733 protein-coding genes, 14 pseudogenes and 1 riboswitch (2 of these 748 cut by a window edge) are annotated in these 922,746 nt (G+C 74.3%); of the genes and pseudogenes, 397 read left to right on the top strand and 350 right to left on the bottom strand.

What is annotated here, in order from left to right:
* Positions 1–967 carry the 5' end (the start) of an excinuclease ABC subunit UvrA gene (locus tag OG715_RS06845; RefSeq protein ID WP_266276443.1) on the bottom strand. 1,424 nt of this gene lie to the left of the window's left edge, so the window shows 967 of its 2,391 coding nt (coding positions 1–967); the start codon lies at positions 965–967; the stop codon falls past the left edge of the window.
* A gap of 167 nt (positions 968–1,134) precedes the next feature.
* On the opposite strand from OG715_RS06845, the gene OG715_RS06840 reads away from it, so the two are divergent.
* From OG715_RS06840 to OG715_RS06830, 3 genes are all read left to right on the top strand, one after another.
* Complete coding sequence (locus tag OG715_RS06840) at positions 1,135–2,136, top strand: DUF6528 family protein (protein WP_266276445.1); 1,002 nt, start codon at positions 1,135–1,137, stop codon at positions 2,134–2,136.
* Positions 2,137–2,384: 248 nt separating this feature from the next.
* Complete coding sequence (locus tag OG715_RS06835) at positions 2,385–2,690, top strand: hypothetical protein (RefSeq protein ID WP_266276447.1); 306 nt, start codon at positions 2,385–2,387, stop codon at positions 2,688–2,690.
* A complete protein-coding gene (locus OG715_RS06830; RefSeq protein ID WP_266276449.1) occupies positions 2,687–3,283 on the top strand; it encodes an acyl-CoA thioesterase in 597 nt (198 codons plus the stop codon). Before OG715_RS06835 ends, OG715_RS06830 begins: the two co-directional genes overlap by 4 nt.
* Positions 3,284–3,425: 142 nt before the next feature.
* Here the strand turns inward: OG715_RS06830 and manA are convergent, their stop codons facing one another.
* From manA to OG715_RS06795, 7 genes are all read right to left on the bottom strand, one after another.
* Positions 3,426–4,661, bottom strand: coding sequence for a mannose-6-phosphate isomerase, class I (manA, locus tag OG715_RS06825; RefSeq protein ID WP_266276451.1), 1,236 nt, complete (start codon positions 4,659–4,661; stop codon positions 3,426–3,428).
* Positions 4,662–4,725: 64 nt separating this feature from the next.
* Positions 4,726–5,682: an ROK family protein gene (locus tag OG715_RS06820; RefSeq protein WP_266276453.1), complete on the bottom strand. Its 957-nt coding sequence runs from the start codon at positions 5,680–5,682 to the stop codon at positions 4,726–4,728.
* Positions 5,683–5,821: 139 nt separating this feature from the next.
* Positions 5,822–8,866, bottom strand: coding sequence for an alpha-mannosidase (locus OG715_RS06815; protein ID WP_266276455.1), 3,045 nt, complete (start codon positions 8,864–8,866; stop codon positions 5,822–5,824).
* Position 8,867: 1 nt separating this feature from the next.
* Positions 8,868–10,181, bottom strand: a complete 1,314-nt coding sequence (locus OG715_RS06810) for a glycoside hydrolase 5 family protein (RefSeq protein ID WP_266276457.1) — start codon at positions 10,179–10,181, stop codon at positions 8,868–8,870.
* A gap of 117 nt (positions 10,182–10,298) precedes the next feature.
* Positions 10,299–11,195 carry a carbohydrate ABC transporter permease gene (locus OG715_RS06805; protein ID WP_407660951.1) on the bottom strand — a complete coding sequence of 299 codons (897 nt, stop codon included), beginning with the start codon at positions 11,193–11,195 and terminating at the stop codon, positions 10,299–10,301.
* Positions 11,196–11,198: 3 nt separating this feature from the next.
* The gene (locus OG715_RS06800; RefSeq protein WP_266276459.1) at positions 11,199–12,071 is read right to left on the bottom strand and encodes a carbohydrate ABC transporter permease; all 873 of its coding nucleotides are present in this window, start codon (positions 12,069–12,071) and stop codon (positions 11,199–11,201) included.
* 103 nt (positions 12,072–12,174) lie between these two features.
* Positions 12,175–13,467: an ABC transporter substrate-binding protein gene (locus OG715_RS06795; protein ID WP_266276460.1), complete on the bottom strand. Its 1,293-nt coding sequence runs from the start codon at positions 13,465–13,467 to the stop codon at positions 12,175–12,177.
* Between the two features lie 142 nt (positions 13,468–13,609).
* Between OG715_RS06795 and OG715_RS06790 the strand changes: the two genes are divergently transcribed.
* From OG715_RS06790 to OG715_RS06770, 5 genes are all read left to right on the top strand, one after another.
* Positions 13,610–14,686 (top strand): LacI family DNA-binding transcriptional regulator, encoded by a 1,077-nt coding sequence (locus tag OG715_RS06790; RefSeq protein ID WP_266276461.1) that lies wholly within the window; start codon positions 13,610–13,612, stop codon positions 14,684–14,686.
* A gap of 315 nt (positions 14,687–15,001) precedes the next feature.
* Positions 15,002–17,458, top strand: a complete 2,457-nt coding sequence (locus OG715_RS06785; protein ID WP_266276462.1) for an endo-beta-N-acetylglucosaminidase — start codon at positions 15,002–15,004, stop codon at positions 17,456–17,458.
* Positions 17,459–17,541: 83 nt separating this feature from the next.
* Complete coding sequence (locus OG715_RS06780; RefSeq protein ID WP_266276463.1) at positions 17,542–21,762, top strand: glycoside hydrolase family 38 N-terminal domain-containing protein; 4,221 nt, start codon at positions 17,542–17,544, stop codon at positions 21,760–21,762.
* Complete coding sequence (locus OG715_RS06775; RefSeq protein WP_266276464.1) at positions 21,759–22,493, top strand: DUF7158 domain-containing protein; 735 nt, start codon at positions 21,759–21,761, stop codon at positions 22,491–22,493. Before OG715_RS06780 ends, OG715_RS06775 begins: the two co-directional genes overlap by 4 nt.
* Before the next feature lie 286 nt (positions 22,494–22,779).
* A complete protein-coding gene (locus OG715_RS06770) occupies positions 22,780–25,071 on the top strand; it encodes a transglycosylase domain-containing protein (protein ID WP_266276465.1) in 2,292 nt (763 codons plus the stop codon).
* A gap of 46 nt (positions 25,072–25,117) precedes the next feature.
* Here the strand turns inward: OG715_RS06770 and fecE are convergent.
* Positions 25,118–25,342: pseudogene (gene fecE, locus OG715_RS06765) on the bottom strand (Fe(3+) dicitrate ABC transporter ATP-binding protein FecE); the annotation flags it as partial.
* Positions 25,343–25,455: 113 nt separating this feature from the next.
* On the opposite strand from fecE, the gene OG715_RS06760 reads away from it, so the two are divergent.
* A complete protein-coding gene (locus tag OG715_RS06760) occupies positions 25,456–26,289 on the top strand; it encodes an ABC transporter substrate-binding protein (protein ID WP_407661097.1) in 834 nt (277 codons plus the stop codon).
* A 140-nt stretch (positions 26,290–26,429) separates the two neighbouring features.
* On the opposite strand, the gene OG715_RS06755 is transcribed toward OG715_RS06760, so the two are convergent.
* The 5 genes from OG715_RS06755 to OG715_RS06735 form a co-directional block, all read right to left on the bottom strand.
* Complete coding sequence (locus OG715_RS06755) at positions 26,430–26,996, bottom strand: hypothetical protein (RefSeq protein WP_266276467.1); 567 nt, start codon at positions 26,994–26,996, stop codon at positions 26,430–26,432.
* Between the two features lie 190 nt (positions 26,997–27,186).
* Positions 27,187–28,539, bottom strand: a complete 1,353-nt coding sequence (locus tag OG715_RS06750; RefSeq protein ID WP_266277419.1) for a GH1 family beta-glucosidase — start codon at positions 28,537–28,539, stop codon at positions 27,187–27,189.
* A 59-nt stretch (positions 28,540–28,598) separates the two neighbouring features.
* Entirely contained in the window at positions 28,599–29,441 is an 843-nt protein-coding gene (locus OG715_RS06745; protein WP_030396936.1) for a carbohydrate ABC transporter permease, read from the bottom strand.
* On the bottom strand, positions 29,438–30,376 hold the full coding sequence (locus OG715_RS06740) for a carbohydrate ABC transporter permease (RefSeq protein WP_266276468.1): 939 nt from the start codon (positions 30,374–30,376) through the stop codon (positions 29,438–29,440). Before OG715_RS06740 ends, OG715_RS06745 begins: the two co-directional genes overlap by 4 nt.
* A 1-nt stretch (position 30,377) precedes the next feature.
* Complete coding sequence (locus OG715_RS06735) at positions 30,378–31,691, bottom strand: ABC transporter substrate-binding protein (protein ID WP_266276469.1); 1,314 nt, start codon at positions 31,689–31,691, stop codon at positions 30,378–30,380.
* 126 nt (positions 31,692–31,817) lie between these two features.
* Here OG715_RS06735 and OG715_RS06730 point away from each other — a divergent pair, with 126 nt between their 5' ends.
* Together OG715_RS06730 and OG715_RS06725 are read left to right on the top strand one after the other, a co-directional pair.
* Positions 31,818–33,149 (top strand): ROK family transcriptional regulator, encoded by a 1,332-nt coding sequence (locus tag OG715_RS06730; protein ID WP_266276470.1) that lies wholly within the window; start codon positions 31,818–31,820, stop codon positions 33,147–33,149.
* Between the two features lie 360 nt (positions 33,150–33,509).
* Entirely contained in the window at positions 33,510–35,723 is a 2,214-nt protein-coding gene (locus OG715_RS06725; protein ID WP_266276471.1) for a discoidin domain-containing protein, read from the top strand.
* Between the two features lie 62 nt (positions 35,724–35,785).
* On the opposite strand, the gene OG715_RS06720 is transcribed toward OG715_RS06725, so the two are convergent.
* The 4 genes from OG715_RS06720 to OG715_RS06705 form a co-directional block, all read right to left on the bottom strand.
* Positions 35,786–36,406 carry a DJ-1/PfpI family protein gene (locus OG715_RS06720; RefSeq protein ID WP_266276472.1) on the bottom strand — a complete coding sequence of 207 codons (621 nt, stop codon included), beginning with the start codon at positions 36,404–36,406 and terminating at the stop codon, positions 35,786–35,788.
* Positions 36,407–36,443: 37 nt separating this feature from the next.
* Positions 36,444–37,073 carry a LysE family transporter gene (locus tag OG715_RS06715; RefSeq protein ID WP_266276473.1) on the bottom strand — a complete coding sequence of 210 codons (630 nt, stop codon included), beginning with the start codon at positions 37,071–37,073 and terminating at the stop codon, positions 36,444–36,446.
* 166 nt (positions 37,074–37,239) lie between these two features.
* On the bottom strand, positions 37,240–38,556 hold the full coding sequence (locus tag OG715_RS06710) for a cytochrome P450 (protein WP_266276474.1): 1,317 nt from the start codon (positions 38,554–38,556) through the stop codon (positions 37,240–37,242).
* A 290-nt stretch (positions 38,557–38,846) separates the two neighbouring features.
* A complete protein-coding gene (locus OG715_RS06705) occupies positions 38,847–40,109 on the bottom strand; it encodes an ISL3 family transposase (protein WP_266276475.1) in 1,263 nt (420 codons plus the stop codon).
* A 209-nt stretch (positions 40,110–40,318) separates the two neighbouring features.
* Between OG715_RS06705 and OG715_RS06700 the strand changes: the two genes are divergently transcribed.
* Both OG715_RS06700 and OG715_RS06695 read left to right on the top strand, forming a co-directional pair.
* Entirely contained in the window at positions 40,319–46,705 is a 6,387-nt protein-coding gene (locus OG715_RS06700) for a DNRLRE domain-containing protein (RefSeq protein ID WP_266276476.1), read from the top strand.
* Positions 46,706–46,819: 114 nt separating this feature from the next.
* Positions 46,820–47,299: a hypothetical protein gene (locus OG715_RS06695; protein ID WP_266276477.1), complete on the top strand. Its 480-nt coding sequence runs from the start codon at positions 46,820–46,822 to the stop codon at positions 47,297–47,299.
* 119 nt (positions 47,300–47,418) lie between these two features.
* Here OG715_RS06695 and OG715_RS06690 read toward each other — a convergent pair whose 3' ends face one another.
* The gene (locus OG715_RS06690) at positions 47,419–50,613 is read right to left on the bottom strand and encodes a M28 family peptidase (protein WP_266276478.1); all 3,195 of its coding nucleotides are present in this window, start codon (positions 50,611–50,613) and stop codon (positions 47,419–47,421) included.
* 463 nt (positions 50,614–51,076) lie between these two features.
* Between OG715_RS06690 and OG715_RS06685 the strand changes: the two genes are divergently transcribed.
* The 9 genes and pseudogenes from OG715_RS06685 to OG715_RS06645 all read left to right on the top strand — a co-directional run bounded on the left by OG715_RS06685 (position 51,077) and on the right by OG715_RS06645 (position 87,457).
* The gene (locus OG715_RS06685) at positions 51,077–52,495 is read left to right on the top strand and encodes a helix-turn-helix domain-containing protein (protein WP_266276479.1); all 1,419 of its coding nucleotides are present in this window, start codon (positions 51,077–51,079) and stop codon (positions 52,493–52,495) included.
* A gap of 205 nt (positions 52,496–52,700) precedes the next feature.
* A riboswitch (SAM riboswitch) is annotated at positions 52,701–52,824 on the top strand.
* Positions 52,825–52,859: 35 nt separating this feature from the next.
* On the top strand, positions 52,860–53,018 hold the full coding sequence (locus OG715_RS06680; RefSeq protein WP_266276481.1) for a hypothetical protein: 159 nt from the start codon (positions 52,860–52,862) through the stop codon (positions 53,016–53,018).
* 126 nt (positions 53,019–53,144) lie between these two features.
* On the top strand, positions 53,145–56,132 hold the full coding sequence (locus OG715_RS06675; protein ID WP_266276483.1) for a helix-turn-helix transcriptional regulator: 2,988 nt from the start codon (positions 53,145–53,147) through the stop codon (positions 56,130–56,132).
* A 464-nt stretch (positions 56,133–56,596) separates the two neighbouring features.
* On the top strand, positions 56,597–66,178 hold the full coding sequence (locus OG715_RS06670) for a type I polyketide synthase (protein ID WP_266276485.1): 9,582 nt from the start codon (positions 56,597–56,599) through the stop codon (positions 66,176–66,178).
* Between the two features lie 43 nt (positions 66,179–66,221).
* Positions 66,222–79,116 (top strand): annotated as a pseudogene (locus OG715_RS06665) (type I polyketide synthase); the annotation flags it as partial.
* 398 nt (positions 79,117–79,514) lie between these two features.
* Positions 79,515–85,550, top strand: coding sequence for a type I polyketide synthase (locus tag OG715_RS06660; RefSeq protein ID WP_266276489.1), 6,036 nt, complete (start codon positions 79,515–79,517; stop codon positions 85,548–85,550).
* A gap of 94 nt (positions 85,551–85,644) precedes the next feature.
* Positions 85,645–86,415: an SDR family NAD(P)-dependent oxidoreductase gene (locus tag OG715_RS06655; RefSeq protein ID WP_266276491.1), complete on the top strand. Its 771-nt coding sequence runs from the start codon at positions 85,645–85,647 to the stop codon at positions 86,413–86,415.
* A gap of 92 nt (positions 86,416–86,507) precedes the next feature.
* On the top strand, positions 86,508–86,927 hold the full coding sequence (locus OG715_RS06650) for an ester cyclase (RefSeq protein WP_030398551.1): 420 nt from the start codon (positions 86,508–86,510) through the stop codon (positions 86,925–86,927).
* 119 nt (positions 86,928–87,046) lie between these two features.
* Positions 87,047–87,457: a nuclear transport factor 2 family protein gene (locus OG715_RS06645; protein ID WP_266276493.1), complete on the top strand. Its 411-nt coding sequence runs from the start codon at positions 87,047–87,049 to the stop codon at positions 87,455–87,457.
* Positions 87,458–87,522: 65 nt separating this feature from the next.
* Here OG715_RS06645 and OG715_RS06640 read toward each other — a convergent pair whose 3' ends face one another.
* Together OG715_RS06640 and OG715_RS06635 are read right to left on the bottom strand one after the other, a co-directional pair.
* Positions 87,523–87,951 carry a TipAS antibiotic-recognition domain-containing protein gene (locus tag OG715_RS06640; RefSeq protein ID WP_266276495.1) on the bottom strand — a complete coding sequence of 143 codons (429 nt, stop codon included), beginning with the start codon at positions 87,949–87,951 and terminating at the stop codon, positions 87,523–87,525.
* Positions 87,952–88,127: 176 nt separating this feature from the next.
* On the bottom strand, positions 88,128–88,439 hold the full coding sequence (locus OG715_RS06635) for a hypothetical protein (RefSeq protein WP_266276497.1): 312 nt from the start codon (positions 88,437–88,439) through the stop codon (positions 88,128–88,130).
* A gap of 80 nt (positions 88,440–88,519) precedes the next feature.
* On the opposite strand from OG715_RS06635, the gene OG715_RS06630 reads away from it, so the two are divergent.
* The 7 genes from OG715_RS06630 (at position 88,520) to OG715_RS06600 (ending at position 96,480) form a co-directional block, all read left to right on the top strand.
* On the top strand, positions 88,520–89,404 hold the full coding sequence (locus tag OG715_RS06630) for a LysR family transcriptional regulator (RefSeq protein WP_266276499.1): 885 nt from the start codon (positions 88,520–88,522) through the stop codon (positions 89,402–89,404).
* 134 nt (positions 89,405–89,538) lie between these two features.
* Positions 89,539–89,994 carry a VOC family protein gene (locus tag OG715_RS06625; protein WP_266276501.1) on the top strand — a complete coding sequence of 152 codons (456 nt, stop codon included), beginning with the start codon at positions 89,539–89,541 and terminating at the stop codon, positions 89,992–89,994.
* A 198-nt stretch (positions 89,995–90,192) separates the two neighbouring features.
* Entirely contained in the window at positions 90,193–91,872 is a 1,680-nt protein-coding gene (locus tag OG715_RS06620) for an ABC transporter substrate-binding protein (RefSeq protein ID WP_266276502.1), read from the top strand.
* Positions 91,869–92,864 carry an ABC transporter permease gene (locus OG715_RS06615; RefSeq protein ID WP_266276503.1) on the top strand — a complete coding sequence of 332 codons (996 nt, stop codon included), beginning with the start codon at positions 91,869–91,871 and terminating at the stop codon, positions 92,862–92,864. Before OG715_RS06620 ends, OG715_RS06615 begins: the two co-directional genes overlap by 4 nt.
* A gap of 6 nt (positions 92,865–92,870) precedes the next feature.
* Positions 92,871–93,782 (top strand): ABC transporter permease, encoded by a 912-nt coding sequence (locus OG715_RS06610; protein WP_266276505.1) that lies wholly within the window; start codon positions 92,871–92,873, stop codon positions 93,780–93,782.
* Positions 93,779–95,587, top strand: coding sequence for a dipeptide ABC transporter ATP-binding protein (locus OG715_RS06605; protein ID WP_266276507.1), 1,809 nt, complete (start codon positions 93,779–93,781; stop codon positions 95,585–95,587). The genes OG715_RS06610 and OG715_RS06605 overlap by 4 nt, the downstream gene beginning before the upstream one ends.
* Complete coding sequence (locus OG715_RS06600; RefSeq protein ID WP_266276509.1) at positions 95,584–96,480, top strand: metallophosphoesterase family protein; 897 nt, start codon at positions 95,584–95,586, stop codon at positions 96,478–96,480. Before OG715_RS06605 ends, OG715_RS06600 begins: the two co-directional genes overlap by 4 nt.
* A 22-nt stretch (positions 96,481–96,502) precedes the next feature.
* Here OG715_RS06600 and OG715_RS06595 read toward each other — a convergent pair whose 3' ends face one another.
* From OG715_RS06595 to OG715_RS06575, 5 genes are all read right to left on the bottom strand, one after another.
* The gene (locus tag OG715_RS06595; protein ID WP_266276510.1) at positions 96,503–96,802 is read right to left on the bottom strand and encodes a hypothetical protein; all 300 of its coding nucleotides are present in this window, start codon (positions 96,800–96,802) and stop codon (positions 96,503–96,505) included.
* Between the two features lie 120 nt (positions 96,803–96,922).
* Positions 96,923–97,339, bottom strand: a complete 417-nt coding sequence (locus tag OG715_RS06590) for a GNAT family N-acetyltransferase (RefSeq protein WP_266276511.1) — start codon at positions 97,337–97,339, stop codon at positions 96,923–96,925.
* A 182-nt stretch (positions 97,340–97,521) separates the two neighbouring features.
* Positions 97,522–97,716, bottom strand: a complete 195-nt coding sequence (locus OG715_RS06585) for a DUF397 domain-containing protein (protein ID WP_266276512.1) — start codon at positions 97,714–97,716, stop codon at positions 97,522–97,524.
* Positions 97,717–97,799: 83 nt separating this feature from the next.
* Positions 97,800–98,012, bottom strand: coding sequence for a DUF397 domain-containing protein (locus tag OG715_RS06580; protein WP_266276514.1), 213 nt, complete (start codon positions 98,010–98,012; stop codon positions 97,800–97,802).
* Positions 98,013–98,022: 10 nt separating this feature from the next.
* A complete protein-coding gene (locus tag OG715_RS06575) occupies positions 98,023–98,835 on the bottom strand; it encodes a helix-turn-helix domain-containing protein (RefSeq protein WP_266276516.1) in 813 nt (270 codons plus the stop codon).
* Positions 98,836–98,971: 136 nt separating this feature from the next.
* On the opposite strand from OG715_RS06575, the gene OG715_RS06570 reads away from it, so the two are divergent.
* The 6 genes from OG715_RS06570 (at position 98,972) to OG715_RS06545 (ending at position 103,895) form a co-directional block, all read left to right on the top strand.
* Positions 98,972–99,208 carry a hypothetical protein gene (locus OG715_RS06570; RefSeq protein WP_266276518.1) on the top strand — a complete coding sequence of 79 codons (237 nt, stop codon included), beginning with the start codon at positions 98,972–98,974 and terminating at the stop codon, positions 99,206–99,208.
* Positions 99,205–99,408, top strand: coding sequence for a hypothetical protein (locus OG715_RS06565; protein WP_266276521.1), 204 nt, complete (start codon positions 99,205–99,207; stop codon positions 99,406–99,408). The genes OG715_RS06570 and OG715_RS06565 overlap by 4 nt, the downstream gene beginning before the upstream one ends.
* Before the next feature lie 19 nt (positions 99,409–99,427).
* The gene (locus OG715_RS06560) at positions 99,428–99,916 is read left to right on the top strand and encodes an NUDIX domain-containing protein (RefSeq protein WP_266276522.1); all 489 of its coding nucleotides are present in this window, start codon (positions 99,428–99,430) and stop codon (positions 99,914–99,916) included.
* A 384-nt stretch (positions 99,917–100,300) separates the two neighbouring features.
* Entirely contained in the window at positions 100,301–101,035 is a 735-nt protein-coding gene (locus tag OG715_RS06555; RefSeq protein WP_327064125.1) for a DUF6215 domain-containing protein, read from the top strand.
* A 539-nt stretch (positions 101,036–101,574) separates the two neighbouring features.
* Complete coding sequence (locus OG715_RS06550) at positions 101,575–102,183, top strand: hypothetical protein (protein WP_266276524.1); 609 nt, start codon at positions 101,575–101,577, stop codon at positions 102,181–102,183.
* Between the two features lie 383 nt (positions 102,184–102,566).
* Positions 102,567–103,895: a hypothetical protein gene (locus tag OG715_RS06545; RefSeq protein WP_266276526.1), complete on the top strand. Its 1,329-nt coding sequence runs from the start codon at positions 102,567–102,569 to the stop codon at positions 103,893–103,895.
* 286 nt (positions 103,896–104,181) lie between these two features.
* Here OG715_RS06545 and OG715_RS06540 read toward each other — a convergent pair whose 3' ends face one another.
* A complete protein-coding gene (locus OG715_RS06540) occupies positions 104,182–104,532 on the bottom strand; it encodes a nuclear transport factor 2 family protein (protein ID WP_266276528.1) in 351 nt (116 codons plus the stop codon).
* Positions 104,525–105,136 carry a TetR/AcrR family transcriptional regulator gene (locus OG715_RS06535; protein WP_266276530.1) on the bottom strand — a complete coding sequence of 204 codons (612 nt, stop codon included), beginning with the start codon at positions 105,134–105,136 and terminating at the stop codon, positions 104,525–104,527. Before OG715_RS06535 ends, OG715_RS06540 begins: the two co-directional genes overlap by 8 nt.
* A gap of 243 nt (positions 105,137–105,379) precedes the next feature.
* Between OG715_RS06535 and OG715_RS06530 the strand changes: the two genes are divergently transcribed.
* The 6 genes from OG715_RS06530 (at position 105,380) to OG715_RS06505 (ending at position 110,204) form a co-directional block, all read left to right on the top strand.
* Entirely contained in the window at positions 105,380–105,892 is a 513-nt protein-coding gene (locus OG715_RS06530; protein WP_266277421.1) for an RNA polymerase sigma factor, read from the top strand.
* On the top strand, positions 105,889–106,752 hold the full coding sequence (locus OG715_RS06525; RefSeq protein WP_266276532.1) for a zf-HC2 domain-containing protein: 864 nt from the start codon (positions 105,889–105,891) through the stop codon (positions 106,750–106,752). Before OG715_RS06530 ends, OG715_RS06525 begins: the two co-directional genes overlap by 4 nt.
* 34 nt (positions 106,753–106,786) lie before the next feature.
* On the top strand, positions 106,787–107,596 hold the full coding sequence (locus OG715_RS06520) for an ATP-binding cassette domain-containing protein (protein WP_266276534.1): 810 nt from the start codon (positions 106,787–106,789) through the stop codon (positions 107,594–107,596).
* Positions 107,597–107,631: 35 nt separating this feature from the next.
* Entirely contained in the window at positions 107,632–109,020 is a 1,389-nt protein-coding gene (locus OG715_RS06515; RefSeq protein WP_266276536.1) for a hypothetical protein, read from the top strand.
* Complete coding sequence (locus tag OG715_RS06510; RefSeq protein ID WP_266276538.1) at positions 109,017–109,589, top strand: hypothetical protein; 573 nt, start codon at positions 109,017–109,019, stop codon at positions 109,587–109,589. The genes OG715_RS06515 and OG715_RS06510 overlap by 4 nt, the downstream gene beginning before the upstream one ends.
* A gap of 75 nt (positions 109,590–109,664) precedes the next feature.
* Positions 109,665–110,204 carry a GNAT family N-acetyltransferase gene (locus OG715_RS06505; protein ID WP_266276540.1) on the top strand — a complete coding sequence of 180 codons (540 nt, stop codon included), beginning with the start codon at positions 109,665–109,667 and terminating at the stop codon, positions 110,202–110,204.
* Positions 110,205–110,328: 124 nt separating this feature from the next.
* On the opposite strand, the gene OG715_RS06500 is transcribed toward OG715_RS06505, so the two are convergent.
* A complete protein-coding gene (locus tag OG715_RS06500) occupies positions 110,329–111,207 on the bottom strand; it encodes an NAD-dependent epimerase/dehydratase family protein (protein ID WP_266276542.1) in 879 nt (292 codons plus the stop codon).
* Positions 111,208–111,342: 135 nt separating this feature from the next.
* On the opposite strand from OG715_RS06500, the gene OG715_RS06495 reads away from it, so the two are divergent.
* Positions 111,343–111,867: a MarR family winged helix-turn-helix transcriptional regulator gene (locus OG715_RS06495; protein ID WP_266276544.1), complete on the top strand. Its 525-nt coding sequence runs from the start codon at positions 111,343–111,345 to the stop codon at positions 111,865–111,867.
* Positions 111,868–111,941: 74 nt separating this feature from the next.
* Positions 111,942–112,793 (top strand): MerR family transcriptional regulator, encoded by an 852-nt coding sequence (locus OG715_RS06490; RefSeq protein WP_266276546.1) that lies wholly within the window; start codon positions 111,942–111,944, stop codon positions 112,791–112,793.
* A gap of 13 nt (positions 112,794–112,806) precedes the next feature.
* Here the strand turns inward: OG715_RS06490 and OG715_RS06485 are convergent, their stop codons facing one another.
* Complete coding sequence (locus OG715_RS06485; RefSeq protein ID WP_266276548.1) at positions 112,807–113,424, bottom strand: hypothetical protein; 618 nt, start codon at positions 113,422–113,424, stop codon at positions 112,807–112,809.
* 79 nt (positions 113,425–113,503) lie between these two features.
* Between OG715_RS06485 and OG715_RS06480 the strand changes: the two genes are divergently transcribed.
* The gene (locus OG715_RS06480; protein WP_266276551.1) at positions 113,504–114,046 is read left to right on the top strand and encodes an MOSC domain-containing protein; all 543 of its coding nucleotides are present in this window, start codon (positions 113,504–113,506) and stop codon (positions 114,044–114,046) included.
* A gap of 33 nt (positions 114,047–114,079) precedes the next feature.
* Here OG715_RS06480 and OG715_RS06475 read toward each other — a convergent pair whose 3' ends face one another.
* A complete protein-coding gene (locus OG715_RS06475) occupies positions 114,080–114,547 on the bottom strand; it encodes a hypothetical protein (RefSeq protein WP_266276554.1) in 468 nt (155 codons plus the stop codon).
* 60 nt (positions 114,548–114,607) lie between these two features.
* The gene (locus OG715_RS06470) at positions 114,608–115,339 is read right to left on the bottom strand and encodes a TioE family transcriptional regulator (protein ID WP_266276556.1); all 732 of its coding nucleotides are present in this window, start codon (positions 115,337–115,339) and stop codon (positions 114,608–114,610) included.
* 113 nt (positions 115,340–115,452) lie between these two features.
* Between OG715_RS06470 and OG715_RS06465 the strand changes: the two genes are divergently transcribed.
* The 3 genes from OG715_RS06465 (at position 115,453) to OG715_RS06455 (ending at position 117,852) form a co-directional block, all read left to right on the top strand.
* On the top strand, positions 115,453–115,653 hold the full coding sequence (locus OG715_RS06465) for a hypothetical protein (RefSeq protein WP_327064124.1): 201 nt from the start codon (positions 115,453–115,455) through the stop codon (positions 115,651–115,653).
* Positions 115,654–115,738: 85 nt separating this feature from the next.
* Complete coding sequence (locus OG715_RS06460) at positions 115,739–116,539, top strand: siderophore-interacting protein (RefSeq protein ID WP_323182289.1); 801 nt, start codon at positions 115,739–115,741, stop codon at positions 116,537–116,539.
* A 98-nt stretch (positions 116,540–116,637) separates the two neighbouring features.
* Complete coding sequence (locus tag OG715_RS06455) at positions 116,638–117,852, top strand: outer membrane protein assembly factor BamB family protein (RefSeq protein ID WP_266276558.1); 1,215 nt, start codon at positions 116,638–116,640, stop codon at positions 117,850–117,852.
* A 457-nt stretch (positions 117,853–118,309) separates the two neighbouring features.
* Here OG715_RS06455 and OG715_RS06450 read toward each other — a convergent pair whose 3' ends face one another.
* The 3 genes from OG715_RS06450 to OG715_RS06440 form a co-directional block, all read right to left on the bottom strand.
* Positions 118,310–119,122 (bottom strand): alpha/beta fold hydrolase, encoded by an 813-nt coding sequence (locus OG715_RS06450; protein ID WP_327064123.1) that lies wholly within the window; start codon positions 119,120–119,122, stop codon positions 118,310–118,312.
* A gap of 209 nt (positions 119,123–119,331) precedes the next feature.
* Complete coding sequence (locus OG715_RS06445; RefSeq protein ID WP_266276562.1) at positions 119,332–120,006, bottom strand: RES family NAD+ phosphorylase; 675 nt, start codon at positions 120,004–120,006, stop codon at positions 119,332–119,334.
* A 4-nt stretch (positions 120,007–120,010) separates the two neighbouring features.
* Entirely contained in the window at positions 120,011–120,727 is a 717-nt protein-coding gene (locus OG715_RS06440) for a hypothetical protein (RefSeq protein WP_266276564.1), read from the bottom strand.
* A 295-nt stretch (positions 120,728–121,022) separates the two neighbouring features.
* On the opposite strand from OG715_RS06440, the gene OG715_RS06435 reads away from it, so the two are divergent.
* From OG715_RS06435 to OG715_RS06415, 5 genes are all read left to right on the top strand, one after another.
* Positions 121,023–122,453 carry a hypothetical protein gene (locus tag OG715_RS06435; RefSeq protein WP_266276566.1) on the top strand — a complete coding sequence of 477 codons (1,431 nt, stop codon included), beginning with the start codon at positions 121,023–121,025 and terminating at the stop codon, positions 122,451–122,453.
* On the top strand, positions 122,443–124,584 hold the full coding sequence (locus OG715_RS06430) for an AAA family ATPase (RefSeq protein ID WP_266276568.1): 2,142 nt from the start codon (positions 122,443–122,445) through the stop codon (positions 124,582–124,584). Before OG715_RS06435 ends, OG715_RS06430 begins: the two co-directional genes overlap by 11 nt.
* Positions 124,572–125,306: a 4Fe-4S cluster-binding domain-containing protein gene (locus OG715_RS06425; RefSeq protein WP_323182290.1), complete on the top strand. Its 735-nt coding sequence runs from the start codon at positions 124,572–124,574 to the stop codon at positions 125,304–125,306. Before OG715_RS06430 ends, OG715_RS06425 begins: the two co-directional genes overlap by 13 nt.
* Entirely contained in the window at positions 125,294–125,998 is a 705-nt protein-coding gene (locus OG715_RS06420; protein WP_266276570.1) for an FHA domain-containing protein, read from the top strand. Before OG715_RS06425 ends, OG715_RS06420 begins: the two co-directional genes overlap by 13 nt.
* A 230-nt stretch (positions 125,999–126,228) precedes the next feature.
* On the top strand, positions 126,229–129,471 hold the full coding sequence (locus tag OG715_RS06415; RefSeq protein ID WP_266276572.1) for a protein kinase domain-containing protein: 3,243 nt from the start codon (positions 126,229–126,231) through the stop codon (positions 129,469–129,471).
* 82 nt (positions 129,472–129,553) lie between these two features.
* On the opposite strand, the gene OG715_RS06410 is transcribed toward OG715_RS06415, so the two are convergent.
* Positions 129,554–129,721 carry a hypothetical protein gene (locus OG715_RS06410; protein ID WP_266276574.1) on the bottom strand — a complete coding sequence of 56 codons (168 nt, stop codon included), beginning with the start codon at positions 129,719–129,721 and terminating at the stop codon, positions 129,554–129,556.
* A gap of 165 nt (positions 129,722–129,886) precedes the next feature.
* Complete coding sequence (locus tag OG715_RS06405; RefSeq protein ID WP_266276576.1) at positions 129,887–130,459, bottom strand: TetR/AcrR family transcriptional regulator; 573 nt, start codon at positions 130,457–130,459, stop codon at positions 129,887–129,889.
* A 159-nt stretch (positions 130,460–130,618) separates the two neighbouring features.
* Here OG715_RS06405 and OG715_RS06400 point away from each other — a divergent pair, with 159 nt between their 5' ends.
* Entirely contained in the window at positions 130,619–131,059 is a 441-nt protein-coding gene (locus OG715_RS06400) for a nuclear transport factor 2 family protein (protein ID WP_266276578.1), read from the top strand.
* A gap of 121 nt (positions 131,060–131,180) precedes the next feature.
* On the opposite strand, the gene OG715_RS06395 is transcribed toward OG715_RS06400, so the two are convergent.
* Both OG715_RS06395 and OG715_RS06390 read right to left on the bottom strand, forming a co-directional pair.
* Positions 131,181–132,383 carry a serine hydrolase domain-containing protein gene (locus OG715_RS06395; protein WP_266276580.1) on the bottom strand — a complete coding sequence of 401 codons (1,203 nt, stop codon included), beginning with the start codon at positions 132,381–132,383 and terminating at the stop codon, positions 131,181–131,183.
* 206 nt (positions 132,384–132,589) lie between these two features.
* On the bottom strand, positions 132,590–133,135 hold the full coding sequence (locus OG715_RS06390) for an HAD domain-containing protein (protein ID WP_266277428.1): 546 nt from the start codon (positions 133,133–133,135) through the stop codon (positions 132,590–132,592).
* 96 nt (positions 133,136–133,231) lie between these two features.
* On the opposite strand from OG715_RS06390, the gene OG715_RS06385 reads away from it, so the two are divergent.
* The gene (locus OG715_RS06385; protein WP_266276582.1) at positions 133,232–137,434 is read left to right on the top strand and encodes a CHAT domain-containing protein; all 4,203 of its coding nucleotides are present in this window, start codon (positions 133,232–133,234) and stop codon (positions 137,432–137,434) included.
* Between the two features lie 300 nt (positions 137,435–137,734).
* Here the strand turns inward: OG715_RS06385 and OG715_RS06380 are convergent, their stop codons facing one another.
* The gene (locus OG715_RS06380; protein WP_266276584.1) at positions 137,735–138,385 is read right to left on the bottom strand and encodes a tetratricopeptide repeat protein; all 651 of its coding nucleotides are present in this window, start codon (positions 138,383–138,385) and stop codon (positions 137,735–137,737) included.
* Positions 138,386–138,704: 319 nt separating this feature from the next.
* Here OG715_RS06380 and OG715_RS06375 point away from each other — a divergent pair, with 319 nt between their 5' ends.
* Both OG715_RS06375 and OG715_RS06370 read left to right on the top strand, forming a co-directional pair.
* Positions 138,705–140,663: an IPT/TIG domain-containing protein gene (locus tag OG715_RS06375; RefSeq protein ID WP_266276586.1), complete on the top strand. Its 1,959-nt coding sequence runs from the start codon at positions 138,705–138,707 to the stop codon at positions 140,661–140,663.
* Between the two features lie 264 nt (positions 140,664–140,927).
* A complete protein-coding gene (locus OG715_RS06370; protein WP_266276588.1) occupies positions 140,928–141,323 on the top strand; it encodes a hypothetical protein in 396 nt (131 codons plus the stop codon).
* A gap of 69 nt (positions 141,324–141,392) precedes the next feature.
* On the opposite strand, the gene OG715_RS06365 is transcribed toward OG715_RS06370, so the two are convergent.
* Together OG715_RS06365 and OG715_RS06360 are read right to left on the bottom strand one after the other, a co-directional pair.
* On the bottom strand, positions 141,393–142,766 hold the full coding sequence (locus OG715_RS06365) for a TolB family protein (RefSeq protein ID WP_266276590.1): 1,374 nt from the start codon (positions 142,764–142,766) through the stop codon (positions 141,393–141,395).
* A 500-nt stretch (positions 142,767–143,266) separates the two neighbouring features.
* Entirely contained in the window at positions 143,267–143,911 is a 645-nt protein-coding gene (locus OG715_RS06360; protein WP_266276592.1) for a GntR family transcriptional regulator, read from the bottom strand.
* A 119-nt stretch (positions 143,912–144,030) separates the two neighbouring features.
* On the opposite strand from OG715_RS06360, the gene OG715_RS06355 reads away from it, so the two are divergent.
* The 15 genes from OG715_RS06355 to OG715_RS06285 all read left to right on the top strand — a co-directional run bounded on the left by OG715_RS06355 (position 144,031) and on the right by OG715_RS06285 (position 162,654).
* Positions 144,031–146,055, top strand: a complete 2,025-nt coding sequence (locus OG715_RS06355) for a beta-galactosidase (protein WP_266276594.1) — start codon at positions 144,031–144,033, stop codon at positions 146,053–146,055.
* 99 nt (positions 146,056–146,154) lie between these two features.
* Positions 146,155–147,504, top strand: a complete 1,350-nt coding sequence (gcvPA, locus tag OG715_RS06350) for an aminomethyl-transferring glycine dehydrogenase subunit GcvPA (protein WP_266276596.1) — start codon at positions 146,155–146,157, stop codon at positions 147,502–147,504.
* Positions 147,501–149,096, top strand: a complete 1,596-nt coding sequence (gcvPB, locus tag OG715_RS06345; protein WP_266276597.1) for an aminomethyl-transferring glycine dehydrogenase subunit GcvPB — start codon at positions 147,501–147,503, stop codon at positions 149,094–149,096. Before gcvPA ends, gcvPB begins: the two co-directional genes overlap by 4 nt.
* Positions 149,093–150,241 carry an ATP-NAD kinase family protein gene (locus OG715_RS06340; RefSeq protein ID WP_266276599.1) on the top strand — a complete coding sequence of 383 codons (1,149 nt, stop codon included), beginning with the start codon at positions 149,093–149,095 and terminating at the stop codon, positions 150,239–150,241. The genes gcvPB and OG715_RS06340 overlap by 4 nt, the downstream gene beginning before the upstream one ends.
* Entirely contained in the window at positions 150,238–150,987 is a 750-nt protein-coding gene (locus OG715_RS06335; RefSeq protein ID WP_266276601.1) for an SDR family NAD(P)-dependent oxidoreductase, read from the top strand. Before OG715_RS06340 ends, OG715_RS06335 begins: the two co-directional genes overlap by 4 nt.
* A gap of 116 nt (positions 150,988–151,103) precedes the next feature.
* Complete coding sequence (locus tag OG715_RS06330; RefSeq protein WP_266276603.1) at positions 151,104–152,420, top strand: ABC transporter substrate-binding protein; 1,317 nt, start codon at positions 151,104–151,106, stop codon at positions 152,418–152,420.
* Entirely contained in the window at positions 152,417–153,388 is a 972-nt protein-coding gene (locus OG715_RS06325; protein ID WP_266276604.1) for a carbohydrate ABC transporter permease, read from the top strand. Before OG715_RS06330 ends, OG715_RS06325 begins: the two co-directional genes overlap by 4 nt.
* A gap of 9 nt (positions 153,389–153,397) precedes the next feature.
* The gene (locus OG715_RS06320; RefSeq protein ID WP_266276605.1) at positions 153,398–154,240 is read left to right on the top strand and encodes a carbohydrate ABC transporter permease; all 843 of its coding nucleotides are present in this window, start codon (positions 153,398–153,400) and stop codon (positions 154,238–154,240) included.
* Complete coding sequence (locus OG715_RS06315) at positions 154,240–155,853, top strand: amylo-alpha-1,6-glucosidase (protein WP_266276607.1); 1,614 nt, start codon at positions 154,240–154,242, stop codon at positions 155,851–155,853. Before OG715_RS06320 ends, OG715_RS06315 begins: the two co-directional genes overlap by 1 nt.
* 81 nt (positions 155,854–155,934) lie before the next feature.
* The gene (locus OG715_RS06310) at positions 155,935–156,717 is read left to right on the top strand and encodes a serine protease (RefSeq protein WP_266276609.1); all 783 of its coding nucleotides are present in this window, start codon (positions 155,935–155,937) and stop codon (positions 156,715–156,717) included.
* A 139-nt stretch (positions 156,718–156,856) separates the two neighbouring features.
* Entirely contained in the window at positions 156,857–158,200 is a 1,344-nt protein-coding gene (locus OG715_RS06305) for a type III PLP-dependent enzyme domain-containing protein (protein ID WP_266276611.1), read from the top strand.
* 226 nt (positions 158,201–158,426) lie between these two features.
* Positions 158,427–159,101 carry a hypothetical protein gene (locus OG715_RS06300; RefSeq protein ID WP_266276614.1) on the top strand — a complete coding sequence of 225 codons (675 nt, stop codon included), beginning with the start codon at positions 158,427–158,429 and terminating at the stop codon, positions 159,099–159,101.
* 151 nt (positions 159,102–159,252) lie between these two features.
* Entirely contained in the window at positions 159,253–160,212 is a 960-nt protein-coding gene (locus OG715_RS06295) for a GlxA family transcriptional regulator (protein WP_266276616.1), read from the top strand.
* A gap of 202 nt (positions 160,213–160,414) precedes the next feature.
* The gene (gap, locus tag OG715_RS06290) at positions 160,415–161,413 is read left to right on the top strand and encodes a type I glyceraldehyde-3-phosphate dehydrogenase (protein ID WP_266276618.1); all 999 of its coding nucleotides are present in this window, start codon (positions 160,415–160,417) and stop codon (positions 161,411–161,413) included.
* Positions 161,414–161,634: 221 nt separating this feature from the next.
* Positions 161,635–162,654: an LLM class flavin-dependent oxidoreductase gene (locus OG715_RS06285; protein ID WP_266276620.1), complete on the top strand. Its 1,020-nt coding sequence runs from the start codon at positions 161,635–161,637 to the stop codon at positions 162,652–162,654.
* Positions 162,655–162,748: 94 nt separating this feature from the next.
* Here the strand turns inward: OG715_RS06285 and OG715_RS06280 are convergent, their stop codons facing one another.
* Positions 162,749–164,155, bottom strand: a complete 1,407-nt coding sequence (locus OG715_RS06280; protein WP_407660950.1) for an MFS transporter — start codon at positions 164,153–164,155, stop codon at positions 162,749–162,751.
* Positions 164,152–164,958, bottom strand: a complete 807-nt coding sequence (locus tag OG715_RS06275; RefSeq protein WP_266276621.1) for a glycerophosphodiester phosphodiesterase — start codon at positions 164,956–164,958, stop codon at positions 164,152–164,154. The genes OG715_RS06280 and OG715_RS06275 overlap by 4 nt, the downstream gene beginning before the upstream one ends.
* A 440-nt stretch (positions 164,959–165,398) precedes the next feature.
* Here OG715_RS06275 and OG715_RS06270 point away from each other — a divergent pair, with 440 nt between their 5' ends.
* Positions 165,399–166,604 carry a serine hydrolase domain-containing protein gene (locus OG715_RS06270; RefSeq protein WP_327064122.1) on the top strand — a complete coding sequence of 402 codons (1,206 nt, stop codon included), beginning with the start codon at positions 165,399–165,401 and terminating at the stop codon, positions 166,602–166,604.
* A 175-nt stretch (positions 166,605–166,779) separates the two neighbouring features.
* Here the strand turns inward: OG715_RS06270 and OG715_RS06265 are convergent, their stop codons facing one another.
* From OG715_RS06265 to OG715_RS06240, 6 genes are all read right to left on the bottom strand, one after another.
* The gene (locus OG715_RS06265) at positions 166,780–168,045 is read right to left on the bottom strand and encodes a chitinase (RefSeq protein ID WP_266276624.1); all 1,266 of its coding nucleotides are present in this window, start codon (positions 168,043–168,045) and stop codon (positions 166,780–166,782) included.
* A gap of 566 nt (positions 168,046–168,611) precedes the next feature.
* The gene (locus OG715_RS06260; RefSeq protein ID WP_266276626.1) at positions 168,612–169,646 is read right to left on the bottom strand and encodes a UDP-N-acetylmuramate dehydrogenase; all 1,035 of its coding nucleotides are present in this window, start codon (positions 169,644–169,646) and stop codon (positions 168,612–168,614) included.
* 8 nt (positions 169,647–169,654) lie between these two features.
* Complete coding sequence (locus OG715_RS06255) at positions 169,655–171,016, bottom strand: serine hydrolase domain-containing protein (RefSeq protein ID WP_266276628.1); 1,362 nt, start codon at positions 171,014–171,016, stop codon at positions 169,655–169,657.
* 2 nt (positions 171,017–171,018) lie between these two features.
* On the bottom strand, positions 171,019–171,759 hold the full coding sequence (locus OG715_RS06250) for an LbetaH domain-containing protein (protein ID WP_266276630.1): 741 nt from the start codon (positions 171,757–171,759) through the stop codon (positions 171,019–171,021).
* A gap of 68 nt (positions 171,760–171,827) precedes the next feature.
* Positions 171,828–172,028 (bottom strand): hypothetical protein, encoded by a 201-nt coding sequence (locus tag OG715_RS06245; RefSeq protein ID WP_266276632.1) that lies wholly within the window; start codon positions 172,026–172,028, stop codon positions 171,828–171,830.
* Between the two features lie 104 nt (positions 172,029–172,132).
* Positions 172,133–173,449 carry a helix-turn-helix domain-containing protein gene (locus OG715_RS06240; RefSeq protein WP_266276634.1) on the bottom strand — a complete coding sequence of 439 codons (1,317 nt, stop codon included), beginning with the start codon at positions 173,447–173,449 and terminating at the stop codon, positions 172,133–172,135.
* 492 nt (positions 173,450–173,941) lie between these two features.
* On the opposite strand from OG715_RS06240, the gene OG715_RS06235 reads away from it, so the two are divergent.
* Entirely contained in the window at positions 173,942–174,757 is an 816-nt protein-coding gene (locus tag OG715_RS06235) for a class I SAM-dependent methyltransferase (protein ID WP_266276636.1), read from the top strand.
* A gap of 32 nt (positions 174,758–174,789) precedes the next feature.
* Here OG715_RS06235 and OG715_RS06230 read toward each other — a convergent pair whose 3' ends face one another.
* The 7 genes from OG715_RS06230 to OG715_RS06200 all read right to left on the bottom strand — a co-directional run bounded on the left by OG715_RS06230 (position 174,790) and on the right by OG715_RS06200 (position 190,359).
* Positions 174,790–176,586, bottom strand: a complete 1,797-nt coding sequence (locus OG715_RS06230) for an ABC transporter ATP-binding protein (RefSeq protein ID WP_266276638.1) — start codon at positions 176,584–176,586, stop codon at positions 174,790–174,792.
* The gene (locus OG715_RS06225) at positions 176,583–178,313 is read right to left on the bottom strand and encodes an ABC transporter ATP-binding protein (RefSeq protein WP_266276640.1); all 1,731 of its coding nucleotides are present in this window, start codon (positions 178,311–178,313) and stop codon (positions 176,583–176,585) included. Before OG715_RS06225 ends, OG715_RS06230 begins: the two co-directional genes overlap by 4 nt.
* A 224-nt stretch (positions 178,314–178,537) precedes the next feature.
* Positions 178,538–179,257, bottom strand: coding sequence for a formyltransferase family protein (locus tag OG715_RS06220; protein WP_266276642.1), 720 nt, complete (start codon positions 179,255–179,257; stop codon positions 178,538–178,540).
* 20 nt (positions 179,258–179,277) lie between these two features.
* Positions 179,278–180,531, bottom strand: a complete 1,254-nt coding sequence (locus OG715_RS06215; protein ID WP_266276644.1) for a cytochrome P450 — start codon at positions 180,529–180,531, stop codon at positions 179,278–179,280.
* Between the two features lie 2 nt (positions 180,532–180,533).
* A complete protein-coding gene (locus tag OG715_RS06210; RefSeq protein ID WP_266276646.1) occupies positions 180,534–182,318 on the bottom strand; it encodes a type I polyketide synthase in 1,785 nt (594 codons plus the stop codon).
* Positions 182,319–182,413: 95 nt separating this feature from the next.
* Positions 182,414–184,273 carry a non-ribosomal peptide synthetase gene (locus tag OG715_RS06205; protein WP_266276648.1) on the bottom strand — a complete coding sequence of 620 codons (1,860 nt, stop codon included), beginning with the start codon at positions 184,271–184,273 and terminating at the stop codon, positions 182,414–182,416.
* Entirely contained in the window at positions 184,270–190,359 is a 6,090-nt protein-coding gene (locus OG715_RS06200; protein ID WP_266276650.1) for a type I polyketide synthase, read from the bottom strand. The genes OG715_RS06205 and OG715_RS06200 overlap by 4 nt, the downstream gene beginning before the upstream one ends.
* Positions 190,360–191,014: 655 nt before the next feature.
* Here OG715_RS06200 and OG715_RS06195 point away from each other — a divergent pair.
* From OG715_RS06195 to OG715_RS06185, 3 genes are all read left to right on the top strand, one after another.
* Positions 191,015–192,361: an MFS transporter gene (locus OG715_RS06195; RefSeq protein WP_266276652.1), complete on the top strand. Its 1,347-nt coding sequence runs from the start codon at positions 191,015–191,017 to the stop codon at positions 192,359–192,361.
* A 178-nt stretch (positions 192,362–192,539) separates the two neighbouring features.
* Positions 192,540–194,144: a serine/threonine-protein kinase gene (locus tag OG715_RS06190; RefSeq protein ID WP_266276654.1), complete on the top strand. Its 1,605-nt coding sequence runs from the start codon at positions 192,540–192,542 to the stop codon at positions 194,142–194,144.
* An 89-nt stretch (positions 194,145–194,233) separates the two neighbouring features.
* Entirely contained in the window at positions 194,234–195,001 is a 768-nt protein-coding gene (locus OG715_RS06185) for a hypothetical protein (protein ID WP_266276656.1), read from the top strand.
* A gap of 124 nt (positions 195,002–195,125) precedes the next feature.
* Here the strand turns inward: OG715_RS06185 and OG715_RS06180 are convergent, their stop codons facing one another.
* From OG715_RS06180 to OG715_RS06155, 6 genes and pseudogenes are all read right to left on the bottom strand, one after another.
* Complete coding sequence (locus OG715_RS06180; protein ID WP_407661096.1) at positions 195,126–195,434, bottom strand: hypothetical protein; 309 nt, start codon at positions 195,432–195,434, stop codon at positions 195,126–195,128.
* Positions 195,376–196,188: a tetratricopeptide repeat protein gene (locus OG715_RS06175; RefSeq protein WP_266276660.1), complete on the bottom strand. Its 813-nt coding sequence runs from the start codon at positions 196,186–196,188 to the stop codon at positions 195,376–195,378. The genes OG715_RS06180 and OG715_RS06175 overlap by 59 nt, the downstream gene beginning before the upstream one ends.
* Before the next feature lie 838 nt (positions 196,189–197,026).
* Positions 197,027–197,164, bottom strand: a pseudogene (locus OG715_RS42365) (helix-turn-helix transcriptional regulator); the annotation flags it as partial.
* Between the two features lie 320 nt (positions 197,165–197,484).
* Complete coding sequence (locus OG715_RS06165) at positions 197,485–197,982, bottom strand: GNAT family N-acetyltransferase (RefSeq protein WP_266276664.1); 498 nt, start codon at positions 197,980–197,982, stop codon at positions 197,485–197,487.
* Positions 197,979–199,304 carry a DUF6271 family protein gene (locus OG715_RS06160; RefSeq protein WP_266276666.1) on the bottom strand — a complete coding sequence of 442 codons (1,326 nt, stop codon included), beginning with the start codon at positions 199,302–199,304 and terminating at the stop codon, positions 197,979–197,981. The genes OG715_RS06165 and OG715_RS06160 overlap by 4 nt, the downstream gene beginning before the upstream one ends.
* A 411-nt stretch (positions 199,305–199,715) precedes the next feature.
* Positions 199,716–202,646 (bottom strand): N-acetylmuramoyl-L-alanine amidase, encoded by a 2,931-nt coding sequence (locus tag OG715_RS06155; protein ID WP_266276668.1) that lies wholly within the window; start codon positions 202,644–202,646, stop codon positions 199,716–199,718.
* A gap of 471 nt (positions 202,647–203,117) precedes the next feature.
* Between OG715_RS06155 and OG715_RS06150 the strand changes: the two genes are divergently transcribed.
* The 4 genes from OG715_RS06150 to OG715_RS06135 all read left to right on the top strand — a co-directional run bounded on the left by OG715_RS06150 (position 203,118) and on the right by OG715_RS06135 (position 205,266).
* Positions 203,118–203,243 (top strand): hypothetical protein, encoded by a 126-nt coding sequence (locus OG715_RS06150; protein WP_266276670.1) that lies wholly within the window; start codon positions 203,118–203,120, stop codon positions 203,241–203,243.
* On the top strand, positions 203,225–203,776 hold the full coding sequence (gene cas7g, locus OG715_RS06145; protein WP_327064121.1) for a type I-G CRISPR-associated RAMP protein Csb1/Cas7g: 552 nt from the start codon (positions 203,225–203,227) through the stop codon (positions 203,774–203,776). Before OG715_RS06150 ends, cas7g begins: the two co-directional genes overlap by 19 nt.
* A 171-nt stretch (positions 203,777–203,947) precedes the next feature.
* The gene (gene csb2, locus OG715_RS06140; RefSeq protein WP_266276672.1) at positions 203,948–204,262 is read left to right on the top strand and encodes a type I-G CRISPR-associated protein Csb2; all 315 of its coding nucleotides are present in this window, start codon (positions 203,948–203,950) and stop codon (positions 204,260–204,262) included.
* Between the two features lie 227 nt (positions 204,263–204,489).
* Positions 204,490–205,266 carry a transposase gene (locus OG715_RS06135; RefSeq protein WP_266276674.1) on the top strand — a complete coding sequence of 259 codons (777 nt, stop codon included), beginning with the start codon at positions 204,490–204,492 and terminating at the stop codon, positions 205,264–205,266.
* Between the two features lie 59 nt (positions 205,267–205,325).
* Here OG715_RS06135 and OG715_RS06130 read toward each other — a convergent pair whose 3' ends face one another.
* Positions 205,326–205,736 (bottom strand): hypothetical protein, encoded by a 411-nt coding sequence (locus tag OG715_RS06130; protein ID WP_266276676.1) that lies wholly within the window; start codon positions 205,734–205,736, stop codon positions 205,326–205,328.
* A gap of 25 nt (positions 205,737–205,761) precedes the next feature.
* Here OG715_RS06130 and OG715_RS06125 point away from each other — a divergent pair, with 25 nt between their 5' ends.
* The 3 genes and pseudogenes from OG715_RS06125 to OG715_RS06120 all read left to right on the top strand — a co-directional run bounded on the left by OG715_RS06125 (position 205,762) and on the right by OG715_RS06120 (position 207,681).
* Complete coding sequence (locus OG715_RS06125) at positions 205,762–206,718, top strand: non-ribosomal peptide synthetase (RefSeq protein WP_266276678.1); 957 nt, start codon at positions 205,762–205,764, stop codon at positions 206,716–206,718.
* Positions 206,715–207,095: pseudogene (locus OG715_RS42360) on the top strand (thioesterase II family protein); the annotation flags it as partial. The gene OG715_RS06125 and the pseudogene OG715_RS42360, both read left to right, overlap by 4 nt.
* A gap of 34 nt (positions 207,096–207,129) precedes the next feature.
* Positions 207,130–207,681 carry a CBS domain-containing protein gene (locus OG715_RS06120; protein ID WP_266276680.1) on the top strand — a complete coding sequence of 184 codons (552 nt, stop codon included), beginning with the start codon at positions 207,130–207,132 and terminating at the stop codon, positions 207,679–207,681.
* 43 nt (positions 207,682–207,724) lie between these two features.
* Here OG715_RS06120 and OG715_RS06115 read toward each other — a convergent pair whose 3' ends face one another.
* Positions 207,725–209,071 (bottom strand): nicotinate phosphoribosyltransferase, encoded by a 1,347-nt coding sequence (locus OG715_RS06115; RefSeq protein WP_266276682.1) that lies wholly within the window; start codon positions 209,069–209,071, stop codon positions 207,725–207,727.
* Positions 209,072–209,336: 265 nt separating this feature from the next.
* Between OG715_RS06115 and OG715_RS06110 the strand changes: the two genes are divergently transcribed.
* Entirely contained in the window at positions 209,337–209,477 is a 141-nt protein-coding gene (locus OG715_RS06110) for a hypothetical protein (RefSeq protein WP_266276684.1), read from the top strand.
* Positions 209,478–209,516: 39 nt separating this feature from the next.
* Here the strand turns inward: OG715_RS06110 and OG715_RS06105 are convergent, their stop codons facing one another.
* Positions 209,517–209,969: a universal stress protein gene (locus OG715_RS06105; protein ID WP_266276686.1), complete on the bottom strand. Its 453-nt coding sequence runs from the start codon at positions 209,967–209,969 to the stop codon at positions 209,517–209,519.
* 272 nt (positions 209,970–210,241) lie between these two features.
* Here OG715_RS06105 and ftsH point away from each other — a divergent pair, with 272 nt between their 5' ends.
* The 6 genes from ftsH (at position 210,242) to ppsA (ending at position 217,637) form a co-directional block, all read left to right on the top strand.
* Positions 210,242–212,149, top strand: coding sequence for an ATP-dependent zinc metalloprotease FtsH (ftsH, locus tag OG715_RS06100; RefSeq protein ID WP_266276687.1), 1,908 nt, complete (start codon positions 210,242–210,244; stop codon positions 212,147–212,149).
* A 549-nt stretch (positions 212,150–212,698) separates the two neighbouring features.
* Positions 212,699–213,466: a PspA/IM30 family protein gene (locus tag OG715_RS06095; RefSeq protein ID WP_266276688.1), complete on the top strand. Its 768-nt coding sequence runs from the start codon at positions 212,699–212,701 to the stop codon at positions 213,464–213,466.
* 24 nt (positions 213,467–213,490) lie between these two features.
* Positions 213,491–213,655, top strand: coding sequence for a hypothetical protein (locus OG715_RS06090; RefSeq protein WP_266276690.1), 165 nt, complete (start codon positions 213,491–213,493; stop codon positions 213,653–213,655).
* 109 nt (positions 213,656–213,764) lie between these two features.
* Complete coding sequence (locus tag OG715_RS06085) at positions 213,765–213,962, top strand: hypothetical protein (protein WP_327064120.1); 198 nt, start codon at positions 213,765–213,767, stop codon at positions 213,960–213,962.
* Between the two features lie 389 nt (positions 213,963–214,351).
* The gene (locus tag OG715_RS06080; RefSeq protein WP_266276691.1) at positions 214,352–214,774 is read left to right on the top strand and encodes an Hsp20/alpha crystallin family protein; all 423 of its coding nucleotides are present in this window, start codon (positions 214,352–214,354) and stop codon (positions 214,772–214,774) included.
* A gap of 493 nt (positions 214,775–215,267) precedes the next feature.
* The gene (gene ppsA, locus OG715_RS06075) at positions 215,268–217,637 is read left to right on the top strand and encodes a phosphoenolpyruvate synthase (protein WP_266276692.1); all 2,370 of its coding nucleotides are present in this window, start codon (positions 215,268–215,270) and stop codon (positions 217,635–217,637) included.
* Positions 217,638–217,724: 87 nt separating this feature from the next.
* Here ppsA and OG715_RS06070 read toward each other — a convergent pair whose 3' ends face one another.
* Together OG715_RS06070 and OG715_RS06065 are read right to left on the bottom strand one after the other, a co-directional pair.
* Complete coding sequence (locus OG715_RS06070) at positions 217,725–219,470, bottom strand: proline--tRNA ligase (protein WP_266276693.1); 1,746 nt, start codon at positions 219,468–219,470, stop codon at positions 217,725–217,727.
* Between the two features lie 109 nt (positions 219,471–219,579).
* Entirely contained in the window at positions 219,580–219,828 is a 249-nt protein-coding gene (locus OG715_RS06065; protein WP_266276695.1) for a cation-transporting P-type ATPase, read from the bottom strand.
* A 393-nt stretch (positions 219,829–220,221) separates the two neighbouring features.
* Here OG715_RS06065 and OG715_RS06060 point away from each other — a divergent pair, with 393 nt between their 5' ends.
* Positions 220,222–221,187, top strand: a complete 966-nt coding sequence (locus OG715_RS06060) for a 1-phosphofructokinase family hexose kinase (protein ID WP_327064119.1) — start codon at positions 220,222–220,224, stop codon at positions 221,185–221,187.
* A gap of 271 nt (positions 221,188–221,458) precedes the next feature.
* On the opposite strand, the gene OG715_RS06055 is transcribed toward OG715_RS06060, so the two are convergent.
* The 4 genes from OG715_RS06055 to OG715_RS06040 all read right to left on the bottom strand — a co-directional run bounded on the left by OG715_RS06055 (position 221,459) and on the right by OG715_RS06040 (position 225,662).
* Positions 221,459–222,784 (bottom strand): PP2C family protein-serine/threonine phosphatase, encoded by a 1,326-nt coding sequence (locus OG715_RS06055; protein WP_266277436.1) that lies wholly within the window; start codon positions 222,782–222,784, stop codon positions 221,459–221,461.
* A gap of 383 nt (positions 222,785–223,167) precedes the next feature.
* Complete coding sequence (locus tag OG715_RS06050) at positions 223,168–223,533, bottom strand: hypothetical protein (RefSeq protein WP_266276697.1); 366 nt, start codon at positions 223,531–223,533, stop codon at positions 223,168–223,170.
* Between the two features lie 89 nt (positions 223,534–223,622).
* Complete coding sequence (locus tag OG715_RS06045; RefSeq protein ID WP_266276699.1) at positions 223,623–224,531, bottom strand: slipin family protein; 909 nt, start codon at positions 224,529–224,531, stop codon at positions 223,623–223,625.
* Positions 224,532–224,909: 378 nt separating this feature from the next.
* Complete coding sequence (locus OG715_RS06040; protein WP_266276701.1) at positions 224,910–225,662, bottom strand: nitroreductase family protein; 753 nt, start codon at positions 225,660–225,662, stop codon at positions 224,910–224,912.
* Positions 225,663–226,064: 402 nt separating this feature from the next.
* Between OG715_RS06040 and acsA the strand changes: the two genes are divergently transcribed.
* The 6 genes from acsA (at position 226,065) to OG715_RS06010 (ending at position 232,655) form a co-directional block, all read left to right on the top strand.
* Positions 226,065–227,858 carry an acetate--CoA ligase gene (acsA, locus tag OG715_RS06035; RefSeq protein WP_266276703.1) on the top strand — a complete coding sequence of 598 codons (1,794 nt, stop codon included), beginning with the start codon at positions 226,065–226,067 and terminating at the stop codon, positions 227,856–227,858.
* Between the two features lie 110 nt (positions 227,859–227,968).
* Positions 227,969–228,904, top strand: coding sequence for a pyruvate dehydrogenase (acetyl-transferring) E1 component subunit alpha (gene pdhA / locus OG715_RS06030; protein ID WP_266276705.1), 936 nt, complete (start codon positions 227,969–227,971; stop codon positions 228,902–228,904).
* Positions 228,901–229,902, top strand: a complete 1,002-nt coding sequence (locus OG715_RS06025; protein WP_266276706.1) for an alpha-ketoacid dehydrogenase subunit beta — start codon at positions 228,901–228,903, stop codon at positions 229,900–229,902. The genes pdhA and OG715_RS06025 overlap by 4 nt, the downstream gene beginning before the upstream one ends.
* Before the next feature lies 1 nt (position 229,903).
* Entirely contained in the window at positions 229,904–231,286 is a 1,383-nt protein-coding gene (locus OG715_RS06020; protein WP_266276707.1) for a 2-oxo acid dehydrogenase subunit E2, read from the top strand.
* Entirely contained in the window at positions 231,283–231,525 is a 243-nt protein-coding gene (locus OG715_RS06015; protein ID WP_266276709.1) for an acyl carrier protein, read from the top strand. The genes OG715_RS06020 and OG715_RS06015 overlap by 4 nt, the downstream gene beginning before the upstream one ends.
* Positions 231,526–231,893: 368 nt before the next feature.
* The gene (locus OG715_RS06010) at positions 231,894–232,655 is read left to right on the top strand and encodes an MIP/aquaporin family protein (protein ID WP_266276711.1); all 762 of its coding nucleotides are present in this window, start codon (positions 231,894–231,896) and stop codon (positions 232,653–232,655) included.
* 487 nt (positions 232,656–233,142) lie between these two features.
* On the opposite strand, the gene OG715_RS06005 is transcribed toward OG715_RS06010, so the two are convergent.
* From OG715_RS06005 to OG715_RS05995, 3 genes are all read right to left on the bottom strand, one after another.
* Entirely contained in the window at positions 233,143–234,105 is a 963-nt protein-coding gene (locus tag OG715_RS06005; RefSeq protein WP_266276713.1) for a pyridoxamine 5'-phosphate oxidase family protein, read from the bottom strand.
* 86 nt (positions 234,106–234,191) lie between these two features.
* Positions 234,192–234,941 carry an SDR family oxidoreductase gene (locus OG715_RS06000; protein ID WP_266276715.1) on the bottom strand — a complete coding sequence of 250 codons (750 nt, stop codon included), beginning with the start codon at positions 234,939–234,941 and terminating at the stop codon, positions 234,192–234,194.
* A 339-nt stretch (positions 234,942–235,280) separates the two neighbouring features.
* Positions 235,281–235,817: an ester cyclase gene (locus OG715_RS05995; protein ID WP_266276717.1), complete on the bottom strand. Its 537-nt coding sequence runs from the start codon at positions 235,815–235,817 to the stop codon at positions 235,281–235,283.
* Here OG715_RS05995 and OG715_RS05990 point away from each other — a divergent pair.
* Positions 235,816–236,187, top strand: coding sequence for a cation transporting ATPase C-terminal domain-containing protein (locus OG715_RS05990; protein ID WP_266276720.1), 372 nt, complete (start codon positions 235,816–235,818; stop codon positions 236,185–236,187). The two genes, OG715_RS05995 and OG715_RS05990, sit on opposite strands and share 2 nt — an antisense overlap.
* Before the next feature lie 36 nt (positions 236,188–236,223).
* On the opposite strand, the gene OG715_RS05985 is transcribed toward OG715_RS05990, so the two are convergent.
* From OG715_RS05985 to OG715_RS05975, 3 genes are all read right to left on the bottom strand, one after another.
* Entirely contained in the window at positions 236,224–239,187 is a 2,964-nt protein-coding gene (locus tag OG715_RS05985) for a cation-translocating P-type ATPase (protein WP_266276722.1), read from the bottom strand.
* A 2-nt stretch (positions 239,188–239,189) separates the two neighbouring features.
* The gene (locus OG715_RS05980) at positions 239,190–239,630 is read right to left on the bottom strand and encodes a universal stress protein (protein WP_266276724.1); all 441 of its coding nucleotides are present in this window, start codon (positions 239,628–239,630) and stop codon (positions 239,190–239,192) included.
* Between the two features lie 287 nt (positions 239,631–239,917).
* Positions 239,918–240,721, bottom strand: coding sequence for an exodeoxyribonuclease III (locus OG715_RS05975; protein ID WP_266276726.1), 804 nt, complete (start codon positions 240,719–240,721; stop codon positions 239,918–239,920).
* 275 nt (positions 240,722–240,996) lie between these two features.
* Between OG715_RS05975 and OG715_RS05970 the strand changes: the two genes are divergently transcribed.
* The 5 genes from OG715_RS05970 to OG715_RS05950 all read left to right on the top strand — a co-directional run bounded on the left by OG715_RS05970 (position 240,997) and on the right by OG715_RS05950 (position 243,782).
* Positions 240,997–241,776 (top strand): GntR family transcriptional regulator, encoded by a 780-nt coding sequence (locus tag OG715_RS05970; protein WP_266277438.1) that lies wholly within the window; start codon positions 240,997–240,999, stop codon positions 241,774–241,776.
* Positions 241,777–242,049: 273 nt separating this feature from the next.
* Positions 242,050–242,688, top strand: a complete 639-nt coding sequence (locus OG715_RS05965; protein WP_266276728.1) for a hypothetical protein — start codon at positions 242,050–242,052, stop codon at positions 242,686–242,688.
* The gene (locus OG715_RS05960; RefSeq protein ID WP_266276730.1) at positions 242,685–242,936 is read left to right on the top strand and encodes a hypothetical protein; all 252 of its coding nucleotides are present in this window, start codon (positions 242,685–242,687) and stop codon (positions 242,934–242,936) included. The genes OG715_RS05965 and OG715_RS05960 overlap by 4 nt, the downstream gene beginning before the upstream one ends.
* 16 nt (positions 242,937–242,952) lie before the next feature.
* Positions 242,953–243,387 (top strand): hypothetical protein, encoded by a 435-nt coding sequence (locus OG715_RS05955; RefSeq protein ID WP_266276732.1) that lies wholly within the window; start codon positions 242,953–242,955, stop codon positions 243,385–243,387.
* On the top strand, positions 243,384–243,782 hold the full coding sequence (locus OG715_RS05950) for a hypothetical protein (RefSeq protein ID WP_266276734.1): 399 nt from the start codon (positions 243,384–243,386) through the stop codon (positions 243,780–243,782). The genes OG715_RS05955 and OG715_RS05950 overlap by 4 nt, the downstream gene beginning before the upstream one ends.
* Here the strand turns inward: OG715_RS05950 and OG715_RS05945 are convergent.
* Positions 243,742–244,929, bottom strand: a complete 1,188-nt coding sequence (locus tag OG715_RS05945; RefSeq protein WP_266276736.1) for an ROK family protein — start codon at positions 244,927–244,929, stop codon at positions 243,742–243,744. The genes OG715_RS05950 and OG715_RS05945 overlap by 41 nt on opposite strands.
* 424 nt (positions 244,930–245,353) lie before the next feature.
* On the bottom strand, positions 245,354–246,127 hold the full coding sequence (locus OG715_RS05940; protein ID WP_266276738.1) for an SDR family oxidoreductase: 774 nt from the start codon (positions 246,125–246,127) through the stop codon (positions 245,354–245,356).
* Between the two features lie 205 nt (positions 246,128–246,332).
* Between OG715_RS05940 and OG715_RS05935 the strand changes: the two genes are divergently transcribed.
* The 4 genes from OG715_RS05935 (at position 246,333) to OG715_RS05920 (ending at position 250,741) form a co-directional block, all read left to right on the top strand.
* Positions 246,333–247,022, top strand: coding sequence for a class I SAM-dependent methyltransferase (locus OG715_RS05935; RefSeq protein ID WP_266276740.1), 690 nt, complete (start codon positions 246,333–246,335; stop codon positions 247,020–247,022).
* A 96-nt stretch (positions 247,023–247,118) separates the two neighbouring features.
* Positions 247,119–247,556: a GNAT family N-acetyltransferase gene (locus OG715_RS05930; protein WP_266276742.1), complete on the top strand. Its 438-nt coding sequence runs from the start codon at positions 247,119–247,121 to the stop codon at positions 247,554–247,556.
* 292 nt (positions 247,557–247,848) lie between these two features.
* Complete coding sequence (locus tag OG715_RS05925; RefSeq protein WP_266276744.1) at positions 247,849–248,430, top strand: hypothetical protein; 582 nt, start codon at positions 247,849–247,851, stop codon at positions 248,428–248,430.
* Positions 248,431–249,307: 877 nt separating this feature from the next.
* Positions 249,308–250,741: a pyridoxal phosphate-dependent aminotransferase gene (locus tag OG715_RS05920; RefSeq protein ID WP_266276746.1), complete on the top strand. Its 1,434-nt coding sequence runs from the start codon at positions 249,308–249,310 to the stop codon at positions 250,739–250,741.
* Between the two features lie 23 nt (positions 250,742–250,764).
* On the opposite strand, the gene OG715_RS05915 is transcribed toward OG715_RS05920, so the two are convergent.
* Positions 250,765–251,127, bottom strand: a complete 363-nt coding sequence (locus OG715_RS05915) for a winged helix-turn-helix transcriptional regulator (protein ID WP_266276748.1) — start codon at positions 251,125–251,127, stop codon at positions 250,765–250,767.
* Positions 251,128–251,220: 93 nt separating this feature from the next.
* On the opposite strand from OG715_RS05915, the gene OG715_RS05910 reads away from it, so the two are divergent.
* From OG715_RS05910 to OG715_RS05900, 3 genes are all read left to right on the top strand, one after another.
* On the top strand, positions 251,221–252,072 hold the full coding sequence (locus OG715_RS05910; RefSeq protein ID WP_266276750.1) for an SDR family oxidoreductase: 852 nt from the start codon (positions 251,221–251,223) through the stop codon (positions 252,070–252,072).
* 61 nt (positions 252,073–252,133) lie between these two features.
* Complete coding sequence (locus OG715_RS05905; protein ID WP_266276752.1) at positions 252,134–252,673, top strand: YrhB domain-containing protein; 540 nt, start codon at positions 252,134–252,136, stop codon at positions 252,671–252,673.
* Positions 252,674–252,728: 55 nt separating this feature from the next.
* Complete coding sequence (locus OG715_RS05900; RefSeq protein WP_266276754.1) at positions 252,729–253,514, top strand: alpha/beta fold hydrolase; 786 nt, start codon at positions 252,729–252,731, stop codon at positions 253,512–253,514.
* 135 nt (positions 253,515–253,649) lie between these two features.
* On the opposite strand, the gene OG715_RS05895 is transcribed toward OG715_RS05900, so the two are convergent.
* Complete coding sequence (locus tag OG715_RS05895; protein ID WP_266276756.1) at positions 253,650–254,147, bottom strand: hypothetical protein; 498 nt, start codon at positions 254,145–254,147, stop codon at positions 253,650–253,652.
* Positions 254,148–254,237: 90 nt separating this feature from the next.
* Here OG715_RS05895 and OG715_RS05890 point away from each other — a divergent pair, with 90 nt between their 5' ends.
* Positions 254,238–254,879: a hypothetical protein gene (locus OG715_RS05890; RefSeq protein ID WP_266276758.1), complete on the top strand. Its 642-nt coding sequence runs from the start codon at positions 254,238–254,240 to the stop codon at positions 254,877–254,879.
* Between the two features lie 161 nt (positions 254,880–255,040).
* Here OG715_RS05890 and OG715_RS05885 read toward each other — a convergent pair whose 3' ends face one another.
* Positions 255,041–255,424, bottom strand: coding sequence for a winged helix-turn-helix transcriptional regulator (locus OG715_RS05885; protein WP_266276760.1), 384 nt, complete (start codon positions 255,422–255,424; stop codon positions 255,041–255,043).
* 87 nt (positions 255,425–255,511) lie between these two features.
* Between OG715_RS05885 and OG715_RS05880 the strand changes: the two genes are divergently transcribed.
* Entirely contained in the window at positions 255,512–256,204 is a 693-nt protein-coding gene (locus OG715_RS05880; protein WP_266276762.1) for an NADPH-dependent F420 reductase, read from the top strand.
* On the opposite strand, the gene OG715_RS05875 is transcribed toward OG715_RS05880, so the two are convergent.
* Positions 256,179–256,988 (bottom strand): thioesterase family protein, encoded by an 810-nt coding sequence (locus OG715_RS05875; RefSeq protein WP_266277440.1) that lies wholly within the window; start codon positions 256,986–256,988, stop codon positions 256,179–256,181. The two genes, OG715_RS05880 and OG715_RS05875, sit on opposite strands and share 26 nt — an antisense overlap.
* Positions 256,989–257,171: 183 nt before the next feature.
* On the opposite strand from OG715_RS05875, the gene OG715_RS05870 reads away from it, so the two are divergent.
* Both OG715_RS05870 and OG715_RS05865 read left to right on the top strand, forming a co-directional pair.
* Positions 257,172–257,840, top strand: coding sequence for a hypothetical protein (locus OG715_RS05870; protein ID WP_266276764.1), 669 nt, complete (start codon positions 257,172–257,174; stop codon positions 257,838–257,840).
* Between the two features lie 38 nt (positions 257,841–257,878).
* Positions 257,879–258,229, top strand: a complete 351-nt coding sequence (locus OG715_RS05865; protein WP_266276766.1) for a deoxyxylulose-5-phosphate synthase — start codon at positions 257,879–257,881, stop codon at positions 258,227–258,229.
* Between the two features lie 93 nt (positions 258,230–258,322).
* Here the strand turns inward: OG715_RS05865 and OG715_RS05860 are convergent, their stop codons facing one another.
* On the bottom strand, positions 258,323–258,991 hold the full coding sequence (locus OG715_RS05860; protein WP_327064118.1) for a DUF4386 domain-containing protein: 669 nt from the start codon (positions 258,989–258,991) through the stop codon (positions 258,323–258,325).
* 135 nt (positions 258,992–259,126) lie between these two features.
* Here OG715_RS05860 and OG715_RS05855 point away from each other — a divergent pair, with 135 nt between their 5' ends.
* A complete protein-coding gene (locus tag OG715_RS05855; RefSeq protein WP_266276770.1) occupies positions 259,127–259,846 on the top strand; it encodes a TetR/AcrR family transcriptional regulator in 720 nt (239 codons plus the stop codon).
* 49 nt (positions 259,847–259,895) lie between these two features.
* Entirely contained in the window at positions 259,896–260,834 is a 939-nt protein-coding gene (locus OG715_RS05850) for an aldo/keto reductase (protein WP_266276772.1), read from the top strand.
* Between the two features lie 47 nt (positions 260,835–260,881).
* Here OG715_RS05850 and OG715_RS05845 read toward each other — a convergent pair whose 3' ends face one another.
* Positions 260,882–261,535, bottom strand: a complete 654-nt coding sequence (locus OG715_RS05845; protein ID WP_266276775.1) for a hypothetical protein — start codon at positions 261,533–261,535, stop codon at positions 260,882–260,884.
* Complete coding sequence (locus OG715_RS05840; protein WP_266276777.1) at positions 261,510–262,664, bottom strand: endonuclease/exonuclease/phosphatase family protein; 1,155 nt, start codon at positions 262,662–262,664, stop codon at positions 261,510–261,512. Before OG715_RS05840 ends, OG715_RS05845 begins: the two co-directional genes overlap by 26 nt.
* 113 nt (positions 262,665–262,777) lie before the next feature.
* On the opposite strand from OG715_RS05840, the gene OG715_RS05835 reads away from it, so the two are divergent.
* Positions 262,778–263,464 (top strand): glycosyltransferase family A protein, encoded by a 687-nt coding sequence (locus OG715_RS05835; RefSeq protein WP_266276779.1) that lies wholly within the window; start codon positions 262,778–262,780, stop codon positions 263,462–263,464.
* A gap of 7 nt (positions 263,465–263,471) precedes the next feature.
* Here OG715_RS05835 and OG715_RS05830 read toward each other — a convergent pair whose 3' ends face one another.
* The 4 genes from OG715_RS05830 to bioB form a co-directional block, all read right to left on the bottom strand.
* The gene (locus OG715_RS05830; RefSeq protein WP_266276781.1) at positions 263,472–263,918 is read right to left on the bottom strand and encodes a hypothetical protein; all 447 of its coding nucleotides are present in this window, start codon (positions 263,916–263,918) and stop codon (positions 263,472–263,474) included.
* Positions 263,919–264,088: 170 nt separating this feature from the next.
* Positions 264,089–264,889 (bottom strand): dethiobiotin synthase, encoded by an 801-nt coding sequence (bioD, locus tag OG715_RS05825; RefSeq protein ID WP_266277442.1) that lies wholly within the window; start codon positions 264,887–264,889, stop codon positions 264,089–264,091.
* Positions 264,890–264,960: 71 nt separating this feature from the next.
* Positions 264,961–266,265: an adenosylmethionine--8-amino-7-oxononanoate transaminase gene (locus tag OG715_RS05820; protein ID WP_266276782.1), complete on the bottom strand. Its 1,305-nt coding sequence runs from the start codon at positions 266,263–266,265 to the stop codon at positions 264,961–264,963.
* A 67-nt stretch (positions 266,266–266,332) separates the two neighbouring features.
* Positions 266,333–267,622 (bottom strand): biotin synthase BioB, encoded by a 1,290-nt coding sequence (gene bioB, locus OG715_RS05815; protein WP_266276784.1) that lies wholly within the window; start codon positions 267,620–267,622, stop codon positions 266,333–266,335.
* Positions 267,623–267,952: 330 nt separating this feature from the next.
* Here bioB and OG715_RS05810 point away from each other — a divergent pair, with 330 nt between their 5' ends.
* A complete protein-coding gene (locus OG715_RS05810) occupies positions 267,953–268,852 on the top strand; it encodes a hypothetical protein (protein WP_266276786.1) in 900 nt (299 codons plus the stop codon).
* A 76-nt stretch (positions 268,853–268,928) separates the two neighbouring features.
* On the opposite strand, the gene OG715_RS05805 is transcribed toward OG715_RS05810, so the two are convergent.
* A complete protein-coding gene (locus OG715_RS05805; protein ID WP_407661095.1) occupies positions 268,929–271,421 on the bottom strand; it encodes a DEAD/DEAH box helicase in 2,493 nt (830 codons plus the stop codon).
* 171 nt (positions 271,422–271,592) lie between these two features.
* Here OG715_RS05805 and OG715_RS05800 point away from each other — a divergent pair, with 171 nt between their 5' ends.
* Positions 271,593–272,789 carry an 8-amino-7-oxononanoate synthase gene (locus OG715_RS05800; protein WP_266276790.1) on the top strand — a complete coding sequence of 399 codons (1,197 nt, stop codon included), beginning with the start codon at positions 271,593–271,595 and terminating at the stop codon, positions 272,787–272,789.
* A gap of 130 nt (positions 272,790–272,919) precedes the next feature.
* A complete protein-coding gene (locus OG715_RS05795; RefSeq protein WP_266276792.1) occupies positions 272,920–273,576 on the top strand; it encodes a hypothetical protein in 657 nt (218 codons plus the stop codon).
* Between the two features lie 24 nt (positions 273,577–273,600).
* Here OG715_RS05795 and OG715_RS05790 read toward each other — a convergent pair whose 3' ends face one another.
* The 3 genes from OG715_RS05790 to ligD form a co-directional block, all read right to left on the bottom strand.
* Positions 273,601–274,488 (bottom strand): aminoglycoside phosphotransferase family protein, encoded by an 888-nt coding sequence (locus OG715_RS05790; RefSeq protein ID WP_266276793.1) that lies wholly within the window; start codon positions 274,486–274,488, stop codon positions 273,601–273,603.
* The gene (locus OG715_RS05785; RefSeq protein WP_266276794.1) at positions 274,485–275,189 is read right to left on the bottom strand and encodes a GNAT family N-acetyltransferase; all 705 of its coding nucleotides are present in this window, start codon (positions 275,187–275,189) and stop codon (positions 274,485–274,487) included. The genes OG715_RS05790 and OG715_RS05785 overlap by 4 nt, the downstream gene beginning before the upstream one ends.
* A gap of 64 nt (positions 275,190–275,253) precedes the next feature.
* Entirely contained in the window at positions 275,254–276,252 is a 999-nt protein-coding gene (gene ligD / locus OG715_RS05780; protein WP_266277444.1) for a non-homologous end-joining DNA ligase, read from the bottom strand.
* 140 nt (positions 276,253–276,392) lie between these two features.
* On the opposite strand from ligD, the gene OG715_RS05775 reads away from it, so the two are divergent.
* The gene (locus OG715_RS05775) at positions 276,393–277,454 is read left to right on the top strand and encodes an ATP-dependent DNA ligase (RefSeq protein WP_266276795.1); all 1,062 of its coding nucleotides are present in this window, start codon (positions 276,393–276,395) and stop codon (positions 277,452–277,454) included.
* Positions 277,455–277,520: 66 nt separating this feature from the next.
* Here the strand turns inward: OG715_RS05775 and OG715_RS05770 are convergent, their stop codons facing one another.
* Complete coding sequence (locus tag OG715_RS05770; protein ID WP_266276796.1) at positions 277,521–278,984, bottom strand: serine hydrolase domain-containing protein; 1,464 nt, start codon at positions 278,982–278,984, stop codon at positions 277,521–277,523.
* A gap of 291 nt (positions 278,985–279,275) precedes the next feature.
* On the opposite strand from OG715_RS05770, the gene OG715_RS05765 reads away from it, so the two are divergent.
* From OG715_RS05765 to OG715_RS05675, 19 genes are all read left to right on the top strand, one after another.
* On the top strand, positions 279,276–280,253 hold the full coding sequence (locus OG715_RS05765) for an ATP-binding cassette domain-containing protein (protein ID WP_266277446.1): 978 nt from the start codon (positions 279,276–279,278) through the stop codon (positions 280,251–280,253).
* Positions 280,250–280,906, top strand: coding sequence for a hypothetical protein (locus OG715_RS05760; RefSeq protein ID WP_266276797.1), 657 nt, complete (start codon positions 280,250–280,252; stop codon positions 280,904–280,906). Before OG715_RS05765 ends, OG715_RS05760 begins: the two co-directional genes overlap by 4 nt.
* A 414-nt stretch (positions 280,907–281,320) precedes the next feature.
* Positions 281,321–282,349 carry an L-threonine 3-dehydrogenase gene (gene tdh, locus OG715_RS05755; protein ID WP_030395696.1) on the top strand — a complete coding sequence of 343 codons (1,029 nt, stop codon included), beginning with the start codon at positions 281,321–281,323 and terminating at the stop codon, positions 282,347–282,349.
* 38 nt (positions 282,350–282,387) lie between these two features.
* A complete protein-coding gene (locus tag OG715_RS05750) occupies positions 282,388–283,581 on the top strand; it encodes a glycine C-acetyltransferase (RefSeq protein WP_266276798.1) in 1,194 nt (397 codons plus the stop codon).
* A 581-nt stretch (positions 283,582–284,162) separates the two neighbouring features.
* A complete protein-coding gene (locus tag OG715_RS05745) occupies positions 284,163–285,074 on the top strand; it encodes a LysR family transcriptional regulator (RefSeq protein ID WP_266276799.1) in 912 nt (303 codons plus the stop codon).
* A 296-nt stretch (positions 285,075–285,370) separates the two neighbouring features.
* Positions 285,371–285,697, top strand: coding sequence for a hypothetical protein (locus OG715_RS05740; RefSeq protein ID WP_266276800.1), 327 nt, complete (start codon positions 285,371–285,373; stop codon positions 285,695–285,697).
* Between the two features lie 76 nt (positions 285,698–285,773).
* Positions 285,774–286,376: a helix-turn-helix domain-containing protein gene (locus tag OG715_RS05735; RefSeq protein WP_407660949.1), complete on the top strand. Its 603-nt coding sequence runs from the start codon at positions 285,774–285,776 to the stop codon at positions 286,374–286,376.
* A gap of 1 nt (position 286,377) precedes the next feature.
* The gene (locus OG715_RS05730; protein WP_266276802.1) at positions 286,378–288,228 is read left to right on the top strand and encodes an AfsR/SARP family transcriptional regulator; all 1,851 of its coding nucleotides are present in this window, start codon (positions 286,378–286,380) and stop codon (positions 288,226–288,228) included.
* 190 nt (positions 288,229–288,418) lie between these two features.
* Positions 288,419–288,550, top strand: a complete 132-nt coding sequence (locus tag OG715_RS05725; RefSeq protein WP_266276803.1) for a hypothetical protein — start codon at positions 288,419–288,421, stop codon at positions 288,548–288,550.
* A gap of 270 nt (positions 288,551–288,820) precedes the next feature.
* Positions 288,821–290,209, top strand: coding sequence for a glycosyltransferase (locus tag OG715_RS05720; protein ID WP_266276804.1), 1,389 nt, complete (start codon positions 288,821–288,823; stop codon positions 290,207–290,209).
* A complete protein-coding gene (locus tag OG715_RS05715) occupies positions 290,115–291,143 on the top strand; it encodes a DUF6895 family protein (RefSeq protein ID WP_266276805.1) in 1,029 nt (342 codons plus the stop codon). Before OG715_RS05720 ends, OG715_RS05715 begins: the two co-directional genes overlap by 95 nt.
* A 23-nt stretch (positions 291,144–291,166) precedes the next feature.
* On the top strand, positions 291,167–292,354 hold the full coding sequence (locus tag OG715_RS05710) for a radical SAM protein (protein ID WP_323182297.1): 1,188 nt from the start codon (positions 291,167–291,169) through the stop codon (positions 292,352–292,354).
* Positions 292,351–293,568: a DUF6895 family protein gene (locus OG715_RS05705; protein WP_266276807.1), complete on the top strand. Its 1,218-nt coding sequence runs from the start codon at positions 292,351–292,353 to the stop codon at positions 293,566–293,568. The genes OG715_RS05710 and OG715_RS05705 overlap by 4 nt, the downstream gene beginning before the upstream one ends.
* A complete protein-coding gene (locus OG715_RS05700) occupies positions 293,565–295,160 on the top strand; it encodes an MFS transporter (RefSeq protein WP_266276808.1) in 1,596 nt (531 codons plus the stop codon). Before OG715_RS05705 ends, OG715_RS05700 begins: the two co-directional genes overlap by 4 nt.
* Positions 295,157–298,579, top strand: a complete 3,423-nt coding sequence (locus OG715_RS05695; protein ID WP_266276809.1) for an adenylate/guanylate cyclase domain-containing protein — start codon at positions 295,157–295,159, stop codon at positions 298,577–298,579. Before OG715_RS05700 ends, OG715_RS05695 begins: the two co-directional genes overlap by 4 nt.
* On the top strand, positions 298,576–299,460 hold the full coding sequence (locus OG715_RS05690) for a S8 family serine peptidase (protein ID WP_266276810.1): 885 nt from the start codon (positions 298,576–298,578) through the stop codon (positions 299,458–299,460). The genes OG715_RS05695 and OG715_RS05690 overlap by 4 nt, the downstream gene beginning before the upstream one ends.
* Positions 299,450–300,109 carry a GAF domain-containing protein gene (locus OG715_RS05685; RefSeq protein ID WP_266276811.1) on the top strand — a complete coding sequence of 220 codons (660 nt, stop codon included), beginning with the start codon at positions 299,450–299,452 and terminating at the stop codon, positions 300,107–300,109. Before OG715_RS05690 ends, OG715_RS05685 begins: the two co-directional genes overlap by 11 nt.
* Complete coding sequence (locus OG715_RS05680; protein ID WP_266276813.1) at positions 300,102–301,205, top strand: ATP-grasp domain-containing protein; 1,104 nt, start codon at positions 300,102–300,104, stop codon at positions 301,203–301,205. The genes OG715_RS05685 and OG715_RS05680 overlap by 8 nt, the downstream gene beginning before the upstream one ends.
* A 174-nt stretch (positions 301,206–301,379) precedes the next feature.
* Positions 301,380–302,585, top strand: a complete 1,206-nt coding sequence (locus OG715_RS05675) for an MFS transporter (RefSeq protein ID WP_266276815.1) — start codon at positions 301,380–301,382, stop codon at positions 302,583–302,585.
* 88 nt (positions 302,586–302,673) lie between these two features.
* Here the strand turns inward: OG715_RS05675 and OG715_RS05670 are convergent, their stop codons facing one another.
* Positions 302,674–302,874 (bottom strand): hypothetical protein, encoded by a 201-nt coding sequence (locus OG715_RS05670; RefSeq protein ID WP_266276817.1) that lies wholly within the window; start codon positions 302,872–302,874, stop codon positions 302,674–302,676.
* Positions 302,875–302,996: 122 nt separating this feature from the next.
* The gene (locus tag OG715_RS05665) at positions 302,997–309,341 is read right to left on the bottom strand and encodes a DNRLRE domain-containing protein (RefSeq protein WP_266276819.1); all 6,345 of its coding nucleotides are present in this window, start codon (positions 309,339–309,341) and stop codon (positions 302,997–302,999) included.
* A 305-nt stretch (positions 309,342–309,646) separates the two neighbouring features.
* Between OG715_RS05665 and OG715_RS05660 the strand changes: the two genes are divergently transcribed.
* Positions 309,647–310,546, top strand: coding sequence for a Gfo/Idh/MocA family protein (locus tag OG715_RS05660; protein WP_323182298.1), 900 nt, complete (start codon positions 309,647–309,649; stop codon positions 310,544–310,546).
* 79 nt (positions 310,547–310,625) lie between these two features.
* Here OG715_RS05660 and OG715_RS05655 read toward each other — a convergent pair whose 3' ends face one another.
* From OG715_RS05655 to OG715_RS05610, 10 genes are all read right to left on the bottom strand, one after another.
* Positions 310,626–311,561, bottom strand: coding sequence for an NAD-dependent epimerase/dehydratase family protein (locus OG715_RS05655; RefSeq protein ID WP_266276824.1), 936 nt, complete (start codon positions 311,559–311,561; stop codon positions 310,626–310,628).
* Between the two features lie 118 nt (positions 311,562–311,679).
* Positions 311,680–312,138 (bottom strand): hypothetical protein, encoded by a 459-nt coding sequence (locus OG715_RS05650; RefSeq protein ID WP_266276826.1) that lies wholly within the window; start codon positions 312,136–312,138, stop codon positions 311,680–311,682.
* A 276-nt stretch (positions 312,139–312,414) separates the two neighbouring features.
* Positions 312,415–313,800 (bottom strand): M14 family metallopeptidase, encoded by a 1,386-nt coding sequence (locus OG715_RS05645; RefSeq protein ID WP_266276828.1) that lies wholly within the window; start codon positions 313,798–313,800, stop codon positions 312,415–312,417.
* A 170-nt stretch (positions 313,801–313,970) separates the two neighbouring features.
* Positions 313,971–315,185: a vWA domain-containing protein gene (locus tag OG715_RS05640; RefSeq protein WP_266277448.1), complete on the bottom strand. Its 1,215-nt coding sequence runs from the start codon at positions 315,183–315,185 to the stop codon at positions 313,971–313,973.
* Between the two features lie 113 nt (positions 315,186–315,298).
* Positions 315,299–316,525 carry an AAA family ATPase gene (locus tag OG715_RS05635; protein ID WP_266276830.1) on the bottom strand — a complete coding sequence of 409 codons (1,227 nt, stop codon included), beginning with the start codon at positions 316,523–316,525 and terminating at the stop codon, positions 315,299–315,301.
* 68 nt (positions 316,526–316,593) lie between these two features.
* Positions 316,594–317,922, bottom strand: coding sequence for a hypothetical protein (locus OG715_RS05630; RefSeq protein WP_266276832.1), 1,329 nt, complete (start codon positions 317,920–317,922; stop codon positions 316,594–316,596).
* 194 nt (positions 317,923–318,116) lie between these two features.
* Positions 318,117–318,881 (bottom strand): hypothetical protein, encoded by a 765-nt coding sequence (locus tag OG715_RS05625; RefSeq protein WP_266276834.1) that lies wholly within the window; start codon positions 318,879–318,881, stop codon positions 318,117–318,119.
* Positions 318,878–320,296, bottom strand: coding sequence for a hypothetical protein (locus OG715_RS05620; protein ID WP_266276836.1), 1,419 nt, complete (start codon positions 320,294–320,296; stop codon positions 318,878–318,880). The genes OG715_RS05625 and OG715_RS05620 overlap by 4 nt, the downstream gene beginning before the upstream one ends.
* Positions 320,297–320,555: 259 nt before the next feature.
* Positions 320,556–321,734, bottom strand: a complete 1,179-nt coding sequence (locus tag OG715_RS05615; RefSeq protein WP_266276838.1) for an ARPP-2 domain-containing protein — start codon at positions 321,732–321,734, stop codon at positions 320,556–320,558.
* Positions 321,731–323,257: a hypothetical protein gene (locus tag OG715_RS05610; RefSeq protein ID WP_266277450.1), complete on the bottom strand. Its 1,527-nt coding sequence runs from the start codon at positions 323,255–323,257 to the stop codon at positions 321,731–321,733. Before OG715_RS05610 ends, OG715_RS05615 begins: the two co-directional genes overlap by 4 nt.
* Positions 323,258–323,760: 503 nt before the next feature.
* Here OG715_RS05610 and OG715_RS05605 point away from each other — a divergent pair.
* Positions 323,761–325,962: a M4 family metallopeptidase gene (locus tag OG715_RS05605; RefSeq protein WP_266277453.1), complete on the top strand. Its 2,202-nt coding sequence runs from the start codon at positions 323,761–323,763 to the stop codon at positions 325,960–325,962.
* A gap of 333 nt (positions 325,963–326,295) precedes the next feature.
* Here the strand turns inward: OG715_RS05605 and ddaH are convergent, their stop codons facing one another.
* Entirely contained in the window at positions 326,296–327,114 is an 819-nt protein-coding gene (ddaH, locus tag OG715_RS05600; protein ID WP_353962761.1) for a dimethylargininase, read from the bottom strand.
* A 312-nt stretch (positions 327,115–327,426) separates the two neighbouring features.
* Between ddaH and OG715_RS05595 the strand changes: the two genes are divergently transcribed.
* The gene (locus OG715_RS05595) at positions 327,427–328,242 is read left to right on the top strand and encodes a class I SAM-dependent methyltransferase (protein WP_266276840.1); all 816 of its coding nucleotides are present in this window, start codon (positions 327,427–327,429) and stop codon (positions 328,240–328,242) included.
* A 53-nt stretch (positions 328,243–328,295) separates the two neighbouring features.
* On the opposite strand, the gene OG715_RS05590 is transcribed toward OG715_RS05595, so the two are convergent.
* Positions 328,296–329,291 (bottom strand): aldo/keto reductase, encoded by a 996-nt coding sequence (locus OG715_RS05590; RefSeq protein ID WP_266276842.1) that lies wholly within the window; start codon positions 329,289–329,291, stop codon positions 328,296–328,298.
* 236 nt (positions 329,292–329,527) lie between these two features.
* On the opposite strand from OG715_RS05590, the gene OG715_RS05585 reads away from it, so the two are divergent.
* Positions 329,528–330,061: a GNAT family N-acetyltransferase gene (locus OG715_RS05585; protein ID WP_266276844.1), complete on the top strand. Its 534-nt coding sequence runs from the start codon at positions 329,528–329,530 to the stop codon at positions 330,059–330,061.
* 27 nt (positions 330,062–330,088) lie between these two features.
* Here OG715_RS05585 and OG715_RS05580 read toward each other — a convergent pair whose 3' ends face one another.
* From OG715_RS05580 to OG715_RS05570, 3 genes are all read right to left on the bottom strand, one after another.
* Positions 330,089–330,565 carry a DUF3291 domain-containing protein gene (locus OG715_RS05580; protein ID WP_266276846.1) on the bottom strand — a complete coding sequence of 159 codons (477 nt, stop codon included), beginning with the start codon at positions 330,563–330,565 and terminating at the stop codon, positions 330,089–330,091.
* A gap of 31 nt (positions 330,566–330,596) precedes the next feature.
* The gene (locus OG715_RS05575; RefSeq protein WP_266276848.1) at positions 330,597–331,292 is read right to left on the bottom strand and encodes a helix-turn-helix transcriptional regulator; all 696 of its coding nucleotides are present in this window, start codon (positions 331,290–331,292) and stop codon (positions 330,597–330,599) included.
* An 81-nt stretch (positions 331,293–331,373) separates the two neighbouring features.
* Positions 331,374–332,132, bottom strand: coding sequence for an SOS response-associated peptidase (locus tag OG715_RS05570; RefSeq protein ID WP_266276850.1), 759 nt, complete (start codon positions 332,130–332,132; stop codon positions 331,374–331,376).
* Between the two features lie 159 nt (positions 332,133–332,291).
* On the opposite strand from OG715_RS05570, the gene OG715_RS05565 reads away from it, so the two are divergent.
* Both OG715_RS05565 and OG715_RS05560 read left to right on the top strand, forming a co-directional pair.
* Positions 332,292–333,665, top strand: a complete 1,374-nt coding sequence (locus OG715_RS05565) for an FAD-dependent oxidoreductase (protein WP_266276851.1) — start codon at positions 332,292–332,294, stop codon at positions 333,663–333,665.
* A 78-nt stretch (positions 333,666–333,743) separates the two neighbouring features.
* Positions 333,744–335,042, top strand: coding sequence for an MFS transporter (locus tag OG715_RS05560; RefSeq protein WP_266276852.1), 1,299 nt, complete (start codon positions 333,744–333,746; stop codon positions 335,040–335,042).
* Here the strand turns inward: OG715_RS05560 and OG715_RS05555 are convergent.
* From OG715_RS05555 to OG715_RS05545, 3 genes are all read right to left on the bottom strand, one after another.
* The gene (locus OG715_RS05555) at positions 335,032–335,556 is read right to left on the bottom strand and encodes an AAA family ATPase (RefSeq protein ID WP_266276855.1); all 525 of its coding nucleotides are present in this window, start codon (positions 335,554–335,556) and stop codon (positions 335,032–335,034) included. The two genes, OG715_RS05560 and OG715_RS05555, sit on opposite strands and share 11 nt — an antisense overlap.
* A 61-nt stretch (positions 335,557–335,617) precedes the next feature.
* Positions 335,618–335,968: a thioredoxin family protein gene (locus OG715_RS05550; RefSeq protein ID WP_266276857.1), complete on the bottom strand. Its 351-nt coding sequence runs from the start codon at positions 335,966–335,968 to the stop codon at positions 335,618–335,620.
* Positions 335,969–336,138: 170 nt separating this feature from the next.
* The gene (locus OG715_RS05545; RefSeq protein WP_266276859.1) at positions 336,139–336,708 is read right to left on the bottom strand and encodes a TetR/AcrR family transcriptional regulator; all 570 of its coding nucleotides are present in this window, start codon (positions 336,706–336,708) and stop codon (positions 336,139–336,141) included.
* Positions 336,709–336,810: 102 nt separating this feature from the next.
* Between OG715_RS05545 and OG715_RS05540 the strand changes: the two genes are divergently transcribed.
* Positions 336,811–337,716, top strand: coding sequence for an alpha/beta hydrolase family protein (locus OG715_RS05540; RefSeq protein ID WP_266276860.1), 906 nt, complete (start codon positions 336,811–336,813; stop codon positions 337,714–337,716).
* A 64-nt stretch (positions 337,717–337,780) separates the two neighbouring features.
* Here the strand turns inward: OG715_RS05540 and OG715_RS05535 are convergent, their stop codons facing one another.
* The gene (locus OG715_RS05535; protein ID WP_266276861.1) at positions 337,781–338,296 is read right to left on the bottom strand and encodes an ArsR/SmtB family transcription factor; all 516 of its coding nucleotides are present in this window, start codon (positions 338,294–338,296) and stop codon (positions 337,781–337,783) included.
* 57 nt (positions 338,297–338,353) lie between these two features.
* Between OG715_RS05535 and OG715_RS05530 the strand changes: the two genes are divergently transcribed.
* The 3 genes from OG715_RS05530 (at position 338,354) to OG715_RS05520 (ending at position 340,698) form a co-directional block, all read left to right on the top strand.
* Positions 338,354–339,280, top strand: a complete 927-nt coding sequence (locus OG715_RS05530; RefSeq protein ID WP_266276863.1) for a S41 family peptidase — start codon at positions 338,354–338,356, stop codon at positions 339,278–339,280.
* A 230-nt stretch (positions 339,281–339,510) separates the two neighbouring features.
* Complete coding sequence (locus OG715_RS05525) at positions 339,511–340,152, top strand: prenyltransferase/squalene oxidase repeat-containing protein (protein WP_266276865.1); 642 nt, start codon at positions 339,511–339,513, stop codon at positions 340,150–340,152.
* A gap of 312 nt (positions 340,153–340,464) precedes the next feature.
* On the top strand, positions 340,465–340,698 hold the full coding sequence (locus OG715_RS05520) for a hypothetical protein (protein WP_266276867.1): 234 nt from the start codon (positions 340,465–340,467) through the stop codon (positions 340,696–340,698).
* Positions 340,699–340,764: 66 nt separating this feature from the next.
* On the opposite strand, the gene OG715_RS05515 is transcribed toward OG715_RS05520, so the two are convergent.
* The 3 genes from OG715_RS05515 to OG715_RS05505 all read right to left on the bottom strand — a co-directional run bounded on the left by OG715_RS05515 (position 340,765) and on the right by OG715_RS05505 (position 343,023).
* Positions 340,765–341,658: a carbon-nitrogen hydrolase family protein gene (locus OG715_RS05515; RefSeq protein WP_266276869.1), complete on the bottom strand. Its 894-nt coding sequence runs from the start codon at positions 341,656–341,658 to the stop codon at positions 340,765–340,767.
* Between the two features lie 162 nt (positions 341,659–341,820).
* Positions 341,821–342,483, bottom strand: a complete 663-nt coding sequence (locus tag OG715_RS05510; RefSeq protein WP_266276871.1) for a hemopexin repeat-containing protein — start codon at positions 342,481–342,483, stop codon at positions 341,821–341,823.
* A 132-nt stretch (positions 342,484–342,615) separates the two neighbouring features.
* The gene (locus tag OG715_RS05505; RefSeq protein ID WP_266276872.1) at positions 342,616–343,023 is read right to left on the bottom strand and encodes a peptidoglycan-binding domain-containing protein; all 408 of its coding nucleotides are present in this window, start codon (positions 343,021–343,023) and stop codon (positions 342,616–342,618) included.
* An 850-nt stretch (positions 343,024–343,873) separates the two neighbouring features.
* On the opposite strand from OG715_RS05505, the gene OG715_RS05500 reads away from it, so the two are divergent.
* The 7 genes from OG715_RS05500 to OG715_RS05470 all read left to right on the top strand — a co-directional run bounded on the left by OG715_RS05500 (position 343,874) and on the right by OG715_RS05470 (position 355,854).
* On the top strand, positions 343,874–345,520 hold the full coding sequence (locus tag OG715_RS05500) for an acyclic terpene utilization AtuA family protein (RefSeq protein WP_407661094.1): 1,647 nt from the start codon (positions 343,874–343,876) through the stop codon (positions 345,518–345,520).
* Positions 345,517–347,115: an acyl-CoA carboxylase subunit beta gene (locus OG715_RS05495; RefSeq protein ID WP_266276875.1), complete on the top strand. Its 1,599-nt coding sequence runs from the start codon at positions 345,517–345,519 to the stop codon at positions 347,113–347,115. The genes OG715_RS05500 and OG715_RS05495 overlap by 4 nt, the downstream gene beginning before the upstream one ends.
* A 14-nt stretch (positions 347,116–347,129) precedes the next feature.
* Positions 347,130–349,154 (top strand): acetyl/propionyl/methylcrotonyl-CoA carboxylase subunit alpha, encoded by a 2,025-nt coding sequence (locus OG715_RS05490; RefSeq protein WP_266276878.1) that lies wholly within the window; start codon positions 347,130–347,132, stop codon positions 349,152–349,154.
* A 136-nt stretch (positions 349,155–349,290) separates the two neighbouring features.
* Positions 349,291–350,478, top strand: a complete 1,188-nt coding sequence (locus OG715_RS05485; protein ID WP_266276880.1) for an acyl-CoA dehydrogenase family protein — start codon at positions 349,291–349,293, stop codon at positions 350,476–350,478.
* A gap of 348 nt (positions 350,479–350,826) precedes the next feature.
* Positions 350,827–352,419, top strand: a complete 1,593-nt coding sequence (locus tag OG715_RS05480) for a 4-coumarate--CoA ligase family protein (protein ID WP_266276882.1) — start codon at positions 350,827–350,829, stop codon at positions 352,417–352,419.
* A gap of 188 nt (positions 352,420–352,607) precedes the next feature.
* Positions 352,608–353,231, top strand: coding sequence for a TetR/AcrR family transcriptional regulator (locus OG715_RS05475; RefSeq protein ID WP_266276884.1), 624 nt, complete (start codon positions 352,608–352,610; stop codon positions 353,229–353,231).
* 142 nt (positions 353,232–353,373) lie between these two features.
* Positions 353,374–355,854 (top strand): SpoIIE family protein phosphatase, encoded by a 2,481-nt coding sequence (locus OG715_RS05470; RefSeq protein WP_266276886.1) that lies wholly within the window; start codon positions 353,374–353,376, stop codon positions 355,852–355,854.
* Between the two features lie 41 nt (positions 355,855–355,895).
* Here the strand turns inward: OG715_RS05470 and OG715_RS05465 are convergent, their stop codons facing one another.
* The 6 genes from OG715_RS05465 to OG715_RS05440 form a co-directional block, all read right to left on the bottom strand.
* The gene (locus OG715_RS05465; protein WP_266276888.1) at positions 355,896–357,476 is read right to left on the bottom strand and encodes an MFS transporter; all 1,581 of its coding nucleotides are present in this window, start codon (positions 357,474–357,476) and stop codon (positions 355,896–355,898) included.
* Between the two features lie 51 nt (positions 357,477–357,527).
* The gene (locus OG715_RS05460; RefSeq protein WP_266276890.1) at positions 357,528–358,082 is read right to left on the bottom strand and encodes a TetR/AcrR family transcriptional regulator; all 555 of its coding nucleotides are present in this window, start codon (positions 358,080–358,082) and stop codon (positions 357,528–357,530) included.
* Positions 358,083–358,253: 171 nt separating this feature from the next.
* A complete protein-coding gene (locus tag OG715_RS05455) occupies positions 358,254–358,646 on the bottom strand; it encodes a cell division protein SepF (RefSeq protein WP_051740983.1) in 393 nt (130 codons plus the stop codon).
* 353 nt (positions 358,647–358,999) lie between these two features.
* Positions 359,000–359,791, bottom strand: coding sequence for a TVP38/TMEM64 family protein (locus OG715_RS05450; protein WP_266276892.1), 792 nt, complete (start codon positions 359,789–359,791; stop codon positions 359,000–359,002).
* Between the two features lie 143 nt (positions 359,792–359,934).
* Positions 359,935–360,555 carry an RICIN domain-containing protein gene (locus OG715_RS05445; protein ID WP_266276894.1) on the bottom strand — a complete coding sequence of 207 codons (621 nt, stop codon included), beginning with the start codon at positions 360,553–360,555 and terminating at the stop codon, positions 359,935–359,937.
* A gap of 194 nt (positions 360,556–360,749) precedes the next feature.
* Positions 360,750–362,060 (bottom strand): MFS transporter, encoded by a 1,311-nt coding sequence (locus tag OG715_RS05440; RefSeq protein ID WP_407660948.1) that lies wholly within the window; start codon positions 362,058–362,060, stop codon positions 360,750–360,752.
* Positions 362,061–362,291: 231 nt separating this feature from the next.
* Between OG715_RS05440 and OG715_RS05435 the strand changes: the two genes are divergently transcribed.
* The 6 genes from OG715_RS05435 (at position 362,292) to OG715_RS05410 (ending at position 368,137) form a co-directional block, all read left to right on the top strand.
* Positions 362,292–363,503, top strand: coding sequence for an ROK family transcriptional regulator (locus OG715_RS05435; protein ID WP_266276898.1), 1,212 nt, complete (start codon positions 362,292–362,294; stop codon positions 363,501–363,503).
* A 299-nt stretch (positions 363,504–363,802) separates the two neighbouring features.
* Positions 363,803–364,219 carry a TOBE domain-containing protein gene (locus OG715_RS05430; RefSeq protein ID WP_266276900.1) on the top strand — a complete coding sequence of 139 codons (417 nt, stop codon included), beginning with the start codon at positions 363,803–363,805 and terminating at the stop codon, positions 364,217–364,219.
* A gap of 81 nt (positions 364,220–364,300) precedes the next feature.
* Positions 364,301–364,756, top strand: coding sequence for a hypothetical protein (locus tag OG715_RS05425; protein WP_266276902.1), 456 nt, complete (start codon positions 364,301–364,303; stop codon positions 364,754–364,756).
* Positions 364,757–364,820: 64 nt separating this feature from the next.
* The gene (locus OG715_RS05420) at positions 364,821–365,534 is read left to right on the top strand and encodes a glycerophosphodiester phosphodiesterase (RefSeq protein ID WP_266276904.1); all 714 of its coding nucleotides are present in this window, start codon (positions 364,821–364,823) and stop codon (positions 365,532–365,534) included.
* Positions 365,531–366,682 carry a winged helix DNA-binding domain-containing protein gene (locus OG715_RS05415; RefSeq protein ID WP_266276906.1) on the top strand — a complete coding sequence of 384 codons (1,152 nt, stop codon included), beginning with the start codon at positions 365,531–365,533 and terminating at the stop codon, positions 366,680–366,682. The genes OG715_RS05420 and OG715_RS05415 overlap by 4 nt, the downstream gene beginning before the upstream one ends.
* A 285-nt stretch (positions 366,683–366,967) precedes the next feature.
* Positions 366,968–368,137 (top strand): AI-2E family transporter, encoded by a 1,170-nt coding sequence (locus OG715_RS05410; RefSeq protein ID WP_266276908.1) that lies wholly within the window; start codon positions 366,968–366,970, stop codon positions 368,135–368,137.
* Here OG715_RS05410 and OG715_RS05405 read toward each other — a convergent pair.
* Complete coding sequence (locus OG715_RS05405) at positions 368,128–368,700, bottom strand: hypothetical protein (protein ID WP_266276910.1); 573 nt, start codon at positions 368,698–368,700, stop codon at positions 368,128–368,130. The two genes, OG715_RS05410 and OG715_RS05405, sit on opposite strands and share 10 nt — an antisense overlap.
* A 135-nt stretch (positions 368,701–368,835) precedes the next feature.
* Here OG715_RS05405 and OG715_RS05400 point away from each other — a divergent pair, with 135 nt between their 5' ends.
* Complete coding sequence (locus OG715_RS05400; protein ID WP_266276912.1) at positions 368,836–369,726, top strand: Vgb family protein; 891 nt, start codon at positions 368,836–368,838, stop codon at positions 369,724–369,726.
* A 44-nt stretch (positions 369,727–369,770) separates the two neighbouring features.
* Here the strand turns inward: OG715_RS05400 and OG715_RS05395 are convergent, their stop codons facing one another.
* Entirely contained in the window at positions 369,771–370,526 is a 756-nt protein-coding gene (locus OG715_RS05395) for a dienelactone hydrolase family protein (RefSeq protein WP_266276914.1), read from the bottom strand.
* 156 nt (positions 370,527–370,682) lie between these two features.
* Between OG715_RS05395 and OG715_RS05390 the strand changes: the two genes are divergently transcribed.
* Entirely contained in the window at positions 370,683–371,075 is a 393-nt protein-coding gene (locus OG715_RS05390) for a hypothetical protein (protein ID WP_266276916.1), read from the top strand.
* Positions 371,076–371,140: 65 nt separating this feature from the next.
* Here the strand turns inward: OG715_RS05390 and OG715_RS05385 are convergent, their stop codons facing one another.
* The 4 genes from OG715_RS05385 to OG715_RS05370 all read right to left on the bottom strand — a co-directional run bounded on the left by OG715_RS05385 (position 371,141) and on the right by OG715_RS05370 (position 379,206).
* Positions 371,141–374,239, bottom strand: a complete 3,099-nt coding sequence (locus OG715_RS05385; RefSeq protein ID WP_266277457.1) for a helix-turn-helix transcriptional regulator — start codon at positions 374,237–374,239, stop codon at positions 371,141–371,143.
* Positions 374,240–374,600: 361 nt separating this feature from the next.
* Positions 374,601–374,792, bottom strand: a complete 192-nt coding sequence (locus OG715_RS05380) for a hypothetical protein (RefSeq protein WP_053643780.1) — start codon at positions 374,790–374,792, stop codon at positions 374,601–374,603.
* A 112-nt stretch (positions 374,793–374,904) separates the two neighbouring features.
* The gene (locus OG715_RS05375) at positions 374,905–378,255 is read right to left on the bottom strand and encodes a type 2 lanthipeptide synthetase LanM family protein (protein WP_266276918.1); all 3,351 of its coding nucleotides are present in this window, start codon (positions 378,253–378,255) and stop codon (positions 374,905–374,907) included.
* A 306-nt stretch (positions 378,256–378,561) separates the two neighbouring features.
* Positions 378,562–379,206 (bottom strand): class I SAM-dependent methyltransferase, encoded by a 645-nt coding sequence (locus OG715_RS05370; protein WP_266276920.1) that lies wholly within the window; start codon positions 379,204–379,206, stop codon positions 378,562–378,564.
* Between the two features lie 306 nt (positions 379,207–379,512).
* Between OG715_RS05370 and OG715_RS05365 the strand changes: the two genes are divergently transcribed.
* From OG715_RS05365 to OG715_RS05335, 7 genes are all read left to right on the top strand, one after another.
* On the top strand, positions 379,513–380,346 hold the full coding sequence (locus OG715_RS05365) for a sigma 54 modulation/S30EA ribosomal C-terminal domain-containing protein (protein WP_266276922.1): 834 nt from the start codon (positions 379,513–379,515) through the stop codon (positions 380,344–380,346).
* Between the two features lie 122 nt (positions 380,347–380,468).
* A complete protein-coding gene (locus tag OG715_RS05360) occupies positions 380,469–380,885 on the top strand; it encodes a pyridoxamine 5'-phosphate oxidase family protein (RefSeq protein ID WP_266277459.1) in 417 nt (138 codons plus the stop codon).
* Between the two features lie 284 nt (positions 380,886–381,169).
* Entirely contained in the window at positions 381,170–382,948 is a 1,779-nt protein-coding gene (gene ctaD / locus OG715_RS05355) for an aa3-type cytochrome oxidase subunit I (protein WP_438268157.1), read from the top strand.
* A gap of 103 nt (positions 382,949–383,051) precedes the next feature.
* Positions 383,052–383,585: a hypothetical protein gene (locus OG715_RS05350; RefSeq protein WP_266276924.1), complete on the top strand. Its 534-nt coding sequence runs from the start codon at positions 383,052–383,054 to the stop codon at positions 383,583–383,585.
* 146 nt (positions 383,586–383,731) lie between these two features.
* On the top strand, positions 383,732–384,175 hold the full coding sequence (locus OG715_RS05345; protein WP_266276926.1) for a nuclear transport factor 2 family protein: 444 nt from the start codon (positions 383,732–383,734) through the stop codon (positions 384,173–384,175).
* Positions 384,176–384,338: 163 nt separating this feature from the next.
* Positions 384,339–385,085 carry a response regulator gene (locus OG715_RS05340; RefSeq protein WP_266276928.1) on the top strand — a complete coding sequence of 249 codons (747 nt, stop codon included), beginning with the start codon at positions 384,339–384,341 and terminating at the stop codon, positions 385,083–385,085.
* 153 nt (positions 385,086–385,238) lie between these two features.
* On the top strand, positions 385,239–385,670 hold the full coding sequence (locus OG715_RS05335; RefSeq protein WP_266276929.1) for a pyridoxamine 5'-phosphate oxidase family protein: 432 nt from the start codon (positions 385,239–385,241) through the stop codon (positions 385,668–385,670).
* Positions 385,671–385,887: 217 nt separating this feature from the next.
* On the opposite strand, the gene OG715_RS05330 is transcribed toward OG715_RS05335, so the two are convergent.
* The gene (locus OG715_RS05330) at positions 385,888–386,556 is read right to left on the bottom strand and encodes a hypothetical protein (protein ID WP_266276930.1); all 669 of its coding nucleotides are present in this window, start codon (positions 386,554–386,556) and stop codon (positions 385,888–385,890) included.
* A 307-nt stretch (positions 386,557–386,863) separates the two neighbouring features.
* Positions 386,864–387,100 (bottom strand): hypothetical protein, encoded by a 237-nt coding sequence (locus tag OG715_RS05325; RefSeq protein WP_266276932.1) that lies wholly within the window; start codon positions 387,098–387,100, stop codon positions 386,864–386,866.
* A 693-nt stretch (positions 387,101–387,793) separates the two neighbouring features.
* On the opposite strand from OG715_RS05325, the gene OG715_RS05320 reads away from it, so the two are divergent.
* Positions 387,794–388,153, top strand: a complete 360-nt coding sequence (locus OG715_RS05320) for a hypothetical protein (RefSeq protein ID WP_266276934.1) — start codon at positions 387,794–387,796, stop codon at positions 388,151–388,153.
* Here the strand turns inward: OG715_RS05320 and OG715_RS05315 are convergent.
* On the bottom strand, positions 388,122–389,882 hold the full coding sequence (locus OG715_RS05315; protein WP_266277463.1) for a sensor histidine kinase: 1,761 nt from the start codon (positions 389,880–389,882) through the stop codon (positions 388,122–388,124). The genes OG715_RS05320 and OG715_RS05315 overlap by 32 nt on opposite strands.
* Before the next feature lie 597 nt (positions 389,883–390,479).
* On the opposite strand from OG715_RS05315, the gene OG715_RS05310 reads away from it, so the two are divergent.
* Both OG715_RS05310 and OG715_RS05305 read left to right on the top strand, forming a co-directional pair.
* Positions 390,480–391,391 (top strand): universal stress protein, encoded by a 912-nt coding sequence (locus OG715_RS05310; RefSeq protein ID WP_266276936.1) that lies wholly within the window; start codon positions 390,480–390,482, stop codon positions 391,389–391,391.
* A 268-nt stretch (positions 391,392–391,659) separates the two neighbouring features.
* The gene (locus tag OG715_RS05305) at positions 391,660–392,709 is read left to right on the top strand and encodes an Acg family FMN-binding oxidoreductase (protein WP_266276938.1); all 1,050 of its coding nucleotides are present in this window, start codon (positions 391,660–391,662) and stop codon (positions 392,707–392,709) included.
* A gap of 68 nt (positions 392,710–392,777) precedes the next feature.
* Here OG715_RS05305 and OG715_RS05300 read toward each other — a convergent pair whose 3' ends face one another.
* Positions 392,778–394,013 (bottom strand): hypothetical protein, encoded by a 1,236-nt coding sequence (locus OG715_RS05300; protein ID WP_266276939.1) that lies wholly within the window; start codon positions 394,011–394,013, stop codon positions 392,778–392,780.
* Positions 394,014–394,470: 457 nt separating this feature from the next.
* On the opposite strand from OG715_RS05300, the gene OG715_RS05295 reads away from it, so the two are divergent.
* Both OG715_RS05295 and OG715_RS05290 read left to right on the top strand, forming a co-directional pair.
* On the top strand, positions 394,471–395,658 hold the full coding sequence (locus OG715_RS05295) for a hypothetical protein (RefSeq protein WP_266276940.1): 1,188 nt from the start codon (positions 394,471–394,473) through the stop codon (positions 395,656–395,658).
* A gap of 303 nt (positions 395,659–395,961) precedes the next feature.
* Entirely contained in the window at positions 395,962–397,320 is a 1,359-nt protein-coding gene (locus OG715_RS05290) for a M64 family metallopeptidase (RefSeq protein WP_266276942.1), read from the top strand.
* 102 nt (positions 397,321–397,422) lie between these two features.
* Here OG715_RS05290 and OG715_RS05285 read toward each other — a convergent pair whose 3' ends face one another.
* From OG715_RS05285 to OG715_RS05260, 6 genes are all read right to left on the bottom strand, one after another.
* On the bottom strand, positions 397,423–397,968 hold the full coding sequence (locus OG715_RS05285) for a copper chaperone PCu(A)C (protein WP_266276944.1): 546 nt from the start codon (positions 397,966–397,968) through the stop codon (positions 397,423–397,425).
* Entirely contained in the window at positions 397,965–400,226 is a 2,262-nt protein-coding gene (locus tag OG715_RS05280) for a heavy metal translocating P-type ATPase (RefSeq protein ID WP_266277465.1), read from the bottom strand. The genes OG715_RS05285 and OG715_RS05280 overlap by 4 nt, the downstream gene beginning before the upstream one ends.
* A gap of 53 nt (positions 400,227–400,279) precedes the next feature.
* A complete protein-coding gene (locus OG715_RS05275; RefSeq protein WP_159425115.1) occupies positions 400,280–400,438 on the bottom strand; it encodes a hypothetical protein in 159 nt (52 codons plus the stop codon).
* A 220-nt stretch (positions 400,439–400,658) separates the two neighbouring features.
* Positions 400,659–403,022, bottom strand: a complete 2,364-nt coding sequence (locus OG715_RS05270; RefSeq protein WP_266276946.1) for a lamin tail domain-containing protein — start codon at positions 403,020–403,022, stop codon at positions 400,659–400,661.
* Between the two features lie 188 nt (positions 403,023–403,210).
* The gene (locus OG715_RS05265) at positions 403,211–403,636 is read right to left on the bottom strand and encodes a PPOX class F420-dependent oxidoreductase (protein ID WP_266276947.1); all 426 of its coding nucleotides are present in this window, start codon (positions 403,634–403,636) and stop codon (positions 403,211–403,213) included.
* A gap of 22 nt (positions 403,637–403,658) precedes the next feature.
* On the bottom strand, positions 403,659–405,155 hold the full coding sequence (locus tag OG715_RS05260; RefSeq protein WP_323182294.1) for a D-alanyl-D-alanine carboxypeptidase family protein: 1,497 nt from the start codon (positions 405,153–405,155) through the stop codon (positions 403,659–403,661).
* 244 nt (positions 405,156–405,399) lie between these two features.
* Between OG715_RS05260 and OG715_RS05255 the strand changes: the two genes are divergently transcribed.
* From OG715_RS05255 to OG715_RS05245, 3 genes are all read left to right on the top strand, one after another.
* A complete protein-coding gene (locus tag OG715_RS05255) occupies positions 405,400–406,713 on the top strand; it encodes an MFS transporter (RefSeq protein WP_266276949.1) in 1,314 nt (437 codons plus the stop codon).
* A 10-nt stretch (positions 406,714–406,723) separates the two neighbouring features.
* Positions 406,724–406,963: a hypothetical protein gene (locus OG715_RS05250; protein ID WP_093863467.1), complete on the top strand. Its 240-nt coding sequence runs from the start codon at positions 406,724–406,726 to the stop codon at positions 406,961–406,963.
* Positions 406,964–407,097: 134 nt separating this feature from the next.
* On the top strand, positions 407,098–408,093 hold the full coding sequence (locus tag OG715_RS05245; protein ID WP_266276950.1) for an alpha/beta fold hydrolase: 996 nt from the start codon (positions 407,098–407,100) through the stop codon (positions 408,091–408,093).
* A 52-nt stretch (positions 408,094–408,145) separates the two neighbouring features.
* Here OG715_RS05245 and OG715_RS05240 read toward each other — a convergent pair whose 3' ends face one another.
* The 3 genes from OG715_RS05240 to OG715_RS05230 all read right to left on the bottom strand — a co-directional run bounded on the left by OG715_RS05240 (position 408,146) and on the right by OG715_RS05230 (position 411,366).
* Entirely contained in the window at positions 408,146–409,648 is a 1,503-nt protein-coding gene (locus tag OG715_RS05240; RefSeq protein ID WP_266276951.1) for a VWA domain-containing protein, read from the bottom strand.
* Positions 409,645–410,517, bottom strand: a complete 873-nt coding sequence (locus OG715_RS05235) for an AAA family ATPase (protein ID WP_053647769.1) — start codon at positions 410,515–410,517, stop codon at positions 409,645–409,647. The genes OG715_RS05240 and OG715_RS05235 overlap by 4 nt, the downstream gene beginning before the upstream one ends.
* A gap of 174 nt (positions 410,518–410,691) precedes the next feature.
* On the bottom strand, positions 410,692–411,366 hold the full coding sequence (locus OG715_RS05230) for a Tat pathway signal sequence domain protein (RefSeq protein WP_266276952.1): 675 nt from the start codon (positions 411,364–411,366) through the stop codon (positions 410,692–410,694).
* 503 nt (positions 411,367–411,869) lie between these two features.
* Here OG715_RS05230 and OG715_RS05225 point away from each other — a divergent pair.
* From OG715_RS05225 to OG715_RS05215, 3 genes are all read left to right on the top strand, one after another.
* Entirely contained in the window at positions 411,870–412,619 is a 750-nt protein-coding gene (locus tag OG715_RS05225; RefSeq protein WP_266276953.1) for a TetR/AcrR family transcriptional regulator, read from the top strand.
* A gap of 138 nt (positions 412,620–412,757) precedes the next feature.
* Positions 412,758–413,414, top strand: a complete 657-nt coding sequence (locus tag OG715_RS05220) for a DUF6230 family protein (protein ID WP_266276954.1) — start codon at positions 412,758–412,760, stop codon at positions 413,412–413,414.
* Between the two features lie 95 nt (positions 413,415–413,509).
* Complete coding sequence (locus OG715_RS05215) at positions 413,510–413,959, top strand: DUF6114 domain-containing protein (protein ID WP_266277467.1); 450 nt, start codon at positions 413,510–413,512, stop codon at positions 413,957–413,959.
* A gap of 173 nt (positions 413,960–414,132) precedes the next feature.
* On the opposite strand, the gene OG715_RS05210 is transcribed toward OG715_RS05215, so the two are convergent.
* Positions 414,133–415,251 carry an NAD(P)-dependent alcohol dehydrogenase gene (locus OG715_RS05210; protein ID WP_266276955.1) on the bottom strand — a complete coding sequence of 373 codons (1,119 nt, stop codon included), beginning with the start codon at positions 415,249–415,251 and terminating at the stop codon, positions 414,133–414,135.
* Between the two features lie 127 nt (positions 415,252–415,378).
* Between OG715_RS05210 and OG715_RS05205 the strand changes: the two genes are divergently transcribed.
* Positions 415,379–416,362 carry a helix-turn-helix domain-containing protein gene (locus OG715_RS05205; RefSeq protein WP_266276956.1) on the top strand — a complete coding sequence of 328 codons (984 nt, stop codon included), beginning with the start codon at positions 415,379–415,381 and terminating at the stop codon, positions 416,360–416,362.
* Positions 416,363–416,572: 210 nt separating this feature from the next.
* Complete coding sequence (locus OG715_RS05200; RefSeq protein WP_266276957.1) at positions 416,573–417,856, top strand: globin domain-containing protein; 1,284 nt, start codon at positions 416,573–416,575, stop codon at positions 417,854–417,856.
* Positions 417,857–417,940: 84 nt separating this feature from the next.
* Here OG715_RS05200 and OG715_RS05195 read toward each other — a convergent pair whose 3' ends face one another.
* Positions 417,941–419,374 carry a selenium-binding protein SBP56-related protein gene (locus tag OG715_RS05195; protein ID WP_266276958.1) on the bottom strand — a complete coding sequence of 478 codons (1,434 nt, stop codon included), beginning with the start codon at positions 419,372–419,374 and terminating at the stop codon, positions 417,941–417,943.
* A gap of 230 nt (positions 419,375–419,604) precedes the next feature.
* A complete protein-coding gene (locus tag OG715_RS05190) occupies positions 419,605–420,564 on the bottom strand; it encodes an alpha/beta hydrolase (RefSeq protein WP_266276959.1) in 960 nt (319 codons plus the stop codon).
* Positions 420,565–420,712: 148 nt separating this feature from the next.
* On the opposite strand from OG715_RS05190, the gene OG715_RS05185 reads away from it, so the two are divergent.
* From OG715_RS05185 to OG715_RS05170, 4 genes are all read left to right on the top strand, one after another.
* Positions 420,713–421,672, top strand: a complete 960-nt coding sequence (locus tag OG715_RS05185) for a spermidine synthase (protein ID WP_266277469.1) — start codon at positions 420,713–420,715, stop codon at positions 421,670–421,672.
* A gap of 148 nt (positions 421,673–421,820) precedes the next feature.
* Positions 421,821–422,648 carry a class I SAM-dependent methyltransferase gene (locus OG715_RS05180; RefSeq protein WP_266276960.1) on the top strand — a complete coding sequence of 276 codons (828 nt, stop codon included), beginning with the start codon at positions 421,821–421,823 and terminating at the stop codon, positions 422,646–422,648.
* A 352-nt stretch (positions 422,649–423,000) separates the two neighbouring features.
* Positions 423,001–423,675: a DedA family protein gene (locus tag OG715_RS05175; RefSeq protein WP_266277471.1), complete on the top strand. Its 675-nt coding sequence runs from the start codon at positions 423,001–423,003 to the stop codon at positions 423,673–423,675.
* Between the two features lie 196 nt (positions 423,676–423,871).
* Complete coding sequence (locus OG715_RS05170) at positions 423,872–424,771, top strand: Gfo/Idh/MocA family protein (RefSeq protein ID WP_266276961.1); 900 nt, start codon at positions 423,872–423,874, stop codon at positions 424,769–424,771.
* Between the two features lie 35 nt (positions 424,772–424,806).
* Here OG715_RS05170 and OG715_RS05165 read toward each other — a convergent pair whose 3' ends face one another.
* Positions 424,807–425,106 carry a DUF2199 domain-containing protein gene (locus OG715_RS05165; protein ID WP_266276962.1) on the bottom strand — a complete coding sequence of 100 codons (300 nt, stop codon included), beginning with the start codon at positions 425,104–425,106 and terminating at the stop codon, positions 424,807–424,809.
* Between the two features lie 61 nt (positions 425,107–425,167).
* Between OG715_RS05165 and OG715_RS05160 the strand changes: the two genes are divergently transcribed.
* Both OG715_RS05160 and OG715_RS05155 read left to right on the top strand, forming a co-directional pair.
* A complete protein-coding gene (locus OG715_RS05160; RefSeq protein WP_266277473.1) occupies positions 425,168–425,587 on the top strand; it encodes a helix-turn-helix transcriptional regulator in 420 nt (139 codons plus the stop codon).
* A 10-nt stretch (positions 425,588–425,597) separates the two neighbouring features.
* A complete protein-coding gene (locus tag OG715_RS05155; protein ID WP_266276963.1) occupies positions 425,598–426,014 on the top strand; it encodes a VOC family protein in 417 nt (138 codons plus the stop codon).
* A 93-nt stretch (positions 426,015–426,107) separates the two neighbouring features.
* On the opposite strand, the gene OG715_RS05150 is transcribed toward OG715_RS05155, so the two are convergent.
* Positions 426,108–427,205: a hypothetical protein gene (locus OG715_RS05150; protein ID WP_266276964.1), complete on the bottom strand. Its 1,098-nt coding sequence runs from the start codon at positions 427,203–427,205 to the stop codon at positions 426,108–426,110.
* 185 nt (positions 427,206–427,390) lie between these two features.
* On the opposite strand from OG715_RS05150, the gene OG715_RS05145 reads away from it, so the two are divergent.
* From OG715_RS05145 to OG715_RS05135, 3 genes are all read left to right on the top strand, one after another.
* Positions 427,391–428,464 (top strand): phosphotransferase family protein, encoded by a 1,074-nt coding sequence (locus OG715_RS05145; protein WP_266276966.1) that lies wholly within the window; start codon positions 427,391–427,393, stop codon positions 428,462–428,464.
* A 3-nt stretch (positions 428,465–428,467) separates the two neighbouring features.
* Positions 428,468–429,679, top strand: a complete 1,212-nt coding sequence (locus tag OG715_RS05140) for an acyl-CoA dehydrogenase family protein (RefSeq protein WP_266276968.1) — start codon at positions 428,468–428,470, stop codon at positions 429,677–429,679.
* Between the two features lie 213 nt (positions 429,680–429,892).
* The gene (locus OG715_RS05135) at positions 429,893–431,206 is read left to right on the top strand and encodes an alpha/beta hydrolase family protein (protein WP_266276970.1); all 1,314 of its coding nucleotides are present in this window, start codon (positions 429,893–429,895) and stop codon (positions 431,204–431,206) included.
* Positions 431,207–431,243: 37 nt separating this feature from the next.
* Here OG715_RS05135 and OG715_RS05130 read toward each other — a convergent pair whose 3' ends face one another.
* The gene (locus OG715_RS05130; RefSeq protein ID WP_266276972.1) at positions 431,244–431,669 is read right to left on the bottom strand and encodes a winged helix-turn-helix transcriptional regulator; all 426 of its coding nucleotides are present in this window, start codon (positions 431,667–431,669) and stop codon (positions 431,244–431,246) included.
* Between the two features lie 86 nt (positions 431,670–431,755).
* On the opposite strand from OG715_RS05130, the gene OG715_RS05125 reads away from it, so the two are divergent.
* On the top strand, positions 431,756–432,622 hold the full coding sequence (locus tag OG715_RS05125; RefSeq protein WP_266276974.1) for an NAD(P)H-binding protein: 867 nt from the start codon (positions 431,756–431,758) through the stop codon (positions 432,620–432,622).
* Between the two features lie 40 nt (positions 432,623–432,662).
* Here the strand turns inward: OG715_RS05125 and OG715_RS05120 are convergent, their stop codons facing one another.
* From OG715_RS05120 to OG715_RS05110, 3 genes are read right to left on the bottom strand one after another with little or no spacing between them, the layout of a single operon-like run.
* Entirely contained in the window at positions 432,663–433,673 is a 1,011-nt protein-coding gene (locus tag OG715_RS05120) for an NADPH:quinone oxidoreductase family protein (RefSeq protein ID WP_266276976.1), read from the bottom strand.
* Positions 433,670–434,527: an SDR family oxidoreductase gene (locus OG715_RS05115; RefSeq protein WP_266276978.1), complete on the bottom strand. Its 858-nt coding sequence runs from the start codon at positions 434,525–434,527 to the stop codon at positions 433,670–433,672. Before OG715_RS05115 ends, OG715_RS05120 begins: the two co-directional genes overlap by 4 nt.
* Positions 434,524–435,282 carry an SDR family oxidoreductase gene (locus tag OG715_RS05110; RefSeq protein ID WP_266276980.1) on the bottom strand — a complete coding sequence of 253 codons (759 nt, stop codon included), beginning with the start codon at positions 435,280–435,282 and terminating at the stop codon, positions 434,524–434,526. Before OG715_RS05110 ends, OG715_RS05115 begins: the two co-directional genes overlap by 4 nt.
* A 233-nt stretch (positions 435,283–435,515) precedes the next feature.
* Between OG715_RS05110 and OG715_RS05105 the strand changes: the two genes are divergently transcribed.
* Positions 435,516–436,145, top strand: coding sequence for a TetR/AcrR family transcriptional regulator (locus OG715_RS05105; protein ID WP_266276982.1), 630 nt, complete (start codon positions 435,516–435,518; stop codon positions 436,143–436,145).
* A 30-nt stretch (positions 436,146–436,175) separates the two neighbouring features.
* Here OG715_RS05105 and OG715_RS05100 read toward each other — a convergent pair whose 3' ends face one another.
* On the bottom strand, positions 436,176–437,045 hold the full coding sequence (locus tag OG715_RS05100) for a class I SAM-dependent methyltransferase (RefSeq protein WP_266276984.1): 870 nt from the start codon (positions 437,043–437,045) through the stop codon (positions 436,176–436,178).
* A gap of 178 nt (positions 437,046–437,223) precedes the next feature.
* Positions 437,224–437,568 carry an ArsR/SmtB family transcription factor gene (locus OG715_RS05095; RefSeq protein WP_266276986.1) on the bottom strand — a complete coding sequence of 115 codons (345 nt, stop codon included), beginning with the start codon at positions 437,566–437,568 and terminating at the stop codon, positions 437,224–437,226.
* A 155-nt stretch (positions 437,569–437,723) separates the two neighbouring features.
* On the opposite strand from OG715_RS05095, the gene OG715_RS05090 reads away from it, so the two are divergent.
* Positions 437,724–438,953 carry an MFS transporter gene (locus tag OG715_RS05090; RefSeq protein WP_266276988.1) on the top strand — a complete coding sequence of 410 codons (1,230 nt, stop codon included), beginning with the start codon at positions 437,724–437,726 and terminating at the stop codon, positions 438,951–438,953.
* Here OG715_RS05090 and OG715_RS05085 read toward each other — a convergent pair.
* The gene (locus tag OG715_RS05085) at positions 438,924–439,616 is read right to left on the bottom strand and encodes a ScbR family autoregulator-binding transcription factor (RefSeq protein ID WP_266276990.1); all 693 of its coding nucleotides are present in this window, start codon (positions 439,614–439,616) and stop codon (positions 438,924–438,926) included. The two genes, OG715_RS05090 and OG715_RS05085, sit on opposite strands and share 30 nt — an antisense overlap.
* Positions 439,617–439,887: 271 nt before the next feature.
* On the opposite strand from OG715_RS05085, the gene OG715_RS05080 reads away from it, so the two are divergent.
* Positions 439,888–440,478: a TetR/AcrR family transcriptional regulator gene (locus OG715_RS05080; RefSeq protein WP_266276992.1), complete on the top strand. Its 591-nt coding sequence runs from the start codon at positions 439,888–439,890 to the stop codon at positions 440,476–440,478.
* A gap of 66 nt (positions 440,479–440,544) precedes the next feature.
* On the opposite strand, the gene OG715_RS05075 is transcribed toward OG715_RS05080, so the two are convergent.
* The 6 genes from OG715_RS05075 to OG715_RS05050 form a co-directional block, all read right to left on the bottom strand.
* The gene (locus OG715_RS05075; RefSeq protein WP_266276994.1) at positions 440,545–441,450 is read right to left on the bottom strand and encodes a lysozyme; all 906 of its coding nucleotides are present in this window, start codon (positions 441,448–441,450) and stop codon (positions 440,545–440,547) included.
* A 456-nt stretch (positions 441,451–441,906) separates the two neighbouring features.
* Positions 441,907–442,257 (bottom strand): rodlet layer protein, encoded by a 351-nt coding sequence (locus OG715_RS05070; RefSeq protein ID WP_266276996.1) that lies wholly within the window; start codon positions 442,255–442,257, stop codon positions 441,907–441,909.
* A 629-nt stretch (positions 442,258–442,886) separates the two neighbouring features.
* Positions 442,887–443,975, bottom strand: a complete 1,089-nt coding sequence (locus OG715_RS05065; protein ID WP_266276998.1) for a glycerate kinase — start codon at positions 443,973–443,975, stop codon at positions 442,887–442,889.
* The gene (locus OG715_RS05060) at positions 443,972–444,808 is read right to left on the bottom strand and encodes a sugar phosphate isomerase/epimerase family protein (protein ID WP_266277000.1); all 837 of its coding nucleotides are present in this window, start codon (positions 444,806–444,808) and stop codon (positions 443,972–443,974) included. Before OG715_RS05060 ends, OG715_RS05065 begins: the two co-directional genes overlap by 4 nt.
* Before the next feature lie 192 nt (positions 444,809–445,000).
* Positions 445,001–446,149: a dihydrodipicolinate synthase family protein gene (locus tag OG715_RS05055; protein ID WP_266277002.1), complete on the bottom strand. Its 1,149-nt coding sequence runs from the start codon at positions 446,147–446,149 to the stop codon at positions 445,001–445,003.
* A 104-nt stretch (positions 446,150–446,253) separates the two neighbouring features.
* Positions 446,254–447,405, bottom strand: a complete 1,152-nt coding sequence (locus tag OG715_RS05050; protein WP_266277004.1) for a Gfo/Idh/MocA family protein — start codon at positions 447,403–447,405, stop codon at positions 446,254–446,256.
* 130 nt (positions 447,406–447,535) lie between these two features.
* Between OG715_RS05050 and OG715_RS05045 the strand changes: the two genes are divergently transcribed.
* Positions 447,536–448,546, top strand: coding sequence for a LacI family DNA-binding transcriptional regulator (locus OG715_RS05045; RefSeq protein WP_266277006.1), 1,011 nt, complete (start codon positions 447,536–447,538; stop codon positions 448,544–448,546).
* 138 nt (positions 448,547–448,684) lie between these two features.
* Here the strand turns inward: OG715_RS05045 and aroA are convergent, their stop codons facing one another.
* Complete coding sequence (aroA, locus tag OG715_RS05040) at positions 448,685–449,929, bottom strand: 3-phosphoshikimate 1-carboxyvinyltransferase (protein ID WP_266277008.1); 1,245 nt, start codon at positions 449,927–449,929, stop codon at positions 448,685–448,687.
* A 312-nt stretch (positions 449,930–450,241) separates the two neighbouring features.
* Here aroA and OG715_RS05035 point away from each other — a divergent pair, with 312 nt between their 5' ends.
* The 3 genes from OG715_RS05035 to OG715_RS05025 all read left to right on the top strand — a co-directional run bounded on the left by OG715_RS05035 (position 450,242) and on the right by OG715_RS05025 (position 455,130).
* Complete coding sequence (locus OG715_RS05035) at positions 450,242–450,817, top strand: GNAT family N-acetyltransferase (RefSeq protein WP_266277010.1); 576 nt, start codon at positions 450,242–450,244, stop codon at positions 450,815–450,817.
* Positions 450,818–450,980: 163 nt separating this feature from the next.
* The gene (locus tag OG715_RS05030) at positions 450,981–452,816 is read left to right on the top strand and encodes a glycosyltransferase family 2 protein (protein ID WP_266277011.1); all 1,836 of its coding nucleotides are present in this window, start codon (positions 450,981–450,983) and stop codon (positions 452,814–452,816) included.
* A 145-nt stretch (positions 452,817–452,961) separates the two neighbouring features.
* A complete protein-coding gene (locus OG715_RS05025; RefSeq protein WP_266277012.1) occupies positions 452,962–455,130 on the top strand; it encodes an acyltransferase family protein in 2,169 nt (722 codons plus the stop codon).
* A gap of 130 nt (positions 455,131–455,260) precedes the next feature.
* Here the strand turns inward: OG715_RS05025 and OG715_RS05020 are convergent, their stop codons facing one another.
* The gene (locus tag OG715_RS05020; RefSeq protein ID WP_327064117.1) at positions 455,261–456,142 is read right to left on the bottom strand and encodes a hypothetical protein; all 882 of its coding nucleotides are present in this window, start codon (positions 456,140–456,142) and stop codon (positions 455,261–455,263) included.
* Positions 456,143–456,406: 264 nt separating this feature from the next.
* Between OG715_RS05020 and OG715_RS05015 the strand changes: the two genes are divergently transcribed.
* Together OG715_RS05015 and OG715_RS05010 are read left to right on the top strand one after the other, a co-directional pair.
* Positions 456,407–456,658: a hypothetical protein gene (locus OG715_RS05015; RefSeq protein WP_266277014.1), complete on the top strand. Its 252-nt coding sequence runs from the start codon at positions 456,407–456,409 to the stop codon at positions 456,656–456,658.
* A gap of 218 nt (positions 456,659–456,876) precedes the next feature.
* A complete protein-coding gene (locus tag OG715_RS05010; protein WP_266277015.1) occupies positions 456,877–457,167 on the top strand; it encodes a S26 family signal peptidase in 291 nt (96 codons plus the stop codon).
* Between the two features lie 34 nt (positions 457,168–457,201).
* Here the strand turns inward: OG715_RS05010 and OG715_RS05005 are convergent, their stop codons facing one another.
* Positions 457,202–458,092, bottom strand: coding sequence for an alpha/beta fold hydrolase (locus OG715_RS05005; RefSeq protein ID WP_266277017.1), 891 nt, complete (start codon positions 458,090–458,092; stop codon positions 457,202–457,204).
* A gap of 144 nt (positions 458,093–458,236) precedes the next feature.
* Between OG715_RS05005 and OG715_RS05000 the strand changes: the two genes are divergently transcribed.
* The 3 genes from OG715_RS05000 (at position 458,237) to OG715_RS04990 (ending at position 461,073) form a co-directional block, all read left to right on the top strand.
* A complete protein-coding gene (locus OG715_RS05000) occupies positions 458,237–458,701 on the top strand; it encodes a MarR family transcriptional regulator (RefSeq protein WP_266277019.1) in 465 nt (154 codons plus the stop codon).
* An 87-nt stretch (positions 458,702–458,788) separates the two neighbouring features.
* Entirely contained in the window at positions 458,789–460,309 is a 1,521-nt protein-coding gene (locus tag OG715_RS04995) for a glycerophosphodiester phosphodiesterase (RefSeq protein WP_266277021.1), read from the top strand.
* A gap of 335 nt (positions 460,310–460,644) precedes the next feature.
* Positions 460,645–461,073, top strand: a complete 429-nt coding sequence (locus OG715_RS04990; RefSeq protein ID WP_266277023.1) for a spore-associated protein A — start codon at positions 460,645–460,647, stop codon at positions 461,071–461,073.
* Between the two features lie 360 nt (positions 461,074–461,433).
* On the opposite strand, the gene OG715_RS04985 is transcribed toward OG715_RS04990, so the two are convergent.
* The 4 genes from OG715_RS04985 to OG715_RS04970 form a co-directional block, all read right to left on the bottom strand.
* On the bottom strand, positions 461,434–462,606 hold the full coding sequence (locus tag OG715_RS04985) for a methyltransferase domain-containing protein (protein WP_266277025.1): 1,173 nt from the start codon (positions 462,604–462,606) through the stop codon (positions 461,434–461,436).
* Positions 462,603–463,340, bottom strand: a complete 738-nt coding sequence (locus OG715_RS04980) for a hypothetical protein (RefSeq protein ID WP_266277027.1) — start codon at positions 463,338–463,340, stop codon at positions 462,603–462,605. The genes OG715_RS04985 and OG715_RS04980 overlap by 4 nt, the downstream gene beginning before the upstream one ends.
* A 25-nt stretch (positions 463,341–463,365) precedes the next feature.
* On the bottom strand, positions 463,366–463,629 hold the full coding sequence (gene tgmA / locus OG715_RS04975) for a putative ATP-grasp-modified RiPP (RefSeq protein ID WP_266277029.1): 264 nt from the start codon (positions 463,627–463,629) through the stop codon (positions 463,366–463,368).
* A 114-nt stretch (positions 463,630–463,743) separates the two neighbouring features.
* Positions 463,744–464,630 (bottom strand): IS5 family transposase gene (locus OG715_RS04970; protein WP_407660941.1). Its coding sequence is split into 2 segments (ribosomal slippage): positions 463,744–464,276 and positions 464,276–464,630, totalling 888 coding nucleotides; the frame shifts between segments, so codons are not numbered across the junction.
* A 123-nt stretch (positions 464,631–464,753) separates the two neighbouring features.
* On the opposite strand from OG715_RS04970, the gene OG715_RS04965 reads away from it, so the two are divergent.
* From OG715_RS04965 to OG715_RS04955, 3 genes are all read left to right on the top strand, one after another.
* The gene (locus OG715_RS04965; RefSeq protein WP_266277031.1) at positions 464,754–465,476 is read left to right on the top strand and encodes a GntR family transcriptional regulator; all 723 of its coding nucleotides are present in this window, start codon (positions 464,754–464,756) and stop codon (positions 465,474–465,476) included.
* A 220-nt stretch (positions 465,477–465,696) separates the two neighbouring features.
* Positions 465,697–466,020: a Pepco domain-containing protein gene (locus tag OG715_RS04960; protein WP_030396540.1), complete on the top strand. Its 324-nt coding sequence runs from the start codon at positions 465,697–465,699 to the stop codon at positions 466,018–466,020.
* A 9-nt stretch (positions 466,021–466,029) separates the two neighbouring features.
* Positions 466,030–470,589, top strand: a complete 4,560-nt coding sequence (locus tag OG715_RS04955) for a caspase family protein (protein ID WP_266277032.1) — start codon at positions 466,030–466,032, stop codon at positions 470,587–470,589.
* Positions 470,590–470,686: 97 nt separating this feature from the next.
* Here OG715_RS04955 and OG715_RS04950 read toward each other — a convergent pair whose 3' ends face one another.
* The 4 genes from OG715_RS04950 to OG715_RS04935 form a co-directional block, all read right to left on the bottom strand.
* Positions 470,687–470,896, bottom strand: a complete 210-nt coding sequence (locus OG715_RS04950) for a hypothetical protein (protein WP_266277034.1) — start codon at positions 470,894–470,896, stop codon at positions 470,687–470,689.
* Positions 470,893–471,345 carry a hypothetical protein gene (locus tag OG715_RS04945; RefSeq protein ID WP_266277036.1) on the bottom strand — a complete coding sequence of 151 codons (453 nt, stop codon included), beginning with the start codon at positions 471,343–471,345 and terminating at the stop codon, positions 470,893–470,895. Before OG715_RS04945 ends, OG715_RS04950 begins: the two co-directional genes overlap by 4 nt.
* Positions 471,346–471,499: 154 nt before the next feature.
* The gene (locus OG715_RS04940; RefSeq protein WP_266277038.1) at positions 471,500–473,029 is read right to left on the bottom strand and encodes a sensor histidine kinase; all 1,530 of its coding nucleotides are present in this window, start codon (positions 473,027–473,029) and stop codon (positions 471,500–471,502) included.
* Positions 473,026–473,826 carry a response regulator transcription factor gene (locus OG715_RS04935; RefSeq protein WP_266277040.1) on the bottom strand — a complete coding sequence of 267 codons (801 nt, stop codon included), beginning with the start codon at positions 473,824–473,826 and terminating at the stop codon, positions 473,026–473,028. Before OG715_RS04935 ends, OG715_RS04940 begins: the two co-directional genes overlap by 4 nt.
* Before the next feature lie 138 nt (positions 473,827–473,964).
* On the opposite strand from OG715_RS04935, the gene OG715_RS04930 reads away from it, so the two are divergent.
* Entirely contained in the window at positions 473,965–474,927 is a 963-nt protein-coding gene (locus OG715_RS04930) for a D-2-hydroxyacid dehydrogenase family protein (protein ID WP_266277042.1), read from the top strand.
* 102 nt (positions 474,928–475,029) lie between these two features.
* Here the strand turns inward: OG715_RS04930 and OG715_RS04925 are convergent, their stop codons facing one another.
* Positions 475,030–476,619, bottom strand: a complete 1,590-nt coding sequence (locus tag OG715_RS04925) for a M4 family metallopeptidase (RefSeq protein ID WP_266277044.1) — start codon at positions 476,617–476,619, stop codon at positions 475,030–475,032.
* 214 nt (positions 476,620–476,833) lie between these two features.
* Here OG715_RS04925 and OG715_RS04920 point away from each other — a divergent pair, with 214 nt between their 5' ends.
* Positions 476,834–478,228 carry a hypothetical protein gene (locus OG715_RS04920; protein WP_266277046.1) on the top strand — a complete coding sequence of 465 codons (1,395 nt, stop codon included), beginning with the start codon at positions 476,834–476,836 and terminating at the stop codon, positions 478,226–478,228.
* A 51-nt stretch (positions 478,229–478,279) separates the two neighbouring features.
* On the opposite strand, the gene OG715_RS04915 is transcribed toward OG715_RS04920, so the two are convergent.
* Entirely contained in the window at positions 478,280–480,442 is a 2,163-nt protein-coding gene (locus OG715_RS04915; protein ID WP_266277048.1) for an AMP-binding protein, read from the bottom strand.
* Positions 480,443–480,727: 285 nt separating this feature from the next.
* On the opposite strand from OG715_RS04915, the gene OG715_RS04910 reads away from it, so the two are divergent.
* From OG715_RS04910 to OG715_RS04890, 5 genes are all read left to right on the top strand, one after another.
* Entirely contained in the window at positions 480,728–481,684 is a 957-nt protein-coding gene (locus tag OG715_RS04910; protein ID WP_266277051.1) for an ABC transporter ATP-binding protein, read from the top strand.
* 312 nt (positions 481,685–481,996) lie between these two features.
* Positions 481,997–483,136 (top strand): iron uptake system protein EfeO, encoded by a 1,140-nt coding sequence (gene efeO / locus OG715_RS04905; protein ID WP_266277053.1) that lies wholly within the window; start codon positions 481,997–481,999, stop codon positions 483,134–483,136.
* 142 nt (positions 483,137–483,278) lie between these two features.
* Entirely contained in the window at positions 483,279–484,610 is a 1,332-nt protein-coding gene (gene efeB, locus OG715_RS04900; protein ID WP_266277055.1) for an iron uptake transporter deferrochelatase/peroxidase subunit, read from the top strand.
* 50 nt (positions 484,611–484,660) lie between these two features.
* Complete coding sequence (gene efeU / locus OG715_RS04895) at positions 484,661–485,527, top strand: iron uptake transporter permease EfeU (RefSeq protein ID WP_266277057.1); 867 nt, start codon at positions 484,661–484,663, stop codon at positions 485,525–485,527.
* 276 nt (positions 485,528–485,803) lie between these two features.
* The gene (locus OG715_RS04890; protein WP_266277059.1) at positions 485,804–486,451 is read left to right on the top strand and encodes an HNH endonuclease family protein; all 648 of its coding nucleotides are present in this window, start codon (positions 485,804–485,806) and stop codon (positions 486,449–486,451) included.
* 103 nt (positions 486,452–486,554) lie between these two features.
* On the opposite strand, the gene OG715_RS04885 is transcribed toward OG715_RS04890, so the two are convergent.
* From OG715_RS04885 to OG715_RS04870, 4 genes are all read right to left on the bottom strand, one after another.
* On the bottom strand, positions 486,555–489,116 hold the full coding sequence (locus tag OG715_RS04885; protein WP_266277061.1) for an ABC transporter permease: 2,562 nt from the start codon (positions 489,114–489,116) through the stop codon (positions 486,555–486,557).
* Positions 489,117–489,190: 74 nt separating this feature from the next.
* Positions 489,191–489,961: an ABC transporter ATP-binding protein gene (locus OG715_RS04880; RefSeq protein WP_266277063.1), complete on the bottom strand. Its 771-nt coding sequence runs from the start codon at positions 489,959–489,961 to the stop codon at positions 489,191–489,193.
* Positions 489,962–490,163: 202 nt separating this feature from the next.
* Entirely contained in the window at positions 490,164–492,401 is a 2,238-nt protein-coding gene (locus OG715_RS04875; protein WP_266277065.1) for a restriction endonuclease, read from the bottom strand.
* Between the two features lie 143 nt (positions 492,402–492,544).
* The gene (locus tag OG715_RS04870; protein WP_266277067.1) at positions 492,545–493,219 is read right to left on the bottom strand and encodes a hypothetical protein; all 675 of its coding nucleotides are present in this window, start codon (positions 493,217–493,219) and stop codon (positions 492,545–492,547) included.
* A 132-nt stretch (positions 493,220–493,351) separates the two neighbouring features.
* Between OG715_RS04870 and OG715_RS04865 the strand changes: the two genes are divergently transcribed.
* The 3 genes from OG715_RS04865 to OG715_RS04855 all read left to right on the top strand — a co-directional run bounded on the left by OG715_RS04865 (position 493,352) and on the right by OG715_RS04855 (position 497,842).
* Positions 493,352–494,266 carry a DUF2797 domain-containing protein gene (locus OG715_RS04865; protein ID WP_266277069.1) on the top strand — a complete coding sequence of 305 codons (915 nt, stop codon included), beginning with the start codon at positions 493,352–493,354 and terminating at the stop codon, positions 494,264–494,266.
* Between the two features lie 676 nt (positions 494,267–494,942).
* Positions 494,943–496,388: a hypothetical protein gene (locus tag OG715_RS04860; RefSeq protein WP_266277071.1), complete on the top strand. Its 1,446-nt coding sequence runs from the start codon at positions 494,943–494,945 to the stop codon at positions 496,386–496,388.
* A 161-nt stretch (positions 496,389–496,549) separates the two neighbouring features.
* Positions 496,550–497,842, top strand: coding sequence for a transglycosylase family protein (locus tag OG715_RS04855; RefSeq protein ID WP_266277073.1), 1,293 nt, complete (start codon positions 496,550–496,552; stop codon positions 497,840–497,842).
* A gap of 113 nt (positions 497,843–497,955) precedes the next feature.
* Here OG715_RS04855 and OG715_RS04850 read toward each other — a convergent pair whose 3' ends face one another.
* The 4 genes from OG715_RS04850 to OG715_RS04835 all read right to left on the bottom strand — a co-directional run bounded on the left by OG715_RS04850 (position 497,956) and on the right by OG715_RS04835 (position 502,030).
* Positions 497,956–498,261 carry a hypothetical protein gene (locus tag OG715_RS04850; RefSeq protein WP_266277075.1) on the bottom strand — a complete coding sequence of 102 codons (306 nt, stop codon included), beginning with the start codon at positions 498,259–498,261 and terminating at the stop codon, positions 497,956–497,958.
* Between the two features lie 306 nt (positions 498,262–498,567).
* Positions 498,568–499,314 (bottom strand): succinate dehydrogenase/fumarate reductase iron-sulfur subunit, encoded by a 747-nt coding sequence (locus OG715_RS04845; RefSeq protein ID WP_266277077.1) that lies wholly within the window; start codon positions 499,312–499,314, stop codon positions 498,568–498,570.
* Positions 499,311–501,269, bottom strand: coding sequence for a fumarate reductase/succinate dehydrogenase flavoprotein subunit (locus OG715_RS04840; protein WP_266277475.1), 1,959 nt, complete (start codon positions 501,267–501,269; stop codon positions 499,311–499,313). Before OG715_RS04840 ends, OG715_RS04845 begins: the two co-directional genes overlap by 4 nt.
* A gap of 56 nt (positions 501,270–501,325) precedes the next feature.
* Positions 501,326–502,030, bottom strand: coding sequence for a succinate dehydrogenase cytochrome b subunit (locus tag OG715_RS04835; protein WP_266277079.1), 705 nt, complete (start codon positions 502,028–502,030; stop codon positions 501,326–501,328).
* 83 nt (positions 502,031–502,113) lie between these two features.
* On the opposite strand from OG715_RS04835, the gene OG715_RS04830 reads away from it, so the two are divergent.
* The 3 genes from OG715_RS04830 (at position 502,114) to OG715_RS04820 (ending at position 506,500) form a co-directional block, all read left to right on the top strand.
* Positions 502,114–503,034: a LysR family transcriptional regulator gene (locus OG715_RS04830; RefSeq protein WP_266277477.1), complete on the top strand. Its 921-nt coding sequence runs from the start codon at positions 502,114–502,116 to the stop codon at positions 503,032–503,034.
* Positions 503,035–503,268: 234 nt separating this feature from the next.
* Positions 503,269–505,356, top strand: coding sequence for a serine/threonine protein kinase (locus OG715_RS04825; RefSeq protein WP_266277081.1), 2,088 nt, complete (start codon positions 503,269–503,271; stop codon positions 505,354–505,356).
* 55 nt (positions 505,357–505,411) lie between these two features.
* Entirely contained in the window at positions 505,412–506,500 is a 1,089-nt protein-coding gene (locus OG715_RS04820) for a hypothetical protein (RefSeq protein ID WP_266277083.1), read from the top strand.
* Positions 506,501–506,561: 61 nt separating this feature from the next.
* Here the strand turns inward: OG715_RS04820 and OG715_RS04815 are convergent, their stop codons facing one another.
* The 3 genes from OG715_RS04815 to gcl form a co-directional block, all read right to left on the bottom strand.
* Complete coding sequence (locus OG715_RS04815) at positions 506,562–507,053, bottom strand: glutathione peroxidase (RefSeq protein WP_266277479.1); 492 nt, start codon at positions 507,051–507,053, stop codon at positions 506,562–506,564.
* Between the two features lie 99 nt (positions 507,054–507,152).
* Complete coding sequence (locus tag OG715_RS04810; RefSeq protein ID WP_266277085.1) at positions 507,153–507,665, bottom strand: pyridoxamine 5'-phosphate oxidase family protein; 513 nt, start codon at positions 507,663–507,665, stop codon at positions 507,153–507,155.
* Positions 507,666–507,797: 132 nt separating this feature from the next.
* Positions 507,798–509,579 carry a glyoxylate carboligase gene (gene gcl / locus OG715_RS04805; RefSeq protein ID WP_266277087.1) on the bottom strand — a complete coding sequence of 594 codons (1,782 nt, stop codon included), beginning with the start codon at positions 509,577–509,579 and terminating at the stop codon, positions 507,798–507,800.
* Between the two features lie 783 nt (positions 509,580–510,362).
* Here gcl and OG715_RS04800 point away from each other — a divergent pair.
* The 4 genes from OG715_RS04800 (at position 510,363) to OG715_RS04785 (ending at position 513,812) form a co-directional block, all read left to right on the top strand.
* Positions 510,363–511,859, top strand: a complete 1,497-nt coding sequence (locus OG715_RS04800) for a SulP family inorganic anion transporter (protein ID WP_266277480.1) — start codon at positions 510,363–510,365, stop codon at positions 511,857–511,859.
* 103 nt (positions 511,860–511,962) lie between these two features.
* A complete protein-coding gene (locus OG715_RS04795; RefSeq protein WP_030394736.1) occupies positions 511,963–512,259 on the top strand; it encodes an MTH1187 family thiamine-binding protein in 297 nt (98 codons plus the stop codon).
* 91 nt (positions 512,260–512,350) lie between these two features.
* Complete coding sequence (locus tag OG715_RS04790) at positions 512,351–512,941, top strand: TetR/AcrR family transcriptional regulator (RefSeq protein ID WP_266277089.1); 591 nt, start codon at positions 512,351–512,353, stop codon at positions 512,939–512,941.
* Positions 512,942–513,041: 100 nt separating this feature from the next.
* Entirely contained in the window at positions 513,042–513,812 is a 771-nt protein-coding gene (locus OG715_RS04785; RefSeq protein WP_266277091.1) for an SDR family NAD(P)-dependent oxidoreductase, read from the top strand.
* A 69-nt stretch (positions 513,813–513,881) separates the two neighbouring features.
* On the opposite strand, the gene OG715_RS04780 is transcribed toward OG715_RS04785, so the two are convergent.
* Positions 513,882–514,163, bottom strand: a complete 282-nt coding sequence (locus OG715_RS04780) for a helix-turn-helix domain-containing protein (protein WP_266277093.1) — start codon at positions 514,161–514,163, stop codon at positions 513,882–513,884.
* Between the two features lie 95 nt (positions 514,164–514,258).
* Between OG715_RS04780 and map the strand changes: the two genes are divergently transcribed.
* From map to OG715_RS04760, 4 genes are all read left to right on the top strand, one after another.
* Positions 514,259–515,026, top strand: a complete 768-nt coding sequence (gene map / locus OG715_RS04775; RefSeq protein ID WP_266277095.1) for a type I methionyl aminopeptidase — start codon at positions 514,259–514,261, stop codon at positions 515,024–515,026.
* 208 nt (positions 515,027–515,234) lie between these two features.
* On the top strand, positions 515,235–515,747 hold the full coding sequence (locus OG715_RS04770; protein ID WP_266277097.1) for an SMI1/KNR4 family protein: 513 nt from the start codon (positions 515,235–515,237) through the stop codon (positions 515,745–515,747).
* A 144-nt stretch (positions 515,748–515,891) separates the two neighbouring features.
* Positions 515,892–516,818: a universal stress protein gene (locus OG715_RS04765; protein ID WP_266277099.1), complete on the top strand. Its 927-nt coding sequence runs from the start codon at positions 515,892–515,894 to the stop codon at positions 516,816–516,818.
* Positions 516,811–517,659 carry a universal stress protein gene (locus OG715_RS04760; RefSeq protein ID WP_266277101.1) on the top strand — a complete coding sequence of 283 codons (849 nt, stop codon included), beginning with the start codon at positions 516,811–516,813 and terminating at the stop codon, positions 517,657–517,659. Before OG715_RS04765 ends, OG715_RS04760 begins: the two co-directional genes overlap by 8 nt.
* A 22-nt stretch (positions 517,660–517,681) precedes the next feature.
* Here the strand turns inward: OG715_RS04760 and OG715_RS04755 are convergent, their stop codons facing one another.
* Both OG715_RS04755 and OG715_RS04750 read right to left on the bottom strand, forming a co-directional pair.
* Positions 517,682–518,596: a hypothetical protein gene (locus OG715_RS04755; protein WP_266277103.1), complete on the bottom strand. Its 915-nt coding sequence runs from the start codon at positions 518,594–518,596 to the stop codon at positions 517,682–517,684.
* Positions 518,593–519,615 (bottom strand): SPFH domain-containing protein, encoded by a 1,023-nt coding sequence (locus OG715_RS04750; protein WP_266277105.1) that lies wholly within the window; start codon positions 519,613–519,615, stop codon positions 518,593–518,595. The genes OG715_RS04755 and OG715_RS04750 overlap by 4 nt, the downstream gene beginning before the upstream one ends.
* 170 nt (positions 519,616–519,785) lie before the next feature.
* Here OG715_RS04750 and OG715_RS04745 point away from each other — a divergent pair, with 170 nt between their 5' ends.
* Positions 519,786–520,868 carry a hypothetical protein gene (locus OG715_RS04745; protein ID WP_266277481.1) on the top strand — a complete coding sequence of 361 codons (1,083 nt, stop codon included), beginning with the start codon at positions 519,786–519,788 and terminating at the stop codon, positions 520,866–520,868.
* Positions 520,869–521,094: 226 nt separating this feature from the next.
* Positions 521,095–523,458, top strand: a complete 2,364-nt coding sequence (locus OG715_RS04740; protein ID WP_266277107.1) for a transglycosylase domain-containing protein — start codon at positions 521,095–521,097, stop codon at positions 523,456–523,458.
* A gap of 87 nt (positions 523,459–523,545) precedes the next feature.
* On the opposite strand, the gene OG715_RS04735 is transcribed toward OG715_RS04740, so the two are convergent.
* Both OG715_RS04735 and OG715_RS04730 read right to left on the bottom strand, forming a co-directional pair.
* Entirely contained in the window at positions 523,546–524,847 is a 1,302-nt protein-coding gene (locus OG715_RS04735; protein WP_266277108.1) for a glycerophosphodiester phosphodiesterase, read from the bottom strand.
* 237 nt (positions 524,848–525,084) lie between these two features.
* Positions 525,085–525,300, bottom strand: coding sequence for a hypothetical protein (locus tag OG715_RS04730; protein ID WP_045941873.1), 216 nt, complete (start codon positions 525,298–525,300; stop codon positions 525,085–525,087).
* A 295-nt stretch (positions 525,301–525,595) separates the two neighbouring features.
* On the opposite strand from OG715_RS04730, the gene OG715_RS04725 reads away from it, so the two are divergent.
* The 3 genes from OG715_RS04725 (at position 525,596) to OG715_RS04715 (ending at position 528,408) form a co-directional block, all read left to right on the top strand.
* Positions 525,596–526,162 (top strand): DJ-1/PfpI family protein, encoded by a 567-nt coding sequence (locus OG715_RS04725; protein ID WP_266277109.1) that lies wholly within the window; start codon positions 525,596–525,598, stop codon positions 526,160–526,162.
* Between the two features lie 336 nt (positions 526,163–526,498).
* Positions 526,499–527,785: a serine hydrolase domain-containing protein gene (locus OG715_RS04720; protein ID WP_266277110.1), complete on the top strand. Its 1,287-nt coding sequence runs from the start codon at positions 526,499–526,501 to the stop codon at positions 527,783–527,785.
* Positions 527,786–527,850: 65 nt separating this feature from the next.
* A complete protein-coding gene (locus tag OG715_RS04715) occupies positions 527,851–528,408 on the top strand; it encodes a gamma carbonic anhydrase family protein (protein ID WP_266277112.1) in 558 nt (185 codons plus the stop codon).
* Positions 528,409–528,447: 39 nt separating this feature from the next.
* Here OG715_RS04715 and OG715_RS04710 read toward each other — a convergent pair whose 3' ends face one another.
* The gene (locus OG715_RS04710; RefSeq protein WP_266277114.1) at positions 528,448–529,692 is read right to left on the bottom strand and encodes an MFS transporter; all 1,245 of its coding nucleotides are present in this window, start codon (positions 529,690–529,692) and stop codon (positions 528,448–528,450) included.
* 219 nt (positions 529,693–529,911) lie between these two features.
* On the opposite strand from OG715_RS04710, the gene OG715_RS04705 reads away from it, so the two are divergent.
* The 4 genes from OG715_RS04705 (at position 529,912) to OG715_RS04690 (ending at position 531,995) form a co-directional block, all read left to right on the top strand.
* Positions 529,912–530,148, top strand: coding sequence for a DUF2277 domain-containing protein (locus OG715_RS04705; RefSeq protein ID WP_266277115.1), 237 nt, complete (start codon positions 529,912–529,914; stop codon positions 530,146–530,148).
* 55 nt (positions 530,149–530,203) lie between these two features.
* A complete protein-coding gene (locus tag OG715_RS04700; RefSeq protein ID WP_266277116.1) occupies positions 530,204–530,440 on the top strand; it encodes a DUF6296 family protein in 237 nt (78 codons plus the stop codon).
* 109 nt (positions 530,441–530,549) lie between these two features.
* Positions 530,550–530,834: a DUF427 domain-containing protein gene (locus OG715_RS04695; RefSeq protein ID WP_266277117.1), complete on the top strand. Its 285-nt coding sequence runs from the start codon at positions 530,550–530,552 to the stop codon at positions 530,832–530,834.
* A gap of 150 nt (positions 530,835–530,984) precedes the next feature.
* Positions 530,985–531,995 carry a hypothetical protein gene (locus tag OG715_RS04690; RefSeq protein ID WP_266277119.1) on the top strand — a complete coding sequence of 337 codons (1,011 nt, stop codon included), beginning with the start codon at positions 530,985–530,987 and terminating at the stop codon, positions 531,993–531,995.
* A gap of 135 nt (positions 531,996–532,130) precedes the next feature.
* On the opposite strand, the gene OG715_RS04685 is transcribed toward OG715_RS04690, so the two are convergent.
* From OG715_RS04685 to OG715_RS04665, 5 genes are all read right to left on the bottom strand, one after another.
* Positions 532,131–532,487 carry a hypothetical protein gene (locus OG715_RS04685; RefSeq protein ID WP_234370980.1) on the bottom strand — a complete coding sequence of 119 codons (357 nt, stop codon included), beginning with the start codon at positions 532,485–532,487 and terminating at the stop codon, positions 532,131–532,133.
* Between the two features lie 142 nt (positions 532,488–532,629).
* Positions 532,630–532,791 (bottom strand): hypothetical protein, encoded by a 162-nt coding sequence (locus OG715_RS04680; RefSeq protein ID WP_266277121.1) that lies wholly within the window; start codon positions 532,789–532,791, stop codon positions 532,630–532,632.
* Positions 532,792–533,000: 209 nt separating this feature from the next.
* Positions 533,001–534,221 (bottom strand): cytochrome P450, encoded by a 1,221-nt coding sequence (locus OG715_RS04675; RefSeq protein ID WP_266277123.1) that lies wholly within the window; start codon positions 534,219–534,221, stop codon positions 533,001–533,003.
* 159 nt (positions 534,222–534,380) lie between these two features.
* Positions 534,381–534,599 carry a ferredoxin gene (locus tag OG715_RS04670; protein ID WP_266277125.1) on the bottom strand — a complete coding sequence of 73 codons (219 nt, stop codon included), beginning with the start codon at positions 534,597–534,599 and terminating at the stop codon, positions 534,381–534,383.
* Between the two features lie 177 nt (positions 534,600–534,776).
* Positions 534,777–536,372, bottom strand: coding sequence for an ATP-dependent DNA ligase (locus tag OG715_RS04665; protein ID WP_266277127.1), 1,596 nt, complete (start codon positions 536,370–536,372; stop codon positions 534,777–534,779).
* Positions 536,373–536,525: 153 nt separating this feature from the next.
* On the opposite strand from OG715_RS04665, the gene OG715_RS04660 reads away from it, so the two are divergent.
* From OG715_RS04660 to OG715_RS04650, 3 genes are all read left to right on the top strand, one after another.
* The gene (locus OG715_RS04660) at positions 536,526–537,323 is read left to right on the top strand and encodes a maleylpyruvate isomerase N-terminal domain-containing protein (RefSeq protein ID WP_407660947.1); all 798 of its coding nucleotides are present in this window, start codon (positions 536,526–536,528) and stop codon (positions 537,321–537,323) included.
* A gap of 324 nt (positions 537,324–537,647) precedes the next feature.
* Complete coding sequence (locus OG715_RS04655; RefSeq protein ID WP_266277131.1) at positions 537,648–538,679, top strand: CAP domain-containing protein; 1,032 nt, start codon at positions 537,648–537,650, stop codon at positions 538,677–538,679.
* Positions 538,680–538,916: 237 nt separating this feature from the next.
* On the top strand, positions 538,917–540,545 hold the full coding sequence (locus tag OG715_RS04650) for a sigma-70 family RNA polymerase sigma factor (protein ID WP_266277133.1): 1,629 nt from the start codon (positions 538,917–538,919) through the stop codon (positions 540,543–540,545).
* A 141-nt stretch (positions 540,546–540,686) separates the two neighbouring features.
* On the opposite strand, the gene OG715_RS04645 is transcribed toward OG715_RS04650, so the two are convergent.
* From OG715_RS04645 to OG715_RS04630, 4 genes are all read right to left on the bottom strand, one after another.
* Positions 540,687–540,935, bottom strand: a complete 249-nt coding sequence (locus OG715_RS04645; RefSeq protein WP_266277135.1) for a hypothetical protein — start codon at positions 540,933–540,935, stop codon at positions 540,687–540,689.
* Between the two features lie 61 nt (positions 540,936–540,996).
* Positions 540,997–542,004 carry a hypothetical protein gene (locus OG715_RS04640; protein ID WP_266277137.1) on the bottom strand — a complete coding sequence of 336 codons (1,008 nt, stop codon included), beginning with the start codon at positions 542,002–542,004 and terminating at the stop codon, positions 540,997–540,999.
* Positions 541,991–542,512, bottom strand: coding sequence for a SigE family RNA polymerase sigma factor (locus OG715_RS04635; protein ID WP_266277139.1), 522 nt, complete (start codon positions 542,510–542,512; stop codon positions 541,991–541,993). The genes OG715_RS04640 and OG715_RS04635 overlap by 14 nt, the downstream gene beginning before the upstream one ends.
* A gap of 520 nt (positions 542,513–543,032) precedes the next feature.
* Positions 543,033–544,553, bottom strand: a complete 1,521-nt coding sequence (locus OG715_RS04630) for a M1 family metallopeptidase (RefSeq protein WP_407660946.1) — start codon at positions 544,551–544,553, stop codon at positions 543,033–543,035.
* Between the two features lie 459 nt (positions 544,554–545,012).
* On the opposite strand from OG715_RS04630, the gene OG715_RS04625 reads away from it, so the two are divergent.
* On the top strand, positions 545,013–545,918 hold the full coding sequence (locus OG715_RS04625; protein WP_266277141.1) for a carbohydrate kinase family protein: 906 nt from the start codon (positions 545,013–545,015) through the stop codon (positions 545,916–545,918).
* 87 nt (positions 545,919–546,005) lie between these two features.
* Here the strand turns inward: OG715_RS04625 and OG715_RS04620 are convergent, their stop codons facing one another.
* Complete coding sequence (locus OG715_RS04620) at positions 546,006–546,548, bottom strand: 2'-5' RNA ligase family protein (protein ID WP_266277143.1); 543 nt, start codon at positions 546,546–546,548, stop codon at positions 546,006–546,008.
* The gene (locus OG715_RS04615) at positions 546,535–547,101 is read right to left on the bottom strand and encodes a GNAT family N-acetyltransferase (RefSeq protein WP_266277145.1); all 567 of its coding nucleotides are present in this window, start codon (positions 547,099–547,101) and stop codon (positions 546,535–546,537) included. Before OG715_RS04615 ends, OG715_RS04620 begins: the two co-directional genes overlap by 14 nt.
* 240 nt (positions 547,102–547,341) lie before the next feature.
* On the opposite strand from OG715_RS04615, the gene OG715_RS04610 reads away from it, so the two are divergent.
* A complete protein-coding gene (locus OG715_RS04610; RefSeq protein ID WP_407661093.1) occupies positions 547,342–548,289 on the top strand; it encodes a polysaccharide deacetylase family protein in 948 nt (315 codons plus the stop codon).
* A gap of 108 nt (positions 548,290–548,397) precedes the next feature.
* On the opposite strand, the gene OG715_RS04605 is transcribed toward OG715_RS04610, so the two are convergent.
* Complete coding sequence (locus OG715_RS04605; protein ID WP_266277149.1) at positions 548,398–548,835, bottom strand: YchJ family protein; 438 nt, start codon at positions 548,833–548,835, stop codon at positions 548,398–548,400.
* Positions 548,836–549,525: 690 nt separating this feature from the next.
* Here OG715_RS04605 and OG715_RS04600 point away from each other — a divergent pair.
* Together OG715_RS04600 and OG715_RS04595 are read left to right on the top strand one after the other, a co-directional pair.
* On the top strand, positions 549,526–554,532 hold the full coding sequence (locus OG715_RS04600) for a non-ribosomal peptide synthetase (protein WP_266277151.1): 5,007 nt from the start codon (positions 549,526–549,528) through the stop codon (positions 554,530–554,532).
* Positions 554,533–554,635: 103 nt separating this feature from the next.
* Entirely contained in the window at positions 554,636–560,221 is a 5,586-nt protein-coding gene (locus tag OG715_RS04595) for a non-ribosomal peptide synthetase/MFS transporter (RefSeq protein ID WP_266277153.1), read from the top strand.
* Between the two features lie 84 nt (positions 560,222–560,305).
* Here OG715_RS04595 and OG715_RS04590 read toward each other — a convergent pair whose 3' ends face one another.
* Positions 560,306–560,962 (bottom strand): NADPH-dependent F420 reductase, encoded by a 657-nt coding sequence (locus OG715_RS04590; RefSeq protein WP_266277155.1) that lies wholly within the window; start codon positions 560,960–560,962, stop codon positions 560,306–560,308.
* 161 nt (positions 560,963–561,123) lie between these two features.
* On the opposite strand from OG715_RS04590, the gene OG715_RS04585 reads away from it, so the two are divergent.
* Positions 561,124–562,737 carry an outer membrane protein assembly factor BamB family protein gene (locus tag OG715_RS04585; RefSeq protein ID WP_266277157.1) on the top strand — a complete coding sequence of 538 codons (1,614 nt, stop codon included), beginning with the start codon at positions 561,124–561,126 and terminating at the stop codon, positions 562,735–562,737.
* Positions 562,738–562,794: 57 nt separating this feature from the next.
* On the opposite strand, the gene OG715_RS04580 is transcribed toward OG715_RS04585, so the two are convergent.
* The 9 genes from OG715_RS04580 to OG715_RS04540 all read right to left on the bottom strand — a co-directional run bounded on the left by OG715_RS04580 (position 562,795) and on the right by OG715_RS04540 (position 572,356).
* A complete protein-coding gene (locus OG715_RS04580) occupies positions 562,795–564,159 on the bottom strand; it encodes an aldehyde dehydrogenase family protein (protein ID WP_266277159.1) in 1,365 nt (454 codons plus the stop codon).
* Positions 564,160–564,223: 64 nt separating this feature from the next.
* Complete coding sequence (locus OG715_RS04575; RefSeq protein ID WP_266277161.1) at positions 564,224–565,960, bottom strand: asparagine synthetase B family protein; 1,737 nt, start codon at positions 565,958–565,960, stop codon at positions 564,224–564,226.
* Between the two features lie 125 nt (positions 565,961–566,085).
* Positions 566,086–566,667, bottom strand: a complete 582-nt coding sequence (locus tag OG715_RS04570; protein WP_266277163.1) for a hypothetical protein — start codon at positions 566,665–566,667, stop codon at positions 566,086–566,088.
* 69 nt (positions 566,668–566,736) lie between these two features.
* The gene (locus OG715_RS04565) at positions 566,737–567,582 is read right to left on the bottom strand and encodes a hypothetical protein (protein ID WP_266277165.1); all 846 of its coding nucleotides are present in this window, start codon (positions 567,580–567,582) and stop codon (positions 566,737–566,739) included.
* A 29-nt stretch (positions 567,583–567,611) separates the two neighbouring features.
* Positions 567,612–568,790 carry a hypothetical protein gene (locus OG715_RS04560; protein WP_266277167.1) on the bottom strand — a complete coding sequence of 393 codons (1,179 nt, stop codon included), beginning with the start codon at positions 568,788–568,790 and terminating at the stop codon, positions 567,612–567,614.
* Positions 568,787–569,935 carry a hypothetical protein gene (locus tag OG715_RS04555; protein WP_266277169.1) on the bottom strand — a complete coding sequence of 383 codons (1,149 nt, stop codon included), beginning with the start codon at positions 569,933–569,935 and terminating at the stop codon, positions 568,787–568,789. The genes OG715_RS04560 and OG715_RS04555 overlap by 4 nt, the downstream gene beginning before the upstream one ends.
* Positions 569,932–570,603, bottom strand: a complete 672-nt coding sequence (locus OG715_RS04550; protein ID WP_266277171.1) for a cupin domain-containing protein — start codon at positions 570,601–570,603, stop codon at positions 569,932–569,934. Before OG715_RS04550 ends, OG715_RS04555 begins: the two co-directional genes overlap by 4 nt.
* Before the next feature lie 188 nt (positions 570,604–570,791).
* Positions 570,792–571,907 (bottom strand): polyprenyl synthetase family protein, encoded by a 1,116-nt coding sequence (locus tag OG715_RS04545; RefSeq protein WP_266277173.1) that lies wholly within the window; start codon positions 571,905–571,907, stop codon positions 570,792–570,794.
* Positions 571,904–572,356, bottom strand: a complete 453-nt coding sequence (locus tag OG715_RS04540; RefSeq protein ID WP_266277175.1) for a hypothetical protein — start codon at positions 572,354–572,356, stop codon at positions 571,904–571,906. Before OG715_RS04540 ends, OG715_RS04545 begins: the two co-directional genes overlap by 4 nt.
* Positions 572,357–572,695: 339 nt before the next feature.
* On the opposite strand from OG715_RS04540, the gene OG715_RS04535 reads away from it, so the two are divergent.
* The gene (locus OG715_RS04535) at positions 572,696–573,124 is read left to right on the top strand and encodes a hypothetical protein (RefSeq protein ID WP_266277177.1); all 429 of its coding nucleotides are present in this window, start codon (positions 572,696–572,698) and stop codon (positions 573,122–573,124) included.
* A gap of 101 nt (positions 573,125–573,225) precedes the next feature.
* On the opposite strand, the gene qcrB is transcribed toward OG715_RS04535, so the two are convergent.
* Positions 573,226–574,878, bottom strand: a complete 1,653-nt coding sequence (qcrB, locus tag OG715_RS04530) for a cytochrome bc1 complex cytochrome b subunit (protein ID WP_266277179.1) — start codon at positions 574,876–574,878, stop codon at positions 573,226–573,228.
* Between the two features lie 432 nt (positions 574,879–575,310).
* Between qcrB and OG715_RS04525 the strand changes: the two genes are divergently transcribed.
* On the top strand, positions 575,311–575,667 hold the full coding sequence (locus OG715_RS04525) for a hypothetical protein (protein ID WP_266277181.1): 357 nt from the start codon (positions 575,311–575,313) through the stop codon (positions 575,665–575,667).
* Positions 575,668–575,776: 109 nt separating this feature from the next.
* On the opposite strand, the gene OG715_RS04520 is transcribed toward OG715_RS04525, so the two are convergent.
* From OG715_RS04520 to fxsT (OG715_RS04510), 3 genes and pseudogenes are all read right to left on the bottom strand, one after another.
* A complete protein-coding gene (locus OG715_RS04520) occupies positions 575,777–579,745 on the bottom strand; it encodes a non-ribosomal peptide synthetase family protein (RefSeq protein ID WP_266277183.1) in 3,969 nt (1,322 codons plus the stop codon).
* A gap of 213 nt (positions 579,746–579,958) precedes the next feature.
* A complete protein-coding gene (gene fxsT / locus OG715_RS04515) occupies positions 579,959–581,407 on the bottom strand; it encodes an FxSxx-COOH system tetratricopeptide repeat protein (protein ID WP_266277185.1) in 1,449 nt (482 codons plus the stop codon).
* Between the two features lie 72 nt (positions 581,408–581,479).
* Positions 581,480–582,140: pseudogene (fxsT, locus tag OG715_RS04510) on the bottom strand (FxSxx-COOH system tetratricopeptide repeat protein); the annotation flags it as partial.
* 9 nt (positions 582,141–582,149) lie between these two features.
* Between fxsT (OG715_RS04510) and OG715_RS04505 the strand changes: the two are divergent.
* Complete coding sequence (locus OG715_RS04505; RefSeq protein WP_266277187.1) at positions 582,150–582,332, top strand: hypothetical protein; 183 nt, start codon at positions 582,150–582,152, stop codon at positions 582,330–582,332.
* Between the two features lie 560 nt (positions 582,333–582,892).
* Complete coding sequence (locus OG715_RS04500; protein ID WP_266277189.1) at positions 582,893–583,153, top strand: dTMP kinase; 261 nt, start codon at positions 582,893–582,895, stop codon at positions 583,151–583,153.
* A 34-nt stretch (positions 583,154–583,187) separates the two neighbouring features.
* Here the strand turns inward: OG715_RS04500 and OG715_RS04495 are convergent, their stop codons facing one another.
* Positions 583,188–584,084, bottom strand: a complete 897-nt coding sequence (locus OG715_RS04495) for a LysR family transcriptional regulator (RefSeq protein WP_266277191.1) — start codon at positions 584,082–584,084, stop codon at positions 583,188–583,190.
* Between the two features lie 70 nt (positions 584,085–584,154).
* Between OG715_RS04495 and OG715_RS04490 the strand changes: the two genes are divergently transcribed.
* On the top strand, positions 584,155–584,967 hold the full coding sequence (locus tag OG715_RS04490; protein WP_266277193.1) for an NAD(P)-dependent oxidoreductase: 813 nt from the start codon (positions 584,155–584,157) through the stop codon (positions 584,965–584,967).
* 123 nt (positions 584,968–585,090) lie between these two features.
* Here the strand turns inward: OG715_RS04490 and OG715_RS04485 are convergent, their stop codons facing one another.
* The gene (locus OG715_RS04485; protein WP_266277195.1) at positions 585,091–585,987 is read right to left on the bottom strand and encodes an MBL fold metallo-hydrolase; all 897 of its coding nucleotides are present in this window, start codon (positions 585,985–585,987) and stop codon (positions 585,091–585,093) included.
* Positions 585,988–586,128: 141 nt separating this feature from the next.
* Between OG715_RS04485 and OG715_RS04480 the strand changes: the two genes are divergently transcribed.
* The 5 genes from OG715_RS04480 (at position 586,129) to OG715_RS04460 (ending at position 591,417) form a co-directional block, all read left to right on the top strand.
* Positions 586,129–587,313: a cupin domain-containing protein gene (locus OG715_RS04480; RefSeq protein ID WP_266277196.1), complete on the top strand. Its 1,185-nt coding sequence runs from the start codon at positions 586,129–586,131 to the stop codon at positions 587,311–587,313.
* A gap of 343 nt (positions 587,314–587,656) precedes the next feature.
* Positions 587,657–588,751 (top strand): sugar ABC transporter substrate-binding protein, encoded by a 1,095-nt coding sequence (locus OG715_RS04475; RefSeq protein ID WP_266277197.1) that lies wholly within the window; start codon positions 587,657–587,659, stop codon positions 588,749–588,751.
* 143 nt (positions 588,752–588,894) lie between these two features.
* Positions 588,895–589,683, top strand: coding sequence for an ATP-binding cassette domain-containing protein (locus OG715_RS04470; RefSeq protein WP_078896788.1), 789 nt, complete (start codon positions 588,895–588,897; stop codon positions 589,681–589,683).
* Complete coding sequence (locus OG715_RS04465) at positions 589,680–590,945, top strand: sugar ABC transporter permease (protein ID WP_266277199.1); 1,266 nt, start codon at positions 589,680–589,682, stop codon at positions 590,943–590,945. The genes OG715_RS04470 and OG715_RS04465 overlap by 4 nt, the downstream gene beginning before the upstream one ends.
* A gap of 211 nt (positions 590,946–591,156) precedes the next feature.
* Positions 591,157–591,417 (top strand): hypothetical protein, encoded by a 261-nt coding sequence (locus OG715_RS04460; RefSeq protein ID WP_266277201.1) that lies wholly within the window; start codon positions 591,157–591,159, stop codon positions 591,415–591,417.
* 64 nt (positions 591,418–591,481) lie between these two features.
* On the opposite strand, the gene OG715_RS04455 is transcribed toward OG715_RS04460, so the two are convergent.
* Complete coding sequence (locus OG715_RS04455) at positions 591,482–592,807, bottom strand: MFS transporter (protein ID WP_266277202.1); 1,326 nt, start codon at positions 592,805–592,807, stop codon at positions 591,482–591,484.
* A 138-nt stretch (positions 592,808–592,945) separates the two neighbouring features.
* Here OG715_RS04455 and OG715_RS04450 point away from each other — a divergent pair, with 138 nt between their 5' ends.
* From OG715_RS04450 to OG715_RS04440, 3 genes are all read left to right on the top strand, one after another.
* Positions 592,946–593,623, top strand: a complete 678-nt coding sequence (locus tag OG715_RS04450) for a TetR/AcrR family transcriptional regulator C-terminal domain-containing protein (protein WP_266277203.1) — start codon at positions 592,946–592,948, stop codon at positions 593,621–593,623.
* A gap of 397 nt (positions 593,624–594,020) precedes the next feature.
* A complete protein-coding gene (locus OG715_RS04445) occupies positions 594,021–595,328 on the top strand; it encodes an IS4 family transposase (protein WP_266277204.1) in 1,308 nt (435 codons plus the stop codon).
* A gap of 85 nt (positions 595,329–595,413) precedes the next feature.
* Positions 595,414–595,593, top strand: coding sequence for a hypothetical protein (locus OG715_RS04440; protein WP_266277206.1), 180 nt, complete (start codon positions 595,414–595,416; stop codon positions 595,591–595,593).
* Positions 595,594–595,683: 90 nt separating this feature from the next.
* On the opposite strand, the gene murQ is transcribed toward OG715_RS04440, so the two are convergent.
* A complete protein-coding gene (gene murQ / locus OG715_RS04435) occupies positions 595,684–596,601 on the bottom strand; it encodes an N-acetylmuramic acid 6-phosphate etherase (protein ID WP_266277208.1) in 918 nt (305 codons plus the stop codon).
* Positions 596,602–596,983: 382 nt separating this feature from the next.
* Here murQ and OG715_RS04430 point away from each other — a divergent pair, with 382 nt between their 5' ends.
* On the top strand, positions 596,984–597,601 hold the full coding sequence (locus OG715_RS04430; protein ID WP_266277209.1) for a hypothetical protein: 618 nt from the start codon (positions 596,984–596,986) through the stop codon (positions 597,599–597,601).
* A 119-nt stretch (positions 597,602–597,720) separates the two neighbouring features.
* Here OG715_RS04430 and OG715_RS04425 read toward each other — a convergent pair whose 3' ends face one another.
* The 4 genes from OG715_RS04425 to OG715_RS04410 form a co-directional block, all read right to left on the bottom strand.
* A complete protein-coding gene (locus tag OG715_RS04425) occupies positions 597,721–598,410 on the bottom strand; it encodes a DUF6445 family protein (RefSeq protein WP_266277210.1) in 690 nt (229 codons plus the stop codon).
* Between the two features lie 82 nt (positions 598,411–598,492).
* Positions 598,493–600,034 carry an extracellular catalytic domain type 1 short-chain-length polyhydroxyalkanoate depolymerase gene (locus OG715_RS04420; protein WP_266277212.1) on the bottom strand — a complete coding sequence of 514 codons (1,542 nt, stop codon included), beginning with the start codon at positions 600,032–600,034 and terminating at the stop codon, positions 598,493–598,495.
* Positions 600,035–600,180: 146 nt separating this feature from the next.
* Positions 600,181–601,194: a YdcF family protein gene (locus OG715_RS04415; RefSeq protein ID WP_266277214.1), complete on the bottom strand. Its 1,014-nt coding sequence runs from the start codon at positions 601,192–601,194 to the stop codon at positions 600,181–600,183.
* On the bottom strand, positions 601,191–602,585 hold the full coding sequence (locus tag OG715_RS04410; RefSeq protein WP_266277216.1) for an MFS transporter: 1,395 nt from the start codon (positions 602,583–602,585) through the stop codon (positions 601,191–601,193). Before OG715_RS04410 ends, OG715_RS04415 begins: the two co-directional genes overlap by 4 nt.
* 88 nt (positions 602,586–602,673) lie before the next feature.
* Between OG715_RS04410 and OG715_RS04405 the strand changes: the two are divergent.
* Positions 602,674–603,186: pseudogene (locus tag OG715_RS04405) on the top strand (MarR family winged helix-turn-helix transcriptional regulator); the annotation flags it as partial.
* A gap of 235 nt (positions 603,187–603,421) precedes the next feature.
* Here the strand turns inward: OG715_RS04405 and OG715_RS04400 are convergent.
* A complete protein-coding gene (locus tag OG715_RS04400) occupies positions 603,422–605,050 on the bottom strand; it encodes an alpha/beta fold hydrolase (RefSeq protein ID WP_266277218.1) in 1,629 nt (542 codons plus the stop codon).
* 244 nt (positions 605,051–605,294) lie between these two features.
* Positions 605,295–606,023, bottom strand: coding sequence for a TetR/AcrR family transcriptional regulator (locus OG715_RS04395; RefSeq protein WP_266277220.1), 729 nt, complete (start codon positions 606,021–606,023; stop codon positions 605,295–605,297).
* A 152-nt stretch (positions 606,024–606,175) separates the two neighbouring features.
* On the opposite strand from OG715_RS04395, the gene OG715_RS04390 reads away from it, so the two are divergent.
* Entirely contained in the window at positions 606,176–607,729 is a 1,554-nt protein-coding gene (locus OG715_RS04390) for an MFS transporter (protein WP_266277222.1), read from the top strand.
* 166 nt (positions 607,730–607,895) lie between these two features.
* On the opposite strand, the gene OG715_RS04385 is transcribed toward OG715_RS04390, so the two are convergent.
* Positions 607,896–608,714 carry a lysophospholipid acyltransferase family protein gene (locus tag OG715_RS04385; protein ID WP_266277224.1) on the bottom strand — a complete coding sequence of 273 codons (819 nt, stop codon included), beginning with the start codon at positions 608,712–608,714 and terminating at the stop codon, positions 607,896–607,898.
* Complete coding sequence (locus OG715_RS04380; protein WP_266277226.1) at positions 608,711–609,634, bottom strand: GNAT family N-acetyltransferase; 924 nt, start codon at positions 609,632–609,634, stop codon at positions 608,711–608,713. Before OG715_RS04380 ends, OG715_RS04385 begins: the two co-directional genes overlap by 4 nt.
* A 278-nt stretch (positions 609,635–609,912) precedes the next feature.
* Here OG715_RS04380 and OG715_RS04375 point away from each other — a divergent pair, with 278 nt between their 5' ends.
* Positions 609,913–610,329 (top strand): hypothetical protein, encoded by a 417-nt coding sequence (locus OG715_RS04375; RefSeq protein WP_266277228.1) that lies wholly within the window; start codon positions 609,913–609,915, stop codon positions 610,327–610,329.
* A gap of 68 nt (positions 610,330–610,397) precedes the next feature.
* On the opposite strand, the gene OG715_RS04370 is transcribed toward OG715_RS04375, so the two are convergent.
* Entirely contained in the window at positions 610,398–611,774 is a 1,377-nt protein-coding gene (locus OG715_RS04370; protein WP_266277230.1) for a serine hydrolase domain-containing protein, read from the bottom strand.
* Positions 611,775–611,992: 218 nt separating this feature from the next.
* On the opposite strand from OG715_RS04370, the gene OG715_RS04365 reads away from it, so the two are divergent.
* The gene (locus OG715_RS04365) at positions 611,993–613,306 is read left to right on the top strand and encodes a YhgE/Pip domain-containing protein (RefSeq protein ID WP_407660945.1); all 1,314 of its coding nucleotides are present in this window, start codon (positions 611,993–611,995) and stop codon (positions 613,304–613,306) included.
* Between the two features lie 44 nt (positions 613,307–613,350).
* On the opposite strand, the gene OG715_RS04360 is transcribed toward OG715_RS04365, so the two are convergent.
* The 5 genes from OG715_RS04360 to OG715_RS04340 all read right to left on the bottom strand — a co-directional run bounded on the left by OG715_RS04360 (position 613,351) and on the right by OG715_RS04340 (position 621,368).
* A complete protein-coding gene (locus OG715_RS04360; RefSeq protein ID WP_266277232.1) occupies positions 613,351–614,703 on the bottom strand; it encodes a M1 family metallopeptidase in 1,353 nt (450 codons plus the stop codon).
* Between the two features lie 145 nt (positions 614,704–614,848).
* Positions 614,849–618,856: a Pls/PosA family non-ribosomal peptide synthetase gene (locus OG715_RS04355; RefSeq protein WP_266277234.1), complete on the bottom strand. Its 4,008-nt coding sequence runs from the start codon at positions 618,854–618,856 to the stop codon at positions 614,849–614,851.
* A gap of 438 nt (positions 618,857–619,294) precedes the next feature.
* Positions 619,295–620,161 carry an NmrA family NAD(P)-binding protein gene (locus OG715_RS04350; protein ID WP_266277236.1) on the bottom strand — a complete coding sequence of 289 codons (867 nt, stop codon included), beginning with the start codon at positions 620,159–620,161 and terminating at the stop codon, positions 619,295–619,297.
* Between the two features lie 52 nt (positions 620,162–620,213).
* Positions 620,214–620,711 carry a hypothetical protein gene (locus OG715_RS04345; RefSeq protein ID WP_266277238.1) on the bottom strand — a complete coding sequence of 166 codons (498 nt, stop codon included), beginning with the start codon at positions 620,709–620,711 and terminating at the stop codon, positions 620,214–620,216.
* Positions 620,712–620,846: 135 nt separating this feature from the next.
* The gene (locus OG715_RS04340; protein WP_266277240.1) at positions 620,847–621,368 is read right to left on the bottom strand and encodes a MarR family winged helix-turn-helix transcriptional regulator; all 522 of its coding nucleotides are present in this window, start codon (positions 621,366–621,368) and stop codon (positions 620,847–620,849) included.
* A gap of 324 nt (positions 621,369–621,692) precedes the next feature.
* On the opposite strand from OG715_RS04340, the gene OG715_RS04335 reads away from it, so the two are divergent.
* From OG715_RS04335 to OG715_RS04295, 9 genes are all read left to right on the top strand, one after another.
* Positions 621,693–623,327, top strand: coding sequence for an FAD-binding oxidoreductase (locus OG715_RS04335; RefSeq protein WP_266277242.1), 1,635 nt, complete (start codon positions 621,693–621,695; stop codon positions 623,325–623,327).
* A gap of 154 nt (positions 623,328–623,481) precedes the next feature.
* A complete protein-coding gene (locus OG715_RS04330) occupies positions 623,482–624,852 on the top strand; it encodes a carotenoid oxygenase family protein (protein ID WP_266277244.1) in 1,371 nt (456 codons plus the stop codon).
* Positions 624,853–624,946: 94 nt separating this feature from the next.
* Positions 624,947–625,384, top strand: a complete 438-nt coding sequence (locus OG715_RS04325; protein WP_266277246.1) for an ester cyclase — start codon at positions 624,947–624,949, stop codon at positions 625,382–625,384.
* A 196-nt stretch (positions 625,385–625,580) separates the two neighbouring features.
* Positions 625,581–627,011 carry a restriction endonuclease fold toxin-2 domain-containing protein gene (locus OG715_RS04320; RefSeq protein ID WP_266277248.1) on the top strand — a complete coding sequence of 477 codons (1,431 nt, stop codon included), beginning with the start codon at positions 625,581–625,583 and terminating at the stop codon, positions 627,009–627,011.
* A gap of 49 nt (positions 627,012–627,060) precedes the next feature.
* Positions 627,061–627,435 (top strand): hypothetical protein, encoded by a 375-nt coding sequence (locus OG715_RS04315; RefSeq protein ID WP_266277250.1) that lies wholly within the window; start codon positions 627,061–627,063, stop codon positions 627,433–627,435.
* Between the two features lie 88 nt (positions 627,436–627,523).
* Positions 627,524–628,771 (top strand): sensor histidine kinase, encoded by a 1,248-nt coding sequence (locus OG715_RS04310; protein ID WP_266277252.1) that lies wholly within the window; start codon positions 627,524–627,526, stop codon positions 628,769–628,771.
* Positions 628,759–629,409, top strand: coding sequence for a response regulator transcription factor (locus OG715_RS04305; protein ID WP_266277254.1), 651 nt, complete (start codon positions 628,759–628,761; stop codon positions 629,407–629,409). Before OG715_RS04310 ends, OG715_RS04305 begins: the two co-directional genes overlap by 13 nt.
* Positions 629,410–629,575: 166 nt before the next feature.
* Positions 629,576–630,187 carry a peptidase inhibitor family I36 protein gene (locus OG715_RS04300; protein ID WP_266277256.1) on the top strand — a complete coding sequence of 204 codons (612 nt, stop codon included), beginning with the start codon at positions 629,576–629,578 and terminating at the stop codon, positions 630,185–630,187.
* A gap of 254 nt (positions 630,188–630,441) precedes the next feature.
* Positions 630,442–630,699 carry a hypothetical protein gene (locus tag OG715_RS04295; protein ID WP_266277258.1) on the top strand — a complete coding sequence of 86 codons (258 nt, stop codon included), beginning with the start codon at positions 630,442–630,444 and terminating at the stop codon, positions 630,697–630,699.
* Positions 630,700–630,764: 65 nt separating this feature from the next.
* Here OG715_RS04295 and OG715_RS04290 read toward each other — a convergent pair whose 3' ends face one another.
* Complete coding sequence (locus OG715_RS04290; RefSeq protein WP_266277260.1) at positions 630,765–631,484, bottom strand: ABC transporter ATP-binding protein; 720 nt, start codon at positions 631,482–631,484, stop codon at positions 630,765–630,767.
* A gap of 372 nt (positions 631,485–631,856) precedes the next feature.
* Between OG715_RS04290 and OG715_RS04285 the strand changes: the two genes are divergently transcribed.
* The 3 genes from OG715_RS04285 to OG715_RS04275 all read left to right on the top strand — a co-directional run bounded on the left by OG715_RS04285 (position 631,857) and on the right by OG715_RS04275 (position 639,174).
* A complete protein-coding gene (locus tag OG715_RS04285) occupies positions 631,857–635,282 on the top strand; it encodes an ABC transporter permease (protein WP_266277262.1) in 3,426 nt (1,141 codons plus the stop codon).
* Positions 635,279–638,095, top strand: coding sequence for an FtsX-like permease family protein (locus OG715_RS04280; protein WP_266277264.1), 2,817 nt, complete (start codon positions 635,279–635,281; stop codon positions 638,093–638,095). The genes OG715_RS04285 and OG715_RS04280 overlap by 4 nt, the downstream gene beginning before the upstream one ends.
* Before the next feature lie 86 nt (positions 638,096–638,181).
* A complete protein-coding gene (locus OG715_RS04275; RefSeq protein ID WP_266277266.1) occupies positions 638,182–639,174 on the top strand; it encodes an ATP-binding cassette domain-containing protein in 993 nt (330 codons plus the stop codon).
* Positions 639,175–639,238: 64 nt separating this feature from the next.
* On the opposite strand, the gene OG715_RS04270 is transcribed toward OG715_RS04275, so the two are convergent.
* On the bottom strand, positions 639,239–640,162 hold the full coding sequence (locus OG715_RS04270) for a phytoene/squalene synthase family protein (RefSeq protein WP_266277268.1): 924 nt from the start codon (positions 640,160–640,162) through the stop codon (positions 639,239–639,241).
* A 145-nt stretch (positions 640,163–640,307) separates the two neighbouring features.
* Here OG715_RS04270 and OG715_RS04265 point away from each other — a divergent pair, with 145 nt between their 5' ends.
* Positions 640,308–640,883, top strand: a complete 576-nt coding sequence (locus OG715_RS04265) for a helix-turn-helix domain-containing protein (RefSeq protein ID WP_266277270.1) — start codon at positions 640,308–640,310, stop codon at positions 640,881–640,883.
* A 60-nt stretch (positions 640,884–640,943) separates the two neighbouring features.
* Here the strand turns inward: OG715_RS04265 and OG715_RS04260 are convergent, their stop codons facing one another.
* The 3 genes from OG715_RS04260 to OG715_RS04250 all read right to left on the bottom strand — a co-directional run bounded on the left by OG715_RS04260 (position 640,944) and on the right by OG715_RS04250 (position 643,112).
* Positions 640,944–641,858: a dihydrodipicolinate synthase family protein gene (locus OG715_RS04260; RefSeq protein ID WP_266277272.1), complete on the bottom strand. Its 915-nt coding sequence runs from the start codon at positions 641,856–641,858 to the stop codon at positions 640,944–640,946.
* A 1-nt stretch (position 641,859) separates the two neighbouring features.
* Positions 641,860–642,732, bottom strand: coding sequence for an aldolase (locus tag OG715_RS04255; RefSeq protein WP_266277274.1), 873 nt, complete (start codon positions 642,730–642,732; stop codon positions 641,860–641,862).
* Between the two features lie 194 nt (positions 642,733–642,926).
* Positions 642,927–643,112, bottom strand: coding sequence for a hypothetical protein (locus OG715_RS04250; RefSeq protein ID WP_266277276.1), 186 nt, complete (start codon positions 643,110–643,112; stop codon positions 642,927–642,929).
* Between the two features lie 441 nt (positions 643,113–643,553).
* On the opposite strand from OG715_RS04250, the gene OG715_RS04245 reads away from it, so the two are divergent.
* The 3 genes from OG715_RS04245 (at position 643,554) to OG715_RS04235 (ending at position 645,930) form a co-directional block, all read left to right on the top strand.
* A complete protein-coding gene (locus tag OG715_RS04245) occupies positions 643,554–644,072 on the top strand; it encodes an Imm21 family immunity protein (protein ID WP_266277278.1) in 519 nt (172 codons plus the stop codon).
* A 309-nt stretch (positions 644,073–644,381) separates the two neighbouring features.
* Entirely contained in the window at positions 644,382–644,996 is a 615-nt protein-coding gene (locus tag OG715_RS04240; RefSeq protein WP_266277280.1) for an AAA family ATPase, read from the top strand.
* 175 nt (positions 644,997–645,171) lie between these two features.
* On the top strand, positions 645,172–645,930 hold the full coding sequence (locus tag OG715_RS04235) for a thioesterase II family protein (protein ID WP_323182295.1): 759 nt from the start codon (positions 645,172–645,174) through the stop codon (positions 645,928–645,930).
* Position 645,931: 1 nt separating this feature from the next.
* On the opposite strand, the pseudogene OG715_RS04230 reads toward OG715_RS04235, so the two are convergent.
* A pseudogene (locus OG715_RS04230) lies at positions 645,932–646,432 on the bottom strand (MBL fold metallo-hydrolase); the annotation flags it as partial.
* Positions 646,433–646,739: 307 nt separating this feature from the next.
* On the opposite strand from OG715_RS04230, the gene OG715_RS04225 reads away from it, so the two are divergent.
* Positions 646,740–648,560 carry a S8 family peptidase gene (locus OG715_RS04225; RefSeq protein ID WP_407661092.1) on the top strand — a complete coding sequence of 607 codons (1,821 nt, stop codon included), beginning with the start codon at positions 646,740–646,742 and terminating at the stop codon, positions 648,558–648,560.
* Between the two features lie 131 nt (positions 648,561–648,691).
* Here OG715_RS04225 and OG715_RS04220 read toward each other — a convergent pair whose 3' ends face one another.
* Positions 648,692–649,510 carry a DUF4389 domain-containing protein gene (locus OG715_RS04220; protein ID WP_266277281.1) on the bottom strand — a complete coding sequence of 273 codons (819 nt, stop codon included), beginning with the start codon at positions 649,508–649,510 and terminating at the stop codon, positions 648,692–648,694.
* 393 nt (positions 649,511–649,903) lie between these two features.
* Between OG715_RS04220 and OG715_RS04215 the strand changes: the two genes are divergently transcribed.
* From OG715_RS04215 to OG715_RS04205, 3 genes are read left to right on the top strand one after another with little or no spacing between them, the layout of a single operon-like run.
* Complete coding sequence (locus OG715_RS04215) at positions 649,904–650,338, top strand: hypothetical protein (protein WP_266277282.1); 435 nt, start codon at positions 649,904–649,906, stop codon at positions 650,336–650,338.
* Positions 650,335–652,260 (top strand): GMC family oxidoreductase, encoded by a 1,926-nt coding sequence (locus OG715_RS04210; RefSeq protein WP_266277284.1) that lies wholly within the window; start codon positions 650,335–650,337, stop codon positions 652,258–652,260. Before OG715_RS04215 ends, OG715_RS04210 begins: the two co-directional genes overlap by 4 nt.
* The gene (locus OG715_RS04205) at positions 652,257–653,174 is read left to right on the top strand and encodes a hypothetical protein (RefSeq protein ID WP_266277286.1); all 918 of its coding nucleotides are present in this window, start codon (positions 652,257–652,259) and stop codon (positions 653,172–653,174) included. The genes OG715_RS04210 and OG715_RS04205 overlap by 4 nt, the downstream gene beginning before the upstream one ends.
* 75 nt (positions 653,175–653,249) lie before the next feature.
* Here the strand turns inward: OG715_RS04205 and OG715_RS04200 are convergent, their stop codons facing one another.
* The 8 genes from OG715_RS04200 to OG715_RS04165 form a co-directional block, all read right to left on the bottom strand.
* Positions 653,250–653,681 (bottom strand): hypothetical protein, encoded by a 432-nt coding sequence (locus tag OG715_RS04200; RefSeq protein ID WP_266277287.1) that lies wholly within the window; start codon positions 653,679–653,681, stop codon positions 653,250–653,252.
* Between the two features lie 178 nt (positions 653,682–653,859).
* Entirely contained in the window at positions 653,860–654,381 is a 522-nt protein-coding gene (locus tag OG715_RS04195; RefSeq protein ID WP_266277288.1) for a hypothetical protein, read from the bottom strand.
* 154 nt (positions 654,382–654,535) lie between these two features.
* Positions 654,536–655,639: a bile acid:sodium symporter family protein gene (locus OG715_RS04190; protein WP_266277289.1), complete on the bottom strand. Its 1,104-nt coding sequence runs from the start codon at positions 655,637–655,639 to the stop codon at positions 654,536–654,538.
* A complete protein-coding gene (locus tag OG715_RS04185) occupies positions 655,636–655,974 on the bottom strand; it encodes a hypothetical protein (RefSeq protein ID WP_266277290.1) in 339 nt (112 codons plus the stop codon). The genes OG715_RS04190 and OG715_RS04185 overlap by 4 nt, the downstream gene beginning before the upstream one ends.
* On the bottom strand, positions 655,971–656,855 hold the full coding sequence (locus OG715_RS04180) for an isocitrate lyase/PEP mutase family protein (RefSeq protein ID WP_266277292.1): 885 nt from the start codon (positions 656,853–656,855) through the stop codon (positions 655,971–655,973). The genes OG715_RS04185 and OG715_RS04180 overlap by 4 nt, the downstream gene beginning before the upstream one ends.
* 176 nt (positions 656,856–657,031) lie before the next feature.
* Positions 657,032–657,994 carry an acyltransferase domain-containing protein gene (locus OG715_RS04175; protein WP_266277294.1) on the bottom strand — a complete coding sequence of 321 codons (963 nt, stop codon included), beginning with the start codon at positions 657,992–657,994 and terminating at the stop codon, positions 657,032–657,034.
* A gap of 163 nt (positions 657,995–658,157) precedes the next feature.
* Complete coding sequence (locus OG715_RS04170) at positions 658,158–658,961, bottom strand: class I SAM-dependent methyltransferase (RefSeq protein ID WP_407661091.1); 804 nt, start codon at positions 658,959–658,961, stop codon at positions 658,158–658,160.
* 290 nt (positions 658,962–659,251) lie between these two features.
* Entirely contained in the window at positions 659,252–659,794 is a 543-nt protein-coding gene (locus OG715_RS04165; protein WP_266277298.1) for a PadR family transcriptional regulator, read from the bottom strand.
* Between the two features lie 222 nt (positions 659,795–660,016).
* On the opposite strand from OG715_RS04165, the gene OG715_RS04160 reads away from it, so the two are divergent.
* On the top strand, positions 660,017–661,366 hold the full coding sequence (locus OG715_RS04160) for an MATE family efflux transporter (protein WP_266277299.1): 1,350 nt from the start codon (positions 660,017–660,019) through the stop codon (positions 661,364–661,366).
* A gap of 342 nt (positions 661,367–661,708) precedes the next feature.
* The gene (locus OG715_RS04155) at positions 661,709–663,139 is read left to right on the top strand and encodes a transposase (RefSeq protein ID WP_327063443.1); all 1,431 of its coding nucleotides are present in this window, start codon (positions 661,709–661,711) and stop codon (positions 663,137–663,139) included.
* Positions 663,140–663,179: 40 nt separating this feature from the next.
* Here the strand turns inward: OG715_RS04155 and OG715_RS04150 are convergent.
* Positions 663,180–664,469: pseudogene (locus OG715_RS04150) on the bottom strand (NF041680 family putative transposase); the annotation flags it as partial.
* Positions 664,470–664,859: 390 nt separating this feature from the next.
* Between OG715_RS04150 and OG715_RS04145 the strand changes: the two are divergent.
* On the top strand, positions 664,860–666,188 hold the full coding sequence (locus OG715_RS04145) for an alpha/beta fold hydrolase (RefSeq protein WP_327064233.1): 1,329 nt from the start codon (positions 664,860–664,862) through the stop codon (positions 666,186–666,188).
* A gap of 182 nt (positions 666,189–666,370) precedes the next feature.
* Here the strand turns inward: OG715_RS04145 and OG715_RS04140 are convergent, their stop codons facing one another.
* From OG715_RS04140 to OG715_RS04120, 5 genes are all read right to left on the bottom strand, one after another.
* Positions 666,371–667,777, bottom strand: a complete 1,407-nt coding sequence (locus tag OG715_RS04140; RefSeq protein ID WP_327064116.1) for an MFS transporter — start codon at positions 667,775–667,777, stop codon at positions 666,371–666,373.
* Positions 667,774–668,472, bottom strand: coding sequence for a TetR/AcrR family transcriptional regulator (locus OG715_RS04135; RefSeq protein WP_327064115.1), 699 nt, complete (start codon positions 668,470–668,472; stop codon positions 667,774–667,776). Before OG715_RS04135 ends, OG715_RS04140 begins: the two co-directional genes overlap by 4 nt.
* A 312-nt stretch (positions 668,473–668,784) precedes the next feature.
* Positions 668,785–670,125: a cation:proton antiporter gene (locus OG715_RS04130; protein WP_327064114.1), complete on the bottom strand. Its 1,341-nt coding sequence runs from the start codon at positions 670,123–670,125 to the stop codon at positions 668,785–668,787.
* 7 nt (positions 670,126–670,132) lie between these two features.
* Positions 670,133–670,618, bottom strand: a complete 486-nt coding sequence (locus tag OG715_RS04125; RefSeq protein ID WP_327064113.1) for a cation:proton antiporter regulatory subunit — start codon at positions 670,616–670,618, stop codon at positions 670,133–670,135.
* A gap of 277 nt (positions 670,619–670,895) precedes the next feature.
* Positions 670,896–671,075: an antitoxin gene (locus tag OG715_RS04120; protein ID WP_030397679.1), complete on the bottom strand. Its 180-nt coding sequence runs from the start codon at positions 671,073–671,075 to the stop codon at positions 670,896–670,898.
* Positions 671,076–671,304: 229 nt separating this feature from the next.
* Between OG715_RS04120 and OG715_RS04115 the strand changes: the two genes are divergently transcribed.
* The gene (locus OG715_RS04115; RefSeq protein WP_407661090.1) at positions 671,305–672,810 is read left to right on the top strand and encodes a M28 family metallopeptidase; all 1,506 of its coding nucleotides are present in this window, start codon (positions 671,305–671,307) and stop codon (positions 672,808–672,810) included.
* Positions 672,811–673,016: 206 nt separating this feature from the next.
* On the top strand, positions 673,017–674,432 hold the full coding sequence (gene lpdA, locus OG715_RS04110) for a dihydrolipoyl dehydrogenase (RefSeq protein ID WP_327064112.1): 1,416 nt from the start codon (positions 673,017–673,019) through the stop codon (positions 674,430–674,432).
* 122 nt (positions 674,433–674,554) lie between these two features.
* On the opposite strand, the gene OG715_RS04105 is transcribed toward lpdA, so the two are convergent.
* The gene (locus tag OG715_RS04105) at positions 674,555–674,995 is read right to left on the bottom strand and encodes an Lrp/AsnC family transcriptional regulator (protein WP_030397682.1); all 441 of its coding nucleotides are present in this window, start codon (positions 674,993–674,995) and stop codon (positions 674,555–674,557) included.
* A gap of 91 nt (positions 674,996–675,086) precedes the next feature.
* On the opposite strand from OG715_RS04105, the gene OG715_RS04100 reads away from it, so the two are divergent.
* The 5 genes from OG715_RS04100 to OG715_RS04080 all read left to right on the top strand — a co-directional run bounded on the left by OG715_RS04100 (position 675,087) and on the right by OG715_RS04080 (position 681,024).
* Positions 675,087–676,007, top strand: a complete 921-nt coding sequence (locus tag OG715_RS04100; protein ID WP_327064111.1) for an SMP-30/gluconolactonase/LRE family protein — start codon at positions 675,087–675,089, stop codon at positions 676,005–676,007.
* A 242-nt stretch (positions 676,008–676,249) separates the two neighbouring features.
* A complete protein-coding gene (locus tag OG715_RS04095) occupies positions 676,250–676,456 on the top strand; it encodes a hypothetical protein (protein WP_327064110.1) in 207 nt (68 codons plus the stop codon).
* 78 nt (positions 676,457–676,534) lie between these two features.
* On the top strand, positions 676,535–677,920 hold the full coding sequence (lysA, locus tag OG715_RS04090) for a diaminopimelate decarboxylase (protein ID WP_407660944.1): 1,386 nt from the start codon (positions 676,535–676,537) through the stop codon (positions 677,918–677,920).
* 163 nt (positions 677,921–678,083) lie between these two features.
* Positions 678,084–679,148: an ATP-binding protein gene (locus tag OG715_RS04085; protein ID WP_327064109.1), complete on the top strand. Its 1,065-nt coding sequence runs from the start codon at positions 678,084–678,086 to the stop codon at positions 679,146–679,148.
* 76 nt (positions 679,149–679,224) lie between these two features.
* Complete coding sequence (locus OG715_RS04080) at positions 679,225–681,024, top strand: vWA domain-containing protein (RefSeq protein WP_327064108.1); 1,800 nt, start codon at positions 679,225–679,227, stop codon at positions 681,022–681,024.
* A gap of 51 nt (positions 681,025–681,075) precedes the next feature.
* Here OG715_RS04080 and OG715_RS04075 read toward each other — a convergent pair whose 3' ends face one another.
* Complete coding sequence (locus tag OG715_RS04075) at positions 681,076–682,740, bottom strand: peptide-N4-asparagine amidase (protein ID WP_327064107.1); 1,665 nt, start codon at positions 682,738–682,740, stop codon at positions 681,076–681,078.
* 178 nt (positions 682,741–682,918) lie between these two features.
* On the opposite strand from OG715_RS04075, the gene OG715_RS04070 reads away from it, so the two are divergent.
* From OG715_RS04070 to OG715_RS04060, 3 genes are all read left to right on the top strand, one after another.
* The gene (locus tag OG715_RS04070; protein ID WP_327064106.1) at positions 682,919–683,665 is read left to right on the top strand and encodes a leucine-rich repeat domain-containing protein; all 747 of its coding nucleotides are present in this window, start codon (positions 682,919–682,921) and stop codon (positions 683,663–683,665) included.
* 233 nt (positions 683,666–683,898) lie between these two features.
* The gene (thrS, locus tag OG715_RS04065; protein WP_327064105.1) at positions 683,899–685,224 is read left to right on the top strand and encodes a threonine--tRNA ligase; all 1,326 of its coding nucleotides are present in this window, start codon (positions 683,899–683,901) and stop codon (positions 685,222–685,224) included.
* 184 nt (positions 685,225–685,408) lie between these two features.
* Complete coding sequence (locus tag OG715_RS04060; RefSeq protein ID WP_327064104.1) at positions 685,409–685,636, top strand: hypothetical protein; 228 nt, start codon at positions 685,409–685,411, stop codon at positions 685,634–685,636.
* A gap of 46 nt (positions 685,637–685,682) precedes the next feature.
* Here OG715_RS04060 and OG715_RS04055 read toward each other — a convergent pair whose 3' ends face one another.
* Positions 685,683–686,093, bottom strand: coding sequence for a VOC family protein (locus OG715_RS04055; RefSeq protein ID WP_327064103.1), 411 nt, complete (start codon positions 686,091–686,093; stop codon positions 685,683–685,685).
* Positions 686,094–686,184: 91 nt separating this feature from the next.
* Here OG715_RS04055 and OG715_RS04050 point away from each other — a divergent pair, with 91 nt between their 5' ends.
* Positions 686,185–686,688, top strand: a complete 504-nt coding sequence (locus tag OG715_RS04050) for a MarR family winged helix-turn-helix transcriptional regulator (RefSeq protein WP_327064102.1) — start codon at positions 686,185–686,187, stop codon at positions 686,686–686,688.
* A 137-nt stretch (positions 686,689–686,825) separates the two neighbouring features.
* Complete coding sequence (locus OG715_RS04045) at positions 686,826–687,404, top strand: DUF4240 domain-containing protein (protein WP_327064101.1); 579 nt, start codon at positions 686,826–686,828, stop codon at positions 687,402–687,404.
* A gap of 38 nt (positions 687,405–687,442) precedes the next feature.
* On the opposite strand, the gene OG715_RS04040 is transcribed toward OG715_RS04045, so the two are convergent.
* Together OG715_RS04040 and OG715_RS04035 are read right to left on the bottom strand one after the other, a co-directional pair.
* On the bottom strand, positions 687,443–688,396 hold the full coding sequence (locus OG715_RS04040; protein ID WP_327064100.1) for a hypothetical protein: 954 nt from the start codon (positions 688,394–688,396) through the stop codon (positions 687,443–687,445).
* A gap of 60 nt (positions 688,397–688,456) precedes the next feature.
* Positions 688,457–689,089, bottom strand: a complete 633-nt coding sequence (locus OG715_RS04035; RefSeq protein WP_327064099.1) for a C40 family peptidase — start codon at positions 689,087–689,089, stop codon at positions 688,457–688,459.
* A 193-nt stretch (positions 689,090–689,282) separates the two neighbouring features.
* Between OG715_RS04035 and OG715_RS04030 the strand changes: the two genes are divergently transcribed.
* Both OG715_RS04030 and OG715_RS04025 read left to right on the top strand, forming a co-directional pair.
* The gene (locus OG715_RS04030; protein ID WP_327064098.1) at positions 689,283–689,702 is read left to right on the top strand and encodes a RidA family protein; all 420 of its coding nucleotides are present in this window, start codon (positions 689,283–689,285) and stop codon (positions 689,700–689,702) included.
* Between the two features lie 251 nt (positions 689,703–689,953).
* Positions 689,954–690,673: a ScbR family autoregulator-binding transcription factor gene (locus tag OG715_RS04025; RefSeq protein ID WP_327064097.1), complete on the top strand. Its 720-nt coding sequence runs from the start codon at positions 689,954–689,956 to the stop codon at positions 690,671–690,673.
* 120 nt (positions 690,674–690,793) lie between these two features.
* Here the strand turns inward: OG715_RS04025 and OG715_RS04020 are convergent, their stop codons facing one another.
* Both OG715_RS04020 and OG715_RS04015 read right to left on the bottom strand, forming a co-directional pair.
* Positions 690,794–691,864, bottom strand: a complete 1,071-nt coding sequence (locus OG715_RS04020) for a TIGR03617 family F420-dependent LLM class oxidoreductase (RefSeq protein ID WP_327064096.1) — start codon at positions 691,862–691,864, stop codon at positions 690,794–690,796.
* A 63-nt stretch (positions 691,865–691,927) separates the two neighbouring features.
* Positions 691,928–692,383, bottom strand: coding sequence for a MarR family winged helix-turn-helix transcriptional regulator (locus tag OG715_RS04015; RefSeq protein WP_030397701.1), 456 nt, complete (start codon positions 692,381–692,383; stop codon positions 691,928–691,930).
* Positions 692,384–692,542: 159 nt separating this feature from the next.
* Between OG715_RS04015 and OG715_RS04010 the strand changes: the two genes are divergently transcribed.
* Both OG715_RS04010 and OG715_RS04005 read left to right on the top strand, forming a co-directional pair.
* Positions 692,543–694,024 carry an MFS transporter gene (locus OG715_RS04010; RefSeq protein WP_327064095.1) on the top strand — a complete coding sequence of 494 codons (1,482 nt, stop codon included), beginning with the start codon at positions 692,543–692,545 and terminating at the stop codon, positions 694,022–694,024.
* 128 nt (positions 694,025–694,152) lie between these two features.
* Positions 694,153–695,835: an AMP-binding protein gene (locus OG715_RS04005; protein WP_327064094.1), complete on the top strand. Its 1,683-nt coding sequence runs from the start codon at positions 694,153–694,155 to the stop codon at positions 695,833–695,835.
* Positions 695,836–695,931: 96 nt separating this feature from the next.
* On the opposite strand, the gene OG715_RS04000 is transcribed toward OG715_RS04005, so the two are convergent.
* The 7 genes from OG715_RS04000 to OG715_RS03970 form a co-directional block, all read right to left on the bottom strand.
* Positions 695,932–697,092 carry a peptidoglycan recognition protein family protein gene (locus OG715_RS04000; protein ID WP_327064093.1) on the bottom strand — a complete coding sequence of 387 codons (1,161 nt, stop codon included), beginning with the start codon at positions 697,090–697,092 and terminating at the stop codon, positions 695,932–695,934.
* Positions 697,093–697,313: 221 nt separating this feature from the next.
* Complete coding sequence (locus tag OG715_RS03995; RefSeq protein WP_327064092.1) at positions 697,314–700,808, bottom strand: tetratricopeptide repeat protein; 3,495 nt, start codon at positions 700,806–700,808, stop codon at positions 697,314–697,316.
* Positions 700,809–701,017: 209 nt separating this feature from the next.
* Positions 701,018–701,491 carry a hypothetical protein gene (locus OG715_RS03990; protein ID WP_327064091.1) on the bottom strand — a complete coding sequence of 158 codons (474 nt, stop codon included), beginning with the start codon at positions 701,489–701,491 and terminating at the stop codon, positions 701,018–701,020.
* A gap of 178 nt (positions 701,492–701,669) precedes the next feature.
* A complete protein-coding gene (locus tag OG715_RS03985) occupies positions 701,670–702,743 on the bottom strand; it encodes a CU044_5270 family protein (RefSeq protein WP_327064090.1) in 1,074 nt (357 codons plus the stop codon).
* Entirely contained in the window at positions 702,740–703,402 is a 663-nt protein-coding gene (locus tag OG715_RS03980; RefSeq protein WP_327064089.1) for an RNA polymerase sigma factor, read from the bottom strand. The genes OG715_RS03985 and OG715_RS03980 overlap by 4 nt, the downstream gene beginning before the upstream one ends.
* A 133-nt stretch (positions 703,403–703,535) precedes the next feature.
* Positions 703,536–704,102: a hypothetical protein gene (locus tag OG715_RS03975; protein ID WP_327064088.1), complete on the bottom strand. Its 567-nt coding sequence runs from the start codon at positions 704,100–704,102 to the stop codon at positions 703,536–703,538.
* A 134-nt stretch (positions 704,103–704,236) separates the two neighbouring features.
* On the bottom strand, positions 704,237–705,727 hold the full coding sequence (locus tag OG715_RS03970; RefSeq protein WP_327064087.1) for an MFS transporter: 1,491 nt from the start codon (positions 705,725–705,727) through the stop codon (positions 704,237–704,239).
* 128 nt (positions 705,728–705,855) lie between these two features.
* Here OG715_RS03970 and OG715_RS03965 point away from each other — a divergent pair, with 128 nt between their 5' ends.
* The 3 genes from OG715_RS03965 (at position 705,856) to OG715_RS03955 (ending at position 708,235) form a co-directional block, all read left to right on the top strand.
* Positions 705,856–706,356: a MarR family winged helix-turn-helix transcriptional regulator gene (locus tag OG715_RS03965; protein ID WP_407661089.1), complete on the top strand. Its 501-nt coding sequence runs from the start codon at positions 705,856–705,858 to the stop codon at positions 706,354–706,356.
* 287 nt (positions 706,357–706,643) lie between these two features.
* Positions 706,644–706,850, top strand: a complete 207-nt coding sequence (locus OG715_RS03960; RefSeq protein WP_030395545.1) for a hypothetical protein — start codon at positions 706,644–706,646, stop codon at positions 706,848–706,850.
* 152 nt (positions 706,851–707,002) lie between these two features.
* Entirely contained in the window at positions 707,003–708,235 is a 1,233-nt protein-coding gene (locus OG715_RS03955) for a serine hydrolase domain-containing protein (protein ID WP_327064086.1), read from the top strand.
* 79 nt (positions 708,236–708,314) lie between these two features.
* Here OG715_RS03955 and OG715_RS03950 read toward each other — a convergent pair whose 3' ends face one another.
* On the bottom strand, positions 708,315–708,962 hold the full coding sequence (locus OG715_RS03950) for a GNAT family N-acetyltransferase (protein ID WP_327064085.1): 648 nt from the start codon (positions 708,960–708,962) through the stop codon (positions 708,315–708,317).
* 72 nt (positions 708,963–709,034) lie between these two features.
* A complete protein-coding gene (locus tag OG715_RS03945) occupies positions 709,035–709,946 on the bottom strand; it encodes an ornithine cyclodeaminase family protein (RefSeq protein WP_327064084.1) in 912 nt (303 codons plus the stop codon).
* A 311-nt stretch (positions 709,947–710,257) separates the two neighbouring features.
* On the opposite strand from OG715_RS03945, the gene OG715_RS03940 reads away from it, so the two are divergent.
* From OG715_RS03940 to OG715_RS03925, 4 genes are all read left to right on the top strand, one after another.
* Entirely contained in the window at positions 710,258–710,659 is a 402-nt protein-coding gene (locus OG715_RS03940; protein ID WP_327064083.1) for a Cif family virulence factor, read from the top strand.
* A 152-nt stretch (positions 710,660–710,811) separates the two neighbouring features.
* Entirely contained in the window at positions 710,812–711,285 is a 474-nt protein-coding gene (locus tag OG715_RS03935) for a DUF3093 family protein (RefSeq protein WP_327064082.1), read from the top strand.
* A gap of 180 nt (positions 711,286–711,465) precedes the next feature.
* Complete coding sequence (locus tag OG715_RS03930) at positions 711,466–712,617, top strand: MFS transporter (RefSeq protein ID WP_327064081.1); 1,152 nt, start codon at positions 711,466–711,468, stop codon at positions 712,615–712,617.
* A gap of 96 nt (positions 712,618–712,713) precedes the next feature.
* Positions 712,714–713,556 carry an inositol monophosphatase family protein gene (locus OG715_RS03925; RefSeq protein ID WP_327064080.1) on the top strand — a complete coding sequence of 281 codons (843 nt, stop codon included), beginning with the start codon at positions 712,714–712,716 and terminating at the stop codon, positions 713,554–713,556.
* A 96-nt stretch (positions 713,557–713,652) separates the two neighbouring features.
* Here OG715_RS03925 and OG715_RS03920 read toward each other — a convergent pair whose 3' ends face one another.
* Together OG715_RS03920 and OG715_RS03915 are read right to left on the bottom strand one after the other, a co-directional pair.
* On the bottom strand, positions 713,653–717,462 hold the full coding sequence (locus OG715_RS03920; protein WP_327064079.1) for a tetratricopeptide repeat protein: 3,810 nt from the start codon (positions 717,460–717,462) through the stop codon (positions 713,653–713,655).
* Between the two features lie 145 nt (positions 717,463–717,607).
* A complete protein-coding gene (locus OG715_RS03915) occupies positions 717,608–718,714 on the bottom strand; it encodes a hypothetical protein (protein ID WP_327064078.1) in 1,107 nt (368 codons plus the stop codon).
* A 529-nt stretch (positions 718,715–719,243) separates the two neighbouring features.
* Between OG715_RS03915 and OG715_RS42355 the strand changes: the two genes are divergently transcribed.
* From OG715_RS42355 to OG715_RS03905, 3 genes are all read left to right on the top strand, one after another.
* Positions 719,244–719,321, top strand: coding sequence for a tryptorubin family RiPP precursor (locus OG715_RS42355; RefSeq protein WP_350540985.1), 78 nt, complete (start codon positions 719,244–719,246; stop codon positions 719,319–719,321).
* Positions 719,322–719,456: 135 nt separating this feature from the next.
* A complete protein-coding gene (locus OG715_RS03910) occupies positions 719,457–720,503 on the top strand; it encodes a cytochrome P450 (RefSeq protein ID WP_327064077.1) in 1,047 nt (348 codons plus the stop codon).
* Positions 720,504–720,725: 222 nt separating this feature from the next.
* Entirely contained in the window at positions 720,726–721,304 is a 579-nt protein-coding gene (locus OG715_RS03905; RefSeq protein WP_327064076.1) for a hypothetical protein, read from the top strand.
* Positions 721,305–721,336: 32 nt separating this feature from the next.
* On the opposite strand, the gene OG715_RS03900 is transcribed toward OG715_RS03905, so the two are convergent.
* Positions 721,337–722,005, bottom strand: a complete 669-nt coding sequence (locus OG715_RS03900; RefSeq protein WP_327064075.1) for a hypothetical protein — start codon at positions 722,003–722,005, stop codon at positions 721,337–721,339.
* A 261-nt stretch (positions 722,006–722,266) separates the two neighbouring features.
* Between OG715_RS03900 and OG715_RS03895 the strand changes: the two genes are divergently transcribed.
* From OG715_RS03895 to OG715_RS03885, 3 genes are all read left to right on the top strand, one after another.
* Positions 722,267–723,163 (top strand): glutaminase, encoded by an 897-nt coding sequence (locus tag OG715_RS03895; protein WP_327064229.1) that lies wholly within the window; start codon positions 722,267–722,269, stop codon positions 723,161–723,163.
* Positions 723,164–723,438: 275 nt separating this feature from the next.
* Positions 723,439–724,506, top strand: a complete 1,068-nt coding sequence (locus OG715_RS03890) for a phosphatidylinositol-specific phospholipase C domain-containing protein (RefSeq protein ID WP_327064074.1) — start codon at positions 723,439–723,441, stop codon at positions 724,504–724,506.
* A 183-nt stretch (positions 724,507–724,689) separates the two neighbouring features.
* Entirely contained in the window at positions 724,690–725,619 is a 930-nt protein-coding gene (locus OG715_RS03885; protein ID WP_327064073.1) for a phosphotransferase family protein, read from the top strand.
* 67 nt (positions 725,620–725,686) lie between these two features.
* Here the strand turns inward: OG715_RS03885 and OG715_RS03880 are convergent, their stop codons facing one another.
* Positions 725,687–726,223 (bottom strand): GNAT family N-acetyltransferase, encoded by a 537-nt coding sequence (locus OG715_RS03880; RefSeq protein ID WP_327064072.1) that lies wholly within the window; start codon positions 726,221–726,223, stop codon positions 725,687–725,689.
* Positions 726,224–726,291: 68 nt separating this feature from the next.
* Here OG715_RS03880 and OG715_RS03875 point away from each other — a divergent pair, with 68 nt between their 5' ends.
* On the top strand, positions 726,292–727,341 hold the full coding sequence (locus tag OG715_RS03875) for an MsnO8 family LLM class oxidoreductase (protein ID WP_407660943.1): 1,050 nt from the start codon (positions 726,292–726,294) through the stop codon (positions 727,339–727,341).
* A gap of 12 nt (positions 727,342–727,353) precedes the next feature.
* On the opposite strand, the gene OG715_RS03870 is transcribed toward OG715_RS03875, so the two are convergent.
* The 3 genes from OG715_RS03870 to OG715_RS03860 form a co-directional block, all read right to left on the bottom strand.
* A complete protein-coding gene (locus OG715_RS03870) occupies positions 727,354–728,256 on the bottom strand; it encodes an aldo/keto reductase (RefSeq protein WP_327064070.1) in 903 nt (300 codons plus the stop codon).
* 2 nt (positions 728,257–728,258) lie between these two features.
* On the bottom strand, positions 728,259–729,320 hold the full coding sequence (locus OG715_RS03865; RefSeq protein ID WP_327064069.1) for an NAD-dependent epimerase/dehydratase family protein: 1,062 nt from the start codon (positions 729,318–729,320) through the stop codon (positions 728,259–728,261).
* A 161-nt stretch (positions 729,321–729,481) separates the two neighbouring features.
* Positions 729,482–730,450 (bottom strand): LuxR C-terminal-related transcriptional regulator, encoded by a 969-nt coding sequence (locus OG715_RS03860; protein WP_327064068.1) that lies wholly within the window; start codon positions 730,448–730,450, stop codon positions 729,482–729,484.
* Positions 730,451–730,717: 267 nt separating this feature from the next.
* On the opposite strand from OG715_RS03860, the gene OG715_RS03855 reads away from it, so the two are divergent.
* Complete coding sequence (locus tag OG715_RS03855; RefSeq protein WP_327064067.1) at positions 730,718–731,863, top strand: alpha/beta hydrolase; 1,146 nt, start codon at positions 730,718–730,720, stop codon at positions 731,861–731,863.
* Positions 731,864–731,943: 80 nt separating this feature from the next.
* Positions 731,944–733,110, top strand: a complete 1,167-nt coding sequence (locus OG715_RS03850) for an RICIN domain-containing protein (protein ID WP_327064066.1) — start codon at positions 731,944–731,946, stop codon at positions 733,108–733,110.
* Between the two features lie 127 nt (positions 733,111–733,237).
* On the opposite strand, the gene OG715_RS03845 is transcribed toward OG715_RS03850, so the two are convergent.
* Genes OG715_RS03845 through OG715_RS03830 form a run of 4 tightly spaced genes read right to left on the bottom strand, consistent with a single transcriptional unit; the run spans position 733,238 to position 737,090 of the window.
* Positions 733,238–734,323, bottom strand: a complete 1,086-nt coding sequence (locus OG715_RS03845) for a hypothetical protein (protein ID WP_327064065.1) — start codon at positions 734,321–734,323, stop codon at positions 733,238–733,240.
* Positions 734,320–735,189, bottom strand: a complete 870-nt coding sequence (locus OG715_RS03840; RefSeq protein WP_327064064.1) for a hypothetical protein — start codon at positions 735,187–735,189, stop codon at positions 734,320–734,322. Before OG715_RS03840 ends, OG715_RS03845 begins: the two co-directional genes overlap by 4 nt.
* Positions 735,186–736,079: a hypothetical protein gene (locus OG715_RS03835; RefSeq protein ID WP_327064063.1), complete on the bottom strand. Its 894-nt coding sequence runs from the start codon at positions 736,077–736,079 to the stop codon at positions 735,186–735,188. Before OG715_RS03835 ends, OG715_RS03840 begins: the two co-directional genes overlap by 4 nt.
* A 39-nt stretch (positions 736,080–736,118) precedes the next feature.
* Positions 736,119–737,090 carry a hypothetical protein gene (locus OG715_RS03830; protein WP_327064062.1) on the bottom strand — a complete coding sequence of 324 codons (972 nt, stop codon included), beginning with the start codon at positions 737,088–737,090 and terminating at the stop codon, positions 736,119–736,121.
* A gap of 307 nt (positions 737,091–737,397) precedes the next feature.
* On the opposite strand from OG715_RS03830, the gene OG715_RS03825 reads away from it, so the two are divergent.
* Positions 737,398–737,796: an ASCH domain-containing protein gene (locus OG715_RS03825; RefSeq protein WP_327064061.1), complete on the top strand. Its 399-nt coding sequence runs from the start codon at positions 737,398–737,400 to the stop codon at positions 737,794–737,796.
* Positions 737,797–737,881: 85 nt separating this feature from the next.
* Positions 737,882–738,058: a hypothetical protein gene (locus OG715_RS03820; protein WP_266309436.1), complete on the top strand. Its 177-nt coding sequence runs from the start codon at positions 737,882–737,884 to the stop codon at positions 738,056–738,058.
* Between the two features lie 117 nt (positions 738,059–738,175).
* On the opposite strand, the gene OG715_RS03815 is transcribed toward OG715_RS03820, so the two are convergent.
* Positions 738,176–739,792 (bottom strand): MMPL family transporter, encoded by a 1,617-nt coding sequence (locus tag OG715_RS03815; protein ID WP_327064060.1) that lies wholly within the window; start codon positions 739,790–739,792, stop codon positions 738,176–738,178.
* A 4-nt stretch (positions 739,793–739,796) separates the two neighbouring features.
* Positions 739,797–739,946: pseudogene (locus tag OG715_RS42605) on the bottom strand (IS30 family transposase); the annotation flags it as partial.
* 351 nt (positions 739,947–740,297) lie between these two features.
* Between OG715_RS42605 and OG715_RS03810 the strand changes: the two are divergent.
* From OG715_RS03810 to OG715_RS03800, 3 genes are all read left to right on the top strand, one after another.
* Entirely contained in the window at positions 740,298–740,975 is a 678-nt protein-coding gene (locus OG715_RS03810; RefSeq protein WP_327064059.1) for a hypothetical protein, read from the top strand.
* A gap of 95 nt (positions 740,976–741,070) precedes the next feature.
* Positions 741,071–741,619 (top strand): SigE family RNA polymerase sigma factor, encoded by a 549-nt coding sequence (locus OG715_RS03805; protein WP_327064058.1) that lies wholly within the window; start codon positions 741,071–741,073, stop codon positions 741,617–741,619.
* Positions 741,616–742,194, top strand: a complete 579-nt coding sequence (locus OG715_RS03800) for a PASTA domain-containing protein (RefSeq protein WP_327064057.1) — start codon at positions 741,616–741,618, stop codon at positions 742,192–742,194. Before OG715_RS03805 ends, OG715_RS03800 begins: the two co-directional genes overlap by 4 nt.
* 301 nt (positions 742,195–742,495) lie before the next feature.
* Here the strand turns inward: OG715_RS03800 and OG715_RS03795 are convergent, their stop codons facing one another.
* Positions 742,496–744,409, bottom strand: coding sequence for a tetratricopeptide repeat protein (locus OG715_RS03795; protein WP_327064056.1), 1,914 nt, complete (start codon positions 744,407–744,409; stop codon positions 742,496–742,498).
* A 170-nt stretch (positions 744,410–744,579) separates the two neighbouring features.
* On the opposite strand from OG715_RS03795, the gene OG715_RS03790 reads away from it, so the two are divergent.
* The gene (locus tag OG715_RS03790) at positions 744,580–745,344 is read left to right on the top strand and encodes a hypothetical protein (protein WP_327064055.1); all 765 of its coding nucleotides are present in this window, start codon (positions 744,580–744,582) and stop codon (positions 745,342–745,344) included.
* Positions 745,345–745,534: 190 nt separating this feature from the next.
* Positions 745,535–745,852 carry a hypothetical protein gene (locus OG715_RS03785; protein WP_327064054.1) on the top strand — a complete coding sequence of 106 codons (318 nt, stop codon included), beginning with the start codon at positions 745,535–745,537 and terminating at the stop codon, positions 745,850–745,852.
* Between the two features lie 224 nt (positions 745,853–746,076).
* Here the strand turns inward: OG715_RS03785 and OG715_RS03780 are convergent, their stop codons facing one another.
* The 3 genes from OG715_RS03780 to OG715_RS03770 form a co-directional block, all read right to left on the bottom strand.
* Entirely contained in the window at positions 746,077–746,358 is a 282-nt protein-coding gene (locus OG715_RS03780; RefSeq protein WP_327064228.1) for a hypothetical protein, read from the bottom strand.
* A 404-nt stretch (positions 746,359–746,762) separates the two neighbouring features.
* Positions 746,763–747,128, bottom strand: coding sequence for a hypothetical protein (locus tag OG715_RS03775; RefSeq protein ID WP_327064053.1), 366 nt, complete (start codon positions 747,126–747,128; stop codon positions 746,763–746,765).
* Between the two features lie 129 nt (positions 747,129–747,257).
* On the bottom strand, positions 747,258–747,842 hold the full coding sequence (locus tag OG715_RS03770; protein WP_327064052.1) for a ferredoxin: 585 nt from the start codon (positions 747,840–747,842) through the stop codon (positions 747,258–747,260).
* Between the two features lie 205 nt (positions 747,843–748,047).
* Between OG715_RS03770 and OG715_RS03765 the strand changes: the two genes are divergently transcribed.
* Positions 748,048–748,524 carry a DUF4265 domain-containing protein gene (locus tag OG715_RS03765; protein ID WP_327064051.1) on the top strand — a complete coding sequence of 159 codons (477 nt, stop codon included), beginning with the start codon at positions 748,048–748,050 and terminating at the stop codon, positions 748,522–748,524.
* Positions 748,525–749,404: 880 nt separating this feature from the next.
* Positions 749,405–749,866 carry a hypothetical protein gene (locus tag OG715_RS03760; RefSeq protein ID WP_327064050.1) on the top strand — a complete coding sequence of 154 codons (462 nt, stop codon included), beginning with the start codon at positions 749,405–749,407 and terminating at the stop codon, positions 749,864–749,866.
* A gap of 108 nt (positions 749,867–749,974) precedes the next feature.
* On the opposite strand, the gene OG715_RS03755 is transcribed toward OG715_RS03760, so the two are convergent.
* On the bottom strand, positions 749,975–751,174 hold the full coding sequence (locus OG715_RS03755; RefSeq protein ID WP_327064049.1) for a hypothetical protein: 1,200 nt from the start codon (positions 751,172–751,174) through the stop codon (positions 749,975–749,977).
* A 1,046-nt stretch (positions 751,175–752,220) separates the two neighbouring features.
* Here OG715_RS03755 and OG715_RS03750 point away from each other — a divergent pair.
* The gene (locus tag OG715_RS03750) at positions 752,221–753,357 is read left to right on the top strand and encodes a class I SAM-dependent methyltransferase (RefSeq protein ID WP_327064048.1); all 1,137 of its coding nucleotides are present in this window, start codon (positions 752,221–752,223) and stop codon (positions 753,355–753,357) included.
* A 185-nt stretch (positions 753,358–753,542) separates the two neighbouring features.
* Here OG715_RS03750 and OG715_RS03745 read toward each other — a convergent pair whose 3' ends face one another.
* Positions 753,543–753,755 carry a hypothetical protein gene (locus OG715_RS03745; protein ID WP_327064047.1) on the bottom strand — a complete coding sequence of 71 codons (213 nt, stop codon included), beginning with the start codon at positions 753,753–753,755 and terminating at the stop codon, positions 753,543–753,545.
* Positions 753,756–754,383: 628 nt separating this feature from the next.
* Between OG715_RS03745 and OG715_RS03740 the strand changes: the two genes are divergently transcribed.
* From OG715_RS03740 to OG715_RS03720, 5 genes are all read left to right on the top strand, one after another.
* The gene (locus OG715_RS03740) at positions 754,384–755,703 is read left to right on the top strand and encodes a discoidin domain-containing protein (protein ID WP_327064046.1); all 1,320 of its coding nucleotides are present in this window, start codon (positions 754,384–754,386) and stop codon (positions 755,701–755,703) included.
* 2 nt (positions 755,704–755,705) lie between these two features.
* A complete protein-coding gene (locus OG715_RS03735; RefSeq protein WP_327064227.1) occupies positions 755,706–757,013 on the top strand; it encodes an MFS transporter in 1,308 nt (435 codons plus the stop codon).
* Positions 757,010–757,984 carry a TolB-like translocation protein gene (locus tag OG715_RS03730; RefSeq protein ID WP_327064045.1) on the top strand — a complete coding sequence of 325 codons (975 nt, stop codon included), beginning with the start codon at positions 757,010–757,012 and terminating at the stop codon, positions 757,982–757,984. The genes OG715_RS03735 and OG715_RS03730 overlap by 4 nt, the downstream gene beginning before the upstream one ends.
* 387 nt (positions 757,985–758,371) lie before the next feature.
* The gene (locus tag OG715_RS03725) at positions 758,372–762,703 is read left to right on the top strand and encodes a molybdopterin-dependent oxidoreductase (protein ID WP_327064044.1); all 4,332 of its coding nucleotides are present in this window, start codon (positions 758,372–758,374) and stop codon (positions 762,701–762,703) included.
* A gap of 119 nt (positions 762,704–762,822) precedes the next feature.
* On the top strand, positions 762,823–763,836 hold the full coding sequence (locus OG715_RS03720; RefSeq protein WP_327064043.1) for a LacI family DNA-binding transcriptional regulator: 1,014 nt from the start codon (positions 762,823–762,825) through the stop codon (positions 763,834–763,836).
* 158 nt (positions 763,837–763,994) lie between these two features.
* On the opposite strand, the gene OG715_RS03715 is transcribed toward OG715_RS03720, so the two are convergent.
* Complete coding sequence (locus OG715_RS03715; protein WP_327064042.1) at positions 763,995–764,144, bottom strand: hypothetical protein; 150 nt, start codon at positions 764,142–764,144, stop codon at positions 763,995–763,997.
* A 108-nt stretch (positions 764,145–764,252) separates the two neighbouring features.
* On the opposite strand from OG715_RS03715, the gene OG715_RS03710 reads away from it, so the two are divergent.
* From OG715_RS03710 to OG715_RS03700, 3 genes are all read left to right on the top strand, one after another.
* Entirely contained in the window at positions 764,253–764,774 is a 522-nt protein-coding gene (locus OG715_RS03710; protein ID WP_327064226.1) for a discoidin domain-containing protein, read from the top strand.
* Positions 764,775–765,036: 262 nt separating this feature from the next.
* Positions 765,037–766,746, top strand: a complete 1,710-nt coding sequence (locus OG715_RS03705) for an isopeptide-forming domain-containing fimbrial protein (protein ID WP_327064041.1) — start codon at positions 765,037–765,039, stop codon at positions 766,744–766,746.
* Between the two features lie 166 nt (positions 766,747–766,912).
* A complete protein-coding gene (locus OG715_RS03700) occupies positions 766,913–768,238 on the top strand; it encodes a serine hydrolase domain-containing protein (RefSeq protein WP_327064040.1) in 1,326 nt (441 codons plus the stop codon).
* Here OG715_RS03700 and OG715_RS03695 read toward each other — a convergent pair.
* From OG715_RS03695 to OG715_RS03685, 3 genes are all read right to left on the bottom strand, one after another.
* A complete protein-coding gene (locus tag OG715_RS03695; RefSeq protein ID WP_327064039.1) occupies positions 768,225–770,222 on the bottom strand; it encodes a LamG-like jellyroll fold domain-containing protein in 1,998 nt (665 codons plus the stop codon). The two genes, OG715_RS03700 and OG715_RS03695, sit on opposite strands and share 14 nt — an antisense overlap.
* A 144-nt stretch (positions 770,223–770,366) precedes the next feature.
* On the bottom strand, positions 770,367–771,206 hold the full coding sequence (locus OG715_RS03690) for an SDR family oxidoreductase (RefSeq protein ID WP_327064038.1): 840 nt from the start codon (positions 771,204–771,206) through the stop codon (positions 770,367–770,369).
* A gap of 497 nt (positions 771,207–771,703) precedes the next feature.
* On the bottom strand, positions 771,704–772,387 hold the full coding sequence (locus OG715_RS03685) for a TetR/AcrR family transcriptional regulator (RefSeq protein ID WP_327064037.1): 684 nt from the start codon (positions 772,385–772,387) through the stop codon (positions 771,704–771,706).
* Positions 772,388–772,490: 103 nt separating this feature from the next.
* On the opposite strand from OG715_RS03685, the gene OG715_RS03680 reads away from it, so the two are divergent.
* From OG715_RS03680 to OG715_RS03670, 3 genes are all read left to right on the top strand, one after another.
* The gene (locus OG715_RS03680; protein ID WP_327064036.1) at positions 772,491–774,020 is read left to right on the top strand and encodes a purine-cytosine permease family protein; all 1,530 of its coding nucleotides are present in this window, start codon (positions 772,491–772,493) and stop codon (positions 774,018–774,020) included.
* A 96-nt stretch (positions 774,021–774,116) separates the two neighbouring features.
* Positions 774,117–775,841, top strand: coding sequence for an amidohydrolase (locus tag OG715_RS03675; protein ID WP_327064035.1), 1,725 nt, complete (start codon positions 774,117–774,119; stop codon positions 775,839–775,841).
* 5 nt (positions 775,842–775,846) lie between these two features.
* A complete protein-coding gene (locus tag OG715_RS03670; RefSeq protein ID WP_327064225.1) occupies positions 775,847–776,977 on the top strand; it encodes a C45 family peptidase in 1,131 nt (376 codons plus the stop codon).
* Positions 776,978–777,068: 91 nt separating this feature from the next.
* On the opposite strand, the gene OG715_RS03665 is transcribed toward OG715_RS03670, so the two are convergent.
* Positions 777,069–777,866, bottom strand: a complete 798-nt coding sequence (locus OG715_RS03665) for an MHYT domain-containing protein (RefSeq protein WP_327064034.1) — start codon at positions 777,864–777,866, stop codon at positions 777,069–777,071.
* A gap of 462 nt (positions 777,867–778,328) precedes the next feature.
* Here OG715_RS03665 and OG715_RS03660 point away from each other — a divergent pair, with 462 nt between their 5' ends.
* The 9 genes from OG715_RS03660 to OG715_RS03620 all read left to right on the top strand — a co-directional run bounded on the left by OG715_RS03660 (position 778,329) and on the right by OG715_RS03620 (position 789,091).
* Positions 778,329–778,958: a TetR/AcrR family transcriptional regulator gene (locus tag OG715_RS03660; protein WP_327064033.1), complete on the top strand. Its 630-nt coding sequence runs from the start codon at positions 778,329–778,331 to the stop codon at positions 778,956–778,958.
* Positions 778,959–779,094: 136 nt separating this feature from the next.
* Positions 779,095–780,012 (top strand): LysR family transcriptional regulator, encoded by a 918-nt coding sequence (locus OG715_RS03655; protein WP_327064032.1) that lies wholly within the window; start codon positions 779,095–779,097, stop codon positions 780,010–780,012.
* A 228-nt stretch (positions 780,013–780,240) separates the two neighbouring features.
* On the top strand, positions 780,241–781,338 hold the full coding sequence (locus OG715_RS03650; RefSeq protein ID WP_327064031.1) for a vWA domain-containing protein: 1,098 nt from the start codon (positions 780,241–780,243) through the stop codon (positions 781,336–781,338).
* A gap of 378 nt (positions 781,339–781,716) precedes the next feature.
* Positions 781,717–782,505 (top strand): AfsA-related hotdog domain-containing protein, encoded by a 789-nt coding sequence (locus OG715_RS03645; RefSeq protein ID WP_327064030.1) that lies wholly within the window; start codon positions 781,717–781,719, stop codon positions 782,503–782,505.
* Positions 782,502–783,170 carry a methyltransferase family protein gene (locus OG715_RS03640; RefSeq protein WP_327064029.1) on the top strand — a complete coding sequence of 223 codons (669 nt, stop codon included), beginning with the start codon at positions 782,502–782,504 and terminating at the stop codon, positions 783,168–783,170. The genes OG715_RS03645 and OG715_RS03640 overlap by 4 nt, the downstream gene beginning before the upstream one ends.
* A complete protein-coding gene (locus OG715_RS03635; protein ID WP_327064028.1) occupies positions 783,167–783,901 on the top strand; it encodes a nitroreductase family protein in 735 nt (244 codons plus the stop codon). The genes OG715_RS03640 and OG715_RS03635 overlap by 4 nt, the downstream gene beginning before the upstream one ends.
* Positions 783,898–786,828 carry a PEP/pyruvate-binding domain-containing protein gene (locus OG715_RS03630; protein ID WP_327064027.1) on the top strand — a complete coding sequence of 977 codons (2,931 nt, stop codon included), beginning with the start codon at positions 783,898–783,900 and terminating at the stop codon, positions 786,826–786,828. The genes OG715_RS03635 and OG715_RS03630 overlap by 4 nt, the downstream gene beginning before the upstream one ends.
* Positions 786,825–788,093 carry a cytochrome P450 gene (locus OG715_RS03625; RefSeq protein WP_327064026.1) on the top strand — a complete coding sequence of 423 codons (1,269 nt, stop codon included), beginning with the start codon at positions 786,825–786,827 and terminating at the stop codon, positions 788,091–788,093. The genes OG715_RS03630 and OG715_RS03625 overlap by 4 nt, the downstream gene beginning before the upstream one ends.
* A complete protein-coding gene (locus tag OG715_RS03620; protein ID WP_327064025.1) occupies positions 788,090–789,091 on the top strand; it encodes a UbiA prenyltransferase family protein in 1,002 nt (333 codons plus the stop codon). Before OG715_RS03625 ends, OG715_RS03620 begins: the two co-directional genes overlap by 4 nt.
* Before the next feature lie 153 nt (positions 789,092–789,244).
* Here OG715_RS03620 and OG715_RS03615 read toward each other — a convergent pair whose 3' ends face one another.
* Complete coding sequence (locus OG715_RS03615; protein WP_327064024.1) at positions 789,245–789,931, bottom strand: aspartate/glutamate racemase family protein; 687 nt, start codon at positions 789,929–789,931, stop codon at positions 789,245–789,247.
* 272 nt (positions 789,932–790,203) lie between these two features.
* On the opposite strand from OG715_RS03615, the gene OG715_RS03610 reads away from it, so the two are divergent.
* The 5 genes from OG715_RS03610 (at position 790,204) to OG715_RS03590 (ending at position 795,678) form a co-directional block, all read left to right on the top strand.
* On the top strand, positions 790,204–791,370 hold the full coding sequence (locus tag OG715_RS03610) for a 4-hydroxybenzoate 3-monooxygenase (protein ID WP_327064224.1): 1,167 nt from the start codon (positions 790,204–790,206) through the stop codon (positions 791,368–791,370).
* 124 nt (positions 791,371–791,494) lie between these two features.
* Positions 791,495–793,315 carry a methyltransferase gene (locus OG715_RS03605; RefSeq protein ID WP_327064023.1) on the top strand — a complete coding sequence of 607 codons (1,821 nt, stop codon included), beginning with the start codon at positions 791,495–791,497 and terminating at the stop codon, positions 793,313–793,315.
* Positions 793,316–793,491: 176 nt separating this feature from the next.
* Complete coding sequence (locus OG715_RS03600; RefSeq protein ID WP_327064022.1) at positions 793,492–794,094, top strand: hypothetical protein; 603 nt, start codon at positions 793,492–793,494, stop codon at positions 794,092–794,094.
* Between the two features lie 35 nt (positions 794,095–794,129).
* Positions 794,130–794,918, top strand: a complete 789-nt coding sequence (locus tag OG715_RS03595) for a hypothetical protein (RefSeq protein ID WP_327064021.1) — start codon at positions 794,130–794,132, stop codon at positions 794,916–794,918.
* 88 nt (positions 794,919–795,006) lie between these two features.
* The gene (locus tag OG715_RS03590; RefSeq protein WP_327064020.1) at positions 795,007–795,678 is read left to right on the top strand and encodes a class I SAM-dependent methyltransferase; all 672 of its coding nucleotides are present in this window, start codon (positions 795,007–795,009) and stop codon (positions 795,676–795,678) included.
* Here OG715_RS03590 and OG715_RS03585 read toward each other — a convergent pair.
* From OG715_RS03585 to OG715_RS03570, 4 genes and pseudogenes are all read right to left on the bottom strand, one after another.
* Positions 795,657–796,391 carry a helix-turn-helix domain-containing protein gene (locus OG715_RS03585; protein ID WP_327064019.1) on the bottom strand — a complete coding sequence of 245 codons (735 nt, stop codon included), beginning with the start codon at positions 796,389–796,391 and terminating at the stop codon, positions 795,657–795,659. The two genes, OG715_RS03590 and OG715_RS03585, sit on opposite strands and share 22 nt — an antisense overlap.
* A gap of 67 nt (positions 796,392–796,458) precedes the next feature.
* On the bottom strand, positions 796,459–797,073 hold the full coding sequence (locus OG715_RS03580; RefSeq protein ID WP_327064018.1) for a restriction endonuclease: 615 nt from the start codon (positions 797,071–797,073) through the stop codon (positions 796,459–796,461).
* A 79-nt stretch (positions 797,074–797,152) separates the two neighbouring features.
* Positions 797,153–797,353 carry a hypothetical protein gene (locus OG715_RS03575; protein ID WP_327064017.1) on the bottom strand — a complete coding sequence of 67 codons (201 nt, stop codon included), beginning with the start codon at positions 797,351–797,353 and terminating at the stop codon, positions 797,153–797,155.
* A gap of 346 nt (positions 797,354–797,699) precedes the next feature.
* Positions 797,700–798,680 (bottom strand): annotated as a pseudogene (locus OG715_RS03570) (EamA family transporter); the annotation flags it as partial.
* Positions 798,681–798,749: 69 nt separating this feature from the next.
* On the opposite strand from OG715_RS03570, the gene OG715_RS03565 reads away from it, so the two are divergent.
* The gene (locus OG715_RS03565) at positions 798,750–799,610 is read left to right on the top strand and encodes a LysR family transcriptional regulator (protein ID WP_327064016.1); all 861 of its coding nucleotides are present in this window, start codon (positions 798,750–798,752) and stop codon (positions 799,608–799,610) included.
* A 180-nt stretch (positions 799,611–799,790) separates the two neighbouring features.
* Positions 799,791–801,494, top strand: coding sequence for a serine hydrolase (locus tag OG715_RS03560; protein WP_327064015.1), 1,704 nt, complete (start codon positions 799,791–799,793; stop codon positions 801,492–801,494).
* Positions 801,495–801,553: 59 nt separating this feature from the next.
* On the opposite strand, the gene OG715_RS03555 is transcribed toward OG715_RS03560, so the two are convergent.
* Positions 801,554–802,678 carry a hypothetical protein gene (locus OG715_RS03555; RefSeq protein ID WP_327064014.1) on the bottom strand — a complete coding sequence of 375 codons (1,125 nt, stop codon included), beginning with the start codon at positions 802,676–802,678 and terminating at the stop codon, positions 801,554–801,556.
* A gap of 494 nt (positions 802,679–803,172) precedes the next feature.
* The gene (locus OG715_RS03550; RefSeq protein WP_327064013.1) at positions 803,173–803,646 is read right to left on the bottom strand and encodes a GNAT family N-acetyltransferase; all 474 of its coding nucleotides are present in this window, start codon (positions 803,644–803,646) and stop codon (positions 803,173–803,175) included.
* A gap of 267 nt (positions 803,647–803,913) precedes the next feature.
* Between OG715_RS03550 and OG715_RS03545 the strand changes: the two genes are divergently transcribed.
* The 4 genes from OG715_RS03545 (at position 803,914) to OG715_RS03530 (ending at position 808,251) form a co-directional block, all read left to right on the top strand.
* Complete coding sequence (locus OG715_RS03545; protein WP_327064012.1) at positions 803,914–804,987, top strand: polysaccharide deacetylase family protein; 1,074 nt, start codon at positions 803,914–803,916, stop codon at positions 804,985–804,987.
* Between the two features lie 154 nt (positions 804,988–805,141).
* Positions 805,142–805,816, top strand: a complete 675-nt coding sequence (locus OG715_RS03540) for a GOLPH3/VPS74 family protein (protein ID WP_327064011.1) — start codon at positions 805,142–805,144, stop codon at positions 805,814–805,816.
* A 106-nt stretch (positions 805,817–805,922) separates the two neighbouring features.
* A complete protein-coding gene (locus tag OG715_RS03535) occupies positions 805,923–807,302 on the top strand; it encodes a cytochrome P450 (protein WP_327064010.1) in 1,380 nt (459 codons plus the stop codon).
* Positions 807,303–807,432: 130 nt separating this feature from the next.
* Entirely contained in the window at positions 807,433–808,251 is an 819-nt protein-coding gene (locus tag OG715_RS03530; protein ID WP_327064009.1) for a maleylpyruvate isomerase family mycothiol-dependent enzyme, read from the top strand.
* A 187-nt stretch (positions 808,252–808,438) separates the two neighbouring features.
* On the opposite strand, the gene OG715_RS03525 is transcribed toward OG715_RS03530, so the two are convergent.
* Both OG715_RS03525 and OG715_RS03520 read right to left on the bottom strand, forming a co-directional pair.
* Complete coding sequence (locus tag OG715_RS03525) at positions 808,439–809,035, bottom strand: choice-of-anchor C family protein (protein ID WP_327064008.1); 597 nt, start codon at positions 809,033–809,035, stop codon at positions 808,439–808,441.
* Between the two features lie 311 nt (positions 809,036–809,346).
* Positions 809,347–810,582 (bottom strand): benzoate/H(+) symporter BenE family transporter, encoded by a 1,236-nt coding sequence (locus OG715_RS03520; RefSeq protein ID WP_327064007.1) that lies wholly within the window; start codon positions 810,580–810,582, stop codon positions 809,347–809,349.
* Positions 810,583–810,671: 89 nt separating this feature from the next.
* Here OG715_RS03520 and OG715_RS03515 point away from each other — a divergent pair, with 89 nt between their 5' ends.
* Complete coding sequence (locus OG715_RS03515) at positions 810,672–811,337, top strand: response regulator transcription factor (protein ID WP_327064006.1); 666 nt, start codon at positions 810,672–810,674, stop codon at positions 811,335–811,337.
* Positions 811,338–811,344: 7 nt separating this feature from the next.
* On the opposite strand, the gene OG715_RS03510 is transcribed toward OG715_RS03515, so the two are convergent.
* The 4 genes from OG715_RS03510 to OG715_RS03495 all read right to left on the bottom strand — a co-directional run bounded on the left by OG715_RS03510 (position 811,345) and on the right by OG715_RS03495 (position 815,515).
* Positions 811,345–812,682: a sensor histidine kinase gene (locus tag OG715_RS03510; RefSeq protein WP_327064005.1), complete on the bottom strand. Its 1,338-nt coding sequence runs from the start codon at positions 812,680–812,682 to the stop codon at positions 811,345–811,347.
* Complete coding sequence (locus OG715_RS03505) at positions 812,675–814,066, bottom strand: ABC transporter permease (protein ID WP_327064004.1); 1,392 nt, start codon at positions 814,064–814,066, stop codon at positions 812,675–812,677. The genes OG715_RS03510 and OG715_RS03505 overlap by 8 nt, the downstream gene beginning before the upstream one ends.
* A 5-nt stretch (positions 814,067–814,071) precedes the next feature.
* The gene (locus tag OG715_RS03500; RefSeq protein ID WP_327064003.1) at positions 814,072–814,836 is read right to left on the bottom strand and encodes an ABC transporter ATP-binding protein; all 765 of its coding nucleotides are present in this window, start codon (positions 814,834–814,836) and stop codon (positions 814,072–814,074) included.
* Positions 814,837–814,942: 106 nt separating this feature from the next.
* Positions 814,943–815,515 (bottom strand): universal stress protein, encoded by a 573-nt coding sequence (locus OG715_RS03495; protein WP_327064002.1) that lies wholly within the window; start codon positions 815,513–815,515, stop codon positions 814,943–814,945.
* 345 nt (positions 815,516–815,860) lie between these two features.
* Between OG715_RS03495 and OG715_RS03490 the strand changes: the two genes are divergently transcribed.
* The 4 genes from OG715_RS03490 (at position 815,861) to OG715_RS03475 (ending at position 819,889) form a co-directional block, all read left to right on the top strand.
* Entirely contained in the window at positions 815,861–816,904 is a 1,044-nt protein-coding gene (locus tag OG715_RS03490; protein WP_327064001.1) for a DUF4073 domain-containing protein, read from the top strand.
* Positions 816,905–817,006: 102 nt separating this feature from the next.
* Positions 817,007–817,612, top strand: coding sequence for a hypothetical protein (locus OG715_RS03485; RefSeq protein WP_327064000.1), 606 nt, complete (start codon positions 817,007–817,009; stop codon positions 817,610–817,612).
* Positions 817,613–817,666: 54 nt separating this feature from the next.
* Positions 817,667–818,497 (top strand): HEAT repeat domain-containing protein, encoded by an 831-nt coding sequence (locus OG715_RS03480; RefSeq protein ID WP_327063999.1) that lies wholly within the window; start codon positions 817,667–817,669, stop codon positions 818,495–818,497.
* 129 nt (positions 818,498–818,626) lie between these two features.
* Positions 818,627–819,889, top strand: a complete 1,263-nt coding sequence (locus OG715_RS03475) for a serine/threonine-protein kinase (protein ID WP_327063998.1) — start codon at positions 818,627–818,629, stop codon at positions 819,887–819,889.
* A gap of 182 nt (positions 819,890–820,071) precedes the next feature.
* Here the strand turns inward: OG715_RS03475 and OG715_RS03470 are convergent, their stop codons facing one another.
* The 3 genes from OG715_RS03470 to OG715_RS03460 form a co-directional block, all read right to left on the bottom strand.
* A complete protein-coding gene (locus OG715_RS03470; protein ID WP_327063997.1) occupies positions 820,072–821,433 on the bottom strand; it encodes a bifunctional folylpolyglutamate synthase/dihydrofolate synthase in 1,362 nt (453 codons plus the stop codon).
* A 191-nt stretch (positions 821,434–821,624) separates the two neighbouring features.
* Positions 821,625–821,840, bottom strand: coding sequence for a glycoside hydrolase family 30 beta sandwich domain-containing protein (locus tag OG715_RS03465; RefSeq protein ID WP_327063996.1), 216 nt, complete (start codon positions 821,838–821,840; stop codon positions 821,625–821,627).
* 120 nt (positions 821,841–821,960) lie between these two features.
* On the bottom strand, positions 821,961–822,365 hold the full coding sequence (locus OG715_RS03460; protein WP_327063995.1) for a hypothetical protein: 405 nt from the start codon (positions 822,363–822,365) through the stop codon (positions 821,961–821,963).
* A gap of 517 nt (positions 822,366–822,882) precedes the next feature.
* On the opposite strand from OG715_RS03460, the gene OG715_RS03455 reads away from it, so the two are divergent.
* A complete protein-coding gene (locus tag OG715_RS03455; RefSeq protein ID WP_327063994.1) occupies positions 822,883–824,043 on the top strand; it encodes an inorganic phosphate transporter in 1,161 nt (386 codons plus the stop codon).
* On the top strand, positions 824,040–824,309 hold the full coding sequence (locus OG715_RS03450; protein ID WP_327063993.1) for a hypothetical protein: 270 nt from the start codon (positions 824,040–824,042) through the stop codon (positions 824,307–824,309). Before OG715_RS03455 ends, OG715_RS03450 begins: the two co-directional genes overlap by 4 nt.
* Before the next feature lie 151 nt (positions 824,310–824,460).
* Here OG715_RS03450 and OG715_RS03445 read toward each other — a convergent pair whose 3' ends face one another.
* The gene (locus tag OG715_RS03445) at positions 824,461–824,961 is read right to left on the bottom strand and encodes a hypothetical protein (protein WP_327063992.1); all 501 of its coding nucleotides are present in this window, start codon (positions 824,959–824,961) and stop codon (positions 824,461–824,463) included.
* Positions 824,962–825,591: 630 nt separating this feature from the next.
* Here OG715_RS03445 and OG715_RS03440 point away from each other — a divergent pair.
* A complete protein-coding gene (locus OG715_RS03440) occupies positions 825,592–826,107 on the top strand; it encodes a DUF6215 domain-containing protein (protein WP_327063991.1) in 516 nt (171 codons plus the stop codon).
* Positions 826,108–826,561: 454 nt separating this feature from the next.
* On the opposite strand, the gene OG715_RS03435 is transcribed toward OG715_RS03440, so the two are convergent.
* Complete coding sequence (locus tag OG715_RS03435) at positions 826,562–826,930, bottom strand: PRC-barrel domain-containing protein (protein ID WP_266309325.1); 369 nt, start codon at positions 826,928–826,930, stop codon at positions 826,562–826,564.
* Between the two features lie 170 nt (positions 826,931–827,100).
* Between OG715_RS03435 and OG715_RS03430 the strand changes: the two genes are divergently transcribed.
* Positions 827,101–828,156 (top strand): mechanosensitive ion channel family protein, encoded by a 1,056-nt coding sequence (locus tag OG715_RS03430; RefSeq protein WP_327063990.1) that lies wholly within the window; start codon positions 827,101–827,103, stop codon positions 828,154–828,156.
* Between the two features lie 38 nt (positions 828,157–828,194).
* On the opposite strand, the gene OG715_RS03425 is transcribed toward OG715_RS03430, so the two are convergent.
* From OG715_RS03425 to OG715_RS03415, 3 genes are all read right to left on the bottom strand, one after another.
* Positions 828,195–829,769 (bottom strand): DUF7507 domain-containing protein, encoded by a 1,575-nt coding sequence (locus OG715_RS03425; RefSeq protein WP_327063989.1) that lies wholly within the window; start codon positions 829,767–829,769, stop codon positions 828,195–828,197.
* Positions 829,770–829,832: 63 nt separating this feature from the next.
* Complete coding sequence (locus OG715_RS03420) at positions 829,833–832,112, bottom strand: MMPL family transporter (RefSeq protein ID WP_327063988.1); 2,280 nt, start codon at positions 832,110–832,112, stop codon at positions 829,833–829,835.
* A 172-nt stretch (positions 832,113–832,284) separates the two neighbouring features.
* The gene (locus tag OG715_RS03415; RefSeq protein ID WP_327063987.1) at positions 832,285–833,922 is read right to left on the bottom strand and encodes an ABC-F family ATP-binding cassette domain-containing protein; all 1,638 of its coding nucleotides are present in this window, start codon (positions 833,920–833,922) and stop codon (positions 832,285–832,287) included.
* 414 nt (positions 833,923–834,336) lie between these two features.
* On the opposite strand from OG715_RS03415, the gene OG715_RS03410 reads away from it, so the two are divergent.
* A complete protein-coding gene (locus OG715_RS03410; RefSeq protein WP_327063986.1) occupies positions 834,337–835,599 on the top strand; it encodes a cytochrome P450 family protein in 1,263 nt (420 codons plus the stop codon).
* A gap of 99 nt (positions 835,600–835,698) precedes the next feature.
* On the opposite strand, the gene OG715_RS03405 is transcribed toward OG715_RS03410, so the two are convergent.
* The 4 genes from OG715_RS03405 to OG715_RS03390 all read right to left on the bottom strand — a co-directional run bounded on the left by OG715_RS03405 (position 835,699) and on the right by OG715_RS03390 (position 840,173).
* Entirely contained in the window at positions 835,699–836,463 is a 765-nt protein-coding gene (locus tag OG715_RS03405; RefSeq protein ID WP_266309319.1) for a glucose 1-dehydrogenase, read from the bottom strand.
* The gene (locus OG715_RS03400) at positions 836,460–837,095 is read right to left on the bottom strand and encodes a TetR/AcrR family transcriptional regulator (RefSeq protein WP_327063985.1); all 636 of its coding nucleotides are present in this window, start codon (positions 837,093–837,095) and stop codon (positions 836,460–836,462) included. Before OG715_RS03400 ends, OG715_RS03405 begins: the two co-directional genes overlap by 4 nt.
* Positions 837,096–837,240: 145 nt before the next feature.
* Positions 837,241–838,791 carry a TolB-like translocation protein gene (locus OG715_RS03395; protein WP_327063984.1) on the bottom strand — a complete coding sequence of 517 codons (1,551 nt, stop codon included), beginning with the start codon at positions 838,789–838,791 and terminating at the stop codon, positions 837,241–837,243.
* Positions 838,792–839,000: 209 nt separating this feature from the next.
* Positions 839,001–840,173, bottom strand: a complete 1,173-nt coding sequence (locus tag OG715_RS03390; protein WP_327063983.1) for a YncE family protein — start codon at positions 840,171–840,173, stop codon at positions 839,001–839,003.
* Between the two features lie 195 nt (positions 840,174–840,368).
* Between OG715_RS03390 and OG715_RS03385 the strand changes: the two genes are divergently transcribed.
* Entirely contained in the window at positions 840,369–841,574 is a 1,206-nt protein-coding gene (locus OG715_RS03385) for an amidohydrolase (RefSeq protein ID WP_327063982.1), read from the top strand.
* Positions 841,575–841,658: 84 nt separating this feature from the next.
* Here OG715_RS03385 and OG715_RS03380 read toward each other — a convergent pair whose 3' ends face one another.
* The 10 genes from OG715_RS03380 to OG715_RS03335 form a co-directional block, all read right to left on the bottom strand.
* The gene (locus OG715_RS03380) at positions 841,659–842,699 is read right to left on the bottom strand and encodes a chitinase (RefSeq protein WP_327063981.1); all 1,041 of its coding nucleotides are present in this window, start codon (positions 842,697–842,699) and stop codon (positions 841,659–841,661) included.
* A 199-nt stretch (positions 842,700–842,898) separates the two neighbouring features.
* Complete coding sequence (locus OG715_RS03375) at positions 842,899–843,069, bottom strand: MbtH family NRPS accessory protein (protein WP_327063980.1); 171 nt, start codon at positions 843,067–843,069, stop codon at positions 842,899–842,901.
* A 45-nt stretch (positions 843,070–843,114) separates the two neighbouring features.
* Positions 843,115–843,858 carry a 3-oxoacyl-ACP reductase FabG gene (gene fabG / locus OG715_RS03370; RefSeq protein ID WP_327063979.1) on the bottom strand — a complete coding sequence of 248 codons (744 nt, stop codon included), beginning with the start codon at positions 843,856–843,858 and terminating at the stop codon, positions 843,115–843,117.
* A 53-nt stretch (positions 843,859–843,911) separates the two neighbouring features.
* The gene (locus OG715_RS03365; protein ID WP_327063978.1) at positions 843,912–854,588 is read right to left on the bottom strand and encodes a non-ribosomal peptide synthetase; all 10,677 of its coding nucleotides are present in this window, start codon (positions 854,586–854,588) and stop codon (positions 843,912–843,914) included.
* Complete coding sequence (locus OG715_RS03360) at positions 854,585–857,254, bottom strand: SDR family NAD(P)-dependent oxidoreductase (protein ID WP_327063977.1); 2,670 nt, start codon at positions 857,252–857,254, stop codon at positions 854,585–854,587. The genes OG715_RS03365 and OG715_RS03360 overlap by 4 nt, the downstream gene beginning before the upstream one ends.
* Complete coding sequence (locus tag OG715_RS03355) at positions 857,251–860,457, bottom strand: type I polyketide synthase (RefSeq protein WP_327063976.1); 3,207 nt, start codon at positions 860,455–860,457, stop codon at positions 857,251–857,253. Before OG715_RS03355 ends, OG715_RS03360 begins: the two co-directional genes overlap by 4 nt.
* Before the next feature lie 33 nt (positions 860,458–860,490).
* Entirely contained in the window at positions 860,491–863,856 is a 3,366-nt protein-coding gene (locus OG715_RS03350) for an amino acid adenylation domain-containing protein (protein WP_327063975.1), read from the bottom strand.
* Positions 863,849–867,292 (bottom strand): type I polyketide synthase, encoded by a 3,444-nt coding sequence (locus tag OG715_RS03345; RefSeq protein ID WP_327063974.1) that lies wholly within the window; start codon positions 867,290–867,292, stop codon positions 863,849–863,851. Before OG715_RS03345 ends, OG715_RS03350 begins: the two co-directional genes overlap by 8 nt.
* Positions 867,289–872,049, bottom strand: a complete 4,761-nt coding sequence (locus tag OG715_RS03340) for a beta-ketoacyl synthase N-terminal-like domain-containing protein (protein WP_327063973.1) — start codon at positions 872,047–872,049, stop codon at positions 867,289–867,291. Before OG715_RS03340 ends, OG715_RS03345 begins: the two co-directional genes overlap by 4 nt.
* A 4-nt stretch (positions 872,050–872,053) precedes the next feature.
* The gene (locus OG715_RS03335; RefSeq protein ID WP_327063972.1) at positions 872,054–878,476 is read right to left on the bottom strand and encodes a type I polyketide synthase; all 6,423 of its coding nucleotides are present in this window, start codon (positions 878,474–878,476) and stop codon (positions 872,054–872,056) included.
* 581 nt (positions 878,477–879,057) lie between these two features.
* Here OG715_RS03335 and OG715_RS03330 point away from each other — a divergent pair.
* A complete protein-coding gene (locus OG715_RS03330) occupies positions 879,058–879,681 on the top strand; it encodes a LuxR C-terminal-related transcriptional regulator (protein WP_030395401.1) in 624 nt (207 codons plus the stop codon).
* Positions 879,682–879,711: 30 nt separating this feature from the next.
* On the opposite strand, the gene OG715_RS03325 is transcribed toward OG715_RS03330, so the two are convergent.
* On the bottom strand, positions 879,712–880,776 hold the full coding sequence (locus OG715_RS03325) for a LuxR C-terminal-related transcriptional regulator (protein ID WP_327063971.1): 1,065 nt from the start codon (positions 880,774–880,776) through the stop codon (positions 879,712–879,714).
* Between the two features lie 406 nt (positions 880,777–881,182).
* Here OG715_RS03325 and OG715_RS03320 point away from each other — a divergent pair, with 406 nt between their 5' ends.
* The 4 genes from OG715_RS03320 to OG715_RS03305 all read left to right on the top strand — a co-directional run bounded on the left by OG715_RS03320 (position 881,183) and on the right by OG715_RS03305 (position 885,174).
* Positions 881,183–881,560, top strand: coding sequence for a VOC family protein (locus OG715_RS03320; protein ID WP_327063970.1), 378 nt, complete (start codon positions 881,183–881,185; stop codon positions 881,558–881,560).
* A gap of 35 nt (positions 881,561–881,595) precedes the next feature.
* A complete protein-coding gene (locus tag OG715_RS03315; RefSeq protein WP_327063969.1) occupies positions 881,596–881,805 on the top strand; it encodes a hypothetical protein in 210 nt (69 codons plus the stop codon).
* A gap of 311 nt (positions 881,806–882,116) precedes the next feature.
* The gene (locus OG715_RS03310; RefSeq protein ID WP_327063968.1) at positions 882,117–882,785 is read left to right on the top strand and encodes a DUF4097 family beta strand repeat-containing protein; all 669 of its coding nucleotides are present in this window, start codon (positions 882,117–882,119) and stop codon (positions 882,783–882,785) included.
* A 112-nt stretch (positions 882,786–882,897) separates the two neighbouring features.
* Entirely contained in the window at positions 882,898–885,174 is a 2,277-nt protein-coding gene (locus OG715_RS03305; RefSeq protein ID WP_327063967.1) for a S9 family peptidase, read from the top strand.
* 75 nt (positions 885,175–885,249) lie between these two features.
* On the opposite strand, the gene OG715_RS03300 is transcribed toward OG715_RS03305, so the two are convergent.
* Positions 885,250–886,152 (bottom strand): LysR family transcriptional regulator, encoded by a 903-nt coding sequence (locus OG715_RS03300; RefSeq protein ID WP_327063966.1) that lies wholly within the window; start codon positions 886,150–886,152, stop codon positions 885,250–885,252.
* 301 nt (positions 886,153–886,453) lie between these two features.
* On the opposite strand from OG715_RS03300, the gene OG715_RS03295 reads away from it, so the two are divergent.
* A complete protein-coding gene (locus tag OG715_RS03295; RefSeq protein WP_327063965.1) occupies positions 886,454–887,146 on the top strand; it encodes a DUF998 domain-containing protein in 693 nt (230 codons plus the stop codon).
* 26 nt (positions 887,147–887,172) lie between these two features.
* On the opposite strand, the gene OG715_RS03290 is transcribed toward OG715_RS03295, so the two are convergent.
* Together OG715_RS03290 and kdpB are read right to left on the bottom strand one after the other, a co-directional pair.
* The gene (locus OG715_RS03290) at positions 887,173–887,412 is read right to left on the bottom strand and encodes a hypothetical protein (protein WP_327063964.1); all 240 of its coding nucleotides are present in this window, start codon (positions 887,410–887,412) and stop codon (positions 887,173–887,175) included.
* A 97-nt stretch (positions 887,413–887,509) separates the two neighbouring features.
* Positions 887,510–889,744, bottom strand: coding sequence for a potassium-transporting ATPase subunit KdpB (kdpB, locus tag OG715_RS03285; RefSeq protein ID WP_407660942.1), 2,235 nt, complete (start codon positions 889,742–889,744; stop codon positions 887,510–887,512).
* Between the two features lie 329 nt (positions 889,745–890,073).
* Here kdpB and OG715_RS42600 point away from each other — a divergent pair.
* From OG715_RS42600 to OG715_RS03250, 7 genes and pseudogenes are all read left to right on the top strand, one after another.
* A pseudogene (locus OG715_RS42600) lies at positions 890,074–890,184 on the top strand (DNA-binding response regulator); the annotation flags it as partial.
* 415 nt (positions 890,185–890,599) lie between these two features.
* The gene (locus tag OG715_RS03275; RefSeq protein WP_327063963.1) at positions 890,600–891,286 is read left to right on the top strand and encodes a hypothetical protein; all 687 of its coding nucleotides are present in this window, start codon (positions 890,600–890,602) and stop codon (positions 891,284–891,286) included.
* Positions 891,287–891,682: 396 nt separating this feature from the next.
* Positions 891,683–892,501 (top strand): cytochrome P450, encoded by an 819-nt coding sequence (locus OG715_RS03270; protein ID WP_327063962.1) that lies wholly within the window; start codon positions 891,683–891,685, stop codon positions 892,499–892,501.
* Positions 892,498–893,004 (top strand): hypothetical protein, encoded by a 507-nt coding sequence (locus OG715_RS03265; protein WP_327063961.1) that lies wholly within the window; start codon positions 892,498–892,500, stop codon positions 893,002–893,004. The genes OG715_RS03270 and OG715_RS03265 overlap by 4 nt, the downstream gene beginning before the upstream one ends.
* Positions 893,005–893,185: 181 nt before the next feature.
* Positions 893,186–893,983 carry an APH(3') family aminoglycoside O-phosphotransferase gene (locus tag OG715_RS03260; RefSeq protein ID WP_327063960.1) on the top strand — a complete coding sequence of 266 codons (798 nt, stop codon included), beginning with the start codon at positions 893,186–893,188 and terminating at the stop codon, positions 893,981–893,983.
* Between the two features lie 34 nt (positions 893,984–894,017).
* A protein-coding gene (locus OG715_RS03255) for an IS5 family transposase (protein WP_407660941.1) occupies positions 894,018–894,904 on the top strand; the annotation gives its coding sequence in 2 pieces (ribosomal slippage) (positions 894,018–894,372 and positions 894,372–894,904; 888 coding nt in all).
* A gap of 381 nt (positions 894,905–895,285) precedes the next feature.
* The gene (locus OG715_RS03250; RefSeq protein ID WP_327063959.1) at positions 895,286–895,777 is read left to right on the top strand and encodes a hypothetical protein; all 492 of its coding nucleotides are present in this window, start codon (positions 895,286–895,288) and stop codon (positions 895,775–895,777) included.
* Between the two features lie 188 nt (positions 895,778–895,965).
* Here OG715_RS03250 and OG715_RS03245 read toward each other — a convergent pair whose 3' ends face one another.
* Positions 895,966–897,000, bottom strand: coding sequence for a hypothetical protein (locus OG715_RS03245; RefSeq protein WP_327063958.1), 1,035 nt, complete (start codon positions 896,998–897,000; stop codon positions 895,966–895,968).
* A gap of 637 nt (positions 897,001–897,637) precedes the next feature.
* Here OG715_RS03245 and OG715_RS03240 point away from each other — a divergent pair.
* The 3 genes from OG715_RS03240 (at position 897,638) to OG715_RS03230 (ending at position 900,383) form a co-directional block, all read left to right on the top strand.
* A complete protein-coding gene (locus OG715_RS03240; RefSeq protein ID WP_327063957.1) occupies positions 897,638–897,856 on the top strand; it encodes a ferredoxin in 219 nt (72 codons plus the stop codon).
* A gap of 90 nt (positions 897,857–897,946) precedes the next feature.
* On the top strand, positions 897,947–899,161 hold the full coding sequence (locus OG715_RS03235) for a cytochrome P450 (protein ID WP_327063956.1): 1,215 nt from the start codon (positions 897,947–897,949) through the stop codon (positions 899,159–899,161).
* A 364-nt stretch (positions 899,162–899,525) separates the two neighbouring features.
* Positions 899,526–900,383 carry an S-methyl-5'-thioadenosine phosphorylase gene (locus OG715_RS03230; RefSeq protein WP_327063955.1) on the top strand — a complete coding sequence of 286 codons (858 nt, stop codon included), beginning with the start codon at positions 899,526–899,528 and terminating at the stop codon, positions 900,381–900,383.
* On the opposite strand, the gene OG715_RS03225 is transcribed toward OG715_RS03230, so the two are convergent.
* Together OG715_RS03225 and OG715_RS03220 are read right to left on the bottom strand one after the other, a co-directional pair.
* Complete coding sequence (locus tag OG715_RS03225; RefSeq protein ID WP_327063954.1) at positions 900,349–900,804, bottom strand: hypothetical protein; 456 nt, start codon at positions 900,802–900,804, stop codon at positions 900,349–900,351. The genes OG715_RS03230 and OG715_RS03225 overlap by 35 nt on opposite strands.
* The gene (locus tag OG715_RS03220) at positions 900,801–901,937 is read right to left on the bottom strand and encodes a molybdopterin-dependent oxidoreductase (protein WP_407661088.1); all 1,137 of its coding nucleotides are present in this window, start codon (positions 901,935–901,937) and stop codon (positions 900,801–900,803) included. Before OG715_RS03220 ends, OG715_RS03225 begins: the two co-directional genes overlap by 4 nt.
* 174 nt (positions 901,938–902,111) lie before the next feature.
* On the opposite strand from OG715_RS03220, the gene OG715_RS03215 reads away from it, so the two are divergent.
* Entirely contained in the window at positions 902,112–903,476 is a 1,365-nt protein-coding gene (locus tag OG715_RS03215) for a glycosyltransferase family 87 protein (RefSeq protein ID WP_327063953.1), read from the top strand.
* Positions 903,477–903,526: 50 nt separating this feature from the next.
* On the opposite strand, the gene OG715_RS03210 is transcribed toward OG715_RS03215, so the two are convergent.
* From OG715_RS03210 to OG715_RS03200, 3 genes and pseudogenes are all read right to left on the bottom strand, one after another.
* A complete protein-coding gene (locus OG715_RS03210) occupies positions 903,527–904,201 on the bottom strand; it encodes a methyltransferase domain-containing protein (protein WP_327063952.1) in 675 nt (224 codons plus the stop codon).
* The gene (locus tag OG715_RS03205) at positions 904,198–904,656 is read right to left on the bottom strand and encodes a TIGR04282 family arsenosugar biosynthesis glycosyltransferase (protein WP_407661087.1); all 459 of its coding nucleotides are present in this window, start codon (positions 904,654–904,656) and stop codon (positions 904,198–904,200) included. Before OG715_RS03205 ends, OG715_RS03210 begins: the two co-directional genes overlap by 4 nt.
* 168 nt (positions 904,657–904,824) lie before the next feature.
* Positions 904,825–905,550 (bottom strand): annotated as a pseudogene (locus tag OG715_RS03200) (glycosyltransferase family 2 protein); the annotation flags it as partial.
* 157 nt (positions 905,551–905,707) lie between these two features.
* Here OG715_RS03200 and OG715_RS03195 point away from each other — a divergent pair.
* Positions 905,708–906,478, top strand: a complete 771-nt coding sequence (locus tag OG715_RS03195) for a response regulator transcription factor (protein WP_407661086.1) — start codon at positions 905,708–905,710, stop codon at positions 906,476–906,478.
* Positions 906,475–907,605, top strand: coding sequence for a sensor histidine kinase (locus tag OG715_RS03190; protein ID WP_327063950.1), 1,131 nt, complete (start codon positions 906,475–906,477; stop codon positions 907,603–907,605). Before OG715_RS03195 ends, OG715_RS03190 begins: the two co-directional genes overlap by 4 nt.
* Before the next feature lie 3 nt (positions 907,606–907,608).
* On the opposite strand, the gene OG715_RS03185 is transcribed toward OG715_RS03190, so the two are convergent.
* From OG715_RS03185 to OG715_RS03175, 3 genes and pseudogenes are all read right to left on the bottom strand, one after another.
* A complete protein-coding gene (locus OG715_RS03185) occupies positions 907,609–908,664 on the bottom strand; it encodes an NAD-dependent epimerase/dehydratase family protein (RefSeq protein ID WP_327063949.1) in 1,056 nt (351 codons plus the stop codon).
* Between the two features lie 116 nt (positions 908,665–908,780).
* A pseudogene (locus tag OG715_RS03180) lies at positions 908,781–909,686 on the bottom strand (SARP family transcriptional regulator); the annotation flags it as partial.
* Positions 909,687–910,226: 540 nt separating this feature from the next.
* Positions 910,227–912,245: a S53 family peptidase gene (locus OG715_RS03175; protein WP_327063948.1), complete on the bottom strand. Its 2,019-nt coding sequence runs from the start codon at positions 912,243–912,245 to the stop codon at positions 910,227–910,229.
* Between the two features lie 272 nt (positions 912,246–912,517).
* On the opposite strand from OG715_RS03175, the gene OG715_RS03170 reads away from it, so the two are divergent.
* Positions 912,518–913,129, top strand: a complete 612-nt coding sequence (locus OG715_RS03170) for a chloramphenicol phosphotransferase CPT family protein (protein WP_327063947.1) — start codon at positions 912,518–912,520, stop codon at positions 913,127–913,129.
* A 13-nt stretch (positions 913,130–913,142) separates the two neighbouring features.
* Positions 913,143–913,967, top strand: a complete 825-nt coding sequence (nadE, locus tag OG715_RS03165) for an ammonia-dependent NAD(+) synthetase (RefSeq protein WP_327063946.1) — start codon at positions 913,143–913,145, stop codon at positions 913,965–913,967.
* Positions 913,968–914,036: 69 nt separating this feature from the next.
* Here nadE and OG715_RS03160 read toward each other — a convergent pair whose 3' ends face one another.
* On the bottom strand, positions 914,037–914,774 hold the full coding sequence (locus OG715_RS03160) for a phage tail sheath family protein (RefSeq protein WP_327063945.1): 738 nt from the start codon (positions 914,772–914,774) through the stop codon (positions 914,037–914,039).
* Here OG715_RS03160 and OG715_RS03155 point away from each other — a divergent pair.
* Positions 914,699–915,157 (top strand): annotated as a pseudogene (locus OG715_RS03155) (DUF1345 domain-containing protein); the annotation flags it as partial. The gene OG715_RS03160 and the pseudogene OG715_RS03155 overlap by 76 nt on opposite strands.
* Before the next feature lie 190 nt (positions 915,158–915,347).
* Here OG715_RS03155 and OG715_RS03150 read toward each other — a convergent pair.
* Both OG715_RS03150 and OG715_RS03145 read right to left on the bottom strand, forming a co-directional pair.
* Positions 915,348–916,058, bottom strand: a complete 711-nt coding sequence (locus tag OG715_RS03150) for a hypothetical protein (RefSeq protein WP_327063944.1) — start codon at positions 916,056–916,058, stop codon at positions 915,348–915,350.
* Positions 916,055–917,311, bottom strand: a complete 1,257-nt coding sequence (locus tag OG715_RS03145) for a 2-isopropylmalate synthase (RefSeq protein WP_327063943.1) — start codon at positions 917,309–917,311, stop codon at positions 916,055–916,057. Before OG715_RS03145 ends, OG715_RS03150 begins: the two co-directional genes overlap by 4 nt.
* Positions 917,312–917,587: 276 nt before the next feature.
* On the opposite strand from OG715_RS03145, the gene OG715_RS03140 reads away from it, so the two are divergent.
* Both OG715_RS03140 and OG715_RS03135 read left to right on the top strand, forming a co-directional pair.
* Positions 917,588–920,440 (top strand): SdrD B-like domain-containing protein, encoded by a 2,853-nt coding sequence (locus OG715_RS03140; protein WP_327063942.1) that lies wholly within the window; start codon positions 917,588–917,590, stop codon positions 920,438–920,440.
* A 192-nt stretch (positions 920,441–920,632) separates the two neighbouring features.
* Complete coding sequence (locus OG715_RS03135; RefSeq protein WP_327063941.1) at positions 920,633–921,550, top strand: hypothetical protein; 918 nt, start codon at positions 920,633–920,635, stop codon at positions 921,548–921,550.
* A gap of 105 nt (positions 921,551–921,655) precedes the next feature.
* Here OG715_RS03135 and OG715_RS03130 read toward each other — a convergent pair whose 3' ends face one another.
* Positions 921,656–922,746: the 3' portion of a right-handed parallel beta-helix repeat-containing protein gene (locus OG715_RS03130; RefSeq protein ID WP_327063940.1), read on the bottom strand. 217 nt of this gene lie beyond the right edge of the window; the window shows 1,091 of its 1,308 coding nt (coding positions 218–1,308); its start codon lies off the right edge, out of view; its stop codon occupies positions 921,656–921,658.

Raw genomic sequence — 922,746 nt, 5'->3', positions numbered from 1 at the left:
CGATGCTGATGCCGCCGATCTTCGAGGAGCGGGCGGCCGCCGTGAGCCGGGTGCCCCCGCAGTCGGGACAGGAGGTGAAGGTGACCGCGCGGTCCACGAACGCCCGGACGTGCGGCTGCATCGCCTCCCGGTCCTTGGCCAGCATGGACTTCTGGACCTTGGGGATCAGCCCCTCGTAGGTGAGGTTGATGCCGTTGACCTTCACCTTGGTCGGCTCGCGGTGCAGGAAGTCCCGCAGCTCCTGCTCGCTGTAGTCGCGGATCGGCTTGTCCGGGTCGAGGAAGCCGGAACCGGCGTAGATCCGCGTCATCCAGCCGTCACCGGTGAAGCCGGGCACGGTGATCGCGCCCTCCGAGAGCGACTTGGAGTCGTCGTAGAGCTGGGTGAGGTCGATGTCCGAGACCGCGCCCCGGCCCTCGCAGCGCGGGCACATGCCGCCGGTGATGCTGAAGCTGCGCTTCTCCTTGACGGTCTTCCCGGCGCGCTCGACGGTGACCGCGCCGGCCCCGCTGATCGAGGCGACGTTGAAGGAGAAGGCCTTGGCCGAGCCGATGTGCGGCTGCCCCAGCCGGCTGAACAGGATCCGCAGCATCGCGTTGGTGTCGGTGGCGGTGCCGACGGTGGAGCGCGGATCGGCGCCCATCCGCTGCTGGTCGACGATGATCGCGGTGGTCAGGCCGTCCAGCACGTCCACGTCGGGCCGGGCCACGGACGGCATGAAGCCCTGGACGAAGGCGCTGTAGGTCTCGTTGATCAGCCGCTGCGACTCGGCGGCGACGGTGTCGAACACCAGCGAGCTCTTGCCCGAACCGGAGACGCCGGTGAACACCGTGAGCCGGCGCTTCGGGATCTCGATACTGACGTCCTTGAGGTTGTTCTCCCGCGCTCCGTGCACGCGGATCAGGTCGTGGCTGTCGGCGGCGTGCGGCTCGGTGGCCTGCGCGCCGGTGCTCCTGGCCGTGCTCATCGTGTCTCCGGTTCCTCTGGCGGTGCCCTCGGTTCCGATCCAACCACCCGGGTACGACAAACGGTGTTTAGGCCGGTCGGCGCCCGTGCGCTGGCGGGGGGCGGGGGCGCGCCGCACGGTGGTGGCGGGGGCAGCGCAGCGGGAGCAGGACAGCGGGAGGCGGCCAGGTGCGGGCGAGGCGGGTACGGCGGGTGTGGCGGGCGGCGGCGGGTGCGGCCGCCCTCGTGCTGGGGATCGGCGCGGCGCCGGCCGCGGCCGCCGGGCTGCGGCCCACCTGGACGGTGGCCGTGGTCGACCAGGCCTCCCGGCGGGTGCTGGTGCTCGGCGCGGATCGGCCGGCCGCGCTGTCCCTGCCCGGTGGGCCGGACCGGCGGCCGGTGCTCTGGTCGTGGTCCGCGGACGCCGCCCCCGACCTGGCCGACCTCGACCCGCGCCGGACGTGGGCGATGCCGGACGAGGCCAAGAGCCGGGTCCGGCACGGCCGTCGCTACCTGGTCACCACCGCCTCCGGAGGTCTGGCGGCCGTCGTCGACACCACGACCGGCGCCACCGACTGGGCCGTCGACACCGGGTCGGCCAACCCGCACAGCGCCGAACTGCTCCCGGACGGCAATGTCGCCGTCGCCGCCTCGGGCGGCGGCTGGGTCCGGCTGTACGCGGCCTCGCTGGGTCCGCGCAGCACCGTGCACGCCGAGTACCGGCTGCCGGGCGCGCACGGCGTCCAGTGGGACGCGCGCACCCGGCTGCTCTGGGCGCTCGGCGACGACGCCCTGACGGCGCTGCGGGTGGGCGGCACCTCGGCCGCGCCGACGCTCACCGTCGAACGGTCGGTGCCGCTGCCCGAGCGCGGCGGCCACGACCTGGCCCCGGTGCTCGCCTCGCCGGGCCGGTTCTGGGTGAGCACGACGGCGCACCTGTGGCGGTTCGACCCGGCGGCGGACCGCTTCACCCGGATCCGGTTGGCGGACGAAGGGGCCGAGCGGGACATCAAGAGCGTGGGCGACGAGCCCGGCACCGGGCGGCTGCTCACGGCCGCCCCGGACCATGCGGGCCCGTGCGTCTGGTGCACCTCGGTGCTCACCCTGCACCGCCCGGACGGTGTCCGGTACCTGCCCGGCGCCCAGCTCTACAAGGCGCGCTGGTGGACCAGTTGGGGGAGCGGGGCATGACCGGTCGGCCGGGGGCCGGTCCGGGCGGAGGGGCCGAACGGGGTGGCATTCGGAGGATGCGGCTGATTTTATGCAACGTCAAACTACTCCAATGGTGGTCAGTTTCCGCTCCTGTTCCGAATACCTCCCGGTAGCGCCCCGGGCTGGGATAGCGTCCATGGCGCCGGGGGGAACGCGAACCCGATCGCGGGGTCCGCACATCCAGAAACGCGCATCCAGAAATGCCGTAAACGTTTAGGGAGAGAACTGTGCGCAATTTCGTTTCCGAATCCAGGTCCGAGAACGTCGACGAACTGCGGCTCGCGGTCGACTCGCTCGCGGCCTTCCCGGCCGGCGGCACGGTCGGCGGGTCGGACGTCCCCGAGCGCCTGGCGGCGGTGGCCGAGCTGTGCCGGGCGGTCGACGGCGTGCTCGACAGCCTGGTCGTCCGGGCCGCCGCCGAAGCCGCCGAAGAGGGCTGGACCGCCGCTCGGATGGCCTCCGAGCACGCCGTCTACTACGCCCGGTTGCAGCGGGCACTGCTGCCCACCGGTGCCGCGGCCGAACACCGGTGAGCGCGGCACGGAACCACGAGGCGGACGCCAACGCGCACGTCCTGGCCTGCCCCACCCGGTGGAGCGACGTCGATGAGAACGGGCACATCAACAACGCCCGGCTGGTCTCCTACGTGCAGGAGGGAATTTACGACCTCTTCTGCCACCACTCGACCGCAGTAAGGGAATCCCTGTTTCCGTCGGGATTCCTGATCGCCCGGCACGAGATCGATTATCTGGAACAGCTGTACCACCGGCCGGAACCATTGCTGGTACGGCTGACGGTGGAACGGCTCGGACGCAGTTCCGCGCATGTCGTGGTGAATGTGTGCCGTGATCCGCACACGTTTATGCGGGCACGGACCGTGGTGGTCGCCCGGGACCAGGCCTCCGGCCGTTCCCGCACGCTCAGCCCGTCGGAGCGGCGGTTCCTCTCCGGCTTCCTGGCCGACGAGACGGCCGTCGCGGTGCCGCCCCGGCCGGGAGTGAAGTCCCCGCGCGGGGCCCTGGTCGCCGCCTCCGCCGGACACCACCAGCCCCGCCGGCGCCTGCCCGGCCTGAGCGCGCTGACCAGGGGCGTCCCCGTGGGGTCGTACCGGCACCGAGCGCGCTGACCCCTCGGGAGGCCGGGCCGGCCGACGCCCGGCACAGGAAGTCGACTGGGGCTTCTTCCTGTGCGGGGGCGGACGGGCGGACGGACGCAACGAGGGCCGGCAGGACAGGTCGGAAGGACGGCGGGAAGGACCGGGCGGCGCGTCAGCCGACGGTCGCGCGGTGGAGTTCCGCGCCCGGGCCGTCGAGCCGGACCGGGACGGTGGTGGGCGGCAGGTAGGCGGAACCGCCCCGGGCGAGGCGCAGGGACGGGCCGTCGGGGGCCGACAGCCGGGCCTCGCCGGAGGTGCACAGCAGGATCTGCGGTGAGTCCGCGCGGTCGATCCGCACGCCGGTGTCGGCGGGGCGGAGCCGCGAGAGGCGGAACTCGGCCGCGAGGGAGGGGAAGCAGGCTTCCGAGGGATCGCCGCCGGGCATCGGCGCGGCGGTCAGCACGGTCGGTTCGAGGGCCTCGAAGACGGTCACCGCGAGCAGGCCCGGGACATCGATGTGCTTGGCGGTCAGACCGCAGCGCAGCACGTTGTCCGAGTTGGCCATCAGCTCGACGCCCAGGCCGCGGAGGTAGGCGTGCGGCACGCCGGCGTCCAGGTGCAGTGCCTGGCCGGCCCGCAGCCGGACGTGGTTCAGCAGCAGCGCCGCGAGCAGGCCCGGGTCGCCGGGGTAGTCGCGGGCGGCGCGGGCGTAGGCCGCGCAGGCGGCGGCGTGAGGGCCGCCGGAGGCCGCGACGCGGTCCAGCGCGGCGGTGACCTCCGTGAGCACGGCAGCACCGCCGGGGCCACTCGGACCGCCCGGACCGCCGCCGTCGAGGGCCTGCCGGAGCAGGGTGGGCAGCACCTCCGGGGCGGGCCGCGCGCGCAGGGCCGAGGCCCAGCCGGACAGTGCCGGGACCGCCAGCCGGTCCAGCAGCGCCGCTGTCGCGGCAGCCGGGCGGAAGCCGCACAGGGCCTCGAAGTCGCCCAGCGCGCACAGCAGTTCCGGTTTGTGGTCGCGGTCCTTGTAGATCCGCTCAGGGGCGTCCGGCGGAATCCCGAGCGCCTCCTCGGCGGCGAACCCGGCCTCCGCCTGCGCCCGGGTCGGGTGGACCTGGAGGGACAGCGCCCGTTCGGCGGCCAGCACCTTGAACAGGAACGGCAGCCGGGGGCCGAACCGCTCGACGGTGGCCGCGCCGAGCAGCTCCTCCGGGGCCTCGGCGATCAGCCGGTCCAGCGGGCGCGGGCCGTGCCCGTCGTCGAGCAGGGACGGCGCGGACGGGTGGGCGCCCAGCCACAGTTCGGCCTGCGGCCCGCCGGTGGGTGCGGTACCGGTCAGCGCGGGGATCGCGGTGACGGAGCCCCAGGGGTACGGGCGCACCGGGTTGGTGAGCGGGGCGAACAGCGGCATGGCGGCGGTCTCCCGGAGCTGGCGGCGCGGGCGAGGGCGGGGCGGGGGGACTGGAGTTCGGTGCTCAGCGGCAGAGCGCGGCGGCGCCGATCAGCCCGGCGTCGTTCCCCAGCTCGGCCGGACGCACGTCCAGCCCGTGCACGTACGGCAGCGCCGCGTAGCGGTCCAGGTGCCGGGCGAGCGGTTCGAACAGCACCGGTCCGGCCGCCGCGACCCCACCGCCGACCACCACCCGCCGCAGGTCGACCAGGGTGGCGGTGGCGGCGATCCCGGCCGCCAGCGCCTGCGCCGCCCGGTCGAAGGCGGCCAGCGCCACCGGGTGCCCGGCCAGCGCGTCCTCGGCCACCGCGCGCGCCGAGCGGTCCCCGCCCCGGGGCTCCCAGCCCCCGGCGAGCGCCCGCCGGGCGATGGCGGTGCCGCTGGCGATGTTCTCCAGGCAGCCGTAGGAGCCGCACGGGCACCGCTCGCCGTCCAGGTCCACGCTGATGTGGCCGAGGTGGCCGGCGTTGCCGCTGGGCCCGGGGTGCACGGCGCCGTTCAGCACCAGGCCCGCGCCGACGCCGGTGGAGACCACCAGGCAGAGCGCGTTCCCGGCGCCCCGGGCGGCGCCGCGCCAGTGCTCCGCGGCGGCCATCGCGACCCCGTCCCCGGCCAGCGCGACCGGGCGGCCGGCCACCGCGGGGTGGGCGGCGACCTCGGCGGTGAGCGGGAACTCCCGCCAGCCGGGGATGTTGACCGGGCTGACCGTGCCGCCGACGAGGTCCACCGGTCCGGCGCTGCCGATGCCGACGGCGGTGACCGCCGCCCAGTCGGGGGCGGCGGCGAGGTGGTCCAGCACCCGGTGCACCACGGCCAGCACCTCGGTGCCGGACTCCTTCGCCGGGGTCGGCAGCTGGACCCGGTGGGCGAGCGTCCCGGCGGAGTCGACGAGCGCCCCGGCGATCTTGGTGCCGCCGATGTCGACAGCCGCGTAGAGCGGGCCGGCGAGGAGCGGGGTGGCGGACGGCGAGGGCGCGGTCATGACGGAGGGCTCCGGTGGGGTGGACGGACGGACCGGCGTCCGTCCCGCCGCTCCCGAGCGACCGGGGCGGCGGGACGGACAGGACGAGCAGGCGAGCAGGACGAGCGGACGAGCAGGACGACAGGGACAGCAAACAGGATCAGCGCGCCGGCGTCAGCCGCAGGGTCACCAGTTCGAACGGCCGCAGCGCCAGCCGCACCCCGTCGCCGTCCGCCACCACCTCGCCGCGGGTGCCGTCCCACGGCCGCTCCAGCAGGTCGCAGGGCACCGCGGCGGCCAGCGCGAAAGAGGTCGCCAGCCGCCCCCGGGCCCGGCCGCCGCCCGACTCGTAGACCCGCACCACGAGGTCCCCGCTGCCGTCGTCGGCCAGCTTGACGGCGCTCACCACCAGCGCGTCCTGGTCCAGCTCGACCAGCGGCCGCACCGACTCCGCCGAACCGGTCACCCGGCGCTCGGGCAGGCCCACCGCGTAGCCCTCGCGGACCGCGTCGCCGATCTCCGCGCCCGGCACCAGCGCGTGCCGGAACCGGTGCCGCCCCTGGTCGGTGCGCGGGTCGGGGAAGCGCGGTGCGCGCAGCAGCGAGAACCGCACCGTGGTGGTGGTGCCGCCGTCGTCCGCGCGCACCGCCCTGGTCACGTCGTGCCCGTAGGTCGAGGGGGTGACCAGCGCGACGCCCCAGCCCGGCTCGGCCAGGTGCACGAAGCGGTGGTTGCAGGCCTCGAACTTGGCCGCGTCCCAGCTGGTGTTGGTGTGGGTGGGCCGGAACTGGTGGCCGAACTGGGTTTCGGCCGCGTACCGCTCGGTGTGCACGTCCAGCGGGAACGCGAGCTTCAGGAACTTCTCCGCCTCGTGCCAGTCCACCTCGGTGTCGATGTCCAGCCGGCCCGAGCCCGCGCGCAGGGTCAGCGTCTGGGTCACCGTGGAGGAGCCGAACGAGCGGACTACCCGCACCGCGACCTCCGCCGGGCCCTCGGCGTGCACCGCGACCTCCTCGGCCCCGACCAGGTCGGTGACCGTGTTCCGGTAGAACTCGTCGACGTCCCAGGCGTCCCACATGTTCGGGAAGTCGGGGTGCAGCTGGAGCAGGTTCGCCCGGCCGCCCGGGGCGACGGCCTCCCGGCCGCTCGCCGCGTCCACCGCCGAGACCACCAGGCCGTCGCCGTCCACCACGACCCGCAGCAGCCCGTTGTCGAGCACGAAGCCGCCGCCCTCGCGCGCGGCCACCGAGCAGTCGCCCGGACCGGCCACCGCCACCGCCGCGCCGCCCGCCGGGACCGCGGAGCGTCCGTGCGGGGCGCCGTTGAACACCAGCTCGCGCCCGCCCGCCGGATCGCCCGCCAGGGCCCGCTGGGCGGCGCCGATCAGCTCCTCCAGCTCGGCCGCCAGGCCCGCGTACGTCGCCTCCGCCTCCCGGTGCACCCAGGCGATCGAGGAGCCCGGCAGGATGTCGTGGAACTGGTGCAGCAGCACGGTCTTCCAGATCCGGTCCAGCTGCTCGTACGGGTAGGCCAGGTCGGTGCGCAACGCGGCCGTGGCGCACCAGAGTTCGGCCTCCCGCAGCAGGTTCTCGCTGCGCCGGTTGCCCTGCTTGGTGCGGGCCTGGCTGGTCAGGGTGGCCCGGTGCAGCTCCAGGTACAGCTCGCCCACCCAGACCGGCGGCTTCGGGTACTCGGCCTCGGCCTCGGCGAAGAACTCGGCCGGCCGCTGCCAGCGCACCGTCGCCGAGCCCTCCAGGTCGCGCAGCCGGGCGGCCTTGCCGACCATCTCGCGGGTGGTGCCGCCGCCGCCGTCGCCCCAGCCGGTCGGCGCCAGCGAGTGCCGGGCCACCCCCTTGTCCTTGAAGTTCCGTGCCGCGTGGGCGATCTCGGAGCCCTTCATGGAGCAGTTGTAGGTGTCGACGGGCGGGAAGTGGGTGAAGATCCGGGTGCCGTCGATGCCCTCCCACAGGAAGGTGTGGTGCGGGAACCTGTTGATCTGGCTCCACGAGATCTTCTGGGTCAGCAGCCACTTGGAGGCCGCGTTGCGGATGATCTGCGGCAGGCCCCCGGTGAAGCCGAAGGTGTCCGGCAGCCAGGCCTCCTCGTTCTCGATCCCGAACTCGGCCATGAAGAAGCGCTTGCCGTGCACGAACTGACGGGCCATCGCCTCCGAGGAGGGCATATTGGTGTCCGACTCCACCCACATGCCGCCGGCCGGGACGAAGCGGCCGTCCGCCACCGCCTTCTTCACCCGGGCGTACACCTCCGGGCGGTGCTCCTTGATCCAGGCGAACTGCTGCGCCTGGGACATGGTGTAGAGGAAGTCCGGCTCGTCCTCCAGCAGCGCGGTCATGTTGGCGGCGGTCCGGGCGACCTTGCGGACCGTCTCCCGCAGCGGCCACAGCCAGGCCGAGTCGATGTGGGCGTGGCCGATCGCGCCGATCCGGTGCGCGGACGGCGCGGCGGGCGCGGCCAGCACCTCGACCAGGCGGGAACGGGCCGCCGCCGCCGTGCCGTTGACGTCCTGGAGGTCGATCGCGTCGAGGGCCCGCTCGACCGCGCGCAGCAGCTCCCAGCGGCGGGCGCCGTCGGCGGGCAGCTCGGCCATCAGCTCGCCGAGCACCTCCAGGTCCAGCACCAGCTGCCAGACCGTCTCGTCGAAGACCGCGAGGTCCATCCGCGCCAGCCGGTACTGGGGCTTGTCCCCGGCGGTCTCCTTGTCGCCCAACTCGGTGGGCAGGAAGGGGTGGTAGTCCAGGATGACCGGGTTGGCGGCGGCCTCGACGTGCAGCAGCACCGGCTCGCCGCCGGCCGCCGGGGCGGCGATCCGCACCCACTGGTTCTGCGGGTTGAGGCCCTTCACCGGGGTGCCGTCGGGCCGGTACACCAGGCCCTCGCACTGGAAGCCGGGCATATTGGCGTCGAAGCCGAGGTCGATCAGCGCCTCGACGGTCCGCCCGGCCCAGGCCTCGGGCACCGTCCCGGCCACGGTGATCCAACTGGTGCTCCACGGCGCGCCCCAGGCGTCCCCGACCGCGATCGGCGAGCGCGGCGCGGCCAGGCCCTCGGCGACCGGGACGGGCTCGCCGGGCGCGGTCCAGGCGGAGACGGTCAGCGGGACGGACTCGGGGTACACCGCCGGGCGGATGCGCTCCTCCAGGACGCGCTTGAGGCGGGCTTCGACGAGGGTGCGGTCATCGTGCATGTCAGCGGACTCCGTTGGGCGACTGGGCGAGGGGGAGGGAGGATCGGCGGAGCTCGGGGGTGTCAGGGTGGACGAGCTCGGTGATGCCCCGGGCGGCGAGGTGGGCGGCGTCCCCGGCGCGCTCGGCCAGCACCGCGGTGGGCCGGGCGCCGTCCGCGGCCAGCCGCATGAAGGTCTCGAACACGGCGCCGCCGGGGCCGCAGACCGAGCGGCCCGGCGCGGTCACCTCGTCCCCGGCGGCGACCACCACGGCGGTGCGGCGCGGCGCGGGCGCCCGCCAGTCGGCGCGCGCGGCGGCGACCGCCCCGGCCAGCCGCTCCCCGGCCGGCTTGACCCGCCGGTCGTTGGTCAGCAGGCCGAGGCTGTACTCCAGCTCCGGGAAGTCCGCCAGCGAGCGGTCCACGTCGTGCGAGCACCACCAGGTGACGCCCCACAGGTCGGGGCAGTCCAGCACCGCGGCGACGGTCGCGCCGGTGAACCGGGCGGCGTCGGCGGCGGTGATGTGCGGGGCCGGGGCGCCGACCTCCTGGAGCCAGACCGGGCGGTGCGGGTCCCCGGCCCAGGCCTTGGACAGCTCCACCAGGTAGGCGGCGTGCTGGTCGCTCGCGGTGGAACGGGCGCCGTAGCGCTGCGCGGTGCCGTTGAACACCCAGGAGTGCACGGCGGTGGCCGCGCCGATCCGGGCCGAGTGCCAGGGGGTGAACGGGTGCCCGTCGAGGTACCAGGCGGCGTCGTAGGAGGCGTGCAGGTGCAGCCGGCCGGGGGCGCCCCGCTCGCAGGCGTCGACCATCCGGCGCAGCCAGGCCCCGGCCTGCTCGGGGGTGGCCCGGTGGGGGTCGGGGTGCGGTTCGCCGGAGAACTGGTTGACCTCGTTGCCGACCGTCATGCCGAGGAAGTTGGGCCGTTCGGCGAGGGCGGCGGCGAGGGTGCGCAGATAGGCGGCCTGGCCGTCGACCACGTCCGGGTCGGTGAACATGTTCCGGCGGTGCCAGGTGCGGATCCAGGCCGGTTCGAAGTCGAAGCTGGACAGGTGGCCCTGGAGGCCGTCCACGGCGACGTCGAGCCCGCGCTCCCCGGCCGCGTCCACCAGCGCCACGAGCTGCTCGACGGCGCGCGGGCGGATCAGCGTGCGGTTGGGCTGGAACAGCGGCCAGAGCGGGAACACCCGGACGTGGTCGAGGCCGAGCGCGGCGATCGAGTCGAGGTCGGCGCGGACGGCGTCGAGGTCGAAGTCGAGCCAGTGGTGGAACCAGCCGGCGGTGGGCGTGTAGTTGACGCCGAAGCGCGGGGCGGTGGTCCGCGGAGCGGTGGTCATGGTCGGTGGCTCCCTGGGAGGAGGAACGGCGGTGCGTCCGGTGCGGTCGTCCGGTGCGGTCGTCCGGAGCGGTGCGCTCCGGCGCGGTCGTCCGGTGCGGGTCGTCCGGTGCGGGGTTCAGCCCTTCACGGCACCCTCCTCCACTCCCTTGAAGAAGAAGCGCTGGCACACCGCGAACACCACCACGATCGGCAGGAAGGCGATCATGGTGCCGGCCGCGATCAGCCGGGGGTTGGCGCTGAAGGTGCCGTTGAGGTACTGGAGGCCCACCGTGAGGGTGTACTTCTGCGGGTCGTTGAGCACGATCAGCGGCCAGAGGAAGTCGTCCCAGGCGCCGATGAAGGTGAAGATCACGATCACGCTGAGCATGCCGCGCACGTTCGGCAGCCCGATGTGCCACAGCCGCTGCCGGACGTTGGCGCCGTCCACCAGCGCCGCCTGCTCCAGCTCGGGCGGGACGGCGGCGAAGGCGGTGCGCATCAGCAGCACGTTGAGCATGGAGAGCGCCCCGGGCAGGGCCACCCCGGTCAGGGTGTCGGCCAGGCCGAGGCTGCGCACGGTGACGTACTGGGACACGATGGTCGCCTCACCGGGCAGCACCAGGGTGGCCAGCAGCAGGCCGAAGACCAGCCGGACGCCCCGGAAGCGCAGTTTGGCGAGCGCGTAGCCGGCCAGCGTGCAGCCGACCACGTTGCCGAAGATCGCGATGGCGGCGACGAGCAGCGAGTTGGCGGCGTACGTCCAGACCGGGATGGTGTCGGCGACCTTGAGGTAGTTGTCGAAGGTGGGGTGGTCCGGGAGGAAGTGCGGGGTGGCGGACCAGACGTCCTCGGTCGGACCCTTGAGGGAGGTGGAGAGCTGCCACAGGAACGGCCCGACGACCAGCAGGAGGACGAACAGGAGCAGCAGGTAGCGCAGCGCGGTCTCGGCGGGGGAGGGGGTGTTGAAGCTGCGGGAGCGAGGGGAGTCGGAGCCGCGGGAACGCGGGGAGTCGGAGCTGCGGGAGCGCCTCACGGGTCAGGCCGCCTTCCGGTTGAGGCGCGTCAGCAGCAGCATCGGGCCGAGGGTGATGAGGAACAGCAACAGGCTGAGCGCCGAGGCGTAGCCGAGGTGGCCGTTGAAGCCGCGGCTGTACATCTGGATCAGCATCACCACCGACATGTCCCGGCCGCCCGGGCCGCCGGTGCCGTTGGAGAGCACGTACAGCTCGGAGAACACCCGCAGCGAGGAGACCGAGATCAGTACCGAGACCAGCACCATGGTGGGCCGTACCCCCGGCAGGGTGACGTGCAGGAAGCGGCGCAGCGTGCCCGCGCCGTCGACGGCGGCGGCCTCGTGCAGCTCCCGGCCGACGTTGGCCAGCGCCGACAGGTAGATGACCATGTAGTAGCCGAGGCCCTTCCAGGTGGTCAGGGCGATCGCGCTGAGCAGCAGCAGCCAGCGGTCGGTGAGGAAGGGGACCGGCGAGTCGGCGAGGCCGGTCTGCCGCAGCACGCCGTTGATCAGCCCCCGGTCGTTCAGGGCCCAGCCCCAGATCAGGGCGACCACGACGGCGGAGGCGACGACGGGGGTGTAGAAGGCGGTGCGGAAGAAGGTGATGCCGGGCAGTCGGCGCTGGACCAGCAGGGCCAGCAGCAGCGGCAGCACGGTGAGCAGTGGCAGGCAGATCAGGAGGTAGATCACGGAGTTGAGCAGGGCGTCGGTCAACTGTTCGTCGCTGAAGGCGCGTTGGTAGTTGTCGAGGCCGGTGAACCGCCCGCCGCCCAGTGGCTTGGCGTTGGTGAACGACAGGATCACCGTGTTGGCGGCGGGCCAGAGGTTGAAGACGGCCAGCCAGATCAGTGCGGGCCCGGCGAGCAGCCAGGGGGTGAACCAGCGCCGGTGGGTCATGCCGTGCCTTCCTGGGGCGGGGGTCGCGGGTCGTTCCCGGTGGGCGGCGGCTCCCCGGGGGCGGGGCCGCCGCCCACCGGCGCGCGGGCGGTCAGCCCTGGGTCTAGCCCTTGAGGAGCTGGTTGCACCGCTCGACGGCGGTGTCCAGGGCCTGCTTGGAGCTGGTGTCGCCGCTGATCGCGAGGGTGAACTGCTGCTTGACGATGGTGCTCATCGCGTCGTCCACCTGGACCGGCTGGAGCATCTTCGCCTTCGCCAGCGAGGTGAAGGCGACGACCTTGGCGTCGCCGGCGTTGCTGCCGTCGGACTTGCTGAACAGCGGGTCGTTCGCGGAGGCCTTGGTGGAGGGGAAGATGCTGGTCAGCCGGGAGAACGCGGCCTGGTTCTCCGGGCTGGTGACCCAGCGGGCCAGGGCCACCGCGGCGGCCGGGTTCTTGGTGCCCTTCGGCACGGACACGCCCTGGACGTAGAGCGGCGGGGTGCCCATCGACGGGGAGGAGACGATCTTCGGGGCGAGGGTGGGGTTGTCGGTGGCGACGGTGGTGACGAAGTTGGCCCCGGCGGTGGTCCAGGCCGCGGTGCCGGCGGTGAAGAGCTTGGAGTTGCCGGCGTAGGTGTCGGTGAGGACATCGTTCGGCAGCAGCCCCTCCTTGAACGCGGCGCGGTACTTGTCCAGGACGGCCGCGGCCTCGGGGGTGTTGAAGGTGAACGACCTGCCGTCCTCCGCCATCACCTTGACGCCCGCGTCGACCAGGTCGCCGAGGCCGGGCTTGCGGCTCATCAGGTAGACCGATCCGCCGGCCTTCTCCTTGAAGGTCCTGGCCTGGGCGATGAGTTCGTCCAGGGTGGTGGGGAGCTTCTTCGGGTCCAGGCCGTACTTGGTCAGCAGTTCGGCGTTCCAGTAGTTGACGTCGGTGTTGAGGTACCAGGGGTAGCCGAAGGTGCCGCCGAGGCCCGCGAACCGGTAGGCGTCGAGGCCGCCGGCCACGTACTCCTCGGCGAGCTTCGGGTCGGCCTTGGCGACGTCCAGCAGCAGACCCTGCTTCGCCAGCGGGAGGGCGAAGTCCGGTGGCAGGTTGACGACGTCGGGCAGGGTGCCGGCGGCGGCCTGGCTGAGGACCTTGTCGGAGTAGCCGTCGCCGGGCTGGTCCAGCCAGTCGACCTCGACGCCCGGGTACTTCTGCTTGAAGCCGTCGATCACGCCCTGCACATAGGCGGTGAACTTCGGCTTGAGTGCCCAGGTCTGGAGCGAGACCTTGCCCTTGACCTCGCCGGTGGCGGCGGCGCTCGCCGCACTGTCGCCGCTGCCGGAGCTGCCGTCGGAGCCGAGTCCGCAGCCTGTGGCCAGGGTCGCGGTGAGGACCGCCGTCGTGACCGCCGCCCGGATTCTACGCATGAGGGTTCTCCCGTGGTGGGTGGGGGAGGGGATGCATCGGGGATTGCGCGTGGTTTCGGAACCTGTCTTACTAAACCGGTCTAGCTGTTGCAGGGACTATGCTCCGGCCTAAACTTGGCTGTCAAGAGAGGAGTCGGAACCCGTGGGCAGACCGACCATCGCCGACATCGCCCGTCGGGCGGGAGTCTCCAAGGGCGCGGTGTCCTTCGCGCTCAACGGCCGCCCGGGGGTGAGCGAGGCGACCAGGGCCCGGATCCTCCAGGTCGCGGAGGAGATGAACTGGCGGCCGCACAGCGCCGCCCGTGCCCTCGGCGGGGCCAGGGCGGACGCGGTCGGACTGGTGATCGCCCGCCCGGCCAGGACCATCGGCGTCGAGCCGTTCTTCAGCCAACTGCTGTCCGGCCTCCAGGCGGTGCTGTCCGCGCACTCCGTCGCCCTGCAGCTGATGGTGGTCGAGGACACCTCGGCCGAGATCGAGGTCTACCGCCGCTGGGCCTCCGAGCACCGGGTCGACGGCTTCGTCGTGGTCGACCTCCAGCTGCGCGACCCCAGGCTCGCCGTCCTGGACGCGCTCGGCCTGCCCGCCGTCGTGCTCGGCGGACCGGGCAAGGGCGCCGGGCCGCTGCGGATCTGGGCCGACGACCGCGAGGCGATGCTCTCCATCGTCGACTACCTGGCCGCCATCGGGCACCGGCGGATCGCCCACCTGGCCGGGCTGCCGCACTTCCAGCACACCCAGCGGCGGATCCGCGCGCTGCGGGACGCCTCGCGCCGGCTCGGGCTGGAGGAGGCGCTCTCGGTGCCGACGGACTTCAGCGACGCCGAGGGCGCCGCCGCCACCCGCACCCTGCTCTCGCGGCCCCGGCGGCCCACCGCGATCGTCTACGACAGCGACGTGATGGCGGTGGCCGGCCTCGGCGTGGCGGGGGAGATGGGCGTCGCGGTGCCGGGGGAGCTGTCCATCGTCTCCTTCGACGACTCGGTGCTCGCCCGGATCGTGCACCCGCCGCTCACCGCGCTGAGCCGGGACACCTTCGCGCTCGGCGAGCAGGTGGCGCGCAGCCTGCTGGCGGTGATCGACGACGCCGGGCCCGACCGTGACCTGCAGATGCCGACCCCGCGGCTGACCGTGCGCGAGTCCACCTCGCCGCCGGCCGGCGGTTCACCGGTGGGTGTGAACTCCACCGGCACCGTTGACAGCGCCTCTGAACCGGTTTAGCCTCGCTGGCGCCGAGCGGGTCCCGCTCGGCGCACCACCGTGGGGCCGGAGTCCGGCGAGGGCGTCGCCCGGGCCCGCGGCCGTTCGGTCGGCCCGTTCGCACCCGGGCCCGCACCGGTTCCACCGCGCCCGCGCGCCGCACCCCGTCCGGAGCACGGAGTCCGCAGCACCGGCACCGCGCACACGTGCCGTACACGTACACGTCGCACCCGTACCCGCACCTGCCGTACCCGCACATGCACCGCCGGGCCGTGCCCGCCCCGGGCGAGGCCCACTCCCACCCTCCTCCGCCTTCCGCGCGAACGGAGCCAGCGCATGTCACGACGACGGATCCCCCGCCTGCTCGGCGCCGCCCTCGGTGCGGCCGTCCTGGGCCTCACCCCCGCGGTCGCCGCCGCCGCCCCGTCCCCGGCCGTGGCGGCCCCCGCCGCGGCGAACGCGGCCACCGGCACCCAGCCCTACGCCTCCTACTGGTACCCGAACACCATCCTCGGCTGGGACCCGGCCACCGACCCGGACGCCCGGTTCAACCGTGCCCGCGTCCCGCTCCAGCCCCGCACCGCCGACCCGGCGCTCAAGGCCAACCCCAACGCCCGTGCGGGCGAAGGGAAGATCGCCTCCCTGGTCTCCTTCGGCCCCACCTCCAACAACCCCTCCCAGGGCTCCACCGACCCCAACTACTACGCCTTCGGCTACTGGCAGTACGTCGACAAGCTGGTGTTCTGGGGCGGCTCCGCCGGCGAGGGCCTCATCCTCGCCCCCAATCCGACCGTGATCGACGCCGCCCACCGCAACGGCGTCAAGGTCTACGGCACGGTGTTCTTCCCGCCCGCCGCGTACGGCGGCCAACTCCAGTGGGTGCGCGACTTCGTGCAGAAGTCCGGCAGTCGCTACCCGGTCGCCGACAAGCTCGTCCAGGCCGCCCAGTACTACGGCTTCGACGGCTGGTTCATCAACCAGGAGACCGGCGGCGGCGATTCCGCCCTCGCCGGCCAGGTCCGCGACCTGATGCAGTACACCAAGGCGCAGAGCGCGACCGAGTTCATGTGGTACGACGCCATGACCGAGTCCGGATCGGTCAGTTGGCAGAACGCCCTGACCGGCGCCAACGACACCTTCCTCCAGGACGGCGCCAAGCGCACCTCCGACTCGATGTTCCTCAACTTCAACTGGTCGTCCGGCGGCCTGGACTCCTCCCGCACCCTGGCCCGGGGCCTCGGCCGGGGCGAGTACGAGCTCTACTCCGGCATCGACACCGAGTCCAACGGCTACAACACCGGCGTCGACTGGAACACGCTCTTCCCCGCCGGCAAGCCGCACACCACCTCGCTCGGCCTCTACCGCCCCGAGTGGACCTGGAAGTCCGCGACCGACCGGGCCGACTACCTGGCCAAGGACGCCCGGTACTGGGCCGGCGCCAACAACGACCCCTCCAACACCTCCACCTCCTCCTCCTGGAAGGGCCTGGCGAGCTACGTCGCCGAGTCCACCCCGGTCACCGCCAAGCCCTTCGTCACCAACTTCTCCTCCGGCGAGGGCGACTTCTACAACGCGGCCGGCACCCGGGTCGCCACCGGCGGCTGGAACAACCTCTCGCTCCAGGACGTCCCGCCCACCTACCACTGGCTGGTGGAGTCGACCGGCAGCAAGGTGACCCCGTCCGTCGACTTCGCCGACGCCTACGAGGGCGGCTCCTCGCTGCGCCTCACCGGGACGCCGAGCGCCGTCAACACCGTGCGGCTGTACCAGAGCAGGCTGCCGGTCGCGGCCGACACCAAGCTGTCGGTGGTACTGAAGACGCCCGCCGCCGGTGCGACCCGTCTCGCCGCCGCGGTCTCCTTCACCGACGCGCCGACCGCCTTCACCACCCTCGACCTCGGCGCCACCACCGGCACCGGCTGGGAGCGCAGGACCCTCGACCTGTCCGCCTACGCCGGTCGCACCATCGCCCAGATCGGTCTGCGGACCACCGGCACCGGCTCCGCCTACGACCTGCGGATCGGCCAACTCGCCGTGTACGACGGCGCGGTGGACGCCCCGGCGGCCCCGTCCGGGCTGACCGTGCTCGGCGCGGCCGACGTGGTGGCCGGGAGCAGCCAGTCGCTGCGGCTCGCCTGGACGCCGTCCACCGGCGGGAACGTGCACCACTACGAGCTGTACCGGCGCAACTCCGACGGCACCCGGAGCCACCTGGGCGCCACCCCGTCCGACGCGTACTTCGTCAACCGGCTGGACCGCGCGGGGACGGAGGCGAGCACCACCGTCGAGGTCGAGGCCGTCTCCACCGAGTACGGCCGCTCCACCGTCGCCACCACCACTGTCCCCTGGACCGGCACCCCGCCCACCGGCACCAACCTGGCACTGGGCCGCCCGGCCACCGCCTCCGGCCAGTGCAACACCGACGAGGGCCCGGCGAAGGCCGTCAACGGCACCGTCAACGGCGGCAACGGGGACAAGTGGTGCGCCCTCACCAGTAGCAAGTGGTTGGAGGTGGACCTCGGTTCGGCGAAGCCGCTGACGAAGTTCGTGGTCAAGCACGCCCAGGCGGGCGGGGAGAGCGCCTCGTTCAACACCCGGGACTTCTCGGTCCAGGTCCGCTCCGCCGCCACCGACCCGTGGACCACCGTCGCCACCGTCACCGGCAACACCGCCGGCACCACCACCCACCCCGTGACCACCACGGCCCGGTACGTCCGGCTGGTGGTGACGAAGCCGACCCAGGGCACCGATCCGGCCGCCCGGATCTACGAGTTCGAGACCTGGGGCTCCTGACACACCCTGGCGCGCCAGACACCCTCTGAGGTGCCTGACACCCGTCGCTCCCCGGACCGCTCCTTCCCGAAAGGACCCTCCCCGTGCCGGTCACCCTCACCGCCGTCGAGAGCACGGACCTGTTCACCGGCCCCGAGCGCACCCCGCGGCAGCTGCTGCGGGTCACCCTCGACGGCCCGCCCGCCACCCGGATCACCGTCACCGGCCCGGGCGTGCGCGGCGGGGCGGCCGGCACGGGGCAGGTCGAAGTCCCCCTGGAGATCACCGGCGCCGCCCCCGGCGACCGGCTGCCGGTCACCGTCGAGGCGGGCGGGGCCCGCGCCGGGGGTGTCGTCGAGGTCGCCGAACCCGGCTGGACGATGTTCCTCGTCTCGCACTTCCACTACGACCCGGTGTGGTGGAACACCCAGGCCGCCTACACGTCCCCCTGGGAGCTGCTCTCCGCCGACGCCACCACCCGGCCGCTGTGGGAGCGCAACGGATTCGCGCTCGTCGACGCCCATCTCGACCTGGCGCTGCGCGACCCGGTGTACAAGTTCGTGCTCGCCGAAGTCGACTACCTGAAGCCCTACTTCGACCAGCACCCGGAGCGCCGGGAGACGCTGAGGCTGCTGCTCGACCGGGGCCAGGTGGAGCTCGTCGGCGGCACCTACAACGAGCCCAACACCAACCTCACCGGCGCCGAGACCACCATCCGCAACATCGCCTACGGCATCGGCTACCAGCGGGACATCCTCGGCGGCGACCCGCAGACCGCCTGGCAGCTCGACGTGTTCGGGCACGACCCGCAGTTCCCCGGCCACCTCGCCGCCGCCGGACTCACCGGCAGCGCCTGGGCGCGCGGCCCGTTCCACCAGTGGGGCCCGATCCAGAAGAACTTCCGGGAGGCCAAGGACGACGCCCGGGTGATGCAGTTCCCCAGCGAGTTCGAGTGGATCGCCCCGAGCGGCGAGGGCGTGCTCACCCACTACATGCCGCACCACTACTCGGCCGGCTGGTGGATGGACTCCTCGGCCGACCTCGCCACCGCCGAACAGGCCGTGTACGAGCTCTACCGCAAGCTCAAGCCGGTCGGCGCGACCAGGAACCTGCTGCTGCCGGTCGGCACCGACTACACCCCGCCCAACAAGTGGGTCACCGCGATCCACCGCTCCTGGGCCGACAAGTACCTGTGGCCGAGGTTCGTCTGCGCCACCCCCCGCGACTTCCTGGACGCGGTGCGCGCCGAACTCGCCGCGACCGGCCGCCGGCCGAGCCCGCAGACCCGGGACATGAACCCCGTCTACACCGGCAAGGACGTCTCCTGCATCGACACCAAGCAGGCCCAGCGGGCGGCGGAGACCGCGGCCGTCGACGCCGAGAAGCTCGCGGTGCTCGCCGAGGCACAGGGCCTGGGCCGCTACCCGGCGGCCGCGCTCGACAAGGCGTGGCGCCACCTCGCCTACGGCGCCCACCACGACGCGATCACCGGCTCGGAGTCCGACCAGGTGTACCTGGACCTGCTCGGCGGCTGGCGGGAGGCGTACGACCTGGCGGCCGACGTCCGGGACCGGGCGCTGGACGCGTTGACCGCCCGGATCGGCACTCCGGCGGGCGAGGGGGGCTGCGTGGTCGTCACCAACACGCTCTCCTTCGACCGCACCGAGCTGGTGTCCGTCCCGCTGCCCCCGTTGCCTCCCGGGGCGACGGCCGGCGGGGTGCGGGTGCTGGACGACACCGGTGCGCCGGTGCCCTGCGCCCTCGACCGGGGCACCCTGCGCTTCCTGGCCGAGGACGTGCCGGCGCTCGGCTGGCGGACCTGGCGGCTGCTGCCCGGCGCTCCGGCCAGCGCGTCCTGGCGCCCGGCCGAGGGCCTCGCCATTGCCAACGCCCGCTACCGGGTCACCGCCGACCCGGCCCGCGGCGGCTGCCTGAGCTCCGTCCACGACCTGCTCCACGCGCGGGAGTTGATCCGGCCCGGTCTGGTCGGCAACGAGCTGCGGGTGTACGAGGAGTACCCCCAGCACCCCGACTTCGGCGAGGGCCCCTGGCACCTGCTTCCCAAGGCCCCGGTGACCGGTTCCGCCGAACACCCGGCCGAGGTCCGCCGCGAGACCGGCCCGCTCGGCGAGCGCCTGGTGGTCACCGGGACGGTGGACGGCCTGCGGTTCGAGCAGACGGTCACCCTGTGGCGCGGCCTCGACCGGGTCGACTGCCGGACCAGGGTGGTCGATTACGCGGGCGCCGACCGGCTGCTGCGGCTGCGGTTCCCCGTCGACCTGCCCGGTGCGCTGCCGGTCAGCGAGGTGGCGGGCGCCGTCGTCGGCCGGGGCTTCGCGATGCCGGACGTCGACTCGGCCGAAGCGCCGTGGACCCTCGACAACCCCGCCAACACCTGGTTCGGCCTCGGCTCCACCGCGCGGGTCGTGCTCGCCGACCCGGTCACCGGTGCACCGCTCGGCGAACGGGCCTTCGGCGTCGCCGAGGTGGTCGTCCCCGAGCTGGACGCCGCCGCCGACGCCCGGGAGCTCGTCGTCGCGCTCGCCCGGGTCGGCGTCACCGCCACCACCTCCGGTGCCGACTGGGCCCGCTACGGCTGGCTGGACGTCGACTCCAACCTGCCGGACCTGCGGATCCTCCTCGGTGGCCCCGAGACCAACGACGCCACCCGGGAGTTGCTGGAACGCGCGGGCGAGGAGTACGCGGCCGTGCTCAAGGCCCGCGGCGCCGTCTGGGTGCCCGCCGCCGCCCCGCTGACCGAGGTCTGGCGGCCCGGCGCCGACCTGCGCGACCTGCGGGCCCTGCCCGCGCTGGTCGTCACCGACCCGGCCGCCCTCGCCGCCGACCTCGCGGACGCCCGGATCACCGCCCACTGCCCGGCGGCCCCGCCCGCCGCCGAACAACTCACCGACCACACCGTGGCGCTGCTGACGTACGGTCTGCCCGGCTTCGCCGTCGACACCACGGGCGCGCTCCACCTCTCGCTGCTGCGCTCCTGCACCGGCTGGCCCTCCGGCGTCTGGATCGACCCGCCCCGGCGCACCCTGCCCGACGGTGCGTCCTTCCAGCTCCAGCACTGGACGCACGACTTCCACTACGCCCTGGTCGGCGGTCCCGGCGACTGGCGGGACCAGGAACTCCCATCCCGGGGACAGGAGTTCAATCACCCGCTGTACGCGAGGGCGGTGCCCGCCGGGCAGTCGGGACCGCTGCCCGCCACGCTCTCCTGGCTGCGGGTCGAACCCGCCCGCCGGGTGCTGCTCGGCGCCCTCAAGCCGGCCGGGAACCCGATCGCCCACGGGTCCGCCGCCGAGGCCCGCGCCCAACTGCTCACCGTCCGGCTGGTCGAGTCGACCGGGCTCGGCAGTACCGTCGCCCTCGGCGGGGCGCTGGGCCTGGTCGACCTGCGCCACGCCGACCTGCTGGAGCGGCCCACCGGCCCGGTCGACGGCGAACTCGCGCTCCCCGGCTCGGCGTTCGCCACCCTGCTGGCCCGTCCCGGGGTGGCCGCCGACCCGGCCGGACCCGTGCTGGGCGCGGCCGCCGAACCCGCCCAGCCCGTGCACGCCCGCTACTGGCTGCACAACCGGGGCCCGGCGCCGCTCGGCTACCTGCCGGTGTCCGTCGGCGCCTCGCCCGGCCTGCTGCGGACCGCCGGGGAGCCCGTCACCCTCTCGGTCGCGCTCTCCTCCCAGCTCCAGGACGCCGCCGTGGAGGGCACCGCCACCGTCCACCCGCCGGAGGGCTGGACGGCCGGGCCCACCGCCCGCCCCTACCGGCTGGCCCCCGGCGGCCACCTCCGCTTCCCGGTCACCCTCACCCCGCCCGCCGACGCCGGGCCCGGCCTGTACTTCGCCGCCGTCCGGGTGGCCCACGACGGGCAGGAGGTCGAGGACGTGGTCACGGTGGCGGTCGGCGAGCTGCCGGACGTCCTGCCCGTCCCCGGCGAGGCGCCCGAGGACTGGACCGCCGCCCAGGGCACCACGGCGGCCGAGGGCCGCGACACCGGCCTCGGCGTCGCCGTGCTCGCCGACACCGTCCGGCTCGTCCCGGGGGAGCGGGGCGTCCTGGCACTGCGGCTGACCAACCGCACCCGGGGCGAGATCCGCGGCGAACTGCAACTCGTCTCGCCCTGGGGCAGCTGGGAGGCCGTCGCCGCCCCCGTCCGGGGCTTCACCCTCGCCGCGGGCGCCGAATCGGTCGAGGAGTTCGCACTCGCCGCCCCGGCCGCGACGGACCCGGGCGCGTACTGGGCCCTGGCCAAGGTGATGTGGTTCGGCCGCTGCCAGTACGCCCCCACCGTCGCGGTGGTGGTCGCGCCGTGACCGCCCCCGCCGAAGCCCCGGTCCTCGGGCTGCTCGACGGCCGGCCGCTGCCCCGCACCGGTCTCGACCGCCGCCTCGCCGCCCTGCGCTCCGGCCCCAGGGCCGCCGCGCTGCCCGCGCCGGGCAGCGGCGAGGACCGGCAACTCGCCCGCTGGGTCGCCCAGGTGCTGCTGACCGAGGCGCTCTGCGAAGCGGTCGCCGCCGAACGCGGCCTCGCCGTCCGCCCGGAGGCCGCGCCCGCCCGGCTCGACCAGCAGGCCGCCGTCGAACTCGGCTCGATCACCGCCGCCGCGTACGAGGGCAGCGCGGCGGTGCGGGCCGTCTGCGCCGAGGTCACCGCCGGCGTCGAGCCCTCCGCCGCCGAGGTCGCCCACTACCGCGCGCTCACCGAAGGCACCGAACGCCCGCCGGTCGCTGAATGGCGACTCGCCCTCCCCGACGGCTCCGTCCTCGACGCCGCCCCGGACACCCTCCCGCTCGCCCTCTGCGCGGCCCTCCGCGCCGCGGCCCCCGGTGAGCGGGTCACCGCCGGGGGCTGGACCGCGACCCGCCTCGCCACCGTGCCCGCCGGCGTTCCGGAAACCGACCCGTCGGCCGTCGTGCGCGCCGCCGCCCGCCGGGCCGCCTTCGTCCGCTGGCTCGACCACGCCCGGGCCGGCCGACTCACTCTCGTCCCCGGCCTCGAACACCCCGGGGACCCGGCCCAACCCGACAACCACCACCGCCACTGAGCGGACCGGACTCACGCCCGCCGCCTGCCCGGTCGGCCTGCCCGGGCAGGCGGACTGCCCGTTCGGGCGGGGACGTGTGCAACCTTTCCGCCCGTCCGGGGCGTCAATACAGTGACGGGCGCCGCCCGCGGCCCCGGGCAGTACCGGTGCGAAAGTTCCCGCGCGGCAATAGAGTTCGTGCACCGATTGTCCTGCCGGGGCCCTTCCCGGCGATTTGTTGCCCGGCTGTGACAATCCCGGGGGGAAACCGGTTCGACCGCTCACGGACGAGGATTAGCATTCCGGCATGGAATCGAACACTCCCCCGATCTGGAGCTCGCCCGAGGACGAGACGCCGCAGCCGACCCGGAACTCGCCGCTGCGGCTGGTCCGCCACAGCGTGACCTTCCTGGGCGTCAGTGCGGTGTCCGGCGCGCTGCTGGCGGGCATGGCCCTGCCCGCCGTCGGCGCGCTCGGGCTGTCCGCCAAGAACACGGCGGAGGGGTTCGACGACATCCCGGACGACTTCAAGACGCCGCCGCTCACCCAGGCGACCCAGATCTTCGACGCCAAGGGCGGGCTGATCGCCAAGGTCTACGAGCGCGACCGCACCGTCCTCACCGCCGAGCAGATGTCCCCGCTGATGCGGCAGGCGCAGGTCGACATCGAGGACGCCCGCTTCTACGAGCACGGCGCCGTCGACCCGAAGGGCGTGCTCCGGGCGATCAGCAAGAACGCGGAGAGCGGCACCACCGCGCAGGGCGCGTCCACGCTGACCCAGCAGTACGTGAAGAACGTCAACGTCGAGAAGGCCGGCGACGACCCGGTGGCGGTCCGGGAGGCGCAGCGCAAGACCCTGGGCCGCAAGATCCAGGAGCTGAAGATCGCCATCAAGTTGGAGGAGGACCTGACCAAGGACCAGATCCTCACCAACTACCTCAACATCACCTATTACGGGAACGGCGCCTACGGAGTCGAGGCCGCCTCCCAGCGGTACTTCGGCAAGAGCAACAAGGACCTCACCGTCGCCGAGGCCGCCACCCTGGCCGGCCTGGTGCAGAACCCGTCCCAGTACGACCCGAAGGCGCACCCGCAGGCTTCGCTCAACCGGCGCAACACGGTGCTCGACAAGATGCTGGAGAACGGCCACATCACGGCCGACCAGGCCAGGGAGGCCAAGGCCGCCCCGCTGGGCCTGAACTACAAGGAACCGCAGAACGGCTGCATCACCGCCAAGGCGGGCATGGGCTTCTTCTGCGACTACGTCCGGCACGTGGTCAAGCAGGACCCGGCCTTCGGCGCCACCGCCGCCGAGCGCAAGAAGCTCTGGGACCAGGGCGGTCTGAACATCCGCACCACCCTCGACCCGGACAAGCAGGCCGCCGCCCAGAACGCGGTCAGCTCCAACGTGCGGGTCACCGACCCGGTGTCGGCCGCCGCCACCATGGTCGAGCCGGGCACCGGCAAGATCCTGGCGATGGCCCAGACCCGCCCGTACGGCCTCTCCTCGGCCAAGAACCAGACCGTCGTCAACTTCAACGTCGACGCGGCGATGGGCGGCGGCAACGGCTTCCAGCCCGGTTCCACCTTCAAGCCGGTCGTGGTGGCCGCCGCCCTGGAGGCGGGCCTGACGTCCACCCAGGAGTACCCCTCGCCGAACAAGCTGGAGTACCCGACGGTGAAGACCTGCGAGGGCACCTGGAAGAACAACACCAAGCCCAAGGCGGTGGTGCCCAACGAGTCGGCGAACGAGCAGGGGCCGTACCAGCTGAAGGAGGCGATGGCCCTCTCGGTCAACACCTACTTCGTGCAGATGGAGCAGGAGATCGGCCTCTGCGCGATCAAGCAGATGGCCAACAAGCTCGGCATCGCCACCAAGGCCAGCGGCAAGCCGCTGGAGGAGGTCCCCGCGATGGCCCTGGGCGTCGAGGAGGTGAGCCCGCTGAGCATGGCCGGTGTCTACGCGACCTTCGCCGCCAACGGCACCTACTGCGCCCCGCTCGCCGTCACCTCGATCACCACCGTCGACGGCAAGGACGTGCCGGTGCCGCCCGCCCACTGCGAGAAGGCCTTCTCCCCGGAGACCGCCAAGGTGCTGAACGCCGTTCTCAACGGCGTCACCGAGACCGGTACCGGCCGCGACCTCGGCCTGGAGGGGGACCGGCAGATCGCCGGCAAGACCGGCACCTCCGACAAGAAGCGGGCCGCCTGGTTCAGCGGCTACACCCCGCAGCTCGCCACCTCGGTCTGGATCGGCGGCCCCAACGGCGGTGTGGAGATGCGCAACATCAGCATCAACGGCAAGTACCGCAAGGAGGTCTTCGGCGCCGACGGTCCCGGGCCGATCTGGCGGGACGCCATGAACGAGGCCCTGCGCGGGACGCCCAAGCAGACCATGCCGATGGCCGACATCCCCGACCCGGCCCCCCGGAAGGACCCGAAGGACGGCGGCAGCGCCTCGGGTTCGCCGACCGGTTCGCCGACCAACGCCCGCACCGGCGTCGGCCGGACCTCGGCCCCGGCCCACCCGCCGGCCAACGCCCCGGCCACGGCTCCGGCGGGTGCTCCTGCGAACACCCCTTCCGGACAGGACGACTGACGGTTGATCGGTCGCCCTGCGCGCCGGGTGGGCCCGTGGGGTCGGCTCACCCCCGCTTCGGGGCGGCCGGGACAACCAGCGGCGTGCCCGTCTCCGGGTCGGGGATGATGCGGCACGGGAGGCGGTAGACCTCCTCCACCAGCTCCGCGGTGAGGATCTCGCCCGGGTCGCCGGCGGCGACCACCCGGCCCTCGCGCATGACGACGAGGTGGGTGGCGTAGCGGGCCGCCTGGTTGAGGTCGTGGAGGACGGCGACCAGGGTGCGGCCCTGGGCGGGCCGGATCCGCTCGATCGGTACGCCCAGGCCGAGGGCGGTGTCGTCGCCCAGCTCCAGCATCCGCAGGCCGGGGCCGGGCCGTCACCGCGAAGAACACCCCGCGCCGGATCGTCGCCTTCACCGGCACCGCCGCCGCCCTGCACGACTTCGGGCTCGCCGACCGGGTCGTCGGCGTCTTCGGCGAGACCAGGCGCGCCGACGGCAAGGCCGACCCGGCCGCCGGGGACCTCGACATCGACAAGGTCACCATCGTCGGCAGCGCGTGGGGCGAGTTCGGCATCGAGAAGTACGCGGCGCTGCGCCCCGACCTCCTGGTCACCCACATGTACGACCCGGACGCCCTCTGGTACGTGCCGGACGAGAGCAGGGACAAGATCCTCGCCCTCGCCCCCGGCGTCGCCGTCACCACCGCCCGGGTCCCGCTGCCCGAGCCGATCAAGCGCTACGCCGCGCTGGCCGAGTCGCTCGGCGCGGACCTGGGCGCCAAGCGGGTCACCGAGGCCAAGGCGCGTTTCGAGGCGGCCGCGGAGACCCTGCGGCAGGCCGCGAAGGCAGCCGGCGGGCTCAAGGTGATGGCCGCCTCCGGCAGCGCCGACCTCTTCTACGTCACCAACCCGGCGGTCAGCACCGACCTGATGTACTTCCGCGAGCTCGGCGTCGACTTCGTCGTCCCGGACGCGCTCGACCCGCAGGGCTACTTCGAGAGCCTGAGCTGGGAGAACGCCGGCAAGTACCGGGCCGGCCTGATCCTGCTCGACAACCGCAGCACCGCCCTCCAGCCCGCCGACCTCGCGGCCAAGCCCGCCCGGTCCGCGCTGCCCGCGGTCAAGGCCGGCCAGGTCACCCCGTGGGACGCGGTGCCGAGGTTCTCCTGGCTGGGCGCGGCCCCGCTGCTGGAGGGCCTGGCCAAGGCGGTCCAGGGCGCGAAGAAGCTCGGCTGACGAGCGGGTCGACGAGCGGGTCGACACGTGGGCCGACACGTGGAGCGCGGTGCCGGAGCGGCGGGGGCGGCTGCCCGTACGTCCCGCCGCTCCGGCGGATGTCCCACTGGACGACCCGACCGGAGCCCGGTCCGGCCCTGCTAGGAGGGGAAGGGCCAGACCGGGCACCACGGCGGGATGATCTGGCCGGGGTAGGGCGGGCCCCACGGCGGGCACGGCGGCAGCTGGGGCGGCGCGGAGGTCCACAGGACCTTGCCGTTCAGCTCGACCGCGATCGCGCCCTCGTTGTAGATGGTCAGCTCGGCGCCCCACTTGCCGCCGGTCTGGCTGTTCCACAGCGGGGTGTTGTCGGCGGCGTACACGACGAGGTTGCCGTCGCCCTGGATCACCAGGAACTCGCCGCGGGGCATGGCGCCCTGGGCGACCCAGATCGCCTTGCCGTCGCGGTACAGCACGACGTTGCCGTCGCCCTGCATGGCGAGCATCACCTTGCCGTTCGGCGAGTACCAGGCCTGGTTGCGGCCGATCGAGGTGTTGCCGGGGATGCGGGTGGGCGGGGTGAGCGCGGCCGTCGCGAGGGCGGGGGCCCCGGCCGTCGAGGGGGCGGCCGGGGCCGGGGCGGCGGTGGCCGTGCCGGAGGCGAAGGTGGCGAAGCCGATCGCGGCGACGGCCGCGAGGGCCGCTGCTCTGGTGCGGAGACTGGTCATGGCGGGGTTCGGGATCCTTCCGGAGGTGCGGGGCGGCCCGGTGGGGCCGCTGTTCTGACGGCGCGTCAGTTCGTTCCTGTGCGCCGGGCACCCAGGTTATGGCCGCCGGAACGGCGGCTGGCGGCAGATCGACCGGCAGCTTCCCGGCACCCCCGTGCGCCCCGCGTGCCCCTGGAACCCCCCGGGGCCCCTACCGCCCCCGGTGCGCCGCGATCAGCCGCGCGTAGTGGTGGCCGCTGGACTTGATGGTGCGGCGCTGGGTCGGGTAGTCGACGTGGACGAGCCCGAAGCGCTTCGCGTACCCGTACGCCCACTCGAAGTTGTCGAGCAGCGACCAGGCGAAGTACCCCGCCAGCGGCGCGCCCCGGCCGACGGCACGGGCGCAGGCGGCGAGGTGGTCGGCCAGGAAGGCGGTCCGCTCCGGGTCGTGGACGCTGCCGTCGGCGGCCACCGAGTCGGCGTACGCCGAGCCGTTCTCGGTGACGTAGATCCGTTCGGCCTCGTACTCCTCGGTGAGCCGGAGCAGCAGCTGCTCCAGACCGGGCGCGTGCACCTCCCAGGGCATCGCGGTGTGTTCCCGGTTGGGGCCGGGCAGTTGGCGGATGTACGGGGCCGGTCCGGCGGGGTCGTCGGCGACGATCTGGCGGAAGTAGTAGTTGAGGCCCAGCCAGTCCAGCGGCGCGGCGATCAGGTCGAGGTCCCCGGCCCGCTCCGGCAGGTCGACGCCGTAGACCCGCCGCATGTCCTCGGGGTAGCCCCGGCCGTGGATCGGGTCGAGCCACCAGCGGTTGACGTGGCCGTCGGCCCGGACGGCGGCGGCGAGGTCGGCCGGTGAGTCGGTGGCCGGCTCGATCGGGCTGAGGTTGTTGACGATGCCGATCCGGGCGCCCCGGACGTTCTCGCGCAGCACCTGGACGGCCAGTCCGTGGGCGAGGTGCAGGTGGTAGGAGGCGCGGACGGCGGCGGTGAGGTCGGTCAGGCCAGGGGCCATCGCGCCGTCGAGGTGGCCGATCCAGGCCGAGCAGAGCGGCTCGTTGAGCGTCGCCCAGTCGGTGACCCGGTCGCCGAGCCGGGCGGCGACCGCGGCGGCGTACTCGGCGAAGCGCTCGGCGGTGTCCCGCACGGGCCAGCCGCCGCGGTCCTGCTGGGCCTGCGGGAGGTCCCAGTGGTAGAGGGTCGGGAACGGGCGGATCCCGGCCGCCAGCAGGCCGTCCACCAGCCGGTCGTAGAAGTCCAGGCCGGCCTGGTTGACCCGGTCGTCGGCGAGCGGCACCACGCGCGGCCAGGCGATCGAGAACCGGTAGGCGCCGAGGCCGAGCCGGCCCATCAGCGCGACGTCCTCGGGCCAGCGGTGGTAGTGGTCGCAGGCGGTGTCGCCGGTGTCGCCGCCGGCCACCCGGCCGGGGGTGTGCGCGAAGGTGTCCCAGATCGAGGGGGCGCGCCCGTCGGCGCCGGCCGCGCCCTCGATCTGGTAGGCGGCGGTGGCGGCGCCCCAGAGGAAGTCGTCGGGCAGGGCGTCCAGGGGGGTGCCGGGGTCGGTCATGGCGGGCCTCTCGGAGTGGTGGAGGAGGTGGCGGCGGGCGTCGGGGTGCGGGGCGCGGGTCATTTGACGGCCCCGGCGGTGAGTCCGGCGACCAGGTAGCGCTGGAGCAGCAGGAAGCCGGCCACCACCGGGACGCTGACCACCAGCGAGGCGGCCATCACCTGGTTCCAGTAGACGTCGTTGAGCGTGGCGTAGCCCTGCAGGCCGACGGCCAGGGTGCGGGTCTCCTCGTTGGTGAGCACCGAGGCGAACAGCACCTCGCCCCAGGCCGTCATGAAGGCGTACACCGCGACCGCGACGATGCCGGGCACCGCCGCCGGGACGATGATCCGCACCAGGGCCCGGACCGGCCCGCAGCCGTCGACCAGCGCGGCCTCGTCCAGGTCGCGCGGGATGGAGTCGAAGTAGCCGACCAGCATCCAGATCGAGAACGGCAGCGAGAAGGTCAGGTAGGTGAGGATCAGACCGCCGCGGCTGCCGTACAGGGCGACCCCGGTGGCGTTTCCGACGTTGACGAGGAGCAGGAAGAGCGGGAGCAGGAACAGGATTCCGGGGAACATCTGGGTGGACAGCACCGTCACCGTGAAGAAGCGCCGGCCACGGAAACGGTAGCGGCTCACCGCGTACGCCGCGACGATCGCGACCAGGACCGAGCAGATCGTCGAACCCCCGGCCACGATCAGGGAGTTGACCAGGTAGCGGCCGAGCGGCACGGTGCGCCAGATGTCCGCGTAGGGGCGCAGGGTGACGGTGCTGGGGATCCAGCGGAACGGTCCCTGGACGTCCTGGAGCGGCTTCAGCGAGCTGCCGAGCATCACCAGGACCGGGACGAGCGTGAAGACGGTGAGCGCGGCGAGCAGTACGCGGCGCAGCCACCGGAACGAGGCGGGCGGGTCGATCACGCGGTGGCGTCCTTCCGGCGCGAGGTGAGCAGCAGGTAGCCGCCCGTCACCACCAGCAGGAACAGCAGGAGCAGCACGGACATCGCCGAGCCGGCGCCGAAGTTCCAGGTGACGAAGGAGGACTGGTAGATGTGCACGGAGATCAGGTCGGCGGCGGCGGGCGCCGAGCGGCCGAACAGCAGGTAGGGGGTGTTGAAGTCGTTGAAGGTCCACAGGAAGAGCACCAGCACCAGCACCTGGTTGACCGGCCGCAGCGAGGGCAGGGTGATCCGGAGGATCTGCTGCCGGACGCCGGCGCCGTCCAGCGCGGCCGCCTCGTAGAGTTCGCGCGGGATGTTCTGCAGTCCGGCGGTGAGGGTCAGGAAGGCGAACGGCCAGCTGCGCCAGACCGAGACGGTGACCAGGGCGACGAAGCTGTTGTCGCCGAGCAGCCAGAACGGCTTGTCGTCGACCAGGTGGAGCTGGTCGTGCAGCACGTGGTTGATCAGGCCGGTGTCCCGCTGGAACATGAACGACCAGGTGATGACCGCCGCGTAGACCGGCAGCGCGTAGGGCAGCAGGAACACGGCGCGCAGCAGGCCCCGGCCTCGGAAGGCGTCCTGCATCAGCACGGCGGCGGTGGTGCCGATCAGCCAGGAGAGGCCGACGGCCAGCACGGTGAAGGCGCAGGTGACCCAGAAGGAGTGCAGCAGGGCGCGGCCGACGGGGGCGTCGAAGTCCACCGCGGTACGGAAGTTGGCGAGCCCGGCCCAGGGGGCGGCGGTCCAGTCGCGGATGAAGAACTGGGTGAGCCGCTTGAAGCTCATCACGGTGCCGAGCACCATCGGCACCAGGTGGACGGCGAGTTCGAGCAGCAGGGCGGGGAGCAGCAGCAGATAGGGGAGGGCGGTGGTTCCGGCGCGTCGGCGCAGTCGTTCGATTCGGCCTCGGATCACGTCAGTTGGCCGGCATCTGCTGCTGGGCCCGGGTGAGCTCGGAGCGGACGCCGTCCTCGGTGACGGCCTTGCCGGCGGCGGCGGAGGCGAGCAGGTTCTTCACGGCGGTGCCGACCAGGGTCTCGAACTGGCTCTCGGCGGGCACCTGCGGCAGCGGGCGGGCGCTCTGGCCCAGGACGGCGGCCAGGGTGCCGAGTTCGGGGGTGGCGAAGGCGGTGTCGCGCTGGGCCTCGACGACCGGGGGGATGGTGCCGTACGCCTTGTTGAGCACCGTCTGCTCCTCGGTGCCGGTCATGAAGGACACGAACTTCAGCGCCCCTTCGGTGTTCCTGGTGGCGCGGAAGACGGCGAGGTTGATCCCGGCGACCATCGAGGTGGTGGCGCGTTCGCCGGTGGCGCCGGCGGGGATCGGGACGGGGGCGACGCCGTAGTCCTCGGCGGCCATGCCGTGGGACTTGAGGTTGGCCCCGGCGGCCTGCCACAGCAGCATCGCGGCCTTGCCGGTGGCGAAGTCGGTGACGGACTGGTTGTTGGCGTACTCGGCGTTGCCCGCGGCGGCGATCCGGTCGGTGCCGAGCAGGTCGACGTACTGCTTGACCGCGGCGACGGTGCCCGGGCTGTCGAAGGCGGGGCGGCCGGACGGGTCGAAGAAGTCGGCGCCGTGCTGCTTGGCCAGGGTGAAGGCGTGGTGGACGTTCTCGCTGATGTTGCCGCCCTCGACGGCGAGGCCGTAGCGGCCGCCGGTGGTGAGCTTCTTGCCCTCGGCGACGAGCTCCTCCCAGGTGGCCGGCGCGCGGTCGATCCCGGCCTCGGCGAAGAGCTTCTTGTTCCAGTACAGGCCGTAGGCCATCGAGTAGAGCGGGACGGCGGCCGGGTCCTGGCCGGCGGCGCCGGCCGAGGCGAGGGCGGCGGGCAGGAAGCGCTCCTTGCCGCCGGTCTTCGCGAGGGTGGCGGCGTCGAAGGGCCGCAGGGCACCGGTGGCCTGGAGCGAGGCGGACCAGGTGTTGCCGATGTTGAGCACGTCGGGGCCCTGGCCGGATCCGGCGGCGGCGAGGATCCGGTTCAGCAGGTCCGACCAGGGGACGACCTCCAGTTTCACCTTGATGCCGGTCTGCTGCTCGAACTTCCGCAGCTCGGGTTCCAGCACCTGGCGGTCGTTCTCCAGGCTGGTGCCCTGGTTGGAGGCCCAGTAGGTGAGGGTGCCGGGGCTGCTGTCGCCCCCGCCTCCGGATGCGGAGCCCCCGCCGCAGGCGGTGGCGGTGAGAACGAGCGCGGTGGCCAGCACGCCGGCGGCGGCGGTGCGGACGATGGGCATGGAGGGATCCCCTCTTCGGGTGAAGTCCGATGCTGCGATACTTAATTCGAGGCGTGATTTAACGTGTGAGAAAAGCTTCCGTCAAGGGTTCGGACAGCGATAGATTCGGGGCAGGAGGGAGATCCCATGACCGCGCGAGGCAAGAAGACGGTGCGTGACCTGCGCAGAGGCAGTCGGTCCACGCTGCTGCGGCGGCTGTACTTCGACGGGCCGCTCAGCCGCCAGGAGCTCGGCTCGATCACCGGGTTGAGCGGCGGATCGATCAGCAATGTGACCGGCGAGCTGCTCGCCGACGGCCTGATCGAGGAGTGCGGCTCGGTGGAGTCGGACGGCGGGCGGCCCCGGATCCTGCTCCGGGTCGCGGCCGGCCGGGCCCACCTGGTCGGGGTGGACGTCGGCGAGACCCAGGTCAGGGTGGCGCTGTTCGACCTGGCCAGGACCGAGCTGGCCGCCAGCGACCGGCCGCTGGACGACCGGGGCCACGACGCGGGCCATGTGGCGGAGCTGATCCTGGCCGGGCTGGCCGAGGTGCTGGAGCGCACCGGGACGGACCCGGGCACGGTGCTCGGCGTGGGCGTCGGCGTGCCCGGCATCGTCGAGCAGGGGGCCGTCGGGGGAGGGGCCGTCGGGCGCGGTGCCGTCGAGCGGGGCATCGGGTCGGACCTCGGCGGCGGGGCGGGCGCCGTGGTGCACGGCCAGACCGTCGGCTGGGACGCGGTCCCGCTCGGCCGGATGCTGCGGGCCGGTACCGACCTGCCGCTGTTCGTCGACAACGGCGCCAAGACCCTCGGCCAGGCGGAGATGTGGTTCGGCGCCGGGCGCGGCGCCCGGCACGCGGTGGTCGCCCTGTTCGGCTCCGGCGTCGGCGCCTGCGTGATCGCCGACGGCGCCCGCTTCCGGGGCGCCACCAGCAGCGCGGGCGAGTGGGGCCACACCAAGGTGCACGTCGGCGGACGCCGCTGCCGGTGCGGCGCGCGCGGCTGCCTGGAGGCGTACGTCGGGGCCGAGGCGCTGGTCGCGCGGTGGGGCGCGGCCCCGCCCGGCGGCGGGGAGAAGGCCGGGCTGGCGGCCCTGCTGGTGGCCGCCGGGGCGGGCGATCCGGCCGCCGTCGCCCTGCTCGACGAGGCCGCCGAGTACTTCGGCGCGGCCATCGCCGACCTGGTGAACCTGTTCAACCCGGAGCGGATCGTGATCGGCGGCTGGGCCGGACTGCTGCTCGGCCCCCGGCTGCTGCCGGGGATCCGCGCGGCCGCCACCGAGTACGCGCTGCGCTTCCCGCGCGAGCAGACCGAGATCGTGCTCGGCACGCTCGGACCGGCGGCGGTCACGGTGGGGGCGGCGACCCTGCCGCTCTCCGACTTCCTGGACTCCGGCGGGGAGTTCCCGCGCCGGGCGGACGCGGCGGTGTCGCACGCCGGGGCGGCGGACGCCGCCGCCCCGGCCGGACTGCGGGCCTGAGCGGCGGCCCCGGGCGGTGCTCCTGAGCTGGGAATATCCGCTACTTCCGTGCGGCGCAGGCAAGTTCACGCCGTGAGGAAAGTCGCCGAGAGGGGTTGACACCCCCGATCGACTGCCCCGAGACTCCCGGTCGGGGGCGCTCCCCGGGCCCGGACCCCGGGCCGGCGGCGCTCCGTCACGCACCAGGTGACCGCCCGCCGCGGCGGGTCCGTGCGCGCACCGGCCGAACCCCGAGCCGGCCGGTGCGCGGACCCGTCGAGCCGTCCTGTCGTTCCCCACCGCCCGGCGCCCAACGGCGTACCGGGCACGGGCCGCGGTGTGCGCCTCCACCTTCACCCACCCCCACCGCAGGAGCAGCCCATGAGGCTCACTTCAGCACGCCCGCGTCACGGGGGGCCGGCCGCCAGGCTCGGTCTCGCCCTGCTCGCGGCCACCACCCTCGCCCTGCCGGGACCGGCCGCCCTCGCGGCCCCCGCCACCGCCGCCACTGTGACGGCGCCCGCCCCCGCGGCCGCCGAGTGCGGCGCCGCCGACGCGGCGCGGGGCCGCCCGGCCACCGCCTCCTCCACCGAGAACGCGGGCCTGTCGGCCGCCAACGCCGTCGACGGCGACCCCGGCACCCGCTGGTCCTCCGCCTTCGCCGACTCGCAGTGGCTGCAGGTCGACCTCGGCTCGGTGCGGCAACTGTGCCGGGTCGAACTCGCCTGGGAGGCGGCGTACGGGCGCGCCTACCAGATCCAGTCCTCCGACGACGGCGTCAGCTGGCGGACCCTCTACTCCACCGCGAACGGCACCGGCGGCACCGAGACCCTCGCCGTCTCCGGCAGCGGCCGCTACGTCCGGCTCAACGGCCAGGCCCGGGGCACCGCCTGGGGCTACTCGCTGTGGGAGCTGCGGGTCGCCGCCTCCGACGGCCCGACCGTGCCGCCGGTGCAGGGCGGCGGCGACCTCGGCCCCAACGTGCTGGTCTTCGACCCCGGTACGGCCGGCATCCAGGCCAAGCTGGACGAGGTGTTCCGCAAGCAGGAGTCCAACCAGTTCGGCCCCGAGCGGTACGCGCTGCTCTTCAAGCCGGGCACCTACCAGAACCTCAACGCCCAACTGGGCTTCTACACCTCGATCGCGGGCCTCGGCCTCAAGCCCGACGACACCACCTTCAACGGCGATGTCACCGTGGACGCCGGGTGGTTCAACGGCAACGCCACCCAGAACTTCTGGCGCTCCGCCGAGAACCTCGCCCTCAACCCGGTCAACGGCACCGACCGCTGGGCCGTCGCCCAGGCCGCGCCGTTCCGCCGGATGCACGTCCGGGGCGGGCTCAACCTGGCGCCGAACGGCTACGGTTGGGCCAGCGGCGGCTACATCGCCGACAGCCGGGTGGACGGCCAGATCGGCAACTACTCGCAGCAGCAGTGGTACACCCGGGACAGCGCGATCGGCGGCTTCTCCAACGGCGTCTGGAACCAGGTGTTCTCCGGCGTCCAGGGCGCGCCCGCGCAGAGCTTCCCGAACCCGCCGTACACCACCCTCGACACCACCCCGGTGTCGCGCGAGAAGCCGTTCCTCTACCTGGACGGCAACGAGTACCGGGTGTTCGTCCCGGCGAAGCGGACCAACGCCCGGGGCGTCTCCTGGGACGGCACCCCGCAGGGCACCTCGCGGCCGCTGAACCAGTTCTACCTGGTCAAGCCGGGCGCGACGGCGGCCACCATCAACCAGGCGCTGGCGCAGGGCCTGGACCTGCTGTTCACCCCCGGCGTCTACCACGTGGACCGGCCGATCGAGGTGACCCGCCCCGACACCGTGGTGCTCGGCCTCGGCCTGGCCACCGTGGTGCCCGACAACGGGGTGACCGCGATCCGGGTCGCCGACGTGGACGGTGTCCGGCTGGCCGGGCTGCTGGTCGACGCCGGGCCGGTCAACTCGTCGGTGCTGGTGCAGATCGGGCCGGACAACGCGGCCGCCGACCACGCGAACGACCCGACCACCCTCCAGGACGTGTTCGTCCGGGTCGGCGGCGCGGGTGCGGGCTCGGCCACCGCCGGGATCGTGGTCAACAGTGACGACGTGATCGTCGACCACACCTGGATCTGGCGCGCCGACCACGGCACCGGCGTCGGCTGGACAGTCAACCCGGCCGACTACGGCCTGCTGGTGCGCGGCGACGACGTGCTCGGCACCGGGCTGTTCGTCGAGCACTTCAAGAAGTACGACGTCGAGTGGTCGGGCGAACGCGGCCGGACGATCTTCTTCCAGAACGAGATCGCCTACGACGCCCCGAACCAGGCCGCCGTGCAGAACGGCGCCACCAGGGGCTGGGCCGCCTACAAGGTGGACGACAACGTCACCACCCACGAGGGCTGGGGGCTCGGCAGCTACTGCTACTTCAACGTGGACCCGAGCATCCGGATGGACCACGGCTTCGAAGCCCCGGTCCGGCCCGGGGTGCGGTTCCACGACCTGCTGGTGGTCTCGCTGGGCGGCAACGGCCAGTACGAGCACGTGATCAACGGCACCGGCGGCGCGACCTCCGGCACCTCCACCACCCCGTCCACGGTCACGTCCTTCCCGTGACGGCACCCGCCGCCGGCCCCGCACCCGGGGGCCGGCGGCGGCTCGGGCCCGCGTCCTCCGGCTCAGCCCAGGGTGCGGGCCCGCTCGATCACCTCGGCCGAGGCCTTGGCCACCGAACCGCTGTCGAACGGGGGTTGCGGGTCGTACTCGGTCGTCAGCTGGATCGCCCGGGCGGTCAGCTCGTCGGTGACCAGCGCGGCCAGCGAGACGGCCATGTCGATCCCCGAGGAGACCCCGGCGGCGGTGATCAGCCGGCCGTGCCGGACCACCCGCTCCGGCGTGTGGACCGCGCCGTGCGACTCCAGTTCGGCGGCTGCCTGCCAGTGTGTGGTGGCGGTCAGGCCGGTCAGCAGCCCGGCCGCGCCGAGCACGATCGACCCGGTGCAGACCGAGGTGGTGAAGCGGGTGCCGGTGTGGATCCGGCGGACCCAGTCGAGGAAGCCGGGGTCCGCGAGCATCGGCCGGATGCCGCCCCCGCCCGGGACCAGCAGGACGTCGCACCGCTCCACCTCGGTGTACGCGGTCGGCACGTGCACCGGCAGGGCGCCCAGGTCGTCCCGCACCAGGCCGGGTTCGGCGGTGACGAACCGCACGGTGGCCCCGGGCACGTAGGCGAGGATCTCGTAGGGCCCGATCGCGTCGAGCGGCTCGAATCGGTCGAAGAGCGGTATCACGATGTCCATGCGCGGCAGCCTAGCCAGCCGTCCCGCCACCGGGCGGTCAGTGCCGGAGGGCGAGGCGGACGGCCAGGGCCAGGACGACCAGGTTGCCGGTGAGGCCGGTGAGGAGTCGGCCGCGGGGGCCGGTGAGGACGCGGCGGAGCAGGGCGCCGCCGGTGGCGAGCAGGGCCTGCCAGCTGGCCGAGGCGGCGAAGGCGGCCAGGACGAAGACCAAGCCGGGCCCGAGGCTGCCGGGGCCGGTGCGACCGCCGAGCACCAGGGCGCTGAAGTAGACCACGGTGAGCGGGTTGAGCAGGGTCAGGCCGAGCAGCGAGGCGTAGGTGCGCCAGGGGGAGGCGGGCGCCGGGGGCGGGGGGCCGGCCGGGTCCCGGTCCGCCCGGTGGGTGCGGAGGGTGGCGCGCAGCCCGTGCGCGGCGAGGAGGACGAGCACGGCCGCGGCGGCGAGTTCGAGGGCGCCGGCGGCGGGTGCGAGCAGCGGGGCGAGCGTCGCGCCGCCGATCAGCGCGAGCAGGGCGTACAGGCCGTCGGCGGTGGCCACGCCCAGGGCGGCGGCCAGGCCCCGGGCCAGCGAGACGCGGGAGGCGAGGGTGACGATCAGGACGGAGATCGCGCCGACCGGCACGGCGATGCCGTAGCCGGCGAGCAGCCCGGAGAGCAGGGCGTCGGTCATGGGGGTTCCGGTTCGGCCGGGGGCAGGCAGGGGTGGTGGCGGGGAGCGTAGTGCGCGGCCGCCGGTCCGGGCCACCGGTTTATCGGACAGGGCCCCGGTGGCCGATCGGCGGGATCCGGCCCGGCGGCGGTGAGCGCCGCCGGTCCGGTCCGTGAGTGCGCCGCCGTCAGCCCGCCGCCGTGAGCACCACCGGCGTCGGGCCGTCCGGGCGGACGGTGATGCTGTAGACGGCTCCGGCGGGCCGGTCGAGGAAGCGCACCGTGAAGGCGGGCAGCAGGAGTTCGAGCACCGCGACGGACTCGCGGAGCGCGAACTGGGTGCCGAGGCAGGCGCGGGCGCCGAGGCCGAACGGGAGGTAGCCGCCGAGCTGCGCGGGGCGGCTGCCGCCCGGGCCGAACCGGGTCGGGTCGAAGCGCTCCGGGTCGGGCCAGAGGGCCGGGTCGCGGTGGGTGAGGTAGGGGCAGACCAGCAGGTCGGTGCCGGCCTCCACCCGGTGGCCGGCGAGGGTGTCGTCGGCGAGCGCGTGTCGGGGGAGGATCCAGGCGGACGGGTAGAGCCGCAGCGTCTCGGAGACCAGGGCCTGCACCGCCTCGCGCCGCTCGGGCGAGCCCTCGGGGCCGGCGTCGAGGACCCACCGCCGGGCGCCGGGCTCGCGGTCGAGGAGCAGGTACAGCCAGGTGAGGGTGGTGGCGGTGGTCTCGTGGCCGGCGACGAGCAGGGTGACGAGCTCGTCGCGGATCAGCCGCTCGGTGTACTCGGGGTGCAACTCGGCCGCGTCGAGCAGCACCCGCAGGACGCCGGGGCCGTCGGGGCCGTCCTCGTGGCGGCGCGCGGCGGCGATCGCGGTGTGCGCCACCGCGTCGATCCGGGCGAGGTCCTCGGCGACGGCGTCTCCGGCCCGGTCGCCGTCGGGGAGTTGGGGGAGGGCGGCGACGACGGCGGCGATGCGGTCGAGTTCGCGCTCGGTGGCCGGGTCCAGGGGGTGGCCGGTGAGCGCGCGCCAGATGGTGTCGAGGGCGAAGTGCCGCATCTCCGCGCCGAGGTCGATCTGCTCGCCGGTGCGCGCGTACCCGGCCCAGCGGTCGGCGGCGCGGCGGGCGGCGGCGGTGATCCGCTGCTCGTAGCGGCGCATCCCGGTACCGGTGAACTGGGCCTGGAGCATCCGCCGTTGGCGCTTCCAGGCCTCGCCGGTGGCGGTCAGTACACCCTCGCCGGCGATCGTCCGGGCCCGGTGCGAGCGCTTGACGTACCGCTCGGGGTGGCGGCCGAGGACGTGCTGCACGGCCTCGGGGTCGGTGACCAGGACGGTGGGGCGCGGGCCGATCCGGAACGCGGCGACACCGCCGAGGCGTTGGCGGGTGCGGGCCAGCAGGTCGATCAGCTCGGCTTCCTCGGTGCGCCACTCCTCGACGGCCTCGGGCGGCAGTTCGGGCACGGGCGGGGCGGCGGCGGGGGAGGGGCCGGGGTTCGCGGCGGTGGTCACGGGGGTGCCTCCTCGGTCGGCGGCGGGCTGAGGGGAAGCGGACGGGCCGACGGACGCGGGCCGCCCGGGCCGGGCGTCCGGCCGCGCTGTCCGGGCGCGCTGTGTCCGTGCTGTGTCCGCGTTGACCTTACGTCAGCGGAGGCCCTCCGCGTGACCGCCCGGACACCGGGCGTGAGTTCGGTGAAGCCAGGTGAATCCCTTGTGGAGCTGGATCACGATTGCGCCCTTACCAGCTGGTAATGATCATGAGTGCCCCTTTTACGGCTCTTGTGTTGGACCTGTGGGTCTGGTCATGCGAGTTGGCGTCGGGGCAGGGTGGGGCGGTTGCCGCCGAGGCAGAGCATGACGAGGGCGATGACGGCCTCGGCGGATCGGAAGCCGAAGCCTCTGCGGATGATCAGGCGGGTCTTGGTGTTGGTGGACTCGATCAGGCCGTTGGACAGCTTCTCGACGATCGCGTGGAGGATGGCCTCGTAGTGGCGCTTGATCTTGCGGGCGAGGTCGGTGAAGGCCGGAAGGCGGGACCGGACAGCCCAGGACAGCCATCGGTCCAGGGCCTTCACAGCGGCCTCGACGCCCTCGTCGGCGGCGATCCGGTAGATCGTGCGCAGGCCCTCCTTCAGCAGATAGGCACGGTGCAAGCGGGGGTCGTTGGTCGCGATCCAGGCGAGTTTGACCTGCTGGCGGGGCGTGAGGTCCTCGGGGTTCTTCCACAACGCGTGGCGTGAGTGCTTGAGGCGTCGGGCGAGTTCGGGGTCCGCGGCCTCGCGTCGGGCCCGGTTCCACGCGGAGCGGCGTTCCTCGTCCAGGGCCTCGGTGGCCCAGGCCACGACGTGGAACGGGTCCATGGCCCGGACCGCGTTCGGAGCGCGCTCGGCGACCACGTCGGCAATCCACTCGGCGCCGTCGGCACTGATGTGGGTGAGCCGGTGCGCGCGGTCGGCGCCGAGTGCGTCGAAGAAGGAGCGGAGCACGTCCTTGCCGTGGCCGTCGGCCATCCACACCACGCGGCGCGAGTCGTGGTCGACCACCACGGTCATGTACTTCTGCCCGCGCCGGTAGGAGATCTCGTCGATGCCCACATGCCGCAGGCCGGCGAGCCGGTCGATCCCGGCATCGGCGTCGGCCTGGTGGCGGGTGATGATCGCGCCGACCGTGCGCCAGGAGGTCCGCATCAGCTGGGCGGTGGCCGCCTTGGAGCATTCGGTGGCCATCCAGGCGACCTGCTGGTCGAAGTCTCGGGTGTGTCCCGCATCGTGGCGGGCCCAGGGGACGGCGGCGACCACCACCCCGTGCCGCCCGCAGGTCACACGAGGTGCGTCGGCCTCCAGGTAGAGCTTGAGGCCGGCGGCGTCCAGGTGGCGCCAGCGCCGCCGCCCCGCACCGGCGTCGAACCCCGGACAGCGGCTTCCACAGATCCCGCACCGGCGACGCGCCCGAGACCTGGGCCGGACAGTGACCACGATGACCTGCGACTTCTCCTCAAACCGCACCTCCTCCGGCACTGCCTGCTCGCATCCGACCAACGCCTTCAATACCGTGGTCAACCGCACGCCGTTCTCCCTGCACCCCAGATTCTGAGTCTCGACACCTCAAGATCTGCACAGGGGACGGCGTGCCCCGCGTTAGACGCGCCTCAGCGACCCACAGATGGAGCAGAAGAGCCCCTTTTACCAGGATTTGGTGCTCTGTTGGTACGCGATTGGGATTCCCTATGCTCCGTCTCCGCCGTCCCCCATTGACGGCGAGTCAAGGAGATCCCATGAAGCACGCCATACCCGGTGGAGCGCCCCGCAGATCACCTGCGGTCCTCCGGGCACTGGGCGGAACGGTCGCGACGGCGGTGGCGGTCGCACTGCTGGCCGGCACCCAGCCCGCCCTCGCCACTCCCGCCACCGCCCCGGCCCGGCCCCAGCAGCCGACCGCCGACGCCGCCACCACCGCCGCCGACCTTCCCTCCGCCCGGATCGCCGCCCGGCTCTCCGGCAAGCGGGTCGAGGCACTGTCCGAGCGCACCGAGACCTCGACCACCTGGGTCGACAAGGACGGCACCCTCACCACCGACCTGTTCGCCGGCCCGGTCCGCTTCCAGCGCGACGGCCGGTGGACCGACGTCGACCTCACCCTCCAGGCCGCCGCCGACGGCTCCGTCCAGCCCAAGGCCCACCCCCGCGGACTGCGCCTGGCCGGGGCCGGCGGCGAGCGGGTGAAGAACCTCAAGGACGCCCAGGCGGCCGGTGCCGCCGCCGAGGGCCAGGACGCCGGCCGGCAGGCCCGCAGCCTGGTCACCCTCGGCTCCGGCGACCAGCAGGTCGAGCTCCAGTGGCTCGGCGGCCTGCCGAAGCCCGAGCTCGACGGCACCCGCGCCACCTACCGGGACGCCGTCGCCGACGGCGCCGCCGACCTCGTCGTCGAGGCCACCCGCACCGGCTTCGAGCAGTTCGTGACGCTCAAGCAGCGCCCCACCGCGGCCGGTTTCTCGTACACCATGCCGCTGCTCGCCAAGGGCCTCAGGGCCGAGGCGCAGCCGGACGGCAGCGTGCTGTTCACCGACCGGAAGAACGGGGAGCAGCGCGCCGTGCTGCCCGCGCCGGTGATGTGGGACGCCACCGCCGCGCCCGGCTCCAGCGAGCACCCCCACCAGGCCGGGGTCGGCCTCAAGGTGGTCCAGCGCGGCGACCGGATCGACCTGGTGTTCACCCCGGACGCGGCGTTCCTCGCAGATCCGGCCACCGTCTACCCGGTGACCGTCGACCCGTCGACCACGGCGCTCGGCAACGCCTTCGACACCCGGGTGCAGAAGGGCGAGACGGTCGACTGGTCGGCCGACACCGAGATCTACTGGGGCAACTCCGGCACCAAGAACGCCGACGGCAGCTCCCGCGAGGCCCGGGCGTTCATCAACTGGAACACCGGCCCGATCGCCGACGCGCTGATCACCAAGGCGACCCTGTCGCTGTACAACTTCCACTCCGGCAACAGCGACTGCCTGCCCTACACGTGGGAGGTCTGGGACACCGGCCTCGCCTCCACGGCCTCGCGCTGGACCGCCCAGCCGGCCTGGAAGGCCAAGAAGGGCAGCTCCACCGAGACCAAGGGCCGCGACGCCTGCGGCGGCGACGGCTGGATCAACGCCGACGTCACCAACCTCGTCCAGACCTGGACCTCGGCCAAGAACACCACCTCCGGCATGGGCCTGCGCGCCCCGGACGAGGTCTCCACCAAGTACTGGAAGGAGGTCAACTCCGCCAACGCCGCGAGCAACGTCCCCAAGCTGTCGGTGACGTACAACTACCGTCCGCGCACCGGTACCGACCAGCAGGCCGGCTCGCCGTTCTACAAGGACACGGCCGGCACCTGGTGGGTCAACTCCACCACCCCGACCCTGCGCGACACCTTCGTCGACCCCAACAACGACAAGGTCGACGGCACCTTCCAGATCTTCGACAACGCCACCGACGCGCAGGTCGGCAACGTCCTGGTCTCCCCGTACGTGCCGAGCGGGCAGCCCGCCTCCGTCAAGGTCCCGGCCGGGCTGCTGGCCAACGGCAAGACGTACCGGTTCCGCACCTCGCCCTACGACGGCCTGCACTACAACAACAACTGGTCGGCCTGGGCCTACTTCACCGTCGACACCTCGGCCCCGTCCGCGCCGACCGCGATCACCTCGACCGACTACCCGTCCGGGCAGTGGGTCAAGGGCGCCGGGCAGAGCGGCGTCTTCACCGTCACCCCGCCCGCCGGCGACCAGAACGCGCTGGAGTGGTCGCTCGACGGCACCACCTGGACCAAGGCCGCGACCAACGGCGGCACCGCCCCGGTCGCGCTGACCGTCACCCCGGCCAAGGCGGGCACCAACACCCTCCAGGTCCGCACCACCGACCGGGCCGAGAACAAGTCCGAGGCGCTCTCCTACACCTTCCAGGTCGGCGCCGGCGGCGTCACCGCACCCAACGACGGCACCCGCACCGCCGCCCGCGTCCCGCTCGCGGCCGAGGCCGACGCCGCCAAGTACACCGCGGTGGCCTTCTCCTGGCGCCGCTCCGACGCCGACGCCTGGACCACCGTCCCCGCCGGAGACATCCTCAACGGCGGTACCGCGCTCGGCTCCTGGCCGGTCGCACTGACCGCCGGCAAGAGCCCCGCGCTCACCTGGAACGCCACCGGCACCGTCACCCCCGACGGCACCGTGCAGGTGCGCGCCGACTTCACCGGCCCGAACGGCGCCGCCGTCTCGGCCGAGCCGGTGCACGTGGTCGTCGACCGCAAGGCCGACGGTGCCACCACCACCCAGGCCGGACCCGGCACCGTCAACATGCTCACCGGCGACCTCACCGTCAGCACCACCGACGCGTCGTTCTTCGGCATGACGGTCAGCCGCACCCACTCCTCCCGCGACCCGTACGCGGCCGCCAACCAGACCGGCCGGGCCGCGATCTTCGGCCCGGGCTGGCTGTCCGGCGTCGGCGCCGACTCGCTCGGCACCGGGTTCACCGAGATCCGCCGGACCTCGGCGACCTCGCTCGACCTGGTCGCCGGCGACGGCACCTCGGTCGGCTACACCGCCAACGCGGCCGGCAACGGCTGGGTGCCGGAGCCCGGCAGCGAACACCTCACCCTGCGCGGCTCCTTCGCCTCCGGGGACTTCACCCTCTCCGACACCGACGGCGCCGTCCTCACCTTCGCCAAGGCCGACCCGGCCGCCGTCACCTGGACGGTCGCCACCAGCCTGATGGACGGCCTGTCCGACACCACCAGCAGCATCGTCAACGAGACGGTGACGGTGGGCGGAAAGACGCTGACCCGCCCGCGGATGCTGATCGCCCCGACCACCGCCGTCCCGGCCGCCACCTGCTCGGCCGACCCGACGGTCAAGGGCTGCCGCGTCCTGCAGCTGGTCTACGGCGCCGCCACCACCGCCACCGGCACCACCGACCCGGCGACCTTCGGCGACTTCGCCGGCCAGGTCGGCGGCATCAAGCTCTGGGCCACCGCGCCCGGCGCCGCCAACGCCACCGCCACCGACGTCGCGGCCTACCGCTACGACAGCACCGGTGCGCTGCGCCTGGCCTGGGACCCGCGCCTGGGCACCGCCTCCACCACCCGGTACGACTACGTGACCGGCGGCGGCGCGGCCGGCGCCCTGGACGCGGTGCTGCCCCCGGGCGTCACCGGCGGCTACCACATGGCGTACGGCAACGTCCCCGGCACCGCCGCGGCGGGCGAGGGCATGCTGACCAAGGTGTGGACCAGCACGCTGGCCCAGGGCACCACCGGCACCGTCAACGGCACCGCGACGACCGGCTACGTCTACGGCGTCCCGCTGACCGGCACCAGGGCACCCGAGAACCTCTCGGCCGCCGCGGTCGCCGGCTGGGGCCAGACCGACCTGCCCACCGACGCCACCGCCGTGTTCCCGCCCGACCAGGTCCCCGCCTCCGCCAACGGGGCCGACCTCGGCACGGGCGACTACACCCGCGCCGTCATCGGCTACCTGAACGCCTCCGGGCAGCAGGTCAACTCCGCGGCCCCCGGGCACCGGATCACCACCACCGAGTTCGACCGCTGGGGCAACCAGGTCCGCAGCCTGAGCGCCGCCAACCGTGAACTCGCCCTCGGCTCCGGCACCGGCGCCCAGGCGAGGCTCACCGACCTCGGCATCGACACCCTGCCCTCCGCCGAGCGCGCCGGCCTGCTGTCCACCACCACGGTGTACAGCGCCGACGGCCTGCGCGAGAGCGAGGTGTACGGCCCGCTGCACCGCGTCACCCTGGCCGCCGACGCCCTCTCGGGGGCGACCGTCGTCGCCAACGCCGGCAGCCAGGTCGTCGCCCGCACCCGGACCGTGAAGACGTACGACGAGGGCCGCCCGACCGACGGCACCGCCAAGGTCAAGGACCAGGTCACCAGTACGGTGACCGGCGGCTCGCTGCGCGCCTGGCCGGGAGTCTTCACCGAGCAGCGCAGGGACACCACCGGCTTCGACTGGGCGCTCGGCCTGCCGACCCGCACGGTCCAGGACGCCGGGGGCCTCGCGCTCACCACCGTCACCGGCTACGACGCCAAGGGCCGCACGGTCTCCACCTCGCTGCCCGCCTCGAACGGCTCGGACGCCGGCACCACCCGCACCACCTACTGGACCGCCACCGGCACCGGCCCCTGCGCCGGCCGCCCGGAGTGGGCCGACCTGCTCTGCCGCACCGCCCCGGCGGGCGACATCACCGGCGGCGGCGCCAACCCGGCCCAGACCGTCACCAAGACCGTCCAGTACGGCCTGTTCGGCGAGATCGCGCAGACCGACGAGACGGCCAACGGCTCCACCCGCAGCACCGTGATCACCTCGGACGCGGCCGGCCGCGCCGTCACCAGCACCGTCACCGGCGGCGTCGGTGCCACCGTGCCGGCGGTGACGGTCAGCTACGACCCGGCCAACGGCAAGGTCACCCGGCAGACCTCCGCCACCGGCGGCACGATCACCCAGGCCTACGACGCGCTCGGCCGCCTGGTCTCGTACACCGACGCCGACGGCGGGGTCACCACCACCGAGTACGACGCGCTGAACCGGCCGGTGAAGACCACCGACAGCGTGCCGTCCACCACCACCTACGGCTACGACACCGCCGTCGACCCGCGCGGGAAGGCCACCTCGGTCACCGACTCGGTGGCCGGCGCCTTCACCGCCCGCTACGACGCGGACGGCGCCCTCCTCACCCAGGGCCTGCCCGGCGGCTACACCCTGACCGTCGGCCGGGACCCGTCCGGCGCCGCCGTCAACCGCACCTACACCAAGGACGCGGACGGCACCGTCGTGCTGGTCGACGGCGTCACCGAGACCGTGCACGCCCAGTGGGCCACCCACAGCGGCACGCCCGGCGTGACCGCGGCCCAGACCTACGCCTACGACGGCGCAGGCCGGCTCGTCAACGTGCAGGACACCTCGGTCGACGCGGTCTGCGTCAACCGGGCCTACACCTTCGACCGGAACACCAACCGGACCGCCCTCGCCCTCGCCACCGCCGCGCGCGGCCTGGCCTGCACCACGGCGGGCGCCACCACCCGGACGTCGGCCTACGACAGCGGCGACCGCCTGGTCGACGCCGGCTACGCCTACGACGCGTTCGGCCGCACCACCGCACTGCCCGGCACCACCCTCGCCTTCTTCACGAGCGACCTGGTGCAGCAGCAGACCACCGGCACCAACCGGCAGACCTGGACCCTCGACTCTGCCCAGCGCCACCGCGCCTGGACCGCCGAGACCAACAACGCCGGCAGCTGGACGGCCACCGCCGCCCGGGTCAACCACTTCGCCAACGACGGCGACGGCCCGCGCTGGATCACAGAGGACGCGGCCGGCAACGTCACCCGCAACGTCGCGGGTCCGGGCGGCGAGCTCGCCGCGACCACCGCGAGGACCGGTGCCGCCAGCACCGTCCTGCAGCTCACCAACCTGCACGGCGACGTCGCGCTGCGGCTCCCGCTGGACACCGCGGTCGCGCCGACCGTGCTCGACCACGACGAGTACGGCAACCCGCGGGCCGGCCAGCCCGCCGTGCGCTACGGCTGGCTCGGCGGACACGTCCGCTCGGACGAGACCCCGAGCGGGCTGACCCTGATGGGCGTGCGCCTGTACAACCCGGCCACCGGCCGCTTCCTGTCCACCGACCCGGTGGCGGGCGGCAACGCCAACGCCTACGAGTACACCCACGGCGACCCGCTCAACCGCTACGACCTGGCCGGCCGCTTCGACTGGCGCCGCCACTACGAGGAGGCCAGGGCCTGCGGCCGGCTCGGCATCTGGGGCTGCGCCTTCGCGACCTCCATCTCCGTCATGGCGCTGAAGATGACGGGCGGCGGCGCCCGCAACAACGCCACCCGGCACTTCATGTGGCAGTCCGCGCTGACCTTCTTCTTCGGCTACTACGCGGCGAAGCGGATCGGCGACGCGCACGAGTACGGCGAGACCTGCCCTCGCACCGGGCGGTGCGACACCAACATCGACAAGCACAACAACTCGGTCGCCCGGAGCTTCGCGAGCAGTTGGGGCTGGTGGTACATGTTCCGCTCGTACATCTGGTACGGGCTCTGGGGCCTGATGTACAACCTCCGGGACATGGGCCGGCGCCTGTACGACGGTGGGGTGCTCTGGTAGGCACGCACTGACGCACTGATGATCCGACTCCACCAGGGACGGCGTACGCTCCGGCGTGCGCCGTCCCGCCCTTCCTCCCGTCCGATCCGTCTTGCCCGACCTCCCGGAGTGCCCGTGCCCACCTCCCGCCGGACCCTGACCGCCGCCCTGGTCCTCGCCGCGGTCGTCCCCCTCGTGACCGCCGGGTGCGGCGTCCTCCCCGGCGCCGACCGCTGCGGCGGGCAGCAGCCGCGGCTCACCGCGCTCCGGCAGCTGGAGGAACTCGCCCTCGCCCCCGAGGGCTCGCGGCCGGTCGAAGGCCCCGAGCCGGACGCCGAGTGCGTCGACGGCGACGGCGAGAACATGCTGACCGCCGGCCTCGCCTACGGCTACCCGGACACCATGGCCCCGGTGCACGCGTACTACGCGGCCGAGCTGCCGGCCCGGGGTTGGACGCCCCGCCGGACCGGGGTGGTCGGTGACAGCTGCTACGGCCGGGAGACCGCCGCCGGTGCCACCCTGCTGCGGATCAGCGGCCCCCGGGTCGGCCAGCCCGGCGGGCGCTACCTGCTGACGGCCGAGGCCGCGATCGAGGGCGAGCCCTCCTGCGCCTGAGCGCGCACGCCCGGCTGCCGTCCGGGCGTGCGCGCACAAGCGGCGGTGCCGCGGTCCGTCCCCCTCGACGAACCGCGGCACCGCCTTTTTCATCCCGTCCCGGAGACGATCCGGTCCGCTCAGATCGGCTGCCAGAGGGCCGGGACGATCGGGGGCTCCCAGCCCACCTGGGCCGTGTGGCCCTGGAGGCACCGGTAGCTGATTCCGTTGAAGGTGACGGTGTCACCGGTCTTGTAGGTGGTGCCCGCGGCCCAGGTGCCGTTGCCCGGGCCGGGGTCGGAGGTGACCACCAGCGAGTAGCTGCTGGAGTGGGAGACCGAACCGGTTCCGGTCACGACCAGGTTGTAGGTGTTGGCGGGGACCGACGCGGCGACCGAGATGTTCAGCGTCGCGGAGCCGCCCGACTGCACCGAGGCGGGGCTGACGGTGGCGGTCACCCCGGCCGGCGCGCCGGTGACCGTGAGGTTCACGGTCTGGGCGGTGCCGGAGGTGGTCGCGGTGTTCACCGCGGCGCTGGTCGACTCGCCCGGCTTGACGCTGCCGGTGGCCGGGTTGACGTTGACCGAGAAGTCGTTGCTCGGCACCGGGCCGCTGCCGACCGAGGTCTTCCACAGCGTGTAGGCGACGCCGTCGGCGCTGCGGTCCAGCACGGTGGCGTTGATGTTGCTGGTGGTGTCGCAGGCGGAGTGGTAGCAGGAGTCGTACGCCCGGTTCGCGGTGCCGCCCCACTTCGCCGCCTGGTTGGCGGTCTTGGTGGCGCTGGCGCCCGCCGCGTAGCCCGAGGTCGGGATGCCGGCGGACTGGAACGAGGCGTCGTCCGAGCGGCCCTGGCCCTCGACGTTCTCCTCCGGCTGGAGGTTCAGCGAGTCCCAGTAGGCCTTCATCGGCGCCGAGGTGGTGGAGTTGACGTTGTTGATGAAGTAGCCGGCGTTGGGCGAGCCGACCATGTCGAAGTTGTAGTAGCCCTTGATGGCGCTGCGCTGGGTGGAGCCCAGCTGGCTCACGTAGTACTGCGAGCCCTGCAGGCCCTGCTCCTCACCGGTCCACCAGGCGAAGCGCACGTGGCGGGTCATGGTGGGGTTCTGCTGGGCCAGCGCGAGCGCGGTCTCCAGCAGGACGGACGAGCCGGAGCCGTTGTCGTTGATGCCCGGGCCGGCGCTGACGCCGTCCAGGTGCGCGCCGAACATGGTGACCTGGTCGGCGGGGCCGCCCGGCCAGTCGGCGATCAGGTTGTTGGCGCTGTAGGTGCAGGAGCCGCAGGTCTGCTCGCTGACCTGGTAGCCGGCGGCGACCAGCTTGGCCTTCACATAGGCCAGCGACTGGCTGTAACCGGCGGTGCCGGTACGGCGGTTGCCGCCGTTCTGCGAGGCGATGGTGTTGAGCTGGGCCAGGTGCGCCTGCACGTTGGCGACGCTGATGTCGGGCGCCTGCCCGGTGGGGCCGCCGCCGCCGACCGTCAGCGTGTACTGCGCGGTGTGGGTGGTCTGGCCGGTGCCGGTGACCGTGATGACGTAGCTGCCGGGCGCGGTGGTGGCGCTGGTGGCGACGGTCATGGTCGAGTTCGTCCCGGACTGGATCGAGGCCGGGTTGAAGCTGACGCTCGCGCCGCTCGGGGCGCCGGAGGCGGTCAGGTTGACGGTCTGGGCGCCGCCCTGGGTCACCTGGGTGACGACCGTCGTGGTGGCGGAGGAACCGGCCTGGACGCTGCCGGCGGTCGGGTTGGTGCCGATCGAGAACTCCGGCCCGGTCGGGCCGTCGCACTTCGGGTCACCGGTCTGGGCGGGCACGCTGACCGCGTCCCAGGCCGCCTTGGTGCGGTTGAACAGGTTGCAGGAGGGGTCGAGGCTCTTGGCCGCGGTCAGGGTGGTGGTCCGGTACTTCTTGTAGGTCATGCCGCTGGTCTTGAGCAGCATGCCGCCGTAGAAGACCCGGCCCGCGTCCTTGATGCCGACGCCGGTGACCGCGGAGCTGTTGCAGGTCGGGCTGGTGGGCTTGCCGCCGCCCGGGTTGGAGCCCTCGGCGAGCAGGTAGAACCAGTGGTTCAGCGGGCCGGCGGCCGCGTGCACCTCGGTGCTCGGGATCGAGGAGGAGTAACAGTTCGGGTCGCCGTTGACGAGCGAGGGGTTGGCCATGTTGCGGATCGGGCCGCGGCCGACCAGGTTGATCATCTCGCCGACGGTGTAGTCCGGGTTGTCGTACGGGGAGGGCTGGTTGGCGTAGGCCTCGGTGAGTGCGCCGAAGATGTCGCCGGTGCCCTCGCCCAGGCCGTTCTCGTTGTTGGCGCCGCCCGGGGTGTACTGGTCGATGCCGTGGCCGAACTCGTGGCCGACGACGTCGATCGAGGAGATCCACTCGTTGGCGTTGTTGTGGCCGATGGAGACCGAGGAGCCGTCCCAGTAGGCGTTGACGTCGTTGAGACCGACCTTGACCGGCCAGCTGCCCCCGGTACCGTTGTGGCCGTTGCGGCCCAACCAGTCCTTGAGCATGTCCCATTCCTTCTGCGCCGCGAACATGACGTCGCCGCAGCCGGTCTCCTTGCTGGTGGGGTTGCCGGTACCCCAGGAGTCCGAGGACTTGGTGAACACCTGGCCGGTCGCGTTGTCGGCGCAGCTCAGGCCGGGCCGGCCCGGGTCGCGCAGCGAGTAGCTGCTGCCCGAGCCCGTGGTGCTGATGGTGACCGGCGCCGGGCCGTTCCACTTGCTGTTGATGGTCCCGGCCCGGACGTCGTCGTAGCTGTCGACGACCTCGCCGTTCCGGGCGTCGACGAAGACGTGCAGGGTGCTCGGGGCGCTCGCGGTGCGGCCGGTGAGCACGGTCTCCCAGGCGAGCCGCCCGGAGCCGTCCTTGACCCGGACGACCAGCCGGCGGGACTGCACGCCGTCCACGGTGGCCAGCTTGGTGCGTGCGGTGCGCTCCGCGTTGGCGGCGCTGATCAGGGCGGTGGTGGGCACGCCTATCGCGCCGGTGTTGGCGGACTGGGAGCCGTGCACCTTGCCCTGACCGTCGGCGATCACGACGGCGTCGCCGCCGACCACCGGCAGGCCCTTGTAGGTGCGCTCGTAGGCGACCGAGTAGAGACCGCCCAGCCAGGGGGTCACGGACTGGCGCTCGTAGGTCTCGCCGGGGCCCTTGGCCAGGGCGTCCAGGCCGGCCGCGGCCGCCTGGTCGGCGGCGTTCACGGCGGCGGCGAGCGCGCTGGGGGGTGTCGGCGCGGCCGCACCGGCGGCGGCGCCGGCCTGTCCGACCGCGGTGGCGGTCAGCATGCCGGCCAGGACGGTCAGGGTGGTCCCCGCCGTCAGCAATCTGCGTTTCATTCCGAGGCTCCTCGAACGTGGGGGTGCCCGACCGCGGACGGTGCGCCGGAGAGGCGCTCACCGCAGGACGCTGGGGGGACTGGATCTGTGGGCGTCCGCGCTCGGGTGCCGGAACCCTCACACGCCGTCATGGCACGGTCAACGGGCTGGACGCGCGGAACGGGGGGTTGGCAAGTTCCGTCAAGTGCTGTCCGAGTGCTCCAAGGAGCCTTCGGTGCGCGGGAGCTGACGGTGGAAAAGGCTTCCGGGCAGGTCGGAGCGCTCGGAGAGGTCGAGACCGGTGGTCGCTGAGGTAGAGACCAATAGAGAGGAGAGGTTGAGACCATCGTGTGGAGAGGTTGAGACCAGAGCGCGGAAGTGGTTGAGACCACCTCATGTACGGCGGGGGTCCTCGTCCAGTACCGTCCTCCTCAGCGGACCTCTCCCACCGGAGGGCCCGGAACGCACTCGGGAGGGCAGCCCCGTGCACCGCAACCGGGCGGCGACCACGCCCGTCGAGGACCACCTCTGGCAGGCCTTCGGTCTGCGGCTGCGCCAGTGGCGCCGCCGCGCCGGACTGACCCAGGCCCAGCTCGGCGCCGAGATCGGCTACGACCACACCGCCGTCAGCAAACTGGAGCACGGCACCCGCCGCACCAGCCCCCGGATCGCCGACCGCCTCGACGACCTGCTGCACGCCGGCGGCGAACTGCGCGCCGCCTGCCGCCTCGCCGAGGAGGGCCCGGCCCCGGCCCCCGCTCCCGCCGTCGCCGAGGATCCCCCCGCCCCCGCCCCCGTCGCGGGGGACTGGACCCGCCCCCCGCTGCCCGGCCCGCCCGTCGCCGCCCTCGCCCCCGTCCTGCCCGCCGGCCTCGCCGCCCACCTGCCCGAGCGCCTCCCCGACTACGGACTGCTCTGCCCCCTCCACGACGCCGTCGGCTGCGCCGTCCCCGCCCCGGCCGACCTGGCCGCCCTGCACACCGCGTTCCGCGCCGCCGACCCCGACACCGCGGCCCCGGTCGACCCCGACACCGCCCACGCCCTGGCCGGACTGCTCGCCGCCCACCTGCGGGCCGGCGACAGCCCCACCGCCCCCGGCACCGCGGCCGTCGAGGACACCCTGCGGGTCGTGCTGCGCCGCCTCGCCGCCCGCCCGGCCGGCCCCGACCGCCGCCCGCTGGCCCGGCTCGCCGGCGAGTACGCCCACGCCGCCGGGGCCCTGCGGATGCAGGACGGCCGCAACGCCACCGCCATGGCCTGCTTCACCCGCGCCCTCGGCTGGGCCGAACTCGCCGGGGACCACGCCACCCAGGTGGCCGCGCTCAGCGACATGAGCTTCCTCGCCCGACTCGACGGCGACCCGGACGCCGCCCTCGGCTACGCCCGCGAGATCTCCCGGGTGGCCCCCGCCCGGCACTGGGCCGGGGCCATGGGCCAGATCGCCCAGGCCCGCGCCCACGCCATGACCGGTGACGTCCGCGCCACCGTCCGCCACCTCGGCCGCTCCCGGCTCCACCTCGACCACATCGGCATCCACGACGAGTCCGACGCCGCCTGGCTCTCCATCGCCTCGATGCGGCTGCGGGTCGAGGCCGGGGCCGCCGCCGCCCTGCGCGACGCGGCCGCCGCCGTCGACGACCCCCTGCTGGCCCGCCGGGCCGTCGCCGCCGCCGAGACCGCGCTGGCCCTGCTCGCCCCCGACCAACTTCCCTCCGCCCGTCTGCTGTTCACCGTCCGGGTGGCCGACTGCCACCTGCTCGCCCAGGACCCCCGGGCCGCCGCCGACCTGCTCGGGCCGGTGCTCGCGGCGGCCGGCGGCGGGGCGGACGGGCTGCCGCCGCTGGTCCGGCGCGAACTCGCCGGGCTGCGCCGCCGACTGGCGGGGCACGGCCTGGCGGGGTGAGAGGGGGCAGCGACGGGAACGGGGTGGGTGGGGCGAGAGGGGTGAGCGCCGGGAGCGGCCCCGGTCGGGGCGGGGAGCGGCTCCGGGGCGCACTGTGGCGGGCGTGTTGCGCGACCGTTGCGCCCCGTGCTGAACCGGCCGGTGGGCCGGATTCCGGGGCCCGGCCGATTGACGCGCTCGCCGGGCGCTTCCTAGACTCGGGGGCGGCGAAGAGTGTCAGCCCCAAGGCCCCGGCCGGCTGACCGGCAACCCCCACACTGCGGTGGGGTGCCCCGGGGATAAGCCAGGTGAGGGTGCGTCCGACCGACGGACCGTCACAAGCGCGGTTATTGGGCCCGGGAGGGCGCGGGGGACGGAGATCGTCGTGGAACAGCGGGCAGGCGGACAGCGCGCCGGTTCGCGGCCGTCGTCGCTCATCGCTTCGCGTACGACGTCCGCCGCCCCGCTGCTCCGTGCCGACCTCCGCCTGGTCGCCCGCCTCGACGTCGACCTGCTGCGGCGCGCCAGCTCCCTCTGTCGCTGAGCCGGTCGGCCGGCCGGGCGTCCACGCCCGCCCCGGTCGGTCCGTCCGATTCCCTCGCCCACGAACCCGCGCGAGGAGGAGCGCCCAGCGGCCCGTCCTCCCGTGCGCCCTGCACCAGGAGAACGGATGTCCCCCCTTCCCGTGTCCCCGCCGCACGATCCGTACGATCCGTCGAGATCCGCGCCCGCCGGCCGCGAGTCCGAGTACCGGCGGCTTCACCACGCCCTCGACCGCTGCGCGGCCGGCGCCGGGAGCGTGATCGTGCTGCACGGTTCCGTCGGCAGCGGCCGCAGCGACCTGCTCTACGCCTTCACCGACACCGCCGCCGAGCGCGGCGTCCAGGTCCTGGTCGGCACCGGCTCGCCGCTGGAACGCGAATTCCCGCTCGGCCTGGCCCGGCAGCTCCTCCAGGGCGCCGACCTCGCCCCCGAGGAGGCCGCCACCGCCGAGGCCCTGCTCGCCGAGGGCGCGGCCTCCGGCACCGTCCCCGCCCCCTCCGACCGCCCCGCCGGACAGCTCACCCAACGCGTCCTGGAGGGCCTGTTCCGACTGGTCCGGGGCCTGGCCGAACGCGCCCCCGTCCTGATCGCCGTCGACGACCGGCAGGACGCCGACCCGCAGTCCCTGGAGTTCCTGCTCTACCTGGTCCGCCGCACCCGGGGCACCGGCGTGCTCACCGTCCTCAGCTCGCGCGAGACCATGACCCCGGCGCACCCGCTGTTCGAGGTCGAACTCGCCCGCCAGCCGCACCACCAGCACATCCGGCTCGACCTGCTCGGCACCGAACTCGTCGCCGAGGTCCTTCGCACCCGCCTCGGCGCTGCGGCCGCCGAGCGGCACGCCGCCGAGGCGCACGCCCTCACCGGCGGCAACCCGCTGCTCGTGCACAGCCTCGTCGGCGACCAGGAACGGGCCGGCAGCCCCGGCACCCTGGTCGTCGGCGAGGGCTACCGGCGCGGCCTCATGCACTGCCTGCACCGGATCGACCCGCTCGCCCTGCACTACGCGCGCGGCGTCGCCGTGCTCGGCACCGCAGCCACCCCGGAACTCCTCGCCGAACTGCTGCTGCTCGCCCCCGACGCGCTGCCCCGGGCGCTCTACCTGCTGCACGCGGCAGGGCTGTTCCGCGACGGGGGCTTCCGCCACCCCACCGCCGCCGGGGACCTGCTCGCCGCGATGCGGCCGCTCGAACTCGCCGCCCTGCACCAGCGGGCCGGCCGCCTCCTGCGCGCCGCCGGCGCCACGGCGGCCACCGTCGACGGGCACGCCCGGGTGGCCGAGGGGCACCTGCGCAGCTCGCTCGGACCGGCACCCGCCGCCGGGGCCGGGGACCCCGGCGCGGTGCTGCCGGAGTTCGAGCGGGGAGGCGGGGCTTGGGAGGTGCCCGCGCCCGGGGTGGCGGAGGACGTCGTGGAGGACGAGGCGGCGGAGGAGACGGCGGACGAGGAGTCCGGTGCCACCGGCGGCTTCGGACCGGTACCCGCCCACGCGCTGCAGCTGTGGTCCGGCCGGGCGCCCGCCGGCCCCGCCGTCGAATGCGTCCCCACCCTCCCCGGCACCGTCACCGACGCCGACACCGCGCTGCGCCACGAACTCAAGCGCCTGCGCCACCACTTCTGGCACGGCCGGATCGACGAGGGCACCGCCGCGCTCGCCCGCTTCGAGGCCGTCCCCGGCCAGGCCGTGCACACCGAGCCCCTGCGCCACTGGCTCGCCTACTGGTACCCCGCGCTGCTCCCCAACCCCGCCCGCCGGACCGGCCCGCAGGACGGCGCCCCCGCCGACCGGGGCGACGGCATGCGGCTGCTCGCCGCCCTGCTCGCCGGCACCGTGTCCCCCGAGGACGCCGTGGTCCACGCCGAGCTCGTGCTGCGCGCCGGGCGCCTCGGCGGCGTGCGCACCGAATCCCTCACCGCCGCGCTCACCGTCCTGCTCTACGCCGACCGCGCCGACCGGGCCACCCACTGGTGCGCCCCGCTCGCCGAACGCGCCGGGGCCCGCTGCGGCGCCCACTGGAACGCCCTGCTGGCCGCGCTGCGCGCCGAGGCGGCACTGCGCCAGGGCGACCTGCGGAGCGCCGACGAGGCAGGGCGCGCCGCGTTCGCGCACGTCCGGCCGGAGGCCTGGGGCGTGGCCGTCGGGCTGCCGCTGGCGACCATGGCGGCCGCCCGCACCGCGCTCGGCCTGCACCAGGACGCCGCGCACTTCCTGGAGCTGGCCACCCCCGCGGGCCTGGAGCACACGCCCGCGGGGCTGCACCACCGGTACGCGTTGGCCGGTCACCGGCTCGCCCTCGGCCGGGCCGAGCAGGCCCTCGCCGACTACCGCGCCTGCGGCGACACCATGGCCCGCTGGGGCGTGGACCACCTGCCGGCCATCGCGCCCTGGCGGCTCGGCGCGGCCCGCGCCCAGCTCGCCCTGGGCCGGCCGGGCAGCGCCGCCGCCCTCGCGGACCAGCAGCTCGCCCGGCTCGGGCCGGCCGGCCACCCGAGGATCCGCGGCCTGGCGCTGCGGATCCGGGCGGCGGCGGGCGGACCGGCCGAGCGCACGGAGCTGCTGGAACGCGCCGTCGGACTGCTGGAGGAGGCCGGTGCGGAGTCCGAACTGTCGGCGGCGCTGGGGGAGCTGAGCGAGGCCCACCAGCACGACGGCGACCCGGGCCGGGCCCGTCGGGCGGACCGCCGGGTGCGCCGGTCCCCGGCGCTGGCCGTGGTGCCGGTCCGGCCGCAGGCGCAGGCGCCTGCGCCGGTGTCGCTGCTGCCGGTGTCCCCGTTGCCGGCGTCCCCGCTGCAGGTGTCCCCGCCGCCGGTGGCCGGACGGCCGCTCCCGGTCGCCGCCGCCCCGGTCCCGGAGGGCAGCGCCGGTGGGCTCTCCGAGGCCGAGGGCCGGGTCGCCGAGCTCGCCGCGCGCGGCCTGTCCAACCGCGACATCGCCCGCAAGCTCTACATCACCGTGTCCACCGTCGAGCAGCACCTCACCCGGGTCTACCGCAAGCTCGGCGTCCGCCGCCGGGTCGACCTCGCCCGCCTGCTCGGCCCGGTCCCGCCGGGCACCGCCGACGGGGCCCCGCCGCGCCCGGCCTTCCCCCGCCGGGCCGACCTGGTCGCCGGCTGAGGCCGGCGTGACCTGCGCCCGGGTTTCCCTCGGGTGTCGGGAAGCGCTGTGCCCGCCCCGGACCGCCGCCCCGGACGCCCCGGACACCCCGCCGGGGGTGTCCGGGGCGCCGTCATGAGCGCCGGCGCTCTACGCCCAGGCGACGGGCCTCCTCCTGAGGTACAGGACGCCCCCACCCCCTGTGGTCACCGGGCACCCCACCCGAACACGGTCCCGCGGCCGTGGCCGGCCTGCTGTGGCTGGTGTCGCCCACGCCCCGTGGTGACGGTGCGTCGGTCGGTCATGACGGAATGCTGACGGCCCGTCGGCAAGGTGGGTGCCGAGGGCCGTCCGGAGGTGATTGCCGAGGTCGTCGGGGGTGCCATAGGGGTTCGACAGGGGTTGGCTAGGGGGCCGGTGGGTGGGGGTGCCACGGAACGCTGAGGTCCGTCACCGAGCTACCGGCCCTCAGGAGTGGAACCACCATGGCGCCCCTGGAACCCCTCGCCCCGTCCGCACCGCAGTCCGGCCCGCCGGAGGCGGTGGCCGTCGTCGGCGCCGCCTGCCGTCTGCCGGGTGCGGCGGACCCCGAGGCGTTCTGGCGGCTGCTCGACAGCGGCACCAGCAGCGTCGGCACCGTCCCGCCGGGCCGGTTCGCCGGCGAGGCGCGGCCGCGTCTCGCCGCCGGCTGGCTCGACCAGGTCGACCGCTTCGACGCCGAGTTCTTCGGCCTCGCGGCCGGGGAGGCCGCCGCCGCCGACCCGCAGCAGCGGCTCGTCCTCGAACTCGCCTGGGAGGCCCTGGAGGACGCGGGCATCCTCCCCGCCGCGCTGGCCGGCCGCCGCGCCGGAGTCTTCGTCGGCGCGATCGCCGGTGACTGGAGCACCCTCACCACCGGGGCCGACGCGATCACCCGGCACAGCCTCACCGGCGTCAACCGGGGCCTGATCGCCAACCGCGTCTCCCATGCCCTCGACCTGCGCGGCCCCAGCCTCACCGTCGACTCCGCGCAGTCCTCCTCGCTGGTCGCCGTCCACCTCGCACTGGAGAGCCTGCGCACCGGGGAGTCGGACGTCGCCCTGGTCGGCGGCGTCAACCTCAACCTCGCCCCGGAGTCCACCCTCACCGTCGAGCGGTTCGGCGCCCTGTCGCCCGAGGGCCGCTGCGCCACCTTCGACGCGGGTGCCGACGGCTACGCGCGCGGCGAGGGTGCGGTGCTGCTGGTGCTGAAGCCGCTCGCCCGTGCCGTCGCCGACGGCGACCCCGTGCACGCCGTGCTGCTCGGCAGCGCCGTCAACAGCGACGGCGGGACGGACGGACTCACCGTGCCGAGCGCCGACGCCCAGGCGGCCGTGATCCGCGCCGCCGCCCGGCGCGCGGACGTCGCCCCCGGTCTGGTGCAGTACGTCGAACTGCACGGCACCGGCACCCGGGTCGGCGACCCGGTCGAGGCCGCCGGCCTCGGTGCCGCCCTGGGCGCGGGGCGCCCGGCGGACCGGCCGTTGCTGGTCGGTTCCGCGAAGACCAACGTGGGCCACCTGGAGGGCGCGGCGGGCCTGGTCGGCCTGCTGAAGACGGTCCTGGCGGTGCGCCACCGCCGGCTGCCCGCCAGCCTCAACTTCCGTACGCCGAACCCGGACATCGACTTCGACCGCCTCGGCCTGGCGGTCCGCACCGGGTCCGGTCCGTGGCCGGACCCGGAGGGCCGGCTGATCGCCGGGGTCAGCTCCTTCGGCGTGGGCGGCACCAACGCCCATGTCCTGGTCGCCGACGCCCCGGAGACGGATCCGGCCGCGATCGGTGAGGGCGACGGCGGGGAGGCGGAGCCCGCGCCCTGGCCGGCGCTGTGGCCGCTGTCCGCCCGGACCCCGGCCGGACTGAGCGAACAGGCCGCCCGGATGAGCGAGTTCGCGTCCCGACGGCAGGATCTCGCGCCGGCCGACCTCGGGCGGGCGCTGGCCACCACCCGGACCGCCTTCGAGTTCCGGGCCGCCGTCACCGGCACCGACCGGTCCGAGCTGCTCGCCGGTCTGGACGCCCTCGCCGGGGGCGGGCAGCTGCCGGGCCTGGTGCAGGGCCGGGCGGTTCCCGCGGGCGGCGCGGGCACCGTGCTGGTCTTCCCCGGCCAGGGTGCCCAGTGGGACGCCATGGCGCGTGAACTGCTCGACACCGCACCGGTGTTCGCGGCGAAGATCGAGGAGACCGGGAAGGCTCTGGCCCCGCACGTCGACTGGTCGCTGGACGCGGTGCTGCGCGGCCGGCCGGGAGCGCCCGGCCTGGACCGGGTCGACGTCGTCCAGCCCGCCCTGTTCGCCGTCATGGTGTCCCTGGCCGCGCTCTGGGAGGCGGCGGGTGTCCGGCCCGACGCGGTGATCGGCCACTCCCAGGGCGAGATCGCCGCCGCCCATGTCGCGGGCGCGCTCTCGCTGGAGGACGCGGCGGCCGTGGTCGCCCTGCGCTCGCGGGCGATCGCCGGGCTCGGTCTGACCGGCCGGGGTGCGATGGCCGCCGTCCCGCTGCCCGTCGCCGAGGTCGAGGCCGCGATCGCCGCCACGCCGGACCCGTCCCTGCTCGGCGTCGCGGCCGTCAACGGCCCCACCTCCACCGTGGTTTCGGGCGAGCGGGAGGCCGTTGAGGCACTGGTCGGGTCGTACCGCGCGGCCGAGGTGCGGGCCAAGCTCGTCCCCGTCGACTACGCCTCCCACTCCGCCCAGATGGAGCCGCTGCGCGACTCCCTGCCCGAGCTGCTGGCGGGGATCCGCCCGCGCACCGGCACCGTCGCCTTCTACTCGACCCTCACCGGCGGCCGTCTCGACACCGCCGGCCTCGACGGCGGGTACTGGTTCCGCAACCTGCGCGGCACCGTCCGGCTGGACCGGGCGGTGCGGGCCGCCCTGGCCGACGGGCACCGGAGCTTCGTCGAGAGCAGCCCGCACCCCGTACTCACCCTCGGCCTGGGCGAGTTGACGGACGGCGCGGCGGCGGTCACCGGCACGCTGCGGCGCGACCACGGCGGCCTCGACCAGTTCGGCGGCGCCGTCGCCGAGTTGTTCGTGCGCGGCGGCGCGGTCGACTGGCGCGCCTGGTCCGGGCCGGGGCAGCGGCTCACCGGTCTGCCGACGTACGCGTTCCAGCGCCGCCGGCTCTGGCTGCCGGACGGCGGACCGGTCGCGGTGGCGACCGGCTCGGGCCACGCGGCGGTCCGGGGGACGGCGGTCGAGGAGACGGCGGACGTTCTCGCGGCGGACTCCCCGGTCGCCCCGGTCCTGGACGAGGCGGCCGCCCTGGCCGCCGTCCGCGCGGGTGCGGCGATCGTGCTCGGCGAGTCCGGCGGCGCGGAGGCCGTCGACCCGGACCGGACCTTCAAGGACCTCGGCTTCGACTCGGTCGCCTCGGTCGAGTTCCGCGACCGCCTCGCGGGCTCCGTCGGCCGCGCCCTGCCGACCAGCCTGGTCTACGACCGGCCGACGCCGCGCGCCGTCGCGGCCTTCCTCGCCGAGCGGCCGGACGCCGCCGGTGCCGCCACCGGTGCCGCCGCCGTGGCCGCGCACCCCGCCGACGGTCCGGGAGCGGCGGACGACCCGATCGCCGTGGTCGCCCTCAGCGGCCGCTGGCCTGGCGGCGCCGACAGCCCCGAGCAGCTGTGGGAGCTGCTGCGCGACGGCCGGGACGCCATCGGCCCGTTCCCGGAGAACCGGGGCTGGGACCTCGACGCCCTGTTCGACCCGGACGGCGAGCGCCCCGGCACCTCCTACACCCGCCAGGGCGGATTCCTGTACGACGCCGACGAGTTCGACGGCGCCTTCTTCGGCCTCCCGCCGCGCGAGGCTGCCGCGACCGACCCCCAGCAGCGGCTGCTGCTGGAGTCCGCCTGGGAGCTGACCGAGCGGGCCGGCATCGTCCCGGCCGCCCTGCGCGGCACCCGTACCGGCGTGTTCGTCGGCGTCATGCCGCAGGACTACGGGCCGCGCCTGCACGAGACGCCCGCCGGGTACGAGGGGCACGCCCTCACCGGCACCCTGACCTCCGTCGCCTCCGGCCGGCTCGCCTACGCGCTCGGGCTGGAGGGGCCCGCCATCACGATCGACACGGCCTGCTCCTCCTCGCTGGTCGCGATCCACCTGGCCGCGCAGGCGCTGCGCGCGGGGGAGTGCGACCTCGCCCTCGCGGGCGGTGCCACCGTGATGTCCTCGCCCGGTATGTTCACCGAGTTCAGCCGCCAGCGCGGCCTGGCGCCGGACGGCCGCTGCAAGCCCTTCGCGGCCGCCGCGGACGGCACCGCCTGGGCCGAGGGCGTCGGGCTGGTGCTGCTGGAGCGGCTCTCCTCGGCCCGCCGCAACGGGCACCGGGTGCTGGCGCTGGTGCGCGGCAGCGCCGTGAACCAGGACGGCGCCTCCAACGGGCTGACCGCCCCCAACGGCCCGGCCCAGGAGCGGGTCATCCGCCAGGCGCTCGCCTCGGCCGGGCTCACCCCGGCCGACGTGGACGCGGTGGAGGCGCACGGCACCGGCACCGCGCTCGGCGACCCGATCGAGGCCCGCGCGCTGCTCGCCACCTACGGGCAGCGGGGCCCGGGCGAACTGCCGGTCCTGCTGGGCTCGTCGAAGTCCAACCTCGGGCACACCCAGGCCGCCGCCGGTGTCACCGGGGTGATCAAGCTGGTGCAGGCGCTGCGGCACGGCGAACTGCCGGGCACGCTGCACCTGGACGCGCCCTCGCCGCACGTCGACTGGTCGGCGGGCAGCGTGGAGCTGCTCGACGGCACGCGGGCCTGGCCCGCCACGGGCCGGCCGCGCCGGGCGGCGGTGTCCTCGTTCGGGATCAGCGGCACCAACGCGCACCTGATCCTGGAGGCCGCGCCGGAGGAGCTCGCGGAGCCCGCCGCGCCGGAGGAACCCGAAGAGCCCGCCGCGCCGGAGGAACCCGAAGAGCCCGCCGCGCCGCTGCTGCTGTCGGCCCGGACGCCCGCCGCCCTGCGGGCCCAGGCCGCCCGGCTGCTGGACGCGGTCGCGCCCGACGCCCCCGGCGTGGCCCGGGCCCTGGCCACCGGCCGCACCCACTTCGCGCACCGCGCCGCCGTCCTGGGCGGCGGGGCCGAGGCCCGCGCCGAGGCCCTGCGGGCGCTGGCCGAGGGCGCCGAGGCCGCACCCGGCCTGCTCCGGGCCGAGGCCGCCCGCCCCTCCGGACCGGCCTTCCTCTACTCCGGCCAGGGCAGCCAGCGGCCGGGCGCCGGCCGTGAACTGTACGGCGCGGAGCCGGTGTTCCGGGCCGCGGTGGACGAGATCGCGGAGCTGTTCGCCCCGCACCTGGCCGCCCCGCTGACCGAGGTGCTGTTCGCCGGGCCCGGCACCGCCTCGGCCGCCCTGCTCGACACCACCGTCTACACCCAGCCCGCCCTGTTCACCCTGCACGTCGCCCTGCACCGGCTCGCGGTCGAGGCGTACGGCCTGCGCCCGGAGCGGCTGATCGGCCACTCGATCGGCGAGTTGAGCGCCGCGCACCTGGCGGGTGTGCTCACCCTGCCCGACGCGGTGGCGCTGGTCGCCGCGCGCGGCCGGCTGATGGAGGCACTGCCCGCGCACGGCGCGATGGCCGCGATCGGGGCCACCGAGGCCGAGGTCGCGCCCGAACTCTCCCCGCTCGCCGACCGGGTGGCGATCGCCGCCGTCAACGGCCCCTCCTCCGTGGTCCTTTCCGGCGACGAGGACGAGGTCCGCCGGCTGGCCGAGGAGTGGCGGGCGCGCGGACGGCGGGTCAAGCTGCTGACGGTCGGCCGGGCGTTCCACTCGCCGCACATGGACGCGGTGCTGGACGAGTTCCGGGCGGTCGCGGAGCGGCTCGACTACCGGGAGCCGCACACCCCCGTGGTCTCCAACCTGCACGGCGGCCTCGCCCTGGCCGGGGAGCTGACCGACCCCGGGTACTGGGTGCGGCACATCCGGGAGGCGGTCCGCTTCCACGACGGCGTGCGCACCCTGAACGGCCTCGGCACCACCGCCTACCTCGAACTCGGCCCCGGCCCCGTGCTTACCGCCCTCACCGAGGAGGCGCTCGCCGACGCCGACACGGCCCTCCCCGCCCCGCCCGCGCGGGCGATCGCCGCGCTGCTGCGCGCCGACCGGCCGGAGCGGTCGACGGTCACCGAGGCGCTGGCCCGGCTGCACGTGCACGGGGTGCCGGTCGACTGGGCCGCCGCCCTGCCGGCCGCCCCCGGGGCCGACCGCCCCGAGCTTCCCACCTACCCCTTCGAGCGCCGCCGCCACTGGCTGGACACTCCGGCCGGGCACACCGCCGACGGCCCCGGCGGCCTCGCCCCGACCGGCCACCCGCTGCTCTCCGGCGTCACCGAACTCCCCGACGGCGAGGGCTGGTTGTTCACCGGCCGGCTCTCCCTGCGGACCCACCCGTGGCTGGCCGACCACACCGTGGCCGGGACCGTCCTGCTGCCGGGCACGGCCTTCCTGGAGCTGGCCGTGCAGGCCGCGCTGCGGGCCGGTGCAGCCCGGGTGGAGACGCTGGACCTGGCCGCGCCGCTCGCCCTGCCGACGGCCGCCAGGGCCGGGGTGCGGCTCCAGGTGCTGCTGGGCGCCGCCGACGAGGAGGGGGGCCGCCCGCTGCGGATCCGTTCGCAGCCCGAGGCCGGGGACACCGGGGACTCCGACTGGACCACCCACGCCACCGGAGCCGTCGCCGTCGCGCCGGTGGAGCCCGCCGAGCCCGCCGACGTCGCCGCGCCGCCGGCCGCCGTGCCGCTGGACCTCGCCGACGCCTACGACCGCCTCGCCGAGCGCGGCTACCACTACGGCCCCGCCTTCCGCGGCCTCACCTCGACCGCCGTCGACGGCGAGCGGCGCTACGCCGAGGTCACCGCGCCGCCGGTGCTGCCGTCCGCCGAGGCCGAGGCGTACGCCCTCCACCCGGCGCTGCTGGACGCCGTGCTGCACGCCGTCGTCCTGGACGCCGAGCGGACGGTGCTGCCGTTCTCCTGGCGGGACGTCACCGTGCACCGCACCGGCACGGGCACCGGCGCCCTGCGGGCCCGGATCACCCCGGCCGGGCCCGACACCGTCGCCCTGGAGCTGACCGACCCGGCCGGGCTGCCGGTCGCCACCGTCGGCGCGCTGACCCTGCGCGCCCCGGCGGCCGCCGGCCCGGACTCGCTCTACCGGCTGGACTGGCTCCCGCTCACCGCCGCCGACGCACCGCCCGTCGACTGGGCCCTGCTGGCCGACCCGGCCGGAGCCGACGAGCAGGCCGAGGGACAGCCCGTGCTCGCCTCCCTGGCCGAGGCCGCCCCCGGACAGAGCGTGCTCGCCCCCGTCCGCACCGCCGAACAGGCGCTCGCCCTGCTGCACGGCTGGTTGGACGCCGCGCACGCCGGCACCCTCGCGCTGCTCACCGAGCACGCCGTCGCCACCCACCCCGGCGAGGACGTCCCCGAGCCGGCGGCCGGCGCCGTCTGGGGCCTGGTCCGCACCGCCCAGGCCGAACACCCCGACCGTTTCGTCCTCCTGGACACCGACGGCACACCCGCGAGCCGCGCCGCCCTCGGCGGGGCCCTCGCCGCCGCGCAGCGCACGGCCGCCGACGGCGAACCCCAACTCGCCCTGCGGGCGGGGGAGATCCTCGTCCCCAGGCTCGTCCGCTCCCGCCCGGGCGACCGGCTCGACCCCGGTGCCGTCGCCCCCGGCACCGCCGACACCTGGCGGCTCGACACCGCCACCCCCGGTAGCCTGGACTCGCTCGCCCTGCTGCCCGCCCCCGAGGCCCGCCGGCCGCTCGCCGCAGGGGAGGTCCGGATCGCCCTGCGCGCCGCCGGCCTCAACTTCCGGGACGTACTGATCACCCTCGGCCTCTACCCGGGCGGCGCCCGGATCGGCGCCGAAGGCGCGGGCACCGTCCTGGAGACCGGCCCCGGCGTCACCGGACTGCGGCCCGGCGACCGGGTGATGGGCCTGGTGCAGGGCACCCTCGGCCCGGTCGCCGTGACCGACCACCGGCTGCTCCTCCCCGTCCCCGACGGCTGGAGCTGGGCCGAGGCCGCCACCGCCCCGGTCGCCTTCCTGACCGCCTACCACGGCCTCTACGACCTCGCCCGGCTGCGGTCCGGCGAATCCGTCCTGATCCACGCCGCGACCGGCGGCGTCGGCCAGGCGGCCGTCCAACTCGCCCAGCACGGCGGATCGGTGGTGCTCGCCACGGCCGGTCCCGGCAAGTGGGGCGTGCTGCGCGGGCTCGGCCTGGTCGGCGACCGGGTCGCCTCCAGCCGCACCCTCGACTTCGAACCCGCCTTCCGCGCCGCCACCGGCGGCCGGGGCGTCGACGTCGTCCTCAACGCGCTGGCCCACGAGTTCACCGACGCCTCGCTGCGCCTGCTCGCCCCCGGCGGCCGGTTCGTCGAGATGGGCAAGACCGACCCGCGCGACCCGGCCACCGTCGCCGCCGACCACGGCGGCGCCGCCTACCTGGCCTTCGACCTGTTCGACGTCGACCCCGACCGGATCGCCGAGATCCTCGCCGAACTCGCCGGGCTCTTCGCGAAGGGTGCGCTGCGCCCGCTGCCGGTCCACGCCCAGGACGTCCGGCAGGCAACGCAGGCGGTGCGCCGACTGAGCCAGGCCCGGCACACCGGCAAGCTCGCACTGACCCTGCCCGCCCCGCTCGACCCCGAGGGCACCGTCCTCGTCACCGGCGGCACCGGCGCCCTCGGCCGACTGGTCGCCCGCCGCCTGGTCGACCGGCACGGCGTGCGGCACCTGCTGCTCGCCGGCCGCAAGGGACCGCAGGCCCCGGGCATCGCCGAACTCGTCGCCGAACTGGAGGAGTCGGGCGCCGAGGTGACCGTGCGGGCCGCCGACGTCGGCGACCGGGACGCCGTCGCGGCGCTGCTCGCGGCCGTCCCCGCCGAACGGCCGCTGACCGCCGTCGTGCACACCGCCGGAGTCCTGGACGACGCCGTGCTCGGCTCGCTCACGGCCGAGCGGCTGCGCACCGTCGGCCGGCCCAAGGCCGACGGCGCCCGGCACCTGCACGAGCTGACCCGCTCCCAGGACCTGGCCGCGTTCGTCCTGTTCTCCTCCGCAGTCGGCCTGCTGGGCAATCCCGGCCAGGCCAACTACGGCGCCGCCAACGCCGAGTTGGACGCGCTGGCGCAGCACCGTCGGGTGCGCGGCCTGCCCGCCGTCTCGCTCGCCTGGGGCCACTGGGCGCAGGCCGAGGGCGGCATGGCGGCGGGCCTCAGTGCCGCCGAGCGGGAGCGCCTCGGCGCGACCGGCCTGGCGCCGATGACCGACGAGCAGGCACTCGCGCTGTTCGACGCCGCGCTCGGCACCCCGAACGCCGCCCCCGGCGCCCCGACCTCCGCCCCCGGCACCGCCGGTGTCCCGGACGCCGCCCTGGTGGCGGCCCGGCTCGACCCGGCCGCCGTTCCCGCCGACCGGCTGGCGCCGGTGCTGCGCGGACTCGCCCGGCACCGGGCCCGCCCGGCCGCCCGGGGCGGTGCCGACGGCCCGGCCGCGCTGCTGGCCCGACTGGCCGGGCAGCCGGCCGCCGAGCAGGAACGGCAGCTGCTGGCGCTGGTCCTGGCCACCGCCGCGGCCGTGCTCGGCCACCCGGACGCGAGCGCGATCCGGCCCGAACTCGGCTTCATGGAAAGCGAGTTCGACTCCCTCGGGGTGATCGAGCTGCGGAACCGGGTGAACACCGCGACCGGGCTGCGACTGCCCACCACCGCCCTCTTCGACCACCCCACCCCGACCGCCCTCGCCGCCCATCTGCGCGAGCGGCTCGCCCCGCCGCCGGCCGCCCCTGCCGCAGCGGCAGAACCTGCCGCAGGGTCCGAACCAGCCGGCACGGCAGCCGAGTTCGACCGGCTGGAGCGCACCCTGAGCAGTCTCGCCGCCGACCCGGCCGCCCTGGCCGAGGCCGTCGACCGGCTCACCGCCCTGCTCGCCGGCCTGATCGGCCCGCCCGCCACCGAGGGCGACGGCGACCTCGCCACCCGCATCACCGACGTCAGCGACGACGACATCTTCGACTTCATCGACAACGAGCTCGGCATTTCCTGAGAGAGGCACCGCAGATATGAGCACCAACGAGCAGAAGCTGCGCGACTACCTCAACAAGGTTGCCGCCGAGCTGCACCAGACCCGCCGCCGCCTGCGCGACGCGGAGGCCCGCGCCGCCGTCACCGACCCCGCCGCCGCCGCCGACGGCGGGACCGGGGCCGAGGAGCCGATCGCCATCGTCGGCATGGCCTGCCGCTTCCCCGGCGGCGCCGACACCCCCGACGAGCTGTGGCGGCTGGTCACCGAGGAGCGCGACGTCGTCGGCCCCTTCCCCACCGACCGGGGCTGGGACCTCGACCACCTCTACGACCCCGACCCCGACCGGGCCGGCCGCAGCTACGCCCGTGAGGGCGGATTCCTCTACGACGCGGGCGAGTTCGACGCCGACTTCTTCGGCATCTCGCCCCGCGAGGCGCTCGCCGCCGAACCCCAGCAGCGCCTGCTGCTGGAGACCGCCTGGCAGGCCCTGGAGGACGCCGCGATCGACCCGGCGGCCCTGCGCGGCACCCGCACCGGCGTGTTCGCGGGCGTCATCGCCCAGGAGTACGGGCCGAGCATGCACCACCTGCCCGCCGAGCAGACCGACGGCTACGTCCTCACCGGCACCACCACCTCCGTCGCCTCCGGCCGGATCGCCTACACCCTCGGCCTGGAGGGCCCGGCCGTCACCGTCGACACCGCGTGCTCCTCCTCGCTGGTCGCGCTCCACCTCGCCGCCCGCTCGCTGCGCTCCGGCGAGAGCTCGCTCGCCCTGGCCGGCGGCGCCACCGTGCTCGCCGCGCCGGGCATGTTCATCGAGTTCAGCCGCCAGCGCGGACTGGCCGCCGACGGCCGCTGCAAGCCCTTCGCCGCCGCCGCCGACGGCACCGGCTGGGGCGAGGGCGCCGGCCTGCTGGTCCTGGAGCGGCTCTCCGACGCCCGCCGCAACGGCCACCGGGTGCTCGCCCTGCTGCGCGGCTCCGCCGTCAACCAGGACGGCCGATCCAGCCAGCTCACCGCCCCGAGCGGCACCTCGCAGCAGCGGGTGATCCGGGCGGCGCTCGACTCCGCCGGCCTCACCGCCGCGGACGTGGACGTCGTCGAGGCGCACGGCACCGGCACCCGGCTGGGCGACCCGATCGAGGCGCAGGCGCTGATCGCGACCTACGGTGCAGGGCGGGCCGAGGGCGCATCGCCGTTGTGGCTGGGTTCGGTGAAGTCGAACATCGGTCACACCCAGGCCGCGGCCGGTGTGGCGGGTGTGATCAAGTCGGTGCTGGCGATCCGGCACGGGGTGCTGCCGCGCACGCTGCACGTGGACGAGCCCTCTCCGCACGTGGACTGGTCGGCGGGCACCGTCGAGCTGCTGACCGAGCAGCGCGAGTGGCCGGCGCTGGAGCGTCCGCGCCGCGCCGCGGTGTCCGCGTTCGGTGTCTCCGGCACCAACGCCCACGTCATCGTCGAGCAGGCCCCGGCGGAGGAGACCGCGCCGGTCGAGGCCGCCCCCGCCCCCGCCGTCCTCCCGTACGTGCTCTCCGCCCGCACCCCCGAGGCGCTCACCGCCCACGCCGCCCGGACCGCCGACCGGCTGCCCGGCACCCGGCCCGTCGACGCCGCGTTCACCCTGGCCACCGGCCGGGCCGCGCTCGACGAGCGCGCCGTCGTCGTCGCCCCTGCGGCCGACGCGGCGGAGGCCCTGCGCACCCTCGACGGCCCCGGCGTCGTCCGGGGCCGCGCCGCCACCCCCGGCCGCACCGTCTTCGTCTTCCCCGGCCAGGGCTCCCAGTGGGCCGGCATGGCCGCCGGACTGCTCGACACCGAACCCGCCTTCGCCGCCGCCCTCACCCGCTGCGCCGAGGCCCTGGCCCCGCACACCGACTGGTCGCTGCTCGACGTCGTCCGCGGCGCCGCCGACGGCCCCGACCCGGACCGGGTGGACGTCGTCCAGCCGGTGCTGTGGGCGGTGATGGTCTCGCTCGCCGAACTCTGGCAGACCTACGGCGTCCGCCCGGACGCCGTCGTCGGCCACAGTCAGGGAGAGGTCGCCGCCGCGTACGTCGCGGGCGGCCTCGACCTCGCCGACGCGGCCCGGATCGTCGCCCTGCGGGCCAAGCTGCTCGCCCGGATCTCCCACCGCGGCGGCATGGTCTCCGTGCCGCGCCCGCTCGCCGAGGTCGAACGGCGGATCACCGCCTGGCCCGGCCGACTCTCCATCGGCGTCGTCAACGGCCCGCAGGCCACCGTCGTCTCCGGCGACCTCGACGCGCTCGCCGAACTCACCGCCGCCTACACCGCCGAGGGCGTCACCACCCGACCGGTCAACATCGACTACGCCTCGCACTCCACGCAGACCGAGGCGCTGCGCGAGGAACTCCTCGGCCTGCTCGCCGACCTGCGCCCGCGCACCGGCACCGTGCCGCTGCTGTCCACCGTCACCGGGGAGTGGCAGGACACCGGCGCCCTGGACGCCGGTTACTGGTACCGCAACCTGCGCCACACCGTCCGCTTCGAGCAGGCCACCCGCCGGCTCGCCGAGACCGGGCACACCGTGTTCGTCGAGGTCTCCCCGCACCCGGTGCTCACCGGCGCGATCGAGGACACCCTCGACGCCGTCGGCCCGGCCGCCACCGCCTCCGCCGTCGTCACCGGCTCGCTGCGGCGCGGGCAGGGCGGCCGCGAGCGCTGGCTCACCTCCGTCGCCGAGCTGTCCGTGCGCGGCGTGGCCGTCGACTGGACGGCGGCCTTCGCCGACGCCCGGCCCGCGCACGCCGAACTGCCCGGCTACCCGTTCCAGCGGCAGCGCTACTGGCTGGACGCCAGCCGCTCCCCGGAGCTGGCCGCCGCCCCCGGCGGACCCGCCGGGGACAGCCTGTTCTGGGACCTCGTCGGCGAGCAGGACGCGGGCCGCCTCGGCGAGGCGATCGGCGTCGACGGCGACCGGCTGGTCCCCGTGCTGCCCGCGCTCGCCTCCTGGTGGGACCGGCGCCGCGCCGCGACCGCCGCCGACGGCTGGCGGCACCGCGTCGTCTGGCGGCCCGTCGGCACGCCGACGGCGACCGCGACCGCCGCCGAGGGCCGCTGGCTGCTCGTCCTCCCGGAAGGCCCCGACAAGGCTCTCGACGAGGCCGACCACCCCTGGGCGACCGCGCTCACCGAGGCCCTCGCCGCCCACGGCGCCACCGTCCGGCCGCTCACCGCCGGCGTCGACCGGCCCGCCCTGGCCGCCGAACTGGCCCGCCTGACCACCGAGGACGGCCCGCTCACCGGCGTCGTCTCCCTGCTCGGCCTGCGCCCCGGCGCCCACCCCGAGCACCCCGAACTCCCCTGGGCGCACGCCGCCCAGGTCGCCCTGGCCCAGGCCCTCGACGAAGCGGCCGCGCCCGCCCCCGTCTGGTACCTCACCCGGGGCGCCGTCAGCACCGGGCCCGCCGAATCCGCGACCGACCCCGTCACCGCTCCCGAGCACGCCCTGACCTGGGGCTTCGGCGCGATCCTGGCCGCCGAGCAGCCCGCCCTCCACGGCGGCCTGATCGACCTGCCCGCCGAGCCCGACCGGCACACCTGGCAGCAGGCCGCCGCCCTGATCGCCGACCGCTCGCCGGACCGGGAGACCGAACTCGCGCTGCGCCCGGCCGGCGCCTTCGCCCGCCGCCTGGCCCCCGCCGCGCCGTCCGCCCCGGCTGACCGGCCCTGGGAGCCGCGCGGCACCACCCTCATCACCGGCGGCACCGGCGCCCTCGGCGGCCATGTCGCCCGCTGGCTGGCCGCGCGCGGCGCCGAGCACCTGCTGCTGGTCGGCCGGCGCGGGGCCGACGCCCCCGGGGCCGCCGTGCTGGAGGCCGAGCTCGCCGCCCTCGGCACCCGGGTGACCTTCGCGGCGGCCGACGTCGCCGACCGCGAGCAGCTCACCGCCGTCCTCGCCGGGATCCCCGCCGAACTGCCGCTCGGCGCGGTCGTCCACACCGCCGCCGCCCTGCACGACGGACTGCTCCCCACCCTCGGCGCCGACCGGCTCGCCGCCGCCCTGCGCGCCAAGGCGGGCGCCGCCCGGCTGCTGCACGAGCTCACCGCGGACCTGCCGCTGACCGCGTTCGTCCTGTTCTCCTCGCTCGCGGGCGTCGCCGGCATCCCCGGCCAGGCCAACTACGCACCCGGCAACGCCTACTTGGACGCCCTCGCCGCCGAGCGACGGGCCGCCGGACTGCCGGCCACCTCCATCGCCTGGGGCCACTGGGCGGGCGCGGGCATCGCCGCCGACGGCGCCGAACGGCAGCTGCTCCGGCACGGCCTCGCCTCGCTGCCGCCCGCGCAGGCCGTCGAACTGCTCGGCGCCGCGCTGGACCACGGAGACAGCCACCTGGTCGTCGCCGACGTCGACTGGGCCGCACTGTTCCGGGGCCGCGACCAGCGCCTGGTGGTCGAACTCCTGCCCCGCGAGAGCGCGGCCGGTCCGGCCCAGCAGGGCGCCGCAGGCACCGCCGCCGAGGCCGACCTCGTCGCCCGGCTCGGCGCGCTGCCCGCCGCCGAGCGCCGCCGCAGCCTGCTCGGCGTCGTCCGGGCCGAGGCCGCGGCCGTGCAGCGGCACCGCTCGGCGGACGCCGTCGACCCGGCCAGGGCCTTCCAGCAGCAGGGCTTCGACTCGCTGACGGCCGTCGAGTTCCGCAACCGCCTCGGCGCGGTCACCGGCCGCCGGCTGCCCGCGACCGCGGTCTTCGACCACCCCACGCCCGCCGCGCTCGCGGACTGGCTGGCGGACGAGCTGTGGGGCGCGGCCGACGCCGACCCGCAGACCGACCGGACGGCCGCCCCGGCCCCCGGCGCGGCCGTCGACACCGATCCGATCGTCATCGTCGGCATGGCCTGCCGCTACCCCGGCGGGGTCGCCTCGCCCGAGGACCTCTGGCGGCTGGTGGCCGACGGCGTGGACGCGCTCACCGAGTTCCCCGCCGACCGCGGCTGGGACCTCGACGCCCTGTACTCGCCCGAGGACCGCGACAAGCCCGGCACCTCCTACTCCCGGCACGGCGGATTCCTCGACGGCATCGGCGAGTTCGACGCCGAGTTCTTCGGCATCCCGCCGCGCGAGGCCCCCGCGATCGACCCCCAGCAGCGGCTGCTGCTGGAGACCACCTGGGAGCTCTTCGAGCGGGCCGGCCTCGACCCGACCGCCCTGCGCGGCAGCCGGACCGGCGTCTTCGCGGGCATCTCCGGCCGCGACTACGCGAGCGGCGCCCAGCACGTCCCGGCGGAGCTGGAGGCCTACCTCGGCATCGGCAACGCGGGCAGCGTCGCCTCCGGCCGGATCTCCTACACCTTCGGCTTCGAGGGCCCCGCGGTGACCGTGGACACCGCCTGCTCCTCCTCGCTGGTGGCGCTGCACCTGGCCGCGCAGTCGCTGCGCTCCGGCGAGTCGGACCTCGCCGTCGCCGGCGGCGTGCTGCTGATGACCACCCCGACCACCTTCGTCGAGTTCTCCCGCCAGCGCGCGATGTCGCCCGACGGGCGCTGCAAGGCGTTCGCGGCGGGTGCGGACGGGACGGGCTGGGCGGAGGGTGCCGGCCTGCTGCTGGTCGAGCGTCTGTCGGACGCGCGTCGCAACGGGCACGAGGTGCTGGCGGTGCTGCGCGGCAGCGCGGTCAACCAGGACGGCGCCTCCAACGGCCTCACCGCCCCCAGCGGTCCTTCGCAGCAGCGGGTGATCCGTGCCGCACTGGCCAACGCGGGCCTCAAGGCCGATGAGGTCGACGTCGTCGAGGCGCACGGCACCGGCACCACCCTCGGTGACCCGATCGAGGCGCAGGCGCTGATCGCGACCTACGGGCAGCAGCGTTCGGCCGAGCAGCCGTTGTGGCTGGGTTCGGTGAAGTCGAACATCGGTCACACCCAGGCGGCTGCGGGTGTGGCGGGTGTGATCAAGTCGGTGCTGGCGATCCGGCACGGGGTGCTGCCGCGCACGCTGCACGTGGACGAGCCCTCGCCGCACGTGGACTGGTCGGCGGGCACCGTCGAGCTGCTGACCGAGCAGCGGCAGTGGCCGGCGCTGGAGCGTCCGCGCCGCGCGGCGGTGTCCGCGTTCGGTGTCTCCGGCACCAACGCCCACGTCATCGTCGAGCAGGCCCCGACGGAGGAGTCCGAGCCGGTCGAGGCCGTTGAGCCGACGGTGGACGGTGCGCTGCTGCCCTTCGTGGTGTCGGCGCGCTCGCCCGAGGCACTGCGCGAACAGGGTTCCCGAGTAGCGGAGTTGGCCATCACCGCCGATCCGGCGGACCTCGCCCAGTCGCTGGCCGTGGGCCGGGCGGCGTTGGAGGAGCGGGCGGTGGTGCTGGGTGATCCGGCGGCGCTGCGTGATCCCGAGGGCGCCGATGTGGTGCGCGGGGTGGCGGGTTCGGGGGGTCTGGCATTCCTGTTCTCGGGTCAGGGGTCCCAGCGGGTGGGTATGGGGCGTGAGTTGTACGCGTCGCAGCCTGTCTTTGCCGAGTCCTTCGATGCGGTGGCGGGGGCGTTGGGGCTGCCGTTGGCGGAGGTGATCGCCTCGGGCGAGGGGCTGGACGAGACGGGGTGGACGCAGCCGGCGCTGTTCGCGGTCGAGGTGGCGCTGTTCCGTCTCTTCGAGTCGTGGGGTGTACGGCCGGACTTCGTCGCGGGCCACTCGATCGGTGAGCTGGCGGCCGCGCATGTGGCGGGGGTGCTGTCGCTGGAGGACGCGGCGGTGCTGGTGGGTGCGCGGGCGCGGTTGATGCAGGCGCTGCCGGGTGGCGGTGCGATGGTGGCGCTGGAGGCGACGGAGGAGGAGGCCCGGGCCGTCCTGGCCGACGGCGTGGACGTCGCGGCCGTCAACGGGCCCCGTTCGGTGGTGGTTTCGGGTGACGAGGCCGCTGTCGAGAGTGTCAGGGAGCACTTCGCGGACCGGCGCACCCGCCGGCTGCGGGTCAGCCACGCGTTCCACTCGGCCCACATGGACGGCATGCTGGACGAGTTCCTCGCAGTCGCGCAGACCCTGACCTTCCGGCACCCCGAGATCCCGGTGGTCTCGAACCTGACCGGCCGGGTGGCGAGTTCGGAGGAGATCACCGACCCGGAGTACTGGGTGCGCCAGGTCCGCGGGGCCGTGCGCTTCGCCGACGTGGTCACCGCCCTGGCCGCCGAGGGTGCGACGACCTTCGTCGAGCTCGGCCCCGACGGCACCCTGACGGGCCTTGTCGGCGCCACGCTGGACGAGGCCGTCACCGCCGTCCCGGTCCTGCGCCGGGAGCGGCCCGAGCAGCGGTCGGCGCTGACGGCGCTCGCCCGGATCCACGTCCAGGGCCACCACGTCGACTGGACCGCCCTGTTCGGCGGCGGGCACCGCCCGAGGCTCGCCCTGCCCACCTATCCGTTCCAGCGCCGCCGCTACTGGCTGGAGCCCGCCACCCGGACCGCCGCCGACGCGCGCGGACTCGGCCTGGCGGCCGTCGACCACGCCGTGCTCGGCGCGGCCGTCGCCCAAGCCGACTCGGAGGGCGTGCTGCTCACCGGCAGCCTCTCCCTCACCACCCACCCCTGGCTCGCCGACCATGTGGCACTGGGCACCGTCCTGGCGCCCGGCGCGGCCCTGGTCGAGCTGGCGATCCGGGCGGGTGACGAGGTCGGCGCGAGCACCCTGGACGAGCTGGTGATCGAGGCCCCGCTCGTGCTGCCCGAGCGCGACACCCTGCACCTGCACGTGGCGGTCGGCGCGCCGGACGGGACCGGCGCGCGTCCGGTCACGATCCACTCCCGGCCCGCGCCCGCCACCGCTGCCCAGGCCGCCCCGGTCGTCGTGGACGGCGCCTGGACCCGGCACGCGAGCGGCCTGCTGTCGGCCGACCGGACCGGCCCGGCCGCGCCCACCGCCTGGGCGCCCGCCGACGGCGCCGAGCACCTCGCCCCCGAGGAGGCGTACGAGCTGCTGGCCGCCGTCGGACTCGACTACGGTCCGGCCTTCCGAGGGCTGCGCGAGGTCTGGCGGGACGGCGCGACGCTGCACGCGCACGCCGTCCTGCCGGAGGCGCTGACCGGCGACGCCGGCCGGTTCGGCCTGCACCCCGCGCTGCTGGACGCCGCCGCCCAGCTGCCTGCCCTCGACGGCGCGGACCGAGACCCGGGCGACGACCCCGCCGACGGCGACCCGGCCGCCGCCCGCACCCGCCGACTCCCGTTCGCCTACCGGGGCGTCACCCTGCACGCCGCCGCCGCGACGGAGCTGCGGGTGCGGGTCACCGCGACCGGATCCGACTCCTACCGACTGGAGGCCACCGACCCGGCCGGCCGCCCGGTGATCACCGTCGAATCGCTGGTCACCCGGCCGGTCCTGACCGACCGGCTGGGCGTCGAGCCCCTCGTCGGACGGGACACCCTGTTCGCCGTCGACTGGCCGGAGGTGGCGGTCGCTTCCTCGGGCGGGGCACCGGGTGAGGCACCGGGCGAGGTGCTGCGGGTCGACGGGGAGGTGACGGAGACCCTGGCGGCCCTTCAGTCCTGGCTGGCGCAGGACACCGGCGAGGGCGACCCGCTCGTCGTGCTGACCCGGCAGGCCGTGGCCGTCGACGGGTCGGAGACGCCGGACCTGACCGCCGCCCCGGTCTGGGGTCTGGTGCGCTCCGCGCAGTCGGAGAACCCGGGCCGGATCGTGCTGGTCGACACCGACGGCACCGAAGCCTCGGAAGCCGCCCTGGCGGCGGCCGTGGCCGGCGGCGAACCGCAGTCGGCCCTGCGCGAGGGCCGGGTACGGGTCCCGCGCCTGGTCCGGGTCACCGTCCCGGAGACCCCGGCACGGGAGTGGGACCCGGAGGGCACGGTGCTGATCACCGGTGGCACCGGGACCCTGGGCGCCCTGCTGGCCAGGCACCTGGTCACCGAGCGCGGTGTCCGTCATCTGCTGCTGCTGTCCCGCCGCGGCGCCGACGCGCCAGGCGCGGCCGAGCTGCACACCGAACTCGCCTCCCTCGGCGCGGAGGTGACGATCGCGGCCGCCGACACCGCCGACCGCGGGTCCCTCGCCGCCGCGATCGCGGCCGTCCCGTCCGCCCACCCGCTGACCGCAGTCGTCCACACGGCAGGCGTCCTCGACGACGGCGTGCTGACCGCCCTCACCCCCGAGCGCCTGGCCGCCGTCTGGGCGCCCAAGGCCGACGGCGCCCGCCACCTGCACGAGCTCACCCGCTCCCACGACCTGGCCGCGTTCGTCCTCTACAGCTCCGTCGCCGCCACCCTCGGCAGCCCGGGGCAGGCGAGCTACGCCGCCGCGAACACCTACCTCGACGCGCTCGCCGCCCACCGGCGCAGCATCGGCCTGCCCGCCCAGTCCCTGGCCTGGGGGCAGTGGGCCGAGGCCAGCGGCATCACCGAGCACCTCAGTGCCGCCGACCACGCCCGACTGGCCCGCTTCGGCATCCGGCCGATCGGCTCCGCCGAGGGCATCCGCCTGTTCGACGCCACCCAGCGGCTGGGCGACCGGGCGGCCCTGGTGCCCGCCCCGCTCGACCTGGCCGCCGTCCGGGCCCAGCAGGAACGGACCCAGCACGAGGTGCCGCCGCTGCTGCGCGGCCTGGTCCGGCCCGCCCGGCGCACCGCCGGTGCCGCACCCCACGGCACCGCCGCTGCCGCTCCCGGCGCGGACGGCCGGGGCGCCCTCGCCCAGCGGCTCGCCGCCCTGCCCGACGACGCCGAACGGCAGGCGGAGCTGCTCCGGCTGGTCCGCGCCGAGGTGTCCGCCGTGCTCGGCACCGAGGCCGAAGCGGTCGGCGCCCAGCGGTCGTTCACCAGCATCGGCGTGGACTCGCTGTCCGCCGTCGAGCTGCGCAACCGGGTCGCGGCCGCCACCGGCCTGCGCCTGTCGGCCACCCTGGTCTTCGACCACCCCAACCCGACCGCGCTCGCCGAACACCTGCGGACCGAACTCGTCGGCGCCACCGCCGCTCCGGTGCCCGTGGCGAGCACCTCCGCCCCGGCCCGGCCCGCCGTCGAGGACGACCCGGTCGTCATCGTCGGCATGGCCTGCCGCCTGCCCGGCGGCGTGGCCACCCCGGACGACCTGTGGCGACTGGTGAGCGAGGGCCGGGACGCCGTCACCGACTTCCCGGACGACCGCGGCTGGGACCTCGACTCCCTCTACGACCCGGACCCCGACAAGCCCGGCACCTCCTACACCCGGCACGGCGGGTTCCTCGACCGGCCGGCCGAGTTCGACGCCGAGTTCTTCGGCATCTCGCCCCGCGAGGCGATCGCCACCGACCCGCAGCAGAGGCTGCTGCTGGAGACCACCTGGGAGGCCCTGGAGAGCGCGGGCATCGACCCGACCGCCCTGCGCGGCAGCCGGACCGGCGTCTTCGCCGGGGTGATGTACCACGACTACGCGCCGCGCGTCCGCGAGGTGCCGGCCGAGCTGGAGGGCTGGCTCGGCAACGGCACCGCCGGCAGCGTGGCCTCCGGCCGGATCTCCTACTCCTTCGGCTTCGAGGGCCCGGCGGTGACCGTGGACACCGCCTGCTCCTCCTCCCTGGTGGCGCTGCACCTGGCCGCCCAGTCGCTGCGCTCCGGCGAGTGCGACCTCGCGCTGGCCGGCGGCGTGGCCGTGATGTCCACCCCGACCACCTTCGTCGAGTTCTCCCGGCAGCGGGCCCTGTCCGCCGACGGCCGCTGCAAGGCGTACGCGAACGCGGCGGACGGCACCGGCTGGGGCGAGGGCGTCGGGCTGCTGCTGGTCGAGCGGCTCTCCGACGCGCGCCGCAACGGCCACCCGGTGCTCGCGGTGGTCCGCGGCAGCGCGGTCAACCAGGACGGCGCCTCCAACGGCCTCACCGCGCCCAGCGGTCCTGCTCAGCAGCGGGTGATCCGGGCGGCGCTGGAGCGGGCCGGGCTCGGCGCGGCCGACGTGGACGCGGTCGAGGGCCACGGCACCGGCACCACCCTCGGCGACCCGATCGAGGCACAGGCCGTGATCGCCACCTACGGGCAGCAGCGGCCGGCCGAACAGCCGCTCTGGCTCGGTTCGTTGAAGTCCAACATCGGCCACACCCAGGCCGCCGCCGGCGCGGCGGGCGTGATCAAGATGGTCCAGGCGATCCGGCACGGGGTGCTGCCCCGCACCCTGCACGTGGACGAGCCCTCGCCGTACGTGGACTGGTCGGCGGGCGCCGTCGAACTGCTCACCGAGCAGCGGGACTGGCCGGAGCTCGGGCGGCCGCGCCGCGCGGCCGTCTCCTCCTTCGGGGTGTCCGGCACCAACGCGCACGTGATCATCGAGCAGGCGCCCGACCTGGCGCCGGTCATTGCTGACGGTGCTGACGCGCCCGGCCCGCTGCCCTACCTGGTCTCCGCCCGCACCCCGGCCGCGCTGCTTGCCCAGGCCGCCCAGGTGGCGGAGCTGCTCCCGGCGACCGACGGCCGGGACCTCGACGTCGCACACGCCCTGGCCACCGCCCGCGGCGCGCTGGAGGAACGGGCCGTCGCCGTCGGCGACCCGGAGGCCCTGCGGGCGCTCGCCGCCGGGGATCCGGCCGCCGCCCTGGTGACCGGCACCGCCGACGTCACCGGCCGCACCGTGTTCGTCTTCCCCGGCCAGGGCTCCCAGTGGGCCGGGATGGCCGTCGAACTCCTCGACACCGCACCGGTGTTCGCCGCCAGGATCGAGGAGTGCGCGGCCGCCCTGGCCCCGCACACCGACTGGTCGCTGCCGGACGTCCTGCGCGGCGCCCCCGGCGCCCCCGGCCTGGACCGGGTGGACGTCGTCCAGCCGGTGCTGTGGGCGGTGATGGTCTCGCTGGCCGAGCTGTGGCGGGCGCACGGGGTGCGACCGGACGCGGTGGTCGGCCACAGTCAGGGCGAGATCGCTGCCGCCGTGGTCGCGGGCGGGCTCTCGCTCGCCGACGGCGCCCGGGTGGTGGCCCTGCGCAGCCGGGCGATCCTGGCCCTGGCCGGCGCCGGGGGCATGGCCTCGGTCGCCCTGCCCGCCGCCGAGGTGGCCGAGCGGATCGCCGACCGGGCCGACCTGCTCTCGATAGCCGTGGTCAACGGCCCGGCGGCGACCGTGGTCTCCGGCGAGCCGGCCGCGCTGGCCGAACTGGTCGACGCCTACCGGGCGGAGGGCGTCCGGGCCCGTACCATCCCGGTCGACTACGCCTCGCACTCCCCCCAGGTGGACGGCCTGCGGGCGGAGTTGGTGGAGCTGCTGGCCCCGGTCCGGCCGCGCACCGGCACCGTGCCGCTGCTGTCCACCGTCACCGGCGACTGGTTCGACACGGCGGGGCTGGACGCGGAGTACTGGGTGACCAACCTGCGCGAGACGGTCCGCTTCGAGGAGGCCACCCGGCGCCTCGCCGAGGACGGCCACACCGTGTTCGTCGAGGTGTCGCCGCACGGGGTGCTGACCGTGCCGATCGAGGACACCCTCGCCTCCGTCGGCGCCGGAAAGCGCTCGGTGGTGGCGGGCACGCTGCGCCGCGACCACGGCGGGCCGGAGCGGTTCCTGCTCTCCGCCGCCGAACTCTGGGTGCGGGGCGTGGCGTTCGACTGGTCGGCGGTCTTCGCCGGGACCGGTCCGCGACCGGTGGCGCTGCCCACCTACCCGTTCCGGCGCCAGCGCTACTGGCTGGACGCGACCGTCACCAACACCACGGTGGCCGGATCCGTGGCCGCCGCGGTCGGCACCGACGGCGCGGCCGCCGGGCCCGCGCCCTGGCTGCTCAGGCTGGAGGGCGCGGAGGGTCCGGAGGCGCGGGAGGCGGTGCTGCTCGACCTGGTCCGCCGGGAGGCCGCGGCCGTGCTCGGCCACTCCGGCATCGCCGCCGTCGCCGCCGACCGGGCCTTCCGCGAACTGGGCCTGACCTCGCTCACCGCCGTCGAACTGCGCAACCGCATCGGCGCCGGCACCGGTCTGGAGCTGCCCGCGACGCTGGTCTTCGACCACCCGACCCCGGCCGCCGTCGCCGCCCAGCTGCTCGCCGAACTCCCCGACGCTGCAGAGGCTTCGGAGGTCGACCCGGGAGCGGCCCTGGCTGCCCTGGAGCGGTCCCTCGCCGGACCGGCCGGGCCCGAGGGGGAGCGCGCCTCGGTGCTCGCCCGACTGAAGGCACTGGTGGACCGCTGGGACACCGGCGGCCTCGACGGGGCCGACGGCTCCGGGGCCGAGGGTCACGGTGACCTCGACGAACTGGACCTGGAGAACGCCACCGACGAGGAGCTCTTCGCCCTGATGGACCGCGACACCTCCCCGTCCGCCTGACCCCTCTGCCGCGCCCTCCCCGGCGGCCGTCCCTCGCGGCGGTCGCCGGGCCCCGGCTCGACACCCGGGGCCCTCACCCCGCCACCACCCGCACCACCGCACCTGCGAGAGGCACCGATGTCCAACGACCAGAAGCTCCGCGACTATCTGAAGCGCGCCCTGGCCGACGCGCGCCAGGCCAACCGCCGCCTGGAGGAGGTGGAGCAGGCGAAGCGCGAACCGATCGCGATCGTCGGCATGGCCTGCCGCCTGCCCGGCGGCGTCGCCTCGCCCGAGGACCTCTGGCAGCTGGTGAGCGACGGCGGCGACGCCATCACCGAGTTCCCCGCCGACCGGGGCTGGGACCTCGAAGCCCTCTACGACCCGGACCCCGACCACCCCGGCACCTCCTACACCCGGCACGGCGGATTCCTGGACACCACGGCCGAGTTCGACGCCGACTTCTTCGGCATCTCGCCGCGCGAGGCCCTCGCCACCGACCCGCAGCACCGGCTGCTGCTGGAGACCGCCTGGGAGGCGTTCGAGCGGGCCGGCATCGACCCGACCGCGCTGCGCGGCAGCCGGACGGCGGTGTTCGCGGGCCTGGCCGGGACCGACTACACGCCCCGGCTCCACGACGCCCCGGGCGAGTTGGAGGGATACCTCGGCATCGGCGGTCTGGACAGCGTGGCCTCCGGCCGGATCTCCTACACCTTCGGCTTCGAGGGCCCGGCCGTCACGGTCAACACGGCCTGCTCCTCCTCACTCGTGGCGCTGCACCTGGCCGCGCAGTCCCTGCGCTCCGGCGAGTCGGACCTCGCGCTGGCCGGCGGGGTCAGCGTGATGTCGACGGCGCAGGGCTTCGTCGAGTTCTCCCGGCAGCGCGGCCTCTCCACCGACGGGCGCTGCAAGGCGTTCGCGGCGGGTGCGGACGGGACGGGCTGGGCGGAGGGTGTGGGCCTGCTGCTGGTCGAACGGCTCTCGGACGCGAAGCGGTTGGGCCACGAGGTGCTGGCGGTGCTGCGCGGCAGCGCGGTCAATCAGGACGGCGCCTCCAACGGCCTCACCGCCCCCAACGGCCCGGCCCAGCAGCGGGTGATCCGCGCCGCCCTGGTCGACGCCCGGCTGTCCGCCGCCGACGTCCAGGCCGTCGAGGCGCACGGCACCGGCACCCGGCTCGGCGACCCGATCGAGGCCCAGGCCATCCTGGCCACCTACGGCCGCCAGCGCCACGCCGAACAGCCGCTGCTGCTCGGTTCGTTGAAGTCCAACATCGGCCACACCCAGGCCGCCGCCGGTGTGGCGGGCGTGATCAAGTCCGTGCAGGCGATCCGGCACGGCGTGCTGCCACGCACCCTGCACGTGGACGAGCCGACCCCGTTCGTCAACTGGTCGGCGGGCGCCGTCGAACTGCTCACCGAGCCCCGGGACTGGCCCGCCGTGGACGGCCCGCGCCGGGTCGGCGTCTCGGCCTTCGGTGCGAGCGGCACCAACGCGCACGTGATCATCGAGCAGGCCCCGGCGGAGGAGTCCGAGCCGGTGGAGGCGGCCGGGCCGACGGTGGACGGTGCGCTGCTGCCGTTCGTGGTGTCGGCGCGTTCGCCCGAGGCGCTGCGGGAACAGGGCGCCCGGGTGGCCGAGTTGGCGCTCGCGGGCGATCCGCTGGAGATCGCGCGCTCCCTGGTCGCCACGCGGGCGGCGTTGGAGGAGCGGGCGGTGGTGCTGGGTGATCCGGCGGCGCTGCGTGATCCCGAGGGCGCCGATGTGGTGCGCGGGGTGGCGGGTTCGGGGGGTCTGGCATTCCTGTTCTCGGGTCAGGGGTCCCAGCGGGTGGGTATGGGGCGTGAGTTGTACGCGTCGCAGCCTGTCTTTGCCGAGTCCTTCGATGCGGTGGCGGGGGCGTTGGGGCTGCCGTTGGCGGAGGTGATCGCCTCGGGCGAGGGGCTGGACGAGACGGGGTGGACGCAGCCGGCGCTGTTCGCGGTCGAGGTGGCGCTGTTCCGTCTCTTCGAGTCGTGGGGTGTACGGCCGGACTTCGTCGCGGGCCACTCGATCGGTGAGCTGGCGGCCGCGCATGTGGCGGGGGTGCTGTCGCTGGAGGACGCGGCGGTGCTGGTGGGTGCGCGGGCGCGGTTGATGCAGGCGCTGCCGGGTGGCGGGGCGATGGTGGCGCTGGAGGCGACGGAGGAGGAGGTCCGGGCCGTCCTGGCCGACGGCGTGGACGGCGTCGACGGTGTGGACGTCGCGGCCGTCAACGGGCCCCGTTCGGTGGTGGTTTCGGGTGACGAGGCGGCCGTCGAGAGTGTCAGGGGGCACTTCGCGGACCGCCGGACCCGCCGCCTGCGGGTGAGCCACGCGTTCCACTCGGCGCACATGGACGGCATGCTGGACGAGTTCCTCGCCGTCGCCCAGACCCTTACCTTCCACCGGCCGACGGTTCCCGTGGTCTCCAACGTCACCGGGAAGGTCGCCACCGCCGAGGAGATCACCGACCCGGAGTACTGGGTGCGGCAGGTCCGCGGGGCCGTGCGCTTCGCCGACGTGGTCACCGCCCTGGCCGCCGAGGGTGCGACGACCTTCGTCGAGCTCGGCCCCGACGGCACCCTGACGGGTCTCGTCGGCGCCACCCTGGACGAGGCCGTCACCGCCGTCCCGGTCCTGCGCCGGGAGCGGCCCGAGCAGCGGTCGGCGCTGACGGCGCTCGCCCGGATCCACGTCCAGGGCCACCACGTCGACTGGACCGCCCTGCTGGGCGACGCTCGTCCGTCCCTCGTGCTGCCGACCTACCCGTTCCAGCGCCGCCGCTACTGGCTGGAGCCCGCCGCCCGGACGGGTGACCCCGAGGGCCTCGGCCTGACGCCCACCGGCCACCCGCTGCTCGGCGCCGCGGTCGCCCTGCCCGACGGCGAGGGTGTGCTGCTCACCGGCAGCCTCTCCCTCGCCACGCACCCGTGGCTCGCCGACCACGCCGTGCAGGGGACCGTGGTCGTCCCGGGCACCGCCCTGCTGGAGTCGGTGATCCGCGCGGGCGACGAGGTCGGCGCGAGCACCCTGGACGAGCTGGTGATCGAGGCGCCGTTCCTGCTGCCCGAGCACGGCGCGCTGCACCTGCGGGTGACCGTCGGCGCGCCGGACGAGGCCGGCGCCCGCCGGGTGGCCGTCCACTCGCGGCCCGCCGCGGGTCCGGCGTTCCCGTCGACCCTCGACGACACCTGGACCAGGCACGCGAGCGGCACCCTGCTGGGCGCTCCCGCCGCCGGTCCGGTCGTCAGCCTGGAGCAGTGGCCGCCGGCCGGTGCGCGGGCGCTGGACATCGAGCACCTCTACGAGGAGCTGGCCGCCGGGGGCCTCGCCTACGGGCCTGCCTTCCAGGGGCTGCGGGCCGCCTGGCGGGACGGCGACACCTTCTTCGCCGAGGTCGCGCTGCCCGAGGGCCCGGCCGCGGAGGCCGCGCGGTTCGGCCTGCACCCGGCGCTGCTGGACGCGGCCGTCCACCTCACCGTGCACCAGCGGTTGGTCGACAGCCCGCCCGGGGTGAGCCGGCTGCCGTTCGCCTACACCGGGGTGCGGCTGCACGCCGCCGGGGCGAGCGCGCTGCGGGTCCGGCTCCGGTACACCGAGCCGGAGGTGCTGACCGTCGACGTCGCGGACGCCACCGGCGCTCCGGTCGCCTCGGTGGAGGCGCTCCGGGCCCGGCTGGTCTCCGCCGAGCAGCTGGCCCCGGCGGGCGGCGTCGACCGTGACACGCTCTTCGGGCTCGACTGGCCGGAGGTGGCGGTCGCTTCCTCGGGTGAGGCACTGGTCGAGGTGCTGCGGGTCGACGGGGAGGTGACGGAGACCCTGGCGGCCCTCCAGTCCTGGCTGGCGCAGGACACCGGCGCGGGCGACCCGCTGGTGGTCCTGAGCCGTCTCGCGGTCGCGGTCGACGGGTCGGAGACGCCGGACCTGACCGCCGCCCCGGTCTGGGGTCTGGTGCGCTCCGCGCAGTCGGAGAACCCGGGCCGGATCGTGCTGGTCGACACCGACGGCACCGAGGCCTCGCAGGCCATGCTGGCGGCGGCCGTGGCCGGCGGTGAGCCGCAGCTGGCCCTGCGCGAGGGCAAGGTGCGGGTCCCGCGCCTGGTCCGGGTGGCTGTCCCCGAGGTCGAGGCCCGGGAGTGGGACCCGGAGGGCACGGTGCTGATCACCGGTGGCACCGGGACGCTCGGCGCCCTGCTGGCCCGGCACCTGGTCACCGAGCGCGGTGTCCGTCACCTGCTGCTGCTGTCCCGCCGAGGTGCCGACGCGCCAGGCGCGGCGGAGCTGCGCACCGAACTCACCGCCCTGGGCGCGGAGGTGACGATCGCGGCCGCCGACACCGCCGACCGCGAGGCGCTCGCCGCCGCGATCGCGGCCGTCCCGTCCGCCCACCCGCTGACCGCCGTGGTCCACACGGCCGGTGTGGTCGACGACGGTGTGCTGACCGCGCTCACCCCCGAGCGACTGGCGGCCGTCTGGGCGCCCAAGGCCGACGGCGCCCGCCATCTGCACGAGCTGACGCGCGGCCACGACCTGGCGGCGTTCGTCCTCTACTCCTCCGTCGCCGCCGTGCTCGGCGGCCCGGGGCAGGGCAGCTACGCCGCCGCGAACACCTACCTGGACGCGCTCGCCGCGCACCGGCGCGGCATCGGCCTGCCCGCCCAGTCCCTGGCCTGGGGGCAGTGGGCCGAGGTCAGCGGCATCACCGAGCACCTGACCGAGGCGGACCTCCGCCGGGCCGCGCGCGCCGGACTGCGGCCGATCCCCACCGAGCGCGGGACGGCCCTGTTCGACGCGGCCGGGCGGGTCGACGCCGGCTTCCTGGTCGCCGTGCCGCTCGACCTGGCCGCCGTCCGGGCGCAGCGCGAGGTGCCGCCGCTGCTGCGCGGGCTGGTTCCGCCTGCCCGGCGCACCGCCGGTGCGGCCTCCCCGGCCGCCGCGGCGCCGACCCTGCTGCCGCGGCTCGCGGCGCTGGGCGAGGAGGAGCGGGTCGCGGCCGTCCTGGAGCTGGTCCGCACCGAGGTCGCGGCGGTGCTCGGCAGCGAGCCGGGCGCGGTGCCGGCGGGCAAGGCGTTCGACGACCTGGGCCTGGACTCGCTGTCCGCCGTCGAGCTGCGCAACCGGATCACGGCCGCCACCGGGCTGCGGCTGCCCCCGACGATCACCTTCGACCACCCGGACCCTACCGAACTCTCCACCCATCTCTCGGGGTTGATTGCCAGCGCCGGGGAAGACCCGTCGGTCGTGGCAGCCGGGAGCGCGGGCGCCGGGGGAGCCGGGGAGGCGGACGACCCCAGGAATCCGCTGTCCACGCTCTACCGCCGTCTCGCGGCCCGGGGCGGCTTCCCCGAGGCGTCGGCCCTGATCGGCGTCGCCTCCAGCCTGCGGGACCGCTTCGGCGCCGAGGAGCGGGCCGAGCGCGCGCTCAAGCCGATCCGACTCGCCACCGGGGACGGCGAGTTGGCCGTCGTCGCCTTCCCGGCGCTGAGCGCGATCTCCGGCCCGCACGAGTACGCCCGGCTCGGCCACGCCTTCGAGGGCGAGCGGGACGTCTTCGTCGTCCCCTCCCCGGGCTGGGACCCGTCCGACCTGCTGCCCGACGACCTCGACACCTACCTCGCCATGCAGACCGAGACGGTGCTCGAACTCCTCGACGACGACCGGCCGTTCGTCGTCGTCGGCCGCTCGATGGGCGGCTGCGTCGCGCACGCCGTCACCGAACGGCTGGAGGCGCGCGGCCGCTCGGTGGCGGGGCTGGTCCTGGTCGACTCCTACCCGATCGACAGCGCGGCGCGCGAGGGCATGGGGGAGTGGTGGCTGCACTCGATGCTCGGCGGCATGATCGACCGGATCGAGCAGTACGACATGGTCTGGAGCGACGCCGGCCTCACCGCCATGGGCGGCTACAACAACGTGTTCGCGGGCTGGCAGCCCGCGCCGCTCACCGCGCCGATCCTGGCGCTGCGGGCGGACACCCCGCTGCGCGGCATGGTCGTCGACACCGAGGAACGCGACAACTGGCGGGCGTACTGGCCCGTACCGCACGAGGCCCGGGACATACCCGGCGACCACTTCACCGTGCTGGAGCACGGGACCGCGACGACCGCGGACGCCGTCCGGCAGTGGCTCGAAGGTCTTGAGCGGACCGCCTCCTGAGCCGCCGGCCCCACTGAGAGTGCGAACCCCCGAGGGTGCCGCGAGGACCGCGGGCACCACCGATCCCCTGAGGAACCTGAGGAAGGACACAGGCATGACCCACCCCGTAGTACTGGTCACCGGCGCGGCGTCGGGCATCGGCGAGGCGACGACGCGGCTGTTCGCCGAGCGGGGCCACCGCGTGGTCGCCGTGGACGTCGACAAGGCGGGCCTGGACGCGCTCGCCGGTATCGACGGCGTCGTGACCCTGGCCGGTGACGTGTCGTCGGAGGAGACCAACCTCCGCGCGGTCGCCCTCGCCCAGGAGCGGTGGGGGCGGCTGGACGCGGCGGTCCTGAACGCCGGCACGGGCGGCGGCGGGCCGCTGGAGGCGCCGGGCGCGATCGACCGCTTCGACCGGCTGTTCCAGGTGAACGTGCGCAGCGTGGTGCTCGGGATCCGGGCCGCCGTACCGGCGCTGCGGGAGGTCGGCGGCGGGGCGATCGTCGCCACCTCCTCCGTCTCCGGACTGCGCGGCGACCCGGGGACCTGGGCGTACAACGCGACCAAGGCGGCGGTGATCAACCTGGTCCGCGCCACGGCCATCGACTACGCGGCGCAGAACATCCGGATCAACGCGATCGCGCCCGGCGGCACCGTCACCGGTCTGACGGCCGGGCAGGTCGCCGACCCGGAGTTCTCGGCCTTCATCACCCGCCGGATCCCGGCCCAGCGCTGGGCCGAGGCGCGCGAGCAGGCCGAGGTGGTCTGGTTCCTGGCCTCCCCGGCGGCCTCCTACGTCACCGGGGTCACCGTCCCGGTCGACGGCGGGCTGAGCGCCAACGGCGGCATCCTGCTCCCGCCGCCGGCGGCCCCGTCCCGCTGAACCACCCGTACGCCTGCACGCCTGCACGCACGCACGGACCACCGATTTCCGTTCCACCCCGATTTTCCGTCTACCGAAGAGAGCGAGAAGCCATGAGCATCGAGGCGAACAAGGCCCTGGTCGAGCGGTACTACCACGAGCTGGTCACCGGCCAGCGGGTCGAGCTGCTGGAGGAGCTGGTCGCCGAGGACGCCGCCGACGAGACCCGGGTCGGCCCGGGCGGCAGCGGCACCCGCGCGGACTTCGAGGAGCACCTGCGCTGGCTGTGGCAGAACGTCCGCGACGTGAAGGCCACCGTGGAGGACCTGGTGGCCGAGGGGGACCGGGTGATCGCGTTCTGGCGGATCGAGGGCACCCACGTCGGACCGATCTTCGGTGTGCCGGCCACCGGCCGTTCCTTCGTGGGCCACAGCATCAGCTGGTTGACGGTGCGGGACAACAAGGTCGTCCGCTACAACGTGCTCCCGGACCGCCTGGGCATCGTCCAGCAGCTGGCCCCGGCCATCGTCTGACGTCCACTCCCGACCCGGGCCCGGCCGCTTCCTTCTCCCCTTCGGCCGGGCCCGGCCCCGTCCCACTGACCACCCACTCATCCACCTGTCGCACCACCACAACCCTCAGGAGCCCGCCCATGACGACCGGTCCGACCCCGGCCGACGCCGAGGAGCTGCGCCAGCTGCTCGCCCGTTTCTCGCACGCCTTCGACAACGCCGACGCGCCGGCGCTGGCCGAGGTGTTCGCCGAGGACGGGGTGATCGAACTGACCCGCACCGGCGCGGTGTTCACCGGTCTGGAGAAGATCCGGGTGTTCGCTCGCGACCTGGGCCCGGAGCACCCGGACCACCAGACCCTGGACTCGGTCTTCACCGTCGACGAGGACGGCACGTTCCGCGGCCGCAGCCGCTACCTGGCGATCCTGCCGGACGGAAGCGTCCACAACGGCGACTACGTCGACGTCTACACCCGCACCCCGGACGGCTGGCGGATCGCCCACCGCCGCTCCGTCCCCCGCTACCCGCGCCAGCGCCACCACCGCGACTGACCCCCCGGCACCACCACCCGGCGGGTGCGCCCGGACGACGGTCCGGGCGCACCCGCCGACGCATGTCAGCGGCCGGTGCCGCCCGACGTCGCCGGAGCCCCGGATCCCGTCCCGGGGGCGAACCCGGTCCCCTGATCGGCGAACACCTTGATCGCGGCACCCAGGAACTCCACCATCCCGGGGTGGTAGGAGTCGTGGAACGCCCTCATGGCCTCGTCCTCGGCGTAGAAGAGCGACATGCCGACGTAGGCCTCCCTGGAGGGGATGTAGAACCGGCAGACGATGTCGAAGTGCCTGCGGACGAGTTCCTGGATCTCCTGGTCCCCGGGCAGGGCGCCGTCGTTCAGGAAGACCGTGATCTCCCGGTACAGGACGTCCCAGTCCTGGTGGACCCGAGCCCTGTCCACATGCTCCCAGTCGTTGGTCCCGGCCAGGCTCCTCGCCTGCTCCTCGGCCAACGACCGGCGACACTCGTCCTCGTAACTGTTCCCCATGGCACCGATTCCCGTCGTACCTCTACTTCGGCCTCCTCGGTGGATCCCCAGGAGGCCGCCGGCATGCCGACATCGACCGACCGTCGATGATCAACTGCCGATCCAGGCCGAACGGTGACAGACAGTCGCCGGCACGGCAAGCCATTTCTTGGCCCCCGCCCGCCCTACGGCCCCGGTCAGGCTGCGGAAAGGCGCAGCTTGAACGGCGGGCCGTCGGAGCCGGGCGTCCAGCCGCTCGACCGCGCTGCCCGGACACCCGCGGCGACCTCGCGCGGCAGGACGAGCTCGGCCGGCACCGTGCCCGGTTCCATGACGGCCGGTCGGCCGGTCTCCACGACGAGCACCGTCCCGGGACGGGCCGCCTCCTCCACCACGTACCCCAGGGTGCCGAGGTGGTACTCGCAGCACCGGTCGTTCCTTCGCACCCGCCAGCGGTACTCGACGCCGTCGACCACGATCCGGCGGGAACTCTTCTTCGCCAGTGCCACTCTGTTCGCCCCTCCGCGGACCGCCGACCGACGGCAGCCCTGACACCACCCGGTAAAGCACTGCCACTAGCCTACGGACCATGGAACGGCGCGACATCGAGATCTTCCTGACCCTGGCCGAGGAACTGCACTTCGGACGCACGGCCGAGCGGCTGGGGGTGAGCGGCGCCCGGGTCAGCCAGACCGTCAAGCAGTTGGAGCGCCGGTTCGGGGTGGTGCTGTTCCGGCGGACCAGTCGGCACGTCGAGCTCACTCCCGTCGGCAGCGCGCTGCGCGACGACGTCCGGGCCGGCCACCGGCGCATCCAGGAAGGCATCGCCAAGGCGGTCGCCGCCGGGCGGGGCTTCACCGGCGTCCTGCGGGTCGGATTCTCCAGCCCGCTGGTCGGCGAGGCCGTGATGGCCGCCGCCGCGGTGTTCCGCACCCACCACCCCGAGTGCGAGGTCCGCATCCGCGAGGTGCACCTGTCCGACGCCTTCGGCGCCCTGCGGGCCGGGGAGCTCGACCTTCAGATCACCGAGTTCCCGGTGGACGAGCCCGACCTCGCCGCCGGACCGGCGCTCCTGCGCGACGAACGCATGCTGGCCGTGTCCGCCGGGCACCCGTTCGCCGGCAAGGACCACGTGACCGTGGAGGACCTCGCCAGGGACACCGTCCTCGTGCCCGCGGACGCGCCCGCGTACCTGCTCGACGCCCTCGTGCCGCCGGCGACCCCGACCGGACGACCCGTCCAGCGGACGCACACGCTCACCTCGCGCCAGGAACTGCTGACCCTGGTCGGCGCTGGCGCCGGCATGGCGATCGTGGGCAGCCAGGCCGTCCGGCACCACAGCCGCCCCGACATCGTGTACATCCCGATCGCCGACCTCCCTCCGATCGCGTACGGACCGGTCTGGAGTGCCGCCGCCCTGACCACCCGCGTCCGTGCGTTCACCGACCTCCTCCGGGTGGAACCCGGTCGGTGACCGGAACGGCCGTCGACGCGCCCGGCCGACCCCGATCATTAACTCCAGGGTTAACGATCCTTTCTGATTCCGTCGTTGTTGCAGGTGGACCGGCCGCCGAGGATTGAAGCACAGCAACGGCGAAAGGAAAGACCATGGCAAACCCGGTGCCCGACGAGTACAAGGGCGGCGTCCCGTACCTCAACGTCCACGACGCCAGGGCGGCGATCGACTTCTACAAGAACGCATTCGGCGCGGACGTCCTGATCGAGATCCCGCGCCAGGGCGACAGGATCGCCCACGCCGAGTTCCGGATCGGCGGCGCCGTCTTCATGCTGCGCGACGAGTACCCGGAGTACGGCTTCCGCAGCCCGCGGACGATCGGCGGAACCCCGGTCAACCTGATGGTCTTCGTCCCGGACGTCGAAGCCCTCGCCGAACGGGCCGCGGCCGCGGGCGCGCGCGTCGTCCGCCCGGTCGAGATGCAGTTCCACGGCGACCTCCAGACCGAACTGGAGGACCCCTTCGGCCACTCCTGGTTCTTCGCCACCCGCGTCGCCGAGATGGACGCACGGGAACTCCACGACACCGCGGCCGCCGTCAACCTGTGACCGGAGCCGAGCAGGGCCGCATCCCCGGGGCCGCGCGCACCCGCCGTGCGGCCCCCGGGGGGGCGACCGCCGGGTGTGGTCCGGACGAGAGGGCCTAAGGGTGCGCTAGGGGTTCGGTAGGGGTTCGCCGCCGTCGGCCCGTCGATAGCGTCCCGGTATTCCTCCCACCACCCCTCGTACCGCGACGGAGTCACCAGCATGGCCATCACCGGGCCCCGGCCCCTTCCGCTGCTCGCCGCCCTCACCGCCGGGGCGCTGCTCCTGGCGGGCTGCAGCTCCGGCACCGGCTCCGGCGACGGTGCGGCCGCGACGGCCGGCGCCGCCGGAATCGACGAGAAGCCGGTCCAGGGCGGCGCGCTGACCTACGCCACCGACGTCGAGCCGATCTCCTTCGACATCCACGTCAGCCAGCAGGACATCACCGGCGCCATCCAGCGCAACGTCTTCGACTCCCTCGTCCACCAGGACGACAAGGGCGAGTTCCAGCCCTGGCTGGCCAAGTCCTGGGAGATCGCGCCCGACCTCAGGAGCTACACCTTCCACCTGCGCGAGGACGTCAAGTTCACCGACGGCACGGTGTTCGACGCCGAGGCGGTCAAGGCCAACTTCGACCGGATCGTCGCCAAGGAGACCAAGTCCCAGTACGCGGCCAGCCTGCTCGGCCCCTACACGGGCACCGAGGTGGTCGACGCGCACACGGTCAAGGTGAACTTCTCCGAGCCGTTCGCGCCCTTCCTCCAGGCCGCCAGCACCGCCTACCTCGGCTTCTACTCGCCGAAGGCCATCAAGGAGAACGGCTCCAAGCTCGGCGCGGGCGGCCCGGCCGGCGTCGGCACCGGCCCGTTCGTGTTCACCGGCTACACCAAGGGCCAGAGCGCCGTCTTCACCCGCAACCCCGACTACAACTGGGCGCCGCCGAGCGCCAACCACCAGGGCCCGGCCTACCTGGAGAAGCTCACCATCCGCTTCCTCACCGAGGACTCGGTCCGGGTCGGCGCGCTCAGCAGCGGACAGGTGCAGGTCGCCGAGCCGATCCCGCCGGCCGACGTGCGCACCGTCCAGGGCGACCCGAAGCTGCGCACCATCGCCACCGACGCGCCCGGCGCCAACTACGCGCTGGTGCTCAACACCACCAAGGCGCCGCTGGACGACCCGAAGGTCCGCAAGGCCGTGCAGCGCGGCATCGACCTCGACACCGACATCCAGTCCGTCTACTTCGGCGTCTACAAGCGGGCCTGGAGCCCGATCGCGCCGAGCACCCCGTACTACGACAAGTCGCTGGAGAAGTCCTGGCCGTACGACAGGGCCGCGGCCGAGAAGGCGCTCGACGAGGCCGGCTGGACGGCCCGTGACGGCGAGGGCTACCGCACCAAGGACGGCAAGCGGCTCTCGCTGGAGTGGCCGCTGCCGCCCGCCGAGTACGTGCGCGAGCAGCGCGAGACCCTCGGCCAGGCGATCCAGGCCGACCTGAAGAAGATCGGAGTCGAGGTCACCCGCCCCCGGCAGGACATCGGCACCTACATCGCCAACGTCTACGGCGGCAAGGAGCACATCGCCGACTACAGCTGGGCCCGCTTCGACCCGGACGTGCTGCGGCTCTACTTCAACAGCGCCAGCAAGCCGTCCACCGGCGGCCAGAACGCCACCTTCTACGAGGACGCCCAGCTCGACGAGTGGACCACCAAGGGCAAGGGCACGTTCGACAAGGCCGTCCGCCAGGACGTCTACACCAAGACGCAGCAGCGCGCGATCGAGCTCGGGCTGATCGTCCCGCTGTACGTCCGCACCGCGGTGGTCGGCACCGCGGCCAAGGTCCGCGGCCTGACCGCCGACCCCAACACCTGGCTCGCCTTCCACGGCGCCTGGCTCGCCAAGTGAGCACCGGAACCACCGGGTTCGCGGAGCCGGCGGACACGCCGGCGCCGGCCCGCAGCAGCGCCCCGCGCCTGCTGCGGGCCGCCGCGCGGCGGCTGCTCGGCGCGGCAGCCGTCCTGCTCGGCGCCGCCACCGTCGCCTTCGCGGCGCTCCAACTCGTCCCCGGGGACCCGGTGACCGTGATGCTCGGCCCCGGCACCGCCGCCACCCCCGAGGTCAAGGCGGCCATCCAGGAGCAGTACGGCCTGGACCGGCCGGTACCCGTGCAGTACCTCACCTACCTGGGCCACCTGGTCACCGGCGACCTGGGCGAGTCCTACCAGTTGCAGCGCCCGGTCGTCGACCTGATCGGCGACCAGCTCGGCCCGACCGTCCAACTCGGCGCCGCCGCACTCGGCCTGGCCGTCCTGCTCGCCCTGCTCGCGGCGGTCGGCACGGCCGGCCGCCGGCCCGCCCTGCGCGCGCTCAGCTCCTTCGCCGAACTGCTCTCCGTCTCCAGCCCCTCGTACTGGATCGGGATCCTGCTGCTCACCGCGTTCTCCTTCCAGCTGCGGATCTTCCCGGTCGCCGGGGACGACGGCCTCGTCGCGCTGGTACTGCCCGCCGTGACGCTGGCCCTGCCCGTCGCCGGGATGCTCGCACAGGTGCTGCGCGAGGGACTGGAGACGGCGCTCGGGCAGCCGTTCGTGCTCACCGCCCGTTCCCGGGGCGTGGGTTCGGCCGCCGTGGTGCTGCGGCACGCGCTGCGGCACGCGGCCGTGCCGGTGGTCACCCTCACCGGCTGGCTCACCGGATCGCTGCTCGGCGGGGCCGTGCTGGTCGAGTCGGTGTTCGGCCGGCCCGGCATCGGCGCGCTGACGCTCCAGGCGACCACCAACAAGGACCTGCCGCTCGTGATCGGACTGGTACTGCTCTCCGCGCTGGTCTTCGTGGTGATCTCCGCCCTCGTCGACCTGCTCTACCTCGTCATCGACCCACGGCTGAGGACCGACTGAACCGCCATGGCCCATACCACTGTTGACTCAGCCCCCGGTCCCGACGCCGCGCCCGACGCCGTGCTCCTCAAGGCGCCGGAAGCCCCGGCCCCGGTCGCGCCCGCCCGTCGGCGGCCCCCGCTCGCCCTCCTCCTCGCCCTGGCCGCGCTCGCCCTGCTGCTGCTCGCCGCGCTCGCCCCCGGCCTGCTCACCTCCGCCTCGCCCATCGAGACCCACCCGGTCGAGGCACTCACCCCGCCCGGCGCCGCGCACTGGTTCGGCACCGACCAACTGGGCCGCGACCTGTTCGCCCGCGTGCTGCACGGCGCCCGGCCGTCCCTGCTGCTCGGCCTCGGCGCCACCGTCTTCGCCATCACCGGCGGCACCCTGCTCGGCCTCGCCGCCGCGCTCGGCGGCCGCTGGGCGGACCAGGTCCTGATGCGCCTCGCCGACATCCTGCTCTCGCTGCCGCCGATCCTGCTCGCCCTGCTGGCGGTGACCGTGCTCGGCACCGGCTCGCTCAACGTGATGCTCGCCATCGCGATCGCCTTCGTGCCCGGCTACGCCCGGATCGTGCGCGCCGAGACCCTGGTCGTCCGCCGCTCGGGATACGTGGAGGCGGCGGTCGGACTCGGCCTGCCGCGCCCGCTGCTGATCGTCCGGCACGTGCTGCCGAACGCCGTCGGCCCGATGCTGGTGCTCGCCACCGTCGGCTTCGGCACCGCGCTGATCGCCGCCGCCGGGCTCAGCTTCCTCGGCCTCGGCCCGCAGCCGCCCAGCCCCGAGTGGGGCGCGATGCTCTCCCAGGGGCGGCGCTTCCTCTCCACCGCCTGGTGGGTCGGCGTCTTCCCGGGCGCCGCGATCACCGCGACGGCCCTGGTCGTCAACGTCCTCGGCCGCCGCGCCCAGGCCCGCTTCACCCGGAGGACCGACGCATGACGCACCCCGCCGCCCCCGGCACCCCGGAGTCCTCCCCGCCCCTGCTCACCGTCGAGGGCCTCGACGTGAGCTTCGGCCCGGTGCACGCCGTCCAGGACGTCTCCTTCACCCTCGACCGGGGCGAGTGCCTGGCCGTGGTCGGCGAGTCCGGCTCCGGCAAGAGCGTCACCGCCCGCACCCTGGTCGGCCTCACCGGCGCCGGCGGCCGCGTCCCCGCCGCCGTCTCCGCCCGCCGGCTCGCCTTCGACGGCCTCGACCTCGCAACCCTCACCGAGGCCCAGTGGCGGCAGGTGCGCGGACGGCGGATCGGCCTGGTCCTCCAGGACGCCCTGGTCTCGCTCGACCCGCTGCGCACCGTCGGCGCCGAGATCGCCGAACCGCTGCGCGTCCACGGCCTCGCCACCCGCGCCGAACTCCCCGCCCGGGTCCGCTCCCTGCTCGAACGGACCGGCGTCCCCGAACCGGAACGCCGCGCGGCCCAGTACGCCCACCAGCTCTCCGGCGGCCTGCGCCAGCGCGCCCTGATCGCCTCCGCCCTCGCCGCCGAACCGGACCTGCTGATCGCCGACGAGCCGACCACCGCCCTGGACGTCACCGTCCAGGCCCAGGTCCTCGACCTGCTCGACGAACTCCGCGGCCGGGGCACCGCCCTGCTGCTGATCAGCCACGACCTGTCGGTGGTCGGCCGCCTCGCCGACCGGGTGGCGGTGATGTTCGGCGGCCGGATCGTCGAGACCGGCCCCGCCGAACGCCTGCTCGCCGAACCGCGCCACCCCTACACCCGCGCCCTGCTCGCCGCCGTCCCCGGCGCCCGCACCCGGGGCACCAGGCTCGCCCCCGAACCGGCCGGACGCCCCGCCGCCGCCCCCGGCGGCTGCCCCTACGCGGCCCGCTGCGCCGCCGCCGACGACACCTGCCGCAGCACCCTCCCGCCGGTCGACGCGCTCGGCTCGCGGTGCTGGCACCCGACGGCGGTCGGTGCCTCGGTGCTCTCCGTCCGCGAGCCCGATCCGGCCCCGACTGTGGTTGACGGCGCCGACCGCACCCCCCTCCTCGACGTCGACCGGATCGGCCGCTCCTTCGCCGGCCGCCCCGTCGTCCGGGACGTCTCCTTCCGGCTCCACGCGGGCGAGACGCTCGGCCTGGTCGGCGAGTCCGGGTCCGGCAAGACCACCACCGCCCGGATCGTGCTCGGCCTGGAACGCCCCGACACCGGCACCGTCCAGCTCGACGGCCGCCCCTGGAGCGCGCTCACCGAACGGCACCGACGGGCCGACCGGCTGCGCATCCAGGCCGTCCAGCAGGACCCGCTCGGCTCCTTCGACCCGCGCTTCACCGTCGAACGCCTGGTCGCCGAGGCGGTCGCCCGCACCGGGGTCCCGCGCGGCGAGCCACGGCGTCACCGGGTCACCGAACTGCTCGACCAGGTCGGCCTGCCCGCCGCCCTGCTGGCCCGCCGCCCGACCGAACTCTCCGGCGGCCAGCGCCAACGCGTCGCCATCGCCCGCGCGCTGGCCCCGGCGCCCGCCCTGCTGGTCTGCGACGAACCGGTCTCCGCGCTCGACCTGTCCGTGCAGGCGCAGATCCTCGACCTGCTCGCCGACCTGCGCCGCGAGCTGGGCCTCGCCCTGCTGTTCATCTCGCACGACCTCGGCGTGGTCCAGCACCTCGCCGACCGGGTCGCGGTGATGAAGGACGGCCGGCTCGTCGAGACCGCCACCGTGGACCGGCTCTTCGCGGAGCCCGCCGACCCCTACACCCGTCAACTGCTCGCCGCCACCGCGCCGGTCGGGGCCGCGCGATGAGCGCGCCGAACCTGCTCGCGGTCGCCGACCTGCACGTCGGCCACGCCGGCAACCGCGCCGTCCTGGAGGCGCTGCGCCCGGCCACCGACGAGGACTGGCTGATCGTGGCCGGCGACGTCGCCGAACGCTTCGACGAGATCGCCGGGGCCCTGGAACTGCTTGCTTCCCGCTTCGCCCGGGTGATCTGGGCGCCCGGCAACCACGAACTCTGGACCCTCCCGGACGACCCGGTCCGGCTGCGCGGCGACGCCCGCTACCGCGCGCTCGTCGAACTCTGCCGGGGCCTGGGTGTGTTGACCCCCGAGGACCCGTACGCGCTGTGGCCGGGACCGGACGGCCCGGTCGCCGTCGCCCCGCTCTTCCTCCTCTACGACTACACCTTCCGCCCGCGCGGCACCACCACCAAGGACGCCGCACTCGCCGCCGCGCACGCGGCCGGGGTCGTCTGCACGGACGAACTCCTGCTCCACGCAGACCCGTTCCCGGACCGGGAGAGCTGGTGCCAGGCCCGGCTGGCCGTCACCGAACGCCGCCTGGCCGCCCTGGATCCGGCACTGCCGACCGTGCTGGTCAACCACTTCCCGCTGCGGCGGGAGCAGACCTACCTGCTGCGCCACCCCGAGTTCGCCCTCTGGTGCGGCACCGAGCACACGGCCGACTGGCACCGCCGCTTCCACGCCGTCGCTGTGGTGTACGGGCACCTGCACATCCCGCGCACGGTGCGCGCGGACGGCGTCCCGTTCCACGAGGTGTCGCTCGGCTACCCGCACGAATGGTCCCGCAGGGGCGGCGTCCCGTCCCCGCTCCGGCGCATCCTCCCGGCCCCGGCGCGACAGTCCGCTGCCGTCCCGCCCACCCTCCGCCCCTTGGTCGGCCCCGCAGCGCGGCTATAGGCCCTGGGTCGAGAAGTGATCTTCAGTCGCCAACGAAGACGAGGTAGCGGTGCGGCTTGAGTTCAAGCTGCTCGGCCAGGGCAAGCACTTCTGCTGCGGCCTCGGCCTCGGGCGCTGAAGTGCTGTCGATCAGTGCCCTCAGCTCCGGGACCAAGAGCCGCATCTGCGACTTGTTGAACCAGGTGTCGTCATAGGGATCGACGTGACCGAGCATCGGCAAGGCCAGAGTCGCGGCTCGTCGACACAGGTCACCGATCGCCGGGTGGGTGCAGGCTGCCAGGGTCTCTCCGGTGTATGTCCGCACATTCACGCTGATCGGCATGCCGCCAGCGTAGTCCCGGCCACGTCGGGCAGCGAGATCATTTCCGGAGGGCGGTAGGTAGGTCACGAGCCGCACGCGTTCAGCTACCAGGCCGGCTTGACGGAGACCCGCAGCGTCGGCCTACAGCTGATCGAATGTCCAGGTGAGTACCACCTGTCCCGTTTCCGGGACGCCGCCGGCGCGACGGTACGTCGCCAGTGCCGCCGCATTCTCCTCGTCCGTGATCGTCCACACGCCGTAGCAGCCCTGCTCACGTGCCAGGTTCGCAAGCGCCGACACCAGAGCCCGGCCGACGCCGCACTCACGGAACGACTCGTCCACGCCCAGCTCGTAAAGGAACATCTCGGTTCCCTTGTCCGGATGGGTCATCTCGACACCGGTGACCATCCCCGCCGGGACATCGTCCACATAGGCGATCAGGAGGTGATGGCGCTCGTCCGCCAGGAACCGTTCAGTGGCCTCCCGCTCTGGGGCGGTGTCGAAGAGATGTCCAGCGGCGTCGACCGCCTCGACCTGAGTGACACGACGGATCTCCATCCGAGGATCCTGGCACGTTCCGGCATCGGGGGGCGGCCATTTTGCCGCGGAGCGATCCCGACGCCGAACCCATCTCTACGGCCTTCGGAACCCCACCGCTCCGACCTCTGTCGGTTTCTCAGCAGGGCGAACGTCGCCTGATGCGGCACTAGCAACACGTTGGTCCCGGGTGGGAGGTCGAGTCAGACGGTGCCGAACTCGCCTGCTTGGACGGCGGCGACGAAGGACCGCCAGGCGTCGGCGGGGAAGAGGAGAGCGGGGCCTTGCGGGTCCTTGGAGTCGCGAACGGGCATGACATTGGTGTAGCCATCGGCGACCTCGATGCACCCGCCCCCACCATCGCTGTAAGTACTCTTGCGCCAGCTCACAGGAGTCATGCAATCCACGGTAGCAAGGGCGCATCAGCAGCTGGGCCCCGACCGGAAATCCGGTCGGGGCCCAGGAGTCGGTTCGGTTCAGGTCAGACCGTGCCGAACTCGCCCGCCTGCACACCGGCGACGAAGGAACGCCAGGCGTCGGAGGGGAACAGGAGAGCGGGGCCGGCCGGGTCCTTGGAATCACGGACCGGGACGAGGCCGGGGAAGTCGGGGGCCACCTCGACGCACGAACCCCCGTTGTTGCTGTGGGAGGACTTGAACCAGGTGGCGTTGGACAGGTCTACGGGGCCGTTCATGACGTTCCTTTCACGCCTGACGGATCATCTCCAGAGAGGCGGCTTTCGGCAGCGCTTCCACTGAGAGCTGATGGTAGTCCCTTTCCAAGGGTCGGGAGGTTTCGCTCTGTCGAACGAGGAACCCACGCATCTGGCACTCCGAATAGGCCCGCACCGAGCGGTCCGCCATGGTCAGCAGCGTGACCATCATCGTGAACGGCAGTTCCTCGGCGAGACTGTACGGCGCGATCTGGACGGTGATGTTGGGCCTCAACGCCAGCTCCTCCAAGTGGCGGAGCTGGCGTCGCATGGCCTCGACCCCGCCCACCGGTCGGCGCAGACAGCCTTCGTCGAGCACGAAGTGGAGCCAGGGTGCCTGCTTGCGCCCCAGCAGTCTCTGTCGGGCCAACAGGAACCGGATCCGCTCGTCGGCCTGCTCCTGCGTGATTTTTCCGCGTCGCACAGCGGCGGAAGTGAACGCTTCCGCATACTCCTGGGTCTGCAGCAGCCCAGGCACAATGCCGAGTTCGAAGTGTCGAACCTCGACGGCCTTGGCCTCCTGATCTGCGTATTCCGAGAATCCTTCGAGGAGTGCGGTGTTGCTGATGTTCCAGAACATCAGCTCCAGAGTGCCGCCGGTATCAAGCGCATTGTCGGACTGCACTGCGAAAGGAAGAGTGGGATTCCGAGTCCCTCTTTCGATGGAGGACACGAGGGTGTCGCTGTAGCCGATCATCTTCCCAAGGCTGACCTGGGTCAGCCTCTTCGCCTCGCGTGACCTGCGAAGTTGGACTCCGAAGGCCGCCGAGGGAGATGACGTCGGGTCAAGTTCCGTTCGCCGCATGTTCGATCGCCTATCGCGAGTGAATCCCACATAGCTGAAGTGTCCAGTGCGAAGCCTTCCGATCGTAGCCCCGATCGCTCCACCATGGATACGGGTCGTAGCGATCCAGACGCACAGCGCAACCAGTGGAGCCCCCATGCCCATCTACACCCCTGCCGTCGGCGAGATCGTGCGCGACCTCGCGCACCTCGACACCTCCGGCAAGCCCCTCGAAGCCGTGTACATGGACACCCTCGCCGGGCTGGTCTACCTCCGTCACGAGGCCGGCGGCTGCGAGTGGACCACCAAGCCCAACCGCATCCAGGCCCTCCCCACGCCCCGCTTCCTCACCGTCCAGCACCCCAGCCGGCCCCGCGTCGCCGACGTGGCGTGAACCGCTCCCTCCGGCTCGTCGTCGCCGCCGTCACCGTCCCCACCCTCAGCGCCCTCGCCGCAGCCCTCGTCTGCTGGCCCATCCACGACGGACCCCTCGGACCCCAACTCCTCATCTTCGGCCTCATCCTCGCCACCGGCATCTCCGCCGGACTCCCCGCCTGCCTCACCTGGCTCACCCCCAAGAACCCCGAGAACTGACTGACCCAGGAGCCCCACCGTGCTGCACCACCTCCCGACCCTCCTCACCACCCCGCCCCGCCGACGCCACAACCACCACGCCCTGATCCTCAACCGCGACGGCGCCCTCCTCGTCATCGGCACCACCCGCACCACCGGCCTCGTCCTGCCCGGCGGACCCGCAGAAGCCAACGAACTCCCCCACCACGCCGCCCGCCGCCACACCGACACCCAGACCGGCCTCGTCCTCCCCCTGCGCAAGATCCTCGCCACCGACCACACCCCCACCCGACTCCTCCCCGAAGCCCTCCACCTCGTCCACTGGGGCGGACGCCTCAGCCCCGCCCAGGAATCCACCGTCGCCCGCCACCGACCCCCGCACACCGTCACGGCCGTCCACTGGCTCCACCGCGCCCAACTCGCCGACAACATGCACCCCGACCACCACCGCCGCACCACCCACGCCCTCGACGCCCTCACCCGCGGCGCCCACCTCCCCCTCCTCCTCCACGGCACCCCCGCCGAATAACCCCGGGTGATCCGTCGGCAGCGGATCACCCCGATCCGCTGCCGACCGGCCCCTCGGCAAGCATCGAGTCCTCGCCCGCCCGGCCGTCCACCAGGTGCGAGACGCGTACGGGCGGCAGCGCCGCCGCAGGAACTGGACGAGGAGCAGCTGGTCCGACGGGCTGCCCGGGGGCCACGCCTCACTGTGGGAAGTCGACGGAGCCGACTTCCCACTCCGGGTTCGCGGCACCCGTGGTCGGTGTGCGGAGGCCCCGACCCCGGGCAGGGCGGTGAGGCTGTCCCTGTATGTATATGCGGGCGAACTTCCGTGGCGTGGGGTCCTATGATCTTCCCGGCATGCCGTGCTTCTGCCTCGGCGTTCGAGCCGCATCCAAAAGGAGTGCCGTTGCCGGCAGCACGCAAGTCCAGCAGGAACCCCGCCGCCAGGGTGGGTGCGATGCTGCTGGCCGCCATCGGACTCGGCGCCTGGATGATGCTCGACCGGACGGATCAGGACCAGGACCAGCCTTCGGCCGCATGTGCCGTGCCCGGGCCTTCGGATCCGCCCAAATACGCTGTGCTGTGCGCCGCCCTCAACCGTCCCGATCTGCCGGCCCTGCTCGGTACGCCGCAGAGCCGGGTGTGGGCTGCGGGTCCGGCGCTGCTCACCTTCGGCCCCGACGCCGTTGCCCAGGTGCGCCTGGGCACGAGCGTCGTTTCCCTGACGGACAGTTCCACCACCGTCAAGGACATCGCCGACATGCCGGAGTTCCGTCCCCGGCCCACCACCGTGCTGGGCCATGGCGCCCTGACCTACACCACCAGCACGGTGACCCTCGGATCCGGTGGCGGCCCACAGACCCTCTTCGTGCACGATCTCCCCGGCGCCACACCCTCCCAGGCCGACACGGACGACCGGACCAGCCCCGGTTCGGGCGCCCCGGTCCGGAACCTCGTTGTCGCGCAGGACCCCAAAGCCCCGGCCGGCCGGGCCTTCGACATCGCCATCTTCCGCACCGACGGCCAACCCGTCGACGACGCGCTCCTGCACCAGGTCGCCGCAGCCGTGATGCCCACCCTCCCGGGCTGGGTCGCCACATCCTCGGACCCGTCGGGTTCGGCCTCCGCCGCGTCGCAGTGAACACCGGTCCCCGGGCGTCCTTCGGCCGGTGACCCTCACGTCGCGGATGCGCTCGGCTGCCTGTCCGAATGCTGCGGCGGTACTTGGTGTGCAGGAGGTCGACCACCACCAGGGTGTTGTCCACCGCGCCACCGTGGTGCACCGCCGGCCGGCCTTCGACCTGTGGTCGGGAGCACCTGCCGACTGGTCGCGATCGCAAGGTGGAGGACGGCGGGTTGACTCCTCGGCTTCCTGGGATGTCTGTCGACGTCTGCGCCGTCCGGACGGTCGGCGTGCCCGCCGTTTCGCCGTCATGCATTGTCCCGGCCGCTCCGAGCGGCCGGGACAATGCATGACCAGTGGAACCGGTACGACTGAACCCCCTGGGAGGCTGTTTCTCTGCCCCCGGCCGTCCGGGTCGAGGGGCCGATGGGCGGGAATTCCGCGCAGTTTCTTGCCCTGGAGTCGCGCCGTCAGTGACCATCGGATCGGCAGCGGCAACGCGCGGCACCCAGTAGGGTACTGCTACAACTCGTGGTCGAAGTAGAGGAATTCGGTACATGGGGCGACCCCTACGGCTCGCAGGTGCGGCGGTCCTCCTGGCCGCCGCGGCACTGGTGACGGCATGTACCGGCGACGGGACGACACCCTCCGAAGCGGGCGCCCCGTGGGCCCTCGACGGGCTGGCGGCCGCGCCGGTTGCCCCGTCCGTCCAGGCCAGTGTCGACGCACCCCCGGCCAAGGGCACCGCCAAGATCCTGGGCATCGCCGAGGTGGAGGGAACCGATGTGGTTCTCGCGGTGAGGAACGACATCTGCGAGGTCGCGTTCCTGGCGGCCCCGCTCACGGGGGCGGCAGCCACCGCTCCCATTTCGGTCGGCGCGCAGCGCCCGACCGGAAGCGTGTACTCGGACAGCCATCAGGGATTCCCCGGCAACGTTCTCACCGGAAAGTACACCCAGGCGTCCGCGCAATTTCCGCCGTTGAGATTCGTGGCCGTGGGATGTTCCGAAAAGGCCATGGCGGTGAGAGTGGAAGGTGCGGGGGCCTCGGGCGAAGCCCGTAAGAAGGCGGGGGACTCACTGAGGACCTGGCGGGACGGCCAGGACCTCGTGATGACCGTCGGGAATCCTGAGGCGATCCACCGAGTACCCGCTTCCACCTCCTGACGACGCCCGGAACCGAACCGAGGGCGCCCACTGCGCGCAGTGGGCGCCCTCGAACCCTCGACTTCCCACGCCGGAGCCACGGCGCCCGTGGCCGGAGTGCGGCCCCGCCGGGCGGACGCCGCCTTCTCGCGCGGCAACCCCACTGCCCCGGTGCTCCCATGACGCGCACCCTGATGGTGCGGTGGTCCCGGGACACGGTCGGGACCGCCGCCTCATGTCACCGTCCGCACGGATTCCTACCGTGGAGGCACGCGTTGAGCGCACGGACGGTGACACCCGCCCGGCGCCGCGCAACGCCGGGTCGGCTCGGACGGCCCGGCGGCCCACGGACCGGAATCCTCCCGGCCGACGGGTGACGGAAGCGAGCCCTTGGAGGGTCGTAGATGAGTTGGAACCAATTCACGCTGGCGTCGGCCGACAGCGCCTCGCTGTCGAGCCGGGTGGCCGCGGTCTCCCGGATCGACAGCAGCATGGAGGTCTGGTGGGTCGCCCCCAACGGCTCGGTCCAGGGCGCGTACTGGTACGAGGGGTCGCCGTGGCGGCGGTACGAGCTCGCGCCCGCCGGCAGCGCGTCCGCGAACGGTGGCATCGCCGCCGTCTCGCGCGTCCCCGGCAGCATGGAGGTGTTCTTCGTCGGGGCGAACGGTTCGGTCCAGGACCGTTTCTGGTACGAGGGCAGTACCTGGCAGGGTTTCGAGCTCGCCCCCGCCGGTAGCGCCTCGACGACCGGTGGCATCGCGGCGGTCTCGCGGATCCCGGGCAGCATGGAGGTCTGGTACGTGGGCGGGAACGGCTCCGTCCAGGACCGTTTCTGGTACGAGGGCAGTACCTGGCAGGGTTTCGAGCTCGCCCCCGCCGGCAGTGCTTCGACGACCGGTGGCATCGCGGCGGTCTCGCGGATCCCGGGCAGCATGGAGGTCTGGTACGTGGGCGGGAACGGCTCCGTCCAGGACCACTTCTGGTACGAGGGCAGCACCTGGCAGCGGTTCGAGCTCTCGCCGCCCGGCAGCGCGTCCACCCACAGCGGTGTCACCGCCGTCTCGCGGATCCCGGGCAGCATGGAGCTCTGGTACGTGGGCGGGAACGGCTCGGTCCAGGACCGTTTCTGGTACGAGGGCAGCAGCTGGCAGGGCTTCGAGCTCGCCCCCGCCGGCAGCGCGTCCGTCACCACCGGGCTCGCCGCGGTCTCCCGCGTCCCCGGAAGCATGGAGATGTGGTTCACCGGTGGGGACGCGTCGATCCAGGACCACTTCTGGTACGACACGTCGAGCAAGAACTTCGACCAGGACGTCACGACCGACATCGCGATCGGCGGCTCGGTGCACGTGGTGATGCGGCAGGACGGCTTCTTCTCGTTCAGCACGCACGCGCACGACAGCGGCTTCGACAACATCGACTACACGATCTCCGCCGCCGTGCTGACGCCGGACGGACACGTGTTCACGTTCCAGCACTCCGGCCACACGGAGGGCACCGTCGCCGGACTGCCCTTCGGTACGCCGGACCGCAACGACGACTTCACGTTCGTCGGGAACAACCCCGAGATCACGGCCCGGTGGGACGGCATCCTCAACGGCACCTTCAAGGCGAGCCTGGACGCCACCGACACCCTCGCGGCCGGAGTGACCGGAGCCCTCGGCGACCTGGTCAAGGCGGTCCTCGCCGCCGCGGGGAAGGCGGCGGCGGACGCGGTCGTCAAGCTCGTCTCCTGACCGGGCCGGTCCCACGCGGGCCGGCCCGGCCCCCCGGCTCCGGCCCGGACCGGTCGGCCGGGCGGTCGAAGCCGTGGGGCAGCTGCGGGGGAAGCACGAGGGTGTCCGTCCCGGTCTGTGAACGACCGCGACGGACACCCTCGCGACCGCACTTCACGTGCGCGTCGACGACCTGCTGAGGACTTCGCCCGAACCGGCGCCGGGACCGGGCGAGGCCGGGCCGGTCGCTCCGGCGGTGTGCGGGCCTTGCTCGGCCTTACCTCCCGGGCCCCGCGAAAACGATCGGTCAGGCCGGGAGGAAGAAGCCGGTGATGTCGGCGAGGCGCCCGTCCTCGTGGTGGCGGGCGGTGCTGATGCCGGTCGATGCGGTCCCGCCCTGCCCGTCGAGCTGGGTCCAGCGGGCGAGGGAGCGGTCGTGGTGCTCCAGCACCTCGTCGATGCGGAACCGGTGGCCGGGGAAGGCTCCGGCGAAGCCGGCCATGTAGGCGGCGAGTTCGGTCAGGTCGCCGACCTCGGTCCCGGGGTCGCGGTAGGCGACCTCGTCCACCGCGACCGCGCCGAGGGCGGTGATCCGGTCGGCGGGGTCGGCCGACCAGCAGGCGGCGTAGTCGTTCCAGAGCCGCTGGGTGTCACTCATGGTCGTCCTGCTTTCGTGGGGCCCTCAGGGAGCCGATCGACGCCATCGCGCCGTCGGTGACGCTGTGCAGGGTGGTGCGGGGCAGGCCGGCCCGGACGAGCACCAGCAGGCCCTGGTAGAGCGCGAGCAGATGGGCGGCCGTGGTCCCGATGTCGAGGTCCGCCGGCGCGTCGCCGTGCTGCCGGGCGCGGGTCAGCGCGTCGGCGAAGCCGCCCTCGATCGCCGCCAGGCCGTGGTGCACCCCGGCGGCGGGCTGGGGGAGGGCGAAGGACTCGACGGCGGTGTTGGTGAGCAGGCAGCCCGGGTCGGGCTCGGTGCCGGTCTCGATCGCCGTGGTGAAGAACGAGCGGATGCCGGCCAGGGGATCCGCCGGTTCCAGCAGGTGGACCCGGACCCGGCCCCGCACCACCCGCTCGTTGTAGGCGTCCAGGGCGGCGTGGAACAGGCCGTCCTTGCTCCGGAAGGTCCGGTAGAGGCTCCCCGGGTGCAGTCCGGTGGCCTCCTCGATGTCCCGCAGCGAGGCGCCGAGGTATCCCCGACGGCGGAAGAGCTGCATGGCCGAGGCCAGCACCTCGTCCTGGTCCCAGAGCTGCCTGCGCCCCATCCCGACCTCCGTAGTTGAACGATTGCTCACAAAAATAGCACGGCCTGGAGACGATTGATCACGAGGCCGGTCGTCGCAGACCGAGCCGGATGCCCGGCCGCTGCTTCCCTGCAAAGCCTTGATGTGACCGGGATCACGCCCCGGGGAAAACCCGCAGTCCCGTGTGGCCGTCTACCAGGTGTGAGACGAGTACGGGCGGCAGCACCGCCGCAGGAACAGGACGAGGAGCAGCTGCTCCGACAGGTGGCCCGGGGGGACCGGGCCGCCTTCGAGGAGCTGTACCGCCGCACGTCGCCGTGGCTGGCGGTGCGGCTGCGGCGCCGCTGCGCCGACGAGCAGATGGTCGCCGAGGTGATGCAGGAGACCTATCTCGCGGTGTGGCGCGCGGCGGGGTCCTTCGCCGGGAGCGGGTCGGGCGGGGTCGGCGGGTCGGCCGTCGGCTGGCTGTGGACGATCGCGGCCCGCCGCCTGGTCGACGCGTTCCGGCGCCGGGCCCACCACGCCGAGCCGCCGCCGGCCGCCGCGCCGCACCCGGTGGCGCCCGCCGCCGAGGAGGAGGCGCTGCTCGCCACCGTCGGCGGCGACGTCGGGGACGCGCTGGGCCGCCTCGCGCCAGAGCTCAGGGACGTCCTGCGGGCCATGGTGCTCGACGGACTGTCCGTCCGGGAGACGGCCGTCGTCCTCGGACTGCCCGAGGGCACGGTCAAGACCCGCGCCCGCCGGGCCAGGATCGCGATGCGGGAGGCACTGGCATGACCGTCGAACACCCCTCGGCCCGGCTGCTGGCCGCCTATGTCGACGACCGCGAGCCCGACGACCGCGAGCCCGGCGGCAGCGCGCCCGGCGGCAACGCCCTCGCCGCCGACGAACTGTGGGCCGTGGAAGCCCATCTGGAGACCTGCCCGGCCTGCCGGGACCGGCTGTCGGCCGCCGTCGGCACCGCGCAGCCCGCCGTCGCGGCGCTCACCGCCGCCGTCTGGTCGGAGCTGGAACCGCAGCTTGCCGCCGTCGCCCCGGCGCCACCGCGCCGCCTCGCGGCCCGGCTGTCCACCTGGACGACGCCCGCGATGACGCCCTGGCTGGCCATGGTGCTCGTCGTCACCGCGCTCGCGCTGCTGCTCGACCGGGCGAACGCCGGGCCCGACCCGGACCGGATCTCCCTGCTGCTGGTACTCGCCCCCGTCCTGCCGGTCGGCGGCGTCGCGGCCGCCTGGTCGCGCGGCCTCGACCCGGCGTACGAGCTGACCGCCGCCACCCCGCGCGCCGGACTGCCCCTGCTGCTGCGGCGCACCGCCGCCGTGCTCGCCGTAGTGCTTCCCGCGCTGCTGCTCGGCGGGTGGGCGACGGGCCTGACGGCGGCGCAGTGGCTGCTGCCCTGCCTGGCGTTCACCTCGACCACCCTCGCGCTCGGCGCGCTGCTCGGGGTGACCAGGGCGGCCGTCGTGGTGGCGGCCGGCTGGCTCGCACTGGTGGTGGCGCCGACCCTGGCCGCCGGCCGGACCGCCGCCGTCCTGCGGGCGGACGGCCTGCCGCTGTGGGGCGCGGTCCTCGCGCTCGGCGTGGCGGTCGTGGCCGCCCGCCGGGGTGCCTGGACGGCGCCGGGCCAGGACCGCTGACCTTCCCCCCTCTACAGACAGGAGGACGCGCACCGTGCGTGCCGTCACCAGGGCCGAACTGGCCCCCACCACCTACGCCCGGGAGATCCGGGCGACCGGACTCCAGGTCAGGGCCGGCCGCAAACGGCTCGCCGTCGACGGGATCGACCTGTCCCTCGGCACCGGCGTCCACGGACTGCTCGGCCCCAACGGGGCGGGCAAGACCACCCTGATCCGGGCCCTGGCCACCGTGCTGCGCCCCGTCGGCGGCGAGCTGGAACTGCTCGGCGAGACCGTCCGCGGACCGGGCGAGTACCGCGCGCTGCGCCGCCGGATCGGCTACCTGCCGCAGGAGTTCGGCTACTACAAGCGTTTCACCGTCCGGGAGTTCGTCGAGTACATGGCCTGGCTGAAGGAAGTCCCGGCGGCGGAGATCCCGGCCGCGACCCAGCGCGCCGTGGAGCGGGTCGGCCTCGCCGACCGCGCCGACGAGCGGATGAAGGCCCTGTCGGGCGGCATGGTGCGGCGGGCGGGCATCGCCCAGGCCATCGTCAACGACCCGGCGGTCCTGCTGCTGGACGAACCGACCGTCGGCCTGGACCCGGCGCAGCGGCTGCGGCTGCGCGAACTGCTCCAGGAACTGGGCACGGAAGCCTGCGTGGTGGTCTCCACCCACCTGGTCGAGGACGTCGCGGCCGCCTGCACCGATGTGCTGCTGTTCGCCGAGGGCAAGCTGGTCTTCCAGGGCACGCCGGACGCGCTCGCCGAGGCGGGCGGTCCCGAGCACGAGGGCGACAGCCCGCTGGAGCGCGGCTACTCGGCCCTGCTGGTCGATCCGGCGCGACGGACGCGGGGTGCCTGGTGAGCGTTCCCACCGCGTCCTCGGCAGCGTCCTCGGCTGTGTCCTCGGCCCTCCGCCTCCTGCGCACCGAACTGCGCCGCTCCGTCGCCCCGTGGGCCGGTGCGGTGGTCCTGGCGGCTGCGCTCGCGTTCCTGTCCCTCGCCCCCGGGCCGTGGTCCGCGGGCGCCACCCGGTGGACGGCGCAGTGGACCTCGATGGCCCTGTGGACCCGCCACATGCTGGTCTTCCTGTGGCCGCTCGCCCTCGGGCTCGGCGCGCTCCAGGGCCTGCGCGACCACCGCTCGCGGACCGCCGAACTGCTCGCCTGCACCCCGCGGCCCGCCCGGCAGCGGGCGCTGGCCCAGGCCGGCCCGATCGCCCTCGCGCTCGTCACCGGGTACGGGCTGCTGCTCCTCGTCGGCGGGGTGCGGGTGCTCACCGGCGACACCACATTCACCCCCGCGGGCTGGCTGCCGATCTCGCTGGTCGGGGCGCTCGCGCTGGCCGCCGGGGCGGTACTGGGCCTGGGCGTCGCCCGGGTCCTGCCCTCCGTGCTCACCCCGCCCGCGCTGGCCGTCGGCGCCTTCCTGCTCACCAGCCTGCTCCGGCCGACCACGGACGCCGCGATCCCGACCCCTGCCGTGCCGAACCGGCTCTCCCTGCTCTCACCGGTCACGGCGCCCGTCCGCGACACGCTGCTCACCGTCGCCGCCCCGGTCCACCTCGGGCAGGTCCTGTGGCTGCTCGGCGTCACCGCGACCGGCCTCGCGCTGCTCGCCGCCGCCGGCCCGCGCGCCCGGCTGCTCGCCCTCGCCCCGCTGCTGGCGGGCGGCGCCCTCGCGCTGGCGGTGCTCCCGGCCGCGCCCCGGGACACCTATGTGGTCGACCGGGCGGCGGCCGCGCCGGTCTGCGAAGGACCGGTCTGCGTCACGGCGCTGCGGCAGTCCCGGCTGGACGAGCTGGCCGGCCCGGGCCGGGAGGCCCTGCGGCTGCTCCACGCCGCCCTCGGCGACAGGGCACCCGGCACCGTCCGCGAGACCGTGGAGTCGTACGCGATCGGCGAGGGGCCGGAACGCTCGGCGGACGCCGTGCTGGTCGACTTCGACGATCCGGTGTTCGCCGCCGCCACCGGTGAGCGGCTGACCAGGGCCCTGGTCGCGCAGGGCATCGCGCCGAACTGCCGCCCGCGCAGCGACGTCGAGAGCGGCACCCTGGACGACGCCGTCGTCCAGAGCGTCGCCGCGGCCTGGGTGTTCGGCGACCTCCGTCCGCTCGACGGGACGATGCACCTGGAGAGCGACCAGAGCGAGCTGGCCGGCCCGGTCTGGGAGCGGTTCCGCGTCCTGCCGGAGGCCGAGCAGCGGCGCCGGATGGCCGCTCTGCACGAGGCCTCGGTCGGGTGCGCGGACGATGTGCTCGCCACGCTGACGGGGGTGCCGACCCGATGAGGTGGCTGACGCTGTACGCGCGCTCGCGGCAGGTGCCGGCCGCGCTGGCCGCCGTGCTGGCCGGGGCCGTGGCGGTGTCCGTGCTCGGCCGGGCCGTCGGCGGGGCGGACGACCCGAGGCTGACCGTGCTGGTCCTCGCGGCCGGGGCGACGGCGCTCGCCGTCGGCCTCGCCGGGCCGGACCTCGCGCTGGACCGCACGGCCGCGCTCCGCTGGCCGCCCCGCCGGGCGGGGCACCTGCTCGGCGGGGCGGTGCTGGCGGCCGGGGTGCTGCTGGCGGCGCGGGCGGGCACCGGCCTGTCGACCGACCTCGCCCTCGTCGTCCGGGACAGCGCCGGGCTGACCGGGCTGGCCGCGCTCGGCGCGGCCTGGTGCGGGCGGTCCTGCGCGTGGCTGCCGCCGTTCGCGGCGCTCGCGCTCGCCTTCGTCCTGCCGCCCGGGCCCGGCACCCTCGCCCAGGTGCTGACCTGGCCGATGCTGCCGCCCGGCACCCCGGTCGCCACCTGGGCCGCGCTGGTGGCGGCCGTCGTCGGCACCGCCGTGTACGCGCTGGGCGGGCCGAGGCGCTGACCGGGCGCTGACCGGGCGCTGAGGGCTGGGGAAACAGGGTTGCCCTCCGGCCGAAGATCACGTTGGGTGGGCGCCATGACCGATCTGCACACCGACCGTCTCCTGATCCGCCGCTGGCGGGAGTCCGATCTCGAACCCTGGGCGGCGATGAACGCCGACCCCGAGGTCCGGCAGCACCTGGGCGAGCCGCTCAGCCGGGAGCGGAGCGACGAGTCCGTGGCGCGCTTCGAGGCCGACTTCGACCGGCGCGGCTACGGCTGGTGGGCCGTCGAGGTCCGGGAGACCGGCGAGTTCATCGGCTTCGCCGGCCTCGACGAGGTCGACGAGGAGGTGCCGTTCACCGGGGTGGAGATCGGCTGGCGCCTCGCCCGCTCCGCCTGGGGCCTGGGCTACGCCACCGAGGCCGCCCGCGCCGTCCTCGCCTTCGGCTTCGACACCCTTGAGCTCCCCGAGATCCTCGCCGTCACCACGGCGACCAACCTGCGCTCCCAGGCCGTGATGGCCCGCCTCGGCATGACCCGCGACCCCGCCGGGGACTTCGACGACCTGGACGCCCCCGAGGGCCCGCTGCGCCCCAACGTCCTCTTCCGGCTGGCCCGGCCCGCCACCGCCTGACCGGCCCGTCCCGACGTCGTCCTCCACCTGGCCCGGCCCGGCCCGCCACGTCCTGACCGGGCCGCCGGTCGGGCGACCGGCGGGCCGTGACGGCGCGTCCCCGCGGCGCCGTCGGTAGGAGCCGTCAGTACGAGCCCGACTCCAGCTCGGTCACCGTGCCCGGCCGGTCCGGCTTCCAGCCGAGCACGGTGCGGGCGGCGGCGCCGCTGACGCTCTGGTCGAGGGCGAGCGCGTCCGCGAAGAGCGGGCCGAAAACCTCGGCGGCCTGCGCGGCCGGCACCGCCTTCGGTTCGCCGGTCGCACCGGCCACCCGGCCGGCGGCCCGGGCGATCTCCCGCACCGGGACGGCCGACTCGCCCACCCCGTGCCAGACGGTCCCGGCCCCGGCCCGCTCGACCGCCGCCAGGAACAGTTCGGCCAGGTCGTCGACGTGGACGGTCGGCCAGCGCACGCCCTCCTCGCCGTAGTACTCGGGCGCCCCCTGGGTGCGGGCCCGGTCGACCAGGATCGCCGGGATGCCGCCGCCCCGGCCGTACACGATGCCGGGCCGGACGACGACCGCGCGCACGCCCTCGGCGGCCTCGTCCAGTACCCGCCGCTCGATCTGCGGGCGGTGGCCGACAATGTCGATCGGGTTCGCCGGGGCCTCCTCGCCGACCTCCTGGGCCGTCCCGGTGGCGCCGAGCACCCAGACGCCGCTGGTGTAGACGAAGGGGCGGCCGGTGCCGCGCAGCGGGGCGGCGAGCGCCTCGACGACGGCACTGTCGACCTCGGCGTCGCCGCTCGGTGGGGCGAGGTGGATCACGGCCTCGATGTCGGGCGTCACCGCGCCGGCCAGCGAGGCCGGGTCGGCGGTGTCGCCGACCAGCTGGGCGTGCCAACCCCGCTCGGGCTGCGGCTCCGCGCTGCGGGTGAGCGCCACGACCTGGTGGCCGGCGGCGGTGAGGTGCTCGGTGACGGCGGAGCCGATGTAGCCGGTGGCACCCGTGAGCAGGACCTTCATGACCATCCCCCTGTGCTGGACACGCCTTGTCGAACACGTTCTGTCGAACACGTCGAACATTTCGATGTCGAAACTATAGGGAGGCGTGATCCGCGATGTCAAACACTTCCATGTCGAAATGTTAGACTCCGGCGCATGACGGAACAGCAGCCGCAGCACGACGGCGTCGACCGCATCACCGCGCAGTGGCAGGCGGTCCGCCCCGATCTCGACGCCTCGCCGATGGCCGTGATCGGCCGCCTCTCCCGCGCCTCCCGGCTGCTGGAGCGCGGGATCAAGGAGAACCTCGCCGCGCACGGCGTCGAGCCCTGGGAGTTCGACGTCCTGGCCACGCTGCTGCGCTCCGGCCCGCCGAACGTCCTCACCGCCGGCGAACTCAGCGCCGCCGCGATGGTCAGCTCCGCGGCGCTCACCAACCGCATCGACCACCTCGTGGAGAAGGGCCTGGTGGACCGGGCCGTCGACCCCGCCCACCGCCGCCGGGTGCTGATCTCCCTCACCGACACCGGCCGGGAGCTCACCAACCGTCTCGTCGAGCACCACCTCGCCGGCGAGGAACGCCAGCTCGCCGGGCTCACCACCGCCGAGCGCGACCAGCTCACCGGCCTGCTCCGCCGCGTCCTGCTCACCCTCGGCGACCACGCCGACGGCGCCCTCTGAACGCCGGGCCGCCGTCGTCCTCGTTCTCGGAGGGGCTTGACTCTCGGGTGGCACGAGACGGCACAGTCGAGGCCGTGGACAGGAGAAACCTGCTGCCGATCGGGCAGTTCTCGCAGGCCAGCGGCCTCTCGGTGACGGCGCTCCGGCACTACGACGCCAGTGGCGTGCTGGCGCCGGCGTTCGTCGACCCGGTGAGCGGCTACCGGTACTTCCGGCGCGATCAGGTGCGTACGGCGCAGTCGATCAGGGCGCTGCGGCAACTGGACATCCCCGTCGAGGAGGTGGGCCGGCTGCTCGGCGGCGGCGAGGAGGAGCTCGCCGCCGCCCTGCGGGCACGGATGCTGGCCGCCGAACGGCGGCTGGAGGTGCAGCGCTCCGTCGTCCACGGCCTGTTGGACCGACTGACCGAAGGAGCAACGATGACCCACCGCGTCACCGTCCGCCAGGGCGCCGCCGAACGGATCCTCGTCCGCGGGGCGACCGTCGACAACTCGGGGCTCGACGCCTTCCTCCGCGCCGCCTACCAGGAGATGTACCAGGCCGCCGGACGCGGCCCGCTCACCTTCACCGGGCCCGCGTTCGTCCGCTTCCACGGGGTGTGCGACGACGAGAACGCGACGCTCGTCGAGGCCTGCCTGCCGTTCCGGCCGGACGGCGCTCAGCCGGCGGACCTGCCCGAGGGCATGACCGTGCTCGACCTGCCCGCGAACACCCTGGCCTGCCTGGAGGTCGAGGGCGAGGCCGCCACCTTCCCGCGGATCCTCGGCGGGTACGACGCCGTCGCCGACTGGATCACGGGGCACGGCTTCGCCTTCGCGGGCCCGGTCCGGCTGGTCCACCGCCGCTGGACCGGGACGCCGGGCCACCCGGACAACCGCCAGGAGATCGCCTGGCCCTTCGGCGAGCCCGTGGACGAGTCCCGTTGAACCGCGGCCCTGTTCAGTCCTGCCAGAGGAACAGCAGCGTGTCGATGTTGAGCTCCGTCCACTCGCCGAAGTAGCGGACCCGGAGGCCGGGGACCAGCGCCCCGCCGCTCACCATGTCGATCCAGTGGAAGCCGGCCTCGGTGAAGGCCGCCCGGCAGCGGTCGTCCCAGTCGTCGCCGTTCACGAACAGCCCGAGCCGCGACACGTACAACTCGCCCGGGCGGTCGGGGTCGTCGAGCTCGTTGTCGTGGACGATGACGTCGTAGTTGCCCCAGCCCCCGTCGTGGTAGAGCCCGCACGGCATCGGCGCCCACGGGTTCACCCCGAGCTCGGCCAGCACCGCCCACGCCCGGCCGAGCCGTTCGGCGGAGTCGACGGGCGGGGGCGGCTCGGTGAACAGCGCCTCCACCCGCCAGCGCGGATCGCTGCGCTCGCCGCAGACCGGCACGTACGCGTGCACGATCGCTGCCCTGACCTCCTCCGCCAGCCTGGGCACCTCCACCCGGGGGCGTCCCAACCGCTCGTACAGGGCGCGCAGTTCGTCGAGGTCGCCCAGGTCGAGCGCGGCCCGCAGCCGTGCCTCGACCGAACGCGCGACGCTGTCCTGCGGTCGGTCCGTGAAACCTGTCATCACCCCTGCCCTCCGGGCCGTCGACCCGCGGGTCTACGCTAGACGGGGATCTTGCCCCCGTACAGGAGGATGCGCACGGATGAGTGGAACGGTCACGGCGGTCAGCAGCAGCGGCGAGTACACCTTCACCAAACCGAACCGGGCGAGCATCACCCTGATCGCCGGCCTCGGCGTGGCGGGCGACGTGCATTCGGGGGTGACCGTCAAGCACCGCTCCCGCGTCGCGCAGGACCCGACGCAGCCGAACCTGCGCCAAGTCCACCTCATCCACGAGGAGTTGTTCGCCGAGGTGGCCGAGCAGGGTTTCGCGGTCGCGCCCGGCGAACTGGGCGAGAACGTCACCACGCGGGGGATCGACCTGCTCGGCCTGCCGGTCGGCACCCTGCTGCGGATCGGCCCCGAGGCTGTCGTCGAGGTCACCGGCCTGCGCAACCCGTGCCTCCAGATCGACGCGTTCCAGGACGGCCTGCTCAAGCAGGTCGTGGGCCGCGACGAGGAGGGCACCATCGTCCGCCGGGCCGGAATCATGGGCGTGGTCCGCACCGGCGGAACCATCCACCCCGGCGACACCGTCAAGGCCGAACTCCCGCCCGGCCCGCACCGCCCGCTCGACCGCGTCTGAGCATCCGTCGGTGCCCGCCCCCGCTGCCCCCGGTCACCGGTTCCGGCGCAGGTCGCGGGCGTGCAGCAGCGCCGAGCGGACCACCTCCGCGATCCGGGCCTCACTCTCCGTACTGCGGAGGTCGGCGAGCACGGCCGGCACGGACCGCCACTCGCCGTCGGTCAACGGCCTTACCGCGGGGCCGGGTTCGATGTCCGCCGGCAGGGTCGGCAGCCGGACCAGCAGGCCGGACGTGCCGATGGCGACAGCGGCGGCCACCCCCTCGAACGCGAGCACCGGCACCCCGTAGGCTCCCTCCACCGGATGCCCCGGCACCAGCGAGGCCAGCCATTCGCAGTGGTCCGGGTGCGTGCGCAACTGCCAGGCGCCCAGCGAGTGGTCCTCCGGGCCGCTCGGCGGCGTCGCCCGTTCCCGGAAGTACGCCAGCAGGTTCCGGTTCTCGGCCAGTCCGGGCAGCGCCCGCACCGGAGCCGGCCCGGGGCCGCTTCTCCTCTTCGCCATACGGCCGACCTTAATGAGTAGGCCGCTCCCGGCGCGCGGTGCCCCGGTTCGCCGGTGGCCCTACCTGCCGGAGCCGGCCGCCGCCGTCAGGTAGGCGCTCAAGTGCGCGGCGGCGCTCAGCATGGCCAGCCCCCGCGCGGTGAGCCGCTCCTGCCAGTCGGCCAGGGCGGCGGCGAGGGCGCTCGTGCCACCGGCGGTCCGGATCTGCTGGACGACGGCCGCGATGTGCGGGAGGCGGTAGCCGCCGCGGCGCAGCAGGTGGGCGAGTTCGGCGTCGCGGACGTCGGTGGCGCGGAAGACGCGGTGGCCGGTCGCGCGGTCGCGCTGGGGGAGGAGGATGCCGGCGGCTTCCCAGGTGCGCAGGGTGGCCGGGGTGAGTCCGAGGCGGTGGGCGAGTTCGCCGATGCTCAGGGCGAGCGGGCCGGGGTCGGGGGCGGGCTCCGCGGCCTCCGCCAGGTGTTCGACCGCTCCCCGGACCGAGGCGAGGGTCTCCCGGTCGCGGAGCAACTGGGCGTGGCCGTGGTCGAGCGCGGTCAGGGCCTCGTCGGTCCGGCCCGCGTGGACGGCGTTCATGACGGCCCCGGCCGTCGCGTGCCCGTGGGCGCGGACGAGGGCGAGGAAGGTGCGCAGCGCCGCCGCGTGCAGCTCGGTGTAGATCCGGTACCCGGTGGGCGTCCGTCCGGCTGTCGGCAGGAAGCCGTCCTGCTCGTAGTTGCGGACGGCCTGCGCGGAGAGGCCGTGCTCGCGTCCCAGGTCGACCGGTCGCAGTCGCTTCGTCGGTTCTGATGGCACTTTGAAACTTTACAGCCGATTCCCCGGGCCGAGAGCAGCAAAGTTTCAACGGGTGCATCAAAGATACGCTTGAGGTGGTCAGGACGGGGGAGCGGCGAGGGGGAGGGGCGGAGATGACCTGGAACGGCGCCGACCGCATTGTGGCCGCGCTGGTCGGCGGCGAGGACTACCTCTTGGTCGCCGGGGGTCGCGGCCGTCCCGCCGCGCCGTCGGCGCGCTCCTGCGCGCCGACACTGCCCCCGCGCTCCTCGACGGCGCCGCGTCACTCCATCGAACCCGCGCGGACGGACGGGGGCGAACGACCTCTGGGGTAGGTTAGCCTTACCTAAATTCAGGTGAGAGGAGACGGCCCTGGCCAGCACCACCGCCCCCGCGCGGTTCCTGCTCTTCCCGCTAGAGGTGGTCCGGACCGCCAGGATCACCCGGCACATGGCCCGCATCACCCTGGGCGGCCCCAGCCTCGCCGGGTTCGTCAACGGCGGGCTCGACCAGCGCGTGAAGCTCCTGCTCCCGCTCCCCGGACAGAGCGAACCCCTGATGCCGGAGGGCGAGGACGACTTCGCCTGGTACCAGCACTGGCGCACCATGGACCCGGCCGTCCGCCCGGTGCTGCGCACCTACACCGTCCGCGCGCAGCGCCACGACCCCGACGAGGTCGACATCGACATCGCCGTCAACGGCGACCACGGCCCCGGCTCCCGCTGGGCGGAGACGGCGGCACCCGGTGACCGGGTGGTCGTCTGCGGACCGGCGGTCGAGGAGGCCGGCGGCGTCGAGTTCCGACTGCCCGACGGGGCGGACTGGGTGCTGCTGGCGGGGGACGAGTCCACCCTGCCCGCCGTGGCCGCGATCCTCGACGAGCTGCCCGCCGGCCTGCCGGTCCGGGTGTTCGCCGAGGTCGAGGGGCCGACGGAGCACGCCTACCTCCCCGCCGGCCGGCCCGGCACCACGATCACCTGGCTGCACCGGGGCACGCCGGGCACCCCCGCCCTGCCCGCCGCCGTCCGCGCCGCCGAACTGCCCTCCGGCACGCCGTACGCGTGGATCGCCGGGGAGGCGGCGGCCGTCCGCACACTCCGCCGCCACCTGGTCGGCGAGCGCGGCTACGACCGGCGCGCCGTCTGCTTCATGGGGTACTGGCGCCTCGGCAGCACCGAGGACCAGCGCGCCGACGAACCGGTGGAGACGGACGCCGACTGACACCTCGGTGCCCGGCGCAGGGCGCCCGGCGGGCCTCGGTCCTCCGGGCGTTCTGCCCGAAAGGGCCGTCCTGCGCCCGAGCCGGAACCGTCCGGTCGGTGCACGAAGTCCTGTCCAGGGTGACCTCCGACGTGACCCCCGACATGCACCCGACCGCGCCCGCAGCAGCCCCCGTCGGCGAGCCCCGGCCCGGGATCCACCGCCGCCGCCTGCTGCTCAGTACCGTGGGCGGCCTCGGCGCCCTCGCGGTCCCGGCCGGCGTCCGGTGGTGGGCGGACCGGGTGCCCGTGCGCGGCCCCCGGATCTGGAGCACGGCCGCCACCGGCGGGCGGATGGTCCTGCCCGCCGGGCCGAGCGAGAGCCTCTACGTGTCCGGGTACGACGGCGCCGTCCGCGCCCACGACCCGCGCACCGGCACCCTCCGCTGGACCCGGGCGGTGCCCGCGGCCGACGCCTCCGACCCCCCGGGCGGCTGGCCGCTCGCCGCCGGGAACGGCACGGTCTGTGTGAACTCCGCGACCGGCGTCCGGGCCCTCGACGCGGCGTCCGGGCAGGTGCGTTGGGAGGTCCAGGTCCCCGACTGGCGGGATCTGTCGGCGGAACAGGGCATCGTGGTGGCCGGCGACCGCGTGCTGACGGGGTACGGGAACGCGCTCCGCTGCCACGACCTGGCCACCGGCGAGGTCCGCTGGAGCACTCCGGCGAACGTCTCGCCCGTGCCGCTCGTGGCCGACGACACCGTCTACGTCCCAGGCCTGACGGGCGGACTGTTCGCCTTCGACGTGCGGAGCGGTGAGCGGCGCTGGGCGCAGGACGCCGTCGGCCCGGTCGACTTCGCGCCGACCGTGCACCGGGGCACCCTGCACGCGGTGTGCAACGACCCCGCGACGGGGGGATCGACCGTGCACGCCCTGGACGCGGGCACGGGCCGGCCGTTGTGGCGGCGCGCTCAGCGCCACAGTCTGGGCGAACTCGCGGTGTCGGACGGGACGGTGTGCCTGCTGAGCGGCACCGCCCTGACCGCCCTGGACGCGGGCACGGGCGACACCCGCTGGACCGCCAGTGTCCCCATGGGCCTCGGCCGGGGCATGAGTTCGGCGGCGGCGGCGGGCGGCGCGGTCTACGTCGGAACGAACGACGACCGCCTCTTCGCCCACGACCTCGCCACGGGACGGCTCCACTGGCGCGACGAACCGGACCGCCTCGCCGCCGACACCGAGTACGCCCACATCGCCCTGGCCGCCGTCGGCCCCGCCGTGTTCCGGTCCGGCCGCACCGGCATCCGGGCCCTCGGCACCCTCCCGGCGGCCTGACGGCCTGACGGAGCGACCCGCGCGCACGAACGATTCGGCTGTGCGGCGAAGAGCTTGCCGCTCCACCCGGCCGGTGGTTCTCTGACGAAGCCAACTCCCGCCGCTGGGGCGGGAGGTGAACGGGGGAGGCTGCAGATGCCGGACTGGACCGGAGGGTTGCCCAGAATGGCCGTCGTGAGCGTTGTCGTGGCGGGCGCGGCGTTCGGGCTCGCGACGCCGTCGCACGCCACGGAGCGGAGGCCCCGGTGCCCATCGCCCACGAACTCGCCCAGGACGCCGAGGCCGCGCACCCGCTGCCGGACCGGGCGAACCAGGGTCACTGATGAGCGGGGGCGACGGCCCTGCGCCACACGGCGCAGGGCCGTCGCCCGTCCGAGGCCGATCGCACGCATGCGGCCAACTCACCTGTACGGCACAACGGTGGCCGGGCAGCGATGACCACTGCCCGGCCCGACCGCTACCGGGCGGACGACTCCAGGAAGAAGTCCGCCACCGCCGGGGCGACGGCGGCGGGATTCGTCTCGGGCCCGAAGTGGTCCAGCTGGGGGAGGAGCAGCAGCCGGGAGCCGGGCAGGACCTCGTGCACGGCGGCGGCGGCACGCCCCGCCCCGGTGCTCCGGGCCTCCTTGCCCGCCATGAGCAGCACGGGCCGGTCGAGCCGCCCGTACTCGCGGAAGGTGTTGTCCCGGGCGGCGATCTCGGCGTGTTCGCGGATCGCCGCAGCCAGCAGGGCGTGCTTCTGCAGCCGCTCGGGCTTCTTGAGGGCGAGCGGGAGGATCAGCCGCAGCAGCCAGCGCGGAGCCTTGCCGCTGGTCCCGGGGTTGACGCCACGGACGAAGGTCAGGAACGCCTCGGCGGGCTTCCCGGCGTCGAGTTCGCGGCGGCACCGCTCGGCCCAGTCGAAGGGGATGGAACCGTCGACGGACACCCCGGGCTCGTAGACGGCGATCCGCTCGAAGGCGGAGCCGGCCAGCGCGGCCTCCAGGGTCAGGAAGCCGCCGAAGCTGTGGCCGAACACGAACCGCGCCCCGGTGGCCGCGCGGACGGCCTCGATGTCCGCGCACTCGGCGGTCGCGCTGTAGGTGTCACCCTGCGGGCCGCTCGTTCCGCGTCCCCGCCGCTCGACGGTGTGCACCGTGAAGCGGTCCGCCAACTCCGCCGCCAGCCCGTCGAAGTCGGCCGCGAGCGCGAACGCCCCGGGCACCAGTAGGAGCCCCGGACCGGAGCCGGTGCTGCGGTAACCGACGGTAGTGCCGTCGGCGGAACGCACCGATCCGATCGTGGTGCCCGGTGTTGTGACGTGCGTGGTCATTCTGTTTCCCCCTGTTGGAACGATCACTTGGCCCGTGCACAGTACGCGGCCGCCGGGGGGACGGGGCAAGCCGTTCCGACGGGTGGGCAGGGCAGGGTGGGCAGGGCGTGCCCGAAACCGCGTGAACACCACCGCCGGAGCGAGGACGACGGTCCGCAGGCTCCGCCTTACGAGCCCTGCCGCCGGGGCGGGTCGACGCGGGTGCGGGCCGGGGCGAGCAGGAGGTTGAGCAGGGCGGCGCCCTCGGCGGTGTCGAGCGGGACGGGCGCGGCGTCGACCGGCTTGACCAGGGGGGTGGCGGCGTCCTGCTCGTAGAGGATGCAGGCGCTGCCGCCCAGGTCGCGCTTGGACGGCCAGCGCAGGCCGAGCGCCTCCGGGGCCTGGCCGCGGATCCAGGCGGCCCAGCGGCGGGTGCGCGGGTAGGCGTCCGGGGTGGAGTGGATCAGCCACTCGTCCTGGTGGACGGCCGCGAGCTGGTCGAGCGTCATCAGGCCGACGAGCGGGATGTCGCAGGTCGTCTCGATCCGCGACAGCACCCGGCCCCGCACCGAGGCGCGCCGGATCCGGCGCCAGCCGCGTTCGTCGAAGGGGATGCCCCGGACCAGCGTCTCCATCACGGCCGTGCGCTCCGAGAACCCCGCGTACAGGTACGGCAGATGGCTGCCGTCGCCCTGGTAGGAGCAGAACCGGCCGCCCTCGTAGTGGCTGTCGGACGGGTTCGGGTTGAACGAGGTGGCCGGGTAGGCGGCCGAGTGCACGCGGTGGAGCACGGTCCCGGCGGGCACCACGTCGAGGTGCGGGGTGGCGCGCGCGGTCGGGGCGGGGACCTTCACGTCGGGCATGCGGTCACCACTCCGCGATCTCGGCGCGGGCTGCGGCGAGCAGTCCGTGCTCGGCGGGGGTGCCCAGCAGGCGGGCGGGGACGGCGTCCAGCCAGGCGTTGGCGCCGAGCCACCAGTCGGCCACGCCCCACGGGTCGTCGTCGGCGTCCAGCAGGCGGTTGACGGCGACCACGACGGGCAGTGGCCGGCCGGAGGCGCCGTCGAACTGGAACGACGGCAGCCGGACGGCGCCCTGGCGGTCGGTCAGCCGGATCAGGTCGGGATCGGCGGGGTCGTGCCCGCCGGACCGGTAGTCGGCGGCGCTGACGGAGTCGGCGGCGAGCAGCCAGTCGTCGGCGTCCTCGGGCGGGGTGGGGAGGGCGTCCGGTTCGGGATCGGCGGGCGTCCCGGGGACCGTGGGCGTCGTGGGTTCCGTGGGACCGGTGACGTCCGCAGACCCTTCGCGGGCCAGTCGGAGCACCTGCAGGACGGCGTCACGGTTCGCCGATTCGAGCCGGACGGCCTGCGAGTAGCGGACCGAGTCCCCCAGTGGCGCACGCACCGGGTGCTCGTCCGGAAGGGCCGCCAGCACCAGCCGGACGATCCTCCGGGCGGTCCGCTCGGGGTCGGCGGACGGGGTGTCGAGCAGGGCCGCGACGGCGGCCTTGGCGGTCCCGTCCAGGTACTCCTGGACCTCGTCCCAGTGCTCGCGCAGGACGTCGAGGACATCGGTCAGTGCCATCGCCCCCACCTCCCGCCCTGGTGCTCCGTGTCTGCGGGTCGTGCGCCAATGTAGCGCGTCGGCGCGTGCCGCGGGCGATGATCCCGGATTGGCAAAGGCGGAACGCAACCGTCTGATCTGCGGCATGATGGGCCCTCAGCAGCACTTCGGGGGTGGTGCCGGTTCGCGCGCGGTCGAGATGTCTCGTACACGACCCGCACCGGCCCCGGCGGCGCGCGAGGGGTGAGAACCGGACCGGTGCCAACTCCCGGTCGGTGCGCGCCGCAGGTCATGACTCGCGCTCGGAAGGCGGCCGGTGAGCAGTTCCGCGGGATACGGGTGGTCCTACGTCGACCAGGAGGCCGAGCGCCGCAGGCAGTTGCGCGCCCGGCTCGCCGCCGAGGCGCAGCGGGCCGAGAACCTGCGCCGGGCCGAGGCGCGGCGGGCGGAGCTGCGGGCCCGGCTGGGCGAGCTGAACGAGCAGGCCCAGGGGCTGCGCGGGGAGGCCGGGCAGCTGCGGCGCGCCTACCGCACCGCCCGGGTCGCGGTGGAGACGGTGACCGTCGGGGCCGGGGCGGACGAGGCCGAGCTGACGCGGGCGGTCGAGCGGGCCCGGGCGGCGAACGCGCGGGCCGCCCAGGAGCTGGCCGAGGCGGTGCAGGACGTGTGGTCGGCCGTACTGCCGGAGGCGGTGGCCGAACCGGAGCGTTCGCGCCCGTCCCGTGCGGAGGCGCGCCGCAGCGCCGGAGAGGCGAAGGCGGCCGCCGCGGCCGAGGCCGAGGCCCTCGCCGAGCGGGCCCGGGCCGAGCAGGCCGACCGCGTCGAGCGGGTCCGGCCGGGCGCGCTCGTCGAGGCCCAGGCGGTCCTCGACCGCGACGTGCCCCGCTGCGACCCGGCCGACCTGGAACGGGTGGCGGGCCTGGTCCGCGCGCTCAGGGAGGCCGCCACCGTCCCCGAGGTGCGGGCCACGCTCACCGACCTCGCAGCCCTGGTCCAGCACTCGGTGGGGCGCCGTGCCCGCGACGAGGAGCGGGCCGAACTGCGCGCGGCCCTGACCGAGTTGGTGCAGGAGGCGGAGCCGGACGAACGCGACCGGCTGCTCGCCGACCTCGCCGCCGCCGAGGACCCTGCCTTCCTGCGGCCCGCCGTGGAGGCGGCCGTGGCGCGGGCCGACGCCCGCCGCAACCGGGTGCCGGTGGCGGCGGCGCTCGCCGAGGTGCTGCGCGGGCGGGACTACCTGGTCGGCGAGGACTTCGAGGACCTGCTCGCCGCCGAGGGCGAGGTGGTGGTGCCGTTCGGCGACCCGGACCCGGGCGGGGCCGCTGCGGCCGGGGGAGGACAGGTCGAGGGCTTCGAGGACGGCCGCGAACCGCCGGCCGCCGGGTACGGGCTGCGCCTGGTGCTGGCCCCGGACCGGGCGACCCTCTCCACGGCGGTGGTCCGCCGGGAGGACGCCGGTACCGGCGACGCCTGGCAGGACGAGGAGCAGGACGAGAGCGTCCAGCAGTGGTTCTGCGAGGAGCAGTTGCCCGCGATCGAGGAGGGCGTCCGGCTGCAGGGCGTGCGGCTGGAGCGGACGTCCGCGATGGCGCCGGGCGCGATGGCCGCGGGTACCGTCCCCGGCGGGTCGTGGCCGCAGCCGCCGTCCGCCGCGACCCCGCGCCGCCGCGGCAGCCGGTCGAAGCGCTCCGGCGCCACCGGGGCCGCCGCCGTCCGCAAGCCGCAGGAGCGTGGCCGTGAGCGCTGAGCAGCAGGGGGACCCGGCCGGTCTGCGCAAGGACGCGCCGCCGCCCGGCCCCGACGCCACGAGCAATGCCCGCAACAGCACCGACCCCCGCCCTGCGGCGCCCAGTTGGATCCGCGAGCTGGACATGGCGCTCACCGTCCACCCGCAGGTGCTGCTGACCGGGAACGTCCGCGACCAGTACCTGCTGCCCGACGACCACGCGGCCGGCAGCAGCGCCACCCTCGCGCCGTACAGCCTCGGCGGGGTGATCGAGTCCCTCTGCGCCGCCCGGGGTTACGGCGCGCTCGCCTTCCTCGACCAGGTGCACGAGCGGATCACGCTGCTGCGGCTGAGCGCGACCGTCGAGCAAGTGCCGCCGGTACTACGGGAGTTCGCCGAGCGGGACGAGAAGTGGCGGCGCGGCCGGGACGGTCAGGGCACGGACGGCGCCGACGACGAGGACGAGCCGGAGATGCTGGACCGGCTGCGCGACGCGATGGTGGGCGTCGTCCATCACCCCGGCCCGCCGATCGGACTGGTCGTCCCCTACTCCGGCCGGCTCGGCTCTCCGCAGGCGCCCGTCGCCGGGGAGGCCGCCCGGCTGTTCGCGGCAGCCGAGGAACTCGGCCACACCGCCCGGCCGGTGCAGGGCGCGAGCGCCGTCACGCCGTACAACACGGTGTTCTGGGTGGTGGAACGGCAGGAGGAGCTGCCCAGGGAGTTCGCGGTCGGCAGCCGCGCGGTGCGGGTGATCAGCGTCCCGCAGCCGCCGCACGACCAGCGGCTCGCCGCCGCCCGGCACGTGGTCGGCGGGCTCGCCCGCTACCAGGCGGCGACCGGCGGACCGATCCTCACCGAGGCCGAGACCGCGACGGCGGCCAAGGCGCTCGCCGACTCCTCGCACGGCATGGGAAGTTCGGAGGTGATGGCGATCGGCCGGATGGCCCTGGACCGGAACCTTCCGGTGCAACGGCTGGACGAAGCCGCCCGCCTCTACCGGATCGGCGTGCTCGACAACCCGTGGGCCACCGCCGAACTGCGCGAACGCATCGCCACGGGCGAGGAGTTCCTCAACGGCAAGGTGATCGGCCAGCCGTACGCGGTGCGCCGCACGCTGGAGATCTTCATGCGCTCGGCGGCCGGGCTGAACGGCGCCCAGGCGTCCAGTTCGCCCAGCCGTCCGCGCGGCACCCTGTTCCTGTCCGGCCCGACCGGCGTCGGCAAGACCGAACTCGCCAAGGGCGTCGCGGAGATGATCCTCGGCAAGGACGCCCGGCCGATCCGCTTCGACATGAGCGAGTTCGCCGAGGAGCACGCCCGGGACCGGCTGATCGGCGCCCCGCCCGGCTTCGTCGGCCACGACGCGGGCGGCGAACTCACCAACGCCGTCCGGGCCAACCCGATGAGCGTGCTGCTCTTCGACGAGATCGACAAGGCGAACCCCAGGCTGTTCGACCTCTTCCTCCAGATCCTGGAGGACGGCCGGCTCACCGACGGCCGGGGCGCCACCGTCTACTTCACCGAGTGCGTCCTGGTCTTCACCTCGAACCTCGGCATCACGGCCGCCGGGACGGGCGAGCCGCCGAAGGACGGGGCGGGCACCGGGGACGCGGGCGCCTCCACCACTGGTGGCACCGGCGGTGGCACCGGCGAGGCCGGGGGGACCGGCGCCACGGAGGCCGCCCCCCGCACCACCCGGGGCCAACTGAGTCGCCACGACGATCCGACGGAGGTCCGCCATCGCCTGCGGCAGGCCTTCGACATCTTCTTCAACGACGTCATCAAACGGCCCGAGCTGCGCAACCGCTTCGGTGACAACTTCATCCCGATGGACTTCATGCAGGAGAAGTGGGTGCCGCGGATCCTCGACAAGGCCATCGCCTCCGTCGCGGGCCGCGTCCTGGAGACCCACGGCGCCGAGCTGGTCCTCGCCGACGACGCGTGGGAGGTGCTGCGGGTCGAGGCGACCCGGCGGCTGGACCACGGCGGCCGAGGGGTGCTGACCGCCGTCGAATCGGCACTGGTCAACCCGCTCGCCAAGGAGGTCTTCCGGACCCCGCCCCGCCGGGGCGAGCGGCTTCGGGTCGTCGCGATCGAGGGCGACGGGGACGGCGAGGTCTACCGGCTGGAGGTCGAGCGGTGGCAGGGCTGAGCGCGGCCGGCGGCACTCCGGCGACTGCCGCTGCCGCTGCCGCTGCCGAGACCGCGACTCCGGCCGTCGCCGCCCTCGTCGGCCAGGTCTACCGGCCGGTGACCTCGCTCGGGCCCGGCCGACGGCTCGGCGTCTGGTTCCAGGGCTGCACCCTGGCCTGCCCCGGCTGCATGTCCCGGCACACCTGGGAGGCCACCGGAGGGCGGGAGTTGACCGTCGAGCGGTTCGCCGCCCTGTGGCGGGCGGCACTCGCCGACGGTCTCGACGGCCTCACCGTCAGCGGCGGCGAACCGCTGGAGCAGCCGGCCGCCCTCGCCGCGCTGCTCGCCGCCGCCGACGTCGAGCGCCGTCGCGCGGGGCGCCCGGCCGATCTGCTGGTGTACACCGGCTGGGAACCGGAGGAACTGGCCGCCGACCCGGCCACCGCCGCCGCGCTGGACGGCGCGGACGCGGTGATCACCGGCCGCTACCGGGCCGGGCAGCCCACCGGGCTCGCCTGGCGCGGCTCGGCCAACCAGCGGCTGACCACCCGCACGGCGCTCGGCCGGGAGCGGTACGCGCCCTACCTGGACCACCGGCCGGAGCGGCCCGAGCTCCAGGTGCGGGTGAGCGAGGGCGAGGTCCGGGTGATCGGGGTGCCGCGCCCCGGGGACCTGGGCCGGATCGAACGAGACCTGGTCCGACGCGGCGTGACCCTCCGGGAGACCTCGTGGCGACCGTGATCTACCGCTGCCCGGTGGGAGCGCCGGGGGAGTGCCCGCCCTCCGCCACCCGGGGGTACTGCCAGGTGCACATGTTCCAGCAACTGGAGCGCCACGACCCGGCCGAGGACGTCCCGGCGGCCGGGGCCCCGGCCGACGCCCGGGCCGCCACGCCGGCCGACGCGGCCCCGGTCGATGCTTCGTCCGCCGGTCCGCGATCGGCCGTCGACCCGGAGGCCGCGACCCGCCCGGCGCGCCCCGCACAACCGCAGCAGAACCGGCACCGGCAGCAGCAGGGCCAGCAGCAGCAGGGCCAGCAGCAACAGGACCGGCAGCAACAGGACCGGCGGCCACAGCCGCGACCCGCCCGACCGCCGGCGATCAGGCTGGCCCTGATCGTCGCCGGGGTCCTGCTGCCCGTCCGCGCCGAACACCGGCGCGGGGGCGGCGGACTGGCGATCGGCCGCGACGAGCCCGACTGCGCGGCGGTCCCCGGTCTGGCCGGCCTCGACCAGCTCTCCCGGCACCACGCCCGGCTGCGCTGGATCGACGGCGCGCTGTACGTCGAGGACCTGCGCTCGACCAACGGCACCTTCGTCGACGGTCGCCGGATCGAGGAGCCGACCCGGATCGGACCGGGACGCCGGTTGAGGTTCGCGCTGGACCTGGACGTCCAGGTGGTCGAGATCGACGAGTTCGGCGCGCCCCGGTGAGCCGGGGCCGTGAGGAGGAGAACGGCGCGATGGCCGACACACCGCCGGAGCCCGGCCCGCCCACCCGCGTGCAGCGCCCGAGGACCGATCCCGGCGCCGCTGCCGAGAGCCCGCGTACTCGCGTGCAACGTCCGAAGGCCGATCCCGGCGCCTCCGCCGAGAGCCCGCCCACCCGCGTGCAGCGCCCGAGGACCGATCCCGGCGCCGCTGCCGAGAGCCCGCGTACTCGCGTGCAACGTCTGAAGGCCGATCCCGGCGCCTCCGCCGAGAGCCCGCGCACCCGTGTGCAGCGCCCGAACACGGACTCCGGCGCCGCCGCCGAGAGCCCGCGCACCCGTGTGCAACGTCCGAAGGCCGACTCCGGCGCCACCGCCGCTACGGGCGCCGTCCCCGGCGCGCGCACCCGCGTCCAGCGCCCGGGCGGCCCGGTCCCGCCCAGGCCCCCCGCCGAACCGTCGCCCACCACCACCGCCGGCCCGACCGCCGACCCCACCGACCCCACGACCGACCCCACCACCGGCTTCCCCAGCGCCCTCACCGACCGCTACCGCCCCGTCGGCCGGGTCGGCTCCGGCAGCGAGGGCACCGTCTGGCACGTCCGCCGCGCCGACGTCCGCGCCGGTGGCCGCACCGACGGCCGTGCCGGTGGCGACGCGGCCGTGAAGGTCGGCAACCCGGGCGTGCGGGCCGACACCGAACTCCTCGCCCACCTCGCCGGCGACCCGCTCTTCCGCCGCCACGTCCCCGAGATCCTCGGCCACGGCCGGGTCGAGCACGCGGGCGCGCTCTGCGACTGGTTGGCGATGGAGTACCTCCCCCTCACCCTCGCCGACCACGTCGCCGCGCTGCGAGGGCAGGGCCGACTCGGCCGCCGGGGCGAGGCCGAGCGGATCATCCGCGAACTGGTCGACCTGCTGGAGTTCTGGCAGGTGAGGATCAAGCGCAACCCGGTCGACTTCAAGCCCGCCAACATCCTGGTCCGCCAGGGCGGCCGGAACGGCGGCTCCGCCACCGAGTTCGTCGTCGCCGACTTCGGCGGCGTGGCCAAGCTGACCGCCAGCCGTCGCTTCTCCACCGACATGCAGGTCACCGTCGCCTACATGGCACCGGAACAACTCGCGGGCAGCAACGACCCGGCCGGGCCGTGGTGGGCGCTCGGCACCATCCTCTACGAGGTGTTCACGGGCGCGAGCCGCTACCGTCGCGCGGACGGCGGTCTGGTCAGCGACGAGGCCCTGCAGTTCCGGCTGGTGATGGACGACGAGGTGGACCTCGCCGCCGTTCCCGACGAGCGCCACCGGCTGCTGCTCCAGGGACTCTTCACCAAGGATCCGGCCGACCGGTGGACGGCGCCGCAGGTCCGGGCCTGGCTGAACGGCGAGAGCCCGGAGGTGGTCCGCAGCCGCGTCGCCCCGCCGCCGCCCGCACCGACCCCGCCGCCCGGGCCCAAGCACCGTCCGATCGCCTTCCGGGGTGAGGACTTCCACGAACCGGCGGCGCTCGCCGAGGCGCTGCTCAAGCGCTCCGCGGACGGGGCGGCCTGGCTGGTCAGCGGCGGCGCCCGGCGGCTGCGCGACTGGCTCCGGGACGAGGTCAAGGACACCGTCCTCGACCTGCACTACCTCAAGGACGTCGACCGCGGCACCTCCGCCGAGAAGTCGGCGGCGGCCTCCCGGGCGGTGCTGGCCCTCGGCGCCGCGTTCACCCCCGAGGCGGTCCCGTACGTGCGGGACCGCCGGGTGGACGCGGCCGGGCTGGTGGAACTGGCCGAGCAGCCGGACGCGCCGACCGTGGTCGACGAACTGGTCGCGGCCGGGCTGCTCGGGCTCGCCGCCCGCTTCCACTGCGGCCACCCGGCCTGCCCGGAGCGGGCCTGCGCCCGGCTGCTGGGGCTCACCGAGCTCGCCGCCGTGCTGAACCGGGTCGAGCGCGAGGCCCGCACCCTCGGCGGCCGCAACGGCAACAACGCCAACGACGGCAACAACGGCCGCAACGCCAACAACGGCAACGCCAACAACGGCAACGCCAACAACGCCCAAGGCACCAACGCCGACGGCCGCCTCACCGCCGCCGAGCGCAAGGCCGCCCGCCGCTGGATCCTGCTGCTCACCCTCCAGCCGGACGGGCAGCGACGCGCCCTCGTCCGCCGTCTCTCCGCCCTGCCCGGCCCGCTGGGCGCCCTGCCCGCACCGGTCCACTCGACCGTGACCGCCGTCGCCGACGGGGCGGGCGCCGTGGCGGCGCGGGTGCGCGGCGGCGGCCGGGAGCGGTTCCGGCGCAACTGGTCGGAGCTGCGCCGCCGGGCGCTCACCGCCTACCCGGCGACGGCCGACGGACGGGGCGTGCTCGCCGCGGCGGCCGTGCTCCAGGTGCGGAGCGTGCGGTCCGGCGGCGCACGGCGCGGCCGCAACCGGGGGGCGTGGAAGGCGGATCTTCGCGCCTGGCGGAGCGGTGCGCAGAGCGCGCTGCCCCGCCGCGCGGTCGCCGGTGTGCTGCTGTTCCTCTGCCTCGCCGCCACCCTCTGGGCGGGCGCGGTCTGGCGGATCTCCGTGGACGCCGGGGTGGGTGGGTCCGTGGCGCCCGGCGGCGTGTTCGGCGGCCCGCTGCGGACGGCGGGGGAGGCCGCCGCGCGCGCGACGGCCGGTCAGCTCGGCGCCGCCCTGGTCGCCGCCGTCGCGGTGGCCGCGTTCCCGGCCAGGATCGGGCGCCGGATCCTGTTCCTTGCCGCCGCCTCCTCCTACGCCATCGGCTATCTGCACCTCGGGCCGCCGATGACCGTGCTCCGGCCGCCGCAGGCGGTGATCGACCGGGTGGTCATGTTCGAGGGCGGTACGGCGAGTTGGGCCGGTGCGATCGCGACGGCGACGCCGGTCCTGGTGCTGCTCGTCAACGGCCGCTCGGTGCGCTGGCTGCTCACCCCGGCGCACGAGGCCGCGCAACGGGCGGTCGGCGACCGCCGCAACCTCGCCACCCGCCGCCGCGCCCGGGGCAACGGCACCGGCGCGGCCCGGGGTTGGCGCCCCGGCCGCGACGGCTACCGGGACCGGCTGCTGTTCTGGCTCGGCGGGACGCTGGTGCTGACCCTGGTCCTCTGGGCGGCGGTCGAAGTCCGGCTGGCCGTGGTCCACCGCGACCACCACCCGACCCCGGAGTCCTGGGGCACCGGCCAGGTCGGCGCGGCCTACCAGGCCGACTACCTGCTCCTGCTGGCCTTCCTCACCCTCGTCGCCGCAGCGACCGTCCCGCGCGCGGCCCGCCGCCTGCTGGCCGCCGCCGCGGTCGGCACGGCGGTCCTCGGCGCCTGGCCGCCGCCGCTGGGCCCGCTGGAGGCGCTGCGCATCCCCGTTCTGGGCCCGTGGTTCCGCTCGCTCGCCGAGATCTGGGGCCATGCCGCCTTCTGGGCGGCGGTCCTGGTGATGCTCCCGCTCGCCTGCTACCTGGCCGTCTGGACCTCCCGCCGGATCGGCGAGTAGGAACCAGGAGGAACGAGCAGGAACGAGCAGGAACGAGCAGGAAGTCGGCCGGCCCGACTTCCTGCTCCGGCACCCCGCCCCGCTACGGGCAGAGGCGCCCCGGGCGGCACTCGGGGTCGGCGTCGGCGGGGCGGTAGTTGGACCACCACAGCGCCCGCTGGCCGTAGTAGACGACCAGGTTGCCGCCGTTCTGGACGGCGAGGTAGGCGCCGGGGTGGCCGGCGGTGCGGCTCTCCCACAGCGGGCGCATGGCGGCGTCGTAGGCGGTGAGATTGCCGTCGGCCTGGACGTAGAAGGACGAGCCGAGGCCGTAGGTGCCGATCCCTCGAATCCGGACGCACGGAGGGCGGGGAGGGCGGGGAGGGCGGGGAGGGTCCCGGTTCGGGGGTTCAGTGCCGGGGTTCAGTGCCGGGGTTCAGCGCGGGCGCAGCCCGGTGAACACCACGTCGAGGACGCGCCCGTGGGCGGCCGGGTCGGGGCCGAGCTGCTCCAGGGTGACTCCGGTGCCGACGAGCAGGGCGACCAGTTCGGGCAGGGTGAGGTCCGCGCGGACGGCCCCGGCCCGCTGGGCGCGGTCCAGCAGTTCCGCCAGCCGGGTGCGGATGACGTCGGAGGACGCGCGCAGCGAGGAGTGCACGTCGATGCCGGCCGCGGCGAGGGCCCGGGCGAACTCGTCCTTTCCGGCGGACTGTTCGACGATCAGCCGGAAGCAGCCGAAGAAGGCGTCGGCGGGTTCGGCCCCGGCGGCCAGTTCGGCCGTCCGGGCCGCGATCGTCTCCAGCCGGCGCACCATCACCGCCTCCAACAGGGCTTCCTTGGTGGGGAAGTGCCGGAACAGCGTGCCGACGCCGACACCGGCGGCGCGGGCGATCTCCTCCGTCGGCACACCGGCGCCGCAGGTGGTGAACACCTCGGTGGCGGCGTCCAGCAACTTGGCCCGATTGCGGGCCGCGTCCGCCCGGAGCGGGCGCTCCTGTGTGCCGCTCATCCTCTCAACTCCCTTTCGTCGGAAGGCGGGAACGCCGGACGGCGGACCCTGGACAACCGGACTGCCCAGTCCGTATCGTCGTACCGGAGTCGCTGGTCCGGTTGTGCCGGCCGCATTCTCGTCCTTGTCGTTCCGTCCTTGTCGTTCCGGGGGTTGATCATGTCCGAAACGCGGTCACCGCGCGAGACCTTGCACGCACTGCTCGACGGCATCACGGCCGGACGCTTCACCGAACTCGTCGAGCTCTACGCCGAGGACATCGTGGTGGAGACGCCCCTCGAACCCGGCGGGCCGGGCCGGTTCGAGGGGCGGAAGGTGCTCGCCGAGCGGTTCGCGCAGGTCGGCGAGCACTCCCCACTGGAGCTGAGCCACCGGAACGTGGTGGTCCGCGAGACCGACGACCCCGAGGTGATCGTCGCCGAGTGGGACTACGAGGTGCGCCACCGCACCACCGGGCGGAGCCTCACCGCCGCGAACATCCAGGTCCTGCGGGTGCGGGACGGACTCATCGTGCACAGCCGCGACTTCCACGACCACCTGGCGCTCGCCGCGCTCACCGGCACGCTGCCGCAGCTGGTCGCGGCCCTGGAGGCGGAGTAGCCGCAGGCGGTCACGTCCCCTCCTTCCCGTCGGCGCGGGAGACGCGGGAGACGCGGGAGACACGGGAGACGCGGGAGGCCGGTCCGCCCGGCCCCCGCGCCCCTCGGAGCCTGCGGAGGCGCTACTTGCCGGGCGGGATGTCGTAGACGTGATCGGGCGTCACGATGCTGGTGACCGCCTTGCCGACCAGCGTGCTGGGCTCCGAATTCTGGGCGGTGATGTCGGAGTTGAGCAGCAGCACCAGGGTCGCGCACTCCTCCGGCAGGTAGATCGTCAGGCTCTCGTAGCCGGGTAGCGAGCCGTTGTGGCCGATCCAGCCGCCGATGTTGAAGATCCCGAGCCCGTAGTCCGCCCCGGGGATCCCGGTCGGCAGCATCCTCAGGCGCTGCTCCTGGGTGGCGGGGGACAGCAGGGTGCCGGTGGCGAGGTCCTTCGCCCAGTGCTTCAGGTCGCGCAGATCGGACACCATCGCACCCGCCGACCAGGCCCAGGAGGGGTTCCAGTGGGTGGAGTCGGCGATCTCCCCGGACAGCGTCTGGTCGGTGTAGCCGTGCGCGTACGGCGCCGGGAGCGCGGTGCCCTCCGGGTAGAGGGTGTGCCCCAGGCCGCTCGGCCCGGTGATCCGGTCACGGACGAACTGCTCGATGCTCTGCCCGCTCAGCTTCTCCACCAGCAGGCCGAGCAGGATGTAGTTGCTGTTCGAGTACTGGTAGCGGGTGCCCGGCGGGAACACGTTGTCGTGCTTGTACCCGTACGCGAGCAGCTCCTGCGGGGTGAACACCCGCTGCGGGTCGCCCAGGAAGTCGTTCCCGAAGTCCGCGTCCGCGCTGTACGGGAACAGCCCGCTGCGCATCTCCAGCAGCTGGCGCACGGTGATGACCTCCCCGCACGGGACGCCGCCCAGGTAGGTCGCGATCGGCTCGTCCAGGCCGACCAGGCCCTCGTCCACCAACTGCAGCACGGCGGTCGCGGTGAAGGTCTTGGTCTCGCTGCCGATCCGCTGGTTCAGCCGGTCCGTCATCGGCGCGCCGGTCTCCTTGTCGGCCACGCCGAAGGCGCGGACGTACCGCCCCCGCCCCGGCAGCCACAGCCCGACCTGCACCCCGGGGATGCCCGCCTCCCGCATCACCCGCTGCACGGCCTCGTCGAGCTTCGCCCGCAACTCCGGGCTCAACTCCCTTGCCTCGTCGTCCTCCACGCCGCTGTACACCGCCGGCACGGCCGCGCCCGCGAGCGTGGGCGCCCCGGCCGCCGTCAGCGGCATCAGTCCGGCGACGGCGAGTGCCGCCACGGCGAGCGTACGGACCGGCGAACGTCTTCTCATGATCCAGGGCCTCTCTGCGATTCGGGGAATCCGCTCCGCCGATCGTCGGCGAGGAGCCCCCGCGAACTACCCCGTTCATCTGTACGAACCATCACGAACCGCCCCGATCCACCCGATCGGCGGACCCGGAGCGGGGTGCGTGGCCGCAGACGGAGTCGCAGGCCGCACCGCTCCACCGAACCGGGGCGGGGTGCGCCCCGCCGGGTTCACGGGCCGGACGACTCGGCGGCCCAGTCCGCCAGAGTGGTGAAGTCGGCCGCCGTCAGGCCCACCCGGGGGTCGATGCGGTGGAGCAGGGCCGGGCCGGTGTGGTGGGTGGCGACCCAGGTGCGGTCGGCGTCCGTGATCTCGTCGTCGACCCAGGCGAAGGGGCGGCCCCGGGCCCACGCGACGATGGCGGGGGTCTTCCAGAACACGCCGTCCCCGGGCTGCGGCCGGGGGTCGGGCCAGGTGATGACGGGGAGTTCGGGCAGGCCCAGCAGTGGGGCGAGGAAGTCGTTGGCCTCTGCCTCCCACGTTGTCGCCCAGGCGAGATCGAAGGGGAGTGCGGCGAGGGCCGGGCCGTGGGCGGGGTCGAGCCAGACCCGGAGGGGCTTGACCGGCTTGTCGGGCAGGCCGTAGGCACGGAGGCGAGCGCGTTCGGCGGCGTGCCAGCGGGGCGTCAGCAGCCGGTGGGTCTCGTAGCCCTCGGGGCGGCGGTACGGCTTGGCCGCGTACGGGTTCAGGGGGCCGTCGACGTCGAGCAGGAGCAGGGGTTGCACCGGTTCACCTCCGGGGATCGCTCCCGCACCGTAGCGTGTGGGCGGCGTGCGGGGCACCGGGATTGATGCGGCGGAGGGGAGGCCCGGGTGGTGGGGGACGACGAGGTCGGCGGACTGGTCGGGCGGGGGCGGCGGCTGCTGGACGAGCACGACGCGGGGACGGATCCGCGGCAGGCCGCGATGGCGCTGTCCGGCGCGCTGACCGCGTTCACGGCGGCGCGCACGCTGTTGGAGGACGCGGGACCGGCCGCGCCGCGCGGGGCACTCGCGGAGGTGCGGCGCCTGCTCGGGCTGACGCTCGCGGTCCGGTACTGGAACGCCGTCGAGCGGCCGGAGTTCGCCGAGGACGAGGACATCCGGGCCGCAGTGTGGGCCGAACGGGAGGATGCCGTCGGGCTGTTGACGCTCGGCGTGGCCGTGCTCGACCCGGCCGCGCCGGAGCGGGCGGTGGTCGCGGCGAAGCTCGGACTGCTGCTGTACGCGCGCTTCGAGGACGGGGAGGAGGACGGGCGGGCGCGCCCGGAGGACCTCGACCGGGCGGTGGGGGCGCTGCGCCTGGCCTGCCCCGTGCCGGTGCCGCTCGGCCCCTGGCAGGTGCTCGGCGGGCACGACCGGGACGACCCCTACGACGCCCACGACGCCTACGACGACCAGGACCCCGGCCACCTGATGGCCCTCGGCAACGCCCTCGCCGACCGCCACGACCGCGACGGCGCCCCCGCCGACCGCGCCGCCGCCGACGCCGTCCTGACGGGCCTGCTCGGCCGGCTGCGCCCGCAGCCGTGGCACGAACCGGGCACCGCCCCGCCGCGCCCCGACCCGGCCACCGATCCGGGACCGGCCGACCTCGCCGATCAGGTCGAGCTGCTCGCCCGCCAACGCCTGGCCCGGTTGCTGCTCGACCAGCAGGAGGACGGCGGCGGCGACCCCGGGACGGCCGACCGGGCCGTCGCCCAACTGGAGCTGATCGCGGCCACCACCGGGCCCGACGACCCCGCCCGGCTCTGGGCCGGCCTGGTCCTGGTGGACCGGTACGAGGCCCGCGGCGGCGGCACCGTCCGCCCCGAGGACGCCGCCCACCGGCTCGCCCGGCTGCGCGACCTGCGCCGGCTGGTCCCGCCGGAGGAGCCGGGCGGCGGCTACGTGCGCTGGGTGCTCGGGAGCACGCTCGGCGGCCTCGCCCGGCTCGACCGCTACCTCCTGACCGCCGAGGCGGGGGAGGCCGTCGAGGTGCTGCGCGAGGGCCTCGCCGGGATGGCCGAGGACGACCCGGTGCGACCGCCCTCGCACGCGGTGCTGGGCACGATGGTCAACGCGCTGTGCGAGCAGCAGCCGGACTCCTACCGCCTGGAGGAGGCGCTGCACCACCTCGAACGTGCCGTCGACACCATGGCGGAGGAGGACCACGGCATCCGCCGCAGCGACATCCTCCAGCAGCTCGCCCACGCCTCCATCGCCCGCGACGAGTTCTCCACCGACCGGGCCGCGCTGGACCGGGTGATCGGCCTGCTCGACGACGCCCGGGCCCGGCCCTCCGGCAGCCCGTGGTCGGAGGAGCACCTGGACGGCTCGCTGGCGGCCGCGATGAGCAAGCGGTTCACGTTCACCAACGCCGCCGCCGACCTGGACGCGGCGATCCGGCACGAACGCGCCGCCTTCCGCCGCGCCGCGCCGGACGACGTCAACCGCGTCGTCCATCTGGAGAACCTCTCCGTCAGCCTCCACCGGCGCTACCTCGTCGGCGGCGACCACCAGGACCTGGAAGCCTCCCGCCGCTACACCGACGAGGTGGTGGCCTTCCTCGCCACCAGCGACCTCCCGGGCGTCGGACAACTCCTCGGCGGGCAGCGGCCGATGCTCGAACGGACCCGGCTGATGCTGGAGTTCCAGGCCGCCCTGGTGGTCCAGGACCTCGCGACGATGGGGCGGGTGGTGGCCGAACTGGAACCGCTGGTCGCGGCGGTGCCCGAGGACGACCCGCTCCGGCTGCTGGCCCGCGGCGACCTCGGCGTGGTGCTGTTCCTCCACGGGCTGCACGCGGGGTCGGACCGGATGTCGGAAGCGCTCGACCTGATGACGGAGGCGGCGGCCGGGACGCCGCCCGGACACCTGTACAAGGCCGTACTGACCCTGCGGGCCGCCGGTGCGCTGGTCATGCTCGCCGTGCGGAGGCCGTTCAACGAGCACCTTGCGAAGGACGCGCTCCGCTGTCTCGACGTCTTCCTCGCGGAGACCGACCCGACCGGCCTGGAGGGCTCCCGGGGCCTGCTGCTGCGGGCCTCCCTGCTGCGGGAGCGCTACCGCCACGCCCGTCGGCCCGCCGACGCGGCGGAGGCGCTGGCCGCCGCCGGGTCGGTGCGCGAGCGGATGCGGCAGGGGACGCCGACCCGGCTGCTGGCGAAGGTGAGCGGGATCCTCGCCGCCGTCCACCGGGCCCGGCTCGGGCCGGGGGACCGCAGGCTCGGCCGCGAGTTCGGACTGGCCGGGCTGCGCGAGCTCGCCGCCGCGACCCTGCTCCAGGCCTCGGCCGAACCCGCCCTGGTCCTGGCCAGGGACGCCGCGTCCGAGGCGGTGACGATCGCCGGGTGGTGCATCGCCGACCGGGAGCACGCGGTGGGGGAGACGGCCCCCGGTGCCCCTGCCGCCCCCGATCCGGGCGACGAGCCCCACCTGCGGACCGCCGTCGAGGTGCTGGAACTGGGCCGCGGACTGGTGCTGCACGCCTCCACCGCCACCACCGACGTCCCCGACCAGCTGCGGATCGACGGGCACCACGACCTCGCCGACGAATGGCTCGGCGTCGGCTCCGATCCCTCCTCCGACCCCTCCGCTGCCCCGTCCTCCGACCCCTTCGACTTCGACGCCCTGCTCGGACTGCCCGGCACCCTGCTCGAATCCCTCCCCGGCGGCGCCGACATCCCCATGCCCGACGACCTGCGCCGCCGCGCGCTCACCGCCCTCGCCGCCTCCCCCGCCGGGACGGCACTCGTCTCCGCGCCCCCGGTCGAGGAGATCGCCCGGAGCCTGCGCGCGGCCGACGCGGACGCCCTGGTCTACCTGCTGCCGCCCGCCAACGGGCGCAGCGGCCAGGCCCTGCTGATCACCGCCGGCGAGGACGGTGCCGCCGTAGACCAGTTGCCGCTCACCCTGGTCAGCAGCTCCGCACTCGACCTGCTGCACGCCTACCGGCGGGCGCACCGCGAACGCCAGGCCACCCTGGACGACCTGCCGCCCCGGCACCCGGAGCGGATCGCCGCCCGGCGCCGCTGGCAGGGCACCCTCCGCGAACTCTGCGACTGGGCCGGCACCGCCGTGATGCGCCCGCTGCTGCGCCACCCGGCCCTGCGGGCGGCCGCCGCCCACCGCGCGCCCGGCGCGCCGCCCCGGCTGGTCCTGGTGCCGTTCGGCGCGCTGGGCGGTGTGCCGTGGCACGCGGGGCTGCTCAGCAGCGGGCTGCGCGACGGCGGTCGGCCGGTCCGGGCCGTGGAACGCGCGGTGGTCTCGTACGCCGCCTCCGCCCGGCAGTTCTGCGAGGGGGTCCGGCGGCCCCGACTCCCGCTCGCCGAACGGCCGGTGATCGTCGGCGACCCCACCAGGGACCTGATGTTCGCCGAGGTCGAGGCCGAGTACCTGCACGCCGACCACTACCCGCACGGCACCCTGCTCGGCTACGTCGAGGACGCCGAGGGCGCGGGCACCCCGGCCGAGGTGCTGGCCGCGCTGCCCGCGCCCGGACGCGCCGGGGCCTCCGTGCTCCACCTGGCCTGCCACGCGCTGCCGTCCGGGAGCTCGCCGCTCGACGCCTACCTCGCCCTCGCCCCCGACCCGGGCACCGGGGACGGGGACGGGGACAGGGACAGGGATGGAGACAGGCACGGGGACGGGCACGGCCGACTGCCGGTCGGCGACATCCTCCGCCAGGCCCTGGGCCGCCCGCCCGGCTCCCCGGGCGGACTGGTCGTGCTCGACGCCTGCGTCAGCGACCACACCGGCGAGGACCTCGACGAGGCGCTCACCCTCTCCAGCGCCTTCCTCGCCGCCGGGGCGACGGGCACGGTCGGCTCGCGCTGGGAGGTGTCCGACGAGATGGTCTGCGTGCTGATGTACGTGTTCCACGGCCGCCTCGCCGCCGGCGACCCGCCCGCCGAGGCGCTGCGCCGCGCCCAGCTGTGGGCCCTCGACCCCGACCGCCGCCTGCCGCCGGACGCCCCGCCCGAACTCCACTCGCTGGCCCGCCGCGCCCCGGACGCCCTGGAGGTGTGGGCGGCCTTCTCCTACCAGGGCTACTGACCCGGCGACAGGCACGGGACCGACCCTCCCCACAGGGCGCCGGGGAGGGCCGACCGCACGGGCCCGGGCCGATGTCGCCGGTGCCCGCCGTTCGGCCGATGCCTACGGCCGGGCGGAGGGCAGCGGCCGGGGGCTTGCGCGACGCGTCCGCCTTGTCGTGGAGCTCCTTGGCCTTGGCCTCCGCCGCCGTCTCGGCGGCCGTCCGGGCGGCGTCCGGGGCCGGGCCGCCCCGGTGGGCGAAGTCGGTGCAACCGTCGAGCGGTGGGGATCGTATCGTTCGTGCGCAGGTCTATGAACGGGCTACGGGAGCGCGAGCTCCTTGCGGGCCTCGGTGATCTGGTTCAGCACGCCGTTCGCCTCGGCGGTCTCCGCCAGTTCGGTCGCCTCGGTGAGCAGGGCGGCGGCGTCCTCCCGCCGGTCCTGCTGGGCGGCGAGGTGGGCCAGGCCCACCAGGTTGGCCGCGACGCCGGGCAGGAAGCCGAGTTCCCACCGCAGCCGGGTGGACTCCTCCAGCCGTTCGCGGGCCGTCGGCAGGTCCCCGGCGATGTGGGCGGCGATGCCGAGGTGGCGCAGCGCGTAGCTCGTGGTGAGGAGGTCGCCGGTGCGGGTGGCGAGGGCGAGGGCGCGCTCCAGGGCGGGGAGGGCGGAGGCCGCGTCGCCCCGGACGACCTGGTGGAACGTACCGGTCCAGAAGAGCGCCTCGCCCTCGCCCCGGGCGTCGCCGAGCTCCCGGTAGCACGCGGCGGCCCGCTCGAACAGCTCCAGCTCGCGCGGGTCCTCGACCCGGTCCGCCAGGAACCGGGCGTGCAGCACCCGTCCCCGGGCCAGCGCGAGGTCCGCCTCGACCCCGTCCAACCCCCGCTCCGCCGAAGCGAGTCGACTTGCGTCGCCGCCGAATACGGCTGTCTCGTAGTGGAGTCCGGCCTGTTCGATCCGTATGTCCCTGGTCATGTCCCGATCGTAGGGCGTCCACTTCCCGATGTGCCCTGAAGAAATCGTCGATCGGCCACCTTCGGTCAAGTTCTGACATCCGCTCTGGTGCGGGGTGCGCCGTTGGGACCATGTGAGGACTCGGCCGTGCCCGGTCCTGCGGGCGCGTGCGAGTCGCGTGCCGTCGCGGCCCGGACCGGGCGGCGGTGGTGCGTGGGGGCGGGGACGGCCCGGCGGTGGGTGCCGCAGGGGGCGGTTCCGTCCTGTGCGACCGCACCGCTGCCGGTTCCCCGGGGCCTGCCGGTCCCCGCCGTCGCGGTGCGGACCGGAAGGAGAGACAGTGCTGTCTTCCCGTTCTCGCAGAGCCCGGCCCGCACGCCCGACCGGCCGCTCCCGGCGCCGTCCCCTGACCGCCGCGGCGTGCTCCGCCGCCCTGCTCGTGACCGGCCTGGTCACCCTGGGCGCCGCGCCCGCCCAGGCGAGCACCGGGGGCCGGTCGGCCTACGTCACCAACCTGCGCGGCAATTCGGTGTCGGTCGTCGACACCGCGAGCGGCACGGTCACCGCGACCATTCCGGTCGGCAGGTTCCCCGAAGGGGTGGCCGAGTCCCCCGACGCCTCGCGGGTGTACGTCGTCAATGACGGGGACAACAACGTCTCGGTGATCGACACCGCCACCAACACGGTCACCGCGACCGTCCCCGTCGGCGCGGTCCCCGGCCCGGTGGCGGTCTCCCCCGACGGCTCCCGCCTCTACGTGGGCAACAACATCGCCACGGCCGTCGGCGGGATCACCGTGATCGACACCGCCACCAACACCGTCACCGCGACCTTCGCCACCGGCAGCCAGCCCTTCGGCATCGCCTTCGCACCCGACGGCGCCAAGGCCTACGTCGCCAACTTCGTGGGCAGTTCGGTCTCGGTCGTCGACACCGCCACCAGCACGGTCACCGCGACCATCACCGACCCCAGCGCCAGGACCCCCGCGGCGGTGGCGGTGGCCCCCGACGGCGCCCACGTCTACACGGCCAACTTCAACAGCAACAACGTCTCGGTCATCGACACCGCCACCGACACCATCACCGCCCTCGTCCCCCAACCCGGCGGCCCGGAGGGGATCGCGATCGCCCCGGACGGCGCCCACGTCTACGTGGCCAACGCCAACGCGAACACCATCGCGGTCATCGACACCGCGACCAACACCGTCACCGGCACGACCGCGGTCGGCTCGGCGCCCGTCGGCGTCGCGGTGGACCGGGTCGGCGGCAGCGCCTACGTCACCAACTCCGCCTCCAACACGGTCTCGGTGATCGACACGGCCACCGGCACCGTCACCCGCACCGTCCCGGTGGGCACCACCCCGTTCGGGGTCGCCGTGACGCCCGCACCGGTCGCCGTCACCGCGATCACGCCCGCCCGCGGCCCGGCCTCCGGCGGCGGCACCGTCACCATCACCGGGACCGGCCTGTCCGGCGCGGGCGCGGTGAACTTCGGCGGCACCCCGGCCACCGATGTCACCGTCGTCAACGACCTGACCGTCACCGCCACCGTCCCGGCCCACGCCGCCGGCACGGTGGACGTCACGGTCACCACCCCGGCGGGCACCAGCCCCGCGGTCGCGGCCGACCAGTACACCTACTTCGCGCCGCCGACCGTGACCTCGGTCAGCCCCAACAGCGGTCCCACCGCCGGCGGCACCGCGGTCACGGTCCACGGCACCGGCCTGGCCGGCGCCACCGCCCTCACCTTCGGCCCGGGCAGCCCGGCCACCACGCTGTCCTGCACCAGCGACACCACTTGCGCGACCACCTCCCCGGCCCATCCGGCCGGCACGGTCGACATCCAGGTCACCACCCCCGGCGGTACCAGCGCGACCAGTGGCGCGGACCTGTTCAGCTACGTCCCGCCGACCGCCGACATCGCCGTGACCGTCGCCGGCCAGCCCCATCTGGGCATCCTGGTGCCCTACCTCACCTACACCCTGACCGCCCGCAACAACGGCCCCGATCCGGTCACCTCGGCCACCGTCACCGCCACCCTCCCGCCGGGTGCCAGTGCTACGAACCCGTCCCCCGGCTGTACCGCCACGACGCACACCGTGACGTGCGCCTACGGCAGCATCGCCAATGGCGCGAGCATCGCGAAGTCCTTCCGCGTGCCACTGGGCCTCCTCTCCCTCGGGCCCGTCCCGGTCACCGCCCTGCGCATGGCCTCGGCGCCCACCGACACCACGCCGGCCAACGACACCGACACGGCCACCTGCACGGTCGTCTCCATGGTCCTGGCCGTCTGCCCCTGACCCCTCCGCCCGCCCGGTGCTCCGGCGGTCCCTGTGGTCCGCGTGCCCGGTGGTCCGGCGGACGGACACGCCGGACCACCGGGTACGGCTGAGGACTCGTCACGGTGGGCGAATCGCGGATGACATGGGCGCCCGCCGCGTGTGCCGCGGGCCCGGGCCCGGGCTCCTGTCCGCCGCTTCGTGCCGGTGCGGAACCACCGGTCGGGGTCCGTGCGTGATCGGGGGTGTCCCGGTACTTCCCGTCCTCGCACACGTTGGAGTCCCATGACCGACTACCGGACCGTCGGCCTCATACATCTGTTCATCGCGGGCGTCTCCGTCCTCACTCCGTTGATCGGCGCCGTGGTGGCGGGCACGTACATCCGCCGCCGGGGGCGCAACGCCCGGCTGGCGATGATCGGTTGCCTGGTCACGGCCCTGGGGCCGATCGTCCTCGTTCTGGGGACGGGTTTCGGCCTGGACAGCCTGTTCGGGGGTGTGGAGCCGCTCGTGGCACTCAGCGTCGTCTCGGCGGCCTCGGCCCTGTTCCACCTGGCCGGTCTCCTCCTGATCCTGGCCGGGGCCCTCACCGTTCCGGCCCGACCCGCCGCCCACCAGGCTCCCTATCCCTACGCGGCCCCGTTCCACGTCTACCCGACCGACGCGCCCCCGGGGCACTGACGTCGGGAGACGTGCCGGTGCCCGCCCCGCGAACGCCGCGGGGCGGGCACCGGACCGGTCGGGGGAAGGTCAGAAGAGCGGGAGGCGGCGGGTGAAGGCGTCGATGGCGGTGTTGGTGTCGCCGGGCACGAGGGTGCCGTCCTCGGAGGTGAAGAGCAGCGTGGTGCCGAGGGCGTCGACCAGGGGGTCGGAGGAGTAGCCGGTGGTCTGGGCGCCGTCGGCGGAGACGTTGAGGCGCTCGGTGCGGCCGGTCCACAGGTCGTGCCGGAAGATGTCGTCGACCAGGTTGGTGTCGCCGGGGACGAGGTTCTCGGCCTCGGAGACGAAGTAGACCCAGCGGTTCCCGGCGGACATGACGGCGCTGTAGGAGGAGCCGGTGGTCACGGTGCCGGGCAGGCCGGCCGGGAGGCGGCGGACGGTGCCCTGTCGCAGGTCGCGGACGAGGATCTCGAAGTGGCGCTCCCAGCCGGAGCCGTCGGGCGTGTTCGGCACGGGGACCGCGAACACCGCGTAGCGGCCGTCGGGGCTGAAGGCGCCGTTGGAGGAGCCGAGCAGCTGGCCGGTCTCGTCGACGCTGCCGCCCTTGAGCTGCCCGGTGGCGACGTCGTGCACGTAGAACGGGTAGTGGCGCGGCTTGGTGATCTCCGCGCGGGCGCCGGTGGCGGCCCCGGCGGGGGAGGACTCCCGGCGGGCGGGGCGGCCGGGCACATGGTCGTCGGCGGAGGCGGAGGCCCCCGAGGCGGCGGAGGCGGCGGCAGAGGATGCGACGTCGGCCGTACGGTCGCCCTCGCCACCGCCGCCCTCCTCGGGCGGGAGCAGGTTGGTGGCCTTGGAGACGAAGCCGACCCGGCTGCCGTCGCCGCTGATCACCGGCGCGGCGGACGGACGGTCCGCAGGGGTGCCCTCGGCGGCCCGGGTGACCAGCCGGGTGGTGCCGTTCCACCGGTCGAGCAGGTAGACGTTGGCGAGCTGGTTGACCGGGCCCGCCACCAGGTCGGTCCGGCTGGAGGCGAAGGCCACGTAGCGGCCGTCCCAACTGATCGACGCCAGGTAGGAGTTGAGCTCCGGCACCTCGCGCTTCGGGTCGCCGGTGGTCAGCCGCTCGGTGCGGCCGGTCCAGCGGTCGCGGAGGTAGATGTCCTCGGCGCCGTTGGTGTCGCCGGGCACCAGATTGGTGGCGTCGGCGCCGATGACGGCGTACCGCCCGCCGGCGCTCAGCCCCTCGGCCCAGGCCGCGCCGTCGGGCTGGGCGCCGCCGAGGCCGGTGGTCACCCGGGTGGGCCCGCCGGCCCTGGTCGCCGCCGGGGCGGCGGTCGCGGTGCCCGCGGTACCGGCGAGGAGGCCGGCCGCCAGCAGGGCGGCGGTGGCGGCGAGGCGCCGACGGCCGCCCCGCGCAACGGTCTTCGGTGCCGAGCTGGTTGATGCTGCGTCGGTGCTGCTCATCGGGACCCTCCCTTGATCGTGCCCTCGCCCGCGCGCCCGGCGCTGCGCCGTCGACCCGCGGCCCGCCCCCCCGGCGGTCGGCTCGGGGTCGAGCCGACCGGCTCGGGCGGGATGCCGTCAATGGCCGGGGCGGGGCTCTGGCGACATCCCGCCATCGCGGCGCTTGCCGACGCGACAAGTACTGGGGGAGGGGACTCGGCGGCTCGACGGCGGCCGGGCGCGGGTATGGCCCGGACCGGGGCCGACCCGCGCGCACGAACGCGGCCCCGAGTCGCAGCCGTCCCGGGTCCGACGGGGGAGGCGGACCCGGGACGTGCTGAAGTCGCGCTGCTGACAAGCGCGTTCGCCGGGCACCGACGGATCGGGGTCCGGCTCTCCGTCCACGGTGGACCAGGTCGGCCGGGGTGTCAACGCGGACCGCCCGCCCGGCCCCTGCCTGGGCGTCAGTAGCTGCCCCAAGGGGCAGCACCGGCGCGGTGGACCGGCGCGACGGACCGGTTTCACTCCGCCGGGATGTGCGCGAGCATCCGCTCCATCCCGCCGACCCAGTTGGCCCGCAGGGCGGTGATGGCGCCGGGCAGGTCGTCCTCCAGCAGCCGGCGGGCGATCTCGCAGTGCTCCTCCGACTCGCGCGCCACCGGCTCGTCCTCCGCGACGACCAGGTTCTCGTAGCGCCGCATCCCGGCCTTGACCCGGGTGAGGAGGTCGATCAGGCGCTCGTTGGAGCAGCCGCTGAGCAGCAGGCCGTGCCACTCGTCGTCGCGCCGGTCGACGGTCGCGTGGGTGGCGACCTGGTCGGGGAAGCTCTGGGCGAGGTCCAGCAGTCGCGGGGCGATGGTCCGCAGGTGCGCCGGGTCGGAGGACTCCAGTGCCAGCGACTCCAGGGCGGCGACGATCGCGACCAGTTCGCGGAACTCGGTGCGGCTGACCGGCGCGAAGCGGAAGCCCCGGCCCTGGTTGCTCTCCAGCACGCCCTCGCCCGCCAGGGCGATCAGGGCCTCCCGCAACGGGGTGCGGCTGACCCCGAGTTCGGCGGCCAGGACCGCCTCGTTCACGTCGGTGCCGGCCGCGAACTCGCCGCGGGTGAGGCGGTCCATCAGCTCGTCGCGGATCTGCTCGCGCAGTGGGCGGCGCTCGATCGCCATCGGGATCCCCCTTTTTTCGGATTCGCAGCATAGCTCTTGACCGCATTCAGTGTACTGCACTATGTATTTTGAATACAAAATTCTGAACGGGGTCCTCGGCCCCGTCGAGGAGGCGGAGCATGGGCCTGACCCGGGTGCCGGGACTGCTGTTCGGGGGCGACTACAACCCCGAGCAGTGGCCCGAGGAGGTGTGGCAGGAGGACGTCCGGCTGATGGCGGAGGCGGGCGTCAACCTCGTCACCGTCGGCGTCTTCTCCTGGTCCCGGCTGGAACCCGCCCCCGGCGTCCACGAGTTCGGCTGGCTGGACCGGATCCTCGACCTGCTCCACGCGCACGGCATCGCCGTCGACCTCGCCACCGCGACCGCGACCCCGCCGCCCTGGCTGGTCCGCGACCACCCGGAGGTGATGCCGGTCGACGCCGCCGGGACCAGGCTGGAGTTCGGCTCCCGACAGGGCTACTGCCCCTCCTCGCCGGTGTTCCGCGCCGCCACCGTCCGGCTCGCCCGGGCCGTGGCCGAGCGCTACCGCGACCACCCGGCCCTCGCCATGTGGCATGTGAGCAACGAGTACGCCGACCACACCGCCGAGTGCTTCTGCCCGGAGTCGGCCCGCGACTTCCGCCGCTGGCTGAAGGACCGCCACCGCTCCCTGGACGGCCTCAACGCGGCGTGGGGAACGTCCTGCTGGGGCCAGCACTACACCGACTGGACGCAGATCGAACCGCCCCGCAGGGCGCCGGGACCGGTCAACCCGGCCCAACTGCTGGACTGGCGCCGCTTCTCCAGCGACGCACTGCTCGCCTGCTTCGAGGCCGAGCGCGCGGTGCTCAAGGAGGTCACCCCGGACGTGCCGGTGACCACCAACTTCATGAGCGTGCTGCGCGACCTCGACTACTGGGCGTGGGCCGCCGCCGAGGACGTCGTCACCGACGACGCCTACCCGGACCCGGCCGACCCCCGGGCCGCGGTGAAGGCCGCGCTCAGCTACGACCTGATGCGCTCGCTGAAGCGGCAGCCCTGGCTGCTGCTGGAGTCCGCGCCGAGCGCGGTCAGCTGGCGGCCGGTCAACGTCCCCAAGGACCCCGGGGTGATGCGGCTGCACAGCCTCCAGGCGCTCGCCCACGGCTCGGACGGCGTGATGTTCTTCCAGTGGCGCCAGGCCCGCTACGGCCCGGAGAAGTTCCACTCGGCGATGCTGCCGCACGGCGGCACCGCGACCCGGCAGTGGCGCGAGACGCTCGCCCTCGGCGCGGACGTCCGCCGGCTCGCCGAGGTCGCCGGCAGCACCACCCGGGCCGAGGTCGCGCTGGTGCTGGACTGGGACAGCTGGTGGGGGCTGGAGGCGCCCGAGTCGATGCCCTCCGACCGGCTCCGGCTGCACGAGCTGCTGCTCTCCTGGTACGCGCCGCTGCACGCCCGGGGCATCGCCGTCGACCTGGCCCCGCCCGGGCGCGACCTCTCCGGCTACCGGCTGGTGATCGCCCCCAACCTCTACCTGTGCACGGCCGAGCAGGCCGCCGCGCTGGCCGCCTTCCCCGGCCACCTGGTGGTCGGGCCGTTCAGCGGCGTGGTCGACGCCGCGGACCAGGTCCACGAGGGCGGGGCGCCCGGGCCGCTGCGCGACCTGCTCGGGGTCCGGGTCGAGGAGTGGCGGCCGCTGCCGGACGGCGCCGTCCAGGAGGTGGAGACGGCGGACGGCACCCGGCTGTCCGCCCGCACCTGGACCGAGTGGGTGGAGGCCGACGGCGCCGAGGTGGTGGCGCGCTACCGGGGCGGCCCGCTGGACGGCCGCCCGGCCGTCACCCGGCGCCGCAGCGACCTCGGGAACGGGCCCGCCACCGCCACCTATCTGAGCTGCCTGCCCGAGGACCCGGCCCCGCTGCTGGACGAGGTGCTGGCCGCCGCCGGGGTCACCGGCGTCGCCGGACCCGACCTCCCCGAGGGCGTCGAGGCCTGCCGCCGCGGCCCCTACCTCTTCCTGCTCAACCACGGCAGTCGGACGGCCACCGTCCCGCGGCCGGACCCGACCAGTACCGACACCGACGCCGACGCGGTGTTCACCGACCTGCTGACCGGCCGTCCGCTGCCGAGCGGCCCCCTGTCGCTCGCGCCCGGCGACGCCGTCGTCCTGAAGCAGCCCTGAACCGGGCCCCGACCCGTCCCGAAGCAGTCCCGAAACAGTCCCGAAGCCCTGCCCCCTGACCCGAAGCCCTGACCCGAAGCCCTGACCCGAGGAGTGCCAGTGGCCCATCCCTACATCCCCAACGCGGGGCCCGAGACCAGGGCGGCGATGCTCGCCGAGATCGGCGCCCCCGACGTCGCCGAGTTCTACCGCGACATCCCCGCCGACCTGCGGCTCGACCGCCCGCTCGACCTGCCCGCGCCGTACACCGACGAGCCCGGCCTGGTCCGGCACCTGCACGGCCTGCTGGCGCGCAACACCCACCCGGCCGAACTGCTCAGCTTCCTCGGCCACGGCTGCTACCACCACCACGTCCCGGCGGTGTGCGACGAGGTCAACGGCCGGGGCGAGTTCCTCACCGCCTACGCGGGCGAGCCCTACGAGGACCACGGCCGCTTCCAGGCCCTCTTCGAGTACGTCTCGATGATGGCCGAGCTGCTGGAGATGGACGTCGTCAACGTCCCCGTCTACGACGGCTACCAGGCGACCGGGACGGCCCTGCGGATGGCCGCGCGCCGCACCGGACGCTCCAAGGTGCTGGTGAGCGGGGCGATCGCGGCCGACAAGCTGGCCAAGATCCGCGACTACCTCACCCCGGACGTCGAGGTGCACCTCGCCCCGGTGGCCGACTCCGGGGAGATGGGCGAAGTCCGGCTGGACGACACCTTCGCCGCGCTCTACCTGGAGACGCCCAGCGTGCACGGCGTGGTCGAGACCCGGGGCCGGGAGCTGGCCGAACTGGCCCACGGCGTCGGCGCGCTGCTGGTCGTCGGCACCGACCCGATCTCGCTCGGCGTGCTCGCCCCGCCCGCCTCCTACGGCGCCGACCTGGTCTGCGGGGACATCCAGTCGCTCGGCATGCACCCGCAGTACGGCGGCGGCCAGGCCGGGTTCATCGCGAGCCACGACGACGAGCGGCTGGTCGCCGAGTTCCCGTCCCGGCTGTTCGGCATCGCCCCGACGGCGGTTCCCGGCGAGTACGGCTTCGGCGACGTCTTCTACGACCGGACCTCGTTCGCACTGCGCGAGGAGGGCAAGGAGTGGGTCGGCACCGCGGCCGCCCTGTGGGGCATCACCGCCGGCGTCTACCTCGCGCTGATGGGCCCGCAGGGCATGCGGGAGATCGGCGAGACCGTGCTCGCCCGGACCCGCTACGCGATGCGCGCGCTGGCCTCGGCCGGCGCCGTGGTCCGCCACCAGGAGGCCGTGCACTTCCGGGAGTTCGCCGTGGAGGTGCCGGACGCCGACGCGCTGCTCGCCGACCTGCACGGCCGGGGCATCCTCGGCGGCGTGCGGCTCGGGGACCGCGAGGTCCTGGTCTGCGTCACCGAACGGCACTCGATCGCCGACATCGACACCCTCGCGGCGGCCGTCAAGGACGCCCTCTCCGCCCTGGGAGGCGCCGAATGAGCTCGCACACCGAACCCTTCGCCAGCCTGCCGGTCGCGCCCAAGCCGGGCCTGCGCCGCTTCCACCAGGCCCGCTGGGACGAGGAGATCGTCTTCGAGCTGTCCCGGCCCGGCCGACGCGGCGTGGGCGTCCCCGCACCCGACGCGCCCCTGGTCGACCTGCCGGAGTCGGTCGCCCGCCGCACCCCGCCCGCGCTGCCCGAGCTCTCCCAGAACCAGGTGGTCCGGCACTACCTGCGGCTCTCCCAGGAGACCCTCGGCGCGGACTTCAACATCGACGTCGGCCAGGGCACCTGCACCATGAAGTACAGCCCCAAGGTCAACGACTCCTTCGTCCGTGACCCGAGGATCGCCGCGCTGCACCCGCTGCAGCCCGAGTCCACCGTGCAGGGCGTGCTGGAGATCTACTGGCGGCTGGAGCAGATCCTCAAGGAGATCTCCGGCATGGCCAGGGTGTCGCTGCAACCGGGGGCGGGCTCCGCGGCGATCTACGCCAACATCGCCATGATCCGCGCCTACCACGCCTCGCGGGGCGAGGGCGGGCAGCGGGACCAGGTGATCACCACGATGTTCTCGCACCCCTCGAACGCGGCCTGCGCCAAGGTCGCCGGCTACGAGGTGATCACCCTGATGCCGGACGCCGACGGCAACCCGGACATCGAGGCGCTGCGGGCGGCCGTCGGGCCCCGCACCGCCGCCCTGATGATCACCAACCCGGAGGACACCGGGATCTTCAACCCGAGGATCAAGGAGTTCGTCGACCTGGTCCACGAGGCCGGCGGCCTGGCCTGCTACGACCAGGCCAACGCCAACGGCATCCTCGGCATCACCCGGGCCCGCGACGCCGGCTTCGACCTGTGCCACTTCAACCTGCACAAGACCTTCTCCACCCCGCACGCCTGCGGCGGACCGGCGGCCGGCGCCTGCGGCGTCTCGGCGGCGCTGGTGCCCTTCCTGCCCGGGCCGGTCGTCGACCGGGTCGAGGACACCGGGGCCGCGGACGGGGAGCGGGAGGTCTACACCCTGAGCGCGCCCGAGCGCTCGGTCGGCAAGATCCGCCCCTTCCTCGGCGTCACCCCCAACGTGGTGCGCGCCTACGCCTGGGTGATGGCGCTCGGCGCCGAGGGCCTGCGCGAGGTCGCCGAGACGGCCGTGCTCAACAACAACTACCTGCTGGCCAAGGTCGCCCGGATCCCCGGCGCCTCCGTGCCGTGGGCCGACCGCCGCCGGGTCGAGCAGGTCCGCTACTCCTGGCAGCAGCTGACCGAGGAGACCGGCGTCCACTCCGAGGAGATCGGCATCCGCGCGGCGGACTTCGGCGTGCACTACTGGACCAGCCACCACCCGTACGTGGTGCCCGAGCCGTTCACCCTGGAGCCCACCGAGTCCTACTCCAGGGAGGACCTCGACGAGTACGCGGCGATCCTTGCCCATGTCGCCGACGAGGCCCGCAAGGACCCGGAGTTCGTCCGCAACGCGCCCTACCGCCAGACGGTGCACCGGATCGACCCGAGCTCGCTGGACGACCCGGCGCTGTGGTCGCCCAGCTGGCGCGCCTACCGCCGCAAGCACGGCGGGCAGCCCCCGGCATGATCGTCGGCCTGATCGTGAACCCCGTCGCCGGCCTCGGCGGCGCCGTCGCCCTCAAGGGCAGCGACGGGCCCGACGTCCAGGCCAGGGCGCTCGCCCTGGGCGCCGTCCCCCGGGCGGCCGAGCGCGCGGCGGCCGCGCTGCGCGCCCTGCGGGCCCGCCGGCCGGACGTCCTGGTGCGCACCGTGGCGGGCCCGATGGGGGAGGACAGCGCCCGGGCGGCGGGCGTCCCGTACCGGATCGCGCACCGCCCGCCCGCGACGTCGGTGTCCACCGGGGCGGCCGGAACCGGGGCGGTGTCCACCGGGGCGGCCGACACCCGGGCGGCGGTCGCGGCGCTCGGGGACGTGGACCTGCTGCTGTTCGCGGGCGGCGACGGGACGGCGCGCGACGTCCTGGACGCGGCGCCGCGCCCGCCGGTGCTCGGGGTTCCGGCCGGGGTGAAGGTCTACTCCGGCTGCTTCGCCGTCAGCCCGGCCGCGGCGGGCGCGACGGCCGCCGGGTTCGCCGGGTCCGACGGCCGGACCGTCGACGCGGAGGTGGTCGACCTGGACGAGGAGGGCCACCGCGCGGGCCTGGTCGGCGCCCGGCTGTACGGCACGGTGCGGGTGCCGGCGGCCCGGGACCGGCTGAGCGGGCGCAAGACCGGCTCCTCGGCGGCGCCGCCCGGCTCGGCCGAGTCCATCGCCCGCGCGGTGGTGGCGGGCATGCGCCCCGGCACCGCCTACGCGCTCGGCCCCGGCGCCACCACGCTCGCCGTGGGGCGGGCGCTCGGGCTGGCGCTGACCCCGCTCGGCGTGGACGTGGTCCGGGACGGCGCCCTGCTCGCCCCGGACGTGACCGAGCAGCGGCTGCATGCCATTGCCATGTCACAGGTCACGCATGGTGTGTTGTCGGTGATCGGTGGGCAGGGTTTCGTGATCGGACGCGGGAACCAGCAGTTCAGCCCCCGGGTGCTGGCCGCGCTCGCCGGGGTCGTCGTGCTCGCCACCCAGCAGAAGCTCGCCGCGCTCGGCGGGCGGCCGCTGCTGGTCGACAGCGGCGACCCCCGGGCCGACGCCGCGTTCGGGGGCCACGTCCGGGTGGTCACCGGACACCGTGAATCAGTGCTGTACCGCATCAGTTCGGCGAGTGAGGAGCTTTCATGAACACCCTGCGCAACAAGGTCGCCATCGTCACCGGCGGCGCCTCCGGCATCGGCCGGGCCACCGCCGAACTGTTCGCCGCCGAGGGCGCCGCGGTGGTCGTCGCCGACCTCGCGGACGCGAGCGAGGTCGTCCGCGGCATCGAGGCGGCCGGCGGCCGGGCGCTGGCGGTGCGCGCCGACGTCTCCTCGGAGACCGACTGCGAGCGGATCGTCACCATCGCCGTGCAGACCTTCGGCGGGCTGCACGTCCTGTTCAACAACGCCGGCATCATCCGCCGCCAGACCGCGCTGGAGATATCCGCCGACGACTGGGACCGGGTGATGGCCGTCAACGTGCGCTCCGTCTACCTGATGTGCCGGTTCGCCGTGCCGGCCATGACCGAGGGCGGGTCGATCGTCAACACCGGCTCCGGGTGGGGGTTGAAGGGCGGCGGCAACGCGCTGTCCTACTGCGCCTCCAAGGCGGCGGTCGTCAACATGACGCGCGCGCTGGCGATCGACCACGCGGCGGCCGGCATCCGGGTCAACTCCGTCAACCCGGGCGACACCATGACGCCGATGCTCCGCGACGAGGCGCGCCAGCTCCAGGAGGAGTGGGCGGTGTTCGAGAAGGACGCCGCCGACCGGCCGATGGGCCGGGCCGGGACGCCGCAGGAGATCGCCGCCGCAGTGCTCTTCCTGGCGGGCGACGCCAGCAGCTACATGACCGGCTCCGCCCTCGTCGTCGACGGCGGCGGCCTCGCCTGACACCCCCGCACCACCCCCTCCGCGTACGGAGACGCCACCCCCTCCGTCACGGACCGCACCACCCCCCCTTCGCGACACGCGACACCCCACGCTCACGAAAGCCCAGGAGGCATCCGATGTCCGCTTTCACGAGGAGAACAGCCCTGGTCGCCGCCGCGGCGGCGCTGGCCGTCACCGTCACCGGCTGCAGCGGGACCAACGGCGCGGGAGGCTCCGGCGACGCCGGGGCCGACGGCGGCAAGGTCACGCTCCGCTGGTCGACCTGGGGCTCGGCCGAGGACATGGCGGTCTTCAAGACCTTCACGGACGAGTTCGCCAAGAAGCACCCGAACATCACCCTCAAACTGGAGCAGGTCGCCTCCTACGAGGACTACCACCCCAAGCTGATCACCCAGCTCACCTCGAAGACCGCGCCGGACGTCTTCTACGTCGGCGACGACTACATCGGCAAGCTGGTCGCCGACGGCGTGCTCTCCCCGCTCGACCAGCAGCTCGCCGGACCGGACAGCCGCAGCAAGCCGGCCGACTTCTTCGAGGGCATCTACGGCGGCGCCAAGAAGGACGGCGTCACCTACGGCGTCCCCAACGACACCAACCCCGAGGTGCTCTGGTTCGACAAGAAGGCCCTCGCCGCGGCCGGCATCACCGAGGACCCGGCCGCGCTGAACGAGGCCGGCCGGTGGACCACCGCGAAGTTCCTGGAGATGAACGCCAAGCTCAAGGCGGCGGACCGGACCGGCACCATCTTCTGGAACTGGTACGGCGCCAACTACAGCGTCGTCAACGGCTTCGGCGGCAAGGTCTGGGACGGCGGCAAGTTCGTCGCCACCAGCGACCCGAAGACCCGCCAGGCGCTGAAGACACTCGCCGACGGCTACCGGGACAAGACCTTCGCCTCCGCCGACCTGCTGCCCGAGGGCAACGGCGCGGCCACCCAGTTCATCAAGCACAAGGCCGGCTTCTACGCCGGCGGCCGCTGGGTCATCGAGGGCATCGACAAGGGCGGCGACCGCGAGAGCTACGACATCGTGCCGTTCCCGTCCGAGAACGGACAGCCGATACCCGGCGCCGTCGCCGCCTCCTACCTGACCGTCAACAAGGACAGCAAGCACCCGAAGGAGGCCTTCACCTTCCTGACCGAGTTCGTCAGCAAGGAGGGCCAGCAGCTGCGGCTCAAGGGCGGCAGCGCCGTCCCCTCCGTCCGGGGCGCCGAGAGCCTCGTCACCGAGGGCAACTACCCGCCGCACGCCAAGACCTTCCTGGACGTCCGCGACCGGGGCTTCGCCAACTACCCCGACGAGGTGGCCGTCCCCGGTCTGACCAAGGCGATCAACGACCAGCTGATGAAGATCTGGGAGGGCAAGACCGGCTTCGACGAGGGCATGACCCAGCTCCAGACCCTGGTCGACGGTATGAAGGGCAAGCAGGGATGAGTGCCCCCACCCAGGCCGCGGCCCGGCGGCGGGAGCGCCCCGCCGCCGGCCCGGCGGGCAGCGCCCCCACCGCGCGCGGCCGCGAGCCGCTCTGGCGCCGCCGCGACCGGCGGTGGGCCCTGGTCTTCCTCGGACCCCAACTGCTCGGCCTGCTGGTCTTCCTGGTCGGTCCGCTCGGCTTCGCCGTGGTCCTCTCCTTCATGCGCTGGGACGGCCTCGGCGACGCCACCTGGGTCGGACTGGACAACTTCCGCACCCAGCTGACCGATCCGGAGTTCGGCCGGGCGGTGTGGAACACGGTCAAGATCGGGCTGATCACCGTGCCCGGCGGCCTCGCCCTGGCCCTGCTGATCGCCCTCGCCCTGCACGGGGTGCGGGGAAAGACCGCCTACCGGGTGGTCTACTTCCTGCCGGTGGTGACCAGTTCGGTCGCGGTGTCGGTGATCTGGCAGATGATCCTCGGTGGCGGCGCCGACGGCATCCTCAACGGCACCGTCCACGACATCCTCGGGATCACCCTGCCCGACTGGCTGGCCGACCCCGACTGGGTGGTGGTCGCGGTCTCGGTGGTGACCGTCTGGTCCTCGCTCGGCCTCAACGTGGTGATCTTCCTGGCCGGGCTCGCGACCGTCCCGACCAATCTGCTGGAGGCCGCCCGGATCGACGGCGCCGGACCCTGGCAGACCCTGCGCTCGGTCACCCTGCCGCTGCTGTCGCCCACCGTGTTCTTCACCGTGGTGGTGTCGGTGATCAGCTCGTTCCAGGCCTTCGACCTCGTCTACGTCCTGGTCAACCCGGACCACAACGAGGGCGCCCAGACCATCGTCTACAAGGTGTACCAACAGGGCTTCCGGGAGTTCCACTTCGGACTGTCGAGTGCCGCCGCCCTGCTCCTGCTGCTGCTGACCCTGATCGTCACGGCGATCCAGTTCCAGGCGCAGAAGCGCTTCGTCCACTACGAGTCCTGAGGCGCCGCCATGACCACCGTCCGCCACTCCACCGCCCCCCGGCAGCTCCTCCTGCACACCGCGCTCGTCCTCGGCGGCCTGCTGATGCTGTTCCCCTTCGTCTGGATGGTCCTGACCTCCTTCAAGGGCGTCAGCCAGATGATCAACGAGCCGCTGTCCTGGCTGCCCACGCCCTGGCGCGCGCGGAACTACCCCGACGTGCTCAACGAGGTGCCGATCGGGCGCGCGTACTGGAACAGCATGTACATCGCGGCGATCACCGTCGCCGCCACCCTGCTCACCGGGGCGATGGCCGCCTACGCCTTCGCCCGGATCCCGTTCCGGGGCTCCGGGCCGCTGTTCGGCCTCTTCCTGGCCACCCAGATGGTGCCCGCCCAGGTGACGATCGTGCCGCTGTACATCATGCTCGCCAAACTCCAACTGATCGACTCCCACCTGGCGTTGATCCTGCCGGCGATCGCCAACCCGTTCGCCGTGTTCCTGCTCCGGCAGTTCATCCGGGCCGTCCCGGTGGAACTGGAGGAGGCGGCCAGGATCGACGGCGCCGGCCGCTGGACCATCTTCTGGCGGATCGTCCTGCCCAACATCCGGCCCGGCCTGTGGACGCTCGGCATCATCGTCTTCCTGGCCAGCTGGAACAGCTACTTCTTCCCGCTGGTGTTCCTCAACACCTCGGAGCTCTTCACCGTCCCGCTGCTGCTCGACTCCTTCAACTCCCAGCGCGGCGGCATCGACTACGGACTCACCGCGGCGCTCTCCGCGATGACCGTGGTGCCCATGCTGATCGCCTTCCTGATCGGGCAGCGCAAGATCCTCAACAGCATGGCCTCCTCGGGCCTGGGAGGCCGCTGATGTCCACCGTTCCCCCCTGTGCTGTCGAACTCGACCTCCACGACCGGCCGTTCACCGAACGCGGCTCCAAGCTGCTGGTCACCTCGGACCAGGACGGGCTGCGGGTGGCCCGCGCCGAGTACGAGACCCGGCTCGCCGACACCGTCGAACTCACCGGGCTGGTGCTGCGCGACGCGGACGGGCACCCGCTGCCCGTCCGCGCCGCGACCCCCGCGGCGGTCGAATTCGCTGGCGGCGCGGCGCTGTTGTTCGCCGACCCCGACACCCTGGTGCTCACCGGGCACGACGTGCACGCCTCCTGGCGGCTGCCCGACGGCACCGGGCGGGCGTTCGCGCTCGACGGCTGCCACGTCCTGCACGGCCCGCCGGGGCCGTGGACGGCCGCCGCAGTGCGCGCCGCCGCCGAGAACCGCTGGGCCGCCTGGTTCGCCCGGATGCCCGCCGTCCGCCCCGACCTCGCCGCGGCCGCCGCGACGGCGTGGTGGACGCTGGCCGCCAACCTGCTGCCGATCGCCGGCCGCGAGGGCCTCGTCCCCTCCAAGTACGGCTACGTGGGCGTCTGGAACTGGGACGCGCTCTTCCACGCCGTCGCCCTGCGGCACGCCGATCCGGCCCTCGCCCGGGACCAGATCCTGCTCTTCCTCGACCACCAACTGCCCGACGGCCGGCTCCCGGACGTGGTGCACGAGCACGGCGTGCTCGCCGACACCACCGACCTGCCCCGCGCCGACCACGCCCGGCTCGCCGAGCACGTCGGCACCGCCAACGGCGCCCGGCCCACCCCCGGACCCGTGCCGGTCACCAAACCGCCGCTCGCCGCCTGGGCCGTCTGGAAGGTCCACGGAACCGACCCCGACCTCCCCTTCCTCGCCGCCGCCTACCCCCGGCTGGTCCGCGCCCACCGGTGGTGGTTCACCGCCTCCGACCCGGACGGCGACGGCCTGCCCGAATACCTGCACCCCTACTCGTCCGGCCTCGACGACAGCCCGATCTGGGACCACGGCCCCCGCGCCGAACCCCCCGACCTCAACTCCTACCTGGCCCTGGAGGCCGACCGGCTGGCCGACATCGCCGCCGCCCTCGGCCGCCCGACCGAGGCCGCCGACTGGCGCTCGCGCGCCGCCGCCCACACCGACCTCCTGGTCGCCCGCCGCTGGGACGGCACCCGCTTCACCACCCTGGCGGCCGGCACCCCCGTGCCCGTCCGCACCGCGCTCGACCTGATGCCCCTGTTCACCGGCCGGCTGCCCACCCCGATCGCCACCACCCTGGAACGCACCCTCCGCTCACCCGCCTACTGGGGCGAACGACCCGTCCCCACCGTGGCCTTCGACGACCCGGCCTTCGACCCCGAGGCGATGTGGCGCGGCCCGGTCTGGCTCAACATCAACTACCTGCTGATCGAGGGCCTGCACCGCTCCGGATTCCCCGACACCGCCGAGGAGCTGCGCGAACGCACCCTCGCCATGGTCCGCGACGGCGGCGGCCTCCACGAGTACTGGAACCCCCTCACCGGAGCCCGGGCACCGAGGGCCACCACCGGCTTCGGCTGGTCCGCCGCACTCTTCCTCGACCTCGCCCGGGCGGACCGACAATCGGACTGTGGCCATTGACCGGACAGATCTGATGCATCGTCACTACTCTTGCTGCTTACGGACGGAGGCTAACCGGAAGCGGAGAGGGAGCATCGACCCATGCGAACCCGACTCAGGAAGACCGCCGTCGTCCTCGTGACGACCCTCCTCGCCGCCGCGGCGGCACTGACCGCCGCGGCCCCGGCGAACGCCATCGTCGGAGGCACCGCGCTGACCCCGGGACAGGCCCCCTACCTGGTCTCGATCGGAAGGACGTCCCACTTCTGCGGCGGCACCGTCATCGGCGCCACCTGGATCCTCACCGCCGCCCACTGCGTCGCCGGCGCCGCCCCCAGCACCCTCCGGGTCCGGGCCGGCACCCTGACCCACGCCTCCGGAGGGTGGCTGGTCGAGGTCGCCCAGGTCCTCCCGCACGGCTCCTACAACCCCTCGACGATCGACTACGACCTCGCCCTGCTGCGCCTCACCAAGGCGCTGCCGCTCGGTTCCGGCATCGCCACCGTCCCGCTCGCGGCCGACGGCAACGACCCCTCCACGGGTACCGCCCGGGTCTCCGGCTGGGGGGCGACCACCTCGGGCGGCCCGCTCGTCGCCGCCGCCCGTACCGTCGCGGTGCCCGTCGTCGGCCGGGCCAAGTGCCGTACCGAGTACGGCGCCACCGTCATCACCGACCGCATGCTCTGCGCCGGGGAGGACGCCGGTGGCAAGGACGCCTGCCAGGGCGACAGCGGCGGCCCGCTGGTCCTCTCCGGCGTTCTCGTCGGCATCAGCTCCTGGGGCCGGGGCTGCGGTCTGGCCGGGTTCGCCGGTGTCTACACCCGGGTCGGCGCGCTGCGCCCCTGGATCGACACCGGGCGCACCGGCGGGAGCCCCGTCGGGTAGCTGGACGGCCGTGCGGCGGCGTGCACGATCGAACGTAGTGCGAACAATCGACGGAATCGCGCCTTCTGCGTCACCGGACCGCAACGCCTGGGGCAGACTGGGCCTCCGGACGCCCGACGAGCCAGCGGAGCAAAGGACCATGACGATTCCTCACCCCGCTGCCGACCCGTCCGACCGGTCCGACCCGTCCGACCCGGACGCCGCCGCCCGCCGTGAACGCGTGCTGCGCGAAGCCGTCCGCCGACGGCTGCTCGACCCCGAGGACGCGCTGCTCGCCGCCTTCGTCGACCTCGACGGCGTGGCCGCGAGCGTCGCGGACCTGCGGGCGGCCTTCCCGGACCGCCTCGACGTCCTGCACACCTTCGCCGCCAAGGCGAACTGCCTGGTCCCGCTGCTGGCCCGGCTGCGCGAGCTCGGCATGGGCTGCGAGGTGGCCAGCCCCGGCGAGTTCGCCCAGGCGCTGGCGGCGGGCTTCGAACCGGACCGGATCGTCCTCGACTCGCCCGCCAAGACCCGGCGCGAGCTGGCCACGGCCCTGGAACTCGGTGTCGCCGTCAACATCGACAACTGGCAGGAGCTGGAACGCGCCGACGCCCTGGTGGGCGCCGGGACACCCCGCTCCCGGATCGGCGTCCGGGTCAATCCGCAGATCGGCGGCGGCACGATCGGAGCGATGAGCACCGCCACCGCGACCTCCAAGTTCGGCATCGGACTGGCCGACGAGGGCAACGGGAAACGCCTCGTCGAAGCGTTCCGCGAACGCCCCTGGCTGACCTGGCTCCACGTGCACGTCGGCTCCCAGGGCTGCCCGCTCGACCTCCTGGCCGAGGGCGTCGCCCGCGCCGTCGAATTCGCCGAGCGGGTCAACGCCGACCTCGGACGCCGCCAGGTGGTCGGCATCGACCTCGGCGGCGGACTGCCCGTCAACTTCGCCGACGACACCACCGCGCCCACCTTCGCCGGGTACGCCGAACTGCTGCGGGCCCGGGTGCCGGAGCTGTTCGACGGCCGCTACCGGCTGGCCACCGAGTTCGGCCGCTCCCTGCTGGCGAAGAACGGGTTCACCGCCGCGTACGTCGAGTACACCAAGACCGCGGGCGGCCGGCGGATCGCCCTCACCCACGCCGGGGCCCAGGTCGCGACCCGCACGGTGTTCGCCCCCGACGCCTGGCCGCTGCGGATCACCGCGCACCACCCCACCGGCGCGCGGAAGCACGGCGCGCCGGTGCCGCAGGACGTCGCCGGGCCGTGCTGCTTCGCCGGGGACCTGGTCGCGGTCGCCCGCCCGCTGCCGCTGCTGGAGCCCGGCGACCTGGTCGCCCTGCTCGACACCGGCGCCTACTACGCGACCACCCACTTCCAGTACAACAGCCTGCCCGAGCCGGCGGTGCACGGCTTCACGGTGGACGCGGGCGGCGCGGTGCGGTTCGTGCCGCTGCGCCGGGCGCAGCGCGTCGACGAACTGATCCGGCCCGTCGACTGACGCCGCCGCTCCGCCGCCATCGTGACGGTCTGTCAGAACACCAGGCCGGAGAGGGGTTCCCGGACGGCGGAGGGCGGGTATCACCAACCCGCGGCCGCCGTCCCGGCCGCGGTGCAGACAGCCTCAGCATGTCGAAGGAGGCCTCGTCATGTCCGCCCACCCCCCTGCCGAAGCCCGGCCCCCCGCGAGTTCCCCCGAATCCCGGACTCCCGGAGCCCGGCCCCCCGTGGATCCCGACCCCCGGGCCCAGGACGTCCGGACCGTACGGCGCCTGCGCCTCGGCGTCGGTGTCCTCGGGTTCCTGCTGCCGATCGCCCTGCCGCTCGGCAACAGCCTCACCTCCGCCCGGATCGCGTTGCTCGACTCGATGAGCGCGTCCTACTACACCCACATGCGCAACGTCTTCGTCGGCGGCCTGTGCGCTGTCGGCGTCTTCCTCATCTGCTACCGCCACGACCGCCGGGAGGACCGGCTGAGCTCGGTGGCCGGGGTGCTGGCGATCGGGGTGGCCCTGTGCCCCACCGAGCCGCCGTCCGCCCTGGTGCCGCATCCCAGCGGCGTCCAGACCGCGGTGGGCGTGCTCCATCTGGCCTTCGCGGCGGGCCTGTTCGGGGTGCTCGGGTACTTCTGCCTGCGGCTGTTCGCGGACTCCCCGGCGGCCGGCCACCGCCGCCCGGCACGTGACTGGGTGTACCTGGTCTGCGGCTGGGTGATCGTGGCCGGTGTGCTGACGGTCGCCGCGGCCGGGGTGCTGCACCTGGCCCGGGACTGGCCGCTGACCCTGCCCTACCTCGGCGAGGCGGTGTCGGTGTTCGCCTTCGGCGTGGCCTGGCTGGTGAAGAGCGAGGCCGTCCCGGCGCTGCTGCCCCGCGTCGCCCGCCCGGCGGCTGCCGCGCCCTGACCCGGCCGGGCCCCGCCGCGCCCTGACCCGGCCCCGGCCGGGCCGGAGCGTGGAAGACCCGGGCTGATGGCAGGATGCTTGCGGTCGGTACCCTGCCGGCCGGGGTGTGCCGCGGTGCCCGGGTCGACCGCGGGGGAGTGGAGGCGGCCCGATGGGCCGAGGCAAGCACCGGGTCGCCGTGCTCGTACTGGAGGGCGCGAAGCCGCTGGACGTGGGCATCCCCGCGCAGGTGTTCTCCAGCCGCCCGAGCATGCCCTACACGGTCCGGGTCTGCGGTCCGGCGCCCGGCCTGGTGGCCGGCGGCGACGGCCTGTCGTACCACGTGGCCGAGGGCCTGGAGGCGGTGGAGCACGCGGACACCGTGTTCGTCCCCGGCTACCGCGATCCGGCGACCACCGCGCCGCCCGCCGCCGTCGTCGAGGCACTGGTGGCCGCCCACACCCGGGGCGCCCGGCTGGCGGCCATCTCCACCGGGGCCTTCGCCCTGGCCGCCACCGGTCTGCTCGACGGCCGCCGGGCGACCACCCACTGGCACTACGCCAAGGCCCTGGCGGAGCGCCATCCGCGGATCCGGGTCGACGAGAACGTGCTGTTCGTCGACGAGGGCGCGGTGCTCACCTCGGCCGGCGCGGCCTCCGGCATCGACCTGTGCCTGCACCTGGTGCGGCGCGACCACGGGGTGGGCCTGTCGAACCATGTCGCGCGGCGGCTGGTGGCCGCGCCGTACCGCAGCGGCGGCCAGGCCCAGTACGTGCCGCGCAGCGTGCCCGAGCCGCTGGGCGACCTCTTCGCCGGCACCCGCGAGTGGGCGCTGGCGCACCTGGCCGAGCCGCTCACGCTGGAGGGCCTGGCCCGGCACGCGCGGGTCTCGGCGCGGACCTTCTCGCGGCGGTTCGTGGAGGACACCGGCTACACGCCCATGCAGTGGGTGCTGCGGGCGCGGGTCGACCTCGCGCGGGAGCTGCTGGAGCGCACGGACCTGGGGGTGGAGCAGATCGCCGACCGGGTCGGGCTCGGCACCGGGGCGAACCTGCGGCTGCACTTCCACCGCGTCCTCGGCACCTCGCCCACCGAGTACCGGCACACCTTCGCGGCCCGCGCGGAGGGCTGAGCCGGCACCGGGAGAGCCGTGGCGGGATCCTTGCGACCGTTGGCGTGGAGACTGGCGCGATCCTTGCGGACCATGTCGATCCAGTCCCTGTCCGGCCCGCGCCGGAGTCCCGATCATGGAGGTGTCAGCACACGACGGAACGCCCCGGGACCACCACCCCGGAGCACCCCGGCACAGCCCGGAACCGCAGAGGGAGCCCTCCATGACCCGCATCGCCATCAACGGGTTCGGCCGCATCGGCCGCAACAGCCTGCGCGCCCTGGTGGAGCGCGGCAGCGAGCTGGAGGTGGTCGCGGTCAACGACCTCGCCCCCATCGACTCGCTCGCCCACCTGCTCCGCTTCGACAGCGCGCTCGGCCGCTTCCGCCACCCGGTCGCCGTCGAGGGGGACGAGCTGGTCGTCGACGGCAAGCGGATCAAGGTGCTCGCCGAGCGCGACCCCGAGGCCCTGCCGTGGGCCGAGCTCGGCGTCGACCTCGTCCTGGAGGCCACCGGCCGGTTCACCTCCGCGGACGCCGCCCGCGCCCACCTCAAGGCCGGCGCCGCCCGGGTCCTGGTGAGCGCCCCGTCCGACGGCGCGGACGTCACCCTGGCCTACGGCGTGAACACCGGGGACTACGACCCGGCCGCGCACGTGATCGTCTCCAACGCCTCCTGCACCACCAACGCGCTGGCCCCGCTGGCCGCCGTGCTGGACGAGCTGGCCGGCATCGAGCACGGCTTCATGACCACGGTGCACGCCTACACCCAGGAGCAGAACCTCCAGGACGGCCCGCACCGCGACCTGCGCCGCGCCCGCGCCGCCGGCGTCAACATCGTGCCGACCACCACCGGCGCCGCCAAGGCGATCGGCCTGGTCCTGCCGCAGCTCGACGGCAAGCTGTCGGGCGACTCGATCCGGGTGCCGGTCCCGGTCGGCTCGATCGTCGAACTCAACACCACGGTCGAGCGCGAGGTCACCCTAGACGAGGTGCTCGCCGCCTACCGCGCCGCCGCCGACGGCCCGCTCAAGGGCATCCTCGACTACGCCGACGAGCCGCTGGTCTCCGGCGACATCACCGGCGAGGCCGCCTCCTCGATCTTCGACGCCGCGCTCACCCGGGTCGACGGCCGGCACGTCAAGGTGGTCGCCTGGTACGACAACGAGTGGGGCTTCTCCAACCGGGTCATCGACACCCTGGAGCTGCTCGCCCGCGGCTGACCGCGTCCACCGGCGGGGCCGCTCCGGGATCGTTCCGGGGCGGCCCCGCCGCGCCGTTCGGCGGCCCCGACGGTTCGAACACGGCGGCGTGACAGGGATGTTGCGCCCGATGACGAATCCCCGGCGGCCCTTGAGCACCCCCGGCCGGTGTGTGACGGTGGACGGCACGCCGCCCGGCCGGTCACCGTCGGCGCCCGGGGGCGCCGAGGAAAGAGGACACGGTGCCGTCGCACGCGAGGCCCCTGCGCAGGCTGGGATTCCTGACCATCGGACTGTTCGACCCCGCCGACCCGGCCCAGGGGCACGAGCAGACCCTGCGGCTCATCGAACTCGGCGAGCAACTGGGCTTCGACAGCGCCTGGGTGCGCCACCGCCACCTCCAGTACGGCATCTCCTCGCCGGTCGCGGTGCTCGCGGCCGCCACCCAGCGCACCCGCCGGATCGAGCTGGGCACCGCCGTGATCCCGGTCGGCTGGGAGAACCCGCTGCGCCTGGCCGAGGACCTCGCCACCACGGACCTGCTGTCCGGCGGCCGGCTCAACCCCGGGGTCAGCATCGGCCGCCCCGGCCACTGGGAGCAGGTGTCCGGCGCGCTGTACCCGGACACCGCCGAGGCCGAGGACTTCGGCTACGAGCGGGTCCGCCGGCTGCTGGGCTTCCTGCGCGGGGAGCAGGCCACCGACTTCAGCGGCGTCGAGGGCATCGAGGTCTACTCCGACCGGGTCCAGCCGGTCTCGCCCGGACTGGCCGACCGCCTCTGGTACGGCGGGGGGAGCCTGCGCTCCGCCTGCTGGGCCGGGGAGCAGGGGCTCTCGCTGCTCACCAGCAACGTGGTGCGGGCCGAGGAGTCGGAGGACTTCGCCGAGATCCAGCGCTCGCAGATCGCGGCCTTCCGCGCGCACCACCCGCTGGGCGCCGGGGCCCGGGTCTCCCAGGGGCTGGTGGTGATCCCCACCGACAGCGCCACCGCGGAGCAGCGGTCGCGCTACGAGGAGTACGTCCGGGCCCGGACGGCGCGGACCGCCGCCCCGCAGGGTCCGGCGCGGGTGATGTTCGCCCGGGACCTGGTCGGCCCGTCCGCCGCGATCGCCGAGCAGCTGAACGCCCACGCGGGCTTCCGCGAGGTGGACGAGGTGGTCTTCGCGCTCCCGTTCACCTTCGGCCACGAGGACTACGTCCAGATCCTCACGGACATCGCGGCCCACCTGGCCCCGGCGCTCGGCTGGAAGCCGGCGGTCTGACCGGGCGCCCCCGGTGCACGGCAGAACGGGGCGGGGGCTCTCGCAGCCCCGCCCCGTTCTGTACGCTTCTCGTCCGTTCGTTCCCGCGGTGCGGTCAGAGGCGCTCGGGCACCGGGTTGCCGACCGCCTCGATCGCGCGTCGGACGGGGACCTTCAGCAGCACGGCGAAGCCGATCACGAAGAACACGAGCAGCGAGATGATCGCCGAGCGGTAGCTGCCGGTGATCTGGTAGGCCAGGCCGAAGACCAGCGGGCCCATCCAACTGGTGCCCCGGTCGCTGACCTTGTAGACGCTGAAGTACTCGGCCTCCCGGCCGGCCGGGATCATGTGCGAGAACAGCGAGCGGGACAGCGCCTGGCTGCCGCCGAGCACCAGGCCGATCATGCAGGCCAGGGCGTAGAACCAGGCGGGCTGGTGGGCCGGCATGAAGTAGCCGAGCGCGAGGGTCACCACCCAGCCGACCAGCGAGCCGAGGATGGTGCTCTTGGCGCCGAAGCGGTGCGCGATCCGGCCGAGCAGCAGCGCGCCGCCGATCGCCACGATCTGCACCAGCAGCACGGCGACGACCAGCGAGGTCTGGTCCATGCCCAGTTCCTCGCTGCCGTACAGCGAGGCCTGCGAGACGACGGTCTGGATGCCGTCGTTGTAGCAGAGGAAGGCGCCCAGGTAGAGCAGGGTCAGCGGGTAGCGGCGCATGCCGCGCAGCGTGCGGCCGAGCTCGCGCAGGCTCCCGGCGGCCGGCTCGGCGTCCTTTCCGCCCTGGGTGCCTCCGGCAGGTGCGGTGGGCCGCCCCGGGAGCACCCCGGCCCGCGAGGGCAGGCGGAGCAGCGGCACCAGGGTGAAGATCGCCCACCACAGGCCCGCCGAGGCCAGGCAGATCCGCACGGCGGTGCCGGAGGACAGCCCGAACGCGTCGTGACCCTGGAACAGCGCCAGGTTCGCGATCAGCAGCAGGCCGCCGCCCGCGTAGCCGTAGGCCCAGCCCTTGGAGGACACCGCGTCCCGCTCGTCGGGCGAGGCCAGGCCGGGCAGGTAGGCGTAGGAGAGCGCGACCGACACCGCGTAGGCGATGTTGGCGACCACCAGCAGGCCGCCGCCGAGCAGGTAGCGGTCGCCGCCGAGGAAGAACATGCCCATCGTGCCGGCCGAGCCGACGTACGCGGCGCCGCACATCAGCTCCTTGTGCCGCCCGGTGCGGTCCGCGACCGTCCCGAGCAGCAGCATCGCGCCGACCGACAGCAGCACCGAGAACGACACCGTGTACGGGAAGAACGAGCCCGCCCGTATCGACAGGCCGAGCGGGTGCACATTGCCCTGGGCGTCGGCCGCCTCCTTGGCGATCGAGGTCAGGTACGGCCCGAGGAACACCGTGAGGACGGTGGCGGAGAAGGCCGCGTTGGCCCAGTCGTTGATGTACCAGCCGAACTGCATGCGGCGCAGCGCGCGGCCGTCGTCGGTGGCGGTCGCCGGATGCTCCGGCAGGTCGGTCGCGGTGCTCATGGGGTGGTTCCTATCACCGTGCTGGAGCCGTTGCCGCCGTGGGGCCAGCATCCGCGCTCGCGGAGGACATCGCGCAGGACGTCGATGCGATCGGCCATGATGCCATCCACACCCAGGTCGAGGAGAGCCCGGATCCGTGTGGCGTCGTCCACAGTCCAGACGTGAACCTGCAGGCCCAGGCGGTGCGCGGCCCGGACGAAGGCCCGGTCGACGACCCGGATCCCCTTGTGCCGCTCGGGCACCTGGGCGCAGGTCCCGGCCCACGGCGCCCCGCCGCCGCGCCCGAGCGGCCCGGCCAGCGAGCGCAGCCGCAGCCGCGCGACCTCGCGCGGGCCGAGCGAGGTGGCCAGCCGGGGCCCGGCGGCGGCGCGGACGGCGGCGAGCCGGGCGTCGGAGAAGCCGCCGACGCAGACCCGGTCCCAGGCCCCGGTCCGGCGCACCGCCTCGACCAGCGGGCCGACGGCGGGCGCCGCCTTGACGTCGATGTTGAACCGGGCCTCGGGGAACGCGTCGAGCAGGTCCTCCAGCAGCGGCACCGGCTCGGTGCCCCCGATCCTGGCCTCCCGCACGGTGCGCCACGGCAGCTCGGCCAGCACCCCGGTGCGGTCGGTGACCCGGTCGAGCCGGCTGTCGTGGAACGCCACCAGGACGCCGTCGGCGGTGGCGTGGACGTCCGTCTCCAGGTACCGGTAGCCGAGCGCGACGGCGGCCTCGAACGCGGCCAGCGAGTTCTCCGGCCGCCCGAGGTCACCACCCCGGTGCGCGAAGGCGAGCGGCCCCGGATGGTCGAGGAAGGGGTGCATGGCGTGCTCCGAGCTGCTGGAATCGTTCGCCGCCGGACCTGCCGGCCCGCGCGCGTTACATTGTGACACTTGCCGTCAAGATGTAACGGGGTAGGGGGTTCGGTGTCGTGGGGGCATCCGCTTCCCGCACTTTGCAAAGCCACGCACTTTGCAAAGTGCGTGGCTTTGCAAAGTGATCGCCACGACAGCGCCGGCAACAGGGCGAGAGGCAGCAGCGGAAGGCTCGCCGGCGCGCCGCATTAGGCGAACAGCACGCCCGAGTATGTGGAGCCGCGCAGCAACGGCCGGATCCCCCTGATCATGGTCGCCAGTATCGTCGGGCAGTCCACCGGCAGCCTCCCCCGATCGGGGGAGCGATTTCTCCCGCCTTCCCGCGATGCGGTCAGAGGGCCCTGGAAACCAGGATCGTGCCCGACCAAACGATTCCCAGGAGTTGACTCATGCGTACTCAGACCCGGCAGGGCCTTCGTTCCTCGACCCGGCGGCAGGGCGGCAGGCGGCGAGGAGCCGTGTCGGCCGCGGCCGCGGTGGCCATCGGCGTCATGACGCTGGGCGCCCTCGCCCCGCCCACCGCCTCCGCTTCCGATTCCGATTCCGCCGTCCCCGCCGCTGCCACGGCCAGGCCGGGCGCCGTCCAGCAGGTCCTGGACGCGCTGGTGCGCGACGACGGGATGCCGGCCGCGCTGGCGAGCGTCAAGGACCGGAACGGCCGCACCCGCACCTACACCGCAGGAGTCGGCAACCTGAGCACCGGCTCGAAGGTGCCCGTCGACGGGCAGGTGCGGATCGGCAGCAACACCAAGACCTTCGTCGCGGTCGTGGTTCTGCAACTGGTCGGCGAAGGGAAGATCGGCCTCGACGCCACCGTCGACACCTACCTGCCCGGTCTCGTCCGCGGAGATGGGATCGACGGGCGCCACATCACCGTCCGCCAGCTCCTCCAGCACACCAGCGGACTCCCCGACTACGGCATCCACGTCGACGACGACGAGCTCAGGAACCGGTACTTCGAGCCCCGCGAGCTGCTCGACATCGCCCTCCGTTACAAGGCCGACGCGGCTCCGGGGACGACGTGGGGGTACAGCAACACCAACTACGTCCTGGCCGGCCTGATCGTCCAGAAGGTCACCGGCCGTCCCCTCGCCGAAGAGATGGACCGGCGCATCATCAAGCGCATCGGGCTGCGCCACACCTACTTCCCCGCCCCCGGCGAGATGGCCGTCCGAGAGCCGCACCCCCAGGGCTACCACCGCAACCCGGCGGACGGACCGCTGCGCGACTTCACGGAGATCGACCCCTCCGCAGGCTGGGCCGCGGGCCAGTTGATCTCCACGAACTCCGACCTCAACCGCTTCTTCACCGCGCTCCTCGCCGGCCGCCTCCTCCCGGCGGCCCAGCTCGCCGAGATGCGCACGACCGTCCCCGCCGGGACCTCAGGCCTCCGCTACGGGCTGGGGCTCATGAGCAGGCCGCTGACGTGCGGCGGCGTCTACTGGGGCCACGGCGGCGACATCCCGGGGTACGAGACCCGGGGCGGCGCCACCGACGACGGCCGCGCCGCCAACGTCGCGGTCACCACCATCCCGACGGACGAGGCGGCCGCACAGCACGTCAAGGACGCCGTGGACAGGGCCCTGTGCGGCTGAACCCCGCCGAGGGCGTTCCGTGAAGCAGAACGACCGATGGGCCCGACCGCTGGGCGGTCGGGGCCATCGTGCTGCCATGGCCGGCAGGGGGAGGACACGAGATTCGAACTCGTGAGGGGCTGCCCCCACACGGTGAGAGCTTCACTGCTCCCCCCGTACACAGGAAGGCCGGGGGTCAGCCTTCTCCGGCCGAGCCTGTCCCCCGTCCGGCTTCGGTGACGGTTGGCCAGGTGCGATTCATCCGTTCCGGTGACGGGGTTCGGCCCGGACGGTCGTACGGGTCCCTGCCCTGTGAGCGCGAGCCCTTCTCGTTCGAGGCCGTCAGCCTCCCGTACCGCTTGCTGTCGGCCGCCTGCGACGGTCGAGTCGGCCGCCGCACGGCGAGGGCGGGCGGCAGAGCTGCCGGGGCCTGCGGCCGGTCGGCGTGCCATACGCTCGGCCGTTCCGGTGCGGGCGGGGCGGCACGGAGTGTGCCCGGGGCCGGCGGGCTCGTGCGGTTGAGGATGTGGGCGAAGTCGCCCGCGTCCTGCGCGGTTCCGCTGCACTCCTCGGCCAGCGCGCCGAGCTCGGGACAGGGCCGGTCGCGCCCCAGCGACCAGTAGGACAGTATCCGGATGCCCGTCTCGTCGGCGAACGCGGCGAGCTCGGTGGCGTCGGCGGTGCTGAAGACCTCGTTCACAGCATCGTTGACGCCCACCATGGGCGTGTTGCCCTCCATCGCCCACAGCTGTTCGTCGCTCCTGCCCGGCCAGATCCCGGCCAGTTGTTCGTGCAGGCCCTTCGCGGCCCGGATCGCGGTCTCGCCCATGTCGAAGTCGGGACCGTAGTCCATGGTCATGATGTTGACGAGGTCGATGTCCAGGCCCCGGTCGCGGGCGTCGCGCAACAGGCGCAGCGCCGGGTCGGGCAGCCCGTGGGGGTGGGTCGGCAGGGTGTACTGGACGGCGAGTTCGCGCCCCGCCGCGGTGTAGTCGTGCTGGAGCCGGGCCAGTGCCTGGGTGCGGCGCTCGTTGGCGGTGTCGTCCTCAAGAGTGGGGCCTTCGATGTCCAGGTCGATTCTGCGCAGGCCGAAGGTCTCCACCACGCGCCTGTAGGCGTCGGCGAGGTCGTCCACCGAGGTGCACGCCCGCGCCAGCTCCGTCCCCGCGCCGCCGCCCAGGGAGACGATCACGTCGCCGCCCGCCGCCCGCACTCCCTCCACCGCCTGCGGCCACTCGGACTCCACGATCGGCATGGTCCCGTCGAGAGCGCCCTCGCACCCGCCGTCGCTGATCACGAACCCCAGCGTGAAGTGCGACAGGCCCCACTCCCGGCGAGCCCGTTCCATCGCACCCGGTGGCCCCCAGCCCTCCACGTACGGCGCGGTGAACCGCGCCGGAAACCGCCCGCGGCTGTCGAGGAGGACAGCGGACTCGGGCCTGGGGGCCACGACTTCCTCCACGCGCGACTCCCGGGACCCGGTGCCTGTCCGCATCGGAAGGACCAGCACGGCGAGCAGCGACAGGGCGAGTGCCGGAGGGACGGGACCCCGCGACGGACGGGACGGCCAGAGCATCAAGGCACCTACCGCGCAGTGAAACGATGGGACGGCATCGCTCCGGCGGAGCTGCCATCGATCATCGCCGCCATGCGCTGCCTCGGGTTGTACCGGCACGACCGGCGTGGCGCAGGTCCTCCAGCGTCCGTCCACACAGCCGCGAAGCCGCACCGAGCCCGCCGCCGGCCACCACAACCACACGGGGTCTTCCCAGCCGCCGTAGCGACATCACGTCCGGAACCCGGTGGTACCGCCCGTCGCTGGGCCTTCGTGCTGCCACGGCTGGCAGAGGCGGAGGATACGAGATTCGAACTCGTGAGGGGTTGCCCCCAACAGGCTTTCCAATTCTCCCGAACGCCGTCCGCCGGGTCCGTACCCGTCCTGAACTGCGGCGGAGCAGGTTGCTGGTCGGCTGCCGAACGCGGCTGGACGGGGGACCAGGACCAGAACTGAGACCAGAGAAGTGGGCCTCAAGGCCAGGCGCCGACCCGTACTGGCTCGGGGTGGAGCGTAATGCTGGTGGCTCGCTCGACCTGCCGGACGAGGTCGGTGAGGGCCTGGCTGAAGCCGGTGGCGGTTGCACTGTTGTGGGCGGTGAGGGTGAGGGTGCGGCGTTCCGAGCATCGGACGCCGTCGGCGATCTTCTGGCCAGGTCGGTAGCCGACGTGTTCGAGGAGCCATCCGGCGCCGGCCCGCAGCTGGCCGTCGCTGTCGGTGTGGACGGGGCAACCCGCCGCCGACCAGCGGGCGGCCTGGGCGGTGGTGACGAGCGGGTTGAGGAACACGGAGCCGGCTTGGCGTGCGTCGGGGCCGTGGGGGTCGAGGAGGAGGCCGCGGCGGTGCCGGTTGGCGAGGACGGCGGCGGTGACCTCGCTGACCGGTGGCCTGGTTCCGGGCTGGACGCCGAGTTCCTCGGCGAGCGGCTGGTAGGAGATGGGTGCGGCCGGGGAGCGGGTCAGGCGGAAGGTGACGGTGAGGATGGTCCAGCGGCCCGGGTCGTGCTTGAAGCGCCTGTCGCGGTGGCGGAGTCGGCACGCCTGGGCGGGCAGGGTCCGCAGTCGGCCCATGTCCCAGTCCCAGGCGGTCAGGTGGTCCAGGGTGTCGCCGACCTGCTGGCCGTAGGCACCGGCGTTCTGGACCGGGGCGGCACCGACGGTGCCGGGTATTCCGGCCAGGCACTCGATCCCGGACAGATGTTCGGCGGCGGCCCAGGCGGTGAGGTCGGTGAGCGGGTGGCCGGCCAGCACGGTTGCAAGGACAGTGTTGTCGTCCTGCCGCTTCGCGGTGATGCCCCGGGTGTTCATGACGGCGACGGTGCCCGGGTGCCCGGTGTCGGACGCGATGACGTTGCTGCCGTGGCCCAGGGTGAGGGGGCTGTACTCCTCCCGGCGGCCGACGGTGTGCACCAGCTCCTGCCAGTCGTCGTGGTCGGAGACGTACAGCGGCTCGCCGACCGGGCCGCCGAGCCGCAGGGTGGTGAGGGAAGCGAGCGTGAGGTGGGGCACGGGGCCTCCTACGGTTCGTCAGTGATCGCCTTCAGCGCGATGGCTCGCAGCGGGACGAGGCGGGTGCGGTTGTCCTGGTGGTGGTAGACGGCGTTGGTGCAGATGGCCAGGTAGCGACCGGTGGCCGGGGCCAGGTAGAGGCTCGTGCCGGTGAAGCCGTGGTGGTAGGCGACCCTGCCCTCGTCGGCGAGGATCCAGGCCAGACCACGGTCGAGGCCCGGCTCGATCGCGGCCTGCGGCTGCATGCTGGCGGTGAGCCAGCGGCCCAGGGGGCCGCCGGTGGCATGGGCGGCCAGCAGGTGGGTGGCGAAGGTGGCGAGGTCGGCCGGGGTGGTGAACACCCCGGCGTGGCCGGCGACTCCGCCGAGCAGGGCGGCGTTGTCGTCGTGCGGCAGGCCCCAGAGGCGGGGGCCGCCCGGCAGTCGCTGCTCGGTCGGCGCGACCCGCGCGGAGCGGGTGAGGGGCCCGTAGGCGGTGGCGGTCATTCCGAGGCTCTGCCACAGGTCGGCCGCCAGCTCGTCCAGGCGGTGGCCCTGGGTGTGGGCGAGGGCCAGGCCGATGAGGATGAAACCGCGGTTGATGTAGCGGTGGCCGGCTCCGGGTTCGGCGATCAGGTCTTCGCCGCAGATCAGTTCGGCCAGTGGCTCGGTGCGGCCCCGGTACCGGTCGAGGCGGGTGTCGGCCCGCAGGCCGGAGGTGTGGGAGAGGATCTGGCGGGCCGTGGTCCGGCCACCGGGTGCCTCGGCCGGGATGTCGGGCAGCAGCTCGCGGACCGGAGTGTCCAGGGTGAAAGCCTCGTTGACGGAGGTGCCGACCAGCGGCCAGGTGGCCAGAACCTTGGTCAGCGACGCCACGTCGTACACCGTGTCCGGACCCGGTAGGGCATCGCCGCACTCGGGGGCGACGATGCCCGAGGTCAGGAATCCGGGCTCGGTGTCGAAGGTGCCGTGGGCGATGACGCCGCCGGGGACAGTGCCGTCGGCGGTCATCAGGTCCAGGCACTCGCGCAGGTCGACGAGTGCGTTCGGGCTCCACGGCACGGTGAGGTTCACGACTGCTCCTGGTTGATCGTCAGGTCGGCACCGAGCGCGGCCAACTTCGGCAGCAGGCTGCCGTATCCGCGCCGCAGGTGGTACATCCCTCGGATCGTAGAGGTGCCTTCGGCGGCCAGGGCGGCGATCACGAGGGCGGTCGAGGATCTCGGGGGCGCCGACGAGGGTCAGCGGGTCGTCGGCCAGGATCGCGGCGGCGTACAGGTGCAGGGCGATGTTCTTGCTGCCCTGCACGGTGGCCGTGCCGGTCAGGGGCCGGCCGCCGGTGATGTGCACGGCGCGCTCGTCGGTCGTCGCGGGGGTGTCGGTGGTGGGCATGGCTACCTTCCCTGGCTTCCGGCGGGGAAGAAGCCCCCGACCTGGGTCTTGGGGTAGAGCAGGGTGTGCGCGCCGATCAGGGTGGCGGGCTGCAGGACCGTGCCCGCGGGGACGATCACGCCGTCACCGACCACGGCGCCGAACTTGGTCTGGCCGGTGGCGATCCGGTGGCCGTCGAGGTGGGCGCACACCTCCTCGGTGGCCGGTTCGGTGACCGGGCCGGAGGTCACCCGCAGGCCGGTGGTGGACACGAACGCGCCGATGTTGACGCCCAGGCCGAGCACGGAGTCGCCGACGAAGCTGGTGTGCTTCATGAAGACCCCGCCGGTCAGCAGCGAGCGGGTGACCTCGGCGCCGAACCCGATCCGGCAGCCGGGGCCGATGACCGTGTTGTCGCGCACGCGGGCGCCGGCTTCGATGACTGCGCCGGGGCAGACCAGGGCGGGGCCGGTGACGAACGCGCCCTCGGCGATGAGGGCCCCGGCCGCCACGACCACGTTGCCCCGGACTGTCGCGCCGGGCTCGACGGTTCCGGCGGGCTCCGGGAGCGCGATGCCGAGGTGTCCGGCCAGCAGGTCGACCATGGCCTTCTTGAGGCCGAACACGGTCGGGCAGCAGTTCAGCAGGTGCAGGACCACCGGGTCGGTGACCTGTTCGGTGTCGATGTAGTACGCGGGTGTGGTGCGGTAGTCGATGTGCTCCAGGTCGGTGTCGATCCGGGGCGCGTCGGTCAGCCGGTGCATGGCCGGTTCTCCTCTCGGGCGAGGGAGGGGAAGACGTGCGGGGGGGGTCGTGGTGACGACCTCTGGGCCTACGGGACGGGCAGGTCCGGGATGGTGGCCGCTATCTGGGGGCGGGCCTCGGCCCGGTGGTCGACCGCGAGGCCGAGCAGCACGAGCACGGGCAGGTGCAGGGCGGTCCAGGAGGCGGTCAGGAAGGTGCCGAGGCGGTCCCGGTCCGGTGCGGCGTGCCGGGGTCCGTCGGAGGGCGTGGCGGTGCTGTGCGTTGGCATGGGAGGGCCTTCGGCAGCAGGGGGAGGGGTGGACGTTCCCCAGTGAACTGCCGGGCGGGATGCCGGATCCGTAGCCGGGCTACGGGCCGTAGTCCGGCTACGGGTCAGATGATCTGCACGCCCGCGCGGGCGGCGAAGCCCCGGACACCGGGAAGCTTGCGGTCGTGCCGCAGCAGGCCGGTGGCGAGGTCGCGCACGGCGCCCCTGCGGACCTCTTGTGGTGCGGCCTCCTCAGCGGCGAGCAAGGCCCGGTAGCACTGCTCGGGCTTGCCCCACTGGTCGAACGCGCGGGCCACGTCGGTGAAGAAGCGGGCCTGACGCTCAGCGGTCGGCAGCGCGGCGGGGTCGATGGTGGCGGCCATCTCGATGGCGCGGCCGGCGTCGCCGAGTTCGTAGTGCACCGACAGCTCGTGCAGGGCGACGCCCTGGACGCCGTCCAGCAGGCCGGAGGACCGGCTTGCTACGGCAGCGCTGTCGGCGGCCTCCCGGATCAGGGCGTGCGCGTAGGAGCGGTCGCCGGTCTTCGCGGCGGTGTAGGCAGCGGTGGCGTACAGGTCTCCGCGGGTGGCCAGCCGGGCGGTCTCGGAGACGGAAGCATCGGCGAGGAGGTCTTCGGCGGCGACCACCACGATGTCGGTGGCGCGAGCCAGGCTGCCCTGGCGGCGCCAGGAACTGGAGACCATGCGCTGGGCCTCCGCGGTGATCAGCGGGTCTCCACCCAGCCGGGCGGCGGTCAGCGCGCGGTCCGCGGTGATGGCCACCAGGTTGTTGGTGCCGACTTTGATGCACAGCCGGACGGCGATGTTGTAGAGCCGGGCGACGTTGCGGGCCCGTTCCTCCGCCGATCCGACCATCTCAGCGGCCGCGATCCGACCAGGCAGGGCGCGGGCCAGGAGGTCGTACTGGGCCGCCTTGAACTCCTGGCGCGACGTCACCAGCGAAGCGGCGACCGTCGCCTGGGACGGTTCACGGCGGGGAGACGGAATCCGGCCGGCCCCGTACAGGAGAAGGTCCTCCAGATCGGCCAGCGATGCCTTCTCCTCGGCATGCGCGGCCCGCTGGCCGGCGGTCGGGGCGAAGAGGGCGGCAGCCGCCAGGGTCAGGAACGGGCGGCGTCGCACATCGTCCTCCTCGGCAGCGGAAGTGCTCGCCAGCGTAGCGGAGGCGACCTTCCTAGGGCGTGATCTCGCTCGCTCGGAGGCCGGCTGCGGTAACGCGATCAGCGTGCCCAGCTCTACACCGAGCGCATCGGCCAGCCGCTGGAGCAGCGTCAGGTCCTTCACCTGCTGCATGTCCCGCTCGACCAGGGACATCCAGTCCTCGCTGCGGCCGACTTCGCCGGCCAGCCGGATCTGGGTCCACCCCAGGGTCGACCGCCGGAGCGAGACGAACGCCCCGAACGTCCTGCTGATGTCCCCCACCGCCGACCCCCGCGGCTCGTGTCCAGGCAGCTACAGAAAGCTGCCGTAGCGAGCTTGCGGGCGCTGCACATCCGATGTGCCCCGGATGGTCGAGGAAGGGTTTTTCACAGCCACGCACTTTGCACAGTGCGTGGCTGTGCAAACTGCGGAACTGAGCCGCCCACTGATCGGGTCAGTAGGGCTTGCGAGCAGGTCGGACAAGTGAGGCAGGCCCGACCGGGTCGGGCCTGGGCGAAATTTTGCAAAGTCGCACTTTGCAAAGTTCATACCCGGAGCGGCCTGCGGGTCGGGCGGGCCGGGCGGGTGGGGGCAGGGTGGGGATTTGCTCGGGTCGAGCGAGGTGCGGGTGGTGCGGCGCGCCTCGGGGGTGAGGGGCGGGGGAGGGGGAGGATCGGTGAGGGCGGTCCGTCCGCCGGTCCTGTGAGCGAAAGGCCCTGCCGTGGAACTCTTCGACGATCCGTTGCCACCCGCCGCTGTACGGGGGGAGGGCCCGTGACCGGGGACCAGGAGGACGGAGGGCGCTACGGCGAGGCGGTGTTCCGGCCGGAGCAGGCGGGGGAGGGTGAGCGGATCGACTTCGGCGCGCTCGCCTACGACGGGGTCACCATGGCCCGGCTGCACGCCCTCGGGGTCGGCCCCGGGTGGCGCTGCCTCGACATCGGGGCGGGCACCGGCACGGTCTCCCGCAGGCTGCTGGACGAGGCCGGGGTGGCGGAAGTGCTCGCCGTGGACCGCGATGTACGCTTCCTCGCCGAGCGGGCCGTGTCCGGGCTGGAGGTGCGGGAGGCCGACATCACCGCCCCGGACTTCGCCCCCGGCCGGTTCCGGCTGGTCCACGCGCGCTTCGTGCTGATGCACCTGCCCGACCGCGAGCGGCTGGTCCGGGCACTGGCCCGGCTCGTCGAGCCGGGCGGGGTGCTGGTGCTCAGCGACGCGGTCGACCTGACCGGCGACCGGGCGCCCCGCACCCCGTACAGCACCGCGATGCGGGCGATGTGGCAGGGGCTGCGCGCCACCATCGGCACCGACGTCTCGCGGGTGCCGGCGTACCCGCAACTGCTGCGCGCGGCGGGGCTCGAACGCGTCGCCGCCGAGATCCACGTACCGCCGCTGCTGCCGGGCAGCCCGATCAGCCGGTTCTGGGCGGACACCTGGGAGCGGAGCCGGGCCGCGATGCTCGCCACCGGCCAGGTCGACGACGCGGCGGTGGACGAGGCGATCCGCTACCTGGACTCCGAGGACTGCGCCGCCCTGGCGGCCGGCATGCTCACCGCCTGGGGGCACCGGCCCGCGTCCCGCCCGGCCTGACGGGGGTGCGTCCGTGTGCTGTGACCGGTCGGTCAGCCCGACCGGTCGCCGTGCCAGGAGCGCCACAGCCGGGCGTACGGACCGCCCTGCCGCACCAGCTGCTCGTGGCTCCCGGTCTCGGTGATCCGGCCGTCCTCCATCACCACGACGCGGTCGGCGTCGTGCGCCGTGTGCAGCCGGTGGGCGACGGCGACGACCGCGCGCCCCTCCAGTACGGCGGCGAGGGCCCGTTCCAACTGCCGTGCGGCGCGCGGGTCCAGGAGCGAGGTGGCCTCGTCCAGGACCACGGCGACCGGATCGCTCAGCACCAGCCGGGCGAGGGCCAGTTGCTGCGCCTGGATCGGCGAGAGCGGCGCGGCTCCCGAGCCGACCTCGGTGTCCGGGCCCAGTTCGCAGGCCCAGTCCCAGGCGTCGACCGCCTTCAGCGCGTGTTCGAGCTCGCGCTCCCCGGCGTCCGGCCGGGCGATCAGCAGGTTGTCCCGCAGGGTGCCGCGGAAGACGTGGTGCTCCTGGGTCACCAGGGCGATCCGGCGGCGGAGTTCGGCCACCGGGACGGCCGCCATCGCGGTGCCGCCGATGGTGATGGAGCCGGCGGTGGGGGTGTGCAGTCCGGCGAGCAGTCCGGCGAGCGTGCTCTTCCCGGCGCCCGACGGACCGACGACCGCGATCCGCTCCCCGGCCCGGATCGTCAGATCGACGGAGTGCAGGACGTTCCGGCCCTCCCGGTAGGCGTACGACACACCCTTCAGGACGATGTCCTTCCCGGCACCCGGACGGCCCGAGGCGCCCGCACTGCCCGGGTCGGACCCGGCCGCACCGGCCCCCTCCGGCGCGGCCACGCTGCCCGCCTCCGACGCGGGCCCGTGCACGCCGAGGATCCGGGCCAGCGAGGCCCCGCCGACCTGCAGTTCGTCCATCCAGTACAGCAGCCGGTCCACCGGGCCGATGATCTGCTGCACGTACAGGGTGGCCGCCGTCACGGCCGCCAGGGAGACGTGGCCGTCGAGGTACAGCAGGCCGCCGATCAGCAGGGTGGCGACCACCGGCAGCACATAGCCGGTGTCGGCGATCGGCAGGTAGACGCTGCGCAGGTGGAGCGTGCGGCGCTCGGCCGCGTAGGACTCGGCGATGTCCTCGTCGGCCCGGGCGGAGCGGTGGTCGGCCAGCCGCAGCGCGTCCACGGTGCGCGCCCCGTCGACGGTCTCGCCGAGGCCCCCGGTGAGCCGGGCGTAGGAGGCGTTCGCCCGCAGATAGCCGGCCCGGGCCCGGCGCAGGTACCAGCTGGTCGACAGCCACAGGACGGGCACGGCGACCAGGCACGGCAGGACCAGCACCGGCGCGGTGAGCGCCACGGCGCCCAGCGTCAGCGCGACCGTGGCGAGCGCCACCAGGGTGTCGGGGACGGCGAGTTGCACGGTGCCGGCCAGTACGTCGATGTCCCGGGTGGTCCTGGTGATCAGCTCGCCGGGGCCGGCCCGTTCCACCGCGGCCAGGGGCAGGGCGAGCACCCGGTCGACGAACTCCTCGCGCAGCCGGGCGAGCACCTTCTCGCTGAGCCGCAGCGAGGCGAGCAGCGCGAAGCGGGTGAGGACGGCCTGGGCCACGACGGCGGCGCCGATCGCCAGCGCGGTGCCGGTGGCGCCGTCGACGCCGCCGCCCCGGCCCGCGTCCTCGACCAGTCCGCCGAGCAGTTTCGGCGCGACCAGTCCCGCCGCGGTGGCGAGGGCGTGCAGCAGCAGGGAGTACGAGAGCTGTCCGGGGTGCCGGAGGGCGAGGCGCCTGGCGTAGGCGCGCACCTCGCGGGGTGTCGCGACGGGAAGGGTGCTCATGCCACCGTCACCTCCCTGGTGACGACCGCCCGGTAGCGGGCGTCGGCGAGCAGTTCGCCGTGGCGGCCCTCGGCCACGACGGCTCCTCCCTCGACCAGGACCACGTGGTCGGCGCGGTCGAGCAGGATCGGGCTGGTGGTGAACACCACGGTCGACCGGCCGTGCCGGTGGGCGCCGAGCCCTTCGGCGACGCGGGCCTCGGTGTGGGCGTCGAGCGCGCTGGTCGGTTCGACCAGGACGAGTGTGTCCGGGTCGGCGAGCAGGGCGCGGACCAGGTTCAGCCGCTGCCGCTGGCCGCCGGAGAACTCCCGGCCGCCGGTGATCTCCTGGTCGAGGCCCTCGGGCAGCGCCTCGACGACATCGTGGGCCGAGGCGGTGTCGAGCGCCCTCCGCAGCCGGTCCGTTCCGCTGTTCGGGCTGCTGTTCGGGCTGCTGTTGGGCCCGTGCGGATCGAGCTGGGCGGCGAGCCCGCCGGAGAACAGCCGGGCGTCGTGGTCCACGACCAGGATCCGGCGGCGCACCTCGGCGAGCGGGAACTCGGCCAGCGGGGTGCCGCCGAGGGTGGCCGGGGAGTCCACGTACCGGCCGAGCCGGTCGGCCAGCACCAGCATGTCGTCGGGGCGGGCGCAGGCGACGGCGACGAACCGGCCCGGTGGGATCTCCAGGCCCGATCCGGGGTCCCGCAGCGGCCCGCGCGCGGCCTCGGCGTCGAGCTCCCGGTCGCCCGAGCCGAGCCCGGGTTCCATCGCGAGCAGGTCGGTCACCATCCGGGCCGCGACGAGCGCCCTGGTCAGCTGGTCGACCATGGAGGTCGCGCGGCGCAGCTGCTCGGCGAGGAACACGGCGTACCCGTAGAAGGCGACCAGCGCGCCCGGGCTCATCCGGCCGGTGCCGACGAAGTGGGCACCGAGCCAGACGATCACGGTGACGAGGAGTCCGGGCAGCAGCAGCCGTCCGGCGGCCACGCCCGATTCCACGCCGGCGACCCGGACGCCCTCGTGGCGCACCCGCTGCGAGCGCTCGCGGTACCGGTCGGCGAAGACCCGTTCGCCGCCGATGCCGCGCAGGACCCGGAGTCCGTCGACGATGTCCACGGCGAGGTCCGCCAGCGCGCCCTGTTCCTTCCGCAGCCGGTGCTGCCTGGCGTGCAGCAGCCTCATCAGCGCGGCGATCGCCGCCGCCGAGAGCGGTACGCCGACCAGGGCGACCAGGCCGAGCTGCCAGGAGACGGTCAGCATGACGCCGGCGACGACCGCGATGGACACCGCCGCGCCGCCGCCGCGGGCGGTGCTCTCCAGGGCGGCGCCGATCCGGGTGATGTCGGTGGCGCCGACGCTCACGACCGTGCCGGCGGAGACCCGTCGGGGCAGTTCCGCGCCCAGCTGGGCAGCTTTGCGGGTGACGAGCTGCATGGTGCGGTAGCTCGCCCCGAACCGGTTGGTCACCGAGCAGCGGTCGCGCAGGGTGCCGGCGACGGCCTGGGTGACCCCGAGGCCGAGGACGACGGCGCACCAGGCCACCAGCGCGCCCCGGTCCGCGGCGATGAGGCCCCGGTCCACCCCGCGGCCGATCGCGGCGGGCACGAAGGCCTGGGCCAGGGTGCAGAGCACGCCGTAGCCGACGGCGAGGACCGCGGAGGCGCGGTGGGCGGACGCGAGCCACAGCAGGTAGCGGCCGGGGGAGCCGAGCGCGGGCTCGCCGGGGTCGGGTTCGGGGAAGGGGCGCATGGGGACTCAGGCTTTCGTGCCGAGGACGAGGCCCCGGACCGGCCAGGCGCGGGCGCCCCGGTGACCAGCAGATGGTACGTCACATTGCAGCTGTGGACGACCCCTTGGGGGGATCCACCGCGTTCCCCGGTCCGGCGGGGAACGGCCCGGCGGGCCCGCGCACGACAACCGGTGCGCGGGTCCGCCGGGCCGCTGCGGGCCCCATCCGCTCGTGCGGCCGTGCCTCAGCGGTCGTGCAGGGCCCACCGGCCGCTCTCGACCCGGACCGTGTCGGTGCCCGGCAGGGCGATCAGCTCGGGCTTGAACAGCGGCGGCGCGTCCATCGCGGGCTCCCAGGTCGCCAGCCGCTCGTCCTGGGGGACCTCGATCCGCCGGTTCGCGGTGAGGTCGGCGACCACCTTCAGCAGCAGCCGCACCCCGAGCGGCGCCAGATGGTCCCGCCACAGGGTCTGCGGGGTCGAGCCCGGTGGCACCAGCAGGTGCTCCTGGGCGGCGAGCGGCCCGCCGTCCGTGCGCTCGGTGAGGTGGTAGACGCTGCCGCCGGTCACCTTGTCGCCGTCCCGGACCGTCCACCGGATCGCGTCCCGGCCCCGGTGCAGCGGCAGCAGGCTCGGGTGGTAGCCGATGGTCGCGACCGAGGCTCTGGCCCGGGTCCGCCGGCCGAGGAAGGCGTGCGAGTGCGCGGCGAGGATGATGTCCACCCCGTCCGGGATGTGCATCGCCCGCAGTTCCGCCGAATCCGTCCACGGGACGTCCCGGTGGTACGCCCAGGAGCGCAGCCGGTCCCAGGACATCGCGTCGCCCTCGTCGGACTTCCCCTTGCGGAGCCGGGGGGCGGCCGCGCCGACGATCTTGTGCCCCTCGTCCAGCAGGGCCTCCGCGACCTGGACCGCGAACGCCCCCTGTCCTGACATGTAGATGTTCATCCGCACTCCTGCGCTCACTGATCGGATGGTGGCCGGCGTCAGGCGTCGGCGGCCCTCAGTCCGGAGGGGTCGGGGGTGAACCGCACCGGCATCGTGGAGAATCCGGTCAGGAAGTTCGACCGGATCCGCCGCGCCTCCTCGGTCTGCTCGAAACCGGTGGTGAAGTCCCGCAGGGCGCCGAGCAGTTCGGCGATCTCCACCTTGGCCAGGTACGAGCCGACACAGAAGTGCGGACCGTAGCCGAAGGCCATGTGCTTGTTGGGCGCGCGACCGAGGTCGAACTCCCCGGGCCGGTCGAAGACCCGCTCGTCCCGGTTGCCGGAGGCGTGCCAGAGGGTGACGATCTCGCCCGGCCGCAGCCGGACGCCGTGCAGTTCGGTCTCCCGCTCGACGCTGCGCCCGAAGTGCATGGTGGGCGAGGCCCAGCGCAGCACCTCGTCCACCGCCGTCCCGACCGCGACCTCGCCGCGCTTGAAGCGGCGCCACTCCTCGGGCCGGGCCGCCAGGGTGTGGAGGCAGTCGATCATCGTCAGCCGACTGGTCTCGTCGCCCCCGATGATCAGGCTGTAGCAGTTGAGCACCACGTCCTCGTCGGACAGCGGCACCCCGTCGATCGAACTCGCGACCAGCATGCTGATCACGTCGTCGCCGGGCGACTCGCGGCGCTCCTCGACGACGTCCATGAAGTACATCAGGATCTCGTTGCGGGCCATCGCGGAGTCGACCGCGTCGACGTCCTCGCCCTCCGCCGAGAGCGCCGCCTTCGTCAGGCTGAGCAGGTAGTCCCGGTCCTCCTCGGGCACGCCGAGCAGGCTGGAGATGGTGGTCATCGGGATCCGGCTGGCGATCTCCTCGGCGAACTCGCAGGTGCCGGCCTCGACCGCCTCCCGGATCCACAGCCGGGTGTTGGCCCGGACGGTCCGCGCGACCTCGTCGAGCACCCGCGGCGAGAGCACCCGCTGCAGGATCTTGCGCAGTTCGTGGTGCCGGTGCCCGTCGGTGACGGCCAGCATCCGGCCGGCCGCCGCGTCCCCGCCCTCCAGCAGGGTGACGAGCACATTGCCGCGCTCCGAGGTGAAGTTCACGTTGTCGCGGTAGGTGGCGATGATGTCCTCGTGGCGGGACAGCACCCAGAACCCGCGCCGGCCGTCGACCGGCGGGTTCCAGTGCAGCGGCGCGCGGTCGCGCAGGGCGCGCCAGTACCCGTCGAGGTCGAGGGCCCGGTCGGCGAAGGTCGCCGGGTCGCCCAGGTCCACGGCCTCCAGGGCCGGGACCGGTGTGGAGGTGGTCATGCTCACCAGTCCGTGCGCCAGAACCGGCGCGGCCGGAACGGGTAGGTGGGCAGCGGCACCCGGCGCCCGGACTCCCCCCGGTGCAGGGCGCCGAAGTCCACCTGGCTGCCGCCCACCCAGGCGGCGGCCAGCCCGGCCAGCGCCGTCGCGTCGCCGCCGGCCGGCACCAGACCGCGGTCGGTGCGGCCGAAGGCGCCCGGGTCGGACGGCGGGGCGGCGGCCGTCGAGGTGACGGCCGCACCGGCGGCGTCCCCGGACAGCGCCGCGATCAGCTCCTCGCGGCTGCGCACCACGGCCGCCCAGCGGCGGGCCATCACCTTGCGGCCGAGGTTGAGGCTGAAGCAGACGTCGTCCAGCCGGAGTTCCGGGTCGGCCTCCAGCCGGGCCAGCAGCCGTTCGCGCTGCCGGGCGAGCGCCTCGTCGTCCAGGGCGGACAGGGTGGCCAGCCGAGGCCGGCCCGCCGGCTCGGGCTCGCGCCGGGCGGCGTCGGGCGCCTCCTCCAGCAGCAGGTGGGCGTTGTAGCCGCCACCGCCGATCGAGGTGATGCCGGCGCGGCGGATGCCGGCCTCCGGGTCCCAGGCGGCCGTCTCCAGCTGCGGTACGAAGGGGGTGCTGGGGAAGTCGAGGTCCGGGTTCACCTCGGTCAGGTTGATCGTGGCCGGGAGCGTCCGGTGGTACAGCGCCAGCGCGGCCTTCATCGCGCCGAAGCCGCCCGACACCACGCCACCGTGGCCCACGTTGCCCTTGACGCCGCCGATCGAGGTGGTCGCGGTCTGCTTGCCGAAGGCCATGCCCGCCGCGTGCACCTCCAGCTCGTCGGTCATCGGCAGGCCCAGGCCGTTGGCCTCGTACATCGACACCGTCTCCGGGTCGACGCCGCCGACCTGCATCGCGTTGGCGATGCAGGCGCTCAGCCGCTCGGGCTGGGCCAGGCCGTACGCCATCGCGCTGACACCGTTGTTGTTGACGGCCGAGCCCTTGACCACCGCGTAGACGTGGTCGCGGTCGGCGACGGCCCGGCCCAGCGGCTTCAGCAGCAGGGTGACGACACCGCTGGACAGCGCGGTGCCGGTGCCGTTGGCGTCGAAGGGACGGCAGTGGCCGTCCCTCGACAGGACCCGGTTCTCCTCCCACAGGTGGCCGCGGGGGTGCGGCAGCCGGACCATCGAGCCGCCGGCGATCGCCATGTCCGTCTGGCCGAGCAGCAGCGACTGGCAGGCCAGGTGCACCGCGTAGTGGAAGCCGGCGCAGACCGCGGCGACCGTGATGGCCTCGCCGGTGAGCCCCATGTAGTACAGCGCGTTGGAGGTCATGGTGTCCGGCGACCACGCCAGGCTGGCCTCGATCGCCTCCGGGCCGACCGAGACCCGGTCCGGCGGGGAGCTGTAGAGCGCGGCGGTCTGCGGGTTGTTGGCGCCGTACATGCCGATCTCGGCGGTGAGCCGGTCCGGGTCGTAGCCGCCGTCCTCCAGCGCCTCCCAGGCGCTCTCCAGGTACAGCCGGTTCTCCGGGGTCATCGCGGCGGCCATCCGGTCGCTGATGCCGAACACCGACGGGTCGAACTGGTCGTAGGTGTCGAGCACGCCGCAGGCCCGGACGTAGAACGGGCTGTGGATCAGGGTCTCGTCGACGTGGATGTCGTCCTTGGCCAGGAAGGAGACGGACTCCCGGCCGTGGACGAGGTTGTCCCAGAACTCCTCCTTGGTACGGGCTCCGGGGGCCCGCAGCGACATGCCGATGATGGCCACGTCACCCGGGTCGTAGTCCTGCTCCGGGCTTTCGGTCATGGGAACGCTCCTGCTTCGGTCGAGGGTGGTGACTCGGCGGGCGGTGCGGTTCGGTGCGCGGTGCGGTGGCCGTGCTGTTCGGTCGAAGTGCTCGTTCAGCGGCCGGTGTTGCCCCGGCCGCGCAGCGCGGCCCGGCGGGCGTCGGCGCGCTGGCGGGCCGACTGGACCACCTCCGGCGTGGCGCCGCTGTCGTCGTCGAGCCAGCGCCCGAGGGAGGCGATGTCGCGGAAGCTGAACAGGTCGGGCACCCGGACCCGGCGGTCGAAGCGCCGGGTCATCAGCCGGGCCAGCCGGACCAGCAGCAGCGAGTCCCCGCCCAGGTCGTAGAAGGCGGCCTGCACGTCGATGCCCGCCGGGTCGAGGTCCAGCAGCTCGCCCCAGATCTCGGCGAGGGCGGTCTCGGTCGGTGTGCTGGGCGCCGTCCGGGGCCCGTCGGCGCCGGCGGCCGGCGCGGGGGGCTCGGGGAGCGCGTCGCGGTCGAGCTTCCCGCCGGGGCCCAGCGGCAGGGCGGGCAGGACCACGACCGTCGCGGGCACCATGTAGTCGGGGAGCCCGGCGGCGAGGCGGGCGGTGACGGCGCTCTGCAGCGCGGCGTCCAGTCGGGGGCCGGCCGGCGCGGTCGGGCCCGCCTCCGGGTCGTCCTGCTCCGGAACGCCACTCGTCGGCACGACGTAGCCGACCAGCCGGTTGCCCCGGACGACGACGGCGGCCTCGCGGACCTCGGGGCAGCCGGTCAGCCGGGCCTCGACCTCCTCCAGCTCGATCCGGTAGCCGCGCAGCTTGACCTGGTGGTCGGTGCGGCCGAGGAAGCGCAGCTCGCCGTCCTCGGTGAACCTGACCAGGTCCCCGGTGCGGTACATCCGCTCGCCGGGCAGGAACGGGTCCGGCAGGAAGCGCTCCGCCGTGGTGCGCGGCCGGTTGACGTAGCCGTGCGCGAGGCCGACGCCGCCGAGGAACAGCTCCCCGGCCTCCCCGGCCGGGAGCCGCCGCAGCTCCTCGTCCAGCACGTACACCCGGGCCGTGCTCGTCGGCGGGCCGATGGTCGGCTCCTCCGTCCCCCCGGCCGGCACCGGCCCGAACGAGCAGAACACCGTCCCCTCGGTGGGGCCGTACGCGTTGAACACCCGCTCGGCGCCGGTCTCCCGGTACGTCCGGTCCACCAGCTTGCGGCGCAGTGCCTCGCCGCCGAACACGACGGAGCGCACGTTCGGGGGCAGCGCCCCCGCGTCGAGCAGCCCGTTCATGACCGAGGGGACCATGTTCAGATGGGTGATCCGGTCGGCGTGCCGGCTCTCCGCCAGGTGCACGGCGCTCTCGACCAGGACGAGGGAGCCGCCCCGGCAGAGCGCGTTGAAGATCTCCATCACCGACATGTCGAAGCAGACCGAGCTGGCCGCCGCGACGCCGCTCAGGTCGCAGCCCTCCAGGACCCGGTCCATTTCGGCGAGCATCGCCACACAGCCCGCGTGCCGGACGGCCACGCCCTTGGGGGTGCCGGTGGAGCCGGAGGTGTAGATGATGTAGGCGGTGTCCTCGGGCACGACGGCCGAGGGCTTCTCGCCCGGCTCGGTGGTGACGCTCTCCCCGAGCACGACCACGGTCGGCCCGGCCGGGCAGCCGGCCCGGGACGCGGGGGTGGTGAGCAGCAGCCGGGTGCCGCTGTCCCGGACCATGAACGCCAGTCGCTCGGCGGGGTAGTTCGGGTCCAGCGGCAGGTAGCAGGAACCGGAGCGCAGGACCGCCAGCATCGCCACCAGCAGGTCGGGGGTGCGCTCGACGCAGATGCCGACCGGGACGCCGGGGCCGGCGCCGTCGGCCACCAGCCGTTCGGCCAACTCCTGGGAACGGCTGTTGAGTTCGCCGTAGGTCAGGACTCCGGCGTCGGAGTGTACGGCGGTCGCGTCGGGGTTCTTGACCGCTTGCGCGACAAACTCGGAGTGCAGGGTTTCGGTCACCGGTCCGTCTCCTCCGGGAGGCCGCCCGGGGCGAGGTCGCCGAGGGCCAGGTCGGGTCGATCGATCGAGTCGAAGAGCACAGTGCGGTACAGCGCGAGCAGGTCCGTCACGGTCCGCCTTTCCAGGTAGCTCGGTTTGAACTGGACGTGGCCCGCCACCCGGCCGTCGATGTCGGCCATCGAGATCTCCAGGTCGAACTTGGCGAGGTGCCTGCGCACCTGGAGCGGTTCGAGCGGGAGCGCGTCGTCCGGGGCGATCGTGTCGCCGACGCCGTGGAAGAGCTTCACCGAGCGCGGGAACGCGTCCGAGGAGAGCCAGTTGACCACCACGTCGAACCACGGGGAGCGGCCCTCGACGCGCGGCGGCTTGAGCTGGGCGGCCAGCAGGTCCAAGGGGTAGTCCATGTGCTCCAGCAGGCCGAGCGAGAACGCGTGGACCTCGCGCAGCAGTTCGCGGAAGCTGCGCCCGGCGGAGGGGTTCGCCCGGACCAGTACCGTGTTGAGGTAGTAGCCGACGGCGGACTCCCAACCGGGTTCGGAGCGCTGGGCGATCGCGGTGGCGAGCACCGAGTCCTCCGTCCCGACCGCCCGGTTGAGGGTGGCGAAGAACCCGGCGAGCACGACCGTGCTGACCGAGACGCCCTCGCGCAGCGCGAACTCCCGCAGCCGGTCGGTCTCTTCGGTGCTCCAGCGGAAGGCGAGGTCGCGGCCCTCGTAGGTGACGCCCGGCGGCCGTTCCCGGTCGGACAGGTCGAGTCGGGCCGGCGGGTCGGCCAGCTTCGCCGACCACCAGTCCAGGGCGGCGTCGGCGGCCGGACCGGCCAGCCACTGCCGTTCCCGGGCGACGAACTCCGTGTACGGGGCGGCGGGTTCCAGGCCGGCCGGGTCGGCGCCCCGGTAGAACTCCTGGATCTCGCGGATCATGACGTCCGCGGAGGCCGCGTCGGAGGCGATGTGGTGGACCAGCACCAGCAGGTAGTGGTCGGCAGGGCCGCGCCGGAGCAGGACGACCCGCACCAGCGGTCCGTAGTCCAGGTCCAGCGGGCGGTGCCCGTGCCGGGCCAGCTCCTCGCGGGCCTGCTCGTCGTCGAGTCCGGTGGTGTCCGCGACCACGAACTCGTACACCGGCTCGTCCAGGACGACCTGGTACGGGCTGCCGCCCGCCTCCACGAAGAGGGTGCGCAGGGCGGGGTGGCGGTCCAGTACGGCCCGGACGGCGCGCTCCAACGCCTCCTCGTCGACCGAGGTCCGGATCCGGGCGGTCACCATGAAGTTGTAGGGCACGGCGTCCGGCGCGACCATCTGCATGAACCACAGCGAGGCCTGGCCGTGCGAGGCCGGGGCGAGGGTGAGGCCGAGGCCGTCGGCGCGCAGCTGCTCCAGGGCGGGCGCGTCGGTGGCCTCCAGCAGGCCGCGGGCGTCGAGTTCCTCCACCAGTTCCTCGGCGTCGAGTGCGGACAGCCCGTCGAGGAAGGACGGCTCGGGGGTCGGGGTCGGGGTCGGGGTCGGGGCCGGGGTTGCCGCTGCCGGCACCGGTACGGGCCGCGCGGAGGCGGCTGCCGGTGCGGGCGTGCCGCCGACGATCCCGACGAAGTGGGCGACCACCTCGGCGATCGAGCGGCCGTCCAGGAAGACCACCGGCGACACCCGGTGTCCGAACAGCGACTGCATCCGGTTGACCAGGCGGATCGCCAGCATCGAGTCGAGGCCGAAGTCCCGGAGTCCGGCGTCCGCGTCGAACCGGCTCACCGGCACGCCCAGCGCGTCGGCCAGCTCGGCCAGGACGACCTCGTCCACCGGTCGGGCCGCGGGGACGGGTGCCGCCGCAGGTTCGACCGCGGGTGCCGTCCCGGCCGCGTCGGCACTCGTGCTCGTGCTCGTGCTCGCGGTGACGGTCACGGGCCCGCCGACGCCCGGGATCGACGCGGGCGCGCGGTGCGGCTCGGTGTCGATCCAGTACCGGTCCTTCTGCCACTGGACGAGCGGCGTCTCCACCACCTCGACGTCGTCGGCGAACAGCGGGTCGAAGGTGAGCGGGACGCCCCGGACGTACAGCGAGGCGGCGGCGCCCAGCAGGCAGCGCAGGTCGCTCTCCTCGCGCCGCAGGGAGTTGACCGCGTGCATCTGGACGCCGCGGGTCAGCGCGATCTCCTCGACCGCGCCGCGCAGCGTCTCGTGCGGGCCGATCTCGACGAAGGTGCCGATCCCTCGGTCGACCAGTGCGCCGATCGTCTCGGCGAACCGGACCTGGTTGCGCAGGTTGTGGACCCAGTAGTCGACGTCGGCGACCGGGTTGACCGCGCCCGCCAGCGCCGTCGAGTGGAAGTCGAGTTCGGGGGCCAGCGGGGTGATGCCGTCGATCCGGGCCCGCAGCGGCGCGATCAGCGGGTCCATGCCGGGGCTGTGCACCGGCCGTTCGACCCGGATCCGGCGTACCGAGACCCCGTCCCGCCGCAACTCCGCCTCCAGCGCGTCCACGGCCTCGGGCGAGCCGGAAACCGCGGCGCTGGTGGGGCTGTTGACCACCGCCACCGCCGCGTGCGCGGCGTACGGGGCGAGCCGGGGCAGCAGCTCCTCCTCCGGCAGGTCGACCGAGATCATGGCGCCCGCGGCGGCCTCGCGCTCCAGCAGGTGCGAGCGGGCGACCACCACCCGGGCGGCGTCCTCCAGCGACAGCGCCCCGGCGACGCAGGCCGCGGCGACCTCGCCCAGGCTGTGCCCGACCACGGCCGCCGGCCGGATGCCCAGCCCGAGCCAGACCTGCGCCAGCGAGACCTGGAGGGCGAACAGCACCGGCTGCTGGAAGTCCATCTCCTCGTACCTGGCCCGCTCCGCCGGGGCGGCCAGCAGGTCGAGCACCGAGGGGCCGCCGGCCGCGCGCACGGCCTCGTCGCAGGCCCGCATCCAGGTGCGGAACCCGGCGTGGGAGCACAGCAGTTCGCGGCCCATGCCGACCCACTGGGTGCCGCCGCCGGAGAACACCAGCGCCACCCGGCGGTCGGCGCCCCCGGACACGGTGCCGGTGAGGAGCTCGGGGTGCGGCTGTCCGGCGGCGACCCGGGCGAGTCCGTCCAGGACGTCCTGCCGGGAGCGGGCGAGCAGCGCGATCCGGTGGTTGTGGTGGCTGCGCCGGGCGGCGAGCGTGTAGGCGAGGTCGGAGACCCGCAGCGCGGTGTTCCGCTCGACGTGGCTGGAGAGTTCGCGGCAGGTGTCGGTCAGCGCACCCGCCGTCCGGGCCGAGACGGTGACGAGGTGCAGGCCCCCGTCGGCCGCGGCCTCGCCCCGCTTCGGCGTGACGTGCCGCCCCCGGTCGCCCGCGAGGAACGGGTGGGCCGCGACCGGGAGTCCGGCGGTGTACAGGGCGCCGAGCGAGCCGAGCAGGGTCGCGGCCTCGTCGGCGCCCCGGCGCATCGAGGGCAGCGTGGCCGCGGGCAGGATCTCGGACACCGACTTGAGCAGCAGGGGGTGCGGGCCGAGTTCGACCACCGCGTCGACGCGGTGCTCGCGCAGCTTCAGCAGCGCGTCGACCACCAGGATCTCCTGGCGCAGGTTGGCCGCCCAGTAGTCCGGTCCGAGCTCGGACCCGTCGACGTGTTCGCCGGTGACCGTCGAGATCATCGGGACGCGGGCGGTGCGGGGCCGGAGGCCGGCGAGTTCCGCCTTCAGCGGGGCGAGCACCTGGTCGACCAGCGGCGAGTGCGGGGCGTGGCCCATCCGCACCCGGTGGTTGGTGACGTCGGCCTCGGTCAGCCGCCGGACGAGCTCGTCGATCTCCTGCGGAGTGCCGGTCACCAGGGTGGAGTTGAGGCCGTTGTGGCCGGAGAGGGTGAGCCCGCCGGTCAGGTAGGGCCGCACCTCGTCGGCCGGCGTCATCACCACGATGCCCTCGCCCCGGCCGACGGCCAGCTGCTGGAGCAGCCGGCCGTGGTGGGCGGCGAGCAGGGAGGCGTCGTCGTAGTCGAGGACCCCGGCGACGTACGAGGCGGCGAACTCGCCGACGCTCTGGCCGAGCACGACGTCCGGCTCCACGCCCAGCGAGCGCCAGGTCTCGGCCAGCGCGACCTGGAGCGAGAACAGCAGCGGTTGGAAGACGTCCATGTCGTCCAGCCGGCCGTCGGCGGAGAGCAGGTGTTCGACCGGGGAGATGCCCACCAGCTCCCGCATCCGCCGGTCGGACCTCATCATCGACCGGCGGAACACCGGCATTCCGGCGAGGAGTTGGCGGCCCATGCCGACCCACTGCGAGCCGTTGCCGGAGAACAGGAACGCCACCCGGGGCCGCTGCCCGGTCCGGTTCCCGCCCGGTTCGCCGCTGCTCAGCCCGGCGGCGGGCGCACCGTTCGCGAAGGCGTCCAGCTGGGAGCGGAGTTCGGACATGTCGCGGGCCGCCGCAGCGAGCCGGAACGGGCCGTCGCCCGGCGTGCGGCGACAGAGTTCGCGCAGGTCGGTCCCGTCCCGCAGTGCGAGGGCCCGCTCGGCCAGCGCCTCCCGGGAGTCCGCGGCAATGAGCAGCAACGAGGCTTCGGGGCGCGGCAGTTCCTCGACCGCGACATGGCAGATCGCGCCACCGAAGCCGAACGAGCTGACCCCGCCCCGGCGGGCGTCGGAGCGCCGGGGCCACGGCGTCAGCCGGTCCTGGACGGTGAGGTTGTACTCGTCGAACATGATCTGCGGGTTCGGCGCGCTGTAGTGCAGGCTCGGCGGCAGCACCCCGTTGCGCACCGACATCGCGAGCTTGACCAGGCCGACGATGCCGGCCGCCGCCTCCAGGTGGCCGACGTTGGACTTCACCGAGCCGAGCCGCAGCGGCTCCGCGCGGTCGGCGCCGCCCAGGACGGCGCCGATGGCGTTGGCCTCGATCGGGTCGCCGAGCGGCGTCGCCGAGCCGTGGGCCTCGATGTAGTCCACGAGGTGCGGGTCGATGCCGGCCCGCCGGTACGCGGTGCGGAGCATCTTCTCCTGCGCCTGCGGGTTCGGCGCGGTCATGCCGTTGCTCAGGCCGTCGTTGTTGGAGGAACTGCCCTTGATCAGGCAGTACACCGGCAGGTCGCGCTCCAGCGCCACGCTGAGCGGGGCCAGCACCACGACCCCGGCGCCCTCGCCCCGGACGTAGCCGTTGGCGCGGGCGTCGAAGGACTTGCAGCGGCCGTCCGGGGCGAGCGCCCCCATCGCGTCCATGGCGGTGTAGTAGTCGGAGACGAAGCTCAGGTTCACGCCGCCGGCCAGGACGAGGTCGCTCTCGCCCAGTTGGATCGACTGGCAGCCGACGTGCACCGAGACCAGCGAACCGGCGCAGGCGGCGTCGATGGCCATGCTCGGCCCCTGGAGGCCGAGGATGTAGGAGACGCGGTTGGCGATGATGCCGTCGTGCATGCCGGTCGCGGTGTGCGGGGTGATCTGCGCGTCGGGGCCCCGGTAGTGCGCCAGCGCGGCGTAGTCGCCCCAGCAGGAGGCCATGAACACGCCGGTGTCGCTGCCGACCAGGCTGTGCGGCGCGATCCCCGCGTCCTCCAGCGCCTCCCAGCACAGCTCCAGGACCAGCCGCTGCTGCGGGTCCATCTGGACGGCCTCGCGGGGCGAGATGCCGAAGAACAGCGGATCGAACCGGTCGATGCCGTCGATGAACCCGCCCCAGCGCACCCGGTCGTTCAGCAGTGCCCGGCGCGGGGCCGGCACCGGCCCGACGGCGTCGCCGCCGTCGACCAGCAGCTGCCAGAACCCGGCCGGGTCGGCGCCCCCTGGGAAGCGGCAGCCGATGCCGACGACGGCGACCGGCTCGTTCGGCGCGCTCCGGCGGCCGGCGGCGGGCGCGGCAACGGGCTCCGCCTCCGGCGGGCCCTCGACCAGCGCGCGGGCCAGTCCGTCGACGGTCGGGTGCTGCCACATCATGGTGGCCGGGACGCGCCGGCCGAGGAACTCGGAGAGCGAGGCGGCGAGGGCCACCGACTGCACCGACTCCAGGCCGTACCGGTGCATCGGGGCGCGGCGGTCGACGGTGTGCGCGGGGATGTTCAGCAGCTCGGCGAACCGGGACAGCAGGAATTCGGTGACGCTGGAGATGTCTCGCGCTGCGCGCTCTTGAGGCATGGCGACTCCCTCGGCAGGGCAGGTGGCGGGGTGGGGTGCGGTGCGGTGGGGGTGCGGTGGTGATGGGGGCGGCCGACGCGGAACGGCGGGGTGGGGCGGAGCGTCAGCGCCGGCGGGGCAGGGAGCGGTCGGCCGGCCCTAAGATCATCATGGGCATGACATGGATGAGTCCGTGACCGGGCAACGCTGCTCCTCCCGTGGCAAGAAGAAAGGCTCGAAAGCGTCGGACGGCGCGGCTCGGCCGCGCAGTCCGGACAGCAAGGCGTTTGCGGGATTGCTCGATGGATCGCACATCAGCGGCCTACGACGGGCCGATGGTCCCCCGGTCCGCCCGAAGGCGCGAGGGGTGCACCAGATACAGGATTGCGTACAACGCGTCCCGGTCGTCGCGGTGGCGAGATTTGATCGACAAAGTGTCCGATTCGATCTCCTGGAACGGGACGTCACGCTCAGGTACGATCCGTGTACAGGCGGGCTGGACAGCTGTTGATCGGGCAATGCAAGCTGGCCCCATGGCAGTTGAGACATTCGAGGTACCGTCGGACCGTGCTCCGGGCGCTCTGCCGGGGCCCTTGCCGCAGCCTCTTCCCCAGCCCTTTCCGCAGGTGGGCCCCGTCCGGGCGGCCGCCCGCCACGACGCCGGCGGGAGGTCCGCATGACCGACCTTGCCGTCAAGTCGGTGGTCCGGCCCGGCCTCGCGCTCGGGGTGCTGGCCGGCGCGCTCGCCCTGGACGTCAGCGGCCTCGGAGTGCTCAACGCCGCACTTCCGTCCGTGGGGGAGCGGTTCGATCTGGCCGACACCACGCTCCAGTGGGTGATGACCGCCTACGCCGTCACCTTCGCCGGCTTCCTGCTGATGGGCGGCCGACTGGCCGATGTGCTGGGCCGGCGAAGGGTGTTCGAGGCCGGCGTGGCCCTGTTCACGGTGTCCGCGCTGGTCGGGGCGGCCGCGCCGAACACCGCCGTCCTGCTGGGCGCGCGTGCCGCCCAGGGCATCGGCGCCGCCCTGTCGGGACCGGCCGCCCTGGCCCTGCTCACCCAGACCTTCCCGGCCGGTCCGGCCCGCAACCGGGCCTTCAGCGTCTACGCGGCCGTCGGCGCCGCCAGCTTCAGCGGCGGGGTGATGCTGGGCGGCGTGCTGACCCAGTTCTGGGGCTGGCGTTCGGTGCTGTGGTTCTCGGTCCTGCTCGGCCTCGCCGTGCTGGCCGCGACCCGGGCCGGCCTGCCCGACAGTCCCGGCCACAGCGGCCGGCTGGACCTGCCCGGCGCGGTCACCGGCACCGTCGGCCTCACCCTGCTGGTCGTGGGCGTCAGCAGCGACGGCGCCGCGGTCTGGTTCCTGCTCGCCGCCGCCGCGATCGCCCTGGCGCTGTTCGTGCTCCGGGAGAGCCGCACCACCGACCCGGCCCTCCCGCTCGGCCTCTTCCGGCTGGCCCCGGTCCGGGCCGCGAGCCTCGCGGCGTTCCTCCAGTACATGGGCTCGGTCGGGATGCTGTTCTTCGCGCCCCTCTACCTCCAGGGCATGCTGGACTACTCGCCCTTCGAGTCCGGACTCGCCCTGGTGCCGATGTCGGCGGCCGTCTTCCTCACCGCCAACTTCGCCACCGGCCGCCTGCTCGCCCGCTGGACCCCGCGCACCCTGATGGCGGTCGGCCTCGTCCTGATCGGCGTCGGCACCGGCCTGTGGCTGACCACCCCGCTCGACGGCGGCTACGTCCAGTACGTCCTGCCGGGCCTGGTGCTCAGCGGCATCGGCCAGGGACTCAACTTCCCCTCGATGACCTCCGCCGCCCTCTCCGGCGTCCCCGGCGAACAGCACGCCGTCGCCGGCGCGGTCAACGTCGTCACCCAGCAGATCGGCGCGAGCGCCGGTGTGGCCGTCATGGTCCTGGTCGCCGGCACTCGCGACGACGAGCTCGCCGGCTACCACCTCGCCTACCTCACCGCCGCCCTCGCCTGCCTGGCCGGCGCCGCCCTCATCGGCCTCCGTCGTCGGGCCTGACGGCGCCGTACCTGACGGCGCCCCGACGCCGCCGGACCTGACGGACCGACCGGCGGCCGTCGGGGGCGTCCGGCGACGATTTCGTGATCGTTCTCCGGGCCCGCGGACGGTCCCGGGACGGTAGCGTCGGCCCGGAAGGAGCGGCGGGGAGGCTGCTCCGGGGTGAGGGGAGTGTGGCGTGGAGCCGCTGGAAGCGGACGATCCGCAGTGGGTGGGCGAGTACCGGGTGCTGGGGAGGCTCGGTTCGGGCGGGATGGGCCGGGTCTACCTGGGCCGGACCACCGGCGGGCGGACCGTCGCCGTCAAGCTGGTCCATCGCGACCTGGCCGGGGATCCCGAGTTCCGGGCCCGGTTCCGGCACGAGGTGGCGGCGGCCCGGCGGGTCGGCGGGGTGTGGACGGCACCGGTCCTGGACGCGGACACCGAGAGCGGGCATCCCTGGGTGGCCACCGGCTACGTCGCCGGGCCCGCGCTCACCACCGCCGTGCGGGAGTTCGGGCCGCTGCCCGATCCCGCCGTGCGCGCCCTCGGCGTCGGCCTCACCGAGGCGCTCGCCCATGTGCACGGCCTCGGGCTGGTGCACCGGGACGTCAAACCGTCGAACGTGCTGCTGGCCCTGGACGGGCCGAGGCTGATCGACTTCGGCATCACCCGCGCACTGGACGCCACCGCGGGGCTCACCCGGTCCGGCCAGGTGTTCGGCTCGCCGGGCTTCATGTCACCGGAGCAGGCGAACGGGCTGCCCGCCGGTCCGGCCGGCGACGTCTTCTCGCTCGGCGCGGTGCTCGCGTTCGCGGCGACGGGCACGATGCCGTTCGGCTCCGGGGTGAGCGCGCCCGTCCTGCTCTACCGGGTGCTGCACGAGGAACCCGACCTCTCCGGACTGTCCGGCCCGCTGTACGCCGTGGTCCGCGCCTGCCTGGCCAAGGACCCCGCCTCCCGCCCGTCACCCGGGCAGCTGCGGCGGTTCCTGGACGGCGACGGCGCGGCCGCCGCCCGGCTGGGGCGCGGGGACTGGCTGCCGCCGGGGCTGGCGGCGGCGGTCGGGCGCGACGCCGTGCAGCTGCTGGACCTGGAGGGGGAGCGGGGGACGGGCTGGACGGCCCCGGGCCCGGCCCCCGCGCCGTCCGCGACCGTGCCCCCGCCCCCGTCGTCCCCACCGCCGCTGCCGACCTGGTCGGCGCCCGGCCGTGCGCCGTCACCCCGGCGCGGGTACGGCGCCCTGGCGGCCGGGCTGGCCGCCGTGCTGCTGCTGGGCGGCGGCGGGTACCTGCTGTTCGACGGCCTGCGCGGGGACCAGGAGCTGACCACCGCGTCCGAATCCGTCCCGTCCGCCTCCACCGCGTCCGCCTCCACCGCGTCCGCCTCCACCGCGTCCGCCTCCACCCCGTCCGCCTCCACCCCGTCCGCGACGGCCGCCGGGCCGGGAATCGTCCCGGCGAAGTACCTCGGGAAGTGGTTCGGTCAGCGCACGGCCGCCAACGGCGACGTCACCACCGTCACCCTCACCATCGTCCAGTCGGCGCAGAGCGAGGAGAAGAGCAAGATCCGCGCCGAGACGCCCAGCACCGGCATCTGGTGCGAAGGCGCCTGGACGCTCTCCGAGGCCGACGAGAACCGCGTGACCTACGCGTCCCGGGCGACCGGCTCCTCGGCCGGTGACCAGTGCATCACCGACAGGTCGGTCCACCGCCAGATCAGGATGCAGCCGGACGGCGGCCTCCAGTACTGCACGGACCTGCTCAAGCCGGACCAGTACATCGTGCTGCAGAAGCTGGGCTGAGCCCGGCCCGGGCCCGGGACGGGAACCGGATCAACACTTCTTCCACTCCCCATCTTTGACCTTCCGTCCGTTCACCGCCGAGGAGATCCATGACCACCACCGTCGACTCGCTGATCTCCCGCCTGCAGGACCTGCTGCTCGGGCACCTGACCAACAGCGGCGTCGACGTGGTGGCGGGCCTCCACGACATCGTCGCGCGCGCCTCGGTCCTCGGCCCCGAGGGCGCGTGGCTCGCCGCCGCGGCCCACGCCGATCTGTCCGACCTGGCCGTCGCCCAGGGGCAGGTGGATCTCGGCCTGCGCCACCTGGACGCCGCAGTGGACGGCGGTTACAACGACTGCGTGGCACTCCACGTCCCCACCGTGCTCCCACTGCACCAGGACCCCCGGTTCCGGGCCGCCTACGGGCGCATGCGCGTCACCCAGGCGGACCTGGACGAGTTCTTCTGGCTGCACCGGGAGATGCGGATCGCGGTGAGCGAGGCCCGCACCGCGACCGTCGACAACATCGGCCGCCTCGACACCGGGGTGTCCCTGCTCGCGCACGCCCCGCTGCCCACCCGCGCGCCGAACACCCCCGGCGTCCTGATCACCCGCATCCACCTCGCCGTGATCCAGGGCGCGCTCCAGCAGTCCGCCGTGAAGGCGGAGTTCCGGCGCAGCTCCGGCAACACCGCCCTCGACCTCATCGACGGCACCTGGGACCCCACCCGCGCCAGGTACGACGCCTGGCAGGCGGACGACCGCGACACCCGCCGCCACCACGCCGCCCAGGCCCGGGCCTTCGTCGAACGCCCCGGTGTCGCGACCGACCTCGCCCCCTGCCCGCCCCTCGGCTCCCTCCACTACCCGGCCTGACCCGGGCCGGGCGGGCGCGACCTGCCCGGACGGGGGCCGGGGGGTGTCCGGCCCCCGCCCGGCACCCGGCGCGCCGACGCGTCACTCCGGGCGCCTCGGCTCCGGACGCGTGACTCCGGACGTGTCACTCCGACAGCGCGGCGAGCAGGGCCCGGGCCTCGTCCGCCTCCGGGATGCCCAGGGCGCCGTGGATCCCGGCGGCCAGCCCGGCGTGCTTCCGCGCGAGGTCCGGCTCGCCCAGGCGCAGGTGGGTACGGGCCAGCCCGACGTGGATGCGGCCCAGGTTGTAGCGCTCGCCGGTGTGCGGCAGGAACTCGACCGCGGCCCGGTAGTGCCGGAGGGCGCTCTCCGGGGCGTCCATCGCCAGCAGGGCGTCACCGAGCAGGGTGTGCGACTCGGCCTGGCCGAAGGTGTCGCCGAGGTCGCGGTGCAGCTCCAGGGCCTCCTGGTACAGGTCGAGGGCCTCCGGGGGGGCGGTTCAGCCGCTGCTGGTGCTCGCCGAACTGGTTGAGTGCGATGGCCTGCCCGAGTCGGTTGCCGCCGCTCCGGTGGAACTCCAGCGCCTCCCGGTGCCGCTCCAGGGCCTCCTGCATCCGTCCGAGCCTGGTCAGCGTGGGTCCCAGATTGGTCAGGGCGATCGACTCCACCGCCGGCTCGGGGAGCTCCCGGGCGAGCCGCAGCGCCTTCCGGTGGTGGCCGAGCGCCTCCTCCAGGCGCCCCGTCCTGGTCAGGGTGAGGCCCAGGTTGGCCAGGACGTGGGCCTCACCGTTGCGGTTGCCGGTCAGCCGTTGGAGTTCCAGCGCCCGGTGGAGCAGGTCGAGCGCCTGCGGGAAGTCGCCGAGCTGGTACTGCACCAGCCCGAGGTGCCGCAGCGCGGCCGCCTCCCGGGCCGGACTGCCGAGCTGCCGGGTGGCCCGCAGGGCGTCGAGCCCCAGCCCGAGCGCCTCCTGCGCGGGCAGACGGCGCTTGAGGTGGCGCCAGAGGATCGCCGGCAGGTCCGCGGCGTACTCCGGCAGGTCGGCCTCGGCGGCATGGCGGGTGAGCGCCAGCAGATTGGCGTGCTCCCGGGTCAGCCAGTCCGTCGCCTCCGCCGGGTCGGCGAACACCAGGGGAGTGCCGCCGCCGGCACCGCCGGGTGCGGGCGGCTGCGGCCGGTGGTGCCGTTCCAGCGGGACCAGCACGTCCATCGCCGAGGCGGCGCCGTGACGGTAGTGGTCGAACAGCCGGACGAGCGCGGCCCGCGGGGCCGGTGTGGACGCCTCCCGCGCGAGCAGTTCCCCGGCGAACGCGCGCAGCAGGTCGTACGATCTCCTCCACGGTGGCGGTGTGGCCCGCGACCCGGTCCGGGCCGGCGATCCGGGCGAACAGCTCCACGGCCTCGTCGTGGCTCAGCACGTCCAGCGGCACACCGACCGCGCCGTCCAGTCCGGGCATGCGCCGCCGGGACGTCACCAGGACCAGGCAGCGCGGGTCGCCGGGGATCAACGGGCGGACCTGCGCGGCGTCGACGGCGTTGTCCAGCACCAGCAGGTACCGCTTGCCCGCCGTCCGGCTGCGCCACAGCTGGGCGCGCTCCTCGGTGTCCGGCGGCAGCGCGTTCTCGCCGACACCGACCGCCCGGAGCAGGTTGGCCAGCGCCGCGCCCGGTTCGAGCGGCGGCTGGCCCGGAGTGGCGCCGCGCAGGTCCACGAAGAGCTGTCCGTCGGGGAAGCGGTCGGCGAGGGCGTGTCCGATGTGGACGGCCAGGGCGGTCTTGCCGACCCCGGCCATGCCGTCGATGGCGGAGATGACCAGCGGACGGGCCCGGGTGCCGCCCGGTCCGGCGGCCAGGGCCAGCAGCCGGTCCACCTCCTCGCGCCGTCCGGTGAAGTCCGGGACGGCGTACGGCAGCAGCCGGGGCACCACCTGCTCCGTCGGCGGCTCCCCGGCTGGCTGCGGCTCCGACTCGCCGCGGGCCGAGGTGAGCAGCCGGTCGCGGTCGGCGGGCTCCAGCCCGAGGGCGGTGGCCAGCCGCGCCACCGAGGACAGCCGGGGCCGCCGGCGCCCCGACTCCAGCACGCTGATCGCATGGGTGGAGAGGCCCGACTGCTCCGCGAGTTCCTCCTGCGTCCACCCGGTCGAGTACCGGTACTGCCGCAGCAGCGTTCCGAAGTCCCCCAGCACGATCGCCTCCGATGAGTGGTCATCCGCGGGGACGGCGACGGCAGGGAACGGCCCAGCCCCGGAGAAGCGTCCCCCGTCGTGACTCCCGGCCCGTGGCCCTGACGGGCCCCTGACAACCGATCATCATAGAACGCCGGGCCGAGGCGATGGAGCGGTCGGCCGGTGTTGGCCGGGATGCTCCCCGGAACGCGGAAACGCGGAAACGCGGAAACGCGTACCCCGGAACGCCGGATGCCCCCGGCCCCGGCGGGAACCTCGCCCGCCGGCTCCGGGGGCGCGGTCGGGCCGTGCTGACCGGCGTCCGGGGATGCCCCGCGGACTCAGTGCACCGGCATCGACATGTAGACCGCGCGCCGCCCGTAGGACGCGGGGACGGCCACCTCCCGGTGCGAGCGGTAGCCGATGATCCGCAGCAGGATGTCCGCCCCGCGCACCGCGACCATCGAGATCTGCTCGAAGCCCAACTCGTCCGCCCGCGCCCGGAAGTGCCGCATGAACCCCAGCGCGACCTCCTTGCCGCGCAGGTCCTCGGCGATCACCAGATCGTGCACGTGCAGATTGTCCGACTCGAACGCGCCGTCCTCCGCCCGGGAGAGGTCCGGGCAGCGCAGCGGCGGGTACGGCAGGCTCAGCAGGTAGCCGCAGACCGTGCCGCCCTGCTCCAGCACGAAGCAGGTCTCCGGTGAGGCCACGGCGCGGGACTGCAGCGCCTCCCGGCCCTCCGACAGGCCGTCGGCCGCGTAGGCGTCGTGCTCCAGCGCGACCACGGCGTCCCAGTCCCCGTCGACCAGCTGCCGGATCAGGAAGTCCTCGCTCACCCGGCGGCCCCGTCCAGGCCCGGGCGCAGGCCCTCGGCACGGGCGGCGGCCACCATCCCGGCCCAGGACTCCACCAGCACCGCCCAGCGCTCGGCGTCCTCCTGCGCCTCGTCCATGAGCTGCTGCCGCTTCCCGGCCACCACGTCGGCGAGATCGGCGTACCTGCCGCCCAGCTTGCGGTAGGAGCGGTCCAGGACGTCCAGGCAGTGCTCGTTCCCGGCCCGGTCCCAGTCGACGCTGCCCCGCACCAGCTCCAGGATCGGCTCGACCTTGAGCCCGTGGTTCTCGTCCAGCAGCCCTCGGCCGTGGTCGATCATGCCGCCGTAGACCGGGTACAGGTACAGCATCGAGAGCAGGAACTTCACGAACCGCGTCTGGTAAGCGATGAAGCCGTCGTCGGTGCGGCGCTCGGGCGTGTAGTAGTTGACGATGTGGCGGTTGTGGACGACGCCGGGCGACTTCGAGTGGACCAGCGCGTGCAGCAGGGCGTAGTCGCAGCCGATGGTCTCGATCGAGGGCAGCAGCGGCAGCACCTCGTAGGCCCGGTGGTCCAGGGCGATGTTGCACATGTAGACGTTCCAGATGTCGGGAACGCCCAGGACGGAGTGGTCGCCGTCGAACGGCTCGGCGCCGACGCCCTTGAAGGAGAGGTCCACCATCGCGTCCCGGTCCTCGTCCGACCACACCGGCGGGGTCCACAGGCGCACCAGGTCGCGGTAGATCTCCGGGTCCAGTTCGAGGATCTCGCCGATGTCGATGTTGAGTTCGCCGAGGAAGGAGCCGCTGACCAGCATCACCGGCATGTCGGCGTCGGCCGGGTCGAGCTCGGAGCGGGTCACGACGGCCGCGGCCTCGCCGGCCGGCCGGCCGATCGAGAGCAGCTCGTTGTGGATCGGGAAGACCTTCTCGCCGTCGACGACCTGGAAGTCGGCGTCGTCGTTGCGCAGGTGCGTCGAGGTGCAGCCCAGGGCGGCCGCGGCGAGGAAGAGCCGGTTGACGCACGAACCGTACGCGACGGCAGGGGGGAGCATCAGGTCGAGCAGCAGCTCGGGGTCGGCGCCGCCGGCGCGTTCGGCCACCGAGCGGAAGAACTCCCGCTGCTGCTCGTTGCCGAGAAGGTGGACGAACACCCCGGGGGTGGGGGTCAGCGCGGCCACGGCGTCCGCGTTCTTCGCGAACTCGGCGTCGTCGGTGGTGTCGAGGACGAGGAGGTGCACCTCGACCCCGAAGGTCGCGACGGCGTAGGCCGCCTCCTCGGCGAGGTCCACGATGGTACCGGGGCAGGAACGCATGGTGGGCAGGGCGAGGCAGACTCGTTGCATCTGTGGAACTCTCCGTCTGATCGTCAGATTCGGTGCAGCGGCGGTCGGTCGGGGGCGGGACGGCGTGCGGTTGGCGTACGCCGACGCCACGGCGGCGTCCCGGGCGGACCTCCACGCCGACGTCCCCCGCCGCGCATGCGGCCTCCCTGCCGGTGGCCTTGCTCCACCAAGGTGGACTAGACCAACTTCAGTGTCAACGGAGTGCTTTCCGTGAGCGGGCGACGACAGGCGGACACTGCCCGAACGGGCAGCCGCCCCTGCCCCGCACCGACCCCGCCGGAACTGGACCGGCGCGGGTTCGGGGAGTCCGCCGCCGGTTGCGCGGCGGGCCCGCCCCGGCGACGGTGTGCGGGTACGGCGCTGCCCCCGGCGCCTGGGTGGCGCCGGGGGCAGCGGGTGGGGCGGGGACGGTCAGACGCCGGCCACGGCCACGGTGTTGACCTGGGGGATCGGGCCGGCCGCGCCGGGGGCCTGGGTGTCCATCCAGCCCGACCAGGCGCCGGCGGCGTAGTCGCCGTTGGCGTTGAGGATCCGGCCGCCGCCGACGCCGAACAGGCGCAGGCTGTTGCCGGTGTAGGTGACGGAGAGCTTGGTCAGCGGCGTGGTCTGACCGGTGATGGCGGAGATGTCGCCCCAGCCGTTCCAGCTGCCGGCCGCGTAGTCGGCGATGGCCTGCTTGACCTTGCCGTCCACCAGCACCAGCAGCTGCTGCTTCGAGCCGACGGCCACGGTGGCCAGACCGGTGACCGTGCCGCTCAGCGGGCCGACCGCGGAGGTGATGTCGCCGTAGGCCCAGACGCCGCGGTTGTAGTCGGCGTCGGCGACGTGGATCCGGCCGTCGGTCCCGACATCGTTGATGTGCATCACGTTGCCGTTGGCGGACGCGGCGATCCGGTTCAGCGCGCCGGTGGGCAGGCCGAGGACGCCCGAGATGTCGCCCCACTGGTTCCAGCGGCCCGCCGCGTAGTCGGCGGTCGCCTCCAGCAGGCGGCCGCCGGCGACCACGACCACGTGCATCGTGCTCCCGGTGGCCGCGACCGTCACCTCGGTCACGCCGGCGGACAGGGGCCCGGCCAGACCCGGGACCTGGAGGTCGTACCAGGGGGTCCACACGCCGGTGGAGAGGTTCCGGTCGGCGGTGTAGACGTGCCCGTTGGCGACCGTCACCGCGTGCAGCTGGCTGCCCATGTAGAGCAGGGCGAAGCTCTGACCGGGGTCGGTCGCGCCCCCGACGGACGGGGTCCCGTGGTACTTCTCCCAGACGCCGCGGGTGTAGTTGGCACCGGCGTTGACCGGTCCGACGGTGGTCTGCGCCAGCAGCTGGACGCGCTGGCCGCCGGTCAGCGTGTCGGTCGACGTGGGCACCAGGTCGACGTCGTCGGCCGAGACGTAGGCGAGCCGGTGGTTGTACCGGATCGGGTAGTAGCGCACGGTGTTGCCGGTGACCCAGGTGCGGTCGTTGGCCGCGCTGCCGTTGACGGTCGGGGCGTAGTAGAAGTCGCCCGCCACCGGGGTGGTGGAGGCCGGGACGTACCGCTGGCCGGCGGGCAGGGTGTAGTCCAGCGCGACGATGTTGGGGTCCGGCGCGGGGACGCCGGCCGCCGGGAAGGCGCTGTACTCCGGGTAGGAGCGGCCGTAGACGGCGATGCTGCCCAGGCCCGCCCTCGGGGTCACCACGAACTGGCCGGGCCGGTTGTCGGCGACGGCGCTGGAGCCCTCGTTCCAGAACCAGGCCTTCCGGCCGTTGTACCAGATCGCGGTCCACGGCCCCTGGATGTCGGCGACCACGTAGCTTCCGCCGGCCACCGCCTTGTCGGTCCAGTCCGAGGCGTTCTGGGTGCCGTTGCCGATCAGCGGGCCGCCGGGGGAGCTGTACAGGTAGACGAAGTTCGCCGGCTGGGCCGGGACGTTGTTGATCACCGGCCGGTAGGCGTCGGAGAACGGCGGCTTGATGGTGATCCGGCCGCCGATCACGAAGCCCTGGTCGGGCGCCGCGCTGCCGCCGACCAGGTCCATGTAGTGGTTCCAGTCCCAGAACGTGCCCGGGTCCCAGTGCATGCCGTTGACGGAGCTCTGGATCGGGCCCGGGACCTCGTCGTGGCCGATGATGTGCTCACGGTCGAGCGGGATGCCGAACCGGTCGGCCAGGTAGCGGCTCAGGGTCGCGGAGGACTGGTAGAGCTGCTCCGAGTACCAGCTGGCCCCGTTCAGCGCGTAGCCCTCGTGCTCGATGCCCACGCTGTGCATGTTGAGGGTCTTGTTGCCGGCGTGCCAGGCGACGTTCTTGTTCGCCACCATCTGGGTGACGAGTCCGTCGCTGGAGCGCAGCAGGTAGTGCGCGCTCGCCAGGGTGGCCGGGTTCTGGAACGTCGCCAGCGAGCCCGCGTAGCCGCCCTCGGTGTCGTGGATGACGATGTAGTCGATCTCCGCGCCGGAGCGGTTGGCGATCGAGTAGTTGCCGAAGTCGTTGACGTCGGCGCTGTTCTGCGCGTAGGCGGCGGGCCGGAAGTCGCAGCTCAGGGTGGACGGGCACTCGATCGGGTCGGCGGCCGTGGCCGAGGGCGCGGCCGGGGGTGCGGCCGGGGCGGCGAGCGAGCCGCTCGGGGCGTCCTGGGCCGAGGGCTGCTGCCCGGGCCGGCCGACCCCGCGGTCGACCGCCGGGCTGTGCGCGGCGGCCGTCGGGTCGGGGGCGAGCGTCAGCCGCTGGCCGTCGGTGGTGGTCCGGGTCGCGCCGGCACCGAGGGTGCCGAACACCCGGTCCGCGAATTCCCGCCCCTCGGTGGAGCCCTGCTCCGCCGAACCGCCGTTGCTGAAGCCGACCACCGCTCCGTACCAGGCGGCCGGGTCACCGGACTGCGGGGCCTTCGCCCGGCGCTGCTGCTCGGCGAGGAGCGCGGCGCCGCCGCGGATGCTCTGCAGGGTGCTCTCGCGGAGCTCCGCCGCGGGGCGGCCGATCAGCCCGGCCGCGGCGTCCAGGGTGTGCAGCGCGGGGCTGTCGACCGGGGGCGCCGGGGCGGGGACCGCCCGCGCCGAGGCCGACGGGGTGCCCTCGCCGCGCTGGTCCACCTCGGGCTCGGCGGTGGCCTGGGCCGCCGCGACCGCCGCCAGGTCGACCTGGGTGAGGCCCATGACGTTGTAGTTGCCGGTGGTGCTCGGGCGGCCCTGGTGCGACTCCCAGCGGGTCTGCTGGTAGGAGACGGCCAGGAGGATGCTCTCGGGCACCTTGAATTCCTCGGCGGCCGCGGCGAACTGGGCCTGCAGCCCGGATGCCGGTGCGGCCGGCGCCGCCGTGGCGTACGTGGCACCGCTCACCGCCGTGCTGAGCGCGGCGGCCGCGGCCACCGCGGCGACGGCCGCACGGAGCGGTGTGCGTGGCCTCGGACTCGGTATACGGGATCGTTCGGTCAACGGTCTCTCCCCCAACTTCACTGTTCGACCGGATCGGATCGGATCGATGGTGAACGTATCAGCGGGGACCGACAGGGGGGCGCGCGGGGCGGGCGGTGGGACGTCGGTTTTCACCCGGTTCCCCGAGCGGTCCGGCCCGGCCTCCCGGGCGGAGGGCGCCGACCGGGGGGCCGAGGGAGTGACGGAGCGTCATCGGCGCGCCGTCGGTGGCCTCTTCGTCCCCGGTGCGGACCCGGGGGGCACCGCCCCGACCTGCCGGAGCCCTCCCGGACCCTCCCGGACCCGACGGCCGACCGCCGCGACCGGTGACGGCCGCGGCGTTCTCGCAGCCAGCCAGACATGTTGATGTCTGAGTGAGAGCGGAATGTCCCGATAGCCCGCCACACGGGGTAGTCCCACCAGCCAATGGAAGCGTTGTACGAGCGGCTGGCCGAGGCGGCGAGCGGGCTGTCGGCGGACGGTGCGATCCGGATCGTGACCCAGTACGAGCCGGTGGCCGGCGTGGGGCGCCGGTGGCGCCGCCGACAGTGAAGCTCAAGGAGTCCGACGGTCCGGGCCAGTTGTTCGAGGACCGGTGGGTCGGCGGGCAGCGAACGAGGGTGGTGCTGCTGGACCAGCGGCAGTCGCAGGCGAACCGCTGTGAGACGGCCCTGCTGGAGGCCGTCGACCTGGGGGAGGCGGTGGTGCCGCATCTGGCGCTGCACGTGACCGCGGAAGGCCGGGAGCTTCGGACGACGAACCTGGATGCGCCGCACCGTTCCCGCGATGCCTACTTCCGGGACGCGTTGGACGAGGCCGGTGTGAAGTTCGACGAGACGGACACGGGTCGGGCGCTGCGTGACGCGGGAACGGGGGACGTGAGGGCCTTCTTGGAGTCGGTGCCGTCGGACCTGGTGTTCGGCATCCGGGACTCGCACCGCAAGCGCCGCGTGCAGCTGAAGGTGCCGCGTACCTACACCTCCGAGATGGTGGGCCTGTATCCGCTGTCCGGGAAGAGGGCGGCGGGGCGCTTCGACAAGTGGAACTTCCCCGGTGACAACGTGGAGCTGGCCGCCGACGGCTGAAGGCCGGTCGAGGGCACCGGGAAGAAGGGCAAGGGGAAGACGCTCAAGGCGTCGGCGGTCGGGCACGGCATGATCCCGCCGGTCGAGGGCCTGGGTGGGGTGACGGTGCAGGCGATCGAGCGCTCCTTCCGCTTGGAGGGCATCGGCGAGGCGGAAGGCGAGTAGCGTGTCATGCCTTTCCACATCTCGGTGGAGTTGCTGGAGCCGCTCTACCAGGCGACCGCGATGGACGGCGAGCAGGCCGAGTGGCCGCCCCACCCGGCCCGCCTGTTCTGCGCGCTGGTCGCGCACGCAGACCTCGACGACGCCGCGCACCGGATGGCGCTGACCTGGCTGGAGGCCCAGGAGTCACCCGTGGTCACGGTGCCGGCCAGGCCGATGGAGGCGGAGCACCCGCGCGCAGCGTGGGTGGTGACCAACATCGTGGAACCGGGAAAGGTGACCCACGGCCTGTTGCCGGGACGCACCGCCGGCGGCGGGGAGTAGCCGAAGGGCTCGCGGCCGATCCGGGTCCCCTACCGCGGCTATCTGGCCTGGCTGGAGGAGGCGTTCGAGGACCAGCGGTCGTCCTGGAGCCAGTCGCTCACCCACCACTATCTCGACCCCGAGCACGATGACCGGCCCGAAACGCCGGTAGCGGACAGTCCGTTCGGTGACCTGCTGACGTTCTCGTTCGCCCCGGGCGTGGCGCTGGACCCGCGGTGGAGGTGTCGGTGAGCCGGAGCACGGTGCTGCGGCTGGTCGAGGAGTTTCCCGATCCACAGCCGCCGGCCCCGCGAGTGGTGGGCGTCGACGAGTACGCGACGCGCAGGGGTCGCGCCTACGGGACGGTGCTGGTCGACGCCGAGACTCGCCGGCCGGTGGATCTGCTGCCCGACCGGGAGGCATCGAGCCTGGCGGCCTGGCTGGCCCAGCGGCCGGGCGTCGAGGTGCACGCCCTGCTGGCCGCGGGCCACAGCCGACGCGCCGTCCAACGGCAGCTCGGCATGACCTACCGCACGGTCAAGACTCTGGCCGAGGCTACGAACCCGGAGGATCTCTTCCAAGGCCAGTGGCAGAACCGGCCGTCTGTCCTTGACGACTGCAAGCCCTATCGCGACGACCGCTGGAGCGAGGGCTGCACCAACGCTTGGAAGCTCTGGGAGGAGATCGCCCCGCTCGGCTACAAGGGCAGCTACCAGCGCGTCCGGGCCTACATCCGGCTCGAACGCACCTCGCCGCAGCCGGTGACCGCCCCGCCGCCATCGCCCCGCACCGTCGCCGGCTGGATCCTCCGACGGCCCACGGCACTGTTCGAGGCCGAGCAGGTCCAGCTCAAGACCGTCCTGGCCCACTGCCCCGAGCTCGACGCCCTGACCCGGCACGTCCGCTCCTTCGCCGTCATGCTCACCGAGCGCCAGGGCGAGCTTCTCCCTGATTGGCTCGACGCGGTCCGCCAGGACGACCTTCCCAGCCTCCGAGGACAGGGACCGCGTGGCCGTCGGCCGTGATGCTCCCAGGTCAGCCGTGCGCGGTGGCCGGGGCCCCGGCGCCGGTACGGGTGGTCAGGTCAGTTGGCTGGACGGTGTGCGAGGTGGCCGGAGGGCTGGTGACGCAGGCGGTCGCGCAGGCGGAGGAGTTCCGTGCGGAGGGCGGCGAGTTCGTCGGGGGTGTAGCTGCCGGGGGCGGTGGGCCAGTGGGTGCGGAGTGCGGTGAGCGCGGTCGGTGTGAGACGGGTGATGCCAGTGGGGTCGACCATCACACCGTCGAGTTCGGCGCGTCGGAGGTTCCAGTCGAGGGCTTCTCGGTGGGTGAGGCCGGGGGGCAGCCGGAGTTCGACGGTGCGGTGATGGACGGTGACGGGGTAGCCACCGGGCAGCCCGTTGGGCCCCGGGAGATGTCCGGTGTGCGGGGGGCCGGTACCGATGAGGGCGGTGACGGCGGCTGCGGCGGAGCAGTTTCCCGAGGAACTGGCCCGCACCCGGCAGTTGCTCGTGGGTGGCGACGTGCTGTCACCCGCCAGCGCGGCCCGTCTGCTGCCTCACCTGGAGGGCACACGCTTCCTCCACGTCTACGGGCCGACCGAGTGCACCCTCTTCGCGACCTGCAAGCCCATCGAGGCGGCCGACACCGTCCGGCCCACCGTCCCCATCGGCCGCCCGATCGCCAACACCCGGGCCTACGTCCTGGACGAGGACCTCGCACCCCTGCCCGTCGGGGTCCCCGGACAGCTGTGGCTCAGCGGCGACGGCCTGGCCCGCGAGTACCTCAACCGTCCCGAACTCAACCGCGAACGCTTCGTGCCCGACCCCTTCGGGCCGCCGGGAAGCCGCATGTACCGCACCGGCGACCTCGCACGCTGGCTGCCCCACGGCGACCTGGAATTCCTAGGGCGCGGCGACGACCAGGTCAAGATCCGCGGCTACCGCATCGAACTCGGGGAGGTGGACGCGGCCCTAGCCGCGCACTCGGCCGTCCGGGCGGCCGCCACCGTGGTCCGCGACGACGTACCCGGCGGCAAGGCCCTGGTCGCCTACCTGGTGGGCGACCACCGACCCGGCGACACCGACCTCAGGAGCCACCTCGCCTTCCGGCTCCCGGCCCACATGATCCCAGCGGCCTTCGTGTGGCTTGACGAGCTGCCCCTGACCGCGAACGGCAAGGTGGACCGAAGGGCCCTGCCCGCACCGCGGTTCGGCGCCCGCTCCGAGGGCGGGGACGGGCCGCGCACCGAACTGGAGCGGCAAGTCCTCGCCGCAGTCGCCGACACGCTCGGACTGGACGGCGCCGGCGCGGACGATGACTTCTTCGAGCTCGGCGGCAACTCCCTGCTGCTGGTCGACCTGTTCACCCGCCTGGAGAGCCTGGTCCCGCCGGGCGGGCTGAGCCTGGTCGACCTCCTGGAGAACCGCTCGGGCGCCCGGATCGCCGCGCTCATCGAGCGATCGCGAGGCGGCGCGTGACCCCCGCCACGACACCCTGGCTCCTCGGCCGCCCGCAGGACGGCCCGCCCGGCGAGCGCCTGTTCTGCTTCCCGCACGCGGGAAGCGGCGCGAGCGCCTTCCGCCCTTGGGCCGCGAGGCTGCCGGCCGGCATCGGCCTCTTCCCGGTGCAACTGCCGGGTCGGGAGAACCGCGTCGCGGACGCGATGCCGGACACGATGGATGAACTGGCCGAGCAGACCGTCCACGCGCTCGGGCCGCTGCTGCGCGAGCCGTACATCCTCTTCGGGCACAGCTTCGGCGGGCTCCTGGCGTACGCGGTCGCCCGGCGCCTGCACGAGTACGGACGGTCCCTGTCACGGCGGCTGATCATCTCGGGGGCCCGGCCGCCGCACGTCGCCGCCGAGTGCCCGCTGCACACCCTTCCCCACGATGAGTTCCTCGGCCGCGATTCCCGTCGTCGACGACCAGGGGCGCCCGATCGGTGTGGTCTCCGAGGCCGACCTGCTCCGCAAGGAGGCTGTCCTGCCCGATCCGGAGGGCCGCAGCTCGGGCCGCTGGCTGGACGCCGCCGACCGGTCGCGCGCCGAGGCCGAGACTGCCGGCGGGCTGATGACCAGTCCGGCCGTCACCGCGCACGCCTCCTGGTCCGTCCCGGAGGCCGCCCGGGCCATGGACAGGCACAAGGTCAAGCGGCTCCCCGTGGTCGACGAGGTCGGCCGGATGGTCGGCATCGTCAGCCGCAGCGACCTCCTGAAGGTCCATCTGCGCACCGACGAGGACCTCGCCCACCAGGTGAGGTTCGAACTCCTCGCCGTGCTGAAGCCCGAACATGCTTCGGCCGTCGACGTCCGTGCGGAGGAGGGACGGATCACCCTGCGCGGGACGCTGCCCGACGCTTCGGCACTCCCGGTGATGGAACGGTTGGTGCGTGCCGTCCCCGGCGTTGTGGATGCCGACGTCAGGCTCGTCGCACCCGACTGACAGGTCTCCACCCGTCGCCCCCCTGCGGATGGGGCTGGCCCGCTCAGCCGTCCGGGTCGCGGACCGTTCGACATCGCGCCTCGATGGATCGGCGGACCTCGTCGGCGAGTGACCGCAGCCGTTCGGAGACGGCGGGCATCGGGGCCTGCGGGTCGACTATGAGGCGGGCGGCGTCCGGGAGTTCCGCGAGGTCGGCCTCGAACGTGGCGCGGGCTTCGGTGAGTGACCGGGCGGGGCCGGTGCGGCGGCCGTTCGCCATCACGGTCTCCAGCAACGGCCGGGTGCCCGCCGGCGCGGGCTCGTCGGCCAGTGCGACGGTGTCGGCAAATCCGGGCGCGCGGTGGACCTGCTTGGCCCCGGGCGCGGTCACCTTGCCGGTGGAGAGTTTCATCATCGGCCGGCCGTCGTAGGCGACCAGCTTGTAGGCCGCGTCCAGGTACGGCGCGTCGGCGGCCACCCCGACCAGTGTCCCGACGGCGAAGAGATCGATCGGAGCCCCCGTGCGCATCAGCTCCTCCACCGCGTACTCGTCCAGGCCGCCGCTCGCGGTGACCCGCACCTCGGGCAGCCCGGCGGCGTCCAGGATTCGCCGGGCGGAGACAGCGAGGGCCCCGAGGTCTCCGCTGTCGAGGCGTACCGCGCAGCCCTCGTGCAGCCCGAGCTCGTGCAACACCCGGGCGGCGACCGCGACGCCGGCCTCCGTGTCGAAGGTGTCCACCAGAAAGGTCACCGGGCCGGGATGGGCGCGGGCGAAGGCCCGGAACGCCTTGGCCTCGTCGCCGAACGCCTCGATGTACGAGTGTGCCATCGTGCCCACCGCCCGCAGACCGTACCGGCTCGCGGCAGCCACGTTGCTCGTCCCGGCGAAGCCGACCAGCGCACCCAACCGGGCCGCCTGCTCGGCCGCCGACACGCCATGCGCGCGGCGCAACGAGAAGTCCACCACCGGCCGACCGGCCGCCGCGATCACGCACCGCGCCGCCTTGGACGCCACCGCCGTCTGGTGGCACACCTGGTTGAGCAGGAACGACTCCACCAGCTGCGCCTCGGGCAGCGGCGCTGTCACCTCCAGAATGGGCTCGCCGGCGAGCACGATCCGCCCTTCGGGCACGGCCCGTACCTGGCCGGTGAAGCGCAGTCCGAGTAGCGGCTCCAAGGCCCGGTACGGCCGGCCGAGGGCGGCGGCGAAGGCGGCGACGTCCTCCTCGTCCACCCGCAGCTCGGCGAGGAAGTCCAGTACCGGCTCCAGGCCCGCGGCCACCAGGAAGCCCCGGCCTGGCGGGAGCTTGCGCACGAACAGGTCGAACGTCGCCGGAGCGGTCATCTGCTCCCGCAGGTACGAGTGCGCCATCGTCACCTCGTACAGATCGGTGACCCGTGCTGTCGACATCGGTTCAACCTCCCGCTGCCAGGGTCGTGGACTGCGGCGTGATCGTGCCCACCGGTTCGAGTCCACTACCGGCGACTCTGCCGTCACCGTGACCGCGGCGATGCCTCCCGCCGAAGCGCCGACCCGTGCGACCCGTCCGTGCGGGGTGATTGCCCGGGTGCTCCGATCTCACGAAGCGGACACCTCGGGCCGCCCCTTCCCTGCCCGTGGTCGCCCGTGGATGATGGGGGCCCTGTTTCGAGTACGAAGTGAAGGCCGGTAGACCATGAGTGGCCACGTCCATGTGCGGCTCCGCAAGGGGCTCGGTGTGAACAACGACGGCGAGCTGGTGGAGCAGTTCCACTGCCGCTGCGGTGAGGAGTGGACGAAGACGCACCCGGTTGAGGAAGGTCAGTCCGACCAGTGAGTCGACCTCGCGGGCCCGGTTCATGCGGGCTTTCGGCGGTCAGTTCGGCGTGTCGCGGACGACCACGACCGGGCAGGGGGCGTGCTGAACGCAGTACTGCCCGACGGAGCCCAGCAAGGCGCCTTCGAAGCCGCCGAGCCCGCGATGGCCGACGACGAGCAGGGACGCCTGCTCCTTGGCGGCGGACAGCAGGACCCAGGCCGGTGTGCCCTCCCCGACTCTTAGCCGGATGTCGATTGGCGGCGCAGAGCCCACCACCTTCTCGACGTTCTCGGCCAGCACCCTGCGCGCGACCTCCGCCAGGTGCGCCTCCTCACCGACCGGTACCGCGCTGCCCCACCCGGAGAACGGCGGCTCCCAGGCCATCACCGCCTCCACCACGCAGTGGGTGAGCTCGGCGTGCCGCACGGCCCAGCGCAGAGCCCGTCGGGACTGCTCCGAGCCGTCCACCCCGACGACGATCTTTCCCGCGAGGGCCGGTTCCTCAGCCATTGCCTCGTCCTTCCGATCGGCCGACATCGACTTCCGACCAGGCGGCCGCTCCACACGGGCGCATGCCGTCGGGTTATCGGGGGCGGACCCGCCGAGGGCCTGTGACGGTATCGCCGAGCAACGCCCCGCTTTCCTGCAGGATCCTTCTCCCACGGCGGGTTCGCACGCGGGCCCGGAGGGTCCGCCCGGATGTCGCGCCCGGGTGGACCGGTCGGCCCTGCCCTCCGTGGCCGCCGCGACGGACGATGGGCGCGGAGGCTCGAATGCACCAGATGATCACGCTGAGGCGCTTTTCCACCCGGCATCCGACGGGCCGGGCCACACCCGGGCCGCCGCGCGAGCCGCCGAAGCCCGCACCCACCCCTCCACCCGCCTGGCGGCGCTGGCTGGTGCCCACGGCGGTCGCGATCACCCTGCTGCTCATCCTGCTGTCCCGCAGCCCGTCCGGCAGCGGCACCCACTACAGCTACAGCGACTTCGTCGGGAAGGTGGACGCGGGCCAGGTCCGGACGGTCGAGATCACCGACAAGGGGGCGATCACCGGCGAACTCAAGGACGGAACCAAGTTCAGCACCCAGATCCCGACCGTCCTGAACAGCAGTGCACTCACCGCCCAGCTGCAGTTCCAGCACGTGGACATCACCGCCAAGCAGAGCAGTAGTGGCAGCTCGTTCTTCTCGGTCCTGCTGGCCGTTCTGCCGTTGATCCTCATCGCGGGGTTGTTCCTCCGGTCCGGCCGAATGGCAAGCCGGGCCATGACGGGAGGTCTCGGTGCGATCGGCCGCTCCCGTACGAAGATCATCGAGGCCGAGCGCCCGGGCACCCGGTTCGCCGACGTCGCCGGCTACGCAGGCGTCAAGCAGGAGGTCAGCGAGGTTGTCGACTTCCTGCGCAGCCCTGAGCGATACGCCGTCGCCGGTGCCAAGGGGCCGCGCGGTGTGATCATGGTCGGGCCGCCCGGCACCGGCAAGACACTGCTCGCCCGTGCCGTCGCAGGGGAGGCCGAGGTGCCGTTCCTTTCGGTGACCGGCTCGGCCTTCGTCGAGATGTTCGTCGGTGTCGGCGCCTCCCGGGTGCGAGATCTGTTCGACGAGGCACGCAAACGGGCTCCGTCGATCATCTTCATCGACGAGATCGACGCGGTCGGCGGCCGACGCGGTGGCGGTGCGAGGCTGGGTGGCAACGACGAGCGCGAGCAGACCCTCAACCAGCTGCTCGCCGAGATGGACGGCTTCGACCAGTCCACCGGAATCGTCGTGCTCGCAGCCACCAACCGTCCGGACGCGTTGGACCCGGCGCTGCTGCGGCCCGGCCGCTTCGACCGCCAGGTCACCGTGCCGCTGCCAAACCAGAGCGAACGATCCGCCATCCTCGTCGTCCACGTGCGGGGCAAGACCCTGGCTCCCGACGTGGACCTGGACCGTGTCGCCCGCGGCACTCCCGGCTTCTCCGGCGCGGACCTCGCCAACCTCGTCAACGAGGCCGCCATCAACGCGGTCCGGGCCTCCCGGGCGACCATCACCGCCCGGGACCTGGACACCGCCCGTGACCGGGTGCTGCTCGGCCGCCGCGAGTCCTCCAACGCCCTGCTCCCCGAAGAACGCCGCTCGGTCGCGGTGCACGAGTCGGGGCACGCCCTGATGGCCGCGCTGTGCGAGCACGCCGACCCGGTCGCCAAGGTCACCATCCTCCCGGCCGGCATGACCCTCGGCGCGACCGAGCAGCTGCCCGAGGCCGAGCGGCACCTGTACAGCGAGAGCTACCTCACCGACCTGCTGACCGTGCAGCTCGGCGGCCGGGCGGCCGAACTGGTCGTCTTCGGCGAGGGTTCCACCGGCGCGGCCAACGACCTGGCCAACGCCACCCAGATCGCCACCCGGATGGTCCGCGAGTTCGGCCTGTCCGCCGAGCTCGGCCCGGTCGGATACGCCACCACAACCCCGCAGCATCTCGACCCCGGTCCGGAGGACATGCTGCGCAGGCCCTACTCCGAGTCGACCCAGCGCACCGTGGACGAGGAAGTCGCCCGGCTGCTCCGGCAGGCCGAAGCACGGGCGGTCGACCTGCTGCGCGGCCACCGACGGCAGTTGGACGAGCTCGCAGCGCTGCTCGTGGAGGAGGAGACGGTGGACGGCACGGTCGTCCTCGGCATCCTGCGCCAGCAGCGGAAGAAGCTGTAGTCCGCCGCACGCAGACCGGTCGGGCACAGCGCGCGGGCTGGTCGGCGGCTGTCGACGGGTGTGGTGTCGCGCCTCTTCGAGGAGCGGGTCGTGGATGTCGCCGAATGCGGGCGAGCGACCCGGGGACTCCGGGCCGGTACCGCGCCGGCGGGGAAGGGCCGGCCGGTCGTGGCACAGCAATCCGCGGTCGAGCCGCTGGGTGATCACGGACACCTGGTTCGAGCCCGTGCCGGCGAGGAGGCGATCGAGTCCCGGTCCCGGACGAACGAGGAGATCGTCCGGCAGCTGCACGTCCCACCGGAACAGGAGCGGCGGGTCGTGGAGACGGCGTGTTACGACTACTACCTGGAACGGCTCGGGCAGCGCCTCGCGTCGTCGCACATGTGGGAGGCCGTGTGCTGTCGGAGGGCCGGGTCGGCCGGTTGTGCCGTGCCATCTGCGGAGAGACGGTGGAGGTACCGCTGATGCTGTGAGTGCCGGTGATCCAGCGGCGAGTTTTCGCGTCACGGCCGTCCTGGCCGAGTTGTTGCAGGTAGGGAGTGGGTGTCCATGACCGGTATCGCGGACCGCATCGCAGAGCTGTTCCGGATCAAGGCGCACGCGGTGCTGGATCGGGCAGAGGATCCTCGCGAGGTGCTCGACTACGCGTACGCCCAGCAGGTGGAGCTGTTGCAGCAGGTGAGGCGTGGCCTGGCGGACGTGGCGACGAGCCGGAAACGAACGGAACTGCAGGTCGCCCAGTTGCGGAAGTCGGGCGGGAAGCTGGAGGAGCAGGCGCAGCAGGCGCTGGCCGCCGGACATGAGGACCTGGCGCGAGAGGCGCTGGCCCGGCGGGCGGGTGTGCAGGGGCAGCTCAGCGGGTTGGAGGAGCAGGAACCGTTGCTGCGGGCCGAGGAGGAGAAGCTGACGGCGGCCGCCCGGCGGTTGGAGGCGAGGGTGGAGGCGTTCCGCACGCGCAAGGAGACGCTCAAGGCCGAGTACACCAGGGCCGAGGCCGAGTCCCGTATCGGCGAGACCCTCTCGGGCATCGGTGAGGAGATGGGGAGCGTCGGCGCGGCGGTGCAGCGGGCCCGGGACCGGACGGAACAGCTGCAGGCCCGCTCCGGGGCGTTGGACGAGCTGATGGCCTCCGGTGCACTGGAGGACGCCGCTGCGCCGGCCGGCGTCGACGAGGTCCGGATCGAGCTGGAGCGGATCGGTGCGGACCGGGACGTGGAGGAGGAGTTGAAGCGGCTGAAGGCGAAGCTTCCTGCGGTCCCGGGCCCGGAGGGGGAGGGCGCGGGTCGGGCGGAGTCGGGTGGGGAGTCGTCGGTGTGATCGCGCAGCGTTAGGAGGACGGGCGTGAACCGTTCTGCATCTGCAGTGGTGCCCGTGATCGAGTTGGAGGTCCGGGGCGAGATGCCGCCGGAATCGGCCGATGACGCGCGCACCACGATGCTGGATGTGGCACGTCATGCGCGGGAGCCGGTGCTGTCCGCGCGGGTGAGGCTGACGCAGGGGCGCTAGCCGGCGGTGCGGCGGTCAGCGGTAGCCCGGGCCAGCCTGGACGTGAATGGGCGTCCCGTGCGGGCGCGGGTGGTGGCCGAGACGATTCACGAGGCGATCGATCTCCGCCGTGACCCCGGCTGCCCACGACCAGGAGGTCGACACCGCGGGACCACTCCAGCAACGCCTGGGCGGCGTGGCCGGGCACTGCGACCTGCCGGATCTCCATCGGCGGCTGCGGTCCGGCAACCTCCTCGACCGCCCGGGCCAGGACATGCTCTGCCGTTCGGCACGGCCTGACGTGACCGAGTACAGCAGTCCAGCCTGACTGAGCCGGGTCACTTGACCCTCCCGGCAGGCGAGGAATCGGCCGACAGGCCGTACGGAAGGAACGGTTGGCGAGGAACCCTCGAACGGGGCGCTGCGATTCGCACCGGGACTGCGGATGCTGTGCCCACTCGACCGCGAGGTGCCGCCGCCGCTCGCCGACGAGGCCACACCTCCGGCCCTCACGGCCGAACCCGCCTGCTCGGGCACACGCCGCTCCCGGCAGCGGGAGGATCCGGAACCGGCTGACCCGGTACCGTCCTGAACCGCATCATCCGAATCAGCTGATCGGACAAAGCGGTTGCCGTGGTGGGCGGTTGCTCCGATCGCGGTGGCCGTGGTCGCGCAGCAGGATGGAAGGAGATGCCCGGACGAATGAGGAGGTCTGAGATGGCTGGCGAACTGATGCACAGGCGATCGCACTGGTGGCCCCCGTTTGCGGATTTGTTCGAGGACTTCCCCGTCGACCTGCGGATGGGGGAGCACATGATCCGGGTCGAGGAGTCGGAGGAGGACGGGGCGTACGTGGTCAGGGCCGAGCTTCCGGGGATCGACCCCGCGAAGGACGTCGAGATCACGGTCGAGGGCGGGGTGCTGACCGTCCACGCGGAGCGCACCGAGGAGAAGAAGGACAAGCAGCGCTCGGAGTTCCGCTACGGCTCCTTCACCCGCAGTGTCCGGCTGCCCGAAGGCGTGAACGAGCAGGACATCACCGCGACCTTCGACAAGGGCGTGCTGACCGTGAAGGCCCCGATGGGCGAGGTCGAGAAGCAGGCCCGTCGGATCGAGATCGCGCGCGGCCCTGAGGGGTGAGGACGGGCTCGGTGCGGTGCGGGGCACCGCACCGATGGCTTCGTCGCTCTGTGCGGCTTCCCGGCCGGGCGAGAGCTGTGGTGAGCTGACGCCGTGGGGTGGGCGGTCGTCCGGTCCGGGTGATGCCCCCGGGGCGGAGACTGTCATGTCGTCGACGCGTAGCCCGGCCCGCCATCACCGGCCGCCGGATCCGAATCGCCGATACCTTGGCGTCGGCCCGGGCCCGTGACCGGTTCCCGAGCGGAAGTGTCCGCTACGGCACGACGCCTCCCGAACGTGGCCGCCGTCCGGCGCCGCAGCCTCTCGGGTCGTGGCGTCGCCGACAGCTGACGAGCCGGTCCGGCGGTCCTCGTGGATTGGGTCAGCTCGCGCCATTCGGACGGTCAATGTGTACTGGACCCTGCCGGTCCACGGCCCGGCGCGTAGCGCGTCAGGGCAGACGTGACGCCGTGGCGCATCCGTCGCCATCTTGCTCGCACCAGCGGAGGAACCCATGTCCACGATCCGCCAGGTGATCCCGTTCTCCGGTCTCGGCCGTGGGGATGTCGGGCTTGTCGGAGGAAAGAACGCCTCGCTCGGGGAGATGATCGTCAACCTGGGCCCGGCCGGTGTCCGGGTGCCGGACGGCTTCGCGAGCACCGCCGACGCCTACCGGGAGTTCCTCGACACCGGCGGCCTCCGGCAGCGGATCACCGACCAGATCGACCTGCTGAACGGCGGCGCGCCACTCGACGAGGTGGGCGCGGCGATCCGCGCCGCGATGCTCGGCACGCCACTGCCGCCCGCCTTGGAGGAGGAGTTGGCCGCGGCGTACGCCAGGCTCGGACGCGAGGCCGGCCGGGAGGACCCGGACGTCGCGGTGCGCAGCAGTGCGACGGCCGAGGACCTGCCGGAGGCGAGTTTCGCGGGACAGCAGGACACCTACCTGAACGTCCGTGGCCGGGAGGGCCTGCTGGACGCCTGCCGGCGCTGCTACGCCTCGCTGTTCACCGACCGGGCGATCGACTACCGCGAGCGGACGGGCTTCGATCAGCTCGCTGTGGCGCTCTCGGTGGGCGTGCAGCTGATGGTCCGCTCCGACCTGGCCGGGGCCGGGGTGATGTTCACCCTCGACACCGAGAGCGGCTTCCCGGACGCCGTCGTGGTCAGCGCGGCCTGGGGGCTGGGTGAGACGGTGGTCAGCGGGCAGGTCGACCCCGACGAGTACCTGGTCTTCAAACCGCTGCTGGAGAACCCCGGCCTCGACCCGGTCATCCACACCGAGATCGGCGCCAAACGCCGCAAGGCCGTCTACGCCGACCGGGGCCTCACCCGTACGCTGGACACCAGCGCCGAGGAGCGCGTCCGTCAGGTGTTGGACGCCGCGGAGGTGCGCCTTCTCGCGGGCTGGGGCGTGGTCATCGAGCGGCACTACGGCTGCCCGATGGACATCGAGTGGGCCAAGGACGGCCGGACCGGCGAGATCTTCATAGTCCAGGCCCGTCCCGAGACCGTGGTGTCCCGGCGGCGCGCGACGATGCTGCACCGCTTCCGGCTGACCGGCTCGGGGGAGTCGCTCGTCGACGGGATCGCGGTCGGCGAGGCGATCGGCACGGGCGCGGTCTGCGCGCTGACCACAGCCGTCGCGCTTGAGCGTTTCCCGGCCGGGGCCGTGCTGGTCACCGGGATCACCGACCCGGACTGGGAACCCCTCATGAAGCGGGCCGCCGCGATCGTCACCGACCACGGCGGGCGCACCTCGCACGCCGCCATCGTCAGCCGCGAACTCGGCGTGCCCGCGATCGTGGGAACCGGCCACGCGACGGAGCTGCTGCACGACGGCCAGGAGGTCACCGTCTGCTGCGCCGAGGGCGAGGACGGTCATGTCTATGCCGGACTGCTCGACTACGAGCAGTCCGAGATCGACCTCGCCGGGTTGGCGAAGACCCGTACCCGGGTGATGCTGAACCTGGCCGACCCGGCCGCCGCGTTCCGCTGGTGGCAGCTGCCGGCGGACGGGGTGGGGCTGGCCCGGATGGAGTTCGTCGTCGCGCACCAGGTCAAGGCCCATCCGATGGCACTGGTCCATCCCGATCGCCTCGACGCCGAGGAGCGCCGCCGCGTCGACGCGCTCACCGACGGTTACGAGGACCGGACCCGGTACTTCACGGACCGCCTCGCCCAGGGCATCGCCCGGATCGCGGCCTCGCGCTGGCCGGACCCGGTGATCGTGCGCACCAGCGACTTCAAGACCAACGAGTACGCCAAACTGGTGGGCGGGCGCCCCTTCGAACCGCTGGAGGCCAATCCGATGATCGGCTGGCGCGGCGCCAGCCGGTACTACAGCGAGGGATACCGGGAGGGTTTCGCCCTGGAGTGCCGGGCGCTGCGGCGGGTCCGCGACGAGATGGGCCTGACGAACGTGGTGGTGATGATCCCGTTCTGCCGCACCACGGGGGAGGCCGACCGGGTGCTCGCGGTGATGGCCGACGAGGGCCTGCCACGCGGTGGCAACGGGCTGAAGGTGTACGTGATGGCGGAGATCCCGGCCAACGTGATTCTCGCGGCGGAGTTCGCCGAACGGTTCGACGGCTTCTCCATCGGCAGCAACGACCTCACCCAGCTCACCCTGGGCGTCGACCGTGACTCCGATGCCCTCGCGCATCTCTTCGACGAGACCGATCCTGCCGTCACCCGGAGCATCGAGACCCTGATCGCCACGGCGCACGCGGCCGGCCGCCCGGTGGGCCTGTGCGGCCAGAGGCCCAGTGACGATCCGGCGTTCACCCGGTTCCTGGTGCGTGCCGGGATCGACTCGATCTCGGTGGCGCCGGACAGCTTCGTGGCCGTGAAGGAGCACGTGGCCGCCGCCGAACGGGCCTGATCGCGCATGCCCGGCCACGGGTGGCTCGGGCGGGATGAGCCCGCCGGAGGCCGCCGGGGCAGGTGCCGGGCGGTCGGGGGCTGGTGATCAGGGGCGGGGAGCGGTCGGCTGCCTCCGGTCGCGGCTCTGCCCGGCCGAGTCGACGGCCCCGCGCACCTCGACGGCGATCTCCGCAAGGGGGATCCGCCGCGTCTCGTCCGATGCCCGTTCGGTCAGCTCCACCGCCCCGTTGGCGAGTCCGCGACTGCCCACGGTGACGCGTAGCGGGATGCCGACGAGTTCGGCATCCCGGAATTTGACGCCGACCCGCTCGGAGCGGTCGTCGATGATCGTGTCCACCCCGGCGGCGAGCAACTGCCGGTAGACCTTCTCACCGGCCGCGGCCGTGGCCCCGTCGTCGGGCTGGGCCACCACGACGACCGCCTCGAAGGGAGCGATGGCCATCGGCCAGACGATGCCCTTGTCGTCGTGGTGGCACTCGACGGCGGCTGCCATCGACCGCTCGATGCCGATGCCGTAGCAGCCCATGACGACCTTCCTGGGTCTGCCGTCGGCGTCCAGGACGGTGAGGTCGAAGGCGTCGCTGTAGGTGTGGCCGAGTTTGAAGATGTGGCCGGTCTCGATCGCCTTCTGGACCTGCAGCGGCCGTTCGCACCGCACGCAAGGCTCACCGGAGGTGACCTCGCGAAGGTCCGTCCACCGGGAGACGGCGATGTCCCGTTCCACGTCGACGCCCCGCAGGTGGACACCGTCCTCGTTGGCGCCGGTGAACATGTCCCTGCGGCCCCGCAGGGCCTCGTCCGCCAGGATGGTTACCGACGTGACCCCGACGGCGCCGAGGCTTCCCGGTAGGGCGCCGAGGGCTTCCCGGATCTCCTCGGGTCGGGCGGGCCGCACCGTGCCGACGCCGCCGGCGTCCGCGAGCTTCTGCTCGGCCAGCGCGTGGTCGCCGCGCAGGAGGACGAGGGAGAGCTGCCCGTCCAGGACGTGGACGAGGGTCTTCACCTGGCGCTCGGCGGGCGCGTCGAAGCGGGAGGCCAGGTCGTCGATCGTCCGTACACCGGGGGTGTCGAACGGCTCCGGCGCGGGCAGGCCCGGACCGTCCGCGATCGCGGCGAGCCGGGAGGCGGCTCTCTCGCTGTTGGCTGCGTAACCGCAGGAGGGGCAGTGGACGACGAAGTCCTCACCGGCCTCGGCGGGGCACATGAACTCCGTCGACGCGGCCCCGCCCATGCTGCCGCTGGACGCCTCCACCGGGATGGCCGGAATCCCCAGCCGCGCGAAGATCCGCAGGTAGGCCTCACGGTGCAGGTCGAACGACCGGTCCAGGCCCTCCTGCGTCAGGTCGAAGCTGTAGGAGTCCTTCATCGTGAACTCCCGGGTCCGTAGCAAGCCGCCCTTGGCGCGGGGTTCATCGCGGAACTTGGTCTGGAACTGGTACCACGTCTGCGGCAGTTCACGGTACGACTTCAGCTCGGTGGCGAGCGACGTGAAGATCTCCTCGTGGGTCATGCCCAGCGTCAGTTCGGCGCCCTTGCGGTCCTTCAGGCGGAACATCTCCTCCCCCATGGCATCCCACCGGCCGCTGCGCCGCCACACCGCCGCCGGGTGCATTGCCGGCAGGGAGAACTCCTGCGCCCCGATGGCGGTCATCTCCTCCCGGATGATGGTGATGATCTTCGACCGCACCCGGACGGCGAGCGGCAGCAGCGAGTAGTGGCCCGCCATGAGCTGCCTGATGAATCCGGCGCGAAGCAGGAGCTGATGGCTCGGCGCGTCGGCCTCCGCCGGGTTCTCGCGAAGGGTCGGGATGTGCATCTGGGACCAGCGCATGGCCAGCAGCTTTCGTTCGATGGCCGACGGGTCTGCCGCGGCCGGTTCCAGGGGCTTGTCGGCGGGAGCCGGATTGATGCGTTCCGAAGGGTCGTCGGCCGGTTGTCCGTCATTCCAGTCGACCCGCACCGCAGGCCGGGTGCGGCCCGCCCCCTTCGATGGTGCTCCCCGTCCGAGGCATCCGGCGCCGCCCGCCACGCCGACGCAATTCGTTGCCGCCGTACTGCAACAGCCGCCGCTGCGCCTCGACCGAGGTCAGTCCGACCCGCGAACTGTGCAGATCGCGCAGGAGCAGTTCCGCCGCCTCCTCGGGATCGAGCCCGGGAGGCCGCACCCACGTTTCGTGTCGACTCTTCACCGAACAGACGTTAGGTCCGGCTGGGACCCCGCCGGCGGAACGACACCTCAGGCCGGGGCCTGTGCCTGCCTGCCCGTGCGGCTTGGGGGCGGGAAGGCAGCACGGGCCGGCGGCTACGGGGTGCTCCCGATCGCGCCTCCCGTACCCGCGCAGCAGGATGGAAGGGGTGACCGAGCGAGGAGGTCGAGATGGCGGGCGATCTGCTAGTGGACGTGGGTACTGGTGGCCTTCGTGCCAGGACCTGTTCGGGGACCCTTCCCTGGAGTTCCGTCTCTCTCCGGATGACCCGGGAGCGCAGCCACGGACGATCGAGATCACAATCGCCGTGTGACCGTGATGAGCGGCCCTGAGGTGTCTGGTCCGCTTGCGGCGGGTAGCGGCGGGAGGAGCCCAATGCCGGGGAGCACGCCTCCGATCCTCACCCTGACGGTGAACCCCACCATCGACATCTGCTGCGAGGTCGACCGCCTGGAGGGCATCGGCAAGACCCGCGCCCGGGTCAGGTCCGTGGCCGCCGGCGGCGGAGGGATCAACGTCGCCCGGGGCGTGTCGCGGCTCGGGGGACGGGCGACCGCCGTCCACACCGCCGGCCGCGAGGTCGGCCAGCGCCTGAACCGGCTACTGGACGAGGAGGGGGTCGACCACCTCGCTCTCGGGATCGCGGGTGAGACCCGCGAGGCGTTCGTGCTGTTCGAGACCGAGTCGCGCCGCAGCTATCACATCGTGCCGCCGGGCCCGCGACTGGACGCCTCGGAGGGAGAGCGTCTCCTGGACGCGCTGGGCCGGGCAGCCGGCAGTCACCGGTACGTCGTGGCCAGCGGCAGTCTGCCCAGCGGCCTGCCCGACGCCTTCTACGCGGCTGTCGCCCGCCGGGTCAAGGAGGCCGGGGCCCGGCTGGTGCTGGACACCTCGGGGCGGGCCCTGCGCGAGTCACTGCACGAGGGCGTCTTTCTGCGGAGGTGCAACAATCACGAGGCCGCCTCCCTCGCCGGCCGGGCGGTCCGGAGCTTCGACGATGCTCGGGCTGTCAACGAGTCCCTGCTTGCCGCAGGAGCGACTGAGATCGCCGTCACCACCCTCGGGGAACTCGGCGCACTCTGTTCGACCAGGCAGGGTCATACCGAGTTGAGAGTCCCGCCGTTGCCCGGCGAGCCACTCAGCGACGCCGGGGCCGGAGACGCAATGGTGGCCGCACTCACTTTTCGGCTGGCTGCGGGCGACGATCCGGTCGAGGCCTGTGCCCTCGGGGTGGCCGTGGCCGCCGCATCGGTGCTCACCCCCGACACCGAACCGTTCGATCGGGAGGTTGCTGAGTCCCTCTACCCCGCGGTGCGGACAAGACGGCAAGCCGGTTCATGACCGAACCGCCCCCTGGCCGTCCGCACCCGCCGGCGGTCGCCGCTGCGACGTCGACGAACTGCACGGGCAGGTGCGGCGGGGCGGTGCCGTGCCGTGGTGGCGCATTCCGGGTTTCGAGGCTGCGGAACGGAGACGGAGGCCCTCCGCGTCGGAGGGTCCGCCTCCCCTGCGGCAGCGCTCGCCGGACCACGGAGCGGCCGAGGTCATGGACATGGGGGGACGCGGCTCGGATCAGGTGCTGAAGGACCAGCGCCGAGACCGAGCTGCGGGCCTACCAGGGGCGGGGTACCTCCTGTTCCCGGGCCCGGGAGTGTGTCGCCGGTGTCCCGGGGGTCGGCGCGGTGGGTGGGGTGCGCAGGGCGAGGACGGCGAGGTCGTCGCGTCCATCGGTGAGGTGGGCGTCGGCCAGGGTCCGGCACAGGTCTTCGAGGGGCAGAGCGGCGTGGGCGGCGGCGACCTGGGCGAGGGCGGTGAGGCCGGCGTCCAGGGGGCGGTGGGGGTGCTCGACCAGGCCGTCCGTGAAGAGCACGAGGGTGGCGTTGCCGGGCAGGGGGCGTTTGTGGTCGGGGCGGGGCACGTCGGGGTCGACGCCGAGGGGCAGGCCGGGGTCGGCGTGCAGGTAGCGGGTGGTGCCGTCGGGGTCGATCAGGAGTGGTGGCGGGTGTCCGGCGTTACTCCAGTGGAGTGTCCAGCCGTCCTCGGCGGGTTCGATGCGGGCGAGGCAGGTGGTGGTGATCGGGTTGTCGGTGATCGCCTGGAGGGTGCGGTCGAGCTGCGTCAGGACGCGGCTGGGCGGGGTGCGGCGGTCGTAGAGGAGGGCGCGCAGCATGTTGCGGGTCTGGGCCATGGTGGCGGCGGACTTCAGGTCGTGTCCGGCGACGTCGCCGATGACCAGGGCGCAGGCGCCGTCGGGGAGCATCAGGGCGTCGTACCAGTCGCCGCCGACGTGGTCCGGGGTGGCGGCGGGGCGGTAGATCGCTGCGACGGAGAAGGGTGTCACATCGGGCAGGCTGGGAAGGAGGAGGCGCTGGAAGTACTCGGCGTTGGCGCGGACCTGCCGGTAGAGGCGGGCGTTCTCGATGGCGAGGCCGGCTGCGCCGGCGAGTGCCACGAGGATGTCCTGATCGTGGTCGTCGAAGGGCAGTCCGTCGCGCCGCTCGCACAGGTAGAGGTTGCCGTAGACCCGTCCGCGTCCGGTGAGTGCCACCCCGAGCAGTGTCCGCATCGGCGGGTGGCCCGGCGGAAAGCCCACGGCGTCCGGGTGGGCGCCGATGTCCGCGACACGCAGCGGTTCGGGGTGCTCGATGAGGTGCCCCAGGAGTCCGCGACCGTGCGGGAGGGCGACCCCGGCCAGCGCTGCGACCTGCTGCTCGCTCAGCCCGACGGGGATGAACTCCTCCAGGTGTTCGCCGTCCTCGCTGAGCACGCCGAGTGCGCCGTAGCGGGCGTCGACCAGGCTCATCGCGGTGGTGATCACCCGGCGGAGCACGACGGGCAGGTCCAGGTCCCGGCCCACCGCCATCACCGCGTCCAGCAGGTCCTGGAATCGGCGCTGGGTGTGGGCCAGGTCCCGTAGACGGCCGACGATCCGGTCCATCTCGTCGTCGATTCGGTGGCTGCGGTCGGGAACGTCCGCCCACCCGGATCCATCCTCCGGATCCACCCGGCCCACCTTCGATTCCCGTGCTGGACGACCGTACCTTCGACGCGTCGCGCAACCGGACGCCGGACGCGGCGGCGCGTCCTGCTCCCAACCGTAGGCAGGTCCGTCGCCGGCCGCGACCGTGACCGGCGCAGTCGCGTCCTCAGCTGCCGCGGTAGCACTCGGACAGGTCTCCCGCCGTGGTGTTGCCCGTATCCCTGGACCTGGGGCCCCGGTGGGTGATCGGGAAGCCTGCAGGGACTTCGTTGCGCCCGGCGGTGCGGTGGTGCCGCGCCCGTCCGGTCTCGTGCGACCGTGCCCTCCGCTCGGCCCCGTCGTCAGCGGTGCCACCGTCGTTGCTCTGCCAACCGGCGCCGGATGACGATCAGGTCGATCACCGCGACGACGGTGGACACGGCGCACAGCACGGCGAGGCCCGTGAAGAACGCTCGGTCGGCGCGCGGTGCGGGCAGTGCGTTCGCCGCAAGCAACGTGAAGACGATGGCCCCGAGCAGGAAGAACGGGACGAAGATCCGTCCGAGTAGCCGTCGGGCCGGCAGATCGCTGCGTGCCCAGCGCGGCTCGGTGCCGAAGTGCCGCCACCGCCGGGCGGCGGCCCGCGCGCGGCGGTCGGCCGCCGCGGCTTTCCAGCGCTCGGCAAGGCGGTGAGACCCGTGGTGCGGTGTGTGGAACGGCTGCGTCATCTTCTCGTGGGCCCTCCGTGCGATGCCCTGCACCGGTCTCCGGCGAAGGCCGTGTCCCCTCGGCCTCGGCCGGAAGGGGACGGTGACGGCTACGGGGTCCCGGTCGCCCCGTTGGGCGCCGGTACGTGAACGGGGTCGGGAGCAGGTAGGTGAACGGACTTGGTCGCGAGTTGGGTGTCCGAGGTGTCCGGGGTGTCCGGGCGTGGGTGTGGTGCGGGAGCGGCGGCGGCGGTCGCCTCGCGGGAGAGGAAGGAGCCGAGTTCGCCGATGGTGCTCATCAGGGGTGCAGGGAAGACGACGGTGCTGTTCTTGTCGACGGCGATCTCGACGAGGCTCTGCAGGTTGCGCAGTTGGAGGGCGAGCGGGTGGGCCATCATCGTGTCGGAGGCTTCGCCGAGTGCGGAGGCGGCCAGGGCCTCTCCCTGCGCACTGATGATCTTGGCGCGCTTCTCCCGCTCGGCTTCGGCCTGCTTGGCCATCGCGCGCTTCATGGTGTCGGGCAGTTGGATGTCCTTGAGTTCGACCAGGGTGACGTCCACGCCCCATTCGGTCGTGGTGACGTCCAGGATCTGGCGGATGTCCAGGTTGATGCGGTCGGTCTCGGACAGGGTCTCGTCCAGGGTGTGCCGGCCGACGACCTTGCGCAGGGTCGTCTGGGCGATCTGGTTGATCGCGGAGTTCACGTTCTCGATGGCGACGACCGACTTGATCGCGTCCACGACGCGGAAGTAGGCGACGGCGGAGACGTCGACGCTGACGTTGTCGCGGGTGATGATGCCCTGGGACTGGATCGGCATGGTGACGATCCGCAGTGAGATGTGGTGCATGACGTCGGCGAACGGGATGATCAGGCGCAGTCCCGGGTCGCGTGCTCCGGTGATCCGGCCGAACCGGAAGACGACCCCCTTTTCGTACTGCCGGACGATGCGGATCGACATCGCGAGCCCGATCAGGACCAGGATGACGAGCACCACCAGGACCGCTATCAGGGCGGTCATGTCGGCTCCCTTCGGTTGCGGGCCTGCCTCGACAGCCAGGTCCGGGAACGCGTCGCCGCGAGCAGAGCGACCAGGAGGCGCGGGACCGGTCTTCGGTCCTACCGTGAGCCTGCCCCGCATCCGGTGCCGGCGACAGGGCCGAACGGGCCCGCTCCCGTCGTGACCGGCCCACCCAAGTGCAGGACCTCCTGCGCCGGCGGGTCACCGAAGGCGTCCCCGGGAGCGGCATCCGTCGCCCGAACGCCGGCACCGGAGCGGGGCGGCCGGCAAGGCACGTACCCGGCCACCCTGCGCCTCGCCCGCAACCACACCCCCGGGGGCGACCGTCCGCCGGCATTGCGTCGCACCTGAGTGGGAGTGCCCAGCACCCCCACTCACTCACCGCTCGTGCCGCTGCGCCCCACCGCTGCGCCCCACCGCGTAGCCGAGCCGCAGCATGAGTTGGACGTGGTCGGGTGGGCTGTCGGGGTCGCGGAGGCGCCACCGGGTCTCGGGCCATTCGACGGCCTGGTGCAGGACGGAGGCGCGCAGGCCGTGGACTGTGGCGAGCAGCCAGACGTGCTCCAGCGCCTGTCCGGTGCGCAGCCAGTCCGCGGGCTGGTCGGTGCGGGTGCTCAGCAGGCACAGCTGGGGGAGCGGCTCGAAGTGCCGCGGGGTGAGGGCGTCGGGGCGCCCGGCGGTGAAGTCGCGCATCGCAACCCGGGCGTCGCGGTCCTGCGGACCCAGCGCCGCGGCCGGGACGCCGTCGGAGGCAGGAGCCTCCAGGCGCAGCCAGCTGCGGGTCTCCGCCTGGCGGGCCAGGTCGGCGGTGGTGCGCCGCTCGGCCTCAGCGGTCACCGTGAGGACGCGCAGCACGCCGTCCTCCTCGAGCGGGGAGAGCACCGCCTCCTCCTCCCGTGCGGCTTCGATCAGCTCGCCGAGGACGGTCTCCGGAATGTCGCGGTTGGTGAACGGCTGCCGACTGGAGTGACGATTCCGGATTGCGGGGTAGAGGTGGTGCCCGAAGGGGTGCCGCGCTGCGGGCTCGTCGAGGCCGATCTCGGCGAGCAGATGCGGGTCGGCCGGGTCGGGGAGCAGGCCCACGCTCGCCGCCCGGCCGAGCCGACCGGCGCCGACTCGCAGGTTGAACACGGCCGCTCCGACGGACCGTGCAGGGCCCGGCCCAGTGGGTCGGCGATGGCGACGGCTCGCCTCGGGTCACCGAAGACCAGTATTCGCCGCGCATCCGGGGTGGGCCGCAGGCGCCAGGGCTGGCTGTTGTGCACCGACGGTGCCGCGCCCGCGGCGGCCGCCAGCAGTTTCAGCTGATCGAGGGTGAGGGCCGGTTCAGCCATGATCGATCATCCTTCCGCTGTCGGGACGCCTCTTCGGTTCAGCAGGGTGTGTGCATCCCACGTCCATGCTGCTCCCCGCTGCCGCGCGGCGCGAAGTTCCCGGGGCGGGCGACCGGGCCCTTGCCGCGCCCCCAGGCCGGGCGGTCCCGTGTCTGTCAGGCTGGAGGAGGCCCTATCGGCAATCCGGAAGGGAGCAGCCATGGAAACCGAGGCCATTCGTGCTCGGCCGGTGCCAGGAGTCGCGCCCAATCTCGCCGACTACGAGCGGGCCCGGCGCGATTTCTCGTGGGAGTCGGCGCGTGAGGCACTCGACGGGCTGCCGGGCGGCCGGGGTCTCAACATCGCGTACGAGGCGGTCGACCGGCACGTCGCCGCCGGACGCGGCGAGCGCGCCGCGCTGCGCTGCGTTGCCGTGGATAGGCAGGTCAGCACGGTGACGTACGACGAGCTGGCCCGCTGGACGAACCGCTTCGCGAATGTGCTGCGTTCACTGGGCGTGGGCCGCGGCGACCGGGTCGCCTCGCTGCTGAGCCGCTGCCCTGAGCTGTACGTGTCCGTTCTCGGGACGCTGAAGAACACCTCGGTGTTCTGCCCGCTCTTCCCCGCCTTCGGGCCGGTCCCGGTCGAGGAACGGCTGCGGCTGGGCGGTGTGCGGGTGCTGGTCACGACCGAGGACCTCTACCGGAGAAAGGTGGCGGCCCGGCGCGAGCAGCTGGCGCAGCTGGAAACGGTGCTGATCGTGGGAGCGTGCACCGAGCCGCTGCCGGGCACCCGCTCCTTCGACGCGATGCTGGCGCAGGCGTCCGAGGCGTTCACGATCCCGGGCACCGACCCGCAGGAGATGGCGCTGCTGCACTTCACCAGCGGCACCACCGGTACTCCCAAAGGTGCGATCCACGTGCACGAGGCCGTGGTGGCCCATCACGCCACCGCCGCGTTCGCCCTCGACCTGCATCCCGACGACGTGTTCTGGTGCACCGCCGACCCGGGCTGGGTCACGGGCACCTCGTACGGGGTCATCGCGCCGCTCACCCACGGGGTGACGATGGTGGTCGACGCGGGGGAGTACGAGGCCCGCCGGTGGTACGGCATCCTCGCGGAGGAGCGGGTGAGCGTCTGGTACACGGCCCCGACCGCGATCCGGATGCTGATGCGGGCGAGCCCTCGGGGGAGCCCGCCCGACCTGCCGCGCTCCTTCGACCTGTCGGCGCTGCGGTTCATCGCCAGCGTCGGTGAACCGCTCAACCCGGAGGCGGTCCGCTGGGGGCAGGAGATCCTGGGCCTGCCGATCCACGACAACTGGTGGCAGACGGAGACCGGCGCGATCATGATCGCGAACTTCGCGGCCACCGAGATCAGGCCCGGCTCGATGGGTCGCCCGCTGCCCGGCGTCGTGGCCGGCCTGCTGGAGCGCGGTCCGGACGGGCGAGCAGTAGTGACGGACGGTCAGGTGGAGGAGATCGGCACGCCGGGGCACGAGGGCGAGCTGGCACTGCGTCCGGGCTGGCCGTCGATGTTCCGCGGCTATCTGAACGCCGAGGAGCGTTACGAGGCCTCCTTCGCGGGCGGCTGGTACCTCACCGGCGACGTCGCCCGGCGCGACGAGGACGGCTACTACTGGTTCGTCGGCCGCGCCGACGACGTGATCAAGTCCGCCGGGCACCTGGTCGGGCCGTTCGAGGTGGAGAGCACCTTGATGGAGCATCCGGCGGTCGCCGAGGCAGGGGTGATCGGCCGTCCCGACCCGGTCGCCGGCGAGATCGTCAAGGCGTTCGTCTCCCTCAAGCCGGGATTCGAGCCGGGCACCGGTCTGGCCCGTGAGATCACCGCCTTCGCGCGCAGGCGACTCGGACCGGCCATCGCGCCCCGCGAGATCGCCTTCGACCAGCACCTCCCCAAGACCCGCAGCGGCAAGGTGATGCGCCGACTGCTGAAAGCCCGTGAGCTGGGCCTGCCGGAGGGCGACACCTCGGCCCTGGAGGAGTCCCGATGAGCCCGCGCCGAACGGCAGCAGCACCGACCGCCTCGCGCGGCAGGACCCGCACGCACAACCGAGGCGGACCCGCCCCGCAGGCGGCCCACCGCCGAGATCTCCTGCGGGAGATGGTGCGCATCCGACAGTTCGAGGAGCGCTGCGTCGAGCTCTACAGCAGTGGCGAGGTCCGGGGTTTCGTCCACCTGTGCATCGGCGAGGAGGCCGTCTCCGCGGGCGTCCTCGGCGCACTAGGACCCGAGGACGCGGTGGCCACCACCTACCGCGAGCACGGCCACGCGCTGGCCCGCGGTATCCCCGCCGAGTCGGTGTTCGCCGAGATGCTCGGCCGGGTGACCGGCTGCAGTCGGGGCCGGGGCGGTTCGATGCACCTGTTCGACGTGAGCCGGCGGTTCTACGGCGGCCACGGCATCGTGGCGGGCGGACTGCCCGTTTCCGCCGGACTGGCCCTCGCCGACCGGATGCGCGGACAGGAACACGTGACCTGCTGCCTGTTCGGCGACGGCGCACTCGCCGAGGGCGAGTTCCACGAGACCGCCAACCTGGCCGCCCTGTGGGAGCTCCCCCTGCTGCTCGCCTGCGAGAACAACCTCTACGCCATGGGCACCGCGCTGAACCGTGAGCACGCCCAGACCGACCTGGCCGCCCGCGCGGCCTCGTACGGGCTGGTGGCCTGGGAGGTCGACGGCATGGATGTGCTGGCCGTCGAGCGGGCCGCCGGGAGGGCGGCTCGGGCGATCCGGGACGGTGCCGGACCGGTGTTCCTGGAACTGCGCACCTACCGTTTCCGCGCGCACTCCATGTACGACCCGGACCGCTACCGGGACAAGGCGGAGATCGACCGCTGGAAGGAGCGTGACCCGATCGCCCTGCTCAGCACGCGGATGCGGGCCGAGGACGGCCTTGACGACAAGGCGTTCGCCGCAGTGGAGAAGGAGGTCGGGGAGGAGCTGGACGCGGCTCTCGACCACGCGCGCCAGGGCGGGACCGAACCGGTGGAGGACCTGCTGCGCTTCGTGTACAGCCCGACCGAGGGGTCGTCATGACCGGTGGCAGGGATCGTCGGGCCGAGTCGATGACCTACCGCGAGGCGATGCGGGAGGCGATGCGGGAGGCGCTCTCGGCCGATGACCGGGTCTTCCTGATGGGCGAGGACGTGGGCCGCTACGGAGGGGCCTTCGGTGTCAGCCTGGGTTTGGTGGAGGAGTTCGGCCCCGAGCGGGTCCGGGACACCCCGCTCTCGGAGTCGGGCTTCGTCGGGGCCGGCATCGGCGCGGCGATCGCCGGACTGCGCCCGATCGTGGAGATCATGACCGTCAACTTCAGCCTGCTCGCCCTCGACCAGATCCTGAACAACGCGGCGACCCTGCTGCACATGTCCGGCGGGCAGGTGGCGGTGCCGCTGGTGATCCGGATGACCACCGGCGCCGGCCGCCAACTCGCAGCCCAGCACTCGCACAGTCTCGAAGCCTTCTACGCGCACATCCCCGGCATCCGGGTCCTTGCACCCTCCACCGTCGCGGACGCGCGGTGGATGCTCGCCCCGGCCCTGGCCGACCCCGACCCCGTGATCGTCTTCGAGCACGGATCCCTCTACAACGGCACCGACACCACCGCGGACGACCCCGGACCGGTTGACCTCGACAGCGCCGCGGTACGCCGACCCGGCACCGACGTCAGCCTCATCACCTACGGCGGCTCACTGGGCAAGGCGCTGACCGCCGCCGAGCAACTCACGACCCAGAACCAGGTGGACGCCGAGGTGGTGGACCTGCGCAGCCTGCGCCCGCTCGACGACGCCACCGTCATCGGCTCGGTGCGCCGCACCCACCGCGCGGTGATCGTCGACGAGGGCTGGCGCAGCGGCGGCCTGTCCGCCGAGGTCGCGGCACGCATCACCGAGCAGGCCTTCTACGACCTCGACGCGCCGGTCGAGCGGGTGTGCGGCGCTGAGGTGCCGGTGCCGTACGCCGCGCACCTGGAGCAGGCCGCGCTGCCCCAGGTCCCCGACATCGTGGCGGCAGCGCTTCGGGCGGTGGGCTGAGATGGCCGAGTTCACGATGCCCGCACTCGGCGCCGACATGACCGAGGGCACCCTGCTCGAATGGCTCGTCCACCCCGGCGACCAGGTGCACAAGGGCGACATCGTCGCCGTCGTCGACACCGCCAAGGCCGCGATCGAGGTGGAGTGCTTCGAGAGCGGCGTCGTGGAGCGCCTGCTGGTCGAGCCGGCCGAGACCGTGCCGGTCGGGACGCCGCTGGCCGTGATCAACCCGGTGAGCGCTGTCACGCAGCTGCCGACCCCGGCGGCGCCCGCCGAGCCGACAGCCGCGCCCGCGCCCGCACCGACCCCGCTGGTTCGTCGCCTCGCAGCGGAACGCGGGGTCGACCTGAGTACCGTGCACGGCACGGGGCCCGGTGGCCGGATCACCCGCGCCGATGTGCCGGCCGCCCCGCAGCCCGAGTCCGCGGCTGCGTCGCCGCAGACCCGGAAGGCGACCGCGCCCCCGGTCGCTGCCGCGCCCGTGGTGACCCCGCCGGCGAGGACGACAGGCCGGGTCCGTGCGACGCCGATGGCACGGCGCCTGGCCGCCGAGGGCGGGGTCGATCTCGCGGGCGTTCTGGGCACCGGAACGGACGGTGCGATCCGGGTCGCCGACGTCCGGGCCGTGCTGACCGGCCCTGAGACCGCTCCCGCTGCTCAGACCGCTCCCACCGCCGAAGTGTCGCCCACCCCCGACCGGCACGCCGAGACTGCCGGCCGTTCCGAGGCGATGCGCCGTGCCATCGGTGACCTGATGGCACGCTCCAAGCGCGAGATCCCGCACTACTACCTGTCCACCACCGTCGATCTCGGCCCGGCGCTCGCCTGGCTGCGCGAGCAGAACCGTGGGCTCCCGGTCTCCGAGCGCCTGGTACCCGCGGCCCTCCTGCTCAAGGCCGCAGCGCGGGCTGCCCGTGAGGTCCCCCAGCTCAACGGCTTCTTCGCCGACGGTCGGTTCGTCCCGGCGCCCGAGGTTCACCTGGGCGTCGCGGTCTCCCTGCGCGGCGGCGGCCTGGTGGCTCCGGCCATCCACCAGGCGGCCGACCTGTCGCCGGCGGAACTCATGGCCCGGCTCCGGGACCTGGTGGCCCGGGCCCGGGCCGGGCGGCTGCGCGGCTCCGAGACCACCGACCCCACCATCACCGTGACCAGCCTCGGCGACCAGGGCGTGGAAGCGGTCTTCGGCGTCATCTACCCGCCCCAGGTCGCCCTCGTCGGCCTGGGCAAGGTGGTCGACCGCCCCTGCGCCGTCGACGGCCTGCTCGGCGTGCGTCCCGTGGTGACAGCGACGTTGTCCGCCGACCACCGGGCCAGCGACGGCGCCACCGGCGCCCGCTACCTGGCAGCCCTCGAACGGCTACTGCGCACACCGGAGGAACTGTGAACCGCGACCAGGCCCTGCTCCTCGTCCAGGAGGCGCTCACCGAGATCGTCCCGGACGCGGACTTCACCACGATCGGACCCGACACCGCCTTCCGGGAGGCCCTCGAACTCGATTCGCTGGACTTCCTGAACCTGGTCGAACGACTGACCGAGCGCGCCGGCTGCCGGATCGACGAGGACGACTACCCCCGCCTGGCCACCCTGAACAGCGCCGCCGCCTTCCTCACCGAGCGGACCTGACGTACCCGTGCGGACGCGGAGAGTGGGGAGTTCCGACTGCGACAGCGTCCGGGGCCCGGTCGTCCGCCGGACCACGGGCATCAGCGCCTCTCCGGGCGGAGACGGCGAGCGCGCCGAAGTCCCCGCCGTCGAGGCGTAGTGCGCAGCCCTCGTGCAGTCCGAGTTCGCGCAGCACGCAGGCGGCGACCGCGACGTCGGCCTCGTTCCGCTTTGACGGACAGCACCTCGGTCGTGCCCGTGCCCCGGCCCTCCCGCAGCGGACACCGGGACCGTGCGCACCCGGGTGATCACAGAGGTGGCCCGACAGGCCCTGGCCGACCGGTGCCCGTACGGCGCACCGTGGAGGAACTACCGGGGAGGTGCGACGGATGACCACGAGCCAGCGGTCCGGGTGGCGGCGGCTGAGTGCAGAGGGCGTGGGAACGTTCTTCCTGGTCCTGGTCGCCGCCGGCGCGGGCGTGGTCGACAGCGTCACCGGCGGCCAGGTGGGCCGACCCGCCGCCGTGGTAGCACCGGGACTGATGGTGCTGGCACTGATCTACACACTGGGCGAGACCTCCGGGGCCCACCTCAATCCTGCGGTGACCATGGCGTTCGCCGCTCGCGGGCACTTCCCGTGGCGGCGCGTTCCGGCGTACGTCGCCGCGCAGCTGGCGGGGGCGATCGCGGCGGCCGGTGTGCTGCGCGCGCTGTTCGGGACGGTGGGGCAGGTGGGCGCCATCCGGCCCGGGACAGGTATCGGTGTGGGTGCGGTGTTCGCGCTCGAGGTCCTGCTGAGCCTCGGATTGATGACGGTCATCCTCGGTACGTCCTCCGGGGCCCGGAACATCGGCCACAACGCGGCCATCGCGATCGGCGGTTACATCGCCCTGGCCGGATTGTGGGCGGGCCCCGCCAGCGGAGCGTCCATGAACCCGGCCAGGAGTCTGGCACCGGTGCTGGTCGGCGGGCACGGCGGCCCCGTGTGGATCTACCTGCTCGGGCCGCTGGTCGGCGCGGCCCTCGCAGTGCCGCTGGCCTGGGTCCTGCGCGGACCTCCCAGCACCGAGGCCACCCACGCAGCCCAGGGCACCGATGAGATGGGCCCCCCGAACGAGCACCCCTCCGAGCCCGACGGCCGGTCGGGGTGAGCACCAGCCGACCGGGCCACGGCGCCGGTAGCCGTGCCACTGGCGGCTACGCGCCGCAGGCGCAACGCTGGAGGTGCGAGCGGACACCGGACCGCACTCGGACGGGTCGCCCTCGGATCGGCGCTCGCCCTCGCCGTCCACGGCTTCCTCCTCCGGCCTCACCTGCTGACCTGGGGAGCGACCCGCGGCGGGGGTGGCTGCGGTACCGGTTGAAGGCGCCCGGCTCGCCTCCCGCTCCTACTCGACCGGGAGCCCCGCACCGCCCTCGACACCGGTGACGGCACACCGGAGAGCCGCGCCCTCCACCGCGCACCGTAACCCCGACGATCCGCCGGTACGGAGATCGGCGCCGAGTTCGCGGCCGGCCAGGCCCTGGTCTACCCGGGGCGGCAGCCGCTGCGGGCCGGGCGGGCCGACTCGGGCGCGAAGGCCACCGGGCCCGACCGCGCCGGTGACGGGTGGGGGCCACCACGTCGTCGGACGGGCGTCACCGCGTCGGGTCGTCGGCGGTACGGATCACGCGGCCGCTGAGTTCGGTCGGCTTGATCCGGACCCACAGCTCGCGCTCACCGCCCGCCCAGGGTGACGGCTTGTCGCGTTGTTTCAGGTGGGCCAGCGCCGGCCGGTCGTCGATCCGGTGGGCGTCACCGGTGGCCAGCACGCTCCAGCCGGTGCGCAGCACCTCGTCGATCCGGTCGACCTCGAAGGCGACGCGCCGGCCGACGGTGGCGGCCAGCGGGCCGTCGGCAGCTGTGCGGAAGATCAGTGTGCCGTCCAGCACCCAGTAGTTGACCGGGAGGACGATCGGACCCGTTGCGGTTCCGAGGGCCACCCGGCCGACTCCGTCGGTGGACAGTCGCTCCCAGCACTCGGAACGTGCCAGCTCTTCCAGTACCGGGTGCGCGGCGGCGCTCGCGGGGCCGGGCGGCAGGTCGAGTCCGCCGCCCAGCAACTGCGTGGCCGAGGTGTCCAGCACGGCGGCCAGCCTGGCCAGTGCTCCCCTCTCGACGTCGGTGGGCGAGGTTTCCAGGTACTCCAGGTACCTCACCGCCATGCCGGCCCGGACCGCGGCCTGTTCCCGGCTGAGTCCCAGCTGCTCACGACGCAGCGCGACTCGTCTGCCGAGGTCGCCGGGGCTGCTCGGCCTGGCCCGTTCCGGACCGCCCGTGGGTTCTCCGGGCCCGGTCGGCTCGCTCCGCTCCGTCTTCGGGGAGATGTGCGGTCGGTCGGACGGCCGGGGCGCCTGCCTGTTCGGGTCTTGGCGGGTGAAGTGGTGCAGGCGACTGTCCGGACCGGGGAAGAACAGGGTGGAGTGCCCGGTGTCCGACCACAGGACCTCCCAGGGCGGTTCGCCGTCCGGCCGGTGCAGTGCGGTCACCTTTCCGTCGCGCCGCGGTACGCCGGGGCGCGTGCTTTCTACGATGACGCGGTCTCCGATGGCGGCTCTCATTTCGGTCTCCCAGGAGAATCTCGGGCGTGGAGCGCGGTGTCGGTCGGTCGGCGAGCGGACCAGGTAGATCTCCATTCGGCGCTGAGTTACGTCGCGGGGTCAGCGAGGATCATGCTGCCGGCCGTCGCGCCACCGTCGACGACGAACTCGCATCCGGTCGAGTAGGTGGCGTCAGCGGCCACGAACAGGGCCATCGCGGCGACCTCCTCCGGGCGGCCGAAGCGGGGAATGGGCTGACCCGAGGTGACCGAGTCGTCCATTCCAGCGGTCATCGGTGTGCTGATCGGCCCCGGGTGGATGGAGCAGACCCGGACACCGTCGCGGGCGAGTTCCAGGGCGGCGGCCTTGGTGAGGCCGCGCAGCCCCCACTTGCTGGCCGTGTAGGCGCCGAGCTCGGCGTATCCCATCAGGCCGGCGGTTGAGGAGATGTTGACCACCACACCGCCGCCGGCGCGGCGCAGCGCGGGGACCGCGGTGTGCAGGCCGAGCCAGGCGCCGTAGAGGTTGACGTCCAGGACCCGGCGGAAGGACTCGGGAGCCTGCATCTCGATGCTGCCGAATTCGAGTATCCCGGCGTTGTTCACCAGGAGTGACAGCGGACCCACCGCGCGCTCGGCCTCCGCGATCGCGGCCGACCAGTCGTGCGGGTTGGTGACGTCCAAGGTGTGGAACCTCGTGGGCGGCCCGAGTTCGGCCGCGAGCGACTCACCTTCCTCGCGCAGGACGTCCGCGATGGTCACTGCCGCGCCCTCTGCTGCGAACCGGCGGGCGATCGCCGCGCCGATCCCGCGCGCGCCGCCCGTGACGATCGCGGCCCTGCTGTCCAAGCGACCCATGACGGCCTCCCGTTCTCCGATGGCGGTACCACTTCCAGCCTGGGCAGTGGAGACACCAGCCGCACTTCGGACGGCCGAGGCAGCTGCCGGCGGAACCGTGAGATCGGGTAGTGAGGGACTACGACACGGCGGTGGTGAAGGCAGCGGAGCCGGCTGGCCTGCCGGGAACGGGAGCCGACCGATGGCTGGGAACGGACGCGACGGACAACGCCGGGTGGCCGGCGAGCGCGGCGCAGCAGGAGTCGGGTGGAGGTGACGCCCACGCTGCGGTGCCGGGTGCGATGCTCCGCGGCGCGTCGTGCGGTGATCGTCTGCTCGGTGCTGCGGCGCGGGCGGAACTCAGCCGTGACCGCCGTGGTCATCTGCGTGCTTGCGTTCGTGCCAGCGTCGGACGACTCGAGTCCTGGTGTTGAAGGCGGTCCGCACGGTGCGTTCGGCAGCCGAGCCCCGGGGTGGCAACAGCCCGAGCTGACGGGCCCATTCGGCACCGTCGAAGGCGACTCGATCGTGTCGGACGCGGCCGGAATCGACGTCCATGAAGTCGATGCCACGGATGTCGAAGGCGTGATTGTTCGGCGTGAAACCCTGGAACGGTTTGCCGTTGAACGTGCCCGTGATGCGCCATGCGACGGCGACCTGCTCCCCGGCCCCGGTGACAGCCTCAACGGTCATCGAGAAGTCCGGCAAGGCACCACGGAACTCCGTGAAGAACTCCTTCACCGCTACCCGTCCGCGTTGCTCTCCGAAGGGGAGGATGTCGTAAGTGGCGTCCTCGTGGACGAGTTCGGCGAACCGGTTGAGATCGCCGGCGCTGAGGGCGTCGGCCGCGCTCCGCGCGACCTCGACCGGCGTGACAGGTGAGACGGGCGCGCTCATGACGTTCTTCTGGTGGTCGCCGGGGGTGTGTGCCCCTTCTCAGCCTCGCGCGGCGCGCGGGGCGGCGCCAATTGGCCGGACGCTTCCGGCGCCCAGGCTCGACCTGCAGCCCGGCGTGGTGCTCGGCTTGCGGGAGCGGCTGTTCACGCGGGCGAATCCGTTCCTCCCGCTGGCGGTCCTGGCCTCGGCGGGGCCGGGCGTCGCGGCGCTCTACGTACCGTTCCTCCGGGACGTGTTGGAGACCGAGCCGCTGTCCTGGGCGGACGGCGGCGCGGCGACGGCCGCCGCAGCGGTTGCCTTCGCCGCGGCTCGCGTGGCCGGCCGGCCCGAACGGGAGGACCCGGTCGACCCCGGTTCTCCGAGGCGTTGAGGAGCGGGGTGGCACCCTGGGCGGGCGGCGATGTCACTACGCCCGGTGCCCGTGCTCGGCGGCGATCCGGCGGGCGTGGGCGACCACCTCGGCCGCCGCGTGCTCGCTGACGCCCAGCGCGTGGACGAGGCGGGTGGCGTCCCAGCCGTGCCGGGCGAGGAGGACGGTCAGCGGGTGGTGGGCGGGCACCTCGACAGCGGGCCGGACCGGTGCGGGCCGGACCGGCGCGGGCGGGGCGGGCGCAGGCGGCATCGGGAGCGCGGCCGTACGACGCCGCACCAGGCCCCGCCGCAGCTCGTCCGCACCCCAGACCACGAACGGGAAGGGGACGACGACCGCGAGCTGCGCCGGACTGAGCGCCGCGGTGCCGAACACCTGGTGCAGGGCGGGAACGTAGACGATCGCGGCGGCGAACGCCAGGGCGAAGGCGATGCCGCTGAGCAGCTGCGGGTTGCTGAAGACCCCGATCGTGCGCAGTGAGGCGTGTTCGGTGCGGGCGGCGAAGGCGGCGCCGACCTGGCAGAAGACGATGCCGAGCCAGACGACCGTGGTGGCCTGTTGATACGTCAGGTGCAGTGCGGTGCCCGCGCCGGTCGGGTCGCCGGGGTGCCAGCCGCCCGAGGTGAGGGTGAGGAAGTAGCCGCCCATGACCAGGGTGGCGGAGATCAGCCCGAGGAACCCCCAGGAGCGGGCGAGCATCGCCCCTCGGATCACCCGCTCGTCACGCGGGCGGGGCGGACGGTCCATCAGCCCGGGCTCGGCCTTCTCACGGCCGAGGGCGAGGGCGGGCAGGGTGTCGGTGCCGAGGTCGATGGCGAGGATCTGCATCACCGTCAGCGGTAGCGGAACAGTGCCGCCCGCGAGCGCGAAGACCAGGAACGGGACGACCTCGGGGACCGCGTGGCTGAAGATGTAGACGATGAACTTGCGGATGTTGTCATAGGTCCGCCGACCCGCCTCCACCGCCGCCACGATCGTGGCGAAGTTGTCGTCGGTCAGCACCATCGTCGCGGCTTCGCGGGCGACGTCGGTGCCGGAACGGCCCATCGCCACACCGATGTCGGCGCGCCGCAGCGCGGGGGCGTCGTTGACGCCGTCCCCGGTCATCGCGACGGTGTGGCCCTCGGCGCGCAGGGCGTCGGCGATCCGAAGCTTGGCCTCCGGCGAGGTGCGCGCGAAGATCACCTCCTCGCCGCGGCCGAGCAGCGCGTCCAGCCGGTCGTCGCCCATCGCATCCAGTTCCGTGCCGGTGACGATGCGCATGCCGCGGTGGCCGATGCCGACCTGCTCGGCGACGGCGGCCGCCGTCAGGCCGTTGTCGCCGGTGACCACGTGTACGGTGATCCCGGCCCGGTGGGCCTGTTCGATGGCTCGGGCGACCTCCGGCCGGGGTGGGTCGGCCATGGCGACCAGGCCGATCAGGCACAGCCGCTGTTCGGCCTCCTCGCGGTGGGCCGGTGGCTGCTGCCCGGGAGCGAGCGGCCGCCGGGCCACAGCGAGGACCCGCAGCCCGTGCTCGGCCAGTCGGCCGACGGCGTGCACGACCTCGCTGCGGTCCGCAGGGGTGAGCGCGCGTACGGTGCCGTGGTCGAGCAGGTCGACGGCGTGGGTGAGGACCTCCTCCGGTGCGCCCTTGCTGTGCAGGACGAGCGTGCCGTCGCGTTCGTCGGCGGTGGTCATCAGTTTGACGTGCGGGTCGAAGCGGAACAGCGCCCGGCGCTCGCGGTCGCGCCGCTCCGGCGGGCAGGGTGCACCCGCCCGGGCTGCCAGGTCCAGCAGGGCGAGTTCGGTCGGGTCGCCGCGGCCGGCTACCGGGTCGGCCGTGGTGCAGGTGGCGGCCGCATCCGCGAGCAGGAGGAGTTCAGCGGGACCGTGCGGAGCGTCGCCGACGGGGAGTTCACCGACGGGGAGTTCACCGCCGGGGGTCCAGACCGCCGTGACACGCATCCGGTTCTCGGTCAGAGTCCCGGTCTTGTCGGTGCAGATGACCGTGGTCGAGCCCAGCGTCTCCACTGCGGACAGCCGCTTGACCACAGCACCGCGGCGAGCCAGCTCACGGACCCCGGCAGCGAGGGAAAGGGTGATGGTCGGCAGCAGCCCCTCGGGCACATTGGCGACCAGCAGACCGATCGCGAAGGACACGGCTGCAGCGAGCGACAGCCCGGCGCCGAGCCCCAGCGGCAGGAACGCCACCCCCACACCGACGGCGACCACCGCGATCAGCCGGGCGACCCGCTTGACCTGGTGCTCCAGCGGGCTCTCCTCCCGGTGGGTGCGCTCGGTCAAGGCGGCGATCCGGCCCAGCTCGGTGTGCATGCCGGTGGCGATGACCATGGCCACGGCCTGACCCCCCGTGCAGGCACTGCCCGAGAAGAGCAGGTCACGCGCGCCCAGGACGGGCCCGGAGACGTCCGTGACCTCGGCGGAGCGGTACACCGGGACGGACTCACCGGTCAGCGCGGACAGATCGACCTCCACACCGCCCGACAGCAGGCGAGCGTCGGCGGAGACCTGGTCACCCTCCTCGATCACCAGGACGTCACCGGGCACCAGCGTGGCGGCGGGCACCTGGCGACGCACTCCGGCGCGCACCACCGTCGCCTGCTCGGGCAGGAAGTCGGCGAGCGCCTCCACGGCCTGCTCGGCCTGCCGCTCCTGAACGAAGGCGAGCAGCGCATTGAGCAGGATCACCGCCAGGATCGCCACCGCCAGCGCGAGAGCACCGCTGAGGGCCGCCAGGAGCGCGGCGAACGCCAGCAGCAGCGCCAGCGGGTGGGTGAACTGCTGCGCCAGCTCCCGGGGCCAGCGCCGTCCGCCGCGGCGCACGAGGGCATTGGGTCCGTAGACCGTCAGACGGCGGTCTGCCTCACGTTCCGTGAGGCCCTGCGGGGAGCTGCGCAGATCATGGAAGAGCAGGGCGAGCGGCTCGCGTGGGTCCGTGCTGCCGGTCTCCCCGACCTCCTGGGCCGGGGGGAGTGGGTTCGCGGCTTCGGCGGGCATGGTCAGGACGGGAATCGGGGAACCGTGACGACCAGGCAGTGTGCGCGGTGCAGCAGCCCGTGCGGGAGGGACCCGATGCGCATACCGGTGAACCCGCCACGGCCGCGCCGACCCACCACCACGGCGAGGGTGTGTTCGGACGCCATGGCCAACTCCTCGACCGGATGGCCGCGGATCACCTCGCGGGTGAGTTCCAGGTCAGGAAAGGCCATGGACCGTCCGGCCGTGCTCTCGGCGAGCAGCCGGTGCAGCGTCCGGACGGCCGTCTCCTCCTCGAAGCCGCGCAGGTCGTGAATGACCGGCGGTGCGGCGTGGAGCAGCCGCAGCGGCAGGCCGCGTCGGTCGGCCGCGTCGGCGGCCCAGGCCAGGGCCACGGGTTCGGGCCCGGGTTCGGGGGCATCTACGTCGAACACGATCGGACGGCGTTCGTCGGCGGACGTCATGGCTCTCCTCCACCCGTACGCGGGGTCGACGAGCCGGGGTCGGCCGCCGTGCCCCTACCGGCACCGTAAGTCCCCCAGCGATCGGCCGCGAGGGCCGACAGGCCCACGGCTGACGGGGCCACCTGCCTTTCGGCCTGCCCCTGACCCGCGCCGCAGCATGGAGCGGAGCCGCACTGGGGCTCACCGACTTCGTGAGGAGGTCTTCGCCCACCAGAAGGAACTGGGTGTGATCCCCCCGGGAGGCCGAGCTGACAGCCCGTGACGAGGCCTTCAGCTGGGCCACTGAGTCAGAACTTGTGGTCGAAGACCGCCGTGACGGGAGCATGGTCGGACCAGCGCTCGGCGTGGGAGGCCGGCCGCTCCACATAGGCCTCGGTACAGCGTCGTGCGATACCCTCCGTTGTACAAACCAAGTCAATTCGCCACCCCGAGTCGTTGTCGAAGGCGCGGCCCCGGTAGGACCACCAGGAGTAGGGGCCGGTGCGGTCGGGGTGCAGGCGGCGGACGACGTCGACGTAGCCGGCCTCGTCGTAGACCCGGGAGAGCCAGGCGCGCTCCTCGGGGAGGAAGCCGGCGGCCTTCTGGTTGGCCTTCCAGTTCTTGAGGTCCTCGGGGCGGTGGGCGATGTTCCAGTCGCCGCAGACCACGACCTCGCGGCCGTCGGCGGCGGCGCGGGTGCGGAGCTTCCCCAGGTGGACGAGGAACTCCGCCATGAAGCGCTCCTTCTCGTCCTGGCGCTCGGTGCCGACTTCCCCGGAGGGGAGGTAGAGGCTCGCCACGGTCAGGCCCGGCAGATCGATTTCGACATACCTGCCCGAATTGTCGAATTCCGCCGATTCGAAGCCGACGGTCGTCCGGCTCGGCTCCTGGCGGGAGAGGACGGCGACACCGGCCCGGCCCTTGGTGGCGGCCGGGGCCCACACCGTGTGCCAGCCGTCCAGGTCGCGCAGCTCCGCGGGGAGCTGCTCGGGCTCGGAGCGCACCTCCTGCAGGCAGACCACGTCCGCCTCGGTGGCGGCGAGCCACTCGATGAAGCCCTTCTTGGCCGCTGCCCGGATTCCGTTCACATTCACACTCGTCACCACGATCACCCGGGCAGCCTACCGACCGGCACCGACAGGGGCGGGATGCGCCGCGTCCGCTTGGGTGGTTGGCGTGAACGCACCATGAAACTGTGAGGTGGTCGTGCCGGGGGCCGCCATTGGTCTTGACCATCTCCCGATACAGCCCCTAGGGTCACTTACTGCAAAGACCTTTAATAAAGAAGGACGGAAAAAGCCCGCTCTCCCACCTGCCGCAACAGCGGGCAGCGGGCCGGAACCGACCTCTTTCGGGCACAGCGGAAGAAAACCGGGTGGAGGACATGGTGGGAACGACAGGGCAGCTCTCGGCGGTTCCGGAGCCGAAGTACTGGCACCTGCGCACGGTGCTGCTCCGCGCCATCGACACGGAGTTCTCCACCGGCCAGATCCTCCCCAACGAGCGCGAGCTCTCCGCCCGCTTCGGCGTCGCCCGGGCCACGCTGCGGCAGGCGCTCGACCAGCTGGAGCTTGAGGGCCGACTGGTCCGCCGGCGCGGCATCGGCACCCTGATCGCCGCCCCCCGGGTCGGCGTCCCCGTGAACCGGCAGGAGGAGGGCTGGCCCGGCGCCGCCCGCACCCAGGCCTGGCGCGCGGTGGACTGCACCACCGCGCCGGCCGCCCGCCGACTGGCCGCGGCGCTCGGCGTCCCCGAGGGCGCGCCCGTGCACACCGTCCGCCGGGTCCGCCTGGTGCAGGGCCGGACCGTGGCCTCCGAGTCGCTGCACGTGCCGGCCGCCGTGCTGCCGCACCTGCCCGGCTTCCGCGCCGAGAGCGACCGCGCCCGCTCGGTGCTGCGCCAGCTGGAGCGCCTGGAGGTCGACGGCGAGTCCCGCTCGGTCGAGCTGGGCGTCGCCGAGGCCGAGGAGGCCGCCCTGCTGGAGCGTCCGCCCGGCTCGCCGGTCCTGGTGATGACCACCCAGTACGCCGCCGCCGGCCGCCTGGTCGCCCTCGCCGTCGCCACCTACCGCGCGGACACCTGCAAGCTCACCTTCGGCGGGACCGGCCTCGTCGAGGTCACCCCCGTCGGCGCCACCCCCGCCCCCGTGGGTGCCGCCGCCTCCTGAACCACTCCCGAAAACCCTCAGGCCCAGGCCCGAACGCCCCACAGGCGTCCGGGCCTGGGCCGTTTCCGCGCGTACGGGGGAGGGGGCGGGTCACGGGTCCGCCGGCACCGGAACCGCCGCCCACCACCCGCGCAGCCGCCTCACCTCCACCACCGCCGCCGGCCGGGGTGACCCGCACCTCGATGTTCGATCCCGGGTCGAACGACAAGAACTACCCTTTGTGGTAAGACCGGTAGGGCAATCGGACGCAGTCGCACGACCACGGAGGGAACCTTGACCGCTGAGTCGCTCGCCGCCGCCTGCGAGCAGGCTGCGGCCGATCTCGCCGACCTCGCCGACCTCGGCGACCACTTCATCGAGCGTGTCCTGGTCGACAGCTCGAAGGAGGGCGGAGAAGTGGACGTCTTCCTCCGCCACGGACCGGGCCGTCCCGACGCGGTGGTCTCGCTCGACACCGCCGTCCTGCTGGACGTGGGGGGCGAGCACGTCCGGCTGCCGGTCGAGCGGGTCGCCGAGCTCGTCGGACTCTCCCTCGGCGACCTCACGGTGAAGTGGTGGTTCACCCCGGACGACGACCTGGTGTGCGGGATCGCGTACTCGGGCTACGGCTGGGAGAAGCACACCTACTTCCTCGACGCCCTGACGGCCCGGGAGGCGGACACGGTGACGGACGTCCTGCTCGGCGAGGTGCGGGCCCGCCCGGGGGAGACGACAGCCCTCGTCGTCGACCGGACGGGGCGGACCGCCGAGTTCGACTGGGACGCGGTGGTCGGCGGCACGACGACGGCCGTCCCCCTGCTGCCCGAGACCCTCCTCCTCGCCGGGCCGACCGCCGACGCCCTGAGCGGGCTGCCCGCGGCTGCGGTGCGCGGCGCGTTCGCCCCCGGCCTCACCTCGGTGAGCGGTCGATGAGGGCGGGGGAGTGGCAGCCCGGTCCGGAGACCCGGGTGATCGAGTCGGAGGGCTCGGATCCCGACACCTGGATCGTCGAGTTCCGGGACCGGCGGATCGACGAGCACGGAACGGTGCTCGCCGTCGTCCGGCCGGAGGAGGGCAGCTGGCAGGACGCGGTGGTCAGCGTGCCCGCCGAGGTGGCCGAACTACCGGTGGCGTTCGTCCAATGGGCGCTGGACACGGCGCAGCAGAGGCTGGGAGGCTGATCGGTCGATGGAAGGCGTGACCACGGCGGCAATCGTGGCCCTCTGGGCGGCCGGTGAGATGCCGGTCGAGTGCGGGCTGTTCCGGGCGGACGGCACCGGCCGGGAGGCGGACTGCGACGACGCGAATCTGACCGGTTTCACCCTGGGGGAGCCGCTCGACCTGGACGCCCTGATGGCGGAGGACCCGGAGTGGACCGCCTGCGCCTACGTCTTCGCCGAGGCCTCGCTGCCGGACGGTTCCGGACGGCTGGTCAGCGGCGGAGGATCGCACGGGTCGGACGGGTTCTTCGCGCGGATCGACTTCGACGGCAACCTCGTCTGGCTCGTGCACCTGTTCTGCAACGAGCTGGTCGCCATCGCCGTCGACTGGCCGCTGGCGACCTTCACCAACAACTGCTACAACAGCCTGACCATCGACCTCGGCGATCCCGACTTCGGCCCCGGCCGATGACGGAGGCCGGTGCGTTCTGCCGGATCTTCGTCGATGGCGGCCTCCGGGCGACCCGGGTGGTGCTGGAGGCCGCCATCGGCGAGCGGTTCGTGGACGGGGAGTCGGTGCCGGCGGAGGCCGTGGTCGAGGTCCGTCGCAACGAGGACGCGGTGGCGGGCACGGCGGACTTCCTGCGCCGGCCGGTCACCGTGGAGATCGACTTCCCGCCCGGGTCGGCCCCGGGCGGGGCGGTCGCGCTGGTCACCCGGATGCTCCTCGCCCTCCACGGCGCCGGCCGGCCCGCCGTCGCCGCCTGCGACTTCGAGGACGAGCTGCCGTGGCGGGGCGGGATCGGCCTGTACGGGCCCGGCGCGGTCAGGCGCGGGCCGGAGTCGGCTCGCCCGTCGGGGGGTTGACGGCGAAGAGCTGTTCCTCGACCTGGTCGAGGGCGACCCGGAGGGCGCCCATGGCGACCACCTCGGAGCCGAGGGCGGCGAGGGCGACCTCGGGGGCGCGGAGGGTGAAGCGGGCGAGGCGCTCGCGCAGCGGGTCGAGGACGCCGTCCAGGCCGGCGGCCCAGCCGCCGACGACCACCAGCTGCGGGTCGATGGCCAGGACGAGCGCGGCGACGCTCTGGACCAGCCGGGTCAGGAACCGGTCGGTGGCGACCTGTGCCACCTCGTCGCCCTCGCGGGCGAGCTTCAGCACCCGGGCCACCGCCGCCTCGTCCAGCGGGTTGAGCGGCTTGCCGGTGGTGGAGAGCAGCCGCTCCGGCGTCACCTCCTGGCCGAGCAGGTGCAGGGCGCCGATCTCGCCGGCCGCGCCGCCGAAGCCCCGGTGCAGGCGGCCGTTGATGAGCGAGCCGGCGCCCGGGCTGAGACCGGCCATCACGAACACCACGTCGTCGGCGCCGACCGCCGCGCCCTGCCAGTGCTCGGCGATGGCGGCGAGGTTGGCGTCGTTCTCGATCATCACCGGGCAGCGGAACGAGCGGCGCAGCCGGGCGCCCAGGTCCAGGCCGGTCCAGCCGGCCATCGCGGTGCCCAACTGGACGGTGCCGTCCCGGTCGACGATGCCCGGGGTGCCGACGCCGACCGCCCACAGGTTGTCCCGGGAGACGCCCGCCTTGCGCAGCACCTCGGCGACCACGGACCGGACGGCGGTGAGCCGTTCCTCCGCGTCCAGGGTCTCCTCGACGGGTCTGAAGTGGCTGCCCACCACCACGCCGGCCAGGTCGGCGAGGATGATCCGGATGTCGTGGACGCCGATCTCGATGCCGAGGATGTGTCCGGCCTCGGCCCGGAACCGGAACCAGCGGGCCGGCCGGCCGCGCCGACCGGCGGCGGGCTGGCCGTCCGGTTGCGGCGGCTGCTCGACCTCGGCGACCAGCCCGGTCTCCACCAGCCCCTCGATGACGCCCTCGACGGTCGGGCGGGAGAGCCCGGTGTCGCCGACCAACTGGGTCAGGGTCACCGCATGGCCCTCGCGCAGTGCCCGGAGGGTCACCGCGGCGTTGATCCGCCGCAGTAGTGAGGAGTCGCCACCGGTGAGTCGATCCGCCAAGACGCTGCCCTTCGCCGTTCCGCGCGACTGCCCTGGCGCGCGTGCCGTGGACGCGGGCACGGCCGGCCGGGGCCGCCGGGCTGTGGTGCCGGAGGCCGCCCCCGGAGGGCCCGCGGGTGTCCGCCGCCCGGCGGACCGGCACGACGGCGCTGCGGCGCCTGCGCCGGGCCGGACGGCCTGTGCCGGATGCTACCGGGGCCCGGGCCCGAGCGGCGAGCATCTTCCCAGCTCATCCAGGCTTCGGTATCGAAATGGTACGCACTGGGTGGCGGTGCGTGATCCGGGCCCGGCCGGGCCCGGCCGGGCCCTCGCCGGGGCCGGTCCGGCGCGGCGCGGGGCTCGCTCGGGCGGGGCGCCGGGGCCCGGGGCGGGCCGCAGGGGGCGCCGGAGCAGCTGACCGGGGCCGCCGCAGGGCCGCAGGGACTCAGCGCAGGCCGCCGGTCGCCCCGAGGTTCTGCCCGGACACCCATCGCGCGTCCGGACCGACCAGGAACGCGACCACGTCCGCGACGTCCGCCGGCTGCCCGAGCCGCCGCAGCGGGGTCAGCCCGGCCACCGTCTCCAGCGCGTGCGGGGGATTGACGGACCGCAGCATCTCGGTCTCGGTCGGCCCGGGGGAGACGGTGTTGGCGGTGATCCCGCGCGGCCCCAGCTCCACCGCGGCGGCCTCGGTCAGCTGCTCCAGCGCCCCCTTGCCGGCCAGGTAGGCGGCGATCCCCGGCATCGGGCGGCGGGTGTTGAGGGAGGAGATGTTGACGATCCGGCCGCCGTCGCGCATCCGCCGCGCCGCGTACCGGAGGGTCAGGAACACCGCGCGGGCGTTGACGGCCATGGTGGCGTCGAAGTCCGCCGGGTCGGTCTCGGCGAGCGGGGCCCGGGTGACGGCACGGGCGGCGTTGTTGACGAGGATGTCCAGCCCGCCGAGCTCCTCCTCGGCGGCGGCCATCAGCCGCTCCGGGCCCTCCGGCGTACCGAGGTCGGCCCGGACGGCGTACACCCGCCCGGCCCCGGTCGCCCCGGCGGCGGCGCCGTTCGCGGCCACCGCGCGGACCACCTCGGCCGCTGACGCGTCGTCGTGCGCGTACCCGAACACCACGTCCGCGCCGTCCGCGGCGAGCCGCTCCACCACGGCCCGCCCGATCCCGCGCGAGCCGCCCGTGACGACCGCCGCGCGGCCCGCCAGCACCTTGTCCGACACCGTGACCCCCGCTCCCGGCCGGCCGCACACCGGCTCCGGGGAGAACCTACCCGCCCGGCGCGCCGTCCCGGGGTCGGGATCCGGCCGAGTCGGGCCGGGGTCAACACGGTTGTGGGGCCGGTCGGTTCGCGGTCGGGCCGCGCTCGGGTCCCGGTCGGCCCGCAGCGGTGAGGAGCACCTGCTCAGGGCCCGTATGCTGCTCGGCATGCTGAGCGACACACACCCGGCGGGTCCGGGGGCGGCCATGCGGTCGGACGAGGACTTCGTACGCGCGCAGACCGGCATCGCCCCGGTCCCGTTCGTGCCGGAGGTGCGCCTGCACATGGCCGAGGACGCCATCGCCCTGTGGGAGACCACCGAGACGGCGCGCGGCGAGCGCGGCCTGCCGCCGCCGTTCTGGGCCTTCGCCTGGGCGGGCGGCGTCGGGGTGGCCCGGTACGTGCTGGACCACCCGGAGCTGGTGGCCGGCCGGTCGGTGCTGGACCTCGCGGCCGGCTCCGGCCTGGTGGGCATCGCGGCGGCGCTGCGCGGCGCCCGGTCGGTGCGGGCGGCCGAGATCGACGCCTACGCGGTCGCGGCGATCGGCGTCAACGCGGCGGCGAACGGCGTCCGGGTGGACGCGGCGGTCGAGGACCTGCTGGACGGCGACGGCGGGCCGGCCGAGGTGGTGCTGGCCGGGGACGTCTTCTACGAGCGGGCGATGGCGGCCCGCTTCCTGCCGTTCCTGCTCCGCGCCCGGGCGCGCGGCGCGGTGGTGATCGTCGGCGACCCCGGCCGCGCCTACCTGCCGCGCGAACGGTTCGCCGCGCTGGCGGCGTACGAGGTGCCGGTGGTGGCGGACCTGGAGGACACGGCGTTGAAGACCACCACGGTGTGGGAGCTGGCGGGCGCCTGACCCGGGCGGCGGGCGGGGGCCGACCCGTGGCGTCCGGCCTGTCCGGCTGCCGGAATTCGCGGTGGGACGGCGGCCGGTCCTGGTAGACAGTCGCCCGTGATCGACTTCATTCTGCGCACCGCCGGACCCGAGGAGGTCCCGGCCGTGCTCGCGCTGTGGGCCCGCGCAGCCAAGGGCACCAGCATCACCGACGACGCCGACGGGGTGGCCGCCCTGCTCGCCCGCGACCCGGACTGCCTGCTGGTGGCCGTCCGGGCGGACGAGCCGGCCGTGCTGCTCGGCACCGTGATCGCCGGCTGGGACGGCTGGCGCTGCCACCTCTACCGCCTCGCCGTCGACCCGGAGCACCGTCGGCGCGGCATCGGCGCGGCACTGCTGGCCGCCGCCGAGGAGCGCTTCGCGGTCCTGGGCGGACGGCGGGCGGACGCCATGGTGCTGGACGGGAACGCCCTCGGCCACCGCACCTGGCGGGGCGCCGGGTACGGGCCGCAGCCGCAGTGGACGCGCTGGGTCAAGCCGTTGGCGGACGACTGACGCGTCCAGGGCGCTTGCTCCTCCGAGGGCACTGACGCGTCCAGGGCACCGACCCTCTGAGGGCGCTGACGCGTCCAGGGCACCGACCCTCTGAGGGCGCTGACGCGTCCAGGGCACCGACCCCTCCGAGGGCGCTGACGCGTCCAGGGCACCGACCCTCCGAGGCACTGGGCCTTCCGCGTGACTGGCCCGTCCGGGTGGGGGCGGGTCGGGTCGAGGTGGTGTCGGCGGCCGGGGGACGGCGCGGACGGGAGGCTGGTCGCTCCGATCAGGTCGGCAGTCGGGAGGGCGAGTGGACGTTCGCGGTGGTTCCGGGCAGGCCGGGGGAACGGACCCGGGGGTGCTCGGCACCGCGCTCGGCGTGGTCCTGGCCTTCTCGCTCGCCGAGGGCTCCTGGCAGTGGTTCTCCACCTATCTGGGGCTGACGCTGCTCGCGGTGGTGCTGGCCTTCGGCCGGGTGCCGGTCCGCGCACCGGGCGCCCCGGTCGCCGGTTTCGGATGGAACCTGACGGCGTACTCGCTGGTGGTGGGTCTGTGCGTGGCCCTCGCGCTGGCCCCGGCGCTGCAGCGGTGGGACTGGCTGTTCCCGATGCCCGGCACCCGGGACGGCTGCGTGCAGGCGGGCCGGTACGAGAGCCTGCACGCGCAGGCCGCCCTGGGCGACCTCGCCGGAGTGGACGCCGGGGCGCTCGCGTACGCGCAGGAGCAGCAGAGCCGGGCCGCCGTCGACGACTGCCTGTCGGCGACGACGACCCGGTGGCTGCCCGCGTACGCGCTGGGCACGGCGGTGCTGGTGGCCGGCGGCGCGTGGGTGCGGGGGCGGGGCCGGGGCCGGCCGGGGCCGGAGCGGCCCCGCCCGACGGGAGGTCAGTAGCCCGGCGTCCGGGCCCCGAGCGGTTCGGGGCTCAGCGGCAGAACTCGGCCTCCGCCAGCGGGCGTTGGCCGTCGACCCAGTCGGCGTTGGTGTTGAACGCGGCGCGTGCCGTCCGTCGCGGGTGGTCAGTGCCACCGTGGACGAGCCGTGGATGGTGCCCTCGTGGCCCCAGACGGTGACGCCGCAGCCGAGCCGCACGGAGCCGATGCCGAGTCCGGGGCCGCCGGTGGCGGGCATCATCTCGTCCAGCTCGGCCCGCGGCAGCAGTCGGCCACGCATCAGGGCGGAGTAGAAGCGGGTCAGGTCGGCGGTCGTGGAGATCATCTCCCCGGCCGCCCCGCCCCAGGACGGGTTGAGTTCGGTGGTCTCCAGCGGCGTGCTGGAGCCCCCGAAGAGGGTGGAGTAGCCGAGCGCGTGCGGCCGGGGCAGGTCCGCCATCGCGGCCCGGGTCGCGGCGTGCCCGCCGTGGCTGCTTCCGCGGTGGCCGCTTCCGCCGTTGCCGTTCGCTCCGCTGTCGCCGTTCCCGCCGCCGGGGGAGTCCGCCGCCGAGGCCGGCGTCGCCGTTCCCGTCACGACGGTGCCCACCACCACCGCGCCCACCATCGCGGCGGCCACCGCCGCCGGGCCGAACCTGCGCCGAAGCGCCCCTTGCCGAGCCATGCCGACCTCCGAGGTCCGTATCGCCCGCCCCCCGCTGCCCGGACCAACGTCCCGGCCACCGCGTACGGTTCCGGCCCGAACGGAGGGGGCGGGGCGAGCGGCCGCCGGATGGGCGCGGACGACTGGCGAGGCCCTCGGGCGCATGGTGCGCTGGCATCGAATGTATGCGAACCAACCTGGCCCCGCCGTGCCCACCCCGGAAGTGAGTCCCTTCATCATGACCGTTTCGACCGGACCGACCGGACCGACCGAACCCGCCGAACTGCTCGCGCGGATCCCCGACTTCGAGCAGGCCCTCGCCTACTACCGCCGCCACCTGGCCCCGGACACGGCCATCGACCTGTCCGTCGCGGAGAACGTCCTCGTCTACCAGGACTCGATGCAGAAGATGGTGTTCGACCACACCGCGCTGCTGCCGGAGACCTACATCCACTACATGTCCGCGTACGGCGGCCCCGACCTGCGGAACGAGGTCGCGGCGCTGCTGAGCAAGGCGTTCGAGGTCCGGGTCGAGGCGGGCGACGTGTTCGGCACCGGCGGCGTCGGTTCGGCGCTGGAGTGTCTGGCGTTCGCGCTCCAGGACCCGCCGAAGCCGGGGGAGACCGGCCCGCCGCCGCTGGTGGAGGGGGACGCCGTGCTGCTGCCGGCGCCGTACTGGCAGGGGTTCAACTGGTCGTTCGAGCAGCGGCCGAAGCTGAAGTGCGTACCGGTGAAGCTGCCGACGGAGGGGCCGGAGCGGTTCCGGCTGACCCTGGACGCGATCAAGGAGGAGTACTTCGAGTACCACCGCCTCTTCGACGCGTTCCCCCGCCTGCTGGTGCTGACCAACCCGCACAACCCGCTCGGCGTCAACTACGGGAAGCAGTTGCTGGAGGAGATCTACGCCTGGGTGATCGACGAGACCGACATGCACGTCATCTCGGACGAGATCTATGCACATTCACAGGTCCACGGTGTGCGGGTGCCGTTCACCAACGCGTTCGCCCTGGACGCGTACCGGCGGGCGCCGGAGCGGATCCACGTGGTGTGGGGGTTCGCCAAGGACTTCGGGCTGTCGGGCTTCCGGACCGGGTTCGTGGTGTCGAAGTACGGCCCCGTGCAGCGGGCGATGCTCGGTACGGCGGGCATCGAGGAGAAGAAGCACCCGATGTCGTGGTTCACCCCGGTCGATTCGCTGAAGCAGTACGTGCTCGGCGCGCTCCTGGAGACCACGGTCAACGGGACCGGTTCGGAGCTGTACACCGACTACGCGATGCGCCGCTACCGGGAGCTGCTGAGCGCGAGCTTCGAGCGGGTGAAGGACCGACTCGTCGCCCGGGGCATCGAGTTCGTCCACACCGAGGGCGACAACCCGGCCCAGTTCTTCTGGCTGGACCTCACCGCGTACCTGGGCAGGATCCCGCCCAACGGCCCGCACAGCGTCACCCCGCTGCCGTTCACGGAGAACAGCGGGGTGGACTCGGAGGAGCTGAAGCTGTTCAACTACCTCGCCGGCGGCCCCACCGAAGTCACCCTCCTCCCCGGCGGGACCATGCACAGCCCCGCCCCCGGCTATTTCCGCCTGTGCTTCACCGCGTACCAGCCGGAGGTCGTCTGCGAGGCGATCGACCGCGTCGCCGACGCCCTGGCCGCGTTGGGGGCTCCGGAGTAGCGAAGGAAGTCCGACCCCGGTGCTCAGGCCCGGTCGAGCCGGCGGGTGATCCGGCCGAGCAGGTCCTGCAGGGGCTCGCCGACGTCCCGGCCGAACTCGGTGAGCCCGTAGGTGACCCGGGGCGGCGTCGCCGGCTCGACCACCCGCCACACCAGGCCGTCCTGGACCAGCGCCCGCAGGGTCTGCGCGAGCATCTTCTCGCTGATGCCCCGGATGCTGTCGCGCAGTTCGAAGAAGCGCAGATCGTTGCTCTGCAGGGCGATCAGCACCCAGACGCCCCAGCGGCTGGTCACATGGTCGACCGTCTCGCGCGCCGCGCAGTCGGTGTGAAACACCTCATACCGCTTGCCGGTCGCACCGCGTTCCAGCTGCACACCTTCCGTCATGTCCGGAGCTTACCCCGGGGTATGTCCTTACGAACGGTAAGCCAGCAGCTCTAGCGTCGGCAGCCTCACCGGGCAACGAACGAGGAGCTGACCATGATCGTGGTGACCGGGGCCACCGGAAACATCGGCAGGCCGCTGACGCGGGCGCTGGCGGAGGCGGGCGAGCGGGTGACGGCGGTGTCGCGGCACCCGGCGGCGGTGCCGGACGGCGTCCGCCACCTGACGGCCGACCTGGCCGGACCGGCGGCCCTGGAGGCCGTGCTGGAGCCCGTGCTGACGGAGGCGAAGGCCCTGTTCCTGCTGCTCTCGGGCGATCTGCACGGCCCGGGCGGCGCTCCGGCCCGGCTCGTCGGCCGGGCTGCGGCGGCCGGGGTCCGGCGGATCGTCCTGCTCTCCACCCAGGGTGTGGTGACCAGGCCGTTCGGCTCGACCCGGATCGCGATGCGCGCGCTGGAGGACCTGGTCCGGGAGTCCGTCCCCGAGTGGGCGATCGTGCGGCCGGGCGGCTTCGCCTCCAACGCGCTGTGGTGGGCCGGGTCCGTCCGGGCGGGGCGGTCCGTCACGGCGCCGTTCGGTGACGTCGCGACGCCGGTCGTCGACCCGGCGGACATCGCCGAGGTCGCGGCCGCCTGCCTGCTGGAGGACCGGCACGTCGGCGGCGTGTACGAGCTGACCGGCCCGGAGCCGATCAGCCCGCGCGGGCAGACGGCGGCGCTCTCCGCCGCGCTCGGGGTGCCGCTGCGCTTCCACGAGCTGTCCCGCGAGGAGGCCGCAGCCGCGATGGCCCGGAGCATGCCGGTGGAGCTCGCCGACGACACCCTCGACATCCTCGGCGCGCCGAGCGCGGCGGAACTGCGGATCGGCCCGGGCGTCCGGGAGGTGCTGGGCCGCGACCCGAGGTCCTTCGCCGACTGGGCCGCGCGCCATGTCGACGCGTTCCGCTGAGCGGGGCACGCCGCCGGGGCCGTCGACGAAAGCCGCTTGACCCGTCCGGGACGATGGGAGCGTGATCAGCAGGGAACGCGCGATCGAACTCGTCGAGTCCTACCTGGCCGTGATGGCATGGCCGGGGGGCGGCCGGGCTCCCGAGGTGGCCGTCTACGCGGTGGAGGAGCACAGCGTCGGCTGGCTGGCCTTCTGGGACACCGCCGCCTTCCGCCGCACCGGCGACGCGCGGTTCAGCTTCGGGGGCGGCGGCAGTCACGTGCTGGTCGACCGGGAGGACGGGAGCCTGCACTTCGTCCCCAACGCCCGGGAGAACGACGAGGGCTGGGAGGACCACTACCTCCTCCAGGCCAAGGGCGTCCGCCGCCCCGACCCGCTGGCCGCCGAGGTCCGCGCCCTCGTCCGCTCCGCCGGGGCCGTCGCCGCGATGGGCCACCTGCGCAAGCGGGCTCCCGGGCTGAGCCTCCAGCAGGCGAGGGCCTACCTCACCGCCGTGCGCGAGGGCGCCGAACCGCCGGAGGAGCTGGCGAGCCTCACCCGCAAGGAGCCGAGGTGGCCGCTGTGGCCGGTCGAGACCCTGGCCGGGCCCGTCGAGCAGTAGCCGTCGGCACCGAATTGGCTGGCCACGGACAGGTCCGGGCTGCGACGATGCGCGGATGATCACTCTCCCCGACGAGCTCGGCCACCTCTCCTACGTCGTCGTCGGCGACGGACCGCCCGTCGTCCTCGTGCACGCCGGCGTCGCCGACCACCGGATGTGGGACGCCGTCGTGCCCGCGCTCGCCGAGCACCACACCGTCGTCCGCTACGACCTGCGGGGCTTCGGCGAGTCCGCGCCCCCGACCGGCCCGTTCAGCGAGACCGACGACCTGCTCCGCCTCCTGGACCACCTCGGCCACGACCGGGTCCGGCTCGTCGGCGCCTCCTGGGGCGGCCGGGTCGCCGCGGAGTTCACGCTCACCCACCCGGACCGCGTCCACTCCCTCGCGCTGCTCGCGGCACCGTGGCCGGGCTACGACTGGTCCGCCGACATGGTCGCCTACGACGAGGCCGAGACCGCCGCCCTGGAGTCCGGCGACCTCGACACCGCGGTCCGGATCAACCTCGACATGTGGCTGCGCGGCCCGGCCCGCCGCTGGAACGAGGTGGCCGACGGCCTGGCCGACCGCCTCCGCGCCCCGATGCGGACCTCCCTGGTGAACCAGCCCGCCGTCGGCGAGCACTCTCAGGGCCCCTCGGCCCGCGCGGTCTCCGCCGTCGCCACCCCCACCCTGGTGGCCGTCGGCGGCCTGGACGTCCCCGACTTCCAAGCCATCGCCCGCCACTACGCCACCGAGATCCCGAACGCCACCCTGATCGAGTTCCCCACCGCCGCCCACCTCATCGCCCTGGACGCCCCCACCGAACTCACCGCCACCCTGCTGCCCTTCCTGGCCGCCTGAGCGGACAGCACCGGCTGCGGACCGGCGCTGTCCGCACAGGACGTCGGCCACACCGACTTCCCCATCCACACCCGCCGGCCGGGCCGGCTTCGGCCTCTTGCGGTGACGAGTCCTGCTGGCATCCTGAAGCGACGGTCACGAGCCCTGCTGGAGCCGTTCCGCAGCCTGAGCGGGGGTGTCGTAGTAGCCGGGCCGTGCCAACAGGACCGAGCTGAAGTAGTAGCCCTGATCCTCCTCCGGCTCGTCGTCGGCCGCGAACGGGCGCCAGAAGCTCAGGAGCAGGTCAGGGGCGACGAACGACGCCGGGTCGTCGGGGTCCGCCTCGATCGAGGTGTACTCGCCCATGCGCTGAACCAGCTCGCGGGCCGGAATCGCGAACACGTCCAGGCCGCGATAGACGACCCGGTCCGTCGGGGTCGACGGCCTCCCGAGCTCGATGGCTTCGAGCATGTCTCGCGTGCAGTGGATGCTGATCATCAGTCCACTGGGACGGAAGACGTGCTGACCCGGCCGGTCGGACTCCGAGAGCGCGGAGGGATCGCGGAGCGAGTCCAGCGCTGCGTCGGCCGAGTGCCGATCCATGCCGACCCGCAACGGGCCGACGCCGTTCGGTGGGGCGAGGTCGAAGTCCATGCGTGCATGATCCCAAACAGGTCCGTCAATGAGCCACGAAGGGCCGTCCCGCCCCGAGACGGCAGAGCGTGACTGTCCATACTGCTGGTCATGGCAGATCGCAGTCCGGCTCTCCGGATCATCACCTCGGCGGCGCGGGAGTCACTGAAGCCGCTCGGCCTGGCCCAGCAAGGGCGGTCCCGGCTGTGGATCGATGATCACGGGTGGTGGCTGGGGGTCGTGGAGTTCACCCCGCCGCGGACCGCGGGCAGTGGCCTGTACGTCGGTGCGATGTGGTTGTGGCACGACGTGGAGCACCTGTCCTTCCACGTGGACGGGGGCCGGGTCGGCGCCGAGCTGTTTCGCACGGAGGACCAGTTCACGCGGCTGGCGTTCGACCTCGGTCGGCAGGCGGCCGCGAGCGTGGTGGCGCTGAGGGAGACGTTCCCGGCTCTGCCGGACGCCGCCAGGTACCTGATGTCCAGGCCGGTGCGAGGGGGCTACCTCTGGGACGGCTTCGACGCCGGGATCGCAGCCGCCCTGATCGGGGCCCCGGACATGGCCCGCCACCACTTCGATCGCGTCCTCCGAGAAGACCCGCTGGTTCCATGGATGATCGAGGCCCAGGAGAAGGCGCGTGAGCTTCACGCGCTCGCGCCGGATCGTGATGCCGTCGTCGCATGGGTCACGCGGGCCATCGACTCGTGCCGGAGGAAGCTGGGACTGGAACCCGTGCCGCTCGTGCTCAGCTGAACGGCCCGACCGACAGGACGCGGGAGGGGTCGGCAAGATCAACAGCGGCAGGGACCAGGGATGCCGAAGAACTCGGACCAGAGCCCGATCTCCTGAACAGGGCCGAGCCGTGGAACGGGGAGGCAGCGCCGGTGCTTCTCCCGGGCGGCGGACCCCTGGGGTCACGCCGCCCCGGCCCCCGCGTCGTTCCCCGCCGCGGCCTCGCCGCGGTCCTGGGCGGCCATGACCTCGTCGCCGTGCTCGAAGGCCCAGGCGCCGACGGCCTCGATCGGGGCGAGGAAGCTGCGGCCCAGGGCGGTGAGGCGGTAGTCGACGCGGGGTGGGGCGCCGGGGAGGGGGTGGCGGTCGACGAGGCCGTTGAACTGGAGGCGGCGCAGGGTCTCGGTGAGCACCTTGGAGCTGATTCCGCCGATCCGTTCCCGCAGTTCGACGGGGCGGCGGGGGCCGTCGCGCAGGGCCCGGAGGACCACGGCGTTCCAGGTGTTGGAGAGCAGGTCGAAGGCGAGGCGGGCGCGGCAGTCGGCGAGGCGGGCATCGATGGGCACGTACCGAATGGTGCCTGACGGGTTCTCTAGCGTCATGGGGGACGGGGAGTCGGACCGGGAGACCCCCGCGACACGGAGGGCGGCGTGATGAGGATCGGCGTGCTGGGCACGGGCAACATGGCGGACGCGCTCGCGACCCACTGGGTGCGGGCCGGGCACGAGGTGACGGTCGGTGGGCGGGACGCCGCCGCCGCGGGGCGCCTCGCCCGGCGGATCGGGGGCGGGGCGCGGGCCGCCGGGCTGCGGGCGGCGGCCGCGGTCGGCGAGGTGGTGCTGGCCGCGCTTCCCTACGGCGCGGGGGCGGAGGTGGTGCGGGAGCTGCGCGCGGAGCTGGACGGCACGGTGCTGGTGGACTGCTCCAACCCCGTCGGCCCGGGCTTCCGGCTGCTGACGGACGGCGGGCCCTCGGCGGCGCGGCAGTTGGCCGGGGCGGCGCCGGGGGCCGAGGTGGTCAAGGCGTTCAACCTCTGCCACGAGGACGTGTGGCGGATGCGGCCGCCCGTCTTCGACGGAAGGCCGTTGGCGGTGCCGCTGTGCGGGGACGACGCGGCGGCCCTGGCCCTGGTGTCCCAGCTGGTGCGGGACGCGGGCTGCCGGCCGGTGGCGGCCGGCGGTCTCGACCGGGCGGGCCTGCTGGAGGCGACCGCGGCGCTGTTCATCGGCCTGTGGGTCGGCGAGGGCGCGGATGCGCAGGCGATCGCGCCGCCGCTGTCCCACGCGGCCGGCGAGCCGGCGGCCGGTGGGGTCCGGAGCACTACCGGGGCTGCGGACGGACGGTGAGGATCTGTTCGGCCTGGCCGACCGGGCCGTCGGCGTCGTGCAGCACGCTGCTGGTGAGGCCCTGGCCGGTCGGGCCGAAACTGGCCGTGGTGTCCAGGCCGGTCCAGGGGCCGCGCGGTTGCCGGAACAGATGGACGGTCAGGTCGACGTTGGGGAACATCCACTCGGCCGGGTCCTGCTGCACGGCGATGCCGTTCGCCGTGTCCACCAGCGCGAGGAAGGAGGCGAGGGCGCTGCTCGGCTCGTCCGCGACCAGGTCCATCCGCGAGGAGATCCAGGCCGCCGTACGGCCGCGGCGGGTCGGCGGCACCCGGCGGAGGTCGACCGAGGCGACGTAGCCGCCGTTCCACTCCTGGTCCATCGCCCACGGCGCGAGGTCCTCGGGGGCGGGCAGCGGCTCGATCGGGCTGTCGGCGACGGCCGAGGTGTCCAGGGCGGCCAGCAGCCAGGCCCGGGCCCGGACCACGGCCCGTCCGCCGATCACCACGGTCGCTTCGAGGAGCTCGATGGTCCGCCCGGGACGGACGGACTCCACGGTGATCTCGCACTCGTCGAGCGCGATCCGGCCGAGGATGTCGTAGCTGATCCGCCCGAGCGTCAGCCCGCCGTCGCCCCCGGGCCGCTCCGCCAGCCAGCGCTCGATCGCGTGCACCACCAGCCCGGCCAGCGGACTGAAGTGCTGCTCGTCGGCGCTCCACGCCCCACCCGCGTGCGCGGTGGGCTTGAACGCCCGGGCGCCGGTTCGCTGGTAGTAGCTCTCACGCGCGAGGTCGCTGCTGCTCAAGGGGATCCGCTCCTCGGCCGGGACAGGTGCATCGGTCACGAATCGTAGGCTCCCTCGGCCGTCCCGGTCGCCGTGATCTCCCGCACACGCTCGGGGTGCGACGGTGTCACGCGACGGTGTCACGTGGCGTCTCACGTGGCGTCTCACGCGTCGGCGTCAGTGGTGCGCTGTTGACTGGGTGCCATGACCGTGCGCGACCTTCTGCCCCTGCTGCCCGATCCGGCCGAGCTCCGGGCCCGGTGCCGCGGGATCGCCCTGCTCGACAGCATCCTCGACCCGCACGCGCCCGTGCACGCGTTCGTCCGCGACTGGCGCGAGGGCGTGGACCTGGCCACCATGGACAACGGCTCCGGCGACCAGTACGCGATCGTGTTCGACCCGGCCGGGGTGTTCCTGTACGGGTTCGACCACGAGAGCGACGCCAGCCCGTGGCGGGACGAGGACCACGAGCACTGGCCCGGTCTGCTGGACGGCCTGCCCGCCCCACTCGCCCACTACGCGCAGACGCCGGAGTTCCAGTTCGAGGGGTTCTTCGACGCGACGGTCTGCGCCTGGCGCGAGAGCGGCGATGCCGAGTGGCGGTGCGGGCCGGTGGAGTTCGGGGCCGAGGAGACGGACGGCGCCGAGGGGCTGTTCGGCCTGCTCGTCGACGCGGGTCCGGGAGCGTACGCGGGCTTCGCCGAGGACTACTTCGAGCGCTCGGTGGACCGCGGGGCGGTGGCGGCGGTGCTGGCGGGTGACCCGTTGACCCGGCGGACGGTCGAGTCGCTGTGCGTCGGCGCGGACTTCGGGGCCGTCGCCGCGCGGGCCCGGGCGATGGGCTTCGGGGAGCCGGCCGGGAGCCGGAAATAACATCGAGCGGGAGGAAGGCGGATCGTAGGCTGGGGCGCATGGCCTACACGAAGACCTCCTTCGTCTGTCTGCCCTGCCGGGCCTCCTACAAGCAGGCGTACGGCAGCCGGACGGACGAGCGGCGCTGTCCGCGCTGTGCCGGTGCGCTGATCCACGCGGGCTCCGCCTTCGCGGCGCCGCCGCGTCGGGACACTGCGGCCTGGCGCACGCTCACGTTGCTGCTGAACGCGGGCATCGGCTTCCACAAGAGCTGCTGCGGCGGCCCGGGCTACCGGCCCCGGACCCGGCACGAGGTGCGCGAGCGCACGCTCTACGCCCGTCGCTCCGGCGAGCCGCTGGCGCAGGCGCTGCTGCACCGGGACGTCCCGTGGGAGCGGACGGCCCGGTGAGCGGCGTGGGAAGTCGGGCGGGCCGACTTCCCACGTGCTTCCCGAGTGCTTCCCGTGCGCTTCCCGTGCGCTTCCCGTGCGGGGGTGGCGGGTTCAGCTCGCCAGGACCACCGGGCGGTGCGCCGCCGGGGCGAAGCCCTTCACGATGAGGCGGACGGCCAGGGTGACCTCCCAGGCGAAGACCGGGAGCGCGGCCAGCGAGCCGATCGCCGACACCTGAGGGTAGAGGCCGAACAGCACGGCCACCGCCGAGGCGAGGATCAGCGGGCCGCCGATCAGGCCGAGCAGGGCGACGGGGCGGGGCACCAGCCGTGAGCGGTGCATCAGGAACGCCAGGGCGAGCGAGTTGGCGCCCAGGACGACGTTGGGGCCGAGCAGGAACGTCCAGTCGTGGACGGCGACCAGGGCGCGGGCGGCGGTGGCCGCCCCGGCGCCGGCGTCCTGCCGCAGGGTGACGACGGCGAGCATGCTGACGATACCGACCGCGATCACTGCGGCCTCCAGCAGCCGCCCGCAGACGTAGCCGAGCGCCAGTGCCTCCTGATGCCGCCGCAGCACCGGGTACAGCGCCACCCCGGTGCCGATCACCGCCAGCACCAGCACCACCTCGCACAGCGCCCCCGCCGCGACCCGGCCGTCCGCGCCCCGTCCCGCCGCACCGGACCCGGCCACGTAGGCGGCGCCGTCCAGCGCGGGCCGGTACAGCAGCATCCCGGCGATCGCGGCCACTTCGGTCACGAGGAACAGTACGCCCGTGACCACCGCCGTCTTCCTGTCCCCGGTCGCCTTCACCAGAACCAGCCCCTCTCCGTCGACCCCAGGTGTACGGCGTACACCTGGGGCTCACCGTAGGCGTACGCCGTACACTCGTCAAGCCGACGAGGAGAGGAGCCGGAGATGAGCGAGAGCGAAGGGGTGCGCCGCACCCCGCTGAACCGGGAGCGCGTACTGGCCGCCGCCGTGGCGTTCGCCGACCGCGAGGCGGGCGGCACCGACGCCCTGAGCATGCGCAAACTCGCCCAGGACCTGGGCGTGGTGCCGATGGCGCTCTACAAGCACGTCGCCAACAAGGAGGAACTGCTCGCCGGCATGGTCGATGCCGTCGTCGGCGGGATCGACCCGCCCGCCGCGGGCGCCGACTGGAAGACGGCCGTACGCGAACGCGTCCTGTCCGCCCGCCGGGCGCTGCGCCGCCATCCTTGGGCGCCGCGCGTGATCGAGTCGCTGCCCGCGCCGACCCCCGCGGTGCTCGGCCATCTGGACGCGGTGATCGGCCTGCTCCGGGCCGGCGGCCTCTCCGCCGACCTCGCCCACCACGCCATGCACGCACTCGGCGGCCGCCTCCTGGGCTTCACCCAGGAACTCTTCGACGCCTCCCCGGGAGCAGCCCCCGACCCCCGCGTCGCGGCCCAACTGGCCGCCCGCTACCCGCACATCGCCGAGGTCGCCGCCACGGCCGCCCATGCGGAGCGCGCGGCGGAGGACGGTACGGCGGTCGGCGGCGGCTGCGACGACCAGTTCGAGTTCGAGTTCGCCCTGGACGTCCTGCTCGACGGCATCGAGCGTCTGCACCTGGCCGGTTGGACCTCGGCGGGCGGAGGAAGCTGTTGCGGGTGATCGCGATTGCGTCTTGAATGGTCCAGACCACAATGGGGGGACCACACTTATGACCATTCCTCAGCGCACCGTCGTCCTGGGCACATTGGGCTTCGGCACGATCGTCGACGAGGAGACCTCGTTCCGGATCCTGGATCGCTTCGTCGAGGGCGGCGGGACCGTCCTCGACACCGCGAACAACTACGCGTTCTGGATCGACGGCGCCACCGGTGACGAGAGCGAGGCCGTGATCGGCCGCTGGCTGGCCAGTCGCAAGGCCCGCGACCAGGTCGTCATCAGTACCAAGGTCGGCGCCCGGCCCACCGTGCCGGGGGCCGGTCTCGAAGCGGCCGAGGGGCTGTCGGAGAAGGCGATCCGGGCGGGTATCGAGGGCAGTCTGCGGCGGCTCGGCACGGACCGGGTCGAGGTGTACTGGACGCACATCGAGGACCGTTCGGTGCCGCTCGCCGAGACGGTGGAGGCCCTCGCCGGGCTGGTGGCCTCCGGCAAGGCGGGTGCGGTCGGTGCCAGCAACCACGCCGTGTGGCGGGTGGAGCGGGCCCGCGCGCTGGCCGGGGACGGACCGCGCTACTCGCACCTGCAGTACCGCTACTCGTACCTCCAGCCGCGCTTCGACGTGCCGCTGCTGTCCTCCGCCCATGTGCACGTGACGTCCGAACTCCTGGACTACGTGCGTTCCGAGGGGGATCTGCGGCTCTGGGTCTACAGCCCGATCCTCTCCGGCGGGCTCACCCGTGACGACGTCGAGATCGGCGCCGCCTACGACCACCCGGGCACGCCGAGGCGTCTCGCCGCGCTGCGGGAGGTGGCGCGGGAGAGCGGTGCGACCGTCAACCAGGTGGCGCTCAGCTGGCTGCTCGACCACGAGGCGGGGATCCTGCCGCTGGTCGGCGTGAGCCGGACCGCCCAGCTGGACGAGGCGCTCGGCGCCCTCGACCTGACGCTCACGGTGGAGCAGCGGAAACGGCTGGACGAGGCCGCGCTGTAAGGAGTACCCCCGGGGGCCCGCTCGGGGCCCCCGGGGACACGGCCCGCTCAGGCGGCCGGGTAGCCGATCTCCGCGATGTCCTCGGCGAGGTCGTCCAGGTCGGCGTCCGGGTCGATGGCCGCCACGACGGCGGCCGTGAGCGGGCGCAGCGCGAGCACGTGCGCGACCGCCGCCGGATCGGGGGTGTGCTCGGGCTCGTAGTACTCCTCGGCCCAGGCCAGGTACGCCTCCGCCGGGTCGGCGGCGGCGAGCAGGGCGAACAGCCCCACCCCGCCCGTCGGAGCGGCCGCGGGCGCCTGCCACCCGTCGTCGCCACCGGCGCCGTGCCAGAAGCAGACGGTGGCGAGCGGCACGCCGTCCTCCTCGCCGAAGGCCGGCTCCACGGTCTGGGCGCGGAAGGCCTCGGGCACCTCGGGGAGCAGTCGCGGCGCGGCGTTCGGCGCGGTGTGGTCGAAGCCGCGCGCGTACACGCCGGCCTCGGAGAACACCATGAACCAGTCGTCGCCCTCCCCGTCGCGCATCGACGCCATCTGCTGGCCGTCGGCCCAGGCGGAGTCGAAGGAGTAGTACCGGCCGCCCCAGTCGGGGCTCAGGATCGCTTCGAGCATGGCGATCCCCCGGCACCGGTCGCGCAGCGAAGCGGGGTCGGGCAGTCGGGCGAGGAGTCCTCGCAGGTCAGGGGTGTCGTGGATGTCGTGCACACCAGGATTCAAGCACGTGCCACCGACAGCGGTCCTGCCCCCGCTGCGGCAGCGAGAGCCGCAGCTCCTGGCCCCGGTGGTCGGACAGTCCCCGGTCGTCGACGAAGGCGTAGTGGTCCACCGCCGCCCCGTCGTTGGTGAACACCCAGTCGAGGCGCCACCAGTCGGCGCCGAGGATGCCGCCCCAGCTGCCGGGGTAGAGGTCGCCGCTCGCCGCGCGGGCGTCGTGCAGGCGGGCGCGGAGCGGGTCGAGGTCGGCCATCGCGGGGCTGGTGTTGAAGTCCCCGGCGACCAGCAGCGGCCGGGAGTTGGCGGCGGTGTCGCGCTCCAGGGCCGCGAACTGCTCGCGGCGGGCCGTGTCGGCCTCGCGCACCACCCGGTAGAAGGCACGGCCGAACACCGACTCCCGGGTGTCCACCTGGACCGGGATGTGCACGTTGTAGAAGGAGACGGCGCGGCCCCGGACGTCGAGGTCGGTGCGCAGCACCTTGCGCCGGGTGAAGAGCTCCGACCAGGGCGCGTCCGCCGCCACCGCCGGGCCGACGGTCGGGGCGGCGAGCACCGGGAAGCGGGAGAGGGTGACCAGCTCGCCGGCCGCCACCACCTGGTAGCCGGGGAACTCCCTCCGGATCCGGTCGAGTTCGTCGATCGGGGTGTGCGTCCCGCGCGCCCGCGCCAGGTACTCCTGGAGCAGGTAGACATCGGCGTCCTGGGCGTGCAGGAAGCGGTAGAAGGCGTCCGGGTCGTCGGTGGTGTCCCAGTACTCGGTGTTCCAGGAGAAGACCCTGATCCCCGGTCCGGCCGGGGCGGCGGCCGGACCCGGCCCCAGGGACGACCAGTTGAGGCCGGTCCGGGGCAGTGCGGCGACCAGCAGCAGGACCGCCGTCGGCACCAGCCACCGCCGCAGGCCCGAGCCGGCGGCGGTGAGCGTCCACGCCAGCGCCAGCAGCGTCACGGGCACGGCGAGGAACAGCAGCGGCGGCGCCAGCGCGGGGACCAGCCAGAACCACCACCGCCCGTTCGCCATGAGGTCCAGTGCCAGGAACGCCGCCCACAGCGCGGTGGCGGCCACCAGCAGGCGCACCCCCGCGGAATGCCGGGAGCGGGGGGAAACGGAATCCGGATCCATGCGGCGGAGCGTAGCAGGGCGGGCCGGGCGCCCGAATTCCCGTGCCCGGCACCCGGACACCCTCGATACGGGGACGATATCCGCCCGATACGCGGTCCGCCTGAACTTGGCCCATGACCTTTTCCGTGACGGTCGTCGTCGCGGCCCACAAGGCGGCCAGAACCCTTTCGGCCTGCCTGGACCCGGTGTACGCGCAGACCCACCGGCCGCACCAGGTGATCGCGGTCGACGACGGATCCACCGATGCCACCGCCCGGATCGCCCAGGTCTACGCGGCCGGGGGCGGCCCGACCGGAGGCTCCGCAGGGAGCCCGCCCGGGGGCCCGCCGTGCGAACTGATCCGGCAGTGGCCGAATCGCGGGGTTTCCGCCGCGCGGAATGCCGGAATCGCGGCGGCGACCGGTGAGGTGATCTTCTTCCTGGATTCCGACGAGGCCCTGACACCCGATTCGGTGGCGAATGCGCTGGAAATCCTGGAAAAGGATCCGGAATGCGGCTGCGTACACGGGGTGATCGCCCCGGAACCACTCTTCGACGACGGACCGGTGGAACGCTACCGGGTGCTGCACGCGCGCTGGTGGCGGGTACGCGGTGCGGGTGACGAGGTCGAACGGCTCGGCCCGCTGCTCGCCGGGACCTACCGGCGCGCGCTGGAAGCGGAGAAGACTCCGCCGTCCGGGCGCCGGATGGCAGCATGGTATAGACCTTTGAGGGTGTCAAGGGCACTTCAAGGCGGACCGGGGCCGGATCCGGCCCCGGTCCGCGCGCCCCCAGCGGCGGCCGGGAACCCTTCCTGCTGACGGACCGTCAGGAGCTGTCGCTCAGTGCGTAGGTGCGGAAAGTGGCGAGCAGCGGAAGCACATCGGTCTTGCTCGGCTCCTCGGTGACGGCCCGCATGGCGTCGATCACAGCGTGCGCGATCACCTTGACCACACCCAGGTCGTCCCCGGCCGTCCCGCCCCAGGCGCGCAGGGTCCGGGTGAGCAGGGCGCTCATCCGGGCGCCGATGTTGGAGCTCACCGCGTCGGTGAGTTCGGCGAGCTCCTCGTCGGTCATGCTGGACCGCAGGCCGAAGGCCAGCGCCATCAGCGTGTCGACGGCGTGCTCGCCGTAGCGCGCGACCAGCGCGGCGAGCGGCTGCTCGGTCGGCCCCCCGGCGGCCAGCGCGGCCAGGGCCTCATCGTCGTCCTTCCAAGCCGCTTCGAGCGCGGCCAGGGCCCGCAGGGCCTCGTCCACCGTCAGGCCATCCGTCATGCGGAGAACCGTATTGAGCGTCCGGGCGCCGGGGGTGGGGTCGGGCCGGTATCTCACCCGATCGAGCGAAAACGGTGCGGTTCCGCCACGGGGCGCCGGGGGCGTGACGTTGCGCGGCGTGGTGGTGCGCGGCGTGGTGGCGCGTGCTCTGCCGCGGCCCGGTCCTCGGTTCAGCCCGCCCCGTGCTCGGCGGTGAAGGCGGCGGCGTCCCAGTCGCCGTGCAGTGCGGGAGCGAGCGCGGCGACCGCGAGCGCGGTGAAGTCCGCGGCCCGGCCCGCGTGTTCGGGCAGCGCGCCGAGCAGCGGCGCACCGGCGGCCGCCCGCGGCAGGTCGGCGAGGTTGCAGCGGTCGGCGAGCCCGGGGGAGTCCGGCCAGGCGCCGACCACCACGCCGAGCAGCGGCAGACCGCGCGCGGCCAGCGCCTCGGCCGTGAGCGCGGTGGTGTTCAGCGTGCCGAGACCGGCCGTCGCCACCAGCAGCACCTCGGCGGGCAGGCCGAGTTCACGCACCGCGCGGGCCTGGTCGGCGAGCGTGCGGCCCAACTCGTCGTAGCGGACCAGCAGCCCGCCGGCGCCCTCGACCAGCACCAGGTCGTGCCGCTCGGCCAGGTCCGCGACCTCCTTCGCCACGTCCTCGGCCGCCAGGCACGGCAGTCCGGAGCGGCGGGCCGCCGTGTCGGGCGCCAAGGGCTCGGGGTAGCGGGCGAGTTCGCGCAGCGTGAGGGCGCCCGGCGTCGGGGCCGCGGGTCCGGCCAGCCGGCGGACCTCCTCGGCGTCGCCCGGCTCCTCGGGGGTGACCCCGGTCTGGCCGGGCTTGAGGACCGCGACCCGCAGACCGGCCCGCAGGGCGCTCGCCGTGACGGCCGCCGTGGTGACGGTCTTGCCGACCTCGGTGCCGGTCCCGGTCACGAAGAGGACGCGTCCGCGCGTGCTGCCGTCCGTGCCCGTGCCGCTGCCCGCGTCCCCGCTCATGTCCCTGTCCGTGCCCATGTTCCCGTTCCCGTTTCCGGTCAGTCGTGCCGTCGTGTTCTCCGCCCCGGCGCTCATCCGGCGGCGGCCGCCGCCGTGACGGCCCGGGCGATCCGCGCCACGTCCTCGTCACCGGTGATGTACGGCGGCATGGTGTAGACGAGGTCCCGGAACGGGCGCAGCCAGACGCCCTCCCGCGCGGCGGCCTCGGTCGCCGCCGCCATGTCCACCGGGTGGTCCAGCTGCACGACGCCGATCGCGCCGAGCACCCGCACGTCCTTGACGCCCGGCAGTGCGGCGGCGTCCGCCAGGCCCGCGGCCAGCCCGGTGCCGATCCGCTTCACCTCGGTCGCCCAGTCCTGCCCGAGCAGCAGGTCGATCGAGGCGTTGGCGACCGCCGCCGCCAGCGGGTTGCCCATGAACGTCGGCCCGTGCGCCAGCACCGGCACCGCGCCGCGGCTGATGCCGTCCGCGATCTCCGCCGTGCACAGGGTGGCCGCCATGGTGAGGTAGCCGCCGGTGAGGGCCTTGCCGAGGCACATCACGTCCGGGGCGACGCCGGCGTGGTCGGCGGCGAACAGCTCGCCGCTGCGGCCGAAGCCGGTGGCGATCTCGTCGAAGACCAGCAGCACCCCGTGCCGGTCGCACAGTTCGCGCAGGATCCGGAGGTAGGCGGGGGAGTGGAAGCGCATCCCGCCGGCGCCCTGCACCACCGGTTCCACGATCACCGCCGCCAGCTCGCCCGCGTGGCGCTCCACCAGCTCCTCGAAGGCCCGGGCGTACGCGTCGTCGAGCGGGGCGTCGAAGCCGGCCGGCGGCTCGGCGGCGAACAGCTGGTGGGGCAGTACCCCGCCCCACAGCTGGTGCATGCCGCCCTGCGGGTCGCACACCGACATCGGGTGGAAGGTGTCCCCGTGGTAGCCGCCGCGCCAGGTGAGCAGCCGCCGCTTCTCGGGCCGGCCCACGGACTGCCAGTACTGGAGGCACATCTTCATCGCGACCTCGACGGCCACCGAGCCCGAGTCGGCGAGGAACACGTGCCGCAGCGGCTCCGGGGTGATCTCCACCAGGGTGGCCGCCAGCCGGACGGCGGGCTCGTGGGTGAGCCCGCCGAACATGACATGGCTCATCCGCCCCAGCTGCCCGCGCACCGCCTCGTCCAGCACCGGGTGCCCGTACCCGTGGATCGCCGCCCACCAGGACGACATGCCGTCCACCAGCTCGCGCCGCCCGCCCGCGACCGGCGCGGCCAACCGCAGCCGGACGCCGGAGGCGGACTCCACCACGTACGGGGTGGAGGTGCCGGGCATCGGCCCGTACGGGTGCCAGACGTGCGCCCGGTCGAGCGCGAGCAGGGTGTCGGTGGACAGCTGGGTCATGGGGGAAGGACTTTCCGAGGGGTGCGGTCGGGGTCCGGCCGGGCCGGGCCCCGGGCGGGGCGGGGTGTCAGGCGTTGGGCGCCAGCTCGGTGCCGGCGCCGCGGCGGCGGACCCGCACCAGGTCGGTGCGCACCTCGTCGGCGGCCTGGTCGGCTGCCTTCTCGGCGGCCCGGTCGGCGGTCGGCGCCGCGTGCCCGTGGCCGCCGCAGGGACCGCAGCCGCCGCCCGTCCCGCAGCCGTCGGCGGCGTCCGCGCCCTCGCTCCCGCCGGGCACGGCGGCCGTGCCGCAGCCGCCGCCCGCGCCGCCCGTGGCCCCGCTTCCGCAACCGCCGGTCGCCGCCGCCGCGATGTCCGCCCGGTGCCGGGGCAGGGTGCTCTCGCCGACGCCCTCGACCTCGAAGCCGGCGTCCGCGATCATGTCGAGGTCGGTCTGCCCGGCCTGGCCCTCGCTGGTCAGGTAGTCGCCCAGGAAGATGGAGTTGGCGAGGTGCAGGCCCAGCGGCTGCATGCTGCGCAGGTGCACCTCGCGGCCGCCCGCGATCCGCACCTCGGTGTCCGGGTTCACGAACCGCACCATGGCGAGGATCCGCAGGCAGCGCTGCGGCGAGAGGTTCCACTCCTTCGCCAGCGGCGTGCCCTCGAACGGGATCAGGAAGTTCACCGGCACCGAGTCGGAGCCCAGCTCGCGCAGCGCGAAGACCACGTCCACCAGGTCCTCGTCGCTCTCGCCCATGCCCGCGATCAGGCCGGAGCAGGCCGACAGGCCGGCGCCGTGCGCCTTCTGCACGGTGTCCACCCGGTCCGCGTAGGTGTGGGTGGTGGCGATGTCGCCGTAGGTGCCCTCGGAGGTGTTCAGGTTGTGGTTGTAGGCGTCGACACCGGCCGCCTTCAGACGCTCCGCCTGGTTGTCGGAGAGCAGGCCGAGGCAGGCGCAGATCTCCACCGCCGGGTCGGCCTCCTTGATGGCCGCGACGGTGTCGGTCACCCGGTCGATGTCACGGTCCGTCGGGCCGCGGCCGCTCGCCACCAGGCAGACCCGCTTGGCGCCGCCCGACACGCCGGCCTTCGCCGCCTCCGCGGCCTGGCCCGGCTTGAGCCACGTGTACTTCAGGATCTCGGCCTTGGAGCCCAGCCGCTGCGAGCAGTAGGAGCAGTCCTCCGGGCACAGCCCGCTCTTCAGGTTCACCAGGTAGTTGAGCTTGACCCGGCGGCCGAACCACCGCCGGCGCACCCGCCCGGCGGCCGCGACCACGTCGAGCAGCTCGTCGTCGGTGGTGGCGAGGACGGCGAGTGCCTCCTCGCGGGTGGGGGTCTCCCCACGCAGGCCCTTGGCGGTGAGGGTATCGAGCAGATCCATGGGCCTGATCCTGCCTGCTGGGCCGCGACGGACGCCAGAGGAAACCCACCAGAAGATCCCGGGGAGGATGTGCGAGTTGTCACAGTGTCGAAGCTCACGGTAGTGGTGCCGGTCACGTCGCGGACGAGGGCCCCGGCGGGCCTCCCGCGGGCCGCCCCGGAGGCCGTTCCGCAACCCTCCCCGAGGCCCTCCCCGAGGCCCTCCCCGAAGCCCTCTCCGACACCCTTCCCGACGGCCGTCCGGCACCCTCCCCGGCGCCCTTCCCGCCGCTCCGGCCGCCGCCCCGCCCCCGTGATCTCCACCACTCGTGGCCTGCATACAATCGGCCGCATGACCACGCAGGGGGAGCGCGCCCCGTCATCGGCAGAATCACCGGCGGAGCGGCCGGCGTACGAGGTGTCCGAACGGCCGGAAGGGGCCTACCGGCCCAGACGCGTGACCGCCCGACGGGTCGTCGGCTGGGTCACCGTCGTCGGCGTGGTCGCGGCCGGCGGCTGGATCGTCACCCGCCCCACGCCCGGCGACTACATACCCGGGCTGGGCCCCTCCAGCAAGGAGGCGTCCAAGACCCCGCCGATCGTCGGCGACCCGCCGCAGCGCACCGTCGTCGACCCCGAAGCCCTCGACGTCGAGGCCTACTTCCCCGCCCAGCGGATCGTGGAGTCCGGCTCCTACAAGGGCAAGCGCTCCGGCGTGCGGCGCGGCGACAACTGCACCGAGGTGCTCCAGGACCGCACCCTGGACCTGCTGCGCGAGGCCGGCTGCAAGGGCTACCTCGCGGTCAGCTACACCGCCCAGGACCGGCCCGTGCTGAGCAGCGTCACCCTGCTGCGCTTCACCGAGGCCCCGGCCGCTGCCCGCGCCGTCGAGGCGCTGCGCGCCAGGTCCGGAGCCGTCGCCTTCATCCTCCCGGACGCCTCCGCCGCGCCCGCGCTGGCGGCCGGACAGGCCCGGCCCGCCATCGAGCCCCGGGTCGAACTCGTCGGCCACTACGTGACGGTGTCCAGTTCGCGGCCCGCCGAGATGTACCCCGGGGGCGTGGCCGCCGCCCCCGCGGCCACCCCCGCCGTGCCCGGTACCGGCACCGCCTCGCCCACCGTCGGCGCCCCCGTCCCCCCGGCGAGCCCGCTGCCGGTGCCCTCGGCGAGCACCCCCGGCCTCGACCAGCTGCTCGACGAGGCCACCCGGGCCGTCTCGTACGGCGCGGGCGCGCCGTTCGTCTGGATGTAGGAGCGCGGACCGGAACGGGGGGCGGGCCTCGGCCCGCCCCCCGTTCCGCTGCCCGGTCAGTGCACTTGACGGACCGTCAGCCGCCCAGCCGGTCCACGGCGGTGACCCGCAGCACCGCGCGGCCCTCCTCGTCCGAGCCGAAGAGGTCGACCTCGGCGCTGATGCCCCAGTCGTGGTCCCCCTCCGGGTCGTCGAAGATCTGCCGCACCCGCCAGGCCGAGTCCTCCTGCTCGATGATCAGCATCTTCGGGCCGCGCGCGTTCGGACCGGTGCCCAGGTCGTCGTACTCGTCCCAGTACCCGTCCATGGCGTCCGCCCAGCGGTCCGCGTCCCAGCCGTACTCGCCGTCCAGCGCGGCCAGTTCGTCGTAGTTCTCCAGCGCGCACAGCTCGACCCGGCGGAACATCTCGTTGCGCACCAGCACCCGGAACGCCCGCGCGTTCGCCGTCACCGGCGCCGGCTTGTCGTCCAGCACGACCTCGGCCGTCTGCGGCCCGGTCGGGTTGGCCAGCTGCTCCCACTCGTCCAGCAGGCTGGAGTCGACCTGGCGGACCAGCTCGCCCAGCCAGGCGATGATGTCCTTGAGGTCGTCGGTCTTCACGTCCTCGGGGACGGTCTGCTCCAGCGCCTTGAACGCGCCGGCCAGGTAGCGCAGCACGATGCCCTCGGTGCGGGCCAGCTCGTAGAAGCCGACGTAGTCCGAGAAGGTCATCGCCCGCTCGTAGAGGTCCCGTACCACCGACTTCGGCTGGAGCTGGTGGTCGCCGATCCAGGGGTGCGCCCGCTGGTACACCTCGTAGGCGTGGGTGAGCAGTTCCTCCAGCGGCTTCGGGTAGGTGATCTCCTGGAGCCGCTCCATCCGCTCCTCGTACTCGATGCCGTCGCGCTTCATCTCGCCGATGGCCTCGCCGCGCGCCTTGTTCTGCTGCGAGGCGAGGATCTGCCGCGGGTCGTCGAGGGTCGCCTCGACCACCGACACCACGTCCATCGCGTAGGACGGCTCGGTCGGGTCGAGCAGTTCGAAGGCGGCCAGGGCGAAGGTGGACAGCGGCTGGTTGAGCGCGAAGTTCTCCTGGAGGTCCAGGGTGAGGCGCACGATCCGGCCCTCGGCGTCCGGCTCCGGCAGCCGCTCCACCACGCCGCCCTCCAGCAGCGAGCGGAAGATGGCGATCGCGGTGCGGATGTGCCGGCGCTGCGAGGCCCGGTCCTCGTGGTTGTCGGTGAGCAGCTTGCGCATCGCCTCGAAGGCGTTGCCCGGCCGCGCGATGACCGACAGCAGCATCGCGTGGGTCACCTTGAACCGGCTCACCAGCGGCTCCGGGTCGGCGCCGATCAGCTTCTGGAAGGTCTCCTCGGACCAGCCGACGAAGCCCTCCGGCGCCTTCTTGCGGACGATCTTCCGCTTCTTCTTGGGGTCGTCGCCCGCCTTGGCGACGGCCTTGTCGTTCTCGATGACGTGCTCGGGCGCCTGCGCCACCACCTGGCCCACCGTGTCGAACCCGGCCCGCCCGGCCCGTCCGGCGATCTGGTGGAACTCCCGGGCGCGCAGGATCCGCACCCGCTGCCCGTCGTACTTCGACAGCGCGGTGAACAGCACCGTGCGGATCGGCACATTGACGCCCACGCCGAGCGTGTCCGTCCCGCAGATCACCTTCAGCAGACCCGCCTGGGCGAGCCGCTCGACCAGCCGGCGGTACTTCGGGAGCATGCCCGCGTGGTGCACACCGATCCCGTGCCGGACGAAACGCGACAGATTGCGTCCGAACTTGGTGGTGAAGCGGAAATTCCCGATCAGTTCGGCGATGGCGTCCTTCTCCGCCTTCGAGCACATGTTGATGCTCATCAGCGACTGCGCGCGGTCCACCGCCTCCTTCTGGGTGAAGTGCACGACATACACCGGCGCCTGGCCGGTCTGCAGCAGCTCCTCCAGCGTGTCGTGCATGGTGGTGCGGCGGTACTCGTAGAACAGCGGCACCGGACGCGTCGTGTTGCGCACCACCGTCGTCGGCCGACCGGTGCGCCGGGTGAGGTCCTCCTCGAACCGCCGCACGTCGCCCAGCGTCGCCGACATCAGCAGGAACTGGGCCTGCGGCAGCTCCAGCAGCGGGATCTGCCAGGCCCAGCCCCGGTCCGGCTCCGCGTAGAAGTGGAACTCGTCCATGACCACCTGGCCGACATCGGCCCGGGTGCCGTCGCGCAGCGCGATCTGCGCCAGCACCTCCGCCGTGCAGCAGATGATCGGCGCCGTCGGGTTCACCGAGGCGTCACCCGTCATCATGCCGACCTGCTCGGTCCCGAACATCTTCACCAGGTCGAAGAACTTCTCCGACACCAGCGCCTTGATCGGCGCCGTGTAGAACGTCCGCTTCCCCTCCGCGAGCGCCGCGAAATGCGCACCCGCCGCGACCAGGCTCTTCCCCGACCCCGTCGGCGTCGCCAGGATGACGTTGTTCCCCGACACCAGCTCGATCAGCGCCTCCTCCTGAGCCGGGTACAGCGAGATCCCGCGCTCCTCCGCCCAGGCGGCGAACGTCTCGTACAGCGCGTCGGGCGTGGCGGGCTTCGGCATCAGATCAAGGAGGGTCACCGCCCCATCTTGCCTGCTCGCCGCCACCCCCGGCAAAGCCCGGGGGCACAACCGGGCGGGCGGGTCGACCGCGCGGGCGGCGCCCTCCGCCCGCCGGACGTGTGCCACGGCGCACATTGCCCGGGTCGCGCGGGCCGTGCCAGAGTGCCGGGCATGGTCAACCGCACCGCGCCCGAACCGCGCACCCTCGCTCCCGGCGCCGTCTTCGACTGGCTCGACGAGACCGCCGAGCAGCGGGCCGCGGCCGGGCTCACCAGGACGCTGCGCAGCCGGACCGCCGACGATCCGGTGCTCGACCTCGCGGGGAACGACTACCTCGGGCTGACCCGCCACCCCGCCGTCACCGGGGCCGCCGCCGAGGCCGCGCTGCAATGGGGCGCCGGTGCCACCGGCTCCCGGCTGGTGACCGGGACCACCGCGCTGCACACCGAGCTGGAGCAGGAGCTCGCCGACTTCTGCGGGGCCGAGGCCGCCCTCGTCTTCTCCTCCGGCTACACCGCCAACCTGGCCGCGCTCACCGCGCTCACCGACCCGGACACCCTCATCGTGTCCGACGCCTACAACCACGCCTCGCTGATCGACGGCTGCCGGCTCGCCCGGGCCGATGTCCACCGGGCCCCGCACAGCGACCCGCGCGCCGTCGCCGGGATCCTCGCCGGGCGCGAGCGGCCCCGGGCGCTGGTGGTCACCGACTCGGTCTTCTCGGTCGACGGCAACGCCGCCCCGCTCGCCGAACTCGCCGACGTCACCCGGAGGTTCGGCGCCGCGCTGCTCGTCGACGACGCGCACGGCCTGGGCGTCCTCGGCCCCGGCGGCAGCGGCGCCCCGGCCGCCGCCGGTCTCGCCGGCGCGCCCGACCTGGTCACCACCGTCACCCTGTCGAAGTCGCTCGGCTCCCAGGGCGGGGCCGTGCTCGGCCCCCGCCGGGTGATCCGCCACCTCACCGAGACCGCCCGCACCTTCATCTTCGACACCGGCCTCGCCCCCGCCGCCGCCGGCGCCGCCCTCGGCGCGCTGCGCCTGCTGCGCGCCGAACCCCACCGCGCCGAACGCGCCCGGGAGGTGGCCCGCACCCTGGCCGCCCGTCTCGCCGCCGCCGGCCTGCACGGCTCCACCCCCGACGCGGCCGTGGTGTCCGTCCGGGCCCCGGGCCCCGAGGCCGCCGTCGGCTGGGCCGCCGACTGCCGCCGGGCCGGACTCGCCGTCGGCTGCTTCCGCCCCCCGTCCGTGCCGGACGGCATCTCCCGGCTGCGGCTGACCGCGCGCGGCGATCTCACGGACGAGCAGATCGCCGAGGCCGTCCGCACGATCGCGGCCACGGCCCCGGAGGGCGCCCGCGCGGCCGGGTGACGCGTTCGTTCGGACAGGGTCGGACGGGGTCGGACAGGATCGGACAACTTGCTTTCGGAAAAGGGCTTCTGACGGTCCGTCGGCCTGCCATCATGGGCGCGTCGGACGGCCGGTGACGGGGGCGGGGGCCATGAGCGAGCAGATCGTCACGGCCATGCTGTCCGGGCTCGTCGCCCTGCTGGTGGCCGCCGTCGGGGCGGCGCTGACCCTCGCGCAGCAGCGGCGGGAACGGGCCGGGTGGCTGAGCGACCTCAAGTCCGGCTGGGCACTGGAGCTCCACAAGGCCCGGCTGGAGTCCTACCCGGAGGTCTTCCGCATCCTGGGCGGACTGTCGCACGCCGCCGGTTCCGCGCTGACGCCGGAGGCGGCGGGGCAGGTGGCGGTGGCCCTCAACGGCTGGTTCTACGGGCCGGGCGGCATGTGCGCGACCGCCACCGCCCGGGGTGCCGTCCTCGGGCTGCGGCACTGCTGCCGGCGCTGGGCCCGGGACGGCGGCCGACAGCCGGACGACCTCTACCGGTGGCGCAACCTGACGATCGCCGCCCTGCGCTCGGACCTCGACCTCGCCGGGCGGGAGTCCTACGACTTCCGTCCCGGTTCGACCATCCTGGCCGACCTGCGCCGGGAACTGGAGTCGGCGGAACGCGGGGCCCGCCCAGGCGGAGCCGGTCGCACCTCGGGCCGGTTCACGCTCCGCCGACCGGGCCGCGGTGGCGCCGCCCCGACGGGCCGGGCGGCCGGGCGCCCCGCCAGGGGCCTGGTCGCCCCGCCGGCCGACGACCACTGACCCCATTCGCCGGAGGCGGTGCCGTCACAGCCCCGCCAGCTCCCGCAGGAACACCGTGCCGGCGTCCTCACGGCCCGCAGCGACGCGCGGGGCGGCGACCAGGACCGCCGACGCCCGGCACCAGGCGAGGACGCGGTCGGCGTCCGAGCCCGCGACCAGGGCGGTCAGCGCGGCGATCCGGGCGGACAGGGCCGCCGGATCCGCCACACCGTCGAGAGCCCAGTCGACCAGGTCGAAGTCCGGGTCGCCCAGGCAGGCACGCGGGTCGATCGCCAAAGCCCCGGCCGGGCCGAGCAGCACGTTCGACGGGTGCAGGTCGCCGTGGACCAGCCCGACCGGCCCGCCGCCGGTCAGCTCGCGGGTCAGGGCCCGGGCGTCCGCCGTCGACACCCCGGGGGCCCGCCGCTCGGTGAGGTCGAACAGGAAGTCCAGCCGCTCCGCCAACGACGGGAGGGCCGTTGGGGGCGGCGCGGGCACCGAACGCATCGCGGCCAGCATCCCCGCCACCTCCGCCGGCCGCCAACCGCGCTCGCGCAGCGTCGTCCCCGGCCGGACGTCCGCCAGCAGCAGCGCCCCGGCCCCGACGTCCTCCGCCAGCAGCCCCACCACCGACGGCACCTCCCGCCACGCGGCCAGCGCCACCGCCTCCTGCCGGGCCACCTCGGCGTCCGGCGTCAGCTTGAGCCACACCGCCGCACCGTCGGCGAGCCGCTCGCAGCGGAAGACCCGCGAGGTGCCGCCCCCGCCGGCCGTCCGCACCGCCAGCCCCCAGCGCCCGGCCAGCCCGCCCACCAGCCTCGGCAGCTCCTCGCACCACTCCCGGGCGCCCGGCCCGAACCGGGTCACCAGCCGGGCCCGCACCTCCTCGGGGACGGCGGCGAGGGCGGCCGCGGCCGCGAGGTCGGCCGTCACGGCCGCCCCACCACCAGCAGCGTCTCCGCGCCCACCGGCCGGTAGCCGGCGGCCTGGAACGCCCGCACGCTCGTCGCGTTGCCCGGCGCCTGCTGGGACCAGACCACGTCGCCCTCCGGGACCAGGTGCCGGGCTGCCAGCGCCAGCGCCCGCCCCAGACCTCGGCCGCGGGCCGCCGGACCGACCTCGATCGCACACTCCCAGCGCCCGGCGACACCGCGCCCCAGCACCAGGACCCCGTCCTCGCCCTCGGCCTCGCTCCCGTCCTCGCTCCCGTCCTCGCCCGCGGCCTCGCCCGCGGCCTCGAAGACCCGCACGTCCTCGCGGTGGCGCAGCGCGCGCACCACCCGGGGATGCTCCAGGTCCTCGACCGGGACGAGCGGCAGCGGCGGCCCGCCCGGCAGGCGGTCGGCCACCGTCAGCAGGTCGATGTTGCCGTTCTCCCGACCGGTGCGGCGGGCGAACGCGGTCAGGAACGGCGGACACAGCGGCGCGGCCAGCGGGTCGCTCGGCGTGGCCGCCAGCGTCGCCCGCACCCACTCCGGGTCCTCGTCGGTGAACACCACCGCGTGCGCGGAGAGGGACAGCACCCCCGCCTCGCGCGGCGACGGCTGCGGCACCACCGTCACCGACCCGTCCGACGGCGGGAACACCCCGGCCCCCGCGTCCGCCAGAATCTCCCGCAGCCCCCGTGTCGCCATCGTTCCCCGCCCCCTGGTGGTCCTTCTTGGTGATCTTCGTGGGCGACCAGCCTATGTGATCATCTCAGGCCTTCTTCCGGGCCCGGCTCGGCTGCACCCGGGTCGGCTCGCCCGCCGCCTTCGGATGGTCCGGCGGATACGGCAGCTCGCCGTGCGCGCCGTCCGCGATCTGCCGCTCGTACAGCTCCAGCAGCGCCTCCAGCCGGAACGCCTCGCCCTGCATCCCCGCGTGCGGATCACCCACCTCCGCGAACCGGGCCGGCACCGTCCGCAGGTCGAAGTCCTCCGGCAGCGCGTCGTCCAGCTCCTCCCACAGCAGCGGGGTCGACGCCGTCGCCCGGGGCCGGGCCCGCAGCGAATAGGCGGAGGCGATCGTCCGGTCCCGCGCCATCTGGTTGTAGTCGACGAAGATCCGCTCCCCGCGCTCCTCCTTCCACCACGCCGTGGTCACCCGCCCCGGCAGCCGCCGCTCCAGCTCCCGGCCCAGCGCGATCACCGCGTGCCGCCCGTCCGTGAACGTCCACTCCGGCACCAGCGGCACGTACACGTGCACCCCGCGCCCGCCCGAGGTCTTCGGCCACCCCCGCAGCCCGTGCTCCTCCAGGACCGCCCGCAGCTCGTGCGCGACCCGCACCGAGTCCCGGAAGTCCGTGCCCGGCTGCGGATCCAGATCGATCCGCAGCTCGTCCACATGGTCGGTGTCCGAACGGCGCACCGGCCACGGGTGGAAGGTCAGGCAGCCGAGGTTCGCCGCCCACAGCACCGCCGCCGGCTCGGTCGGACAGATCTCGTCCGCCGATCGCCCGCTCGGGAAGGCGATCCGCGCGGTCGGCAGCCAGTCGGGCAGGCCCTTCGGCGCCCGCTTCTGGTAGAAGAACTCACCCTCCACCCCGTCCGGGAACCGCTGCAGCGTCGTCGGCCGGTCCCGCAGCCCGCGCAGCACCCCGTCCGCGACCGCGAGGTAGTACTCGGCGACGTCCAGCTTGGTGAAACCGCGCTCCGGGAAGTACACCTTGTCGGGGTTCGACAGCCGGACGGTCCGCCCGGCGACATCCAGTTCCACGGCAGAGCCCATGCCACTCACGCTAAGCGCGCACCGCCCGCCGCGCCTGTCCTGACCTGGGCGCCCGCCCCGAACCGGGACGGTCGCGACACCCGCGCGCCGTCGCGCGGCGGGCCCGCATCGGCGCGAGGATCGGAAGCATGGACCTGCCCGTCATGCCGCCCGTCGCCCCGATGCTCGCCAAGTCCGTCGCGAAGATCCCGCCCGGCATGCAGTACGAGGCCAAATGGGACGGCTTCCGCGCCATCGTCTTCCGCGACGGCGACGAGATCGAGATCGGCAGCCGCACCGGCAAGCCCCTCACCCGCTACTTTCCCGAACTCGTCACCGCCCTGCGCCGCGAAACACCCCCGCGCTGCGTCCTCGACGGCGAAGTGGTCATCGCCCGCGACGGCCGGCTGCGCTTCGAGGAACTCCTCGAACGCATCCACCCCGCCGCCAGCCGCGTCGAACTGCTCGCCGAACGCACCCCCGCCTCCTTCGTCGCCTTCGACCTGCTCGCCCTCGGCGACGAGTCCCTGCTCGACCGGCCGCTCGCGGCCCGCCGCGCCGCCCTCGAAACGGCCCTCGCCGACGCCGCCGACCCCGTCTTCACCGCCCCCGCCGCGACCGACCGCGACCTCGCCCGGACCTGGTTCGCCCAGTACGAGGGCGCCGGACTGGACGGCATCGTCGCCAAACCGCTCGACCAGCCCTACCGGCCCGGCGAACGCGCCATGTACAAGATCAAGCACGAACGCACCGCCGACTGCGTGGTCGCCGGCTACCGCGAGCACAAGAGCGGACCCGTCGTCGGCTCCCTGCTCCTCGGGATCCACGACGCCGAGGGCCACCTCCAGCACGTCGGCGTCTGCGCCGCCTTCACCATGGCCCGCCGCCGCGAACTCGCCGAAGAACTCGCACCGTTGCGCACCACCGACCTTGCCGGCCACCCCTGGGGCGCCTGGGCCGACGAGGCCGCCCACGCCGACGCCAGACTCCCCGGGGCACAGAGCCGCTGGACCGGGAAGAAGGACCTCTCCTGGGTGCCGCTGCGCCCCGAACGCGTCGTCGAGGTCGCCTACGATCACATGGAGGGCACCCGCTTCCGGCACACCGCGCAGTTCCGCCGCTGGCGCCCGGACCGCACGCCGGAGAGCTGCACGTACGGGCAGTTGGAGGAGCCGGTCTCCTACGACCTGGCGCGGGTGCTCGGGGGCTGACGGCCCCGGAGCACCCGCGCTCGTTCACGCCTGTCGGGTCACGCCTGCCGGGTCACGGCTGCCTCGTCACGCCGTCGAAGGCGCCGGCGGCGTCACCGAGGTCGACACCGACGCGTCGGCCGTCGCCGAGGGCTCGTCCCCGCCCGCCGGCGCCGCCGGCAGGTCGTAGACGTTCCCCGGCGAGACGACCTCCGTGATCGCCTTCGCGAACAGCGTCGACGGCGCCGACCCCTTGTACGTGATGTCGGTGTTCAGCAGCACCACCAACGAGGCCTGCGCGGACGGCAGATACACCACCACCGTCTGGTACCCCGGCAGCGAGCCGTTGTGCCCGATCCACCCGTGGTTGTAGAACACCCCCAGCCCGTACCAGGTGTCCGGCACCGCCGAGGGCTGCGGCTGGAGCCGCTGCGCCTGCGTCTGCGGGGTCAGCAGGGTGCCGGTGGCCAGCACCTTGGCCCACTTCTTCATGTCCGCCTGGTCCGAGATCATCGCCCCCGCCGCCCAACCCCATGACGGGTTCCAGTCGGTGGCGTCCGCGATCGTCCCGTCCGCCGTCTGGTTGGTGTAGCCGCGGGAGTGCGGCTGCGGGAACGCGTTCGTGGTCGGGAACACCGTCCGGCCCAGGTCCGCCGGGTCGAACACCTCCTTCTTCAGGAAGTCCCCGAGCGGCCGCCCGCCCAGCTTCTCGATCACCTTCCCGATCAGCACCGTATTGGTGTTGGAGTAGTCGAACTCCGCCCCCGGGGCGAAGTTCACCGGGTGCTTGAACGCGTACGCGAGCAACTGGTCCGGGGTGAACGAGCGTTGCGGATCCGCCTGGAGCGCCGACACGAAGTCCTCGTCCTGGGTGTACGAGAACAGGCCGCTGCGCATGTCGGACAGCTGGCGCAGGGTGATCGTGTCACCGTTCGGCACCCCCGCGATGTACTTCCCGATCGGGTCGTCCAGCCCCGCCTTGCCCTGGTCCACCAGCCGCAGCAGACCGGTGACGGTGAAGGTCTTCGTCTCGCTGCCGATCCGCATGTTCAGCCCGGTCACCATCGCCGTGCCCGCGACCTTGTCGGAGACGCCGAAAGCCTTCAGGTACTCGCCCTGCGGCGTCGACAGGTTGACGATCACCCCCGGCACCGAGGCCTCCGTCAGCACCCGCTGCACCGCGGTGTCCAGCCGGGCCGTCACGTCCGGCGTCAGCGGCAGCGCGGTCGGGCCCGCCGAGGTGCCCGAGGGCGAGGAGGGGGTGGTCGGCGAGGGGCTGAGCAGGGTGGCGCTCGCGCTCGGGCCCGAAGCCGAGGCCGAGGGGCTCAGCGCCGCCGGGACGGCCGTCACCGCCCCGGCCTCCGGTGAGCCGGTGGACGAGCCGCCCGAACAGCCGGCCGAGGCCAGCAGCCCGGCCAGCGCCAGCGCGACTGCCGCCGGGGCGGGCCGGGCCGCACGGGCCGCACCCGCTCGGGCCGTGGCCGTGCGGCGCGGGGGCGCCCCCGGGCTCTGCGGGGTCGTGGCTCGGGCCGTCGTCACACGATTCGGCACGCGGTCGTGATTCGTCATCGTCGAGGCGCCTCTCTGGGCCGGACGGGCCCGGAGCACCGCTCCACGGGCCCGCAAGGGGGAGCGATCGCCACCGTATGCGCCGGTCACCGGCACCGCGCGCCCTGCGGCGGTCCGCTGGCCCGAACGGACCCACCCGTCAGCCACCCGGCCCGGCCCAGGTCGCGCCACCAGAACTGCGGCCCGCACCATACCCGGCCCATACCCGCCTCCTACCGGTGGCCGCGTAGGGTGCGCACCGCCCGAACGACGGAGGGGAACACCGAGGTGCTGCTGCGCTGCGAAGCCGTGGGCAAACGCTACGGACGGGGCCGCTGGATCCTGCGCGACGTCGAACTCGGCCTCGCACCCGGCGACGTCCTCGCCGTCGTCGGCGCCAACGGCTCCGGCAAGTCCACCCTGCTACGGATCCTGGCCGGCCTCACCCGCCCCACCACCGGCCGCCGCACCGGACCGGCCACCGCCCCCGGGGCCACCGTCGGCTACGTCCCCGACCGCTTCACCGCCCACGAACGCCTCACCGCCATCTCCTGCCTCACCCACCTCGGCCGCATCCGCGGCCTGTCCACCGCCACAGCCCGGGCCCGCGCCGGCCTGCTGCTGGACCGGCTCGCCCTCGTCGGCGGCCCCGACGCCGAACTGCGCACCCTCTCCAAGGGCAACGCCCAGAAAGTCGCGCTCGCGCAGGCCCTGCTCGTACCGCCCGACCTGCTCGTCCTCGACGAACCGTGGTCCGGCCTCGACGCCTCCGCCCACGGCGTGCTCGCCGCGATCCTCGCCGAGGCGGCCGCCGCCGGCGGGGCCGTGGTGTTCACGGACCACCGCGAGGCCCTCTCCCGGACGCACGCCACCGCCGTGCACACCGTCGCCGACGGACGGGTCACCCGCCGCGCCGACCCCGGCCCCGACCCCGGCCCGGGGACGGCGGTCGAGTCCGCAGTGGTCGTCCTCACCCGCCCGGGCGGCCCCGACGTCCCCGGCGTCCGCGACCTCCCCGGCGTCCTCGACCTTCCAGGCGTCCTCGACCTTCCCGGGGTCCTCGCCGCCGAGCGCCGCGGGGCCGAACTCCACCTGCGGGTGGACCGGTCCAGGACCGACGCCGTCCTGCTCGCCGCACTCCGCGACCACTGGTCCGTACGAGCCGTCACCCGGCCCGCGCCCGAACCGGCCACCGGACCCGACACTGCGCCCGAACCGGTCACCGCGCCCGGACCCGACGCTGCCCCGACTCCGAGGACCACCGCCCGATGACCGCCCTCGTCCGCTACCGCCTCACCACCCTGCTGCTCTCCCAGCGCTACCTCGCCCCGCTGCTCCTGTTCACCGCCCTCGTCGCCGTGCTCACCAGCAACGACACCGGCCCGCTCACCGCCACCCACGCCGCCGCCGGCCTGGCGATGCTGCTCGCCGCCACCTGGCTCACCACGACGCTCGCCGGGCTCGACGACCCGCCCCACCGGGCGGTGCTGACGGCCGCCACCGGCGGACACCGGCGCCTGGTCACCGGGACCCTCCTCGCCGCGCTGACGGTCTGCCTGCCCCTCACCGTCCTCGGCCTGGTCCTGCCGCTCCTCGTCGGCAGCCACAGCCCCACCGGCGCCGACCTGCTCCTGGGCACCGAGGCCCAGCTCACCTGCGCCTGCACCGGCGCCGCCGTCGGCCTCCTCACCGCCCGGCCGGTGGTCCGGCGACAGGGACACGGACTGATGCTCGCCCTCGCGCTGCTGCTCGTCCTGACCCTCGGCAAGGGCCTGCCGCCGGTGAACCTCCTGCTCACCCGGCTCTCCGGCCACCACCGCTCGGCGGACCTGGTCGGCTCCACCGCGCTGCTGCTCGCGCTCGCGGCCGCCCTGCTCGGGGCCGCGGCGGTGGCGGCGCACGCCGTCGCCGTCCGGCGCGACTGACCGGACCGGACCGGGCTGGGCCGGGCCGGTCGGTCCGCCTGTCCGCAGCGCGTCGGCCCCGCGTCGGACGCGCGCCGCTCACGGTCCGGAGAGGCCGCCGGGCGGGCGCTCCACGCGCCCCGTACGCGCCCCGCGCGCTCCGCCGTCGGGGTGCCGACCGGCACGCCGCGACGGGCCCCGGGCGCAGCTCGGGCACGATCGTTCAGCCCAGCTGTCGCGGCCCTTAAGAATTCCTCGATGGACCGCACCCCCTCCGACCAGGCAGATTTCTGCCTGCCCGGATGACGGACGCCAGGACCTGCACCAGGACCCCGGCCCCGTCACCACCCTCCGGCCCTCCCGGGGGCCGCCACCGCCGGGCCTCGTCGGCCTGCCCACAGCAGGCCGCCCCACCGTGCGTCAGGAGCCACCGCCGTGAAGGCACTCGTCAAGCAGAAGGCCGAGCCGGGACTCTGGCTGATGGACGTCCCCACCCCGGCGATCGGCCCCGGCGAGGTGCTCATCAAGGTGCTGCGCACCGGCATCTGCGGCACCGATCTGCACATCCGCAAGTGGGACGGCTGGGCACAGCAGGCGATCAGGACCCCGCTGGTGCTGGGCCACGAGTTCGTCGGCGAGGTCGCCGAGCTGGGTGCCGGCGTCGCGGACATCGCCGTCGGCGACCTGGTCAGCGGCGAGGGCCACCTGGTCTGCGGCAAGTGCCGCAACTGCCTGGCCGGACGCCGCCACCTCTGCCGCAACACCGTCGGCCTCGGGGTGAACCGCGACGGCGCCTTCGCCGAGTACGTCGCCCTGCCCGCCTCCAACGTCTGGGTGCACCGGGTCCCCGTCGACCTCGACGTCGCCGCGATCTTCGACCCGTTCGGCAACGCCGTGCACACCGCGCTGTCCTTCCCGCTGGTCGGCGAGGACGTACTGGTCACCGGCGCCGGCCCGATCGGCATCATGGCCGCCGCCGTCGCCAAGCACGCCGGCGCCCGCAACGTCATGATCACCGACGTCTCCCCGTACCGCCTCGACCTCGCCCGCAAGGTCGGTGTCACGCTCGCGCTCAACGTCGCGGAGCACACCATCGAGGAGGGCCAGCAGAAGCTCGGCCTGCGCGAGGGCTTCGACGTCGGCCTGGAGATGTCCGGCCGGCCCGAGGCGATGCAGTCGATGATCGCCAACATGACCCACGGCGGGAAGATCGCCATGCTGGGCCTGCCCGCCGAGCAGTTCCCGATCGACTGGGCCTCCGTCGTCACCTCGATGCTCACCATCAAGGGCATCTACGGCCGCGAGATGTTCGAGACCTGGTACGCGATGTCCGTCCTCCTGGAGGGCGGCCTCGACCTCAGCCCCGTGATCACCGGTCGGTACGCCGCCACCGACTTCGAGGCAGCCTTCGACGAGGCGGCCGGCGGCCGCTGCGGCAAGGTCATCCTCGACTGGACCGCCTGAGCACCCTCGCCGATCCGACGATCCGATTAGGAGCAGCTGTGTTCGACAACGTGCGCGACGAGGTCGCCGCCACCCTCGACGAGATCCGTGAGGCCGGCCTCTTCAAGCCGGAGCGCGTCATCGGCAGCCCGCAGAGCGCCGCCGTCACCGTCACCGGCGGCGGCACCCCGGGCGAGGTCCTCAACTTCTGCGCCAACAACTACCTCGGCCTCGCCGACCACCCCGAGGTGCTCGACGCCGCCAAGGACGCCCTCGACCGCTGGGGCTACGGCATGGCGTCCGTCCGCTTCATCTGCGGCACCCAGGACGTGCACAAGCAGCTGGAGGACCGCCTCTCCGCGTTCCTCGGCCAGGAGGACACGATCCTCTACTCGTCCTGCTTCGACGCCAACGGCGGCGTCTTCGAGACCCTGCTCGACGAGCGCGACGCCGTCATCTCCGACGCCCTCAACCACGCGAGCATCATCGACGGCATCCGCCTGTGCAAGGCCCGCCGCCACCGCTACGCCAACCGCGACCTCGCCGACCTGGAGCAGCAGCTCAAGGAGAGCCAGGACGCCCGCCGCCGCCTGATCGTCACCGACGGCGTCTTCTCGATGGACGGCTACGTCGCGCCGCTGCGCGAGATCTGCGACCTGGCCGACCGCTACAACGCGATGGTCATGGTCGACGACTCGCACGCCGTCGGGTTCGTCGGCGCGGGCGGCCGCGGCACGCCCGAGCTGCACGGCGTCATGGACCGGGTCGACATCATCACCGGCACCCTAGGCAAGGCGCTCGGCGGCGCCTCCGGCGGCTACGTCGCCGCGCGTCGGGAGATCGTCGCGCTGCTGCGCCAGCGGTCGCGTCCGTACCTGTTCTCGAACTCGCTCGCGCCGGTCATCGCGGCCGCCTCGCTGAAGGTCCTGGACCTCGTCGAGAGCTCGAACGAGCTGCGGGAGCGGCTGGCGGCGAACACCGCGCTGTTCCGCTCGAAGATGACCGAGGCGGGCTTCGAGATCCTGCCCGGTGACCACCCGATCGCGCCGGTGATGATCGGCGACGCGGCGAAGGCCGGGCGGCTCGCCGAGCTGCTGCTGGAGCGCGGCGTGTACGTGATCGGCTTCTCGTACCCGGTCGTGCCGCACGGCCAGGCCCGGATCCGGGTCCAGCTCTCCGCCGCGCACACCACCGAGGACGTCGAGCGCGCCGTCGCCGCCTTCGTGGACGCGCGCGCCGCGCTGGGGGAGTAGCTCCCCGTACCGCCGCGACGTACCGCCGCGACCGTCGCTCTGTGGCGGTCGCCGGGAACGGTCCCTGCCGGGCCGGTTCCCCCTAGATCGCCCGTGGCGCGTCCGCTCGGAACCGGACGCGCCACGGGCTCCCGAACCGCTGTGCGGTGTCGGTGGGGCCGGCCCCACCGACACCGCACAGCACCAAGACCACCTGCCCCACCCTCCCGCCGCGGGAGTGGGAAGTCGGCCCGACCGACTTCCCACTCCCGTTCGCGGTTTCCGGGGGTCGGCGGGGGTTCGCTGCCCCGGCGTTTGCTGGGTCGCCCCTCGCCCCTCGCCCCTCAGTGCTCACGCCTCGCTTCTCACACCCACTTCTCACGCCTCGCGCCTTCGACCCCTCCGTTCACCCCGCACTTTGCAAAGTGCGAGAGGTGGGGACCCGGGGGCACGGGGGTACTCCGGGCACCGCCGGAGTACCGCGCGCGGTGGTACCCGGAGTGGGAAGTCGGCGGGGTCGACTTCCCACTCCGCTACTGCCCCTCCCGACCGGTTGGTCACCCCCGCCCCGGCAGTCCCATCGACGCTGGCAGAATTGGCCTGTGATCGACGCGAGACGGCTGCGGACCCTGCGAGCGGTGGCGGACCACCGGACGGTGACCGCCGCGGCGGCCGCGCTCTACCTCACCCCCTCCGCCGTCTCGCAACAGCTGGCCGCCCTGGAGCAGGAGACCGGCCACCACCTGCTCGCCCGCGAGGGCCGAGGCGTGCGGCTCACGGCGGCCGGGGAGATCCTGCTCGGTCATGCCGACGCCGTCCTCGCCCAGCTGGAACGGGCCGAGGCCGACCTCGCCGCCTACAGCGCCGGCGTCTCGGGCGAAGTCACCGTGGCCTCCTTCGCCACCGGCATCTCCCTCGTCCTCGCGCCCGCCATCGGCACCCTCGCCACCCGTGCCCCCGGCATCCGGCTCAAGGTGCTCGACGCCGAGGGCGACGCCAGCCTGCCGATGCTGCTCGACGGTCGCGCCGACCTCGCCGTGGCCGTCGAGTACCGCGGTGCCCCGCGGGCCGACGACGCCCGGCTCACCCGCGTCCCCCTCTATGCCGAGCCCTTCGAGGCAGTTCTTCCGCTCGCCCACCCGCTGGCCGCCGCCGAGGGTCCGGTCGCGATGGCCGACCTCGGTGGCGAACCGTGGATCGGCCCCTACCCGGGCAACCCGTGCCACGACGTGGTGCTGCTGGCCTGCGAGAACGCCGGTTTCCAGCCGCGCCTGGTGCACTCCTCCGACGACTTCCGCGCGGTCGTCGCCCTCGCCTCGGCCGGTGCGGGCGTGGCCCTGGTCCCGCGCTCGGCCCTCCTCGGCGTCGACCTGGCCCGGGTCGCCGTCCGTCCCGTCGACAGTGCCCTCGCCACCCGCCGGGTCTTCGCCGCCGTCCGCGCCGGTGCCGACGGCCACCCGCTGCTCCGCCCCGTCCTCGACGCCCTCGCCGAAGCCGCGCCGGCCACCCCCTGATCCCTCCCGGGGCGACGCCGGGGAGGCGTCGCCCCGGGAGCCCTCCGCACTTTGCAAAGTGCACTTTGCAAAGTGCGAGCAGGCACAGAACGTGGCGGCCGGGGCGGCCCGCGCCGGGTATCGGGTGCTGGGCGTCGGGAGTTGGGCGTTGGGCGCCGGGCGACTGGTGGCCCGCGATGGGTGACACGCCGCCGACTGTGGACGGCGGACGATGAAATGACGGACGGACGGACGGACAAGCGGCCGGACGGACAAGCGACCGCCGGCCGCCCGTGTGACAGGACAGGTGGTTGCAGGTGGGGTTCCTCGGGGAGCGCTGGCGGCTGGTGCAGGAGCGGGACGGGGAGGTGCTCGGTGAGATCGTGATCGACGAGGCGGACTTCCCGTGGCTGCACGGGCGGTTCGAGCCGACGGCGGCGTTCGGTGCGGTGCGGCCGTGGTTCGAGGAGTCGTCGGCGCTGCTCGACGCGGAGGAGTACGAGCGGTTCGACACGAGCTACGAGCGGATCGCGGCCGCGCTGTCGCTGGTGGCACCGGCGGGGCCGGTGGCCGAGTTCCTGCTGCACGTCGACGGCGGGCGCGCCTCGTTCCGGTGGAGCGACGAGCCGTTCGACGAGTCCTGAGCACCGCTCCCCGGCGTGATGTTGGCATTATCCGGGCACGTTCGACCTCTTGCCGGTGTTCGACGGGAGCGTCAGCATGAGGGCACCGCAGTGGTGTGTCGCCGGAGGGGGGATCCCGTCGATGGGTGGTGGAGATCCGGTGTGTCCGGCGTGCGGAGCGCCACGCGCGCCGGGGGAGCCGCTACCGCCGGCGGCGCTGCCGCTGACCCGGACGCTGACGCCCCGGGAGCGCACCGTGCTGCAGCTGTTGGGTCTCGGGTACGACAATCGCTCGATAGCCTACGAACTCAATATCAGCGAACGCACAGTCAAACGGTTCGTCACCGCCATTCTGGCGAAACTGGGACTCCGGTCAAGACTGCAGGCAGGACTGCTCGCACTGATTCTCGCGTCCTCCCCCGACGAAGGCGGTTTCTGGCCCAAAGGTCTCATGGACGGCGTCCCGGGCGACGGTGATGATGATCTGGCATCCGAGAAGGAGGGGACCATGACATTCGACGCCCTCGCCGCCCTCCGGCAGGCGGGCAACCCGGTCGACCTGCTGACACTGGAGCAACGGGACGTGCTGTCCCGGCTCAGTGAGGACGAGGTCGCCGTCCTCAATTCCGTGAAACAGCGGCTCGACGCTGTTTCGGACGCCGAGGTGGAAGGGCATTCCTTCGTCATCAAGTTGGCGTGAGATGGCGGTCAGATTCGGGATTCTCGGGCCGCTGCACGTGCTGGAGAACGGCCGGGCCGTCGATCCGGGATCACGGAAACAACAGATTCTCCTGGCGGCGCTGCTGTCCCACGCGAATACCCGGGTGTCGGCCGACTCCCTGGTCGAGGCGCTGTGGGACGACGCGCCGCCGCGCACCGCCCGCAAGAACCTCCAGGTGTACGTCTCGGGGCTGCGCCGACTGGCGGGCCCCGATCCGGGCCCCGAGTCCGGCCCGGACTCCGGGCCCGGCCCCGGGAGCACCCGGATCAGCCACCAGGCCGGCGGCTACGTCCTGCACACCGCCGAGGGCGAGCTCGACGCGCTCCGCTTCGAACAGCGGGCCAGGGCCGGGGCGCTCACCGAGGCGCTGGGGCTGTGGCGCGGCTCGGCGCTCGACGGGTTCCGGGACGTCCCGCTGATCGACAGCGCCGCGCAACGCCTCGACCGCCGCTTCCTCGGAGTGTTCGAGGACTGGCTGGACGCCGAACTCGCCGCCGGGCGCGGCGCGGAGGCGATCGAGCGCGCCACCGAGACCGCGCAGCGGCACCCGCTGCGCGAACGGTTACGGATGCTGCAGATGACCGCCCTGTGCCAGGCCGGGCGCCGCTCCGAGGCGCTCGCCGTCTACGACGAGCTGCGGCAGGCGCTGGCCCACGAACTCGGCCTGCCGCCGAGCCCGGCCCTGGCCCGCTTCTACCGTTCGCTGCTCTGCGAGGCAGGCCCCGTCCGGCCGCGCCCCGGGCAGCCCGCCGAACTGCGGTCGCCGGTCCCGCGCCCGCCCCGGGCGGCGGCGCCGAACCTGCTGCCCACCGACCCGCCCGCGTTCACCGGCCGCGGGGCCCCCGTGCGCCGGCTGGCCGAGGTGCTCACCGGTGGCGCGGGCCGGCTGGCGGTGGTGACCGGACCGCTCGGCGCGGGCAAGACCGCGCTCGCCGTCCACACCGCGCACCGGTTGGCCGAACACTTCCCGGACGGGCGGCTGTTCGTCCGGCTGCGGGGGGAGGACGGCCGCCCCCGCCCGTTGGAGGACGTCCTGCGCCAGCTGCTGGCCGCCACCGCCTGCGGCGAACGGGACGGGCCGGCCGGTGCGTTGCCCGCCGCGGAGTGCTCCGACCCGCGCTGGGCCTGGCAGTTGTGGCTGACCGGGCGCCGCGCGCTGGTGGTCGTCGACGACGCCCGCCGAGAGTCCGAGGTGCGGCCGCTGCTGCCGGAGGCGGGGGAGAGCGCCGTCGTGGTCACCGCCCGGCCCCGGCTGATCGGCCTGGAGGGCGCCCACCGGGTCTGGCTGCCGCCGTTCACGGCGGACGAGGCGGTGGAGTTCCTCGGTCGGACGATCGGCGCCGAACGGGTCGACGCGGACCGGGAGTCCGCCGCCCGGATCGTCCGGGCGACCGGGCTGCTGCCGCTCGGGGTGCGGCTGGTCGCCGACCGGCTGGCGTTCCTGCGGCACGTCCCGCTGGGCGAGTACGGCGCGCGGCTGAGCGGTGGCCGGGCCCTGCTGGACGAGCTGTGCGGGGGCGACCCGCTGGTGCGGGTGCGGCTGGCCGAGTCGGTCGGCGAGCTGCCGGAGGCCGCGCACTGGGCGGTGCTGCGGCTCGGCCTGCTGGCCCGGCCGGTGTTCGCCCTGGACCGGGCGGCCGAGGTGCTGGACTGCGACCGGGGGACGGCCGTACGGGTGCTGGAGGACCTCCTGGAGGCCAGTCTGCTCACCGTCACCGGCACGGAGGGGCTCGCCCACACCGTGCGGTACGAGATGCCGGCGCTGCTGTACGCGTACGCGCGGGAGCGCGCCGGCCGGACCGCCGACCGGGTGCCGGTCCACCACGGCTGAGAGCCGGGTACGAACGGCGCGGAGCAGGGCGCGAAGAACCGGAGGCGTGGAGCCGGGAACGAAGAGCAGAACGGTATATGACCAACCGTCATACCGAAATCGAACCGCCGCCTAATCGCCGCCATACCGGGGATCCCTACGTTTCTCCCGGGCCGGCGTAGCGGACGCCGCACTGCAGAGGGAGGTCAGCATGAGTGACTCCATCAACCCGGAGCCGACCGAGGCCGAGGACGAGGTCGACGTCGTGGCGCACGGCATCGAGGTCGAGGACGACGGTGTCGTCGACGACATCTGCATCATCAACAACAGTTCGGCGATGTGACGTTGTCGCATCCGGTCGTCGCGTCATGACGTCATGACCTGGTGACGTCATGCCGTCAGGGCGTCATGACGTCCGAGCGGGTCATCCGGCCCCGGCCCGAGCCGCCGGCGGCGGGGTGGCCCGTTCGGCCGGTCCCACACCGGCCGGTCGCGCCCCGGCCGGTCGCGCCCCGGCCGGTCGCGCCCCGGCCGGTCCCACCGTGACTGTCCCGCCCCGACCGTCCCGCAACGACCGCCGCGCCCCGATCGCAGCCCCCGGCCCGGAGGCCCCGTGAACATCCTGCTCTGCCCGCTCAGTGACGGCGGCTACCTCTACCCGGCGCTCGCCGTCGGGCGCGAACTGGGACTCCGCGGCCACCGGGTGTCGGTGCTGGGCCGCGCCACCGCCGCACCGTTCGCGGCCGAGGCCGGCCTGCCGTTCGCGGCGGCGGAGGAGTTCGGCGGCGAGCGGGCCTTCTCCGCCGCCCGCTGGGGCACCATGGGCCTCGCGCAGTACCGGGCGACCGTGCGCGCCGCCCGGCAGGCCCGCGCCGACCTGCTGGTGACCTCCGTGCTGTGCAACGGCGCGCTGCTCGCCGCCGAGACGCTGGACGTCCCGGTGGTGGTGATCGGGCTCTCGATCCACCTGTGGACCTACCGCTCCGGCGGCGGGGGCGAGCCGCAGTACGGCCGCACCCGGGAGAACCGGACCTTGGAGACGCTGGCGCTCTACGAGGCCACCCGGGAGGAGGCCGGTCTCTCCGCCCGGCCGTCCCGTTGGCCGCGGGCGACGGTCGCGGCCGCCACCTCGGCCGCCACCTCGACCGCCACCGTGACCGGGACCGCGACCGGGGCCGTGACCGAGGCTGCGAACGCCGACGGCCCGGACGGGTCCGCGCTGCTCGGTGACGCGCTCCTGCTCCGCGGCGACCCCGAACTGGAGCACCCGGGAGCGGAGTTGCCCCAGCGGGTGCACCACGTCGGCCCGCTGCCCTGGGAGCCGACCGCCGACCCGGACGAACTCGACGCCGTCGACGCCGCGTTGGCGCGCAGCGGCAAACCGGTCGTCTATGTGCACCTGGGTCGCTTCTTCGGCGGCGGCACCCCGTGGCCCCGCCTCAACGCGACCTTCACCGGCGGCCGTTACCAGGCCGTCGTGGAGCAGGGCCGCACGGCCGAGCCGTGCCCCGCCCCGGACGCCGACATCCTGCTCGTCCGCAAGCCCTGGCTGGGGCCGCTCGTCGACCGGGCCGGGCTGGTGCTGACCGCCGGCACCTCGGCGCCCGTGCTCGGCGCCCTGCTGCGCGGCCGCCCGCTGGGTGTCACCCCCAACGGCTCCGAACAGCCCGTCCTCGCCGGCGCGTTGCTGCGCTCCGGTGCGGCCGTCCACCTTCCGCGCACGGGGGAGCCGGACCAGGCCGGGCTGGTGGACGCGGCCTGGCGGGACGACCGGCTGCGCTCCCACGCCCACCGCCTCGGCCGACGGCTCGCCGACGCCGCCGCGGACGGCCCGCGCCGCGCCGCCGACCTCGTCGAGCAGACCGCCCGCCCGTCCGACCGGCAGCCCGCAACCTCAAGGGAGAACCATGGGTACTCGATCAGCCGCCCCGGACCTCGCGGCCGTGGCGAGCCTCTCGGCGGGCGCGCGGGGGTGGATCGGTCGGCACTGCGGCTTCCTTGACGAGCCGGCGGGCCGGGCCGAACTGCCGGTGACCCCCCGGGTCAAGGCGCTGCTGCAACTCGCCCTGCTGTACCGCTGCTGGGCGAGGGCCACCACGACCGGGGCCGAACGGACTGCGGAGACCGCCCGAACGCGGCCCCCGGACCCCGACCTGGCCGCCGTCGCCGCGACCGTCGAGCAGGTGTGGCGCAGCCCCGCCCACCCACCGCTGCTCACCGTCGAGGCGCGCTACGCCCGGCAGTTCCAGCTGATGTACGGCGCGCTCGCACCGGACGGCCTCGACGCCGACGGTCCGCACCGGACGGCCCTCGCCGAAGGGGTGGCGGGCGATCTCCTGACGCCGCGCCGCAAGTCGCCCTTCCTGCACCTGGAAACCCGCTACTACGCCGAACTGGCCGATGTGGAGCACCAGTTGCTCGACTACCCGGAGCTGTACCGGATCAGCAGGCTGGCACGGCACACCGACGGGCAGCCGCTGGCCGAACTCGACGTGTGCGATGTGACCCACACCGTCTTCCACCTGGCCGACTTCGGCTTCCGCGGCCCGGGCCTCGGCGGGGCCGACCTCGCCCACGCCCGCGACCGGGTCGAGCGCCTCACCGAGGAGTCGGTCCGGCGCGGCGAGTGGGACCTCACGGGCAAGCTCGTCCTCGCGCAGCACTGCCTCGGGCTCGACCCGCTGGTGACGCCCTCGGGTGCGGCCGCTCTGCGCCTGCTCGTCGACGCCCAGTCGCCGGAGGGGTCCTTCCCCGGCCGCTCGGCCACCGACCGGGTGCCGGCCGACGCGACGGCAGTCCAGTTCTTCCGGAAGTCCTTCCAGTCCACGCTGGTGGTGGCACTGGCGACGGTGATCCTCCTGCGCCCGCGCACCGGAACGGCCGACGAACGGCCGCTGACGACGTCCGCCGCCCCGGCCCCGGGCGGTGCCCGGTGAGCGCGACCGACTCGACCAGCCCCATGACCACCCCGGCCGCCGCCACCGGCGCCCGCCTCCTCCGGGGCGAGCGCAACTGGTGGTTCCTCGGCCCGGGCGGCGGCCTCGCCCGGCTGCGCCCCGGCCAGTTGGCCGAGGACGGCACCCTGCGCCCCGGCACCGAACGCAGCCTGCGCGAGCACGGCCTGCTGACCGCCCCCGCCCCGCACAGCTACGCCCTGACCGTGCTGACCAGCACCCACTGCAACCTCGGCTGCGGCTACTGCTTCCAGAACACCGGCCAGGACAGCGTCGGCGGCACCCGCCCGCCCAGGATCGCCCGCAAGCGGCTGACCTCGCGGACCATCACCGAGATCCTCGACTTCACCGACCGGCAGATGGCCGCCGCCGACCTGGCGAAGCTGCGCATCCTGCTGTTCGGCGGCGAACCCCTGCTCAACCCGCGCGGCTGCCTGGAGCTCCTCGAACGGGCCGCCGACCACGGCCTCGCCTCCGCCTGGATGATCTCCAACGCCACCCTGCTCACCCCGGCGCTCGCCAACGGCCTCGCCGACCGGGGCCTGCGCTCCGTCCAGGTCACCTTCGACGGCGACCGCCCGGACCACGACCGGATCCGGATCCGCCGCTCCGAGGGCGGCGGCACCTTCGACACCATCGTCGGCAACCTCGCCCGCGCCTCCGAGTCCTCCCCACTGCGCTGGATCTTCCGGGTCAATGTCTCGCAGGAGACCTACCGGGGCGTCGACAGCCTGCTCGACCGGCTCGCCGGCGCGCTCGACCCGGCCCGCTGCACCCTGTACTTCGCCCAGGTGGGCGATGTCGGGGTGGGCTACGGCAACGACCTCCGGCACACCCGCGACCTCTCCGCGCGCTTCACCCGCTGGCAGCGCCGCGCCCTCGACCTCGGTCTCGGCGTGACCCGCCCGCAGGCCCACCGGCCCTGCGCCACCTGCGGGCACGGGGACGGCCGGTACGGCGCGGTGGTGAGTGCCGACGGCACCCTCGCCAGTTGCTGGGAGACGGCGGGCAAACCGGACTGGGAGGTCGGCACCGTCTCCGGCGGCTACCTGCCGGGCACCCACACCCGCGACCGCTGGGTCGGCTGCGAGGACCTCTACCGGCGCGACGAGGACCGGCGCACGCTCGCCGAGTTCCACGACACGGTCGATGCCGCGCTGCTCGACTACCTGGACGAGACGGGGCGGCTGTGACGACGACACCCGGCCTCCGCACGGGTCCCGCGTCCGCCGCCCCCGGGTGCGCCCCCGCAGACCCCGCAGCCCCCGTCGGCCCCGTCGGCCCCGCCGCCCCCGTCGGCCGTCCGGGCCACGACCTGGAGCAGCTCTCCGCCGGCGCCCTCGGCTGGATCGGCCGCCACCTCGACCGCTTCGACCCGTTCGCGCCCGGTCACGACCGCCCCGGTCCCACCCCCGTCCCCGACCCCGGCGGCGCGCACCGGCCCGCCAAGGCCGCGCTGGAACTCGCGCTGCTCACCCACTGCTGGACCCGCCTGGACCCCGGTGACGACCCGCGCCGGGCCGAGGCGACCGACCGGGTCCGCGCCGTCTGGCTGCACCCCGGTTTCCCGAGGCTGCTCACCGCCGAGCCGCGCGGTGCGACCCAGTACCGGCTGGCCTGCGCCGCCCTGGCACCCGCCGGGACGGAGGACGCGCCGTTCCGGGCCGCCCTCGCCGGGCTCACCGCCGCCGACCTCGCCCCGGTCGGGCGCTCGCCCTACCAGCGGCTCGAACTGCGCTACTACGCGGACAAGGCCGGGGTGGCGCACGGCATCGAGCCCTACCCGGAGCTCGCCCGGCGCAACGTCCTGGTCACCCTGCCCGCCACCGCCCTCGCCCGGGCCCGGCGCCGGGACGCCCTCGACCGCCGGGACGCCGAAACCGTCCGGGACGCCGAAGCCCCCCGGGGCACCGACACCGCCCGGGACACCGACACCACCGGGGACAACGAAACCGCCCGGGACGCCGAAACCGTCCAGGGCCCTCCCCGTCCCGACGAGCCGCCGGTGACCGTCCCCGAGGCGTACGCCCTCACCCACTCCGCCTTCTACCTCAGCGACTTCGCCCGCACCGGCCCCGGACTGCCCGACGGCGCGGTGGCCGACGCGGCGGCCCTGACCGGCCGACTGCTCGACCACTGCGTCCGGCACGACTGGTGGGACCTCGCCGCCGAACTCGTCATGACCCAGGTCTGCCTGGGCCTGGACCCGACGGGCACGCCCGAGGGCGCGGCCGCCCTCGCCTGCCTTGCCCGCGCCCAGCGCCCGGACGGCTCGGTCCCCGGCCGGTCCGCCGCCACCCGCGCGAGCACCGCCGACCCGGCCCCCGAGTACTTCGCCAAGGCGTACCACACCACCCTGGTGACCGCCCTGATGACACTGCTGCTCGGAACGGGGCGCACCCCGTGACCGCCCTCGGCAGGCTCCGGCCGACCCTCATCAACCCCACCTACACCCGGCTCTGGTTCGGCCAGGCGGTCTCCTCGGTCGGGGACGCGGTGTTCAGCACCACGCTCGTCCTGTGGGTGGCGACCGTGCTGGCGGAGGGGAAGTCCTGGGGCCCGCAGGCGGTCAGCGGCGTCGTCCTGGCGACCAGCGCTGCCGTGATGTTCGTCGGGCCCTTCGCCGGGGTCTTCGTCGACCGGTGGGACAAGCGCGCCACCATGCTCGGCACCGAGGTGCTGCGCGGCGCACTGGTCGCCGTCCTCACCGTCGTCGCCTTCGTGCCGACCCGGGAACTGCCGGCGGGTGTCTGGCTGGCCCTGATCTATGTGATCGTGCTGGTGCTCAACGCGGCCGGCCAGTTCTTCACCCCGGCCCGGTTCTCGATCATCGCGGAACTCGTGACGGACGAGGCCGACCGGGCCCGGGCGGCCGGCATCGCCCAGGCGACCGCGCAGACCGCCTGGATCGTCGGCCCGCCGCTCGCCGCGCCGCTGCTGTTCGCGGTGGGCCTGCAGTGGGCGCTGCTGTTCAACGCGCTCTCGTACCTGGTGTCGTACATCGCCATCAGCTCGGCGGACCTGCGGCCGGTGAACCCCGTGCGCACCGTGCCGACAGCCCCGAGGACCGGCAAGGGCGCCGAACGCCCCGGCAAGGCCGCCGAACGCCCCGGCCTCTTCAAGGACTTCACCGAGGGCCTGCGCTTCTTCGCCCGCAACCGCTTCCTCGTCGCGCTGCTGGTGCTCACGGTGATCGGCCAGCTCGGAATGGGTGCCCTGAGCACCCTGAACATCTTCTTCGCCACCCGGAACCTGCACGTCTCCGCCGAGTCCTACGGCTACCTCGGCATGGCGCTCGGCATCGGCGGGATCGCCGGCGCGCTCGCCGCCGGGCGGGTCGTGCAGTGGATCGGCGCCCGGCGGACGACCTGGATCGGCCTGATGGCGAGCGGAGCGCTGCTGGTGCTGTACTCGCGGCAGACCGGCTTCCCGGCGGCCGTGACGCTGCTGTTCGTCTTCGTGGTGCCGATCACCATGCTGAACACGGCGATGGCCCCGCTGCTGCTCGCCGCCACCCCGCAGGAGTTCCGGGGCCGGGTGATCTCGGTGTTCTACCCGGTCACCCGGCTCGCGGCGATGCTGACGGCGGTGCTGTCCGGCTGGCTGGCGGGCAGCGGGCTGCGGGACTTCTCCGGCTCGGTGGCGGGGCTGCGGTTCGGCCCGATCGACACGATCTTCGCGGTGTCCGGGCTGCTGGTCGTGCTCGCCGGGGTCTACGCGCGGCTGGGCCTCCCGGCGAGCGAGGCGGCCGCGACTCCCGTACCCGCCGCGACTCCCGTACCCGCCGCGACTCCCGCACCCGCCCCGACTCCCGCACCCGCCCAGTCACCCGGCAGGGCCGCACCCGACGCCGAACCGGCGCGCGAGCCCGCGGCGATGACCGTCGAGGCCCACGGGGAAGCACCCGTGGAGACACCCACCGAGGCACCCGCCGAGGGTCCGACCGACCGCACCCACCCCGCCGGTCCCACCGGCGCCGCCCCCGAGGACCGGTCGTGAGCTGCCCCGCGTGCGGACGCCGCACCGCCGAGGCGGACCGGTTCTGCGCCGGCTGCGGCACCCCGCTCACCGCCGCGTCCGCCACCTCCGCCGCGTCCCCCGCCCCGCCCCCGGCCGCCGCCGAGCCGCGCGAATCGCGCCGCAAGGTGTCGATGCTCTTCCTGGACGTCGTCGGATCCACCACCCTCGCCGAGCGGCTGGACCCCGAACCGCTGCGCCGCGTCATGGACCGCTACTTCGCCAGCTGCGGCGCCTGCATCGCCGAACACGGCGGCGTCGTCGAGAAGTTCATCGGCGACGCGATCCTCGCCGCCTTCGGCGCCACCGTCGCCCGCGAGGACGACGCGCTGCGCGCCGTCCGGGCCGCGACCGGAGCGCTCGCCGCCCTGGCCGGGCTCACCACCGACCTCGCCGCCAAGTACGGGGTGGAGCTGGAGGCCCGGGCCGGGATCTGCACCGGCAACGTCGTGGTGATCACCCGCCCGGGGGACGACTTCCGCGTCGTCGGCGACTCCGTCAACACGGCCGCCCGGCTGCAGACCGCCGCCGCCCCCGGCGAGGTCCTGATCTGCGCCGACACCGCCGCCATGGTGCGGGCCCAGGTGGGCATCGAGCCGGTCGAGCCGCTGCGGCTGAAGGGCAAGTCCCGTCCGGTGCCGGCCTGGCGGGTCACCGCCCCGGAGACGACGGCGGACGACCCGGGCCCGGTCACCCCGTTCATCGGCCGGACGGACGAACTCGCCGCGCTCGAACGCGGCTACCGGCGGGCCCGGGAACGGCGCGAGGTGTGCCTCGCCACCGTCCTCGGCGCCCCGGGCATCGGGAAGTCGCGCCTGGTAAGGGAGTTCCTCGCCGGGCTGCCGGACGGCGAGGCGCTGGTGCTGGCCGGGCGCTGCTCCGCCTACGGCCGGGGGATCACCTACCGGCCGCTCGCCGAGATGCTCGGCTCGCTGCCCGGCGGTCGGCCCGAACTGGCGCGGCTGCTCGCCGAGGACGCCGCGTCGGCCGGGCCGCCGGACAGCGCGGACGGCCGTGCGCGACGACTGGTCACCCGCACCCTCGCCGCCGTCGCCGACCCGGCCGAACCCGCCGCAGTCACCGACCCGAGCCACCCTGCCGACTTCAGCCACCCCACCGACCGCACCGACCCCGCCGACCCTGCCGAACCTGCCGAACCACCCCCCGGACAGGTCGGCGTCGAGGACATCGCCTGGGCCGTGCGCCACCTCCTGGAGGTGCTCGGCCGCTCCCGTCCCGTGGTCATGGTCTGGGAGGACCTGCACTGGGCGGAGGCGACCCTGCTCGACCTCGTCGACGAGATCGCCACCTGGCTGCGCGACGTCCCCGTCCTGCTGCTCTGCGTCGCCCGCCCCGAACTGCTCGACCAGCGCGCCGACTGGGGCAGCGGCAGACCGTGCGCCACCACCGTCGACCTCGGGCCGATGAGCGAGGAGCAGACCGCCGCCCTGGTCGGCAGCCTGGTCCTGCGCGGCGACGTCCACCCGCAGGACCTCCGGGCCGACGAACAGCGGGAACTGACCGGCCGGGTGGTCGCGTTGTGCGACGGCAACCCGCTCTTCGCCGAGCAGCTCATGGACGTCTTCGCCGAGACCGAGCCCGGCACCCAGGTGCCGCCCACCGTCCAGGCGCTGCTCGGCGCACGGCTGGACCGACTCCCGGCCACCGAGCGCGGACTGCTGGAACTCGCCGCCGTCGTCGGGCGCGAGTTCAGCCGCGGCCAGCTGCGGGCGATGGCCGAGGCCGACGGAGTGGTGCCGACCGCCGCCGACGAGGCGACCGCCCGGCTGGCCCGCCGCCGGGTCTTCGAACCCGGACCGGCCGCCACCTACCGCTTCGCGCAGGCACTACTGCGGGACACCGCCTACGAGTTCACCCCCAAGACCCGGCGGGAGCGCTGGCACGACTTCCTCGCCGACCGGTTCTCCCACGCGCACCCGAAGGACCCGATGGCGGTCACCTACCACGTCGAGGCCAGCTGGCAGCTGCGCCGCCAACTGCGGCCGGGAGACCGAGAGTTGCCCGCCCTGGCGGGAGCGGCGGCCGGCACCCTGATCGCCGAGGGGACGCGTGCGCTGGCCCGCAAGGACCTCCCCGCCGCCGTCCAACTCCTCGAACGCGGCCGCACCCTGCTGCCGGTCGGGGACCTCCGGCACCTCGCGCTCGCACTGCACGTCTGCGACGCCGGGATCTGGCTCCAGGACGAGGCCCGGTGCCGGGCCGCGCTCGACGCCGCCGAGGAGGCGCTGCCCGGCAACGCGCGCGCCGCGGCGACCCTCGCCGTCCAGCGCGGGATCGTCGCGCTCCGGCTCGGACTCGCCCCGCCCGCCGCCGTCGCCGCCGACGCGGACCGCCTCACCGGGCTGCTGGAGCACGACCCGGACGACGACCGCAGCTGGTCCCGGCTCCACCAACTGCACGCCCACCTCGAACTCGCCGCCGAGCGCACCGCCTCCGCCGAGACCTCCTTCCGACTCGCACTGGCCCGCGCCCGGGCCCTCGCCGACGGCTACGAGGAGGACCGACTCCTCTGCGCGGTCTGCGAGTTGGCCCAGTGGACGCCCACCCCGGTGGCCGCCTCGCTGGAGCTGTGCGCCCTGCTGGGGCGGCGCTTCGCCGCCAACCGCTCCCTGCTGATCCCCGTGCTCGTCGCCCGCGCCCACCTGGAGGCGCTCGACGGGGACGTGGCCGCCGCCCGCCGGACCCTCGCCGAGGCGCTGACCTACTCCCACGACGTGCACACCGACCTCGCGGACGCCGTCGTGCTGGACGCGGCGGGCTTCGTCGAGTCGCTGGCCGGCGCCCACGAGGTCGCCGAGGCCCGCTACCGGCAGAGTCTCGGCGTGCTGCGTGCCGCCGAGCACGCCCCGGACACCCGGACCACGGAGGTCGCCATCGCCCGCGAGCTGTTCGCCCAGGGACGGACCGGGGCCGCCGCGGTGGCGCTGGCCGCGCTCGACCCGCCCGAGGGTCCGCACCAGGAGCCCGGCGGCCGGGACGACGACCGGCCGGACGACCGCGACGGCGGGAACCCGCGCGCCCGCCTGGCGGCGACGGCGCTGCGCGCCCGCCTCGCCTCGGCCCGGGGCGACCACGGCGAGGCGGTCGCCGCCGCCACGGCGGCCCGCCGGCTGAGCGAGGGCTCCGACGACCCCTGCCTGGTCGGCGAGACGCTGTTCGATCTGGCGATCGTGCTCCGCGCGGCCGGTGAGGCCGGGCGGGCGACGGCTGAAGGGACCGAGGCGTTGCGGAAGTTCGAGGCCAAGGGCGCCACCCTGCCCGCCGGACGGGTCCGCGCCTGGCTCGCGGCCGGGGACACGAGCACCACCACCGTCACCGACGCGCCCGTCCCACCAGCCCCACCGGCCCCGCCCGGCACCGAGGGCGGTGGCCGACGATGACCGACCTCCACCTCCCGCCCTGGCGCCGACCGCCGCGCGACCACTTCCCCGGGGTGCCCGCCTGGAGCATGCCCGTCTCCGTCGTGCCCCAGGAGCCCTTCGACATCAGCCCGCTCGGCGGCCACCTCACCCAGGACTGGGCCTGGGGCGGCGCCGACGGCTCGGGCGTGCGGGTCTGCGTCCTGGACAGCGGCGTGGACGCCGAACATCCGCTGGTCGGCGGCCTCGACCGGGCCATGGACGTGGTCCGCGCCGAGGACGGCACCCTCACCGTCACCCCGACCGAGCCGGGCGACACCGCCGGCCACGGCACCGCCTGCGCCAGCGTCATCCGCTCCGTCGCCCCCGGCGCGGCGCTGACCTCGGTCCGCGTCCTGGGCGGCGGCCGGCACGGCAGCGGCGCCGCCCTGCTGGCCGGGCTGACCTGGGCCATCGAGGAGGGCTACGACGTCATCAACATGAGCCTGTCGACGACCAAGGCGGAGTTCTGCGACGCGCTGCGCGACCTCTCCGACTCCGCCTACTTCCGTCGCTGCGTCATCGTCGCCTCCGCCCACAACATGCCGGTGCGCAGCTACCCGTGGCCGTTCGCCTCGGTCATCTCGGTCGCCAGCCACGACAGCCCCAACCCGATGACCTACTACTACAACCCGTCACCGCCGGTGGAGTTCTACGCCCGGGGTGTGCGGGTGCCGGTGGCCGGACCCGGCGGTCGCCACCTGCTCAGCACCGGGAACAGCTTCGCGACCCCGCACATCGCGGGTATCTGCGCGCTCATTCTCAGCAAGCACCGCTCGCTCACCCCCTTCCAGCTCAAGTCCGTCCTCTACCTGGCCGCTGAGAACGTAGCCGTACCCGATGGAGGTGCGCGTGTCGACTGACCCGTTGGAGAGTGCCGAGCTGCGGCAACGCAGACTGCTCCAGTCGATCGTGGAGGTGGCCCGCAGTGTGTTCGGCGCGGCCGCGGCCTCCGTGCTGCTGGTGGACGAGGCCGACGGCGACCTCGTCTTCGAGGCGGTGGCGGGAGAGGGGGAGCACCACCTGCTCGGCAGCCGCTTCCCGGCCGGCACCGGCATCGCCGGCTGGGCGCTGATGACCGGCCAGCCGGTGGTGGTGGACGACGTGGCGGACAGTCCGCAGTTCGCCCGCTCGGCCGCAGAGTCCACCGGCTATGTGCCGAGCAGCATCATGGCCGCCCCGCTGATCTGCGACGGCGACTGCATCGGGGTGCTGTCCGTGCTGGACCGCGACAGCCGTCCGCGCTGCGACCTCGGCGACATGGCCTCGCTGGGGCTGCTGGCCACCGAGATGGCCACGGTGCTGGAGCTCCTGCTGACGCTCCGTGCCGCCGACCCGGCCCCCGCCCCGGCGACGGCGCCCGGGCCCGGCAAGGCGGCGGCCTTCGACCTGGCGGTGCTGCGACGCGTCGCCGACCGCCTCCCCGGCGCCCCGGACCACGTGGCCGCGACCGTCGGCAAGCTGCTGGCGATGGCCGACGACCTGCTCGCCACCGCCGACGCCGATGCCTGACCGCCCCGTCGCCGCGCCCACCACAGCGCCCACCACAGCGCCCACCTCGACGCCCGCCTCGCGCTCGCCCCGCCCACCCGGCCCGACCCGCTCGCCCTTCCTCGCCCAGCTCGACGACCCCGCCCGCACCCTGGACGCGCGCCCCCGTCCGACCCCCTGCGTCCTGCTGCTCAGCCGCGCCTGCGACACCGACCTCGACCCGGTGCGGAACCTGCTCGCGGGCGCCGGCATCCGCACCGCCCGCCTGAACGCCGAGGAACTCGCCGCCACCTCCCTGACCATCGCCCCCGACCGCCGCACCGTCCGCCTGAACGGGCGCGAGCTGACCCCCACCGTCACCTGGATCCGCCACTTCGCGCCCACCGCCCTCGACCCGGCCGCGTACGACCGGGCCGCGTACGACCCGGCCGGGACGCCGCGCGGCGCCTTCCTCCGCGACTCGTGGCAGGCCGCCGCCGCGCAGCTGGCGGCGATCTCCGGCACGGCCGTCCGCCCCGACCGCCCCGGGGTGCTCTGCCAACTGGACCTCGCCCGCCGGTACGGGATCGCGGCGCCGCGCGCCGTGCTGACCACCGATCCGCATCTGGTGCGCGACGAGTTCGACGGCCCGCGCGTGGTCGTCAAGGCGGCCGGCCACCACTTCGTGGAGCCGGTCCCGGGCCGGCTGCACGGGATCTTCCCGACCGTCCTCGACCGGGCCGACCTGGCCGGCGGCCCGCGCCCCGGACCGCCGGTGATCGTCCAGGAGTACGTCGAGCACGAGGCAGAACTGCGGGTCTACTTCGTCGGCGGGCAACTGCACGCCTTCGAAGTCACCAAGACCGCCCCGGCCGACCCCTGGACCGCCCCCGACCGGCTCGGCGTCCGCGCCCTGCCGTCACCCCCGCCGGACGTCGCCGCCGCGACCCGCACCCTCGCCGCCGCGATGTCCCTGCGCTACGGCGCGTTCGACTTCCTCCTCAGCGCCGGGACCCCGGTCTTCCTGGAGGTCAACCCCGACGGCGACTGGCGCTGGGCCGAACGCCGCACCCGCACCACCCCGGTCACCGTCGCCGTCGCCGCCATGCTGGCCGCCCTCCACCGCGCCGCCCTCTGAAACCCGCCGCCCTGTGAAACCCGCCGCCCTCCGAACCCCGCCGCCCTCCGGAACCCCCGCCGCACTCCGACCGTGGCCCCCTCCCACCGTCGGCCCCACAAGACCGCCGCCATTCGGCGCAGCGCCCGTCCGCGGCCCCGCGCCCGCACCGGCCGGGCGGCCTACCGTGGGCGGATGACCGATCGTCGGACCGGGCGGCCCGCCGCTCGTCACCCCGGTTACCTCGGCGCCGCCGGCGCCTTCGCCGTCTGCATGGCGGGCACCACCCTGCCCACCCCGCTGTACGGGCTGTACCAGGAGGAGATCGGCTTCTCCGAACTGATGGTGACGGTGGTGTTCGCCGTCTACGCGTTCGGGGTGATCGGCGTGCTGCTGCTCGTCGGCAACGTCTCCGACAGCGTCGGCCGCCGCCCCGTCCTGCTCTGCGGACTCGCCCTCGCCGCCGGCAGCGCCGTCGCCTTCCTCGCCGAGGGCGGCCTGCCGCTGCTCTGCCTGGGCCGCCTGCTGTCCGGCCTGTCGGCGGGCCTGTTCACCGGCACCGCCACCGCCTACGTGCTGGAACTCGCCCCGCCCGACCGCCGGGCCCGGGCCGGCTTCGTCGCGACCGCCGCCAACATGGGCGGCCTCGGCTGCGGCCCCCTGCTGTCCGGGCTGCTCGCCGAGTACGCGCCCCAGCCGCTCGTCCTGCCGTTCGTCGTGCACCTGGTGCTGCTGGCCGCGTCGTTCGCGGTCACCTGGTTCCTGCCGGAGACCGTCGACGGCGCCCGTCCGCTGCGCACCGCCCGGCCGCGGCGCCCCTCGCTGCCGCCGGAGGTCCGCGGGGTGTTCGTCCCGGCGGCGGTCGCCGCCTTCGCGGGTTTCTCCCTGCTGGGCCTCTTCACCTCGGTCACCCCGGCGTTCCTGGGGCAGAGCCTGGGGATCCACAACCACGCGGTGGTCGGCCTGATCGTCTTCGCGGCCTTCCTCGCCTCCACCCTCGGCCAGCTGCTGGTGCCCCGGCTGGGCACCGCCCGGGCGGTCCCGCTCGGCTGCCTGGTGCTCATCGCGGGCCTCGCCCTGCTGGCCGCCTCCCTCGCGTGGACGGTCCTCGCCCCGCTGGTGCTCAGCGCCCTGGTCGGCGGCGCCGGGCAGGGCATGGGCCTGCGCGGGGCGGTCGGGGAGATCGCCGGCGCGGCCCCCGCCGAACACCGGGGCGGCGCCCTGTCGGCGCTGTTCGTGGTCGCCTACTTCGGCATCTCCGTCCCCGTCGTCGGGGTCGGCCTGCTCGCCGAACCGCTCGGCCTCGCCGACGCGGGCCTGGTCTTCGCCGCCTGCATGGCCGTCCTCGCCGCCGCGTCCGGCGCCTACCTGCTCCGCCGCGCCCGCCCCCACCCGGCCTGACGCGCGGGGACACCGAAGGCGGCACCACCGGTCACCCGGTGGTGCCGCCTCCTGGCCGATCGGGCCGGCGTCGTCCGAACGACACCGCCTACCGGCGACGGCTCCGCAGTGTCCGCGCCAGGTAGGACACCCAGACGCCGGTGGCACCGGCCAGTCCGCCGCCGGCCGCGGCGCGGAGCAGCGAGCCGGACTCGGTGTCCGACGGCACGGAGCCGAGCAGCGCGAGCAGACCGGCGACGGCCAGCAGGAAGCCGAGGGTCGCCAGCGCGGCCTTCCCGTATCGGTTCACAGGTACCTCAATCCTCTGAAGATCGGCAAAAGGGATGCTAGTACTCGATCGGGAACGGTCCGTACCGGCACCGTTCCCGGCCTCCTGTCCGGCACTCACATCCGCGCCGGCTTCGGCACCCGCTACCAGCGCCACCCCCCGCGGTGGGCGCCGCCGCCGCGGAAGAACCGCCAGCCGCGGAACATGCTCCCGCCGCCGACGCGCATGGTGACCGCGCCGACGGTCGACGCCCGGGCGTAGCCGCCCCAGCTGCGCTGCCCGCTGTACCCGTAGCGGTAGCCGACCGCACCGCCGACGGCCCCGCCCAGCCAGGCACAGCCCGCCGCGCCGGCACCGCCGGTGAGGATGGTGCAGCCGCCGCCCACGGCGATGCCCACGCCCCAGGTGATGATGGTCTGCTTGTTCTCGGTCCAGGTCTTGCGGGCGAAGGACTTGGTCCGCTTCCAGCCGCAGCTCCAGCAGACCCGGCCGTCCAGGTCGTAGCGGTTCAGCGGGTCGGCGAAGACGAAGTCGTACGCGTTGGCGTTGCCGCCCTCGACCGGGTCCACGGACAGGAAGCGGCCGGTGGCGGTGTTGTAGAGCCGCACGCCCATCAGGACCAGTCCGCCGCCCGGCGTCTCGGCCGAGCGCAGCTTGGTACCGGTCCAGCCGTACCGGGCGGCCGGCTGGCCGGTCCGGGGGCGGCCGTACTCGTCGTAGTCCAGCACGGTCGGGGCGACGGCCGGGTCCAGTGGCAGCTGGAGGGTCACGTCACCGTGCAGGTTGGCGAGCTGCAGGACGGTCGCGGTGCCGGAGGTGGTGGCGGCCAGGTCCCCGGTCGCACCGGTCACGTTGCGGGAGGTGCCGGCGCCCTCGCTGATCCAGCGGGGGCTGTCGCCGTCCGAGCCGTAGTGGTTCGTCCGGTTGCCGGAGACCGTCCAGGTGCCGCCCGAGCCGGTCTCGGTGGTCCAGCCGCGAAGGCGCTGCGCCGCGTCGAGGGTCCAGGTCTGCCGGGTGGTGCCGGTGGTCTGCTGCTGGACCAGGTCGGTGTTGTAGTAGCCGACGGTGCTGCCCGGCCCGCCCGCGGTGCCCGGCACCGCGGTGGTGCGGCCGAACGCGTCGTAGCCGTGGCCGGCGTCGACCAGGCGGTCGGCGCTGTCGTAACTGCTGGTGAGGGTGGTGGCCCCGTTCGTCGAGCACTCCTGGCCGCGCGGGGCGGTGGCGGTGGCCAGCGCGGTGCGGTTGGTGTTGGCGTCGAAGCCGTAGCTGCGGGTGGTGCAGACGGCGTCGGTCGAGGTGTCGCGGACCTGGGTCAGGCGCCCGGCCCGGTCGTAGGAGTAGGTCTGGGCGGCCGTCACGCCGGGGGTCCCGGTGTGGGTTGCCCACTGGCCGTGGACGTTCTCCGTGACGGCGTCGTTGACCAGGACCGCGCCGTCGCTGTCCCGGGTGTGGGTGCGGGTCACGGTGGTGCCGGTCGGGTCGATCCGGTCGGTGCTGGTGTAGCCGCCGGGCAGGCCCTGGGCGGTGACCTTGCCGTCCGCGTTGTAGCGGGCGGTGAAGGTGCCGGCCACCGAGTCGGTGACCGAGGTGACCAGGCCCCGAGGGTCGACGGCGGTGTCGTAGCCGTAGGTGGTGGTGGACGGCGCGCTGTCGCCGGTCCGGACCGGCCGGTCCAGCGCGTCGTACTGGGTGGTGGTGGTCGCGCCGTCGGCGTCGGTGTAGGAGATCCGACGGCCGAGGGCGTCGTACGCCCTGCTGATCGTTCCGCCGGCGGCCGAGGTCTCCTTGACGACCTTGCCGGTGGCCGGGTCGTACTCGACGGTGGTGGCCGGGGCGGCCGGGCCGACGCCGCCGACGACGGTGGTGGTCACCGGCCGGCCGGCCGCGTCGGAGGTGACGACGGTGGTACGGGTGACCCCGTTGGCGGTCTGCGCGGTCTGCGCGGTCTGTCCGAACTGCCCGTACTGGACGGTTTTCACGGGCCGCTGCGCCGGGTTGGCGCCACCGCCGGTGATCGCGCCGCCGGGGGCGGTGCGGCAGACCAGGTCGGCCCACTCCGGGCGGCCGGCGCACGGGCCGGTGCCGGTGGCGGTCCAGTACTCGGTCGTGGTGGTTCCGGCGTCGGCGCCGTTGGAGGCGGGCAGTGACCGGGAGACGACCCGGCCCTGGCCGTCGTAGCCGGTGACGGTGGTCAGGCCGAGGCCGCCGGCGTCCTGGACCTTGCGGGTGACGACACCGAGCGCCCAGTCGAGCACGCTCCGGTCGGTGCGGGTCTCGGCGAGGACGTCGGGCCAGCCGCGCAGCGCACCGCCGGTGACGGTCGTGGTGACCTGGTCCTTGACCTTGGCGGTGCCGTCGGTCGGGCGGCCCTCGTCGTAGGTCTTCACGGTCCGGGTGCGGGCCGTGACCCGGGTGCCGGCGGCGGCGACGGTGCTGGTGCCGCTGACCGCGTCGGCGGCCAGGGTCACCCGGTGCAGCGGGCCGGAGGTCTCGGTCTCGCGCTGACCGTCCTCGCTGTAGGTGTGCCCGGTGGAGAGCAGCTTGGCGCGCTCGCCGGAGGGCAGGGTGTCGATGCCGAGGTCGGTGAGCTGCGCCCTGGCCTCGTCGGTGCCGCCGAGCGCGAGCTCGCGGTTGGCAGCGGTCAGCGTGCGGACCGCGTTGCCCCACTTGTCGTACTCGGTGGTGGTGATCCGGTGCCCGGGGGCGGCCTGGTTGACCTGGTGGCCGGAGGCGTTCAGGTAGCCGACGGTGGCCCGGGTCCAGTCGCCCGGCTTGAGGTCGGCGCCGTTGTTGGACGCGGGGACCTGGTCGGGCGGGAACACGGCGGTGGCGTCGGTGGGCAGGTCGCTCTGGCCCCAGCCCGCCGCGGCCGCGGCCGAGAGGTCCTCGGGGGCGCCGGTGCCGGAGGTCGGCACGCCGTAGACGACGGTGGTGGTGGCGGTGCCGTTGACCTGGTCGGCGCTGCCCGGGGTGAGGGTGTTGGTCCACACCTTGGTCAGCATCCCCTCGCCCGCGGCCGGGTTGGAGGCGATGTTGCCGTAGGCCAGGTGGTAGCCGCCGTTCATGCCCGGGGGCAGCACGACCGACACGGCGCCGTCCGCGGCGCCGCCGTTGACGTAGGCGTACTGCGTCTTGGAGGCCTCGCCGACCCGCGGGTCCCAGGCCCCGCGCAGGTTGCCGCCCGCGTCGTAGCGGTAGGTGGCCACGTCGGTGGCGCTGGCGTTGGCGGCGCCGGGCGCGGTGGCCCACAGCTTGATGCCGCTGACCTGGCCGGCGAAGTCGCCGAACTCGCCGCTGGTGGTCCAGCCGGTCGCGGTGGTGGCGTTCGCGTAGACGTACTGCAGGACGCGGCAGCCCTTGGTGGTGATGTCCGCCGCGCAGGCCGAGGCGCTCGCCGCGGAGCTCGGGGCGATCACGTACTTGGGCCGGGCGAGGGTCTTCCCGCCGACGACGGTCTTCTCGGAGACCACCGTGGTGGTGCTGTTGGCCAGGCCGTCCAGCAGGCTGGAGGTGACGGTCCAGGTGGCGGCCGCCGGGTCGACCTTGGCGAAGGCGGTGACGGTGCCCTCGGTGTCGGAGAGGGTGAAGTCCCCGGCGGTGAGGGAGCCCTTGAGGGTCAGCTCCTCGCTGCCCGGCTCGGGCACCCAGCCGTTGCCGGCGGCGTCGGCGGTGAAGGACACCGTGCCGCCCTCGGCGGTGGCGACGTCCAGCGAGGTCGCCGAGGTCCGGCGGATCTCGGTGTAGGAGGAGGCGGACACCTCCGAGGCGACGCCCGAGGTCCAGTTCGGGCCGAAGACCGGCGCCTGGCCGTCCTTGGCCGCGGCGGCCTTCGGGTCGCGGGAGGAGCTGGTGCGGCCGACGGTCAGACCGAACACGGAGACGTCGGTGGCGGAGACGGTGAGGTCGCCGGTGAGCAGGTTCAGCTCGCCCGGTCCGATCTTCTGCGAGGCCGCGCCGCCCGCCCTGCGGTCGACCACGACCTTGACCGGCTCGGTGGAGACGGCGGCGCCGTTCGGGCCGGTGAAGTCGGCGCGCACCTGCACGGTGCCGTCGGGGGTGACGGTGCCGGTGGCGTTCCAGGTGAGCGCGGGGCTCTTGCCGGCGGTCAGTGCGACCGGCCAGGAGCCGAGCGCGGTACCGCCGTTGAGGATGTCTCCGGCGGGGACGGTGGTCCAGGCGTCGGCGTCGGAGCGGCGCCAGGAGAAGGCCACCGCGGTGTACTTGGCGGCGTCGGCCTCGGCCGCGAGCGGGACGCGGGCGGCGGTGCGGGTGCCGTCGTTGGGTGCGGTGACGCCGCCGGCGCCGACCTGGAAGGTGTAGGAGAGCGCCTCGGACTTGTTCTCGGCCCGGTCGGTGGTGCGGACCTGGAGGGTGTTGGTGCCCGCCTTGGCCGGGGTGACGGTCAGCGCGACCGGGGCGGTGCCGCCGTTGGTCGCGGCCTTGGTCCAGGTGGTGCCGTCGAGCGACCACTCCAGCGCGTTCTGGTCGCCGGCGGGCGGGGTGACGGTGAAGACGCCGCTCTGCCCGGCGCCCTTGACCCACTGCCCGGACGGGTAGTCGGTCGAGGTGATCGCGGTCGGCGCGGACGGGGCCGAGGTGTCGACGGTGAAGTAGGCCCAGGCCGACCAGTTGTTGTTGTAGTGCAGGCCGTCGTAGGGCGAGGTGCGGAACCGGTACGTCTTGCCGTTGGCCAGCAGCCCGGCCGGGACCTTGACGGAGGCGGGCTGCCCGCTCGGCACGTACGGGGAGACCAGGACGTTGCCGACCTGCGCGTCGGTGGCGTTGTCGAAGATCTGGAAGGTGCCGTCGACCTTGTCGTTGTTGGGGTCGACGAAGGTGTCGCGCAGGGTCGGGGTGGTGGAGTTGACCCACCAGGTGCCGGCCGTGTCCTTGTAGAACGGCGAGCCGGCCTGCTGGTCGGTACCGGTGCGCGGACGGTAGTTGTACGTCACCGACAGCTTCGGCACATTGCCGGCCGCGTTGGCGGAGTTGAACTGCTTCCAGTACTTGGTGTTGGCCTCGTCCGGGGCACGCAGGCCCATGCTGGAGAGGCTGTTCTTCGCCGAGGTCCAGGTCTGGACGAGCTTGCCGACGTCGGCGTTGACCCAGCCGTCGCCGCCGCAGTTGTCCCGGCCCCGGGTCTCGGTGGAGGTCGCCTGCTTGCTGTTCCAGGCCGGCTGGGACGTCCAGCGCGAGCCGGTGGAGGGGCGCCCGGTGTCCCAGACCTCCCAGGCGTAGGGCTGGCAGTCGGTGTTGCCGGAGTGGAAGTTCCACAGCGACAGCGTCGCGCTGGTCACCAGCGCGTCGGCGATCGGCGAGGTGTCCCAGGTGATGAAGGAACGGGCCTCGCGGGAGCTGCCGTCGGCGTTCTTGGTGCCGGGGTTGCCCAGGTCGAGTTCGGTGTCGGCCGACCAGTCGACCTTCTCGCCCTTCTGGACGTAGGTGTCGAAGACGTTGCCCAGGCCGGTGGTGGACGGGTCGACCGTCACCGGGTAGACGGTGGCCGGATCTGCGAGGAACGCCGCGTCCGGGGTGAAGACCAGGTCGATGTCGTCGCCGTTCTGCACGACCTTCAGGTCGACCCGCGCCTTGCGGCTGCGGGCCCCGGCGATGTCGTCGACGGTGGAGTCCCACATCACCGGGGCGGGCAGCATCGCGCGCTGCTCGCCGGAGGCCTCGTCGACGAACACCACGCTGCCGTCGGGCTGCGCCCGGGCCTTGAGGCCGGTGGCCCGCAGCGGCATCGTGTAGGAGTAACCGGCGGCACCGGGGCGCTGCTTGAGGACGGTGTACTGCTCGAAGCCGGTCCGGGTGGCCTCCACCACCAGGTCGGCGGCGCCGTCGCTGATGACGTCCGGGTAGACGGCCTTGGTGCCGTCGATCCGGGGCTGGGGCAGGCCGCCCTTCCACTGCAGTTCGACCTGCTGCTCGCCGCGGCCGAGGCGGACCAGGGTGCGGCCGTCGGCGGTGGCGGCCTGGGACTCCGCGTAGGAGCCGGCGCGAGTGCCGCCGGAGCCGGCCAGGGTCAGCCCGGCGGGGTGCGCCTTGGGGGCGACCGAGCCGTCGGCGGCGGTCTGCAGGGCGAGATCGACGTCAACCCAGTCGGCGGCGGTGCCGGTGGCGGCGGTGCTGCCGGCGGAGGCGGCCCCCGGGGACTTGGCGGCAGCGGCGGGCCCGGCGCCGTCGCGGCGGAAGCGGATCGGGCCCGCGCTGAGCTCGGTGGTGAGCGAGCCGTCCGCGTTCACCCAGGTGGTGGAGGTCTCGCTGCGCTCGGCGAGTGCCTCGACCCGCCGGCCCGAGAGCCGCGCGGCGACGCGGGCCGAGGGTATGTCGGCGGCGGTGGTGGGGGCCGGCTTCGCGGAGCTGTCGCCGCCGCGGTCCGGCGTCGGCGTCGCCGCGAGGGCGACCTCCGACCCTGCCAGGAGGGAGACGGCCACCGCCAGGGCGAGGCTGCCGCTCACCACCTTGGCGGGTATCTGCCTGTGCATCTTCTATGACTCCTTGTCGACAAGCCGTCATCATGACGGTTCGTCAACGGATCGTAGGGACGGACAAAATCCACGCATGACGACACATCAGAGCAAAGTGGGATTGACGGAAGGGTGTGGACGAACAATCTTGATGCATCCGTAACGAAATGGATCATGGAATCGGCCGTTTGGCCTGAACCCGTCATCGCCGGTCGAAGCCGGGTTCGTCCTGCTCAGCGGCCGGTGCATAGGGTGGGGGCGGTAGAAGCCCCAGCGCACCCCTGGAGATCCGGATGAGTCCGACCGCCGAGCCCGACGTCCTGCTGCCGGTCGGGGTGATCGGCCTCGGGGACATCGCCCAGAAGGCGTACCTGCCGGTCCTGACGGCGCTGCCGGGCCTGGACCCGCGCCTGATGACCCGGGACGCCGCGAAGCTGGACCGGATCGGCGACACCCACCGGATCCCCGCGGAGAAGCGGTTCACCGACCTCGGGCAGCTGATCGGCAGCGGCATCCGGGCCGCCTTCGTGCACGCCGCGACCGACCAGCACGTCCCGATCGTGGAGCAGCTGCTGACGGCGGGCGTCGACGTGTACGTGGACAAGCCGCTCGACTACACCCTCGACGGCTCCCGCCGCCTGGTGGACCTGGCGGACCGCACCGGCCGCTCCCTGATGGTGGGCTTCAACCGGCGGTTCGCCCCGGCCAACGTCCAGGCGAAGGAACGCCCGCGCGACCTGGTCATGCTGCGCAAGAACCGCGAGGGCCTGCCGGAGGCGGCGCGCCCGCTGGTCTTCGACGACTTCATCCACGTCGTCGACACGCTGCGCTTCCTCGTCCCCGGCGACATCGAGCACGTCGACGTCCGGGCCCGGGTCCACGACGGCCTGGTCGAGCACGTGGTCCTCACCCTCGCGGGCGAGGGCTTCACCGCCCTCGGCATCATGAACCGGATGTCCGGCTCCACCGAGGAGATCCTCGAAGTCTCCGGCGGCGACTCCAAGCGCGAGGTCCACAACCTCGCCGACGTCGTCGACCACCGCGGCCAGCCCACCGTCCGCCGCCGCGGCGACTGGGTCCCCGTCGCCCGCCAGCGCGGTATCGAACAGGCCGTCCTCACCTTCCTCGACGCCGTCCGCACCGGCCGGACCCTGGACGCCCACGACGCCCTGCGCACCCACGAACTCTGCGAACTGGTCGTCGAGCGCATCGAAGCCCTCTGACACCGGCTCCGCCGCACGCCGCAGCCCCGCACCGGGACGTCCTCCCCGGTGCGGGGCTGCGGCGCGCGGTGCCGGGGAATCAGGCCGACAGGCGGTCGCGCCACCAGGTGAGGGTGGTGCGGAGCTGGGTGTCGAGCGGGGTGGGGCGGGTGGTGAAGGCGGCTTCCCAGGCGGTGGCGTCGACGACGAAGGGCCGGTCGAACTGGTAGCGGGTCTCGCGGAGTTCGCGCAGCAGGGGGGTGACGAGGGCGGCGAGGGCGAAGACGGCGGGGTTCAGGCGGCGGACGGGGACGGGGGCGACGCCGGCCTCGGCGGTGAGGAGGTCGACCATGCGGCGGGCCGGGACGGCGGGGGCGGTCGGGGCGTGCCAGGCGCGGCCCCAGGCGCGTTCGTCGGTGGCGGCCTCGGCCAGGGTGCGGGCGACGTCCGGGAGGTAGGTCCAGCTGTGCGGGGCGTCGGGGTCGCCGAGGACGCTGACCGGCTTGCCGGCCAGCAGGCGGGGGACGACGCGGCCGGCCAGGTGGCCGCCGTCGGTGACGCCGGGGCCGAAGAAGTCGGAGGCGCGGACCTCGACGGCGCGGATGCGGCCCGCCTCGTGGAGGGCGCGGGCCTGCTCCCAGAGCGAGGCCCGGAGGCGGCCCTTGGGGCCGGGCGCGGCGAGCGGGAGGTCCTCGGTGAGGGGGCCGTGCACGGGGCCGTAGCCGTAGAGGTTGCCGAGCATGACGAGGACGGCGCCGGTCGCCTCGGCGGTGGCGAGGAGCGAGGCGTGCAGGGGCGGCCAGTCGGCCGTCCAGCGGGGGAGCGGCGGTGCGGCGCAGCTGTGGATCGCGGCCGCGCCGCGGGCGGCCTCGGTCAGTCGCGCGCTGTCGGTGGCGTCCAGGGCGAGGTGCTCGATGCCGGGCTCGGCCGGCCGCCCGGACCGGGTGACCACCCGTACCGTGTGGCCCTGTTCGGCCAGCAGTCGTGCCGTGGCCGCTCCGGCCGGTCCGTGTCCGACGATCACATGAAGACTCACCGTCACACCATAGAGGTCCCCGACCAGGGAGAACGCGGTCGGGGTGGGCGCGGGCGGGGCGGCCGCGCGGCCCGGCCCCGGAACGGGCCGAACCGCGCGGGTGTCACCGGACGGGACGTCAGCAGGGCACGAAGGCCGAGACCGTGGCGGTCGAGGGCGGCCAGCCGCCGTTGTTGACGCTGAAGCTGGACGTCACCGTGTTGCCGCAGGGCACGGTGAGCAGCAGGTCGCCGACGCTGGCGCCGCCGGCCGGGATCAGCGCGGTCAGGTTGAGGGGCGGCTGCGGCGGGAGGGCGGGGGTGGAGCCGGTGATGGTGAAGCCGACGTTCTGGGCGACCCAGGCCGGGTCGGTGGTGGCGACCTGGCCGTAGAGGCGGACGTGGGTGCCGCTGACCTCGATACAGGCGCGGGTGCGCAGGAAGCCGGGCGCGCCCGGGGTACCGCAGGTGACGGTGCCGGTCGGTCCGGCCGGGCCGACCGGGCCGGTGGTGGCGGCGGTCGCGGTGGGGGCCAGGCCGACGGTCAGCGCGGCGAGGCCGGCGGCACCCGCCAGGGCGGCGGTGGTGAGGCGGTTCATGGAGTGGTTCCCTCCCTCGTGCGGCGCGCCGGGAGTGGTCCGGCGTGCACACTGTGACATGTCACATTCCTTGGGAGGATCTTTGCATTCCGATTGACGATCCGTCCGTTCCTGGGTCGGTGTGGGCCGGTTCTGACCGGTGGGTGCTCGGGTTTGGCCGGAACGGAGTGGCATGCACCGGTTCGTGGGCGAGGGAAGAGGGACGGAAGGGCCCGGTCGGTGCTCCCCGGGGAGCACCGACCGGGCGCGCGGTCGTCAACCGGTCCTACCGGTCGTTCAGTTGGCGATCCCGCAGTACTGCTGCTGCTTGCCGATGGCCCGGTAGACGCAGTCGGCGGTCTCCAGCAGCCGCAGCACCGCCTCCCGGTTGCGGCTGGTCTCGCGCCCGATCACCTCGTCCGGCGGGTAGAAGCCGGCGCTGCCGTTCGGCCCGGGGTACATCTCGAAGGTGTAGGCGAACACCCGCTGGGTGCCCCACAGCCAGTCGTCGATCGAGCCGTCGGTGATGTAGAGGTCGCTCGACTGCTCCGGCGTGTAGCCGTTGGTGGAGGCCATCGAACGGCCCAGGGTGGCGAAGGTGTTGTACTCGTCGGCGGTCATGCCGGTGGTGGTGTTGGCGGTGGTCCAGCCGAACGGCCAGAGCACCAGCTCGCTGTAGGTGTGGAAGTCGATCGCCGCGGTGATCTGCTGCTTGCCGCCGACCACCCGGGTGCGGACGAAGTCGGCGACCACCTTGGCCTCCTTGGCGGACTCCGGCGCGCTGCCCCGGTAGGTCTCGCTGGAGGTGGAGCCGGAGGAGCCGCCGCAGCAGCCCCACTTGTAGTTCCAGTTGCGGTTGAGGTCGGTGCCGACGTTGCCGCTGCCGGTGTTCGGCTGCCGGTCCTTGCGCCAACTGCGGTAGCGGCCGGTGGCGATGTCGTACTCGCCGCCGTCCGGGTTGAGGTCCGGGACCACCCAGATCTCCCGGTTGTTGACGACGTTGGCGATCCGGCTGTCGGTGGCGTACTTGTCGCCGAGTTCGTGCAGCAGGTAGAGCGACATCTCGACGGTGAGGTGCTCGCGGGCGTGCTGGTGGGCGGTGAAGAGCACCTCGGGTTCGTTCTCGTCGGTGCCGACGTTGTCGCTGATCTTGACGGCGACGATCGGCCGGCCCTCGTACGAGGTGCCGATGACCCGCTTGCTCATGATGTCGGGGTGCGCGGCCACGACGGCGTCGATGTCGGCGGCGGCCTCCGCGTAGTTGTGGTAGCCGGAGTCGGCGGACGGGAAGTCGTACAGCGCGGCGCCGGACTCGGCCTGCCCGGCGGGCCCGTCGCCGTACCGGGGGCCCGGCAGCGGGACGGGGGACCAGCCGAGCGCCCGCAGCCGGGCCGCCTCGGCGGCGGTGGCCGTGACCGTCACCGAGTCGTCCCTGACGGCGTCGACCGAGGCTCCGGTGGCGGCGACGGCGGTGCGTTCGGCGACGGTGCGCGGGCCGTCGAGGCGGTACTGCCGGGCGGTGTCGGCGTCGCCGGCCGAGGTGACGGAGGTGTCGGTGGCGACGGAGTCCGGTTGGACGGCGGCGGCCGGGGTGACGGCCTGGATGCTGAGCGGGGTGGCGAGGGCGAGCGCCAGCAGGACGGCGGTGGCCGTGGCGGGCTTCCCTCGGCGGGGCAGTCGCATGACTGTCCTCCTGTGGGGGGTCCGTAGGGACGGAACGTTGGAGGAGATGCGGCGCCGCGAGGTTGATGGTCCGTCAATGTCATGCTTTCGTCAAGGAGTTGGGGGCGCGAAGGGGCCGGGAGGGGGCTCGCGGCCGGCCGGGAGGGACCGGCGGCGACGGGGGCGGCCGGTCAGGAGGGGCCGCCCGCCGCCGACCCGATCCGCACCACCCGGGCCCAGTCGGGCGGCTCCCTCCGCCGGTACTCGGTACTGTCCTCGCTCCACCGGCCGGGCCGGCCGAACAGGCCGACCACCGTCCGGCAGGACGGTTTCGCGGCCGGCCACGGAGTCTGACCGTCCGTCAGCACCACCACGACGTCCGGCCGGGGCCAGGTCCGCAGGGCCGTGGCGAACCCCTGCCGGAGGTCCGTGCCGCCGCCTCCCACCAGCGGGATGTCCTCCTCCCGGCAGAGCCGCTGCGCGGTCTGCGCGGCCGCGTCGCAGGACACCACGGTGACCAGGTCGCGTCGCCCGCCCACGGCCCGGGAGATCTCCGCGACCTCCAGCAGCGCACTGCCCAACTCGGCGTCGCTGACCGACCCGGAGGTGTCGACGACCACCGTCACCCGGGGCGGGCGCCGCCGCAGGGAGGGCAGCACCGCGCCCGGCACCGCGGCCGACCGGCGGGCCGGGCGGCCGTACGAGTAGTCACCGCCCGGGCCCGCGCCCGACACCGCCGAGCGCACCGCCGCGCCGAGCAACTCCCGCCACCGCTGCGGCGGGTGGAACGCCTTCTCGGCCCACCGCCGCCACCCGGCCGGGGCGTCCCCCGGCCGGCCGAGCAGCCCCTGTGCGACCCGGAACCGCACCGCGTCCCGCTCCTGCGGGCCGAGCCCGTTCGCGCCCTGCGGCCCGAGGTCCCAGGCCCGGACCAGGCCGTCGGCGCCGCTGCCGCAGTCCAGCCAGGAGAACCGCTCGGTCAGCGGCCCGAGTCCGATCCCCCGGAGGTAGTCCTCCATCAGCAGGTCGTGGGGCAGCCTCAGGTCCCCGGGCAGCACCGCGCCCGCCGGCCGGACCAGCCCCTCGCCGTAGATGTCGTCGTTGATCTCGCAGTCTGCGGCGATGTTCATCCGCAGCCGGTCGCCGACGCTGTGCAGGCCGCGCTCGCGGGCGACCCGGTCGCCGCGCCCGTGGTGGTCGCGCAGCAGGTGCGACACCTCGTGCACCCAGACGCCCGCCAGCTCCTCCACCGGCATGAGGGCGACGAAGGACGGCGAGACGTAGCAGCGCCAGTGCTCGTCCACGGCCATCGTCGGGACGTCGCGCGACTCGACGACGTGCAGGGCGAACAGCGCGGTGGCCAGATAGGGGCGGACGCGGACCGCGTGCAGCCTGGCAGCGTACAGCTTGTCGAGGTCGAGGCGGCCGGCCTGCGGCGCCGGGGCCCTGCGCGGGGCCCGCCCGTCGAGGCTGCGCGAGTCCCGTGGGAGCGCCACTGCGGATGCCGCGGACGGCGCGGTCACCGGCGGGCCCCGTCGGCCGCCGCGACCCGCGCCACCGCGCGGTCCGCCCGCCGGGACACCGCGACCGCTCCGGCGAGACGGTCGATCGTCGCCGGCACCTCCCAGTCCGCCTGGCGCAGCGCGGCGAGCGCGGTCGCCGGGACGACCGCGACGTCCGGCGCCCCGCTCTCCACCGCCCGCGCCAGCAGCGCCCACGCCGCGTCCCAGCGCGCCCGGTCCGGGCGGCGCCGGACGGCGTCCACGACACCCTCCAGCGCGGCCTGCCGGAGGTCCCCGCGTTCGGGCAGGACGGCGGCGGCCGGGTCGGAGAGCAGCGCCTCCGGGTCGGGCAGGTCCATCCGGTCCATCGCCGCCATCAGCTCCAGGCCCGGCCCGTCCCCGACCGTGCCCCGGACCAGCAGCGCCAGCACCTCGCGCGAGGCCCCGGCGGCGGTGGCGAAGGCGATCAGCCGGACCGTCATCTCCCAGCTCCGGGGCGACGGCCAGGCCCCGCCCCGCTGGGCGTCGTTGCCGGGCAGCCGGTGGACGAGCGTCGGGCGCGCGGCGAGGAGTTCGCACACCGCGCGGCGGGCGAGGGCGACCGCCTCCGGCAGCCGCGTTGGGTCGAGTTCCGGCAGGACGGCGCGCGGCCAGGTGCCGCCGAGGCCGCGCACCACCACCTCGTGGTCGTGCTGCCACGGCAGATGGACGAACCGGTTGGCCAGCGGCGGGCTCAGCTCCCAGCCGTCGGCCGCCGAGGAGCGGGGGTTGGCGGCGGCGACGATCCTGACCCCGGGCGGAAGTTGGAGTGTGCCGATACGGCGTTCGAGCACCAGCCGCAGCAGTGCGGCCTGGACGGCGGGCGGCGCGGTGGAGAGCTCGTCCAGGAACAGCAGGCCCCGGCCGGACCTGACCAGCCGGACCGCCCAGTCCGGCGGGGCCATCGGGACTCCCTGCACGGCGGGGTCGTCGCCGAGCACGGGCAGCCCCGCGAAGTCGGAGGGCTCGTGCACGCTCGCGATGACGGTGGTGAGCGGGAGGCCCAGGGTGTCGGCGAGTTGGGTGAGCGCGGCGGTCTTGCCGATCCCCGGTTCGCCCCACAGGAGCACCGGCAGGTCGGCGGCCACGGTGAGGGTCAGGGCCGCCAGCCGGTCGTCGGGGCGCGGTTCGGTGGTGGTGGTGGCGAGCAGTTCCAGGAGCTCTGCGGCGACGTCGAGTTGGGGCATCGGGGCAGCAAGGGGCATGCGGTGTCGTCCTTCCGGGAGACAGGCGGGGAGACGAGCTGGGAGAGGGGCAGCTCGAAGAGGGTGGTTCAGCGATCGCTGGCGTGCCGCGGGTGGGCGCGGTGCTCCTGCGGCCGAGGCCGAGGCCCGGGCGGCCGGCCGACGTCCGGCCGGCGCGGTGCCGGGTCGGTGAGGCCGGCCCGGAACAGGCCGTTGGCGACCCGCCGTTCGGCGGCCTCCGCGAGCGCGTCCCGCAGCGGGCCGGTGCGCAGCGTGGCCTCCGGACCGAGCAGGTCCTCGACGGCGGCCAGCGCGCCGGCGGTGTCGCCGTGGTCGAGGCGCGCGCGGACGTCGGCGAGGCTCTCCGGGCGGCGGTGGGCGTCGTCGATGGTCCGGAGACAGGGCAGCGGAGTGCCGGTGAGTTCCATCAGCAGCTCTTCGCGGCGGATCTCGTCGGGACGGTGGTCGAGCGCGGTGAGCACCCCGTCGACCAGGCCGATCCGGTGGAGGTTGCCTCGGCACCGCACGACGCGTGGTCGGCCGGGGAACAAGCCGGAGCTCGGGCCGCCCGGGTCGGACGGTGGCGCGGCGGCGGTGGGGGCGAGGGCTGCGGCGACCAGCGGATGCAGGCCCTCGGGGCCGATCAGCCCGGCCCGGAGCAGCTCCAGATCGGGCGGCACCCGGACCGCCGCGTCGGGCAGCACGAGGAGCGGTCCGGGGAGCACCGACGGCACCGATTGTCCGCCGACGCCCGTCCCCACCACCACCTCGCGCGCCCCGAGCCGCACCCGCACGGCCCCTTCGCCGTCGGGGCGGCCCTCGGCGCGGAGCAGGATCCTGGCCTCGGCCGCCCACCGCTCGGGGCCCCCGGAGCGGAGCGGCAGTTCGCCACTGCGGCCGGCGTCCCAGAGGTGGCGGTGCAGGTCCAGCCGGAACCGCGCACTGGGGTGCGGATGCGGGTGCGACGCGTCGGCCGGATGTTCCGGCGCGCGTCCGTGGGCGGGCCTGCGGGGTGCGGTCCCGTCCTGGAGGGCGAGGCTGAACCGCTGCCCGCCGCTCGCCCGGCCCGGCGGCGTGCGCACCACCAGGTGCACCGCGCCGTACCTGGCGAGCGAGAGGGTCAGCCCGGGCCGCAGCAGCCCGACGGGCGCGACCCTCGGCAGGTGCCAGCGCAGCAGGTCGGGCGCCAACGCCCGCAGGTCGCAGCGGAGTCGGTCGGCCAGCTCGCGCCCGTGGCGCCGAGCGGCGGACCGCAGATCGAGGTCGACATCGACCCGGGCGGCGGCGCACGCCCCGGCCCAGTCCCCGGCGATTCGCCGGGCTGTCGCGGTTTCGATGACCGAGGCCGGCACGGCGAACTCGCGCACGTGCAGCCAGAAGGAGTGTCGGGGATCTCCGGTCGCGAGGTGAGCGCTCATCAGCACTCACCTTGCGTGGACCGGACCCCCACTTCGTGAGGAGCGGAAGTCTTCATCGGCCCGGAGCCTAGCCGCGCCCGGTGCCCGAGCGCCACAGGTTTCGCGACCGGGTCCGCCTCCCGCCCTCGCGCGCCCTCGCCCGGCCGACCGGCCGGCCCGGTCCGAGGCCCGGTCCGATCCGCCCGCACGGTCCGTCAGGCGACCCGGTGGCCGGTCTGCGGAAGGCGTTCGGTCTCCGCCCCGGCCCGTGCCGTCGCGGCCCCGTCGGCCTGCGGAAGGCGTTCGGTCTCCGCCCCGGCCCGGGCTTCCGTTGCCGCCCCGGCCCGGGCTTCCGTTCCTGCCCCGGCCCCCGGCGGGGCCGCTTCGTCCGCGAGCAGCGGGATTCCGTTCCGCAAGGTCACCGCGCCGGGCAGGTCGTACCGGCGGCGGCGCCGGACGATCTCCTCCTGGTTCACGGTGAGCGTCCCGGTGACGGTGCAATTGCCTGCGCGCAGCGCCACCAGACGGGCCTGTCGGACCACCGCGACGATGCCCGCCAGCTCGATGACGACGGTCAGCTCCATCCGGACCGAGCCGACCGGAGTGCCGTCGACGAGCAGATCGACACGCGGGCTGTTGGCCGAGGTGATGCGGTGGTCGGCGAGTGCCACGACCTCCTCCGACGCGGGGTCGGCCCGGGTGCGGCGGGCGGCCGAGGTCAGGGCGGCGTACCGGGACCAGCCGGCGGCGGCGAATCCGAACAGGTCGCGTCCGAGCTGGCGGTCCAGCGCGGTGGCCACCTCGCGCTCGACGGCCTGCCCGGCCGCGCCGGTCAGCCGCGGGACACCGTGCAGCAGGGTGCCGACGGTGCCCTGTCCGTGCAGGGACTCGGCGAGCGCGTCGACGGCGCTGCCGGGCGCGTCCGTCCCGAACAGCAGCACGCGCGCGGTCGCCGGATCGGTGAGCGTGGCGGTGGTCATGGCTCCTCCTCCGTCGTTTCCCCCTCCTCGGCACCGGTCTCCCCGCCACTGACCTCCCCGCCACTGACCTCCCCGCCGGTCGTCCCGCCCCCTGTCGCCCCGCCCCCGGTCGTCTCCTCGACGCGCTGCGTGCCGGGGTCCTCCCGGCTCTCCAGCCGGACGGTGCGGCCGGGCCCGGCCGGGTCGTCCGTCTCGGTGACCAGCGGCCGCGGCGGCGCACCGGCCACCGGGGCGACCGCGACGTGCGCCGACACCCAGTGCGGTCCCCGCCGCCGGCCGAGCACGTAGGTACCGGCGAGGGCGGCGAGCACCGCGGCGCCGCCGGCCGTCGAGCCGACCACCAGCGCCGTGGGTGCCGCGTCGCCCCCGCCCGGGTCGGGAACGACGTGGGCCGACAGCACCTCGAAGTCCGTGGACCCGGACATCTCCGGACGGTCCGGGCAGACGGCGCGCAGCCGGTAGTGCCCGGGCCGGGCGTCGTCCGCGATCCGCGTGGTCACCACGAACCCGTCGCCCGGACCGGTGCCGGCGTGCTCCCACACGACGCCGTTCCAGGTCAGCTCCGCCTCGGCACCCCGGCAGGCGAAGCCGGTCCCGGTGAGCGCGACCTGCTGGCCCGGCCTTGCGGCGCCGGGCTCCACCCGCAGCACGGGCCCGTCCGACGGGTCCGGGGTCGGCGTCGGGCCCGGCGTCGGGGTCGGGGTGACGCTGCCGCCCCGGTCGACGGTGAACGTCGCCGTGGCGCGGCGCTCCGCCGCCGGTCCGCAGGACGCCTCCACCGGGTGCGGGCCCGGCACCGCGTCGGCGGGCACGGTGACGCTCAGCTCGAAGTTGCCGTCGGACGGTCGGACCCGGCCCAGTTCACGCTGCTCCCAGCGCAGCACGACGGGTTCGTCGGCGGGGCAGGTGAACCCGGTGCCCCGGGCGGTGAACGGACGGCCGACGGGCCCGCTCGCCGGGGTGAGGGCGAGGGTCTGCGGAGTGTCCGGGTCGACCACGAAGTCCCTGGCGACGGTCTCGGTGGTCGTCGCGGCCAGACCCGGCGCCCCGGGTGCCGGGGCGTCCGGCTGCGGCGAGGCGGGCGAGCGGACGATCGGGCAGGAGGCGACGACCAGGTGCGGACCGGGTTCGGCGTTCGCCGGGACGTCGACGAACCCGTGGATCCGTCCGTTCGCGTCGAGCGGGGCCGGTCCCGCAGGGGTGTTGTCCCAGAACAGCTGCGCGGTCGCGGGCGGGGACTTCGGCCCGGGGCGGCAGCTCGTGAACCCCGTGCCGTCGACCGTCACACTGGTCCTTGGCGGTCCGTGGTCGGGGGACAGCGTCATCGAGGCCTGCGCCCACGCGGTCGGCGCGAGCAGCGCGCACAGCAGCGCGACCACGGTGCCCAGCAGCACCGAGGCCAGGACGCGGCCCACCGCGCGTCCGGAACCCGCCGACACGGTCGACCGCCTACCGGTCGGCCCCGCCGGCCCCGGACCGGTCCACCGAGGACCCGGTGGGACGGGCGGAGCGGTGGGGTTCGTCCTCGGGTAAGGAATGGTGCGGCTGTCGGGTCATCGCCGACCGTCCTTCCACGAACCTTCTACCATCATCGCCCCACGCCCGCCCCCGCACCATGCCCAGGGCATGGCGGAGGCAGCTGCGGTGGCGGGGCGGCTCCGGAGCGGACCCGCGCTACTGGCGCGCGGCGCGGCGGTAGTGGTCCAGGACGTCCTGGCGCAGCAGGCCCGCGAAGCCGGCGCCTTCGAGGCGCAGGCCGAGCTGGGGCTCGGTGAGGCCGAGCGCGGCGGCGGCCGTCGGCAGGTGCCAGTCGTGGGCGGCGAGGCGGTCCAGCAGGTGGCCGCGCCGGACCTGGGCCTCGGAGAGGCGGAAGGTCTTGAGGTAGGCGAGCCGGCCGTGCTCGTCGGTGATCGCCTCGCCGATGTGGTTCTCCTCCTTGGGGCGGAACTCCGGCCGGAACCGGTCGAGGCGGAAACGGCCCAGCCGGCGCACCGTCCGCGCCCGGTAGTCCGGGTCCAGCAGGCCGCCGGCCATCGTGCCGTCGTGGAAGGTCGCCCAGGCGCGCTCCTGGCCGTCGACGGCCGCGCGCAGCTCGGCCGTCGAGTTGATCGGACCGGCCGTGCGCAGATCGGCCCGGAAGTCCGGGACGGGGGCGGACAGGAGGGCGTAGTGGTGGATCAGCTCGCCGAAGAGGTCGAGCAGCAGGGTCCGGTGCAGCGCGCGGTAGTCGTCGGGGTGCGGGACGACGAAGGCCGCGGCGAGCGCGTCGGCGACGTACACGACCAGGCCGCACTGGCCGGGGTGGATCTCGAAGACCCGCAGGGCGTCGGCGAGGCCGCGGACCCGGTCGCCGGCGTACGCCTCCTCGGCGCGCGGCGAGAGGCCGTTGCGCAGCGCGCGCTCGGAGTACTCCTCCCAGGCGATCGACGGGCCGCCGAAGTGCAGGGCGAGATAGCCCTCCAGGGCGAGGTGCAGCGGCAGGAAGCGCAGCCGGGTGCGGTTCTCGCGCTTGGCGATCCGGCGCGGCACCCGGACCCGGACGCGGTCGGGCGGGGTGCTCGCGGTGATGGCGGAGGGAGTGTCGAGCCGGGTGCCGTAGGCGGCGGCGGCAGTGCCGTCGCGGGTCCAGTCGGCGACGAAGCCGTGGGGGACGAAGGCGAGGTAGTCGGTGCGGCGGCCGACCGGGACGGCGGTGTACTCCGGCTCGTAGAGCTCCTGGTGGAGGCGGAGGTCCTCGATCGGCTCGGCGCGGACCAGGGGCACCAGGCGGACACCGCCCCACACCTGGGCGGGCCGGGAGTCGAGGCCGGCGAGGTCGAGGCGGAACGCCGGGGCGGCCGGGGTGGTGGTCATCGGACGGTCTCCTCAGCGCTCTCGGTGGTCTCAGTGGTTTCGGCGATGGGGTCGGCCGCCGGGGCCACCGGTACGCGCACCGCGCCGTCCCCCGCCAGGAACCGCTCGGTGCGGGCGGCCAGGTGCGCCGTCAGCTCCGCGAGGTCCGTACGGCCCTCGGCGAAGCGCGCGAACTCGACCAGGGCGGGCAGGTCCTCGGCGTCGCGCAGCCCGGCCGTGGGCACCGTCGGGGCGAGCCGGCGGACGTCGAAGCCCTCCGCGTCGTACACCGGGTTGAGGTGCACGATGCTGGTCCGGTGCTCCGGGTCGAGCCGGGTGCGCCACACCCGCAGCACCTCGGCGGCCAGCCCGGGCGGGGCGTTGTCCCAGCCGTCGGAGACGATCACCAGCCGCTCGGGCGCGGTGTCCAGCGCGTCCAGGATGCGGCGCCCGAGCGGGGTCGGACCGGACGGGCGGGCGAGCAGCGCGTCGCCGTGCCCGGAGGTCCACAGCGCCGTGTACTCGCCGGCCAGCGCGGCCAGCAGGAAGTGGCAGGCGAGCGCGGCGGCGAGCGGCCGGCGGCGCTTGACGCCCGAGCCGTACGCGGACCAGCTGTCGTCGAGCACGGCCGTGACCCGGCCCCAACCGCCCTCCTCCGCCCCGGCCGCGCGCACCGCCCGGCGCGCCGCGCCCCGCAGGGCGTCGGTCAGTTCGGCGCGGCGGGCGGTGCGCGCGGCGGGCGGAAGGCCCAGCACGTACGAGGCGAGCCGGGTGAGCGGCATCCGGGCGAGTGCGGTGGCGTCGGCGGTGACGGCGGTGGCGCCGAGGGTGCGGGCGGACTCCTGGAGGCGCAGCCGCTCCAGGCCGGTGAGCCGCGGCTCGATCTTCTGCAGGAAGGCGGCCCGGGGGATGCCGTGGCGGTTCGCGAAGCCCTCCGCGACGGTGTACGGCAGTTCGTAGAGCGCGCCCTGCTGGAAGTGGGCGCGCCGCCAGGCGTCCAGCAGGGGCGCGGTGTAGCGGGGGCGTCGGCGCGGGGCGTACAGGAAGTCGCCGGTCTCCTCGGCGACGGGGCGCAGATGGGTGTGGCGCAGTGCGAGCTTGAGCCCGGCGCGGTACTTGACGGCGTCGAGGGCCTGGTCGGGGCGGGCGGCGAGCCAGTCGCGCAGGATCGCCCGGGTACGGCGGTTGTTGACCTTGGCGCGGCGCAGCTCGCCGATCAGCCGGTAGACCCGCTGCGGCGGCAGCAGCCGCAGCCGTCGGGCGATCAGCCGGCCCTCGGTGCGCCGCTGCTCGTCGGTGGCGTCGCGGGAGGTCTCCAGCAGGCGGCGGACGATCAGGGCGGAGTTGTGGTCGTTGATGTCGAGGGCGAGCGCGGCGGCGTACGGGCCGCGGTAGTTGACGAGCATGTACTCGTGCAGGAAGTCGAGCGAGAGCTGCTGCTCGGCGGCCCCGCTGTGGAACTCGCGCTGGCCGGTGCCGGTGATCGCGGCGTTGACGAACAGCAGCACGTCCTCGGCGGCGACGAGGTCGCCGTACGTCTCCACCAGGACCGCCCCCGCGTCTGTCACGCTGCTGACCAGCACCGGTACGGCGCCAGTCGCCGTCCGGTCCCCGGATGCTATCGGGACGAATCGGATGGGCCAACCCGATTTCGCGGCCCGCGCGACCGACCGCGGCTCCCTCCTCGGACGCGGCCGCGCGGAGGGCACGGGTCCGTGCTCCCGCGGGTGCGGGCGCGACTCGGTCGTCGGCGGAGCATTTCGGCCAACTTGCGGCCCCGTTGATGACATGCCCTCACCAAAAATGGCACTGTGTACCGTCCCGCCGCTGACGCCGAGGCCCTGGCAGTCGCCCGGGCACCGCGCCGCGCGGCGAGTACGTCGAAGGCCGTTCCTGCCAGTCGAACCACCAGCTCTACCGGGCGGCACCCCTCTCGGCCGCCCGGCTGACTCCGGCCGCCTGAACCCGGCCGTCGCAGAAGGAGTTCCGTGTGACTCGATTCCGCAAAAAGTCCGTCCCCGTGAGCGCGTTGATCGCCGGCGCCGCGATGATCGCGGCCGCCCTGCCCGCCGGTGTCGCCTCCGCGGCGGACGGCGCGAGCGGGGCGCCCGCAGGGGTGCGGGCCTTCGCCGGCGCGCTGCCGGCCTCCCTGTCGGCCGCGCAGCGCGGCGCCCTGCTGGCCGCCGCCGACGCCAACAGGGCGAGGACGGCCGCCGCGCTGAAGCTGGGTCCGAAGGAGGCCCTGGTCGTCCGGGGCGTCACCAAGGACGCGGACGGCACCGTGCACACCCGCTACGAGCGGACCTTCGACGGACTGCCGGTGCTCGGCGGCGACCTGGTCGTGCACACCGCCCGCGACGGTTCGAGCAAGGGTGTCACCCGGGCCACCGGTGCGGACATCGCCGTCGACACCAGCCCGAAGGAGAGCGCCGGGGCGGCGAAGGGCCTCGCGCTCGCCGGCGCCGCGGCGGCGAAGGTGGCGGGGGCGGCGGCCGGCGACGCCCGCAAGGTGGTCTGGGCCGGATCGGGCACCCCGCGGCTCGCGTGGGAGACGGTCGTGACGGGCACGCAGGAGGACGGCACGCCCTCCGAGCTGCACGTCGTCACGGACGCGAACTCCGGCAAGAAGATCTTCGAGTACCAGGGCATCGAGACCGGCCTCGGCACCAGCAAGTACTCCGGCCAGGTCACCATCGGCACCTCGGCGGCCGACGGCGGCGGTTACGCGATGACCGACCCCACCCGGGGCGGCCACAGCACGTACGACCTGAACGGCACCAGCTCCACCAGGACGCTGTTCACCAACCCGACCGACACCTGGGGCGACGGCACCGTCGCCAACCGGCAGACCGCCGCCGTGGACGCCGCCTACGGCGCCCAACTCACCTGGGACTACTACCGGGACGTCCACGGCCGCGAGGGCATCAAGGACGACGGGGTCGGCGCCTACACCCGGGTGCACTACGGCAGCAACTACGTCAACGCGTTCTGGTCCGACACCTGCTTCTGCATGACGTACGGGGACGGCGCGGGCAACGTCAAGCCGCTCACCTCGATCGACGTCGGCGGACACGAGATGACCCACGGCATCACCTCCGCCACCGCCGGCCTGATCTACGGCGGCGAGTCCGGCGGCCTGAACGAGGCGACCTCCGACATCATGGCCGCCGCCATCGAGTTCTGGGCCGGCAACCCCGAGGACCGGGGCGACTACCTGGTCGGCGAGAAGATCGACATCAGGGGCGACGGCACCCCGCTGCGGTACATGGACAAGCCCTCGAAGGACGGCAGGTCGCGGGACGCCTGGTCGGCCGACCTCGGCACCGTCGACGTGCACTACTCCTCCGGCCCGGCCAACCACTGGTTCTACCTGGCCTCCGAGGGCAGCGGTGCCAAGACCGTCGACGGGGTGGCCTACGACTCCCCGACCTCCGACGGCCTGCCGGTGACCGCCATCGGCCGGGACGCCGCCGCCAGGATCTGGTACCGGGCGCTCACCACCTACATGACCTCGTCCACCGACTACGCCGCGGCCCGCACCGCGACCCTCCGGGCCACCGCCGACCTGTACGGGCAGCTCAGCGCCACGTACATGAACGCCGCCAACGCCTGGGCGGCGGTCAACGTCGGCCCGCGCGTCGTCGAGGGCCTGCTCCTCGACCCCGTCGCCGACCAGGTCACCGAGGTCGGCGCGGCCACCGAGTTCGAGGTCAAGGCCATCAACTTCAACCCCGGCGCCGTCACCTACCACGCGACCGGCCTCCCCGACGGCGTCCGGCTCCACCCGGTCACCGGCCGCATCACCGGCACCCCGGCCGCGGCCGGGACCTACCCGGTGACCGTCACCGCCAAGGCCTCCCACAACAGGCAGCTCTCGACCACGTTCAGCTGGAAGGTCTCCCGGGGCATCTTCGCCAACGCTACCGCCGTACCGATCCCGGACGGCGGCCCGGCGGTCTTCTCGGACATCGCCGTCGACCGGATCCCGGGCGCGGCGCCGAGCGACCTCAAGGTGGCCGTGGACATCAAGCACACCTGGCGCGGTGACCTGGCCGTCGACCTGATCGGCCCGGACGGGACCGTGTACTCGCTGAAGAAGGCCAGTGTCGGCGACTCGGCCGACAACGTGATCGAGACCTACACGGTGGACGCCTCCACCCAGCAGGCCAACGGCACCTGGCGGCTCCGGGTGCAGGACATGTACCGCGTCGACTCGGGCCGCGTCGACAGCTGGAGGATCATCTTCTGACCGCGCTCCCGCCCGGGTGCTCCGGCCGGCCCGCAACGCCGGCCGGACCACCCGGGCGCACGCATGTCACGGACCGGACGGCTCGTCACGGTCAGGACGGTCGGGCGTACCGCTCGGCCGTCCCGGTTGTCGTAGGGGACGGCCGGCCGGGGAATGGGGGTACGAGCTGCGAATCATTGCGGTAGAGGCACATTCCGGAAGTCGCACCGGAGTCCCGCGGCCGGCCGCAACGACAGTAGCACCGGGTGGTGCGGGGGCCGCACCCGGTTTTCCGCCGGCCGCCCCCGCACGTCACCCGGTGCCCGGTGCCCGGGCCTGCGGGCCGGTGAGCTGTCAGGCCGGGGCGCCGCGCAGCTCCAGGGTGCAGCACTTCACACTGCCGCCCGCCTTGAGCAGCTCCGTGACGTCGATCCCGATCGGCTCGAAGCCCCGCTCCCGCAGCCGCGCCGCCAGCCCGACCGCCGCCTCCGGCAGCACCACCCGGCGGCCGTCCGAGACGGCGTTGAGGCCGAAGACGGCCGCGTCCTCGTCGGTGGCGAGCACAGCGTCCGGGTACAGCCCGGCCAGGGTGCGGCGGCTCTCGGGCGAGAAGGCGGCCGGGTAGTACATGATCTCGTCGTGGTCGAGCACCGCGAGCGCGGTGTCCAGGTGGTAGTAGCGCGGGTCGACCAGCTCCAGGGTGACCACGGGGCGGCCGAGGACGCGCTCCGTCTCGGCGTGCGCCCGCCGGTCGGTGCGGAAGCCGGTGCCGGCCAGGACGCGGTCGCCGACGAGCAGGTAGTCGCCCTCGCCCTCGTTGGTGAACTCGGCCCGGTGCACCGCCCGGTAGCCGCGCGAGCGGAACCACTCCACGTACGCCGGCGCCTCGTCCGCGCGCTCCTCGTGCCGGAACCGGGCGACCAGGGCGGTGCCGTCGACCACGGTCGCGCCGTTGGCCGCGAACACCATGTCGGGCAGGCCGGGCAGCGGATCGATCAACTCGACGGTGTGGCCGAGCTCCTGGAACAGCGCGTACAGCTGCTCCCACTGGGCGACGGCGCGGTCGGCGTCGGTCGGCTTCGCCGGCTCCATCCACGGGTTGATCGAGTAGTCGACCGTGAAGTGCGTCGGACGGCACATCAGGTAGTGGCGCGGGCGGGCGGTACGGGACACGGGCGGTGGTCTTCCTTCCGGCGGGGTGGTGCGGGAGGGACCGGGCGGGTGCGGGGTGCGCCCCGTCGGTTGCCCCGAGCGTGCCGGGCGAGGCGATCGCGCACGTGGCCGCGACATGCACGGTGATCGGACGGCGGCGGTCCAGCCGGGGTCGGCGTCCGGCGGTGTCGGCGCAGGTCGGGGACGGCCCCGTACCCGTCAGGGGGTGCGCGCTCCACGACACGCGGGCAGGAACGTGCCTGCGCGGACGGTGCGGGGCGCTGCGGTGGACTGGCCCGGCCGTACACGCCGCGTCGACGAGGAGACCGCACGATGGGGACCAGCACGGGAGCGGGCACGGGCACGGGAGCGGCGCCGGACGCGGCCACCGCCCCGATGCGCGTGCTGGACACCTCCGGCGCCGCCTACCGCCGGGCGTTCGAGCTGTTCCTCGCCGGCACCGACGAGAAGCCCCTCACCCACGCCCGGCTGACCGAGGTCGCCACCGGCCTGGAGCGCCGCCGGGTGCTGCTGGACGTCGGCGCCGGCGAGGGCCGCACCACCGCCCACCTGGCGCAGTACTTCGAGCGCACGGTCGCGATCGAGCCCAGCGCGGCGATGCGCGAGCGGCTGCGCGCCGTCTGCCCGGACGCCCTCGTCCTGCCCGACCCGATCGACGCGGCCGAACCGCCCGAGCCGGCGGACCTCGTCCACCTCTCCCACGTGCTCTACTACGTGCCGTCGGAGGACTGGCTGCACACCGTCGGCCGGGTCCTGGACTGGGCGGCGCCCGGCGGGACGCTGCTGGTCGTGCTGCAGAACCCGGAGAGCCCCTGCATGCGGATGGCCGCGCACTTCACCGGTGTGCGCTACGACCTGCGGCCGCTCGCCGAGCAGTTGGCGGAACAGGGGCCGGAGCACGCGGTGGCCCTGGAGACCCTCGACCTGCGCTTCCGGACGGACCGGCTGACGGACGCGGTGGACGTCGCGGAGTTCATGGTGAACGTCGCCGACCTGGCGGTCCTGGACCGGCTGCCCGACCGGGACGAACTGACCGCCTACGTCGAGCGCCACTTCGCCCGGCCGGACGGCGGCTACACCATCGGCCACACCCAGGACATGCTGACGGTCCGCCGCGCCCCGCGCTGACGGCGCCGTCCCGGGCGGATCCTGCGGGGCCCGGGACCCGGGACCCGGGGCCGTCAGGCCCAGGGCAGCGCCGAGCGTGTGCTCCAGTACCGCGCGGCCGGTTCGGCGAGCGGCGCGAGACCGGCCGAGGCGGCGGCGTCGAGGGCTAGCCCGGCGGCGTCCAGGTTCGAGGCGAGCTGGTCGGTGGTGGCCGCGCCGGACAGCACCACGTCCGCCCAGGGCTGCGCGGCGACGGCCGCCAGCGCGAGGGCGTCGCAGGAGGCGCCGGTGCGGGCGGCGAGCGCGCGCAGGGCGGCGGTGTCCGGGCCGGTGGCGTTGCGGTCGGCGAGCCGGCCGTTGGCCATGCCCTCCTTGACCACGACGAGCAGGCCCGCCGCGTGCGCCTCGGCCAGCGCCGGTCCGGCCGAGGGCTCCAGCACGTTCCAGGTCGACTGCACGGCGCCGAACAGCGGCCGGCCGTCCACCGTCACCGCCAGCGCCGCCCGGATCGCCGCCGCCTGCTCCGGGCCGCTGGTCGACAGGCCCACCCGCACGCCCTCGGCGGCCAGCGCGGCCAGCCGGGCGTGCAGCGCGGGATCGGTGAGCGCGGGGCTGCCCGGCGTGACCGAGTGCACCAGGTAGACGTCCGGACGGCGGCCCAGCAGCGCGAGGCTCTCCCGCACCTGACGGTCGAAGACGGCCGTCGAGTGCTCCTTGACCTCGTGCACCGGCACACCGGAGGCCCGCCAGTCGGCCGTGTACGTGTACCCCCACTTGCTGCCGACCGTCACCTCGGCCGCCGCCTGCGGCCGGGCGGCGAGCCAGGCACCGAGGAACTCCTCCGCGCGCCCGTACGAACGGGCGGTGTCGAAGTAGCGCACACCGGCGGCGAAGGCGGCGTCGAGCAGGTCGTGGGTCCGCGCGCGCAGGGCGTCCGCGGTGCGCTCGGCCGGGAGGTCGAGGTCGCGGCCGAGCGTGATGTACCCGGGCCGTCCGACGGCCGCTGTGCCCAGCCCGAACCGCGCGATCGACGGTCCGGACGCTTCGGCGGCGGCGTGGGCGGTCGGCATGGCGGGTCTCCATCGGCAGGTCGGCAGGTCGGCAGGTCGGCAGGACGGCAGGACGGCGGGTCGCGGCGGGGTCCGCCCCACCGCACCCTATCGGCCCCGCCGTCCCGGACCGGCCCCCGACCGGCCCCTGACCTGCGCCGACAGCCCCCGCCGCCGACCGCTCCCGCCCGGGTGCCTATGCTCCTGTGCCGGATGTGTCGAATGTGTTCGAGCGAGGACCATCGAGGGGGCCCGTCATGACCTACCGGATCGAACGGATCGGCCGGACGGACACGGACTGGGAGCGGTTGCGGGAGGTGCGCCTCGCGCAGCTGCTGGACACCCCGATGGCCTTCGTGGAGACCTACGGGACCGCGCTGGCCCACGGCGACGAGGAGTGGCACTCCCGGGTCCGCCGGGTCAACGAGCCCGGCAGCGTCGGTCTGGCGGCCGTGCACGACGACGGCGGCGACGACGGCGCCGGGGCGGGGGAGTGGGTCGGAACGATGATCGGCTTCACGCCCGAGCCGGGGACGGCGCTGCTGGTCGGCGTCTGGGTCCACCCGGAGCACCGGGGCCGCGAGCGCGGGGTGACGGACCGCATGCTGGACGCGATCGTCGCCTGGGCCCGGGAGACGGGCGCGCGGCGCCTGCTGCTCACCGTGCACGAGGACAACGCCAGGGCCGCCGCCTTCTACCGGCGCCGGGGCTTCGAGCCCACCGGCGGCACCAAGCCCTACCCGCTGGACCCGGCCGCCCGCGAACTGGAGATGGCGCTGCCGCTGCTCTGACCGGACCCGGTCTCCTTCTGTGCCCCTTCACCCCGTCAGCGACCGGGCCTCCTCGGCGCTGAACGCGGAGGCGAAGGTGAACGCCTGCGGCGAGGGCCCGTGCGCCCGCAGGTGCTCCAGCCGCTCCAGCGCCTCGGCGACGCCCGGGCGGTGCCCGGCGGGCACCCACCAGAGCACCAGGTGCGCCTCGACGTTCCGTGCGAACCATTCCCGCCGGCGCCGCATCGCCTCCAAGTGCCCGCTACGGTAAGCGAATTCCCACAGGGCTTCCTGGCTCTCCCACACCGACAGGTTGACGACGACGTCCGGGCCCGCCGGGCGCAGGCCGGTGGCGTCGTCCGTGCCGTCCTCGACCAGCCGCCAGACGAAGCCGGGTGTCCCGTCGGCGGCGGCGTTGACCGGGTCGAGCAGCTCGACGAACGGCGCGATCCGCGGGTCGTCGATCGGGTGGAGCAGCGTGGCGACGTTGAGTTGCGCGAGCTGGGCAGGCCGGGACGAAGTCATGCCTCATCCCAGCACGGCCCGAGTTTCTATGTCAATCATCATTGTTTTTAGAAGCTTCGACCACCACGCAGCACTCGCCCGGCCGGGCGTCCATCCGCGCCCGGACCGGACCGTCCGTCCCCAACAGCCCTTCCAGCAGCGCGAGGTTCATGCCGCACACCAGCGGCGGGAACTGCTCGGCGACGGCGTGGAACGGGCAGTTGCGCATCCGGACCGCCGTCGCCGCGGCGCCGTCAACGTCGTCCTCGCCGGCCCCGTCGGCCCGCACCGGGTACGGCTCGTAGCCGCGCGCGGCCAGCAGTTCCATCGCCTGGTCGAGGCCGCCGCAGGACGCACCCGTTCCACGCAGCGCCTCCCCCCGGCGGCGCGCGGCCTCGTGGAGCACGAGGTCCAGCCCGGCCGCCTCGGCAGCCCCGGCGAGCAGTTCGGCGGCGGTGCGGTAGTCCCGGGCGGGCAACGACACCGCGTGCTCGGCGCGGGCCCGGGTGTACACCTTGGCGGGCCGGCCCGCCCCCGGGCCCGAGCGGCCGGTCAGCCGGCGGCTGCCGCTCTCCAGCAGCCCGGCCTCCGTGAGCCGGTCGAGGTGGTGCGCGGCAAGTGTGCGGGCCACCCCCGTGCCCTCGGCGGCCTCGTTGCGGCCGACCTCGCGGCCCTGCGCCACCACGTACTCGTACAGTCGGCGCCGCACTGGGTCCTGCAGCACCGCGATCGCGTCGATGTCCTCCATCCGGCCATTCTAAGAACAACGCGGGTCGCCGTTAGAAGCTCTGCCCGTCGCAAGCCCCCGCCCGCCGGCGGCCCCGCCGCCTCAGGCGTAGTGGCCGCCGGTGACCTCCGGCAGCGGGTCCGCCACCGCGTCCAGCAGCTGCGGGCCGTCGTTGCGGACGCTGTTCACCGCGGTCGCGACCGGTCGCACCAGCAGGTCGCCCGCCGGTGCGTGCAGCAGGCCGCGGACCTCGGCGGGGTCGGTGACGGCCGGGTCGAGCCAGGCGTCCAGGGTGTCGGCGGTGAGGGTGACCGGCATCCGGTCGTGGATCCGGCCGGCCGCGTCGGTCGCCTCGGTGGTCAGCACGGTGCAGGTCACCAGCCACGCGTCCGCGTCCTCGGGGGCCGTGCGGTCGCGCCAGAACTCGTACAGCCCGGCCATCAGCAGCAGGCCGCCGTCCGGCCGGTGCAGGTAGTAGGGCTGCTTGTAGCCCTTGCGCCCGTCCGCCGCCGGCACCGGACGCCACTCGAAGTACCCGTCGGCGGGCACCACGCAGCGCCGCTCCTTGAACGCCTTGCGGAACGCCGGCTTCTCGGCGGCCGTCTCCACCCGTGCGTTGATCATCCGCGCGCCGGAGCCCGGGTCCTTCGACCAGGACGGCACCAGCCCCCAGCGCAGCGACCGGACCTGGCGGGTGATCTCCCCGGTCTCCCGGTCGACCCGTTCCAGTACGCTCGCCACCTCGTCGGTCGGTGCGACGTTCCACGACGGCGCGAGCGCCTCCGCCGTCGGCCACAGCGAGGCGCGCAGCAGTTCCGCCAGATCGGGCGGGGTGGTGGTGGAGACGAATCGACCGCACATGCGCCTCATCCTGCCCGCACCGGACCCCGCGCGTCACGCATCCCGCGCGTCACGTATCCCGCATCCGTATCCCGCGCCACGCACCGCACGGACCCCGGCCGCCGCCCCAAGATCATCGGGCGGTAGGCTCCACCCGCAACACGACGCGAAGGGGAGCCAGTGGCGCGGGTTGCGGTGATCGGTGGCGGTATCGGCGGCCTGGGGGTCGCGCTCATGCTCGGACGACGGGGGCACACCGTCGCCCTCTTCGAGCAGGACGCGCGGGAGGCCGGGGACGACCTGCACCGGGACTTCTTCCACTGGGACCGCCCCCGCGTCCCGCAGGCCGTCCAGCCCCACTCCCTGCTCGCACCGGTGCGCACCGTGCTGCACGCCGAGGCACCGGACGTCTACGCGGACCTGCTGGCGCGCGGCGCCCGGGAGTACCACGAGTTCGACTGGTTCGACGAGCATCCGCCGCACCGGGCCGGGGACGAGGACCTGGTGACCCTCCGCACCCGCCGGATCGTGCTGGAGGCCGCCCTGGCCGCCGCCGTGCGGCGGGAGCCCGCCGTCGACGTGCGGCGCGGCAGCCGGGTCGACGGCCTCACCTTCGCGCCGGGCGACCCCGCCCGGGTCACCGGCGTCGCGGTCGGCGCGGACACCCACCCGGCGGACCTCGTCGTCGACGCGGCCGGCCGCCGCTCCCCGGTCCCCGGACTGCTCGTCGCGGCCGGGCGCCGACCGCCCGTGGTCGAGAGCCACCGCGCCGGGATCGCCTACCTGTGCCGCTGGTACCGCGTGCGGGAGGACGGCCCCCGCGACCCGGGCCGGCTGCGCAACGGCTCCTCCACGCCGTTCGCGCTCGCCGGGGTCTTCCCCTCCGACAACGACACCTTCGCGGTGAACGTGGTCGTCTCCACCGCCGACCCGACCCGGGGCGCGCTCACCGACCCCGCCGTGTTCGAGGCCGTCGCCCGCAGCTTCCCCGCCACCGCCGCCTGGCTCGACCTGGCCGCCGAACCGCTCTCGGACGTCCTGGCGATGGCCGGCCTCGACAACCGCTGGACCTCCCTCGTCGACGACGCGGGCCCCGTCGTGACCGGCCTGGTCAACGCCGGGGACAGCCTCGTCCACACCAACCCGACGCTCGGCCACGGCGCGGCCCTCGGCCTGCGCGCCGCCCAGTACCTCGCCGGCCACGTCGAGGAGACGGCCGCGGACCCGGGCGGCTACCACGACTGGACGGTACGGGCCCTGCGCCCCTGGTTCGACGCCCAGGTGGCCGCCGACCGGGTCGCCGCGCAGCGCCTCGCCGACAGCGCGGAGTCCGCGGACCGGCGGGCCGCCGCCCTCGCCGCCTGCGCCTTCGACGATCCCGTCGTCATGCGGGTTCGCGCCCAGGTGCGGCACCTGCTGCGCACGCCCGGCGAGGCCTACGCGACCGACGAGGTCGACCGCAGCGTCACCGCCTGGCTGGCCGCCCGCCCGGACTTCGAGCCGGCGCACGACGGCCCGACCCGCGCCCAGTGGGACGCCCTCGTCCCGGCCTGACCCGCCGACTGTCCGGAAGGTGTGCGAACGGCCGGTGCGTCAGAGACCGCCGGGAGGCCCCCTGCTAGCCTCATGGGCATGATCATGATAAAGCGGGGGGCCGGCCGGAAGGTGTCGGAGAACGAGGAGGCCGGTCCGCAACGGGCCCTGATCGCCTCCAGCTTCGTCAACCGGGTGGGCAACGGCCTCTTCAACGCCGCGTCCGTCCTCTACTTCACGCTCGTCGTGCACCTGCCCGCCACCCAGGTCGGGGCGGGCCTGACGATCGCCGGCCTCTGCGGCCTGGCGGCCGGCATACCGGCGGGCAACCTGGCCGACCGGTACGGGCCGCGCGTGGTCTGCCTGACCTCCCTCGCCGTCCAGGCCGTCTCCATGGCGGCCTTCGTCCTCATCGACAGCTGGTTCGTCTTCGTCCTGCTCGCCACCGTGGAGCGGCTGGCCGCCTCGGCGGGCGGCGCCGCGGGCGGCGCGCTCATCGCCAGGGCCGGCGGCGAGCGTCCCGCCGCGTTCCGGGCCAGGCTCCGGACCTACGTCAACCTCGGCGTGGTCACCGGCACCCTGGGTGCGGGCGTCGCCCTCCAGATCGACACCCGCGCCGCCTACACCCTGCTGATCCTCGCCAACGCAGCCAGCTTCGCCGGCGCCGCACTGGTCGTCCTGCTCGGCGTCCCCGCCTACCCGCCGCTGCCCCGGCCCGAACAGCACCGCCAGTGGTCGGTCCTGGCCGACCGGCCGTACGTGTCCTTCGTCGCCCTCTACAGCGCCATGGGCCTGCAGTACCAGACCGTCGCGCTGCTCCTGCCGATCTGGCTCAGCGCCCACACCGACGCACCGCGCTGGACCGTGGCGGCGGTCTACGCGATGAACAGCGCCGTCTGCGTGCTGTTCCAGAGCAGGCTCGGCTCCAAGGTGGAGACCCCCCGTCAGGGCGGGCGGGCCTTCCGCCTCGCCGGGCTGATGTTCCTCCTCAGCTGCCCCCTGATGGCACTGACGGCCGACGTCCCCGCCTGGGTGGCGCCGGTGCTCGCCGTGCTCGCGGTGGTCCTCCACAGCATCGGCGAGGTCTGGGAGTCCTCGGCCGGCTACGCCCTCGGCTTCGGCCTCGCGCCCGATCACGCCCAGGGCCAGTACCAGGGCCTGTTCGGCATCGGCTTCAACGCCGGCCAGGCCCTCGCCCCGCTGGTCCTGACCGGCGTCGTCCTCGGCCTCGGCCACACGGGCTGGCTGCTCCTCGGCCTCTTCTTCGCCGCCCTCGGTGCCGCCGCCCCGCCGCTGGCCGACTGGGCCGAGCGCACCCGCCCGGCACCCCCGACCCCCGACGTGCCCGACGTCCCCGCCGGGGCCCCCGACGACGGCTCCGCCCGGCTCAGCCCGTGACGGCCTCCGCGATCCGCCGGGCGGCCTGGGCGGGCGTGAGGTGCGTGGTGTCGACGACCTCGGCCTCCGCGTGCAGCCAGGTGCGGGCCGCCTCGGCGTAGGGCTCCAGGTACCTGAGGCGGAACGGCGACGGGCCGCCGAGCACGGTGTCCCCCTCGATCCGCCCGCGCAGCGTCTCCTGGTCGGCGTGGAGCACGAAGTGCCGTACGGGGATGCCGTGGTGGGCCAGGCCCGCCGCGATCTCGCGCCAGTACTGCTCGACCAGGACGGTCATCGGCATCACCAGGGCGCCCCCGGTGTAGTCGATGACCCGCCGGGCGGTCTCCACCACGAGCGGCCGCCACGGCGGCCAGTGCTGGAAGTTGTCCGTACTGGGCAGCCCCGGCGTGATGTCCATGAGCGTCTCGCCGACCTTCTCGGCGTCGAACACCCGCGAATCCGGGATCAGTTGCTGCACCAGCGCGGCCGTCGTCGTCTTGCCCGCACCGTGGGTGCCGTTGAGCCATACGATCATGCGCCCGATCCTAGCCAGGGGCCGCCGCCGGGGCGGGTCCCTCCGTCCGGGTTCGGGTCCGTCAGCTGTCTCCGACGGGCCGCAGACGGGCGTCCAGGAACGCCCGGACGCCCGCCCCGTCGGTCGCCTCCGTCGTGGTGGCCACCGCCTCGCCGTCCAGGACGAGCACGAAGGTCGGCGCGCCCAGCACCCCGTACCGTGCGGTGGCCCCCGGGCAGCGCACGATGTCGGTGCGGACGACGGCGACGCGGCCCGCGTACGCGCGGGCCACGTCCTTGATCACCGGTTCCAGGTCCTTGCAGGCGGCGGCCCACACGCCCCAGAAGTACGCGAGCACCGGACCGTCGACGTGCGCGAGCACGAAGTCGAATTCCGCGTCCTCCTTGGGATGGTGCACCCCGACTGCTGCCATGCGGTCTTCTCCTTCGTCGTCGCGACCGGCTCGCTCGCCGCCCCATTCTCCCTGGTCGGCGTTCCGCCGGCGGCACCAGCGCCTCGGAGCCCGGGCGCGGGCCGTCGGCCGCCCGCAACGGTCCCGTCGCCGGAGCGGGGCCCGGCCCACCACCGGGCGCCTCCCTGTGCCTACGCCCTGCCGCGGCACCCCGCGAGGAGGGCGGCGACCATCCGTGCCACCTCGTCCCGGCCGTAGTCGGGGCCGGTGATGGAGAGGTTGCCGATGGCGCGCATCAACGTGTAGGCGGTAATGCCGGGTTCGAGTTCGCAGGCGGCCGCGCAGGCGTCCAGGAGCGTCGCGCAGGCGGGGACGAGGGTGTCGAGCATCAGGGTGTGGAGGTTCTCCAGCCCCGGGTCGCCGGACCCCAGGGCCGCGCCGAGGCCGTGCTTGGTCACGAGGAACTCCACGAACGCGTCCGCCCAGCGGGTCAGGGCGGTGAACGGGGAGTCCGACTCCTCCAGCAGCCGGGGCGCGAGCGCGGCGCAGGTGTCGATCTGGTGCCGGTAGACGGCGGTGACGAGCTCGGCCCGGGTCGGGAAGTTCCGGTAGAGCGTGCCGACGCCGACGCCGGCGCGTTCGGCGATGTCCCGGACGGGGGCCTGGACCCCCTGCTCCACGAAGACCGCCGCGGCGGCCGCCAGCACGCCCTCGCGGGTGCGCTGCGCCTGCGCCTGCCGTACTCCGACCGGTTCCGGCACGGGCCTCTCCTTTACTCGCGGAACGATGTTCCGCTAGATTGGCGGAACGCTGCTCCGCCAAATTATGGCAGAGCCTTCTCCTGGAGAAAGCGCAGGTCCCCCATGTCCGTCCACCCTCTGGACCAGCGGATCGCCGCGGTCAAGCCCATCGCCGTCCCCGCCCCCGGCCGTAGCGTCGAGCTGCAGGTGAAGGTCACCGCCCCACTGTCGGGCCGGGACCTTCCCGTCATCGTGTTCTCCCACGGCAACGGCTGGTCCCTCGACGGGTACGGGCCCCTCGTCGACCGCTGGGCCGCGGCCGGATTCGTCGTCGTCCAGCCCACCCACCCGGACTCCCGCCGCAACGGCATCGGCTGGGAGGACCCGCGCTTCGCCGGCATCTGGCGCGTGCGGATCGCCGACCTCCACGCCGTCCTCGACCACCTCGGCGACGTCCTTCTCCAGGTGGACGGCCTGGAGGGCCGGGTCGACCGCGGACGCGTCGCGGTCGTCGGCCACTCCTGGGGCGCCCAGACGGCCGGCGCCGTCCTCGGCGCGCGCGTGCTCGACGCCGACGGTGTTCCCGGCGAGGACCACTCCCACCCCGCCGTCACGGCCGGCGCGCTGATCGCCGCGACCGGGACCGGCGACACGCTCACCCCGTTCGCCGTCGAGCACCTTCCGTTCATGAGGCCGGACTACTCCACCATGACCGTCCCCACCCTGGTCGTCGCGGGCGGCAAGGACCGGTCGCGGCTCTCCACCCGGGGGCCGGACTGGTTCACCGACGCCTACCACCTCGCCCCGTCCCCGAAGAGCCTGCTCACCGTCGCCGAGGGCGAGCACACCCTGGGCGGCATCGCCGGCGAGGCGGTCGCCGAGACCACCGACGAGGACCCCGCCCGGGTCGCCCTCGTCGCCGACGCGATCTCCGTCTACCTCCTCGACGCCCTCAAGGTCGACGGAACCGCCTGGACCGCCCTCACCGCCACCGCCACCGACGGCGCGTGGAGCATCTCCGGCAAGTGAGCCCGGCCCCTGGGTCCGACCCCCGGGTCCGACCTCCGCCCGGCCCGGCCGCCCGGCCCGGCCGCTACGTCCCCGCCTGCTGGTAGAGGGTCACCAGGAGCCCGTGCACCGGCTCGCCGTCCGGCTCCTCCTCCGCCCCGTCGACCAGTTCGGCCAGCGCCTTGGCCAGCTCGGCCGCCTTGGCCGGACCGAGCCGGATATGACGCAGCGTCAGCAAATGGCCGACGGGGGAGCGCTCCAACTCCTGCGCGACGGCGCCGAACAGCGCGGCCGTTCCCTCGGCCCGGGGCTGGGCCACCACGAGCCGCTCGGCGGTCCGCCGGTAGTACTTCTCGGTGCCGCCGCGCACCTGTCGCGTTCCCGCCTCCTGGATCAGCCCCGCCTCGCGCAGCGCCCCGAGGTGGTGGGAGACGCTGCCCTTGTTCACCCCCAGCCGCGCGGCGAGCCGGCTGATCGTCGACGGCCCGCCGCTCAGCGCGAACAGCAGACGCTGGCGCGTGGGGTGGGCGAGGGCGGTGTGCTGCAGGGACGTGCTGATCCGCTGGACGCTGTCGTCCGGGTCGTCCGGTTGGTGGCTCACCGAATCAAGCGTTAAGTACGTTTGACGCTTTGGCAAGCCGCTGGTGTACTCCCTGACATGACCTCCACCACATCTTCTCCCGCATCTTCTTCCGCGCTGGACACCGCCGCCGTCGTCGAGTCGGTCGCCGACCTGGTCCGCGAGAACTACGTCTTCCCCGATGTCGCCCGGGAACTGGCGGACCTGCTGCGCCGCCGCAGCGCCGACGGCTCCTACCCGACCGGATCCGAGGAGGAGTTGGCCGACGCGGTCACCGCGGACCTGCGGTCCGTCAACGGCGACCTGCACCTGGCCCTGAAGCACCACGCCGTGCCGGTGCCGCCCGAGCGGGGCGCGGCGGTGCTCGCCGAGATGCGGAGGAAGTTCGACGCCACCCTGGGCGGTGTCCCGCGCGTCGAGCTCCTCGACGGCGGCGTCGCGGTGCTGGAGATCTCGTCCCACATGTTCCCGCTGGACTGGGCCGCGCAGCCGCTGGCCGCGGCGCTGTCGCTGGTGGCACCGGCCGAGGCGCTCGTCCTGGACCTGCGCCGCAACCTCGGCGGCGACCCGGACACGGTGGCCTTCGTCTGCGGCTACCTGCTCGACGGCCGCACCCACCTCAACACCATGGTCTCGAAGCAGGGGGAGCGGGTCGCGCAGTCCTGGACGCCCCCGTTCGTGCCGGGCGCCCGCTTCGGCGCCGAGAAGCCGCTCTACGTCCTGACGAGCGGGAAGACCTTCTCCGCGGGCGAGGAACTCGCCTACGACCTGCAGCAGCTCGGCCGCGCCCAGGTCGTCGGCGAGGCCACCCGCGGCGGCGCCCACCCGCGCGACGGCTGGACGGTGCACCCGCACCTGGAGCTCAGCGTCCCCGTCGCCCGCGCCGTCAACCCGGTCTCGGGCACCAACTGGGAGGGCACCGGCGTCCGCCCCGACGCACCCTGCGGCGCCGAGGACGCGCTCGACCGCGCCCTGTCCCTGGCCGTGGCGCGCCTGGCCGGGTAGTGCGCCGCCGGGTGGCGCCCGGGCCGTGCCGTTCGGACCGCTCCGGTGGGCGGTCGCCTGCGGACGATCCCCTTCGCGCCGTCCTCATCCGGACACGGAGCAGTCTTGACCCCCCCTTCGGCCGGATGGACATGATGAAGCGTCAGTTCGCGCTTCCGTCGACGGGGCCCCGGTCCGGCCCCGGCCCCGGCCCCGACCCTGGCCGGCGACGAGGCCGGGCCCGTCGACCGGTGCGTCACCCCAGCTCCCGGCGCTCGCTGCTGGCCCCGAACGGCCGCTTCGCCGACCGCTCCCGGGCGGGCGACCGCAGCGACATCGCCAGCCAGTCGTTCGCCCTGATCGCCCTCTCACGCACCGCCGAAGGCGCCCCGCAGAGCGCCCGCAGCTTCCTGAGCCGTAGCCAGTGCCTCACCGGCGGCGGCTACCCCGTCTCCTTCGGTCCGACCACCTGCACCGGAGACCCCGACGCCACCGCGCTCGCCATCCAGGGCTACAACGCCGGCAGCGGCGCCGGCTCCTCCGGGTTCGCCCAGGGCTGGCTGGTCAACCAGCAGCGCCCGGACGGCGGTTTCGCGTCCGCCGGTGCCACCGAGCCCAACGCCGCGACCACCGGCCGGGTCTCCCACACCCTCGTCACCGTCGGATCCGGCAGCTTCTACCGGGCCCTCAAGTGGCTGGAGCCGCGCCAACTGCGCTGCTCCGCCCCTCCGGAGCAGCGCGGCGCCGTCCCGTACGACTCCAGCGGCTTCGACCGGCCCACCGCCGTCCGGGCGACCGTCCAGGCCACCCTGGCGTTCTTCCCCTCCCCGAAGGGCTTCGCCAGGCTGAGCGCGGCGGGTGCGAAGCCGGACTCGCCCGTCCTGTCGTGCTGAGGCCCGCTCCGTAGGGTCCGCGACCGGGCAACCCGCCGGTACGGGGCCCGGGGGAGCGGACGGCCCCCGGCGGTGGCGGTCGTGGTGGCTGTGTCGTGGCCGGGACCGTGTCGTTGGCCAGGTCGATGATCTTGCCCGGGCGGCCCGGGTCCGCCGGTGGCCGCCCGGGCCCGGCCTGAGAGGGGTCCTGATGGTGCGAGCGGGTACAGCGCGCCGCCGGTCGGCGACGGCGATGGTGATGACGGTGTGCGGGACGGTTCTTCCGCTGGTAGGCCAGGTGCGGCCGCCCACGCCGAGGAGGGTGCCACGCCGGTGGTCTACGACACGGTGGGCGTCTACGAGTACGTCGTCCCTGCGGGGGTCCGCGAGATCGAGGTCGCCCTGGTGGGCGCGGGCGGAGGGGGCGGCTACGTCGCCTGCGTCTTCCCCGTAGAGCAGGGGCACAGCTACCGGGTCGTCGTCGGGGGTGGCGCCGCCGGCGGCACCGGAACCGACGGCCGGGTCGTCATCACCCCCGCTCCCGCCCCCGGCACCGCCACCGACTGAACCACCGTGCCCCCGGCGCACCGCCGGGGGCGCGGCCGGTGCCCGGTCCCGTGAGTCCGGGCGGTCTCAGAATTCCGTGCGGGTGTCGCTGCGGGCGTCGCCGAGCGGGAATCGTCCGTCGTAGAGTCCGGCCCGGGCCGAGCGGCGCCACGGACGGGCGTGGCGGACGGCCATGGTGATGTCCTCGTCCGGCGAGTCGAGGTCGATGTCGGCGACCGCCAGGGCGGGACGCCCGTCCGCCGGGCAGCGCGCCAGCCACCGTCCGCCGGGTGCGACGATCCCGGACGGCACGGTGGCGCTGAACTGCGCCGGGACCGAGTAGCCGAGCCAGTAGTTGTGGAGCGTCCCGTACGCCTGGGCGACGCGGGCCCGGGGCGCGTCGTCGACCATCACGGACAGCAGGACGCAGTCGACGTCCAGGCGCTCGTACTCGGCGAACACCTCGGGGAAGTTGGCCTCGATGCACAGGGCGAAGCCGAACCGGACGCCGTCCACGTCGACGACGAGCGGCTGCTGCCCCGGGGAGTAGAGGAACGAGACCTCCGTGTGCGACAGGTACCGCTTGTCGTACCGTGCGACCGGCCGGCCGAGGTCGGAGACGACGTAGAGGCTGTTGTGCGGCCGGTGCGGCGGCGTCAGCGGGTGGATCGATCCGAACACCGTCCACAGCCCGAGCTTCCCCGCCAGCGCGGCGATCGACTCCGCCTCCTCGCGCAGGACGTCCCACGCGGCCCGGCTCCAGTCGGCCGGCACCCGCTCACCGGCCGGGCCGGTGGCCATCACGTGCTTGCTCGGGTAGGTGACCGCCCCCTCCGGGAACTGCACCAGCCGTGCACCCGCCCCGGCGGCCTCGACCATCAGGGCCCGGATCTCCTGCCCGGCCGCCCGCAGCGCTCCTCGATCCGCGGGGTCCTCCGGCACCGTGCTCTGCGCGACCGCCAGCCGCAATGTCTTCGCCACGCCGTGGACGCTATGGCACACCCGGGCTCCGGGGCCAGCGCCTACGCGGTCCCGGGCCGGACCCGGCCGGATACGAGCGGCCCGGTGTGTGACCGGCAGCTGCGACAGTGCGAGGCCGGCGCCACCCCGCCGGAGGTCCGAGCCCGCCCCGGCAAGCAGGGCTCACGGGTGGTTCGGGTTGATCCACACCGCGTCGAAGTCCGCCGCGCTGAACGTCGACGGGAACCCCTTCCACTCGTCCGCGGTCGTCAGGGGATAGCCCGGGTCGACCGCGAGCGTGACCGGGTCGAGGCGAACGTACTGGTCCCCCTTGAAGAGGTAGGTCCTGCCGTCGGGAAGGCGGACGCCGTCGTCGATGTCGGCGCCGAATCCCGCGTCGGCCAGGCTCGGTGCGATCGAGGAGATCGAGTCCGGCCCTTCGAGGATCCCGCTCGGATCGTTCGCGCGCAGGCAGCGGTCGTCGTGGAAGAACCAGTACGAGCCGTCCCCCACGTCGAAGGCGCCGTCGAGGTAGTCCTCGAAGCCGGTGCCCGTGAGGAAGCTCGCCCAGCCGTTGGTGATCGGCCAGGGATACGGGGGTTCGCCCGCGAGGTCGACGATGTTGTTCTGCGCGATGTCGTAGCGGACGTAGTTGCCGCCCTTGTAGAAGTAGACGTACCCGCCGGCGTCGTTCACGGCCGCGTTCAGGTCGCTCGCGAATCCTCGGGCCGCCGTGCTTCCCCAGTTCGTGGCGATCGCCTTCACGTACTCGACGGTTCCGGGGTCCGGGTCGAGCTGGTAGCGCGCGTAGTTCCCGCCTTTGACGAAGTAGATCTTCGCTCCCATGACGCACCTCCTCCTCGCGGCGCCGACTTTCGACGGCGTCACGTTGTGGTTTGCGTGGAGTCGTTGCCGCTGCCCGTGGTCCTTCCCCGATTGCCGGGCGCGCCCGGGCATGCGAATCCGGCCGGCGGCCCGCTACTGCGTCAGGTGCCCCCACGTCTGCGGCCCGACGACGCCGTCGACCGCGATGGCGACGCGCTGCTGGAACTCACGCACGCGGCCGTCCGTGACCGGGCCGAACCGGCCGTCGACAGCGAGCTGCAGGTCGGGCAGGTGACCGTTCAGCAGCCGCTGCAGCTTCCGTACCGCGGGGCCGTGCGAGCCCTGCTGCAGGGTGGGCGTACCGGCGGAGGCCTCCTGCGCCAGCTCGCCGTCCGTCAGCATGCCCCAGGTCCGGGGGCCGACCGTGCCGTCGACGATGATTTCGACGCGCCGCCGGTACTCGCGCACCCGGGCATCCGTCACGGGTCCGAAGCCCCCGTCGACGGCCAAGGAGGGCAGGTCGGGCACGTGCTCGTTCAGCAGGCGCTGGAGCTTGCGCACCGCCTCCCCCTGGGAGCCCTGGCTGAGCGTGGGGGTGCCGATGCCGTCCGACGCACCCGGGCCGGGTCCGGTGGTCCAGGTAGAACACGTACTTGCCGAGATCGCCGGCGTCGTCCACGCCGGTGAGGACGATGCTGTCGGTGAACTGCAGCGTCCGCGGGTCGTCGGGTCGGGTCCGGACCTGGCGGCGGGAGTCCGCGGACAGGAGCTGTCCCTGGGACAGGGCGATCGCCCCTGGGTTGTAGGCGTCGTCCTGGACGCCGAACAGGTCGGCGAAGACGTTGGTGAGAGCCTCGGACAGGACCTTGACGTCTGCCATGGTGCATCGATCCCTGGAATCAGGGCCGGGCAGCGAGACGCTTCCCCGAGCGGCGGCGACAGTGACCGGCCGTGTGAACTTCCGTCCCGCCGATTCGGTCAGGTGAGTTCCGGGTCGGCCGAACGCCCTTCCTCCCAATCTAACTCCGCTCCGGCGCGGTGTTCTGCACGGCACCGGTGATCGTCTTCGGTCCTGCGCGCCGGGAGGGGCCGGACGGCAGGCTCCGGCCCGTGTTCCGTCCGGCGTGCGTGGACCGGAGCATCCGGTCGTGGCCGGTCGGGCGTATCGCCGACCAGGGCCGACGGTCGCACGGCGAGCGGGTCCGCTGTTCGGTCCAGCCTGTCGGGCACTTTGAGAACAAGCATGCGTGATTGCTTTTTCTTCCGGTGGGTGCCAGTGTGCTCACCGACGGCGATCGTTGGGCCACCTCTGGGGGTAGGCGTGGGCGTGGGGTCGGAGGCCGGGGTGGGTGACCGGGCGGTGTTGCGGGTCGGGAACGCCTCGGGGTTCTACGGGGACCGGTTCTCGGCGATGCGGGAGATGCTCACCGATGGGCCGCTGGACGTGCTCACCGGGGACTATCTGGCCGAGTTGACGATGCTGATCCTGGCGCGGGACCGGCTGAAGGACCCCTCGCTCGGTTATGCGAGGACCTTTCTGCGGCAGCTGGAGGAGTGCCTCGGCCTGGCGCTGGAGCGCGGGGTGCGGATCGTGGTCAACGCGGGTGGGCTGAACCCCGCGCGACTGGCCGACGCGGTGCGGGAGTTGGCGAAGAGCCAGGGGCTCGACCCGGCCGTCGGGCATGTCGAGGGTGACGATCTGCTGCCGCGCCGGGAAGAACTCGGTCTTCCCGAAGGTCTGTTGGCGGCCAATGCGTACCTGGGGGCGTTCGGGATCGCGGAGTGCCTGCGGGGCGGGGCGGACGTGGTGGTGACCGGGCGGGTCACCGACGCGGCGCTGGTGGCCGGCCCGGCCGTCGCCCACTTCGGTTGGGGCCCCGGGGACTTGGACGCGCTCGCGGGCGCCGTGGTGGCGGGGCACGTGCTGGAGTGCGGTGCGCAGGCCACCGGCGGCAACTACGCCTTCTTCCGGGAGCACGACGTGACCCGGCCCGGGTTCCCGCTCGCCGAGCTCCACGCGGACGGGTCCAGCGTCATCACCAAGCACCCGGGCACCGGCGGCGCGGTCACCGTCGGCACGGTCACCGCCCAGCTCCTCTACGAGACCGGCGGCCCGCGCTACCTCGGCCCGGACGTCACCGCCCGCCTGGACACCGTCCGGCTGACCGGCGACGGGCCGGACCGGGTGCGGATCGACGGGGTGCGCGGCGAGGCGCCGCCGGCCACCCTCAAGGCCGGGCTCAACCGGCTCGGCGGCCACCGCAACGAGGTGGTGTTCGTCCTCACCGGGCTCGACATCGAGGCCAAGGCCGCCCTGGTGCGCCGGCAGTTCGAGGACGGGATGGCGGCCGACCGGCGGCCGGCCGAACTGCGGTGGACACTGGCCCGCACCGACCACGCCGACGCCGCCACCGAGGAGGCCGCCTCCGCGCTGCTGCGGCTCACCGCCAGGGACCCCGACCCGGCCCGGGTCGGGCGCGAACTCGGCCGGGTGGCCGTCGAGATGGGGCTGGCCGGGTACCCGGGCTTCCACCTCACCGCCCCGCCCGGGCCGGGCGCGCCGTACGGGGTGTTCGAGGCCGCGTACCTCGGGGCGGGGGAGGTCGAGCACACCGCCGTACTGCCGGACGGGCGCCGGGTGGCCGTCCCGCCCGCGCCGGTCACCGCCACCGTTCAGGAGGAGCAGAAGGAACAGGGGCCGGAAGAAGAGGGTGCGGACCCCGGCCCCACCCGCCGGGCTCCGCTCGGCCTGGTGGCCGGTGCCCGCAGCGGCGACAAGGGCGGCGACGCCAACCTCGGCGTCTGGGCCCGCGACGAACCCGGCCGGCGCTGGCTCTACCGCACCCTCACCACCGAACTGCTCCGCGAACTCCTCCCGGAGGCAGCGGAGTTGCCGATCGCCCGGCACCTCCTGCCGAACCTCCGCGCGATCAACTTCACCATCACCGGCCTGCTCGGCGAGGGCGTCGCCGCCCAGCACCGCTTCGACCCGCAGGCGAAGGCGCTGGGGGAGTGGCTGCGCTCGCGCCGACTCGACATCCCGGAGGCCCTGCTGTGACCGTCCTGCCCACCCGCCTCGACCCGGGCGGCGCCGAGTACACCGCGTTCCGGGAGGCGATGCTCGCCAGACTCGCCGACCTGGACGGCGAGCACGCCAAGGCGCTGGCCGGCGGCGGCCCCAAGTACGTCGAACGCCACCGCAAGCGCGGCAAGTTGCTCGCCCGCGAGCGGATCGAGCTGCTGATCGACGAGGACTCGCCGTTCCTGGAACTCTCCCCGCTCGCCGCCTGGGGCAGCGACCACCCGGTCGGCGCCGCGCTGGTCACCGGCATCGGCGTGGTCGAGGGCGTCGAGTGCGTGATCACCGCCAACGACCCGACCGTGCGCGGCGGCGCCTCCAACCCGTGGACACTGCGCAAGGCCCTGCGGGCCAACGAGATCGCCCTCACCAACCGGCTCCCGCTGGTGAACCTGGTCGAGTCCGGCGGCGCCGACCTGCCCAGCCAGAAGGAGATCTTCATCCCCGGCGGCGCGCTGTTCCGCGACCTCACCCGGCTCTCCGCCGCCGGAATCCCCACCGTCGCCGTCGTCTTCGGCAACTCCACGGCCGGCGGCGCCTACGTCCCCGGCATGTCCGACCACACCGTGATGGTCAAGGAACGCGCCAAGGTCTTCCTCGGCGGCCCGCCGCTGGTGAAGATGGCCACCGGCGAGGAGTCCGACGACGAGTCGCTCGGCGGTGCCGAGATGCACGCCCGGGTGTCCGGCCTGGCCGACCACTTCGCGCTGGACGAGTCGGACGCGCTGCGCCTGGCCCGCCGGATCGTCGCCCGGCTCAACCACCGCAAGCCGGGCCCCGATCCGGACCGCTCCGCCGAGCCGCCGAAGTACGCAGAGGAGGAACTGCTCGGCATCGTCCCCGGCGACCTGAAGGTCCCCTTCGACCCGCGCGAGGTGATCGCCCGGATCGTCGACGGATCGGACTTCGACGAGTTCAAACCGCGCTACGGCAGCAGCCTCGCCACCGGCTGGGCCCGGCTGCACGGCTACCCGGTCGGCATCCTGGCCAACGCGCAGGGCGTGCTGTTCAGCCAGGAGTCGCAGAAGGCGGCCCAGTTCATCCAGTTGGCGAACCAGCGGGCGGTCCCGCTGCTGTTCCTGCACAACACCACCGGCTACATGGTCGGCAAGGACTACGAGCAGGGCGGCATCATCAAGCACGGCGCGATGATGATCAACGCTGTCGCCAACTCGCGGGTGCCGCACCTGTCCGTGCTGATGGGCGCCTCGTACGGGGCGGGGCACTACGGCATGTGCGGGCGGGCCTACGAACCGAGGTTCCTGTTCGCCTGGCCGAGCGCCAAATCGGCGGTGATGGGGCCGCAGCAACTGGCCGGGGTGCTGTCGATCGTCGCCCGGCAGTCGGCCGCGGCGAAGGGACAGCCCTACGACGAGGACGCGGACGCCGCTATCCGGGCGATGGTGGAGCAGCAGATCGAGGCCGAGTCGCTGCCGGTGTTCCTGTCCGGCCGGCTCTACGACGACGGGGTGATCGACCCGCGCGACACCCGCACCGTGCTCGGGCTCTGCCTCTCGGCGATCCACAACGCGCCGGTCGAGGGCGCACCCGGCTACGGCGTCTTCCGGATGTGAGGGAGCTTCCCGCGATGACCACCGACCACCCGCGCACCGACGAACACCTCCTGATCACCGACCGGCCGATCACCGACCGGCCGATCACCACCCCGCCGATCACCGACCTGCTGGTCGCCAACCGGGGCGAGATCGCCCGCCGGATCTTCCGCACCTGCCGCGAACTCGGCATCGCCACCACCGCCGTGTACGCCGACCCGGACGCGGCCGCCCCCCACGTCCGGGAGGCCGACACCGCCGTCCGGCTGCCCGGCGCCGCGCCCGCCGACACCTATCTGCGGGCCGACCTGATCGTCCGCGCCGCGCTCGACGCCGGGGCCGACGCCGTCCACCCCGGGTACGGATTCCTCTCCGAGAACGCCGAGTTCGCGCAGGCCGTGCTGGACGCCGGCCTGTGCTGGGTCGGGCCGCCGCCGGCCGCGATCGCCGCGATGGGGTCCAAGACCGCCGCCAAGCACCTCATGCGCAAGGCCGGCGTGCCCGTGCTGGACGCGCTCGACGCCCCCACCGGGGCCGACCTGCCGCTGCTGGTCAAAGCGGCCGCCGGCGGGGGCGGGCGCGGCATGCGGATCGTCCGGGACCTCGCCGACCTGCCGGCCGAACTCGCCGCCGCCCGGGCCGAGGCCGCCAAGGCCTTCGGCTCGGACGAGGTGTTCTGCGAGCGCTACCTGCCCACCGGCCGGCACGTCGAGGTCCAGCTGCTCGCGGACGCCCACGGCACGGTCTGGGCGGTCGGCGACCGCGACTGCTCGCTCCAGCGGCGCCACCAGAAGGTGATCGAGGAGGCCCCGGCCCCCGGCATCCCGGCCGAGGTCCGCACGGCCCTGCACGCCGCGGCGGTGAGCGCGGCCCGCGCGATCGGCTACACCGGCGCCGGAACCGCCGAGTTCCTGCTCGCCGAGGACGGCCGGTTCTGGTTCCTGGAGATGAACACCCGGCTCCAGGTCGAGCACCCGGTCACCGAGGCCGTCACCGGACTCGACCTGGTCGCGCTCCAACTCGCCGTGGCGGAGGGGGAGAAGCTCCCCGGCCCGGACGCGCCGCCGACCACCGGGCACGCCGTCGAGGCCCGGCTGTACGCGGAGGACCCGGCCAAGGACTGGCAGCCCGCCACCGGCACCCTGCACCGGCTCGAACTCGCCGGCGAACACCAGGAGTTCACCTCGACGGGCGGGGCCGGACTGCGACTGGACTCCGGGGTCGCACCCGGCGACGTGATCACCCCGCACTACGACGCGATGCTCGCCAAGGTGATCGCCTGGGCGCCGACCCGCGCCGCCGCCGCCCGGCGGCTGGCGGACGCACTGGCCCGCGCCAAGGTCCACGGACCGGCCACCAACCGGGAGTTGCTGGTCCGGGCGCTGCGCCACCCGGCCTTCCTCGCCGGGCGGGTGCACACCGGCTTCCTGACCGAGCACGCGGCCGGGCTCCTCGCGCCGGACGCCGAGGGCACCGGCCGCGCGGCGCTGGCCGCCGCCCTCGCCGAGGCGGCCGCCCGGTCCGCGGCGCGGACCGGAGCCCTGCCGTCGGGCTGGCGCAACCTGCCGTCCCAGCCGCAGGAAAGGCGCTACCGCACCGAGGACGGCGCGGAGACGGCGGTCCGCTACCGGCTCACCCGGGACGGGCTGCGGGCCGAGGAGCACCCCGGGGCGGCGCTGGTCGAGGCCACCGCCGAGCGGGTGGTGCTGAGCGAGGGCGACGTCCGGCGCACCTACGCGGTCGCCCGCCACGGCGACCGGATCCACGTCGACACGCCGTTCGGCAGCACCGTGCTCACGGCGCTCCCGCGCTTCCCCGACCCCGTCCGGCAGACCGACCCCGGCGCCCTGCTGGCCCCGATGCCGGGCACCGTCGTCCGCACCGCCGCCGAGGTCGGCGACACCGTCACCGCAGGGCAGCCGCTGCTCTGGCTGGAGGCGATGAAGATGGAGCACAGGGTCACCGCCCCCGCCGACGGCGTGCTCGCCGAACTCCGGGCGACCCCCGGGCAGCAGGTCGAACTCGGCGCGCTGCTCGCCGTCGTGCACCCCGCGTCCTGACGTACCGCGCGTCCTGACCTGCCGCGCGTCCTGCAACCCCCTCCGTCCTGAAGCACCCCCGGCGTCCTGAAACCCCCGCGCCACCCACGCGCAAGCACCGAGACCCCCGCCGAAGAACCGCCCGGAAGGACCAGCCATGTCCGCACCGCGCACCACCGCCCCCGGCAGCCAGCTGATAGAGACCCCCGAGCGCGTCGCCCTGCGCCGCGCCGTCGCCGACCTCGGCGGCCGCTACGGCTCCGCCTACTACCTCGCCAAGGCCCGCGCCGGCCGACCCGCCGACGAGCTCTGGGCCGAGGCCGGCAAGGCCGGCTACCTCGGCGTCAACCTCCCCGCCGAGTACGGCGGTGGCGGCGGCGGGATCACGGACCTCGCGATCGTCCTGGAGGAACTCGGCACCGCGGGCTGCCCGCTGCTCCTGCTGATCGTCTCCCCGGCCATCTGCGGCACCGTGATCGCCCGCTACGGCACCGAGGAGCAGAAGCGGCACTGGCTGCCCGGCCTGGCCGACGGCAGCCGCCGGATGGCCTTCGGCATCACCGAGCCGGACGCCGGCTCCAACTCCCACCGGATCTCCACCGTCGCCCGCCGCGACGGCGAGGACTGGCTGCTGACCGGCCGCAAGGTGTTCGTCTCGGGCATCGACCACTGCGACGCCGTGCTGTTCGTCGCCCGCACCGAGGACGCCCGCACCGGGAAGCTGAAGCCCGCCCTGTTCGTCGTCCCGCGCGACACGCCCGGTTTCGAGTACCGGCCCATCCCGATGGAACTGGTCGCTCCCGAACGGCAGTTCCAGGTCTTCCTGGACGACGTGCGGCTGCCCGCCGAGGCACTGGTCGGCGACGAGAACGCCGGACTGCTGCAACTGTTCGCCGGCCTCAACCCCGAGCGGGTCATGACGGCCGCCTTCTCGCTCGGGCTGGCCCGGCAGGCGCTCGGCAAGGCCGTCGAGTACGCGCGCACCCGGGTCGTCTGGTCCACCCCGATCGGCGCCCACCAGGGGCTCGCGCACCCGCTGGCGCAGTGCGCGGTGGAGATCGAACTGGCCCGGCTGATGACCCAGAAGGCCGCGCTGCTCTACGACGCGGGCGAGGACGCCGCCGCCGGCGAGGCCGCCAACATGGCCAAGTACGCCGCCGGGGAGGCCGCCGCCCGGACCGTCGACCAGGCGGTGCAGACGCTCGGCGGCAACGGCCTCACCCAGGAGTACGGGCTGGGCGCGCTGCTCACCGCCACCCGGGTGGGCCGGGTCGCCCCGGTCAGCCGCGAGATGGTGCTCAACTACGTCGCGCAGCACACCCTCGGCCTGCCCAAGTCGTACTGAGCCGGACCCCGGACCGGATCCCCGCCCCGGGCAGAGCCACGACCCCGGGCCGCGCCCCGCCACCCCCTCCGCCCGATTCGTCCTCGAACAGATCGTCGCATCATCGTTCTGGCATCTGACCGGATCCCGCCCGACCCACCACCCCGGCGCACCGCCGCCCCCGCCCCACCTCGTGTTTCGCCATACCGCGCCACCCCTGCGCCCCGCGCGCTCCGCCAAACGTCCGTCACAGGGGCGCACCGAGCGCCCACTGTCCGTATGCTCCTGTGCGCGCGCCGTACGGCCGGTCGCACAGGACCTCCCGCCGGTCGCCCCGCCCCGCGCCAACTACCGCACAGGAGGCACGCCTTGGTGTTCCACAGCGAATTCCCGGACGTCGGCATCGTCGACCTCGCCCTGCACGACGCCGTTCTCGGCGACGCCGAGCGCCACGGCGACCGGCCCGCCCTCATCGACGGGATCACCGGCGAGACGGTCAGTTACGCGCAGCTCGTCCACGCCGTCGGCCGGGTCGCGGCCGGCCTCGCCGAGGCGGGCGTCCGCCAGGGCGACGTGGTGGCCCTGTTCAGCCCCAACACCATCCGCTACCCGATGGCCTTCTTCGGCGCCACCCGGGCCGGCGCGACCGTCACCCCCGTCTCCTCCCTCACCACCCCCGGCGAACTCGCCGGACAGCTCGCCGACAGCGGCGCGCGCTGGCTGCTGACCGTGTCGCCCTTCCTGCCCACCGCCCGCGCCGCCGCCGAGAAGCTCGCCGCCGAGGGCCGCGACCTCGCCGGCATCGTCGTCCTCGACGGCGCCGAGGGCCACCTCTCGCTCGCCGACCTGCTCGCCGCCACCGGGCCCGAACCCGCCGTCGACCTCGACCCGGGCCGGGACATCGCCGTGCTGCCCTACTCCAGCGGCACCACCGGCCTGCCCAAGGGCGTCATGCTCACCCACCGCTCCATCGCCACCAACCTCGCCCAGACCGACGCCGTCTTCCGCCCCGAGCCGGGCGAGCGGGTCCTCGCGGTGCTCCCGTTCTTCCACATCTACGGACTGGCCGCCCTGCTCAACCAGCCGCTGCGCTGCGGCGCCACCGTGGTCGTGCTGCCCCGCTTCGACCTGGAGCAGTTCTGCCGCACCATCCAGGACCAGCGCGTGCAGTCCGTGCTCGCGGCCCCCCCGATCGTGCTGGCCCTCGCCAAGCACCCGCTGGTCGACGGATTCGACCTGTCCTCGGTCGAGTACCTGCTGTGCGCGGCCGCCCCGCTGGACGGCGAACTCGCCGAAGCCTGCGCCCGCCGCCTCGGCCTGCCCCGGATCCTCCAGGGCTACGGCATGACCGAGCTCTCCCCGGTCAGCCACGTGATGTCCCCGGGCGACCCCGACCCCTCGCCGGGCTCCGTCGGCCGGATGCTGCCCTCCACCGAGCTGCGGGTCACCGCCCTGGACGGCACCGGCGCCGACCTCGGACCCGGCGAGCGCGGCGAGCTGCTGATCCGCGGCCCGCAGGTCATGAAGGGCTACTTCGGCCGCCCCTCCGACACAGCCGCCACCGTCGACACCGACGGCTGGCTGCACACCGGCGACATCGGCTTCGTCGACGAACGCGGCTACCTGCACATCGTCGACCGGGTCAAGGAACTGATCAAGTACAAGGGCTACCAGGTCGCGCCCGCCGAACTGGAGGCGCTGCTGCTCAGCCACCCCCAGATCGCCGACGCCGCGGTGATCGGCGTGCGCGACGCCGAGGGCACCGAGAGCCCCAAGGCCTTCGTGGTCCGGGCCCCCGGCAGCGCCCTCACCGAGCAGGAGGTCGCGGCCTTCGTCGCGGGCCAGGTCGCGCCGTACAAGAAGGTACGGGCGGTGGAGTTCCTGGACGCCGTCCCCAAGTCCGCGGCGGGCAAGATCCTCCGCCGGGAACTGCGCGAGCGCGAGGCGGCCACCACCGGCTGACCCCCCCCGTGCACCGGCCCGGCCACCACCCCCACCACCCACCCGGCCGCACCGCCCCCGCGCCCGCACCCTCCCCGCCCTCCCCCCTGCCACCCCCGAGGAGACCCCCGACCCCGCCCCGCCCCGCCCACCGTCTGCGAGGATCGACCAGCCGCCCGCCCCCGCACGGACAGGAACCGCCGCCGCAGATGACCACCCACCCCGCCGCCGCGCGCACCCCCCAGCAGGACCGCAGCCGCGCCACCCGCGCCAGGCTGCTGGCGGCGGCCGTCGACTGCCTGGCCGAGCTCGGCCGGCACGGCTCCACCGTCGCCGTCGTCGCCGAGCGGGCCGGCGTCTCCCGCGGCGCCGCACAACACCACTTCCCCACCCGCGACGACCTCTTCACCGCGGCCGTCGAACACGTCACCGCCGAACGCCTCGCCGCCGTCCGCGCCCACGCCGACACCCTGCCGCCCCCCGGCCCCGCCCGCACCGAGGCCGTCGTCGACATGATCGTCCGCCTCTACACCGGCCCGCTCTTCCGCGCCGCACTCCAGCTGTGGGCCGCCGCCGCCACCGAGGAACCACTGCGCGAAGGAATCGTCCGACTGGAAGGACACGTCGGACGCGAGGCCCACCGCGCCGCCGTCGAATTCCTCGGCGCCGACGAAAGCCGACCCGGAGTGCGCGAAACCGTCCAGGCCACCCTCGACCTGGCCCGCGGACTCGGCCTCGCCGATCTGCTCACCGACGACAGCCTCCGACGATCCGGAGTGATCCGGCAGTGGGCGAGCCTTCTGGAGAGTACGCTGCGGCCGGTAGGCCCATGACGCCCGTACACCTGCCCGACCGACAACCCTCACCAAGGGGTCGCCGGGCGGTCGATGTCCGTGCAGTCTGGAGAAGAACCCCGGCCGCAGGGACCACGAGACCCCCGGCCGGGCACGAGCCGAACCGGGGTGCTGCCTGATCATGCGGAGAGACGAGTGGGACGCGCCCGACGCGACCGACGCCGACGCCACCGGCCCCCGAACGGGCGCCGCCCCCGCACGCCTGGACGGCCACCGCCTCGTCCCCCTCGCCACCGCCCTGCTCCAGGACGACGGACTGATCCTGCACTGGAGCGAGGACGCCGAAGCACTGCTCGGCTGGACCGCCGAGGAAGCCGTCGGCAACCACGCCGCCCAACTGCTCACCGACGACCGCGACCGCCCCGAAGTCCTCGAACTCTTCGCCCGGATCATGAGCGGCAAGGGCTGGACCGGCGTCTTCCCCGTCCGCCACCGCGACGGCCGCACCGTCGAGCTCGAATTCCGCACCTACCCGATCTCCGGCCCCGGCGGCACCCTGCTGCTGCTCGCCACCGCCTCCGACACCGCCGCCCTGCACCGCGTCGAGGCCGACCTCGCCGTCCTCGACGGCATCTTCGGCCAGTCCCCGATCGGCATGGCCGTCTACGACACCGAACTGCGCTACGTCCGGCTCAACGAATCCCTCGCCCGGATGAACGGCCTACCCGTCGCCGCCCACCTCGGCCGCCGCATCAGCAGCGTCCTGCCCGGCATCAACAGCGCCGAGATAGAACACCTCATGAAGCAGGTGCTCGCCACCGGCCGACCCGTCGTCGACGCCCGCTCCCACGGCCGCGTCCCCGGCGACCCGCGCCGCGACCGCGCCTGGTCCGCCTCCTACTTCCGGCTGGAGGACTCCACCGGCCGGGTCTTCGGCGTCTGCTCCTCGATCATCGACGTCACCGAGCGCTTCCAGGCCGAAGCCCGCGCCGCCCGCGCCCAGGAACGCCTCGCCACCATCGCCGAAGCCACCGCCCGCATCGGCACCACCCTCGACCTCCAGCGCACCGCCGAGGAACTCATCGAGGCCGTCGTCCCCAGATTCGCCGACTTCGCCACCGTCGACCTGCTGGAAACCGTCCTCCGCGGCGCCGAACCCACCCCCATCCCCGAGGACCGCGGCGTCCAACTGCGCGCCGTCGCCGTCGGCGAGTCCTACGAGACCGGCCTCGTGCACGCCGTCGACACCGTCGGCGAAGTCTCCGAGTACGCCCCCGGACGCAGCTACACCCAGTGCCTGCGCAGCGGCCGCCCACTCCTGCGCTCCCGCGTCGACGAAGAAGTACTGCGCGGCCTCGTCGCCAGCCCCGACCGCGTCGCCCCGGGCCTCGCCGCCGGCATCCACTCCTACCTGATGCTCCCGGTCACCGCCCGCGGCATGGTCCTCGGCGGCGCCGAGTTCATCCGCATGCGCAACCCCGAACCGTTCACCGCCTCCGACGTCGCACTCGCCGAGGAACTCGTCGCCCGCACCGCCCTCGCCATCGACAACGCCCGGCTCTACCGACGCGAACGCGAAACCGCCCTCACCCTCCAGCGCAGCCTCCTGCCCCAGGAGATCCACCGCACCCTCGGCCTGGAGATCGCCTACCGCTACCTGCCGTCCAGCGTCACCAGCGAGGTCGGCGGCGACTGGTTCGACGTCGTCCCGCTCTCCTGCGGCCGCGTCGCCCTCGTCGTCGGCGACGTCATGGGACACGGCATCAGAGCCGCCGCCACCATGGGACAGCTGCGCACCGTCGCCCGCACCCTGGCCACCCTCGACATGCCGCCCGAACAAGTACTCACCCGCCTGGACGAGACCGCCTCCGGCATCGGCGAAGGCCAGTTCGCCACCTGCGTCTGCGCCGTCTACGACCCACTGGAACGCACCCTCCAGATCGCCTCCGCCGGCCACCTGCCCCCGGTCTGGGTCGCCCCGGACGGCACACCCCACCGCATCGAGACACCGCCCGGCGTGCCGCTCGGCGTCGGCGGGGTCGCCTTCGAATCCGTCCGGTTCGTCCTCCCCGAAGGCGGCATGGTCGCCCTCTACACCGACGGCCTGGTCGAACGCCGCGGCCAGGACCTCGACGAGGGCATCGACCTGCTCGCCCGCACCCTGTCCGGCCCCGGCCGGACCCTGGAGGAGAACTGCGACGCCGTACTCGGCGCCCTGGTCAGCGGCGGCAGCGACGACGACATCGCCATGATCATGGCCCGGGTGCTGCCCCTGCCCGCCGACCGCGTCGCCACCCTCCCGCTCACCGGCGACGGCCGCCTCCCCGGCAAGGCCCGCCGCTTCACCCGCGCCACCCTCGCCGACTGGGGCCTGTCCGCCCTCGCCGACTACGCCGAACTCCTGGTCAGCGAACTCGTCACCAACGCCCTGCTGCACGCCGATGCCCCACGCCGACTGCGGCTCTTCCGCGACCGGGTACTCACCGTCGAGGTCGCCGACACCGGCGGCCAGACACCCCAGCTGCGCCCCTTCGCCGAACAGGACGAGGGCGGCCGCGGAATGTTCCTGGTCAGCGAACTCGCCCAGCGCTGGGGCAGCCGCCTGACCAGGGAGGGCAAGGTCGTCTGGGCCGAACTGGAACTCCCCTTCGGCGCGGGCTGAGGGCTTCCCGGTCGGCCCGCGCCGTGGGGCCGGGGCCGTCGTCAGTGCACCGGAGTCCGCTCCGGCTCCGGCTCCGGTACCGCGACCGGCTGCTCCGGGTCGCCCGCGGCGGTCCGGTCGTCCAGCCCGCGCAGCAGGCGCCAGGCCAGCACCGCCGCACCCAGCAGCAGCGCGCCCGCCAGCATCCCGGCCACGTTGACACCGTGGACGAAGGACGTCCTGGCGCTCTCCAGCAGCGGTCCGGCCAGGGTGTCCGGCAGCCCGTGGGCCACCTCCACCGCGCCGCCCAGCGACTCGCCGGCCTGCGTGGCCACCGCCGGGTCCGCCCCCGCCGGGACGACCAGCCGGCCCGCGTACAGGGCACCGACCACCGAGCCCACCAACGCGATACCGAGCGCGGTGCCCAGCTCGTACGCCGTCTCGGAGACCGCCGACGCGGCGCCTGCCTTGTCGGCGGGAGCGGCGGTCAGCACCAGGTCGGCACCGAGCGTGTAGACCACGCCCTCGGCGGTACCGACCAGCAGGAACGCGGCGGCCAGCAGCAGATACGTGGAGTCCTGCTGGATCCAGCCCAGCATCCCGATCCCGACGCCCATCACCAGCAGACCGGCGGTCAGCGCCGTCCGGGCGCCGGTCCGGCGCACCAGCCGCGCGGTCAGCAGACCGCCGACCACCGCGCCGGCGAAGGCGGGCAGCTCGGCCAGACCGGCCTTGAGCGGCGGGTAGCCGCGGACCAGCTGGAGGTACTGCGAGGTCACGAAGACCACACCGGAGAGGCCGATCAGCGCGATCAGCGAGGCCAGCACGGCCGCCGTGAACCGGCGGTCGCGGAACAGCCGGACGTCCAGCAGCGGGGTGTCCAGCCGCAGCTGGCGCCGGACGAACACGGTCAGCGCCAGCGCGCCCAGCACGGCGGTGACCGGCACGTCCCAGCGCAGCACGCTGTGCGCGGCCGCCTCCTTGATCGCGTAGACCACGCCGATCACACCGGCGAGCGAGAGCAGCACGCTCGCCACGTCCCAGCGGCCCGGGTCCGGGTCCTTGGACTCGGGCAGCAGCCAGGCGCCGAACACGAGCAGCAGCACCAGCACCGGGATGTTCAGCAGGAAGACCGAGCCCCACCAGAAGTGCTCCAGCAGCACCCCGCCGACCACCGGGCCGAGCGCGGCGCCGGCGGTCGCGGCGGCACCCCAGATGCCGATCGCGGTGGCCCGCTCGCGGTCGTCCGGGAAGAGGGTGCGGATCAGCGACAGCGTGGACGGCATGATCGTCGCCCCGGCCACGCCGAGCAGCGCGCGGGCCAGGATCAGCCAGCCGGCGGTGGGCGAGTACGCCGCGAGCAGCGAGGCGGCGCCGAACGCGGTGGCGCCGATCAGCAGCAGGCGCTTGCGGCCGATCCGGTCGCTGAGCGAGCCCATCGAGACCAGCAGTCCGGCGAGCACGAAGGAGTAGGCGTCGCCGATCCACAGCAGCTGGGTGCCGCTGGGGCGCAGGGTCTCGCTGATCGAGGGGATGGCCAGGGAGAGGACGGTCGCGTCGACGGCGACCAGGGTGACGGCCAGGACGAGGACGGCGAGGCCGGTCCAGCGCTGGCGGGGCTGGAGGTGGACGGTGCTGCTCATGGGTATCGGTGTCCGGTTCCGGTCCGGGGTGCGGACGTCGCGGGGGTGGGATCAGTTCGGTCGCGGCGCGCGCAGGGCGCCGCCGAGGAAGAGCTCGGAGAGCGAGAAGGCGGCGTCACGGGGGGCCAGCCGGCCGTCCTGGATGGCCCAGCCGATCCCGGCCACCAGGTCGAAGAAGGCCTCGCTGAGCCAGGCGGCGGAGAGCTCGACGCGGAACACGCCCTGCTGCTGCCCGCGCAGGAAGAGCGCGTGCATCCGGGCGATCTGCGACTCCCAGAGCTCGTCGATCGCCTCGTCGTCGTAGAGGGTGCTCTCGCCGGCCAGGAAGGCGCAGAGCATGGCGTCCGGGACGAGCGCGTCGACCAGGCGGCGCAGCGCGGCGTGCGGATCGCCCTCCTCGACGGCGGCGCTGTCGAGCGCGGCGCCGAAGCGCTGGAGCCCGAGCAGGCCGACCTCGCGGATCAGCGCGTCCCGGCCCGGGAAGAGCCGGTGCAGGGTGGCGCGGCTGATGCCCGCGGCGCGGGCGATCTCGTCGAGATGGGCGGTCGGGCGGCGGGAGAGCACGCCGACGGCGGCTTCGAGAACGGAGTCACGATCGGTGGCCATGGGACGAGTGTACTCCGAATGAGACATGGATGTCTCATTATTATTCTCAGTGATTCATGCGAGCCATCGTTGTTCGGTGCCCGGACAGCAGAAGGGTGTCCGGACGGCAAAAACCGGGGACGGCGAGTGCCGTCCCCGGTCGTGGGCGCCGCTGTCCGCGCGGCGCGCCCGTCAGCTCTGGTTGTAGAAGCCGGTCTCGTCGAGCGGGCGGTCGATGACCATCACCTCGACGTCCGCCGGAGTGAGCAGGAAGACCCGCTTGGCGATCCGCTCGATGCCGCCGCGGGTGCCGAAGATCAGACCGGAGGCGAAGTCGACCATGCGCTTGGCCTCGGCCTCCTCCATCTCGGTGAGGTCCATGACGACCGGGATGCTCGCCCGGATGTGCTCGCCGACCGTGCGGGCCGCCTCGAACCCGGTCGGCCGCAGGGAGACGATCTTCGTCGGGGCGGGGGAGGACGACACCGTCTCCTGCTCGACCCACTCGTCGTCGTACACCGCGGCCGGGTAGCTCCCGGAGGGCATCAGCCACCCGTTGTGGTGCTCGTCGCGAAGTGCTCCCATGCCGCGCCTCCCTGCCTCTGTTCCGTACAGGTCCCCCGGTGCGCGTGTCCTTTTGACACGTCATCCACTCGTCGGAACTGTCCGAGTATCGCACTGATCACCGGTGTCGTGCCCGCTCGCGCGGTCCGTACGAGTCGTGCCGCGCCGGGGCCCCGGGTGGACCCGGGCACCAGTTGCGACGCGGGAGAACGGCGTACGGTTGCGCGCGTAGACCATATCGGTCGCGGTCACCGCGCAATTGACCTTCTGTCAACAATGCGGGAACGATTTCACACGGGACCGACAACAACCCCGGCCGGCCGAGCGGATCCGATGCCCCGCGCGCCCGGCGTGCCGGATCGGACGCCCGGCGCTCAGTCAGTGACCGTGCGCCGCCGCCGGGCAGCGGCCCGTCCGACCTGGGCCAGGGTCGCCAGCCCGAGCAGGCCGAGGGTGCCGATCGAGAGCAGGAAGCCGGTCGATCCGGGCTCCCGCGCGGTGGCCGCCGCCGCGACGTAGACCGCGGTGACCGGGATCACCCCGAGTGCGGTCGCGCCGATGAAGGAGCCGAACCGGACGCCGGAGACGGCGGCGCCGTAGTTGGCCGCCTGGAACGGCAGGCCGGGGAACAGCCGGAGCAGCAGGACACTGCGGAAGCCCTGGTCGGTGAAGCGCCGGTCCAGTGCCACCAGCACGCGCCCGCGCAGCAGGCGGCGCAGCGCGTCCTGTCCCAGCCAGCGGGCGAGCCCGAAGGCGGCGGCCGCGCCGAGGGTGGTGCCGAGGACGGCGAGCAGCAGGCCCTCCTGCAGTCCGAGCAGCAGCCCGGCGGCCGCGTTCAGGGCGGGCCGGGGGAAGAAAGCCACCGTGCCCACCGCGTACACCGCGGCGAACAGGGGACCGCGCCAGTACCAGGGCATCCCGTCGGAGAGTCCGCCGTCGAGCAGGGCGGTGGGGCTCCACAGCAGCAGCGAGCCGGCCGCCGCGCCGAGGATCGCCACCAGCAGGGCGAACCGGGGCCAGGGCGAGCGGGCCGGCCCGTCGGCCGCGGCCGGGGCCCCGGTGTCGACGGGAGGCGGTCCGTGCTCCGGGGCGGGGCCTTGGGCCATGGCGGATCCGTCGGCCGGTGCGGGGCCGGGCGGCGGCGGGGAGGTCACGGGTGCGGGCACCGTTCGAGCGTAACGGGGCCGCCCGCCCGCCCGGGACGCGGGTGCTCCCGGGCTGTCCCGGGCTCTCCCGGGCTCTCCCGGGCTCTCCCGGGCGGTTCAGGGCCGTCCCGGGCTGTCCTGGGCGGGCGGGCGACCGGCCGGGCTCAGCCCCGGGCGGCGGGCACGGAGCCGTAGAACCACCACTGGTTCAGCCCGTAGGTCTGCGGCCACTGGACCACCGGGGTGCCGTCGGCGGGGGAGGCGCCCTGGACGTCCAGGTTGAGACCGCTGTTGACGTTGGTCAGGTGGTAGACACCGGCGTGGTGGACGAGGGTCTGGGTCCACTTCTGGTTGGACCCGCCGTTGCAGGGCCAGATGACGGCCTGCACGCCCCCGTCGGTGCTGAAGCGGGGGATGTCCAGGCACTTGCCGCTGGCCACGCCGACCAGTTCGCCGGCCTCGGTCCAGTACCACTGCTGGTTGGTGCCGCCGTTGCAGGTCCACTGCTCGACGAGGGTGCCGGAGGCGGTGCTCTGCCCGGTGACGTCCAGGCATTTCTGGGTGTCGGAGGGGTTGGCGGTGATGACCGTCGTCGGTTCGCCGACGGCGACGGAGGCGGTGGGGGCGGAGGCGGTGGAGGCGGGGGCGGGGGCGGAGCCGCTCGGACGGGCGGGGCCGACGGGTCGGGGGACGGGGGCGGCGGTGGCCGGGGCCGCGAGGGCGGCGGCGAGGCTGAGTGCGAGGGTGCCGGCGGCGAGCGCGGCGGAGGAGCGAGGGCGGGTCATGGAGTTCCCCTCGGTGAGTGGCTTCGAGAACGCGGTGCCGAGGTGACCGACGGCCGGCGGCCCGAAGAGGTTGTACGCGATGTGACGAAAGGTTAGAAGCCCGTCCGCCGATCCGGCCTCGGGCGCGCGGAGGCCGGGCACGCGGTCTGCGTGCCCGGCCAGGTCGCGGGTGGTCCCGGGGTCCTCGCCCGGCGTCAGCCCGCGGGGGCGTTCGGTCCGGAGCCCCGGGTCACCGGTTCCCCCAAGGACGGTTCGCCGACGACCGGTTCCCGCGTGCCCGGGCCGCCCGGTGCGGCGGCCACCGGGACGGTGCCGCCCGGTGTCCGGACCTCCGCCCGGCGCAGCGCGCCCGCCCCGAGCAGCAGGGCGAAGGAGAGCGCGGTGACCACCCCGAAGGAGACGGTGAGCGAGGACGCCTGGGCCAGGCCGCCGACGATCGCGGGCGCGACCAGGCCCGAGGTGTAGGTGACGGTGGCGACCCCGGCGATGGCCTGGCTGGGGTTGTCGCCGATCCGGCCCGCCGCCGCGAAGGCCAGCGGGACGACCACGGCGACGCCGATCCCGATCAGCGCGAAGCCGGGGATCGCGAGCGCGGGCCGGTCCGCCACGACCACCAGCAGGCCGCCGGCCGTGGCGACGGCGCCGCTGAGCCGGGCCGCCCGCACGGCGCCCACGCGCCGGATCACCGCGTCGCCGGCCAGCCGACCGACCGCCATGGTGAGCGCGAACGCCGTGTACGCCGAGGCCGCCACCGTGGGCGAGGCGCCGGTGACGTCGCGCAGGTAGACGCCGCTCCAGTCCATCGAGGCGCCCTCGGCGAACACCGCGCAGAAGCCGACCGTCCCGATCACCAGCGAACTGCGCGGCGGCAGCGCGAACCGGGGCGGCTCCTTGGCCTGCTCGGGTGCGCGCAGATCGGGCAGGGCGGCGCAGACGGGCTGGGCGAGGGCCAGCAGCAGGGCGGCCGCCACGGCGAGCTGGAGCCGCGGGTCGAAGGACTGGTGGGCCGCGAGGATGCCGATGCCGGAGGCGACCAGCCCGCCCGCGCTCCACATCCCGTGCAGGCCGGACATGATCGAGCGGCCGAGCCGCTGCTCGATCTCCACGCCCTGGGCGTTCATCGCCACGTCGGACATGCCGGCCGTCGCCCCGTAGGCCAGCAGGGCCAGGCAGAGCACCGGCAGCGAGGGCGCGAGGACGGGCAGGGCGACGCTCAGGCAGCAGAGCGAGAGGAGGACGCGCACCGCGGCCCGCCCGCCCCAGCGGTGCACGAACCGGCCGGCCAGCGGCATCGCGAGGGACGAGCCGATGGCGGGCATCACCAGGGCCAGTCCGAGCTGGCCGGGGGAGAGGCCGAGATGGTGCTGGATCCAGGGGATCCGGCTGACGAAGGTGCCGCCGACGGCGCCGTGCACACCGAAGACGAGGGCGACGGCGACGCGGGCCCGGCGGGCGGCGTCCCGTGTGCCCAAGGGCGGTGGTCCTGTGGTCGGGCTGGTGGTCATCCGGTTCTTCCCTCCCCACCGCGTGCCGCGGCGGTGCCCCGTGGGTGGTGGTTTCGATGGTCCTGCTGATGGCCGCCCTTGTCAGCGGGCGGTGTCCCTGCGCGTCCCTCCGGCGTGTCCCTGCGGCGGCCGTGCCCGGCCGGTCGCCGGTCCGGAAGGTGCGCCGGGCGACGGTTCGATAAATTATCAGGAAGGGAACCTGATAGAAAGACTCTGGAAGGATGTGCGGCCATGACCACCGCGCGCACGGCCACGCCGAGCACCGCCCGGGCGATCAACGACCGCCTGGCGCTCAATCTGCTGCTCGACCAAGGACCCCTCACGGCGACCGAGCTGCGCGAGCTCACCGGGCTCTCCCGGCCCACCGTCGCCGATCTGCTCGACCGGCTCGGCCGCAGCGGCCTGGTCGCCGTCGTCGGCGAACGCGGCGAGCAGCGGCGCGGCCCCAACGCCCGGGTCTACGCGCTGGTCGCCTCCCGCGCCCACCTCGCCGCCTTCGACGTCCGCTCCGGCGGGGTCTCCCTGGTCGTCGCCGACCTGGCCGGGCGGACCCTGGCCACCGCCGACCTCGTGGTCGAGGACCCCGGCGCCGACGACGACGCCGGCCACCGCGCCGCCGCCGAACGGATCATGAGTGTCCTGCTCGACACCGCCCGCCGGGCCGAGATCCCGCACCTGCACACCGTCGCCGTCGGCGCTCCCGGACTGGTCGACCCCGCCACCGGCCGGCTCCAGTCCACCGGCGACCTGCCCGCCTGGCACGCCGACCTCCTCGCCGCCCTGCGCGAGCTGCCCGGCACCGAGGTGATCCTGGAGAACGAGGTCAACCTCGCCGGGCGGGCCGAGTACCGGACCGGCGCCGCCCGGGGGCGGGACGACTTCGTCCTCGTCTGGCTCGGCCACAGCGTCGGCGCCGCCGTCGTCCTGGACGGCAGGCTGCGCCGGGGCATCGGCGGCGGCGCCGGCGAGATCTGCTTCCTGCCCGTGCCCGGCACCGCGGCGCTGCCCACCGCCACCGGCTGCGAGGGCGGCTTCCACGGCCTGGTCGGCAGCGCGGCCGTCTGTGAGCTGGCCCGCGCCCACGGCCTGCCCGCCGACCCGGCCGACGACGCGGCCGCCGCCGAGGCCGCCGTCCGCGCGGCGCTGGGGGAGCTCGGCGACGGGCGGCCCGGCGGGCCGTTCCTCGACGAGCTGGCCGAGCGGATCGCGCTCGGCACCTCGGCGATCTGCGTCGTTCTCGACCCCGGCTGCGTCGTCCTCGGCGGCGAGGTCGGCCGGGCCGGCGGCGCCGAGCTCGCCGCCCGGGTGGAACGGCGGCTGGCGCGCCTCTCGCCGGTGCGCACCGAGGTCCGCGCGGGCGAGACGGGCGGCGGCGCGATCCTCGCCGGCGCCGTCCTCACCGCCGGGGACGCCGTCCGGCGCGACCTCTTCGGCGAGCCGTAGGGGCTCGGGGAACGGGGCCGGAGGGCGACAGGAGCGAAGAGGGCGCGAGGCGAGGGCCAGGCGAGGGCCAGGCGAGGGCAAGGCGGATGTGAAGAGAGTGCGAGGCGGGCGCGAGGCGAGAGCGCCGAGGGGGTGTGGAGGGGCCGGGGCTTCACGGGGTGGGCGCCCGGTGCGGCAGGATGGGCGGCGGGCCGGGGCCGTCCGACCGACGGTCGGCCCGACCAGCGGCCCGATCAGTGGTCCGCCCGTCGGGCCGCGCGCCCGCCGGACCGTCCGAACCACCGTCAGGAGTCGCAACCATGGGCCACCCAGGGGCACCGGCCAACCCGTACCGGATCGGCGAGGCCGCCGCGCTGCTCGGCGTGAGCGCCGACACCATGCGCCGCTGGGTGGACGCCGGTCGGGTCGTCGCCGAGCGCGACGAGCACGGTCACCGGATCATCCCGGGCGCCCGACTGGCCGCCTTCGCGCGGGAGCTGGCCCGCCCGGAGACCGCCGCGGCCGAGGGGCGTCCCTCCTCGGCCCGCAACCGCTTCCCCGGCATCGTCACCGCCGTGGTGCTGGGCGACGTCGCCGCCCAGGTGGAGATCCAGGCCGGGCCGTTCCGGGTGGTGTCGCTGATCAGCCGGGAGTCGGCGGAGGAGCTGGAGTTGGTGCCCGGTGCACCCGCGACGGCTGTCATCAAATCGACCAATGTGATGATCGAACGACGATGATCGACTGAGCCCGAGCGGCTGAGCCCGAGCGATCGGGTCCGACCGCCCGAGGCCGCGCCCGCCCACGAGAGGACCGCCCCGATGCCCCACCCCCCGCTGCCGTCCACCCAGAGCGCCGTCCTCGCGATCGAGGCGACGGCCGCCCGGCACGGCCGCGAGGTGAGCACCAGCCACGACATCGGCCGGGACCGGACCTTCGCCGGACTGGTCGGCGCCGACGGCGCGGGCGCGGGCGCGGACGAACTCGCCGCGATACCGCACGAGGCGCTGGTCGAGATCGCCGGTCCGCCCGAGGTCACCGTCCGGCTCTTCGTCCACGACGACGCCCTGGTCACCGTCGACGGCGTCGCGTTCGACGTCCCGCGCGACAGCGTCCCGGCCTTCCTGAACTCCCTCTGGACCGGGCTGGTCCACCTGCGGCAGCGGGTGATCCCGCCCTCCTGCACCATGATCGTCACCGTGCCGGGCGAGCCGAGCTACCGCGAGCCCGTCACCGCACTCACCCTGACACCCTGGCTGGCGGGACGGATCCGCTGAACCGACCGACCGCCTGGTGAACCGACCGACGACCGGACCTGTGAACGGATCGATGAACGGACCGATGACCGCCTCCGCCACCCGCCGCCCCGTGCTCGCCGTCGCCCACCGCGGCGACCCCTACCGCCACCGCGAGAACACCCTCCCCTCCGTCGAGTCCGCGTTCGCCGCCGGCGCCGACGCCGTCGAGGTGGACGTCCGGCTGACCCGCGACCGGGTCCCGGTCCTGCTGCACGACGCCACCCTCGAACGGCTCTGGGACGACCCGCGCCCGCTCTCCCGGCTCACCGCCGAGCAGCTCGACGGGATCGGCGGCGGCCGCCACCGCGTCCCCACCCTCGCCGAGGCGCTCAAGAGCGCCGCCGCCACCCCCGGCGGCCGGCTGCTCATCGACCTCGACGACGCCGGCCCGGTCGCCGCCACCTGGGAGGTCGTCGTCGGCCTCGGCGCCGAGCGGCGGGTGGGCTTCTGCGGCCCGGCCACCGCCATGCTCGCCGTCCGGGCCCTCGCCCCCGAGGCCGAGATCGCCCTCACCTGGAAGCAGCCCCGGCTGCCTGCCCGCGCCCTGCTCGACGATCTGCGCCCCCGCTGGATCAACCCGCCGTTCGGCCTCGCCACCCCCGAGTTCACCGCCACCGCGCACCGGGCCGGGCTGGAGGTCTCCACCTGGACCGCCGACCTGCGCCGCACCATGCGCAAGCTGGGCGCGGCCGGCGTCGACTCGATCACCAGCAACCGGATCGCCCTGCTGCGCGCCGTCCTGGACGGCCGCCGGTGAGCCCGGCGAGCGCGGAGCAGCGGCCCGGCGGCCCGGCGGCCGAGGGCGGAGTGCTGGGGCGGCGGGCGCTCGGACGGGCGCTGCTGGCCCGCCAGCACCTGCTGGAGCGGACCACCGCCACCCCGGCCGCCATGATCGAGCACCTCGGCGGCCTCCAGGCCCAGGCCGCCCCGCAGCCGCCCTACCTCGGCCTGCTCTCCCGCCTCGACGGCTTCGCCCCCGAGGCGCTCACCGAGCTGATCGAGAGCCGTCGGGTCGTGCGGATCGCCCTCCAGCGCGGCACCATCCACCTGGTCACCGCCGAGGACTGCCTGACCCTGCGTCCACTGCTGCAGCCGGTGCTCGACAAGGGCCTGCGCGCCGCCTTCGGCAAATGGCTGGTCGGTCTCGACCTCGACGCGCTCGCCGCCGAGGCCCGCGTCCTGGTCGAGAAGGAGCCGCGCACCTTCCAACTGCTCGGCACAGAACTCGCCGCCACCCGTCCCGACCGAGACCCGGCGGCGCTCGCGCAGGCCGCGCGGGCCCTGCTCCCGCTGGTGCAGGTCCCGCCGCGCGGCGTCTGGGGCCGGGGCGGACCCGCCGCCCACACCACCGCCGAGTCCTGGCTCGGCCGGCCGCTCGACCCCGAGCCCTCGCTCGACGACCTCGCCCTGCGCTACCTCGCGGCCTTCGGCCCGGCCACCGCCGCCGACCTGCAGAAGTGGTGCGGCCTCACCGGGCTCGCCCCGGTCCTGAAGCGGCTCGCCCCCCGCCTGGTCACCTTCCGCGACGAGCACGGCCGGCTGCTCCACGACCTGCCCGACGCGCCCCGGCCCGACCCGGACACCCCGGTCCCGGTCCGGCTGATCGCCCCGTTCGACAACCTGCTGCTGTCGCACGCCGACCGCACCCGGGTGCTGCCCGAGGAGTACCGGCCCCGGGTGATGACCCAGAACGGCCTGGTGCTCGGCTCGGTGCTGGTGGACGGCCTGGTCGCCGGCAGCTGGCGGCTGGTGGAGGAGCGCTCCGGTGCCCGGTCGCTGACGGTCCGCCCGTTCGGCGCGCCGCTGGACCCGGCGGACCGGCGTGCCGCCCTGGCCGAGGCCGAACGGGTGCTCGCCTTCGCGGGCGGCGGCGACGGCGAGGTCCGCTTCGAGGACGCCGAATAGCGCTGAACAGCGCAGGGCAGGGCCGAACAGCGCAGCGCAGGGCAGTGCGGGGCAGCGCCGGCTGGCGCTGGCTTCCGGTCCCCGGACGGCCGTTCGTGACGGGGTGACTCATTGGAGTGGTTCGACAGCGATTGCTCTGTACCCGCACCGGTGGGCTGGCTTCAATCGGTCCAGCCCCCGGGCGGCGGCCGCACAACGCGCGTTCGATCTGATCATCTGTTGGGATTGGGGCACACCTGGACCGATCGCCCGACCGGGGCGGAAGGCGGATGACGGGAGGAACGGATGCCGGGCGAGAACCCACCCGAGCCGCGGCCGGTCGACCACCGCCGCCCCTACCTCATGCTGCCGCCCGCGCTCCGGGCGGCAGCCGCCTGGTCCGCGGCGGTCGTGCTGCTCATCACCGTCGCCTCGCTGATCGTCTTCGCCCTGGTCGAACTGCGGGCCGCGACCGTGCCGGTCATCCTGGCGCTGCTCGGCACCTCGCTGCTCTACCCGGTGATGCCGTGGATGGTCCGGCGCGGGTTCAGCCGTTCGGTCGCCGCCGGGCTGACCTGCGCCGTCCTGGTCGCCGCCGTCGGCGGGGTGATCGCCCTGCTCGTCAACTCGCTGGTGCACAGCGCCCCGCAGATCGCCCACGCGCTCCCGGAGGCGGGCGACCGGATCGCCGACTGGCTCGGGCCGGTCGGCGAGAAGATCCGGCACGTCCTGGCAAACGCCCAGGGCGAGACCAATTCGCTCGTCTCGACCGTCACCGACGGTGTGCTCTCCGGCCTGGGCCTGGCCACCCAGATCGCCACCGGCGGGGTGCTGGCCCTCGCCCTGGTCTTCTTCTTCCTCCGCGACGGCCACCGCACCGGCGAGGTCGTCCGCTCCTACCTGCCGCCCCGCAGCGCGGAGACCGCCGTCCTGTGCGCCGAGCGGGCCTTCGACGCGATGGCCGGCTTCATGCGCGGCACCACGCTGATCGCCCTGATCGACGCCCTCTCCATCACCGTCGGTCTGCTCGTCCTCGGGGTCCCCGGCGCGCCCGGGCTCGGTGCGCTGGTCTTCATGGGCGCCTACATCCCGTTCGTCGGGGCCTTCCTCTCCGGGGCGGTCGCCGTGCTGGTCGCCCTCGCCGACGGCGGGCTCGGCACAGCGCTGTGGGCGCTCGGCATCGTCGTCGCCGTCCAGGCCTTCGAGGGCAACGTCCTCCAGCCGCTGATCCAGAGCCGGACCGTGGAACTCCACCCGGGCACCATCATGGTCGCCGTGGTGGCGGGCGCGGGGATCGCCGGCATCATCGGTGCCCTGCTGGCCGTGCCGATCTGCGCCGCCGGGCTCGGTGTCGTCTCCGTGCTGCGCGGCGATCGCGGACGGGGTCGCCGCAGCGACCGGAACGGCGGGTCCGCCGCAGGTCCGCCGACCGCTGGTCCGACCCCCGCTCCGGTCGCCGGAGGGCGTCAGGAGTAGTGCAGCGGGCGGCCGCGCCGCAGCGTGTACTCGGCTGCGCGCAGGAACAGCGCGGCGTGGAAGGCGATGTCGAGGTCCTCCGCCCAGGGCCCCGGGGAGGCCGCGGCCGCGGCGGCCGCGTGGTCCTCGAACCAGGAGTTGATCTCCAGGTTGTCGCAGTGCTCGGGTATGCCGGGCGGCAGGGCGAGCAGCTCCGCCAGCCGCCGGGCGGCGGCGATCGCCCGGTGCGCGTCGCCGACCGCCGTCATGTCGTTGTAGGAGCACTCCACCGGGAGCAGGACCGGCGCCTCCAGCTCCACCGGGAGGAGCACGTCCCAGCCGAGCAGGGCCTCGACCGTGCCGTCGCCCAGCTCCCGGCAGAACGCCTCGAACCCGCTGATCGGCCGGTTCAGCTTGACCTCGAAGTGCTGCCCCGACCCGGCCCGGAACTCCGTCGCGGGCGGGCAGACGAAGGGCGGCAGCCCCCGCCCGGCCAGGACCGTGTCGAGCTCCCGGGCGACCGGCCCGAGCGCTTCCCCGTCGAGCCAGTCGTCGGCCTCGACACTCACCAGATAGATGCCCATGCGGAGGACGGTAGGCCACCCCACCGACAATCGGCGGCGGGCGGTGGTTTGCCCCCGGTGGGGCCGTTGGGGGAGAGTGCTTCGCGCACGGTTTTTTTATTGTCGATGTGTCAAGAGACGGGGGTGGGGCGGCCGATGGCGATCGAACGGGTCGTGGTGTCGGACGGTGCGGCCGGGCCGTACGGGGTGGCGGTAGGGGCGGACGGCGGGGTGTGGTTCACCCTGGTGCACGCCGGGGGGATCGGGCGGCTGGCGGCGGACGGGACGGTGGCCCGCTACCCGCTGGACTCGCCGGACTGCGGCCCCGCGGTGATCGCGGCGGGTCCGGACGGCGCCCTCTGGTTCACCCGGATGCGGGACCACCGGATCGGCCGGATCACGGTCGACGGCGAGGCGGTCTCCTTCGCGCTGCCCACCGCGGACTGCGGCCCGTACGGCCTCGCGGCCGGACCGGACGGCGCGCTGTGGTTCACCGGGATGAACGCCGACCTCATCGGGCGGATCACGGTGGACGGCGAGGTCACCGAGTACCCGCTGCCGGTCGCCGGCGGCTTCCCCTCGATGATCGCCGCCGGATCGGACGGCGCGCTGTGGTTCACCCTCAACCAGGGCAACGCGATCGGCCGGATCACGGTCGACGGCGAGACGGCCCTCTACCCGCTGCCCACCGAGGGCGCGGGCCCGGTCGGCATCACGGCGGGCCCGGACGGCGCGCTCTGGTTCGTCGAGATCGGCGCCGGCCAGGTGGGCCGGATCACCGTGGACGGCGAGGTGACGGAGTTCCCGCTGCCGGACCGCGAGGCCCGCCCGCACGCCGTCACGGCGGGCCCGGACGGCCGGCTCTGGTTCACCGAGTGGGCCGCCGGCCGGATCGGCTCCCTCACGCCCGACGGCGCCTACGCCGGGTACGAGCTGGACGGCGGCGAGGGTGGCGCGGCCCCCGAGCCGCACGGCCTCGCCGTCACCCCGGACGGCACCGTCCACGCCGCCCTGGAACTCGGCGCGATCGCCCGGCTCGTCGGCTAGGGCCGCACGCCCGGTCCGCATCGGGCACTGGCAGCCCGCTCCCCTCAAGTCCGCACAGCGGAAGCAGGGTCGGGTGCCTCCGTCACGGGCAGGCACTCGGCGAGCAGGTCGACGACGTCGCGCCAGGCCCGCTGCGCGTGGCGCGGGTGGTGGCCGACGCCGGGGACGGTGGGGTGGTCGACCGTGGGGTGGTGGAAGGCGTGCAGGGCGCCGCCGTAGACCGTGAGGCGCCAGTCGACGCCCGCGGCCTGCATCTCGGCGGTGAACGCGTCGCGTTGCGCGGGCGGCATGATCGGGTCTTCCGACCCGACACCGGCCCACACCGGGCAGCGGATGCGCGCCGCCTCGCCCGGCCGGCCCGTGGTCAGCGCGTTGACTGTCCCGATCGCACGCAGGTCGGCGCCGTCGCGCCCGAGTTCCAGTGCGACGGCGCCCCCGGTGCCGTAGCCGACGGCGGCGATCCGGTCGGGGTCGGTCCGCGGTTCGGTGCGCAGCACGTCGAGCGCCGCGTGGCCGATCTCCCGCATCCGGTCGGGATCGGCGAGCAGCGGCAGGCAGCGGGCCAGCATCTCCTCGGGGTCGCCCAGGTAGCGCCCGCCGTGGAGGTCGAAGGCCAGCGCCACGTATCCCAGTTCGGCGAGGGCGTCGGCCCGGCGGCGTTCGACGTCGCTGAGCCCCATGCCCTCCGGTCCGAGCAGTACCGCGGGCCGGCGCCCCGTACCGGAGGGGAGGGCGAGGTGTCCGGTCATCGTCAGACCGTCCGCCGGGTACTCGACCGTGCGCGTCGTGATCGTCGTCATGGGACCGGACTGTAGTGAGCGTCGGGCCCGGTCCGGCCGGTGTTCCGCCACCGGCGGAACAGCGTGCGTGTTCCTCCGGGCCGCTGCTCCCGCAGCAGGCCGTCAGGCTCGCGGGGCCGATGACGGCAACCCTTCGGTGTCGGTAGCCTGGTCCCCATGACGGGATCTTGGTACGTCGTCCTCGAAGAGGAGACGGCGGACTACGCGAGCATCGACTCGTACGGCTACGACCTCTACCGCTGGCACCTGGCGCGGACCACGGAGGTTCAGGGCACCCGGGAGGCGGCCGAGGCGGCCGCCCGGGCGCTCGCCGACAGCCATGTCCCCGAGAACATCGCCTGGCTCCTGAACCCCGGGGGCCGGCCGGGACGCCAGGTCTACCGCCTGCCGGACGGCGCCCTGCTGGTCCGGGTGGGGTGCGGCTACAAGGAGACCCGCTTCCGGGTGGGCGTCGGCGAGTTGATCGCCTCCCAGGAGGAGGTCAAGGGCGTGCGCCCCCCGGAGCCGCCCTCGGGCCGCAGGCGCCTCTTCGGCCGGGGCTCGCGGTGAGAGCTCCGGTCGGGCTTCGGGCCACCGGCGCCCGGTCCCGGTCCCGGGCCCGGTCCCGGTCCTGGTCAGGGTCCGGTGCGGAGTTCGGTGGCGAGGGCGCAGAGGGCGGCGCGGTCCGGGTGTCCGGTCTTGGCGAGCAGGCTGGCGAGGTGCTTCTCCACCGTGCGCGGTGAGATGGAGAGTTTGCGGGCCAGTTCCTGGTTGCCCGGGCGGTCGGCGAGCAGGACGAGCACCTCGTACTCGCGGACCGTCACCCCGCAGGTGCGCAGTCCGGCCGGGACGGCGTCGCGGCCGCCGCGGTGCTGGGCGACGCTGGCGCCGGCCCGGCGCAGCAGGGTCCGGCAGGCGGCGGCCACCGGCTGGACCTCCAACTGGTGGAAGTACTCCTCGGCGGTGCGCAGCCAGGCCACCGGGTCGCCCCAGCCGTCGGCGAGCGCGGTTTCGGCGGCGAGCCGCAGCGCGAGGTGGTGGGCGAGGGGGAAGGACGCGGCGCCGGGGCCGGTGTCGGCGAGCGTGCGGGCGGCCTCGGCGGGGCGGCCCTCGCGGCCCAGCAGGACCGCGTCGGCGAACCGCAGGAACTGGCGGTTCCAGGCCAGTTCGGCGGCGGGTGCGGCGGCGGCCCGGTCGAGGGCGGCGCGGTCCCAGCGGCCCTCGACCACTTCCAGCAGCGGGTACAGGCCGTGCCGTCCGGCCAGGTAGAACACGCTGGGGTGCTCCTCCTCCCAGGCCAGTCCGGCGGCGAGTTCGGCGCGGGCGCCGGGGCGGTCCTCGGCGAGCAGGGCGCCGACGGCCCGGCACAGTCCGTAGCGCAGCGGCGTCAGGAAGGACTCCTCGCCGCCGGCCTGCCGGAACCGGGCGAGTTCGTGTTCCATCTCGCGGGTGCGGCCGAGGTGTGCGGCGAGGGTGGCGGAGGAGAGCAGCAGGTAGCGGTGGGCGGCGAGGTTGTGCAGCCGGGCGGTGGCGTCGAGGCAGCGGTCGACGGTGGTGCGGGCGGTGTGCCAGTCGCCGCGCATCACCGCGTTCATCGCGAGCAGTCCGTCGAGGGTCTGGGCGAGGACGATCGCGCCGAGTCCGGCGGCGGCCTCCCGGGCGCGTTCCAGGCGGGTGCCGTCGCCGGTGCGCATGAAGGCGTTGGCGCCGAGCCGGAGCATGGCCTCGACCCGCCAGACGGGTAGGGCGTTGGCCTCGGCGACGGCCAGCATGCGTTCCAGGCAGGCGTCGGCGGCGTCGAATCCCTGTTCGCGGGAGAGCAGGGCGAGCAGCTGCCAGGCCTGGCAGGCGACCACCGGGAGGCCGGCGCGTTCGGCCACCTCGGCGGCGCGGCGGGCGCGTCGTTCGGCCTCGGCGAGGCGGGCTGCGGTCGGTGAGGTGGTCTCGTGGTCGCGGTCGTCGCCACTGTCGACCGGGCCCGGGGTGTGGTCCGGCAGCAGGGCGAGGTGGCCCTCGACCACGGCCAGTGCGGCGTCCTGCTCGGGGCGCGGCCGGCCTGCGGTGAGTGCCCGCGCGGCGGAGACCTGGGCCACCGCGTCCGGGCCGCGCTCGGCCATCACGGCGGCCCAGGCGAGCCGGGTGTGCAGTTCGATCCGGCGCTCCACGGCCGGGGTGGGGAGCGACCCCCGTCCCTCGCCGGAACCGGAACCGGAACCGGAACCGGAACCGGGCCCGGAACCGGGCCCGGAACCGGGCCCGGAACCGGAGCCCGGGCCGGGGGCGGCGGTCGCGGACGGCGGGACCGGCGGCAGGGTGCGGACCAGTTCGAACGCCCGGTCCAGCTGTCCGGATTCGGCCAGCGCCGGGAGCAGCAGCTCGGTGACGCAGGCCCGTTCGGCGTCGGCCGCGAGTTCGTGCGCGCGTTCCAGCAGGACCACCGCGGAGCCGGCCGCCCCGGCCTCCAGGACCCGGCGGCCGGCTTCCGCGAAGTGCACGGCCGCGCCTGCCCGGTCGCCGCTCAGCAGGAGTAGGGAGGCGACCAACTGGCGCCGTTCGTCGGCGAGTTCGGGGTCGGCGCGGACGATGGAGCGGGCCGCCCGGCGGGCCAGCGCGGCGCGTTCGGCGGGGGCGAGGGCCGCCGTCACCGCGTCGGCGGTCAGCGCGTGCCGGAAGGCGTAGCGGTCGGGGGCGGAGCCGTCCGGCACGATCACATTGGCCTCGGAGGCCGAGCGGAGGTGGCTGAACAGGGTCCGGTCGTCGTAGCCGGTGATCAGTTGGACGGTGGTCACCGAGAACCGGCTGCCGAGGGTGGCCGCCGTCAGCAGCAGCTCCCGCACCTGGGGGTCGAGTTGGTCGATCCGGTGGCCCCAGCTGCGGACGATGGTGCTCGGCACGCCGGGCCGGGAGCCGTCGGCCAGTTGCCAGCGGCCGTCCTCGGCGCGCCGCAGCACGCCCCGGTCCAGCAGGTCGGAGAGGAGTTCCTCGACCAGGTACGGGCAGCCGTCGCCGCGTTCGACGAGGTGCTCGACCAGGGGCGCCGGGAGTTCGCCGGTCGCGTCCTCCAGGATAGCGGCGGCCAGTGCGGTGACCTCGGCGGGCGGCAGCGGCGGGAGTTCGGCGACGGTCGCGGCGCGGCGGCGCTCGGCGGCCCGTACCAGTTCCAGGGCCGGGCCGGGTTCGGCCCGCAGGGTCGCGAGCAGCAGGACCGGGAGGCCCGCGAGGTTGTCGACCAGGTACTCCAGGACGGCGACGGTCTCGGCGTCGGTGTCGTGGAGGTCCTCCAGCAGCAGGACGCAGCCCTGGTCGCGGCCGAGCACCGCGAGCAGCCGGAGCAGTGCCTCGGCGAGTTCGACGACCGTCTCCGGGTAGGCGCCCGCGCCGGCCGCCGGTGCGGCGTCCCGCCACTCGGGGACGAGCCGGGCGAGCGCGGGGCGGTAGGGGGCGAGTTCGGGGTCGGCGGGCGGACCGGCGGCCCGGAACCGTGAGGACAGCGCCTCGATCAGCGGGCGGAACGGCGTCACGGTGCCGGTCGAGCTGCCCCGCCCGCGCAGCACCGGCAGGCCCAGGCCGTACGCGTGGTAGGCGCATTCCCCGGCCAGTCGGGACTTGCCGATGCCGGCCTCGCCGAGCAGGAAGACCGCTCCGCCGGCCCGTTGGCGGGCAGCGGCCAGCGCGCCGCCGAGCATCGCGAGCTCGGCGGCGCGGCCGACGGTGATCGACGACGTGGTGCGCACCATGGGCGCAGGCTACTTGACGGGGATTCCGTTCTGAAGTGCGGTGAATCGATCACGAAGCAGACACCGTGTCAGCACCGGGTCGTTGCCGTACGACCACATTCGGTCACGGGGTCGCCACGGGGCGACGGGGCCCGGGTGCACGCGAGGTGCGCGCGGGGTGTGCGCCGGGCGGGGCGGGGTCCGCCGCCGAGGGGCTGCCCGGTCCTCGGCGGCGGACGGTCCGGCCGGTGGCGGCCGGGGGTGGTGCTCGGTGGTGGTGCTCGGGGTCGGGCTGTTCCCGAACGGGTCCGAACGAATACGAGCGCGTCCGAACGGGGTCGGGAAGAGGTGCTAGTGGGTCAGAAAAGCTGGTTGGTCATCAGAAGGGGGTGGTCATGGTCGGGAACTCGATGATCGGGGGGATGGCACCGCCCGTCCCGGCGAGCAGGTGGGAACGCAGGCCCAGGCCGCCGCCCGCGCGCAGGCGGATCTCGCCGGCCGGGTGGTCGGCCGTCTCGCCGGGGCGGACGGCGGTCTGCGGCAGGGTGAGCCGCTCGTCGTGGTTGTGCATGGTGGGGAGCTCCGTTCGTGGTGGTGATGGATGGTTCGGGAGGGAGGACGTGGTGCGGGCGGCGCCGGTTCGGTCGGGGGCGGCCGGCGGTCCGGGCGGCCCGCCGGGGCGGTCAGCGGAGCGCGACCGGGCTGCGCGGTCCGCCGACGACGCGGAGGGAAGCGGCGGTGGCCGGGACGGCCGGGGGGTCGGGGAGGGCGGTGCCGAAGGGCCGCGCGGCCCGGTGGGCCGCCGCCGCGGAGCCGGGTGCGGGGGCGGTCGCCGGAGCGGGTCCGCTTGCCGCCGGGGCGCGGGGGCGGAGCAGCAGGGCCGACGGCACCTGCTCGGGGAAGCCGAGGCGGAGCAGTCCGTGGCCGATCCCGGCCAGGCCGGTGAGCAGTCCGGGGTGCGGGACGTGGTCGGGCGTGCCGGACCGAGCGCCGTCCTGGTCGACGGCGGCCAGCAGGGCACCGGCCCGCCGGACCCACGGGGTACGGCCGGCGGCGGGTCCGTGCCGGCCGAGCAGTTCCAGCACCCCCAGCTCGCCGTGGCACAGGCTGTGGTCGCCGAGCGGGGTGGCGCGGGCGGTGTTCCGGACGGCCCGCTGGGCCCAGTCGGCGAGCTCCCGGTCGGCGAGCGCGAGCGGGCTGTCGAGGACGGCGAGGGCGATCCCGGGGCGGCCCCGGCACCAGGAGCCCTCGCGGGAACGGACGGCGGTGGCCGCGCGCAGGGCGGCCAGACCGGCCCGGTGGTACGGGCCCTCGGGGGGTTCGGCGGTGGCCTCGGCGTAGCGCAGCAGTGCCCAACCGACGCCGGCCGAACCGTGGGCGAAGCCGGCGGTGGCGGGGAGGGGGTGGGCGGCGAGCAGCTCGGCGCAGCGGGCGGCGGCGGCCCGGGCCTCGGTGGCAGCCTGTGTCCCGGCGTGGACGGCCCCGGCGTGAACGGCTCCGGCCTGCACGGCGAGCAGGGCCGCGAGCCCGCCGGCGGTGCCGCTGTGCACCCCCGGGTCGGCCTCGCCCTCGGCGGCGGCGAGCGTGAGCGCGACCGCCGCCCCGGCCCACCCGGCGATCGGCGGATCGTCCAGGAGCCGGGCGAGTTCGGCGAGCGCGTAGCTGATGCCGCCGAGGCCCGCGAAGGCGCCGGAGCCGACGGCCGCGGGGTGGCCGGGGTGGGAGCCGAGGGCGTCGAGCAGTCCGGGGACGGGCGCGAGGGCCCGGCGTGCGGCCTCGGCGTAGCGGTCGGTCCCGGTGAGCGCGGCGAGCTGGGCGAGGAACAGCGCGGTGCCGGTGTACCCGCCGGCGAGGTCCGCGCCGAGCGGCCGGACCCGCCAGTGGCGGTCGGCGAGCAGTTCGAGGCCGAGCCAGTTGGTGCGGGAACGGCCCTGGTAGGCGGCGGCGACGAGCTGGTCGCCGAGCCCCCGGGCGGCGGCCAGCAGCCGTTCGGGCTCGGGCGCGGTGGCCCAGACGTTCTCCGGCACCGGACGCCCGGGCCGGTGCGCGGGGGTGTCGGCGGCCCCGGCCATGGCGGCGCGCACGATCCACTCCTGGTCCTTGCGGTCGACCGCGCCGAGTGCGGCGAGCTTGGCCTCGACCCGGGCCAGCCCCGGTTCGGCCAGCTCGCCGGGCAGCCGCCGGCCGCCGGAGGTCCACAGGTCGCGGGTGCCGGGCCGGGTGGTGAACAGCGGCACGTCGCCGGTCCACAGGTCGGCGATCTCGTGGTCCGCCAGCCCGGGGCGGCCGGGGTCGTCGACCGCGTCGGTGCGCAGCAGGTCGAGCACGGCCTGCCGGGCGCCCGCCTCGCGCAGCACGTCGGGGTGGGTGGACTCGTCCAGCAGCCGGGCGTAGACCCGGGTGGCCCGGGCGACCACCCGGACCTCGGCGTCCGCGAAGGAGCGCAGCAGCCCGCGCGGGCCGGTGAGGTCGTCGCGGCCGGCGGCGAGCGCCGCGTACCCGGCGCGGAAACCGGCCACCAGGGCCTCGGTGTGCTCGGCGGGCTCGACCTCCGCGCCGCCGAGCCGCGGCCGGTTGTGCGCGGCGCCGAACGGGCGCGGGCGGCGCACCAGCCGCATCTCGTCGGTGCCGGCGCCGGCCCAGTCCACGCCGTCGACCGGGGAGAGCCGCCGTCCGGTGCCGCCGCCGCCGATGCCGGAGACGTCCGCGGCGCCGTCGTCGCCGATCAGCAGCTGCGGCAGCAGGCCGACGCGGTGGACGGACTCGGCGAGCGCGCGGGCCGCCGGGTCCTCCTCGGGGGTGCCGGTGCCGGTGCCGGTGCCTGGGCCGGAGGCGGTGTCGGGGACGGGGACGGGGCGGGGTTCGCCCGCCGGGGGGTGGAAGAGCGTCTCGACGTCCACCAGGACCGGGTGGTCCCCGCACGCGACCAGGTTCTCGAAGTGGGTGTCGGTGCCGTCCAGGACGTGCAGCAGTGCGAGCAGCGCGCCCTGCCGCCGGTAGAACCGCTCGACGTCGTAGCGGGTCAGGCAGGGCCGGGCCTCGGCGTACTCGGTCCAGCCGTGGGTGCCGCGGTCGAGCAGGCCGAGCGCGCGCAGCCGGGGCACGCCGGGCTGCGCGCCGTACCAGCCGAGCAGGGCGTTGAAGTGCCGGTGTGCGGCGGGCGGCCGGGGGCGGTGGACGACGGCGGTGCCGTTGGCGAAGTGCAGCACGGCGACGGCCCGGCCGCGCCGGTGGCGGTCGCCGGCGTCGGCGGTGACGGCCAGCAGCGTGCCCGGGTCGCGGCCGCGCAGCAGCCCGGAGACCAGCAGCGCCCGGTCGGCGGCGAAGCGGTCCAGCAGTTCGGCGTGGGCGTCGGCGGCGTCCAGGCAGGCGCGGGCGAGCAGCCGGGCCAGCACGGGGTAGTCGCGCAGCAGCGCGGCCAGGCCCTCGCGGCGGGCGGTGAGCGCGAGGAAGGAGCGGAACCGCTCCTGCGGGGTGCCGCCGGCCAGCCGTCCGGCCGCCCGGGCCGTGTTGAGCTCCAGGACGAGGGTGCGGGCGGCGATCCGGGCCAGCCGTTCGGTGAGCCGCGCCGTGAACTCGGCGCGCAGCGCGGTCAGGTCGATCCGGCCCAGTTGGTCGGCCGTCCGCACGGCGGGGGTGAGCGCGGTCAGCAGCCGGACCCGCGCCCGGTCGGCGAAGGGCTGGAGGACGAGCGCGAAGCCGCTCAGGCCCGGGTAGGCGGCGCGCGGCACGACCGGGCGGACGGGCGCGGCGGCCACCGCGGCCTCGGTGAACGCGGCCCAGTCCGGGCGGGTGGCGGGCGCCGGCCGACCGGGGGTCAGTCCCCGCTCCCACCACGGCGGGCCGCCGGCACGGGGGGACCGGAGACGAGCGTGGTGGGAGCGGGGAGTCTGGGAGGGGTGGTTCTGGTTCTGGTTCTGGTTCTGGTTCGGGTCGGGCGCCGCCGTCTCCGCCGCTTCCGCCGTCGGGGCGGGTGCGGCGGGTGGTGCGGGTAGTGCGGGTAGTGCGGGTAGTGCGGGGAAGTCGCCGGGCATCGGAGTGTGCGGGAACGGTATGGCCGAGGGGACCGCCGGTGCGACCGGGCCCTGAACCGGTCCGGCGCCCCCGTCGGGGCGCGTGTTGCGCACGGTGTTCACCTCAGCCACCACCGCACCTCCGATGCCGGGAGAGAGCCGCGCTGCCGTCGAAGGCGCTGCCCTCGTTGCTGATCCTGTCGTCGGGGCGGTTGCCGGGGCATGGGGGACGAGCCCCCATCTTTGTGCCGTTCGGCCCGCACGATCCGCCGGACCCCCGCCGATGGAGGGGGGTGTTCCGGGTGGCCGGGCCGGGGCCGGTGTCCACTAGCGCCGGGCGAGGAGCAGTTGGGTCGCCGTGGCGGGGTGACCGTTCATGGTGCGCACCGGGAGCTCCCGCGCGTCCACCGGGTCGAACCCGGCGAACAGCCCGTCCAGCCAGTCCCGGGTGTGGTGGCGGCAGACCGCGCCGTCACCGGTCTCGAACACGCCGAACCGCCCGAAGCGGGCCTCGGAGCGCCGGTAGCGCTCCTGGTTCCGCTCGTCCGGCTGGAGGAGGTAGTCACTGAGGTGCAGCAGCCCGCCCGGCCGCAGGACCCGGTGCAGCTCGGCGACCAGGGCGCGCTGCGCGTCGTCGTCGGGCACGCAGGTGAGCACGGCGAACAGGAAGGCCGCGTCGTAGCTGCCGTCCGGCCGGTCGAGCCGGGGCGGGTCGGCCAGCACGGCGAAGCGGGCGGCGGGCTGTTCGGCGCGGGCCCGGGCGATCAGCTCGGGGGCGACGTCCACGCCCTCGATGTCGCGGAAACCCAGGCCGAGCAGGTCGCCCGCGAGCCGGCCGTAACCGCAGCCGTAGTCGAGCAGGGCGGCCGCCGGGTCGGTCCGGGCCGCCCAGACGGGGTCGAGCGGATGGCCGAAGGTCTTGGTGGTCCCCGTGGAGTTCCAGTACGCGGACTGGTCGTCAGGTGCCGACATGGCCCGATGATGGCACGCCCCGGGTGGCGGTGGTGCGCCGGGGGTGTGTGGGGCGCGTGTTCGGCACCGTGGCAGGCGGCCGCGCGGGACGGCGGGCGGGGTGCGGGCGGGGTGCGGGTGCGGGCGGGGTGAAGGTGTCCCGGCCGGGCGGCGGGGCCGGTGGGCGCGTGCCGATGGGGCCGTTCGGCCCTTCCCGCTCCCTTCGGCGGGGAGGGATCGTGAGCGCCGCGCCGGTGTTGCGGGGCCCGCCGGGTGCGGGTCGGCGCGGGCAGGACGACAGCGCGGCGGAACGGGAAGAGGCCTGAGGTGGGCGAGTTGGTCACGGTGCGGGTGTGCGAGGGGATTTCGCGGGGCTTCGCCGCCGACGCGAGAACCCGGATCGCCGCGGTGGTGAGCGGGGCGGACGCCCTGGTGGAGTCGTTGCGGATCCGGATCGGGACGCTCGGCACGGCGGGCTCCGCGGGCAGCGGCTCGGGGGCCCCGGGCCCGCCGGGAGTGCTGGCCCAGGTGAACGCCGAGGTCGACGGCCGGCGGATCCGCGTCCAGGAGGCCGCCGCCGACCTGGGCGAGGCGCTGGACCGGCTCGCGGACGGGCTGCGCGTCCGGATGACCGCCGTCACCGCCGGGTGGACGCCCCGACCGTGGCCGCGCCGGACCCGCACCCGGGGGCTTCCGGTGGCCGCCGGACCCTCCGGGCCCGTCGGGGCCGTGCCGTCCGGCAGCGCCGTCGCGCGCCTCGAAGTCCCCTGCCCGCCCGGCCCCCGGCGCATCGTCCGGCGCAAGCAGCCGCAACTCGTCCGGTGCTCCCCGGACGCGGCGGCCCGCACCATGGACGCGATGGACTACGACATCCACCTGTTCACCGATCCGGCCACCGAGACCGACGCGGTCGTCTACCGGGTCGGCCCGACCGGCTACCGGCTGGCCCGTACGCGGGCCGCCGGTCCGCCCACCCGGCCGGCCGTGCCGCTGACCCTCAGCCCTTGCGGCGCACCGGAGTTGAGCGAGGAACAGGCCGTCGAACGGCTCACCTCCGCCGAACTGCCCCACCTGTTCTTCGCCCAACCCGGTTCGGGGCGCGGCCGGGTGCTCTACCGGCGCTTCGACGGCGGCCTCGGCCTGATCGCGGCCGCCTCGTGAGCGACGAGTCCGTCCGCCGCCGACTGCGGGCGCTGCGCCGCTCCGACGGCCCGCCGCCGCCCCTCCACCGGCCGGGCCCGGCGCCGCGGCCCCGGCCGCCGGTCGAGGCGCCGCCCCGCGAACTGGTGCCGCTGGAACGGGCCGAGGCGCTGCGGCTGCTCGGCGGCGCGCCGTTCGGCCGGATCGTCTTCACCGTGCGGGCGCTGCCCGCGATCCGTCCGGTCAACCACGTCCTGGTCGACGACACCGTGGTGATCCGCACCCACGAGGGTGCCGCGCTCACCGCGGCCGCCCTGGGGGACGAGGACATCGGCGTGGTGGTCGCCTACGAGGCGGACGCGATCGACCCGGTGACCAGGCTGGGCTGGAGCGTGGTGGTCACCGGCTTCGCCCGGCCGGTCACCGATCCCGCCCGACTCGCGCGCTACCGGCAGCTGTTGAGTCCCTGGGTGAGCGGTTCGATGGACCACATGGTGGCCATCCAGCCCGACCTGGTGGCCGGCTACCGGCTCACCGCGGGGACCGCCGCGGCGTCCTGAACCGGGACCGGTGAGACAGGCGCGGTCGGTGCGGCCGGTGAGACAGGTGCGGCCGGTGCGTCCGGGGGAGCGTCGACTCTCCCGGCCGCACCGGCCGTTCGGCGTTCCCGGTGTTCCAGGCGTTTCCGGTAGGTGGTCCCGACCGGACGGTGGTCCCGCCCGGAGGCCCGGATCCGAGGCCCACCGGCCCCCGTCCACTGGGTCCAACGGCCCTGGGGTGCAGGGGTGGTGAGTTCCGATCATGGATCGCCACCCATCCGCAGAAGTTCCGAAGGAGTCCGTCCTTGAGCGCCATCGAGGCACAGGGCGACAGCGCGCCGCCGCCGTCCGCCGTCCGACCGGGAGGGGTCCGGGCCGATCGGCCCGGCTCGGCCCTGGTCCGACTGCTGACGACCACCGACCACAAGACGATCGGCACCATGTACCTGGTGTCCTCGTTCGGGTTCTTCCTGATCGGCGGTGTCCTCGCCCTGGTCATGCGCGCCGAACTCGCCCGGCCGGGGACGCAGATCCTCTCCAACGAGCAGTTCAACCAGGCCTTCACCATGCACGGTTCGGTGATGCTGCTGCTCTTCGCGATGCCGCTGTTCACCGGCTTCGCCAACTGGATCATGCCGCTGCAGCTCGGTGCCCCCGACGTCGCCTTCCCCCGGTTGAACATGCTGGCCTTCTGGCTGTTCATGTTCGGCTCGCTGATCGCGGCCGCCGGCTTCGCCACCCCGCAGGGCGCCGCCGACTTCGGCTGGTTCCTCTACGCGCCGCTGTCCGACGCCGTCCACTCGCCGAGCATCGGCGCCGATATGTGGATCATGGGCGTGACGCTCTCCGGCTTCGGCTCCATCCTCGGCGCCGTCAACTTCATCACCACGATCATCTGCATGCGGGCCCCCGGCCTGACCATGTTCCGGATGTCCATCTTCTGCTGGAACGTGCTGCTCACCTCGCTCCTGGTGCTGCTGGTCTTCCCGGTGCTGGCCGCCGCGCTGCTGGCGCTGGAGTGCGACCGCAAGTTCGGCTCGCACGTCTTCGACCCGTCCTCCGGCGGCGCGATGCTCTGGCAGCACCTGTTCTGGTTCTTCGGCCATCCCGAGGTCTACATCCTGGCGCTGCCGTTCTTCGGCATCGTCTCCGAGGTGATCCCGGTGTTCAGCCGCAAGCCGATGTTCGGCTACTCCGGCCTGATCGCGGCCACCATCGCGATCGCCGGCCTCTCCGTGACCGTGTGGGCGCACCACATGTACGTCACCGGGCAGGTGCTGCTGCCGTTCTTCGCCTTCATGACCTTCCTGATCGCCGTACCGACCGGTGTGAAGTTCTTCAACTGGGTCGGCACCATGTGGAAGGGCTCGCTGAGCTTCGAGACCCCGATGCTCTGGACGGTCGGCTTCCTGGTCACCTTCCTCTTCGGCGGCCTCACCGGCGTGCTGCTCGCGGCCCCGCCGCTCGACTTCCACGTCTCCGACTCGTACTTCGTCGTCGCCCACTTCCACTACACGCTGTTCGGCACCGTCGTCTTCGCGATGTTCGCCGGCTTCCACTTCTGGTGGCCGAAGATGACCGGCAGGATGCTCGACGAGCGCCTCGGCAAGGTCACCTTCTGGACCCTCACCGTCGGCTTCCACAGCACCTTCCTGGTGCAGCACTGGCTCGGCGCTGCGGGCATGCCCCGCCGCTACGCCGACTACCTGGCCTCCGACGGGCTCACCGCGCTCAACACGGTGTCCACCATCGGCTCGTTCCTGCTCGGCCTGTCGATCCTGCCGTTCCTCTACAACGTGTGGAAGACGGCGAAGTACGGCGAGAAGGTCACCGTCGACGACCCGTGGGGCTGGGGCCGCTCGCTGGAGTGGGCGACCTCCTGCCCGCCGCCGCGGCACAACTTCGCCTCCCTGCCCCGGATCCGCTCCGAATCCCCGGCCTTCGACCTGCACCACCCGGAGATCGCCGCCCGCGACTACCTGGAGTGCCACGGCGAACCCGCCACGTACCTGGCCGGCGTCGCCCCGGCCGCGTACGACGCCCCGCTGCCGCGCCGCGAGCGCTCCGGCGACCGGGCCGGCTGACAGCCCCGCCGGCCCCCCGAACGTCGCTCCCGCCCGTGTGTCGCCACCCCCGGGCGGGCGGGAGCGGCCCCTCCCACCGACGCTCAGAGGAGTGGACGGCACCATGTCGCACATCGTCCTGGCCATCGGCACCGCCGCGATCACCGCGTCCGGCTGCGTCTGGTACCTGCCCGCCGTCGCCGACCTCCAGGCCGGCGAGGACCGCCCCCGCTCGGCCCGCACCGCCGCGGCCGCCTGCGTTACCTGGTGGGCCTGCCTGGCCCTGGCGGGCGGCCTGCTGCTGGCCGTCCCCGCCTGGCAGCCCGCCGCGCAGATCGCGCTCGCCGGACTCGTGGCCGGCGTCCTGCTCCGGATCCGCTCCCAGCTCCAGCACCTCGCCGAACAGCGGGAGGAGGCCGAACGCTGGGCGCTGCTCGAACCGCTCCCGGCGCCCCGGGCTCCCCGCCCGGCCGCGCGGGCCCTGCTCGGCTGGCTGCTCGTCGGCCTGGTGACCGCCTCGCTCGGCGCCGCCTCGATCCTGCTCGCCGGCGGCGGCCCGCTCGCACCGCGCCTGGCCGCCGCCGCGGGCAGCGCGGTCGCCGTCTCCACCGCCTTCCTGCTCCTCGGCCTCGGCAACGCCCACCGGCAACGGCCCTGACCGGACCGGCACCGGTCGGCCCTGGCGAACCCGACCCTGACGCATCGTCACCGACCCGCCGCCGTAACCTTGCCGAGGAACTCCGGGCCCGGATACCCATCAGCCCCACCGGGGGACGCCCCCGGTCCTGTCGAGAGGAACGTCCGATGACCGCCACCGCCTCGCCGAGCGAAGTCCTGCACCAGTTCGTCCAGTTGATGGGCAAGGGCCCCGACCTGGCGGTGGTCGACCTGGTCACCACCGACGCCGTCTTCGAACTGCCCTACCTGACGCCAGGTGTGCCGCAGCAGCAGCCGGGCCGGGAGGCCTTCCTCACCCACCTCCAGCGGGGGGCCGCGATACAGCGCTTCGACGCCGTCGACCGGATCGAGGTGTACGGCACGACCGACCCCGAACTCGCCGTCGCCGAGTACCGGCTGCACGGCGAGGTGCTCGCCACGGGGAAGCGCTACACCCTCGACTCGGTGATGTTCGCCCGCGTCCGCGGCGGCCTGATCACCTGGTCCCGGGTGTACACCAACCCCCTGGACGGCGCGGTCGCCTTCGGTGCCGTCGACCGGCTGCTCGGCGCGCTGCGCCCGGCGGAGTAGCGCGCACCCCCCCCCGGCGGCGGGGCGGACCCGCCGCCGGGGAGTACGTCCTGCTCCGCCGCGAATGGGGTCGTTCGACCCTGGGGCCGGCGCGGCCCGCAGGGGATGATGCGGTGGACCCGGCGTGCGGTGTGCCGGACAGGGAAGAGGGTGGAGTCGCGACATGGCGAGCGAGACGACCGGTACCGCCGCGGCGGCACCGGTCAGGGTGTTCCTGCTGGACGACCACGAGGTGGTGCGCCGAGGGGTGCACGACCTGCTGGACGGCGAACCCGACCTGGAGGTGGTCGGCGAGGCCGCCACCGCGGAGCAGGCCCTGGTCCGGGTCCCGGCGCTGCGCCCCGACGTCGCCGTGCTGGACGTGCGCCTCAGCGACGGCGACGGTGTGGCCGTCTGCCGCGAACTGCGCTCCAGGATGCCCGATCTGGCCTGTCTGATGCTGACCTCCTTCGACGACGAGGAGGCACTGCTCGACGCCGTGATGGCGGGCGCGGCCGGCTATGTGCTGAAGCAGATCAGCGGCACCGATCTGGTCACCGCCGTCCGGACCGTCGCCTCCGGCCGCTCGATGCTCGACCCGGGCGCCGCGACCCGCCTGCTCAACCGCCTGCGCAGCGAGGCCCAGCCGGAACGGCCGGCCGCCGGAGGACCGGAGCTGACCGCCCGCGAGCAGGAGGTGCTCGCGCTGATCGGCGAGGGTCTGACGAACCGTCAGATCGGCGAACGGCTGTACCTGGCCGAGAAGACGGTCAAGAACCACGTGTCCCGGCTGCTCGCCAAGCTGGGTGTGGAGCGACGCGTCCAGGCCGCGCTGATCGCGACCGAGCTGCGCCAGTCCGCGGCCGCCGAGCGGGTGCCGGAGCGGTCGGCCCACCACGCACGCCTGCTCGGCCACGGCCCGCGCGGCTGACGGTTGCCCCGGCCCCGGCTGCCGGGCGGGCGGACTGCCCGCCTGCCCGCCTGCCCGCCTGCCGGACTGCCGGACTGCCGATCGGGTGGACGGGACTCCCGGCGGGACCATCGGCCCTCGCCCCGCCCCGCCCGACGGGTGACGATCGCTGGTATGAACGCCGATCGTGAACCCGCGTCCGTGCAGGTCGAGCCGCCCGCCCCGGGGCGGTCCGGAGGTGTCGCGCCGGAGCCCGGCCTCGACGAGGCCCGCGCGCTGGAACTGCTGCGCCGCGCCGGAGTGGGCCGGGTGGTCTACACGGTCGGCGCCCTGCCGGCCGTCCTCCCGGTCCGCTTCCGGCTGGACCCGCTCGGCGGTGTGCTGCTCTCGACGGTGCCCGGCTCCGAACTGGCCCGCGCCGTCGACGGGGCCGTGATCGCCTTCGAGGCCGACGAGGTGGACGGCGCCGACGGCACCGGCTGGTGCGTCACCGTCCTGGGCCGCGCGGAGGTCCGTCGCCCGTCCCCGGCGCCCGGCGCCCGCGCGGAGATCCGCATCGCCCCCGAACTCGTCGTCGGCCGCCACCTGGCCCCCGACGCGGCCTGACGGGGCGTTTGTCGTCCAGCCCCGCCGCTGGGCCGCCGAACGGAGCCTCGGCCGACTGGTGAACCACCGGCGGCCGGCTGCGACCGTTCGGGAGCGGGTCGCCGGCGGACTGGCGCACCTACGACGGCAATGCCTGGTGAACGGCGCGCTTCAGCAGCACTTCGCGGTGGACAACCTCCGAGGAGCTGGACGTACCCCGTCGGCATCGGGCTGCGGGTCATGTCCCCCAATTCGCGATGGACACCGCCAGGTCGTTCCAGCGGAAGCGGCCGAGATCGGGAGTATTGCATCCCTTGGGTTGGAAGAACTCGTCCCCGTGCCATTGGAGGAGATCGAAGAGTGATACATCGAATCGGCACCTGCTCAAGGAGGAGATGACGAAAATCCAATCCCCTGCGCCCAGGAAACCTCGGTGCACCTTGCTCAGGTCCGGATATCCCAGCCCCGCCTCCACGCACTTCACGTCGCCCTGCTCATTGATGTCCTCGAAGAAGCACACCCGTGTGGGCAAGGCGTCCGGTGGCTGCGTACAGGTCGTTTCGAGGGCCGCCTCCAGCGCCCCTTCCTCGGGGTCGGTGTACATACGGCGCGCCTCCGACAGCATCGCTTCGCGGTCGGTGAAGGCCCCCAGAGCCAGGGACGAGTTGTGGATCAGACGCGTCATGAACAAGGGCCGCGTCACTTCCGCGTTCATGCGTTCAACGTCCTCGACCACTTCTCCGTCGAGAACAAGCGGAACGTCCGGGTAGAGCTCGCGCCTGCGGCCGGTGTGTTCGGGGCGAGCGGACAACTCACCGGCCAGCCCGTCGGCTATCCGAACGGGGTCCGCGTCCCTCACGTCACGCTCGGCGGACCCCTTGTCCGCACCTGGGAACTGGTGCGACATTCCCACCATCTCCTTGTGGTTGTGCCGGCGTGCCACGGCGACGCCTCTCCGATGCACGGATCAACAGTTGCCGCAGGCAGAGAAATTTCAGGTACTTGCGTTCGTCATTTCCACGCTAGCCCTTGCGTTCCCAGGTCGCCCGACGAGGATTTCGCCGGAAGGATGCCCGTCGGCGGCCGTAGGAAGGTTGGCGCCGCCGTGTCCATCACGAGGGCGCGGTTCTCGTACTTCCGACCCCCACTTTCCGGCCCGTCGGCGGGGCGACAACGGCATGCACAACCGACAGGCGCGCAGCGCGTCGTCCGGGTCAGTGCCCCTCGCGGACCTCGAAGACCCCGCTGTCCCAGTACACGGACGGTTCCTCGGCATCGCTCGGCCAGTCGCTCTGCAGATGGCGGCGGCCGTGTCCCAGGGCCCCTGCCCGGTGCGGGCTCAACCGCCCCGCCACCAGGTCGTCCGCCTCGGTGTCCGTGATCGGCAGCACGGTGCGGTACTGCGCGTCCTGCGAGGCGACCCAGTCGATGTACTCGGTGAACACGCTCACGAAGGCCTGCGAGCACAGGCCGCACCGCTGAACAGAGACGATGAAATGCGAGTCGTCCCGGATCATCCTCTCTGGCCGGACCCCGTCGGGGCTGCGGTGGTGCGCCTGCGCCACCGCAGCGTCCTCGGCGCAGCACGCCACGCACCCGAAGCCCGCACGGTCACCACCGTCCTGCGAAGCCATGGATCCCCCTCGCCTCGGCCGTTCCTGACCGGCCCTCACCCTAACAACCCGCAGTGGGGCCCGGCCGCTGGACCAACGGGCATGCGCCGCCCGACCTGCGGGCGAGCAAGCCGTCCGGCGAGGCCGGACAAGTTCGCCGGCGGAGGCCGGACTTCGGGTCGAGCCGCCCGGTTCGTGTCCGACGCGGCGCGAACCGGGGACGACCGACGCAGACATCCCGATGCGCTCAATATGCCGCTGGCAATCACGCCCGGTCACCGGCGGGCTGGGTTCCTCGGGGAACCCATGACAGTTGAATACGCGAGCCCACCAGTACCGAGGCCGTAGTCGCAGCCTGCTCCGCATTCTCAGTGTTGCTGAGGGCGGCGGGCTCCCGGAAGACGTCTCCGGGCGGTGCCCGGGTGGGGGTGAGAGCGTCGCCGATGTGTACAACCGCGCGTTCGGAGCAGTGGGTCCTGCGGTCCGCTCGCGCGCGGGCGGGCCGAGGTGGACGATCGCCGCATGACAGCCATGCGTACACGAAGTGCCTGCCTCGCGGCCGCGTCCGCCCTCTCCGTCCTGGCCCTGGCCCCGGCGGCCTCGGCGGCCGTCCCCGCCGCCGACTCCGCGCCCGCGTCCCGGTTGGCGGCCTGCAACGAGGTCGGGAGCCGGCAGTCCGGTGACTTCCTGATCCAGACCCGCCTGGAGGCCTCCGGCGGGTTCGTCGGGAGCTACCCCGGCTACACGATCACCAAGGTCGAGGGCGCCACCCTCCTCGGCACCCCGCTGTGCATCACCGTCACCGACGGGGGGCCCGGCACGGACCACGTGTCCGTGACCATGGCCGCCGTCGGCAGGATCACGGTCTTCGCCAAGCGCGCGGCCGCCTGAGTCCGGTCCGGTCCGCTCCCGTCCGTGCCCGCTGCACGCCGAGCGGGGCCTCCCACACCAGCCGGGTGCCGCCGTCCCCGGCCGGGCCGAGGTCGAAGGTGCCGCCCGCGCGTTCGGCGCGTTCGGCGAGGTTGCGCAGCCCGCTTCGGCGCCCGGAGGGCGGGACGCCCACGCCGTCGTCCGTCACCGTGAGCGTCACCGTGCCGCCGGCCGCGCGCAGGGCCACCTCCACCCGGCTCGCGCGGGCGTGCCGGGCGGCGTTGCTGAGGGCCTCGCCGAGCACGGCCATGACGTGCTCGGCCAGCTCCTGCGGCACATCGGTGTCGAGCAGCCCCTCCATGCTGAGCCGCGGCGCGAAGCCCAGGGTGGCCTGGGCCTCGCCGACGGCGCGGGTGGCGCGGGCGCGCAGGCCCCGGTCGGGCTCGCTGTGGGCGCGCAGGCCGAAGATGGTCGAACGGATGATCTTGATCGTCTCGTCCAGGTCCGCGACCGCCCGGCTCACCCGGTCGGCCGCGCTCCGGCTCTCGATCAGCCGCCCCGCGCTCTGCAGGGTCATACCGGTCGCGAACAGTCGCTGGATGGCCAGGTCGTGGAGGTCCCTGGCGATCCGGTCGCGGTCCTCCAGGAGTGTCAACTGCTCGGCGTCCCGGCGCCGTTCGGCCAGTTCCAGGGCCAGTGCAGCCTGGTCGGCGAAGCCCAGCAGCGGGCCGGTCTCCTCGGCCGTGAAGGGCGGCTGCCCGTGCGCCCGGGCCAGCAGCAGCACACCGCGCCCGAACCCCCCGCCGGTGCCCAGTGGCACCGCGACGGCCGGACCCAGCCCCGTGAACCGCCCCGGGGGCCCCGCCGGGAACCGCCCGTCGTGCTCCAGCTCGTCGCTGGTCGCCGGTGAACCCGAGGCGTAGGCGGCGCCGGACAGCGTGCCGTCCACCGGCACCGTCACCCCGAGCCGGCCCTCCGCCCGCCCGCCCAGCGCGACCTCCACCGTCAGTTCGGCCGCCCGCTCGCCCGGATCGGCCAACGCCACCGACACATCGGCCAGTTCGGCGCCCGCGATCTCCCGGGCCCGGCGCGCGATCAGCTCCACGACCTCCAGCCGGGGCGCGCCGGAGAGCAGACTGCGGGTGATCTCGGCGCTCGCCCGCAGCCACCGCTGCTGGCGCTGCGCCTCCTCGTACAGCCGGGCGTTGTCGATGGCGACCCCGGCCGCGACGGCCAGGGTCGAGATGACCGCCTCGTCGTCGGCGTCGAAGTCCAGCCCGCCCCGCTTGTCGGTCAGGTACAGATTGCCGAACACCTCGCCGCGCACCCGGACCGGCACCCCGAGGAAGGTGTGCATCGGCGGGTGGTTCGGCGGGAAGCCCACCGAGGCCGGGTGCTCGGAGAGCGTGGGGCAGCGCAGCGGCTGCGGGTCGCGGATCAGCTCGCCGAGGATGCCCCGGCCGGTCGGCTGCGGGCCGATCGCCCCGATCTCCCGGGGGCTCAGGCCGACCGTGAGGAACTGCGAGAGCGAGTGCCCGTCGGCACCGATCACCCCGAGCGCCGCGTAACGGGCGTCGACCAGGTCGGCGGCGGCCTCGACGATCCGGTGCAGCGCCTGGGCGAGGTCGAGTTCGCGACCGACCGCGAGGACCGCCTCCAGCAGGCTGTGCACCCGGTCCCGGGTGCCGCGCGCCGCGTCGATCCGCCATTGGAGCTCCTCCAGCAGCTCGTCCAGGCGCAGCTGGGGGATCCGCGGGCCGCCGCCGGACGGAACGCGGGACTGCGGTGCCTCTGCTGCCTGCCGCGACGGTCCGGACTGCTTCCCCGGGTCTCCCGGGTCCCCCGGGTGGGCCGGGCAGCCGGGCGGCGGGGTGCCGTCCGCCCGTTCGCGCGCCGCCCGTTCCTGCTGGTCTCCGCCGGTGCCCGTCCGCGTGTCCTCCGCGCCGCCCACCGGCGTCCTCCTCGTGTGTTCGTGCTGCTGGTCCGGATCCGCCCGAGGCAGTCCGACGGCCTGACGGACGTATGGTCCGATCAGGTGCTTTGTCGGATTCACGTTAGTGCCGCAGGCACGTGCGGGGGACGCCGGGGTCGGTCACGAACGGGCCGGGAGAGGTGCGTACGGCCGTCCGCGCGCCGGTCGGCGACCACCCCGCGCCCCCCTGGCCATGATTCAGGTCCTAGGACCCGGCGGACAGGGCCTCGTGGCCCCTGGCTGCCGAACGGTCCGCCGACCAGGGTGGGGGAGGGTGCCGACGGTGCGTCAGTGCAGGGCCCGAGGTACCCGCCACCCGGCAGTGCCACCCGTGGTGCGCCCCGCGCCGCGGACCAGCAGCGGAAGGAAGTACCCATGACGCCCGCAGTCCTGGCCGGAGTCGACGGCTCGCCCGAGAGCACCGTCGCCGCGCACTGGGCCGCCGGGGAGGCGCTGCGGCGGGGCGCCCCGTTGCGGCTGCTGCACGCCTGGCCGTGGCTCACCGACGGGCGCGCCTCGTTCGCCGACCCCGAGGACCTCCCGGTGGCCGCCCAGCGGATGCTGGCCGCCGTGGCGGAGGAGGTCGGCAGCCGGCACCCGGGCCTCACCGTGCAGACCGATGTGGTGCTCGACGCCGCCGTGGACGGACTGGTCGCGGCCACCGAGGCCAGTGAGGCCAGTGAGGACGCCGGTCTGCTCGTGCTGGGCTCGCGCGGCCTCGGCGGCTTCAAGGGACTGCTGGTCGGCTCGGTGAGCATGGCGGTCGCGGGGCGTGCGGCCGTCCCGGTCGTGGTGGTCCGGCAGCCGGGGCCGGAGACCGGCGCGGAGACCAGCGCGGAGAGCACCGGGGAGAGCGGGGCCGTGTCCGAGGTGGTGGTCGGCGTCGACGCGGGCGCGCCCAGCGACACCGTGCTCGACTTCGCCTTCCGCGAGGCCGAATTGCGCGGCGCCCGGGTCCGCGCCGTCCACGGCTGGAACCTCCCGGCGTCCTTCGCGGTGGTCGGCTTCCTGCCCTCCGGGACCGAGACGGCCCAGCTGCGGGCCGTCGAGGAGAAGGCCCTGGCCGCCGCCCTGGCCGGCCACCGCGCCCGGTACCCGCACATCGAGGTCGTCGAACAGGCCCGGCTGGGAGCGGCCCGCACCCTCGTCGAGGACACCGAGGACGCGGCCCTGCTGGTGGTCGGCCGCCGACGCCGCCCGCACGACCTCGCGCCGCGTCTCGGCCGCACCGCCCACGCCGTGCTCCACCACGCCCGCCCCCCGATCGCCGTCGTCCCCCACCCCTGACGCCGTCGCCGGAAGGTGTTGCCGCGGTCGGCCCGCCCCGGCTCCGGTCCCGGCCCCGGTCCCGCCCCGGCTCCGGCTCGTGCTCCGGCCCCGGTCCCGCGGCGGGTACGGAGAGTAGCGCCTGCCACCGGCAGCGCCCGGGCACCGGCGGCGAAGCGGGCCGTTGGACCCTTTGCGGCGGGCGCGGGGGCGGGGCACGCTCGGGGGTATTGGGGCGTGCGGCCGATGAGGCCGGGCCCCGGGGTGTCGAGGCCCGGAGAGGATCACCATGACCCCATCAGCTCTCACTCCGGCCGACCTGCGGCTGCTCGCCGTCGCGGGTGGCGCGGCGCCGTCCCTGCACAACAGCCAGCCGTGGCGTTTCCGGCCGACCCCGGACGGCCGGGGCGTCGAGGTCCACGCCGATCAGGGCCGGGCCGTCCCGCTCGCCGATGCCAGTGGTGCCGCCCTGCACATCGCGGTGGGCGCGGCGCTGTTCAACCTGCGGGTCGCGGGCGTCAGGCTCGGCCGGGAGGCCGCCGTCCGGCTGCTGCCCGATCCGGCGGACCCGCAGCTGCTCGCCGCCCTGGAGCTGTCCGGGCCCGCCGGGGCCGCCGGAGCGGGAGGCCCCGGACCGTTCGGCCGGGACCTCTACCCCGCGATCGCCGAGCGCCGCTCCAGTCGGCGGCCGTTCACCGAGCAGGGCGTTCCGGAGGCGGTCGCCGTCGAACTGGTCGCCGCCGCCGGGGAGGAGGGCGCGGCGCTCGCCGTCCTGGGGGAGGCAGGGGTGCGGCGGGTGCTGGCGGTCACCAGGGAGGCCGAGGACCGGATCGCCCACGACCCCGCGCGGCAGGCCGAGACCCACTCCTGGCTGCGGCCGGACACCGGGGCCGACACCTCCGCACCCGCCGCCGTCGACGGCCTGCCGTACGCGGTGCTCGGCCCGCAGGACCACGACGCCCGGGTGCCGACGCGCGAGTACGCGGGTCGGCCGCCGCACCACGAGGGGCCGGTGCAGCCGTCCGAACGGTTCGAGGCGCTGCCCCGGCTCTGCACGTTGAGCACCCCGGGGGACGGTCGGGCGGACTGGCTGCGGGCGGGGCAGGCGCTGGAGCGGGTCTGGCTGCTGGCCACCGTGCACGGACTGCGGCTGACGGTGTGGCACCAGCCGGTGGAGTGGCCCGACCTGCGCTGGCGCCTGCGCGACCCGGCCGACGGGCCCCGCCACGTCCAGCTGGTGCTGCGGCTGGGCTACGGCCCGGCCGGTGCGGCCACGCCGCGCCGGCCGGTCGAGGACGTGCTGGACCTGTCGGCACGGCCCGGGCCGCCACCGGCGTAGCCGGGCCCGGGCCGTACCGACCTGGAGGTCAGGACCTCAGGGCCTCAGGACTTCACACCTTCAGGACTTCACGCCTTCAGGTCGGCGAGGTCCTTGATGTCCTGGTAGCTCAGGCCCATCGCGTTGTACAGCCGCACCTGCTCCTCGTTCAGGGCGCCGTCCTGGGTCAGCTCCTTGATCTGGGCGTCGGTGAGCGGCGTGGCAGGTCCGTCCGTGCCACCCGCGCCGCCGGCGGCGGCGGCGAGCCCGCCGAAGAGGCCGCTGATGTCCTCGGTGGTGAGTTCGGTGGCGCCGGCGGGGGCCTGGACGGCCGGGGTGTCGTGGCCGAACGCGATCCGGAGCGGCAGCGGCGTGCCGGGACCGGCCTTCTCCGCGAGCTGGGCCAGGTCGAAGGTCACGGCGGACAGCGCGCCGCCGTCGAGGTAGAGGTCCAGCGCCAGCGGGCGGTCCGGCACACCGGCCGGGGCGGACTTGGGGAGCTTGGCGAGGTTCGGGATGTCCTTGGCGAGCGGTTCGACGGCCTTCAGCAGGTCGTCCGTCAGCTTGCGGGCCGGGGCGGTGACGGTGATCCGCTCCTTGCCGTCCTGCTTGCCCTTGTCCTCGAAGGACAGGTCGTGGGTGAGGATGCCCTTGATCGAGGCGTTGAGGTTCTCCGCGGCCTTCGGGTCCAGGGTCGGTGCGGGGGTCGCGGCCCCACCGGCGCCACCCGTGCCGCCCGCGCCGCCCGTGCTTCCGAGGGTCTTGGCGTCGAAGCCGACCCACTGGCCCTTGAGCGCGTTCCCCAGAGCGGCGGGCAGGCCCTCGGCCAGGCCCTCGACCTCGGCGGCGTTCTCGCCGACGAGCTGCGCGAAGCCGGCGAGGTCCCCGCGTGCGTAGGCCTTGCCACCGACCTGGCGGAGCTCCAGCAGCGGTGCGCCGCCCTTGCCGGAGAGCGTGTAGGAGGCCGAGACCGACGGGTCGGCGGCCGGCGCGGCGCCGTTGCCGGAGCCCTTGGCGGGCTTGATGTCCTTGAGCGGCTTGTCCGCGCTGAAGGCGATCGACAGGCTCACGGCGGACAGCGCGGCCGCGCTGTCCTTGTCGATCTCCTCGCCGGTGGCCGTGCCGAAGGCCTGGATCTGCGCGGGGGTGGCGTCGACCGACAGCTTGGCGCTGAAGGACTTGCCGCTGCCGAAGGTCTCGAACGCCTTCGACACCTTGTCGGCCGCGTTGAGCTGCTGGACGGTCCCGCACGCGGCGAGGCCGCCGGCGAGGACGGCGCCGCAGGCGGCGGTGGCCAGGGCGGTGCGGGCGGACCGGCGTATCACGGTACTGATGGGGAAACTCCTCGGTGCGGGGCAGGGCTGCCGGGCGTGCGACCGCCACCACGCCCCGCGAACGGGGCGACCGCGTGACGCGGTGACTGCGTGACGTGCTGACGGTGTGACGCGGTGACACAGGAAAGCACGGACTCCCTGGTCGGAGCATCCGAATTCCCGGCGGCCCCGGAATGACGGTCCACAAACTACCGGGCCCGACCGACAGGCCGTCGGCCGGGCCCGGGGTCCTCCGCGAGGGCACAGGGGAGAAGCACCGCACTTCTGCACGCCCCCCGCGCGCGCCGAATGGTCGCCAGGTGCCGGGGAAGGGTCCGTGTCGTACGCCCGGTCCCGGGGGGCAAGGACGCTGGAGGCGGTCATGGCGAGTGTTCACGGCAGTTCGAACGATCCGAACGTGGCAGGTGTGGACGGCGCGAACACCAATGGGGGCGCCGGTATATGGGGGGTGAGTCCGAAGGGCCGCGGCGTCGTCGGTGTCAGTGACACCGGCGTCGGAGTTTGGGGGCAACTGAAGCAGGGTCGGGCGATCGTCGGGGCCGTCGACGAGGAGGGTACCGGCGTCTGGGCGGAGACGAAGAAGGGCCGGGCGCTCGTCGCCGCCGTGAACGGCAACGAGGAGAGCACCGCCGTCTGGGCGGAGACGAAGAAGGGGCGGTCCATAGTTGGGCTGGCGACCAATGAGGGCGTCGGCGTCTGGGCCGCGACACGGAAGGGCCGGGCGCTCGTAGCCGTTGTGGACGGCGACGAGGAGAGCACCGCCGTGTGGGCGGAGACGAAGAAGGGGCGGTCCGTCGTTGGGCTGGCGACCAATGAGGGTACCGGCGTCTGGGCGGAGACGCGGAAGGGCCGGGCGCTCGTAGCCGTTGTGGACGGCGACGAGGAGAGCACCGCCGTCTGGGCGGAGACGAAGCGGGGCCAGGCAGTCGTCGGGATCGTCGGCGGGCACGGCGACGCGATCGCCGGAACGGCCAACGACAGCGGGAGCAACGGCATCTTCGGCCGCAACAACGCGACCTCCCGGGCACCGGCCGGTGGCCCTCCGGTCGGCAACGGCGTGTTCGGATACACGGAGGTCCCCAACGCGAGCGGAGTGGTCGGCGCGGTCGCGGGCGGAAACACCGAGGGCGCCGGGGTCTGCGGCATCGGACCGGTCGCGGGCCGCTTCTTCGGCGACGTGGTGGTGACCGGCGACGTGGTGGTCAACGGCGACGTGAAACTCGTCGGGGCCGACCTCGCCGAGCACTTCGCGACGGCCGACCCGGTGTCCGTCGAACCGGGCACGGTCATGGTGATCGACGGCGTGGACCGGGTCCGGGTGAGTGAGAGCGCCTACGACCGACGGGTCGCCGGTGTCGTCTCCGGTGCCGGTGAGTACCGCCCCGGGGTGGTCCTCGACCACCAGGGCGAGGCCGCGGGGCGGCAGGCGCTCGCCCTGGTCGGCAAGGTGTACTGCAAGGCCGACGCCTCCTTCGGCGCCATCGAGGCCGGTGACCTGCTCACCACCTCACCGACCCCGGGCCACGCGATGAAGGCCGACGACGCCGCCCGCTCGTTCGGCGCCGTGCTCGGCAAGGCGATGGCCCCGCTGGCCGACGGGACGGGCCTGCTGCCGATCCTCGTCACCCTGCACTGACGTGATGCGGACCTTCAGCGGCTTCCGCCGGACCGGCCGGCGCACGGCCGGTCCGCGACCGACGACCGGGACGTCCAGGACCGTGCTCCGGCAGGGCCCGGAGCGCGTAGCGACAGCGACGAACGAGGCGATCGAGGCATCGGGAGGGCAACCGTGTTGAGCCTGCGAGCATTCACCACCGCGAAGGACCTCCACGTCGCCGGAGGGATCCGGGAGCCCATGCGCGCGGACGGCACGTCGAGCCTGCGCAGCTGGTTGCGGTCGGATCTGTCGGCGTCCGAAGTCCCTTGGCTCGCCGCTTCGGTGACCACGTTGTTCCAGAGCGGCCCGCCCGGCAGCAAGATCACGGTGGCGGTGGTGGGCGACGGGTTCGGCCCCCAGGACCAGGACGCGTACAACACGGCAGTCGACAGGCTGCTCACGGACGGGCTCTTCGCCCAGGACTTCTTCGAAGCCAACAAGGCCGCATTCAACATCGTGCGCGTGAACCTGGTGTCGCTGGAGTCCGGGGTGGGCACCAAGACGTACGGCGCGGACGGAAACCTGATCCGGCAAGACGACCGCGACACGGCGCTCGGGGCGTACTACAACGGCAACTGGGCGCACCTCTGGGTCGAGGACGGCCCGTCCACCGCCGGAAGACTGGCGTCGGCACTGTCGGAGCTGGTCCCCGAACACCAACTCAAGCTGGTGGTGCTGAACAATCCCGGGCGCGGCGGGCGCGGCGGCAACTGGCGGGCGACCGTGCCACTCGGCATCGGCTGGCCGACGCTCGCGCACGAGTTCGGTCACGCGATGGGCCGGCTCGGAGACGAGTACCACGACCGGGACGAGACGTACGGTGACACCGAGCCCACGGTACCCAACCTCACCACGAACACCGACCGCGCGACGTTGAAATGGGGTCGGTCGGTGCGGGCCGAGACCCTGGTGCCGACCGGCGGCGACGACTACACGCCCCCGAAGCCGTCGGGCTGGGACGACAGTCAGGACGTCGGACTGTTCGAGGGCGGCGGCGGCTCGTACCGGTTCGGGGTCTACCGGCCGGTGGTGAACTGCCGGATGAGGAAGAATTATCCGGAGTTCTGCCCGGTGTGTGCCAAAGCCATGACAGAGGTCGTAGCGCCGTACCTCGCCAATGCTCCGCTGATCGGCGTCGGGTCCGGGGACACGACCGCCGCGCTGTCGGAGGGCGACGGAACGGGCTACGTCAGGCTGGTCGTCCGTCTGGAGCAGGGCGTCCTGCGGGTGCTGGAGGCGCGCGAGTTCGACGGCCCGTTCGTCGAAACCGGCCTTGTGACACAGGGGTTCGCCCATGAGGTGCGGATCGGCGGCCGGCGGGTGGCGCTCGGCTCGCTGCCCGACGCGGGCGTCAGCCGGGGCTTCAGCGAGATCGGGACGGACGGCCCTCGCGAGCACGTCGTGCACCGGCCGGACGCCTTCGACTTCGTGGTCCGGGTGGCGAGTGCGGAGCTGCGCGGCGCGGACCTGTCGGAGCTGACCGTGGACCTCGTCTCCGTCGGGGCCGGCCGCGGCGATGCGCTCGGCGAGGTTCCGCTGCGGGAGGACCCCGCACTGGACGTCACCCCGATCGCGTCACTGGCCGACCTGTCCCTCGCGGATCTGCCGATGTCGCTCCGGCGGATCGTCGAGCCGGAGTGAGCGAGGTCCGGGGTGTCACCGGGTGGGCCACCGACCCTCGACGCGAGTGGCCCACCCGGTGGGTCCGAGGAGGCCGGACGGGGGGCCGGGCCTCCTCGGGGTTCAGCTGCGGCGGCCGCCGGGCGGGCGGACCTCCGCCCTGACCTTCTGCTCGGGGCTGTTGCGGAAGGTCAGGGTGAACTCCACCCACTGGCCGACCTTCAGCGCGGGCGGATTTATGATCATCAGATCTGCGTCCTCCGGGGACATGGCCAGCTCCCCCCGCTCGGGGACCTCCAGGGCCGTGACCGGAGCCCAACTGCCCGCCGCGCCCTGGTGCAGATGCCGCTTCAGGGTCACCTTGCCGCCGAACTCCCAGCTGGCGCCGGTGAGTTCGTCCGGTATGTCGCCGGGGTTGCGGACCGTGAAGAAGGCCGCGGTGGACGGGACCCCGCCCGCCGACGGCAGGAGCAGCCAGCCCGGTCCGACCTCGACCGGGCGCGCCGTGCCCGCACCGCCGATCGCCGTCCACCCGGACAGCAGCGCCAGCGCCACCAGGGCGGCCCCGACCGGCGGTCCGGCCACCTTCAGCCGCTCGACCGTCCTCGCTCGTCCGGCCGGCTTCGACCGCTCGACCGTCCGGCCCCCGGCCGAGGGCCGTCCGCTCACCACGCCGCACCCGCCGAGCGCCGCGCCCGGGCCGGCCGCGGAGACCGACCGCCCCCGGGTTCGTCCGCCGTACCCCGCCCCGGGCGCCAGGTCCGCAGCCGCAGGCTGTTGCCCACCACCAGCAGCGAACTCAGCGACATCGCCACCGCCGCCAGCATCGGGTTCAGCAGCCCCACCGCCGCCAGCGGGATCAGCACCACGTTGTAGCCGAACGCCCACACCAGATTGGTCCGGATCGTCGCCAGGGTGCGCCGGGCCAGCCGGACGGCGTCCACCACCGCCTCGATGTCCCCGCGCACCAGGGTCAGCCCGGCCGCGCCGATCGCCGCGTCACTGCCCGAGGCGAGTGCCACCCCGAGGTCCGCCGAGGCCAGCGCCACCGCGTCGTTGACGCCGTCGCCGACCACCGCGACGGTCCGCCCGGCGGCCCTCAGCTCGGCCACCACCTCCGCCTTGCGCTCCGGGGAGGCCGAGGCGTGCACCCGCTCGATGCCCAGCTCCTCCGCGACCGCGCGCGCCGCCCCCGGGCCGTCGCCGGTCAGCAGCACCGGCTCCAGGCCCATGCCGCGCAGCCGGTGCAGCGCGCGCCAGCTGCCCGAGCGCAGCGTGTCGCCGACCGCCAGCACCGCCACCGGGAGGCCGTCCAGTTCCACCACCACCGGCGTGCGGCCCGCCGCCGAGGCGTCCGCGAGCGCCGCCGTCAGCTCGGCGGGCAACGGCTCCCCGGCCTCGTCCGGGCGGACCACCCGCACCGCGATCCCCTCGACCTCGCCGGACACCCCGACCCCGGTGGTGGCCGCGAAACCGGCCACCACCGGAAGGGGGTCGGAGCCGCACCGGGCTCGGGCCGCCCCCACGACGGCCCGCCCGACAGGGTGCTCCGAACGGTGCTCGACGGCTCCCGCGAGCCGCAGCACCCGCTCCTCGTCGACACCCGCACCGGCGGCCACGGCCACCGTCGCGAGCTCCATCCGACCGGTGGTCAGGGTGCCGGTCTTGTCCAGCACCACGGTGTCGACCCGGCGCAGGCTCTCCAGCACCTCCGGGCCGCGGACCAGCACGCCCAGCTCTGCGCCCCGACCGGTCGCCGCCAGCAGCGCGGTCGGCGTGGCCAGGCCCAGCGCGCACGGGCAGGCGACCACCAGTACGGCGACCGCCGCCGTCACCGCCGCCTGCGGGTCGGCGCCCGCGCCCAGCCAGAAGCCGAGCACGCACACCGCCACCGTCAGCACACAGGGCACGAACACCCCGGCGACGGTGTCCGCCAGCCGCTGCGCCCGCGCCTTGCCGGCCTGGGCGTCCGCCACCAGTGCGGTGATCCGGGCCAGTTGGGTGTCCGCGCCGACCGCCGTCGCCCGCACCACCAGCGCCCCGCCGACGTTCACCGTGGCGCCCGCCACCCGGTCGCCCGGCCCGACCTCGACCGGCACCGACTCGCCGGTCAGCAGGCTCAGGTCGAGCGCCGAACCGCCCTCCACGACCAGCCCGTCGGTGGCCACCCGCTCACCCGGACGGACCACGAACTCCTGCCCCGGCAGCAGCTGTTCGATCGGCAGCAGCCGCTCCTCGCCGCTCCCCGGGTCGCGGACGCACACCTGCTTGGCGCCCAGCTCGGCCAGCGCCCGCAGCGCGGAACCGGTGCGCTGCCGCACCCTGCCCTCCAGCAGGCGCCCGGCCAGCACGAACAGCGGCACCCCGACGGCCGCCTCCAGGTAGACGTGCGCGGTGCCGCCGCCGTCCGCGGTCAGCGAGAACGGCATCCGCATCCCGATCGCGCCCGCCCCGCCGAACAGCAGCGCGTACGCGGACCAGGCGAAGGAGGCGACCACACCGAGGCTCACCAGGGTGTCCATGGTCGCCGCCGCGTGCCGCAGGCCCCGCAGCGCCCGGAGGTGGAAGCCGGCCGAACCCCAGCTCACCACCGGCAGTGCCAGCCCGAAGCAGACCCACTGCCAGCCCGGGAACTGCGCGGACGGCACCATCGACAGCACCAGTACGGGCACCGCCAGCAGCGCCGTCACCAGCAGCCGCCACCGCTCCCCGGCCTCCTCCGCCGCCGGCCCGGCGGACGGCACGCCGTCAGGAGCCAACTCGGCCGTGTAACCGGCCCGTTCGACCGCCGCGACCAACTCCTCCGGCCCCACTCCGGCCGGGTGCAGCACCCGGGCCCGCCCGGTGGCGAGGTTCACCCCGGCACTCACGCCCTCGATCCGGGCCAGCCGCTTCTCCACCCGGCTCACACACGCCGCGCAGGTCATCCCGCCGACCGCCAGGTCGGTGGACACCAGCGCCTCGGACTCCGCGGCCGCCCTCACCGGGCCGCCCCCATGTCGTGGCCCATTCCGGGCTTCCCGCCGCCTCCGCCACCGGGCGTCAGCCCGGGCGTCACCGGCCCGGCGCCGCGACCCACCGCGAACGCCACGACGAACACCACTACCAGCAGCAGGGCGAACCCCGCGAGCACACTCAACGGCCGGGCACCCGGCGACATCCCACTCACGCCCCACCAGTCGTGCCCCCACCCCGCCGGGTTCCCGCCCACCCCCAATGACCCGGATCACATCCCCCGTCCGGCCCACCCCGGGCCGAACGGCGGACGTGCGGTGCGCGGGGTTCCGGGTACGGCGCTGCCCCGGCGCCGGGGAGGTGACGCCGGGGCAGCGGGGGGTGCGGACGGGGGGAGGGCGGTGCTACGGGAGCGGGATCCGGACCACCTGCGGGTCGTGGTCGCTCAGCTGGGGGGCGAACTCGCTGTTAAGGTGGACGATGTCGTAGCTGTAGGCGCGGGCCGCGAGGGCGGGGGAGATCAGGATGTGGTCGAGGACCTGGGAGTTGCCCTCGTAGACGTAGGTGTACCGCTCGGCGAGGGGGAGGGTGCGGGGGAGGTCGACCAGCGAGCCGCCGGCGGTGAGGAGGTCGGTGGTCTGGGAGAACTCGAAGTCGTTGAGGTCGCCGAGGACGATCACCGCGGCGTTCGGGTCGACGGCGAGGATCCGGTCGGTGAAGGTCTTGACCGCCGTGGCCTGCGCGTGGCGCTGGGTCTCGGACGGGCGGGCCGGCTGCTGGTAGCGGCCGAAGAGGGGCTGGTCGCCGCCCTTGGAGTTGAAGTGGTTGGCGATCACGAACACCGGGCGGCCGTTCCAGCGGAACTCGCCCGCCAGCGGCTTGCGGCTGGCGTTGAAGGCCGTGTTGGTCGGGTCTATTCGGCCGGGGGAGTAGGCGAGGGCGGGGACGCCGCCGTTGTTGACCACGGAGTCGGCGGTGGTGGAGCCGGCGCCCGGGCGGTCGGTGAAGCTCAGGCCCCGGTCGGTGCGGTAGAGGAACACCTGGCGGATGTTGCCGCCGGGCTGGCCGCCGTCCTGGTCGTTGACCGGGTCGAGCTGGCGGTAGGAGTAGGCCGGGCCGCCGGCGGCGGTGATGGCGGCGGTGAGCTTGGCCAGGGTCTGGTCGGCGGCGACCACGCCGTTGTCGGTGGCGCCGGAGTTGTCCTGGATCTCCTCCAGGGCGACCAGGTCGGGCGAGCGCAGGTTGGTGACGACGGCGGCGGCGAGGCCGTCGAACTTGGCCTGCGGGTCGCTCGGCGCGAGGTTCTCGACGTTGAAGGTCGCCGTGGACAGCTCGCCGGCGGCCGGTGCGGCGGTGGTCTCCGGGGCGAGGCCGCCGGGGAGGACGGTCGGGGTGGCGGTGACCAGCAGCTTGAAGTTGCCGAAGGAGTAGTCGATGACGCCGACGGTGGCGCCGGAGAGGGTGTCACCGACGTTGGCGGCCGGGGTCGGCGCGAGCACGTCGTCCAGCAGGACCCGCTCGGGGTTGCCGTCCGCGGCCTGGAGCAGGATGCCGCCGCGGGCGGTCCTGGTGGTGGAGCCCTGCGGCACGACCGGGATCTCGCCGACGGAGGCCCTCGGTCCGACGACGGCGGCGTTGTTCAGCTGGACCCGCATGCCCTCCAGCGACTCCCAGAAGTCCAGGCCGTCGGTGGCCGGTTGGAAGCCGCCGGCGGTCTCGACGTCGCCCGTGGTGACGCTGGAGATCACCGCGGCGGGCGGCACCCGGCCGCCGGCGCCGACCACGGTGGCGGCGGGCAGGGCCGCGTTGTGGGCGAGCACGGTGGTGCTGGGCGAGGTGAGTTCGGTGACCGTGAGGTTGGTGGTGCCGCCGGTGCCGCCGGGGCGGTACTCGCTGACGGTGCCGCCGACCTGGACGGAGTCGCCGACGGCCACGCCGGGGGCGCCCGCCGTGTAGACGTACAGCGCCTCGCTGGTCGCCGGGTCGGCGTCGGGCTGCGGGTCCTGGAACCAGTAGCCGCTCGGGCCGACCGCGGTGACGACGCCGGGGACGCCGGTGACCGGCTGGCCCGCCAGCGGGGAGGTCCGGGCGGCGCCCTGGATACCGCGGATCCGGGTGCCGCCCGTCCCGCCGCCGGAGGTGGAGTTGCGCGGGGTGGGGGCGGTGACGGCGAAGTCGGCCGCGTTGTTGTCGGTGTCGGTGGCGCCGCCGCCGGCCCGCACCGCCGCGGTGGTGTTGGCGAGGTTCCCGGTGGGCGAGCCCTCGGCGGAGGAGGCGGTCGTGCCGTAGCCGACGAAGTCCTTGACCCCGGGCTGGGTGGCGCAGCCGGTGGCGCAGGTCAGCGCGGTGGAGTTGGTGACCAGCGCGATCTTCCCGGCGTTGGCGCCCATCGCGATGGTGCCGGTGGCGTCCGGCGTCGGGAGGGCGGCGCCGGAACCGGCCCCGGCGGCCTCCTGCACCAGGTAGTACTTGCCGGGGGCGATGGTGCCCGACAGGGTGGTCTTCGACCAGGAGGACCCGGCCGCCGAGGCGTACTGGACGGTCCAGCCGGTGACGCTGACCGGGGTGGTGCCCCGGTTGTACAGCTCGACGAAGTCATTGAGGTACGGCGCGCCGGAGTTGCCGCCGCCGCCGTACACCTGGCTGATGACGAGGTCCGGGGACACGGCCTGCGCGGTGCCGGCGGGCAGCGCGGTGAGCGCCGCGACGACGGTGGCGGCCGATGCCACCGCCAGTGCGCGGAGCCGGACTCGATCGGTTCGCCGCATGGGCGTCCTCCTGACGGGCGTGCAGCAGTGGATGGGCGGGCGCTGTGTTTTCTAGCAGCGCCACCCATGCCGTACCGCGCGCCGTGGCGAACGACCAGGCGTCCAACGGAAGAACGTTTTCCCTGGCATGAACCGGACGAGGGCCAGGTGGCTTCGTGGGGGACGTGGGGCGGGAGGGGTGTCGGGCCTCAGCCGTCGGTGAGCGTGAGCCGGATGCCGATCGTGCCGCGCTCGCCGCGCCGCAGCCGGCTGCCGAGCACCGTCATGACACCGACCAGCCCGTACTTCTGCCGCAGCAGCGTCCGGTACGCGGCGGTGCGCTCGGGGCCGAGGATCTCGGCGGTGGCCGGGACGGACTCGCCGGTCGGATTGCCCCGGACGTCGCAGGGGCCGACCAGGACGTCCGGTCGGTTGCGGATCCGCTTGACCTTCCACGAGTCGGTGACGGTCCAGACGCCGAGCGCCTCCCCGTCACGCACCACCCACACCGGCGTCGGCACGGCGGTGCCGTCCTTCTTGAAGGTGGTGACCAGCAGGTAGCTGCCGGAGGAGAGGCTGACCAGGCGTTCGAGCCGTTCCTGCCGGTGCGGGTCGGGGTGGGGAGTGGCGCTCATGCCGGGCATTCTAGGGCCCGTCTCAGGGGCGGCGGCGCGGGGCGGTGGTCGCGGCGAAGCGGGCGCGGCCGGTGCGGGCCAGGGAGCGGGCGCGGCGGGTGAGGCGTCGGCGGGCGCCGCCGCCCACCGCCGTGGCGCCGCCGACGGCGGTGGCGCCGCGGCGGGCGGGACCGGCCGCCGTCCGGGCCGGAACGGAGTGGGCGATGCGCGGGGCGTAGTCCGGGCGCGGGGGGACCGGGACACCGCCGGGGAGGACGGGGAGCGCGGCCGTCGCGGCCGCCGCGGTGTGCGGACGCCGCCGGGTGCGCAGGCGCCCGGCCGCCCAGAGGGCCAGCGCGGCGCCGAAGGCGAGTGCCGTCCAGCCCGCCGGGCCGAGGGCGTGGTCGGCCTGCTGGATGGCGTGCGGCAGCACACCGGAGGCCGGTGCCTCGGTGGCCGGGGCGGCGGACGCGCCGGGCCCGGCCTCCTCCTCGACCAGGCGTCCGACCGGCTCGACCTTGCCGGCCGCCGCGAAGCCCCAGTCCAGCAGCGCGGCCGCCTCGTCGTAGACCTTGGACTGCTGCTCCGGGTGCATCACCGTCACCAGCAGGGTCCGGCCGTCGCGTTCGGCCGCGCCGGTGAAGGTGGCGCCCGCGTTGGTGGTGTAGCCGTTCTTCACCCCGATCAGGCCGGGGTACTTGCCCAGCAGGCGGTCCGTGTTGGCGATGTCGAACGCGGACCGCTGCCCCGTCGTCTTGTCCACCGCGCCGGGGAAGCGGGCGGTGCGGGTCGCGCAGTAGCCGCGGAAGTCGGGGTTGCGCAGCCCGGCGCGGGCGAACAGCGTGAGGTCGTACGCCGAGGAGACCTGGCCGTCCTGGTCGTAGCCCTCCGGGGAGACCACCCGGGTGTCGCGCGCCTGGAGGGCGGTCGCCCGCTGCTGCATCTGGGCGACGGTGCTGGCCAGGCCGCCGTTCATGTGGGACAGCACGTGCACGGCGTCGTTGCCGGACGCGAGGAAGACGCCGCGCCAGAGGTCCTCGACCCGGTACGGCAGGTTCTCCTTGATGCCGACCAGGCTGCTGCCCGCGCCGAGCGCGGCGAGTTCGGCGGGAACCACCTGGTGCTCCAGGGCGCGGTCGAACTTGGGCAGCACCGTGTCGGCGAACAGCATCTTGAGGGTGCTGGCGGGCGGCAGCGGGAGGTGGGCGTTGCGCGCGGCGAGCACCTCGCCGGTCGCGGCGTCGGCGATCAGCCAGGACCGCCCGGTGAGGGTGGCCGGCAGTTCGGGCGCCCCGGTGCGGGGCGCGACCTGGACGGCCGGCCGGCCCAGCCGCTCGCCGCCGACCACGGCGGCCGCGTCCTGGGCGGTACCGGCACCCGCTGCCGCCGGCGTGGCGGAAGCGGACGGGGACGGCGAGGGGGACGGGGCCGAGGACGCGGCGGGCGCGCCGGCCGCGAGGACCAGGACGGCGACGGCACCGGCCGCCGCCGGTCTCCCGGCCCGGGCCCGCCTGTTGACGTGGGGTGACCTCTGCTGCACACCGCGAACGTACCCGGACGGCCGCCGCGCCGCCCTGCCCGCTGCTCCGTCCGGGCCCTCCCGCACCGCGCGGCGGACTGGTACGGTACGGCCCATGTCCTCCCTCCGTGCGTAACAGGCCCGACGCGACCGCGCCCCGACCGATCGGGAACCGCGCGGCCCTCCGGTGTCCCCGTACGCACCTCCGGTACCGCCCGCCGTGACCTCCCGGCCCGCGCACCGGACCTCCCTGAGGACGTCCACCGTGCCTTCCACCGCTTCCGCGCCTCCGCGCGACCCCTCCGCCCGCCCCGGCTACCGCGCCGTGCTCGGCGCCCCGCACGCCGGCCGCACCTTCGCCGCCGCGCTGCTCGGCCGCCTCTCCTACGGGGTGGTTCCGCTCGCCCTGCTGCTCACCGTCCGCGAGGCCACCGGCTCCTACTCCGCGGCCGGCGCGGCGATGGCCCTGTTCGCGCTCGCCAGCGTCCTCCTCTCCCCGGTCCGGGCCGGACTGGTCGACCGCCACGGCCCCCGGCGGGTGCTGCCGCCGATGGCGGTGCTGTACGGCGCCCTGCTGCTCGCCGTGGTCGCGGCCACGGCCCGGCCGGGCGTCGCTCCGGCGGCGGTCGGCGCGCTCGTCGTCGCGGCGGGCACCTGCACACCGCCGCTCGGTCCGGTGATGCGGACCTTCTGGCGGCGCCTGCTGCCCGATCCGGTGCTGCTGCGCCGCGCGTTCAGCCTGGACGGCGTCGCGGAGGAACTGCTCTTCGTCACCGGGCCGTTGCTGGTCGGTCTGCTGCTCCCGGTCGTCGGCCCGGGTGGCGCGGTGGTCGTGGGCGCGGGGCTGCTGCTCGCCGGGGCCCTGCTGCTGGTGGCCTCGCCGGTGGCGGCGGGCGGACCGGACGCACCCGCCGAGGCGGACGACCCCGACACTGCGGCGTCGTCGGTCGCGGGCAGGCGCGGGCGCCGCCGCCGGACACCGCTCGGCGGCGGACGGGCGCTGCGCGCCGCGGTGCTCGCGTCCGCGGTGACCGGGCTGGCGCTGGGCGCGCTGGACATCATGGTGCTCGCCTTCGCCGAGGACCGGGGGCGACCGGAGGCGGTGGGCTGGATCCTGGCCGCGCTGTCCGCCGGCAGCGCCGTCGGCGGCCTCGGGCTGGGCGCGCTGGACCGGCCGGTGCCGAACGCCGTCCGGCTGCCGCTGTTCACCGCCGGCCTGGGCCTGGCGCTGGCCGCCGCCGGGCTCGCGCCCGGCCCGGTCCTGCTCGGCGTGGCCGTCGGGGTCGCCGGGTTCTTCGTCTCGCCCGCCCTCACCACCTCCTACCTGGTCGCGGACGAGGCGGTCGCGCCGGAGGCCAGGACCAGGGCCGGCGCCTGGGTGAACTCCGCCGTCAACGCCGGTTCGGCCGTCGGCGGCGCGGGCGGGGGCCTGCTGGTCGGGCACCTGCCGCTGCCGCTCTGCTTCGCCCTGGCCGCCGCCCCGGCGCTCGCCGCCGTGCCGGTGCTGCTGCGGATGCGCGACTTTGGTGGCTCCCGCTCGCGCCGAAAGGCGGATCCCGTCGGCGACCCGGCTGCCTAACGTCGGGATCATGAAGAACCTGCTGGGATTCGTGAGCTTCGTCCTGATCGTCGGCGGCATCAACGGCCTCCTCGTCGACCACCTGTGGGGCCTGCACGTCTTCGGTTTCGTCAGCTATCTCGTCCCCGCCGACCACCGGACCGCCGGCTACTTCGTGCTGATCGCGGTGGGCGCCCTGCTGGCCGCCGCGACGGCGCTGCTCGACCGGCGGGAGGGCGGGGGCCGGACGCGGCGCGACAGCGGGGACTGAAGCGGGGAGCGGGGAGCCCGGGCGGGGAGCGGAAGGGGAGCGGGAAGGGGCTCGGCGGACGGGCGGCGGCGGGGAACGAACGGTCGGCCGCCGCCCGTTCTGCCGGGTGACGCGTCGTCGACGAGGAGGGCCGCATGACCAAGCAGGCGTACGGACGTATCGCGCACCGTCAGGTCGAGGTGAACGGAGTCCGGCTGCACGTCGCCGAACAGGGGGAGGGGCCACTGGTCCTGCTGCTGCACGGCTTCCCGGAGAGCTGGTACTCCTGGCGGCACCAGTTCGCCCCGCTCGCCGAGGCCGGCTACCGCGTGGTCGCCGTCGACCAGCGCGGCTACGCCCGCAGCGAGCAGCCCGAGTCGGTCGACGCGTACACCCTGCTGCACCTGGTCGGCGACGTCACCGCGCTGATCGGCGCCCTCGGCGAGGAGAGCGCCGTCCTGGTCGGCCACGACTGGGGCGCCCCGGTCGCCTGGAGCACGGCGGCGCTCCGCCCCGACCTGGTGCGCGGTGTGGCGGGGCTGAGCGTCCCGCCGCTGCCCACCCTCGGCCTGCCGCCGCTGGCCCAGGCCCGGGAGCGGTTCGGCGAGGGCTTCTACCAGATCTACTTCCAGCGCCCCGGCGTCGCGGACGCCGAGCTCGGCCGGGACCTGCACTCGACGTTCCGCCGGATGCTGTCCAGCGGCGCCGGCGCCCGGCCGGACGGCGGGGGGCCTCGGGCCTGGGTGATCCGCGAGGGGCAGACCCTGCTGGACAGCGTCCCCGAGCCGGAGAAGCTGCCGCACTGGCTCTCCGAGGCGGACATCGAGGCGTTCGTCGCCGACTACGCCGAGCACGGCGAGCGGGCGTTCACCGGCGGTCTCAACTGGTACCGCAACATCGACCGGAACAACGAGCTGCTCGCCGGGCTGGCCGGGCGGCCGGTGGAGGTGCCCGCCCTCTACGTGGCGGGGGACCAGGACATGGTGATGGCCCTGATCCCCGAGGAGGCGATGCGCGGACTGCTGGAGCGCCTGGCGCCGAAGCTCTACCGGCGCGTCACGCTTCCGGGCGTCGGCCACTGGACCCAGCAGGAGAGCCCGGCGGAGGTCAACGCGGCCCTGCTCGACTTCCTCGGCCAACTGGACGGCTGAGGCGCTGGACGGCAGTCGGGGGCGGGGTCCGGGCCCCGCCCCCAACGCCGCCTCAGACCGGCAGCAGCCGGCCGATGAACTCGCCCAGCCGGCGGGCGTTGCGGCAGCAGTGCATCGGCACCACCTCGGCGTAGGCGGGGGCGGCGGAGTCGCCGGTGCCCCAGAGCGAGGGCTGCTCCGGGTTGAGCCAGTGGACCTGGCGGGCGCGGGCCGCGATCAGCCGCAGGGCGGGCAGGTGCGGGTCCCGGTAGTTGTTGCGGGCGTCGCCGAGGATCAGCACGGCGGTCCGCGGACCCACGGCGTCCAGATGGCGTTCGGCGAACTCGCCGAGGGCCGAGCCGTAGTCGCTGTTGCCGTGGTGGCCCATCACCTTGGCCTCGGTGAGGATCCGCCGGGCCAGCGTGGCCGGGTCGCCGCCGCCCCGGGTCAGCAGGTCCGTCACCTCGGCGGTGCGGTTGACGAACGCGAACACCCGGACCTTGCTGAACTGGTCGCGCATCGCCTGGACCAGCAGGAGGGTGAAGTCGGAGAAGCCCGCCACCGAGCCGGACACGTCGCAGAGCAGGACGAGTTCGGGCCGGGCGGGCCGTCGCAGCCGGTGGGCGGGGCGCAGCGGGACGCCGCCGGTGGAGAGCGAGCGGCGCAGGGTGCGGCGCAGGTCGATCCGCCCGCGTGCGGCCCGGCGTCGGCGCGCGGCCAGCCGGGTGGCCAGCTTCCGGGCCAACGGGTGGACGGTGCGGCGGAGTTCGGCGAGCTGGTCGCGTCCGGCGGTGAGGAAGTCGATCCGGTCGGGGCTCGGTGCGACGGCCCGTTCGGCGAGGCGTTCGGTGCCTCGGAGCTCGGCCGCCCGTCGGCGTGCCTCGGTGGCGACCATGGCGCGGAAGCCCTGGATGCGGCGGCGGATCTCGTCGGGCAGGACGTGGTCGGCGAGGTCGGGCGCGGTGGGGTCCGGTGCGGCGTCGGCGGCACCGGTGGCACCGGCGCGCAGGGCCGCGAGCACCCTGGCCAGCAGGGTCTCGGGTGCGAGCCGGCCGAGGGTCTGGTAGGCCGACCAGCCGTCGTTGCCGGGTCGGCCGGCGGCGCCGGCGCCGCCGTAGCGGCCGAACGCCGCCACCGCCTCGCCGGCGAGCCCGGCCAGGGCGGCCCGGTCGTCGGCGGCGAGCGCCGCCACCAGCCGGGCCCGGAGCTCCTCCCGGAGCACCGCCGGGTCCGCGTCCGGGTCCGCGTCCGGGTCCGGGTCGGACGGGTCGGCGGCCTGCCGCGCCGAGGCCCGGCGCACGGCCTCCGGATCGCCGACGCCGAGCGGGAAGAACAGGTCGAAGGCGGCGTCGAAGACCCCGCGCTGCCCGTCGGTGCGCAGCAGCGCGGCGGCGAGTCCGGCCCGGACCTGCTCGCGCTCGGCGAGGCCGAGGACGGCGAGGACCGCCGCGGCGTCGACCGTCTCGGCGGGCCCGATCCGCAGGCCGTGGGTGCGCAGCGCGCGCACGAAGGCGGTCAGCCGGGCGGCGAGGTCCGCAGGGGGGACGGGGACACCGGACGGGGGCGGGACGGTCACGCGAGGGTGAGCTTCTGGGCGGCCTTCAGCACGTCGTCCTGGTGCTTGAGGACGACCCCGAGGGTGGCCCGGACGACCGTCTCGTCCAGGGTGTCGGCGCCGAGGGCGAGCAGGGTGCGGGCCCAGTCGACCGTCTCGGCGACCGAGGGGGCCTTGCGCAGTTCCAGTGCCCGCAGTGCGCCGACCACCCGGACCAGCGAGTCGGCCAGCGCCGCGTCCAGTCCGGGGACGCGCAGCCGGACGATCCGGCGCTCCAGTTCGGCCTCCGGGTAGTCGAGGTGGAGGAAGAGGCAGCGGCGGCGCAGCGCCTCGGAGAGTTCCCGGGTGGCGTTGGAGGTGAGCAGGACGAAGGGGCGGCGGGTCGCCGTGATGGTGCCGAGCTCCGGCACGGTGACCTGGTAGTCGCTGAGCACTTCGAGCAGCAGCGCCTCGACCTCGACGTCGGCCTTGTCCATCTCGTCGATGAGCAGCACGGTCGGTTCGTCGCCGCGGATGGCGGTGAGCAGCGGCCGGGTGAGCAGGAACTCCTCGCCGAAGATGTCGGTGCGGGCGGCGTCCCAACCCTCGTCCCGTCCGGCGGTGATCCGCAGCAACTGCTTGGCGTGGTTCCACTCGTAGAGGGCGCGGGACTCGTCGATGCCCTCGTAGCACTGGAGCCGGACCAGCCGGGCCCGGCCGAGCGCGGCGACGGCCTTGGCGAGTTCGGTCTTGCCGACCCCGGCCGGGCCCTCGACCAGGAGCGGCTTGCCGAGCCGGTCGGCGAGGAAGACGGTGGTGGCGACCTCGGTGGAGGCCAGGTAGCCGACCTCGGCCAGCCGTGCGGCCGTGTCGGCCACCGACTCGAAGAACTGCGTGCCCTCGCCGACCATGCCTGCCCCGCATCCCCGTGGTCCGGTGTCCGTCGCCAGCACCCTACCCGTGGGTCACTTCGCTGTCCCGGCTCACCGCCTCCGGGAACCGAGTGGAGCCGGTGGAGCGGGGTGCGGCGGCGGCCGCACCCCGCCCGTCCTACCGGCCCCGGCGGTCGGGCCGGTCCGGGAGGGTCAGTTGATGTAGACGTGCGGGCTGCCGGCCACCGAGCTGTCCTTCACCGGCCCGTAGGTGGCGCTGAAGTACCCGGTCGCGAAACAGGTGCTCGGGCCGGAGACCTTGGGCAGGGCCTGGGCGTTGAAGCCGATGGTCTGGCCGACGTTGCTGGTGGTGCCGCTGATGCCGGCGGGGGCGCGGTAGACGCAGGTGATGGTGCCGAGGATGGTCTTCAGCACGACCGTGGTCTGGAGCGGTCCGACGGCGGTGGGGTCGAGCGAGACCGGGTTGCCGGGGGCGTCGCTGACCGAGTTGGTGTAGGGCAGGTTGTTGACGGTGATGCTCTGCACGGAGGTCACGCCGATGACGTTGGCGGTGCAGGAGCCGAAGGTCTGGGTGTTGAGCTGCTCGGTGGCCACCCCGGGCGCGGCCGGGTTGTTGGTGACGGTCGCCGAGAAGGAGGAGGCGGCGCACTTGATGCCGCTCGTCCCGGTGGCGGTGGAGTAGAAGGTGGCGAAGCTGCCGGACACCAGGTCGGCGGTGAGCACGTCGCCGACGGCGATGTTCGGCCCGCCCACCGAGGTGTGGGTGAGCACGGCGGAGCCGGCGGCCTGGGCGGGGGTCGTGGTGCCGGCGGCCAGCACCGCGGCGGCGGCGAGGGCGGTGGCTCCGAGGGTACGGCGGATACGCATGAGGGTGTGCCTCTCCGGGCGAGTCGGGTGGGGGAGCCCGTGCGGTCGGTGTGGGGGTGCGCGCGGCATCGTCGGCCGCGGCCCGGCCGGGACGGGGGAGGGTGTGCGGGGTGGGGCGCCGCGAACGGCGACTCGGCGGGCCCGGCGCCACGGGCCCGCCCGTACGGCGCGGTACCGGCGGCACGACGCTGTGTCGGCGGGTACGACGCGGCCTGGGCCGGCCGGAAGGAACCGGCCGGGTACGGCTGAGTACGGCGGGGTACGGCGGGGTGGAACGGTCCGACGGACGTGCGGGAGTGCAGGGTGCACGTCGGCGGCTGCCACCGCCGGGCATGCGTTCGCCATACTGAGCAGTCGGAACGCGTGCGGGCTTCCGGCGGTCTCGGCCGCGAATTGGAAACCCGCCAGTGTTGTAAACCTGATGTCGCGCCAATGTCAAGGCAATACACAGGAGTTGGGGACAGAAGATGGCGACGGACCCGGATCTCCGTGGGAATGCCGACGTGGTCCTGATCCCCGGTGCGCGCACCGGGCGCGACCCGGCCCGCTCGATCAAACGCGGCCCGAGCCGGCTGCCGCCCGGCGTGGTCGCGGCGACCCAGCGGGAGCGGCTGCTCGACGGGCTGGTCCACACGGTGGCGCAACACGGGTACCAGCGCGCCACGGTGAGCGACATCTGTCGCGCCGCCGGGGTGACCAGGCCGGTCTTCTACGAGCTGTTCACCGGCAAGGAGGACGCCTTCCTCGCCGCCCACCGGCACGGCACCGGGGTGGTGATCCGGCGGATGGCGCGGGCGTTCGCCGCCTCGCCGGACTGGTGCGGCGGGATCCGCGAGGCGCTCCGGGCGATGCTCGGACTGCTGGCGGGGGTGCCGGCCTTCGCGACCATGGCGGTCATCGAGCTGGACGCGGTCGGCCCGGCCGGGCGCCGCGAACGGGACCAGCTCCTGGTCAAGTTCCGGGCGTTCTTCGCCGAGATCCCCGAACTCCCGGACGGCATCGGGGCGGAGGCGATGGTGGACGCGGTGGTCGGCGGCGTCTACTCCACCCTCCAGCGCTGCATCGACACCGACCGCACCGCCGAACTCCCCGATCTGCTGCCCACCTTGAGCCTGTTCTGCCTGGCGCCCTTCCTCGGTCCGGCCGAGGCCGAACGCCGTCTGGCCTCGGCCGGGCCGGCGCCGGAACGGGGCCGGGGAGCGGACGATGATCCTTCGTGCACCCGTATTGACCCGGTCAATACCGGGCAGTAGCTTCCCAGTTACCCACTGCGGCCCGACCGGTCCGCCCCGCTGCCGAGGGGTGGTCCTCCGCTGCCGTGCCGCAGAACGCTGTCCGCGCCAGGACAACGTGCCAGTGCCTGCCCGTCCCCACCACCCGAGGGAGCACACATGGCCACGTCCGAGGACGCCGCCCACCCGACCGCGAGCACCGAGGCACCCGCGTCACCCGGCCAGGACAGAGGCCGGGTCCGGCTCAGGCGCACCGCGCTGATGGCCGTCCCCGCCGTCGCCGCCGGCGCGGTGCTGATGGCCCTGACCGCGCAGGGCGTGCTCGCCGCCCAGTTCGCCATATCCGGCATGCCGTTCGTCGTCACCGCCGACAGCCTGGACGGCGTCGGCTTCGAGCAGTTCGGCAGCCTGGACCACATGATCGAGGACAGTCCCAACGCCGGTGACACCGGCGGCCAGGTGCTGGTCGCGGTCTCGGCGATCAAGGAGGCCTCGCTCACCAAGCTGTGCCAGAGCGTCGAGCTCGGCGGTATCAACCTGCTGATCAGGGCCGGTGACGCCGGGACTCCCGTCACCGCCACCGACCTCACCACCGACTCCGACCTGCTCACCGGCGACGCGGAGTTCAAGAACATCGAGATCGGCGGCGACGCCAGCACCTACACCAAGGCCGGCGTCCAGGGCCTGCCCGGGGTCTTCGGCCAGCAGGCCGACACGGTCAAGATCCGCAATCTCCGGCAGCACAACTACGCCACCACCGCGGGCGCCTTCAAGCTGCCCAACCTCCGGCTGAGCTTCAGCTCCGAGGGCTGCTGACGGTGGCGCGACCCGAGCCGGGGACACCGGCGGAGGCACCGGTCGAGGCACAGGTCGAGGCACCGGTCGAGCCGGAGGCGCAGGCGGGAGCCGAGGTGCAGGTCGAGCCGAAGGCCCGGGCGGGTGCGGTCGCCCGGGCCCGGCGGGCCTGGCGCGGCTGGCGGGGACGGCGGCCGTTCTGGGGCGGCGTGCTGGTCCTGTTCGGCGGCGCCGAGATCCTCTTCACGCTGCGCGCCCCGCTGCCCGTCGTCCTGCACATCGGGATCCAGGGGCTGGCCGGCTACCTCGTCCCGGCGGTGATGGTGCTCTGCGGCCTGCTGATCCTCTTCAACCCGGCCCAGCGGCTGTTCTACTCGATCCTCGCCGTGCTGGCCTCGCTGGGCAGTTGGCTCACCTCCAACCTCGGCGGCTTCCTGCTCGGGATGCTGTTCGGCGTGATCGGCAGCTGCCTCGCCTTCGGGTGGCTGCCCGACCAGCCCCCGCGCCGCCGCTGGCTGCGCCGGGACCGGACCGGACGCAAGGCCGCCGACCCGGCCGGCGTCTGAGGGAGCCGTGGCGGGCGCCGGTCGCGGCCGGTGACCGGCGCCCGCCACGGCCGACAGGGCCGGCGCCCCGCCCCCGGCGAAGGGAGAGCGCCGGGGACGGGGCGTCGTTCGTTCCGTCCGGGAAACGAGGCAACCGGGGCGACCCGGCAACCGGGGCAACCGGACGGCGGGCGTCAGATCGTCGCCGTGTCGATGACGAAGCGGTAGTGCACGTCGCTCGCCAGGACCCGCCGGTACGCCTCGTTGATCCGCTCGGCCGGGATCAGCTCGATCTCCGCGCCGATCCCGTGCTCGGCGCAGAAGTCCAGCATCTCCTGGGTCTCCGCCAGGCTGCCGATCATCGAGCCCGAGAGCGACCGCCGCCCTATGAGCAGCGAGTGCGCGCCCAGGCTGACCGGCTTGGCCGGCGCTCCCAGCTGGACCAGCGTGCCGTCGGTGCGCAGCAGTCCGAGGTAGGCGCTCAGGTCCAGGTCGGCCGAGACGGTGTTGAGGACGAGGTCGAACCGTCCGGCCAGCTCGGTGAACGTCGCCGGGTCGGAGGTGGCGCGGTAGTCGTGGGCGCCGAGCCGGAGCCCGTCCTCCCGCTTGCGCAGCGACTGGCTGAGCACGGTGACCTCCGCGCCCTTGGCCCGGGCGAGCCGCACTCCCAGGTGGCCGAGCCCGCCGAGCCCGACCACGGCGACCTTCCGTCCCGGCCCGGCGCCCCAGTGGCTGAGCGGCGAGTAGACCGTGATGCCCGCGCAGAGCAGCGGCGCGGCCACGTCCAGCGGCAGCTCGTCGGGGATGCGCAGGGCGTACCGCTCGTCCACCACCAGCTGTTTCGCGTACCCGCCGTAGGTCGGCGAGCCGTCCCGGCCGCGGCCGTTGTAGGTGAGGACGATGCCGCCCCCGCCCGTGCAGTACTGCTGGACCCCGGCAAGGCAGTTGTCGCACTCCCGGCAGGAGTCGACGAAGCAGCCGACACCGACCCGGTCGCCGACCGACCGGAGGGAGACGGCGGAGCCGACCGCCGCGACCACCCCGGCGATCTCGTGGCCCGGGACCATCGGGAAGATGCCGGGCCCCCAGTCCTCGTCGACCTGGTGGATGTCCGAGTGGCAGATCCCGGCGTAGCGGACGTCGATCAGGATGTCGTGCGGGCCGAGCGCCCGGCGCGGCACGGTGGTGCGCTCCAGCGGGGCCTTCGGGGCCGGGGCGGCGTAGACCTCGATCCGGCCGGGCCGGTCGGGGGCCCCGGGGGTCTCCGCCGGGGCGGTGCGAGCGGTGTCTGCGGTGATCGTCGTGTTCGTCATGCCCCAAGACTCGGCGCGCCGTTCGGGGCGGGCCAGATCAGTGGTCGTCGTACGACCACCGGTCCTACCACTGGCAGTATCACCCACGGCGCCCGTCCGCCGGGGCGGGCGGGCCCATACTTCTGACATGGACCAGCGCACCGAGCTCAGCGAATTCCTGCGGTCCCGGCGGGCCCGACTGCGGCCGGCCGACGTCGGCCTGCCCGACTACGGCGGCCGCCGCCGCGTCCCGGGGCTGCGCCGCGAGGAGCTGGCCCAGCTCGCCGGGGTGAGCACGGCCTACTACGTCCGGCTGGAGCAGGGGAACGGCGAGAACGTCTCCACGGCGGTCCTGGAGGCGATCGCCCGCGCGCTGCGGCTCGAACCGGCCGAGCGCGAGCACCTGCTGCGGATCACCCGGCCGGTGCGCCGCCGCCCCGGCCGGGGCCGCCCGATGCGCACGCGGGAGGTCCGGCCCGAGCTGACGCAGCTGCTGGACGCGATGGACGGCGTCCCGGCCTACATCCTGGGGCGGCGGCTCGACGTGCTCGCCTGGAACCGCCTCGGCAACTCCGTGATCGGCGACGTCGCCGCGCTGCCGCCGGAGCGGCGCAACCTCGCCTGGCAGGTCTTCTTCGAGCCCGGAGCCCGGGAGCTCTACCTGGACTGGGAGGGCAAGGCGGCCGACCTGGTGGGGATGCTCCGGCTCGACGCGGGCCGCGACCCGGACGACCCCCGGCTGACCTCGCTGATCGGCGAACTCTCGGTCAAGAGCGAGGACTTCCGGCGGCTGTGGGCGGCGCACAACGTCCTGGACAAGGGGCACGGGGTCAAGGAGCTGCGCCATCCGGTGGTCGGCCGGCTGACACTGCGCTACGAGACCTTCCGCCCGGCGGGCGACCCGGACCAGGTGCTGGTCGCGTACCACGCGGAGCCGGACTCGCCCTCGGCCGAGTCGCTGCGGCTGCTGGCGAGCTGGATCGCCACCGGGCCGTCCGGGGGTGCCGCGCTCCCGCGCCGTCCGGAGCAGGAAGCCGGGCCCGGGGCCGAGCCCGAATCCGGGGCGCGGTCCGGAACCGGTTCGGGTCCGGGCCCGGCTCCGGGAGCCGGAGCTCCGTCGACGGGCCGGTAGTCCTCTTCCGGGAGCCCGCGAGGGGCCGGTGGTCCCGTCCGAACAGGGACCACCGGCCCTGTCCCGACCCCCGGACGGGGCCGTTTACTGGATCCGCGCCGGGCCCGGGACACCCCCTGCCCGGAACCGGCCGACGGCCCGCCGGAACGGTGAACAGCACTGGTCCAGCAGGTGTCTGACGGATCGTCGGTCCTGGTTAGGCTGCCCGGCATGGACACCACCAGCACCACTGCCGAGTACGACCGGCTGATCGCGCGACACCACGCCATGCGGCTGCGCCGACAGATCCTCGCACCGGCGCCGTCCTTCTCCGCCGATCCGTCCGCACCTCCCGGCCCGTCCGCGCACCCCGGCGGCGCCGACGGCCGCGACCGCTACGACGGGGCGGCCGACCAGCGGCTGATCCTCCAGGACCTGGCCCTGGTCACCCCGTTCGACCGGCTCATCGACCACCTCTACGCCTGCATGTTCCGCCGCCGCCCGTACCTGCGCGCGCTGTTCCCGGAGTCCATGGAGTTCCAGCAGGCCCACCTGGAGCGGATGTTCGACTACCTGGTCGAGCGGCTGGACCGGCCGGACGAGCTGGCCGACACCCTCACCCGGCTCGGCCGCGACCATCGGAAGCTCGGTGTCCGGCCGGTCCACTACGAGGCGTTCGAGGAGGCGCTCCGCGAGGCGATCCGCTACCGGGCGGGCTCCCGGTGGCACGCCGGGCTGGAAGCGGCCTGGGTGCGGATGCTGCGCTTCACCGTCCGCTCGATGGTGGCGGGCGCCGAGGCGGCGCTCACCGAACCCCCGTACTGGCACGCCACGGTGGTCGGCCACGAACGCCGCCGCCACGACCTCGCCGTGCTCCGGGTGCGCACCGGCGAGCCCTACCCGTACCGGGCCGGACAGTACGGGACGGTCGAGCACCCGGCCCTGCCGCACACCTGGCGGCAGTACTCGATGGGCTGCGCGCCGCGCGCCGACAACGAGTTGGAGTTCCACGTCCGCCGCACCGGGCCGGGTGGGGTGAGCGCGGCCCTGGTCGGCAGCACCGCCGTCGGCGACCGCCTGCGGCTGGGGCCGCCGCGCGGCACGCTGATGCCGGAGGACGACACCAGGGACCTCCTGCTGGTGGCGGGCGGCACCGGACTCGCCCCGATGAAGGCGATCGTGGAGCGGCTGGTGGAGCGCCGCCCGCGCGGCCAGCGGGTCCACCTCTTCGTGGGTGCGCGGAACCGGGGCGAGCTCTACGACTGGCCGGCGCTGGCCGAACTCGGCCTCCGCAAACCGTGGTTGGAACTCGTCCCGGTCACCGAGGACGGTGGGGCCCCGATCGCCCCCGGCGGGCGGCTGGCCGAGGCGGTCGGCCGGGCCGCCGACTGGTCCGAGCACCGGGCCTGCGTCAGCGGACCGGCGGGCCTGGTCGACGAGGTGCGCACCCGCCTGGCCGCCGCCGGGCTGCCCGCCGCCCGGATCCACCACGACCCGGTGCTCGGCCGGTTCTGAGCGCCCGGCGACGGGCGGCCCGGCCCGCGTCGGCCGCCGCTGCCCGACCGCTACTGACGGGCTGCCGCTACCGGGTCGTCGCCGCTACCGGTAGCAGTACGAGTCCGAGGAGGCGTCCCCGCCCGCCAGGTGCGTCTGGTGCACCCGCAGCCCCCGGAACTCCGCGCCGTGCGGGAAGAACCGGTGGTCCACCGTCATCCCGCCCGTCTCCGGGTCGGCGTCCAGCTTGACGATCCACGGCTCGATGCCGTCGGGGTAGAACTGGTCGTCCCACGCGCCGTAGAGCGAGTTGGTGAGGTAGACCCGCCGCCCGTCCCGGCTGAGCTCGACCATCTGCGGCGCGCCGCTCAGCGGGCGGCCCGGCTCGGCCGGGTGCGGGGTCCTGGCCGTCACCCCGCCGAGCCGCACCGAGGCGGTGAGCACCGGGTGGAACGGGTCCGACACGTCGTACTGGAGCAACTCCCCGGTGCCCCAGGCCGATACGTACAGCCAGCGGTCGTCCACCGACAGGTTGATGTCGGTCACCAGCGGCGGCACGGCGCCGAAGGGCTGGAGCACCGGCGGCAGGTCCTCGGCCTTCGCCGGCTCGGCGGGTATCTCGATCACCTTGCGCGCGGTGAACGCCTCGCCCTGCCGGTACCAGAGCCAGACCGAGGCCGAGAGGTCCTCCACATTGGTGACCACCCCGGCGAAGCCCCACTCGGCCTCCGGATCGTGGGCCGGGCGCAGCTCCAGCACCATCTGGTACTGGTCGCCGAGGTCGATCCGCTGCAGGTGCCGCCCGGTGTCCAGCTCCCAGAAGTGCAGCGCGTGCCCGTACTTGCGGCCGAGCAGCAGCTCCGGCACCACACCGTCCTCGACCATCCACGGGGTGCCCCACTCGCTGGTGACGCCCACATTGCTGCCCAGGTGCCACCACACGTCGTAGGAGAAGTTCTGCGAGCCGCGCTCCGTCTCCCAGGGCCGCAGCACGTCGAAGGTGGTGTGGTCGAGCAGGGCGACCCCGCCGGGGCCGTCGCCGCCCGAGGCCGCGCCGAGGCAGGACAGGAAGACGCCGTCCGGCCCGCAGTGCAGGGTGTGGGGCCGCGAGTACCCGGCTCTGGCGGCCAGTTCCTCCGCCGCCACCGTCTTCACCAGTCTCGGCCGGACCGGGTCCGGCCGGGTGTCCAGCACGTGCAGCCGGGACGACCGCAGCCCCGGCAGCAGCAGGTAGCGCCGTTCCGGGTTGTCGTGGCAGGCGTGGGCGAGGGCGCTGGAGCAGGCGTTCCAGCCGAAGTGGTGCAGTTCGTCGCCCGCGTCGGGCATGTCGGTGAAGTTGAGCACGCGCCCGTAGCTCGGCGACGCCGGGTCGGTGTCGACGGTGATCAGCGCGTCCGGCCGCTGCGCCGACCGGTCGAACCCGGCGACGTAGGCGAGCTTCTCGGGGGGAGCGGCGATCGCCTCGGTGGGCGTGCGGTACAGGGAGGGATCGCTGTGTCCGGACGGGCGGTCTTCCTGCGGGCCGTGTTCATGCGGCATGCTGGCTCCTCAACTCGCCTGTTAGGCAAGGTAAGTGACAATAACCCGGGTAGCCTCGCACGGACTCGCGGGCGCACAGCAGGCGCACGGGGAGCGAGCGGGGGGCCGGAGGCGGCGCGCCCCCGACCCCCCGAACGGACCTTCGATCCGGTCCGAACGAATCTTCGACCCGGTGCACCGTGCCGGTGCGCCGCGTCACTGCACCTTCAGTCCACCGCGTCACTGCACCGTCAGTGCACCGCGAGCGGGAAGTACGCGCCCAGCCAGCGGTCGAGCTCGCCGAACACCTGGGCGCGGGCGGTCTCGCCGGACAGCACCAGGTCGTGCATCCCGCCCTTGATCCGGACGATCGTCACATGGCGGCCCAGGTGCGGCCCGGCGGCCGAGATGTCGTCGGCGCGCAGGACGGCGTCCGCGTGGTGCAGCGCGGCGTGCCAGCGGGTGGTGGCGATCGAGGCGGTGGAGGCCATCAGCAGCACCGGCACGTCGATGCCGAGCCCGCGCCGCACCTCGCGGTGGCCGCGCTGGATCGCGGCCAGCCAGCCGGCGAACAGCGGCACGCCCTCGGCCGGCTTGAGCTTCAGGTCGAAGTCCCACTCGCCGCGGAAGTCCCGGTGCAGGCTGTGCACGTAGTGCGGGTTGAGCGCGGACGGCAGGACCCGGGTCGGCGAGACGCGGGCGATCGCCTCCAGGGCCGGGGCGCCGAGGGCGCGCACGGCGGGGGAGGCCGGCATGGTCAGGAACGGGCTGTTGAGGAACAGTCCGTCGACCAGGCCGCGCCCGGCCCGGCGGCCCGCCCACAGCGCGGCGATCAGCCCGCCGGTGGAGTGCCCGTTGACCAGCAGGCGGCGGTGGCCGTCCTGCTCGCGGATGATCCGTACCGCCTCGTCCAGCTCCTCGTCGTAGGCGACGAGGTCGCGGACGAAGTTCGGCGAGTGGTGCTCGCGCAGCGAGCGGCCGTACTTGCGCAGGTCGATCGCGTAGAAGGAGAAGCCGGCGGCCACGTAGTGGTCGGCGAGGTGCGTCTGGAACCAGTAGTCGTTGTAACCGTGGATGTAGAGGACGGCCTGGTCCGAACCGGGGACCAGCCGACGGACCAGCGTCGCCGTGACCTCGCCCTCCTCGTCCGGACGCAGCGGCAGCTCGGCCGCCTCGTAGGGGGCACCCAGGATGTCTTCGCGGAACTCCATGGCCACTCGCACCCAATCTCTGGTCGGACTCCGGTCGGAATCACGGGACACCGGGACCTCGGCGCCCGGACCCTCTGACGATACCGGCCGGTAGCCTCGGGCGTGACGGCGACTCGGGCCCGGCGCCTATGCTGCGGACATGCCCGAGATGCCCGATCCGATTGCCGCACCGCAGGACCTCCCGGTGCAGGACTCCCCGGCCGACGAACGACTGCCCGTGCTGCGCGCGACCGACCTCGGGCGGGCGAAGCTGCTCCCCGACGTCGACCACGACGGCGGCTGGCTGCTGACCCTGGACGACACCCCGCAGTCCTACGTCGACCTCGGCGACCCGACCCACCTGGAGTTCGAGTACACCCGGCGCCTCGGCCACCTCGTCGACGCCCTCGACCGGCAGGACGGGCCGGACCGGCAGGACGGGCCGGACGGGCCCGAGGGCGGAGCGGTGGACGGAGCGGTGGACGCCCTCCACCTCGGCGGCGGCGCCCTGACCCTGCCCCGCTACCTCGCCGCCACCCGGCCCGGCTCCCGCCAGCGCGTGGTCGAGGTGGACGGCCCGCTGCTCGACCTCGTCGAACAGCACCTCCCCTGGCAGGGGCCCGGCGTCGACATCACCGCCGAGGTCGGCGACGCCCGCGAGGCCCTCGCCGCCCTGGCCCGGACCGCGCCCGGCAGCCTGGACCTCGTCGTCGCGGACGTCTTCCACGGCTCGCGCACCCCCCGCCACCTCACCTCGGTGGAGTTCCTGCGCCTGGCCGCCGCCGTGCTGCGCCCCGGTGGCGTCTACGCGGCCAACCTCGCCGACGGTGCCCCGCTCGCCTTCGCCCGCGCCCAGACGGCGACACTGCGCGCCGTCTTCCCGCAGACCTGCCTGATCGCCGAACCGCCCGTGCTGCGCGGGCGCCGGTACGGCAACATCCTGCTGGTCGGCTCCGCCGGACCGCTGCCGGTCGCGGACCTCGTCCGACGGCTGGCCGGGGACATCTTCCCGGCCCGGCTGACCGACGGCGCGGACCTCGCGGCGTTCGCCGGCCGTACGGCCCCGGTCACCGACGCCACCGCCACCGACTCCCCGCCCCCGCCGGACGGCGCGTTCAGCGTCGGCTGACCGGCGCGCGGGAGCGGGGCCCGGCGCGCCGGGCCGCCGCACCCCGGGTTCACGCCCCCGGCGGTGTCAGAATCGGCGGGTCGTGGCGGACCCGGTCGTCCGTGGCCAGGTCATAGGCACACCCACCACCCGAGGGAGCGAGCGAGAGATGAGCGGCGCGGAGCGTCCGGACCTGGCGGCGGTGCCCGAGACGGCACTGTGGACCCTCTGGCAGCGGGCCGTCGAGGCCCGCCGGCCGGACGCGCTGCTGCACGACCCCAAGGCCGTCGAACTCGTCGACCGGATCGACTTCCCGTTCGCGGAGCGCTTCGGCACCAGCGCGCTGCAGTCCCGCCTCCAGGCCCTGCGGGTGGGCTGCTTCGACCGCGAGGTGGCCGACTTCCTGGCCCGCGAGCCGCGCGGCACGGTCGTCTGCCTGGGCGAGGGCCTGGAGACCCAGTACTGGCGGGTCGACAACGGCCGGGCGCAGTGGCTCTCCGTCGACCTCCCGGAGGCGGTTGAACTGCGCGAACGCCTCCTGCCGCCCGGCCCGCGCCAGCGCTACCTCGCCGCCGACGCCACCGACCTCACCTGGGCCGAGGCGGTGGACCGCGACCGCGCCGTCCTGATCACCGCCCAGGGCCTGCTGATGTACCTCCCCCCGCCCTGCGTCCGCGACCTCGTCGCCGCCTGCGCGGAGCGATTCCCCGGCGGCTCCTTGGTGCTGGACGCCGTCCCGCGCTGGTTCGCCCGCCTCACCCGCTCGGGGAAGATGCGCACCCCCGGCTACCAGGCACCCCCGATGCCCTGGGCGATGGACGCCCGCGAACGCGACAAGCTCCGCACCGCCAGCCCGGCCATCACCGCCGTCCGCGACGTCCGCCCGACGGGCGGCCGAGGCCCCCTGGCCGCCCTGCTGCCCCTGACCCTCACCGCCCCGCTCCTCTCCGGCCACCGCCCCACGGTCACCGTCCTGGACTTCGCCGCCCGGGCCTGACCGGCCCGGTCCGTCGGGAACTGCCGCGATCAGCGAGCACGTCGAGCGTGGTCGGAGCGTCGCCCGTCCTCGTGGCTGCCGGCCGCTCCGGCGCACGCCCCCGCGCGCCCCGACGGAGACCGGGTCCCGCGGACGGTCCGGGGTGCGGAACCGCCGGGCCGTCCCACACGTCGTACGCAGGGGTGATCGGCCGAGGGGACGGGCCGCCCGGCACGTTAGGCTGCCCTCTCGGGGAGCGGCCTGGTGCCGCCATTCGGACGACTGTCGAGACCGGTGCGCGAGCCGCGGGGCCTGAACGGGGCCCGGGCGGGCCTGCCGCGGGTCTCGTCCTGCCACGGAGGTACTGGCCTTGCTGCACATCGACGCCTGGATCGAAGGCGTACCACCGGGCGCGGTGTACGCCCTCGTTGCGCTGATCATCGGACTGGAGTCGCTGGGCATCCCGCTCCCCGGGGAGATCGCCCTGGTCTCCTCCGCCCTGCTGGCCTCGCGCGGCGTGGTCAGCCCGGTCTGGGTGGCGGTCTGCGCGATCGCCGGCGCGATCATCGGTGACTCGATCGGCTACTCGATCGGCCGCAAGGGCGGCAAGCCGCTGTTCGAGAAGCTCGGCCGCAAGTTCCCCAAGCACTTCGGCCCCGGCCACCTGGCCAGCGCCGAGCGCTCCTTCCAGAAGTGGGGCATGTGGGCGGTCTTCTTCGGCCGCTTCATCGCCCTGCTGCGCATCTTCGCCGGCCCGCTGGCGGGCGCGCTGAAGATGCCGTACTGGAAGTTCCTGATCGCCAATGTCCTCGGCGGCGTGGTCTGGGCCGGCGGCACGACGTGGCTGGTCTACCAGGTCGGCAAGGTCGCCGAGCAGTGGCTCTCGAAGTTCTCCTGGATCGGTCTGCTCCTCGCCGTCGCCGTCGGCGCGTTCTCGGCCTGGTTCATGAAGCGCCGCGCCGCGAAGGCCGCGCACGCCCTGGAGGCCGAGGACGCGGCGAAGGCCGTGGACACGGCCCCGACGGTCACCGCGCCCGCCGCCGACTGACGGCCCCCGGGTCCGCCCGGAACCGACCCGCGCGAGCCGCTGCCCGGAGCAACCCGCTCCGGGCAGCGGCGTCCGCGGCGGCGGCACAGGACCCCAGTACCTCAGGGCTGCACGACCGCAGTACCGCAGTACCGCAGTACCGCACGACCGCAGTTCCGACACCCCGACAGCAGGCGAAGAGAGAAGTAGGAGCACCATGCGGATCGGACTCCTGGGCACCGGCACCTGGGCGGAGCGGGTGCACGCCCCCGTCCTCGCGGAGCACCCCGGCGTCGAGTTCGCGGGCGTCTGGGGCCGTCGCCCCGAGGCGGCCGCCGCGCTCGGCGAGAAGTACGGCGTCCCCGGCCGCACCGACCTCGACCGGCTGCTCGCCGAGGTCGACGCCGTCTCGATCGCCCTGCCGCCGACGGTGCAGGCGGACCTCGCGGTGCGCGCCGCCGAGGCCGGCTGCCACCTGCTGCTGGACAAGCCCGTCGCGCTCACCGTCCCCGACGCCCGCCGGGTGGCCGAGGCGGCGGAGGCGCACCGGGTGGCCTCCGTGGTGTTCTTCACCGTCCGCTTCGGCGGCGAGCAGCTGCCGTGGATCGAGGAGCAGGCCGCCGTCGGCGGCTGGTTCACCGGCCGCTCGGACTGGCTCGGCTCGGTCTTCGCCCCCGACTCCACCAGCCCGTACGCGGACTCGCAGTGGCGCAAGGACAAGGGCGCGCTGTGGGACGTCGGCCCGCACGCGCTCTCCGTGCTGCTGCCCGTGCTCGGCGACGCGACCGCCGTCACCGCGGTGCCCGGCCCGCTGGACACCGTGCACCTGGTGCTGCGCCACGTCGGTGGCGCCTCCAGCACCCTCGCGCTGAGCCTGACCGCGCCGGTCGCCGGCGGCGGCACCGAGATGGAGCTGCGCGGCGAGTCCGGCACCGTCCGGCTCCCGGAGCGCGGGGAGGGCCCGCACGCGGCGTTCCACCGCGCCCTGGACGCCCTGGCGACCGCCGCCCGCACCGGCGAGGCCCACCCCTGTTCGGCCGCGTTCGGCCTGCGCACGGTGGAGATCCTCGCCGCCGCGGAGCGTTCGCTCGCGGCGGGCAGCACGGTCGAGGTCTGATCCGCCGGCCGAGGCACCGAGGGCGCCTCGGCCGCTCAGCCGCCCAGCAGCTGGTCCGCGAACGCGCGCACCCGCTCCACCGTGATGCCCTCGCGCTGCTCCACCGCCAGCGAGTGGCCCGTCGGCTCCAGCTCGATCAGCGGACGCACGCCGACGGCCCGGGTGCGCACACGCGTCTTGAGCAGCAGCGTGGACTCCCGGCAGACCGGCAGCCCGGTGGCCGGCCGGCCGAAGTACGGGGGCTCCTGCTCCCGGGCCGGGTCCTCCCAGCAGCAGGCGCAGGTGTGACCCTCGCTGGCGGGGCCGTGGCGGGCGGGGGTGTGCGCGGGGGACATGGCGCAGAGCATGAACGACCTGGTCGGGGCGGTTGTCGCCGCCCTGTGCGAGGGTGGAGGGGTGATCCTGGAGGACCTCGTCCGGCTGCGCCGGGCCCGTGACGCGATGGACCGCGACTACGCGCTGCCGTTGGACGTGCCGGCGCTGGCGCGGGTGGCACTGATGTCGCCGGGCCACTTCTCGCGCAGCTTCCGGGCCGCCTTCGGGGAGACCCCGTACAGCTACCTCATGACCCGGCGGATCGAGCGCGCCAAGGCGCTGCTGCGGCGGGGGGACCTCTCGGTGACGGAGGTGTGTTTCGCGGTGGGCTGCACCTCGCTGGGGTCGTTCAGTTCGCGTTTCACCGAGCTGGTGGGGGAGAGCCCCAGCGTCTACCGGGCCCGGGGCCACGAGGACGGTGCCGCGATCCCGGCCTGCTACGCGAAGCTCTACACCAGACCGGTCAGGAACGGAGAAGCGCGTCGTCCGCCCCACCCGTAGCGTGAGGCGCATGGACATCAAGCTCTCACAGTGCTTCATCGCCGTCGACGACCACGACAAGGCGCTCGCCTTCTACCGCGACGTCCTCGGCCTGGAGGTGCGCAACGACGTCGGGTTCGAGAACATGCGCTGGGTGACGGTCGGCGCGCCCTCGCAGCCCGACGTGGACATCGTGCTCGAACCGCCGCTGGCGGACCCGAACGCCTCGGCCGCCGACCGGCAGGCCATGGCGGAGCTGCTGGCCAAGGGGCTGCTGCGCGCGGTCATCTTCGCCACCGAGGACTGCGACGCGGTCTTCGAGCGGATCCGCGCGGCGGGCGGCGAGGTGCTCCAGGAACCGATCGACCAGCCGTACGGGGTGCGTGACTGCGCCTTCCGCGACCCGGCCGGCAACATGCTGCGGTTCACCCAGCGGAAGCCGAAGTAGGGCGCGCGCCTCCGCGCCTCCGGGCCTTCGGGCCTCCGGGCCTCCGGGCCTCCGCGCCCCCTTTCGGCCGTCGGGCGGTGGTCCGCGCGTGCGTCAGCCCGCGTGGCCGCCCGGCGGTCGGCGGTCGGCCGGTCGGGCCGGCGGGACGACCGGGGCCCGGAAGTCGCGCGGGCCGCTCCACAGCGCCGGGACGGCGTCGCTGCGGCGGGCCAGCTCGTAGGCCAGCGGCTCGTAGTTCACCCGCCACCCCTGGAAGTGCGGCCAGGCCTCGTGGGCGGGCCGTTCGTGCGGGAACCCGGCGGCGGCGATCAGGGCGACGGCCGCGTCGAACTCGGTGTAGCTGAGGCGGATCGCGGTGTCCGGGGCCGGGTCGGGGTCGAAGTCGACCCGCATCGAGCGCCCGATGTCGCGCAGCGCGGTGAACCCGGCCCGGAGCACCAGCCGGGCCTCCGGCGGGGCGGTGCGCGGGCAGATCGCCAGGTGGACGGCGGCGGCGTCCATCACGGCGATCAGTCCGACCACCCAGCTGCGGTTGGGCTGCGGGGAGCGGAAGGAGATCAGCACCGGGTAGTTGGAGTGGCTCTCGCCGAGGTCGGCGGCGAGGCGTTCCCAGTCCCGGTAGAGCTGGGGGAGGGCGGTCTCGGTGTCGACCAGGGACTGCCGGGCGAGCAGTTCCGGGCCCCAGGCGGGCTCGCCGGCCCGGGACTGGAGCAGGGTCACCTCCAGCTCGCGCCGGCCGTAGGCGGAGTAGAGGGTGGGCAGGTAGGCGATCTGCAGGGCGATCACCAGGGGGCCGCTGGCGGCGGCGACGAAGTCGATCACGGAGAGGTGGAGCCGGTCGCCGCTGGCGAAGCCGAGGGTGAAGAGGCTGGAGCCGGCCTCGCGGAAGGAGATCGACCAGTCGAGTCCCGAGGTGCCGTGCAGTATCAGCGTGTAGGAGATCAGCATTCCGCCGAGCCAGACGGCGAGCATGCCGGTCAGCATCAGCGGCGCCAGCCAGGTCTGGGCCCGGTCCTGCGCGCGGTAGGTGCCGAACGGTGCGGCGGCGAGCCGCAGCACGGTGCGCAGGGCCCGCCAGAGCCCGTGCACCAGGGCGCTGTACAGGCCGCGCGGGACGACGAGCGTGCGCAGGATGCTGCCGATGGTGAGCAGCAGGAGCAGCGCGCCGGCGACGGTGTGGATCAACCTCATGGCGCTCATTGTGACGTCCCGTCGGGATTGACACGGCACCGCCGTCGGCTGAATGCTGAGCAAGCGCTTAGTCAGGGCTTGGCCGACGCTTGGCGGGTGCTTGGTCAGTGAGCGCTTGGTCAGTGCCTGGGTCGTCGACGACGCGGTCGGCGGACGGAGGGAGAGTGCCCGTGCCGGAGAGCCCGTTGGCGAAAGCGTCGGGGAGCGCGTCGGGGAGCCCGTCGGACAGCGCGCCCGAGCCCCCGCAGGGGCTGGACCTGGAGCGATTGCGCGCCCACCTGGAGCGCGCCCTGCCCGGCACGGTGGCCGGACCGCTGCGGGCGCGGCTGATCGAGGGCGGCCGCTCCAACCTCAGCTACCGGCTCACCGACGGCGTCCACGACTGGGTGCTGCGGCGGCCGCCGCTCGGGCACGTGCTCGCCACCGCGCACGACATGGGCCGCGAGTACCGGGTGATGACGGCGCTGCGCGGCACCGGGGTGCCGGTACCGGAGACGGTCCACCTGGATCCGGGCGCGGAGGTGCTCGGCGCGCCCTGGTACCTGATGGCCTTTGTACCCGGGGTCGTGCACCGGGACGCCGAGATCTTCGGCGCGCTCGGCGAGGGCCGGGTGCGGGCGGTCGGCGAGGCCCTGGTGGACACCCTCGCGACCCTGCACCGGATCGACCCGGCGGCGGTCGGGCTCGCCGAATTCGGCCGCCCCGAAGGCTACCTGGAGCGTCAACTACGACGCTGGTCGACCCAGTTGGAGGCATCCCGGAGCCGTGACCTGCCCGGCGTCGACCGGCTGCACGAGCTGCTCACCGCCCGGCGGCCGGCCTCCCCGGCCCCGGCGCTGGTGCACGGGGACTACCGGCTCGACAACGTCCTGCTCCAGGAGCGCGACGGGCGGGACGTCATCGGCGCCGTCCTGGACTGGGAGATGTCCACCCTCGGCGACCCGCTCACCGACGTCGGCCTGCTGGTGATGTACACCGAACTGGCCGGTGTCGGCGGCGGGCTCGTCCCGGCCGCCGCCACCGCGCCCGGCTTCCCTCGCAGCGCCGAACTGGTCGACCGCTACGCCCGGTCCACCGGACGGGACGCCGCCGAGCTGGACTGGTACGTGGCGTTCGCCGCCTACAAGCTCGCCGTCGTCGCCGAGGGCATCCACTACCGGTTCCGCCAGGGCCGCACCCTCGGCGCCGGTTTCGAACGGGCGGGCACGGCGGCGCCCGTCCTGATCGAACACGGCCTCACCACGCTGAAGGGACACTGACCGATGGACTTCTCCTACGACCGCCGCACCCTCGAACTCCGCGAACGGCTGGAGGAGTTCATGGACCGGCACGTGTACCCGGCCGAACCGGTGCTGGCCGCCCAGCTCGCCGACCCGGCCCGGCCGCGCTGGGAGATCCCGCCGGTGGTCGCCGACCTGCGGGTGGAGGCGCGCAAACAGGGCCTGTGGAACCTCTTCCTGCCCGGCGAGCACGGCGCCGGGCTCACCAACCTCCAGTACGCGCCGCTCGCCGAGATCACCGGCCGCAGCCCGCACCTTGCCCCGCCCGCCCTCAACTGCGCCGCCCCCGACACCGGGAACATGGAGCTGCTGGCCGGGTTCGGCACCGCCGAGCAGCGCGAACGCTGGCTGGAACCGCTGCTGGAGGCCCGGATCCGCTCCGCCTTCGCGATGACCGAACCCGAGGTCGCCTCCTCCGACGCCGCCAACATCGCCACCCGGATCGTGCGCGACGGCGACGAGTACGTGGTCGACGGCCGCAAGTGGTACATCAGCGGCGCGATGAACCCGGACTGCCGCCTCCTCATCGTGATGGGCAAGACCGACCCCGCCGCCGAGCCGCACCGGCAGCAGAGCATGGTCCTGGTGCCGCGCGACGCCCCCGGCGTCACCGTGCGGCGCGGCATGACGGTCTTCGGCTACGACGACGCCGACCACGGCGGCCACGCCGAGATCGCCTTCGAGGGCGTCCGGGTCCCGGTCGGGAACCTGATCGGCGAGGAGGGTGCCGGCTTCGCCATCGCCCAGGCCAGGCTCGGCCCCGGCCGGATCCACCACTGCATGCGCGCCATCGGGATCGCGGAGCGGGCGCTCGAACTGACCTGCCGGCGCGTCCTGGACCGCACCGCCTTCGGCGGACCGCTCGCCGACCAGGGCGTCGTCCAGGACTGGATCGCCGAATCCCGCGTCCGGATCGAGCAGTTGAGGCTGCTGGTGCTGAAGACCGCCTGGCTGATGGACACCGTCGGCAACCGCGGCGCGCACACCGAGATCCAGGCCATCAAGATCGCCACGCCGCGCACCGTCGAATGGATCCTGGACAAGGCCGTCCAGGCCCACGGCGCGGCCGGCGTCAGCCAGGACACCCCGCTCGCCGCGCTGTGGGCCTTCAACCGCACGATCCGGATCGCCGACGGGCCGGACGAGGTGCACAAGCGCTCGCTCGCCCGGCGCGAGCTGCGCCGCTACCGCTGACGGTCGGTCACCGCTCCTCCGGCGCGTCCGTCCGGCGCGTCCACTCGGCGCGTCCGTCCGGTGCGTCCACCCGGGTCGTGCCCGAGTAGTACCCGGGTATGACCCGGTGGGTTGGCTCCGCGGTATGACGTCCACGCACCGTACCGGCCCGTACTGTCGCCGTACGGGCCGGCCGACGGACGGCGGGCCGCACGTCACGGGGAGTTGGGGAGCATGCGCGAGCGGGTGCAGGGGCGGGCCGGTACGGTGCGTGGACGGGGTCTGCGGACGGGTGTCGCCGTCGCTCTGGCGGCCACCGCCGTCCTGGGCGGCGTCGGTGCGGCGGCCGTCCCCGCCGGGGCCGCCCCGGTGGTCGCCGAACGCCAGGCCAGGGCCGGACTGCCGCAGCCCACCGGCCCGTACGCGATCGGCACCACCGCGCTGCGCCTGGTCGACCGCGGCCGCGAGGACCCCTGGCAGCCGGGGCGCGACCGCGAGCTGATGATCAGCATCTGGTACCCGGCCACCCGACCCGTCCAGGCCGACGGGCGGGCCCGCTACATGGAGCCGCGCGCCGCCGGGCACTTCGGCGGCCCGGACGGCGCCGGCGTCTTCAACTACCGGACGGATCCCGGCCGCACCGACTGGTCCGGGGTCCGCACCCATGCCGGACAGGACGCCCCGGCGCTGCCCGCTGCCCGGCCGCGCCCGGTGGTGCTCTACTCGGCCGGGCTCGGCGACCCCCGCACCTGGGGCACCGCCCTGGTCGAGGACCTCGTCTCGCGCGGGTACGTCGTGGTCACCGTCGACCACCCCTCCGACGCCTCCGAGGTGGCCTTCCCGGACGGCCGGCTGACCACCTCCGTCCTGCCCGCGCTGGCCGGCCAACCCGGCCTGGACGTCGGCGCGCTGCTCCGCAAGGTGATGGCGACCAGGGTCGCCGACACCCGCTTCGTGCTGGACGAGCTGACCGCGCTGCGCACCGACCGCCGACTGCCGCCCGCCCTGGCGGGATCGCTGGACCTCGACCGGATCGGCATGGTCGGCCACTCCGCCGGCGGCTTCACGGCCGCCCAGAGCATGCACGACGATCCCCGCATCAAGGCGGGCGTCAACCTGGACGGCCAACTGCACTTCCCCGGTCCGGACGGCACCGGGGTGCACCTGAGCAGCGTCGCCGAGGACGGCCTGGACCGCCCGTTCCTGCTGATGGGCACCGAGAGCGAGGACTCCGGCGGCTACCCGGGTCAGCCCGGCTGGGCCGCGTTCTGGCAGCACACCCGGGGCTGGAAGGCCGACGTCACCCTGCTCGGCTCCCGGCACGGCTCCTACACCGACGCGCAGTCGCTGCTGCCGCAACTCGCCCGCCAGGGGGCCGTACCGGCGGACGTCGTCCGCGCGGACATCGGCGACGTCCGGCCGGAGCGGGCGGTGCTCGCCACCCGGGCCTACGTCGGCTCGTTCCTCGACCGCTGGCTGCGCGGCCACGACGACCGCCTGCTGGACGGGCCCTCGGTGCTCTTCCCGGAGATGCGGTTCGAACACTGACGCGGCGTCAGGTCGCCGTCGCGGTGCGGCCGCGGGGTCAGCGGATCTCCGACCCCGGATTGGCGTCGTCCCAGCTCTGCCGCGAGTCGACGATCGCGTCGTGGTGGTCGTAGGACCAGTCCGCCATCGCGCGCACCAGATGGGTCAGGCTGTGTCCGAGCGGCGTCAGCTCGTAGTCCACCTGGGGCGGGATCGTCGGGTGGACGGTGCGCGAGACCAGGCCGTCGCGCTCCAGCCGTCGGACCGTCAGGGTCAGCATGCGCTGCGAGATCCCCGGCACCGCGCGCTGGAGCTCACGGAACCGCCGTACCCCCTTGGCGAGTTCCACCACCACCAGGACGGTCCAGCGGTCGCCGAGGCGGTTCAGCAGATCACGGATGCCGCAGTCCTCCCCGTCCTCGCACCAGAGCACCGGACGCGCTCCGGCGGCCGGGGTGGTTACCTCGGTGTGCCCCACTGACATCGAAGTGCCTCCTTACGTCGAACGCCCAGGTTATCGAGGATGGAGACCGGGCCGCCGACCAGGGCGGACGGAATCCAGGAGGAACAATGCTTCTCGTCACGGGTGTCAACGGCGGACTCGGCTCGCTGGTGCTGGAGCGCCTCGCCGGACGGCCCGGCGGGCCGGAGGGCGTGATCGCCGGCAGCCGGACTCCCGAGCGCGCGTCGACGGCCGGTGTGCCGGTGCGGAAGGTGGACTTCGACCGGCCGGAGACGCTGGCCGAGGCCTTCACCGGAGTGCGGACCCTGCTGCTCGTCTCGGCCGGCTACGGCGAGGACGATGTGGTGATCGCCCGCCACCGGGCGGCGATCGAGGCGGCGGAGCGCGCCGGGGTGGAGCACGTCGTCTACACCAGCCTCTCCGGCGACGGCGACCACCTCGCCTACGCGCTCGCCCACCGCTGGACCGAACGGCGGTTGCGCGAGTCCGCCACCCTGCGCTGGACGATCCTGCGCAACGGCCTCTACGCGGAACTGCTGGCCTTCCTGGCCCGGCCCGACGCGGACGGCGTGATCACCGCCCCGCTCGCCGACGGACGGCTGGCGGCGGTCGCCCGGGAGGACCTCGCCGAGGTCGCGGCGAAGGTCGCGTCGGCCCCGGCCGAGCACGCGGGCCGGGTCTACGAGCTGGTCGGCGAGGAGGCGGTGGGCGCCGCCGACGTCGCCGCGGCGCTCACCCGGGCCACCGGCAGGCCGGTCGAGTACCGCCCCGGCACCCTCGCCCAGGCGCGGGCGGCGATCGCCGCCTCGGGCGCGGAGTCCTTCCAGGTGCCGATGGTGGCGGGCACCCTCTCGTCGATCGCCCACGGCTTCCTCGCCGGCCCGGGCAAGCCCGGCGACCTCGCCGCCCTCCTCGGCCGCTCCCCGCGCCCGGCCCTGGAGGTGATCGCCGCCGGCACCGACGCGGCGTGGTGACGGCCCGGCCGCCCGGGCGGTCAGCCTCGGTCCCGCCCGTTCACGGCAGTACCACCAGCCGCCCGGTGGTGGTCCCGTCGGCGACGCGCTGGACGGCGTCGGGCACTGCCTCGAACGGGAGGCGTCCGGTCACCAGTGGCCGGACCGTACCCTTGGCGGCGAGTGCGGACAGCTCCCGGTGCACGGCGCGGACGGCCTCCGGGTCGCGGGTCTGGTAGAGGCCCCAGTGCAGGCCGAGGATCGCGTAGTTCTTCACCAGGGTGTGGTTGAGCGCGGGCGCCGGGATCTCGCCGCCGGCGAAGCCGACCACCACGATCCGGCCCTCGAAGGCTACGCAGCGGGTGGAGCCGGTGAAGGCCGCGCCGCCGACCGGGTCGAAGACCACGTCGGCGCCCCGGCCGGCGGTGGCGGTGCGGACGGCGGCGACGAAGTCCTCGGCGGTGCGGTCGACCACCAGGTCGGCGCCCAGCGCGCGGGCGGTGGCCGCCTTGGCGGCGCCGCCGACCACGGCGATCACCCGGGCGCCGGCCGCCAGGCCGAGCTGGACGGCGGCGCTGCCGACCCCGCCGGCCGCCGCGTGCACCAGCAGCGTCTCCCCGGGGCGCAGTGCGGCGCGCCGGTGCAGGGCGAACCAGGCGGTCTGGTGGCCGATGTGCAGGGCCGCCGCCTCGGCGTCGTCCAGGCAGTCGGGGGCGCGGAAGGCAGCGGCCGTGTTGAGCAGCGCGTACTCGGCGAACGCGCCGTGGGGGAGGACGGGGGTGCCGATCACCCGGTTACCCGGCCGCCACTCCCCGTCCGGGAGGTGCTGCGGCTCCACCGGGGCGGGCCCCTGGTCGACCACCTCGCCGCACAGTTCCACCCCGGGGGTGAACGGCAGCGGCGGGCGCACCTGGTACTGGCCGCGGACCAGCAGCGCGTCCGGGAAGTTGACGGCCGCCGCCCGGACCCGGACCAGCAGCTGTCCCGGGCCCGGCACCGGCCGCGGCGCGTCGCCGACCAGCCGCAGCACCTCGCGCGGCTCGCCCGGCTCCGGCACCTGCCAGGCCCTCACAGCGCCCCCTCCTGCTCCAACTGCCGCTGGAGGCGGTTCATCCCGGCCAGCCAGCGGTCCGGTTCCCCGGCACGCGCCGTGTAGTGGTCGGCGACCTCGGCGTGCGGCAGGACCAGGAAGCGGTCCGCCGCCAGGGCGTCCAGCAGGGCCGCCGCGACCTCGGCCGGCTCCAGCGCGGTGGGGGCGAGCAGCGCCTCGCCGACGGCGCCGGTGCTCGCCAGCATCGCGGTGCGCACGCCCTGCGGGCAGAGCGCGTGCACCCGCAGCCCGCGGTGCCGGTAGGTGGCGGCGAGCCACTCGGCGAAGGCGAGCGCGCCGTGCTTGGTGACCGCGTAGGGGGCCGAGCCGAGCATGGTGAGCAGTCCGGCCGCCGAGACGGTGGCGACGAACCGGCCGCTGCCGCGCTCCAGCCAGTGGGGGAGGAGCAGTTCGGCGGCCCGGACGTGGGCGAGGACGTTGACCTCCCAGGCGGCGGTCCAGGCCTCGGGGGCGGCGTCCGCGCCGCCGACCGGTGCGACGCCCGCGTTGGCGCACCAGATGTCGAGTTCGGCGCCGTGCCGGGCGAGCGCTCCCCGGGCGGAGTGGACCAGGGCGGAGAGTCCCTCGGCGGAGGCGGCGTCGCCGGGGACGGCGGAGCCGCCGCAGTCGGCGGCGACCGCGCGGGCCGCGGCGCCGTCCAGGTCGTTCACCACCACCTGGGCGCCCGCGGCGGCGAAGGCGCGGGCCACGGCGGCGCCGATGCCCCGGCCGGCGCCGGTGACGACGACGCCCTGGCCGGCGAACGGCGGGGCGGTCGGGGGGTCGGTGGGGGTCTCGGCGCCGGTGTTGGTCGGACTCCCGGCCGGGGTGCTCACAGCCCGCCGCCGAGGGTGATGCCGCCGTCCACCACCACGGTCTGGCCGGTGATCCAGGCCGCGTCGGGGGAGAGCAGGAAGGCGACCGCGCCTGCGACGTCCTCGGGCATCCCGAGCCGGCCGAGCGGGTAGGCGGCGGCGACCTGCTCCTCGCGGCCCTCGTACAGGGGCTCGGCGAACCTGGTCTTGACGACGGCGGGGGCGACCGCGTTGACCCGGATGCCCTCGGGGCCCAGCTCGGCGGCGAGTTCGGCGGTGAGCCGGATCAGCGCGGCCTTGGAGACCCCGTACATGCCGATCCCGAGCGAGGAGCGGAGGCCGGCCACCGAGGCGACGTTGACCACCGAGCCGCCGTGCTCGCCCATCCAGGCGGCGTGCGCCCGCCGCGTCCAGGCGAGCGGGGCGAGCACGTTGACGGCGAGGATCTTGGCGGCGGCGACCTCGTCGACGGTCAGTACCGGGCCGTACACCGGGTTGATGCCGGTGTTGTTGACCAGGTGGTCGAGCCGCCCGAACGCCTCCAGGGTGCGGGCGACGGCCTCCTCCTGGTGGGCCGGGTCGTCGGCGCGGCCGGCGACGCCGATGGCGACCTCGGGTCCGCCGAGGTCCTGGACGGCCTCGGCGAGCGGCTCCGGGGTGCGCGCGGTCAGGCACACCCTGGCCCCCCGGGCGACCAGCTCGCGTGCGATGCCGAGGCCGATGCCCCGGCTCGATCCGGTGACGACGGCCACCCGGCCCTTGAAGGAGTGCACCACGGGGATCCTTTCGGCGTGGACGGCGGCCGTGTGACCGGCTCGGCGGCCCGGCTGCCGGTGGAGCGGCTGCTGACTAAGCGCTTGCTCAGCATGCTGTCGGTGCGACACCCTGTCAACAGCCCCCGGGGTCGCGTCCGGGCGGGTGTCCGGGTGCCTCTCCCGCCCTCCGCCGGCCCGGCCCCGGGCGAATGCCCGTACGACCGCCCGGACGACCGATCTGCGAGGATGGCGCCATGACCAGCACGCCCATCGCCGAGCTGTGGCCCACCCTGCCCGGCGGCGCCGACGCCCGCCCGGAGGCGGTGTACCGGCTGCTGCGGGCCGCCGTCGAGTCCTTCGCCGAGCGCGGCTTCCACGCCACCACCACCCGGGACATCGCCACCGGCGCCGGGATGAGCCCGGCCGCGCTCTACATCCACTACCCCTCCAAGGCGGCCCTGCTGGCCGAGATCAGCCGGGCCGGTCACGCCGCGGCGCTCGCCCTGGTCCGGGCGGCGGCGGCCGGCGAGGGCGACCCGGTGGCCCGGATGCGGCGCCTGGTCGAGGACTTCACCACCTGGCACGCCCGGGCGCGGACGGTCGGCCGGGTGGTCAACTACGAGCTGCACGCACTCCCGGAGGACGACTACGCGGCGGTCGCGGCGTTGCGGCTGGACATCGAGCGCGAGGTCACCGCGCTGATCGAAGCGGGGCGCGCGGACGGGCTGTTCGAGGTCGCCGAGGTGCGCACCGCCGCGCGTGCGGTCACCTCGCTCGGGATCGACGTGTCCCGCTGGTACACCGACCGCAGCAGTGAGACCCCGGAGGAACTCGGCCGCCGCTACGGCGAGTTGGTGCTCCGGATGCTGGGTGCCGGGCGCTGACGGCCCGGTGGGCGTCCAACTCGGCGCGGTTCAGCCGTCCTTGACGGCGGTGTGCACCATCCACGCGACGTGGTGGCGCAGTTCGTACATCTCCACCGTGGAGCGCAGTCCCAGCCAGTGCTCGGTCGCGCCGAGGCGCCGCAGTACGGCGTAGGGCAGCCGGAAGTACCCGTACAGCGCCTCGGTGGTCGGCAGGTAGTAGGGCGTCGCGTCGAGCTCCTCCTCCAGCCGGAACCCCGCCCCCGTGATCAGCCCGCCGAGGGTGCGGGTGGTGTAGCGGCGGGCGCCGGGCAGCACCATCGCGTCCAAGTACGGGTCGAGAAGCGCCTGTTGGGTGTCGGGCATCTCCGTGCGCGGGACGGCGGCCGGCCCGAGCAGGACCAGTCGTCCGCCCGGCCGCAGCAGCCGGTGGAACTCCGCGAGGGCGCGCGCCGGGTCGTGGGCGTGGCAGAGGGTCTCCATCGAGTAGACGCCGTCGAAGGAGCGGGCGGGCAGGTCCAGTTCGTGGAAGTCGCCCCAGGCGAAGGAGGTGCGGTCCTCCAGCGCGGCCCGGGCGCTCAGCCGGCGGGCCTCGCGGACGTGGAAGTCCATCAGGTCGACGCCGGTGACCCGCAGGCCGAAGCGGGCGGCCAGCTGGCGGGCGACGACACCCGAACCGGAGCCGGCGTCCAGCACCCGGGAGCCGGGCGGCAGGGCGAGCTTGCGCCCGAGCACCTCCTCCAACTGCCGTTGCGCGCGCCAGCAGCGCCATTTGGACTGGCCGGGCTCGGTCCAGCCCCAGTGCCGGGCCCGTCGGCAGACGAGGGTGTAGAACAGCCGGTGGCCGGGGGTGCCGTAGACCCGGCGCAGGCCGTCCAGGTCGAGCCCGTTGCCGGTCTGCCCGTCGACCTCACCGATCATCGCACCCGGCCCTTCGCTGGTCCGCGCCCTCGCCGTCCCGGCCACGCTACCCAGCGGGTCGCGCGGGCGCCGGTCCGGTGCGGCCGGACGGGCGGCGGGAGGCACGGGCGGCTGGAGCACGGGCGGGGGGACGGGCGGGGGACGCGGGCTCAGGCGGTGGCGCGCGGCGGGACGGGGCTCAGGCGGGGGTGGCGGGGGCGGCGGCCCGGGTCGCGGCGAGCAGGGCGTCGAGCAGGCCGGGGAAGCGCGCGTCGAGGTCGGCCCGCCGCAGCGAGACGAAGCGGTTGCGGCCGGCGACCCGGGTGGAGGTGACGCCGGCCTCGCGCAGCACCCGCATGTGGTGCGACACGGTCGACTTGTGCAGGTGGTCGAGGCCCAGGTGGCGCGGGTCGCAGGAGTGCTCGGCGCCGTCGGCGTAGCTGGTCAGCAGGCGGATCCGGACCGGGTCGCCGAGCGCGTGCAGCACGGTGACCAGGTCGATCTCGGTGGTGGCGGGTTGGGGCAGCCGCTCGTCGTCGGTCATGGCCGGCGGCCTCCTCGGGGCTCTGGCGGCGCTGGTGCGACGCGAACGGGACAGTTTGACAATCATCCACCAATCCGTACTGTTTGGCCAGCATCAAACTGTTGCCCGCTCGTCCAACAATTAGGCCCGATGACGTCCGCCCCTGGGGGAACCACGTGCCCGTCCGCCTGCTCCTGCTCGCCCTCGGCACCTTCGCCGTCGGCACCGACACCATGGTCATGGCCGGAATCCTCGGCCCGATCGCCGAGGACCTCGGCGTCACGGTCACCGCCGCCGGCCAGCTGGTGACCGTCTTCGCCCTCGGCTACGCGCTGCTCGCCCCGCCGCTCGCCGCGCTCACCGCGCGCTGGCCGCGCCGCCGGCTGCTGCTCACCGCGCTCGCCGTGTTCGCCGCCGCCAACGCGCTCAGCGCGCTCGCCCCCTCCTACGGGACCCTGCTCGCCACCCGGGTCCTGGCCGCCGCGGGTGCCGCGCTCTACACCCCGACCGCCAACGCGGTGGCCACCACCCTGGTCGCCCCCGAGCGGCGCGGCCGGGCGCTGGCCACCGTGCTCGGCGGCATGACGGTCGCCACCGCGCTCGGTGTCCCGCTCGGCACCTGGATCGGGCGCACCGACTGGCGCCTCACGATGTGGCTGGTCACGGCCCTCGGCGCGGCCGCCCTGGCCGGGCTCGCCCTGCTGCTGCGCGACCTGCCGGCGCCCGCCGCCGCACCCGGCCTGCGGGACCGGCTGGCGCCGCTGCGCGACCGGCGGGTGCTCGGCGCCGCCTCGACCACGCTGCTCTTCTTCCTCGCCTTCCAGACCGTCTACATCTACCTGGCCACCGCGGTCGCCCCGGCCACCGGCGGACGGGCCGACCGGCTGAGCCTGGTGCTGCTGGTCTCGGGCCTCGCCTCGGTCGCGGGCAGCTGGCTGGGCGGGCGCCTGGTCGACCGGGTCGGCGTCCGCAGGGTGCTGCTCGTCGGCAGCACGGTGGCGGCGCTCGCGTTCGCCGCGCTGCCGTGGGCGGGGCGCTCGATGCCGGGCGCGCTCGCCTACGCCGTCGTCACCCCGCTGGCGGGCTGGGCGGTCTCGGTGGCCCTGCCGCACCGGCTCGCCTCGCTCGACCCGGGCAACGCGCAGCTGCTGATCTCGCTCAACAGCAGTGCCCTGTACCTGGGTACGGCCGCCGGCGGCGCGGTCGGCAGCGCGGCCGTGGCCCTGTTCGGCGGGCGCTGGTTCCCGTTCGCGGCGGCCGTGCTCGCGCTGGTCGCGGCGGCCACCACCTGGGCCGGTGTCGACGCCCCGCGCGCCGTCCGCCCGCCCGCGGCGTCCGTCGGCCCGCCCGCGGCGCTCGTCCGCCGTCGGGTCGCGTCACTCCGCGCGGATCGCCCGGAACAGTAACTCGGCCGTCTCCGACCAGCGTTCGACGACGTACGCCCGTTCGTGGAGGACGTCCGAGATGTGCTGGGTGCCGAAGAACGCGGCCACCAGCGACCGGGCCGCGGACCGGGGCCGCACCCCCGCCCGCAGCTCGCCCAGCGCCTCGGCGCGGGACAGCAGCCCGGCCAGCAGTTCGGTCCAGTCCACGTACGGTGTCGGCAACTCGGCGTCGATCTGCGGGCGTTCGACCTGCAGGCGGGTGCCGGCCTGGACGACGACGTCGTCCCGGAAGGCGAGCGCCGCGCCCGCCAGCAGGCGTTCCGCGGTCTCCAGCGGCCCGTGTCCCTCCGCCGTGACCCCGGCCAGAAGCAACGGCCAGCGGGCGTAGTGGTGTTCGACCACGGCGACGGCCAGCGCCTCCTTGGTCGGGTAGTGGAAGTAGACCGCGCCCTTGGTCATCCCCACCCGGTCGGCGACCTCCTGCACCGAGGTGTGCCGGAAGCCCCGGGCGGTGAACAGTTCGGCGGCCGCGGTGAGGACCAGCAGCCTGGTGCGGGCGGCCCGGTCCTGCTTGGGGTCGGGGCCCCGCCGGGTGGCGATCGGCCGGACCCGGAACGGGCCGGGCGGTTCGGCGCCGGGTGCGGCGCCGGTCTCGGGTCTGATCCCGGAATCGGGCTCGGGCATGTTCGGCTCCTCGGTGGTGGGGGCGGAGTTCACTGCGGTGGTCGGTGGCGGTGAGGCCCTCGACGCCAATCCTTCCGGAAGGTAGGTTCCTGAGCCGTGACACCTGTGGGGGCACCGCAATGTAGCGGTACCGCACGGGAGTTCGCGACCTCGGGGGAGGAAGCACCGACGGAATGTTCCCGGTCGGACCTGAACGGAACCGGGTGGCGACCGTGCCGCCCCGAGAACATTCCTCCGCCACGGAATGTTCTCCGACCCCGAGGAGGACCGCATGATGAAGCAGCAGCGGGCCCGGCTTACGCGGGAGAAGGTGCTCGACGCCGCGGCCGAGGAGTTCTCCGCCCAGGGCTACAGCCGGGCCACCCTCAACGCGGTGGCGCAGCGCACCGGCATGACCAAGGGTGCGCTGTACGGGCACTTCGACTCCAAGCGCGCCCTCGCGGGCGCCCTGATGTCGCAGTCCCGGCAGGTCTGGGAGGAGATGCGGCTGACCCGCGACGTCCCCGGCGTCGGGGCCGCCGCCGTCCTGGAGGGGCTCGTCCTGGACCTCGCGCAGCGGCTGAAGGAGGACGTCCGGCTGCGTGTGGCCCTCCGCCTGGCCACCGACGTCCCGGATCCTTCCGGTCCGGCGCCCGACATCTTCTCGGACGTGCAGTGCGGCCTGGTCAACCTCATCCGCCGCGCCCAGGGCGAGGGCACCATGGCACCCCGCCCGCCCGAGCTGGTGGCCCAACTCCTGCTCGCCGTCCTCCACGGCGCCCCGCACGTCGCCTTCGGCCGCCCGGACGCGACCCCCGACGACCCGGCCGCCCACACCGCCGCCTGGCGCATCCTCCTCGACTCCCTCACCGCCGCCCCGTGACCCCGCCGCCCCCGCCACCCGGACCGGACCGGGTGGCGGGGGCGGGCTCGGGGAGCGGAGCGGCGGTCAGCCGTTGGCGAGGGCCTGGACGCGGTCGAAGGCGCCGTTGAAGAGGTTCTGGTCGCCGGGGAAGGTGCCGGAGTCGGCGTGCTGCCAGATGGTCTGGTAGCTCCAGCCGGCCGGGAGGGTGCCGACGGCGGAGGCGTAGCGGGCGACCCAGAGGGGGTTGGTGGCGCCGAAGGAGGCGTTGTTGCCGGTGCAGCTGGTCCACCAGTTGGTGGTGGTGTAGATCGTGGGGTAGCGGCCGGTGCGGCTGTGGACGGTGTTGCTGAAGGCGCGGATCCAGCTCACCATGGCGCTCTGGCTGAGGCCGTAGCAGGTGGCGCCGTAGGGGTTGTACTCGATGTCGAGGGCCGGCGGGAGGGTCTTGCCGTCGCGGGACCAGCCGCCGCCGTGGTCGACGAACCAGTTGGCCTGGGCGGTGCCGGAGGAGCGGTCCGGCAGCGCGAAGTGGTAGGCGCCGCGGATCAGGCCGGCGTTGTAGGAGCCGTTGTACTGCTGGGTGAAGTACGGGTTGGTGTAGGTGGTGCCCTCGGTGGCCTTGACGTAGGCGAAGCGGGCGCCGTTGGCACGTACCGAGGACCAGTTGACGTTGCCCTGGTAGCTGGCGACGTCGAGCCCGGGCGTCTGGGTGACGGCGAGGGCGGCGAGCGGGGCGGTGCCGTCGCGGCCCTCGTGGGCGGCCACGGTGGAGCCGGCGAAGTCGAGGTCGGGGTGGATCGGCGGCAGGTGGCCGCCGGCCGCGTGCGCGGGGGCGGCGATGCCGACGGCCAGGGCGACGGCGGTGGCGACGGCGGCGAACGAGGCGAGCAGGCGCCGCCGGGGCTGCCGGAGGCCGGTGGTGCCGGAGGGGCCGGCGGAGGGGCTGCCGGAGTTGCTGGCGGAGCTGGCGGAGCGGGAAGTGCTGGGCATGACACTCCTCTGGTCCGGTGCTGACGACCCGTGGGGTGGTGCGGACGGCCGGGACGGCCGGTGACGGCGCCCGGAGGCAGCAGGGTAGCCATGTACGTGCCAGCCCGCCAGGTATCGGTGGCCCCATTCCGACCGAGGGTCACAGCCGAGTGGTTCCGACCACCCGGACGACTCTGTGCCCGCAGGACCGGTGTTCACCAGGGGCGGGGCCGCCGGGCCCCTGGCGGCGGGCGGTGCGGGGGCGCGCGGGTCCGCACTCCCGCGCCGCCCGGGCTTCGCGCGCAGGTCGGGCGTTGGTCGTCCACTCTTCGTGCGCCCCGTACGTCCCCTTCGGCCCCCGGACATGCCGAACGCCCGGACATGCCGAACGCCCGACCGGGAAGACCCGGCCGGGCGTCGGTCCCGCGCGATACCGGACCCCGGGACGTGTCACCGGGGCCCAGGAGCGCTGCGGGATCAGCCGATCAGGTGCGAGACACCGCCGTCACCGGAGGACTGGGTGTTGTGGCCGACGTTGCAGATCTGCTTCGGGGTCTTGTTCAGGACCGGGACCTCGATCGGGACAGCCACGCCGATGACGGCGCCGACCGCGACGTTGTGGATCTCCGGGAGGCAGATGTTCGGGTTGTCAAGGGTGTGGAAGTTGGCGCTGTGGTCGCCGTGGGTGCCGGTCTGGTTGGTGCCGCCGTTGCCCTGGGACGAGACGGCGGCGCCGTCCGAGTCGGCGATGGCGAAGGCCGACCCGGCGGACATCGCGATGGCAGCGGCGGCCAGGCCGGCGGCGGCGGCAAAGGTGTTCTTGAACATTTCCGCATTCCTCTCAAGATGAATTCGAAGCACTGGCCGACCCGTTGGCGGTCGAACAGGCGCCGGCTGAAGGTGGTGCACGCCCTGAACCGGTTGCAATCACTGCTGTCCGGATCAAAGAACGACGGTCCGGAAAGTTACGACCTCCGGCAGAACCGGCCGCCACCGACACCCGCACGGCTGATCCGCCCCCGGCAGGCTGACGTCCGCACGACCGATCGGCGCTGGTCCCGGCACCGCTCCTCGGGGATCGGAAGGTGTCCGTCGGGGGCCGGTGTACGAAGGTGCCATTCCGCGCCACCAGTTCGCGGGATTCGTTCAGCCGCAGGCAGGGCAGGTATACAGCCTCAGCCTCTCGATCCACCGGTTCGAAGGAATGGAATTGAAGAGTTTCGCGGCGGGGCACGGAGAAGAACTGCTCGGTCCGTACGGGGATCGGCGGGCTGCCGCGCTGATCCTCGGAAAGGTCGACAAGAGGTTGCCCGTGGGATCACGGCGAACGTCGTGGGGGCCGGGTCGAGGCGGGCACGTACGGACGGTGACCGGCCCGGCGCAGCCGGGCGATGCAGGAGGAGGCCCGCTCCCGTGGAGCGGGCCTCCTCCTGTCATTCGGACGGTCGGTGCGCGCGTCAGTGCGCCGGGCGGCCGACCGAGCGGGCCAGCCACGTTCCGGCGAGCTCGAGCCAGTGGGTGGCCCGCCGTTGTGCGTCGTCGCTGTCGCCGGACAGGGACAGCAGGGTGAGCGCCCGTCCGTCGGTGGAGTCGCCCGCGACGATGCGGACCGGTACGGCGGCGCGGTGTGCCCGGTCCGTCACCTCGCCGACGGCCTTGCCGAGGAGGCTGGTGGCGTCGAAGCGGCCCTCGCCGGTGACCACGAGGTCGGCCCCGGCCAGGGCGGCGTCCAGGCCGAGCAGGTCGGCGACGGCTGCCGCGCCCGGGGTGATCCGGGCGTCCCAGGCGGCGGCGAGGCCGTAGGCGGTGCCGCCCGCCGCTCCGGCGCCGGGGTGGTGCGGGTCGCCGCCCAGCAGTTCGGCGTAGCGGCGCAGTCCGTGTTCCAGCAGGGCGATCTCGGACGGGCCGGCGCCCTTCTGCGGGCCGTAGACGGCGGCCGCGCCGTCGGGGCCGAAGAGCGGGTTGGTGACGTCGGTGAGCAGCCGGACGCCTCCGGGCGGGCCGGGGCGCAGCCGGCGGGTGTCGATGTGCCCGGCGGTGGCGAGGGCGCCGCCGCCGTCGGGGAGCGGGGCCCCCGAGTGGTCGAGGACGCGCAGGTCGAGGGCGGAGAGCAGTCCGGCGCCGCCGTCGGTGGAGGCGGAGCCGCCGAGGGCGACGGTCAGCGCGGTGGCGCCCGCGTCCAGGGCGGCGGCGATCGCCTCGCCGGTGCCGCGGCTGGTGGCGGCGAGCGGTGCGAGGCGGCCTTCGAGCAGGGGGAGCCCGCTGGCGGTGGCGAGTTCGACCAGCGCGGTGCCGTCGGGGAGCAGCAGGTAGCGGCCCGGGACGCGGCGGCCGTCGGGACCGGTGCAGCCGGGGACCTCGTGGACGGTCGCGCCCGGGTGGGCGGTGGCCACCGCGTCGAGGGTGCCCTCGCCGCCGTCGGCCATCGGCAGCAGGAGGAGCTCGTCGTGGGGACGGACGGAGTGCCAGCCGTCGGCGAGGGCCCGGGCGGCTTCGGCGGCGGTGGCGGTGCCCTTGAAGGAGTCGGGGGCGAGGACGATCCTCATGCCGGGGCCACGTGGGCGAGGTGGCGTTCGGCGAGGGTGCGCAGGGTCTGCTCGCCGGGGGTGTCCCAGATCCGCTGGTTGAAGATCTCGACCTCGATCCAGCCGGTCCAACCGGCGGCGGTGACCTGGTCGGTGAGGGTGCGGAAGTCGATGTGGCCGTCGCCGACGTGGCCGCGTCCGAGCAGGGCGTCGGCGGGGAGCGGCAGGGTCCAGTCGCAGACCTGGTAGGAGGCGATGCGGCCCTCCCGGCCGGCGCGGGCGATCTGCTCGGGGAGCTGCGGGTCCCACCAGACGTGGTAGCTGTCGACGACCACGCCGACCTGGGCGGCGGGGTGGGGTGCGGCGAGGTCGAGGGCCTGGCCGAGGGTGGAGATGACGGCGCGGTCGGCGCAGAACATCGGGTGCAGCGGCTCCAGGGCCAGCCGGACGCGGAAGCCCCCGGCGTGCGGGGCGAGTTCGGCGATCATGTCGGCGACGGCGCGGCGGGCGCCGACCAGGTCGCGGCTGCCGTCGGGGAGGCCGCCGACGACCATGACCAGGGTGTCGGTGCCGAGTTCGGCGGCCTCCTCGATGGCGCGGAGGTTGTCGGCGAGCGCGGCCCGCCGCTCGTCCGGTCCGGCGGCGGTGAGGAAGCCGCCCCGGCACAGGCTGCTGACGGCCAGTCCGGCGTCCCGGCAGAGCTTGGCGGAGCGGGCGAGGCCGGTCTCGGCGACCTTGTCCCGCCAGAGGCCGATGGCGGGGATCCCGGCGTCCACGCAGCCCTGGACGGCTTCGGGGAGGCTCCAGTTCTTGGTGGTGATCTGGTTGAGCGACAGGCGGGAGAGTCCGGTCACGGTGCCGGGCTCCTTTCGAGGAGGGGAGGGTGAGGCCGGTGGCCGCCCTGGGGGAAGGACGGGCACCGAAGGACGCGGGGCCCGAGACGGGACGGCCACCGAGGGAGGGGACGGCCACCGAGGGAGGGGACGGCCACCGAGGGAGGGGACGGCCACCGAGGGAGGGACGGCCACCGAGGGACGCGGCCCCGCTCAGCCGAGCGGCGCCGCCACGGCGAGGAAGCGCCGCATCCGGTCGGCCGCGAGTTCGGGGTCCGGCAGGATCCCGGCGGCGTCGGCGAGCCGGAACAGCTCGACCAGGTGGGGGACGGAACGGCCGCTCTGCGCGCCGCCGACCATGGTGAAGTGGCCCTGGTGCCCGGCCAGCCAGGCGAGCAGGACGATCCCGGTCTTGTAGTGGTAGGTCGGGGCGGCGAACAGGTGCCGGGCCAGCGGCAGGGTCGGCGCGAACAGCGCGTCGTAGCGGTCGAGGTCCCCGGCGTCCAGGGCGCGCAGCGCGGCGGCGGCGACCGGGGCGATCGGGTCGAAGACGCCCAGCAGCGCGTCGCTGTGGCCGTGCTCGTCGCCGCGGATCAGCTCCGGGTAGTGGAAGTCGTCGCCGGTGTAGAGGCGGACCCCGGCGGGCAGGGCGCGGCGCAGCGCCACCTCGCGGTCGGCGTCCAGCAGCGACACCTTGATGCCGTCGATGCGGTCGGCGTGCTCCCCGATGAGTTCCAGGACGGTGGCGGTGGCGGCGTCGAGATCGGTGGATCCCCAGTAGCCGCTCAGGGCCGGGTCGAACATCTCGCCCAGCCAGTGCAGGATCACCGGCTGCTCGGCCTGCCCGATGATCCCGCCGTAGACGCGCAGGTAGTCCTCGGGTCCGCGGGCGGCGGCGGCCAGGGCGCGGCTGGCCATCAGGATCGGCCGGGCGCCGGCGGACTCGACGACGTCGAGCTGCTCCTCGTAGGCGGCGGTGACGGTCTGGAGGGTGTGGGTGCCGGGGGCGAGCTGGTCGGTGCCGGCGCCGCAGGCGAGGAGTCCGCCGGTGGCGCGGGCCTCGGCGCCGGAGCGGGTGATCAGTTCGCGGGTGGCGGGCCAGTCGAGGCCCATGCCGCGCTGGGCGGTGTCCATGGCGTCGGCGACGCCGAGGCCGAGGGACCACAGGTGGCGGCGGAAGGCGAGGGTGGTGTCCCAGTCGACGGCCGCGGGTGCGCCGGGGGCGTTGTCGCCGAGCGGGTCGGCGACGACATGGGCGGCGGCGTACACGACGCGGCCGGTCGGCGCCCCGGTGGCGGGCGGGAGTCGGAGCGGCTCGGACAGACGGTGGCGGCCGTGGCCGGGCAGGTCGATCTCGGTCATGGTGTCAGCAATCGGGTCGGGGTGCGGGCGGGGGCGGGAGGAGCCAGGGAGGGGGCAGGGAGGGGGCAGGCCGGGTCGGGGCGGGGGGAGCAGCGGCCCGGGGGTCAGAGCGAGAGGTCGGGCACGTCCAGGCGGCGGCCCTCGCGGGCGGAGCGCAGGCCGAGTTCGGCGAGCTGGACGCCCTTGGCGCCCTCCAGGAGGTCCCACCGGTACTCGGAGCCGGTCACCACGTGCCGCAGGAACAGCTCCCACTGCACCTTGAAGCCGTTGTCGAACTCGGCGTTGTCCGGCACCCGCTGCCACTGGTCGCGGAAGGACTCGGTGACGGCCAGGTCGGGGTTCCAGACCGGCTTGGGGGTGGCGGCCCGGTGCTGGAAGCGGCACTCGCGCAGTCCGGCGACGGCGCTGCCCTCGGTGCCGTCGATCTGGAACTCGACCAGTTCGTCGCGGTCGACGCGGACCGCCCAGGAGGAGTTGATCTGGGCGGTGATGCCGCCCTCCAGCTCGAAGATGCCGTACGCGGCGTCGTCGGCGGTGGCCTCGTACGGGCGGCCCTGCTCGTCGACGCGGGTGGGGATGTGGGTGGTGGTGTGGGTGTAGACGGAGCGGACGGGGGCGACGATGCCGTCCAGCACGTAGCGCCAGTGCGGGAACATGTCGAGGACCATGCCGCCGCCGTCCTCGGCGCGGTAGTTCCAGGACGGCCGCTGGGCCTCCTGCCAGTCGCCCTCGAAGACCCAGTAGCCGAACTCGCCCCGCACGGACAGGATCCGGCCGAAGAAGCCGCTGTCGACCAGGCGCTTGAGCTTGAGCAGGCCGGGGAGGAACAGCTTGTCCTGGACGGCGCCGTTGCGGACCCCGGCGTCGCGGGCCAGGCGGGCCAGCTCCAGCGCGGCGTCCAGGGACTCGGCGGTGGGCTTCTCGGTGTAGATGTGCTTGCCGGCGGCGACGGCCCGGCGGATGGACTGCTCGCGGACCTGGGTGAGCTGGGCGTCGAAGTAGATCTCGGCCAGCGGGTGGGCGAGGGCCTCGTCCAGGTCGGTGGTCCAGTGGGTCAGGCCGTGCCGGTCGGCGATCTCCTTGAGCTTGTGGGCGCTGCGGCCGACCAGGATCGGTTCCGGCCACAGCACCTCGCCGTCGCCGAGCGGCAGGCCGCCCTGCTCGCGGATGGCGAGGATCGAGCGGACGAGGTGCTGGCGGTAGCCCATTCGACCGGTGACACCGTTCATGACGATGCCGATCACCTTGCGGGACATGGTGGACCTTCCTTCCGGGAGAGGTGTGCGGGAGGTGCGCTCGGATTCTTGGTAAGCGCTTTCCGCCGGGTACGTTACGAGTATGCCGAACCCGAGGTCAACCACCCGTGCCACCCGTTCCACCGGCGCCGTGACGCTGCAACGCGTCGCGGAGCACGCCGGGGTGTCGATCGCCACGGCCTCGCGGGTGCTCCACGGGGGCACCCGGACCGTGGGGGAGGAGCTGCGCCGCAAGGTCGAGGACGCGGCGCGGGACCTCGGCTACGTCTCCAACGCGCCCGCGCAGGCGCTGGCCCGGTCCTCGACCTCGGTGGTGGGCCTGGTCGTCCACGACATCGCCGACCCGTACTTCGGGGCGATCGCCGCCGGGGCGATGCGGGCAGCCAAGCGGCACCGGCTGATGGTCATGATCGCCGCCACCTTCGGCGATCCGGAGCTGGAGATCGAGTACGTCCGGAGCCTGCGCGCCCAGCGGGCGCGGGCGGTGCTGCTGGCCGGCAGCGGCGTCGCCGACCCGGACCTCACGGCGCGCCTGGCCGCCGAACTGGACGCCTTCCGGGCCGACGGCGGCCGGGTCTCCTGCATCGGCGAGCGGGACGTCGAGCCCTACGTCCCGCTCGACCACACCGGCGGGGCCGAACGCGCGGCCACCGAGCTCTGGCAGCTCGGACACCGTCGGATCGGCGTGGTCGCCGGGCCGGAGGGCCTGGTGACGGTGCGGCGGCGGCTCGCCGGGATCAGGGCGGCGTGGTCCCGGCTGGGCGGTGAACTCCCGGACCGCAGGGTGGTGTTCGCGGACTTCACCCGCGCGGGCGGCCGGGAGGCGGCGCTCGGGCTGTTCGCGGCCGAGCCGGGCGTCACGGCGGTGCTGGCCCTGAACGACGTGATGGCGGCGGGTGTGCTGGCAGCGGTCCAGGACGACCTGGGGCGGAGCGTGCCGGGGGAGGTCTCGGTCGTCGGCTTCGACGACGTGCCGTTCGCGGTGGACCTGCGGCCGTCGCTGACCACCGTCCGGCTGCCGCTGGAGGAGGCGGGGGAGCGGGCCGTCCAGCTGATCGCGGACGGCGCCTTGCCGGCCCGGCAGGCTCCGCTGGGCGTGGCCCTGGTGGTGCGCGGCAGCACGGGGCCGGTGGCGGGTTGAGGGGGCGGACCGGCGGGGGTTGGATAGCGCTTACCGCGCCCCGCGCCGACGTCCCGGTGACCGTGCCGAGCCCGGTTCCAGCAGGGCCACCGGGGGCGGGCGCCCGCCCCCGGTGCCGCCCGGCCGCCGCGTCGCGGGTCAGCCGGTGGTCGCCCACTCCTCGCGCAGCTGCCCGAACACCTCGTGGAACTCGGGGAAGGTCTTCCGCACGCAGCCCGGGTCGTCGAAGGTGATGCCGGGGGTGCGCAGGCCGGTGACGGAGAAGGACATCACCATCCGGTGGTCGCCGTGGGAGGCCAGGGCGGCGCCGCGCGGGGTGCCCGGGCGGATCTCGATCCAGTCGTGGCCGGTGGCGACGTCGATGCCGAGCCGGCGGAGGTTCTCCGCGCAGGCGTCCAGGCGGTCGCACTCCTTGACCCTGGTGTTGGCGACGTTCTCGATCCGCACCGGTGCGTCCGCGAACGGGGCGACGGCGGCGAGCGTCGGCATGGTGTCGGAGATGTCGCGCATGTCGACGGTCAGACCGGAGAGCCGGCCTCCGGCGGGGCCCTCGACGGTGGTCCGGTCGCTGCCGACCTCGACCCGCGCGCCCATCCGGGCCAGCACGTCGACGAACCCCAGGTCGCCCTGGAGCGCGCCCTTGCCGAGCCCGGGGACGGTCAGCCGGCGACCGGTGAGCGCGGCGGCGGCGAAGAAGTAGCTCGCCGTCGAGGCGTCCGGCTCGACCGGGTACTCGGCGGCCCGGTAGCCGCCGGGCGCGACCTCGTAGACCCGGCCGGTGCGGGTCACGGTGGCGCCGAAGGACCGCATCATGGCGACGGTGATCTCCACGTACGGGGCGGAGACCAGGTCGGTGACGGTGATCCGCAGGCCCTGCTCGGTGAGCGGGCCGAGCAGCAGCAGCGCGGTGAGGTACTGCGAGGAGAGGCCCGCGTCGAGGGTGATCGCGCCGCCGCGGACGCCGTCGGCGGTGATCCGCAGCGGGTGGTGGCCCTCGGCCTCCTCGTGCCGGAGGTCGACCCCGAGGGCGCGCAGTGCCTCGGTCAGCGGGCCGAGCGGGCGGCGGCGCATCTGGGCGGAGGCGTCGAAGCGGAAGTCGCCGCGGCCGGCGGCGGCGAGCACGGGCAGGAAGCGGGCGGTGGTGGCGCCGTCGCGGCAGTAGACCTCGGCGTCGTGGGCGGGGCCCTGCGGGCGGCCCTCGATCGTCCACCGGTCGGGTGCGGCGGTGAGCGCGTAACCGAGCGCCCGCAGCCCCTCGGTGAAGCCCTCGGTGTCGTCGGAGCGCAGCGGCCGGAGCAGGGTGGTGGTGCCCTCGGCGGCGGCGGCCAGGAACAGCGCGCGTGCGGTGACGGACTTGGAGCCGGGGATCTCGACGGTCGTCATGGGGCCTCCGGGGTGGGTGGTCCGGGCGTGCCGGGCTGGGTTCGTGGTCCTACCGCCATCCTGCCGGAGGCGTCGCCGCGCGGGGGAGGGTGTCCGGGTACTGGAACGGCGGTCGGACGACCGCTCGGCCGGTGGCTCGGACGACCGTTCGGCCGGGACGGTCGAAGGGCTGCGGCCGGGGTGGGCGGGGGTGGGTCGTACGCGCAGGTGGGGCACGGGGGCGGCTGTGGCACGATGCGAGGGATCGGCCGAACGGCCGCCGCCTCCCCGCCCGGGCCAGCACGGTCCGGGCCAGCCAGAGACGAGGACCCCGTGTCCGAGAGCAGCACCGGCGCGGCCCCCGAGGCCGCCCGCACCGACCGGCTGGCCTTCCGCGCCGCGACCTCCGCCGATGTACCCGCCCTGCTGCACCTGGTCGAGTCCGCCTACCGGGGCGACACCAGCCGGGCCGGCTGGACCACCGAGGCCGACCTGCTGGCCGGGCAGCGCACCGACGCCGAGGGTGTGACCGCGGCCGTGAGCCACGCGGGCGGGGTGGTGCTGCTGGCGGAGCTGGACGGCGAGCTGCTCGCCTGCTGCCAGCTGGAACGCCGGGGTGCGCGCGCCTACTTCGGCATGTTCTCGGTGCGCCCCGGCCGTCAGGGCGGCGGCCTCGGGCGGGCCGTGCTCGCGCGGGCCGAGCGGTACGCGGCCGAGGAGTGGGGGGTGGCGGAGATGGAGATGACGGTGATCGAGCAGCGCTCGGAGCTGATCGCCTGGTACGAGCGCCGGGGCTTCCACCGCACCGGCGACTACTCGCCGTTCCCCTACGGCGACGAGCGCTTCGGCATCCCGCTCCGCCCCGACCTGCGGTTCGAGAAGCTGACCAAGGAGATTACCGTCGGGTAGTGGTGACACAGCGTCAGGTGGTGTACGAATCTGACATTGCGTCAACTCCCTGACCTGGGACGATGCCCGACGGTCACGCCCGATGATCGATTGGTCCAGACCAACGTGAGAGGCTGACCGGCGAAAGGCCACGTTCCGTCCCAGCTCAGGGGGGCCATTCCGCATGCCCGTACACCATGGCAACGCCGTGACCGCGCCCGACCGGGAACCGCAGCACCCGGGGCGCCGAATACCCGACGGCGGGCCCGACAGCCGTTCCGACAGCCGGCTCGCCGACCGTCCCGGGGTGTCCCCCGGTACACGTCCCGACCCGCGCGCCGAGGACGACCTGTCCCGCCTGCCCAGCCCGCCCGACGACGAGGAGCTCTACTGGTACTTCGGCCCGCAGCGCCGCTGGGTGCTGCTCTGCGCCACCCTCTCCTACGCCGGAGCCACCGCGACACTCGGCCTGTTCGCGCTCAGCCGACCGCTGCTCTGGCCGTTCCTCGCCCTCACCGTGCTCAACGCCGCGACCTGGCTGCTCTCCGTCGTCGACGGACAGCGCTCCCGCCGCTTCACCCGCGACTCGCACGACCTGCTGGTCCGGGCCTGGCGCCCGGTCCGGCACCCGGGCGTCGACCTCCTGCTGCCCACCGCCGGTGAACCGCTCACCGTCCTGGACAACGCCTACCGGCACACCGCCGCCGTCCGCTGGCCCGGCGAGCTGACCGTCCTGGTCCTCGACGACGCCGCCCGGCCCGAGGTGCGCGAACTCGCGGAGTCCTACGGCTTCGAGTACCGAAGCCGCCCCGACCGGGGCCGCTTCAAGAAGGCCGGGAACCTCAACCACGGCCTGGTCGAGGGCACCGGCGACATCATCGCCGTCCTCGACGCGGACTTCTGCCCGCGCCCGGACTTCCTGCACCACCTGGTGCCGTACCTCGACGACCCGGACATCGGCATCGTGCAGAGCCCGCAGTGCTTCGACACCGACCCCGGGATGTCCTGGCTCGAACGCGCGGCCGGTGCCACCCAGGAGATCTTCTACCGCTGGATCCAGCCCTCCCGGGACGCCCAGGACGGCACCGTCTGCTGCGGCACCAACGCGCTCTACCGGCGCGCCGCCCTCGAACGCGTCGGCGGCTTCGCCGAGATCGACCACAGCGAGGACCTCTACACCGGCCTCTCGCTCGCCCGCGCCGGGTGGACCACCCGGTACGTGCCCGCGCTGCTCGCCAAGGGCATGTCGCCCACCGGCCTGCCCGCCTTCATCAGCCAGCAGTACCGCTGGTGCCTGGGCTCGCTGGCCCTGGTCGGGGACCCCGACTTCCGGCGCGGCCCGCTGCCCCGCTCGGCCCGGCTCTGCTTCTGGAACGGCATCCTCGGCTACCTCACCAGCGCGGTGAACGTCTTCGCCGTGCCGCTGCCGGCCCTGATCATGCTGTTCTTCCGCCCCGAGGAGATCGCCCCCTGGCAGGTGCTGCCGTTCCTGCCGCCGATCTGGGTCGCGCTCGTCCTGCTGCCCGCGATGTCCCGCACCCACTGGCGCTTCGAGGTCACCCGGGTCCAACTCCTGGGCGGGCTCTGCCATGTGGTGGCCATCGCCCACGCGCTGCGCCGCCGCAGTGCCGACTGGGTGCCCACCGGCGCCGTCTCCGGCGGCACCGCGCTGGCCCGCAGCGTCGCCCGGATCGGCGTCGGCTGGCTCGGCCTCGTGGTCGTCGCGGGCGCGGTCGGACTCGTCCGCGCCGTCAACTCCTACGGCTGGCAGCCCTTCTGGGCGCTCGCTGGACTGCTCGCGCTCACCACCTACACGGTCGTTCCGCTGATCGGCGCGCTCTGGCCGCTGGTCCGCGGTGGCAACGGCGCCACCGTCGCGGACCTCGCCCGGCCGTCCGACCGTCCGGGGAACCGGCGGTCCGACCTCCGCTTCGGGCCCGCCGAGGCCGTCGCCGTCACCGCGGTGCTGCTGCTCTGCGGCCTGCTGGCGTCCGGCTGGGCCGACCCGCTGGTGTTCTGACGCTCCGTCAGTATTGCTTCCTCCCCTCGTAGTTCTGTTCCTCCCTCCCTTGCGCGTCGCCCCACCGGCGCGGACTGCCGGCCGGCCGCCCCATCGGCCCGCCGGCCCCCGACCACCGCTGCCAGCCCCTGCAAGGAGCTTCGCCGTGCCCACGGCCGTACCACCAGGCGCCGAGCCGTCGCGCGCCCTCGTCCCGACCGACGTCCTCTCCTCCTCGTCCACTGCGGAGCCTGTCGCCGTAGAGCCTGTAGCCGCTCGTGTCGACGCGGCCGGACCCGCCACCGCCGACCCACGGCCGAGGGCCGCCTTCCGCCCCGACATCGAGGGCCTGCGCGGCGTCGCCGTGCTCTCCGTGCTCGCCTTCCACGCGGCCGTCCCCGGCCTCACCGGCGGCTACGTCGGCGTCGACGTCTTCTTCGTCGTCTCCGGCTTCCTGATCACCGGACTCCTCCTCGCCCGCCCCCTCGGCCTGTGGGACTTCGCCGCCCGCCGCGCCCGCCGCATCCTGCCCGCCGCCGCCGTGGTCCTGGTCGCCACCGCCCTGGCCGGCGGCGCCCTGCTCGACCCGCTGCGCGGCACCGACCTCGCCCGGGACCTCATCGCCGCCGCCGGACAGTTCTCCAACTGGCGCTTCGTCGGCCAGCAGACCGACTACCTCGCCGCCGAACACGACCCCAGCCCGCTCCAGCACTTCTGGTCGCTGGGGGTGGAGAACCAGTTCTACCTGCTCTGGGGCGTCCTGCTGCTCGGCCTCGCCCGGCTGTTCGCCGGACACCGCCGACGCACCGTCGCCGCCGCCACCCTGACCACCCTCGCCGTCGGCGGCGTCTCGCTGCTGCTCTGCATCCGGTGGACGGCCGGCTCCGCGCCGCTCGGCTACTTCTCCACCGCCAGCCGCCTCTGGGAGTTCGCCGTCGGCGGCTGCGTCGCCCTCGCCGCGCCGGCGCTGACCACCCGGCTCGCCCGGGGCGGCCCCGGCGCCCGCCTCGGCGGCGGGCTGCTGCGCGTCCTCGGCTGGGCGGGCGCCGCCGCGCTGCTCACCGCCGTCCTCCGGTACGACCGCGACACGCCGTTCCCCGGCGCGGCCGCCCTGCTGCCCGTCCTCGGCACCGCCGCCGTCCTGCTCGCCGGCCCCGCGCACCGCGCGCTGACCGCCGGCGACGCCGGCCGACTGCTGGCCACCCGCCCGCTGCGCGCCGCCGGTCGGCTCTCCTACGCCTGGTACCTGTGGCACTGGCCGGTACTGACCATCGCCCAGGCCCGCTGGGGCGCCCTGCCCTGGACCACGCTGGTCGCCCTCACGGCCGCCGCCGCCGTCCCGGCCTGGCTCACCCTGCGGCTGGTCGAGACGCCGCTGCGGTACGGCAGCAGCCCGGCCCCGCGCCGGGGCCTCGCCGTCGGCGCCAGCGCCCTGGTCATCCCGCTGATCGCCGGCCTCACCCTGGGCGGCGGCACCGTCCGCGCGCTCGGCGACCCCGACCGCGCGACCGTCGCCCCGGCCGGTGCGGTGGACGGCCCCGGCCTGCTCGCCCCCGGCGCCCGGGTGCTCTCGCTGACCCCCTCGCTCGCCCGGGCCCGCGAGGACTTCCCGCCCGGCAAGGGCTGCGAGATCCCGCTCGGCGCGGAGACCAGCCCGCGCTGCCTGTTCGGCACCGAGTCCAGCCCCGACCGGATCGTGCTCATCGGCGACTCGCACGCCGGTCAGTGGATCTCCGCCGCCCTGGCGATGGCCGAGCAGCGGCAGTGGGCGCTGGAGGTGCTGGTCAAGCCGGGCTGCCCGCTGGCCACCCTGACGGTGCGCAACAACGTGCTCGGCCGCACCTTCGAGGAGTGCGACCGCTGGCGGGAGAACACCTTCACCCGGCTCACCTCCGGCCCCAAGCCCCGGCTGGTGCTGATGGCGGGCCTCAACCGGTACGGCGCCCAGGACGAGCGCACCGAGGGCTGGACCCGCACCCTCGACCGCCTCACCGCCCTCGGCGCGCCGCTCGCCTACCTGGGCGACACCCCGATGCCCGGCAAGGACATCCCGACCTGCCTGGCCGGCTCCGACGGCCGCTCGGACTCCTGCTTCTTCCCGCGCGGGACGGCCTTCGAGCGCGACCCGCTGCTCGACGGCGGCCTCGCCGAGCGCTACCGGGTCCGGGCGCTGGACGTCGGCCCGCTGCTCTGCCCCGGCACCGGGCCGGACTGCCCGGCCGTCCTGGAGGGCGTGATCCTCTACCGCGACACCGGTCACATCACCGACACCCTGGCCAGGGTCCTCGCCCCGCGCCTGGACCACGCGCTGTTGGGCTCCGACGCGGTCTCCTGACGCCGCTTTCCGACACCGTCCACCGACATATGGCCGCCCGCCCACCGTCCCCGGTGGGCGGGCGGCCCTCGTCGTTCTGCCGTCCCGATGCCGTCCCGGTGCCGGTGCCGGTGCCGGTCCCGGTCCGGGCTCAGCCGTAGATGCCCCGGCAGATGCGGGCCTGCTCGGAACCGGCGGGCCAGCGGCCGAAGTGCTCGGCCTGGTCGCAGATCGTGCCGCCGCCCGCCCCGGGCACCGACGCGGCGGGCGGCGCAGCGGTGGGGGCGTGCGCGGGGGCGGAGGCCGTGGGATTCGCGGCGGTTGCCGGGGTGGGCGCCGGCGCGGCCGGACCGCCGGGGGCGTGCGTCGCCCGGGTGGGCGCCGGTCGCGGTGAACGGCTCGGTTTCGGCCGGGGGCTTCCCGCGAGCTCGCCGCCTTCGGCGCCGGGCACGGCCCCGGTCGGGGCTCCGCCCGCGAGGGCCGGGTTCGCCTCCGGCCCGCCGGGGGCCGGTGCGGGCCGAGGGCCCTCGTTGCTCGTCGGCGACGGCAGCGGGGAGGGCGCCGGGACCGGCAGCAGACCGGTGGTCGGCGAGACGGCCGGGGACGGCGCGAGCGGCGGCGTCGTCGAGGCGCCGGGGAAGGCCACGACCCCGGACGACTCCTCGCCCGACCCGGGCCCGCACATCGCCAGCACCGCCGCCATGCCGGCGACGATCCCGACGGCGCTCACCGCCCACGTCCGGCGGCGGCGGCGCCGGTCCGCCTCGGCGGCCTCCGCCATCGCCTCCCAGGGCGGTGTCGGGACGGGCCCCGGGGGCGGGACCGGCACCGGCGGAGGCTGCCAGGCCGGGGTCGGCCACTGCCACTGCGCGGCGCCCGCGCCTGCCGCGGCGCCCGCGCCTGCCGCGGCGCCCGCGCCTGCCGCAGCGCCCGCCGCCGGGGCGGCTCCTGGCGCCGCTCCCGCCGCCGCGACCGGACCGGTCCTCGGTCCGCCGCCCGCCGGGGTACTGCCGTCTGCCGCCTGTCCGCCCATGTCCTCGTCCTCCTGCCGTCGTCCACCGCCGCCCGTCCGCGCGTGGCCTGCCGGGAGGGCCGGGTGTGCCGGGTGGGCCGGACGGGTCGCTCCGCGCGGCGGCCGTCGCAGGCCCCTGCGCGCGCTGCTCAACGAGCCTGCCGACGGCGGGACATGACCCGGACGGGGGTTGCACCGGCCGGCCCGGGCGGATCCGGACCGCCGCCGTACGCTGCCTGCCGCAGCCCGGGTGCGCCGCCGGGAGGTCCGCCACATGCTGGGGGCATGGAAACCGAGAGCACGTCCACTGCGGCGGACACCGCGACGAAATTTCTGGTCGAGGTCGCCGAGTTCCGCACCGACAGCCGCTACCGGCTGGTCCGGTTCGAGGGCCACGGCTGGGAGCCGCTCGCCCCGGAGGAGTTCGAACCGAGGGTGCACCAACTCTTCCCCGACCTCGACCCGCGCGATCCGGACCGTGTCCACTGGGTCGACCGCCCCTGGGAATGGCCCGCCTGGCACCCGGGTGAAGCCTGACCGCAGGGGTGAGGCGCGTCAGGTGTGATGTTGACGCGGCCCCTTGACGCACCGGTGCGGCCTCACGCCTCGCACCGCACGAGTGAGCAGCCCGGACGGACAATTCGGTGGCCCGGTACGCACCGTGAGTGCGACGATCGCCGGATGGGTGCACTGGACGCGGTGGCGGCGAGGGTGGCCGGTGGGGCAGGCGTGGAGTTCCGCCGAGCGGTTCGTCGATGGTCCCGCTGATCCGCAGCCGGCAGTCGGTGCGCGTGCTCCCGGCCGATCCGTCGAAGCTGGAGGTCGGTGACATCGTGCTGGCCAGGGTCGCAGGCACCGTCTATCTGCATCTGGTGTCGGCCCTGGACCACGCCAGGAGGCGGGTACAGATCAGCAACAACCGGGGTCGGGTCAACGGCTGGACCGGACACGACCGGGTTTTCGGCATCTGCGTCGCGATCGACGGGGTCCCCCGGCCCGGAGCGGCGGGGAAGTCCAGGTCCGCCGACCCGGACGGCGCCCGCTGAGCGGTCGCGGTCGCGGTCGCAGTCACGCTCACAATCACCGGCCGAGCAGGGCCTTCAGCGTCCGCGCAGTCGCGCGGGGGAAGGCGGTGTTCCCGTTGTGCCCGCCCGGGAAGGCGACCGGTTCGGTGCCGAGCAGCGCGGCCAGGGCCAGCGCGCAGCGGTAGGTGTGCACCTCCGGGCGGGTGGTGCGGCCGGTGGCGGGGAGGACCCGGGTGCCGGAGCGCCGCGCGGCGGCGGCCAGCTCGGCCGGGCCGAGTCCGTCGGTGGTGACGGCGGTGAACTCGGTGCCGATGAAGAAGTCGAAGTTGGCCGCCCGGCGGGGTGTCATCGGCTGCGGGGTGAGGCCCTCCTCGGTGGTGTCGTGCCCGGGGTCGATGCCCAGGTGCCGGGTGATCGCGGGGAAGGCCGCCGCCGTGCCCCCGGCGGCGTGCGCCTCCTGGATGGCCCGGAGCTCCGCGACATGCTCGGCACGGTCCGCCGGGGGCAGCAGGTTCGGCATCACCGGCTCGTGCGCGATCAGGGTGCCGAGCACGCCCGGGTGACGGACCAGCACCTGGAGGCCGATCGCGGCGCCCATGCTGAATCCGGCCATCAGGGCCGGCCCGGGAGCCGTCCCGCCGGTGCCGTCCGTGCCCGTGATCCGGGCGGCCTCGGCGAGCAGCAGGGCGACGTCGTCGGCGTGGTCGGCCATGGTGACCGGCCGGGCGGGGTCGTCCAGCGTGCTGCGGGACAGGCCGCGGCGGTCGTAGGTGACGACGGTGAAGGTGTCCGTGAGGTGCGGGACGAGGTCGACGGTGCGGTCGGCGTCGCCCTCGCCGCTCTGCGAGAGCAGCAGGACGGGGCCGCTGCCCGCGAGCCGGAAGTGGAGGGTCGCGCCGGGGGCGGCGAGCGTGCCCTCGGTGGCGGAAGCGGCGGTGGCGGCCATGGCGGTGGGAGTCCCTTCGGTGGGTGGTGCCGGTGTCGGGCCGGCCCGGCCGACACTAGAGCATCGAGTTGGATGTATCAATAGAGATGCATCTATCTCGATGTATCACCTTCAATGCATCGAAGCCGATGTAGCCTGGCGGCCATGAACGGAGTCGAGCTGTTCCTCCTGGGCCGCACGCTGATGAAGGTCGGTGAGCAGGCCATGCCCGAACCGGCCACCGGCTCGCGCGGCTCGGTCCGATCGGTCCTGGTCACCCTGGGCGAGATCGTCGCCAGCCCGGGGACGACCGTCGGCGAGATCGCCGCCCGCACCGGCCTGCCGCAGAGTCAGGTCTCCACCGCCGTCGCGCGACTGGTGGAGGCGGGCTCGGTCCTGACCGAGCCCGACCCCGCCGACGGCCGCCGACGGCTCGTCCGGCCCGCCGCCGAACCCTCGGCCCGGGTCGCCGAGGTCCGGACCGCCACCGTCGACGACGCCCTCGCGGCCGCCCTCGCCGGACCCGACGGCACCGCCCCCGACCCGGACGTCCTGCACGCCGTCACGGAGGCCCTCGCCACCCTCGCCCGGCACCTCGCCCCCGGCCGCCCGGTCCCGCCGGCGGGGTGACACCGCCCGGCCCCCGCCCGGCTGTTCGCCCGGTCGTTCGTACGGCGTGGCTTTCGCTCCGGGCCGTCATCCCCTAGCGTGCCGCGCATGATCAGCAGTCACCCCGCCGGCCCGGACGGGCCGCGAAACGGACGTACCGCCCGTTCCTCCCACGCTGCCCGTTCCGGCCCGCTCGCCGCGCTGCTCGCCGCCGTGCTGGGCCTCGGCACCGTCGCACTGACGGCCCCGCACGCCGCCTCCGCCGCTCCCGGCGCCGCCCCGGCCGCGCCCGGAGCCGTCAGGGCCGCCGCCGCGCCCGGTGACGTCGTGGTCGACGAGCACTTCGACGGCCCCGCCCTGCCCGCCGGCTGGACGGCCGTCGAGGGGGCCTGGCGGATCGCGAACGGCCGCCTGGTCGGCACCTCCGCCGACTGGAACCAGCAGACCCGGATCACCTTCGGCCGCCACCTCACCGACTTCCGCCTCGAAGTGACCGCCCGCTTCGACAGCGTCGTCGACGCCGCCCGCTGGACCGCCCTCGGCCTGGACGTCCCGGCGAACGGCACCACCCCGTGGTCGATCGCCACCCTGCGCTCCGGCAGCACCGCCGCCAACGGCCTGGAGTTCGCCCGCCGCACCCCCGCCGACGCCTGGAACGTCACCGACACCGCCGTCGCACCCGCCGCGGCGGGCACCGGCCGGGACGTCCGGCTCGCCGTCGAGGTGCACGGCGGCGCGGCCCGCTGGATCTTCGACGGCCGCGAGGTCATGCGCACCACCCAGGTCGCCCGGAGCGCGGACGGCGGTCAGGCCCTGCTGGTCAACGGCGCCCAGGTCTCCTTCGACGACCTCAAGGTCACCGCGCTCGCCCCCGGCGCCTTCCTCCGGCAACCCGGCGCGCCGCTCACCGTCCTCGCCCACCGCGGCGCCTCCTCCGCCGCGCCCGAGAACACCCTGCTGTCCGACGAGGTCGCCCGGCGCGCGGGTGCGGACTGGATCGAGAACGACGTCCAGCCCAGCAAGGACGGCGTCCCCCACGTCCTGCACGACGACACGGTGGACCGCACCACCAACGGCACCGGCCGCGTCCGCGACCTGACGGCCGCCCAGCTGGCCGCGCTGGACGCCGGCGCCTGGTTCGCCCCGACCGCGGCCGGCGCCCGCGTGCCGACCCTGGCCGCCCAGCTCGACGACCTGCGCACCCGCGGCGGCAACCTGCTGCTGGAGATCAAGGGCCCGCACACCCGCGACGAGGTGGCCCGGATCGTCAAGGACATCCGCGACCGGGGCATGGCCGGCCGGGTCTTCGTCCAGAGCTTCGAGACCGACGCCCTGCGCCACACCCGCGAACTGGCCCCCGAACTGCCCCTCGGCCTGCTGCGCTCCTCCCTCGACGCCGACCCGGTCGCCGTCGCCCGCGACCTCGGCCTGAGCGCCTACAACCCCGCCGACACCGCCCTCGCCACCCGCCCCGACGTGGTGCCCGCCCTGCACGCGGCGGGCGTCGCGGTCAACGCCTGGACAGTCGACGCGCCCGCCCGCTGGAAGGCCCTCGACGCGGCAGGGGTGGACGGCATCATCACCAACCGCCCCGCCGAACTCTCCGGCTGGCTCACCGCCCGCCAGTAGCCGCCGCCCGTGCGGGACGCTCGGCCGGGACCCTCCGGCCGAGCGTCCGGCCGTGGGGTCGGCCCGACTCCCGGAATTCGTCGACCCGGTCGTGGAACCGGCCCGCGTCAGGCAATTCGGAAACTATCGGCCGTTCCCGGAAACCGAGAGAATGCCGGGTCGGGGGGTTCCGGTTCCACTTCCGGTATTCGCCGACAATTTCTGGGCGGAATCGGACCGTCCTCGATCCGGTTCCGGACATCGCGCAAAAAGGACCGGTGATTGCGGGAGGTCGACTGTTGTCATGGTCCGGCACGTCGGTTTCCAGGAGTACGCGTCGCACGAAGGAGTCCAGGATGTTCGGTAGGAACTACGCGCGCACGGCGGCCCTCGCCGTGGCGGCCGGTTCGGTTCTGTTCGCGGTCCCCGCGACCGCCGATGCGGCCGTCACCGGCTACACGCCGCAGACCGCCTGCGGGGCGAGCTACGTCGTGAAGGATTCCTTCGACCTGCCGGGTGGCACCTCGACGGTCTACCTGACCTACAGCAGCGCGACCGGCAAGAACTGCGTCGCCACCATCAAGAACTCCAAGGTCGGCACTCCGACGCTGACCGGCGCCTACCTGACCTTCGGCGACGGCAGCGGGAGGCAGGAGGAGTACCGGAGCCTCAGCTACTACGCCACGGCCTACCTCTACGCACCCGGGCAGTGCATCTACTACGGCGGCCGCGACTACAACTCCGGCACCTGGTGGGGCAAGGGCCCGGGCTGGTGCGGCAAGTGACGTCCGCACCGTAGCCCGCCCGCCGGGCCGGCCGCCGACCCGGTCGGCGGCGTTCCGGCGAGGCCGGTCCAGGCCCCCGCCGGAATGCTCCGGCGGGGGCCTTCGTCGGAGCACGCCATTTCGGGGGCGGGGCCGGAATGCCCGATCGCCCCGCTCCGGTGAAACGCGGTCCGCCGAGAACCCGGACGGAATCCACTTCACCGCCCCCACCGCCGCGACGAAGGTCGTCGCGGCGCTGGGGACGGTGGCCGTCGTGGCGTGAGTGATTGCTCGACAATCGAGCCAGGGCCTGGGTGATGTTGTGATCGATCTTCCGGTTCCGCATCATGACCAACCGCCCGGCCGGATTCTCCGGCCGGCTCACCGCCCGCCAGTAACCGCTGCGGCCGCCGGACGCTCGGCCGGGAGCCCCCGGCCGAGCGGCCTGCCGTGCGGTCGGCCCAACTCCCAAGTGGGGCCGTCGCTGTCCGCGACCGAAACCCACTGCCGACCCGCATCGACCCTGAGCCGGTAGCGTTCGCGCCGTGGACGGCCTGCGGCCTCGTAGGCGATGATCGCGGTCTCCACCGCGTCCAGAATCCTTCGGGGACCGGCCTGTCGGGCAATGCCGTGCCGCAGCTCCGCCCAGGCGCCGTCCGGCTGCCACATGTTCACTGCAGCGACCTCCCCGGCGGCGTCGTGGATGAAGCGAGTCATGGCCCGGGGTACGGCCAGGTTCAGAAGGAAGTGGATACCGTCGTCCAGGAGATCGGCGGGTTCCACGTAGCACGGGCGGGAACTGCAGTTGTCCGGCAGCGGCGGGGGAACAGGGGTCGTCCCGTTCTCCCCGATCCCGCGCACGGGCATGAAGAAGGCCGCATCCGGCAGGAACGCCCCGGCTGCCGTGCCGTCCTTCTGGACCACAAGGCGGACGACACCGCCGCCGACCGGGCAGACGATGATGCCCCCGGGAGTCATCTGCTCCAACCAGGCGGGCGGGATGCCGGTGAAGCCGCAGGTGGCGATCAACCGGTCGTACGGGCCCCCGTCGGGGTGACCCGCCCGCCCGTCCCCGGCAAGGACCGTGGGACGGTAGCCGGCCCGGGCGAGCCGCCGTTCGGCGGCACGGGCCAGCTCCGGATCGACCTCGATCGTCGTCACGTTCCCGTCGCCGACCCGGTGGCTCAGAAGCGCGGCATTGCACCCGGTGCCGGTGGCGACTTCGAGCACCCTGTTGCCGTCGGCCACGTCCAGGGCTTCGAGCATCAACGCCATGAGAGTGGGCAGCGTCGACGAACTGGTCGGGACTCCCGCCGCGTCGAACCGGGTCAGCAGGGAGTCGTCGGAGTAGACCGTGCTCAGCCGCCGGGGGTCCTCGGGCGTCAGGTGAACGGGGCCGTGCTGTGTGCCGACGGCGAAGGCCCGGACGAACGCCTCGCGCGGAACAGCGGCGAACGCCTCGTACCACTGGTCGGACTTGACGGCGCCGGTGCTCCGCAGACGGTCGGCCAGCTCGCGGCGAAGGCCGGCCGACGCGGTCGGGACAGGGTTCAACGCGGAACTCCTTCGAGTAGGTTCGCAAGAGCCGTGGCGATCGGTTCGCGGAGGTCGGGGACGAAGCCGAACTGGCCGTTGGGGTTGAGGTCCACGAAGAACCACACCCCGTCGTTGTCAACGAGGAAGTCCAGTGCCGCGTAGCGGAGTCCGAAGACTGCCATCAGCGACCGGACCCCGTCGGCGACGCCTTCGGGTACGTCACAGACCCTGTACGTCAGGCTGTCGTAGTCGGTCCGGAAGTCGATCCGGGACGTCTCCGACCCGGCGTGGATCTCCGCCGCGAACAGTTCGTCGCCGACCATCGTCAACCGCACTTCGTACGCCTTGTCGATCCACTCCTGGAACTGGTGAGCGGTGAACGACACCGCCGTCGTGATTTCGTCGGCGGTCACGCGGTTGGTCCAGAGGACAGTCCGATCATCGCTGGTTTGCGGCGGCATGGTGCTGCCCAGCGGCTTGTACGCCGCCAGCCCACGTGGGAGCCTGCGGATGAAACTCCGGGCCTGTTCCGGTTCGTTGGTGATCAGAGTCCTCGGAACGGCCAGTCCGGCACGGATCGCCCCGGCGAGTGCGAGCGGCTTGAGAGCCGCTCGCCGATTGGTGTGGGGATGGTTGACCCACACGCAGTCCAGGGAGTCGATCCGCACGACCGGGATTCCTCGCCGGTTCAGCTCGACGATCACCAGATCGGCCGTGGGGTCGAGATCGGCGGTCAGCACCAGGACGGTCACGGTTCAGGGCTCCTGTGGGGTCGGATCACTGGTCGACGGTCGGAACGGTGTCGTTGTCGTTCCACGTCTGGTGGTCGGTCGTCGTGACGTACGTTGTCTGGCCCGTCCCCTGCGTCGTCATCGACGGCGCGTGGACGAAGACCTTGTTGTCCGGGGTGACGCTGACCCGACGCTCCGGGCAGAGGGTCAGGGTGTGGAGGATCTCGTCCCTGACCGGGACGACCGGCACGGCCCTCGTGAGACCGAACGGCCTGGTGGCCCGGGCGGGCTTGACGGCTTCTACGGGCACAGTGACTCCTTGGATCTCGTGCGGGTGAACGGAGGGCCAGGCCAGTGGCGACAGGCTCCCTAGAACACTCGGTCTGTGCTCTAGGCCGTGTCTCGTAATTGATCTTGGCGGGGATCATTGCTCCTCGGCTCGCAGCCACAGGATCAGTGAGGCGAGGACGACGCCCGCTCGGTAGCGGTTGGCCAGTTTGTCGAACCTGGTTGCCACTGCCCGGAACTGCTTCAGCTTGGCGAAGCACCGCTCGACCACGTTCCGCCCCTTGTAGGCGGCCTTGTCGAAGGCTGGTGGGCGCCCGCCGCGGCTTGCGCGGCGGGCGCGACCGGCGATCTGGTCCCGTCGTTCGGGGATGGTCGCCTTGATCCGTCGGCGCCGCAGCAGGGCGCGGATCTTCCGGGAGGAGTACGCCTTGTCGGCCACGACCCGGTCGGGCCTGGTCCTCGGCCGCCCGGCCCCGACACGTGGAACGCTGATCGCGTCGAGGACGGCGGGCAGCATCGTGCAGTCGGCCGTGTTGCCCGTGCTCAGCACGATCGACAGCGGCAGGCCCCGGCCGTCGACCGCCAGGTGGATTTTGGTGGTCAGCCCGCCCCGGGACCGGCCGAGCGCCTCGCGGCGCGCAACTGCTGCCGGATCATCCGATTCGTCCTCGGGTTGATCCCCTTTTTGCGGGCCCCAGCCGCGTGCTGGTGGGCCCTCGCGGCGGTGGAATCGATCGAGATGGTCCACTCCACGGTCCCCACCGCGTCGTTGCGGACCTGGACTTCTCGCAGGAGCGCGGCCCACGTGCCGTCCTTCTCCCACTGGGCGAAGCGCCGGTAGACGGTCTGCCACGGGCCGTACCGTTCGGGCAGATCACGCCAGGGGGCACCCGTGCGCAGTCGCCACAGCACACCGTTCACCACCTGGCGGTGATCCCGCCAAGGACGCCCAGCGCCGTCCCGCTGCGGCAGCAACGGCTCTATGCGAGACCACGCAGCGTCCGTTATCTCTCCTCGACCCACCACAAGATCAATTATGAGACACGCCCTAGGACAGACGACAGGAAGGCAAGGAGTGCTGGTGTCATGAATGTCGGTGCACTAGTGTGCTCATGACTGCCCGTCACCTCGGCCGAGGAGTGGTACATGGCCGGCCCGAAGGCGTTCACCGCGATCGCAGACCACTATCGGCAGGCGATACTCACGGGCGATCTTGTGTCCGGCGAGAAGCTCCCGACCAACAGGGAGTTGTGTCAGCGCTGGAACGTCGCGGCGGCCACTGTCAGCAGGGCCCTCAACCAACTGGCTGTGGAAGGGCTGATCAGGACGAGCCCCCGGGGCACCTTCGTGGCGGACGACGCCACGGTGACCGCTGCCGGACCGGACCGCCTGTCCATGGTTCAGCGGCTCCGGAGCAGCCTGATGGAGGGCGAGACCAGTCGAGTGACGGCCGCCGAGCTGGTCGTTCCACCTCTGTACGTGCAGGACATCTTCAACCTCGACCCGGGTGACCAGCTTGTCAGGCGCGAGTTCATCGTGGGGCGGGGGAAGACCCGGACCATGCTGGTAGTGACCTGGCACCCGGCACACTTCGCCGCCCAGGTACCGGACTTGCTCTCCACGGCACCCGCCAAGAACGCGGGGCTCACGTCGAAAATTCTGGAAGCAACCGGTCGAAGCATCACCCATGCCCGGGACGACATGCACGCCCGGGAGTGCGATGCCCGTGAAGCGTCCGCCCTGGGTCTCCGCCTGGGGGCGCCGGTGCTGGGTGGGGTGCATCGTTGGTCGGACGACGAGGGGGTGATCGAGTTCGGCCTCTGGGTGGTGCCGACGCGAGTCACCATTGGTTACCAGTACGACGCCTGAACCCGACCGCCGGGGGCGGGGAGGCCCCACGCCGTCGGCCGGCCGACGGCGGATCGGCGCCCGTCGCAGGCGTCACGGCAGTCGTCATCTGACTCTCCATCAACAGTCGTGATCAATCGGCGGATCGACTTCAATCACCGGCCTCCGGCGGCTATCCTCGCCCTGCGGTGGATCACACCGGAGTCGGCCTGGGGCGCGGATCGCGTGGGGTGGGGGAGAAGTGGCGGACGAGGTGGAGTCCTTGGATTCCCTGGTGTTCTGGGTGACCGAGGACGAGGAGGAGGACGGCGACACGATGGGCGTCTTCCGGCGCGACCGTGAGGCCGTGCTGCGCCGGGTGCCGCTCGGGGCGCTGCGCTCGAACCTCGCGGAGACGGTGGACGCGCTGCAGACGCTGTTCGAGCAGATCGCCGACCGCGGCGGCCCGTTGCCGCTCAAGGAGGTCCAGCTGAGCTTCCAGGTCTCCGCCTCGGGCGGCGTCCAGCTGGTCGGCAGCTCCCAGGTCCAGGGCACCCGTGGGATCACCTTCGTCTTCGGCAACTAGCGGGACCGGATGGGCGGGTTCGCCGCACTTCTGATCGGTGCCAGCGACTACGAACGGGTGGGGTTCACCCCACTGCCCTTCGTCCCCCGGGACCTCGAACGCCTGGACGCGGCCCTGCGGGCACGCGGCTTCCGGGTCGAGCGGCCCGGGGCGGGCGAACGGATCAGCTGGAACTTCGTGAACGGCGAGGTCTCGCGGTTCCTGGAGAAGGCCCGGCGGGGCGAGACACTGCTGATCTGCCTGAGCGGACACGGCCTGCACGCCCAGGGCGTGGACTACCTGATACCGGAGGACCTGCACCGCTACCGGAAGCCGCTCTGGTCCGGCTGCGTCGCCATCGACTGGCGCAGCGAGGTCGAGAACACCCGCGCCGCACAGGTGCTGTTCCTCGTCGACGCCTGCCGGGAGGGCGTCGGTGGCGACACCATGGCCGGTGCGGTCGGCTGGGCGAGCGGGCGGGCCATGACCGTCAAGTCCCGGCGGATCGCCCACCTGTACGCCTGTTCGCCCGGTGGGTACGCGCACTTCGTCGCTGCGGGGAGCGGCTCGTTCAGCCTGTTCTCGCGCGCGGTCCTGGACGAGCTGCTCGCGTACGACGGTCCGCTCACCCTGGAGCAGCTGAGCGAGGCCGTCCAGAACCGGATCGAGGTGCTCCATACGGCGCACGGCAAGCCGGGCGCCGCCCAGGAGGTCCGCGTCCTCACCGATGCCGACCAGGCGGAGTTCCTGGTCGCGGGCCCGCTGTTGGAGCTCGCCCCCGTACAGGTCGACGACGAACCGCCGACGGCGGAGCAGCCGTTGGCCGCCCTCGACCTCCACGAACTCGTTGCCCGCGCCGTCCACCAGTTCCAGACCTCCGGGCGCACCGAGCTCCTGGCGGAGTACGCCGTGCTCGGGCCGACGACAGAACTGCTCGACCTCGCCGGCCGGTTGGAGGCCGCGGCGGTCACCGCGATGTGGGACGCGGCGGCCCGGCATCGCCCCGCCGCCCCGCTGCTGGAGCTGGTCGGGGCCATTTGCAAGGCCGGGCGCGGACGCGTCGCTCTGCTGCTGCTGGAGGCGGCGGCCGTCCGCCCGGCGCCCGAACTGCCGCTGCTGCTCACCGGGCTGGCCGGACTCGCCGGGCTGCTGAAGGAGACGGTCGACGCCCTGCGCTCGACCCTGCTCCGCGCTCTGGCGGCCCTGCCGGCCGACGCCTGGACGGCGTGCGTCGTGGAACTGCACCGGGCCGGACTCGCCGCCGAGGCGGCCCGGGTGTCCGACGAGCCGCGGCCGGTGGAGGACCTGCCGCCGCTGCTCGCCGCGCTGGAGGCGGAGGAACTGCCGACGGAGGTCCGGCGGTTGGTGCGGGCGACGGTGGCCCGGCTCGGGTCCCGGTCGGTGGACGGCTTCCTCCTGGTGCTGTCCCGGGCCGGGGCGGGCGAGGCCAGGGCGGCGGCGCTCGCGGCGATGGCGGAGTGGTCGGCGGAGGCGGTCGGTTCCTGGCTGCGGTCCACCGGGGGGCGGGGCGGCCTGGAGCGGGACGCGACGGCCGTCGTCCGGATCCTGCTGGCCGAGGGCCGAGATGTACGGAGCCTGCCTGGGCTGCTCCGCGAGGCCGGGATGTCGCGGTACCTCGACGTGTTCCACGAGGAGTGCGCCCGGCAGGAACCGCGGGCCCTGCGCCGCTTGCTGGACCACCTGTCGGACGGCGACGTCCACGAGAGCGACCGCCCGGGCGAGGACGCGGTCGCCGTCGTACGACTCGCGGCCGGCCTCATGGTGCCCAAGGAGGCGGGGGAGCTGGCCGTCCTGCTCTGCGGTCACGGACCGGACAACCTGCTCGCACCCTTCCTGCAAGTGCTGTGCGGGGCGCCGCCGGAGCGGGCGGCGCACTTCCTCGTCCGGGTCTGGGAACTCCCGACCGAGGGGCGGACGGACCGCGACCCGGTCGCGGCCGCCGTGTCGGCGCTGGGCGGCGGGTACCCGGCGGAGGGGGTGGGGGCGCTGCTCGCGGCGCTGGAGCAGCGGCGCCTGTCCGTCGTCGCGGCCCGGCTCCGGGACGCCCTGGTCCGCGACCGGTCGACGGTGGACCTGCTGACCGTGCTGGCGCGGACGCCGTCGGCGGCGCGCGATGTGCTCGTGGGCCGGATCCGCGCGCTGCGCCGGGATCCTGGCCGGCTCGCCGAGCTGCTGGACGCCTGCGGCGAGGAGCGGTTCGCGTCCCTGGGGGACCCGCTGGCGCGGGCCGTCGTCGCCGAGTACGGGCCTGCGGAGCTGACCGCTCTGCGCGCCGAACTGCGGGCCCGGAACGGGCAGGCGGGGGAGCGGCTGCTGCGCGACCGCCTCGGGCCCGACCCGAGCGCGGCGGTGCCGGTTCCCCTGCCGGCGCCGTCGACCGAGCCTGCTCCCGCCTCTCGGGAGCGGTCCGGGCCGGGGGACGCGGCGGCCCTCGTGCCTGTCCTCGGCAACGGGTCGGCCCCGTCGGAGCCCGTTCCCGCTTCCGAGCTCGTTCCCGTTCCCGCTCCCGAACTCGCCGTCCGCGTGCCATCGCCCGGTCGGCCGCCGGTCGACCCGGCCGTGGACCTGCCGCTGCCGCAGCTCCTGGACCTGCTGGCCGCACCGGCTCGGAGCGGGGGCCCGACGGCCGGCCCGTCCGCCGCCCAGGTCCGGGACGTCCTGCTCCGGGCGGCCCGGCTCCGCCCACCCGACGAGGTGGCCGAACTGGTCCTCGCCCTCGACGGCCCGGGGCCGGGCTTCGGGGCGGCGGTCGACCTCACCGAGCTGCTCGGCGCCGCCCTCGCCGCCGGTCCGGTGGAGCGAACCGGGGCCCTGATCGAGGCCCTGGGCCACCGGTACCCTGCGGCCCGGCCGCCGGGCGAGCGCTTGGTCGAGGCCGTCCGGGTGCATGCCGCCAGGCTGTTCGCGGCGGCCCGGGCAAGTGGTTCCGCACCTGGCACGTCGTACCTGTTGGGCGTCTTCCCGGCCGGTCCGCCCGTCGCGGTCGCGGAGTTCCGCGCCCTGCTCGCCGAACTCCGCCGGACCGGCAGCGCGCAGGAGGCCGCCACCCTGCTGGGGCGGCTGGGCCACTCCCAGCCGCCCCCGGTCGTCGTCGGCCTGCTGGAGGCCCTCCGGGACGACGAGGCGTTCGAGGTGCTGTGCCGGGCGGCGGCCGGGCGACCCGTCCGGGAGGTCGCCGAGGTGCTGGCCAACTTCCGGCTGGAGCGGCCGAGGAAGGGGCAGGCGATCCAGCGGTTCGTGGAGCACCTCGCGCGGTCGACGGCGCTGGACCGGTTCGCGGAACTGCTGGTGGAGCTGCTGGCCGGGCGGCAGGGCGTCTTCGCCGGTGCCCTGCTGGGGGCCGCTCGCTGGACCGGGTCCGAGGAGGAGATCGGCCGGCTGTTCACGGCGCTGGACGCGAGGGGCGAGGAGGTGCGCGGCGTCGCGATGGACACGCTGGCCCCGGAGCTGTCGGCCCCGCAGGCCGACGGCATCCTCGCCCACCTGCGCCGTCACGGCGCCGAGCAGGTCGGGCTGCCCGTGCTCCGGGTGCACGCGCGGAGGTCCGACATCGCCGCTTTCTGGGCAGAGCTGAACGAGCGCGGCTGGTTCCGGTACGCGGCCGTCCTGGTCGACGAGGCCCCGCCGGACGCGCCCGTCGTGGCCTGGTACCGGCAGTTGCACCGGACCGCCCCCGAGCTCCACCGCGCCCACCTGCTGTGGGCGGCCGGGGCGGACGGCCCGGTCGGGGAACTCGCCGACCGCGCCGCCCGGGGCGGGCCGACCAGGGCGGCCCTGGCCGCGGCGGTCCTGTACCGGGAGCCCGAGGACGTGGTCGCTCTGCTGGCTGCGCTGGCGGACCTGCCGCTGCTGCCGACGCGGCGCGGCACGGCGTTCCGGCCCGTGGCGGCGGACCGGCGGGCCGAACTGTGGCAGATCCTCGCGGCAGCCCGGCCCCCGGCGGAACTCGCCCTGGTCCTCCGGGCCCTGCGGGCGAACGGGCGGCTGTCGGAGGCGGAGCGGATCGTCGACCACCTCCTCGCCGACGAGCACTCCGACCGGGTCGCCGCGCTGCTGGAGGCCCCGCTACCGGTCGACGGACCGACGGACCGGGGCCCTGCCGGGCACTCGAACGAAATGGCGGAGCTGCTGGCCGGTCGGGTGCTGGCGGGCGGCTCGGTGGCCGGGGTGATCGGGGGCCTGCTGCGGATCGGCCGGTCGGGGAGCGCGAAGATGCTGGCCACCGCGTTCTCCTCCCGGGGCAGGAGCGGCGCGGAGATCGCCCGGGCGGTGGTGAGCCTGGTCGAGGCCGACCTGCCGGCGGAGCTCAGCCGTGCGATGACGGTGAGCGTGTGCCGCTACCGGCCTCCTGAGGACATCGCCGAGTTCCTCCAGTACCTGGACCCGGTCGACCACGGAACGGCGCTCCAGGAGGCGATCACGACGGCGTCCTCGCGCCGTTCGGACGAGGTGGCCGAGCTCAGGCGGCAGCTGGAGCAGCAGGGTTACCGGGAGCTGGCGGCCCGGCTGCCGGGGCCGGAGGAGCCGCGCACCCCTGGGACGTGGTGGCGGCCCCACCGCAGACACTGAGACCGGTTGCGTCGAACGGCGGGAGGGGTGTGCCGGGCCGGCCCCCACGACCGGCCCGGCACACCTCCTCGGCCACTGCCGAACGCCGCCGCCCGGATCAGCCGTTCTCGGACGCCGTGTCGGCGTCGGCCGCCGCGACGGCGCTCTCGGCGGCGTCCAGCTTCTGCTGCAGGTCCGCAGGCGGAGCGCTGTCGGCCGTGCCGGGGGAGGCCGGTCCGTGGGTGACCACGGGGCCGCAACCGGTGAGCAGCGCCGCTCCGGTCAGCAGGACGACCGCGAGCGCTGCTCCGGCGGGTCGGCGGGTCACTTGCCGGTGCCCTTGCCGTGGGCGGCGCACCAGGTCGCCACGGACTTGAGGCCGTTCTGCCGGGACTTCAGGGTGCCGACCAGGGCCTTGCGGGCGGTCAGCCGGCCGTTGAGGTAGGTCTCGACCTCGGTGTGACCGGCGGCCTTGGCGTTCGCGACCCGCTGCTCCAGCCGGGCGACGGAGCCGGCCACCGTGGCGTTCCCGTTGAGCCGGTTCAGCGCATTGGTGAGATGGCCGTCGGTGCTCGGCAGGCGCTTGCAGATGCTCTTGGCCCCGTCACCGGTGGGTGTCGGCAGGGCGGTCGGCGAGGTGGCGGCGGCCGGTCCGGAGCTCGGGGCGGCCGGGGCCGCCTGGGCGGCGGGCGCGACGGCCAGCAGCGCGCCGGCCAGAGCGAGGGCACCGAGCGCGCCGGACCGGCGACCGGAGGGAAGGCGGTTGACTGCGGGCATGTGACGTCCTCTCCTCGACCCGAAGCCGGACCCTGACGGCCCGGTGCGGTCGAGTCGGACGGTAGGACGCCTTCTTGTGGAATCCCTGTGGAACGGCGGGCCCGGGGCCGCTCGCACCCCGGGCCCGCGCAGCGCCCCCGCGCCCCCGGCCCGCTCAGCGCCCCGGACCGGTGAGCCAGTCCCGGCGGGCCGGGAGTTCGAGGGTCGGGGCGTCCGGCCGGGGGAGCGGGAGGGTGACCTCGGCCCGGCAGCCGGTGCCGTCGGGCGGCGCGGCGAGGGCGACGGTGCCCCGGTGCAGCGCGGCCTGCTGGGCGACCAGGGTGAGCCCGAGCCCCGAACCGGGGCTGTCCCGGCGGCGGTGGAAGCGCTGGAACACCGCCGCCCGGTCCTCCGGCGGGACCCCGGGGCCGCTGTCGTCCACGGTGAGCCGGGCCTGCGAGCCCTCGGCGGTGAGCCGGACGGTGACGCGGGCCGGGTCGGTGACGCGGGCCGGGTCGCCGTCGGCGCGGCCGTGCACGGCGGCGTTGCCGAGGAGGTTGGCGAGCATGATCCGCAGCCCGGCCTCCCAGCCGAACAGCCGCAGTTCGGCCGGGGCGTGCACGGCGAACACCGTGCCGGGGTGGCGGCGGCGGGCCTCCTCGGCGGCCGCGTCGACGAGTTCGGCGAGGTCGAGCGGCTGGAACGCGTCCAACTGGACCAGGTCGCCCCGGGCCAGGGCGCTGAGCGCGGTGAGCAGGTCGAGCAGCCGGGCGTGGTCCTGCCGCAGCTCCGCCACGACCTCGTCCCGGTCGGCGGCGGGCAGGTCCGGGTGGGCGGCCAGGACGTCGAGATTGGTGCGCAGGCTCATCAGCGGGGTGCGCAGCTCGTGCGAGGCGTCGGCGGAGAACGCCCGGGCGGTGTCCAGCGCCTGGGCGGTCCGCCGGGCCTGCTCGTCGTAGCGGGTGAGGAGCAGGACGAGGGCCGAGGACAGCTCGTCGACCTCGGCGGTACCGGTCCGCTCGGACACGAACCCGTGACCGCCCGAGGAGCCGTGACCACCGGGAGAGTCCGGCCCGGCGGACGCCGCCGGGTCCAGCCCGGCGGCACGGCGGCTGAGCCTGCGCAGCGGGGCGGTGGCCCGCTCGGCGAGCGCGAAGGCGAGCAGCGCGGACACCGGGGCCGACACCAGGGCGACGAGCAGGACGCGCCGTCGCACCGCGGCCGCCTGCCGGTCCGCCGGCCCGGTGGGGGCGATCACCTGCAGCAGGCCGGAGCCGCCGCCCCTCCCGTTCCCGTTCCCGTTCCCGCCGACCGCCCTGGTGAGGACCCGCCAGGAGCTGCCGCGGTCCCGGACCGTGACCGGTCCGCCGCCCGGCTCGCCCGCGAGGGCACCCGGCCCGTCCGGTTGCGGGCCGACGGACAGCAGGACGCCGCCGTCCGTGCCGATCACCCGCACGCCCAGGTCCAGGGCGGTGTCCACCACCTTGCGCTGCTGGTTCTGTTCCACCTTCGGCCGGCCCTTGCTGTCGGCGGCCACCAGCGCCCGGACGCTCGGCAGCAGCGCGGACGCGCGCTCGTCGAGCCGGGCGTCCTGCTGGTGCCGCAGGTCCCGGCCGACCAGCGGCAGCAGCAGCAGGCCGGCGAGCACCACCAGCAGCGGCACCACGGCCGCCGCCCAGAGCGCGATCCGGGTGGAGAGCCTCACCGCGGGGCCTGCCGCGACCCGTCGGGTGTGCGGTCGGGTGTGCGCAGTACGAAGCCGACGCCCCGGACGGTGTGGATCAGCCGGGGCCGCCCGCCGGCCTCGGTCTTGCGCCGCAGGTAGCTGACGAAGGTGTCGACGGCGTCGCTGCGCACCTCCACGTCGTAGCCCCAGACGCGTTCCAGCAGCAGCTCGCGCGAGAGCACCAGGCCGGCGTTCCGGGCCAGGTGCGTGAGCAGTTCGAACTCCCGCCGGGTGAGGGAGAGTTCCTCGCCGTCCAGATGGGCCTGGCGGGTGCCGGGGTCGAGGCTGAGCGGTCCGGCGAGCACCCGGTCGTCCGGCTGCGGCGGCCGGCGGCGGAGCAGGGCCCGCAGCCGCAGCACGAGTTCCTCCAGGGCGAACGGCTTGACCAGGTAGTCGTCGGCGCCCGCCTGGAGCCCGGCGACCCGGTCGGCGGCCTCGTCGAGGGCGGACAGCATCAGCACCGGGAGGTCGTCGCCCCGGGCGCGCAGGCGGCGGCAGACCTCGACGCCGTCGAGGCCGGGCATCGACACATCGAGCACCAGCACGTCCGGCGGTTCGGTGGTCATCCGGGCCAGCGCCGCCCGGCCGTCCTCGGCGAGGGCCACCGAGAAGCCGCTCAACCGCAGCCCGCGCTCCAGCCCGCGGCGGATCGCCGCGTCGTCGTCGACGACCAGGACCCGCCCGCCGGCCCCCGTCGCGTCACGGCTCCCCGTCGCGTCCCGACCACCTGCCGCGTCCCGGCTCCCCGCCGCGTCCCCGGTCCCACTCACCCGCATCGGCGCCTCCTCCGTCCGGCCGCCGACCCTCTCACACCGGGGCGCCGGACCGCCTCCGGGGGTGTCCCGGCCCGGCCGCGCCACGGTGCGCGGGAGCCGCGCCCGGCAGTGCCGGGCCGATCTGGAAGAGTGCGGGGCATGAGACTCCGCTGTGCCGTACTCGACGACTTCCAGGGCGTCGCCACCACGATCGCCGACTGGTCCCCGGTGGCCGACCGGGTCGAGGTCGTGCCGTTCCGCGAGCATCCGGCCTCGGTGGCGGAACTCGTCGCGGCGGTCGCCGATTTCGACATCGTGGTGACGCTGCGGGAGCGGATCGCCTTTCCGGCGGAGGTGTTCGAGCGGCTTCCCCGGCTGCGGCTGCTGGTCGCCTCGGGGATGCGGAACTCGGTGATCGACCACGCGGCGGCCCGCGCCCACGGGGTCACCGTGTGCGGGACTGCGAGTTCGTCGACGCCGCCGGTGGAGCTGACCTGGGCGCTGCTGCTCGGGCTGGCCCGGGGGCTGGTCGAGGAGAGCACGGCGCTGCGGAGCGGCGGGCCGTGGCAGAGCACGGTGGGCGCGGATCTGGCGGGGCGCCGGCTGGGTCTGCTGGGACTGGGGAAGATCGGTGCCCGGGTCGCCCGGGTGGGGCTCGCCTTCGACATGGACGTGGTGGCCTGGAGCAGCAACCTCACCGCGGAGCGGGCGGCCGAGGTGGGCGTGCGCCGGGCCGGGTCGAAGGAGGAACTGCTGCGGGAGAGCGACTTCGTCTCCGTGCACCTCGCGCTCGGCGCGCGCACCCGGGGGCTCCTCGGCGCGCCCGAACTCGCGCTGATGCGGCCGGACGCGTACCTGGTCAACACCTCCCGGGCAGCGATCGTCGACCAGGAGGCACTGCTCGCGGCGCTGTCGGCGGGGCGGATCGCGGGGGCGGCGGTGGACGTGTTCGACCAGGAGCCGCTGCCGGCGGACCACCCGATGCGGACGGCGCCCCGGCTGCTGGCCACCCCGCACCTGGGGTACGTGTCGCGGGACAACTACCGGCGCTACTACGGCGAGGCGGTGGAGGACATCGCGGCCTTCCTGGCCGGGGCGCCGGTCAGGGTCCTGGGCGACTGACGGCCCGGCCCGCCCGAGCGACCGGCGGCCCGGCCCACAAGAGCGACCGACGGCCCGCCACCCCCGCGACGGGGGTGACGGGCCGAGGTGCGGGCGCCGCGGTCAGGAGACCGAGACGGCGCTCCAGGCGGCCGCGACGGCCTTGTACTCGGTGCTGGTGGCGCCGTAGAGGTCCTTGGCGGCGCTCAGCGACGCGGCCCGCGCGCCCTTGTAGTTGGTGGTGGAGGTCATGTAGACCGTCAGCGCGCGGTACCAGATCTTGGCGATCTTCTGGTTGCCGATGCCGGCGACCGTCGAACCGTTGCAGGTCGGGCTGTTGTAGCTGACGCCGTCGATGGTCTTGGCGCCGCTGCCCTCGCTCGCGAGGTAGAACCAGTGGTTGCCGACGCCCGAGGAGTTGTGCACGTCGAGCTGGCCGACCTTGCTGGTCCAGCAGTCGGCGGACCGGCCGTCCAGCGAGGGCTTGTCGAAGCGGCGCAGCCACGGCGGGGTGGACTGGTCGCTGAACAGGTAGTCGCCCTTGTCCACCGCGTTGTTGGCGTAGAACTCGACCATGGTGCCGAAGATGTCCGAGGTGGACTCGTTGAGGCCGCCGGACTCGCCGCTGTAGCGCAGGTTGGCGGTGGCGCTGGTGACGCCGTGGGTCATCTCGTGGCCCATGGTGTCGAGGTCGACCTGCTCCGGGTCGGTGACGCCGTCGCCGTCGCCGGTCATCATGCAGAAGCAGCTGTCGGACCACTGGGCGTTGTCCCACTTGGTGCCGACGTGGACGAAGACGGTGGCGCCCTTGCCGTCGTTCTTGATGCCGCTGCGGCCGAAGGTGTTCTTGTAGTAGTCGTACGTCCAGGCGGTGTTGGCGTGGGCGTCGACGGCCGCGGTGGCGCGGTCGGTGGAGAACTTCTTCCCGTCGCCCCAGACGTTGTCGGTGTCGGTGAAGAGGGTGCCGGAGTTCGCGTTGAGCGAGCCGGCGGCGACGTTGCGGGCGTCCTTGGTGACGTGGCCGCGCGTCGGGTCCTTCAGCGAGAAGCCGCCGGTCTGCGCGGTGGTGTCGATGGTGATGTCACCGGTGTACTCGGAGTGGCCGGTGCCGGTGGCCTGGTGCTCGGCGTCGTAGGCCTCGATCTGCGCACCGGTGTTGGCGTCGGTGACGACGATCCGGCCGGCCGGCTGGCCGTGGTCGCCGGTGCCCTCGACGGTGGTGCGCCAGGCGAGGCGCGGGGTGCCGTCGGCGGCCCAGACGACGAGTTCGGGGCTGCTGGTGGCGTTGCCGACGCCGGGGGCGGCCTCCAGCGCGCGGCCGGCGGTGAGCTGGGCGGGGATCTTGGGGACGATGGTGCGCACGGCGGCGTCGTGGGCGGCCGCGCGGGAGGAGTCCTTGAGCCGGCCGCGGGAGTCCTGGTGGACCACCAGGTCGCCGCCGACCACGGGCAGGCCGAGGTAGGTGCGGTCGAAGCGGACGTGCTGGGTGCCGTCGGCGTCCAGCACGACGTCCTTGACCAGGAGGTCCTGGCCGTCGGCGAAGCCGAAGACCGACGCGTTGTGGGCGACGTTGGCCCGGGCCTGGGCGATCGCCGCGTCCCGGCCGGACGCGGCGGACGCGGTCCCGGCGGTGACGGTGGCGGCGACGAGGGCGGCGGTGGCCGCTATGGCTCCGGCCGCGAGGAAGCGGCGAGAAGAGGAGGTGGGGCTCACTCTGACTCCAGTCGGGGATGCTGCGTGATGCAGGGATGAGAGCTGCTGCCGAGATTGACGGTGCGCAGTCATCCAGGGCTAGAGCGAACGTCAGAACTTTGCCAATTCGTGTCCTGTACTGATCAAATTTGATCGTTTTCGACTTGTCTGTTCACGCTTGCGTCGGGGTCGCCGAGACCCGTGCCGTGCGCTCCCCGTGCCGTACGCTCGCGGGATGGACGGATGGGTGGGGGCCTGGACCGGCGGACGTCGTGCGGTGCACGTCGGGAACGTGGCCGACTTCAACGAGCAGTTCCTCCACGAACCCTCCTCCGGCAGGCGGTTCGCCGTCAGGGGGTTCGGGTCCAGCAGGTCCGCCGCCGAACCGTCCGCCGCCGAACGGCGCGCCGACCGCCTCCACCGGGCGCACCACTACGCCGGACTGGCCGTCGGCTACAGCCCGGAACCCGCCGCGCTGGTCCTGCCCGCCGAGGTCGACCGGGCCTGGATCGACTGGCTCGCCCGCGAACTCGACTGGGGCCCGGTCGAGCTGTTCGACGGCATCGCCCCGGGCGGCACGGTCGCCGAGGCCCTCGCCGCCCGCCCCGCGCTCGCCGAACGGCTCGCCACCGGCCCCGAACCCGTGCTGTTCTGGGGCCGCACCCCCGACCGGGGCGAGGGCCCGGAGCTCGCGGCCGTCCGCCGCTACGAGGCCAAGGACGCCGCGCACGGCCTCTTCACCGCGCTCGCCCAGGACCACCCCGGCGTGCGGGTGCCCCGCCAGGAGCCCGCCGACGGCCTCCGGGCGGCCGCCCGGCGACTGGCCGCCCGCGCCGCCCGGGGTAGCAGCACGGTGCTCAAGTCCCCGTACGGAGTGGGTGGTTACGGAACCGTCGTGATCACCCCGGAGGAGCTGTCGGCAGCCGGCGGCGCCCGGCGGCTGCTGCGCCGGCTGGTGCGCGAGGCCGTCCTGCCGTCCGGCGGCCCGCTGCTGCTGGAGGAGTACGTGGACGGCGGCCCGGCCGGCACCGGCCGGCTGCGCGACCTCACCTTCGACGCGGTGATCGGCGCCGACGGCCGGGTCCACCCGGTCGGCGTCGGCGAGATGGCGGTCGACGGGACCAGCTACCAGGGGGTGACGGTCGGTCCGGGCACGGTCCCGCCCGGCGCCGCCGCGACCGTCGAACGCTTCGGCCTCGCGGTGGGGGAGCGGCTGGCCGAGGCCGGCCACCGGGGCTGGTACGACGTGGACTTCGTCACCGACCGGGAACGCCGGCTCGCCCCGACCGAGGCCAATCTGCGGCTCACCGGACCGGCGATCGCCTTCGTCCTGCGCCACCGGCTGGACGAGGTGCGCGGCCCCGGCCACCTGGTCCGCACCCTGGACGCGATGCCGCTCGGCGCCCGGCTCTCCCAGGAGGCGCTGTACGACCACCTGGACCGGCTGCGTCCGGCCTGCGCGCGGCTCGGCGCGACGCTGCTGCCGCTGATCGTGACGGCCGGCCACGAGCCGGACCCGGCCGTCGGCCTGGCGCTCGCCGCCCGGAGCGTCGAGGCGCTGGACGCCGCGCAGGCCCTGCTCGGGGCGGCCCACCACGCACTGGGCCGAATGTTCGAGGCCCTGCGCTGAGCCGTCCCCCCCCGAGCCGTCAAGTCCCCCGAGCCCCCGGGCCCGGCCTGCTCACAGCCGCTTGCGCACCCTCGGTTGCCAGGTCAGGAACCGGACCACGATCGCGGCCGAGACCATCAGCGCGATGTTGAACACGAAGACCAGCCAGGTCTGGGCGTACCAGTCCGCCCGGTGGGCGGTCCGGTACAGGTTGTCCTGCGGCCACCACGAGGCCAGCAACCAGAACACCGCCAGGTGCGCGGCCACCGACAGGCCGGCGGGCCGTCGCTGCCGGGCCGTCACCGCGGCCCCGAAGAGCAGCCAGGCCACCCCGAGCCCGAACGCGGCCCACTCGAAGAGGTAGAGCACGCGGAACAGGGTGTCGTACGGGGCCGGCACCGCCGAGACGTCCGTCGAGCCCGGCCAGAGCCTGTCCGTGAGCAGCGCGGCGACGGCCGCCGACGGCACCCCGACGGTGACCGTGCCGCATCCGAGGAAGGACTCCGACTCCGCGCCGCCCCCGGACCCGCCGCCGCCCTTGCCCCGGTAGCCCTTCCCGCCGCCCGACCGGCGGGGCGGCGTGCGGTCGCCCGGCGCGGGCAGCGGCAGCGCGTCCCGGTCGAGCTTGCCGGCCCGGGTGCGCGGCAGACCGGGCACCGGGACCACGGCGGCGGGCGCCTCCCCGGCCGGCAGCGCGGCCGTGAGCGCGGCCGTCAGCGACCAGCCGTCGGTGTCCGGCGCGCCGGGCACGGTGACGGCGTATCCGACCAGCTCGCGCCGACCGGGTGCGACCTCCATCTCGGCGACGGCCGCCTCCCGGATCCCGGGGCGGGCGCGCAGCCGGGCCTCGGCGCGGGCCGCGCGGGACACCGTCCCGGCCGCGGCGGCGGACACCCGGGCGTCGGTCGGACCGGCGTCGGTCGGCCCGACCACGCCCGCCGCCCGGCCGACGAACTCCAGCGTGCCGCCCTCCGCGATCCGGCCGAGGTCGCCGGTGAGCAGGACCCGGCCGTCCGGGTCGTGTCCGCTGCGGACGAACCGGCGGGCCGTCTCCTCGGGGCGGCCGGGGTAGCCGGGGCCGAGGCCCGGCCCGGCGAGGGCGATCTCACCGACCGCGCCGTCCGGCAGCGGGGTGCCGTCCGGGTCGAGCACGTACACCCGGGCGCCGGGGAACGGCAGGCCGACCACCGACAGCGCCGCGCCGCCGGGCACCTCGTCGAGGCCCCGGACCTCGAACCAGGTGCTGTCCACGGACGCCTCGGCCAGCCCGTAGACATTGATCACCCGGGTCGGCCGGCCGACCAGCCGTTGCAGCGCCAGGTGCTCGTCCAGCCACCACTTCTCGGCGCCGACGGTCAGCACCCGCACCCCGGCGAGCGGGCGGCCCCCGGCAGTCGGTGCGAGAAGGGCGGTCAGCCGGCGCGCGGTGCGGGTGTTGAGCTCCAGCAGGGTGATCCGCTCGGCGGCGATCAGCGGCGGGAGGTCGGCGATGTCGGCGGCCCGGTCCAGGGTGAGGTTGCGCGGGGCGACCACCAGCGTCGCGCCGGAGCAGAGCGCGCGCACCCAGTCGGCGGTGAACACGTCGAACTCCAGGCTCGCCGTGCTGAGGATGCGGTCGACGGGAGTGATGCCGTAGACGGTGCGCCAGCCGTGGTGGGCGGCGAGCAGATTGCGGTGCGAGAGGCCCGCGCAGCGCGGCGGGCCGGTGGTGCCCGAGGTGGTGAGGACGACCGCGAGGCCGTCCGGGTCGAGCTCGGCGGGGTGCGGGTCGACGGGGTGCGGACCGGCGGAGTGCGCCTCCCCGGCGGCCCCGGCCGCGTCGACGCAGACCAGCTCCCGGGCCCCGGCGTCCGTCAGCCGGATCCGGTGCGCCTCCTCGGTGACGACCAGGTCCGGCGCGGCCTCGGCGAGGACGTGCCGCAGCAGCGGGTCGGGGGCGCCGGGCTCCAGCGGGAGGTACGCCGCGCCGGTCTTGAGCACGGCGAGCAGGGCGACGTACACCTCGACACCCCGGCCGAACGCCACCGCCGCCAGCCGGCCGGGCCGGAGCCCGCGCCCGACCAGGTGGCGGGCCAGCCGGTCGGCCCTGGCGTCGAGTTCGCCGTAGCGGAGCTCCGTTCCGGCCCAGCGCAGGGCGACCGCCTCCGGTGCGGCGCGGGCGTGCTCCTCGAAGCGTTCCGGCAGTGTCCCGGCGCGTCCGGTACCTGGTTCCGGCGGTGTGTCCGTCCCTGTCATGACCCGTCCCCTCCACCCGCACGTGGTGTCCCGCACCGCTTCCACGAGCCGTCGGTCCGCTCCGGTTCCACGGTTCGCGCACCGATCCTGGCCCCAACTGCCGCCGGGGAAACGGGGAGTACGCACGGCGCCTGCGCCGGACGGCAGTCCACGGCTCGGACGCCGGACCCGTCGCCCGGACCGACGGTTGTACTCTGCACGCGGACGGTCGGCGGCGGCCCGTCCGGTGCGGCGCCGCGCCCGCGACCCTGCCCGGCACCGGAGGAGCCCAGGAGGCCCGCCCGCATGAGCACGTCCGCCCCGCGCCCGCCCGCCACCGGCCCGGAGGCCGCCCCGGCCGCCGCCGCCCGAGCCGCCGCCGCCCGAGCCGCTGACGCCCCGGCCACCGGCTCGCCCGCCGCGCCGCCGGAGACGTCGGAATCGCCGGAGCTGCCCGAGCCGTCGGCCCCGCTGCTGCGCACCCGGGCCGTGGACGTCGTCCGGGACGGCCGCCACCTGCTGCGCGGGATCGACCTCGACATCCACCCCGGCGAGCACTGGGCCCTGCTCGGCCCGAACGGCGCCGGCAAGTCGACCCTGCTCGCGCTGCTCGGCGCCGTCTCCCACCCCACCCGGGGCGAGGTGGACGTGCTCGGCCGCCGGCTCGGCCGGGTCGACATCCGCGAGCTGCGCGCCCACCTCGGCCACGTCAATCCGCGCCATCCGCTGCGCTCGCCGCTGACCGTGCGCGAGGTGGTCCTCACCGGTGTCACCAACACGATCGAGCCGGACCTGCACCGCAAGCCCGCCCCGGAGGAACTGGAGCGGGCCGAGCTGCTGATCGGGACGCTGGGCATGACGGAGGCCGCGGAGTCCCCGTGGACCACGCTCTCCCAGGGCGAGCGGGGACGGGCGCTGATCGCCCGGGCCCTGATGCCCAGCCCGCGGCTGCTGCTGCTCGACGAGCCCGCCACCGGGCTGGACCTGACCGCCCGGGAACTGCTGCTGGACAGTCTGGACCTGCTCCGCCATCAGCACCCGGAGCTCGCGAGCGTCCTGGTCACCCACCACCTGGAGGAGCTGCCGGAGTCCACCACGCACGCGCTGCTGCTGCGGGCGGGGGAGACGGTCGCGGCCGGCCCGGTGGACGAGGTGATGACCACCGAGCTGGTGAGCGCGACCTTCGGCCACCCGATCCGGATCACCCGGCAGGACGGCCGCTGGACCGCCAGGGCCGCGACCCGGCGCACCCCGACCGGCTGACCGGAGCGGTCCTCGACGACCTCCCCCAGGGGCGCGCACCCACCGGTGCGTGCCCCTTTACCACTTCTTTGCCATCGACGCCACCTCCGGCCGAGCCACGAGTGACCGGAAATCGTCGGTGGACCGACCACCGAGGCGCCGGAGCCCTTGTCCCACCTGCACCGTTTCGTGACCGACCCCGGTGTGGACGGCAAAAACCGATATCCCTAAGGTATGCCTTAGCTAAGTGGGCGGGGGCACCGACGGCGTCGTTGCTCCCGTTCCGCGCTCTGCCCTGCCCTGAAACGCCCTGTCCTGACCGCTGGAGCCCGCATGTCCGCCCGTCGTTCCACCGCAGCCACGCTGCTCACCCTCGCCGTGGCGACCGCCGCACTGGCCGGCTGCTCGCAGAAGAAGGACGACAAGGCCGCTGCCGACGCCGTCAAGGTCAACGCCACCGACACCGCCTGCGAGGTCTCCAGGACCACCTTCCCGGCCGGCCACGTCAGCATCGACATCGCCAACAAGGGATCCAAGGTCACCGAGGTCTACGTCTACGCCGCCGGCGACAGGATCGTCACCGAGCGCGAGAACATCGGCCCCGGCACCAAGGCCACCGTCACCGCCGAGATCAAGGCCGGCACCTACGAGGTCGCCTGCAAGCCCGGCATGGTCGGCGACGGCATCCGCCAGAGGATCACCGTCACCGGCGACACCTCCGCCGCCCCCGCCGACCCCCGCCTGACCGCCGCCGTCGACTCCTACCGCGCCTACGCCCAGGGCCAGGCCGACGCCACCGTCCCCGCCGTCGAGGCCTTCGCCGCCGCCATCAACGCCGGCGACCTGGAGAAGGCCAAGTCCCTCTTCGCGCCCTCGCGCACCGGCTGGGAGCGCACCGAGCCCGTCGCCGAGAGCTTCGGCGACGTCGACCCCAAGACCGACACCCGCGAGGACGGCCTGGAGCCCGGCCAGGAGTGGACCGGCTGGCACAAGCTGGAGAAGTCCCTGTGGGCCGACGCCGTCATCGGCGACGCCGAGAAGAAGCTCGCCGACCGGCTGGTCGCCGACCTCAAGGACTGGCAGAAGAGGATCCCCGAGGCCGAGATCACCGCCACCAGCATGGCCAACGGCGCCAAGGAACTCCTCGACGAGGTCGCCACCGGCAAGGTCACCGGCGAGGAGGACCGCTACAGCCACACCGACCTCTCCGACTTCGCCGCCAACGTCGAGGGCGCCAAGAAGGCCTACGAGCTGCTCAAGCCCGTCGCCGCCGAGAAGGACGCCGAACTCGCCAAGACCCTCGACAGCGAGTTCGCCGCCATCCAGGCCCTGCTCACCAAGTACAAGCAGACCGACGGCAGCTACACCTCCTACGACAAGGTCACCGACACCGAGCGCAAGACCTTCTCCGACGCCGTCAACTCCCTCGGCGAGCCCCTCTCCAAGCTCGCCGCCGCCGTGGTCGTCAAGTAACCACCGCAGACCGGTGCGCGCTGCCCTTCGCGGCGCGCGCACCGGGCCCCGCACCACGCACCACACCCGGTACTCCGCCGTGGCGGCCCCAGCGGCCGCCACGGCATCCGTGAGTTCAGCACAGAGAAGGGTCCACCCGCCCATGGACGCCGAGAACCAGCAGCAGAACGCGACGCCGGCCGCCACCGCCGACGCCACCGCGGAGTCGTCCGCCGGCCGCGCCCCGGTCAGCCGCCGCGCCGTCATCGGCTGGGCCGGTGCCGGGGTCGCGCTGGGCGCCGCCGGTGTCGGCTCGGTCGCCGCCGCGACCCGCCAGGACGACGACACCCCGGCCGCGCCCGCCGCCACCGCGGACATCCCGTTCTTCGGCGACCACCAGTCGGGCATCGCCACCCCCGTCCAGGACCGGCTGCACTTCGCGGCGTTCGACGTCTCGTCGACCGCCACCCGCGACTCGCTGGTCCGGATGCTGAAGGAGTGGACCAAGGCCGCCGCCGCGATGACCGGCGGCCGCGAGGTCGGCAGCGGCGCCGCCAGCGGTCTGCCGGAGGCGCCGCCGGACGACACCGGCGAGGCCCTGGGCCTGCCGGCCTCACGGCTCACCCTCACCATCGGCTTCGGTCCGAGCCTGTTCGAGAAGTCCGCCCCGGACGGTCAGACGGTGGACCGCTTCGGCCTCAAGGCCCGGCGGCCCGAGGCCCTGATCGACCTCCCGAGGTTCAAGGGCGACAACCTGGACCCGCAGCGCAGCGGCGGCGACCTGTGCATCCAGGCCTGCGCCGACGACCCGCAGGTGGCGGTGCACGCGATCCGCAACCTGGCCCGGATCGGCATGGGCACCGTCAACATCCGCTGGTCCCAGCTGGGTTTCGGCAAGACCTCCTCCACCACCCCGGACGCGCAGACCCCGCGCAACATGATGGGGTTCAAGGACGGCACCCACAACATCGCCGGCACCGACACCGCGAAGCTCGCCGAGCACGTCTGGGCCGCTCCCGGCGAGGGCCCGGACTGGATGACCGGCGGCTCCTATCTGGTGGCCCGCCGGATCCGGATGCACATCGAGACCTGGGACCGCACCTCGCTCAAGGAGCAGGAGGACGTCTTCGGCCGCACCAAGGGCGAGGGCGCCGCGTACGGGCGGACCAAGGAGCACGACGCCCCGGACCTCAAGGCGATGCCCGCCGACGCCCATGTCCGGCTGGCCCACCCGGAGTCCAACGACGGTCTGATGATCCTTCGCCGGGGCTTCTCCTTCACCGACGGCACCGACGGCCTCGGCCGGCTGGACGCGGGCCTGTTCTTCCTGGCCTACCAGCGGGACACCCGCAAGGCGTTCGTCCCGCTGCAGCAGCGGCTGGCGGCCTCCGACGCGCTGAACGAGTACATCCAGCACGTCGGTTCGGCCCACTTCGCCTGCCCCGCGGGCGTCCGCAAGCCCGGCGAGTGGTGGGGCCAGGCCCTCTTCGGCTGACCTCCCGCCCGTTCCGCCCGTACCACCCTCCTCACCCCCAGGGAGCCGGCGTGTTCGCCAACTATCTGATCGGCCTGCGCGAAGGACTCGAAGCCAGCCTGGTCGTCTGCATCCTCATCGCCTACCTGGTCAAGACCGGCCGCCGGGACAAGCTCCCGCCGGTGTGGACCGGCGTCGGCGCGGCCGTGCTGCTGTCGATGGCCTTCGGCGCGGTCCTGCAGTTCGGCTCCTCCCAGCTGTCCTTCGAGGCGCAGGAGGCCCTCGGCGGCTCGCTGTCGATCGTCTCGGTCGGCCTGGTCACCTGGATGGTCTTCTGGATGCGCCGCACCGCCCGCCACCTCAAGAGCGAGCTCCAGGGCAAACTCGACGCGGCCCTGGCGATGGGCACCGGCGCGCTGGTCGCCACCGCCTTCCTCGCGGTCGGCCGCGAGGGCCTGGAGACCGCGCTGTTCATCTGGACCGCCGTCCAGGCCACCGAGGACGGCTACAACCCGATCGTCGGCGCCGCCCTGGGCCTGCTCACCGCCGCCTTCCTCGGCTGGCTGTTCTACCGCGGCGCACTGAGGATCAACCTCGCGAAGTTCTTCACCTGGACCGGCGCCATGCTCGTCGTCGTCGCCGCCGGCGTCCTCGCCTACGGCGTCCACGACCTCCAGGAGGCCGGCTGGCTGCCCGGCCTGCACAACCTCGCCTTCGACATCTCCACCACGATCCCCAAGGACAGCTGGTACGGCACCCTCCTCAAGGGCGTCTTCAACTTCCAGCCCGACCCCAGCGTCCTCCAGCTCGTCGTCTGGCTCGCCTACCTCGCCCCCACCCTCGCCTTCTTCTTCGGCCTCCTCGGCGGCCCCGCCGAACCCACCACCCCCAAGCCCACCGGCACCACCGGCACCACCGAGGCACGCCCCACCGCCTGACACCACCGCCTGACACCACCGGCCCGCGCCACCCGGCGCACCCGCCGCACCACGCAACGCCCCGCCCGGACCCCCGGACGGGGCGTTCGCATGCCCGGGCCCGACGGCAAGGGATCGATCGTTGCCTGACGGTTTGTGTACCTGACATCCGGTCAAAAAATTCACCTCTGGGATCTACCCGCGTAAACCCCCGGGGCGACATGCTGGTCGGCAGCCCGGGCCGGTTCCCCGCCCGGGGGCTTTCCCCTGCCCTCCTCGACCCAGGAGTTCCCTGTCATGTCCGCGATACGCGTGCCCCGCCGTGTCCTGGCCGCCGCCTTCGGCGCCCTGCTGCTCGCCCTCACCACCCTGCTGACCGGCGCGGGTACCGCCCAGGCGGCCCTGCCGACCCCGGTCTCGGCCGCCACCGCCCGCGGCTACCTCGCCGCGATCACGGTGGCCGCGGAGTCCCACGCCTCCACCTACGACCGCGCGCTCTTCCCGCACTGGATCACCATCTCCGGCACCTGCAACACCCGGGAGACGGTCCTCAAGCGCGACGGCAGCAACGTCGTCACCGACTCCGCCTGCGCCTCCGTCAGCGGCAGCTGGGTCTCGGCCTACGACAACGCCACCACCACCAGCGCGTCGAGCTTCGACATCGACCACCTGGTGCCGCTGGCCGAGGCCTGGCGCTCGGGCGCCTGGGCCTGGACCACCGCCCAGCGCCAGGCCCTCGCCAACGACCTGGTCCGCCCGCAGCTGATCGCCGTCTCCGCGAGCTCCAACCGCTCCAAGGGCGACCAGGACCCGGCCCACTGGCTGCCGCAGACCTCCTACCGCTGTACCTACGCCCGTGCCTGGGTGCAGGTGAAGTACTACTACGGCCTCTCGGTCGACAGCGCGGAGAAGAGCGCCCTCTCCTCGATCCTCAACGGCTGCTGAGGAAACGTTTGCCCCGGGCGCGGTAGGGCGCCCGCCGAGCTCGGACAGCACGACGCCCGCCGGGAGGAGTCCCGGCGGGCGTCGTGCGTACGAGGGGCGACGGCTACTCGCTCTTGATCGCGCCCAGGATGTCCAGCCGCGCCGCCCGCAGGGCCGGCCAGACGGCGGCCAGCAGGCCGATCACCGCGGCGGCGACCAGGAAGAACCCGATCTGCACCGGCGGCACCACCAGGGTGATGCTCTTCAGCGATCCCGCGATCGTCCGCACGGCGGCCCAGGCGGTGACGATGCCGAGCAGCACGCCGACCACACCGCCGAACAGCGCGATCATCAGCGACTCCAGCCGCACCATCCGGCCGACGCCGCGCCGGTCCAGGCCGATCGCCCGCAGCATGCCGATCTCGCGGCGGCGCTCGAACACCGACATCGCCATGGTGTTGACCACACCGAGGATCGCGACGATCACGGACATGCCCAGCAGCCCGTACATGACGTTCAGCACGCCGTTGATCGCCCGGTTGTTCTCCGCCTTGATGTCCTTCTCGCCCTTGACGCCGATCAGCGGGTTGCCGCCGGTGGCGTCGCGCAGCGCCTGCTTGAGCGCGGGGGTGGCGCCGTCGGCGCCCTTGACCAGGACCTTCTTCAGGCCGGAGCCGGCGATGGCGTGCGGGCCGACCAGCTTGTCCGGGGCGATCAGCCCGCCGATCTCGGAGTTGCGCTCCACCAGGGCGCCGACGGCGAGGCTGCCGCGGGTGCCGTCGGGGTAGGTGATGTCCAGGGTCGAGCCGACCGTGAGGTGGTTGCGCTCGGCGTAGTCCTTGCTGGCCAGCAGCTTGCCCTGCTGGAGCGCGTCGGCGGCGCCCGCGGTGACCTTGACGTCGACCAGCCGGTCGAAGGTCGCCGCGTCCACGGACGTCAGCCAGGAGGTGTCGCCGTCGGCGACCGCCTCCACCGGCACGTCCCGCACCACGCTCGTCGCGGTGACCCCGGCCGTCTTGGCGATCTGCCCGGCGACCTCGGGGGAGAGCATCGACCAGTTGTCCATGGCGACGGCGAAGTCCGCCTTGATGTCGCTGGCGAAGGCCCGGTCGGCGGCCTTGCTCACCGAGGCGCCGACCACGCTCAGCGTGGTGATCAGGGTGACGCCGATGGTGAGCGCGGAGGCGGTGGCGGCGGTTCGGCGCGGGTTGCGCACGGCGTTCTCGCGGGCCAGCTTGCCGGGCGTGCCGAACAGCTTGCGCAGCACCGGGGCGAACAGCGCGATCACCGGGCGGGACAGCAGCGGGGTGAGGACGAAGACGCCGATCATCAGCGCGCCGGAGCCGAGGCCCACCAGGTTGACCGACTCGGAGGCCGCGCCGCCGACCAGGCCGAGCGCGCCGCCGACGGCGAACAGCAGGCCGATGATGTTGCGCACCAGCAGCGACTTCTGGGTGGCGGGCTGCTCGCTGGAGCTCATCGCGGCGACCGGGGCGATCCGGGAGGCGCGCAGCGAGGGCAGCCAGGCGGACAGCACGGTGACGGCGACGCCGACGAGGAGCGAGGCGATCACGGTGCCCGGAGCGATCACCAGCGGGCCGTCCGGCAGGTTGGCCTCCCACGGGCCGTTGAGCAGGGCCTGCAGACCGGCCGCGATGCCGATGCCGCCGATCAGACCGCCGATCGAGGCGGCCAGGCCGACCAGCAGCGCCTCGGCCAGCACCGAGAGGGTGATCTGCTTGCGGCTGGCGCCGACGGCGCGGAGCAGGGCGAGCTCCTTGGTGCGCTGGGCGATCAGCATGGTGAAGGTGTTGGCGATGATGAAGATGCCGACGAAGAGCGAGATCCCGGCGAACACGAGCAGCATGGTGGACATCGCCTTGGTGTTCTCGTCGATCCTCCGCTCCTGCTCGGCGGCCAGCGCGCGGCCGGTGTTGACGTCGAAGGTGTCGGGCTGGGGGAAGGACTTCTGCACGGCGGCCAGCAGCGCGGTGTCGTCCGTGCCGGGCTTGGCCTTGACGTCGATCCCGTCGTACTGGCCGGGGCTCAGGTAGAGCTGCTGGGCGGTGGCGGTGTCGAAGGCGGCGAGCGATCCGCCGGACTCCACGCGCGGGTCGTTGGTGTGCAGGGTGCCGGTGAGCTTGAGCTCCATGACCGGGCCGTTGACCGCGACGCGGACGGTGTCGCCGAGCTTGAAGCCGCCCTTCTCGGCGGTCCTGGTGTCCAGTGCGATCTCGCCGGAGGTGCGCGGGCCCCGGCCGTCGGCCAGCGGGAAGCGCGGGTCGGTGTCGTCGGCGCCCGGGACGTAGTTGGTGCCGGTGGTGGAGAAGCCGTCGCCGATCAGCGCGCCCTTGCGGTCGGCGATGCCGGCGAAGCCGCTGACCACTCCGCGGGCCTCGGCGGCGCCGGGCAGCGCGGCGACCGCCTTGCGGGTGTCCTCGGTGAGCTTGGGGCGGTCGGAGGCCTTGCCGCCGTGGTCGTACCCCTTGCCGACGGCACCCCGGTCGCTCACGGTGACGGCGATGTCGGTGTAGCTCTGGGCGCTCTGGGCGCGCCAGGCGCTGGCGAGGGTGTCGGTGAAGACCATGGTGCCGGCCACGAAGGCGGTGCCGAGGAGGACGGCGAGCGTCGTCATCAGCAGTCGGGCCTTGTGGGCCAGCACGTTGCGCAGTGCGGTGCGGTACATGGGGTGGTGTCAGTCCTGAGGGTCGTGGCGTCGGCGGCCGGTCCGGTGGCGGGGCTGGGGGCTGACCTGCCGGGTCAGCTGGTGCGGCCCTTGGCGTCGAAGCGGCGCATGCGGTCCAGGACGGTGTCGGCGGTGGGGTCGGTCAGTTCGTCGACGATGCGGCCGTCGGCGAGGAAGACGACGCGGTCGGCGTAGGCGGCGGCGACGGGGTCGTGGGTGACCATGACGACGGTCTGGCCGAGTTCGCGGACGGAGTTGCGCAGGAAGGAGAGGATCTCGGCGCCGGAGCGGGAGTCGAGGTTGCCGGTGGGTTCGTCGGCGAAGACGATGTCGGGCTTGGAGGCGAGGGCGCGGGCGCAGGCGACGCGCTGCTGCTGGCCGCCGGAGAGCTGGCTGGGGCGGTGGGAGAGGCGGCCGGAGAGGCCGACGGTGTCGACGACGCGGTCGAGCCACTGCTTGTCGGCCCTGCGGCCGGCGATGTCCATGGGGAGGGTGATGTTCTCCAGGGCGGTGAGGGTCGGCAGCAGGTTGAAGGCCTGGAAGACGAAGCCGATGTGGTCGCGGCGCAGCTGGGTGAGCTGCTTGTCCTTGAGGCCGACGAGTTCGGTGTCGCCGATGGTGGAGGAGCCGGAGCTGACGGTGTCGAGGCCGGCCATGCAGTGCATGAGGGTGGACTTGCCGGAGCCGGAGGGGCCCATGATCGCGGTGAACTCGCCCTGGGGGAAGGTGACGCTGACGTTGTCGAGGGCGACCACGCGGGTCTCGCCCTCCCCGTAGACCTTGTTCAGGCCGGTGGCGCGGGCGGCCGCCCGGCCGGTACGGACGGCGGTTGCGGACATCGTCACGAGGGTCTCCTGGGGGCGAGGGAAAGGCGGAAGAAAAATCGGATGATCGTCTTCCTGTCCATTCTCGCCACCGTTCCGTGCCCGGAAGGTCGCTCCCGGGTACGGGCTCCCCCCGCCGACCCGGCGGCCCGGCGGGGGCTCCCCTCCTCCTCGGGTATGACGGCGGCTCCTCAGTCAGGCGCAGGACCGCCCCCGACCCCGGCTACTCGACCGCCACCCCCCAGCGCACCGCGAGACCGGCCAGACCGCCCGGCACCGGCGTCCCGCTCGGCTCGAACGTCCAGACACCGCCGCGCCGTTGGAAGGATCCGACGACCATCGCGCTCTCCGGCACGCCGCCGGTCCCGGCCTCCCAGCGGGCCGGGCCGGTCACATCGGGGCCGAAGGCGCCGCCCAGCGCCAGCCCGTGCACGTAGCCGAGCGGCAGCGTCGGCGACTCCTCCTCCTCGGTGGACACCGCCACCACCACCTCGTCCACCGCCGGGGCCAGCCGAGCGGTGTCCAGGGTGAGTTCGGCCCGGCGGACCGGTTCGCCCGGCACCGAGCGGGTGGGGTGCAGCCGGACGGCGCCGTCCGGGTCCTGCGGATTGTTGAAGAACACGAAGTGCTCGTCGTCCAGCACCCGGCCGTTCGCGCAGAGGAACGCCGAGACGTCCAGCTCGACCGGGTCGCCGCCGGCCGTGCGGCTGCCCCAGGACAGGGCCACGGTGCTGACCGCGCCCGAGGTGCCGGCCGCGGCGCTGCCGCTCCCGGCCCCGCCGGCCCCGCCGGTCCCGTCGCTTCCGTCGCTTCCCGAGCCGTTCGCCCCGTTCCCGCTCCCGCTCCCGTTCGCGCCGTTCCCGTTCGCCCCGCCGCCCGAGGTGCGCTCCCCGAGGCGGCCGCGCAGGCCCTGCTCGGCCAGCAGCTCCACCAGCTCCGGACCGCTCACCAGGGTCAGCGGCTTGTTCCGGATGTACTCGTACGAGCCGGGCCCGAACCCGGCCGTGGTCACCAGGATGCCCTTGATCGCACCGTGGTGGCGGACCGTCGAGTCGAGGTCGCGCACCGCCGTGGGGGAGACCGTCGAGCGGTAGCGCTTGGCCTGGATGACGATCCGTCCGCCGGTCACCGGATCGAGGTCCTCCGCGACCACGTCCACCCCGGCGTCCCCGCTGCGGGCCGTGGTCATCACCCGGAAACCGCGCAGCCGGAACAGCTCCGCGATCAGCTCCTCGAACTCGATCGGGTCCATCTCGAAGAGGTCCGGATCGTCCTCGCCGCCCTGCCCCGCCACACTGCCGCCGACCGTCTCCGGCAGCCGGTCCGGCCGCACCTCGTCCAGCCGCTCGGGACGCGCGGACAGCACCCCGCCCAGCCCCTGGAAGCACTCCACGGCCGCCACCCGGTCCAGCGTGAGACCGGAGAACTCGGCCCGGTCGACCGTCACCGTGGTCAGGAAGCGCTCCGCCTCCCGGCCGGTCGCCGGGTCGATGCCGCGGACGAAGCCGTTCAGCACCACCGAGGCCAGCAGCCCGTCCCCGTCCGCCCGGTACAGCTCGGTGACCACCCGCAGCGCGCTCTGCGCCAGCACCTCCCGGTAGAGCGCCTTGCGCTCGGTCGCCGGGCGGGCCACCTCGGCCTCCCGGTCGTCCGCCTTCACGTACCGCACCCGGCCGGTCGCCGGGACCACGTCCGGGCCCGGCAGCTCCCAGTTCACCACCAGCTGGCGGCTGCTCGCCTCCCAGGCCGCCACCAGCCGGTGCGGGAAGCCCTCCGGCCAGCCCGCCGAGGCGTACAGCACGGCCGAGAAGTACTCCTGCACCGCCTCTGCCTCGCCCGACCGCAGCCGCCGCAGCGACTCCTCGGTCCGGGCGGCGCGCTCCTCGTCCTCCCGGCGGAACCGGGCCACCCACTCCAGGTACTGCCCGTGGTACTCGCCCAGCCGCCGCTGCCGCTCCGCCTCGGCGGCCTGCGCCGCGTACCAGTCCTGCTCGAACCGGGCCCGCGCCTGCGCCACGTACTGCTCGTACTGCTGCCGCACCCCCGGATTGCGGGCCTGCGCCCGGTCCGGCGGCGGCACCTGGTAGCGCGCCTGGTCCGGCATCGGCACCGGTTCGCCCAGCCGCCCCGGCTCGAAGGGCGGCACCGGGCGCGGGGCCAGCAGGCTCTGCGCCCGGAACGCCGGGCGGTCCAGACCGGCCGCCAGCAGACCCCGCAACTCCTCCACCCGGCCGTCGAGTTCGGCCGTCCGCCGGGCGGCCTCGGCCTCCCTGGACTGCTGGTACGCCCGCTGCGCCTCCCGCTCGCCGCGGGCCGCCGTCTTCTGCGCCTCGCGCTGCTCGCGCTCCCACCGGCGCTGCTCGGCGGCCTGGGCGCGCCAGCGCGCCTCCTCCCGGCGCTGCTCCTGCCGCTGCGCCTCCGCCCAGACCGCCAGCACCCCGTTGTTCCGCCGCCCCGCCACGTCCACCCCTTCGCTCCACGCCGCTCCGGCCCGGCGCCCGCCTCCCGGCCGCGCCACCGCCCGCGCCCGCCACAATAGAACGTGCACCGGGGGAGCGCGCAAAGGGCCCGCGACCTGCGGCGTCGCCCGGGGGTGAGCAGGTGTCAGGCCGAGGTCGGCACGTCCGCGTACCAGCGCCAGTCCTCGCGGCGCGGGCGGCCGGGGAGGGCGCGGCGGCCGGTCGCCCACAGCAGGGTCGGCCAGGGGCCGGCCGGGTCGGGCCGGACGTCCGGGAACAGCCGGGCCAGGGTGCGGGCGCAGACCTCGGCCGGCGGCTCCCAGGGCAGGCCGAGACCCTCGGCCACGTCGTGCAGGTGGACCAGGGTCTCCACCAGGCTCATCGCGACGAACCCGGCCGGGTCGGCCAGGCCCCAGGGGTGGAAGGCCCGGACCTCCGGGCCCCTGGTACGGGCGATCGAGACCATCAGCCCCCCGCCCGCCGCCAGCACCTCCACCAGCGCCTCCGGTCCGTCCTCCCGTTCGACGAAGACGAAGCTGTTCGGGCCGCCGGGGTTCGCCCGCCGGGCCACGATCGGCACGTAGCGGTGCTGCGGCGGGTGCTCGGGGCCGAGCTGGGCGGCGTAGGCGAGCAGGTCGTCCGCCAGGTGCTCGACGGTGCTCCAGCAGTCCCAGGTGATGCCGCCGGCCGGCCTGGACCAGTCGGTGCCGGCGGGGGCGGCGCTCAGGGTGTCGACGGCGAGCCGGAGCACGGCGGCCAGGTCGTCCGGGGTCACGGGGCCCGGCGGGACGGGGCCGGGCAGGGTGTCGGTGGTGGTCATGCGGCGACGCTACCGCCCCGGGCCGGGCCCGGGAGCGGGGTCGGCCCGCGGACCCGGCGGACCCTGTCGGTGCCACCCGGTAGCCTCGACAATTCGGGCGGCACGGGTGAGGCCAGGGGCCAGAGGGCAAGGGTGAGCGGGACGGACGGGTGGATCTCCACCGGGTTGGCGTGGCGGGACGGCCGGGCGGTGCTGAGCGCCGTCCACGGCCCCCGCACGCACGAGCGCGAGGTGGTGCCCGGCACCGGGGTCGGCTGGCGGCTGGGCGGACCGCGCCGCTGTATCGGCGCCCTGCTGGCCGGCCGGGCCGAGCGCACACCGTGCCCGCACCGCGCCGTGATCGCTCCGGACGGCGGCGCGGTGCAGTGCCCGCCCTGCCAGAGCGTCGACCGGGGCCTGGCCCTGGCCCGGGACCGGATCCTCGACGACGGCCGCACCTACCGGCTCTACCTCGCCTGGTTCGGCGAGGGCCTGCTGAAGGTCGGCCTGACCGCCGAGCAGCGCGGCACCAGCCGGCTGCTCGAACAGGGCGCGCTCGCCTGGACCTTCGCCGCCCGGGGCGCCCTGCCCGCCGTCCGCCGGGCCGAACTCACCGTCTCCTCGGCCGGGTTGGCCCGGGAGCGGTTCAAGGTGCGGGCCAAGGTGGAGCACTGGTGGGAGCACGGCGACGCCGCCCACCGCCGGACCGTGCTGACCGACGCCCGCGCCCGCGCGCACGGCCTGCTGCACGGCCACGACGTGGAGCTGCTGCCCGACCACCCGGTGGTCGACCAGGTCGGGCTGTTCGGCCTGACCGGTGGCGCTCCCGCCGTCTACGACGCGGTCGAGGGCCTGGCGGACGGCGCGGTGGTGGCCGGTCGGCTGCGCGCGCCGATCGGCCGGCACCTGCTGCTCGACCGGCCCGGCGGGGAGCCACCGCTGCTCCTGGACACCCGGCTGCTGACCGGCTGGACCCTCGCCCCGGCGCCCGGCCGTCCGCCGTCCGGGCTGTCGCTGGTCCCCAGGGTCCGGCCGGAGCCTCCGGACACCCAGGAAGCGCTGTTCTGACGGGGAGGCGGAGCCCGCGCGGGCCCGTCCCGCCGGCACCCCTCCGCGCGGCGCCCCGGCACCCGGGCCGCCGCTCGCCGCTGTGCTCCTGAGGGGCCGGTGACCGGAACGGTCCAGGGACGCTTCCGGTCGCCCGGAAGCCCTTCCGTGCGGGCCGACCAGCGACGAAGCTAGTGATCGCCGCCAGGGGAACAGCCCGGAGCGGCACCGGGAGAAGCGCCACCGCGGGACGCGTCCACCGGTTCACTGCACCACGTCGAACCAGTCGAACCAGTCGAACAGGAGAGGGCACCCTCATGCTCCGCACCGTCGTCACCGAGGCCACCGCGGTCGCCGTACCCGCCGCACCAGCCGCACCCGGCACCGCCACCGGCATCGTCCGGAGCTGACGCCCGCCCCACCCCGCCCCACCCCGTCCCACCCCGCTGCCGCCCGCCCCGGGCCCGGCCGGCTGTTCCTGCAGGGCAGCCGTCCCACCGGGCCCGTGAGGCGGTCCGATCCAGCACACTCCCGGCACCTCCGTGCCGGAGCGCCAGGCGCGCCGACTGCTCCCGGAGAGCAGTTCCGCCGGTCCGAGCACCGTGCCGCCGCGCCCTCCTTCCTCCGTCGACGTGCCCCTGAACCCGCCATCTGCGGTCGGCCGCCGACCCCCTGACACCTCTCTGGAGACTTCAGCATGTCCGTCACCCGTTCCAAGCTTGCCAACATCGCCCTGACCGGCACCCTCGTCCTCGGCGCGGCCCTCTCCACCGTCTCGCTGACGGCGTCGGCCCAGGCGGTCGGAACCTCCGCGGTCAACGGCCCGATCACCCGCTCGGAGATCATCGCCCGGGCCCAGAACTGGGTCGACCAGGCGGTGCCGTACAGCCAGAGCCTGTGGCACTCCGACAGCAACGGCTCCTACCGGCAGGACTGCTCGGGCTTCGTCTCGATGGCCTGGCACCTCGGCTCCAGCCGGGTCACCTCCACCCTCGACGACGTGTCGACCCGGCTCAACAGCCTGGACGACCTGCAGCCCGGCGACATGATCGACAACATCACCACCCACGTCGTGCTGTTCACGGGCTGGACCGACGGCAGCCACACCACCGCGAACATCATGGAGGAGCCGCGGTCCGGTCTGACCGCCCGCAGGACCACCTACTCCCGCAGCTACCTCGTCAACAACGGCTTCCTGCCCTACCGTTACGACAAGACCGTGGACAGCACCCCGCTGCCGCCGAAGCCGGCCCCGGTGGGCTGGGGCGCCCAGGTGATCGTGAACGGCGGCGGTGACGTCTTCCACTCGACCCGCAACAGCCAGGGCTCGTGGACCGGCTTCGGCAACGTCGAGGCCGCGGCCGGGAACATCGGCGGTGTCCAGGCCATCGCCGACGCCGGCATCAACGGCGACACCCACATCCTCGCGGTCGGCGGCAACGGTGCCATCAACCACACCATCCGTCACAACACCGGCTCGTGGGACAACTTCACCGACATCGGCCCGCAGACCAACCAGCTGGGCGGCGTCACCAAGCTCTCGGCGGTCTCCATCGGCGGTGACCTGCACGTCGTCGCGGTGGCCAACGGCCGTCTCTTCCACACCGCCCGCCTCGCCAACGGCACCTGGCTGCGGTTCGGCGACATCACCCCGGCCTCCGGCACCGTGACCAGCGCGGCGGCCGCCAGCGTCAACGGCGAGCTCCAGGTCGTCTCGGTGGCGGGCGGTGTCGTCCAGCACACCATCCGCGCCGTCGGTGGCGCCTGGCAGCCCTGGGCCAGCGCGTACGACGCCGCCGGCAACGTCGGTGCCGCCCAGGACGTCGCGATCGCCGGCACCGGTGGTGACGCGCAGATCGTCGTGGTGACGACCAGCGGTGAGCAGTACCACGGCGCCCGCTACGCCAACGGCACGTGGCAGCCCTTCAACCCGCTCGCCCCCGTGATCGGCTCCTTCGCGGCGAACCGGGTCAGCGCCGCGAACGTCGACGGCGAGCTCCAGGTCGTCTTCATCACCAACGACGACCGGATCATGCACACCATCCGCGACGGCTCCGGCAGCTGGGACGGCGCCGCGGCGATCCAGCTCAACGGCGTGGTCGGCAACCACTGGGACGTCTCGATCGGCGGCACCTACAACTGATCGACGGCGCGAGCCCTTCCGGCCGGCCCACCCGCGGTTCCCGCGCGGTGGGCCGGCCCGCTCCGCCCACCCCCTGCTCCGGCTCCCGCCGCCGGCCCCGCCCGGCTCCCACCGACACCACCTGCTCCGGCTCCCGCCCCGCCGCCCTGGAAGAGGCTCCGATGTCCCGCTCGACCCGCCGTTCCCTCGCCGCCGCCGTCACGTTCACCGCACTCGCCGCCCTGGGCCTGCCGGCCGTCGCGGCCGGCTCCGCCCACGCCGCCTCGGTGGCCACCTGGGACCGGGTGGCGCAGTGCGAGAGCAGTGGCGACTGGAGCTACTACCGCGCCGGATGGCCCTACTTCGGCGGCCTGCAGATCACCAAGGGCACCTGGGAGGCGTTCGGCGGGACGCAGTACGCACCGCTCCCGCACCAGGCCACCAAGCAGCAGCAGATCCTGACGGCCGAGCGGATCCTGGCCGGCCAGGGCACCGGGGCGTGGGCGGCCAAGTGCAACGGCGGTCTGGGCACCGACCACGCCGATCCCTACCCCGCGCCGACCGCGCCGGTGAGCTCGCCCGGCGACCTCTTCCACGCGACCCGTCTGGTGGACGGGAACTGGACGTCCTTCAAGCCGCTCAACGGGTTCGGCACCGCCCCGTTCTTCAACGCCTCGCAGGAGTCGATCGCGGCCACCCCGGACGGGTCGACGCAGACCCTGGCCACCGGGTCCGACGGCAACCTCTACCACACCGCCCGCTACCCGAACGGGTCGTGGACGCCCTGGGCGCCCCTGGACGGCTACGCCGGATCCCCGCGCTTCTCCGCGAGGGCCCAGGCGATCGCGGGCATGTCCAGTGGCGACACCCAGATCGTGGCGGTCGGCGCGGACGGCAAGATATACCACAACGCCCGTTTCGTCTCTGGCAGTTGGCAGGGATGGGCGCCGGTCGGCACCTGGGGCGCCCAGCGGATCGCGGCGGCCGGCCTGCCGGACGGCAGCCTCCAGGTGCTGATCGTCGGCAACGACGGCAACCTGTACCACAGCATTCGCGCGGTGGACGGCTCCTGGCAGGGCTGGAACGCGGTGGCCGGCTTCGGCGCGGACACCTTCCAGGCCAAGGACATCGCCGTCGCCGGCATGCCGAACGGTGACACCCAGCTGCTGGCGGTGGGCAACGACGGGAAGATCTACCACAACGCGCGGTTCGCCGCGGGTACTTGGCAGGGCTGGAACGCGGTGGCCGGCTACGGCGGCGCGGCGGGCTTCCAGGCCGGGAGCCTCGCGATCACCGGGATGTCCAACGGTGACGCCCAGATGCTCGCCGTGGGCAACGACGGTCAGGTCTACCACAACGCGCGTTACTCGTCCGGCAGCTGGCAGGGGTGGTGGAACACGGCCTTCAGCGGGCGGAAGGTGTCCATCGCGGGGATGCCCGACGGCGGCGCCCAGATGGTCGTCGTCCGGAGCTGATACCCGGAGCTGATACCCGGAGCTGAGACCCGGAGACGGGACCGGAGTTGATACCCGGGCCCGGCTGCGGTCGCAGCTCCGGTCTCCGGTGCGGATCCCGGGCGGCGGACCGGCTACGCGAGCTTGCCCCGCACGCCGCCCGGTCCCGAGCGCGCCCGTCGCGAGAGCGGCGGGCGCGACGGCCGTACGTCGCCCCGCCCGGACGGGGGCGGCTCGGCCCCGGTCGCCAGCGCCCGCGCGGCCTTGGCCGTCGCCAGGGCGACCCGCGCCAGCAGCGGGTCCTCCCGGACCCCGGCCGCCCGCTTCGCCGTCTGGCAGTGGGTGCACCAGACCGGCGAGGCCGGCCCGTCGGGGTACACCATCGCCTCCGGCGGCAGGTAGTGGCTACCGCACTCGACGCATTCGAAGACCAGCCTCATCCGACGATCACCGTCCCGGATCCGTGGCACCGACCGCATGGCGACCAGAAGGTGTGGATCTTCGGCACCATGCTCCCTTCCTCGTCCAGTTCGACCGTGGCTTCGGTCTTCTGGGTCCCCCCGGACCCGCCGCACCCGGAGCAGGCCTGAACCTCGGGCATATGCATTCCTCCTCGGCGCGGGGACCACCGTAGCGCGAAATCCGAGGAGCCAGTAACGATCCTGACGAACAGTCGAAGAAGCGGGGCGCGCACGAGCACCACGCGCGCCCCGCTTCGGCTTTGAGGGGCCGCTCCGCCCCGGGCGTCAGCGACCGCCGCGCAGCGAACTGCGCAGATACTCCCGGTTCATCGCGGCGATGCTCGGCAGCGGGATGCCCTTGGGGCAGGCCGTCGCGCACTCACCGGTGTTGGTGCAGCCGCCGAAGCCCTCGGCGTCCATCGCCTCCACCATGTTCAGCACCCGGGAGGCGCGTTCGGGCCCGCCCTGCGGCAGCACGTTCAGGTGGACCACCTTGGCCGAGGTGAACAGCATCGCCGAACCGTTGGGGCAGGCCGCCACGCACGCCCCGCAGCCGATGCACTCGGCGTGCTCGAACGCGGTGTCGGCGGCCTCCTTGGGGACGGGCGTGGCGTGTGCGTCCGGTGCGCTGCCGGTCGGGGCGGTGATGTACCCTCCGGCGCCGATGATCCGGTCGAAGGCCGACCGGTCCACCACCAGGTCCTTGACCACCGGGAACGCCGCCGCCCGCCACGGTTCGACGTCGATGGTGTCGCCGTCCTCGAAGTGCCGCATGTGCAACTGGCAGGTGGTGGTGCGCTCGGGGCCGTGCGCCCGGCCGTTGATGACCATGCCGCAGGCGCCGCAGATCCCCTCGCGGCAGTCGTGGTCGAAGGCGACCGGCGCGTCGCCGCGCAGGATCAGCTCCTCGTTGAGGGTGTCCAGCATCTCCAGGAAGGACATGTCGGGGCTGATCCCGCCGACCTGGTAGGTGGTCATCGAGCCGGGCGTGTCGGGGCCCGCCTGGCGCCAGATCCTGAGGGTGAGGTTCACGCGTAGCTCCGCTGGGTGGGGTGGACGTACTCGAAGTCGAGGTGCTCGCGGTGCAGGACGGGCGCCCGGCCGGTGCCGGTGAACTCCCAGGCGGCGGCGTAGGAGAACTCCTCGTCCCGCCGGGCCGCCTCGCCCTCCGGGGTCTGGCTCTCGGTGCGGAAGTGGCCGCCGCAGGACTCGGCGCGGTGCAGCGCGTCCAGGCACATCAGCTCGGCCAGCTCGAAGTAGTCGACCAGCCGGTTGGCCTTCTCCAGCGACTGGTTGAGCTCCTGCCCGGTGCCTGGCACCTTGATCCGGCGCCAGAACTCCTCCCGCAGGACCGGGATCCGCTCCAGCGCGCGGCGCAGCCCGGCCTCGTCGCGGGCCATCCCGCACTCGTCCCAGAGCAGTTCGCCGAGCTCGCGGTGGAAGGAGTCGGGCGTGCGGTCGCCGTCCACCGCGAGGATGAGGTTCAGCCGGTCCGCGACCTCGGCCTCGACCGAGGCGATCTCCTCGTGGTCGGCCGGGACGGTGGGCAGCGGCTCCCGGGCCAGGTAGTCGTTGAGCACCGGCGGCAGCACGAAGTAGCCGTCCGCGAGGCCCTGCATCAGCGCGCTCGCGCCGAGCCGGTTGGCGCCGTGGTCGGAGAAGTTGGCCTCGCCGACCGCGAACAGGCCCGGCACGGTGGTCTGCAGGTCGTAGTCGACCCAGAGCCCGCCCATCGTGTAGTGGATCGCCGGGTAGATCCGCATCGGCACCCGGTACGGGTCCTCGGCGGTGATCCGCTCGTACATCTCGAACAGGTTGCCGTACTTGGCCTCCACCGCGTCCCGGCCCAGCCGGCGGACGGCGTCGGCGAAGTCCAGGTAGACGCCCTGCCCGCCGGGTCCGACGCCGCGGCCCTCGTCGCAGACGTTCTTGGCGGCCCGGGAGGCGATGTCGCGCGGCACCAGGTTGCCGAAGGCCGGGTAGATCCGCTCCAGGTAGTAGTCGCGCTCCTGCTCCGGGATGTCGGCCGGCGGCCGGGTGTCGCCCTCGGCCTTCGGCACCCAGATCCGCCCGTCGTTGCGCAGCGACTCGCTCATCAGCGTCAGCTTGGACTGGTGGTCGCCGGAGCGCGGGATGCAGGTCGGGTGGATCTGGGTGAAGCACGGGTTGGCGAAGTACGCGCCGCGCCGGTGCGCCCGCCAGATCGCGGTGGCGTTGGAGTTCTTGGCGTTGGTGGAGAGGTAGAAGACGTTGCCGTAACCGCCGGAGGCGAGCACCACGGCGTCGGCGGTGTAGCTGGAGACCTCGCCGGTGACCAGGTCGCGGGCGACGATCCCGCGCGCCCGGCCGTCGATCACCAGCAGGTCGAGCATCTCGGTGCGGGCGTGCAGCTCCACGTTCCCGGCCGCGATCTGCCGGGACAGTGCCTGGTAGGCGCCGAGCAGCAGCTGCTGGCCGGTCTGGCCGCGCGCGTAGAAGGTCCGGGAGACCTGGACGCCGCCGAACGAGCGGGTGTCCAGCAGGCCGCCGTACTCCCGGGCGAACGGCACGCCCTGGGCCACGCACTGGTCGATGATCTCCACCGACACCTGGGCGAGGCGGTGCACATTGGACTCGCGGGCGCGGAAGTCGCCGCCCTTGACGGTGTCGTAGAACAGTCGGCGGACGGAGTCGCCGTCGTTGCGGTAGTTCTTGGCGGCGTTGATGCCGCCCTGGGCGGCGATCGAGTGGGCCCGCCGGGGCGAGTCCTGGAAGCAGAACTGGACCACGTGGTAGCCCTGTTCGGCGAGGGTGGCACCGGCCGCGCCGCCCGCCAGGCCGGTGCCGACCACGATCACGGTGTGCTTGCGCCGGTTCGCGGGGTTGACCAGCTTGGCCTCGAACCGGCGCTGGTCCCAGCGCTGTTCGATCGGCCCCCCGGGGGACCGGGTGTCGGCGATCGGCTCGCCGACGCTGTAGTCCGGGTACGCGGTGTGTTCCGGGTGCACCCTGTGCTCCGGGGAGGCCGTCTGCTCCGGGGAGGCGTTCTGCTCCGGGGACGCGTTCACTTCACCACTCCGGTCATCACGGCGACGGGGACGGACAGGAAGCCCGCGGTCAGCAGCAGCGCCAGCCCGTTGGCGGTGAGCTTCAGCACCCGGTCCCGGCGGGCGTTGTTGGCGCCGAGGGTCTGCGCGGCGCTCCAGAACCCGTGCCGGACGTGCAGGCCGACGGCGAGCATCGCCACGATGTAGATCACGCAGGAGTACCAGTTCCCGAAGGAGGCCACGATGTTCTGGTAGGGCCTGCCGTGCTCGGCGGCGGGATTCACGGTCAGCGTGGTCAGGTCGAGGATGTGCCAGACGATGAACAGCGCCAGGATCACCCCGCCCCAGCGCATCGTCCGGGTCGCGTAGCTCGCCCGCCGCCGCTGGTGGGCGTACTTGCTCGGCCGGGCGGCGAGGTCCCGCCGGCTCAGCTGGGCCGCGGCCACGCCGTGCAGGACGACGGCGGCCAGCAGGCCGACCCGGGCGATCCAGAGGAACCACTCGTGGCCCAGGAACGGCTGGCCGATCGTGCGCAGCCAGGCCGCGTAGCCGTTGATGTCCTCCGGGCCGAAGAAGACCTTGAGGTTTCCCAGCATGTGCGCGACCAGGTACAGCAGCATCGCCAGTCCGCTGACGGCCATGACCGCCTTCTTGCCGACGGTCGACCGCCAGAGGGTCGCCAGGGTGGACGGATGCCTGGCCGTCCGGGACGCGGTTGTCATGGCATTAACGGTAGGGAGGCGGGCACGGTGCGTCCAAGACATGACGCGGCTCGTGACAATAGGCTCTGCCTATGCTGGGAGCTGTGCAACTCCAGCAGCTCCGATATTTCCTCGCCGTCGCTGAAACCCGCCACTTCACCCGCGCGGCCGAGGCGGAACACGTCGCCCAACCGTCACTCTCGCAACAGATCCGCGCCCTGGAGCGGGAGTTGGGTGCCGAGCTGTTCCACCGGACCCGGGGCAATATCGCCCTCACCGACGCCGGGGACGCCCTGCTGTCGCTCGCCCGGCGCATCCTCGCCGACACCGAGAGCGCCCGGCTCGCGGTGCAGGAGACGGTCCAGCTGCGCCGCGGCCGGGTGCGGCTGGGGGCGCCGCCGAGCCTGTGCACCAGCCTGGTGCCGGACGTCCTGCGGGTGTTCCGCGACCGCTACCCGGGGGTGGCGCTGGTGGTGCGGGAGGGCGGCTCGCGGGACCTCGTGCGCTCGCTGGCGGCGGGCGAGCTGGACCTCGCGCTGATCATCACCCCGCCCAGCGGCGAGGCCGTCCCGGCGCTGGCCGTCACCGAGCTGCTGCACGAGGAACTGGTCCTGGTGTCCGCCGAGCCGGGGGCCCGGCGCAAGGTGCGGGTGGCGGAGCTCGGCAAGCGGCCGCTGGTGATGTTCCGGGAGGGCTACGACCTGCGGGAGGCGACGCTCGCGGCCTGCCGGGCGGCGGGCTTCGAGCCGGAGTTCGCGGTGGAGGGCGGGGAGATGGACGCGGTACTGGGCTTCGTCCGGGCCGGGCTCGGGCCGGCCGTGCTGCCAGGGATGGTCGCCGACCGCTCGGGTCTCGCCGTCGCCCACTTCGCCGGTCCCGGCCTCGGCCGCACCATCGCCGTCGCCCACGGCCACGAGGTGCCGCCGACCCGGGCGGCGGAGGCGCTGCGGGCGACCCTGCTGGCGCACCTGCGCGACGCGGCCCGCACCGGCGGCCTGCCCCCGGGCACCAGGCTGCTGCTCTGAGCTCTGAGCTCTGAGCTCTGAGCACGCCCCTCGTGCGCGCCCGCGTACGCCCCCGCACGCCGGTTCGTACAGGGGCGCGATTGGCTCGGTGTGCGAAGCACCCGAATCGTGATCCGCAGGCGCCGCCGGCCCGGAACCCGCTGTTCACCGGCCGCGTCCCAGGCAGCGTCGGCGTTGCCGTAAGGTGCGTCGCCGCAGAGCCGAGCGGGCCGTGAACGGGGAGAGCACGAAGCGATGGACGACCGGAAGCAGCAGGAGCACAGACCGGCCGGGGGCGGCACCGCCCCCGCTGCGGGCAGCACTCCGGAGCCCGCGGACGCGCGGCCCTGGGAACTCCCGGAATACGTCCACGAGCGCGAGCTCGGCGCCGGCGCCAGCGGCCGGGTGGTGCTCGCCCGGCACCGGGCGACCGGCACCCCCGTGGCGGTCAAGTACCTGCACAGCACGGCCGGCACCGCCGCGCTCCGGGCCGAGGCCGAGGTCCTGGCCGGACTCGAATCCCCGCACGTCACCCGGCTCTACGAGTACGTCGAGGGCGAGCGCGGCGCGGCGATCGTGATGGAGCTGGTGGACGGCATCGCCCTGCGCGAGCTGCTCCGCGCGGAGGGGGCCACCACCCCCGAAGCGGCGCTGGTGGTGCTGAAGGGCTCGCTGCTCGGCCTGGCCGCCGCGCACGGCGCCGGGGTGGTGCACCGCGACTACAAGCCCGCCAACGTGCTGGTGGACACCGCCGGGACGTCCAAGCTGGTGGACTTCGGGATCGCGGTGCCGAGCGGCGACGAGCGCGACGTCTCCGGCACCCCCGCCTACATGCCGCCCGAGCAGTGGGCCGGTCGCCCCGCCTCCCCGGCGGGCGACGTCTACGCCGCGACCGTCACCTTCTTCGAGTGCCTCACCGGCGCCCGCCCCTACGGCGGCACGACCTTCGCCGAACTCGCGGTCCAGCACACCGAGGCCCCGATCCCGGCCGAACTGACGCCGGACCCGGTCCGCCCGCTGATCCTCTCCGGTCTCGCCAAGGACCCCGGGGCCCGCCCGGACAGCGCGACCGCGCTGCTGGCGGAACTGGAGGCGGTCGCTGCGGCCGGGTACGGACCGGGGTGGGAGGAGAAGGGGCGGCTCGACCTGACGGCCCTGGTCGCCCTGCTCGCGCTGCTGCTGCCCGGCGCGGGCGCGGCGGCGGGCGGCACCTCGCTGGCGCACACCGCCCTGGGCGGCGGCGGGTCGGCGGCCCTGGACTCCTCGACCGGAGGGTCCTCGGCGGTACAGTCCGCAGCCTCGCAGTCCGCAGCCTCGCAGTCCTCGGCCGCGCAGTCCTCGGCCGGGACCGGGGCGGCGCCGGCCGCCGTCGTCCGGGAGGCGCTGATCCGCCGGGCGGCGCGCACCGGCACCCGCGGCAAGGCCCTCACCGGCATCGCCGCCGGTGCGCTGACCCTCGCCACCCTGGCCGGGATGGCCGTCGCCGGAGCCGTGGACGGCGATTCCCGCACGGTCGTCGGGGGCGCCGTGCCCGAGGCGACCACCAGCCTCGGCCCGTTCGGCCCGGCGGGTGCCGCGTCGCCCCTCGGGTCGCCCACCGCGACCGAGGGCCAGGACACCCCGGACCCCGGGCCGTCCGACCCCTCGGCGACCCCCACGCCGGACGCCTCCTCCGGCGCACCCACCTCGGGCCCGCCGTCCCCCGGCGCGTCCTCCACCGGCCCGGGCGGCCGCAGCACCGGCCCCACCGCCGCACCGACCGGCCGGACGTCCCCGGGGACACCGCCCGGCTCCGGTACCCCCGGCACCGTCCGACCGCCGCTGCCGCCGGGTTCCGCCGTGCCGTCCTCCGGCCCGGCCGCGCCCGGGAGCGTCCCGCCGTCCTCCGCCCCGCCGGCGACGGGTTCGTCCACCGGCCCCGTCGTCGCCCCGTCCTCGGCGACGCCCGCCGGTCCCGCCGGCACGGCGCCGACCCCGACGCCCACGGTCCTGCCGACCCGGACGGTCGCCCCGACCATCGCGGTGACCTCGGTGAACCTGGACGCGCTGGCCTGCGCCGGGCGCTGGAGCACCACCGCGACGGTCACCGTGGTGGCCCAGGGGGCGGCCACCGGGTCGCTGACGCTGACCTGGTTCCACACCCTGGGCGAACGCACCGTGGACGTCGCGACCGACACGGTGGCGGTCCACGACGGCCGCGCCACGGTGAGCCGGACGCACGACTTCACCTCGGCGGACACCTACCCGACCTGGGGCGTGCGGATCGGTACCGCCCCGGCGGCGGCGAGGCCGGGGAAGACCTCGGACACGGTGTCGGCCTTCCTCTGCGACCCGCCGCGCTGACCCGCCCGATCCGCCCCCGGCACATCCTGTCCCCACCCCGCTCTCTGGAGGAGCCATGTCCACGCCCCGACCCGACTCCGACCCGGCCCCGGCCCCGGCGCCGGTCGCGGCTGCGGACGGTGACGCCGACCGGACCGTCGGCCTCGACCCGGCCGGGGAGGGCGGTACGGAGACCGTCCGGCTCGGGGCAGGACCGGCCGCCCAAGGGCCGGTTGTCGAAGGGCCGGCTGTCGACGGGCCGGACGCCGAGGCCACCCTGCGGATCGACCCGGACGAGGCGGTGAGCGCGACCTTCCTCGACCCCGGGGTCTGGGGCGGCGCCGGGGAGACGGTGGAGGCGCTCACGCTGCTGGACACCCCGGCGCACGGCACCGCCGCCCCGGCCGTAGCCGACCCCGCCCTCACGGTCACCGCTCCGGTGGCGGGTCCGCCCTCGCAGGTGGCCGCGCCGGGCCCGCCGCCGGCCGACCTCGCCCCGACGGTGCCCGACACCGCGCTCACCGTGACTGCTCCCGCCTCCGCCTCCGTCTCGGCCTCCGTCCCGCCCGGCGCCACGCCCCCGCCCGGCCCGCCGCCCGCACCGGCCACGTCCGCCTCCTCCTCCGCCGTTTCGGCGGCGTCCGCCGTCGCCGACAGCGAGGACGGACGACCGCTCGCCCCCGGTGAGTTGCGCCGCTTCGGCCCCGGTGTCCCGCCGCTGGCCGCCGCCGTCTGGCACGGCGCGGCCGTACCGGGCGCCGAGCCGCCGCGCCGTCGCCGGGCCCGGCGTTGGCTGTTCCCGCTGGTGCTGCTGCTGGCCGTCCTGGCGCTGCTGTTCTGGCGCTTCTCCACGCCCGCCCTCGCCGTCACCGGCGTCGGTGTCACCACCGACCCGGCGGGCCCCGGCTGCGACTCGGTGGCGGTGATCAAGGCCGAGGTGGAGACCAACGGCGGCGCCGGCACCCTCCGCTACCGCTGGCTCCGCAGCGACGGCACCACCTCGGCCGAGATCGGCCAGGACATCGGCTCCGGCACCCACCGCACCGAGCTGGTGCTGCGCTGGAGCTTCGAGGGCCGGGGCTCGCTCGCGGCCACCGCGACCCTGGAGATCCTCGCGCCCGGCTCCCGCACCGCCGAGGTCTCGTTCCCCTACCACTGCGCCTGACCCCCCGGACACGCCGAAGGGCCCGGGGGAGACCCCGGGCCCTTCGTGCGGACGGTGTGCGTCAGGCGGTCGGCAGCACGGCCTCGATCGCGGCGACGACCTCGTCCGACTCCGGCTCGGTGCGCGGCCGGATCCGGGCGACCACGGTGCCGTCCGGCGACACCAGGAACTTCTCGAAGTTCCAGGAGACGTCCCCGGCCTGGCCCTCGGCGTCGGCGGTCTCGGTCAGCCGCGCGTACAGCGGGTGCCGGTCGTCGCCGTTCACATCGGTCTTCTCGAACAGCGGGAAGGTCACGCCGTAGGTGGTCGAGCAGAAGGTCTGGATCTCGTCGGCGCTGCCCGGCTCCTGCCCGGCGAACTGGTTGGACGGGAAGCCCAGCACGGTGAAGCCGCGCCCGGCGTAGCGCTCCTGGAGCCGCTCCAGGCCCGCGTACTGCGGGGTCAGGCCGCACTTGGAGGCGACGTTGACGATCAGCAGCGCCTTGCCCTTGTAGTCGCCCAGCGAGGCGGCCTCGCCGGTCAGCGTGCGCAGCGGGATGTCGTACAGGCTCACGGTGGTGTTCCCCATTCGGCGGGAGATGGTGGTCATCGGTGGTGCGGTGGCGGGCGGGCCCGCGCCGGTACGGTATCCCGCCCGGCGTGTCCCACCTGCTCAACCACGACCGGGCGGCGGGTGTTCCGACGGGGGGAGCCCGGCCTGCTGCCGCTCCAGGGCGGCGATGTGCGCGGTGACGGCGGAGAAGTCCGCGCTCAGCCACCGCTCCGGGCGCATCCGCACGGTGACGTCGGCCGTCAGCTGCTCGGCGGTGGCCACCAGGTACGCCTCGGCACCGGCGGGCGGCAGGTAGCGGTGGGCCAGCGCGGCGCGTTCGGCCGGGTCTGTGCCGTCCTCGATCGCCACCACCGGACCGCTCACGCTCACGTACCGGCAGGGCGTCTCCTCCTGCTGCGCGCAGAGCGTGAACCGCCGGGCCGCCCGGATCCGGTGGGCCTTGGCCGACTCCCGCCCGGTCAGCACGGTGACCAGGCCGCCGGGTCGGTAGGAGTACCAGATCGGCACCGAGAGCGGGTCCTCGAAGGGCTCCGGGCCGGCGCCGGACAGGACGCCGACGTGCACGTCGGCCAGGAAGCGCTCGCACGCGGCGCGGGTCATCGAGAAGGACACGGTGGACTCCCCGGGGCAGCCGGTCCGCGCGCGGATTCGCGCCCGGGCGTTGCCCCGTACGTACCCGCACGACCCAGCGGTCGAACACCGGGCGGGCGCCCGGTGTTCGACCCCTTCGGGCTGCCGGGAGGGTCAGACCGACAGCGGGCGGATCGCCGTCGGGGCGTGCTCGGGGAGGGTGGCGACCTCCTCCCACTCCATCACCTTGTCGATGTCGGCAGCGCCCATCGAGATGTTGGTGACCCGCTCCAGGATCGCCTCGACCACGACCGGCACCCGGAACTCGGCGGCCAGCTTCTTGGCCTCCTCGAAGGCGGGCAGCAGCCCCTCCGGCTCGGTGACGCGGATCGCCTTGCAGCCCAGGCCCTCGGCGACCCGGACGTGGTCCACGCCGTAGACGCCCAGCTCCGGCGCGTTGATGTTCTCGAACTCCAGCTTGACCTGGAAGTCGATGTCGAAGTTCCGCTGCGCCTGCCGGATCAGCCCCAGGTAGGAGTTGTTGACCAGCACGTGGACGTACGGGATCCGGTGCTGCGCCCCGACCGCCAGCTCCTCGACCATGAACTGGAAGTCGTAGTCGCCGGAGAGCGCCACGACCTGGCCCTCGGGGTCGGCGGTCGCGACGCCGAGCGCGGCCGGGATGGTCCAGCCGAGCGGTCCGGCCTGGCCGCAGTTGATCCAGTGCCGGGGCTTGTAGACGTGCAGCAGCTGCGCGCCGGCGATCTGGGAGAGGCCGATGGTGGTGACGTAGCGGGTCTCCGGGCCGAAGGCCCTGTTCATCTCCTCGTAGACGCGCTGCGGCTTGAGCGGCACGTTGTCGAAGTGGGTGCGGCGCTGGAGCCGCGCCCGGCGCTCCTGGGTGGACGCGGCCCACTCGGCGCGGTCCACGAGGGTCCCGGCTGCCTTGAGCTCCCGGGCGACCTCGACGAAGAGCTCCAGCGCGGCGCGGGCGTCGGAGGCGATGCCGAGCGCGGGGGCGAAGATCCTGCCGATCTGGGTGGGCTCGATGTCGACGTGGACGAAGGTCCGGCCCTCGGTGTAGACGTCCAGGCCGCCGGTGTGGCGGTTGGCCCAGCGGTTGCCGATGCCGAGCACGAAGTCGGAGGCGAGGAAGTTCTCGTTGCCGTACCGGTGCGAGGTCTGCAGGCCGACCATGCCGGCGTTCAGCGGGTGGTCGTCCGGGACGATGCCCCAGCCCATCAGGGTCGGCACCACCGGGACGCCGGTCAGCTCGGCGAACTCCAGCAGCAGCCCGGCGGCGTCGGCGTTGATCACGCCGCCGCCGGCCACGATCAGCGGCCGCTCGGAGCGCTGGAGCAGTGCGATCGCCTTCTCGATCTGGATCCGGTTGGCGGTCGGCCTGTAGACCGGGAGCGGCTGGTAGGCCTCCGGATCGAAGTCGATCTCGGTGAGCTGGACGTCGATCGGCAGGTCGATCAGCACCGGGCCGGGCCGGCCCGAGCGCATCAGGTGGAAGGCCTGCTGGAACACGCCGGGGACCTGCGCGGCCTCCAGCACGGTGGTGGCGGCCTTGGTGACCGGCTTGGCGATCGAGGCGATGTCGACGGCCTGGAAGTCCTCCTTGTGGAGGCGGGCGACCGGGGCCTGGCCGGTGATGCACAGGATCGGGATCGAGTCGGCGATGGCCGAGTAGAGACCGGTGATCATGTCGGTGCCGGCCGGTCCCGAGGTGCCGATGCAGACGCCGATGTTGCCCGCGGCGGCGCGGGTGTAGCCCTCGGCCATGTGCGAGGCGCCCTCGACGTGGCGGGCCAGCGTGTGGCGGATGCCGCCGGAGGCCTTGAGGGCGGCGTAGAAGGGGTTGATGGCCGCGCCCGGCACGCCGAACGCGACGTCGACGCCTTCGAGCTTGAGGATCTCCACGGCCGCGCGGGCGGCTGTCATTCGGGGCATCGGGTCTCTCCTGCGTCGGCCCGCAGTGGGTCGGAGGGCTCATCTCCAGAATTCCACCATACGGAAGAACGGTTTCTGTATGTGGAATAAAAGTAGGACGGGGGTCGTCGGGACGTCAAGGGGGCTTTCAACAGAATGTGGAGCGCGGGGGAGGGGAGAGTCGGCCGGTCAGTTGCTCGACCGGCGAACGCGCGTACCTGCCCGGGGCCCGGATTCCGGCCCGAATGTGTCGGCGACGTGCTGTTGATGTGGAGGAATGGTGCGCGAGGTTGGCCGGATCCGAGGTGCTGGGTACCGTCGGTCCCACGCCGGGCCCGTGATGGTTGCCATGTTCAACAAGGGGCCGCGCGTCCTGGCCGCCACCGGCTGTACCGCCCCCGTCGGCCGTACCGCCCCGCCGGCAGGTCCGCCACTGGGCCCCGCCGTCGCCACAGCACCGTGCCATCGCCGCACCGCCGTACCGCCGCACTGCCGTGCCATCGCCGCCACCAGCAGCACACCGCAGCAACGCACCCGCAGCCGATGCGTCGCCCGCGACGCGCCGCCCCGCCGGGTGCGCGGAAGGAAGCTCCTCATGCCTCGACGATGTGCCCTGCCCACCTGTCCCGCCGCCGCCAATCCCGTGCTCCCTGCCCTCCCCGCCCTCCCTGCCCTCCCCGCCGTCCTCGCCCTCCCTGCCGTCCCCGCCGCCTCCCGGGCGGTGGGCCGGTGAACGGTCTGCCTCGACGGCGGAAGAACCCGCCCGCCGCCCCGCGCCCCCACTCCCGTCCCCGGCGCGGCCCGGTGGCCGCGCTGCGCGCCGTGCCCTGGCGGTACGACCTCCCCGCCTCCCTGGTCGTCTTCCTGGTCGCCCTCCCGCTCTGCGTCGGCGTCGCCGTCGCCTCGGGGGTGCCCGCCGAACTCGGCCTGGTCACCGGCATCGTCGGCGGCCTGCTGGTCGGCGCGCTGCCCGGCAGCAGCCTCCAGGTCAGCGGACCGGCCGCCGGTCTGACCGTGCTCGTGTACGAAGCCGTCCAGGAGTACGGCGCGGGTGCCCTCGGCGTTCTGGTGCTGCTCACCGGACTGCTCCAACTCGCCATGGGTGCGCTGCGGTTGGGCCGCTGGTTCCGCGCCATGTCGGCCTCCGTGGTGCACGGCATGCTGGCCGGCATCGGCCTCACCCTGGTGTTCGGCCAGCTCTACGCGCTCGCCGACCGCCGGGCCCCCGGCACCGGACCGGAGAAGATCGCCGGCCTGCCCGCGCTGCTGCGCGACGTCGTCACCGGCGCCGCCGACCGGGGGGCCCTGGCGCTCGGGGCCGCCACCCTGCTGGTGCTGGTCGCCTGGAAGTACCTGCCGCCCCGGCTCGCCCGGGCGGTGCCGGGCCCGCTGGCCGCGGTCGGCCTGGCCGCCGCCGTCACCGCCCTGTTCGACCTGCCGGTGGCCCGGGTCGAGGTGGCCGGGCTGCTCGACGTCCTCCAGTTGCCCGACCACGCCGCGCTCGGCGCCCTGGCCACCACGGCCGGGGCCGGCACCGTGCTCGCCTTCACCCTGATCGCCTCCGCCGAGACGCTGTTCAGCGCGGCCGCCGTCGACCGGATGCACCACGGCCCGCGCACCGACTACGACCGTGAACTCACCGCCCAGGGCATCGGCAACACCCTCTGCGGCCTGCTCGGCGCGCTCCCGATGACGGCGGTGATCGTCCGCAGCGCGACCAACGTCCAGTCCGGCGCCCGCACCAAGGCCTCGCGGGTCCTGCACGGCGGCTGGCTGCTGCTCTTCACGGCCCTGCTGCCGGGTGTGCTCGGCCTGGTCCCGCTGACCGCGCTGGCCGCCGTCCTGGTGCACGCGGGCGCCAAACTCGTTCCGGTCCGGCGGATCGCCGCGCTCTGCCGCGAGCACCGGGGGGAGGCGGTGGTGCTGGCCGTCACCGCCGTCTCGATCATCACCACCGACCTGTTCGAGGGCGTGCTGATCGGCATCGGCCTGGCCGTGGCAAAGTCGGCCTGGCAGACCTCCCACCTGCAGATCGGCGTCGAGGACCGGCCCGCCGCGCCCGGTACGGCGGAAGCCCCGCTGCGGGTCCGGCTGAGCGGCAACGCCACCTTCCTGCGGCTGCCCCGGCTGCTCGACACCCTCGAACGCCTCCCCGCGGACCGCCCGGTCGAGCTCGACTGGTCCGGGCTGCGCCACCTGGACCACGCCTGCACCGTGGCACTCACCACCTGGGCCGCCCAGCACCGCGCCCGCAGTACCGCCCCGCTGGCGGTCGACCCGCCGCTGCCGACCGTGGTCTGAGCGGCCCGTTCCGTGGCCCGAGCGGCTCGTTAGGCTGGTCGCCCCGGTGGCCGGGACCCGACCCGGGGCTCGGCACCGCGGAGTCGAGGGAGGAGACGGAGCCGTGATCGCTGCCTTTTCGGTCACCCCGCTGGGGGTCGGCGAGGACGTGGGGGAGGCGGTGGCCGCCGCCGTCCGGGTGGTCCGCGCGAGCGGGCTGCCGAACCGCACGGACGCGATGTTCACCAGCATCGAGGGGGAGTGGGACGAGGTGATGCCGGTGATCCGGGAGGCGATCGAGGCGGTGAAGGCCTACAGCAACCGGGTCAGCACCGTCATCAAGATCGACGACCGCGCCGGCGTGACCGACGGGCTGACCAGCAAGGTCGCCACGGTGGAGCGCCACCTCGCCGAGGGCTGAGGCCCGTCGCCGGCCCGCCCCTCCACGGGGCGGGCCGGCCATCTCCCCCCAATTCTTGACCGATCGATCTGGAATCGACTACCTTTCAGTTATGGCACGGACCAAGGAATTCGACCCCGACGCGGTGCTCCAGTCGGCCCTGGAGCTGTTCTGGCGGCGCGGCTACGAGGCCACCTCGATGGCCGAGCTGGTCGAGCACCTCGGGATCGCCCGGGCCAGCATCTACGCCACCTTCGGCAGCAAGCGGGAGCTCTACCTGCGGGCCCTGGAGCGGTACGGGCAGCAACAGCAGCCGGTACTGATGGCCGAGCTGTCGCAGCCGGGCCCGGTGCTTCCGGCCGTGCGGGCGCTGGTCCGCCGGTTCGCCGCCGAGTCCGCCGCGGACGGCGAGGGCGGACCGCACCGGGGCTGTTTCGTCACCAATACGGCGGTCGAGCTGGCCCCGCACGACCAGGGCGCCGCCCGCCGGGTGGAGTCCAACCTGCTCCACCTGGAGACGGTGCTCGCCACGGCCCTGGTCCGCGCCCGGGCGCAGGGCGAGCTGCCCGAGGGGCGCGATCCGCAGGCGCTGGCCCGGATGCTGCTGGTGCTGTTCCAGGGCATGCGGGTGATCGGCAAGGCCGGCGAGGGCTCGGCCCGCCTGCGCGACGCCGCCGACCAGGCCCTCACCCTGCTCGACTGACCCGTGTCCTGCCCGCTCCACTGTCCCCTTTTTTGCCCTCATTCTGAACCGAACGGTCAATTAAGACCGGCGTATCCAGACCTTGACCGAGGAGTACTCCATGTCCCGCAGCACCACCCGCTTCACCGGCAAGTCCGTCCTGGTCACCGGTGGCGGCAGCGGCATCGGCCGAGCCGTGGCCCTCGCCTTCGCCCGGGAGGGCGCCCGCGTCGCCGTCGCCGGCCGCACCGCGAGTGCGCTGGCCGAGACGGTCGCGCTGATCGAGCAGGAGGGCGGCACCGCGGTGGCCCTGGTCGGCTCGGTCTCCGAGTCCGCAGACGCCGCCCGCCTGGTCCGGGAGACCGTGGAGCACCTGGGCGCCCTGGACGTCGCCGTCAACAACGCCGGTGTGCTCGGCGGCATAGCCCCGATCGCCGACGTCGAGGAGGAGGAGTGGCGGCGCGTCATCGACATCAACCTCAACGGCACCTGGTACGCGATGAAGCACCAGATCGCCCACCAGCGCGCCAACGGCGGCGGGGCGATCGTCAACATCGCCTCGAACCTGGGCACCCACGTCCGCCTGCCGAACCTCGGCGCCTACGCCGTCTCCAAGGCCGCCGTGGCCACCCTGACCCGCAGCGCCGCCCGCGACCACATCGCCGACGGCGTGCGGATCAACATGGTCAGCCCGGGTCCGGTCGACACCACCATGTCCTCCCGCCCCGGCGAGAACGCCTCCGACAAGGCGGACCGGATGAAGGGCGACGTCCCGGTCGGCCGGGCCGGCGCCGTCGAGGAGGTCGCGGCCGCCGTCCTGCACCTCGCCTCCGAGGAGTCGGCGTTCACCGTCGGCGCCGACCTCGTCCTCGACGGCGGAATCACCGCCTGACCGGGGCGCCCGACCGGGGCGCGCAGGTCCGGGGCCGGACCCCCACTCGGCCCCGGACCGCCGGCCGCGTCAGGCCGACAGTGCCTCGGCCCCGCCCTCGCCCGCGTCCGGCAGCACGGCCGCGGCGGCCAGCTCGTCCAGCGACAGCCCCAGCGCGTACGCCAGCGCCACGACGGTGAAGAAGGAGGGTGTCGGCGCCCGCCCGGTCTCGATCTTGCGCAGCGTCTCGGCCGACACCCCGGCCGCCGCCGCCACCTCGACCATGCTGCGCCCGCCGCGCGCCTCGCGCAGCAGTACACCGAAGCGCTCGCCGCGCTCGCGTTCCCCGGGGGTCAGCGGAGTCCTCACCATGCCCCCGATGGTAGGGCACCCGCCCGGCCCGTCCGACCCACGCGACCGTGATACAAATACCGGTATAAGAATTGGAGCTATGCCCGGAGGGTCCCATGGTGGAGTTCAAGTCGGAGGCGGCGCTGGCCGCGATGCGGGAGTCGGGGCGGGTGGTCGGCACCGCGCTGGCGGAGGTCGAGCGGGCCGCCGGGGTCGGCGTGAGCCTGCGGGAACTCGACGAGGTGGCCCGGGAGGTGCTGCGGAAGGCGGGGGCGACCTCCCCCTTCCTCGGCTACCGGCCGTCCTTCGCCCCGGTGCCCTTCCCGGCCGTCATCTGCGCCTCCGTCAACGACGCCGTCGTGCACGGGATCCCCACCGGCTACCGGCTGCGCGACGGTGACCTCGTGAGCATCGACTGCGGCGCCCTCCTGGACGGCTGGGCGGGCGACGCCGCCGTCAGCTTCACCGTCGGCCCGCCCCGCCCCGAGGACCAGCGGCTGATCGACACCGCCCGCCGCGCCCTGGCGGCCGGCATCGCCGCCGCCGTCGTCGGCAACCGCACCGGCGACATCGCCCACGCCATCGGCACCGTCGCCCGCGGCGCGCGCTACGGCCTGCTGGAGGGCTACGGCGGCCACGGCATCGGCCGCCGCATGCACGAGGACCCGCACCTCCCCAACGAGGGCCGCCCCGGCCGCGGCTTCCCCCTGAAGCCGGGCCTGGTCCTCGCCATCGAACCGATGCTCATCGCCGGCGGCACCGACACCCACACCACCGACCCCGACGGCTGGACCCTCCGCACCACCGACGGCACCCGCGCCGCCCACGTCGAACACACCGTCGCCATCACCCCCACCGGCCCCCGCATCCTCACCCTCCCCTGATCCGTTCCCCGGGCGGTCGAGTGGTATGAATGTCGATCGACTGATTCTTGGGGAATGCGCCGATCCGCTCGGCGGGGACGTTCGAGGGTGGGATGAGTGATTCTCCGCAGGTCCTCCTCCGGGGCCATTGTCGGCGAATTTTATGGGTCGGGAGCTTCTTGTGTCGAGTGGTCGCCTGCGGAGTCTGTTCGGCAGTCCGGTCGAGGGTGTGGCCGAGGTGCCGTGGAACAACTCCTCGGCCGAAGTCGGGATCGTTTTCCCGTCCGACTACCGGGAATTCGTGGATCGATACGGATCCGTTCGGATCAACGGCGAGCTGTCGGTTTGGATTCCGATGCTCCGGTCGCGCGACGGGGGGCCCGACGTCGGATTTCCTGGCTTTGTGCGTGCGACGACACATGGGATCGCTGCCGAGCTGGCAGCGGACGATGATATGCCTTATTCGGTCTTTCCGGATCCTGGTGGTCTTCTCGGATGGGGGTCGAACATCAATGCGGACCAGTTCTTCTGGCTGACCGATGGCGATGATCCGGACTCTTGGCCTATCATCGCCTGGTATCGGAGCCTGAATGAATGGGACTATTTCGACGGCGGGTTCTCCGACTTTGTCGCCGGTGTCGTGGACGGAACGTATCGATACGCCGAAGAGGTCGCTCCGGCCAATCCGGAAGAGCCTCTCTGGGTCTCCCAGGGAGACTGGGCGAGCGTTCGCCCCCTGTGAGGTGAACCCGGCTCGGATGCGAGCAGGGACCACCGGTCCGGTGGCGGGGACCTTGGACTCTGGGTGGACTTGGATCGGGGTGGGGAGGGTGGGGGTGCGGGCGAGCGTGTGGTTTCGTCCGGGTCCGGTTGGGTGGAGGCGGTTGTGAGCGGATTCGTCGTGGTCGGGGTGGATGGGTCGCCCGAGAGTCTGGCGGCGTTGGACTGGGCCGCGGAGGAGGCGGTGGGGAGCGGGGCGGGGCTGAGGGTGGTGCTGGCGTGGCCGAGTGTGGTGACGCCGTTGTCGGTGCTCGGGGCGGTGGATCTGGCGCACCGGCAGGCGGAGGTGACGTTGCGCGAGGCGGAGCTGCGGGTGCGGGAGCGGTGGCCGGAGCTCGCGGTGGTGGCGGTGCAGGTGCCGCACGATCCAGTGCAGGCGCTGGTGGAGGAAGCAGGGGAGGAGAGAGGGGACCAGGCGGGCGCGGAGACCCTGGTGCTCGGGTCGCGGGGGCTCGGGGCGGTGGCGGGGTTCCTGGTCGGGTCGGTGAGCCGGCGGGTGCTCGCCAAGGTGGAGTGCCCGGTGGTGCTGGTCCGCGAGGGGCGGGCGCAGGAGGAAGCCGGCGAGGTGGTGGTCGGCGTCGACCCCTACCAGGGCGCCGCCGAGGTGCTCGGCCACGCCTTCGCGGTGGCCGAGCGGCGCGGCCTGCCGCTGCGGGCCGTCTACGCCTGGACGCTGCCAGTGGCCTACCAGTACGCGGGCATCGCCGCGAGCGTCGACGTGTCCGGCGAGATGCAGACCTTCGCCGAGGTCGAGCTGGCGCGGGTGGTCCAGCCGTGGCGGGCGGAGCACCCCGGGGTGACAGTGGTCGAGGAGGTCCTGAACGCCCGGCCCGCCAAGGTGCTCGCGGAGCGGGCGGCGGCGGGTGCCGGGCTGGTGGTGATCGGTCGGCGGGTCCGGCGCTCGCAGCTGGGCGCGCACCTGGGCTCGGTCGCGCACGCGGTGCTGCACCACGTGCCGTGCCCGGTCGCGGTGGTGCCCTACGAGCGGACCCCCGACGAGAAGCAGGAGAAGCAGGAGGCGGGCGATGAGTGACCCGGTGCTGGTGGGGGTGGACGGTTCGGAGGCGAGCCTCGCCGCCGTGGACGTCGCGGTCCGGGAGGCGCGGCTGCGCGGCCGAGGTCTGCGGATCGTGCACGCCTTCATCTGGCCGCTGATGCACGTACCCCTCGGTCCGGCCCAGGGCGGTCCGGCGGAGGGCGGGCTGCGCCACCAGGCGGAGAACGTGCTGGAGGACGCGAAAGCGCGGGCCCGGGCGTTGGATCCCCGGCTGGAGATCGCCGCCGAGCTGGTCACCGGCGAGCCGCTGACCGTGCTGGCCCACCGGTCGCGGGACTCCTGCCTGGTCGTGGTCGGCAGCCGGGGTCTCGGCCGGTTCGGGGCGCTGCTGATCGGTTCGGTGGCCGTGCACCTGGCCGCGCACGCCGCCTGCCCGGTGCTGATCGTCCGGGGCCGGCCGGAGCCGGACGGTCCGGTCCTGGTGGCGGTGGACGGTTCGGGGGTGGGCGCGGAGGCGCTGGGCTTCGCCTTCGCGGAGGCCTCCGCCCGCCGGGTGCCGTTGACGGCACTGCACGTGGCGCACCCCAGCGCGAGCCTGCCGGGCCAGGAGGAGCGGGCGCTCGCCGAGGCCCTGGCTGGCCACCGGGACACGTACCCGGACGTCGAGCTGCGCTCGGAACTGATCGAGGCCCACGCCCGGCCGGCGCTGATCGACGCGAGCCGGGCGGCCCAGCTGCTGGTGGTCGGAGCCCGGGGCCGGGGCGGGTTCGCGGGCATGCTGCTGGGCTCGACCAGCCAGGCGATGATCCAGCACGCGGACTGCCCGGTGGTGGTGGTCCGGCACGAGGAGCAGCCGGCGGAGGTCCGGCAGGGGTAGAGGCGGAGGCGGAGGCGGAGGCTCAGCCGAGCAGCCGCAGCCGGGTCGCGGCGACGCCCACCCGGACCGTCTGGCCGCGGACGAGGTCCAGCGCGTCGCTCTCGACGCCGTCCCCGAACGCCACCAGCCGGTCCGACTCGACGGTCAGGACGAGCCGCTGCTCCCCGTCGAGCAGGCCGTGCACCCGGGTGGTGCCGGTGGCGGGGGAGGGCCAGGCCTCGCGGACGAACCAGGCGAGCGACGGGGCGGCGGGTGCGGGCAGGGCGAGCGGGCCGCCCCGGTCCTGCCAGACGGAGCGGCACCAGCCGGTGCCGCCGGTGCCGGTGCCGACCAGCACTCCGGACGAGGCCTGCGCCTCCTCGCCGTCCGGTGCGCCGGGGTGCTGCTCGACGGCCAGCCGGTAGCGCGCGGTCTGGTGGCCGGGCTGGCCGACGTAGACCTCGTTGAGCGCCAGCAGCCGCTGGGTGTCGTCGGCGACGGCCTCGACCATGGTCCGCTCCTCGGTCCGCCGGTCGGTGCCGGGGCCGACGGCGGCCGGGAGGAGGCGGGGCAGGTCGTCGGCGCGGTGGCGGACCAGTACTCCGGGGTTGCGGCCGGGCTCGGTGTCCACGCCGATGACGGGCTGGCCGCCGAGGTACTTGGCGACATTGGCGACCAGGCCGTCCTGGCCGACCACGACGACGACGTCCTCCGGTTCGAAGAGGAACCGGGGCAGGTCGGCGCGTTCGACCCGGGTGCGGCGCCAGTCGAGCGGCACGGCGCCGGCCGCCCGGGCGAGCGCCTCCTCCTGCCGGGCGTGGCGCCGCTCGATCTCCTCGACGGACCGGCCCCGGCTGCGCAGGAAGTAGGCGGCCTGGCCGGGCGTGCCGTGGTGGGCGACCAGCTCCTGGTACTCGCTGCGGCGGTGGACCAGGACGGCCCGGGGAGCCAGCGTCACCGTTCGCCTCCGCCGGTGAGCGGCCCCGTCGCGCCGAGCTTGGCGAGCAGCCCGGTCAGCACGTCCGGGGTGAGGGTGAGGCTGTCGATCCGCGGCAGGTGCTCGGCCAGCCGCATCAGCGCGAGCGCCCGCAGCACCGCCGGGTCGGCCTGCTGGTGGGCGGTGAGCCAGGCGGCCTCCGCGGCGGCCCTGGCCTCGCCCAGGTCGCGGGCGGCCGCGGCCTCGGCGGCGGCGAGGCGGGTGCGGCGCTGGGCCTCGGCGTCGGTGCGGATCCGGTCGGCGACGGCCTCGTCCTCGGCCTGGCGCTGGGCGTTGGTGCCCTCCTGGGTGATCAGCTGCTCCTGCCGCCGGGCGAGCTCGATCTGATTGGCGAGCTCGTTCTCGGCGATGCCGCGCTCGTGCTCGACGGCGACGGCGCGCCGTTCGAAGGTGGCCCGGTCGGCCTCCTGCTGGACGAGTTCCCGGGCGGGGGTGCGCAGGGCGCGTTCCACCTCGGGTTCGGGGCGCAGGGCGACCACGCGGACGGAGATGACGGCGAGTCCGGTCTCGGCGAGCCGGGGTTCGGCGGCGAGGCCGGCGGTCATCCGCTCGCGGACGCCGGCGATGCCGTCGGCCAGGGCGGTGGCGAGCGGGGTGCGGGCGAGCAGGCCGAGCGCGTGCTGCTGGGCGGTCTCGGTGAGCAGGGTGGCGAGCTGGTCGAGCGGGGCGGAGCGCCAGGCGCCGGTGTCGGGGTCGATGCCGAAGTCGACGCGGGCGGCGGCGGTGGCCGGGTCCGTGATCCGGTAGGTCAGGGTGCCCTGGACGGTGACGTCCTGGAAGTCGGCGGTGCGGGCGTGGAAGAGCATCGCGAGTTCGCGGTCGTCGACCGGCACCTCGGAGAGGGCGGCGGTGAGCGGGCGGAACCAGAAGGCGAGCCCGGTGCCGTCGTGGGCGAGCTTGCCGCGGCGGACGTGCCGGATGTGGGCGGTCGGTCGGGCGCGCAGGTGGCGCAGTCCGAAGCGCTTGGTGATGTCGGCCATGGCGACTCCTTTTCGTCGCACTGACGATATTGAAGGCGAAGGGATCTCGTCAAGGTGACGAAAAATGATCCCCCGGCGGAAGCCCGACGGAAGTCCGACGGAAGCCCGACGGGAACCCGACGGAAAACGGGCAGGGAGGGCGGCCGTGGGAGGATCGACCGGTGCTGAGGATGCGAACGACCAGGCTCCCCGCAGTGCTGCTCGCCGCGGCCTGCGCCACCGCCACCACCGCGGTCGCCGTCGGCGCCGGTGCCGCCTTCGGCGCCCCGTCCGCGCACGCGGCCGACCCGGGCGGCCAGGCCTTCGCCATCGCTGACCCGAGGATCACCGAGTCCAGCGGCCTCGCCGCGAGCCGGCAGCACCCCGGCGTCTACTGGACCCACAACGACAGCGACGACGGCCCGTACGTCTACGCGATCGACTCCCGGGGCCGCACGGTCGCCACCGTCACCCTGCGGGGCGTCGAACCCCGCGACGTCGAGGCGATCTCGCTCGGTCCGGACGGCCGGCTCTACGTCGGCGACCTCGGCGACAACCTCGGCGGCAAGTGGCCCGAGGTCTGGATCTACGCCTTCGCCGAACCCGCCGAGCTGCACGACCAGGTTGTCGACGTGACCCGCTACAAGGTCCGCTACGAGGACGGCCCGCGCGACGCGGAGGCGCTGATGGTCCACCCGGTGACCGGCCGCGCCTACATCGCCAGCAAGAAGCAGGGCGGCGGCGCGCTCTACCAGGGCCCGGAGAAGCTCTCCCCGACGGGCGTGAACACCTTCCGGAGGATCGCCGACGCGCCGTGGACGACCGACGGCGCCTTCTCGCCGGACGGCACCCGGCTGGTGCTGCGCGACTACTTCTCGGCCACCCTCTACCGCTGGAAGGACGGCGCGCCGAGCGACGCCGAACCGCTGTCCACGCCGTTCCAGCGGCAGGGGGAGTCGGTCACCTTCACCTCCGACGGCCGGGCGCTGCTCTACGGCACCGAGGGCAAGGACAGTCCGGTCTGGCGCGCGCCGCTCGACGACGCGCAGCTTCCGGACACCGTCGAACCCCTGCGGAGCGCCACCCCGGCCCCGTCCGCCCCGTCGGACTCCTCGGGCCCGGCGTCGCCGACGTCCGGCGCGGCCGCCCCGCCGTCGCGCGCCGAGGGGAAGGACACGCCGGCGAGCACCGGGGACAAGGTGCTCGGGGTGGCGTTCCTGGCCGCGATCGCGGTCGCGGTGTTCGGGCTGCGGCGCAAGAAGCGCGAGGGCTGAGGACCGGGGGCGGGCAGGGTGCGCGGGCCCGACCGTTCTTGATCGAGTCCTGTCGAGCGTGGGCGAACGACCGGCTCCCGGGGCGGGCGGGACCGTCGGCCGTCCCCGGCGCCACGCCCAACGCCGGTGATCTGTCGCCGATTTGTGACAAAGCTTGGCCAACACCGGCCCCACGGGCGGTTTTCGTGGACGTAGTGTTCCGACTATGTCACGGAGAAGCCGCCGCATGCCCTCCTCGGAGCCCCACGACACCTGGGTCCCGCGCCCCCGGCGCCGCGAGACCCCGCTCGGCCTGCTCGGCCACGGCGTGAAGTTCCTCGGTTACAGCACCCTCGCGGGCGTCCTGCTCGCGGGCATCGCCCTCCCGGCCGCCGGAGCGCTGGGGCTCGGCATGAAGAGCGGCGTCGAGGAGTTCGACAGCATCCCCGCCGACCTGAAGACCCCGGCGCTGACCCAGGCCAGTTGGATCTACGACGCCAAGGGCCAGCAGATAGCCAAGGTGTACGAGCGCGACCGCCGGGTGATCACCGGCGAGGAGATGGGCACGCTGATACGCCAGGCCCAGGTGGACATCGAGGACGCGCGCTTCTACGAACACGGAGCGGTCGACCTCAAGGGCGTCCTGCGGGCCATCACCAAGAACGCGGAGAGCGGCACCGCCGTCCAGGGCGCGTCCACGCTCACCCAGCAGTACGTGAAGAACGTGAACGTCGAGAAGGCCGGCGACGACCCGGTGGCGGTGCTGGAGGCCCAGCGCAAGACCCTCGGCCGCAAGGTCCAGGAGCTCAAGTACTCCATCAAGCTGGAGGAGGAGCTGACCAAGGACCAGATCCTCACCAACTACCTGAACATCACGTACTACGGCCAGCAGGCGTACGGGATCCAGGCGGCGGCCCAGCGCTACTTCAGCAAGAACAGCAAGGACCTCACCGTAGCCGAGGCCGCCACCCTGGCCGGACTGGTGCAGAACCCCTCCCAGTTCGACCCCAAGGCCCACCCCGAGGCCTCGCGCAAGCGCCGCGACGTCGTCATCGACAAGATGGTCGAGAACAAGCACCTCACCCCGGAGCAGGCCAAGGAGGCCAAGTCCGGGCCGGTCGCCCTGCACTACCAGGCGCCGCAGAACGGCTGCATCACCGCCGACGCGGGCATGGGCTTCTTCTGCGACTACGTCCGCCACGTGATCAAGCAGGACCCGGTCTTCGGCAAGACCGCCGCCGAGCGCAAGAAACTCTGGGACCAGGGCGGCCTGTTCATCCACACCACCCTCGACCCGGTGAAGCAGGCGGCCGCGCTCAAGGCCGTGACCACCAAGGTGAAGGTCACCGACCAGGTGTCGGCGGCGATGACCATGGTCGAGCCGGGCAGCGGGAAGATCCTGGCGATGACCCAGACCCGGCCGTACGGGATCGACCCGGCCAAGAACCAGACCGTCGTCAACTACAACGTCGACGCGGGGATGGGCGGCGGCAACGGCTTCCAGCCGGGCTCCAACTTCAAGCCGATCGTGGCCGCCGCCGGGCTGGAGGCCGGGCTGACGTCCACCCAGTCCTACCCCGCGCCGAACAAGATGGACTGGCCGACGATGACCACCTGCGAAGGCACCTGGAAGAACCTGGAGAAGGGCAAGAAGGGCGGCAGCATCCCCAACGAGTCCTCGGGCGAGGTCGGCCCGTACGAGCTCAAGGAGGCGATGGCGCTCTCGGTCAACACCTACTTCGTGCAGATGGAGCAGGAGATCGGCCTCTGCGCGGTCAAGCAGATGGCCAACAAGCTCGGCGTCGCGACCAAGGCCAGCGGCAAGCCGCTGGAGGAGCTGCCGGCGCTCGGCCTGGGCACCCAGGAGGTGAGCCCGCTGGTGATGGCCAACGTCTACGCGACCTTCGCCAACCGCGGCACCTACTGCACGCCGGTCGCGATCAGCAGCGTCACCACCATGGACGGCAAGGACGTGCCGGTCAGTCCGGCCAAGTGCGACCGGGTGATGTCCGAGAGCACCGCCGACGTCATCAACACCGTGCTGCTCGGGGTCACCGAGAAGGGCGGCACCGCCCGTGACCTCGGTCTGAAGGACGACCGGCAGATCGCCGGCAAGACCGGTACCTCCGACGAGAAGAAGTCGGCCTGGTTCAGCGGCTACACCGGCAACCTGGCCGCCTCGGTCTGGCTGGGCGGCCCTGCCGGCGGCGTGCCGATGAAGAACATCTCGATCGGGGGCAAGCGCTTCGACGAGGTCTTCGGCGCCACCGGCCCGGGGCCGATCTGGCAGCTGGCCATGAACGACGCCGTCCGGGGCATGCCGGAGCAGGAGTTCGAGACCGTCTACATCCCCAACCCGCCGCCGAAGCGCGACCCTTCGGCGAGCCCGGGCTCGGGCAGCGGCTCGCCGTGGACGACCTGGCCCGGTGGCCAGCCGACCGACGTCGCCCCGAACTGGCCCGGCGGACGCACCCAGACCCCCTTCCGCCAGCCCACCCGCAAGCCCGCCCAGCCGACCCAGCAGGAACAGCAGACCCAGCAGGACCAGGCGCCGCAGCAGGGCCAGCAGGGCCAGCAGGGGCAGCCCGAGGAGCAGCACGGCGACGGCTGACGCCGAGCCACTGCGCCCGGACGGGACCGCGCCCCGGAACGTCGACGGACGTTCCGGGGCGCGGCGGTTCAGGACCCTCGGCGTGCGTCAGTGCGCGCCCTTGGCGTCCCAGAAGTCCTGGCGGGCCAGCACGCTGGTGTCGGTCTGGTCGGTGAAGAAGCCGTCCACCCCGAGCTCGTACAGGTACTTCGCCCAGCCGATCGCGTCGCCGTACGCGTTGGGGTCGGTGCCCCGGCGGTAGTCCAGCGGCAGGAAGGCGTTCTCGTTGCGCACCGTGTACGGGTGCAGCAGCAGGTTTGCCGCGTGCGCGTCCCGGACCAGGGTGGTCGGCGGCAGCAGCTTGCCGGTCGCGTCGACCGGGGCGATCAGGGTGGTGGTCGGGCCGATGCCGTGCGCGAAGGTGGCGATCCAGCGCAGGTTCTCGGGCTTCACGAGGTCGGCCACGGTGCGCTTGTCGCCGGACAGCACGAAGTCGTACGGCTGGCTGGTCGGGCCGCTGAGCAGGAAGATCTTCGGGTTGTCGACCAGCTTGGCGAGCCGCTGCAGGCTGCTCGGCTCGAAGGACTGCAGGATCGCTCGGCCGTTGCGCCCGGCAAGCCCGGTGCGGCGCAGCTCGTCGGCGAGGCGCTCCTCCAGCGGCAGGCCGATCGAACGGAAGTAGCTGGGGTGCTTGGTCTCCGGGTACACCCAGACGTCCCGGCCGAGCTCGCGGCCGCGCTTGCGGGCGAAGTCGGCCACCTCGCGGAAGGTCGGGATCGCCCAGCGGCCGTCGTAGAGGGTGTTGCGCTGGCGCTGCTGCGGCAGCCGCTCCTTGGCGCGCAGGGTGCGCAGCTCGGCGAGGGTGAAGTCCTCGGTGAACCAGCCGGTCTGGGTGACACCGTCGATGGTCCTGGTGGCCCGCCGGTTCGCGAACTCGGTGCGGTCGGCGACGTCGGTGGTCTCCGCGATGTTGTTCTCGTGCCGGACCACCAGCTGGCCGTCCTTGGTGGGGACGAGGTCCGGCTCGATGACGTCCGCGCCCAGCCGCAGCGCCAGGTCGTAGGAGCCCAGGGTGTGCTCCGGGCGGTAGCCGGGGGCGCCGCGGTGACCGACGATCAGCGGGTGCGGCAGGCGGTCCAGGCCGGTGCCGGTGCGGACCGGCGGGCGGGTGCCGGCCGGGCGGTCGGAGGCGACGCCGCGCTCGTCGTCGGCGCCGGACCGGTCCGCGCCGGGCTGGTCCGCGCCGGGCTGGTCCCCACCGGGGGCGGCGAAGGCCTCCCCGGCCCCGGCGGCGAGGGCCGCCGCGCCGAGCCCGGCGGCGCCGGTGGCCCGCAGGAAGGTGCGGCGGGAGGAGGAGGTGCCCTCGGCGGACTCCGCCGGGGTGCCGCCGTCGGTCGGACGGTACGTCATGGAAGCTCCTAGCTCGCGCGGATGGCGTCGCGGTGTTGGCGCGGCGGTGTCGGTGCCGCGCCGTCGGCGTCGCGGTGTGGCTGCCGCCCGCAGACTAGGAGCAGACCCGCCCCGCCGAGTGGCCTTCGGGCGAACTGCGGGAGAAGTTCCGGCACCTACCGTCCTTGCCGGGCCCGGCAAGGACGGTAGGTGCGGCAAGGACGGTGAGGCCACCGTTCCTGCGTCAGGCGTTACGGCTCAGCCGTGGACCTGGCAGAGGGCGTAGGACTTCTCGGCGTGCAGCAGCGAGTCCATGTCCCCGTAGCCGAGCTGCTTGTAGGTGTAGTAGGCCACGGTGTACTCGACATCGCAGCGCTTGCCGGCGGCCGAGGCGCCGGGCGCGACGGAGATGCCGCCGATCACGGCGGTCGCGGTGACCGCGAGCACGGCGAGCGAACGGGAGAAACGGGTCATCGGCGATCCCTTCGAGGTGGTCCCCGGGGTGACCGGGCTGCGCCGATTCTGACCCGGGGGGCGGGTGCCGTCCCATCCCCGGATTCTGGGACGGGACGGGCCGGAACCGAAGGGTCCGCAGGGGCGCGGGCCGTCGCCGGGCGGCGCGCGGGGGCGCATTCGACGGCGTGGATGCCCGGTGCGCCCCGTTGCGCGGGTGCGGTGGGTACGGAAGGTTGGTCCCGGCCCGGGCCGGGTGCACCGGCCCGGGCCGACAGCATGTCCGACGATCGATCGATTCGGAGGGATGTCGGCGATGGCATCGAAGATCCTGCTCGTCACGGGGGACGCCGCAGAGTCGCTGGAGGTGTTCTACCCGTACCAGCGGCTGCGCGAGGAGGGCTACCAGGTCGACATCGCGGCACCGTCCCGCAAGCGGCTGCAGTTCGTGGTGCACGACTTCGTCGAGGGGTTCGACACCTACACCGAGAAGCCGGGCTACACCTGGCCCGCCGACCTGGCCTTCGCCGAGGTGGACCCGGCGGACTACGTCGCGCTGGTGATCCCGGGCGGCCGCGCGCCCGAGTACCTGCGCAACGATCCGGAGGTGCGGCGGATCGTCCGGCACTTCTTCGAGAGCGAGAAGCCGGTCGCGCAGATCTGCCACGGCCCGCTGGTGTCGGCCGCCGCCGGGGTGCTCGGCGGGCGGACCAGCGCCGCCTACCCGGCCCTGGCGCCGGACGTGACGGCGGCCGGCGCGACGTACGTGGACGGCGAGGCGGTGGTCGACGGCGTGCTGGTCTCGGCCCGTGCCTGGCCCGACCACCCGGCGTGGCTGCGGGCGTTCGTCGAGGTCCTGCGGGTGAAGGCCCCGGTGGCCTGACGCCGTACTCGGAGAGGTGCCTCCGGCCCGGGTCGGAGGCACCTCCCCTGAGGGGCGTCAGGGGTGGCCCGTACTGGAAACGGCCGCGGCGGGCGCCCGAATCTCGGTCCTGAGTCGGGGTGGTGTCGGTCCGTAGGCGGAGGAGATCCGCCGGTGCTCCTGTCAGAGTGTCAATTGCCGAAGTCGGCACGGGTGTTGTGGGAGCCCGAAGGCACTGACGTGGGAGGACGCATGGACGGGACGGCACGGAGCGGCACCGGCGGTACGGGCGGTCCGGGGAACGCGGGAGGTCCGGGCAGGACAGGGCACCGACGACGCGGCACGGCCGTGCGCGTCGTGGCACTCGCGCTGGCCGGCGCGGGCCTGGTGGGCGTGACCGCCCCGACGGCCGGAGCACTGGGCGCGACCGGGCCGAGCGGGGTGGCGACGGTGACGGTGACGGGAACGCAGGACGGCGCGGACGCCGGCCGGGACGCGCGCCGGAGGGTCGACGCGCGGGCACTGGACGCCGCCGTGCGCGGCATGGTCGACCCCGGCGGGGCCTCGGCGACGCTCGCCCGGGTGAGCGAGCGCGGCCGCACCGTGTGGAAGGGCGCCGCCGGCACCGCCGACCTCGCCACCGGGGCCCCGGTGGACCCCGACGGACTGTTCCGGATCGGCAGCGTGACCAAGACCTTCGTCTCCACCGTCGTCCTCCAACTCGTCGCCGAGGGGCGGCTGCGGCTGGACGACCCGGTGGAGAAGCTGCTGCCGGGCGCGGTGCCGAACGGCCGGAACATCACCCTGCGCCAGCTGCTCAACCACACCAGCGGTCTGTTCAACTACACCGAGGACGACCTCTTCGACTTCGAGAAGGACCCCGTCAGGCTCCAGCAGTGGCTGGAGACCGGCCGTTTCACCCGGTACACCCCGCAGCAGCTGATCGCCGTCGCCAACGCCCACCCGCCGTACTTCGAGCCGGGCCAGGGCGCGCACTACTCCAACACCAACTACCTCGTGGTCGGGCAGATCGTCGAGCGGGTCACCGGGCACAGCTGGCAGCAGGAGGTGGACCGGCGGATCGTCCGCCGGCTGGGCCTGACCCGCACCTTCATGCCGGACCACTCGACGACGATCCCCGGCCCGCACGCGCACGGCTACTACAACCTGCCGGCCGGGCCCGCGGACGTCACCGAGGTGGACCCGAGCATGGCGGGGGCGGCCGGCGCCGGGATCTCGACCACCGCCGACCTCACCACCTTCGTCACCGCCCTGATCGGCGGGCGGCTGCTGCCCCGGCCGCAGCTCGCCGAGATGATGGCCGTCACCCCGCAGAGCGGCCAGGACGCGTACGGTCTGGGCCTCCAGCGGGTGTCGACGCCCTGCGGACCGGTCTGGGGGCACGCGGGCGGCATCCCCGGCTACAACACCTTCGTCTACACCGACAGCGACACCCGTCGGCAGTTCGCCGCCTCCGTGAACGCCTTCGACGTGTCGGACCTGCCGGCCACCAACGCGGCCTTCCAGAAGCTGCTCGACACCGGCGCCTGCGGCGGACCGCCGCCCACCACCCCCGTTCCGGCCACGGCCGACGCTCCGCCCACCGCCGACGCTCCGACCACCGCGCCCGCCCCGGCCGGCTGACGGCACCGGGGCGGATGCGATCATGGCCCGCACCTGATGGGCAGTCGTCACAAGGAGGACGAGAGATGGCAGAGCCACTGATCGCCGAGGTCGGGGGCCGGGTCCCGGCGGTCGACCCGACCGCCTTCGTGGCGCCCAACGCGGTCGTCGTCGGCAGCGTGACCGTCGGCGCCGGGGCGAGCGTCTGGTACGGCGCGGTGCTGCGCGGTGACGCCGAGGCGATCACCGTCGGCCCGGGCAGCAACGTCCAGGACAACTGCACCCTGCACGCCGACCTCGGCTTCCCGCTGGTGATGGGGGAGCGGATCTCGGTCGGCCACAACGCCGTGCTGCACGGCTGTGTGATCGAGGACGACGTCCTGGTCGGGATGAACGCCACGGTGCTGAACGGCGCCTGGATCGGGGCCGGCTCGCTGGTCGCGGCCGGCGCCGTGGTGCCGCAGGGCATGGTGGTCCCGCCCGGTTCGCTGGTCGCGGGGGTGCCGGCCAAGGTGCGCCGCGAGCTGACCGAGGAGGAGCGGACCGGCATCAAGTTCAACGCGGAGGGCTACGCGCTGCTGGCCGACGGTCACCGTGACCTTCGCCCGGTCGCGGGTCCGGGGTCGGCCGCCGAGGAGGCCTGACGGGTCCGCCCGCAGGCCCGACGGGGGCTCGGCGGAGTCTCAGCGAGGTGTCGCGGTCCCCGCGCCGATCCGGTCGTCCGGAGCCGGCGCGGGGACCGGTACCGGGGCCGGGCCCGCGCTCGCGACCCCCGCGGCCCGGGTGCCCCGCCGGGCGGCGGCCCAGGCCGCGACCGCGATCACCGCGCCGGAGGCCGCCAGGCCCGAGCCGACCAGCGGCGGCGAGGTCCAGCCCAGCCCGGCGTCCAGCGCGAGCCCGCCGAAGTAGGCGCCCTGGGCGTTGGCCAGGTTGAACGCACCCTGGACGGTCGCCGAGGCCAGCGTCGGCGCGCCCCGGGCCTCGCGCATCACCAGCGTCTGCACCGCCGGGACGATCGCGAACCCGAACAGCCCCACCAGCACCACCGTCGCCGCTGCCGACCACTGGGCCCGGGCGGTCACGGCGAACAGCGCCAGCACGGCGGCGAGCAGCAGGAACGCGACGCACACCGTCGGCCGCAGCGCGCGGTCGGCCACGTAGCCGCCGAGCAGGTTGCCGATCGTCATCCCGACCCCGAACAGCGCCAGCACCAGGGTCACCGACCCGGTCGCGAAGCCGGACACCTCGGTGAGCAGCGGGGTGATGTAGGAGTAGCAGGCGAAGAAACCGCCGCAGCCGAAGACCACCGTGGCCAGCGCGAGCCACAGCTGTCCGCTCCGGAACGCGCCCAGCTCGTGCCGCAGGCCCGACTGCGCGGGCGACGGCAGTACCGGGACCAGCCGGGCGATCGCCAGCGCCCCGGCCGCGCCGATCACGACCACCACCAGCATGGTCGCCCGCCACCCCAGGTGCTGGCCGAGCAGGGTCGCGGCGGGCACACCGACGACATTGGCGAGGGTCAGCCCGGAGAACATCACCGCGACCGCCCTGGCGCGCCGGTCCGGGGCGACGAGTTCGGCCGCCGCGACCGCCCCGGCGCCGAAGAACGCCCCGTGCGGCAGTCCGGTGACCAGCCGGGCGGCGGCCAGCGTCCAGAAGTCCGGGGCGAGCGCGCAGAGCAGGTTCCCGGCGGCGAAGAACCCGGCCAGGGCGACCAGCACCGCCTTCCGGGGCCGCCCGGCCGCGAGCGCGGTGAGCAGCGGTGCCCCGATCACCACACCCAGTGCGTAGGCGGAGATCAGCCAGCCGGCCTGCGGGATCGAGACGTCCAGATCGTTCGCGACCTGGGGCAGCAGCCCCATGGCGGCGAACTCGGTGGTTCCGATGGCGAAGGCGGTGACGGCCAGGGCGACCAGCGCGAGAGGCAAGGGGGTGCTCCGGGAGAACGGGCGGCGAGCAAGGGACGGCGGGGAACGGACGGCGGGGAACAGGCGGCGGGGAACGGACAGCGAGGAACGGACCGAGCGAGGTCGGGATTGTTCGGGCCAAATCCTAATCCGATCGGATGACAGCGCTGTGTGGTGCACAAGGCGGTCCCGTGACGGACGGGAGTCGCCTGCCGGGCGTTCGCGCGCAAGACTGGTGGCATGTGCCGCAGTATCAAGACGCTGAGACCACCCGTGACGCCCGACGCCACCGAGGAGGACTACCGCGCGGCCGCGCTCCAGTACGTACGGAAGGTGTCCGGGTTCCGGGCCCCGGCCGCGCACAACCGCGAGGCGTTCGACCGGGCCGTGGACGCGGTGGCCGAGGCCACCGCGCACCTGCTCGGCGAGCTGGAGGTACGCGGTGCGCCCGCCCGTCCGGCCCGGGCCACCGCCTGAGGTCGGGCACGTCGAAAAGGCCGGGCACGTCGAACCAGGGATCAGGAGGTCGGTGATGAGCCCCGTCACCCGCTATGCACTCACCTTCCCGGGCACCCCCGGCACCCAGGCCCCGCAGGACGTGGTCGTGGTCGAGCGCACCAGCGCCGCCGGGCCCGGCGGCCACCCGGTGTACGAGGACGCCAGCGGAATCGTCCGGGCCGAGATCAGCGACGCGGGGGAGGTCCGGATGCTCGCCACCGGCGGCCACCAGAACCCGCACGTCCCCGTGCACGCCCAGCCGCTGCCCTGACCGGCGCGGCCCCTCGCTCCCGGCGTCCCACGCTCGGCCTGTCGCACCGGGTGGCCGGATCGCGCCGCGACCCCTGCCGCGGCCGTGCCGCGTCGGGCAGACTCCCGCCATGACCACAGCACGCTGGCAGGGCACGGTCGTCGCCGAGAGCGAGGACACCGTCGTCGTCGAGGGGAACCACTACTTTCCGGCCGACTCCGTCCGCCCGGAGTACCTGCGCCCGTCCGACACCACCACCGTCTGCGGCTGGAAGGGCACCGCCGAGTACTACTCGCTCGATGTCGACGGCCGCACCAACCCGGACGCGGCCTGGTTCTACGCCGCCCCCGAGCCCGAGGCGGAGCACATCCGCGGCCGGGTGGCGTTCTGGCGTGGGGTCGAGATCACCGACTGACGGGCCTGCGGTCGGCCCGGTGCCGGGACGGCCGGTGCGCACGGCCGGGGCACCGCCGCTACGCCGTAGGGACGACGCCGTGGCCGTCCCGTCGCAGGACCGGGACACGCCCGGCGCGTACCGCCGCGCCGCGCCGGGTACGGCCACAGCATGGCAATCTTCAGGAAACCGGGACGCTCCGGGCAGCCCGAGCCCACGCCGGACCAAGTCGCCGACGAGCTGGCCGGCCTGGTCGAGGAACTCGAACCGGGAGCTCCCGGGGCGCCAGCCGAGGGCGGGGCCGGGGAACTCGCCGAGTACCGGGCGGGCGTCGAGCGCGGTCGTCGGCGCGGCGCCCAACTGGTCACCGACATCTCCCGCCGACTCGGCAGCGGCAGCCGGACGGCGGCCAAGGGCGCCGCGTTCGGCGGCCGCGCGCTGGCCGACCAGCTGCTCCAGGCCGCCCCGCGCATCCCCGTCCGCGACCTCGCCACCCTGCGGGCCCAGCACCCCGGCGCCACCGACCCGGAGCAGCTCGCCGACCTGCTGGTCACCGGCGCCGGCCGGGCCTCCAGCGCTCTCGGTGCCGGTGTGGGCGCCGCCGCGATGCTCCCGGTACCGCCCGCGATGGCGGTGGAGATCGCCGCCGAGACGCTCGCCGTGGCGGCCGTCGAGGTCAAACTGATCGCCGAACTGCACCAGGTCTACGGCCTCCCCGCCCAGGGGACGGCCACCGAGAAGGCCACCGCCTACGTCACGGCCTGGGCCAACCGGCGCGGTATCGACGGCTCGCTGCTCGTCAAACCGGCCGGTCTGGCGGCGATGGCGCTCGGCAGCGAGGTCCGCCAGCAGGTCCGCCGCCGGCTCACCCGCAGTACGCTGCGCCGTCTGCCCTCCTTGACCCCGCTGCTGGTCGGCGCGGGCATCGGGGCCACGGTCAATCTGCGGGACACCCGCAAGGTCGCGCGCGAGGTCCGTGCGGACCTGCGCGGACGCCGCCCGGTCGATCCCGGGTACTGGATGGCCGCCGCCCCGGCCCCGCGTCCGGAGAAGGAAGCGGGCAAGGGGCTCGGTAAGGGCCTCGGCAAGGGGCTGGGGCTGGGGCTGGGGCTGGGGCTGGGGAAGGGGCCGGGCCGAGGACTCGGGAAGGGCGCCGGGGCGGTGCCGGACGAGCGGCCGTGACGCCGCGAGCCCCTGACGCCGCCCGTCCGTGAAACGGAACGGGCGGGCGTGACACGGAGCGGCCGGCCCCTCCCGGGGTCGGCCGCTCCGTGTCACGCCCGCCGCCGACGCTCGCCGCCGACAGTCGGTGCCGGGTCAGCCGGTCGGGGCCGCCGGGGCGCGGGAGCCCTTCCCGGTCTTGACGGCGTTCACCATCGCCTGGTGGACGGCCCGCGCGGTGGTCTCGTCGGCCGCCGGAACCGGGCTGCCGGCCACCGAGTACCAGTCCAGCGCGCCGGTGTACTGGACGGTGAGCCGCGCCTCGCCGTCGACCCAGGTGGTGTGCACGGTGAGGTCGCCCGAGATCGGGCCGACCTCGACCGTGGTCACCCCGCCCGGTCCGCTGATGATCGACTGGGTGGTCCAGGTGGCCCAGGAGGCCCGGGGATCGACCGGCGGCTCCACCGGCCCCGCCGACCGCCCGGCCGCCGTGTCCTGCTGCTGTTCGGTCATGCGCCCATCCTCTCCGGCCGGTCCGCCGCCGTACGGGCGGCGGAACCGGCGGTCGCGGAGGCCGCCCGCAGATCGGGCGGCCTCGTGGCAACGTCTCGGTTGCTCGTCGGCGGCTCTTCGCAAACCTGTCGGTCCGGCCGGATCAGCCGATCGCCCCCCGTTCATCCTCCGACTCACCCTCCGCCTGGGAGGTGTCCTGCGCGTGCAGGTTCTGCATCGAGGTGATGCCCTCCTCGGGGTCGGCCGCGCGGACGTCCTCGTCCCGGTCGACGCTCACCTCGGAGCGTGCGCTCATGTCGGTCATCGCGGGCTCCGTCTCCTCGGCCGGCCGGGGCGTCCGGGCCCGCCGCGCTACGCCGTGGTGGCGGGCGGCCGCCGGGCCGGTGCTCTGTTTCGCACCTCAAGCCTGCCTCCGCGCCCCGGCGAGGGCCAACCGGACCCGGTGGGCCACCCGCCGTCGGCCGCTCGCCGCCGCCCGCTGCAGGTCACCGGCCGTTGGTCACCCGCCGTCGGTCACCAGCCGACCGGCAGCGAGCCCAGCCCGTAGATCAGCGCCTCGGTGCGGAAGTCCAGCTCCTCCTCCGGCACCGCGAGCCGCAGCCCCGGCAACCGCCGGAACAGCGTGGCCAGCGCGATCTGCAGTTCCGCCCGGGCCAGCGGCTGGCCCAGGCACTGGTGCACCCCGAAGCCGAAGGCGACGTGCCGGCGGGCCTCCCGGTCGAGGTCGACCTCGTCGACGCCGAGGTGGCCCTCGGCGCCGAAGAGCCCGTCGTCCCGGTTGGCCGTCGACAGCATCGCCATCACGCCGTCCCCCGCGCGGATCAGCGTGCCGCCGAGCTCGACGTCCTCCACTGCCATCCGGGGGACGCCGGTGTGGACGATGGTGAGCAGCCGCAGCAGCTCCTCCACCGCACCGGGCACCGCCGCCGGATCGGCCAGCCGGGCCACCTGCTCCGGGTGGCGCAGCAGCAGCGCGGTGGAGAGCCCGATCATGTTGGCAGTGGTCTCGTGCCCGGCGACCAGCAGCAGCACCCCGGTCGAGGCGATCTCGCGCAGGGTGAGGTCCTCGCGGGTCGCCAGCCGGCTCAGGATGTCGTCCCCGGGCTCGGCCCGCTTGCGTTCGGCGAGTCGGCCCAGGTAGTCCAGCAGCTCCTCCTGGGCCCGGGCCACGTCCCGGTCGTCGGCCGCGGTGGTGAGCAGCAGCCGGCTGTTCGCCTGGAACTCCTCGCGGTCCTCGTACGGGACGCCCAGCAGCAGGCAGATGACGAGGGAGGGCACCGGCAGGGCGAAGTCGGCGACCAGGTCGGCGGGGCCGGCCGGGCCGCCCCGGGCGATCATCCGGTCCAGCGCCTCGTCCACGATCTGCTGGATGCCGGGGCGCATCTCCTCCACCCGCTTGACCAGGAAGTCACCGGTGACCATCCGGCGCAGCCGGGCGTGCTCGGGGTCGTCGAGGCGGAGGAAGGAGGGGTTGGCGGCGACGAGTTCGCGCCGCCCCTCGGTGAGGAAGGGGAACGCGGGCCGGCGGGCGTCGGCGCTGAACCGGCGGTCCGAGAGCACCGTACGGACCTCCTGGTAGCCGGTGACCAGCCAGCAGGGGGAGCCGTCCGGGAGTTCGGCGCGGCTGACCGGGCCGGTGCTCGCGGCCTCGGTGTAGGCGGGCGGCGGCGCGAACGGGCAGGCCGTGTCGTGCCGGGCCGGGATCAGGGTGACGGGGGCGGTGGGTGTGCTCAAGGTGGTCTCCTCGCGTGACAGGTGGGTCCGTGGCAGGCGGTGGGAGACGGCGGGCGGGCCGCCGGCCCGACGGTGGCCGTGGGGGCGTCGTCGTCGGGCGCTCGCCGAGCGGTCGTCGGACAGTCGTCGGACAGCCGTCGAGCGATGGTCGGGCGGTCGCTAGGCGGCGGTGCCGGCCCCGTCGTCCTCGGTGACGGTGATCGCGCCGCCGGGGCACAGCTCGGCGGCGAGGCGCACATCGGCGAACCGCGGTGCGGGTACGGCGGTCAGGAGGACTCTCACCAGGCCGTCCTGGTCGTCCTGTTCGAAGATCTCCGGCACGGTCATGACGCACTGGCCGGAGCTGCAGCAGCGGTCCCGTTCGACGTTCACGTGCATGACGGACATCCCTTCCTGGTGTGGCACCGGATCCTCCGGGCCGTGCCGCTCCCGCTGTCGTCGTCAAACTAACCCCGGCTCCCGTCGCACACGAAGAGAGCGTGGCCGTCTCGCGCAGAATGGCCGATTTGCCTCCGCTCGTGAACGAGTGTGAGGAAGAAGAAGTTTGATGAGCCGTCAGCCGGGTTGTCCCGGTCCGGCATCCCCCTGGGCGGCCTCGTCGGCGGCCGCGACGCCCTCCGCCGCCGCGATCTCCCGGACGGTCGCGACGGTGTCGGCCTCGGCCGCGTCCTTGTCGGGCCGGTAGCGCACCACCCGGGCGAACCGCAGGGCCAGCCCGGCCGGATAGCGGGGGCTGCGCTGGACCCCGTCGAAGGCGATCTCCACGACCAGCTCCGGCCGCACCCGCACCGTGCGGGCGTCCCGCTCGACCTCGCGGGCCAGCAGGGCCCCGGTCTGCCGGGCCAGGGTCTCGTCGGTCAGGCCCTTGAAGGTCTTGCCGAGCATCACCCACGGGCCGAGGCCCGGCTCGTCGCCGGCCCGGGCCCCCAGGTGCAGATTGCTGAGGAAGCCCTGCCGCCGGCCGCTGCCCCACTCGGCGGCCAGGACCACCAGGTCCAGGGTGTGCCGGGGCTTCACCTTGATCCAGCCCGCGCCGCGCCGGCCGGCCCGGTAGCCGGCCGCCGGGTCCTTCACCAGGACCCCTTCGTGGCCCCGGGCCAGGGTGGCGCGGAAGAACGCGAGGGCCTCCTCCCGGTCCTCGGTCTCGGTGCGGGCCACCAGCAGTCCGGCCGGGACGGCCCCGGCCAGCGCCGCCCAGCGCTCCTGGCCCGGCCGGTCCACCAGGTCCTCGCCGTCCCGGTGCAGCAGGTCGAAGAAGTGCGGGCTGAGCGGGACCTCGGCACGCAGCCGCTCCGGGTCCCGGCGGGCCGCGGTGCGGGCGGCGGTCTCCTGGAAGGGGCGCGGGCGGCCGTCCGGGCCGAGGGCGATCGCCTCGCCGTCCAGGACCGCCGACCGCAGCGGGAGCGCCAGCGCGGCCTCCACCACCTCGGGCACCCGGGCGGTGATGTCGTCCAGCGACCGGGTGAAGACCCCGACGTCCCCGCCGTCCCGGTGCACCTGGACCCGGATCCCGTCCAGCTTCCACTCCAGCGCTGCCGGCCCGGTGAGGTGCTCCAGCGCCGCGCCGACGTCCGGCGCCGAAGCCGCCAGCATCGGCCGCACCGGGCGGCCCACCTCCAGCCGGAAGGCGGCCAGCGCGGGTTCCCCGCCGGTCAGCGCGGCCTCGGCGACGGCCCGCGCCGAACCGCGGAACATCAGCGCCCGCCGCACCGTCGCCGCCGCCACCCCGGCGGCCCGGGCGACGGCGTCGGCGACCACCGCGTCCAGCGCCCCCTGGCGGAGGTCGCCGACCAGGACGGCGCGCAGGAAGGACTGCTCGGCCTCGGTGGCGCGCTCGAACAGTCCGGCCAGCAGCCGGTGCCGCTCGGCCCGGGCGCCCGTCCCGTGCACGGCCGCGATGGCCTCCAGGACCTGTTCCGTCTCGCGCACCCCCAGGACCGGGTCGGCGGCGGGCGGCGGCAGCTCGCGCAGGGCGGCCGGGCCGAGTCCGGTGCGCAGCCGCTGCGACTCGCCGGAGAGCAGGGCGACGGCCGAGGGCGCCTCGCCGGGGCCCAGCTCGCGCAGGCAGTCGGCCAGCAGCTCGGTCTTGGCCCGGCGGCCGGGCTCGGCGGCCACGGCGCGCGAGGTGAGGGCCAGACGGCGCAGCAGCATGGGGTGCCTCCTGGGCGGGCGCGGGGCAGGGGCGGCGTGCGGGCGGGCGTCCAGGATCGGCGACGCGGGTCGCTCGCGCGCGGCGGGGACGCCGGGTGGTCGCGCGCGAAAAACCGATGGCGGGCGGTTCGATCATGGTGATAGACACCCGGTGTGCATAACACCTTGGACTTTTCCGACCTGCTCCGTCTGATCGACGAGCGGTCGACGGCCTTCCGCGCCGCGGTCGCCGCCGCCCCCGACCTCGACGCGCAGGTGCCGACCTGCCCCGACTGGACGCTGCGCGACCTGGTGCGGCACCTGGGGGAGGGGCGCCGCAACTGGGGCATCATCGTGGCCGCCGGGCCGTCCGAGGTCCGCCCCGACACCTCCGCCGCCCTGGCCGGTGCGGCCGTGCCGTCGGAGCGCGAGGCCCTGATCGCCTGGCTGGCCGAGTCCACGCAGCAGCTGCTCGACGCCCTGCGCGAGGCCGGCCCGGACAGCGGCTGCTGGACGTGGTGGCCCGCCTCGCAGGCGCCGCAGACCTCGGGTGCCGTGGCCCGGCACCAGCTCCAGGAGATCACGGTGCACACCTACGACGCCCAGCTCGTCGCGGGTGCCGCGCAGCCGCTGCCGGAGGAGGTGGCCGTGGACGGCGTCGAGGAGTTCCTGGTCACCTGCTGCGCCACGACGGCCGCCTGGCCGCACGAGCCCGCGACCGTCGACTACCACGTCACCGAGGGCCGGTCCTGGCGCCTGCGGGTGGACGCCGAGGGAGCGCGGGTCGCCCGCATCCCCGCGCCCGGCACCCCCGGTTCGGCGGACCTGGCCCCCGCCGACTTCTCGACCGTGTCCTCGGCCGGTGAGCTGATCCTCGCCGGCTTCTACGGCCGCCAGCCGCTCGACCTGCTGAAGATGGAGGGCGACCGGCAGATCATCGAACAGCTGATCGCCTGGGAGCCCGAGGTCTAGGGGCTGGGTCCAGCGCGAGTACGCGGCACCCGCCGGAGCGTATGCCGGGCGCGACCACCGGGGGCGGAATCGACGGATTCCGCCCCCGGTCGGCGTTCCGGGCGACGTCCGGCCGCCGCCCCCGTACGACCGCCGGGTGCACCGCCCCCGTGCGTGCCGACGGGCCCGGTCGTGGATGCGGCATCATGGCCCGACCGCCGCCCCTTCGGTTCGTTCGGAAATCAGTTCGCACTTTTCTGTTATCCGCCCACCGCTCCCCGGTCTCCCAGGTGTCGGCACTCGTCCGACCGATCCGACGGACCAGAACTCAGGAAGCGTGCGCAGGTGAACAGCGAAGACCGCACCACCATCCTCCCCGCGACCGGGCGCCCCGAGGGCGCCGACGGGCGCTCCGCGCGGCGTGCCGCCGAACGGCGGCGCGGCCACGGCCGGCGCCGTCGCCGGGGCGCGATGGGACCGATGATGGCCGTGGCCGCGGCCGTCGCCGGCACGAGCGTGATCGCCGCGCTGACCGGCGCCGGGTACGCGGTGTTCCGCGGCGAGGAGGGCAGCGACAACGGCTCGCAGGCGGTGGCGTACGAGCCGCTGGTCGCCGCCGAGGCCGGGGACGTGAACGGCATCCAGGTGCCCGGCGCGGGCGGCGCGCCGGTCCAGGACCCGGACCCGACCGACCAGGCCCGCGCGGCCACGGCCACCCCTCCCCCCAGCACCGCCCCGGCGACGCCCTCGGCCTCGGCCACCACCCCGGGCCACGCCGCCTCCACGGCCCCGACCACTGCGTCCGGCACGCCGCGCAACCCGACCGCGGGCCCGGGTGCCGGGAACACCCCCGGCGGTACCGCCGGCGCCCCCGACCCGGGGAAGCCGACCGGCGCCCCCACCACCGCCCCCACAGCGGCCCCCAGCACGGCCAAGCCCTCGCCGACCGCTCCGCGCCCGACCGCCACCACCGCGCCGGGCGGTTCGTCGAACAGCTCCTTCGCCCAGCAGGTGGCGGACCTGGTCAACACCCAGCGCTCGCAGGCCGGTTGCGGACCGCTCACGGTGGACCCGAAGCTGACCACCGCCGCCCAGGTCCACAGCGACGACATGGCCGATCGCAACTTCTTCGACCACGCCAGCCCCGAGGGCCGCCACGCGGACTACCGCATCGAGGCGGCCGGCTACCGCTGGAGCAGCTGGGGCGAGAACATCGCGCGCGGCCAGAAGGACCCGGCGGCGGTGATGGAGTCGTGGATGAACAGCCCCGGCCACCGCGCCAACATCCTCAACTGCTCCTTCAAGCAGATCGGCGTCGGCGTCCGGACCGGATCGGGCGGACCCTGGTGGACCCAGGTCTTCGCCTCGCCGTCCTGACCTGCCCTGACCCGCCCTGACCCGTCCTGGGCCGCCGTGAGTGCTTGAGCGTTCGACCTTCCCGACGAACCACCGCTCTTCCCGAGGAGTCACCGTTCGGGCCCGCACGGGCCCGGCCGGTGGCCTCGCGGTTCTCCGATTTTCCGAATCCGCGCAAATTGTTGTTATCTGAGCACTCCCCAGCGGTCTCCGAGGAGGCAGTGGCGGACGGACGACAGCCGGACGGAGTGCGGACCCATGAACGTTGACGTGCAGAGCAGGGCCGGGACGACCCTCGTGCGCGCGGCCCAGGCGGGCGACGCGCAGGCGCGCGAGGCGCTGGTCGCGGCCTGGTTCCCGTTGGTCTACAACGTCGCCGGCCGGGCGTTGAACGGCCACGCCGACGTGGACGACATCGCGCAGGAGACCATGATCCGGGCCCTCGACGGCCTGGAGGGGCTGCGCGACCCGGGATCGTTCCGGTCCTGGCTGGTCGCGATCACCATGAACCAGGTCCGCAGCCGGTCGACCGTCCAGCAGCAGGCGGCCGTCGGCGGTCTCGACGAGAGCTGGGAGCTGGCCGACCCGCGCGCCGACTTCACCGATCTGACCATTCTCCGGCTCGGTCTCTCCGGCCAGCGCCGGGAGGTCGCCGAGGCCACCCGCTGGCTGGACCCGGACGACAAGGAACTGCTCGCCCTGTGGTGGCTGGAGGCTTCCGGCGAACTGACCCGCGCCGAACTCGCCGAGGCGCTCGACCTGACGCCGCAGCACACCGCCGTCCGGGTCCAGCGGATGAAGAAGCAGCTGGAGGCCGGCCGGGTGGTGGTCCGGGCGCTCACCGCCTACCCCCGCTGCCCGGAGCTGGCCGAGGTGATGACCGGCTGGGACGGCACGCCGAACTCGGTCTGGCGCAAGCGCATAGCCCGGCACATCCGCGGCTGCCAGGCCTGTGACGGCCTGGGGCGCGACCTGTTCCCGGCGGAGGGGCTGCTGGCCGGTCTGGCGCTGGTACCGGTGCCGATGGACGCGCCGAGCGGGCTCGCGTTCCAGGCCGCCGGAGCGACGGCGGGGACGCCGGGAGCCGGATCGGGCGGGGTCCCGGGCGACGCCGGCGCGGCCGGAGGGTCGGCCGGAGCCTCCGGCGGCGCCGGTGCTCCGCCCACCGACCCGGCCGGCGGACCGGGTGGTTGGACGGACCTGGCCCGCCGCAAGAGCGTGCTGGCGGGCGGGACGGCGGTGGTGCTCGCGGCGGCGACGCTCGCGATGGTCTGGCCCCAGCCCACCCGGCCGGCCGAGCCCGCGCCGGAACCGACCACCCCGGCCAGTGCTCCGGACGCGCCGCTACCGCCGGCCGCGACCGCAGTCGCGCCGACGGCGGAGACCGCGCCACCCGCTCCGGTCACGGTCGCCCCGGTCGAGGTGCCGCCCGCGCCGAGCAGCCCGGCGGCGGTCACCCCGACCGCGACCCCGGCCACCGCCCGGCCGACCACGACCGCGCCGAGCCTGGAACGACAGCTGGTCGACCTGGTCAACGCGGAGCGGGGCCGACGCGGCTGCGGCCCGCTGCGGATCGACCCCAAGCTGCACGCGGCCGCCCAGAAGCACTCGGACGACATGGTCGCCCGCAACTTCTTCGACCACCTCGCCCCCGACGGCACCCGGGCGGACGCCCGGCTCAACGCGGCCGGCTACCGCTGGTCGCAGTGGGGCGAGAACCTCGACCGGGGCCCGAGCGCCCCGGCGGTGGTCTTCTCCCGCTGGATGGACGGCGGCATCCACCAGTCCAACATGCTGGACTGCGCGTTCAAGGACGTCGGCATCGGTGTGACCACCGGCCCGGCCGGGCTCTACTGGACCCAGGACCTGGGCACCCCGCTCGGCTGACGGGGGTGCGGGCCGCCCGCCCCTGCGGTCCGGTCGGCTCGCCGCGCGTGCGGGTCGGCCGGACCGCACCGGACGGCCGGGCAGCCGAAGCGTGCCGGGTTTTCCGGGTGCTCCGAGTGCTCCGGTTTTCCGGGTGTTCCGTCAGGACGGGAGACCGATCAGCCCCGGGGCTTCGCCCGTGACATGGCCGGTCGCCTGGCCGACCACACCGCCGGCGTCGCCGACCTGCCCCGGGAGCGCGTCCGAGGCCGAGGCGAGGGGCCCGCCCTGGAGGGGGCCGGTCAGATCGCCCTGACCGCCGAGGGCGGCGGCGTGGGCGGCGGGAGCGGTCAGGGAGGCCACGACGCCGACGGCGAGCGAGGCGACGGCCAGCATGCTGCGCTTCTTCATGCCCCGTCCAACGAGGCTCCGCCACCCGGGTTACGGGAGACCGCCGGGTTGCGGGAGACCGTCAGCCCGTCGAGGTGATCTGGCTGTTCGTCGCCGTCCCGAACAGGCGGACCGAGGCGGTGAGCCGGTACAGCGTGCTCAGGGTCTCCTGCGCCGGGCGCCGCAGACAGGCCGACAGCTCCACGACCTCCGCCTTCCCGTTCGGGATGACCACCTGCTGCGCGACGAGCTGCCGGGAGCCGCCGTGGATCGCGCAGTCCTTGTCGAGCTCGGTGTCCCGGAGCAGTGCTGACCGGCCCGCCGCCTCGGTGGCCAGTTTCTCGTCCCGGAGCACCCGGACCGAGACGATCATCGAGTTGTCGAGCAGCCCCCCCGCGGCGAGGCACACGGGCTGCTGCACGCCGTTGCGGATCGGGCAGCCGGGTTCCCGGGCGATGGACTGGGAGGCCAGGTAGCCGACGGACCCCGGCCGTTCGGCCGTGCCGAGGAGGGTGAGCTCGGACCAGGCGTCCGGCACATCGATGATCACCCCGTCCAGCAGGGTGAACCGGGTCGGCCGGAGCGGACCGATCGCGTCGCCCGTCGGGCCGTCCGTCGAACCGCCGTCGGCCCCGACACTCGGGGATTCGGCCGGTGAGGGGCTTCTCGGGTCGCCCGAGCCCGGGCCGGGGGAGGCACTTGCCGAGGCCTCGGGGGAGCCGGCGGGCGCACCGCTCGGCGCACCGGCGGCCGGCATCGCGCCGAGGGCCGGTCCCGAGGCGGCGGGGCCGAGCACGGTGCCCGTCGGCCCGGGCGCGAGCGCCGGGGCGGCGGCCAGCACGGCCGCGGTCAGACCGACCGCGAGTCCGGCCGCGAGGGCCGCTCGCCGTCGGCGCCGGCGGGCCAGGGCGGCCCGGGCCAGCACCCGGTCCATCCGGTCCGCGGGCGCCGAGAGGTGGGGCGCGGCCAACTGGAGCAGCACCCGCAGCTCGTCCACCACCTCGTGGTCGTCGGCCACCGCCCGGTCCAGGGCCGTCTCGCGGTCCAGAGCCGCCTCGCGTTCCCACGCGGCGAAGTCACGCTCCGTCACGACGACCCCCGTCCAGCAGCAGTTCCCTGGCCGGAAGCTTGCCGCGCAGCGCCTGCAGCGCGCGGTGCGTCTGGCTCTTGACGGTGCCCGTGGTGCAGCCCAGCGCCTCGGCGGTGTCCTCCACGCTGAGGTCCTCGAAGAACCTCAGCACCACCACGGCCCGCTGCCGGGCCGGGAGTGCCCGCACCGCAGCGGCGACCACCTGGCCGGTCACCACGGAGTCGAACGGGTCGGCGACCGTCGGCGGCTCCGGCAGCCGGTCGTGCGGCAGCTCGCCCTGCCAGCGGCGGCGCCACCAGGAGACGTGCGAGTTCACCAGCACCCGGCGGACGTACGCCTCGGGCCGATCGATCGCGACCTGCTCCCAGCGCGGCCAGACCTTGGCCAGCGCGGTCTGGAGCAGGTCCTCGGCCAGGTACGGGTCGCCGGTCAGCAGCCACGCCATCCTGAGCAGCCGAGGGCTGCGGGCGGCGACGAACTCCTCGAAGTCCGGTCTCGCTTCGCTCATCCCGACGCCCCCGCCATACCGCTCCCGCCACCGTTTCCGTCATCCGCGCCGCCAGGTCGCTGGCGGCGGTCCTGCCGGTCGGCCGTGGCCGCCGGGTCCTCGCGCTCGTTCTCACGGCTGCTGAACGCGTTGGGGTCGGCGCCGGGTTGCCTGTCCGACCGGTCCATTTTCCCGGGTGGCCAGGTGGGGGCCCACAGCGGGGTCGGCCGAGGGCGGTCCGCGACGGCCCTGCCGGTGGGACCCGGGGCGGGCACGGGGGCGGACACGGGGCGGCGCGAGGGCGGCACGGGTCGGGGACGAACACTGGACGGCCCGCGAGCCGGCCGGGACTCGGCCGGGCGGCGAGCGGGCCGTGGTCACCACGATCCGCCCGCCACCGGCGGCCCGCCAAGGGCGTGCGAAGGGCGCCCGGGCGCACCCGCCGGGCGCGCCGGGTGAGGCCCGGCTCCGCCCCCGCGCCGGTCCGCCCCGGCCCTTCCGGGCCCGCACTCCGTTCCTCCCCGTTCGTGCCCGGACGCCGTCAGAGCGTGCCCGAGCCCTTCGGCACACCTCCCGCCCGCCGTGCCGCGCCCGGATCGACCGGATCCACCGTCCAGTCGGGGTGCCCCGGCATGGGCGGGGTCCGCTCCCCGTAGAGCCAGTCGCGCAGGAAGCCGCCGAGCGACTGCCCGGAGACCTCGTCCGCCGTGCGCAGGAAGTCGGAGGTGGTGGCGGTGCCGCTCCGGTGCCGCCGCAGGAAGGCCCGCTCGATCCGGTCGAACACCTCGGGCCCGACCCGCTCCCGCAGCGCGAACAGCACCAGTGCGCCGCCGGTGTACCGCTGGCTGTCAAACAGTGTCGCGGCGGTCGGCGCGGCCACCGGCCCGGAGTCGTGGCGCCACTGGTCGCCCTGGGCGTAGACGCTCCGCATCCGGTCGGCGAGGGTGGTGAAGCCACCGGAGTCCGGCCAGCCGCGCTCGTAGCGGTACATCAGACCGTAGAAGTCGGCATGGCCCTCGTTCAGCCAGAGATCGGCCCAGGTGCCCGGGGTGACGCTGTTCCCGAACCACGAGTGCACCAGCTCGTGCATCATGTGCGAGCCGATCTGCCGCTCGGGCTGGCGCAGGAAGTTCGGCTTGTAGAGCGTGAGCGTCTGCGTCTCCAGCCCGGTGAAGCCGAACGCCGCCGGGTCGTCGGTGTCGGCCGGCAGCAGCCCGTACGTCTCGAACGGGAAGGCTCCGAGGTGCTGCTCGGCCCAGCCCAGCTGGCCGGGGGTCAGGGCGAGCGCGGGCTCCAGGTCGGCCGCCCGCGCGGTGGGCACGACGTCGCGCAGCGGCAGCCCGTCGGGGCCCGGGCGCTCACGGACCGTGTAGCGGCCCACCGAGGCCTGGAGCAGCTCGGTCGCCATCGGCTCGCGCGACCGGTAGCGCCGGGTGGTGGTGCCGTCGGAGTGCGGCTCGGTGGCGGTCGGCAGACCGTTGGCCACCCCGTACAGCTCGTCCGGCGCGGTCACGGCGACGGTGAAGCGGGCCTTGTCGCCCGGCCGGTCGTTGCACGGGAACACGGTGTGAGCGCCGTCCGGCTGGCCGGCCACCGCGAAGCCGTCGGGCGTCACCACCCAGCCCGTGTGCGGCAGCGCGGCCCTCGGGTCGGCGCTGTACTCGACCTCGACCCGCAGCACGGCCCCGGCCCGGACCGGTCGCTCCGGGACCACGGTCAGCTTCTCGTCGTGCGTCCGGAAGCCGGCCGGGCGCCCGTCGACCCGGACGGCGTGCACGTCCAGGCCGAGCGCGTCCAGCTCCAGGCTCGGCAGCTCGGTGCGGGCGCGGGCGGTCATCGCCGTGGTGGCGTCGACCGTCCTGGTCGTGGGGCGGTAGGTGAACGCGAGGTCGTAGGACTGGGCGTCGTAGTCGGTGGTGCCGAGCGCGGGGAAGACCGGGTCCCCGGTGGCCGGCGGGCCCGCGCCCGGGCTGTCCGCGGCCGCCGGGGCCAGACCGAGCGGTACCGCCGCGAGCGCGAGCGTGGCGGCGAGGACGGAACGGTGCCAGGACAAGGCGATCACCTCTCTCGTGTCGGAAGGCCCCGTTCCGGCCCCGGCGGGCCCGGTTCCGGTGAGCGACCTTCCGGGCACGGACCGTAGCAGGGCCCTCCGACAATCCCCGCCCCCACCGCTCCGACCTGCGCGGACCGCCCCGCACCCGTCGGCCCCGGACGGGGGCGACACGCGGCCGTCCCCCGGACGGACCACCATGGTGGCCGAGCGGCTGCGCAGTGTCATACCTTCGAAGAGCCCCACCCCCTGACGGGCGGGGCCACGGCCGTCGGAGAACCTGGCCAGGTCCGGCGGCCGTACTCATGCCCGCGTGCGGGGCCGATGCCCTCCGATCCGCCCCGCACGCGCGCAGAGCCATTCCCCGCCGCGCGCACCCCTTCTCCCGCCCCGCCGGCCACCTCGTAGGCTGGGCAGCCGCGCCGGCCGCCCGCAGCCCCGCCGGCGCACCGGACCGGCAGGAGCAGCCCCGTGACCAGCCCGCACTTCGTGGTGATCGGCGAGTGCGTCGCCGATGTCGTCCGCACCGACGGCGCGCCCGACGTCGTCCACCCCGGCGGCAGCCCGGCCAACGTCGCCTACGGGCTGGCCCGGCTGGGCGAGCCCGTCGCGCTGCTCACCCAGCTCGCCGAGGACCCGTACGGCCGACTGATCCGCGCGCACCTGGAGTCCGCCGGCGTCACCCTGCTGTCCGGTGCGGAGGGGGCCGAGGGGGCCGAGGGGGCGGACGCCCCGCGCACCCCGTCGGCGGTCGTGCGGCTCGACGAGCAGGGGCGGGCCCAGTACACCTTCGACATCGGCTGGACCCTCCCGCCGGTCGAACTGCCCTTCCCGCCCGGGCATCTGCACATCGGTTCGATCGCCGCCGTCACCGGACCGGGAGCGGCGGCCGTACTCGCGCTGGCCGAGCGTTGGCGCGGCCGGGCCGGTGTGAGCTACGACCCCAATGTGCGGCCCGCGCTGATGGGCGAGCACGGCGAGGCCGTCCGCCGGGTGGAGCGCTGCGTGGGGCTCGCAGATCTGGTGAAGGCCAGCGACGAGGACCTCGCCCGGCTCTACCCCGGTGAGGACCCGGAGGAGGTGGCCCGGCACTGGCTCGGCCTCGGCCCGGCAACCGTCGCGGTCACCCGGGGGCCGGCCGGCGCCTTCGCACTCACCGCCGACGGCCGGCGGGTGGAGGCACCCGCCCGCACGGTCGAGGTCGCCGACACGGTGGGCGCGGGCGACGCCTTCACCTCGGCCCTCCTGCACGCCCGCCGCGCCGGTGCGAGCCTCGACACCGCCCTCGCCCGCGCCACGGCCGCAGCCACTCTCACGGTCACCCGCCCCGGTGCGAACCCGCCCGACGCGGCGGAGCTGGCCTCGGTCCTGGGCTGAGGCCGCCGCGCCGGTGCGGGCCGGGAGCGGAGGAAGTCGAACGGGGCGCGGGTGTGCGCCGATGGTGCCTTCCGCTCGCGGACCGCGTCAGCCGAGGGTGCCGTCGACCACGCCCAACGGGCGGGTCAGCTGGGCCTCGGAGTCGAAGCTGCGGGCGGCCGTGAAGGTTCCGGTGAGGTCCGGGTGGCGGCCGAGGGCGGTGTGGGCGAGGGAGACGTCCTCCGGGGTGAGGCGGCGGGTGAGGCCGAGGTGCGGGGACCAGTGGCCGGGGACGTAGTGGGGGGCGGGTTCCTCGGCGCCGTCCAGGACCTCCCAGACGCGCTGGTGGAGCTGCACCAGCTCGACCGTGGGCACGATCGCCCAGCTGAGCACCCGGCGCCGACTGCGGGCCGCGAAGGACAGCAGGCCGGTCAGCCGGACCGTCAACGGCAGCGCTTCGGCCATGAGTTCGTCGAGCCGCTCGGCGGCGCCGACGGGCATCCGGGCGCAGGTGGCCAGGGTGAGATGCGGGCGGTGGCCCGGGTGGGGGTTGTGGGCGAGGCTGTCCACCCCGGCGTCCGCCAGCCGTTGCCACACGGCCCGTACGGCCCGGTCGAACGGCGGGTCGCAGAGCAGCTCAACCGTCTGCACGGGCCCCGCCCGGTCGCTGCTCCGTTACGAGGTCCTTGCCGTACCAGACCTCGGCGTACGGGCTGTTGCCGTAGGCGGGGATCTCGCGGTAGCCGTGCCGGGTGTAGAGCGCGCGGGCCTCGACCAGGTCGAGCCGGGTGTCCAGGACGATCCGGCGGGCGCCGAGGGACCGTGCCGCCTCCTCGACGGCGGCGAGCAGCCGGGTGCCGCCGCCGGTGCCGCGTCGGGACGGCCGGACGTACACCCGGGTCAGCTCGACGGTCGTGGCGTCGAGCACCCGCAGACCGGCGCAGGACTCGGCCTCGCCCGCGTACCGGCCGAGCAGGAAGACCCCGGTGGGCGGGGCGAGGTGGTCGCTGGAGTTGGCGGCGAGGCCGGTCTCGATCTCCTCGGCCGTGCCGTCCCGGTCGAAGTGGAGCCGGTAGTAGCGGTTGGCGACGTCGGTGAAGTACTCGCGCAGCAGGGCCAGGGACTCGGCGGACCCGACATCGGCGGGCGCGACCGCCCAGGAGGCTCCGGTGCTGTGCGGCGTACTCGTCGTGCTCGTCGTCATGGGCGCATTATCGGGCGCCGTCCGCGTCGGGCGCCAACCCTTTTCGATCATCGGCGGGACTGTAGCCGCAGGTCGGGGGCGCGGGCCCGGGTGGGCCGGGTGGGTGACGGGTGGATTGGGTGCCCGGCGTGGCGGGGGAGCAGTGGGGTTATGGACAGACCATCAGATAATCGCATTAATCGGGGGTCGGCCGGGCCCCGGCGCGGGCGGGGACGGGGCGGGCTGGTCGCGGCGGTGTGCCTGGTGGCCGCGGTCGCGGGGTGCGGCGGCTCGGCCGGGGGCGGTGCGGTGCCGTCGACGGCGCGGGCCGGGGCGAGTGCGGCGACCGACCGGGGCGGGCCCCGGCCCCCGGCCGCACAGGCCGCACAGGCCGCTCAGGCGGCCCCGGCCGTTCCGGCGGTTCCGGCGGTCCTCCCGGGGCCGGCCAGAGCGGAGGAGGAGGCCGGCGGCGAGGCGGTGGCCCGAAAGGCCGAGGCCGCCCGCACGGCGCTGGAGACCGCCCGCCGCTGGGGCCTGGCCCGGCTGCCGCTGCCGGCCCCGCAGCCCCCGGCGGGCCGGCCCGAGCTGCGCGCCGCACAGGGCGTCAAGCTCGCGGACGGGCTGCCGCCGGTGGTCTACCGGGTGCCGACCGAGCAGCCGATCGTCTTCCTGACGGTGGACGACGGCGCCGAGAAGGACCCGGAGTTCAGCCGGATGGCGGCCGAGCTCGGCATCCCGCTGTCCACCTTCGTCGCCGACTACCTGGCCCGCTCCGACTACGGCTACTTCCGCCGGCTGTCCGAGCAGGGCGACGCGGTCAACAACCACACCATCAACCACCGCAACCTCAAGGTCCTCGACTACGCGACCCAGCGCGACGAGATCTGCCGCCAGCAGGACCAGCTGGAAGGACAGATCGGCAGCCGCCCCCGGCTCTTCCGGCCGCCCTACGGCGAGTACAACGAGGACACCCTGCGGGCCGCCGGCTCCTGCGGCATCGAGGCGGTGCCGCTGTGGAACGAGGAGGCCTTCCCGGACCGGATGGAGTACCGCTACGAGGACCAGCGGCTGCACCCGGGCGACATCATCCTGACCCACTTCCGCGGCACCGACCTGTGGCCGGGGACCATGCCCGACCTGCTGCGCAAGGTGGTCGACGAGGTCACCGCGCAGGGCTTCGCCCTGGCCCGGCTGGACGACTACCTGTAGCCGGGTGCAAGGGTGCAAGGGTGCACGGGCGGGCGGTCCTCCGGGGCCGCCCACCCCGGCACCCGCCCACCCGCTCATCCCCCTGCCCGCGACCCCGGCAGGCCCGGCTCAGTCGAGCGAGAGCGCGTCCAGGTACACCCAGGCGCCCTCGTGCCGCACGAACCGGCTGTGCTCGGTGAGGACACCGTCCTCCCGGCCCTCCGTGAAGTGGGCGCGGAAGGCCACCGTGCCCTCGGCGTGGAAGGCCCCGCCCTCCCCGGTGGAGAGCACCTCCAGCCGCACCCAGCGCAGCCCCGGGTCGAAGTCCACGCTCTCCGGCCGGGTGTCCGGGTGCCAGGTGCGCAGCAGGTAGGCCTCGTCGCGGGCGGCGAAGGCGCTGTAGCGCGAGCGCATCAGCGCCTCGGCGGTGGTGGCGGCGACCTGGCCCCGGTGCAGTCGGCCGCAGCACTCGGCGTAGCTGCCGGGCAGGCCGCAGGGGCAGGGCGAGGAGGGGAGCAGGCGCGGCGCGGGCGTGCTGGCACGGGGCGCGGAACGACGTCGGGACATGCGCTCCATTCTGGCCCCTTCCCGCCGGGCGCGAGGCCCGACTGCGGGGAAGCGGGGGAGCGGAGAAGCTCGACCGCAGGGAGGCGGGGCCCGGCGGTCGGCCCGGGACCGGGACGTGACCGGGGTCCCGGGCGGTCGGGACGGCGGGTGGCGGAGTGTGGGTGGGAACCCGGCGTGTGCCGGGTGGCCGAGTTGTCGGCAGATCCTCCCGGAGTCTCCCGTGAATGCACACCGTTTGCACACAGATCTGCGGCCGGTCCGCCTGCGTCCGCCGCCTTCGGGGATTGCCGCCCGAGCAGGCCGGGTGGGGGTGGGGGCGGGGGTTCGGCGGCCGGGCGCGGGAGCCGCACTATCGGCCAGATCTTGACTGCCCTCGGACAAGATTGAGTCCGGAAATCTGCTTGCGGTGCCAGTGGGACACAGGTGTGCGCCAACTGACGAACCGTCGGTGAAACGCTATCGGTACGGACCGGCGCTGCCAAGGGGGCTGTCAATCCGGGTGAAATCGCCGACGAACCGTCAGATCGGGCCACTCCGACCAGGCCGGGAGAGGTGATCTTTCCGGCATATCGAACGAGTGACGGAAATGTGCTGGTGATTCGTAGATCTTTACCCCACCATCTCCCAGGGCACACCGCCCATTTCTCGCCGACCACAAGTCGATGCAGCAGCACCCTCGGGAGAGAAGCGATGAGTTCGACGGGACTTACTCCACTGGATCCGGCAGCACCACTGGCCGAACTGGTGGCCGCGCAGGTCAGAAGAACCCCTGACGCCACGGCCGTGATCGACGGCACACGCCGGCTGACCTACCGTGAACTGGACGCCGCGACCGCCGCGGTAGCGGGCCGGCTGGCCGCCGCCGGCGTCCGGGCCGAGACCTTGGTCGGCGTATGCCTGCCGCGAACGGCCGACCTCGTGGTCGGCCTGCTGGCGGTGCTACGGGCCGGCGGGGCCTACGTGCCGCTCGACCCGGCCTATCCGCGCGACCGCCTCGAACTGGTCGTCGGCGACGCGCAGGCCCCGGTCGTGCTCACCGACAGTGCGCACGAGCACCTGCTGAACGGCGCGGGCGCCACCCTCCTCCACGTCGACGGCGACGGCCCCGCCGCCCCGCTCGACCCGGCCGCCGCGCGCCCCACCACCGGCGACGTGGCCACCGACGCACTGGCCTACGTCCTCTACACCTCCGGCTCCACCGGCCGCCCCAAGGGCGTCTCGGTCACCCAGCGCGGCGTCAACGCCATGCTCCGCTGGGCCGCCGACACCTACACCGCCGCCGACCTCACCGGGGTGCTCTTCGGCACCTCCGTGTGCTTCGACATCTCGGTGTACGAGCTGTTCCTCCCGCTCTCCGTCGGCGGCACGATCGTGGTCGCCGAGAACGTCCTCGCCCTCCCCGAGCTGCCGGCCCGGGACGAGGTCACCCTGGTCAACACCGTGCCCAGCGCGATAGCCGCGCTGCTGCGTGCCGAAAGCCTGTCCGGCGACCCGGCCGACAGCGGCGGACTGCCGGCCGGCGTGCGCGTGGTCAACCTGGCCGGCGAGGCGCTGCCCCGCCACATCGCGGACAAGGTCCACGCCCAGCCCGGCGTCGAGCGCCTCTACAACCTGTACGGGCCCACCGAGGACACCGTCTACTCCACCTGGTCGCTGGTCGCCCGCGGCGGGACCGGCGAGCCGGTCATCGGCCGCCCGCTCGCCGGCACCCTCGACCACGTCCTCGACGAGCAGCGGATACCCGTGCCGGACGGCGGCATCGGCGAGCTGTACCTCTCCGGCGAGGGCCTGGCCCGCGGCTACCACGGCCGCCCCGACCTCACCGAGGAGCGCTTCGTCCACGTCGACGGCCTGCGCTGCTACCGCACCGGGGACCTGGTCCGCCGACTGCCCGACGGCGACCTGGAGTACCACGGACGGGTCGACCACCAGGTGAAGGTCCGCGGCTTCCGGGTCGAACTCGGCGAGATCGAGGCGGTGCTCGCCACCCACCCCGAGGTCGAGGCCGCCGCCGCCGTCGTCCAGCGCGACGAGGCCGGCGACTACCTGGCCGCCTTCGTCCAGCCCGCCCCCGGCGCCGCCGGACCGACGCCCGCCGAACTGCGCGCCCACTGCGCCGCCGCCCTGCCCGGCTACATGGTGCCGCTGGCCGTCGCCGTGCTGGCGGAACTGCCGCTCACCCCCAACGGCAAGACCGACCGCAAGGCGCTGCCCCCGGTCGCCCGCAGCCGCGGCGGGCAGGAGCTGTTCGTCGCCCCCCGCACCCCCGCCGAGATCCGGATCGCCGAACTCTGGCAGGGCCTGCTCGGCGTCCCCGAGGTCGGCGTGCACGACGTCTTCCTCGACCTCGGCGGCCACTCCCTGCTCGCGGTCGGCCTGCTGGCCCGGGTCGAGCGCGAGTTCGGCACCCGGGTGCCGCTCGCCGAGTTCTTCGCCGCCCCGACCGTCGCCGCGCTGGCCGTCCGGGCCGCCAACGGCGGCGGTGGCCGGGCCTCCGTGGAACCGCCGAAGCGGGAGGCCCACCTGCCCGCCCGCGCCACCGAGTTCCAGCGCGAACTGTGGCTGCACGAGGCCGTCCAGACCGACAGCCCGCTCTACAACGTGCCGGTGCGGATTCGCGCCGAGGGCACCCTCGACCGCGAGGCCCTCGGCCGCGCGCTCACCGAGGTCGTCCGCCGCCACGAGTCGCTGCGCACCGCCCTGTACGGCGACCCGAACCCGAGCGAGCTGGACGACGCCGTCGCCGACGTCCGCCCGCCGTACCCGGTCGAGGTGCCGCTGCTCGACCTCGTCGGCCCGCACGGGCAGGTGGCCGACGAGGAGGCGATCGACGACGCGCTGCGCGCCGAGGCCGCCCGCCCGCTCGACCTCGCCGGCGGCCGGCTGCTGCGCGCCCTCGCGCTGCGGACCGACACGGACCGGCACGAGCTGCTGCTCACCGTGCACCACGCCGCGGCCGACGGCTGGGCCGCCGGTCTGCTGCTCGCCGAGGTCGCCCGCGCCCTGCGGGAGGGCGAACTGCCCGAGCCCGCGCTCCAGCTGTCCGACGTCGCCCGCTGGGAGCTGCGCGACGTCGAGGCCGGCCGCGAGGGCGCCGAGCGCTGGGCCGAGCGGCTGCGCGGCGTCGAGGGCGACCAGCACCTGCCCGGCGACCGCCGGCGCCCCAACCCGCAGGACATCGCCGGCCGCCGGCTCGCCCGCCGGCTGGACGAAGGGTTCGTCGAGGGCGTCGAGAAGTGGGCCGCCGGGGAGGGCGCCAGCCTCTACACGGTGGTGCTCGCCGCGCTCGGCGGAGTGCTGCACCGCTACACCGGCCGCACGGATGTCGCCGTGATCAGCCCCTTCGCCGTCCGCCCGGTGCCCGAGCTGGAGACCGTGATCGGCTCGCTGATCAACACCGTCGCGCTGCGCTTCGACGTGGCCGGCGCCGACACCTTCCGCGAGCTGGTCGCCCGGGTCCGCCCGGTCGTCCTGGAGGCGGCGGACCACAGCGGCCACCCCTTCGTGGACCACGCCCGGCGCTACGGCGGCTCGCCCGGCCTCACCGCCTCGCCGATCTCCCAGGTGCTGCTCGCCGTCCAGAACCACCCGGTGGCCGGCGTCGAACTGCCGGACCTGAAGCTCACCTTCGTCGCCGAGGTGTGCAACGGCACCGCCAAGACCGACCTCTCGCTGTTCCTGGAGTTCCCGGCCGACGGCCCGCTGCTGTCCGCCGAGTACCGCACCTCCCGCTACGAGGAGCGCTCCGTGCGCGCCGCGCTCGACCACCTGGTCGCGCTGCTGTCCGCCGCCGTCGCCGAACCCGACCGCCCGCTCGGCGAGCTGGTCATGCTCTCCGCCGCCGAACTCGCGGCGGACGAGCCGGTCAACCGCACCGGGGCGCCGATCCCCGACGCCCCGCTGCACCGGCTGGTCGCCGACCGGGCCGCCCTCACCCCGGGCGCGCCCGCCGTGTCCGCCGCCGACGGCACCCTCGACTACGCCGGACTCCTGGACACCGCCGACCGGCTGGCCCATCTGCTGGGCGCCCGCGGCGTCGGCCCCGGCCACCTGGTCGCGGTCGCCGTCCGGCGCGGCCGGCTGCTGCCCGCCGCCCTGCTCGGCGTGCTGCGCAGCGGCGCCGCCTACCTGCCGCTGGACGTCGACCAGCCGCTCGCCCGCAACCGGGCCGTGCTCGACGACGCCGGTGTCACCGTGGTGGTCGCCGAGGGCGCGACCGCCGGGGACGAACTGCTGCGCGGCCGGGAGGCCGTCCTCGTGGACGGGCCCGCGCACGCCGCCGCCCCGGCCCAGGCACCGGACGTCGAGGTCGGCCCGGAGGACCCGGCCTACCTGCTGTACACCTCCGGCTCCACCGGCACCCCGAAGGGCGTCGCCGTGCCGCACCGGGCGATCGTCAACTTCCTGACCTCGATGGGCCGCGAACCCGGCCTCACCGGGCGGGACGTGATGGCCGCCGTCACCACCGTGACCTTCGACATCGCCGGTCTGGAGCTGTGGCTGCCGCTGGTCACCGGCGCCCGGGTGGAGATCGCCGACCGGGCCACCGCCACCGACGGGGCCGCGCTCGGCGCCTGGGTGGAGAAGCAGGGCGTCACCCACCTCCAGGCCACCCCCGCCACCTGGCGGATGCTGCTGGAGGCCGACTGGGCCGGTGCCCCGGGACTGACCGCGCTGTGCGGCGGCGAGGCGCTCACCGCCGACCTCGCCCGCACGCTGCTCGGCCGGGTCGGCTCGCTGTGGAACCTCTACGGGCCGACCGAGACCACCGTCTGGTCCACCGTCCAGCGGGTCACCCCCGAACTCGTCGCCCACGGCGGCGTGGTGGCCCTCGGCGCGCCCGTCGCCAACACCCGGCTGCACCTGCTCGACCGCTCCGGCCAGACCGTCCCGGTCAACGGCATCGGCGAGCTGTGCATCGCCGGAGCCGGCGTCGCGCTCGGCTACCACGGCCGGCCCGAGCTGACCGCCGAGCGCTTCACCGCCGAACCGGGCCGCACCGACGGTGCGTTGATGTACCGCACGGGCGACCTCGCCAGCCGCCGCGCCGACGGCCGGCTGGAGTACCACGGCCGCGCCGACGCCCAGGTCAAGCTGCGCGGCTTCCGGATCGAGCTGGGCGAGATCGAGGCCGCGATCACGGCCCTCCCGGGGGTCGTCGCGGGCGCCGCCCGGCTGGTCGAGACCCCGGCCGGGCCGGCCCTGGCCGGCTACGCCGTCGCCCCGGGCCTGACCGAGGACGCGCTGCGCGGCGCCCTGGTCGAGCGGCTGCCCGACTACATGGTGCCCGCCGGGCTCGTCCTGCTCGACGCGCTGCCGCTGACCCCCAGCGGCAAGGTCGACCGGGCCGCGCTGCCGGTGCCGCAGCTCGGCGGGGCCGGCGCCCCGCCCGAGGGCGACTGCGAGGAACTGCTCGCGGACCTGTGGACCGAGGTCCTCAAGGTGGAGCGGGTCTCCCGGCACGACGACTTCTTCGCGCTCGGCGGGCACTCGCTGCTCGCCACCCGGCTGCTGGCGCGGATCCGGGACACCTTCGAGACCGAACTGCCCCTGCGCGTCGTCTTCGAGGACCGCACCCTGGCCGCCCTGGCCCGCCGGGTCGAGGAGCGCCTGCTGGAGGAGATCGACGACCTCGACGACCTCGGCGACCTCGGTGAGCCGGACGACCTCGACGAGACCGCCGGGAGCACCCTGTGAACCGCCCCACCCACCCCCGAGCCGCCGGCGACACCGGCCGGACCGGGACCTTGGAAGCATGCCCGGCCGCCGGCGACACCGGCGCCCTGACGGGGGAGACCGCATGACCGAGCACAGCACCACCGGGCCGAACCCGGCCCAGCAACCGACCCAGCAGCCGGACCAGGCCGCCCGCCGGCAGGAACTGCTGCGCCGCCGCCTCGCCAAGGCCAAGGCCGCCAAGGCGGCGGCCTCGGCCGGCGGTGCCGAGCACCGCACCATCACCCCGCGCCCCGAGGGCACGGCGGCCCCGCTGTCCTCCGCCCAGCGCCGGATGTGGTTCCTCGCCCAGTACGAGCCGGACAGTGCGGCGTACCACATCCCGCTCGCCCTGCACCTCGACGGCGAGCCCGACGAGGCCGCCCTCGCCGCCGCGCTCACCGACGTCCTCGCCCGGCACGAGGTGCTCCGCACCGTCTACCCGACCGTCGACGGCGAGGTGAGCCCCGAGCTCAGAACCGCCGACGACTTCACCCTCACCACCGCCGACGTCCCCGCCGACCTGATCGACGACCGGCTGGCCGCCGAGGCCCACCGCCCCTTCGACCTGGCCGCCGACCTGCCGCTGCGGGCCGCCCTGCTGCGCACCGACGACGGCGCCGTCCTCAGCCTGGTGCTGCACCACATCGCGGCCGACGGCTGGTCGATCGGCGTCCTGTTCGGCGACCTCGCCACCGCCTACGGCGCCCGCCGCGCCGGACGGGCCCCGGCCTTCGAGCCGCTGCCCGTGCAGTACGCGGACGTCGCGCACTGGCAGCGGACCGAGCTCGCCGCCGAACTCGACCGGCAGCAGGCCTGGTGGCAGGAGCGTCTGCGCGGCGCCACCGGCACCGTCACCCTGCCCGCCGACCGGCCCCGCCAGGCCGTCGCCGGCACCGAGGGCGCCCGGTTCACCGAGAAGCTCGGCGACGAGCGCACCCGCCGCGTCCGCGCCCTCGCCGAACGGACCGGCAGCACCGTCTACATGGTGCTGCTGGCCGCCCTGCAGACCGTCCTCGGCCGGTACACCGGCAGCGAGGACGTCACCGTCGGTACCCCGATCGCCGGCCGCACCCGCAGCGAGACCGAGCCGCTGGTCGGCTGCTTCGTCAACACCCTGGCGATGCGCACCGACCTCTCCGGCGACCCGACGGTCCGCGAACTCCTGGAGCGGGTCAAGGACGCCACCCTCGGCGCCTACAGCCACCAGGACCTGCCGTTCGAGCGGCTGATCGACGCGCTCGGCCTGGAGCGCGAACTCGCCCACACCCCGCTGTTCCAGGTGCTGCTGAACGTCCACAACCAGGCCGAGGCCCGCCCCGAACTGCCCGGACACACCGTGCACTGGCGGCCGATCGGCACCGACACCGCCAAGTTCGACCTCTCGGTGGCCGTCGTCGACACCGGTGGCGAACTCGCCGCCGACCTGGTCTGGCGCACCGAGCTGTACGACGAACCCACCGTCCGCCGCTTCCTCGGCCACCTCACCACGACCCTCGACGCGATGGCCGCCGACCCGGACCGCCCGCTCGCCGAACTTCCCCTGCTCACCCCGTCCGAGCAGCGGCAACTCGCCGAGTGGGACGACGAGGCCCCGCGCGGCTGGGACCTCGGCGGCACCCTGCACGGCCTGGTCGAGGAGCAGGCCCGCCGCACCCCCGACGCGCCCGCCGTGCGCGGCGCCGACGGCGTCCTCGACTACGCCGAACTCGACCGCCGCGCCAACGCGCTGGCCCACCGGCTGCGCGCCCAGAGCGTCGGCCCGGACCGCCCGGTCGGCCTGCTGGTCGAGCGCTCCGCAGCCCTGGTCGTCGGCATGCTCGCCATTCTCAAGGCCGGCGGCGCCTACCTGCCGCTCGACCCGATCTACCCGGACGGGCGGATCAACGCCCTGCTCGACGCCGCCGGCGTCGCGGCCGTCGTCACCACCGAGGACCAGCGCGGACGCCTCACCGGCGACCACCCGGTGGTCGTCCCGGACGGCACCGGACGGCCCGACGCGCCCGAGGTGGACGTCCGCCCCGAGAACCTCTGCTACCTGCTCTTCACCTCCGGCTCCACCGGCACCCCGAAGGGCGTCGCGGTCGAGCACCGCAACTACCGCAACTACCTGCACGGCCTGCGCGAGCGCGTCGGCGGCGACCAGACCGGCTGGAACTGGGCCCTGGTCTCCACCTTCGCCGCCGACCTCGGCACCACCAACGTGTTCGGCGCGCTCACCGGCGGCGGTTGCCTGCACCTGCTGACCCGCGACCAGGCCACCGACCCGGAGGCCTTCGCCGCCTACACGGCCGAGCACCGGATCGACGCCGTCAAGCTCGTCCCCAGCCACCTGGAGGGCCTGGCCGCGCACGGCGCCGGCCTCGACGCGATCCTCCCGGCCCGGCTGCTGATCTGCGCCGGCGAGGCGCTGCGGCCCGACCTGGTGGCCCGGATCCGCGCCGCCCGGCCCGACCTGGTGCTGCACAACCACTACGGGCCCACCGAGACCACCGTCTCGATGCTCGGCGCGCCCGTCCCCGCCGACCTCGGCGACGCGGTCACCGCACCGCTCGGCCGCCCCTTCGGCAATGTCACCGCGCACCTGCTGGACGCCCGCCGCCGCCCCGTCCCGGTCGGCGTCCCCGGCGAGCTGTACGTCTCCGGCGGCGGCGTCGCCCGGGGCTACCTCGGCCGCGAGGACCTCACCGCCGAACGCTTCCTGGAGGTGGACGGCCGCCGCTGCTACCGCACCGGCGACCTGGTCCGCCGCCGCCCCGACGGCGCGATCGAGTTCCTCGGCCGGATCGACCACCAGGTCAAGATCCGCGGCTTCCGGGTCGAGATCGGCGAGGTCGAGGCCGAACTGACCGCCCGCCCCGAGGTCCGCGAGGCCGTGGTGGTCGCCCGGGGCGAGGGCGCCACCGGCTCCCTGGTCGGCTACCTGGTGCCCGCCGACCCGGCCGCCGCTCCCGACCCGGGCGAGCTGCGCGCCGCGCTGCGCACCCGGCTGCCCGACTACATGGTCCCGGCCGCCCTGGTCGTCCTGGACACCCTGCCGCTGAACGCCAACGGCAAGGTCGACCGGGCCGCCCTGCCCGAGCCGGCCGCCGTCCAGCCCGCCGCCGGCGGCGGCGAGCTCACCACGGAGACCGAGCACGCCGTGGCCGCCGCCTACCTGAAGGTCCTGGCGACCGAGGAGATCGGCGCCGCCGACGACTTCTTCGCGCTCGGCGGCGACTCCTTCTCCGCCGTGCACGCCGTCCGGCTGATCGGCAACGGCCTGTCGGTCATCGACCTGTTCCAGCACCCCACCGTCCGCGAACTCGCCGCGCTGATCGACGCCCGGGCCGGCGGCACCGCCGACGAGGGACCGCGCACCCTGCTGCACAAGCTCACCCGGGGCAACGCTCCCGCCCGGATGAACGTCGTCTGCGTCCCCTACGGCGGCGGCAGCCCGATCACCTTCCAGCCGCTCGCCGACGCGCTGCCGACCGGCCACCGGCTCTACGCCGTCGAGCTGCCCGGCCACGACCCGAGCCGCCCCGACGACGAGCTCGCCGAACTCGGAACCCTCGCCGACACCCTGACCGCCCAGGTGCTGGAGCAGGTCGACGGCCCGGTGCTGCTCTACGGCCACTGCCTCGGCGGGGCGCTGGCCACCGCCCTCGGCTCCCGGCTGGAGGCGGCCGGCGTCGACCTGCGCGGACTCGCCCTCGGCGGCACCTTCCCCGCCGCCCGGCTGCCCGGCCGCTTCGCCGAGTGGATGGCCCGGCGGATGCCCGGCGACCGGGCGCTGTCCAACCGCGGCTACCTCGAATTCCTGCGCGCGATGGGCGGCTTCACCGACGTCTACGACCAGGCCGAGCAGGACTTCCTGGTCCGGGCGCTGCGCCACGACGTCCGCCAGGCCGAGGAGTTCTACACCGGCGCCTACGGCGACGAGCGCCCGGCGAAGATCGACGCCCCGATCCTCTGCGTGGTCGGCGAGAAGGACCGCGCGACCCTGCTCTACCAGGAGCGGTACACCGAGTGGGAGCACTTCGGCGACACCGTCGACCTCGCGGTCGTCCCGCGCGCCGGGCACTACTTCCTCAAGCACCAGGCCGGTGAACTCGCCCGGGTGCTGGCCGGGTTCGCCGCCACCGGCGAGGTCGCCGAGCAGGTCGCCGAGAAGCGCCCGGCGGCCAGGGCCGAACTGGGCACCTTCGCCAAGGTCGCGATCGGCCAGTTCGTCTCGATGATCGGCACCAGTCTCTCCACCTTCGCCCTCGGCGTCTGGGTCTACCAGCAGACCGGCTCCGCCTTCGACTTCGCGATGATCTCGTTCATCGCGGTGCTGCCGGCCGTGCTGCTGCTGCCGATCGCCGGCGCCCTCGCCGACCGGGTCGACCGGCGCAAGATCATGATCGTCACGGACACCGTGGCCGCCGCCGGCATGCTCGGCCTCGGCATACTCCTCTGGACCGACCTCCTGGAGGTCTGGCACATCTACATCGTGGCCTGCGTGGGCTCCACCTGCGGAGCCTTCCAACGGCCCGCCTACCTCGCCGCGATCACCCAACTGGTGCCCAAGCGCTACCTCGGCCAGGCCAACGGCCTCGCCCAACTCGGCACCGGCGCGGGCGACATGATGGCCATCCTGGCCGGCGGCGTGCTGGTCTCCCTGGTCGGACTGCACGGCGTCGTGCTCTTCGACATGGCGACCTTCCTCACCGGCGTCAGCTGCCTGCTGCTGGTCCGCTTCCCGAACGCGATGTTCGACAAGCAGGAGGAGCCGCTCTGGCGGGAGGTCGTCACCGGCTGGCGGTACATCGCGCGCCGCCACAGCCTGGTCGCCATGGTGGTCTTCTTCGTGGTGTTCAACTACCTGTTCGCCGTCGCCACCGTGCTGATCACCCCGATGGTGCTGGCCAACGGCACGCCCTTCCAGCTCAGCGTCGTCACCGCCCTCGGCGGCCTCGGCGCCATGGTCGGCGCCCTGGTCATGGGGCTCTGGGGCGGCACCAGCCGCCGCTCCGTCGGCATGATCGGCTTCACCTCGGTGGTCGGCCTCGCCGCCGTCCTCACCGGCAGCCGCCCCGAGACCGCCCTCACCGCCTGCGGACTCTTCCTGCTCTGGGGATCGATGATGATCCTCAACTCGCACTGGATGTCCCTGATCCAGACCAAGGTCGGGATGGAGCTCCAGGGCCGGGTCCTGGCCACCAACCAGATGCTCGCCATGTCGATGATGCCGCTCGGCTTCCTCACCGCGGGCCCGCTCTCCGACCACGTCTTCGAGCCGCTGATGCGCCCCGGCGGCGCGCTCGCCGACTCCGTCGGCCTGGTGATCGGCACCGGACCGGGCCGCGGCGCCGGACTGCTGCTCGTCGTGGTCGGCCTGCTGCTCACGGTCTGGGGCCTGCTCGGCCTCGCCTACCGGCCGCTGCGCCTGCTGGAGGACCTCCTCCCGGACGCGCTGCCGGACGCCGAGATCGGCGACAAGGACGCCATCCAGGCCGAGGCCGACCGGCAGCTCGCCCTCGCCGAGGCCGCCCGCGCCGCAGGCCGGCGCCGCCGCGGTGCCCGGGGCGGGGGAGCGGACCGGCTGCCCTCCGGCACCGTCCGGGTGCCCGGCCCGGCCGGCACCCCGGAACCGGTCGAGGACGACCCGGCCGACCGGGTGCACGCCGCCACCGGCCGCCGGTAGCCGGCTACCGCACAGGAACGCGCCCCCGTCCCCCTCGGCAGGGGGGCGGGGGCGCGTCGCCGTGACGGCCGTTCGGGCCCGGGGCTACTTCGCGTGCTTGAAGGAGTAGTTGAACTCCGCCGTGCCGAAGGCCCGCATCAGCCGGATCCAGAACGGCATCATCATCTCCATCGCCCGTGCACCCGTGATGTCGCCCAGGTCGATCACCGACCCCGCCGGCCAGCCGAAGGTGCCCAGCAGCGCCACCGTCCGCGCCTTGGCCTCCTCGTCGTCGCCCGCGACGAACATGTTGTGCTCGCCGTCGAGCCGCGACGGGTCCACCATCACCGGGGCCGTCACCGTGTTGAGCGTCTTCACCACCAGGGCCTGCGGGAACTCCCGCTGGATCCGCTCACCGACACTGTCGGTGTTCACCGGGTCCAGGGTCAGTTCGCCCTCGGCCGAGAAGACCAGCGGGTTGGAGAGGTCGATCAGGAGCTTGCCCGCCAGCCGCTCCGGGCCCGCCGCGCGGAGCGCGTCCAGGGCGACCGTCCCCGGGGTGGCGTTCAGGACGACCTCGCCGAACTCCGCCGCCTCCGCGAAGGTCCCGTGGTGGCCGGTCGGCCCCGCCTGCTCGGCCCAGGCCGCCGCCGTCTCGTTGTCCTTGCTGCGCGACCCCAGGGTCACGTCGTGGCCGAGTGCCACCAGCTTGTCCGCGATCGTCCGCGCGACGCCACCCGTGCCGATGATTCCGTACCGCACCGCTGTTCTCCCCGTTCGTTGTTCGACGTGCCGGGACTTCGACGCGCCGGGACGACGATAGATCAACTTCGGTCCGGTGTCCGGCGAACGCCGCGAACGGCCGCCCGCCGACTGGACCACTTCCGCTGGTGGGCCCGCCCGCCCCGCCGAACCATGGCGCCATGAACCGCACCACCCCCGGCCCCCGCCCGACCCGCCGCCTGCCGCGCGCCGCCGCACTCCTCACCGGCCTCGCCCTGCTCGCCCCGCTCGCCGCCGGCACCGCCCGCGCCGACGTCACCACCATCTCCTTCGGCAACGACCGCACCGCCTGGGACCGCGCCGAACCCCGACTCGACCCCACCGAGGTCGACCGGTCCGACTTCGGCGTCCGCTTCTCCACCCAGCTCGACGGACAGGTCTTCGCCCAGCCCCTGGTGATCGGCGACACCGTCGTCGTCGCCACCGAGACCAACCACGTCTACGGCGTCGACGCCAGGACCGGGAAGATCGTCTGGCAGCGCGACAACGGTCCGGCCTGGGCCTCCGCCGCCATCGGCTGCTCCGACCCCGGCCCCAACGTCGGCACCACCTCCACCCCGGTCTACGACCCCGCCACCGGCACCGTCTACCTCACCAGCAAGGTCGACGACGGCCCCGACGACCACCACCCGCACCACTACGTGCACGCGCTCGACGCCAGGACCGGCGCCGAGCGCAGCGGCTGGCCGGTGACCGTCCAGGGCGATCCGGTGAACGCGCCCGGCAAGCCGTTCAACGCCTACCGCTCGCTCCAGCGCCCCGGACTGCTGCTGCTCGACGGCCGGCTCTACTTCGGCTTCGGCTCGCTCTGCGGCATCGGCGACTACATCGGCACGGTGGCCGGCCTCGACACCCGCACCCGCCGGCTCACCCTGTTCTCCACCGTCGCCGGCTCCGACACCCAGCGCGCCTCGGTCTGGATGTCCGGCAGCGGCCTGGTCTCGGACGGTCCCGGCCGGTTCTTCCTCACCACCGCCAACGGCCAGGGCGCTGGCGCCTCGCCCGCCCCCGGCCCCGGCAACCGCCCGCCCGGCGGCCTCGGCGAGTCCGTGATCCGCTTCGCCGTCGACGCGGACGGCGGCTTCGCGCCCGCGGACTTCTTCAGCCCCACCAACAACGCGACCCTCGACAAGAAGGACACCGACCTCGGCTCCGGCGGCCCGGTCGCCCTCCCGTCCGGCTTCGGCACCGCCGCCCACCCCCACCTGATGGTCCAGGTCGGCAAGGACGGCCGGATCTTCCTGCTCGACCGCGACGACCTCGGCGGCACCGGGCAGGGCCCGAACGGCACCGACAAGGTCGTCGGCCTCACCGGCCCCTACGGAGGCGTGTGGGGCCATCCGGCGGTCTGGGGCGGCGACGGCGGCTACGTCTACACCGTGGAGAACTACGGCAAGCTGCGCGCCCTCAAGTACGGGGTGACCGCCGCCGGCCTCCCGCAGCTGAGCAGCGCCGGCACCAGCGCCGAGGACTTCCTCAAGATGTCCGGCTCACCCGTCGTCACCTCCGACGGCACCCGCACCGGTTCCGCCCTGGTCTGGGTGATCTGGTCCGGCACCGGCAAGTACGGCGAGGGTGGCGAACTGCGGGCCTACGACCCGGTACCGGTCGACGGCACGCTCAAGCTGCGCCGCTCCGTCCCGATCGGCACGGTCAGCAGGTTCTCGGTGCCCGCCACCGACAAGGGGCGCATCTACATCGGCACCAAGGACCACCGGCTGGTCGCCCTCGGCCGCCCCGGCGCCTTCGCCTGAGCCCCGCTGTCCGTCGGCCGCGGTGGGCCGCCCGCCCGCGCGGGCGGCCCACCGGGCTCAGTCGCCGTCGCGGAGGCGGGCGGTCACCGTCTTGGGGCGCTGGTACTCGTGCAGGGCCAGGGTGGACAGGTCGATGCCCTGGCCCGAGGTGCCCCGGCCGCTGTGCGGGAGCTCGGCGCTCTGGGCGAGATGGCAGTTGATCCAGGTCTCGCCCGCGTCCAGCCGGGCGGTCAGGTCGAGGGCGGTCGACAGGTCGGCGGTCCAGACACTGGCGGCGAGGGCCTGCGGCACCCCGTTGGCGAGCGCGAGCGCGGCCTCGACGGTGGGGGCGTGCTGCACGGTCAGCAGCGGGCCGAACACCTCCTCCAGCACCGCCGGGTCGTCGTCCGGGAGGTCGGCGAGCAGCCGGGCGGGCCGCCAGAGGCCGTCACTTCGGCCGGGCGCGGCCAATGAGCGCCCGGCGGCGGAGGCGGCGAGCAGTTTGTCGTACCGGGCGGCCTGGTCGGGGTTGTTGAGCGGTCCGAAGTCGCGGCCCGCCTCGCGGGCGCCGAGGGCCGAGGCGAGGGCGGCGACGGTCCGCTCGTAGTTCTCGGTGAGGGTGATCACCCGGGCGGGCGCGGCGCAACTCTGACCGGCGTTGTAGGTGCACGCGGCGGCGAGCGCGGACCAGGTGCGGTCGGGCGCGTCGGGCAGGACCAGGACCGGGCTGTTGCCGCCGAGTTCCAGGCTGACCCGGCGGTGTCCGGCCCGGGCGGCGATGTCCGCGCCCGCGGCCGCGCTGCCGGTGAAGGCGATCAGGTCGACCTCGGCGGCGACCAGCAGCCGGCCGCTCTCGCGGTCGCCGGCCAGGGTGCTCAGCACGTCCTCGCCGAGTGCCTCGGCGGCGTGGGCGGCGAGCAGCGCCGCCGAGTCGGGGGTGGTCTCGGCGGGCTTGAGCACCACGGTGTTCCCGGCGGCGAGGGCCGGGGCGCAGCGCCAGGCGGCCATCAGCAGCGGGTAGTTCCACGGGACGACGGCCGCGACCACGCCGACCGGCTCCCAGCGCACCCAGCTCTCGTGCCCCGGCAGGTAGCGGCCGGCGGCGGGGGCGGTGGCGGTGCGGGCGGCCCCGGCGTAGAAGCGGAACAGGTCGGCGACCTCGCGGACCTCGCCGGCCGCCTCGGCCTCGGGCTTCCCGGTGCCGGCCTGCTCCAGCACCGTGTACTCGGTGAGGTGCCGCTCGATCAGGTCGGCCAGCGCGTCGAGGCGGCGCTCGCGCTCGCGCGGGGTGAGCGCGCGCCAGCGCGGTCCGGCGGCCCGGGCCCGGGCGACGGCCTCGGCGACCTGCTCGGCGCGCGCCGGGACGAGGGTGCCCCGGGTGTGGCCGGTGCGCGGGTCGGTCAGGTGGAGTTCGGGGGCGGTGGGAACGGTGGACGGTGCCATGACGGGGCCTCCGGGCCGGGTCAGCGGGGAAGGTGGACAGCTCGGGAGCGGGGGTCGACCGGGGTCACAGGTCGTAGGCGCGCAGCCAGAGTTCGAGGGTGAGCACCAGCCAGAGCTTCCCGCCCTGGCGCGGCAGCAGGGTGCCCTCCCGGCGCATCCAGGTGCGCACGGTGTCCGGCCGCACCAGGCCGCGCTCGCGCGCGGTGCGCCCGAGCAGCAGTTCGGCGGACAGGTCGCGCAGCGGCCCGTGCAGCCACTGCTGGACCGGGACCCGCATACCGCTCTTCGGCCGGTCCACGACCGCGCCCGGCAGCAGGTCGCGGACGGCCTCCTTGAGGATCCACTTCTCCACCGTGCCGCGCAGCTTGAGGGTCGGCGGGGTGGCGAAGGCGTGGTCGACGACCTGCCGGTCGAACAGCGGCGAGCGGCCCTGCACCCCGCGCGAGGCGGTGAGCCGTTCGACCTTGGTGAGGATGTGGTGGGCGCCCTTGGTGCGCAGGTTGCAGTGCAGCAGCTGGTTGAGCAGCGAGTGCATCGGCCCGGGGGAGAGGTAGGGGGCGACGAAGCGGCGCGGCTGCGGTTCGTCGGCCAGCGCCCGCAGGGTCTCGCCGGTGAGCAGCAGCGGCAGGTCCTCGTAGCACTTGCGGTAGGAGCGCAGATAGGCCTCGGCCCGCACCTCGGGGGCGGGGTTGTCGCGGTGCATCTCGTGGACCAGCATCGGCAGGTTCTTCGGGCCGCCGTACACCGGGTCGCCGCCCTCGCCGTTGAGCGAGACGGTGATCCCGTCGGCGGCCACGGCCTCGGCGAGCATCAGATTGGGCACGGTCAGCGGGTCGCCGACCGGGCTGTCGAGCAGGGCGACGGTGTCGGCGAGCCGGGCGGCGACCTCCTCGCCGGAGACGGTGAGGATCCGGTGCCGGGTGCCGCAGTGGTCGGCGACCAGTCCGGAGTACCCCAGTTCGTTGGGCAGCCGGTCGCCGAAGCTGATCGAGTAGGTGTGCACTGGGTGGTCGTGCAGCCGGGCGGCGAGCGCGGTGACCAGTGAGCTGTCGACGCCGCCGGACAGCAGCACGCCGACCGGGCCGCCGGCCGGCAGCCGGCGCGCGGTGGCCCCTTCGAGCAGGGCGCGCAGCTCCCGGGTGTACTCCTCGGCGGGCCGGGCCGCGCCCTCGGGCAGGTGTTCGGCGGGTTCCCAGAACGGTTCCTGGTGGGTGCTGCCGTCGGCGGCGAGCCGCAGCACCCGGCCGGGCAGCGCCTCGTGCACTCCGCGCAGCAGGGTCTCCTCGCCGGGCAGGTAGGCGAAGGTGAGGAAGGAGCGGACGGCGGCCAGGTCGAGGCCGGTGCCGAGCGCGGGCCAGTGGCGCAGGGCGCGGAGCGAGGTGGACGCGGCCCAGCAGCCGTCGGCGCGGGCGTGGAACACGGTGCGGGCGCCCGCGTGGTCGCGGATCAGGACCAGGTCGGCGCCGTCGACGACGACGAGCGCGAACATCCCGTCGGCCTGCCGCAGGCCGTCCGTGCCGAGCCGCAGCCACAGGCGGAGCAGCAGTTCGCCGTCCGGCAGGTCGGCCGGTACGGGGGAGCCGGCCGCGGCGAGGGCGGCGAGCAGCTGGGGCCGGTTGTGCAGGGTCACCTCGCCGACGGCGGTGCGGCCGTCGACGGTGAACGGGCCGGTGGCGAAGCCGGGTTCGGCGGGGAGGAGGGCGGCCCGGGCGCCGTTCGGCGCGGTGCCGCCGGTGAGGGCGGCGAGGTGGGCGCGGGCCCGGTCGGCGTCGGGGCCGGCGAGGGCGCAGCAGCGGGGCATGGTGGAGCGGTGCCTTTCGTCGGACGGCGGCGGCCCGCGGGTGGTCCGCGGGACGTCGGCGGGGTTCCCGGCCGGCGGGGTGGCCGGGTGGCGGGGTGGCCGGGTGGCGGCCGGGGTGCGGCGGCTCAGCCGAAGTCGTCGCCGTCCCAGCCGTCGTCGGAGTCGCCCCAGTCGCCGAAGTCCTCGGTGGAGCCGGCGTCCCCGTGGTGTTCCCCGGATCCGTCGCCGTCCGCCGATATGTCGCCGCCTCCGCCGCCTCCGCTGCTGCCGCCGCTGTCCCCGCCGCCGGAGGTCTGTTGGCGGGCCTGCTGGCGCAGCTCCTCCTCCTCGGCCTCGGACAGGACCATGGGCGGCAGCTGGGCTGCGGTGATCGCGGCGACGCCCGCCACGCCGAGGGCGCCGACCACCACCCCGAGCCGTCCGCCGAAGGAGCTGCGGTTGAGGGTGACCAGCCGGCCGCTGCCCCACACGGTGCGGCCGTAGCCGAGGTCGCGGCCGTACTCGGCGGTGCCGTCCGCGTACCGCCGCTTGACCAGGTCGCGGCCGAGCGGCTCGTCGGTGCCGGAGCGGCCGAGGCTGTCGTGCCAGTGGATCTGCCGGTCGGTGCCGCGCCGGCGCCACTCGCTGCGGCCGTCCTCGTACCGGCGGTGGACTTGGCCGTCCGCCAGCAGTTCGTCGCGGTAGCCGAGATGGCGTGCGTTGCTCATGGGTGCGGGGTCCTCACAGACTCGGGCAGGTCGGACGGTGCGTAGGGGTGGGGCGGCGCGGTGCGGGGTTCAGCCGGCCAGCCAGCTGAGGAAGCCGCTGCCGCGCGCGGTGCGGACCCGCCGGTGCAGCGGGGTGCGGCGCGGACCGGCCGTCCCGCCGCCGCGCAGCCGGCGGATCACGGTGTGCAGCAGCCGGGCCGGGGAGACGGCGGCCAGTTCGACGGTCCGGCCGCTGCCCAGCCAGGCCCGCTCCTCGGGGCGCAGCCCGGCGGGCAGCGGTCCACGGTGGCCGTGCGGCCCGCGCCCGGAGGTCAGGTGCAGGGTGCCCGCGTGCCGGGGCACCAGGCCCATCGAGCGCACCCGGACGCCCGTCGGCCCGGCTGCCGCTCCGTAGGCGGCCCTGACCTGCTCGAAGCAGGCGAGCCCGGACGGGCTGGCGTCGTGCAGCACGTGCACCACGGCGCCCCCGGCCCGCTCCAGCGCGCCCACCAGCCGCTCGTCCAGCGGCAGTTCGTCGGCCGGGAGCACCGGGCAGGCGGCCTCCAGGTGCAGGTCGTTGGCGATCAGCATCGCGGTGATCTCCCGGCTCTGGCAGACCAGCAGCCGGGGCAGCCCGTAGTCGTAGAGGTCGGGCTCCTCGGCGGCGGTCGCGCGGGGGCCGGACGGCCGGGGCGCGGCCGGCGGCAGCAGGCCGGGCAGCTCCTCCCGGCGCGCGGCCAGCGCGGCGGCGAACCGGGCGTACCGGACGGGCGGTGCCAGGGTGTACGGGATCCGGCGCGGTCCGGCGTGCAGCGGCTGGAGCACCCGGCACAGCTCGTAGTAGAGCTGCCGCTCGGTGTACCGCAGCCCGCCGGGCGCCCCGGCCCGGTCGGCGGCGACGGTCAGCGCGCCGTCCAGGAGCGGACGCAGCGTCATGGGGTTCCTGCCTTTCGTCGTCCCCGCGCTCACGCGGGGCCCTTGCCGAGGTCCGGCCCGTTCGGACGGGCCCCGCCGGAGCCCCCGGGCGCGCCGTCCGGCTCGGGTTCGGGCCAGCTCATGAAGCCGACGGCGAGTGCCCGGCGCCGGGTCTCCAGCGGGCTCTCCGGCCGGCCGGCCGCCGGCGAGCGCACCGGTCCGGGCTGTCGGGCGGCCGGGGCCCGGGGCGTCGGCGGCGCGGTGATCCGCTCGGCGGCCCGGTCGGCGATCGCCAGCAGCCGCTTCGGGGCCAGCGCGGCGAGCGGGGTCCACCAGCCCTCGGCGAACCAATCCCGCTGGCTGCCGGTCAGCTCGGGCACCGACCGCTCCAGGCGCAGGTATAGCTCCTCCGGGCGGTGCAGGTCGCGCAGCAGCGTGTACTTGGTCTGGTCGACCAGCACGGTGCGCACCGACAGCCCGGCGTCCAGCACCCGCAGGCCGGGGCGGGCGGCGCGCGCGTCGGCGGCCAGCAGGTGGCCCTGGGGCGAGGCGTCGTGCAGCACCACCAGCGGCAGCCCGGCCGGGACCTCGCGCAGGTCCCGCACGAGCAGCGCGCGGTGCCGTTCGGGGTAGCGGTTGGCGTGCAGGAAGGCGGTGACCGTCCGGTCCGGGCAGAGCAGGACGAAGGCCGGGCGGGCGGGCGGCGGCCCGGACGGGACCAGCCCGTCCTCCACCAGCCCCGGCGGCAGGGCGCCGTAGGTGGTCCGCCACCGGTTCAGCACGGTGGTGCGGAACTCGTCCTCGGTCCAGCGGGAGTGGACCGACTCGTCCGGCGCGGGGACGTCCGACAGCGCCCACTGGCGGATGCCGAAGCCGATCAGCAGGAGGCCCGGCAGCAGCAGCCACGGGCCGAACGGGGTGAGGATCGTGCCGAGGCCGATCAGGGTCAGGATGCTCCCGGGGACGAACAGCCCGGCCGCGACGCCTATGTCGCCCCGGTACTTCTGCGGCGGGCGCCCCCGGTGCTGGAGGGAGTGGTTCAGCTGCCCGGCGGTGACGACCAGCCGGCCCCCGTCGGAGAGCTTCCCGACGGCCTTGCGGATCCGCAGGTCGTGCAGCCCGGCGCCGTCGGTCTTGGGATCGAGCGCGAACTCCTCGCGGCAGTAGGTGCAGCGGCGCCCGGTCCGCTGACGCTGGATGAGGTCCTTCGAGCAGTGCGGGCAGATCATCGCGGTACCTCCGGCACCGGCCAGCTGAGGAATCCGACATTTCCGTGCAGCGCCCGCTCGGCGGCCCGTTCGACCATCGTCAGCAGCCGCTTGGGCGGCACCGCCGCCAGGGGGCTCCAGAGCCCCTTGCCGAGCCAGAGGCGCTCCCCCTCGGAGAGCCCCGGCAGTCGCGCCAGCAGCTCCTCCAACGGCGCGCGTTCCTGGTGCTCGTAGAGTTGGACGGCCCGCTCCCCGGCCGCCACCGCGGTGCGGGGCGACAGTCCGGCGTCCACCACCGGAACGGCCGGCCGCGCGGACCTGGCCTCGCGCACCAGCACCAGGCCCTGCGGGGAGGCGTCGTGCAGCACCACCACGGGCAGGTCGTCCGGCAGCTCCGCCACCGAGCCGACGATCACCGCCCGGTAGCGCACCGCGAAGGTGTTGGCGTGCAGGAAGGCGGTGACCGTCCGGTCCGGGCAGAGCACCGCGAGCACCGGCGGCCCGACCGAGGCGGAGGGCCGGACGGCGGCGTCCTCGACCACACCGTCCGGGAGGCCGCCGTAGACCTCGGCCCAGGCGTTCAGGACCTTGCTCCGGAACTCCGCGTCGGTCCAGTCGGGGCGGTTGTCCAGCGGAGTCGTCCAGGCGTCCTCCTGCCGTCGCAGCAGCTCGCGCCGCAGCTGCCACTGCCGCTCGGCCAGCTCCCACCGGGCCATGGTCCGCTTGCGCCGCAGCAGCCGGACGGCGTCCTTCGACATCGCCCCGAGCAGGGCCAGGCCGAAGAAGCCGGCCACGGCGGCCAGGATGATCGCGGCCGGCAGCCGGGTGACCAGTAAGTAGGCGACGGCGACCAGCCCGGTGCCCATGCCGAGGCAGAAGGCGAGCATGCCGGCGCCCTCGAACCGGGGCTCGGACGGCCGGCCCGGCGGGTCCTTGCGGGGCCGGGGCGACAGCTGCCCGCGTTCGTGGTGCGCCCAGCGGAGCTGCTGGACCGTCAGGAGGACCCGGCCGCCGTCGCCCAGCCGCTCCACGGTGCGCCGCAGCCGCAGGTCGTGCAGCCCCCGGGTGTACTTCGGCTCCAGCGCGAACCGCTGCTGGCACCTCCAGCAGGTGCGGCCGGTGCGGAGCTTCCCGGACAGCTCGGTCTCGCAGCGCGGGCACTTCATCGCGTGGACTCCTCCAGCGTGGCCGCCAGCCGCCGCAGCCCGGCGGCCAGCCGCTCCCGCCGGCCGACCGTGCCGATCCGCTGCCCGCGCTCCACCGCCCGCAGCGCCTCGGCGAGTTCGGTCTCCGACCGGCGCTCGGCCTCGGCCGCGGTGATCGCGTAGTCCTCGTGGTCGATGCCGTACCCGGTGTTGGCGGCCAGGATGTTGAGCGGCTCGCGGCCCCGGTTGGCGAAGGAGTGCGGCATCAGCTCGGGTATCCGTATCAGCAGACCCGGTGTCAGCGGCACCTCCACCACCCGGCGCCGCTCGGCGTCGTACAGCCCGCAGGCGGCGTGGCCGAGGCTGAGCACCAGGTGCTCGCCGCCGTGCGCGTGCGGGGTGAACGCGCTGCGCGGGGCGACGATGCCGAGTTTGTAGGTGGCGTTCGAGGGCCGCTCGGGCGAGGTCTTGGCGTCACCCACCAGGTAGTGGGCGAACTGGCCCTCGTCGATGAACCGCAGCAGCTCCTCGCCGGCCGGACCGTGCGGGGCCTCCGGGCCCAACTCCCGGGCGCCGTCCCGGTCCGCGAGCAGCACCCGGCCGTCCGGCCGCAGCCGGTAGAGCTCCGCCCCGGCCGGAAGCCGCCCGGCGAGCCTTTCGAGTTCCCGCAGCCCCGATCGTACGGACATCGGCCACCCCACCCCCACCTCGACCCTTGCCACGTCACCCCCGGTGACGCGGGGCGTCGCGCGGCCGGTTCCCGCCGTCCGGGACCGGCGTTCCGGATCTTACGCACACGGGGTGACATCGCCCAGGGGCGGGCGGAGCCGACGGACGGGGGCAACCGGCCGGGACGGTGAACGGGGGGTGAACGCGGTCAGCGGCCCCGGGCCACCACGAAGTCGGGCAGCGCGAGCAGGAACGCGCGGGCCTCGGCGGCCTCCTCGGCGTCCTCGCTCCCGTGGTTCCCGTCGCCCCTGCCGTCCGCCGCCGCGGGGGCCCCGGCGAGCACGGCCCCGATCTCCCGCGCGGCGGCCGCGACCAGTCCGGCCGCCGCCTCCCGGGCGTACGCGACGCAGTCGTAGGCCGTCATCCGGTCGAGCAGCCAGGCGACGTCCTCGGCCGCCCCGGGTCCGCGCTGCGACCGGGTGAGGCTCAGATGCCGCACCACGCGGGCGCGTTCGGCCGGGGTGGCGCGCTCCAGCAGCTGGATCAGCATCAGCGTCCGCTTGCCCTCCCAGAGGTCCCCGGCGATCTCCTTGCCGTACTCCTCGGCCGCGCCGACCAGATTGAGCACGTCGTCCTGGATCTGGAAGGCCGCGCCCAGGTACCAGCCGAACCGGTCCAGCCGGGCGGCGTCCGTACCGGCCCCCTCGGCGACCAGCAGGCCGGAGCGGCACGGGTAGAGGAAGGTGTACCAGGACGTCTTCTTGAGGCACATCCGGTAGTAGTCGGCACTGGTCAGTCCGCAGACGTTGTCCCGGATCCAGGCGATCTCCAGGGCCTGCCCCTCCAGGGACTGGCGGCACATCAGCTCGGTCTCCTCGAACAGCCGCCAGGCCAGCTCCCCGCCGAGCGCCCGCCGGTTGGCCATCACCCGCCGCAGGCCGAGCAGGTTGGTCGCGTTGCCGACGTTCAGCGCGACCTCCACGCCGTACCGGGCGGGCAGCGTGGGCTCGCCCCGGCGGAGCTCGCTGCCGTCCTGGATGTCGTCGTGGACGAGGAAGCCGTTGTGGAACAGCTCCACGGTGACGGCCGGGTTGAGGGCCCGTTCGGGCCGGCCGCCGAACGCGGCGCAGGTGGCCAGGCAGAGCGCGGCCCGCAGGCCCTTGCAGGGGCGGGTCGGGTAGTCGGCGGCCAGGTCGTAGAGGTAGGGCGGGCTCTGCTCGGGGATGTGGCGCAGCAGTTCGGCGAGGGTGCGCTCGCGGTACCGGGCCAGGACGCGCTCGACCAGCGGCGCGCCGAGGGCGGTGCGTCCGGCCGGGGTGGTCACCCCCGGGGCCGCTCGTCCGGTCCGCCGCCGTCGTTGCCGCCGGTTCCTCCGCCGCCGTCGGCGGACCGCGGGTCGCCCTGCGGTCCGAAGGCGTTCCGCAGGCCCTGGTTGGCGAGGCCGGGGGCGAGCGAGCTCAGGCCGAGCAGCAGGTCGAGCACGTCGTGGGCGTTGGCCGCGAGCCGCTGGGCCTGCTCGGACACCTCGCCGGTGGTGCCGGCGAGGACCCGCTCGCTCACCGCCTCGATCAGCTGATGGGTGTTCTCCGAGACCCGGCCCACCAGCCGGTCGAACTCCTCCTGGTCGACCCGGTGCTCGCCGGTCAGCCGGTCCGTCGCCGCCTTGGCGTCGGCGATCCCGGCGGACAGCTCCCGTTCCAGGACGGCCGCGGCCTCCATGACGGCGCGCGAGCCCTGCTCGCCCAATTCGCTGAACCGACCGGCATCGGGCATGGCTGACCTCCTGGTTCGCCCCCCGGCCGGGGCCGGGGCGGTCCGGGTCGGCGCGCGGCGGGGCGCCGTACCGATCGCCGATGGTACACGGGTGTGTGCGGAGCGTGTCCACGGCGTCACGGGGGAGGTGGCGGGCGCGTGCGCGTTCCGGGGTGCGCCGGAGTCGCCCCGGCGCGCGGCGGCGCCCGCGCGCCGGGTGGGGCCGGGGCGGCCCGGCGAGTCGGGGCCCCCCGCCGCTTCGGTCACTGATAGTGATTGCCTGGATGCGGAGTGATCCGCCAGGGGGTGGAGAGCGGCAGCGCCGGACGGTTCGGGACAGCACGGGAGAAGGAGCGGGTCATGGGTGGCAGACAGCGTCCGCCGAAGGCGCGGGGCGCCCGGCCGGAGGCGAAGCGGCGGACCGGGCGCCCGCCCGTCCCGCGTGCGGACCGGCCGGCGGTGGACCCGGGCCTGGAGATCGCCCGGCTTGAGGGCTACCTCGCCTGGGAGGCGGAGGTCGCGGCGGCCCAGCGCGACGCCCGGGCCTTCGCCGACCGCTTCCCCTGGCTCGCGCCGGACGACCGGGAGGCCCTGGAGCAGGCGTACACCGACGACCGCCTCCGGTACGCGGAGGAGGTGGTCGACCGCGCGGTGGGCCGCTGCCGCGCGCTGGCCGCCCGCTACCGCACCGAGTGCCGCCGGATCTGCGCCCGCTGGGCGGCCGTGTGCCTCTCGGTGGTGTTCGCGGTGGCCCTGCTCGCCGTCGTCCCGGTCGCCCTGCACGGCTGACCGACCGCCGGCCCGGCCGACGGGCCGCCCGCACAGCCGGGCCCGCCGCACACCAGGGGTGTGCGGCGGGCCCGGTCGTGCGGTCCGCGGGGCGGACGGGATCAGTGGTGGCCGTGGCCGCTGCTGATCTCCTCGTGCTCCTGGACCGTCGGCTTGGCGATCTGGCTGCCCTCGCCGTAGAAGCCCCGGGCCAGCTTGGCCCGGGTGCGGGCCAGCAGTCCGGCCTTGCGGGCCACGCCGTTCTCGTCCACCTTGGCCGGCAGCTCGAACGGCTGCGGCTGGTCGTGCGCGGTGAGCGTGTGCAGCCGCTCCGGCGGCAGCGCCGCGTGCACCTCGACGAACTCGCCGTGCGGCAGCCGATTGATGACGCCGGTCTCCCGCCCGTGCAGCACCTTCTCCTTGTCACGGCGCTGGAGGCCCAGGCACCAGCGCTTGGTGATCACGAAGACGATCACCGGGGCGACGAAGAAGCCGATCCGCGTGGCGTTGGTGATCGAGTTGATGGACAGGTGGAAGTGGGTGGCGATCAGGTCGTTGCCGCCGGCGGCGAGCAGGACCAGGTAGAGGCTGATCCAGGCGGCGCCGAAGGCGGTGCGCACCGGCGCGTTGCGGGGCCGGTCGGCGATGTGGTGCTCGCCCCGGTCCCCGGTGATCCAGGCCTCCAGGAACGGGTAGGACCAGATCGCCACCAGCACCAGCGGGAAGATCATCAGCGGCACGAACACGCCCATGTTGAGGGTGTGGCCCCACAGGCCGATCTCCCAGCCCGGCATGATCCGGATCAGGCCCTCGGAGAAGCCCATGTACCAGTCCGGCTGGGCGTCGGTCGACACCTGGTCCGGGCGGTACGGGCCGTACATCCAGATCGGGTTGACGGTGGCGATCGCGGCCATCGCGGCCACCAGGCCGAACACCAGGAAGAAGAAGCCGCCGGCCTTGGCCATGTAGACCGGCATCAGCGGCATGCCGACCACGTTGTTGTTGGTCCGGCCGGGCCCGGCGAACTGGGTGTGCTTGTGGTAGAAGACCAGGATCAGGTGGGCCACCAGCAGTCCGAGCATGATGCCCGGGATCAGCAGCACGTGCACGGTGAACAGTCGCGGCACGATGTCGTGGCCGGGGAACTGGCTCCCGAAGATGAAGAACATGAGGTACGTGCCGACGATCGGCACCGCGAGGATCGCGCCCTCCATGAACCGGATGCCGGTGCCGGAGAGCAGGTCGTCGGGCAGCGAGTAGCCCATGAAGCCGTCGAACATGCCGAGGATCAGCAGGCCCGCGCCGAACATCCAGTTGATCTCGCGCGGCTTGCGGAAGGCGCCGGTGAAGAAGACCCGCATCATGTGCACGAACATCGCGGCCACGAAGACGATCGCGGCCCAGTGGTGGATCTGGCGGATCAGCAGACCGCCCCGGATGTCGAAGCTGATCCGCATCGTCGAGGCGAAGGCCTCCGACATCGGGATGCCCTGGAGCGGTACGTAGGAGCCCGCGTAGGTCACCTCGTTCATGGACGGGATGAAGAAGAGCGTCAGCCAGACCCCGGTCAGGATGATGATGACGAAGGTGTAGAGGCAGATCTCGCCGAGCATGAAGGACCAGTGGTCCGGGAAGATCTTGCGCAGATTGGACTTGGACAGGCCGTAGATGCCGAGCCGTCCGTCGGCCCAGTCGGCGAGCGCCTCGGCCTTGTTGGCGGGCGCCGCGCGGGTGCTGGTGACCGGCCCCGGGCTCGACTGCTGGTCGGCTCTCACGACGGGCTCCCCGGTGTCCGCCGCGGCTTGTCCTGGACGCCCGGCCGCGTCACGGCCGGCCGGTGGAGTGATGTGATCATCGGACCTCTCGATACGGGGGTGCCGGACACTCCGGCCCGCGGATCCGGCGACCCGCCGCCCCCGTTGCTCAAAGTGATGGAGCGCTTACTCTGTCATGCTGTCGGGAGCGCGCCGACTGTGCACGTCCATCGGCCCGTCCGGCCGCTCGTGTCGGCCCGTCCGGGGGGTTCCGGGGCAGCGACGGGGCCGTGGCGGGGCCGTGCGGGGGCTGCGGAGAGGCCGTGACGGGGTGTCCGGGGACGGCCTCCGTCGCACTCCGATGCTGCGCTCGGGTGCTGTTGACGACACGCCGGGGCGTTCTGGCGCGCGCCGCACCCGGGGAGGGCGCGGGACCCGGCCTACGCTGCGCCAATGGTGGATCACCGGGAACTCTTCGAGGACGTGACAGCCGACCTGGCCCGGGCCGGCTTCGACATCGACCGCGGGCCCTCCGGGCTGCGGATCGGCCATGGCCCGCACGGGGTGCTGATCGACTGGCCGCCCGCCGAGCAGGCGGCGGCCGACCAGCCGCCGCCCGCCGAGGGCATCCGGGCGGCGGTGACCGGCGCGGTCGCCGCCGTACTGCGCGAGTCCGGTTACCGGGTCGCGACGGCCGGACCGGACGGACTGCTCGTCACCGCCTCCCGCCCGCTCCGGGTCGCCGCTCCCGACGCCCCGGGCGAGGGCGGGCGGGAGCCGGCCGGGGTCCCCGAGCAGTGGTGGGGGTGAGGGGCGGACCGCCCGAAGTCCTGTCCGACCCGCGGCCGTGAGGCTCCGGTGACGGCGCCGGGGCGCCCGGGGACCGGTTCCGACGGTCCCCGGGCGCCCCGGCGCCGGGTCAGGGGGCGCTCGGGCCCCCGCCCGTGGCGGCGGCGATCGCGGCCGCCAGCTCGTCCACGCCCTGCTCCCGCAGCACGCCGTAGTGGTCCCCGGCCAGCCGGACCGCGGCCGGGGCGGCCGCCGACCAGCCGGAGCTGCCCTCGATGAACGAGTAGTCGTCACCGGTGGCCTTGAAGACGGTCACCGGGGCCGACAGCCGCCGCTCGGCCAGCTCGCGGAAGGTGTACTCGAACTCGTAGGTCTCCCCGACGATCCGGACCACCCGGCGGATCAGCTCCTCGTCGAGCTCCGGCAGCGTCCGGTGGACGAAGGCGGCGAAGCCGTCCTCGTCCCGCACCTCGGCGAGGCACTCGGCCAGCTGCGGCCCGCCGACGGAGCCCGCGAACACCGAGTGGAGGATGGTCAGGTACGCCGGGTTGCGGTACGAGGACTCGCGTCCGTACCGCTCGCCGTCCGCCCGTCGCACCTCCGGGTTGCCGGGGCAGATCAGCATCAGGGCGGCCACCCGCTCCCCGGCCCGCTCCAGCTGCCAGGCCGCCTCGAAGGCCACCCGGGCGCCGAAGGAGTACCCCCACAGGGTGTAGGGGCCCTCCGGCCGGACCACCCGGATCTGCGCCAGGTCGGCCGCCGCCATGTCCCGGATCGTCGGGTGCGGCGTCTCCCCGGGATTGATGCCGTACGCCTGGACGCCGTAGAACGGCCGGCCCGAACGCCCGGCGAGCGGACGCAGGTTCATCGGGTAGCCGCCCAGTCCGGGCCAGCAGAACACCGGGTCGTCGGTGCCGCCCCGGTGCAGCGGCACCAGCCGGGAGGCCGGTCCCCCGGCGCTCGGGGCGCTCCGGACGCCGTCGGTGACGGCCGTGTCGATCCTGGCCGCCAGATCGGCGAGCCGGGGGCACTCGAACAGCACCTGGAGCGGCAGCCCGGCGCCGAACTCCCGGTTCACCCGGTTGACCAGCGCCACCGCGATCAGCGAGTTGCCGCCCGCCGCGAAGAACTCGTCCGCCGCTGAGACGGGCTCGTACTTCAGCGCGGCGGCCCAGATCCCGGCCAGCCGCCGCTCGGTCGGCGTCGCCGGTGCCACGAACGGCGCACCGGTGGCGGCGTCCCTGACCTGCTCGGCGGCCGCCAGCGCCTTGGCGTCCACCTTGCCGTTGGCGGTCAGCGGCAGCTCGTCCAGCACCAGCACCCGGTTGGGGACCATGTAGTCCGGCAGCAGGGCGACCAGCTCGTCCCTGATCAGCTCCGCCGGGCCGCGCATGTGCACGGCGTCCTCCCGCATGCCCTCGCTGCGGATCTGCTCCTCGCTCACCCGGCCGCCGAGGAAGAAGTACGACGGGCCGGGCTCGATGCCGCACCCGGTCAGCACCGCGTCGATCCGCCGGGCGGCGGGCAGCGGGTGACCGCTCTTCGAGCTGTAGCCCGAGGACATGAACCCGAAGCCGAGCCCGTTGCGCTGCAGCCGGTGCAGCCGGATGCCCAGGCCGATGTACTCCAGCCACGGTTCGGCGGCCCGGCTCACCGCGGTGATGCCGAAGCCCGCCCGCCGGTAGACCTGCTGGTTGATGGCGATGACGTGCCGGGACTCCACCACCTCGTCGGAGATCCTGGTCAGTTCGCCGCCCTCGTACCGGTACAGGCCGGCCGGCAGGCCGTCCACCCCGCCCGGGTGGGCCTGGACGAACAGCTCGGTGTCCTCCCGCCGCCGCCGGCCGTCCTCCGGGACGATCGCGAAGCTGCCCAGGTAGTAGTCCTCCTCGGCGACGTCCAGCCGCCGCTGGACGGCGGGATCGTGGCCCAGCGGACGCACCGCCAGTCCGTACTCCGGCAGCACCTCCTCCAGCACGCCCAGCATGTGGCCGGTCTCGAACTCCAGCACCTCCTGGATGTTGTCGCGGTACACCGGCTCGACGGCGCCGCGCCGGCCGAGGAAGTGCAGCGCCAGCGGTGCGCCCCCGGCCGCCCGGTCGCCGACCCGGACCAGGGTGTGGTCGACCGGGTGGTAGTAGTGCACGCCCGCGGCGAGGCCGTGCGAGCCGTCCGTCTCCAGGTACAGCTGGGTGGCGTACAGGGCGCCGGGGGAGGCGTAGGCGTACTTCGGCAGCAGCCGCTCCGGGCTGTGGAACTGGCCGAACCAGCGCAGCACCGGGCCGAGCTCGGCGAGGGTGACGGCGGTCGGCGGCCCGGTCGGCGCGGTCGGTCCGGTCGGGGCGGTCGGGGCTCCGGCCGGGTGCGGCGGGGCGAGCAGTGCCAGCAGGTCCTCCCGGGTGACCGGGCCGCCCTCGAAGAAGCGGTAGGTCTTGCGGGCGAAGGTCTCCCGCCGCTGCCGGTCGGTCTCCCGGCGCCCCGGCAGCTCGACCACCGGCCGGCCGGCCAGTTCGGCCGGACCGCGCAGCCCCGGGTTGGACAGCTGCGCCCGGACCTGGAGCTTGCTCGCCTTGGACCGGTGGTGGCCGCCGTGATTGCCCTGGTCCATCAGGGCGGCCTCCTTGGGGTTCAGCTCCACACAGGCCACCAGGTTGCGGTGGCCCGTGCGCGGGTCGTCGGTGACCACCGCGGCGGCCCGGCGCACCCAGGGGTGCTCCTCGACGGCGAGCGCGATCTCGTCCAGCTCGACCCGGTAGCCGCGCAGCTTGACCTGGTTGTCCACCCGACCGGCGCACTGCAGGGTGCCGTCCGGGTTCCACTCGGCGAGGTCGCCGGTGCGGTAGAGCCGCTCGCCCGGCAGGTACGGCGAGGCGACGAAGCGCTCCGCCGTCAGATCCGGCCGGTTGAGGTAGCCGCGGGCCAGCTGGACGCCGCCGATGTACAGCTCACCGGTCGCGCCGACCTCCACCGGTGCCAGCTCCTCGTCCAGGACGAAGCAGCGGGTGCGGTCCACCGGGATGCCGATCGGTACCGAACCGGCGCCGTCGACGAGGGTCTCCGGGTCGATCCGGTGGGCGGTCGCGTTGATGGTGCACTCGGTCGGGCCGTACAGGTTGACCAGCTCCGCGCCCGGCAGCGCCGCCGTCAGCGCCCGGGCCAGCCGGACCGAGAGCGCCTCGCCGCCGGAGTACAGCCCGCGCAGACCGGTGCAGTCGGCCAGCCGCTCGGTGTCGAGCAGGGCCTGGAGCAGGGTCGGCACGCACTGGAGGGTGGTCACGCCGTGCGCGAGCACGGTGTCGATCAGGGCCTCCGGGTCCCGGTAGACGCCGGGCGCGCCCATCACCACCCGCGCGCCGGCGGCGGGTGCGAGGATCTCCCACTGGGCCGCGTCGAAGCTCATCGGCGTCTTCTGCAGCACGGTGGTGTCCGGGCCCAGATGGCCGGCGTCGGCCAGCCAGCGCAGCTGCGACACGATGCTGTGGTGCTCGATCATCACGGCCTTGGGGCGGCCGGTGCTGCCGGAGGTGTGGATGACGTAGGCCAGCGACTCGGGGGCGGGGCCCGCCGGGGCGTGGGCCTGGTGCGGGATGTGGGTGCTCTCGCCCGCCTCCGGCCGGGTGCCCCGGTCCGGGAGGTCGGCGGCGGTGACGATCCGGGTGCCGGCCGGGACCAGCTCGGCCAGCCGGGACCGCAGGTGCTCCTGGGCGACGACCACCCTGGTCCCGCTGGACTCGATCATCCAGCGGAGCCGCTCCTCCGGGTACTCGGGGGAGAGCGGCAGGTACGCGGCGCCCGCGTGCAGGATGCCCCAGGCGCCGGTCATCAGCGCCAGGGACGGCTCGGTGTACAGGCCGACGCAGTCGTCGGTGGCCACGCCCAGCCGGTGCAGGTGCGCGGCGAGCGCGTCGGCGGCGGCGGCGAGCTCGCGGAAGCTCAGCCGGGCGCCGGTGCCGGTGCCCGGGCCTGCGCCGGTCTCCGCCGGAGCGGTGACCGCTGTGGCGTCGGGGCGGGCGGCGGCCTGGGCTCGGAGCAGGTCGGGCAGGCAGACGGAGCGGCGGGCGTCGAGAAGGGTGGCGAACAGGACGGGCTGTGCGGTCATGACGGGGTTCCCCTGGGCTCGGGCCGATAGGGCCGCCCGGCGCGTGGACCGGGCGTGACCTCAAAGGTCGGCCACCCGCTGTCCCGAACACCTGGGGCGGTGGCCGTCTCCCGGCCCCCCTTCGGGCCCGGGCGGGTCCTGCCCGCGTCCCGGGCGGGGCCCCACGCCGGTCCCGCTCGTCCCGGGCGCGGTCCGGGCGCGGTCCCGGCCCGGTCAGAACGGCTGCGGTTCGAGGTCCCGGTCGATGTGGCGCGACTCGTGGACGGCCCGTACGTGCGGGTGCGCGTCTCCCAGGAGCCCGGTGATCGCCGTCAGTGCCTGCGCCCGCAACTCGGCTGCCTCGTGGTGGCGGCCCTGGCGGTGCAGGGTGACGGACAGGTTCGCGCGGCAGACCAGCGTGTCCGGGTGCCCGGGGCCGAGCCGCTCGGACAGCCCGTGGAGGGCGGACCGCCCCAGCTCCTCGGCCGGCTCGTGGTCCCCGGCCGCGGAACAGGAGTTGGCCAGGGTGAGCATGGCGTGCAGGGTGGACGGGTGGTCGGGACCGACCGTGTCGGTCAGTCCGCGGACCGCTTCGTGCCCGAGCAGCACGGCCCCTTCGGTGTCTCCGAAGCGGCGCCGGTACTGAGCGAGGTTGGCGGCGCAGGCGTACGTGAAGGGGTGCCGCGGGCCGAACAGCTCCCGATGGCCTTCGTACGCACTGCTCGCGAGGTCGCGGGCCGCCTCGTGGTCGCCGGACGCGCCGAGGACCGCGGCCAGGTTGAGCGCGGAGGCCAGCGCGGCCGGTGTGTCCGGGCCGTGGCGTTCCAGCCGACGGCGGTAGGTGGCCTCGCCGAGCTGCCGGGCCTCGTCGGTCCGGCCGGCCAGGCGCAGGCCGACGGCGAGGGAGTCGGCGATGCCCAGGTATTCCGGCGCGTCCGGGTCGAGTACCTTCTGGAGCGCAATGAAGGCATCCTCGAGGACCTCCAACGAGTGCTGGTAGTCCCCGAGTTCACGCAGGCCCCGGGCCCAGTTGGCCTGGCTGGCGAGGGTGGCCGGGTGGAGCGGGCCGAGGACGGTCGTCCGCCGCTCGAAGGTCTCCCGGTCGAGGTCGCGGGCGGCCGCGAGGTCGCCGGTCAGGCGGTGGTCGAGCGCCAGGTCGTTGACCATGGCCAGGGTGAGGGCGTCGTTCTCGCCGAACAGCTCGCGGAACTGCTCGAGGGTCTCGCGGTCGAGGGCCAACGCGGCGTCGAAACGACCGGTCGCCCGTCGGTCGGCGGCGAGCGAACCGGCCGTCCTCAGGGTGTACGCGTGGTGCTCGCCGAAGGTGGCCCGTTGGCGTTCCAGCACGCCTTCGTCCATGGCCAGGGCTTCGGCGTAGTCGCCCCGGGAGCGCAGGACGGCGGCCAGGTGGAAGCGGAGCACCAGCGTCTGCCGGTCGTCCTCACCCAGCTTGGTGCTCCAGTGCGTGTCCAGCGTCCGGCCGAGTTGGTACGCGCCCTCCAGGTCCCCGCGGGTGTGGAGGTAGCGGACCCGGTCGATGAGCAGCAGCCGGGTGTTGGGGTCGTCGCAGTCCTGGGCCCCGGACTGCGCCAGGTGCGGCCAGACCGTGTCGAAGACGGGCCAGTTCGCCGGATCGTCGGTGTCGCCGACGACGGGTCGCGCCCCCGCGAGGACCAGGTGCACCGCGTGGCGGGTTCCAGGTGGCGCCGGCCGGGGTGGGGTAGTCGGTAGGGGTGGCCATGGACAGCACCCGGGCGGACTCCTCGCGCAACTGCGCGACGTAGGTGGAGACAGGTGTGTGCGTCTCCGCCAGCCAGGCGGAGGCGACCTCGACCGCCAGCGGCAGGTCGCCGACCGCCTCGGCGACCTGACCGGCCTCCTCGGGGGAAATGTCGGGCAGGCGACGGGACAGGTGCTCGACACTCTCGGCCCGCTCGAAGACATCGATCTGGAGTGCCTCGGCCCGGCTCCGCCAGCCGAAGTAGCGGGAGGTGATCAGGACGTGACCGGGGCCGCCGGGCAGGTAGCGGACGATGTCGTCGGCCTCGTCGACGTTGTCGAAGACCAGCAGCCAGCGCGAGGTCGGTTCACCGCGGCGGAGCGCCTCACGAGCGGCCTCCATGGCCACGCCGAGCGAGTCACCCACTCGCAGGCCGAGCCGTTCCGCCAGTTCGGCGAAGGCCGCGGTGACCAGCTCGGGCTGTTCGGCGTCGATCCACCACACCAGGTCGTAGTCGGCCGCGAAGCGGTGCGCGTACTCCAGGGCGATCTGGGTCTTGCCGATCCCACCGAGACCCAGGAGTACCTGGACACCGGTCGGAGCCGTCCCGGCCCTGCCGCCGAACCGGTCGCGCAACAGGTCCAGGGCCGGTGAGCGTCCGGTGAAGTGCCGGTTGCGTCGGGGGACTTCCCACACGGTCGGCCGGTGGCTGGGGAAGCGCGGGGCACCGTCGTCCGGTTCCGCCGCCGGGGTACCGGGCAGGCCGATGGCGGCCAGCAGGACCCGCGCGGCCTCCTGCTCGTCGTGGCCGACCAGGTCGACCGGGTTCCGGAGGCTGATCGGCGGGACGAGCCGGATGTGCCCCTGGCCTGGCTGAGCTGGCTGTAGAGGGTCTCCAGATAGCCGTGCTGCTCCTCCACGCTTCCGCCGGGAAGGCCGCCGCCGGGCAGGGCACCGCCGGGGCGGGCGCGCGGTGGGGAGGGGTCGCGGGCGGCCCGCAGGAGGTTCAGGGCCCGGCCGAGGTCGCGCGGGTCGCGGCTGGTGGCGCCCACCAGGGCGCGGACGAACTGCTCGGTGGGCACACGGCCGGAGAGGTTCTCGCTCACGGTGCCGGGTGCCCGGCCGACCGTCCGCGCGATGTCGGCCACCGTCTGCCCGGCGGTCACCACCAGGTGCCGGAGGAAGTCGGCGAGTTCCTCCGCCTCCGGGCTCTCCGCCCGGATCGGGCCGAACGGGCGCCCGCCCCGGTTCGTCTGTGCCACTCGTCCCCCCGGACCCCGCCCGACCGACCCGCTGTTGTTCGGCATTATCACCGAACAACCGCCGGATGTTCGGTCGGTCGCCAGGAGTCTCCCGGTGAACAACGCCGATGAACTCGCGCTCCTGTCAAGGTCGTTCCCGCAGACCCGAGCCGGGAGGGCCGTCCCGGCGGGAACGGAGAACCCGACATGACCGTGCTGACCCTCGCTCCACGTGTGCTCGGCCCGCTGCAGCGGGTGCTGCTGCTGGCCCTGCTCACTCCCGTCCTGGCGGTGGTCGTGCTCGCGACCGTGCCCGCGCTGCTGGTGCTGCCCTTCCTCCAGGACGGGGACCGGCGGGTCGTCAGCCTGCTGCGCACCCACACGGCGACCCTGTCCGTCCTGCTGACCGGGAGCCGCCCGGACCCCGTCGACCCTCCGGCGGGGCCGCGGCGGCGGGGGCGGTCGTGAAAGGGCCCAGGGGACGGGCCCGGACCGGGCGGGGTCAGGCCCGGACCGGGGCGGCCGCCGCGCGGGCGAGGTGAGGGAGGAAGGCGGTGACGGCGGGAGGTGCGGAGCGGGCGCGGAGGGTGGCGGTACGGACCAGGCGGACCGGGGTGTCCTCGGGGTGGAGCGGGACGAGCGCGATGTCCGGACGGGTGGCGCGGGCGGCCAGGGCCGGGATCAGGGTGGCGCCGAACCCGGCGGCGACCAGGCCGAGTTTCGCCGTCCAGGCACCGACCTCGTAGGCGATCCGGGGCTGGAAGCCGCTGCGGACACAGGCGGCGAGCAGGGTGGACTCGGCCCGGCTGCTGGCGGCGATCCAGGGCTCGTCGGCGAGTTCGACGAGCCGCAGCCGCTCCCGGCCGGCCAGCGGGTGGTCCGGCGGGAGGGCCACGAGTACCGGGTCCTCGGCCAGCGGGCGCACGTCGAACAGCTCGGTGTCGTAGGGGTGGCCGGGGTAGGCGGCGACCACCGCGAGGTCGATCGCGCCGTCCCGCAGCCGGTCGAGCAGTTGTGCCGACAGGCCCTCGGCGAGGGAGATGCCGATCCCCGGATGCGCGGTGCGGAAGGCCGCCAGCGCGGCCGGGACGAGGGCGGCGTTGGCGCTGTCGAAGGCGCCCATCCGCAGCCTGCCGAGGCCGAGGCCGGTGAGTGCGGCGAGGTCGCGGCGGGTGCCGTCCAGCCGGTCCAGCAGTGCCTCGGCGTGCGGCAGCAGCGTCCGGCCGTGCTCGGTGAGGCGGACCCCGCGGGCCAGTCGGTCGAACAGCTGGACGCCGAACTCGGCTTCCAGGGTGGCGATCTGACGGGATATCGCGGACTGGGTGAACCCGAGCCGCTCACCGGCGGCGGTGAAGGAGCCCAGTCGGGCGGTGGTGCGGAAGACGTCGAGCCAGGCCATGTCCATTCCGCATGGCTACCATGCGGGACATTCGCTTGTCGCCTGGCTCGATGGTTCCTAGCGTGGAGCCATGGAGAAGATCGCATTTCTGGGCCTCGGCCGGATGGGGCTCCCGATGGCCCGTCGGCTCGCTTCCGGCGGCTACCCGTTGACGGTGTGGAACCGGACGCCCGGCCGGGTGCCGGAGCCGGTGGAGGGGTCGGTGGAGGGGCTGGTGGAGGTCGCGGATCCGGCGGCGGCGGTGCGCGGCGCGGGCGTCGTGGTCACCATGCTGGCCGATCCGGCGGCGCTGGCGGCCGTCGCACGACAGATCGTCGCCGAACTGGCGCCCGGCACCGTCTGGGTCGACATGTCCTCGGTGGGTCCCGCCGCGGTGGCCGAGGCGCGGGCACAACTGCCGGACGGTGTCGGCCTGGTGGACGCGCCGGTGCTGGGCAGCGTCGGCCCGGCCGGGACCGGCGGGCTGACCGTGCTGGTGGGCGGCGGACCCGAGGACGTGGAGCGGGTCCGGCCCGTGCTGGAGCGGCTCGGCCGGGTGGTCGACTGCGGTGGCCCCGGGGCCGGTGCGGCGCTCAAGCTGGTGGCGATCGGGGCGATCGTCGGGGGAGTGGCGGTGGTCGCCGAGGCGCTGGCCCTGGCCGGATCGCTCGGCCTGCCCGAGGAGTTGGCGGAGGGCGTGCTCGCGGCCGGGCCGCTCGGGGGGCTGGTGGCGCGGGCCCGGGCCGTCGACGCCGACTTCCCGGTGCGGCTGGCCGCCAAGGACCTCGCGCTGGCGGGCGGCGGGCCCGTGCTCGGTGCGGTGCGCGAACGGCTGCTGGCCCAACCGGAGTTGGCGGAGCAGGACCTCGCGCGCTGGGTGGACGCGGTCCGCGCCGGGGGCTGAGGCCGGGCCGGGCGTTGGGACGGGTGTTGGGCCGGGTGTCGGGCCGGGCCGGGGGTCGGGTAGAGCGCCGGGGCCGGGGGGTCCGTCCGCCTCGGGGGAGGACGGGCGCCCCGGCCGCCGCCGTCAGCCGGCCCAGCGGGTGACGGTGAAGCCGGAGCCCTCGCGCCGCACCTCGGCGGCGCCCGTTCCGGCGAAGTGCGCCGGGACGACCAACTCGCGCCGGTCGGCTGCCCGTTCGAGGACGCTGCGACGGGTGGTCGCGGCCTGGACCGGGTCCTCGCAGAAGCAGCTGTTGCACTCGGGGCGGGTCAGCTGGAGCGGGCTGTGCAGCAGGTCGCCGACGAACACCGCCCGCTCGCCGTGCGAGTCCAGCCGCAGCACCGAGGACCCGGGGCTGTGGCCGGGCGTGGGTTCCAGGGTCAGGGCCTCGTCGATCCGGACGCCTTCCGTCCAGAGCACCGCCCGGCCCGAGCGGACCACCGGCTCGATGCTGTCGGCGTAGAGCAGTCGACGCTCCTCCTGGCGGGTCGCCGGACCGGCGCGCCCGGGCCCGCCCGGGGCGAAGGAGGCGTGGTCGGCGGCCGGCAGGTAGTAGACGGCGTTGGGGAAGGCGGGCACCCATTCGCCGTCCCGCTCGACGGTGTTCCAGCCGACGTGGTCGGCGTGCAGATGGGTGTTGACCACCACGTCGACGTCCTCGGGCCGCACACCGGCGGCCGCGAGCAGGTCGAGGAAGTCGCTGTCCCGCTCGTGGAAGAGCCGGTTGTGCGGGCGCTGCCGGCGGTGCCCGACCCCGGTGTCGACCAGGACGGTGCGGCCCCCGTGGCGGACCACCCAGCTCTGGAGGGCGCCGAGATGGGTGTCGTCGGCGCGGTTCCAGTGGTCGGGCGCGAGCAGGTCCGCGTTGCGCTCCCAGTCCTCGGGTGTCGCCCCGGGCACGATGTCGGCGGAGGGCATGAACGCCCCCTCCCACTCCCTGACCCTCAGCACCTCGGCCTCGCCGAGCACGATCCGTTCCATGGTCCCTCCCGTGGTGTACGCGATGTCGTTCCGTCGACGAGTCCGATCCTAGGAGCAGGTTACTGAGCGGTTCAATGCGTGAATGGCTCGATTGAATACGAGATCGGCTCACTACGGTGCCGCTGCGGCTATCCTGCGGTCATGGACGTGGTGAGCGACGCGATCGCGGCAGTGCGGATCGGACGACCCTCCTCCAACCGGCTGCGGGTCGGCGGGGCCTGGTCGGCCCGCATCCCCGCCTACGAGGGCGCCGGCTTCCATGTGGTGCTGGAGGGCGGCTGCTGGCTGCTGCCGGACGGCGGTGAGCCCGTCCGGCTCGGGGCGGGGGATGCCGTGCTGCTGCCGCACGGGACGGGTCATGTGCTCGCCTCCGCGCCGCTGGACCGGGGCGCGGCGGCCGCGGCGGTGCCGATCGATCGGCTGCTCGCGGCGGCCCGGCGGACGCCGCCGCCCGGTGCGGAGGGTCCGCTCGACGGCGCCCCCGCCCCGGAGGGTCCGCTCGACGGCGCCCCCGCCCCGGAGGGTCCGCTCGACGGCGCCCCCGCCCCGGAGGGTCCGCTCGACGGCGCCCCCGCCCCGGAGGGTCCGCTCGACGGTGCTCCCGGGCCGCTGCCGGTGCTCGGTGCCGCGGGCGGGCCGATCGCCGAACTGCTCTGCGGGAAGTACCGCCTGGAGCACAGCAGGTCCCACCCGCTGATGCTGGAGCTGCCGGACGTGGTGCATCTGCCGAACCGGGTCGGGGCCCACCCCCAACTCCGGGCGGCGGTCGATCTGTTGGGTGGTGAACTGGCCTCGGACGGGGCGGGCGGGGCGCTCGCCGTCCCGAGTCTGATCGATCTGCTGCTGGTGTACATGCTGCGGGCCTGGCTGTCCTCGCCCCGGCCCTCGGTCGGGGCGGGCGCGGATACCGGGGCGGGCGCGGACGCGGATGCGCCGCCGGGCTCCGGTGCGGCGCTCGGCACGGGCGGCCGCTGGCCCGCCGCGCTCGGGGACCGGGTGGTGGCGGGCGCGCTGCGCGCCCTGCACGAGGATCCGGCGCGGGGGTGGAGCGTCGAGGAGCTGGCCGCGAGCGCGGGGGTCTCCCGGGCGACGCTGACCCGCCGGTTCACCGCCCTGGTCGGCCGGGCGCCGATGGCCTACCTGGCCTGGTGGCGGATGACCCGGGCGGCCGCGCTGCTCCAGCAGAGCGCCGATCCGCTGGACGTCATCGCCCGGCGGGTCGGCTACGCGACGCCGTACGCGCTCTCGCACGCCTTCAGCCGGCAGTTCGGGACGACGCCGGGCCGCTACCGGGACCGGATGGCGGCCCATTTCGCTGACGGATGATCAAACTCTTGAACGTTTGAGTTTGCCCGCCCTGTCCCTGTCAAGAGTGCCTCGGTCTGCCCTCCGGGTGGCGGTACGTGCAGCGAACGATCGTTTGCCCACCAGGTACGTACCAGGTCACAGCTATTGGTCGTGGGCGATTTATCCTTTTCTGTCATGTCCTGTCAGGTCTTGACTCGGAGGATCCTCCAAGTTTCAAGCCCTGGTTGGCGTTCATGAAGATAACGAAAGAGGAGGGATTCGCCGGAGCTTGAATTTACTTATTGACGACACGGGACGGCGCCGGGTTAACTCCTGCCACCTCGCCGCAGAGTTGCGGCCCCTGTCACGGAGGCATCCCCCCATGAACGCAACGATGCGTCGCGTCCTCGTCGGCACCGCCGCGGTCTCGATGGCCCTCTCGCTGGCCGCCTGCGGCAAGGCCGGCGCGGACAAGAAGGACAGCGCCAGCTCCGGGGACTCCAAGTCCATCGGCCTGCTGCTGCCGGAGAACGCATCCTCCACCCGCTACGAGTCCTTCGACCGCCCGTTCATCGAGGCCAAGGTCACCGCCCTCTGCCCGGACTGCAAGGTCCGCTACAGCAACGCCGAGGGCAGCGCGGCCAAGCAGAAGCAGCAGTTCGACACCCTGATCGCCGAGGGCGTCAAGGTGATCGTGCTCGACGCCTTCGACGCCAAGTCCACCCAGGCGTGGGTCAAGGAGGCGGCCGGGAAGGGCGTCAAGGTCGTCGCCTACGACCGCCTCGCCACCGGCCCGGTCTCCGCCTACGTCTCCTTCGACAACGAGAAGGTCGGCGAACTCCAGGGCCAGGGCCTGCTGGACGCCCTCGGCGCCAAGGCCGCGGACGCCAACATCGTGATGATCAACGGCGACGAGGCCGACCCGAACGCCGCGCTCTTCAAGTCCGGTGCCCACAAGGTGCTGGACGGCAAGATCAAGAAGGTGGTGTACGAGCAGTCCGGCGAGTGGAAGCCCACCGTCGCGGGCCAGAAGACCGGCGCCGCCATCACCCAGCTGGGCAAGGACGGCTTCCAGGCCGTCTACTCCGCCAACGACGGCATGGCCGGCGCGATCATCACCCAGCTCAAGGCGGCCGGCGTCAACGTCCCGGTCGGCGGCCAGGACGCCGGCCTCGACGCGATCCAGCGGATCGTCGCCGGGGACCAGGCCTACACCATCTACAAGGCGTACAAGCCGCTCGCCGACAGCGCCGCCGAACTCGCTGTCAGCCTGCTCCAGGGCAAGGACGTCAAGGTCGTCGCCCCCACCACCGTGGACAGCGACACCGACAAGGGCATCCCGGCCAAGCTGCTGGACCCGAAGATCGTCACCAAGGCCAACATCACCGCCACCGTCGTCGCCGACGGGCTCTACAAGGCCGCCGACATCTGCACCGCCGACTACGCCGCCGCCTGCGCCGCGGCCGGCCTGAAGTGACCCCCGGTCACTGACCCCAGGGTCGCAAACGGCCGGTGGCCGACGCCCGTCCGGCGCCCTCGCGCGGCGCCGGACGGCGGCCCGCCCCGCCGTCCGCCCCCGCTTCCTCCCTCCCCTCCCCGCCACGCACACCCCCGCAGGAGATGGTTCACGTGACAGGCGCACCCGTACTGGCGCTGCGCGCGGTCTCCAAGCGCTTCGGCGCTGTCCAGGCACTCACCGACGTCGACCTCGACGTCCACGCCGGTGAGGTCGTCGCCCTGGTCGGCGACAACGGTGCCGGAAAGTCCACGCTGGTCAAGACGATCGCCGGGGTCCACCCCATCGACGAGGGCACCATCACCTGGGAGGGCCGCCCGGTACGGATCGGCCGCCCCCAGGACGCCCAGGCCCTCGGCATCGCGACCGTCTACCAGGACCTCGCGCTCTGCGACAACCTCGACGTCGTCGCCAACCTCTTCCTCGGCCGCGAACTGCGCCGCCGCGGCACCCTGGACGAGGTCGCCATGGAGCGGCGCGCCAAGGAACTCCTGGACACCCTGTCGATCCGCATCCCGAGCGTGCGGATCCCGATCGCCGCGCTCTCCGGCGGCCAGCGCCAGGTGGTCGCCATCGCCCGTGCCCTGGTCGGCGACCCCCGGATCGTCATCCTCGACGAACCCACCGCAGCCCTCGGCGTCGAGCAGACCGCGCAGGTCCTGGACCTCGTCGAGCGGCTGCGCCAACGCGGCCTCGGCGTCATCCTGATCAGCCACAACATGGCGGACGTCCGCGCGGTCGCCGACACCGTCGCCGTGCTGCGGCTCGGCCGCAACAACGGCGCCTTCCCGGTCGCCGGCACCACGCCCGAGGAGATCATCTCCGCCATCACCGGCGCCACCGACAATGCCGTCACCCGGCGCCAGGCACGCATCGCGGAGGAAGCGAAGTGAGCACCAGCCAGACCACCCCCGCCGCCGACACCCCGGCCCCGGCCGCCGACCCCCGGCTGCTGGTCCGCCAGGGCGGCGTCGCCGGCTACGCCGAGGAGTTCCGCCGCAAGATCCGCAGCGGCGAACTCGGGGCCCTGCCCGTCGTCCTGGGCCTGATCCTGATCGCGATCATCTTCCAGAGCGTCACCGGCCACTTCCTGCAGGCCGACAACCTGACCAACATCACCAAGTGGATCGCCGGCTACGGCCTGATCTCGGTCGGTGTCGTCTTCGTCCTGCTGCTCGGCGAGATCGACCTCTCGCTCGGCTCGGTGGCCGGCGCCTGCGCCGCCGTCACCTCCGTGCTCGCGGTGCGCCAGGGCCTGAACGAGTGGCTGGCGATTCTCCTCGCCCTGCTCACCGCCGGTGCGATGGGCGCCCTGCACGGCTTCTTCTTCGCCCGGATCGGCGTCCCCGCGTTCGTCGTCACCCTGGCCGGCATGCTCGCCTGGAGCGGCCTCCAGGACTACGTGCTCGGCAAGCTCGGCACCGTCAACAACATCAACGACGGCGTCGTCGCCCACCTGGACAACTACTTCCTCGGTGACGGCGACATCCTCTTCGCCTGGCTGCTCGCCGTCCTCTCCGTCGCCGGGTACTGCGCCGCCCAGGTGCTCACCGCCCGCCGCCGCACCGCCGCCGGCCTGCCCGCCAGGCCGCTCGGCGAGATCGCGCTGCGCACCGGCGCCCTGGCCGTGGTCGCCCTGGTCTCCGCCTGGACGCTCAACCAGGACAGCGGTCTGCCGCTGCCCCTGGTGGTGCTGGTCGGCGTGGTCGCGCTCACCGACTTCGTGCTCCGCCGCACCTCCTACGGCCGGCAGATCTTCGCGGTCGGCGGCGGCATCGAGGCGGCCCGCCGGGCCGGTATCAACGTGGCCCGGGTGCGGATCTCGGTCTTCATGATCTCCGCGATGCTGGCCGGGCTCGGCGGCCTGTTCATCGCCTCCCAGCAGGGTTCGTCGGACAAGCTGCTCGGCAGCGGAAATGTGCTGATGAGCGCGATCGCCGCCGCCGTCATCGGCGGGACCAGCCTCTTCGGCGGCCGGGGCAGCACCTGGTCGGCGCTGCTCGGCATGCTGGTGATCCAGTCGATCACCACCGGACTGGACATGGTGCACGCGGCCCAGGCCATCCAGTACATGATCACCGGCGCGGTGCTGCTCGCCGCGGTGGTGCTCGACTCGGTCTCCCGGCGCACCCAGAAGTCCGCCGGCCGGGGCTGAGCCCGGCCGCGCGCCCCGTACGGCCCGGTCCCCACCCCCACGGGGACCGGGCCTCCGGCGTGCCCGGACCCGTCCGCCGACGTGTCCGGGCACGCCCGGATGTGCCCGGTCGGGACGTTGGTCCCTGCCGCCCGGCCGTCCGGCCCCGCACCCTGGACTGCGGGCCCGCCGACCCACGAAGTCCGGCGGCCCCGACGAGCCAGGGATCCCCGTGAGTGAGGACGTACCGCCGCCCATGCCCGCCGAGACGATCGTGCACCGTCTGGTCGACGCCTTCTTCACCCACTGCCATGAGTGCGGCGAACCGCGTGACAGCAACTGCCACCCCCGCGCCCACTGGCGCCTCTACCTCGACCTCGACGCGGAGACCCTGACCCGGATCCGCCGCTGGGCACTCGACCCGGACAGCCCCGTCGGCACCGAGACCGAGCGCACCGTGCTGCTGCACTGGCTGGACGCCCAGGACGCCTGAACCGGTTGGTCGGCTGACCAACGAGTCTGCCCGCCGGTTCGGGCGCGGGCCGTCGGCACCCCGATCACCGATCGGGGTGCCGATCGCCGTTCCCGGCCGGGACGGTCGCTGCCCGGATGGCCGCGACGTGCGGATCGGTGCGGTCGTCGTAGCGCCAGAGCGCCGGCAGCGCGGCGGCCAGCACACCGGTGCCGACCAGGCAGGCCAGTCCGCCGGTCCGCAGCGCGGCCCGGATGCCGTAGCGCGCGGCCAGCCCGCCGGCCCGCAGGTCGCCCAGGGCCGGACCGGCGGCGCCGATCAGCAGCTCCGTCCCGGCCGCGCGACCACGCAGCCCGTCCGGGATCGAGCGGTTCCAGACGGCCGCCCGGAAGGTGTCGCCCACCCAGTGCGCGGCGCCGGCCACCGCCAGGCAGAGCAGGACCGCCCAGATCCCGGAGCCGAGGGCGGCCGCCGCGGTGGCGGCGCCGACCGCCGCGCCGGACAGCAGGACGAACCGGCCGTGCCGGTGCACCCGGTCGGTCCAGCCGCTGGTCGCGGCGGCGGCCAGGGCGCCGGCGGCGGAGGCCGAGTAGAGCAGGCCGAGCGCCCAGCGGGCGTCCAGCTCCTCGGCGAGGAAGGGGAACAGCGCGATCGGCAGGGCGAACGCGGTCGCCATCAGGTCGACCAGGTAGGTGCCGACCAGGTCGGGGCGACGGGCCACGTACGCGGCACCTTCGGCGAGTTCGCCCAGGGCGGGCGCCTGCTCAGCCAGGGCCGGGCGGAGCGGTCGGAGCGGCCGGAGCCGGGCGAGCAGGGCGATCGAGACCAGGAAGGTGGCCAGGTCGACCAGGTAGGCGGTGCCCACCCCGGCGGTCGCGATCACCACGCCCGCGGCGGCGGGCGCGGCCAGTCCGACGGTGCTCCACCGCAGCGAGAGGAGCGCGCCGGCCGCCATCAGCTGGTCGTGCGGCACCAGCCGGGGCACCATCGCCTCCAGCGAGGGCTGTTGCAGTCCCTGGAGCGCGGCGGCGCAGCCGGCCGCCAGGTAGAGCGGCCACAGCCTCGGCTCGCCGGCCAGGGCGTTGAGCAGCAGCAGCGCGCTGAGCGCGGCCAGCGCGATCTCGGTGGCCAGCACCACCCGCCGCCGGTCGGCCCGGTCGGCGAGCACCCCGCCGTAGAGGCCGAGCAGCACGGTCGGCACCAGCTCCACCGCGCCGACCGCGCCCACCGCCAGCGGGGAGCCGGTGGCGTCGGCGATCTGGAGCGGGATCGCGGTCAGGGTGAACACCGAGCCCAGCATGGTGACGGCGCCGGACGTCCAGACCAGGCGGAAGTCCGCGGAGGAGTGCCAGGGCGCGGTGTTCGGCAGCAGCCGGGACCACGGGCGGCGGCCCGGTCCGGTGGTGGTCATGAGTGCGGTGGTCCCTTCGGGGCGGACTCGGACGACTCCTTATCGGTGATAAGGACGGACCGGAATTTAGCAGCGATAAGGTGGTCCGCCAAGCGAATAACCGAGCGGCCGGTACGGGCGGCGGAAGGGCGGTGCGCGATGGCGCTGCAACGGGACGAGGTCGTGCGCACGGCCCTGCGACTCCTCGACGAGGTCGGCATCGACGGCCTGACCACCCGCCGGCTGGCCCGGGAGCTCGGGGTCCAGTCCCCGGCCCTCTACTGGCACTTCAAGAGCAAGCGGGAACTGCTCGACCTCATGGCCGAGGCGATGCTCGCCGAGGCCCTGCCACCCGACCGCGAGCCGGACCCGGAGCACTGGCCCGAGTGGGTCGCCGCCGACGCCCGGGCCAAGCGCCGCGGCCTGCTCGCCCACCGCGACGGCGCCCGGGTGCACGCCGGAACCCTCCCCACCGCCGACGAACTCCCCGCCGTCGAGGCCCAGTTGAGCGCGCTCTGCCGGGCCGGGCTGCGGCCGGACACCGCGCTGCGGCTGCTGCTCACCGTCGACCGCTACCTCATGGGCTGGGTCACCGAGGAGCAGGCCTGGCGGCAGGACGCCGAACAGCGCGACGGCGCACCCTTCCCGGACGAGGCGCTGCGCGACCTGCCACTGCTGCGCGAGGCCGCCGACGTGCTGCGGATGACCGACCACGACGCGGACTTCGAGTACGGCCTGCGGGTACTGATCGAGGGCTTCCGCACCGAGATCGCCCGCGAGAGCGGCAGCAGTGACACTGCCGGGGACAGCTCCGGGGGTGCGGGCGGATCCGTCTAGCGCGACGGCCCGGGCAGGACCGTTTCCGCGCTGGTCCGACCGGGTCGATCAGGGCGGAAACGGGTTGGCGGAGGCGGGACGGTGGGCACGCTCGCGCCGAACCGTCCCCTGCACAGAAGGACCACCCCCCTCATGCGTCTTCACCGGACCCTCGGCACGACCGTCGGCGCGCTGCTCCTGGCCCTGGCCGTACCGACCTCCGCGCACTCCACCACCGGCGACTTCCTCTACTAGACCCAACGCCGTTCAGTTAGGCGTGGGGTCCGTTCGTCAAGACCGGTGAACGAGACAGCGGAGCTGCTGTAGAAGAGGTCTGTCACTCCAAGACATCCTCACCACAGGAGCTCCGCTGTTGGAACAGGCTGCCATATCAAGGACGTTCGGGGTAGCGGCCGGGGTGTTCGCCCCAGGCCATCTTGGTGAATTGACCCGGATCGTGCCGTTCGAGATGGTCGACGAGGTGCTGGTGGCGACCCGGGCGGTCGAGCGGCGGATCCGGCTGGTGCCGGCGCGGGTCACCGTGTATCTCCTGCTGGCCGGGGCGTTGTTCGCCGAACTCGGCTACCAGCAGGTCTTCGACCGGTTGCGCGCCGGTCTGGCAGGCCTGGCACCCGCCCGGCCGAGCGGCAGCGCGTTGCGGCAGGCCCGCCAGCGCCTGGGGCCAGCGCCGCTGAAGGCACTGTTCGACCTGGTGCGCGGCCCGGCGGCCACGACCGCGGCCCAGACGCGGTGGCGCGGGCTGCTGGTGGTCGCGGTCGACGGCACGCTCCTGCCCGTGCCGGACGCCCCGGCCAACCTGGCCGTCTTCACCAAGCAGCGGTGCAACAACGGGTCCGGCGGCTACCCGCAGATCCGGCTGACAGCACTGGTGGCCTGCGGAACGAGGGCGGTGGTAGGAGCCGTGTTCGGCCCGGCCACCACCGGCGAGCTGGAATACGCCGGCCGCCTGGCAGGTGATCTGCGCGCAGGGATGCTGCTGCTGGGCGACCGCAACTTCGCCGCCGCCGACCTGCTGAACCGCCTGGCCGCCACCGGCGCCGACCTGCTGGTGCGGTGCAAGTCCGGCCGCAGGCTGCCGCCGGTGGCCCGCTGCGGCGACGGCTCGTTCCTGGCCCGGCTCGGCACGCTGACCGTCCGGATCATCGACGCCGAGATCAGCATCGTCACGTCCCGAGGGGCCCGCACCGGCCACTACCGGCTGCTGACCACCCTCACCGATCCGTCGGAGCACCCCGCCCGCGAACTCGTCCGGCTCTACCACGAACGCTGGGAGATCGAGACGGCCTACGCGGAGCTCAAGTCCACGATCCTGGGCGGCCGGGTCCTGCGCGCCCGCACCCCGGCCGGGGTCGAGCAGGAGGTCTGGGCCCTGCTGGTCGCCTACCAGGCGCTGCGGACCGCAATGACCGACGCCACCGACAGCATCCCGGGCACCGACCCCGACCGGGCCGGCTTCACCGTCGCCCTGTCCGCCGCCCGCGACCAGCTGATCCTGGCCACAGGCCTCATCGCCGACACCACGATCGACCTGGTCGGAGCCATCGGCCGCAACGTGCTCGCCCACCTCCTGCCCCAGCGGCGGGTCCGCACCAAGGACCGCATCGTCAAACGCGCGATCTCCAAGTACAACGCACGCGGACCCGCCATCGACCGCGCCACCTACAAGGCCACCATCAGCATCAACATGCTCACAACCGACCCTTGACACGGTCCCGACCGCCCTAACTGAACAGCGTTGCTACTAGACCAGCACGGGTCAGGATGCCGGCGTCAGCGACCAGAACAGCGGCGTGTGCATCAACCTGCCGGACACCACCGAAGAAGCCCCGGGCAACTCGCCCCAGAACCTCACCGTCTCCACCGCCACCGTGTTCCTCGAAACGGACTGCAACGGTGACACCTACTCCGCCATGGACCCCGGCAAGAAGCTCGGGGAGGACACCAAGATCCGTTCCGTCATCTTCTCCTGACAGAGCGGCAGTGGATGTCCGGGGCGCCCGCCTCCAGTCGGCCGGCGGGTGGCCCCGAACCTCGGACGGCGCCGTCCCCCTGGCGAAGCACTACCGCTCGGGCCCTCCCCGTGCCAGCTCCAGGGCCGCGCGCAGGTGGCCGTCGGCCGCGGTGAGCAGGCGGGTGGCGGCCTGGGCGTCCACCCCGGTGAGGACGACCAGGACGGCGGCCTTCGCCTCGCCGCCGGTGGCCGCCAGTGCGCGCTGTGCCGTCTCCTCGTCCGCGCCGGTGATGTCGACCACGATCCGCCGCGCCCGCTCGCGGAGCTTGGCGTTGCCGGCCCGGACGTCGACCATCAGGTTCCCGTACGTCCGGCCGAGCCGGACCATGACCGCCGTCGAGAGCAGGTTCAGTACCAGCTTCTGCGCCGTGCCCGCCTTGAGGCGGGTGGACCCGGCCAGGACCTCGGGACCGGTCTCCACCTCGATCGCCAGCTCGGCGGCCGCGACCAGTGGAGACCCGGTCGACCCGGCCAGTCCCACGCCCAGTGCCCCGGCCCGGCGGGCTTCGCGGACCGCCGCCACCGTGTACGGGGTGCGCCCGGATGCGGAGAGGCCGACCACGGTGTCCTCGGGCGTCAGCGCGAGCGCGGCCAGGTCGGCCGCCGCCAGCTCCGGGCGGTCCTCGGCCCCCTCGACCGCGCGCACCAGCGCCGCCGGTCCGCCCGCGATCAGCCCGACCACCCGGCCGGGGTCGGTGCCGAAGGTCGGCGGGCACTCGCTCGCGTCCAGGACCCCCAGCCGCCCGGCCGTTCCGGCGCCCGCGTAGACCAGCCGCCCGCCCCGCGCCATCCGGGCGGCGACGGCGTCCACCACGAGGGCGATCCTCGGCAGCTCCCGGGCCACCGCGTCGGCCACCGTGCGGTCCTCGGCGTTCAGCAGCCGCAGCAGCTCGGGTGTGTCCAGCCGGTCGATCCCGGCCCACTCCGGTCGGGCCGTCTCGGTGGCCGGTCGGTCGGTGTTGTCCATACGCTGCCCCTCCCCGCGCGGGCCCGCCGTCAACCGGAGGCGGCGCCGACCGGGCGCGGCAGGCCGGGGGAGTGTCGGGCCCGGGTGCCGGGGGCAGGATGGCACGGGCGTCACGGGGTACGACCGAGTGCCCGTCCTCGGCAGGCGCCCCCATTCGACAAGGAGAAGGCCCGGATGAACCTCGGTGCGGCCGCCAGGGCGACGGCGCTGCTCGCCGCCCTGCTGGCGGGGGGCGGCCGCCTGCGGGCCCGCCGAGAGCGGGAGCGGGGCGGCGGCGAGCCGCTCCGGAACGGCGGCCGCCCCGGCGTCCCCGTCCGGGGCCGGCTCGGCGGACGGCGCCGGGGATTCGGCGGCCGGGTTCCCCGAGACGCTGAAGCGCAGTGTGCTGGAGCAGGCGGCGCGGGACGGCTCCGGAACGGCGGCCGCCCCGGCGTCCCCGTCCGGGGCCGGCTCGGCGGACGGCGCCGGGGATTCGGCGGCCGGGTTCCCCGAGACGCTGAAGCGCAGTGTGCTGGAGCAGGCGGCGCGGGACGGGCGGTCGCCCGCGGGCGGCCGGACCGTCCTGGCCGGGTTCGACTCCGGCGCCCGGCCGTACCTCGTCTGGCAGAGCGGGAGCACCGGTGACATCTGCGTCGCCCTGAACAGCGACGGGGGGTCCGCCGTCACCCAGTGCTCCAACGCCACCGAGCTCGCGACCAGGGCGGTGCCCGGTGCGGCGCTGTTCCTGAGCGCCCGTCGGGCGGAGGGGCAGGGCCGGCCGGTGTGGAACGTCCTGCTGCTGTCCAGCGGTGAGACGGTGGAACGGATCTCCTGCCGTCAGCAGGACTTCGCCGTCCGCATGGCCTTCACGACCGAGGTCGGCGGGGTGGAGCGGACCGTCTGGACCGCGACCGTGCCGGACGAACCCGGCGGCGACTACCGGGCCGCCGTGCGCCGCGGCGGCGAGCCGACGGTCGACACCGTGAGGATCGACCCGGGGAGCCGGGGCGGCCAGTGCTGAGCGGAACTCTTCCGTAGTGCGGACGCCGCCCCCCGCCCTCCTCGGGGAGGTCCCGTCGGGGAGGGAGGGGCGGCGTTCCGCTGCCGGGGCACGGGTGGGGCCGCCCTCCGGCCGGGGCGTCAGGCCATCCAGAAGAAGACGGCGGTCATCCGCCGTTCCTCCAGGGTCAGGCCGTGGTACGAGGTCGCGCTGTGGATCAGGTTGGCGTGGTAGACGAGCAGGCGGTTGTAGCGGTTGGGGACGCGGACGTCCTCGGTGAAGGCGTCGGCCGGGACGCGGCGGGTGCCGATCGCCTCGACCAGGTTGTTGTGGGGGGCGGTGACCAGGTTGCCGCCGAGCCGGCCGCCGGGGAACTGCTGGCGGTAGAAGCCGGTGCCGGCGTCCTTCGGCGCGCCGGGGCTGAGGTAGAGGACGGCGGCGAAGCGGCACAGCGCCCGGGAGTCGGTGTGCGGACGCGACTCCGACTCGGCGGTGCCCACCAGTTGGATGCAGTTGTGGTTCAGGGTGCCGCCGCCCGGGGTGCTCTGCACCCAGAGCCGTGACGCCCCGGTGGCCTTGCGGACCAGAGCCTCCACCCGGGCCAGTTCCTCGGGTTCGAGGCCGGGCATGGTGCGCAGTCCGGGCCAGGCTTCCGGCCGGTAGGGGTAGCCCTCGGTCCAGTCGTTGCGGTCGAGGCAGCGGCGGCGGACGGCGTCCGGGTCCGGCAGGACGTCGTCGAACACCCAGTAGTCGCGGCCGGGTGTCGGCTTGCGGTACGGCAGCACCGGCAGCGTGGCGGTCCGTCCGGGGCCGGGGGGCAGTGGAGGCATGGGCCGACCATAGGAGCGAGGCCCCCCAACTTTCTGCCGTGAGCAGGTCAACCTTTCGTCAAGGTGCTGGTCGGTGGCCCGCTCAGCAGGAGCCGTCGGCGAGCACGTAGTAGCCGGGGCCGGTCCGGCGCAGGGTGTGGACGGTGAAGGTGTTCCACAGCCCCATCGCCTGTCCGGAACCGAGCGCGTACACCAGACCGCCGGTCAGTGTCGCCCGCCCGGCCGCCACCTGGTGGTAGTTGTCGGTGGTCCAGCACGCCGCCGGGCCGCCCGGTGTGGTGACGGTGACGGTGGTGGAGCGGGCGCCCGCGGTGCCGTCGGCGGCGACCGGGGCCACCGCGTAGCCGTAGGCCGTACCGGCGCTCAGACCTCGGTCGGTCCAAGCGGTGCCGCTCGGGTCCGCGACCGGGGTGCCGTCCCGGAAGACCCGGTAGGAGACGGCCCCGGTGACGGGCTGCCAGCCGAGCGCGACGGTGTCGGCCCCGGTCGCGGTGGCGGTCAGACCGCTCGGCGCGGGCAGCCCGGGGACCGTCGGCCCGCCGCTGTCCAGGCCCCAGAAGAGCGCGGTGTGGTAGCCGGAGCAGATCGCGTCCAGGAAGTACGCGCCGGTGGCCCCGCACTTCTCGGCTCCCGGGCCGGGGGCGACGGCCAGCCCGTGCCCCATGCCCGCGATCGAGTAGAGCGCGACGGCGGGCCGCCCCCCGGCGTCGTCGTAGCGGGTCTCGGTGGTGCCGCCGGGCAGGCTCCGGGTGCCGGAGGGGTTCTGGCCGATGCCCCACACTTCCGTCCACTGGTCGCGCAGTTCGGTGGCGTTCACCGGTCGGACGGTGGTGTCCGCCGTGCCCTGCCAGATCGCCACCCGTGGCCACGGCCCGGGGTGGCCGGGGTCGGCGCGGCGGACCTTGTCCGCCCACTGGGCGGGGGTCAGGCGCTGGTCGTTGTTCTGGCAGGACGAGGCCGCGGACAGGGTGGCGGCGCAGTGCGCGGGCGGACCGGCGTCGACGGCCCCGCCGGCGAACACGTCCGGATAGTCGGCCAGCAGGTCGGCGGCCATCCCGCCCCCGGCGGACAGGCCGGTGACGAACACCCGGCTCTGGTCCGTGCCGAACAGGCCCCCGGCCCTGGTGACCATCTGCAGTACGGAGGCCGCCTCGCCGACGCCCCGGGCGTTCTGGGCGGCGTCGAACCAGCGGAAGCAGGAGAGCGGGTTGTTGGCGGTGCCGGTCTGCGGGAACACCACGGCGAAGCCGTAGCGGTCGGCCAGTTCGGGCCAGCCGGAGTGCCGGTAGTAGTCGTCGGCGGTCTGGGTGCAGCCGTGCAGGGCGACCACCAGGGGTGCGCCGCCGGGCAGCTCGGCCGGGGCGTAGGTGTACATCGCGAGGTTGCCGGGGTTGCTGCCGAACCCGGTGACCTGTTGGAAGGTGCCGGCGGTGTCGGCGGCGGCGGGCACGGGCGTCGGCGCGGTCGCGGGCACAGGCACGGCCGTCGAGGTGGTGGCGGGGAGCAGGAGCGCCGCAGCGGTGAGCAGGGCGGCGACGGCGGCGCGGCCTGCCCGGCCCGCGCAGCCTGTGCGGTGGACGCGGCGGTCGGTCGGTGGAGCGGTCGGGGCGGGAGACACGGCCATGGGGACTCCGGGTGGGGGAGGAGCACGGGACCTTGCCGTGCAGGGTGTCGCGCCTGCCCCGGGGTCGCCATGTGACGGGCGGCCGCCCCCCGATGCCCGGTCATGGGTGGTGCCGCCATGGCGGCACCACCGGACCTCGGGTGCGGTCAGGCGCCGGGGCTCAGCGCCGCGGCGACGAGTCCGCACACGGCGACGAAGCCGCAGATCCCGAAGTTGACCAGCTTGTGGGACAGGAAGACGGCGGCGAACTCGCGGATCGTCGCGCTCGGCCAGTAGTACCGGGCGGTGGGGGAACCGCAGACCTGGCCGTTGACCCCGGTGGTGCGGGCGGTCAGGGCGGCGCGGAAGGCATGGAAGTTGTTGGTGACCACCACACAGCGGTAGTCGGGCTTCTCCCGCTCCATGATCTCCTTGCTGAAGAGCAGGTTCTCCTCGGTGGTCCGGGAACGGTCCTCGCGCTCCAGGTGCTCGGCGGGGAACCCGCGTTCGACCAGGTAGTCGGCCATGGCGTGGGACTCCGGCAGCTTCTCGTCCGGACCCTGGCCGCCCGAGGTGATCAGCACCGGCGGGTTGCCCCGCGCCGCCTGCTTCTCCCAGAGCGCGCGGCCGCGGTCGAGCCGGCTGGCGAGCAGCGGCGGCACCCGCTCGCCGCCGATCAGCCCGGAGCCCAGCACCACCACGAAGTCCACGTCGCCGCGCGGCAGGTGGCGCTGGTAGAGGAAGGCGTAGCCGACGAAGCAGACGAAGAGGAAGGACACATAGCCGACCACCAGGAGCGCCGTGGCGGCGAGGACGGTGAGCCGCGGGGAGTCGGTCACGACGGCCGCCCCGAGCAGGCCGATCAGCCCGAGGATGCCGAGGCCGGCGAGCAGCGACAGCAGGTTCGCCGGCCGCCGGCCCTCCTTGCGGATCATCGTCACTCCGTTGGAGAGGAGGAACCAGACCAGGGCCACCGTGCCGACCGTCGGCAGCAGGGCGATGACGGCCACCGTCAGCTCGGCCACCAGGGTCGGCGCCCGGCGCACCTCCGCGATCAGCGCCAGGGCCAGCAGCGAGACCCCGATGCCGAGCAGTACGGCGTTGCTGAACTTGCGTCGGTCGCGCAGGACTCCGATTCCGCAGAGGAGGAAGAAGAAGGCCGCTGGGGCATAGGCGATCATGTTCGTATCGTAGGGTCCCGCCGAGCCGCCCCGACCGTGGCCTCCTGGGCGGCGGAATTCGCCCTGGTGGTCTCGGGGGCGGTCGCCCCCGGGCCCTTCTCCAAGGAGTGTCGGCTGTCCGTCAGGTCGTCCGTCGGACCGCCCGTCGGACCGCCCGTCAGGTCGTCCGCGTCCGCGGTGCGCCCGACCCGGCTGACGCTCGGGACGAAGGCCGCCCCTCCGCAGGCCAGCGCGACCAGCGCGGCCGTGACGAGCAGCGGACCGGTGCTCCCCCAGGCGTCGGCGGCCAGCGGCGCGAGCGTGTACCCCAGTGGGGCGGCGGCGAGCGACAGCAGCCAGTCGTAGGAGGTGACCCGGGCCAGCACCTGCGGCGGGAACTCCTGCTGCACCACGGTCTGCCACACCGGGTTGAGGAAGCCCAGCCCGGTCATCGCCAGGGCGTACGAGGCGACGGTGACCGGTGCGGGCGCCGTCACCGCCAGGGCGACCAGCGGTAGGGCGTACAGGGCGAGGCCGAGAGTGGCGACCAGCAGCGGGCGCCGGGGCTGGTACCGGCCGGCGAGCAGCGAGCCGGCCAGCACACCGAAGGCGGCGGCCTGGGTCATCGCGATCCACACGCCCTCCCCGCCCATCCGCCGGGAGGCGATCAGCGGCCCGAGGGTGAGCAGGACGGCGGCGGCGCCGTTCCACACGGCGTGGCCGATCAGGCTGGTCCAGTACCAGTCGCGCGAGCGCACCTCGCTCCAGCCCTGGAGCAGGTCGGCGCGCAGCGATCGGCGCTCGGTGGGGGTGCGGCGCACCTTCAGCCGCGTCAGCAGTGCCGCGCTGACCAGGAAGGAGGCGCCGTCCAGCAGGAACGCCCAGCCCGGGCCGGCGGTCAGGACGAGGACGCCGGCCAGGGCCGGGCCGCCGAGCCGGGCGCCGTTGACGGCCGAGGCCAGCAGGGCGTTGGCGCGCATCCGCTGCGGCCCGTCCACGGCGGCCGCGACCAGCGGACTGGCCGTCGGCATGGCGAACGCCGAGGCGATGCCGCCCACCGCCTCGGCGGCCGCTATGGGGGCCAGCCCGGGCTGGTCGCCGAGGAGTTCGAGGCCGACGGCGATCTGGGCGACGGCCCGGACCAGGTCGGTGACGAGCGCGACCAGCCGGGGGTCGAACCGGTCCCCGACGACGCCGCCCAGGGGGAGCAGCAGCAGGCGCGGAACCATCGCACAGCCCAGGACCAGGGCCAGCGCGGAGGAGGATCCGGTCGCCCGGGTGATGGCGATGGCGAGGGCGGCGGGGACGACGGCGTCCCCCAGGGTGGAGATCGTCCGGCCGAGGAAGAGCAGCCGGAAGGCGGGCAGGCGCAGCGGGTGCGGGTGCGGGTGCGGGTGGTGGGTCGAGGTCACGGGAGCACTGTATTTCGGTGCCGAAATTTCGTCAACGAAATATTGGGAGCCGAAAAACCCCTGCTCCGGGGCCGCCTAGACTCGGGGTATGACACCCGCGACGCACCGGACGGCGGCCGACCGGCCCCGCGACTGGACCGACGGCCACGTCGAGCGCTGGCGGCCGGTGCTGCCGCACCTGGATCCGGACGTCGAGGGCGCCGTCACCCGGATGAGCAAGCTCACCCGGCACCTCGGCCGGGTCCGCGAGCAGGGTGTGGCCGACTACGGACTGCAGAAGCACGAGTTCGACACCCTGCACGGGCTGGCCGGCCGCGGCGGCCGGGCCACCCCGTCCCAGCTGCGCGGCGACCTCGGCCTGGCGCCCGCCTCGGTGACCGGGCGTCTGGAAGCACTGGAACGGCGCGGATTCATCGTCCGCACGCCCTCCAGCGACGACCGCCGCCGGGTCGACGTCGAACTGACCGAGGCGGGCCGGCTGGCCTGGGCACAGGCACTGGACGTGGTCGGCCGGGAGGAGCACCGACTGCTCGGTGTGCTCTCCCCGGCCGAGCGGCACCAGCTCGCCGAACTGCTGCGCCGGGTGCTGCTGGTGGCCGAGGGGCCGCCGCCGGAGCCCGGATCGCGCACCGGCCCGCAGCCCGGCGCCGACCCCCGGCTCGGCCCGGCGGCCGCGGCCTGGACCGACAGCGGCGCCGAGCCCAGGACGGACCCCCCGGCGGCCGACTGGCACGGCTAGGGCCAGGGCCAGGGTCAGGGGTCGGGCCCGAGGCTCAAGGCCAAGGCTCAAGGCCAAGGCTCAAGGCCAGGGCCAAGGCCCAGCGCCGACGCCGGGGTCAGCTCCAGGGGCCGACCGTGAGCCGGATCCGGGCGTCGGGGCCGAGGATCGGGCGGGTGGTGGCCGGCAGCGGGATGTGGGCGAGCCAGGCCTCGGCCCGCGGGTCCTCGTCCGGCAGCGGCGGGCCGCTCGGGTGGAGGTCCCGGATCGCGCCGTCCACCTCGGAGTTCCAGTGCGCCCAGGCCGCCGGGCGAGGGGAGTCGGTGTCGACGTCGACGATCAGGGTGTCCGCGAAGTCGGCGGTCTGCTCCAGATGGTCGCCGAAGCCGAAGAACCCGTTGTGCTCCTTGAGTCCGAGCACCCGCAGGTCGAGCGCGAACCGCACCGGTTCGCTCGCACCCGGACGCGCTGCGCCCGCCGCCGCGTTCGCCGCCGCCTCCACCGCCGCGCGCTCCGCGTCCTCCCGGTGCGGCAGCAGCTTGCTGGAGAGGAAGGTGGTCGCCAACTGGACGGCGCCGTCCCTGGCGGCCCGGGCCTGACGGGTGGCCGAGGTGGGGTCGGAGAGCTGGATCGGGCACCAGTGCGGGGCGGCACGCTCGTGCAGCAGCACCGGCAGTCCGCGGACCTGGAGCCGTACCTCGGCCTGCCAGGTGACGTCCGGGTCGCGGTCGGACAGCGCCACGTCGACCAGGTCGACCCGGGCCCTGAGGTCGCCGAACAGGAAGCGGCGCAGGTTCTGGTACCCCTCCTCGGAGTTGACCAGTCCGTACCGGCCGCTGTGGCTGCGGTGCGTGAACGCCCGGTTGGCGCCGGTGACCTGGGCGTTCTCGATCTGCACCAGGCCGTCGCTGCGCGGTCCGACGGCCGAGGCCGAGAGGCCGTGGGCGACGTCGTAGTCGTCGGAGTCGGTACCGATCATGCAGAAGATCCGGTCGAGCGGGAACCCGCCCGCGGCCTCCTGGGGCGTTCCGCTGCCGTCGTCGTCCGCCATGTCGACGGCCCGCCAGCCCTCCGGCGGCCCGTCCGGGTCGGGATCCGGTGTCAGGTACTGGTACATCCGGTCGGGTCCGAAGACGTCCGCGCCGTTGAGGGCGAAGGTGTCGCGCAGGGCCTCGGGAACGCCGAAGCCGACGGCGAAGGTGATGCCGCCGTGTGGCGTTCCGTAGGTGAACAGCTTCGACACGTAGTCGGTCGCGCGCTTCCCCTCGCGCTGCTCGGGGATGACCTTCTGGAGCAGGCAGCGGCAGATCAGGCCGCCCATCGAGTGGGCGACCAGGTGGACCCGCGGTGCGCCGGTGCGCTCCTGGAGGTCCTCGATCAGCCGGAGGAGGTCCTCGGCGGCGTGCTCCAGGCTGAACGTCTCGGGTTCGCCGCCCCAGGTGCCGGAGCAGCGGTCGTAGAAGCGGTGGATCCAGATGCTGTCGGGGCGGATGTCCTTGGGGTGGTTCGCCAGATAGGCCTCCTGGCCGCCCTCGACGAAGACGCGGTAGCCCTCGTCGGTGAGCAGGCGCACTAATGGGCTTTCGAACTGGTAGAAGACGGGGGAGTCCTGGCGCCCGACGCGGATGTGCGTCGAGCCTTCGTTGAATCCGTAGAACGGATCCGTCACGGCCTTCTCGATGCCGGGGGTGCCACCGGCGTATCCCCGGATGTAGACGATCGGGAGTCTGGAGGACGGCGTACTCATGGCCGGCCTGCCCTCTCGGCGGCCGGTACCGGCCGGTACCGGCCGACCCATTGACGTGGGAGCTTCTTCCTCCCAGTGTCGGCCGCCGGGGCGGCCCTGTCACCCCCCGTGTGCGGAACGTTGATGGGTCGTCACTGCCCGTTCCGGCATCCGGGAATGTCGGACCGCCCGACCGGGGCGAGCGGCGGCAGGACGGGGCGAGCGACAACGGGGCGGGGCGAGCGACAACGGGCGGCCGGCCGGGTCAGCGCCGCTCGGGCGGCAGCAGCGCGGCGAGCCCGTCGAGGATGCGGTCGAGACCGAAGTCGAACCGGGCGTCCAGATCGGGGCCGGTGAGGTCGTCGGCCATCTCGACGAGGTTGGGGAACTCCGCTGCGGGCAGCGCGCGGAAGCGTTCGGCGGCGGCGTCGGCCACCTCGCGCCGCCCGGCGCCGGCGGTCTCCGCGGCCGCCATCGGGGACTGCTCCTGGAGGACGAAGCCCTGGACGTACGCGCCGAGCAGGTAGGAGATCATCGCGCTGTCGGCGGGGGAGAAGCCCGCCTCCCGCAGTCGGTCGAGCTGGTCCTCCATCAGCCGCAGCAGGTGCGGCCCCGGGGCGAGCCGGCCCGCCACCACCTTGGCCGCGTCCCGCCTGCCCAGCAGGTGGGCGCGGTAGCGCCGGCAGTAGCCGCGCAGCTGGGTGCGCCAGTCGCCGGAACGCGGCGGGGCCTCGGCGTCGGCCATCAGCGCGTCGTTCAGCAGGTCGAGCAACTCCTCCTTGTTGCGGACGTGCCAGTACAGCGAGGCGGCCTTGACCCCGACCTCGGCGGCGACCTTGCGCATCGACAGCCCGGCCAGGCCCTCGCGCTCCAGCACCCGCAGGGCGGCCCGGGCGAGGGCGTCGCGGGTGAGCCCGGGGTGGCCGGGTCCGGGCTGGGCGGGTCCGGAGTGGTCGGGTCCGGGCTGGGCGGCGTCGTCCTCGTCGGCCGGCATGAGGTCCTCGCTGTTCGTCGGTCGGGGTGGGCCGAGGGCCCCGGGCCCCGGTATTCCATTTGCAATCTAACACCGTTAGGTGCACGCTGTCCCCCGTCGAAACCGTCCCTAACGCCGTTAGGGATCCTGGAGGCAATCGAGAGGAACGCCCGATGGGGGAGAGCGGGGCGCCGGACGTCCGGCGTCGCCAGCGGCTCGCGCTCGCGACGCTGTGCACCACCATGTTCATGTCCATGCTGGACAACGTCATCGTCAGCAACGCCCTGCCGCGCATCGGCCAGGACCTCGACGCGGGCATCACCGGCCTCCAGTGGGTCGCCGAGGGCTACAGCCTGGTCTTCGCCGCGCTGCTGCTCACCGGCGGCGCGCTCGGCGACCGCTACGGCCGCACCGCCGTCTTCCGGCTCGGACTGGCGCTGTTCACGCTGGGATCGGCCGCCGGGGCCCTCGCCGGAACGGTCGGCGCCCTGGTCGCCGCCCGGATGCTCCAGGGTGTCGGCGCGGCGCTGCTCACCCCCGGCAGCCTCGCCATCCTGCGGCACGTCTTCACCGACGAACGGGAACGCACCCGCGCCATCGGCCGGTGGTCCGGCGTCTCCGCGCTCGGCCTCTCGGTCGGCCCGGTGGTCGGCGGCCCGATGGTCGAGGCCTTCGGCTGGGCGAGCGTCTTCTGGATCAACGTACCGATCGGTGTCGCCGCACTCGTCCTGTCGGCCCGGGTGCTCCCGGTCGTCCCGGGCCGGGCCCGGCGGATCGACCTCGGTGGCCTCGTGCTCTCGGCGCTCGGCCTCGGCGCGGCCGTCCACACCCTGGTCGAGGGCCCGGACCGGGGCTGGACGGACGGCCGGGTCCTGACCACGGCGGCGCTCGCGGTGCTGCTGCTGACGGCGTTCCTGTTGCTCGAACTGCGGATCGCCGAACCGATGCTCGACCTCCGGCTGTTCCGCGACGGAGTGCTCGGCGGCGCGCTGCTGGGCGGCTTCGCGGTGAGCTTCGGAATGTTCGGCGCGCTGTTCTTCCTGCCGCTGCTGATGCAGGGTGTGCTGGACTGGTCCCCGACGGCCGCCGGCCTCGCCGGGCTGCCGATGACGGCCATGATCGTCGTCGCGGGCCCGCTCTCGGCGCGGCTGACCGGTCGGTACGGCCCCCGGATCCCGCTGGTCGTGGGCATCGCCCTGTGCGCGTTCGGCCTCGCCGGCCTGTCCCTGTACGGCGAGAACGCCCACTACGCCGAGTACCTGTGGACGCTGTTCGTGCTCGGCCTGGGGATGGGCATGACCTTCACCCCGGTCTCGATCGCCGTCCTGCAGCGGGTCGCCCCGGAGCGGATCGGCACCGCCTCGGCGACCGTCAACACCCTGCGCGAGCTGGGCGGTGTGCTCGGCATCGCCGTCCTCGGCGCCGTCCTGACCCACCGCCTGGCCGGCTCGCTGTCCGGGCTCGGCCTCCCGCCCGACGCACTGGCCGCCGCCACCGCGCCCGGCGCGGGCACCGCCGCGCTGCCCGGACCGGTCCGGTCGGCCGTCGAGGCCGCCTTCACCGACGGCATCCAGCTCGCCCTGCGCTGCGGCTCCGCCGCCCTGGTCCTGGCCGCCGTCCTGGTCGCCCTGCTGCTGGGCCGCGGTGCGCCCCGCCCGGAGGGGCCGCAGGCTCCGACCGCCGCCCGGCCCCGTCCGGAGGTCCCGGCCGGCGCCCGCCCGGAGTGAGCGGCGGTCCCCTCCGGCGGCGGCTGAGGCTGCCGCTGCCCCTGCCGTGGGGTCGCCGGGCCCGGTTCCTCGACCGCCGGTCCTCGTGCACGGCTGACGCCGCGGCAGAACCGGTGCCGCAGGGGCGGTCGGCGGAGTCCGCCTCTGCCGGCCGCCGGCGCCGGGCTCAGCCGATCCCCTCCACCGAGGTCTGGGCGGCGCGGGCGAGATCCTTCCGCGCCGCCCAACGGCGGGCCGGGTCAGCCGCCGGAGCCGGGACGGTCGGGCGGAAGGTCAGCTCGGCCACCAGGCCGCGGACGGCGACCACCCGGGCCAGCGAGGTGACCAGGTCGTCCTCGCCGACGAAGGCGGGGGCACTGGTGGCACGCCCGTCGGCGAGCCGGTAGCGGAGCGAGACGGGCTGGACGGCGGCACCGGACCGGACGGCGGCCTCGAAGAACGCCGGCCGGAACCGCCCGCTCTCCCGCCCGCACCAGGTGGACCCCTCCGGGAACACGATCACCGGGTGGCCGGCCCGCAGCCGGTCGGTCACCGCGGCGACGGCCGCGGGCAGCTCGCGCAGCCGGTCGCGGTCCAGGAACACGGCCCCGCCCCAGGCGACGAGCTGCCCCAGCACCGGCCAGTCCCGGATCTCGGTCTTGGCGACCGACCGGCCCGGCCTGACGGCGGCGATCAGCGGGATGTCCAGCCAGGAGACGTGGTTGGCCACCAGCAGCACCCCGCCCCGGCCGGCCGGGGCCGGGTCGGGCACGATCCGCAGCGCGACGCCCAGCGCGCCGAGCAGCCCGCGCGCCCAGAACCGGGTCAGCGCGCCGCGCGGACCGTGCGGTAGCAGCCGCACCGGCGGGATCAGCGCCAGCCCCGCCACGAGCAGCACCAGGAAGCCCGCCAGCCGCAGCACCCGGCGGGGGAGGGCGACGGTCGGCGCGGGGTCGGTCAGACAGTCCTCCGGGGTGCAGGAGGCCGTCGGCAGCCAGACGCTCACGAGGCCGGCCCCTCGTCCACCGGTCCCGCCTCCGCCGCGTCCGTGCCGGTGCCCGCGTCCGTGCCGGTGCCCGGGGCCGGCGAGGCCGCCGCGCCCACGCCGCCGACACCGGACAGGAAGTGCCGCAGGTAGCGCGGGTCGGTGCGCTCCAGCGACAGCAGGACGTACAGGTCGGTGCAGTCGAAGTCCGGGTCGTACGCGGGCGCGCCGCAGACCCAGGCACCGAGCCGGAGGTAACCGCGGAGCAGGGCCGGCAGCGGTGCCCGGTCGGCCCGCGCCACGCCGGTGGCGTCCCAGGGGCGGTGCGGGGCGACCCGGTACTGCTCGGGGGCGAGGTGCTTGGCGGCGACGGTGTCCCAGACCCGGGCGGCGGTGGCGCCGCCGTCCTCCAGGGAGATCGAGCAGCAGCCGCCCACCCAGGTGTTGCCGGTGTCGGCGAGGTAGCGGGCGATGCCGCCCCACATGAGGTTGATGACGGCGCCGTTGCCCCGGTGCTCGGCGGCGATGCAGGAGCGGCCGAGCTCGACCAGCCCGTCCCGCAGCGGCGCGAGGTTGCCGAGGTCGAACTCGCCGTCCGAGTAGAGCCGGCCGGCCCGGCGGGCGGCCTCGGGGCGCAGCAGCCGGTAGGTGCCGACGACGGCGCCGTCCTCGCCCTCGCGGACGAGCAGGTGGTCGCAGAAGTCGTCGAACGGGTCGACGTCCAGCCCCGGGACGGTGCTCCGCAGGGTGGCGCCGAGCTCGTCGGCGAAGACCTGGTGGCGCAGCCGCTGGGCGGCGCGGACGTCGGCCTCGTCGCGGGCCAGCGAGACGGTGTAGACGGCGGAGGCGGAGCCGGAGGCGGCGGCCGGGCGCGCGGCGGGCACCGGGGTGGCCCGGGTGGGGGTGACTGCGGTCGGAGTGTACGTGGGGACGGTGGTCATGGCAGACCCTCCAGGGCAGCACGGACGACGGCGGCCACGGCGTTCCGTGGCAGCGGCCCGGGTCGGACCCGTACAGTCGGATCCGCGAACCGGCACCCGTATGTCTCTCCAAGTCCGCTGGCATCCACGTTGCCGTTCGGCGGAGCGCAGATGTGCACCTGCTGAATGCGACCACCCGACGTGTGCGGGACACCTGTTGGGCACCGCGGCGCCGCCCTATCCTCCGCTGCATGGGGTGGAATCCGGGGGCGGGACTCTGGCGGACCTTTGCCAGCGACATGACAGACGTATTGGTGTGCCAGACGGCGGCGACGGGCGGACTCACCGTCGTGTACGTGCTGGCGCGGGCGGTGGGGCTGGCGCCCTCGCCGTGGTGGTGCCTGGTGGTGGCGATGGCCGTCGCCCTGCACCTGGTCGGCGAGCGCTGCTGGGAGGACGACCGGCGGCCGAGGGCGGCGCTGGTGGCGCTGGCCGTGGCGCTGGCGGTCGCGATGGCGCCGTACCTGGTGCTGGGCGCGACCCTGGGGTGGGCCGAGGCGCAGGCGGCGGACACCTACGCCTCGGGCGCGATGGCGGGCGGGCTGCTGCTCGCCGGGTACGTGGTGCGCGCCGTGCACGCGCTGCGCAGCGGCGCGTACCCGCCGCGCTCCGCCGTCACCCCCGCCCCCGCGCCGGGTCCGGGCGGGGGCGGTTAGGGCAGCGGAGCCCGAACCACGGGGCGGCGGGGCGCGGCGGGGGCCCGAACGGCGGGGCGCGGCGGGGCTCAGTACACCCGCCACCCCTGCGGGTCGACGCCGCCCGGGACGGCCCCGGCGGGCCCGTACGGCTCGCGGGTGAACACGAAGGAGCCGATGTCCAGGTGGCTCACCGAGCCGTCGTCGGCCCGCACCACCCGCAGGGTCTCGCCCGAGTAGTAGTCGTCCAGGCCGGTCCAGGTGCCGTCCGCCTCGGCCCGGAAGCGGCCGGCCCGGCCCGCCCGGCCGAGCACCGACAGCTCCAGCGCCCGGTCCGCCGTGAGCCGCAGGCTGTGCGGCGCGGCGCCCCAGTACCAGGGGCCGGTCAGGGCCAGCAGGTCCTCGTCGAACTCGGCCAGCGGGCGCCAGGGCTCGGGGATCCGCGGCTCGTGCTGCGCGGTGAGCGCCAGCAGTTCGGCCGCGACCTTCGAGGTGGGGCAGCTGGTGGCGTTGGAGACGGCGATCGCGGCCAGGCCGTCCGCCTCGCTCACCCACAGCCCGGCCGTGAAGCCCGGCATCGAGCCGGAGTGCCCGTGCAGGATCCGGCCTTCGTGCTGGATCAGCTGGAGGCCGAGGCCGTAGGTCTCGTTCCAGTCGCCCGGCTCGGGGCCGACGGCGGGGCGGCGCATCTCGGCCACGGTGTCGGCGGACAGCACCTTCTCGTGGCCGGAGGTCAGGAAGGCGGCCCACTTGGCGAGGTCGGTGACGGTGGACCAGAGCTGGCCCGCCGGGGCCATCAGGCCGGTGTCGGTGAGCGGCTCGGGCAGCAGCACGTCGGCCCACGGGTGGACGGCGAAGCCGCCCGCGTGCGGGTGCTCGGGGAGCAGCCCGGTGCGGTCCATGCCGAGCGGCTCCAGGACCTCGCGGCGCAGTACCTCGCCCCAGGGCTCGCTGCGCAGCCGCTCGACCAGTGCGCCGAGCAGCGCGTAGGTGGGGTTGGAGTAGTGGTGGACCCGGCCGGCCGGATGCCGCAGCGGCCGCTCGGCCTCCAGGATGTCGGCGAGTCCGGGGCGCAGCGCGCCGTCCGTCCGCTCCCACCAGGGGCCCGGGGTCTCGGAGGCGAGGCCGGCCGAGTGCGAGAGCAGCTGGGCGACGGTGGCGTCGTCGGCGGGGGTGCCCGGCAGGTGGCGCCCGAGCGGGTCGGCGAGGTCGAGCAGGCCCTCGTCCCGCAGTCGCAGCACGAGCACGGCGACGAAGGTCTTGGTGATCGAGCCGATCCGGTACTGGACGTCGGTGGTCGGCGCGTGACCGTCGATCATGCTGCGGGCGCCGCTCCAGACCAGCCTCCCGTCCCGGAGCACGCCGGCGACCATCGAGGGGGTGCGGCCCTCGGACTGGGCGACGGCCAGGCGGTGCAGCAGCGCGCGGCGGGTGGTGGGGAGCAGTTCGTCGGACAGGTCGGTCATCTGGTCCTCTGCGACGGTTTCGGGTGATTCAGGGGATTCGGCCCGCGGTGCCACGGCACCGCCGGTTCAACCTAGTTCGATCACGTTCGGACCTCCAGTCATTTTCGCGAGGACCGTACGGGCGCGCGGGTGACCCCGGCGGCGTGGCGCCGACCCCCGTCCGGGCACGAAGACGGACCCTGGGGTCCGTCCGACCGCCGACCACCCTACGGAGCGTCATGCCCTCCCAGTCCGAGCCGACCCTGCCCGAGCCGCGCCGGCCCGAACCGCCCACCGGTGTCAGGGCGCGCCGGGTGCTCCGCAACCCCCGGATCTGGATGGTCCCCGGGATCCTGGTCGGACTGCTCAGTCTGCTGATGTCGCTGCTCTACCTCGGCGGCATCCTCGACCCCCGCGCAGACCTGCACCACCTGCCGATCGCGCTGGTGAACACCGACCGGGGCGCCACCGTCGCCGGGCAGCGGCAGAACCTCGGCGAACAGGTCGTCACCGGGATCGCCACCGCCCCCGGCCAGGGCGACGCGGTGTCCTGGCGGCAGCTCGACGAGGCGACGGCGAAGGAGCAGCTGGCCTCCGGCAAGATCTACGGGGCGCTCCAGGTGCCGCCCGAGTTCACCGCCACCGTCGCCGCCCTCGGGGGCGCCAGCGAGCAGCCCGCGCGCCCCACCGTGCTCCAGTACACCAACCCGGGCGTGGGCAGTCTGGGTTCCTCGCTGGCCGCCCAGATCGGCCAGCAGGCCGTCCACCAGGCCTCGCTGGCCCTCGGCGCCCAGCTCGCCGCGCTGCCGCAGGCCCGGGGCGCGGGCGACGCGGCCCGGCTGCTGATCGCCGATCCGATCGCCCTCACCACCACGGTCGGCCACCCGATCGGCAACCGCAGCGGACTCGGGCTGTCCGCCTTCTACTACACCCTGCTGCTCGTGCTGGCGGGCTTCTTCGGCGCCAACATCATCGGCAACGGCGTCGACGTCGCGCTCGGCTACGCGGACAACGAGGTCGGCCCCTGGCGCGCCCGCCACCCGGTGGTGCCGATCAGCCGCACCAGCACCCTCGCCGTCAAGTGCGCGATGTCGGTGGGCCTGTCGCTGCTGACCTCCTCGCTGATCATGCTGGCGGCGGTGGTGGTCCTCGACATGGACGCCGACCACCTGCCGCTGCTGTGGATCTTCTCGGTCTGCGCCAGCAGCGCGGTCGGCCTCGGTGTCCAGGCGATCAACGCGGCCTTCGGCGGCCTCGGCCTGCTGATCAGCATGTTCGTCTTCATCGTGCTGGGCCTGCCGTCCTCCGGCGCGACGATCCCACTGGACGCCCTGCCGTCGTTCTACCGGTTCCTCTCGCTCTTCGAACCGATGCGCCAGCTCACCGACGGCGTGCGGGCGATCCTGTTCTTCGACGCGCAGGCGGACGCGGGCCTGACCCGGGCCTGGATCTGGATGGCCATCGGCACCGTCGCGGCACTGCTCTTCGGCTTCGCGATGACCCGCTACTACGACCGCAAGGGCCTGCACCGCACCGTCCCCGAGCTGGCCTGAGCCACGGCCCGGGGACGGGAGCGCGGGGAGGGACCGCTCCGGCCTCAGCCTGCCGGCAGCGGCGGCAGCTCGGGACGCCACAGCCAGGCGTCGAACAGGCCCTCCAGCGGCGTCCGCGCGTACCGGGCGGCGTGCGCGGTGAAGTCCGCCGTGGTGACCACCCCGTGGCGGTGGAACGCCGCCCAGTCCTTGAGCATCCGGAAGAACGCGGTGTCCCCGAGCGTCAGCCGCAGCGCGTGCACCACCAGACCGCCGCGCTGGTACAGCCGGTCGTCGAACATCAGCTTGCGGCCCGGGTCGGCCAGCCGGAGGTCCTGCGGCAGCCCGGCCAGCAGCCGGTGCGCGTACAGGGCCCGCGCCGCCGCCGTCGGCCCGCCCGAACGCTCCGACCAGAGCCACTCGGCGTACTTGGCCAGCCCCTCGTTCAGCCAGATGTGGCTCCAGTCCCCGATCGAAAGACTGTTGCCGAACCACTGGTGCGCCAGCTCGTGGGCGATCAGCCGCTCCCGCTCCCAGCCGCCGCCCAGGTGGTTGGTGCCGAAGGTCGCCACCCCCTGCGCCTCCACCGGCACGTCCAGCTCCTCGTCGGCGACCACCACCGTGTACTCGCCGAACGGGTACGGGCCGAACACCTCGCCGAAGTAGGCCATCATCCTCGGCTGCCGCCCGAAGTCCGCGGCGAACGCCCCGGCCAGCCGCTCCGGCACGTAGCCGGTCTGCGGCACCTCCGGGTGCTCGGCCAGCGGCACCGGCCGGTACGGGCCGATCGAGACCGTCACCAGGTACGTCGAGGTCGGAGCGGACTGCTCGTACACCCAGGTGGTGCTGGACGAGCGGGTGGTACGGGTCAGCAGCCGGCCGCCCACCACCACGGTGTACGGGGACGGCGTGGTGACCGCTATCTGGTACGTCGCCTTGTCCGCCGGCCGGTCGTTGCACGGGAACCAGGACGGTGCCCCGACCGGCTGGCTGGCCACCAGCGCGCCGTCGGTCAGCTCCTCCCAGCCCAGGCCGCCCCAGGGGCTGCGGACCGGCCGGGGGTTGCCGGTGTAGTGCACCTCCACGGTGAAGGCGGCGCCGGCCGACAGGGCCTTCACCGGCCGCACCCGCAGCTTGCCCGCCCGGTGGGTGTACCGGGCGGGCTTCCCGTCCACCAGCACCCGGCCGATCCGGAAGTCCGCGAGGTCCAGTGCGAACTCGCTCAGCGCGGTCGCCGCGACGGCGCTCAGCCGGGCCGTACCGCCCAGCCGGTTGGGGCCGGGCCGGTAGTCCAGGGCCAGCTCGTACCGGTGGACCCGGTAGCGGGGATCCCCGCTGCCCGGGAAGTACGGGTCCGGCGGGGCGACGGGCTGCGGGGGCTGCGAGGGCTGGGGGGACTGCGCCGGGCGGTGGTTCACCGGGTCGTACGCTCCTGGAACACGGGGTGGACGGGACAGGGGACGGGCGGGGGCGGACGGCGGACGGCGGGGACGGCGGCGGGCGCCGACCGTACGCCCGAGGGGCCGGACGGGGCGAACCCCGGCCGGCCCCCCGGGACGGCGGTCAGGACGTGGCCTGCCACACCTCGATCGGGTTGCCGAGCCACCTGGAGTCGGCGGGCACCGACTCGGCACGCATCACCAGCGAGGCCGGACCCAGCGTGCTGCGCGCGCCCACCGTACTGCCGGGCAGCACGATGCCGCCGGGCCCCAGGGTGGCGCCCTCGCGCAGGACGACAGTATCCATCCGCATGATCCGGTCGTGGAAGAGGTGGGTCTGCACCACGCAGCCCCGGTTGATCGACACCCCGTCGCCGAGGGTGACCAGGTCCGCCTCCGGCAGCCAGTAGCTCTCGCACCACACGCCGTGCCCGACCTTCGCACCGAGCGCCCGCAGCCACAGGTTCAGCACCGGGGTGCCCGGCACCGCGCCCACCAGCCACGGCACCGCCAGCACCTCGACGAAGGTGTCCGCCAGCTCGTTGCGCCACACGAAACCGCTCCACAGCGGGTGCTCCACCGCCCGGAACCGGCCGACCAGCACCCACTTCGCCGCCACCGCGACCGCGCACGCCACCGCGCCCGACGCCAGCAGCACCGGACCGGACAGCAGCGCCGCCGCGACCGGCGACCACGCCACGGCCAGCCAGGACAGCGCGGCCAGCGTCAGCGCGCCCAGCGCGCCCGAGGCCAGTACCGGCACCAGCCGGCACACCTCGACCAGCCCGCGCGCCCACAGCAGCCGGGTCGGCGGCTCGTAGGTCAGGCTCTGGTCCGCCCGGTCGGCCGAACGGGGCAGCCGCACCGGCGGCATGCCCAGGTACGAGCCGCCCTTCTTCGCCTTCGCCGGCGTCGCCGACAGCACGCCGACCAGACCGCGCTTGGGCACCGAGCGGCCCGGCGCGGTCATCCCCGAGTTGCCGAGGAACGCCCGGTCGCCGACCTTCGCCTCACCGAGCCGCACCCAGCCGCCGCCCAGCTCGTACGGCGCCATCAGGGTGTCGTCGGCCAGGAACGCGCCGTCGCCGACCGTGGTCAGGCTCGGCAGCGCCAGCACCGTGGACACCTCCGCGTGCCGCCCGACCCGCATGCCCAGCGCCCGCAGCCACAGCGGCGTGACCAGGCCCGCGTACAGCGGGAACAGCACCTCCCGGGCCTGGTCCATCAGCTGGGTGACCGTCCAGGCCTGCCAGCCGACCCGGCCGTACAGCGGATGCACACCGGGCTCAAGGCCGATCGACAGCAGCCGCACCGCGGCCACCAGCTGCGCCGCGTACACCACGCCGAACGCCAGGACGGCCGGCAGCAGGCCGAGCAGGGCGCCGCCGAGCGCGCCGCCCAGACCGTCCGCCGGGTCGACGAACGGGACCAGCACCGCCAGGCCGGCCACCGCCGGGAGCAGCGGCAGCAGGCTCAGCGCGGTACCGCTCAGGCCGAACAGCGCGGACCAGCGGGCCCGGCGCACCGGGCGCTCCTTCGGCCAGGTGCGCTCGGCCCGGCCCAGCTTGACGGCGGGCGCGCCGCCCCAGCGCTGGCCGGTCGGGACGTGACCGGTGACGCTGGAGCCGGCCACGACCTGCGCCCCCTTGCCGATCCGGGCACCCGGAAGCAGGGTCGACCGGGTGCCGACCACGGCCCCCGGACCCACCTTGAGCTGGCCGACCTCCAGCCGGTCGCCGTCCACCCAGTAGCCGTTGAGGTCCACCTCGGCCTCGACCGCGCAGCCCCGGCCGAGCTTGAGCATGCCGGTGATCGGCGGCAGCGCGTGCAGGTCGACCTCCTCGCCGACCTTGGCGCCGAGCGCCCGCGCGTAGCGGACCAGCCAGGCGCCGGAGAGCGAGGTCGCGCCGCTCACCTCGGCCAGCCGCTCGGCGGCCCACAGCCGCAGGTGGACGCCGCCGCCGCGGGGGTAGCTGCCGGGCCGCAGGCCGCGCAGCAGCAGCCGGGCGCCGCCGGCCCCGATCGCCAGCCGGCCCGCCGGGCTGAACAGCACCGCCGCGAGCGGCACGACCGCCCACCAGGAGGCGGTCGGCGCCCAGGCGAAGCCGTCCAGGTGCGAGAGCAGATTGCCGAGCGCCAGCACCGCCGCCGTCCAGCGCAGGCCGACCACGGTGAACAGCGGGACCAGCAGGAGCAGCTGGAGCAGCTTGGCGCGGGTCGGCACCGGGTCGACGGTCCGGGCCTCGCCGGTGCCGACCGAACTGCGCTCCAGGTGCCGGGCGAGCTTGCGCAGCGTCGGGTTCTGGTAGATGTCCAGGACCGCCGCGTTCGGGTAGCGGACGCGCAGCAGGGTGGTCAGCCGGGCGGCGGCCAGGCTGCCGCCGCCGATCGCGAAGAAGTCCTCCCGGGAGCCGCTCACCGGCACCCCGAGGATCTCCGTCCACTGCTCGGCCAGCCAGGCCTCGGTGCCGTACAGCTGCTCGGTCGGCCCGGTGGTCTCCAGGTCGGGCAGCGGCCAGGGCAGCGCGTTGCGGTCGACCTTGCCGGAGGTGCGGGTGGGCAGGGTGTCGACCGGGGCCAGCAGCGGGACGAGCGCGGCCGGCAGCTCGGCGCGCAGCCGCTGCACCGCCTGCTCCCGGTCCCAGCCCTCGCCGGTCACCAGGTAGCCGACCAGCAGCTGGTTGCCGCCGCGCGCGGTCCGCACGGCCGCCGCCGCGCCGGCCACGCCCGGCAGCGCCTGGAGCGCCGCGTCGACCTCGCCGAGCTCGATCCGGCGGCCGCCGAGCTTGATCTGCTCGTCGGCGCGGCCCAGGAACAGCAGGCCCTCCGGGTCGGCCTGGACCAGGTCGCCGCTGCGGTAGGCGCGCTCCCAGCCCATCGAGGGCAGCGGCGCGTACTTCTCGGCGTCCTTCTCCGGGTCCAGGTAGCGGGCCAGGCCGACACCGCCGATCACCAGCTGGCCGGTCCCGCCGGGCGCGACCGGCTCGCCGGCCTCGTCGACCACGACGAGGTCCCAGCCGTCCAGCGGCAGGCCGATCCGCACCGGGCCCTCGCCCGTCAGCAGCGCCCCGCAGGCGACCACGGTGGCCTCGGTGGGGCCGTAGGTGTTCCACACCTCGCGGCCCTCGGTGACCACGCGCTGCACCAGCTCGGGCGGGCAGGCCTCGCCGCCGAAGATCAGCAGCCGGACCTCGTTCAGCGCCTCGGCCGGCCACAGCGCGGCCAGCGTCGGCACGGTGGAGACCACGGTGATCTCCTGCTCGGCCAGCCAGGGGCCGAGGTCGGCGCCGCTGCGCACCTGGGAGCGGGGGACGGGCACCAGGCAGGCGCCGTGCCGCCAGGCCAGCCACATCTCCTCGCAGGAGGCGTCGAAGGCGACCGACAGGCCGGCCATCACCCGGTCACCGGGGCCGATCGGCTCGTCCTGGAGGAAGAGCGCGGCCTCGGCGTCGACGAAGGCGGCGGCGTTGCGGTGGGTGACGGCGACGCCCTTGGGGCGGCCGGTCGAGCCCGAGGTGAAGATGATCCAGGCGTCGTCGGCGGGGGTGGGGCGGTGCGCGCCGGGGCCGGCCGGGTCGGCGAGCGGCTCGCGGGCCTGGGGCGTGCGGGCCTGGAGGGGGGTGCCGGTCCCGAGCGGCTCGTGGGCCGCGCCGGTGGGCTCGTGGGCCGTGCCGGTGAGGGTGAGTGCGCGTTCGGCGCCGAGCACGGCCGCGACGGCGGCCTCCTCGAAGACCAGCTGGGCGCGCTCGTCCGGGTCCTCGAAGTCCACCGGGACGTAGGCGGCGCCGGCGGCGAGCACGGCGAGCACGGAGACGTAGAGGTCGTTGGTGCCGGAGGGGACCCGGATGCCGACCCGGTCGCCGCGGCCGATGCCGGCGGCGGCGAGGCGGCGGCGCAGCTGCTCGACCTCGGCGGCCAGGGCCCGGTAGCCGAGCACGGTGCGGCCGTCGTCGAGGGCGGGCTCGGCGGGGTACTGCCGGGCGGTCGCGTCGAGGATGTCGATCAGGGTGCGTGGGGCAGGTGCCGGCCGGCCGGGGTAGTGGGCCTGCTTCTCGGCGGCGGTGTCCCGGTCGGTGGTACCGCCGTCGGCGGGCGCCTCGGCGCCCGGGTCCCGGCTGGGTTCGGCTGTCATCAGTGGCGTGTGCTCCTAGGTCTCGCCCCGTGCCGATGGATCTTCCGGCCCTTGGGGGCGGTGGGAGCACTCGCCTGATCCGGGTGATCCCACTCCGGGGCCGGAGCGGACAACCCAACCGATGGTAGCCCGGTCCGGTGAACCGCACACCGGCCGACACTCCGCCCAACTGGCCTTTCAATGGCCGAATCTGACGGCACGTCAGGTCACAACTGAGGCTCCTTCGATCGGATGTGACGGACCGTCATCTGTTTTGACGGTCCGTCAGGTCGATTTTCCGACCGTGACCCATGCCACATCCGGATCCGCTTCCCGGGGGCGACGGGGCCGCTCCCCGGGGGTGACGGGGCTGTTTTCCGGAGGTGACGGGCCCGCCGCCGGGGGTGCGGCGGGCCCGTCGGAGCCTGCTCCGGGAAGTCGCGGAACCGTGCGGACGGGTCAGCGGAACACGTCGAGGTGCTCCCCGAGGAATGCTTCCAGGGTACGGGGAGCGCGCCCGATCAGCCGGGTGGCGGCGTCGTCCGGGCTCTCCGGGCGCTCCACGGCGAGCCGCTGGATCTCGACCACATGGGCGGCCAGCCAGTCCGGCATCCCGGCCCGGGCGACCAGGTGGGCGTGCAGTTCGGCGGGCGGCAGGTTCACGGAGCGCACCGGCCGGCCACGCAGCGTGCCCAGTAGCTCGGCAAGCTCCGGGTGGCTGTACGCCCGGCCACCGGTCAGCGGGATGTCGCCGCCGGCCGTGTCGGGGCGGGTGAGCACCGCCGCGGCGACATCGCCGATGTCCCGGCAGTCGATGTAGTTGCACCGGACGCCGTCCAGCGCGCCGAATATCGTCCCGGCGATGGAGACCCCGGGGGCGATCAGCAGCAGCTTCTGCATGAACGCGTACGGGCGGAGCACGGTCGTGGTGATGTCGTGGGCCCGCAACCGCTGCTCGATCAGGTGGTGGCCGCGGGAGACGGCGACCGGGGAGTCGGGCTCGGCGGCCGGCGCGGAGACCTTGACGACGTGCTCCACGCCCAGGGCGACGGCCAGGTCCACGGTGCGCAGCTCGTGCTCGACCTGCCGCGGACCGTTCTCCATGGTCAGGAAGAGCTGCGTTGTCCCCTTGAGGGCGGCGCGCATCGAGGCGGGGTCGCCGGCGTCGGCGGCCGTCACCTCGACCAGGCCGCGGGTGTGCGGGTCGAGTCCGGCCAGCAGGCGGTCGGGGTCGCGGCTCAGGGCGCGGACCGGGACATCCAGGGCGGCGAGGCTGCGCAGGGTGGCGCCGCCGGTGGCGCCGGACGCGCCCATGATGGTGATCATGCTGGTACTGCTCCTTCGGTAGGAATGGTGCTGGTGCTGGTGCGGGAGCTGGTCAGTGGGCGCGCCGGCGGCGGGGGAGCGAGGCCCGCCAGCGCCAGGTGGTCATGGTCGCCGCGATCGCGGCGGACAGGGGGAGGTCGATGCGCAGCCGGCCGGGCCACGGGCTGTCGGCCAGCGCCGGTATCCGGGGCAGCAGCTCGGCGGCCGCCAGGCCGAGGGCGAGGGCGACGACGGCGCAGCCGAGGCCGAAGGCGAGGGAGAGCAGCGGGACCGGCCCTCGGGCGGCCCAGGAGTCGGCGGACCGGCGCCGGTGCCGGAGGCCGACCAGGGTGGCGACCAGGGCCGAGGTGCCGGCGATGGTGGTGAGGGCCGCGATCCTGAGCTCCGACTGGCCGGTGGCGAAGCCGCCGGCGGAGGCCATGACGGCGGGTGCGGCGTAGGCGATCAGGACCTCGCGCCAGAGCACGAAGCGGGGCGGGGCGGTGGTGTCGGGGGTGGGGGCGGTGCCGGTGTCGGGGGTGGTGGGGCGCTGCTTGGTTCTGCCGGGCATGGATCGTCCAAGTGATTAGGAGGCTAATTATAGGTGTTCGGTGGGCCAACAACGGGGTGCTGAAAAGGCTCGTGCGCGGTCGGCCCGGTGGCCGGGCGGCGGTCCGCCGCCCGACCGTTTTCGGTCAGTCGTCCGTCAGTCGTCCGTCAGAGCGGACATGCCCTCGACCAGCCTGCCCAGCAGGTCGAGGAAGACCGCACGCTCCTCGATGGACAGCCCGGCGACCATCGTCTGCATCCGGTCGAAGTGCTCGGGCGCCATGTCGCGCAGCCGCTGGGTGCCCCGCGCGGTCAGTATCACCACGTTGCCCCGCCCGTCCTCGGCGGACGGGCGCCGGGTGACCAGGCCGTCCCGCTCCAGGCCGTCGACCAGGCCGGTCACGGTCGCGCGGGAGACCCCGAGTGCGGCCGCCAGCTGCGAGGGCGATTTCTCGCCGCCGTGGTCCTCCAGCTCGGCCAGCAGCCGGTAGCGCCCGGTGGACAGGCCGAAGCGGGCGAAGTGGGCCTCGCCGGCCTGGCCGAGCCGGGCTCCGGCGGCCATCAGTCGTGCCGCGACCAGGACCGCCTGAGGGTCGGCGGCCAGGCCGTACCGGGAGAGCTGTCGGCGGGCCTGGTCGAGCGAGGGTGCGCCGTTTCCGGCCGGGTGCTGCTGAGCCATGAAAGTAATATGGCGCCTAACTGATCTCTCGTCAAGTACCTCGCCGAACGGAACAGCGGGAAACCCCGGTCCCGCTCCGGACTGCGGGGCGGGCCGGGGCTTCGCGTCACCGGAACTGTGGCGGCGCTCGGGTTCGGCTGGTACATACCCGTGCGGCTGTTTGCGGGGGTCCCGGTCGGACCAGTGCCGTTGGGCAATTGTTCGAACGTGGCCAAAATCCGCCTGCCTGCGATCACATTAGTTTGTGGACGATGGATTTCCCTGACCTTCTTTTGCTAGCCTTCGCCCGCCCATATGTCGGAGTCGGGAAAGGCGGTCCCAGGAATGCGCAACGAGTTCTCCCGCCGCGGCTTCCTCGGCAGCACCGGAATGGTCGCCGCCGGAGCCTCCGCCACCTCGCTCGGCCTGGCAGCCGGCGCCGCCGGCCCGGCCTCGGCCCGGCCCGTCGAACAGCCCGAGGGCTGGACGGTCCTCCCCCCGGACTCCCGCTACGAGACGCTCAGTCAGGGCTTCAACCAGCGCTGGCGCAGCAGCCCGGCGTACATCCGGCTGGTCGGCAACGAGGCCGACGCGGTGGCGGAGCTGCGCTCGGCGCTCGACCGAGGACTGCGGCCGACCGTGCGCGGCGGCGGCCACTGCTACGAGGGATTCGTCGACAACGACAAGGGCGTCATTCTCGACCTCAGCACACTGCGCGGGGTCGGGGCGGGAACCGACAAGTACGGCGGCGCCACCTACTCCGTCGAGGGCGGCGCCACCAACTGGGACGTGTACACCACGCTCTTCCGCGAGTACGGCGTGACCATTCCGGCCGGGTCCTGCTATTCGGTCGGCGCGGGCGGCCACATCTGCGGCGGCGGGTACGGGCTGCTCTCCCGGCGGCACGGGCTGACCGTCGACCACTTGGTCCAGGTCGACGTGGTGACGGTCCGGGGCGGCGCGGTCGAGGTGACCCGGGCGCACCGCGGCGATCCCCCTGGCTCGCCCGAGTACGAGCTGTTCTGGGCCCACACCGGGGGCGGCGGCGGGAACTTCGGCGTGGTGCTGCGCTACCACTTCGCCCACGCGCTGCCGGCGCCGCCGCCCAGGGTCTGGCTCAGCAGCGTGGCCTGGAAGTGGGCGGACCTGCTCAAGCACCCCGAGGACTTCCGCACCCTGCTGGACAACTTCGGCGCCTTCTTCGCGGAGCACAGCGGCCCTGCGGAGAAGCTGTACCGCGGACTGTTCTCCATCCTCCACCTCACCCACCACTCGAACGGGAACGTCGTCCTGTTCAGCCAGTGGGACGAGGAGGACCCGGCGCCCCTGGACGCGTTCCTCGCCCGGGTGGAGCACGGCATGCGCGCCAGGTCGACCGTGCAGACCAACGGCGTCGGCGGGCTCTACCTGCCCTACCCGGACAAGCGCCGCCGACTGCCGTGGTTCCAGGCGACCATGACGCTCAACGGCTCCGGCCCCAACCAGCGCGGCAAGTACAAGTCGGCCTACCACCGAAGGGCGTTCACCCCCATCCAGATCGACGCCTGGTGGACCTGGCTCACCAAGGACGTCGAGGGCCTCGACCTCACCCAGACGCTGGTCCAGATCGACTCCTACGGCTGCCGGGTGAACGCACGGGGCGCCGCCGAGACCGCCGTCCCGCAGCGGGACTCCGTCATGAAGCTCCAGTACCAGACCTACTGGACCGACCGGGCCGCCGACGCCGCCCACCTGGCCTACCTGAGCGGCCTCTACCGGGACACCTACCGGGCGACCGGCGGCATCCCGGAGATCGACACCGATACCGACGGCGCCTACGTCAACTACCCGGACGTCGACCTCGGCACCACCGCCGACAAGCAGCCGGCCTACCAGCGCCTGTACTACAAGGCCAACTACCGCCGCCTGCAGAAGGCCAAGGACATCTGGGACCGCAAGAACGTCTTCCACCACGCCCAGTCGGTGACCCTGCCGTCCTGACCGCACCCGCAGAGCGTGTCCGCACCGGAGCCCACCCACCGGTGGGTGGGCTCCGGTGGGTGGGCTCCGGCGGACGGGTGTGGACAGGGCCGGACAGCGTCCGGTGGCTGTCCGGTCTGGAAAGTGGACAGCGCGCCGGACGAACCTGTGCGGCATGGAGAACACAGCGAAGAAGCCCTACCTGAACGGCCACTACACCCCCGTCGCGGACGAGATCACCGCCACCGGACTCGCCGTGGAGGGCACCCTGCCGCCCGAGTTGACCGGCCGCCTGCTGCGCAACGGCCACAACCCCAAGCCGGGCGTCACCCCCACCCACTGGTTCAAGGGCAGCGGCATGGTCCACGGCATCCGGCTCCGGGACGGGCGGGCGGAGTGGTACCGCAACCGCTGGGTGCACACCCCCGCGCTCGAAGGCGCCCCCTACATGACCGAGAAGGGCCCCGACTTCACCGCCAGCGCGGCGGGAACCCACGTCATCGAGCACGCCGGACGGCTGCTCGCGCTGTGCGAGTCGAACTTCCCCTTCGAGCTGACCCCCGAGCTGGAGACGGTCGGCGCGTTCGACTTCGACGGCAAGCTGTCCGGCATGATGACCGCGCACCCCAAGGAGGACCCGGTGACGGGTGAGCTCCACTTCTTCGGGTCCTCGCCCCTCCCGCCCTACCTGATGTACTACGTCTGCGACGCCAAGGGCGAGATCGTCCACAGCGCGGAGGTTCCGCAGGCGAGTGCCTCGCTCAAGCACGACTTCGCCATCACCCGCCGTCACGTGGTGTTCATCGAGGGCAACGTCACCTTCGACCCCACCGAGCACTCCGGCATCCCCTACGGCTGGAGCGACCGGCAGCCCGCCCGCATAGGCGTCATGCCCAAGGGGGCCGACGGCGCCCGCCACATCCGCTGGTACTCCGTCGAACCGGGCAACATGCTGCACGTCTCCAACGCCTACGAGGACGACGAGGGCCGCATCGTGCTGGAAGGGCCCACCGTGGACCAGGAGGGCTTCCGGCTCTCCTGGAACTGGTGGATCGGCGCCCCCGGACGCGGCGCCGAGCCCAACGCCCGCTCCTACATCCGCCGCTGGGTCATCGACCCGGCAGCCGGCAGCGTGGACGAGCGCATCGTCGACGACCTCGCGGTGGAGTTCCCGACCCTCAACGAGGCGTACCTGGGCGCCGAGAACCGCTACCAGTACGCCGTCTCCTTCCCCGACGAGAAGGGCTTCGGCGGCTACGGCATCGCCAAGTACGACCGCACCACCGGCGCCCGCCGCATCCACCGGGTCGGCGACGCCCGGCTGCCGAGCGAGGCCGTGTTCGTCCCCGCCGCCGGATCCACCGGCGAGGACGACGGCTACCTCCTCACCGTGGTCTCCGACCTCAAGCAGGACGCCTCGCAACTGCTGGTCCTCGACGCCTCCGGCCTCGACACCGTCGCCACCGTCCACCTGCCGCGACGGGTGACCGCCGGAATCCACGGCTCCTGGGTCCCCGACGCCGACCTGGACGCCACCGCGTCCTGACCAGGGCGCCGACAGGGTCCCCACCCGCTGCGCCGACGGGCGCGACCGATGCCACATGTCCCCGCAAGTCACCCGCACCACGAAGGAGAAGGCCATGTCCGCTTCCACCAACGCCCTGCTCGCCGAGCCGTGGAAGGCCCTGTGGAACAACGATCTGTCGCTGACCGACACGATCATCGCCCCTGACTTCGTCGCGCACGCCGCGCCCATCACCGGCTCCGGCGACGACACGGTGCACGGCCGGGAGGGCCTGAACGGCTGGGTCGCCGGCATCCACACGATCCTGCGCGACCTCAGCTTCGAGATCACGGTCGGTCCGATCGTCACCGACGACTACCTGGTGGTCCGCTGGGCGGCCGAAGGCACCTACGCCGGAGGCTTCCCCGGCGCGCCCGAGGAGGCCGTGGGCAACGCCGTCCGCTTCACCGGCACCGACACCCTGCTCGTCAAGGACGGCATGCTCGCCGAGTACTGGGCCAACGCCGACAGCCTGCTGTTCGTGCGGCAGCTCGGTGTCCGCGAACTGTCCTGACCCACCCGCAGCCCGCGGCCCCGGGCCCGGTCGGCGCCGCACCGGTAACAGTGCGGCGGCGGACCGGGCCCGGCCGCACCCTTGCATCGCGGGTAACTCCCTTGCCGTGACGGGTGAAAAGGGACGCGTCGTCGGGTAGCGTCCCGTCCGCGCTCGGCCTTGCTGCCGTGAACGAGGACGGACAATCGGGGGCTCGATGACCAGTTTCCACGTCACGCCGGCGGACATGATCCTCTCGTCCTCCGGGTTCACCGACCTTCACAACGACGCCGCGCAGATCTACCGCAGCCTCGTGTTCTCCATGGACGAGGTCGCGGGCATGGCCGGTGACGACGACGCCGGCAAGAAGTTCGCCGCCGAGTACGACCCCGCCGCGCAGAAGCTCGTCGACGCGATGGCCTCGGCCGTCGGCCAACTCGGCGGCACCGCCAACGGCCTGTACACCATGGCACTCTCCTACCTCCGGACCGAGGCCGATGTCGCGGCCTCGCTGATGGCCCCGCAGAAACTCCCGGCGTCGAACGCTCCCGGGTGCGACGAGGAGGTGGCCAGGGCCAAGCTCCGGTCCGCCGTCGGTCACAACGGCAGCGGCGCGATCCACAAGCTCCTGAGGAAGTTCTGGCCGCAGGGCGACCCGGCCAAGCTCCGCCGGGCCGCGACGGGTTGGAAGTCCTTCGCGAACCTCGTCAGCCGCCTCGGCGTCGAGGGCGACAAGAGGGTGCAGCGGGTCACCGCGTCCAGCAGCTCCAGCGCCGTCACGAGCTTCGCGCAGAACTGGGCGAAGATGCACGACGGTTGTGCCACCGAGGGCCCGCTGCTGAACAGCCTGACCAACGCGGCCTTCAAGCTGGGACTGGCCTGCGAGGCGTACGCGAAGGAGGTGGAGGACCTGCGCGACACCCTGGAGACCCTCGCCGTCACCGCGGGCGTCGTCGCGGGCGTCGGGATCGCACTGACGGTCTTCACGCTCGGCGGGTCCGACGCCGCCGTGGTGCTGGCCGGCGCGGGCGACGCCGCGGCGGCGCCGGGCCCCAAGCCGCCGCCGTTCACCGTCACCGCGGGAATGCCGCCGCTGCCGCACGACCCGACCAGCCCCTTCCCGCTCCTGCCCCCGAAGGACCAGGCCGACATCCGGGCCTGGATGGCGCGGATGCAGCTGGACGGCCGTACCTTCCAGGCGAACGGCCCCCACGCGCCCGCGCCTCCGGCCAAGGCCGACCCGAAGATCAACGCGAGGCGGGCCTACCAGGTCAGGGTGGCCGGGTCCACGGAGTACCGGCTCTACACCGGTGTGACGGATCCGGCGACCGGGCGCGAGCTCGGCATGGACGCCGACGGCGTCCGCCCCGAGGACGGCGCCGCGATCGACGCCAAGTACATCGGCCAGCAGAACAGCTGCAAGAGCCCGTTCCGCCTGGACAATGCCGACGGGGTCTTCGAGTTCGCCTACGAGAACACCATGGAGGGGGAGTCGAAGAAGCTGGAGAAGTACGCATCGGCCCTGAACGACCCCCGGAACAAGGTCAACCACCTCGAACTCATCACGAACGACCCCAAGGCCTCCGCCTACTTCCAGTCCCTCATGACCGCCCAGGGCGTCACCGGCCGCGTCCGCATCGAACCCTGACCGGCCCTGCCCCGCCCTGACCCGCACCGTCGAGCGAAACGAGCACCCCGTGGGATCCAGCTTCAACATCAGCGCCGACCGCGAACGCGTCGGCCCGTGGGCCTTCACCGGAGAGCAGGTGCGGGAGAGCGTCCTGAGGCACTGGCCGAACGCCACCGTGAGCGGCGAGTTCGAGAACTTCCTGGAGATCGTCGCGGACGTCGGGGCCGCCCGGCCGGCGGAGCTGTCGTACAACCTCCGCCACGGTGTCTTCTCCTTCGAGGACCGCGGATCGCCCGTCGGACCCCTGACCGTCGTTCACCGGGTGCTCCAGGACCTCGCCCCGACGGTTCCCGTCGTGTGGTGGATCGACTACGACGTCGACCTCCGACCCCTCGACCTGACGCGAGGCCTCGACGCCTTCATCGCCGGCTTCCCCGCCTAGAGTCGGCTCCTTGGTGGTACTGGTTTCACCATCGGACCGGGTCCTGGGCGCATGGCACGCGCCGGTCGTGGTGCTCTAGGTTCGAGCCGTGACGATTCCTCCCGGGCTGCGGCGCTCGGTCCTGCGGGCGCGGCGGGACGCCGGTTTCCTGGCCGCCGGTGTCCTGCCGCACCTGGGGCTGGTGCCGGTGTGGAGCTGGGGCCTGACGACCTCTGTCGAGGCCGGGCGCTGGCCGCTCGCGCTGCCCGTCTCGGTCGCCGTGATCCTGCTCGGCGTGCCGGTGCTGACGGCTGTGCAGCGGGCCCGGCACCGGGTGCTGCTCGGCGTGTTCCTCCCCCGGCCGGCGCCCGCGCCGGAGCAGCGGCGGTGGTGGGCGGCGGCCGCCCGTCGGCTCCGCGCGCCGCGCACCTGGGGGCAGCTCGGCTACCACCTCCTGCTGGGCCCCGTCCTGGCGGTGTCGGAACTGCTGGTGCTCATGGCGCTGCCCGTGGGCCTGGCGGGCGCCACCTGCTCCGCCTGGGCGTGGGCGCTGCCGGTGGAGGCGCGCCGGGAGTGGTTCGGCGTCACGACGCAACTGCCGGGCTGGACGCTGGGCGGACTCGCCCTGCTCTGCGCCGTACCGGCGGCGGCGGGGGCGGTGGCCCGCGGCGAGTCGCGTGCGGCGACGGCTCTGCTCGGGCCCAGCCCGGCCCAGCAGCTCCGCGAGCGGGTCGACGAGTTGGACCAGAGCCGCACCGGCCTGATCGAAGCCGTCGACGCCGAGCGTCGCCGCATCGAGCGCGATCTGCACGACGGCACCCAGCAGCGGCTGGTCTCGCTCGCGGTCAATCTGGGCCTGGCGCTGGCCACCCAGCCCGACCTGCCGGCCGGAGCCCGCGAAGCGCTCGCCGGGGCACACCAGGAGGCCAAGCAGGCGATCGAGGAACTCAACGACCTGGTACGGGGCTTGCATCCGGCCGTGCTCGAGGACCGGGGCCTGGACGCGGCCCTGTCCGGACTGGCCGCCCGGGCGCCCCTGCCGGTGCGCCTGCGGGTCGATCCGGCGGAGCGGGCGGCGCCCGCCGTGGAGTCGGTCGCGTACTTCGTGGTCTCGGAGGCGCTGACCAACGTGACCAAGCACGCCCGCGCGACGCGCGCTGAAGTGACCGTCCGGCGGATCGGTAAGGTGCTGCGGGTGAACATCACCGACGACGGACTGGGCGGGGCCGACGCCCGCGCCGGAACGGGACTGAGCGGGCTGGCCAAGCGGGTCGGCTCCGTCGACGGCACCCTGCAGGTCAGCAGTCCCGTCGGCGGACCGACCACAGTGACGGCGGAGTTGCCGTGCGGGCGGTGATCGCGGAGGACTCGCTGCTGCTGCGGGTCGGCCTCGTCAAGGTACTGGAGACGGGCGGGTTCCAGGTCGCCACCGAAGTCGCCGACGGCGAGGCACTGTTGGCGGCGGTGGAGGAGCACCGGCCGGAACTCGCGCTGGTCGACGTCCGGATGCCGCCGGGCTTCACCGACGAGGGGGTGCGCGCCGCGGTGGAGATCCGTCGGCGCTGGCCGGGAACGGCGGTGGTGCTGCTCTCGCAGTACGTGGAGGAGCGGTACGCGGCCGAGCTGCTCTCCACCAACGCCGGCGGCGTCGGCTACCTGCTCAAGCAGCGCGTCGCCGATGTGGCGGAGTTCGTGGCGGCGGTGCGGCGGGTGGCGGAGGGCGGCACGGCACTGGATCCGCAGGTCGTCTCGCAACTCCTGCTGCGCCGCGACCTGGACCCACTGGAACGGCTCACCCCGCGCGAACGCGACGTCCTCGGCGTCATGGCCGAGGGCCGGTCCAACGCCGGCATCGCGCAGGCACTGCTGGTCGGCGAGAGCGCGGTGGCCAAGCACATCAACAACATCTTCGCCAAACTCGACCTCCCCACCGCCGACGCGGACCACCGCCGCGTCCTCGCGGTGCTGAGGTTCCTGGCGGCGTCAGCAACGTGACCGGCCGTCCCCGGGCCCGAGCGGTGTTGTCCGATCGGTCCGGGCCGGCCTGCTCCGGGCTTGCCGTCCGGAACAGGGCGGCAACCGGCGGTACGCATTCCTACAAGCCTCCCGCTGCCGTGCCGGGACAGGATGGACCTCGGTAGGACCCCGCAGAGGAGGTTGCATGATGGAACGTCTGCACGTGGGAACCACGAGGAAGCATCTGCTGACCGTACCCTTCGCCGTCGCGGCCGCACTGGCGGTGTGCGTCGCCCCTGCCGCGACGGCCGCGACCGCGGCGAGCGACCCGGGGGCCGCTCGCGCCGGCTTCTCGGCGCAGGCCCGCAGCCTCGGACTGGACAGCTCCCAGGCCAGGAACCTGCAGACCCGGGTCGACGGCTACCTCGCCAAGACCCCCGGCGCGAGCCAGTCGGCGGTCAACAGGATCACCCTGGCCGGGGGCGGCGAGCTGCTGCTCACCCTGCCGGGGGAGGAGCGCGCCCGTGACCTGGGTGCCGCGGGCACCAGCCCGGCGCTGGCCGCGGGCTGCCCGTACACCTATGTGTGCGCGTACAGCGGCGAGAACTTCACCGGCGACGAGCTGCGCCTGTTCACCTGCAACTACCCGGTCCCCATCGGCTGGGCCGGGACAGGGTCGTGGATCAACAACCAGCGGTCCACCCTGTACGCCAGGTTCTACGACCGCGACCACAACGTCGGCTGGACCTCACCCGGCGGCTACAGCGAGGACCGCCACGCCCCCTGGGGCTGGGTCTACTGGCTCAGCCCCTGCTGAAGCTTGTTTCGGAAGTCCGGGTGCGGGCAGGTCGGTGTGTGACCTGAACGGGTTGTGACCTGCTGACGGCGGGTCGCTCACCCGGTGCGGTCCGGTCGACGCCGGACCGCACCGGGTGACCGTCGCGCGGAGGGTGACATACGTGGCGGGCCGGGCGCCGAGAGGCGTCCGGCCCGCACTTTTTCGGATCGGCACCACCTGATCGGGAGGGGCGGCACGGGTCGGCCCCCACCGGCTCTCGGAAGGACGACACCATGTGGCTGGCAGCGACCCTGACGCCCCGAGGCATGCCCGTCGCGAGCTTCCTGCTGCTGCTCGCCGTGCTCGGCGCCTGCCTCTGGGACGCCCGGCGGATCGCCGGGGAGCCGTGGTTCCGCTGGCTCCTGCCCAGCGGCTGCGCCGTGCTCATCCTGGCGATCGCCACGGCCTTCCTCCCCCTGATCGTCATCGGCGCGACGCTCGCGGCGGCGGGGCTCGGTCTGACCAACTACTGGCGCTGGAACAGGCGATAGGGCCGTCGCGGCACGTGCGGCCGAGTTCGCCGCCGCCTTCCACCGGCGGTGCTGCGGGCGGGTCGTCAGCCGACCTCGGCGAGCTCGTCGACGACGCGGCCGTCGCGGAGTTCGACCACGCGGTCGGCGAGCTCCATCAGGTTGGGGTCGTGGGTCGCGACCAGGACGGTGACGCCCTCGCTGCGGACCACCGCGCGCAGCAGCTCCATGATCGAGCGGCCGGTCTCGGAGTCCAGCTGGCCGGTCGGCTCGTCCGCGATGATGAGATCGGGCTCGTTGGCCAGTGCCCGGGCGATGGCGACGCGCTGCTGCTGGCCGCCGGAGAGCTCCCCGGGGCGCTGGTTGGCGTGGTCGGCCAGTCCGACCAGCGCGAGCAGGGTGCGGGCGCGCTCCTCCCGCTGGGCGGCGGGCACCTTGCGCAGCCGCATCGGGATGCCGACGTTCTCCGCGGCGGTGAGCACGGGCAGCAGGCCGAAGGACTGGAAGACGAAGCCCAGCCGGTCGCGGCGCAGCGCGAGCCGCCCGTCCTCGTCCAGGCCGCCGAGGTCGGTGCCGTCCAGGGTGATGCTGCCGCCGGTCGGGGCGTCCAGGCCGCCGACCAGGTTGAGCAGGGTGGTCTTACCGGAGCCGGACCGGCCCTTGAGGGCGGTGAGTTCGCCGCGGCCGATGGTGAAGGAGACGCCGCGCAGGGCGTGGACGGCGCGCTCGCCGGTGCCGAAGCTGCGGTGGACCTCGGTGACGGCCACCATGGGAGTGGTGTCGGTGCCGGCCGGTTGCTGGGTCATGCGGCGTCCCCCTGGGATTCGCCCGGCGGGTCCTGCCGACGGCGGCCGGCCGAGGTGATTTCGCGGTGTACTTCGAAGTATTTCTTTGAAGTGTTCATGTCTTAGCAGAGTGGTGGGGCCTGATGCTCCGTCGATCGCCGCCCTGCCCTGCTGCACTGCGCATGCGATGCGCAGCATTTGCTCATTACTTACATCCTTCGCGCAAGTCCCTTCCTTTCCTTGACCGGATCTGAAAGCATCGTCCGCTATCCGGTGATCAAGCGCCGGTGATCACCAGGACGAAAGCGCCCCGAGGGCCCGTCCGCGCAGTGCGAGACACCTGCCCGGACCGGATGCGGCGCGGACACCATTGACGACCGGGGGAGGATCGGGATGCTCGGCTTTGTCATGCGCCGTCTGCGCGGGCGACTGCCCCTGGCCACAGCCGCCCTGCTCACCGTACTGATCACGACGGCGGTGCTCACGGCGCTGGTCGCCTTCCAGCGCACCGTCGGCGAGATCGGACAGCGGCAGGCACTGCAGGGCGCGGGCCACCCGCGGACCACCGTGGTGGTCAACTCCGAGCACGGGCTGGACCGGAGGGCCAAGGACGACGCGGCGGTCGCCGACTACGCCCGGGAGCTCTTCGGCGACCTGCCGGCCGAGACCCGCGGACTGTCCCGCAGCCGCTCCTACGGACTGCCGACCGGACCGGCGGGCGGTGCGCAGGCTGCCCCGACGGGCAAGCAGGCGGGCACTCCGGCCGCCCCGGCGGGCGCTGTCCCGACGGCCGCGGGGGCGGCCTCCGCCGGAGCCGCAGCAGCTCCCTCCGCCGCCCCGGCCGCCGCCGGTGCGCAACCCGGTGCCGCCAGGGCCGACGACCTCACCCTGCTCGCCGCCCTCGACCGCGGCTACGTCCAACTCCTCGCCGGGGACTGGCCCGCGGCCGCGACCCCCGGCGCCCCGGGCCCGGTCCAGGCGGCCGTCCCGAGGTCCGTGCTCACCCGCCTCGGCCTCACCACCGAGGCCCTGCCCGCCGAGGTCCGGCTCACCGACCGCTACGGCGGCCCCCCGCTCGTGGTCCGGGTCACCGGCGCCTACCGCGCCAACGACCCCGCCGACCTCTACTGGCGGCTCGACCCGGTGCAGGGCCGCGAGATCCTCTCCGGCGGCTTCACCACCTACGGCCCGCTGCTCGTCGACGAGACCGCCTTCGGCGTCGCCGGCGCCCCCGGCATCCCCCAGAACGGCCGCAGCTGGCTGATCGACGCCGACTTCACCGGCGTCGGAACCGCCGCCGTGGACGCGGTCCGGGACCGGGTCACCCCGGCCGGCGACGCGCTCAACCGCAACGCCGGACTCATCGCCCGCACCGAACTCCCGGCCCTGCTCAAGGAACTGGACTCCGGCGCGATGGTCGCCCGGTCCACCCTGCTGATCGGCGCGCTCCAACTGATCGTGCTGGCCTCGGCCGCCCTGCTGCTCGTCGTCCACCTCATCGCCAGCCGCCAGCAGTCCGAGAACGCCCTGCTCGCCGCCCGCGGCGCCTCCGGGGCCCGGCTCGGCGGCTACACCGCCGTCGAGGCCATGCTGCTCGCACTGCCCGCCGCCCTGCTGGCCCCGCTGCTCACCCCGCCGCTGCTGCGCGTCCTCGGCGGCTTCGGCCCGCTGCGCCACGTGCCGCTGGACACCTCGCTGCACTGGACGCTGTGGCCGGTCTCGGTCGCCTGCGCCCTCGGCTGCGTCCTGCTCGCCGCCGTCCCCGCCCTGCTGCGCGGCGCCGGCACCGCCGTGCTGCGCCGGGCCGGCCGCCGCCAGGCCCTGGCCGCCGGCGCGGCCCGCTCCGGCGCCGACCTCGCCCTGCTCGGCCTGGCTGTCCTCGCCTACCAGCAACTCTCCCAGTACAGCGGCGGGTTGTCCCCGGACGCCGACGGCCGCCTCGGCCTGGACCCGGTCCTGGTCGCCACCCCCACGCTCGCCCTGGGCGCCGGCACCCTGCTGGTGCTGCGGCTGCTGCCGCTCGTCGCCCGACTCGGCGCCCGACTGGCAGCCCGGGGCCGAGGGCTCGGCCCCGCCCTGGTCGGCTGGCAACTCGCCCGCCGCCCCGGCCAGGCCAGCGGACCGGTGCTGCTCCTGGTGCTCGGCGTCTCCACCGGCGTCCTGGCGCTCGGTCAGCACGACACCTGGAACGCCTCCCAGCAGGACCAGGCCTCCTTCGCCACCGCCGGCGGCCTGCGGATCCACGGCGCCCACACCGCCGCGATCGGCCAGGGCAGCCGGTTCGCCGCCCTGCCCGGCGGCGACCGGATCCTCCCGGTCGGCCGACAGGAGCAGTCGCTGCCCGACGGCTCCCACGGCCAGGTCCTCGCCCTGGACGCCGCCGCCTTCGCCGAGCACGTCCCGGTCCGCTCCGACCTGCTCGACGGGCAGGACCCGAAGAGCCTGTTCACCCCGCTCGCCGCCGGCACCGCGGGCGCCGCCCCGACCGGCGTCCCGCTGCCCGGGAAGCCGCAGCGGATCGACGTCGACCTCACCTACACCCCCGGTCCGCGCCCCGCCGCGGCCACCGACGACAGCTTCGGACCGACCCCGGCACCCAGGGCCCCGGAAGCCTGGCTGCTGCTCCGCGACGGCCACGACCTCTCCTTCGTCGCCCCGGTCACCGGCGTCCCCGCCACGGGCGACGCCCGCGCCACCGTCGACCTCGCCGCGCTCACCGACGGCGGCCTCAGCTCGGTGTCCGCGCCGCTCTCCGTGATCGGCCTGACCCTCTCCCTCGGCCCCAAGGACACCGGCGAACTGACGATCCGCCGCCTCGCCGCCGCCGACCGCGCCACCGACCCCGGGGTGCCGGCCACCGTCCCGGCCGGCCTCGGCTGGACCACCAGCGGCGACGCCGCCGAACGCCCCGTCGGCGTGGACGTCGTCCCCGGCACCTCCGACGACCGGCGACTGCTGAGCGTGCGCTACGGGGTCGGCTCCGACACCCTCAACAACCGGCGCGCCGTCATCACCCCCGCCGAGGCCAAGCCCCCGGCCGCGATCGCCGGCGTCGCCACCCGCGGCTACCTCACCGCCACCGGCTCCGCCGTCGGCGCGACCGTCCGGGTGCCCTTCGGGCTCACCACGGTGCCGGTGCGGATCACCGGCGAGGTCGCCTCGCTGCCCGTCGTCGGCGACAACGCGGTACTCGTCGACCTCGGCGCGGTCGGCCGGGTGCTCGCCGCCGGCGGCCGTGAGACACCCGCCCCCGCCGAATGGTGGCTGCCCGCCACCGGACCGGACGACCGCACCCCCGCCGAGGCCGCCGCCGCACTGCGCGCCGCCCCCGGCACCCCCGGACTCCAACTGCGCGACGAGGTCGCCGCCGACCTGCTCGGAGACCCGCTCAGCGCGGCCCCGCAGAACGCCCTCGCCGCCATCGCCGTCGTCACCACCGTGCTCGCCGCGATCGGCTTCGGCGCCGCCGGTGCCGCCGCCGCCGGCCAGCGCTCCCGCGACTCCGCGCTGCTGCTCGCCCTCGGCGCCCCCAGGCGCCGCCTGGTCCGCACCGCCGCCGCCGAACAGGCCGTCCTGGTGGGCCTGGGCAGCGTCGTCGGACTCGCCCTCGGCGCCCTGATCGTCCATCTGATCGTGCCCCTCGTCGTCCTCACCCCGGCGGCCCGCCGCCCCGTCCCGGAGGCCCTGGTGGCCCTGCCGCTCGGCACCGCCGCGCTGCTGGCCGTCGCGATCTCCGCCGTCCCCCTGCTCTCGGCCCTGCTCGGCGGCCGCCGCCGCCGCGACGTGGCGCAGCGCCTGCGGCACCTGGAGGAGATGTGACCGGCCCGGCCGCCACCACCGCCCCCCGACCCACGGGCACCGCCCCCGGGGCGGGCCACCGCCCGGCCCCGTGGGTGCGTACCCGGCTGCGCGCGACCCCGCTCGCCGCCCTGCTCACCGCAGTCCTCACGCTCGGCACGGTCTTCCTGGCCACCGCCTTCCCGCGGGTCCTCGACCGGGCCTCCGACCACGGCCTGCGCGACTTCCTCCGCGACCGGGGCACCGTCGCCACCAGCATGTACGCCTCCGCCGCGCTGGCCGGCGGGGCCAAGACCCTGGACGACGACGCCGCCCTGCTCGCCGCCCACGTCGGCCCCACCCTCGCCGTCGCCCCGGGCGGACTCGTCTACGGCGCCCGCAGCGGCAAGTCGCGCTCCCTGACCGACCCCGGCCTGGCCCGGCCCGAAGGCGTCGACCCGCAAATGGGTCTGCTCTACGTCCAGGGCCTGCGCGAGCACACCACGCTCGCCGAGGGCCGCTGGCCGGACGCCCCCAAGGGCGTCGCCGCGCCGGTCCCGATCGCGCTCGTCCGCGACGCCGCCACCACCCTCGGGATCCACCTCGGCGACATGCTGAACACCGGCGAGACTCTCGACGGCGAGGCACCGCACAAGGCCGAGGTGGTCGGCATCCTGAACGCCAACGACCGCAACGACCCGTACTGGGCCGAACTCTCCTGCCCCGTCCAGGCCTGCCTCGACTTCACCCGGGGCAAGCAGACCTACGCCTACTGGCGCCTCACCGGACTCGTCGACGGCAGCGCCCTCGACGCGGTCCAGAGCTGGCAGACCGGCGCCCAGGACTTCTGGCGGATCCCGGTCGACGTCGACCGGCTGCGCGCCGACCGACTCGACCGCACCGACCGCGAACTCGCCGCTTACCTCACCGGGAACACCGCCAACGCACTGGCGAACGCCACCAGCCGCTCCGGCCTGCAGATCACCTCGCCGCTGCCGGACCTGCTGGACAAGGCCACCGCCCGACAGCAGGCAGCCGCGCCGCTCGCCGCCATCGGCCCGGCCGGCCTGGCCGGCGTCGGCCTGGTCGTGCTCGGCCTGGCCGCCGCCCTCGCCGGCGACCGGCGGTCCGCCGAACTGCGCCTGCTCCAGGCCCGCGGCGGCTCCCGGGCCGGTGTCGTCGGGCGACTGCTCGGCGAAGGCGTCGTCACCGTCCTGCTGCCCGCCGTCCTCGCCGGACTGCTCGCACTGTGGCTGCTGCCCAGCCCGCGCTGGGGCGGCGCCGTCCTCGCCGGTACGGCCGTCGCCCTGTTCTCCCTGCTCACCCTGCCGGTGCGCGCCGCCCGGCTCTGGTCCCGGCCCCGGGTCGGCAGCGGCCGGCGGCGCTTGGCCGGCGAACTCGCCGTCCTGGCCCTGACCGTCGCGGCCGTCGCCGAGGTCCGGCGGCGCGGCGTCGCCCCCGCCGGAACGGGCGTCGACCCGCTGCTGGTCGCCGCACCGCTGCTGCTCGCCCTCACCGGCGGACTGCTGCTCGCCCGCCTCCAGCCCCTGCTGCTCGGCGCGTTCGCCCGGATCGCCACCCGGCGGCCCGGCGCCATCGGCTTCCTCGGCCTGGTCCGCGCCGCCCGGGGCAGCACCGAAGGGGCCCGGCCCTCCGTCCTGCCCCTGATCGCCCTGCTGCTCGCCGTCACCACCGCGGGCTTCGGCTCCACCGTGCTCGGGGCCGTCGACACCGAGCGCACCCACGCCGCCCGGCTGACCGTCGGTGGCGATGCCTCGGTGGTCGTCCCGATCGGCGTCCCGGTCTCGGAGGGCTTCGCCGAGGCGGCCGCCGAGCTGCCCGGGGTCCGCGCCTCCGCCCGGATCTGGGCCGACACCGAGGTGTTCGTCATCGACGGCAACGGCTCCACCCGGGTCTTCGCCGTGGTCGCCGACCCGGTCGCGTACGCGGAGATATCCCGCTCGCTCGGGCGGGGCGCCTTCGACGCGGCCGCGCTCTCCGGCGGCACCGGCGGGGCGGACGCCCCGGTACCCGCCCTGGTCTCCACCGCCCTCGCCCGCAAGCTCGGCCCGGGAGCGACCCACCGCCTCCGGCTGCCCAACGGCGGGGAACTGCTCACCAGCACCGCCGCCACCGTCGACGGCACCCCGGCGCTCCAGGGCGACGACCGGCTGTTCGTCGTCCTGCCGGCCCGCCCGGCCGTCGCCCTCGCGCCCGAACTCGGCCGCGCGAACATCTGGCTGGCCACCGGTTCCGTCGACCAGGACCGGTTGCGGAGCCTGGTGCGCGAGCAGATCGCCACCGAAGCCCAGCGGGCCACCGCCTTCCCCACCGCGGCCGGCGAAGGGAACGACGGGCTGCCCCCCGGCTACAGCGTGCGCACCAGCGCGGCCGTGAGCGCCGCCCTCGCCGCCGACCCACTCCAGTCCGCCGCGGCCCGGCTGTTCTGGACCGCCGTCCTCGGGGCCGGCACGCTCGCCCTGCTGGCCGTCCTGCTCACCCTCGTCCGGGCCGCGCCCGAGCGCACCGCGCTGCTGGCCCGGCTGCGCACCATGGGCCTGCGGCCCCGGCAGGGCCTGACCCTGATCCTGATCGAGACGCTGCCGCAGACCCTGGTCGCGGCGGTCGGCGGCGGCCTGGTCGCGGTCGCGGCGGTCGCCATGCTCGGGCCCGCCTTCGATCTGTCGGTCCTGGTCGGCGCCGACATCGCGCCCGGGCTGCCGGTCGCCGTCCCGCCGGTGCTGCTGCCGACGGTGGGCCTCGCCGCCCTGGTCTCCGCGGGTGTCGTCGCCGAGGCGCTGATCGCCGGGCGGCGGCAGATCGCCACCGAACTGCGGGCGGGGGACCAGCGATGACCGGATCGCCGACCGCATCCACGACGAGCACGACGACTACGACGAGCACGACGACCACGCCCCACGCCGACGAGAGGAGCACAGCGGTGAACAGCAGCGCCCAGGACCAGAAGACCGCCCCGGCCCCCACCTTCCAGGAACTCCAGGAGCGCGCCCGCGCCGCCGCGGCCGGCCCGGCGGCGCACAGCGCGGACGCGGCCATCGTCTGCGACCGGCTGGTCCGCATCTTCAGCGCCCAGGGCGTCGAGGTGCAGGCCCTCCAGGGACTCGAACTGACCATCCGGCAGGGCGACCTGGTCGCCCTGGTCGGTGCCTCCGGCAGCGGCAAGTCCACCCTGCTGACCATCCTGGCCGGGCTCGACGTGCCGACCGCCGGCACCGCCACCGTGGCCGGCTGCGACCTGCTGGAGATGTCGCCCCGGGAGCGGCTGCGCTACCGCCGCGAGGTGGTCGGCTTCATCTGGCAGCAGACCGCCCGCAACCTGCTGCCGTTCCTCACCGCCGCCGAGAACATCGCCCTGCCGATGCAGCTGCGCGGCGGCCGGTCCTCGCGCGGCGGCTCCCGGCAGCAGGCGGCCCGGGTCGCCGAGCTGATGGAGGCGCTGGAGATCGGCGAACTCGCCCGCCGGCGCCCGACCGAGATGTCCGGCGGCCAGCAGCAGCGCGTCGCCATCGCCGTCGCCATGGCCAACAACCCGCCGGTGCTGCTCGCCGACGAGCCCACCGGCGAGCTCGACTCGGAGACCGGGGCGAGCATCTTCGAGGCCTTCCGCACCGTCAACCGCGAACTGGGCGCCACCGTGGTGATCGTCACCCACGACCCGATGGTGGCCGGGGAGGTCCGCCGCACGGTCGCCATCCGCGACGGTCGCACCAGCAGCGAGGTGCTCCGCCGCACCCTCACCGACGAGCACGGCGAGGAGTCGGTCAACGAGACCGAGTACGTGATGCTGGACCGCACCGGCCGGGTCCAGCTCCCGGCCAAGTTCCTGGAGGCGCTGGGCATGGAGCACCGGGTCGCCGTCGAGCTGGCCCCCGACCACATCGCGCTCCGTCCGGACGACCTGGAGGGCCACTGAGGGTCGCTGAGGGTTCCTGAGGGTCCCCGGGAGTCCCGCCGCCGGTCCCGTCGCTGTCGGAGTGTCAGCGGCGGGACCGGCGGTCCTCCCGGCGGAACCGGAGGTACTCCCGGGCGAGCAGGCGCAGCGCGGCGGGCTTGGCGGGGCTCGCGGAGCGGTGCAGCAGCGCGCCGAGGTCGGCACGCGCCGCCGCCCCGGTGAGCCGCTCCACCCCGACGATGCAGCGGACCATCGGCCGGTGGACGGCCGGGACCAGCCCGACCACCGTCCCGGCCGAGGCCAGGGTGCGGTCCGCCTCGTCCAGCAGGCCGCCGAGCAGCTCCCGGACCGCCGGCAGGTCACGGGCCTGCTCCAGATCGGCGCGGGTGACCCCGTGCCGCTCCAGCCGGTCCCGGGGGACGGTCAGCCGGCCCTCCGCGAGGTCCTCGGCGAGGTCGTTGACGAAGTCGAGCCGCTGGCTGCCGTCGATGAAGGTCCGGCACGCGGCGCGGTACTCCGACTGGTCGCCGGACGGGCCGAGCAGCGCGGCGACGACCATGAAGCCCGGCAGCGAGTACCCGTCCACGTAGCGCTGGTAGTCGTCCTCGGTGTCGAACCCGGTGAAGTCGAGATCCGCCTCCGCTGCGGCGAGGTGGTCCAGGACCCGGTCGCGCAGCTCGGGGTGGGCGGCCGCGCTGTGCAGCAGCGGCCGCAGTTCGGGGTCCTCCGTCCGGCCCTCGGCGAGGCTCCGGGTCACCTCCCGCTGCCAGCGGTCGGCGGCCGCCCGCCGTTCCGCGAGCGGGCCGCTGTCGAGCAGCGTGTCGGTCCGGTGCATGAACGCGGCCGCCGCGATCACGTGCGGGACGGTCCGCTCCGGCAGCAGAAGCCCGGCCGCCACCGCGACCTCGCGCCGGTAGCGGGTCACCTGCTGCCGCTGCCGCCCGTAGTCGGCCCGCAGGCCGGCCTCCCGCACCCCGGCCGCGTCCAGCGCCCGTTCCCACCTGCCCACTCGGCTCACCCGTCCCTCTGCTCGGAAGGACCGAGCCTATGGCGTGCCCCCGGGATCCCGCGGCCCGGGCCGGTCCGGAGCGGCCGGGCGCGGGTGGGATACTGGACCGGTCCATTCCGCGGCGGCAGGTGGTGAGGGGCGGCACATGAGCAGCCGGGTGCGGGTGCTGAGGAAGCAGAACCGGCTCAGCCTGGAGGCTCTGGCGGAACGGGTCGGGGTGACCAAGAGCTATCTGTCCAAGGTGGAACGCGGCCTCAGCGACCCGTCGATCTCCACCGCGCTCAAACTCGCGCACGCGCTGAACGTCGATGTCGGCCGGCTGTTCTCGGACGAGGTGGAGCCCGAACTGATCACCGTGGTCCGGGCCGACGAGCGGACCCCGATGGGTGCCGGGACGGGCCCGGACGCCACGCGCTACGAGGGCATCGCGACCGGTCTCACCGACAAGCGGATGGTGCCGTTCATGATGCACCCGCCGACGGATCCCGCCGACCCGCCGTTCAAGTCCCACGCCGGGGAGGAGTACCTCTTCGTGCACGAGGGCACCGCCGAGCTGGAGTTCCCGGAGCGCACCGTCGTGCTGGGGCCGGGCGACAGCGTGTACTTCAACTCCGCCCTGCCGCACCGCTGCCGCTCCACCGGCGGCCGGCCCGCCGCGATCCTCGTGGTCATCCACGACGCGCCGTCCGGTCCCGCCGACCACGTCCCGACCCTGCCCTGAGGCGCCCCGGCCCCGATGCCCCGGCCCCGGCGGTACCGGGGCCGAGGCACCAGGGACGGCTCAGCCGGCCGCTGCGAGCAGTTCCGCGAGGCGGGCCGTCCCGGCCGGGTCCAGGGGCAGCAGCGGTCGGCGCGGGCCGCCGACGTCCATACCGAGCAGGGCCAGACCGGCCTTCACGGTGGTGGGCAGGCCCCCGCCCAGGATGAACTCCAGGACCGGGAGCTGGCGTTGGAAGACCTCCAGGGCGAGGTCCCACTCACCCGCCCGGACGGCGCGGTGGAGCTCCAGGACCGGGCCGGGGATGAGGCAGGGCGCGGCGGTGCACCAGCCCGCCGCGCCGGCCGAGAAGGCCGCCAGCGCGGGCGGGTTGCTGCCGTTGTAGAACGGCAGGGCGCCGTCGGTGAGTTGTGTGAGCCGGTGCATCCGCCGTACGTCGCCGCTGCTCTCCTTCACCATGGTGATGTTCTCCACCCGCTCGACCAGCGAGACCATCAGCTCGGGGGAGAGGTCGACGCCGCTGGTGGCCGGGTTGTTGTAGAGCATCACCGGGACGGTGACCGCGTCCGCCACGGCCGTGAAGTGGCCGGCCACCTCGCGCTCGTCGAGCTTCCAGTACGCCTGCGGCAGCACCATGACGGCGTCCGCGCCGGCCCGTTCGGCGAACCGGGCGCGTCGAACCGCGCCCCGGGTGGTGAGGTCCGCGACGCCGACCACGGCGGGCACCCGGCCGGCGACCGCGGCGAGCGCCGCCTCGGCGGCGGTGTACCACTCCTGGTCGTCCAGGTAGGCGCTCTCGCCGGTGGAGCCGAGCGGGGCGATCGCGTGGCAGCCGGCGTCGATCAGCCGGTCCACCAGGGCGGTGAGGGCGTCGGTGTCGACGCCGCCCTCACTGCGGCCGGTAACACCGTCCTCCCCGCCCGGGGCGAACGGGGTGACCGGGTAGGCGATGATCCCCTCCAGTGCGAGTCCGGTCATCTCAGGCACCGCCCTCGGAGGTCGTGCCGGTGCCGGTGCCGGTGCCGTCCGTCGTGCCGCGGTCGACCGTGCTGTTGCCGATCGTGCCGCCGCCGATCGCGTCGCCGTGACCGGCCCGCAGGGCGCGCCGGGCGTAGTAGGCGAAGTTGGCCTGGCTGCGCTTGGCGGTGGAGGTCCAGTCGTGGGCCTCCCGGGCGAGCGGCGCGGGTATCTCCTGGATCCGACCGGCCCCCGAGGCCAGCAGTTGGAGCCGGGCGGCCCGTTCGAAGAGCACGGCGAGGGTGCAGGACTCCTCCACGCCGGCCGCGGCGACCAGCATGCCGTGGTGGGCGAGCAGCAGGGCCCGCTTGTCGCCGAGCGCGGCGGTGATGATCTCGCCCTCCTCGTTGCCGACCGGGACGCCGGGCCAGGTCTCCAGGAAGGCGCAGTCCTCGTACAGCGGGGTGAGGTCCATGTGTGAGACGACCAGGGGCGTCTCCAGCATCGACAGCGCGGAGATGTGCGGCGGGTGGGTGTGGATGATGCAGGTGACGTCGGGGCGGGCCCGGTACACCCAGCTGTGGAAGCGGTTGGCGGGGTTGGCCATGCCCTCGCCCTCCAGGACGTCGAGGTCCTCGTCGACCAGGAGGAGGTTGTCCTCGGTGATCTCGTCGAAGCCGAGGCCGAGCCGCTGGGTGTAGTAGGTGCCCGGCTGTTCGGCGCGGGCGGTGATCTGGCCGGCCAGGCCGGAGTCGTGGCCGGCCTCGAAGAGGATCCGGCAGGTGAGGGCCAGCTTCTGGCGGATGGTCCAGTCGTTGTCGGGGATCGCGGTGCGCATCCTGCGCTGCGCGAGGTCGACCAGGTCCGCCTTGGCGGTGGTCAGGGTCTCGGCCATGGCCGGGGTGCTCCTTCGTTCGGGGGCGTGCCGCAGCGGCGCGCGGCGGCCTGGTGTCGCGTGCCGGACGCACCGGCAGGACACTGCGTTCACCATAGGACACATCGTGTCCTGGCGTCGACGGTAATGCCGTCGGTGATGCCGGTGACGCCGACGGCGACCCCGTCGTCGGAGCGGAGCGGGACGCCGGACCGTCAGCTCCCGTCGCCCGTGCGGCGGATCAGCCCGGAGCGTTCGGCGTCCGAGCGCAGGTCGCTGCCGGGTGCACCCCGGTCGATGCGGTCGCCCCGGCCGGCGGCCGTGCAGAGGGCGAACACGAGCAGGGCGCTCGCCGCCGCGGCGAGGATGCCGAGGGCGGTGAGGACGCGGAGCCAGGTCATGGGAGATGCCTCCAGGAGGACGGCGCGAGGGAGTGCCGCCGGGGATATCGGCAGACCGGCCGACGAGGTCGAGTGTCCACGGGCGGTTCCACCTGCCGACCGCCGCGCGCACGGTCGTGCACGCGGGCGTTCGAGGCACTCCCGGCGTGCGCTGCGCCGGGCCGTGCGCCCCTGTGGCGACGTCGTGCGTGTTGACGATCGTCACCGGCCCTCGCCGACCGGCCACCGTCGGACACCCGCGCCGTCCGGCGCACCCGGACACACCCGACGCCGACCGCCGGTGGCGTCCGGCCGCGCTCCTCCCGGATCCGCGTCCCGGTGTCCGGGGGCGGCCGTTGTCGGCGGCCGGGGGTCGAGGTGCTCGTCCGGGCTGAGCCCGGTCGCCGGGCCGGGCGTCGGGGCCGGAGGCCGGTTGTCGGTCCCGGTGTGTAGGTTGCGCTCATGGTCATGTACGGAGAGCCGGGAGCGGTGGCGTGGGTGGAGACCCTCGGCGGGCCGTTCGTCGTGCTTCCCGAGGTCGGGCTGGAGGCATGGTCGGGATCGGCCGGGAACGACGACGCCGGTGACGACTACGACCGGGCCTGTCGCGTCGACGGCTTCATCGGCCTGCTCCGGGTCGGCTCGGTGGAGGCCCTGGTCCTCGGGGACGAACCCGCCTCGACCGCGTACCTGCCGGAGCAGGGTGTGTTCGTGCGTTGGTCGGCGGCGGAGTCCGAGGAGGCCGTGCTCGGGAGCGTGGACGCGGCGATGCTCGCTGCGTCATGGGAGCCGGAGCTGACCTGGCAGGTGCCGGGACCGGTCGTGCTGTTCGACGCGGCCTGGACGGGTGAGGAGTCCCGCCGGCAGGACCACGTACGGGTCGGCCTGGAGGCCGGGTCCTACGGCGTGCGCGCCGCCTACGTCGAACCCGACCCGCGGACCGCGCTCACGCTGGTCGCCGTGCGCCGCCTCCCCGGGTGATGGGTCCGACCCGGAGCGGGTGACGAAGAGCCGTCCTCCGGCAGGAGACGAACTGTCCACCGGCAGGGACCGCGAGTTGTCCGCCCACCCGGCTGCCCCGGTGTCCGTGGACAGCGCCGCCACCGCACGACTTCGGCACCCGCCCGGGAACCGCCGGGGGTCCGGGCGGCGTGGATTGTTATCGTTCCAGGTCGGGCACGGACGGGACGGGTGAGCGGTATGGACGGGTCGGCCATCGTGGGCGGAGCGAGGACGGTGGCGCCGGGCGCGGGCCGGCCGGCGGAGGCTGGGACGGAACCGCGGGGACCGGTGGACCTGCGCGGCGCGGCCGGGGAGCCGTTCGTCGTGCACTACCCGGCCGACGCGGTCGTGGTCGTCTCCGGGCTGCCCGGCAGCGGCAAGAGCACCCTGCTGCGGCGCTGGTCCGCCCGCGCGCCGCAGGCCGTGACCGTCGACCCGCGCGCCGTGCACGAGGTCTGCGCCGCCGTCATGCCGGACCGCCTGCCGTACGCGGTCTACCGCCCCTGGGCCCGGCTGGAGCACTTCCGGCTGCTGCGCCGCTCGCTGCGCCGGGGCGGGCCGCTGCTGGTGCACGACTGCGGCAGCCGGGCGTGGATGCGCCGCTGGCTGGCCCGCGAGGCCGCCCGGCAGGGACGGGAGCTGCACCTCGTGCTGCTCGACGTCGGGGCGGCGACCGCGCTGGCCGGTCAGCGGGCCCGTGGCCGCTGGGCCTCGAACCGGGTCTTCGCCCGCCACCGCCGGGGCCTGGACCAGCTGCTCGTGGCGCTCACCGCGCACATCCGGGGCGCAGCGCCGACGCCGGTGCCGGAGGCGGCGTCGGTGCTGCTGCTGGACGGCCGGTCCCGCTCGCGGGCGGAGGAGGCGCGGTTCGGTCGCGACGCGGTGGCCGCCGTCGGGGGCTGACCGGAGGGCTGCGGGGGCGGGCTGCGGGGAGGGCTCCCGGACCGGCCGGGATCCGCCGGTGGGCCGTGGCCGGACGATCCCCTTCCGGTGGGCGGTTGACGCGGGTGCGGGTCGGCCGGGGAGACTGTGCGGTAGACCGTCCTGCCGATCAGTCAGTCGCGAGGGAGCGCACCCTATGCCCGGCCCCACCGCCGTCACCGACAGCCTCTGGTTCCGCCGTTTCCATCCGTTCGACACGGCGCCCGCCCGGGTCGTGATGTTCCCGCACGCGGGCGGCTCGGCGGGCTTCTTCCGGGACTGGTCGGCCGAGCTGTCGCCGTACGCGGACGTGCTCGCCGCCCAGTACCCCGGTCGGCTGGACCGGATCGACGAGCGGGCGCTCGACTCGCTGCCCGAGCTGGCCGACCGGGTCTACGCCGCGCTGCGGCCGTGGGCGGACCGGCCGCTGGTCCTGTTCGGGCACAGCATGGGGGCGGCGATCGCCTTCGAGGTGGTCCGCAGGTTCGAGCGCGACAAGGTCGCCGGCCCGGTGCGGCTGTGCGCCTCGGGCAGCCGGGCGCCGTCCGAGCCGCGCGACTCCGCGGTGCACCTGCTGCCCGACGAGGGGCTGCTGGCCGAGCTGGCCAGGCTCGGCGGCACCGACGAACGCCTGCTGGCCGATCCGGAGCTGAGGGAGATGATCCTGCCCTCGCTGCGCGGCGACTACACGGCCATCGAGACCTATGTGGCCGCTCCGGAGGAAACGGTCGGGGTGCCGGTGACCTCGCTGACCGGTGACAACGACCCCCGGGTGACCCTCGACCAGGCGGGCGACTGGGCCGCGCACACCACCGGCGGGTTCGATCTGAAGGTCTTCCCCGGTGGCCACTTCTACCTGACCCACGAGCGGGCCGGTGTGCTGGACGTCGTGAAGTCCCACCTGCGCGCCCTCTGAGGCGTCGGGCGTCGCCGGGGCGCGGGCGTGCGCGCCCCGGCAACGCCCGGGTCCGGGTCCGGGCCCGGACCTGGACCTCCGCCTCGCCGTCGACCTCCCGGTAGGTCGCGCCGGGGAAGTCGACGAGTTCGTCGATGGTGTAGCCGCCCCGGCGGGCGGCGGCCAACTCCGCGGTCTGGACCAGGATCGGCGTGCCGGCCAGTAGCGGGTTCCCGCCGCAGTGGTCGAAGTGCAGGTGGCAGTTCACGACCAGGGAGATGTCCGCGAGCGTGACTCCCGCGGCGGCGAGGGCGCCCTCCAGCGGCCTTCGCCGGGGGCGGTAGTGGGCCTCGGTCCCGGGGTCGACGGCACCGATGCCGGTGTCGAAGAGGATCAGTCCCCGGTCGTGCCGCACCAGATAGGCGAGCACGGGTTCGACGCGCGGCCGGGGGCCGCCGGTCTCCGGAGCGGGGCGGACGAAGTAGCCCAGGTCGAGTCGGTGCACTGCGGTGTGATTGCCCATCCGGTCATCCTGGCGGGCCGCCGGGTCCGGTCCGGGGCTGTCCGCCGACAGCGGATTCGACCGGTTCCGCGGTGCGGCGGATCCACTCTCCCCGGGCGGTCGAGGGCGGCGGATCACCCGGGTGTCGCGCAGGTAGGGACGACCGGAATGACAGGAGCAATCGGGGAGACATCAAATGTTGACACGTTTGTGACAACAGGTCACGCGTAAAGCCTTCCCCAAATGCTGGCTGTTCTGGCATGTTGCGTTCAACCCCCGTGCGATCCCCTCACGCACGGGCCCCGATCGGAGGACGCACGTGTCACCCCTGATATCCCGGCGGGTCGGCCGCCCCACCGCCGCCCTCGCCCTGCTGGCCGCCGCGGCCCTGGCCACCCCCGCCACCCTGGCCGTCGCGGCGCCCGCCGCGCCCGCCGCCGCCCCCGTCGTCCAGGCTCCGGCCGCCCCGGCCGCCCCGGCCGCGCCGCAGGCTCCGGCAGTCGCCACCGCCTGGGCCGCCGGGACCCGCGCCTACCTGGTGATCAGCGCCCCCGCCGACATCGCCGCCGCCAAGTCCGCCGTGACCGCCAACGGCGGTACCGTCTTCGCGAGCTACGACGCGATCGGTGTCGTCGTCGCCCACTCGACCGGCACCGGCTTCGCCGCCGCGGTGCGCGGGGTGGCCGGTGTCCAGCAGGTCGGCGCGACCCGCACCTCGGACGTTCCGGCCGACGCCTACAACCCGGCCCTGCCCGCGAACCCCGCCCAGTCGGCGACCACCCTGACCGAGTCCAACCGCTGGGACATGACCCAGATCAAGGCCGACCAGGCCTGGGCCGTCTCCACGGGCTCGTCCACGGTCAAGGTCGGCGTGCTGGACACCGGCGTCGACGACCAGCACCAGGACCTGGCGCCCAACTTCGACGCCGCCGACTCCGCCTCCTGCGCCTACGGCAAGGCCGACACCCGTACCGGTGCCTGGCGCGACGTCGACACCCACGGCACCCACGTCGCCGGTACCATCGCCGCCGCGAAGAACGGCAAGGGCGTCATCGGCGTGGCCCCCGGCGTCAAGATCGCCTCGGTCCGGATCGCCGAGCCGACCAGCACGCTGTTCTTCGCCGAGAACACCGTCTGCGGCTTCGTGTGGGCCGGTGACCACGGCTTCAAGGTGACCAACAACAGCTACTACACCGACCCGTGGCAGTTCAACTGCCCGGACAACCTGGACCAGGCGGCCATCATCGAGGGCGTCCGCCGGGCCCAGGCCTACGCCGAGGGCAAGGGCTCGCTCCAGATCGCCGCGGCCGGCAACTCCAACTACGACCTGGCCAACAAGACCACCGACAGCGACAGCCCGAACGACTCCACCAAGGTCACCCGGACCATCACCAACGCCTGCATCGACATCCCGACCGAGCTGCCCGGCGTGGTGACCGTCTCGGCCATGGCCAGCGGCACCGGCAAGGCCTCGTACTCGAACTTCGGCCGGGGCGTCATCGACGTCGCCGCGCCCGGCGGTGACGGCGCCACCGGTGTGTACTCGACGCTGCCCGGCGGCAAGTACGGCACCAAGAGCGGCACCTCGATGGCCTCCCCGCACGTCACCGGTGTCGCGGCACTGATCGCGAGCGCCAACCCGACCTTCACCCCGGCCGACATCCGCGCCCGCCTGGCCACCCAGGCCAACGACGTGGCCTGCCCGTCCGACAGCCGCTGCACCGGCACCACCGCCAACAACGCCTTCTTCGGCGAGGGCCAGGTCGACGCGCTCAAGGCGGTCGGCGGCGGCACCCCGCCCACCGGCAAGTACTTCGAGAACCTGATGGACGTGGCGATCACCGACAACGCGACGGTGGACAGCCCGCTGGCCGTGACCGGGGTCGGCGGCAACGCCCCCACCGCGCTCAAGGTCGGCGTGGACATCAAGCACACCTACCGCGGTGACCTCGTGATCTCCCTGGTCGCGCCGAACGGCACGGTCTACCTGCTGGAGGACTTCACCGACAGCGACAGCGCCGACAACGTCGCCAAGACCTACACCGTGAACGCCTCCGCGAGCGCGGCCGACGGCACGTGGAAGCTGCGGGTCAAGGACGGCGCCTCCGGTGACGTCGGCACCGTCGACGCCTGGAACCTGACCTTCTGACCGTCGTCCCGTCCGGTGGGCAGTGCGGACGGGGAGCGGGACGCGCCGCGGCGGCGGGGGGCAACCCCCGCCGCCGCGGCTTTTCCGTACTCTCGCCAGGTCTCCTCGTGCTCCGGCCGGTCGTCCTGCCGTCAGCGGGACGAGGTCCCCGGCAGCAGGGGACCGGGGAGCAGCGGGCCGGTGACGTTCTTGACCTCGTCGTCGTCGTTCCCGTTCACGGTCGTCGTGACCGAGCTGGTCACGGCGGAGGCCAGGCCGAGCACCAGGAACAGCACCAGCAGACCCCGGCCCGCGCCGCTCATGACCAGTGGGCGGGTCGCCGACACCTTCCCCTCGGGATCCGAGCCGGGCTCGTCGCCGAAGAGCTGCTTCGGGTAGGCCGAGGTGAGCATCACCAGGTAGGCCGTGTACCGCATCCGGTAGCGCAGCACCGCCGCGCTCGCCTCGAACAGGGGCTGCGGCATCCGTCCGAGGACCAGCACCACCAGCCAGCTGATCCAGCCGACCACCCACCAGCCCGCGTAGAGCAGCCACTGCACCACGGCGGCGGGGACGACCAGCACGATCCGGAACAGCACCGCGAGCCGGTTCAGCTCCCCGGGCCTGAGGCCGACCTGCACGGGGTAGTCGGGGACGCGGAAGGCGAACGGCGGATAGCTGCCCGTCGTCATCATCAGGTAGGCGTTCACCCGGGTCTCGTACGGCACGTACGCGCAGAGGTAGTCGGCGGCGAAGACCGGGAGCCGGCCGAGGACGAGGGCGCCGAACCAGCCGATGACCGTGACCACGAACGCCACCACCGACAGCACCCAGAGCACGATGAACTGCGGGATCAGCAGCAGGAGCCGGAACAGCACGGTCAGCCGGTTCTGGGCGCCGGGGGCGGGAATGTCGAGCGAGGGCAGCCATTCGTTCGGGTACGGGGCGGCGGCGGGGGGAGCCTGCCACATCGGGGCCTCCAGGGCTCGGCACCGGGGCGCGCGGCGGACCCGCGCGTGCTCCGAAGATCGCAGCCGTCGGGGGAACCCGCGCGCTGCGTTGCGCCACTCGGGCGAGCGCACCCGGCCGGTCGGAACCGGTCATTCAGACAGTCGATCCGATAAGCAATCGGTCGCTGTGTGACGGCGAAACCTTGGCGAAGTGGTCGTGATCGATCGATTGTGGTCGAAGGTTCTCCGAGGGGCGGGGACGGGGCAGCATCGGTTCCGGGACGATCGGAGCTTGCCCGATCGTCCGTCGGATGCGGAGCGTCCTCCCGGCTGTCATGTCCGGGACGTGAAACGACGCGATCCGACACGACGTGACGCGATGTGATGCGACCTGCTCACCATGGGGGTGCCGGCTTGCCAGGGTTCGACGACCACCAACACCGCCTCTCCGGCCCGCTCGCCGAGGGCCTCGACCCGGGGACCGAGGACGAGGAGCCGGACCGCGCGGCGTACGGCTTCCCCACGTCGGGCGACCTCCTGGAGCTGACCGACTTCGCCGACTTCCTCCGCTTCTCCGCCGAACTCACCGGCTTCGACGAGAGCGAACTGCGCGACACCGGCATGGCCCACGAGCACCACCGCACCCTGCTCGCCCACCGGGTCCGCGACGAGCACGCCCTCGTCCACCTCTGGTACGTCGGCGCCTGGCCGGACGAGCCGCCCGCCTCGCCCCGGGCCCACGACCGGGGCCTGATGTGGCGGACCTTCCACGGCGCCGCCCCCGGCAGCACCGCCCCCGGCCACGGCAGCTGGGCCGAGGCCCCGCAGGACGGCGGGGCCGGCCGATGACCCGCGACGCCGGTCGGCACCAGGACGGGCCGGGACCGCACACCCAGCGGCAGTGGGACGTGATCGTGGTCGGCGCGGGCTTCGCCGGCTCACTGGTGGCCCACCGCCTGGGCGGCCACGGCCACCGCGTCCTCGTCCTGGAAGCGGGCCACGACATCCCCGACGCCGCCACGACCGCCACTGCGTACCTGGCGGCCGGCGGCGGCACCCCCACCTCGCCCTACCCCCGCACCGCCGACGCCCCGTCCCCGGACGTCGGCGACCTCACCGCCCTGCCCGACGGCGGGTTCACGGCCACCGGACACCTCCGCCAGCACGGACCGCTGCCCTACGCGAGCGGCTACCTGCGGGCCAACGGCGGCACCGGCCTGCTCTGGACCGGCCTCACCCCGCGCATGCACCCCGAGGACTTCCGTACCGCCGACCTCGGCCACGGCCGCAACTGGCCCATCGGCTACCAGGACCTCGAACCGTACTACCGGCAGGCCGAACACGAACTCGGCGTCGCCGCCGACGCCGACCAGCAGCGCCACGCCGTCGGACTGCCCATCCCCGCCGACTACGCCTTCCCGATGCGCGCGATCCCCGCCACCCACCTGGACCGGACGATCGCCCGCGCCCTCGACGGCCGGAGCGTCCGCGACCCGGCCGCCGAGGAGGACGCCCGACTCGCCGTCAGCACCACCCCGCACGCCCGCAACGGCCGGCCCACCCGACCGGAGCACCCGACCGGACCGGAGCACCCGACCGGACCGCTCTGCCAGGGCGCGGCCTCCTGCGTCCCGGCCTGCCCCAGCGGCGCCAAGTACACCCCGCTGCGCACCCAGGCCCGCTGGGCGCCCGGCGTCCGGCTGCGCACCGCCGCCGTGGCGAGCCGGGTCCTGGTCGACGGCACCGGCCGCGCCACCGGCGTCGAGTACCACGCGGACGGCGCCACCCACCGCGTCCACGCCGATCTGGTCGTCCTCGCCGCCCACGCGATCGAGAACGCCCGGCTGCTGCTCCTCTCCGGCCTCGCCAACCGCAGCGACCAGGTCGGCCGCAATCTGATGGACCATCCGGCCCTGCTCACCTGGGGCCTGCTGCCGGAGCCGACCGGACCCTACCGGGGGCCGGGCTCCACCAGCGGACTGGAAGCCTTCCGCTTCGGCGGGGCCCGGGCCCGGCGGGCGCCGTTCCGGATCGAGATCGGCAACTGGGGCTGGTCCTGGGCCGGCCGCCCGCCCCAGGTCGAGACCAGGGCCCTGCTGCGCACCGGCGTGCGCGGCAAGGACCTGCGCGAGCGCCTCGGCGACCGGCTCGGCCGTCAGTTCTCGCTCCAGTTCGAACTGGAGCAGCCGGCCGACCCGGCCAACCGGGTCACCCTCGACCACAGCTCGCCGGACCCCCTCGGGCTGCCGAGACCGGCCCTCCACTACGACCTCTCCGGATACGTCCGGGAGGGCATGGCCTCGGCCCGGGCCGTCTCCGACCAACTGTTCGCCCTGCTCGGTGCCGAGGACCACACCCGCTACGAGGCCGGCCCCGGCTGGCCCGGGCGGCTCGAACACGACGGCCGGCCCTACGGCTACCGGGGCGCCGGCCACGGCGGCGGCACCCACATCATGGGCGACTCGCCGGGCACCTCCGTGGTCGACCAGTGGCAGCGCTGCTGGGACCACCCCAACCTCTACGCCGTCGGCTGCGGCTCGATGCCCTCGCTCGGCACCTCCAACCCCTCGCTCACCATGGCCGCCCTCGCCCTGCGCAGCGCCGACCGCGCCCACCACGACCTGACGGCGCTGCGCGGCCCGGCGGCGCTCACCGTGCCGCGTCCGCCCCGGCCTACCCCCTCCGTGCCCTCCTCCGTGCCCTCCTCCGTGTCCTCCGTGCCGTCCTCCGTCCCCGCGTCCTCACCGACCCCGTCCAGGGAGCTTTCATGACCGGTCTGCCACTGCCACCCGTGCCGGAGCCGTACTACCTGCCCTTCCACTACGGCGCTCTGCACAACATCGGTGTGGACTACCTGGTCGACCCAGGACCGGTCCAGGAACTCCTTGCCGAACGTCACCCGGCCCTGGCCGCGGCCGACTTCGGCGGCCGGGCCTGCGTCTCGCTCAACTACCAGCTGTACTTCGCCCAGTACCCGACCGGTGGCGGGATCACCGAGGAGGTGGAGATCAACGTCATCGCCCACCCCCGGTCCGCCGCCGACCGGCTGCCGGCCGTCGACTACGGCCAGTACGCCCGGGGCCACGACCAGACCAGGCTGCTCGGCATCGCCCGCCTCCATGTGCTCTGCGACAACCCGCTCGCCATCGACGCCGGCACCCGGCTCTACGCCGAGCCCAAGCACCCCGGCTGGTTCACCGCCGTCCTGCCCTCCTTGAACGCGGCCGCCGTGCACGACCGTTGGTCGGTCGCCTGCCACCGGGCCACGCTCGGGCCGGAGGGGCTGCGCCGGCACGAGGAGGAGCTGTTCGCCGTCGAGGCGGACCTGGCCGGCCTCGACAGCGAACCGGTCGTCAACACCCCCGTCACCGGCTACGGCACCGACGAGGAGGGCCGACTGCTGGCCGGCCCGCTCACCGTCCACCAGCCCTACCGCTTCCACCCGTTGAACGCCCGCACCGCCGACCGGGTCCGCCTCACCCTCGGCGAGCGCGGTCCGGGCGAGGACGGTCCGGGTAAGGGTGGTTCGGGTGAGGGCGGGTCCAGCGAGCCCGGTTCGGGCGGGCACGCGCGGGCCGCCGTCGCCGACCTCGCCCGCCTGGTCGGCGCCGCACCCGCGGCCGGTGCCTGGACCTACCAGTCCGCACCGGTGGCCGCCCACCACCGCCCCTACTACATTCCCTGACCCCGGCAGGACCCCGAGAGCCGGACAGGACGGCCACAGGGTGCCGGGGCGGTGGTGCTGTGTCCGATGTCGGCCCTAGACCTCGCGGTCGTCCGCCTTCGCGTCCCACGGGACATCGCACAGCCCGGGGGTTGCCGTCCCGGGCGACGGCAGGGCGGAATCGGCCTGGAACCACACCACGACGAGGCGGGAGAAGTGGAGGACGGAATCCAACTCCGGGTTCACCGGTTCGGAGGTGAAGAACCCCGTACACAGGACACGGGGAAGCTGTTCCATCGGGCCGAAGGTGGGCCGCCGGATCTCGTGCGATTCCCGGGGCGGCTCCACCAGGTGCACAGGAAACGAAGGGTAGTCCTTCTCCGCTTGCTCGACCGCCTCCGCCACGATCCCGTCGTTCATCTCCCGGGTCGGGTACCCCATCAGCAGTCCGTCGTAGGTCTCCGCCATACGGAGGACGGAGAGTTCGACCGAGCGTCCTGATGCGAGGATCACCTGTGCCAGTGCCATGGTGAGCAACCTATCGGCTCGCCCGGCCGTTGGTGAGCCCACCATCGAGTGGGCCCGACAGCAGCCGCCGGTGGGGCCCCACCGGCGGCTGCTGTCACGGGTCCTGGTCGCGCCCGGTGGGGGCGCGGGCTGCCGCTCGGTCAGCGGCGCGGCGCCGTGGAGGAGGCCGGATCCGGGCTCACGGCAGGGTGACGACCGCGCTCCCGTAGATGGGGCTGGTCACCGGGGTGCCGCCGAGGACCGTCGTGATGGTCGCCCGCGCGCCGGTCTGGTACGAGCCCTGCTTCAGCGGGTACTCGGTGTCGGCGGTCGCGATCAGCGCGTTGTACGCGGACTTGGAGTTGTAGGTGACCTGGGAGCCGTTGTAGTAGAGCGCCACATCGACCTGGATCTTGTAGACGACGGCCGAGCACTCGACGGTCGCGAGGCCCTCCTCCCCTCCGCCGTAAGGGCCCCCGTAGTAGCGGAAGGGGGTCGACGGGGTCACGGTGCAGTCGATCGTCAGCGGCGCGGCCCCGGGGAGGGTGGCGGGGACGGTGAGGGTCAGGACGCCGGCGCCGTTGCCCGGCTTGGCCAGGGTGACGGCCGGGTGCGCGGTGGCCGCGTGCGCGGGGGCGCTCGGCACCACCAGGGCGGCCAGGGCCGCTGCGAAGGCGCCGAGGGCGGCGCGTCGGACGAAGGGGCGGGTGTCGTTGCTCATGGCTGTCTCCTTGGACCGCCCGCGCGCGGAGCCGGATGCTCCGGTGGCGGGGCTGTGAAGAAGTGACATGTACGAGCGGAACACTCCGGGGCGGCGGCGCCGGGGACGGTGCCGCGCCAGGGCCGTGCCAGTCTTCAGGCAACCTGACTGAACGTCAATATGCCTTTGTCATACTCGTGTTGAGTCCCGAACCCTCCTCGGTCGCCTGACCTGCGGCAGCCGGTTCCCCGTCCGGGGTCCGGGACCACCGCCCGGCCAGGAGCGCGCCGGCCACCAACTGCAACTGGTGGTACATCATCAGCGGCAGCACCAGTAGACCCGCCTGGGGGCCGAACAGGACGGTGGCCATCGGCAGTCCGGCGGCCAGGCTCTTCTGGGAGCCGCAGAGCACCGCCGCGATGCCGGAGGCGCGATCCAGGCCCAGTACCCGCGCGCCGAGCCGGGCGGCGGCGAGTGCGGCTGCCAGTAGGAGCAGCAGGACCGCCAGCAGTGCGAGCAGTGCGACCGGTGTGACGGTGGCCCACACACCCTGCTCGACCGCGCCGCTGAACGCGGTGTACACGACCAGCAGGATCGATCCCCGGTCGACCGGCGCGAGCGCCCGGCGGTGGCGGCCCAGGAAGCCGCCGATCCAGGGGCGCAGCAGCTGGCCCGCAACGAAGGGCGCGAGCAGTTGGGCGCAGATCCGCAGCAGTCCGTCGGCCGAGAGGGCCGCGCCCGTTCCCAGCAGCCAGGCTGCGAGGAGCGGCGTCAGCAGCAGACCCGCCAGGCTGGAGTAGGTGCCGGCGCAGATCGCGGCCGGGACGTTCCCCCGGGCGACGCCGGTCAGGGCCACCGAGGACTGGACGGTGGACGGCACCAGGCAGAGGAACAGCACGCCGGTCCGCAGCGGCCCGGTGCCCGTCACCGGGGCCAGCGCCGTCACGGCCAGGCCGAGTACGGGGAACAGGACGAAGGTGCAGGCCAGGACGAGGCCGTGCAGCCGCAGGTGCCGCAGCCCGGCGACCGTCTCCCGGGTGGACAACCGCGCCCCGTACAGGAAGAAGAGCAGCCCCACCGCGAACTCGCAGGCCAGCTCGGCCCAGTGCGCCGCCCGCCCGGAGGCGGGGAGCAGCGCGGCCAGGGCCACCGCCCCGGCCAGCGCGGCGACGTAGGGGTCGAGCACCCGCCACCACGGCCGCCGCCGTTCTCCGCTGCCCGGCGGAGGGCGCGGCGCCTCCGGCGGGGGCGGCGGCCGGTGCTGACGGACCGTGGTCATTCCTCGTCCTCCTCCGCTGCCGGGGGCGCGGTGGTGCTTCCGGTGAGGCCCAGCAGGCCGGGTGCGAGGGAGGTCGAACCGTCGTGGTCGCTGCCGGCGGACCCGTGCCCGATCAGGAGATCGGCCGTCCGGTCGATCTCGACGATGGAGTCCGCCCCGGAGTTGTCGATCACGGTGAGGAGACTGCCCGCCCCGACGGCCACCCCCGGGACGGCGCAGCCGAGCAGGGCCCAGGCCGCCAGTGCCAGCCCGACGGCCAGCACCCGGTGGCGGCCCCGGCGCGAGGACACCCCCGCCGGAGCCGGAACGACCGGACCGGGCGCCCGGAGCGTCATACGCCCACCTCCTCACGCGTCCGGACCCGGGCGATGTTGCGCTCCAGCAGCTCGGTCGACTCGCGGACGCCGACCGGCTGGCGGCCCCCGGCCTCGGCCGGCAGCCGGCCGTCCGCGAACTTGAGGCCGGCGAGGGCCTCGTCCATCGCCCGGTGGGCGGCGAACAGGCAGGGGGTGCTGTAGATGGCCACGTCCACCCCGAGCGTGCCCAGCTCGGAGAGCGACAGTCGGGGCGACTTGCCGCCGGCGATCTGGTTGAACAGCAGCGGCTTGTCGCCCACCACCCGGCGGATCTTCCGGATCCACTCCTCGCTGCGCACGCCGTCGACCAGGACCACGTCCGCCTCGGTGGCGGCGAGGGCCTCGGCCCGGCGCAGGATGTCGGCCTCCTCGGTGGCGTCCGTGCGGGCGACGACGACCAGATCGGTGCGGGTCGCGAGGACCTGGTCCAGCTTCTCCAGGTACTCGTCGAGGGGGAGGACCTGCTTGCCGTCGGCGTGGCCGCAGCGGCGCGGCCGCTTCTGGTCCTCCAGGATGACGCCCGAGGCACCGATCCGCTCCAGCCGCCGCACCACATGGCAGGCCACCTCGGGGTCGACGTAGCCGTCGTCGATGTCGACCAGCAGATGGTGCCGGGGGAAGGCGCCGCGCAGTCGCTCGACGAAGGCGACCATGTCCGGCCAGGCGATGAAGCCGATGTCGGGCAGTCCGTAGTAGGAGGCCGCGAAGCCGAAGCCGGAGACGAACATGCCGTCGTAGTGCTCGGCCGCGATGGAGGCGGAGTACATGTCGTAGACGCCGATGAGCGGGGCCGTCCCCGGGGCGGTGATCCGCTCGCGCAGCCGCTGCCCGTAGCCGTCGTGAAGGTTTTCGTGACGCAACGCCATCTCCTCGCGTGCCGGGGATCCGTGCGCGACATGCACGGAACTTTGCCTAAAGTTGGCCATCCCTATGGCGAACTGAGGCATCATCACTATGCGCTCTTTAATGTTCCGTGGGCAAATCTTTAATGGATGTTCCCTCGTTGGAGTGAGTCCGATCTGATTTATCGGAATGCTCATTCCAGCGGCAGTCGGCCGCCCCGCACGTACCAGTGGCCGCCGGCCCGCAGATGGTCGACCAGGGCGCGCTGGAGGACGGTGTCGCGAGGGAGGGACTCCAACGGCCGTTCGATGTCGCCGAAGACGAATTTCAGTGGATTGCTGTCCTCGGGCGCCGAGGGCAGGTCCGGCAGGTTCGGCAGGTCCGGCCGTTCCAGCGGGGAGAACCGCCGCTGGAACCGGACGATGTTCGACTCGGCCGGGAGTCGGTCGGCGAGCTGCGGATCGAGCAGCCAGGAGAAGATGTGGCAGCTCCGGTACGGCTCCCCGGGGAAGTGCCGGGGGAAGAACGCCCGGGCCCGGTCCAGCGCGCGGTCGCAGGCCGCGGGGGAGAGCGGCCCGCAGTGGTCGGGGATGTGCAGCTGCAGGCTCCACCCGTCGGCGCCCCCGGCCCGGGCCGCCGGGGCGTCCGCGCCGGTGGGCCGGGTGCGCTGGAACTGGAGGCGGCCGAGCTGGAACAGCTCGCCCCGGAAGTGCAGCGTCAGCCAGCGCGCGTTGCCCAGTCCGGTACGGCCGCGCCACCGGCTGACCGCGAGTTGTCGGCCGAGGTCGGCCAGCGTCGACCCGGTCACCTCCGCCGGGATGCCGAGCGCCCGGTGGTGCGCCCGGGCGAGCGGGGCCAGCGCGACGAACAGCAGGGTGGCGAGACCCTCGCCGCCGGCCGTCCAGGCGGCCCAGTCACGGTCCAGCCCGGCCGGTCGCCCGAGCGTTCCCACGGCCTCGGCCTGGGTGCGCAGCATCTCCTCGAAGAACGTCCGCAGGCCCCGGTCGCGGTCCAGGCGGGTCCGGGCCGACAGCAGGCCGTTCACCTCCTCGAACGGCACCGCGAGCCCGAGCAGCGCCTCGACCAGGTCCTCGTCCGACGGCAGCTCAGGCAGCTCGGGCGGCTCGGGCAGCTTCGGCAGCTGTGAAAGCTGCACGGGCCGAGCGGGCGGAGCGGACTCGGGGACGTGCGGCGGCTGCGGCGGAACGGGCGTTCTCGACGGCACTTCGGGCCCTCCACGGGTGCGGTGCCCGGCCCGCCCGGTCGGCGGACCCGACCGGGCGACCCTATCGGCGGCCCCGCCGCGCCCGCCGCGTCCGCTACGCGCCCGGCCTGCGCCACGTCCGCAGCGTGCCCAGCGCCCGCCGGACCGACCGGGTGGCGACCGGCGGCAGCAGGTCGAGCAGCAGCCGACGCACGCCGGAGCGCCGCGCCGCCGGACGGACCGCGTTGTTGAGCCGCAGCACCGACGCCTCGGCGATGGTGTCCTCGTCCACCGTGAACCCCTCGGCCCGCCAGTCGCGCGCCAGCAGTGCCCGCCGGACCGGCTCCGGATCGCCCCACGTCCCGTAGAACTTCATCGGCGTCAGCAGTACCGGCCGCAGCCCACCGGTGAACACCGCCTGCCAGACCGCCGCCGACACACCGGGCGTGTGCTCCGAGCGGTAGTCGTCCAGCACGACCAGGCCGTCCCCGGACAGCGCCCGCCGCGCCACCTCGATGTCCCCGGCCACGTGCTCGTAGAGGTGGGAGGCGTCGATGTGGACGAAGCGGCAGCTGCCGTCCGGGACCCGGCCGTCGGCCAGCACCGAGGTCGGCGCCTGCACGATGGTCGGCAGCTCCGGGTGGAACGCCAGGTAGTTCGCCTCGAAGCCGCTCCTGGTGAGCGAGGCCCGGTAGGACATCGTCATCTCGGCGGCGTTGTCGGCGTCGCCCGCCTCCGAGTCGAACAGGTCGCAGACCGTCAGGTGCTCGCCCGGCCGCAGGTGGCCGCCGAGCAGGACGGCGCTGCGCCCCAGGTAGCTGCCGAGTTCGAGGATGTCGCCGGTGGTGCCGGCCGCGCTCTGGGCGGTGAGGAGGTGCCCGAAGGCCTCCTGGTCCAGCCGGAAGAACCAGCCGGGGATGTCCTCCCGGCGCGCGGCGGGGCGGGGCGCGCCCGGTTCGGGGCCGGTCGCGGACCGGTCGGCGCCGGCGGCGGTCGCGGTGGGCGCGGTGTCCGCGGCGGCGGCGATGTCGGCACTGGGCACGGGGGTCTCCCTCGGGTGCGGACGGCGCGGGTCGGGATCGGCCCGTGACCTGGCCACGCGCGGCGGCGCCGGGATTCCGGACGGACCGGCCGCGGGGGTGGCGGTCATCATAGCCACCCGTCGGGGCGGCGGGAGCCCCTCGGGAAGCAAGGGTTCCGGTAGTCCGATCAGGCGTTCGGAACGTCGCGTTCCAGTTCGGCGATCGTCTCGGTCAGCCAGGCCCGCTCCGCCGCGCCGGAGGCCCGGGCGACCAGCAGGATGCCGCGCCGGAACGGGTTGGGTTCCCGCTCGGCGGTGACGGGGAGCCCGTCGGCGTCGTAGAAGAAGCTGCTCGGCGCCTCCAGGAAGGCGAGCCGTCTTGCGAGGACGGCGGCCTGCCGGGCCGGGTCGGCCAGGCGGTCCAGGAAGGTGGCGACGGTGAAGAAGCGGATCTGGTCGGAGATCTCGACCTCGGTCGGTTCGGCCAGCCGCCGTTCCAGCTCGGCGCGCCCCTCGGCGGTCAGCTCCAGGACCTGTCGGGGGGCGGCCCCGGTGCCCGGCTCGGTGCGCCGCAGCAGCAGTCCGGCCTTCTCCAGCCGGGCGATCGCGGGGTAGAGCGCGCCGTCGCTGACCGGCCGGACGTGGCCGGTCAGGTCGGTGATCAGGGCCTTCAGTTGGTAGCCGTGCAGCGGCTCGTCGTGCAGGAAACCGAGGATCGCGAGCGTCAGCACGGTCGGGGGTCCTCCGTCGTCGTGGCGTTCCGCCGTCGTCGGCGCTCCGGTCCGGACCGGCGGTCGGCAGTCCGTGGCCGCGCGTTCCGTGACGGCGCCACGATACCTCTTGTCGAGATGCATCGATTCGATGTATCTCTATTCGAGGCAAGCGAGCAAGCGAGGTCGTCGAGGCGGTCGAGGTCGTCGACGCCGAGGGCCGACGGGGACAGTGGAGGAAGCATGCGGGGGCACCTGCCACGGCTCGTGGCACTGGCGGGACCGGTCTACGGGGAACTGCTCTCTGGGGTGGTTGCCTCGGTCGTCGGCGCCTACTGGGTGGCCGGGCTGGGCGCACCGGCGGTGGCCGCCGTCACCCTGGCCGGCACCGTGGAGAACCTGCTGCTCGGCCTGGTCCTGGTGGTCGCCTCCGGCACCACCGTGCGGCTGGCGCACGCCCGCGGTGCCGGCGACCGGGCCGGGGCCGGTCGGGTCGCCCGGGCCGCGTGGCGGCTCTGCGCGCTCGGCAGCCTCCTGATCGCCGTCCCCGGCTTCCTGGCCAGGGACCGGATCGCCGCCGCCTTCCTGGACGGCGAGGCCGCCGCGCTCGCCGCCGACTGGTTCACCGTGGCCTTCCCGGCCTTCGCCCTGTTCTTCGCCCAGCGGATCGCCGACGAGCTGTTCAAGGGCGTCGGCGACACCCGGACGCCGCTGCGGACGGCCCTGCTCGGCAACGCCCTGCTGCTCGTCCTGGACCCGCTGCTGATCCTCGGCCCCGGCCCGTTCCCGGCGCTCGGCGTGACCGGCGCGGCGCTGGCGCTGACCGCCTCCCGGGCGGTCGCCCTCGCCGTCACCGCCCTGCTCCGCCGCCGCCACCGGTTGCCGGCCCCGGCGGGCGGGCTGCTCGCGGAGGGGCGCGCGATCACCGCGACCGGCGCGCCGTTCGGCCTGGACTTCACCGCGCGGATGGGCGTCGGGACGGTCCAGCTCGGCCTGGTCGCGGCCTTCGGTGTGCCGGCGGTGGCCGGGTACGGGGTGGGCTACCGCGTCCTGCTGATCGTCACCATGGCCTTCTACGCCGTCCGGCAGGCCGCCGCCATCGAGGCCGCCCGGCTGACCGGCGCGGCCGGGCGGGCCGGAGTCGACCCCGCCGCCGCCGTGCGCTCCCTCGCCCGCGACACGGCCCGGCTGGCCGGGGCGCTCGGCGCGGGCGCGGCCCTGCTCTGCGCGGCGGCCGCGCGACCGGTGACGGCGCTGTTCACCGAGGACCCGGCGGTGGCCGGCGAGGCCGTCGGTTTTCTCCGGATGTCCGGCCTCTACCTGCTGCCCTATGCGCTGGTGGTCGCCCTCGGCGGGGTGCACCAGGCGGCCGGCGCCGGACGGCGGCCGGTGGTCGCGGTGCTGGTCGGCCTCACCGCCCAGCTCGCCTCCGGCGCGGTCCTGTCGGGTCGGTTCGGTGTCCGCGGCCTCTGGGTCGGTATGACGATCGGAGCGCTGGTCCAACTCGCGCTGCTCCTGCTCCCGCTGTCCCGCCGCCGGGCCGGTGCCACCGGGGACGTACCGGGCCGGATCGGATCTGAGCTTGGCGTTTAACCTCGCTGCGCTTGGTGATCCTTGATCGATTCGGCGCGTTTCACGGTCTTGCCGACGTCGTGGTGCTTGGCGCGGTTCTTGTTCTTCGAGCCTGCGGGCCGTCCCGGCCCTGGCCGGGACGGTTTCGGTGCGGCCGCCGGACGGGCCGGAGGCTGTCGCACGGCTTCCCCCGTCCGCGAGTCAAGAGCGATTCGATGTTCGGTTCAAGTCGTCGTGGGGACGTTGGAGTCTGGATCGGTGGGGCGGAACTTCCTGCTGTGCGACCGCGAACGTGATCTTGAGATGCCGAAGAGTGCCCGGGAGTGGCTGCCGCCAGGGCACTTGTGTTGGAGAGTGCTTGAGGTGGTCGAAGGGCTCGACCTCTCGGCCTTCGAGGGCGGCTATCGTGCCGACGGGCAGGGCGGCGTCGCCTACCCGCCAGCCGCCTTGGTGGCGCTGATCTTCTACTGCTACAGCAAGGGCATACGCTCCTCGCGCGGCATCGAACGGGCCTGCTGGGACGATCTGGGCTGCCGGATCATCACCGCGAACCGCGCCGTGGACCATTCCACCGTCGCACGGTTCGTCCAGCGTCACCGCGACGCGCTGACCCGGCTGTTCGTGCAGGTGCTGGCCCTGTGTGGCAGTCGTGGGCTGGTCGATCTGTCGGCGGTCGCGGTGGATGGCTCGCCGATGGACGCGAACGCGTCCCGTGACTCCAACAAGCAGTTGCCGCGTCTCGAGACCGTCATCGCCCGGTGCGAGGACGAGATCAGCGCGCTCATGGACGACGCGCGCGACCATGCCCGGCGCGTCGAGACCCGCGACGCTACGGACGCCGACGACGAGCCCCAGCGTGACGACTGGCCGAGGATGTCACGCCTGTGTGACCTGCTCGCCAGGGCTCGCACGGCCCGGGACCGGCTCCACCAACGCGCCCTGCCGTCCGCCAACGAGATAAGGATCAAGGTTCAGGCAGCCGAACGCATCGTGGCCCGCGCGGAGGAGCGGTTGACCGCGGAGACTGCGGCCCATCAGGAGAAACTGAGGAAGTACCAAGCACGGACCGAGGCCGACCGGGAGGCAGGGCGCCGGGCCGCCAACGGTCGACCGCCCGTGCCCATGGAGAACAAGACGGTCCTGGTCCGGCAGCGGGCCCGACTGGCGAAGGCCCTCGCTCACCTGGAGCGGGCAAGCAGCCCCGAGCCGATGCCCTCCCCGACCGCCGTCGCCAGCCTGAGCGATCCGGACTCACGGCTACAACTGGGCAAGCACGGCGGCTACCTGCAGGGATACAACCTGCAGATCGTCTGCGCGCGCCGCCAGATCCTGCTGGCCATCGACCTCCACGACAACCCCTCGGACCGCACCGCACTGATCCCGATGGTCAGGAAGACCCAGGAGAACCAGCGCGCGGCAGGTCTGGCGGGCGACATCCTGCTCTGGCTCGCGGACAGCGGATACGCCAGCGCCGCCTCCTTCGAGGAGCTCGCCGACCTGCCGCTGCTGGTCTCGGTCACCAGCGAGGCTGACCAGGCAGGCTTCCCCGCGAAGCGCCAGACCGCCCCCGCCGGCCAACAACCCATGGCCGACCGCCTGGCGACCCCGGCCGGCCGGGCCCGGTACCGCCAGCGCAGCGCTCTCGTCGAGCCTGGCTTCGCCCAGCTCTTCCAGCGGTTCGGCCGACACCTCAACTACCGCGGACGCCGAGCTGTCGACACCGAGATCAAGCTCCTCGGCACCGTCCACAACCTCAGCAAACTCCTTGTCGGCACCACGAAATCGCGCTCTTGACTCGCGGACGGGGGAAGCCGTGCGACAGCCTCGCCGCGGTCGCGCGGATGTTTCGAAACCCGCGCCGGACCCGGGCGGGGGTCAGACGGCGGGGCCCAGGCGACCGTTCCCAGGGGCGGCGTAGGTCTTCGGCGAGCGGGCGGGCGAGACGGAGCTGGGTGTGGGCGGCGATGACCAGCCAGGTCCACAGGTCGGCGCTGTCGGCGTGGCGGATCTTCGGAGCGGTCCAGCCGAGGGTCTGCTTCATCAGCCTGAAGGTGTGTTCGAGATCGAATCTGCGAAGGAACGCCTGCCACCAGCGGTCCACGTCCGCCGGCGTGGCGGCGGTTGACGAGACCCAGAGCCAGACCGGCTTCGGGTCGCGGTCGCCCGGCAGGCGCTCCACCTTGAGGCGCATCAACGTACCGTGAAGGATGGGCAGTTCCTCCTCGGCCAGGTCCAGCCAGGGGCCGCGGTGGGTGAGCCGGGGGTGCATCCGGTCCCAGGCCATCGCCTCGGCCTTGCCGTAGCGGGTGGTGTCGGTGGCCGTGGTGATCTCGGGTTCGTGCCAGCTGTCGGGCCGAGCGAAGGACAGGACGCCGCCATGCTTGCGAGGCCGGCCGCCCTTCGGGCCGGAGCGGGCGGGCCCGGCGTCGCGGAGCATCACGCGGTCCGAGCGCAGTCTCCCGACCAGCACGACCGGCAGGTCCGCAAGGGCGTGGGACAGGTAGGCGACGTCGTAGCCGGAGTCCATGACGACCCAGATCTCGGGGTCGCCGTCGTGCCACTGCCCGGCCTGTCCCAACCTGGTTACCACGTCGCGAAGTTGGTCGGCGGTGACTGCGGTCGCGTCATCCGCCCGCCCGAGGCGCACGGCGTCCAGCAGCGCGGTCCAGGAAGTCCGGCCGGTCTCCAGGGCCGCGACGAAGGAGTACGGCCAGCCGGGCACGAACTGGTCCTTGCTGCGGCCCCCGCGCCCGTAGACGTGGCAGAACAGCCGGTCGTCGCTGGTGGGGGCGTCGGGCCGGAGCCAGTTGCTCACGTCAACGGCCAGCACGATCCGCCCGTCGGCCGCGCGGGGCAGCGGCAGGCCGGCCAGGGTGCGGCGCAGGCGGGCGGGCTCGCACCAACCCCGGTCCAGCGCGGCGTACAGGGCTCCGTGCCCGCGCCGATGCTCGATGGCCAGCGACAGCTCGACCAGCGTCTTCACCGGCCCGTCCGTACACAGCACCGCGTCGGTGAGCTCGAAGAGCGCGTCCTGGCGGGCGTAAAGACAGTCGTAGAACTCGACCCGAAAGCGGGACAAGACGTCCAATGCCGCACTTTCGGGCGCATCGACCGGGAGACTCATAGGCAGCGGCCGTTCTCTCGTGCTTCGTGACTCGACATCTCGAAGCGTGGAGAACGGCCGCCTCCGCTGTCCCGGGAAGAACCGCAGATCAGCAGGTCGGGTGACCTGCGAGGTTAAACGCCAAGCTGAGGAGGCGTCAGAAATCCGGTTGAGCGAGCGGAACGCGTCTGCTTGAGATGTATGCGATCGATCGATCTCCCTGTGTGCCTACCGGCGGCCGGGCGTGCTGTACCTCGGCAACCGCGACACCGCCACCTGCTTCGTCCGCCGCTGATCCTGACCCACCGGCCGTCCCGGGCCGACCTCCTGACCCGACGACCGACCTTGGCGGAGCATCGGCGACGCCGGTAACCTCCTGGCGGTGACACGGAGACGCAAGGCCTCGTGTCGATGACCGACGGCGCGCAGGTGCATTGGAAGGGCCTGGGGGACACGACTCGGCGGCCGGCCGTGGTCCTGCTCCACGGTGGTCCCGGGCTGCCGGACTACCTGGACGGCATCGCCCCCATGGTCGCGGACCTCGCGCCCGTGTACCGCTACGACCAGCGCGGCACGGGGCGGCCCCCGTGGCAGGGGCGGCACTCCCTTGCCCGGCACGTCGAGGACCTCGCCGAACTCCTCGACGCGTGGGAGCTGTCCGAGGCCGTGCTGATCGGGCACTCCTACGGCACCGGTCTGGCGAGCCGGTTCTGTCTGCGGTACCCCGGCCGGGTGCGCGCCGTGCTGCTGATGTGCGGGCCGTTCGTCGGTGACTGGCGGACCGAGGACCGAGCGGAGCGCGGCCGTCGGATGTCCGCGGCCCAGCAGCAACGGCTCCGTGAGCTGGAGGAGTTGCCGCAGCGCACGGAGGAGCAGGAGGTCGAGCTGCTCACCCTCGCGTGGTTCACCGACCACTCCGATCCCGAACGCGGGTGGCGCTGGGCGGCCGAGGGTGCCCGGCGGCGGCGACCGGTCAACTGGTCCATGAACGCCGAACTCGGCGCGGAAGGACGCGCCGATCCGCTCGACGGGCACCTTGCCGACCTGTGCACACGCCTGCCCGCTCGGACGGAGATCCTCGGTGGGGTCGACGACCCCCGTCCGGTGTCGGCACTTGAGTCGCTCGCGCTCCAGCTGGGCGTGCCGCTGACCCGGATCGAGGGCGCGGGGCACGAGCCCTGGCTGGAGCGGCCCGACGAGGTGCGTGCGCACCTGCGGCGATTCGTGCGGGACGCCGTCGGTACCCGCCTGGGCCTGTCGAACGATTGGTCTTGGGGCAGGTCGAGGTGGGCCGACGGACGCGGCACGGGAGCGTACAGAGCCCCGGTAACCCGCAGGTGGGCGGGCGCCGGCCCGGGCCCGGACCCGGCTACGCCGGGCGGTTCGACAACGGTGCACGGCTTCGTCGCCAACGGAGGCCCCCAGAAGACCGCGAACAGCTTCACCGTCAGTGTCCGCCTGCCGCGCGGCGTGACACCCGAGGAGCCCTACTTCCCCGAGGACTGCCAGGCGACGCAGGGCCTGCTCGGCGTCTGGACCGTCCGATGCGTCTTCCCGGCCGGCCTCAACGTTGACGACAGCGCCACCGCACTCGTCCCGGTCAGGGTCTCCGAGGATGCTCCTCTCGGGAATCTGACCGGCGGACGGGTCAGCGTCAGCAGCATCGACGACATCCTCCACCTCGGCAACAACTCCACGCCGTTCGTCATGAAGATCGTCGAAACAGGTCGGCAGGGCTGAAACCTGCGGCAGGGCTGAAGCCCGGGCCCGGTGGCGAACCCCGCGAGCGCCCCCTGCCCACCGGCACCGCCGGGGAGCAGGGGGCGTCGGCCTTTGCGCCGAGCACCGTGGCGGCGACCCGGGCGGCGCGATCCGACTGCTGGAGCCGGTCGTGGATCAGGAGCCCGCCCGGGCTTCAGTGCTCAGCGTCCCGGAGCATCGGACGCAGGCGCGGGTGCCGGTGCGGCGGGTCGGTGCGCGGCCGGGAGGCGGGTGGCGAGGAGGGTGCCGGTGGCGGCCGCGGCGGCCAGGGCAAGCAGGGCCGGGGTGAGGGCTTCGGCCGGTGGGCGGCCGGCGGCGAGGGTGGTCGCGGCGGCCACGCCGAGGGCGGGCCCGATGTTCATCGCGGTCTGCTGGAGCCCGCCCGCGACCCCGGCGGCCCCGAGCGGTGCGGCCCGGACGACCGCCGTCGTCGCGGTGGCCATCACGGCCCCGAAACCGGTGCCCAGCAGCAGGAAGGCCGCGGTCGTCACGAGTGCCGAGGTGTCCGGGCGGAAGCCCGAGGCCAGGAGGGTGCCCAGGGTGAGCGCGGACATCCCCGCCACCACCGTCCGGCGCGGACCGTGACGTCGGCTCAGGGTCGCGGAGGCGGGCGCGGCCACCACCATCGCCAGCGCGAGCGGCAGGGCCCGTAGCGCACAGGCGAGCGGGTCCAGGGCGAGCACGTCCTGGAGGAAGTAGGTGACGAGGAAGAGCGTGCCGAACAGGGCGGCCGAGGCGGTGAGCAGGACGCCCAGCGCGGGGGCCACCGTCGGGGCCCGGAGGACGGCCGGCGGCAGCAGTGGGTCCCGGGTTCGCCGTTCGTGGCGGAGGAAGGCGGTGCCGAGCGCCGTCGCGGCTCCCAGTCCGAGCCAGACGGTCGGGGACGGGCCGTGCTCGGGCACCTCGGCCAGAGTGAACACCAGTGCGGCCAGCGCTCCGCCCAGCAGCCCGGCGCCGGGCAGGTCCAGCCCGGAACCCGCCGCGGAGACGGAAGCGGCCTCGGCCGACGCGGGCAGCCTGACCAGCAGCGCCGAGACCCCGGCGACCGCGGCGGGCACGACCGTGAGGAAGAAGACCGAACGCCAGCCCAGTTGAGCGGTCAGCGCGCCCCCGACCAGGGGACCGGTGGCGGCCGAGAGCCCGATCGCGCTGGTGCGCCAGGCGATCGGCCGGGCCAGCAGTTCGGCCGGGTAGACGGCCCGCAGCAGCCCGAGGGTGGCGGGCTGGAGCAGCGCGCCCGCCACGCCCTGGAGGACGCGCAGGCCGATCACCCAGCTGATGTCGGGGGCGAGGCCGATACCCGCCGAGGTGACTCCGAAGCCGATCGCGCCGATAGCGAATACCCGGCGGTGGCCGAACCGGTCGCCGAGCCGGCCGGCGAACACCAGCAGGGCGGCCACGGTGACCAGATAGGCGGTGCTGGTCCACTGCACGGCGGCCAGGGAGGTGTCCAGGTCGCGGCGGAGGCTGGGTTGGGCGACGCTGAGCACCGTGCCGTCGAGGGCGACGACCGAGGCGCCGAGGACGCTGCCGACGAGGGTGAGGCGCCGGGTGCGGGCGGGCGTCATCCGGCATCCCGGCCGAGGTGGGCGTCGAGGGTGGCGCGGAGGAGGGGTTCGACGCTGTCGCCGCCGGTGGCGAGGCGGAGACTGCCCCAGGCGCGGAGCTGGGCGAGGCCGTGCAGATTGGCCCAGAGCGCCGCCGCCACCACGGTGGGCGGCGGTTCGTCCCCGTCCCCGTCTCCGTCGGCAGCGGCAGCGGTCGGCCGGATCGCGGCGACCAGGCGGGTGACGGCCTCGAAGAGGGGCAGCGAGGTGCGGCGCAGCTCTGCACCGCTGCCCTCCAGCACGTCGTGGCGGAACATCAGCTCGAACAAGCCCGGCCGCTCGGCCGCGAAGGCGAGGTAGCCGCGGGCGAGGTTGTCGAGCCGGGCCCGGGCCGCTGCGGCGGAGACGGAAGCGGAGACGGAAGCGGAAGCGGTGGCGGAGGCGGGGGCGGGGGCGGGGGCGGAGACGGGGACGGAGGCGGAGGACGGTGCGTCGAGGCCCAGCGCGGTGGCCAGCTCGCCGAAGCCGTGTCCGGCGATGGCGGCGAGCAGTTCGGCGTGGGCGGCGAAGTACCTGCGCGGGGCGCCGTGCGAGACCCCGGCCTGGCGGGCGATCTCGCGCAGGGTGAGGGCGTGGACGCCCTCCAGCGCGAGCAGTTCGACCCCGGCTGCGACCAGGCGGGCACGCAGGCCGACGGACTTGTCCTGTTCGGTCATGGGGATGTGTCTATCAAGATCTAGTAGACACTGTCTACTCGCGCTCCCGTCCGGCCCGGGGTCACAATCTCCGCATGGACGAGGGTGGCGAGCCGGCCTGCTGGCTGGACCGGGTGTGCGAGGACTGCGGACGCGTGCGTGAGCGCCCGGGCCCCGGCCCCTGCGAGAACTGCGGCAGCGGCGCGGACAGCACGGACAGCGCGGACAGCACGGACAGGACGAACCGGACGAACGAGCAGGGCAACGAGAACCCCCGGGCGGATCACCGAAGGTGAGCCGCCCGGGGGCGGGGGAGTCGGACGCGTCCGCGGTTCAGCGCGACAGGCCGTCCAGGGCCTGATCGGGACCGGGGTCAAGCACGTCCTCGGCGTCCGGCGCGTCCTCCACCGGCTCCACCCCTGTACCCCGCGCGGGCAACACCCCGACCGCGGTCGGCGTCGCAGCCGCAGCCCCGCCCGGCCGCGCCTCCGGCGCCCAGGCGGTGCCCCGCCGCCGTGCGAACACCGCGCCCAGCCGCTCCACGGCGGGCTGGGTGTACCGCGCGGCCAGCGGCCCGGTGACCACCAGGATCAGCACGTACGCCGTGGCCAGCGGCCCGAGTCCGGGCTCGATACCGGCCGTCACGGCCAGCCCGGCGATGACGATCGAGAACTCGCCCCGGGACACCAGCGCCCCGCCGGCCCGCCACCGTCCGCGGGTGGCGATCCCCGCCCGGCGGGCCGCCCAGTAGCCGGTGGCGACCTTGGTGACGGCGGTGACGGCGGCCAGCAGCAGGGCCGGCAGCAGCACCGGCGGGATGCTGGTCGGATCGGTGCTGAGGCCGAAGAACACGAAGAACACCGCCGCGAAGAGGTCCCGCAGCGGGCTCAGCAGCGTGTGCGCGCCCTCGGCGGCCTCGCCGGAGAGCGCGATGCCGACCAGGAACGCGCCGACCGCCGCCGACACCTGGAGCTGCTGCGCGATACCGGCGACCAGCAGTGTCAGCCCCAGCACCACCAGCAGCAGCTTCTCCGGGTCGTCGTGCGAGACGAAGCGGGAGATCAGCCGGCCGTAGCGGAGCGCGACGAACAGCACCGCTCCCGCCGTGGCGAGCGCGATGGCGAGGGTGATCGAGCCGGCGACCAGTCCGGCCCCGGCCAGCAGGGCGGTGAGGATCGGCAGGTAGACCGCCATCGCGAGGTCCTCCAGCACCAGGATGCTGAGGATCACCGGGGTCTCCCGGTTGCCCAGTCGTCCGAGGTCGCCGAGCACCTTGGCGATGACGCCCGAGGAGGAGATCCAGGTGACTCCGGCCAGCACCACGGCCGCCACCGGGCCCCAGCCGAGCAGCAGCGCGGCGAGTGCGCCGGGTATCGCGTTGAGCAGGAAGTCGACCGCGCCGGCCGGGTACTGGGCCTTGAGATTGGTGACCAGGTCGGCGGCGGTGTACTCCAGACCCAGCATCAGCAGCAGCAGGACGACGCCGATCTCGGCGCCGGTCGCCACGAACTCCTCGCTGGCGCTCAGCGGCAGCAGTCCGCCGGTGCCGAAGGCGAGGCCGCCGAGCAGGTAGAGCGGGATCGGCGAGAAGCCGTACCGGCCGGCGATCCGGCCGAGCAGACCGAGGACGAGGATGACCGAGCCGAGCTCGATGAAGACGGTGGCGGTGTGCACCCCCCGATCACCCCCGCTCCAGGATCGCCGCCGCCGCGTCCACACCCTCGCGGGTGCCGATCACGATGAGCGTGTCTCCGCCGGCCAGCCGGAAGTCCGGCGCGGGCGAGGGGACGGCGCCGGTGCGCCGCAGTACGGCGACGATGGAGGCGCCGGTCTCGGTGCGCATCCGGGTCTCGCCGAGCAGCCGCCCGTTCCAGTACGAGGTGCCGTCGACCGGGAGCCGTTCGGCGACCAGGCCGAGGTCGGTGGTGTGGAGCATGGCCGGGTTGTGGTGGGCCGGCGTCAGGGCGTCGACCAGGGCGGCGGACTCCTCGGCCGTCAGCCGGAACGCCTGCGAGCAGGCGTCGGGGTCGTCCGAGCGGTAGACGTTGAGGCTGCGTGAGCCGTCGCGGTGGGCGATCACCGACAGGTGCCGCTGTTCTCGGGTGGTGAGGTCGTACTGGACGCCGACACCGGGCAGCGGAGTGGTTCGGACACGGGCGATCGACACGGCGGCTGTCCTCTCGTCAGGGGGAGTTCCCTCGGTGCTGCGCGGACACGGACACGGACACGCACGGACACGGCCGCGCCGGGGCAGGGGGAACTCCGGCGCCTGACCGCGTACGGGACGCGAACGCGCAACCGGATCAATAGTAATGAGTATGTAAAGTCCGAAAATGCGACCAGGCCCGTGCGGGCGCCGAAGGGCGCGCACGGGCCTGGCACGGACCGGGCGACTGCGTGACGGTCCGCGGTTTCTGGAGCTCGGGGGAACCGACGCGGTGGGCCTACTGCGGCGGCCGGTCGTCCCGCAGCTGGTCCTTGATCTTGTCCTGCGCCGTGTCGACGTGGCCGCTGTACTTGCCCTGCGTCCGCTCGTCGACCATGTCGCCGGCTTTGTCCACGCCCCTCTCGGCCTGGTCCTCATGGCCCTTGAGCAGGCCCTTGAGCTTATCCATCATGGACATCTGGTCACACTCCCGGAAGAGACGGCCCCACCTCCTCCAGCATCGCCGCAGACCGGGGTGTCCGCATCCGGTCAGCTTTCGCGCCGGGGTTGGCAAGACGTCCCGGAGCATGTCAAATCGGGAGACCCACAGACCGTCGGAAGGACTCACGTTGAACGCTCGGACCGGTCGCCCGGCCACCGCACCCCGCTCCAAGGCCGCCCCCACCCACCGGGCGGCGGGCGCCGCGCTGGCGGTCGCGGCACTGGTGACCCCGCTGCTGCTGGTCGGCACCGGCAGCGCCGCCGCCGAGACGGACCCGGTCCGCAACGGCGCGAAGCTGGCGGCCCGGCTGATCGCGGGCAGCGACGCCGACGACGCCTTCGGGACCCTGGAGGCGTTCCAGCGGTTCGCCGACCGGAACGGCGGCACCCGGGTGGCCGGCGCCCGGGGCCACGAGCAGTCCGCCCAGTACGTCTACGACCAGGCGCGCAGGGCCGGGCTGAAGGTCTCCAAGCAGGAGTTCGAGTACACCTTCTTCCAGGCCCTCTCCGAGAAGTTCGCGGTCGTCTCCCCGCAGGCCGAGACGGTGCCGCTGAAGGCCATGACCTACTCCCTCAGCGGCCCGGCGGGCGGCATCACCGCCCCGCTCGCGGTCGTCCCGGTGGACGACACCACCGGCTGCGAGGCGTCCGACTACGCGGCCGGCGCCTTCACCGGCAAGGTCGCGCTGATCAAGCGCGGCGGTTGCAGCTTCGCGATCAAGCAGGCGGCCGCGGCGGCCGCGGGCGCCGCCGCCGCCGTCGTGTACAACAACACCGACGCCGAGCTCAGCGGCACCCTGGTGGAGCCGGACGCCGGTCGGCTCCCGGTCGGCAGCACCAGCAAGGCGGCCGGTGAGGCCCTCGCCGCCAAGGCCGCCGCCGGTCCGGTCACCGTCAGCCTGGACCTGCGCACCTTCATGGAGAAGCGCAAGACCTGGAACGTGCTGGCCGAGACCCCGGGCGGGGACCCGAACAACGTCGTGATGGTCGGCTCCCACCTCGACTCGGTGGCCGAGGGGCCCGGCATCAACGACAACGGCTCCGGTTCGGCCGGCATCCTGGAGGTCGCCAAGAACCTCGGCACCCGGCCGGTCAAGAACAAGGTGCGGTTCGCCTGGTGGTCCGCCGAGGAGTTCGGCCTCAAGGGCTCCGAGGCGTACGTGAACTCGCTCTCCGAGGCCGAGAAGAAGAAGATCCGGCTCTACCTCAACTTCGACATGATCGCCTCGCCCAACTCGGCCCAGTTCGTCTACGACGGCGACGACTCCGACCACGTCGGCTCGGGCCCCGGCCCGGCGGGCTCCGCCCAGATCGAGCGCCTGATCACGGACTTCTTCGACGACTGGAGCGTCCCGCACGAGGGCACCGACTTCACCGGCCGCTCCGACTACGGACCGTTCATCGAGGCGGGCATCCCGGCGGGCGGCACCGACACCGGCGCCGAGGTGATCAAGACCGCCGAGCAGGCGGCCAGGTACGGCGGCACCGCCGGGGTCGCGTTCGACAAGTGCTACCACAAGGCCTGCGACGACCTGGACAACCTGGACCTCGCCGCCTTCGACCTCAACATCGACGCCATCGCCAACGCCGTCGGCCGCTACGCCTGGGACCTCTCCTCGCTGACCGCGCCCGTCGCGCCGAAGCAGACCGACGGCCAGGTGGGCAGCGGCGGCGGCCTCCAGGAGAGCCACGCCCACGAGGTCGCGTCCTGACCCCGTCCTGACCCCGGCCGTACCCGGCCCCACCAGGCCTTGTCCCGCCTCCGGCCCCGCCCCCGCGTTCCTCGGGGCGGGGTCGGAGGCGCGTCGGACGGGCGCCGGTGCCGGGCGATCGGGGGTCCGCCGGGTGCGCGGAGCGGTGGCCTGACACCATGGACGGCGAGAGCACGACACCGTGACACCCTCGGAGGATCAGCACCATGAGCAGCAGTACGCACTACGACGTCGTCGTTCTCGGGGCCGGTCCCGGTGGGTACACCGCGGCCGTCCGCTCCGCCCAGCTCGGTCTGAAGACCGCCGTCGTGGAGTCGAAGTACTGGGGCGGGGTCTGCCTGAACGTCGGCTGCATCCCCTCCAAGGCCCTGCTGCGCAACGCGGAACTCGCGCACATCTTCACCAAGGAGGCCAAGACCTTCGGCATCAAGGTCGAGGGGAAGGTCACCTTCGACTACAGCGAGGCGTTCAAGCGCAGCCGCACCGTCGCCGACGGCCGCGTCAAGGGCGTCCACTACCTGATGAAGAAGAACGGCATCACGGAGTACGACGGCCGCGGCACCTTCGTCGACGACCGCACCCTCCAGGTCGCCCTGAACGGCGGCGGCTTCGAGGTCATCACCTTCGACCACTGCGTCATCGCCGCCGGTGCCAGCACCCGGCTGCTGCCGGGCACCAGCCTGAGCGACCGCGTGGTGACCTACGAGGAGCAGATCCTCACCGAGGACCTGCCGGGCAGCATCGTCATCGCGGGTGCCGGCGCGATCGGCGTCGAGTTCGCCTATGTGCTGCACAACTACGGTGTGCAGGTCACCATCGTGGAGTTCCTCGACCGGATGGTGCCGCTGGAGGACGCGGACGTCTCCGCCGAACTGGCCAAGCAGTACCGCAAGCTCGGGATCCAGGTGCTCACCTCGACCCGGGTGGACTCGATCGACGACAAGGACCCGGCCGCCAAGGTCAAGGTCACCGTCACCGCCAAGGACGGGCAGCAGCAGGTCCTGGAGGCGGACAGGGTCCTCCAGGCGATCGGCTTCGCGCCGCGCGTCCACGGCTACGGCCTGGAGAACACCGGCGTCAAGCTCACCGAGCGGGGTGCGATCGCGGTCGACGGCCGGGGCCGCACCAACGTCCCGCACATCTTCGCCATCGGTGACGTCACCGCCAAGCTGATGCTGGCGCACGCCGCCGAGTCGATGGCCGTGATCGCGGCCGAGACGATCGCCGACGTGGAGACCATGGAGCTGGACTTCGCGATGATCCCGCGCGCGACCTACTGCCAGCCGCAGATCGCGAGCTTCGGCTACACCGAGGCGCAGGCCCGCGAGCTCGGCCACGACGTCAAGGTCTCCAAGTTCCCGTTCACCGCCAACGGCAAGGCGCACGGCCTCGGCCACCCGATCGGCTTCGTCAAGGTCATCAGCGACGGCGCCCACGGCGAGCTGCTCGGTGCCCACCTGATCGGCCCCGAGGTCACCGAGCTGCTGCCGGAGCTGACGCTGGCCCAGCAGTGGGACCTCACCGTGCACGAGGTCGCCCGCAACGTGCACGCGCACCCGACGCTGGGCGAGGCGGTCAAGGAGGCGATCCACGGGCTGGCCGGTCACATGATCAACATGTGATCAGCCCGTAGTGCGGCCGGGTCCGTCCGGCGGGGATCCCCCGTCGGACGGACCCGTCGTGTTTCCGGCGGCGGTCGTAGGGCCCGCGGCGGTCGGAAGGCCGGCGGTCAGAGTGCCGGTGGTCAGAGTGCCGGTGACGGCGGCCGCTCGAAGAAGGACTCCAGCACCACGGTGGCCTGGGTCCCGTTGACGCCCTCGATCGCGTAGAGCCGGCGCAGCACGTCCTGGAGCTGCTCGGTCGTCGGCGTCCGCACCTTGACCAGCACCGACGCGGCGCCGGCGATGACGTGGGCCTCCTCGATCTCGGGGATCGCGGCGAACGCCCCGGCCGAATCGCCCATCCAGGCCGACGAGTCGACCATCACGAAGGCCAGCACCCCGAGGCCGAGCGCCTTCGGGTCGACCTCCACGGTGGTGCGGCGGAGGACGCCGCGCTCGCGCAGCTTGCGCACCCGTTCGTGGGCGGCGGCGGTGGAGAGCCCCACGGCCCGGCCGAGTGCCGCATAGGCCTGGCCCGCGTCCTGCTGGAGCAACGCCACCAGGGCCCGGTCGGTGTCGTCCAGATTTTCGATCGCCATGGTGGAACCATACCTGGTTCTGCCATACTCATGATCATCAGAACCACGTTCGGCCGTTTGCGATAGGACATGAATGATGTCTGGTCAGATTGAGTTCGGGTTGTACGAGATCCTGGATGACCGCTTCCGCCCCTGCACCTACGGGGACACCCGGCTCGAGCAGCTCCACGGGGACTGCCGCTGGGCCGAGGGCCCGCTCTACGTGCCCGCGTGGCGGCAGCTGATCTGGAGCGACATCCCCAACGACCGGATCCTGCGCTGGGACGAGTCCACCGGGACGGTCGGCGTGCTCCGCCCGGTGGCCGGGCACGGCAACGGCAACACCCTCGACCGCGAGGGCCGCCTGATCACCTGTGAGCAGGGCAACCGCCGGGTGACCCGCACCGAGCACGACGGCACGGTCACCGTCCTCGCCAGTCACTTCCAGGGCAAGCGGCTCAACTCGCCCAACGACGCGGTGGTCCGCTCGGACGGCGCGATCTGGTTCTCCGACCCGGACTTCGGCATCACCAGCGACTACGAGGGCCACATCGCCGAGAGCGAGATCGGCGCCTGCAACCTCTACCGGATCGACCCGGACGGCGGCGAGGTCCAGCTCGCCGCCGACGGCTTCCGCGGCCCCAACGGGGTCCTGCTCTCCCACGACGAGCAGCGGCTCTACGTCTCCGACAGCCGGGCCGGGCACATCCGGGTCTTCGACATCCGCGAGGACGGCACCCTGGCTGGGGGCGGCGTCCACATCGACGGCAACGGCAGCCGCTTCGACAACATCCGCTTCGACCGCGACGGCCGGCTCTGGGCGGCGGCGTTCGAGAACGGGATCCACTGCTACGCCGAGGACGGCACCCTCATCGGCCGCATCCTCGTCCCCGAACCCGTCTCCAACCTCACCTTCGGCGGCCCCAAGAACAACCGCCTCTTCATCACCGCCACCACCTCGCTGTACTCGCTGGTCACCTCGATGACCGGTACTCACCGGGTGCCCCGCCACGCCTGACGCGGGGCGCCCGGTACGACGGCCCCCGGGGTAACATCCCGCCCCGCCCCGGGGGCCGTCGCCGTTCCCGGGCCGTCACCCCCGTCAAGAGGACGCCCCCGTCAAGGTGCCGTCAAGGCGGGGCCGGTTCGCGTACGCCCTCCGTCAAGAGCCGCTGCGGATGCCCGCCCGCGGGGGTGGACTGGATCTGCGAGCGGGACCGACCGAGGCCCCCGCCGCGACCGGAAGGACGACGACCCGCCATGACCGAGTTCCAGGTGATCTCCGACGACCCCCGCAACCGCCGGCTGTCCGGCGCCGCCGAGGAGGCCCTGCTGCGCCGACTGCTGCACGGCACCGTCTTCGACCCCGAGTCCGGCGCGCCCGCCACGACGGAGGCGGCGCGCGAACCCGAGGAGCGCCGCACGAGCTCCGCGCACTGCCGCCACGCGATGTACTACGAGGACTGACCACCCGTCGGCCGGGCCCACCGCGCGCCGCCGACCCTCGTCCTCCCCCTCCCGCCCTGTTCCGACCAGGAGCACCGTGTGACGACCACCCTGCGCACGCCCCCGTCCTCCCCGGGCCCCGGACCTGTCCGGCACCCCCGGCCCCTGCCCGCCGCCGACCCCGGCCCGCTCGGCAGCCCCTGGCCCGCCTCCGCCCGCCCCGGCCCGAACGGCGACCTGCTGATCGGCGGCGTCGGGCTGGCCGAGGCCGCCGACCGCTTCGGCACCCCGCTCTACGTGCTCGACGAGCAGGAGTTCCGCTCCCGCGCCCGGGCCTTCCGCCGCGCCCTGCCGACGGCCGAGGTCTTCTACGCCGCCAAGGCCTTCCTGTGCAGCGCGGTGGTGGACTGGGCCGCCGACGAGGGTCTCGGCCTCGACGTCTGCTCGGCGGGCGAGCTCCGCCTCGCCGCAGCCGCCGGCTTCCCGCCCGAGCGCATCCTGCTGCACGGCAACGCCAAGACCCCCGAGGAACTGCGCCTCGCCCGCCGCCTGCGGGTCGGCCGGATCGTCGTCGACGGCGCCGCTGAGATCCCCCGGCTGGCCGCCCTGGCCGTCGCGGACGCCCCGCAGCGGGTACTGGTCCGGGTCCTGCCCGGGGTCGCCGCCGGGCACCACAGCGCGGTGCGGACCGGCGTCGAGGGGCAGAAGTTCGGCTTCCGGATCGACGGCGGGGACGCCGCCGACGCGGTCGCCCGGATCCTCGGCCAGCCCGGCCTGCGGCTCACCGGCCTGCACTGCCACCTGGGCTCCCAGATCACCGAGGCCGGGCCCTACCTCGCCGCCGTCGACCGGCTGGTCGGACTCCTCGCCGAGATCCGCGACCGGCACGGCGTCGAACTGCCCGAACTCGACCTCGGCGGCGGTTACGGCGTCCGCTACCTCGCCGAGGACGCGGAGCTGGACCCGGACCGCTTCGCCGCCGAGCTCACCGCCCGGCTCGCCGCCCGCTGCGCCGAACACGGCCTCGCCGTCCCCGGGTTGCTGGTCGAGCCCGGCCGGGCGATCGCGGCTCCGGCGGGGGTGGCGCTCTACCGCGTCCTGTCGGTCAAGCGCGGTACGGACGGACGGGCCTTCGCGGCCGTGGACGGCGGCATGAGCGACAACCCGCGCCCCGCCCTCTACGGTTCCGCCTACCAGGTGCGGACGGTCGGGCGTCCCACCGACGGTCCGACCGCGACCTTCGACGTGGTCGGCCGGCACTGCGAGGCCGGTGACGTCCTGGTGCACGGCGCCACGCTGCCGGCGGACCTGCGCCCGGGGGACCTGCTGGCCGTCCCGGCGGCCGGCGCCTACCAGCTCTCGATGGCCTCCGGCTACAACCTGGTCGGCCGGCCGCCGGTCGCCGCCGTGCGGGAGGGGCGGCTGCGGCTGCTGATCCGGCGGGAGACCGTCGAGGACCTCCGCGCCCGCGAGGTCGGCCGCTGACCCTGCCGGCCGCCGGCCCTCTCGACGGCCGCTGTGCTGACAGCTGTCCGGTACGCCGGGCCCGGGAGCGGATCCGCCTCCCGGGCCCGGAAATCCAGGTGCGCCCGGGCCGATTCCCGCCGCACACTGGGCCGGTCACGCACCGTCGCCGCGAAGGAGCCCCGTGCAGGGAGCAGTCAGCGTCTCGCCCGCCCAGATCCCCGAACTGCTGCTCGGCCTGGCCACCGTCCGCCCGGTGTTCCTCTGGGGCGCCCCGGGGATCGGGAAGTCCTCCCTGGTCAGGGAGTTCGCCGAGGCGCTCGGTCTGGAGTGCGTGAGCCTGGTCGGCACCCAGCTCGCCCCGGAGGACCTCATCGGCGTCCCGCAGCTCACCCCCGAGGGCCGCTCCCGGTTCTGCCCGCCCGAGCAGATCGCCCGCGACCAGCCCTACTGCCTGTTCCTGGACGAGCTCAACGCGGCCTCGCCGGACGTCCAGAAGGCCTTCTACTCATTGATCCTGGACCGCCGGATCGGTTCCTACGAGCTGCCGCCCGGCTCGATCGTGATCGGCGCCGGAAACCGTGCCACCGACGGCGCGCTCGCCCGCCCGATGGCGTCCGCGCTGGTCAACCGCATGGTCCACGTCCACCTCCGGGCCAGCGCCGAGGACTGGCTGCGCTGGGCGGGCGGCGCCGGCATCCACCCCTGGATCGTCGACCACCTCACCGACCGGCCCGACCACCTGTGGTCCGCGCCGCCGAAGACCGAGGAGCCGTTCTCCACCCCGCGCGCCTGGCACATGCTCTCGGACGCGCTGCACTCCTTCGGCCCCACCCTGGACGAGGGGACGCTCAAGGTCGTCGCCCACGGGCTGCTCACCGCGCAGCACGCGATCGCCTTCTGCGGCTACGCGAAGATCGTCCGCAACTCCTACGGCCTGGAGGCGATCCTCAAGGGCGACGCGCGCTGGCCGCACCGGGTGGAGGACCGCGACCTGCTCTACTACCTGGCCGACGCCTTCCGCGGCCGTCTGGTCAAGGAGCTTCCCGCGCAGAAGGAGCACGCCTCCGGGGCGCAGCGGCAGACCGCCTTCCGGGCCAAGTCGCTGCTGGTCCAGTTGGCCGAGATCTCGGTGGAGGTCGCCCGGACGGTGATCGCCGACGGATCGGACGGCAACCCGGTGCTGCCCCCGTGGTTCCTGATCGAGGCCGCCCGGGACATGCCCCGGCTGGTCGAGGCCCGCCGGTGAACCGTGTCGTCGGGGGCCCGCCGGAGAACCGTGCCGTCGGGGGCCCGCCGCTGGAGCGCGCCGTCGGGGTGCGCCGGTGAAGCGCGCCCAGGCCGACCGCAGGGAACCGGACCCGGGCACCGAGGCCTTCGCGGAGGGCGTCCGGCTGCTCCGCCGCAATCCGGCCCTCGCCGCCCTGCGCGCCGACATCTGCCGCACCGAGAACTGCGGCACCGCCCCGCCGGACGGCTGGGCGGTGGCCGACTCCAACGGCACCCTGCACATCAACCCGCGCCGCCGGGCCGAGCCCGAGGAGTGGGCGTGGGTGCTCGCGCACGCGCTGCTTCACCTGGGCCTCGGTCACCTCCCGGGCGCCCGCGGCCCCCGCACCCCGCCCGACGCCTACGAGTCCGCCGCCCGCTGCGCGGTGGTCAACCGCTTCCTCGCCACCTTCCCGGTCGGCCGCGCCCCGGTCGTCCTTCCGCAGGAGTACCCGGGCGGCGGCGAGGAGGAGTTGGCCGCCCGGTGGCGCCGCGACGGCCTGCCCGCACCGGCGGTCGCCGGGACCGCCGGGACGGCCGGAACCGCCGAGCACGACCAGCTGCTGCTGGAGTGGCGCGGCCACGGGCCGCCCGAGGACTGGACGGTGGAGTTCGCGGCCGCGCTCACCCGCACCATGTCCGCCGCCATGGACCGGGCCGGGGGCCGGTTCGACGCCGAGACCGGTGGACGCCTGCCCGAGCGGCCCTGGACCAGGGCGCTCAACTGGTTCGTCTCCTCGTACCCGCTGCTCGGCGTCGTCGCGGCCGGCCTCACCGTGGTGGCCGACGCCGAACTGGCCCGGGCCCACGACATCGCCGTCGCCGCCGTCGACACCGAGGTGGGGGAGATCTACGTCAACCCGCTGCGCCGCTACTCCGACGAGGAGTGGCGGTTCGTCCTGGGCCACGAGATCCTGCACGCCGCCCTGCGGCACGGCGAGCGCCGCGGCGGCCGGGACGCGTTCCTGTTCAACATCGCCGCCGACTACGTCATCAACGGCTGGCTGCTGGAGATGGGCGTCGGCGAGATGCCGGACGGGCTGCTGCACGACCCGCAGTTGAAGGGACTGTCGGCCGAGGAGGTGTACGACCGGATCGTCCGCGACCGGCGCCGGATCCGCCGCCTCGCCACCCTGGCGGGGAAGAACCGCCCGGACGTCCTCGGCGAACGGCTGGGGCCGCCCCGGGACTTCGTGGACCTCGACGACTTCTACCGGCGCGGCCTCCAGCAGGGCTTCGAGCTGCACGGGCGCGAACGCGGCCTGCTGCCGGCCGGGTTGGTCGAGGAGATCCGTGCGCTCGCCCACCCGCCGCTTCCGTGGGAAGCGCAACTGGCGCGCTGGTTCGACGAGTTCGTGCCCCGGCCGGAACCGGTGCGCAGCTACGCCCGCCCCGCACGCCGGCAGTCCGCCACGCCGGACATCCCCCGGGCGGGCCGCCACCACCCGGAGGAGGAGGTGCCGCGCTGCACCTTCGGGGTCGTCCTGGACACCTCCGGTTCGATGGACCGGACGCTGCTCGGCAAGGCGCTCGGCGCGATCGCCTCCTACGCCGCCGCCCGGGACGTGCCGGCGGCCCGGGTGGTGCACTGCGACGCCGCCGCGCACGACGCCGGGTACCTCCCGGTGGAGGAGATCGCCGGGCGGCTCCGGGTGCACGGTCGCGGCGGCACCGTCCTCCAACCGGGCATCGACCTGCTGGAGCGGGCCGAGGACTTCCCTCCCGGGGCGCCCGTCCTGGTGATCACGGACGGCGAGTGCGACGTGCTGCGGCTGCGCCGCGAGCACGCCTTCCTCGTCCCGCGCGGTGCCGTACTGCCGTTCACGGCGCGCGGGCCGGTGTTCCGGATGAGCTGAGGCCCGCCGCACCGGGCCGGACCGCTGCTCCGGCCCGGTGCGGACGGAGGGTCAGCCGACCGGCCAGCCGTCCACGGTGGTGACGCTGCGGTGGTAGGGGCCGTCCGGGCCGGTGCTGCGGTAGTCCTCGGTGGCGGTGCCGGTGCGGACGGTGGCATCGCCGTCGTGGCGGTGGGCGGTCGGGCGCAGGGTGTGGTCGACGGTGCTGCGTCCGGTCACCCGGGCGCCGGTCGCCGTGGTCGCCTCGCGGTGCCGGCCGAGTTCCATGGCGGTGGTCTGGTCGGTGTTGCCGGCCGCGTCCTCGGTGTACCGGTAGGTGACGTCGAGCGGCTGGCTCTCGTGGACCGTGCTGGTGCGCCGGGGGCCGGAGCCCCAGGTGGCGGTGGAGCGGGTGAGGTCGGTGCGGTTGCGCAGGTTCAGGTCGTTGCCGTTGGCGCGGAAGCGCTGGGTGGAGCCGAACACGAGGTCGTCGCGGACCTCGGTGGTGACCCGGCCGTGCGAGGTCTGCAGCCAGCCCCGGGCGAGGTCGTGCCGGGCGGCGGTGACCGTCCAGTCGCCGCTGCCGCCGCCGTGGTCGCGCAGGGCGGTGGTGGTCGCGGCCTCCGGGGCGACCCGGTAGTCGGTCAGCTGCCCGGTGGTGCGGGCGGCGCCGTGGTCGACCTCGGCGAAGAGGTTCACCTGGCCGGTCCAGAGGTCGTTGCTGCGGGCCTCGGCGGCGTTGACGGCGATCGTGACCCGGTGCGGGCGGCCGTCCACCAGCAGCCCGGCGTACGGGGTGAGGTCCAGCCGGTAGGCGGGCAGGTCGAAGGCGAAGATGCCCGGGGTGGGCCGCCACAGCAGCGGGTCCCAGCCGCCGGTGTAGATCACGGGGTAGGGCCAGACCGCGCCGACCACCCGTCCGTCGACGCTGAGCCGCAGTTCGCGGAACGGGCCCTGGCCGCAGACGCCGGTCCCGGGGTTGGCCTTGGCGAACTCCTCGGGCGCGGAGGCGTAGGCGAACTCCTCGCAGGCGCCGCCGCCGCGCGCGTACACCTCGGCGGTCAGGCGCTCCAGGTTGGGCGGGAAGGTGAGGTCGGTGCCGGCGCTCGGTGTCGCCCGGTCGAGTCCGAACGGGCCGGTGGTGAGCAGCCGGTCGGCGGTCGTGGCGGTGGGCCAGTGCGCGGAGGCGGTGTAGAAGGTGAGGCTCGCGGAGATCCGGAACACGCCGGTGTAGGTGTCGTCCGTGACGTTGGCGAGGTCGAGCGCGAAGGGCTGCGGCCCGGCGGCGAACAGCGGCGCGTAGCGGGTGACATCGCGTTCGAGCGTCCACTCGATGCCGTCCTTGGACGGTTCGGGTGTGGAGGAGAGCAGGACCTGCACGCCGCCGACCCGGACGGTGAACAGCCGGTCGAACTGCCGCCCGGCGACCTGTCCGTGCAGGTCGAGCACGACCGAGGACCAGGGCCCGGCGCAGTCGGCGGGCGGGGTGACGGTGGTGGTGTACGGCGTGTCCGGCGGGCTTCCGTAGCCGTTGCGGAACGGCTGGTCATGCATCAGCTCGGTGGTGCAGGAGCGGGTGTCGGGCCGGGTGAGCGGCTTCGCCGCGGTGAACGGGTCGTGGTAGTCGGTGCCGAAGTCGGCGTGCGCCGGACCGGCGGCCGTCAGCGCCCCGGCGAGGGCGAGGAGGACGGCGGCGGCCAGTCGGCCGGCTCGTCGGATCAGTGGATGGACGGCCAAGGGGGGCCCTCTCCCGGCCGACCGGGGGGTGGGGCGTGGACGGTCGGCGCGAAGCTCGTCGGACGGTTCCGGCATCCTCCCGAGCATGGCATGCAAGCGTCAAGCGGTGCGCCGGGTCGTGGGGAGTGCACCGGGACGCGGACGTGCCCCGGCCCGGTCCGGGCGGCAGGATGGCCGGGTGACCGACATCATCCTCAACCTCTGGCGGCAGCACCTCGGCACCGTGCCCGAGGAGGTGTGGGACCGCACCGAGCTGACGGTCCTGATCCTCGCGGACACCGGCATCACCGAAGTCCCGCCCCGGATCGGCCGATTGAACCGGGTGCGGACCCTCGACCTCGGGCACAACCGGATCTCCGCCGTCCCGGCGGAGCTCGGCGACCTCGCCGGCCTCACCGACTTCCTCTACCTGCACGACAACGCGCTCACCGGACTCCCCGCCGCCCTCGGCCGGCTCACGGCGCTCCGCTACCTCAACATCGGCGAGAACCGGATCGCCGAACTCCCCACCGAGATCGGCGCGATGGCCGGTCTGGTCGAGCTGCGCGCCCAGCACAACCTGCTCACCGCACTGCCGGACTCGCTCGGCGGCCTGCGCGCGCTGCGCGAACTCTGGCTGCGCGGCAACGCGTTGACCGGCCTGCCGGACTCCTTCGCCGGGCTCGCCGAGCTGCGGGAACTCGAACTCCGCGAGAACGCGCTCACCGAGGTGCCACCGGCTCTGGCCGGCCTGCCCCGGCTGCGCCGACTGGACCTGCGCGGCAACCGGATCACCGAGCTGCCGGACTGGCTGGCGGACGGGGCGGTGGACAGGGCGGCGGGGCTGCCCGCGCTGGAGAAGCTGGACCTGCGCTGGAACCCGGTCGAACCGGCACCGCCGCTGCTCGCCGCCCTGGCGGCACGGGGCTGCGAGGTCCTGCACTGAGCCGGTCCGCCCGGCCCGGCCCGCCCCGGGCCGGGCCGGGCGGAAAACCGTTCGCCCACCCGCGCGATCGGCTGCTAGCGTGGAAAGTATGAAGCGCGCTGCAGCCGTCCTCACGACGACGCCGGAGAGAGTCCCGGCGCGCTGACTGCTGAGTTGGTCCGAAGCCCCGGGGCGAGTGCCCCGGGGCTTCGTCGTACCCGTCCACTCGCCCGCACCGCAGAGTGGAGACCCCCGTGAACAGCCACCCGATCGCCCCCGAGGCCGCTCCCGCCCCCGAGGCCGCTCCCGCCCCCGTCCGCGCTGCTGCACCCGACGGCGACCACCGCCGGCTGGGCCGCGCGCTCGGACTCTTCGACACCGATCCGCTGATCGGCTCCGGCCTCCCGTACTGGCTGCCCGACGGCGCCGCGATCCGGCACACCCTGGAGGAGTTTGTCCGCGACCGCGAGCGGCGCGCCGGGTACCGCCACGTGTACTCGCCCGTCCTCGGCAAACGCGAGCTGTACGAGATCTCCGGCCACTGGCAGCACTACCGGGACGACATGTTCCCGCCGATGGACCTCGGCTCCGAGCAGGTCGTGCTGCGCCCCAGCCTCTGCCCGCACCATGCCCTGATCTACCGTTCACGGCCCCGCAGTCACCGCGAACTGCCGCTGCGGATCGCCGAACTCGGCGGCATGTACCGCTCCGAACTCTCCGGTGTGCTCGGCGGGCTGACCAGGGTGCGGGCGATCCAGCTGAACGACGCGCACGTCTTCTGCACCCCCGACCAGGCCGCCGACGAGGCGGTGGCCGCGCTGGAGCTGATCGGCGAGGCGCACCGCGCGCTCGGCATCCGGCCGGTCCGGTACCGGCTCTCGCTGCCGGGCGAGGGCGGCAAGTACGTGGCGGACCCGGCGCTCTGGGAACGGGCCACCGCGCTGCTGACCGAGGTGCTGTCGCGCACCGGCGTGCCGTTCGAGGCGGTGGCGGGCGAAGCCGCGTTCTACGGGCCGAAGATCGACGTCCAGATCGCCGACGCGGCCGGGCGCGAGTCCACCCTCTCCACCGTGCAGATCGACTTCCACCAGCCGGAGCGGTTCGACCTCCGGTACATCGGACCGGACGGGGCGAAGCACCGCCCGGTGATGGTGCACCGCAGCGTCATCGGCAGCGTGGAGCGGGTGGTCGCCCATCTGATCGAGCTGTACGGCGGGGCCTTCCCGGCCTGGCTGGCACCGACCCAGCTGGTGCTGCTGCCGCTGACCGAGGGCGAGCGGGCGCGGGCCGAGCAGCTGCGCGAGCGCTCTCTGGACCTCGGGCTGCGGGCCGAGGTCGCCGGGCCCGAGCACGGCAGCCTGGGCGCGCGGATCCGCGCGGCGCGGCTGGTCCCGTACCAGGCGGTCCTCGGTCCGCGCGAGGCGGCGGACGACCTGCTCGCCCTGCGCCTTCGGGACGGCCGGCGGCCGGAACCGCTGGCGGCGGGGGAGGCGCTGGCCCGGATCCGCGCGCTCGTCGGTGCGTGCGCCCAGGAGCTGTGGGACGAGCCGGGGGAGAGCCGGGGCGGATCCTCCGGATGACGCCGGGCGGGCGCTGTCGCACGGCCGCCGCCGGTCCGTCCCGGGCGCAGTCGTACACATACGACTAGCGGCGCGCGCGGTGTGTCGGCCCGGCGGCCCGGCGCACCCGCCGTTCGAATGGGGGCGGCGGCCACCGTCCCCGGCCGCCGCCGTCCCCCGTTCGCGCTCCTCCGGAGGTACCCCCATGCGCCTCGCCCGCCGAATCGTCCTCGCCGCCCTGACGGCCGGGCTGGCCCTCGGCGGGGTGGCGGTCGCCGCCCCCGCCACCGGCGTCACGCTGCGCCCGCTGCCGGTCCCGGACTCCCGGTACTGCACGGCCGCGGTCGGCCACACCCCGGTCTCCGCCCGCCAGATCAGCCCGCTGCACGGGCGCACCTGCTCGGCGCTGTACCACCTGGACGCGCCGCGCTAGTTCCGGCCCCGGCCCCACCCCACCCCGGCCCGGTGTCGGGGCGGGGTCAGTACGACTGGAGCTCGATCAGCCGGCCCTCCGGGTCGCGCAGATGGGCGGTGCGCAGCCCCGGCCCCCACTCGGGGCGGTCGGTGGGGCCGACGACGGGACCGGCGCCGTGCCGCAGACAGAGGTCGAACGCCTGCCCGACGTCCTCGACCCGGAAGACCAGCATGGTGCCGTCCTGGGTGGCGGCGGCCGGTTCGGCCGGCAGGGCGGCGGTGCCGACGGTGGCGGCCAGCAGGCCCCGGTCGAACAGCGACAGCACGGCCTGGCCGTCGAGGTCCCAGGTGGCGTAGGGGCCGTCGGGAGTCCCCTTGACCAGGGCGGCGCCGGTCAGCGGGGGCAGTACGGCCCGGTAGAAGTCGAAGCAGGCGGGGAAGTCGGCGACGAGCAGGCGGTGGTACAGGGCGTCCATGGTCAGGAATCCTCGCCTCGGGTGCGGGGTCGTTATCGATCCGGAATTATGGGTCTGCTCCCACTATAGGGTCGCACCCTAGACTTCTTCCATGGCCCCAGAGGAACCCGCCTCCACCGCTCCTGCTCCCGTCCCCGGCGACCTGTCGTCCGCCCGGGCGACCCCGCCGACACTGCTGGACCTCAGCACCTACCTGCTGTCCCGGACCGGGAAGGCGGCCCGCTCCCGGCTCGCCGAACGCCTCGCCCGGCGCGGGCTGCGGCTGTGGGACATGGCGGTGCTCGCCGCGCTGGCCGACTTCGGCCCGCACGCGCAGCGGGACCTCGTGCGGCGGCTGGGGGTCGACGCCAGTGACATGGCCAAGGTCGCCGACCAGCTGGCCCACGCCGGGTACGTCGAACGGGCCCGGGACGCCGCCGACCGCCGCCGGCTCTCGGTCACCGTCACCGAAGCCGGCCGCACCCTGCTCGCAGAACTGCGCGCCGAGGCGCTGGCCGTGCAGGAGGAGGTGCTGGCCCCGCTGACCGGGGCGGAACGCGGCGTCCTGCACGAGTTGCTGGCCCGGATCCACGCGGAACTCCCGGGCACCCCGTGATCCGCTGCGGTCCGCCGTACCGCTGAGGTCCGCCGCACCACCCGTGTACCGCCCCGCAGGTCCGGGCTGCCGCCCGTCCGCTACCGGGCGGCGCACCTCGGCCCGGTGTGTCAGTGCTGGCTGCGATCCTGTGCGGCATGGACGACAAGACCTTCTGGGCGCTCATGGACGAGCTGAGCCGTCGCCCCGGCGGCCGCCACGAACGGCTGGAGTGGCTGCGCGGGGCGTTGCGGCTCGGTTCGGCCGCGGAAGCGGTCGGCTTCCAGGCCCGCCTGGAAGCCGCGTGTGCGGCGGTGGCCACGAGCGCTCTCTGGTCGGCGGCGGACCGGATCGAGGGCGGCCTGTGCTCCGACGACGGTTTCGACTACTTCGCGCTCTGGCTGGTGGCCCAAGGGCAGGAGACGTACGGGGCGGTGCTCGCCGACCCGGACGCCCTCGCTGACGTTCCCGAGGTGCTGGCCCTGGTGGGACGGCCCCTGCGGGAGTGGCGCGACGACGAGTGGCCGGAGTGGGAGGAACTCGACTATGCGGCGCAGGAGGTCTTCGACGATCTGACGGGTCGGCCGGGCGACTGCCCGGAGGCGTTCGACGAGGCCCTGGACGCCGTCCAGGAGACAGGGGCGAACCCCGAGGAGGACGTCGCCACCGCAGTGGCCACGGCGAGGACCGGAACACCCCGGCTCGACGCCCTCTTCCCCGCGGAAGCCGGCTCCTGACAAGCGACGCCGACCCCCGCGGGCGCGGGGACGGCGTCCTACGAATCGCTCCAGCGGACCGGGTGTCCGGTCGGGTCCGTGGTGAGCCAGGTGCCGTCGCCGAGGGGGTGGATGTCGGAGGGATCCTCCCCCCGGGCGTCGAACTCGCCGCGGACCCGGCCGGAGCGCGCGTCGACGCGGTAGTGGCGGAACCACTCCTGCTCGTCCTCGGTCTCGCCGACGACGGTGACGATGACGGTGTCCGGATCCAGATGCCCGCCGGACCACTCCAGAAAGACGTTGTCCGGGTCGTGCCCGAAGGCGTCGACCGAGAGGGTGAACACCACCTCGCCCCCGGGGAACGCGTGGACGGCCATGTCACCCTGGTCGTGGTTGACGGTCATGAACCGGTGGCCGTCGGGCGACAGGTCGATGAGGCACCGGTCGTCCCAGGGGTACTGGAAGAGGTCCAGCCCGGTCCCGGCTCCGGCCCCGGTCAGCGAGGCGCGGTAGACGGCCGTGCCGTCCTGTCCTTCTCCCACGTTGAGGAGGACGTGGCCGTTCGCGTGCGGCAGTTGCACTCCGCCGTGCCCGGCGGTCCGGAGGTCCGCCCGCGCGGTGACGGCCCCGGAGCCGGCGTCCAGGGCGACCCACTGGTCGGGGCGGCCGCGGCCGGCCATGGCGTCGGGGCGGTAGACCCAGAGCACGCGTCCGTCCGGCGACAGGACGCAGCCGGGTCGGTGGCCGTACTGCTGGGACGACTCCGGTTCGAGCCCGGACCTCCAGACCTCGACGCCGTCCGGTGCCACGCACACGACCGCGTCCGGTGTCGTGAAGTAGCAACGCCGAAGGTCGGCGGCGACGGCGTGGTCGACGACCTCGTCCCCGGGAGCGGGCGAACAGACCAGGACGGGCGACAGCGGACCGCGGTCCTCGGTGGCCAGGTCGTAGGCGCAGATGCGTCCGTCCACGAGCCGCGTGACGATCCGGCGGTGGTGTCGTGAGGCAGTCATGCCCGGAGGCTAGCGCCCCCGGCGGACCCGGGTCGGCCCGGGTCGGGCGGCACCGGGAAGTCACGGGCCGGTGCGGCGGGGTCCCGAGGGGAGTGCCTGGCGGTCGAGGGGCAGGGGGCGGCGGGCGCCGGCGAACTCGCGGGCCCAGCGCGGCAGGTCGAGGACGCCCTCGACCCGGGCCACCAGGGTGCCGGTGCGTTCCGCGTGGATCATCGCGCCGTCACCGGCCCAGAGGCCCACATGGTGCAGCGGCGCGTCCGGGCGGGAGAAGAACAGCAGGTCGCCGGGGAGCAGCCCGGACCGGTCGACCGGGGCGGAGCGGTGGAACTGGGCGACCGTGTAGTGGCCGAGCTCCACCGCTCCGCCGCTCGCCCGGTACCAGCAGTGCAGCGACAGGCCGCTGCAGTCGAAGCCGGTCGTGCTCTCGCCCAGGCACTTCCCGTCCAGGTAGCCGTTCTCCTCGTCGCAGAAGCCGAGGCTCGGCCCCATCCGGTCGCCGCCGCCCCAGGCGTACGGCACGCCGATCTGCGCGGCCGCCACGGCGGCGACCCGGAGGCCGAGCGGGAGCCCCGGATCCTCCTCGCGGGGGCGGGCGGCGGCGGAACCGGCCCCCAGCGGGGCCAGGGCGGCCCCCAGGGCGGCCCCCAGCAGTCCGCGGCGGCCCCAGCCCCCGGTGGTGTGCGGAAACGGCACGGCAGCCCCCTCGGTCGTCGGCGAACCACCAGGATCCCGGTTCGGGCTGCCGCGCCGCCATCACCCGCAGAGGTGAATTCCCGACCGGTGGGGCCCGGGGCGCCCGGGGCGGCGCGGTAAATCGATTGACGGTCCCGGCCCCGGCTTCGAACGATGGCTCCGACAGCACCGAACGACCGTCCGGGAGGCACCCATGAGCAGCGCCGTCAGGCTGATCCGCAACCACCGGCTCACCCAGGCCGTCGACTACGCCTACGCGGCGGCCGTCGACGCGCCGGTCCGCTCGCTCTGGCTGGCCGGGGCCTGTCCGCTGGACACCGAGGGGCGCACGGTGGCGGTGGGCGACTACGCGGGCCAGGCCCACCAGGTGATGCGGAATCTGGTCACCGTGCTGGAGGGCGAGGGTGCCGCGCTCACGGACGTGGTGCGCACCACGGTGTACGTGGCCTCCTCCCGGCAGAGCGACCTGGTGGCCGTCTGGGACGTCTACCGCGAGTACCTCGGCGCCCACGATGTGCCGAGCACCCTGCTGGGGGTCTCGGTGCTCGGGTACCACGACCAGTTGGTGGAGGTCGAGGCGGTCGCGGTGCTGGGCCGGGCGGAGGAGGGGTGAGCGGCGCGGGTGCGGGGCGGGCGGGGCCGGTCCTCTCCGGCCGTTCGCCGCCGGGGAGTTCACCCGGAGCATGCCGGGCAGGTATGCCCCGGGGCAGGCTCCCGCGTCGGGCGGGACCGCACGGTCGGTATCCTCTGACAGCCCGTGTGCGGGCGTCCCCGCCGGGACGGCAGTCGGGGCGGTGCCGCGCCCCGGGTAAGATACGGGCTGTTTGGTTTTGTTTCGGTGCTGGTGTGGTGGGGGTGGTCGGGGTGGTGCGACAGGAACGGGCGCTGCGGACGCGGCGGCTGATTCTGGAGGCCGCGGCCTCGGTGTTCGACGAGTTCGGTTACGAGCGGGCGACCATCGGGGAGGTCGTGGCCCGGGCCGGGGTGACGCGCGGTGCGGTCTACTTCCACTTCGCCTCGAAGCGGGAGCTCGCGCAAGGGGTGATCGAGGGGCAGTTCGAGGCCGAGGCGGTGCCGGAGCGCTCCTGCAAGCTCCAGGAGTTCGTGGACACCGGGATGGTGGTCACGCATCTGGTGCCCATCGACCCGCTGGTCAGCGCGGCCGTCCGGCTCTCGGTGGACCAGGGCGCCGACAAGCAGATGGGCATCGACGCCGCGCCCGGCTGGATCTCCCGGCTGGAGCGGCTGCTGGTCGACGCGGGCGAGCGCGGCGAGCTGCTGCCGCACGTGGTGCCGGCGGACACGGCCGGGCTGATGACGGCCTCCTGGGTCGGGGTGCAGCTCCAGTCGCAGCGCTTCACCGGCCGCGCCGACCTGGCCGTCCGGGTCTCGACGCTGTACCGGCACCTGATGCCGAGCGTGGCGGTGCCCGGCGTGCTCGCCTCTCTGGACCTGGCACCGGACCGGGGTGCGAGGGTCTACGCCGAGATGACGGCGACGCGCGAGGCAGCGGCGCGGGAGGCGACGGCGCGTGAGGTGGCGGACGCCGCCGGCCCGGAGGGCACCGGGGCCGAAGCGGGCTGAGGCACGGTCATCACCCTTCGCCCGTAGGGCGGGTGGCGCGGCCGAAGCATACGGCGCGTCCGGTTTTCCGGCCGGACCGCCCTCCCGGGTCGACTGCGGAGCGTAGCCGCCCCGGCCCCATCAGTGCGGTGCCGGGCGGCCGTCCAGGGCGCGCAGCGCGTCCAGCACGTCCAGGCCGAGGTCCGGGTCGGCGTCCTCGGGGAGGCTGGCCGAGACCCTGGTCGCCAGGCCCGCGTAACGGTGGTGGATCTCCCGGGCGACCTCCTCGACGGTGCCCGAGACGGCGAAGGTGTCGAAGACCCGGTCGTCGATCAGCGCGGCCATCTCCGGCCACCGCCCGCGCAGCGACAGCCGGTGCAGTTCCTCGTGCAGGTCCTCCCACCCGTGCTGGGCCAGCACCGGGCGGTAGGCGGGCGTGGAGGCGTAGAAGGCGAGCCGCTCCCGGACGGACGCGCGGTGGGCCCGCAGTTCCTCCTCGGTGCGCCCGGTCGCGGTGAGCACGCTCCCGACGATCTCGAACGGCCGCCCGGTCCAGGCCGCGCCCGCCGCCTCGGCCGCGCCGCGTTCCTCGGCCAGCGCCGGAAGGACCTGCCGGGTCAGGTAGTCGACCGAGGTGAACGGGTGGCTGAGGAAGCCGTCGGCGACCGCCCCGGCGGCGCGCACCATCAGCGGGCCGACCCCCGTCAGCAGCAGTCGGGGCACCCCGGCCGGGACCGGGTCGGGGGCGAAGACCGGTGTCATCACCGTGTGGGTGTAGAAGTCGCCCCGGAAGCGCAGCCGGTCGCCGGTCTGCCAGCTGTGCCAGATCGCCCGCACCGCCTGCACGTACTCGCGCATCCGCGCGGCGGGCCGGTCCCAGGGCATCCCGAAGCGCTTCTCGATGTGCGGCTTGACCTGCGAGCCGAGCCCGATCACGGCCCGGCCGCCGGAGGCCGCGTGCAGGCCCCAGGCCTGGTAGGCGAGCGTCATCGGGGTGCGGGCGAGGGCGACCGCCACGCCGGTGGCCAGTTCGAGGGTGCTGGTGCGGTCGGCGGCGCGGGCCAGCTGCAGGAACGGGTCGTAGGCGGTCTCGGAGACCACCAGCCGGTCCGCGCCGCGTCGTTCGGCCCGCTCGGCGGCGTCGAGGATGCCGGCCGGATGCGCGGGGGCGAGGGCGTCGAGGAGGAGGGCGGGGGCCTGCGGGCGGTCCATGCGGTCGGGGCTCCTGGTGGGGCGGGCGGGGTCCGTCGGGCCGGAGCGCCCGGCGACGGTGGGTCAGGGGCGGGGCCAGGGCCGGCCGTCGAGGCGTTCGATGCCGGTGTTGAACCGCCGCAGGAAGTCGGCGAAGGTCCGGACGTCCTCGGCGGGCCAGTCGGCCATCACCAGGTCGAGGGCGTGGGCGTGCGCGGCGCGGTCCTCGTCGAGGCGGCGTTCGCCCTCCTCGGTGGTGCGGAACTTGCGGGCCATCCCGCCGTCCGGGTCGGGGATCCGTTCGACCAGCCCGGCCCGGGTCATCGCGGCGGTCTGCCGGTTGAGGGTGGAGGCGTCCAGTCCGAAGGCGTCGCTGAGCTCGCCGATCGACATCGGGCCCTGCATCCGGATCCGGCTGAGCAGGATGTAGGCGCTGCGGTCGAGCCGGCTGCCCTCCGGCCGGGCGCCGGCCGGGCTCAGGTAGTGGTGCCGGCTGAGCACCATGTACTCGAACGCCACCTCGTCCGTGGGCCCGCTCATGATGCCGTCCTTCCCGTCCCTGGTTCCGGGGCGCTGACCTGCGATGGTTGCGCACAGTATCGCAGGCGGTCGCCCGTGGTGGGTGATGTGCACGATACATATCATGTGTACTCTGCATATGAACGCACCTCCTGCCCCGGAACCGAGGAGCCCCCGCCCATGGCCGCCCCACAGACCACCGCCCCCGACCGGACCCGGGGAGTCGTCGCCACCCTCGCCCTCACCGGCACGGTGGCCGCGATCATGCAGACCCTGGTCACCCCGCTGATCGGCGAGCTGCCGAAGATCCTGGACACCTCCCCCTCGAACGCCTCCTGGGTGATCACCGCCACCCTGCTCTCCGCCGCCGTGTTCGTGCCGATCAGCGGCCGCCTCGGCGACCTCTTCGGCAAGCGGCGGATGCTGCTGGCCTGCTGCGCCCCGCTGCTGCTCGGCTCGGTGATCTGCGCGCTCACCTCCTCGGTGCTGCCGATGATCGCCGGACGCGGCCTCCAGGGCATGGGCATGGGCGTGGTGCCGCTCGGCATCAGCCTGCTGCGAGACGTCCTGCCGCCCGAGCGGCTCGGTTCCGCGATCGCCCTGGTGAGTGCCTCGATGGGCATCGGCGGCGGCCTCGGCCTGCCGATCTCGGCGGCCGTCGCCCAGTACACCAGCTGGCGGGCGCTGTTCTGGGGCGCGGCCGTCCTCACCGTGGCGGTCGCGGTGATGATCCGCCTCCTGGTCCCCGCGCCCACCACCCGCCCGGCCGGCGGACACTTCGACGCGGTCGGGGCGCTCGGCCTCGGCGCCGGCCTGGTCTGCCTGCTGCTGCCGGTCTCCAAGGGCGGCGACTGGGGCTGGACCGACGGGACGACGCTCGGCCTGTTCGCGGCCGCGGTGGTCCTGCTGCTCGCCTGGGGCGCGTGGGAGCTGCGGCTCGCCGAGCCGCTGGTCGACCTGCGGGTCACCGCCCGGCCGAGGGTGCTGCTGACCAACACGGCGTCCGTCCTGGTGGGCTTCGGGATGTACGCGCAGGCGCTGATCGTCCCGCAGCTGCTCCAGCTGCCGACGGCGACCGGGTACGGCCTGGGTCAGTCGATGCTCGCGATGGGGCTGTGGATGGCGCCGTCCGGCCTGATGATGATGGTCGTCTCGCCGCTCGGCGGCCGGCTCTCGGCGGCGCGCGGCCCCAAGTTCACCCTGGTCGCGGGCGCGTTGGCGATCTCGACCGGGTACGGGCTGTCGATGCTGCTGATCGGGTCCACCTGGGGCGTGCTGGTGGTGACGCTGATCTGCAACGCCGGTGTGGGCCTCGCGTACGGCGCGATGCCGGCGCTGATCATGAGCGCGGTGCCGCTCTCCGAGACGGCCTCGGCGAACAGCTTCAACAGCCTGATGCGCTCGCTCGGCACCTCGGTCTCCGCGGCCGTGGTGGGCGTCGTGCTCGCCCAGCTGACCACCACCGTGGGCGGGCACGTGCTGCCCTCCGAGACCGGCTTCCGGGTGGGCCTGCTGATCGGCTGCGGGGTGGCGCTGGCCGCCGCGGCGGTGGCCGCCACCGTCCCGGCGCCGCCGGCCCCGGCGGTCCAGGAGCCCGCAGCGGTGCGGGAGTCCGGCGGGACCGCCGGTGCCGCCCCGGTGCAGGACGGCACCCCGGCCTGACCCCGGGTCACGCTCCTCGCCCGCTCCGCCGCCCCGTCCGCAGCGGGGCGGCGGAACCGGGTGACGGGGGGTGGTGGTCTGCGTAGACTCGGTCGCCTTCTGCCCGGACGAGTCCTGGAGCCGTTGCCATGACCCCGCCCCCTCCCGTGCCCGCCCCCGCCGCCGTGCCCGCTCCCAGCATCAGCGCCGGCAGCACCTCGGTGCCGCTGCTGGAGCACACCATCGGCGTCGCGCTCGACCGTGCGGTGGCCGCGTTCCCCGACCGGGAGGCGCTGGTGGACCTGCCGAGCGGGCGCCGCTGGACCTACCGGGAGCTGGCGGCGGAGGTGGACCGGATCGCGCTCGGGCTGCTGGGCCTCGGCGTCGGGGTAGGCGACCGGGTCGGCATCTGGGCGCCGAACTGCCCCGAGTGGGTGTTCACCCAGTACGCCACCGCCCGGATCGGCGCGATCCTGGTGACCGTCAACCCGGGCTACCGGGCGCACGAGGTCGAGTACGTGCTGCGGCAGGCGGGGATCCGCACGGTGGTGGCCGCGCCGACCTTCAAGACCTCCGACTACGCGGCCATGCTGGCCGAGGCGGGCCCGCGCTGTCCCGGCCTGCGGGACGTGCTGCTGATCGGCTCGCCGCAGTGGCGGGAGCTGGCGGCGGCGGGGGAGCGCGGCGACCGGGAGCGGCTGGCGGCCGTCGGTGCCGGACTCGGTGCCCACGATCCGATCAACATCCAGTACACCTCGGGCACCACCGGCTTCCCCAAGGGCGCCACCCTCTCGCACCACAACATCCTCAACAACGGCTATTTCGTCGGGGAGTCGTGCGGCTACACGGAGGCGGACCGGATCTGCGTGCCCGTCCCGTTCTACCACTGCTTCGGCATGGTGATGGGGAACCTGGCGGCGCTCTCGCACGGGGCCTGCGTGGTGGTCCCGGCCCCGGCCTTCGACGCGGTGGCCACCCTGCGCGCGGTGGCGGCCGAACGCTGCACCTCGCTCTACGGCGTGCCGACCATGTTCATCGCCGAGCTGAACGACCCGGGCTTCGCCGAGTTCGACCTGTCCAGTCTGCGCACCGGGATCATGGCGGGCTCGCCGTGTCCGACCGAGGTGATGAAGCAGGTCGTCGACCGGATGGGCATGCGGGACGTCTCCATCTGCTACGGCATGACCGAGACCTCCCCGGTCTCCACCCAGACCCGGGCCGAGGACCCGCTGGAGCGGCGGGTGTCCACCGTCGGCCGGGTCGGCCCGCACCTGGAGGTCGCGGTGGCGGACCCGGAGACCGGCCTGACCGTGCCGCGCGGCACCCCCGGTGAACTCCGCACCCGGGGCTACTCGGTGATGCTCGGCTACTGGGACCAGCCGGACCGCACCGCGGAAGCGGTCGACGCCGAGGGCTGGATGCACACCGGCGACCTCGCGGTGATGGACGAGGAGGGGTACCTCAACATCACCGGCCGGCTCAAGGACATGGTGATCAGGGGTGGCGAGAACATCTACCCGCGCGAGGTCGAGGAGTTCCTGCACACCCACCCGGACATCCTGGACGTCCAGGTCGTCGGCGTCCCCGACGTCAAGTACGGCGAGGAACTGATGGCCTGGATCCGGCCGAGGCCCGGCGCGCCCGAGCTGACCGCGGAGGCGCTGCGCGAGTACTGCGCGGGCCGGATCGCGCACTACAAGGTGCCGCGCTACGTGCACCTGGTGGAGGAGTTCCCGATGACGGTCACCGGGAAGGTCCGCAAGGTCGAGATGCGGGAGCGGGCCGTCGAACTGCTGGGCCTGGGCGACGCGGCGGACGTCGAGCACGCCTGAGTGCGGGAGGTGCTCCCGGGACCCGTTCGGGGCCCCGGGAGCACCCGGGGCCCCGAACGAGGACGACCGGTCGTGCCGGTTGGTGCGCAGCGCCCGTCAGAGCGCGGCGACCTCGGCCCGCAGGGCGGGGAGGGTGGCGTAGAAGACGCCGCCGGGGCAGTCGGTGGCCAGCCAGTCGCGGTGGCCGCTGATCAGGTCGACCGGCTTGGTCACCCCGTTGACCGGGTTGACGAAGGTCACGTGCGCCTGCGGGTCCAGCCCGTGGGTGCGGGCGGCCAGCGAGAGCACCAGGGCGAGCGACTTCCGGGCCTGGGCGGTGGGCTGCTGGTTGACCAGGGTGCCGAGCAGCGCCACGCCGAGGTTGCCCGAGTTGAAGCCGGCGGTGTGGAAGGCGGTCACCGCGTTGCCGTTGGCGTCGAACCCGGGGATGCCGTCGTCACCGGACCAGCGGCCCTCGTAGATCCGGCCGGCCTCGTCGATGAGGAAGTGGTAGCCGATGTCGCCCCAGTCGTTGGTGATCGCGTGGTACTCGTAGATCGCCCGCACGGTGGCGGCCGGGTCCGGGTCCGCGTTCGGGGTGTCGGTGTGGTGCACCGTCAGGGTCTGCAGCGGGTAGTACTTGGCGGGGGAGTTCTCCACACCGTTCTTGAACCGCTTGGACTCGTCGGCGCCCCAGGCGGCGCGGCTCAGGTACTCGACGCCGCAGAAGGTGACCGGGGTGGTCGGCGCGAGCGTGGTGGTGCGGGCCGGGCCCGTGGTGGTGTCCAGCGCGGTGGAGCGCAGGTTGGTGGCGCCGTCGGGCAGCCGCAGGTCGTAGCCGACCGCGCCGTCGGCCGGGACCAGCGCGGCCGAGACCGGGGCGGCCTTCGCGGCGGTGCCCGCGACGTCGGGGCCGCCCGCGCAGCCGGTGGCGATCGGCTGCCAGGCGCCCGGGCCGGTCTCCTCGTGGTGGAGCCGGATGGCGCCGCCGCGGCGGGGGCCGTCCCAGCTGACGCCGACGTACTGGATCGGGAAGTCGGTCCGCACACCGGCGGCGGCGCGACCGGCGGCGGAGCGGGCCCGGGTGGCCGGAACGGTCACGGTCCGGGCGGCCTGGGTGCCGGGCGCGGCCGGAGCGGCCGGGGCCGGGGTGACCGGCACGGCCGGGGCGCTCGGCGCGGCGGCGTGCGCGGCCGGGGCGGTGGCGATCGCGGCGGCGGTGGCGCCGATCGCGGTCACCAGCGTGCGGCGGCTCACGGCGGAGCTGGGGTTCGGCATCGGGATCCTGTTCTCGGGGTGGCACGGAAGCGCAGGTCGACCGGCCGTGAGCCGGTCAATGAGTCGATCATGAATCTACCCAAATGATCGTTTCTGGTGGCAACCCCTAAAAACCGGTTGCCCGAACGGGCAACCCGACCGACCACCTGCCCGAGCACCTCCCGGCCGTCCACCCGGCCCTCCACCCTCCGTCCGCCCGGCCGCTCCCGGGCCGGCCGCCGCTACCCGAGGATCCGCAGCGCCGCCGCCGCCCGTTCCCCCACCGGTGCCCCGGCGCACGCGAGTTCACCGAGATAGAGGCAGACATCGGCCCGCGCCGCCCCGGCACCCGGCACCGCGAGGAACGCCCGCGCCAGCTCCTCCGGCTCCGCTTCCCCGGCGACCAGACCGTGCAGCAGCTTGCGCACCGCCGGCTCGAACGGGTCCCGCAGGTCCTCGTACGGGCACTCCAGGAAGGCGTCCCAGGCGTCCGCCGCACCCGCCGGCCCCTCCGTCAGCAGCCGCAGCACCGCCACCTCCACCAGCACCGTCGACGACGCCGCGACCTCGGGCGCCACCTCCGCCAGCAGCGCCCGGGCCTCCTCGAACCGGCCGTCGTGCCGGTACGCCGCCACCAGCGCGCACCGCACCGCCAGGTCCGCCGGATCACGGGCCAGTACCGCCGACAGGTCGGCCACCGCCTCCGCCGGACGCCCGGCCTGCCGGTGCGCCTGGCCGCGCTCGGCCAGCGCCCAGGTGTAGTCCGGATTGTGGGTGACCGCCGCCGTGAGATCGGCGATCGCCTCCTCCACCAGACCGGCCTGCCGCCGCGCCTGCCCCCGGGAACCGAGCGCCCAGGGGTCGTCCGGTTCGAGCGCCAGCGCCGCACTCAGATCGGTGACCGCCTCCTCCAGGTCCCCCGCCAGCCGGTGCGCCTCGCCGCGCAGCGCCAACGCCCAGGCGTACTCCGGGTCGATCGCGAGCACGGCTGTCAGGTCCGCGATCGCGTCGTCCAGCCGGCCCGCCTGCCGGTACGCCTGCCCGCGCGCCCGCAGCGCCCACACGTCGGAGGGGTCCAGCTCCAGCGCCGCGGTCAGATCGGCCACCGCCTGGGTCAGCCGCCCCGCCTGGCGGTGCGCCTCGCCCCGCTCCGCCAGCGCCCACGCGTACCCCGGGTCCAGTTCCAGCGCGGCGGTGAAGTCCGCCACCGCCTCCTCCAGCCGGCCCGCCTGGCGGTGCGCCTCGCCCCGCTCGCCGACCGCCCACGCGTACTCCGGGTTGAGCGCCAGCGCGGCGGTGAAGTCCGCGACCGCCTCGTCCAGCCGACCCGCCTGCCGGTGCGCCTGGGCGCGCGAGCCCAGCGCCCACGCGTTCTCCGGCGCGAGCGCGATCGCCGCCGTGAAGTCCGCCACCGCCTCCTCGGGCCGGCCCGCCTGCCGGTGCGCCTCGCCCCGCTCGGCCAGCGCCCAGGCGTTGTCCGGGCCGAGCGCCAGCGCGGCGGTCAGATCGGCGATCGCGTCGTCCAGCCGCCCGGCCTGCCGCAGGGCCTGGCCCCGTGAACTCAGCGACCAGGCGTCACCGGGATCCAGCGCCAGCGCGGCGGTGAAGTCCGCGACCGCCTCGGCCAGCCGCCCGGCCGTCCGGAACGCCTCACCGCGCTGGGTGAACGCCCAGGCGTACTCGGGGTCGAGCACGATGGCGGCGGTCAGATCGGCGACCGCCTCGTCCAGCCGCCCGGCCAGCCGGTGCGCCTGGCCGCGCGAGCCCAGCGCCCAGGCGTCGTCCGGGTCGAGCACCAGCGCCGCCGTGAAGTCCGCCATCGCCTCCTCGGCCAGCCCGGCCAGCTGCCGGGCCTCGCCGCGCCGCGACAGCGCCCAGGCGTACTCCGGATCGAGGGCCAGCGCCGCCGTGAAGTCCGCCAGCGCCTGCTCGTGGTGGCCGTGCCAGTTGAGCACGCGCCCCCGGTAGGCGAGGGCCTGCGGCAGGTCGGCGGCGATCGCGACGGCCTGGTCGAGGTCGGCGAGGGCGTCGTCGTCCCGGTCCTCGACGAAGTACTGGTAGCCGCGATGGGTCAGCGCCCAGGCCCGCACCCGGACCGGCAGACCGGGACCGGCGAGCACGTCCAGGACCGCCAGCACCGGCTGCTCACCGGCCGCCGCCGCGTGGATCCGGCGGGCCCAGCGGGTCAGTTCCGCGTCGTCGCTGTCCTGCGCGGCCTGGCTGAGCATCTCCGCCCACGACGCCAGCGCGTCCGGCGCGTCCCCGGCGGTGCGCGCGGTGTGCTCCAGGGCGCGCGGCAGCCGGGCCAGCGGATCGGAGCAGAGCAGGTGGTAGGTCTCGTTCAGCAACTGCCGCCGCCACCTCGGGTCGGCACCGCGCCGGGCCGCCGGCAGGTACAGCTCGACCGCCGTCCGCGCCGCGGCGTGGTGCTCGGCGAGGCGGGTGTGCGCGGCCGTCCACTCCCGCGGGGTGTGGATCCGGCGGCGGCGCACCATGCTGGTGCGGACCACCGCGTGGTACTGCAGGAAGTCGCCGCGCCCGGTCACGAAGGGCTGCACCGACAGCCAGTCCCAGACGTCCGGTTCGGCCTCCGGGACGGCGCAGGCGAACAGGTCCCGGTTCAGCTGCAACGGGAGCGCGGCGGCCAGCACGGTGTCCCGGCGCTCCGGTTCGGGGATCCACTGCAGGAAGCGCACCACCGCCTGGTCGACCATGTCGGCGCCGACGTCGGCGACCTCCTCGACCGCGCCGGGATCCGCCGCCGCCAGCAGCGCGACCAGCAGCGGCAGCCGCATCGACATCCGCAGCACCGCGTCGACCACCAGCGGATCGGTGACCCCGCGCGCCGTCAGCAGGTCACGGGCCTCCTGCTCGGTGAACACCTCCAGCGGCACGTCCACCAGCACCGGCCGCCAAGGCGCCCACTCGCGCTCGGCCAGCTCGTCCCGGCCGGCCAGCACGAACACCACCTCCAGCGGCAACGGGCCGAACGCGTCGTCGAGGACCTCCCGCAGCCAGCCGTCGAGATAGCGGCCGGTCAGCTCCCAGGTGTCGAGGAACAGCACGATCCAGGGCCGGCGGTCCCGGCCCCGGTTGCCGTCACGGTCCCGGCCGTGGTCCCGGCCGTGCTCGCGGTCGCGGTCGCAGAGCCGGGACAGCTCGGCGACGAAGGCCCGGCCGAGCGCGGCCTCCTCGACGTCGCCGCCGCGCCGGCGCTGGCGCACCCCCGCGATCAGGCGCTCGGCGCCCTGGGCCACCGCGTCCGGGTTCGCCAGCGCCGCGACCACACCCGCGCCCGGCAGCACCGAGGCCGCCCCGAGGGCCGCCTGGGTCACCAGCCGGGTCGGCAGCGACGCGCCCTCCCCGCCGGGCGGCTGCTCCGGCTCGCGGTCCGCCGCGGCCTGGAGCGAACGCCGGTACTGCTCCAGGGCCTTGTCGAACTCCCGCAGCGGACCGGCCTGTTCGGCGAGCTGGCGGGCGAGCGCGGTGAGCGCCGTGCCGACGCCGTGCACATCGGTCTCGTCGACCAGCGCGGTCAGCGCACCGGCCCGCCGCGCCGCCTCGCGCCACTGGGCGAGCAGCGTGGACTTGCCGACCCCGCCGACCCCGCGCACATGGAACAGGAAGTCCGCCGGATCCGGCCCGGAGTCCGGGTCCGGGTCACGGGCGAGATTGTCCACGAACAGCGCCAGTTGCGCTCTGCGGCCGATGAATTGAGCACCGGTGCGCTGACGCACCGCCTCCGCACGCGACGGACGCCTCCGTGCCTGAGCCATGCCACCCCCTGCCGTCCCACCCGGCGGGTCGCGCCGACCACGAGTCCGGGGCCGCCGGTGCCGCTGTCGTGAGGACGACCGTAGTGAATCCGCCCCCGGGTTGTCCTGCTTTCGGCCATCTGTCGTGTGCAGGACGGGTGTTGGCAGCCGGACGGGCGGGTGAGGGGGTGTCAGATCACGGTGATCCGGAACGTGCTGCTGTTGTTGCCCGGCGTCGGGTCGCCCGGGAGCTCGGCCTCGACGTCGCCGTCCAGCACCTCGGGGTCCATGCCGGAGGCGACCGAGATCCGCACCTCGGCGGTGACCGAGGCGCCCGGCGCCAGGCCGGCCGGGACGGTACAGGCGACGGTGTGGCCGAAGGGCAGCGTGGAACAGGTCGCGCCGGGGGACGTCCCGCTGCCCACCACCCCCGGCGGCAGGTGCACGTACAGCGTGAACGGTACAGCGGTCGCGGTGTCGCCGGCGTTGGTCACCACCGGGTGCAGCAGGGTGGAGCCGCCGTCGGCCACCGGAGCCGGGTCGGCGGCCGCCACCACGAGGTCCGCGCCGGTCGCGCACGCGTCGGCGGCCGCCGCCGGACCGGTGGCCAGCACCACCGCCGCGCACGCCGCCCGCAGGGCCCTGGAAAGCAGGAGTCGGGACATCACGCTCACCCATTTCGTTCGGTACCCGCCGGGCCACGGCTCGGGCCGGCAGCAGGCCCGGTCGGGCCGTGCCAGGGCCAGCATCGGTGCCCCGCCGCGCCGCCGGAGCGGGACACGGCGGGGCACGGCGGGGCACTGCCCGAACGGGTGACCCGGCGGGTCACCGGTCGTGGAACCGTCAGACCGTGGCCTGTCCGGCGCCGGGCCGCTGGTTCTTCGCGTCGACGATCGCCCGGGTCACGATGGTCGTCTGCTCCACGACGGTGCCGGGCTTGACGCCGTCGAACTCCCGGACCTGCACACCGCGGCTGCCGAGGTACTGGAAGTTCTCCCGGTCGAAGATCCACTCCGACCGCTCGCCGGTCTGGGGGTCTAGCCGCGCCAGCGCGATCCCGTCCCGGCCGGAGGCGTCCTGCGCGTGCTCGACCACCACGACGCCCGGGATCCTGCCGACGGCCTGGTAGAGCGAGGCGGCCAGTGCGGAGGGCACGAGCTGCTCGCGGATGATCGAACCGATCTCCCTGAACGCCTGCTGGTCGTGGTCCCGGTCGCCGCTCACCGTCGCGTAGACGGACTTCAACAGGGCGTCGGGGTCGGTCGGCTGGGCCGCGAGCCACTTGTAGGTCGATTGCTTGCGCGGCTCGTTGTTGTCCAGGGTGATGCCGCCCTTGTCCTGGTAGCCCGGCTCGTCCAGCCAGCCCTTGGTGCCGTCGGGCGACTTCCACACCTCGCGGTCGTGCAGCGGCTGCACCCAGGTGGTGGACTCCCCGGTGTCCACGTTGTGGCGGGTGGACATGAAGGAGACCCGGCTCTTGATGTAGACGAACTGGCCCGGTCCCGGCTGGGGCGTGGTGCGCGCCGTCGCGGCGGCGGCGATCTCGCTGACCGTCGAGGCGAGCCGCGCGGTGCTGCCCTCCTCTATCTGCACGACGGGTGCCTTGACCAGCTCCGGGGCGGCCACGGTGTTGCCGTTGGGCGAGCCGCCCACGGACACCACCACGGCCAGGGCGGCGGCCGCGGCGACGGGGGTGGCGAACAGCACGGCGCGGCGCAGCGGCCGCCGCGCCGGGGCGGTCGCGGGGGCTGCCGCGCCCGCGGGGGCGTGGTCGGACTGGTGGATCTCGCTCATCAAGTACTCCTCGAGCAGGTCCTGGCGGTCGGCCGCCAGGCGGGGGTCGGCCGGCGGCGGCAACAGACGGGCCAGTTCCGCGTGGTCGAGCGGTTCGTTGTGCCGCCACGGGTTGCGGATCATCGGTGCGTCTCCTTGTGCGGCCGGGCCGCAATGCTGCGGCCGCCCTGTACTTGTCCGGGGATCGGGAGCGGTTCCGTGTTCTTCTTCGGGGTGTTCTTCGCGGCGTTCTTCTTCGCGGCGCGCAGTTCGTCGTCCGCGAGCTTGCGCAGCCGGGTGCGGGCCCGCGAGAGGCGCGAGCGCACGGTGCCGACGGGTACGCCGAGGGTGGCGGCCGCCTCCGCGTAGCCGAGTCCGGACCAGACGCAGAGCGCGAAGACCTCGCGCTCCGAACGCCGCAGCCGCCCCAGGGCCTTCCGGGCGGCCGCGAGCTGCTCGGAGTCGGCCATCCGGCCGACGAGTTCGTCGGCGAAGTCGGGCACCGGATCGGCCACGGGCATCCGGGCCATCGCCATGTTGTGGCGGCGCGCGGCACGCGTCGTGTTGCGCAGCACATTGACGGCGATGCCCATGAGCCAGGGCCGAGGACTGTCGCCCTCGTCGCGCAGTTTCCCGCGCAGGCGCCAGGCCTCCAGGAAGGTCAACGACACCACGTCCTCGGCGAGCGCCCAGTTCCCGGTCACACGCACGGCATGGCGGTACACCAGGGACGAGTGCTCCCGGAAGAGCTCGCGAAATGCTTCGGGGTCCCCGGCTCGGAGCCGGGAGTGCGGATGGTTCACGTGATGCCTTGTCCGAGCAGCCCGGCCGGTTCCTGTGACGCGCGTCACCGGTGGCGCCCTCAGGGACGGCCTCCACGCTCCCGATCATGCAGCACGGCCCACCACCCACCACCCCGGGGCCCGCCACCCGGGACTACGGCGCAGCGGCGGCCGGCCCGGACGGGGGCTTCAGGCAGGGGGTGGTGATTCCCAGGACCATGCGGTTGTCGCCGGCGGTGCTGGAAACGTCGACGACGTACCGGCTCCCGGGATGGCGTGCGATGACGGTGGAGTTCGGCTCGGTGGCGGGCGTCTCCTGGTAGGCGGAGATCTTGAGCCCTTCGCCGGTGAGGAGGTCCCTGACCTTGCGGACCACCTCGTTGTGCTGAGCGTTCGGGACGTAGCTGTGGACTGCGTAGAACAGGGTGTAGCGGTCGTCGGGTGCGGATTCCCCGTTCTTGCCGACACAGGGCGAGAAGAGCGGGTCGACCGGCTCGGCGTTGATCGTGATGCCGGCGGTCTGCGCCAGGTGCTCCGTGATCTGCTGCGCCCAGCTGAGCGCGTCGTCACGGGACTTGACCGGCAGCGGGGCGTCCTTGCCGGAGTCGGTGTTCGCTGTGCAGGCTCCAATACTTGAGACCGTCAGGGTCGCCGCCACGAGGTACTTCAGTGCCGTGGCGACGGACAGGCGTGCGGGCGTGCGGGCGATGGGTCTCTCCATCCGTGCGCGGGGGAGCGGCTTCGCCCCGCCGGGGTCCGGCGGGGCGAAGGGGCGGGGCCGAGTTGTTGTCGGAGGCCCACTCTGGACGTTGACGAGCCGCTTGTCGCCCCCGTCCGCGCAGGTGCACGGTCGGGTCAGGTCACGGTGAAGTGCGGCTTCGCGTCGGAGACGGTGGCCGTGCCGTGCTGCTCGTCGTCGGGGCGGCTCTGTTCGGGCAGGAGGAAGGTGATCGCGAGGAAGGCCACCAGCAGGCAGGCCTGGACGATCAGTGCGTCGTGGAAGCCGCCGGTGAAGTCGGCGGTCTCGGCGCGGGCGAAGAAGACCGAGCCGAAGACCGCGACGCCGATGGAGCCGCCGACGGCCTGGACCGCGGACAGGACGCCGGAGGCGGAGCCGATCTCGTCGTCGTCGACCGCGGCCAGGACGAAGCCGAACAGGGCGGCGATCACCATACCGGCGCCGATGCCCGCCACCGCGACGCCGGGGAGGACGTCCAGGATCGAGAACGTGGCGGCGTCGAGGCCGTCGAGTTCGAACCACAGCACGGCCGCGCCGGCCAGCTGGACCAGCGGTCCGATCTGCAGCACCTTGCGGCCGATCCGGTCCGCGAGGAACGCGCCGCTGACCGCGCCGCCGATCGCGGTGCCCACCGCGAGGGGGAGGTTGCCGAGGCCCGCCTCGCCGGCGGTGAAGTGGCGGCCGATCTGGAGGAACAGGGTCAGTACGAGCTGGGTGCCGACGAGCCCGCCGAAGAACAGGGCGATGCCGCCGAGTCCGACGGTGAAGGCCGGCTTGCGCAGCAGGCCCGGGGTCACCAGCGGCTCGCGGCCGGCGGCGGCGGTGCGGCGCTGCTGGAGGGCGAAGAGGGCGAAGCCGATCGCCGAGGCGGCGATGGAGAGCCGGGTCCACAGCGGCCAGCCGTTCTCCTGGCCCTGGTTCAGCGGCAGCACCAGCAGGGCGCAGGAGGCGGCGACCAGGGCGGCGCCGGTCAGGTCGACCCGCACCGTGCGGTCGCCCGCCCTCCTGGGCACGAACTTCGCGGCGACGACCAGTGCCGCGATGCCGATGGGCAGGTTGATCAGGAACACCGACCGCCAGCCGAGGCCGAAGAAGTCGCCCTCGATGAGGAAGCCGCCCAGGACCGGGCCGACGATGCCACCCAGGCCGAGCACGGGTCCGAAGATCCCGAACACCTTGGTGAGTTCGGGGCCGGAGAAGTTCTCCCGCAACAGGCCCAGCCCCTGGGGCAGAAGTATCGCTCCGGCGGTGCCCTGGAGCAGACGGAAGGCGATCAGCGACCCGATGTTCGGCGCTGCCGCGCACAGCAGCGAACTCGTGGTGAAGGCCGCGAGTCCGGTCAGGAACATCCGGCGCCGGCCGTAGCGGTCGCCGAGCCGGCCGCCGAGCACCAGGCCGGCGCCGAGGGTGAGGGCGTAACCGCCGATCACCCATTGCAGTCCGAGGGACCCGGCGCCGAGGGACCTCTCCAGGTCCGGCCCGGCGACGTTGACGATCGAGGCGTCCAGGAGGTCCATGATCTCCGCGACGATCATCACCGCCAGGATCAGCCATCGCCAGCGGTAGGGCCCGGTCGTCTCGTCGGGGGTGGGGGACGGGTCACGCACGCCAGATACCTCCATGGTGAAGTAATTCCACCATGAAGGTAAAGTGGTGGAGGTAGGTTGTCAAAGCGGGCCGCCGACCCTGGACGCCCGGCAGGAGAGCAGAGGTGGCGGGCCCGGTGGAGGAAGCGATGGGCGAGGGTGTCGCGGCGCGGCGCGAGCGGTTGATGGAAGGGCTGCGGATCTACGGCGGCCACTACGCCGAGCTCAGCCGGCGCTTCGCGGCCTGGCTGGGACTGCACTCCACCGACGCGGTCGCGGTACTGGAGATCGCCGCCGCCGAGGAGCGCGGGACCCCGCTGTCGCCGGCCCGGCTGAGCGAGCGCATCGCCCTGTCCACGGGTGCCACCACCGCACTGCTGAACCGCCTCGAAGCGGCCGGGCACATCACCCGCACCCGCGAGCACTCCGACCGGCGCATCGTCACCCTGCGCGGCGGCCCGCACATCCAGGAGCGGGCGGACGAGTTCTTCGGTCCGCTCGCCGGCCGCCTCGATGCCGCGATGTCGCCCTACCCGCCACAACTCCTGGAGCAGTTCGAGCGGTTCATGGCCGATCTGAACGCCACCATGGACGCCCACCTCGCCGCGGGCGACGCACCCACCGCGCAGCGGTCGCGCGGCAAGCTCTAGGGTGCGGGGCATGCACTCGCTGATCGCCGCCCTCGCCTCGAAGGCTGGGCGAGGGCCGAGCGGTGCCGTGTGCGAGGCCCGGGGGTGTGTGGCGGCGCGTCGTGGCGGCGTACGGCCGGACGGGCCTGTCGAGGTCACCCCGGGGACGTAAGTTCTCACCCGTTCGGCCCGCCCGGGTTGCGGGCGACAGCCGGTTTTCCACGTTCGTGTGCAAACGTGTGTCGCGTCCGGCCGTCCTCGGAGGCGGTCGGCCAAGGCTATTGACCATCCATCAAGGAGAACCTGAGATGTCGGTTCGTGGAAAGCTCCGCCAGTTCGCCGTGATCGCCACCGTCGCCGCCGCGGCGGCCGTGATCGCGCCGACCGCCGCGGTGGCTCACGGTGGGGGCTCGCAGCCGTCCGCCTCGTCGGGCCTGCAGGCCGGCAACGGTGCGGTCGGCCTCGTCGGCCCGCGCGGCAGCTGGGTGCAGTACTTCGACCGTTCCAACGGCTGATCCCACGCTCCTCGAACGCCCCGGGGCCGAGGCCCCGGGGCGTTCGCGCGCGCCCGGCGGGGCGGTCCTCCGGACGCCGCGCTGCGCCCACCGGAGGACGCTGCGGAGTGTTGCGCCGGATCGTGCCCGGAGGGTCCGCCCATAGTGCGGACATGACCTTCTCCCGCACCAGGGCGCTCGCCGCCGCCGTCGTGACAGTCGCGACCCTGACCTCCGTCGCCCTCCCGGCCGGACCGCCGGCCGTCGCCCGCGCCCTCGCCAAGTCCCCCTCGCCCGCGCACTCCTGTGTCCGCTCGGACCCCGACGCCGACCCCCGGGCCCGCGAGGTGCTCGACATCGCCCGGCAGGTCCAGCAGGAGCTCGACCTGAAGTCGGTCATCCTGCGGGTCACCGTCGACGGACACGAGCTCGTCACCGGCGCCCTCGGCGAGTCGATGACGGGTGTTCCGGCCGAGCCCGCGATGCACTTCCGGGCCGGCTCGGTCGCCTTCCCGTTCCTCGGCATCGTCCTGCTGCAGCTCGCCGAGGAGGGCCGGATCGGCCTGGACGACCCGGTCGCCCCCTGGCTGCCCGACCTGCCGCAGGCGGACCGGATCACCCTGCGGATGCTCGGCGACACCACCTCCGGGCTCGCCGACTACGTCACCGACCAGGGCTTCCTGGACGCGCTCGCCGCCGACCCGTTCCGGCACTGGACCCCGGAGGAACTGGTCGCGATCTCCACCGCGCAGAACTTCTGGTACGACCCCGGGACCAACTGGAGCTACTCGCACGCGAACTTCGTCCTGCTCGGCGAGGCACTGGAGAAGATCACCGGCACCCGGCTGGACCAGCTGCTGGAGCAGCGGATCTTCGGGCCGCTCGGCCTGCGCCGGACCGCCAACAGCTTCACCCCCGACATCCCCACCCCCGTGCAGCACGCCTTCACCGCCTCGCGCGGCACGTACGAGGAGTCGACGTTCTGGAACCCGTCCTGGACCACCGCCCCAGGCGCGGTGCTGATCAGCGACATCTGTGACCTGACCCGCTCGGTGGAGGCCGTCGGCACCGGTGAGCTGCTCTCCGAGCAGTCCTTCCGGACCCAGCTGAACCCCGGCACCGTCGGCCTGCCCGGTCCGGTGCACGGCTGCCCGCAGGACGTCTGCCTGCCGCAGACCGAGGCCCAGCACTTCGGCCTGGGCGTCATCGTCGACCGGGGCTGGATCCTGTCGAACCCCTCCTTCTTCGGCTACGCGGCGATCGAGGCGTACCAGCCGGACGAGCACCTGGCCATCGCCGTCAGCACGACGCGGAACTGCGGGGCCCCGGACCGCAACACCGCGCAGGAGGTGGCCGGCCGGATCGCCGCCCTGCTGGCCCCGGACCACCCGCTCAACGTGGGCTGACCCGTCGTCGGCGGTCCGTGAGCTCCGCCGGGCGGTCGGTCCGGTGGAGCTCCGGGCGCGCTGCCGCTGACTACCGGCGCTACCGGGGCGCGAGGTCGGGCTCGGGGTCGGTGGCCAGGCGGGCGTGCAGGTGCTCGTCGTGGTACGTCCCGTCGCCGAAGCGGAACGAGGCCCGCAGGGTGCCCTCGGGGAGGTAGCCGCACTTCAGGGCCAGTCGGCAGGACGCCTCGTTGCCGACGGCGTGGGCGACCTCGATCCGGCGGGCGTCGGCCGTCCGGAAGCCCCAGGCGGTGACGGCCCCGGTGGCCCGGCCGATCACTCCCCGGCCGCGTCCGGCCGGCGGGGCCCAGTAGCCGATCATCGCCAGACCGTCCGCGCGGTCGGTCCAGCGCAGGTTGACGCAGCCCAGCAGGGCGCCGTCGGCGGCGTCCAGCACCGCGAACGGCGCGGCCGTGCCCTTGTCCCAGCTCTCCTCGCGGGCCTCCAGCCAGGCCAGGGCGGCGGCGGGGTCGCGGGTCGCGAGCGGATTCCAGAGGGCTATCAGCGGATCGGCCGCGGCGGCGACCAGGCTGTCCAGTATCGGGCCCGGCTCGGCGTCGGCCCGCTCCCACGGCCGGAGCACCACGTCGCCCAGGTCGAGGGTGGTGCGGCGGAAGGTGCGCGGCTCGGCGCCGTCCGGGCCGGCGTGGACGGGTGCGGGGACGAGTGCGGGGACTGGAGTGCTCATGGGCGTCCTTCCTACCGGGTCGTCAGGCGCGCCGCCAGCGGTTTTCCTTCGGCGGAGGCCCGCTCCGGCGGGTCAGTGGAAGTCGAAGGCGGGCGCCGTGCCGGCGGAGCGGGCGGCGAGGTGGACCGGCCAGACGAGGGCGAGGTCCTGCCAGGGGAGGCCGATCGGCGCGAACACGGTGGGCCGGTCGTCCGGCCGGGCCGGGACGGTGCCGCGCAGGACGTCGGCGAACTCGACGGCGAGGTCCGGGTCCGGGCCGGGGCCGTGCAGGACCCCGGAAGCGGTGGCGAGGGCACGGTCGTCCACCACGAGCCGGCTCGCGCGCAGCAGGGCGGGGGAGAGCTCGGTCTTGCCGCGCTCGTCGAAGCCGAGGGCGGTCAGGTGCAGACCCGGCCTCAGTACGTCGGCGTCCAGCAGGGGTTCGCGCGACCAGGTGGCGGTGATGACGATGTCCGCGGCGTCGACGGCCGCCCGCGCGGTGGGCACGGCGCGGCCGATCGCCGCGGCCCGGTCCGGGTCGAGGTCGTGGGCGACCACCTCGTCGACCGGCCGCAGGGTGCGCAGCGCCCGGAGCGTGGCCCGGCTCTGCGCACCGGCGCCGATCACGGCGACCGTCCGGGCCTGCTCCGGTGCGAGCACGTGGGTGGCCAGCGCGGCGGCCAGGCCGGTGCGCCAGGCGGTGACGGAGGCGGAGTCCAGCAGTGCCAGCAGTTCGCCGTCGGCCAGCGAGTGCAGGCAGACGATCCCGCGGAGCGCGGGTGTCGCGCCGGGGAACTTGGCGTTGACCTTCACGGTGTAGGCGGGCACGTCGGGGAGCAGTCCGGGGAGCAGGCACATCGCCGTGCCGGGGCCGGGGAGCGCGCTGCCCACGCGGTGGGCGGGCGGCAGCCGGTCGGCGGTGCGGAAGCCCGCCTCCAGGGCGGCCAGCGCGGTGGGGAGGTCGAGGGCGGCCTCGACGTCGGCACGGGAGAGCAGTTGGGTCATGGGGGAGAGTCTCCCCCGGCCGTCCGGCGGGGGCGCAGCACTGGCCGACGGGGCCCGTGCGCGGGGCCGGGGGCGCGGACCTCGGCCGCGAGGCGGGGGACGTCCTCGGCCAGGCCGTCGACCAGGCGCCGGGCGGCCTCCGCCGTTCCACCGTCGGTGCCGGGCAGGGCGAGGAGGAAGTGCGCGAGTCCGGATCATCACATGCGCGACACCTGGATGTGCGGTCCCGGGGCGGAAGGTTCGACCCGGTGTGGTGTGTGACATTTCATCAAAGGGGTGATCTGCGCGACGTCCGGTGCTACGGTCGGATCATGTCCAAGGCCGAAATCGACCAGCTGACCGCCGAGTTCTTCGGGGCGTTCGACAACCGGGACGGCCGAGGTGCCGATGTGGCCCGGCTGCGCCGCCTGATGCTCCCGCAGGGGGTGATCGTCAGCACCGCTCCGGCCTTCACGGTCTACTCCGTCGAGGAGTTCATCGAGCCGCGCGAACGGCTGCTGGCACCGGAAGGGCGGCTGGTCGGCTTCTCGGAGTGGGAGACCTCCGAGCGGACCGAGATCGAGGGCGACGTCGCCTCGCGCTTCGGCGAGTACCGCAAGTACGGCCTCTTCGACGGCAAGCCCTACGAGGGCGTCGGGACGAAGACGATCCAGTTCGTGCGGACCCCGGAGGGCTGGCGGATCACGGCCTTCTCCTGGCACGACCGGGCCTGACCGGACCCTGAGCTGACCTGACCTGACCTGACCTGGGCTCACCTCGTCTGGGCTCGCCTCACTTCACCCCGCCTCGCCCCACTGTCCGGCGCCGGGCGGTCCTCGGCGGCCCCGGGTCGGCGGTCGGCCGACGGCATGGCAGCATCCCGGGTGTGGTGATCTACGACGAACGACTCTCCGTCCCGCTGCGCTGGTGGCTGGCCGCGCTGGTGGCCGCCGGCGCGCTCGCGGCGGCGCTGCTCCCGCTCTCCCCGGTGATCGCCGTCGCCGCCGGCACGGTCCTGCTGATGGCGCTCGCGCCGGCGTTCGGCCGGTACGGCGGGGTGCGGATCCGGGTGTGCGACGGCGTTCTGGTGGCCGGTCCGATCGTGCTGCGGGGCGAGCACGCGGGCGCGGTCGAGGTCCTCGACCAGGCCGCCGCCTTCGCCTGGCGCACCCGGCTGGCGAGCCCCCGGGCCCGGCTCCTCATCCGCAGCTACCTGCCCTGCGCGGTCCGGGTGGAGGTCGCCGAACCCTCCCTCCTCTGCCCCTACGTCTACCTCTCCACCCGCCGCCCGGCCGCCCTGGCCGCCGCGCTCGCCGAGGCGCGCGACCACTGCACCGCCTCGGCCTCCCACGGCCGCTGACGGCCGCTCCGGTCCGCCCCGCTCCGGTCCGCCTCGGCCCGGCGCCCGCGCCGGACGCAGCGCCCGGGCCGCCGGACGCGCTCGGGGCGCACTCTTTGGCGCCCTGGGGGGTGTGTGCTGCGGGGGTGCAGCAGTGGGAATGGACCTGTCCGTCAGTGACGGATGGGACTGGTGGTTCTGGTGCGAGTTCAGGTGCTGGTGGGGTTCGGCGCGTTCGGGGTGTTCTGGGGTGCCTGGGGTGCGCTGATCCCGGAGGTCCAGCGGCAGGCCGGGGTGGGCAACGCCGAACTGGGCGTCGCCGTGCTGATGATCGGGCTCGGCGCCCTCGGCTCGATGCGACTGGCGGGCGCGGCCGTGGACCGCTTCGGCCGCTCGGCCGTCGCCGTGATCCTCCTGTTGATGGCGGCCGCCGCCGTACTGCCCGGTCTCGCGCACGGGGCGAGGGCGCTCATGGCGGCGCTCGCCGTGCTGGGCGCGGCGTCCGGGGCCGTCGACGTCGGGATCAACACGCTGGCGAGCGAGGAGGAGGGCCGCTCGGGCCGGTTGATGAACGCCGCCCACGCCTGTTTCTCCGCCTGCGTGGTGCTCGGCGCCCTCGGCTCCGGTCTCGCCCTGGAACGCGGCCTCCGGGCGGACCGGGTGCTGCTGGTGACCACCGTGCTCCTGGCCGGCGCGGCCGTGGTGATCGGGTTCCCCGGCCCGGCGGGGCCGCCGTCGGCCGTGTCCCGTCGCGACCGGCGGCGGCCCGCCGTCACGGACCGGCCGCTGCTGGCCCTCGGGGCGCTGTGCGGACTCGCGTACCTGATCGAGAACGCCTGGCAGAGCTGGAGCGCGGTGATGCTGCGCTCGGTCTTCCACACCGGTTCCGGCGCGGCCGCCGCCGGTCCGGTGGTGTTCGCCGCCGCCGCCGCGGTCGGACGCCTGGCCGGGCACGGGCTCACCGCCCGGCTGCCGCAGCGGCACCTGCTCGCCCTGGGCGCGGCGGTGGCGGCCGTCGGCACCCTGGGCGCCGCGCTGGCGCCGGGCGTGCGGTCGATGCTGGCGGCGCTCGTCGTGGCCGGTCTGGGCACCTCGGTGTGCACGCCCACGATCCTCTCGCTGGCCGGGGAGCGGGCTCGCCCCGAGGCCCGCTCCGCCGCGGTGGCGGTGGTCGCCTCGATCGGCTACGGCGGCTGCCTGTTCGGGCCCGCCGCAGTCGGCCTCACCGCCTCCTCGGTCGGCCTCCGGGCCGCCCTGTGCGGCGTCGCGGGGACGGCGGTGGTGCTGGCTCTGGCCTCCCTGCTGCCCGGTGCCGGTCCCCGGTCGTCCCGGCCGCTCGACGCGGAGGGTTGAGCCGGCGCGGGCGGGGCGGGAGGGTGCGCCGGTCGCTGATCCCGTCCGTCTGATCGGGTGGAGCTGGGGTGCCCGTATCTGTGGTGTGATGGGCGGATGATCGACGAAGGTTTCGCTGCGGAGTGCCTGGGCCCGGTGGGGGAAGCGGTCCGGCGGGCGGCGGCTGCCGAGATCATGCCGCGCTTCCGCTCGCTGACCGCCGACCAGGTGGCCGAGAAGAAGGGCCCGCACGACCTGGTGACGGTCGCCGACCGGGGTGCGGAGGAGCACCTGACGGCCGCGCTGACCGAACTGCTCCCCGGTTCGGTCGTGGTGGGGGAGGAGGCGGTCGACGCGGACCCGGGCCTCTACGCGGAGCTGGGCGGTGACCGGCCGGTCTGGATCGTGGACCCGATCGACGGGACCCGTACCTTCGTCCGCGGCGACGAGGGCTTCTGCACGCTGGTCGCGCTCGCGCACCGGGGCGAGCTGCTGGCCTCCTGGACGTACTCGCCGGTCCGGGACGAGATGGCGACGGCCCTGCGGGGCGGCGGCGCCCACCTGGACGGCGTCCCGCTGTGGGCCGGCCCGCCCGAGTCCGGGACCGCGCTGGAGATCGCCGCCTCCCACCCCCGCTTCACCACGCCCGACCGCAAGCGCGCGCTGCTGGGCCTGCGCGCCGAGGGCGTGCGCACCCGGCCGTGCGCGGGATCGGCGGGGCTGGAGTACCTGGCGATCGCCCGGGGCGCCGTCGACGCCACGGTGTTCGCCTGGGAGAACGCCTGGGACCACGCGGCCGGACTGCTCCTGGTCGCCGAGGCGGGCGGCGCCCACGCCACCCTCACCGGCGCGCCGTTCCGCCTCGCCGGCGGCAACGCCCTCCCCTTCACCACGGCCCGCGACGCCGGGACCCTGACCCGGATCCGGAGTCTCCTGCTGGGCGAGGCCCCGGCAGGGTAGCCCGGTCCGGGCCCGCGTCGGTCGGGCCCGCGTCGGTCGGGCCCGCGACGGCCGGGCCCGCGTCGGCCGGGCCCCGGGGTCAGTCGGGCCCCGGGGTCAGTCGGCGACCTGCTCCCGGACGGCGTCCGGGAGGCGGCGGCCGGTGACCGTGCGCCAGGCGCGTTCGACGGAGCGGGGGCCGAGGTCGACGGCCAGGCGGCGCAGGCCGACCACGCTCGGCCAGGTCGCCGGGTGCGGGAACTCCTCGAAGGCGGTGATGCTGCGGACCAGCCACTCCATCGCCTCCCGGGGCCGTCCCTGCTCCGCCGCGAACAGCCCGAACTGCCCGAAGGTGCGGGCCAGTCCGGGGGTGTCGCCGATCCGGTGCGAGACCTCCAGCGCCTTGCGGTACCGGGCCTCGGCGTCGGCCGCCCGGCCGCCCGCCTGGGCGGTCAGCCCGAGCTGGTGGTGCCCGGCCGAGACTCCGACCCGGTCGCCCAGCTCCTCCCGGAGCGCCAGCGCCCGGGTGTGGCGACGCTCCGCCTCGGCGAGGTCCCCGCGCTGGGTCGCCACCAGGCCGAGCTGGTGCTCGCCGAGCGCGGTGCCCGCCAGGTCGCCGAGGTCCTGCCGGATCTCCAGGGCCTTGCGGTAACGGGCCTCCGCCTCCGCGAACCGCTCCCGCGCGGCGGCCAGCACGCCGAGCCGGTGGTGGGCGTCGGCGGCGCCGGCCCGACTGCCGGACTCCTCGGCGAGGTCCAGCGCCCGCTCGCACCAGTCCTCCGCCTCGTCGAGCCGGCCCAGCTCGGCCGCGACGGCGGCGAGCCGGTGGTGGAGCTCCGCCGCGACGGACAGGTCGGCCACGGCGCCGACGGCCGTCGCGCGGACGGCCGCCAGCGCCCGCCCGAAGCACCCGTGGGCGTCCTCGAAGCGGCCCTGCTCCTCGGCCAGCACGCCGAGCCGGTGGTGGCAGGCGGCGGCCCGGCCGGTCTCGCCCAGGCGCTCGAAGAGGTCCAGGGCCTGCCGGACCAGCCGCTCGGCGTCGTCCGGTCGGCCGAGCCGCTGGGCGATCACCCCCAGCTGGTGGTGGCCGATCGCGAGGCCCTCCACGTCCCCGAGCCGCTCCAGCAGGGCCTGCGACCGCAGGTACCACTCCTCGGCCTCGCCGAAGTCGCCCCGGTCGACGGCGATCCCGCCGAGCCGCTGGTGGCAGTCGGCCAGCTCGTCGAGCTGCTCGGCACCGGGCGGGTGCAGCTCGGCGGCGCGGTGGATCTCGCGGAGGGCGCGCTCGGCCCCGTCCACCACGCCCAGCCGCAGCAGCCGCCGGGCGTCGGCGCCGACCACGTACAGCCACAGGGACCCGGCCGGGCTGTCGAGGACGGGCGGGGTGCCGTCGGCCTCCTCCACGGCGGTCCGCACCCGGTCGATCCAGTGGCGGGCCTCCAGGTCCGTGCCCCGGGCGTTCCAGTGCTCGTGCAGCGGGCGGACGAGCGCCAGTGCCTGCAGCCACAGGCCCCGGTCGAGGGCCCGGGCGAGCATCGCGCCGATCGACGGCCGCTGGAGGTCGAGCGCGGTCAGGGCGAACTCGGCGCTGCCGTTGTGCAGCTCGCGGCTGAGCAGCAGACAGAAGTTGACCTGGGCGCCGAGCAGGGCCTGCAGCCCGGCCTCGTGCTGCTCGGCGAAGCCGGGCCCGGCCGCGCGCCATCCGGCGGCCAGTCGGGCGGCGACCGTCGGGTGGACCCGGTAGGCGGTGCGGCCGCAGGGCGCCAGCAGACCGAGCTCCGCCGCCCGCAGCAGCAGTCGCTGCCAGTCCTCGGTGCCGAGGCCCCGGAAGCGCTCGGGCGCGAGCGGATGGCGGGAGAGCAGGGCGAGCACGGTGGCGTCGGCGACCCCGTGCACGAGCGAGACGGCCGACAGCGCCCGGCGGTCGGCCGCGCCGAGGCGGGCCAGCGCGTAGTCGGTGCTCAGCGTGAGCGCCGCCGGAACGGCCTCGGGGGTGGGCGGCGGGCTCCCGTCGGCCGGGGAGCCGGGCAGCGCGGCCGCGCCGCGAACCAGCGTGTCCAGCGTCTGCCACGGCTCGTGCGAGTCGAGCGAGGACAGCGCGAGCCGCATGGCCAGGGGGTGTCCGCCCAGCCACTCCAGCAGTTCGCCGAACACCCGCAGACCGCGCCGGCGGACGGTGTCGGGGGAGCCGGGGGCCCCGGTGGAGTCGGCGGAGGGGGCGAGCAGGTGTTCGGCGAACTCGACGGTCTCGCCCGGGTCGAGGCCCGGAACCTCGATCCGCAGAGCGGCGGGGCCGAGCCAGTCCTCGTGGGTGCGGCTGGTGAGCAGAACGGTGCTGCTCCCCTGCCGGGCGACCAGGTCGAGCAGGGCCCGGAGTCCGGCGCGCTCCTCGTCCGGCACCTCCGGGTCCGAGGCCAGGGAGTCGACGTCGTCCCAGATCAGCAGCAGTCGGCGGGTGGTCAGCGCCTGTTCGACGGCGGCCCGGCGCTCGGCGGGCGGGAGCGGGTCGAACTCCTCGGGTGCGAACAGCCGGCGGCCGATCCGCTCGACCACCCCGGCCGCGACGGGCCCGGCGGCGCCCGTTTCGAAGGCGTGCAGGACCACGGCGTCCGGCCCGTCCACCGCGCCGGTCTCCCGGCACCAGCGGCCGAAGGCCTTGGCCAGTTCGGACTTCCCGATGCCGGCGGCGCCGTGGAGGAGGACCACGCGGTGCCGTCGGGTCGCGGTGTCGAGGCCGAGCAGCAGTCCGTCCCGTCCGACGAACCCGCCGACGGGTGCGAACTCGTCATGGTGGTCCGGGGTGTCCGGCGGCTCGGTTGCCGCCGTGGCGTCGGCCGTCCCGTGCTCGTCGGCGAGTTGCACGGCCCCAGCGGTGTCCGGTCCCGGCAGTGCCGCCCCGGGCCGGCTGTACAGGGCCGGGACCGTCCAGTCGGCCAGCGGCAGTGGGCCCCTGGGGGAGGTGCGTCGGTCCTGCGTGGCGAGTCGGCGGCGCCCTGCGGCCACGGCCAGGGCCACCGGATCGCCGGTGCGGAGCCGCTCGTAGCAGATGGCCAGGAACCCGGCGGCGGCCGGCGCGTCGAGGTGGTACGGCAGCGCGAGCACGGCGTGCGCGCCCCCCTGGAGCAGCCGGGACGCGGCCACGGCCTCCGGCAGTCCGGGCTCGGGGGCGGACCGGCCGGTGGTCAGGACCACCAGCGGGACGGGGACCGTGGCCGGCACGTCGGTCGGACCGGGCCCGTCGAAGTGGAGGACGTGGAACGGCCGGCCCTCCTCCCGGGCCTCGTGCAGCACCTCGGCCAGCCGGTCCGGCGTCGGTGGGCGGAGGACGGTGGGTTCGACCGCGGCGTGTTCCGCGCGCAGGAACCGCAGCAGCGTCGGAGTGAGGGGCCGGTGGTCGGGGCGGGCCGGGTCGTCGGGGGTGGCGACGACCAGCAGTACCCGCAGCCGGGACCGGGCGGTCCGGGGGGCCGGGCTGCCGCCGTCCTCCGTGCCCGGTGTCCGGCGGCTCAGTACGACGTCGTCCAGCACCAGCGGCACCGGTCGCTCCGGGTCCGTCATCAACTCCCAGGGGAGGGCGAGCAACTGGGCGGAGCCCGAGCGCAGCACGATCTCCAGCCCGCCGCCGCGCCCGCGGGCCCGGAGGTAGGCGTCCCGGCCCGGTCCGGTGCCGAACAGCGCGGAGAACACCCGCGCGCCCCAGTCCGGGAGCTGCCGGGCGATCTGCGGACCGCGCTCGCCGTAGGCACCGAGCGGGGTCCGCAGGTAGTCCTCCAAGTACCAGCGCAGGCTCTCCATCGGCGCGTCGGCCAGGGGCCGGCGCAGCCATCCGGCGTCGACGGCGGGTGCGGGGGACATCTCCCCGGACGGCTGTTCCGTCACCAGCATCCGGCCGTCGGCGTGGAGGTCCACCACCAGACGTTCGACCACAATCGCCCCCAGCGAGAGCGGAAACGGCCGGGCGGTCGTTCCGCTGCGGAGCACAGGGTAGCGGCGCGGTCGCCGTACCCGCGCGTCCGGGCGCAAAGTGCCGGTAACGATCGGTCAAAGTGCGCCGCGAGGCCGGGCCGGGCGGTCAGCGATCCTGCGGACCGGGGGTACGGGGGCGGACTTCCAGGCGCCAGGGGTCGGACGATTTGGCGGTTTGCAACTGGAGCACGCCGGGCCTCGGCAACTGCAGCGTGCGCAGCGCCTCGCCGGTCGAGTAGGCGGCCAGGGTCGGGCGTCTTGGCAGACCGGGGGGCGTTCGGCACCCGCACTCGTCGGAGTCCTCGTCGGTCCGTCCGCAGGCGCAGATGAACTCGGCCGACCAGTAGGAGGCTTTGACGTGTGCGATGCAGTCGGCCGGCGTGTCCGGGCCGACGGCCAGTACGGTGGAGCCGTATCCCTCCATGATGCCGGTCAACTCGTCGATCTCGTCGGGGCCGTACAGTCGGACCGACCATTCGCCGGCGCCGCTGGATTCCACGCAGAGGTGGGTGAGGTCCCGGGTCAGGAGGGTGCGCACGCCCTTCCGCTTGTCGGAGGAGCCCAGGTGCAGGAGGGAGGAGTGCGACTCGATGCGGTCGCGCGTCCTGGTGACGGGTTTGATGCTGAGGTAGCCCCTCGTCGCGACCTCGATCTGGGCCACGGCGACGGTGCCTTCCGGCCACTCGATGGGGAACTCGTACTCGATGTCGTTGCCCTCGCACCGCCCGGAGAAGTGGAACCGCTCGTCCGGCCGGCTCTGGGGCACCGGCCCCCGGTCGTCGTTGGGCCCGGAGGCGGGACGCAGCCGGGGGAGGCCGTCATCGGCGGTCATCGGCGTGAGTGGGCGCGCGGGCTCGGGGGCGGGTGCCGGCGTGGGCTTCGACGCCGCTCGGGTGGCGGTGGCCGGGCGGGCCGGGCGGGCCGGGCGGGCCGGGCGGGCCTTCGGGGCCGGCTTCGCCGGGGCGGGTTTCGCGACGGCCGGTGCGGCGGAGGTGCCGACGGCGGCTGGGCGGGCCTTCGCGTCCGGTTTCGCCGCGTCCGGTTTCGCCGGGGTGGGTTTCGCGGCGGCCGGTGCGGCGGAGGTGCCGGTGCCGACGGTCTTGAGGGCGGCCGCCTCGACCCTCGCCGCGGAGCGCGCGGCCTGCCGGGCCGCGCCCAGTGTCAGGCGCCACATGGCGGCGGCGGACGCCAGACAGCCCAGCGCGAATCCCACCAGTAGTCCCACAGCCACTCGTCGCCCCCCAGGCTCCGGAGTCCCGCCCTCGCGACCGAGGGTACGCGCGCGGGCGGGACTCAACCATGGGTCGGGCAAGGGGAATCGGGGCGGCCCGCCGCTCTGCCTCCGGCGGCGGGTCGGACCGCCCCGGTGCGGCTGCCCGGGTGCCACGACCGGGCAGCCGCGATGCCCCATGAGGCAGACCGAACGTTCCGTTGGGGCCTTCCGGCCCCCGGCCGACCCTCGCCGGGAACGCGCTGTTCACCTGGCAGCCATCGGTCGGACGTGGCGCTGACCAGCACTGTCGCGCTCGCGTCAACAGTGCCCGGGCTCGTCGGCGGGGCGTCAAACCGCCCGTCCGAGCGTTCGTTGGAGTGACCTGCGTCACACTTGACCGTGATTTGCGGCCGGTATTCACTCGTTGCAGCGGGGGGCAAACGGAACCCGAAATTCCTAGGAGTTCGCTCCGGGCGCCGCTCGCCGCAATGTTGTTCGTCATCGTTTTCTGAGACATGGAGGTGCTGTCATGAAGCTCGTTCACTTCGTGAAGAAGGTCATGCCGGAGAAGAGCCTGAAGGCCTACGCCTGGTACGGCTGGATCTAATTCCGGCGGTCCGTTGCCGGACGCGTGCCCGGCGGGTCCCGAGCGGACCCGCCGGGCACGGCCCGCTCGCCGCGAGCGGGGCGTTCGCCGAGGGCGGGCCCCTGTCACCACAGCCGTTCACCCTTGGAGCCACGGATGGTCATGTCCAGCACCGGGCGGAGCGCCCGCGTCACCGTCTTCGCACCGCGAATCGACGAACTCCTCAACAAGTACCGAGGTCAGGACCTCTTCCGCCTGGAGGCCGACACCGTCGGCGTGTCCAGCGTCGACCTCATGGACGGACTGCTGCGCAGCAGGCCGGCCAACGCCGAGGAGCGGCCGACCTTCAAGCCCGTGCGGGGGCGGCTCGTCACCAAGCCCGACGCGGCGGCGCTCATGCAGGCCGTGTCGGCCGACGTCCGGACGGCGCTGAAGAAGCCGCTGGGCGACCGGACCGATCTCACCGGGAAATGGCCGCAAACGCCGCACATCTATTTGCGGGACCTGGTTTTCGGAGAGGAGAGTTTCCGCTTCCGGATTCTGGTCGACCGCCGTCTGGAACTCACCCCTAAACTGACCTGGATGGCCGTCACGGCCGGTACCGCGATGCTCGGCAAGCCGGGTACCGAAATCCCGCTGTCGAATCTGGCGGCCCGGGTGCTGGACGCCGAGACCTACGACGACCGTCGCTACGCGATGTACCTCTACCGGCGGGTGGCCGGGCCGATCTGCTTCACCGTGGCCGCGCTGGTGACCAACGCGGTCTGGCTCGGCGCGCCGTTCGACGACGAGGTGCCGAACCGGGACATCCTGCTGGAGGCGCTGCGGCTGCTGCCGCCCTCCTGGAACATCCTGCGGGTCGCCTCCCCGGAGTTCGGCGCCGTGGACGGGCGGATCGGACCCAAGGACGATCTGCTGCTGCTCCCGCTGCTGAGCCACCGCGACCCCCGGCTGTGGGACGACCCGGAGACCTTCCGGCCGGAGCGCTGGAAGGGCGTCGACCCCGACAACCAGCCCGGCTACCTGCCGTTCGGCCATGCCAGTGAACGCTGCTGGGGGCGCCACATGGTGCTGCCGCTGGCCGAGCGGATCCTCGACATCGTCCGCCGGGACGGGCTGGTGCCCAGCCCCGACCAGCAGGTCGGCAAGGTGGAGCTGGACGGTCTGCTGGAGGTGGCCGGGGTGCGCATGGTCCGCCGCTGACCCGACCGCCGGCGGGTCGGCGGTACCAGCGGGTGGCCGCCGGGGCGGGTGGCGTCCGGGGCGGACGGGTGACGGGGCACCGCAGCGTACGCGCGCCGTCCGCCCGCTCGTCGTCGAACACGAGTGCGGCGGGCGGGTCCGTCCGGTCGCCGCTCGTTCATCGGCACGGTTTCGCCCGGAGGGCGGCGGCGGTCGCGGCCCCGGCCCCTACGCTGCGTCGTCATGCGCCTGACATTCCTGAAGCGCGCCGTGCGCGCCGTGCTGCCACTCCTCCTCGCCGGTCCGCTGCTCGCGGCCGTACCTGCCCATGCCGCCCCGGTCCAAGCCGCTCCGACCCATCGCGCCGCCGCCCGGACGGCCTCCCTGCCGGTCCCGGTGAGCTCGGTGAGCGACCGGGCCTCGACGCCGCCCGGCGGCTCGTTCACCGCGACCGTGACCCTCGCCAACCCCCACGACACCCCGATCCGGTTCGTCTTCCAGACCGTCCAGCAGACCTACGCCACCTCGCTCGACGTCGAGTACGGGGGGCTGAAGTACGCGGCGACCGCGTGCAACGGGGTGCCGTACCCGACGGTCTGCGGCAACCCGCAGGCCGGTGGCTGGGGTGCCCTGTTCACGCTTCCCCTGGCCCCGGGCGCCAGCACCAGTTACACCCTCACCTACACCATCGCCCCGGACTCCGCCTGCGGCGAAGCGCTGAACGTCAGCTTCTACTCCTACGTGTACTACGAGTACCAGGGCGGCGCGGCGTTCAACGACGGCCTCGCCGGCGTGGCCGGCACCCAGGTGCGCTGCCCCTGAGCCTCGTCGGGCACCCGTCGGCCGGGCACCCGTCAGCCGGGCACCGGCGCGTGCCGGGTGAGCCCGGCCCGGACGGCGACGTCCAGCGCGGGATCGAAGCGCAGGACCTCGCGGTCGTCGTCCCCGACCCCGGCGGCCGCGAGCAGTTCCGCCACCGCGCCGGCGTCGACGGTGCGCTGCTCGGCGCGGCGCAGGAAGCGCGTCACGGCGGCGGCGAAGGCCGACGCGTCCTCGCGCAGCACCCACGCCAGCTCCGCCGCCTCGGTGAGGAACAGCTGCTCGGACCCCAGCCACGGCGCGGCGGCGGCCAGACCGTCCTCGGCCAGCGCGTCCGGGTAGGGGATCCGGTGCCAGGCCCCGTCCTGCCACCAGTAGAGGAAGCCGAACAGGTTCCCCTGGGCGTCCTCGCGCAGCTGCTCCCAGGGCAGCCACTCCGGACCGCCGGCCAGGAAGTCGATCTGCCGGCCGTCGACGTGGGTGTGGCTGCCGTCGGAGTCCTGGCCGCAGAACACCGCGTGGCCGTCGTCGACCAGGGTGAGGCGCCACCAGAAGGAGCCGCCGCCGTTCTCGCTCCACACGCCCTGCTCGTCCAGCCAGTGCTCGCGGTTCCCCTGGGCGGCGTCCAGCAGGGCGAGCAGCACGGCGCGCGCCCACACCTGCCCGGCGTCGTCGAGGTCCTCGGGCCGGCTCGGCCTGTGCATGATCGTCGTCCCCCTCCGTCGGATGGCGGACAGCCTGCCACAGACCTGCGACACCCCGGACGAACCCCCCGGGTCGCCCGGCCGAACCCCGCCCGGGACCCTTGCGGCGCCCCGGGCGACACCCAGCGACACCCCGGTGGGACCCCCGCCTGCGGAGGGCCGACCCGTGCCGAGGACAATGGCGCGGTGAACGACGCGATCGACCCGCCCCGCGCGCACGGCCCTCAGCTGCCGTCGGACCAGGGCGAGGACTACCAGGAGCTGGTCCGGGACGCCATGGCGGCGGCCGTGCGCTCGCCGCTGCGCGGCCGGGTCGCCGACTACATCCCGGCACTGGCCGAGGCCGACCCGACGGCGTTCGGGATGGCGATCGCCACCGTCGACGGCCGGGTGTTCGGCGCGGGGGACTGGCAGCAGCCGTTCTCCGTCCAGTCGGTGTCCAAGCTCTTCACCCTCGCGCTCGCGCTGGCCGAGGGCGGCGACGGCCTGTGGAGCGGCCTGGGCCGGGAACCCTCCGGCAACCCGTTCAACTCGCTGGTCCAGTTGGAGACCGAGCACGGCATCCCCCGCAACCCCTTCATCAACGCGGGCGCCCTGGTGGTCACCGACCGCCTGCTGGAGCTCACCGGCGACGCGGTCGGCTCCGTCCTGGACTTCCTGCGCGCGGAGTCCGGCGACCCGGCCGTCGCGGTGAACCACGTGGTCGCCGCCTCGGAGGCCGAGCACGGCCACCGCAACGCCGCCATGGCGCACTTCATGGCCGGCTACGGAAATCTGCGCAATCCGGTCGACGACGTGCTCGCGCACTACTACGCGCACTGCGCGATCGAGACGAGCTGCCGCGACCTGGCCCTGGCCGGCCTCTTCCTCGCCCGCCACGGCGTGCGCGCCGACGGCTCGCGGCTGCTGTCGCGCAGCGAGGCCAAGCGGATCAACGCCGTACTGCTCACGTGCGGCACCTACGACGCGGCCGGTGAGTTCGCCTACCGCGTGGGCCTGCCCGGCAAGAGCGGGGTCGGCGGCGGCGTCCTGGCGGTGCTGCCCGGCCGGGGCACGGTCTGCACCTGGAGCCCCGGGCTGGACGCGGCCGGGAACTCGGTGCTCGGCGTGGCCGCCCTGGACGCGCTGACGACGGCGACCGGCTGGTCCATTTTCTGATGAGCACATCACCCGTCCGGTCCGCGCTGCCGGCCGGGCCCGCGTCGTCGGCTCTCCCCGCGTCGGCGACCGTTCCCGCGCCCCGGCGCCCGTCCGGGGCGCCCGGCCGACCCGCCGCCGCAGCAGCGTGCGGTGACGGATCGGCAGCTGACAGTCACGCACTTGTTGTGCCCCCTTCACCGGTCCGACGGCCGGCCCCGTCATGCTCTGCACCGGCGGAAGCCACCGCCGAAGGCGCGCCGGCCCTCAGGCGCAGTGACAAGGGGACACCCATCGTGACCGTCCGCCGCACCCTCATCGGCACCTTCGCCGTCGGCCTGCTCGCCGCGGCCGCCGCCCTCCTGCCGATCGGCTCCGCCGCCGAGGCCGCCGAGCGCACCCCCGGCGAGCTCCCGTTCGGCTCCGCCACCACCGTCGGCCTGCACAACACCTACGACCCGGCCGCGTTCCGCTACCTCGCCCAGGGCCTCGACACCGGCACCGGCATGATCGAGCTGGACGCCTGGCCGAACGCCATCACCAAGGAGTGGAAGGTCAGCCACTCCAACCCGCTCGGCAACGGCAACAACTGCGTCAGCGCCACCACGGCCTCGCAGCTCTACTCCGGCAGCGGCAACAAGAACCTGGACACCTGCCTCGACGACGTCCGGGTCTGGCTCGCCGCCCACCCCGCCGCGGGACCGCTGGTGATCAAGCTGGAGCTCAAGCCGGGCTTCTCCGGGAACCTCGGCATGGGCCCGGCCCAGCTGGACGCGCTGATCGCCGCCCACCTCGGCTCCGCCGCGCTGCGCCCGGCCGACCTGCTCGCCAAGCCGGGCGGGGGCAGCTACCCGAGCCTCGACGACGCGGCCCGCGCCGGCAACTGGCCGACCAGGGCGGCGCTCGCGGGCCGGGTGCTGGTGTACGTGATCCCCGGTACGGTCGAGCTGGACAACCCCTTCGACACCCTGCACACCGACGTCGAGTACGGCCGCTACCTGCGCGACCTGGCGGCGGCGGGCCGGATCGGCGAGGCCCGGATGTTCCCGACCGCGCTCGGCGCGGCGGCCGGCGACCCGCGCACCCGGTACAGCGAGACCTCGATCCGTCCGTGGTTCGTGGTCTTCGACGGTGACGCCGCCGCCTATGTGAACGGCATCGACACCTCCTGGTACGACACCAACCACTACCTGCTGACGATGACCGACGCCCACAACGTCGCCCCGGCGATCAGTGGCACCGACCCCACCGCCGACCAGGCCCGTACCCGTACCGAACTGCTCGCCCGCGCCCACGCGAGCATCGTCTCCAGCGACTGGCGCAAGCTCGCCGCCGTGCAGTCGCTGGTCCTGCCGCGCGGCTGATCCGCGGTCACCGGGGCGGCGGCGCCCGCGTCCTGGCGTCCGCCGCCCCGGCTGTCCGCTGCCCCGTCGCACGCCGCCCCGGTCGTCCGCTGCTCCGACGTCCGAGCGTTGTCGCCGGTCAGGGGCCCGGAGCCGGCCGAAAACCGGTTGCCGCCCGGACGTCCGCCGCCTAGCGTCCACCGCATGCTGCCTTTGGTCGAGACGGACGAACAGTGGGACGCGATCGTCCCGGACGAGGCGGTCATGCGCCCGGGTGTCGAGGACCTCTGCGCCCGGTTGGGGCTGCGCGGGCTGCCCGTCCCGGAGCGGTTCCCCGAGGGCTCCCAGCCGGTCTACGCGCTCGGCGCGGAGCTGGTCCTCAAGCTCTATCCCAAGGCCGCCGCCGAGGACGGCCGCACCGAGGCCCGGGTGCTCGCCCATGTCGGCGGCCGACTGCCGGTGCCGACACCGGAGTTGCACGACGCCGGCGAGTACGAGAACGGCTGGCGGTACGTGCTGATGTCCCGGCTGCGCGGCGCCGAACTCGCCCCGGCCTGGGCGGACCTGTCGCCCGACGGACGGAAGCGGATCGCCGTCCAGGCGGGGGAGGCGCTGGCGGCCCTGCACGCGCTCGACCCGGGGCCGCTCGCCGATGTGCTCGGCCCCGGCGACTGGGGCGCCTTCACCGACCGGCAGCGCGCCGGGGCCGTCGGACGCCAGCGCGAGCGCGGCCTGCCGGACGCCTGGCTGGAGCGGATCCCCGGCTTCCTGGACGCCGCGGAGCTGCCGCGCGAGCCCGAACGCGTGCTGCTGCACACCGAGTTCATGCGCCAGCACCTGCTGTTCGACCCGGCCGGCGGGCGGCTGTCCGGGCTGTTCGACTTCGAGCCCGCGATGATCGGCGACCGGGCGTACGACTTCGTCGGCGTCGGCGTCTTCGTCACCCGGGCCGAACCGGGGCTGATGGCGCGGTTCGCGGCCGGGTACGGCCGGGCCGTCGACCCGCACGCGGCCATGGCCTGGACGCTGCTGCACGTGTACAGCAACCTGCCCCGGTACCTGCGGGAGGTGCCGCCGCCCCCGGGGGTGGACACCCTGGAGTCGCTCGCCGAGCACTGGTTCGGGCTCGGCTGACGGGAGCGGTCGACGGGAGCGGCGGCCGTCCGGACCAGGGCCGCCGCGGCCCTGGTCCGGCCTTCGGCTACGGCTTCTCGGTCCAGTCCTCGGCCAGCAGTCCGAGCACGACCTCGTCCAGGAACTCCCCGGTCACCCAGGCCGACCGGCGCAGTCGGCCCTCGACCGCGAAGCCCGCGCGGGTCGCGGCCGCGACCATCGGCAGGTTGTCGGCCAGCGTGTCGACCTGGAGCCGGTGCAGTCCGCGCACCGTGAACCCGTAGTGGCACAGCAGCCGCACCGCCTCGCCCGCCAGTCCGCGCCCGCGGAAGCCGGGCCGCAGTGCGAGGCCCAGGTGGGCGAGCCGGTTGTGGGTGTCGATGCCCCACAGCAGTGCCTCGCCGGCGAGTTCGCCGGAGGACAGCTCCACCACGGAGAAGCAGGCAGCGTCGTCCCCGGCCGGGGACACGGCGTACGGGGACTCCGCGGCGCCGGGGGAGATCGGCCGCCAGGGCCGGGAGTCGGCCCGGGAGCGGGTGGGCACGTCGTCGTAGAGCTCGCTCTGGAGGACCGCGACGTCGCTGTCGTGGCGGGCCCGGAGCCCGATGCGGGAGGTTTGTAGCATGTCACATTGCTAATGGTTGGAGCCTTCCACGGCAAGCGGTTTTCGCCCGGTGGCGGCCCGGGCGGGGAATGCCTCCGCCGCGGACGGCTGTTGCCACGGACGTGACCGCCTCGCCCGCCCTGCGCCTCTCCGTACTGGACCGTTCCCGGACCCGCCGGGGGGAGGAGCCCGCGCAGGCGCTGCGCGACACCGTGGCCTTCGCGGTGGAGGCCGAGCGGCTCGGCTACCACCGGTTCTGGGTCTCCGAGCACCACGGGGTGCCGGGCGTGGCCGGTTCGGCGCCGACGGTGCTGGCGGCGGCGGTGGCCGCGGCGACCTCCCGGATCAGGGTCGGCACCGGCGGGGTGATGCTCCCCAACCACCGACCCCTGGTGGTGGCCGAGCAGTTCGGCGTGCTCGCGGCGCTCTTCCCCGGCCGGATCGACATGGGCCTCGGCCGGTCGGTGGGCTTCACCGACGGCGTCCGCCGCGCGCTCGGCCGGGAGAAGGACGCCGCCGACGCCTTCCCGGAGCAACTCGCCGAACTCCTCTCCTGGTTCGACCCCGAGGCGCGCGGCCCCGGCGGAGTGCACGCCCGCCCCGCCGAGGGCCTGGACGTACCCGCGTACGTGCTGGCCACCGGCGCGGGCGCGGACGTCGCCGCCGACGCCGGGCTGCCGCTGGTGATCGCCGCCGTGCGGGGCGAGGAGGCGATGCGCGCCGCGATCGACCGCTACCGGCAGCGCTTCCGGCCCTCCGTCCGCGCCGAGCGGCCCTACGTGGTGGCGTCGGGGACGGTCGCGGTGGCCGGGACCGAGGAGCGGGCGCGGACGCTGCTCGTCCCGGAGGCCTGGTCGAGCGCCCACAGCCGGACCCACGGGGAGTTCTCGCCGCTCGAACCCGCCGAGGAGATCCTGGCCAGGCCGATGGCCCCGCGCGAGCGCACCGCCTTCGAACAGGCCCTCGCCGGCCACATCGCCGGCACTCCCGCCGGGGCGGTCGCCGACCTCGCGGCGCTGCTGGAGCGCACCGGCGCGGACGAGTTCCTGGTCACCACCAGCACCTACGACCGGGCGGAGCTGCTCACCTCCTACCGGCTGCTGGCCGAGGCGGCCGGACTGGCGGGGGCTGTCGGGTAGGCAGGGGGCGGTCTACGGGCCGACCTCGGGATCGGCGAACGGGCGGTTCAGGGCAGCGAGTTCGTCGGCGTCGAGGACCAGCCCGGCCGCCGCCGCGCTGTCGCGGATGCTGGCGGGGCGGCGGGCGCCGGGGATCGGGACGACAGCGGGGGAGAGGGCGAGCAGCCAGGCCAGGCCGACCTGTTGCGGCGAGATCCCGCGTGCCTCGGCGACGCGGTGGAAGGCGGTGCGGGCCGGGACGCCGTCCGCCGGACCGTTCAGCACGCTCCTGGCGAGGCCGCCCAGCGGGCTCCAGGGCAGGAACGCCAGGCCCAGCCGTTCGGCGAGCCGCAGCTGCGGCAGGGAGCTCCGGTCGGCCGGGGAGAACCGGTTCTGCACCGAGACCAGCCCCGGGCCGAGGATCTCCCGCGCCGTCAGGATCTGCCGCTCGTCGACGTTGGAGATGCCCGCCGCGCGGATCTTCCCGGCGTCGAGGAGTTCGCGCAGGGCTCCCACCGACTCCGCCCAGGGCACCAGGGGGTCGGGCTTGTGCAACTGGTAGAGGTCGATCGCGGCCACGCCGAGCCGGCGCAGCGAATCCTCGGCGGCGCGCCGGAGGCGCTCGGGCCGCCCGTCGACCGTCCACGAGCCGTCCCCCGGACGGCCGCGCCCGCCCTTGGTGGCGACCAGCACGTGCGCGCGGTCGGCCGGGGAGCGGTCGGCCAGCGCGCGGGCGATCAGACGCTCGTTGTGGCCGGCTTCGCCGGCGTGCCAGTGGTAGGAGTCGGCGGTGTCGAGCAGGTTGACACCGGCGTCGATCGCGGCGTGCAGGGTGGTGAGGGCGGCCCCGGGGTCGGGGCGTCCCTCCACCGAGAGCGGCATCGCGCCGAGCCCGATCGCGCCGATGCTCCGCTCGCCGAGGGTGCGCTGTCGCACGGTCACACGTCCTTTCCGGTGGTTTCGGGGGCTTCGGTGGCTTCGACGGCACTGGAGGTGGCGATGGCGGCGGCCTCGGCCACGGCGGCCGGCAGCCAGGAGTCGAGCGGCGAGAAGGAGAGGCCGAGTGCTCCGGCCCGCCGGGTGTCCATCGGGTACCAGCGGTCGAAGGAGAACGGCGCGTGGTCCGCGCCCTCGGCCGGCCGGTAGCGGGCGGCCGTCCCCAGCTGCCCGGCGATCAGCTCGGACAGCCCGACCGCGTCCAGCGGCTCCGCCGAGGCGGCGTTGACCGCGCCGACCGAGGACGAGGCGGCGACCGCGACCAGGGCGGCGGCGATCTCCTCGTGCCGGACGAACGAGGTCGGCTGCGGCCGCTCGTGCACCGCGACCGGCCGTCCGGCGGCGACCGCCCCGGTGAAGTGCGCGAGCCGGCCGGTGAAGTCCAGCGCCCCGCCGCCCAGGACGTGGGCGCTGCGCACGCTCGCCCAGTCGAACGGCGGCCGCCCGGCGGCGAGGACGGCCTCGGCCTGGCGCTTTCCCTCGGCGTAGGCGGTGGCTTCGCCGAAGTGCCGGACGAGCGCCGCCGGGTCGTGCCACGGAAGGTCGAGGTCCACCGGCCAGTCCGCCGGGTCGACGGCCTCCTCGGTGAACGGCACCCCGGGCGTGGTGCGGACCAGCGGCGAGGTCGCGGGGTCGTAGACCTCCATGGTCGAGGTCATCACGTACCGCGGGGTCCGGTCGGCGAAGACCCGGCGGGCCACCACCGCCTGCGCGGGCGTGTACAGCACCTGGTCGATCACCGCGTCGAAGGTGCGGTCGCCGAGGGCGGCGGTCAGCGCCTCCTCGTCGTCCCGGTCGGCCAGGACGTGGTCGACGCCCGGCGGTGGCGGGGCGGAGCCGCGGTTGATCAGGGTGACCTCGGTACCGGCGTCGCGCAGCAGGGCGACCAGGTGGCGGCCGAAGTACCTGGTCCCGCCGATCACGCCGACCCGGCGCGGAGCGCGGTTCGCGGTGGTCCCGGCGGTGTTGGTCCCGGCGGCTTCTCGTGCGGTGGAGTGGCTCATGGCCATCACTCTGCCGCCGTACGGTCATCAGCAGAACTGCCGATCTGCTGAACGCGTCATCAGTTGAACTGGTGACTGAACTGGTGACTGGACCGAGCCGGACCGAGCCGTACCGAGCCGGACCGAGCCGGGCCAGGACGACCCGCCCCGCCCCGCGGCGGTCAGAGCCAGCCGCGCCGCGCCGCCTGCACCCCGGCCTGGAAGCGGGTGGTGGCGCCGAGTCTGGCCAGCAGGACGGAGACGCGCCGCACGACGGTCCGCCGCCCCAGGCCCAGCCGCCGCGCGATCGCGTCGTCCGTGGCACCGCTGGCCATCAGGACGAGGATGCGGCGGTCCCGGTCGTCGAGCTGGAGCCCGGGACCGGAGGTCGAGGCGGGGACAGCGAGCCGCCAGAGCGTCTCGAAGACCGAGGCCAGCGCGCCGAGCAGGCTGGACGGGCGGACGAGCAGCGAGACGACTCCCGCGCGGTTGTCGGCGGGCAGGGTGACGATGGCGAGGTCGTCGTCGCCGAGGGCGAGCTTGAGCGGAGGCTCGTCGAGCGTCCGGGCCTGTTCCCCGGCCTCGATCATCCGCGCCATGTTGGGTCCTGCCACGGGATCGTCGAAGGCGCACCCGCCGTAGATCGAGCGGTAGACGACGCCGGAGGCCATCCGCTGACGCTGCAGCACCTCCTGGTCGAGGTAGTGCGCGGCGTCCCCGGAGTACGGCGGGACGTCGATGACCCGCACCTCGCGGCGGGCGGCGAGCTGCAGGCGCCGTCCGGCCGCGAGGACCTCGGGGTGGTCCTCGACCACCTCCAGCGCGGCGTAGCCGCCGGCGCTGCGGCGGGCGAGCCGGTAGAGCCGGTCGAGCTCGGCCCCGGCCCGGCGTGCGTCGGCCCGCCGGGCCGCGTCGCGCTGGAGCGCGGCCTCGACCACCTGGCCCGGGGGCAGCGCCTCCCAGGTGAGCCGCCGGTGGTCGCAGGCCATCACGATGCCCTCGTCGGCGAGTTCGCCCAGCAGGGCGAGCAGGGCGTCCTCGGCGATCCCGGCCTCGGCCGCGAGGTCGGCGAGGCGCGCCTGCGGCCGGCCGACCAGGCACAGGTAGACCCGGCCGCGCTCGGAGCCGGGATCGAGTACGTCGTGGAGCACAGCACCCCCGATTTCGCCATGTCCATGGCGATATGACAAGTCGTCGAAGCCTACCCGTGCCCGTGGCGCACATGCGCCGGTGGCCCAAGCGGGCCGCCGGGCGCTCTGGCGCGCGGCGGGGTCGGATCGCGAGAGTTGCTCGGTGTCCGCACAGTCCGCCGGGCGTCCGCTCCGGACGGCCTGCGCACGTCCGCGCCCTTACGCCAGCACACGCTCACACCCTGGCCCTCGCCCTCGCCCTCGCCCCCTCGCGCCCAAGGACGATCCATGACAGCTGCTCCGCCCACCGCCCGGCCCGCACCCGCCCGGCCCGCACCCGCCCGGCCCGCACCCGCCCGGCCCGCACCCGCCAGGGCGGCGGTCGCCGCCCTGGTCGGTGCCCTCCTCCTGCTGCTCGTGCCCGGCGTGTCGTTCGCCCGGGCCGTGGCGCCCGCCCCGCCGCCGATGCAGGACGGCTTCGGACTGACCCGGGTCGGCGCCGTGACCGGCAGCGCCACGAACTTCGTCCTCACCGTGACCACCCCGCAGGTCGCCGGCGAGCACACGATCCGGATCCTGCTGCCGGACGACTACGCCGACCGCCCCGACAAGCGGTACCCCGTCCTGTACTTCCTGCACGGCGCCTCGGACAACCCCGCCAACCCCGGCCTCGCCTACCCCGCCCTGACCTCGGCGACCTCGATGATCACCGTCGTCCCCGACGGCGGCCTGCGCGGCTGGTACACCGACTGGCTGGACAGCGGCACGGCGGCCGGCGCGCAGAACTGGCAGACCTTCCACCTCACCCAGGTGGTGCCCTTCATCGACGCGAACCTCCGCACCCTCACCGACCGGAAGCACCGCGCGGTCGGCGGCCTGTCGATGGGCGGCTTCGGCGCACTCCACTACGCCCAGGCCCGCCCGGAGCTCTTCGGCCACGTCCTCACCATGTCCGGCGCCAACGACCTCTCGGCCGACGAGATGGTCATCCGCGGCGCCGTCGTCGGCACCCTGACCAACGCCGGAACCGTGCTGTGCGCCCCGAGCGGCGGACAGCCCTGCGGCTTCGACTTCGGACCCACGGTGTCCAGCGACGCGATCTTCGGCACGCCGTACCCGGTCTTCGGCGCCGACTGGCGCTGGAACGCCGCCGACCCGACCGGCCGCGCCGGACTGCTGGCCGACACCCGGATCGCCGTCTACACCGGCAACGGCAACGGCAACGGCAACCCCGCCGGCATGGAGTTCTGGGCCGAGGGCACCGCGACGCGCTTCACCGACCGCCTGACCGCCCTCGGCATCCCGCACCGCTACGTGAACTACGGCAACGGCGCGGGCTGGGGCAGCTCGTGCGACGGCGGCCACAGCTACGGCTGCTGGGCCCAGGACCTCGTGGACTACGTGCCGCGCCTCGAAGCCGCGTTCGCCGCCTGACCTCTCCACGAACGAGCGGTCCGGGCGCCTCGCACGTCCGCACCGCACCGCGGTTCCCCTCCCGACGAAAGGACCGACCCGTGCCGTCGACCTCCGCCCCGCCCGCGGCCCCGAGCCGCCGCTCCGCCCCCTGGCTGCGCCTGCTCGCGGCCGTCCTGGTGACCTGCTGCGCCGCGCTCGGCCTCACCGCCGCGCCGTTCACGGCGACGCGGGCCGACGCGGCCGTCACCGAAGCATCCGTCACCGAAGCATCCGTCACCGGCGCGGCGGCCACCGCGGGGGCGGCGGCCTGCGCCTCCCCGCAGCAGTGCCTGACCATCACCTCGCTGAGCAACGGCCGTCGGCTCGACGTCCAGAACGGCTCGACCGGCGACGGCGCGTACATCGTCACCAACTCGGCTCCGGGCTACCACCAGTCCTGGCGGCTGAACGTCGACGCCGCGGACTCCTCGTTCACCATCGTCAACAACACCACCGGCAAGTGCGTCGACCTCGCCTGGTTCACCCCTGCCCTGCGCCAGCAGACCTGTGCCGGCCAGGCCAGCCAGAAGTGGTTCCTCCAGCCGGTCCCCGGCGCCGAGGACTCGTTCATGATCCGCCACCAGGGCGACAACACCTGTCTCGACCTGCTGCTCGGCGGCAACTACGACGACGCCTGGACCGACCAGTACGCCTGCAACGGAACGGTGAACCAGCGCTGGTCCACCGGCTTCCCCGCGGCGGCCCGCAACCTCGCCGTCGACCACGCGGCCAAGCAGTGCCAGAAGGACATCTCCACCTGCTCCTGGGCGCTGAAGAGCGAGGCCCCGGCGGCCCCGCTGCCGAAGGTCTGCGTCTCCTCGGTCTGGTTCAACAACACCTCCGGCACCGTCCAGCAGGCGTTCTCCGTCACCAATATGAGCGGATGGTCCAACAGCATCGGCGGCGACATGGGGACCCAGATCTCCGGCGGCGTGCCCGGCGGCGCGCTCACCACCGTGGTCAGCACCGCGCTGCACTACAGCAACGTCTGGCAGGGGTCGACCACCGTCAACAACAGCGTCGCGGTGTCCGTCCCGCCCCAGCAGTACGGCTGGGTGACGCTCGCCGAACTGGCCCGCAAGGTGACCGGCACCTGGACCTTCGACGCCCGCGGCATCCCCTGGACGGCCGAGGACACCCTCACCGTGCCGCTCACCTACGACCCGCAGGCCGGCGCGACGCTCTACATAGCCAACACCAGCCCGACCTTCACCAACTGCGCCTGACCTCCCGGTCACGGGGGTGACGGGGGTCGGGTGACGGGGGAACGGGGGAACGGGGAACGGACGGGCCGGGCGGAGTCACCGCCCGGCCCGTCCGCCGCTTGCCGTTCGTCGCTGTCCGCCGTCCGGCTCAGGCCAGCAGGTCGGACTGGAGCGTCACCACCTGCCGGAACGCGGCGGTGGGCACGCCCTTGGGGTTGGTCATGGTGATCACGCCCGTGACATTCCCCGCCGAGAGGAAGGCGATCCGGGTGCCGGCGGCCGGGGAGCCGGGCACCTCGCGGGTGGCGAGGTCGACGCCGAACACCGTGTCCCAGCCCTGGGTGTCACCGGTCTGCACGCCGCCCGAGGAGTCCTTGGGCTCGCCCGTCCGCCGCAGCTTGTCGAACAGCGGCCAGGCCTCCGCCTGGGAGCCGAAGGACAGCAGCCGGATCTGCGTCCGGGTGCCGTCGGCGGCGGTCCACTCGCGGACGGCGGCATCACGGCAGGCGTTCTGCAGCAGCAGGGCCCGCAGCGCACCGGGATCCTTCCAGTCGGCGGTGATCGACTCGCAGGAGACCCGGCCGACCGGGGCCGGGCCGACCGGCGCGGCGGAGGACGCCGAGGGCGTGCCGGCCGGCGAGGCCGACGCCGAGCCCGGAGCGGCCGGGGACAGGGACGCGGATGCCGAGCCGCTCCCGGCCGGAGCCGGGGCGCCGGGGGCGGCAGCCGCCACGAGCGAGCCGCCCGCCTCGGTGGGAACCGGCAGGAGCAGGGTACGGAGGTCGGCCGCGTGCCGCCCCTTGTTCTCCTTCGGTGCCGGCTGACCGGAGGGCAGCTGCGGGAGCACCAGCGCCGGGAAGGTGTACCGGCCGTCCTTGGGGGTCGCCAGGCCGGGCAGGTCGGTGCGCTCCTGAGCCGTCACGGCCAGCGCGGTCCCGGTGCCGGCCAGTGCGCAGACCACGACGGCCGCACCCCAGCGCACGGCCGCGCGGCGCCGACGGGCACGGAGGGCCGTCCGCTCGCCGTCCTCCGGCGCGGCGACGGCGGTCTGCCCGTCGGCAGGGCCGTGGGCTTCGCCGGCGACAGGACCGTTGGCTTCCCCGTCGGCCGGGCTGTGGGCCTCGCCGTCGGCCGGGCCGTGGGTCTCCCCGGCCGCGGGGCCGCGGGTCTCCTCGGGCAGGACGGGACCCTCCGCCGGGGCGGCGGTGTCCTGCGGCGTGGCGCTGTCGGTCATACGGACGCTCCCGGGATGGCGAGACGGTCGAGCTGCTGGGCGAGGAGGGCGACGATCCGGTCCTTGGGCAGCGGGGCCACGCCCTCGACCGCCATGACGACCAGGAGGTCACCCTCGGCGGCCGAGCACTCCAGGCGGTCGATCGGCGCGGACGGCGGGGCCGGCAGCAGGTAGCAGTGCGCCTCGGCATGGCCGGGCACGGCGGGACCGGTGCGGAAGATGCCGGTCTCACCGGTGAAGATCGCCGTGTACTCGTTCAGCTTCTGCACCTCCTGCTGGTTGAACTGGCGCAGCTTCATGCTGATCGTCAGCTCGCCCGCCTGGGTCGTGTAGGTGCGCACTCCGGCGGCCTTCACGTGCAGGTCGTTCCAGTACTTGCGGAGCTTGTCCTGCTGCTCCTTGGGCATCGTCACGACCTCGTCGTCCAGTTCGGCGGCGAGCAGTTGCTCTCCCGTCAGCGCGACGTCGTTGCCGAAGCCGCCGTCGTCCGCGCCGAGCCCGTAGCCCGCCGGGACGGGCAGCAGCAGGTCGCGCAGCGAACCGAAGTGGTTGCCGTTGGACTTCGCACCGAACGGGGTGGCGGTGACACTGGGCGCGGGCGCGGCGGCCGGCACCGGGGCGGCGGTCGCGGGGGCGGGGTCGTCGTAACGGACCTCGATGATGCCGATCCCGATCACCACACCGACCAGGGCCGCGGCCACGGTCGCGCCGCCCGCGCGCAGCAGCCGGCGCGGGGGCCGGGGCGCGAGCGGTAGCCCGGACGCCGCAACGGGCGGTACCTCGGACGCGGGGACGGCCGGGACGGACGGTACCTCAGGCGTCGGAACGGCCGGGGAACCGGGGACGATGACGTCGCTCTCGCTCATACCAGCCGCTCCCACTGCCGCTTGGCGAGGTCCTTGACGACCTCGGGGGACACCGGTCGGGTGCCGAACACCTTGACCTCCATGACGACGGTGCCGCGCTGCGCGACGGCGTCGGCGCCGTAGAAGGTCTCGGTGGTCTCGGCCCAGTACGACGCCCTGGAGTCCACCTCGTAGCCGCCGTTGGCCTCGGGTGCGAACGGTTCGAGGGTCCGGCCGAGGGTACGGGCGGCGGCCTCGGCGGCCCGGTCGGCCGTGTACTGGATCAGGGAGACCCGGACCTTGAGGTCGCCCTGCTTCCAGTCGATCTCCACGGCGCGCCGGAAGCCGCGGGTGTTCAGCTGCTTGAACACGGCGGCGGTCTTGCCCTCGTGCTCGGCCAGCTCGCCGGCCGTGATCCAGCTCGGGGTGTCCGGGTAGTCGCCCCAGGCGGTGCTGCCGCCCGGTGCGGTGAGCAGCAGCTTGCGCAGGTCGCCGTCGATAGTCAGCGGGGTCGGCGCGGCGGCGGCCGCCACAGCCGGGTCGAGCGCCCCGGCGGGGTAGGCGGGCAGTGCGACCTGGACCGGCGGCAGCGGCGTGGGCGGCCGGTTGGCCTGGATCGCGTAGCCGACGCCGCCGCCGGCCACGGTGCCGAGCACCAGCCCGGAGACCAGCAGCAGGACCGGGCGCGGTCGGCGCGGGCCGCGGACGGGCGGCTCGGCGGGGGCCTCGTCGGAGGGTGCGGCCGCGAGCGGCGTGGCCTCCGGCGTGGCCTCCGGTGCGGTCGCCGGTGCGGTCGCCGGTGCGGTCACGGGTGCGGCTTCCGGCGGGGCGGACGGCAGGTCCGGCGCCCCGGCGGGCGGAGTGGGCGGTGGCGCGTCGACGGGCGACGGCGCCACGGGGTCGGTGGTCATGCGAGGGCTCCAGGGAGAGGAAGGGGAGGGCCGGGGGGCTCAGCGACCGGAGGTCAGCCAGTCACGCTGGCGCTTCATCAGCTCGCTGAGCAGCGCCTTGTCCGGGGTGCCCTTCACTTCGACGTCGATGATGTACTGCACGTCGCCCTGGCTGGAAATGCCGCTCAGCGAGCCGGTGTAGGCCTGCTGCTTGGGCTTGTCGACGTATCCGTGGGCAGCCGGGTCGCCGGTGATCTCGACCGGGTCGAGGCCGTCCAGGGTGTAGTTGCGGGCGACCTCGGCGGCCCGGGCGGGGGTCGAGAAGCGCAGCAGGGTCACGGTGACCTCGGCCTTGCCGTCCGCCGTGCGGTAGGTGCGGGTGGCGGAGTCCTTGTAGCCGAAGGACTTGAGCGCCTTGATGGCCTCGGCGCCGCCCATCTGCTCGCCCATGTCCTTCTCCGTCAGCAGCATGCCGTCGGCCGGGCCGTAGGACTCGCCGCCCTCGGGGATCGGGAGCAGGAAGAACTGGAGGTCGCCGTCGTGCCGCCCGTTGCTGACCGTGCCCTTGAGGGTGCTCGTCGGCGTGGGCACGGGTGCGGGTGCCGGCGCGGCCGGGGGAGCGGTGGTCGGCGTGGCGGAGGCGGTGGCGGGGGGCGCGCTGCTCGCGGTCGCGGCGGCCGTGGTGACGGCCGTCGCGGGAGCCGTTGCGGCGGCGACGGCCGGGCGGTGGTCCGGCTTGCCGACGGCCACCGTCACGGTCGCGCTGACCGCCGTCACGGCGAGGAGCCCGGCGGTCGCCAGCGCGACGCCGACGGCCCGCGGCCGCTTCCGGCCCGGGGCCTCCGGAGCGTCGTGCGCGTCGGCGGTCCCGGTGGGCTGGGCCGCCGTGACGGGTGCGGCGGGTGCGGCGGGTGCGGCGGGCGGGTCGGCCGGTCCTTCGGGCAGTGCGCCGGGGCCGGGGACGGCGGGTCGGTCCGGTGCGAACGCCTGCGCCGGATCGGCGGCGGGCGGCACGTGATCGTGCGCGGACAAGCGGTTCCCCCAGGAAAGGAGCAGAAGGTTTCGCGCGCGGCCGCTCATGGGCACCTCGGCGGCCGTAGACGGCCGCGCAACACGCGTCTGGCTGAAATTATGAGAGCGGCTCCGTCCCGGTGCCAACAAGATCAATCACCGCACTCCCGCCCAATCGGCCACCAAAGCGACACACCGTAATCGAACCGAAATCGACCGTCACCTCCACCGCGCGGGCCCGGCCTCGGCACCGGAGCCCGGTAGGCGGTCGGTCGGTGGTCCGCCGGTGGTCCGTCGGCGGATGTGCGCTCCTGAAAGGACGACCAGGATGTGGCCCCGCGTCAACGGCATGCGCTCGATGGAGCTCGGCACCCCGGACGGGATCCGCGCCGAGCTCAACTCCCTGGTCCTGGCCGGTCGGAAGACCGCCACCACCGGCCTGCTCGCGGAGTACGCCGAGGAGTCGGAGGAACTGGAGCTGCCCGGTGAACGGCTGGCGCTCGTGGACGACGACGGGGGGTTCGTCGCCGCGATCGAGATCACCGGTGTGGAGGTGACCACCTTCGGCGCGGTGACCTGGGAGCACGCCCGGGCCGAGGGGGAGGGCGAGGCCTCGCTCGCCGAGTGGCGCGAAAGCCACCGCGGCTACTGGAGTCGTCTGGGCACCCCGGTCGAGGACGGGACCGCCGTGGTCTGCCTGGCCTTCCGCCTCGTCGCCACCCCCTGACCCGGGAAGCGCCGAATAAAATACCCCCACCGGTATCCTGGAGGCGGAGGGAGAACCTTCCCCCAGCGATCCGAGGAGTCCCGAGATGTGTCGTCGAACTACGTGCCGCACCTGCGGCAAGGCCGGTTACGCGGGGTGCGGCATGCACGTCGACCAGGTGCTGGCCGGCGTCCCCAAGGCCGACCGCTGCGCCTGCGCCCCGGGCACGGGCGGCGGTGGCGGCATCGGCGGCCTCCTGGCGAGGATCCTCGGCCGCCGCTGAGCGCGGCGCGGAGCGGCGGAGTGCGGCCTCCCCGGCGCACTCCGCCGCTTGTTGTCCGTTGCCCGCCGCCCTTCGGCGGTGGCCCGGGCCGCCCGGTCCACCGCCGAAGGGCACTGCTCAGTCGTGCGAGAAGGAGATCCGCGGCAGGACGCGGTCGAGCCAGGCCGGGGTGTGCCAGGCTGCGGTGCCGGCGAGCCGAAGCATCACCGGCAGCAGCACCAGCCGGACCAGCGTCGCGTCCAGCAGGACGGCGACCCCGAGGACGATGCCCATCTCCTTCGGCGGCAGCGGTCCGGAGAGCGCGAAGGTGAAGAACACCGCGACCATGACGCCCGCCGCCGCGAAGATCACCCGGCCGGAGTGCGCGAGGGCGCCGACCATCGCCTCGCGCGGGTCACCGGCGCGTTCGTAGTGCTCCTTGGCGGAGGCGAGCAGGAAGACGGTGTAGTCCATCGCGATGGCGAAGATCATCGCGAAGAAGAACACCGGCGCCCACCCGTCCAGGAACCCCTGCGGGGCGAAGCCGAGCACGCCCGCGCCGTGGCCGTCCTGGAAGACCAGCCGGGCCACGCCGAAGGCCGCGCCGGTGGACAGCAGGCCGGCGGCCGTGCCGAGGGCCGAGATCAGCGCGGCCCGCAGGGCGACCAGCAGGAGCAGGAAGCCCAGGGCCATCACCACGCCGATCACCAGCGGGGTCTTCGCGGTGAGCAGGTGCTGGAGGTCCAGGTTCTCCACCGCCGCGCCCCCGACCAGGGCCTCCTGGGGAAGGTCGGCCCGCAGGGTGTCGACGGTGCGCGCGAGGTCGGGGCTGGACGGGTCCACGGCGGGGACCGCCTGGAGCATCGACCAGCCGGAGCCGTCGGCGGCGGGCTGCGCCGGCAGCACCCCGGCGATCCCGGGCGTGGCCGCGACCCGGGCGGCGGCCCGCGCGACGTCCAGGGCGCCGGTCCCCGTGCCTGCCTCCGTGCCGGCCTCCCTGCCGGTCTGTGCCGGGAGGAGGATCTGCAGGGTGCCGGGCGCCCCCGGGCCGAAGGCCCGCTGGACCGCCGCGTACCCGGCGCGGGCGCTGCTGTCCTCCGGGACGACGGTGATCGAGGGCATCGCGGTGCGCAGCCCGAGGACGGGTGCGGCGAGGGCGACCAGGACGACGAGTGCCCCGGCCCCGTAGCGCAGCGGGTGCCGCCACAGCCGCTCGCCCCAGGCGGCGAAGCGTGCCGACCGGTGCGGGCCGGCGTTCAGCCGGGGCAGCGCGAGGGCGTCGACGCGGTGGCCGAGCCGGCCGAGGGCGGCGGGCAGCAGGGTGAGCGTGGCGGCGAGGACGAACAGGACGGCGAGCATGATGCCGCCGGCCATCGACCTGAACGCAGGGGACGGCACCAGCATCACGGCCGACAGGCTGACCAGGACTGTCGCGCCGGACAGCAGGACGGCCTTGCCCGCGGTGTCCATGGTCTCGGCGACCGCGTCGGTCCGTCCGCGCGCACGGGCGGCACGGAAGCGGACCACCAGGAACAGCGCGTAGTCGATGCCCAGGGCGAGGGCGAACATCATCGCGAAGTTCATCGCCCAGACGGAGACCGGGAACAGGTGGCCGATCAGTACCAGCGAGCCGGCGGAGGCGGCCAGCCCGGCGAGGGTGAGCAGCAGGGGCAGTCCGGCGGCGACCAGCGATCCGAAGGCCAGCACCAGGATGGCCAGGGTGACCGGCCAGGACATGATCTCGGACTTCATCATGGCGTCTCTTGCCGGTCCGGACGTTGACGCCGACGATCCGGCAGGCTTCCGTACTGCTGTAGCCCTGCTGCATGAGCCGGAAGTATGCCTCCCGCTCAGCGGTCAGTTTCCTGGTCCCCTGAGGCTTCCGGTCCTTGCGGATCTCGAAGTCCATCGCATCCCCTGAGCTGGGGTGTTGCAACGACTCCTAGAACCCAAGCGTCGACGTGAGGGGCCCTGCCGTCAGCGTACGTCCGCAACCTCCCGGTTTCCCCGGCCGGGGCGGACACGAACCGCAGCCCATCGTGAACCCCCACGGGCCGGCCGCTGGCTCCGATGATTTTTTCGGCTTGCCGATCGCGGGCGCGGCCGCTTCCGCGACGGCAGCCACCTGCTGGCGGCGGGATTCATGGACACGGCGGAGACGACCGGCCGGCCGTGTCGGGTCGGGGGCGTCGACGCCCTGCCGGCTGCGGCCCGGGTGACGGGTTGTCGGCCCGGGGCGGTCGAGTAGGCTGCGGCGGCCATGGACACGTCCGCCGAACCCGAGCAGACCCGGCAGGGCGCGATCGCCTGCGGCCCGCCGGTCCGGCGACTCGTCCGGGAGGTCATCGCCGACCGCCTGCCGCCGGACCGCAGGCCGCCCCAGGCGGCGATGCTGTTCGACACCGAGGTCGACCCGTTCTGGGACGAGCGGACCTTCCTCGGCGACTTCTACAACGAGATCCTCCACCAGGACACCTTCCGGCCCGGCACCGCCGACGGCCTTCTCCTGCTCGCGCACCTCGCCGCCGACGACCGGGTTCCCGCCCGGCAGCGCTTCGAGGCCGTCCACCTGTTGTTCAGAGCCGCCACCGTCGCCGAACGGCGCCTCGCCGAGACCTGGCCGACCGCCCCGAAGGACGCCGATCCCGACAGCGAGGCCCTGGCCCGTGCCGCGGTCCGGGCCCACACCCCGGGTCTGCTGACCCGCTGGCCGGCCGAATGCCCCGCAGTCCGGCTGGCCCTCGCCGGCCTCGCCGTCGTCCTCCCGACGGACCGCACCCTGCCCGCCCTGGCCCCGCGCCTACAGGGCTTCGCGGCCCCGTTCTTCTCGGCCGACTGCGGGCCGCCCGCCCGGCGGCCCTCCGCTTCGCCGGGCCCCGCCCGCACCCCGGGCGGCAGCGGCGCGAGGTCCGGGGACACCCTTCCGTCCCGGCTGTGATTCACGTCACTACCGGCGGCTCGGTGCAGCACCCGGCCCCGTTCCGCCGTCATGGGGGCAGTGATCGGGACGGGACGAGGAGAGGAGGTCGGCGGGTGAGGTTTCGCAGGAGCGGTCCGGGCAACGGATTCACGGAGTTCGTCGCACAGCGGTCGGGAGCGTTGTTCCGCACCGCGTATGCGCTGACCGGTGACGTGCACGTGGCCGAGGATCTGGTGCAGGAGACGCTGGAGCGGGCGTGCCGACAGTGGCGGAAGGTCGCGGTGGCGGACTCGCCGGAGGCGTACGTGCGCAAAGTGCTGGTCAACCTGGCCAACGACCGCTGGCGGCGGCTGTCGCGCCGGGGCGAGTGCCCCGGGCTGTCGGGGGTGCCCGAGACGGCCGACCCCCGGGACCGGTTCGGGCAGGTGGATCTGCGCGAGGAACTGATCGAGGCACTGCTCGGGCTGCCGATGGGCATGCGCAGCGTGGTGGTCCTGTACTACCTGCACGATCTGGACGCCCGGCAGGTCGCCGACGTCCTGGACATCTCTTCGAGTGCGGTGAGGTCCCAGCTCGCCCGCGGCCTGGCCAAGCTGCGCGATTCCGTATCGGGCGCCCAGGCGCCGCACACGCCGTCGGCCGCTTTCGGAGGTACGAAGTGAGGAACACGTCGTCCGGACCGGCCCCGTTCGAGCCGGGCCTCGAAGCCGAGCTGCGTGCCGCGGTGGCCTCCTTCGCCGACGGGCCGACGGCGCCGGTCGTCGACGCGGCCTCGATCGAGCGAGCCGTCAGCCGCAGCCGCACCCGCCGGGCGCTCCTCGGCACCGCTGCGGCGTGCTGCGTGCTGGCGTGCGCCACGGTGGGGTTCTTCGCGCTGAAGCCCGTGCCGCCCGCGCCCGGCGCCTCCCCGTCCCTGTCCCCACCGGCGAACGGGGCGTGCACCCCGCTCGCCACCGGCACCCCCAAGAGCGGAAGCGCCGATGCGACTCCGACACAGGAGCAGGAGCAGACCGCGGGAGCGGGCATCGCGCTGCCGGACCTGGCCGGCATGCCGGTCGAACAGGCCGGAAGCCTGCTGCGCGGACTCGGACTGAGCTGCACGATCATGCGTCACACGGACTGGAACGCTCCCGCCGGGCAGGTGATCAGCAGTCAGCCCCGGGGCGGCGCAGCACCGGTGGCACCGGGCTCGTCCGTCCTCCTGCTGGTCTCGACGGGCAAACCCGGCGGAACCTGAGCGACCGGGCCCTTCGGCCCGCGCACCGGCCGAGTGACCCAGGGGCCGGCACCGACGGCCCCCTCCCCGGACACCTCGACCCGGACCGAGGACGACGTCCCCGCACCCACCTGAGGCGGTGGCGGGGGCGCGTCGCCGGCGCCGCCCGGCGCGGGGAGTGCGGGACCGTCCTCCGCCCGCGGCGCTGGTTCGCCCTCGTTCCCGTCCGTACGGGCATGGTCGGTCGTGCCGGCCGGGTCGCCGGCACCGGGGGCTCCGGCGTCCTCACCAGACTTCCTCCGCCAGGGCCAGAGTGCTGGGGTCATGACCGGCTCCCGTCCGCCGCACCGTCGCCGGGCCGGGGCGCTGGTGCGGTGCCTGCGGCCTGGAGGGCGCGGGAGCGGAAGTCGGCGGCGGCCTCGGGTTGCCCGTCGGCGTCCAGCACCGCTGCGGCGAGCCCGTACGCGCTGGCCAGGACCGGCCCGTACCTCGCCGGATCATCGGCCAGGTGCGGGCCGACCGCCCGAACCGCCTCGGCGGCGTCCCGCCACGCCCCCGCCGGGTCACCGGGGAGCAGAGCACGCCCCCGCCGGGTCAGCACAGTGGCCAGGTTCACGTGCGACATCACGGTGTCCGGGTGCATAGGACCGAGAAGACGGGTCTGGTCCTCCACAACGGAACGCAACAGGTCGACGGCGCCGTCCGTGCGCCCCGCCCGCGCGTAGGAGGCGGCGAGGTTGCCACGGGCCGTCAGGGTGTCGGGGTGGTCGTGGCCGAGGATCCGCTCGCGGTCGGCGGCCACCCGCTCCAGAAGGGCGATCGCCTCGGCGGTGCGCCCCGTCTGCCAGTAGGAGGCGGCGAGGTTGGCCCGGGCGGTCAGGGTGTCGGGGTGGTCGTCGCCGAGGATCCGTTCGGCGTCGGTTGTGAGGTGCTGCCAGTGGGTGACGGCGGTCCCGATCAGGCCGGCGTGGAGCAGGCTGTTGCCCGCCGTGAAGAGGACGGGGTGGGCGGCGGGGTGCCAGAGGTGGTCGTCGGCGTGGTCGGTGAGGGTGTCGGTGTTGGCGCGCAGGACGGCGGTCAGGTCGGGTGCGGTGTGTTCGTGTTCGGGCCAGATGTTCCGGAGGGCGTCGGCTGCGGTGCGGACGGTGGCGGGGGTGTCGGTGGGTGGGGTGGTTTCGCGGGCGGCGCGGGCGGCGCGGGCGGTGAGGGCGTGGAGTCGTACCGCGCGGTGGGTGTCGTGGGTGTGGTGGGTGATCAGGGCGTAGTGGTGGAGCAGGCGCAGGGCGGCGCGGGCCTGCCCGGCGGTGACCGGGGCTGGGTCGGGGGCGCCGGTGGTGCGGTGGGTGGTGAGGTAGTGGGTGACGGCTTGGGTGTTCCAGAGGGTGTCGGGGTGGCCGGCGGGGTCGAGGTGGGCGGCGAGGCGGATCGCGGGGGTGGCGAGGCCGGCGGGTTCGCGGTGGTCGGCGGCGTCGAGGGCCAGGAGGAGAGAGGCGGTGACCCGGCGGCCGTAGCCGTCGGTGTCCGCCGCCGTCGGCAGCAGCCTCTCCAGGCGGGAGGCCCGGTCGGTGAACAGGCCGAGGTAGGTGGCGCAGTCGACGTCTTCGTTGATCATGTAGGCGGCGGCGTGCGCGAGGGCCAGCGGCAGCAGGCCCAGCGCCTCGACCAGGTCGCCGCTGCGGTCGTCGAGGAGGTGGCCGGCATCGGCTTTGGCGAGCCGGTCGCGCAGGTAGGCGAGGGCTTCGCCTGTGGTGTAGGTGCCGATGTCGACGCGGGCACGGCCGTTCCCGGTGACGAGGGCGTCGCGGCGGCGGGTGGTGGCCAGCACCCGCCCGTTCGCGCCGGCGGGCGGACGCGGCCACCACGGCCCGGTGCCTTCGAGGTCGGTGAGGTCGTTCAGGACCACCAGCCAGCTCCGGCCGGTGACGGCCAGCCACTTCAGGAACGCGGCAGCGTCCTGCTCCGCGTCCTCCCCGACAGCCCTCGCGGCCTCCGCGTAGGCCGTGATGATCTGGGAGGTCTCGGCGGCGTTCACCCACACCAGCACGTCCACGCCCTCGGTGTGGGCCCGGTCGGCGTAGTGGGCGGCGAGCTGGGACTTTCCGACCTCGCCACCGCCCGACAGGACCTGGGTCAGCACCACGGTCGCGTTCCGCTCCCGCGCCCGGTCGATCTCCTCCCGCAGCCCCGCACGCGGCTGGAACGCGGAGGCGAGCGGCGGCACCGTGCCTACCCTCACCGGCCGCCACACCGGCTCCGGCGCCGGCGGGAGGGGACGCCCGGCGAGCAGTCGGACGGACCCGGCGGGCATCAGCACCACGGACGACCGCAGCAGCACACGGGATCCGGTGACGTGGCAGCCGGTACCTCGCAGCGGGTCCTCTCGTACCGGGAAGGCACAATCGGCGCATGCCTGAGACCTTCGTCTATCTGGGATCCGTCAACGTGCCGTCCGGGGTGCTGGTGCTCGGCATGGCCGGGTGGATCGACTGCTGGCGGGAGCTCGGGCAGCCCCTGTCCGAGCGGGTCAGGGCGGCGGCGTCGTCGGGAGGAGGCCATCTTCACGAGTGGCTGTGCGAAGCAATCGTGGTCCCCGCCGCCGCCGACCGGCCGTTGGAAGTGCGGGCGAGCACCTCGCCGTCGCCGTTCGACGGGCAACCGACGATCGCGACCCTGGAGGTCGGCCTCGGCGTCCCGTGGCCCGGGACCGCGGACCGATCGGTGCCGCTCCGGCTCGGTGACCTCCCCGTCGACCGGTACGCGGACGACGCGCACGCGCAGTTCGGAGGTGCGCGGATCCCGCGGTACGGCGGCGAAGGACCGCACGGGTGGCTCGACCTCCCGCTGGCCGAGGCAGGTACGCGCGCGGCCGAACTCACCGCCTGGCGCGACCGCCTCCACGGCAACGGCCTCATGGTCCCGATCGACAAGCACACGGACTTCCACCGGTTCCGGCGAGCAGGGTGGCACCACCCGCTCCGGGCCGGAGCGATCGAGGTCGGAGGCTGCCAGGTCCTCGGCATCGGATGGGACCAGGGTGACCACTCGATGAGGTACTGCGGTGAACGGGACGCCGGCCAGGTCTACCCGGTCACGCTCGAAGCCGACACGGCGGGGCAGACGGTGATGCGATGGACCGTCCCGCCCTACGACCTCGACGGCGAGGACGAATGAGGCAGCCGCCAGGTTTTCGCCGAACAACGTGCCCGTGCTGGCAAGGCGGCACGCGGAACGATCCCGCCGCGCCCGCGATGGCCCGTAGCGGTGCCGCGTGACCGGGACCGCTCCGCCGCCGGGCCGCCGACCGCTACCGTCGAACCTGCGGCCCGCCGTCCCTGCGGCCGCCACCCTCCAGGAGGCCCCGGTGACCACCCAGCCCGACCACGAGACCCCGGCCCCGGGCCGGCCCGCAACCCTGCACGAACTGCGCACCGCACTCAGCAGGTACGGGCTGCCCGGCGACCGCGAGGCCTTCGAGCAGGCCCTGGCCGTCGCGCTCGACTCCTCCCCGATCGGCGACCTCGCCGCCGTCGCCGAGGTCGCCGCCACCTACCGCCACCGCCTGACCCTGCGCACCGACGAGCACGCGATGGCCTCGCTCGCCGCGCCGATCGGCGGCCAGCAGTGGACCCCGGCCTCCGACGCCTTCGCCCGGGCGCGCGCCGCCGGCGGCGACCGGTGACCGACCTGCCCGAACCACCGGCCCCACTGCACGTCTTCCTCTCCGACGCCGCCGAACGGGTCCTCGCCGTGCTGCGGCCCGGCGAGCTGGACGCGGTCGAGAAGCTCGTCGAGCGCCTCGCCGTCCATCCGCGGCTCGGTATCCCGGTGCCCGGCGGCACCGACCCCGAGGTCGACGACCACACCGCCCGCACCGACCCGGCCTCCGACACCGGCGACCGCAAGTCAGTCTCCGACAAACCACAGATACCGGTGCGGCCCCTGCTCGACGATTCGGCACAACTCGCGGGCCTGCCCGACCCAGTCGCCGCCGCACGCGGCCGGCAGCCGGTCGAGTTCCGCCAGCAGCATCGGCACCTGCCGCTGGTTGAAGACCGCATCCCCGTACGGCGTCAGGGCCGTGAGTATCGGGAACAGCGTGGGATCCAGATCGGCAAGAGCGGAGGTCCACTGCACCCCGGCCTCGGCCCGCGCCACAACGTCGCGACTGTCACCCCGCACCTGCATGTTGATCACTCGCCCAGGCTATCGGCGTCCCGGCGGACCGATGAAGAGCCCTGGGCGATGCCGTCTTGGGTCAGCGGGCGTCGGTCTCGTCGATCAGGTACTGGAGCTCGTCGAAGACCTCGACGACGACCAGGACGTGGTCGGCGACCATGAACTCCACCACGACACCCGGCGCGGCGTAGGCCTTGCGCAGGTGCTCGTCGGGGCCGATGGGTGCCGTCGCCGTCTTGTGGTACAGGTCGCGGGTGAGAACGCCCAGCGCGCGCTACCGGGGGGCACGAGCTCGGGCTGGCCGACGCCGTCAACGCCGTCCTCGCCCGCAGACTCCAACGTCCGGCGATCCTGTCCTTCGACCGCCACTACCGGGATGTCCTGGCCCCGAGGTCGGGCCCGCGCATCGAGGTTTACCCGGAGCACACCGGCCGCTGACCGGAGGGGAGGCCAGGACAATGGAGCACGTGAGCGTCACCGCCGTCGAACACCACGTCGGGCCGTGGGCCGTGGACAGCGTCCTGGCCCTGTCCGAGGACACCCACCACCGGATCGAGCTCCTCGGGGGTGCCCTTCTGCTGAGCCCCCGCACCGGTGTTCGCCATCAGCGCGCCAGCCTCCACCTCGCCGTGCTCCTGAGCCTGGCCATCGACCACGCCGAAGCACCGTTCGAGGCGCTGGAGACCGTCAACGTCATCGTCCCTGACGGCCCGCTGATCCCCGACCTGGTGATCGTCGAGGCCGCCACGACCGCCGAAGCCGGCACCGACCCTGACCACGTCGGCAGAGAAGCTCAGCGGGAGGGACAGTCCGACACCTCAAGGACCGTCCTGAGCCTGCTGACGGTTACCGACCCAGCACCTGAGACGGGCCGGGATTCCCAGCCCGGTGCGGCCGCACTTCGGCAGCTACGCGTCGAGCTCCGGCAGGCGCTCACCAGGTGCGGCCGGGCGGCCTTCGGACAGCCAGAACATGTAGTCGCGGAGGTACTCCCCAAGGCCGTGGTCCAGGTGGGCGAGGTACGCCCGTGCCCCTGCAGCGACGTCCTGGAACTGCTCGCGTTCGGAGGTCGCCCACTCGCCCCGCCCCACCCGCAGGGCCCACTCCCGCGCTCTGCCGCGCTCACCCCACCAATCCCGGACCAGCTCCGGGGTCCAGCGCCGGTCGCCGTCCCCTCCGTACGCCCCGAGGGGGTCGCACTCACCGGCGCAGGTCAACTCGTGGACACCGGCAACTTCGACCGGCGGACGGTAGACGAACTCGGTGCAGTACTCGTCCTCGTATGCGACATGCTCCGGCGCGCACCGCCTGCCGGTGAAGCAGTTGTCGGTGCCGGCCGTGTAGAAGGGGCCTGTGACGTTGTGCCAGTCCCGGTTCGCCCAGCCATCAGGCGCGGGCCCGGACCAGTCGTGCCGCACAACGCCCTCCTGCCACATCGGATGGGGCGTGCCCACCAGGGCGCGGACAGCAGGGATCGGATCCCAGTAGGTCATGATCCGCAGGATGCCAGATCGCCGGAACGCAACAGCCACCTCGGTGCGGTACCCCCGCCACGGCAGGCAGGGCGGCGACGACCAGGTCACAGGTGACCTGTCTCAGCGAGGGTTGCTGGTAAGCCGGTCCGCCTCAACGAGGATTGAGCACCCAGTTCGGACCCCAGCGCAGGGCATCGCAGGCGGTCCGCGCATGATGGCCGCCATGGAGAACGCGATCGAGAAGATCAAGGTCTGGTTCCGGTTCGTCCCGCGTGAGGGTTGGTTCCCTCAGGACATCGAGGGCCTGTGGGCGACAAGGCTCAGTGCCGACACGGCTGCGATCGAGAACGTGCCGTTCCTCCTGGACGGCGTGGCTGAGGGGGACGTTGTTCACTTCCAGACCGACTCGGATGGACTGCACTGGGCCGTCGGGCGGGTCAGCACGGTCGGCAACTGCACGGTTCGCATCGTGCCCGTCCCCGCTGGGCCGCTGGGCCGCAGCCCTCAGGCGGTGCACCAACGCCTGGCTGCCTTCGACCTCGGTGGTGAGGTCATGAGCGCGGACTTCCCGATGGTGGCCTTCAACGTGCCGACTGGCACGGACTTCGCCGGAATCAAGGCCCTGCTGGAGCAAGGACAGAGCGATGGTTGGTGGCACTACGAGGTTGGCTGCGGCACTGCCGAGTGGCGGAACGCTTGATCTGACCCCGATCAGCCTTCGTAAGAGTTGCGTTGACTCTGCTCGCTCATCACGCCTGGTCAGGAGTTTTCGGGCCCCTACTGACCGTTCATGTAGTTCTGCTCGCCGCCCCAAATATCGAAGTTCGCCGGGGTGGGGCTGTTGTCGTTGGGGGGTAGGTAGGTTGCCCGGGTGACTGAGACGGATCCGCTGGTGCCTGTCCTTGCCGGACTGGTCGTCGACATCGTCCAGTTCCTCAACAGTTGCCAGGACGGCGAGGTAGGTGGACCCCTACGCCGCGGTGAGGGTGATGGAGAGTGTGAGCTGGGTGCTGACACGGTGCGAGCGGTTCCCCACCGCCGTGCTCGCGGACCTTGCCACGACCGAGACGGGCCCGGGCTGGCGGGACGGCGGGAGTTCCTGGAGACCGTCCCGTTCGCCTGCGGCCTCCTCGACGAGGAACCAGTAGTCACCAGCGACTGAGCCCAGCGGACGCAGGAGGACAGCAGACCCCTTGGCCGGAGCGCGGTGAGAACCGGCTGACCCCCGCGGGCGCAGGGAGGACCAGATGATTGCTGGTGACGGCACTGGGGAGAACGGCGACTCTTACCGGAATTCCGTGAATGATCAAGGAAGGGTGCCAGCTCGCTTGTCCCCGAGCGAGCGCGGTCCTCCGGACCTGAGTCGCATCGTCGCACTTCAGCGGTGACTCGTGAGGATACGGATCCGAAGGAGTCGGAAGGAAGCCCGGCCAAACATGGCGCGCTTGAGGGTCGTGACCTTGTCGACGTGGCCTTCGACCTTCCCTGGACTCCATTCCAGGGTGAGACCGGGGGCAACGGCGGCGAGGTCCTGACGAAAATCATCCGGAGATTTTCGGGGCTCCTGGCAGGCTGGTGCTATGGCATTCCTCGACGACCAAGAGCTGAGCACGGCGATTCGGAATGCCGTCTCGCCGGCGTGGTCTGTCCGCGCCGCTGCCGGGCGGTGGCTTGCGAGGTCGGACAGGATCGACGAGGCGACGGGCGTCGTCCACCGCCTCCTCCTGGACGTCCAGGACACCGCTGTCACCCAGGAGACGGCTTTGGCCCTGCTCGAACGCAAGGACACCGTCGGACTTCGCTGCGTGCTGCTCGCCAGAAGCTGCGCGTCGGAAACCTGGACCGCAGAGGAGATCCAAGCCGCTCTGGACTGCGACCCCGACTGGATGACGACCGAAGGCGCGGACCGGCTGATCGAGCAGTACCGCGAGCTGGCAGCAGACCAGGACGTCGGCGTCCGCGACGAAGCCCAACGGTTACTGGCGCGGCTGCGGCCGCGCGAGGAATGGGCACGGGCCTCAGAGGCAGCAGGTCGTGGGTGATGACCGGTGGCCGGCCGTCGTACGTGCCCTTGGGAGAGGCGGTGTCGAGCGCTTCCCGTGTGGACTCGCGGATGTTCTCCCGCTCGGTGCTCTGCGGGAGATGGCAGCTCAGCCGGCGCGCGCAGTCCACTTCGGCGGCGTCCACAACCGGGCGTCGGCGCTGCCGACCTGGATCAGCGTTCCGGTGTGTCGATCCTGACGCGTCGGGCGGAACCCGTCGATCGTGAACACCTGCTGTCCGCTGGTGACGTCGACGCCCTGCAGGCCGGTCTCGTCGGCGATCAGCAGATGCTCTCCGTCGGTGAAGAAGCCGAATTCGCCGACCGGCCAGGGGAACGTCGTGACCGCCTTGATCCATCGGACGCCCGGCGAGCGAAGTTCGATCGAAGTGGGGTCGAGGACGTGGACGGTACCGCTGCCGGCATCGTCCCGGTCGTACACCGCGATCCGCCCGTCGTCGATCCACACCACCGGCCCGTCCCACTCCGAGACCTCGGGGTACACCGCATGGCTGGGCCCGTCCTCGGACTCGTACGGGTTGCCGTGCAGCCACGCGGTCAGGCTCCACACCGCCGGCATCCCCCACGGCTGCCACACCCAACCGCCGTCGTAGACACGAGTCCCGTCAGGACTCAGGGACAGCGCGCCGTGGAAGTAGTCGAGGTCGTGCTCCGCGCCTTCCTCGTCCCTGTCCGGGATGTCCCGCGCCGTAAGTACCTCGCCGGACGCTGGATCGGTGACATCCAACCGGTTCCAGTCCGTGCGATGGACGACAACCGGTCGGCCGGCGTGTTCGGCGAACGCCAACGCGAACGGGACGGTTTCACAGCAGTACTCCCCGCCGTCCAACGTCAACGCCGGCGAACCGGTGCTGAGATCGACGACGGTGCCGTACCGACCGCGGTCCTGGACCACCGCCGCCCAACGGCCGCATCGAGACACATGGAGCCGCGGTCGAACGTCGTCAGCGTGTTCGGCCGCCGGCCGCTCCTCCCGGTACCGGGCCACGTCCCGCACCTCGCCGGTCGTCGGCGTCCACCGAGCCAGCTGTCCGTCCTCGGACAGCACCAGCCACGCCGGCCCCGCGTCACCGAGGGCCGCCGGCAACGCTGCCACATCCACGACCGGCCCCAGCACGTCGGGAACTGCCACGTCCACCGTGCTCGTCGCCATCTTGGTCCCCCCGGTGCGTTCGTGTGACCCCACCCGCGTCAACGTGAACAGCAGGTGATGCGGCACCGTACCGGCAAGGTCGGTGAGCGCCGCGATGCCGGTCACCGTGGTGAGGTGAGCACGGATCCGGTCCATGTCGGGCTCATTCTCGCGCAGGTCCGCCTCGGTGTCGTCCAGCGAGAAGGACGAGGCTCAGGTTCTTGTCGGAGTGGACTGTCGCGACCACCTCGGCGGCGGCGGTCGCGTCCGCCCGGGCGGTTCTCATCGATCTTTCTCCTGTCGTTCAGGTGATCTCTGGTGGGCGCCACGGTTCGCTGCGGGTGTTGCCCCGGCTCAGCGCCGACGCGTCGCCGGGGGGACGGCGGCGTGAGGTGCGGCCCACAGAGGGATCACTTCGAGGGCGGCGGCGGAGCTGCGGGAAGCGTTCCCGGAGACGGGCCCAGGGACGCCGGTGGTACACCGGCTGGTCCGAGCACGGGGGTTCACGACGTTCACGGAGGTCATGGTCAGCAACATACTGGCCGGGTCCGACAGGTCGCTCCGTTGCGCGTTGCGCCGGGGCCCCAGCCGAGGCAGCGCACGGCGCACCGGCGGGTCGGTCACGGAATCCAGTTGGCAACCACCCGCTCCGCCACGGAGAAGTCCGTCCCGCAGTCTGGACAGGCGGCGTGTCCGAACAGGTACGGAAATGCCGTGAGCCAGGTTTTCCTGCCCGTCCGCCATCGCTCGCGTGAACAACCTTTGTGGCAGCCCGTCCAGCTCTTGGGTGCGCACCGGTCGGAGGGGCGACTTTTCCACCTCTCGCAACGCGTAGTCATCGCTGCAGCGGAAGTAGTCGTCCTGTCCGATCACCACGAACACGTTGATGCCGCAGTACGGGCAGTCGACCTCGTACTCCCCGGTCCGCAGACCGTCCAGGCAGCGATCCCAGATCTCGACGAGTGATGGGCCGGGTTGCCTGCGGACAGGGGGCTGTGCGAGCCTCTTGCCTCACATCTCTGAAAGGGCTGGTCGTGACACTCGGCATGGTTCTCGGCGACTCCTCCTCTCGCGCTTCGACGCGGGAGCGGTAGCCCCACCTGCCCTGACACACGCGCCCGTGCTGCGGCACGGGCCGTTTGCCCTGCTCCTCGTCGAAGTGCTCTTCGTGCCCCTGCACGTTCGACCACGAGGAGTACGTGGTGTCCACGATCCACTGGACCGAGATCAACACCCCCCGTTCCGCCCACTGGCATTCCGAGAGCGCGACACCGCCTCCCGGCCGGGTCGTCGGCGCGGACGACCGTACGAAAGCCGACGCTGCGTACCGCCTGGCCTGCGAGGGAGGCGCCTTGTTGTGGCAGGGCGACTTCCACAACGCACGTCAGCTGCTGCAGGCCCTGGGCCGTCGCATCGACCGGAAACCCTCTCGGCGGGGCGGCAGCCCGGCCGAGTCCTTCCACCTGTACCGCAGGGCCCGCGGTCACCGTGCCCGTGTGCTCGGCAAGCTCCTCGTCCTGCTGGAGGACGACTACTGCCTGAACCTGCGCAGGGCCCCCGATGTGCGCCAGGCGTGCGTCGAGGCGTACGGTCCGCCGTCCGGGCCGATGGCTGTCCCGCTCACTGAACTACTGGGCGTGATCGGAGCTCATCAGTGGCGCAGGAAGGGCGTGGAGGTACCGGCCCTCGGCGCCCGGATTCACCCGCACTACGGCGTGTTCTCCCCGGTCAGGGGCGAATACGTCGACCTCGTTGCACAAGCACCGTTCCCCGCGCCGGCGGCCCGTCGCACGGGTCGCCGCCGTACCGCATTCGACCTCGGGACGGGGACGGGAGTGCTCGCTGCCGTCCTGGCCCGCCGGGGGATCGACCACGTCGTGGCGACCGACATCAGCCCGCGTGCCCTGGCCTGCGCACAGGAGAACGTCCGCCGGCTGCACTTCACCGGGCGCATCGACATCGTGGGCCCCGGCCTGTTCCCCCCGGGCCGCGCGGACCTTGTCGTCTGCAACCCGCCCTGGATTCCGGCCCGCCCCACGTCCGCCGTGGAACAAGGGGTCTACGACCCGGGAAGCAGCATGCTCGGCGACTTCCTGGGCGGACTCACCGCGCATCTCGAACCGGGAGGTGAAGGGTGGCTCATCCTCTCGGACTTGGCCGAGCGCCTAGGACTCAGGACGCGCAGCGAACTTCTGGGCGACATCGAGGCAGCGGGCCTGCACGTGCTGGACAGGACGGACATCCGGCCGCGCCATCCACGATCGGGGGACACCGCAGACCCCCTCCACTCCGCCCGCACCGCAGAGGTCACTTCGCTCTGGCGCCTCACCGGCATTTGACGGTCGGCGTCGGCTGTCGCCGGGGGTGGGCAGGCTTGTGACCTCGGCGATCGCGAGGACAGGGATGGCGCAGCCGGTGACTCGGAGCTCGGTCTGCAGGACGGCTGCGGCGGCGACGAGGTCGTCGGGATCCGGCGGGCCCGGTCCGAGCCCAACAGGCTCGGACCGGGCCCGCCGTCGCTGGCTCAGCTGCCCCAGATCCCCACGCCGAGCTGCGGCTGGCCGCTGACGGCTGCCGCCGTCACGCCGCTGCCCGTCGCGTGGTCGAGCAGGTGTGCGCCGACGCCTGCTCCGGGGTGCGGCTCGGTTGCGGCGGCCACGCCCGTGAGGCCGGTGAGTGCGAGGCCGGTGACGAGCGTGATGGCCGCGAGGCGGCTTCGGGTGTGTCGCTTCGGCATTTTTGATGTCCCTCCCGTTGAAGCGCGGCGGTACGGCACCGCCCGACCCAGCATATGCCGCAGCGTTCGTACGCCTGTTCGCCAACGCGCCCAATGCGGGCCCTGGGGCGACCGGCCCGCTGACCGTGTGTCAGTGGCGCCCGGGCCAGGTCGAGCAGGCGGTGCATGGCCGCCACCGGCGGCGCCTGATTGCGCCCCGGTCCGTGCGGCCGGCCCTCCGCCGCATCGCCGTCCGCAGCTGCCCGCTCCGGCGTCTCACCCGCTCCGGCGTCCCACCCGCTCCGGCCGTCCTCGCTCGCCCCGCAGGTGCCGGGTCGGGTCGGCGGTCGGTCGACGTACGGCCGTTTGTTCGCAAGGGAGTTCGCAAGGGAGTTCGGCGCGATCAGGGTATTGTCAGGAAACTTTACTTACCACTAGGCTCCCCGACGGCGGCTTGGCGCGGCGCCCGCACTGCCGGGGCGTGACGTGCTCAGCGAGAGCTCTGACCCGGCCGCTGCGGTGGTGCGGGCCGCCGCCCGGCCGGAGGGCTCGCGTGCGGGCCGGGCCGGAGTCCAGCTCTCGCCGTCGTTCGAGGTCAGGGAGTCCAGGGATGCGTCCCGAAGTCTCAGTGAGGCCTGTACACATCGGAGTGTTCGCCACCGTGCTCGTGCTGGTGGGCGGACTGTTGCTCGGCTGGTCCGGGCAGGCGGGAGCGGCGGCCGATCCGCTGCTCTCGCGGGGCAAGGCCGCCACGGCCTCGTCCACGGAGGGCTCGTCGTACGCGGCGGGCAAGGCGTTCGACGGGAACACCGGTACGCGGTGGGGGAGCACGGAGGGCAAGGACCCGCAGTGGCTGCGGGTCGACCTCGGGGCGAACGCCGCCGTGTCGCGGATCAAGCTGGTCTGGGAGGCCGCGTACGCGAAGGCGTACCGTCTGGAGGTGTCCGCGGACGGGGCGACCTGGACCTCGGTCGCCGAGGAGAAGGCGGGCAACGGCGGGACGGACGACTGGACCGGCCTGACCGGGAAGGGCCGCTACGTCCGGATGTACGGGACGGCGCGCGGAACGTCCTACGGGTACTCGCTGTTCGAGATGGAGGTCTACGGGACCTCGGACACCACGCCGACCCCGACGCCGACCCCGACGTCCACCGGGCCCACGCCGGGCGGGGCCTTCACCGTGGTCGCGGCGGGCGACATCGCCGCGCAGTGCACCGCCTCGGACAGCGCCTGCGCGCACCCGAAGACCGCTGCCCTCGCCCAGCGGATCGACCCGAAGTTCTACCTGACGATGGGTGACAGCCAGTACGACGACGCCCGGTTGTCCGACTTCAAGGCCTACTACGACAAGACCTGGGGTGCGTTCAAGGCGAAGACCCACCCCGTCCCCGGCAACCACGAGACCTACGACCCGGCCGGTTCCCTCGTCGGCTACAAGGCCTACTTCGGCAGCATCGCCTATCCGCAGGGCAAGAGCTGGTACAGCTTCGACGAGGGCAACTGGCACTTCGTCGCCCTCGACTCCAACGCCTTCGACCAGAGCGCCCAGATCGACTGGCTGAAGGCCGACCTCGCGGCGAACGGCAAGAAGTGCGTCGCCGCCTACTGGCACCACCCGCTGTACTCCTCGGGCGGGCACGGCAACGACCCGGTCTCCCGGCCGGTGTGGCGGATCCTCTACGACGCCAAGGCCGACCTGGTGCTCAACGGGCACGACCACCACTACGAGCGGTTCGCCCCGCAGGACCCGGACGGGAAGGCCACCGCGGACGGGATCGTCGAGATCGTCGGCGGGATGGGCGGCGCGGAGCCCTACCCGATCGAGCAGGTCCAGCCGAACAGCCAGAAGCGGATCAGCGGCGAGTACGGCGTGCTGAAGCTCGACTTCACCGACTCCGGGTACGGCTGGAGCTACGTCGGTACGGACGGCAAGGCCAAGGACACCAGCCCGACCTACAGCTGCCACTGATGATGTACCTGGCCACCACCGGCCGCCGTTCGGACGCGCCGCCCCGCCCCGTCGGGGCGGGGCGGCGCGTCCCCGGCACGGTCGTCGCGCTCGGGGCGGTCAGCCTGGTCACCGACATCTCCTCGGAGATGGTCGGGGCCGTGCTGCCGCTCTACCTGGTGCTGGGCCTCGGCCTGTCACCCCTCCAGTTCGGCGTCTTCGACGGACTGTTCAACGGCGCCACGGCGCTGGTCCGGCTCCTCGGCGGGCGGCTCGCCGACCGCGGCGGCGGCCGCCACCGGACCGTCGCCGGGGCGGGCTACCTGCTCTCGGCGCTCTCCCGGCTCGGCCTGCTGCTGGCGGGCGGGGCGGCGGGCGGGATCGCCGCCGCGATGGCCGCCGACCGGCTCGGCAAGGGCGTGCGCACCGCGCCCCGGGACGCGATGATCACGCTGAGCGCGCCGCCGGAGGCCCTCGGCCGGGCGTTCGGTGTGCACCGGGCGATGGACACCACCGGGGCGCTGCTCGGTCCGCTGGTCGCGTTCCTCGTCCTGTGGGCGACGGCGGACGCCTACGACGCGGTGTTCGTGCTCAGCTTCGCCATCGGCCTGGTCGGCGTGGTGGTGCTGGGGCTGTTCGTCCCCGCCGACCCGGCGGCGCCGACCACCCCCGGACGGCCGAGGCGCGTCCCGAAGCCGGCCCCGGTCGCGAAGCCCGTCCCGGCCCCGAAGCCCGTCCCGGCCCCGAAGCCGGCCGGGACCGCGCCCCGGGTGCTCGCCGACCCCGCCTTCCGGCGGGTGGTCGTCGCCGCGGCCCTCCTCGGTGCCGCCACCATCGGCGACTCCTTCCTCTACCTGCTGCTCCAGCGCGGCCTCGACCTCCCGGCCGCGCTCTTCCCGCTGCTGCCGCTCGGCTCGGCGGCCTGCTACCTGCTGCTCGCCGTCCCGGCCGGGCGGCTCGCGGACCGGAGCGGACGGCGGATCCCCTTCCTGCTCGGCCACGGCGCCCTGCTCGCCGCCTACCTCACCCTGCTCGCCCCGGCCGGACCGGCGGTCGCGGTGCTCGTGCTCGTCCTCCTCGGCGTCTTCTACGCCGCCACCGACGGCGTGCTGATGGCCCTGGCCGCGCCCGCGCTCCCGGCGCGGGGCCGGGCGAGCGGGCTCGCCGTCCTGCAGACCGGCCAGGCCCTGGCCCGCCTGGTCGGCGCCGCCGGCTTCGGCGCGGCCTGGACGTGGTGGGGGCCGCGCCCGGCCCTGGTCTCGGCCGCCCTCGTCCTGGCCGTCGCCCTCACCGCCGCCTGGCGGATCCTGCCGGGAAGGAAGGTCCGATGAAGTACCGCTCGACCGTGCTGGTCCTCGCCGTCCTCGTCCTCCTGGGCGGCTCCCTCGGCTATGTGCTGCACGCCCGGCAACGCGGCGGCGGGCCGCAACTCGTCGCGGCGGAAGCCTCGTTCACCCTGGAGGAGCCCGGCCTCTACTACCGCGACACCGCCACCGGCCGGGTCGCCCGCAGCCCGGGCGGCGTGGCGGACGGTCCGTCCTGCGCCCGGTTCTACGCGGCGGGGGACCGGGCCCTGTGCCTGCGCGCCCTGCCCGGTACCCCGGCCCGCACCGAGGCGGTGGTCTACGACCGGCGGTTCACCGAGCTCCGGAAGGTGACCGTCCCCGGCATCCCCAACCGGGCCCGGGTGTCGCCCTCCGGCCAGGTGCTGTCCTGGACCACCTTCGCCGTCGGCGACTCCTACGCCGCCGGCCGCTTCTCGACCCGGACCTCGGTCCTGGACCTGCGCACGGGCTATCTGATCAAGTCGGTGGAGGAGATCCCGCTGACGATCGGGGACGCCCGCTACCACGCCGCCGACCTCAACTACTGGGGCGTCAACTTCGCGGCCGACGACAACCGCTTCTACGCCACCGTGTCGACGGGCGGCCGCACCCACCTGGTCGAGGGCGACCTCAAGGCCTGGTCGGCCCGCACCCTGCGGGAGAACGTCGAGTGCCCCTCGCTCTCGCCGGACGGGACCCGGATCGCCTTCAAGAAGAAGGTCTCCGCCGACCCCGTGGCGCCCTGGCGCCTCTACGTCCTCGACCTGGCCGACCTCCGCGAGCACCCGCTCGCCGAGACCCGGAGCGTCGACGACCAGGCCGCGTGGCTCGACGACAGCACCCTCGCCTACGCCCTCCCGGCCCGCGGGAGCAAGGCCACCGACGTCTGGTCCACCCCCGCCGACGGGAGCGGGACGCCGAGCCTCGTCCTCCCCGGCGCGTCCTCCCCGGTCACCGTGCCGCCCCCGCCGGGCTGAAGCCGCAACACGTGCCGTCCCGCGCCCGTCCCCGCGCCCGTCCCCGCGCCCGTCCCCGCCGCCCGGCGGGTCCGGGCGCGGCGGCGTCTTGGCAACGGCCCGCCCGCCGTGGCACTGTGCGAAGGCGGTCGGCCGGTCGGGCGGGTCTGCGGGGCGGGCGGGTTCGCCGGGTCGGGCGCGTCCGGCACGTCCGGCGGGCGGTGCGGCCGGCCCCGGGCTCACCGGGGTGGCGTGCCGGCCGTGCGGCGGGGTTTACGCACGGCGTCCGGGTTCGTGATCTCGTGTTAACGCCGTCTTCCTACGGTGCCGGTGGTGGGCCTCCTCACCGCCGGACGGCACGGACCGGCAGGACCGAGGCCGGAGATCGCTACCTGAGAGGGAGCCGTGGTGACGGTACCGGACCCGAAGCCCGTCCAGCGTGTTCGCACCGTCTGCTCGTACTGCGGTGTCGGCTGCGGCATGCTGCTCGACGTGGCCGTCGACGGGGCGACGGGCCGGCGCACCGTGGTGAAGTCGTCCGGGGACCGCGACCACCCCGTCAACGGCGGCCGGCTGTGCACCAAGGGCGCCACCACCTCGGACATGCTCGCCGCGCCCGGGCGGCTGACCACCGCGCTGGTCCGGGCCGAGCGGGGAGCCGAACCCGCGGCCGAGGACGTGGACGCGGCGATCACCACGACGGCGCGCCGACTGCGGGCGGTGCTCGACGAGCACGGGCCGGACGCGCTGGCCTTCTACGTCTCCGGCCAGATGACGCTGGAGGCCCAGTACCTGGTGAACAAGCTCGCCAAGGGCTTCGTCCGCACCAACCAGATCGAGTCCAACTCCCGGCTGTGCATGGCGAGCGCGGGCAGCGGCTACAAGCTGTCGCTGGGCGCGGACGGGCCGCCCGGCTCGTACCGGGACCTCGACCACGCCGACGTGTTCCTCGTCATCGGCTCCAACATGGCCGACTGCCACCCGATCCTCTTCCTTCGGATGATGGACCGGGTCAAGAAGGCGGGCGCCAAGCTGATCGTCGTCGACCCCCGGCGCACCGCGACCGCCGACAAGGCCGACCTCTTCCTCCAGATCCGGCCCGGCACGGACCTGTCGCTGCTCAACGGGCTGCTGCACCTGCTGGTCGAGAACGGCGACACCGACCCGGCCTTCATCGAGGAGTTCACCGAGGGCTGGGAGCAGATGCCCGGCTTCCTGGCGGACTACCCGCCCGCCGAGGTCGCCCGGACCACCGGACTCGCCGAGGAGGACATCCGCGCCGCCGCCCGGCTGATCGGCGCGGCGGCGGAGTGGACGAGCTGCTGGACCATGGGGCTCAACCAGTCCACCCACGGCACCTGGAACACCAACGCCCTGGTCAACCTGCACCTGGCGACCGGCGCGATCTGCCGCCCCGGCAGCGGCCCGTTCTCCCTCACCGGCCAGCCCAACGCGATGGGCGGCCGCGAGATGGGCTACATGGGGCCCGGCCTGCCCGGGCAGCGGTCGGTGCTGGACCCGGCGGAACGGGCCTTCACCGAGGAGCTCTGGGGTGTGCCGCCCGGCACGCTGCGCACCGAGGTCGGCCGGGGCACCGTCGAGATGTTCTCCCGGATGGCCGAGGGGGAGATCAAGGCCTGCTGGATCATCTGCACCAATCCGGTCGCCTCGGTCGCCAACCGCAAGACCGTCATCGCCGGGCTGGAGGCCGCCGAACTCGTCATCACCCAGGACGTGTTCGCCGACACCGAGACCAACGCCTACGCCGATGTGGTGCTGCCCGCCGCGTTCTGGGCCGAGACGGAGGGGGTGCTGGTCAACTCGGAGCGCGGCCTCACCCTGGCCCGGCCGGCCGCCGACCCGGTCGGCGGGGCGCTGCCGGACTGGCGCATCATCGCCCGGGTGGCCTGCGAGATGGGCTTCGCCGAGAGCTTCGACTACGCGAGCGCGGAGGAGGTCTTCGAGGAGCTCAAGCGGGCCTGGAACCCGAAGACCGGCTGGGACCTGCGGGGCGTGAGCTACGCCCGGCTGCGGGAGACCCCGGTGCAGTGGCCGGCCGCCGATCCCGACGGGCCGGAGCGCAACCCGGTCCGCTACCTCAACGACGGTGTCAGCCAGACGCTGCTGGAGCGGCCGGACGGAAGCCGGCCGAGGCTGGCCTTCCCGACCCCGTCCGGCCGGGCGGTGTTCTTCGCCCGGCCGCACCTGCCGCCCGCCGAACTCCCGGACCAGGACTACCCGTTCTGTCTCAACACCGGCCGGTTGCAGCACCAGTGGCACACCCTCACCAAGACCGGCCGGGTCGCCAAGCTCAACCGGCTCGACCCGGGCCCCTTCGTCGAGATCCACCCGCAGGACGCGGAGGCGCTCGGCATGGTCGACGGGGACCGGCTGGAGGTGGCGTCGAGACGCGGGCGGGCCGTGCTGCCGGCGGTGGTCACCGACCGGGTGCGGCCGGGGGACTGCTTCGCGCCGTTCCACTGGAACGACCTGTTCGGCGAGTACCTCAGCATCAACGCGGTCACCAGTGACGCCGTCGACCCGGTCTCGTTCCAGCCGGAGCTGAAGGTCTGCGCGGTCGCGCTGCGTCCGGTCGCGGCGCCGGTCCCGCAGGAGGCGGCCGCGCCACCGGAGGCGGAGTCCGGGGCGGCTGCGGAGCCCAGGACGGCCGCGGAGTCCGTGACGGCCGTGGAGCCCGCGCCGTCGGCCGCGTCCGTGCCCGCGCCGCCGGTGGAGCAGGGGCCGCGCGAGGCCGGGGGGTCGCAACTCGCGGCGCTGGCCGGGCTGCTGGGCGTCGACGCGGTCGAGACGCCGCGGCTGACGGCCACCGAACGCACCTATCTGGCGGGCTTCCTGGCCGGCGTGCCGTCCGCGCCGGCGGGGGCCGCCGGGGTGCCGGTACTGCCCGCGCAGGCGCCGGTCGACCCCGAGCGGGCGCGGTGGGTCAACGGCGTGCTGGCCGGGGCGTACTCGCGCCTGGCGGCGGGATCAGAGGGACCGGCGGCGACGGGGGCGCTCGGACCGGCGGCGGCGTCGGGAGCGCCGGACGTGGCCGAGGACGCGGCCACTCCGTCGGCCGTCCCGGCGCCGGCGCGGACCGTGACCGTCCTGTGGGCCTCGCAGACGGGCACCGCCGAGCAGGTCGCCGCCGAGGTCGCCGCGCGCCTGACGGCCGAGGGCTGGCAGCCGCTGCTGCTCGCCATGGACCAGGCCGGGCCCGCCACCCTGGCGGCCGGGGCGCCGGTGCTCCTGATCACCAGCACCTTCGGCGACGGCGAGGCCCCCGACAACGGGGCGGGCTTCTGGGAGGGGGTGCTCGCCGACGCGCCGCCGGACGCCGGGGGGCTGCGCTACGCCGTGCTCGCGCTCGGCGATTCGAGCTACAGCGATTTCTGCGGCCACGGGCGCCGCCTCGACCAGCGGCTCGGGGAGCTCGGCGCGACCAGGATCGCCCCGCGCGCGGACTGCGAGCCCGACTACCAGGACGCGGCCGACCGGTGGTTGGAGCAGGTGGTGGCCGCTCTGGCCGCCCCGGTCGACAGTGCCCCCGCCGCCGCGCCGGTGGCCCCGGTGGCTGTCCCCGCGCCCCGGACCGCCTACTCCAAGGAGTCGCCCTTCGGCGCCCGGGTGACCGGCAACCGGCTGCTCGGCCTGCCCGGCTCCGCGAAGGAGGTCCGGCAGTTCGCCTTCGACACCAGGGACGGCCTCGGCGGCACCGAGCACCACGGCGACCTCGGCTACCGGGCGGGCGACGTCCTGGGCGTCCGGGCGCGGAACTGCCCCGAGCTGGTCGCCGAGTGGCTGGCCGTCACCGGTCTCGATCCCGACGCCCCCGTCACCGTCCCCGGCGCCGGGGAACTCCCGTTCGCCGAAGCCCTGGGCGGCCACCTGGAGATCGCCAGGATCACCCCGGACCTGCTCCGCTTCGCCGGGGAGCGGTCCGGCGACCGCGCCCTCAAGCGGCTGCTGCGCCCGGACAACACCGGGGAGCTGGCCAAGTGGACCTGGGGCCGGCAGGCCGTCGACGTGGTCGGCGCGCTGGCCGTACGGGCCGGGGCCGCCGACTGGGCGGCCGTCCTGAAGCCCCTCCAGCCCCGGCTGTACTCGATATCCTCCAGCCCGCTCGTCCACCCGGACGAGGTCCGGGTGACCGTCTCGGTGGTCCGCCACCCCAACGGCGCCGGCCGGATCCGCAAGGGTGTCTGCTCCACCTACCTCGCCGACCGCGCGAGCGACGACCCGGTGCCGGTCTTCGTCCGGCCGACCGCGAACTTCCGGCCCCCGGCGGACCCGGCCACCCCGATGATCATGATTGGCCCGGGCACCGGCGTCGCCCCCTTCATCGGCTTCCTGGAGGACCGCCGGGCCCTCGGCCACACCGGCCCGAACTGGCTGTTCTTCGGCGAGCAGCGGCAGTCGACGGACTTCTACTACCGCGAGGAGCTGGCCGACTTCCGGGCCACGGGCCACCTGGACCGTCTCGACCTCGCCTTCTCCCGGGACCAGCGCAACAAGGTCTACGTCCAGGACCGGATGCGCGAGCACGGCCTCGGCCTCTGGGACTGGCTGCAGAACGGCGCCCACCTCTACGTCTGCGGCGACGCGGCCCGGATGGCCAGGGACGTGGACGGCGCCCTGCGCGAGATCGCCCGCACCCACGGCGGCCTCACCGAGGAGGAGGCCGCCGTGCATCTCAAGCAGCTGGCCGCCGACAAGCGCTATGTGCGGGACGTCTACTGAGAGCGCTGTGCGCGCGACGTCCACTGAGCCCCGTGCGTCATCCACATGCGGCCGTCCCGACGTAAATGGTCTTGCAAAAAGATGCAAGCCGTTTGCGTTCCTGCTCTAGACTCCCCGTTATGACACGACGACTTGCCGAGGTGGCCAAGAAGGTCGGTGTGAGCGAGGCGACGGTCAGCCGTGTGCTCAACGACAAGCCCGGCGTCTCGGAGGCGACCAGGGCGGCGGTGCTGACCGCGCTGGACGTGCTCGGCTACGAGCGGCCCACCCAGCTGCGCGGGGAGCGGGCCAGGTTGGTGGGTCTCGTGCTGCCGGAGCTCCAGAACCCGATCTTCCCGGCCTTCGCCGAGGCGGTCGGCGGGGCCCTGTCCGGCCACGGGTTCACCCCGGTGCTCTGCACCCAGACCGCGGGCGGGGTGTCGGAGGCCGACTACGTCGATCTGCTGCTCGCCCAGCAGGTCTCCGGGGTGGTCTTCTTCGGCGGCCTCTACGCGCAGGGCGACGCGCCGCACGAGCACTACGCCCGGCTGGCCGAGCGCAGTCTGCCGACCGTGCTGCTGAACGCGGCCATCGAGGACCTCGACTTCCCCCGGGTCTCCTGCGACGACGCGGTGGCGGTCGAGCAGGCCTTCGGGCACCTTCGGCAGCTGGGCCACCGCCGGGTGGGGCTGGTGCTGGGCCCGGCCGACCACATGCCGTCGCGGCGGAAGCTGGCCGCGGCCAGGGCCGCCGCCGAGCGCTTCGGCCTGGAGCTGCCCGACGACTGCGTCGAGCGGGCGCTGTTCTCCCTGGAGGGCGGGCAGGCCGCGACCACCAGGCTGCTGCGCCGTGACGTGACCGGCGTGGTGTGCGCGAGCGACCCGCTGGCGTTGGGGGCGATCCGGGCGGTGCGGCGCGCCGGGCTGGCGGTGCCGGAGGACGTCTCGGTGATCGGGTACGACGACTCCTCCTTCATGACCTGCACGGATCCGCCGCTGACCACCGTGCGGCAGCCGATCGACGCCATGGGCAGGGCGGTGGTGGAGCTGCTGGTCGGTGAGATCGGCGGGGTCCGGGTCACCCACGAGGAACTGCTCTTCGAGCCGGAGCTGGTGGTGCGGGGGTCGACCGCGCCGGCGCGCGGGCGCGACTGACGGCGGCACCGGCGGAAGGCCGGGCGGAAGGCCCGGCCGGGAGCCGGGAAGGGGAGCGGGACAGCGGCGGGCACCTTCGGGTGCCCGCCGCATTTTCGTGCACCCACCGTGACGCGGTCCGTTGACATGGCTGTATCCGCGCTGTAACTGTTGGGTGCTCAGCCGCAAATCTGCGACAGAATCTTGTCGTTTTTCTGATCGCGCCAGTCGAGCTCCTCGACGTGGCCAGCTCCGTACGTCCCCGGGCCGCCGCCGCCGAAGCCGCCGTCGGCCCGCTCCACCGGCCGGCCCACGCCCGGTCGGTCCACCGGTACCGGTATCGATCAGAGACAGAGGGACTCATGCACCTGACCCGTATCCTCTGACGGCTGACGGCTGACGGCTGACGGCTGACGGCAGCGTCGGTCGCGGTGGGAATGCTCCTGCTCGGGGGGCCGGTCGCACCGGTCGCCCGGGCGGCGGGCGGACCCGATCTCGCGGCCGGCCGCCCGGTCACCGCCAGCAGTGCCAACGGCCAGTACGTCGCCCGCAACGTCAACGACGGCGACCGGTCCACCTACTGGGAGAGCGCCAACAACGCCTTCCCGCAGTGGATCCAGGGCGATCTGGGGGCGGCCGTCCCGGTGAGCCGACTGGCGCTGCGGCTGCCAGCCGGCTGGGAGCGCCGCACCCAGACGCTGAAGGTCCAGGGCTCCACCGACGGCAACGCCTTCACCGACCTGCTGCCCTCGGCGGCCTACACCTTCGATCCCCAGGGCGGGAACACCGCCACCGTCGACCTGCCGACCGTGAGCACCCGCTTCCTGCGGCTGCTGGTCACCGCCAACTCGGGCTGGCCGGCCGCCCAGTTGGCCTCCTTCGAGGCCTACGGCCCGGCGACCGGCGACACCCGGGCGCCGAGTGCGCCGTCCGGGCTGGCGTACACCCAGGCGGGGTGATGATCAGCTCATGCTGTGACTTTCTGTGACTTTCTGCGACTGCTGCCGCCAGCCCACAGGAGTCGCGTCGTGAGGCCTCTCGCCGCTTTCGGTCCGTCCGTCGAGCGCAGGCTCGCCCAATTGCTCGCCCTGCTGCTCGTGCTGCCCTCGCTCGTGCTCTCCGGGGCGGCCCGCCCTCGCCCAGAGCTGGACGCTGGAGGGGCAGAACGTCCCCTCCGCCTTCGACTGCGACCACCTGTACTACAGCAACTTCCGCTCCGGCATGGAGTTCGCCAACGACGCCTCCGGCGCCGCGACCGTCCGCAACACCGTGATCAGCAAGCGGGTCGGCAGCGGCCTGCCGGACTACTGGTCCACGAACACGGCGATGGGCACCGACCCGGACACCGGCCGGGTCGCCGCCTTCTACTCCAGCTACACCACCTCGAACCTCAAGCTCTACAAGCACGTCAGCGGCACCGACACGGTCACCGACCAGATCGCCGGCGGCGCCACCCGCAACCTGCCGGGCGGCGTCAACTGGGGCGGCCTGGGCGCCGACCCGCGCACCGGAATGCTCTACGGTGCGCAGAACGGCGGCGCCCCGGTGCTGTTCGGGATGGACCTGGCGACCGGCACGACCCGCACCTGGTCGCGCGGCAGCACCCTCACGTCCGTCCCGGCGAACGACTTGGTGTTCGCCGGCGGGACCCTGGTGCCGGACATCTTCGTCGACGTCGACGGCGGCGTGTACTACGGCATCGTGTACTCCGGCTCCACCTACATCTACCGCCTCGACCCCGCGACCGGAGCCACCGCCCAGGCCGTCCGGATCACCGGCGCCGGCGCCGGGAACGGCTTCAACAACTACGGCATGGCCTTCTTCGACGGCGCCGTCTACCTGGGCTACTACGGCGGCGCGCTCTACCGGGCCGACCCGCGCACCGGCGTCCCGGTCCAGGTCGCCGGCGGCAACGCCCAGGACAATCAGACCGGGCGGATCAGCTCCGAGTCCGGCGGCTCCTGGCCGATCACCGACCTGGCCAGCTGCGCCGTCGCACCCAACCTGACCTCCCGGCTGGTGGTCGCCAAGGCGGCCGACACCGCGACCGCCAAGCCGGGCGGCACCGGCCGCTACACCGTCACCGCCCGCAACGACGGCGCCGTGCCCGTCACCGGGGCCGTGGTCACCGACGACCTCGGGGGAGTGGTGGACGACGCCGTCTACAACAACGACGCCACCGCCCGCACCGCCGACGGCACCGCGACCGGCACCGTCACCTGGAGCCCCGGCGACCGCACCCTGCGGTGGACCGGCACGGTCGCGCGGGGCGGCGTCGTCACCGTCACCTACACGGTGCGGATCGGCTCCCCGCCCGCCGGGAACAAGCGCCTCACCAACCGGGCCGTCGGCCCCGACCGCACCAACTGCCCGCTGCCGATGGGCGACCGCCGGCGCGCCGCCGTCGACCCCGACTGCGCCACCACCACCCCGATCCGCTCGCTCGCCCTGGTCAAGACCGCCACCCCCGCCGGCGCCGCGCCCGGCGAGGCGGTCCACTACCGGGTCACCGTCACCAACACCGGCGCCGCAGCCTACGAGGAGGCCACCTTCACCGACGACCTGAGCGGGGTCCTGGACGCCGCCACCTGGAACGGCGACGCGCGGGCGGACGGCGGCACGCTCGACTGGAGCGCACCCAGGCTCACCTGGCGCGGCGCCCTGGCCGCCGGGCGGACCGTCACGGTCAGCTACTCCGTCACCGTCCGGGCCGACCTCACGGGGGAGCGCACACTGCGCAACGCGGTCACCTCCGGGACGCCGGGGGCCAACTGCGAGGAGCCGTCCGGGCCGGGCTGCGGGACGGAGACGCCGGTGGTCCCGCCGGTGCTCCCGCCGACGGGGAGCCGGGCGATCGACCTGCTGCCGGCCGTCGCCGCGCTGCTCACCCTCGGGGTCGCTCTGACCGTGCTGCGCCGCCGGGCGGTCTGACGGGACGGCGGGGCCGGGCGCGTCGGCCGCCCCGGCCCCCGCCGTTCGGCCGGTGCTCCCGTCCCCGGGGCGGACCGCCGATGCCCCCCTGAGGAGGAGGCGCGGTGGCGCGGCGGCTGAAATCCTGGTGCCCGGCGGCCCGAGGGCCGGGCCGGGAGGGGACACCATGACCAGTGTTCGAGTTCGGACGGACCGTCGGCGCGGGCGGATCGGGGCGCGGCTCGCCGCGGTCGCCCTGGCGGGTGCCACCGTCGTCGGGGTCGCCCCGACGGCGGCCGTGGCGGCCGGTGGCGAGGGCGGAGCGGCGGAGCGTCGGCCTCGGGTCGACGGGCAGCAGGAGCTGCGGGACCTCGTGGAGCGGGGCGGGACGACCGCCGCGCTCGCCGAGATCCGCGGTGTCGGCCGCTCCCCGTGGCGGGGCGCCGCCGGGGTGTCGGACCTGGCCACCGGGCGGCCGGCCGAGGCGGACGGCCGGTTCCGGATCGGCAGCGTGACCAAGGTCTTCGTGTCGACGGTGCTGCTCCAACTGGTCGGGGAGGGGCGGCTGCGGCTGGACGACCCGGTCGAGCGCCACCTGCCGGGGGTCGTCCCCAACGGTGCCGCGATCACCGTCCGGCAGCTGCTGAACCACACCAGCGGCCTGTTCAACCACACCGAGGACACCCGCTTCCTGGTCACGAACGAGGCCGAGCTGGAGGACTACGCGCACGGGACGTGGCGCTACCGGGACTACCGGCCGGAGCAACTCGCCGCCGTCTCCGCCGAGCACCCGCCGTACTTCGCGCCCGGGCAGGGCTGGCACTACTCCAACACCAACTACGTGCTCGCCGGGATGATCGTCCGCAAGGTCACCGGCCGCGCCTGGCAGCAGGAGGTGGAGCGCCGGATCGTCCGGCCGCTGCACCTGGCGGACACCGTCTTCCCCGGCTCCGGGACCGGCTTCGGCGGCCCGCACGCCCACGCGTACCTCGACATGCCTGCCGGGCCGGCCGACATCACCCGGCTGAACCCCTCCGTGGTGGACGCGGCCGGCAACGGCATCTCCACCACCACCGACCTCGACCGCTTCCACGCCGCGCTGTTCGGCGGGAAGCTGCTGCGGCCCGCCGAGATGTCCGCGCTGACGGCGACGGTGCCGGACACGCTCCCGGGTACGGTCCCGGGCATGGGGTACGGGCTCGGTGTGTTCCGGCTCGACCTGGGTCCGGGCTGCGAGGCGGCCTGGGGCCACGACGGCAGCCTCCCCGGCTGGGGCACCCTGCTGCTCGGCAGCCGGGACGGCAAGCGGCAGTTCGCGCTGTCGTACAACCCCTTCGTCGGTCGGGACGGCTCGGGGGCCGAGGAGCCGGTCGGCTCGCTCGCGGCCAAGACGCTGTGCGAGCCGGGGGCGGGGACCGGGACGGCCGCGGCTCCGGAGTCGGTGCCGGTGCCGAGGTCGATTCCGCGCACCGGCCCGGACCTCCCGCTCCCCGGCCTCGTCACCCGGTCATGAAGTCCCCCGCCCGCAGGGCCCGCCGGACGATCCGGACATCGCCGATGTGCCCGTGGAACACCTTGTCCAGCACCCCCGCGTACGCGTAGCCGCCCACCATCCAGGGGCGTCCGAGCGTGGCCAGCCCCACGGCCGGGGTCGCCGGATTGCGGGCCACCTCGCAGCCGTCCACGTACATCCGGCTGAGCTTCCCGTCGTTGACGACCGCGACGTGCCACCAGCGGTCCAGCGGCAGCTGGTGGCCCCAACACGTGGACGCCCCGGTCTGGTTGACGGGGTAGACGCACCACTGGAGCGCGGGCGCCTCGGAGAGGCTGAGCGTCACGACGGGCTCGTCGGCGTCCGTGCCGGGTCCGCTCCGGCCTGCCTCGGCCGCTGTCCCCCAGCGGCTGAGCAGGGCGGACCAGCGGCTCTGCCCGGAGTCCCAGTCGGCGGGCAGCTTGCAGAACGCCTCGACGGTGAAGCCGCGTTCGAAAGTCTCCCGGTTCAGCGGGGCGTTGGGCGCGGTCTGCAGATAGGTGCCCCGTACCGGCGAGCGGGTGCCCCTGAACAGCAGGCTGCCGTGGCCCGGCTGGTCCGGGTGGTGGTCCGAGGACCAGGTGAGCCCGCCGTCCGGGGTGCCGGGCGCGCTCTGCGGGTACAGGTCGTTGCCCTGCCCCGTCAGGTCCTTGACGACCTGACGGGCCGACACCGGGGAGCCGTCGCCGCCGCCCTCGAAGCGCCAGTACGCGGCGGTGTCCCGGACCAGCAGCTCGGCGGGACGGCGGGCGGGGCGCGCCGGGACGGGCGCGAAGCCCGCGAAGCGCCGGTCGAAGTCGATCGAGAGCGAGAAGCGGTCCACGTCCGAGGTCAGCTCGACCTGCTGCGCGGCCAGGGTGTTGCGCTCCTCGGCCGCGATCTCCTGGATCCACGGCGAGTAGGTCGACACGTCGACGGTGTTGCGGTCCAGGTCGAAGCGGTACGCCCGGATCATCGCGGCGCCGCCGTAGTAGCGGTCCTGGTAGTTGGTGATGTGGACGTGCACGTCGTGGCCGGCCTTGTTGGTCAGCACCGTTCGGCCGGGCGGCCAGTAGTGGCCGTTGACGGTCAGGAAGATCTGGTCGTTGCCACTGATCAGCCGCTCCCAGAGCTGCCGGCCGTAGTCGGACAGCTCGGCCCGGCCGCCGTCGTCGGCGTACGCGAGCTCGTGGGTGGTCAGGATCACCGGCACCTTCGGGTTGGCGGCGATCACCGCGTTGGCCCAGGCGAAGCCCGCGTCGGAGAGCCGCCAGTCCAGTGAGAGCAGCATCCACGGGCGGCCGCCGGCGGTGACGATGTGGCAGGTGTTGTAGCCGTCCGGGCTGGAGCCGCGGTAGCCGGAGGTGCGGGCGGCCCGGGCCGGGCCGAAGGTCTCCAGGTACGGGGTGCTGCCGCGCCGGTCGTCGGTGGAGGAGCGGATGTCGTGGTTGCCGGCGAGTACGCCGTAGGCCGCGCCGGCGTCGTCCAGCAGGCCGAACACCTGGCTCACGGCGGCGAATTCGGCGGGGAGCCCGTTCTCGGTGACATCGCCGAGGTGGGCCAGGAAGACGATGTTGTCGTCCGTCCCGTCCTCCCGGTTGACCCCTCCGTCGAGCACATGGCGGATCGCGGCCTCGACCGGCGCCGGGTGGATCCGGTCCTGGTCGAACAGGTACTGGGTGTCCGGCATGACGACGAGGGTGAACCGGCGGGCGTCCGGGTCGGGCTGCCAACGCTGCTTCCCGGCGGGCTTCTTGGCCCCTCCCGTTGCGGTCACGGACGCGTCGGAGCCGGCTGCCGGTCCGGGGCCGGCCGCGTGGGCGGGTGCCGCGCCGAGCAGGCCGAACCCCGCCGTGCCGACCCCGGCGCCCAACAGGCCCGCCCCGCGCAGGAACCGGCGGCGCCCGGCCGCGGCGGGTCCGTCCCCGTCGAGTTCGGCGGTGCGCGGGCACTCGCAGGGGTGCCCGGACTCGTGGTTGTCGTGCATGTTCGCTCCCGGAAGTGGTCCGGCCCCCGACGGTAGGTGCCCGATCCGGTCGGAGATCATCGACCGGGCCACGCCCTGCTGAACAGCGGCCGAACCCGTCGGGGCGCCGCTCGTGGCGGTTCCCGGGAGCTGCCGGACCGGCCGTCAGCGCTGCTGCGGGCCCGGTGCCTCCAGCAGCGCGCGGGCGGTGGCGAGTTCGGCGTGGGCGGCGTGCGCGGCGGCGCTGAGGTGCTCGAAGCTGCCGGGGCCGATCGGGATCCGGACGGGCAGCGGGCCGGGGGTGTCGGCGAGGCGGAGCACCTCGCGGGCGAAGTCCTCGGGGCGGCCGATGTCCGGCAGGGCCGCCATGCCGCGCAGCTGCTCGCGCATCGGCTCGGTGCTCGCGCGGTAGGCGGCGGAACGGCCGGCGGCGTCGGTCACCGAGCCGCCGTAGTGGGTGGCGTAGCCGCTCGCCGCCAGCGCCGCGACCCGGATGCCGAAGGGCGCTGTCTCGGCGGCGAGCGCCCGGGTCATGCCCTCCAGCGCGTGCTTGCCCGTGACGTAGGCGGCCAGGCCGGGGAAGGCCGTCCGGCCGGCGAGCGAGGAGACGTTCAGGACCAGCCCGCCGCCCTGCGCGCGCATCACCGGCAGCACCAGCCGGGCGAGCCGCCAGGGGCCGACGACCAGGGTCTCCAACTGGTCGCGGAGCTCGTGGTCGCCGACCTCCTCGACGGTGCCGAACACGCCGTTCCCGGCGTTGTTCACGAGGACGTCCACCCCGCCGAAACGTTTCACCGCAGTGGCGACGGCCTGCTCGCACTGCTCGGGGTCGCGGACGTCGAGGGGCAGTGCGAGGACCCGGCCGGGGTGCTCGCGGACCAGTTCGTCCAGGGTCTCCGCCCGGCGCGCGGTCGCCAGGACCCTGTCCCCGGCCTCCGCCGCCGCCCCGGCGAGCGCCCGGCCCAGCCCGGTCGAACACCCCGTCACCAGCCAACGTCTTGTCATGCTCCGTGCCCCCGTCTCCTCCTGCTCGGCTCCCGAGACCGGACACCGTCCCACCCCGGCGGGCCTTCGCCCAGCCCTCCCGCAGACCGCGCCTAGGGCGCGCGGGAGCGCGACGGTCTCGCGGTCACGTGAGCGCGCGCCCCCGTCGGGGGCCGGTGGGTGCCGCTCGGCCCGGGCGGTCGTGGTCGAAGGAGACCGTCCCGCTCGGGTGTCGGGGGCCTGTGCCCGGGGGACTCGACGGGCGCCGTTGCGTGCGGGGCGTCGTCGTCGTCGCCGACGAACGAACGGACGGACGGACGATCGGCCGAGGGCGAGGACGGTGCGGGACCTGCCGGCCCAGACCGGTTGCGGCGGTTCCGTCGGAGACTGCGGGCCGTCCACCGGGTGGCGCTACGGGCGGCGGTCCGGGTAGGGGTCGGCGGTGGCGGTGGCGGTGGCGGTGGCGGTGGTGGTGGCCGGGAGGAGCAGGCGACGGCGGGTCCGTGGGCCGTGGCGGGTCAGATCGCGGCGGCGCGCAACAGGCCCGGGGCGAGGTCGAGTCGGTGTTCGGCGACGGTGAGGGCGAGGTCCTGGAGGGCCGGGTGGTTCAGGTCCTCGCTTTCGCCTTCGCCGTTGCTGTCGCCGTCGATGTCCTCGATGTCGTCGTTGGCGTAGGCGCCGAGGCCGTCGACGGTGACCAGGATGTGCAGGGCCGCGCCGAGCGGGTCGTCGGTGCGGAACTCACCGCGGCGCACGCCCTCCTCCATCAGCCCGGTCAGTGCCGTGCGGGTGAGCGACTCCTGCTCCCGGACGGTGGCGCGCAGGCCCGGCTTGAAGCGGCTGAGGTGGCGGGCGTTGAGCCAGAGGCGGCTGAGGTCCAGGCAGTCGGCACCGGTGAGGCGGACCAGGAAGCCGGCGAGCCGGGCGGTGGGGGAGCGGTCAGCCTCGTGGGCGCCGGGCGGCAGCAGGGCGTCGCGCTCCTGGGCGGCGGCGTGGGCGAAGGCCTCGCTCACCAGGTCGTCGGCGGCCGGGAAGTAGTGGCCGATGAGCCCGGGGCGCACGCCGAGCTCGTCCGCGACGCGTCGCAGGGTGATGCGCTCCAGCCCTTCGTCCAGGGCGATGCGGGCGGCGGTGTGCAGGATCTCCGCGCGGCGTTCGCCGGGGGGCTTGCGGGTGCGGGCGGCCTGAGGTCTTGACGTCATGGGGGACACGCTATTGGATGTGTGCCCAACACGTTGTTGGCCATCCGACCAATAAGGCTGGAGCGGCCGGCGGACGGTTCCCCGACCGACCCGAGAGGCCTTGATGAGACCGACCGACTCCACCCCCGCCCCGAGACCCGCCGACGACTCCCGTTCGGCCGGGTCCGCCGCGTCCGCCGGGTCCGTCGGGTCGGCCTCCCGTTCGGGACCGGACTCCGGCTCCGACGCCCCCGCCCTCGCCCCCGTCCCCGCTCCGCGCGCCGGTGGCCCCGAGGCCAGGGGCATCGACCTCGTCCCCGACGAGGAGCGCGGCGGGCGCCCCCGCGACCTGTTCGCCGTCTGGGCCGCGCCGAACGTCAGCTACCTCAGCTTCGTCGTCGGCGCCGCGCTCGTCCTGATGGGCCTCACCCTCCCGCAGGCGCTCGGGGTCGTCCTGGTCGGCAACCTGGTCTGGATCTGCACGGGCGTGGTCGCGGCCGCCGGTCCCGCCGCGGGCACCAGCGGGTCGGTCGTCTCCCGCGCCCTGTACGGCGTACGCGGCAACCGCGCCGTGGTGGTCGTCACCGGTTGGCTGATCGCGGCCGCCTACCTCGCCCTGAACTGGTCGGCCGCCTCGGTGGCGGGCATCGGCCTCGCCGCCCGGCTCGGTCTGCCCGCCTCCCCGGCCGTCGACGCGGCGGTGATCTGCGTCATCGCCGCCGGCACCCTGCTGATCGCCATCTTCGGGTACGGCCTCATCGTGCGCCTCTACACCGGGCTCAGCGTCGCGCTGACCGTCGTCTTCGCCGTGGTCACCGGGTACGTGCTCGCCGCCGCCGACCTCTCGTACGCTCCGGCCGAGCCCTTGCGGGGCGCCGCGCTGGCTGCCGCGCTCGGCGCCGGGTTCACACTGGTCGCTTCCGCGCCGCTGTCCTACACCAACAGTCCCGACCTCGCCCGCTACCTGCCCCGCGACAGCAGCCCGGTCGCCGTCGCCGGGTGGACGGCGCTCGGGGCCTACCTGCCCAGCGTGGTCTTCACCGCGGTCGGCGCGCTCGCCGCCACCGGACTCGACATGACCGACCCGGAGGCCGCGCTGGAGGGCGTGCTGCCCGGCTGGTTCGTGCCGGTCTTCGTCGTCGCGGTCGTCGTCAACACCATGACCAACAACGGCATGACGGCCTACAGCGCGGGCCTGTCCGTCCAGTCGGTCGGCGTCCGGCTCGCCCGGATCCCGGCGGTGCTGGTCATCGGGGTCCTGGGCACGGCCATGACGCTCTACGCGATCCTCGTCTTCGACTTCCTCACCGGCGTCAGCACCATGCTCCAGCTCGTCGTGGTGGTCACCGGCCCGGTGATGGCGGTGGCGATGACCGACCTCGTGCTGCGCCGCAACCGCTACAGCGGGCCCGAACTGCTCGCGCAGCGACGCGGCGGGCCGTTCTGGTACCACGGAGGCGTCCACTGGGCCGGTTTCCTGGCCCTGGCTGCCGGTGCGCTCACCGCCGTGCTGTGGGTGCGCACCACCTTCTGGACCGGACCGATCGCGGCGGCCACGGGTGGCGTCGACCTCTCCGTCCCGGCGGGGATGACCGTCGCGGCCGCCGTCTATTGGGCGGCCACCCGCGCGCTGGGGACGATCCCGCGCCCCTGACCGGCCCGCACGCCCCCGCCGCGCCCCGCCCCGCCGCGCCGCAGACATTCACCTGCACCCGCAGTCCTGTACCGCCCCGACCCGAGAGAACCCACCGTGCACGCCGACACCATCCTCCTGGCCCGCACCGTCGAGCTCCTGACCGACAGCGACACCGACCCCGGCCCCCGCCCCCACGACGGCCCCCGCGACCGCCCCCACGACGGCCCCCACGACCTGACCCTGCACGGCGTCGCCGTCACCGCCGGCCGGATCACCGCCGTCGGCCCCGCCGAGCTCCTCGCCCCGCTGCGCGGCCCCGCCACCACGGTCCACGAGTTCCCGGACGCCGCGATCCTGCCCGGCCTCACCGACACCCACGCCCACCCCGTCTGGGGTGCCATCTCCACCGGCAGCGGCACCGACCTGTCCGGCGCCGTCACCCTGGACGAGGTCCTCGCGCGCCTCGCCGACGCCGCCGCCGGTCGCCCCGCCGGGGACTGGATCACCGGCTTCGACCTGGACGTCAATGTGTTCGAGGGCGAACCGCACGGGGCCTTCCTCGCCGAGCACCTCCCCGGGCGCCCGGTCTCCCTGCTGACCCGCGACGCCCACGCGCTCGTCGTCAGCCCCCGCGCCGTCGAGCTCTCCGGCCTCACCGGCCGGGAGTCGTTCACCGACGCCTCCTCCGTCGTGGTCGACGGGGCCGGCCGTCCGACCGGGTACGTCCTCGAACTCCAGGCCATGGACCTGGTCTTCGCCCACTACCCCGAAGTCCCGCTCGACACCGCCGCCGCCCATGTCCGCGCGCAGCTCGAACGCTTCGCCCGCAGCGGCCTCACCGGGCTGCACGCCCTCGACTTCGGGGAGCCCTCCGAGGAGGTGTTCCGTCACCTGGAGGAGCGGGGCGAGCTGCCGCTGCGGGTGCGCTGCTCCCCGCTGGTGCCCGCCGACTCCACCTCGGACGTCTGGCAGCGGATCGCCGGGCTCCAGGGCCTGGGCGGTCGCCGCTGGCACGTCGACGGGGTGAAGTTCATGCTCGACGGCACGGCCGACAACGGCACCGCCTGGTTCGAACACCCCGACGTCCACGGCGAGAACCGCGAGCCGCTCTGGCGCGACACCGACGCCTACCGCGCCGCCGTCCGCTTCTTCACCGAACGCGGCATCCCCACCGCCACCCACGCCATCGGCGACCGTGCCGTGCGCTTCGCCCTGGACGTCTTCGAGGAGACCGGCCGGGCCCCGCGCGCGCCGCACCGCATCGAGCACCTCGAATCCGTCCCGGACGACCTGCTGCCCCGTTTCGCCCGCCTCGACGTGGTGGCCGGTCTGCAACCGGTCCACGCGACCCGGCAGACCCGTGCGGACGGCACCGACAACTGGTCCCGACGGATCGGTCCCGAGCGGGCCGCCCGGGGCTGGCGCACCCGCGACCTGCTCGACCACGGCGCCGTCGTCGCCCTGGGATCGGACTGGCCGATCGGTCCGGGCGACCCGCGTGTCGGGCTGGCCGACTGCCAGCTGCGCCGCCCCGTCGAGGAACCGGACGCCGCACCCGTGCAGCCCGGCCAGGCCGTCACGGCGCGCGAGGCCTACCGGGCCATGACCGTCGCGGCCGCCTACGCCGCCGGGGCGGACGGCGAACTCGGCCGGATCGCCCCGGGTTTCACCGCCGACCTCACCGTCCTCGCCGCCAATCCGCTCGACCTCGACCCCGGGGCCCAGGCGATGAACCCCGTGCTCGCGACCGTCGTCGGCGGCGCGGTCCAGCTCCACCACCAACTCGGCGCTGCCGCCCGCGTCACCGCCCCCGTCAGCGCCCCGAAGGACCACTCGTGACCCCGATGCCGATTCCCCGCCCCGACCAGCGCCGCCACGTCCGCGTCGACGCCGCCGACCCGCACCGGCGCGGCGCCGCCCGCGGCGAACAGCTGCGCGCGCACCTCCCCGCCGCGCTCGACGTGTACGACCGCCTCTTCGCGCTCGGCGGCATCACCCCCGCCCGGGTCCGTGACGACGCCGAGCGCGCCCTCGACGCCGTCGGGGAGTTCCGCCCGGGCGCCCGCGCCGAGATCGAGGGCATCGCCCACGGCGCCGGACTCGACCCCTGGCGGGTCGCCGCCCTCAACGCCCGGACCGAGATCCTCGCCCGCAGCGCCACCGTCCCGCCGGGGGAGTGCACCACCCTGGTGCGCCGGACCACCGAGCCTCCCGGCGGCACCGGTGGCACTGACGGCCCCTCCGGCGTGGTGCGCACCTTCGGCGTCCAGACCTGGGACTGGCACGTCGAACTGAGCGCCCACTGGCACACCCTGGAGTCGCGGGGCGGACGGCACACCGTCGTCGGCCTCACCGAGGACGGCATCCTCGGCAAGATCGGGATCAACAGCGCGGGCCTCGCCCTGCACTTCAACATCCTCGGGCACGCCCGCGACGGCGTCGGCGGTGTGCCGGTGCACGTCCTCGCGGCGGTGGTCCTCGCGGAGGCCGGCAGCGTCGCCGAGGCCGTCGACCTGGTCCGCGGCGCGCCGCTCGCCTCCTCCGGCTCGTTCGCGCTCTTCGACGGGACGGACGCCACCCTGCTGGACCTCAGCCCGGCGGGGGTGTTCGCGGTGGCCCCGGACGAGCGCGGTCTGCTGGTGCGCACCAACCACTTCCTGACCCCGGTTCCGGCGGCGGAGGAGAAGTCCTGGCTCTACCAGCCGGACTCGGGCGAGCGCCACGACTTCGTCCGCGCCCGGCTCGCCCGCCTCCGGCCGCTCCCGGACACCTCGGAGGCGCTCGCCCGCTGCCTGGTCACCGGTCCCGGCGAACCGCCCGTCACCTGCCTGCCCGACCCGGCCGAGGCGCTCGGCCGCCGCTGGGCGAGTCTCGCCACCGTCACCCTGGACCCGGCGACCCGCACCGCGGCCGTCCTCGACGGCACCCCCGCCGAGCTCGACACCCGGCCCTGGCGCACCCTCACCGCCACCTGACGGCACCCGACGCGGAACGGCCCGGACACAGGGGCTTCCCTGCGGCCGGGCCGTTCGGCGTCGGAGCTCCGGCCACATGGGCCGGGGCCGGTCAGTCCTGGCGCTCGAACAGCGGCACCCGGACCGGCTCCGGCCGGTCGCGGTCCAGGCCGGACAGCGAGGCGTCGTGCGGCGACAGCATCAGCGCGATCCCGCCGAGCGAGAGCAGGACGAGGACGGCCACCGCCAGCGGGGTGATGAACTGCGAGGCCGGCAGGCCGCCGACCGGGGTCCGGCCGTCCAGCACCACCGACACGGCGGCCATGCCGGTGTAGTGCATCGCGACCACCGCGACCCCGGCGATCAGCGCGGAGGCGAGCGAGGCCAGCAGGCCGGTGATGTTCAGGGTCATCCACAGCGCGGTGGCGGACGCGGCGACGGCGATCGCGATCGAGCCGGCCACGGTGAGGGTGTCGTAGGACACCTGCCCCTGGACGTGCATCGCGGCCATGCCGAGGTAGTGCATCGCCGCCACACCCAGGCCCATGACGGTGCCGCCGACCAGCAGGGTGCTCAGGCGTCGCGGCCGGTAGCCGACATAGAGGATGCCGAGGCCGCAGACCACGATCGCCAGCACCAGGCTGCACAGCGTCAGGGGCACGTTGTAGAGGATGGTCGAGCCGCTGACGGTGAAGCCCAGCATGGCCAGGAAGTGCATCGTCCAGATGCCGCAGCCGATCTCGGCGGCGCCGAGCAGCAGCCAGCCGAGCCGCCTGCGCGGCGGCAGGTCGAGCGCGCGGACGGTGCAGCGCAGGCCGAGCGCGGCTCCGGTGCAGGCGACCAGGTAGGACAGGACCGGGTTGAGCCAGCCGTAGTGGAAGCCGTCGATGACGGCGGGGTGGGGGTGCATGAGAATACCTGAGCTGACGTTTCGTTGATGGATGCGCACGGGAACGGCCCGCGCGGGGCACGGTCCGGTGCGGGGTCCCCGCGCGCGGCGGTGCGGGCGGGAGGGGTCGGCGACCCGGTGCTGCCCGTCCGGCGTCGAGGGTCACGGACGGCGCCACGGGTGTCGGCAGACGGGAAGGGGCATGCGGAAGAGGCCCCACGGGCGGCCGCACGCAACGGGAAGCCTTCTGCCGGGCCTCACGTGCGGGTGCATACTATCTGCCCGCCGGGGTCAAGATCTCTTGGGGGTCGACCTCGCGGATCTTTGGTGAAGACCCGTCGGCCCGCTCCTCCCCGCCGTGCCGCGCGGCCGCCTCGGCGGCCCAGGCGGGTCGGCCTGGGTATCCTCGTCCTCCGGCCGTACGGACCACCGGTCCGTTTCATCGGCGCGGACCCCGGGCCCGTACGAGAGGGGAGCGGACGCATGTCCGAGCACAGGTCCCGCAAGGACGCCGTCCGCAACCGGGAGGCCGTTCTCGCGGCCGCCGACGCCCTGTTCGCCCGGCGGGAGAACGCCGAGGACGTCACCATGGCCGAGGTCGCGGCGGCGGCCGGCGTCGGCAAGGGCACGCTGTTCCGGGCCTTCGGCGACCGGGCCGGGCTGCTCCGCGCGCTGTACGAGGCCCGGCTCGAACCGCTCGGCGCCGCCGTCGGGACCGGCCCGCCGCCGCTCGGGCCGGACGCCCCGCCGGCCGAGCGCGTCCCCGCCCTGCTCGACGCCCTGCTCCGCTTCAAGCTCGACAACCGCGCGCTCGCCCTGGCCCTGGAGGACGGCGACGCCAGTCCGTACCGGACGGAGCACTACGCGCGCTGGCACGCGCTGCTCCGCACGCTGCTGGAGCGGGTCCCGGTCGCCGCCGACAGCGGCTTCACCGCCCACGTCCTGCTCGCCGCGATCCGGGCCGACCTGGTCGAGCACCTGGCCGGAGCGGGCGGCCTGGGCCGGGAGGAGCTGCGGGCGCGGCTGGCGGAGCTGGTCGGTACGGTCCTGACGCCCGTTCCGTCGAGGTCGGGGCCGGGGCCGGGGCCGGGGCCGGGGTCCGACGAGGGCTGAGCGGACGATCGGCCGGCCGACCGATCGTCCGTACCCGGATGCGGTGTCATCGGGGTACTGTCCTCTCCGCGCCCGCCCGCCGCCCGCCGCCGGGGAGCAGGGCGGCGGCACCAGCGCGGACCCGGGGGGAACCACGATGCTCGACGTCAGACGGCTCACCATGCTCCAGGCCGTGGCCGAGCACGGCAGCTTCAACCGCGCCGCCACCGCGCTGCTGCTGACGCCCTCCGCCGTCTCCCAGCAGATCGCGGCCCTCGAACGCGGTCTCGGCACCACCGTGGTGGAACGGTCGACGCGCGGGGTGCGGCTGACCGAGGCGGGCCGACTGCTGGTCGACGCCGCCGTCGCGGTGGGCGCCGAACTGCGGCACGCCGAGGAGCGGATCGCGCGGCTGGGCGCGGACCGGCCCCGGCTGACGCTCGCCACCTTCACCAGCGGCGGCCGCCACCTGCTGCCCCCGGTGCTGGCCCGGTTCACGGCGGCGCACCCGGAGGTCGAACTGCGGATCGTGGAGCGCGAACCGGAGGACAGCCTCCCGATGGTCCGCGACGGCAGCGCCGACCTCGCCCTCGCCTACCACTTCGACGGGCCGCTGCCCGTCGTCCCCGGCGACCGCTCCGGCCTGGAGTGGACGCCGCTGATGACGGACCCGCTGTCGGTCGTCCTGCCCGAGCACCATCCGCTGGCCGGCCGGGACGCCCTCGACCTCTCCGAGCTCGCCGAGGACCCGTGGGTGCTGGGCTGCTCGAAGACCGAGGCCTTCCTGCGCCGCCACGCCCTGATGGCCGGTTTCGAACTGCGGGTGGCGGGCTCGACCACCGACTACTTCTTCGCCCGTACGCTGGTCGCCGCCGGGGTCGGGGTCTCCCTCGTCCCGCTGGTCGCCCTCGATCCGCCGCAGCCCGGCACCCGGGTCGTCCCCGTCACCCCGCCGCGTCCCGCCCGGCACTTCGGCCTCGCCCTGCCGCGCCGGCGCCGTCCCCGCCCGTACGCCGACGCGCTCGCGGCCCTGCTGCACGCCCACGCGACGGGGACCGCCCCCGGCCCGGCCTGACTCCCCGGCCTGAGTCCCCCCTGCCCGACACTCCGGCCCGACGCGTGTCCCGCTGCCCCGGCCCGATTTTCCGATCCGGTGCTCCCGCCGATCAGAGGCCCCCTCCGATTCCCCGACCGGGGCTCCTCCCGGTCCGGCGGAATTGTCAGTGCCTCCCCATAGGGTTGGAACAACGCCGAGGGGAGCGCCGGAAGGCGCCGGAAAAGGCGTTGGGAAAAGGGGAGAACAATGTCCACGAACAGGATCGACCACAAGGTCAACCACGTCTCGCTGGTGGTCGACAAGTCCGGCTCGATGCGCCAGCACGAGCAGCAGCTGGTCCGGGTCGTGGACGAGTTCGTGAAGGGCCTCCAGGAGGAGTCCGACCGGCTCGGGCACGAGACCAGGATCAGCCTCTACGCCTTCGACCACGAAGTGCGGAACCTCGTCTGGGACATGGACGTCAAGCACCTGCCGTCCCTGAAGGGTCTCTACCGGGTCGACAACGGCGCGACGGCGCTGATCGAGGCGGCCGTGAAGTCCGTCGACGATCTGAAGAACATCTGGGAGGGGTACGGGGAGCACTCCTTCCTCCAGGTCGTCGTCACGGACGGGGAGGAGAACGCCTCCGGCTGTTCCGAGAGCGGAAAGATGCACATCCGCATACCGGGTGCCAAGGGCAAGGCCGTGCTGCGCGGTTGGATGGACCGGATCCACGGGGCCATGGCGGGGCTCCCCGACCACTGGACGTCGGCGATTCTGGTCCCGAATTCGCTGGCCAAGCGCACCGCCCAGGAATACGGGTTCCCCGCAGGCAATATCGCGATCTGGGACGCCGATTCCAGCAAGGGCGTGGAGGAGGCGATCGGCACCGTCAAGTCCGCCGCCACGAGCTTCCTGCGCGGCCGGGAGAAGGGCGTGCGGGGCACCAAGAACCTCTTCACCATGGGCCAGGACCTCAGCGCCGCGGTGGTCACCGCCGAGCTCGACGCCCTGGAGGCGAGTGCCTACGCCCTCGTCCCGGTCGACCAGCCGTTGCCCATCCGCGAGTTCGTCACCGGCGCGGGGCACACCTACCGGACGGGCTGCGCCTTCTACGAGCTGTCCAAGCGGGAGCGGATCCAGGGCGGCAAGCAGCTCGCCGTCGCGGAGAAGGACCCGGCCACCGGCCGGATGACCGGCAAGGTGTTCTCGGGCCCGGCGGCCCGTCGGCTCCTGGGCCTGCCGGCCTCGGAGGCCACCGTCAAGCCCGGCGACAACCCCGCCTACACGGTGTTCGCCCAGTCCACGTCCGTCAACCGGAAGTTGGTGCCCGGTACCGAGCTGCTCGTCATGCTGCAGCCGTAGTCGGGGCGCGGCCCGGCCCGGCCCGGAGCGGCGGCTCCCCGCCGTCCCGGGCCGCCCCCGGCCTCCCCCTGCCGTCCCGGGCCACTCCTGGGCCACCCTCAGGCGTCGCCGGCCGGTGTGTCGGCGATGGGGTTTTCGGCCATCGCTGCGGGTGTTTTTGGTCGCTGCCGGGGTCCGGTCGGGGCGTGGGCCGGTCCGGGTTGCTCGGACAGGTGATCGATGGTTACCTCGGTCCTCGTGACCTCGTTGGTACCAGGTGTCTCATATGGAACTGACGTTCCATCGGTTCATGACAGTTCGTCAGAAGACTTCCGGGGGGAGGGATTCGACCAAATAGATGGGGTTCCGTCCGAAAATGTCGGCGGAGCGGGGCCGGGGGTGGTCGTCCCGGTGGTGGTGGACGAGAAGGACGTCTGTTTCTTCGATCATCCGCTCGACCATGTGCCCGGAATGGTGCTGGTGGCGGGAGTCCTGGACGTCCTCGGGGCCCGGGCGCCGGAGTGGGTCGATGCGGACGGTGGCCGATTGCGGCTCTCGATGAGCTTCGACCGGATGTGCGAGCTGGGCCCCCCGGTGTGGCTGAGCGGCGGTCCGATCGCGGCCGACGACGGACCGGCCTGGGAGTTGGTGGCGCTGCAGGACGGCGAGGCCGTCAGCAGGGCCACGGTCCGCTTCGGCGGGACGCCGGCCCCGGTGCGGGCCGGGCGGGAGGGCGGGGTTCCCGCCGGGCCCGCGGTGCCCGCCGATCCGGCGCTGGTGCACCGGCACCGCCCGGAGAACGTCATGCTCGGCGAGGCGGTGCGGGTCGAGCGGGCTGCGGTCCTGGTGCCGCCACCGGGCCACCGACTGGCAGGCGCGGGGGTGCACACCATGGGCGCGCTGGTCGAGTCGGCCCGGCAGATGGCGACGATGCTCGGCCACACCGCCCACGGGCGGGACCTCGACGCGCAGATGCTCTGGCTGTCGCTGGAGGCGGACGTGCCGACCGGCCTGCCGGTGGAGGTGCCGTTGGAGTTGTGGTGGGAGTTCGCACCGGCGCGCGGGGCGCGTGCGGTGTACCGGTTCGCGGTCGTGGACGCGGAGAGCGGCGAGGGGTACGGCCGGTTGCAGATCGGCGTCCACACCCTCAGCCGCGCGGGTTACTTGAAGCGGAGGTCGGCGAAGTGAGTGGGGCGGAACAGGTGACGGGCACGGGCACGTCGTGGGCGGTGCGGGCACCGCAGTTGTTGTTCGTCGTCGCGGTACTCGCGGTGGCCACCGGGTTGGTGGTCCACCTGCGGCACGCGGGCGAAGGGGTGGACCTGGTGGCGGCCGTGCTGGCCGCCTGTTACCTGGCGTGGCTGGCGGTCGAGATCCCGGTGACCTTCAGGACCTCCGGCTCGGCGCCGCGGGAGTCGGCGTCGCTGCTGTTCTACGCGACGGCCCGGATCGCGACCGTGTCCGCGGCGGTGCTGGGGCCGCTGCCCTGGGACGAGTGGTCGCCGCTGCTGCTGGTCCCGGCGGCGGTGTTCGTCGGCGGGGTGGTCCTGCGGCAGGTGGCGATCCGCACGCTGGGCCGGTTCTACTCGCACCATGTGACCCGGCAGACCGACCACCAGGTCGTCACCTGGGGCGTCTACCGGTTCATCCGGCACCCCGCCTACGCGGGAATGCTGTCGGCGCACGTCGGCTTCGTGGCGTTCTTCCTGAACCCGCTGAGCGTGGTGCTGCTGGTCGTGCTCGCCGCCGCGATCACCTTCCGCATCCGCACCGAGGAGCGGATGCTGCTGAACATCCCCGGCTACCGCGACTACGCCGCCGGGCACTCCCGCCTCGTGCCGGGTCTCTGGTGAGCGCCTCCGCCCGCCCGTCGCGGGTCGGGGTGCCGACGACGCCGGACGAACTGCTCACCACCACGCGTTCGGTGCGGCTGCGGCTGGACCTTTCGCGCCCGGTGGACCTCGACCGGGTCCGCGAGTGCGTGGAGATCGCGCTCCAGGCGCCCAACGGCGGCAACACCCAGCGCTGGCACTGGCTGGTGGTGGCCGAGGACGGGCTGCGCAAGCGGATCGCCGAGGTCTACCGGCGGTCGTTCGAGGCCCGCTACCCGCCGACCGTCACTGCCGGAGAGCCACCGGCCGCCGGGGCGTCTGCCGGCGGGGCGTCTGCGGCCGGGGCAGCAGCGGGCGGGGTGTCGGACCGGATGCTGGCCGGCGGCCGGCACCTGGCGGAGCACCTGCACGAGGTGCCGGTACTGGTGATCCCTTGCCTGGAGCTCGGCAGCCGCCGGCTCACTGCGGACAACCAGGCAGGGGTGTGGGGCTCGCTCCTCCCCGCCGCCTGGAGCTACATGCTCGCCGCGCGCGCCCGCGGCCTGGGAACGGCGTGGACGACGGTGCACCTGGACGCCGAGCAGGAGGTCGCCGACCTCCTCGGGCTGCCGGGCGACGTGCGCCAGGGGGCCCTGATCCCCACCGCGCACGTGCTGGGGGACGGATTCGGACCGGCGCCGCGCCGGCCGGTGGACAGCGTGCTGCACCTGGACGGCTGGGGCGGCACGGGATGGGGCGGTGGGGGCGCATGACGGAACTCGTGGTGACCACGGCGACGGACGGCGGCGAGGTGCTGGCCGACGCCGCGCGGGTCGGGAACAAGTTCGCCCGGCAGGAGGTGCTGCGGCGGGCCGGGTTCCGGGTGCCGGAGTTCTTCTGCCTGCCCGCCGCCGCCTTCGACGAGGCCCTGGACGCGCTGCGCCCGTCGCTTCCGGCCGAACCGGCGGACGGCGCCGACCGGGCGGAGGTGGAGAGCTGGTGCGCGGCGGCCCGCGAGGCCCTGGGCGGCGCACGGCTGCCGGTGGCGCTGGCCGAGCGGATCCGCAAGGAGTTCGCGGCCGTGGCCGGGCCGGAGGGCCTGGTCGCGGTGCGGGCGTGCGTGGTCCCGGCCGTCACCGCTCCTGAGGCTGCCGGGGCCGACGCGGCCGAGGCGATCGGCGAGGACAGCGCGGTCGACCCGTTCGCGGGCATGAGCGACAGCTTCCTCTACGTCGACGAGGACGGCCTGGAGGACGCCGTCCTCGGCTGCTGGGCCTCCGCGTTCAACCCGCAGGCCGTGCGCTACCGGACCCTGCGCGGCCTGGACCCGCTGCGAGCCCGGGTCGCCGTCGGCGTCCAGCGGATGGTGCTCGGCACCCGCTCGTTCGTCGCGTTCACCCGCGACCCGCGCGACGGCGCGGTCCGCCGGGTCGTCGCGGCCGCTTACGGCATCGGCGAGGGCGTCGTCCAGGAGAAGGCGGACATCGACCACTTCTTCCACGACCCGGCCACCGACGAGGTGACCGCGCTGACCGTGCGCAAGCAGTGGTCGATGGGCCTGCCCGAGGGCGCCGCCGCCGGTGCGCCGGTGCTGCTGCCGGTGGCCGGCGAACTCGCCGACGTCCCGGTGCTGGACGACGACCAGGTGCGCGCGGTGGCGGAGCTGGCCGCACGGGTGGAGGAACTCTTCGGCGTCCCCCAGGACATCGAGGGCGCCCTCACCGAGGACGGCCTCGTCCACCTGCTCCAGGCCCGCCCGCTGGTCACCGCGCCGCCCACGACCACCGCCACCGCCGCGGCCGGGACCGCCCCGGCGACCGGCACCGCCACCGCCGACGCCGCGTCGGAGGAGTCGGGGAACGACCAGGTCTACTGGGGCAACCACAACATCACCGAGAGCTTCCCCGGCGTCTCCGGCGCGCTGACGTTCTCCCAGTCCCGCGAGTTCTACCGCCGCTCCTTCACCGACCTCTACCGGCGGATGGGCGTCCCCGAGTCCTGGGTGCGGGACAACGCCCACCGCCTCGCCCGGATGGTCGGCTACCTGGAGGGCCAGGTCTACTACCGGCTGGACGACTGGCACGCCCTGCACGGGCAGATGCCGATGTTCGAACTCGTGCGCCGAGGCTGGGAGCAGGCGATGGGCATCACCGGCCCCGCCCGCGGCGAGCGCCGCTGGGCCGCCCCGGCCGTCGCCCTGGCGCTGCCCCGGCTGGCCTGGCGCAGCGCCCTCCACCCGTGGCAGGTGAAGAGCTTCCTGCGCTGGTGGGACCGGCAGATGGCCGAGGCCGAGACGATCGGCGACTCGCCGGAGGAGCTGATCGCCTTCTACCGGCGGCTCTGGGAGCGCGCCGGTGAGCGCTGGGGCGTCACCCTGGTCAACGCGTTCATCGCGCTCGTCGTGCTCGGCGCGGGCAGCGTCCTGCTGCGCCGCTGGACCGGGGAGGGCCCGCAGGTCCTGGTCGGGCTGATGGGCGGCGGGAGGGAGAACCGCTCGCTGGAGGCGGTGCGCGCGGCCATGGGCCTGGCCGAACTCGTCGGCGCCGTCCCGGAGCTGCGGGCCGCCGTGCTCGACGACGCGAGCGACCCCGAGCGGCTGTGGCGGCAGATCGTCGAGGGTCAGTACGGTGCTGCCGTCGGCGACGCCGCGCGCGGCTACGTCGCCCGCTACGGCGACCGCGCGCTGCACGACCTGAAGCTGGAGGAGCCCACGCCCCGCCAGCGCCCGTGGACCGTGCTCGCGCTGATCCGCCCGCTGGTGCGCCAGGGCGCGACGGTGGCGGCCAGCCGCGCCGACGAGCAGGCGGCGGCCCGCAAGGCCCGCGAACGGCTGCACGAGGTGCTCCCGAACCCGGTCCGGCGGACCGTCCTGCTCGGCATCACCTCCCTCGCCCGCGACCTCGCCCGGATCCGCGAGGACACCCGGTTCTGCCGCACCCAGCTGTTCGGGCTGTCGCGCGACGTGATGTGGCGGCTGGGCGCGGAACTCGCCCGCACCGGCGTCCTGGACGACGCGCTCGACGTCGCCGACCTGACCGTGGAGGAGGTCATCGGCGCCTTCGACGGCACCGGCACCGTGACCGACCTTCGCGCCCTGGTCGCGTTGCGCCGCACGCAGCGCGAGCGCTGGGCGAAGAACCCGCAGCGCCCCGCCCTGCTGGGCACGCCCGCCGGACTGGCGCTCGCCCGGGCGCTGCCGAGGGCGAGCGCGGTGGGCAAGGCGGCCGTCGCCGACGACGGACTGCTGCGGGGCATCGGCTCCAGCGGTGGCGTGGTGCGCGGCCGGGCCAAGGTGGTGCTCGACCCGTCCACCGACCCGGACCTCGCCGCCGGGCGGATCCTGGTCGCCCGGGAGACCGACCCGGGCTGGCTGTTCCTGATGATGTCCGCGACCGGCATGGTCGTCGAACGCGGCACCCTGCTGTCCCACACGGCGATCACCGGCCGCCTGCTCGGCGTCCCCACCGTGGTCGCCGTGCCGGGGGCCACCACGGCGATCCCCGACGGTGCCTGGATCGAGCTCGACGGCGCGGCCGGGACGGTGCGGCTGCTCCCGCCGTCCGAACAGCCGGAGGAGCCCGAACAGCCCGAACAGCCCGAGGAGCCCGGGGAGTCCGAGGCACCGGTCGGGACCGCCCCGATCGACGGAACCGCCCCGACCGACGGCACCGCCACCACCGAGAAGGGCGACAGGACATGACCGACGACCCGGCCCGTTTCCCCTTCCCGCCGGCCGGCGACGTGCGCCCGCCGGACGCGTACCACGACGTCCTGCACGCCCGCGCCCCGCACCCGGTGCAGCTGTCCAGCGGGCAGCCCGCCCTGCTGGTCACCCGGCACGAGGACGTCACGGCCGTCCTCGGCGACGACCGCTTCAGCCGGGCCGGCTACACCGAGCTCGCCCGCCCGCTGTTCGCCCGCAAGACCGAGTCCGTCCTGCTGGCCACCGCCGACGCGCCCGACCACACCCGGCGCCGGCGCGCGATCCTCCCCGCGTTCACCGCCCGCCAGGTCCGCCTGCTGCGGCCGCGCCTGGAGGGCCTCGCCGAGGAGCTGCTCGACGACCTGACCGCCGGTGCCACCGGCGGCGAGACCGATCTGGTGGGCGGCTTCACCGTGCCCTTCCCGATGCGGGTCATCTGCGAGGTGCTCGGCGTCCCGCTCGACGACGGCGCGATGCTGCGCGCGGAGGTGGACATCCTGATGTCCACCTCCGGCCACACCCGCGAGGAGGTCGCCGCCACCCAGGCGCGGATGGACGAGTACTTCGCCGCCCTGGTCGACGGCAAGCGGCGCGCCGCCGAGGCGGGCACCCCGGCCGACGACCTGCTCACCAGGCTGGCGCTGCGCCCGGACGACGACCCCGACCAGCGGCTGTCCGACCGGGAGGTGGTCTCCCTCGGCTCGGGCATGCTGATGGCCGGCTACGAGACGACCGGCAACTCCTTCGGCATGTGCGTGCTGCTCCTGCTGCGCCACCCCGACCTGGTGAAGCGCCTGCGCGCGGAGCCCGAGCGGATCCCGGCTGCGGTCGAGGAGATGCTGCGCTTCAGCTCCCTCAACAACACCGGCGGGGCGCCGCACCTGGTGCGGGAGGACACCGTGCTGGGCGGCTGCCCGGTGGCGGCCGGGCAGATCGTGGTGCCGCTCACCGACAGCGCCAACCGCGACCCGGCCGTCTTCGCCGACCCGGACGCCTTCGACCCCGACCGCGCGGACGTCGGCTCCCATGTCGCCTTCGGTTACGGCCGTCATCTGTGCCTGGGTGCCGAACTCGCCCGGGCCGAGCTGCAGATCGGCGTCGACGCGCTGCTGCGCCGCTTCGACGTGCTGGAACTCGCCGTCCCTGAGGACGAGTTGGACTGGCGGCGGACGATGTTCATCAACGGCGTCTGGCAGTTGCCGGTCCGCTGGACGGTGGCCGGTGCCGCGGCGGCCCCCGCCGCGGAGGGGCGGAGCGCGTGAGCCCCCCGGCCGCCCGGCCCGCCGCCGGTCCGGGGGCGGTCACCTCGGCCGGAGGTCCGGCCGGTCCGACCGACCCGGGCCCGCTGGCCGTGCGCCTCGGCGCCTTCCTGCGCGGCAGCTTCCCGCTGCCGCTGTCGCTGGTGTTCGCCGGGGTGTGGGCGGTGGGCGCCACCGGGCTGTTCGCCGCCGCCGACGCGCGGGTCGTGGACTGGCGGCCGGGCTGGGGCACGGTCGGTGCCGCGCTGACGGTGCTGGTCGACCTGCTCCTGATGCGGGCCGCCGACGACCTGCGCGACCTGCCGTACGACCGGCGGCACAACCCGTCCCGCCCGCTGGCGCGCGGCGCCGTACTGCCGCGCGACCTGTACCTGCTGTTCGGCGCCGGGGCCGCGTTCCTGCTCCTCCTCAACGCCGGCAACCGGGCCGCCCTGCTGCTGATCGCCGCCCAACTCCTCTACACCGTGCTGCTGGTGGGGGCCGAGCTGTGGCTCGGGTGGCCGCGCGGGGACGCCGTCGTCACCGGCGTCCTGCTGAGCTCCCCGGTGCAGGTGCTGCTCAACCTCTACCTGTACGCGGTGTTCCTGCACGACACCGGGCTGGACGGCGACACCGTCGCGAGGGCCGGGAGGCACGTGCTGCCGCTGCTGGCGGTGATCATGCTGGCCGCCACCCACCACGAACTGGTGCGCAAGGTCGTCCGAGAGCCGGGCGCGCACGAGCGCACCTATGTCCGGGTCTTCGGCCTGCGCACGACCGTCGCGCTCGCGCTCGGCTCCGCCGTCGCGTCCGCCGCGGTGTCGCTGGCGGTGCTGCGGCCGTGGGCGGGCGGACCGGCCGGGTGGGGCTGGCTGGCGCTGCTGCCGGTCGCCGTCGCCGCCCTCGCCGCCCGCCGCTTCGACCGGACCGGGGCGGCCCGCTGGCCCGTCGGGGCCGTGGTCGGCTACCTGCCGGCCGTGTTCGTCTGCCATCTGCTGATCGGCCTCGCGGCCACTTCGTGAGGGCCGGGAACCTGTACCTCGCGCGCCTCGCCGCCCCTGTGCCCCGTCCCCGCCGTCGCCGGGGCGGGGCACTGCGCTCAGTGGGTGGGTCGTCCCGTCGGGTGGGTCGTCCCCGTCGGGTCGGGGCGGGGCGGGTCGCCTGCGGCACCGGCGTCAGAGCGCGGCGGTGACGGCGGCCTCGGCGTGGATGCGGGTGGTCGGGAAGACCGGGACCGGGCTGTCGTCGGGCCCCACCAGGAGCTCGATCTCGGTGCAGCCGAGGATCACGCCCTCGGCGCCCCCCGCCACCAGTCCGGCGATCACCCGGCGGTACTCCGCCCGGGACTCCTCGCGGACCACCCCGAGGCACAGCTCCTCGTAGATCACCCGGTGCACCAGGGCCCGGCCCGCCGGGTCGGGGACGAGGACGTCCAGACCGTGGGAGGCCAGCCGGTCCCGGTAGAAGTCCTGTTCCATGGTGAAGGCGGTGCCCAGCAGCCCGACCCGGGTCACCCCGGCGGCGAGGACCGCCGCGGCCGTCGCGTCGGCGAGGTGCAGCAGCGGGACGGACACCGCGTCGGCCACCTGGTCGGCGACCTTGTGCATGGTGTTGGTGCAGATCAGCAGCAGCTCCGCGCCCGCCGCCTCGACGGCGCGGGCGGCCTCGGCGAGCAGCCGGCCCGCCGTCTCCCACTCCCCGGCGGCCTGGAGCCGCTCGACCTCGGCGAAGTCCACCGAGTAGAGCACGCACTTGGCGGAGTGCAGGCCACCGAGCCGGTCCCGAGTGAGTTCATTGAGGAGGCGGTAGTAGGTCGCGGTGGATTCCCAGCTCATACCGCCCAGCAGGCCGATGGTCTTCATCGCGCCACTGTGCCACGGCCGCCGGGGGGCGGCGAATCCGACCGCGGGCGGACGATCGACGTCCACGACCGGAAAGGAAGCATTGTCACCCTATTCACCCGTGAGGGTGATTTACGTCGTTTCATGTATCCGACGGTGATTATGATCCACTTCCTGTGACTGAGCGTCAGAACTTCTCGAACACCGACGACACCGCCGACAACACCGCCGATGGCACCGCCGACAACGCGGCCAGCAGCACGACTGACGGCCCCGCCGACCGCACCACCCAGGTGGTCGTCCTCGGCGCGGGTCCGGCGGGTCTGGTCCTCGCCAACCTGCTGCACCGGGCCGGCATTGACTGCGTCGTCCTGGAACGCGCCGACCGGGCCCGCTTACACAGCCGGGCCCGGGCCGGCTTCCTCGCCGAGAACACCGTCCGGATCCTGGACCGGCACGGCCTCGCCGACGGCCTGCGCCGCCACGGCCGACCCCACGCCACCTGCGAGTTCCGCACCGACGACGGCAGCTTCCGGCTCGACTACGCCCGGCTCGCCCGGGGTGAGCGCCACACCGTCTACCCGCAGCAGTACCTCGTCGCCGACCTGCTCAGCGCCTTCCTGGACACCGGCGGGCAGGTCCGGTTCGGCACCGAGGCGCTGCGGGTGCAGGACGCCGACGGCGACCGCCCGACCGTCGAGGCACGCGGGCCCGACGGGGAGCCCCTCCGCTGGCGGGCCCGGTACGTCGCCGGCTGCGACGGCCGGCACGGCGCCGCCCGCCGCTCACTGCCGCCCGGCACGCTCGTCCACCGCCACGACCACGGTCTGTCCTGGCTGGGCCTGCTGGTCGAGGCGCCGCCCAGCCTGGACGCGGTCGGCTACGCGGTGCACGAGCGGGGCTTCGCCGGCCACATGGCCCGCACCTCCGACATCACCCGCTACTACCTCCAGTGCGAGCGCGGCACCGCGCCCGAGGACTGGGACGAGGACCGTATCTGGGACGAACTGGACCTGCGGATGCGCGCCTCGGAACACGGCCCGCTGCACCGGGGGAGCGTCGTCGCGCGCACCGTCGTCGACCTGGAGAGCGACGTCGTCGAACCGCTGCGCCACGGCGCCCTGCTGCTCGCGGGCGACGCCGCGAGCATGCCCACCCCCTCGGCGGCCAAGGGCGCCAACCTCGCGGTGCTGGAGGCGGAGCTGCTCGCCGCCGCCCTCGTCGACGAACTCGCCCACGGCGAGGGCCGGGCCCTGGCCGACTACTCCCGGCGCTGCCTGGAACACATCTGGCGCGCCATGGAGTTCTCGCACTGGATGGTCCGGCTGCTGCACGCGGCGCCCACCCCGCAGGGCGTCCCGTCGGGCTTCGACGCGGGACTCCGCCGCGCCCGGCTGGAGGCGCTGCGCACCTCGCGGACCCAGCAGGACTGGTTCGCCGAGAACTACGTCGGCCTGTGAGCGACACCCCCGCCGGGCCCCGCACCTCCCTGAGTCCCGCCAAGATTCCCGACAGCTCACCGATCCCCGTCGGCCCATCGAGCAGTACCGGCCGCCGGCGCACCGCACCGAGGACATCCCTGCCATGACCACTCCCGCCATGACCGCCACCGCCGCCGTTGGGCCCGCCGCCGTTGGGCCCGCCATCGTTGGGCCCGCCACCGGCTCGGACGGCGGTGCCGACGACAGCGACTGCCTGCGCGCGGCCGCTGACTTCGTCCGCCGCCATGACACCGCCACCCTCCTGCCGCTCCTCCTCCCCGGCCTCGACGGCCCGCAACTCCACGCCCTCACCCGCCACTTGGCGTTCGCACACGCCGCCCTGCTGGTGTTCCCGCCCGACCCGGCCGCTTTGCGCGCCGACCTCGCCGCCTGCGGCCTGAGCGCCGACGCCCCGCCGCTCCCCAGCTCCGTCGTCCGCGACCGGCTCGCCGCCCGCCACCGCCGCGACGCCGCCGGACTGGACGTGTCCATCCTGCGCCCCGGGGTGCGGGCGGCGGACGGCACCCGCCGCGCGGTCGAGGTGTTCGCGCTGACCGTCCCCCCGGGCTCCGACCTGTGGGACGTCGCCGAGCACGAGCGGGTCCACCAGCACGAGGCGCACCTCGCCTTCGAGGTACTGCGCCCGGAACCGCTGCTCCTGCGCGGACTGTGCGCCCTGCTCGCCGACCGGGGCGCCGTCCCCGACGGCGGCGGCTACAACCCGCACGAGAACGGCACCGTCCTCTACTTCACCGTGCCCGCCGCCTCCCTGGCCGGCTACCGGCGGGTGGAGCTGTACGCGCCGGGCGACCACCGCGACGTCCTGGCCGGTCACCTGGCCGACGGCCCGGCCGTCCGCCCGGCGGGTCGCTCGTCCACCGGCACGTCCACCGGCACGCCCACCGACCAGCCTGCCGAAACGCTCCTGCGCCTGCTGACGGGGGCCTGGGCCACCCAGGCCCTGGCGGCCTGCGCCCGGCTGCGCCTGCCCGACGCCGTCCCGCCGGGGGAGTCCGTCGACCGGGCCGCCCTGGCCCACCGCACCGGCACCGACCCCCGGGCCCTGGCCACCCTGCTGCGCTACCTCGCGATGCTCGGAGTGGTGACCGCCGAGGGGGAGCGCGTCCGCCTCACCGAGGTCGGCGCCCTGCTCCGCGAGGACGCCCCGGCCTCGATGCGGCCGCTCGCCCTGATGTACGGCGGGCCGTTCTACCGCTCCTTCGGCGCTCTCGACCACACCGTGCGCACCGGCGAGACCGCCTTCGACCACCTGTTCGGCGAGAACCACTTCGACCACTTCGCCCGCGACCCCGAACTCGCCGACCTGTTCGACCGCTCGATGGCCGCCAGCACCCGGATGTTCGACCCCGTGCCCGGCCACCCGGCCCTCGTCGCCGCAGCGGCGCGGCCTGACGGCGGCACCGTCGTCGACGTCGCCGGCGGCAACGGCGAACTCCTCGCCCGCGTCCTCACCGCCCACCCGGGGCTGCGCGGCGTCCTCCTGGAGCGCCCGCACGCCGTCGAGGCCGCCCGCCGCACCATGGCGGAGGCCGGCTGCGCCGACCGCTGCAGCTACCGGGTCGGCGACTTCGCCGACGTGCCCGCCGAGGGCGACGTCTACCTGCTCTCGCGGGTGCTGCACGACTGGGACGACGACCGCTGCCGCGCCATCCTGCGGCACTGCGAGCGCGCGATGCCCGCGCACGCGGACCTGCTGATCGTCGAACGCCTGCTGCCAGCCGACGGATCCGCCTCCCTGGCGACCGCCTGGGACGTCCACATGATGTGCAACGTCGGCGGCCGCGAACGCCGCGCCGACCACTACGCGGACCTCCTCGCCGCCGCCGGCCTCGACCTCCTCGCCCACACCCCGCTCCCGCTCGACGCCGCCCTGCTCCACGCCCGCAGGCCCGCCCGCCCGTAGCGGGAGGGTGGAAGCACGTCCTGGCCCACCGGTTCGGTCGCACGCACTCCTCGCCCGAACCGGTGGGCCAGGACCCTTCAGGGGGGCCGGTGCGGGGGAGGGTTCGCCCGCGAAAGACGCTAGTCTGTCGGCCGCACCATCCATCTGATCATGCATTACACGGGGGTTCCTTCGTCATGCCCGTTTCCAGGAGACTGCTCGCCACGGCTCTGGTCGCGACCGCCGCACTCGGTCTGGCCGCCTGCGGTCCGGACAACTCGCCCGACCAGAGCGCCAAGGGCACCACCGCGCCGACCGCCGCCGCCACCGCGCCCGCCACGGCGCCGTCCGCGAGCGCGCCCGCCACCAAGGGCGCCGCGCCGACCACCGCGCCCGGGTCCACCGCGCCCGCCGGGTCCGCCTCCGACGAGCCGGAGGGCTTCTGCACCCACGTGCCGCTGCCCGCCGGCCAGAAGTGGATCTACCCGGTGAAGGGGACCAGCACCACCACCCTCACCTACCGGGACACCAAGGACGCCTGCGGCGTCAACGACGTGTCCTTCGAACCGGTCGGCGCCGACCGGACGGCGGCCTTCGCACCCACCGCCAAGGGGCACCTCAGCTCGGTGATGGCGGCCCCGAAGGACGTCGACCTGGCCGGTGTCGTCAAGCACATCAACGAGTGCCTCGCCTCCCCGCACAGCGAGAAGGGCTCCTACCCCTGCTCGGCGGGCGACTACAAGGTGGCCGTCGACGCCTCCGGCAAGGTCACCGAGCTCTGGGAGCGCGCCCACTCCTGACGGGTGGACATCCGGGAACGACGATTGGAGACCTCTTGACCGGGCCGACCGGACCTACCGCACGGGTCGCACCGGCGATCCTGGCGCTGCTCGCCCTCACGGCGGGCTGCGCCTCGTCGCCGTCCCCGTCCCCGGCTGCGGGCACGCCGTCCGCAGCCGCGAGCACGGCGGCTGCCGGGGGCGACCACGCCGCCCCGCCACCCGGGGCGGCGTGGCGCCCGGGCGCCGCCCTGTCCGGGGAACCGCTCGCCACCGCCCTGCTGCCCGACGCCGACCTGCCGCCGGGCAGCACCGCCGAGGCCCCCGCCGTCGCGTCGACGGCCACCGCCCTGGACCCGAAGACCGAGGCGGCTGCGCAGCAACACCCGGAATGCGCGCCGGTGCTCCGCGCGATGTTCGAGCGACCGGCCGGGTCCGTCCGTCGCTGGTACGTCACCGGGAACAACGTGCTCGCCAACCGGACCCAGATCGACGTGGCCGGACTCGCCGACGGACTGTCCCGGGAACGCTTCGAGGCGCTGCGGGCGGCGGTGACCGGGGGCGGCTGCACCGGCCTCCGGCTCGACAACGGCAACGGCGGCGTGCAGCTGACGGTCGAGCCGGTCCCGTGGCCCGGGCTCGACGTCCCGGCCGTCGGCTTCCAGGTGCGGACGCCCACGGGGGCGGTCACCTCGCCCGGCGGACTCACCAGGGTGTACCTCTGGGCGGCCGTGGGCGACAACCGGGTGCTGTTCCTGGCCGCCGACGACACCGCCCACGCCCCGGCCCTGCGCCCGGAGTTGGTGACGCCGCAGCTCAAGCGCCTAGTCGCCGCGGTGGGCTGATCCCGGTGGCCGGGGCCGTCGTGCCCCGGCCACCGGGCGAGCGATTCGTTCAAGACGCGGCACCGGGGCCGCACCGAGACTGCTGCCCATGACCGAACGCAGTTTCACCCCCGCCGCCGGACGCTTCGCGCCGGTCCGCCTCTACGACCCGGTGGTCGCCCTCACCCGGGAGCGGCTGTGGCGCAGCCTGGTCGCCATGCACGTCGCGCCGCGACCGGAGGACGTGGTCGTCGATGTCGGCTGCGGCACCGGCTCGTTGGCGGTGCTGCTGAACCGGGTCGAACCGCGCGCCACCGTCATCGGCGTCGACCCCGATCCGGAGGCCCTGGCGGTGGCCCGGCGCAAGGCCGCCGCCGTCGTCGCGGGCGGCACCCCGGGAGGTACCCCGGAGTGGCGGATCGGCATGGGCGACGACGTGGCCGCCGTCGTGGGCGCCGGGACGGCCGACACCGTCGTGTCCAGTCTCGTTCTGCACCAGTGCCCCGTGCCGATGAAGCGCGCCGTGCTGGCCGCGATGCACGAGACGCTGCGCCCCGGCGGCAAGTTGGTGATCGCCGACTACGGCAAGCAGCGAACGGCCGCGATGCGGCTGGCGTTCCGGTTCGTGCAACTGGCCGACGGCAAGGCGGACACCCAGCCCAATGCCGACGGCGTCCTGCCCCGGCTGATCGCGGAGGCGGGCTTCGAGAACGTGCGGGAGAGCGAGACCGTCGCGACACTGACCGGCTCCCTCTCGCTCTACGTGGCCGGTCGGCCCTGACCGCCGATCGGGCGCGGGGCCGGGCGCAGGGCCGGTAGCACCGCGGCGGGTGTCAGCCCCGTCATCTCCCGCATCCGGCGGCCGAAATGGGCCTGGTCCGCGAAGCCGCCGAGGAGGGCGGCCTCGGCCGGGGTGCTGCCCGCGCGCAGCGCGTCGGCCGCGCGGGCCAGCCGCCGCCAGATCCGCCAGCGGGCCAGCGGCAGGCCCAACTGCTCCTGCGCCAGCGCCCGCAGGCGTTGCGGGGAGAGCCCGACCCGCGCGGCCAGACCGGCCAGCGGGAGGGCGTCGTCGCCGGCGGCCTCCATCGCCGCGCGCAGCCGGGGGTCGACCCGCGCGGAGGGCAGCGCCCCGGCGGGGCGGACCTGCTCCTCCCGCAGGCCGTGCCAGTGCGGTGCGACCGTGATGCCCGGGCCGCCGGGGGTCCGCAGCCGGTCGGCGAACGCGCAGTGCGGGTCGATGAAATACGTCACCAACTCCCGGACCGGCGCCATCCGGTGGCGCACCATCGGTGCCACCACCAGTGCGGCACCCCGGTGCCGCACCCCGTCCCCGTCCGTGGCCGTCACCATGGGCACGGGGTCGCCCGCGCCGGGCGAGAAGGCGACCTGGAAGGCCGCGTGCCGGTGGGTGTGGCTGTCCGCGAGCGGTCCCCGGTACAGCGCGTACCCCGCCCCGACGACCAATCGGGGCCCCGTCCCCTCGTCGTTCTCCACCCGGCCGATCCTGCCAGAGCCCGTTCGGCCGCGACACCGTCCCACGGTCGGTGGGCAGTGCCGGCGGTCAGCGGTGGCGGCCCCCGCGGGGGGCCGGGACGCGGGGCAGAACCTCCCACAGCGGGCGGCCGCCCCCGGCCCAGCGGGCGAGCGAGGGCCGGTCGACGAGCAGGATGCCCTGCTCAGCCCCCCACTTGAGGGCCTCGCGGGAGAAGCGGCCGTTGGTGACGACGACTGCCACATGGGCGCCGTGGCTGCGCCGGTAGGTGCCGGCGAGCGCGTACAGGACGCCGACCCCCACCGGTCTGCCGCCGACGGGGTCCTGCTTGTGCTTGCACTGCACCGCCCAGCGGCGGCCGGTCGGGTCCTCGGCGAGGACGTCCACGCTCCGGTCGTTCGCCCCGCCGACCTTGCGCGCGCGGCAGCCGTCCCGTGCCAGCAGGTCGCGCACCGCGTACTCGAAGGCGTCCGGTGCCAGCCGGTCGAGGCCGTCCGGCCCGGTCAGCGCCAGCCGCAACCGTGCGGCGCGCAACCGCTGTTCGCGCGCCGTGCGGAGACGCCGGTGTGCTGCGGCCGCCACCGTGGCGGTGGCCGCGACGGCGGCGAGGACGAGCAGCCACCGGTGCGCCGCCAGCCAGCGCAGCGCCGCGGCCGCCACCGCCGCGCCCACCAGCCAGGTCACCCCGTCGCCCGGCAGGCGGCGGCCACGGCTGCGGCGGTGTACGGGATTTCGGCGTCCGGTCAACCGTCCTCCGCCCCGGTCATTGGGTGGCCCGGGTGGCCACGCCGACGAGTTGGAGGATCGCGTGGCCCCAGCCCGTGCCGGCGATCAGGACGCCGAGCACGATGCTGCTGAACACGGTGAACGCCTCGTCGCCCCGGCTGCGGGCCTCGGTCCGGCGCCGGAGGCGGATCAGGATGATGATCGCGACGAACGCCGCCGCGCTGATCGAGTACTGCACGTGCCCACCCGGACTTTCGTCAACGGTGTGTGACGCTCCGACTACTCGGAGCGCATTGCCGCTGGTCAGCATGGCAGGCACGCGGGCGCTCCGGGGGCGGTGCGGGGAAATCGGCCGGATCCGAACTGTCGGACTGGCGCAGTTCTTGCGCCCCGGGGCGTCCTGGCGGTCATTCCGTCGATCCCGTGTTCGGCCGGCGAAGGGCCGATCGTGGCGAGGGCGCCGTTCCCCGGCGGTCCCGGCGGCTCCGGCCACCTCGTCCGTCGTCCGCCCCGCGCCGCACCCGAGCCGCGCCCCGCGCCGTGCCCCGGCCGCGCGCGCGGGCGCGCCGTCCACGCGGCGGCCTCGGCGCACCCGCCCGGACGGCGCCCGCGCCGGCCGCCACCACCAGGACCACCGCCAGGCACTGGGCCGCCGACAGCTCCTGCCCCAGCACCAGGAATCCGGCCAGCGCCCCGACCGCCGGGGCCAGCCCGGTCAGGACGGCGAAGGCCGGCGCGGACAGCCGGCGCAGCGCCAGCAGCTCCAGCGTGTACGGCAGCCCCGAGGACAGCAGCGCCACCGCCAGCCCGAGCCCCAGCACCCCCGGTTCCAGCAGGGTGGCGCCCGCCGAGCCGATCCCCAGCGGCAGGCTCATCAGCGCGGCCACGGCCATCGCCACCGCGAGCCCGTCCAGCCGGGGGAAGCGCCGCCCCGCGCGGGCGCCGAGCAGGATGTAGGCGGCGCACATCGCGCCCGCGCCGAGCGCGAACCCGGCACCGGCCGGGTCGAGCCGGTCGAAGCCGTCCCGCCCGAGCAGCAGGACGCCCGCGAACGCCAGCCCGGCCCACAGCAGGCTCGCCGCCCGCCGGGCGGCGACGACCGACATCAGCAGCGGCCCGAGGACCTCCAGGGCCACCGCCGGGCCGAGCGGGATCCGGTCGATCGCCTGGTAGAAGAGGATGTTCATCCCGCCGAGCGCGACTCCGTAGGCGCCCGCGACGGCCCAGTCCGCCCGGCCGTACCCTCGCAGCCGGGGTCGGCAGACGGCGAGCAGCAGCACGGCCGTGATCGTCACCCGCAGCGCCACCGTGCCCAGGGCGCCGGCCCGGGGGAACAGCAGGGCGGCGACGGCGGAGCCGAACTGCACCGAGAGCGTGCCGGCCAGCATCATGCCGACACCGGTGGCACTGCCCACCCGCGCGGGCGCGGTCACCGTCGGGGGTACGCCTTTCGTCGGGGGTACGCCTCGCGTCCGGGGCACGCCTTCCCTCCGGAGGCCCGGCGCGAAGCCCGGCGGCGCCCCCGCCGACGCGGTCCCTGAACCCGTGTCCGTCCTGCTCGTCATGCCCTCCACGCTAGGAATCCGCCCCCGGCGCGTGAAATGCCGATCCGAGGGCGGTTATGCTCCCCGGGCATGACCATCGAGCTGCGCCACCTGCGAGCCTTCCTCGCCATCGCCGAGGAAGGGACGATCACCCGCGCCGCGGTCCGCCTGCACACCGGCCAGCCCGCCCTGTCCCGCACCCTGCGCCAGCTGGAGAACCACCTCGGCACCCGCCTGATCGACCGCTCCACCCACCACCTGGAGCTGACCGCCGCCGGCCGGGCCTTCCAGGACCGGGCCGCCGCCGCCCTCGCCGCGGTCGACGGCGCCCTCGACCCCCGCGCGCTGGCCGTCCTCCCGCTGCGCCTCGGCCACCCCTGGCCGGCCCTCGGCGAGTACACCGCGCCCCTGCTGCGCCGCTGGGACCGGGAGCACCCGGGCCAGCCGCTCGAACTGCGCCGGATCGACGACCGCACCGCCGGCCTCACCCGGGGCCGGGCCGATGTCGCCCTGCTGCGGGGCGAGGTCACCGAACCCGGTCTGGTCACCGAACTGCTGCTGGAGGAGGAGCGGGTGGCGGCCGTCCCCGCGGACAGCGAGCTCGCCGGGCACGCGACCCTCACCCTCGCGGACCTCGCCGCCCGGCCGGTCGTCCTGAACACGGTCGCCGGCACCACCACCCTCGACCTCTGGCCGACCGGGGCCCGACCCCCGGCGACGATCGAGGTCGACAACACCGACGAGTGGCTCACCGCCATCGCCGGGGGCCGCGCCGTCGGCGTCTCGACCGCGGCGACCCCCCGGCTGCACAGCCACCCGATGATCGCCTACCGGCCGCTCGCCGACGCGCCGCCGGTGCCGCTCTTCCTGGCCCGGCGCGCCGACACCCCGCCGCACCCGGCCGTCCCGGCCCTGGTCCGTCTGATCCGCGAGCTGCTGTCCGACACCTGACCGGCGCCGGGGCCGGTCCGTCCGCCCCCCGTGGGCCCACGCCGCCGGACGGGTGGATTGCGGGGCGGCCGGGTGCGCGGCGGGAACGGGCGCCGCACGGGCCGTCGAATACTCGCGCCGTGAGGCGGACGGCGGCGCCGCCGAATGCGGGCCGCGCCGCCCGGACGAGGGAGGATCCCGATGCATCGTCACGGCGCACCCCGGCGGACGGCCGCCGCGCCCGGCCGGACCACGCCCCGCCCGGTGCCGCGCGGCACCGCGCCCCTGCTGCTGGCGGGTCTGCTGCTGGGCGTCCCGCTGCTCGGCGGATGCACCTCGGCCTCCGGCGGCGATCCCGAACCCGCCCCCACGAGCCCCGGCTCCTCCGGCTCCCTGTCCTGGGCGTCCGCCCCGGCCACCGCGCCGCCGAGGCAGCCCCCGGCCGAGCTGACCGAGGACCAGGTGAACGCCGCCGTGGCCCGGATCGACGGCTACGCGCAGAACGCCCTGGCGAAGACCGGGGTGCCGGGGCTGGCCCTCGCCGTCGTGTACAAGGACAAGGTGATCCACGCCAAGGGCCTCGGTGTGCGTCAGCTCGGCAAGCCGGAAACGGTGGACCCGGACACGGTGTTCCAGCTCGCCTCCGTCTCCAAGCCGATCGCCTCGACCGTGGTCGCCGGGATGGTCGGCCAGAAGACGGTCACGTGGGACGACCCGGTCACCGCCCACGACCCCGGCTTCGCCCTGGCCGACCTCTGGGTGAGCAGCCATGTGACGATCGCCGACCTGTTCGCCCACCGCAGCGGTCTGCCGGACCACGCCGGGGACCTGCTGGAGGACCTCGGCTACCAGCGCGACTACATCCTGCAGCACCTCCGGGAGCACCAGCTGGCGCCGTTCCGGGCGAGCTACGCCTACACCAACTACGGCCTGACCGAGGCCGCCGTGGCCGTCGCCAAGGCCAAGGGCGTGGCCTGGGAGGACCTCGCGGCGGACGTGCTCTACAAGCCGCTGGGGATGACCTCCACCAGCTCCCGGCGCTCCGCGTACGACAGCGCCGCGAACAAGGCGACCCCGCACGTGCGCGACGGCGCCGGCTGGCAGGTCAGCACCACCGAGAACCCCGACCCGCAGGCCCCGGCCGGCGGGGTGAGCTCCACCGTGCAGGACCTCGGCCGGTGGATGCGGCTGCAGCTCGCCGACGGCACCTTCGAGGGCAAGCAGATCGTCGACCCGGCGGGCCTCAACGAGACCCGGCTGCCGCAGACCGTCTCCAGCCCGACCACCGAGCCCGCCGGCCGGACCGGCTTCTACGGCCTGGGCTGGAACGTGAGCTACGACGCCGAGGGCCGGCTGCGGCTGAACCACTCCGGCGCCTTCTCGCTGGGCGCGGCGACCGTGGTGACCCTGCTGCCGTCCGAGCAGCTGGGGATCGTGGTCCTGACCAACGGCCAGCCCACCGGCGTCCCCGAGGCGGTGGCCGAGGAGTTCTTCGACCTCGCCCAGTACGGTCACGAGACGGTCGACTGGCTGGGCTTCCTGGGCAAGGTGGTGCCCGCCGCCGCGGCGAGCCCGGTGTCGCCGACCGACTACGCCTCCCCGCCGGCCGGAGCGGCCCCGGCGAAGCCGGACAGCGCCTACCTCGGCACGTACGGCAACGACTACTTCGGCCCGCTGACGGTGAGCCCCGGGGACGGCGGCGGCCTGGTGATGAGCCTGGGGCCGGACAATCTGCGCTTCCCGCTCCAGCACTACGACGGTGACGTGTTCAGCTTCCGGACCAGGGGCGAGAACGCGGCCGGACTGTCCGGGGTGACGTTCGCCGTGGGGGCCGACGGGAAGGCCGCCACCGTGGTCGTCGAGCAGTTCGACCACGACGGCCTCGGCACCTTCACCCGGAGCTGAGGCGGCACCGCCCGCGGCCGGGCGCGCGACCGTCGTCGCGCGCCCGGCCGTCGGCGCCGCTAGACCGCCGAGGTGTAGGCGGTGAAGAAGCGGGACGAGATCGGTGAGCCCGAGCCGTTGAAGCACAGTGCGAACAGGTTCACCGTGCCGGCGCTGCGGTTCCAGGGAGTGGCCAGTCCGCAGTAGTCCGGGCCGGGGCCGAAGGCCGTGACCTGGGCGGTGTCCGAGGGCACCGCGACGTTCGGCAGGTTCACGGTGTAGGGCACCGAACCGGTGAGGGTGTTGACGGCCCCGGAGGAGTTGTAGTTGGTGCCCGGGGGCAGGCCGCCGTTGAACCACAGGTAGCCGAAGTTGCTGGGCGGGAAGGCCGGGCCGTGCACCGCCCGCTTCTCCGAGTAGCTCAGCGTCCAGCGGGTGTTGTAGGGCGCGTTGCCCGCGTTGAAGCAGGCGACCACGACGGTCTGGCCGCTGGCGGCGGGCGACCAGTCGGCGACCTTGCAGCGGGCGCCCGCGGCCGCGTCCACCGCGGTGACCTGGAGGTTGCCGACCGGGGCGGCCTGGCCCAGACCGGGCAGCCAGACCTTCCAGATGCCGGTGCCGCCGGCGCCCACCGTGTTGGTGGCGCCGACCGAGTTGTACTGGGTGACGATCGAGCCGGTGGGGTTGGCGAACACGTAGCCGTAGCTGCCGCCGGGCGGGGACGGCACGCCGCTGCTGGTGGTGTAGAGCACGGTGAACCGGGTGTCCTCGGGCGCGCCGCCCGGGCGGTAGCAGCCCACCGCGACGTCCTGGCCGGTGCCGACCGTGCCCCAGCCCCGGACCTGGCACCAGCTGCCGGTACGGCCGACGGCCGTCACGTGCGCGATGCCGCCGGGTCCGGCGATCAGCGGGAAGTGCACCACGTACGACCCGGTGCCGACCTGGTCCACCTTCACCGGGTTGGTGGCCGGAGTGGGCCAACTGCCCCACTGGCGGCTGGGATCCGGGACGTAGCCGAGCGGCGGGTTCGGGTTGTCGAGGTAGGCGAAGCCCCAGCGGTCGGGCACCGCGGCGTGGGCCGGGCCGGCCGCCGGGAGGCTGACGCCCACCAGGGCCGCCAGCACGGCGAGGACGAGGAGCAGGGCGCGGACGGCGCGGGCGCCGCCGACGGGTCTGACCGGTGGTGCGAAGGTACCGGCGTGCATGGGCATACCCCTTGGACGGTGAGGAATCACGGGTGTGGCCTGCGCGGTGCTGCCCGCACCGCTGCTCCGCCCGGGCCCGTGGCGGGGCCGGCGCGCGGCGGCCGACGGGGCGACGGCCCCTCAGGGAGGACCGGTGCGGTCCGGCGTCGGCCGGCAGTGACGGGGTCGGGGGTCAGGCCCGACGGCGCTCACATCGTAGGGGCGGGCCGGGCGGCGGCACAGGCCTCCGGCACGGGCCGCCCGGTCCGCCGTCGGCCGTTCGCGCGGCGGTCGTCCACCGCCCCACCCGCCCCCGCTGTCCCGTCCTGCCCCGCCCGCCTCCGCACCGGTACCAGCCGCCCCACCGCGCCCGCTCCGTCCCGCCGCCGCCCTGGCCGGAACCGGCCGCTCCGCTGCCGTTTCCCCGTTGCCGCGGTCGCTTCCCCGCCGCCACGGCCTGTCGGGCGGGTGCCCCTTGCGCCCTGCCCCCTGCCCCGGCGCACGGAACACCGGCCTCAGAGCGCGAGCTTGAACCCGTCGTGGCTGCGGGTGAAGCCCAGCCCGGCGTAGAAGCGGTGCGCGGCCCCGCGCTGCTTGTTGCTGGTCAGCTGGACCAGCGCGCAGCCGCGCGAACGGGCCCTGTCGATCGCTAGCGTCATCAGGACGCGGCCGAGCCCGCCCCCGCGCCGGTCCGCGCGGATCCGCACCGCTTCGAGCAGTGCGCGTTCGGCGCCGCCCTTGCCGAGACCGGGGATGTAGGTGGCCTGGAGGCAGCCGACCACGGCGCCCTCCGCGTCCGCCAGGACGAGCAACTCGTTGCGCGGGTCGGTGTCGATCGCGCGGAAGGCGCGCTCGTACGCCTCCGTCACCAGGACGGTCGCCGGGTCCACCACCCGGTCCTCGTTCGCCAGCAGGGCCAGGACGGCGGGCAGGTCGGCGCGGGTGGCGGGGCGCAGGGCGGGGGCGGGAGCGGCGGCGGGAGCAGACATGGCCCCGACCCTAACCGGTACCTGGCCTTCCGCTCCCGGCCTCCGTCCCCCGTCCGGAAGCTGTCTCCTGTATCTGTCGTCGCGGAGGCCCGGCGTCCGTATGATCTGGGCTGCCCGCCGACCGGGGTGCGCGCCGGGCGGATGCCGAGGGTGCCCGCAGCGGTCCGTACCGGCCCGCCGTCGTCGGCGGCCGTCCGCAGCCGCCCGCGGCCGTCCCGCCGGCCTCGAACGGTCCAAGGGAGGCGCAGCACAGTGCGGTTCGCAGGTGTGGGTCTGACGCGTGAGGGTTACCGGATCGCCGTGGCGGGCGCCGACGACGGGCCGTCCAGGGCGTCCGGGGCGTCCGGGGCGGACGAGGTGTACGAACACTGCGGCCTGGAGCGGCCGGTGGCGCGGCTGGCCGAGCTGGCGGGGGAGTCGCCGGACGGCTTCGCAGTGGTCCTCGACAGTGCCAACGGCATCATGGACGCCCCGCTCGCCGCCCTCGGCATACCCGTACTCCGGGCCGATCCGCCGCTGCTGACGGACGGTCGAGTCACGGCGCGCTCCCTGGCCGCGCTCGGCCGCTCGCGCCCCGAGGCGCTGACGGCGCTGCCGCCGGACGGCTGGACCCTGGCCGGCCGCGAGGAGGCGATCACCGCCGCGGAGGCGGCCAGCGGGCCGGTCGAACGTGAACTCGCCGAACAGGGACTGCTGTTGGCGGGAGGCGCGGGAGGCGGGGGAGCCGAACCGCTGGTGGCACTGACCTTCGACGACGGCCCGCACCCGGTCCACACCCCGCAGGTGTTGGACGTGCTCGCCCGGTACGGCGCCCCCGCCGCGTTCTTCTGCATCGGCCTGCACGCCCTGGCCCATCCCGGGGTCGTCCGCCGGATCGCCGCCGAGGGCCACACCCTGGGCAACCACAGCTGGTCCCACGCCTATCTGCCGGACCTCGGCCCGATCGGGCTCCGCGCGCAGCTCGGCTTCACCGCCGACGCCCTCGCCCACGCCTGCGGGGGCACCCGCCCGTCGCGCTGGCTGCGCCCCCCGTACGGCGGCCGCAGTCCGGAACTCCTCACGGCGGTGGCCGGGTCGGGCCTGACCACGGCGCTCTGGGACGTCGACGCGAAGGACTGGTCGCGGCCCGGGCCCGGGGTCGTCGCGGAGCGGGTGCTGAGCGGGGTCGGACCGGGTTCGGTGGTGCTGATGCACGACGGCGGCGGCGACCGTTCGCAGACCGTCGCCGCCCTGCCCGAGGTGATCACCGGCCTGCGCCGGCGCGGCTATCGGATCGTCGGCCTCGACGAGCTGCTCGCCGCCCGGCCGGTCCGAGCCGTCCGACCCGCCGCGTCGGGCTGACCTCCCGACCTCCCGACCTCCCGACCTTCTGACCTCCTGACCTCCTGTCTTTTCGATCGAAATGATCTATCATCACTCGATCGTTCGATCGTCCCGACCGAGGACCACCGTCCCCGGACCCGGGCGCTCGTACCTTGATCACGGGGGATGGACCATGCACGTCACACTGGCCGAAGAGATCATGCTGCTGTCGCTGGACGACGACAGCGGCCAGGCCAAGGACCGCTGGGCGGTCGGCTGGATCGTCGCCGGCGGCCTGCTGCTGGAGCTGGCGCTCGCCGAGCGCATCCGCGTCGACGGCGGCCGGGTGGAGGTGGCCGACACCTCGCCCACCGGCGACGCGCTGCTCGACGGCCACTTGGAGTCGATCGCGGCCTGGGCCGGGAGCACCAAGTCCGCGACGGTGGCGGCCTGGCTGAGGAAGGACCAGGCCAGGAGCGTCGGGGCCACCCTGGAGAGCCTGCGCGCACGCGGCATCGTCACCGAGGAGCGCCACCGGGTGCTCGGGCTCTTCCCGGTCCGCCGCTTCCCCGAGGCGGACGGCACGGTGGAGCGCGAGCTGCGCGAGCGGCTGGGCCGCGTCGTACTGGACGGCGCCGAGCCGGACACGCGGACCGCCGGCCTGATCGGCCTCCTGCACGGCGCGAGGCTGCACCGGCTGGCCTTCCCCGGGGAGTTGGGCAAGAGCGTCGAACCGAGGATGGCCGCCCTCGCCGAGGGCCAGTGGGCGGCGGACGCCGTCCAGGAGACGATCCGGGCCACCCAGGTTGCGATCCTGGCCGCCACCACCGCAGCCACCGTCGCAGCCTCCGCCGCGACCGGCGCCTGACGCCACCCCGGCCCCGCCCTCGCGGTCGGGGCCGGGCCGCAGCACCCGGGCGCGGCGGACGCCCGGGTACTGTCGCCCGCCCCCGGCCGTGTCTACGCTGCTGTACGTGTCCTCGTCCGCGCGGGATGCCGCGCCCCCCGCCTACGTCCACGCGATCCTGCCCGGGGCGGTGCCGTTGCTCGGGCACCTGCCCGCACTGGTGCGCGATCCGGCCGCCCTGCTGGCCGGACTGCACCGCCACGGCGACCTGGTGGACCTGCGCCTGGGGCCGAACCGGCTGGTGGTGCCCTGCCACCCGGAACTGCTGCGGCAGGTCTACGCCGACGACCGCACCTTCGACAAGGGCGGCCCGATCTACGGGCGCTTCCGGGAGATCCTCGGCAACGGGGTCGCGACCTGCGCCCACGCCGACCACCGGCGCCAACGGCGGATGCTGCAACCGGAGTTCAGGCCCGACCGGGTCACCGCGTACGCGGAGGTGATGACCCGGGAGGCGGCGCTGCTCGCCGACTCCTGGCGGCCCGGCGAGGTCGTGGACGTCTTCCCGTCCTGCTACCGCTTCACCCTGCGGGTGGTGACCCGCACCCTGCTCGGCACCGAGGTGCCGGACGCCCTGGCCGGCCGGCTCCAGCGGGCGTTCGAGACCGCGTTCGCCGGAGCACTGCGACGGGTGGTCCGGCTGCCCGCCGGCCCCCGCTACCGCGCGGCCGTGCGCACCCTGCGCAGCACCGTCGCCGAGCTGGTGCGCGACCACCGGGAGCACGGCGCCGACCGCACCGGCCTGCTGGCGGGCCTGGTCGCCGCCCGCGACGAGGACGGCTCGGCCCTGTCCGACACCGAACTGCACGACCAGGTCGTCGCCATGCTGCTGGCCGGCACCGAGACCACCGCATCCCAGCTCTCCTGGACCCTGCGCCTGCTGACCGCCCACCCGGACGCGCTCGACGCCCTGTACCGCGAACTCGACGAGGCGCTGCCGGACGGTCGGCCCGCCCGGTGGAGCGACCTGCCCCGACTGCCGTACACCGACCGCGTGCTGACCGAGGCGCTGCGGCTGTACCCGCCGGGCTGGGTCCTGCTGCGCACCTGCACCCGGGACGCCGAGCTCGGCGGCCGCACCCTGCCGCGCGGCACCCAGGTGGTGCTGAGCCCCTACGTCGCCCACCACCATCCCGGGATCTTCGCCGATCCGGCCCGCTTCGACCCGGACCGCTGGCTGCCCGAGCGGGCCGCCGCGTTGCCGCGCTGGGCGTTCGCCGGCTTCGCCAACGGCCCGCGCCAGTGCCTGGGCGCGGACTTCGCCCGCACCGAGGCGGCCATCGCGCTGGCCACCCTGCTGGCGCGCCGACGTCCCGTCGCGCTGTCCGGCGGCAGCCGCTCCGACGACCGCCCGATGCGCCTGACCACCGTCCTGCGGCCGCACCGGCTGCGCCTGCGCGTCCTCGACCGCCGCCCGCCCGCTTCACCGGGCTCGGCGGGGGACTGACGCGGTGGAGCCCCCGCGCCGGCGCGGCTCGCGTCCCGGCCCGACCTGTGACGCGGCCCGACCTGTGACGCGGCTCGGACAACGACGCGGGTCTGGACAGGGACGGAGGAGTCGGCCATGGTTCTCCACCATGACTCTTCCGTCCTCCGCGCAGGGGCCCGGCGCCGGGCGCGGCGCGCTGTTCGACGCGGTCACCGAGGTCGGTGACGCGGCCGTCGCCCTGCTCGCCGGCTGCCGTGGCGCGACCCCGATCCCCGGTGCGGAGTGGACGGTCGCGGAGGCGGCCGCGCACCTGGCGATGGCCAACGAGCTGATGGCGGAACTCGCGGCGGGCGCGGACCGGCCGTACGGGGACGGCACCCCCGGCTCGCTGGCGGCGGCCAACGCGGCCTCGCTGGCGGAGCGGCCGGAGCGGGACCCGGCCGTGCTCGGCGCGGAGATCGCCCGGCAGGCCCGGCGGTTCACGGCGGCGGCCGGCCCGCGCGGCGGCGGGGAGCCGGTCCTGACCCCGCTGGGCGGCATGGACCTGGACACGCTCGGCGCCTATCTGCTGACCCACATGCTGGGCCACCTCTACGACATCGCCGTCGCGCTGGGGCGGCCGCACCCGATCGACCGGCGGCGGGTCGGGCTGACGATGCCCTTCCTGCGGACGGCCATGCCGCTGGTGGTGGACGCCCGCGCGGCGGACGGCCACAGCGCCTGCTACCGCTTGCGGGTGCGGGGCCTGGACGGCTTCGCGGTGACCTTCGCGGACGGTGCGGCCGTGGTGAGCCAGGAGCCGCCGCGCCGTCCGGACTGCACCATCCTCACCGAGCCGGTGGCGTTCCTTCTCATCGCGCTGGGCCGCTTCAGCGCCACCGACGCCCTCCGCCGAGGCAGGGTGCTCGCCTGGGGCCGTCGGCCGTGGCTGGCCTCCTCCTTCCCGGGACTGTTCGCCGCCCCCTGAGCCGCTGTTCGGCGGGCGTCGGCCGCGCATCCGCCGGGCGTCCGGAGGGTCCGAGATCATCCGTCGGCGCCGAGGCACTCCTGGGTATCGGCGTCCACCGACCCGTTGACCCGCCGGGTGGCAGGCCGAGGCGCTCCGGAGCGCCTCGGCCCGCCACCCTCGGCCCCGAGGCCGGGGCCCGCGCCGGTCAGCCGCAACAGGGCTTGCACTCCTGCACCTGCACGTTGTCGACGACCGGCCCGTACGACCCGCCGATGGTGCTGGTGAAGCCCAGGGCGGTCGACGTGCCCTGCGCGACGAAGGTGAACTGACGGCCCACGTAGCCCATCGCGGCCAGCGTCCGGCCGGTGACGTCGAAGGAGAAGTCCTGGAAGTTCTGGCCGTCGATCAGCGCCCGACCGGTCTTCAGGGCCGGCCCGCCCGCCGGGTTGCCGGCCAGGGAGTAGGTGACCGAGTAGGTGGTGCCGGGGACGGTGGTGAAGCGCTGGGTGACGGTGCCGGCGCCGGTGCCGTTGAGGTCCACCGACTGGTCGCCCTCGGCGGCCTGCCAGAAGCCGGCACCGATCAGGTCGACGCTGCCGCTCGCGACGCTCCACGGGCCGATGGTCTGACCGGCGGTCAGCGGGGTGAAGGAGTTGACGGGGGCCTTGGGCGTCTCGAAGCTGCCGTCGTCGAACCGGCTGAGCGCCCGGTTGCCGCCGGCGGCCTGGGCCGGGACGGCGAGGGCGGTGGCACCGGCGACGAGCAGGGCGACGGCGGCGAGGCGGGTGCGCGAGAACGACATGGGTGCCCTCCAGGGGCTGGCAGACGAATGGGATCAGCCGATGATCGGCTGTGCACAGAGCGTCCGCCGTCGCGGTGATCCCTGCCAAGGCCGGAGCGGTGGCGCCCGGTGTCGCGCGCGGCCCGCGTCCGCGCCCCCGCACGCCGGTTTCGACCGGTCCGGGCCGGTCGTGCCGGGCCTGGCGGGACCTCGGGGGAGGGCCGCGGCCCCTCGGAGCGGCCCCGGGCCGGGCGCCTTCCGGGGAGCGGAACGATTCGTGCACGCCCCTCCCGTGCCGCGCACTCCGCCACCGCTCCCCGCTGCCGATGCCCCTACCGCTTGTCGCCGCCCCGCCGGGCGTCCAGGACCAGGTGGGTGCCCAGCCCGAACACCAGCCCCCAGAAGGCCGAGCCGATGCCGAACAGGCTCATCCCCGAGGCGCTCGCCAGGAACGTCACCATCGCCGCGTCCCGCCCGTGCTCCTCGGCGACCGCCGCCGCGAGACTGCCCTGCAGCGAGGCCAGCAGCGCGACCCCGGCGATCACCGCGATCAGCTCCTTCGGCAGCCCGGTGAACAGGCTCACCAGCACCCCGCCGAAACTGCCCACCAGCACGTACAGCGCACCCGAGGACATCCCCGCCACATATCGGCGGCGCGGATCCGGGTGCGCCTCCGGGCCCGAGCAGATCGCCGCCGTGATCGCGGCCAGATTGACCCCCGGCGAGCCGAACGGCGCCATCAGCACCGATATCGCGCCCGTCGAACCGATCAGCAGCCGGTCGTCCGCCCGGTAGCCGAAGGCCCGCATCACCCCGAGACCGGGCGCGTTCTGCGAGGCCAGCGCCACGATCGTCAGCGGCAGCGCCAGACCCACCGAGGCCGACCAGGAGAACGCCGGCGCCGTCAGCACCGGCACCGTCGGCCCGCCCGAGCCCAGCCTCAGCGGCAGCCCGACGGTCAGCGCCGCGAGTACCCCGCCGGCCAGCAGCGCCACCGGCACGGCGTACCGGGGCGCGAACCGCTTGGCCACCAGGAACGCCGCGAAGGCGCCGACCACCAGCGTCGGCGCGCTGTGCACGGCACCGAAGATCCCGGCGCCGAAGGAAAACAGGATGCCCGCCAGCATGGCGTTCACGATCCCCACCGGCACCGCGGCGATCAGCCGCCCGAACCACCCGGTCACCCCGAACAGCGTCACCGTCACCGCGCTCACCAGGAACGCCCCGACCGCCTCCCGGTACGGGTAGTCGCCCAGGCTGGTCACCAGCAGCGCGGCCCCGGGCGTCGACCAGGCGGTGACCACCGGCGTCCGCGTCCACCAGCTCAGCGCGAAGCCGCTCACCCCGCTGCCGATCGCCACCGCCCAGATCCAGGAGGCCGTCTGCGCCGTGTCCAGCCGCCCGGCGGCGGCCGCCGCGAGCACCACCACCAGGGGCCCGGAGAACGACACCGCGACGCACACCAGGCCCGCCAGCAGCGCCGGCCCCGACACATCACGCCGCAGCGCCCGACGCTCCCCGTCCCCGGCCGCCACTGTCTCCGGCCGGGCCGTCAGTTCGTTTGTCATCCCGGCAGTATCCCGAACCCGCCCGCGTGCGGATCGGCCCGCCCACCTGCGACTCCCGGGCCCGATCCGGCGGGCCCGATAATGGCGTCATGATCGACAAGCGGTTGCGCGTGGTACTGGCCGAGGACTCCGTCATCCTCCGGGAGGGCATGGTCGAGCTGCTCGGGGCGCGGGGGTGCGAGGTGGTGGCCACCGCCGGGACGGCGCCGGAGCTGATCGCCGCGGTGGCCGAGCAGCGGCCGGACGTCGCCGTGGTGGACATCCGGATGCCGCCCACCCACACCGACGAGGGGATCCGGGCCGCCGTCGAGATCCGTTCGACCGACCCGGGGACGGGCATCCTGGTGTTCTCCCAGCACGTCGAGACGGCCTGGGCGGCCCGGCTGCTGGCCGGCGGCGCGGCGGGGATCGGCTATCTGCTGAAGGAACGCGTCGCCCGGACCTCGGAGTTCATGGACGCGCTGCACCGGGTCGCCGACGGCGGTACGGCGCTCGACCCGGAGGTGGTCACCGGGCTGATGCGCGGCGCGCGGCGGCGGCTGGTGGACACCCTCACGCCGCGCGAGCGCGAGGTGCTGGAGCTGATGGCGCAGGGCCACTCCAACCGCTCGATCGCCGCGCTGCTGGTGGTGTCCGAGCGGGCGGTGGAGAAGCACGTGGCCGCCGTCTTCATCAAGTTCGACCTGCCCGCCACGGACGTGGACAACCGGCGGGTCAAGGCCGTGCTCGCGTACCTGGCCGACCAGGAGGGGTGACGACGGCTCACAGGGCCGTCGGGAGCTCGGCCGTGACGGTGGTCGGCCCGCCGGGCGGGCTGTCCACCCGCAGCACCCCGTCCACCGCCGCCAGCCGCTCGGCCAGACCGGCCAGGCCGCTCCCGCCGTCGGGCGAAGCCCCGCCGCCGGGTGCCGCCCCGCCCCGGCCGTCGTCGCGCACCAGCAACCGGACCCGGCCGTCGGCCGCGCGCACCGCGAGTTCGGCCGAGCGGGCCCCGCTGTGCTTGGCGATGTTGGTGAGCAGTTCGGCGGCGCAGTAGTAGACCGCCTGCTCGATGGCCGGCTCCGGCCGTTGACACAGGTCCAGGCGGATGTCGACCGGTACGGGGCAGGTCGCGGCGAGACCGGGCAGGGCCTCGCCGAGGCCGCCCTCCGGCGTCACCGGGTGGATGCCCCGGGTGAGCAGCCGGAGTTCGGCGATGGTGTCGTCCGTCTGCGTCCGGGCCCGGGTGACCAGGGCGCGCAGCCGGGCAGCGTCTGCGGGCGTGCCGGGTTCGGGCGCCGGGTCCGGCAGGGCCGGCCCCCCTGGGCCGAGCGCGTCCTCGGCGAGCGCGAGCGTGATCGCCAGCGCGACCAGCCGCGCCTGGGTGCCGTCGTGCAGATCGCGCTCCAGCCCGCGGAGCCGGTCGGTGTTCGCCGCGATCAGCCCGCTGCGGGCGTTCTCCAGCTCCCGCACGCGCTGCTGGGTCCGGACCGGTCCGAGCAGGACCCGGGCCAGCCGCCGGTTCGCCCCGCTCAGTGCCCGGACCGCGCCCGGCGCCGAGGCCAGCAGCACCAGGCCCAGGGGGACGGCGACGAACTCCGGCCAGTCGGTCGCCCGGGGGCCGGGTTCCAGCAGCCGGATCCAGAGCGGGAAGCCGACCAGCCACCCGCCGCCGAGCGGGAGCAGCACGGCGGCCGCGAATCCGAGCACGCCCAACGGCAGCCGCAGCACCAGGTGGAGCAGCACGCGCCAGGCGACCGGATCGGTGAGCACCGTCCGGCCCCGGGCCAGTGCCCCCGCCGGGCGGGGCAGCGGGGCCGGCGGCTCGATCCGTTCGCCGAGCAGCCGGCCCACCAGCCATCGCTGCGGAGCGCCGAGTCGGCGCACACCCAGCAGGGCGACGACGACGAACGGCAGGCCGACCACCGTCAGCGAGAGCAGGACTCCCGCGTACAGGACGGCGATCGCGAACACCCCGCCGAGCAGTGCGACCGGCAGCCCGAGGAGCGCGAAGGCCCAGTCCCCGCCCCGGACGGCGAGGTGGCGTCGCCACCCGGGCGCGGTGCCGCGCTCCGTTCCCCTGCCCGTGCCGTCTGCCGGGTCGTCGCCGCGCTCAGTCACGGCCGCCGCCCACCAGCTCCGCCGCCGGTCCGCCGACCGCCCAGCGGCCGGTGACCAGGATGCCCGGCAGGACCAGCGCCGCCGCGCCCGCCACGATCCACCCGCAGGTCGCCACCGGCACCGGCGGCACCGCCGAACCCGTCACGGCGGCGCTGAACGCCGAGGTCGCGGCGCCCGCGACCGTCGCGCCGAGCAGGACGCCCACCGCGGTGGTCAGCACCGCCTCCGCCGAGAGCATCCGCAGCAGCTGCGGCCGGGTGGCGCCCACCAGCCGCAGCAGGGCGAACTCCCGGCGCCGGTCGGCCGTCACGGCGACCAGGGTGTTGACGACGGAGACCGTGGCGAAGCAGACCAGCATCCCCAGTTCGGCCTGCCGCAGCCAGATGTCGGTGGCGGAGGTCACGGAGGAGACGGCGGCGGAGCCGGTGCCCCCGGCCGCCGCTGCGGCCCGCCCGGCGGTGAACGTCATGATCGACATGGTGCCCGACAGCCCGACCAGCAGTGCGACCGGCACCACCGCGGACGACAGACGCCGTGCGTAACCGCGCAGGTTGGCGTCGGCCAGCCAGCCCGCTCCGGGCGCCAGCACCCGGAGCGGCCCGCCCAGGACGGCCGCCAGGACCCGTGCCGCGAACGGCCCCACCAGGGCGACCGCGACCAGCAGCACCAGCGAGGCGAGCAGCGCGGCCTGCCCCGCCTTGTCCACCTGGTCGGCCGGCCGGGTCGCCGACAGCCGCAGCAGCAGGACACCGCCCGCCAGCGCGCCGGCCCCGGCGAGCAGCCGCAGCACACCGGTCCGCGCGTGCTCGGTCGAGCTCGCGGTCAGCGCCGCCGCCGGCGCGATGCGGGAGATCCGTCGGGCGGCCACGGCGGCGGCCGCCAGTCCGACCAGCAGCACGATGCCGAGAGCGACCAGCATCGGCACCGGCGTCCCCGGCACCCGGACGTCCGGCGCCGCCGTACCGCGCCGCTGCAGCGCGGCGAGGAACCACCGGGCCGCCACCGCGCCGAGTGCCCAGCCAGGCACGGTCACCAGCAGGACGGTGACGAGGACCTCGCCGCGCACCAGCCGCCGGGTCTGCCGGGGCGTCGCCGCGACCGTGCGCAGCAGCGCCAGTTCACGGTGCTGCTGACGCAGCGCGAAACCCAGCGCGTTGACCACGACGAAGAACGCGACCAGGACGGCGATCTCGCCGAACGCCCCCGCGATCACCATCAGCCCCGGTCCGGCGGCCGCCTTCCGGACGGCCTCCGGGGTGGCGAGATCGGCGGCGAACAGGGAGCCGAACAGGGTGACCGCGGCGATGGCGAGCAGCAGGGCGACCGCCGTTCCGGCGAAGGCGGCCGGACGCTGACGCAGCTGTCCGAGAACGAGGGGGAACACCGCGCTCACCCGCCGAGCCGGCTCAGGCGCTCGCCGACCTCGGCGGCGGTGGGGCGCTCCAGCTCGTCGACCACCCGGCCGTCGGCCAGCATCAGCACCCGGTCCGCGTACCCGGCGGCCACCGGGTCGTGGGTCACCATGACGCAGGTCCGGCCGTCCCGGTCCACCCCGGACCGCAGCAGGGCCAGCACCTCGTGCCCGGTGGACCGGTCCAGGGCGCCGGTCGGCTCGTCGGCGAACAGCACCTCGGGGTCGGAGACCAGGGCCCGGGCGATCGCCACCCGCTGCTGCTGGCCGCCGGAGAGCTGCCCCGGCCGGTGCCGCTCGCGCCCGGCGAGGCCGACCCGGGCCAGCGCGTCCAGCACCTGACGCCGGTCGGGCCGCCGCCCGGCCAGCCGGCCGGGCAGCTCCACGTTCTGGGCGACCGTCATGGCCGGCATCAGGTTGAAGGCCTGGAACACGAAGCCGACCCGGCTGCGCCGCAGCTCGGCCAGCCGCCGCTCGGGCAGCCCCGACACCTCGGTGCCGCCCCACCGGACGGTGCCCCGGGTGGGGCGGTCCATCCCGGCGAGGCAGTGCAGCAGGGTGGTCTTCCCGGAGCCGGAGGGCCCCATCACCGCGGTGAACGTGCCCGGCGCGAAGGCCACGGACACCCCTCGCAGGGCCTGCACCGCGGCGGTGCCGCGTCCGTACTCGCGGTACAGCTCGTCCGCCCTCGCGGCGGCGGAGGTAGCGGCCGAGGTACCAGTGGTCTGTGTCGTTCCGTCCATACCGCCATCCTGGGCGGCGGCCGCGCACCGATCGATGGTGCGGCCCCCCGGACCGGGGGTTCGGTTTTCCGAACCCGCGCCCGGTCAGGAGCGACCGCCCGGGTGATCAGCGCACGCCGACGGGCCGGGGGACGGGGTGTCCGGTGCTGCGGTGGCCGACCGCGAAGGGGAGCGGTGCGCCGCTGCGGGCGGTGAACTCCAGCCGCTCCAGCAGCTCGGAGGGGGAGACGGCGACGACCGGGCAGGTCGCGTGCGTGCGGCAGTGGCCGGGGACGGAGCCGGGCAGCAGTCGGCCGAGGCGGCCGTGCCGGCCGGTGCCGATCACCAGGCGGTCGTCGGGTCCGGTGACGGCGGAGACCAGGGCGGGTCCGGCGCCGCCGCGGACCGTCAGCGGGTGGATGACGAGGTCGGCCGGGTAGCCGCCGAAGGCCTGCTCGAAGGCGGTGTCGATCCGGCGTCGGGCGGCGTGCTCCAGTTCGGACAGCGGGCGCGGTCCCCGCTGGTCGCCGTCCGAGGGCGACCAGGCGGCGACCGGGACGAGGACGGCCTCCCGCCGGGCGGCCTCGGCCACGGCGCGGTACAGCGCCGCGAGGCTGCCCAGGGATCCGCTGAGTCCGACGATCACTCTGGTGGTCCCGCTGGTGGTGCCGCTCCTGGTCCCGCTCGTGGTGCCGGTCATGGCTGCTCGCCTCCGTCTCGGTCGCGTGACACCCGCTGGCCCCCCGGCTCCCGGGGAACCCTTGTCCATGGAACGCCCCCGCCGCGGTGCCCCGGCCGCCGCTGACGGCTCCATGACGGCGGGAGGCGCGTTCTTGACGGACCCATGACGCGGTCGCCGGCCTCCGGCGCTCGGCCCGGTCGGCCGGTCGGCCCTGGGCAATCGCAGTCGGTCATTCGTATCGTGACCATCCGTCGGCGCCCGTTCACCTGGTCGTCCACTCGATCGCATATCGATAACGGGTCTGATCCGAATCGCGCGAGGGGTCGGCTCCCCGTCCCCGCGCGACAGTGGAAGGGAACGACCATGGAACGCAGGTCCCTGCTCGGTGCGACGGCCGGAGCACTGGTGCTCGGAGGTCTCGCCCACGGCACCGCCGCGGCCGCGCCCGCCCAGGACGCGCCCGCCGAGGCCGCGTCCGCCGAGGCCGGCGGAGGGCTCGTCACCACCTTCAACGTCATCAGCGACATCCAGGGCGACCTCGGTGACTTCGCCCAGGCCCTCCGGGACATCAGGTCCACCAATCCGCGCTCCTCGGGTCTGGCCGTCGCCGGCGACATCACACCGCGCGGCTACGACTTCGAGTACGCCGAGGTGCGGAAGGTACTGGACCAGGGCCCGAAGCCGCGCGAGGTGGCCTGGGCGATCGGCAACCACGAGTTCTACGTGCCGAAGTGGTCCGACCCGAACACGCTGGCCCAGAGCACCTGGCCCAACGGGACCACCGAGGACTCCCTCTTTCGCAGCTTCTACCGGTTCGCCGGGCGGTCCACGATCTATACGGAGACGACGTTCGGCGGCATCCCGGTGCTGACCCTCGGCACCGAGCGGTACATGAGGTACCACGACAGCTCGCTGTGGGACGAGGTGTGGATCAGCGACGCGCAGTTCCAGTGGCTGGAGGACCGCCTGCAGTACTGGGCGCGGCGGCGGAAGCCGGTCATGGTGATCACCCACCACCCGCTGCCCAACACCGTCTCCGGTACCCGCAGCAAGATCTATTCGAGTGACTACCTTCAGCCCGACCGGCTCCTCGGCCTCCTGGGGCGCCACCGCGACGTGTTCCTCTTCAGCGGTCACACCCACTGGGACCTCAACCTCTCCGACTGGTACGTGCGCCGCGTCGTGCCCGGCACCGCCAACCTCGACGGCTTCTCGGTGATCAACACCGGCGCCGTGCAGACCGGCTACGCCGACAACGGGCAGGGCGGCGAGTCCACCGTCCCCGGACGCTTCAACCAGGGGATCCAGGTGGACGTGTACCGCGACCGGGTCGTCGTCAAGGCACGCGACTTCGCGACGGGTACCTGGATGAAGCGGACGACCGTGCCGCTGGCCACCCGGATCTGACCGCCCGGCGGTCCGCCCGTCCTGTTCACCACCCTGTCCGGCCGACCGCGCCGACCGCGCCGGCCGGACGGGGTGTCGGTGGCGGAGGCTATGGTCCGCCTCATGGAACAGGATCTCCTGAAGCGCTTTCCGCCCCTGCCCGATCGGATCGGCCACGTCGGGGGCGTGGAGTCGCTGACCCTGGACGGGCGGCGGTACTACTTCGGCCTCGACTTCACCAGCGACCTGGTCGTCTCCCCGCTGATCGACGACCCGAGGGCGATGGCCGCCTTCGCGAGCGAGCACATGCGGCAGCGCACCGGCAGTCACGACGCGGCCTACTGGGACGACCTGGTGGCTCTCGCGGTCGAGGGAACGGCGCTGACCGGCGACGACGCGGATCGGGTCGTCGCCTCCGCGGACCTGCGTGGCGGCCTGCCGGAGTCCGGCAGCCATCTGCTCTACCTCCTGGGCGCGGCCACCGGCTGGGAGGAGTGGTTCGACGAGGCGCCGGAGGTGCGGCGGGCGTACCAGCGGCTCGGGTTCGACGAGGACGATCCGGAGTTCCTCGACCACTGCCTCGACGCTGTCAGGGAGCACGGCACGCAGGCGAGGCCCGACGAGTGGACGGTCGTGCACTTCCACCTGACCGCAGCGGTACGCCACCTGCCGGGCAACTGGGACCTGCTGTTCGCCCCACTCGCGGAGGGTCTGCTGAACCACCCCTGAGTGCCCGGTAATTCCCGGGCGCTCAGCGGAGTCGATCGCCTAACATGCCGAGCTATGGCGATGTTTGTGCACCTCACAGCGGCGGCGAACGCGCCGCGCATCCGGCGGGCCGGGATCCGTTCGGCCAGTCACGGCCAGGGCGGCGCACGCGGGGTGTACTGCTTCCCGGTGCTGCCGTCGTACACGCTCACCCACCAGTGGATGCGCGAGCTGGGCCGCTTCGACCGGCGCGGCGGGCGAGTGGCCGTCCACGTCCGGCTGGACGACGCCCAGCCGGTGCTGGTCGGGCCCTACGGGGACCGGATGCGGAGCACCCAGGCCGAGGTCCCTGCGGCGGAGGCGGTGCGGCGGATCGCGGCGCTGGACGACCCGCGCGGGTGGGAGGTGTTCGTGCCCCGGGCGATCGGGCGGGCGGAGGTGCACCGCGTCCGCGCCGCGCCGCAGGTGGTGGGCTGGCGGTACTGCCCCGACGCGCACGGCACCCGGCCCTGCACCTGTTTCGGGTGCCGGGTGCGCGGCGGGTACGGGGCGCGGCGGCTGCGCGAGCGTCTCCCGCACCAGCTGGACGGCCCACCGCCGCCGACCGCCGTGCTGCTCGCCCGGATCGCGGCCGCCGGGGATCCGGGCGACCCGGCCGAGCTGGAGGCGGTCCTCGACTGGTTCGTGCGGCTCCGCCGCCGCCGGGGCCCGATCGCCGAACTCGCCCACCTCGCTGCCCATCCCGACCACCGCGTCCGGGAGTCCCTGGTGTGGGCGGTCGGCGACTGGCGCACACCCGGGGTCGCCGAACTGCTGGCCGCCCTCGCCGACGACCCGCACCCGGACGTCCGCGAGGCGGTGGCGGGGGCCCGGGAGTTCGTCCGGCGAAAGCTTGCCGACGCGTAGCCGTTCCCGGTCGGCCGACGCCGCGCGAGCGGGGGACCCGGCCCGTTGATCGGGAGCCCCGGACGAGGCTGCGCGGGGTCGTCCCCACACACTACCGTGAGCCGGACAGGACTCGGGGTGGGGGAGCGGATGTTGCAGGGCACTATGGTCAACGACCGGTACCGGATGGACCGTTGCATCGGTGTCGGCGGGATGGGGGCGGTCTGGAGCGCCCAGGACACCCGGCTGCAACGGGACGTCGCCGTCAAGGTCCTGCTGCCCCAGGTGGACGGCGCGGAGGACCACGAGGCACAGGCCCGCTTCGAGCGGGAGGCCCGCATCACCGCGCGGCTCCAGCACCCGAACATCATCGGTGTGCACGACTACGGCATTCACCGGGAGGCCGGTCTGGCGACGCCCTACGTCGTGATGAGCCTGCTCACCGGCCGGTCCGTCGCCGAGGCCCTGGGTTCGGGTCCACGGCTCGACCCCGCCCGGGCCGTGGAGTGGGGCGTGCAGATCTGCAACGCGCTGGCCGCCGCCCACGCGGTGGACGTCGCGCACCGGGACATCAAGCCCGGGAACCTCTTCCTGACGCGGCACGCGGACGGCACGGAAGCCGTCGTCGTCCTCGACTTCGGTATCGCCGCCTACCTGATGGCCGGCCACACCCAGCTCACCCCCGCCGGCAGCGCCAACGGCACCCCGGCGTACATGGCCCCGGAACAGATCAAGGGCCTGCGGATCGACGGCCGTGCCGACCTCTATTCCCTCGGCTGCGTGCTGTACGAGTTCCTGACCGGCACGACGCCCTTCGGCTTCCGCGGCAACGCGTACGCCGCGATGGAAGCCCACCTGAGCGAGCAGCCCGTGCCACCGCGGCACCACCGGCCCGACCTGCCCGATGGCCTCGACCGCGTCGTCCTGCGGCTCCTGGCCAAGGATCCGGCGGACCGCCCCGTCTCGGCCCTTGCTGTGGCCGAGGCACTGCGGGCTGCCGTCGCCCGGCCGACGGGCGCCGCCGCCACCGTACTGGCCACCGTGCGCGTTCCGTCTCCATCTCCGTCCGTGCCCCCGCCTCCTGCCGCGGCCGTCCGGCTGCCCACCGTCGACGAACTGACGACGGCCCACGAGCTGGCCAACTCCCTCGGCCGGGAGGGGCGCCACAACGAGGCGGCGACCGTGCTGGCGCAGGTGGCCGACGGCCGGGCCCGGCTGCTGGGCGCGGCCCACCCGGACACCCTCAGGGCGCGCAACAACCACGCCTGCAACCTGGGCGAGGCCGGGCAGTACCGGGAGGCGGCCCGACTGCTGGAGCAGGTGGCGGCCGACCGCCACCGTGTGCTGGGCCAGTTCCACCCGCAGACCGTCAAGTCCCGCAAGAGCCGCGCGATCCACGCAGCCCGGAGCTGATACCCGGGGACGGAGCGGGACGCACCCGGTCCGCAGTGGAGGTTCGACGACCCCTCGACGACCCGCCGGTACGGCTCCGGAAGATCGATGGACAGCGAGATCCGCCACCTCACCGTCAGCCACCCGGAGCGCCACGGCCCCTCCACCCCGCGGCCTGGGCCGTCCTGCTGATCACTAGCCGGTCAGGCGGGCGGGAGGTCGAGCTCGGTGCGGACCTCCCCGACCAGGCGGTGCGAGCCGGTGACGACGATCAGTCCGCCGGGCCCGGCGAGGGCGCCGGCCTGCTCCAGTGCCGACCGGGTGTCCTGGGCGGTCAGGCACGGGCCCCGGCGCGCGGCGACGACGCGGCTGCGCATGGCGGCGGGATCGGAGCACGTGTGCGAGCCGGTGCGGGTGAAGACCACAGGCCAGTCGGAGGGCAGTGGGGCGAGCATGCCGGGGACGTCCTTTCCCTCGTACGAGGAGAAGACCAGGACGGGCGGGCGGCCCGCGCGGCCGTCGGTGCGCCCGTCGGTGCGGGCGTGGCGGAGGATTTCCGGCGTGACGGCGGTGACGCCCTGCGGGTTGGTGGCGCCGTCGAGAAGGACGCGGCCCGTCCAGTCCCGCAGCCGGGCGTCGGGGACGAGTTCGAGGCGGCCCGGCCAGCGGGTGGCGGCCAGCCGGGTACGGAGGCGTTCGCCGTCCGGGGTGCCGATGTGGCCGCGTTCGGCCATCGCGTCCACCGCCGCGACGGCGACCGCGAGATTGTGGTGCTGGTGCGCGCCGGGCAGTGGGCAGGGGAGGCCCCGGTGCACCGCGCGCGGGGTGGTGACGTCCACCACGACCGAGGGCGCGCGGTCGCCGGCGACGGTGCGGGCCGTGTAGTGGATCTCGTGGTCCATGCGCCACACGGTGAGCCGATCCCGTTCGTCGAGGACCTGCTGCGCCGCGGCGGCCGCCTCGGGGGCGAGCCGCCCCAGAACCGCGTGGTCCCCGTCGCGGACGGCCATGGTCTTGGCCCGGGCGATCTCGGCCAGGGAGTTCCCGAGCAGCCGGGTGTGGTCGAGTCCGACGCCGGTGACGACCTTGATGTCCAGGCCGAGTTCCCTGGCGGCGGCCTTGTTCCCGCCGATGCTCGCTTCGGCCGCGGCGAGCGGCACGCCCGTGCGGCGGAAGTGCAGGGCCGCGGTGGCCGCGTAGAGTCCCGTGGCCAGGACCGGCAGTGCGTGCCGCTCGACGGCCTGCCACACCTCGGTGAACGCGGCGGCGTACTCGGCGCGTGTGACGGGGACCCCGTCGACCCGGATCCGTTCCCTGTGCTCCTGCAGGTGCGGGCTGGGCATGCTGCCCACCCGTGCACCGCCGGCGGTCACCGCCGACACCGCGAACGCGCAGGTCGATCCCTTGCCGTTCGTCCCGACCACGAGCATCCCGCGCAGTCCGCGCTCGGGACGACCCAACGCCTCCAGCAGCCGGGGAACGTTCGCCCGCCGCTCCTCGTGGAGCGCCTCCCGCACATGTCCGTGCAGCTTTTCGAGGATGTCCACGCAGTCCTGGTAGTCCATTCCGCAATGCTCCCCGGTCGGCGTCCGGAGGATGCGCCGACGCGGGAAGTCGGACACCGGGGATCGCGGCAGGAGTCACCCCGGTCAAGTACCGGCGGGAACGCCCGTGCACGGCCGCGCCCCTGCCGTCGCGTCCGGTGCGACGGCAGGGGCGTCGAACCGTGCTGGTCCTGGTCCCGGCACCAGGGGTGTCAGTCGTGGACCCAGAACTCGATGGACAGCGGCGGGACGGTGAGGGTGAGGGTGGTGCCGGTCTTGGCGCCGATGCTGTCCATGTTGGTGGAGGGGCCGTAGCGGTAGCCGCGGAAGGTGCCGGTGGTCCGGGTGTCGACGGTGAAGGTGTAGTTCGCGTTGCCGCGGTTGGTGACGACGAGGACGGGCTTGCCGGTGGGGGTCTTCCAGGCCATGATGCGCTGGTCGGGCCGGTAGGTGGCGTTGCCGGGGGTCGTGGTGCCGTTCGCGCGGATCTTGGGGGCGATGATGTTGAAGACGTCCCGGTACTGCTCGTCGGTGTACTTGCAACTGCTTTAGCTGGCACACTGGTTGGGTTCGTTCTGCAGGCTCCACCAGATGACCTTCGGTCGCGGCGGCGAGCTCGGGGTCTCCTTGGAGTTCTCGACCAGGTAGTCCAGGTCGGCGACCATGGCGTCGCCCATGGCGGCGGACTCGGTCGCCGTGAAGGAGGCGAGGGTCGCGTTCTTGTTCGGTCCGCCGCCGAGTTGCCCGTTGCTCTTCCAGTGCGGCGCGGGGGACCAGTACTCGACGCCGAGGCCCTCGATGCCCGCGTCCTGGACCATCTTGGCCAGCTTCTTGGTCTGGTCCGGGTAGCGGTCCTGGAAGCGCTTGCCGTCGGCGGTGACGCCGCGGTGGTAGAGGCCCATGGCGAGTCGGCAGTAGCGGAAGCCCCGGTCGCTGCGCCCGCCCTTGAGCATGTCGTTGACGAAGCGTGTGTACGCGGCGGTGGTGAGGTCGAGGGGGACGCCGCTGACCAGGCCGTCGTCGGTGGGGCCGTCGTTGGAGCCTTGGGCCCGGTCGGCTGCGTCGCGGCCTAAGGTGTGCCGCGTAACATATGCGATATACGAAATTAATGCCAGAGGTGTCGCTGTCCCGGAGTGCGGACTGGGGGAGGCGCTCTGCCTGGTCGGAATGGATCGAGCAAAGCTCTCTGGCCAAAGCTTCGTATATCGGATATTTTCTCTCGCATCGCGGGTGGGCACCGACTGCCATCGGTGCCGGCCGGCGATCCCCCCCGCAGGTGTTCGGCCGGCGAGCAGGTCGAGCGGGAGGCCCTCGGCGACTGCCGAGGTCCGGCGTCCGACGCGGTGCCGCCCGGACGGGCCCCGCGGGGCGCGCGGTGTTGCGCCGATCGGATGGCCGGCCAGTGCTTCCCGGTGTGCCGGGTCGTCGCGGGGCCGGGACCGGGTCGGCTCGCGGGCTAGGTTCGGGGGCGTGACCGGAAACGACGCGGTCCTGGCGTTGACGGTGGTCACGGCGCTGGGCTTCGACTTCACCAATGGCTTCCACGACACCGGCAACGCGATGGCGACCTCGATCGTCACCGCGGCCCTGCCGCCGCGCGTCGCGGTCGCCCTCTCGGCAGTGCTGAACCTGGTCGGCGCGTTCCTGTCGACCGCCGTCGCCGCGACCATCGCCAACGGCCTGGTCGCCAGTGGCGAGGTGACCCTGACCGTGGTCTGCGCCGGTCTGACCGGCAGCATCCTGTGGAACCTGGCCACCTGGTACCTCGGGATCCCCTCCAGTTCCTCGCACGCGCTGATCGGCGGCGTGATCGGGGCGACCGTCGCGGCGGCCGGCTCCTCGGCCGTCAAGTGGCAGGGCCTGGTCTCCAAGGTGATCGTGCCGGCGGCGCTGTCGCCGTTCATCGCCGGCCTGGTGGCCGTGGTCGGCACCCTGCTGGTCTACCGGATCACCCGGGACGTGACCGAAGGCGCGCGCGGGCGCGGCTTCCGGCTGGGCCAGATCGGCTCGGCCTCCATGGTGTCGCTCGCCCACGGCACCAACGACGCGCAGAAGACCATGGGCGTCATCACCCTCGCCCTGATCGCCAACGGGAACCTGGGGTCCGGGGCGCAGGCCCCGGACTGGGTGATCCTCTCCTGTGCGCTGGCCATCGCCCTCGGTACCTACGTCGGCGGCTGGCGGGTGATCCGCGCCCTGGGCAAGGGGCTGGTGGAGATCGAGTCGCCGCAGGGCATGGCCGCCGAGTCGGGCTCCGCCGCCGTGATCCTGTGCTCCACGGACTTCGGCTACTCGCTCTCCACCACGCACGTGGCCACCGGATCGATCCTGGGCTCGGGCCTCGGGCGCAAGGGCGCCGAGGTGCGCTGGCAGCTCGCCCGCCGGATGGTGACGGCCTGGCTGCTCACCCTGCCGGCCGCCGCGCTGGTCGGCGCGCTGGCCTACTGGACCGCGAACGGGATCGGCGGGACGGCCGGCGTGCTGGTGGTCTTCACCGTCCTGGTACTGGCGTCGACCGCCTTCTACGTCGCCTCCCGCTACCCGGCCGTCACATCGGAGAACGTCAACGCCGCGTGGACCGGCTCGGTGGTCCCGGAACCCGTCAAGGCCACGGACGAGGTGGGCTCGTGAACTCCTGGATCGACCTGGACGCGCTGTGGAAGATCCTCGTGGTGGGCCTGCTCACCGGCGCCGGCCTGCCCGCACTGTTCGCCCTCGCCCTGCGCCTGCTCAACCCGCCCCTCCCCACCGGCGTCCCGACCGGCGAACCGGCCACCGAACCCGCCACCGACCGCCCCACCGCCGGCCCGGCGGGCTACGCCCTGGCCGGACTGCTCCTCGCGGTGGTCCTCGCGTCGATCGGCTGGGGCATCTCCGTCATCGTCAACCACCGCTGACCGTCCCCGCCCGGACGGCGGTTCGGAGGGCGGTTCGGACGGCGGGCGATCGGAGCCGCCGAGGACCGGTGCGCGGCGGAGCACGGAACCACCTCGGACTCGTCGCGCCCAGCTCCGATCCGGTGCGGGTGTGACGGCCGCTTCTCCGGTGCTACTCCGGCAGCGGGGCGTTCGTCCCGGGGGAGCCGCCGGGTGCCTCGTAGTCGCCCGCGGGTGTGGTGTTGACGGTCCCGTCGTTGTCCTTGCCTCCCGTGCCGACGGGGCGGCCGTTGCCTCCGTTGCCGCCGCGGACCATGATGGCGTCGTCGCCGGTCCCGCCGTTGATCTCGCCCCGGTTCCCGTCGGTGCCCCTGCTGGCCTGCTCACCGATGTTGACGGCGATGGTGTCGTTCCCGCCGCGTCCGTGGACCACGACCCCGGACGGGACCGCGGCGCAGTCGATCGTGTCGTCGCCGTCGCCGTCGCCGTCGCCGTCGCCGTCGCCGTCGGTGCCGTTGACGGTCGTGCCGGTGACGGGAGTGCCGTTGACCGTACAGGTCACGGTGGCGGCCTGGACGGGCGTTGCGGCCGCCACGGCGAGCGGTGCGATCACCGACAGGACCGGGAGCAGCACTCGGCACGCTCGGCGCACCGGAAAGGGCGTGTTCGGCATCGGGGGTGTCCTCATCCCGACGGGTTCCAGCGGTCGGACCCGTCCCCCGCGGCACACTCGCAGGGCCGCCCGGGCGGGCCGGGGCACCGCACTCGGGGCATCGTCTGCCTCCGCGCCCCGAGTATCGGACCGCAGGTCGCGCCCACCCACCGCCGACACACCACCCCGAGCACCGGATCAACCGGACAGTGCAGATCTCTCCGGGCCCGGGCACGGAGCCACCGGAGGACGGGCGGGTGCTCCGTCCTCCGGGCTGCTGGGCACCCGGGGGCAGCGGCCTCCCGGCGCGGCCGCCCGCGTCTTCGTCGCACGGCGCTTCCGGATCCGCGCCCGCCCTCACCCGATCGACCCGGTGAAGCAGGTGGGGAACCTGTTCGGCCCTCTGAGCGGGACGGGCCGCGCAAAATCGGAGGTGTCCGTACGGGCGGCGTCCTATGATCATGCCGGCTCAACAGATCCCCGAATCACGGTGGTCGAGCCGTATCGGACGGAGTCGTCTTTGACAGCCGGCAAGACTCGCAGGAACACCGGGGCCACGGTGACGACGGCCGCACTGGCAGCTGCCGGACTCGGCGGAGCCGCGTGGGTGATGACCGTCGCTCGCACGGAACAGGCCGAACCGCCGGCCGCATGGTGGCTGCCCGGCTGACCGACCCACCCGGCTACGCGGCCTTGTGCGCAGCGCTCAACCGACCCGACCTGCCTGCTCTGCTCGGCACGCCGAAAGACCGCGTCTCCGTTGCCCAGCCCGCGCTGTTCGCCTTCGGCACCGCCGCGGCGGAGGTACGCCTCGGCACGTATGTCGTCGCCCTGACCGAGAGCTCCACCACGGTCGAGGAGATAGCCGGCACGTCTCGCTACCTACCCCACTCGGTCACCCTTCTGGACCACCCCGCCCAGACCTACAGCGCGGACGCCATGACCTTCGGGTCCGACGCCCAGGGGAAGGCCGGCATCGGCCCCCGCGTCGAGCATCTCATCGCCGCACAGGATCCCGGGGTACCTGGCGGTCGGACCTTCGAGGTCGCTGTCTTCCGGAACGACGGCCGGCCCGTCGACGACGCTACCGTTCACCGCGTTGCCGAAGCCGTGTTCCCCACCCTTCCGGGTTGGTCCATCACGTCCCCGACCTCGCCCGGTAACTGACTCCTGCGGCTTCCCCGCAGCGTCCCGGAAAGCCTTCGCCGTCCATGGGGCTTCGCCGCAGACCTGGTCGAGTACCTCACTGTCCACGACCACCAGGACGAGGCCAGGGAACTGATCGATCGAGTCCTGGCCCAGGGACTGCTTCGAGCAGCCCCACCGCAGGACACGCGACTACGCGGCTTTCGGCCCGTTCCAGTTCGACCGCCAGCAATACGACGACGCCCTGCACGAGCTGAGCACGGGAATCGGCTCCGGTACCGACGACACATGAGGCATCCAGCAGTTCTCCCGAGCCACGAGCAGCTTGCTGCCCCCTTGCTGACCCCGGATGGTCGGCCGTGCCCCTGAGCTGCGTCGAAACGTCGGAGCCGTGACAGCGGCCCCTGACCTTCGTGCAGGTCAGGGGCCGCTGTCACGATCCCTACGGCGCTCGGGTGTCAGCCCTCCGAGCCGGTCAGAAGCGGCGGCCGCCGTAGAACGGGCTGTAGTAGAGGGCGTAGCGGTCCTGGAAGTCCGGGCCGCGGTCGGTGTCCTCGACGCCCAGGGTGGGGCTGTGCTTGATGTCGTCCTTGGTGCGGTCGATGTAGACCTTCTGTTCGGCGATCTCGATCCGGATGACGGTGCCGGCGGGGAGCAGTACCAGGCGGCCGAAGATCCAGGGGCCGGTGTCGACGACCAGGTACTGCGAACCCATCGCCTCGGAGAGGCGGTCCACCTTGCCGACGGAGCCGTCCACGGCCTCCACGTGGAATCCGATGAGGTCGGTGCCGGCGGTGTGGCCGGAGGTGTCGCGGAACTGCCAGAGGTTGACGCCCTCGCTCATGTGTCCTTCTCCCTTCGGTCGTTGGTGCCGGTGCTGTACCGCTCGGGTGCCCCGGTCCGCCGGATCCATGCCACCTGTCCGCGGGGAGGTGTGGTCCGGACCGGGCGGGAAAGGCGAGTGGCGGACCGGGCGCGGTGGCCCGGCGGCGCGAGTGGACAGGAGAGCGGGACATGGGGTGGAGTCCGGTACGACTGGCGGTGGCGGCCCTGGCGGCGGTGCTGCTCGCGTACGGCCTGGACCGGGCCGAGCGGGCTGTGGTGCGGCGGGTGACCACCGACGGAGGGGCGACGGGGGTGCCGCGCGTGCTGGCCCGGTGCCGGCGGCCGTTGCTGGCGCTGACGGCGTGTCTGCTGCTGCTCGGCGCGCTGCCGTGGATCGACGCGCCGTCGGGCGCGCGGGACGCGCTGCGGCACCTGGTGGTGATCCTGGCGATCGCCGCCGGGGGCTGGCTGGGGGCCCGGGTGGTGGTGCTGCTGGTGGACGGCACCGTGCGGATCGCGGTGCACCGCCGGGACCCGGCGTGGGCCGGTCGGGCCCGGACGCAGGCCGATCTGCTGGGCCGGATCTGCCAGGCGGTGGTGGCGCTGGCGACGCTGGGCGCGATCCTGATGACCTTCCCGGTGGTGCGCGGGGTCGGGACGAGTCTGCTCGCCTCCGCCGGACTGGTCGGTCTGGTGGCGGGTGTGGCGGCCCAGAGCACGCTCGGCAACGTCTTCGCCGGTGTCCAGATGGCGTTCGGGGACCTGGCCCGGATCGGCGACGTGGTCGTGGTGGCGGGCGAGTGGGGGACGGTGGAGGAGATCACGCTGACGGCGGTGGTGATCGCGACCTGGGACCAGCGGCGGATCGTCATGCCGATGTCGTACTTCGTGGGCCGCCCGTTCGAGAACTGGTCCCGCCGGACCAGCCGGATCACCGGCACGGCGCTGCTCCACCTCGACCACCACGCGCCGGTCGGGAAGCTGCGCGAGGAGTTCGACGCCTTCCTGTCCGGGCAGCCGCTGTGGGACGGCGAGGGCAGCGCCCTCCAGGTGGTCGACACCACGCCCACCACCATCGTGGTCCGGGCGCTCGCCACCGCCGCGAACGCCGAGGACGCGTTCGAGCTCCGCTGCCGGCTGCGCGAGCACCTGATCGGGTACCTGGTCGAGAACCACCCGCAGGCCCTGCCGCGCGTCGCCGTGAACGACGCGGTCCCCGGCCGACGGGTGGAGGGCGGGCGGTGACACCGCCCGTCCTCCACCCGTGCGCACCGGCCGTGCCGCTACGACCTGCCGGTGCCGCGGGTGCGGTCGTACCGGGTGGCGAGGGCCGCGAAGCCCAGGGTGACCAGTGCGCCGGCGCCGGTGGCGGCGCGGCGGGCGCCGTCGGTGCCGGTGTCGGGGAGGGCGCCGGGGTGGTCCGGGCCCTCGGCCGCGGTCTGCGGGGTGCCGCCGTCGTGGCCGGTCACCCAGTGGGCCGGCTGGACGGAGACCGGGTCCTCGCCGTGGCCGGGCGTCCAGGGGTGTTCGCCGGGCTTGCAGGTCGGGACGGTGACGGTGTTGCTGGTGGCGGTGACGGGGGTGCCGTCGGGGGTGGTGGCGGTGACGGTCGCGTGGTCGGTGACCTTCCCGGCGTGCACGTCGGCGTGGGTGGTCGTGTAGTGGGCGGTGCAGGTGGTGGAGGCGCCGGGGGCGAGGACGGTGACGGGGCAGGTGACCGTCGGGGTGCCCGGGCCCTGGTCGGTGACGGTGACGCCGGTCAGCGGCTGGGAGCCGGTGTTGGTGACCAGGTAGCCGTAGTGCAGGACCTGCCCGGCGGCGGTGAAGACCTGCTCGGTGGCGGACTTCACCACGGTGACACCGCGGGTGGGGGTGTTGACGGCGACGGTGGTGGTGCAGCCGCCCGGGGTGGCGCAGCTGCCGCCCTGCCCGGTGGGGGTGGCGCCGTTGGTCAGCGCCCGGTCGCCGGTGTCGGGCGTGTTGACGGTGACCTGGTAGCTGACGGTCGCCGTCGCGCTCGGGTTCACCACGCCGGTGTAGGTGAGGGTGGTGCCGGTGACGGAGGCGCTGCCGGTGCTGGCGGTGACGGAGCCGGGTACGAGGGTGGCGTCGTCGAGGACGGCGGCCAGGTCGTCGGTGAAGTCGGCGTTGGCGACCACCGTGCCGGTGTTGGCCACGGTCACGGTGTAGGTGATGGTGGCGCCCTCGTCGACCGGGCCGGCCGGCGCCGCGCTCTTGGCGATCGTGTAGGCGGGGGCGACGCAGCTGCTGGAGTCCTGCGGGGCTGTGGCGCCGTAGAACCCGGAGCCGGTCGAGGAGTCGGCGGTCACCGGCAGCGGGTCGGTGGACGGGGCCGTCGGGATGCTGTCCAGCCGGTCGATCGTGCCGTCCGAGGCGAACGCGTACACCGAGCCGCCGGACTGGGCCGCGCCGAAGGTCTGCGGGACGGTGCCGATCCGGGTGAACGAGCCGGTGATCAGCATGCCGTCGGAGCGGGCGGTGAGGCCGTTGGCGGCGGGGGGCGAGAGTTCCGCGAGCGGGCCGGTGATCGCGATGCTCGCGGTCTCCGCACCGGTGGCCGGGTCGATCGTGTACAGGACCGGCGCGTCGGGGAAGCTGACGCCGTAGAGCTTGGAGCCGTCGGGGGAGAAGGCGATGTCCCCGTAGTCGCGGACCAGTGGGGCGCCGGCCAGCACGGTCCCGGTGGTGTCGTACTCGATCAGGCTCTGCGTCGCTCCGCCGGTGGGCGGTCGGCCTTCTGTGCTGGCTGTGCTGGGCGGGGAGCGCGCGACGGGACCGGCCTTCCGGTCGACGGGGCGACTCTCCGTCAGGTGACGGGTGGACGGTAGTGCTCCCACCCTTCACCGCAGCGTGACCGGCAGCTACTCGGAGTGCTCTCTCCGGGTTCCGAAGAACGCGCCCTACACCTGCTCGCTCTCGCCCTCGGCGTCGATGTGGGGAAGGATCCGGTCGAGGAAGCGGGGGGTCCACCAGGCGGAGGGGCCGAGCAGGGTCATCACCGCCGGGACGAGCAGCAGTCGGACGATGGTGGCGTCCACCAGGACGCTGACCGCCAGGCCGAGGCCCATCATCTTGATCACGATGTTGTCGCTGACGATGAAGGCGGCGAAGACGCTCACCATGATCAGCGCGGCGCAGGAGATCACCCGGGCGGTGATCTCCAGGGCGTGCGCGACGGCGTCCTGGCTGCGGCCGGTGCGCAGCCAGGCCTCGTGCACCCGGGAGAGCAGGAAGATCTCGTAGTCCATGCTCAGTCCGAAGACGATCGCGAACATCATCATCGGCACATAGCTCTCGATCGGGACCGTGCCGTTCACCCCGAGCGCCGGGCCGCCCCAGCCCCACTGGAAGACCGCCACCAGGACCCCGTACGAGGCGGCGATCGACAGCAGGTTGAGCACGGCGGCCTTGACGGCGACCAGCAGGCCGCGGAAGACGGCGAGGATGATCAGGAAGGCGAGTCCGACCACCACCGCGATGATCAGGATCAGCCGGCTCGACACGATGTCCAGGAAGTCCACCTGGGCGGCGGTGTTGCCGGTGACGTAGGTCTTCGCGCCGGTGCCCGCGACCGAGTCCGGCAGCACGGTGTCCGACAGGCGGTTGACCAGGTCGGTGGTGGCCTGCTCCTGCGGCGAGGTGGTGGGGACGACGGTGTTGAACAGGACCGCGCCGTCCGGGCTGAGCTGCAGCGGGCCGACGCTCGCCGCGCCGGGCAGGCCGGTGACGGACTGCTGCACGGCGCTCTGGACGCCCGGCCGGTTCTCGGCGGGGACGGCGCTCTGGTCGACCACGAGGGTCAGCGGGCCGTTCGAGCCGGGACCGAAGGCCTCGGACATCAGGTCGTAGGCGCGCCGGTCGGTGAAGTCGCTGGAGTCGGCGCCGTCCCCGATGTGGCCGAGCTGGATGGAGAACAGCGGGATCGCCAGGATTCCCAGCGCGACCACGCCGGCGATCAGGTACCACCAGGGGCGCCCCTCGACCCGGCGGGCGTAGCGGTGCCAGACACCGGTCTCCGCTCCGTCCTCGCCGTTGCTCTCGGCGATCGGGCGGCCGACGGTGATCCGGTCCATCCGGCGGCCGATCAGCCCCATCAGCGCCGGCAGCAGGGTGAGCGCGCCGAGGACCGCCGACACCACGGTGACCGCGGCGGCGACCCCGAGCTTGGCCATGAAGGAGATGCCCGACACCGACAGCCCGGACAGCGCGATGATCACGGTGCAGCCCGAGACCAGCACCGCCCGGCCGCTGGTGGCCACGGCCTGTCCGGCCGAGGAGACCGGATCCACCCCGTCCATCAGGTTCTGTCGATGGCGGGTGAGCAGGAAGAGCGCGTAGTCGATGCCGACCCCGATGCCGATCATGGTGGCCAGGGTGGGCGCGACGGTCGCGAAGGTGGACAGCGCCGCGATCAGCCCCAGCACGCCGAGGCCGACCACCGCCGCGAACAGCGCCGTCACCAGCGGCAGTCCGGCCGCGATCGCGCTGCGGAAGCCGATCAGCAGCACGACGATCGCCACCGCGAAGCCGATCACCTCACTGAGGCGGTCGTCGGGTTCGGGCTGCGCCAGTTCGCCCAGCGGTCCGCCGTACTCGACCTGGACGCCGGCCTCCCGCAGCGGGGCCACCGCCGCGTCCACGCCGTCCAGGTAGTCCGGGTCGAGCAGGGTCGGATTGGTGTCGAATCGGACGGTGATGTAGCCGGTCAGACCGTCCGCGGCCAGCGGCCCGCCGGGCGGGGCGGGTTGCCCGGCCGGCGGCAGCGGGCTCTGCGCGCCCAGCACGTGCGGCAGCTGCGACAGCGAGGCGACCACCTGGGACACCTGCGGGGCGAAGCCGGTCAGCGGCTGGGCGTCGTGCAGCACCACCTGGGAGCTGGTCCCGGCCGCGGCCGGGACGTGCGCCTGGAGGACCTGCTGACCCTGCTGCGCCTGGGAGCCGGGCAGCGAGAAGTCGTCCGAGTAGTCGCCGCCGACCGTCTTGTTCGCGGTCTGGACGGCGGCCAGCGCCACGATCCACAGCACGATGACCATGACCGAGTGGCGGGCGCACCATTCGCCGAGCCGCCGCAGCCCCGAACGCTTGGCCGGTGGCGCGGCGGCTGAGGGGCCGCGGCGGCCGGACGGCGGCGTGGACCGCGGGTCGGGCTTCGGGGCGGACGGCGGATCGGACGGCGGCATGAACGGCTCCCGGTCTTCGGCGCGGTTGCGCAGTGATCCGGAGCAGCGTCCCCGGGCCGCCGCGCCGACCACGCCGTACTCGCCGGTAGTCGCCCCGTCGGCGGGGGCGCCCGGTCAGCGGTGCCGGGCGGCACCGCAGACCGGGCCGCGTGCGGCGGCCCCGGCGGCCGGGTCAGGGCGCGGTGGGCAACGCCGCCTCCCGCAGCCCGCCGTCGGACAGGTGCAGCCGCCGGGTCACCCCGATCCGCTCCAGGAACCGCTCGTCGTGGCTGACCACCACGAACGCGCCCCGGTAGGCGGTCAGGGCGCTCTCCAGCCGGCCGACGCTCACCAGGTCGAGGTTGTTCGTCGGCTCGTCCAGGAGCAGCAGGTGCGGCGCCGGGTCCGCGCACAGGACGCACGCGAGGGTGGCGCGCAGCCGCTCGCCGCCCGACAGCAGCCCGACCGGCAGGTGGGCGCCCGCGCCCCGGAAGAGGAACCGGGCCAGCAGGTTCATCCGCTCGGCCTCCGGCCGCTCCGGGGCGGACGCGGCGAAGTTCTCGGCGACCGTGCGGTCCGGATCGAGCAGGTCCAGCCGCTGCGACAGCCGGGCGATCCGGCCCTCGGCCCGCCGGACCGTGCCGCCGTCCGGGGCCAGGCTCCCGTCGATCAGCCGCAGCAGGGTGCTCTTGCCCGAGCCGTTGGACCCCGTCAGCGCGATCCGCTCCGGGCCCCGGACGGTCAGGTCGACGCCGGGCTCGGTGAACAGCTCCCGCCCACTGAGCCGCACCCGCAGCCGCTCGCCGAGGAACAGGGTGCGGCCGGCGGGCACCTGGGTGTCCGGCAGCTCCACCACGATCCGCTGCTCCTCGCGCAGCCCCCGCTCGGCCTCGTCGAGGCGCGCCCTGGCCTCGCCGACCCGGCCGGCGTGCACCTGGCCGGAACGGCCGGCGGACTCCTGGGCGCCGCGCTTCATGGTGCCGGCGAAGATCTTCGGCAGCCCGGCGTTCTTCAGGTTGCGGGCGGCGTTGCTCTGCCGGCGCTCGGCCCGTTCGCGGGCCTGCTGGAGCTCCCGCTTCTCCCGCTTCAGCTCCTGCTCGGCGCTGCGGACGGTGCGCTCCGCGGCCTCCTGCCCGGCCCGGACGGCCTCCTCGTAGGCGGTGAAGTTGCCGCCGAAGAAGTGCAGCCCGCCCCGGTCCAGCTCGGCGATCCGGTCCGTCCGGTCGAGCAGCTCGCGGTCGTGGCTGACCAGCAGCAGGCAGCCGTGGAAGTCGTCCAGCGCGTCGTACAGCCGGTGCCTGGCGTCGCGGTCGAGGTTGTTGGTGGGCTCGTCGAGCAGCAGCACGTCGGGGCGCCGCAGCAGCTGGCCGGCCAGGCCCAGCGAGACGACCTGGCCGCCGCTGAGGGTGCCCAGATCCCGGTCGAGGGCGAGGTGGCCCAGGCCGAGGCGGTCGAGCCGGTCGCGGGTGCGCTCCTCGATGTCCCAGTCGTCGCCGATGGTGGTGAAGTGCCGTTCGTCGACGTCACCGGACTCCACCGCGTCGATGGCCCGGATCACGTCGGCGACGCCCAGGACCTCGGCGACGGTGAGCCCGGCGGTGAGCGGGAGGGTCTGCGGGAGGTGGCCGAGGACGCCGTCGACGGTCACCGACCCGGCGGAGGGGCGCAGTTCACCGGCGAGGAGGCGGAGCAGGGTGCTCTTGCCGCTGCCGTTGGGGGCGACCAGGCCGGTGCGGCCGGGGCCGACGGCGAAGGAGAGGTCCTGGAGGACGGGGGTGTCGTCGGGCCAGGAGAAGGACAGGTTGGTGCAGACGACGGAAGCGCCGGACATGGCGGTGACCTCGTGGAGTGACGGGGCGGGGCAGCACACACCCGCCCGGGTGCCGGACAAAGGGGGGGAGGGGTCGACGAGCGGGCCGCGGCAGCGGTGCTTCGATGCACCGGCGAGCGACCTGTCGGCTCCGGGTGATCACCCGGAGATGTCGTCGTCCACCACCATGTCCGATCTCCTTGAGGAAGTGATCGGGGGAGCGATCACAGAAAAGATCAACGTCCCCGGCAGGCTAACAGTCGGGAATGTCGGCCGCCACCCGATTTCCGCCGCCAGGGGGCCGGAGGAGCTGATGAACCGTCACCGCTCTTGCCGCACAGGCCCTCTCGACGTGACCGGCCTGCGGCGGCATGCTCGACCCCGTGCCCGGCCCCGACCGCCGCACGCCTCCGTCACCCGACCGAAGGAGCCCCCGTGGAACGACTCGTGCTGGACCCGACCGGTCGCAACCGCGATGCCGAGACAGCCGAGCTCTTCGAGCGCGGCCCGGCGACGCCCATCGACCTCCTGGGGGTGCGGGCCTGGGCGGTGGCCGACCCGGAGCTGCTGGAGGAACTGCTCAAGGACCCCCGGGTGTCCAAGGACGGCCTCCAGCACTGGCCGGACTTCGCCGAGGTCGTCCCCACCTGGCCGCTGGCGATCTGGGTGGCCGCCCGCAACATGTTCACCGCCCACGGCGCGGAGCACCGGCGGCTGCGCCGGCTGGTCGGCACCGCGTTCTCGGTCCGCCGGATCAACGCCATGACCGAGCAGGTCGAGCAACTGACCGGCAGCCTGCTGGACGACCTGGCCGCGATGCCGCCGGGCGCCCCCGTCGACCTGCGCGAACACCTCGCCTACCAGCTGCCGATCCAGGTCATAGCCCGGCTGCTGGGACTCCCGGACTCCCTCACGGACAGCTTCCGCACCACCGTCGACCGGGTCTTCGACACCACCCGCACCACCGACGAGGCCGTCGCCAACATGACGACCTTCTACGCGATGCTGGACGAGCTGATCGCCACCAAGCGCCGCGAGCCCGCCGACGACATGACCTCGCTGCTGATCGCCGCCCGCGACACCGGCGACGAGGAGGACGGGGCCGACGGGTCGGACAAGGGGGATGCCGCCGCCGGTGCCTCGGCGCTGACCGAGGAGGAACTGCGCGACACCCTGCTGCTGGTCGTCTCCGCCGGCTACGAGACCACCGTCAACCTGATCGACAACGCCATCGCCGCACTGCTCACCCACCCGGAGCAGCTCGCCCTGGTCCGGTCCGGCAAGGTCGGCTGGGGCGACGTGGTCGAGGAGGCGCTGCGCCGCGACGCGCCCGTGGCGCACCTGCCGCTGCGCTTCGCCGTCGAGGACATCGAGCTGCCCGGCGGGGCGGTCCTGCGGAAGGGCGACCCGATCCTGGCCTCCTACGCCGCCGCCGGCCGCCACCCCGCCCGCTACGGCGAGGACGGCGCCGTCTTCGACGTCACCCGCCAGGTCAAGGACCACCTGGCCTTCGGCCACGGCCCGCACTTCTGCCTCGGCGCCCCGCTGGCCCGGCTGGAGGGGGCGACCGCCCTGCGGATGCTCTTCGAGCGGTTCCCGGACCTCGCCCTCGCCCCGGACGCGGAGCTGGCGCCCGTCGAGTCGCTGATCTCCAACGGGCACCGCGAGCTCCCGGTCCTGCTCGACGGGGTGCGCTAGGCCGGCGGGCGCGGACTCCCGCGCGCCGCACCCCGTCCGGTCAGGACCGGGGCGCGGCGCGCGGGAGGACCGGGTCGGGCGGCCGGAGGGGCGTCCGGCTCACTGCCCCATGACGTACTTGACGGTCGGCCCGGTGGTCCAGCCGCCGTCCACCGCGAGTTCGGCGCCCGTCACGTAGGAGGCGTCGTCGGACAGCAGGTACACGACGGCGGTGGCGATCTCGGGGGCCTCGCCGACCCGGGCCATCGGGGTGTTGGGGTAGTTGCCCTCACCCTGGCGGATGCCGACCGCCGCCGTCATCGGGGTGTAGGTCATGCCCGGGTGCACCGAGTTGACCCGGATCCGCTCGGCGCCCAGCTCGACCGCGCCGATCTTGCTGAGGCCGCGCACACCCCACTTGGAGGCGCCGTAACCGGCGGTCAGGGCGAGGCCCATCAGGCCGGCCGCCGAGGAGATGTTGACGATCGAACCGCCGCCGGCCGCGCGCATCGCCGGGACGACGGTCTTCATCCCGATGAACACCCCGGTCAGATTGACGTCCAGCACCTTGCGGAAGTACGCCACGCTCTCGTCCGCGAGCAGGGTGCCGGTGGAGATCCCCGCGTTGTTGACCAGGCCGTGCACGGCGCCGAACTCCGCCACCGCGTGGTCCACCACCCGCTGCCAGTCCTCCTCGGAGGTCACGTCGTGCCGCACGAACCGGGCCCGCTCGCCGAGCTCGGCGGCGGTGGCCAGGCCCTCCTCCTCCAGGAGGTCGGTGATCACCACATTGGCGCCGGCGGCGACGGCCAGCCGCGCGGCCTCGGCGCCGAGGCCGCGGGCGCCGCCGGTGATGACGACGGTCTTGCCGGTCAGGTCGTTCATGAGGTGCTCCTGGAGGGGGTGGGGGCGGAGAGCATGGCGGCGGACACCGTCACCAGGTCGGCGAGGAAGGTCTCCTCGTCCGTCAGGGAGGTGGACCCGGTGAGGTACTGCTGCGCCCGGTCGGCCAGTGCCGCGCCGATCAGGGTGAGGACGAGGTCGAGGCGCTCCAGCCGGATCGGCTCCGGCAGGCCGGAGATCCGCTGCTCGGCCAGCGCGATCAGCCGCCAGTAGCCGCCGCCCGCGAGGGTGGGGTGCGGGGTCCGGGTGCGGACGCCGCTGCTGTGGCTGATCTGGGCCGAGATCCGCAGGCAGTGCCGCCCCTGCTCGGTGCGCAGCTCGGTGGCCTCGGCGGTGACCAGGGCGTCGAGCAGCCCGGGGAGGTCCTGTTCCGCGAGGGTGGGGAGCCTCGGCGCGAGCGCCCGCTCGGTGCGTTCCTGCCGGGCGGCCATGATCGTGTCCAGCAGCCCTTCGCGGGAGCCGAAGTGGTACTGCACGGCGGACGGATTGCTCTGTCCGGCCAGTCGGACGATGTCCTTGGTGAGCGAGGCCTCGACACCCCGGGTGGCGAAGAGTTCCTCCGCCGCCCGGATCAGCCTCTCGCGGGTCTCGTGGCCCGCCGACGTCCTTGCCATGCTCCAAGATTAATACTGGGCATTATTAATCGCAAAGCAGGACGCCGCCCGGTCGGCGTGTCGGGGGTGGGGCGGTCCCCACGGCAACGGGCCCGGCCGGCCTGTGCGGCCGGTCGGGCCCGAACTGAGCGGTCATCCCGGTCCGTCAGCCGTTCTCGTTCCCGCCCCGGTCGTCGCGGTCGCCCCGGTGACGCCCGACGGAGGTGGTGAAGACCTGGGAGTCCTCGGCCGCCGGAGCGCCGGTGCCGGTCACCAGGTTGCGGCTGGTCGAACCGAACACCACCGTGCGGCCCGCGGCGTCCACGAAGGGCTCCCGCGACGAGCCGTTGCCGAGCGAGCCGTCGGCGGCGGTGGAGACCCGCTCGGTGCGGCCGGTGCGCAGGTCCTGGCGGTAGGCGTCCCAGTCGGCGTGCTGCGGGCCGGCCACCAGGTTGTCGGCGGCGGACTCGAAGTAGAGCCAGCGGTTGTCGGCGGTGATCGACCCGTGGTCCGAGGAGCCGACCGAGCTGGTGCCCGGCAGGCCGCCGCTGACCTTGGTCACGGTGCCCGTCCGCAGGTCCCGGACGTGGAGCACCGTGTGGTAGCGGTGACCGCCGGTCGAGCCGCCCGGCTCGGCCAGGGTGTAGATCGCGCGCCGCCCGTCGGGGCTGATCGTCGCCTCGAAGCTGGAGTTGCCCAGGACTCCGTCGGTGCCCGTGCTCACCGGGGTCAGCCGCCCCGTGGGCACGTCGTAGACGTAGTAGACGGCGGACGTCGGGTGGGAGGCGATCGACTGCGCCGCCCCCTGCGGGGTGCTCCGGCGTGCGGCCTCGGCGGCGCTCGGGGTGAGTTCCACGTCCGCGGCGGCGGGGTCCTCGGGGGGCTGCTGGTCCGGCCGCAGCGCGGAGAGCGAGGAGAAGCCGATGGTGCGGCCGTCCGCGCTGATCGTCGGGTGCACCGAGAGGCTCTCGCCCGGCTTGCCGTTGAAGTCCTTGGAGACCAGCCGGGTGGTGTGGGTCCGCCGGTCGGTGAGGTAGACGTTGTACTTCCAGGTGTACGGCCGGGCCAGCGACGGGTCGGTGCCGTCGGCGGGAGGCTCGGTGTCCACCACCGTCGGGTCCAGGTCGGTCCGGGAGGACACGAACGCCACGTACCGGCCGTCCGCGCTGATCGAGGGCGCGTAGGAGGAGTGGTACTGGTCGGTGTCGGTCCCGGCGGCGCTGCCGCTGACCAGCTCGGTGCGCCCCGTCCAGCGGTCGCGCAGGTACACCTCGGTGCGCCCGGTCACCCGTGCGCCGGGGGCCACGCCCTCGGCCTCGCTGTCGAAGGCGACGTAACGGCCGTTGGCGTTGATCGCGACGTAGTCGGTGAAGCCGTTCAGCGGCTCGTCGGCGTCGGAGAGGTTGACCCGCTCGGTGCGCCCGTTGCGCAGATCGGTCACATAGGCGTCGCGCCCGCCCTTCGAGGGCTGCCCCACCAGGTTCGTGCCCCAGGAGGTGAACAGGGCGTAGCGGCCGTCGGCGCTGATGCCCTTGCTGAACGACTGTCCGTCGGGCGCGGTGCCGTTCACCCCGGTGCTGATCTGGACGGTGCCGTGCGCCACCGGCCGGGCCAGGGCCTGGGCCGGCGCGGCGGTGGCGGCGATCACGGCGGCCGCGGCCAGCACTCCGCCGCCCGCGAGCCAGCGGTTGCGGGACGTCCGGCTGGTACGTGTCATCAAGGCTTTCCCCTCAGATCGCCCGGCCGGGCTCCCTCCCGGTGGCGGGCTTCCCGGGAAGCCAATCCTCCGGACGGCCGGTCGTCAACGATCGAGGGGGATCCGAACCGGAAGATACGTCAACTGACTTATACAGCAAGGGAATCATCCGATCGATAGCACTGCGGGTCCGATGGCGGAGCTTCTGCAGCCCCCTGCGGGATCCTCCGTCAGGGGCGGTCCGGGAGGACGGCGACGGCGAGCGGGAGGTGGCCGACGGGGAGGCGGGAGGTGCGGCCGGTGGCGGTGTCGACGACGGTGAGCCCGTCCCAGCCGCCCTCGCGGGTGAAGCCGCCGGAGACGTAGGCGGTGCGGGCGTCGGGGGAGAGGGTGACGGTCTCGTGCGGGCCGTCCAGCGGGACGAGGCGCTCGCTGCCGTCGGGGGCGCGGACGGTGAGGGACGGTCCGGCGTCGGTGGCGGGGTCGATCGGGCCGGTGCCGACGGTGTAGAGGGTGCCGTCGGGCGCGGCGGTGACGCCGTGCTGATGGGTGTTGGCGGTCATCGGCTCGACGGTGACCCGGCCGGTGGACGGGTCGACCACGGCGAGGCGCTCGCCCTCGAAGGGGAGCAGCAGGGCGCCGTCGGAGGGGCGGACGGCGGTGTAGTGCGGCTTCAGCCAGGAGCCGAGTCCGCCCTCGGTGCCGTACGGCGCGACCTCGGTCCGGCGGGCGGCCCAGGTGGCGGTGTCGACCGTGGTGACGTCGAAGGAGTCGTGGTCGGTGACGTATACCTGGCGTCCGTCGGCCGAGACGTCCACGTCGAAGGGGCGGCGGCCGACCGGGACGACCCGGACGACCGCCCGGGTCGCTGTGTCGACGACCTCCAGGGTGCCGTTGCCACCGGGCACGTTGACGCCGACGTAGGCGCGGGTGCCGTCCGGGGAGAGCGCGATGCCCATGCCGCCGCCCCGGTACTCGCCGGTGGTGACCGGCCCGGTGCGGGTGGTGTGCGGGACCAGGGCGACCCGGGTGCGGGTACGGGTGTCGACGACGGCGACGCCCTCGGCGGTGGCGACCCAGGCGGTGCCGTCGGGTGCGACGGCGAGGCCGTACGGGGCGGTGCCGACGCGGACGGAGCCGAGGTCGGCGGCGCGGCCCGGGCGGGAGGGGTCGACGAAGGTGACGGTGTCGGCGCCGAAGTCGGTGACGAGCAGGGTGGGGGAGGGGGCCCCGGCGGTGGCGGTGGCGGTGGCGGTGGGCGTCGGCCTGGCTGTGGGCGTGCTCGTGGGCACGGGCACGCCCACGGGCGTGGGCGCGGGCTCCTGGTTGCCGCAGGCCGTGAGCAGGGTGGTGCTCAGTACGGCCACGGCGGCGGTGCGGGCGAGTACGGCGCGGGTGGTCACGGCTCCTCCTCGGACTGGGCCGCCTCCCACCCTCCGTCATCGGGCCGGGGTCGGGAATCGGCGGCTCGGCCCGTCCGGGAGCGACGGTCGGTGGACGGCCGTGTCGTCCGATCGGTCGATCCCCCAGCCGGGAATCGGGGGGACACTGGGTGGTTCCCGTCCTCAGCGCCCCCCGCACCGAGAGGCTGACCCCCCATGGCCGCCCCCGCCGTCACCGTCTTCCGCAACGTCCGCCCGTACGGCGCCGAACGGGCCGTCGACCTGGTCGCCGTCGACGGCCTGCTGGTCGACCGGCTGCCGGAGGGCGCCGAGCCGGAGGTGGTCGACGGCGCGGGCCGGATCGCACTGCCCACCCTGGTCGACGCGCACATCCACCCGGACAAGACCGCCTGGGGCGAGCCCTGGTACAGCCGGCGCCCGGCCGGTTCGCTGCCCGAGTACGTGCAGGGCGACGTCGACCTCCACCGGCACCAGCGCACCCCGTTGGCCGAGCGCGCCCACCGGCTGCTCGCCCACGCCGTGGCCTCCGGCACCCGCGCCGTCCGGGCGCACGTCGACGTCGCGCCCGCGTTCGGCCTGGCCGGGGTGACCGGTCTGGCCGAGGTGCGGGAGCGGCTGGCCGGGGCGCTGGACCTCCAGCTGGTCGCCTTCCCGCAGCACGGCGTCCGCCGCACCCCCGGGGCGGGGGCGCTGCTGGCGGAGGCGGCGGAGGGCGGGCTGATCGACGCGGTCGGAGGCATCGACCCGGACGGCTTCGACGGCGGTCCGGACGGTGAGGGCCCGGCGCAGCTCGACCTGGTCTTCGGCCTGGCCGAGCGGTACGGGCTGCGGCTGGACGTCCATCTGCACGACCGGGGTGATCGCGGCCTCGCCCCGCTGCGCGACATCGCCGCGCGGACCAGGGCCGCCGGTCTGGCCGGCCGGGTCGTCGTCAGCCATGCCTTCTGCGTCCCGGAGCTGGTCGGCGAACGCCTCGACGAGCTCGCCGAGCTGCTCGCCGGGTCCGGCGTCGGCCTCACCACCGTGGCGCCCTCGGCGCACCAGGTCCTGCCGTTCCGCGAACTCCGGGCGCACGGCGTGCGGGTGGGCCTGGGGTCGGACGGTGTGCGGGACTCCTGGAGCCCGTTCGGCAACGCGGACATGCTGCACCGGGCCCACCTGCTCGGCTGGACGACCGACGCCCGTACGGACGAGGAGCTGGCCGAGTGCTTCGCGCTGGCCGCCGACGGCGGCGCCGAGCTGCTCGACCTGCCGAGGGCGACCCTGGAGCCGGGGACGCCGGCGGACTTCATGCTGGTGTCCGGCGAGTGCCTCCCGCAGGTCGTCGTCGACCTGCCGCCGCGCGAGCTGGTGGTCCGGGCCGGCCGGGTGGTCGCCAGGGACGGGCACTACCTGGGCTGACCGGTCGGGGACGGCGCTCCGGCGGAGCGGCCGGCCGGGGGCGGGGCTCCGAGGGAGCGACCGCCGCCCCCGGCCGAGGGGGTCTCAGCCCTGGTACTGGACGACGATCTTCGTGAACTCGTACGGGGACTGCGCGACGCCGCTGCACGCGTCGGCGTCGGTGCCCGAGCCGCAGGCGCGGTCGCGGTTGACGGACCAGAAGGAGTACCGGGCGAGGTGGTGCTGCTGGGCGTAGCCGAGCAGGGTGCGGAAGTCGGCGGTGGTGACGGTCTCGCCGGCCTCGTCGGTCTTCCCGTTCATCGAGGAGACCCCGACGTGCCGGTAGGCGGCGTCGTCGCTGTAGCCGTAGGCGCTCTTCACCGCCGCCTTGAGACCCTCCAGGGCGCCGACGGAGGCCTGCCCCATGGTGCCGGTGTGGCCGCCGAAGTCGAACGGCATGACCACCCAGCCGTCGTTGGCGAGGCCCGCCGCCGCGCCGCGCTTGATGAGGTCCTTGCCGGTGGCGTCGGGGCCGGTGGGCGTGGTGCCCATGGTGATGTAGGTGACCAGGCCGGGGTTCTTGGTCTTGACGATCTTCAGGGCGTCGACCACCCGCTGACGGACCGTCGCGTTCCCGAACTCGGTGTCCTCGATGTCGATGTCGAAGGCTTTGAGCCTGTAGGCGTCGATGACCTTCTGGTAGGCGCCGGCCAGTGCGCTCGCGCTGGAACACTTCTCGCCGAGCTTGTTGCCGCTCCACCCGCCGACCGAGACCACCACATCGCCGCCGGCCGCCCGGATCGACTTGATCGCGGCCTCGTCGGAGCCCCCGGTGAGCGGCCGGCTGCCGTCCCACTTCGGGTTGCACCCGCCGTCGGAGAGGATGAAGGCCAGCGTGAACCACTTGACGCCGGTCGCCTTCATCACGTCCGTCGGCTTCTGCGGGCTGCCCCAGCCGAGGTACTCGTACGGCGCGGCGGCCATCCCGGGCGCGGCCGCTGCGGCGGACTCCGCGGCCGCGACGGCCGGGTTCGCGACGGCGGGGTCCGCCGCGGCGGAGGCGACCGGGGCCAGCAGGAGGGCGGCCGGACCGAGGGTGGCGGCCAGCAGCGGGGCGGTGAGGCGGACTCCGATGGTCTTGCGCATGCCAACTCGCTTTCGTCGATCCGCCGCACAGGGCTGACGGCAGCTCAGGGGGAGGTGGAGGACCACCCGCGGCGGACGACGACGGCCCGCGGCGGGTGTCTCACAGAATCGGGGTCCCGGGCCGCGGGGTCAATGGATTTGGTTAGGAAAGTTTCCGAATGATTCGACGGGGTGGGAAGGGGGACGGGAAGGGCACCCCTCAGGAGCGCGGCGGAAGCGGGCGGAGGTCGGGCCGGGTCGCGTCCACGTGGGCCGCGCAGGACTCCTCGGTGCCGGTGAAGCCGGTGGGGTGCCAGCCGGCCGGGGCGGGGCGGTCGGCGGGGTAGAGGGCGTGCTGCTGTTCGTCGTTGACCAGGACGGTCCATTGCACGATGGGCTCCAGGGATGAGGAGGGAGGTCGGGGCGGCCGGTCGGGTCAGCGGAAGCCGCCGTCGATCCTCAGCACCTCGCCGGTGAGGTAGCTCGCCCGGTCGGAGAGCAGGAAGGCCACCAGGTCGGCCACCTCCTCGGGGCGGCCGAGGCGGCGCAGCGCGACCTGTTCGAGGGACCGCTCGACGGCCTCCTCGGGCAGCTGCGCGACCAGGTCGGTGTCGATGTAGCCGGGGGCGACGGCGTTGGCGCGGATGCCGTAGCGGCCGACCTCCTGGGCGAGCGAGCGGGTGAAGCCGATGATGCCGGCCTTGGTCGCCGCGTAGTTGGTCTGCCCGGCGTTGCCGCAGATCCCGGCCACCGAGGACAGGTTGACGATGGCGCCGTGGCGGCGCAGCACCATGCCGTCGACGACCGCGCGGCAGGCGTGGTAGACGCCGCTGAGGTTGACCTGCAGCACGTCCTGCCAGTCCTGGTCCTCCATCAGCAGCAGCGGGGTGTCGCGGAGGATCGCCGCCGAGGCGACCAGCGCGGTGATCGGGCCGAGCGCGTCCTCGGCGCCGTCCACGAGGTCGCGGACGGCCTCCGCGTCCGCGACATCGGTCCGGCGGACGTAGGCGGCCCGGCCGAGGTCCAGCAGCTCCTTCTCCAGGGAGCGGGCGGCGTCGGCGTCGGCGCTGTAGCAGAGGGCGATGTCGTAGCCGTCCTCGGCCAGCCGCAGGGCGGTGGCGCGGCCGATGCCGCGGGTGCCGCCGGTGATCAGCGCGACGGGGTCGGTGGTCCGGTTCATCGAGGGCCTTTCGGGTCGGGAAGCACGGGAAGCACGGGAGGCGGGCGGGCGGGTCAGCCGGTGGCGCGGTCGCGGACGCGGCGCCGCAGCTCGGTCAGCGGCAGGTCCGGCCGGTGCGTCAACAGCTCCAGCACGAAAGGCCACTGGCGCATCATGGCCGCCATCGACTCCGGGTCGATCCGCTCCGGCGAGTACAGCCACAGGCCGCGCAGTCCGGCCTCGGACTCGTGCATCATCAGGTAGAGGTCGGCGTTGTGCGGGCGCATCTCGGTGACCAGCTCCGGGATCACCTCGGCGTCGCCGACGTCCAGGCTCAGCGGCGCCGCCGTGAGGCCGTGCAGGTCCAGCGGGTCGCCGGCCACGTTCAGCAGGTTGAACAGCAGCCGCAGCGGGTTGTGGTCCTCCCCGGCGTCCTTGCGCAGCTGCCGCAGCGGGACCTCCTGGTGCAGATGCGCGTCCAGGACACCGGCCCGGACGGCGGCCAGCAGCTCGCGCACGGTCGCGTCGGCGGCCGGGCGGGGGCGGACCACGACCGGGTTGATGAAGAAGCCGATCATCTGCTCGGTCTGCGGGTGCTCCCGCCCGGCCAGCGGGAAGCCGACCGCGAGGTCGCCGGCCGGGTCCGACTCCGGCGCCTCGCCCCGCGCGTAGCTCTGCAGCAGCAGGTGGAAGCCGGTCAGCAGCAGCATGAACAGCGTCACGCCCTCGCGCTGCGCCGCCTCCTTGAGGGCCGAGGCGATCGCGGGCTCCAGCACGAAGCCGCTGGTGTACCCGGTGACGGCCCCGTCCCGCTGGTGCTCCGGCGCCTCGAACCGGGGCAGCGCCGGCAGGTCCGCCAACAGCCGCTCCCAGTGGGCGAGATGCTCGTCGAGCACGCCGTCCGCGAGCCGCCGCCGCTGCCAGGCCGCCCAGTCCGGGTACTGGACGGACGGCGCGGGCAGCCGCGGTTCGCGGCCCAGCACCCGGGCCGCGTAGAGCTCGCCCAGTTCGCGCCCGAGCAGCGCGTACGACCACAGGTCGACCACGATGTGGTGCAGCACCAGCACCAGCACCCATTCGCCGGGTTCGGTGGCGATCAGGGTGCCCCGGACCAACGGGCCCTCGGCCAGCCGGAACGGGCGGTCCACCTCGGCCGCGACCAGTCGGCGCACCGCCTCCCGGCGGTCGGCGGCGGGCTGCTCGCGCAGGTCGACGGTGGCGAGCGGCCAGCCGCCGACGGGGTCGGCGAACTGGCGCCAGTCGCCGGGCTCCTCCTCGACGATCCTGGTCCGCAGCGCCTCGTGGCGCTGCACGATCGTGTCCAGGCTCGCCCGCAGCGCCGCCGGGTCGAGGGTGCCGGTGAGGACGGTCGCGGTGATGACGTTGTGGTGCGAGGACTCCGGGTCGACGGGCTGGTGCACGATGTCCAACTGGGCGAAGGACAGCGGCACGCCGTGGGTGCGGTCGGCCGGCGGCACGGGACCGCCGGTCCGGGCGGGTCGGCGCCGTCGGCGGGCGGTGTCCCCCGCGGGCGGCGGACCCCCGGCGCCGGGCAGGGCGGCGCTGCCGGTCACGGCCCTGAGGGCGGCGAACCAGGTCTCGGCCAGTTCGCGCACCTCGGGCTCGGTGAGCACGCCCTGCGCCCAGGTCCAGCCGGCCGCCAGCCGGGGGCCGTCGGGGCTGTCGTAGGTGACGGCGTTGAGTTCCACGGGGTGGGTGAGCAGGCCGACCGGGGCGTCCGGGTCGCCCAGGGCGAGCGCCGCGTCGGCGGTGACCGGCGCCCAGGGGGTGTCGGGACCGGCGTCGGCGAAGCGCCCGAGGTAGTTGAACGCGACCTGCGGGGAGGGGAGTTCGGCCAGTGCCGGGGCGGTCGCGGGGTTGAGCCGTCGCAGCAGCCCGTGGCCGAGGCCGTCGCCGGGCAGTGCGGCCAGCTGTTCCCGGATCCGGACGACGGCGGCGGCCAGCTCGGTCCCGGCCTCGGTGACCCGGGGCCAGCTCAGCGGGCCGGGGGCCAGCCGGACCGGCTGGACGGCGGTGAACCAGCCGACGGTGCGGGACAGGTCGACGCCGTCGGCGAGGTCCTCCTGCCGGCCGTGGTTCTCGACGGCGACGAGGACGCCGTCGGCCGGCGGGTCCAGCGGGGCCCGGCGGCGGCGCCACTCCTCCAGGGCGATGCCGAACGCGGCCAGCAGCACTTCCTGCACGCCGGTGTGGAAGGCGCCGGGGGCGGTGCCGAGCAGGGCGGCGGTGTCCTCGGGCGGGAGGGTGAGGACCAGCCGCCCGGTGCCGGTGACCGTTCCAGTGGTGGGCAGCAGTGCCGGGGTGCCGGTCAGCAGCCTTTGCCAGGCTGGGAGTTCGGCCAGCCGGTGCGGGGCCGAAGCCTCGGCGGCCAGCAGCTCGGACCAGCGCCGCACCGAGGTGCCGACCGGCGCCAGCAGTACCGGACGGTCCGCGAGCACGGCCTCGCCGGCGGCCCGCAGGTCCGGAAGCAGGATCCGCCAGGAGACGCCGTCCACCACCAGGTGGTGCAGGACCAGCAGCAGTCGGCCGGGCGCGTTCTCCCCGGCGTCCAGCCAGACCGCCTTGAGCATCACCCCGGCGGCGGGGTCGAGGCGGCGGCGGGCGGCCGCGGCCTCGGCGGCGGTCAGCGCCCGCAGCTTCTCGGGATCGGCTCCGGCCGCGTCCGTCCGGACCAGGTGGTCGGCGACCCGGACCGAGCCGACCGGGCCGGTCTCCAGCTCCCAGCGGCCGTCCGGCGCCACGGTCAGCCGGGAGCGCAGTACGGCGTGGTGGTCCACCAGCGCCTGGAGCGCGGCGGTGAGCCGGGGCAGGTCCAGCACACCGGCCGGCGGCAGGGCGATCACCGCCTCCTGGCTGAACTCGCCGATCGGGGCGTCCAGTTCGCGCAGCCACTCGGTGATCGGGGTGGGCCCGACCGTTCCGACGCCGTCGTCCTCGGGTCCGGCCGTCCCGTCCGCAGGGACGGCCACGGCGGCCAGCGCGGCCACCGACTGATGGGCCAGGACGTCCCGGGCACCGATCATCAGCCCGGCACTGCGGGCCTGGGAGACCACCTGGATCGCCTGGATGCTGTCACCACCGAGGTCGAAGAAGCCGTCCCCGGTGCCGACCTCGGGCAGTCCGAGCACCTCCGCGAAGATCGCGCACAGGGTCTCCTCGACCGGGGTGCGCGGCCGGCCGGACCCGGCGCCCGGGGCGAAGCCGGGGGCGGGCAGCCGGTCGCGGTCCACCTTGCCGTTGGCGGTGAGCGGCAGTTCGGCGAGCACCACCACGGCGGCCGGGACGAGGTACGGCGGCAGTTCGGCGGCCAGCGCCGCCCGCACCGCCACCGGGTCGGGCGCCGTATCCGGGCGGGGGACCAGGTAGCCGACCAGGGTGCGCTGCCCCGGCCGGTCCTCCCGGACCGTCACCACGGCCCGGGCGGCGTCCGGGTGGGCGGAGAGCGCGGACTCGATCTCGCCCAGCTCGATCCGGAAGCCCCGGACCTTCACCTGGTGGTCGGTACGGCCGAGGAAGTCCAGCCGGCCGTCCGCCCGCCACCGGACGAGGTCCCCGGTCCGGTACATCCGGGTTCCGGGCTCGCCGAACGGGTCGGGCAGGAAGCGGCGCGCGGTCAGCCCGGGCCGGCCCAGGTAGCCGCGCGCCAGACCGGCGCCGGCCACGAACAGCTCGCCGGGCACACCGGCGGGCACCGGCCGCAGCCCCTCGTCCAGCACGTACACCCGGGCGCCCGCGATCGGTCGGCCGACCGGCGGGTCACCGGCGCCGGGCACCAGCGGCCCGGTCAGGGTGGCGCACACCGTGGTCTCGGTCGGCCCGTAGGCGTTGACCATCCGCCGGTCCGCCGACCAGCGGTCGGCCAGCGCGGCCGGGCAGGACTCGCCCGCGACCACCAGGGACAGCCCGGCGGGCAGCCCGCCCTCCGGCACGGCGGCCAGCACACTGGGCGGCAGCGTCACATTGGTCACGCCGTAGTGCTCGCAGGTCCGGGTCAGCGGTTCGCCGGGGAGCAGCTCCTCCTTGGGGACGACCACCAGCGCGGCGCCGGTCAGCAGCGCGTCGCAGCGCTCCGCCACCGAGGCGTCGAAGCTCGGCGAGGCGAACTGCAGCACCCGGCTGTGCTCGTCCAGGCCGAAGCCCTCGGCCTGCGCCGCGACCAGGCCGGGGAGGCCGGTGTGGGTGACCACCACGCCCTTGGGGGTGCCGGTGGAACCGGAGGTGTAGATGATGTACGCCGCGTGCGCCGGGGTCAGCGGCTCGGCGCGGTCGGCGTCGGTCGGTGCGCCGCCGGGCAGTGCGGCCAGCTCGGCGAGCACCTCGGGCCGGTCCAGCCGCAGCACCGGGACCTCGCCCTCCGGCAGCGCGGCGGCCGATCCGTCGTCGGTCAGCAGCAGGACCGGGCGGGCGTCGTCGAGCAGGAAGGCGATCCGCGCCGCCGGGTAGTCCGGGTCGACCGGCAGGTAGGCGGAGCCGGCCTTGACCACGGCCAGCATGGCCACCACCGACCGGGCCGAGCGGCCCAGCGCCACCGCGACCGGCCGCTCCGGGCCCGCGCCGCGGGCGATCAGCAGCCGGGCCAGCCGGTTGGCCTCGGTGTCCAACTGGGCGTAGGTCAGCTCCCGCCCGGGGTCGACGACCGCGGTCCGGTCGGGGGTGCGGGCCGCCTGGGCCTCGAACAGCGCGGGCAGGGTGGCGGGGAGCGTGCTTCCGAAGGACGGGGCGCTGCCGGCCCAGTCGGTGAGCAGCCGGTGCCGCTCGTCGGCGGAGAGCAGCTCGGCCTCGGCGACCGGGCGGTCCGGGGCGGCGCAGACCGCCAGCAGCATCCGCCGCAGGCGTTCGGCCAGCAGCTCCACGGTGGCCGGGTCGAAGACGTCGGCGTTGTACTCCACCACGCCGTCGATCCCGGCGGGCGCGCCGTCGCCGGGGGTACGGCGGCCGGTCAGCGAGAACACCAGGTCCATCCGGGCGCCGCCGCTGTCCACCGGCACGGCCTCCTCGGTCAGACCGGGCAGGCCGAGCACCGCGTCGGGGACGTTCTGCCAGGCCAGCAGCACCTGGAACAGCGGGTGGTGCGCGGTGGAGCGGGCCGGGCGCAGCGCGTCGACCAGGAACTCGAACGGGACGTCCTGGTGGGCGTACCCGTCCAGGCCGCGTTCGCGGACCCGGGCCAGCAGCTCGCGGAAGGTCGGCGCCCCCGACAGGTCGGCGCGCAGCACCAGGGTGTTGACGAAGAAGCCGACCAGGTCCTCGGTGGCCGCGTCGGTGCGGCCGGCGACGGTCGCGCCGAGCGGGATGTCGTCCCCGGCGCCGAGCCGGTGCAGCAGGGCGGCCAGGGCGGCGTGCACAACCATGAACTCGCTGGCGTCGTGCCGGCGCGCGAGCGTGGTGACGGCGGTGTGCAGTTGGGCGTCCCACTGCAGGGCGACGGTGCCGCCGCGGTGGGTGACAGAGGCCGGGTGCGGCCGGTCGGCGGGCAGCGCGATCCGCTCCGGCAGTCCGGCCAGGGCCTGGCGCCAGTAGGCGAGTTGTTCGGTGCGCAGGCTGTCCGGGTCGTCCTGGCCGCCGAGCAGCCGGTGCTGCCACAGGGTGTAGTCGGCGTACTGGACGGGCAGCGGCGCCCACTGCGGCGGGCGGCCGCCTAGGCGCGCGGTGTAGGCGGTGGCGAGGTCGCGTCCGAGCAGGGCGACGGACCAGCCGTCGGCGGCGATGTGGTGCACCACCAGGACCAGGGTGTGCCGCTCCGGGCCGTGCACCAGCAGCTCGGCGTGCAGCGGGATCCGGCGGGCCAGGTCGAAGGTGTGGCGGGCGGCGGTCCGCACGGCCGCGGCGGCGGCGGTGGCCTCCGGCTGTTCGGTGACGGTGAGCACCGGTCGGGCGGCGGCCGGGTCCAGGACGTGCTGGCGCGGCACCCCGCCGGTGTCGGGGAAGACGGTGCGCAGCGCCTCGTGCCGCTCCACCACGTCGGCCAGCGCGGCCCGCAGGGCGTCGGTGTCCAGGGGGCCGGTCAGCCGCACCGCCATCGGGATGTTGTACGTGGCGGAGGGGCCCTCCAGCCGGTCGAGGAACCACAGCCGGCGCTGGGCGAAGGACAGCGGCAGTTCGGCGGGCCGGGCCTCGGGGGCCAGCGCCGGGCGGGGCGCCCCGGGGGCCCGGTCGGGGTCCTCGGCGGCGAGGCGGGCGGCCAGTCCGGCCACCGTCGGGGTCTCGAAGAGCGCCCGGACCTGGACCTCGGCGCCCAGGGCGGCCCGGATCTGGGAGACCAGCCGGGTGGCGAGCAGCGAGTGGCCGCCGAGGTCGAAGAAGCTGTCGTGGACGCCGACCGCCGGTACCCCGAGCACCTTGGCGAACAGCGCGCAGAGCGCCTCCTCGCGCTCGTCGCGCGGGGCGACGTACACCGCGTCGAGGTCGCGGCGGTCGCCGTCGGGCGCGGGCAGCGCCTTGCGGTCGGTCTTGCCGTTGGGGGTCAGTGGCAGTGCGTCCAGCAGGACGAACGCCGTGGGGACCATGTAGCCGGGCAGGCGTTCGGCCAGGGCGGAGCGCAGCGCCGGGACGAGCCGGCGGGCGAGCCGGCGCCGGGTGCCGCTGACGAGGCTTCCCCAGTCCGGCTCGGCCGCCGGTGGCGGGACGAGCGACGCGGGCCCGCCCTCGGTGTTGGGTCGGCGGGCGAGCAGGGTGAGCGCGCCGTCGGGGCCGTGCTCGGACCAGTCGAGCTCGATCCGGTAGCCGAGCGCCTCGCCGAGGGCCCAGAGCTCCTCGGGGTCGACGGCCTCGGGCCGCTCCGCGGGCGGTTCGGGGCCGTCGCCGAGCCGTCCGAGGGTGTCGGCGAGCTCGCGCAGGCGGGCGTTGGGCACGCCGGAGACGGCGAGTCGCGCGGGCCGCCGGGTCGCGAGGCGCTCGCGCAGCGCGGCCACGGTCAGGCCCTCGGCGGCCCAGTCCAGCGGCTCCGGCTCCGGCTCCAGCGGCTCGGACGGGGCTTGAGCCGGGGCGCTGGCGGCCGGTCCGGTGGTGAGGACGACGTCGTAGCGGAACCGGGTCAGCTCATTGGCGGTGGCGGCCCGCTTGGGCAGCACCCGGACCTCCCGGACGGCCGGGAAGCGGCTCGGCAGCGCGGTGAACAGCGCCGGGTCGAAGACGAGTTCCTCGTCCTCCGCCAGCCGTCGGCGGGTCCGGGCGAGCAACTCGGCGGGCGGCAGGCCCGGTTCGGCGTGGGCGAGCTGGACCGACAGGTGGAAGGACTCCAGCAGCGGCAGGCTGCGGATGTCGCCGAGGAACAGCGAGCCGCCCGGGGCGAGCCGGGGCAGCGCGCCCTCGATCACCCGCAGCAGGTAGCGCTCGTCCGGGAAGTACTGGACCACCGAGTTGAGCACGATCACGTCGAAGAGCCGCTCGGGCAGCCGGTCGAGCCGGTCGGCCGCGCAGAGGTGCAGCGCGACCTCGCCGAGGGTGTCACCGGCGCCGTCGACGACCTCGCGCAGACCGGTGAGGGCGACCTCGGAGATGTCGGTGCCTGAGTAGTGCCCGACCTGCGGGGCGACCCGCTGGAGGATCAGGCCGGTGCCGCAGCCGATCTCCAGCACCGAGCGGGGGCGCAGGCCGAGCACCCGCTCGGCGGTGCGGTCGGCCCACTCGCGCATCTCCGCGGCCGGGATCGGCTCGCCGGTGTAGCTGCTGTTCCAGCCGCGCAGGTCCTCGCCCGGGATCTCGGGGTCCGCGGCGGAGCGGGCGGGAGCGGGGGCGTCGTCCGGGTCGTCGTAGGCGGTGTCCCAGATCCGGCGCCACTCCTCGACCTGGTCCGGCCACTCCTCCGCCGGGCCGGGGCCGCCGTCGGGCGCCGGCACCACGTAGGCCACCAGCCGCTGGTCGCCGGGAACGTCCTCGCGGACCGTCACCACCGCGTGGCCGACCTCGGGCCGCCGGGCCAGCTCGCTCTCGATCTCGCCGAGCTCGATCCGGAAGCCCCGCACCTTCACCTGGTGGTCCAGCCGACCGAGGAACTCGATACCGCCGTCCCGCCGACGGCGCACGAGGTCCCCGGTGCGGTACAGCCGGTCCTGCGGCCCGGCCCCGAGCGGGTGCGGGACGAACCGCTCGGCGGTCAGCTCCGGCCGGCCCAGGTAGCCCCGGGCCAGGCCGGCGCCGCCGATGTACAGCTCGCCGGGCACCCCGGGCGGCGTCAGCCGGCCCTGCTCGTCGAGCACGTGCAGCTCGGTGTTGGCGATCGGCGCGCCGATCGAGATCGGCCCGTCCCCGACCTCGGCCACCGCCGACCAGATGGTGGTCTCGGTGGGCCCGTACATGTTCCACAGCTCCACACCGCCGGACCGCAGCCGCCGGGCCAGTTCGGCGGGCAGCGCCTCGCCGCCCGCCAGCGCCTTCAGCCCGGGTGCGCCCGGCCAGCCCGCGTCCAGCAGCATCCGCCAGGTGGACGGGGTGGCCTGGACGACGCTCGCCCCGGAGGCTGCCAGCAGCCGGGACAACTGCTCGCCGTCGGCGGCCGCGCCGCGCTCGGCGACCACCACCCGGGCGCCGGTGACCAGCGGCAGCAGCAGTTCCAGCAGCGAGATGTCGAAGGAGTGGGTGGTGACGGCGAGCAGGGTGTCCCCGGCCGTCAGACCCGGCCGTTCCCGCATCGAGCGAAGGAAGTTGGCCAGCGCCCGGTGCGGGACCTGCACGCCCTTGGGCCGCCCGGTCGAGCCCGAGGTGTAGATGACGTAGGCGAGGTCGTCCTCCTCGACGACCGGCGCCGGTTCGGCCGTGTCGTGCGCGAGCCCGACCGGCTCCTCGTCGGGCTCCTCGTCGGGCTCCTGGTAGGGCTCCTGGTAGGGCTCCTCGTAGGGCTCGTCCAGGCAGAGCAGCTCGGCGGCGGTCGCGGGCAGCCGCTCCGCCACCGGCCGCTGGGTGAGCAGCACCGGCAGGCCGGAGTCGGCCAGCATGTACGCGATCCGCTCCGGCGGGAACTCCGGGTCGATCGGGACGAACGCGCCGCCCGACTTCAGTACCGCCAGCAGCGCCACCACCAGGTCGACCGAGCGCTCGGTGCACACGCCCACCAGGACGTCCCGGCCCACACCCCGCCCGCGCAGGCGCGCGGCCAGCCGGTCGGAGCGCCGGTCCAGCTCCGCGTAGTCCAGCGCCTCGGCGCCGCAGCGCACGGCCTCGGCGGCCGGGGTGCGGGCGGCCTGCTCGGCGAACAGGCGGTGGACCGGGGCCCGGTCGGGCCACTCCCGGCCGGTGTCGTTGCCCTGCTCGCGCAGCCGCCGCTCCTCCTCCGCCGCGAGCATCGGCACCGCGCCGACCGGGAGGTCCGGACCGGCGATCAGCTGCTCCACCAAGAGTCGCAGATGGCCGGCCAGTTGGTCGACGGTGGCGGCGTCGAACAGGTCGCTGTTGTACTCGAAGCGGCCGCTCAGGCCGTCCGGCCGGTCGAAGACCTGGAGCTCCAGGTCGAAGCGGGCCGTGCTGCCGGCCACCTCGATCGGCTCCAGGTGCAGGCCCGCCACGTCGAAGGAGGGCATCGCGATGTTCTGGAACACGAAGGAGACCTGGAACACCGGGGTGCGGGAGAGGTCCCGGCGCGGGTGCAGCTCCTCCACCAGCCGCTCGAACGGCAGCTCCTGGTGGGCGAACGCGCCCAGGCACACCGGCCTTACCCGGCCCAGAAGTTCACGGAAGGACGGCGCACCCGAGAGGTCGGTGCGCAGCGCCAGCATATTGGCGAAGTAGCCGATCAGCCGCTCCACTTCGGGGCGCCCCCGGTTGGCGACCGGCACGCCGACGACCACGTCCTCCTCCCGGGTGTAGCGGTGCAGCAGCACCTGGAAGGCGGCGAGCAGGGTCATGAACGGGGTGACGCCCTCGGCCCGGCTGAACTCACGGACCTGGTCCATGAGTTCGGCGGAGAGTGCGAACGGGCGGGAGCCGCCCCGGGTGCTCTGCACGGGCGGGCGGGGCCGGTCGGTGGGCAGTTCCAGGGCGGCCGGGGCCCCGTCGAGCGTCCGCCGCCAGTACTCCAGGTCGGCCCGGGCGCCGTCCCCGTCCAGCCGTTTGCGCTGCCACACCGCGTAGTCGGCGTACTGGATGGGCAGTTCGGGCAGCGCGGGCTCGGTGCCGCCCGCGTAGGCGCCGTAGAGCGTGACCAGCTCGTCCAGGAACACCGAGGTGGACCAGAGGTCGCCGGCGATGTGGTGGATGGTCAGCAGCAGCACGTGCTCGTCGTCGGCGAGCCGCAGGAAGCGCATCCGCACCAGCGGGCCGGTGGCCAGGTCGAACGGGCGGGCGAACTCCTCCCGGGCCAGGGCCTGCACGCCCTCCTCGCCGTCCGGTCCGGCCAGGTGCTCGCACGGCACGACGGCGAAGCCCGGCTCGGCGCCCTCGGTGACCACCTGGACGGGCTCGCCGTCCACTGCCCGGAAGGTGGTGCGCAGCGCCTCGTGGCGGCGGGCGATCGCGGAGACGGCGCGCCGCCAGAGGTCCAGGTCGAGCGGGCCGCGGATCCGCGTGGCGCCGCAGACGTTGTAGGCGGTGTCGCCCGGCGTCAGCTGGTCCAGGAACCACATCCGCTGCTGCGGGAAGGAGGCCGGGAAACGGTGCTCCCGGGGCCGGGCGGCCTTCTTGCGGCGCAGGCGTTCGGCGAGGAGTGCGCGCTTCTCGGCGGCGGAGAGCGTCGCGGGGTCGGGGGTGGTCATCGCACGTCCGTCCTCGGGGGTTCCGTGGGTGTCGCGGGCGCTCATTCCTGGTTCCCCCGGTCAGTACGGTCCGAGGCGGCCTCGTCGGCCGTCTCCTCGGCGAGCAGGGCCTGGAGGCGGGCCTCCACCTCCTCGTCGGACAGGCCGTCGAGGTCGTCGAGGTCGTCCAGGTCGTCCGAGGTGTCCAGGCCGTCGAGGTCGTGGTCGTCGAGGTCCCCGTGTCCGGGTCCTCCGCCGTCCCCGGCGCGGCTCAGGGCCTCGATGGTGTCCCCGTCGCCGCCCCCGGTACCGCCGCCCCCGGCCAGCAGGTCGACGGTGTGGGCGACGGTGGGGGACTGGAAGAAGTCCCGCAGGTCGAGTTCGGTGCCGAAACGGCTCCGGATCCGGGTGTTGATCTGCACGGCGGCCAGCGAGTGGCCACCCAGGGCGAAGAAGTCGTCGTGCACACCGACCTCCTCGACGCCCAGCACCTCCCGCCAGAGCGCCGCGACGGCCTCCTCCCGCTCGGTGGCGGGCGCCACGAACGGGGTCGCCAGCTCGGGCCGGGGGTGGCTGCCGCCGAGCGGGGCCAGCTGTTCCAGTTCACGGGCCAGCAGCGCCGGGGTGATCGAGCGGGCCAGTCGCCGCAGGGCGGTGAAGTCCTGCGGGGTGACGACCAGGTGGGCGGGGAGTTCGGGCTGCGCCAGCACCCGGGCGAACGCGGCCCGGCCCTCCGGCTCGCCGAAGCCCTCGGCGAGCGCGGCCAGCGCACCGGCAGAACCGGTCGGGCCGCCCTCGGCAGAACCGGTCCCGGTGTCCTCGCCGGCCGCCTCGGCCTCCGCGACGGTCTGTCCGATCTGGGTCAGCAGCGCCTCGACGTCATTGATCCGCTTGACCGTGAAGTCGGTCACCAGGACCAGCAGCCGGCCGTCCGGGTCCAGGAGTTCGAGGTCGCAGGTGAGGGTCTCCCCGGTCGACCCGGCCGGGTGCTTGATCTCCACGGCGACCTCCACCGTGCCGGTCAGCGGGTGCAGGATCCGCAGGCTGCGGTAGGTCAGCGGCAGGTAGTACGGGTCCTCGGCGTGCAGCCGGAAGACGCCGCCGGCCATGTCCAGCAGGGCCGGGTGCAGCGGGTAGTCCGCCAGGTCGGCGAGGAAGTCCTCGTCCAGCCGGAGGGTGGCGAGCATCCGCCGGCCGCCGGTGCGGATGGTCTTCAGTACCTGCCAGCGCGGTCCGAACCAGAACCGCAGCGGTCCGCCGCCCTCCTCGAAGCGCTCCACCCCGAGACGGCGGCGGATCTCGTCCTCCGTCTCCAGGACCTCCGTCACCTCGCAGCGCTCCAGCACCTCCGCCAGGTCGCGGACGACGTCCGGGCCGCGCTCGTGGAAGGAGGCCGAGCCGGTCGCGTGCTCGCGCCACGGCGCGTCCGGTGCCGGACGGCTGCGGACGGTGAAGTGCGGGCGCCCGTCCCGCTCCTCGATCGTGGTGAACACCGTCCGGTGCTGCCCGTCGGGGACGACCACGGGCGTCATGAACAGCACGTCGTGCAGCTCGATCTCCCGCTCCCCGGCCTGTCCGGCCAGCGCGGCCCGGACGAGCTCCAGGTAGGCGGTGCCCGGCACCAGGCCGTGGCCCATCAGCCGGTGGTCGTCGACGATCCAGCTGTCCGCGGTGGAGAGCACCGTCTCGTAGACGACGGTGGTGCCCTCGGTGCGGACCGGGCGCAGCAGCGGGTGGCCGGTCTCCGGCCCGGCGGCGGTCGCCCGGCCGGTGAGTCCGGCGGCCATGCCGACGCCCTCCCAGGTGCCCCAGCCGAGCGCCGTCACCGGGCGGCCCTGCCGGCGCCGCCACTGGGCGAAGGCGTCCAGGAAGGCGTTGGCCGCGCCGTAGTCGCTCTGGCCGGGGCCGCCGAGGACGGCGCTGACCGAGGAGCAGAGCAGCAGGAAGTCCAGCGGGTCGTCCGCGCACAGCCGGTCGAGCAGCAGGGTGCCGACGGTCTTCGCCGCCAGGACGGCGTCGGCGTCCGCGCGGGTCCGGCGGGCGAGCATGCCGGTGGACGGCGCCCCGGCCGCGTGCACCACGCCGTTCAGCGGGCCGAAGCGCGCGCGCAGGGCGGCCAGCGCGGCGCCGAGTTCGCGCTCGTCGGTGACGTCGGCCCGCAGCAGCGCGATCCGTGCGCCGCCCTCGCGGAGCCGGGTGAGCCGGCGGATCCGGGCGCCGGTCGGGTCCTGCTCGCCGTGTTCAGCCAGCCAGGCCGGCCAGTCCTCCTCGGCGGGGAAGTCGGAGCGGCCGAGCAGGCCCAGCACCGGTGCCCGCACGCCCTCGGCCAGCTGCTCGGCGAGGGCCAGGCCGACGCCGCCGAGGCCGCCGGTGACCAGGTAGACGCCGCCGTCGCGGGGGTGCGCCGGCGGGTCGGCCGGGCCGTTCGCCGCGTCCGCGGCGGGGACGGCCGGGAGCGGGAGCGCGTCGAAGTCGCGGACCCACCAGTGCCGGCCGCGCAGCGCCACGTCGCGTTCCGCGGGGTCGCGCAGCAGCAACCGGTGCACGGCGCGCACCGCCTCCTCCGCCGGGGCGGCCGGGTCGGTACCGGTGATGTCCAGCAGCCGGCAGTCGACGTCCGGCAGCTCCTGGGGGATCACCGTGCAGGGGCCCGCCAGCAGGGCCTGCTCGGGCCGCAGCGGCTCCTCGCCGGTGACGCTGTGGACGCCCCGGCAGAGTACGTCCAGGGTCACCGGGACGCCGGGGCGGCCGTCAGCCGGGCCTCGTCCAGTGCCTCGCCGTCCAGCACGTCGTCGTCGGACAGGTCGTCACCGAGGCTGAACAGGTGCACCAGGCGCAGCGAGGCGGCGCCCCGGAGGTCCAGCGCGCCGAGCAGTTCGGCGGCCTGCGCGCGGTCGTCCGGGTCCAGCGACCAGGAGTTCGCGCCGCGGGCGTGCGGGCCGGGCACGCGCAGCCCGTCGGTGCGCTCCGAGCCGTCGGCGGTGCCGACCCGGACCACGGCGGCGCCGCCCTCGGCCAGCCGCTCGGCCAGCGCGGAGCCGAGGCCGGTGCCGTCGCCCAGCACCACCCACAGCGGTCCGCCGTCCGGGGTGTCCGGGGTGCGCGCGGTCTGCGGGGCGAGGCGTCGCCAGCCGGGGGTGCGGAACCAGTCCTCGACCGGGACCGGCCCGGCCGTCGCCGTGCCGCCGGTGGCCGCAGGATCGGCCGCCGGGCCGGTCGTGGCGGTGCGGTCCGGCTCCACCCAGTAGCGCTGCCGCTGGAAGGCGTAGCCGGGCAGCCGCAGCACCCGCCCGTCGGCGCCCGGCCGCAGCACGTCCCGGTCGACCGGCACGCCCGCGCTCCACAGCGCGCCCAGGCCCCGGCGCAGCCGGAGCACGTCGTCCTCCCGCTCCTGCGGGTGGCGCAGCGAGCCGACCACCGTCCGGCCCTCCTGCCAGGCGCCGTGGCGGCGGACGAAGTCGCCGAGGGTGTGGCCGGGGCCGACCTCCAGCAGTACCCAGGACGGGTCGGCGAGCAGCAGTGCGGCGGCGTCGGCGAAGCGGACCGGCTGCCGCAGGTGGCGGCCCCAGTACTCCGGGTCGGTCGCCTCCTGCTCGGTGATCCAGGTGCCGGTGACGTTGGAGCAGAACGGGATCCGCGGCGGGTTCGGCCGTACCGCGCGGACCGCCTCGACCAGCGGGCCGACGGCGCCGTCCATGGCGGGGGAGTGGAAGCCGTGCGAGGTGTGCAGGCGGCGGCAGGGGACGGCGGCCTCCTTGAGGCGTCGCTCCAGCGCGTCCACGGCGTCGGTCGGGCCGGAGACGACGCTCAGCCCGGTGGAGTTGAGGGCTGCCACGGCGAGTCCGGCGCCGTCGGCGTCCTCGGCGCTGTCGGCGCTGGCGGCGCTGTTGGCGAGCCAGGGCGCGAGCTCCCGCTCGGACAGGAACACGGTGAGCATCGACCCGGTGGGCATCGCCGCGACCAGTCGGCCCCGGGCCGCCACCAGCCTCACCGCGTCCGCCAGTTCGAACACGCCCGCGAGGCAGGCGGCGACGTACTCGCCGACGCTGTGGCCGACCATCGCGTCCGGCCGCACGCCCCAGGCCGTCCACTGCTGCGCCAAGGCGTACTCCACCAGGAACAGCGCGGGCTGGGCGTACTCGGTGCGGGTCAGCCGCTCCGCCGCCGCCTCGGCCTCCCCGGGGGCGGGGAACAGCAGCGCGCGCGGGTCCTCGCCCAGCTCGGCGGCGAACAGCTCGGCGCAGCGGTCGAGTTCGGTGGTGAACACCGGCTCCCGGCGGTACAGGCCGCGGGCCATGTCGACGTACTGGGTGCCCTGGCCGGGGAACAGGAACGCCACCCGGGCGCCCTCGGCGGCCTCCGTCGTACCGGCGGCGGTCACGGCGCGCAGCGCGGCCACCGCCCCGGCCCGGTCCGGGGCCACCGGGGCGGCGCGGCGGCCGAAGGCGCGGCGGTGGTGGGTCAGGGTGTGGGCGAGGTCGTCGAGCCGCAGGCCGGGGTGGGCCTCCAGGTGGTCGGCGAGGCGTCGGGCGCCCTCGGCGACGGCCTCGGCGGTGCGTCCGGACAGCGGCAGCAGGACGGGGACGGTCTCCGCGGCGGTGACGTCGGTAGAAGTCGGGGGCGCGGGCGCCTCCTCCAGCACCAGGTGCACATTGGTGCCGCCGATGCCGAAGGAGCTGACCCCGGCCCGGCGCGGCCGCTCCCCCCGGGGCCACGGCCGCAGCCGGTCGTTGACGAAGAACGGGCCCGATTCCAGGTCGAGTTCGGGGTTGGGCTTGGTGAAGTGCAGGGAGGCCGGGATGGCCTCGTGCCGCAGCGCCAGCACCGTCTTGATCAGCGCGGCGACCCCGGCGGCGGCGTCCAGGTGGCCGATGTTGCTCTTCACCGAGCCGATCGCGCAGTAGCCGGTCTCCTCGGTGTCCTCGCGGAACGCCCGGGTCAGCGCGGCGAGTTCGATCGGGTCGCCGAGCGCGGTGCCGGTGCCGTGGGTCTCCACGTAGCCGACCGAGCCCGCGCCGACCCCGGCCATCGCCAGCGCCTCGGAGACCACCGCGGCCTGCCCGTCGACGCTCGGCGCGGTGTAACCGGCCTTCAGCGCGCCGTCGTTGTTGACCGCCGAGCCCAGTACCACGGCGTCCACCGGGTCGCCGTCGCGCCGCGCGTCGGCCAGCCGGCGCAGCACCACCACGCCGACGCCGTTGCCGGGCACGGTGCCGCCCGCCGAGGCGTCGAACGGCCGGCAGTGCCCGTCGGGGGAGAGGATGCCGCCCGGCTCGTACTGGTAGCCCTGCTCCAGCGGGGAGCCGATCGACACCCCGCCGGCCAGGGCGAGGTCGCACTCGCCGTTCAGCAGGCTCTGGCAGGCCAGGTGGACGGCGGTGAGCGAGGTCGAGCACGCGGTCTGCACGCTCATCGCCGGGCCGGTCAGGCCCAGCTTGTAGGCGACCCTGGTGGCCAGGAAGTCCTTGTCCGAGGCCAGCAGCGTCTGGTACGGCCCCGCCGACTCGAACACCCGGCGGTTGGCGGTGACGTTGTGCAGCAGATAGGTGTTCATCCCGGAGCCGGCGAACACGCCGATCCTGCCCTCGAAGTCCTCCGGCACGCAGCCGGCCGACTCCAGCGCCTCCCAGGCGCACTCCAGGAACACCCGGTGCTGCGGGTCCATGATCTCGGCCTCGCGCGGGTTGTAGCCGAAGAACGCCGCGTCGAAGCGGTCGGCCCCGGCGAGCACGCCCTTGGCCCGGACGTAGCCGTCCCGGCCGGACACCTCCGGGTCCACCCCGGCGGCCCGCAGCCCGGCCTCGGAGAGCACCTCGATCGACTCCCGGCCCTCCTCCAGGTTCCTCCAGAAGCTGTCGACGTCGGGGGCACCGGGGAAGCGGCCGGCCATCCCCACGACGGCGATCTGGTCGAGTTCTTCGGACATCTCCGGCATCGGGGTCACCTGTCGCTCTCTCACATCGTGCTCTCAGGAACGGGCACGGCGCACGGCCGCCTGTTGCCGCCGGGCACCGGCCCGGCGTCGGTTCTCCGCGCGCTCGCGCGCGGCCGCCCCGGGGGCCGTGGACGGATCCACCCCGGACCGGCTCAGATGGGCGGCCAGCGAGGCCACCGTGGGGTGCTGGAACAGCTCGACCATCGACACCCGGTGCCCGAGGTCCGCCGCCAGCAGCGACCGCAGCTCGGCCATCAGCAGCGAGTGCCCGCCGAGGTCGAAGAAGTTGTCGTGGGCGCCGACCCGCTCCACCCCCAGCACCGTGCGCCACAGCCCGGCCAGCGACCGTTCCAGACCGGCCCCGGGCGCGGTGAACGGCGCGCCCGCCGCCGGGCCGTCCTCGCCCGGCTCGGGCAGCGCGTTGCGGTCCACCTTGCCGCTCGGCGTGAGCGGCAGCGCGTCCAGCACGGCGAACACCGCGGGCACCATGTACCCGGGCAGCCGGCCTCGCAGATGCGCGGCCAGTTCGGCGGGCGCCGGCGGCGTTCCGGCGTCGGTCGTGGTGAGGTGGGCGACCAGCCGCACGTCCCCGGTCCGGTGCGGACGGGCCGTGACCACGGCCTCGCGCACCCCCGGGTGCTCGGTCAGCACGGACTCGATCTCGCCGAGCTCGATCCGCAGGCCGCGCAGCTTCACCTGGTGGTCCAGCCGGCCGAGGTACTCCACCGCGCCGTCCTCGCGGAACCGCGCGAGGTCGCCGGTGCGGTACAGCCGGGCCGCCGGGTCCGGGTCGAACGGGTCCCGGACGAAGCGCTCGGCGGTCAGTTCCGGCCGGTTGAGATAGCCCCGGGCCAGGCCCCGGCCGCCGATGTGCAGCTCGCCGGGCACCCCGACCGGCACCGGCCGCATCGCCCCGTCCAGGACCAGGATCCGGGTGTTGGCGATCGGCCGGCCGATCGGCACCGGCCGCCGGGGGTCCTCGTCCGGCCCGCAGGTCCAGTGGGTGACGTCGACGGCGGCCTCGGTCGGGCCGTACAGGTTGTACAGGGCGGCGGTGGAGCGGGCCAGGAAGCGGTCCTGGAGGTCGCGCGGCAGCGCCTCGCCGCTGCACACCACCCGGCGCAGGCTCCCGCACTCCTCCACCGGCTCCCGCAGGAAGGCCTGCAGCATCGACGGCACGAAGTGCACCGTCGTCACGCCCTCCGCGCGGATCGTCCGGGCCAGGTAGCCGGTGTCCCGGTGCCCCTCCGGCCGGGCCAGTACCAGGGTCGCGCCGGCCGCCAGCGGCCAGAAGAACTCCCACACCGACACGTCGAAGGAGAACGGCGTCTTCTGCAGCACCCGGTCGGTGGCGTCCAGCCGGTAGGCGTCCTGCATCCACAGCAGCCGGTTGCGGATCGCCGCGTGCACGTTCATGACGCCCTTGGGCGTGCCGGTGGAACCGGAGGTGTAGATGACGTAGGCGAGGTCCTCGCCGCCGACCTCGACCTCCGGGGCGGTGTCCGGCTCCCCGACCGGCCCGGCCTCGAACTCCTCCACGCACAGCACCTCGGCGTCGACCCGCGGCAGCCGCCCGAGCACCCGGCGCTGGGTGAGCAGCACCGGCACCCGGGCGTCCCGCACCATGTGCTCCAGCCGGGCCGCCGGCAGCTCCGGGTCCAGCGGCAGATAGGCGCCGCCCGCCTTGAGCACCGCCAGCAGCGCCACCACCAGCTCCGGCGCGCGCTCCATGCCGACGCCGACCACGGTGTCCCGGCCGACGCCGAGCCCGCGCAGCCGGTGGGCGAGCCGGTTGGCCCGCCGGTCCAGCTCGCCGTAGCCCACCGAACGGCCCTCGAAGCGCAGCGCCACCGCCTCCGGACGCAGCCGGGCCCGTTCCTCGAAGGCCTGGTGGATCCAGCCCTCGCCGGCCGGCCAGTCCCGCGCGGTGTCGTTGAGCTCCACCAGCACCCGGTGGCGTTCGGCCTCCGTCAGCAGCTCCAGCTGCTCCACCGGCCGTTCCGGAGCGGCCACCGCCTGCTCGGCCAGCCGACCGAAGTGCGCCGCCAGCCGGGCGACGGTGGACTCGTCGAACAGGTCGCGGTCGTACTCGAACCAGCCGCTCAGGCCGCCGTCCCGGTCGAAGGCCTGGAGTTCCAGGTCGAACCGCGCGCCGCCGCCGCGCACCGGCACCGGCTCCAGCCGCGCACCGCCCAGGGCGAGGTCCGGCACCGCCTCCCGGCCGTAGGCGAAGCTCACCTGGAACACCGGCGGCCGGCTGAGGTCGCGGGCGGTGCCCAGCTCGCCGACCACCAGCTCGAACGGCACCTCCTGGTGCTCGTAGGCGCCGAGGCAGGCCGCCCGCACCCGGTCCAGCACCTCGGTGAAGGACGGCTCGCCGCCCAGCTCGGTGCGGATCGGCAGCGTGTTGACGAAGTAGCCGATCAGCGGCTCCAGTTCGGCCCGGTCGCGGACGGCGGTGGGCACCCCCACCACCACGTCCCGGCTGCGGGCGTACCGGGACAGCAGCACGGTGAACACGGCCAGCAGCGCCATGTAGGTGGTCGCGTGCCGGCGGTGGGCCAGTTCCGAGAGCCCGCGCAGCAGCGGCTCGGGCAGCTCGAACGGCAGTGTGCCGCCGTTGAAGCCCTGGACGGCCGGACGCGGCCGGTCGGTCGGCAGCTCCAGCGCGGCCGGTGCCCCGGTCAGCCGCTCCTTCCAGTACGCCGACTGCTCCGTCCAGCGGCCCTGTTCGTGCTGCTCGCGCTGCCAGAGCGCGAAGTCGGCGTACTGGACCGGCAGCTCCGGCAGCGGTGAGGGCCGGCCAGCCACGAACGCCTCGTAGAGCGCGGCGAGTTCGGCCAGCAGCACCCAGAACGACCAGCGGTCGGAGACCAGGTGGTGCAGGGCCAGGACGAGCACCGACTCGTCCTCGCCGGTGCGCAGCAGGGCCAGCCGCAGCGGCGGCCCGGCCTCCAGGTCGAACGGCTCGCCGACCGCGGCCGCCACGATCCGCTCGTCCAGCTCGGCCGGGGTGAGCCCGGCCTGCCGGAGGTCGGTCACGGGCAGTTCGGGTTCGACAGTGGGCCGCACCACCTGGACGGGGCGGCCGTCGCGCAGCGCGAAGGTGGTGCGCAGCGCCTCGTGCCGGCGCACCACCTCGCGCAGCGCCGCGCGCAGCACCCCGGCGTCCACCGGGCCGCGTACCCGCACCGCGCCCGGCACCACATAGGCCGGGTTCGCCGGTCGGACCTGCTCCAGGAACCACATGCCCTGCTGGAACAGCGAGAGCGGGAAGACGTCCTCGGCAGGGGTCGCCGGAGTCGCGTCCTCGCTCGGCCGCCGTTCGGCGAGCAGCCGGTCCAGGTGCGCCCGCTGCTCCGGGGTCAGCGCGGCGAGGCGCTCGTCGAGCTCAGTCATCGACCCGCTCCGACGTCTCGGTGACCTGCTCCAGGAGGGCGAGCAGCTCGGCGGTGGGGTCGGGGGCGGCGTCGGGGGTCCGGTCGGCGGAGCGGGCCGCCCGGCGGATCGGCGCCGCCTCCCCGGTGGTGGCGGTGGGCCCGGCGGCGGTCAGCCCCTCGACCACCTGCCCGGCCAGGCTGCGGACCGTGGCGCCCTTGAGGAACTCGGCGACGGTCACCTTGACGCCCAGCCGGCCCTGGATCTCGTTGCGCAGCTCCACGGCCATCAGCGAGTCCAGGCCGAGGGCGGACAGCGGAGCGTCGGCGTCGACGGCGGCCGCGCGCGAGCCCAGGGCGGCGCGCACACTGGCGGTCAGCCCGGCGACCAGGGTCTCCACCCGCTGCTCGGCGGGGGCGGCCAGCAGTTCCTCGGCGGTCGGCAGCGCGCTCGCCGCCGCCCGGCCGGGGGCGCCGGGCAGCCGGCGGGCCGGGGCCGTCCGGGGGGAGGCGGACCGCTGGGCGGGTACGGGCCGCTCGGGGCGCGCGGCCCGTTCGGTCCGTGGCACGCGTGCGGGCCGCTCGGGCCGCCCGGCCTGCGCCGAGGGCCGCCGGGCGGGAGCCGCGGCGGAGCCGTCGCCGCTCGGCTCGTGCCAGCAGCGGGTGGCGGCGAACGGGTAGTGCGGCAGCGGCGTCCTGGCCCGGCTGTACTCCCGGTCGAATCCGGCCCAGTCGACCTCGGCCCCCTCGGCGTACAGCCGCCCGAGGCTGCCGAGCAGGATCTCCCAGTCGTCGTACTTGGGCCGCAGGCTGGGCAGCATCAGCACGTCGTCGCCGGTCAGCACCTCGCCGACCAGGCCCAGCAGCGTCGGCGCCGGACCGACCTCCAGGAAGGTGCGGTGCCCCAGCTCGTACAGCGCCCGCACCCCGTCGGCGAACAGCACCGGCTGCCGGGCGTGCCGCAGCCAGTAGTCGGTGTCCAGCGGCCGGTCCCACGGCCACAGCCCGCCGGTCAGGTTGGACAGCAGCGGGACGGCCGGCGCGCCGAACGTGACCTTCTCCAGCGCGGCCCGCAGCGGCTCCAGCACCGGTTCCACCAGGGGGGAGTGCGAGGAGGTGGAGATGCGCAGCCGCCGCACCTCCGCGCCGCGCCCGGCGAAGGCCGCGCAGACCTCGTCGACGACCTCCCGCACCCCGGAGACGGTGGTGTTCGCCGGGCCGTTGACGGCGGCCACGGCGACCAGCGCCTCGTCGTGGCGGGCGAGTTCGGCGGCCACCTCGTCCGCTGGGGCGGCGATCGCGGCCATCGCCCCGGACTCGGCGAGCCGCTGGAGCAGCCGCCCGCGCTCGGCGACCAGCCGCAGGCCGTCCTCCAGCGGCAGCGCTCCGGCGAAGCAGGCGGCGGCGTACTCGCCGAGGCTGTGGCCGATCACGGCGGCCGGTTCCACGCCCCAGGAGCGCCACAGCCCGGCCAGCGCGTACTCCACGGCGAACAGGCCGGGTTGGGCGAACTCCATGGTGTTGATCAACTCGCCGTCCGCCGCCGAGGCCGGGTACACGGCGGACAGCAGCGGCGCCGGCAGGACGTCCCGCAGGATCTCGTCGCACTGGTCCAGGGTGCGCCGGAAGAAGGGCTGCGTCTCGTACAACCGCCGGGCCATGCCCGCGCGTTGCGGACCCTGGCCGGTGAACAGGAAGACCGGTTCGGCCGTCGACCCGGGCCCGGCCGGGGCGGCGCCCCCGGAGCGGCCCAGCAGCAGTCCCTCGCCCGGGTCGTCCCGGACGAAGTCCGCCAGCCGCTCGGCGAGTTCGCCGGGGGTGGCCCCGACGGCGGCGAGGCGGTGCGGGAAGTGCGAGCGGCCGGTGTTCGCGGAGAAGCTCAGGTCGGCCGCGCTGCCGGGACCGGCCTTCGCCAGCCGGTCCTGGTAGCGGCGGGCGAGCTTCAGCAGGGCGCCGCCGCTGCGCGCCGACAGGGCGAGCACCGACAGCGGGCGGTCCTCGTCCGACCCGGCGGCCGGTTCGGAAGCCGGGGCGTCCGGTGCCTGCTCGACGATCAGGTGCGCGTTGGTACCGCTGAAGCCGAAGCTGCTGACACCCGCCAACCGCCGCGCCCCGTCGACCCCGTCGGACGGCCACGGGGTGAGCGCGGTCGGCACGGCGAAGGTGGTGCCCTCGAAGGAGATGTGCGGATTGAGGTCGGCGAAGTGCAGATTGGGCGGGATCTGCCCCCGGTCCACGCAGAGCGCGGCCTTGATCAGCCCGGCGATCCCGGCCGCCGCCTCCAGATGGCCGAGGTTGGTCTTCACGGCGCCGAGGTGCAGCGGCGCACCCTCGGCACGGCCGTAGACCTCGGCCAGCGCGGACACCTCGATCGGGTCGCCCAGCTTGGTCCCGGCGCCGTGGGTCTCGATGTAGCCGACCCGGTCCGGGCCCACCCCGGCGGCGGCCAGCGCCCGGCGGAACACCTCGCGCTGGGCGGCGCCGTTGGGCGCGGTCAGGCCCGAGCTGCGCCCGTCCTGGTTGACGGCCGAGCCGCGGATCACCGCGAGCACCCGGTCGCCGTCGCGGCGCGCGTCCGAGAGCCGCTTGAGCACCACCACACCGCAGCCCTCGCTGCGGACGAAGCCGTTCGCCGCCGCGTCGAAGGTCTTGCAGCGGCCGTCGTCGGCGAGCATCTCCGGGAACTGCGAGAACGAGATCGCCGCGTCCGGCGCGACCACCGCGTTGACGCCGCCCGCCATCGCGAGGTCGCACTCGCCGAGCCGCAGGTTCTGGCAGGCCTGGTGCACGGCGACCAGCGAGGAGGAGCAGGCGGTGTCCACCGAGACGCTCGGCCCGCGCAGGTCCAGCAGGTAGGAGAGGCGGCCGCTGGCGATGCTGTGCGCGACGCCGGTGGACGCGTGGGCGGTGATGTCCTGCGGCTCGCGGAACAGCAGCCCGGCGTAGTCGTTGCTGCAGATGCCGAGGAACACCCCGGTCCGGCTGCCCGCCAGCGCGTCCGGCGCCTGCCCGGCGTCCTCCAGGGCCTCCCAGGCGACCTCCAGCACCAGCCGCTGCTGCGGGTCCATCGACACCGCCTCCCGGCGGGAGATGCCGAAGAACTCGTGGTCGAAGCGGTCGATGTGGTCCAGGAAGCCGCCCCAGCGGGTGCTGTGCTTCCCGGGGGTGCGCGGTTGCTCGTCGTAGAACGCGTCGACGTCCCAGCGGTCGGCCGGGATCTCGCCGATCGTGTCGGTGCCGGCGGCCAGCAGCTCCCAGTACGAGTCGGGGTCGGTGACCCCGCCGGGGAAGCGGCAGCCGACACCGACGATGGCGATCGGCTCGCTCCTGGCCCGCTCCTGCTCGTCGATCCGGCGCTGCATCCGCTCCATGGTCAGATAGGCGCGCTTCATCGCCGTCATCGAGCCGGTGCGGTCCTCGGGCGTGTCGCCCCGGGTGGTGTGTTCGCGCGTGGTCATCGTCCCTGCCCCCGGTCGGTCGGATCGGCACTGGTGTCGAACTGCTCGGTCTTGGCGAGGAGGAGGGCCTCCAGTTCGCGCTCCGACAGCCCGTCGAGGTCCTCGGGGCCGTCGGGCGCCTCGGGGCCGCCGTGGCGGTCGATGTCGGGTCGGTCCACGGCTTCGGGTGCGGAAGCAGGAGCGGCGGCGGCCTCCAGCGGGATCCCCATCCGTTCGGCGAGGAACGGCACCAGGGCGTCCAGCGTCGGGTACTGCCAGCCCAGCGTGGCGGGCAGCGGGACGCCGAGCGACAGCTCCAGCCGCGAACGCAGCTCCAGGGTGTGCATCGAGTCGAAGCCGAGGCCGGCCAGCGGCGCCGCGCTGTCGATCGCCGCCGGGTCCGGCGCGCCGGGCCCGTCGAGCACCCGGGCGGCCAGCTCCCGGCAGTGCCGGACCAGCACGGCCCGGCGGCGGCGGCCCGGTTCGACCGCCAGCAGCTGCCGTCGGACCGCCTCCCCGCCGTCGGAGTCGGCGGCGTCGGTGGAGCCGGCCTCGGGGGAGCCGTCGGTCGAGCGGACGATCGCGGCGGGGCTGCCCAACAGCCGGGCGAGGGAGGCCAGTCCGGCGCCGTCCACGCTCAGCGCGGGCAGTCCGGCGGCCCTGCGGTGCCCGGCGAGCGCGTCCAGACAGGCGCCGAGCGCCGTCCCTCGGCCGGATGCGGAGACCGGGTCGGACAGCACCAGGAAGTCCAACGGCCGGTCGGCGGTGGCGAGATGGATCCGCCAGGCGTCGGCGGCCGGGCCGGTGGCGTCCAGCGGGTCGTCCTCGGCCTCCTCCGGCACGCCGCCGTCCGTCGTACCGTTCGCCACCGCGTACGCCGCCTCGGCGCCCGCGAGGTGCACCACCCCGGCCAGCGGCGCCGCCGGAGTGTCGAACGCGGCCACCGCGGCGGCCGACTCCTCGGCGCTCGACAGGTCGGCGACCGGCAGCAGCAACTCCACGCCACGGGAGCGCAGTTCTGTCAGGACCGGCTCTGCGGCGGCGTCCGGGACGGAGTCGGCCGAGCGGAGCAGGCCGATCCGGCGCGCTCCCAGCTCCGCCAGCCGGCGGGCCGCCGCCAGCGCCACCGGGGTGGTGCCGCCGGTGACCAGGTACCCGGCCCGGGCCCGGACCACCGAGCGGGTCGGCGGCACCGCGAGCTCAGGTGCCGGCTCCGGGCGCAGCACCAGCTTTCCGGTGTGCCGGGCCTGCGCCATGACGGCGAACGCCTCCCGGGCGGCGGCGAACGGGTGGACGGTGACCGGCAGCGGTCCGAAGCCGCCGTCCTCGAAGCCCCGCACCACCTCCTCGAACAGCTCGGCCAGCAGCTCCGGTCGGGCGTGGAAGGTGTGGTCCAGGTCGACCGCGAACAGCGCCCGGTTCGCCTTCAGACCGCCGAGGCCGATCGGACTGTCGTCGTGGATGTCGCGCTTGCCCAGCTCGACGAACCGCCCGCCCGGCGCCAGCAGCCCCAGGCCGAGCCGAAGCGCCTCCCCGGTCAGGGAGTTGAGCACCACATCGACCCCGCGCCCGCCGGTCGCTGCCGCGACCTCCGCCGCGAAGTCCGTCGAGCGGGAGTCCGTCACCAGCTCCACGCCGTCGAGTTCGCGCAGGAAGCTGCGCTTCGCGGGCGTCCCCGCGGTGGCGAACACCCGTGCCCCGCAGCGCCGGGCCACCGCCAGCGCGGCCAGGCCCACACCGCCGCTCGCCGAGTGGACGAGCACCGTCTCGCCCGCCCGCAGCCGGGCCAGATGGCCCAACCCGTACACGGCGGTGAGGAAGGCCACCGGCACCGCCGCCGCCTGCTCGTCGTCCAGCGCCGACGGCCTCGGCGCCACCAGGTGCTCCTCGGTGGTGGTGTAGGCCGCGAGCGCGGACGGCGCGACCGCCATCACCCGGTCGCCGACCCGGAAGCGTTCGACGCCCGCGCCGACCGCGCTCACCCGGCCCGCGCACTCGACCCCCAGCGGGACCGTGCCGGCCGCGCCCGGGTAGGCGCCCATCGCCTTGAGTACGTCACTGAAGTTCAGCCCGGCCGCCGCGACCTCGATCTCCACCTGGCCGGGGCCGGGCGCCGTCCGCTCCCACCGGGTCGGCGTCAGGCTCTCCAGCAGGCCGGGCCGGACCGCCAGCAGCCGCTGGTTGGTGTCCAGCTCGGGGTCGAACGGCCGCCGCTGCCAAGCGGGTTCGGTGCCGTCGGCGGAGTCCTGCGGCACCCGGACCGGGGTGTACCCGACCGGACCGCGCAGCGCGGCCGAGGGCTCCCCGGCCGGGCGCAGCAGCACGTCCAGCAGCCGGGCGGCGTCGTCCCGCGCCGGGTCCGGGTCGAGGTCCACCAGCAGCGGGCGGGGCACGTCGGCCCCGGCCGAGGCCACGCCGGCCGCACCCCACAGCAGCGCCTGCACCGGGTCGGGCGCCCCGTCCCGCTCGGTCACCCGCTGCGCGCCCCGGGTCAGCAGCACCAGGCGCGGGGCGCCGGGCAGCCCTTCGCCGGCCAGTTCCCGGACCAGCAGCGGGGCCGGGCGGACGGCCTCCTCCCGGGCCGCCGGGAGCGGGAACGGCCCCGTACCCTCCGGCCCCGAGCCCGTCGGTGCCGGTCCGTTGGCCGCGTCCAGGCCCCAGGCGTACAGGACCCCGGCCCACGGCTCGTCACCGGCCGCGCGCAGCTCCTTGAGCAGGGCGGCGAGGTCCTCCGGGCGGGCCGGGTCGAGCTCGTAGTGCAGCGGGTCGATCCGGCGCGAGCGGCTGCCCGGGGTGACGGTCACCCAGCTGCCGCGCCGGGCGACGAGTTCGGCGCCCAGGGCGCCGGCCGTTCCCGCGCGGTCGGCGAACAGCAGCCAGCGGCCCGGTGCTCCGGCGGGCGCACCCGTTCCGGGCTCGGCCTCGGCCCACTCCAGGGCGAACAGGGCGCGACCGGTGCCCCCCTCGGCGGGCGGGTGTTGCACGCGAGCTGCGGGCTCGTCGGGAGTCTTGGGATCCTCGGGTGTCGAGGGGGCGTACCGGCTCCGCTGCCAGGGGTAGTTCGGCAGGTCCAGCACGGCCCTGGGCAGCTCCGCGAACCCGCCCTCGGCCTCGTCCCGGTCGTGCTGCTCCCGCTCGGCGAGCACCACGCCGGCCGGCGTGTCCCCCTCGGCCAGCCCACCGAGCGCCCCCAGAGCGGCGGCCCGGTCGGCGGCGGCGATCCGCGCCCGCCAGCGGTGCCGGGCCCGCCCGGCCCCGGCCGTGTAGGCGAACGCCGGGTAGGAGGCGTCCGGCAGTCCGGCGAGCCGCCCGTGCAGGGCGCCCGCCAGCGCCCGCACCGCCTCCGGGGTCCGGGCGGAGAGCTCGAAGCCCGCCACCGGGACGGCCCCGGCCCCGTCGGCGGAGGGGCCGGCGGAGGTGTCCTCGGCCGCGCCCAGGATCACCTGGGCGTTGGTGCCGCCCATGCCGAACGCGCTCACCGCCGCGTGCCGCCCGCCGCGCTCCGGCCAGGGCCGAAGGGAGGTCGGCAGGGTGATGGCGGTGCCGTCCAGGTCGATCAGCGGATTGAGGGTGCTGAAGTTCACCAGCGGCGGCACCTCGCGCCGCCGCAGGCACAGCACCGCCTTCACCAGGGCGATCACTCCGGCCGCGGACTCCGGGTGGCCCAGATTGGCCTTGACCGAGCCGACGCTCAGCTCGGCGCCGCCGTTGCGACGGCCCAGCGCGGCGGCGATCGCCTCCATCTCGATGGTGTCCCCGAGCGAGGTGCCGGTGCCGTGCGCCTCCACCAGGCCGATGTCGGCGGCGGTGAGCCCGGCGTCCGCGAGCGCCGCCTCGGTCAGCGCGACCTCCGACAGCACATTGGGCGCCGTGAAGCCGGTCGAGCGCCCGGTCTGGTTGACGGCCGAACCGTGCACCACCGCGTGCACCCGGTCGCCGTCGCGCCGCGCGTCCTCCAGGCGCTTCAGCACCAGGACGCCGCAGCCCTCGCCCCGGGCGAAGCCGTTCGCCCGCGCGTCGAAGGGACGGCACCGCCCGTCCGGCGACAGGGTGCCCGCCAGCCGGTGCAGCCGGGTCGCGCGCGGCGAGAGCACCAGGTTCACCCCGCCCGCCAGCGCCACGTCGCACTCCCGGCGGGCCAGCGCCTGGCGCGCCAGGTGCACCGACACCAGCGAGGAGGAGCAGGCCGTGTCCACCGTGATGGCCGGCCCGGCCAGCCCCAGCGCGTACGCCACCCGGCCCACCGTGAAGCAGTGGCCGTTGCCGCCCGCCCAGTGGGTGTCCAGCTCGCCGGTGTGCCAGTCCCAGTACTCCTGGCCGGTGATCCCGACGAACAGCCCGGTGCGGGCCGCGTCCAGCCGGTCCGGCGGCAGCGCGGCGTCCTCCAGCGCCTCCCAGGCGACCTCCAGCAGCAGCCGCTGCTGCGGGTCGACCCCCCGGGCCTCGGCCGGGCCCATGCCGAAGAACTCCGCGTCGAAGTCCATCACCTCGTCCAGGAACCCGCCGCTGTGCGGAAGTTGCTCCCACTCGGCGGCGAACGGCCCGCGCCGCCCGGCGGGCAGCGGACCCACCAGTTCGCGGCCCTCGGCCAGCGCGGCCCAGTAGCCGTCCAGGTCGGCGATGCCGCCCGGCAGCCGCAGGCCGATGCCGACCACGGCCAGCGGGCCGGTGCCACTGGCGGCGTCCAGCTGCGCCCGCAGCTTGCGGACGGTGTCGAGCGCCCGGGTGAGCGGTGTGGGCGCGGGCGCGGCGGTGCCGCTCTGCTGCTGCTCCGTCATCTGCTCAGCCCTCGCCTTCGGCGGCGGTCTCGGCGGACCCGTCCGCCGCGCCGTCCTCGCCCGCCGCCGGATCGCCCAGCAGCCGTTCGGCCAGCACCGCCGACAGCGCCCGCGCCGACCCGTACGTCCACAGCAGCGTCGGCGACAGCCGCAGCCCGAACGCCGCCTCCAGCCGGTTGCGCAGCTCCAGACCCATCAGCGAGTCCAGCCCCAGCGACTTGAACGGCGTGTCCCGGTCGATCGCCCCGGCCTCCAGCCGCAGCACCCGCCCGGCCAGCTCCTGCACCTTGGCCTCCAACAGCTCGGGCCAGCGCTCCTGCGGCGCCCCGCGCAGCTCGGCCAGGAAGGCCGCGCCCGCGCTGCTGCCGCCCCCGCCGTGCCGGGCCAGCTCCCGCAGCGCGCTCCAGCTGGCCAGCGTCGCCGTGTCCGGGTACGCCTCCAGGTACTGCCGCAGGTCGATCGGCACATAGGCGACCACCTGCTCGTCACCGCCGAGGAACCCCTCCAGCGCCCGCCACGCCTCGGCGGTGGAGAAGCCCGCCATGCCGCGCTCCGCCAGCCGGGCCCCGCGGTTGTCGTCCGCGGCGGCCAGACCGACATCGCTGAACGGGCCCCACTGCACGCTCAGCGCGGGCAGTCCGCGCCGCCGCCGGTCCACCGCCAGCGCGTCCATGAAGGCGTTGCCCGCCGCGTAGGCCGCCTGGCCGGCGTTGCCGAACAGCGCGGCCGCGGAGGAGAACAGCAGGAAGAAGTCCAGCGGATCGCCCTCGGTCGCCGCGTCCAGGTGGACCGCGCCGTCGACCTTGGGCGCCAGCACCCGGTCCAGCTGCTCCGCCGTCAGATTGAGCACCGTCGCGTCGTCCAGCAGACCGGCCGCGTGCACCACCCCGCGCAGCGGCGGCAGTTGCTCCCGGACCCGGCGCACCGCCGCCGCGTCGGCGACATCGGCCGCGAAGGTCTCCACCAGCACACCGCGCGCCCGCAGCGCCCCGATCCGCGCAGCCGCCTCCGCCGTCGGCGCCGAGCGGCCGACCAGGGCCAGCCGGCCCGCGCCGCGCCCGGCCATGAACTCCGCCAGCGACAGGCCGAGCGCCCCGAGACCACCGGTGATCAGATAGGTGCCGTCGCCCCGGAACCGGCCGTCCCGCAGCGGCTCCGGCGCCACCTCGGTGACCGTCGACGGGTCCGACAGCACGAACTTCCCGATGTGGTGGCCGTGGGACATCTCCCGCATCGCCTCGGCGGCCCGCGCGAACGGGTAGGACAGCACCGGCAGCGGCGCCAGCTCGCCCGCCTCGACCCGCTCCCACACCTCGGCGAACAGCCGGGTGAACAGCGCCGGCCGACGGGCGATCACCCCGGCGAGGTCCAGCGAGGAGAGGCCGATGCCCTTGCGGAACGCGTCCAGGGCCAGTGTGCGCCCGCCGTAGATGTCGGCCTTGCCGACCTCGACGAACCGCCCGCCCTCGGCCAGCACCTCCAGACCCAGCGGGATCGCCGCGCCCGTCAGCGAGTTGAGGACGACGTCCACCCCGCGGCCGCCGGTCGCCGCCCGCACCTCGTCCGCCCAGGAGAGGTCCCGGGAGTCGAAGACGTGCCGCACGCCCAGCTCGCGCAGCCGGGCCCGCTTGTGCGCGCTGCCCGCCGTGGCGAGCACCTCGGCGCCCAGCAGCCGCGCCACCGCGATCGCCGCCAGGCCCAGCCCGCCCGCCGCCGAATGGATCAGCACCGTCTCGCCCGGCAGCAGCGAGGCCAGGTGCCGCAGGCCGTACCAGGCGGTGATGGTCACCGCCGGGAACGCCGCCGCGTCGGCGTCCGCCATCCCGTCGGGCACGTGCTGCGCGTGGTCGGCCAGGACCGTCCAGTGGGTGGCGAGCGCTCCGCCGCTGGTGCAGGCGACCACCCGGTCGCCCGGGGCGAAGCGGGTCACGCCCGCGCCGGTCCTGGTCACCACGCCCGCGCCGTCCAGACCGAGCAGCCGGGCGTCGGCCGTCGGGTCCGGATAGGTGCCCATCACCTTCATCACGTCGATGAAGTTCAGCGCCGCCGACCCCACCGCGAGCTCGATCTCCCCGGCGCCCGGCGCCCGCCGCTCCAGCGGCCGGAACGCCAGCCCGTCCCAGGTGCCCCGGCCGTCCGGGGCGAGCCGGAACGGCTGCGGGTCCGCCGAGCGCCAGCGCGGCCGGGCCGGGTCGGCCGGGTCGTCCACCGGTCCCGCCGCGCCGCGCACCAGCCGGCCGACCAGCCGCTCCCCGCCTCGCAGCACCACCTGGTCCGCGCCGTCCTCGGCCGACAGCTCGACGGCGCAGCGCACCGCCCAGTCGGCCTCGTCACCGGCCACGTCCACCAGCACCGGCCGCAGCTCGGGGTGCTCACGGCGCAGCACCCGCCCGAAGCCCCAGTACAGGGCCGCGCCCGGGTCGACCGCCCCGGCCGCCGACGGCGGCAGCTGGGCGTCGGCCGTCACCACGACCAGCCGCGGCACCAGCGGGCGCGCGGAGCAGGCGCGCACCAGCGCGGCCAGCGCCGCGAGGGCCGCCCGCTGGGCGTCCGGACCGGCGTCCGCGCCCGGCGCCAGGAACACCACGCCGTCCAACCCCTCCACGGTGGCCAGCCGCTCCTGCCAGACCTCGGTGCGGGCCGCGTCCGCGCCGTCGGCCACCTGGGCCAGCGCCGTCGCGCCGAGCGCGCCCAGCGCCTCGGCCAGCTCCCCGGCCCGCGCCCAGGCCGCCGTGCCGCCGACCGGGTCGGCCGCGCACACCGCCCAGCGGCCGGTGTGCTCCTCGGTGCCGGTCCCGTCGGCAGCCTCGTCGACGCGCTCCGCGGCCCGGAACTCCAACCGGTGGATCCGCTCCGCGTCCACCGCACCGGGATCGGCCGAGGCCGCCAGCGCCCGCATCCGCAGGCCCAGCAGGCTCAGCACCGGCCGCCGCTCCGCGTCGAACAGGAACAGGTCCACCTCCTCGCCGCCGTCCCGCCGCACCGCGTGCGACCACAGCGCCGTCACCGGCTCCGCGAGGTCCTGGTGCAGATGCACCCGCCCGACCCCGACCGGCACCGCCGCCTCCTCGCCCGGGAACAGCGGGATCGACGCCTGCAGCGCCGCGTCCCACAGCGCCGGGTGCAGCCGGTGCGGATGGCCGCCGGCCAGGCAGCCCTCCGGCAGCCGCACCTCGGCCAGGCACTCCGCCGCCCCGGCCCGCAGCCCCACCACACCCTGGAACGCCGGACCGTAGTTCAGACCCCGCGCCGCGCAGTCGGCGTAGAACGCGGCGGCCGGCGCGGCGTCGACGCCGAGCAGCCGCTCCGGGAACGACGGCGCCTCCGGCGCGGTGTCCTCCGCCAGCACCCGTGCCGAGGCGTGCCGCACCCAGCCCTGCCCGCCCGGCTCCAGCGAGGACAGCGTGAAACTGCCGCCTCCCGTCACGTCGTCCCGCCAGCCCAGCGCCACCGTCACCGGCTCCTCGGTGAGCGTCAGATGGCTGTGCAGGCCGACCTCGGCGAGGGTGCGGTGCGCGCCGCCGGTCCTGGCCAGCGCCGTGCGCAGCGCCAGCTCCAGCATCCCGGTGCCGGGCAGCACCACCGCGTCGTACACCCGGTGGTCGCGCACCCAGGGGATGTCCGCCGGGGCCAGCTCCAGCATGCCGCTCCAGGCACCCTGCTCGGTCACCGACGGCACCAGCCGCAGCTCCTCGCCGGCCCCGCTCCCGGCCCGCCGACGGCCCTGCTCCACCCAGTGCACCGTCCGCTGCCACGGGTACGGCGGCACCGGCGCCCAGGCGGCCCGGGGCAGCGCGCCGAACGGCTCCAGACCGCTCACGTACGCCCGTGCCATGGACTCGCGCACCGTGTCCGGCGAGCCCTGGTCGCGCCGCAGCGTCGACAGCACCTGCGGCGGTACCGGCCGCTGCGCCGCCAGCTGCTCCAGTGCCGGGGTGAGCACCGGGTGCGGGCTGATCTCGACCACATGGGTCACCCCGGTGTCGAACAGCCGCTCCATCGCGTCGGCGAACATCACCGGCCGGCGCAGGTTGTCCACCCAGTACCGGGCGTCCAGCTCCGGCCCCTCCAGCGGGGCCACCCGCACCGTCGACATCAGCTCGACGCCGCCCCGGCCGGGCCGCACCGACTGCAGCGCCGCCAGCAGGTCGTCCTCCAGCTCGTCCATCTGCGGGCTGTGCGAGGCGTAGTCGACGTTCACCAGCCGGCAGAAGGTGCCCTCGGCCTCCAGCAACTCCTTGAGCGCCAGAACGAGTTCGGTGTCACCGGAGAGCACGCAGCTGTTCGGGCCGTTGTTCACGGCCAGCGACACGCCCTCCTCGAAGCCGGACAGCGCCGCCTTCGCGGCGTCCAGGGAGAGGTCCACCGCCAGCATCCGGCCCTTGCCCGAGGTCCGGCGGGCGATCGCGCTGCGCCGGGCGACGACCATCGCGCCGTCCTCGTAGGAGAGGATGCCCGCCGCCGTGGCCGCGGTGACCTCGCCCTGGCTGTGGCCGACCACCACGTCCGGTTCCACGCCGGCCGCCCGCCACAGCTCGCACAGGCCCAGCGACACGGCCCACAGGGTCGGTTGCAGCATGTCGATCCGCGACAGCCACTCCTCCCCGGCCTCGCCGGAGACGACCCGGACCAGGTCCCAGTCCGTGTACGGCTCCAGCGCGGCCGCGCAGCGGTGGATCACCGCGGCGAACACCGGCTCGGCGGCCAGGAGTTCACGGCCCATGGCGTGCCACTGCGACCCCTGGCCGGGGAACACGAAGGCGGTCCGGCCGACGGGCGCGGCACGGCCGGTGAACACGCCGGGCACCGGCTCGGCACCGGCCGGGTCGGCGGCGAGGCGCTCCAACTGCCCGGCCGCTCCGGCGGCGTCGGCGGCCAGCAGGGCGGCGCGGACCGGGAACTGGTCGCGCTGCCAGGCCAGGGTGCCGGCCAGCGCCGGCAGCTGCTCCGGAGCCGGCAGCTGCTCCGGAGCCGGGTCGGTCGCGCCGGTGAGCAGCTCGCGCAGCTCGCGGGCGCGCTCGGCGAGCGCCTGCTCCGAGTGCGCGGACACCGGCAGCAGTAAGGGGGTGCGGTGCTCGTCGGCGGTGCGGTGCACGTCGGGTCGGTCGTCGGCGACCGGGGTCTCCGTCCGCGGCGCCCCGGTCAGCACCACGTGCGCGTTGGTGCCGCCCCAGCCGAAGCTGCTCACGCCGAGGAAGACCTGCTCGTCCGCCGGCAGCGGCAGCGGCTCGCGGACCACCGTCACATTCAGCTCGTCGAAGGCGATCTCCGGGTTCAGCTCCGCCGAGTGCAGGCTCGGCGGCACCACGCCGTGGCGCAGCGACAGCAGCGCCTTGAACAGCCCGGGGATGCCGGCGGCGGCCTCCAGGTGCCCGATGTTGGTCTTCACCGAGCCGATCGGCAGCGGACCGGCGTCCGCGCTGCGGGTCCGTCCCAGCACCCGGCCGACCGCGCCGGCCTCGATCGGGTCGCCGACCGAGGTGCCGGTGCCGTGCGCCTCCACATAGGCGACCCGGTCCGCCGGGATGCCCCAGTGCCGGTAGGAGTCCCGCAGCAGCCGCTCCTGCCCGAGCGGACTGGGTGCGACGACGCTCTGCCCGCCGCCGTCGTTGTTCACCGCCGTGCCGGCGATGACACCGTGGATCCGGTCCCCGTCCGCCTGCGCCCGGGCGACGGTCTTCACGTACAGGGCGCCCACGCCCTCGCCGCGCACGAAGCCGTTCGCCCCGGCGCCGAAGGCCTTGCAGCGGCCGTCGGGGGAGAGGCCGCCGAAGTACGTCAGGCCGATCGAGGCGGTCGGGTCGAGCATCAGCGCGACACCGCCGATGATGGCCGCGTCCACCTCGCCGGCCCGCAGCGCCTGGGCGGCCAGGTGCGCCGCGACCAGCGCGGAGGAGCAGCCGGTCTCGACGACCAGGCTGGGCCCGGTGAGCCCGAGGAAGTAGGAGACCCGGGCGGCGATCATGTCGAGCGCGTAGCCGGGTGCGGTGTGCTGGGTGACCCCGGCGGCGCTCTTGCGGCCGACGTGCTCGTAGTCGTGCCAGCCGGCGCCGACGAACACGCCGGTCCGGCTGCCCGCGAGCGCGCGGGCCGGTGTCCCGGCGTCCTCCAGCGCCCGCCAGGCGGCCTCCAGCATCAGCCGCTGCTGCGGGTCGAGCATCTCCGCCTCGCGGGGGGAGATGCCGAAGAAGGTGGCGTCGAACCGGTCGACGTCGGTGAGGAATCCGCCGACGGCCTGGATCTCGCGCTGCGGGTCGAGCTGCGCGGTGGCGTCCCAACGGCTCGCGGGGACGGGGCCGATGGCGTCGTGACGCTCCATCAGCAGTCGCCAGAAGCTCTCGACGTCCGGGGCGTCGGGGAACCGTCCCGCCATGCCGACGACGGCCAGGGCCTGGGTCGGGTCCTGGACCACAGGGTCTGTGTGCATGTCCTCTTCCTCAGGGCATCCGTGGAGCCGGGCCGGGCACGGGCCGGCGCCCGGCCCGGGGCGTGCGGGGGCACGCTGGGGCGGGGGCCGGCGGGGCACGGGCCGGGGTCGGGGCGGACGGGACCCGCGCGGGAGGGTGCCGCGCGGGCGGTGTCGGGTCGGGTCGGCCGGGAGCGGCCGGAGCGGCCGGGTGCCGCACGGGGGCTGTCGGGGCGGCGGAGGGGGCGGGGGGCAGCGGGTGTCGGGGGCCGCGCGGGGCGGACGGGCTCCGCGCGGCAGTCGATCACCAGTGCGCATCGTGGTCCCGGCCGGTCACCGGCGACAAGGCTTTGACCTGCTTTTACTGACACTTGTCACGTCCCTGCCCGCGGGCGTCGGGTCGGCCGCCGGACCCGGGATAAGTTGAGGGGTCACCGAATGACACGCGTAGACCCACGTAGACCCACCGGTCCTGCTGAGGACATGTCCGCACCCGGACGCCCGGGTGCCGTCGACGGGAGCGGGCCGTCCGCCACACACTGGGGCGCGGCCGCACGATCGCCATGAGTTCCGTTCACGGGATCCTCGGGGGAGACCTAGTGATGACCATTCGTGTGTTGGTAGCCGACGAGCAGCTGCTGCCCCTGGACGCGATCGCCGAGGTGCTCGCGTCCGTCAAGGACTTCGAGGTCGTGGGGGCGGTGAACCGGAGTTCGATGGTCGTCCCGGTCGCGGTCCGCCGCCGGCCGGACGTGGCCGTGCTGGGCATGGGCACCGCGCAGGGCGGCTTCCGCCTGGTGCGGGAGCTGGGGAAACGTTTACCCGACTGCCGGGTCGTCCTCATGGCGGCCCGGCCCACCCGGACCCTCGTGGACCGGGCGGTGTCGGCGGGGGCACTCGGGGTCGTCACCAAGCAGACCAAGATCCCCCGCCTGGTCGACGCGATCCGGGACGCCGCCGCGGGCGGCCGCCCCGCCCCGGGCGAGGCCGAACCGGCGCCCGACGGGCCGGCGGTCCGGACGGCCGTCGCGGAGCAGGTGCTGAGCGCGCGGGAACGCGAGATCCTCCGGCTCACCGCCACCGGTGCCTCGGTGAAGGAGGTCGCCCGCGAGCTCTACCTGGCCGCCGGGACGGTCCGCAACCTCACCTCGGGCGCGATGCGCAAACTCGACGGACGCAACCGCTTCGACGCGGCGCGGATCGCTGCCGAACGGGGGCTGCTTTGACATCCTCCCCGCGCCGCTCCGGTGCTTCGATCAGCCCTGCGCCGCCCGCACTTCCCTGTCCTCCCTGCCTTCCCTGTCCTCCCTGCCTTCCCTGTTCTCCCGGCCCTCGTGTTCGAGCAGCCCGAGCCGGGTGGCCCGTACCATCGCCGTAAGTCGGTTGTCGGTCTCCAGCACCCGCAGGATCTCGGCGACGAACCGCCGCACCGTCCGGTCCGAGTAACCGAGATGACGGGCTATCGACTTGTCGGTGGCCCCGGCGGCCATCATTCGCAGCACCAGCCGATGGGTGCCGGACAGCACCGGCGCCGAACTGCCGCCGCGCCGACGCCTGGTGTACGGCGCGGCCGTGGACCAGCTGTGCTCGAAGACCCGGGTGAAGAGCTGGGCGAGCAGTCCGCCGTCGATCACCACACTGCGGCGCAGCCCCTCGACCTGCGACCGGGTGACCACCTTCTCCCGGTCGACGATGACCAGCCGCAGCGGCAGCGACTCCGCCGTCCGGATCTCCGCGCCGGCCTCCTGGAGCGCGTTCACGTACTCGACGACGGCCGGACTCCCCAGCGCCGAGGCCGGCGCCACCAGCCGGTAGTGCACCCCCCGGCGCAGCAGCTCGACGTCCTCGCGAATGCACGGGTGCAGCGCTTCCGGCTCGGCCGCCGTGGGCAGCATCACCGCCACCTCGGACCGGCTGGACGCATGCAACTCGCCTAATCGGAGCGCAAGTTGGTCCCGTGACTCGACCACCTCGACCGCCGGACCCTCCCCCGCGGGGGCCGGAGTGGCGAGGAAGCCGTCGGTGAGGTCGGAGATCAGGTCCTGGGCGCGGGCGACCTCGGCCAGCCGCTCCTGCTGATCGGCGACCAAGCGTCTCAGCACACTCTGCGGCGTGGCCGGCGGCGCCCCGCGCTCCCGGTCGAGCAGGCCGTGCCCGGCCAGCCATCCGACCGCATCCCCGACCTCCTCGGCCCCGGTACCGAGCTCCCGGGCGATGGCCCGGGCAAGCTCCTCCGGGCCCGAGCCGCCGTCCTCGACACGAAGAAGTGAGAGGTAGACACGGTACGCAAAGCGCGGATCGATCCCGATCGCCGCCGTCATCGCCTTGAACTCCAGCCGTAGGTCCGGATCCTGAGCAGCAAGGTGGTCCCGAGCCCTCGGTGCCTGCGGCTCGGCTGGCGAGACTACTTGAAGAAGTACGGCCATCTGTAGAGGGCCAGGAAGACCTGAGGCGAACAACGCGTCACCCCTCGAGTCCAATCCGTCACTGCATCCCCGACCGGCACGCTCGGACGGGGTGTCACGAACACCCACGGCCGCGCTGTCGATCGCCCGAACCACGAGAAGCCGACGGCCCGGCCGTAAACCCCGGGGTTAACGACCGTTGCACGATCCGCCGTTGTTCCCCTCCTCCTGACGGGGCCATGCTTGATCCATTCCGCCGGACCACGCAGGCAAGGAGTGGCATCGACATGTCCCCAAGTGGATCAGTACGGCGGCGGTCGCCGTGAACATCGTCGCCGCCACCGTGGAGCTGAGCGTCGCGGACCCGGCCGCCTCCAGCCGGTTCTTCACCACGCACCTCGGGTTCCGGGAGGTGCTGGTCGACGAGGAGTTCGTGAGCCTCGGGCGCGACGACGCGGCGCCGGACCTGCTGCTGCGGCGGAGCGATCCCGAACGGCCGCCGGGGCGGGGGCCCGTCGAGGTGCTCGTCTCCTTCGCCGTCACCGATGTCGCCGAAGAGTACGAGCGGCTGCGGCGGGAGGGTGTCAACATCACCGTCCCGCTGCGCCGCGAGCCATGGGGCGAGCAGCTCGTGGAGCTCATCGATCCGAACGGGGTCGTGGTCCAGCTCGTGGAGTGGATTCCACCCGCCGGGGCCTGACCCGACCCAGGCCGCAGTTCCGTTGAGAGGCCCTGATGCAAGCCCGCAGTCCCCGCCGCCGCCCGGTCCCGATCGTGCTCTGTCTCGGCACGACGGCGCTGGTCATCGGCAACATGGCGCTCGCTGCGACGTTCCCGCAACCGCCGGCCCGCCCCGGCGTCACCGGCCCGAGCGTCCAGTGGCTCCTCGAACGGCATCCGGTCGTTCGCTGGGCCGCCGCTCACGGCGGCCATCGGTGGCCGTGACCGCCAGGCCGGCCCCAGCGCGATCCGCCGGCGTTCCTGCTGAGTGAGTCTTCCTCCCGGCACCGGTTTCTCCCCTCGCGCTTCCCCGATGTCGCCGACCTCGCGTCCGACCTCGCGTCCGACCTCGCGTCCGACCTCAAGTCAATGCAACGATCAGCGCATCGATCGTTGCATTGATGGGCGTGACGGTGCAACGATTTCAATGCCTCTACCTGCATATATGGTCAAGATGCGCAACGAAGCTGTTGCCAGAATAGTGAACACAACGTAGCGTTTTCAATGTCAGAAACAACGAACCGAAGGGTAGTCCGATGCAGAACTTCACCACCCCCGCCCCGATCTCCGCCGTCCTCGACATCCCCGCGGGACGCATTCGCCTCGTCGCCGCCGACCGGGCCGACACCACCGTCGAGGTCCTCCCCGCGGACGCCTCCAACAGCCGTGACGTGAAGGCGGCGGAGCGGATCGGGGTCGCCTTCGGTGACGGCGTCCTGCGGGTCGAGGCCCCGGCGGCGGCGAACCGGGTCCTCGGCGACTCCGGCTCCGTCGACGTGACCGTCCAGTTGCCCGCCGGCTCCCGCGTCGAGGTGAAGGCGGCCACCGCCGAACTCATCGGCGAGGGACGGCTCGGCGACGTCACGTTCGAGGGCGCGCAGGCTGCGGTCCGGCTCGACGAAACCGGAAGTGCCCGTCTCACCGTCCAGGCCGGCGACATCACGGTGGCGCGCCTCAACGGCCCCGCCGGGATCAGCACGCAGAAGGGCGACATCCGCATTGCCGAGGCCGTGCAGGGCACGGTCGTGCTGCGCACCGAGGCCGGCGAGGTGTCGGTCGGCGCTGCCCCCGGCGTCTCCGCCTCCCTGGACGCCGGCACCTCCTACGGCCGGATCCACAACACGCTCAAGAACAGCGACGGCGCCGCCGCCCTGAACATCCACGCGACCACCGCCTACGGCGACATCACCGCCCGCAGCCTCTGACCGAGGACCACCCCAGCGACCGCCCCTGAGGGCCGTCCCCGAGAACCACCCCTGAGGACCGTCCCCGGGGACCGTCCCCGGGATCCGACAACACCGAAGAAGGAAAAAGGACTTGAGCACCACTGAGGACTACCGGGCCGCCGAGCGGCTCCTGCGTCGCCCCGTCAGCCCCGGCGAGCTCGTCGTCGGCGACAAGGTCAGGCCGCAGTACATCGACGGCGGCGCCCGGTTCTGGTACTCGGTGAGCGACGGCAGCGGCCGGCGGTTCGTCCTGGCCGACCCGGCGGCGGGCACTCGTGAGCCGGCCTTCGACCACGCCCGGCTCGCCGCCGCCCTGGCCGGTGCCTCGGGACAGGAGGTCGATCCGGAGGCGCTGCCGTTCGCGGCCGTCGTGTGGGCCGGGGGCGCCGTGGAGTTCGCCGCGCTCGGCGGGTACTGGCGTTGCCGCCTGGACGACTACACCTGCGAGGCGGCCGAGTTCACGCCGCCGGGCAGCCCGCTGGACGTGCTGTCACCGGACGGGAAGCACGCGGTGTCGCGGCGGGGGCACGACCTGTGGGCACGCTCGCTGTCCGACGACCGCCAGTGGGCGCTGACCACCGACGGCGCGCCCGACCACCAGTACGGCACCGGCCCGGACTGCACCGCCAACGCCACCCTGCTGCGCAAGGTCGGCCTGCCGTACCTGCCGCCGGCCGTCGCCTGGTCGCCCGACTCCACGAAGGTGCTGACGCACCGCACCGACGAGCGCTCGGTGCGGCAGACCCGCCTGCTGGAGGCCGGGCCCGCCGACGGCGGCGCGCCCCGCCTGCACACCCAGCGCTTCGCCCACCCCGGCGACGAGGCCGTACCGCTGGCCGAACTGGTCGTGCTGGACGTCGCCACCGGCACGGTGGTCCGGGCCAAGACCGAGCCGCTGCTCATGTCGCAGATGTCGCCGATCACCATCAAGTGGGCGTGGTGGGCCCCGGACGGCTCGGCGGTGTACTACCTCGACCGGCCGCGCGACCTGCGCACGCTCACGCTGCACCGCCTCGACCCGGCCACCGGCGAGGTCGCCACCGTGCTGAGCGAGAGCGGCGGGACCCGGGTCGAGCCCAACCAGTGGCAGTACGAACCGCCGATCGTCCGGGTGCTCGCCGACGAGGTGCTCTGGTACTCGCAGCGGGACGGCTGGGGCCACCTGTACCGCTACGACCTGCGCACCGGTGAACTCCTCGGTCAGGTCACCTCCGGACAGTGGGCGGTGCGGCAGATCCTGCGCGTCGACGAGGCCGAGCGCGTGGTGTACTTCACCGCCTCCGGCCTGGTCGAGGAGGATCCGTACCGGCGTACGGTGTGTCGGGTCGGCCTGGACGGCTCCGGCTTCGCCAGGCTCACCGACGACGAGTCGGACCACGTCGCCACCCTGCCGGACGGCCAGGACTACTTCCTCGACTCCGCCTCCACCGTCGACACCCCGCCGGTGACCAGCGTCCGCGACTGGACCGGACGGGTCCTGGTCGAGCTGGAGCGCGCCGACACGACGAAGCTCACCGCGACCGGCTGGACCGCGCCCGAGCGTTTCCGCGTCAAGGCCGCCGACGGCGTCACCGACATCTACGGCGTGCTGTACCACCCGCGCGGCTTCGACCCCGCCAGGCGCTACGCCGTGGTGGACAGCATCTACCCCGGCCCGCAGGTCAACCGGGTCCTGCCGTCCTTCGACCCGGGCGGCATGGGCATGGACGCCGAACCCCTCGCCGCACTGGGCTTCGTCGTGGTCGCACTCGACGGTCGGGGCACCCCCGGGCGCGACAAGGCCTTCCACGACGCCTCCTACGGCCGACTGGCCGACGCCGGCAACCTGGCCGACCACGTCGCGGCACTGCGACAGCTGGCCGAGAGCCGGCCGTGGATGGACCTGGACCGGGCGGGCGTCTTCGGCCACTCCGGCGGCGGCTACGCGGCGGCGCGGGCGGTACTGGAGTACCCCGAGGTGTTCAAGGCCGGCGTCGCCCTCTCCGGCTCGCACGACGCCCCCCACTTCAACCAGGGCTTCGTGGAGACCTACGACGGCGCCGACAATCCCGAGGCCTGGGCCCGCACCTCCAACCTGGACCTCGCGGACCGGCTCGCGGGCAAGCTGCTGCTCGTCCACGGCGAGATGGACGACCAGGTCCACCCGGACCACACCCTGCGGCTCGCCGACCGGCTCATCGCCGCCGACAAGGACTTCGAACTGCTCGTCGTCCCCGGTGCCGAGCACACCTTCATCGACTGCATCACCTACGTCCGCAAGCGCAGCTGGGACTTCCTGGTCCGCGAGCTGATGGACGTCCGGCCCCCGGCCCACCGCCCCGCTCCCATCCCCCTCGGCCCCGAGCTGCTCAGCGAGCTCTTCTCCTGAACCCCGAACCGCCCGACGGCCCGGCCACCCCTTCCGGGCCGTCGGGCGGTCGAGCCGTCGCGCCGCACCCGCGGGTCAGGACTCCTGGCCGTCCTGCCGGAACGCGCCGAGCTCGCGGACGACCGCGGCGAAGGCGCGGATCATGTCGTTCTCGGTCTCGCCGCGCCAGACGAGCCCGTACGACAGCGACTGCAGGTCGGGAACGGGCAGCCAGGCGATGTCCGGACGGGCCCAGAAGCGGCGCACGTGGGAGGGGAAGGGGATGACGGCCTCACCGGAACTGACGACGGCGAAGATGTCGTCGGTGGTCAGGACCTCGGGGCCGCGCACGATCGTCCGCCCCTTGGGGGTGTGCGGTGGGGTGTAGGCGTCGGCCCAGTAGTCGGGGAGCCCGGGGGCGAAGGCGTGCGGGAAGTCGCCGAGCATCTCCACGACCGCCGAGGTCCGCCCGGCGAGGTCGTGGCCGAGGCCGACGGCCAGCAGCCTGCCGTCGATGAGCAACGTGGGGCCCATGACCAGATCGGGCTCCAGGACGGGCAGCCAAGCGACCAGGATGTCGATGTCGCCCCGACGCAGGCCCGTGAAGGGGTCCGAGAAGGAGGCGTGACGGATCTTCAGCCCCCACTGGGGGTGGCGGGCACGGAAGGTCTCCCAGTAGTGGCCGAGGTCGTAGGCGTTGCCCGGGATCATGCCGATCCGCAGGACGTCGGTCTTGCCCTGGGCGGCGAGCCTGGCGCGCTCCAGGCTCTCCTGCAGCCCCCGGTAGATCGGCGCGAGGTCCGTCCGCAGCTGGGCGCCGGCGCGGGTGAGCTCTACGTTGCGACTGTCGCGCAGGAAGAGCTCCGCGCCGATGCCGCGCTCCTGCTTCTTGATGGCCTGGCTGACCCGGGCCACCGAGACGTGCAGGCGCTCGGCCGCCCGGCCGAAGTGGAGCTCCTCGGCGAGCGTCAGGAAGATCTCGATATCCCGCAGTTCCATGCGTCCCACCCCGTTGACCGGCAGCTCGGCCCCGTCCGAGCGGCAGTCAGCGTCGCACAACCGGGGCCCCGCCGCAATGTGAAGATGATCTTCATACGACCCAGCCGGGCTGAGACTTCCCAGTTCAGGGGGTCCGCCCCGAGGCTCGGCGCCGGAGGGGTCGACGTCCCCGCCCCCACGTGACCCGGATCACTCCCGGTCGGCCGATGAGTTCGAAGCCCCCCGGCGGTCCTACCTGCAACGAGATTCCAGCACCGCGAGCCCGCCCCCGGCGCGGTGCGGTACACGAGGAAGGCACGTCATGACCCGCGCGATCGAGGCCCCCGTCCCCACCACTCCCGTCCCCACCACTCCCGTCCCCACCGCCCCCGGTGCGGCCGTGCCTGCGGCCACGACGCCGGCCCTGCTGGCCTGTGCCGCCGTCGCGGGTCCGCTGTTCCTGGGGGTGGGGCTGATCCAGGGCTTCACCCGCGACGGGTTCGACTTCACCCGCAACGCCATCAGCCAGCTCAGCCTCGGCGACCTGGGCTGGATCCAGGTCACCGGCTTCCTCGTCGCCGGAACCCTCATGATCACCGGCGCGGTCGGGCTGCGGCGCGCGCTGGGCGAGGGCCCCGGTCACCGCGCGGCCCCTTGGCTGTTCGGCGTGTTCGGCGCTTCGTTCCTGGTCAGCGGGGTGTTCACCGCCGACCCCGGAGCCGGCTTCCCCGCCGGCACCCCGGACTCCGCAACTCCCGTACTGAGTACGCACGGTACGGTCCACATGGCCGCCGGCATGGTCGGCTACCTCGCCCTGTGCGCCGCGTTCCTCGTCCTGGCCCGCCACTTCGCCGGCCTGCGGCAGCGGGGTTGGACGATCGCCTGCCGCCTCGTCCCGGTGGGCGTCCTCGCCGGGTTCGCCGGGTCCGCGGCCTCCGTCCTCTCCTTCACCGCGGGCGCGGCGTTCGGCCTCGCCGCCCTCACGGCGGTGACCGTCCGACTGGCGCGCCGATAGGTTCCGTCCGACGGATCAGGTGACCTTCATGCGGTCGGAGCGTAGTTCCGGTCACGGGGCGGGGCGATCTGACGAATGACGAGTGGGGGCGGCCGGAGCCGCACCCGCCGAAGGCCGGTGGTCGGGGTGGCCGCTGGTGCGACCCGCTCCAGCAGCTGGGAGGGGGAGGCGGCGACGGCGGGGCAGGTCGCGTGTGTTCGGCGGTGGCCGAGGGCGGAGCCGGGCAGCAGTCGGCCGAGGCGGCCGTGCCGGGAACCCACTTCCATGGAGCGCCCCCGTCGGCGTGCGAGGACCGCCGCTGACGGCACCATGACGGCGACGGGCGCGTTCCTGGCGGATCCATGACGGTCACCGGCCCGTGCCTCAGTCGAGGCCGGGGAGGAACTGGATGACCAGGTCGATCGCCTTGATGCCGAGGAACGGGAGGACGAGCCCGCCGAGTCCGTAGACCCGCAGGTTGCGGCGGAGCAGGTCGGTGGCGTCGGCGGGCTGGTAGCGGACGCCGCGCAGGGCCAGCGGGATCAGGGCGACGATGATCAGGGCGTTGAAGACGATCGCCGAGGCGATGGCCGAGGTCGGGCTGTGCAGGCCCATGATGTTGAGGTGTCGCAGGCCGGGGTAGGAACCGGCGAACATCGCCGGGATGATCGCGAAGAACTTGGCGACGTCGTTGGTGATCGAGAAGGTGGTGAGCGCGCCGCGGGTGATGAGCAGCTGCTTGCCGATCCGGATGATCTCGATCAGCTTGGTGGGGTCGGAGTCGAGGTCGACCATGTTGCCGGCCTCCTTGGCGGCCGGGGTGCCGGTGTTCATCGCGACCCCGACGTCGGCCTGGGCGAGGGCGGGGGCGTCGTTGGTGCCGTCGCCGGTCATCGCGACCATGTTCCCGGCCGCTTGCTCCTTGCGCAGACAGGCGAGCTTGTCCTCGGGGGTGGCCTCGGCGAGGTAGTCGTCGACTCCGGCTTCCCGCGCGATCGCCCGGGCGGTGAGCGGGTTGTCGCCGGTGACCATGACGGTGCGGATGCCCATCCGGCGCAGTTCGGCGAACCGTTCGGCGATGCCCTCCTTGACCACGTCCTTGAGTTCGATCACGCCGAGCGCGCGGGCGCCGTGCCGGTCGTGCACGGCGACGAGCAGCGGGGTGCCGCCGGCGCCCGCGATCCGGTCGACCAGCGCCTTGGCCTCCATCGGCAGCCGTCCGCCGGAGCGCACCACCCAGTGGGCGACGGCGGTCGCCGCGCCCTTGCGGATCAGGCAGGCGGTGCCGTCGGGCCAGGCGAGGTCGACGCCGCTCATCCGGCTGCGCGCGGTGAACGGGACGTCGGTGCGCTCGCCCAGTTCGCCTTCGGCGCGCGGCGGGACCCAGTACTGACGGTTCGTCAGTTCGACGACCGAGCGCCCCTCGGGTGTCCCGTCGGCGAGCGAGGCGAGCTGGGCGGCCTCGGCGAGCTGTGCGGCGGTGGCGCCGGGCAGCGGGTGCAGGGCGGTGGCGCGGCGGTTGCCGTGGGTGATGGTGCCGGTCTTGTCGAGCAGCAGCACGTCCACGTCGCCGGCCGCTTCCACGGCCCGGCCGGACAGGGCGATGACGTTGCGCTGGACGAGGCGGTCCATGCCGGCGATGCCGATCGCGGAGAGCAGCGCGCCGATGGTGGTCGGGATGAGCGCGACCATCAGCGCCACCAGGACGACGGTCGTCTGCGGGGACCCGGCGTAGATCGCCATCGGCTGCAGCGAGACGACGGACAGGACGAAGACGACGGTGAGCGAGGCGAGCAGGATGTTGAGCGCGATCTCGTTCGGCGTCTTCTGCCGGTTCGCGCCCTCGACCAGGGCGATCATCCGGTCGATGAAGCTCTGCCCGGGCCGGGAGGTGATCCGGACCACCAGGTGGTCGGACAGCACCCGGGTGCCGCCGGTCACGGCGGTGCGGTCGCCGCCGGACTCCCGGATCACGGGCGCGGACTCGCCGGTGATCGCCGACTCGTCGACGGCCGCGACGCCCTCGACCACCTCGCCGTCGCGCGGGACCACCTCGCCGGCGGCCACGAGCACGATGTCGTGCAGCAGCAACTCCTCGGCGGGGATGCTCTCGTGGCGGTGGTCGCGGGTGCCGACCCGCCAGTGCAGCAGGCGCCGGGCGGTGGTGCCCGCCTGCGCCCGGCGCAGGGAATCGGCCTGGGCCTTGCCGCGGCTCTCGGCGACGGCTTCGGCGAGGTTGGCGAACAGCACGGTGAGCCAGAGCCAGAAGCTGATCATCCAGGCGAAGACGTTCGGGTGGAGGACGGCGGTGAGGGTGGTGAGGGCGGATCCGGTCTCGACCACCAGCATGACCGGGTTCTTCGCCATGGTGCGCGGGTGCAGCTTGCGCACGGCGGCGGGCAGGGCCTCCCGGAGCTGGCGGGCGGTGATCAGCCGGCGCCGCCCGGGCCGTCCCGGTCCTGGCCGTCCTGATCCGGGTCGGTGGCTCGGGTGCCGGTGCTGGTTCCGGTGCGGGGGTTCCGGTTCGGCGCCGGCCCCCTTCGGGCGGCGGAACCAGTCCGGCCGGGGTACGGCCCGGTCGGTGGTGGAGTCCGGTGAGGTGGGAGCCGAACGGCGCATCGGTGTTCAGGGGCCTTCCGGAGGCCGTCCGGGGGAGCAGGGCGGCCGTGGTCGGGGACGGTGGACGCCGGACAGCGAAGCACCGGATCTCCGCACGCCATGCGCGTCTTGACGTCCGCTTGGCGGGTCGCGAGGCGTCCTTGACGCGACTCTGACGCGGCGGCCTGACACCCCGTCGCCGAGGTGTCACGGGGCCACGGCCGGGCCCGCCCAGTACACGACCTCGCGCCGGACCGCGCGGAAGCCCGCCGCCTCCGCGAGGGCCCGGCTGGCGTGGTTGCTCCCGGGGGCGCACCACGTCGGGGTGGCCGGACGCGGAGGGTCGCAGCAACTGTCCGCGGGTGTGTCCGGCGGCCGTGCGGCGCAAGCTCGAAGCGGTCCCGGCCCGGCCGCGTCATCTGATCACCGAGCCCGGGATCGGCTACCGCTACCAGCCCTGAGCCGCGGCGCCAAGAGTGCGTCAAGACCGCACGGTCAGCCGTCAAGGGAGCGTCAGGACCGGCCGGGAGTGCTCCCGGCCGGCCGTAGCGTCAGCGGTGAGGAAACGGTTCGCCGCCGGGGTCAACGACTTGGGCGGCGGACCGTGCCGAATCCCAGCCCCGGCGGTTCCTCCGGGGCCGTTTCGGCGGCCAGTGAAAACAGGGGAGGGGGGCGCGCGGCGATGCCAACGGCCACGTCGGGCGGATCGGTTGTCGTGGGAACGGGCTCGCCGGGGACGGCGGGTCCGGAACCGTCCGGTCCGGCACCCGCGGTGCGCGCCCCCCGTCACTGGAGACCGCATGGGAGACCTCGCGGGGGAGTGGCCTCGCCTCCTACCGCTGGCTGAACCGGTCGTGGTGGCACACGCCGCGCCTGGTGCGCGGCCTCACCGGCGTCTGCCTGACGGCGCTGCTGGCGGCCGGAGCCGCCACCGCCACGGTGCTGGGCGGAGCGCGGGAGGGCACCGACACCATCGGCCACCGCGCCGCGCCGCAGGTGGTGCGCTCGGCGGACCTGTACTTCGCGCTCAACGACATGGACGCCCAGGCCGCCAACCTGCTGCTCTTCGGCGCCGATCCGGACTTCGCGGCCGTGCGCGGGCAGGCCCTGGACACGTACGAGCGCAGCCGGGTCCGGGCCGACACCGACCTGCAGCGGGTCGCGGAGGCGGTGGTCGGAGATCCGGCGGGGCATCGGGCGGTGCAGACCGTGATCGGTGAACTAGGCCGCTACGAGGGCCGGGTGGCCCGGGTGCTTTCGGCGTTCCAGGCATACCAGAGGGACGACCGCCGGATCCGTGAACTCAACGCGCAGGGGCGGCTGAAGGAGGCCGTCGCCTTCAACACCGGCCTCGCCGCCGGCCAGTCCAACGCCGACTTCGGCCTCCTCGCCACGGCGCTCGACGACGTCCAGGCGGTCAACCAGCAGGCGATGGACCGTGCGGTGGCCGCCACCGACGACGACCTCGACGCCACGACGGCTGCCGTCGGCGGCGCGCTCCTGGCGGCCGCTCTCGTCCTGGCCGTACTCGGAGTCCGGCCCAGGCTGCGGGAGTTCGCCTGACGGGTGCGCGCTCAACGACAGGCCGAGGGCCCCGTGCTGCTGCACGGTGACCTCGGCCGCTGCCGAGGTGGTGTGCCGTTACGGACACCCCGGTCGTCCCGGCCGCCGACAGCGGCCCGGCCGCGTCGAGCGGGACCGGACCGGGGACGTCGGGCACCGACCCGTTCGGGACCGTGCTGGTGTGACACCTGTTGAGGCTCCGGGCGCCGGAGCCTCAACAGGCCGACGGGGAAAGGGGGAAGGCGATGTCGTAGGCCTGTTTCGTCCCGCCCCGCAGGAAGACCAGCCGGACCGTCAGCACGCCGACGTCCGCACCCACGGCGGGTCGCCCGCTGATGCTGCCGTCGGTCCGCAGTCCGTCGGGGTCGAGCCCGGGTCGGCGAGCTCATCGACGCCATGGAGGCGCGCGGTCCCGCAGCGGACCTGATGGCGGACTTCGCCCTGCCGCTGCCGCTCGGGGTGATCTGCGCGCTGCTCGGCGTTCCCGATCCCGATCAGGGGGAGTTCCACCGCTGGTCGCGGACCACGCTGGATCTCGGGCTGCCGATGGAGGAGCGGCTCGCGGCCGGCCGGGAGTCGCGCGCCTACACGGCCGCGCTGGTGGCGGAGAAGCGGCGCATCCCGGACGACGGGATGATCGGCATGCTCGTCCGGGAGCACGGCGACGCGGTGTCGGACGCGGAACTGGTCGGTGTCTGCGAGCTGTTGCTGCTGGCGGGGCACGTCACGGTGTCCAACACGATCGGTCTGGGCGTGCTCGCCCTGCTGGCGCACCCGGACCAGGCCGCCCGGTTGCGCGACGCCGACGAGGCGGATCCGGTGATCGACGGCGCCGTGGAGGAGTTGCTGCGGTACTCGTCCGTCTCCAGCACCGCGCTGGCCCGGACCGCGCGGTACGACACCGAACTGGGCGGCGTGCCGATCAAGGCCGGTGACCAGGTCGTCTGCCAACTGCCGGTGGCCAACCGCGACCCGGAGCTCGGCGCCGGGATGGACCACTTCGACACCGGGCGCAAACCCGTGTCGCACCTGGCGTTCGGGCACGGCCCGCACCACTGCCTGGGCGCGCCGCTGGCCCGCGCCGAGCTGCGGATCGCACTGCCCGCGCTGCTGCGGCGGCTGCCCGGCCTCGCGCTCGCGTGTCCCGCCGAGGAGGTGTCCTACCGGGTGAACAACGAGGTCTACGGTCTCCACGCACTGCCGGTCACCTGGTGACCGGCAGTGCCGACATCGTGCGCCGAAGCGGCGGACGGGCCGGCTGCGGCGGACGCGCAGGGTCAGGACATATCCGGATCGGCGGCCGGCTTCTCGGCATCCAGGAGAAGTACAACCCGCGCACCCTCGACCAGTGCAACCAGATCCTCGCCGACGCCGCCGCCCACCACCGGGCCCCCTCCGACGAAGGCATCAAGCTGGCCCGCAACATGCTGGACTGGCTGGACCGGAAGGTCTTCCCCGGCGCCGGGGCCGTCGGCGCCTCCCTGGTCCGCATGATGGACGCCCACGTCGCCGACGTTCTCGACATCAAACCCAACCCGGCGCTGGACATCCCCGTCGCGACCCTCGGCCCCCACCTCTACCGGCCCGTGTACGAGATCCAGCAGAAGTTCCCGCTGCTCGTCCCCGTCCACGAGAAGATGTTCAGGATCGCCTCGAAGACGGTCGCCTGGTACGCCGTCGACTTCCGCGACTACGACCTCCAGATGCCCGTCCACTGACCGCCACTGGGCGGTCCAGGCCGAGAACTGCATGGCGCCGTACTGCCGGATGCGCTCCGCCTTGTGGGCGCTGTGGCGGTGGTGCGCGGGTCCGCAGATCACCACTGGTCCGCCGGTTCGAGGCGGCCGGTGCCGCGCTGCCGGAATGCTCTAGGGCCCGGCCGTGCGGCATGATGACCCCATGGACCGCACGTTGCGCCATCGCTACTCGACCTACGAGTGGACGCCGGTGACCGACGGTGACTCAGGAGCCTTCGTGCACCTGCTCGTCGGACCGCGCTCGAATCTCTACGCCAAGATCGCCCCGGCGGCGTCGGACGGCAGTCCCGCACTCGACCTGGCCGCCGAGGCCGACCGCCTGGCCTGGCTGGCCGACCAGGGCATCCCGGTCCCGCGCATCGTCGACCGCGGCGCGGACGCCGGCGCGGTCTGGCTGGTCACCGAGGCCGTCCCCGGCATCAGTGCCGCCGAGGAATGGCCGGCCCACCGGCGCCCGGCGGTGGCCGCCGCGATCGCGGGGATCGCCCGGGCGCTGCACGAACTCCCCGTCGACAAGTGCCCCTTCGACCGCGGCCTCGCGACAGCCGTCCCGCTCGCCGAACAGGCCGTCGCCCACGGCCTGGTGGACCTGGAGAACCTGGAGGACGAGCGGGAGGGGTGGTCGGGGCAGCGGCTGCTCGCCGAACTCCGGCGCACCTGCCCGGCCGACGAGGACCTCGTCGTCTGCCACGGTGACCTGTGCCCGAACAACGTCCTGATCGATCCCGACACCCTCGCGGTGACCGGGCTGATCGACGTGGGGCGCCTGGGCCGCTCCGACCGGCACGTCGACCTGGCGATCGCGCTCCGCGAGCTCCGGCACGTCGAGGACCCGTGGTTCGGTCCGGACTGCGTGGAGAGCTTCCTGGAGCGCTACGGGGCGACGGAGCTCCGGACCGACCGAATCGCCTTCTACCAGCTGCTCGACGAGTTCTTCTAGTTGTTCTAGGGCGTGTCTCATAATTGATCTTGTGGTGGGTCGAGGAGAGATAACGGACGCTGCGTGGTCTCGCATAGAGCCGTTGCTGCCGCAGCGGGACGGCGCTGGGCGTCCTTGGCGGGATCACCGCCAGGTGGTGAACGGTGTGCTGTGGCGACTGCGCACGGGTGCCCCCTGGCGTGATCTGCCCGAACGGTACGGCCCGTGGCAGACCGTCTACCGGCGCTTCGCCCAGTGGGAGAAGGACGGCACGTGGGCCGCGCTCCTGCGAGAAGTCCAGGTCCGCAACGACGCGGTGGGGACCGTGGAGTGGACCATCTCGATCGATTCCACCGCCGCGAGGGCCCACCAGCACGCGGCTGGGGCCCGCAAAAAGGGGATCAACCCGAGGACGAATCGGATGATCCGGCAGCAGTTGCGCGCCGCGAGGCGCTCGGCCGGTCCCGGGGCGGGCTGACCACCAAAATCCACCTGGCGGTCGACGGCCGGGGCCTGCCGCTGTCGATCGTGCTGAGCACGGGCAACACGGCCGACTGCACGATGCTGCCCGCCGTCCTCGACGCGATCAGCGTTCCACGTGTCGGGGCCGGGCGGCCGAGGACCAGGCCCGACCGGGTCGTGGCCGACAAGGCGTACTCCTCCCGGAAGATCCGCGCCCTGCTGCGGCGCCGACGGATCAAGGCGACCATCCCCGAACGACGGGACCAGATCGCCGGTCGCGCCCGCCGCGCAAGCCGCGGCGGGCGCCCACCAGCCTTCGACAAGGCCGCCTACAAGGGGCGGAACGTGGTCGAGCGGTGCTTCGCCAAGCTGAAGCAGTTCCGGGCAGTGGCAACCAGGTTCGACAAACTGGCCAACCGCTACCGAGCGGGCGTCGTCCTCGCCTCACTGATCCTGTGGCTGCGAGCCGAGGAGCAATGATCCCCGCCAAGATCAATTACGAGACACGGCCTAGTTCTTCGTGGTCATTCGAGTCCGCCCGGCTGTTCCGGTTCTTCCGGGCCGTGCTCGGGGTGCCAATGGTTCGCTCGGGGGTGCTCGGGGTCGCTCGGGGTTGCTCGGCGGTGGTGACGCCGCCGGTCACCCGGCCGGCCCGTCGGGCGGGCCCAGGTGGTGCGGACGCCGGTGGTCGGGCGGGTGCGGGCCGACTCCTCGGCCCCGGCCGGAGCGGGGGGATGAACTCGATCGACCTCCGCTCCCGTTGCTACCGGTGAGGGTCCGTCGGGCGGCCGCCCGACGGGTCGCCGCCCCGGCACCACCGGGAGGTCGACGAGGCCCCGCCCCGACCGATCAGGAGCAGACATGAACAAGACCAAGGCCGCCGTCGCGGCCCTCGCCGCCCTCGCCGGAATCGGCCTGAGCGCGGCTCCCGCCTCGGCGGGTGACATCAACATCCCCGCGCGCTGCACCGACAAGCAGTTCGGCGGCAGCTTCCTGTGCGGCGGCGACTTCCGTGACGGCGTCACCTACTTCGGCTTCCAGGACGGAAACAGCGAGATCTTCGTGATCGGCACCGACAACGCCGTGTGGACGCGCTGGACGAGCGGCGGTTCCCACAAGCTCAGCAGTTGGACCTCCCTGGGCGGCTACTTCACGAGCAAGGTCGTGATCACCCGCCAGACCCTCGGCGGCGCCTTCACCATCACCTCGCGCGGCAGCGACTACAACCACATGTGGTCCCGGGACCGCAGCCAGAGCGGGAACTGGAACAACTGGTACGTCGACGGGCCCCCGATTGCCGGTGGCGGCAAGGTCGTGCCCGGGTCCGAGGAGCCCGCAGCGACCGCTCTCTGACGGTTCTCCGGCCGCTCCCCGTACCCCGCCGACACAGACCGCGGGACTCGGGCGGCGCGGTGCCCGGCGGGGAATCCGCCGGGCACCGCGCCAGGCGCGAACACCCGAAGGCGCCTGCCGCCTCCACCCCCACGCACTCGCTGCACCCCGCCGACATTCCGGTACGGCAGGCAACGGGCGTGGGGCGGTCACGCTCCGTCGAGCGGGAGGAGGTCGGGGTGGACGTCCTGCCAGCGGTAGCGGCGGCAGTGCAGGTGCCAGTAGGCGTAGCCGGTCATGTACCGGTCGAGGTGAGGGCGTTGCTCCTCCGTGGCGAGGCCCGTGATCCGGCGGTGGGCGGCCAGGCCGCCGTCGAGGGTGCGGCGGTAGGCGGTGAGGTAGGGGATGTCCTCGCGCACTGCCTGCCGGTACAGCCGGCTGACGGCGAAGTCCGCGCCGTGCACGGCCTCCTTGTAGCAGGACAGCACGTCGTTGAGATCGTTGAGGAACGCGACGCAGGAGCTCATCGCCGCCGCCCAGAACGCCCGGTTTCGACGGGCGGCCAGGCAGGGGTTGGTGAACTGCAGCGTGACGAACCAGAATTGGGAGAACCCGTTGAAGACGCGGACGTAGTCGCTGTCCACCCCGTCGGACGCCTCCGGATCGAACTCCGCCTCCATCAGCACGCCGGTGAGCGCGTTGTGGAAGAACGTCTTGAAGACGGCGAGGAAGGTCGGCTCGCAGAACGGCGCGATCTCGTGGAACATGTGCCGGACGTAGCGGGTGTTCGGCGAGGCCGGGAGCGCCTCGGGCAGCAGGCCGGCGCGCAGCATGGCCGCCGCCTCGTCCGGATCGTGGCAGCACACGTCGTCGGCGTTGGTGGAGAACACCCAGATTCGGTCGACGGCGAGGGCCAGTGCGTCGTCGGCGATCGGCACCATCAGGGCGCGCATCTGCGTGATGTTGCGGACCGTGGCGGCCGGGAGGTCGACGCCGAAGGCCGCCAGTTCGGCGGTGAGCAGATCGGCGTCGGCGGCGGCCTGGGCGAGGTCGGCGGGCGGCACGGTGAAGGAATCGGTGCGGGCGATCATCTGCTCGACCAGGCCGGAGGCCAGGACGCTCGCGATCATCGCGCGGTGGCGCGGATCGGGGATCGCGTCGAGACCGCGCTGTGCGGTGTGGCGCAGGGTGTCGACGCCGGGTGGTCGAGGATGCCGGAGCAGGGGGCGGACGGTCGGGTCCACGCAGTGTCCTCGCTGTTCGTCAAAGGCCATGGGCCGGACGGGCGAGCCCGTCCGCCCCGGGAACCCGGACGACGGTTCCGGGGATCCGTCCCGTGACTACCCGCGCACCGCGTTCGAACAAAACGGGAACCGCGACACCTACCGGCTCCGCAGCGTCGTCGAATGCCGTGCCACCCGATCTGGGGTTCGGAACACACCGAATTCCCGACCTCGACGTCGTAGGTCCGCTCCGTGCCGAGGGTGATCCGGCCGGAACCGGTCGTCGACGTCGCCTTCGACAGCGTCCGGTGCGGCCCCCACGGCCCCGCCGGGCCGGCCCGTGCGGTTCGCCCGGGTGGTGCGCCACCGGCCGGACAGGAGCGCCGTCGAGGCCGATACTGCCTCCTCTGTAGGGGAGTTGGCCACCCGAAGGCGTGAGGCCGTCCGCGCGGCCGGGTCCGCCGGCCCGTCCGGCGAACTACCGCGGGTTGAAACGCACAGCGCCCCGACGGGGGTTCACGCACAGGGGTCGAATCAGCCATTCTCGATCCGGCCACCGTACCCCTCCGTGAACGGACCAGCTATGGCTAGGTTGACCGTGACAACGAGAGGCGGCCGCCGGGCAGTCGGCGCCGCCCTGGCGAAAGGTGCTCGATACATGCAGGTGAGCGTTGACCGGGACCGCTGCTGCAGCTCCGGCATGTGCGTGACGAACGCCCCCGCGGTCTTCGGCCAGGACGACCGGGACAGCCTTGTGATGCTCCGTCGGACCGTCGTGCTGCCGGAGCAGTTCGACGACGTCGTACTCGCCGCCGAGCTCTGCCCGGGCCGGGCGATCACCGTCACCGGGAACGAGCCCGAGCGGACCGGGGCCTGACGGACCCCCGCCGCCGGCCCCGCCGGCCGCCGGGAGCCTCCCTGCCCCCGAACCCGACGAGAACACCCGCGACGTGAGGAGATCCCCGCCTTGACCACCGCACCCACCGCACCCACCACCCCCGTCCTCCCGCTGCCGGCCCCGCACTCCGGCGGCTGCCCGTTCGGCCCGCCGCCCGCGTACCCCGAGGCCGCCGCCACCGGGCCGGTGACCAGGGCCGAGCTGCCCGACGGCGACCTCTGCTGGCTGGTCACCGGCTTCGCCGAGGTCCGCACCGTGCTGTCCGACCGCCGGTTCAGTGCCGACATCCGCCACCCGTCCTTCCCGCTGCTGGTCGCCGGCGCTCGCGGGCTGATCACCGACAATCCGGACTTCCTGCGGCTCGACGACCCCGAGCACGCCCGCCAGCGCCGCATGCTCACCGGGGAGTTCCTGGTCAAGCGGGTGGAGGAGCTGCGCCCGGAGATCCAGCGGATCGTGGACGGGGCACTGGACCGGATGACCGCAGGCCGGACCACGGCCGACCTGGTCACCGACTTCGCGCTGCCGGTGCCCTCGCTGGTGATCTGCCTGCTGCTCGGCGTGCCGTACGAGGACCACGACCGCTTCCAGAGCCTGAGCCGCACGATGCTCAGCCGGGAGAGCACCGTGGAGCAGCTCCGGGAGGCCCAGGAGGGGGTCCTGGCCTACCTGCGCGACCTGACGACCCGCAAGCGCGCACAGCCGGAGGACGACGTCCTCAGCCGGCTCGCGGCGCGGGACGACCTGACCCCGGAGGACGCGGCCGCCATGGGCGTGCTGCTGCTGGTCGCCGGGCACGAGACGACCGCGAACATGATCGCGCTGTCGACCGCGCTGCTGCTGGAGCACCCCGAGCAGATCCCCGGCCTGGCCGACCCGGCCACCCTGCCGGGCGCGGTGGAGGAGCTGTTGCGGCTGCTGACCATCGTGCACACCGGCCTGCCCCGGGTGGCGCTGGAGGACGTGGAGCTGGGCGGCGTCACCGTCCGGGCCGGGGAGGGCGTGATGGCGATGCTCTCCACCGCCAACCGGGACGAGCAGGTCTTCGGCGGCGCCGGCCACCGGGCGACGGACGAGCTCGACCTGTACCGGGACGCCCGGCGGCAACTGGCGTTCGGCTTCGGCGTGCACCAGTGCCTGGGCCAGCCGCTGGCCCGCGCCGAACTCCAGATCGCCCTGGAGACGCTGTTCCGCCGGCTGCCGGGGCTGCGGCCGGCCGGCGAGCGCGAGTTCCGTACCGAGTCGTTCATCTACGGGATGCGGTCACTGCCCGTGACCTGGTGAGCGGGGTCCTCCTGACCTGCCCGGCCCGCCCCTCCACGCCTGCGCGCAGGCGTGGAGGGGTGGGCCGGTCCAGTCAGGACGATGACCGACAGCAGGCCGACCGGTGGGCGGCCGACTCCACCCCCGACGGCCGCGCCGTGCACCGCGGATGGTCTTGCCGCGGTCGTCGGCGAGGGGCGTGCACAGGGCGGCGCCGCCCTGCCGGAGCCGGTGCCACCGGGCCCGGTGCCCCTCGCGGCCTCGTCGTCACCGGAACGAGCACACGGGGGACGTTCGCGATTCGTAAGGATCGGCGGCCCGGATCCGGCGCGGTCCGTTCCTACAGTGGCCCGGAGGCTGTTCCCGAGGAGAGAGGCGGACCGCGATGACGGTCGACCAGGACGTCCTGCCCAGCGCCGAGGTGGGCGTGATCGGCGGATCCGGGCTCTACGAGCTGCTGGACGACGTGACCGAGCTCCGGGTGGAGACCCCCTACGGCGAGCCGAGCGACGCGCTGTTCGTGGGCGAGGTGGCCGGCCGCCGGGTCGCGTTCCTGCCGCGGCACGGACGGGGCCACCGGATCCCCCCGCACCGGATCAACTACCGGGCGAACCTGTGGGCGCTGCACACCCTGGGCGTGCGCCAGGTGCTGGCGCCCTGCGCGGTCGGCGGACTGCGGCCGGAGTACGGGCCGGGCACTCTGCTGGTGCCCGACCAGTTCGTGGACCGGACCTCGGGGCGCCCGCAGACCTACTACGACGGTCTGCCGCTGCCGGACGGCACGGTGCCCGAGGTGGTGCACGTGTCGACGGCCGACCCGTACTGCCCGGCCGGGCGGCACGCGGCGATGGAGGCCGCCCGGGAGGCGGCCTGGGAGCCGGTCGACGGCGGCACGCTGGTGGTGATCGAGGGCCCGCGCTTCTCCACCCGCGCCGAGTCCCGCTGGTTCACCGCCAACGGCTGGTCGGTGGTCGGCATGACCGGGCACCCGGAGGCCGTGCTCGCCCGTGAACTCGGGCTCTGCTACAGCTCGGTGGCCCTGGTCACCGACCTCGACGCGGGCGTGGAGAGCGGTGCGGGCGTCACCCACGGCGAGGTGCTGAAGGAGTTCGCCCGCAACGTCGACCGGCTGCGCACCGTGCTGTTCAAGGCCGTCGAGCGCCTCCCGGTGGTGCGCGACTGCCCGTGCCCGCACGCCCTGGACGGCCTCACGACCGGTCTCCCCGGGGTGCCCGGCGCCTGACGTCCGGATTCCGCCGCCGCCGCCACCGTCCGACCAGCGTGACCAGCAGCGCGAGTCCGGCGGTGGCGGCCAGCACCAGCAGCCAGTTGCGCAGGTACGGCAGCGGCAGCACGGACGGGTTGCCGCCGTCGTCCCCGGCGCGCAGCACGGCCGGCAGGCCGACGGCGGTGACGGCCGCCGCGACCACCGGCCCGCCGCGCAGCACCGGCCCGCCGCGCAGCACCGGCCCGCGCACCAGGAACGCGCCCAGCAGGCACAACAGCGGCACCCACAGGCCGTCGTGGAGCACCAGCCCCCCGGACCCCCAGACCAGGACGTCCACCGGGTCGGTGAGGTACGGGTCGCCCAGCAGCCCGTACAGGCCGTAGCCGATCAGGGCGAGGCCGGCCGACAGCAGCAGACCGCGGACCGCGGCGGTCATGCGACCACCTCGATCCGGGCGACCCACTTGGTCTGCAGGACGCCGGGCCGGTTCGGCGCCATGATCCGCGCCGGGAACCCGTGGTCCGCCGTCAGCACCTCGCCGTCGACCCGCAGGGCCAGCAGACTGAGCGGATCGTCCGCGTACCGCGCGGGCATCTCCATCACCCGGTAGGGCCCCTCGGCCTCCAGCGAGGTGACCCGGGCGGAGGTTCCGGCCGGGGCTCCGGCCCGCGCCAGCAGATCGCGGACCCGGACCCCGCCCCACCGGGCGGTGGCGCTCCAGCCCTCCACGCACGCGATCGGCAGCTCCACCTCGTACTGGGGGAGTTCGCCGAGCTCGGCGAGGCCGATCTCGTACGGCCTGGGCCCGTCGACCACCAGGCGCCAGCCGGCCGGCACCGTGAGCGTGCCGGCCTGGGCGGCGGTGCGGTTCACCGGCAGGCCCTGGGCGCCGAGGTCCGGGCGGCGCGGCGCCAGCAGGTCCAGGGCGCGCAGCCAGGGCACCGTCTGCCCGGCCGTGACCAGGGTGACCGCGCCGGTCGCGGCGAACACCGAGGCGAGGAACGCCCGGCGTTCGGCCAGGACGGGCGCCGCGCGGCGCCACCAGTTCGCCGCGATCAGCGGCGCCTTGACCGCGAGGTGGACCAGCAGCCCGCCGGTGGCCAGCCAGCCCAGCCAGAAGTGCGTCTGCCGGAACGGGAACGGCCACGGGTACCACTGCAGGGTGTTCAGCAGGCCGGTGAACAGCTCCAGCAGGACGGCCGCGACCAGGACGGCGATGCCGAGCCGCTCCAGGGCGTGCAGCACACTGCGCGCCGGGGGCCACTCGAACAGCCGGGGGTAGACCGCCCACAGCTTCGCGCCGGCCAGCGGGATCGCGGCCAGACCGCCGATCACGTGCAGGCCCTGGGTGACGCGGTAGCCGTTCACCGGGCGGGCGGGCAGGTGGGGGGCGAGCCAGGCGGGCGGGTCCTGGAGCAGATGGCTGGTGAGGCCGGTCAGGAAGCACAGCAGCAGGGCCGCGCCCAGCCACCGTCCCACGACGACCACGGTCCGCGGCTCGTGCAGCGGCGAGGTGAACGCGCCCTCGCGGAACGGCCCGCGCCGCAGGAACGACGGGGGAGCGGGCAGCGGCGGGTCGTAGCGGCGGCGGGCGGCCGGAGTGCCGGAGTCGGCGGGTTCGGATTCCACGCGTCCATCGAAGCGCCCGGACGGGTCCCACCGGTGCTCCGACGTGCTTACGGAATCCGAACGGCGGCCTCGCCGCCGGGCCCGCCGGGCCCCGCCGGTGGAAGGGTGGCCGACGTGATCCCCCGTACCGTGCTGCCCTGCCTCCTCGCCCTTGCCGCTCTGGTCACCGCCCTGGCGCTGACCGTCACCGAGGGCGGCGCCCTCCCACGCCACGGCTGGTACCTGCTCGACGTCGCGCTCTTCGCCCTCGCGGTACTGCTGCTGCGCCGGGTGCCCGGACGGCAGGCCGTGCCGCTGGTCCTGGCGGGCAGCGTCGCGGTGGCCGCCGTCGGGCTCCTGGCCCCGCCGCGGACCAGCGACGACGCCTACCGCTACGTCTGGGACGGGCGCGTCCAGGCTGCCGGGATCTCGCCCTACGCGCACACCCCGGACGACCCGCCGCTCACCCGGCTGCGCGATCCCGGGCTCTTCCCGACGGGCGACGGCTGCTCCGGCTGGGACGAGCGACGGACCGCGGCCGGGGACTGCACCCGCATCAACCGGCCGGCCGTGCACACCGTCTACCCGCCCGTGGCGCAGGCCTGGTTCCTCGCGCTGCACCCCTTCGGGGGCGGGGTGCGCGGCGTCCAGGCCGCCGGGGCGCTGCTGGCGGTGGCGACCACCGGGCTCCTGCTGGGCACGGGGCGGGCGCGATGGCGCGCCGCGCTGTGGGGGTGGTTCCCCGGCGTGACCGTGTGGGCGGTCAACGACGCGCACGTGGACACGCTCGGCGCGCTGCTCACGGTCGCCGGGCTCGGCTGCGCGGCCCGGGGCCGAGCGGTCTGCGGCGGACTCCTCCTCGGCGGCGCCGTCGCCACCAAACTGCTGCCGGCCCTCGCCCTCCCCGGGGCGCTGTCCGGCCTGCTGGCCCGCCGCCCGACCCGCGGCGACGTCCTGCTCCTCGGCTCCGCGCTCGGAGTGTTCGCCCTCTCCTACCTGCCGTACGTCGCCGCCTCGGGCACCTCCGTCCTGGGCTACCTGCCGGGCTACCTGCGGGAGGAGGGCTACGAGCAGGGGCACATCGACCGGTTCGGGCTGCTGCGCCTGGTCCTGCCGGACCGCCTCGCACCGTGGGCGGCGGGGCTGGTGCTGGCGGTCGTGGTGGTCCGGGTGCTCCGCCGGGGCGACCGGGAGCGGCCCTGGGAGGGCGCGCTGCTGGTGACGGGCACGGCGCTGCTGCTGGTCGCGCCCGGCTACCCCTGGTACGGGCTGCTGGTGGTCGCACTGGTCACCCTCGACGGCCGCTGGGAGTGGCTGGCCGTCCCGGCCGCCGGGCAGGCGCTCTACCTGACCGGGGGGCAGGGCGCGCAGCAGCTCTCCTACGGGACGGCGCTGTGCGTCGTCCTCCTGGTCCCGCTGCTGCGGCAGCGGTTCGGGGGCCGGGCAGTCGTGGCGGAGGGGAGCCGCGGCGGTGGGCGGCCGGAAGCGACGAGAGTCTGACGGGGCGGCGCGGACCCCGGCCCGTCGGCCCACCGGTACGGCGGACGGCCTCAGCCGGCGGGTGCGGCGGCGGACCTGCGCAGGGCGAGGAAGCGCCGGCCGTGGGAGGTCCACCGTTCCGCCTCGACCAGCCCGGCGGCGCGGGCCCGCCGGACGGCGGCCCCGGCGCCGAGGCGCGCCCAGGCGAACGGCGGCCCGAGCCGGCCGTCCGGGCCCTCGACCCGGACGGTGACGCGCTCGTCGACCTCCTGCGGTTCCACCTCCACCAGCAGCAGCCCGTCCGGCGCGATCAGCTCGGCGGCCCGCCGCAGCAGGGCCTGCGGGTTCCCGCCGATGCCGAGGTTGCCGTCCGCCAGCAGGGCCGCGCCCCAGCGGCCCTCGGCCGGCAGCCGGTCGAACACCGACCGGCAGAGCGCCGCCCCGCCGAGGCCCAGGGTGCGGCTGACGGCCGCCGGTGTGACGTCGACGCCGAGTGCCGGGACCCCGAGGGCGAGCAGCGCGGCGACCAGTCGGCCGGGCCCGCAGCCGAGGTCCACGACCGGCGCGGACAGGTCGAAGCAGCGCAGCAGCAGGCTGTGGTCACCGCCGTCGGCGGGCGCGCACCAGCGCTCGATGTCCAGCGGGATCCGGTGGCCGTCGTCGTGCCGCAGCCACAGCGGACCGTGTCCGGTGCGGACGGCGTCGGCGAACGGGTCGTCGATCCAGGCCGTCGCGGTGCCGCTCAACCCGCCACCTCGGGGGCGACCGGGAACGAGCGCAGGCGGGCGGCGAACCGGCTGTCCGGTGCCTGGGCGGCGACCAGCCGGGCGTCCTCGACGGTGTCGACGTCGGTGGCCTCGGGCAGCCGGCGGACCACCAGGCCGGCCGCCGCGAGCCGGTCGAGGAGCAACTGCCCGGTGTCCGGGGCCGACATCGGCACGCCCAGGAGGAGCCGGCGGGCGAGGTCCTCGGTCGGCCGGGCCAGGCCGAGGGCCCAGAAGCCGCCGTCGGACGCGGGCCCGTACCAGGCGTCGGCCCCGGCCCGGCGCACCGGTGAGAGCGGCTCGGCCAGGGTGGCCGCGCCCACCTGCGGGGTGTCCATGCCGACCAGCAGCGCGGGCGCGTGCGGGGCGAGCCGGGCCGCGTGGCCGAAGGCCGCCGCCAACCGGGCGTCCAGGCCGCCGCCGCTCTGCGGAACCACCTGCCACCCCGGCGGCAGCCAGCGGCCCGGTTCGCCGTCCAGGACCAGCAGGCGCCGCCCGGCCGGTACGGTCGCCAGGGTGTGCAGGGTGTCCACCAGCGCGGCCTCGGCCAGCGCCGCCGCCTGCTCGGGCGTGCAGGCCGGGGTGAGCCGGGTCTTCACCCGGCCGGGCACGGGAGCCTTGGCGATGACCAGCAGGGTGGGCGGCGGGGCGGCCAGGACGGCCCGCATGTCGCGGACCGCCTGCCTGGTGCCGCGCAGTGTGCCGGTGACCTTCGACCGGCCGGCGCGCGGCAGGTAGTCGACGGAGGTCTCGGCGATCCGCATGCCGGCGGCCGAGGCGGCGAGCACCATCTCCAGCGGGTACCCGGAGCGGCGGTCGCCCAGCCCGAGCGCGAGCAGGCGTTCCCGCCGCGCGGCCCGCATCGGCCCCAGGTCGTGCAGCGGGGCACCCGTGCGGGCCCGCAGGCGGCGGGCCAGCACGGTGTTGGCGAACCGGGCGTGCAGGGGCCAGGCGTTGACGGCCACCGGCCGGCGGCGGCCGAGCACGAGGTCGGCGCTGCCGTCGGCCACCGGGGCGGTGACCCGGGGCAGTTGGGCGGGGTCGAGGGAGCCGTCGCAGTCCAGGAAGCAGACCAGCTCGGCGGTGGCGGCGAGGAGCCCGGCGTGGCAGGCGGCGCCGAATCCGCGCCGGGACTCCTCGACCACGGTCGCCCCGAGCGATCGGGCCAGCTCGGCCGAGCCGTCGCGCGAACCGTTGTCCACGACGATCGCCCGCCAGCCCGGCGGGATCCGCCCGAGCACCCAGGGCAGGGCCGCCGCCTCGTCGAGGCAGGGCAGCACGACGTCGACACCGGAGGAAGAAAGAGGGGTAGCGGAGGTCACGCCGGTCACGCTAGGGGCCGTTCGGCCCCGCGCGGTGGCGCCGCAGCCTTACGGAAGTCGAACGTCGCGCCGACGGCCCACCGGGGCGCCGTCGCGGCAGGTCCCCGGATCTTACGGAGGTCGAACGGAAGCCGGCCGCGGCGTCCGCACCGGTGCGGGGGCACCTATCCTCGGCGGGGTGAACGAGCCCCCCGCCACCACCGGACCCCCGGCCGCCGGCCGCGTCCTGGTGATCGACGACGACCCGACCGTGGCCGAGGTCGTCGCCGGTTACCTCGCCCGCGCCGGCCACCGCGTCGACCACGCCGCCGACGGCCCGCAGGGGCTCGCCCTCGCCCGCGCCCACCGCCCCGACCTGGTGGTCCTGGACCTGATGCTCCCGGGCATCGACGGCCTGGAGGTGCTGCGGCGCCTGCGCGGCCAGGACACCGGTGCGCAGCTGCCGGTCGTCATGCTCACCGCCAGGGGCGACGAGGCCGACCGCATCCTCGGCCTGGAACTGGGCGCCGACGACTACGTCACCAAACCGTTCAGCCCGCGCGAGCTCGTCCTGCGGGTCCAGTCGGTGCTGCGGCGCGCGCGGGCCGGGGCACCGGCGCCCGGCACCCCGGCCGGGCCCGTCCGCTCCGGTGACATCACCCTCGACGGGCCGGCCCGTCGCGCCCATCGAGCGGGGAAGGAATTGGCGCTCACGGCGCGGGAGTTCGACCTGCTGGCGTTCCTGCTGCGGCACCCCGGGACGGTGTTCTCCCGGCAGGAGCTGATGGCCCGCGTCTGGGGCTGGGACTTCGGCGACCTCTCCACCGTGACCGTCCACGTGCGGCGCCTGCGCGAGAAGATCGAGGACGACCCCGCCGCGCCGCGGCTGATCAGCACGGTGTGGGGCGTCGGCTACCGCTACGACCCGGCGCCGCGCGCCGAGGAGGACCGCTCGTGAAGGACCTGCTGCTGATCGCGCTGTTCGCCGCCCTCGGCGCCGGTGGCGCGGGCCTGCTCGGCTGGCCCGCCGTCCGGCTGCTGCGCCGGCGCTCGATGGCGCTCTCGCTGTTCTGCGTCGCCGTCGTCACCGTGCTCGCCGTCACCTCCGGGACCTTCACCGTCGCGCAGGCCATGTTCCTCTCCGCCCACGACCTCGGTGTCGTGATAACGGTGCTCGCCATGGCCGCCGTCGTGTCGCTGTGCACGGCCGCGCTGCTGGGGCGGCAGGTGGTTGCGGGCAGCCGGGCGCTGACCGAGGCCGCCAGGACCGTCGGCAGTGACACCGGCTTCACCGCGCCCGCCCACCCGCTGGGCCGCGAACTGGCCCAGCTCAGTGGGGAGCTCGCCGCCACCAGCGCCCGGCTCGCCGAGTCCCGGGCCCGCGAACAGGCCCTCGAACAGTCCCGGCGGGAGCTGGTCGCCTGGATCTCGCACGACCTGCGCACCCCGCTGGCCGGACTGCGGGCGATGGCCGAGGCACTGGAGGACGGCGTCGCCGAGGAGCCCGATCGCTACCTCCGGCGGATCCGCACCGAGGTCGAGCGGCTCACCGGCATGGTGGACGACCTGTTCGAACTCTCCCGGATCCAGGCCGGTAGCCTCTCCCTCTCGCTCTCCCGGGTCTCCGTCTACGACCTGGTCGACGACGCCCTGGCCGGCGCCCACGCGTTGGCGCGTCAGCGGGGCGTCCGGCTCGAAGGCCGGCAGGTGGAGCCGGAGCCGGTCGAGGTCGACAGCCGAGAGATCACCCGGGTACTGGGCAACCTGCTGGTCAACGCGATCCGCTCGACCCCCCAGGACGGCGTGGTCGCGGTGTCCGCGCGGCGGGAGGCGGACGAGGTGGTGCTCTCCGTCACCGACGGCTGCGGCGGCATCCCCGCCCAGGACCTGCCCCGGGTCTTCGAGACCGGCTGGCGCGGCACCGCGGCCCGCACGCCCAGGCCGGCCGAGACCGGCGGCAGCGGTGCGGGCCTGGGCCTCGCCATCGTCCGCGGCATCGTCGAGGCCCACGCCGGGCGCGCCCGCGTCCACAACGTCGCCGGCGGCTGCTGCTTCGAGATCGCCCTGCCGTCGGCCCGCGGCTGACCTTCAGACCCGCAGCGGCGCGGCCGCGAACTCCGCCATGCCCCGGTCGAAGGACACCCGCGGCAGCCAGCCCAGCTCGGCGCGCAGCCGGGCCGAGTCGGCGGTGACGTGGCGCACGTCGCCGAGCCGGTACTCGCCCGTCACCACCGGCGCCGGACCGCCGTGGGCCGCGGCCAGCGCGGACGCCATCCCGCCGACGGTGCGCACCTCGCCGCTGCCCACGTTGTACGCCCGGGCGCTGCCCGGCGGCCGGTCGCCCACGGCCGCCAGCGCCGCGAGGTTGGCGGCGGCGACGTCCTCGACGTGGACGAAGTCCCGGCGCTGGCCGCCGTCCTCGAAGACCCGGGGCGCCTCGCCCCGGGCGAGGGCCGACCGGAAGAGCGAGGCGACCCCCGCGTACGGGGTGTCGCGCGGCATCCCGGGGCCGTACACATTGTGGTAGCGCAGCGTCAGGACGGCTCCGCCGCAGGCACGCGCCCAGGCCGCGGCCAGGTGTTCCTGGGCGAGCTTGGTCACCGCGTAGACATTGCGGGGGTCGGCGGGCGCGCTCTCCGCGACCAGGTCCGGTCGCAGCGGAGCGTCGCAGACCGGGCAGGGCGGCTCGAACCGCCCGGCGTCCAGATCGGCGGGCCGCCTCGGCCCCGGTGCCACCTCGCCGTGCCGCGCACAGACGTAGCGCCCCTCCCCGTAGACCACCATGGACCCGGCCAGCACCAGCCGACGGACGCCGGTCCGCGCCATCGCGGCCAGCAGGACCGCGGTGCCGAGGTCGTTGCAGCCGACGTACTGCGGCGCGTCGTCCAGGTCCAGCCCCAGCCCGACCATCGCCGCCTGGTGGCAGACCGCGTCCACCCCGGCGAGCGCCTCCTCGACCGTCGCCGCGTCCCGGACGTCCCCGCGCCGGAAGTCGACACCCAGGGGCAGCACGGGCGCCCTCCCGGCCGGATGGACCGCCGGCAGCAGGGCGTCCAGGACCCGCACCTCGTGCCCGGCCGCGACCAGGGCCCCTACCACGGACACGCCGATGAAACCGGCACCGCCGGTGACCAGGATTCTCATGCCGCCGACGCTAGCGGCCGTCCCGACCCGGGGCGCCCCGACACGGGGCGGCGTCAGGGAACGGTAAGACGCGGGGGTGGGCGCGGACGAGCCCGGCGTTCGCGGATCGCGGTCGCTCACCCCGCTCGGGCGCACGCCTCCGCCTCCGCCAGGTACCTCGCCACCGGGCCCAGGGTCAGCATTCCGCTGCCGGCACCGGCGTGCTCGGCGCGGGCCTCACGCAGGGCGGCTCCGGCGCGCACGGCGACTGCGCGCTCGCCGAGGCGTACGGCGGCGCGGGCGGTCAGGCACCACATGGCCTCCTGCAGGTGGTCACGAGGTGGCTCGGGCAGCGCGGCGAGCGCGGTACGAGCCTGCTCGCCCCGGTCCTGGGCGAGCAGCACCAGGGGGCGGGTCCAGGGCCGGTAGGGGCCCCAGTCGAGATTCGGATCGGTGGGCGCCGGCCGGTCGTGCAGCAGGCGCAGTCCCAGGAGGGCGAGCGGGAAGAGACCGCGGTGCAGCCCCGGCATTCCGGCCGTCCGGAGGGCGTCCTCGGCAGCGCGGTACTGCGCCGCTGCCGCAGCGGCGGTCGGTCCACCGGGTCCGGTGCTGCGGGCGGCCGTCACCCGGGCCCTGAACCACCCGGTGAGGACGGGGACGAGGGGCGCCTCGGTGGTGGCGGCGAGCAGGTCGGCCGCATCGGCGTGCGCGGTCGCCGCATCGAGGTCGCCGAGGGCCGAGGCGGACTGCAGACGCACGAGCCGGCCGAGCACGGCGAAGTTCTGCAGCCCGTGCCGGGTGGCCAGGTCGAGGAGCTCGGCGCCGGTCCTGTCCCGCGTCGCCGCCAGCCCGGGGCGGCCGAAGGACTGCAGGAACACCCCGTTGAGGGCGAAGGCCAGCAGCGCTGGATCGGCCAGGTCCCGTGCCAGCGCCTCGGCCTGACGCGCCGCCTGCTGCGCGCGCCCCAGTTCGGTTCCGGACAGGTCGGCGCTGCGGCTCTCGACGGCGATCGTGGCCAGGAGGCGGGCGCGCAGGTCGGCATCCCGGCCAGCGGCACACCGACCGAGTAGTGGACGAACAGCCCGTCGCCCATGCCCGGGGCGCCGGCGTAGTTCGGGAAGTCGAGATCCGGGGCGATCCGGGAGTCCTGCCCCGCGGGCAGGATCTCCAGCTGCAGGCCCATGCCCGCCAGCGGGGTCTTCCCGGTCTTCTCGTAGAACGCCTCGCGTACCGCCCTGATCTCGTCGACCATCTGTTCGAGGGTCTCCGGCCCGGACTCGCCGGCAGTGCCGACGACCGCGACCGCTCCGGTCACGAACTCCAGGTTCGAGTAGGGGGCGCGGTTGTTCAACGACCGCGAGTCGGAGACCAGCTTGAAGTCGCCCGCTGTGCTCTGGGCCAGGTCGAGCCCGCCGTGCAGCGGAAGCTGGGGTTCGAGACGGTCCCATCCCCGAAAGTGCACCCCTGGGGCCGCACGTCCTGCCCGACCCGGCCGATCCCGGGCCCGCGGGCCGCCGGGGCCCGGCGGCCCCGGCGCTCCCACCGACGCATCGGCGAGCGGTGGGACGTCACCGCTGCCGATGTCAGCCGGCGGTGCGGTGTTCGGGGCTCTGCCCGTCGGGCGGGCAGTCCCAGGAGGTGAGGTACTCGGCGGTGGGGGTGCCGACGCCGGTGACGTTGTCGTAGCCGCGGTCGGCGACGAGGGAGGTGTCGTGGCCCATGGTGCGCAGCGAGGTGGTGGTGCCTTCGTCGGCGTTGACGCCGTTGGTGTAGTCGACGCGGACCTGGGCGAGTTCGGTGCCGGGGCCGAAGGGGTGGTCGGTGACGTCGTGGTAGGCGCCGGTGCCGTAGCGGTGGTAGATGGCGGGGTTGGCGAAGCCGATCGGGGAGCCCTTGGCCTGCTGGGCCAGGGCCTGGAGGGCGGCGATGACGGGGCAGGCGAGGCTGGTGCCGCCGATGCGGTACTCGCCGTAGCGGACGGTGCCGTCGGGGAAGGTCTGGGTCTGGCCGACGAGGAAGCCGGTGTTGGAGTCGGCGACGGCGGCGATGTCGGGGACGACCCGGTGGCGGCCGCCGTTGGCCCCGGACAGCGCGGGCGGGACGACGCCGCGCTGGTAGTGCGGCTGCGGGAAGCGGGCGCTGGTGCCCCCGCCGGCACCGCCGCTGAAGCCGCCCGGCAGGTCCGTCCAGGACGTTCCGTCGGCCGACAGGACGGACTTCACCGTGCCCCAGCCCGTTTCGAAGCGGTACCCGTTCGAGGCGTCCAGCGCGAGCGAGGTGCCGCCGACCGCCGTGACCCAGGGCAGGGAGGCGGGCATGTCGGTCTGCTTGGTGCCGGTGTTCTCCAGTTGGTCGCCGTCGTCGCCGCTGGAGAAGTAGAAGCCGATGCCGGTGACGGCGCCGCGCTTGAACAGGTGCTGGTAGACCCGGTCGAAGGCCGGGTCGGAGGCGTTCTCCGGCTCGCCCCAGGAGTTGGAGACGATGTCGCCGAGGTGCTGGTCGACGACGCGGTCCAGGGCGTCGACGAGGTCCTGGTCGTAGCAGGAGGCCGCGCCGACGTAGGAGATGTCCGCGTCGGGCGCGACGGAGTGCACCGCTTCGATGTCGAGGGTCTGCTCGCCGTACCAGCCGGAGGCGTCACAGCCGTCCGGGTCGACGTCCGGCGGTGCGGTGTGCGTCCACACCGCCGGGTCGTAGCGCAGCAGTTGGTTCTTGCCGTAGGGGGCGTCACCGTGCTCGGCGGCGTAGCGCGCGGTGTCGTCGCCGATGGTGGGCGAGTCGTAGGCGTCCACGACGGCGACGGTCACGCCGCGGCCGGTGAGCCCGGTCGAGGCCGCGCCGTACGCGCTGCGGAGTTGCGTGCCGTTGAAGCCCTGGATCACGTACGGCCGGACCGAGCCGTACGCAGGGGGCGTGCCGGTGGCCTGCGTCGAGCCGAAGTGGTCGGAGAACGGCGGGGAGTTGACGAAGGCGTTGCCGGGGCCGGGCAGGATGTCCCTCGGCGTCGGCCGACCCGGCCGGACCCTGCTGGGGGCGGTGTTGAGCCCCGTGACGCTCAGCACGTCGTCCGCGAGGTGCGCGGGCACGGTGACGTCCCCGGCGGGCGCCCGGTAGGTCCGCTCGCCCTTGCGGTAGGTGTGCAGCTCGGTGCCGAAGGCCCGCTCCGCGTCGGCGACGGCGCCGTCGGCGGTGAGGTAGTGGCCGTTGGAGGCGGTCACCCGCAGCCCGGACGAGTCCAGCCAGCCGCGCACCCTGGCACTCTGCTCCTCACTGCTGCCGAACCGTTCCGCCAGCTGCTCCGGGCTCAGGAAGTGCCCGTACTGCTCGGAGGCGGGGTCGGAGACCTGCCGGGCGAGGTCGTCCAGGCCGTGGTGGTCGCGGCCGGCGAGGTGGACCCGCACCGTGACCGGTGCGTCGGCGCGCTCCCTGCCCCGGTCGGCGGTGGACCGGGCCCAGTCCGGTGCCGTGTCCGGCACCACCGCCCGGCCCTGCGGCGCGGGAGCGTCCGCCGCCGCCGGGGCGGCGGCGAGGGCGGCTGCCACCAGGGGCAGTACCGCCGTGGCGGCCAGACCTGCTCTCGAACGCGACGACGTGATGCGCATGCAGCAGCAACCTTCCTGCGGGGGAGTGGGGACGGGCGGCCGGAGCGGAGCCCGGTGAACGCGAATACCGGGCACGTCGGACCGGGCCCGACGATAGGGCTGTCCCACCTGCCGCTCCGTGCACCTGTCGTGGACGCACCGGCGGCTTCACCCACCCAGCGGCCGGACCCGTCCCGCTCGGGCCCCGACCTCGCCCCTGGCCCGGGGGTCCGGCCGCGGTGGCGACCGCCTGGTGGACGCCGACGTGGTGCGGCGGCCGTAGGCTGCGCCCTGTGCGCACACAGGTGATCGTCCTCAACGGGGGCTCCAGTTCCTGCAAGACCACCCTCGCCAGGACCCTCCAGAACCTTCTGCCCGGGCCCTGGCTCGCCTTCAGCGTCGACACCCTCGTCGACGCCCTGCCCGCCCGGCTCCGGGAGGGAGCCGACGGCATCGCCGCCGACACCGGCACCGTCACCGTCGGCGACACCTTCCGGCTGCTCGACACCGCCTGGGCCCACGGCATCGCCGCGATGGCCCGGGCCGGCGCCCGGATCGTCGTCGACGACGTCTTCCTCGGCGGCCCGGCCTCCAAGCAGCGCTGGCGGGACGCCCTCGACGGCCTGGACGTCCTCTGGGTCGGCGTCCACTGCGCCCCCGACACCGCCGCCGCCCGCGAAGCCGTCCGCGGCGACCGCCCGGCGGGCATGGCGGCCGCCCAGGCGGTCGCCGTCCACCGGGGCATCGGCTACGACCTGACGGTCGACACCGGCACGCACCCGACCGCGCGGTGCGCGGCGCTGGTCGCGGCCCGGGTGGAGCGAGGGTCGGGGGAGGCCGTGGGCGGTCCGGGGGCTCCTCTAGAGTTGGGGGCCGGTCCGGCGAACGAGGGCCGGTTGGTCTAGTGAGGAGCAGGTCGTGAGCGACGCGGCGGCTGTGCAGCGGGAGATCGCGCGGGAACTCCAGGTGGAGTCGGAGTTCGACGCGGAGGTGGAGATCGAGCGGCGGGTGGCGTTCCTGGCGGAGCGGCTGACCTCGACCGGGTTGCGGTCGCTGGTGCTCGGGATCAGCGGTGGCGTGGACTCGACGACGGCGGGCCGGCTGTGCCAGCTGGCGGTGGAGCGGGCGCGGGCGGCCGGGCACGAGGCGACGTTCTACGCGATGCGCCTGCCGTACGGCACCCAGGCGGACGAGGCGGACGCCCAGCTCGCGCTGGGGTTCATCCGCGCGGACCAGGTGCTCACGGTCGACGTCAAGGCGGCGAGCGACGCGGCGATGGCCGCGGTGCGGGCGGGCGGGACGCAGTTCCGGGACGCTCACCACGAGGACTTCGTCCAGGGCAACATCAAGGCCCGGCAGCGGATGGTCGCGCAGTACGCGGTGGCCGGCGCGCACGACGGCCTGGTGGTGGGCACCGACCACGCGGCGGAGGCGGTGTCGGGCTTCTTCACCAAGTTCGGCGACGGCGCGGCGGACGTGGTCCCGCTGACCGGGCTGACCAAGCGCCGGGTGCGCGCCGTGTCGGAGGCGCTGGGCGCGCCGGCCCCGCTGGTCTGGAAGACGCCGACCGCCGACCTGGAGACGCTGAAGCCGGGGCTGCCGGACGAGGACGCGCTCGGCGTGACCTACGACGACATCGACGACTTCCTGGAGGGCAAGCCGGTGGCGGAGGACGCGTTCGCCACGATCGTCCGCCGGTACCGGCTCACCGAGCACAAGCGACAGCTGCCGATCGCGCCCTGACAACCCGGCGGGCCGACTGGGTCCGCCCCGCCGGGGCGGGGCGGACAGGTGGGCGGACGGGCAGGGCCGTCAGGTGGTGCTGCCGCTCCGCCCGGCGAGCTGGGTGACGGTGAAGTGGACGAACTCGGCGGGGCGCACGGGTGCGACGCCGATGTCGCAGACGACCTTGCCGTCGTCCAGGGTCTCGGACGTGTTGTTGGTGTCGTCGCAGATCACGTAGAACGCCTCGTCCGGTGTGCGCCCCAGGAGGGCGCCCTGTCGCCACTGGTCGGTGAGGAACGAGCTGACGGAGTGCCGCAGCGTGGCCCGCAGCCGTTCGTCGTTGGGCTCGGACGCGGCCCACGCCGTGGACCGGCGGACGGAGTCGGCGAGGTAGGAGACCAGGCGGCGGACGTTGAGGTAGCGCCAGTCGCGGGCGGTGGACCTGGTGCGGGCGCCCCACACGAGCAGGCCCCGCTCCGGGAAGGCGCGCAGGCAGTTGACGCCCTTCTCGTTCAGTTTCCCGTGCTCGTCGTCGGTGAGGACGGTTGCGAGCCTCAGTGCGGCACGGAGGTTCTGGTTGGCGGGGGCCTTGAAGACGCCGCGCTCGGCGTCGGTGCGGGCCCAGACGCCCGCGATGTGACCGCACGGCGGCACGGTGCGCTCGACGGCGTCCACTCCCGGGACGGTGATCCACGGGTAGTACAGGGTGGTGAAGGCGGCCTCGTCGGTGTCGGGCGAGGCGAGCGTGTCGGCGAAGGCCGCTCGGCAGCGCCCCGGGGCCGGGGGTGTCGGTCTTCGTCGCGGCGGCCGCGCTGGTGGTGTCACTGGTCTGGCGCCCCGGCCACCTGGGGTCGGCGCTCCCGGTCGGGGTCCGGGTGGCGATCGCGCTGGCCCTGGTCGTCGAGGCCTGGGTGTGCGTGCTCGTCTCCTTCGCCGTCGCCTTCCACGCCGACAACCTGGTGGAGGACGAACGGGCGCTGGAGTTCCCGGGCAGCGGCACCGGTGCCGGCACCGGTGCCGGGGCGGAGGCCGCCGTCTGGGCCGACTACATGTACTTCGCCGTGTCCGTCATGACGACCTTCGGCACCACCGGCGTCAATGTGACCTCCCGGGAGATGCGGCGCACGGTGGCGGCCAACGCCGTCATCGCCTTCGTCTTCAACACGGTGACGGTGGCGAGCCTGGTCTCGGCACTGGGCCGGGGATAGCGCCCGTCGGACCGTGCCGGTCGACGGGCGGTGGGCCGTCGGCGGCAGGGGATTTCGCGCTCGACGGCCACGAACTACGGGCCGTCGGGCGCGAATCCGTTCCGGGTTGCGGCCGAACGCCGTGCGGAGTTCGGCCACGGCCGTCACTGCCCCGGCTGCTACCGGCTCCGGTCGTCACTGCCTCCGGTCGTCACCGCTCCCGGCCGTCACCGCCCTGATCGTTCCGGAGTCGGGCCAGGTACTGATCGGGATCGGCGAAGGCGCGGTCCTGGGCGCCGTGGCGGTGGAGGTCGAGCCGGCCGTCCGGGTGCAGGCGGACGGTGGTGGTGGCGGCTCTGCCTGCGCCCCCGGGGCCGTCGGGGCCGCCGGGGCCGTCGTCGGGCACGGGGGAGCGGAGGACGGGCACGTCGGGCGGGAACATCGCGAGGGCCTCGGCGGGTCCGGGTGCCGGGTCGTGGCCGGTCCGGTTGGCGCTGCTCACGTACAGCACCGGGAAGGCGTCCAGCAGGTCGGCCAGCGGTTGCCAGCGGGCGCCGAACAGCAGGGTCCAGCCGTCCTGGGTGGCCGGTGCCAGCCAGGGCGGCGCCTCTTCGGGGCGGCGCACGGGCGCCAGTACGGTGAGGTGCTCCTCGGCGAGCAGCCGCCGGGCCAGCCGCAGCGCGTCCGGGCCGAGGTCGAGCCGCTCCGTCAGCGCGTCCAGGGTCCCGGGGTGGTGGGCCCAGAGTGCGACGGCCTGCTCCGCCGGGCGCTGCTTGGCGGTGTTGACGGCGTCGGGCCGGGTGGCGGCGACGACGCAGGTCAGCGGGGCGGGGTTGGGCAGCACCACGGCCCGCCCCCGGGCCAGGGCGGCGCGGACGGCCGGGAGTTCGGACAGTTCGCGGGCGGGGGGCGTAGGCGTCACGGGGTGTCCTCGGTGGTGGTGCGGGCAACACCTGCGCCGTCGAGATAGGCGGCGAAGAGTTCCTCGTCGACGACGGCCCGGCCGGTGCGGAACGCCCGGCGCTTCACCCAGGCCATGGCCGCGCGGGCCCCGGCGGCGTCCAGCCGGTGGCCGAGCCGCTCGGCGACCGCCGTGACGACCCGCGCGCTCGCCAACTGGGTGAGCACGATCCTGGGTTCGACCCCGAGCAGGGCCGCCGGGTCGTAGGGCTGGAACAGCCCGGGGTCGACGAAGGGCGTGCCGGTGGAGATGGTGGCGACCCCGGTGCCGACCACCGGGGTGGTCACCGTCAGCGGCACCCCGGTCTGCTCCGAGACCAGGGCGGCGATGCGCGGCAGCCGGGTGAGGTCCGGTGCGCGCCACCACAGTTCGGCGGCGCGCCCGTCGGCGCCCAGCAGGGCTGCCGCGCGCTCCGGGTCGTGGGCGAGCAGGAACAGTAACTGCTCGGTGGCGACCAGCCCGGAGCGTTCGGCCAGGCCGAGCCACGAACTGGCCACCACCCGGGCGCCGTGACGCACGGCCTGGACGGTGTTGGCGAGCCCGAGGCCGAGGTCGTTGTGCAGGTGCGAGCCCAGCACCACCCCGGGCCCGGCCTGGGCGGCCACCCGCTCGAACATCTCGGCCGTCTCGCCCGGGAGTTGGCGCCCGACGGTGTCCGCGAGGAGCACCGTGCCGGCCCCGGCGGCGGTGAAGTCGCCCGCCGCTTCGGCCATCAGGCCGTGGTCGGCCCGGGAGGCGTCGGCCAGGCACAGGTCTATCGCCACGCCCTCGTCCAGGTCGCGTGCCCTCTTCACCAGGTCCGTGCCGTGCGCGAGCGCCTCGCGGGCGCCCCGGTGCGTCATCACCCGGGCCATCGCCTCGGAGGCCGGGACGACGGCCAGCACCCGGGCGTGCGCGACTCCGCGCACCGAGGCGACCGCCTGTCGGACGTCGGCCTCGGTGCCCCGGCAGACGGCTGCGGCCGAAACCTGCCCCTCGGTCTCGACGGCGACCTGCCGTACCGCCTCGAACTCCTCGGCGCACACGGCGGGGAATCCGGCGGCGAACACCACGTGGCGCGGCCCGTCCGCGCCGAACACCGCGCTGTGCTCCCGGGCGAGCCGCACCCGGAAGCCGCCCGGCATCAACGTCTTGGCCTGCGCGCCGTCGCGCGCCGACTCCTCCCACACCACCAGGCGTCCGGCCGCCGCCGACTCCCGCACGATGTCCCGCATCGATATCCCCTCTCGTCCGGACCGCACCCTACGCCGGGCGCGTGTCGGGGGCGCAGACGTATTCGTCTTCGCGCCTGCGTGCGCTCCCAGAGGACATAGTTGACGACGCATCAGGTCGGATGCGGCAGAACATCTGGTGGAACGTCAAAGTTCCTGGTTCTCCTGCGAACTTCCATAAGCCCCCTTTAAGCTCCCCTTACCAACGGCGGCTTTCCGCCATGAGCGACTCTCGTCCGAGGTCGGGGCGGCAGGCCCAACTCCACCATGAGAGCAGGGATGACAACGACACGTGCACAGGAGCCGGGCGCCGTTCGCGGCCCGGAACGACGACGGCCGGGGGTGCCCGGCCGCCGGACCATCGGCGGAGCGGCGGCGCTGGCCGTCGGCATCGGCGCGATCTCGCTGGTGGCCGCGCCGCAGGCCTTCCCGCAGGCGGGCGACGGCACCGTGACCGTCCGCGTGGTGCGGGCCGTGGACACCACCGGGGTGTGGACGCCCGCGCTTGAACCCGGACTGGCCGGGGTGAGGGTGACCCTCACCGACGACGCCGGTACGAGCATCGAGGGCACCACGGCGGCCGACGGCACGGTGACGCTGGCGCCGGCCGCGGCCAAGCCGACCGGCGGCAAGTACCGCGTCCAGGTGGTGAATCCGAAGCCCGGCAAGCTCTACCCGGCCTTTGCCTCCCGGCAGGGCCTGACCGGTGCGCCCAACCAGCTGAGCAGCAACGAGGAGTTCGTCGACCTCTCCGGCGGCAAGAACGTCTCCTACACCACCGGACTGTGGAGCCCCGGCGACTACTGCCAGAAGAACGCCCCGCTGGTCTCGGCCTGCCAGCCGACCACGCGCGAGGGCGGGGCGCAGCGCACGCTGCTGTCCTTCCCGTACAGCGCGCGCGGCCAGGAGGGCGTGGACGTCAACGCCACCGACCTCGCCACCAACGCCGACACCGGCACCCTGTTCGGCATCGCCTGGAACCGGGCGGACCGCCGGCTGTTCTCCTCCGCCGTCGCCAAGCGCACCACGGACTACGGCCCCGGCGGCGCGGGCGCGATCTACGTGACCGACCTGGCCACGAAGACCACGAAGCTCTTCACCACCGTCCCGAACGCCGGCGCGACCGCTCACGGCGGCGGCACCGACGACGGGTTCCTGGCGGTGCCGGGCAAGGAGAGCCTCGGCGGCATCAAGATCACCGACGACGGCAAGGACCTCTTCGTCGTCAACCTCAACGACCGCAAGCTCTACCGCTACGACGCCACCGGGCCCACGGCCGCCGCGCCGAAGGCCAGTTACCCGATCCCCGACCCCGGCTGCCCGGCGGCCGTGGACTGGCGGCCGTTCGGCCTCGGCCTCCAGGACGGCACCGGCTACCTCGGCGGCGTCTGCTCGGGCGAGTCCACCGGCAAGGTCTCCGACCTGCGCGCGGTCGTGCTGCCGTTCGACCTCGGCACCGGTGCCTTCGCGGGGGCGGTGCTCACTCAGCCGCTGGACTACCCGCGCCAGAGCACCGTCGGCGGCGGCCCCTGCGACGGGGCGGGCTGGTTCCCGTGGACCAACACCTATCCGACCTCGCAGAACGGCAACCCCTGCGGTGCCACCACCATCGCCAACCCCGAGCCGGAGTTGGGCGAGATCGCCTTCGAGACCGACGGCTCGATGCTGCTGTCCTTCCGGGACCGCTTCGGCGACCGCGCCCCGGCCGGCCCGACGCCGGGCTCCGTCGCCACCGTGATGTCGGGCGGTGACCTCAACAAGGCCTGCCCGGTCAACGGCAGCTACGTGATGGACACCAACAACGGCTGCGGACTGTCGCCCCGGGGCACCCGCTTCTTCGACACCACCTGGGGCGGCCACCGCAACACGGCCTTCGCCGGCATGGCCTTCTCCAAGGTCGAGAACACCATCGCGACCTCCGCCTTCGACCCCAACCACACCGCCCTCGGTTACGGCACCTCGTTCCTCCAGCGGAACGGCCAGCAGGACCCGAAGTTCGGCCTGCGGCTCAACCCGGCGGGAGTGGTGGCGCCGTTCGGCAAGGGCGCCTCGATGGGCGACCTCGAAGTGCTCTGCGACCAGGCCCCGCTCCAGATCGGCAACCGGGTCTGGTACGACCCCGAGCGCTCCGGCCTCCAACTGCCGGGCCAGCGCCCGGTGCCGGCGGCCACGGTCAACCTGTACGACGAGTCGGGGAAGCTCGTCGGCACCACGAAGACCACCGCGCGCGGCGAGTACTACTTCGACGACTCCAACGTCACCGGCGGCCTCAAGCCGCGCACCAAGTACACCGTCAAGCTCGACAACCCGGCCGACTACGCCAAGGACGGCCCCCTGTACCAGTGGGTGCCCACCACCGCGGACGTCGGCGACAACCACTTCGTCGACTCCAAGGGCGTCGTCCCGGCGGGCGGGCAGTACGTCGAACGGGCCCTCACCACCGGCGGACCGGGGGAGAACGACCACACCTACGACTTCGGGTTCCGGCAGCAGGAGGGCACGCTGCGCCTGGTCAAGAACGACCAGGACGGCAAGCCGCTGGCGGGCGCGAAGTTCCGGCTGTGGAAGGACACCAACGGCACCGACGGGCTGCAGAGCACCGGCGACAAGCCCGACACGGCGGTGGGCGACCCGTGCACGACCGGGGCCGACGGCATCTGCCAGGGCACCGGCACGTTCGGGACGTACTACTGGCAGGAGACCAGCCCGCCGGACGGCTACTCCGCGCCGGAGGTGACGGTGTTCGGCCCGCTGAAGCTGACCACCGACAACCTCACCACCGGGGTCTCGGTGACGGCCGTCAACAAGCTGATCCCGACGCCCACGCCCACACCCACCCCGACGCCGACGGTCACCCCGACCCCGACGCCGACCCCGACGCCGAGCCCGACGGCGACGCCCACCCCGACGGACACGCCGACCCCGGCGCCCACCGTGGTGACGCCGCCCCAGACCTGGCCGCCGGTGAAGCCGGGACCGGCCGTGCCGCCGGCCCCCGCCCCCGGATCGCACCTGCCCAACACCGGTGCGAGCGAGGGCATCCCGGTGATGCTGGCCGGCGCGGGAACGCTGACGCTGCTCGGCGCGGCGCTCCTGCTGCTGTCCCGCCGACGCCGGGCGCGGCACCAGTAGGAGAGCGGTACCAGTAGGAGCGAACAGCCCGGGTGGCGGCCCTGACGGGTCGTCGCCGAGCGGGCGGGTCCAGGACCTCCGGGTCCGCGGACCCGCCCGCTCACGCACGCACCGGCCCGCGGACGCGCATCGGCGCGCGCACCGGCACGCAGCGGCAGACCGGCAGACCGACCGACGAGAGAAGGAACCCGTATGGCCCGGACGACCCCGACCCGGAACCCGGAGGCCGCGAAGCAGGCGTCGACGACGGGGGAGCCCGGGAAGGCGAAGGCATCGGCGAAGGCTCGGCCGGGGAAGAACGACCCCGGGAAGCGGACGCCCCGGACCGCGCCGGACGGCGCCCCCGGACCGGGCCCGCGCCGCCGCACCGTCCGGTTCAGGATCCTTGCCGCCCTGGTGGCGGTTGCCGCCGCCGTCGGCGGAACGGTCGCCTACCGGACCGTCACCGCCGACACCGGCGAACGCCCGGTCACCGTCGACGAGGCCTCCCGGCTGGCCCTGTCACGGCTCAACCTGTTCCAGGCCAGCCCGGTCACGCTCGCCCTGACCGCCGCCGAGGGCGGCGACGTCACCGTCCGGGTCGAGGGCGTGGTGGACTACCGCGTCCGCCGGGGCGTCGGCCGCTACCGGGTCACCGGCGCGAGCGGCCCGCTCGACCACGGCCTGGTGGTGTGGGACGCGGGCGGCCTCGGGCTCGCCCCCGAACCCGCCGGGGTCGACGGCCCGGCCTGGGAGCAGGCCGAACGCGTCCCCCGGCAGGGCTGGTCCCCCCGCTCCTACACCGCCGACCCGCTGGACGCCGGGCTGCAACTGGTCGTCCAGCTCGGCGCCGACCGCCCCGACAACCCGCTGCTGCTCGCCCAGTCCGGGGCCCGCCGGCTCGGCGGGGAGCGGCTCGACGGCCGGGACTACGACCGGTTCGCCGGCCCGCGCGCCCAGGGCGCCGCCCCCGACGGCGAGCGCTCGCCGCTGACCTACTGGGTGGACGGCGACGGCGGTCTGCGGCGGGTCACCATGCGGATGCCCGGCCTGGGCACGCCGACCGCGGTGGAGTTCTCCGGGCAGGACGGCGGAGCCAAACTGCCCGAAGCCCCCTGGCTCACCGGCTGACCGGCTGACCGCCGCGACCCCTTCGGGCGCTGGCCGCCGCCACCCTTTCTTGCGCCGACCGCGCCACCCCGTCGGGCTCCTGCCTCACCCCGTCGGGCTCCTGCCTCACCCCGCCGGGCGCGGCGGGAGCGAGCCTGCGTCCGTCGGCAGCGGGTAAGCCGCCGGGTCCACCGGCCCCGGCAGCCCAGTCGCCGGACGGGCGGGCGCCGCCGGGTCGACCCGGGACGGCTGTGCGGCCGGGGCCGCCACCTGGCTGAACGGCACCCCCGGCGGTGCCTGCACCGGCGCCGGGCGCCCGGCGGCGAGTGGCCCGCGCCCCTGGCCGCCGCAGGCCGCCGCGGCCTCCAGGCCGTCCGGACTCTGGGTGCCGGGCCGGTTGCCGGTGAAGCAGTTGCCGGGATCGGCCGAGGCGAGCACCAGGTCCGCGCCGTTGCCGTCCACCTGGTTGCCCTCGACCCGGTTGCCGCTCGCCGGGTGGCCCGCCGGGTCGGTGACGACCACCCCGGCCGCGCGGTTGCCCCGGACGAGGTTGCGCTCCACCCGGTTCGCCGTCCCGCCGCCGATCCCGATGCCGATGCCGAAGCCCCCGTCCGCCTGCTGCGGGCTGTCGGCGGCGTTGTTGTCGACGACCACGTTGCCCGCGATCACCGCGCCGTGCTGCGGCGCCAGCGCCTCCAGGTCGTTGGAGTTCACCGTGACGCCCACCCGGTTCCCGGCCACCCGGTTGCCCAGGATCGACAGGCCGTCCGAGGCGTTGGTCAGCTCGACCCCGACCGCGTTGCGCTCCACCGTGTTGCCGCGCACCAGGGTGTCGCAGGGCTTGCACTGGCCGACGTAGATACCGGAGTCCGCGTGCCCGGAGGCGTAGGAGTCCTCGATCACGCCGCCGCGCGCGTCGAACGCGTAGATGCCGTACAGGCCGTTGTTGTAGGCCGTCACCCCGGTGGCCCGGAAGCCCTGCACGGGCGGGAAGCGGGCGGTGTCCAGCGGGTCGTACGCCGAGCCGCCCGCGCCGCGCTGCTGCAGCTTCTCGTCGGTGACACCGGTGAACAGCACACCGTTGGCCAGGTAGTGGTGCACGGTGAGGTTCTCCACCACCGAGCCGGGGCCGGTGACGGTGATGCCGTTGGCCAACTTGAGCCCGCCGTCGAGGACCACGGTGGAGCGGTCGGTCCCGCGCAGCACCAGGTTGCTCC

The sequence above is a fragment of the Kitasatospora purpeofusca genome (genome assembly GCF_036010405.1).
GTDB lineage: Bacteria > Actinomycetota > Actinomycetes > Streptomycetales > Streptomycetaceae > Kitasatospora > Kitasatospora purpeofusca.
Note: the sequence above shows the minus strand (reverse complement) of the source record. Positions and strands in the feature narration are given on the sequence as shown.

What these genes read in the sequence shown, in the direction of transcription:
- OG715_RS06485 (WP_266276548.1), bottom strand. Translation starts at nt 113,424, where the DNA reads ATGACAGGTTTCACGGACCGACCGCAGGACAGCGTCGCGCGTTCGGTC.
- OG715_RS05150 (WP_266276964.1), bottom strand. Translation starts at nt 427,205, where the DNA reads ATGAGGTTGATCCACACCGTCGCCGGCGCGCTGCTCCTGCTGCTCACC.
- OG715_RS05205 (WP_266276956.1), top strand. Translation starts at nt 415,379, where the DNA reads ATGGACCAGCGCACCGAGCTCAGCGAATTCCTGCGGTCCCGGCGGGCC.
- OG715_RS06500 (WP_266276542.1), bottom strand. Translation starts at nt 111,207, where the DNA reads ATGAAGGTCCTGCTCACGGGTGCCACCGGCTACATCGGCTCCGCCGTC.
- OG715_RS05665 (WP_266276819.1), bottom strand. Translation starts at nt 309,341, where the DNA reads ATGCACAGGCAGATACCCGCCAAGGTGGTGAGCGGCAGCCTCGCCCTG.
- OG715_RS06280 (WP_407660950.1), bottom strand. Translation starts at nt 164,155, where the DNA reads ATGAGCACCGCGACCGACCTGCCGGAGCATCCGGCGACCGCCACCGAC.
- OG715_RS06245 (WP_266276632.1), bottom strand. Translation starts at nt 172,028, where the DNA reads ATGCCAACGCACAGCACCGCCACGCCCTCCGACGGACCCCGGCACGCC.
- OG715_RS06605 (WP_266276507.1), top strand. Translation starts at nt 93,779, where the DNA reads ATGACGCACCCCGCCGCCCCCGGCACCCCGGAGTCCTCCCCGCCCCTG.
- OG715_RS06370 (WP_266276588.1), top strand. Translation starts at nt 140,928, where the DNA reads ATGACCGACTACCGGACCGTCGGCCTCATACATCTGTTCATCGCGGGC.
- OG715_RS06750 (WP_266277419.1), bottom strand. Translation starts at nt 28,539, where the DNA reads ATGACCGACCCCGGCACCCCCCTGGACGCCCTGCCCGACGACTTCCTC.
- OG715_RS06020 (WP_266276707.1), top strand. Translation starts at nt 229,904, where the DNA reads ATGGCCGAGTTCACGATGCCCGCACTCGGCGCCGACATGACCGAGGGC.
- OG715_RS05650 (WP_266276826.1), bottom strand. Translation starts at nt 312,138, where the DNA reads ATGAACCGCCTCACCACCGCCGCCCTGGCGGGTGCCGCCGGCCTCGCC.
- OG715_RS06305 (WP_266276611.1), top strand. Translation starts at nt 156,857, where the DNA reads ATGACGATTCCTCACCCCGCTGCCGACCCGTCCGACCGGTCCGACCCG.
- OG715_RS04420 (WP_266277212.1), bottom strand. Translation starts at nt 600,034, where the DNA reads ATGGCCGTGTCTCCCGCCCCGACCGCTCCACCGACCGACCGCCGCGTC.
- OG715_RS06640 (WP_266276495.1), bottom strand. Translation starts at nt 87,951, where the DNA reads ATGGGGAACAGTTACGAGGACGAGTGTCGCCGGTCGTTGGCCGAGGAG.
- OG715_RS06700 (WP_266276476.1), top strand. Translation starts at nt 40,319, where the DNA reads ATGAAGCACGCCATACCCGGTGGAGCGCCCCGCAGATCACCTGCGGTC.
- OG715_RS03295 (WP_327063965.1), top strand. Translation starts at nt 886,454, where the DNA reads ATGACCCGCGCGATCGAGGCCCCCGTCCCCACCACTCCCGTCCCCACC.
- OG715_RS06630 (WP_266276499.1), top strand. Translation starts at nt 88,520, where the DNA reads ATGGAACGGCGCGACATCGAGATCTTCCTGACCCTGGCCGAGGAACTG.
- OG715_RS06480 (WP_266276551.1), top strand. Translation starts at nt 113,504, where the DNA reads ATGAGTGGAACGGTCACGGCGGTCAGCAGCAGCGGCGAGTACACCTTC.
- OG715_RS03670 (WP_327064225.1), top strand. Translation starts at nt 775,847, where the DNA reads ATGCCGATTCCCCGCCCCGACCAGCGCCGCCACGTCCGCGTCGACGCC.
- aroA (WP_266277008.1), bottom strand. Translation starts at nt 449,929, where the DNA reads ATGACGACCGTCGAGATCCCCGGCTCCAAGTCCGTCACCGCACGCGCG.
- OG715_RS04290 (WP_266277260.1), bottom strand. Translation starts at nt 631,484, where the DNA reads ATGACCCAGCAACCGGCCGGCACCGACACCACTCCCATGGTGGCCGTC.
- OG715_RS05605 (WP_266277453.1), top strand. Translation starts at nt 323,761, where the DNA reads ATGATCGCGGCCGCCCTGCCCGCCGGTGTCGCCTCCGCGGCGGACGGC.
- OG715_RS03905 (WP_327064076.1), top strand. Translation starts at nt 720,726, where the DNA reads ATGCGCCTGACATTCCTGAAGCGCGCCGTGCGCGCCGTGCTGCCACTC.
- OG715_RS06755 (WP_266276467.1), bottom strand. Translation starts at nt 26,996, where the DNA reads ATGACCAGTCTCCGCACCAGAGCAGCGGCCCTCGCGGCCGTCGCCGCG.
- OG715_RS03690 (WP_327064038.1), bottom strand. Translation starts at nt 771,206, where the DNA reads ATGACAAGACGTTGGCTGGTGACGGGGTGTTCGACCGGGCTGGGCCGG.
- OG715_RS05080 (WP_266276992.1), top strand. Translation starts at nt 439,888, where the DNA reads ATGATGAAGCAGCAGCGGGCCCGGCTTACGCGGGAGAAGGTGCTCGAC.
- OG715_RS05630 (WP_266276832.1), bottom strand. Translation starts at nt 317,922, where the DNA reads ATGAGCGCTCACCTCGCGACCGGAGATCCCCGACACTCCTTCTGGCTG.
- OG715_RS06795 (WP_266276460.1), bottom strand. Translation starts at nt 13,467, where the DNA reads ATGCGTAGAATCCGGGCGGCGGTCACGACGGCGGTCCTCACCGCGACC.
- OG715_RS03985 (WP_327064090.1), bottom strand. Translation starts at nt 702,743, where the DNA reads ATGATCCGCAACCCGTGGCGGCACAACGAACCGCTCGACCACGCGGAA.
- OG715_RS04745 (WP_266277481.1), top strand. Translation starts at nt 519,786, where the DNA reads ATGCGAACGACCAGGCTCCCCGCAGTGCTGCTCGCCGCGGCCTGCGCC.
- OG715_RS04680 (WP_266277121.1), bottom strand. Translation starts at nt 532,791, where the DNA reads ATGACCGACATGAGCGCACGCTCCGAGGTGAGCGTCGACCGGGACGAG.
- OG715_RS04375 (WP_266277228.1), top strand. Translation starts at nt 609,913, where the DNA reads ATGACAGACGTATTGGTGTGCCAGACGGCGGCGACGGGCGGACTCACC.
- OG715_RS05305 (WP_266276938.1), top strand. Translation starts at nt 391,660, where the DNA reads ATGACCCCATCAGCTCTCACTCCGGCCGACCTGCGGCTGCTCGCCGTC.
- OG715_RS03495 (WP_327064002.1), bottom strand. Translation starts at nt 815,515, where the DNA reads ATGACCGGCACCACGAGCGGGACCAGGAGCGGCACCACCAGCGGGACC.
- OG715_RS05340 (WP_266276928.1), top strand. Translation starts at nt 384,339, where the DNA reads ATGGCGAGCGAGACGACCGGTACCGCCGCGGCGGCACCGGTCAGGGTG.
- OG715_RS04560 (WP_266277167.1), bottom strand. Translation starts at nt 568,790, where the DNA reads ATGATCTGCCCGCACTGCTCGAAGGACCTCATCCAGCGTCAGCGGACC.
- OG715_RS04255 (WP_266277274.1), bottom strand. Translation starts at nt 642,732, where the DNA reads ATGGCCGAGACCCTGACCACCGCCAAGGCGGACCTGGTCGACCTCGCG.
- OG715_RS04390 (WP_266277222.1), top strand. Translation starts at nt 606,176, where the DNA reads ATGGGGGAGAGCGGGGCGCCGGACGTCCGGCGTCGCCAGCGGCTCGCG.
- OG715_RS04995 (WP_266277021.1), top strand. Translation starts at nt 458,789, where the DNA reads ATGATCAGCAGTCACCCCGCCGGCCCGGACGGGCCGCGAAACGGACGT.
- OG715_RS04730 (WP_045941873.1), bottom strand. Translation starts at nt 525,300, where the DNA reads ATGACCCGTTTCTCCCGTTCGCTCGCCGTGCTCGCGGTCACCGCGACC.
- OG715_RS03225 (WP_327063954.1), bottom strand. Translation starts at nt 900,804, where the DNA reads ATGACCGCCGCGGTCCGCGGTCTGCTGCTGTCGGCCGGCCTCGCCCTG.
- OG715_RS05245 (WP_266276950.1), top strand. Translation starts at nt 407,098, where the DNA reads ATGACCAAGCAGGCGTACGGACGTATCGCGCACCGTCAGGTCGAGGTG.
- OG715_RS04295 (WP_266277258.1), top strand. Translation starts at nt 630,442, where the DNA reads ATGTGGCTGGCAGCGACCCTGACGCCCCGAGGCATGCCCGTCGCGAGC.
- OG715_RS03815 (WP_327064060.1), bottom strand. Translation starts at nt 739,792, where the DNA reads ATGATGAAGTCCGAGATCATGTCCTGGCCGGTCACCCTGGCCATCCTG.
- OG715_RS03615 (WP_327064024.1), bottom strand. Translation starts at nt 789,931, where the DNA reads ATGAAGACCATCGGCCTGCTGGGCGGTATGAGCTGGGAATCCACCGCG.
- OG715_RS03955 (WP_327064086.1), top strand. Translation starts at nt 707,003, where the DNA reads ATGACCTTCTCCCGCACCAGGGCGCTCGCCGCCGCCGTCGTGACAGTC.
- OG715_RS05960 (WP_266276730.1), top strand. Translation starts at nt 242,685, where the DNA reads ATGAGGGCGGGGGAGTGGCAGCCCGGTCCGGAGACCCGGGTGATCGAG.
- OG715_RS05140 (WP_266276968.1), top strand. Translation starts at nt 428,468, where the DNA reads ATGGACTTCTCCTACGACCGCCGCACCCTCGAACTCCGCGAACGGCTG.
- OG715_RS05375 (WP_266276918.1), bottom strand. Translation starts at nt 378,255, where the DNA reads ATGCCCGGCGACTTCCCCGCACTACCCGCACTACCCGCACTACCCGCA.
- OG715_RS04015 (WP_030397701.1), bottom strand. Translation starts at nt 692,383, where the DNA reads ATGAGCGGGCCCACGGACGAGGTGGCGTTCGAGTACATGGTGCTCAGC.
- OG715_RS05085 (WP_266276990.1), bottom strand. Translation starts at nt 439,616, where the DNA reads ATGCCCGAGCCCGATTCCGGGATCAGACCCGAGACCGGCGCCGCACCC.
- OG715_RS03540 (WP_327064011.1), top strand. Translation starts at nt 805,142, where the DNA reads ATGCACGTCACACTGGCCGAAGAGATCATGCTGCTGTCGCTGGACGAC.
- OG715_RS06225 (WP_266276640.1), bottom strand. Translation starts at nt 178,313, where the DNA reads ATGCGCCCCTTCCCCGAACCCGACCCCGGCGAGCCCGCGCTCGGCTCC.
- OG715_RS04600 (WP_266277151.1), top strand. Translation starts at nt 549,526, where the DNA reads ATGAGTTCGACGGGACTTACTCCACTGGATCCGGCAGCACCACTGGCC.
- OG715_RS06215 (WP_266276644.1), bottom strand. Translation starts at nt 180,531, where the DNA reads ATGACCACCTCCACACCGGTCCCGGCCCTGGAGGCCGTGGACCTGGGC.
- OG715_RS04010 (WP_327064095.1), top strand. Translation starts at nt 692,543, where the DNA reads ATGGCCGCCCCACAGACCACCGCCCCCGACCGGACCCGGGGAGTCGTC.
- OG715_RS04040 (WP_327064100.1), bottom strand. Translation starts at nt 688,396, where the DNA reads ATGACTGCCTCACGACACCACCGCCGGATCGTCACGCGGCTCGTGGAC.
- OG715_RS05490 (WP_266276878.1), top strand. Translation starts at nt 347,130, where the DNA reads ATGACCACCGACCACCCGCGCACCGACGAACACCTCCTGATCACCGAC.
- OG715_RS06690 (WP_266276478.1), bottom strand. Translation starts at nt 50,613, where the DNA reads ATGAAACGCAGATTGCTGACGGCGGGGACCACCCTGACCGTCCTGGCC.
- OG715_RS04495 (WP_266277191.1), bottom strand. Translation starts at nt 584,084, where the DNA reads ATGGCCTGGCTCGACGTCTTCCGCACCACCGCCCGACTGGGCTCCTTC.
- OG715_RS04885 (WP_266277061.1), bottom strand. Translation starts at nt 489,116, where the DNA reads ATGTACCGCACCGCACTGCGCAACGTGCTGGCCCACAAGGCCCGACTG.
- OG715_RS05000 (WP_266277019.1), top strand. Translation starts at nt 458,237, where the DNA reads ATGAACGGAGTCGAGCTGTTCCTCCTGGGCCGCACGCTGATGAAGGTC.
- OG715_RS05220 (WP_266276954.1), top strand. Translation starts at nt 412,758, where the DNA reads ATGGCCACGTCCGAGGACGCCGCCCACCCGACCGCGAGCACCGAGGCA.
- OG715_RS05950 (WP_266276734.1), top strand. Translation starts at nt 243,384, where the DNA reads ATGACGGAGGCCGGTGCGTTCTGCCGGATCTTCGTCGATGGCGGCCTC.
- OG715_RS05850 (WP_266276772.1), top strand. Translation starts at nt 259,896, where the DNA reads ATGACCATTCCTCAGCGCACCGTCGTCCTGGGCACATTGGGCTTCGGC.
- pdhA (WP_266276705.1), top strand. Translation starts at nt 227,969, where the DNA reads ATGGTGCGCATCCGACAGTTCGAGGAGCGCTGCGTCGAGCTCTACAGC.
- OG715_RS06295 (WP_266276616.1), top strand. Translation starts at nt 159,253, where the DNA reads ATGGGCCGAGGCAAGCACCGGGTCGCCGTGCTCGTACTGGAGGGCGCG.
- OG715_RS03660 (WP_327064033.1), top strand. Translation starts at nt 778,329, where the DNA reads ATGTCCGAGCACAGGTCCCGCAAGGACGCCGTCCGCAACCGGGAGGCC.
- OG715_RS04060 (WP_327064104.1), top strand. Translation starts at nt 685,409, where the DNA reads ATGCGCCTCGCCCGCCGAATCGTCCTCGCCGCCCTGACGGCCGGGCTG.
- OG715_RS04050 (WP_327064102.1), top strand. Translation starts at nt 686,185, where the DNA reads ATGGCCCCAGAGGAACCCGCCTCCACCGCTCCTGCTCCCGTCCCCGGC.
- OG715_RS05235 (WP_053647769.1), bottom strand. Translation starts at nt 410,517, where the DNA reads ATGGTCGGCGAGGGCACGCAGTTCTTCGAGTCGGTGGCCGACACGGCC.
- OG715_RS03325 (WP_327063971.1), bottom strand. Translation starts at nt 880,776, where the DNA reads ATGACGGCGGCGATCGGGATCGATCCGCGCTTTGCGTACCGTGTCTAC.
- OG715_RS03665 (WP_327064034.1), bottom strand. Translation starts at nt 777,866, where the DNA reads ATGCACCCCCACCCCGCCGTCATCGACGGCTTCCACTACGGCTGGCTC.
- OG715_RS04365 (WP_407660945.1), top strand. Translation starts at nt 611,993, where the DNA reads ATGCCCTCCCAGTCCGAGCCGACCCTGCCCGAGCCGCGCCGGCCCGAA.
- OG715_RS03880 (WP_327064072.1), bottom strand. Translation starts at nt 726,223, where the DNA reads ATGCTACAAACCTCCCGCATCGGGCTCCGGGCCCGCCACGACAGCGAC.
- OG715_RS04120 (WP_030397679.1), bottom strand. Translation starts at nt 671,075, where the DNA reads ATGTCCATGATGGATAAGCTCAAGGGCCTGCTCAAGGGCCATGAGGAC.
- OG715_RS03825 (WP_327064061.1), top strand. Translation starts at nt 737,398, where the DNA reads ATGTGGCCCCGCGTCAACGGCATGCGCTCGATGGAGCTCGGCACCCCG.
- OG715_RS03700 (WP_327064040.1), top strand. Translation starts at nt 766,913, where the DNA reads ATGACCAGTGTTCGAGTTCGGACGGACCGTCGGCGCGGGCGGATCGGG.
- OG715_RS04145 (WP_327064233.1), top strand. Translation starts at nt 664,860, where the DNA reads ATGACCGACGGCGCGCAGGTGCATTGGAAGGGCCTGGGGGACACGACT.
- OG715_RS06475 (WP_266276554.1), bottom strand. Translation starts at nt 114,547, where the DNA reads ATGGCGAAGAGGAGAAGCGGCCCCGGGCCGGCTCCGGTGCGGGCGCTG.
- kdpB (WP_407660942.1), bottom strand. Translation starts at nt 889,744, where the DNA reads ATGCGCCGTTCGGCTCCCACCTCACCGGACTCCACCACCGACCGGGCC.
- OG715_RS05230 (WP_266276952.1), bottom strand. Translation starts at nt 411,366, where the DNA reads ATGCGTATCCGCCGTACCCTCGGAGCCACCGCCCTCGCCGCCGCCGCG.
- OG715_RS03755 (WP_327064049.1), bottom strand. Translation starts at nt 751,174, where the DNA reads ATGGACCGGATCCGTGCTCACCTCACCACGGTGACCGGCATCGCGGCG.
- OG715_RS06540 (WP_266276528.1), bottom strand. Translation starts at nt 104,532, where the DNA reads ATGAGTGACACCCAGCGGCTCTGGAACGACTACGCCGCCTGCTGGTCG.
- OG715_RS06600 (WP_266276509.1), top strand. Translation starts at nt 95,584, where the DNA reads ATGAGCGCGCCGAACCTGCTCGCGGTCGCCGACCTGCACGTCGGCCAC.
- OG715_RS04965 (WP_266277031.1), top strand. Translation starts at nt 464,754, where the DNA reads ATGGCCGGCCCGAAGGCGTTCACCGCGATCGCAGACCACTATCGGCAG.
- OG715_RS03990 (WP_327064091.1), bottom strand. Translation starts at nt 701,491, where the DNA reads ATGTCCCGACTCCTGCTTTCCAGGGCCCTGCGGGCGGCGTGCGCGGCG.
- OG715_RS05590 (WP_266276842.1), bottom strand. Translation starts at nt 329,291, where the DNA reads ATGCCGACCGCCCACGCCGCCGCCGAAGCGTCCGGACCGTCGATCGCG.
- OG715_RS03600 (WP_327064022.1), top strand. Translation starts at nt 793,492, where the DNA reads ATGCCCGTTTCCAGGAGACTGCTCGCCACGGCTCTGGTCGCGACCGCC.
- fabG (WP_327063979.1), bottom strand. Translation starts at nt 843,858, where the DNA reads ATGAACCGGACCACCGACCCCGTCGCGCTGATCACCGGCGGCACCCGC.
- OG715_RS03650 (WP_327064031.1), top strand. Translation starts at nt 780,241, where the DNA reads ATGTCCACGAACAGGATCGACCACAAGGTCAACCACGTCTCGCTGGTG.
- OG715_RS05020 (WP_327064117.1), bottom strand. Translation starts at nt 456,142, where the DNA reads ATGGGCGGACAGGCGGCAGACGGCAGTACCCCGGCGGGCGGCGGACCG.
- lpdA (WP_327064112.1), top strand. Translation starts at nt 673,017, where the DNA reads ATGAGCAGCAGTACGCACTACGACGTCGTCGTTCTCGGGGCCGGTCCC.
- OG715_RS03975 (WP_327064088.1), bottom strand. Translation starts at nt 704,102, where the DNA reads ATGGAGAGACCCATCGCCCGCACGCCCGCACGCCTGTCCGTCGCCACG.
- OG715_RS04480 (WP_266277196.1), top strand. Translation starts at nt 586,129, where the DNA reads ATGGACGTGGTGAGCGACGCGATCGCGGCAGTGCGGATCGGACGACCC.
- OG715_RS03855 (WP_327064067.1), top strand. Translation starts at nt 730,718, where the DNA reads ATGACAGCTGCTCCGCCCACCGCCCGGCCCGCACCCGCCCGGCCCGCA.
- OG715_RS03430 (WP_327063990.1), top strand. Translation starts at nt 827,101, where the DNA reads ATGGGGTGGAGTCCGGTACGACTGGCGGTGGCGGCCCTGGCGGCGGTG.
- efeO (WP_266277053.1), top strand. Translation starts at nt 481,997, where the DNA reads ATGTCCGCCCGTCGTTCCACCGCAGCCACGCTGCTCACCCTCGCCGTG.
- OG715_RS06310 (WP_266276609.1), top strand. Translation starts at nt 155,935, where the DNA reads ATGCGAACCCGACTCAGGAAGACCGCCGTCGTCCTCGTGACGACCCTC.
- OG715_RS03400 (WP_327063985.1), bottom strand. Translation starts at nt 837,095, where the DNA reads ATGGCAAGGACGTCGGCGGGCCACGAGACCCGCGAGAGGCTGATCCGG.
- OG715_RS04355 (WP_266277234.1), bottom strand. Translation starts at nt 618,856, where the DNA reads ATGACAGCCGAACCCAGCCGGGACCCGGGCGCCGAGGCGCCCGCCGAC.
- OG715_RS06620 (WP_266276502.1), top strand. Translation starts at nt 90,193, where the DNA reads ATGGCCATCACCGGGCCCCGGCCCCTTCCGCTGCTCGCCGCCCTCACC.
- OG715_RS03345 (WP_327063974.1), bottom strand. Translation starts at nt 867,292, where the DNA reads ATGACCACGCGCGAACACACCACCCGGGGCGACACGCCCGAGGACCGC.
- OG715_RS05840 (WP_266276777.1), bottom strand. Translation starts at nt 262,664, where the DNA reads ATGGATCCGGATTCCGTTTCCCCCCGCTCCCGGCATTCCGCGGGGGTG.
- OG715_RS06060 (WP_327064119.1), top strand. Translation starts at nt 220,222, where the DNA reads ATGCCGGGGAGCACGCCTCCGATCCTCACCCTGACGGTGAACCCCACC.
- OG715_RS03460 (WP_327063995.1), bottom strand. Translation starts at nt 822,365, where the DNA reads ATGCTCAAGGGCGGGCGCAGCGACCGGGGCTTCCGCTACTGCCGACTC.
- OG715_RS06315 (WP_266276607.1), top strand. Translation starts at nt 154,240, where the DNA reads ATGTCCACCGTTCCCCCCTGTGCTGTCGAACTCGACCTCCACGACCGG.
- OG715_RS05580 (WP_266276846.1), bottom strand. Translation starts at nt 330,565, where the DNA reads ATGACTTCGTCCCGGCCTGCCCAGCTCGCGCAACTCAACGTCGCCACG.
- OG715_RS04205 (WP_266277286.1), top strand. Translation starts at nt 652,257, where the DNA reads ATGACCGGTCTGCCACTGCCACCCGTGCCGGAGCCGTACTACCTGCCC.
- OG715_RS04185 (WP_266277290.1), bottom strand. Translation starts at nt 655,974, where the DNA reads ATGACGCTCCGGGCGCCCGGTCCGGTCGTTCCGGCTCCGGCGGGGGTG.
- OG715_RS06595 (WP_266276510.1), bottom strand. Translation starts at nt 96,802, where the DNA reads ATGCCGATCAGCGTGAATGTGCGGACATACACCGGAGAGACCCTGGCA.
- OG715_RS05725 (WP_266276803.1), top strand. Translation starts at nt 288,419, where the DNA reads ATGAGTGACTCCATCAACCCGGAGCCGACCGAGGCCGAGGACGAGGTC.
- OG715_RS03290 (WP_327063964.1), bottom strand. Translation starts at nt 887,412, where the DNA reads ATGGAAGTGGGTTCCCGGCACGGCCGCCTCGGCCGACTGCTGCCCGGC.
- OG715_RS06055 (WP_266277436.1), bottom strand. Translation starts at nt 222,784, where the DNA reads ATGGACCGGATCGTCGGCCGTCTACGGGACCTGGCCCACACCCAGCGC.
- OG715_RS04475 (WP_266277197.1), top strand. Translation starts at nt 587,657, where the DNA reads ATGAACGCAACGATGCGTCGCGTCCTCGTCGGCACCGCCGCGGTCTCG.
- OG715_RS05550 (WP_266276857.1), bottom strand. Translation starts at nt 335,968, where the DNA reads ATGGCAGCAGTCGGGGTGCACCATCCCAAGGAGGACGCGGAATTCGAC.
- OG715_RS06050 (WP_266276697.1), bottom strand. Translation starts at nt 223,533, where the DNA reads ATGACGCAGCCGTTCCACACACCGCACCACGGGTCTCACCGCCTTGCC.
- OG715_RS03175 (WP_327063948.1), bottom strand. Translation starts at nt 912,245, where the DNA reads ATGCGCATCACGTCGTCGCGTTCGAGAGCAGGTCTGGCCGCCACGGCG.
- OG715_RS06410 (WP_266276574.1), bottom strand. Translation starts at nt 129,721, where the DNA reads ATGCGCCCGCTGTGGGAGAGCCGCACCGCCGGCCACCCCGGCGCCTAC.
- OG715_RS06580 (WP_266276514.1), bottom strand. Translation starts at nt 98,012, where the DNA reads ATGAACGGCCCCGTAGACCTGTCCAACGCCACCTGGTTCAAGTCCTCC.
- OG715_RS03735 (WP_327064227.1), top strand. Translation starts at nt 755,706, where the DNA reads ATGTACCTGGCCACCACCGGCCGCCGTTCGGACGCGCCGCCCCGCCCC.
- OG715_RS04615 (WP_266277145.1), bottom strand. Translation starts at nt 547,101, where the DNA reads ATGACGACGAGCACGACGAGTACGCCGCACAGCACCGGAGCCTCCTGG.
- OG715_RS06095 (WP_266276688.1), top strand. Translation starts at nt 212,699, where the DNA reads ATGACCGGTATCGCGGACCGCATCGCAGAGCTGTTCCGGATCAAGGCG.
- OG715_RS06715 (WP_266276473.1), bottom strand. Translation starts at nt 37,073, where the DNA reads ATGACCGACGCCCTGCTCTCCGGGCTGCTCGCCGGCTACGGCATCGCC.
- OG715_RS06365 (WP_266276590.1), bottom strand. Translation starts at nt 142,766, where the DNA reads ATGAGCAGCACCGACGCAGCATCAACCAGCTCGGCACCGAAGACCGTT.
- OG715_RS03720 (WP_327064043.1), top strand. Translation starts at nt 762,823, where the DNA reads ATGACACGACGACTTGCCGAGGTGGCCAAGAAGGTCGGTGTGAGCGAG.
- OG715_RS04915 (WP_266277048.1), bottom strand. Translation starts at nt 480,442, where the DNA reads ATGACAGGGACGGACACACCGCCGGAACCAGGTACCGGACGCGCCGGG.
- OG715_RS04210 (WP_266277284.1), top strand. Translation starts at nt 650,335, where the DNA reads ATGACCCGCGACGCCGGTCGGCACCAGGACGGGCCGGGACCGCACACC.
- gcvPB (WP_266276597.1), top strand. Translation starts at nt 147,501, where the DNA reads ATGAGCTCGCACACCGAACCCTTCGCCAGCCTGCCGGTCGCGCCCAAG.
- OG715_RS03440 (WP_327063991.1), top strand. Translation starts at nt 825,592, where the DNA reads ATGGTGGCTGCCCGGCTGACCGACCCACCCGGCTACGCGGCCTTGTGC.
- OG715_RS05435 (WP_266276898.1), top strand. Translation starts at nt 362,292, where the DNA reads ATGACCACCGCGCGCACGGCCACGCCGAGCACCGCCCGGGCGATCAAC.
- OG715_RS06405 (WP_266276576.1), bottom strand. Translation starts at nt 130,459, where the DNA reads ATGAGCGGCACACAGGAGCGCCCGCTCCGGGCGGACGCGGCCCGCAAT.
- OG715_RS03250 (WP_327063959.1), top strand. Translation starts at nt 895,286, where the DNA reads ATGAACAAGACCAAGGCCGCCGTCGCGGCCCTCGCCGCCCTCGCCGGA.
- OG715_RS03470 (WP_327063997.1), bottom strand. Translation starts at nt 821,433, where the DNA reads ATGGACTACCAGGACTGCGTGGACATCCTCGAAAAGCTGCACGGACAT.
- OG715_RS05400 (WP_266276912.1), top strand. Translation starts at nt 368,836, where the DNA reads ATGGCGATCGAACGGGTCGTGGTGTCGGACGGTGCGGCCGGGCCGTAC.
- OG715_RS06495 (WP_266276544.1), top strand. Translation starts at nt 111,343, where the DNA reads ATGACGGAACAGCAGCCGCAGCACGACGGCGTCGACCGCATCACCGCG.
- OG715_RS05200 (WP_266276957.1), top strand. Translation starts at nt 416,573, where the DNA reads ATGGACACCACCAGCACCACTGCCGAGTACGACCGGCTGATCGCGCGA.
- OG715_RS03865 (WP_327064069.1), bottom strand. Translation starts at nt 729,320, where the DNA reads ATGAGCCACTCCACCGCACGAGAAGCCGCCGGGACCAACACCGCCGGG.
- OG715_RS06815 (WP_266276455.1), bottom strand. Translation starts at nt 8,866, where the DNA reads ATGCACGATGACCGCACCCTCGTCGAAGCCCGCCTCAAGCGCGTCCTG.
- OG715_RS04835 (WP_266277079.1), bottom strand. Translation starts at nt 502,030, where the DNA reads ATGACAACCGCGTCCCGGACGGCCAGGCATCCGTCCACCCTGGCGACC.
- OG715_RS05390 (WP_266276916.1), top strand. Translation starts at nt 370,683, where the DNA reads ATGACGGGATCTTGGTACGTCGTCCTCGAAGAGGAGACGGCGGACTAC.
- OG715_RS05530 (WP_266276863.1), top strand. Translation starts at nt 338,354, where the DNA reads ATGACCTCCACCACATCTTCTCCCGCATCTTCTTCCGCGCTGGACACC.
- OG715_RS05855 (WP_266276770.1), top strand. Translation starts at nt 259,127, where the DNA reads ATGAGCGAGAGCGAAGGGGTGCGCCGCACCCCGCTGAACCGGGAGCGC.
- OG715_RS06445 (WP_266276562.1), bottom strand. Translation starts at nt 120,006, where the DNA reads ATGCCCGACGTGAAGGTCCCCGCCCCGACCGCGCGCGCCACCCCGCAC.
- OG715_RS06590 (WP_266276511.1), bottom strand. Translation starts at nt 97,339, where the DNA reads ATGGAGATCCGTCGTGTCACTCAGGTCGAGGCGGTCGACGCCGCTGGA.
- OG715_RS04790 (WP_266277089.1), top strand. Translation starts at nt 512,351, where the DNA reads ATGGCACGGACCAAGGAATTCGACCCCGACGCGGTGCTCCAGTCGGCC.
- OG715_RS05425 (WP_266276902.1), top strand. Translation starts at nt 364,301, where the DNA reads ATGCCCCACCCCCCGCTGCCGTCCACCCAGAGCGCCGTCCTCGCGATC.
- OG715_RS05015 (WP_266277014.1), top strand. Translation starts at nt 456,407, where the DNA reads ATGGAAACCGAGAGCACGTCCACTGCGGCGGACACCGCGACGAAATTT.
- OG715_RS03145 (WP_327063943.1), bottom strand. Translation starts at nt 917,311, where the DNA reads ATGCGGGACATCGTGCGGGAGTCGGCGGCGGCCGGACGCCTGGTGGTG.
- OG715_RS06670 (WP_266276485.1), top strand. Translation starts at nt 56,597, where the DNA reads ATGGCGCCCCTGGAACCCCTCGCCCCGTCCGCACCGCAGTCCGGCCCG.
- OG715_RS06175 (WP_266276660.1), bottom strand. Translation starts at nt 196,188, where the DNA reads ATGGACGTGCTGGTCCCGCTGGAACGGCACCACCGGCCGCAGCCGCCC.
- OG715_RS03270 (WP_327063962.1), top strand. Translation starts at nt 891,683, where the DNA reads ATGGAGGCGCGCGGTCCCGCAGCGGACCTGATGGCGGACTTCGCCCTG.
- OG715_RS04945 (WP_266277036.1), bottom strand. Translation starts at nt 471,345, where the DNA reads ATGCCCGCAGTCAACCGCCTTCCCTCCGGTCGCCGGTCCGGCGCGCTC.
- OG715_RS04750 (WP_266277105.1), bottom strand. Translation starts at nt 519,615, where the DNA reads ATGGCCGACATCACCAAGCGCTTCGGACTGCGCCACCTGCGCGCCCGA.
- OG715_RS05395 (WP_266276914.1), bottom strand. Translation starts at nt 370,526, where the DNA reads ATGACGACGATCACGACGCGCACGGTCGAGTACCCGGCGGACGGTCTG.
- OG715_RS03435 (WP_266309325.1), bottom strand. Translation starts at nt 826,930, where the DNA reads ATGAGCGAGGGCGTCAACCTCTGGCAGTTCCGCGACACCTCCGGCCAC.
- OG715_RS04415 (WP_266277214.1), bottom strand. Translation starts at nt 601,194, where the DNA reads ATGATCGCCTATGCCCCAGCGGCCTTCTTCTTCCTCCTCTGCGGAATC.
- OG715_RS05330 (WP_266276930.1), bottom strand. Translation starts at nt 386,556, where the DNA reads ATGTCGCACCAGTTCCCAGGTGCGGACAAGGGGTCCGCCGAGCGTGAC.
- OG715_RS05135 (WP_266276970.1), top strand. Translation starts at nt 429,893, where the DNA reads ATGCGCGAGCGGGTGCAGGGGCGGGCCGGTACGGTGCGTGGACGGGGT.
- OG715_RS05625 (WP_266276834.1), bottom strand. Translation starts at nt 318,881, where the DNA reads ATGACCACCGCCACGCTCACCGATCCGGCGACCGCGCGCGTGCTGCTG.
- efeB (WP_266277055.1), top strand. Translation starts at nt 483,279, where the DNA reads ATGGACGCCGAGAACCAGCAGCAGAACGCGACGCCGGCCGCCACCGCC.
- OG715_RS04705 (WP_266277115.1), top strand. Translation starts at nt 529,912, where the DNA reads ATGTGCCGCAGTATCAAGACGCTGAGACCACCCGTGACGCCCGACGCC.
- OG715_RS03565 (WP_327064016.1), top strand. Translation starts at nt 798,750, where the DNA reads ATGACCATCGAGCTGCGCCACCTGCGAGCCTTCCTCGCCATCGCCGAG.
- OG715_RS06200 (WP_266276650.1), bottom strand. Translation starts at nt 190,359, where the DNA reads ATGCCTCAAGAGCGCGCAGCGCGAGACATCTCCAGCGTCACCGAATTC.
- OG715_RS03520 (WP_327064007.1), bottom strand. Translation starts at nt 810,582, where the DNA reads ATGACAAACGAACTGACGGCCCGGCCGGAGACAGTGGCGGCCGGGGAC.
- OG715_RS06525 (WP_266276532.1), top strand. Translation starts at nt 105,889, where the DNA reads ATGACCGTCGAACACCCCTCGGCCCGGCTGCTGGCCGCCTATGTCGAC.
- OG715_RS03310 (WP_327063968.1), top strand. Translation starts at nt 882,117, where the DNA reads ATGCAGAACTTCACCACCCCCGCCCCGATCTCCGCCGTCCTCGACATC.
- OG715_RS05835 (WP_266276779.1), top strand. Translation starts at nt 262,778, where the DNA reads ATGACCTTTTCCGTGACGGTCGTCGTCGCGGCCCACAAGGCGGCCAGA.
- OG715_RS04580 (WP_266277159.1), bottom strand. Translation starts at nt 564,159, where the DNA reads ATGGCACCGTCCACCGTTCCCACCGCCCCCGAACTCCACCTGACCGAC.
- OG715_RS03355 (WP_327063976.1), bottom strand. Translation starts at nt 860,457, where the DNA reads ATGCCGGAGATGTCCGAAGAACTCGACCAGATCGCCGTCGTGGGGATG.
- OG715_RS05635 (WP_266276830.1), bottom strand. Translation starts at nt 316,525, where the DNA reads ATGCCCCTTGCTGCCCCGATGCCCCAACTCGACGTCGCCGCAGAGCTC.
- OG715_RS03445 (WP_327063992.1), bottom strand. Translation starts at nt 824,961, where the DNA reads ATGCCGAACACGCCCTTTCCGGTGCGCCGAGCGTGCCGAGTGCTGCTC.
- csb2 (WP_266276672.1), top strand. Translation starts at nt 203,948, where the DNA reads ATGCCTTTCCACATCTCGGTGGAGTTGCTGGAGCCGCTCTACCAGGCG.
- OG715_RS06545 (WP_266276526.1), top strand. Translation starts at nt 102,567, where the DNA reads ATGAGTTGGAACCAATTCACGCTGGCGTCGGCCGACAGCGCCTCGCTG.
- OG715_RS03910 (WP_327064077.1), top strand. Translation starts at nt 719,457, where the DNA reads ATGGTCATGTCCAGCACCGGGCGGAGCGCCCGCGTCACCGTCTTCGCA.
- OG715_RS03945 (WP_327064084.1), bottom strand. Translation starts at nt 709,946, where the DNA reads ATGACCCAACTGCTCTCCCGTGCCGACGTCGAGGCCGCCCTCGACCTC.
- acsA (WP_266276703.1), top strand. Translation starts at nt 226,065, where the DNA reads ATGGAAACCGAGGCCATTCGTGCTCGGCCGGTGCCAGGAGTCGCGCCC.
- OG715_RS04020 (WP_327064096.1), bottom strand. Translation starts at nt 691,864, where the DNA reads ATGGACCGCCCGCAGGCCCCCGCCCTCCTCCTCGACGCCCTCGCCCCC.
- OG715_RS04570 (WP_266277163.1), bottom strand. Translation starts at nt 566,667, where the DNA reads ATGAGCAACGCACGCCATCTCGGCTACCGCGACGAACTGCTGGCGGAC.
- OG715_RS03810 (WP_327064059.1), top strand. Translation starts at nt 740,298, where the DNA reads ATGGACACGTCCGCCGAACCCGAGCAGACCCGGCAGGGCGCGATCGCC.
- OG715_RS04135 (WP_327064115.1), bottom strand. Translation starts at nt 668,472, where the DNA reads ATGACCGAACAGGACAAGTCCGTCGGCCTGCGTGCCCGCCTGGTCGCA.
- OG715_RS06510 (WP_266276538.1), top strand. Translation starts at nt 109,017, where the DNA reads ATGAGGTGGCTGACGCTGTACGCGCGCTCGCGGCAGGTGCCGGCCGCG.
- OG715_RS04195 (WP_266277288.1), bottom strand. Translation starts at nt 654,381, where the DNA reads ATGAGCAACGACACCCGCCCCTTCGTCCGACGCGCCGCCCTCGGCGCC.
- OG715_RS05065 (WP_266276998.1), bottom strand. Translation starts at nt 443,975, where the DNA reads ATGAGGATCGTCCTCGCCCCCGACTCCTTCAAGGGCACCGCCACCGCC.
- OG715_RS04380 (WP_266277226.1), bottom strand. Translation starts at nt 609,634, where the DNA reads ATGACCACCGTCCCCACGTACACTCCGACCGCAGTCACCCCCACCCGG.
- OG715_RS05645 (WP_266276828.1), bottom strand. Translation starts at nt 313,800, where the DNA reads ATGCGACTGCCCCGCCGAGGGAAGCCCGCCACGGCCACCGCCGTCCTG.
- OG715_RS05830 (WP_266276781.1), bottom strand. Translation starts at nt 263,918, where the DNA reads ATGACGGATGGCCTGACGGTGGACGAGGCCCTGCGGGCCCTGGCCGCG.
- OG715_RS05935 (WP_266276740.1), top strand. Translation starts at nt 246,333, where the DNA reads ATGCTGAGCGACACACACCCGGCGGGTCCGGGGGCGGCCATGCGGTCG.
- OG715_RS05985 (WP_266276722.1), bottom strand. Translation starts at nt 239,187, where the DNA reads ATGCCCGCCGAAGCCGCGAACCCACTCCCCCCGGCCCAGGAGGTCGGG.
- OG715_RS03405 (WP_266309319.1), bottom strand. Translation starts at nt 836,463, where the DNA reads ATGAACGACCTGACCGGCAAGACCGTCGTCATCACCGGCGGCGCCCGC.
- OG715_RS05010 (WP_266277015.1), top strand. Translation starts at nt 456,877, where the DNA reads ATGGTCCCGCTGATCCGCAGCCGGCAGTCGGTGCGCGTGCTCCCGGCC.
- OG715_RS06645 (WP_266276493.1), top strand. Translation starts at nt 87,047, where the DNA reads ATGACGACCGGTCCGACCCCGGCCGACGCCGAGGAGCTGCGCCAGCTG.
- OG715_RS05675 (WP_266276815.1), top strand. Translation starts at nt 301,380, where the DNA reads ATGACCGATCGTCGGACCGGGCGGCCCGCCGCTCGTCACCCCGGTTAC.
- OG715_RS03140 (WP_327063942.1), top strand. Translation starts at nt 917,588, where the DNA reads ATGACAACGACACGTGCACAGGAGCCGGGCGCCGTTCGCGGCCCGGAA.
- OG715_RS06820 (WP_266276453.1), bottom strand. Translation starts at nt 5,682, where the DNA reads ATGACCGCGCCCTCGCCGTCCGCCACCCCGCTCCTCGCCGGCCCGCTC.
- OG715_RS05715 (WP_266276805.1), top strand. Translation starts at nt 290,115, where the DNA reads ATGGGTACTCGATCAGCCGCCCCGGACCTCGCGGCCGTGGCGAGCCTC.
- OG715_RS03625 (WP_327064026.1), top strand. Translation starts at nt 786,825, where the DNA reads ATGACCGACGACCCGGCCCGTTTCCCCTTCCCGCCGGCCGGCGACGTG.
- OG715_RS03230 (WP_327063955.1), top strand. Translation starts at nt 899,526, where the DNA reads ATGACGGTCGACCAGGACGTCCTGCCCAGCGCCGAGGTGGGCGTGATC.
- OG715_RS05615 (WP_266276838.1), bottom strand. Translation starts at nt 321,734, where the DNA reads ATGACCACCACCCCGGCCGCCCCGGCGTTCCGCCTCGACCTCGCCGGC.
- OG715_RS04850 (WP_266277075.1), bottom strand. Translation starts at nt 498,261, where the DNA reads ATGAGGCTGGTCTTCGAATGCGTCGAGTGCGGTAGCCACTACCTGCCG.
- OG715_RS03465 (WP_327063996.1), bottom strand. Translation starts at nt 821,840, where the DNA reads ATGGCCTGGAAGACCCCCACCGGCAAGCCCGTCCTCGTCGTCACCAAC.
- OG715_RS05510 (WP_266276871.1), bottom strand. Translation starts at nt 342,483, where the DNA reads ATGGGAGCGAAGATCTACTTCGTCAAAGGCGGGAACTACGCGCGCTAC.
- OG715_RS04325 (WP_266277246.1), top strand. Translation starts at nt 624,947, where the DNA reads ATGTCCGCTTCCACCAACGCCCTGCTCGCCGAGCCGTGGAAGGCCCTG.
- OG715_RS03835 (WP_327064063.1), bottom strand. Translation starts at nt 736,079, where the DNA reads ATGACCACCGACCCCGTGGCGCCGTCGCCCGTCGACGCGCCACCGCCC.
- OG715_RS04855 (WP_266277073.1), top strand. Translation starts at nt 496,550, where the DNA reads ATGTCCCGCTCGACCCGCCGTTCCCTCGCCGCCGCCGTCACGTTCACC.
- OG715_RS05900 (WP_266276754.1), top strand. Translation starts at nt 252,729, where the DNA reads ATGATCACTCTCCCCGACGAGCTCGGCCACCTCTCCTACGTCGTCGTC.
- OG715_RS03380 (WP_327063981.1), bottom strand. Translation starts at nt 842,699, where the DNA reads ATGCGCAAGACCATCGGAGTCCGCCTCACCGCCCCGCTGCTGGCCGCC.
- OG715_RS04635 (WP_266277139.1), bottom strand. Translation starts at nt 542,512, where the DNA reads ATGAGCGAAGCGAGACCGGACTTCGAGGAGTTCGTCGCCGCCCGCAGC.
- OG715_RS04955 (WP_266277032.1), top strand. Translation starts at nt 466,030, where the DNA reads ATGGGCGGGTTCGCCGCACTTCTGATCGGTGCCAGCGACTACGAACGG.
- OG715_RS05280 (WP_266277465.1), bottom strand. Translation starts at nt 400,226, where the DNA reads ATGACCTGCGCGGCGTGTGTGAGCCGGGTGGAGAAGCGGCTGGCCCGG.
- OG715_RS03350 (WP_327063975.1), bottom strand. Translation starts at nt 863,856, where the DNA reads ATGACTGAGCTCGACGAGCGCCTCGCCGCGCTGACCCCGGAGCAGCGG.
- OG715_RS05980 (WP_266276724.1), bottom strand. Translation starts at nt 239,630, where the DNA reads ATGACGTCCGCCGACGAACGCCGTCCGATCGTGTTCGACGTAGATGCC.
- OG715_RS06005 (WP_266276713.1), bottom strand. Translation starts at nt 234,105, where the DNA reads ATGAGAGCCGCCATCGGAGACCGCGTCATCGTAGAAAGCACGCGCCCC.
- OG715_RS05475 (WP_266276884.1), top strand. Translation starts at nt 352,608, where the DNA reads ATGACCACCCACCCCGCCGCCGCGCGCACCCCCCAGCAGGACCGCAGC.
- OG715_RS03630 (WP_327064027.1), top strand. Translation starts at nt 783,898, where the DNA reads ATGACGGAACTCGTGGTGACCACGGCGACGGACGGCGGCGAGGTGCTG.
- OG715_RS04200 (WP_266277287.1), bottom strand. Translation starts at nt 653,681, where the DNA reads ATGGCACTGGCACAGGTGATCCTCGCATCAGGACGCTCGGTCGAACTC.
- OG715_RS03790 (WP_327064055.1), top strand. Translation starts at nt 744,580, where the DNA reads ATGCCTGAGACCTTCGTCTATCTGGGATCCGTCAACGTGCCGTCCGGG.
- OG715_RS05440 (WP_407660948.1), bottom strand. Translation starts at nt 362,060, where the DNA reads ATGACCACCAGCCCGACCACAGGACCACCGCCCTTGGGCACACGGGAC.
- OG715_RS06185 (WP_266276656.1), top strand. Translation starts at nt 194,234, where the DNA reads ATGACCACCACCGTCGACTCGCTGATCTCCCGCCTGCAGGACCTGCTG.
- OG715_RS04860 (WP_266277071.1), top strand. Translation starts at nt 494,943, where the DNA reads ATGTCCGTCACCCGTTCCAAGCTTGCCAACATCGCCCTGACCGGCACC.
- OG715_RS06575 (WP_266276516.1), bottom strand. Translation starts at nt 98,835, where the DNA reads ATGCGGCGAACGGAACTTGACCCGACGTCATCTCCCTCGGCGGCCTTC.
- OG715_RS05880 (WP_266276762.1), top strand. Translation starts at nt 255,512, where the DNA reads ATGAGGATCGGCGTGCTGGGCACGGGCAACATGGCGGACGCGCTCGCG.
- OG715_RS06070 (WP_266276693.1), bottom strand. Translation starts at nt 219,470, where the DNA reads ATGCGCTGGTCCCAGATGCACATCCCGACCCTTCGCGAGAACCCGGCG.
- OG715_RS04605 (WP_266277149.1), bottom strand. Translation starts at nt 548,835, where the DNA reads ATGTCCCGACGTCGTTCCGCGCCCCGTGCCAGCACGCCCGCGCCGCGC.
- OG715_RS06105 (WP_266276686.1), bottom strand. Translation starts at nt 209,969, where the DNA reads ATGGCTGAGGAACCGGCCCTCGCGGGAAAGATCGTCGTCGGGGTGGAC.
- OG715_RS05210 (WP_266276955.1), bottom strand. Translation starts at nt 415,251, where the DNA reads ATGACGAACACGACGATCACCGCAGACACCGCTCGCACCGCCCCGGCG.
- OG715_RS04920 (WP_266277046.1), top strand. Translation starts at nt 476,834, where the DNA reads ATGGACGGATGGGTGGGGGCCTGGACCGGCGGACGTCGTGCGGTGCAC.
- OG715_RS03780 (WP_327064228.1), bottom strand. Translation starts at nt 746,358, where the DNA reads ATGCAGGTGCGGGGTGACAGTCGCGACGTTGTGGCGCGGGCCGAGGCC.
- OG715_RS06150 (WP_266276670.1), top strand. Translation starts at nt 203,118, where the DNA reads ATGGAAGCGTTGTACGAGCGGCTGGCCGAGGCGGCGAGCGGGCTGTCG.
- OG715_RS06325 (WP_266276604.1), top strand. Translation starts at nt 152,417, where the DNA reads ATGAGTGCCCCCACCCAGGCCGCGGCCCGGCGGCGGGAGCGCCCCGCC.
- OG715_RS04695 (WP_266277117.1), top strand. Translation starts at nt 530,550, where the DNA reads ATGACCACAGCACGCTGGCAGGGCACGGTCGTCGCCGAGAGCGAGGAC.
- OG715_RS05690 (WP_266276810.1), top strand. Translation starts at nt 298,576, where the DNA reads ATGACCGACCTCCACCTCCCGCCCTGGCGCCGACCGCCGCGCGACCAC.
- OG715_RS04585 (WP_266277157.1), top strand. Translation starts at nt 561,124, where the DNA reads ATGAACCGCACCACCCCCGGCCCCCGCCCGACCCGCCGCCTGCCGCGC.
- OG715_RS05070 (WP_266276996.1), bottom strand. Translation starts at nt 442,257, where the DNA reads ATGTTCAAGAACACCTTTGCCGCCGCCGCCGGCCTGGCCGCCGCTGCC.
- OG715_RS04470 (WP_078896788.1), top strand. Translation starts at nt 588,895, where the DNA reads ATGGTTCACGTGACAGGCGCACCCGTACTGGCGCTGCGCGCGGTCTCC.
- OG715_RS04820 (WP_266277083.1), top strand. Translation starts at nt 505,412, where the DNA reads ATGTCCACGCCCCGACCCGACTCCGACCCGGCCCCGGCCCCGGCGCCG.
- OG715_RS05575 (WP_266276848.1), bottom strand. Translation starts at nt 331,292, where the DNA reads ATGGAGGACATCGACGCGATCGCGGTGCTGCAGGACCCAGTGCGGCGC.
- OG715_RS06785 (WP_266276462.1), top strand. Translation starts at nt 15,002, where the DNA reads ATGTCACGACGACGGATCCCCCGCCTGCTCGGCGCCGCCCTCGGTGCG.
- OG715_RS05585 (WP_266276844.1), top strand. Translation starts at nt 329,528, where the DNA reads ATGACCTACCGGATCGAACGGATCGGCCGGACGGACACGGACTGGGAG.
- OG715_RS05460 (WP_266276890.1), bottom strand. Translation starts at nt 358,082, where the DNA reads ATGGCCACCGATCGTGACTCCGTTCTCGAAGCCGCCGTCGGCGTGCTC.
- OG715_RS03820 (WP_266309436.1), top strand. Translation starts at nt 737,882, where the DNA reads ATGTGTCGTCGAACTACGTGCCGCACCTGCGGCAAGGCCGGTTACGCG.
- OG715_RS03185 (WP_327063949.1), bottom strand. Translation starts at nt 908,664, where the DNA reads ATGAGAATCCTGGTCACCGGCGGTGCCGGTTTCATCGGCGTGTCCGTG.
- OG715_RS06720 (WP_266276472.1), bottom strand. Translation starts at nt 36,406, where the DNA reads ATGGACATCGTGATACCGCTCTTCGACCGATTCGAGCCGCTCGACGCG.
- OG715_RS05030 (WP_266277011.1), top strand. Translation starts at nt 450,981, where the DNA reads ATGCCCGTACACCATGGCAACGCCGTGACCGCGCCCGACCGGGAACCG.
- OG715_RS03730 (WP_327064045.1), top strand. Translation starts at nt 757,010, where the DNA reads ATGAAGTACCGCTCGACCGTGCTGGTCCTCGCCGTCCTCGTCCTCCTG.
- OG715_RS04285 (WP_266277262.1), top strand. Translation starts at nt 631,857, where the DNA reads ATGCTCGGCTTTGTCATGCGCCGTCTGCGCGGGCGACTGCCCCTGGCC.
- OG715_RS05430 (WP_266276900.1), top strand. Translation starts at nt 363,803, where the DNA reads ATGGGCCACCCAGGGGCACCGGCCAACCCGTACCGGATCGGCGAGGCC.
- OG715_RS04670 (WP_266277125.1), bottom strand. Translation starts at nt 534,599, where the DNA reads ATGCACGTGAACGTCGAACGGGACCGCTGCTGCAGCTCCGGCCAGTGC.
- OG715_RS03900 (WP_327064075.1), bottom strand. Translation starts at nt 722,005, where the DNA reads ATGCACAGGCCGAGCCGGCCCGAGGACCTCGACGACGCCGGGCAGGTG.
- OG715_RS03315 (WP_327063969.1), top strand. Translation starts at nt 881,596, where the DNA reads ATGCAAGCCCGCAGTCCCCGCCGCCGCCCGGTCCCGATCGTGCTCTGT.
- OG715_RS03485 (WP_327064000.1), top strand. Translation starts at nt 817,007, where the DNA reads ATGGAACAGGATCTCCTGAAGCGCTTTCCGCCCCTGCCCGATCGGATC.
- OG715_RS06195 (WP_266276652.1), top strand. Translation starts at nt 191,015, where the DNA reads ATGACCGACCTTGCCGTCAAGTCGGTGGTCCGGCCCGGCCTCGCGCTC.
- OG715_RS04370 (WP_266277230.1), bottom strand. Translation starts at nt 611,774, where the DNA reads ATGACCGACCTGTCCGACGAACTGCTCCCCACCACCCGCCGCGCGCTG.
- OG715_RS05870 (WP_266276764.1), top strand. Translation starts at nt 257,172, where the DNA reads ATGACCGTGCGCGACCTTCTGCCCCTGCTGCCCGATCCGGCCGAGCTC.
- OG715_RS03695 (WP_327064039.1), bottom strand. Translation starts at nt 770,222, where the DNA reads ATGCACGACAACCACGAGTCCGGGCACCCCTGCGAGTGCCCGCGCACC.
- OG715_RS03260 (WP_327063960.1), top strand. Translation starts at nt 893,186, where the DNA reads ATGGACCGCACGTTGCGCCATCGCTACTCGACCTACGAGTGGACGCCG.
- OG715_RS06735 (WP_266276469.1), bottom strand. Translation starts at nt 31,691, where the DNA reads ATGCCCATCGTCCGCACCGCCGCCGCCGGCGTGCTGGCCACCGCGCTC.
- OG715_RS06355 (WP_266276594.1), top strand. Translation starts at nt 144,031, where the DNA reads ATGGGCCTGACCCGGGTGCCGGGACTGCTGTTCGGGGGCGACTACAAC.
- OG715_RS04190 (WP_266277289.1), bottom strand. Translation starts at nt 655,639, where the DNA reads ATGACCACGGTCCGTCAGCACCGGCCGCCGCCCCCGCCGGAGGCGCCG.
- OG715_RS03560 (WP_327064015.1), top strand. Translation starts at nt 799,791, where the DNA reads ATGCATCGTCACGGCGCACCCCGGCGGACGGCCGCCGCGCCCGGCCGG.
- OG715_RS03135 (WP_327063941.1), top strand. Translation starts at nt 920,633, where the DNA reads ATGGCCCGGACGACCCCGACCCGGAACCCGGAGGCCGCGAAGCAGGCG.
- bioD (WP_266277442.1), bottom strand. Translation starts at nt 264,889, where the DNA reads ATGAGCGGGGACGCGGGCAGCGGCACGGGCACGGACGGCAGCACGCGC.
- OG715_RS03710 (WP_327064226.1), top strand. Translation starts at nt 764,253, where the DNA reads ATGCTCCTGCTCGGGGGGCCGGTCGCACCGGTCGCCCGGGCGGCGGGC.
- OG715_RS03395 (WP_327063984.1), bottom strand. Translation starts at nt 838,791, where the DNA reads ATGACACGTACCAGCCGGACGTCCCGCAACCGCTGGCTCGCGGGCGGC.
- OG715_RS05915 (WP_266276748.1), bottom strand. Translation starts at nt 251,127, where the DNA reads ATGACGGAAGGTGTGCAGCTGGAACGCGGTGCGACCGGCAAGCGGTAT.
- OG715_RS05185 (WP_266277469.1), top strand. Translation starts at nt 420,713, where the DNA reads ATGCCCGATCCGATTGCCGCACCGCAGGACCTCCCGGTGCAGGACTCC.
- OG715_RS05710 (WP_323182297.1), top strand. Translation starts at nt 291,167, where the DNA reads ATGACCACCCCGGCCGCCGCCACCGGCGCCCGCCTCCTCCGGGGCGAG.
- OG715_RS04045 (WP_327064101.1), top strand. Translation starts at nt 686,826, where the DNA reads ATGGACGACAAGACCTTCTGGGCGCTCATGGACGAGCTGAGCCGTCGC.
- OG715_RS04160 (WP_266277299.1), top strand. Translation starts at nt 660,017, where the DNA reads ATGCGGGGGCACCTGCCACGGCTCGTGGCACTGGCGGGACCGGTCTAC.
- OG715_RS05180 (WP_266276960.1), top strand. Translation starts at nt 421,821, where the DNA reads ATGAGCGGCGCGGAGCGTCCGGACCTGGCGGCGGTGCCCGAGACGGCA.
- OG715_RS04650 (WP_266277133.1), top strand. Translation starts at nt 538,917, where the DNA reads ATGAACGTTGACGTGCAGAGCAGGGCCGGGACGACCCTCGTGCGCGCG.
- OG715_RS03950 (WP_327064085.1), bottom strand. Translation starts at nt 708,962, where the DNA reads ATGAGCACTCCAGTCCCCGCACTCGTCCCCGCACCCGTCCACGCCGGC.
- OG715_RS06010 (WP_266276711.1), top strand. Translation starts at nt 231,894, where the DNA reads ATGACCACGAGCCAGCGGTCCGGGTGGCGGCGGCTGAGTGCAGAGGGC.
- OG715_RS05410 (WP_266276908.1), top strand. Translation starts at nt 366,968, where the DNA reads ATGCCGGGCGAGAACCCACCCGAGCCGCGGCCGGTCGACCACCGCCGC.
- OG715_RS05800 (WP_266276790.1), top strand. Translation starts at nt 271,593, where the DNA reads ATGGTCAACCGCACCGCGCCCGAACCGCGCACCCTCGCTCCCGGCGCC.
- OG715_RS06625 (WP_266276501.1), top strand. Translation starts at nt 89,539, where the DNA reads ATGGCAAACCCGGTGCCCGACGAGTACAAGGGCGGCGTCCCGTACCTC.
- OG715_RS03845 (WP_327064065.1), bottom strand. Translation starts at nt 734,323, where the DNA reads ATGACCGACAGCGCCACGCCGCAGGACACCGCCGCCCCGGCGGAGGGT.
- OG715_RS04300 (WP_266277256.1), top strand. Translation starts at nt 629,576, where the DNA reads ATGATGGAACGTCTGCACGTGGGAACCACGAGGAAGCATCTGCTGACC.
- OG715_RS04345 (WP_266277238.1), bottom strand. Translation starts at nt 620,711, where the DNA reads ATGCCCGGCAGAACCAAGCAGCGCCCCACCACCCCCGACACCGGCACC.
- OG715_RS05990 (WP_266276720.1), top strand. Translation starts at nt 235,816, where the DNA reads ATGACGTTCTTCTGGTGGTCGCCGGGGGTGTGTGCCCCTTCTCAGCCT.
- OG715_RS05890 (WP_266276758.1), top strand. Translation starts at nt 254,238, where the DNA reads ATGGCAGATCGCAGTCCGGCTCTCCGGATCATCACCTCGGCGGCGCGG.
- OG715_RS04005 (WP_327064094.1), top strand. Translation starts at nt 694,153, where the DNA reads ATGACCCCGCCCCCTCCCGTGCCCGCCCCCGCCGCCGTGCCCGCTCCC.
- OG715_RS04715 (WP_266277112.1), top strand. Translation starts at nt 527,851, where the DNA reads ATGGCAGAGCCACTGATCGCCGAGGTCGGGGGCCGGGTCCCGGCGGTC.
- OG715_RS05170 (WP_266276961.1), top strand. Translation starts at nt 423,872, where the DNA reads ATGCGGATCGGACTCCTGGGCACCGGCACCTGGGCGGAGCGGGTGCAC.
- OG715_RS04735 (WP_266277108.1), bottom strand. Translation starts at nt 524,847, where the DNA reads ATGACGTACCGTCCGACCGACGGCGGCACCCCGGCGGAGTCCGCCGAG.
- OG715_RS04540 (WP_266277175.1), bottom strand. Translation starts at nt 572,356, where the DNA reads ATGCCCGATGCCGGTCGGTTCAGCGAATTGGGCGAGCAGGGCTCGCGC.
- OG715_RS06230 (WP_266276638.1), bottom strand. Translation starts at nt 176,586, where the DNA reads ATGAGCACCCTTCCCGTCGCGACACCCCGCGAGGTGCGCGCCTACGCC.
- OG715_RS05310 (WP_266276936.1), top strand. Translation starts at nt 390,480, where the DNA reads ATGACGCCCGCAGTCCTGGCCGGAGTCGACGGCTCGCCCGAGAGCACC.
- OG715_RS04400 (WP_266277218.1), bottom strand. Translation starts at nt 605,050, where the DNA reads ATGAGTACGCCGTCCTCCAGACTCCCGATCGTCTACATCCGGGGATAC.
- OG715_RS06045 (WP_266276699.1), bottom strand. Translation starts at nt 224,531, where the DNA reads ATGACCGCCCTGATAGCGGTCCTGGTGGTGCTCGTCATCCTGGTCCTG.
- OG715_RS05465 (WP_266276888.1), bottom strand. Translation starts at nt 357,476, where the DNA reads ATGAGCAGCACCGTCCACCTCCAGCCCCGCCAGCGCTGGACCGGCCTC.
- OG715_RS04330 (WP_266277244.1), top strand. Translation starts at nt 623,482, where the DNA reads ATGGAGAACACAGCGAAGAAGCCCTACCTGAACGGCCACTACACCCCC.
- OG715_RS03680 (WP_327064036.1), top strand. Translation starts at nt 772,491, where the DNA reads ATGAGACCGACCGACTCCACCCCCGCCCCGAGACCCGCCGACGACTCC.
- OG715_RS03240 (WP_327063957.1), top strand. Translation starts at nt 897,638, where the DNA reads ATGCAGGTGAGCGTTGACCGGGACCGCTGCTGCAGCTCCGGCATGTGC.
- ppsA (WP_266276692.1), top strand. Translation starts at nt 215,268, where the DNA reads ATGTCCACGATCCGCCAGGTGATCCCGTTCTCCGGTCTCGGCCGTGGG.
- OG715_RS04100 (WP_327064111.1), top strand. Translation starts at nt 675,087, where the DNA reads ATGTCTGGTCAGATTGAGTTCGGGTTGTACGAGATCCTGGATGACCGC.
- OG715_RS03875 (WP_407660943.1), top strand. Translation starts at nt 726,292, where the DNA reads ATGCCTCCGCCGCGGACGGCTGTTGCCACGGACGTGACCGCCTCGCCC.
- OG715_RS04500 (WP_266277189.1), top strand. Translation starts at nt 582,893, where the DNA reads ATGACCGTGCTGACCCTCGCTCCACGTGTGCTCGGCCCGCTGCAGCGG.
- OG715_RS04645 (WP_266277135.1), bottom strand. Translation starts at nt 540,935, where the DNA reads ATGAAGAAGCGCAGCATGCTGGCCGTCGCCTCGCTCGCCGTCGGCGTC.
- gcl (WP_266277087.1), bottom strand. Translation starts at nt 509,579, where the DNA reads ATGCCCCGAATGACAGCCGCCCGCGCGGCCGTGGAGATCCTCAAGCTC.
- OG715_RS06505 (WP_266276540.1), top strand. Translation starts at nt 109,665, where the DNA reads ATGACCGATCTGCACACCGACCGTCTCCTGATCCGCCGCTGGCGGGAG.
- OG715_RS04455 (WP_266277202.1), bottom strand. Translation starts at nt 592,807, where the DNA reads ATGACCACCACCGGACCGGGCCGCCGCCCGTGGTCCCGGCTGCTGCCG.
- OG715_RS04245 (WP_266277278.1), top strand. Translation starts at nt 643,554, where the DNA reads ATGGTCATGTACGGAGAGCCGGGAGCGGTGGCGTGGGTGGAGACCCTC.
- OG715_RS04140 (WP_327064116.1), bottom strand. Translation starts at nt 667,777, where the DNA reads ATGACGCCCGCCCGCACCCGGCGCCTCACCCTCGTCGGCAGCGTCCTC.
- OG715_RS05805 (WP_407661095.1), bottom strand. Translation starts at nt 271,421, where the DNA reads ATGCCGAAGCCCGCCACGCCCGACGCGCTGTACGAGACGTTCGCCGCC.
- OG715_RS06465 (WP_327064124.1), top strand. Translation starts at nt 115,453, where the DNA reads ATGACCTGGAACGGCGCCGACCGCATTGTGGCCGCGCTGGTCGGCGGC.
- OG715_RS05995 (WP_266276717.1), bottom strand. Translation starts at nt 235,817, where the DNA reads ATGAGCGCGCCCGTCTCACCTGTCACGCCGGTCGAGGTCGCGCGGAGC.
- OG715_RS04910 (WP_266277051.1), top strand. Translation starts at nt 480,728, where the DNA reads ATGAGCACGTCCGCCCCGCGCCCGCCCGCCACCGGCCCGGAGGCCGCC.
- OG715_RS03525 (WP_327064008.1), bottom strand. Translation starts at nt 809,035, where the DNA reads ATGTCGTTCTCGCGCACCCGCCTCGCCGCCGTCGCCCTGCTCGTCGCC.
- OG715_RS04870 (WP_266277067.1), bottom strand. Translation starts at nt 493,219, where the DNA reads ATGACCACCACCGACACCCTGCCCGGCCCCGTCCCGCCGGGCCCCGTG.
- OG715_RS03530 (WP_327064009.1), top strand. Translation starts at nt 807,433, where the DNA reads ATGACTCTTCCGTCCTCCGCGCAGGGGCCCGGCGCCGGGCGCGGCGCG.
- OG715_RS06810 (WP_266276457.1), bottom strand. Translation starts at nt 10,181, where the DNA reads ATGACCACCGCTCCGCGGACCACCGCCCCGCGCTTCGGCGTCAACTAC.
- OG715_RS04785 (WP_266277091.1), top strand. Translation starts at nt 513,042, where the DNA reads ATGTCCCGCAGCACCACCCGCTTCACCGGCAAGTCCGTCCTGGTCACC.
- OG715_RS42355 (WP_350540985.1), top strand. Translation starts at nt 719,244, where the DNA reads ATGAAGCTCGTTCACTTCGTGAAGAAGGTCATGCCGGAGAAGAGCCTG.
- OG715_RS06160 (WP_266276666.1), bottom strand. Translation starts at nt 199,304, where the DNA reads ATGCAACGAGTCTGCCTCGCCCTGCCCACCATGCGTTCCTGCCCCGGT.
- OG715_RS04265 (WP_266277270.1), top strand. Translation starts at nt 640,308, where the DNA reads ATGAGCAGCCGGGTGCGGGTGCTGAGGAAGCAGAACCGGCTCAGCCTG.
- OG715_RS05335 (WP_266276929.1), top strand. Translation starts at nt 385,239, where the DNA reads ATGAACGCCGATCGTGAACCCGCGTCCGTGCAGGTCGAGCCGCCCGCC.
- OG715_RS04030 (WP_327064098.1), top strand. Translation starts at nt 689,283, where the DNA reads ATGAGCAGCGCCGTCAGGCTGATCCGCAACCACCGGCTCACCCAGGCC.
- OG715_RS04825 (WP_266277081.1), top strand. Translation starts at nt 503,269, where the DNA reads ATGGACGACCGGAAGCAGCAGGAGCACAGACCGGCCGGGGGCGGCACC.
- OG715_RS04725 (WP_266277109.1), top strand. Translation starts at nt 525,596, where the DNA reads ATGGCATCGAAGATCCTGCTCGTCACGGGGGACGCCGCAGAGTCGCTG.
- OG715_RS04340 (WP_266277240.1), bottom strand. Translation starts at nt 621,368, where the DNA reads ATGGCTCAGCAGCACCCGGCCGGAAACGGCGCACCCTCGCTCGACCAG.
- OG715_RS05350 (WP_266276924.1), top strand. Translation starts at nt 383,052, where the DNA reads ATGTCGCACATCGTCCTGGCCATCGGCACCGCCGCGATCACCGCGTCC.
- OG715_RS04250 (WP_266277276.1), bottom strand. Translation starts at nt 643,112, where the DNA reads ATGACCTGGCTCCGCGTCCTCACCGCCCTCGGCATCCTCGCCGCGGCG.
- OG715_RS05730 (WP_266276802.1), top strand. Translation starts at nt 286,378, where the DNA reads ATGGCGGTCAGATTCGGGATTCTCGGGCCGCTGCACGTGCTGGAGAAC.
- OG715_RS03555 (WP_327064014.1), bottom strand. Translation starts at nt 802,678, where the DNA reads ATGCACGCCGGTACCTTCGCACCACCGGTCAGACCCGTCGGCGGCGCC.
- OG715_RS05920 (WP_266276746.1), top strand. Translation starts at nt 249,308, where the DNA reads ATGACCGTTTCGACCGGACCGACCGGACCGACCGAACCCGCCGAACTG.
- OG715_RS05775 (WP_266276795.1), top strand. Translation starts at nt 276,393, where the DNA reads ATGGACCTGCCCGTCATGCCGCCCGTCGCCCCGATGCTCGCCAAGTCC.
- OG715_RS03365 (WP_327063978.1), bottom strand. Translation starts at nt 854,588, where the DNA reads ATGAGCGCCCGCGACACCCACGGAACCCCCGAGGACGGACGTGCGATG.
- OG715_RS04525 (WP_266277181.1), top strand. Translation starts at nt 575,311, where the DNA reads ATGGTGGATCACCGGGAACTCTTCGAGGACGTGACAGCCGACCTGGCC.
- OG715_RS05095 (WP_266276986.1), bottom strand. Translation starts at nt 437,568, where the DNA reads ATGACCGACGACGAGCGGCTGCCCCAACCCGCCACCACCGAGATCGAC.
- OG715_RS03480 (WP_327063999.1), top strand. Translation starts at nt 817,667, where the DNA reads ATGGCGATGTTTGTGCACCTCACAGCGGCGGCGAACGCGCCGCGCATC.
- OG715_RS04335 (WP_266277242.1), top strand. Translation starts at nt 621,693, where the DNA reads ATGCGCAACGAGTTCTCCCGCCGCGGCTTCCTCGGCAGCACCGGAATG.
- OG715_RS04565 (WP_266277165.1), bottom strand. Translation starts at nt 567,582, where the DNA reads ATGACGCTGCGTCCGCTCCTGGACGGCGCGCTGACCGTCGCCGCCGAC.
- OG715_RS04740 (WP_266277107.1), top strand. Translation starts at nt 521,095, where the DNA reads ATGCCCTCCTCGGAGCCCCACGACACCTGGGTCCCGCGCCCCCGGCGC.
- OG715_RS03385 (WP_327063982.1), top strand. Translation starts at nt 840,369, where the DNA reads ATGGCCGCCCCCGCCGTCACCGTCTTCCGCAACGTCCGCCCGTACGGC.
- OG715_RS04235 (WP_323182295.1), top strand. Translation starts at nt 645,172, where the DNA reads ATGCCCGGCCCCACCGCCGTCACCGACAGCCTCTGGTTCCGCCGTTTC.
- map (WP_266277095.1), top strand. Translation starts at nt 514,259, where the DNA reads ATGGTGGAGTTCAAGTCGGAGGCGGCGCTGGCCGCGATGCGGGAGTCG.
- OG715_RS04260 (WP_266277272.1), bottom strand. Translation starts at nt 641,858, where the DNA reads ATGACCGGACTCGCACTGGAGGGGATCATCGCCTACCCGGTCACCCCG.
- OG715_RS04095 (WP_327064110.1), top strand. Translation starts at nt 676,250, where the DNA reads ATGACCGAGTTCCAGGTGATCTCCGACGACCCCCGCAACCGCCGGCTG.
- OG715_RS04350 (WP_266277236.1), bottom strand. Translation starts at nt 620,161, where the DNA reads ATGATCACCATCATGGGCGCGTCCGGCGCCACCGGCGGCGCCACCCTG.
- OG715_RS03840 (WP_327064064.1), bottom strand. Translation starts at nt 735,189, where the DNA reads ATGAGCGAGAGCGACGTCATCGTCCCCGGTTCCCCGGCCGTTCCGACG.
- OG715_RS05680 (WP_266276813.1), top strand. Translation starts at nt 300,102, where the DNA reads ATGCCTGACCGCCCCGTCGCCGCGCCCACCACAGCGCCCACCACAGCG.
- OG715_RS03340 (WP_327063973.1), bottom strand. Translation starts at nt 872,049, where the DNA reads ATGACGGAGCAGCAGCAGAGCGGCACCGCCGCGCCCGCGCCCACACCG.
- OG715_RS05895 (WP_266276756.1), bottom strand. Translation starts at nt 254,147, where the DNA reads ATGGACTTCGACCTCGCCCCACCGAACGGCGTCGGCCCGTTGCGGGTC.
- OG715_RS06120 (WP_266276680.1), top strand. Translation starts at nt 207,130, where the DNA reads ATGAGTTCCTCGGCCGCGATTCCCGTCGTCGACGACCAGGGGCGCCCG.
- OG715_RS05125 (WP_266276974.1), top strand. Translation starts at nt 431,756, where the DNA reads ATGCTTCTCGTCACGGGTGTCAACGGCGGACTCGGCTCGCTGGTGCTG.
- OG715_RS06650 (WP_030398551.1), top strand. Translation starts at nt 86,508, where the DNA reads ATGAGCATCGAGGCGAACAAGGCCCTGGTCGAGCGGTACTACCACGAG.
- OG715_RS05820 (WP_266276782.1), bottom strand. Translation starts at nt 266,265, where the DNA reads ATGACCCAGCTGTCCACCGACACCCTGCTCGCGCTCGACCGGGCGCAC.
- OG715_RS06610 (WP_266276505.1), top strand. Translation starts at nt 92,871, where the DNA reads ATGGCCCATACCACTGTTGACTCAGCCCCCGGTCCCGACGCCGCGCCC.
- OG715_RS05420 (WP_266276904.1), top strand. Translation starts at nt 364,821, where the DNA reads ATGACCGCCTCCGCCACCCGCCGCCCCGTGCTCGCCGTCGCCCACCGC.
- OG715_RS05500 (WP_407661094.1), top strand. Translation starts at nt 343,874, where the DNA reads ATGCGGGAGATGCTCACCGATGGGCCGCTGGACGTGCTCACCGGGGAC.
- OG715_RS04690 (WP_266277119.1), top strand. Translation starts at nt 530,985, where the DNA reads ATGGCAATCTTCAGGAAACCGGGACGCTCCGGGCAGCCCGAGCCCACG.
- OG715_RS06025 (WP_266276706.1), top strand. Translation starts at nt 228,901, where the DNA reads ATGACCGGTGGCAGGGATCGTCGGGCCGAGTCGATGACCTACCGCGAG.
- OG715_RS05075 (WP_266276994.1), bottom strand. Translation starts at nt 441,450, where the DNA reads ATGCCCAGCACTTCCCGCTCCGCCAGCTCCGCCAGCAACTCCGGCAGC.
- OG715_RS03960 (WP_030395545.1), top strand. Translation starts at nt 706,644, where the DNA reads ATGTCGGTTCGTGGAAAGCTCCGCCAGTTCGCCGTGATCGCCACCGTC.
- OG715_RS06675 (WP_266276483.1), top strand. Translation starts at nt 53,145, where the DNA reads ATGTCCCCCCTTCCCGTGTCCCCGCCGCACGATCCGTACGATCCGTCG.
- OG715_RS05055 (WP_266277002.1), bottom strand. Translation starts at nt 446,149, where the DNA reads ATGACCGAGATCGACCTGCCCGGCCACGGCCGCCACCGTCTGTCCGAG.
- OG715_RS04595 (WP_266277153.1), top strand. Translation starts at nt 554,636, where the DNA reads ATGACCGAGCACAGCACCACCGGGCCGAACCCGGCCCAGCAACCGACC.
- OG715_RS05050 (WP_266277004.1), bottom strand. Translation starts at nt 447,405, where the DNA reads ATGTCCCGCAAGGTGATCGGCATCGTCATGAACGGTGTCACCGGTCGA.
- OG715_RS03550 (WP_327064013.1), bottom strand. Translation starts at nt 803,646, where the DNA reads ATGTCTGCTCCCGCCGCCGCTCCCGCCCCCGCCCTGCGCCCCGCCACC.
- OG715_RS05190 (WP_266276959.1), bottom strand. Translation starts at nt 420,564, where the DNA reads ATGGAGTTCCGCGAAGACATCCTGGGTGCCCCCTACGAGGCGGCCGAG.
- OG715_RS03965 (WP_407661089.1), top strand. Translation starts at nt 705,856, where the DNA reads ATGGGCGAGGGTGTCGCGGCGCGGCGCGAGCGGTTGATGGAAGGGCTG.
- OG715_RS06330 (WP_266276603.1), top strand. Translation starts at nt 151,104, where the DNA reads ATGTCCGCTTTCACGAGGAGAACAGCCCTGGTCGCCGCCGCGGCGGCG.
- OG715_RS05735 (WP_407660949.1), top strand. Translation starts at nt 285,774, where the DNA reads ATGAGGGCACCGCAGTGGTGTGTCGCCGGAGGGGGGATCCCGTCGATG.
- OG715_RS05405 (WP_266276910.1), bottom strand. Translation starts at nt 368,700, where the DNA reads ATGGGCATCTATCTGGTGAGTGTCGAGGCCGACGACTGGCTCGACGGG.
- OG715_RS05380 (WP_053643780.1), bottom strand. Translation starts at nt 374,792, where the DNA reads ATGCACAACCACGACGAGCGGCTCACCCTGCCGCAGACCGCCGTCCGC.
- OG715_RS06660 (WP_266276489.1), top strand. Translation starts at nt 79,515, where the DNA reads ATGTCCAACGACCAGAAGCTCCGCGACTATCTGAAGCGCGCCCTGGCC.
- OG715_RS06335 (WP_266276601.1), top strand. Translation starts at nt 150,238, where the DNA reads ATGAACACCCTGCGCAACAAGGTCGCCATCGTCACCGGCGGCGCCTCC.
- OG715_RS06550 (WP_266276524.1), top strand. Translation starts at nt 101,575, where the DNA reads ATGGGGCGACCCCTACGGCTCGCAGGTGCGGCGGTCCTCCTGGCCGCC.
- OG715_RS03925 (WP_327064080.1), top strand. Translation starts at nt 712,714, where the DNA reads ATGATCGACGAAGGTTTCGCTGCGGAGTGCCTGGGCCCGGTGGGGGAA.
- OG715_RS03655 (WP_327064032.1), top strand. Translation starts at nt 779,095, where the DNA reads ATGCTCGACGTCAGACGGCTCACCATGCTCCAGGCCGTGGCCGAGCAC.
- OG715_RS06110 (WP_266276684.1), top strand. Translation starts at nt 209,337, where the DNA reads ATGAGTGGCCACGTCCATGTGCGGCTCCGCAAGGGGCTCGGTGTGAAC.
- OG715_RS06275 (WP_266276621.1), bottom strand. Translation starts at nt 164,958, where the DNA reads ATGCACCCCTTCCTCGACCATCCGGGGCCGCTCGCCTTCGCGCACCGG.
- OG715_RS06800 (WP_266276459.1), bottom strand. Translation starts at nt 12,071, where the DNA reads ATGACCCACCGGCGCTGGTTCACCCCCTGGCTGCTCGCCGGGCCCGCA.
- OG715_RS05105 (WP_266276982.1), top strand. Translation starts at nt 435,516, where the DNA reads ATGACCAGCACGCCCATCGCCGAGCTGTGGCCCACCCTGCCCGGCGGC.
- OG715_RS05470 (WP_266276886.1), top strand. Translation starts at nt 353,374, where the DNA reads ATGCGGAGAGACGAGTGGGACGCGCCCGACGCGACCGACGCCGACGCC.
- ftsH (WP_266276687.1), top strand. Translation starts at nt 210,242, where the DNA reads ATGATCACGCTGAGGCGCTTTTCCACCCGGCATCCGACGGGCCGGGCC.
- OG715_RS03415 (WP_327063987.1), bottom strand. Translation starts at nt 833,922, where the DNA reads ATGTCCGGCGCTTCCGTCGTCTGCACCAACCTGTCCTTCTCCTGGCCC.
- OG715_RS06210 (WP_266276646.1), bottom strand. Translation starts at nt 182,318, where the DNA reads ATGACCGAAAGCCCGGAGCAGGACTACGACCCGGGTGACGTGGCCATC.
- OG715_RS04890 (WP_266277059.1), top strand. Translation starts at nt 485,804, where the DNA reads ATGTCCGCGATACGCGTGCCCCGCCGTGTCCTGGCCGCCGCCTTCGGC.
- OG715_RS04395 (WP_266277220.1), bottom strand. Translation starts at nt 606,023, where the DNA reads ATGCCGGCCGACGAGGACGACGCCGCCCAGCCCGGACCCGACCACTCC.
- OG715_RS04485 (WP_266277195.1), bottom strand. Translation starts at nt 585,987, where the DNA reads ATGGAACGGATCGTGCTCGGCGAGGCCGAGGTGCTGAGGGTCAGGGAG.
- OG715_RS05810 (WP_266276786.1), top strand. Translation starts at nt 267,953, where the DNA reads ATGACCACGCAGGGGGAGCGCGCCCCGTCATCGGCAGAATCACCGGCG.
- OG715_RS05130 (WP_266276972.1), bottom strand. Translation starts at nt 431,669, where the DNA reads ATGTCAGTGGGGCACACCGAGGTAACCACCCCGGCCGCCGGAGCGCGT.
- OG715_RS03705 (WP_327064041.1), top strand. Translation starts at nt 765,037, where the DNA reads ATGGAGTTCGCCAACGACGCCTCCGGCGCCGCGACCGTCCGCAACACC.
- OG715_RS06360 (WP_266276592.1), bottom strand. Translation starts at nt 143,911, where the DNA reads ATGGCGATCGAGCGCCGCCCACTGCGCGAGCAGATCCGCGACGAGCTG.
- OG715_RS03335 (WP_327063972.1), bottom strand. Translation starts at nt 878,476, where the DNA reads ATGCACACAGACCCTGTGGTCCAGGACCCGACCCAGGCCCTGGCCGTC.
- OG715_RS05005 (WP_266277017.1), bottom strand. Translation starts at nt 458,092, where the DNA reads ATGGCCGCCACCGCCGCTTCCGCCACCGAGGGCACGCTCGCCGCCCCC.
- OG715_RS04520 (WP_266277183.1), bottom strand. Translation starts at nt 579,745, where the DNA reads ATGACCGCACAGCCCGTCCTGTTCGCCACCCTTCTCGACGCCCGCCGC.
- OG715_RS03770 (WP_327064052.1), bottom strand. Translation starts at nt 747,842, where the DNA reads ATGACCTACTGGGATCCGATCCCTGCTGTCCGCGCCCTGGTGGGCACG.
- OG715_RS03490 (WP_327064001.1), top strand. Translation starts at nt 815,861, where the DNA reads ATGGAACGCAGGTCCCTGCTCGGTGCGACGGCCGGAGCACTGGTGCTC.
- OG715_RS03685 (WP_327064037.1), bottom strand. Translation starts at nt 772,387, where the DNA reads ATGACGTCAAGACCTCAGGCCGCCCGCACCCGCAAGCCCCCCGGCGAA.
- OG715_RS03475 (WP_327063998.1), top strand. Translation starts at nt 818,627, where the DNA reads ATGTTGCAGGGCACTATGGTCAACGACCGGTACCGGATGGACCGTTGC.
- OG715_RS06770 (WP_266276465.1), top strand. Translation starts at nt 22,780, where the DNA reads ATGGAATCGAACACTCCCCCGATCTGGAGCTCGCCCGAGGACGAGACG.
- OG715_RS06730 (WP_266276470.1), top strand. Translation starts at nt 31,818, where the DNA reads ATGACCGCGCGAGGCAAGAAGACGGTGCGTGACCTGCGCAGAGGCAGT.
- OG715_RS06395 (WP_266276580.1), bottom strand. Translation starts at nt 132,383, where the DNA reads ATGAGAAGACGTTCGCCGGTCCGTACGCTCGCCGTGGCGGCACTCGCC.
- OG715_RS04535 (WP_266277177.1), top strand. Translation starts at nt 572,696, where the DNA reads ATGGGTGGCAGACAGCGTCCGCCGAAGGCGCGGGGCGCCCGGCCGGAG.
- OG715_RS05570 (WP_266276850.1), bottom strand. Translation starts at nt 332,132, where the DNA reads ATGTGCGGTCGATTCGTCTCCACCACCACCCCGCCCGATCTGGCGGAA.
- OG715_RS03760 (WP_327064050.1), top strand. Translation starts at nt 749,405, where the DNA reads ATGGCATTCCTCGACGACCAAGAGCTGAGCACGGCGATTCGGAATGCC.
- OG715_RS05155 (WP_266276963.1), top strand. Translation starts at nt 425,598, where the DNA reads ATGGACATCAAGCTCTCACAGTGCTTCATCGCCGTCGACGACCACGAC.
- OG715_RS04760 (WP_266277101.1), top strand. Translation starts at nt 516,811, where the DNA reads ATGAGTGACCCGGTGCTGGTGGGGGTGGACGGTTCGGAGGCGAGCCTC.
- OG715_RS04490 (WP_266277193.1), top strand. Translation starts at nt 584,155, where the DNA reads ATGGAGAAGATCGCATTTCTGGGCCTCGGCCGGATGGGGCTCCCGATG.
- OG715_RS05455 (WP_051740983.1), bottom strand. Translation starts at nt 358,646, where the DNA reads ATGGGAGCACTTCGCGACGAGCACCACAACGGGTGGCTGATGCCCTCC.
- OG715_RS05760 (WP_266276797.1), top strand. Translation starts at nt 280,250, where the DNA reads ATGACCGCCCTCGTCCGCTACCGCCTCACCACCCTGCTGCTCTCCCAG.
- OG715_RS04555 (WP_266277169.1), bottom strand. Translation starts at nt 569,935, where the DNA reads ATGAAGTGCCCGCGCTGCGAGACCGAGCTGTCCGGGAAGCTCCGCACC.
- OG715_RS05445 (WP_266276894.1), bottom strand. Translation starts at nt 360,555, where the DNA reads ATGACCCGCCCTCGCTCCTCCGCCGCGCTCGCCGCCGGCACCCTCGCA.
- OG715_RS04990 (WP_266277023.1), top strand. Translation starts at nt 460,645, where the DNA reads ATGTTCGGTAGGAACTACGCGCGCACGGCGGCCCTCGCCGTGGCGGCC.
- OG715_RS05320 (WP_266276934.1), top strand. Translation starts at nt 387,794, where the DNA reads ATGCGTACACGAAGTGCCTGCCTCGCGGCCGCGTCCGCCCTCTCCGTC.
- OG715_RS05270 (WP_266276946.1), bottom strand. Translation starts at nt 403,022, where the DNA reads ATGCGGCGAACCGATCGAGTCCGGCTCCGCGCACTGGCGGTGGCATCG.
- OG715_RS03515 (WP_327064006.1), top strand. Translation starts at nt 810,672, where the DNA reads ATGATCGACAAGCGGTTGCGCGTGGTACTGGCCGAGGACTCCGTCATC.
- OG715_RS05100 (WP_266276984.1), bottom strand. Translation starts at nt 437,045, where the DNA reads ATGATCGGTGAGGTCGACGGGCAGACCGGCAACGGGCTCGACCTGGAC.
- OG715_RS05265 (WP_266276947.1), bottom strand. Translation starts at nt 403,636, where the DNA reads ATGAGCGCCACTCCCCACCCCGACCCGCACCGGCAGGAACGGCTCGAA.
- OG715_RS03300 (WP_327063966.1), bottom strand. Translation starts at nt 886,152, where the DNA reads ATGGAACTGCGGGATATCGAGATCTTCCTGACGCTCGCCGAGGAGCTC.
- OG715_RS06570 (WP_266276518.1), top strand. Translation starts at nt 98,972, where the DNA reads ATGCCCATCTACACCCCTGCCGTCGGCGAGATCGTGCGCGACCTCGCG.
- OG715_RS05910 (WP_266276750.1), top strand. Translation starts at nt 251,221, where the DNA reads ATGATCGTGGTGACCGGGGCCACCGGAAACATCGGCAGGCCGCTGACG.
- OG715_RS05560 (WP_266276852.1), top strand. Translation starts at nt 333,744, where the DNA reads ATGATCATGATAAAGCGGGGGGCCGGCCGGAAGGTGTCGGAGAACGAG.
- OG715_RS06255 (WP_266276628.1), bottom strand. Translation starts at nt 171,016, where the DNA reads ATGCCCACCACCGACACCCCCGCGACGACCGACGAGCGCGCCGTGCAC.
- OG715_RS06400 (WP_266276578.1), top strand. Translation starts at nt 130,619, where the DNA reads ATGTCCGAAACGCGGTCACCGCGCGAGACCTTGCACGCACTGCTCGAC.
- OG715_RS04220 (WP_266277281.1), bottom strand. Translation starts at nt 649,510, where the DNA reads ATGTGGCAGGCTCCCCCCGCCGCCGCCCCGTACCCGAACGAATGGCTG.
- OG715_RS05785 (WP_266276794.1), bottom strand. Translation starts at nt 275,189, where the DNA reads ATGGCGACACGGGGGCTGCGGGAGATTCTGGCGGACGCGGGGGCCGGG.
- OG715_RS04935 (WP_266277040.1), bottom strand. Translation starts at nt 473,826, where the DNA reads ATGCGGGTGAGTGGGACCGGGGACGCGGCGGGGAGCCGGGACGCGGCA.
- OG715_RS03765 (WP_327064051.1), top strand. Translation starts at nt 748,048, where the DNA reads ATGGAGAACGCGATCGAGAAGATCAAGGTCTGGTTCCGGTTCGTCCCG.
- OG715_RS03500 (WP_327064003.1), bottom strand. Translation starts at nt 814,836, where the DNA reads ATGGACGGAACGACACAGACCACTGGTACCTCGGCCGCTACCTCCGCC.
- OG715_RS04450 (WP_266277203.1), top strand. Translation starts at nt 592,946, where the DNA reads ATGGCGCTGCAACGGGACGAGGTCGTGCGCACGGCCCTGCGACTCCTC.
- manA (WP_266276451.1), bottom strand. Translation starts at nt 4,661, where the DNA reads ATGCCGCTGTTCGCCCCGCTCACCAACCCGGTGCGCCCGTACCCCTGG.
- OG715_RS04320 (WP_266277248.1), top strand. Translation starts at nt 625,581, where the DNA reads ATGACCAGTTTCCACGTCACGCCGGCGGACATGATCCTCTCGTCCTCC.
- OG715_RS04930 (WP_266277042.1), top strand. Translation starts at nt 473,965, where the DNA reads ATGAGACTCCGCTGTGCCGTACTCGACGACTTCCAGGGCGTCGCCACC.
- OG715_RS05555 (WP_266276855.1), bottom strand. Translation starts at nt 335,556, where the DNA reads ATGATCGTATGGCTCAACGGCACCCACGGTGCGGGCAAGACGACGACG.
- OG715_RS04665 (WP_266277127.1), bottom strand. Translation starts at nt 536,372, where the DNA reads ATGCTGCTGCGCCGTCTGGCCCTCACCTCGCGCGCCGTGGCCGCCGAG.
- OG715_RS06725 (WP_266276471.1), top strand. Translation starts at nt 33,510, where the DNA reads ATGAGGCTCACTTCAGCACGCCCGCGTCACGGGGGGCCGGCCGCCAGG.
- OG715_RS06320 (WP_266276605.1), top strand. Translation starts at nt 153,398, where the DNA reads ATGACCACCGTCCGCCACTCCACCGCCCCCCGGCAGCTCCTCCTGCAC.
- OG715_RS03940 (WP_327064083.1), top strand. Translation starts at nt 710,258, where the DNA reads ATGTCCAAGGCCGAAATCGACCAGCTGACCGCCGAGTTCTTCGGGGCG.
- OG715_RS06655 (WP_266276491.1), top strand. Translation starts at nt 85,645, where the DNA reads ATGACCCACCCCGTAGTACTGGTCACCGGCGCGGCGTCGGGCATCGGC.
- OG715_RS06250 (WP_266276630.1), bottom strand. Translation starts at nt 171,759, where the DNA reads ATGCACCGGCTGACCGACGCGCCCCGGATCGACACCGACCTGGAGCAC.
- OG715_RS06000 (WP_266276715.1), bottom strand. Translation starts at nt 234,941, where the DNA reads ATGGGTCGCTTGGACAGCAGGGCCGCGATCGTCACGGGCGGCGCGCGC.
- OG715_RS04425 (WP_266277210.1), bottom strand. Translation starts at nt 598,410, where the DNA reads ATGCCTCCACTGCCCCCCGGCCCCGGACGGACCGCCACGCTGCCGGTG.
- OG715_RS05485 (WP_266276880.1), top strand. Translation starts at nt 349,291, where the DNA reads ATGTCCGCACCGCGCACCACCGCCCCCGGCAGCCAGCTGATAGAGACC.
- OG715_RS03745 (WP_327064047.1), bottom strand. Translation starts at nt 753,755, where the DNA reads ATGCCGAAGCGACACACCCGAAGCCGCCTCGCGGCCATCACGCTCGTC.
- OG715_RS03885 (WP_327064073.1), top strand. Translation starts at nt 724,690, where the DNA reads ATGCTGCCTTTGGTCGAGACGGACGAACAGTGGGACGCGATCGTCCCG.
- bioB (WP_266276784.1), bottom strand. Translation starts at nt 267,622, where the DNA reads ATGGATCTGCTCGATACCCTCACCGCCAAGGGCCTGCGTGGGGAGACC.
- OG715_RS05250 (WP_093863467.1), top strand. Translation starts at nt 406,724, where the DNA reads ATGAAGAACCTGCTGGGATTCGTGAGCTTCGTCCTGATCGTCGGCGGC.
- OG715_RS04550 (WP_266277171.1), bottom strand. Translation starts at nt 570,603, where the DNA reads ATGTCCGTACGATCGGGGCTGCGGGAACTCGAAAGGCTCGCCGGGCGG.
- OG715_RS05165 (WP_266276962.1), bottom strand. Translation starts at nt 425,106, where the DNA reads ATGTCCCCCGCGCACACCCCCGCCCGCCACGGCCCCGCCAGCGAGGGT.
- OG715_RS05865 (WP_266276766.1), top strand. Translation starts at nt 257,879, where the DNA reads ATGGCCTACACGAAGACCTCCTTCGTCTGTCTGCCCTGCCGGGCCTCC.
- OG715_RS04575 (WP_266277161.1), bottom strand. Translation starts at nt 565,960, where the DNA reads ATGCCCCGCTGCTGCGCCCTCGCCGGCCCCGACGCCGACCGGGCCCGC.
- OG715_RS04700 (WP_266277116.1), top strand. Translation starts at nt 530,204, where the DNA reads ATGAGCCCCGTCACCCGCTATGCACTCACCTTCCCGGGCACCCCCGGC.
- OG715_RS03420 (WP_327063988.1), bottom strand. Translation starts at nt 832,112, where the DNA reads ATGCCGCCGTCCGATCCGCCGTCCGCCCCGAAGCCCGACCCGCGGTCC.
- OG715_RS06535 (WP_266276530.1), bottom strand. Translation starts at nt 105,136, where the DNA reads ATGGGGCGCAGGCAGCTCTGGGACCAGGACGAGGTGCTGGCCTCGGCC.
- OG715_RS06585 (WP_266276512.1), bottom strand. Translation starts at nt 97,716, where the DNA reads ATGACTCCTGTGAGCTGGCGCAAGAGTACTTACAGCGATGGTGGGGGC.
- OG715_RS06440 (WP_266276564.1), bottom strand. Translation starts at nt 120,727, where the DNA reads ATGGCACTGACCGATGTCCTCGACGTCCTGCGCGAGCACTGGGACGAG.
- OG715_RS06080 (WP_266276691.1), top strand. Translation starts at nt 214,352, where the DNA reads ATGGCTGGCGAACTGATGCACAGGCGATCGCACTGGTGGCCCCCGTTT.
- OG715_RS05540 (WP_266276860.1), top strand. Translation starts at nt 336,811, where the DNA reads ATGTCCGTCCACCCTCTGGACCAGCGGATCGCCGCGGTCAAGCCCATC.
- murQ (WP_266277208.1), bottom strand. Translation starts at nt 596,601, where the DNA reads ATGGACAACACCGACCGACCGGCCACCGAGACGGCCCGACCGGAGTGG.
- OG715_RS06115 (WP_266276682.1), bottom strand. Translation starts at nt 209,071, where the DNA reads ATGTCGACAGCACGGGTCACCGATCTGTACGAGGTGACGATGGCGCAC.
- OG715_RS03330 (WP_030395401.1), top strand. Translation starts at nt 879,058, where the DNA reads ATGACCATTCGTGTGTTGGTAGCCGACGAGCAGCTGCTGCCCCTGGAC.
- OG715_RS05795 (WP_266276792.1), top strand. Translation starts at nt 272,920, where the DNA reads ATGAGCGAGCAGATCGTCACGGCCATGCTGTCCGGGCTCGTCGCCCTG.
- OG715_RS05345 (WP_266276926.1), top strand. Translation starts at nt 383,732, where the DNA reads ATGACCGCCACCGCCTCGCCGAGCGAAGTCCTGCACCAGTTCGTCCAG.
- OG715_RS05370 (WP_266276920.1), bottom strand. Translation starts at nt 379,206, where the DNA reads ATGTCGGCACCTGACGACCAGTCCGCGTACTGGAACTCCACGGGGACC.
- OG715_RS03605 (WP_327064023.1), top strand. Translation starts at nt 791,495, where the DNA reads ATGACCACTCCCGCCATGACCGCCACCGCCGCCGTTGGGCCCGCCGCC.
- OG715_RS04685 (WP_234370980.1), bottom strand. Translation starts at nt 532,487, where the DNA reads ATGACCGAACAGCAGCAGGACACGGCGGCCGGGCGGTCGGCGGGGCCG.
- OG715_RS05595 (WP_266276840.1), top strand. Translation starts at nt 327,427, where the DNA reads ATGGGGACCAGCACGGGAGCGGGCACGGGCACGGGAGCGGCGCCGGAC.
- OG715_RS04000 (WP_327064093.1), bottom strand. Translation starts at nt 697,092, where the DNA reads ATGCCGAACCCCAGCTCCGCCGTGAGCCGCCGCACGCTGGTGACCGCG.
- OG715_RS05195 (WP_266276958.1), bottom strand. Translation starts at nt 419,374, where the DNA reads ATGCCGCATGAACACGGCCCGCAGGAAGACCGCCCGTCCGGACACAGC.
- OG715_RS04780 (WP_266277093.1), bottom strand. Translation starts at nt 514,163, where the DNA reads ATGGTGAGGACTCCGCTGACCCCCGGGGAACGCGAGCGCGGCGAGCGC.
- OG715_RS04055 (WP_327064103.1), bottom strand. Translation starts at nt 686,093, where the DNA reads ATGGACGCCCTGTACCACCGCCTGCTCGTCGCCGACTTCCCCGCCTGC.
- OG715_RS06340 (WP_266276599.1), top strand. Translation starts at nt 149,093, where the DNA reads ATGATCGTCGGCCTGATCGTGAACCCCGTCGCCGGCCTCGGCGGCGCC.
- OG715_RS06270 (WP_327064122.1), top strand. Translation starts at nt 165,399, where the DNA reads ATGCGTACTCAGACCCGGCAGGGCCTTCGTTCCTCGACCCGGCGGCAG.
- OG715_RS03590 (WP_327064020.1), top strand. Translation starts at nt 795,007, where the DNA reads ATGACCGAACGCAGTTTCACCCCCGCCGCCGGACGCTTCGCGCCGGTC.
- gap (WP_266276618.1), top strand. Translation starts at nt 160,415, where the DNA reads ATGACCCGCATCGCCATCAACGGGTTCGGCCGCATCGGCCGCAACAGC.
- OG715_RS06380 (WP_266276584.1), bottom strand. Translation starts at nt 138,385, where the DNA reads ATGACCAGGGACATACGGATCGAACAGGCCGGACTCCACTACGAGACA.